The sequence below is a fragment of the Streptoverticillium reticulum genome (genome assembly GCF_047456005.1).
GTDB classification, from domain to species: Bacteria; Actinomycetota; Actinomycetes; order Streptomycetales; family Streptomycetaceae; genus Streptomyces; species Streptomyces reticulum.
The window spans coordinates 5,350,188-6,262,846 of the sequence record NZ_CP179755.1 but is presented as its reverse complement, the minus strand read 5'-3'; the positions used below and the strand labels follow the sequence as shown (position 1 = coordinate 6,262,846).

The following is a 912,659-nucleotide window of genomic DNA, read 5'->3' as shown; positions in this document are numbered from 1 at the left end:
CGCCTCCAGCGAGAACAAGGACGGCGACCTGGCCACCTCGGTCGGCTACCCCGTCGAACAGCTCGACTCCGCCAAGTCCTTCGTGAAGAACTACAAGGACGCGGGATACAAGGACCCCTACGCCGCATACGGCGGCTATGCCTACGACGCCGCCTGGGCCCTCGTCCAGGCCGTCAAGCAGACCGTCGGCGACAACGACGGAAAGGTTCCCTCCGACGCCCGCGGCAAGATCGTCGACGCCCTGTCCAAGGTGTCCTTCGACGGCGTCACCGGGCACGTCTCCTTCGACCAGTACGGGGACACCACCAACAAGCAGCTGACGGTCTATCAGGTCACCAACGGCGCCTGGAAGGCCCTCAAGAGCGCTACTTTCCAGGACTGACGGCCGGCCGGCACCGCCCGGCCCACAACCGCACACGGACCACCGCACTCCACCGCGCGAGGACGCCGGCAACGCCCTCGCGCGGCGCCACATCCGACACTTCCCTCGGAGGCCAGCGGTGCACGAACTGCCGCAAACACTGGTCAACGGACTCGCCCTCGGTGCCCTCTACGGCCTCGTCGCCATCGGGTACACCATGGTCTACGGCATCGTCCAGCTCATCAACTTCGCCCACGGCGAGATCGTCATGACGGGGGCCTTCGGCGCCCTCACCGTCCGCCTCTGGCTCCCCGGCCTCCCGCTCGCCGCAGCCCTCCCGCTGATGCTCCTCGGCGGTGCCCTCGTCTCCGTCTCCATCGCCGTCGCCGCCGAGCGCTTCGCCTACCGGCCGCTGCGCGACGCCCCCCGCCTGGCCCCGCTGATCACCGCGATCGGCCTGTCCATCGCCCTCCAGCAGATCGTCTGGGCCTTCTACCCCAACGCCAAGAAGCCCCGCCCCTTCCCCCAGTTCGGCGACTCCTTCCAGCTCACCGGCAGCCTCCGGATCCAGCGCGACGACCTCTTCGTGCTCATCGCCGCACCCCTGTGCATGCTCGCCCTCGGCTGGTTCGTCGCCAGGAGCCGCACCGGGCGCGCCATGCAGGCCACCGCCCAGGACCCCGACACCGCACGGCTCATGGGGGTCAACACCGACCGCATCATCGCCGTGGCCTTCGCCATCGGCGGCGCCTTCGCCGGCGTCGCCGCCGTCGCACAGGGGCTGCGCACCGGAACGATCAACTTCGAAATGGGCTTCGTCCTCGGCCTCAAGGCCTTCACCGCCGCCGTCCTCGGCGGCATCGGCAACATCTACGGCGCCATGCTCGGCGGGGTCGTCCTCGGCATCGCCGAAGCCGCCGCCATCACCTACATCCAGAACATCCCGGGCATGAGCCAACTCGGCGGCGGAGGCTGGAAGGACGTCTGGGCCTTCGTCCTCCTCATCGTCGTCCTCCTCGTCAGGCCGCAGGGCCTGCTCGGCGAACGCGTCGCGGATCGGGCGTGAGACCCATGACCTCGCAGCAGACCCCTCAGCAGCACGGCAGTGCCGAAACCGCTCCCGTCATCCCGCTCCCCCTCATCACCGCCCGCATCCTCACCGCCACCGGCGCCGCGCTCACCGTCCTCTCCACGTTCCTCTCCTGGACCTGGACCGACGCCTTCCCCGGCAACCTCACCGTCACCGGCTACCCCGGCGGCCTCCAACTCCTCACCCTCACCGGCGCCCTGCTCACTCTCGTCCACCTCCTGGCCGCCTGGGGCACCAGGGGCCTCCGCTGGATCGACCCCGCCGGCGGCCACGGCGCCACCGCGTACACCGCGGCCGGCACCTTCGCCACGACCTGGTACACCCTCATCGCCATCGCCGTGCAACTCGGCGGCCTCGCCAACCTCGAACCCGGCGGCTGGGTGGCCGGCGCCGCGGCCCTGCTCACCCTCACCGGCGCCCTCGCCCTTCCCCTCGACCGCCGCACGACCGCCGCCGACGATGCCCGGGGCCGTTTCGCCGCCGTCCGCGGCATCCTGCGCACCCTGCGCCCCGGCGGCGCCGGCCGTCCCCTGCCCCCCGCGCGCCCGCTCCCCGGCTGGGCCGAAATCCTGCTCATCGCCGTCGCGTTCGGCGTGTCCCTCGCCGTCCTCACCTACGGCATCGGCACCGGCTACGGCGAGCTCTTCGCCGGATTCCTGTTCCTCACCGGCTTCTGCGCCGCCGCGCTCCACCGGTCCGGCCTCACCGCACGGCTCGCCGGCCTCACTGCGCGGCACCGCAACGTCACCGTCACCGCCGCCTTCGTCGCCGCCGCCCTCTTCCCCCTCACCCAGGCCACCGACGAATACACCCTCATCATCGTCAACATCCTGATCTTCTCCACCGTCGCGCTCGGCCTCAACGTCGTCGTCGGCCTCGCCGGACTCCTCGACCTCGGCTATGTCGCCTTCCTCGGCGTCGGCGCCTACACCGCCGCCCTCGTCTCCGGCTCCACCGCCTCCACCCTGCACGTCCACTTCCCGTTCTGGGCGGCCGTGCTCACCGGCGCCGCGGCCTCCCTGGTCTTCGGCGTCGTCATCGGCGCCCCCACGCTCCGCCTGCGCGGCGACTATCTGGCCATCGTCACCCTCGGGTTCGGCGAGATCTTCCGCCTCGCCGTCAACAACCTCGACGGCCACTCCGGCCCCTCGGTCACCAATGGCCCCAACGGCATCCCCAACATCCCCGACCTGGAGCTCTTCGGCTACAGCTTCGGCGACAAGCACTCGATCGGCGGCATCACCCTCAGTCCCTTCGCCAACTACTACCTCCTCATGCTGCTGTTCACCGTCATCGTCGTCCTCGTCTTCAGCCGCGCCGGCAACTCCCGCATCGGACGCGCCTGGGTCGCCATCCGCGAGGACGAGACGGCGGCCGGCGCCATGGGCGTCAACGCCTTCCGCCTCAAGCTCCTCGCCTTCGCCCTCGGCGCCACCCTCGCCGGACTCGCCGGCACCGTGCAGGCCCACGTGGCGCACACCGTCGTGCCCGAGCAGTACGTCTTCGCCGGGCCCGTACCCCCCAACTCCGCCTTCCTGCTCGCTGCCGTCATCCTCGGCGGCATGGGCACCATCACCGGCCCCCTCCTCGGCGCGGCCCTGCTCTATCTCATCCCGGCCAAGCTCCAGTTCCTCCAGGACTACCAACTCCTGGCCTTCGGAGCCGCCCTCATCCTCCTCATGCGCTTCCGCCCCGAAGGGATCATCCCCAACCGGCGGCAACAGCTCGAATTCCACGAGGACACCGCAGTCAAGGCGGAGGCATGACCACCATGACCGGCACCCCGCTGCTCGCCGCCACCGGCGTCACCATGCGTTTCGGCGGACTCACCGCCGTACGCTCCGTCGGCCTCACCGTCCATCCCGGCCAGATCGTCGGGCTCATCGGCCCCAACGGCGCCGGAAAGACCACCCTCTTCAACTGCCTCACCGGCCTCTACACCCCCACCGAAGGCACCGTCACCTACCGGGGACGCACCCTGCCGGCCAAGCCCCACCTCGTCACCCGGGCCGGCATCGCCCGCACCTTCCAGAACATCCGCCTCTTCGCCAACATGACCGTCCTCGAAAACGTCCTCGTCGGCCGTCACACCCGCACCAGGGAAGGCCTCCTCTCCGCCCTCGTCCGCGGACCCGCCTTCCACCGCGCCGAGGCCGCCTCCGCCCAACGCGCCACCGAACTCCTCGCCTTCACCGGTCTCGCCGCCAAGTCCGGCCACCTCGCCCGCAACCTCCCCTACGGCGAACAGCGCCGCCTGGAGATCGCCCGGGCCCTCGCCAGCGAACCCGGCCTGCTGCTGCTCGACGAACCCACCGCAGGAATGAACCCCCAGGAGACCCGCGCCACCGAGGAACTCGTCTTCGCCATCCGCGACCGGGGCACCGCCGTCCTCGTCATCGAGCACGACATGCGCTTCATCTTCAACCTCTGCGACCGCGTCACCGTCCTCGTGCAGGGCGAGAAGCTCGTCGAGGGGACGACGGAGGCGGTGCAGCGGGACGAGCGCGTCGTCGCGGCCTATCTGGGCACGCCGTTCGAAGGAGCGCCCGGACAGGAGGAAGTCGCCGAAGTGGAGGCGGCGGAGGAGGCCGCGGCCGAATCGGAGGGACAGGGACGATGACCGCACCCCTCCTGGAGGTGACCGGCCTTCGCGTCGCCTACGGAAAGATCGAAGCCGTCAAGGGCATCGGCTTCACCGTCGAAGAAGGCCGGATCGTCACCCTCATCGGCACCAACGGCGCGGGCAAGACGACGACCCTGCGCACCCTCTCCGGACTGCTCGCCCCCCGGAGCGGCAGCATCCGCTTCGCCGGCCGCCCGCTGGCCGGCGTCCCGGCCCACGACATCGTCGCCCTCGGCCTCGCCCACTCCCCCGAGGGCCGCCATGTCTTCCCCCGCCTCAGCATCGCCGAGAACCTCCAGCTGGGGGCGTTCCTCAGGAAGGACAAGGACGGGATCGCCCAGGACGTCCGGCACGTCTACGAGCTCTTCCCGATCCTCGGGGAACGCGCCGGCCAGGCCGCCGGCACCCTCTCCGGCGGAGAGCAGCAGATGCTCGCCATGGGCCGGGCCCTGATGTCCCGTCCCAGGCTGCTCATGCTCGACGAGCCCTCGATGGGCCTCTCCCCGATCATGATGCAGAAGATCATGGAGACCATCGCCCGGCTCAGGGCCGGCGGCACCACCATCCTGCTCGTCGAGCAGAACGCCCAGGCGGCGCTGTCCCTGGCCGACCACGGCCACGTCATGGAGACCGGCAGGATCGTGCTGTCCGGCACGGGGGCGGAACTCCTCCACAACGAGAAGGTCCGCAAGGCGTATCTGGGCGAGGACTGAACGTGAAGGGCCCGCGTCCGGTACACGGACACGGGCCCTTCACGCACGCCGAAGCGCACTACTGCTCCTTGGCGGCCTTCTTCTCCGCGGCGTCCTGGATGACCGCCTCGGCGACCTGCTGCATCGACAGGCGGCGGTCCATCGACGTCTTCTGGATCCACCGGAACGCGGCCGGCTCGGTCAGCCCGTACTGCGTCTGCAGCACGCTCTTCGCGCGGTCCACCAGCTTGCGCGTCTCCAGCCGCTGGGAGAGGTCGGCGACCTCCTGCTCCAGCGCCTTGAGCTCCGTGAAGCGGGAGACGGCCATCTCGATGGCCGGGACGACGTCGCTCTTGCTGAACGGCTTGACCAGGTACGCCATGGCGCCCGCGTCGCGGGCCCGCTCGACCAGGTCGCGCTGCGAGAAGGCGGTCAGCATGAGGACGGGCGCGATGGACTCGGCCGCGATCCGCTCCGCGGCGGAGATCCCGTCGAGGACGGGCATCTTCACGTCCATGATGACCAGGTCGGGCCGGTGCTCCCGGGCCAGCGCGACGGCGGTCTCGCCGTCGCCCGCCTCACCGACGACGGAGTAGCCCTCCTCCTCGAGCATCTCCTTGAGGTCGAGCCGGATGAGGGCCTCGTCCTCGGCGATGACGACGCGGGTCGTCTGGGGAGGGGTGTGCTGCGGCTCGTCGTCGACGGGCGGCTGGGGCTCGGCGGCGCTCACGGGACTCCTCGTCAGTGCAGGTGATGCCGTATGAGCCTACCTGCGCGACGCCGCAGACCCCCACAAGGTAAGCTGTCCGGGCTGCTACCCGGCCGGGTTGGTGGAATGGCATACACGGATGTCTCAAACACATCTGCCCGAGAGGGCTTGCGGGTTCGAATCCCGCACCCGGCACACAGAGCCCGTTCACGCGCACCATCACTACGCACCGTGACAAGGCGTCGAGCAGCCGGAGCCGCGGGATGAGTCTGAACGGTCCGGCGATCCGGGCGACCGTGTTCCTCTCGGAGGGGGACACCTGGCAGGGACGGCCGCTGCACGACGAGATCATCCGCAGGGCGCAGCAGCGCGGACTCGCCGGAGCGACGCTCTCGCGGGGCACCGAGGGCTTCGGAAGACCGTCCGCCCTGCACACCGACCGACTGTTGTCGTTCAGCGACGACCTGCCGCTGGTGATCACGATCATCGACGTCGAGGACCGCCTCCGCTCCTTCCTGGCCGGTGCCGAACACCTGCTGGCCGACTGCCTGGTCGTCCTGGACGAGGTGCACGCCTTCCGCATCGCCGGGGACGGCGACGGCTGATCAGGCGGCCGTCCCGCTCCGCCCCTGGACTTCCGTGCGGTCCGCCCGTGGCGGCTCCTCGCCCTGTGCCGACGGGCCGTTTGCCGCGACCCGCCCCTCGAAGTGCCGGCCGACCGTCGCGGCGAGGACGATGAGCCCACCGCCGATGCCCTGCACCAGCCCGATGCCCTCACCGGCCGTCAGCACCGCGAACACCACTGCGAAGAGCGGCTCGGTGGCCAGGATCAGCCCCACCCTCGTCGAGCTCGATGTGCGGGCCGCGCGCAGCTGGATGAAGAAGGCGTACGACGTGCCGAGCACCCCGAGGTAGGCGATGAGCAGCCAGTTCTGGCCGCTGACCGCGCCGGCGGCCTGCCAGACCGGTTCCGGGGTGAAGCAGGAGGCCGCGCCTGCGAGAAGGGTGACGACGACGAACTCGACGAGCGTCAGATTGGAGAGCGACTGCGCGGCACTCGCACCGCTGCGCCGGCCGAACAGCGTGATCTGGGTGGCGCGGATCAGTGCCGCCCCGAGGATGATGAGGTCGCCCGACTGCGGGTGCAGCCCTTTCTCCAGCACCAGCAGGCCGCAGCCGATCAGCGCCGTGACCGTGGCCGCGTACACCATGACGGACTGCCTGCGGTGGCTGATGAACCGTTCGAGCACGGGGATGAGGACGACCGAAACGGTGATGAGGAAGCCGGAGTTGGCCGCCGAGGTGTGCTTCACGCCGACCGTCTCCAGGATGAGGATCCCGAAGAGCAGCGTGCCGAAGAACGCGCCCGACAGCAGTTCGGACCGGGTGATCCTGCGCAGGGTCGGGGCGGCGATCAGGGCGATGGCGGGCAGTGCCGTCAGGAACCGCAACGACAGAAAGCCGGCCGCGGAGACGGACTCGCCCACGTCCTGCATGACGACGTAGCTGGATCCCCAGATCACGGCCACCAGCAGCACGGAGGCGTCGGACATCAGGAGGGAGCGGCGGTGCTCGTGCGCGGCTCCGCGGGAGGGAGCGGGTAAGGGCGTACGGCTCTCCCGGCCCGGACAGGCAGGTGAGCGCACTCCCCACGGTGTCAGCAGAGTGACAGGAGTATCGATTATACCGAACACCATGGGCAGCGGTAGGGCGTCCGGCGGCCAGGGCCGGACGGGGGGCCTCAGTTCGCCGGCGCCGCGATGCGCTCCAGCCGCGGGGACGTGATGGCGACGTAGTCCTTGACGCGGAGGGCCATGGACCGGTCGAGGCGCGCGGCATTGAAGAAGATCTCCTCCTTCTCCACCAGCGACGGGTCGACGATCAGCTCCAGGTCCGGGTGGAAGGTGAAGGGCAGGATCGTTCCCGCCACGCTGCCCGCCAGGCGTTCCGCCGCCTCGGTGTTCGCGAACGACACGTACGTGCCGCCGAGCAGCTGCTTGATGCCGTTGAGGTCGACGCGCGCATCGCCGGGCACGACGGCCAGCACGTACTTGGTGACCTTCTTGCCCAACTTGATCATGACGACGATGCACTTGGCGGCATCGGCGACGTCGTTGCCCCGCATGGGGCTGACGATCTCGGTGCGCCCCTCCGGCTCGTGGTCGATCAGCCGGTACTCCGCACCGTGCCGGTCGAGCAGCTCCACCAGCTTCTCGTACATGTTCTCGGTGACTTCCGTGCTCTCCGTGGTTTCCACCGGACACCTCTCAGCCGCCGACGCGGCGCTGGGAACAGGGCGGGAAAGGCGCAGAGTTGACGCTCCCGCCGGGGACGGCCCGTCGGTGCCGACCGGCCTGCGGAGCACCATACCGTCCGCGCCCGCGGCTCCGGCGGGACACGGGCGGGCTCACACCACCGGCGCGATCCGGTCGCGCAGGAGCGTGGGCACCGTGTTCCCCGGACCCCCCTGAATGATCTGACTGTCCGTCATAATGGCTTTGTCCAGCGCCCGCTGGCACACGCAGGGCGCGGGCTTCGACGACTCGGCGAACCGCATGACGACCCTCCGGGCGGCGGTCACGTTGGCCTCCATGATCTCTGCGACCCCCTGGGCGTCCACCGACGCGTGGCCCGGATGCCAGCAGTCGTAGTCCGTCACGAGGGCGAGCCCGGTGTAGCAGAGTTCAGCCTCACGGGCGAGTTTCGCCTCCGGCAGCGCCGTCATGCCGATGACGTCCATCCCCCACGAGCGGTACACCTCGGACTCGGCGCGGGTGGAGAACTGGGGCCCCTCGATGCAGCAGTACGTCCCGGACCCGTGGACCGTGGGATGCTCCTCGGCCGCCACCTGTTCGAGGAAGGGGCGCAGCCGGCCGCAGTACGGGTCCGCCATCGACACGTGGGCCACCATCCCGTCCCCGAAGAACGAGGCGGGCCGCAGCCCGGCGGTCCGGTCGAAGAGCTGGTCGAGGACGACCATGTCGCCCGGGGCGTAGTCGCCGCGCAGGCTGCCCACGGCGCTGACGCTGATCACTTCGCGGACGCCGAGGGACTTCAGCGCATAGACGTTGGCCCGCGCCGGGACCTGCGACGGGGCTATGCGGTGGCCGCGCCCGTGGCGCGGCAGGAAGGCGATGCGGCGGTTCCCGGCCGTGCCCAGGACCAGCGGCCCGCTGGGGTCGCCGTACGGGGTCCGCAGTTCGGCCTCCGTCACGTCCTGCAGGCCGTCGAAGGCGTAGAGCCCGCTGCCGCCGATGATTCCGAGGTCGGCCGAGTAGAAGGCCGCGCCGCCCGATTCTCGCATCACAGAACCCTCCAGCTGGCATGGTGGTGGGCCCGCAACCTAGCAGCGCCCGCAGGGCAGTTGCATGACGCAAAGGGGGGCGGGTTCCGCTACAGCTTTGGATGCAGAGAGATACGGAACCTCCGTTCCCTTCAGATCGCCGCGCTTCCTGCCTAGCTTCGTTGTCACAGCAATCCGGGTGATCACAGGCAGAAGGAGTTCGCGTGGCTGCAAACGGCTCTCAGCGCCCCATCATCGCCTTCATGAGCGACCTCGGCACCACGGACGACTCGGTGGCCCAGTGCAAGGGCCTCATGCACAGCATCTGCCCCGGCGTCACGGTGGTGGACGTCTGCCACTCCATGACGCCGTGGGACGTCGAGGAGGGTGCGCGCTACATCGTCGACCTCCCCCGCTTCTTCCCCGAGGGCACGGTGTTCGCCACCACCACCTATCCCGCGACCGGCACCACGACCCGCTCCGTGGCCGTGCGGATCCGGCAGGCCGCCAAGGGCGGCGCCCGCGGCCAGTGGGCCGGCTCCGGCGACGGCTTCGAGCGGGCCGACGGCTCGTACATCTACATCGCGCCCAACAACGGCCTGCTGACCACCGTGCTCGAGGAGCACGGATACATCGAGGCCTACGAGGTCACGTCCACCAAGGTCATCCCCGCGAACCCCGAACCGACCTTCTACAGCCGCGAGATGGTGGCCATCCCCTCCGCCCACCTCGCCGCCGGCTTCCCGCTGGCGGAGGTGGGACGCCGGCTCGACGACAGCGAGATCGTCCGCTTCCACCGGCCCGCGGTCGAGATCTCCGGAGAGGCGCTCACCGGCGTCGTCACCGCGATCGACCACCCGTTCGGCAACATCTGGACCAACATCCACCGCACGGACCTGGAGAAGGCCGGCATCGGCCAGGGGAAGCACCTGAAGATCATCCTCGACGACGTCCTGCCGTTCGAGGCCCCCCTCACCCCGACCTTCGCGGACGCCGGGGCGATCGGCAACATCGCCTTCTACCTCAACAGCCGCGGCTACCTGTCCCTCGCCCGCAACGCCGCCAGCCTCGCCTACCCCTACAACCTGAAGGCCGGTCTGAAGGTCCGCGTGGAAACGCGCTGACGACCAGTGCGCCGGGCCGCCCGCCGATCCATATCCGGTCGGCGGCCGGCGCGGCGCCGCATTTCCGCCCTTGCCCAAGGGCCCGATGACGGAAGGAGCCAGCAGCCGTGCCACCCGAATCCGTCACCGGCACGCCGTTGTCGATACAGGCCATCCGCGAGCTCGTGGCGACCGAGGAGAAGGAGCAGTCGGAGGTCCTCCATCTGACCGCGAACGAGACCGTGTTGTCGCCGCTGGCCCAGCAGGTGCTGTCGAGCCCGCTCTCCGAGCGGTACCTCCTGGAGCACCTGGACATGAGGGAGTCGTCCCCGGCGCGCCTGAACAACCTCCTGCTGCGCGGTCTCGACCGGATCAGCACGATCGAGCAGTCGGCGACGTCTGCCACCGGCTCTTCGGCAGCAGGTACGCCGAGTTCCGCTGCCTTTCGGGGCTGCACGCCATGCAGACGACCTTCGCCGCGCTCTCGGAGCCGGGGGACACGGTCATGCGCGTGGCCGCCAAGGACGGCGGCCACTTCCTGACGGAACTGATCTGCCGGTCGTTCGGCCGGCGCAGCTGCACCTACGTCTACGACGAGAACATGTCCGTGGACATCGACCGGACACGCGAGGTCATCGAACGGGAGCAGCCCTCCCTCCTCTACGTGGACGCGATGAACTACCTCTTCCCCTTCCCCCTGGCGGACCTCAAGGAGATCGCGGGCGACGCCCCGCTGGTGTTCGACGCGTCCCACACCCTCGGGCTGATCGCGGGCGGCCAGTTCCAGGACCCGCTGCACGAAGGCGCCGACATCCTCCAGGCCAACACCCACAAGACGCTCTTCGGCCCGCAGAAGGGCATCGTCCTCGGCACCGACCGCACCCTGATGGAGAACGTCGGCTACACCCTCTCGTCCGGCATGGTGAGCAGCCAGCACACCGCCCCCACCATCGCGCTCTTCGTCGCCCTGCACGAGATGTGGTACGACGGGCGCGCCTACGCGGCGCGCGTCGTGGCCAACGCCCGTTTCCTCGCGGAGGAGTTGTACGCCCGCGGCATGCCGGTCCTCGCCGCGGACCGCGGCTTCACGGCCAACCACATGTTCTTCGTCGACACGCGCTCGGTGGGCAGCGGCCCCGCGGTGCTCGACCGGCTGGTGCGGGCGAACATCTCGGCCAACCGGGTCGTCGCCTTCAACCACCGTGACACCCTGAGGTTCGGTGTGCAGGAGGTGACCCGGAGGGGGCTGGACCGGGCCGGCCTCACCGAGGTCGCCGACCTGCTGGCGCCCCTGATCCTGGGCGAGGAGGAGCCGGAGCGCATCCGCCCGAGGATCGTCGAACTCGTGGGACGGCACCGCGAGATCCTCTACACCGGCACGGACGACGAAGCCCCCGCCCGGGAGTCCGTGACGCTGTCCGCCCCTCCGGCGGCGGAACCCGCCGCCCGCCCGCGCTGGATCGGCGTGCACCTCGCCCCGGCCGCCGCCCGCCCGCCCGGGAGCCTCTTCGCACAGGCCCACGCGCTCGGCGTGCTGGCCGGCGGCTTCCCGCACCAGATCGACTCGGCGGGCAACATCAGCTGTGCGGACGCGGACGGCCGGCACTTCGTCACAGCCAGCGGCGTCTACATCAAGGACCTCGCACCGGGCCGACTTCACGGAGATCACCGGCCGGGACGGCTGGACGCTCCGGTGCCGGGGCGACGGCCCCCCGTCCGCCGAGGCCTACATGCACCACCTGCTGCGCGAGAGGACCGGCGCCGCGGACATCGTGCACAACCACTGCATCATCGACCGGGAGCTGGAGGAGGAAGGGGACGTCCTGGTCCTGCCCCCGCAGGAGTACGGCAGCGTCGCGCTGGCCGAGGCCGTCACGGAGAAGGCCGCCAAGAGCCAGGTGATGCACGTCCGCCGGCACGGCCTCGTCTTCTGGGCCACCGGGTACGAGGAGTGCCGGGACCTGGTGGAACGGCTGGCCCGCAGGGCCGTGCGGCGCCGCTGACGGGGGGGCGCCCCGTCAGGGGGGCGGGGCTGTGTCGATATGCGGCTCCGCCGCGTGGGCGCGACCAGGCGCCCCGTAAGGGGCGCGGGGAACTGCGCGACCAACCCCCACCGGCCCGCAGCCGACGCACCACCCCAGGCGTCCGGGGCGCAGCCCCGAGCACCTCGACTGAAGGCGCGTCGTGGTTGCTCGCGCAGTTCCCCGCGCCCCTTACGGGGCGCCCGGTGCGGGCGCGTCGTGGTTGCTCGCGCCCACGCGGCGGAGCCGCATGATGCAGCACAACCCCGCGCCCCTGACGGGGCGCTGCAACCCGTACGCTCTGCGGCATGCGCGGTCAGCAAACGACAACGGACACGGCACAAGGCGTAGGAGCGACAGTCGGCGCACAGGTGCGCCGACTGCGGGCCTTCCGCGAGCTGTCGCTCGCGGAGCTGTCGCGCCTGTCCGGCGTCAGCCGGGCGACCCTGTCCGGCATCGAGTCCGGGCGGGGCAACCCGACGATCGAGACGATCTCGGCCATCGCCGTCGCCCTGCGCCTGCCCCTGGGCGACCTCCTGGTCGACGTGGTGCCGCAGACCCCCGTGCTCCGGCGGGGCACCGCCGAGCCGGAGAAGAGCAAGCAGGAGCTGCTGGAGCGGATCGGCGCGGGAGGGCTCAGCGAGATCTGGCGGGTGCGCATCGCCCGGGCCGGCCACCGCATCGACAGCCCCGCCCACGGCAAGGGGACGGTCGAGCGCATCGTCGTGCTGCGCGGAGCGCTCCGCGTGGGCCCGGTGGACGCCCCGGTGGAGCTGGGCGAGGGGGACTTCGTGACGTTCTCGGCGGACGTGGAGCACTTCTACGAGGCCCTGCGCCCCGGGGTGGACGCCGTGCTCGTCATGACCTATCCGGCGGCCTCGTAGCCCTCCGGCGGGATCATGACGGACATCACCGGGGGGATCATGCCGCGTTCCGCCGCCTTGCGGACCGCCTCCGTGCGGCAGGAGGCGTCCAGCTTCGCGTAGGCGTTGGAGAGATGGCGCTTCACCGTTCCCTCGGTGATGACCAGGTGGCGGGCTATCTGGGAGTTGCGCAGCCCCCGGGCGACGAGGGCCACGATCTCCCGCTCGCGCGCCGTGAGTTGCGGCTCCCCCTGCGCCCGCAGGCAGGCCAGGGTGCTGCGGGCCACCGACAGCACGATGCGGTCGGCTCCCTGGACGATGCCGCGAATCGTTCCTGCAAGTTCCTGGGGGGAGGCCTGCCTTGGGATGGCCGCCTGGACCCCGGCCGTGAGCAGGCGTTTGACGGCGAGGGGGTCCTCCTGGGCCAGGAGGACGACGACGCGCGCCAGCGGCGCGGCCGCGCGCAGCGTCGTCAGGTCCTCGGGGACGTCGGCCGTCACGCGGTCGACGCCCACGAGCACCACCTCCGGCTGCAGCGCCCCGACGGCTCCCGCCGCCTCCCGCACCGTCGCCGTCTGCATCACCACGGTGAACGCGTCCTCCGCGGAGAGGAAGTGCACGAGCCCGGCACGGAAGATGACGTTCTCGTCGACGATGGCGATGCCGACGTCCGCCGATTTCACGGGCGTTGCCGCTGTTCCGCGCGCCGGGCCTCGTGTCATGCGCTCGCAGCCTCCTGTCGGTCGTCGCTTCTGGCGCCCGCCCCGGCCCGCCCGGGTTCCTCCGGGACCCGGGCCAGCAGCGGTCCGCCCCGGTCCACCGCCCTGGCCAGCCAGACCCCTGCCATCTGGGACGTGATGATGGACAGGACCACGAGCGAGCTGAAGAAGCCCTCGCTGATGATGCCGGCCCCGAAGGTGGTGGAGGCGAGCACGATGCCGGGCCCGCCCCGGGCGTTCATCGCCGCGGCGATGTCGGTCGACGCCGTGCGGTCCTGCCCGGCCAGCCGGGCGCCGATCCACACGCTGGTGAACTTGACCACGCAGGCGAGGCCGAGGAACCAGAGGAAGAACACGACGTCGAAATGGTGGATCAGATCCAGCTTCAGCCCGACGATCGCGAAATACACGGGGACGAAGAAGGCGAGCGAGATGGTGCGGAGCGTCTCCCGCGCCTGGTCCCCGCGGGCCGCTCCCGCCTCGCACATCCCCGCCGTGAGGGCACCGAATATCGGATCGATCCCCAGGCCGCTGCAGGCCAGGCAGAGCGCGAACACGAAAATCATCAGGAAAGCCGTGGGACTGCGCTGCGCCAGCAGGTTCCAGCGCATTCCGGCAAGGGCCGCGAAGAGCCTCCGGCCGTAGCGGACAAGGAGCAGGAGAAACACGACCGGCGCCACGGTGAAGTAGCACGCCTGCCAGCCGAGCGATTCACCTTTCAGCAACATGCCGATTCCGTACGCGTCACCGGACGAGGCTCCGGCAATTCCCATCACGATGGCGAGCACGACGTACAGGACGACGTCCTCCATCACCGCCACGGTCAGGATGATGCGCGCGAACCTCGTCCGCAGCACGCCGAGGTCCAGCATGATCCTGGAGATCACCGGGATGCTGGTGAGGGCGATGGCGAGGCCGAACACCAGCACCAGCGTGGTGCGGGACCCGTGGAGCCCCGACAGCTTCTCGACGCCGAAGGACTCGGCGACCGCGAGCCCGACGGTGAACGGCACCAGCAGGCCGGAGAGCGCGACGAAGGTGATCGTCCGGCGCTCCTCCCGGGTGGCCCGGCCGTGCAGTTCCGTACCGGTCAGATAGACGAGCAGCAGGAGCCCCAGCTCGTACACGACCCCCAGCGCCGAGGCGGCCGGCCCCTCGGACGGAATCAGGTGTTCCCGAAGCCCCGGCGAGAAGTACCCGAGCACCGTCGGCCCGAGCAGCAGCCCGCCGACAATCTCGCCGATGACCGGCGGCTGTTTCAGCGCCTTGAATGCGTACGCGGTGCTGTGCGCGACGATCACCAGTAGGATCAGCGCAATCAGCACCTGCGCAACTTGGCCGACACTCAGAGACATTCACATGCTCCCCTCTGCGACGGCTCCCCCGGCCACCGAATTATTTGATACCGGACCTGGCCTGAACCGTCCATGCGGCCAACGGAGTTCAATCGCCGCGCTCCGCTCCTCAACCCTGCGGTCTCATTCGGAAGACGGAACCGGCCCGGAACTCCCCCTCCGGAGGGATCCCGGAATTCAGCAGTCAGGCGGATGATGCCGCTGCCGAATACGGCGACACTGCCTCCGGAATCCCTGTGACGCGGCCCGATGATGGGAGTGTGCGGTGGCGGCTGTTTCCCCGGAACCGATGCCGGTGGTGTCCGACTTCAAGGTGGCCGACCTGTCGCTGGCGGAGTTCGGCCGCCGCGAGATCGGCATGGCGGAGCACGAGATGCCGGGCCTGATGGCCCTGCGGGAGGAGTACGCCGCCGCGCGGCCCCTGCAGGGCGCCCGGATCACCGGCTCCCTGCACATGACCGTGCAGACCGCGGTGCTGATCGAGACGCTGGTGGCCCTCGGCGCGCAGGTGCGGTGGGCGAGCTGCAACATCTTCTCCACACAGGATCACGCGGCCGCCGCGGTCGTCGCCGGACCGCACGGAACGGCACAGGAGCCGCGCGGGGTACCGGTGTTCGCCTGGAAGGGCGAGTCCCTGGAGGACTACTGGTGGTGCACCGAGCGGGCGCTGACCTGGCCGGAGGGCGGTCCCCACCTGATCGTGGACGACGGCGGCGACGCCACGCTCCTGGTCCACAAGGGCGTGGAGTACGAGAAGGCGGGCACGGTCCCGCCGGCGTCCTCCGCCGCCTCGCGGGACGAGGTCGTGATCCTGGAACTCCTGCGGCGCAGCCTGGCCGAGGACGCCCGGCGCTGGACCACCGTCGCCCAGGGCATCCGGGGCGTGTCCGAGGAGACGACGACGGGCGTGCTGCGGCTGTACGACATGCACCGCTCGGGCCATCTGCTCTTCCCCGCGATCAACGTCAACGACTCCGTGACCAAGTCGAAGTTCGACAACCGCTACGGCTGCCGGCACTCGCTCATCGACGGCATCAAGCGGGGAACGGACGTGCTGATCGGCGGGAAGACCGTCGTGGTGTGCGGCTACGGGGACGTGGGCAAGGGCTGTGCAGAGGCACTGCGCGGCCAGGGGGCGAAGGTGACGGTGACCGAGGTCGACCCCATCTGTGCGCTCCAGGCCGCCATGGACGGCTACTCCGTCGCCACCCTGGAGGAGATGCTCCCCACGGCGGACATCGTCGTGACCGCCACGGGCAACCGGGACATCGTCAAGGCCGAGCACATGGCCCGTATGAAGCACCAGACCGTCGTGGGCAACATCGGGCACTTCGACAACGAGATCGACATGGCGGGCCTGGAGGCGTTCCCGGGCGTCCGGCGGGTGACCGTGAAGCCCCAGGTGGACCTCTGGGAGTTCCCCGACGGCCACGCGGTGATCGTGCTGAGCGAGGGGCGGCTGCTCAACCTCGGCAACGCCACCGGGCATCCGAGCTTCGTCATGTCGACGAGCTTCGCCAACCAGGTCATCGCCCAGCTCGAACTCTTCGCCCGCTCCCAGGAGTACCCCGTGGGAGTGCACCGGCTGCCCAAGGCCCTCGACGAGAAGGTCGCCCGGCTGCACCTGGAGGCGCTCAACGTCCACCTGACCCGGCTCACTCAGCAACAGGCCGACTACATCGGAATATCGCCCGACGGCCCCTTCAAGCCCGACCACTACCGCTACTGAGGCGATGACCCGGCCCTGGCGGCGGAAGGGCGCGCCCGAGCGATCCGAGGACACCCCGCGGGGGGCGGCCATGCACCGTCTGACAGTGTTCGTCAGGACCACCGATACGGCCGGGCACTCCCCGCTGTACGTCGAGATCGTCCGGCACGCACGGCAGCACGGTCTGCGCGGCGCGACCGTGCTGCCCTGCGTCGCGGGCTTCGGCGAGACCCGGATCCTGCGCCGGCGGCGGGGGCTGCGGCTCGCGCAGGACCGTCCGCTGATGCTGCTCTTCGTCGACACCGCCGACCGCATCGCGCTGTTCCGCATGTCCCTGCGGGAGATCGCACCGGGCAGTCTCGCCGTCCTGGACGTCGTGACGACCGCGTGAGCCGTGACGACCATGTGATGCGTGACGACCGTGCGATGCGTGACGACCGTGCGACCGTGCGGCCCGGCTACTGGGCGGCCCGGTCGGGGACGCCCATCAGCCCCGTGCCGTAGGCCCTGGCCACCGCCTGGGACCGGTTGCGCAGGCCCAGTTTGGAGAGCAGCCGCGACACGTGCGACTTCACGGTGGCCTCGCCGAGCGACAGGAACTCGGCGATCTCGGCGTTGGACATCCCGGTGGCCATGAGCCGGAGCACTTCCAGCTCCCGCTCCGTCAGCAGGCCGAAGACGTCCGCGGCCCCCGGGGCCGCGAAGGCCGTCGAGAGCATCGCCCAGGGCTCCAGCGCGGCGGTGACCGCCGACGGCAGCACGGTGTACCCGCCCGCCACCGCGTGGACCGCGGCCACCAGTTGGCGGGGCGTGTCGCTCTTCGCCAGGAACGCGCGGGCCCCGGCGAGCAGCCCCCGCAGCGCGGTGGTCGAGTCGAAGGACTGCGCGATGAACACCACCCCGGCCGGGCGGTCCCCGGTGCCGGTCAGCATGCGCCCGATCCGCAGGCCTTCGCCGCGGGGCATGTCCAACTCGACGAACACCACATCCGGTTGGTGCCGCCGCGCGAGCTCGACGGCCTCGTCGGCGCTCCCCGTCTCCGCTGCCACGTGAATGTACGCGTCGTCCTCCAGGACCTTCCGCAGGCCCGTGCGGATCAACAGGTTATGCGCGCACAACAGGACCGTGACCAAGAGACCCCTCCTGAACCGATCAGCACGCGTGGATCCCAGAGCCGGGCCAGGGGATGCCGTCGGAGGCGGTGCCTCGAACGCGTATATCCAGTGTGCACCCGTGCGGAGGGAGAAAAAGCGTGAACTCCGGCCATCGTGGGGGGCGTTCGCCGGGCACACGGCGTGGGGAGGGAGCGCCGGTGCGTGCACCGCAGTGCGCCCTTGCACAGCACCGATGCGCCCTGCTTCCCCGAACACCGGTACACGCGTGAGGCTCACGGGACCGACCGGGCATGGCCGAAAGCTGCAGGCGCCAACGAACAGAACTTGACGCGGTGCCGTCAGACCCCACCGGCCCCTGTCACCGCCGGAGCATCGTCCTCCCCGATGTGATGCACCCGCACCAGGTTGGTGGTTCCGGCCATGCCCGGCGGGGAGCCCGCCGTGATGATGACCATGTCGCCCTTGCGGCAACGGCCGATCCGCAGCAGGTACTCGTCCACCTGCTCGACCATCTCGTCCGTCGTCTGGACCATCGGGCCCAGGAACGTCTCCACTCCCCACGTCAGGTTCAGCTGCGACCGCGTCGCCGGCTCCGGCGTGAACGCCAGCAGCGGGATCGGCGACCGGTACCGCGAGAGCCGGCGCACCGTATCACCGGATTGAGTGAAGGCGACCAGGAACTTTGCTCCCAGGAAGTCGCCCATCTCGGCGGCCGCGCGGGCCACCGCCCCGCCCTGGGTGCGGGGTTTGCTGCGCTCGGTCAGCGGGGGGAGGCCCTTCGCCAGGACGTCCTCCTCGGCCGCGCGCACGATGCGGCCCATCGTCTTCACCGTTTCGACGGGGTACTTCCCCACGCTGGTCTCGCCCGAGAGCATGACGGCGTCCGTGCCGTCGATCACCGCATTGGCGACGTCCGAGGCCTCCGCCCGCGTCGGGCGCGAGGACTCGATCATCGAGTCGAGCATCTGCGTGGCGACGATCACCGGCTTGGCGTTCCGCTTCGCCAGCTTGATGGCCCGCTTCTGCACGATCGGGACCGATTCCAGGGGCATTTCGACACCCAGGTCGCCACGGGCGACCATCAGGCCGTCGAAGGCGGCGACGATGCTCTCCAGGTTGTGGACCGCCTGCGGCTTCTCGATCTTGGCGATGACGAAGGCGCGGCGGCCCTCCTCGTCCATGACGCGGTGCACGTGGTCGATGTCGTGGGCGGTGCGCACGAAGGAGAGGGCGATGACGTCGATGCCGCTGCGCAGGGCCCAGCGGAGGTCCTCGATGTCCTTCTCCGAGAGCGCGGGGACGGAGACGGCGACGCCGGGCAGGTTGAGGCCCTTGTGGTCGGAGACCATGCCACCCTCGATGACCATGGTCTTCACCCGCGGACCGTCGACCTCGGTGACCTCCAGGGTGACGCGGCCGTCGTCGACGAGGATGCGCTCGCCCTTGGTGACGTCCCCGGCCAGGCCCTCGTAGGTGGTGCCGCACCGGTGCCGGTCACCCTCGATCTCCTCGACGGTGATGGTGAATTCGTCACCACGTTCAAGGAGTACGGGGCCCTCGCGGAAGCGGCCGAGACGGATCTTCGGGCCTTGAAGGTCCGCGAGGATGCCGACGTTGCGGCCGGTTTCCTCGGCCGCCTTGCGTACCCGCTGGTACCGCGCCTCGTGCTCGGCGTAGGTGCCGTGACTGAGATTGAAGCGGGCGACATCCATGCCGGCTTCGACGAGGGCCTTGATCTGCTCGTACGAGTCGGTGGCAGGCCCCAGGGTGCAGACGATTTTCGCTCGGCGCATGGCACGACCTTAGGGCCTACCAGTGGGTAGAGAATTGGCGCCCCGCAACTCCCCAACGTCCGTTGCGTAAAGGCTTGTTGACAACTTGTGAAACGTGCGGGGGGCCGCTCCGATGAGCACTCCGGGAGTGTTCTCAGAGAACCGGGCGGGTCATCGTAAAGCGTGCGTTGACGTGGGCGTAAACGGTCTGGCGCTGCGGTTCGAGGTCGAGTGCGGGAGCGGGTGCCGGAGCGGCTCCGCCGTAGGCGGCGCGCATCACTCCACCGGGGGCGGGGGGCAGTCCGGGCCGGCCGTCGTTTTCCGCGCCGGCATCGGCGATTTCGACGACGGCGGTGAGTTCCGCGCCGAGGGCCGCGGCGTATTCGCGGGCGCGCTGGACGGCTTCGCGGACCGCCTGCTGCCGGGCCTCGCGGTATGCGGGCGAGTGGGGGCGCAGAGCCCACCAGGGTCCGTCGACGCGGGTGAGGTCCAGGTCGGCGAGGCGCGTGGCGAGTTCGCCCAGGGCGGTGAAGTCGTTGAGGACCGCCGTGAGGTGGACGGTGCCGTGATAGGCGCGGACGCGTTCGTGGCGGCCGCGCTCGGTGAGCTGGGGGGTGAGGGTGAAGGAGCCGGTCTCGAGCTGCTCGACCTCGCTGCCGTAGCCGCGGATCAGGTCGATGACGTACTGGTTGCGGCGGGTCAGGTCGTCGAGGGCGGCGCGGCGGTCGGTGCCGCGGGCGTTGATGCAGATGCCGATGCGGGCGATCTCGGGGTCGACCTCCAGGCGGGCCTCGCCGCGGACGGCGATGCGGGGGGCGTCCGGGGTGCCGTACGGGAGGTGGGTCTGGCCTGCGGGGATCGTGTGTTCGGTCATGCGGGCCAGGGTGTGCCGGGGAGTCATCCGATTGCAACCTGGCGAGGGTGTTGCAGGACGGGTTGCTCGGTCAGAATCTACGCGCGTTGTAGGCATGTTGTGCTGATACGGATGGGGAGAACGTATGCCGATCGACCGCAGGGACTTTCTGGGGCGTACCGCTGCAACCGGGGCAGGGGTGGCGCTCGCGGGAGGCCTGGGCGCTCCCGCGGCCATGGCCGCGGAGGCCGGCCCGGACCGGTCCGGGGGCCGGAAGAAGCGCTTCGCGCTGACCGTGATGGGGACCACGGACCTGCACGGCAATGTCTTCGACTGGGACTACTTCACCGACGCCCGGTTCCAGGACAAGGCGAACAACGACGTGGGCCTGGCGAAGATTTCGACGCTGGTGAACCAGGTGCGCAAGGAGAAGGGGCGCCGCAGCACCCTGCTCATCGACGCGGGCGACACGATTCAGGGCACCCAGCTGTCGTACTACTACGCCCGGGTGGAGCCGATCACGCGGGCGCACGGTCCGGTGCACCCGATGGCGGCGGCGATGAATGCGATCGGCTACGACGCCGCGGCCGTCGGCAATCACGAGTTCAATTACGGCATTCCGGTGCTGCGGAAGTTCGAGGAGCAGTGCCGTTTTCCGCTGCTGGCGGCGAATGCGCTGGACGCGAAGACGATGAAGCCCGCGTTCCGGCCGTATGTGATCAAGCGGGTGCACACGCCGCACGGCCGTGATGTGCGGGTGGCGATTCTGGGCCTGACGAATCCCGGGATCGCGATCTGGGACAAGGCCAATGTGCAGGGCAGGATGCTTTTCCCGGGCCTGGAGGAACAGGCCGCGAAGTGGGTGCCGAAGCTGCGGTCGATGGGCGCGGACGTGGTGATCGTGGCCGCCCACGCGGGCGCCAGCGGCACCTCGTCGTACGGCGACCAGCTGCCGTACGTCGAGAACTCGGCGGCGCTGGTGGCCGAGAAGGTGCCGGGGATCGATGCGGTGCTCGTGGGCCATGCGCACGTGGAGATTCCCGAGCTCCGGGTGACGAACAAGGCGACGGGCAAGCAGGTGGTGCTGTCCGAGCCGCTCAAGTGGGGCCAGCGGCTGACGGTGTTCGACTTCGCCCTGGTGTGGGAGCGGGGCGGCTGGCACGTGGAGTCGGCGTCGGCGAAGGTGCTGAACTCCAACACGGTGGCCGAGGACAAGAAGATCACCGATCTCCTCACGGGTCAGCACCGCAAGGTCGTGACGTACGTGAACCAGGTGATCGGCACGTCGTCGGCGGCGATGAGCGCGGCGGAGGCCCCGTACAAGGACACGCCCATCATCAAGCTCATCAACCACGTGCAGGTCGAGACGGTGAAGGCGGCCCTGGCCGGCACGCAGTACGCCGCGCTGCCGGTGCTGTCACAGGCGTCGTGCTTCTCGCGGACGGCCGCGATGCCGGCGGGGAAGGTGACGATCCGGGAGGCGGCCGGACTCTACCCGTTCGAGAACACGCTGGAGGCGCGCCTGATGACCGGCGCGCAGCTGCGCGCGTACCTGGAGTTCTCGGCGCACTACTACGCGCGGACCGCGGCCGGCGCTCCCGTCGACCCGGCGAAGCTGACGAACGCCGAGTCGATTCCGGACTTCAACTACGACGTCCTCAGCGGCCTCTCGTACGAGATCGACATTGCGAAGGCTCCGGGCGAGCGGATCGCGAAGCTGTCGTTCGACGGGAAGCCGCTGGACGATGCGGCGCAGTTCGTGCTGGCGGTGAACAACTACCGGGCCAGCGGCGGCGGGAACTTCCCGCACGTGGCGAAGGCCAAGCAGCTGTGGGCGAATTCGGAGGAGATCCGGAACACGATCATCAACTGGGTGAAGGCGCAGGGGGCGATCGACGTGAGCCGGTTCGCCTCAGTGGACTGGAAGCTGACGCGGGATGGCGTTCCGGTCTTCTGACGCCGGGTGCTGGGGCCGCGGCACGGGTCGCGGCTCCAGGCCGAAGGTGGTGAAGGCGGTGCGGTCCGGGAGGGGGTAGGCGGCCTTTCCGGTGACGGCATTGAGGATGGTCGCGCTGCGCCAGGCGGCGAGGCCGAGGTCGGGGGCGCCGACGCCATGGGTGTGGATCTCGGCGTTCTGGACGTGGATGGCGCCCTTGACCAGCGGGTCGAGGACGAGACGGTGGTGCTCGTCGATGCGGGGACGGCCGCTGGAGTCGCGGCGGATATAGGGGTCGAGGGCGGCGAGCAGGGTATCGACGCGGCGCTCGCGGTAGCCGGTGGCGAGGACGACGGCGTCGGTGGTGAGACGCGAGCGGGCGTTCTGCTGGGTGTGTTCCAGGTGCAGTTCGACACGGGTGGTGCCGACGCGTCCGGCGGTGCGGACGAAGACTCCCGGGGTGAGCGTGGCATCGGGCCAGCCGCCGTGCAGGCTGCGGCGGTAGAGCTCGTCGTGGATGGCCGTGATCGTGTCGGGGGCGATGCCCTTGTGGAGCTGCCACTGCTGGGGCAGGAGCTGGTCGCGTACGCCCTCGGGGAGCGCGCGGAAGTAATGGGTGTAGTCGGGCGTGAAGTGTTCGAGCCCGAGCTTGCTGTACTCCATGGGCGCGAAGGCGGGGGTGCGGGCCAGCCAGTGGAGCTTCTCGCGCCCGGCGGGGCGCTGCCGCAGCAGGTCGAGGAAGATCTCGGCGCCGGACTGGCCCGAGCCGATGACCGTGATGTGCTCGGCGGCGAGCAGCCGTTCGCGGTGGGCCAGGTAGTCGGCGGAGTGGATGACGGGGACGGCGGGGGCCTCGGCCAGCGGGCGCAGCGGCTCGGGGACGTACGGGGCGGTGCCGACGCCGAGGACGAGGCTGCGGGTGTAGGCGCGGCCGAGGGCCTCGGCCTCGCCCTCGCGGTCGAGCTGGGTGTAGTCGATCTCGAAGAGGACGCGCTCGGGGTTCCAGCGGACGGCGTCGATCTGGTGGTCGAAGTGGAGGGTGTCGAGGTTCTCGCTGACCCAGCGGCAGTAGGCGTCGTACTCGGCGCGCTGGATGTGCTGGCGCTCGGCGAAGTAGAAGGGGTAGAGGCGCTCGCGGGTCCTCAGGTAGTTGAGGAAGCTCCAGGGGCTGGTGGGGTCGGCGAGCGTGACGAGGTCGGCGAGGAAGGGGACCTGCACGGTCGTGCCCTCGATGAGCAGGCCGGGGTGCCACTGGAAGGCGGTGTTCTGGTCGTAGAAGGCCGCGCGGAGGTCCGGCAGCGGGTGGGCGAGGGCCGCGAGCGACAGGTTGAACGGGCCGATGCCGATGCCGGCGAGGTCCAGGGGCTGGTCGGCCGCCGAGGGGGCGGGCTGCGGGGTGGTCATCCGGTGGTGTGGCCTTCCACGAGTTCCAGGAGGTTGCGGAGGTCGTCGGTGCGGGTGTGGGGGTTGAGGAGGGTCGCCTTGAGCCAGAGGCCTTCGGGGGTGGTGGCACGGCCGAGGACGGCGTGGCCGTGGTGGAGCAGGCGGCGGCGGAGGCTGCCGATGGTGCGGTCGTCGGAGTTCGCGGGGCGGAAGAGGACGGTGCTGAGGGTGGGACGGGAGTGGAGGACGAAGGAGGGGTGGGCGTCGATGAGGTCGGCGAGGCGGTGGGCGAGCGCGCAGACGCGCTCGATGAGTTCGCCGAGCCCGGTGCGGCCGAGGGCGCGGAGGGTGACGGCGATCTTGAGGATGTCGGGGCGGCGGGTGGTGCGCAGGGAGCGGTGGAGGAGATCGGGGTGGCCCGCGGCGATGTCGTCGTGGGCGTTGAGGTAGTCGGCCTGGTGGCCGAGGGGGGCCAGGGCCTCGGTGCCGGGAACGGCGAGCAGGCCCGCGGCGATCGGCTGCCAGCCGAGCTTGTGCAGGTCGAGGCTGATGCTGTCGGCGCGGTCGAGACCGGCGAGGGCGGGGCGGAGGGTGTCGCTGAAGAGCAGCGGCCCGCCGTAGGAGGCGTCGACGTGGAAGGGGACGCCCCGGGCGGCGCATACGTCGGCGATGCGCGGCAGCGGGTCGATGAGGCCGGCGTCGGTGGTGCCCGCGGTGGCCACCACGAGCCGGGGGGCGTCGGTGTGGTGCTCGCCGAGGGCCTTGTCGAGATCGGTGGGGTCGAGGGTGCCGGTGGGGGTGGGGAGGGTGTGGGGCGCGGGGAGGCCGAGGAGCCAGGCGGCACGGGGGACGCTGTGGTGGGCGTTGGCCCCGCAGACGACGTGCAGCGGGCGGTGGGCGCAGGTGCGGGCGTTCTCCCGGGCGAGGAGCAGGGCGAGCTGGTTGGACTCGGTGCCGCCGGTGGTGACGAGGGCGTCGGGGGCGGGGCGCCGGGGGTAGGCGAGGGCGGCGAGGGCGCGGGTGGTCAGGGCCTCCAGCGCGGTCGCGGAGGGGGCCTGGTCCCAGGAGTCGAGCGAGGGGTTGAGGGCGCAGGCGGCGAGGTCCGCGGCGGCGGCGACGGCGAGGGCGGGACCGTGCAGATGGGCTGCGCAGTGCGGGTCGGCGGGGTCGGCGGCCCCCTCGGCGAGGGCCTGGACGAGGGTGCGCAGTGCTTCATGTGACCCGGTGCCGTGCTCGGGGAGGACCGGGGTGGCGGCGGCGGTGATCCGGGCGTCGACGGCCGGGGGGCCGCCGGCCGGGAGCGGGCCGCCGCGGGCGGTGGCCCCGCGGGCCAGGGCGTGCAGGGCGGTGTCGACGAGGGGACGCAGGGCGCGAGTTCCTTGGGCGCCGCCCGCGAGCGCTGCGGGGGAATGGTCGGCGGCGGGCGCAGGCATGGTGGACTTGCCCCTTTTTGGGTTGGCTGATGGCGCAGGGCAGGCCCGGGCACCGGCCCGGGCCTGCACGAACTGCCTCAAGCTACCGAGCGCGCACGCCCGGTAACCCCCTGGTGGGAGCTGGTTCGCCCGATGGTGGTAAGGGCGCCCTTTAAGCCCGCGCGGCCGCGGACCGTGGGGTGCGGCTGCGGAGCCGGGCCGCGACTTCGACTAATCTGCTCCCATGGCCATGAACTTTGCTCTCGACGTCGGACCCCTCAAGCCCGAGCCCGCACCGCTCGTCATCGGGCTGGTGTGCTTCTTCCTCGTCTTCGCCCTGATGGCGAAGGTGATCCTGCCCCGGATCAACAAGGTCCTCGCCGAGCGCGAGCAGGCCACCGACGGCCGCTTCGAGGAGGCCGAGGAGACCCGCGCCGAGGCGGCGCGGGTGCACGAGGAGTACCAGGCCCTGCTGGCCGAGGCGCGGCACGAGGCCGCCCGGCTGCGCCAGGAGTCGCTCGAGCAGGGCAACGCGATCGTCGCGGAGCTGCGGGCCGAGGGCCAGCGCCAGCGCGAGGAGATCATCGCCGCGGGCCACGCGGTGATCGACGCGGAGCGTGCGGTCGCGGAGGCGGCGCTGCGCGAGCAGGTCGGCGTGCTGGCGACGGAGCTGGCGGGCAAGATCGTCGGCGAGCCGGTCGAGGACTTCGCGCGCGAGAGCGGGATCGTGGACCGGTTCATGGCGGACCTGCGCACGGCGAAGGCGTCCGACGCGGAGGCGCGCGACTGACGTCGCGCTGGCCAACATCTCGTTTGCGGGAGGCCCCGCACCCCGGGTTCCGGGGTGCGGGGCCTCTCCCGTTGTCTGCGGGCGCATCGTGGCTGGTCGCGCAGTTCCCCGCGCCCCTGACGGGGCGCACCGTGGTTGCGCCCGGTGATCGCACCCCGAAGGGGCGTGGGGAACTGCGCGACCAGCCACGACGAGCCCGGAGTGCTCAGCCGGCCCGGCGGATCCGCAACGCCCGGCCCAGGTCGTCCAGTTGGTCGACCAGCTTGCGGCGCAGCGACGGAACGGGGTCGGCGCTGCGCAGGCATTCCTCGCCCAGACGCAGCGTCTCCGCCTCGACCAGCGTCAGCGGGAACGCACTGCGGCCCGCCGCCTCGGCGATGGCCGGGCCCCGGCGGGCGGCCAGAGCGACCACCGCAGGGTAGTAGCGCTCCCGGAACGGGCGGACGAGGTCGAGCTGTTCGGGCTGCCAGAAGCCCTGCGCAGTGGCCGCGAACAGGTAGTTGGAGAGGTCGTCCGTGCCGAACATGGCCTCCCAGGCCGCCTCCTTGGCGGCCTGGTCCGGCAGGGCCGCCCGGCAGCGCGCAGCGCCCTCGTGGCCGGTGGCGCTGGGGTCGCGGGCGAGTTCGGCGTCGATCCCGGCCGGGGTGAGGGCGCCGAGGACGGCGAGGCGGCTGAGGATGCGCCAGCGCAGTTCGGGGTCGAGGACGGGGCCGCCGGCCACGGTGTCCGCGGCGAGCCACTCGCGCAGGACGTCGGGGCGCAGCGCACTGGCGATCAGCGTGCGGACGGCGGTCAGCCGCACCCCGGGGGCGGGAGCACGCTCCAGCAGGTCGCGGCTGAGGGCCCGCAATCCGGCCAGTGCCTCGGGGCGTTCGTCCGCCGGGAGGTAGAGGTCCGCGATCTGCGTGCGGGCGAAGGCGAGAACGCCCTGGACGATCGCGTTGTCGTGTTCGCGGGGCAAGTGGGCGCGGGCGGCACGGAGATACGCGGCGGGGGCGAGTTCGCCGTCGCGGACCATGTCGCGGGCGGCGTTCCAGACGACGGCGCGGCTGAGGGCGCCGGGCAGTCCGGACAGGGCGTCCAGGGCGGTGTCCCAGGAACCGGGGTCGAGCCGGACCTTGGCGTAGGTGAGGTCGCCGTCGTTGAGCAGGAGCAGGTCGGGACGGCGGCCCGGGAACACGAGGTCGGTGTCACCGGGCAGGTCGGCCTCGACGGGCGTGCGGGGCACGAGCCGCCCGGGCTCGGCGGGGTCGTGGTCGTAGAGGCCGACGGTGATGCGGTGCGGGCGGCTGCCCTCGTGGCGGACGGCGAGGCGCCAGTGACCGTCCTCGTCGGTGACGTCCGGGGTGAGGGTGTCGATGCCGGTGGTGCGCAGCCAGGACCGGGCCCAGCCGTGGACGCCGCGGTCGGTGGCCCGGGCGAGGGAGTCGAGGAAGTCGGCGAGGGTGGCGTTGCCGAACCGGTGCCGGGTGAAGTGGTCGTTGATGCCGGCGAGGAACTCCTTCTCGCCGAGCCAGGCGGCGAGTTGGCGCAGCGCACTGGCGCCCTTGGCGTAGGAGATGCCGTCGAAGTTGGTCAGCGCGGAGGCGGTGTCGGGGACGGCGTCGGGGTCGGGGGCGACGGGGTGGGTGGAGGGGCGCTGGTCGGCGTCGTAACCCCAGCCCTTGCGGGAGATGCCGAAGTCGGTCCAGGTGTCCGGGAAGTCGCCGGTCTCGACGAGGGTCTGGTAGCCCATGTACTCGGCGAAGGACTCGTTGAGCCAGATGTCGTCCCACCACTTCAGCGTGACGAGGTCGCCGAACCACATGTGGGCCATCTCGTGGGCGATGACCACCGCGCGGGTCTGGCGCTCGGTGTCGGTGACGGCGGAGCGGAAGACGAACTCGTCGCGGAAGGTGACCAGTCCGGGGTTCTCCATGGCCCCGGCGTTGAACTCGGGGACGAAGGCCTGGTCGTAGGAGTCGAAGGGATACAGCTCGGTGAACTTCTCGTGGTAACGGTCGTAGCAGCGGCGGGTGATGCCGAGGATTTCCTCGGCGTCGGCGTCCAGGTGGGCGGCGAGGGAGCGGCGGCAGTGGATGCCGAAGGGCAGTCCGGCGTGCTCGGTGCGGACGGAGTGCCAGGGGCCCGCGGCGACGGCGACGAGGTAGGTGCTGACGGGCGGGGTGGGGGCGAGTTCCCAGCGGCCGTCGCCGACGGGGCGGGCGATGCCGTTGCCGAGGACGGTCCAGTGCGGCGGGGCCGTCACGGCGAGGGCGAAGACGGCCTTGAGGTCGGGCTGGTCGAAGGCGGCGAAGACGCGCTGCACGTCCTCCATGAACAGCTGGGTGTAGGCGTAGGTCTCGCCGTCGGCCGGGTCGGTGAAGCGGTGCATGCCCTCGCCGGTGCGGGAGTAGCGCATGTCCGCTTCGACGCGGAGTTCGTGCTCGCCCTCGGTGAGGGTGAGCGGAAGGCGGTTGTCGTCGAGGGCGGCGGGGTCGAGGGCCTGTCCGTCGAGGGCGGCGCGGTGCAGGGTGGCGGGCTTGAGTTCGACGAAGGTGGTGCCGGCGGAGCGGGCGGTGAAGCGGATGACGGTGGTGGAGCCGAGGGTCTCACCGGGGGTGAGGTCCAGTTCGATGCGGTAGTGGTGGACGTCGAGGAGGGCGGCTCGGTCCTGCGCTTCAGCGCGCGTCAATACGGGCATGTGCCTCAGCTTGCCGCACGGTTGGGGTACCGCGCCCCGCCAGGGGCGCGGGGAACTGCGCGATCGGCCACGATGCGCCCGCAGATGACGTGCCGTGCCAGGGTGGTGCGTCGGCTGCGGGCCGGTGGGGGGTGCTCGCGCAGTTCCCCGCGCCCCTGACGGGGCGCAGGCACCTGCAAGGCCTACGCCCGCGCGATGGTCTCGTGGTGCCGGATCACCTCGGCAATGATGAAGTTGAGAAACTTCTCCGCGAAAGCGGGATCCAGCTTGGCGTTCTCGGCGAGCTCGCGCAGCCGCGCGATCTGACGGGCCTCGCGGCCGGGGTCGGCGGGCGGCATCTTGTGGGCGGCCTTGAGGTGGCCGACCTGCTGGGTGCATTTGAAGCGCTCGGCGAGCATGTGGATCACTGCTGCGTCGATGTTGTCGATGCTGTCGCGCAGACGGTTCAGCTCGGCGCGGACGGACGCGTCCAGGGCGGGGGCGTTGGCGGCACTGTCGTTCATACGACCCCAGCCTAGGCGGAACGCGGTGGTCCGGCCGCACTCTGCCGGGCGCGGAAGCGGACGGGAGCGGTGCCGACACGGCGGGTGAAGAGACGGCTGAAGTAGGCGGGGTCGTCGTAGCCGACGCGCCGGGCGACGGCGGCGACGGACAGTTCGGTGGCGGCCAGCAGTTCCTTGGCCCGGCCCAGGCGGATGCCCAGGAGGTAGTCCTTGGGTCCGCACCCGGCGCCGCGGCGGACGGCGGAGCGCAGTTCGGCGGGGGTCATGCCGTGCCGGGCGGCGTGCTGGGTGACGGACAGCGGCAGGAACGCGTCACGGGCCAGGGCCTGCAGCACGGGGTCCCCCTCGCCGTCCAGGTCGGCACGGGCGCGGCGCAGGGCCACCAGGAGCTCGTGGACGCCCGCGGCGGTCTCGATCTCCAGCAGGGGGTTGCCTCGGCGGGCGGCGCGGGCGATGCGGGCGACGGCGACGCGCGGGCCGGCGGCGTCGGTGAGGGGCACGACGGGGCGGTCGGGCTCGATGCAGCCGAGTTCGGTGTAGGCGGCGACGGCGGGGCCGGTGAAGCCGACGAAGGCCTCGTCCCATCCGCTGCCGGGCGCGGCGCCGTAGTGGTGCGGCACGCCGGGGACGAGCCAGAGGAGGGCGGGGGCGGTGACGGGGTGGGTGCGGCCGTCGGGCGTGCGGCACCAGCCGGTCCCGGCGCCGATGACGACGGCCACGTGGTGGCCGAGGGTGCGGGGGCCGACGGCGGGCAGGGCACCGTGCTGCAGGCCGACGCCGAGGCAGACCAGGCCGAGCCGGTGATGGACCGGTCCGGGGGTGAAGTACCGCATCCATGTGTGAGACACGCGCAGATCTTCGTACACGAGTTCCCTCCCCCGCCAGAGGGCGGCGGAGCGGGGGAGGCGGAGGGGGCGCGGCGGGACGCGTCCCCCTGGTCACCGGCCGATGACGGTGGCCAACGGGACGGGCTCCTGGACGGATCCCTGTGCAGACTTCTTGCCCGGATCGGTGCACGGTGAAGCCATCAGGGCCGAACTCGGGTCAGGCGGGCTCCAGGACGACCGCCCGCAGCGCCGCCCCCGCTCCTCCGACGATCGGGTCCCCGTGCCCGAAGCAGGCCGTCTCCACGTCGAGTTCGGCCTGCCGCCGGAAGGAGGCGAGCGTCTTCTCCTGGTCGAGGTTGAAGACGCCGGGCATCAGCTGCTGGACGTTGGCGATGGTGTCGCCGGTGAACAGCACGCCGGAGGACGGCAGATGCAGGGCGATGCTGCCCGGCGTGTGGCCCGGGACGTGGACGACGCGGGCCTCCTCGCCCCAGTCGAGGGTGTCGCCGTCGGCGAGTTCCACGTCGACGGGGCAGGGCGGGGCCGCATGCGGCAGCGGCAGGTTCGCGTGCGCGTGCACGGCCTCGAACACCGGTATCTCCCAGTCCCGCAGGACGGGCTCGGGCCCGGGCGCGTCGCCGCGGACGACGGGCGCGTCCGCGGCACCGGCCAGGACGCGGGCGCCGGTGGCGGCGGCGAGCCCGGCGGCGGAGCCGGTGTGGTCGAAGTGGGCGTGGGTCAGCACGATGTCGCGCAGGTCCTCGGGGGCCGCTCCCAGACTGCCGAGGGCGTCGAGGATCTCGTCGGCGTACCCGGGCAGCCCGGTGTCGACCAGGGCCCAGCCGGCGTCGGCCAGGCGCAGGGCGTAGGCCTGGCCGACGGGGAATCGGAGCATCCAGATGCGGTCGATGACGGGGGTGATGTCCATGGGGGTGACGCTAGATCCAAGTCGGCTTGTGCAACTGCGGATTGAGCCAGAGGTGAACGCGCTCCGCCAGGAGCGCAAACCGTCCCCCTCACCCCCGCTCCCCGTGGTCGACGGGAAAAACGGCCGTCACCTGCCAGCCCCCCTCCGGCGCCGGCCCCGCGGCCAGCCGGCCGCCCATCGCCTTGGCCCGCTCGGCCAGCCCGATCAGCCCGAACCCCCCGCCCAGCGCCTGCTCGGAGAGCGGCGCCGCGTGCTTGCCGTCGTCGGCGATGCGCAGCTCCACGCCTTCGGCGACCCCCCGCACCCCGATGCGCACGGCAGTGGCGTCGGCGGCGTGCTTGCGGATGTTGGTCAGGGCCTCGCGGACGATGCGGTGCACGCCCGCCGCGACCTCCCCGGGGAGCCAGGTCTCCATGCCCTGCTCGATGTAGAGGGCGACGGGCGGGCCGGTACGGGCGAACGCATCGGCCAGTTCGCGGACCTCGGGCAGGCCCGCGACGGGCTCGGTCTCGGCCTCGCCCTCGCGCAGCACGCCCACCAGGCGGCGCATCGCGCTGAGCGCCTCGCTCGCGGAGGTCTCGATGCGCTCGAACGCCCGGGCGGCGGCGGCACCGTCGAGGGAGGTGAAGCGGGCGGCCTGGGCCTGCACGGCGATGCCGGTGACGTGGTGCGCGACGAGGTCGTGCAGCTCCCGCGCGAGCTCCAGGCGCTCGGCGGTCCGCACGGCCGCCATGTCGCGCAGCCGCTGCGCGGTCTGGCCGCGCAGCAGCAGCGAGTAGGCGCCGACGACCGCGGCCAGGGTGCCGAACACCACCGTGAACCGGGCGGGATGGAGGTCGCGCATGGGCGCGGCGACGGCCGCGAGGGCGAGCAGCGGCCCGAGGACCGCGGCGACGCGCGTGGCGCAGCGCTGGACGACGCCGGTCAGCAGGACGAGCAGGGCGATGTCCTCCCCCGCTCCCCAGACGACGCCCGGATGGGTGCCGATCATGAGGACCGCGGAGGTGGTGAGCGAGACGGCGACGGCGACGGAGGCCCGCACCTCCAGCGGGATCCAGCCGTACGGCACGGCGCACAGGCAGACGGCCACGCCCGCGGCGAGCACCATGGCGTGCGGCGGGCTGGGCCGCTGGGCCAGGACGGCGCCCTCGAAGGCGACGATGCCGAGCAGGAAGAGGCCGAAGGCGGCCTTGGCCAGGGCGGCCCGCCGGGGGTGCCGGGCCGCCCACCCGGCCCATCTGGTCACGTTCCGCCCGGGGCCAGTCCGCTCTCCCAGGCCCAGGCGGCGATCTCCACCCGGTTCCGGGCGTCGAGCTTCAGCTGCACGTTGGCCAGGTGGGTCTTGACCGTGGACAGGGAGACGAACAGTTCGGCCGCGATCTCCGCGTTCGTCGCCCCGCGCGCCAGGCAGCGCACGACGTCGGCCTCGCGGTCGGTGAGCGGCTCGGAGGGCTGCCGGGCGGTGCTCGGCGAGCCGGCGGGGGCCATGTCGCGCAGCAGCCGGACCGTGATCGCGGGCGAGATGAGGGAGTCGCCGACGGCGGCGGCGTGGACGGCCTCGACGAGCATCGCGGGGCTGGCGTCCTTGAGCAGGAAGCCGGAGGCGCCGTTGCGCAGTGCGGTGTGCACGTACTCGTCCAGGTCGAAGGTGGTGACGATGACGATCCGGGGGCGCTGGGCGCGGTCGGGGTCGGCGGCGGAGAGGGCGGAGAGCCGGCGGGTGACCTCCAGGCCGTCGAGCTTGGGCATCCGGATGTCGAGGAGCAGCACGTCGGGCCGGTGCCGTTCGACGGCCTCCAGGGCCGCCTCACCGTCCACGACGTCGGCCACGACCTCGATGTCGGGCTGGCTCTCCAGGATCATCCGGAAGCCGGTGCGGACCATCTCCTGGTCGTCCGCGATGACCACCGTGATCGCCATGCTGTCCTCGTCCCTGCGTCCTGGGTCGGCGACGGCCCTCGCCGTGCCGGACCGTGTCCTGTCATGTCACCGGGGGTGTCCCCGGGCCGCAACCGCAGCGCGCTGCGGCCGGGCGGCGGGGGTCAGGGGGCCGTCATGCCCCCTGCCGCCCGCCGTCGGCCTGCGCCTGCCGGGCCCGGGCGGCGTTGCGGCGCACCACGAGGCGCCGGACGCCGTAGGCCCCGCCGCCGAGGGTCAGGAGCGCGGCGCCGCCCGCGAGGGCGGGCCTGCCGAGGTCGTGCTTCCGGCCCTTGATGACCTCGCCCGCGTCGACGACGCGCTTGACGGGGTTGGCCGACAGCTCGTGGTGGCGGCTGTGGCGGTGCGCGGCGGGCGCCTGGTGCACGTGGTGTCCGGTGCCGGCCGGGCGCTCCGGGGTGTGGCGCAGGGAGCCGGAGGCGAAGTCGTAGTAGTTCGTCTCGCGGGCGCCGTCGAGCTGGGCGCGCAGCGTGGGGCGCGCGGTGTCGCCGCCGAGGATCCGCAGGTGGAGCCGCTCGAGGTCGGCCGAGGGCCGGGTGGTGTCGAGGGTGCGGGCCGGGCGGCCGTCGGAGGTGACGGTCACGCTCGTGCCGTCGCCGCCGGTGCGCAGCCGGGCCCGGCTGCCGTCGGGGAGCTGCACCTGGTGGACGGTGGCCGGGTGTCCGTGGCGGGTGTCCTTGTCCGCTGCGGAGGCCGTGGCCGCCGGCCCGGCGAGGGCGGCGGCGGCCGCGCCGAGAACCACGGCGGCGGCGATGCGGGACTTCACGGACACGGGGGTGCCTTTCCTTGCAGGTGCGTCAGGGACGGCTCGTACCCCCCTACGTTACGGACCTCCGCCCTCCGCACACCTCGACTGTCCGACCATTCCCGGCTCGGCCGAAAGGATGATCCGTGCTCGTCCGGGTCATCCCGAGGTCGCGCGGACGGGTTACCCGGGCGGGGGTGCGGCGACTGGGCCGTCCGGGTCGCACGGGCCGCGCCCGGAAGCACGGTTGGCGGGCACCCGGACCCGTAAAGTGGAGGGCAGCAGTGGGGGCGCCGCGATGCACGGGGGTGGTCACGCGTGGGCACGGACATCGAGATCCAGCACGGGTTCCCGCATCTGGAGACCGTGCGGTCCGCCATCACCGCGCTGTACAGACGGCTCTCCCCCGACACCGTGCGCACCTTCGACGCGAGCGTGCTGCCCTTCGAGGTGGCCTTCTCCGACGACGAGGACCCCTATCTGGGCGTCCAGCGCGTCGCGGGCGTGATGGTGCGGCACCTGCGGCTGCCCGATGCGCGGATGATCGTCAGCTTCAAGGAGATGCGGCACGCGGGCAGCATCGAACTCGCCGCCGGGCCCGAGTACTTCATCGAGCTCAACCCCCGCTTCAAGACCCACCGCCGGGACATCGGCGCGGCGCTCGCGCACGAGGTGATGCACGTCTATCTGCACCGGCTCGGCCTGGAGTTCGCGGGCACCCGCGACAACGAGATCCTCACGGACACGGCGTCCGCCTACCTCGGGGCCGGGTGGCTGCTGCTGGACGCGTACCGCGAGTCGTCGGTCTCGACGCAGAAGCTGGGCTACCTCACGCCGGAGGAGTTCGGCTACGTGCTCGCCAAGCGGGCGCTGGCGTTCGGGGAGGACCCGGCGCCGTGGTTCACCAGCCCGCAGGCGTACGAGGCGTACACCGCCGGGGCCGCGCGGGCCCGGGAGGACGCGCGGCAGCCGCCGCTGGCGGCCGCCGGGCGGTGGGGGCGGCACCGGTACGCGCGCGACCGGCGCGCGGGGGCGGCGCATGCGGGGTACGCCTTCGAGGGCCGTGACCCGGTGCGGGTCACGTTCCCGTGCCCGACGTGCCATCAGCGGATACGGGTACCGGTTGCGGGGCATCTACGGGCACGGTGCGGGCTGTGCGGGTCGGTGCTGGAGTGCGAGACGTAGGAGCGCTCAGCCCCTCCCCCACCACTTCCGCAGCACCTTCTCCGCCGGCTTCCCGTGCGGCGTGTAGGCGAGCCGCTTGGCGGTCTCCCCCGTGTCCGGCCAGTCGTCCCACATCCACCAGCACACCCCGGCCCACCACGGCTTGCCGTGGAACGTCGCCAGCAACGCCTCGTACGCGGCGGCCTGTTCCGCGTCGCCGTCCCGTTTGCTGACGGTCCACGAGTACGGCGCCGTGGTCGAGCCCTTCTGGCTGACGTAACCCGCCTCCGTGAAGAGGATCCTGCGGCCCTGCTTCTTCGAGAACGCCTCGAGGTCCTCGGCGATCGGCTGCCACGCCTGGCGCAGCCGCGCCGTGTCCGTGGTGGCCTTGTCGCCCAGGGGCCAGTACGCGTCGATGCCGATGACGTCGAGGTCCCTCCAGAAGGGGATCTTCTTGTACTCGTCGTAGTTGGCCGCATAAGTGAGCGGGCCCTTGTAGTGCTTGCGGACGTCCGCGATGACCTCGCCCCAGTGGTCGCCGTCCTGCGAGGTGCCCGCCAACTCGGTGCCGACCGAGAACTGTTCGGCGCCGGTGGCGGTGGCGAGGTCGGCGTAGTGGGTGATGCAGCGCTGGTACGCGCCGAACCACGCGTCCGGGTCGCGCGGTCTGATCTCGGCGCGGTCGCCGCCCTTCACCAGGTCGATGTGCGGCTTGATCATGGTCTTGAGGCCGGCGGCGTGGGCGAGGCCGATGATGTGCCGCAGGCTCTTGTCGTCGGCGGTCTCCTCGGTGGTGCGGATCTCCGAGTCGGTGACCTTGTCCTGGTACCAGGTGGGGGTGAAGACCACCCAGCGGGCACCGGTGGAGGCGATCTGCTTGAGGTACGGGCCGGCCTGCGGACTGCTGTAGTCGTCGGTGTTCCACGCAGGGAGCGTCATGCCGCGCATCCCGTTCCCCTTCCTGTCGTCGGGGCGGCTGCTGCTGCCGTGGCCGGACGGCGATCCGCCGCCGCCGTCGGACGAGCAGCCCGCGACGAAGAGGGCGGCCAGGGCCGACAGCACCGCGGCCGCCCTCTTCATCGCGTTCACTGGGCCAGGTCCATGGGGCCGACGAAGGTGTAACCGAGGGCCCTGATGCCGTCGATCGTCTGCTGCAGCGGCGCCACGTCGTAGTACGGGTGGTAGAAGAAGCTGGCCACGCCGTCACGCACCGCCAGGTTGGCCTTGGCCGACGCGATCAGGTCGGCGGGCAGCCGGGCCGGGTGGTTGTTGTAGGGCAGCGGCTCGTAGTTGCCGATGTTCTCGGGGAGCACGGTCGTACCGTAGACGTCCTTCACCGCGTACGGGAAGAACTGGCCGATGTACTGGGAGGCGTTCACCTGGCCGCCGCTCAGCGTCCCCGCGAAGTACAGCGAACGCTCCAGCCGCGCCGTGTAGTTCTGGCCGAAGACCCGGTAGTCGGCGGCCGAGGCGGCGTAGTGCGGAGTGGTCCACAGCGCCGGCTTGGGCAGCCCGGCCGCGGCGAACAGCCCCAGCGCGGAGGTGACCCGGGTCTGCGCCCAGACCGTGGAGTCCTCGGCCGGCGGGCCGTCGTAGACGACGTTGTTGTTCGCGTCGATGTGGGCGCGGAAGAACTCGAAGTCGTCGCCCGTGACGCCGGTGTAGGGGTTGTTGACGTTGCTGTACTGGTGGGTGAAGCCGTGGTTCATCAGGACCGCGCCGTGCGCGAGCATGTACTTCAGCGCGGCGACCACCGGCTGGGCCTGGGCCAGGGTGATCGTCTGCGGAACCCCGTTGTTGTAGACGCCCTTGGGGTCGGTGTACTCGGGGATGACGTTGATCCCGTAGGTGATCTTCTGCGAGTACAGGTAGTCGGCCATGGTGCGCAGCTGCGTCGGGTCCGAGGCGGGGCTGATGTCCTCCAGCCGGACGAAGGCCCGGTGCCGCTCGGTGGTGGCCGGGGCGAGCGCGTCGAAGAGGAGGTCCTCCATGACGATGACGCGGTCGGACTCGGAGACGTAGGCGAAGGGGATCTCCGTCACGTAGGTGAGGTTCCCCGACCGGATCGCCCAGGGGCTGGTGGCACCGGAGTTGGCGTCGGTGGCCTGTGCGAGCTGGGTGACCTGCGGGTAGTTCGCACCGCTGAGGATCGCGGGGTGCAGGATGCCGCCGTCGAAGCCGGCCGGGATGGTGCGGGTGAGCGTCTGGCCCTTGTACGAGACCTGGTTGACGTTGCCGACGGACCCGTTGACCCCGAAGTACGAGTTGGTGGGGTCCCAGCCGTACTTCTGCTCGAAGGCCGGAATCCCGTTGGTGTTCGCCATGTTCCAGATGTTGTCGCCGATCCAGGTCACCGGCTTGGAGGTCGCCATGGCGTCCTGGTAGAAGGCCGCGGGAATCGCGTCCGGGACGGAACCGCCGTAGTACGTCGAGCCGACATAGACGGTGGCGGTGTACTGCTCGACCATCCCCGCCGTGTAGGCGGAGACGGGCTTGGAGGTCACGGTGCCGAAGTGGCCGGAGAGGTTGGCGAGAGCCATGGCGTAGAGCTCACCGAGGGAGCCGTACGGGCCCGTGGTGTCGTAGAGGACGAGCGCCGAGGTGCCGGAGGCGGCGGTCGCCGCCAGCGGCCTGACGGTCGCGGTCTTCACTGTTGCCGGCTTGGCCGTGGCCGCCTTCTTCGCGGCGGCCGTCTTCGCCGGGGCGGCGGCCCGGACGACGAGAGCGTGGTTGCGCCGGATCCCGTCGGTCTTCAGCTGGTCGGCGGCCCAGGCCTTGAGGTCCTTGGTGCCGGCGGCGGAAAGGGCGGCGGGGCCGACGCCCTTGAGCGCGTGCGGGACTCCGGGATTCCTCCCGCCCGGCCGGGCTATCGACGCCTGGGCACCTCCGGTGAGCACGAAGCCGCCGAAGAGTGCGGCGGCCACCAGGGCGACGAGCGAGACCAGGAATACCCGTGGTCTCCGCCTCAGGTTTTTCATTTTTCGTTCCCCCCTGATTGAACAGGCTTTACCCGGAACGGATCCGCCCCCCGACGGCCGATCGCCGAGGGCACAGCGGTCCCGGCAGGTGGCTGATTGTTGTGGCGGCCGGGGCCGGTGTCAACGGGCACGTACGGTCCGGAATAGGCAATTGCCGTCGCGGAATTGGTGCAGACCATGGATCCCACTCGTCACAGCGCCGCCCTCGCCTGCCATAACAACCGGTTGGTAGCCAGAACTTGATGTTCCGATCCAACAACTCCCATCATTCACATCGAAACTTCAGTTCTGTCTGATACCTTCCGAGCCATCGCCCCACTCGGGGCGGAAAATGGGGGGGAACCCATGTACGGAAAACCAGCTCTGGGGTCGGTCCTGCCTTTGGCGGGACTGACGGCGGCCCCGGAGGTGCTCCCGGGCATACCCTTTGCCCGGGCCCTGCAGGAGGCCGCCGGGGTAGGGTTTCTGCTCTACTGCACCACTGCAATCGTCATTCTTTCGGCAAAGATATGGTTTCTGGCTCGGAATGCCGGTGACCATTGATGATCACTGAACTCATGCTCTGGGCGAGCATCGGCCTCATCGTGATGGCCGGCACGTACAACACCGGTATGTTCGTGCTCTCCAGGCGCCGGATCCGGCACGCGCGGTCCCCGCGCACCCAGCGGATCTACGTCTTCCTCCTCGCCTGTCTGAACGAGGAGAAGGTCCTCGCGGAGAGCCTGGCCCGCATCACCGCCCTGCCCGCCGGAAACTTCCTGGCCCTCGTCATCGACGACGCCTCCGACGACCGCACGGCCGACATAGCCCGCGCCGCCGACCCCCAGCGGGTCCACCTGTTGCAACGGCAACTGCCCAACGCCCGCAAGGGCAAGGGCGCTGCCCTCAACAACGGCATCCATCACCTCCGCAGCTCCGGCATCCTCGACGGCTACGACCCGCGTGACGTCATCGTCTGCGTCGTGGACGCCGACGGGCGGCTGGACCAGCACGTCATCCAGGCCGTCGACCCCTACTTCGACGACCCGCGCACCGGCGCCACCCAGGTCGGCGTGCGGATGTACAACCGCCACAAGGGACTGCTCGCCCGGCTCCAGGACATGGAGTTCGTCATCTACGGCGACATCTTCCAGAGCGCCCGGCGCTACATCGGCAGCGTCGGGATGGGCGGCAACGGCCAGTTCATGCGGCTGGCCGCGCTCGACACCCTCTCCTCGGACCCCGGCCGGGGCCCCTGGAGCGACTCCCTCACCGAGGACCTCGACCTCGGGGTGCGGCTCATCGCCCGCGGCTGGACCAACCAGCACTGCACCACCGCCGCGGTCTCCCAGCAGGCCGTGCTCGACGTCAAGCGCCTGGTGCGGCAGCGCTCCCGCTGGTTCCAGGGCCATCTGCAGTCGGCGAACCTGGTGCCGATGATCCTGCGCGAGATCCCCGGCCGGGCCGCGGTGGACCTGCTCTACCACCTCTCCAGCCCGGTGCTGATCCTGCTCACCTCCCTGCTGCCGCTGTCCTTCGTCGTCGCCACCGCCGGCGCCGTCGTCGGCTCCGTCGAGGCCGGGCACCCGCTGGTGTCACCGATGTGGATCATCGGCCCCTATCTGCTCTCCTTCACCGCCGCGTACGCCTACGGCTGGGTGTACTCCCGCCGCGAACGCGAAGTCGGGCTGGGCCGCGCCGTCCTGCTCTCGCACGCCTTCGTCCTCTACGGCTACATCTGGTTCGCCGCAGGATGGTGGGGCCTGTGGCGGATGCTGACGGGCAAGCAGACCTGGCTCAAGACCGCGCGCACCTGACCGGCGGCCCCGTCCACTCCCTCCACCCGCAGCAACTCCTTTCCAGGGAGCATCATGTCCACGGACATCGTCACCGCGCCCGTACGCGCCATGCTCGTGCTGGGCACCCGCCCCGAGGCCATCAAGCTCGCGCCCGTCGCCCGCGCGATGGCCGCGTCACCCCTGTTCGAACCCCTCGTCGTCACCACCGGCCAGCACCGCGAGATGCTGCACCAGATGCTCGAACTCCTGCAGGTGAAGGCCTGCGTGGAGCTCGACGTCATGCGCGAGCGGCAGGAGCTCTCCCAGCTGACCGCCCGCCTGGTGGAGGGGCTCGGCGAGGTCGTCCGCGCCGAACGCCCCGACGTGGTCGTCGTCCAGGGCGACACCACCAGCGCCCTCACCGGTGCCCTCGCCGCCTTCTACGAGCACATCCCCGTCGCCCACGTCGAGGCCGGGCTGCGCACCGGGGTGCCCGACAACCCGTTCCCCGAGGAGCTCAACCGCCGCCTCATAGGCCGCATCGCCCGCTGGCACTTCGCCCCCACCCCGCGCGCCGCACGGAACCTGAGGAAGGAGGGCGTGCCGGCCAGCGAGGTGTTCACCACCGGCAACACCGTCATCGACAACCTGCTGTGGGTGCTGGAAGAGGGCGTCGGCCGCAGCGTCTTCCGCAGCGGGAGCGGCCTGCGGCGCGTGCTGCTCACCCTGCACCGCCGCGAGAACCAGGGCCACAGGATGCGGGAGATGGGCAAGGCGCTGCGGCGCCTCGCCGACCGGGGCGACGTGGAGATCGTGCTGCCGCTCCACAAGAGCCCGGCCGTGCGGGACGCCCTGCTGCCCGAGCTGAGCGGGCACCCGGACATCCACGTCGTGGAGCCGCTGGGCTACCTCGACTTCTCCGCGACCCTGGCCGCCTGCGACCTGGTGCTCACCGATTCGGGCGGGATCCAGGAGGAGGCGCCCAGCCTGGGCAAGCCCGCGCTGGTGCTGCGCACGACCACCGAGCGCCCCGAAGCGGTCGAGGCGGGCGCCGCACAGCTGGTGGGCACCGAGCCGGAGGCCATCCTGACCGCGGCCGTACACCTGCTGGACGACGCGGCGGCCTACGAGCGGATGGCGACGGCCGGCAACCCCTTCGGCGACGGGCACGCCACCGAACGCATCATCGCCCAGCTGGCCGAGGACTTCGGCGCGGACGCCGGCGCGGCCCCCGCGCCGGACGCACTGGTCGCCCCGCACGCGGACGGAACGGGGCCATACTCGACCGCATGACGAGAGTTCCCCGGCGGTACGCCCGTGCTCTGCTCGCCGTCATCGCCGCCGCAGCCCTGGCCCTCGTGGGGTACGCGCTGTGGGGCGGTGGCGGCGGCACGCCGGAGCTGCCGTGGGCCGAGGGCTCGGTCCACGGCCCGTGGCGGTCGGTCTTCGACGGTCACGGCGAGAACATCGGACGGCACGACGGGCTGGTCCTCTCCCCCGAGCCGGCCAAGGAGCCCGGGGAGACCCACGCGGGCCTGATCGTCTCGACGCAGCAGTACGGCGACGTGGACTACGAGGCCACGATGCGCACGATCGCCCAGCTGCGCACGCCCAGGCCCAATCCGTGGGAAGTGCCGTGGCTGCTCTGGGCGTACACCGACCCGGAGCACTTCTACTACATCACCCTCAAGCCCAACGGCTGGGAACTCGGCAAGCGCGACCCCGCCTATCCGGGCGGGCAGCGCTTCCTGGCGACGGGCCCCGGGAGCTTCCCCGTGGGCCGCACCTCGGACGTGCGGATCGCGCAGCGCGGGCCGTTGGTGGAGGTCAGCGTGGACAAGAAGGGCCTGGTCGCCTACCGGGACCAGGAGCGCCCGTATCTCCACGGCAGCGTCGGGGTCTACACCGAGGACGCCCGGGTGGTGTTCGGCTCGCTGTCGGCGCACGTGCCGGGCGAGGAGGAGTGAACGCGGCGCCCGTCTCTCCGGGTCGGGGACGAGGCGGGCGCCGCGTGCGGCGGGCCGGGTCAGACGTTGAGGGCCCGGTCCGTCGGCCTGATGGGAGCGGGCAGGGTGCTGCTCCCGGTGAGGTGGCGGTCCACGCCGCGGGCGGCGGAGCGGCCCTCGGCGATGGCCCACACGATGAGCGACTGGCCGCGCCCGGCGTCGCCTGCGACGAAGACGCCGGGGACGTTGGTGGCGAAGTCGGCGTCGCGGGCGATGTTGCCGCGCGCGTCCAGCTCCAGGCCGAACTGCTCGACGAGCCCGTTCTTCCGGTCGGTGCCGGTGAACCCCATGGCGAGGGTGACCAGTTGGGCGGGGATGCGCCGCTCGGTGCCGGGCTTCTGCTCCAACTTGCCGTCCTTGAACTCCACCTCGATCAGGTGCAGCCACTGGACGTTGCCGTCCTCGTCCCCTTCGAAGTGCGTGGTGGAGACGGAGTAGATGCGCTCGCCGCCCTCCTCGTGGGCCGAGGTGACCTTGTAGAGCATGGGGAAGGTCGGCCAGGGCTGGTTCGCGTTCCGCTCGTCGCCGGGCCGGGGCATGATCTCCAGCTGGGTGACGGAGGCCGCGCCCTGGCGGTGGGCGGTGCCGACGCAGTCGGCGCCGGTGTCGCCGCCGCCGATGACGACGACGTGCTTGCCCTCGGCGGTGATCGTCGGGGCGACGTAGTCCCCCTCCTGCACCTTGTTGGAGACGGGCAGGTACTCCATGGCGAAGTGGACGCCCTTGAGCTCGCGCCCGGGCACCGGCAGGTCGCGGGAGGTGGTGGCGCCCGCGGCGATCACCACGGCGTCGTAGCGGCGGCGCAGTTCGGCCGCGCCGATGTCGCGGCCGATCTCCACCTCGGTGCGGAACTTGGTGCCCTCCGCCCGCATCTGCTCGATGCGGCGGTTGATGTGGCGCTTCTCCATCTTGAACTCGGGGATGCCGTAGCGCAGCAGGCCGCCGATGCGGTCGGCGCGCTCGTAGACGGCGACCGTGTGGCCGGCCCGGGTGAGCTGCTGGGCGGCGGCCAGGCCGGCCGGGCCGGAGCCGATGACGGCGACGGTCTTGCCGGAGAGCCGCTCGGGCGGCTGCGGGGTGACGCCGCCGGCCTCCCAGGCCTTGTCGATGATGGTGACTTCGACGTTCTTGATGGTGACGGGCGGCTGGTTGATGCCGAGCACGCAGGCGGACTCGCAGGGTGCGGGGCACAGCCGACCGGTGAACTCGGGGAAGTTGTTGGTCGCGTGCAGCCGTTCGGCGGCGGCGGGCCAGTCCTCGCGGTAGGCGTAGTCGTTCCACTCGGGGATGAGGTTCCCCAGCGGACAGCCGTTGTGGCAGAACGGGATGCCGCAGTCCATGCAGCGGCCGGCCTGCTTGCTGATGACGGGCAGCAGGGAGCCGGGGACGTGGACCTCGTTCCAGTCCCGGACCCGCTCCTCGACGGGGCGGGTGCGGGCGACGACGCGGTCGGTGGTCAGAAAGCCCTTCGGGTCAGCCATGGGTCGCCGCCTCCATCATCTTCTCGTGGGTCTCGGTCTCGGAGAGACCTGCTCGCTCGGCGGCGTCCTTGGCGGCGAGCACTGCCTTGTAGGTGGCCGGCATGACCTTGCCGAAGCGGGCCGCGGCCGTGTCCCAGTCGGCGAGGAGGGCGGCCGCGACGGTCGAGCCGGTCTCCTCCTGGTGGCGGCGCACCACGTCGTGCAGCCACGCCCGGTCGGCGTCGTCGAGGGGCCCGACGGCGGCGGCGAGCTCCTTGTTGACGTCGGCGGGGTCGAGGTCGACGACGTAGGCGATGCCGCCGGACATGCCGGCCGCGAAGTTGCGGCCGGTGGGCCCGAGGACGACGGCCCGGCCGCCGGTCATGTACTCGCAGCCGTGGTCGCCGACGCCCTCGGAGACCACGGTGGCACCGGAGTTGCGGACGCAGAACCGCTCGCCGACGCTGCCGCGCAGGAACATCTCGCCGCCGGTGGCGCCGTAGGCGAGGGTGTTGCCGGCGATGGTGGAGTACTCGGCGAGGTGCTCGGCGCCGCGGTCGGGGCGGACGACGATGCGGCCGCCGGAGAGGCCCTTGCCGACGTAGTCGTTGGCGTCGCCCTCCAGGCGCAGCGTGACGCCGCGGGGCAGGAAGGCGCCGAAGGACTGGCCCGCGGAGCCGGTGAAGGTGATGTCGATGGTGTCGTCGGGCAGGCCCGCGCCGCCGTACTTCCGGGTGACCTCGTGGCCGAGCATGGTGCCGACGGTGCGGTTGATGTTGCGGATGGGCACCTGGGCGCGGACGGGCCGGGCCTCCTCGGCGCCCACGGCGTTGAGGGCGTCGGCGGCGAGCTTGATCAGCTGGTTGTCGAGCGCCTTGGCCAGGCCGTGGTCCTGGTCGGTGATGCAGTGGCGGACGGCGCCGTCGGGCAGCTCGGGCACGTGCAGCAGCGGCTGCAGGTCCAGGCCCTGGGCCTTCCAGTGGCCCACGGCGCGGGTGACGTCGAGGAGTTCGGCGTGGCCGACGGCCTCCTCCAGGGTGCGGAAGCCGAGCTCGGCGAGGAGCTCGCGGACCTCCTCGGCGATGAACTCGAAGAAGTTGACGACGAATTCGGCCTTGCCGCTGAACCGCTCGCGCAGCACCGGGTTCTGGGTGGCGATGCCGACGGGGCAGGTGTCCAGGTGGCAGACGCGCATCATCACGCAGCCGGAGACGACCAGCGGGGCGGTGGCGAAGCCGAACTCCTCGGCGCCGAGCAGCGCGGCGATCACCACGTCGCGGCCGGTCTTGAGCTGGCCGTCGGTCTGCACGACGATGCGGTCGCGCAGCCCGTTGAGCAGCAGGGTCTGCTGGGTCTCGGCGAGGCCCAGCTCCCAGGGGCCGCCCGCGTGCTTGAGGGAGGTCAGCGGCGAGGCGCCGGTGCCGCCGTCGTGACCGGAGATGAGGACCACGTCGGCGTGCGCCTTGGAGACGCCCGCGGCGACCGTGCCGACGCCGACCTCGGAGACCAGCTTCACGTGGATGCGGGCCGCGGGGTTGGCGTTCTTGAGGTCGTGGATGAGCTGGGCGAGGTCCTCGATGGAGTAGATGTCGTGGTGCGGGGGCGGGGAGATCAGCCCGACGCCGGGCGTCGAGTGCCGGGTCTTCGCGACCCACGGGTAGACCTTGTGGCCGGGCAGCTGGCCGCCCTCGCCGGGCTTGGCGCCCTGGGCCATCTTGATCTGGATGTCGTCGGCGTTGACCAGGTACTCGCTGGTGACGCCGAAGCGCCCGGAGGCCACCTGCTTGATGCTGGAGCGGCGCGCGGGGTCGTAGAGGCGCTCGGGGTCCTCGCCGCCCTCACCGGTGTTGGACTTGGCACCCAGCCGGTTCATGGCGATGGCGAGGGTCTCGTGGGCCTCCTGGGAGATCGACCCGTAGGACATCGCGCCGGTGGAGAAGCGCTTGACGAGGGAGGCCACGGGCTCGACCTCGTCCAGCGGCACGGGGGTGCGGTCGCTCGCGAAGGAGAACAGGCCGCGCAGGGTCATCAGCCGCTCGGACTGCTCGTTCACGCGCTGCGTGTACTGCTTGAAGATGTCGTAGCGCCGGGACCGGGTGGAGTGCTGGAGGCGGAAGACGGTGTCCGGGTCGAAGAGGTGCGGCTCGCCCTCGCGGCGCCACTGGTACTCGCCGCCGATCTCCAGCCGGCGGTGGTTGGCCGGTATGCCGGTGGCCGGGTAGGCCTTGGCGTGCCGGGCGGCGACCTCCTTCGCGACGACGTCCAGGCCCGCACCGCCGATCTTGGTGGTGGTGCCGTGGAAGTAGGTGTCGACGAATGCCTCGTCGAGGCCGACGGCCTCGAAGACCTGGGCGCCGCGGTAGGAGGCGACGGTGGAGATGCCCATCTTGGACATCACCTTGAGCACGCCCTTGCCGAGGGCCTTGATCAGGTTGCGGATGGCGGTCTCGGGGTCGGCGCCCGGCAGGAACGTCCCTGCACGGACCAGGTCCTCGACGGACTCCATGGCCAGGTACGGGTTGACGGCCGCGGCCCCGTAGCCGATGAGCAGCGCGACGTGGTGCACCTCGCGCACGTCGCCCGCCTCGACCAGCAGGCCCACGTGGGTGCGCTGCCTGGTGCGGATGAGGTGGTGGTGGATGGCGGAGGTGAGCAGCAGCGAGGGGATCGGTGCATGCTCGGCGTCGGAGTGCCGGTCGGACAGGACGATCAGCCGGGCGCCGGCCGCGATGGCGGCGTCGGCCTCGGCGCACATCTCCTCCAGCCGGGCGGCGAGCGCCTCGCCGCCGCCGCTCACCCGGTACAGGCCGGAGAGGGTGACGGCCTTGAGCCCCGGCAGGTCCCCGTCGGCGTTGATGTGGATGAGCTTGGCGAGCTCGTCGTTGTCGATCACCGGGAAGGGCAGGGTGACGCTGCGACAGGAGGCCGCGGTCGGCTCCAGCAGGTTGCCCTGCGGCCCCAGCGAGGAGACCAGCGAGGTGACGAGCTCCTCGCGGATGGCGTCCAGCGGCGGGTTGGTGACCTGCGCGAAGAGCTGGGTGAAGTAGTCGAAGAGCAGCCGCGGGCGCTCGGAGAGCGCGGCGATGGGCGAGTCCGTGCCCATCGAACCGATCGGCTCCGCACCGGACCCCGCCATCGGCGCGAGGATGACGCGCAGCTCCTCCTCGGTGTAGCCGAAGGTCTGCTGGCGGCGGGTGACCGAGGCGTGGGTGTGCACGATGTGCTCGCGCTCGGGCAGCTCGCCGAGGTCGATCAGACCGGCCTCCAGCCATTCCTGGTAAGGCTGTTCGGCCGCGAGGGAGGCCTTGATCTCGTCGTCCTCGATGATGCGGTGCTCGGCGGTGTCCACGAGGAACATCCGGCCGGGCTGCAGCCGTCCCTTGCGGACGACCTTGGCGGGGTCGAGGTCCAGGACACCGACCTCGGAGGAGAGTACGACCAGGCCGTCGTCGGTGACCCAGTACCGGCCGGGGCGCAGGCCGTTGCGGTCGAGAACGGCGCCGACGACGGTGCCGTCGGTGAAGGTGACACAGGCCGGGCCGTCCCAGGGCTCCATCAGCGTGGAGTGGTACTGGTAGAAGGCGCGCCGGGCCGGGTCCATGGAGGCGTGGTTCTCCCAGGCCTCGGGGATCATCATCAGCACGCTGTGCGGCAGCGAACGCCCGCCGAGGTGCAGCAGCTCCAGGACCTCGTCGAAGGAGGCGGAGTCGGAGGCGTCGGGGGTGCAGACGGGGAAGGTCCGCTCCAGCGCCTTCTCGTCGGAGCCGAACAGCTCGGAGCCCAGCTGGGATTCGCGTGCCCGCATCCAGTTGCGGTTGCCCTGCACGGTGTTGATCTCACCGTTGTGGGCGACGAAGCGGTAGGGGTGGGCGAGCGGCCAGGAGGGGAAGGTGTTGGTGGAGAAGCGCGAGTGGACGAGCGCGATGGCCGTGGCGCAGCGGCGGTCGGAGAGGTCCGGGAAGAACGGCTCCAACTGCGCGGTGGTGAGCATGCCCTTGTAGACGAGGGTGCGGGCGGAGAGCGAGGGGAAGTAGACGCCGGCCTCGCGCTCGGCGCGCTTGCGCAGCACGAAGGCCCTGCGGTCGAGGGCGATCCCGCTGTCCGCGCCATCGCGGTCCGCGACGCTGTGCTTGTCGGAAACGAACAGCTGCCGGAAGTCCGGCATCGTGGCGCGGGCGCTGTTGCCCAGCAGGCCGGGCGCGACGGGGACCTCGCGCCAGCCGAGGACGGCGAGCCCCTCCTCGGCGGCGATGGTCTCGATCCGCGAGACGGCGGCGTCCGCGGCACCGGCGTCCGCCGGCAGGAAGGCGATGCCGACGGCGTACGAGCCGGCCTCGGGGAGCGCGAAGGGGACGGACTCCCGCAGGAAGGCGTCGGGGACCTGTATCAGGATGCCCGCGCCGTCGCCGGAGTCGGGCTCGGAGCCGGTGGCGCCGCGGTGCTCCAGGTTGCGCAGGACGGTGAGCGCCTGTTCCACGAGGGCGTGGCTCGCCTCGCCGGTGAGAGTCGCGACGAAGCCCACGCCACAGGCGTCGTGCTCGTTGCGCGGGTCGTACATCCCCTGCTGGGCGGGGTGGGATGCGTGGCGCATCGGCGCTCCCGTCGTCGTCTTGGCAGTCATGACGTGTGCATGTGCCGAGGGACGACGCTGGCCCTCCGCGAGAAAATTTCGTGCAGATTACAGGATGACCCGCTTCTCGAAAAGCGGAAGGTGCGGTCCACGATGTGGACCATGCGCACCGCAGGAGCCGGGAGAAGCGGTGCTCCGCAACCGTGGGATCACCAGGCCCGGAGACACCGGACGCACGCCCGCGGGCGGCATTGCCCGCGCTGCGTTCCGGGATTGTGCCCGGATGCGGAGGGCTTGAAACCGCGATGTTACGTGTGCATTATGCGGAAGCCCGCATAAGCATTACCCCACGGCCGTACCGAAGGCAAGACCCAGGAGATACGTCACGCCGGCCGCGGCACCGCCCAGTACCAGCTGCCGCAGCCCGCTGAACCACCAGGACCGCGCCGTTACCCGGGCCACCACGGCGCCGCAGCCGAAGAGCCCCAGCAGCGCCAGCAGAACGGCCGGCCACAGCTGCGTGGCGCCCAGCAGGTACGGCAGCAGGGGCAGCAGCGCACCGAGGGCGAAGGAACCGAACGACGAGGCGGCGGCCACCATCGGCGAGGGCAGGTCGGAGGGGTCGATGCCGAGCTCCTCGCGGGCGTGGATCTCCAGCGCCTGCTCGGGGTCGCGCGAGAGCTGCCGGGCGACCTCGCGGGCCAGCTTCGGCTCGACGCCCCGCGACTCGTAGAGCGCGGCGAGCTCCTCCAGCTCGTCGACGGGGTGCTTGCGAAGCTCGCTGCGCTCGATGTCCAGCTCGGCGAGGACGAGTTCGCGCTGCGAGGCGACGGAGGTGTACTCGCCGGCCGCCATGGAGAACGCACCGGCGGCGAGGCCCGCCAGCCCGGCGATCACGATGGCGCTCGAGGAGGAGCTGCCGCCCGCGACGCCGCTCATCAGCGAGACGTTGGAGACCAGACCGTCCATGGCCCCGAACACGGCGGGCCGCAGCCAGCCGCCGTTGACGTCACGGTGGGTGTGATTGTCACGGTGCGCTATGTGCGTGGCTGCAGCGGTGTCGAGGACGGCCATGATCTTCGGGGGCTCCCTTCCACGGGGCACAGGCCCGTACGCCCACCCCTCTCATGAGTCGAAGGTACGCACGAGCGGGGTGATCCGCTAGCAAGGAAGGCCTGCCTGACCTGGGGGTTTACGTCCGAGAACGTCTGTGGCCGGCCCGGGGGAACCGGACCGGCCACGGACGGCGCATGCGGACTTGCGTCAGAGCTTCTTGTCGGCGGGCGCCGGCGTGGCACCCCCGGAGGCTCCCCCGTCGACGTTGCCCTCGTCGAGGGCGGCGGGCTCCACGACGGGCTCGCGCCCGGGCGACCGCTTCAGCGAGACGACGATGTACGCGACGGCGGCCAGGAAGACCAGGATCGACGTCCAGTCGTTGAGCCGCAGGCCCAGCACGTGGTGCGCGTCGTCCACGCGCAGGTACTCGATCCAGAACCGGCCGACGGTGTACGCGGCGACGTAGACCGCGAAGGCCCGCCCGTGGCCGAGCGTGAAGCGGCGGTCGGCCCAGATGACGAGGGCGGCGACGCCGAGGCACCACAGCGACTCGTACAGGAACGTCGGGTGGTACGTGCCCGCCACGCGCCCGATCGCGGGGTTGGCGTCGATCTTCAGCGCCCACGGCAGATCGGTCGGGCGGCCGTAGAGCTCCTGGTTGAACCAGTTGCCCCAGCGCCCGATGGCCTGGGCCACGGCGATGCCCGGCGCGATGGCGTCCGCGTAGGCGGGCAGCGGGATGCCGCGGCGGCGGCAGCCGATCCAGGCACCGACCGCACCGAGCGCGACGGCGCCCCAGATACCGAGGCCGCCCTCCCAGATCTTGAAGGCGTCGACCCAGTTCCGACCGGGGCTGAAGTACAGCTCGTAGTCGGTGATCACGTGATAGAGCCGGCCGCCGACGAGACCGAAGGGCACCGCCCACACGGCGATGTCGGCCACGGTCCCGGCCCGCCCGCCGCGCGCGATCCAGCGCCGGTTGCCGAGCCAGACCGCGACGAAGACGCCGATGATGATGCAGAAGGCATAGCCGCGCAGCGGAATCGGTCCCAGGTGGACCACGCCGGTCGAGGGGCTGGGAATGTATGCGAGTTCCATGACAGCTACGAACCTACCCTGTGCGGCGTCCGAGTCCCAGGGCGCCCGTCACCCTCTGCACTCACCGTGGCCCCGCGGTCACGATCGCGTGGCGGAGGTGAGAAAGAACGTCACGGCATAGGTGAACCGCCCGGTGGCGGCCGCATGATCGAAATGCGCGGTGAAGTCCGTGGCCTCGGCGGACGTGATGTGCCCTTGATCGGCGGCCGTGCGGGCCCAGTCGCGGATGCCGAGGACGTGGTCGACGGTCCGGGGGTCGCGCACGACGAGCGCGTGCGCCTCGACGGCGACCTCCCGCAGACCGCGCTCGGCCAGCATGCCGGGGTGGTGGTGCGCGAGCGCCCCGCCGCGCACGCCCGGGTCGACGCGCAGCCGCAGGATCCGGCGGGCGAGGTCCGGCGTCCCGATGTCCAGTACCTGGGTCCCGTAGTCGATGGCGGCCAGCACGACCCGCCCGCCGGGCCGCACGACCCGCAGCATCTCGTCGACGACCCGGGCGGGGTCGGCCACGTGCTGCAGCACGAGATCGGCCCAGGCGCCGTCGAAACTCCCCTTCCGGAAAGGGAGATGGTGGGCGTCGGCCACGACGGGCCCGCGGACCCCGTCCGCCCGCATCGCACCGGCCATGGTCAGCGACAGGTCGGCGGCGACGGCCTGCGCCCCGCTCTCGGCGGCCAGGGCGAGCACGGTCTCGCCGGTCCCGGCACCGACGTCGAGGAACCGCTGCCCGGGCCGGGCACGGAGCAGCTCCCGCAGGCGCTGTTTATAGCCGGAGTGGAAGGAGGACCCCGCGCGCCGCCGCAGGGTGTCCACAAGGTGAGCGGGGTCGTTGCTGGCGTCGACGTCCGACCAGGGACGCGGCAGGGGGTGTTGAGCCATGGCGGGTGATCGTATGGTCTGAGGTATCCGCTGGGCAGTGACTGGGCTGCAGCATCACCCGGGTTGGTGAGGCGGTGCAGGAACGATACGAACTGGCGGTCGTGGAGGGCGACTCGATGGACGCCGGACACGCGTTCGCTCCGCTTCTCCACGGCATCGAACCGGGCGCCCTCGGCGCCGGGTGGCGTGCGGCCTGACAATGGCGACGGGGCGGCCGGCCCGGCCGGACGCAGCCGCCGCGTCGCGTCCGTCTGTACCGGCACGTACGTGCTCGCCGCGGCCGGGCTCCTGGACCACCGGCGGGTGACCACGCACCGGGCCTGCGGCGCAGGTGTGAGGACTGAGCTAGGGCGTGTCCGATGGGTCAGTGCGGGCCCCGCGGCGTCCGGTGCTGGGGGAGCGTCGCGGGGCCTGTGCTGACCCATCGGACACGCCCTAGGTGCGGGTGGTCCGATTGCACTGCCGACTGTCGGGCAGTTGGCGGCTCTGATCGTAGGGATCGACGGCCTCGCCGGAGGGCTTGTCCGCCGCGCTCCGGTGCTCGGAGCGGAAGTGGGGATGCAGGAAGCCGTCGTGGACGCCGCAGCGGGTGTTGCCGACGTTCATCTGGACGGAGTGCAGGTCCACCGTGCCCGGGGCCACGGTGTAGTGATCGGGGTCGAAGACCTCGGTGTCGATGACGCGCCGCACGACGGTGCGCGCCACTTCGGCGGACGGCTTCGGCGGTTTCGGCGGCTTCGCGGACGCGTTCGCGGACTTCGAGGCCGTCGGGGCCTTCGTGACCGGGTAGACGAAGGTGAAGTCGGAGTGGATGAGGACGGACCCCTTCTTGCTCCCCGCCTCGAAGGTCATCCGCCCGTGCGTCTTGACGGTCCCGCCCGCCAGGCGCACTTCGTGCGGGTCGAAGCGGCTGAAGAACTGGAGGGGGTCGTGCTTCTGGTCGGGCGAGGCGAGGGAAGCACTCATGTCCGCGATCGTGTTCTTCTGGTGGGGTTCGACCAGATCGATAGCCGTCTGAGGCCGTTCACCACGTATGACCGCGGGGTCGAGATTGGCGGCGACGAGGAACTTCTTGGTCAGCTCCAGGGCGTCGGCGACCTGCTCCTTCGTCAACGTGCCGACGGGAGCGGCCTGAGGAATGACGATCCCGGCAGCGCCGTCGGCGTACTTCTCGGCCGGCGACCCGGCGAACGGGTGGGCGAAGGTGGCCGGAGGCTGACCGTGATGCTTGGCCGCCTTCGCGGCCTTCTCCGTCTTCTCCACGCTTCCGGGAAGCCGGGAGAGAACGTCACCGGGATTGAAGGCGATCACCGCCGCAACGGCAAGACCGGCCCCGGTCCCGACATTGCGGAGAATCCGGCGGCTGCGGGCGGGTCTGTCGTGCTCGGATGATTCGTCGGTCACCGCATGTTTCTTTCTGTCCGGGGGATCTGGGGGGATCTTGCCGAGTGGGCGCGGTAACTCTAGACACATGCCCATAGCTCTTCGCCATCCAGCCCTGCGCATGACCGCGGCGATCGCCCTCGCCGCGGGCCTCGCATCCTGCGCGACGCCCTCTTCCCGGGAAGACGAGCCCCCGAGACCCGCCCTGCAGGCGTGGATCTATCCAGGCTCGACCGGGGAGCCGACGTGCGAGGCTCCGGCCGAGTACCGGGACGGGCGGCTGCGCGAGGGAGTCCTCAAACCCGAGTACTGGAAGGTGAATCCGGAGGGCACCCTGGCCCTCCACACGACCGACGCCGATGCCCCCTGCAACGGCTTCAGCGAGGCGAACGCGGCGGATGTGAAGGCGCATTCGGCGCAGCAGTACACGACGGTCTCGGCGATGGACCGCAGCACGGTGGCAGCACTGGCGGGAAATGCGGATCGCCGCGCCACGGCGATCGGGAAAATGACGGACCTCGCCCGCCGCACCGGCTTCACGGGCGTGGACGTGGACTTCGAGGACTTCTGGAACTGGTCGGAGGAGGACGAGGCCGACTACGAGACGTTCCTGTCCGAGCTGGCCCGCAGCCTGCACGCCGCGGGCCTGAAACTCCAGGTGGACGCCCCGGCCGAACTGCACGACGGCGACTCGCCGTTCAACTTCGCAAAGGTGATGGGGACGGGCGTGGACCAGCTGACCGTCATGGCCTACGGCCGCGTCTTCGCCACCCCGGCCGGCGAACGCTGCTGGGCGATCGCCCCGGAGGCGTGGGTACGCGAGGCGGTCAGATACGCACAGTCGCAGATACCGGACAAGGACAGGCTCGTCATCGGCCTGCCCTCGTACGGCTTCAGCGCACCGGACCCGTGCGACACGAAGAAGATCCAGGACAGCGTTCCGGTGTCCGAGCTCCGCAAGCGGCCGGGCTGGTCGGACGACGCGGCGGTGATACGGCAACGCCGCGACCCGGGTTCGGGCGAGATCCGCTGGAGCGGTGGTGGGGTGCTGTACGACGCCATGGACGGGGCGGCGATGGACACGCGGCTGGCGTTGCTGGGGCGAATGGGGGTGCGGCATGTGTCGGTGTGGGCGCTGGGCGGGAATCCGTGGTTCTCGAGTACTGCCGAGTGAACTCCCGTTCGGGTAATGTTGCGCTCTTCGCCGGTCCGCCGGCGGGAGTCCTCGGCAGGTTGGCGTTGACCGACCCTTTTCAGCAACTGCAGTCCGCACTCGACTTACTGGACGAGCAGTTCTTCTCGCCTGAGCCCTTTACGCTCCGTGGCTGCACGCAGTGCTACGGCGAGGAGGACTTCGAGGTCCTGTCCGGCCCGGTACACCTCGTGCCGGACGGCTTGGTCGTGGCGACCGTGCTCGAAGTCCCCAGCCATTGGAGCGACTTCCCCCGGCTGTTCCGCCGGATGACGCCCCGGATCCTGCGCGCCGCCGTCATGGACGAGCTCCATGTCTTTCCGGACGTGCTCGCCACACGACTTCTGGAAGCAGGCTGGCAGCAGTGGCCCGCCCCGCAACGGGACGCTGTGACCGACCTCTGGCACGCATGGCTGCGAGCCACTCTGCACCGGTTCCCCAGCACGGCGCCGGTCGGCGATGCTGTGCGAGTCATCGCCGCCAGCACGGGGACGCTGAAGCCGTGGCTCGACATCTGGTCCAACACGCTGACGCCGGCGGCGGATCAGCACTTGGAGGATCTGGTCGACGACTGGAATGCGGAGTGGGGAATGGAGGACCTCCGCCTCGGCGCCATGGACGAATACCACGCGACGCCCGAACTCACGGCCTGGCTGCAGGGCGCCGTCTGGAACCGGCTGAGCCGCACGCAGCAGGACGAGCTGTCCGCCATGCGGCGAATCCTTGCGGAGTCGGCCACCGACGGCTGAGGCCTGCAGCCGAAGAATCCCGCCCCGGCCGGTTCACGTCCGTGTGGCGGTCCCGCACTGGCCGCCGCTGCTGTCCAGTTCGTGACTGCGGTCGTAGGGATCGACAGGAGAACCGGTCGCGTCGGGTTCTCGACGACTCCTCGTGCCGAATTCCGGGTGCAGGAACCCGTCGTAGACACCGCACCCGGAGTTGGCGAAGTTCACCTGGAACGAGGTGAGGGTCAGTTTTCCTGCCGTCACCTGAAAGCGGCCGGGATCGAGAACCTCGGTGTCCACGACCCGGCGCACGATGGTGCGCTCCACTTCCCGGGATCCCTCCGCCTCCTTCGTCAGCGGATAGACGAAGGTGTAGTCGGCATGCACAGCCACCGAGCCGTCCCGGCCCTCCTTGAACGTCATCCGCCCCCGGGTCTTGACGACGTCCCCCACCATTTTCACTTCGTTCGGGTCGAACCGGCTGAAGAAGTGGAGCGGGTCGTGGTTCCGGTCGGGCTTGCTCAGAGCGGTGTTCATCTCACTGACCACATCGCCCTGTTGCGGATCGACGAGAGCGATCGCCGCCTCCGGGCGTCCACCGCGGACGGTCGCGGGGTCGAGGTTGGCAGCGACGAGGAAGTCCTTGGTCGCGGCAAGGGCGGAGGCGACCTGCTCCTTGGACATCGTGCCCACAGACGCGGCCTCGGGCACGACGATGCCGGCCGCACCGTCGGCGTACTGCTCGGCCGGCGACCCGGCGAAGGGCCGGCTGAGGGTCGGGGCACCGGAGGCCGCGCCGGGAGCCCCGGTGGGGCGCGCGGTCTCGGCAGGCAGAGGGGCGGCCGTCTTCTTGTGCGAGCCGCCGGGAAGCCAGGAGACGACCATGCCGGGGTTGACGACGAACACCGTGACCGCGGCGGCGGCCACGACGCCTATGCCGCCGAGAACCCGCTTCTTCCGCGCAGCCCGCCCGTTCGTCTCCTGCCACGCGGGCCCGGTGCGCCAGCCGTCGGGCTGCCGCGGGGCCGCCCCCTTGCGCCACTTGCGGCCGCCCGACTCCTTCTGCCGCTTCTCGTCCTCCTGCCGCAGCCGCTCGGTGACCATACGGGCCCGCGCGGACGGCTCCTTGGGGGCGGACTCGCGGATGGAGCGCTCGGTGTCCTGGGCGAAGCGCTCCCAGATGTCGTCGGGCAGGGGTGATTCGGATGTCACCGCACACTCTCTCGTATTGCTCGGATCAAAGGACTTACCGGATGACCGGCAACTGTAGACGTACGGGGCGTGCCGTCGGCCGTGGTCTCAGATCCTCCCCGCCATACGAGTACGACGAAGATTTCGTACCGCGCCTTTGCGGGGATCGTCGCCGCCGGACAAGTGGGCATTCCCCAGCAGCATCAGCGCAGCGCCACCGGCGCGGCTCCCCTCGGCGACCCACCGGAATCGCCACTCTGAGGGCAGACACCACCACACCGCTCACCGCCCCCGGAGGCCCCCATGCCCGCACCGTTCACCCCCGACGACATCACCCGCCTCCGCGAGGCCCTGGCCGACGTGGTCGCCGCCGGGGCGACCCCCGGCGGCGTCATCGTCGCCGGCACCGCCGACGGGAACCGGCACGTCGTCAACGCGGGCGTGGTCGCCCCCGAGTGCGGGGACGCCGCTCCGGACGAGCACACGGTCTACGACCTCGCCTCCCTCACCAAGGTCGTCGCCACCTGGCTCCTCGTCGGCCGCGCCGTCGACGCCGGGCTGCTCGACCTCGACGCGCCCGTCCGCGACGCGCTCCCCGCGATGAGCGGCGAGGCACCCGGCGGCGAGTCGACGATCCGGCAGCTGCTCGCCCACACGTCGGGCCTGCGCGCCTCCACCCGCCTGGACCACTACCGGGGCGCCAACGCCCCACTGCACGAACTCCTTTGCCGCGAGCCGCTCGAGGACGCCCCCGGCACCCACCGCTACATCAACCGCGGCTACATCCTCCTGGGCCTGGCCCTCGCCCACATCCACGCGAGACGCCTCGACGAGCTCGCGGCCGAGATGTGGCACGGGCTGGGCATGACGTCCACGGTCTACGGCCCCGTCTCACGCAGCGCACACGTCGCCCCGACCGAACAGCGCCTGCCCGGCGCACCCCGCATCTGGGGCGCCGCGCACGACGACAACGCCGGCCTGCTGGGCGGCATCGCAGGCCACGCGGGCGTCTTCTCCACCCCCGCCGACCTCGCGAGCTACGCGGAGCGCCTGCTGACGTCCCACGGCCACCGATCGTCCGCCCTGGGCGAGTGGCTGCACGCGAGCCTGGTCCCGCAGGCCGAAATCGAACCAGGCCTGGAACGCGGCCTGTCCTGGGCCCTCAACAGCCACGGCCAGGTCGCCTACCACCACGGCTTCACCGGCACCAGCCTCTACCTCCACCCGGAGGCGGGCCGCTACTTGGTCGTCTGCACGAACGCGGTCTACTTCGGCACGGCCCGCGCCCGCATCGCACCGCTGCGGGCGCTGGCGCTCAAGACGGTGTCGGCCGGCTGAACCCGGCCGAGCGGAGCAGTTGCCTCCGACAGCGGAAACCCTCAATCCTGCGTCCGGAAATTCGGGGTTTCCGCTGCCGGACTCACTCACTCCGCTCGGCCGACGTCACCCCTTCTGCGCCCCCGCCACCATCTCCCGCAGCTTCGCCGGGGTCAGCGGATTCGCCGGGTCCGCGTAAATGCTCTTGCCGTTGAGCAGAACCGTCGGCGTCGCCTTGTACGCCGATGCGCTGAACGACTGCTGGGACTTCTTCACCCAGCTGTTGTGCGTGCCACTGTCCACGCACCCCTTGAACTCCGCCGTGTTCAAATCCTTGACCTTGTCGGCCAGTTCCAGCAGGCGCGACTTCTTCGCGAACTGGTCGTCCGTCTCCTGCGGCTGGTTCATGTACAGCGTGTCGTGGTACGCCTTGAACATGCCCACGTCCTGCGCACAGGCCGCCGCGTTCGCGGCGTTCAGCGAACCCGTGCCGCCGAGGTTCTTGTCGATGAGTGTGACGATGTGGTACTCGGCCTTCAGCTGGCCCTTTTTCTCCAGGTCGTTGACCGTCTCGCGGTAGCCGTTCTCGAACTGGCCGCACGCGGGGCAGCGGAAGTCCTCGTAGACGGCGAGCGTGGCCTTGGCCCCCTGCTCGCCGACCGGGATGGCCAGATTGTCCTTGCCCATGGCGCTCTGGGGGGCGACGAGCGGGCCGGAGGCGCCGGTGCCCTGCTTCTTCTTGCCCGAGTTGGCCACCAGGGCCGCGATGCCGGCGCCCGCGCCGAGGACCGCCACCACCACGACAGCGGCGATCAGGGTCCGCTTGCGCTTGGCGCGGGACTCTTCGATCCGGCGCTGTTCCTGCAGGCGCTCGCGGGCGCTGCGCTTTCCGTCGCTGTTCTTCTGGCTCACGTCCGGTTACAACGAACCGGGGGAGTCCCTCAGGACTCCCCCGGCCGCCGGTTCCTTCGAACGAGTTACGCGCGCTTGCGCACGCCCTCCGCCAGTTCACCCGCGAGGGTGCGCACCGCGGCCAGGCCCGACTCCAGGTCCGGTGCGTCCAGCAGGCGCTTGACGAAGGCCGAGCCGACGATCACGCCGTCCGCGAACCGGGCCACCTCCGCCGCCTGCCGGGCGTTGGAGACGCCCAGGCCGACACAGACCGGCAGGTCGGTGACGGCGCGGGTGCGCCGCACCAGGTCCTCGGCCTCGCGGCCGACGGACTCCCGGGTGCCGGTGACGCCCATGAGCGAGGCGGCGTAGACGAAGCCGCTGCCCGCCGCGGTGATCTTGGCGAGGCGTTCGTCGCGGCTGCTCGGCGCGACCACGAACACCGTGGCCAGGCCGTGCTGTTCGGCGGCCTTGCGCCACACCTCGGACTCCTCGACCGGGAGGTCGGGCAGGATGCAGCCCGCTCCCCCGGCGGCGGCGAGGTCCGCGGCGAACCGCTCGGTGCCGTAGCGGTCGACCGGGTTCCAGTACGTCATGCACAAAATGGGTGCACCGGATGCCTTGTGCGCCCGGCGGACGGTGTCGATGACGTCCGTGATCCGCACCCCGCCCCGCAGGGCGATGTCGTCGGCGGTCTGGATGACCGGGCCGTCCAGGACCGGGTCGCTGTGCGGCAGCCCGATCTCGACGATGTCGCAGCCGCCCTCGATCATCGCGGTGACGGCGCGCACGCCGTCGTCGACGGTCGGGAAGCCGGCGGGCAGGTAGCCGACGAGGGCGGCGCGGTTCTCCGCCTTCGCCCGGGCGATGACGTCGCTCAGCAACTCCAGGTTTCCGGCCATCACTTCGCCCCCTCGGTCTCGTTGTCGTACAGCCCGAAGTAGCGGGCCGCCGTGTCCATGTCCTTGTCGCCGCGCCCGGAGAGGTTGACCAGGAGCAGGCCCTCCGGGCCCAGTTCGCGGCCGACCTCGAGCGCGCCCGCGAGGGCGTGCGCGCTCTCGATGGCCGGGATGATGCCCTCGGTGCGGGACAGCAGGCGCAGCGCCTGCATGGCCTCGTCGTCGGTGACGGCGCGGTACTCGGCGCGGCCGATGTCCTTCAGGTACGAGTGCTCCGGGCCGATGCCGGGGTAGTCCAGGCCGGCCGAGATCGAGTACGGCTCGGTGATCTGGCCGTCCTCGTCCTGCAGGACGTAGCTGCGCGAGCCGTGCAGGATGCCGGGGGTGCCGGCGGTGAGGGTGGCGGCGTGCTCGCCGGTCGGCACGCCGTGGCCGCCCGGCTCGCAGCCGACGAGGCGGACGCCGGCGTCGGGGAGGAACGCGTGGAAGAGGCCGATGGCGTTGGAGCCGCCGCCGACGCAGGCGAGGGCGGCGTCCGGCAGCCGGCCGGCGCGCTCCAGGATCTGGCGGCGCGCCTCGACGCCGATGACGCGGTGGAAGTCGCGCACCAGGGCCGGGAAGGGGTGCGGTCCGGCGACCGTGCCGAACAGGTAGTGCGTGCGGTCGACGTTGGCGACCCAGTCGCGGAAGGCCTCGTTGATGGCGTCCTTCAGCGTGCGGCTGCCGGACGTGACCGCGATGACCTCGGCGCCGAGCATCCGCATCCGGGCGACGTTCAGCGCCTGGCGCCTGGTGTCGACCTCGCCCATGTAGATGGTGCACTCGAGGCCGAAGAGCGCGCAGGCGGTGGCGGTGGCGACGCCGTGCTGGCCGGCGCCCGTCTCGGCGATGACGCGGGTCTTGCCCATGCGCTTGGTGAGCAGGGCCTGGCCGAGGACGTTGTTGATCTTGTGGGAGCCGGTGTGGTTGAGGTCCTCGCGCTTGAGGAACACCCGGGCGCCGCCCGCGTGTTCGGCGAAGCGCGGCACCTCGGTGAGGGCGCTGGGGCGCCCGGTGTAGTTGACCATCAGGTCGTTGAGCTCGGCGGCGAAGGCCGGGTCGGCCTTGGCCTTCTCGTACTCGGCGGCCACCTCGTCGACGGCGGCGACGAGGGCCTCGGGGATGAACTTGCCGCCGAACGCCCCGAAGTAGCCTTCGGGAGTGGGGACTTGACCCTCGGGGTCGGGAACGAAGAACTCGGAGGACATGGCTGTCTCCTGGGATGGCTGACGACTGGATTTCGGGCAGGGATCGGCTACGAAGCAGCCGACTGCCGCCATCGCCGTCCGTTGATCTGTCCCGGCTCACAGCCGATGTGGTACCGCACGCGCCGTCCCAGCACGCGCCGCGCGGGCGCACGGCAGCCCCGGGGGCGGCACCCCCGGGCCAGTCGCGCGTACGCCCGCATCGCCGGTCAGCTCCTGCCGTGCCGCAGGGCCGGGTGGGCGCCCGCCGCGACGAGGTCGGCGACCGCGCCCTTCGGGTCGCGCCCCGTCACCAGGGACTCGCCGACGAGTACCGCGTCGGCGCCCTCGTTCGCGTAGGCGATCAGGTCGTGCGGGCCGCGCACGCCGGACTCGGCGATCTTGATGATGCCGTCCGGGATCTCGGGGGCGACCCGGGCGAAGTTGTCCCGGTCCACCTCGAGGGTCTTCAGGTTGCGGGCGTTGACGCCGATGACCCGGGCGCCGGCGTCGACCGCGCGCCGGGCCTCCTCCTCGTCGTGCACCTCGACGAGCGGGGTGAGGCCGATCGACTCGGCCCGCTCGATCAGGGAGACCAGGGCCTCCTGCTCCAGCGCGGCGACGATCAGCAGGGCCAGGTCGGCGCCGTAGGCGCGGGCCTCCCACAGCTGGTAGGCGGTGACGATGAAGTCCTTGCGCAGGACCGGGATGTCGACCCGGGCGCGGACGGCCTCCAGGTCGGCCAGCGAACCGCCGAAGCGGCGCTGCTCGGTCAGCACGCTGATGACGGCGGCGCCGCCCGCCTCGTAGTCGGCGGCCAGGCCCGCGGGGTCGGCGATCGCGGCCAGCGCGCCCTTGGACGGGCTGGAGCGCTTGACCTCGCAGATCACGCTGACGTTCTCGCCGCGCAGCGCGGCGGCGCCGTCCTTGGCCTGTGGCGCCTTGGCCGCGCGCTCCTTGAGCTCGTCGAGGCTGACGCTCGCCTGCCGCTCCGCGAGGTCGGCACGGACTCCGTCGATGATCTCGTCGAGCACACTCACGCGAGCGGCCCCCTTCCGGACTCGGCTGGTCTGGGCTGGTGCGGCACAAGCTCACCTCACCAGGCACTGCGATGGTACTTGCCGGAGGGCGAAGGATTCGCATCCGGTTGACGCGGTGCGCCCCGTAGGGGGTGCGGGGAACTGCGCGACCAGCCACCGACGGCCTGCAGCCGACGCACTGCCCGGGGGCCGGGGCGAAGCCCCGGGACTTCAACTGCGGGCCGTCGTGGCTGGTCGCGCAGTTCCCCGCGCCCCTTACGGGGCGCCGCAGTGCCGCGTCACCAAGATCCGCCGGACAGGCTAAAGGCCGCCCGGCACCAGCGCCGCCCCGAAGGGCAGGTTCCGCGCGACCGTGAACGCCAGGACGAGCCCGCCGAGCGCCCACCAGGCCCACGGGCGCAGCGCCACCCGCATCCCCCTCCCGTCGCGCAGCGCCCGGACACACCACACGGCCCAGAACCCGGCGAAGGCGGCGTACGCGGCCACGGCGAGCGCATTGGCGCCGAGTGCGCCGGCGAGGTCGCCGTGCGCGAGGGCGTGCAGGCCGCGCAGGCCGCCGCAGCCCGGGCAGTACAGGCCCGTCCAGTGCAGCAGCGGGCAGACCGGGTACCGGCCCGGCCGGCCCGGGTCCACGGCGCCCACGTACGCCACGGCCGCCGCGAGCCCCGCGGCGACACCGAGCGGGGCGGCGAGGCGGCGCAGCGGGGATTGAAGTTCCCGCACGCTGCCGAGTCTCCCCCGCACAGCACGAAAGCGCAGCTCAGGACGGGCGTACGGGCGGTGTTGCCGTCCGTACGGTCCTGGGCCGCGCCTTTGCGGGAGGGAGGGAGGGAGAGGACCGGAGGTCAGCCCTGCGTCTGCGCCTGGGTCTTCGGCTGCCCCATGCCCATGGCGCGCATGATCATGCCGACGACACCGCCGAGCAGGACGATGACCATTCCGGCCCAGAAGCCCACCGGCTTGGCCATCACGACGAACGCGCCGGAGACGCAGAAGCCGATGAAGGCGATGATGACACCGGTCCACGCGGCCGGGGTGTGTCCGTGGCTGCTACCCGACATGAGACTGACTCCTCGTTGCTGTATCGCGCCTGCGGGCGCAGAGATCACTCCGGGACATTGTTCCGTACGCGCCGTGCCGGTCCGCTCCGGGGTGGGCGTGTCCCGGCCGCGTCACGGGCGGCGTCACCGGCCGGCCCCGCCCGTGGGGTCCTCGCCGCGGTCGAGGGCCTTCCACAGGTCCTCGGGGCGGTCGGGGTCGGGTACCGCGGCGGTGCGCCGCGGGCGGGGGGCGCCGTCGCGCTCGTAGCGGCCGGACATGGCGGGCCAGTCGCGGCCGTACCGCAGGGCGACCAGCCCGGCCAGGAGCAGCAGGGCACCGCCCGCGAGGGCGACCCACGGCCAGGCGGTGTGGGTGACGCCCTGGACGGTCGCCTCGGTCAGGCCGTTGACCTTGGCGGCCTTCTGGTCCAGCGCACCGGTGTCCGAGGCGCCCGTGACGGCGCCCGCGACGACGCCCGCGCCGCTCAGCGCGAGCAGCGCGGCGACGAGCAGCCGCCCGGCCCCGCGCACCGCGAAGACGGCCACCAGGGCGGCCAGCCCGACGACGGCCAGCGCCGTGGGCAGGCCGCTGATGTCCTGGCCGGTGGCGTGCCGGGGCAGGGTGCCGCGGGCGACGGCGGCCGCGCCCTCGGCCCAGGTGCGGCCGCCCGCGAGCAGCACGAGCGCCGCACCGGCGGCACCGGACGGCAGGGCGACGGCGACACTGCGCCGGCCGCCGCGCCGCGCACGGGGGGTGGCGGACTCGGCCTGGGGACGGGGGTGGGGTACTGCTGCGCTCACGGTTCCACTATCCCCCGGCGATTTCCGGCCCGCGCGACCGGGGTGCCCGGCACGCTCACGGGGCTCACGGTGCAAGCCGGTTGGCGGTGTGCACGGCGCGCAGCACCGCGGCGGCCTTGTTGCGGCACTCGGCGTCCTCGGCCGCCGGGTCGGAGTCGGCGACCACGCCGGCGCCGGCCTGGACGTAGGCGGTGCCGTCGCGCAGCAGGGCCGTGCGGATGGCGATGGCGGTGTCGGAGTCCCCGGCGAAGTCCAGGTAGCCGACGCAGCCGCCGTACAGCCCCCGGTGGGTGGGCTCCAGCTCCTCGATGATCTGCATGGCCCGCGGCTTGGGGGCGCCGGAGAGGGTGCCCGCGGGGAAGCAGGCGGTCAGCACGTCGAAAGCGGTGCGGCCGGGGGCCAGGCGGCCGGTGACGGTGGAGACGATGTGCATCACGTGGCTGTAGCGCTCGACCGACATGAAGTCGACGACCTCGACACTGCCGGGCTCGCAGACCCGGCCGAGGTCGTTGCGCCCGAGGTCGACGAGCATCAGGTGCTCGGCGCGCTCCTTGGGGTCGGCCATCAGCTCCTCGGCGAGCGCGGCGTCCGCCTGCGGCGTGGCGCCGCGCGGGCGCGTCCCCGCGATGGGGTGCACCATGGCGTGCCCGTCCTCGACCTTGACCAGCGCCTCGGGGCTGGACCCGACCACGTCGAACGCCCCTCCTTCCCCGTGGGGGAATCGGAACAGGTACATGTACGGGCTCGGGTTCGTGGCCCGCAGCACCCGGTAGACGTCCAGGGCCGAGGCCGTGCACGGGGTCTCGAACCGCTGCGAGGGCACGACCTGGAAGGCCTCGCCCGCGCGGATGCGCTCCTTGATGTCGTCGACGGCCGTCATGTAGTCCGGGCCGCCCCAGCGCGCGGTGTACTCGGGCAGTTCGGAGGCGGGCAGGGCGACGGGCTGCGTGGGCTCCGGCCTGCGCAGGTCGGCGGCCATGGCGTCGAGCCGGGCGACGGCATCGGCGTAGGCCTCGTCGATGCCCGTCGACAGGTCGTTGTGGTTGATCGCGTTGGCGATCAGCAGGACGCTGCCGCTCCAGTGGTCCAGGACGGCGAGGTCCGAGGTGAGCAGCATGGTCAGCTCGGGCAGGCCCAGCTCGTCCCGGCCGTGCTCGCCGATCCTCTCCAGGCGGCGGACGATGTCGTAGCCGAGGTAGCCCACCATGCCGCCGGTGAACGGCGGAAGTCCCGCACCCTCTATCAGGTCGCGCGGGGTGTGCAGGGCCTCGACGGTGGCCCGCAGCGCATCCAGCGGGTCCCCGTCGACGGGGACGCCGACGGGCGGGGTGCCGAGCCAGTGGGTCTGCCCGTCGCGGACGGTGAGCGTGGCGGAGCTGCGGACGCCGATGAAGGAGTATCGGGCCCAGGTGCGGCCGTTCTCGGCGGACTCCAGCAGGAACGTGCCGGGGCGCTCGGCGGCGAGCTTGCGGTAGAGGCCGACGGGGGTGTCCCCGTCGGCGAGGAAACGGCGGGTGACCGGGATGACGCGGCGGTCCTTCGCGAGCATCCGGAAGGTCTCGGCGTCGGGGCTGATGCCCTCGTGCTTGGCAGCCATGCCCTGGGAGCCTAGCGGCTCTGTTTGGCGTCGGGGTTCGACTGCGGGTTCGTTGTGGCTGGTCGCGCCCACGCGGCGGAGCCGCACAATGTCACAGCCTCGCGCCCCTTACGGGGCGCTCAGGATGACGTCCCCGTCGAAGCACGTCCTCGTGCCCGTGTGGCATGCCGGGCCCACCTGGTCGACCTTGACCAGGAGGGTGTCTCCGTCGCAGTCCAGGGCCACGGACTTCACGTGCTGGACGTGGCCGGACGTGTCGCCCTTGACCCAGTACTCCTGCCGGCTGCGGCTCCAGTAGGTGCAGCGGCCGGTGGTGAGGGTGCGGTGGAGGGCCTCGTCGTCCATCCAGCCGAGCATGAGCACCTCACCGGTGTCGTACTGCTGGGCGACGGCGGGGACCAGACCGTCGGCGGTGCGCTTGAGGCGCGCGGCGACGGCCGGGTCGAGAGCGGAGGAATTGCCTGTCATGCCCCCCATTCTGCCGCGGCGGCCGTAGGCTGGCGCCATGTCGACCCACGCGCAGCGCGAACGCCTGCTCCTCGCCGACCTGTTGGAGACCTCGGGCCCCGACGCCCCGACGCTCTGCGAGGGCTGGAACGCCCGTGATCTCGCCGCACACGTGGTGGTGCGCGAGCGCCGTGCCGACGCCGCGGCCGGCGTGCTGTTCAAGCCGCTGGCGGCCCGGCTGGAGCGGGTGCAGGCGGAGTTCGCGGCGAAGCCGTACGAGGAGCTGGTGCAGCTCGTCAGGAGCGGGCCGCCGAAGGTCTCGCCGTTCGCCCTCAAGCAGATCGACGAGGCGGCGAACACGGTGGAGTTCTACGTGCACACCGAGGACGTGCGCCGGGCCCGGCCGGACTGGACGCCGCGCTCGGTGGACCCGGTCTTCGCGGACGCCCTGTGGACCCGCCTGGAGGCGATGGCCCGGGTGCTGGGCCGCCGCTCGCCGGTCGGCCTGGTGCTGCGGCGCCCCGACGGACGGACCGCGGTGGCCCGGAAGGGGGCTCCGGTGGTCACGGTGACCGGTGAGCCGACCGAGCTGACCCTGTTCGCCTTCGGCCGCCAGAAGGCGGCCAAGGTGGAGCTGGAGGGCGACGAGATGGCCGTGGCCAAGCTGGGGGCGGCGAAGCTGGGCATCTAGCGCCCCGAAGGGGCGCGAGGAACTGCGCGACCAGCCACGACCGGCCCGCAGCCGAAGCTCACCGCACCGGATGCCCCGCATCCCGCAGCGAACCCTTGACGTCCCCGATCCGAAGATCGCCGAAGTGGAACACCGACGCGGCCAGCACCGCATCGGCCCCCGCCTCCACCGCCGGAGCAAAGTGCTCAAGGCGCCCCGCACCACCACTCGCGATCACCGGCACGGTGACATGCTTCCGCACCGCCCGGATCATCTCCGTGTCGTAGCCGTCCTTCGTGCCGTCCGCGTCCATGGAGTTCAGCAGGATCTCGCCGGCGCCCAGTTCGGCGGCGCGGTGCGCCCACTCGACCGCGTCGATGCCGGTGCCGCGGCGGCCGCCGTGCGTGGTGACCTCGAAGCTGCCGGACGCGGTCCGTCGCGCGTCCACGGACAGCACCAGCACCTGGCTGCCGAACCGCTCGGCGATCTCGCGGATCACGTCGGGGCGCTCGATGGCGGCGGTGTTGATGCCGACCTTGTCGGCCCCGGCGCGGAGCAGCTTGTCGACGTCCTCGGGGGTGCGCACGCCGCCGCCGACCGTCAGCGGGATGAACACCTGCTCGGCCGTGCGGCGCACGACGTCGTAGGTGGTCTCGCGGTTGCCGGAGGAGGCCGTGATGTCGAGGAAGGTCAGCTCGTCGGCGCCCTCGGCGCCGTAGACCCTGGCCATCTCGACGGGGTCGCCGGCGTCGCGCAGGTTCTGGAAGTTGACGCCCTTGACGACCCGGCCGTTGTCCACGTCCAGGCAGGGGATGACTCGGACCGCCAGGGTCATGTGCTCGTTGCTCCTCGGAAGGCTTCTACTTCTACTTCGACCAGCGCGCGGGAGTCGACGAAACCGGAGACCACGACCATGGTCGAGGCCGGCCGGACGTCGTCGAAGAGCTCCTTGTGGGCGCGGCCGACCGCGTCCACGTCGCGCACGTGGGCCAGGTACATACGGGTGCGGACGACGGACTCGATGCCGAGTCCGAGCTCCTTCAGGGCGTGCAGCGCCTTGCCGAAGGCCGCGAGCGTCTGCTCGTAGGGATCGCCCTCGCCCTGGATCACGCCGCCGGTGATGGGCAGCGTGCCGGAGACGAGGACCCGGTCCCCCGCCTCCACGGCCCGTGCGAATCCGATCGTCTCCTCCCAGGAGCTGTCCGACTGCACACGCCGCGGCGCGGGGGATTCGGTCATACGGACACAGCCTCCAGTGCCTCTTCCAGGGTGAACGCCTTGGCGTAGAGGGCCTTGCCCACGATGGCGCCTTCCACACCCTCCGGTACCAGGGTGGCAAGAGCCCGCAGATCGTCAAGGGAGGAGACGCCGCCGGACGCGACGACCGGCCGGTCGGTGGCGGCGCAGACGTTCTTCAGCAGCTCCAGGTTGGGGCCCTGGAGGGTGCCGTCCTTGGCGATGTCGGTGACGACGTAGCGGGCGCAGCCCTCGGAGTCCAGGCGGGCCAGGGTCTCGTAGAGGTCGCCGCCGTCGCGGGTCCAGCCGCGGCCGCGCAGGGTGGTGCCGCGGACGTCGAGGCCGACGGCGATGCGGTCGCCGTGCTCGGCGATGACCTTGGCGACCCACTCGGGGCTCTCCAGGGCGGCGGTGCCGAGGTTGACGCGGGTGCAGCCGGTGGCGAGGGCCGCGGCGAGGGAGGCGTCGTCGCGGATGCCGCCGGAGAGCTCGACCTTGATGTCCATGGCGCGGACGACCTCGGCGACCTGTGCGCGGTTGTCCCCGGTGCCGAAGGCGGCGTCGAGGTCGACCAGGTGCAGCCACTCGGCGCCGGCGCGCTGCCAGGCCTGGGCGGCGGTCAGCGGGTCGCCGTAGGAGGTCTCCGTGCCGGACTCGCCGTGGACGAGGCGGACGGCCTGGCCGTCGCGGACGTCGACGGCGGGGAGGAGTTCAAGCGTGGGCATCAGAGCGTCTCGATCCAGTTGGTCAGCAGCTGGGCTCCGGCGTCGCCGGACTTCTCGGGGTGGAACTGCGTGGCGCACAGCGGCCCGTTCTCGACGGCGGCCACGAAGGGCTCGCCGTGCGTGGCCCAGGTGACCAGCGGCGGGCGGATGACGTCGCTGCCGACCACGAAGTTCCACTCGCGCACGGCGTAGGAGTGCACGAAGTAGTAGCGGGTGTCGGCGTCGAGGCCCGCGAAGAGCCGGGTGCCCTCGGGCGGTTCGACGGTGTTCCAGCCCATGTGCGGGACGACGGGCGCCTTGAGCGGCTCGACGGTGCCGGGCCACTCGTCGAGGCCGTCGGTCTCTACGCCGTGCTCGATGCCGCGCTCGAAGAGGATCTGCATGCCGACGCAGATGCCCATGACCGGGCGGCCGCCGGACAGCCGGCGTTCGACGATCCAGTCGCCGCGCGCGGAGCGCAGCCCCTGCATGCAGGCGGCGAAGGCGCCGACGCCGGGGACGAGCAGACCGTCGGCGTTCATGGCCTTGTCGTAGTCACCGGTGATCTCCACGTCCGCACCGACGTGGGCGAGGGCGCGCTCGGCGGAACGGACGTTGCCGAAGCCGTAGTCGAAGACGACGACCTTCTTCTTCGCGTTTCCGCTCATGACCACAGTCCTTCGATGCGCAGGATGCCCGCGGCGAGCGACATGGCCGAGCCGACGGCGAGCAGCGTGATGATGCTCTTGGACATCTTCTGCTTCCAGAAGGAGTAGACGCCGCCGAGGAGGAACAGGCCCAGCAGGATGAACAGCGTGGAGATGGAGTTCACAGGGCGCCCTTCGTCGACGGGATGATCCCGGCGGCGCGCTGGTCGCGCTCGCAGGCGTAACGCAGGGCACGGGCAAGGGCCTTGAACTGGCACTCGACGATGTGGTGCGCGTTGCGCCCGTAGGGCACGTGGACGTGCAGGGCGATCTGGGCCTGTGCGACGAAGGACTCCAGGATGTGCCGGGTCATCGTCGTGTCGTAGGCGCCGATCATCGGCGCCATGTTCTCGGGCTCGCTGTGCACCAGGTAGGGGCGGCCGGAGAGGTCGACGGTGACCTGGGCGAGCGACTCGTCCAGCGGGACCGTGCAGTTGCCGAAGCGGTAGATGCCGGTCTTGTCGCCGAGGGCCTGCTTGAAGGCGGCGCCGAGCGCGAGGGCGGTGTCCTCGATGGTGTGGTGGGTGTCGATGTGCAGGTCGCCGTCGGTCTTGACCGTGAGGTCGAAGAGGCCGTGGCGGCCGAGCTGGTCGAGCATGTGGTCGTAGAAGCCGACGCCGGTGGACACGTCGACCTGGCCGGTGCCGTCGAGGTCTATCTCGACGAGCACGGACGTCTCCTTGGTGGTGCGCTCAACGCGGCCCACACGCGGGTTCATGAGTTGCTCTCCTTGCGAATGGTGCGCACCGCTTCGAGGAACGCGTCGTTCTCGGCCGGGGTGCCCGCGGTGACGCGGAGCCATCCCGGTACGCCGTTGTCCCGCACCAGCACACCCTGGTCGAGGATGGCCTGCCAGGCGGTGTGGCTGTCGGGGAAGCGGCCGAACTGCACGAAGTTGGCGTCGGACTCGGTCACTTCGCAGCCCATGGCGCGCAGCTCGGTGACGATGCGGTCGCGCTCGGCCTTGAGCTGCTCGACGTAGCCGAGCAGCGTGTCGGTGAACTCCAGGGCGGCCAGGGCCGTGGCCTGGGTGACCGACGAGAGGTGGTACGGCAGGCGGACCAGCTGCACGGCGTCGACGACGGCGGGGTGCGCCGCGAGGTAGCCCAGGCGCAGCCCGGCCGCGCCGAAGGCCTTGGACATGGTGCGCGAGACGACCAGGTGCGGTCGGCCCTCGATCAGCGGGAGCAGCGAGGGGCGGTGGCTGAACTCGCCGTAGGCCTCGTCCACGACGACGACCGACGGCTTGGCGGCCTGCGCGGCCTCGTACAGCCGCAGCACCGTCTCCTCGGTGACCGCCGTGCCCGTCGGGTTGTTGGGCGAGCAGATGAAGACCACGTCGGGCTTGTGCTCGGCGATCGCGGCGACGGCCGCGTCGGTGTCGATGGTGAAGTCCTCGTGGCGGGGGCCGGGGATCCAGCCGGTGCCGGTGCCGCGCGAGATGAGCGCGTGCATCGAGTACGAGGGCTCGAAGCCGAGGGCCGTGCGGCCGGGTCCGCCGAAGGTCTGCAGCAGCTGCTGGAGGACCTCGTTGGAGCCGTTGGCGGCCCACACCTGCTGCCGCGTGACCTCGTAACCCGTGGTGCGGGAGAGGTACTTGGCGAGCTCGGTGCGCAGCTCGACCGCGTCCCGGTCGGGGTAGCGGTTGAGGTTCCGGGCCGCCTCGGCGACGCGCTCGGCGATGCGGGCGACGAGCGGCTCGGGCAGCGGGTAGGGGTTCTCGTTGGTGTTCAGGCGTACGGGCACGTCGAGCTGGGGAGCGCCGTACGGGGACTTGCCGCGCAGTTCGTCCCGGATGGGGAGATCGTCGATACCAGTCACTTGCTCTCCGGAACCCTCCAGTCGAACCGTGCCTTGACAGCGGCACCGTGTGCGGGCAGATCCTCGGCCTCGGCCAGCGTCACCACGTGCCCGGCCACCTCGGCGAGGGCCTCGCGGCTGTAGTCGACAACGTGGATGCCGCGCAGGAAGGACTGCACGGAGAGGCCGGAGGAGTGGCAGGCGCAACCGCCCGTGGGCAGCACGTGGTTGGAGCCGGCGGCGTAGTCGCCGAGCGAGACGGGCGCGTACGGGCCGACGAAGATCGCCCCCGCGTTGCGCACCCGGGCGGCGACGGCGGAGGCGTCCGCGGTCTGGATCTCCAGGTGCTCGGCGGCGTAGGCGTCCACGACCGCGAGGCCCTGGTCGATGCCGTCGACGAGGACGATGCCGGACTGGCGGCCGGTGAGGGCCGGGAGGATCCGGTCCTCGACGTGCTTGGTCGCGGCGACCTGGACCTTGAGCTCCTGCTCGACCGCGGCCGCCAGCTCCTCGGAGTCGGTGACGAGCACGGAGGCGGCCAGCGGGTCGTGCTCGGCCTGGCTGATCAGGTCCGCGGCGACGTGCACCGGGTCGGCGGTGGCGTCGGCGAGGATGGCGATCTCGGTGGGGCCGGCCTCGGCGTCGATGCCGATGCGGCCCTTGAGCAGCCGCTTGGCGGCGGCGACCCAGATGTTGCCGGGGCCGGTGACCATGGTGACCGGGCGGCACTCGTCGGTGCCGTAGGCGAACATGGCGATCGCCTGGGCGCCGCCGGCCGCGTAGACCTCGTCGACGCCCAGCAGCGCGCAGGCGGCCAGGATCGTCGGGTGCGGCAGACCGCCGAAATCGGCCTGCGGGGGCGAGGCGACGGCCATCGAGCCGACGCCGGCCTCCTGGGCCGGGACGACGTTCATGACGACGGACGAGGGGTAGACGGACCGGCCGCCGGGCACGTACAGCCCGACGCGCTCCACCGGCACCCAGCGCTCGGTGACGGTGCCGCCGGGCACGACCTGGGTGGTGTGGTCGGTGCGGCGCTGCTCGCGGTGGACGATGCGGGCGCGCCGGATGGACTCCTCGAGCGCGGCGCGGACGGCCGGGTCGAGCTCCTCCAGGGCACGGGTGATCGCCTCGGCGGGGACCCGCACGCGGTCGATCGTGACGCCGTCGAACTTCTCCGCGTAGTCGATCAAGGCCGCGGTGCCGCGATGATGCACGTCCTCGCAGATGGGCCGCACCTTCTCCAGGGCGGCTGCAACGTCGAGTTCGGCTCGGGGCAGCAGGTCGCGGTCGATACCGCCTTCTGGGAAGGCAGCACCGCGCAGATCGATTCGGGAAATCACACGGCCAATTGTCTCAGACCCGTCCCGTCGCACGTTTCTCCGGACCACCCTCTGATACGCCTGCACGGACGGTGTCCGCGCCGCCACAGGGGGAATGGGGATCCGTAGCACGGCCGTACGGGTGACGGAAGGGGGCGCGGTGACCGAGCAGACGGACGGCGGGCTTCCGCACGGGCTGGATCTCACCCCTGCCGAGCAGGGGATGTGGCAGGCGTTCCGCCAGGGCAGCACCCACGACCTGCGGGCCGCCGAGCACGAGCGCAACGATCCGGACGGCCCGCACGCCTGGGGCCCCGAGCGCAGCGTGCGCGCGACGGTCGTCGCGCTGCTGCTCCTGGACGGCCCGCCCGCGCTGCCCGGCCGGGTGGCCGCGCTCAAGCTCAACGGGGTGCGGATCACCGGCCGGCTCGACCTCTCCGGCGGGACCGTCGTCCCCTACGTCGAGCTGCACAACTGCCGCTTCGACCAGCAGCTGCTGCTGCCCGAGTGCCACTTCACCACCCTGCGCCTGGTCGGCTGCGCCATTCCCCGGCTGGAGGCCGCCCGGCTGCACACCGAGGGCGATCTGCACCTGCCGCGCTCGGTGATACGGCACGGCGTCCGACTGACCGACGCCCACATCGGCACGGACCTGCTGCTCAACCAGGCCGTGGTGCGCCGGGACCGGCACGGGGTGTCCGTCGCCGCGGACGGCCTGACCGTCGGGCAGGACCTGCAGGCCGAGATGATGCGCTCCTACGGGGAACTGAGCCTGCGCGGCGCCACCGTCGGCGCCTCGCTGAGCCTGCGCGGCTCGGCCCTGCACAACCCCTACGGGCGACGCGCGCTCAACGCCCCGCAGCTCACCGTGGAGCGCACCCTCTACCTCACGGCGGTCGGCATCAGCGGCTCCGCCTTCCCCGGCGGCACTCCCCCGTACGGCATCACCCCCGGCACGCCCGAGCGGGGCACGCGGGTGCAGCGCTTCGAGTGCCACGGCGGGGCGCGGCTGGACGACGGGCGGTTCGGCGACGCGGTGGACCTGAGCCAGGCCCTCTTCGTGATGCAGCCGGACCAGGAACTGTCGCTGCGCCGCGTCCAGACGCCCGAGCTGCGCTTCCTCGGGGACCGGCCGGAGCGCGGGCGGGTCGTGCTGTCGGGGGCCCGGGTCACCAATCTGGTGGACCGCTACGACAGCTGGCCGGGCCCCGGCGGGCTGACGATGGCCGGCTTCTTCTACGAGAACCTCATACCCCTGGGCCGCTTCCCGCTCCCGCTGCGCCTGGAGTGGGTGGCCGCGGCCACCCCCGAGTACGCGCCGGAGCCGTACGAGCGGCTGGCCGCCGCCCTGCGCGACAGCGGGGAGGACGAGGACGCGCGCGAGGTGCTGCTGGCCAAGCAGCGGCGCAGACGCGAGACGCTGCCCCTGGCCGGCCGGGCCTGGGGCTATCTGCAGGACTGGGCCGTGGCCTACGGCTACCGCCCGGGCCGGGCGGCGGTGTGGATGGCGGTGCTGTGGGCGCTGGGGACGCTCTACTTCTCCCACCAGCACTTCGAACCGGTCAAGGAGCACGAGGGCCCCGCCTGGAACCCCGAGCTCTACACCCTGGACCTGCTGCTGCCGGTCGTCGACCTCGGGCAGGGCCTGGCCTGGAAGACCACGGGCCTCGCCCAATGGCTGTCGGCCGCGCTGATCCTGCTGGGCTGGGTACTGGCGACGACGGTCGCCGCCGGGGCCTCCCGGCTGCTGCGCCGCCAGTGAACTCCCGGCACCCTGTCGGCGCTGGCCATTAGGCTTACCGGCTGTGACCAGCGCTCGCCTTCCGATCTTCCCGCTGAACTCGGTGCTCTTCCCGGGGCTCGTCCTTCCGCTCAACGTCTTCGAGCAGCGGTACCGCGCCATGATGCGCGAGCTGTCGGCGCTGCCGGAGGAGATGCCGCGGCGCTTCGGCGTCGTCGCCATCCGCGACGGCCGCGAGGTCGCGCCCACCGCGCCGGGCCTGCCCGAGCAGGCCCGCCCGGAGCCGGGGCCGGCGTCCGGGTTCGGCCCCGATCCCCTCACGTCCTTCTACTCCGTGGGCTGCATGGCCGAGGCGGCCACCATCCGCGAGCGCCCGGACGGCACGTACGAGGTCCTCGCCAGCGGCACCACCCGCTTCCGGCTGCTGTCGGTCGACGCCACCGGCCCCTATCTGACGGGCGAGGTCGAGGAGATCCCGGAGCAACAGGGCGACGAGGCGGGCGCCCTGGCCTCGGGCGTGGTGCGGGCGTTCCGCGCGTACCAGAAGCGGCTGGCCGGAGCGAGCGAGCGCTCGCTGGCCGGGCAGGCGGATCTGCCCGGGGAGCCGTCGGTGCTGTCCTATCTGGTCGCGGCCGCGGCGGTGCTGGACACCCCCGCCAAGCAGCGGCTGCTCCAGACGCCGGACACCGCGTCGCGGCTGGCGGAGGAGCTGAGGTTGCTGCGCGCCGAGACGGCCGTGATCGGTAAGCTCCCGTCGTTGCCGGCCGTGGAGCTCACCAGACGGCCGACCAGCCCCAACTGACCGAGGGGACGGACGCGTTGGCGAAGACGAAGAAGCAGGGTGCGGGCTCGACGCCCGCCATCGTGGCCCTGGAGAAGGCCGGGACGGCGTTCTCCGTGCACGCCTACGAGCACGACCCCGCCGTGGCGTCCTACGGCGAGGAGGCCGCACAGGCGATGGGCGTCGAGCCGGGCAGGGTCTTCAAGACCCTGGTGGCCGACGTCGACGGCAGCCTGACGGTCGCGGTCGTGCCGGTGTCCGGCTCCCTGGACCTCAAGGCCCTGGCCGCTGCGCTCGGCGGCAAGCGGGCCGCGATGGCCGACCCGGCCCTCGCGGAGCGCACCACGGGGTACGTACGGGGCGGCATCTCCCCGCTCGGGCAGCGCAAGCGGCTGCGCACGGCGCTGGACGCGTCGGCGGGCGCACACCCCACGATCTGCGTGTCGGCGGGCCGCCGGGGCCTGGAGGTGGAGCTCGCGCCGGGAGACCTGGCGGCGCTCACGGGGGCGGTGGTCGCACCGATTGCGCGCGCCTGACCCCTGGACGGTTCCGCTGCGCTCGGCTACCACCGAGGGGTAGAGGAGGGGATGCCCATGTCCAAGCGGACCCGCAAGCGGAGGTGGCGCCTGAAGAAGGGCCGGGCCAACCACGGGAGGCGGCCGGCGTAGGGGGTTCGGGGCCCCGGTCCCGCCCCTTCGCCGTTTTCCTGGGGCAAGCCCCAGCCCCCAGTCCGGGGGAACCGCGCCCCTGACGGGCGCCCCGTGCGGGGCGCTAGGCCTCCGGCGGAGCCTCGGCCGCCGGCCAATGCGGCACCGGCTCCGGATCCCTGGGCCCGAACAGGGCCGTAAGGCCCAAGTGCACCGCCATCGCGGCCAAGGGCCACGCCAACAGCGTGCCCTTGGCCCCCAGCTTCAGCGGCCCGTCGAAGACGACCCCCTTGCCCACGGCCCGCGCGTGCGCGGCCACGTCCGGCGTCGGCCCCAGCCAGACGCCCAGCCGCCAGCCGATCAGCGAGGCCAGCAGCGAGCCCACCGCCAGTCCGACCACCACGGCGATGCCGCCGCTGCGGCGGAACCAGAAGACCAGCGCCGCGCTCACCGCGCCGAACCCGAGCCCCAGGAAGGCGAAGACGCCGTCCGCGCCGACGGCCTGCTCGCCCTCCGAGTTGCGCAGGTACACCGCCTTGCCGTCCGAGATCAGCGGCACCCGCGGCGCCAGCCACAGCCACAGCAGCCCCAGCAGCAGCCCGGACACCGTCACGGCCGCCAGGACGACGGCGGACTGCCGCGCCTCGGTGCGCAGGTCGTGCGCGGGGGCGGCGGGCGGCGGTTCCTCGGGAACGGCGGGCTGGTCGTGCGGGGAGAGCGATGCGGTCACCCCGTCATCGTGCCAGGCCGGCGCGGTGCGGCGCGTCACCGCACCGCCGCCCGGCGGAAGGCCCAGGTGGCCGCGGCCAGCGACACCACGCCGACGGCCGCGCAGACGCCGAGGTCGGCGGCGACCAGCAGCCAGTCGGGGTGCGCGTCGAAGCTGCGGGCCAGCGCCTCCACCCCGTAGGTGGAGGGCAGCAGGTCGCGCGCGAGGGCGACCGGCATCGGCATGTGCGAGGCCGGCAGCACGCCCAGCAGCAGCGCCGCGGACATGCCCAACTGGCCGGCCAGCGTGGCCAGTTCCTGGCGCGGCGCGAGCAGTCCCAGCGCCGCGCCGAGCCCGGAGAGCGCGGCCCCGGCGAGCGGGATCACCGCGGCCAGCACCCACAGGTGCCCCAGCGGCAGCTTGAACAGCACGCTGCCCACGACGGCCGTGACGGCCGTGCCGGGCACGGTGAAGGACGCGTAGGCCCCGGCCGCGCCGAGCACCACCGCGGCGGGCGGCACCGGCAGCGTCGCGTAGTGGTCGAGCCCGCCGCCGGCGCGCAGCTGTCCGAAGTACTGGGCCAGGAGGTTGAGCGCGACGAACGCCACGACCAGCACGCTGGAGCCGGACACGACGGCCCGCGCCGCGTCCCCGCCGTCCACGACGCCGCGCATCAGGATCATGATGCCGACGGACTGGAAGGTCGCCACGAACAGCAGCGGTATCCGCGCCACGCGGGCACGCGACAGCTGGGCACGGTAGACCGCGGCCAGCGCGGGCAGCAACCGGGCCCGCGGGCCGAGCGGGGCGGCCTCGCCGTCCCCGGCCCGGGCCCGGGCGTCGCCGCGCTCGCGGCTCTGCCCCGGCACCACCCCGGTGGTCACAGCGCTCATCCCTTTACCAAACCCTCCGTACGACCGCCCAGCGCCAGATAGACGTCCTCCAGGCTGGGCGTGGCGAGCGTGAAGTCGTCGAGCGCGGCGAAGGCGGGACCGCCGGTGACGGCGGCGACGGCGGCGCGCGCCTCGGCGGGCCCGAGCCGCAGCGACCAGCGGCGCCCGGCCTCGGTCGCCGCGCCGCGCAGGGCGGCGACCTCGGGGACGTCCAGCGGAGGATCGGTGCGCCAGACGAGGTCGACCCGGACCTCGTCGCCGACGAGCTGCTTGAGCCCGGCCGGGGTGTCGCAGGCGATGATCCGGCCGCTCTCCAGGACGGCGACCCGGTCCAGGACGGTCTCGGCCTCGATGACGTTGTGGGTGACGAGCAGCACGGTGGCGCCGCGCTCGGCGCGCCGCCGGTCGACGGCGGACCAGACGGCGCGGCGGGCCACGGGGTCCATGCCGGTGGTGGGCTCGTCGAGGATCAGCACGGGCCGGTCGCCGACCAGCGCGGCGGCGAAGCAGGCGAGGCGGCGCTGGCCGCCGGAGAGCTTCTTCAGCGGCCGCGAGGCGATGGCGGTGAGCCCGAGCTCCTCCAGGACGGCGTCGCGCTCGGCGCGGGCGGCGCGCAGGTCCAGCCCGCGCAGCCGGCCGGTGGTCTCGGCGGCGAGGGAGACGGTCAGCTCGTCGAGCGCGGTGGAGTGCTGGCCGAGGTAGCCGACGAGCCGGGCGGCGCGCTCGGGGTGCCGGACGAGGTCGTGGCCGAGCAGTTCGACGCGGCCCGCGTCGGGCCGCAGCAGGCCGGTGAGCTGGCGGACGAGCGTGGTCTTGCCGGCGCCGTTCGGGCCGAGCAGCCCGAAGATCTCGCCGCGCCGGATGTCGAGGTCGATGCCGGCGCTGGCCTGCACGGCCCCGGTGCCGGGTGCGCCGCGGCGGCCGCGCGCGGCGGGGTAGGTCTTGACGAGGCCGCGCACGGTGCACACCGTGGGGCTTGCAGCCCGCTCCGCCTGTTTCGCGACCGTTCTCACGAGCTATGAGGTTACGCGCCTGGGCGGCGCGGCTCGCCACGGGGGCTGCGCCCCGGCTGCGGGGACGGTGCGGGCCGTCTGTGGCTGATCGCGCAGTTCCCCGCGCCCCTTCGGGGCGCGAGCCCAAGTCCGGGGGTCCGGGGGCAGAGCCCCCGAGATCGGGGGGCTTGGGGGGCTTGCCCCCCAAGAAACGGTGAAGGGGCGGGACCGGGGCACCTCTAATCCCCAGCCGGTGCGTGCTCCGCCGCCGTTCGCGCGTCGATCTCGCGCCAGAACCCGGCACGAATCGCATAGCGGTCGTGCTCGTCGATCTGGTCGTCCTTGTGCGCCAGCAGCCCGAAGCGGGCTGCGTACCGCAGCAGCTCGCCGTCGATGCGGTGGGGAATCCGCGGGTATTCCGTCGACAGGTGCTGCAGGTGGACGGAGTCCGTGATGCGCTCGGTCCAGCGCCGGGCGAAGACCTGGCCCACCTCGAAGGGGTCGCCGCCGACGGTGGTGATGTCCTCCTCGCGGTCGGCCCAGCGCTGTTCCGCGCTGGTGAGCTGGGCCAGCGTGGGCAGGGAGGCGGTCTCGGGGGTCTCCCCCAGGCCGTTGCCCGGGCCGCTCCGCTCGACCCAGCCCTTGTCGGACGACCAGCGCAGGGTCGCGTTGGGCGAGGCCCCGGTACTCACCGCGGGCGGCTGCCCGTTGGCCTGGGCCGCGGGGCCGCGGCCCAGGCTCGCGAGGTCCTTCGGCGTGGGCACCCCGCGGCTGCCGGGCGTGTCGCCCGTGCGCTCGGGCCCCGCGCTCCCGGGGAGCGCGGCGGCCGCCGCGGGCCGGGAGCCGTTGCCCGTGTCGGTGCCGGAGTCCCCGTTGCGGGCGGCCGCGGCGGCCGCCGCCGCGGCGCTCTCGGGGAGCGGGGCGGAGAGGATGGCCGCGATCTCGGGCCGGGGCGCCGGCTGCGGCGCGCAGGGGCCGGTGAGCTCCTTGGCCCGGACCGCCCGGGTGATCCAGGTGCGGTCGAGCACGCGCCGCTCGTCGGCCTCGGCGACGAGGTCCTCGGACTGGTTGTAGTCGCCGTCGGCGGCCTGGACGGCCCACAGGTGGACGGCGACCCCGTGTTCCTTGGCGGACATCAGGCCGGGCAGCAGGTCGCCGTCGCCGGTGACGAGCACGATGTCGGAGCACGCCCTGTTGCGGGCGAGCTCGGTGAGTTCGGCGTGCATGGCCGCGTCCACGCCCTTCTGGGCCCAGCGGCCGTCGCTGCGGGTCAGGGCGCCGAGCCGGACGGTGACGCGCGGCATGACGCGCAGCCGGCGGTGCTCGGGCTGGGGAACCCGGTCGGGGGCGCCGTCGAACCAGTAGATGCGCAGCAACGGGCGTTCGGTGTCGGCCTCGGCGCGTTCGCGCAGGCCCTGGATGAGCGTTGCGTGGTCGACCGTGATGCGCGACCGGGCGGGCTCCCCGGCCAGCAGGCTCGCGGCGGCGCCCAGCAGATAGCCGGCGTCGACCAGGACGACGCAGCGGTCCACGGTCCACCTCTCTCCATGGGTCGGGGCCGGCCGGCAGCACGGTCGTCCCCCCGGCACAGTGGTGCCCCGGCGCTCCGGGCTTTCGGCTTTCCCTGGAGTCTGCCCGACCGCGCGGGGGTTATCAGTCCGAACTGGATCATCGGCGTGGCGGATACGGGTAACAGTCGACAAGTGTCCCTATCACTCACGGTAATTACCCGAAATGCGCGGTTCGGCGGTGCGTGCAAGGGTGTGCGAAAGGGGGGTCACCCCGATGTGGAGGCATACCGGCATGGCCAAGAACAAGAAACAGGACCGGTCCAGGCAGCAGGCCCAATCGGCTGAAAAGAGCACTCAGCAGGCGCAGAAGTCCTCGATCGAGGCCCAGTCCGAGCAGCGGCAGAGCCAAGTGACCCCCGGCGACCTGGCCCGTAAGGGCAAGCAGAAGCGCTTCGGCCACAACTGACCGGCGCTTCGGTGCGCTTGAGGGGCGCGCCCGCATTCGGCGGGCGCGCCCCTCGCGCTGTCGGGCCGTCGCGGCCCAGGGCCTGCCGTCACATTCCCGTCGTCGCCCGAAGGGCGGCCCCGCGGCGTCTGGTGCGTGCTCTCGGCGTGCCGGGCGGAAGTCCTCGTACTGGACGTACTTGGGCTTTCGCCCGGCACGGCGAGAGTGCGTGCCAGGCGTCGCGGGGCAGACGGGAATGTGACGGCAGGCCCTAGGGCTCAGCCGGCCAGGCAGGACGGGCCGAGGAGCTGTTTCAGGTCACCGAAGAGCGCCGGGTCGGGCGTCACCCGGTGCCGGTCGAGCCGGAGCACGGTCGTCTTGCGCGGCCCCTGGAGCTTGATGCGCACCTCGGTGGAACCCCGGTGGTGGGTGAGCACCTGGCCGAGGCGCTCGACCATCGGCGGGGTGACCTTCACGGTGGGGATGGAGATGATCACGGGCGCATTGGTGCCCGCGTTGGACAGGTCGGGAACCATCAGCTCCATCGCGACCAGCCGCGGGATGTCCTCGCGCTTGTCGAGCCGGCCCTTGACGAACACGACCGCGTCCTCGACGAGCTGGGTGGAGACCAGCTGGTAGGTGGCGGGGAAGAACATGCAGTCGATGGAGCCCGCCAGGTCCTCGACGGTGGCGATGGCCCAGGCGTTGCCCTGCTTGGTCATCTTGCGCTGCAGGCCCGAGATGATGCCGCCGATCGTCACGATCGCACCGTCGGCGTGCTCGCCGCCGGTCAGCTGGGAGATGGCGGCGTCGGCCTTGTCGTTGAGGACGTGCTCGATGCCGAAGAGGGGATGGTCCGAGACGTAGAGGCCGAGCATCTCGCGCTCCTGCGCGAGCAGATAGGCCTTCTCCCACTCCACGTCGGAGAACTCCACGTCCAGGCCGAAGCCCGGCCCGTCGTCGGCGCTCTCGTCGCCCATGCCGCCGAAGAGGTCGAACTGGCCCTCGGCCTCCTTGCGCTTGACCGCGACCACGTTGTCGATCATCGGCTCGTAGTGCGCGGTGAGGCCCTTGCGGGTGTGCCCCATCGTGTCGAAGGCGCCGGCCTTGATCAGGGATTCGACGGTGCGCTTGTTGCAGACGACCGCCTCGACCTTGTCCAGGAAGTCGGGGAAGGAGGTGTACTTCCCCTTGGACTTGCGGCAGCGGATGATCGAATCCACCACGTTCTGGCCGACGTTGCGGACGGCGGTGAGGCCGAAGAGGATCACGTCGTCACCCTGGGCGGCGAAGTTCGCCTGGGACTCGTTGACGTTCGGCGGGAGCACCTTGATGCCCATGCGGCGGCACTCGTTGAGGTAGATCGCCGACTTGTCCTTGTCGTCCCGCACCGAGGTGAGGAGCGCGGACATGTACTCGGCCGGGTAGTTGGCCTTGAGGTAGGCGGTCCAGTACGAGACCAGTCCGTACGCGGCCGAGTGGGCCTTGTTGAACGCGTAGCCGGCGAAGGGGACCAGGACGTCCCACAGGGCCTGGATGGCCTCGTCGCTGTAGCCGTTCTTGCGGGCGCCGGCCTGGAAGATGGTGAAGTTCTTCGCCAGTTCGTCGGGCTTCTTCTTGCCCATGACGCGGCGGAGGATGTCGGCCTCGCCGAGCGAGTAGCCCGCGATGATCTGGGCGGCCTTCTGCACCTGCTCCTGGTAGACGATCAGGCCGTAGGTGACGGCCAGGACCTCTTCGAGGGGCTCCTCCAGCTCCTTGTGGATCGGCGTGATCTCCTGCTGCTTGTTCTTGCGCAGCGCGTAGTTGGTGTGCGAGTTCATGCCCATCGGGCCCGGCCGGTAGAGGGCCGAGACGGCGGAGATGTCTTCGAAGTTGTCGGGCTTCATCAGGCGCAGCAGCGAGCGCATGGGTCCGCCGTCGAACTGGAACACGCCGAGGGTGTCGCCGCGCTGGAGCAGGTCGAAGGTCGTGGGGTCGTCCAGCGGGAGGGCCAGCAGGTCGATGTCGAGACCCTTGTTGGCCTTCACCATCTTGACGGCGTCGTCCATGATGGTCAGGTTGCGCAGACCCAGGAAGTCCATCTTCAGCAGGCCGAGCGACTCACAGCTCGGGTAGTCCCACTGTGTGATGGTGACGCCGTCGGAGGCGCGGACCCAGACCGGGACGTGGTCGGTGATCGTCTCGCTGGACATGATCACGCCGGCCGCGTGCACGCCCATCTGCCGGACCAGGCCCTCGACGCCGCGCGCGGTGTCGATGACCTTCTTCACGTCCGGCTCGTTCTCGTACATCCCGCGGACCTCGCCGGCCTCGCTGTAGCGCGGGTGCGCGGGGTCGGTGATGCCGGAGAGCGGGATGCCCTTGCCGAGGACGTCGGCGGGCATGGCCTTGGTGATGCGGTCGCCCATGGCGTACGGGTAACCGAGGACGCGGGCGGAGTCCTTGATGGCGTTCTTGGCCTTGATGGTGCCGTAGGTGCCGATCATGGCGACCTTGTCGGCGCCGTACTTCTCCGTCACGTACCGGATGACCTCGGCGCGCCGACGCTCGTCGAAGTCGATGTCGACATCGGGCATGGAGACGCGCTCGGGGTTGAGGAAGCGCTCGAAGATCAGGCCGTGCGGGATGGGGTCGAGGTCGGTGATGCCCATGGCGTAGGCCACGATCGAGCCGGCCGCGGAGCCTCGGCCGGGGCCGACCGCGATGCCGTTGTTCTTGGCCCACATGATGAAGTCGGCGACGACGAGGAAGTAGCCGGGGAACCCCATCTGGATGATGACGTCCATCTCGTACTCGGCCTGCTTCTGCCGGTCGTCCGGGACGCCGCCGGGGAAGCGCCGGGCCATGCCGCGGCGGACCTCCTCCTGGAACCAGGTGATCTCGGTGTAGCCCTCGGGGATGTCGAACTTCGGCATGAGGTTCTTCGCCTCGAACATGCCGGCGGTGTCGACCTGCTCGGCGACGAGGAGCGTGTTGCGGCAGCCCTCCTGCCAGGCGTCCGAGGAGTCGATGGCGTACATCTCGTCCGTGGACTTCAGGTAGTAGCCGGTGCCGTCGAACTTGAAGCGGTCCGGGTCGGAGAGGTTCTTGCCGGTCTGGATGCACAGCAGGGCGTCGTGCGCCTCGGCCTCGTGCGGGTAGGTGTAGTGCGAGTCGTTGGTGACGAGCGGGGGGATGCCCAGCTTCTTGCCGATCTCCAGCAGGCCGTCGCGGACCCGGCGCTCGATCTCGATGCCGTGGTCCATCAGCTCCAGGAAGTACCGGCCCTCGCCGAAGATGTCCTTGTAGTCGCTGGCGGCCTGGACGGCCTCGTCGAACTGGCCGAGCCGCAGCCGGGTCTGCACCTCGCCGGACGGGCAGCCGGTGGAGGCGATCAGGCCCTCCGACCACTGGGCGATGGTCTCCTTGTCCATCCGCGGCCACTTGGTCAGCCAGCCCTCGGCGTACGCGTCGGAGGAGAGGCGGAAGAGGTTGTGCAGGCCGGTCCTGTTCGACGCCCAGATCGTCTTGTGCGTGTAGCCGCCGGAACCCGACACGTCGTCGCGCTTCTGGTGCGGCTGGCCCCACTGGATGCGCCGCTTGTTGCGCCGGGACTCGGGGGCCACGTAGGCCTCGATGCCGATGATCGGGGTGATCCCCGCCTTCTTCGCCTGGTGGAAGAAGTCGTACGCGCCGTGCAGGTTGCCGTGGTCGGACATGGCGATGTGCGTCATGCCCATGTCCTGGCAGGCCTTGAACATGTCCTTGAGCCGCGCGGCACCGTCCAGCAGGGAGTACTGGGTGTGGACGTGCAGGTGCGTGAAGGGGGGCCTGGACGAGGCGGTCACGGCGGGGAAACCTCCGGCGGGCGGTGGGCGGCGGCGGGCGGGGACAGCTTCGAAGGTTACCGGCCCCCACCGACAGACGCGGGCACGGACGGGCGGTCCCGCACGTTGAGGACGGCAGCACATCCGTCCGCCCGACGATCCCCCAGGAGGAACCGGCGATGGCGCTCGAGCACGACCGGACCGCGCAGCGCGGCGAGGAGATCCTCGCCGTCCTCGGCACCGCATCCGAGGACCTGCGGGCCCCCGGCCCCGACGCCCGCCGGGCCCGGTTCCGGAAGCTGGCCGCCTCCGTCCTCGCCTTCCACCACGCCACCCCCTGCCTCTTCTACGCCGACCCGGAGCACGGCAAGGAGGGGTACGGCATCGGCCCCTTCCTGGACGAGCGCACCGGCCGGATGTGGATCCACGGCGACCTGCACACCGGGCGCTTCGGCGCCTCCATGGACGCCACCGGCCGCCTGGTCTTCGGCGCCACCGGCTTCGACGAGGCGTACGTCGGCCCGTTCACCTGGGACCTCAAGCGCTTCGCCGCCTCCCTGGCGCTGCGGGGCCGCGTCACGGCGCTCGGCGACGAGCAGATCACCGGTCTGGTCCGCCGCTACGCCGGCGCCTACCGCGAGCGCATCCACGCCCTGGCCGCGGGCGCCCGCCATGAGGAGGTGCCGCCCCTGACCCTGGACAACGCCGAGGGCCCCGTCCTCGGCACCCTGCGCCGGGCCCGCGCCGGGACCCGCGCCGGGATGCTCGCCGGCCGGACCGGGATCCGCGACTTCGACCGGCGCTTCCGCTCCGGCGAGGACACCGTCGAGCTGGACGCCGCCACCCGCTACACGATCCTGGCCGCCTTCGACGGCTACCTGGAGTCGCTGCCCGACACCTCCCTCGCCCGGCCCGACTCCTACCGGGTCAAGGACGTCGTCGGCCGCCGCGACGGCGCCGGGCCGGCGGCCTACGACATCCTCCTGGAGGGCGGCAGCGACGCCCTGGAGGACGACGTCGTGATCTCCATGCGGCCGGGCCGCACCCCGGCCCTCTCCCGGCACCTGGCCGACCGGGCCCTGCGCGAGCACGTCCGCCACGAGGGGCACCGCACGGTGCTCGCCCAGCGCGCCCTCCAGGCCCACACCGACCCCTGGCTCGGGTGGACGGAGCTGGACGGGGCCGGGCAGCTGGTCGCCGAGGTCTCGCCGTACACCGTGGCCCTGGACTGGTCGTCCGTCGACGAAACGGCCGAGCCGGCCGAGCTCGCCGCCCTGGTGGCCGACCTGGGCCGGGCCACGGCCGACCTGCACGCGGCGGCCGGGGACGGCAGCGGGCGGGCGCTGGTCCCCTTCGCCGCCGAGCGGGCCGTCGACGCGGCCATCGCGGCGGACGAGGAGGCCTTCCCCGAACTGCTCACGGACTTCGCCCACCGCTCGGCGGCCCGCACGCTCGCAGACCACCGGATCTTCGTCGACCTGCTCCGCAACGGTCGGGTCCCGGGGGCCTGAGCGCCCCGAAGGGGCGCGGGGAACTGCGCGACAAGCCACCGCCGGCCCGCAGCCGACGCACCACCCAGGGGTCCGGGCGAAGCCCCGGGAACCTCGGCTGCAGGCGCGTCGTGGTTGCTCGCGCAGTTCCCCGCGCCCCTTCGGGGCGCGCATGGTCGGAGCGCTGACCAGGCCCTGGGGGCTTTAGCACTGGTTTACCCCCGGTCATGACAGACTCGATCTCATGGACATATCGGCGGCACGCCTGCGGGCACTGCGCGCAGCGCTGTTCACGGCGCTGTGCGTCGTGCTGTCCGCCGCCTCGCACGTGCTGCTGTCCGGCATGCCGCTGCCCGTGCCCACCGTCGCCCTGACCGCGGCCGGCGTCTTCGCGCTCGCCTACGCGCTGGCGGGCCGGGAGCGCGGCTACTGGCACATCGCCGCCCTGCTGATCCCGCTGGAGCTGGCCTCCGGCGCGCTCTTCAGCACCGGGCAGGACACCTGCTACGGCGCCGTGCGCCACCACGCCCCGGGGGCGTGGACCCTGCTGTGCGGGGGCGGCAGCGTGGGCCGGTCGCTGACCCGGGCCGCCGATCCGGGCACGGCCCCCTGGCTGCTGCTCGCCGTGCACGTCGCGGTCGGCCTGCTGGCCGCCGCCTGGCTGCGGCGCGGCGAGGCGGCACTGGCCCGGCTGCTGCGCGCGGCCGCCGCGGCCGCCTTCCGCCCGCTGCTGCTGGCCGCCGCGGGCTTCACGGCCGCCGTCCCGCGCCGCGGGGCGCCCGTGCGGCGCGCCCACCGGGTGCGCCGGGCGCGGCAGCGGCTGGTGCTCCTCCACTCCGTGGTCCGGCGCGGGCCCCCTCCCTGCCCCGCCCTCGCCTGAAGATCACCGCAGCATCCTGCACCTCACGCACCACGGAGACACCAGCACCATGAGCAACCGCAACAACTGGGAGAACAAGCAGTCGGCCCGCGAGCGACTGCGCGCCGAGCGCGAGCGCCAGGCGAAGAAGGACAGGACCAAGCGCCAGTTCGTCGTCGGCGGCGCGATCGCCGGCGTCCTGGCGATAGCCGGCGGCATCGGCTACGCCGCCACGCAGCTGGGCGACAGCGGCGCGAGCAAGAAGAGCACCAGCACGGCCTGGGAGGCCGCTGCCAAGAAAACCCTCGTCAAGCCCGCCAACACCGCCGGCGACAACGGCACCGAGGTCGTCATCGGCAACAAGGACGCCAAGCACACCCTTGAGGTCTACCAGGACATGCGCTGCCCGATCTGCTCGGTCTTCGAGCAGAACGTCGGCGGCCAGGTCGAGAAGGACATCAAGGACGGCAAGTTCAAGGCGCAGTACCACATCGGCACCTTCCTCGACCGCAACCCGCAGATCGCCGGCACCGGTTCGAAGAACGCCCTGAGCGCGCTCGGCGCGGCGCTGAACGTCAGCCCCGAGGCCTTCCAGGCCTACAACAAGGCGCTGTACGCGAAGGCCAACCACCCCGAGGAGACCAAGGACGACTACTCCAAGGACGACGCCCTGCTGAAGGTCGCCCAGCAGGTCCCGGCGCTCAAGGGCAACGCCGGCTTCGAGAAGAACCTCAAGGACCACACCTTCGACAAGTGGGCCCTGCAGATGTCCGACGAGTTCGACAGCCACAAGGACGTCACCGGCACCCCCACCGTCAAGCTCGACGGCAAGAAGCTGAGCGTGGACACCCCCAACGGCAAGGGCGTCCCGATGACCCCGGAGCAGTTCACCCAGGCGGTCGACGCACAGCTGAAGTAACGGGCAGAACGGGACAGTTGCCCCGTCCCCGCACTGATGCCGAATCTTGACGCGACACCCGAAGGTGCGCGTGGCACACTTCGGCCTCATGAAGGGGACGGGAGTTCGGCTCAGGGCGCTGCGGGCGGCGGTGTTCACCGCGCTCTGCGTGACCCTGTCGGCCGGCGGCCACGTCCTGCTCTCGCGCATGCCGCTGCCGCTCTCCACGGTCTCCGCCCTGTCGGCCGGGTACTTCACCGTCGCCTGGACGCTGGCCGGCCGGGAGCGCGGCTTCGCGGCCATCGCCGCCCTGCTCGTACCGCTGGAGCTGGCGGCGGACACCGTCTTCACCACCGGGCAGCACGCCTGTTACGGACAGGCGGGCGGCCCGGTGGCCGGGCCGCTGCACTCGCTGGGCGTCGATCTGGTCTGCGGGAACGGTGCGTTGGGCACCCCGCTGGCCGCATCGGGAAGTCCCGGCGCGGCCCCCTGGCTGCTGCTCGCCGCGCACGTCGCGGTCGGACTGGCGGCCGCCGCCTGGCTGCGCCGCGGCGAGGTGGCGCTGTCCCGGGTGCTGCGGGCCGTCGTCGCCGTCGCCTTCCGGCCACTGCTGCTGGCCTTCCTGACCCTGCGCGCGGCGGACCGCCCCGCGCGGGTGCCCCTGCGGCCGGTGCGCGACACCCTGCCGGCCCGCGCACTGCCGCTGCTCGTCCACTCCGTCGTACGGCGCGGACCGCCGTCCGTGTGCCCGGCTCACCTCTGAGCCCTGAGCACACGCACCACCACGGTCCCGCACGCCTCCCTTCGTCACCGCGGAGAAGACATCATGAGCAACCGCAACAACCCCCAGAACAAGCAGGCCGCCCGCGAACGGCTGCGCGCGCAGCGCGAGCGCGACGCCAAGAAGGCGAAGACCAAGCGGCAGCTGATCGTCGGCGGCGCGATCGTCGCCGTCCTCGCCGCGGCCGGCGGCATCGGCTGGGCCGTCACCAACGCCACCAACGGCAGCAAGAACAACAAGGTGAGCAGCGAGGACTGGGAGGCGTCCGCGAAGAAGACGACGTTCACCCAGCCCGCCAACACCACCGGTGACAAGGGCACCGAGATCGTCATCGGCAGCAAGGACGCGAAGAACACCCTCGACGTCTTCGAGGACATGCGCTGCCCGATGTGCTCGGAGTTCGAGCAGGGCGCGGGTACCGCCGTCGTGAAGGACATCAAGGACGGCAAGTACAAGGCGCAGTACCACATCGGGACGTTCCTGGACCGCAACCCCCAGATCAAGGGCTCGGGTTCGAAGAACGCGCTGAACGCGCTGGGAGCGGCGCTCAACATCGGCACGGACGCCTTCCTGCACTACAAGGAGGCGCTGTTCTCCGCGAAGAACCACCCGGAGGAGACGGACGACGCGTTCTCGGACAACGCGAAGCTCATCGACATCGCGCAGCAGGTCAAGGAGCTCAAGGGCAACGCCCAGTTCGAGAAGAACGTCAAGGACGGCACCTACGACAAGTGGGCGCTGGCGGTGTCCGACGCCTTCGACAAGCTCGTCGGCCCGAACAAGGACATCCAGGGCACTCCGGGCTTCAAGCTCAACGGCAAGGTGCTGAGCGTGGGCGGCTCGCACATCACGCCGGAGCAGTTCAACGCGCTGGTGGACCAGCAGCTGAAGAAGTAAGCGAAGAAGTAGCAGCCGCCACAAGGCCATTACCTTTGCTTTACCACCCGGTAAGGTGATGGCCCGTGACATCTCCTGACATATCCCGCCGTACTGCCGTCACGGCGGTGGCCGTCGGCGCGGCCGCCGCCGCGTTCCTGCCGACCGCCGCCGCCTCGGCCGCGGACCCCGCGCCCGCCTTCCTGCACGGCGTCGCCTCCGGCGACCCGCTCCCCGACGGCATCCTGCTGTGGACGCGCGTCACGCCCGCCCCGGACGCCGTCCCCGGCTCCGGGCGCGGGCCCGCCGTCGAGGTGACCTGGGAGGTGGCCGAGGACGCGTCCTTCACCCGCGTCGCCGCCCGGGGCACCGTCACCGCGACCGCCGCGGGCGACCACACCGTCAAGGCCGACGTCCGCGGACTGCGCCCGGCCACCGGCTACTTCTACCGCTTCACCGCCGGCACCACCGTCTCCCCCGCCGCCCGCACCCGCACCGCCCCCGCCCATGACACGGCCGCCGAGGGCATCCGCTTCGGCGTCGTCTCCTGCGCCAACTGGGAGTCGGGCTGGTTCTCCGCCTACCGCCACCTCGCGGCCCGCCGCGACCTGGACGCGGTGCTCCACCTCGGCGACTACATCTACGAGTACAAGTCCGGCGAATACCCCGCGGCGAAGTACGTCGTGCGCAAGCACGAGCCGGAGCACGAGATCGTCACCCTCGCCGACTACCGCACACGGCACGGCCGTTACAAGACCGACCCGGACCTGCAGACGCTGCACCACACGCACCCGCTGATCGCCATCTGGGACGACCACGAGTTCGCCAACGACGCCTGGTCGGGCGGCGCCGAGAACCACGCCCCCGGCGCCGAGGGCGACTGGACGGCCCGCATGGCGGCGGCGAAGCAAGCGTACTTCGAGTGGATGCCGGTACGGCCCTCGATCGCCGGCACCACCTACCGGAAGCTGCGCTTCGGGACCCTGGCCGACCTGCACCTGCTGGACCTGCGCTCCTTCCGCACCCAGCAGGCCAGGACCGGCAGCGGCAAGGTCGACGACCCGGAGCGCACCATCACCGGCCGCGCCCAGCTCGACTGGCTCAAGTCGGGCCTGGCGACCTCCGACACGGCCTGGCGCCTCGTCGGCAACCCGGTGATGATGTCCCCGGTCGCCTTCGGCGCCCTCCCCGCCCACCTGCTGGAACCGCTGACCAAGCTGCTCGGGCTGCCGACGGGGGGCGTGACGGTCAACACCGACCAGTGGGACGGCTACACGGACGACCGCCGCGAACTCCTGACCCACCTCACGGACCGGGGCATCGGCAACACGGTCTTCCTCACCGGCGACATCCACATGGCCTGGGCCAACGACGTGCCGAAGCGCGCGGCGACGTATCCGCTGTCACCGTCGGTGGCCACGGAGTTCGTGGTCACCTCGGTGACGGCGGACAACCTGGACGACACCCTCCACGTCCGCCCGCACACGGTGTCCGCCGCCGCGGGGACCGCGATACGGGCGGCCAACCGCCATGTGAAGTGGGTGGACATGGACTCGCACGGCTACGGCGTGCTGGACGTGACGCGGGAGCAGACGCAGATGGACTACTACGTCCTGTCGGACAAGACGAACCCGAAGTCCTCGGCGGCGTGGGCGCGTTCGTACCGGACGAAGTCGGGGACGCAGCGGGTTGAACGGGTCACCTCGCCGGTGGCCCCGTAAGGGGCGCGGGGAACTGCGCGACCGGCCCCCACCGGCCCACGGCCGACACTCCGCCCCGGGGCCCGGGGCGGAGCCCCGGTTTCGGGAAGGGGCGGGTCAGGGGCGAAGAAACCCACGCACTAGCCCGCAGCGACCTCCTCCAGGAACCCCAGCGCCACCCTCCACGCCATGTCGGCGGCCTCCGCATCGTGGTCCGGCAACTCCGGATCCGTAAAGAGATGCCCCGCACCGGCATACCGGTGCACCTCGACATCCGCTCCGGCCCGCTGCATCCGCAGATACCACGCGTTCAGCCAGTCGTGCGGCTCGAACGGATCCGGATCCGCCACGTGCAACTGCACCGGCAGTCCGTCCGTGCTCGCCTCCTCCGGCAGGTCCGACGTGCCGTGCAGGAGCAGCAGCCCGCGCGCCTTCTCGTCGCCGAGCGCCAGGTTCTGGGCGATCGACCCGCCCAGCGAGAACCCCGCGTACACCAGCCCCCGCTCCGACAGCGGCGCCGCCGCCGTGATCGCGCGGTGCAGCAGCTCCTCCCGGCCGATCTCGTCCTTGATCGCCATCCCGTCCTCGACGGTGTCGGCCGTCCGGCCGTCGTAGAGGTCCGGCACGTGCACCTCGTGCCCCGCGGCGCGCAGCCGGTCCGCGGCGGCGTGCACGGCGGGCCGCAGGCCGTAGGCCGAATGGAACAGGAGAATCGTGGTAGGGGACGCCACTGGGGTCACTTCCTTACAGCTGGATCGCGTGTCACCCATCGTGCCAGTACGTTCGGAAGGGGCGCCCGCCGGTAAGCCGGGAGGAGTGAGCCGAAGGTGTCCATGGAGGACCTGCTGCGCCCCGTGGCGGTCGTCGGCGGAGCGGTGGCCGTCACCCTGGTCGTCGTCCGCATCGCCGACCTGATGCTGCGCCGGATCGGTGAGCGGCACCCCGAGACCCCGCTGTGGACCCTGCTGCGCCGCTGCCGCCGCCCGCTCGCGCTGGTGCTGTGCACGGCGCTGCTGCGCGGCGGTTACGGGTACGCGGAGGTCGTCGTGGGGCCGCCCGGCGCCATCGCCCAGGCGCTGACCCTGGTGCTGATCGGCGCCTGCGGCTGGCTGGCCGTGCGGGTCGCCGCGGCCGTGGTCGAGTCCTTCTACGCGCGCTACGCGGCCGGTTCCGCGGACGAGGCCCGGGTCCGCCGGGTGCGCACCCAGCTCACGCTGGTGCAGCGGGTCGTCACCGCGGCCGTCGTCGTGGTGGCGGCCGGGTCGATGCTGCTGACCTTCCCCGACATGCGCACGGTCGGCACCTCCCTGCTGGCCTCGGCCGGCCTCATCGGCGTGGTGGCCGGTGTCGCGGCCCAGCCGACGCTGGGCAATCTCTTCGCCGGGCTGCAGATCGCCTTCGGCGACATGGTGCGCATCGGCGACACGGTCGTGGTGGAGAAGGAGTGGGGCAAGGTCGAGGAGATCACCCTCACCTACATCGTGGTGACCACCTGGGACGAGCGGCGCATCACCATGCCGGTCTCGTACTTCACCAGCAGGCCGTTCGAGAACTGGTCGCGCGGCAACCCGCAGATGACGGGCTCGGTCTACCTGCACCTCGACCACGCGGCCCCCGTCGACCTGATACGCGAACACCTGCACGGGGTGCTCGTGCGCTGCCCGGAGTGGGACGGCCGGGCCTGGAGCCTGGTGGTCACGGACACCACCCCGACCACCGTCCAGGTGCGGGCACTGGTCACGGCCAAGGACCCGTCCGACATCTGGACGCTGCGCTGCGTGGTGCGCGAGGAGCTGATCGGCTGGCTGCGACGCGAACACCCGTACGCGCTCCCGCGCATCAACACCGCGCCCGCGCCGGGCCTCGCCCAGGCGCCCGACCGACGGCAGACCCCACCGGCCTCGGAGGACATCGGCCCGGGCCCGGGGACGGCGTGACGTACGGTTCCCCCGGTTCCCCGCCCCAAAGGGGCGCGGGGCTGTTACTCCCCCAGCTACCGCTGGGAGGTACCCCCAGCGGCTCCGCCGCGTGGGCGCGACAAGCCTCCACCGGCCGGCAGACGACACACTCCGCACCCGGCTCTCCGCGGGGGTTCACCCCCCGCCCGGCAGGCTCCGCACGTCCAGGTGCCGCAGCACCCGGTCCACGACCTCGGGGTCCATCCACGGCTCGCTGCGCGCGTCCAGCACCGCGTGCCGTGCGGCCGAGTACAGGTCGGCCTGGATGCGCTGGATCGTCCGCAGCCGCTGGACGCGCTGGACGTGGGCCTCGCGGCGCTCCTCGTCGACCATCTCGGGGCTGATGCGGGCACCGATGTCGTAGGCGCGCCGGTGCAGCATCTCCATGAGGTCCTCGGAGAGGTCCTCCTCCTGCTCGATCTCCAGCAGCCGGTGCTTGGCCGCCTTGGCGGCGCGGATGGCCAGCTGCCGCTCCAGCTCCCGGGTCCAGTCGGAGTCGGCGCGCACCCCGAGCCGTCTGACCAGCCGGGGCAGCGTCATGCCCTGGACGACCAGAGTGGAGATGATGACGGCGAAGGCGATGAAGAGGATCTCGTCCCGGGCCGGGAAGGGCGATTTGTCGTCCTTGGTCAGCGGGATGGCCAGGGCGAGCGCCACGGAGGCCACGCCCCGCATCCCGGACCACCACATGACCAGCGTCTCCCGCCAGCTCGTGAGGATCTCCTCGTCGACGTCACGGCCCTTGTGCAGCCTCTTGGCCAGCCAGGCGGCGGGCAGCAGCCACGCCAGGCGCACGCCGACCACGACGGCGACGACGATGCCGCCGATGCCGAGCATCTCGCCCCAGCGGCCCGCGGCGGTGCTGATGGCGTTGTGCAGTTCCAGGCCGACGAGGCCGAAGGCGACGCCGGTGACGAGGGTGTCGACGATCTCCCAGAAGGTGTGCCCGGCCAGCCGCCCCAGGACGTCGTCGGCGTCGCTGGCGAACTCGGCGAGGTAGAGCGCGGTGGTCAGCACCGCGAGCACCCCGGATCCCTTGAACTCCTCGGCGAGGACGTAGGAGACGAACGGCACCAGCAGGGTGAGCCCGATCTGCAGCGTCGGGTCGCCCAGGACGTCCATCAGCCGCTTGGCCACCCAGCCGAGCACCAGACCGACCAGGACGGCCACCACGGCGGAGAACACCAGCTCGCCGGCCGCCCTCGTCATCGAGAAGCTGCCGCTGACGGCCGCCGCGATGGCCACGTGGTAGAGCACGATGGCGGTGACGTCGTTGAAGAGCCCCTCGCCCTCCAGGATGGAGACCAGGCGGCGCGGCAGCCCCAGGGAGCCCGCGACGGCCGTCGCGGCGACGGGGTCGGGCGGGGCGACGAGCGCGCCCAGCGCCACGGCCGCGGCGACCGAGATCCCCGGCACGATCGCGTTGGCGACGGCGGCGACCGCCGCGGTGGTGACGAAGACGAGCGCCACCGCCAGCAGGAAGATCGGCCGCCGGTTCGCCGCGAACTGCCGCCAGGAGGTGCGCTGGGCGGATGCGTAGAGCAGCGGCGGCAGTACCAGCGGGAGGATGAACTCCGGCGGGATGGTGACGTTCGGTACGAACGGCAGCAGGGCGAGGACGATCCCGCCCAGCGTCATCAGCACCGGGGACGGCAGCCCCAGCCGGTCCCCCAGCGGCACCGTGACGAGCGCCCCGAGCAGCAGCACGAACAGCAGGGCGAGCTGGTCCACGGATGCCCTCCGGCAGGTCGGGGGACGGGTCGATCATGACCCAGCCTGCCTCACCGGCCCCCGGACCGCCTTACGGGCGACCGCCGTCAGGCGCTGTCGGCCCGCACCTTGTCCAGCGCGAACTGCAGGTCGTCCGGGTAGGCGCTCTCGAACTCCACCCACTGGCCGTCCGCCGGGTGCTCGAAGCCCAGCCGCACGGCGTGCAGCCACTGGCGGGTGAGCTTGAGGCGCTTGGCGAGCGTGGGGTCGGCGCCGTAGGTGAGGTCGCCGGCGCAGGGGTGGCGGTGCGCGGACATGTGCACGCGGATCTGGTGCGTGCGGCCGGTCTCCAGCTTGATGTCCAGCAGGCTGGCGGCGCGGAACGCCTCGATGAGGTCGTAGTGGGTGACCGAGGGCTTGCCGTCGGCCGTGACGGCCCACTTGTAGTCGTGGTTCGGGTGACGGCCGATCGGGGCGTCGATGGTGCCGCTCATCGGGTCCGGGTGGCCCTGGACCAGCGCGTGGTAGCGCTTGTCGGTGATCCGCTCCCGGAACTGGGCCTTCATGTGGGAGTAGGCGCGCTCGGACTTGGCGACGACCATCAGGCCCGAGGTGCCCACGTCCAGGCGGTGCACGATGCCCTGGCGCTCGGCGGCGCCGGAGGTGGAGATGCGGTAGCCGGCGGCGGCGAGGCCGCCGATCACGGTGGGCCCGGTCCAGCCCGGGCTGGGGTGGGCGGCGACGCCCACCGGCTTGACGATGACCACGATGTCGTCGTCGTCGTGGACGATCTCCATGCCCTCGACGGGCTCGGCGACGACCTGCACCGGCGCGGGCGGCGCCGGCATCTCGACCTCCAGCCAGGCCCCGCCGGTCACCCGGTCGGACTTCCCGGCCTCGGCCCCGTCCAGCTGGACCTTGCCCGCGGCCGCCAGCTCGGCCGCCTTGGTGCGGGAGAAGCCGAACATGCGGGCGATCGCCGCGTCGACGCGCTCGCCCTCCAGGCCGTCGGGAACGTGCAGGGCGCGGATCTCGGGAATCGTGCTCACCTGTCGAGTATGCAGGACGGAGCCGGGAGCCCGTACGTCAGTCCTGGTGGACGGTCCCGTCGGGATCGAGCCCGCGAAAGGAGAGGATCACGATCAGGAAGCCTCCGCAGACGATCGCGGAGTCCGCGAGGTTGAAGACCGCGAAGTGCGCGGGCGCGATGAAGTCGACCACGCCGCCCACGAATCCGCCGGGCGAACGGAACAGCCGGTCGGTGAGGTTGCCGAACGCACCGCCCAGCAGCAGGCCCAGCGCGATGGCCCACGGCACGCTGTAGAGCTTGCGGGCGATACGGGCGATGGCGACGATGACGGCCGCCGCGATGACGGTGAAGACGATCGTCATGGCCTCGCCGATGCCGAAGGCCGCGCCGCGGTTGCGGATCACCTCGAGCTGCAGCAGGGTGCCGACGACCTGGATCGGGTCGTGGTGCTCCAGCTTGGCCACCACGAGCAGCTTGCTGACCAGGTCGAGGAGGTAGGCGAAGGCCGCGACGCCGAGCAGCACCGCGATGCGCCGCCGGCCCCTGGTCCCGCCGGTCCCGTCGGCCGCCGTCACACCGGTGGTGGGTCGTCCGGCCTGTTCCGCCTCTGTCACGTGAGTCCCTCGACGTCGTCCCTGCCTGGCTTGAGGACGAGGGTACGGCACACACCGGCAGGCCGGTCAGCGACGTTCCTGCCGCTGCTTGCAGTCGACGCACAGCGTCGCCCGGGGAAACGCCTGCATCCGGGCCTTTCCGATCGGATTGCCGCAGTTCTCGCAGAGGCCGTACGTCCCCGCGTCCAGCCGCTCCAGCGCGTGCTCCGTCTGCTGCAGCATTTCGCGGGCGTTGGCCGCCAGGGCGAGTTCGTGCTCCCGGGCGATGTTCTTGGTGCCGGTGTCCGCCTGGTCGTCGCCCGCGCCGTCGCCCGAGTCCCGCATCAGGCCCGTGATCGCCTCGCCCGCCGCCGCGATCTCGCCGCGCAGCCGCAGCACCTCGCTCTGCAGCTCGCTGCGCGCCTCGGCGACCTCGGCGGGCGTCCACGGCTCCTCCCCCGGCCGCACGGCGAGCACCCCCTCGGCCGTCCGGGCTCCCGGCACCTTCCGCGCAGCGTCCGTGCTCTTCTTCCCCGTCACCGTCCCGGCTCCCGTCTCCTCGGCAGGTGCACCAGTGTGTTCGGCCTTCGCGGCGGAGGCGGCCTTCTTCGCCGAAGCCGCGCCCTTGACCGCCGCGGACTTCTTCGCCGGCGCCGCCTTCCCGGCGGGGGCGACCTTGCCGGAATCGGCTTTCTTGACCGGAGCGGCCTTTTTGGCCGATGCAGCCGATGCAGCGGCCTTCTTCGCCGTGCCGGCGGCCTTGGCCGTGGCAGCGGACTTCTTCGCCGGAGCGGCCTTCTTGCCCGTGGCGGCCGTCTCGTCGCCCGAAGCGGCCTTCTTGCCCGACGAAGCGGCCTTCTTCACCGCGGCAGCGGACTCCTTCGCCGTGCCGACGGTCTTCTTGGCCGCAGCGGCAGCCTTCTTCGCCGGTGCGGCCTTCGCGGCCTTCTTCCCCGTGGCGGCGGACTTCCTGGCCTGCGGCGCAGCCGCCCCGGCGGCGCTCTTCCCGGCCGTGGCCGCGGACTTCTTCGCCATTGCCTTCCTGGCCTGCGGCGCAGCCGCCCTGGCACCCTTCTCCGCCACCATGGCCGCCGATCCCTTCACATTTTATGATCTTGCGCGTGAATCGTGCGGGAACGATAAATCGGCTCAGTCCACGCGGCAACGGGCCACGCCGGTCTCCTCCGTTGTGCCCCGCCCCCGGCCCTGTAACCGGATGCGGGCAGGGGGCCGGTAAATCCGGTCGGCCGCGGGGCGCTGCGCCCCGTACACTGGGCGCAGCGAAAGGCGTGGAAGGGACCAGTAGCGCCGCACGCAGCCACCAGCGATCCGGGGACGGTGCGAGCCCGGGGGCGTGCGCGGAGCGAAGATCAGCCCGGAGCCGCCGGAAGAACGCCCGTACGGGCCAGTAGAACCGGCATCGCGACCCCAATGAGGGGGCCGGGGGCCACGCGCCCACGGCCAAGGAGGGTGGTACCGCGGGAGCCGCAGCGTCTCTCGTCCCTCCGACGGACAGCGCACAACCGTCCCGCCGGAGGAAGCCGATGACGCAGTACCGCCAGGTACCCGCTCAGGTCGATCTGCCCGCCCTGGAGCACGCCGTGCTCGAGTTCTGGCACGAGCAGAAGATCTTCGACCGTACCCTCGCCCAGTCCGAGGGCCGCCCCGAGTGGGTGTTCTACGAGGGCCCGCCCACCGCCAACGGCATGCCCGGCGCGCACCACATCGAGGCCCGCGTCTTCAAGGACGTCTTCCCCCGCTTCCGCACCATGCAGGGTTACCACGTGGCCCGCAAGGCCGGCTGGGACTGCCACGGCCTGCCGGTCGAGCTCGCCGTGGAGAAGGAGCTCGGCTTCAGCGGCAAGCAGGACATCGAGAAGTACGGCATCGCCGAGTTCAACGCCAAGTGCCGCGAGTCCGTGACGCGCCACACCGACGCGTTCGCCGAGCTCACCACCCGCATGGGCTACTGGACGGACCTCGACGGCGCCTACCGGACGATGAACCCGGAGTACATCGAATCGGTCTGGTGGTCGCTGAAGGAGATCTTCGACAAGGGCCTGCTGGTCCAGGACCACCGGGTGGCCCCCTGGTGCCCCCGCTGCGGCACCGGCCTGTCGGACCACGAGCTGGCCCAGGGCTACGAGACGGTCGTCGACCCGTCCGTCTTCGTCCGCTTCCCGCTGACCTCCGGCCCGCTGGCCGGCGAGGCCGCGCTGCTGGTGTGGACGACCACCCCGTGGACCCTCGTCTCGAACACGGCCGCCGCCGCGCACCCGGACGTCACCTATGTGGTGGCCACGGACGGCACGGAGAAGCTCGTCGTCGCCGAGCCGCTGCTGGAGAAGGCCCTCGGCGAGGGCTGGACGGCGACCGGCCAGTCCTTCACCGGCCGCGAGATGGAGCGCTGGGCGTACCGCCGCCCGTTCGACCTGGTCGAGCTGGACGGCGCCAACTTCGTCGTCAACGCCGAGTACGTCACGACCGAGGACGGCACCGGTCTGGTCCACCAGGCCCCGGCCTTCGGTGAGGACGACCTCAAGACCTGCCGCGCCTACGGCCTCCCGGTCGTCAACCCGGTCCGCCCCGACGGCACCTTCGAGGAGAACCTCGGCCTTGTCGGCGGCACGTTCTTCAAGAAGGCCGACGAGACGCTCGTCGCCGACCTGGACGCCCGCGGCCTGCTCTTCAAGCACGTGGCCTACGAGCACAGCTACCCGCACTGCTGGCGCTGCCACACCGCGCTCCTCTACTACGCCCAGCCGTCCTGGTACATCCGCACGACGGCGGTGAAGGACCGGCTGCTCGAGGAGAACGAGAAGACCAACTGGTTCCCGGAGTCCGTCAAGCACGGCCGCTTCGGCGACTGGCTGAACAACAACATCGACTGGGCGCTCTCCCGCAACCGCTACTGGGGCACCCCGCTGCCCATCTGGCGCTGCGAGGAGGGCCACCTCACCTGCGTCGGCTCGCTGGCCGAGCTCACCGAGCTCACCGGCACCGACCAGAGCGGACTGGACCCGCACCGCCCGTACATCGACGACGTCACCTTCGGCTGCACCGCCGAGGGCTGCTCGCACACGGCCGTCCGGGTGCCCGAGGTCATCGACGCCTGGTACGACTCGGGTTCGATGCCCTTCGCGCAGTGGGGCTACCCGCACCGGAACAAGGAGCTGTTCGAGAGCCGCTACCCGGCGCAGTTCATCTCCGAGGCCATCGACCAGACGCGCGGCTGGTTCTACACCCTGATGGCCGTCGGCACGCTCGTCTTCGACAAGTCGTCGTACGAGAACGTGGTCTGCCTCGGTCACATCCTGGCCGAGGACGGCCGGAAGATGTCCAAGCACCTGGGCAACACCCTCCAGCCGATCCCGCTGATGGACCAGCACGGCGCCGACGCGGTCCGCTGGTTCATGGCCGCGGGCGGCTCCCCCTGGTCCGCGCGCCGCGTGGGCCACGGCACGATCCAGGAGGTCGTCCGCAAGACGCTCCTCACCTACTGGAACACGATCGCCTTCCAGGCCCTGTACGCCCGGACTTCCGGCTGGGCCCCGAGCGCCGCGGACCCGGCCCCGGCGGACCGCCCGCTGATCGACCGCTGGCTGCTCGGCGAGCTCAACACGCTGACCGACCAGGTCACCCAGGCCCTGGAGGCCTACGACACCCAGCGCGCGGGCAAGCTGCTGTCGTCCTTCGTGGACGACCTGTCCAACTGGTACGTGCGCCGCTGCCGCCGCCGCTTCTGGCAGGGTGACGCGGCCGCGCTGCGCACGCTGCACGAGGTCGTCGAGACGGTCACCCGGCTGATGGCCCCTCTGGTCCCGTTCATCACCGAGCGGGTCTGGCAGGACCTGGTCGTGCCGGTCGACCCGGAGGCCCCGGCCTCGGTGCACCTGGCCGACTGGCCGAAGGCCGACAGCACGCTCGTCGACCCGGAGCTGTCCCGGCAGATGCTGCTGGTCCGCCGCCTGGTCGAGCTGGGCCGCGCGACGCGTGCCGAGTCCGGCGTCAAGACCCGCCAGCCGCTGTCCCGCGCGCTGGTCGCGGCGGCCGGCTTCGAGACGCTGGGTGCCGAGCTGCGCGCCCAGATCGCGGAGGAGCTGAACGTCTCCTCGCTGGCGTCTCTTTCCGAGGTGGGAGGCTCGCTGGTCGACACCACGGCCAAGGCCAACTTCCGTGCGCTGGGCAAGCGGTTCGGCAAGGGCGTCCAGGCCGTGGCCAAGGCCGTCGCCGCCGCGGACGCCGCTGCACTGTCGCTCGCGCTGCGCGAGGGAACGGCCTCGGTCGAGGTCGACGGCGAGACCGTGACGCTCTCCCCCGACGAGGTCATCATCACCGAGACCCCGCGCGAGGGCTGGTCGGTGGCCTCCGACTCGGGCGCGACCGTGGCACTCGACCTGGAGATCACCCCGGAGCTGAAGCGGGCGGGCCTCGCGCGCGACGCGATCCGGCTCATCCAGGAGGCGCGCAAGAACAGCGGCCTGGACGTGGCGGACCGGATCGCCCTGCGATGGAGCTCCGCCGACGAGGAGGTCGTGACCGCCCTCGCCGACCACGCGACGCTCATCGCGGACGAGGTCCTGGCAACCGACTTCGCCTCCGGCGAGGCGGACGACTCTTACGGTGCGCCGTTCTCCGACGAGAGCCTCGGACTGACGTTCCGCCTCCGTAAGGCGTAGCCCGAAAGCTGACGCCCCCGGTGCCGAGCACCGGGGGCGTTCGCGTGTGCCGGGGCAACACAATGGGCGGGGCCCCTGGGAAATCCCAGGGGCCCCGCCCATATGTCAGCCGACTGCCGTCAGTTGTCGTCCTCGTCGATGAGGAACCCACGCATCGGCGAAGGCGCCTGCATCGGCTGCGGGCCCTGCGGCCGCACCGGTGCCATCGGCTGGGTCATCGCAGGCGACATCTGCTGCTGACCGCCGTACGACGGGGCACCCGTCGACGGACCGCCGTGGCCGCCCATGGACTGGTTGCCGCCCATGGAGTGACCGCCCATGCCCGCACCGGCCGAGGCCATCGACCCGCTCATCGAGGGGGCCGGCGGCAGCGACGCGGCTGCCGGGGTGCGCGGCGGGGCCAGCGAGTCGTCCGCCTGGTTCTCCAGCTGACGCAGCTGGCTCTCCAGGTAGGACTTCAGCCGGGTGCGGTACTCGCGCTCGAAGCCGCGCAGGTCCTCGACCTTGCGCTCCAGCGTGGCGCGGGCGGACTCCAGCGAGCCCATGGCCACCCGGTGCTTCTCCTGCGCGTCCCGCTCCAGGGCGTCCGCCTTGGCACGGGCGTCCCGCTCCAGACCCTCGGCACGGCTGCGCGCCTCGCCGACGATCTTGTTGGCCTCGGAACGGGCCTCCGCGATCGCCTGGTCGGCGGTCTGCTGCGCGAGCGAGAGGACGCGAGCCGCGCTGTCGCCACCCGGGCCCTGGCCCGGCTGCGGCAGCTGAGGACCACCCATGGGGCCGCCCTGGCCCATGGGGTTCTGACCCATCGGGCCGTTCTGACCCATCGGACCGTTCTGACCCATCGGGCCGTTCTGTCCCATGGGTCCGCCCATGGGGCCGCCCATCGGTCCGTTCTGGCCCATCGGGCCGGGACCGTGGGGGCCCTGCGGGCCGTGGCCGTGTCCGCCGGGGCCGGCCGGCAGCTGCGGGGCACCGCCCGGAAGCTGCGGCGGGCCGCCCATCTGCTGCTGGTTCGGCGGCACCGGCTGCGGTCCGGATATGGCGGCGGGCACCGGAGCGCCGGGGCGTTGGTCCTGCTGCTCGGGCTTGCGCATGTTCTGCTGCTGGTTCTGCGCGGCGGCCCGCGTGGCAGCGGCCAGCTTGGCGCGCAGGTCCTCGTTCTCCCGGAGCAGACGCGTCAGTTCGGCCTCGACCTCGTCGAGAAAGGCGTCGACCTCGTCCTCGTCATAGCCTTCTCGGAGACGGACGGTCGTGAACTGCTTGTTCCGCACGTCCTCGGGGCTCAGCGGCATCTCTTCTTCACCTCAACGTAGTCGTCGGCAATCGGCAAGACCGTATCGTTCACAGCCGCGTTCACAGCCGGCTCACGACGGTGATCAGGATGTAGACGATGATCATCAGTACGAAGAAGGACAGGTCGAGCGCCACGCCCCCGAGACGCAGCGGCGGGATGACCCGCCGCAGAAGCTTGAGTGGCGGGTCGGTGACAGTGTAGGTGGCCTCCAGGAGGACCACCATCGCCTTACCGGGTTGCCATGAGCGGGCGAACTGGAAGACGTAGTCCATCACCAGCCGGAAGATCAGCACGATCAGGAAGCAGTACAGCGCGATGTAGATCACCTGCTGTGCGATTCCCATCTCGCGCTTCCCTCTCCCCTTGCTCGTACTCGGCCTGACTGGCCGTTTGCCCGGATTGCCCGGTCTTGCGTCTCAGCTCTGGTTGAAGAACCCACCCTCTGCGATGCGGGCCTTGTCCTCCGCCGTGACATCGACGTTAGCAGGAGACAGCAGGAACACCTTCTGCGTCACCCGCTCGATGCTGCCGTGCAGTCCGAAGACCAGACCGGCCGCGAAGTCCACCAGTCGCTTCGCGTCGGTGTCGTCCATCTCCGTGAGATTCATGATCACCGGAGTACCTTCGCGGAAGTGTTCCCCGATGGTACGGGCCTCGTTGTAGGTCCGGGGGTGCAATGTCGTGATGCGGTAGGGCTCCCGCTCGGACACAACCTTGGGCATGATCACCGGTGCGTTCTTCTCCAGAGAGTGGCGTTCGGGTGTGATGGACGACACGGGGGCGATTCGGGCGGGTCGTCCCGTTTCCGCTACGAGCGGAGCCGGTTCGCGCTGGGCGGGCGGCTGGGCGACTCGGACCGGTTCGTCCGATTGCGCCTGTTGGGTTTGGTGGGGCTGGTGCTGCCGACGCCGGTCGGGCTCCGGCTCGGGCTCGAACTCGTCGTCGGGGTCGAACCCCGGGCCGTCGTACCCATCGTCCTCCACGAGGCCGAGGTAGACCGCCATCTTGCGCATCGCGCCGGCCATTCTCTGCGTCCTCCGCTCTGTGGTGGATCGGCTCCGTCAACGGGCCCGGATCCACGTGGTCCGCCCGCCGATTGACGGGAATGACCATATTTTCTGCTGTGGTCCGACTTCTTGGCGACGTTACCCGAGCCGGGGTCGGACTCCGAGTACCGCCGAGCCGACACGTACATGTGTCGCACCGGCCGCAACGGCCTCTTCGAGGTCCGCGCTCATCCCTGCTGACACCATGTTCGCAGCAGGATGGGCCGCGCGCAGGTCCGTTGCGATTTCCATCAGCCGCCCGAAGGCCGCCCCCGGCCGCCCCGCGAACGGCCCGGCAAGTGGAGCAACCGTCATCAGTCCGGCGGGTCGCAGCCCTTCGGCCGACGCGAGGGCCCCGGCCAGTTCGGCCACCCCGTCGGGGGCGACTCCGCCGCGCGAACCCCGCTCGCCCGACTCCGCGTCGAGCGCCACCTGGATCAGGCAGTCGAGCTCGCGGCCCGCGCCCACCGCCGCCGTCGAGAGCGCCGTCACCAGTCGGGTTCGGTCGACGGAGTGCACGACGTCGGCGTACCGGACCACCGAGCGCACTTTGTTTGTCTGCAATTGACCAACAAAATGCCAAGTCAGAGGCAGATCCGAACATTCCGCTGCCTTGGGGGCGGCGTCCTGGTCGCGGTTCTCGGCCACATGACGGACCCCCAGCTCCGCGAGGAGACGGATGTCACTCGCCGGGTAGGTCTTGGTGACCACGATGAGCGTCACCTCGTCCCGCTGCCGGCCGGCCGCGGCGCAGGCGGCGGCGATACGTTCCTCCACCCGGGCGAGGTTCCCGGCCAGTTGGGTTCTACGGTCCGTCACTGCTCAGTCCAGCCAGACGTAACTGGCGAGTCGCCCCGTCGTGCGCTCGCGTCGGTAGGAGAAGTGGTCCGCGGACTCCAGCGTGCACACGGGAGACGTCCCGCCGACCGTGACGCCCAGTCGGGCGAGCTGGGCGGCGACGCCCCGGGCCACGTCCACGGCCGGGGTGCCCTGCCGGGTGGTGGCCCGGGCCTCCGGGACCACCGCGGCGACCTCGTCGCGCATGGCCTCCGGCACCTCGTAGCAGAGTCCGCAGACCGAGGGGCCGAGGTGGGCGACGATCCGGGCCGGCTCGGCGCCGAGCCCGGTCATGGCCTCGACCACGGCCGGCACGACCCCGGCGACCAGGCCCGGGCGCCCGGCGTGCGCCGCGCCCGCGACCCCGGCGACCGGGTCCGCCAGCAGCACCGGGGTGCAGTCGGCGGTCAGCACCGCGAGGGCCAGTTCCCGACGGGCCGTCACCACCGCGTCGACGGCCGGGATCTCCCCGGTCCGCCAGGGCCCGTCCACCACGGCCACGTCGCGGCCGTGCACCTGGTTCATCCAGACGACCGCCGCCGGGTCGAGGCCGAGGGCCCCGGCCGCGCGCGCCCGGTTGGTCCGCACGGCCTCCGGGTCGTCGCCGACCGCGCCGCCGAGGTTGAGCTCCGCATACGGAGCGGCGCTCACTCCGCCCCACCTGTCGGTGAAGGCGAAGTGCGCGCCGCGTGCATGTGCCGTATGTGCTGCGGGGGGCACTGTGTGCTGCTGCCCTATCACGTGGGCCCGTTCACCCGTTCCTGGTCGCTTACTTGAGGAAGTCCGGAACGTCCAGTTCCTCGGCCGTCGAGTCCTGGTACGGGCGGGCCGTCGGGATGGGCGGCGCCGGCGGCGGGGGCACCTCGGCGACCGGGGACGGGTCCACCGGTCCGGGCTCCTCGGTGCGCGGGGTCACGCCGCCGAGGCCGCCGAAGGACGAACGGGCCGGCGTCTCCGGCGCGGTGGCCGGGCGGCCGGGGGCCGAGGTCGTGGAGGTGCTCTCCTCGCGGCCGGAACCGTAGGTGGAGCCGAGCACCTTGTCGCGGCTGCCCTTGGCCGGCGGCTGTCCGCCGTCGAAGCCGGCGGCGATGACCGTGACCCGGACCTCGTCGCCCAGGGCGTCGTCGATGACGGCACCGAAGATGATGTTGGCCTCGGGGTGGGCGGCCTCGCTGACCAGCTGCGCGGCCTCGTTGATCTCGAAGAGACCGAGGTCCGAGCCACCGGAGATGGAGAGCAGGACGCCGCGGGCGCCGTCGATGGACGCCTCCAGCAGCGGCGAGGAGATCGCCATCTCGGCCGCGGCCACCGCGCGGTCGTCGCCGCGGGCCGAGCCGATGCCCATGAGGGCCGAGCCGGCCTCGGACATCACGGACTTGACGTCGGCGAAGTCGAGGTTGATCAGACCCGGGGTGGTGATCAGGTCGGTGATGCCCTGGACGCCCGACAGCAGCACCTGGTCCGCGGACTTGAACGCGTCCAGCACGCTGACCTGGCGGTCCGAGATGGACAGCAGCCGGTCGTTGGGGATGACGATGAGGGTGTCGACCTCGTCGCGCAGCCCCGCGATGCCGTCCTCCGCCTGGTTGGCGCGGCGGCGGCCCTCGAAGGTGAACGGCCGGGTGACCACACCGATCGTCAGCGCGCCCAGCGAGCGGGCGATGTTGGCCACGACGGGCGCGCCGCCGGTGCCGGTGCCGCCGCCCTCGCCGGCCGTCACGAAGACCATGTCGGCCCCCTTGAGGACCTCCTCGATCTCCTCGCGGTGGTCCTCGGCGGCCTTGCGGCCGACGTCGGGGTTGGCGCCGGCGCCGAGGCCACGGGTGAGCTCACGGCCGACATCGAGTTTCACATCGGCGTCGCTCATCAGCAGGGCCTGTGCATCGGTGTTGATCGCGATGAACTCGACGCCCTTGAGACCGACCTCGATCATCCGGTTGATGGCGTTCACGCCACCGCCGCCGATACCGACGACCTTGATGACTGCGAGGTAGTTCTGCGGTGCTGCCACGTCGAAGGCCTCTCGCCTCGAGTTACGTATGCCTGGGGGCGGTTCTCAATGCCGACCCGAACCCTAACGTTGAAGTTTAGGGTTACCGGTGTCACTGTTCCCTGGGTTCTCTGAAGCAGGACACTAAGTCGACAAGGCGCGCGCGTTCAACGAACACGCCGAACCTCCCGTTTTTCTTTTCACCCTATGTGATCACCCATAGCCGTAGCCAGCCAGGGTGCTGGCCCGACGTACGCGGCGTCAACTCCCGGACACCGCGGGGGCGCTCGGAGCACTCACATCGAAGTGGTTCGCGCCCCTTGCGGCCTTGAGCAATGCCGTGAGCGTACGGGCTTTCGCGTCGCCCCGCTCGCTGCTGCCCCAGACCACAGTCCGGCCGCCTGTCAGTTCCAGGGTGATGGAGTCGTACGAACGTACGCGGACCGCGGTGGTGTCCTTGCGGACCTCGGGGGGCAGGTCGCCCATGACCTCGACGGCCTCGCGCTCGAGCCGGTCGGCGCCGAACCCGCGGGCGCCCGGCGTGTCCTGGGTGTCCATCAGCAGTCGCGTGGCGCCCTGCGGAGCTTGATCGACTGTGGCGAACCGCACGCCCATGGAGTCGATTTCAATGAACTTGCCGCCCTTTTCGAGGACTACTTGGGGCTGTCGCTCGGTCACTTTGAGACTGATTGCGTGCGGCCAGGACCGTTCGACGTCGACCGTCCGGATCCTGGGCAGCCCGTCGCGCAGCCGGTCCGCGATGGCGTCGGTGTCCACCGAGACCAGCGGCTCGCCGAGCGGCACCCGGGCGGCCGCCCGGACCTCGTCGGCCGTCAGCGCCTGTGTGCCCTCGACCTCCACCTGGCTGACGCGCAGCCAGGCGGCCCCGTACAGCGCCCAGACGGAGGCGGCGCCCGCCAGCACCGCGCCCGCCGCCCAGACGACGATCCTGCGGCGCCGGGAGAGCCGGGAGGGGCGGGGCCGGGGGATGCGGGGGCGGCCCTTGCGGGGCTTGCCGCCGGGCCGGGGCGGGCCGGACGCCCCCGGTTTCCGCGCTGACTTCGAAGACTTCTGCTTGTTGCTCTTCTCGCCACCGCGCCGGGCGGTCGTCGGTCCGGCCACGCTCCCAGCCTCCTGCCTCTACGGGCCGTCAGCCCGCTCTGTGTGCGGCAATCGCCTCGTACACCATGCCGACCAGCAGCTCGTCGGCGTCCCGGCGGCCGAACTCGGCGGCGGCGCGGGACATCTCGTACAGCCGGTGCGGATCGCCGAGCACCGGGAGCACCTGGCTCTGCACCCACTCGGGGGTCAGTTCCGCGTCGTCGACCAGCAGACCGCCGCCGGCCTTGACCAGCGGCTGGGCGTTGAGCCGCTGCTCGCCGTTTCCGATGGGCAGCGGAACGTAGGCCGCGGGGAGGCCGACGGCCGACAGCTCGGCGACGGTCATCGCGCCCGCGCGGCAGAGCATCATGTCGGCCGCGGCGTACGCAAGATCCATCCGGTCCAGATACGGTACCGGGACATAGGGGGGCATTCCAGGCATGTTGTCCACATGCGGCAGCTCATTCTTCGGGCCGACCGCGTGCAGCACCTGAATGCCGGAACGCTGGAGGAACGGCACGACCGCCTGGACGACCTCGTTCAGCCGGCGGGCGCCCTGCGAGCCGCCGGAGACCAGCAGCGTCGGCAGGTTGGGATCGAGCCCGAAGACCGCCCGGGCCTCGAAGCGCAGGGCCGCCCGGTCCAGCGTGGCGATGGAGCGGCGCAGCGGGATGCCGACGTAGCGGGCGTTGCGCAGCTTGCTGTCCGGGGTGCTCACCGCCACCGAGGCGGCGTAGCGCGAGCCGATCTTGTTGGCCAGGCCGGGGCGGGCGTTGGCCTCGTGGACGATGATGGGCACGCCGCGCCGCTTGGCGGCCAGGTAGCCCGGCAGCGCCACATAGCCGCCGAAGCCGACCACGCAGTCCGCCTTGGTGCGCTCCAGGATCTGCTCGGCGGCCTTGATGGTGCCGCGCAGCCGCCCGGGGACGGTGATCAGCTCGGGCGTGGGCTTGCGGGGCAGCGGCACGGCGGGGATCAGCCCCAGCTCGTAGCCCCGCTCGGGCACCAGGCGGGTCTCCAGGCCCCGCTCCGTGCCGAGCGCCGTGATCCCCACGGTCGGGTCCTGCCTGCGCAGGGCGTCCGCGAGGGCGAGCGCGGGCTCGATGTGGCCGGCGGTCCCCCCGCCGGCGAGTACGACATGCACCGAAATTCACCGCTCTCCGGACGGTCGCTTCTTGACGCGCCGTCTCATCGTCTTCCATCTCACCCCAGGCTGCCGCATGGCCAGTGCCGCCCGTGCACCGGGCTCGTCGCGCGCGAAGGCGATCAGCAGCCCGACGGCGAACATGGTCGGCAGCAGGGCGGACCCTCCGTAGGAGAACAGCGGGAGCGGGACACCGGCGATCGGCAGCAGGCCGAGCACCGCACCGATGTTGACCGTGGCCTGCGCCATGATCCAGGTCGTCACGCCTCCCGCGGCATACCTCACGAAGGGGTCCTCCGTGCGTCCGGCCACGCGGATACCCGCATAGCCTAGAGCCGCGAACAGGGCGAGTACCGACAGCGTCCCCGCCAGCCCCAGCTCCTCGCCGGTGATGGCGAAGATGAAGTCGGTGTGAGGTTCGGGGAGTTCACCCCATTTTTCCACACTTGCCCCGAGCCCGGCACCGAACCAGCCGCCGTTGGCCAGCGCGTAGATTCCGTGCACGGCCTGCCAGCACTGGTCGTTCGTCCCCGGATCGGTGGCACCGATGCAGGCGAGCCGGGACATCCGGTTGGCACTGGTCTTGATGAACAGTATGGCCAGCGCGGCGGTGACGCCGAAGACGGCGGTGAACAGCTTGGTCGGCGCCCCGGCCACCCACAGCAGGCCCAGCAGCACCGCGGTGAGCACGACCGTGGTCCCCATGTCGCCGCCCAGCATGATCAGGCCGAGCAGCAGGAAGGTGACGGGCACCAGCGGGACCAGCAGGTGCTTCCACTGCAGGAGCAGCCGCTTGACCTGCTTGCGGGCCAGCAGGTCCGCGCCCCACAGGACCAGCGCGAGCTTGGCGAACTCGCTCGGCTGGAGCTGGAAGGGCCCGCCCAGCGAGATCCAGTTGGTGTTGCCGTTGATGGTCTCGCCGATGCCGGGCACCTGCACCAGGCAGAGCAGGAAGACCGAGCCGGCCAGCAGCGGGTACGCCAGGGTGCGCAGCAGCCGGACGGGGGTGCGGGCGGCCGCGAGCAGCAGCACGGAGCCGATGGCGGCCGCGAGCAGCTGTTTGCGGAAGAAGTAGGAGGGCGCCAGGCCGGACTGCAGCGCCTTGATCTGGGAGGCGGAGTAGACCATCACCAGGCCGAGCACGAGGATCAGCAGGCTGCCGCCGAGGATCAGGTAGTAGGCGGTCAGCGGCCGGTCCCAGGCCTTCCTGGCGCGCAGGTAGAGCCCGCGCGGCCCGGAGGTGCCGCGGCGCGGCGGCCGGGGCGACCGGGCCGTCGCCCGTACGCGGGGCGGGCGGGCGGGCCGGGAGCCCGCGGAGGGCCCGCGCAGCGCCATCGGCCCGCCGAGGGCGCCGCCGGGCCACACGAAGTCGTCATGCATCCGGGTGTCCCCTCCGCAGTGTCCCGCACCGCCGGCCCGCGCCGCGGAACCCGGCGACTACTCGTCCGCTTCGCGGCCGGCGGCCAGGGCCAGGACGGCCTCGGCGAAGGCGTCGCCGCGCTTGTTGTAGTTGGCGAACATGTCCATCGAGGCACACGCCGGGGCCAGGAGGACGGTGTCCCCCGGCCGGGCGAGGCGTGCCGCCTCGCGGACCGCCGCGGCCATCGCCCCAGTGTCGGTCCGGTCGAGGTCGGTCACCGGCACATCCGGGGCGTGTCGCGCCAGGGCTTCCCCGATCAGACCGCGGTCGGCCCCGATGAGGACCGCTCCGCGCAGCCGCTTCGCCGACGATGCGACGAGCTCGTCGAAGGTGGCGCCCTTGGCGAGGCCGCCCGCGATCCACACGATCGAGCCGTACGCGGCCAGCGAGGCCTCGGCGGCGTGGGTGTTGGTGGCCTTGGAGTCGTCCACGTAGGCCACGCCGTCCACGTCGGCGACGTGGGCGATGCGGTGGGCGTCCGGCCGGAAGGCGCGCAGCCCCGCCCGGACGGCCGCGGGCTCCACGCCGAAGGCACGGGCGAGGGCGGCGGCCGCGAGGGCGTTGGCGATGTTGTGCGGGGCGGCGGGCTGCCCCGAGGACGGCGCGATGTCGGCGACCTCGGCCAGCTCCTGGGCGCTGGTGCGCCGGTCGGCCACGAAGGCCCGGTCCACCAGGATGCCGTCGACGACGCCCAGCTCGGACAGGCCGGGCGGGCCGAGGGTGAAGCCGATGGCGCGGCAGCCCTCCTCGACGTCGGCCTGCTGGACGAGCCGCTCGGTGGCGGGGTCGGCGGTGTTGTACACGCAGGCGACCTTGTTGCCCTCGTAGATACGGCCCTTGTCGGCGGCGTAGGCGGCCATCGAGCCGTGCCAGTCGAGGTGGTCCGGCGCCAGGTTGAGCACGGCGGCGGAGTGCGGGCGCAGCGAGGGCGCCCAGTGCAGCTGGTAGCTGGAGAGCTCCACGGCGAGGACGTCGTACGGCTCCTGGGAGAGCACGACGTCGATGATCGGGGTGCCGATGTTGCCGACGGCGGCGGTGCGCAGCCCGGCGGCCTCCAGGATGGAGGCGAGCATCTGGACGGTGGTGGTCTTGCCGTTGGTGCCGGTGACGGCGAGCCAGGGGGCGGCTGTTTCCTGGGGCTCCCCGCGCAGCTGCCAGGCGATCTCCACGTCGCCCACCACGTCGACGCCCGCCTGCGCGGCGGCCGCGAAGAGCGGGCTGTCGGGCTTCCAGCCGGGCGAGGTGACGACCAGGTCGGTGCCCTCGGGCAGGGTCGTCGCGTCGCCGAGGCGGACGGTGATGTCGCCGGCCGCCAGGGAGGCGGCCCGGTCGCGCAGCACCTCGTTGTCGCCGCCGTCGACGACGGTGACCCGGGCGCCGAGGCCGGCCAGGGCGCGGGCGGCGCTGATGCCGCTCACGCCGAGGCCGGCGACGGTGATGTGCTTACCGCTCCATGAGGAGGTCACTTGATGGCCAGCCATCCCGCGTAGAAGATTCCGAGGCCGACGGCCACGCACAGGCCCTGGATGATCCAGAACCGGACCACCACCAGGACCTCGCTCCACCCCTTGAGTTCGAAGTGGTGCTGGAGCGGGGCCATCCGGAAGACGCGCTTCCCGGTGAGCCGGAACGAGCCGACCTGGATGATCACGGACATGGTGATCAGTACGAACAGGCCGCCGAGGAGGGCGAGCAGCAGCTCGGTGCGGGAGCAGATCGCCAGGCCCGCGAGCGCGCCGCCGAGGGCGAGCGAGCCGGTGTCGCCCATGAAGATCTTGGCGGGCGAGGTGTTCCACCACAGGAAGCCGAAGCAGGAGCCCATCAGCGCGGAGGCGACGACGGCGAGGTCGAGCGGGTCGCGCACCTCGTAGCAGGCGGCGCCGGCGGTGAGCGCGTTGCCGCACCACTGGCCGTGCTGCCAGGTGCCGATGAAGACGTACGCGCCGAAGACCATCACGGAGGCGCCGGTGGCGAGGCCGTCGAGGCCGTCGGTGAGGTTCACGCCGTTCGACATCGCGAGGATCATGAACAGCGCCCAGACCACGAACAGCACCGGGCCGATCGACCAGCCGAAGTCCGTGGTGAAGGAGAGCCGGGTGGAGGCCGGCGTCTGGCCCCGGACGTCGGCGAACTGCAGCGCGAGGACGGCGAAGGCGATGCCGACGATCAGCTGGCCGGCCATCTTCGCCTTGGCGCGCAGGCCCAGGCTCCGCTGCTTGACGATCTTGATGTAGTCGTCGAGGAAGCCGACCAGGCCCATGCCGGCGGTCAGGAAGAGCACCAGCAGACCCGAGGTGGTCGGCTCCTTGCTGGTGATCACCTTGGTGATCGCATAGGCGATCAGCGTGGCCAGGATGAAGGCGATGCCACCCATGGTGGGCGTGCCCTTCTTCCCGGCGTGGCCGCGCGGGCCGTCGTCACGGATGAACTGGCCGTAGCCCTTGCGGGCCAGGAACTTGATCAGCAGCGGGGTGCCAATGAGGGTCAGGACCAGACCGATGACACCCGCGAAGAGGATCTGGTTCATCAGCCGGCGACCTCACCGTCGACCGCGAGCAGCTGCTCGGCCACCCGCTCCAGCCCCACCGAACGGGACGCCTTCACCAGTACGACGTCTCCCGGGCGCAGCTCACTGCGCAACAGGTCGACCGCCGCCTGCGCGTCGGACACGTGCACCGACTCCTCACCCCACGAACCCTCGTTGTAGGCGCCCATCTGCAGCCAGGCCGCTTCCCGGTCACCGACTGCCACGAGCTTGCTGACGTTGAGCCGGACGGCGAGCCGCCCGACCGCGTCGTGCTCGGCGAGTGACTCCTCGCCGAGCTCGGCCATCCGGCCGAGCACCGCCCACGTCCGTCCCCCCTGTGCCCGTGAGGCCTCGCCCATGGCGGCGAGCGCGCGCAGTGCGGCTCTCATGGACTCGGGGTTCGCGTTGTAGGCGTCGTTGACGACCGTCACGCCGTCCGCCCGCTCGGTGACCTCCATGCGCCAGCGCGAGAGCTGGCCCGCGCCGGAGAGCGCACTGGCGATGTCCTGCGCGGGCATGCCCAGCTCATGGGCGACGGCGGCCGCGGCGAGCGCGTTCGACACGTGGTGCTCACCGTACAGCTGCATGGTCACTTCGCCGCACCCGGTGGGTGTGTGAAGCGTGAACGCGGGCCGTCCCATGGCGTCGAGACGGACGTCCACCGCACGGACGTCCGCGTCGGCGGCCTCGCCGAACAGGACCGTCCGGGCCTTCGTGCGGCTGCTCATCGCCCGGACGAGCGGGTCGTCGGCGTTGAGCACGGCGACGCCGTCGTCCGGCAGCGCCTCCACCAGCTCGCCCTTGGCCACGGCGATCTGCTCGCGGCCGCCGAACTCGCCGACGTGGGCGGTGCCGACGTTGAGGACGACGCCGATGCGCGGCGGGGTGAGCTCCGCGAGGTAGCGGATGTGGCCGATGCCGCGGGCGCCCATCTCCAGGACGAGGTGCCTGGTCCCGGCGTCGGCACGCAGCGCGGTCAGCGGCAGGCCGATCTCGTTGTTCAGCGAGCCGGGCGTCCACACGGTCGGGCCGAGGCCCTGCAGGAGCTGGGCGATCAGGTCCTTGGTGCTGGTCTTGCCGGCCGAGCCGGTCAGGCCGACCACGGTGGTGCCCAGCTTCGCCACCACGGCGCGGGCCAGGGCGCCGAGGGCGGCCACGACGTCGTCGACGACGACGGCGGGCACGCCGACGGGCCGGGAGGCCAGCACGGCCACCGCGCCCGCGGCGACCGCGCGTTCGGCGTAGTCGTGGCCGTCGACGTTGTCCCCGGGCAGCGCGGCGAACAGGCTGCCGGGCCGCACCTCACGGGAGTCGATGACGACGGGGCCGGTGACGGCGCGTGCCGGGTCCGGTATGTCGTACTGCTGCCCGCCCGTGACGGCGGCGATCTCGGCGAGGGACAGCTCGATCACCGGTCCTCGCCTCCAGCCGTTCTGGAGAGCTTCCGGGGGGAGGTGTGTGCGCACATGGCGGTCTGTCATCCCTGGTCGTTCCGGTGCTTGGCCACCGCGCTCGGCTGCGCGGCCTCGATGGCCTCGCGCAGCACCCGGCGGTCGTCGAAGGGGCGTACCACTCCGGCGATGTCCTGTCCCTGTTCATGGCCCTTGCCCAGGACCAGGACGATGTCGCCGGGTTCGGCTCGGGCGACGGCGGCGGCGACGGCGACGGCACGGTCCTCGAGCACGAGGACGGTGCCGCGCTCGGCGGCCGGCACCTCGGCGGCGCCCGTGAGCATGGCGGCGAGGATCGCGAGGGGATCCTCGGAGCGGGGGTTGTCGGAGGTAAGCACGGCCGTGTCGGCGTAGCGGGCCACCGCGGCGCCCATGGGGGCGCGCTTGGTGCGGTCCCGGTCGCCGCCGCAGCCCAGGACGGCGTGGATGCGGCCGACGCCGGGCGTGCGCAGCGCGCGGAGAACCGATTCGACGGCGTCCGTCTTGTGCGCGTAGTCGACGACCGCCAGGTACGGCTGGCCCGCGTCGACGCGCTCCAGACGGCCCGGGACGCCGGGCACGGCGGCGACGCCGTCGGCGGCGGCCTGCGGCTCCAGGCCGGCGGCGACGAGCGCGACGATCGCGGCGAGCGCGTTGGCGACGTTGAACGGGCCGGCCAGCGGGGACTTCGCCCGGACGGTCACGCCGTCGGGGCCCTGCACGGTGAAGGCGGAGTCGAACGGGCCGATCTCGACGTCGACGGCGCGCCAGTCGGCCTCGGGGCGGCCCTCGGCGGAGAAGGTGACGACCGGCACCTCGGACTCGCCCCCGGCGAGACGGCGCCCGTACTCGTCGTCGAGGTTGACCACGCCGAGGCGGCTGCGCTCCTTGGTGAACAGCTCGGCCTTGGCGGCGAAGTAGTCCTCCATGCCCGTGTGGAACTCCATGTGCTCCGGGCTGAGGTTGTTGAAGACCGCCACGTCGAAGGTGCAGCCGTCGACGCGGCCGAGCCGCAGGGCGTGGCTGGAGACCTCCATGGCGACCGAGCGGACGCCGCGCTCGCGCATGACCGCGAAGAGCGCCTGCAGGTCCGTGGCCTCGGGGGTGGTGCGCTCCGATTTCAGGCGCTCGTCGCCGATGCGGGACTCGACGGTGCCGATCAGGCCCGTCAAGCCGCCTGCGGCCTTCAGACCGCCCTCGATGAGGTAGGCGGTGGTGGTCTTGCCGGAGGTGCCGGTGATGCCGATCTGCAGCAGGTCGCGGCCCGGCTCGCCGTAGACCGTCGCCGCGAGGGCACCCATCCGGCCGCGCGGGTCCTCCACGGCGAGCACCGGCAGACCGGTGGCGGCGGCGCGCTCGGCGCCGGCCGGGTCGGTCAGGATCGCCGCGGCGCCGAGGCCGGCGGCCTGGGCGGCGAAGTCGGCGCCGTGGAAGCGGGCGCCGGGCAGGGCGGCGTAGACGTCACCGGGGCGCACGGCCCGCGAGTTGTGGGTGATCCCGGTGACGGCCGTCGCGGCGGCGTCCCGGGGAGCGGTGATGCCCAGCTGACCGGCGAGCTCCGTGAGCGGCACGGGGCGGACCTGGGTGGGGCGCGGCGCTCCCGGGGTGGCCGGGGCGGCGTCCTCGGGGGTGGTGTTGCGGTACTGATCAGCGTGGGGCACGGCGGTGAGCGTACCGGGCGCACCCGCTCCGCCGCGAAGCGAGGGGCACGCCGGGGCGTGGTTCCCGGGGGCGGACGTGATCGTCGTCACGGCGGACCCGGCTCACTGGCCGTCGTAGCTCACCGGCAGCCGGGGGGCCTGCGAGCCCGACGGCGGCACCTGGAGGGACTTCAGGGTGAACTCCATGACCTGCTTGAAGACCGGCCCGCAGATCTGCCCGCCGAAGTAGCTGCCCTGGGTGGGGTTCTGGATGGCGCAGTAGACGGTGACCCGGGGCTGGTCGGCGGGCGCGAAGCCGGCGAAGGAGGCCGTGTAGCCGTGGTAGCGGCCGGTGCGCGGATCCACCCGGTTGGACGTGCCGGTCTTGCCCGCGACGCGGTAGCCGGGGATGGCCGCCTTGGTGCCGGTGCCCTCGCGGTCGTCCACGACCGACTCCAGCATCTCGGTGAGCTCGTGGGCGGTCTTCTCGCCGACCACCCGCATCCGGGAGGGCGCCGGGGCCTGCGCGAAGCGGCCGTCGGGCCCCTTGGAGCCGCGCACCAGGGTGGGCTGGATGCGCTCGCCGCCGGCCGCGATGGTGGAGTACACGGACGCGGCCTGCACGGCGTTGAGGGACAGGCCCTGGCCGAAGGGGATGGTGTAGGCGCGGGAGGACTTCCAGTCCCCCGGCTTGGCCAGCAGGCCCGGGGTCTCGCCGGGGAAGCCCAGGCCGGTGGGGCGGCCGATGCCGAACTTGCGCAGGTAGCCGTAGAGGACGTCGTTGGCCTGCTCGCGGGTCTTGCCGAGCTGTTCGCTGGCGAGGATGGTGCCGATGTTGCTGGACTTGGCGAGCACGCCGTTGAGGGTGAGGTGCCAGGTGGGGTGGTCGACGTCGTCGGCGAAGGAGCGGTCGGCGCGCGGCAGCCGGTTGGGCACCTCCACGTGGGTGTCCGGCCGGGCGACGCCCTCCTCCAGGACGGCGGCCATGGTCATGACCTTGCTGACGCTGCCGGGCTCGTAGGCGTCCTGGAGGGCGGCGTTGCCCAGGGCGGCCCGGTCGGCGTGGCCGAGGTCGTTGGGGTTGTAGCCGGGGGCGTTGGCCATGGCGAGGATCTCGCCGGTGCGGGTGTCCTGGACGACGACGTAGCCGCGGTCCGCGCCGGACTTCTCCACCTGGCGGGTGATGGCGTCCTGGGCGGCCCACTGGATGTCCCGGTCGATGGTCAGCTGCACGTCGGAGCCGGGCACGGCGGCCTGCTCCGAGGGGCTGCCGTCGATCACCTGGCGGCCGGAGGTCTGGGTGTAGACGCGCTTGCCGTTCTTGCCCGCCAGGAGCTCGTTGAGCTGCCCCTCGATGCCTCCGGCGCCCTGGCCCTGCGCGTTGACGAAGCCCAGGGTCCCGGCGGCGAGGTCCCCGTTGGGGTAGACGCGCTTGCCCTGGGCCTCGCGGCCCACGCCGGCCAGGACGTTGGGCCCCTGCTTGTGCCGGGCCCGCTCGGCCTGCTGCTGCTTGAGGGCCTTGATCCGGTTCCAGACCTGGGGGCTCTGGCGGCGGGCGAGGACGACGTACTTGGACTTGGGGTTGGCCGTGAGCTTGGCCTCGATGCCGTCCGCGTCGTCGTCAAGGACGGGCGCGAGCAGCTCGGCGGCCTGCCGGGCCGCGCCCTGGACCTTGGTCCGCTCCGGGGTGAGCAGGTCGGGGTCGGCGGTGATGTCGTAGGCGTCGACGGTGGTCGCCAGGTTCACGCCGTTGCGGTCGGTGATGGAGCCGCGCTCGGCGGCCAGCGTGACGGGCATGTAGCGGTGGGCGTTGGCCCGGGCCGCGTAGGTGTTGGCGTCGAGCGCCTGCACCTGCAGCAGCCGCCCGGTGAAGACCAGCATCACCACGGTGAGCCCGGCGCCGATCAGGCGCAGCCGAGGGCGCGGGCTGGCCAGCCGGAGCGGCCGGTTGCCCGTGCCGGGGCGCGGGGGGCGCGCGGCAGGGCGTGCTGCGGGCCGTGCGGGGCCCGGGACCGGGCGGCGGGGCTGCCTGGGCGCCGTCACGACATCACCTACCTGACCTGCGCGGGAAGGACGGGGCCGGGCTGCCGCCCCGGCGCCGCCGGGCGGTTGCCGGCGGGGGGCGGGGGCACGACGGCCGGGGGCGGGGCGCCCGGCCCGGTGTACGAGGCGTTGTCGGCGGTGCCCGTGCCGGCCGGGGCGGGGGTGCCGATGACGGTGCCGTCGGGCCGGAGGAAGACGGGGCTGCCGCCGGGGATCATGCCCAGTTCGCGGGCGCGGCGGGCGAGCGCGTCGGGGGCGGCGAGCTGGTCGACCTCCTGCTGCAGGGCCTGCTGCTGGTCGGTCAGCTCGGTCGTCCCGCGCTGGAGCTTGCTGAGCTCGAACGAGCCCTGGTTGAGCGAGGAGTTGAGGAGCAGCAGCGAGATCAGCCCGGAGCCGAGCAGCACCACGGTCAGCAGCACGAACGGGGTCCGCTTGGTTCCCAGGCGGCCCATCGGCAGCAGTCGCACCAGCCAGGCGCCCCGGCCGCGCCCCGCGGGGCTCACTCCACGTCCTCGCGGATGCGCTCGGCACCGCGCAGCCGGGCGGGGGCGGCGCGCCGGTTCTCGGCGATCTCCTCCTCGGTGGGCAGCTCGGCGCCGCGCGTGAGCAGCTTCAGCCGGGGCTGGTAGCGCTCGGGGACGACGGGCAGCCCGGGCGGCGCGGTGCTGGCCGCGCCCGCGGCGAAGACCTGCTTGACGATGCGGTCCTCCAGGGACTGGTACGACAGCACGGCGATCCGGCCGCCGACGGCGAGCGCGGCGACGGCGGCCGGGATGGCCTGCTCGACGCTGGCCAGCTCGGCGTTGACCTCGATGCGCAGCGCCTGGAAGGTGCGCTTGGCGGGGTTGCCGCCGGTGCGCTTGGCGGCCTGCGGCAGCGCCTCGCGGATCAGGTCGACGAGCCGGGCGCTGTTGCTGAAGGGCTCCTTCTCGCGCTCGCGGACGATGGCCGACACGATGCGCTTGGCCTGCTTCTCCTCGCCGTAGGCGCGCAGGATGCGGACGAGCTCGCCGGGCGGGTAGGTGTTGAGCACCTCGGCCGCGCTCATGCCCGTCGTCTGGTCCATGCGCATGTCCAGCGGCGCGTCCTGGGCGTAGGCGAAGCCGCGGTCGGCCTCGTCGAGCTGCATGGAGGACACGCCGAGGTCGAACAGGACGCCCTGCACCTTGGGGATGCCGAGCCGCTCCAGCACCTCGGGGAGCTCGTGGTAGACGGCGCGCACCAGCGTGGCGCGCTCGCCGTAGGGGGCCAGCCGCTCGCCGGCCAGGGCGAGGGCGGTGGGGTCGCGGTCGAGGGCGACGAGCCGGACGTCGGGGAACGCCTTCAGCAGCGCCTCGCTGTGCCCGCCCGCGCCCAGGGTGCAGTCGACGACGACCGCGCCGGGTGCGGCGAGAGCGGGTGCGAGCATGTCCAGGCAGCGCTGGAGCATGACGGGGACGTGTCGCGCGTTGCTGCTCATGCGCCCTTCTGAGAGTCCTGGCCGGCGCACGGTCCGCCGCGCACCACCAGGTCCCCGCCCGCTCAAAGGGGAAGCGGCCGTTCTGGCGCCGGGGAAGGGGCACCAGGGCGACCGGGGAGCGGGAGGAGGCCGAGCGGTACGCGCGCGTGGAGCGCACGTGCGGGTTCTTCATTCGGTTCCACGGGGAGCGTCACGCCTCCCACTTCGCGCCACTTTAGTCCACTCGTCCCTTCGGTCAACCAACCGGCGAGCGCGTCACCTCTCGCGTGCGTCGTGGCCGGTCGCCGACTACCTTCGTGCCTATGCCGATATCCGCGCCCCACCCGCAGACCCCGGGCTCCGGCCCCGCCGCCCCGGAACCCACGGTCACGGACCGTCTGGTTCAGGCCAATGCGCAGTACGCCGCCGCGTTCACGGACCCGGGCATGGACGCCCGTCCTGTCCTCAAGGTCGCGATCGTCGCCTGCATGGACGCCCGCATCGACCTGCACGCCGCCCTGGGCCTGGAGCTCGGCGACTGCCACACCATCCGCAACGCGGGAGGCGTGGTCACCGACGACATCATCCGTTCCCTGACCATCAGCCAGCGCGCGCTCGGCACCCGTTCCGTCGTCCTCATCCACCACACCGGCTGCGGCCTGCTCGACCTGACCGAGGACTTCCGCCACGAGATCGAGGCCGAGGTCGGCCAGCGGCCCGCCTGGGCGGTCGAGGCGTTCAAGGACCTCGACAAGGACGTCCGCCAGTCCATGCAGCGCGTGCGCACCTCCCCCTTCCTGCCCCACCGTGACGACGTGCGCGGCTTCGTCTTCGACGTGACGACGGGCCTGCTCCGAGAGATCGACCCGCGCCCCTGATGGGCCGGTTGTCCACAGGCGCTGACGCGACGGCGCACGGACGGACACAATGCGTGTACGGCGCCGCCCCCGCAGCCGCGGGTGCGGTGTCCGTGTTCCGGGGAGGGCCGGTCCGTACCGAGGACGACGGCCCCGGCGACGGGCCGAGGAGGGCCGGGTGACGACCTATGACGAACGAGCGGGTCTGGGGGAGCTGAGCGCGACGGCGGAGCGGATCCGCCGGTCGGTCGAGACGGTGATCGAGGGCAAGCCGGAGGTCGTGCGGCTGTCGCTGACGGTCCTGCTCGCCGAGGGGCACCTGCTCATCGAGGACGTGCCGGGCGTCGGCAAGACGATGCTGGCCAAGGCCCTTGCGCGGTCGGTCGACTGCTCGGTGCGGCGCATCCAGTTCACGCCCGACCTGCTGCCCTCGGACATCACCGGCGTGAGCGTCTACGACCAGCAGCGGCAGGACTTCGAGTTCAAGCCCGGAGCGGTCTTCGCCCAGATCGTCATCGGCGACGAGATCAACCGCGCCTCGCCCAAGACCCAGTCCGCGCTCCTGGAGTCGATGGAGGAGCGCCAGGTCACCGCCGACGGGCACACCTACGAACTGCCCGCCCCCTTCATGGTGGTGGCCACGCAGAACCCCGTGGAGATGGAGGGCACCTACCCGCTGCCCGAGGCCCAGCGCGACCGCTTCATGGCCCGGGTGTCCATGGGCTACCCCAGCCCCGAGGCCGAGCTGCGGATGCTGGACGTGCACGGCGGGCCGTCCCCGCTGGACGACCTCCAGCCGGTCGCCCACGCCCACGAGATCGTCAAGCTGACCGAGGCCGTCCGCGCGGTCCACGTGGCCGAGCCGGTCCGGCGGTACGCGGTGGACCTGGTCGCCGCCACCCGGCAGCACCCGGAGCTCAGACTCGGCGCGTCGCCGCGTGCGACGCTGCACCTGCTGCGGGCCGCCAAGGCCGCGGCGGCCCTGGCGGGCCGGGAGTTCGCGCTGCCCGACGACGTGCAGGCACTGGCCGTGGCCGTGCTCGCGCACCGGCTGCTGCCCAGCGCCCAGGCCCAGTTGAACCGGCGCACGGCCGAGCAGGTCGTGCTCGACATCCTCCAGCGCACCCCGGTGCCCGACCCGTTCGGCCAACAGGCTCCGGGCGCCCGGAGCCTGTGATGCCGTCGGGTGCCCCGAAGGGGCGCGGGGAACTGCGCGACCAGCCGCCGACGACCCGCAGCCGACGTACCTTCCGAGCCCGGGGCGAAGCCCCGGGAAGCAGCGGGACAGACGTCTGCGGGCGCGTCGTGGCTGATCGCACAGTTCCCCGCGCCCCTTACGGGGCACCCCTGCGCGCGGCGCTCAGCGGGCTGACCACCCGGGGCCGCTCCTTCCTGGCCGCGGGAATCGCCGCCGCCGGATGCGCCTATGTCCTCGGCCAGGCCGACCTGTTGCGGGTCGGGCTGCTGCTGGCCGTCCTGCCCCTGGTGTGCGTGGTCGCACTGCACCGCACCCGGCACCGGGTCACCGGCAGCCGCGCGCTGTCCCCGGCCCGGGTGAGCGCCACGCAGGAGGCCCGGGTGCGCCTGCGCGTCGACAACGTCTCCCGGCTGCCCACCGGCGTGCTGATGCTGCAGGACCGCGTCCCCTACGTCCTGGGCCCGCGCCCCCGCTTCGTCCTGGACCGCATCGAGCCGGGCGGCCGGCGCGAGGTGTCCTACCGCGTCCGCGCCGAGCTGCGCGGCCGCTATCCGATGGGGCCCCTCCAGCTGCGGCTGACCGACCCGTTCGGCATGTGCGAACTCACCCGCGGCTTCGGCACGCACGACACGCTCACCGTCGTCCCGCGCGTCGACCCGCTCCCCCCGGTCCGCCTCGGCGGCGAGGCCACCGGGCACGGGGACGGGCGGCTGCGCTCGCTCGCCCTGGCCGGCGAGGACGACGTCCTGCCCCGCGGCTACCGGCACGGCGACGACCTGCGCCGGGTCCACTGGCGCTCCACCGCACGCCACGGCGAGCTGATGGTGCGCCGCGAGGAACAACCCCAACGCGCCCACGCCACCGTGCTGCTGGACACCCGGGGCACCGCCTACGAGGGCGTGGGCCCCGAGGCCGCCTTCGAATGGGCGGTCTCCGGCGCCGCCTCGGCCGCGGTGCACCTGCTCGAACGCGGCTTCTCCGTACGGCTGCTGACCGACACCGGCAGCGCCACGCCTGGCGCCACCGGAGGCTCCGGCCACGACAGTGCCGACGCCGCCGGACTGTTGCTCGACATCCTCGCGGTGGTGGACCACTCCGAGGGCACCGGCCTCGAAACTGCCTACGACACGCTGCGCGCGGGCACCACGGGGCTGCTGGTGGCCTTCTTCGGCGAACTCGACGAGCACCAGGCGGAGGTGGCGGCCCGGATGCGGCAACGCAACAGCACGGCCGTCGCCTTCGTGCTCGACCCCGCGGTGTGGGCGGGCGCGACGGCCGCCCCGGACCGGTCGCTGCACCTGCTGCGCGACGCGGGCTGGACGGCGCTGCCGGTCGCCCCGGGGGCCTCGCTGCCCGGGCTGTGGCACCTGGCGGGCTCCCCTGGCCCCGTGCCGGAGAGGGCCTCATGAGCGGACAGGCACGGCTCGCGGTGTGCAGCGTGGTGGCCACGCTCGCGGCGGCCTGCGCACTGCTGCCGCTCGTCGACCGGCCCGTCTGGATCGTGCAGGCCGCACTGCTGCTGTCGATCCAGACGGCGGTGGGCGCCGTCGCCCGGCGGGTGCCGCTCCGCCGGGGGGTGACAGTGGCCCTGCAGGCGCTCGCGGCACTGCTGCTGCTCACTCTCGTCTTCGCACAGCAGCAGGCCATGGGCGGGCTGCTGCCGGGACCGGACGTCTTCCGGGAGTTCGGGCAGCTGCTCCAGGAGGGCGCCGACGACGTCGGGCGGTACGCCATCCCCGCGCCGGCGACCCGGTCCCTCAGGCTGCTGCTGGTCGGCGGCGTGCTGACGGTGGGCCTGGCGGTCGACGCGCTGGCGGTCACCTTCCGCAGCGCCGCGCCCGCCGGGCTGCCGCTGCTGGCGCTCTACTCCATCGGCGCCGGGCTGGGCCGGGGCGGCGGCCACTGGCTGTGGTTCCTCGCGGCAGCCACCGGGTACCTGCTGCTGCTCCTGGCCGAGGGCCGGGACCGGCTCACACGCTGGGGCCGGGTCTTCGGCGGCGGCCCGCCCGGCGGCAGTCCCCCAGCTACCGCCGGGGGTACCCCCAGGCACCCCGCCGCCGCGGGGGCCGGCCGCCCGCCGGCCGCCGTCCGCACGGGCCGCCGCATCGGCGCGGTCGCGCTGGGCATCGCCCTGGTGGTGCCGGCCGCCCTGCCGTCGATCGACGAGGGGCTGCTGCAGGCGCACGGCGCCGGGGACGGGCCCGGCGACGACGGCGGCACCATCTCCGCCGTCAACCCCCTTGTCTCGCTGCAGAACAGCCTCAACCAGCCGGAGAACCGCGAGGTCCTGCGCTACCGCACCTCCAGCGAGAACACCCAGGACCTGTACCTGCGCATCGTGGCTCTCGACTCGTTCGACGGCTCGTCGTGGCGGGCCTCCGAGCGCCGCGTCACGGACGTGCCCGACCCGCTGCCCACACCCGCCGGGCTGTCGCCCGCGGTGCGCACCGACCCCGTCAACACCTCGGTCGCGGCGGCCGGATCGTACGGCCAGACCTACCTCCCCATGCCGTACCCGGCCGAGCGGGTGCTCGTCGGCGGCCAGTGGCGCTACGAACCGGAGGGGCGGGCGCTCGTCGGCGACCACGGGCAGAGCACCCGCGGCCTGCGCTACCAGGTCTCCAGCCTGCTCGTGGAGCCGACCGCCGCACAGCTCGCCGCCGCGCCCGCTCCCCCGGAGCAACTGCTGCGCGCCTACACACGGGTGCCCGCCTCGCTGCCCGGCGTGGTCGCGGAGACGGCGCGGAAGGTGACCGCGGGGACGACGAGCGCGTACCAGCAGGCGGTGAAGCTCCAGGACTGGTTCTCCGCGAGCGGCGGATTCCGCTACGACACACAGGTGCAGACCGGCGGCGGCAGCAACGCCATCGTCAAGTTCCTGGAGGACAGGCAGGGTTTCTGCGTCCACTTCGCCTTCTCGATGGCGACGATGGCCCGCACCCTGGGCATCCCCGCACGGGTGGCGGTCGGCTTCACCCCGGGCACGCCGCAGCCGGACGGCTCGGTGTCCGTCGGCTCCAAGGACGCGCACGCCTGGCCGGAGCTGTACTTCGAGGGCGCCGGCTGGACCCGCTTCGAGCCCACGCCGACCCGGGGCACCCAGCCCGACTACTCGGTCGACCGGGCCCCCACGACCGCCGACCCCGGCGCGCCGGCACCGCTGCCGAGCCGCGCCGGAGCGCCCTCGGCGGTCCCCTCGGCCGACGCCGACTGCCCCCCGCAGGAGCGGCGGCTGGGCGAGTGCCGGGGCCAGGTGCTGCAGGCGGACACCGACGGCACCGGCGGCGGCCCGTTGCGGCTCACCACCGCGGTCGTCGTGGCGGCCGCACTGGCCGCGCTGATCCTGCCCCTCGTCCCCCCGCTGTGGCGGCGCCGGGCACGGGCCCGCCGGCTCGGCCGGGGCGGGGCGGTGGAGGGCACCCTCGCGGCCTGGCAGGAGATGACCGACTCCGCCTGGGACTACGGCATCCCGCCCGACGAGGCGCAGACCCCGCGGAACGCGGCGGCCCGCATCGTGCGGATCGCCGAACTCGACGGTCCCGCGGCGGAGGCCGCGGGCCGGCTGGCCACGGCGGTCGAACAGGCGTTGTACGCACCGGACCCACGGCCCGCCGGTGACCCGGCGGCCGACGCCGAGCGGGTACGGGCCGGACTGCACGCCACGGCCCTGCGCAGCACCCGACTCCGGGCCGCCCTGGCACCGCGCTCCGCAGCCCGGCTGCGGTGGGGCCTCGCGGCCCGGCTCGGGGCGGTCGGCTCGGCTTGGCGGCGGGTACGGGGACGTGCCCCGTAAGGGGCGCGGGGAACTGCGCGACCAGCCACGACGCGCCCGCAGTCGACGTCCCCGGGGCTTCGCCCCGGACCCCTGGGGTAGCGGCGTCGGCTGCGGGCCGGTGGTGGCTGGTCGCGCAGTTCCCCGCGCCCCTGACGGGGCGCCCGGTCGCGCCCACGCGGCGGAGCCGCATGATGTAACAAGCCCCGCGCCCCTTACGGGGCGCTGTCGGGACGCGAACACACCTGGAGGCCGGGGCACAACGCCCCGGCCTCCAGCGAATTCCTTTGCCGGAACAGCCCGTTGCCGCAGCCCGGCCCGCAGGGCCTAACGGCCCTGCTCGTCGCGGCGCCGCTGCCAGCGGGCCTCGATCCTGTCCATCATGCTGCGGCGCCGGCCCGCCGGGCGCCGCGCCATTCCCCCGGGGCCCTGCTGCGCACCGGGCCGGGGCGCCTTGCGCCAGCCCGTGACCGCGAGCACGGCGCACGCCAGCATGACGAGGAAGCCCGCCACGCTGATCCAGATCCGCTGGGCGACCATTCCGGCCATGAGGAGCCCGATGCCCACCAGAAAACCCGCGACCGCCTGGTAGACCCGTCGCCGGGTGTACGTACGCAGGCCGCTGCCCTCGAGCGCTGTCGCGAACTTGGGATCTTCGGCGTACAGCGCTCGCTCCATCTGCTCGAGCATGCGCTGCTCGTGCTCCGAGAGCGGCACGGAGTCCTCCTACTCGTCGGTCGCGGGGGTGCGACCGGGGTGCGACCCTTTCAGGATAGGCAGGGAATCGCCCCCGTGAAACCCGCCCCTCTGCGCCAATTCGCCTGCCGGTTCCCGGTGGGGGACCTGCGGCGTCGGGACGTACATTCCCTGTCCGGCCATCGGCCATGCCGGACCGTGCCCCCGATCATACGGGGCGAACGGGCTGATCGGGTGGCCTGTGCCCGGCCGTGCGCGGTCAGCCGCGCTCGGCCAGGACGTGCAGCTGAGTGGCCACCGAGTGGAAGGCGGGCAGCTCGGCCGCCGCGGCCTCCAGACGGAACAGGGCGTCCATGGCACCGGGCTCGGCGTCGACCAGCACACCGGGCACCAGGTCGGCGAAGACGCGCACGCCGTGCACCGAGGCGACCTCCAGGCCCGCCTCGGCGGCCAGCGCCGAGAGCTGGTCGGCGGTGAAGCGGCGGAGGACCGGGTCGCCCGGGCCCCAGTGGCCCTTGGGGTCGGTCAGGGCCTGGCGGGCCTCGTCGAAGTGGCCGGCGAGGGCGCGGGCGAGCACGGCACCGCCGAGGCCCGCGGCGAGCAGGCTGAGCGTGCCGGACGGGCGCAGTGCGGCGACCACGTTGCGGACGCACTCTGCGGGGTCCTCCACGTACTCCAGGACGCCGTGGCACAGCACCGCGTCGTAGGCGCCGCGCTCGACCACGTCGAAGAGGCCGAGGGCGTCGCCCTGCACCCCGCGCACCAGATCGGCGACCCCGGCCTCGGTGGCCCGGCGCTCCAGCGCGAACAGCGCGTTGGGGTTGGGGTCGACGACGGTGACGCGGTGGCCGAGGCGGGCGGCCTGCACCGCGAACTTGCCGGAGCCGCCACCGGTGTCGAGGACCTCCAGGGCGTCCCGGCTGGCGGCCTTGGCGCGGCGGTCCAGGGCGTCCCGGAGGACCTCCCAGACCACGGCGGTACGGAGGGACGCCCGGGGGCGGAGCTGGTCTGACACGGCGGGTGGCTCCTCGGCGCGGTGCCGCCGCCTCGCGGGCGGCAACGGATGACTGACGTCGGTGGACCCCAGCCTATTGCCTGCCCGGCGGATCGATCGCAGTCGCCTGCTGCAGTGCCGTCAGCCCGCCTTCCCCGCTATGGAGCGCGGCAGCCGCGGCCGGCGCACCAGCATCCGCTCGACCAGGCGCAGGAACATCGCCGCGTCGCGCACCAGGTCGTCCGCGTCGCGCGCGCTCGCGGCGGAGTAGATGCCCGCCTCGGCCCGGGCCCGGCGGGCCGCGCCGGAGGCGAACAGGGCGCTCCACTCGGCCAGTTCGGGAGCGACCTCCGGGAGCACCTCCCAGGCGCTGCGGATACGGCGGCGGCGCGCGGGCGCCTCGGGGCGGGCGCGCACGGCCAGCACGGCGGCGGCCGTGCGCAGCGCGGCGAGGTGGGCGGTGGCGTACCGCTCGTGGGGGGCGTCGAGGGCGGCGGCCTCCTGCAGGCCCTCGCGGGCCTGGGCGAGCAGGTCGAGGGCCGCGGGGGGAGCGACGGCGCGGCGGAGGACAGGGTGGACGTCGTTTGCGAAGCCGGCCATGACGAACCTCCTTCGTCGGGGCGGTGATCCGCACGCGGGGCGGGGCCGCCGTCTGGTGCTCATCGTGGGGCACCCCACTGACAATCGCGCCGACCTGCACAAACGCCGTCCGGGTGCCCCCGGCCTACCGGCGCCGGGAGGATGCGCGATACAGTTTTTAGACTGACTGGTCAGTTCAAGATCGCCCGCACGGGGATCGCAGGGAGGTACACGTGCACAGCACCACGGGCGCCCCGCCCGGCCAGGGGGCAGCGATCCGAGCCCGGGGGCTCGGCGTCAAGGGACCGCGGGGCTGGGCCTTCCGCGGAGTGGACATCGACGCGCCCGCCGGTTCGCTCGTCGCCGTCGAGGGCCCGTCCGGCTCGGGACGCACCAGCCTGCTGCTCGCCCTCACCGGCCGTATGCGGACCGGCGCGGGGAGCGCCGAGGTGGGCGGGCTGCCGCTGCCGCGGCAGATGGCCGCGGTACGGCGCAGCACCGCGCTGGCCCACGTCCCCGGCGTCGCCGAGCTCGACGCGTCCCTGACCGTCGACGAGCACCTGCACGAGCGCGCCCTGCTGCAACTCCGCTTCGGCGGCTCGCCGTTGACCCTGCTGCGTTCCCGCAATGAGCGGGCGGCGCGGACGAAGGCGCGCATCGACGCGGCCGTGACCGCGGCCGGACTGGACGTGGCCGCCCTGCCGAAGGGCGGACGGACGACCGTACGGGAGCTGGAACGGCTCGCCGCCCTGCGGCTGTCGCTGGCCCTGGCACTCATCGGCACCCCGCGGCTGATCGCCGTGGACGACACCGACCTCAAGCTCTCCGACGCGGAGCGCGCACAGGCGTGGGCGCTGCTGAGGTCACTGGCAGACACCGGCACGACCGTGCTCGCGGTATGCAGCGAGGCGTCCGAGGGCGCACTCGTCGTCAGGACCGACGGCGCGAACGACGACACGGAGATCACGAAGGGAGCGGCGCATGCGTTCGCCGAAACTGGCCGCGCTTGAGCTGAAGCGGTTCGGCAGGGGCAAGCTGCCCCGTGCCGCGCTCGTCGCGCTCCTGCTGCTGCCACTGCTGTACGGCGCGCTGTACCTGTGGTCCTTCTGGGATCCCTACGGCCGGCTCGACAAGGTGCCGGTGGCACTGGTCAACGACGACCGGGGCGCCACGGTGGACGGCAAGAAGCTCACCGCCGGCGACTCGATCGCCGACGGCCTGCACGACAGCAAGTCCTTCAAGTGGCAGGAGACCAGCGCCGCCGACGCACGCAAGGGCCTGGAGAGCGGCAAGTACTACCTGTCGCTCACCATCCCCGCGGACTTCAGCAAGCGGGTCGCCTCCAGCTCGGGCAACGCCCCGGAGACCGGGGCGCTCCAGGTGCGGACGAACGACGCCAACAACTACATCGTCGGTTCGATCTCCCGCACGGTCTTCTCCGAGGTCCGCGCGGCGGCGTCACGGAACGCGTCGCGCTCCTTCTACGACAAGATCTTCGTCTCCTTCTCGGACCTGCACAACAAGACCAAGCAGGCGGCCGACGGCGCCGACCAGCTGGGCGACGGCATAGGCAAGGCCGAGAAGGGCGCGGGCGACCTCAAGAACGGCCTCAGCCAGGCCAAGGAGGGCAGCGGCAAGCTCGAGGACGGGGTGGACAAGCTGCACAGCGGGGCCGGGACGCTGGACTCCAAGTCCGGGGAACTGGCGGACGGTGCCGGGCAGGTGGCCGACGGCGCAGGCCAGTTGTCAGACGGTGCACGCCGAGTGGCGGACGGCACCGCACAGCTGGCCGGCAAGGTGAACGACGCCGCGTCGAGCAAGGACGCGACGTACCTGAAGAACAACGCTGCGGACATCGGCAAGGATGCCGGCGAGGTCGCCGACGAGGCGAGGGAACTGCGACAACATCTGGCCGACCTGCCGTCGGCGAAGGTCACCGCAGGCCTCGTCGACGGCAGCGAGGTCGCCCTCAAGGGCCTGAACGATGCGTACACGAAGCTCTGCGAGAAGACCCCTCCCTCGGGCGACGCGTGCACCGAGCTCAAGAAGGCCGTCTTCGCCGCCGAACAGTCGCTGAAGGGCGCCCAGAAGCTGAACGACCTGGTCAACAACAAGGACGGCGACCTCGACAAGTTCCCCGCAAAGCTGGACGCGCTGGCATCCGCGGCCCAGCAGCTGCACGACAAGGCCCCCACACTGGCCAGTGACATCGACGACGCCGTCCGCAACGTCAACGCCCTCAACGACGGCGCCCAGAAGGTCGCCGCCGGTGCGGCGAAGCTGAACAGCGGGGCCGGAAAGCTGCACGACGGCGCCGGACAGCTCCACAACGGTGCCGGGCAACTGCACAACGGCCTAGGCGACGCCAAGGACGGCGTCGCCGGCCTGGACGACGGAATCGGAAAGCTGCGCAACGGCGCGGACACGCTGGAGGGCGGCATGTTCAGGCTCTCCGACGGTTCCTCCAAGCTCGCCGGCGGGCTGCACGACGGCGTGTCCAGGATTCCGGACTACGGCAAGAGCGACCGCGACGCCCGCACCGAGGTGATGGCCGACCCGGTCAAGCTGGCCTCGCAGGCGATGCACAAGGCGCCCAACTACGGCACCGGGTTCGCCCCGTACTTCATCCCGCTCTCCCTCTGGGTGGGCGCGATGGTCGCCTACATGCTGATGCAGCCGCTCAACCGCCGTGCCCTCGCCGCCGGTGCCCCGGCCTGGCGGATCGCGCTGGCGGGCTGGCTGCCGGTCGTGGCGATCGGGGTGCTGCAGGTGGGCGCCCTGCTGTCCGTGCTGCACTGGGCACTGGGCCTGCAGATGGAGCGCGCCGCAGGGACCGTCGGATTCCTCGTCCTGGTCACCGCCTGCTTCGCCTCCATCGTGCAGTGGCTCAACGCACGCTTCGGACCGGCCGGACGCATCCTCGTCCTGGCACTGCTGATGCTCCAGCTGACGTCCGCGGGCGGCACGTATCCCGTGCAGACCAGTCCGGGCTTCTTCAACGCCATCCACCCCTACCTGCCGATGAGTTACGTCATCGAGGGGCTGCGCCGCCTCATCACCGGCGGCGGGCTCGGTCCCGTCTGGCAGGCGTGCGGCGTGCTGGCCGCGTTCACCGTGGGCGCGCTCGCGCTGACCGCCTGGGCGGCGCGCGGCAAGCAGGTCTGGTCGCTGGACCGGCTGCACCCGGAGCTCAGTCTGTGAGCGAGGACACCGTCCGTACAGGGAGAATCACGGTCATGGACAGCAGCAGTACGCGCCGCATGAACACCCGGCGGAAGCTCTTCGAGGCGGCGGTCACCCTGATCGCCGAGCAGGGGTTCTCCTCGACGACGGTGGACGAGATCGCCGAACGGGCCGGAGTGGCCAAGGGCACGGTCTACTACAACTTCGCGAGCAAGACCGTGCTCTTCGAGGAGTTGCTGCGGCACGGCATCGAGCTGCTGACGGACTCCCTGCAGCAGGCCGCCGACGGGACGGCCGCCCGCGGCGGCAGCAACGTCGACGCGCTGGACGCGATGATCCGGGCGGGTCTGGAGTTCATCTCCGCCTATCCGGCGCTCACCCAGCTGTACGTGGCCGAGCTGTGGCGCACCAACCGGGCGTGGCAGTCGACACTGATGCAGGTGCGGCAGCAGGCCATCGCGGTCATCGAGACCGTGCTGCGGAAGGCGATCTCCACGGGCGAGCTGAGCGAGGAGATCGACGTTCCGCTGACGGCGTCCGCGCTGTTCGGGATGGTGCTCGTGGCGGCGCTGGACTGGCAGTCGTTCCAGCCGGAGCGGTCGATCGACGAGGTGCACTCGGCGCTGTCGCGGCTGCTGCAGGGCCGCGTCGGGGGCGACAGCCCGAAGCCGTAGCAGGAGGGGGCTGCGGCGGCCGCCGCTGCCGGTACGGACCGTCCACCTCGGTCCGCGCCGGCAGCGGCGCTCCCCCGTGTTCCCCCCGAGCCCCCCATGGGGAGCCCCCGTGCCCCCCGGACGCGTCCGGTCCGCCCCGCCGTTCCGCCACCCCGTGTCGGCGGTGCCGGCGGCCGCGTCCCGTCCGCTGCTCCCACTCTGCCGCCCGGGCGAGCCCCGTCCCATCCGCACGGGTACTCATCCCGGCGTCTGAGTACGGGTACTCAGAGGTGAGCATCCGCCCCGGCCGGGGCTACGATGCGGCGCGTGTCAGTGCTCCCTTTGGTTTTCACCAGCGGCTGGGCGAGCGGGATCAACGCCTATGCCGTTGTCCTGCTGCTCGGCCTTCTCGGCTCCACCGGTGCCGGCGATCAGGTACCGCATGTCCTGCAACGGCCCGACGTGCTGATCGCGGCAGGCGTGCTGTTCCTCTGCGAGGCCGTCGCCGACAAGATCCCCTACGTGGACACGGTGTGGGACGCCGTGCACACCGTGATCCGGCCGATCGCCGGTGCGGTGGTCGGAGCGCTGCTGGCGGGCCAGGACGGCTCGCTGACGCACCTGGCCGCCGGAGCGGTGGGCGGCTCGGCAGCGCTGCTGAGCCATCTGGTCAAGGCGGGCACCAGGATGGCCGTCAACGCCTCTCCGGAGCCCGCCAGCAACATCGTGGTGAGCCTGCTGGAGGACCTGGCGGTCGCCGGGCTCGTGGTCTTCGCCCTGTTCCACCCGGTCGTCGCGGCCTGCATCGCGGGCACGCTGCTGGCGCTGGGCCTCGCGCTGATCGTCGTCCTGTGGAAGCGGGTGCGCCGCTTCCTGCAGCGCAGGCGCGAGCGGCGGGACGAGAAGCGGCTGCGGGGGCTGCCCCCGGTACACGTGGGCGCGGCGTGGCAGGGCGAGCGGACGGGCTCGTAACCGCCCTGAACCGGCTTGTCAGTATGGGCGGATAGGGTCGCTCCCATGGCACGGATTGCGGTGATCGGCGCCGGGATGGGCGCGATGGCAGCCGCTGCCCGGCTGGCCGTCGCGGGCCACCGGGTGGCGGTGTACGAGCGCGCGGAGACCCCCGGCGGCGCGGTGGGACGGTTCGAGCGGGACGGGTTCGTCTTCGACACCGGCCCCGGGCTGCTGCATCTGCCCGCCGTCTACCGGGACTTGTTCGTCAAGACGGGCAAGGAGCCGCTGGAACAGTGCGTCGCCATGTCCCAGGTGGACCCGGCGAGCCGGCACCTCTTCGCCGACGGCACGGACGTCTCGCTGCCCAACGCCTCGCGGGCCGGCGTCGTCCAGGCGCTGGACGGGGCGGTCGGCCCCGGCGCGGGCGAACGCTGGAGCGATCTGGTCAACCGGGCGCGCGAGGTCTGGGACGCCACGCGGCGCCCCCTGCTGGAGGAGCCGCTGCACGCGGAGCGCGTCCCGGCCCTGGGCCGGGATCCGTATCCGGCGCCGCCCCGGCGGGGGTGGTGGCGGCGCCGGAGCGGGCCGCTCACGCTGGCGGCCGTGGCCGAGCGGGAGTTGCAGGACCCGCGGCTGGCCGCGCTCCTGGAGAGCCATGCCCTGGCCCACGGCCTCGATCCGCGCAGCGCCCCGGCGAGCGCGGCGGTGCTGCCGTACATGGAGCAGACCTTCGGCAGCTGGTACGTGAGCGGCGGCATGCACGGGCTCGCCGCGGCGCTCCACGCGCGGTGCGTGGCGCGCCGGGTGGAGTTCTTCTTCGGCGCGGAGGTCGTCGCGCTGGTGGAGAAGGACGGGCGTGCGGCCGGGGTGCGGCTGGCCGACGGCAGTGTCGTCGAGGCGGACATGGTGGTGTCCGGGGTCGCCCCGGGGCGGCTGGAAGGGATGCCGCCGACGGAGTCCGCTCCCGTACCGCCCGGGCGGTTCGGCGTCTTCCTGGCGCTCGGCGGGGCGCGGCCGGAGGGCACGGTGCACCGCACGGTGGTGCACGGGAGCGACCGGGCAGCGGAGTTGGAGGCGGTGTTCGGTACGGGCCCCGTGGCGGGGTACCGCCCGACGGTCACCGTGCTGCGGCCCGACGATCCGGCGACGCGGCCGGACGGGGAACACGAGGCCGTGACGCTCACGGCGACGGTGGCACCGCACGGCGGCCGTGTGGACTGGTCGGACGAGCGGACGGCGGCCGATTTCGCGGACCGCATGGTGCGGGCCGCGGAGGCGGCCGTGCCGGGGCTGCGGGAGCGCGAGTCGTGGCGCGTGGTGCGCACCCCTGCGGACGTGGAGGCGGCGACCGGCGCGGCGGGCGGCGGAGCACCGGCGCCCGTCCTGGCGGGCCGGGACGGGCGGTTCCTGCGACCGGCCAACACGACGTCCGTGCCGGGGCTCTACCTGGCCGGCGGGTTTGCCCACCCGGGGGGCGGGCTGGCCCATGCCGGGATGTCGGGCGCGATGGTGGCGGGCCTGGTCGTCGAGGGGGCGGACTGGCGCGGGTCGCAGTGAGGCCCGGCGCCCCATAAGGGGCGCGGGGAACTGCGCGAGCAACCACCGCCGACCTGCAGCCGACGCACCACCTCGGGGTCCGGGGCGAAGCCCCGGGACGTCGACTGTGGGCGCGTCGTAGCTGGTCGCGCAGTTCCCCGCGCCCCTTCGGGGCGCAAAGCCCCAAGGATCAGTACCGGTACTGCTGCCCGCCGTACCCCTGCTCCCCCGCCGGAGGCGTCTCCGTGTCGCGCTGCTGCGGCACCCACACGCCGCCCGGCGGGGTGTCCGTGTCGTAGTGCTGCGGGGCGTAGGCGTCCGCCACGTACTGCTGCTGCCCGTAGGGCGCCGGCGCCTGCTGCGTCTCGTACGACTCGTAAGTCCCGTATGTCTGCTGCCGGTTGCCGATGTACGGGTCGGAGTACGCGGCGTACTGCTGTTCCTGCCCGTGCTCGTGCCCGTAGGCATACGGCTGTTGCTGTTGTTGCTGGTGTTGCGGCTGCCCCGGATCGCCGTACGCCGGGTACACCGCCGTCGCATCGGCATCCGGCGCCGCATGCAGCGGCACGTCGGGCATCAGCACCGCCGTGCCGGCGTCGTCCATGGCGGCCGCCGGGAACGCCTGGGTCTCCTGTGCCGCGAACGCGGCGGCGGGAGCGGGAGCGGCCGGAGCCGGTTCGGGGGAAGGGGCAGGGGACGGAGCAGAGGAAGCCGAACGTTCCCCCTTGCCCCTGCGGCGCCCGCCCTTCTTCCCCTTCGCGGGGGCCGAACGCCGCCGGACCGCCCATCCCTTGTCGAAGCCGCGCCGGAACGAGAGCGTCACGTACGTCTGTCCCACGGCGAAGGCGAGGGCGCCGACGACGATGACCGCCACCGACGGGATGACCACGCCGGCGACCACGCCGAGGAACCCGGCGAAGGCGAGCAGCCGCCAGCGCAGCCGCGCCTTGTACTGCAGCAGCACTTCGCCGAGCAGCCACAGCGCGACGACGCCGAACGCGATGTAGAGGACCGTCCAGCCCATTAACGCCCCTCTCACCGGCCGCCGTTCACCGGTCGGCCGTCAGGACCGCTGGTGCAGTCCCAGGTTCTCGTAGATTTCCAACGTGGCCGTGGAGTGATTCAGGGTAATGAAATGCAGCCCGGGAATCTCCTCGGCCATCAACCGGGCACACAACTCCGTCGCGTACTCGATACCGATCGAGCGTACAGCGGCCGGATCGTCCTGCACCGCGAGGATCCGCTCCGCCAGGGCCGGGGGGAACGCGGCGTTGCTGAGCTGAGCAAATCGTTCGATCTGCCGCACATTTGTGACCGGCATGATCTCCGGGATGATCGGAGTGTCACAGCCCGCGGCCGCGACCCGGTCGCGGAGGCGCAGATAGTCCTCCGGATAGAAGAACATCTGGGTGATGGCGAAGTCGGCGCCCGCACGGCATTTGTCCACGAAGTACCGGACATCGGTTTCCCAGTCCGTGGAGCGGGGGTGCATCTCGGGGAACGCCGCGACGCCCACGCAGAAGTCGCCGGACTCCTTGATGAGCTGCACCAGGTCGGCCGCGTAGCGGATGCCGTCGGGGTGGCGCACCCACTCGCCCATGGGGTCGCCGGGCGGATCGCCGCGCAGCGCGAGCATGTTGCGGATGCCGACGTCGGCGTACTGGCCGATGACATTGCGCAGTTCGGCGACGGAGTGGTTGACGGCCGTCAGATGGGCGACCGGGGTGAGCGTGGTGTCGGTCGCGATCCGCTCGGTGGCCCGGACGGTGCCCTCACGGGAGGAGCCGCCGGCGCCGTAGGTCACGGAGACGAAGGTGGGGGCGACGGCTTCGATGCGCCGGATGGCGTTCCACAGCGTCCGCTCACCCTTCTCGCTCTTCGGTGCCGCGAACTCGAACGAGTACGACCGCTCACCGGAGGCGAGCAGTTCACGGACGGTCCGTGCGTGGTCCGTCCTGGTAGAAGCAGTGCCAAGGGCCATACCGGCAAGTTAACCAGCGGGGGCACGGTCCCCAAACCCCTATTTGCGATATGCCCGCTTCGCCCCGCGAAGCATCCGCCGAGTGTCCACACCGTGGACACCTTCGGTCACACGTCGCGGTCCCGGATCCGCCGCGCGAGCTCCGCCGTCGCGGCTCCCGGGTCGTCGGCCTCGGTGATCGCGCGTACCACGACGACCCGCCGGGCTCCCGCGTCCAGCACCTCGTCCAGGTTGCCCGCGTCGATCCCGCCGATCGCGAACCAGGGACGGGCGGGCGCCAGCGAGGCCGCGTAGCGCACCAGGGAGAGGCCCGGGGCGTACCGGCCGGGCTTGGTGGGGGTCGGCCAGCAGGGGCCGGTGCAGAAGTAGTCCACGCCGGGCTCGGCGACGGCGGCGTCGACCTCCGCCTCCGCGTGGGTGGAACGGCCGACGAGCACGTCCGCGCCGAGGATCGCCCGCGCCGCGGGCACCGGCAGGTCGCCCTGGCCCAGGTGCAGCACGTCGGAGCGGGAGGCGTGCGCGACGTCCGCGCGGTCGTTCACCGCGAGGAGCCGGCCGTGACGGCGGGCGGCGTCGGCGAACACCGCGAGGTGCTCCAGCTCCTCGCCGGCCTCCATGCCCTTGTCGCGCAGCTGGACGACGTCCACCCCGGCCGCCAGCACGGCGTCCAGGAACTCGGGCAGGTCGCCCTGGCGCCTGCGCGCGTCCGTGCACAGGTACAGCCGGGCGTCGGCGAGCCGCTCGCGCGCGGTGACGGGCATTCGGGTGTCTCCCCCGGGTCTTGCGCCGTACGGGCGCGGGCCGATGCGGCCCGCGCCCGTACGCCGGACGGTGTGTGTGAGGTCGGTCAGACGGCGAGCGCCTGGGCGCGGCGCTTCACCTCCGTGCCGCGATTCTCGCGCAGAGCCTGCGCCGGGGTGCCGGGCAGGGTGTCGTCCGGGGTGAAGAGCCACTCCAGCATTTCCTCGTCGCTGAAGCCGTCGTCCCGCAGCAGGGTCAGGGTCCCGGCGAGGCCCTTGACCACCTTGTCCTCGCCGATGAAGGCGGCGGGCACCATGAGCACTCGGTTCTCACCACGGCGCACGGCGATCAGCTGGCCCTCCTTGACCAGCTGCCGCACGCGCGTCACCTCGACGCCGAGCTGTTCGGCGATGTCGGGGAGGTTGAGCCACGCGGGGACGAGAGCATCAATCTTTTCGTCAATCTCGGTCACAGGGACAAGCCTGCCATCCGGGACCGACAGCCGGAAGCCGGGCGCCCCGTTAGGGGCGCGGGGAAGTGTGCGATCAGCCACGACGCGCCCCGCAGATGACCTGCTGCCCCGGGTGGTGCGTCGGCTGCAGGCCGTCGGTGGCTGATCGCGCAGTTCCCCGCGCCCTTAACGGGGCCCGTCACTCGGGGCGCGTTACTCCGCCGTGGCCGCTGCAAGCACCGCCGTCTTCAGCGGCACCGATGCGTCGACGGCCTTTTCCCGGTCGAGGACGGCGCCCTGCTCGATAAGCCGCCGCCCCTGCGCCAGGTCGCGCGGGCGGCCCACGGCGAGCAGGGCGACCAGGACGCCCGAGCGCAGCCAGCACACCGTCCAGGCGGCCCCGTCGGGGTCGCCGCGCCAGACCATCTCGTCGGCGGCAGCGTGGTGCCCCGCGTACTGGACGAACCGGCCGAACTGCTCCGACCAGAAGTACGGCACCGGGTCGTAGACCGGCGCCTCGTCCGGGCCGTGGACGATGTTCTCCGCGACGGTCCGCGGCCCCTGGAGGGCGTTGTCCCAGTGGTGCACCAGCAGCCGCTCCCCGTAGCGGGCGGAGGGGAAGGAGGAGCAGTCGCCGACCGCGTAGACGTCGGGCAGCGAGGTGCGCAGCCGGTCGTCGGTGGCGACGGAGCCGTCCTTCGCAAGCGCGACGCCCGAGCCGGCCAGCCAGCCGGTCGCCGGGCGGGCGCCGATGCCGACGACCACGGCGTCGGCCGGCAGCCGGGTGCCGTCGGCGAGCACCACGGCGCCCGGCTCCACGGCGGCCACGCCGGTGCCGGTGAGCAGCCGGGCGCCGGCCTGGGCGTACCAGTCGGTCATGTGGGCGGCGACCTCGGCGGGCATCGCACCCGCCAGCGGCCGGTCCGCGGCCTCCACCACGGTGACCCGGCAGCCCGCCTCGCGCGCCGCCGTGGCGAACTCCGCGCCGATCCAGCCGGCCCCGACGGCGACGACGTCGTGCTGCCCGGCCAGCACCGGGCGCAGCCGCTCCGCGTCGTCCAGGGTGCGCAGCACGTGCACGTCGGGCAGGCCGGCGCTGCCGGGGAGGGAGACGGGGTCGGCGCCGGTGGCAATCACCAGGACGTCGTAGGGCAGCGGCCCCCCGGTGGTCTCCAGCAGGTGCTCGTCCGCCCGCAGCCCGGTGGCCTCGACGCCGAGGCGCAGGTCGATGGCCAGGGAGCCGAAGTCCACCGCGAAGGCCGACCCCTCGGCCTTGCCGAGCAGGACGGCCTTGGACAGCGGCGGCCGGTCGTAGGGTTCGTGGGGCTCGGCGCCCAGCAGCCGGATCGTCCCGTCCCAGCCCTGCTCGCGCAGGGCGACGGCGGTCTGCACCCCGGCCATGCCGGCGCCGACGATGACGACGGTGCGCCCGCCGCTTGCGGTCTTCGTCTGCTCGCTCACCCGATCACTGTAGGGCGGCGGACGGTGTCAGCCGGAGCATCCGGTGACGAGACCTCTGACACAGCGTCACGGCAGCTGCCGCCCGCGAGCCCCCTGCCGCCCTTCCGAGCGGTCGGCGGCGCGTACTAGGGTGGCTTCGCAAAGCACTCGCGGGAGCCCGGACGGACCGGGCTGAGAGGGAGGCTGGACGGCCTCCGACCGTACGAACCTGATCCGGGTCATGCCGGCGAAGGGAGGGGCTGGATGCCCATGCACGTGTCCTCCACCGCGCCCCCGGGGACGACGGCCACGTACGACGTCCTCGTCATAGGCGGCGGTCTCATCGGTCTGGTCACCGCCTGGCGGGCCGCCCAGCGCGGGCTGCGCACGGCCGTCGCCGACCCCGCGCCCGGCGGCGCGGGCGCGACCCTCGTCGCGGCCGGGATGCTGGCCGCGGTGACCGAGCTGCACTACGGCGAGCAGGCACTGCTCGCCCTCAACCTGGCCTCCGCACGCCGCTATCCGGCCTTCACGGCCGAGCTGGAGGAGGCCAGCGGCCGGGACACCGGCTACCGCGCCTGCGGCACGCTCGCGGTCGCGCTCGACGCCGACGACCGGGCGCACCTGCGCGAACTGCACGCCCTGCAGCAGCGGTCCGGGCTGGACTCGCAGTGGCTGACGGGGCGCGAGTGCCGCCGTCTGGAGCCCATGCTGGCGCCGGGGGTGCAGGGCGGGCTGCGGGTGGACGGCGACCACCAGACCGATCCGCGACGACTGGCCGGGGCGCTGCTGACGGCCTGTGAGCGCGCCGGGGTGGTCTTCCACCGCGCCGAGGCCGTCCGTGCGCTGCTCGCCGGGGACCGGGCGGCCGGGGCCGAACTCGCCGACGGCACCCGGATCTCCGCCGGGCAGACCGTGCTGGCCGCGGGGAGCGGCAGCGGGCGGCTAGCGGGCCTGCCGGAGGAGGCCCTGCCACCGGTGCGGCCCGTCAAGGGCCAGATCCTGCGGCTGCGGGTGCCGGACGCCTGCGCGCCCTTCCTCTCCCGCACGGTGCGGGCCGTCGTGCGCGGCGGGCACGTGTACCTGGTGCCGCGCGAGAACGGCGAACTGGTCCTCGGCGCGACGTCGGAGGAGCTCGGCTGGGACACCACCGTCACCGCGGGCGGCGTCTACGAACTGCTGCGCGACGCCCACGAACTCGTACCGGGCATCACTGAGCTGCCGCTCGTGGAGACCCGCGCCGGTCTTCGCCCCGGCTCCCCCGACAACGCGCCGCTGCTCGGCCCCACCGTGCTGCCGGGCCTGCTCGCGGCCACCGGCCACCACCGCAACGGCGTGCTGCTCACGCCGCTCACCGGCGACGTGATGGCCGAGGTGCTGACCGCCGGACGGCTGCCCGACGAGGCCGTCCCCTTCTCCCCCCGGCGCTTCGCCCCCGCATTCCAGGAGCAGTCCGCATGACCACCACCGGCGGGAACACCCGCGCCGCCACCGTCCGGGTCAGCGTCAACGGAGAGCACCGCGAACTGCCCGCGGGCACCGCGCTGGACGGGCTGGTGGCCATCCTCACCACCGCCCCCGGCGGTGTCGCCGCCGCCGTCAACGAGGCCGTCGTCCCGCGCGGCCAGTGGCCGGCCACCCCGCTCGCCGACGGCGACCGGGTCGAGGTCCTCACCGCAGTGCAGGGAGGCTGATCAGCACCGATGGCAGACGATCTGCTCACCATCGCCGGCACCCCCTTCACCTCCCGCCTGATCATGGGCACGGGAGGTGCGCCCAGCCTGGACGTGCTCGAACGCGCCCTGCTCGCCTCCGGCACCGAGCTGACCACGGTCGCCATGCGGCGGCTGGACGCGACCGTGCAGGGCTCGGTGCTGTCCCTCCTGGAGCGGCACGACATCCGGGTGCTGCCGAACACGGCGGGCTGCTTCACCGCGGGCGAGGCCGTCCTGACCGCCCGGCTGGCCCGGGAGGCGCTGGGCACGGACTGGGTCAAGCTGGAGGTGATCGCCGACGAGCGCACCCTGCTGCCCGACCCCATCGAGCTGCTGGACGCGGCCGAGATCCTCGTGGACGACGGCTTCACCGTGCTGCCGTACACCAACGACGACCCGGTGCTGGCCCGCAAGCTGGAGGACGTCGGCTGTGCCGCGATCATGCCGCTGGGCTCGCCCATCGGCTCCGGCCTGGGCATCCGCAACCCGCACAACTTCCAGCTGATCACCGAGCGGGCGGCCGTCCCCGTGATCCTGGACGCGGGCGCGGGCACGGCGTCGGACGCCGCGCTCGCGATGGAGCTGGGCTGCTCGGCCGTGATGCTCGCGTCGGCCGTGACGCGGGCGCAGGAGCCGGTGCTCATGGCGGAGGCCATGCGGCATGCCGTGGACGCCGGGCGGCTGGCCCATCGGGCCGGGCGGATTCCGCGGCGGCACTTTGCGATCGCCTCGTCGCCTGCGGCGGGGGTGGCGGCGCTGGACCCGGAGCGTCCGGCGTTCGGGGCTGCCTGAGCGTTTTCCGTGCCCCGTCAGGGGCGCGGGGAGCTGCGCGACCAGCCACGGACGGCCCGCAGCCGAAGTGCAGGCCGCAGGTGGTTGCTCGCGCAGTTCCCCGCGCCCCTGACGGGGCTGGGACCGTCTCACAGGTGCCGGATCGTGCGTGGCTGGTCGCACCCACGCGGCGGAGCCGCATATGTGCACAGCCCCGCGCCCCTGACGGGGCTGGGACCGTCTCACACGTGCCGGATCGTGCGTGGCTGGTCGCACCCACGCGGCGGAGCCGCATATGTGCACAGCCCCGCGCCCCTGACGGGGCTGGGACCGTCTCACACGTGCCGGATCGTGCGTGGCTGATCGCGCCCACGCGGCGGAGCCGCATATGTGCACAGCCCCGCGCCCCTGACGGGGCGCAGGCTCGGCGTCGGGTGCGGGCCGGCTTCGACTGGTCGCGCCAGCGCGGCGGAGCCGCATGGTGTGGCTGTCCCGCGCCCCTTCGGGGCGCACGGGTGACGGGGCTCCGGCGACTCGTAGACTCGTGTGTCGTGGATACGACCCTGCCGGACCCTCTCGTCGATCAGTTGCTCGACGGCCGCTACCGAGTCGAGGCGCGGATCGCCGTGGGCGGCATGGCCACGGTCTACCGGGCGCTGGACACCCGGCTCGACCGCGTGGTCGCCCTCAAGGTGATGCACCCCTCGCTGGCCGCCGACGCGGCCTTCGTGGACCGTTTCATCCGCGAGGCCAAGTCCGTGGCGCGCCTGGACCACCGCAACGTGGTCGGCGTCTTCGACCAGGGCACCGACGGCGGCTACGTCTTCCTGGCGATGGAGTACGTCGCCGGGTGCACGCTGCGCGACGTGCTGCGCGAGCGCGGGGCCCTGCAGCCGCGGGCCGCGCTGGACGTCGCCGAGTCCGTGCTGGCCGCGCTGGGCGCAGCCCACCTCGCGGGGCTGGTGCACCGCGACATGAAGCCCGAGAACGTGCTGATCGGCGACGACGGCCGGGTCAAGGTCGCGGACTTCGGCCTGGTCCGGGCCGTCGACACCAACACCAGCACGAGCACCGGCTCGGTGCTGGGCACGGTCTCGTACCTGGCCCCCGAGCAGATCGAGCACGGCACCGCGGACCCGCGCGCCGACGTCTACGCCTGCGGCGTGGTGCTCTACGAGATGCTCACGGGCGCCAAGCCGCACTCCGGCGGCACCCCCGCCCAGGTGCTCTACCAGCACCTGCACGACGACGTGCCGCTGCCGTCCGAGGCGGTCCCCGGGCTCGCCCCCGAGCTGGACGGCCTGGTGGCCCAGGCCACCGCCCGCGACCCGCAGCTGCGCCCGGCCGATGCCGTGCGGCTGCTGGAGCTCACCCGCGCCGCCCGCGGGGCGCTGACGGACGCGCAGCTGGACGCGATGCCGCCGGAGGCCCGGCAGGGTCCGCTCCCGGCCGGTTCCGAGGACCGTACGAGCGTGATACCGCGGCAGCCCGCGGCCCAGCCGCTGCCGCCGCCCGCCGGGGAGGACCTGCTCAACCGCACCACCCGGCTGGAGCGCCCGCCCGCTCCCCCGGCCCCGCCGGGCCCCGCACCGCAGCACCGGCCGTCCGGTCCGCGCCGGCGCGTCAACCGGATCGCCGTGGTGATCGGGCTGCTCGTCGCCCTGCTGGGCGGCGGGGCGGGCGTCTGGTACGTCGGCTCCGGCCAGTTCACCTCCGTGCCGGCCGTTCTGGACATGACCCAGCCCAAGGCGCAGCAGGAGCTCGACAAGGCCGGGCTCGGGGTGCAGGTCCGGCAGGACTTCAGCGACACCGTCGAGCGCGGGCACGTCATCTCCACCGACCCGAAGCCGGGCGAGCGCATCCGCAACAACGGCAAGGTGACGATCACTGTCTCGCGGGGTCCGCAGAAGGTGCAGGTCCCCAATGTCGTCGGCATGACGCTCGACGACGCGAAGAAGCAGCTCCAGGACAAGGGCCTGACGGTCGGCGACGTCTCGCAGCAGTTCAGCGACGAGACCCCGAAGGGCTCCGTGCTCGGCTCCGATCCGCGGCCGGGCCAGGAGCTGCGGCCGGACTCGGCGGTGACGCTCGTCGTCAGCAAGGGCCGCCAGCTGAACGTGCCCGACGTGACGGGCATGACGGTCGCCGACGCCACGGCGGCGCTGCGCGACGCCGGGCTGCAGATCAAGGTCTCGGACACCCAGGTCTACTCGCCCAAGGACAAGGGCACGGTGGCCCAGCAGTCGCCGGGCAAGGGCGAGAAGGGCGCCGAGGGCGACACGGTCACGGTGGCCCTCTCCAAGGGCAAGGAGATGATTCCGGTCCCGGACGTCACCGGAAAGAGCGAGGCCGACGCCAAGAAGCTGCTGACGGACGCGGGCTTCCAGGTGAAGGTGGACCGGCCGTTCTTCTTCCCGCAGGACTCTGTCGACTCCCAGTCGGTCCGCGGCGGCGACCAGGCGGCCCGGGGCGACACGATCATCATCCGTCTGAAGAGCGGTTTCTGAGGATTCTGAGCACGTTGAGCAGCACGTTGAGCAGCACGTCGCACGCAGTCACGCGCAATCCCGTCGGCGGGCACATTCCCGTCGCGGGCGGTCTCGCCAAGACCGGCCTGCCCTATGCCCGCGCGATGGGCGCCGAGGCCGTCCAGGTCTTCGTCGCCAACCCGCGCGGCTGGGCGACCCCGCCCGGAAACCCGCGCCAGGACGAGGAGTTCCGCGCCGGGTGCGAGGAGAGCGGGCTCCCCGTCTTCGTCCACGCCCCGTACCTGATCAACTTCGGCTCGCACAGCGCCGCGACGGTCGACAAGTCCGTGGAGTCGCTGCGGCACTCGCTGCGGCGCGGCCGGGAGATCGGCGCGCAGGGCGTCGTGGTGCACACCGGATCCGCCACGGCCGGGCGGGCGCGCGCGGAGGCCCTGGCCCAGGTGCGCGAGCGGATGCTGCCGCTGCTGGACGAGCTCACGCACGACGACGACCCGTGGCTGCTGCTGGAGCCCACGGCCGGTCAGGGCGCCTCGCTCTGCTCGCTGGTGGAGGACCTCGGGCCGTACGCCGAGGCGCTGGACCGCCATCCCCGGCTGGGCGTCTGCCTGGACACCTGCCACGTGTTCGCCGCCGGGCACGACCTGGCCGCGCCGGGCGGCATGAAGCAGGTGCTGGACGAACTCGTCGACGTCATGGGCGAGGGACGGCTGCGCCTGATCCACGCGAACGACTCGAAGGCGGGCGCGGGGTCGCACCTGGACCGGCACGAGAACATCGGGGCCGGGCGGATCGGGGCCGAGGCCTTCGGTGAGCTGTTCGCGCACCCGGCGACGGAGGGCGTGCCCCTGACGATCGAGACGCCGGGCGGCCCGGAGGGGCACGCGGCCGACGTGGCGCGGCTGAAGGAACTGCGCGCGGCCCGGCCGCAGTAGGGACCTACAGCTCGGGTCCCTCGCCGGGCTCCTCCTGGTAGGAGTACCGCTGTTCCCGCCACGGGTCGCCCACGTTGTGGTAGCCCCGCTCCTCCCAGAAGCCCCGGCGGTCGGCCGTCATGTACTCGACGCCGCGGACCCATTTGGGCCCCTTCCACGCGTACAGGTGCGGCACGACGAGACGCACCGGGAAGCCGTGCTCCGCGGTGAGGAGTTCGCCGTCCTTGTGCGTGGCGAAGATCGTCTGCTCGGCCGCGAAGTCCGACAGCCGCAGGTTCGAGCTGTAGCCGTACTCCGCCCACACCATCACATGGGTGACCTCCGGCGCGGGCGGAGCCAGTTCGAGCACCGTGCGGGCCGACACGCCGCCCCATTCGGCGCCCAGCATGCTGTATTTCGTCACGCAGTGCAGGTCCGCCACGACCGTCGTGTACGGGAGGGCGGTGAACTCCTCGTGCGTCCAGCAGTGCTTGTCGCCGTCGGCCGTCGCGCCGAAGACGCGGAACTCCCAGCGTTCCGGCCTGAACTTGGGGACCGGACCGTAGTGCGTCACCGGCCATCCGCGCTGGAGCCGCTGCCCCGGAGGGAGCTGGAGTTCCCCTTTGCGGCTTTCCGACTGACCCATGGGTCCATGGTGTCAGACCCCGGAGGGTGCTGATGACCACGGGACGGCCGTAGCCACCACCAAGGCGGACGCATGGCCACAACTCCCACTAAGTGTGCACTTACTGGACGGCCAGGAGGGGCGGTGCAAGGATGCGCGCCATCTGCCCGTCACGCGCTGGGAAGGAGCCTCTGCGATGCAGGGCGACCCCGAGGTCATCGAGTTCCTCAACGAACAGCTGACTGCCGAGCTGACCGCCATCAATCAGTACTTCCTGCACGCGAAGATGCAGGAGAACTTCGGCTGGACCAAGCTCGCCAAGTACACCCGCGCCGAGTCCTTCGACGAGATGAAGCACGCGGAGGTGCTGACCGACCGGATCCTGTTCCTGGAGGGGCTGCCCAACTACCAGCGGCTGTTCCACGTCCGGATCGGGCAGACGGTCACCGAGATGTTCCAGGCCGACCGGCAGGTGGAGGTCGAGGCCATCGACCGGCTCCGGCGGGGCGTCGAGATCATGCGGGCCAAGGGCGACATCACCTCGGCCAACATCTTCGAGTCGATCCTGGAGGACGAGGAGCACCACATCGACTACCTCGACACGCAGCTGGAGCTGGTGGAGAAGCTGGGTGAGGCCCTGTATATCGCGCAGGTCATCGAGCAGCCGGACAGCTGAACGCAGCGCGGGGCGCGGTACCCGTCAGGCCGCGGGGACCAGTGAGACCTCGGCACCCAGGACGTCCTGTTCGCCGCGGTCCGTCAGCTCGCGGCGCGGGCATGTGCCGCGGCCGAGCAGGGACTGGATGCGGCGCACGCAGCTGCCGCAGTCGGTGCCCGCCTTGCAGGCCGAGGCGATCTGCCGGGGGGTGCACGCCCCCTGGTCCGCGTGCTCACGCACCTGCTGCTCCGTGATGCCGAAGCACGAGCAGACGTACACGCGGGTCACCGCCTCACCGGATTGATCAATAAGGTAACCCTTACCTTACCTGGCCTGGCAGGGGCGCACAACGCGATGGGGCGCGGATCACAGGATCCGCGCCCCATCGTTCGCTCAGTGCCGGGTGCTCACTGGTCCCGGTACATCTCCGCCACCAGGAACGCCAGGTCCAGCGACTGGCTGCGGTTCAGCCGCGGGTCGCAGGCCGTCTCGTAGCGCTGGTGCAGGTCGTCGACGAAGATCTCGTCGCCGCCGCCCACGCACTCGGTGACGTCGTCGCCGGTGAGCTCCACATGGATGCCGCCCGGGTGGGTGCCGAGGCCCTTGTGGACCTCGAAGAAGCCCTTGACCTCGTCCAGCACGTCGTCGAAGCGGCGGGTCTTGTGGCCCGAGGCCGCCTCGAAGGTGTTGCCGTGCATCGGGTCGCTGATCCAGGCCACCACGGCACCGGACGCGGTGACCTTCTCGACCAGCTCGGGGAGCTTCTCGCGGATCTTGCCCGCGCCCATCCGGGTGATGAAGGTCAGCCGGCCGGGCTCGCGCTCCGGGTCCAGCCGGTCGATCAGGGTCAGCGCCTCGTCGACCGTGGTGGTCGGGCCGAGCTTCACCCCGATCGGGTTACGGATCTTCGACGCGAACTCGATGTGCGCGCCGTCCAGCTGCCGGGTGCGCTCGCCGATCCAGACCATGTGGCCCGAGACGTCGTAGAGGTGCCCGGTGCGCGAGTCGACACGGGTCAGCGCGGACTCGTAGTCGAGGACGAGCGCCTCGTGGGACGCGTAGAACTCGACGGCCTTCAGCGCCTCCGGGTCCACGCCACAGGCGTTCATGAAGTTCATCGCCCGGTCGATCTCCCGGGCCAGCTGCTCGTAGCGCTGGCCGGAGGGCGAGGACTTCACGAAGTCCTGGTTCCAGGCGTGCACCTGGCGCAGGTCCGCGTAACCGCCGGTGGTGAAGGCGCGCACCAGGTTCAGCGTGGAGGCCGAGGCGTGGTACATGCGCTTCAGCCGCTGCGGGTCCGGCGTACGGGCCTCGGGCGTGAAGGCGAAGCCGTTGACGGAGTCGCCGCGGTAGGTCGGCAGGGTCACGCCGTCGCGAGTCTCGGTCGGCTTCGAGCGCGGCTTGCTGTACTGGCCGGCGATCCGGCCGACCTTGACGACGGGCACCGACCCGGCGTAGGTGAGCACCGCGCCCATCTGGAGCAGGGTCTTGAGCTTGTTGCGGATCTGGTCGGCGCCGACGGCGTCGAAGGCCTCCGCGCAGTCACCGCCCTGGAGCAGGAACGCCTCGCCGCGCGCGACGGCTCCCAGACGCTGACGCAGCTGGTCGCACTCGCCGGCGAAGACGAGGGGCGGATAGGACTCGAGCTCGGCGATCACATCGCGCAGAGCCTCTTGGTCCGGCCAGTCAGGCTGCTGCGCCGCGGTCAGGGAGCGCCAGGTGTTGCCACCGGCGTGGATTTCAGCGTTCACGGTCACGGACTCAACACTACGGGGTCGCCGGGCCGGTTCCGGGGCCGGACCGGAGTATGAGACGAATCGTGAGACGAGGCTCCGGATAATCCCACGACAGATCACGACAGATGCGGGAGCCGTCGGGTAACCTGCCCCGCATGTACGTGCTCGACACCGTGAACCAGTACTGGTGGTGGACCGCTCCTCCGGCGGCCCACTGATCGCGCGTACACCGATCGCATCGCCAAGGCCGCCCCGAGGGGCGGCCTTCCGCGTCCGCGGGGCGCATCCGGCAGGCCGTTCCTCCCCCACCAGGAAGGAACAACCCCCATGAGCGACCCCTTGCCCGGCACCGCTGCCGCCCTGCTCGCCCGGCTGACCGCCCCCGGCTGCCCGCCCTTCGCCCTGCTGCACCGCCGCACCCCGGGCCATCCCGAAGACGTGGTCGAACTGCTCCTCGGCCCGGTCTCCGAGGCCGGGCGGCTGGCGGACGTCCCGCTCCCGTCCGGACCGCCCGCCGGCGGCGCGCCGGTGCACGACGCGCTGGCCCTCGTCCCCTTCCGGCAGATCCGCGAGCGCGGCTTCGACGTCCGTGACGACGGCACCCCGCTGCTGGTGCTGCGCCCGGAGGAGGCCCACGACCTGCCGCTCGACGCCGTCCTCGGCGCCCTGCCCGCCCACGAGGTCCGGGTCGAGGGCGGCGCCTTCGACGTGGACGACGACGCGTACGCGCGCATCGTCGAGCGCGTGATCGAGGACGAGATCGGCACCGGCGAGGGGGCCAACTTCGTGATCCGGCGCACGTTCGAGGGCACCGTTCTCGGCCGGGGGTCCGGGGGTCGTCCCCCGGGAGAGCACAGCCACGGTTTCGGGCCCGCCGACGCCCTGGCCCTCTTCCGGCGGCTGCTGTCCGGCGAGCGCGGCGCCTACTGGACGTACGTCGTCCACACCGGCGAGCGCACTCTGGTGGGCGCCAGCCCGGAGGTGCACGTGCGGATGTCCGGCGGGACGGTCGTGATGAATCCCATCAGCGGCACGTACCGCTATCCGGCCGGCGGCGCCTCGGAGGACGGGCTGCTGGCCTTCCTGCACGACCGCAAGGAGGTGGAGGAGCTGTCCATGGTCGTGGACGAGGAGCTGAAGATGATGTGCACCGTCGGCGACAGGGGCGGCGTGGTCGTCGGCCCGCGGCTGCGGGAGATGGCCCACCTCGCGCACACCGAGTACGAACTGCGCGGGCGCTCCTCGCTGGACGTGCGCGAGGTGCTGCGGGAGACGATGTTCGCGGCGACCGTCACCGGCTCGCCCGTGCAGAACGCCTGCCGCGTCATCGAGCGGTACGAGCCCCACGGCCGCGGCTACTACGCGGGGGCGCTCGCGCTGATCGGCCGCGACGCGGGCGGTGCGCAGACCCTCGACTCCCCGATCCTCATCCGCACCGCGGACATCGACCGGCGCGGCCGGCTGCGGGTGGGCGTCGGCGCCACGCTCGTGCGCCGCTCCGATCCGCACGGCGAGGTCGCCGAGACCCACGCCAAGGCGGCCGGCGTGCTGGCCGCCCTGGGTGTGCGCCGCGGCCCCGTACGCCCGTCGGCCACCCCGCCCGTACGGCTCGGGGACGACCCGCGGGTACGGGCGGCGCTGGACGCGCGCCGCGCGGACCTGGCCCCGTTCTGGCTGCGGATGCAGACGCCCGGGTCCACCGGAGCGCTGACCGGACACGCTCTGGTCGTCGACGGCGAGGACACCTTCACGGCGATGCTCGCCCATCTCCTGCGCACCTCGGGGCTGACGGTGACGGTGCGGCGCTACGACGAGCCCGGGCTGCCGGCCGCCGCGCTGGCCCACGAGGGCCCCGTGGTGCTGGGCCCCGGGCCCGGCAACCCCTCGGACGCGGCCGACCCCAGGATGCGCCTGCTCCGCGGGCTCACGGCGGACCTGCTGCGCGAACACCGGTACGGGCTGCTGGGCGTGTGCCTGGGGCACGAACTGATCGCGGCGGAGCTGGGGTTGGAGATCGTGCGGAAGGAGGTCCCGTACCAGGGGGCGCAGGAACGGATCGACTTCTTCGGGCGGGAGGAGACGGTCGGGTTCTACAACACGTTCACCGCGCGCGGCACAGGACTCGACGGGGCCGAGCTCAGCCTGGACCCGGCCACCGGTGACGTCCACGCCCTGCGGGGGCCCGGCTTCGCGGGCGTGCAGTTCCACCCGGAGTCGGTGCTGACGCTGAACGGCGCCGCGATCGTCACGGAGCTGCTGGCCTCGGTGCTGGTCTGACCCGCACCCGCCCACCCGCCCGTTCCGAGCAGCGGGCGGGTGGGAGGGGAAGCCCGGCCTCAGCCGAAGAAGACCTTCGCCTCCTCGTACTCCGCAACCGGCACCGTCTTCAGCTTCGCCGTCGCCTCGGCCAGGGACACACGGACCACGTCCGTACCCCGCAGGGCGACCATCTGCCCGAATGCGCCGTCCTCGACGGCATCAATGGCATGCAATCCGAACCGCGTCGCCAGCCACCGGTCGAACGCGCTCGGCGTACCGCCCCGCTGGACGTGGCCCAGCACCGTGGTCCGCGCCTCCTTCCCCGTGCGGGTCTCGATCTGTTTGGCCAGCCACTCCCCCACTCCGGACAGCCGGACGTGTCCGAAGGAGTCGTGCGCCGGGGCGTCCTTGAGCACCAGGTCGCCGTCGCGCGGCATGGCCCCCTCCGCCACCACCACGATCGGTGCGTAGCTCGCGCGGAAGCGCGAGGTGACCCACTCGCAGACCTCGTCGAGGTCGAACCGCTGCTCGGGGATGAGGATGACGTTGGCGCCGCCCGCCAGGCCGGAGTGCAGGGCGATCCAGCCCGCGTGCCTGCCCATGACCTCGACGACGAGGACGCGCATGTGGGACTCGGCCGTGGTGTGCAGCCGGTCGATGGCCTCGGTGGCGATGTTGACGGCGGTGTCGAAGCCGAAGGTGTAGTCGGTGGCGGAGAGGTCGTTGTCGATGGTCTTGGGCACCCCGACGCAGGGGATGCCGTGTTCCTCCGAGAGCCGGCGGGCCACGCCCAGGGTGTCCTCGCCGCCGATCACGATGAGGGCGTCCACCTCCTGCTTGGCCAGGTTCTCCTTGATGCGGCGGACCCCGTCCGGCTCCCGGAAGGGGTTGGTCCGCGAGGAGCCGAGCACGGTGCCGCCGCGCGGCAGGATGCCCCGCACCGCGGGGATGTCGAGGCGCGTGACCGCTCCGGTGAGCGGTCCGCGCCAGCCGTCCTTGAAGCCGGTGAAGTCGTAGTGGTAGCGCTGGACGCCCTTGCGGACGACGGCGCGGATGACCGCGTTGAGCCCGGGGCAGTCGCCGCCGCCGGTCAGTACTCCGACCCGCATAACACCTCTTCCCTTCGCCGAGTGCCGGGTGACGCCCGGCCGCAGGCGGCGTCAGGCGTCGTCGAGACCTCGCTCGATCGCGTAACGGACGAGCTCCACGCGGTTGTGCAGCTGGAGCTTGCCCAAGGTGTTCTGAACATGGTTCTGCACCGTGCGGTGGGAAATAACCAGCCGCTCGGCGATCTGCTTGTACGAGAGCCCCTTGGCGACGAGGCGCAGGACCTCGGTCTCGCGGTCGGTGAGGCTCGGGACCGCGGGCTCGTCGGGCGCGGTGGGGGCGGGGCCGGCGGCCAGCCTGCGGTACTCGCCGAGCACCAGGCCGGCCAGGCCCGGGGTGAAGACCGCGTCGCCCGTGGACGTGCGGCGCACGGCGTCGAGCAGTTCCTCCGTGCTGGCGGACTTCAGCAGATAGCCGGTGGCCCCGGACTTCACGGCCTCCAGGACGTCGGCGTGCTCGCCGCTGGCGGAGAGGACGAGGACCCGCAGGGCGGGGTTCTCGCCGACGAGCTCCTTGCAGACGGCCACCCCGGGCAGGCCCGGCAGGTTGAGGTCGAGGACCAGGACGTCGGGCGCCGCGGCCTTCGCCCGGCGCACCGCCTGCGGGCCGTCGCCCGCGGTGGCGACGATCTCGTACCCGGCGGCCGCCAGGTCGCGCGCGACCGCGTCGCGCCACATGGGGTGGTCGTCGACCACCATGACCTTCACCGCAGGTGCCGTGCTCATCCTGTGACTCCACTCCCCCGTGAGCTCCGCGGAACTCTCAGCTCGACCTCGGTGCCCTGACCGGGCACGGACTCCACCACGGCGCTGCCGCCCAGGTCCCGCAGCCGGCCGCGGATGGAGAGGGCCACGCCCATGCGCCCCTCCCGCTCCGCGTCCGCCAGGCGTCCCTCGGCGATGCCCGGGCCGTCGTCCCGCACGGTGACGACCAATTCGTCCGGTTCGTCCTCCAGCAGGATCCAGGCCCGCGCCTCCGGGCCCGCGTGCTGGGCGACATTGTCCAGGGCGGCACCGACGGCGGCCGCCAGCTCCGCCGCCGCGGCCGCCTCCAGCAGCACGGGCGTGCCGGGCGCCGCGACGGAGACGGCGGGCCCGGCGTACGGGGCCAGCAGCGCCCGCAGGTCGCAGGGGCCGGCCGGGGCCTCGGGAACGGTCCCGGCGAACTCGGCGTCGTCGGCCGGCTGCCCGGCCGAGCGCTGCGGCGGCAGCAGGCCGCCGGCCACCAGGGTGCGCAGGGCGATCTCCTGCTCGCCGGCCATCCGGCCCAGCTCCGCGGCCTCGCCGCCGAGGGCGGCGCCGCGGCGCTGCACCATGGCCAGCACCTGCAGCACGCTGTCGTGGATGTCCCGGGCCAGCCGTTCGCGTTCGCGGGTGGCCGCCTCGATCCGCAGGGCGCGGGCGAGGGTGCGCTCACTGGCGCGGGCGACCTCGACGATGTAGCCGACGGCGATGCTGGAGATCCAGACCAGCAGCACGTTGTGGACGGTGTCGCGGGCGAAGTAGCCGCGCTCGACGAGGTTGGCGGCGGCCACCAGCGTGGAGCCGACGGCGGCCCAGCGCCAGCCGCCCTTGATGGCCAGGCCCAGCACCGCGCCGCCCGCCCAGACGCTCGGCAGCGTGGCCGCGCCGTTGTCGATCCGGGCCGGGGAGTCGACGACGGCGGTGAGCAGGATGCCGGTGAGGGCGACGCCCAGGTCGGCGATCAGGAAGGACCGGGTGCAGCGCTCGGGCGCGGTGACCTTGTTCCAGGTCAGCAGCATCCAGAGGGTGAGCGCCGCCATGTAGGCGGCGGCGCCGAGCGGGTGCGCGTAGTGGCGGTAGCTCAGGCAGAACAGCCCGAGGGCGTAGCCGAGGGTCAGGATGCGGTAGCCGGTGACCGCCCGCCACAGCGGGAGCTCGACGGACATCCGCACCCTGCGCGGACGCCCGGTGCGCTGCGCCATCCCCCGCCCTCGCCCCCGCCGCTCGTGCTACTCGTCCGTCTTCTCCAGGCCGGCGGCCTTGGCCGCCTTCTCCTCCTCGGCCTTGCGCTTCGCCTCGTCCGCGATCTGCCGCTTGGCGGCGGTCGCGTAGATGTCGACGTACTCCTGGCCGGAGAGCTTCATGATCTCGTACATGACCTCGTCGGTCACCGAGCGGAGGATGAAGCGGTCGCCGTCCATGCCGTGGTAGCGGCTGAAGTCCAGCGGCTTGCCGATCCGGATGCCGGGCCGCATCAGCTTCGGCACGACCTTGCCGGGCGGCTGGATCTTCTCCGTGTCGATCATCGCGACCGGGAGCACCGGGGCCCCGGTGGCCAGCGCGACCCGGGCGAGGCCGCCCGGCTTGCCGCGGTAGAGGCGGCCGTCCGGGGAGCGGGTGCCCTCCGGGTAGATGCCGAAGAGCTCACCGCGCTCCAGCACCTCGATGCCGCTCTTGATCGCGGCCTCGCCGGCGCCGCGGGCGCCCGAGCGGTCGACCGGGAGCTGGCCGACGCCCTTGAAGAAGGCCGCCGTCAGCTTTCCCTTGACTCCGGGAGAGGTGAAGTACTCCTGCTTCGCGATGAACGTGATCTTGCGGTCGAGGACCGCGGGCAGGAAGAAGGAGTCCGAGAAGGACAGGTGGTTGCTGGCCAGGATCGCGGGGCCCTCGGCCGGTACGTTCTCCAGCCCCTCCACCCACGGCCGGAAGGCAAGCTTCAGCGACCCGCCGATGGACAGCTTCATTGCGCCGTAGAACAACCGAGAACCTCCTGTGTGTGACGAGGAGACCTTAACCTGCCTACCCGCCGTGCGACGCTCCGCGTACGCTGAGGACCGACCCCTTTCCCGCGGCATCCCTGCCGCCTGCGATCGGAGAATCCGGTGCTGCTCCTCCCCGGAGCCGAGCCCTTCCGCCATGACGGCGGAGAGGTCGGCGTCCTTGTGTGTCACGGCTTCACCGGCTCCCCGCAGTCCGTCCGCCCCTGGGCCGATTATCTCGCCGAACGGGGCCTGAGTGTCGCCCTTCCGCTGCTGCCGGGCCACGGCACCCGCTGGCAGGACATGCAGATCACGGGCTGGCAGGACTGGTACGCGGAGGTCGACCGCGAGCTGTGGCGGCTGCGCGAGCGCTGTGCGCAGGTCTTCGTCTTCGGCCTGTCCATGGGCGGCGCGCTGGCGCTGCGGCTGGCCGCCCAGCACGGGAACGCGGTCTCGGGCGTCTGCGTGGTGAACCCGGCGAACAAGGTGCACGGCCTGGCGGCCAAGGCCCTGCCGGTGGTGCGGCACCTGGTGCGGACGACCAAGGGCATCGCGAACGACATCGCCAAGGACGGCGCCACGGAGACCGGCTACGACCGGGTGCCGCTGCACGCCGCGCACTCCTTCCGCCGCTTCCTGCAGCGCCTGGACTCCGAACTGCCGCAGGTCACCCAGCCGTTGCTGCTGATGCACAGCCCCGCGGACCACGTGGTGCCGCCCGCCGACTCGGCGCGCATCCTCTCCCGGGTCTCCTCCCGCGACGTCACCGAGCGGCTGCTGGAGCGCAGCTACCACGTGGCCACGCTGGACCACGACGCCGAGACGATCTTCGACGAGTCGTACGCGTTCATCGGCCGGCTCACCGGTGCCGCCGCCGGGGAGGGGGCGGCCGGCCGTGGCTGAGCGTGACGCGGGCCGCGACCGCGACCGCGACGAGAGCCGCGACCCGCTGGACGAGGAGGCGGCGTGGCAGCAGCTCGTCGCCGCCTACGGCGAACAGCCCGACCCGGAGAAGGGCCTCTGGCCCGCCACGGGCGGCGAGAACGCCCCCGCGGAGGGGACGGCGCCGAAGCCGGAGCCGGAACGGCCCGAGCAGCCGGAGCGGCCGGGGAGCTTCATCGTCTACGCGCCCGGGGTCGGCCCGCGCGACTGGACGACGCCGTCCGCCCCGGCGGCCGCCGAGCAGGAGGAAGAGGGCCACTTCGTCCCGCCGGAGCCGCCGCCGCTGCCGACCGGCGACGTGACATCGCGGTTCGCTTGGATCGCCGTGCTGGGCGGCCCGCTGCTGCTGCTCGTGATGGTGCTGCTGAGGCAGGAGTTGACGTGGTGGATCACCACGCTGGGGGTGGGCGGCTTCCTGGGCGGCTTCGCGACGCTGGTGCTGCGCATGCGCGACAGCGACGGGGACGATGACGACGACCCGGGGCGGGGTGCCGTCGTCTGAGGGGGTGCGCCCCGTAACCTGCGCCCCGTAGGGGCGCGGGGAACTGCGCGAGCAACCACGACGTGCCCGCAGCCGAAGTACTCCCCCAGCTACCGCTGGGGGTACCCCCAGGTGCTGCGCCCCGGACCCCTGGGGTGGTGCGTCGACTGCGGCCCGGCGGTGGCTGGTCGCGCAGTTCCCCGCGCCCCTTACGGGGCGACCGGCACCCGCACCGCAGCCAGCACCGGCAAATGATCGGTGGCGGCCCGCAGATCCGGCTCCGTAACGCCCGGCAGCCCCATCGGGACCCCGCACCCCAGCACCTTCACGCCCGTGGTGGCGAACACCGCGTCGATCCGCTGAAGAGGGTCGCCGAGCCGCGTCGTGTGCTCCCGCCCCCAGGGCGCGGTGGCCCAGCCGTCCTGCAGGACGGCCGCCAGCCGGCCGAAGGTCCTGCCGTCCGGGCGGTCGTTCAGATCGCCCGCCGCGACGGCGTACGGCACGTCCAGCGCGCCCAACTGCTCCAGCAGCAGGCCCCCTTGGGTGTACCGCTCGCGCTCGTTGATGCTCAGGTGACAGCTGAGCACGCCCAGCCGCGCCTGCCCGAAGCGCAGCACCGCGGTGGCGAAGCCCCGCTGGTGCAGGCCGGGGGTGCGCGGCAGGAGCACGTCCTCCGTGTGCTCGACGTGGGCGCGCAGCGAGGACAGGATCATCGGCCCCGAGGCGGTGGCGCCCCCGGTGACGTAGACCAGGCCGGACTCGTGGGCGAGCCGGGCCGCCGCCTTGCGCCAGCGGAAGAAGCGCGGGGCCTCCTGGACGCAGACGACGTCGGCGGCACAGGCCCGGATGACCCGGGCCAGTGCCGCCACGTCGTCGCGCATGGAGCGGATGTTGTAGCTCAGCACGCGGACGACCGACGCGTCCGGGGCGGACGTCGAGGCCGGCAGATCCGCGAGCATGGCGCCTCCGCTGGGTGGGGTGGGTCAGCCCTGCCGGGCCAGGTCGGCGGCGCCGACGAGACCTGCCTTGCCGCCGAGCTGGGCGGCGAGCACCTGGGCGTGCGGGCGCCACTGTCCACCCACCAGCCAGCGGCGGAAGGACTTGCGGATCGGGTCGAGGACGAGGTCGCCCTCGTCCGAGAGCCCGCCGCCGACGATGAACGCCGAGGGGTCGAAGAGCGAGGCCAGGTCGGCGAGTCCGGAGCCGACCCAGCGGGCCAGCTCGCGGAAGGAGTCGACGGCCACCGGGTCGCCCTGCCGGGCGGCCAGGCTGATGTGCTTGCCCTCGATGCCCTCGGGGGTGCCGTCGCCCAGGCCGAGGAGGAACTCCGCGTTGCCCGGGGTGGCCTGGGCGCGCTGCCTGGCGTAGCGGACGAGGGCGCGGCCGGAGGCGTACTGCTCCCAGCAGCCCTGGCTGCCGCAGCCGCACAGCAGGCCGTCCGGGACGACCCGGATGTGGCCGAACTCCGCTGCCACGCCGAAGCGGCCGCGGCGCAGCTTGTTGCCGATGATGATGCCGCCGCCGAGGCCGGTGCCCAGCGTGATGCAGATGACGTCGTCGTGGCCCTGGCCCGCGCCGAAGCGGTACTCGCCCCAGGCGGCGGCGTTGGCGTCGTTCTCGACGACGACCGGGAGGCCTACGCGCTGCTCGACCTTGTCCTTGAGCGCCTCGTGGCGCCAGTTGATGTTCGGGGCGAAGAGCACCGTGGCGCGCTTGTCGTCCACGTAGCCCGCGGCGCCGATGCCGACGGCCTCGACCTCGAAGCCCTCGCTGACGGTGCGCACCGCATCGGCGATGGCGTCGATGACACCTTCCGGGGTCGGGGGGGTCGGCACCTTGCACGTGGCGAGGATCGTGCCCTCTTCGTCGACCACGCCGGCCGCGATCTTCGTGCCGCCGATGTCGACGCCGATGGTGAGTCCCATGTGTCCCTCAGTCAGTAGCTCTAACCCCGCCGCGACCAACCGTACCGGAGCGCTCGTCAGTCCAGATCGATGCGTTCGCTTCCGCTCCCGGCGGCCCCGTCCGGGCCCTGTCCGGACGGCCGGGAGGACGGTTCGTCGCGGGTCCAGCGGCGCTCGTGGCCGGCGACCGCGGCACGGTAGGCGGCCAGCAGCTCGGAGCCGGCGGCGGCCAGGTGGTCGAAGACCTCGGGGTTGCGCTCGACGACGGGCTCGACGGCCGCCCGTGCGGCCTCGACGACGTGCTGCACGGCGGGCAGCCGGATCTCGGAGACCTTGTCGGCGACGGCGTCCACCAGCTTGCGCAGCTCCTCGGCCGCGCTGCCGGGTTCCTGCCCCCGGCGGCGGGCCCGCTCGGCGGCGAGGTCCTCCGCGCAGGCCCGCTCCCAGGCGTCGGGGTCGGGCGCCTCGCCGGGGCGCTGGGTGGCATCGCTCATGTCGGAACTCCTGCGGCCGGTATTTCCTCCGACGTTACCCGAACGGGGTAGCGCCGTTACGAGGTCCTGGGCCAGAGGTCCGGGTCGGGTATGAAGCGCACGCACAGCGCCCCGTCCTGCAGCCCCGCCCCCGCGACGCTGCACCGGCGCAGCGCGGAGGGCAGCGGCAGCACCCGCCGGAACGACCCGACGGCGACGACGAGTTCGTCCCCGCGCCGCACCAGCCCGAGCGCGTCGCGCTCCGCGCCGGGCAGGGGGAGCCGCCAGACGAGCATGCCGTCGTCCTTCAGCCGGTCCTCGACGCACCAGGGGTCGGGGCGCCGCTCCCCTGCGGGGCCGGCTGCCGGGCCGGCTGCGCCGAGGCCGAGGAGGAGCCCGGCACCGGAGGAGCCGGTGCGCCCGGCCGGTGCGCCGTGCCCGGCACCGGACCGGGGGGCGTACCCGGCAGGCGCGCTGCGGCCGGAGCCCGGCGCGGCACCGGAGGAAGCGCCGGTGCCGGCATCGAGCCCCACGCCGGCCGGTGCACCGGCGTCGGTCGACCCGTCGGCCCCCGTGCCCCACCCGGCACCGCCGCTTGCACCGGTTCCGGGAACGGACCGGCCGCCGACAGCCGCAGCCGCATCGTCACAGGTCCCCTGTGTGGCAGCACCACCGGCACCCCGGCCGCCGACAGGCGCAGCCGCACCGCCGCCCCCGCCCGTACCGGCATCCGGAACACCGGCTCCGTCAGGCGTCCTGGCAGCGTCCGCCGGACCGTCACCACACCCGGCGGCCGCGTCCGGCCCGACGCCCGGCCCCCGCCGGCCACCGGCAGCCGCACCCGCGCCCGGGGCGGCCCCGGCCGGCGTCTCACCGGCGCCCAGCGGGGCCGTTCCCCGCACCGCCGCCGCGGCACCGGCCCCGTACTCGTCCGCGCCGCCCCGCGCTGCGGCCCGCAGGGCCAGTTCCGTCAGGTCCTCCGTGCCCCGCGGACTGCGCCCCAGGTGGGGCAGTTCGCAGACGGGCACGGCGTCGGCCGTGACGTCCTCCCGCAGCGCCTTGCCCGCAAGGCGCTGCTCGGCGGCGAGGCCCGCCAGCCAGGGGTCGGCGGAGTCGTCCGGCAGCAGGCGGTTGAGGATCAGGGCGTCGACGCGGCAGCCCTGGAGGGCGAGGCCGGCGCGGGCCGCGCGCAGGGTCTCGACGGCGGCCGGCAGCGGCTCGGCCACGAGGCGGACGGTCGTGGCGGCGGACTCGAACACGGCCTGGACGGCGGCGAGTTCCCGCTGCCACCGCTCGGCCGTCTCGTACAGCCGGGCGGCCGGCATCGGCACCCCGGCGAGCTGGGCCAGCATGGGGCGCAGGGCGCGGGCCGCCTGGCGTTCGGGCGGCAGCAGGCGGCGCAGGTAGCGCCGCAGCTGCTCGGGCAGGGCGAGCAGCCGCACGGTCTCGTGCACGGGCGGCATGTCGGCGACGACGAGGTCCCAGCGGCCGTCGGCGTGGGCGGCGCGCAGGGCGGCGAGGACGGCGAGCGGCTCGGCGCCGGGCACCTCGGTGAGTTCGTCGGCGTCCAGCGGGGCGGCGCCCAGCAGGTCGAAGAGGGAGGCGCCGCGGTCCTGGAGGTCGCGGGCGACGGCGCGGAAGTGCCCGTCGGTGGCGACGCGGGCGGCCCACATTCCGGGGGCCGCCTCGACGGGCGGCGTCCAGGGGCCGCCGGCCCCGCCGTCCGCGGGCAGCGTCCTGCCGAGCACCGCGTCGGGGCCGGGGCCCCGGTCACAGCTGAGCAGCAGCACGCGCCGGCCCTGCCGGGCTGCCGCGAGCGCGGCGGCCGCGGCCGCGGTGGTGCGGCCCCCGCCGCCGGGACCGGTGACGAGGACCGTGCGCAAGAAGAGCCTCCGGGTGCGTGGTTCAGGGGGCGGGGGTCCGCCCGCGGCGGAGCCGCGTCAGACGGCGCCGCTCTCGACGCGCTTCTTCAGACCGTCCAGCGCGCGGTCGATGATGACCTTCTCCGCCTTGCGCTTGATCATCCCCAGCATCGGGATCTTGACGTCGACGGTGAGCTCGTAGGTCACCTCGGTGGCCGTGCCGCCGGCGACCGGCTTCAGGCTGTACGAGCCGTCGAGCTGGCGCAGCATCTGGGACTTGACCAGCGACCACTTGACCACGTCCGGCGAGGGCCAGCTGTAGGCCAGCACGTGGTCGTCCTTGATCGCGCCCGCGTCCAGGACCAGGCGCAGCTGCGAGGCGCGGCCCTGCTCGTCCTTCTCCAGCACCTCGGCCAGCTTGACCTCGCCGGTCCAGTCCGGGTAGCGGTCGAAGTCGGAGATCACCGCCATGACCCGGTCCGGGGCCGCTTCGATCGTGATGCTCGACTTGGTGTTCTCCGCCATCTGCCTGGCTCCTCCGTACCGGTCCGCCGCCTCGAAATGTCTGCCGCTGAAGGCTACATCCCGCGCCGTGTCACCATTCCAGCACCCAGGGTGTTCCGGTCGAGGCGAAGTGCCCGACATTGACGCACTCGGTCGCGCCGATGCGCATCCGGCGCGCCAGCGGCTGGTGAACATGGCCGAAAAGGGCATACCGGGGGCGCACGGCGCGGATCGTCTCCAGCAGGGCCGCGCTGCCGCGTTCGAAGCGGCGGGCCACGGTGTCGTAGCAGAGCTCGGGCACGTCGGGCGGGATGTGCGAGCAGAGCACGTCGACGTCGCCGAGGGCGGCGAGCTTGGCCGCGTAGGTCTCGTCGTCGATCTCGTAGGGGGTGCGCATGGGCGACTGCAGGCCGCCGCCGACGAAGCCGAAGACCAGGCCGCCGATCTCGACGCGCTCGCCGTCGAGGACCCGGGTGCCCGGGCGGGCGTACTCGGGCCACAGGCGGGGGATGTCGACGTTGCCGAAGGTGGCGTAGGTCGGCTCGGGGAAGGCGGCGAAGAGCTCGGCGTACTGCTTGCGCACCGCGGTCTCGATCGCGGCGTCGCGGTCCATCCCGTCCCACAGTCGCCGGCCCAGCTCCCGGGCCTCCGCGAAGCGGCCCTGGGTGCGCAGCTCGACGATCCGGTCGGCGTTCTCGACCCCGAAGAGGTCGGGGAAGATGCCGCGCGAGTGATCGGCGTAATCGAGGAAGAGGACGAGGTCGCCCAGGCAGAGCAGGGCGTCGGCACCGTCGCCGGCCCGGGCCAGACCCTCGGCGTTGCCGTGCACATCGCTGACCACATGGACTCGCATGGCGATCACCCTAAATCCGCGAGGCCCGTCCCGGAAGGGCCCCGACCTGCGGTTACTTCCGGGTCACCCAGCGGAGGAGCTAGGGTTTTGCCCGCAGTCCCGTGGCATGTGACGCAGAGAACATCTGAGCACGACCCCCTATTCGAAAGCTGTACTGGTGGGTAACGTCCGGGCAGTCCACTACCCCCCATCTGCCTGATCATGGACCGCAGCCGACGACGCGCCCCTCGACGACGCGGCGGCGCCGGCGCCCGACGAGGAGCAGCAGTCTTGCGCGAGTTCAGCCTTCCGGCCCTGTACGAGGTCCCCGCGGACGGCAACCTGACGGATCTCATCCGCCGGAACGCCGCGCAGCACCCTGACATCGCCGTCATAGGGCGCAAGGTCGACGGGCGCTGGGAGGACGTGACGGCCGCCGCGTTCCTCGCGGAGGTCCGCGCGACGGCCAAGGGCCTGATGGCCTCGGGCGTGCGGCCGGGCGACCGGGTCGGCCTGCTCTCGCGCACCCGCTACGAGTGGGCGCTGCTGGACTTCGCCATCTGGAGCGCGGGCGCCGTCACGGTGCCGGTCTACGAGACCAGCTCGCCGGAGCAGATCCAGTGGATCCTCGGCGACTCCGGTGCGGTCGCCTGCATCGTGGAGACCCCGGCGCACGAGGCGTCCGTCGAGTCCGTGCGGGACCGGCTGCCCGACCTCGCCCACCTCTGGCAGATCGAGCAGGACGGCGTCGAACGGCTGCGCGCCGCCGGGCAGGGGCTGACGGACGAGGAGGTGGACGAGCGCTCGGCACTGGCCACCGCGGACTCCGTCGCGACCATCGTCTACACCTCGGGCACCACCGGCCGCCCCAAGGGCTGCGTGCTCTCCCACCGCAGCTTCTTCGCCGAGTGCGGCAACGCGGTGGAGCGGCTCAAGCCGCTGTTCACCGCGGACGACGCCTCCGTCCTCCTCTTCCTGCCCGCGGCCCACGTCTTCGGCCGCCTCGTCGAGATCGCCGCGGTCCTGGCCCCCATCAAGCTGGGCATGGTCGGCGACATCAAGAGCCTCACCGACGACCTGGCCGGCTTCCGGCCGACGCTGATGCTGGGCGTCCCCCGGGTCTTCGAGAAGGTCTACAACGGGGCCCGCGCCAAGGCCCAGGCGGACGGCAAGGGCAAGATCTTCGACAAGGCGGCGGAGACCGCGATCGCCTACAGCCGCGCCCTGGACACCCCGCAGGGCCCGTCCTTCGGCCTGCGGATCAAGCACAAGGTCTTCGACCGGCTCGTCTACGGCAAGCTGCGCGCGGTGCTGGGCGGCCGGGCCACCCACGCGATCTCCGGCGGCGCCCCGCTGGGCGAGCGCCTCGGCCACTTCTACCGCGGCATCGGCTTCACCGTCCTGGAGGGCTACGGGCTGACCGAGTCCTGCGCGGCGACCGCCTTCAACCCGTGGGACAAGCCGCGGATCGGCACCGTCGGCCAGCCGCTGCCCGGCTCCGTGGTGCGCATCGCGGACGACGGCGAGGTGCTGCTGCACGGCGAGCACCTCTTCACCGGCTACTGGAACAACGAGTCGGCCACCGCGGACGCGCTCTCCGACGGCTGGTTCCACACCGGCGACCTGGGCACGCTCGACGAGGACGGGTACCTCACGATCACCGGCCGGAAGAAGGAGATCATCGTCACGGCGGGCGGCAAGAACGTCGCCCCGGCGGTGATCGAGGACCGCATCCGGGCGCACGCGCTGATCGCGGAGTGCATGGTCGTCGGCGACGGGCGGCCGTTCGTCGGCGCGCTGATCACCCTGGACGAGGACTTCCTGCCGCGCTGGCTGTCCGGGCACGGCAAGCCGGCCGGGACGACGCCGGCCGAACTGGCCACGGACCCCGAGCTGATGGCGGACGTGCAGAAGGCGGTGGACGACGGCAACGCGGCCGTCTCCAAGGCGGAGTCGGTGCGCAAGTTCCGCATCCTGCCGGGCCAGTTCACGGAGGCGTCCGGGCATGTGACGCCGTCGCTGAAGCTCAAGCGCAACGTCGTGGCGAAGGACTTCGCCGACGAGATCGAGGCCATCTACAACGGCTGAAACGCTTCGGCGAACCGGTTTCGGTGAACGGGTAAGGGGCTCGCGCCATGGCGCGAGCCCCTTACCCGTTCACCCGTTACAGCAGTGCCTTCAGGCGCTCCGCCAGCAGGTCCCAGCGCCAGCGCTCCTCGACCCACTCGCGTCCGCGCTCGCCCATCCGCCGCCGCAGCGCGGGGTCCTGCAGCAGCGTCACGATGCGGTCCGCGGACTCCTCCGCGGAGCCGCCCCGCACGACATAGCCCGTCTCGCCGTCGAGCACGGCGTCCGGCGCACCGCCCGAGTCGCCCGCCACCACCGGCAGGCCCGTCGCGGACGCCTCCAGGTAGACGATGCCGAGCCCCTCCACGTCCAGCCCGCCGCGGCGCGTGCGGCACGGCATCGCGAAGACGTCACCGGCCCCGTAGTGGGCGGGCAGTTCCTCCCACGGGACGGGCCCGGTGAACCGCACCGCGTGCGCAACGCCCGTCTCCCCGGCCAGCTTCCGCAGCTCCTTCTCGTACGGCCCGCCGCCCACGATCAGCAGCACCGCGTCCGGGACGGCCGCCAGGATCCGCGGCATGGCCAGGATCAGGGTGTCCTGCCCCTTGCGCGGGACGAGCCGGGAGACGCACACGACGACGGGCCGGTCCGCGAGGCCGAGCCGGGCCCGGATCTCGTCGCCGCCGGAGGCCGGGTGGAAGGTCTTCTCGTCCACGCCGGGCGGCAGTTGCACCATGCGCCCCGCCGCCTCCTCCGTCAGTGCGGAGGCGATGCGCGAGCGCGTGTACTCGCCCAGATAGGTGATCGTGTCGGTGCCCTCCCCGATCCTGCGCAGCAGCTGCCGGGCCGCGGGCAGTTGGGCCCAGCCGGCCTCGTGCCCGTGCGTGGTGGCGACCAGGGTGCGGGCACCGGCCCGGCGCAGCGCCGGCGCCATCAGGCCCAGCGGCGCCGCGGCCCCGAACCACACGGACGTGCAGCCGTGGGCCTTCAGCAGCGTGGCCGCGCGCCGGGTGACCCTGGGCGTCGGCAGCAGCATGGTCGTCCGGTCCCGGACCACCGTGAAGGGCTGCTCGGCGTCGAACCGGGCCGTGGCCTCGGCCCCTTCGCGCCCGTGCTTCCAGGTGGAGGCATAGACGACGATCGCCGAGGGGTCCAGGCGGAGCGCCATGTTGTGCAGGAACGCCTGGATACCACCGGGCCGCGGCGGGAAGTCGTTGGTGACGATGAGGGTCTTGTGCATCGCCGCCGACAGTACCGGGTGCGATCGGGCGTCAACCGCGCCACCATCCGCCACGTCATCGCGCGCGGGCAGTCACGACCGGCATCATGCGTTGCAGTGACGATGCGTTTACCGAGAGCACGGCCGACGGATCCCGAGAGGACTGGTCAATGATGGTGGCGGGCAGTGGTCTGCGGCTCTCGATCGTGGTGTGGGCCGTCACCAGGGCCGTTCTGCTGTTGTGCGTGTTCCGGGTGTGGGTGCTGCCCGGCTCCGACGTCTCCGTCGACATCGACGTGATCTACCAGGGCTGGTACGGCGTCCTGCGCACCGGCATCTTCCCCTACGACGACGTCACCTGGCAGTACCCGCCCGCCGCCGCCCTGGCCGTCCTCGCACCGGGCCTGCTGCCGTTCCTCACCTACTCCCACGCCTTCTTCGTCCTGGCCTTCCTCGCCGACGCGGCGGTCTACGCGATGCTGCTGCGCGCGGTGCGCCGCAAGGGGCGCAACCCGATGGGGGTGTGGGTCTGGGTCGCCGGGGTGCCGCTGCTGGGCCCGATCGTCTACGCCCGCTACGACGTGATGGTCACCGCGGTCGCCGTCGCGGCCCTGCTGACGGCCGGGCGCCGCACCCGGCTCTCGGGGGCGCTGGTCGGCTTCGGCGCCCTGCTGAAGGTCTGGCCGATGCTGCTGCTCACCGGGACGCCGCGCGGCCCGCGCACCCGCTCCACGTGGAGCTCCGCCGTGTTGACCGCGATGCTGGTGACGATGTTCTTCGCGGCGGCGATGCCGGGGGCGCTGGCCTTCCTGACGTTCCAGCGCGACCGGGGCACGGAGGTGGAGTCCCTCGGGTCGCTGGTCTTCCACCTCGGCCGGCACCTCGGCTGGCACGGCAAGGCGCGCCTCAACTACGGCTCGGTGGAATTCCTCGGCCGCCACGTCCACGCGGTGAGCGCCCTGGCGCTGGGCCTGAGCGTGCTGGCCTTCGCCTGGCTGCTCCTGTGGCGCCTGCGGGCCCGCCGCTTCACGACGACGACGCTGTACGACGCGGCCTTCGCGTCGGTGCTGCTGTTCACCACGACGAGCCGGGTGATCAGCCCGCAGTACATGGTGTGGCTGATCGGCCTGGCGGCGGTGTGTGTGGTGATGCGGACGCCACGGCAGGGGCTGCCGGTGACGCTGGTGATGCTGGCAGCACCGCTGACCCAGCTGGAGTTCCCGCTCTGGTTCTCACACGTGGTGGCGAGCGACAAGCTGGGGGTCGCCACGCTGTCGCTGCGGAACGGGCTGCTGGTGGTGGCGACGTGGATCGCGTGCTCGCGCCTGTGGCGCGAGACGGTGCCCGCGCGGCGGACGGTCACGGGGGAGTCGGACCCGCCCACGGAGCGGGAGTCGGCGCTGGTGCCGGGGTGACCCACGGGGGCTCCGCCCCCCGGACCCCCTTGTCGCGGCTCCGCCGCTCGCGCGGCGGAGCCGCACATCGACTGCAGCCTCAAACTCCCCCGGCTACCTCCCCCAGCTACCGCTGGGGGTGCCCCCAGGAGGTGCCCCCAGACAGGCTGAAATCAGCCCGTCCGCCCGAACTGCCCGGCCACATAAGCCCGCCACCGTGCCGTGAACTCGCCCTGGTCGACCCCCAGGACCTTCCTCAGCACCTCCTTCGCCGGCCGCTTGCGGCCGAACGCCCGGTAGACGTCGACCAGTTTGGCCTCGTTCCACTTCTCCGCGATCATCCGGCACGCCAGCCAGCCCCCCTCGTAGGCCCGCGCCAGGCGCCCCGCCTCCCCCGTGAAGCCGAAGTCCGCGTCTCCCGGAAGCTGCTGCGGGCCCTTCCCCGCGGCCACCGCGTCGGCGAGCTCGGGTGCCGCCTGGCGGGCCGTACGGCCCGTGCCCCGGTACGCGGCCCAGTCGGCGAAGCCCTCCGAGAGCCACAGCGGGGTCGAGGGGGACGTCGCCGCCCGCGTGGCGACGTGCGCCGTCTCGTGCGTGAGCACGATCCGCCGCCCGAACTCCCCGAGCACCCCGTACGCCTCGGGGTTGACCACGATCCGGTCGGCGGGGGCGGCGGCCGTGCCGCCCACCTCCCCGGTGGTGACCGCGGCGATGCCGCGGTAGTTGGCGGGCGGCGCCCCCAGCAGCGCCGCCATCCGGTCCAGCGAGGCCGGCATCTCGATCACGACCCGCCCCGCCCACGCGCCCCGCCAGGCGGTGTCCACGGCCGGCACGGCCCGGTCGGCCAGGTCCGCGAGGGCCTGGAGCCGGGCGCGGTCCTGTCCGACCCCGAGCACCAGGCTGTGCGCGCCCCGCACCGCGGTGACGTCCCCCTGCTCCCACAGCTGCCGCCCCGCCGAGTCCCCGGCGGCCACGTACCAGCGCCCGTCCCGCCCGGCGAGCGTCAGCCGCACGGGCACGACGACGGGCGCGGAGTCGTATCCGTCGAGCCGGTAGCGCAGTTCGGCCTCGGCCGCGATCCGGCGGCCCGGCCCGGGCGCGGGGGCGAAGCCGCCCGTGCGGACCAGGCGGTACTCCCAGGACGCCAGCGGCACGGCCGCCAGCCGGTCGAACACCCGCTGCCGCTCGGCCCGGTAGTCCCGCGCCTGCGGGTCCACGGCGGCCAGGTAGGCCTTCTCGTCGCGGTCCCGCACGGCGGCGGACCAGCGGTCCAGGACCCGCTGCACGGACCGGGTGTCGCCGTCCGTCCGTTCCGCCGTGTCGGGCGATCCGCAGCCCGCCAGGCCCTGCAGGGTGAGCAGGCCCGCGGCCAGGGCGCACACCGCCCGCCGTCCGCTCCTCCGCCTGCCCGTCACGCCCGCATCGTACGAGCCGGACGGGTCCGGGCAGGGGTCAGGGCGCGCTCATGGCCGGGTGACGGAGGAAATCGGCATCATGTCGGCCCGGTCGTAGCGCACCCGGGCGCCGGGGTAGGGAGCGTGCACGACCTGCCCGTTTCCCACGTACATCCCCACGTGGCTGGCGTCGTCCCGGTAGATCACCAGGTCCCCCGGACGGGCCTCGGCGAGCGACACGTGGCGGCCGGCGTTGCGCTGGGCCTGGGAGGTGCGCGGCAGGCCCACCCCGGCCCGCCCGTACGCCCACTGCATCAGCCCCGAGCAGTCGAAGGAGCCCGGCCCCGTCGCGCCCCAGGCGTAGGGCGTGCCGATCGCCTCGCGGACGGCCATGGCCGCGGCGGCGCCTCGGGAGGAGACCGCGCCTCCGGCGGACGAGCCGAGCAGCCCGCCGAGTGGGCCCGACGCGCGCTCCTGGCCGCGGGAGGAGCGGGTGTAGGCCACGCGGTCGTGCTGGGGCAGCGTGTTGAGCAGCCGCCGGGCCTCGGAGAGCCTGCCCTCGACCTCGCGCTTGTGCTGTTCGACGGCCTTGCGGCTGTCCTCCAGCTCGGCCAGGGTGCGGGCGGCGTCCGCGCGTTCCTGGCGCAGCACGCGCTGGGCCTTCAGCAGGGTGTCCAGCTGCTCGGCCTGACGGCCGGTGAGGCGTTCGAGGGTGGCGGCGCGGTCGAGGTAGCCGTCGGGGTCGGAGGACAGCAGCAGTTCGAGGGCCGGATCCACGGCGCCGTGGCGGTACTGGGCGGCGGCGATCATGCCGAGGGCGGTGCGCATCCTGTTGACCTTCTCCTGGCCGCGGGCCACCCGGTCGGCGGCCTGCTCGACCCGCTGCCGCAGGGCGGCTGCGCGCTCCCCGGCGGCGTTGAACTTCTCGGTGGCCCGCTCGGCCTGTTCGTAGAGCCGGTCGAGCTGTGCCTTCACCGTCCCCGGGGCCTGGCCGTCGGCGGCGGGGTCCCCGGGCCGGGCGTTCGCCGGGGCCGTCGAGAGGGCGGCTGCGGCGGTGGCCATGGCGGCGGACAGGACGGTGACGCGGACGGTCCGCTGGAGACCGGAATGCGCAGCACGGCGATGGAACGCCACGGGCGGCCGCACTCCCTTCCTCTGAGGGCGGACCCTGCCGCCGGAAGGGCGGACGACTGCCGGGCACCGCGCGCCAGAGGGTAGCGGCGCGATCACCCGGGGTTCAAAGACCCGGGCGGGCGGGAAAACCGGCGCCCCGCCGGAGACGCAGGTCACCGGCGGGGCGCGGAGTCAGTCGCGGGGCGCGGGAATTCGCCCGAACGGAGGTCGCGGTCAGGCGTTTCAGCCGACGCGGACACCGAACTGGAAGGGCATGTCGCTCATGGGCTCGGAGTGCACCTGCCGGCCCGTGCGGGGGGCGTGGAAGACCATGCCGTTGCCCGCGTAGAGGCCCACGTGGTGCTGGTCGCCGTAGAAGATGACCAGGTCGCCGGGCTGGAGCTGGCTCTGGTCGTAGATCCGGGTACCGGCGTTCGCCTGCTCCTGGGAGGTGCGCGGCAGGGAGACGCCGGCCTGGCCGTAGGCCCACTGGGTGAGACCGGAGCAGTCCCACGTGGCCATTCCGGTCGCGCCGTACTCGTAGTCCTTGCCGGCCTGGGTCTGGGCGTAGGCCAGGGCGGCACCACCGCGGCCGGATCCGGCGGGTATGTTCACGCTGCCCGACGAGCTGTCGCCGCCGCCCTTGCTGCCGCTCTTGCCACTGCCGCTGCTGTCGCTGTTCTTGTCCGCGCCCGTGATCTCGGCGCGCTCCTTCTCGCTGAAGCCGTCGAGCACCTTCTGCGCGTCGGCCAGCTTGCCCTGGACCTCGTCCTTCTTGTCCGACAGCGCCTTGCGCGTGGACTCCAGGTCCGCGAGCTTGGAAGCGGCCTCCTCGCGCTGCTGCTTGAGGGTGCGCTGCTTGGCGGCGATCACCCGGAGGGTGTCGGCCTGCTTGGCCGTCAGCTGGTTGAGCGTGGAGGCCTTCTCCAGGAAGGTGTCCGGGTCGGAGGACAGCAGCAGCTGGAGGGTGGGGTCGACGGAGCCGGTGCGGTACTGGGCGGTGGCCATCAGACCCAGGCTGTCGCGGAGCTTGTTGAGCTCGTCCTGGCCGCGCGCGACCTTGTCCTGGAGGTCGTTGACCTCCTTCTGGAGCTTGTCGTGCTGCTCCTTGGCCCCGTTGTACTTCTCGGTGGCCTGCTCGGCCTCCTCGTAGAGCTTGTCGACCTTGGCCTTGGCGTCCGCCTTGGACATCTGCGGATCGGCGTGCGCAGCCTGGGAGGTGAGCGCGACGGCTGCGGCGGCCGTGGCGGTCAGCACGGTGACCCGAGCCCGGCTCGGCGACTTGGGACGACGGTGGGAACCCACGGAGTCGAGCTCCTAACTCAGCTGTCGGTCACCTTCACCGCCATCCCGAATGGATGATCGCCGCGCGAAGGTTCGAGGCCCGACCCTAGTGAGCGGAATGAGATCCTTTCAAATTCTCCTGCGAAAAAATCTCGTCAGTGGGGCATCCTTTACCCGTGGGACACAGGGTGTGACGGGCACTTGACGCTCAGGTACGGGCAAGTCGCTTGAGGAGCAAGGCCGATGAGACCGGCCGCGCGCCCGCCTTGGCGACCCCGTCGGCCACCTCGCGGTCCGTGGAGACCACCACCACCGGGCGCCCGGGCGGCTCGGCCCGCACGATCTGGCGGATGAGCTCGTCCGCCGTCACGCCCGGCTTGCTGAACAGCACCCGCACCCCGCGCGGCGGTGCCAGCAGCACCGGCGCGGCCAGCTCCGCGCCGTCGAAGACACAGGTCACCTCGGCGCCGGTCTGCGCGGCGAGCATGGCGAGGCCGCCCAGCAGCCGCAGCCGCTGCTTGTCCAACGGCATCGTGGGATAGCCGGTCTTGGTGACGTTGTAGCCGTCGACCACCACGTGCGCCTGAGGCAGCGCCAGCAGCTGGTCCAGCAGTGCCGGGTCGGTCTCCGACAGGGCGCGCGCGGCGATGTCCCGGGGCGTCATCGTGCCCGGCTGCACCGCGTCCACCGTGTCCGCGGGGTGCACGGAGGCGGGCGGCAGGGCCAGTTCGCGGCGCAGCCCCTGGGCCGCGTCCAGCACGGTGTCCAGCAGCAGCCGCAGCCGCATGTCCTCCACGCTGCGGCCCTCGCGCACCGCCCGGCGGCCCGCCTCCACCGCCGCCTCGGCCTCCGCGAGCCGCGCCTTGATGCGCCGGGTCTCGCCCGCGGCCGTGGCCCGCTCCGCCGCGGCGGCGTCCCGGACGGACTCCAGCTCGGCCTGCGCCTTGCGCAGGGCGGCCTCGCCGCGGCGCACGTCGCTGACGGCGCTGCGCAGCTTGCGCTGAAGCGATTCGGCCTCCTTGCGCGAGGCCTCCAGCTCGGCGCGGATCCGCTCGGTCTCGGCGCGCGACTCGGCGCGGGCCTCGGCCAGTTCCTCGCGCAGCCGGCGCAGTTCGCGCTGGGCCTCCTCGCCCGCGCGCTCGGCGTTCGCGCGCTGCGCCTCCTCGCCGGCGGCGGTGACGAGCTTGACCCAGCCGGGCGGGCGCAGCACGAAGGCCATCGCCGCGACGTCCTCCGGATCGGCGGCCGCGGGCGGCGAACCGGCGTCCAGCGCCTCGGCGAGCTCGGAGCCCGTCTCGCGCAGCCGGGCCGAGATGCGCTGCCGGAAGGCGGGGTCGCCCTCCACCGCGGCGGCCATGGCATTGCCCGCGAACTTGGCCCGACGACTCGGGGTGAACCGGGCGTACTGTCGCAACTGGGGCGGAAGTTCGGCCACCGTCAGACCGCCGAACGCCTCCGCGACGAGCGCGACGACCTTCCGCCGGATCCCCTCGGGCAGCGGACGGTCGAGCACCTCGGTGACGCCGTCGGCGGCGCCGCCGGCATCACCGGCCGCCTCCGCACCGTCGTCCGTGTGCTCCACCACCGTTACCGCTCCCGTTCTTCCTCAGACATCTGCGCCCGGCCGGTCCACCAGATCGATCTGGTCGACCGCGTTGCACCAGCGGCAACGCACGGACTCGATCGTCTCACTGACCACCTCACGCTCCTCCACCTTCGGCTCGCCCGCCAGGTCGAGGTGCACGTACTCGACGGCCTTGACCGTGCGGGTCACATCGAACCGCGTGAGATTGCCGCACAGCGTGCACCGCCACCGGGTGGTGGCCGTCGGCAGGGGAACGCCCATGGTGTCGTCCGTCCTCGTCGTGTGGTGTCCCCGCAACCCTACGCGGCCCGCCGGTCACGACAGGCGGGGCACCGGCACCGGCCGCCGGACCGGCGAGGCACTCTGTGCCGGTTGCGGCCGGTACGCCATGATCTGGTCATGATCGTAAGGGCTGTGCAGCGGTCGGCCGCCCGGTGGGCGGGCCGGGCCGGGACCCCCGTGGTCACCCATGCGGTCCTGGCCGTCTGCTGCGCGGTCTTCCTCCTCGGCCCCGCCTCGGGGCTGAACGCCGCCTACGGCTCCGGACCGGACCTCCTCTCCGCGCAGACCGCCTACTTCGCGCGCTGGGGCGTCGTCCCCGCACAGCTGTGGCACGGCTCCCCGGGCGCGCCCGCGACCCTGTTCACCGCGCTGTTCGTGCACGGCAACTGGCTGCATCTGCTGGGGAACATGCTCTTCCTCCACGTCTTCGGCGCCATGACGGAGCAGCGCATGGGCCGCTCCGCCTTCGCGCTCTTCTACCTCGCCACCGGCGTCCTGGCCCTGCTCGGCTACGCCGCCGTGCACGCCGGCTCCACCCAGACGCTCGTCGGGGCGTCCGGCGCCATCTCGGGTGTGCTCGGCGCGTTCCTCTGTCTCTTCCCCCGGGCCCGCGTCACCAGTCTCTTCCCGTTCCTGTTCTTCCTTCCGCTGCGCTTCCCCGCCTGGGTCGTGCTGCCCTTCTGGTTCGCGCTGCAGTGGCTGGCGGCGGGACACGCGGACGGCCGCCCGGGCGTCGCCTATCTCGCACACGTGGTGGGCTTCTCGGCCGGGTTCGGCTACGCCTGGGTACGCCGGAGACGTGGGGCTAGAGTGAAGAGCGCAGCCAGGTCCACTGAAGGAGATACCGAACCGTGATCACTGCGATCGTGCTCATCAAGACCGACGTGGACCGGATCCCGGAGATCGCCGAGACGATCGCCGCCCTGGACGGGGTCAGCGAGGTCTACTCCGTGACGGGTGCCCAGGACCTGATCGCCCTGGTGCGGGTGGCCCGCCACGACGACCTGGCGGACACCATCCCGGGCCGGATCAGCAAGGTCCCGGGCGTGGCGTCCACCGAGACGCACATTGCGTTCCGCACGTATTCCCAGCACGACCTCGAAGCGGCTTTCGCCATCGGGCTGGACTCGTAGCAGTCCGAGCACACCCCGTGGGCCGCGCCCCGTAAGGGGCGCTGGGGGCACCTCCCAGCGGTAGCTGGGGGAGGAACTGCGCGACCAGCCACGACGCACCCGCAGCCGAGGTTCCCGGGGCTGCGCCCCGGACCCCTGAAGTGGTGCGTCAGCTGCAGGCCGTCGGTGGTTGCCCGCGCAGTTCCCCGCGCCCCTGACGGGGCGCCAACTCCCGCACCGCCCGCAGGAACCGCTCGATGTGCTCGTCCGGCGTCCCGGCGCCGAAGCTGACCCGCACTGCGGCGGTACCACCCCCACACTCCCCCGGGTCACCGCCCAGCAGCGTGCGGACCAGCGGGTGCGCGCAGAACAGCCCGTCCCGCACCCCGATCCCGTACTCGGCCGAGAGGGCAGCGGCGAACTCCGCGCTGTCCCAGCCCTCGACGACGAAGGACAGCACGCCCACGCGCGGGGCGTCCGCCCCGAACAGCGAGAGCACCCCCACCTCCGGCACCTCGGCCAGGCCCGCGCGCACCGCGGCGAGCAGCCGCTGCTCCCGGGCGACGAGCGCCTCGAAGCCCGCCTCGGTGAGCGCCCGGCAGGCGGAGGCGAGGGCGTAGGCGCCGATCACATTGGGCGAACCGGCCTCGTGGCGGGCGGCGGTGGTGTGCCACTCGACGTCCAGCGCGCCGTCGGGCCGCCGGGTGACGGCGCGGCTCGCCCCGCCGCCGGCCAGGTAGGGCTCGGCGTCCCGGAGCCAGTCGGCGCGGCCGGCCAGGACGCCGGCGCCGAAGGGGGCGTAGAGCTTGTGCCCGGAGAAGGCGGCCCAGTCCACGTCCAGTTCGGCGATGTCCACGGGGTGGTGCGGGGCCAGCTGGGCGGCGTCGAGGACGATCCGGGCGCCGTGCGCGTGGGCGGCGGCGGCGAGTTCGCGCACGGGCCACAGCTCGCCGGTCACATTGGACGCGCCCGTCACACAGACCAGGGCCGGCCCGTAGGGCGCCCGGTCGGCCAGTGCCCGCTCCAGGATCTCGACCGCGTGCTCCGGACTGCACGGCGCGTCGAGACAGGTGACCTGCGCGCCGCGCCACGGCAGCAGCGCGGCGTGGTGCTCGGTCTCGAAGACGAACACCCGGCAGTCCGCGGGCAGTACGGCCGCGAGGAGGTTGAGCGAGTCGGTGGTGGAGCGGGTGAAGACGACCTGGTCGCCGGGGCGGCAGCCGAGGAAGCGGGCCACGTCGGCCCGGCTGGTCTCGAACAGGTCGGTCGACAGCTGCGAAAGGTGTCCGGCACCGCGGTGCACGCTGCCGTAGTAGGGCGCGTAGGCGGCGACGTCGTCCCACACGCGCTGCAGCGCAGGCGCGCTGGCGGCGTAGTCGAGGGCGGCGTACGGCACTTCGCCCCCGGTGACGAGCGGCACGCGCACGTCACACCCGAGGACGGGCAGGGGGCCGTCGGCGGCGGAAACGGGCGTGGCGGTGGCGGCAGGGCATGCGGACATGGCGAACTCTCCCGGCAGGGCAGGCGGATGGCGTGGACGACGCACCCGCGGCGCAGTGCGCAGCACGGTGTGCGAAGACGGCCCGCGCGGCAAAGGCACGCGCAGGACCACGGGAACGGGCCGTAGGCCCTAACGCATTCGCTGGATCACGGAAGGAACTCCCTCGACGACCAGGATCCCTGGCGAGGGATCCGCGCTTGCCGCAGACCCGGTGGTCTGCGGCCCGGTCATCACCCGGGGCACCCCGCCACGGACGGAGGGTTGCCGGACAGCGGGCCGGGGCCTGTGTCGCTGTCACTCGTGACCTGGCCAGGAGTATGGCACAGGCACCGTGCCGGGGACAGCCGGTGTCCGGGTCGTGGACGCCGTTTTGTTGAACGGAGCGAGCTCCAGACATAAAGGGCCGCGCGCGATCGTGATTAATCGATCGTTCGCCCGCACAGTCGACGTTCCATCCAATCGAGAACACATCGTCCCGGATTGCGGAATCAAAAATTCCGCTACAGCCGAAATCAATACGTTATCCGAGCGAGATGCAACCGTTACCACCGCGATCATAGAGTCGTTCGCATCTGGAACGCCGAACGAACAAGCAAGTGACCCGGGGGGCGGTCGTGTTCGTCCAGCTCCTTGTGCACGCCTTTGCCCGGGCCTGCCGAGCCCCCCTTTCTGTCTCCACCGAGATAAAGACGGGGAATATTGCCAGTGAGCTCCACACGCGTCGTTGACGTCGTCAACTTCATGCCGGAACGAGTGGTCCGCAACAGTGAGCTCACGCACGACGGTCACGACCTGAGCGAGCACAAATTCTTCGCCGGCGTGAACGAGCGGCGATTCGGCTCGCCGGATTACACCTCGGCCGAACTCGGCACCGCCGCGCTGAAGAAACTGCTCGACCGCAACGGCGTGCGCGCCGAGGACCTGGACCTGATCATCTGCGCGGCCCAGTTCAACGACGCCTTCTCCCCCGGCATCGGCACCGCCGTCCAGCACGCGGTCGGCGCGACGTCGGCCGCCGTCCTGCACATCGAGAACGGCTGCTGCTCCTGGATCTCCGCGCTGAACACCGCCCGAGCCTTCATCGACTCGGGCCACTACCGCAGGATCGCCATCGTCACCGTCACCAACTTCATCTCCCGGCTGACGGAGTTCCAGAAGTCGCCGGAGTCCTGGGTGCTCGGCGACGGCGCATCCGCGACCCTGGTCGCCCCCGGCTCGCCGACCATCCTCTCCCTCCACGAGCAGGCATTCGGCCAGAACTGGGGCGCCCTGCGCGTCGAACCGGACGCCGTCGGCGAGCAGGAGCTGCCGCACTGGGAGCGCGGCAGCGGTCCGCTCACGGTGAAGTTCAGCCCGAACATGCTGGCCCGGCTGTGGGCCGTGACGATGGAGTGCCTGCCGGAGGCGGCCGAGGCCGCACTGGACAAGGCCGGACTGACGGCCGACGACATCTCCTGCCTGATCACCCACCAGCCCAACGAGAGCTACATCGCCGAATGGCGCAAGCGCATCGGCGTCGACGCCTCGCGCGCCCATGACACGCTCTCCGTCTACGGCAACATGTTCCAGAGCTCCCTGCCGGTCACCTTTGCCGACGCACTGGAAAAGAAGAAGATTTCCACCGGTGATGTGATCGCCTTCGCCACTTTCACCCACGGCGGCGAGCAGGTGTCGTCCATGGTCTGGCGCTGGACCGGCTGAGTCCCGCCTCCAGAATTTCCTCCCCTTTTTTGCACGCCCCTTTTTTTGCACGCATTCTTCAGGAGCAAGCATGTACGAGCGCGTCCCCGACGAATCCGGCCTCATGCAGAACTACCGGATCGACAGTTCCGACCTGGAGGGTCTCGGTCTCACCTGGAGCGAGACCATCAGCGGCGACGACATGATGAAGCTCATGCAGGGCATGACCAAGGAGTCGTACACGCACGACGAGATCTACGGTCAGTACTGCCCGCTCTCCACACACATCAACGTTCCGTACGACATCGTCTTCGAATACGCCGCCAACTCCCGTGCGCTGGCGGAATGGACGTACAGCATCCGGAACATGAAGCACCTCGGCGGCGGTCTCTACCGCGCCGACGAGATGATCCAGCCGAACACCGAGATCTACATCCGCACCGACGCCCAGAAGGGCCCGGACATGGGCACGGTCGTCTACCCGTGCGCCTGGGACCAGGGCCACGAGCTGTGGATGCGCTACTACCTGACCATCATCGACTCGGCCAAGGTCTTCAACAAGCCGGGCACCGTGGTGCTGTGGACCAACTGCAAGCACCCCTACTACGACCGCGACACCACCGACGTGCCGGACTACATCGCCGAGGGCCGCGCCCGCACCGACCGGGTCTGGGTCGGTGACATCTGGCCGCTGTTCCACGCCGGCCACACCCTCGAGATCAACAACATGAAGAAGATCCTCGAGCACCGCTTCGGCACCACGGCCCAGGGCTAGTCAACCGTCAACGGGGGTACACCATGCGGATAGCCGACGCTTTAGTCACGACCCTGCGCGACCTCGACACCCGCTACGTCTTCGGCGTCAGCGGGGCGAACATCGAGCACTTCCACGACGCCGTCGAACGGCTGGGCCGCGGGCGGCTGTCCGCGGTCCTCACCAAGCGCGAGGACGGCGCGGCCTTCATGGCCGACGCGCGCGCCCGGGTCCACCGGACCCTGGGCGTCTGCTGCTCGACCTCCGGCGGCGGCATGATGAATCTCGTCGCCGGCCTCGCCGAGTCGCACGCCGAGTCCGTGCCCGTGCTGGCCCTCGTGGGCCAGCCGCCGGCCGCCCTGGACGGCCGCGGCTCGTTCCAGGACTCCTCCGGCATCGGCCGGACCGTCGACGCCCTCCCGCTGCTGGCCGCGGTCACCAAGAAGACCCTGCGGCTGACCGATCCCGCCCTGTTCTGGGCGCAGTTGAGGGACGCGATCGAGACCGCCCTCAGCGGGCGGATGGGCCCGGTGGCCCTGCTGGTCCCGCGGGACTCCTACGAGCTGGAGGTGGGCCCCGTGCCCGCCGACTGGCCGCAGGACCTCGCAGGTTTCGTCCGGCAGAAGCCGTGGGGCGAAAAGGATGCAGCCGACGTGGCCGCGCTCTTCCGCCGGCTGCGGGAGGCCTCCGCCCCCGTGCTGCTGATCGGCCACGGCGTGCGCCGGTCCACCGACCCCGGCGCCGTGGTGCGCTTCGCGCAGCAGGCCGGGATCCCGGTGATGACCACCATGGGCGCCCGCGGCGAGTTCCCCAACGACGACCCGCTGCACTTCGGCGTGGTCGGCGCCGGGGGCAACCCCTCCGCCGCCGCCTACCTCACGGACACCGCCGACTGCGTGGTCCTGGCGGGCACCGGACTGGCCGCGATGACCCGCAGCGCGCTGCGCGGCTGGGACCCGGGCAAGGCCGTGGCGGTCAACATCGACCCGGGCGAGATCCGGCGGTCCTCGCTCGCGGACACCGTCGTCGAGGGCGATGCGGGCGTGGTCTTCGGACAGCTGCTGGAGCTGCTGGACACCGACCCGTTCACCGCTCCCCCGGCCGTCGGCTACGAGCTCACCCGCTTCGTCCCGCGCCTGGCCGAACCCATCCCGGGCCGGGACGCCGACCCCGACGTGCTGCTGCAGAGCGAGGCCGTCGCCATCCTGGAGGAGCACCTGCCCGCGGACGGGCACCTGCTCTACGACGCCGGCAACTGCGCCGTCGCGTCCATGCACTACTCCTCCGTGCCGCGCGGCTCGTCCTCCACCATCGCGCTCGGCAGCGGCGGCATGGGGTACAGCATCGCGGCGGCGGTCGGGGCCCAGCTGGGCGCCGACCGCGGGACGCGCACGGTGGTCTTCTGCGGCGACGGCGCGTTCCTGATGAGCGGTCTGGAGATCCACACCGCCGTCGAACTCGGCCTGCCCATCCTGTACGTCGTCTTCAACAACGGCATGCACGGCATGTGCGCCTCCCGGCAGCAGACCTTCTTCGACTCCCGCATCACGGCCGTGGACTACACCCCGGTCGACGTGCCCGCCGTGGCCCGGGGGCTGGGCTCCCCCGGCCGGCTGTGGACCGGCAGCGCGGGAACGGCACCCGAACTGACCGGGCAGCTGGAGGAGTACCGGCGGAGCGCGTGCCCGACCGGCGTCCTCGAACTCCGCCTGACGACCGAGGAAGTGCCGCCGTTCGCCAACTTCCTCCCGGCGGACGAGCCCACGATGCCGGCCAAGACGTCGTGGCGGATCCCCGCCTCGCTCCGGAGCGCCGGAACGATGACCCCGGCCTAGGGACCGGCCCCCACCACACCATCCAGCACCCAGCATTCAGCACACAGGAAGAGCCACTATGACTGTGCATGAGCTCGATCTCGCGGGGATAACGGACTCCGGGCTGCGCGCCGACTACCTCAAGAGCTCCCGGCTGTTCCGTGACATCGGCCGCGGACGCTTCCTCGGCCGCTACATGTTCCCCGCGGCCAAGCGGCCCTACTTCGACACCTTCTTCTCGTTCGTCTGCTACGTCGACGACCTGGTCGACGACGTCAACCGCAGCCTGGAGGTGCGCAAGCAGCGCCTCGACGAGTTCGAGCGCGCCTACCTGGCGGCCTGCGACGGCGAGGAGACCGAGACCGACGGCCCGCCGTCCGGCGACCACGTGGCCGACGCCGCCCTCTCCCGGGCCCTGGTGCACATGATGCGCACCTGGGACCTGCCGTACCGGGACGTCCCCCAGTTCGTCCAGGCGCAGCGCGAGGCCCTCACCACGTACGAGTACGCGACGTACGAGGAGATGGACCCGTTCATCCAGGGCGTCACCCTGCTCCCGGCCGTCTGGATCAACGGGCTCTTCGAGCCGCAGAGCGAGGACTCCGAGGAGTTGTGCCGGCACACCATCACGGCCTTCCAGCTCCTGGACTTCGCCTGGGACGTGCAGGAGGACCTCGAACTCGGACGGCTCTACCTGCCGTTGGAGGACCTCACCAAGTTCGGCCTGGACCGCACGTCGCTGGCCCGTGAGGTCGGCAGCGGGCACGTGAGCGAGGCCGTGCGCGAGCTGATGAAGTTCGAGATCGACCGGGCCGTCGGGCACCTGGACGCCGGGCGCGCCTGGGGGCGGACGCTGCACCCGACCTCGCGGACGTTCGTCGACCTGGACATCGAGACGCACCGGCAGATGGCGGTCGAACTGGTCAAGGACGACTACGCGTTCTTCGGCCGGCCGAAGAAGGGCCTCGGCTTCAACTCGGCGAAGATCGCCCCGCGCACGGCCGCGGCCGCCGCCCGCGCCAAGCGCATCAACCGCGAGGCGGAGCAGTCCGGTTACCGGATCCGCCGCCCGTGGTCGGCATGACGCGAGCCGCCGTCGTCGGCGGTCTCGGGGCGTGGGTTCCGCCGCACGTCGTCACCAACGACATGCTCGCGGCGGAACTCGACACCTCCGACGAATGGATCAGGACCCGGACCGGCATCGCCCAGCGGCACATCGCCGGTCCCGGGCTGGCCACCGGCCGGCTCGCGGTCGAGGCGGGCCGGCGGGCGCTCGCGTCCGCCGGCGTCGACTCGGTGGACGTGGTGGTGCTGGCCACCAGCACCCCCGACCGCCCCTGCCCGGGGACGGCCCCCGTGGTCGCCGCCGAGCTGGGCCTGGACGGGGCCGGCGCCTTCGACGTGGCCGCCGTGTGCACGGGCTTCGTGTACGCGCTGGCCACCGCGGCGGGCCTGATCGCCACCTCGGTGGCCCGCAGCGCGCTGGTCATCGGGGCCGACACCTTCTCGACGATCCTCGACCCCGCGGACCGCACCACCCGCGTCATCTTCGGCGACGGGGCCGGCGCCATGGTGCTGCGGGCCGGCGACGCGGCGGAGCCGGGGGCGCTGCTGGGCTTCGACCTGGGCAGCGACGGCCGGGGCGCGGACCTGATCACCGTCCGTGCGGGCGGGTCGGAGCAGCGCAGCCGGGAGGCGGCGGTGCCGGAGGCGGACACGTACTTCCGGATGGACGGGCCGCAGGTGTTCACGCGCGCCGTCCGGTACATGACCGGCTCGGTGCACAGCACGCTGGAGCGGGTGGGCTGGACGGCCGAGGAGGTCGGCGCCGTCGTCCCGCACCAGGCCAACGTCCGCATCCTCGACACCTGCGCGCGCGAACTGGGCATCCCCGTCGAGCGCGTGGTCAAGAACATCGACCGGGTCGGCAACACCGTGGCCGCGTCCATCCCGCTGGCCCTCGCCGACGCGGCGGCCGACGGACGGCTGAAGACCGGCGAACGCGTCGTGCTGACGGGCTTCGGCGGCGGCCTCACCTGGGGATCCGCGGCCCTGACCTGGCCGGACATCACTATCGGACTGCAGGAACAGTGAGGAAACGATGGAGACTCTGAACAACCGGCTCGAGGCCCTGCTCGAGGAGCGCTTCCCGCAGGCCGCCGCCGCGCTCGTCGGCGGCGCCACCTTCCAGGAGGCGGGCGTGGACTCCATGGGCGTGGTCGAGTTCATCGTCACCGTGGAGCGCCACTTCGGCCTGCCGATGCTCGACGGCAACGAGCTGAGCGGCACCTCGACGCTGGACGACGCCCGCGAACTCCTGACGTCCAAGGGTGCCTCCGCCTGACGCGGAAACGTTCACCCAGCCCCTCCGCCGCCGGCAACGCACCCCGCTTGCCGGCGGCTCCTCTTCGCGCGGATTTCTCACGTCCAGGAGGACACATGCAGCACCTCTTGCAGCTCAACGAGAACCCCCTGCCCCCGCTGCCCTCCGTCGCCGACGAGATCACCCGGCAGGTCGGCAGCGTGAACCGTTACCCCGAGTTCTTCCCCGAGCACCTGAAATCGGCGATAGCCGGCTGGCTCGGCCTGCCCGAGGAGTGGGTCGTCGTCGGGTCCGGATCGGTGGGAGTGGCCCTCCAGGCGCTGCAGGCCGCCGTCCGGCCCGGCCGCCAACTGGTCTACGGCTGGCGGAACTTCGACGCCTACCCGCTGCTCGCCCGGATGACCGGCGCCCGGCCCGTCCAGGTGCCGCTGCTGCCCGGCGGCCACCAGGACATCGCGGCCATCGCCAAGGCGGCCGCCGCCGACACCGACGCCGTCATCGTCTGCAACCCGCACAACCCCACGGGCCGGCTCGTCGCCCCCGAGGAGCTCCGGGAGCTCGTCCTGTCGGTCCCGTCCGACACGGTCGTCGTCCTGGACGAGGCCTACATCGAGTTCGTCCGGCCCGACGAGCGCCCCGCGTCCCTGGAGTGGACCCAGGAGTTCTCCAACCTGCTGGTGCTGCGCACCTTCTCCAAGGCCTACGGACTCGCGGGCATGCGGGTCGGCTACGGCGTGGCGAGCCCCGAACTCGCCGAGCGCATCAACGCGTTCCAGCTCCCGTTCGCCATGAGCTCGCTGTCCTTGGCCGCCGTGGAGGCGTCCCTGAAGGCGGAGGACGAGCTGCGGGAGCGGGTGGAGTTCCTGGTCGGGGAGCGGGAGCGGGTGCTGACGGGCGTGCGCTCCACGGGCTGGCAGGCGCTGCCGAGCCACACCAACTTCTTCTGGCTCGACGAGCCGGCGCGCGTCGACGCGGTGCGCACCCGGCTGGAGGCCGCGGGCGTGGCCGCGCGCTACTACCCCGGCGAGGGCGTGCGGATCACCGTCGGGGACCGGGCCGCGAACGACGCCGTGCTCGGGGCCCTCACGCACTGACGGCCCCCGTCCGGCCGGGCCCCGTGGTGACCGGGGCCCGGCCGGAGGAGGCCGTCCGTGCGCGTGGATGCGCGGGGTTCACCAGCCGCCGGAGGGGGCGACCTTCCGGATGCCCGGCAGCGCCGCGTCCATCACCGTGGGGAACCAGGCCGAGAAGGCCTTCTCCGCCTGCAGGGCCTTGAGTTCGTCCTGGGTGACGAAGCGGGTGTCGTGCACCTCCTCGGGGTCGGGCGCGCACGCCTGGGCGACCGTGCCGGCGAAGAGGTGGTTGTACTCCTGCTCCACCAGGCCGGAGATCTCGTCCGGGTGGTTGTAGGTCACCGTGCCGGCCGGGACGAGGGTGATCTCCGTCAGCCCCAGCTCCTCCCGGGTGCGCCGGGCGGCCGCGGCCTCGGGGGCCTCGCCCGGGTAGGGGTGGCCGCAGCAGGTGTTGGACCAGACGCCCGGCGAGTGGTACTTCGTGAGCGCCCGCTGCTGGAGCAGCATGCGCCCCTCACCGTCGAAGAGAAAGACCGAGAAGGCCCGGTGAAGTTTTCCCGGGGCCTGATGCGCCGCAAGCTTTTCTTCGGTGCCGATGGTCTCCCCGTCGGAATTGACCAGTTCCAGCAGAATGGGGCTGATTTCCGGAAGTGTCACAGTCGAACCTTTGCGTCGGCCGAATACGGCGTTGTTTGGGCGTCGTTAGGGGTGGGCACCGACGACGCCGAATGGTGCGCGACAACTCAAAACAGCAAAGTGATCGTAACAGCAATTCGACGGCCGTGACCGGCTTTCTCCGGGCCCTTTTCCTTACCGGGCCCGGAGAAAGAAACGGCGTGGTTCAGGACGTGCTGGCGGCCACCCAGCGGTCCAGGGCGGCCTTGGCCGCGCCCGAGTCGATCGACTCCGCGGCCTTGGCCATCCCGGCGGCGATCTGCTCGGCCAGCGGGGCGTCCGAGGGCTCCAGCGCGGCCAGCGCCGCGGCCGAGTTGAGCAGCACGGCATCCCGCACCGGCCCCTGCTCGCCGTTCAGCAGCCGACGGGCCACGTCCGCGTTGTACGAGGCGTCCGCGCCCTTCAGCGCCTCGATCGGCACCAGCTGGATGCCCACGTCCCGCGGGTCGAAGGAGGAGCGCCGCACCTCGCCGTCGCGCACGGTCCACACCGTGGACGTGCCCGTGGTGGTCAGCTCGTCCAGACCGTCGTCCCCCCGGAAGACCAGGGCGGACGAACCGCGTTCGGCGAGCACCCCGGCGATGATGGGCGCCATCCGGGCGTCGGCGACCCCGGTGGCCTGGGCCCGGACGCGGGCCGGATTGGTCAGCGGGCCGAGGAAGTTGAAGGAGGTGGGGATGCCCAGCTCCTTGCGGGCGGCCGCCACGTAGCGCAGCGCCGGGTGGAACTTCACGGCGAAGCAGAAGGTGATGCCCGCCTCGGCGGCCACCTCCTGCACCCGCCGCGGGGTGAGTTCGAGGTTGACGCCCAGCTTCTCCAGCACGTCCGAGGCGCCGGAGGCGCTGGAGGAGGCGCGGTTGCCGTGCTTGACGACGCGGGCTCCGGTGCCGGCCACGACGATGGCCGACATCGTGGAGATGTTGACCGTCTTCGCCCGGTCGCCGCCGGTGCCGACGATGTCGACGGTGGGTCCGGGCACCTCGATCAGGTTGGCGTGCTCGTACATCGTGCGCACCAGACCGGCGATCTCGCCGACCGTCTCGCCCTTGGCCCGCAGCGCCACCGCGAAGCCCGCGATCTGCGCGTTCGTCGCCTCGCCCCGCATGATGCGGTCCATGGCCCACGCGGTGGTGTCCGTGCTCAGGTCCTGCCCGGCCAGCAGTGCGCTCAGAACGTCCGGCCAGCTCTGCAGGGTGCCTTCGGCGGGAGAGCCGGCGGGGGGAACGGTGTTCATACTCCACGCTCCTGAGTGCGACGGGCCTTGGGGCCCACCCTATCGGCGTCCCCCGGCTCCCCGGGACGCGCGGGGCACCGCGGGCGGTTGCCGCGGTGCCCCGGCGTGCGGACGTACGTCAGCCGGCCCGGTGCTCCACGACGACCGGCAGCCGGGACGGGCCGCGCAGCCAGATACCCGGCTTGTAGTCGACCTGCTCGTCCACGAGGGAGAGCCCGGCGACGCGCTGGGCCAGGCCCTTGAAGGCCTCCTTGGCCATCAGCCGGGACAGCAGGTCGCCGGCGCAGTAGTGGATGCCGCGGCCGAACGACAGGTGCTTGCGGCTGTTCCCGCCGAGGGCGAAGGTCTCCGGGGAGTCGAAGACCCGCTCGTCCCGGTTGGCGGCGGCGATCAGCAGCAGGACCACGTCACCGGGCTCGATGGTCTGCCCGTGCATCTCGACGGGCTCCAGGGCGACCCGCCAGGAGGCGTGGGTCGGCGGCTCCAGGCGCAGGATCTCGTCGAGCACCGCGTCCGCCGACTCCGGCTCGGCGGCCAGCTGCGGCAGGATCTCCGGGTGCCGGGCGAAGAGCACGGCGGCGTTGCCTATCAGGTTGGAGAAGGTGTCCAGGCCGGGGACGACCAGGAGCACGCAGACCGCCGCGATCTGGTGCAGGGTCAGCCCGCCGTCGGCGAGGTCGCGGGCGCGGGCCAGCTGGGAGAGCAGGTCGTCGCCGTCGGCGGAGGCGCGCTTCTCCAGCAGCTCGACGAAGTACGCGGTGCACTCCGCGACGGCCTTCTGGCAGCGGATGGCCACGTCCTCGGAGGGCTCGGCGCCGAGCTCCAGGATGTGGGCGATCTCGGTGGACCACTGGACGAAGATCTCGTGGTCCTCGCGCGGGATGCTCAGCATGTCGCCGAGCACCCGGATGGGCAGCGGCGCACCGAGCCGCTGCATGACGTCGAACCGGTCCGGGAGTTCGCCGAGGAGCTCGTCCACGATGGCCGCGGTGGAGTCCTTCAGGCCGTCGATGACCGCGGGCGTGAACGCCTGGGAGACCAGGGCGCGCAGCTTGGTGTGGTCCGGCGGGTCCAGCAGCTTGAAGAGCTGGGCGTCCCAGCCGTCGATGCCGAGCCCGAGGAAAGGCGCGTCCTCCGCCTCGGTGTCGCCGGCGACCCGGGCGAAGTATTCGGAATTCCCGAGGTCCTTCCCCATGCGCCGGTCACGGAGCAGCAGATCGCAATCCTCGTAGCGGCTCACCGCCCAGGCGCCCAGCGGCCCGCGCACCGCGGGGTGGTTTTCCCTCAGTTCGCGGTACACCGGATAAGGATCGGCCCGAAAGGCCGGGTCGGTGGGATCGAATGGGAACTCAGCATTCCGGTCCGTGGTCAGCATTCCCCGATTTCCCTTCAGCAATTGAGCTGGTGGCATCGGCCACACTAATTGCACCCGGGGGACTGGATCAAGGTTGGCTGTTCAACCGCCCATCTTGACAAGGAAGTTCGCGCACGGCGGTGCGCGGCAGTACGCGGACATGCACGAGGGGCCCGCGGGAAATTCCCGCGGGCCCCTCGTCGTGGCGTATCAGCTGTACAGCGGATCAGTGGTGGCCGTGGCCGCTCGTGATCTCCTCGAACTCCTCGGCAGTGGCCTTCGGGATGTGCGTCCCCTCGCCGTAGAAGCCCTTCGAGAGCTTCACGCGCAGGCGCTGCGAGGCACCCGCCTTGCGGGCCACGCCGTTCTCGTCGACCTCCGGCTCCAGCTCCAGCGGCTTCGGCTGCTCGTGCGAGGTGAGCGTGAAGAGCTGGTCCTGCGAGAGCGGCTCGTGGACCTCGACGAACTCACCGTGCGGCAGGCGCTTGATGATGCCGGACTCGCGTCCGTGCAGCACCTTGTCCCGGTCGCGGCGCTGCAGACCCAGGCAGATCCGGCGCGTGACGATGAAGGCGAGGATCGGAGCCGTGAAGAACGTGATCCGGACGAACCAGGTGACGCTGTTCACCGAGAGGTGGAAGTGCGTCGCCCACAGGTCGTTGCCGCCGTTGACCAGTCCGACGCCGTACATCACCAGCCAGGCGACGCCGAACGCGGTACGCGTCGGGGCGTTGCGCGGCCGGTCGAGCAGGTGGTGCTCGCGCTTGTCACCGGTCACCCACGACTCGAGGAAGGGGTAGACCGCCATGGCCGTCAGCACCAGGCCGAAGATCAGCAGCGGGATGAACACGCCCAGGACCAGGGTGTGGCCCGCGATGTTGATCTCCCAGCCGGGCATGGCCCGGAAGATGCCCTCGGACATGCCCAGGTACCAGTCGGGCTGGGCGTTGGTGGAGACCTGGTCGGGCCGGTACGGGCCCATCGCCCAGACCGGGTTGATGGTGGCGATCGCGGCGATGGCCGCGATGACACCGAAGACCAGGAAGAAGAAGCCTCCGGCCTTGGCCATGTAGACCGGCATCAGCGGCATGCCGACGACGTTCTTCTCGGTCCGCCCCGGACCCGGGAACTGCGTGTGCTTGTGGTAGACGACCAGGATCAGGTGGGCGACGACCAGACCGAGCATGATGCCCGGCAGCAGCAGGATGTGGATCGAGTAGAACCGGGCCACGAAGTCGTGGCCGGGGAACTCGCCGCCGAACAGGAACATCGAGATGTACGTCCCGACGAGCGGGATGGACAGGATCAGGCCCTGTGCGATGCGGATACCGGTGCCCGAGAGCAGGTCGTCCGGCAGGCCGTAGCCGGTGAAGCCGGTGAAGGTGCCCAGCACCAGCAGCAGGAAGCCGAACAGCCAGTTGACCTCGCGCGGCTTGCGGAACGCGCCCGTGAAGAAGACGCGCATCATGTGCAGCATCATGGCCGCGAGGAAGACCAGCGCCGCCCAGTGGTGGATCTGCCGGAGCAGCAGACCGCCGCGGACGTCGAAGCTGATGTCGAGCGTCGACTTGTACGCCTCGGACATCCGCATGCCCTGCATGGGGACGTACGAGCCGTGGTAGACGACCTCGTTCATGCTCGGGTGGAAGAACAGCGTCAGATACACACCCGTGAGGATGATGATCAGGAAGCTGTAGAGGCAGACCTCGCCCAGCATGAAGGACCAGTGGTCCGGGAAGATCTTGCGCATGTTGGCCTTGGCCAGGGAGTAGATCCCCAGCCGGCCGTCGGCCCAGTCGGCCACCCGCTCGCCGGCGGGCGCCTTGCGCCGGCCCTGCGCGTCAGCGCCATAGGACTCAGTCGTTGCAGTACTCATCCGCGCTCCCAGTAAGCAGGACCGACGGGCTCCTCGAAGTCGCCCATGGCCTCCAGGTAGCCCTTGTCGTTGACCTTGATCCGCAGCTGCGGAAGGGCGTGGCCGGCCGGACCGAAGATCACGCGTCCGCCGTCGGAGAGGTCGAACGTGGACTGGTGGCAGGGGCACAGCACGTGGTGGGTCTGCTGCTCGTAGAGGCTGATCGGGCAGCCGACGTGCGTGCAGATCTTGGAGAACGCGACGATGCCCTCGTGCGACCAGTCGAGCTCGCGCTTGTCCTTGATGTTCTCCGGGCGGAGCCGGACGATCATCAGGGCGGCCTTGGCGATCTCGTTCTGGAAGTCCTCGTCCTCCTCCTTCATGCCCTCGGGCATGGCGAAGGTGAGCGAGCCGACCTGGATGTCCTCGGGACGCAGGGGCTGCATGGTGTTCTGGTTGATCAGCATCTTGCCCTGCGACCAGGCGGTCTTGCGGAGCTTGGTGCCCGGCAGCGGACCGAGGTCGCGGAGCAGCACCACGCCGGAGAGCGGGAACAGCGCCAGCGCGCCGAACATGGTGTTGCGGATCAGCTTGCGGCGGCCGAGCGCCGACTCCTTCGCGCCCTCCCGGAAGTCGGCCATGACCTTGGCCTTGACCTCGGGAGAGGCCTCGATCGGGTGCCGGTCGTCGGCGACCTCGACGTCGGACATCAGGGTGCGCGCCCAGTGGACCGCGCCCGCGCCGATGCAGAACAGCGCCACGCCCAGGGTCAGGCCCAGCGCGAAGTTCAGCGCGCTGATGTGACCGATCGGGAAGACGTAGATGTTCTTGTCGACCGGCAGGGTCACGTACGAGGCGATGAAGCCGACCGTGGCCAGCATCGACAGCACGAACAGCATCGCGACCACGCGCTCGGACCGGTTGGCGGCCCGCTCGTCGATGTCCTGGATGCGGTGCTCGTGCGGCGGCAGGCCCGGGTCGGCGAACGGGTCGGCGGTGGCTACGGCGCCGGCGTGTGCTTCGCCCTGCGTGCTCGGCAGGTTCTCTTCTGGAATCTCTTGGCTACTCATGACTTCTTGGCCTTTGCGGTCCGGGCAGCGACCCAGATGGCCACGGCGACCAGCGCGCCCAGACCGAAGACCCACGCGAACAGGCCTTCGCTGACCGGGCCGAACCCGCCCAGCTCGAGACCGCCGGGGTTCTCCGACTTGCTGCTGTTGACCGTGCCCAGGTACGCGACGATGTCCTTCTTGTTCTTCTCCGACATCGTGGTGTCGGGGAAGGAAGGCATGTTCTGCGGGCCGGTCTGCATGGCCTCGTAGATGTGCTTGGGGTTGACGTTCTCAAGGCTCGGGGCGTACTTGCCGTTCGACAGTGCGCCGCCCTTGCCCGTGAAGTTGTGGCACTGGGCGCAGTTCGTACGGAAGAGCTCCCCGCCCTTGGCGATGTCGGCGCCGTCAGGGCTGTACTGGCTCTTGGTCGGGGCGACCGGCCCCGCGCCGAGGGAGGCGATGTACGCGGCGAGCTGGTCGATCTCGGCCTGCGAGTAGATCGCCTTCTTGCGGGGCGCCTGGGCGCCCTGCTGCTGGAGCGGCATACGGCCGGTGGCGACCTGGAAGTCGACGGCCGCGGAGCCCACACCGACCAGGCTCGGCCCGTCGGAGGTGCCCTGACCGCCGGTGCCGTGGCAGCTTGCGCAGCCCACGGAGTAGAGCTTCTTGCCCTCCTCGATGGCGAGGGACTGGGCGGTGTCATCGGCCTTGGCCTTGTCCGCCGGCGCGAACGCGGCGTACAGCCCCCCAGTTACCGCCAGCGCGAAGAGTAGGACGACGACCGCCGCCAGCGGATGGCGTCGTCGTGCGGAGAGCTTTTTCACGGATTACCCCGGTGTCAGGATCTTCTGCTTCGTTGCTGGACTGTGGTCCGGTGCAGGACAGGACCGATTACTTGATCAAGTAGATCGTGGCGAAGAGGCCGATCCAGACCACGTCGACGAAGTGCCAGTAGTAGGACACGACGATGGCCGCCGTCGCCTGGTGGTGGGTGAACCTCTTGGCCGCGTACGTCCTGCCCAGGACCAGCAGGAAGGCGATGAGACCGCCCGTCACGTGCAGGCCGTGGAAGCCGGTCGTCAGGTAGAACACCGAGCCGTACGGGTCCGAGGAGAGCGAGAGGCCGTCCTCCTTGACCAGGTCGGTGTACTCGAAGATCTGGCCGCCGATGAAGATGGCACCCATCACGAAGGTGATCGCGAACCACGTGCGCAGCTTCTTCACGTCGCCGCGTTCAGCAGCGAAGACGCCGAGCTGGCAGGTGAGGGAGGAGAGCACCAGGATCGTGGTGTTCGTCGCCGAGAACGGAACGTTCAGGTGCGACGCCATCTCCTTCCAGTGGTCGGTTCCGGTCACCGATCGGAGGGTGAAGTACATCGCGAAGAGGGCCGCGAAGAACATCAGCTCGGAACTCAGCCAGATGATGGTTCCGACGCTGGTGAGGTTCGGCCGGTTGACCGAGGGGTGCGCGTGCCCGGTATCTACTGCTGTTGCTGTCGCCACGACCGACATTATGTCGGTCGCTTATCTCGCGCTCACTCCGGGGGGTGCCGTTCGGTGTGTCAAGGGCGTATGCCCTGCTCGTACGGCCCAGTTCCGTGGTCCCCCGAAGGGAGGAAGCGCTCCTTCCACCGGGCCCGACGCACCGTCACCAGCCGTGTGCGAACCCTCCTCCGGGGCCCTGTGCGCGGAGTAGCATCCGCGCAGCAGAACGAGCAGAACGATCCACACGCTGTGCTTCTCACACGCCTGGAGGAACGAATGCAGCCCACTGCCACGGTGCTGGTCTACAGCGACGACGCGAGCACCAGGGAGCAGGTGCGGCTGGCCGCAGGGCGGCGCCCCGCGGCCGATGTGCCGCAGGTGGAGTACCTGGAGTGCGCGACCCTGCCCGCCGTGCTGCGGACGCTGGAGGAGCGCCGGGTCGACGTGTGCGTCCTGGACGGCGAGACGGCGCCCGCGGGCGGCATGGGGGTGTGCCGGCAGCTGAAGGACGAGGTGTTCCGCTGCCCGCCCGTGCTGCTGCTCATCGGACGCCCGCAGGACGCCTGGCTGGCGACCTGGAGCCGGGCGGACGCGGTGGTGACCCACCCGGTGGACCCGGTGGCCTTCTCCGCCGCCCTGGCGGGCCTGCTGCGGGCGGCGGACCGGCCGGCCGTCGGGGCCTGAGCGGCCCCGCACGGCCCGCGGGTCACATCCGGGGCCGCAGCCGGGCCGCGTCGGCCGGGCTGGTGCCCTCGCGCTTGCCGGCCGTCAGCGCGCTGCCCTGGCGCCACTTCTGCCACGGCATGTTCCAGTCGCCGAAGCCGTTGTCGAAGGGCGTCATCGTGGCGCCCGCGCTGCCGACCACCTTGACGATGTCGCCCAGATGGACGGTGTCGAAGAACCACTTGGCGTTCTCGGTGCTCATGCCGGTGCAGCCGTGGCTGACGTTGTCCCAGCCCTGCGAGCCCTCGGACCAGGGGGCGGCGTGCACGTACTCGCCGCTCCAGGTGACCCGGGTGGCCCAGTGGACGGGCAGGTCGTAGGAGTCGGCGCTGCCCTCGGCGATGCCGATGCTGGTGCCGCGCATCCGTACGAAGGATTCCTTGCCCAGGACCACCTTGACCCCGTTGCGGGTGTCGTAACCGGGCTTTCCGGTGGTCACGGGGACGCTGCCGAGCTCCTGGCCGTTCTTCGTGACGGTCATGGAGTGCGCACTGGCGTCCGTGACGGCCTCCACCCGGTCCCCGATGGTGAGCCGGACGGGCTTGGAGGGGCCGCCGTAGAGCGCCCCGCCGACCTTTATGCCGTTGAGCGTGGCGGAGACGTTCACGACCGAGTGGGCGGGCCAGTACTCCTGCGGGCGGTAGTGCAGGGTGCGGTTGTCCACCCAGTACCAGGCGCCCTTGACGGAGGGCTGTGAGTCGACTCGCAGGGTGCGCTCGACGACCGCGCGGGAGGCGGGGTCCGTGACGGGCATGCTGAGTTCGGCCGTGACGGGCTGTCCGACGCCGTAGGTGCCGCTCTGCGGGCCGAACGTCACGCGCAGCAGCTTGTCCGCGGGGTTGGTGTCGAAGCCGATCGTGCGCCGCCCCTGGGCCCCGTCCTCGTCCTCGGTACTGATCCTGACGGTGTAGTGGGCGCCGGCGGCGAGGGCGCCGGTGCTGCGCCAGTGGAGCCCGCCCGCGTCGAGTTCGCCCTTCACGTAGCGGCCGGCGGCGTCCGTCGCGGTGACGTCCGTGATCCGGTCGCTGCCGTCGGCCCTGACCTCCAGCGGCTTGCCGGGGTCGGCCTTGTGGCCGTCCTCGGCGCCGACGAGGGACACCTGCCCGGTGGCGTCGTAGGGCTTGTCCGCCAGCGGGTTGGACGAGCCGCCGCACGCGGTGCCCCCTGCGGCGAGGGCGATCACCAGGAGGCTGCAGAGAACCGCCGTGCTGCGAGAGGAGTGACTCATGGTCACACCGTAGGAAGATTCGGGGGGTACGGCCCGCGGGGTGACTGCAAACGGGTGGCGCCGCCCCTCCGGGGACGCAATCGGGCCCCGCACACCTGGCGGTGTGCGGGGCCCGGGGGTACTGCGGGCGGCGGAACCTACTGGTTCTGGTTCTCGCCGCGGTAGAACTCGAACACCCAGCCGAAGAGTCCGACGAAGATGATCGGCGCCGAGAAGAACATCAGCCACCAGCCGAAGCAGATGCTCAGGAAGGCGAGCGCGCCACCGAACGCCAGGGACAGCGGCTGCCAGCTGTGCGGGGCGAAGAAGCCCAGCTCACCGGCGTCGTCGGCGACATCGGCGTTCTTGTCGTCCTGGGCACCGGCGTCCACCCGGCGCGCGGTGAACGCCAGGTAGTAGCCGATCATCACGCTCAGGCCGAAGGCCATGAAGAGCGCGGTGGTACCGGCGGCTTCCTTCGACCACAGGCCATAGACGATCGCCATGGCGAGGATGAAGACGGAGAGCCAGATGAACATCCGGCCTTGGATCTTCACTTGCCGGACTCCTTTCCGCCCGCGATGGCCCCGGCACCCACGGTCTCGAGCTCAAGGGCCGAGATCTCGGGGTGGTGCAGGTCGAACGCCGGGGATTCGGAACGGATCCGCGGCAGGGTGAGGAAGTTGTGCCGCGGCGGCGGGCAGGAGGTCGCCCACTCCAGCGAACGGCCGTAACCCCACGGGTCGTCGACCTCGACCTTCTTGCCGTACTTGGCGGTCTTCCAGACGTTGTACATGAACGGCAGGATCGACAGGCCCAGCAGGAAGGAGCTGATGGTCGAGATGGTGTTCAGCGTGGTGAAGCCGTCGGCGGCCAGGTAGTCCGCGTAACGGCGGGGCATGCCCTCGACACCCAGCCAGTGCTGCACCAGGAAGGTGCCGTGGAAGCCCACGAACAGCGTCCAGAAGGTGATCTTGCCGAGGCGCTCGTCCAGCATCTTGCCGGTGAACTTCGGCCACCAGAAGTGGAATCCGGAGAACATCGCGAAGACGACCGTACCGAAGATCACGTAGTGGAAGTGCGCCACCACGAAGTACGAGTCGGAGACGTGGAAGTCCATCGGGGGCGAGGCCAGGATGACGCCGGTCAGACCACCGAAGGTGAAGGTGATCAGGAAGCCGACGGCCCAGAGCATCGGGGTCTCGAAGGACAGCGAGCCCTTCCACATGGTGCCGATCCAGTTGAAGAACTTCACACCGGTCGGGACCGCGATCAGGAAGGTCATGAAGGAGAAGAACGGCAGCAGCACACCGCCCGTGACGTACATGTGGTGCGCCCACACGGTCACCGACAGACCCGCGATCGAGATGGTCGCCGCGATCAGGCCGATGTAACCGAACATCGGCTTGCGCGAGAAGACCGGGATGACCTCGGAGATGATGCCGAAGAACGGCAGCGCGATGATGTACACCTCTGGATGGCCGAAGAACCAGAAGAGGTGCTGCCAGAGCAGTGCTCCGCCATTTGCCGCGTCGAAGACGTGGGCACCGAACTTACGGTCCGCCTCCAGGGCGAACAGCGCGGCGGCCAGCACCGGGAAGGCCAGCAGGACCAGGACACCGGTCAGCAGGACGTTCCAGGTGAAGATCGGCATGCGGAACATCGTCATGCCCGGGGCGCGCATGCAGATGATCGTGGTGATGAAGTTGACCGAGCCGAGGATGGTGCCGAAGCCGGAGAAGGCCAGACCCATGATCCACATGTCGGCGCCGACGCCCGGCGAACGGACCGCGTCCGACAGCGGGGAGTAGGCGAACCAGCCGAAGTCGGCCGCACCCTGCGGGGTGAGGAAGCCGGCCACCGCGATCAGCGAGCCGAACAGGTAGAGCCAGTAGGCGAACATGTTCAGCCGCGGGAACGCCACGTCGGGCGCGCCGATCTGCAGCGGCATGATCCAGTTCGCGAATCCGGCGAACAGCGGCGTCGCGAACATCAGCAGCATGATCGTGCCGTGCATCGTGAACGCCTGGTTGAACTGCTCGTTCGACATGATCTGCGTGCCGGGACGGGCCAGCTCGGCGCGCATGAGGAGCGCCATCAGGCCGCCGATGCAGAAGAACGCGAACGACGTGACCAGGTACAGCGTGCCGATCGTCTTGTGGTCAGTGGTCGTGAGCCACTTGATCACCTGATTGCCGGGCTGCTTCTGGCGTACGGGCGGTGCTGCCGAGGCTGGTGCGGCGGCGGCACCCTGGGGTTCGTTGAGGATGCTCACTTGTTCTTGGTCTCCGCGTTCTTCGCGTGATCCGTCTGCGCGATGCCCGCCGGCTGGTAACCGGTCTGGCCCTTGGCCGCGAGCTCCTTCAGGTGCGCCCTGTACCGCTCAGGAGAGACGACCTTGACGTTGAAGAGCATCCGGGAGTGGTCCTGGCCGCAGAGCTCGGCGCACTTGCCCATGAAGGTGCCCTCGCGGTTGGGGGTCACCGTGAAGCTGTTCGTGTGGCCCGGGATGACGTCCTGCTTCATCAGGAACGGCACGACCCAGAAGGAGTGGATGACGTCCCGCGAGGTGAGGACGAACTCCACCGTCTCGCCCTTGGGCAGCCACATGGTGGGGCCGGGGTTGTTGTTCTGCGGATTCCGCGTACCCGGAGTGCCGATGTCGTAGACACCGCCCGCGTTCGCCGGAGCCTTCGCGAGGAACCGGTCCGGAATCGCGTCCAGCTCCTTGACCTCGCGCAGCGGCCGGCCCGCAGGCTGGCCGTCGACGTTCTCCAGGTAGTTGAACGCCCAGCTCCACTGGAAGCCCACCACGTTGACCACGTGCTTCGGCTTCTCGGGGTTGGTCAGAAGCTTGTTCTCGTCACGCGCGGTGAAGTAGAAGAGCACCGACACGATGATGATCGGGACCACGGTGTACAGCGCCTCGATGGGCATGTTGTACCGGGTCTGTGCGGGGATCTCGACCTTGGTCCTGCTGCGCCGGTGGAAAATGACGCTCCACAGGATCAGGCCCCACACCAGTACGCCCGTGGCGAGCGCAGCCGCCCACGAACCCTGCCACAGGGAGAGGATCCGCGGCGCCTCTTCCGTGACGGGAGTGGGCATTCCGAGGCGGGGGAAGTCCTTGGATGTGCAACCGGTGGCGGTCGCCAGGACAGCGCCCGCGGCCAGCGCCTGCAGCAGCTTCCGCCGCACCGGGCGCCGCGACGAGCGGTCGGAGCCGTTGGGACTCACGTAGCGCCTTCCCGAGAGTCTCGCCCGTGCGGCCGGCTGCGGCCGTCTCGCTGGTCGGTCGCCGGCCCGCTGCGGGCAGGGGTTTGGATGTTTATGCGGACCAAACCCTACTGGACGCTATTTGGGGCCGCGCGGGGAGGGTACCCAACGCGCCGCGTCACTCCCCGAAGAGGCGGAATCTGCTGATCCGGGGCCCGTCCGGCGGACCGTCAGATGGCCGCCGGACACCCGCCGCACATCGTGCGACCTGCGCGCTAGCGTGTGCTCCGTGCCGTACTTCGACGCCGCTTCCGCCGCTCCCCTGCACCCCGTCGCACGCCAGGCGCTGCTGGCCGCCCTGGACGAGGGATGGGCCGATCCGGCCCGCCTCTACCGGGAGGGCCGCCGGGCCCGGCTGCTGCTCGACGCGGCGCGCGAGGCCGCGGCGGAGGCCGTCGGCTGCCGCCCGGACGAACTGGTCTTCACTCCATCGGGGACACGGGCCCTGCATGACGGAATTGCCGGAGCCCTCGCCGGGCGGCGCCGGACCGGGCGGCACCTGGTGGTGTCCGCCGTGGAGCACTCGGCCGTCCTGCACTCCGCCGCCGTGCACGAGGCGGCCGGCGGAACCGTCACCGAGGTGGCGGTCGACCGCACGGGCCGGGTGGGCGCGGGTGCCTACGCGGCGGCGCTGCGGCCGGACACCGCGCTGGCGGTGCTGCAGTCCGCCAACCACGAGGTGGGAACGGTGCAGCCGGTGGCCGAAGTCGCCGAGGCCTGCCGGGAGGCGGGGGTCCCGCTGCTGGTGGACGCGGCGCAGTCGCTGGGCTGGGGCCCGGTCGAGGGCGGCTGGTCGCTGCTGACGGCGAGCGCCCACAAGTGGGGCGGCCCGTCCGGGGTCGGCCTGCTGGCGGTGCGCAAGGGAGTGCGGTACGCCCCCCAGCACCCCGCGGACGAGCGGGAGTCGGGGCGCGCGCCGGGCTTCCCCGACCTGCCCGCGGTCGTCGCGGCGGCGGCGTCGCTGCGGGCCGTCCGCCAGGAGGCGGCCGAAGAGGCCGCGCGGCTGCGGGCGTTGGTGGACCGGATCCGGGCCAGGGTCCCGGAGCTCGTGCCGGACGTGGAGGTCGTCGGGGATCCGGCGCGGCGGCTGCCGCACCTGGTCACGTTCTCGTGCCTGTACGTGGACGGGGAGGCGCTGCTGCACGCCCTGGACCGCGAGGGTTTCTCGGTTTCGTCCGGTTCGTCTTGTACGTCCAGCACGCTGACCCCCAGTCATGTGCTGCGGGCGATGGGGGTGCTCACCGAGGGGAACGTGCGGGTCTCGCTGCCGCGGGGGTCGACCTCGGAGGAGGTCGATCGATTTCTGGGGGTGCTGCCGGGCGCCGTCGCCGAGGTGCGGGGGGCGCTGGGCGCGCCGGCCGGCGATGTGGGTTCCCCTTCCGGGGAAGGGGAACTGATTGTCGACTCGCTGGGCAGGCGGTGCCCGATCCCGGTGATCGAGCTGGCGAGGGCCTTCGGCGACGTGGCGGTCGGGGGCCTGGTGACCGTGCTGTCGGATGACGAGGCCGCACGGCTCGACGTTCCCGCGTGGTGCGAGATGCGTGGCCAGGAGTACGTGGGCGAGCGGCCGGTGGCGGGCGGCGTCGCGTACACGGTGCGGCGCCGCGCCTGACACGGGGCCGGCACCACGGCGCCCCGTCAGGGGCGCGGGGAACTGCGCGAGCAACCACGACGCGCCCGCAGTCGAGATGCCCGGGGCTTCGCCCCGGACCCCTGGGGTGGTGCGTTACCTGCGGGCCGGTGGGGGCTGGTCGCGCAGTTCCCCGCGCCCCTTACGGGGCGCCGTGGTGCCGGCGGACAAGCCCCTGACGGCGGGCGAAGAACCCGGGGTGTGGGGGCGGAGGCCCCCACAAGCCTCAGCCCAAGTGGGCCCGCACCTCGGCGGCGGCCTCGTCGCCGTAGGCCTTCGTGAAGCGCTCCATGAAGTGCCCGCGCCGCAGCTCGTACTCCTGCGTGCCCAGCGTCTCGATGACGAGCGTCGCCAGCATGCAGCCCAGCTGCGCCGCCCGCTCCTGCGAGAGCTGCCAGGTCAGGCCGGCGAGGAAGCCGGCGCGGAACGCGTCGCCCACGCCGGTCGGGTCGACCTTGGCCTCCTCCTGGGCGCAGCCGACCTCGACGGTCCGGCCGCCCGCCGTCTCGATGCGCACGCCGCGCGAGCCCAGGGTGGTGATGCGGGTGCCGACCTTGGCGAGGATCTCGTCGCCCGTCCAGCCCGTCTTGGACTCGATGAGCGCCTTCTCGTACTCGTTGGTGAACAGGTACGTGGCGCCCTCGACCAGCAGGCGGATGTCCTCGCCGTCCATCCGGGCCAGCTGCTGCGAGGGGTCGGCCGCGAACGGGATGCCGCGGGTGCGGCACTCCTCGGTGTGGCGCAGCATCGCCTCGGGGTCGTCGGCGCCGATCAGCACCAGGTCCAGGCCGCCGACCCGGTCGGCGACGGGCTGCAGCTCGATCTGCCGGGCCTCGCTCATGGCACCGGTGTAGAAGGACGCGATCTGGTTGTGGTCGGTGTCCGTGGTGCACACGAAGCGCGCGGTGTGCAGGACCTCGGAGATGTGGACGGAGTCGGTGTCCACGCCGTGCCGGTCCAGCCAGGCGCGGTAGTCGGAGAAGTCCGCGCCGGCCGCGCCGACCAGGATCGGGCGCAGGCCGAGGACGCCCATGCCGAAGCAGATGTTGGGGCCCACGCCGCCGCGGCGGACGTCGAGCTCGTCGACGAGGAAGGAGAGAGAGACCGTGTGCAGCTGGTCCGCCACGAGCTGGTCGGCGAAGCGGCCGGGGAAGGTCATCAGATGGTCGGTGGCGATGGAGCCGGTGACAGCGATACGCACGACGGGTCTGCTCCCTGCGGGGCGAGGTGACATAACGAGAAAAACAGAAAGAGCCACACCACGTTACCGGGTGAAGGCCCTCGGACAAGAGGGCCCGATTCTCGCCTATGGGTGGGCAAATCTACCTATTAGTAGGTCTTTCTCGCAGCGGCACCCCGTGCGTACGGTGCGGATATGCCGAAGACTGTGAAGGACGTCACGCAGCACACCACCGAGCCCGAGTCGCTCGACGAGTTGCGCCGGGACTGCGCCCGCATGGCACCGCACTGGCCCGGCACCCGGACCCCCCGCCCCGCCCCCGCCCGGCGGCACACCCCGCTCTCCTCCATCCACGGGGTCTCCGTCCCGGCGGCCTCGGCCCGGCTGCTGGACGGGATGTCGGAATACGGCGACTGACCCGGGTGGAACCGCTCGCTCCTGCGCTCCGTCCAAGCGCCGTCCCCTTCACAGAGGACACGGCAGTACACACATTGAGCGGAGCGAAGGAGCGATGTGGTGAGCACCGAGGGCGCCACTCCCGGCAGCACCCCCGAGAAACCGCGGCGCAAGCACTCGCCGCTGGCGGTCGCATCGGTGGCCGCGGCCGTGCTGCTGGCCGGAGGAGGGGGCGCGTACTGGGCGTCCACCGCGGGGGGCGGCGGCGCGGACCGGTCCGGCGGGTCCGGAGACAGCTCCTCCCCTCCCCCGCTGGCCCTGGACGGCTACGGGCGGGCCGGCGGCGGTCCGCAGCAGGGCATCGCGCCGGGCGAGCCCGACCCCCACGGCGTCCGCTACCGGGCGGCGGGCAAACTGCCCGACGGCCCCCGCAACGCCCCGGTCTACCTGCCCGGGCGCGAGGTGACGCGCGACGAGGTGACGGCGCTGGCCACGGCGCTCAAGGTGCAGGGCACGCCCCGGCTGGCGAACGGCGTCTGGACCGTCGGGGACGCCCCCGACGCGTCGGGCCCCGCGCTCCAGGTGCACCAACAGGCGCCGGGCGACTGGTCGTTCACGCGGTACGGCACCCCGGGCGGCACGCACTGCGAGCATCCGCCGGGCGCCGGGCCGCAGCAGGAGGGCAAGGACGTTCCCCCGGTGACCTGCCCGTCCTTCCGTGATGGCGCGACTCCCTCCCCCGACTCCCCCGACCCGGCGGCCGCGGCCCCGGTGCCGGAGGACAAGGCGAAGAGCGTGGCGGCCCCCGTACTGAAGGCGCTGGGCCAGGACGGCGCGAAGGTGGACGCGCGCCGGACGTTCGGTGCGATACGGACGGTCGAGGCCGACCCCGTGCTCAACTCCCTGCCCTCCTCCGGCTGGCGGACCACGCTCCAGGTAGGGGCGGACGGGCAACTGGCGGGCGGCAGCGGGAAGTTGGAGCTGCCGAAGAAGGGGGCCGACTATCCGGTCGTCAGCGCCCAGCAGTCGCTCGACGCGCTCAACAAGGGCGAGGGAACCGGCAGTCCGGGCCCCGGCGGCTGCCGGACGATGACCCCGTTCCCCAAGGGCGAGGGCGCGGACGCCGAGGGGACACCGCCGTGTCCGGGCGGCATCCCGTCGAAGGCGGAGCCCGCGACGGTGCGCAGTGCGGAGTTCGGCCTGTCGGAGCAGTCCGTGGCGGGGCGGCCGGCACTGGTGCCGTCGTGGCTGTTCGGCGTGCAGCTGCCGGGCGGCGGCAACGACGGTGCGACGATCACCGTCGCCCAGCCCGCGGTGGACCCGAAGTTCATCGCCCGGCCCTCGCCGTCCCGTACGCCCGCCCCGACCGGGACGCCGCGGACCCAGTCGATGCACGTCGACTCGTACAGCGTGGCCGGGGACGACGGGAGGAAGCTCGTCCTGCACTTCTGGGGCGGGGTGTGCAACACCTACGCGGTGACGGACCGGGAGTCCGGGTCCGCGGTGTCGGTGAAGGTCACCGGCACGGAGAAGAACCCGGGCCGGCCCTGCGTGATGATGCTCAAGCAGTGGGACCTGCCGGTGACGCTGGACAAGCCGCTGGACGACCGGAAGGTCGTCGACGAGACGACGGGCGGGGCCCTGCGCAAGGCGTAGCGCCGCACAAAAGGCGAAGGCGGTTCCCCCGTCGGGGGCACCGCCTTCGTACGGTGAGGATCCGCGTCAGCTGAAGGAGTCGCCGCAGGCGCAGGAGCCGGTCGCGTTGGGGTTGTCGATCGTGAAGCCCTGCTTCTCGATGGTGTCGACGAAGTCGATCGAGGCGCCGCCCAGGTACGGGGCGCTCATGCGGTCGGTGACGACCTTGACGCCGTCGAAGTCCTTGACGACGTCACCGTCGAGCGAACGCTCGTCGAAGAAGAGCTGGTAGCGCAGACCGGAGCAGCCGCCGGGCTGGACGGCGACGCGCAGCGCGAGGTCTTCACGGCCTTCCTGCTCCAGCAGGCTCTTGACCTTGGCCGCAGCGGCGTCGGACAGAAGGATGCCGTCGCTCGCCGTGGTCTTCTCGTCCTGAACGGACATCTGCTTCACTCCCGGGTTCTTCTGCGGATGCTTGCGTCGCCTGCAACCGCTGCCGTCCCGGATTCATTCCGGGTCCTGACGGTGACTTCACCGGCTTTCATGCTCGCACACCCCGCGCGCGAACGGGAATGCGTCACATCGACGCAATCACCATCGTCAAAGTGACGCGAAGCAGCTATGATAGATAGCGTCAAATTGACGACAAGCCGACTGCGCCACAGTGCAGAGCGGCCGTCCGCAGAACAGAAAGGGTGCGTGACGTGACCACCGCCCAGCCCTTGGATGTCCAGCCCACCCCGCTCGCTCTCCTGCTGCTCGGCCGCGAGGCCGACCCCCGCAGCGAGCGGGGTGTGGAGTGCCCCGGCGACCTGCCGGCACCGTCCGATCCGGACCTGGTGGAGCGCGCCCGCGCGGCCAAGGCGAAGCTCGGGGACAAGGTCTTCGTCCTCGGCCATCACTACCAGCGCGACGAGGTCATCGAGTTCGCCGACGTCACCGGCGACTCCTTCAAGCTCGCGCGCGAGGCGGCCGCCCGGCCGGACGCCGAGTACATCGTCTTCTGCGGTGTGCACTTCATGGCCGAGTCCGCGGACATCCTGACCCACGACGGCCAGCAGGTCGTCCTGCCGGACCTCGCGGCCGGCTGCTCGATGGCCGACATGGCCACCGCCGAGCAGGTCGCCGAGTGCTGGGACGTCCTGACCGAGGCGGGCATCGCGGACGTCACCGTCCCCGTCTCGTACATGAACTCCTCCGCCGACATCAAGGCCTTCACCGGCAAGCACGGCGGCACGATCTGCACCTCGTCCAACGCCGAGCGGGCCCTGAACTGGGCCTTCGAGCAGGGCGAGAAGGTCCTCTTCCTGCCGGACCAGCACCTCGGGCGCAACACCGCCGTGCGCGACCTGGGCATGTCGCTGGAGGACTGCGTCCTCTACAACCCGCACAAGCCGAACGGCGGCCTGACGGCCGAGGAGCTGCGCGGCGCGAAGATGATCCTGTGGCGCGGCCACTGCTCGGTGCACGGCCGCTTCTCGCTGGACTCGGTCAACGACGTGCGCGAGCGCATCCCCGGCGTCAACGTCCTGGTGCACCCCGAGTGCCGCCACGAGGTGGTGTCCGCGGCCGACTACGTCGGCTCGACGGAATACATCATCAAGATGCTGGAGGCCGCCCCGGCGGGCTCCAAGTGGGCCATCGGCACCGAGCTCAACCTGGTGCGGCGGCTCGCGAACCGGTTCGCGAGCGAGGGCAAGGAGATCGTCTTCCTCGACCGCACCGTGTGCTTCTGCTCCACGATGAACCGCATCGACCTGCCGCACCTGGTGTGGGCCCTGGAGTCCCTGGCGGACGGCAAGGTCGTCAACCGGATCGAGGTGGACCCGGAGGTCGCCAGCTTCTCGAAGCTGGCGCTGGAGCGGATGCTCGCATTGCCGTAGGCGTTTCGGGGGGCCGCGCCCCGTAAGGGGCGCGGGGAACTGCGCGATCAGCCACGACGCTCCCGCAGTCGAAGCTCCCGGGGCTGCGCCCCGGACCTCTGGGGTGGTGCGTCGGCTGCGGGCCGGTGGGGGCTTGTCGCGCAGTTCCCCGCGCCCCTGACGGGGCACCTGGTCGCGCCCACACGGCGGAGCCGCTGGGGGCACCCCCAGCGGTAGCTGGGGGAGGAACAGCCCCGCGCCCCTTACGGGGCGAGGCCCAAGGCCTCAGCCGTGTGCCGGCCGCACCAGGCCCGACTCGTAAGCGATGACCACGAGTTGGGCCCGGTCACGGGCACCCAGCTTCGCCATGGCGCGGTTCACGTGCGTCTTCACCGTCAGCGGGCTGACCTCCAGCCGCTCGCCGATCTCGTCGTTCGAGAAGCCCCCCGCCACCTGCACGAGAACCTCCCGTTCCCGGCCCGTCAGGGCCGCAAGGCGCGCCGTCTCGCGCCGGGCGTCGGCGGGCGGCTCGCCCTGGGCGAGGAACTTCGCGATCAGGCCCTTCGTCGCCGCGGGCGACAGCAGCGCCTCCCCGGCCGCGGCGATCCTGATCGCCGCCAGCAGTTCCTCCGGCTCCGCGCCCTTGCCGAGGAAGCCCGACGCGCCCGCGCGCAGCGACTGCACCACGTACTCGTCGACCTCGAAGGTCGTCAGCATCACCACGCGCACGGACGCCAGCGCCGGGTCCGCGCAGATCTCCCTGGTCGCGGTGAGGCCGTCCGTACCGGGCATCCGGATGTCCATCAGGACCACGTCGGGCGTGTGCTCCCGGGCCAGGGCGAGGGCCTGTGCCCCGTCCGCGGCCTCCCCCACCACCCGCATGCCCGGTTCGGACTCCACGAGCAGCCGGAACGCGCTGCGCAACAGGGCCTGGTCATCGGCGAGAAGGACGCTGATCGGCTCGGTCATGGCGCCAGCCTAGGCGGGCGCCGACAGCGGCAGGGTGGCGCGGACCCGGAAGCCGGGGACGTCCCCGTCGCGCGGGCCCGCCTCGCAGCGGCCGCCGAGGGCGGCCGCGCGCTCGCGCATGCCGACGAGGCCGTGCCCGCCGCTCCCGGTCCCGTCGGCCGGGGGCCCGGCGCCGTCGTCCAGCACGGTCAGCTGCAGGCTGTCCGCGCCGCGCAGCAGGGAGACCTCGGCCCGGGCGCCGGGGCCCGCGTGCTTGTGCGCATTGGTGAGCGCCTCCTGGACCAGCCGGTACGCGGTGAGGTCCACGGCGGCCGGCAGCGGGCCGAGGACGGCGGCGGCCCCGGCGGCCTCGTCCGTCGCGCCCTGCCCGCCGGGCAGCGTCGAGACGGCCGCGACGGCCACCGGCAGCCCCACCCGCCCGAAGCCGTCGACGAGCCGGTCGAGCAGCCCGAGGCCGGGCGCGGGCTCGGTGGGGGCCTCGGGGTCCCCGTACTGGCGCAGCAGGCCGACCGTGGCGCGCAGCTCCTCCAGGGCCGAGCGGCCGGCCTCGCGGACGTGCGCGAGGGCCTGCCTGGCCTGCTCGGGGCGACTGTCCATGATGTGTGCGGCCACGCCGGCCTGGACGTTGACGAGCGCGATGTGGTGGGCGACGACGTCGTGCAGCTCGCGGGCGATGCGCAGCCGTTCCTCCGCGACGCGGCGGCGGGCCTCCTCCTCGCGGGTGCGTTCGGCCCGCTCGGCCCGTTCCTCGATCGCCGCGACGAAGGCGCGCCGGCTGCGGACCGCGTCCCCGGCGGCACCCGCCAGGCCGATCCAGGCCAGCAGGCCGAAGCTCTCCTGGGAGTACCAGGGCGCCGGGCCGAGGAGCATCACGGCGCCGGTGATGGCGATGACGGTCAGCACGGCGATGCGCCAGGCCGTGGACCGCTCGGTGCGGGCGGCCACGGTGCAGAGCGCCACGGCGGCGGCCAGCGCGACCTGGGTGTGCGGGGGCCCGTCCCGTTCGGCGACGGCGGCGGCGACCGTCAGCACCGAGGTGAGGCCGAGCACGGCACGCGGCGCGCGGCGGCGCCACACCAGGCAGCCGCAGGCGACGACGGCCAGGGTGACGAAGCCCGGTCCCGGCGGGTGCTGCCGGGTGTGCGCGGTGGCGTAGGAGCCGGTCATGACGAGCGCGAACACGGCGGCGGCCAGCAGCAGGTCGGCCGCGCGCGGGTGCGCGCGCAGCCAGCGGTGCGGGCCGGTGAGGCCCGAGGCGGTGAGAGCGGTCATGAGGGGTCCGTCGGCCGCGCCCCCGGTCCCGGGCGGGAACGGGGGCGCGCAGTGCCGGGCGGCCGGGGCGTCACCCCGGGATGAGGCCCTCGTCGCCGAGCATCTCGCGGACCTCCTCCAGGGAGGCGTCGGGCGACGGCAGGATCAGCTCGGAGGGCTCCAGGGCGTCGTCGGGCAGGGCCGTGCCCAGCCGGCGCACGGCGTCCAGCAGGCCCCCGAGCGTGCGCCGGAAGCCCTCCTCGTCGCCGCTCTCCATCTCGGCGAGCAGCTCGTCGTCCAGCGCGTTGAGCTCGGCGAAGTGGCTGTCGTCCAGCCTGACCTGGCCCTCCCCCATGATCCGCACGATCATGAGATCTCCCTCAGTGCTTGTCGAAGCGGGGGGTGTCCTGCGGCTGCGCCGCGTGGTTCTGGCCGGCGGTGCCGCCCTCGATGGCCTGCTTGGTGCCGCTGCCGCCCGCCAGCTCGGCCTTCATCCGCTGGAGCTCCAGCTCCACGTCCGAACCGCCCGAGAGGCGGTCCAGCTCGGCGGTGATGTCGTCCTTGGCCATGCCCGTCGGGTCGTCGAGCGCGCCCGAGGCGAGCAGCTCGTCGATGGCGCCGGCGCGGGCCTGCAGCTGCGCCGTCTTGTCCTCGGCGCGCTGGATGGCCAGGCCGACGTCGCCCATCTCCTCGGAGATGCCGGAGAAGGCCTCGCCGATCCGGGTCTGGGCCTGGGCCGCGGTGTAGGTGGCCTTGATGGTCTCCTTCTTCGTCCGGAAGGCGTCGACCTTGGCCTGCAGGCGCTGGGAGGCGAGCGTGAGCTTCTCCTCCTCGCCCTGGAGGGTCTGGTGCTGCGTCTCCAGATCGCTGACCTGCTGCTGGAGCGCGGAACGGCGGGTGAGCGCCTCGCGCGCCAGGTCCTCGCGGCCCAGCGCCAGCGCCTTGCGGCCCTGCTCCTCCAGCTTGGCGGACTGGTTCTGCAGCTGGTTGAGCTGGAGCTCCAGACGCTTGCGGGACGTCGCCACGTCGGCGACGCCGCGGCGCACCTTCTGCAGCAGCTCGAGCTGCTTCTGGTACGAGTAGTCGAGGGTCTCGCGCGGATCCTCGGCCCGGTCCAGGGCCTTGTTGGCCTTCGCGCGGAAGATCATCCCCATACGCTTCATGACACCGCTCATGGGCCTCGCGCGCCCCCTTCTGACCGACTTGAATCGGGCTTCGGCTCCGTCACACCTATCAGAACCCACAGTACGGGCCCTGCTTCCATTACCGCACTCCTCGGGCACCGATGCGCTCATCCTCCAGGACGATCACAAGGTCGCCGCCTCCGGCGCAAGGAGTAGAAGAGTCCCCGGGGTCCGGGGAGGGCAAGCCCGTCCTCCCGTACAGACGTCCGTCGTTGCCGGATCGTTCCCCTCCCGGCCGGTGCCCGGGCCCCGGAACCCGTACGCTTGGGTCCCGTGTTCCGAAGCCGTTCCACTTCCAAGGCCGACAAGGCCGACAAGGCCGAGCAGGCCGCCGCCAAGCCGGCCGCCGCCGACCAGTCCAAGCAGGCCCGTGACCCGCAGGCACCCAAGGGCCGCCCGACCCCGAAGCGCAGCGAGGCCCAGTCCCAGCGCCGCAGTCTGGCGAGCACGCCGGCCAAGGGCAAGGACGCCTCGAAGCGGGCCCGCGAGGCCCGCCGTGCCGACATGGCCCGCCAGCGCGAGGCCCTGGCCAACGGTGACGAGCGCTTCCTGCCGGCCCGTGACAAGGGCCCGGTGCGCCGTTTCGCCCGCGACTTCGTGGACGCGCGCTACTCGGTGGCGGAGTTCTTCCTGCCGCTGGCCGTGCTGATCCTGGTCCTGAGCATGATCAACCGCGGTGCGTTCCAGACGTACGTGCTGCTGGCGTGGATGATCGTCATCGCGCTGATCGTCATCAACTCCGCGATCACCGGCATCGCCCTCAAGCGCGCCCTCAAGCAGCGCTTCCCGGACGAGAACACCCGCGGTGCCGTCGCCTACGCCCTGATGCGCACCCTGCAGATGCGCCGGCTGCGGCTGCCCAAGCCGAAGGTCGCGCGCGGGGAGAAGCCCTGAGCGGCACACCGGCGGCGCCCTTCGGCAGTGGCGCACAGGGGTGGCTGAGCGGGCTCGGGGGGCTGCGGAACACCGTCCGCCAGGAGCTCGTCGCCCGCCAGGTCGACGAGCAGATAGCCGCCCGCTTCCCCGTGGGCCGGCGGCTGCGGATCCTCGACGTCGGCCTCGGCCAGGGCACCCAGGCGCTGCGGCTCGCGCGCGCCGGCCACGAGGTGACCGGCCTGGAGTCCGACCCCCTGATGGTGGCCACCGTGCGCGAGGCACTGGCGGCCGAGCCCGAGGGCATCCGCGAGCGGATGCGGGTCATCGAGGGCGACGGGCGGGACACCGGCGTGCACTTCCTGCCGGGCTCCTTCGACGTCGTCCTCTGCCACGGCGTGCTGATGTACGTGCCGGAGCCCGACCCCATGCTCGCCGGGCTGGCCCGGGTGCTCGCCCCCGGCGGCCTGCTCTCGCTCCTCGTGCGCAACGCCGACGCGCTGGCCATGCGGCCCGGCCTGGGCGGCGACTGGGAGACCGCGCTGGCCGCCTTCGACTCCCCCGCGTACACCAACCGCATCGGGCTGGAGGTGCGCGCGGACCGGCGGGAGACGCTCACGGCGACCCTCGCCGGCATCGGCGCCCCGCTCCACGCCTGGTACGGCGTACGGGTCTTCACCGACCGGGCCGCCGACGGGCAGGCCCCGCCGCAGGGCGCCGAGCTCGACCGGCTGCTGACGGCCGAGGAGCGCGCGGGCCGCACGGACCCCTACCGCGCGGTCGCGGCACTGCTGCATCTGTGCGGTGTGCGGGGCTGAGGCCGGGTGCGGGGAACACTCCCCGCATGAGCGTCTCGCGCCTCCGTCCCGCCGTCCCGGCCGTCTGCGCCCTGGCCCTGCTCGCCGGTTGTTCCGGCAGCGCCGGGAGCCCGTCGGGCGCGTCGTCCTCCTCGCCCGCCGCGCCCGTGCACATCACGGGTCCGGCGGGCGATCTGCAGGCCGCCTACCAGAAGGTGGTCAAGGACGTCCTCCCGTCCGTCGTCCAGATCACCACGGGGCAGGGCCTCGGCTCCGGGGTGGTCTACGACGACAAGGGCGACGTCGTCACCAACGCCCATGTCGTCGGCGACGCCCGGACGTTCAAGGTCTCCCTCGCCACCGGCGGCGACGCCCTGGGCGCCAAGCTGGTGGCCTCGTATCCCGAACAGGACCTCGCGGTCGTCCGGCTGGACGACGTCCCCAAGGGGCTCAAGCCCGCCGTGCTCGGGGACTCCTCGAAGGTCGAAGTGGGCCAGATCGTGCTGGCCATGGGCAATCCGCTGGGCCTGTCCAGCAGCGTGACCCAGGGCATCGTCTCGGCCGTCGGCCGGACCGTCAGCGAGGGCCGCAACGGCGGGGGCACCGGGGCGACCATCGCCAACATGGTGCAGACCTCGGCCGCCATCAACCCCGGCAACAGCGGCGGCGCGCTGGTGAACCTCGCCGGGCAGGTCATCGGCATCCCGACGCTCGCCGCCGTCGACCCGGAGCTGGGCGAGGGGGCGGCGCCGGGCATCGGCTTCGCCATCCCGGCCGGGACGGTCGGCAGGATCGCCGACCAGATCGTCAGGAACGGCCGGGTCACCGACTCCGGGCGTGCGGCCCTCGGCATCACCGGACGGGCCATCGTGGGCTCCGACTTCGCGCCCGCCGGGGTGGCCCTGGTGGCAGTCAACCCCGGCGGCCCCGCCGACAAGGCCGGGCTGCGGCCCGGCGACATCGTCACGCGCGTCGGCAAGGCCCCCGTCACCACGATGCAGTCGCTGGCCGAGGCGCTCGCCGGGCTCAAGCCGGGCGACCGGACGGAGGTGACCTACGTCCGGGACGGCGCCGAGCAGACGACGACGGTGACACTCGGGGAGATGTGAGGGGCGTGCGGCCCGGGTGCGCCGGGCCGCACGGGCCGTCAGCTCGCGTCGGCAGCCGCGCGCAGACTCATCGGCCCCTCATAGATCTCCTCGTCGTCCTCGAAGAGCCGCACCTGGTCCACCCCGCCCTCCAGCAGGGCCCGCCACTCCTCGCCGATCCAGGACTCCGCGTCGCCCTGGGTGGTGAACTCCTCCGGCTCCACGGCCGGCTCCACCTCCGTGCCGTCGGACTTCTCGAACCGCCACGTCCATGCCATGTCAGCCTCCCGGGCCTTGTGTACGCCACGTGTTGAGTCCTGCCGGGCGGCAGCCTAGGGCCTATCCGGCGGATCTTCGTCACGCGGGCGCCCCGTCAGGGGCGCGGGGCTGTTTCGATTTGCGGCTCCGCCGCGTGGGCACCTCCTGGGGGCACCCCCAGCGGTAGCTGGGGGAGGTAGCTGGGGGAGAAACAGCCCCGCGCCCCTGACGGGGCGCTGAACCGCGTCGCCGGGCGAGAAAGGGTGAGCCCCGCGCGCCCGGGGCGCGCGGACGCGAGACGATCAGGGCGTGGAACTGACTCTCCTCGGCACCGGAGCCCCCGACGGGCTGCCGCGCCCCGGCTGCCCCTGCGCGTGCTGCGCCGTCGCCACGGGCGGCGAGGCACGCGCCGCCACGGCACTGCTCGTCGACGGCGCGCTCCTCCTCGACCTCACCCCCGGCCCCGCGTTCGCCGCGGCCCGCGCGGGGCGCTCGATCGCGGGGGTGCGCCAGGTGCTGCTCTCGCACCCGCACGACGGCCCGGCCCTCGAACTCCCCGCCGGGCTGCCGGCGCCGGTGCGGGTGCCGGACGGGCGCGAGCTGTCGGTGATCAGCGGGCACCGGGTGCGGGCGCTGGCCGTGGACGCGCCGGGCACGGGGTACGAGGTGACGTCCCCCGACGGGGAGCGGCTGCTGTACCTGCCGCCGGGCGCGGCACCGGCCGGGCTGGGGACCGTTCCCGGCCCGTACGACATGGTGCTGCTCGACGTCCTGGACCGGCCCGACGCGCTGGCCCGGCTGCGGGAGGCCGGGGCGGCCGGGCCGACGACGGACGTGATCGCCGTGCACCTGGACCACGACGTGCCGCCCGGCCGCGAACTGCACCGGCGGCTGGCGGCCGCGGGCGCGCGGGCGGTCCCCGACGGCACCACGCTGGTCGTCGGCGACTACCACGAGGTGCCGGACCTGCCGCGGCGGACGCTGGTGCTGGGCGGGGCGCGCTCGGGCAAGTCGGTGGAGGCGGAGCGGCGCCTGGAGTCCTTCCCCGAGGTGCTGTACGTGGCCACGGGCGGCACGCGCGAGGGGGACCGCGAGTGGGCGGCGCGCGTAGCACTGCACCGCGAACGCCGCCCCGGGTCCTGGCGGACGGCCGAGACGTGCGACCTGGTGCCGCTGCTGACGGAGGAGGGCCCGCCGCTGCTCGTCGACTGCCTGGCGCTGTGGCTGACGGACGCGATGGACTCCGTCGGCGCGTGGGACGACGCGACCTGGGCGGACGGCGGCCGGGACGCGCTCGCCGCGCGCACCGCGGACCTGGTCGCGGCGGTCCGGGCCACGCGCCGCGTGGTGGTGCTGGTGAGCAACGAGGTGGGGTCCGGAGTCGTCCCCGCGACGTCGTCGGGCCGCCGCTTCCGCGACGAGCTGGGGCGGCTGAACGCCGCCGTGGCGGAGGAGTGCGAGCACGTCCTCCTGGTCGTGGCGGGGCAGGCCCTGCCTCTGCGGGGCGGTGCCGGTTGCGGTTAGGGCCCGTCCGGTGGGTCTTCGTGCCCCGTAAGGGGCGCGGGGAACTGCGCGACCGGCCACAACCGACCCGCGCCCGAGGAACCGCCGCTTGCGGCAACCCCCGCACGCAGTGCGAACCCCCCACCGTGCACCCGCCTTCCAGGCCCCCCGCAGGGGTAAGGTGTCGCGGATGAGCGGTCTGAATCTTGATGACTTCGCCTCCCTGATCGAGCGGCCCGACGCAGTCGTCCGGCGGGACGCCGAGGAGCGCCGGGAGCGCCTCGCCCCGCGCCCGGGAGCGCTGGGCCGGCTGGACGAGCTGGGCGAGTGGCTCGCCGCGGGGCAGGGCTCCGTGCCCGTGAAGCCCATCGAGCGGCCCCGGGTGCTGCTCTTCGCCGGCGACCACGGCGTCGCCTCCCTCGGTGTCTCCGGCGGCCCGGAGACCGGCGCGCAGGAGCTGGTGCGCGCCGCCCTGGCCGGGGAGAGCGCGGCCGCGATCCTGGCCCGCCGCTTCGGCGCCGGACTGCGCGTGGTCGACATGGCGCTCGACTGCGACCCGGACACCTTCCCCGAGGACGTCACCCGGCACCGGGTGCGCCGCGGCTCGGGCCGGATCGACGTCGAGGACGCGCTGACCGCCGAGGAGGCGGAGCAGGCGTTCCGCACCGGCATGGCCGTCGCCGACGAGGAGGCCGACTCCGGCACCGACCTCGTCGTCCTCGGCGACCTGAGCGTCGGCGGCACCACCGCCGCCGGCACCCTGATCGGCGCCCTGTGCGGCACGGACGCCTCCGTGGTCACCGGCCGCGGCAGCGCCGGCATCGACGACCTGGCCTGGATGCGCAAGTGCGCGGCCATCCGCGACGCGCTGCGCCGCGCCCGCCCGGTCCTCGGCGACCAGCTGCAGCTGCTGGCCGCCGTCGGCGGCGCCGACCTGGCCGCCACCACCGGCTTCCTGCTGCAGAGCGCCGTGCGCCGCACCCCGGTGATCCTCGACGGAGTGGTCGCGACGGCCTGTGCCCTGGTCGCCCAGCGTGTCGCCTTCCGGGGGCCGGACTGGTGGCTGGCGGGCCAGGCGAGCGGCGACCCGGCGCAGGCGAAGGCGCTCGACCGGATGGCGCTCAACCCCCTGCTCGACCACGGCGTCACTGTGGGGGAAGGGACAGGAGCCCTGCTCGCCCTTCCCCTGGTGCAGGCGGCTGCGGCCCTGGCGGCGGAGCTTCCCGAGCGTTCCTGAGGCAGGACCGGACCACGCCGCGCGCCAGGCCCCATACGATCGCTTTTCATGGGAGAGGTCCGCTTGACTCCGGATGAGGGCACCCGCGGCAGCACCTGGCCGCGGCGTGCCGCCGCCTTCGCCGTGTGGTATCTGCGCGCCGTCACGTTCGTCAACCTGTTGGGCGCGCTCTGGGTGTCCTTCGGTGCCGACGTCCGGCGGCACAACGTCGACGAGTTCTTCACGCCGTATCTGCTGTCGGCCGGCTTCTCGGCGACGGTGGTCTCGCTGTTCATGGCGATCACCCTGCGCCGCCGCAAGCGCGCGGCCTGGATCCTCAACCTGGTCCTGTCGGGACTGCTGTTGCTGATCCTGGTGCTGGTGATGGCCTTCCCCGAGTACCGCAGGCACGCCCTGAACTGGTTCTCGCTGGTGGTCACGACCCTGTTCGTGGCGGCCCTGGTGGTGGGCCGCAAGGAGTTCTACGCCAAGGGCGACCGCGCCAACCCCAAGCTGGCGGCCGCCGTGGCCACCGTCGGCCTGCTGGTCACCTCGCTGATCGCCGCCCTGCTGGTGACCGTCACCAACGAGGCGCACGACGAGTACCGCTCCACCTTCCTCGACCGCTGGCACTACGGCGTGATGCGCCTGGCCTACATCGCGGCCGACAACTCGCGCTACGCGGGCATCGCTCCCCCGGGCTGGGTCAACGTCGTCATCAACGTGATGAGCACGGTCCTGCTGGTCCTCGTGGTCTACGCGGCCTTCCGCTCCCGCCGGGCCACCGACCCGATCACCGCCGAGGACGAGGCCGGGCTGCGCGCCCTGCTGGACAAGCACGGCGACCGCGACTCGCTGGGCTACTTCGCGCTGCGCCGCGAGAAGAGCGTCATCTGGTCCCCGTCCGGCAAGGCCGCCGTCACCTACCGCGTGGTCGGCGGGGTCTCCCTCGCCTCGGGCGACCCGATCGGCGACCCCGAGGCCTGGCCCGGCGCCATCGAGCCCTGGCTGGCGCAGGCGCGCGAGCACGGCTGGATCCCGGCCGTGATGGGCGCGAGCGAGGAGGGCGGCACCATCTACTCGCGGCACGGCCTGGACGCCCTGGAGCTGGGCGACGAAGCCATCGTGGACACCGGGGAGTTCACCCTGGACGGGCGTGCGATGCGCACCGTGCGCCAGGCGTACAACCGCGTCAAGCGCGCCGGTTACACCGTCACCATCCGCCGCCACGAGGACATCCCCGAGCCGGAGATGGACCACCTGCTGCGCCGCGCCGACGACTGGCGCGACGGCGCCACCGAGCGCGGCTTCTCCATGGCGCTGGGCCGGCTCGGCGATCCGGACGACGGGCGCTGCGTGATGCTCGAGTGCTACGACACCCACGGCGAACTGCGCGCGCTGCTCAGCTTCGTCCCGTGGGGCCCCAAGGGCCTCTCGCTGGACCTGATGCGCCGTGACCGGGACTCCGAGAACGGCCTGATGGAGTTCATGGTCATCGAACTCCTGCAGCAGGCCCGCCGGCTGGGCATCCACCAGGTGTCGCTGAACTTCGCGATGTTCCGCTCGGTCTTCGAGCGCGGCTCGAAGCTGGGCGCGGGCCCGGTGCTGCGGATGTGGCGGTCGCTGCTGAGCTTCTTCTCGCGCTGGTGGCAGATCGAGTCCCTCTACCGAGCAAATGCGAAATACCGCCCCATCTGGGAGCCTCGTTTCATGCTGTTCGAGAAGAGCAGTGACCTGCTGCGGATCGGCATCGCCAGCGCCCGCGCCGAGGGCTTCCTGGAGGCGCCCGGCCTGCCCAAGTGGCTCAACCGGAAACACCTGGAGAGCCGACGTTGACGATGCGCGCGGCGCTGCGCCGCGCCGCGCGCACCGAGTGGGGTCCGCTGTACGAGGCGGTCCGGGGGGCGTTCGTCCGCAACCGGTTGCGGGCCGTCCCCATGACGCTCACCGCCGTCGTCCTCACCTCGCTCTTCCAGATCGTCCAGAACCAGCACTGGGGCTTCGAGCCCGTCCAGCGGCTCGGCTCCGTCCAGGCGCAACTGCCCTGGTGGCAGGCGCTGCTGCGGACCCCGCTGTCGCTGTTCGTCCCCGCGCTCGACCTGCCGGTGTGGGGTGCGCTGGCCCAGATCCTGATCGTCTTCGGCATCGCCGAGGCGTGCATCGGCAAGTGGCGCACCCTCGCGGTCTCGTACACCGCCACGCTCGCCGGGACCATGTACGCGCGGCTGGGCGTGGCCATCGGCCCGGGCTCGCCGCTGGGGCTGCCGCCGGAGGCCGCGAAGATCATCGACACCGGCCCGTCGGCGGCGGTGGTGGGCCTGGCGGTGTATCTGTCCTGGCGCTACCGCGCCTGGCTGACCTGCGCCGGCGTGGTGCTGGCCATGGTGGTCGAGGTGCTGGTCAAGCCCAATCTGGCGGGCAAGGAGCACATTGCCGCGGTGGCCGTGATGCTGGTGGTGTGCGGGGTGGACGAGGCCCGAAGACGCCGCAAGCCGCGCAGCGACGAGCACCGGGAGCGGGATCAGCGGTCCGGGGCCCCCGCCACCAGGTCGTGAAAGCGGCGCCGGAAGGCCGCCCAGCGCGCGTCGTGCCGGTAGGCGCGCACCCTCGCCCGGCGCCGGGCCCGCGGCCGGTTGCGGTAGAAGCGGCGGTACCAGGGCGACCCCGGCCGGGCCAGCCGGATCGCGCCCACCAGGGCCACCAGCGGAACGACCGCGCCGATCAGGGCGATCCGGGGTTTGCCCTTGGCGAGGGCGAACAGCGCGATGAGGAAGTTGGCCAGGGTGTTGGCCACCACGATGGTGCGGTTCTGCAGTTCGTCGGGGGTGAGCTCGTTGACCCCGAACGGGGAGAAGCCGGAGAGCACCAGCCCCACCAGGGCGGCCGTGAGCACCACGATCTCCACGCTCTTGCGGCCCTGTTCGGTCCAGTAGACGTCGTCCAGGTGCAGCACCAGCGCGAACTCGTCCAGCACCAGCCCCGCGCCGCTGCCGAACAGCACCGCCGAGACCGCCGCCCCGAAGCCCTGCCGGCTCGCGGCGACCGCGCCGAAGCCGCCGACCACCATCAGCACGATGCCCGGCACCACATGGTGCACGTGCAGCCCGCCGGGCCTGATGTTGCGGAAGGGGCCCTTGCCCGCCCGGATGAGACGGGTGATGACCCGGGTGACCAGGAACGTCAGCACGAACGCGGTGAGCGCGAGCAGCAACGGCAGCTTTCCGGGATCGACGATGTTGCGTGCCAGCCAGTGACCCATGGAAATCCGCTCCTGCAGTGCGCCCTTCTCCGAGAACTATGCCCTGAGCCGCCGGATAACCTGCCCGGATGCATGCGCCTGCCCCGGATCCCCCGCCCCGCGCCACCGTCGCGGACGCCCTGCGCTTCGCCTTCGGCACCCTGACGGTGCTGCCGGTCCCGCTCACCCGCTGGGACCGCGCCGCGGCCCGCGGCGGAATGCTCGCGGCACCCCTGGCCGGACTGGTCGTGGGCAGCTGCGCGGCGGCCTCAGGCCTGCTGTTGACGCTGCTGGGCGCGGGCCCGCTGCTCGCCGCCGTGGCCACGGTCGCGGTGCCCGCCGTGCTGACCCGGGGGCTGCATCTGGACGGGCTCGCGGACGTCGCCGACGGGCTCGGCAGCGGCAAGCCCGCCGCAGATGCGCTGCGCATCATGAAGCAGTCGGACATCGGCCCGTTCGGCGTGGTCACGCTGGTGCTCACGCTGCTGGGCCAAGTGGCCGCCCTGGCGCAGTCGTACGAGGCCGGTGCGGTCCGCGGCGCCGTGGCGGCCGTCGTGGCGGGGCTCGCCGCGCGCTGCGCGCTGACGCTCGCCTCCCGCCGCGGGGTGCCCGCCGCCCGCCCGGAGGGCCTCGGCGCCGCGGTCGCGGGCGCGGTGCCGGTGCCCGCGGCGCTGACCGCCACCGCCCTGGCCCTCTGCGCGGCGGCGGCGACGGGCGCACTGCTCGGCCCGTACGCGGCCCTGCACACGGCCGGCGCCCTGCTGTTCGCCCTGCTCGCCGCCGAACTCCTGCTGCGCCGCTGCCGCACCCGCCTCGGCGGCGTCACGGGCGACGTCTTCGGCGCCCTCGCCGAAACGGCATCGACAGCGGCACTCCTCGCAATGACACTGGCCTGAGCCCCACAGGGCGCTCAGGGAACCGCATGACAAGCCACATACGACCCGCAGCCGGGCGAGGCCCACGCAAACACGGCGCATACGATGCGCAAGGGCCCCGCGGGACGCGCTCGGCCGAAACTCAACGGAAGAGAGACTTCACCACCGTGACTGCTCTGACTCTCAGCACTTCCACAGCGGCGACGCTCCGCGCGGACGCCGTCGTCGTCGGCGTCGCCAAGGGCCCGAAGGGTCCCGTCGTCGCGCCCGGCGCCGAGGTCGTGGACCAGGCCTTCGACGGCAAGCTGGCCTCGGTCCTGGAGACCCTGGGCGCCTCCGGCGACGAGGGCGAGGTGACCAAGCTCCCGGCCCCGTCCGGCCTCAAGGCCCCGGTCGTGCTGGCGGTCGGCCTCGGCGAACTCCCCGCCAAGGACGAGGTCTTCACCGAGGAGGCCCTGCGCCGCGCCGCCGGCACCGCGGCCCGCGCGCTGGCCGGCACCAAGAAGGCCGCGTTCGCGCTGCCCGTCGAGGACGCCGAGTCCGCCGCCGCGATCGGCGAGGGCGCGCTGCTCGGCGCGTACTCCTTCACGGCCTTCCGCTCCAACGGCAACGGCAAGAAGAAGGACGACAAGGGCGGCCCGCTGGGCGAGGCCGCGATCCTCGGCGCCAAGCCGCGCGACAAGGCCTTCAAGGCCGCCGCCGAGCGCGCCGCGGCCGTGGCCGCGGAGGTCAACCGGGCCCGCGACCTGATCAACACCCCGTCCAACGCCCTCACCCCCAAGCTCTTCGCCGAGGCCGCCCAGGCCGCGGCCAAGGAGCACGGCCTCAAGGTCGAGGTGCTGGACGAGAAGGCGCTGGTCAAGGGCGGCTACGGCGGCATCATGGGCGTCGGCCAGGGCTCGGCGAACCCGCCCCGCCTGGTGCGCCTCGGCTACACCCACCCCCAGGCCGAGAAGACCCTCGCCCTCGTCGGCAAGGGCATCACCTACGACTCGGGCGGCATCTCCCTGAAGCCGGCCGGCCACAACGAGACCATGAAGTGCGACATGAGCGGTGCCGCCGCCGTGTTCGCCGCGGTCGTGGCCGCCGCCAAGCTCGGGCTGCAGGTCAACGTGACGGCCTGGCTGGCCCTCGCGGAGAACATGCCCTCCGGCACCGCCACCCGTCCGGGCGATGTGCTCACCATGTACAGCGGCAAGACCGTCGAGGTGCTCAACACCGACGCCGAGGGCCGCCTGGTGCTGGCCGACGCCCTCACCCGCGCCTCGGAGGAGAACCCCGACGCGATCGTGGACGTCGCCACCCTGACCGGCGCGATGGTGCTGGCCCTCGGCGACCGCACCTTCGGCGTGATGGCCAACGACGAGGCCTTCCGCACCGCGCTGTACGAGACGGCGGAGGAGGCCGGCGAGCAGGCCTGGCCGATGCCGATGCCGGCCGAGCTGCGCAAGACCATGGACTCCCCGGTGGCCGACATCGCCAACATGGGCCAGCGCATGGGCGGCGGCCTGATCGCCGGCCTCTTCCTGAAGGAGTTCGTGGGCGAGGGCATCGCCTGGGGTCACCTGGACATCGCGGGCCCGGCCTTCCACGAGTCCGCCCCGTTCGGCTACACCCCGAAGGGCGGCACCGGTTCCGCGGTGCGCACCCTGGTCCGCCTGGCGGAGCGCACCGCCGACGGCGACCTGGGCTGACCCGCGGCGCAGGATCCGCGGCCCCGGGAATGCGCCCGGGGCCGTGGCGCGTTCGCTCTCAACGAAAACGTACTTTTCTACGCACTAGTAACCTTCAAAGGTGACGCATCAGTCGCCGCTGAGGACCGCCCGGCGTCCCGCCCTCCGTCAACAAGTGCGAAGATGTTGTCTCGGCAGGACAGGGCCCCCTTATTCACAGGGCCGACGAAATGCGGCCGAACGACAGCCGCCGCCCGGTCACCGATGACCGGCAACGGCGTACCCATGCATGGAGGACGTGACGTGGCGAACGACGCCAGCACCGTTTTCGACCTAGTGATCCTCGGAGGCGGTAGCGGTGGTTACGCCGCCGCCCTGCGCGGGGCCCAGCTGGGTCTCAACGTCGCCCTGATCGAGAAGGACAAGCTGGGCGGCACCTGCCTGCACCGCGGCTGCATCCCCACCAAGGCTCTGCTGCACGCCGGCGAGGTCGCGGACCAGGCCCGCGAGGCCGAGCAGTTCGGTGTCAAGGCCTCCCTCGAGGGCATCGACATCGCGGGCGTCCACAAGTACAAGGACGACGTGATCTCCGGCCTGTACAAGGGCCTGCAGGGTCTGGTCGCCTCCCGCAAGGTCACCTACATCACCGGCGAGGGCCGTCTGTCCTCCCCGACCTCCGTGGACGTCAACGGCCAGCGCATCACCGGCCGCCACGTCCTGCTGGCGACCGGCTCCGTGCCGAAGTCGCTGCCGGGCCTGACCATCGACGGCAACCGCGTCATCTCCTCGGACCACGCGCTGGTCCTGGACCGCGTGCCGAAGTCGGCGATCGTGCTGGGCGGCGGCGTCATCGGCGTCGAGTTCGCCTCCGCGTGGAAGTCGTTCGGCGTGGACGTCACGATCGTCGAGGCGCTCCCGCACCTCGTCCCGGTCGAGGACGAGAACAGCTCCAAGCTGCTGGAGCGCGCCTTCCGCAAGCGCGGCATCAACTTCTCCCTCGGCTCCCGCTTCTCCGGTGTCGAGTACACCGAGTCGGGCGTGAAGGTCTCGCTGGAGAACGGCAAGACCTTCGAGGCCGAGCTGCTGCTCGTCGCCGTCGGCCGCGGCCCGGTCTCCCAGGGCCTGGGCTACGAGGAGGCCGGGGTCGCCATGGACCGCGGCTACGTCCTCGTCGACGAGTACATGCAGACCAACGTGCCGACCATCTCGGCCGTCGGTGACCTCGTCCCGACCCTCCAGCTCGCGCACGTCGGCTTCGCCGAGGGCATCCTGGTGGCGGAGCGCCTGGCCGGTCTGAACCCCGTGCCGGTCGACTACGACGGCGTGCCGCGCGTCACGTACTGCCACCCCGAGGTCGCCTCCGTCGGCATCACCGAGGCGAAGGCCAAGGAGCTGTACGGCGCCGACAAGGTCGTCAGCCTGAAGTACAACCTCGCGGGCAACGGCAAGAGCAAGATCCTCAAGACCGCGGGCGAGATCAAGCTCGTCCAGGTCAAGGACGGCGCCGTGGTCGGCGTCCACATGGTCGGCGACCGTATGGGCGAGCAGGTCGGCGAAGCCCAGCTGATCTACAACTGGGAGGCGCTGCCCGCCGAGGTCGCGCAGCTCATCCACGCGCACCCGACGCAGAACGAGGCTCTGGGCGAGGCTCACCTGGCCCTGGCCGGCAAGCCGCTGCACTCGCACGACTGAGTCCCGAGCGCACCACCATCCGCACTACTCGTAAGGAGCAACCGCACCATGGCGGTTTCCGTAACCCTGCCGGCGCTCGGCGAGAGCGTGTCCGAGGGCACCGTCACCCGCTGGCTCAAGGCCGAGGGTGAGCGCGTGGAGGCCGACGAGCCGCTGCTCGAGGTCTCCACCGACAAGGTCGACACCGAAATTCCCGCGCCCGCCTCCGGCATCCTCGCGTCCATCAAGGTCGCCGAGGACGAGACGGTCGAGGTCGGCTCCGAGCTGGCCATCATCGACGACGGCACCGGCGCCCCCGCCGCTGCCCCGGCTCCGGCCGCCGCCGAGGCTCCGGCCCCGGTCGCCGCCGAGGCCCCCGCCGCCCCGGCCCCCGTGGCTGCGTCTGTGGCGGCTCCCGCCGCCGAACCGGCCCCCGCCGCTGCCGCCCCGGCTGCCGTCGGCACCGACGTCGTGCTGCCCGCGCTGGGCGAGTCGGTCACCGAGGGCACCGTCACCCGCTGGCTCAAGGAGGTCGGCGAGACGGTCGAGGCCGACGAGCCGCTGCTCGAGGTCTCCACCGACAAGGTCGACACCGAGATCCCGGCCCCCGCCTCCGGCACCCTGCTGGAGATCCTGGTCGGCGAGGACGAGACCGCCGAGGTCGGCGCCAAGCTCGCCGTGATCGGTGCCGCGGGTGCCGCTCCGGCCGCCGCGCCCGCCCCGGCCGCCCCGGCCCCGGCTGCCGCTCCGGCTCCGGTCCAGGAGGCCCCGGCCCCGGCCGCCCCCGTGGCTCCGGCCCCGGTCGCGCCCGTCGCCCCGGCCGCCCCGGCCCCGGCTCCGGTCGCCGCCCCCGCCCCGGTGGCTCCGGCCGCTCCGGCCCCGGTCGCCCCCGCTGCCCCGGCCGCCGACGGCGCGTACGTCACCCCGCTGGTGCGCAAGCTCGCCGCCGAGTCCGGCGTCGACCTGACCACGGTCGCCGGCACCGGCGTCGGCGGTCGCATCCGCAAGCAGGACGTCATCGCCGCCGCCGAGGCGAAGGCAGCGCCGGCCCCCGCCGCCGCTGCCGCCCCGGCTCCGGCCGCCGCCCCGAAGGCCCCGGCCCTCGAGGTGTCCCCGCTGCGCGGTCAGACGGTCAAGATGCCGCGCATGCGCAAGGTCATCGCCGACAACATGATGAAGGCGCTGCATGGCCAGGCCCAGCTCAGCTCCGTGGTCGAGGTGGACATCACCAAGATCATGAAGATGCGCGGCAAGGCCAAGGACGCGTTCGCCGCCCGCGAGGGCGTCAAGCTGTCCCCGATGCCGTTCTTCGTCAAGGCCGCCGTCCAGGCGCTGAAGGCCCACCCGGTCATCAACGCCCGGATCAACGAGGACGAGGGCACCATCACCTACTTCGACTCCGAGAACGTCGGCATCGCCGTCGACTCGGAGAAGGGCCTGATGACCCCGGTCATCAAGGGTGCGGGTGACCTCAACATCGCGGGCATCGCCAAGAAGACCGCCGAGCTGGCCGGCAAGGTCCGCACGGGCAAGATCAGCCCGGACGAGATGTCCGGCGCGACCTTCACGATCAGCAACACCGGCTCGCGCGGTGCGCTGTTCGACACGGTCATCGTGCCCCCGAACCAGGTCGCGATCCTGGGCATCGGCGCGACGGTCAAGCGTCCGGTCGTCATCGAGACCGCCGAGGGCACCACCATCGGCGTGCGCGACATGACCTACGTGACGCTGTCCTACGACCACCGTCTGGTGGACGGCGCCGACGCGGCCCGCTACCTGACCGCGGTCAAGCAGATCCTGGAGGCCGCGGAGTTCGAGACCGAGATCGGTCTGTAATTCCCCGGAACCCCTCGGGTTCTTCAGGGCGCGGCCCCGGATCGTATTCCGATACGACCGGGGTCGCGCCCTTTGCCGTGCCTGCGGCGATAATGACGTCCGATCACCGCCCGTTGAGGAGCACCCATGGCACCACCCGTCGTCCACTCGCTGCGCGAGCAGATCCGCGAGCACATCCTGGAGGGCATCGTCGGCGGGCGCTGGCAGCCGGGCGAGCGGATCGTGGAGCGGCGGATCGCGGCCGAGCTGCTGGTGAGTCAGACCCCGGTGCGTGAGGCGCTGCGCGAGCTGGAGTCGCTGCGGCTGATCGAGTCGGCCCCCAACAAGGGCGTCCGGGTGCGGGAGCTGACCGCGGCCGACCTCAAGGAGAGCTACCCGGTGCGGGCGGGCCTGGAGCAGGTGGCCGCCGAACTGGCCGCCGAGGCCCTGGCCGAGGACCCCTCGGCGCTGGAGCACGAGGTGACGGCGCTGTACGCGGCGGACGAGGCCGGCGACAGCGAGGCACAGGTCCGGCACACGGTGGCCTTCCACCGCGCGATCGTGGAGGCGGCGGGCAACTCCGTGCTGCTGCACGCCTGGGAGTCGCTGGGCATCGAGGTGTGGACGACGCTGTCGATCCGCTGGCTGAGCCCCGAGCCGCGGCCCCACGCGGAGGACCACGCGCAGCTCGTGGCGGCGTTCCGGCGCCGCGACCCGGCCATCTGCGAGCTGCTCAAGGCACACGTGCTGAGCTGCGCGCCGCAGGTCTGAGCGGGACTTCCGCGCTTTCCGCGAGGATTTCCGCGACGGGGATTGATCGATCATCGATCAGAGGCGTATGGTCTCCACGGAACCGCGCCCCTCACGCCCTGTCCTGTGACGGGGGGCGGCCCCGGACGTGACTGCAGGTCCCCGAGCGTCATCCGTTGCCCTGGCCGGCGCCGGGGCCCTGTCGTCGCACCCCGCCGTGTCGGTGCACCCCGTCATCATGGGAGGCATGCGCGCGGCACGACTGATCAAGATGGTGCTCCTGCTCCAGTCCCGCTCCACGATGACGGGCGCGGAGCTGGCGCGCCGCCTGGAGGTCTCGGAGCGCACGGTCGCCCGTGATGTCCTCGCCCTGTCCGAGGCCGGGATCCCGGTCTACGCGGACCGCGGCCGCGCCGGCGGCTACCGCCTGATCGGCGGCTACCGCACACGACTGACAGGCCTCGGCCGCACCGAGGCGGAAGCCCTCTTCCTCTCCGGAGTGCCCGCCGCGCTGCGCGAGATGGGCCTGGCGGACGCGGCCTCCGCGGCCCGCCTCAAGGTCTCCGCCGCCCTCCTGCCGGAGCTCGGCGACGCCCCCGACAGCGCGGCCCAGCGCTTCCACCTGGACGCCCCCGGCTGGTGGCACCCGCACACCCCGCCGCCCCTGCTGCCCGCCCTCGCGGACGCGGTCTGGGACGACCGCCGGGTCCTCGTCCGCTACCGGCGCAAGGACGCCGAGGTGGAGCGGGAGCTGGAGCCGTACGGCCTCGTCCTCAAGGCGGGCGTCTGGTACGTGGCGGCCTGCGCCGGCAAGGACTTCCGCATCTACCGGGCGGACCGCTTCACGGAGGTCCGGCTTCGGGACGAGCGCTTCCGGCGCGCGGAGTCCTTCGACCTCGCGGCCTTCTGGGAGGAGCGCGCGGCGCAGTTCGCCCGCTCGATCCTGCGCGAGACGGTCGTCCTGCGCCTCACCCCGGAGGGCGCCCGCCGCCTGCCGCACGCGGCGGACCCGGGCGCGGCCCGCGAGGCGGTCGACCGGGCGGGCGCACCCGACGGGCAGGGCCGCATCACGCTCGCCCTGCCCGTCGAGTCACTGGAGGTGGCCTACGAACAACTGCTGGCCCTGGGCCCGGAGGCGGAGGTGGTGGAACCACCGGAACTGCGCGAACGGTTCGCCGAGGCGATGTCGCGTGCCGCGACGCTCTACCGGTGAGACCCGCCCCCGCCAGAGCCGGGGTCCCGGGGCATGCCGCGCCCCGTCAGGGGCGCGGGGAACTGCGCGAGCAGCCCCCACCGGCCCGCAGCCGACGCACGACCCAGGAGGTCCGGGGCGCAGCCCCGGGTGCCTCGGCTGCAGGCCCGTCGTGCTTGCCCGCACAGTTCCCCGCGCCCCTTACGGGGCGCAGCCCCGAAAGCGGGATCCCCCACTACCGGTAGTCCTCCGCAGCGGCCTCCCTCCCCCCGTACCGCACCTCCTCGATGTACCGGAAGGCGTCCGGCCGCGAACCGTCCACGTCCGTGAACCCGTAGTGGGCGGCCAGTTGCCCGCTGGACAGGGACTGGCCGCTCCACCGCGCCCGCTCCGGATCGGCGGCGAGCGCGGCGACTGCCCGGCCGACGAAGGCCGGTGACTCGGCGATGGCGAAGGCCGGCTCCTTCTCCACCGCGTCCCGCCAGTTCGCCTCGGTGACCCCGAAGTGGTCGAGCATCTCCTCGGACCGCAGGAAGCCGGGGCTCAGGGCGACGGCCGTGCCCCCGGATTCCCGCAGTTCCCCGGCCAGCGCCCAGGCCATCCTGATCGGCCCGTACTTGGCGAGGTCGTACAGCAGGTTCTCCCGGTAGTGGGCAGTGTTGAACTCCTCGGTCCCGTCGGTGACCTCGACGACCAGCCCGCCGGGCCGCCGCACCAGCAACGGCAGCGCGAAGTGGCTGGTGATGGCATGGGCGTCGATGGCCAGCCGCAGCATCCGCAGCCCCTTGTCCAGGTCGAGCTCCCACACCTTCTTGCTGAACTCGATCAGGCGCTCGCCGCCCCACACGTCGTTGACGAGCACGTCGAGCCGCCCGTGCTCCCGGTCGATGCGCTCCGCGAGCGCCCGGACCTGCTCGGGCTCCAAGTGATCGGTGGGGACGGCGATCCCGGTCCCGCCCGCCGCGGTCACCAGTTCCGCCGTCTCCTCGATCGTCTCCGGGCGCCCCACCTCGCTCCGCCGCTCCCGCGTCGTGCGCCCGGTCGCGTAGACGACGGCCCCGGCGGCGCCCAGCGCCACGGCCATCGCCCGCCCGGCACCCCGCGTGGCCCCTGCGACCAGCGCCACCTTCCCGTCCAGCGAACCCTTCACCACGGTCTCCTTCTCGTCGGTCGATCACCGTCGAGACTTCCAGCGATACCCGACACCTCCTGTCCTGTATTACGAGACGGCCGCATCCGGCCCGCTCCGGGTGCGTTGCCCGGTGCCAGGGCCGATGCTTGTGGCGTGATGGACGAGACGGAGTTCTGGGACCTGGTCGACAGCGCCCGCGACGCCGCCGAGGGCGATGCGGAGGACCAGGCCGATGTGCTGGTCGAGCGGCTGCTGCAACTCGACCCCGACAGCGTGGTGGACTTCGCCCGGCACTTCGAGGCGCGCTACAACCGCGCGTACCTCTGGGACCTGTGGGGTGCGGCGTCCGTACTGCTGGACGGGGCGAGCGACGACGCCTTCGACTCCTTCCGCTGCTGGCTGATCGGCCAGGGCCGGGAGACCTACGAGGGGGCGGTGCACGACCCGGACAGCCTGGCCGACCTGCTGGAGGACTTCGACGAAGAGGTGGACGGGGACGGGGAGGACCTCGGCTACGCCGCGGACGAGGCGTACGAGCAGCTGACGGGCAGCGAGTTGCCCGACCTGGGCCTGCCGGACCAGCCGGCGGAGCCGCTGGGCACGGCGTTCGACGTGGAGGACGACGCCCTGCTGCCGGAGCGCTTCCCGAAGCTGTGGGACCGCTTCCGGGAGTGACCCGGAATCCCACAGGAAACGGAGGCAGGATGAGTCGCATGCGCATTGCAGTCACCGGCTCGACCGGCCTCATCGGCACCGCACTGGTCCGCTCCCTGGAAGCGGACGGCCACCAGGTCGTCCGCCTCGTCCGCCGCACGCCCCGCGCTCGCAACGAGGTGCAGTGGGATCCCCGGCGCCAGTGGGTGGACACGGCGGGCCTGACGGGCTGCGAGGCCGTGGTGCACCTGGCGGGCGCCGGCGTGGGCGACCACCGCTGGACCGCCGCCTACAAGAAGGAGATCCGGGACAGCCGCGTCCTGGGCACCACCGCCGTCGCGGAGGCCGTGGCGTCGCTCGACACCCCGCCCGCCGTGCTGATCAGCGCGAGCGCCATCGGCATCTACGGCGACACCGGCGACCGCACGGTCGACGAGGACACCCCGCCGGGCCGTGGCTTTCTGGCCGATGTCTGCACGGAATGGGAGCAGGCCGCAACACCGGCCGCCGAAGCGGGAATCCGCACGGTCCTCCCCCGCACAGGCCTGGTGGTGGCCCGGACCGGAGGCGCGTGGGCCCGCCTCTTCCCCCTGTTCAAAGCAGGCCTGGGCGGCCGCATGGGCAGCGGCGACCAGTACTGGAGCTACATCGCCCTGAGGGACCACGTAGCAGCACTGCGCCACCTCCTCACCACACCCGCCCTCTCCGGCCCGGTGAACCTGACGGCCCCGAACCCGGCCACGAACCGCGACGTCACGGCCGCCATGGGCCGAGTGCTGCACCGCCCCACGCTGTTCACCGCGCCCGCTCCGGCGCTCAGGCTGGCGCTCGGGGAGATGGCGACGGATGTCCTGGCCAGCCAGCGGGTCGTGCCCCGGCGGCTGTTGGACTCCGGCTTCACCTTCTCCTGCCCCGACCCCGAGAGCGCGGTACGCGCGGCGCTGGCTGCCGACTGATGCGCACCGCCCCCGCACCCGCCGACGGGTTTGTGCGACCGCTGTGCGACCGTGCTCGCCCCGTGCGCGACTGTGATTGACCGGATTTCTCTCTACGGTCGAGGCGAACTCACGCATCGGCGCAGCCGGTTGGGGGCATCAGGCCCCCGAGCGAGCGGACCGACCCCCGGGAGGGCACGTGCTCAGCAGCGCAGACCACGCCGACGTCGTCATCGTGGGGGCCGGACTGGCCGGCCTCTCTGCGGCTCACCACCTGACCGGAGCAGGGGTGAAGGTCCTCGTCCTGGAGGCGTCCGACCGGCCGGGCGGCAGGATGAAGACCGACCGGACCGACGGTTTCCGACTGGACCGCACCGGCCAGCTGCTCAACACCTCGTTCCCCGAGCTGCTCCGCACGCCCGGCCTCGACGGTCTCACCCTGCGCCCGTTCACCCCGGGCGTGCTGGTCCACCTCGACGGCCGCAACCACCGCACCGGTGAACTCCGGGGCGCGAAGCGCGCGTTCACCACGGCACGCGCCTTCGCCGCCGCCCGGGCGTCCCGCAGTGCGGGCCTCGATCAAGCGCGGCTCGGCGCGGCACTGGCCCGCCTTGCCGCGCTGCCCATCGACCGGATGCTGGCCCGGCCGGACCGCCCCACGGCCACGACCCTGGCCGGCCGCGGCCTGCCGGCCCGCACGGTCGACGGCTTCCTGCGCCCCCTCCTGGTCTCCCTGCTCTCGGACCCGGACCTCACGACGTCGAGCCGCTGCGCGGACCTGGTCCTGCGGGGCTACGCACGTGGCCGCCTGTGCCTGCCGACAGGAGGCGCGGAAACACTCCCCAATCTCCTGGCAGCCGCGTTGCCCCCCGGAACGATCCGCACGGGAGTCAACGCAAAAACAATCTGCACCACCTCAGTAGGTACAGCAGGCCACGGCGACATCACCTGCCGCTCCGTAGTGGTCGCCACGGGAGCCCGGGCCGCAGCGGACCTGATCCCGGGCCTGCGCTGCCCGGACTTCCACCAGGTGACGGTCCTGCACCACACAACAAACGAACCGCCACACCAGGACGCCTCACTGATCCTGACGGGCACCTGCCGGGGCCCGGTGTCGCACACAACACTGACAAGCGAAGTAGACCCGTCAAGGGCTCCGAAGGGGAAGGCCCTGATCACCTCGACAATCCTGGGCCCACAGGCAAGCAAACCCACCACCGAACTGGACCGAACAGCCCGAGCCCAACTGGCGGAGATCTACGGCACCTCCACCACGAACTGGCAACTCATGGCAGCCCACCACGACCCGGACGCGGTCCCGGCGATGCCGCCCCCGCACGACGTACGCCGCCCGGTCCGTCTCCTCTCGGGTCTCTACGTCTGCGGGGACCACCGGGACACCAGCACGGTTCAGGGCGCGCTCTTCTCGGGCCGCCGGGCGGCCCAGGCGGTACTGCGCGACCTGGGCATCAACCCGAACATGGGAGCCACGACCCTCCGGGCGGCGTAAGCACCCCGAACCGCAAGCACCCCGAACCGCGAGGTGGCCCGAAACGCAAGGGGGCGGGGTGGGGACGGGCCCTGGAGAGGGACGTAAAAACTTTTTGCGGCGATGAGAAGAGAGCACCCCCGCGTGGAACGGTCCGCCGCAAAAAGTTCAGTCCCCGGAAGGGCCCGTCCCCACCCCGCCCCCGCCCGTACTCACAAAGCGGCAACCCGCTCCCGGTACCCCCTCACGGCGGCAGCATCGCGATAGGGCTCGAGCCGCCGCTCGAAGTCCCGCACATACTCCAGCGCCCGCACGGACCGCATCTCGGCAGCGGCCTGAGCAGCTTCCGCGCCAAGCGCACAGGCCTGCTCCAGCTCTCCCAACCCCAACCGGGCCGAGGCCAGCACAACCCGGCAAAAGAGCCGGCTCCGCGCATAAGCGGGGCTCCGCAACTGCAGGGACCTCTCCGCATGCTGCGCAGCAGCCCGGTACTGCTGCAGGTCCCGATGACAGTGCGCGAACTCGTCGGCAAGCTGCGCCTCATCAAAGAAGCGCGCCCAATAAGGCACCTCATCGCCAGGCCGAGCCCCCTCCAAAGCCCGCTCGGCCCGAGCCAACGAGGCGGAACAGGCCCGCACTTCCCCGAGCACCCCATGCCCCCGGGCCTCGACCGAATGAAGCAACGACTGCACGACGGCAGGCACACTCGACCCGACACCCTGCTGGGCCACCCGGGCCAACTGCACGGCCTCGCGCCCGTGTCCCAGGTAAACGGCCTGCCGGCTCATGGTCACCAGCACATAACTCCCATAGGCCCGATCCCCGGCGGCCTGGGCAAGCCGCAACGCCTGCACGTAGTACCGCTGGGCAAGCCCATGCGCAGCAATGTCGTAGGACGTCCACCCGGCAAGCCGCGTCAGATCGGCAGCCGCGGCGAAGAGCCGCCGCCCGGTGGTCTCCCCGTACGTCCCGCGCAGCATCGGCTCGGCCTCGTGCTCCAGGTACCGCACGAGCGCCTGCCGGGCGTGCCCGCCCCCGTAGGCGTGGTCCAGGGTCCGGAAGAGCTCCCCCACGGACCGCAGCGCCGCGATGTCCCCCATGGACACCCGGCTCCCGGGCGCCCGCTCGGCGAGCCGCTGCCGCTGCGCGGGCACATGCGCGAGCCCCGGGGCGCGCGCCGCCGCCGCAGGCCGTGCGCCCTCACCGGAGGGCGCGGGCGCGGTGCCGCGCGCCACCCGCTCGTCCGCGCGCCCGATGAGCCAGTCCCGGCTCGGCACCACCAGCCCGGCCGGGGTGAAGGCGATCTTCCGCAGCTCGGTGTGGCTCCCGGAGTCCTTGCGCCAGAGCCCGCTCACGATGTCGATGGCCTCCTCCGGGGAGGAGGCGAACTCGAGCCCCGCGTACACCGGGGCGCACGCGTCCAGCCCCAGGTCCTGGGCGGACAGCCGCCGCCCGAGCCGCCGGGTGAAGACCTCGGCGATCAGCGCCGGGGTCGTCCCGCGCGGCTGCTGCCCGCGCAGCCACCGTGTGACGGAGGTCTTGTCGTATCTCAGATCGAGCCCGTGCTCGAGCCCGAGCTGGTCGACGCGGCGGGCGAGCCCCGCGTTGGAGAAGCCGGCCTCCGCGATGAGGGCGGCAAGCTGACGGTTGGGAATGCGCTGTGGGGGTCGTTCCGTCATCAGCCTGCCGGTCTCCCTGATCTCGTCCTGGAACGGCGTGAATTTAGCGGTCGCCTAACGCCCTGATCGCCGCCTTCGCCCCGCATTCATCCGATCGTGTGAGGACAGATCAAATAGACACGGCGGCCTGCTGACGCGACGCCCCCCGAGGACCGCCCCCGCGGAGCACCGCAGGCGACCGCCTGCGGCAACGCGACGCACCGCCCGTACAGTGGCAGGGGCGCGAGAAAGACCGCGCGACCCGCGCAACCGTGCGATACACACGAGGAGCTGTCGTGAGTGAGCTGCGCTTTGTCCATCTGGGCTTCGGGGCGGACGCCGTCGAGTACCAGGAGGCGTGGCAGGAGCAGCGCCGGGTGCACGCCGCCCGGTTCGCGGACGAGATCCCGGACACGTGCCTGCTGCTGGAGCACCCGGCGGTCTACACGGCCGGACGGCGCACGGAGGACAGCGAGCGCCCCCTGGACGGCACCCCGGTCGTCGACGTGGACCGCGGCGGCAAGATCACCTGGCACGGCCCCGGCCAGCTCGTCGGCTACCCGATCCTCAAGCTGCCGCGCCCGGTGGACGTGATCGCCCACGTGCGCCGGCTGGAGGAGGCGCTGATCCGCGCCTGTGCGGAGCTGGGCCTGGAGACGACCCGGGTCGAGGGCCGCAGCGGCGTGTGGGTCCTCGGGGACCCGCTGAAGCGGCGCAGCCGAGATGCAGCGGAGGCTGAGGGTCCCGACCGAGGAACGAGGGAGGGGCACTCGGCCGGAGCGGAATCGAGGCGGAGCGCGACCGACGATGCAGACCAGCGCCCGGCGATCGGCGGCCTGAAGCTGGACTTCGACCCGCGCCTGGCGGACGAGGAGTTCGACCCGCGCCTGAACGGCCCGGAGTACGCCCCGTCCAACGCGGGCCAGCGCCGCGAGGACCGCAAGCTGGCGGCCATCGGCATCCGGATCGCCAAGGGCGTGACGATGCACGGCTTCGCCATCAACTGTGATCCCGACAACACCTGGTTCGACCGGATCGTCCCCTGCGGCATCCGCGACGCCGGGGTGACCTCGCTGTCGAACGAACTGGGCCGCCGGGTTCCGGTGTCCGAGGTGATCCCGCTGGTGGAGAAGCACCTGCGGGAGATCCTGACGGCGGCGGAGCCGAAGCCGCGCGTGATCGAGCCGGCCGAGCCGGCCGAGCCGGCCGAGGCACGGGCGAGCTGAACCCCGGCACCCCCGGGGCGAGGCCACGGCGGGCGCCCGGGAATGGGCCGGGCGGCCCCACGGTTGCCCTGGCTGCCGTAAGAACGTAGGAAACAACGGGCGTACCCTGGTGTCCGCCGAGGAATCGAAGTCATAGGGAGCCGGACGTGTCCGCAGTCGCACCCGACGGACGCAAGATGCTGCGCCTGGAGGTCCGCAACGCCCAGACCCCCATCGAGCGCAAGCCCGAGTGGATCAAGACCCGGGCCAAGATGGGCCCCGAGTACACCGAGCTCCAGGGTCTGGTGAAGCGCGAGGGCCTGCACACGGTGTGCCAGGAGGCGGGCTGCCCCAACATCTACGAGTGCTGGGAGGACCGCGAGGCCACGTTCCTCATCGGCGGCGACCAGTGCACCCGGCGCTGTGACTTCTGCCAGATCGACACCGGCAAGCCGCAGGCCCTGGACCGCGACGAGCCGCGCCGCGTGGCGGAGTCCGTGCAGTCCATGGACCTGAAGTACGCGACGATCACCGGCGTGGCCCGCGACGACCTGGAGGACGGCGGCGCCTGGCTCTACGCCGAGACCGTGCGCCAGATCCACGCCCTGATGCCGGACACCGGCGTCGAGCTGCTGATCCCGGACTTCAACGCCAAGCCGGACCAGCTGGCCGAGGTCTTCTCGTCCCGCCCCGAGGTGCTCGCGCACAACGTCGAGACGGTCCCCCGGATCTTCAAGCGCATCCGCCCCGGCTTCCGCTACGAGCGCTCGCTGGAGGTCATCACCAAGGCCCGCGAGGCCGGCCTGGTGACCAAGTCCAACCTGATCCTCGGCATGGGCGAGGAGCGCGAGGAGATCAGCCAGGCGCTGCAGGACCTGTACGACGCGGGCTGCGAGCTGATCACGATCACCCAGTACCTGCGTCCGTCGCCCCGGCACCACCCCGTCTCGCGCTGGGTGAAGCCGCAGGAGTTCGTGGAGCTGAAGGAGGAGGCGGAGGAGATCGGCTACGCCGGTGTCATGTCCGGCCCCCTGGTCCGTTCCTCGTACCGGGCAGGACGTCTGTACCAGCAGGCGATCGAGAAGCGGGCGGCCCAGCCCTCCGCCCAGGCCGTCTGAGCCTCGTGAAACGTTGACGCGGCCCGCACGCAAAGCAAGCGTGCGGGCCGCGTCAACGTTTCATAGGTGTTTGACCAACAGGTCATCCGTTGGTAACACCAGTCGGTAACCATGGAAGCACGCACAGCAGTACGCCACCCTCCACGCCTCACCGTTTTCCGCACCCGAGGGGACTTCCACATGCAGGCCGCGCCCGGCAACGCACTCACGGCGACAGCCACCCGCGCCTCCTCCGCACTGCCGTCCACGCTGTCCGTCCGCCCCCCGTCCGTCACCGGGGCCCTGCGCGCCCTGGAGGAGCTGCTGATGCGCAGCGGGCAGCGCACCGCCCGGCGCAACGCCTGGACGGCCGTACTGGAGGACCGGCGCCGGGCCAGGGACCGCAGGGAGGCGCAGCACCTGCTGGAGGCCGTGGCGGCCCCGGGTCCGCAGGCGACGTAAACTTCGCCGTATGGCGAGGAAGGAAACATCCGAGAACCCCGGGCGGCTGAAGCAGATCGCCCTCACCTACAAGATGACCAAGAAGGTCGACCCCCAGGTCGGTCTCGTCGTCGCGGCTGTGGGAATTGTCACCTTCGGTGTCCTGCTCGCCATCGGCTTCTTGATCGGCCACCCCGTCTACCTGGGCATCCTGGGCTTCCTGCTGGCCTTCCTCGGCATGGCGATCCTCTTCGGACGCCGCGCCGAGCGCGCTGCCTTCGGGCAGATGGAGGGCCAGCCGGGCGCGGCGGCCGCCGTGCTGGAGAACATCCGCCGCGGCGGCTGGACCACGACCCCCGCGGTCGCGATGAACCGCAGCCAGGACGTGGTGCACCGGGCCGTCGGCAAGGCGGGCATCGTGCTCGTCGGCGAGGGCAACCCCAACCGGGTCAAGGCCCTGCTGGCGGCCGAGAAGAAGCGCATGGCGCGCATCGTGGCGGACGTGCCGGTGCACGACATCATCGTCGGCGAGGGCGAGGGCCAGGTGTCGCTGAAGAAGCTGCACACCACCCTGCTGAAGCTCCCCCGGGTGCTGCCGGGCGCGCAGGTGACGGCCGTCAACGACCGGCTGCGGGCGCTGGGCGACCTGATGAGCAACATGCCGATCCCGAAGGGCCCGATGCCGGGCAAGGGCGGCATGCGGATGCCGAAGGGACGCTGACGCCGACGCACGGCGAACGAAGAAGGGGCGGGCGGAACCTTTTCGGTTCCGCCCGCCCCTTCTTCTCTTCTCTTCTCTTCGTCTGTCTGCGTCAGCTCCGCACCTGAACGGCGTTCGACAACCGGTCGTGCAGCCCGCGGGAGTCGCGGTCCCAGATGGCCGCGGGCAGGACGAGGACGAGCAGCACGCTGCGCGCGATCGCCCGGGGCACGGAGAGCCGCCCGCCGTCGACGCCGATGACGCGCAGGCCGAGCAGCCGCTTGCCGGGGGTGCAGCCGACCGTCCCGACGGTGAGCACGCTCAGTACGAGGAAGATCAACAGGGCCCAGTTGCCGGTGCGCTGGGACGCCCCGTGGGCGAAGAGCCCGTATGCGATCAGCATGCACAGCGCCCAGTCGATGAAGAGGGCTCCGATGCGCCGTCCCGGCGGGGCGATGGACCCCGGCCCGTGCTCCGGCAGTCCCAGGCGCTCGCCGCGGTATCCGAATGCGACGCCCATCTCCTCGGCCGCCGCGCGGGGGCCGGAGAGCCATGAGCCGATTGCTTGCCTCTTGTCCACCCGTCCACGGTACTGGTAAGGCGTGCGTTTCCCGGGAGCCGGGTCGGGGCAGGGGCGCGGGAAACGGTTCCTCGCGCACGGCATGACCAGCGGCTCCGCGCCACCGGCCGGTTAACCTCGGCGAAACAAACGGGTCATGCTTGGGAAATCCGGTCTCTCTAGGGTCGGCCCCAGCGCGCCGATGCGAGAAGGACCGCTCGGACCGCGCCACCGAAGCAACCCCCGTCCCCTTCGCGGCAGGCGGGCTAGGAGGAGTTGGATGTTCCAGAACGCCGACGAGGCCAAGAAGTTCATCTCGGACGAGGACGTGAAGTTCGTCGACGTCCGGTTCTGCGACCTGCCGGGTGTGATGCAGCACTTCACGATTCCGGCAGCGGCCTTCGACCCGGCTGAGGAGCTCGCCTTCGACGGTTCGTCGATCCGCGGCTTCCAGGCCATCCACGAGTCCGACATGGCGCTGCGCGCCGACCTCTCCACGGCCCGGGTGGACCCCTTCCGCCGCGACAAGACCGTCAACATCAACTTCTTCATCCACGACCCGATCACGGGCGAGCAGTACAGCCGTGACCCGCGCAACGTGGCGAAGAAGGCCGAGGCCTACCTGGCCTCCACGGGCATCGCGGACACCGCGTACTTCGGTCCCGAGGCCGAGTTCTACGTCTTCGACAACGTCCGCTTCGAGACCACCGCGAACCGCTCGATCTACGAGATCGACTCCGAGGCCGGCGCCTGGAACACCGGTTCCGAGGTCAACAACCGCGGTTACAAGGTCCGCTACAAGGGCGGCTACTTCCCGGCCCCGCCGGTCGACCACTTCGCCGACCTGCGCGCCGAGATCTCCCTGGAGCTGGACGCGGCCGGCCTGCAGGTCGAGCGCCAGCACCACGAGGTCGGCACGGCCGGCCAGGCGGAGATCAACTACAAGTTCAACACGCTGCTCGCCGCCGCCGACGACCTGATGCTCTTCAAGTACATCGTGAAGAACGTCGCCTGGCGCAACGGCAAGACCGCGACCTTCATGCCCAAGCCGATCTTCGGTGACAACGGCTCCGGCATGCACGTCCACCAGTCCCTGTGGAACGGCGGCGAGCCCCTCTTCTACGACGAGCAGGGCTACGCGGGCCTGTCGGACACCGCCCGCTACTACATCGGCGGCATCCTCAAGCACGCCCCGTCGCTGCTCGCCTTCACCAACCCGACGGTGAACTCCTACCACCGCCTGGTCCCCGGCTTCGAGGCCCCGGTCAACCTGGTCTACTCGCAGCGCAACCGCTCCGCCGCGATGCGCATCCCGATCACGGGCTCCAACCCCAAGGCCAAGCGCGTCGAGTTCCGCGCCCCGGACCCGTCGTCCAACCCCTACCTCGCCTTCTCGGCCCTCCTCCTGGCCGGCCTCGACGGCGTCAAGAACAAGATCGAGCCCGCCGAGCCGATCGACAAGGACCTCTACGAGCTCGCCCCCGACGAGCACGCCAACGTCCCCCAGGTCCCGACCTCCCTCCCGGCGGTCCTGGAGGCCCTCGAGGCGGACAACGAGTACCTCCAGGCGGGCGGCGTGTTCACGTCGGACCTGATCGAGACCTGGATCGACTACAAGCGCACGAACGAGATCGCGCCGATGCAGCTGCGGCCGCACCCGCACGAGTTCGAGCTGTACTTCGACATCTAAGTCGATGGTCGTGCGACGGGCTGTCGGCCGCTCCCTGGAGTGGCCGACAGCCCGTCGGCGTTGCCGGCGCAGGACAGTACGGTCTTGCCGCGATACCGTCGGTCGGGAGGCGAAAGGAGGCCACCATGACTGCGCAGCCCATCGACTACGGGCACCAGCCCCACGGCCGCGACGGCCGAGGCAGGACTCTGCGCGACGTGTCGGCTCCGCGCCCGCAGATGACTCCTGAGCAGTTCGAGCACATCGCCAAGGAAGCGGCACGCCAGGACGTGACGCTGGAGTTCGTCAACGGAAGGATCGGGGTCAAGCCGGTGGGGGACGGGAACCACGACGAGATCGTCACCTGGCTCACCGCGCAGTGCATGCAGTACCGGCCCGACCTGCGTGTCCATGGGAACAGGGGCCTGCGTGTGGAGACCTATCGCAAGGGAATGGCCCGCCCCGACCTCGTCCTCGCTCCGTCCGGCGCCTTCGCGGGCACAGGCGAGTGGGGCGACCCCGACCCGGTGCTTCTCGTCGCGGAGATCACTTCCTTCGACTTCGACACCGACATGCGGGACCGCCACGAGAAGCCCCGTGCCTACGCGGAATCCGGCATCCCGGTGTTCATCCTGGTCGACCGGGACGTAGACAGGATCACCGTCCACAGCAACCCCGTGGACGGCAAGTACCAGAGCACTCCCTCGTACGGCTACGGCGACCGGGTGGAGGTGCCCGGCCTGGACATCACGCTCGACACCGAGGAGCTCAAGGACTACACGGGCAGGCCCGGCTCGGATCTCCGATAGCAGAGCCCACCCGGCAGTCCGTCAGGGTGCCCACCAGTGTCACGCGGCGTGTACTCCAGGGGTTGCTGTCCGGCGGCTTCGGCTTCGTCGAAGACAGCCTGATGCTCGTCGAGGAAGCGCCGGGCCGCGTCCAGACCGCGAGCCCGCAGGCGACCGGCTTCCTCACGGATCAGTTGGGCGATGTAGTCGCCGAGGCTCAGCCCACGATCCTCCGCCTGCACCCGGGCCAGTTCCAGGGCTTCGTCGTCGATCCGCGCACCCAGTTGTGACTTTTGCTGCTTCGCCATGCGTGAACGGTGACAGTCGATACCAGCGGAAGCACGACTCACAACGCACCTTCATTCATATGGCGTTGAGCCACTCAGTCGGCAACCACGGGCTGCCTGCGCTGTGATCAGGCATAGGGGTTCAGCCGGGAGAGGTCCAGGTCGAACCCGAAGGGCTCGGGAATGCGGACGGTCTCGCCGAACTTCCGGTCGGTGCGCGTGTGGTACCGATCGTGATTCGGCTCAGAAAAGAGCGTCACCACCGAGTCGCGGGCGTCCACAATGAGGTAGAGCGGGATGCGCATCACCGCGTAGTCCCGCAGCTTGCCCACCCAGTCGTTCTCCGGGGTGGAGGGCGAGACGATCTCCACCGCGATGAGCGCGAGGTCGGCCGGCGCCGTGTTTCCTTCGAGCTCCATGACCTCCTCGGGCAGATAGGTGAGGTCAGGGTTGCGGAGCTTCGCTGCGTAGGGGGATTCCAGGTCGGTGTTCTCGGTCGGCATGAAACCGTCCGGCTGGTGTGCATCGAACTGCCGACGCAGGTGGAGCAGGTTGCGCTGGTGAATCACTGTCGGCGCCGCCTGCATGATGATCGTGCCGTCGGTGTACTCGACTTTGACGCCCTTGGGCGCAATCCGCTGGGCTTCTTCGAGAAGTGCGAGGTGCTGGGGGTCGATGGTCACGGTGTCCTCCAAGGGGTGCCCGGCCAGCGTATCCGCCCAGGGCGTGACAGACGGGGTTCAAGTAGGGCCGCAGTCAGCCGACAGTCGCTCGACGACCATCGCGATGACCTACTCGGCGATGGCCGAGCCACAGAGGGCCGACGCCTTCCGTGGGGCGAGTTCCATGGACCGGCGGGCCAGCCATAGGTCGCGCTGCGCGCTCGGTGCCTGGAGCAAGGATCGTTCGAAGGCCGCTTCGAGCCTCACCAGGCGCTTTCGGACCCCCGGCACGGAGATGCCCAGAGCGGCAGCGGTCGCCTTGAGCTGCCCGTCGTGATCAAGCCAGACGCGAAGTGTCTCGGCCGCACCGGCCGGTGCGGCAGCCGAGGTCACGGGGCGCAGGAAGTGCCCCGCCCATTGCCTGACAGAGGGTTGGGCGAGGACTCCGTCGAGTGTCCGAGGCGCGTTCGTCGCGGCTTCCGGAACGGGACCGGGCCAGTCGCCCTGATGGGCCGAGGTGAGGCGTAGGGCCAGGGACAGCGCCGCTTGATCGGGCAGCGTGCCGAGGTCCAGCTCCAGCAACTCCTCTATGCGACGCAGACGCACAGCCACGGTGTTCCGGTGGACCTTCAGGCATCGTGCCGCCCGCGATCCGAAGTTCAGCCACGACTGCGCAGTGACCGTCAGTTCGTGGCTGTCCGGGTCCTGCGGCCGTCCGGGGGTGTACGCACGCAAGGGGGCCAGCAGGGTCTCGGCCCAGACGGCACCGTCCGCGCGGGCGACCAGGGCGAGCTCCGAGCCGGTCCCGAAACGGGCGTACCGGTCCGTGCGTCGCCGGGCCACGGCGAGGGCGTGGAACGCCTGCGCGTACCCTGCGGCTGTTTCCCCGAGGGGCACCTCTTCGCTGACACCGACGAAGCAGCCGTCCGCCGACGGCGTGATGTCCAGAGGCAACGGTCCGGTGTGCCCACCGGTGGAGGCCGCCGCGGGTGGCGCCAGCACGATCACATGCCTGGAGTAGACCGGGCAAGGGATGATCCACGCTCGCCTGCCGAGGGTTCCGGCGCACAGCCTGGCGGCCTCGCCGGCGCGCAGGCCGGCCGGGTACTCGATCACGCACACATGGAGCGGGTCCGGCAGTGACGGGCGCAGCACCGACGCTATTTGGTGCGCGGCTGGAACCTGGCCGGTCATCAGCAGATGCAGGACCGCTTCCCGCGCACGGGCGTCGGCGAGTTCCACCCGGCGGCGTTCACGTTCGGCTTCGTCCGCCTTCCAGCAAAGCGTCAAGGGCACCACCGCATCGGCGAGCAGAGTGGGCAGCCCGGTGTCGGGGCGATCCCCGATCGCGACAAGGATCGGACCGTCCGCATCCGACGACACCCCCAGTGCGTATATCAGCGCGATGCTCTCTCCACTGTCCAGGACGACCGACCGCACTCTGCGGGACGTCAGTTCCGCGACACCGAGCACCGCCAACTCGGCAGCCATGCGTGTGAAGTGCTGCCGACAGGCGAGCAGCACTGCCCCGGCGGCGTCGACGATGGCCGTCCAGGTGCCGCTGCGGACCGATAGCCAGTGCAGCAGCGCCTTGGTCCCGCCGGTGTGTGCGAGGCGGTGCATCTTCAGAACGTCGTCGGCCCTGCACCCGCGGAGAGTGCGCCGAGGATCGCTCAGCAACCCGTTCAGAATCGGCCGTTCCCCTTCTCACGGCTAACAGGCAGGCAACCCCCGGGAGTTGTGCCTGGGTAGCAGGCAGAGGGTACATCCGGATATGACCAACCTTGTTCAACCGATCACTGTGCAGCCTGTTACCCATAAGCCCTTCTGACAGGGCAAACCGTTCCCTTACACGGCGCTGCCGCAGTCCTACTGTTGAGCCCGCCGGTCCAGAGGAGACCGGAGCGGGGCCACCCTCGACCGGGCGGTGCCCAGGAGAGCATCGAAAGGATCTGAGTTGTTCAAGCGTTTGACGACCACGACAACCCTTGCGTCCATGGCCGCCGTGTTGGCCCTGTCGGCGACACCGGCACATGCGAGCCCGACCCGGGCGGACGCCCCCATGGGAGGCGGGGCCCCGACCTGGTGCAACAACCTCACGATCAACGGACAGAGAGCCAACTGGGAGTTGCACTACGACCAGGTGGACCACTCGTTCAAGGTCTGGGCGAGCGGCATCCACCGGTATGTCTATTGCAAGGACCCGGCGTACAACGACTACACCTGCCTTGCGTCAGTCGAAGGCATGGTCTTCACGCTCCTGGGTGCCGGGGGAGCAGCGCGGGCCGTCATATCCCTCGCAGGCGGAGGGGCATTTGGCGCCGTGGCGATATGGGACGCCTGCTGATACTCCTGCCCTGACGCCCACCGGGCACCGGGCACCGGGCACCGACGGACGGGGGCTGACGGACGGGGGCTGACGATGGGCTCCTGCCGTGCATGCTCGTGGACGAGGTCCGACGAGTGTCGGACCTCGATCAGGCCGCGCCTCGTAGCCCAGCCCGTGCCGCGGCTGCACCGCGTGCGGTGGTCTCGGCGTGCACGGTCTGCGTGTGTACCCCGCAGCAGTCGCCGCAGAGCACCTCGTCGGCCACCGGGCGGAACAGGCGCGGCTGGATATGTTCGCCCCTGCACTCCACCATCGTGCTGACGCGCGGCGGCAGCAACCGGGGCTCACCGCTGGTGCGTTGTTGCGGGACGGCAGGAACGTCCGGCATCTTGCGGACGAGCCGGTCGCGGACGAGGGCCGCCGGGCAGTGGACCGGTTCCGGGAGGCCGTGGGTGAGGGCCTCGCGCAGATCGGTGATCGTGGCGCCGCGCAGCAGCCACTCCGCTGCGAGCGGGGCGAGTCGGGTCACTTCACGGCCGGTGAGACGCAGTTTGCGTTCGCGGTGGGAGATGGACGCGAGGGCCTGGGCTCCTCGTTCGGCGAGGGGGTGCGGCTCCGGCTCCGCCGGCCGGGAAGGCTGGGAGGGGTGGGAGGGCGTGAGGTGAGTCTTCTCCCCCGTCTTTTTCTGGTGGCGCCCGACGGGCCGACCACCCGGCTCACCGACGGCCGGTTTCATGGGAGTCGGTGACGCGCCGTCCCGGACAGCCAGCGCCTCCTCGGGCGTCAGCGGCACGTTGGAGATCAACTGCCGCGTCGTCCACCGCCCGTCCCGGCCCTGCACCCGCCACTCGTGGAAGTACCGCTCGTCGCGCAGCTGTCGCTTCGCGTTCTGGAAGGCGCTCGGCTTGATGCCCGCCCGTCGCGCCGCCTCCGACAGCGACACGTCCGCCCCCTCCGGGAGCGACAGCAGCCACAGCTCGATCCGGATGGCCGCCTCACCGAGGCGAGGGTGTCGGATGATCTCGTTCGGAACCTGGGTTTGACTTGCTCCTTGGGCTGAAGCCCGAGGATTCTGGCCTTCTCCCCCGAACCCCGTGCCGCGTAGCGGCACGGGGTTCGGGGGAGAATCCGTGGCTTCCTGCTTCGTCGCGCTGCGCCAGGACGCGTCCTGGTCTTACCTGCGCTCCACAGGCTGTAACCGCCAGTCCGGCGGCCGTTTTGACGTTCTTCGCGGCGTTGTGGTCCCGGTCATGGACCGCACCACAGGTGGCACAGGTCCAGGTCCGGACATGCAAGGGCTTGGGGCCGTCCTTGGCCCCGCACTGTGAGCAGACCTGGCTGGTCGGCTCGAACCGGCCGATCTTTACCAGGGTCCGCCCGTACCTGACCGCTTTGTACTCCAGCATGTGTACGAACTGAGACCAGCCCGCGTCATGCACACTCTTCGCCAGCCTTGTGCGCGCGAGTCCTTTGACCGCCAGGTCTTCCACGCCGATCGCTTGATTCTCGCGAATCAGCTGAGTGGAAAGCTGATGGTGGAACTCACGGCGGCTTTCGGTCACTTGCGCATGGACGCGGGCGACCTTGAGCCGGGCCTTCTGACGGTTCTTGGATCCCTTCTGTTTGCGGGACAGATCGCGCTGGGCCTTCTTGAGTTTCTTCTCCGCGCGGCGCAGGAACCGCGGGGAGTCGATCTTCGTGCCGTCGGACAGGACGGCGAAGTGCGTCAGCCCAAGGTCGATGCCGACCGCCCGGTCACCGTCAGGCATCCGGGCGGCGTCGGCGGCCGGGTCGGTGTCGATGACGAACGAGGCGAAATACCGCCCGGCCGCATCCTTGATCACGGTGACCGAGGTCGGGGTGACGGGCAGGGCACGAGACCACTTCACCTTCACCGCGCCGACCTTCGGCAGGTTCAGCCGCCCGCTGTCAGTGACCGACCAGCGGGCATTGGCCGTGAACCGGATCGAATCCCGGTTATTTTTACGGGACTTGAACCTCGGCGCACCCGTTTTCGGTCCCTTGCGGGTGCCCTTGAGAGAGGCGAAGTAGTTGCGGTAAGCGGCCTCCACGTCGCGCAGGGCCTGCTGGAGCACCACGACGGAGACCTCTCCCAGCCAGGAGCGCTCTGCGGTTTGCTTGGCCTGGGTGATCAGCTTTTTGGACAGCTCACCGGCCGTCGGGAACGCCGCGCCCGCCTCCCGGGCGTCCTCACGGGCACGCACCGCGTCGTTGAACACGACGCGGGCGCACCCGAACGCCCGGGCCAGCGCGGTGCGCTGGGCGGTGTCCGGGTACAGACGGAAACTGTACCGAAGCTGCATGGCGGCCACGATACATACTTGGGTTACGGGCAATATGCAGAAGATCAGAACTGGTCGGCACTGTGCTTTCGTGATGCATGTGCACTTGGTCTTCGTGACCAACCTCCGGAACAAGGTGTTCACGGATGCTCATCTGACGCGTATGGAGGAGATCATGCACTCGGTGTGCGGGGGACTTCGAGTGCGAGCTGGTGGAGTTCAACGGCGAGGACAACCACGTCCACCTCCTGGCGAACTTCCCGCCCAAGGCCGCCGTCACCAAGCTGATCACCCCCCAAGGGTGTCTCCTCCCGCCGTCTGCGCTAGGAATCCCCCGACCTGGCACGGCACTACTGGCGGACCAACAAGCTCTGGTCCGGGCCCTACTTCGCCGGAACCGTCGGCGGCGCCCCCGCTCTCCATGGTCAAGCAATACATCGAGCAGTAAAACCAGCCCGTTTGAGCATCACCCGGCTCTGCCGCGACCCGGCCATCACGGCACTCCGCGCCACTGGTGGTGAACACGCGAAGCCCGGCTCCGCCGACCAGGAATCCGCGACGCTCCGCGTCGCCACGACAAGATTCACTTCACCACCGGGCTGAAGCCCGATGCACTGCGAATGCATCCCGGTAGCGGCCTGCGGGCCCGCTAGCATGCTTCATCATCTGTTTCGGAGCTCTTATCTCCTCGCCGGTGTAGACCCCTGCCACGCCGGGTTGCAGCCGGAGGCAGGGGTCGCTTCGCGTACGGACGAAGCAACCCGACGCCAGGAACGTAGCCCGCACGCGCCACGCCGCCGCCTGCTTTGTCAGCGCAACACCCTTAGAGGGCATCTGATCAACGTTCAGGCTGGAACGCCCGTTTCGCCGGATTCAATTCGCCAGCTTGGTGTGGATTCTCCGGTGAGTTTGCGGCTCATTGTGTTAGTCATGGCCCAGTGGATCATTGTCCGGGATCGCTGGGGCAGGGCTTCGTAGTCGCGCGCCAGCCGACGGTGCTGCATTAGCCAGCCGAACGTCCGCTCGATCACCCAACGCTTCCGAATGGGCTGGAAACCGCTGGTCGCGGGTCGCTTCACGACCTCGACGTCGATGCCCAGCCGGGCCCCGTGGTTGATCACGGAGTTCTGGTAGCCGCCGTCCACCCAGACTTTGGCCACCTCCGGGTGGGAAACGGCAACTTGGTCCAGTAGTTGCTTGCCGCCGGCGGTGTCGTGCACCGAGGCGGCTGTGACGATCACAGCGAGCAGGAGGCCGAGGGTGTCGGTGGCCAGATGGCGCTTGCGGCCCTTGATCTTCTTGTTCGCATCGATGCCCTGGCCGGTCTCGGCGACGTTGGAGGAGGTCTTCACGCTCTGCGCGTCCAGCACGGCCGCGGACGGACTGGACGCGCGTCCGTGTGCCCGACGGGTCCGGTCGCGCAGGAGGTCGTGAACTTGCTGCGTGGTGCCGTCGGCCTCCCACTTCGCGTAGTAGTCGTAGACGGTCTTGTGCGGCGGGAAGTCGTGCGGCAGGTACTCCCACGGGATCCCGGTCCGGTTGACGTACAGGATCGCGTTCACGATCTCCCGCAAGTCGTGCACCCGGGCCGCCGTGCCGGGACCGGTCCGCCGTGCCCGCCACTGGATGAAGACCGGCTCGATCAAGGCCCACCGGGCATCGGACACGTCACTGCGATACGGACGTCGAACAGTCACGAGCCGTGCAACGACCCACCGAAGTCCTGGTCACCGGACCGGACAGAGCGCAGCGAACCTAGATCAGATGCCCTCTTATGGGTTACGCGCGCTCACGGCGACCCCTCCGGCCCCCGCCCGCCGGGTAGAGCCCGAGGCCGTCCCGGCCCCCGCCCACCCCTACGATGACGTGGACGTATCAACGGCAACACCGCGCCACAACCGCACCACAACGGGCACAACGGGGGAATTTCATGAGCTTCATGGACCGTCTTCGCGGCGAGTTCATCGACATCATCGAATGGACCGACGACAGCCGGGACACGATCGTCTGGCGCTACCCGCGCTACGAGAACGAGATCAAGATGGGCGCCAAGCTCATCGTGCGCGAGTCGCAGGTTGCCGTTTTCGTCAACATGGGCCGGATCGCCGACGTCTTCGTGCCGGGCATGTACGAGCTACAGACCGGGAACCTGCCGATCCTGTCGACCCTGCAGGGCTGGAAGTACGGTTTCCACTCGCCTTTCAAGGCAGAGGTCTACTTCGTCACCACCCGGCAGTTCACGGACATGAAGTGGGGCACGCAGAACCCCGTCACGGTGCGCGACCCCGAGTTCGGCATGGTGCGGCTGAGGGCGTTCGGCGGCTATGCGGCGCGGGTCACCGACCCCGCCCGGCTGCTCACCGAACTCGCCGGCACCGACCCGATGTTCCGCACCGACGAGGTCGAGGAATACCTGCGGCAGCTGATCGTCGGGCGGCTCGGCGGACTGCTGGGCAATTCGGGCATTCCCATGCTCGACCTCGCCGCGCGCCAGAACGAGCTGGGCGACCGGCTGGGCAGGGCGCTGACCGAGGAGCTGGCGGCCTCGCACGGTATCTCGATCCCGAAGTTCGTCATCGAGAACATCTCGCTCCCGCCCGAGGTCGAGCAGGCCATCGACGCCCGCAGCCGGATGGGCATCATCGGGAACGTCGACAACTACGCCCGCCTGCAGGCGGCGGACGCGATCCGGGACGCGGCGAACAACCCCGGAGGCGCCGGGGAAGGCGTCGGCCTGGGGCTCGGCATTGCCGTCGGCCAGCAGATGGCGCAGGCGTTCGCGCCCCAGCAGCCCTACGCGCCCGCTGCCCCGGCGCCCGGCGGTGCGGCCGTTCCGCCGCCGTTGCCCGGTCAGCAGCAGCACCAGTGGTACGTGGCCGTGGACGGTCAGCAGCAGGGCCCCTACGACCACGCGACGTTCACCGGACACATCGGCTCCGGAGCGGTACGGCCCGGCATGCTCGCCTGGCGGGACGGCATGGCGGCCTGGCAGCCGGTGGAGCAGGTCCCCGAGCTCGCCCAGCACTTCCGCGCCACCCCGCCGCCGCTTCCGCCGCAGGCGTGACCGACCGCCAGGATCCTGTGACCTCATGAACTACCAGCCACAGCAGCCTTATCAGCCTTCTCAGCCTTATAACCCCTACCAGCAGCCGCCCCAGCCGGGACCCGCCGCCCCCCAGCAGTCCTACGCCTGCCCCTCCTGCGGCTCCACCGCCGAATACGCCCCCGGCACCCACTCCCTCCGCTGCCCCCACTGCCGCTTCGAGCAGCCCATCGCCCCCGTCAACCGCGAGGTGCGGAAGCACGCCTGGGAGGAACTCGCGACCCTGCCGGTCACGCCCCGGGCGGCCCGCGGGCAGGTTCTGCGGTGCCCCGGCTGTGGTGCGTCCAACGAGACCGACGCCCTCTCCGGGCGCTGCCGGTTCTGCGCCACCCCCATGGTCGCCTCGGCCGCTGCCGACCGGATCGTGCCCGAGGGCCTGGTCCCGTTCCATGTGGACAAGCAGGACGTGCACGACAACCTGCGCAAGTGGGCCCGCTCCCGCTGGTTCGCGCCGAACAGCCTGAAGAAGGTGAACTCGGCGGAGTCCCTGCGCGGGACGTACGTGCCGCACTGGACGTACGACGCCGCGACCGCCTCCTCGTACAGCGGCGAGCGCGGCGAGGAGTACACCGTCGGGAGCGGCGAGAACAAGGAGACCAGGGTCCGCTGGTACTCGGTCCAGGGCACGGTCCAGCGGTTCTTCGACGACGTCCTCGTCCCCGGCGCCGGGGAGGTCCCGGCCGGCCGGCTGGAGGCGCTGGAGCCCTGGTCGCTGAACCAGGCAGTGCCGTACCAGGAGGCGTATCTGGCGGGATTCCGGACCCTGCGGTACGACGTCGAGCCGGAGGCGGGTTTCCAGTCCGCCCAGGAGAAGATGGCCAAGGTCATCAAGAAGGACGTCGAGAAGGACATCGGCGGCGACCGGCAGCGGGTGCACACGGTCAACACCAACTACGGGTCGGTGACATACAAGTTGCTGCTGCTGCCGGTGTGGTTCGCGTCGTACGTCTACAACGGCAAGCAGTGGGAGGTCATGGTGAACGCCGAGACGGGCGAGATCACCGGTGACCGCCCCTACAGCCCCTGGAAGATCGCGTTCGCAGTCACCCTGCTGGTGGTGCTGGTGACGCTCGCGGTCGTGCTGAGCCGGCACCACCACTGACGGTCGACGTGTGCTCCCCGGCTCGAAGGCCGGGGAGCACGTCACGTCGACGCACATTATCGGCCACCTCGATCATGAACCGGTCGGCGCCCAGACCGTCGCACCGCACGCCTCCGCCCACCCAAAACGCAGGCTATCGCCGCATAGCGGACGCGATCAACGCCCAAGTCGGCGCCCGCGCCTTGACGCGAATGCATCGGTCCCCATCCAGCCACCTCGACCAACATCATCTGACGCTGCTTCACTTGCGCGGCGGAGCTCCCTCCGGGCCGGACCGGCCCGTTCCGGGGGCTCCTTCTTGATGCATGCGCCCAGATGGAAGGAAACCGGGGATGTCGCAGCCGGAGCAGCCGGAGCAGCACACGGCAGGCCGGGCCCAGCTCAGCCTGGGGATCGACGCCGCGCGGAACCTGGCGACCACCACCAAGACCGTTCCGCAGATGCAGGGCCTCAGCTCGCGGTGGCTGCTGCGGATGCTGCCCTGGGTGGAGGTCAAGGGCGGTACGTACCGGGTCAACCGGCGGCTGGTGTACGAGGTCGGGGACGGGCGGGTGTCGTTCGTCCAGGACGGGGCCTCCGTCAAGGTCGTTCCCGCCGAGCTGGGCGAACTGCCGTTGCTGCGCGGGTTCGACGACGCCGGCACCCTGCAGGAGCTGGCCTGGCGGTGCGAGCAGCGGGAGTACGGGCCCGGCGAGGTGATCGTCGAGCAGGGCCGTCCCGTCGACCGCGTCCACCTGATCGCGCACGGCAAGGTCGAGAAGCTCCTCGCCGGACAGTACGGCGAGGCGGCCCGGCGCGGCGTGCTGGCCGACGGCGGGTTCTTCGGCGCGGAGGCGGTGGCCGAGGCGCCGGGCACGTGGGGGTTCACGGCGCGCGCGATGACCGCGTGCACGGTGCTCACGCTGACCCGGGCCGCGTACCAGGAGATCGCCGCCCGCCACGCGGGGCTGCGGGACCACGTCCTGCGGCGCCAGGCCGAAAGGAACCGGCCGCAGAACCGGAAGGGCGAGGCGGCCATCGACCTCGCCTCCGGTCACCGCGGTGAGCCGGTGCTGCCGGGCACGTTCGTCGACTACGAACTCCGGCCGCGCGAGTACGAGCTGAGCGTTGCGCAGACGATCCTGCGCGTCCACAGCCGGGTCGCGGACCTCTACAACGACCCGATGGACCAGATCGAGCAGCAGCTCCGCCTGACCATCGAGGCGCTGCGCGAGCGCCAGGAGTCCGAGCTCGTCAACAATCCCGAGTTCGGGCTGCTGCACAACGCCGACTACAGCCAGCGCATCTCCACCCACTCCGGACCGCCCACCCCGGACGACATGGACGAGCTGCTCAGCATGCGGCGCGGGACGAAGGCGTTCTTCGCCCACCCGAAGGCCGTCGCCGCCTTCGGCCGCGAGTGCAACAAGCGGGGGCTGGCGTTCGACACCGCCGAGGTCGGCGGCCACCAGGTGCCGGCCTGGCGGGGCGTGCCCATCCTCCCGTGCGGCAAGATCCCCGTCTCGGAGGCGGGCACGTCCTCGATCCTCGCCATGCGGCTGGGCGAGGAGGGACAGGGCGTGGTCGGCCTGCGCCAGACCGGTATACCCGACGAGTACGAGCCGGGCCTGAACGTCCGGTTCATGGGCATCAACGAGCAGGCGATCATCTCCTACCTGGTCAGCACCTACTACTCGGCGGCCGTTCTCGTGCCCGATGCACTCGGCGTCCTGGAGAACGTCGAAGTCTTCGGCTCGCCGTCCTAGTTCCGCTAGTTCCGGAGGAGAGAACTCCGTGTCGCTGCTGACCCGCATGACCGCCCCCGCGGCCCGTCACGACGTGGCGCGGCTCGTGGCCACGCTGCTCGCCGGACCGCCGCAGCAGGGCGGCGTCCGCCGGAAGGACTTCGCCCTGCCCACCGGGCCGACGGGGCTGGGCACTTCGGCCGCCCGGATCGCGGCCGGGAAGAAGGAGACCGAGGGCGCGGCAGGCGTCCCCGACCTGTACTGCCCGCCCGCGCTCCGCGACGACCCCGCACTCGCCGAGGAGGTCAACGCCCGCCTGGTGGCCTGGGCCGAGGAGATCGGTCTGTACGCCGGCCGGCTCGACCGCGTCCGCGCGGCGGACTTCGGGCGCCTGATGATGCTGGCCCACCCCGACACCGACGAGCCGGACCGGCTGCTGGCGGCGGGCAAGTGCGCGCTGGCCGAGTGGGCCACGGACGACTACTACTGCGACGACGAGACGATGGGCTCCGCGCCGGCCCTGCTCGGCGCACAGCTCGGGGTCGCGTACGCGGCCGTCGACCCCGCCCACCCTCCGCTCCGTTACTCCCCTGCGGTGGAGCAGGCCCTGCACGACGACCCGGTGCGGGTCGCCCTGCGCTCCGGCTTCGCGCACCTGTCCCGGTACGCCGACCCGTCCCAACTGGCCCGGCTGCACCACGAGGTGGCCGTGCTGTTCGTGGGGTACGGCCAGGAGGGCTCCTGGCGCTCCCAGGGCCGGATGCCCGCGGTCTGGGAGTACCTGGCACACCGCCAGATCAACAGTTTCCTCCCGTGCATCGCGATGACGGACGCGGTGGGCGGCTACGCGTTGCCCCACGCCGAGTACGCCGACCCGCGGGTGCGCCGCGCCGTGACCATGGCCTCCACGGCCGCCACGCTCGTCAACGACCTGTACTCGATGGCCAAGGAACACCGCTCGGAGAGCGTGGAGTTCAACCTGCCGACCGTCATCGCCGCGGAGGAGCGGTGCTCCCCGCGCGAGGCGGTCGAGCGCAGCGCGGCCGTCCACGACGAGCTGGTGCGCACCTTCGAGACGGAGGCGGCGGCCCTGGCCCTCACCGGCTCGCCCCAGCTGCGCCGCTTCCTCGCCGGAGTGTGGGCCTGGCTGGGCGGCAACCGCGCCTGGCACAGCGGGAGCCCCCGCTACGCCTCCTCCTCGACTTCCTGACATCCGCATACTGCAAGGAGCTCCACCATGACGACCACCCCCGCCGCCCCCGTCCTGCGCACCGCGTACCAGCAGTCGGTCGCCGACTACTGGAACAAGGAGAAGGACCCGGTCAACCTGCGCCTCGGCGACGTCGACGGCCTCTACCACCACCACTACGGCATCGGCGACTACGACCCCTCCGTCCTGGAGGGCCCGGATGACACCCGCGACGAGCGCATCATCGCCGAACTCCACCGGCTGGAATCGGCCCAGGCCGACGTCCTCCTCGACCACCTCGGCGACGTACAGCCGGCCGACCGCCTCCTCGACGCCGGCTGCGGCCGGGGCGGCACCAGCATCATGGCCAACGCCCGCTTCGGCTGCCAGGTCGACGGCGTCTCCATCTCCCAGGCCCAGGTCGACTTCGCCAACGACCAGGCCCGCAAGCGCGGCGTCGACGACAGCGTCCGCTACCACTTCCGCAACATGCTCGACACCGGCTTCCCGACGGGCGCGTTCCGCAGCATCTGGAACAACGAGTCCACGATGTACGTGGACCTGTTCGCCCTCTTCGCCGAGCACGCCCGCCAGTTGCAGTTCGGTGGCCGCTACGTCGTCATCACGGGCTGCTACAACGACGTGACCGGCGGCCGTTCCAAGGCCGTCAGCCGCATCGACGAGCACTACACGTGCAACATCCACCCGCGCAGCGCCTACTTCAAGGCCATGGCCGCCAACGGCCTCGTCCCGATGAACGTCGTGGACCTCACGGCCGCGACGATCCCCTACTGGGAGCTGCGGGCGCAGTCCTCGCTCGCCACCGGCGTGGAGGACCCGTTCCTGACCGCGTACAAGGAGGGCAGCTTCCACTACCTGCTGATCGCGGCGGACCGGATCTGATCAGCCCCCGGTGAGCTCACCGGCCAGGGCGATGATGCGGGGGCGCTGCGCTTTGCGCAGCGCCCCCGGGCAGTCGGGGTGATTGCACCAGGCCACGCCTCCCGCGCCGTGATAGGTGAACCCCTTCTCAGTGGTGGAGTCCACCACCTGGAGGGGCCAGCCGAACGTCTCGCGCCCCCAGGCGTACACCTTCGCAACGCCTTCGACCTGCGCGTCGGTCAACGGCTCCGTCGGATACCCCTCCGTCTCCACCGAGGCGTAATAGGCATTCCCCTTGCCTTGAGCCCAGGCCCGGTCGGTGCCGGTTTCCACGAACTGCTCGATCACGCCGTGCTTGGAGACCCAGAAGTCCGACGAGGCCTGGGATTTCTCGATGTTGAACCAGTCGTAGGGCGAGTTGTCGCCCAACTGCACGTGCAGGACGAGCCCGCGATGCTCGACAACCCCTCCCTGCGAATGATTACGAACGGGGCGCCAAGCGGCGCCCGGCATGCGCGCCATGGCTCCTCCGGTTCGCGGTCACATCCGTATGTCGATCACCCTGCCCCTTGCTCAGTGGCTCACGGATCGGGTGTCACCGCACTGTGAGCGGGGCGAACGGGGGATGGGGCGCCCCCCCAGGCCACCCGGCCCCTCCTCGCCCGCCGACCGTGCTCGTACAAGTCCCTGCTCGACGGCAGGAGATCACCCGGGCCGAACTCCGCCGTTATCTTCTTCGCGGTCCTGCAAGAGGGCCGCTGGCCTCCGGGCCCGGCATGACTGTTCCCTCTGTCGAACCGACGACCTGGGAGGTGGTGTCACCGAGCCCGAGGGTGCCGTTGGAGACGCTGATGAGAGGTCCGACTACCGCCCGGCCGAGCACAACGCCCGACCCCTTGCGGGCGGCATGCCTGCATGACGTGGATGCGCGCGTACGGCGCCAACTCCCTGGCCAGCACCACATGAACCTCTTCACGGCGAAGGAGTCGATGCGGTAGTCGGGGTCCAGGGCAAGCAGGTCGCGGTGGAGTTGGTCGAGCAGGGCCGCCCAGCCGGATCCGACAGTCGGGGCCCAGGCGGGGATCTGCCGGTCGCAGGTGGCTGGGAAGGCCGCGGGTGTCGCCCATGGGCTTCATGATGGCGGCGGGGTACGACAACGGCCCGGGCCGGGCGGGCTCGTGGGGCGCTATCGGGCGCGTTCGGCCAGCAGCAGGGCGAGGGGGCCGGCCGGGAGGAGGAAGCGGCCCTCGGCGGCGGCGGTGATGGCGTCGGCCATGGGCCACCAGGAGAGCTTGAAGTCTTCCTCGGTGGGCGTGAGTTGCTGTGGGCCGAGGGTGAGGTCGCGGGCCTGGTAGAGGTGGATGCGGGCGGTGGACTCCAGGGTGATGGCGTACGTGCCCAGGGGCTGCCAGCGTTTGGCAGTGATGCCGGCTTCTTCCTGGAGTTCTCGCTGTGCGCACTGCTGGGGGCTCTCGCCGTTCTCACGGCGGCCGCCGGGCAGGAACAGGTATTCGCCGCCGTGGCGGGGGAAGTCGGCGGTCAGGATGGCGACGAGGCCCTGGTCGTCGCGGGCCACCACCACGGCGGCGTCGCGGGCCGGGCCTCGCCGGTGAACCTCATCGCTCATGCTTCGCGAGCCTAGCGGCGCCCTTGGAGCACGGTGGCGGCATAGGGAACATTCATCACGACGGGGTGGGCGATGCCCCGGCCGTGGTAGCCGTCGTCGCCGTAGGCGTCGCCGTGGTCGGCGCACATGATGACCAGCCAGCGGTCGTTGGCGGTCAGGGTGGTGATCAGGCGGCCGAGGTGCTCGTCGGCGTAGGCGAGCGCGGCCCGCTGGGATGTGGTGGTGTCGGCGGGCCGGCCGATGTAGTGGCCGTGGGGGACGTGGGTGGCGGAGACGTTGACGAACAGCAGCAGCGGCCGGCCGCGGTGACGGTCAGCGAGGTCGAGTGCCTGGTCCACCTGGTGGCGGGTGGAGTCGATCTCGGGCGAGCAGAACTCGGGCCGCCAGTGGTCCTCGTCGAACATTGCGGGCAGCACGCTGCCGAGCGGGGTCTCGCGGGAGAAGTAGGTCACCCCGCCGACGCAGATGGTGCGGTAGCCGTGCTGACCGAGGCCGGCCAGGAGGCTGGGGGCGTCGAACAGGAACGTCTGGGGCGGCACGGTCTTGAACGCGGGCGGGAGAGGGGGCGGACGGGCGATGGGGCGCCCCCAGGCCACCCCTCTCGCCTCAATCGGTTGCCTTACCTACTGTTGGATTCCGGCGACCGGCCGCGGCGCCGCAAATCCGACGTCAGACCCGTCACTCTGCGGCTCGGCAGCGGCTTTCCACCGGAACCGCATGGCGCTTGTCAATCGCCTGCTCGAGCCGAATCGCCAGCGACTCCATCTCGTCCGGCGTGAGGATCAACAGCGTTCGCTCGGCCGTACCATCCCGATGATGGATGTCGATCGGGACGGCCGTCTGCTGTGCACGCCGGTCGTAAGTCATGTCCCGTTTGACCGGGGTGGCATGGGAGATCAAAGGAACGCCCTCCAATGACGCGTGGTGATGTGGCCTGCGCCACATCACCACACTGGACCGGTAAACCGGTCCAGTCAAGCCATTCGTCAACTCGGCGCACCCATGGGATAGTTGTCGCCCCGCTCCCACAGCTCCGACGGGGTCACCCCCTCCTCGCACACCAGCGCCAATCCAGCGCCGTCGTAGGCAACATGCAGGTCCACGGCCACGGCCAGTGGGCATTCACGTCCGAGCTCCACGGCCTCGGCAGCGGTTGCAAGCCGGACCGTTGCTGTATCGGTGCCCTGAACGGGGGTACGGCCAGTCTCGCGAGTGACGTAGTGGGTGGTCCCCTCTGCGATCGGTCCGGCCTGCGCCAGCTTCGGGCAACGGTTGGCGATGTCCGGCGGGAACCAGGCACTCACCAGAGACAGCGGCGAGCCATCATCGAGCAGCATCAGGCGGTCCCGGCGCAGAGCGAATTCACCGGGCCGAAGGCCCAGCGCCTCAACGACGTGCGCAGGTGGGACCTCCCTGACCGGAGTGCCCAGCCGACGGAAGGGGCGCCCGCCGGACACCCGGGTGTGTTCGGCCCTGCGTCCGCCCGCCGACCGGGCAACCGGCGTCTCCGTGACACGAAAGCCCAGACCCTGCCGTGCCACCACCACGCCGTCAGCACGCAGGACGTCGAACGCTTTGTTGACCGTTGCCCGCGAGACGCCCCACTGCTCGCACAAGTCCCTGCCCGACGGCAGGAGATCACCCGGGCCGAACTCCCCTTCGGTGATGCGCCGCCGCAGCGAGTCCGCGATCTGCTCATACTTCAACATCGGCATGGCCCAACACTCCAGTTCCTCTGGACAGGTTGACCGGTCAAGGTAGAGCATCCCCCACATGACCACCCCTCCCCCCGTGGATCCCGAGATCATCGGCTTCTACACGGAGACGTTCGACGAGGCCACGCGCCTGACCTCCACGGCCGACGGCGTGTTGGAGATGGTCCGCACGCAGGAACTCCTCCGCCGCCACCTCCCACCGGCACCGGCCCGCATCCTCGATGTGGGCGGCGGGCCCGGGGCACACGCGCAGTGGCTCACGGACGACGGCTACCGGGTGCACCTCGTCGACCCGGTGACACGGCACATCGAACAGGCCCGGCATGCCGGCTGCACCACCGAACTCGGCGATGCCCGCAAGCTCACCGCAGCCGACGACTCCTACGACGCAGTCCTGCTTCTCGGCCCGCTCTACCACCTGCTCGACCGCGCCGACCGGCTGCAGGCCCTGGCCGAGGCCCGGCGCGTTGCACGGCCCGGCAGCCCTGTCGCCGCTGCCGCCATCAGCCGGTACGCCTCCCTCTTCGAGCACACCGCGACCACGTGGCTGGAACGCGACCGCGTGCACGATGCCGTGCAGGACATCCTCACCAACGGCCGCCACGAGCCCGGCCGTAAGGGCTTCACCGCGGCGTACTTCCACACCGCGGACGGACTCGTCGAAGAGCTGCGCTGCGCCGGGTTCGAGGACGCGACGGTGTACGGCATCGAGGGGCCGACCTGGGCCCTGCTGAAGGCGACCGAACAGCACACGGGGACCTCGCTGATCGGATCGCCCATGTTCCGCGCGGCGTTGGCGGCCGCACGGGCCGCCGAGCCGTACCCGGATCTGCTGGCCGCCGGATCCCACTTGCTCGCTGTCGCTCGCGCGTAACCCCACCCGGCTACCCCAACACCTCCCGCAGCCAGGCCCGCTCCGCCGCGCTGCTCGCGCGGGCGACGACTAGCATGCCGCGGCGGTACGGATCGTCCGTGTCCTCCGCGCGGACCGGGCGGTCGCCGTCGTAGAAGAAACTCGCCGGCCGCTCGAGGAAGTCGAGCCGGCGGCGCAGCACCGCGTGCCGGTCCGTGGCATCGGGCAGTTGTGAGAGGAATGCCAGGATCGTGAAGAACCGGGTGCCGTCACTGATGTCGTGATCGGTCGGCTCCCGCAGGCGGCGGAGGAGTTCCGTGCGGCCCGCGTCGGTCAGCTCCAGGCTGTTGCGCTGGGCAGCAGAGGCGCCCGGCTCGGTTCTCCGGTCCAGGAGGCCCGCCTTGGCCAGGCGGTTGATCGCCGGGTAGAGGCTGCCGTCGCTGACCGGGCGGGCATGGCCGCTCAGTTGCGCGATCCGTCGGCGCAACTCGTAACCGTGCAGCGGCCCTTCGGCCAGAAAACCGAGTATCGCAAGCTCCAGCATCCTGTTATGGTCCCACATCGATTCGAGGTACCTCGAATCGAGTGCCGAAGTATGGGAGAGCGCCATGACGACCTACACCGAGGAGTGGGTGACCGCGCAGGCCCGGTCCGTCTATGCGCATGGGCAGGCATCGTTCACCGTCCGCCCCGAACGGACCGCGCTGCTGGTCATCGACATGCAGGACGAGTTCGTCCGCCCGGGCTGGAGCCCGTACTGGGTGCCGGCCGCGACACGGATGGCACCCCGGCTGCGCACGCTCGTCGAGCAGTGCCGGGCGTTATCGGTTCCGGTCGTCTGGACCGTCTTCGACGACACCCACCTCGGGCTCGACCGGCCGTACGCGCTGCAGCACCTCCCGCACGCCGGCACCGGGTGGCGGCGGCCCGGTCCCGCGTGCGTCTGGGAGCCGATGGGCCGGCGGAGCGACGAAGTCCTCATCCGCAAGCCCTCCTACGGAGCCTTCTACGACACGCCCCTCGACACGATCCTGCGCAACCTCGGCCGGGACACGGTCGTCGTCACGGGGACGCTCACCAACTAGTGCTGCGGCACCACCGCCCGGCAGGCCTACGAGCGCGAGTACCGCGTCGTCTTCGGATCCGACGTCACCGCCACCGACGACGAGTCCCGCCAGGAGCCCGAACTCGCCGTACTGCGGAAGGGGTTCGCGCTCGTGCTGAGCGCCGACGAGATCGCGCAGCGGCTCACCGCCTGAGGCCGGATCCGCCCGCCCCGGGCCGCTGTTCCCTGGACAGTTGTCCGGCCGTCGTCCCAGACTGCCGGACGGATCGTTCACGTTGGGACCACGGTGACACCCGAGGAGCCGCGCATGTCCGCGCCCGTGCCCGTCTTCGATCACAGTGCCACCGCGTACAGCCCACGTCTCGCCTACGCGATGGCACTGGCCTCCCGGCTCGCCTACGAGGCCGAGGCCGACATCGAGCGGCAGGCCGCCGCGTGGGGGTTCGAGCGTGTGCGGCATCACTGCACGCGGTTCACCCCGCCCTTTCCCCTGGAGGACACCCAGGCGTTCACCATGGCCGGCGACCGGATGATCGTCACGGCGTTCAGGGGGACGGAGCCGCGGAAGCTGCGCGACTGGCTCTCGGATGTCGAGGGAGTGCCCTGGCCGGGGCCGGGCGGGTTGGGGTATGTGCACTTCGGGTTCGGGGAGGCGCTTCATTCCATATTCGCCGATGTCCAGGGCGCCCTGGCCGAGTTGCGCGACAAGCAGCAGACGGTGTGGCTGACCGGGCACAGTCTCGGCGGGGCCCTCGCCATGCTGGCCGGGTGCCGGCTGCACTTCGAGGAGCCGTATCTCACCGCGGACGGCATCTACACCTTCGGGCAGCCGCGGACCTGCGACCGTGCGCTCGCCGACGCGCACGACAAGGCGTTCGCCGGGCGCATGTACCGGTTCGTCAACGACAAGGACGTCGTACCGCACCTGCCGCCCGAGCCCCTCTACTGGCATGCGCAGGCCCTGCGGCACATCGACGCCGTGGGCGCGGTGCGGGAATCGGTGGGGCTGCTCGGGGGGTTCGGGGAGCGCATGGAGCACTTGGGGCATGTCGCGAAAGACATGTGGGACGGTGCCGGAGACGCCTTTCGCGATCACGGCGTCGCCAAGTACGTCGCCGCGCTGGAGAGGCTCCTCGTCCAAGGCGGGCCCGGCGCCTAGGATTTCCGGATTGCCTCCGTACAAGGAAGGAGGCTCGACCCGGGGGAATTTCCATGCGCGCGCGTCTTCGTCTGTTCACCGCTCTCGTGACGACCGGCATCGCCGTCGGCGGACTCGGCGCATGCGGGATGCTGAGGAAGAACTTCGAGGACGACACCACCCTGTCCCAGAAGATCACCGCGGTGCGGCTGGACAGCGGGTCCGGCGCAGTCACCCTGCACGGCGTCCACGGCGCCGCCGACGTGAGCCTGCACCGCTACGTCGAGTACGGCGGGGACCGCCCGGACGCGGCCACGCATCGCGTCGAGAACGGTGTCCTGGTGCTCGGCGGCTGCGGCAACGACTGTTCGGTGGCCTACACGGTCGACCTGCCGGCGGGCATACCCGTGACCGGTGAGACCTCCAGCGGTGCGGTGAAGCTCTCCAGGACGGGCGCGGTGCACGTGGCGACCGCCTCCGGTGCCATCGACCTGGACGACATCAACGGTTCCGTCGAGATGCGGTCCGGCAGTGGCGCGATCACCGGTCACGGGCTCACGGGCGGGCCCGTGAAGGCCGAGACCTCCAGCGGGGCCGTCGACCTCGCCGTGTCCTCGCCCCAGGACGTCCGGGCGGAGACCGGCAGCGGCGCCGTCACGGTCGCCGTGCCCGACGGGTCGTACCAGATCGTCACCAGGACCGGCAGCGGCGGCCAGGACATCGCCCTCTCCAACGACCCGGCCGGCAAGCACCGGCTCGACCTGACCACCGGCAGCGGCGCCATCACCCTCAAGCGCTCCTGAGGCTCAGTCCAGCGCACGCGCGTACGTCACGTACGTCCGCTCCACCGCGAAGCCCGTCCGTTCGTAGAGCCCCAGCGCCCCGGTCGGGTTGGCGGTGTCGACGACGAGCTCCGCCCTGGCGTAGCCGTGGCGCGCGGCCTCGGTCAGGGTGTGTGCCAGCAGGGTGTGCGCCGCGCCGCGGCCGCGGTGGGCCGGGCGGGTGCCCAGGTGGCCGATGGTGCAGGAGCGGCGTCCGGTGGCCGCTCCGTCGGCCACGTACTCGTCGGCGAGGAGGTACGCCGCCACCTGCCCCTCCGCGTCGAGCAGGAGGGCGGAGAGCCCGGGGCGGAACGAGCGGGCGCCCGTGATCCAGGTGTCCCAGTCGGTGCGGTCCATCCCGGTGTGGTTCCAGTGGTCGCGGAAGGCCTCGTTGTGCGCGGTGCGGGTCGCTTCGTCGTAGGTCTCGTCGAAGGGCACCAGGCGCAGCCCGGTCGGTACGGGCACGGTGCGGCGGCGGCCGTCCCGCAGGTCGTGCGCCATGCCGAACCAGTGGCGGCAGGGCGCGAACCCGGCGCGGGCGGCCAGCACCGCCAGGCCCTCGTTCGTGTCCACCCCGTCGATCAGCAGTTCTCCCGGTACGCGCGCGTGGCGCTCGTCCCGCATCGCCCGGGCCCGGGTGCGCATCCAGTCGGTCAGCTGCGCGCCGATCCCCCGGCGGCGCCAGGCGGGGTGGACGGCGGACGCGCCGGCGAAGCGGGCGATCTCCCGGACGTGGTCCGGCTCGTACACCATCGCGTACGCCGCCAGGCGTCCGGCCTGCCACACGCCCACCGCGTTCTTCGCCAAGTCAAGCTTGGGGTCGGTGAGTTCGTCCAGGACGTCGGCCTCGTCGGCGTGCATGCCGGTCCTGTCGGTGTGTTCGACTTCTTCGCGCAGCACCGCGAGAGCCGGGGCGTCTGCCGTGGTGAGGGGCTGGAGCGTGACATCCATGGAAAAACGGTACATAAGGGGGGTGGGTGCGTCGAAGAGATTTTCGGGCCATGCGCCCTCGGTGTGCCCCAGCCGCCACTCTCGGTGTTGCGATCCTCACGCATCCCGCGTCTTCTTCAAGGGTCGGTAAAACCGCTGCAGCTGATAGAAAAGGTCATCGTCGGCAAAGGTTGACCGCAGCAGCCACGCCCGGCACAGCAGACCTCCCGCGGCTCCCCGAAGGAAGACACATGCCTGCCATACATCCGCGCGCGGCGCGGGTTACAGGGCTGTTCCCGCCACGGCCCACGACACTTCCGGGGAGCCGGTGGACGACGGACGTTCCGCAGTGAGCCTCATAGCCCGGCCCACCGCCGCCCCCGAGGCCCCCGAGTCGCCCGCCGGCAGCGCCCCCGGCCGGCAGACGCGGCTGGACTCGCTCACCGGGCTGCGGTGGTTCGCGGCACTGCTGATCTTCTGCTACCACTTCGCCTACGACCAGTCCGTGGGCACCCCCAAGCACCTCGGCAGGCTGAGGGACGTCACCTTCGCCGGGCCCTCGGCGGTCTCCTTCTTCTTCGTCCTCTCGGGCTTCGTCCTCGCCTGGTCGGCGCGGCCGAACGACACGGTGACCGGCTTCTGGCGGCGCCGCTTCGCCCGGATCTATCCCAGCCACGCGGTGACCTTCGGCGTCGCGGCGCTGATGCTGCTGTGGATGGGGCAGAAGCTGAACCCCGCCATCGCACTGGGCAATCTGACCCTGACCCAGGCGTGGGTCCCCAACCGGTCCGACTGGTGGTTCGGCTTCAACGGCGTCTCGTGGTCGCTGAGCTGCGAGTTCCTCTTCTACTTCACGTTCCCCTTCCTGGTGCGGCCCATCCGGCGCCTGTCGGTCCGCGGGCTGTGGGCCGTAGTCGCCCTGGGGAACCTGTTCGTGGTGGCCTATCCGGCGTTCATGAACGACATCGCGCACGCCACCGGCTGGGACCCGAAGTACTTCCTCTACATGCTGCCCGCCGTGCGGCTGCCCGAGTTCGCCGTCGGCATCGCCCTCGCCCTGCTGGTGAAGAGCGGCGCCTGGCGCGGCCCGGGCGTGGCGGTGAGCGTCGCCCTGTCCGTGACGGCGGTCTTCGCCGTGGTGCACCTGCTGCCCTACGAGTACCGCTGGGGCGCGGCCACGGTGATCCCGTACACGCTCACCATCGCGGCGGCCGCGCGGGCCGATGCACGCGGGGAGGAGTCGCCCTTCCGGCACCGGGTGCTCGTGTATCTGGGTGAGGTCTCCTTTGCCTTCTATCTCGTGCACGAGATGGTCATCTACAGCACCAACTACTTCCTCAAGCAGCACCACATGGCCCTCAGCATGACCGTGCAGGCGGGGCTGGTCATGGCCATTGCCCTGGCGGGAGCGGTCGTGCTCCACGAGTACGTGGAGAAGCCGGGCGTGAAGCTGCTCACCGGGAAGCGGCGGAAGCCGAAGCCGGCCGTGGGATGAGTGCCGGGGGCCGAGGCCCCCGGCACCCCCGGCGTTCAGTTCGCGAACTGGATCAGCACCCGCACCAGGCGGCACGTCGTCTCCGACGGCGGGTGCACCCCGATCCGCTCCGCCGTCGCGCGGATCTTCTTGTCGGTCGCCTGCTCCGGCCGGTACACCCCGGAGTGGAGCAGCGCTATCGCCAGGCGCATCGCCTTCAGCTGGCGGTTGTGCGCCTCGTACCAGGCCCTCGGGCGGCCTGCGGGCATCCTCTGCTTGGGAAGGGTGTCAAACGTCGTGGCTGCGCCCATCGGTATCCCCCTGTGAGTGGTCGTACAGCCTCTCTCAACACCCTCCATTTTACTGCCGGGCACTGACAAACGCCCCTGGTCAGGCGCCATTTGAAGCGCGTTCGAAGCCTGCTTTCCGGCCCCCCGCGGTAGCGTGTGCGGCATGGAGATCTGGATCAATCCCGCCTGTTCGAAGTGCCGCAGCGCGCTCTCGCTGCTCGACGCCGAGGGCGCCGGCTACACCGTCCGCCGCTACCTGGAGGACGTGCCCTCGGAGGACGAGATCCGCACCGTCCTCGGCCGGCTCGGGCTGGAGCCGTGGGACATCACGCGCACCCAGGAGGCGGACGCCAAGGAGCTCGGGCTGAAGGACTGGCCGCGGGACGAAGGGGCGCGCGACCGCTGGATCGCCGCCCTGTCCGCGCACCCCAAGCTCATCCAGCGGCCGATCATCACGGCCGACGACGGCTCCGCGGTCGTCGGCCGCACCGAGGAGGCCGTCCGGGAGGCCCTGGCCAGAAGCAGGCGCTGACCAGGGCCGCACCGGACGTACGGCCCGTACAGCGGTATAACGGGTGGTGTGGCATGTCCCGCGACGAGGCGGGAGGGAGCGGCACCCATGAAGCACGCACTCGATGCACAGCGGATCGGCGACGCCCGCGGCTACCTGCCGATCGAGGACCACGGGATCATCGGTGACCTGCACACCGTGGCCCTGGTCGGGGTCGACGGCACGATCGACTGGTGCTGTCTGCCGCGGTTCGACTCCCCCGCCGTCTTCGGCTCGCTGCTCGACGCAGGGATCGGCGGCTCGTTCTCCGTGAAGGTCCGCGAGGTCGAGCGGACCAAGCAGATGTACATGCCCGACTCGAACGTGCTGCTGACCCGCTTCCTGGCCCAGCGCGCGGTCGCCGAGCTGTACGACTTCATGGTGCCCGACCACCCGTCGTGCCCGGCCTCCGGTGCGCGGCAGATCGTCCGCCAGGTGCGGGTGCTGCGCGGGCGGGCCACCGTGGAGGTGCGCTGCCGGCCCGCCTTCGACTACGCCCGCGCCCCGCACGCCGTGCGCCTGGTGGAGGGTGCCGGGGCGGTCTTCACCAGTCCCGCCGGGACGCTCGTGCTGCGCTCGTCCGTCCCGCTGCAGGTGGACGGCGACGCCGCGTGCGCGACGGTGACCCTGGGCCCCGGGGAGTCGCTGGAGCTCGCCGCCCAGTGGGGCGAGCCGGACGACGGCACGATGCGCTCCATCGACTGCCCCGAGGCCACCCGGCTGCTGGACAAGACGCTGCAGTACTGGGACGGCTGGCTGCGGCACTCCACCTACCAGGGCCGCTACCGCGAAACGGTCGAGCGCTCGGCCCTCGCGCTCAAGCTGCTCGTCTACCAGCCCACCGGCGCCCTCGTCGCCGCCGCGACCACCTCGCTGCCGGAGTCCCCGGGCGGCGGCCGCAACTGGGACTACCGCTACACCTGGATCCGCGACGCCGCCTTCACCCTCTACGCCCTGATGCGCCTGGGCTTCACCGAGGAGGCCGCCGCCTTCATCGACTGGCTGCACCAGCGCTGCGTGCAGGCGCCCCCGGGCACCGGGCTCCAGGTGCTCTACGGGATCGACGGGCGCCCGGAGCTGCCCGAGTCGGTGCTGGAGCACCTGTGCGGCTACCAGGGCGCCCGGCCCGTCCGCATCGGCAACGCCGCCGCCCAGCAGCTGCAGCTCGACATCCACGGCGAACTGATGGACTCCGTCTACCTCTACAACAAGCACGGGGAGCCGATCTCCTACGAGCTGTGGGAGGCGCTGGCCCGGCAGCTCGAATGGCTGGAGAAGCACTGGGAGGAGCCGGACGACGGCATCTGGGAGACCCGCGGCGGACGGCAGCGCTTCACCTACTCCGCGCTGATGACGTGGGTCGCCTTCGAGCGCGCCATCCGCATCGCCCGGCACCGCGGCATGCCCGCGCCGGTCGAGCAGTGGCGCGACACCGCCGCCTCCGCCTACCGCTTCGTGCAGGACCAGTGCTGGACGCCGGAGCTCGGCGCCTACTGCCAGTACCCGGAGAGCGCCACGCTGGACGCCTCGCTGCTGGTGATGCCGCTGGTGAAGTTCGCCGGGCCCAAGGACCCGCGGTTCCTGTCGACGGTGCGCGGTATCGAGGAGCAGCTCGTCAGCGACAGCCTGGTGCACCGCTACCGGACGGACGGCAGCGACGGACTGACCGGCGGGGAGGGCACGTTCAACCTGTGCTCGTTCTGGTACGTGGAGGCGCTGGCCCGCGCCGGGCGGGTCGGCGAGGCGCGCTACGTCTTCGAGAAGATGATCACGCACGCCAACCATCTGGGGCTCTACGCCGAGGAGATCGGGCCCGCGGGCGAGGCGCTCGGCAACTTCCCCCAGGCGTTCACCCACCTCGCGCTGATCAGCGCCGCCACCAACCTGGACCGCGCCGTCGGCAGCCACCACGGCCCGGCCGCCCGCCAATGGCACACGAGTTGAGCGGTCACCCGGCCGACGACAGCACGGGGAAGGCGTTGCCGCTGTCGCTGCAGCGCAGCGTCCACGGCGGGCCGCCCTGTTCGTGCACCCGGACGTCGACCTCGGTGGCCGGGCGGCCGCCCGGCACCGCGGAGTGGGCGGCGGTGCAGGCGATCTGACTGACGGCGGCCGGCTGCAACTCCGAGACGGGAACGGGCAGATCGACGTCCACCGCGCCGGTCGCCGCGGTCGCGCGCACCGGGCCGATCGTGCCCGGCACCTCGGTGATCAGACCGCGCGCCCGCTCCGCCGGGGTGGGCCCGGCGAGCAGCAGGTCCATGGCCCGCTGCGGGCCGGCCGGGGTCCGCTCGTGGCGGGAGACGGCCTGGATACCGACCGGGGAGAGGAAGAAGATCCGGGCGGTGGTGTAGCTGCCGCCGGGTTCCTGGATGCCGGTCGCGGGCTCCCCGGCGCGGACGAGGCCGGTGGGGGCGATGCCGCAGCCCGGCAGCGTGCACACGGCACCCAGGCACAGGGCGAGCAATGCGCTGCTGCGCCGGGTCACGGCTCCTCCCGCAGCGGCAGGTCGACCGTGAACACCGCGCCGCCCTCGGGCTTGTTGAACGCCCGGAGGGTTCCGCCGTGCAGCCGGACGTTCTCCATGGCGATGGCCAGGCCCAGCCCGCTGCCCTCGGAGCGGACGCGGGCGGCGTCGGCCTTGTAGAAGCGGTCGAAAACGTGCGGCAGGACCTCGGGGTCGATGCCGGGGCCGTGGTCGCTCACGTCGATCAGCAGGCGCCCGCCCTCCGCCCGGGCCGCCAGCCGAACCGGCGGGCCGCCGTGCCGCAGGGCGTTGCCGACGAGGTTGGCGACGACGACGTCGATGCGCCGGGGGTCGAACCGGGCCCGTACTCCCTCGGGCAGGTCCGCGGTCACCCGGTCCTGCCAGCCGCGGGCCCGGAGGGTCCGGCGGAGGGCGTCGGCGACGTCGACCTCGTCCAGGTGCAGGGCGGCGGCTCCGGCGTCGAAGCGGGAGACCTCCATCAAGTCCTCGGTCAGCCGGGTGAGTTTGCGCGTCTCGCCGCTGATCAGCCGGACGGCGTCGGCGGTGTCGGAGGGCAGTTGCCCGGCGTCCTCGTCGAGGATCTCGGTGACGGCGGACATGGCGGCGAGCGGGGTGCGCAGCTCGTGGGAGACGTCGGCGGCGAAGCGGCGGGAGTTGGCCTCCAGACGGCGCAGCCGGGCGTCGTCCTTCTCCAGGGCGGCGGCCATGGCGTTGAACGTGCGGGTGAGGTCGGCGAGTTCGTCGGTGCCGGTCACCTTCAGGCGGGTGTCGAGCGCGCCGCCGGTGATCTTCTCGGCGGCCTGCCGCAGCCGCCGCACGGGCCGGAGCACGCGGCGGGCGGCGAACAGGGCGGGGACGACGGCCAGGGCCAGCGCGGGCACGGCTCCGGCCTGGGCGGCGGTGACCAGGGAGTCGATGTCGCCGCGCTCGTCGGCCAGCGAGAACTCCGCGTAGACGTCGAGCCCGGAGGCCTTGTGGCCGGTGCCGGTGAAGGTGACGGGCATGCCGATGGTCAGCCAGGGGCCGCCGTTCCGCTCGACGCGCTGGTAGAACGGCTCGTTGCGGTCGCGCACCGCGCTGCGCAGGGCGTCGGTGACGACGCTGGCGTTGCCGGGCAGACGTTCGGGGACGGCGGGGCCGTTGCCGTAGGCGGCGGAGGTGCGCCAGTTGCGGGAGCCGCCGGCACGGTCGAGCTGGAGGGCGAAGTTCTGCAGGTCCTGCGGCCTGGGCGGGAAGGGCAGGGCGGGGGCGAGGGAGTCGATCTGGGTGCGCAGGTCGTGCACGGCGGTGGTCTGGGTGCGCTGCAGGATCGCCTCGCGGGCCTCGCGGAAGGTCAGGACGGCGGTGATCAGCGCGCTGAGGGCGGAGACTGCCAGGAAGGCGATCACGAGCCGGGTGCGCAGGCTCTGGGAGAACGGGAGGGCTGCGGCGAGGCGGCGCCAGGGGCGGGTTCCCACAGAGGTCGATTCTGCTGTCCCGGCCCGCGGAACAGGGTTCCGCTTTCCGTTTCCCCAAGGCAAACTACTAGTCATCTTTGGGTAAAACGGCGTGCTTTGATGGGGGCGGCCCCGTGCCACGCACCCGCCCCTTCCTCAAGGAGAGACAGTGCCGTCCACGAAGACCGTCAGATCCGCCACGCTGCTCGCCGCCGCCACCGCCGCGCTCGTCACGGCCCTTCCCGCCCCGGCCGCACAGGCGGCCGCCGTGCCGCAGGTGAAGGTCCTCACGTACAACACCTTCCTGATGTCCACGAATCTCTATCCCAACTGGGGCCAGGAGCACCGGGCCAAGGAGATAGCGGCCGCCGATTTCTTCCGGGGGAACGACGTCGTCGTCCTCCAGGAGGCCTTCGACAACGGCGCCTCGGACACCCTCAAGTCCCGTGCGGCGGACCAGTATCCGTACCAGACCCCGGTCGTCGGCCGGGGCAAGGACGGCTGGGACGCGACCGGCGGCAACTACTCCACGACCACTCCGGAGGACGGCGGGGTCGCGGTGCTCAGCAAGTGGCCGATCGTCCGCAAGGAACAGGTGATCTACAACGACGCCTGCGGCTCGGACTGGTGGTCCAACAAGGGATTCGCCTATGCGGTGCTGAATGTGAACGGCACCAAGGTGCATGTCGTGGGCACGCACACACAGTCCACCGACAGCGGCTGCAGGACGGGCGAGCCGGCGGCGCTGCGGGCCAGGCAGTTCCGGCAGATCGGCGCCTTCCTCGACGCCAAGAAGATCCCGGCGGACGAACAGGTGATGCTCGCGGGCGACCTCAACGTGGACTCCCGCAGCCCCGAATACGCCTCGATGCTGAACGACGCGGGCCTCGTCGCCGCCGACGCCCGCACCGGGCACCCGTACTCCTTCGACACGAAGGAGAACTCGATCGCCTCCTTCCGCTACCCCACCGACCCCCGCGAGGACCTCGACCACGTCCTCCACTTCAAGGGCCACGCCCGGCCCGCGAACTGGCGGAACACCGTGGTCAAGGAGCAGTCCGCGCCGTGGACCGTCTCCAGCTGGGGCAAGCAGTACACCTACACCGACCTGTCCGACCACTACCCGTTGATCGCGGGAGCGGGGGCCAGCTGACCTCGCTGTCAGTGGGTGGTGTCAGGATGCTCGCAACGGGTCGCTGATCGCGGGGCGGCCCTTCGAGCGAGGGGGTCCGTCGATGCTGCCCATCACCGTCAACACCGAGCCCGGCGAGGTGCTTTCGCCGCTCACCGCCGAGCAGCTGGCCCGGCTGATCGGCCGGCTGGGCGGCGAGGGCGACAGGTTCGCGGTGGCCGAGCGGACCGGCGGCGGCGCCGACCACTACATCCAGACGTGGCACGAGGGGGACGGGCCGTACGAGGTGGAGTACCGCGACGGCTCGCCGGAGCGGCACTTCGGGGCGCGGCTGGGCAGCGCCGAGGAGGTCACGGCCGTCTTCGTGGCCTGGGCCGGGCAGGCCGAGGGCTGGGCGGACGGCCACGCGTGGCAGCGGGTCGAGCTGTCGGAGGACGCCCCCGGGGAGGGCGCGGACGCTCTCGACCCCGAGCTGCTGGAGGAGGCCGAGGAGCAGGCCAGGCTGCTGATCCGGTGCGGCTTCGACTCACCCGAGGAGGTCGCCGAGGACGTCTCCGACTACTTCCACGACGAGGGCGTCACCCCCGTGTCCCCGGCCGCGGCCCGGGTGATCGTCGAGCGGCTGTGGCAGGAGCAGCTGACCGAGCAGAAGAGCTGGCCGGAGGTGACGGACGTGGACCGGCTGGAGGCGGCCTTCACCGTGCTCGCCGCCGCCGGCATCACGGCCCGCATGCACTTCACCTGCTGCAGCAAGTGCGGCCTGGAGGAGATCCGCGGCGAGGCGGCCGAGGGCGACCGCGGCTTCGTCTTCTTCCACTACCAGCACACCGAGCGCGCCGCCGAGGGCCACGGCCTGTGGCTGCTGTACGGCGGCTACGAGGGCGGTACGGCCGGGGCGGAGGATGGTGCGGAGGACGGCAGCGCGACGGCCGCCGTCGGGCAGGAGATCGTGACGGCGCTCACGGAGGCCGGGCTGCCGGCCGAGTGGGACGGCGACCCGGACCGCGCGATATGCGTGGCCCCACTGGACTGGCGCAAGCGGGTGCAGCCGCTCTGACCGGCCCGGATGCCGCGCGGGGCGCCGGGCAGGGGGTGTCCGGCGGTAACTGCGGAAGGGTCCGGAAAGGACCCGGAAAAGGGGCTCCTGCAGGGGCGACGGCCATGCTTCAATAGGGGCATGGCCAGCCTCCAGAACACCGCGACGGGTCGCAGCGACCTCGAGCCCTTCTGGCCTTCCCGCCAGCACCACGACTTCGACCGAGTGTGTTGTCGCGCGACCTCCGCGCAGGCCCACTCCTTCCGCTGACCCCTTCGTCGAAGTCAGCCGCCGGGACCGTACCCGGCCAACGGCCCGCGCACGTGCACGTCCTCTCGACGGTCCCTCGCGCGAAAGAGCTGAGCTCTCCATGTCGAACCTCCGTACCCTGACCGCGCCGCACGCGTCCGCCCCCCGCCACCGGCTGCGCGCCGTGGCCCCGGGCGAGGTGCCGCCGCCGGCCGCCGTCGCCGACCTGCTGCAGGCGGGGGCCACCTGGCTGCCCGCACCGCAGCACACCCTGCCCGCCCTGCCGGGGCAGCCGCCGATGGTCGGCTACCTGGTCCTGGTCCCGGCCGACCGGGCGGGCCTCCCCGGCGCCGCACCCGTACCGGCCACCGTGACCGCACCTGCCACACCTGCCGAACCAGCCACCCCCGCCACACCCGCGCCCGTCACCGAGGGCGACGCGCTGGTGCGCATCGACCCCGAGGACCGCACGGTCCGCGTCGCGGGCCGGCTGCTGGACCTCACCTACCTCGAGTTCGAGCTGCTGGCCCACCTCGTGGCACACCCCCACCGGGTGCACACCCGCGACCAGTTGGTGACCACCGTGTGGGGCTACGGACACGTGGGCGACGGCCGCACCGTCGACGTCCACGTCGCCCGGCTGCGCCGCAAGATGGGCCCCGAGTTCCGCTCGTCGATCGTCACCGTCCGGCGCGTGGGCTACAAGTACGCGCCGCCGTCCCACATCTGACATCTGCCCTACCGGGGCGGGTGAGTGGGATGCTGGAGCCATGGGCGACCACATCTCCGGTCTCGTTACTCTCCTCGGCCTCCAACCGCACGTCGAAGGCGGGTGGTTCAAGGAGACGTGGCGCACCACGGCCTCCGCGCACCCCGAGGGGTACGAGGGGCCGCGGGCGTTCGCGACCGGCATCTACTTCCTCCTCCACCCCGGCGAGACCTCCCGCTGGCACCGGGTCCGCTCCGACGAGATGTGGCTGTGGCACCGCGGCGGCCCGCTGCGGCTGCTCCTCGGCGGCACGGGCGAGACCCCGGACGGAGCCGGGGCCGGGGCCGTCGAGCTGGTCCTCGGCCCCGGCGTCGAGCACGGGGAGCGGCCGCAGGTGCTGATCCCGGGCGGCGTGTGGCAGGCGGCGGAGCCCGCGGGCACCGAGCCGGTGCTGGTGTCGTGCGTGGTGGCGCCGGGCTTCGACGAGGCGGACTTCGTCATGACGTGAGGGCCGTCCCCCGCAGGGGCCCGCCGTCGCGGACTCCGGCGACCTTCTTCACAATGAGGGGGAACAAGGTTCAGCCAGACGGGAGACGCCCCCCATGCCGCAGCAGATCGATGCCTCCACCATCATCAACCTCCGCGATCTCGGGGGTATCGCGCTCTCCGGCAACTCCGCGGTCCGCCCGGGCCTGCTCCTGCGCTCCGGCCAACTGGACCGGCTCGACCCCACGGCCGACCCGGCCGTCGCCGCCCTCGGCATCCACACGGTCGTCGACCTGCGCAGCGAGACCGAGCGGACGGCGCGCCCCGACGCGCTGCCGGCGGAGGCCCGGCTGATCGTCGCCGACGTGATGGCGGACGGCGCCACGGCCGTGACCGGCGGCGAGCAGGTGCCGGCCCGCCTGGAGGACGTCCTCGGCAGCCCTGCGGTGGCCGAGCAGCACCTGGGCGGCGGCAAGGCGGAGAAGCTGCTCGGCGAGGCCTATCGCGCGTTCGTGACGGCCGAGTCCGCCTGCCGGGCCTACGGCACGCTGCTGTCGGCGCTCGCCGAGCCGGACTGCGGCCCGCTGCTCTTCCACTGCACGGCCGGCAAGGACCGCACGGGCTGGGCGGCCACCGTGATCCTGCTGCTGCTCGGCGCGGACGAGGCGACGGCCGAGCGCGAGTACCTCGCCGTCAACCCGGCCGTGAAGGCCGCCTTCGGGTCCGTCATCGACCGCTTCACGGCGGCGGGCGGCGACCCGGAGATCGCGGACGCGATCCTGGGCGTCCGGCCGGTGTACCTGGCGACGGCCCTGGAGGAGATGACCCGCCGGTACGGGGACGTGGAGCGGTACGTGCGGGACGGCCTCGGCGTCTCCGCCGAGGCCGTGGAGCGGATCCGGGCGCGGTACCGGGCCTAGCCGGTCCGCTCCGCGGGGGCGGCCGGTTCTTCGGGTGCGGGTTGTTCCTGGTTGCTCGCGCAGTTCCCCGCACCCCTGACGGGGCACAGGCGTTCGACGAAGTGACCATCCGACCAATCACTCGTTCTACCTACGTGGAGCAGCACGCTGTCGTCGACGTCGAGCAGGCCGAGGCCGCGCTCATCGAGCACTATCCGCGGCTGGTGAGGCTCGGGTACCTGGTGCTCCCGCCCTCCCTGGGCCGCAATCGGCGGGTTCTCACCGCGCACGCCCTCGTACAGCGGGCACTGCCGCGCAGCCGGGGCGCCGAAGTGGCGTCCGCCGCCGTGCCCGGGCCGCGGGACGGCGACGACCCGGGGTACGCGTACGTGCGGCAGCGGGTGCTGCGGGCGGCGCTGGACGCCGGGCTCCCTCGTGGGCGCTGGCAGCTGCCGCGCCCTGGCCAGCTGCCGCCGCTGCTGCCGCAGGTGTGGGGGCTGCGGCTGTTCCCGCGCTCGGGCGGCGCCGACGAGCTCGCCCTCGACCAGGCCCTCGCCGCGCTCTCCGGCCCCGGCCGGGCGGCGTATGTGCTGCGCGCCCTGGAGTCCCGCACGGACCGCGACGTGCGGCGGCTGCTGAAGGCCGCCGGGGTGGCCGACCCCGGCGCGGCGCTGGCCGAGGCCGACGGGGTGCGGCTCCCGGCGGGCAGCCGGGACGCGGCGCTGCTGGAGTCCGTCGAGTTCGACCCCTGCTCCCTGCAGGCCCGGCCGACGGACCTGATGCGCCGCCGCCAGCACACCCGCGCCGCCCTCGCGGCGGCCGCGGCGGTCGTCGTGTGCGGGACACTGCTCAGCCTGCCGACGGGCGGGTGGGGCGAGGACGGCCCGGCGGCGCCGCCGTACGCGCAGAACGCGGCCGCCCAGCAGGCCCTGGACCCCGCGAAGCTGACCCGGGTCTCCCCCACCGCCTGGAAGAACGCCGACCGCCCCGGCTTCGCGGCCTGGCCCGCCCGCGGCAACCGCACCGGCGACACGGCCCTGCTCCGCCGCGCCCTCGCCGTGTGGGCGCGGCCGGGCAGCTCGGTGCAGGTCACGACGACTCCGGGCACCGCGGCCGGGCCCGCGGCGGGGCCGCCGCAGCTGCTCTTCGCGGGGGATGTCGACGCGGCGACGGTCGTCCTGCTCTACGACGGGCTGCGCGCGGTGCGCTACGCGGAGTCCAAGGGCGGGAACGGCGGGGGCGCCGCGCTGGACTTCGCGCGGACGGACGCGGCGGACGAGGACTCCGCGACGGCGCTGGTGCTCGGGCGCACCGACGGCAACGTCCGCTATCTGACGGCCCCTTGGGTGGGCGGCGGCACCGGCGACGCGTCCGTGCGGGACCTGCTGAAGCCGGACGACGCGGGGCAGCCGCTGCACCGGGACGGGGACGGGGTGACGGATGCGGTGCGCAGCCCGCTCGCTGCCGGGACGGCGACGCCGAATGACTGCCGGAGCTGGCCGGCACTGCAGCTGGGCGGCCGCACGGTGACCGACCTCGGCGAACTCGTCCCCGCCCGGCTGACCACGGGCAGCCCCGCCCCCTCGACCGGGCCGCATGACGTCGACAGCGCGCAGTCGCGCGGCGCGTGGGCCCACGCGGCCTGCCATCTGGCGACGGTGCGCGGGCAGGGGGTGCGGTCGGTGAACGTGTGGCAGTTCGCGGCCCAGCCGTTGCCCGGCGGGGCCGGAAGTGCGGAGTGGTCGTGCACCCGGGCGGAGACGTGGCGGGGCACGGGGAGCAGGGTCCTGGCGGACTTCCGGGCGCCGTCCGCCCCGGCGACGGTCGTCGCCCGCGCGGAGGGCTCCCCGGCGTGCGGGGCGCGGGAGCCGCGGGTGCTGGCCGGGGTGCTGTGGAAGTCGCACGGGGGCACCTGGTTCGCCTTGGCGGCGGGCGGGGGCGATGTCGCGTCGGTCACGGCGACGGGCGGGGTGCACGGGAGCGCGGCGGGGCCGCTGCTTGCCGTGCCTGCTGCGCAGGGCGCCCAGGCCAGGCTCGCTGCGCGGCTTTCGGGGGGCGGCACGCTGGGGCCACTGCAGTGAGGGGTGCCCCGGTCCCTCCCCCAGCTACCGCTGGGAGGTGCCCCCACTTTCGCCGTTTCTTGGGGGCAAGCCCCCAAGCCCCCTTGGTTTTACGGCTGCGGGCCAGCTGTGGCTGGTCGCGCAGTTCCCCGCGCCCCTACGGGGCGCAACCCGGACGGGCTGAAATCAGCCCGTCCGGCGTTTGAGGACCGGGGGTTCGGGGCGGAGCCCCGAGAAACGGCGAAAGTGGGGGCACCTCCCAGCGGTAGCTGGGGGAGGGACCGGGGCATCAACCCCCGCACCGGAACACGGCAACCGTCCTGCCCGGGACGGTGAAGGTGCCCGACCCTCGGTCGTACGAAGCGGACTTGGTCACCCCATCCGCCCCTGCAGCCTGAACCGGGTGCAACGCCCACCCCGTACCCCGCAGCGCAGGCACCCCCTGTGCCTGCGCGTCCGGTGCGGCGTTGAAGACGACCATCAGGTCACCCACCCGCATGGTGATGACCCCCGGCGTCTCGCCCGTTCCCGACAGCGGGAACGACACCGTGCCCCGGTCGAACGCCCGCTCCGTCGTCCGGATCCGCAGCAGGTCCCGGTACGCCGCCGACGCCGCCTCCCGCGGGCCGCAGCCGGCGCGCAGGGACGGGTCCGCCAACAGTGGCCGTGCGTACGGCCACTTCGACGCGTTGTCCGCCGCCGGAGGCAACCCGCGGCCGAAGCCGTTGCCCTGGCCGTCCCGGCAGTCCCAGTGGATCGCGTTGAACCAGTCGCCGCTGTCGTAGCTGTTGCGGTCCAGGGACTTGGAGCGCAGCAGGTCCGTACCGGCCTGCGAGAGCGCCGGGCCCCGGGACAGCGCCGCCGTGGCCATCGCCACGACCTGCATCCGTGCCCGGTCGGCGGGCGTCACCGACCGCGGGAGCTTGTACGCGAGCGCGTCGTACAGCGTCTCGTTGTCGTGCGCGTCCACGTACGCGAGCGCATCGCCCGGCGCGGCCGCGTACCCCGCGGGCGAGCCGTTGTAGTCGACGTCGGCGCCGCGCACCTCGTGCCCCGTCGAGTCCGTGAAGCGGAAGTCCGCGAGGTTGCCCGTCAGGCCGACCTTGATCAGGTCCTGGTCGTGCAGCAGCCGGGCCCGCTGCTCCTGCGGACTGCCGTTGACCGGCGCGCCGTTGGGATCCGTGTACAGGCCGGAACCGAAGCCCTGCGCCCTGGGGTCCGCGTCGAAGGGGCCGCCGCCGCGCACCGCGTCGCGTGCGCGGTCGGAGAAGGTCGCGATGCCGGTGCCGGCCATGTTCTTCTGGGTGGCCTGGACGAAACGGGCGTCGTTCGCGACTTCGCCGAAGTTCCAGCCCTCCCCGTAGAGGATGACCGCCTTGCCGTCCACGCCGTCCTTGGCGGGCGTCAGGGCGTCGAGCGCCTTGCGCACCGCAAGAATGTTCGCCTTGGGGTGGTGGCCCATGAGGTCGAAGCGGAAGCCGTCGACCTTGTACTGCTTCGCCCAGGTGACGACGGAGTCGACGACGAGCTTGCCCATCATGGCGTGTTCGGGCGCGGTGTTGGCGCAGCAGGTCGAGGTGGCCACCGTGCCGTCGTCGAGCAGGCGCTGGTAGTAGCCGGGGACGATCCGGTCGAGGACGGACTTGTCGTCCTGGCCCGACGCGGCGGTGTGGTTGCAGACGACGTCCATGACCGTCCGCAGCCCGGCGCCCGCCAGCCCCTGCACCATCTGCCGGAACTCCCGCGTCCGGCGCGGCCCTTCGGGGTCGGTGGCGTACGAGCCCTCGGGCACGGTGTAGTGCAGCGGGTCGTAGCCCCAGTTGTAGCCGTCGCGGGCGGCCGTCCTGCCCACGCACTCCTGCTGCTTGTCCGAGTCTGCGGGGAACGAACCCAGGTCGCAGGGAGGCGTGGCCTGGTCGGCCCGCCGCTCCGGGACCGTCGCGAAGTCGAAGACGGGCAGCAGGTGCACGTACGACGTGCCGGAGGCGGCCAGTTGCCGCAGGTGCCGCATGCCCGCGGAGGAGGTGTCCGTGAAGGCCAGGTACTGGCCGGGGTGCCGCGACGTGCGGTCCGCGACGGAGAAGTCGCGGACGTGCAGCTCCTGGATCCGGGCGTTCCGCAGCGGCACCGCCTTCGGCTTGCGCAGGGTCCGCCAGCCGGGCGGGGCGAGAGCCGGGTCGTCGAGGTCAGTGACGACGCTGCGCGCGGAGTCGGTGGTGAGGGCGGTGGAGTAGGGGTCGGTCACGTGATTGGTGACGACCTTCCGGAGTGCCGGGACCCACACGGTGACGGCATAGCGGTAGCTCTTGCCGGTCCATGAACGGGGGCCGGTGGCGCTCCAGACGCCGGTGGCCGCGTCACGGCGCATGGGGACGGTCCCGCCGTCGAGTTCGAGGGCGACGGCACGGGCCGTGGGGGCCCACACGGAGAGGGTGGGGCGGCCGTCGCGGAAGACGGGTCCGAGGCGGGCGCCGGCCGCGGGGCCGGCGTAGAGGTCGTCGAGGACACCGGCGATCTGGACGCCGGTGGTGGTGCCGTCGTCCGACTCGGCGGTCAGTGCGCCGGTGAGCGCGGTGCGCTCTTCGCTCTCGCGGGCGTGGACCTGGTAGACGTCGTAACCCGGGTACTTGGCAAGCCGGTCGGGGCGGAGGGTGAGGGTGAAGCGGCCGCCGTCATGGACGAGGTGATGCGGGCGACCGGTGTCGCCGAGCCCCTTGGGCCATGCGACCGTGGTGCGGTCGATCCACTGGACCTTTGCCCCGTCAACGGGGGCGGCATGTGCAGGAACGGCACCCAATAAAGACAGCACGATACTCAGCGCCAGCGCCCCGTAAGGGGCGCGGGGCAGATACATATGCGGCTCCGCCGCGTGGGCGCGACCAGCCACGGACGACCCGCAGACGAACCTCACGCCCCGCACCCCCGCGCCCCCGCATACAGCGCCAGCGCCGTCCCCGGCGCCACCGAAGCCGTGAACGTCCCGTCCCCGCCCACCGCAACGCGGCGCCCGCTCTGCACATCGCAATAACTACCGCCCGGCAGCGAGCTCTTGAACGTCCGGTTCACCGCGAACCCCTCATGGTTGACGACCACATACCCCTTGTCCCCCCGCCCGAAGGCGATCGCCTGGTACCCGTTGTCCCACCAGTCGCCGACCCCGGTCCCCCGCACCGCGTTGCGGAAGCCCACCATCGACTCGATCTCCGGCCACTTGTGCTGGCACTTCCAGTTGTCCTGCCAGCACGCCTGCACGGCCCCGCCGCCAGGCGGCCCCGCGTCGCGGTCGGTGAACTCGTAGCCGGAGTGGACGTCCGGCGAGCCGTACGGCCACGCCAGCATGAAGACGTGCGCCAGCGTGTAGTCCGCGCCGTCCTTGTACGTGAGCGTGTTGCCGTCGCGCTCGGTGTCGTGGTTGTCCACGAAGACCGAGGCGTGGCCGCCGGGCAGGTACGCCCAGCCCTCGCCGAAGTTCTCCAGATAGGCCAGCCGTTCGCGCTGGAACACCCGCTTGAGGTCCCACGCGTAGCGGAACTCCTGGGCGTCGCCGGTGCGCAGGTATTCCTCCGGCTGCACGGCCTCGCCCTGGCCGTAGACGGTCTCCTGCTTCCAGTAGACGTCCGGCTTGCTCAGCCTGCTCTTGACGGCGGCGAGGTCGTCCGCGGCGATGTGCTTGGCCGCGTCGATGCGGAAGCCGTCGGCGCCCAGCGACAGCAGGTCGTTCAGATACTGCGCCAGCCGGTCGCGGACGTGGTCGCTGCCGGTGTCGAGGTCGGCGAGGCCGACGAGTTCGCAGTTCTGCACGTCGTTGCGGTCGGCGTAGTTGCCGATGGGCTTGCGGCAGGTATGGAAGTCGGCGTCCTGGTACGTGCCCGGGTAGCCGTACTTGGTGTAGGCGGTTCCCCCGGTCCCGGTGCCCGCGCCGGCGGCCATGTGGTTGAGGACGGCGTCGACGACGACCTTCACCCCGGCGGCGTGGCAGGCGCCGACCATGGCGGAGAAGGCGTTCCGGTCGCCGAGGCGTCCGGCGATGCGGTAGCCGACAGGCTGGTACGAGGTCCACCACTGCGGGCCCTGGATGTGCTCCTGGGGCGGTGAGACCTGGACGTAGCCGTACCCCGCGGGGCCCAGGGTGTCCTTGCACTCCTTCGCCACGGATGCGTAGTTCCACTCGAAAAGGACAGCGGTGACGTCCTTTTCGCCGGGTGCCGCGGCCTGCGCCTGCATCGGCGCCTGCGGCATCGTCACGGCCGCTCCCGCGGCGAGGGCGACGGCAACGACCTTGGCTCTCCGGGCGATTCCGGGCATGGCGGTGGGAACCATGGAGCCTCCTGGGGGGTGAAGGGCTCACGAGACCGTACGAGTCTCTTTCAGATCTTGCAAGGTCTTTCGCAAGAGATTTCAGCCTGTTAACTTCCTCCTCAGCTCGGGCCGCCGCACCAGGCCGGCCTCCTTGAAGAGGAGATCCATATGCGAAGAGGCATATCGGTCGCCGCCGTCGTCGGTGTGCTGGCCTTGACCGCGACCGCCTGCGGCGGAGACGACGGCAACGGGGGCGACGGCACCAAGGCGGCGAACGACCCGGGCAGCGTGAGCGGCACCGTCACCTGGTGGGACACCTCCGACGCCACCAACGAGGCACCGGCCTTCAAGAAGCTGGTCACGGCGTTCGAGGCCAAGTACCCCAAGATCAAGGTCGATTACGTCAACGTGCCCTTCGACCAGGCGCAGCAGAAGTTCAAGACGGCCGCCTCCACCGGCAAGGGTGCGCCCGACGTGCTGCGCTCCGACGTCGGCTGGACCCCGGGCTTCGCCCAGCTCGGCTACCTCAAGGACCTCACCGGCACGCCCGCCCTCGACAAGCAGGACGACTTCCTGGAAGGGCCGCTGAAGAACGCGGCGTACCAGGGCAAGACGTACGGCGTCCCGCAGGTCACCGACACGCTCGGGCTTCTCTACAACAAGGACCTCTTCCAGAAGGCCGGCATCGACAAGCCGCCGGCCAACTGGCAGGAGGTGAAGGACGCGGCCCAGAAGATCAAGGACAGGACGGGCGCGGGCGGCATCGGCCTCAGCCCCGACAGCTACTACTCGCTGCCCTTCCTCTACGGCGAGAACAGCGACATGGTGAACGTCGCCGACAAGAAGATCACCATCTCCGACGCGGCGTCGCTGAAGGGCATCGAGACCGCCGTGGACCTCGTCAAGTCCGGTGCCGCGCCGAAGCCTGCGGGGACCGACGGGTACAACGCGCTCAAGACGGACTTCAAGAACGGCAAGCTGGCGATGCTGGTCGACGGGCCGTGGGCGACGAAGGAGATCTTCGGCGGCGACGCCTTCAAGTCGAAGGAGAACCTGGGCATCTCCCCGGTCCCCGCGGGCTCCACGGGCACCGCCGGGGCACCCGTCGGCGGGCACAACCTCGCCGTCTACGCCGGTTCGAAGAACTTCGACGCGTCGTACCTCTTCGTGAGGTTCATGACGGACACGGCCCAGGAGGAGGCCGCGTCCACGGCGATCGGCGTGCTGCCGACCCGCAAGTCCGCCTACACGAAGGACGTGCTGGCCGACCCGGTGCGCAACGCCTACTACCAGGCGCTGAGCAAGGCGCACGCACGGCCGGCGATCCCGCAGGGCGGTGACCTGTTCACGGACTGGCTGCAGCACTACACGAAGATCCTGACGCTGAAGGAGGAGCCGAAGGTGGGGCTGGACGCCACTGCCAAGGCCTGGCAGTCGGCGCTGCTGAAGGACTACGAGATCCAGAAGTAATGACCCGCATCCGCCGCTCCTTCGCAACCCACTGGTACGCCTGGGCCATGGTCCTCCCCGTGGTCCTCGTGCTGGCCGTGCTCGTGGGCTACCCCCTCGGCCGGGGCGTCTACCTGTCCTTCACCGATGCCAACGAGGCCAACGTCGGGCGCACCATCGGCGTCAACCACATCCCCTCCACGTACCAGTTCGTCGGGCTCGACAACTACTGGAAGGTGCTCTCCGGGCAGGAGGGGCACTTCTACTCGCGCCTCACCTGGACCGTCCTCTGGACCGCGTCCAGTGTCCTGCTGCACTACGTGCTCGGTCTCGGCCTCGCGCTGCTGCTCAACCGCAAGGTGCGGTTCCGGGCGCTCTACCGGGTGCTGCTGATCCTGCCGTGGGCGGTGCCGGCGTTCGTCGCCACCTTCTCCTGGCGGCTGATCTTCAACGAGAAGTATGGCGTCCTCAACGCCGTCCTCGACCGGCTGGGCCTCGGCACGGTCGACTGGCTCGGCGACGCCACGCTCCAGAAGGTCTCGGCCGTCGCCGTGAACGTGTGGCTCGGGGTGCCGTTCATGATGGTCGCCATCCTCGGCGGACTGCAGGCGATCCCGGGCGAGTTGCACGAGGCCGCCGAGATGGACGGCGCCTCGCCCTGGCAGCGCTTCCGGCACGTGACGCTCCCGGGGCTCCGCCCCGTCAGCGGGACCGTCATCCTGCTGGGCACCATCTGGACGTTCAACATGTTCCAGGTCATCTACCTGCTGATCGGCCAAGGGGCCAGCTCGGACAGCGAGATCCTGGTGACGTACTCGTACCGGCTCGCCTTCCAGGGCGTCCGCGACTACGCGGGCTCGGCGACGTACGGCATCCTCATCCTCTCGCTGCTCCTCGTCTTCGCTGTTTTCTACCGCCGGATGCTCGGTCGCTCCGAAGAAAGGGTGGCCGCGCGATGAGCAGCAGCACCGTCAAGCCCGTCCGCCCGCGCGGCGAGCGCTCCCGCGCCGCCTCCGTGGGCCTGCACGCCGCGCTCGCCGCCGCGTCCCTCGTCTCGCTCTTCCCCGTCCTGTTCATCGTCTACGTGTCGCTGCGCGGCCGCGATGGCTGGCAGGAGCCCATGCGGCTCACGGGCGGGCTGAGCCTCTCCAACTACAGCCACATCCTCGGGCAGACGAACTTCCTGACCTGGTTCGGCAATTCGGTGATCGTCGCGCTGGGCGCGACCGCGCTCGGCGTGCTCGTCTCCGCGACCGCGGGCTATGCGGTCTCGCGGATGCGCTTCCCCGGCCACCGGCCGCTGATGTGGACCTTCCTGGTCGTCCAGATGTTCCCGATGGCGGTGCTGATCGTGCCCCTCTACACCATCCTCGGACAGCTGGAGCTGCTCGACTCCTACACCGGTCTGATCCTCACATACTGCTCGGTGTCGGTGCCGTTCTGCGCCTGGATGCTCAAGGGGTACTTCGACTCCATACCGGCCGAGATCGACGAGGCCGGACGTGTCGACGGGCTCACGCCCTTCGGCACCTTCTGGCGGCTGATCGTGCCGCTGGCCCGGCCCGGCCTGGCCGTCACCGCCTTCTACTCCTTCATCACCGCCTGGGGCGAAGTGGCCTTCGCCAGCCAGTTCATGAGCAGCGAGGAGCACTACACCCTCGCCGTCGGCCTGCAGACCTTCGTCGGCCAGCAGAAGGCCGAGTGGGGGCTGATGACCGCCGCGGCCGTGCTCATCACCGTCCCGGCCGGGCTGGTGTTCTTCCTCGCCCAGCGGCACCTCGTCGCCGGACTGACGGCCGGCGGCACCAAGGGCTGAAACAGGAGCTCACCTTGTTCCGCCCCCGTCGTTGACCCGTGCATCCGCTGCACCGCGCCCGTCAGCCCCGTACACCCCGAACCGATAGGACGTACATGACCCAGGACCTCGCGCCCTCCGTACGCCAGGCCGTCCGCCCCGCCGAGCAGGCGGAGGGATGGTGGCGCAGTGCCGTCATCTACCAGGTGTACGTGCGGTCGTTCGCCGACAGCGACGGCGACGGCATCGGTGACCTGCGCGGGATCCGCGAGCGGCTCCCCTATCTGGCCGGCCTGGGCGTGGATGCCCTGTGGCTGACCCCGTTCTACGCCTCGCCGCAGGCCGACGGCGGGTACGACGTGGCGGACTACCGGGCGGTGGACCCGCTGTTCGGGCAGTTGTCGGACGCCGACGACCTGGTGCGCGAGGCACACCGGCTGGGCCTGCGGGTCATCGTCGACATCGTGCCGAACCACACCTCCGACCAGCACGTCTGGTTCCAGGCCGCGCTCGCGGACCGCCGGGAGGGGACGGCCCGCGAGCGCTACCACTTCCGGCCCGGCCGGGGCGAGGGCGGCGAACTGCCGCCGAACGACTGGGAGTCCGTCTTCGGCGGCCCCGCCTGGACCCGGACCACCGAGCCGGACGGCACACCGGGCGACTGGTACCTGCACCTGTTCGCGCCCGAGCAGCCGGACCTCAACTGGGAGAACCCCGAGGTGCGGGAGGAGTTCGCGTCCGTCCTGCGGTTCTGGCTGGACCTGGGCGTGGACGGTTTCCGCATCGACGTCGCGCACGGCATGGTCAAGGCCCCCGGGCTGCCCGACATCGGGCGCACGGAACAGGCCAAGCTCATCGGGGCACAGGTGCTGCCGTTCTTCGACCAGGACGGGGTGCACGAGATCCACCGCGCCTGGCGGCAGCTGCTGGACTCCTACGACGGTCAGCGCATCGGCGTCGCGGAGGCATGGGCCCCGACGTCCGAGCGGCTCGCCCTGTACGTCCGCCCGGACGAACTGCACCAGGCCTTCAACTTCCAGTTCCTGACGTGCGACTGGGACGCCGAGGCGATGCGGGACGTCATCGACGGGTCGCTCGCGGCCACGCAGTCGGTGGGGGCGCCGACGACATGGGTGCTGTCCAACCACGACGTGGTGCGGCACACCACCCGCTACGGCGGGGACGACACCGGCCTCGGCCTGCGGCGGGCCCGGGCCGCGGCGCTGCTGATGCTCGCGCTGCCCGGCTCGGCCTACGTCTACCAGGGCGAGGAGCTGGGACTGCCGGAGGTGACGGACCTGCCGGACGAGGTGCGCCAGGACCCGGCGTTCTTCCGCGGGGACGGGCAGGACGGCACCCGCGACGGCTGCCGGGTGCCGATCCCGTGGGAGGGCGAGGAGGCCCCGTACGGCTTCGGCCCGGGCGGCAGCTGGCTGCCGCAGCCGGCCGCGTGGGCGGGCCTGTCGGTGGCGGCCCAGGCCGGGGACCCGCGCTCGGTGCTGGAGCTGTACCGCTCGGCGCTGGCGCTGCGCCGGGAGCTGCCCGGGCTCGGGGACGGCGAAATGCGCTGGCTGGACGCGCCCGAGGGCGTACTGGCCTTCTCCCGGCCGGGCTTCGTGTGCACGCTCAACACGGGCAGTGACGAGGCGGCGATGCCGGTACCGGGCCGCCCGGTGCTGGCCTCGACAGCCCTGGAATTCGTGGGCGGTACGGTCCGGCTGCCTTCGGATTGCTGTGTGTGGTGGGCAGTCTGAGATGCGACCGGTACAGTCACCTCCTGTGACCGCACGGCTGGCCGATATCGCAGCCCAGGCGGGTGTCAGCGAAGCAACCGTCAGCCGCGTCCTCAACGGCAAGCCGGGGGTGGCCGCCTCCACCCGCCAGTCCGTGCTGGCCGCGCTCGACGTGCTCGGCTACGAACGGCCCGTACGGCTGCGGCAGCGCAGCGCCGGGCTGGTCGGCCTGATCACCCCCGAGCTGGAGAACCCCATATTTCCGGCCTTCGCCCAGGTCATAGGGCAGGCCCTGACGCGCCAGGGGTACACGCCCGTCCTGGCCACACAGACGCCCGGCGGCTCCACCGAGGACGAGCTCACGGAGATGCTGGTCGACCGCGGCGTCTCCGGCATCATCTTCGTCTCCGGGCTGCACGCCGACACCTCGGCGGACATGCAGCGCTACGAGCGGCTGCGCGCCCAGGGCGTGCCATTTGTGCTGATCAACGGCTTCTCGTCGAAGGTTCGGGCCCCGTTCGTCTCCCCCGACGACCGGGCGGCCGTGCGCCTCGCAGTCACCCATTTGGCCGCACTCGGCCACCGGCGGATCGGCCTGGCACTCGGGCCGCAGCGGTACGTGCCGGTGCAGCGCAAGATCGAGGGCTTCCTGGCGAGCATGCAGGAGCAGCTCGGGATGGGCGCGGAGGAGGCGGGACACCTGGTCCGGCATTCGCTGTTCACTCTTGAGGGTGGTCAGGCCGCGGCCGCCGCCCTCATCGAGCGCGGGTGCACGGCAGTGGTGTGCGCGAGCGACATGATGGCGCTCGGGGTGGTGCGCGCGGCGCGGCAGCACGGTCTCGAAGTCCCGCGCGACGTCTCGGTGGTGGGCTTCGACGACTCCCCGCTCATCGCCTTCACCGACCCGCCCCTGACCACGATCCGGCAGCCCGTGCAGTCGATGGGCCAGGCCGCGGTGCGGGCCCTGCTGGAGGAGATCGGCGGAACTCCGGCACCGCACAGCGAGTTCGTCTTCCTTCCCGAACTCGTCGTCCGCGGCTCCACCGCATCCGCTCCCGGAGTTCGTACGGATGCCCGCACGGACGGCCGTCCAGGGGCGCGCGCGCTCGCCACGAATCAGGCCGAAACAGGGCAGTCCGCGCCTCAGGGATGATCTGCGCCGGGGCTCTGTCTGGCAGACTCTTTTCCTATGGGTGAAGCCACAGTGAGGACCCTGGAAGGCAGGACGGCCGCCCCGTCACCCACCGGCGAGCGCATACAGCCGCCGGCGGACCACAGGGTGCTGCGCAGACTGCGCAGGCCCCGGCGGCCGCGACTGTGGTTCGAGGTGCTGCTGATCGCGGTGAGTTACTGGACGTACTCGCTGGTGCGCAACGCCGTTCCCGAGCAGAGAACCGCCGCCGAGCGCAACGCCGACTGGATCTGGCAGACGGAGCAGACGCTCCACATCGCCGTGGAGCACACGGTCAACCGCGCCGTGAATTCGGTGACGTGGCTGGTCGTGGGCATGAACTACTACTACGCCACCCTGCACTTCATCCTCACGGTCGGGGTCCTGGTGTGGCTCTACCGCTGGCACCCCGGCCGCTACGCGGCCGCCCGGCTGGCCCTTTTCGCCACCACCGCCGTGGCGTTGCTCGGCTACTATCTGTATCCGCTGGCCCCACCGCGGCTGATGAGCGACCTCGGCTTCGTCGACACCGTCGTGGTGCACCACACCTGGGGTTCGATGGCCTCGGGCAACCTGGCCGACATGTCCAACCAGTACGCGGCCATGCCGTCGATGCACATCGGCTGGTCGACGTGGTGCGGCGTCACGATCGCCATGCTGGCGCGGCCGGTGTGGGCGAAGGTGCTGGGGGCGCTGTACCCGGTGACGACCCTGCTCGTCATCGTCTCCACCGCCAACCACTTCTGGCTGGACGCGGTGGGCGGCCTGGTCTGCCTGTCCTTCGGCTTCGGCCTGTCGTACGCGTGGTACGGGGCGGTACCGAGCCGGCTGACCCGCCAAGTGGCGGTGAGGAGCCGGCAGCGCGATCCTGAGAACGCCCCGTAAACGGGCCCGCACCCGACAACGCGCCTACGCTCCGTAGAACAACTCCTCCACAACCGCCCGGGCCCGCCGCGTCGTTCGGCGGTAGTCGTCGAGCATGTCCCCGACATGCCCGGGCTCGTAGCCCAGATACCGCGCCACGGCACCCGACTCCCGCGGATCCACGGGAAACGTGTCCCCGGCCCGCCCGCGCACGAGCATCACCGCATTGCGCACACTCGTCGCCAGCACCCAGGCCTCGTCCAGTATCCGCGCGTCGTCCGTGGAGATCAGCCCCGCAGCCTGCGCAGCGGCCAGCGCCTCGCGGGTGCGGGTGGTGCGCAGGCCCGGCTCGGCCCAGCCGTGCTGCATCTGCAGCAGCTGCACGGTCCATTCGACGTCGGACAGCCCGCCGCGGCCCAGCTTGGTGTGGGTCGTGGGGTCGGCGCCGCGCGGCAGCCGCTCGGACTCCATCCGGGCCTTCAGGCGCCGGATCTCACGCACCGCGTCCTCGCCGAGGCCCTCTACGGGATAGCGCAGCGGGTCGACGAGCTCGATGAAGCGGCGGCCCAGGTCCGCGTCGCCCGCGACCACCTCGGCGCGCAGCAGCGCCTGGCTCTCCCACACCAGCGACCAGCGGCGGTAGTAGGCCGCGTAGGAGGCGAGGCTGCGCACGATGGGCCCCGACCGGCCCTCGGGCCGCAGGTCGGCGTCGACGAGCAGCGGCGGGTCGGTGGTGGGCAGTTGGAGCAGCCGGCGCATCTCGCCGGCCACGGCGAACGCGGCCTTGGCGGCCTCCTCGTCGGAGACGCCCTCGCGCGGCTCGTGGACGAACAGGACGTCCGCGTCGGAGCCGTAGCCCTGTTCGCGGCCGCCGAAGCGGCCCATGCCGATGACGGCGAAGCGGGTGGGCAGGGTGTCGCCCCACTCGGCGCGGACGGCGGCGCGCAGGGCCCCGGCGAGGGTGGCGGCGTTGACATCGGAGACGGCGTTGCCGACGGCGTCGACGCGGGCGGAAACATCACTCCCAGGGGTCTCGGCGTGCCCGCGCGAGCCGGTGCCGTGCTCGCCGGTGGCGTGGGCGCCGTTCCCGGTCCGCCCGTAGGCGCCGATGATGTCGGCCGCGGCCGTGCGGAACAGCTCACGGCGGCGCACCCCGCGGGCGGCGACGATCGCGGCCTCGGCGGACTCGGCACGGCCCACCCCGGCAAGGACCTCCTGCTCCAGCGCCTCCCGGCCGCGCGGCCGCAGCCCGCCCGGGTCGCCGAGCAGGGCGACGGCCTCGGGGGCGCGCAGCAGCAGGTCGGGGGCGAGGCGCCCGGCGGACAGCACACGCGCGAGGTTCTCGGCGGCGGCGCCTTCATCACGCAACAACCGCAAGTACCAAGGCGTCCGGCCCAGCGCATCCGAAACCTTGTGAAAATTGAGAAGCCCCGCATCCGGGTCGGCGGAGTCGGCGAACCAGCCGAGCAGCACGGGCAGCAGGGTGCGCTGGATGGCGGCCTTGCGGGACACGCCGGAGGCCAGGGCCTCCAAGTGCCGCAGGGCGGCGGCGGGATCGGCGTACCCGAGAGCTTCCAGACGCTGCCCGGCGGCTTTCGGACTGAGCCGGATCTCGCCGGGCTCCAGCTGGGCGACGGCGTCCAGCAGTGGCCGGTAGAAGAGCTTTTCGTGCAGCCGCCGCACCTCGCGGGCGTGCCGCTTCCACTCCTTGCCGAGCTCGGCGACGGGCTCGGTGCGATGGCCGAGCGACCGTCCGAGACGGCGCAGGTCGGCCTCGCCCTCGGGCATCAGATGGGTGCGGCGCAGCCGGTACAGCTGGATGCGGTGTTCCAGGGAGCGCAGGAACCGGTAGGCGGAGTCGAGGGAGGCGGCGTCGGCACGCCCGACGTACCCGCCCGCGGCGAGCGCGGACAGGGCGCCGAGGGTGCTGGTGCCGCGGAGGGTGGCGTCGCTCCTCCCGTGCACCAACTGCAGCAGTTGTACGGCGAATTCGACGTCGCGCAGCCCGCCGGGCCCGAGCTTGAGCTCACGGTCGACGTGGCCGGCGGGAATGGAGGCGATGACACGATGACGCATCTGCTGCACATCGGTGACGAAGTTGTCCCGCTCGGCGGCCTGCCAGACGAGGGGCGAGACGGCGTCGACGTAGTCCTGGCCGAGGTTCAGGTCCCCCGCGACGGGCCGGGCCTTGAGGAGGGCCTGGAACTCCCAGGTCTTGGCCCACCGCTGGTAGTAGGCGAGATGCGAGGAGAGCGTCCGCACGAGGGGCCCGTTGCGCCCCTCGGGACGAAGGTTGGCGTCGACGGGCCAGATGGTGCCCTCGGGGGTGACGTCGGAACAGACCCGCATCATCCGGGAGGCGAGCCGGGTGGCGGCGCGGAGGGCGTCGGCTTCGTCGGTGCCGTTGCGGGCCTCGGCGACAAAGACGACATCCACATCGGAGACGTAATTGAGCTCCTGCCCACCGCACTTGCCCATCCCGATGACGGCGAGCCGACAGGCCGCGTCGTCGTCGGGATGCTCCTCGCAGGCGATCCGCAGGGCGGCGCGGAGGGTGGCGGTGGCGAGGTCGGCGAGCTCGGCGGCGGTCTGTGCGACGTCGACGGTGCCGCTGACGTCGCGGGCCGCTATGGCGAGGAGGCAGCGCCGGTAGGCGGCACGGAGGGAGTCGGCGGGCGAGAGCCCCTCGGTGCGCGGGGCGAGGGCCCGTTCGAAGTCGGCGACGCCCGGGTGCAGATCGGCGGCCTCGAAGGTGACCAGCGCCTGCCAGTCGCCGGGGTGCCGGACGAGGTGATCACCGAGCGCCTCGGAGGCCCCGAGCACCCCGAGGAGCCGGTCGCGCAGCGGCTTGGAGGTGACGAGGGTGCCGAGCAACTCCTGCCGGCCCGCCTCCGGCAGGGCCTCCGCGAGCCGGACGAGCGCACCGAGCGCGAGGTCGGGGTCGGCGGTGGCCCCGAGGGCGTCGAGCAGCACGGGGTCGGACTCCACCCCGGCCAGCGCGGGCATCCCGAGCAGCCGCTCCGCACCGGCGGCATCGGAGAACCCGTACCGCAGCAAGCGTGTGAAGGTGCTGCTCCTGCGCCCCAGCCCCGTCATCCGCCGCCTCCAGCCCGTTGGGTCCTGGTGTCCCAGCCTATCGGGCGGGGGTGGGGGGCGGGCGTTTCGGAGGGGGTTGTTCCGGGGGCGGAAACCGTCACTTTCCGGGGGCAAAAGTGAGGGTTTCTGCCGGTGGAGGAGGCGTCACTGATAGCGCGGAAGGTTCTCCGTCGAGATCGTCCAGTCGCCGATCGTGACGTCCTCGCCGTACACGAAGTTCTTACGGGTCGCGTACTGGGGGCCGGACAGGACGGCACCCTGGCCCGTCCGCGGGTCGAAGATCGCGTAGACCGGGATCCCGAGGAGTGCGTAGTCGCGGATCTTGCCGCACCAGTCGTTCTGCGGGTTGGAGCAGGAGACGACTTCGATGGCGGCGAGGAGAGTGCGCGGGTCGAAGGGCCCGTCGTCTTCCATGTCCTCTTCGGCGATCACCATCACGTCCGGCCGACGCATGATGCCTTCGCGGACGTCCTCCACATCGGGCTTCCCGGTGTGAGCCAGCAAGCCGTCCGGCATGACCGCCTCCAGGCGACGGCTGACGCGATACGCCGTCAGTTCGTGCGGGGCATTGGGCGACGTCAGATCGTGAACGATCCCCTCCAGCGTGATCTCCAGCTTGCCGGGCACGAGTTCCTGCATGCGGTTGACGGCTTCGCGCATGGCGCGGTGGGCGGGGGCGACTTTCTGGTTCACGTTACTCAGGGTGGCCGGGCGAGCGTACGCAGTGCGGCCAGGAGGCCGGTTCTGTACGGCGGTTGTCCAGACGCGTACGGAACTGTCCCGGCTGTCCGCCGTTACGTTGTGCCCGCGTGCGGCGTTGGGGGACGGACACAGGGGAGGTGGACACGCATGGGCGTGACGGAGGACTCCGGTTGGGAACTCGATCTGGACGGCGAGTCCGTGGTGACGGTCGCAGCAGTCGGCCGTCAGCTCAGGCTGTGGCGGGAAGCGGCAGGGCTACCGGCCAGCGAGCTCGCACGGACGATCGGGTACAGCGCGGAGCTCGTGTACAAGGTGGAGGGCGGTACGCGTATCCCGAAGCCGGACTTTCTGGACAGGGCGGATGAGGCATTGGGGGCGGGCGGGAAGCTGGCGGCGATGAAGAAGGACATCGCGGAGGCGCGGTACCCGAAGAAGGTCCGGGACCTGGCGAAGTTGGAGCAGGAGGCCGTCGAGCTGGGCGCGTACAACAACTCGGTCATCGACGGGCTCTTGCAGACCGAGGAGTACGCGCGGGCAGTGTTCGGCAACCGTCGGCCTCCGTTCACCGAGGACGAGGTGGAGCGGCGGCTGGCTGCTCGTTTGGCACGGCAGGAAATCATCGACACGTCGGCGGCACCACCGGTCTTCAGCTACGTACTGTGCGAGGCTACGCTGCGCCGCCCCATCGGGGGCAGAATGGTGCTGCGGCGACAGCTCGAACGCCTTCTGAAGAGCGGCCAGTTGCCGAACGTCGACCTCCAGGTCTTGCCTCTCAGTCGCGAGGAGAACTGCGGCCTCGGGGGCCCGTTCCGGCTGCTGAAGCTCAAGGACGGCACCGCAGTCGGACTGGACGAGGTCCAGCTCGCCAGCCGCGTGACCACTGACCCCAAGGAGACTCAGATCCTTGACATGCGTTATGGGATCATCCGGGCCCAGGCGCTCTCTCCGAGGGAGTCGCTGGCCTTCATCGAGAAAGTGCTGGGAGAGACATGACCCTCAAGCCCTCCGCGCCTGAGTGGATAAAGAGCAGTTACAGCAACGCAGACGGCCCCTCGTGCGTCGAGGTCGCCGCCGCCCCCGCCACCATCCTCGTCCGCGACTCCAAGAACCCCCGCGGCCCCCGTCTCACCTTCGCCCCGTCCGCGTGGGCCACCTTCGTGGCCCACGCACCGGTGCCGACGAACGGCTGAAGCAGCCCCCAGCCGCGTCTCAAATGCCCAACGCAGCCCGTACCAGCGCCGCGTTATCGGCTGCGGGAGCCCCGTCGGGTGTGTGCAGCACGTCCTCCAGCCCAACCCTGGTGGCCAGCCCCCGCTGCACCGCCATGCGCAGGACGGGCCATGCGCCGCCGTCCCAGCCGTGGAGCAGCACAGGTGCCGGCAGCTCGGAACCGAGCTCCCGCAAGAGGCGTTCCGCCGTTGCCGGTGCGGAGTCCGGGTTCGTGTCCATGACCTCGGCGAGTACGCGCAGCACGCGAGGGGCGAACGGCGACGTACGGAAACGGCTCGGTGCATCCGTACCGGAGAAGATGCCTGCCTCGATGGCGACGCCCTTGTCGCACAGTGCACCGGCGACCAGATCGGCGCCGTCCTCGTGCCAGTTGACGGACGCGTGGTCGGGTGTGACGGTCCACGACCGCACCAGGTCGGCTCGCCGGCGGGCGTCGGGCTCGGCCCAGGCTCCCGTGGTCACACCGACCGGGATGCCGGGAACGACTGCGCGTACCGCCTCGACGGCCCGGGCGACGACGTCGGGGGCGAGTGTGTCGATGCCGTCAGACCCCTTGGGGTGCAGATGAATGTCCTGCGCTCCGGCGGCGACTGCGGCGTGAGCCGCCTCGGCCAGCTCGGTCGGGGTGACGGGCAGGGTCGGGCAATGTGCCCGTAACCGGGGGCCATTCAGGCATACCTGCAACATACACACGAGGGTGGCACACCCCCGCCGAGGGGTGGGGAATCGCCCCCTCCGCAGGATGACCGCTGTAGCCATGCGGCCGATTGAACACTTCGCCGGATGACGAAAGCGTGGAGCTGCCCGGACACCGACACCTGCAGAGGAACACGATGCCCCACTCCAGACAGCGGCTCTCCGCCCGGCGTGTCGCCACAACCGCCATGGTTTCGGCCGTGGTTCTCGCCGTCACCGGTACCACCGTCGCCCAGGCCGCACCATCACCCGTCAAACCGGAGAGCGGGGCATCCGCCCCCGCCCCGGCCCCGCAGGAATTCGCCGACGAATACACGCACATCGTCGTCGACAAGCGGCCCCGGGGCGAGGCGAATCCCGACGAATTGCGCGAGTCCCTGAACCGGAACGGGCTGCAGACGGCGAAGAGCCGTTGGGTCGCCGAGGGCAAGGATGTGGATGCCGAGCTGGCGAGGGCCGGTTCGGGGTATGCGAAGAACGGGCATCACGAGCACGTCTTCATGTGGGATTCCACGAAGAAGGGCATCGAGGGCGGCAACGCCATCGAGAAGAACGGCGACGCCATCAGGGTCAAGATCCGGTGGGATGCCCTGAAGAAGGACGGCCGTTTCCTCAGCGGCACGCTCAAGGGCGACAGTGGCGGCGGGCCCCTCGGCGGCGAGTCCACCAACGGCGCCTGGGCCTTCAAGGGGGACATACCGCGGAAGTATCTGTTCATCGTCGGCGTGGACGACGCCTCGCACCCCGGAATGGGCCAGTGGCTCGCCGGCAAGGGCTGGCCCGACGGCAACGGTGTGTGCGGGGGCGGGAGTTCGTCGGGGCGGGCGAAGCGGTCCGTCGTCGCCTGCGAGAAGACCAAGCCCGCGGGTGAGAAGCCGTCCGGCGAGACGACTCTCGAAGACCTGGAGGCACGGCAGGTCGAGCAGGTCTTCGGTGAACTGGCCGGGAAATACGGGCTGAAGGTCGTCGCCCCCGACGGCAAGCAGCTGGCGCCCTCCGAGATCCACGCCCGGATCCGCGGCTACAGCAAGCTCTCGCCCGAGGCGAAGGCGAAGCTCCGGGCGAACTTCAAGTCGGCCGGGAGCACGGCCAAGGGGGCGCTGCTGGTGGCCGGCGGTGTGCTGTGGGCGAAGGGCGTGCACGACGCCTTCGCGAACGACACCACCAGCCTGGACAAGGCGGCCGCCATCACGGCGATCGTCCCCTTCGTGGGCTGCGGCACCCAGGCCGGGGCCGCCGCCGATCACGGCACGTTCGACGCCGACGACACCGCCGCCTGCTTCGGTGCCGATGCACTGCTGGTCACGCCGCTGTGGCCGGCCGGGATCACCCTCCACGGCGCCCGGTACTTCACGGACAAGTGGAAGGAGGCGCAGATCCCCTCGATCACGGTGTTCCAGCAGGCCCGCGACGAGGCGTGGCGGAAGTCCCTCGACGGGTTCCGGGCCGACGGCCTGCAGCAGCTGGTGAAGTCGGCCGCCGCGGCGGAGGAGCAGCAACTCGCCGCGGAGAAGGCGGTGATCCTGCACAACGCCGCCGAGAAGTCGGTCGAGATCGACAAGGGCGGCGCCTCCGCCGAGGCGAAGAAGCTGCTGAAGTGGAGCACCGAGCGCAAGGCGCGCGAGCAGATCAAGGAGCTGCCGGGGAAGCTGCGCAAGCAGTTCGACACGGCGATCCGGGACGCGCTCGTGGAGCGCGCGAAGCAGTACAACGAGGAGTTCATCAAGCAGGAGGTGAACATCTCCCGCTGGACCGAGGAGTCCTGGCAGGCGGCCCTGCACGGGCCCAGCCACTCCCGCGCGGACCGGCAGGAGTACCTCGACAAGCTGATCCAGCGCCTCCGTGACGCCGACATGCTGCCGCCGGTGCCGGACGCCGACAGCCTCCGGCCGGACATCGAGCGGGCCCGCAAGGCCTTGGGCTGAGCGTTCAGCTGCGGGTTCGTCGTGGCTGGTCGCGCCCACGCGGCGGAGCCGCTGGGGGTACCTCCCAGCGGTAGCTGGGGGAGTAACAGCCCCGCGCCCCTTCAGGGCGCGGGGATCCGCCGGTCAGGGGTGCCAGATCTCCTGGATCGTCTGGATGTCGCCCTTGGCGTTCTGCGTGATCTCGTAGATGTTGCCGTAGCAGCTGAAGGGCTGCTTCACGGCGTTGTAGTCGTTGCGCAGGCAGCCGTCGACGTGCTTGTCGAAGTCGTCCTTGCTCACCGACTTGGGGTGCTTCGGGCCGTCGCTCAGGGCAAGCTCGATCTTGGCGTCGGACGCGAGCTTGTAGTGCTGGGAGTCGCCCTCACCGCCGTAGGTCCAGTCGTTCGGCCCGCACTTCGGCTGGGCCTTCTGGGCCTCGAACCCGCTGGCCGCGTCCCGCTCCAGCTTGATCGCGATCATGGTGTGCCCGGCGGGCAGGACCGGCGGCTTGCCGCAGTCGTAGCTGTCACCGTCGCTGTCGCCGCCGGCGGACGGCTTCGCCGAGGAGGCCGAGGAGGCCGAGCCCCCCGAGGCACCGTCGGCGTTCTTGTCCTTGGGCCCGCAGGCCGCCATACCGCCGCCGAGGGCGGCCACGAGCACCAGCGTGCTCATCATTCGTCGAGTCGAGCGCATGTCGAACTCCCCCGTTGCCAAGAAACTTTCAAGGAACTTGTCGTGATCATGTTTGATCGACGGTGTGTTCTACACCAGCGACGGGGGAAGATCCAATCCGCACCTGCGTCCGCGCCCTACAGCACCGGCAGCATCTTCCGCAGCTCGAACGCCGTGACCTCCGAGCGGTACTCCTCCCACTCCTGCTTCTTGTTGCGGAGGAAGAAGTCGAAGACGTGCTCGCCGAGCGTCTCGGCGACGAGCTCGCTGCGCTCCATGAGCGCGATCGCCTCGCCGAGGTTCTGCGGCAGCGGCTCGATGCCCATGGCGCGGCGCTCGGCGTCCGACAGCGCCCACACGTCGTCGTCGGCGCCGGCCGGGAGCTCGTAGCCCTCCTCGATGCCCTTCAACCCCGCTGCCAGCAGCACCGCGTACGTCAGGTAGGGGTTGGCGCCCGAGTCGATGGAACGGACCTCGACGCGCGTCGAACCCGTCTTGCCGGGCTTGTACATGGGCACGCGGATGAGGGCGGAACGGTTGTTGTGGCCCCAGCAGATGTACGAGGGGGCCTCGCCGCCGGCGCCCGCGGTGCGCTGGGAGCCGCCCCAGATGCGCTTGTAGGAGTTGACCCACTGGTTGGTGACCGCGGAGGTCTCGGCCGCGTGCCGCAGCAGGCCGGCGATGAAGGAGCGGCCGACCTTGGACAGCTGGTACTCGGCGCCGGACTCGTGGAAGGCGTTGCGGTCGCCCTCGAAGAGCGACAGGTGGGTGTGCATCCCGGAACCGGGGTACTCCGAGAAGGGCTTGGGCATGAACGTGGCGTGCACGCCCTGCTCCAGGGCGACCTGCTTCATCACGATCCGGAAGGTCATGATGTTGTCGGCCGTCGACAACGCGTCCGCGTAGCGGAGGTCGATCTCCTGCTGGCCCGGCGCACCCTCGTGGTGGCTGAACTCGACCGAGATGCCCATGGATTCGAGCATGGTGATGGCCTGGCGGCGGAAGTCCATGCCGACGTTGGTCGGAGTGTGGTCGAAGTAGCCGGAGTTGTCGGCGGGGGTCGGCCGGGAGCCGTCGACGGGGTGGTCCTTGAGCAGGAAGAACTCGATCTCGGGGTGGGTGTAGAAGGTGAACCCGAGGTCGGAGGTCCGGGCCAGGATGCGCTTGAGGACGTAGCGCGGGTCGGCGTAGGACGGCGAGCCGTCCGGCATCAGGATGTCGCAGAACATCCGGGCGGTGCCCGGGGCCTCGGCGCGCCAGGGCAGGATCTGGAAGGTGCCCGGGTCCGGCTTGGCGATCATGTCGGACTCGTAGACGCGGGCGAAGCCCTCGATCGCGGAGCCGTCGAAGCCGATGCCCTCGTCGAAGGCCTGTTCCAGCTCGGCGGGGGCGACGGCGACGGACTTCAGGTAGCCGAGCACGTCGGTGAACCACAGCCGGACGAACCGGATGTCGCGCTCTTCGAGCGTGCGGAGCACGAACTCCTGCTGCTTATCCATAGCTACCTATCCTTGCAGGTCAGACGGCTCGTTTCAGCGGATGCGGGCACATGCGGGCACATGCTGGACCTTGAGTATCACGGCTGCGGGTTACCGGTGGGTTTCCGGACGCCTGCCGCACTGTTCCGCCTTATGGGTGCATCGTACTGATGCACGGACGGAACGGCGCCGCCAATCAAGATCATCACCCAGGGAACCGAACGCCTTTTCGGGATGTCCTGACGATTAGCACCCGATCGCCCGACAGAGAAGGATTCGCCCTTGAATTCGCGAGAGACGCGAGAGACGCGAGACAACCGCCCGACCCGTCGTACGGTTCTTGCCCTCGGTGCCGGAACGGCCCTGGCCGCCGTGGTGCCCGCCGGCGGCACCGCTGTCGCCGCCCCCTCGGACCGGCGCGGGACGTCCCGGCAGCTGCACGCCCTGGAGCGCGAGCACTCCGCCCGGCTCGGCGTGTACGCGCGCAACATGGCCACCGGCGCGACCGTCCGGTACCGCGCGGACGAGCGTTTCCCGATGTGCTCGACGTTCAAGACGGTGGCCGTCGCCGCGGTCCTGAGGGACCTCGACCGGGACGGCACGTTCCTGGGGAAGCGCATCCGGTACACCGCACAGGACACCAAGAAGGCGGAGTGGGCCCCGGTCACGGGCGAGGAGGAGAACCTCGCCCACGGCATGACCGTCGAGGCGCTCTGCGACGCCGCCATCCGCCACAGCGACAACGCCGCGGCGAACCTCCTGCTCCGCGAGCTCGGCGGGCCGACCGCGGTCACCCGCTTCTGCCGGTCCGTCGGGGACCGGGTCACCCGGCTCGACCGGTGGGAGCCCGAGCTCAACTCGGCGGAGCCGACGCGCTGTACGGACACCACCAGCCCGCACGCCATCGGGCGGACCTACGCGGACCTCGTCCTCGGCACCGCGCTCGACAGGCAGGACCGGGAGCGCCTCACCCACTGGCTGCTCGGCAACACGACCAGCGACGAGCAGTTCCGCCTCGGCCTCCCGAAGGACTGGAAGGTCGCGGACAAGACCGGCGCCGGCGCCTATGGCACCGGCAACGACGTGGGCGTCGCCTGGACCCCGGACGGCACCCCGATCGTCCTGGCCGTGCTCTCGACCCACCCGGACGACCCCAAGGCCACCACCGACCGCCCGCTGATCGCCAAGACGGCGGCACTGCTGGCGGGGGCGCTCGGCTGACGTCAACTCCCGCGCCCGTAAGGGGCGCGGGGAACTGCGCGAGCAACCACGCACAACGCGCAGCAAAGAACGAACCGCTACACCCGTATGAACGGTGTAGCCAGCACCGCCGCCGCGATCGCCTGCGGCCGGTCGTACATCAGCAGATGCCCGGCCGGCGCCACCGCCTCGAACCGGCCGTCCAGGCGGTCGGCGAGGTCCCGTTGACGCTGGAGCCAGCGGCGCTCCAGCCAGGAGCCCGAGCCGGGGGACGCGGCCAGCACGGTCACCGGGACCGGCGGGAGGGAGTGCCGGGTGCGCAACTCCTCCAGCTCCGCGGCCACATCGCGGTATCGCGCGTTCTCCATGAGGACGGCGCGCGCCACCCGGCCCGTGCCGTAGGTGCGGCGCACCAGGTCCGCGGGGGCCGGGTCCTGGCGCTTGACGGAGGCTGCCCGCACCGAGAGGCGGCGCAGGGCGGGGCCCAGGGCCCTGGGGAGCCCGGTGCCGGCGACGGCCAGACCGCGCAGGCGGGCGGCGGCGGTGCGCAGTTCACGGCCCGGGGCGGGGCGGGCGTCCTCCTCGACGCTGCCGTCGACGAGCACGAGCCCCGCCGTGCGCTCGGGGTACAGGCGGGCGAACGCCTCGGCGTGGAAGCCCGCGAGGGAGTGGCCCACGACCGTCACGGGCCCCGCCAGGTCCAGCGCGTCGAGCACGCCCGCGATCCGCCCGGCCTCCCCGGACGCCGTGGGCGGCTCCGTGGCCGGGGCGCTGAACCCCAGGCCGGGACGGTCGAAGCGGACGACGGTGCGGTACGGGGTGAGCAGCGGCACGAGCGGGTCCCAGTCGAACCAGCCCATGCCGAGCCCCGCGCTGAGCACGCACACCGGCCCCTTGCCCTCGCGCAGCACGTGCAGGGGCACCCCGCCGACCCGCAGCATCCGCCCCGGCGGCCGTTCCGCACCGCTCATCGCTTCCCCCTTCGTTCCCGCTCCGCCGGGACACGGGTCCGTACCGGCGGGTACGGCCAAGCTAGTCGCTTGCTACCGGATGCCGGTGCTCCGCCGCAACCCAGTGCGGTTTACGGAACTTCAGCAGGGCGAGCGGCGCGAGGAAGCCCAGCGTCAGCAGGCCGCCGCCCACGATGGCGAGGTAGCGCCACACCGGGCCGCCGCCGAACTGCTCCGGCGGGACGAAGCCGATGCACATGGCCGCCAGCGAGGCCGCGAAGCCGACACCGGCCACCAGGTGAACGGCCGGTACGCGGAAGCCGCGTTCGTGGTCCGGGCGCGTGGCCCGCAGCCGGATCACGGCCGCGAACATCAGCAGGTAGACCACGAGGTAGATCTGCGTGGTGACCACGGAGAAGATCCAATAGGCGCTGGAGACATCGGGGATGACCGCGTAGAGCAGCGCGATGAGGGTGGTCAGGACGCCCTGGGCGACCATGATGTTCCGCTGCACGCCGTTCTTGTTGAGCCGCTGCAGGACGGGCGGCAGATAGCCCTCCTGCCGGGCCACCATCAGAAGTCCCTTGGACGGCCCGGCCATCCACGTGAGCATGCCGCCGAGCGCCGCGGCGACCAGCAGGACGCCGACGACCTTGGTCAGCCAGCCCACGTGGAAGTGGTCGAAGAAGCCCTGGAACGCCTGCATCACGCCCGCGGTCAGGCTGAGGTCCTTGCCCGGCATGACCCAGCTGATGGCCAGCGCCGGCAGGACGAAGATCAGCAGCACCAGGCCGGTGGCGAGGAAGACCGAGCGCGGGAACTCCTTGCCGGGCTCGCGCAGCGAGGAGACGTGCACGCCGTTCATCTCCATGCCCGCGTAGGACAGGAAGTTGTTGACGATCAGCACCAGGCTGGCCAGTCCGGTCCACGGCGGCAGCAGGTGACCGCCGTCCATGGGCGCCGCGGAGGCGTTGCCCTGGCCGAGGAAGACCAGGCCGAGGACGACGAGGACGACGCCGGGGATCAGGGTGCCGATCACCAGGCCCAGGCCGGCGAGTCCCGCCACGGCCTTGGTGCCGCGCGCCGAAATCAGCACGCCCGCCCAGTAGATGACGACGATGACGAGGGCGATGTAGACGCCGTTGTCCGCGAGCCGCGGGTCGACGACGTACGCGAACGTGCTCGCCACGTAGGCCAGCAGGCTCGGGTAGTACGCGATCGTCATCGCGAACTGGCACCACACGGCCAGGAAGCCCAGCGGCTTGGACAGCCCCTCGCTCACCCACCGGTGGACGCCGCCCGGCCAGCCGGAGGCCAGTTCGGCCGAGACCAGGGCGGTCGGCAGGAGGAAGACCAGGGCCGGGAGGAGGTAGAGGAAGACCGCGGCCAGTCCGTAGAGCGCCATCGAGGGCGCGGGCCGGAGGTTCGCCACCGAGGCGGTGGTCATCATCGCGAGGGTCGCCCACGAGATGAACTGCGTCTGCGTGGCCCCCGGAACGGGGGCGGCGGGGGGACGGGAGACGGGACGGTCGTCGCGGACCTGTTCCGTGAGGGTCATGGGAGGCGGAGCGTCTTTCAGTTGTCGGCGGTACGTCCCAATGATCGGACCTTGCCACCGTTCTGTGCACATCCGTACGAGCCCCACCCTGGAGCCTCATACCCCGCGGGGGTAGGGTGCAGCGGAGATCGAAGAGCCGTGGAGAGACGCCGATGCACCGACAGCACAAGGCCGCCGCGTGGTGCGGCAGGCTGCTGCTGTTCGCGGCGCTGCTGCTGGGCATCGTGACGATGCACACACTCGGGCACCCTGCCGAGCACGGCGGCGGACACCCGGCCCCGGCCGCCATGGCGCACGCCCACCACGACGCTCACCCCTCGGGCCCGGAAGCACACGATCCCGTGCACGGCGGCATGGACCCCCTGTCCGTCTGCCTCGCCGTCCTCGGCACGGGCTGGGCGGCGGCCCTCCTCCTCTCCCTGGCCGTCTTCCTCCGCGGCCGTTCCGCGGCGGCCGCGGCCGTGCGGGCGTGGTTCGCGCCCGCCCTGTGGCCGATCCCGCCACCGCCGCGGCACAAGGCCCTCGCCCGGTTGTCGGTGCTCCGCGTATAGGCGGCAGCGCGCGCTCGCTGCTGCCCGTACTCACCACCGACACCCACGAGGTGCACCTCCCCATGCGCACACCCACCCGCCGCGCCGTCCTCGGCGCGGGAATCGCCGTTGCCGGAAGCGGTCTGCTCGCCGCCTGCGGCACGAAGAACAACAAGGCCGACGACCGTTACGTCTCCCCCGACGGCAAGGAGGTCGCCGCCGCCGAGGCCCGGCGCGGCACCGGCCCCGTCCGCAAGGCGAGCCTGACCGCCACCCCGTCCCGGGTCGACCTCGGCGGCGGCCGCACCGTCTCGACCTGGGCCTACGGCAACCGGCTGCCCGGCCCGGAGATCCGGGTCACCGCGGGCGACACCCTCGCCCTCACCCTGGCCAACCACCTGCCCGAACCCACGTCCGTGCACTGGCACGGGCTGGCGCTGCGCAACGACATGGACGGCGCCCCGGGCGTCACGCAGCAGCCGGTCAAGGCGGGCGCGTCCTTCGACTACCGCTTCACCGTCGCGCACCCGGGCACGTACTGGCTCCACCCGCACTCGGGTGTCCAGCAGGACCGGGGGCTGTACGCGCCGCTGATCGTGGACGACCCGAAGGAGCCGCTGAAGTACGACAAGGAGTGGGTCGTCGTCCTGGACGACTGGGTCGACGGCGTGGACGGCAGCACCCCGGACGCAGTGCTGGCGGAACTGGGCCGGGGCATGGGCGGCATGGACCACGGCTCGATGGACCACGGCTCGCACGACATGCCGGGCATGTCGCACATGTCGATGACCATGCCTGCCGGGGACGGCGGCCCCTCCCGGATGCTGATGGGCGCCACCAGCGTCCACCTGGGCGGCGACGCGGGCGACGTCGCCTACCCGCACTACCTCGTCAACGGGCGCACCCCCGACGACCCCGAGACCTTCACCGCCAAGCCCGGCGACCGCGTTCGCATCCGGCTCCTCAACGCGGGCGGCGACACGGCCTTCCGCGTCGCGCTCGGCGGCCACCGGATGACCGTCACGCACACTGACGGCTGGCCCGTCGAGCACACGGAGACCGATTCCCTGCTGCTGGGCATGGGCGAGCGGTACGACGTGCTGGTCGAGGCCAAGGACGGCGTCTTCCCGCTGACCGCCCTCGCCGAGGGCAAGCAGCGCACCGCGATGGCCGTGCTGCGCACGGGCGGGGGCGAGGCGCCGGGCGCGGACGTACGCCCCCGCGAACTGGACGCCGCCCCGCTGGGCGCGCAGCGGCTGAAGGCCGCGCGGGACGTGGCCCTGGCGGACCGCCGGCCGGACCGGACGATCACGCTCCGGCTGACGGGTTCGATGGCGAAGTACGACTGGGCGATCGACGGGCGGAAGTACACGCCCGAACCGAGCCATGCGGTGAAGGCAGGGGAACGGGTGCGGCTGGAGTTCGTGAACGACACGACCATGTGGCACCCGATGCACCTGCACGGCCACACGTTTGCCCTCGCGGGCGGCGGGGCGCGGAAGGACACCGTGATGGTGCTGCCGGGGAAGCGGGTGGGCGTCGACTTCGACGCCGACAACCCGGGGCTGTGGATGATCCACTGCCATAACGTCTACCACTCGGAGAGCGGGATGATGACGGTGCTGGGGTACCGGGGCTAGGGCCGCGCCCCGTAAGGGGCGCGGGGAACTGCGCGACCAGCCCCCACAGGCCTGCAGCCGACGCACCACCCCAGGGGTCCGGGGCGAAGCCCCGAGAACCTCGACTGCGGGCGCGTCGTGGCTGGTCGCGCCCACGCGGCGGAGCCGCTGGGGGTACCTCCCAGCGGTAGCTGGGGGAGTAACAGCCCCGCGCCCCTACGGGCGCGGGACCCCGCGGCCTCAGCAGGCCAGGGCGACCTGGGTGCCCTCGGGGGCGTTGTAGTGGTCGATGACCTTGTTCAGCTCGGCCTGGTAGTACATCGGCCACACACCGAAGAGCAGCACGAACAGCAGGCCCAGCCCGCCGCTGCACGTCGGCTGCAGGCCGGCGGCCCGCTGTGCGTCGGCGATGCGCCGGCCGGTGTTGTAGATCGACACCAGCGGCGGGATCATCAGCAGGATGCCGCCGAACCACAGCGTGAACAGGCTGCCGGCCGGGCTGATCTGGCGGCGGCTGTCGAACTGCAGCATCTCCTTGTGGATCTTGTAGTACCAGACCAGCGAGTAGATGCCGAACGTGATCAGCGGCAGGCCGAGCCACACTCCCACGATGTTGCGGCGCTTCATCGCCAGGCCGACGTGGGCCGGGGCGGGGGCCGGGTACCCGAACGGCGGCTGCTGCGGGTAGCCGTACTGCATGCTCAACGGATCTCCTGGAAGTGGGCTCTGACAACGCATCAATGAGCCCGTGGGCCTCACGCGCCACGGGCAGGCGCGCAGCCTGCCACAAGATCACGCCATGTGGCCAGAAGAGCCGGAGGGCGTGGGCACCCTCACACCCCTATTGCGTCACATTGACGAGTACCCTGGGGCCGTGGCTCAACTTCGTCTCGCCCTGAACCAGATCGACTCCACCGTCGGCGACCTCGCCGGAAACGCGGAGGCCGTCGTCCGCTGGACCCGGCACGCTGCCGAACAAGGTGCCCACCTGGCGGCCTTCCCGGAGATGGCGCTCACGGGCTACCCCGTGGAGGACCTCGCCCTGCGCTCCTCGTTCGTGGAGGCGAGCCGCGCGGCCCTGCACGCACTGGCCGCCCGGCTCCAGGACGAGGGCCTCGGCGAGCTGCCGGTCGTCGTGGGCTACCTGGACCGCAGCGACGAGGCCCGCCCCCGCCTGGGCCGGCCCGCGGGCGCCCCGCGCAACGCCGCCGCCGTCCTGCACCGCGGCACGGCCGTGCTCACCTTCGCCAAGCACCACCTGCCCAACTACGGCGTCTTCGACGAGTTCCGCTACTTCGTGCCCGGCGAGACCCTGCCGATGATCCGCGTGCACGGCGTGGACGTCGCCCTCGCCATCTGCGAGGACCTCTGGCAGGAGGGCGGCCGCGTCCCGGCCGCGCGCTCCGCCGGGGCCGGGCTGCTGCTGTCGGTCAACGCCTCCCCGTACGAGCGGGAGAAGGACGACACCCGCCTGGAGCTGGTCCGCAAGCGCGCCCGGGAGGCCGGCTGCACCACCGCCTACCTGGCGATGACCGGCGGCCAGGACGAGCTGGTCTTCGACGGCGACTCGATCGTCGTCGACCGCGACGGCGAGGTGATCGTGCGCGCCCCGCAGTTCGAGGAGACCTGCGTCGTCCTCGACCTGGAACTGCCCGAGGCCCCCTCCGCGGTCCCGTCCGGGGTGGTCGACGACGGCCTGCGGATCGAGCACGTCACGCTCTCCGCCGACCCGCTGCCCGCCTACGAGCCGCTGCCGCTGCCCGCGGCGCAGCCGCACCTGGGCGACGACGAGGAGGTCTACACCGCCCTGGTGCAGGGCCTGCGCGCGTACGCCCGCAAGAACGGCTTCCGCAGCGTCCTCATCGGCCTGTCCGGCGGCATCGACTCCGCCCTCGTCGCCGCCATCGCGTGCGACGCGGTCGGCGCGGAGAACGTGTACGGCGTGGGCATGCCCTCGCGCTACTCCTCCGAGCACTCGATCGCCGACGCCGAGGAGCTCGCGCGGCGCACCGGGCTGAACTTCCGCATCGTGCCGATCGCGCCGATGTTCGACGCCTACATGGAGTCGCTGAAGCTCACCGGCCTCGCCGAGGAGAACCTCCAGTCGCGGCTGCGCGGCACCATGCTGATGGCCGTCTCCAACCAGGAAGGCCACATCGTCCTCGCGCCGGGCAACAAGTCCGAGCTGGCGTGCGGCTATTCGACGCTCTACGGCGACTCCGTCGGCGCCTACGGCCCCATCAAGGACGTCTACAAGACCGCCATCTTCCGCCTCGCCACGTGGCGCAACCGGGCCGCGGCGGAGCGCGGGGAGACCCCGCCGATCCCGGAGAACTCCATCACCAAGCCGCCGAGCGCCGAGCTGCGCCCGGGCCAGGTGGACACGGACTCGCTGCCGGACTACGACGTGCTGGACCGGATTCTGGAGCTGTACGTAGACCGCGACCAGGGGCGCGACGCGATCGTCGCGGCGGGCTTCGACCCGGCGCTGGTCACGCGCATCCTGCGGCTGGTGGACACGGCGGAGTACAAGCGGCGCCAGTACCCGCCGGGCACCAAGATCTCCGCGAAGGGCTTCGGCAAGGACCGGCGGCTGCCGATCACCAGCCGGTGGCGGGAGGCCTGATCCCTACGGGGGTTCAGCGGAAAGGCCATCGGTCTGCTGCGGGTCCGCTGTAGCTTGTCGCGCAGTTCCCCGCGCCCCTTTCGGGGCGCGGCCCAGCCTCAGCGGACCCAGGCCTTGAGCGGTTCGGTGTCCAGCGTGATGTCCACCGGACCGGGAAGGGTCACCGTCTTCCCGAAGGGAACCACCAGGATCTGCTCGTACCGCACACCATCGGGGTCGCTGTACACGACGACCTCGCACGAGTCCCGGTCGATCAGGACGTGGACGGGAATCCTCGCCTCGGCGTAGGCGCGGGGCTTCTCCTTGCGGTCGCGCCGGTCGGTGTCCGAGTCGTAGGAGGTGACCTCGACGGTCATCAGCACGTCCTGCGTGGAAGCCCATTCGCCCTGGCCGACGAAGGCGTCGCTGGGGGCGAGCGTGCCGTCCGGGCGGGCATAGCCGCCTCGGTAGGTGGGGATCTTCAGTCCCTGGTCGGGGTGCAGAAACAGCTCAGGGCGTGCCTGGATGCAGATGCGCAGGAGCCACTGGATGATACGGCCGTGATCACCGTCGGGCACGGGCTTGACCCCCAGCTTCCCGTTGATGAACTCCAGCCGCGGCCCCTCGATGGTGCGAGCGGCCAGACGCGCGAATTCCTCGAACTCCTCGGGCAAGATCTGCGGCCGGTCGGAAACCGCTGCCATGGCTGTCCTCCTTCGCCCGTGCCCCTACCTGGCGACCCTAGCGGATGGGGCCGTCACCCCTCAGATCTTCACCCGCGCCGCCACCGGCAGGTGGTCGCTCTGCGTCGCCGGGAGGGTCCAGGCCGAGACCGGGTCCATCCCCCGCACCATGATCTGGTCGATCCGCGCCATCGGCGCATCCGCGGGCCAGCTGAAGCCGAAGCCGTTGCCGGCGGCGCCCTGGGCGGAGCGGAGCTGGGAGGTGACGGGCGCCAGGGAGCGGTCGTTCATGGTGCCGTTGAGGTCGCCGAGGAGGACGAGTTTCTTCACCGGTTCGCGGGAGATGGCCTCGCCCAGTGCCTCGGCGCTGTTGTCGCGCTGGCCGGCGGTGAAGCCGGCGTTGAACTTCACGCGCACCGACGGGAGATGGGCCACGTAGACGGCCACCGGGCCGCGCGGGGTCTCGACGGTGGCGCGCAGGGCGCGCGTCCAGCCCATCTTGATGTCGACCGGGCGGGCGTCGTTCAGCGGGTACTTGCTCCAGACGCCGACCGTGCCCTGCACGGAGTGGTACTTGTACGTGTCCGCGAGGTTCTTCTCGTAGACCGGCGCGATCTCGGGCTTGAGCTCCTCCAGGGCCACGACGTCCGCGCCGGAGGCGGCGACGGCCTTGGCGGTCGACGCGGGGTCCGGGTTCTCGGCGTTGACGTTGTGCGTGGCGACCGTGAAGTTGCCGCCCTTGCCCGACTTGTCGGTGAGCAGCCCGCCGAAGAGGTTCACCCAGGCGACGGCGGGCAGCAGCAGCGCGATCAGGGCGGTGGCCGAGCGGCGCAGCAGGGCCGCGACGAGCAGGACGGGGATCAGCAGGCCGAGCCACGGCAGGAAGGTCTCGGTGAGGCTGCCGAGGTTGCCGACGCGGTTGGGGAGGTCGGCGTGCAGCAGCATGATCAGGCCGAGTACGACCGCCACCGCGGCGACGACGACGCCCCGGCGCCAGATGCCGGGGCCGCGCCAGCGTGGGGTCCGCGCGGGGACGGACCCTTCGCGGCCCGCATCCTGGGTCTGTGCCTGAGACATCCTGCCGTCCTCACTACTCGGTGTACGTAGGGAAGGACGTACGGGCAGGTCGCGCGGGTTCTGCCTGTGACACAACGGGCACAATCCCGGCCGTCCCGGCCCCGGCCCCGGCCGCTACGGGCGCACGCCCTCCAGCACGGTGTCCACGATCTGTTCCGCCAGCCCCTCCGGGAGCTCCTTCCACTCGTGCATGATCGCCCGCGACAGCATCGGGCTCACGAACAGGTCCGTCAGCAGCTCGACGTCGAGGTCCGCGCGGATCTCACCGTTCGCCATCCCGCGCCGCAGCACGGCGAAGAACGCCTCGCGCCGCGCCTGCACCACGGTCTCGTGGTACTCCTTCCACAGCCTGGGGTGCGCCTGCACCTGTGCGGTGACCGTGCGCAGCAGCGCGGACGACCGCTTCGCCAGGCCCCTCCGCCGCAGGTACTCCAGCAGCAGCACCAGGTCCTCCCGGGCCGAGCGGCCCGGGAGGCCGGGCTGGGCCTCGTCCAGGGAGCGCAGCACGTCCAGCATCAGCTCCTCCTTGCCGGCCCAGCGCCGGTAGAGGGTCGCCTTGCCGACGCCCGCCTCGCGGGCGACGCGCTCCATGGACAGGTCGCCGATGGTGGTGCCGTCCTCCAGCAGCCGCAGCACCGTCTCGATCACCGCGGTGTCGACGGCGGCGCTGCGCGGCCGGCCGCGCCGGTCCGCGCACGACTGCGTGCTCACCGCTCGGCCCCCGCTTCCGCCTTCTGCGCGCCGGGGCGGTCCGCTCCCGGCGCGCCCGCGCCCGCGGCCCGCTTGCCGGGCAGGAAGAGGGCGACGACGAGCGCGCCGAGCAGGGCGACCGACGTGGAGCCGATGACGGTGACGTGCATGGCGTGGATGAACGCGTCCTCCGCCGGGCCCACGAGCGCCTTGCCGGCCGGGCCGAGCTTCTCGGCGAGGCCGAGGGTGGCCTCGATGGACTCGCCCGCCGCGTGCCGCGCGGGCTCGGGCAGGCCGGGGACGGCGGCGAGCTTGTCGGAGATGCCGTCGCGGTAGGTGGTGGAGAGCAGCGAGCCCAGGACGGCGACGCCGAGCGCACCGCCGATCTGCCGGAAGGTGTTGTTCACGGCGGAGCCGGAACCGGCCTTCTCGCGCGGCAGCGACTGCATGATCGAGACGGTGGCGGGCGGCATGATGTGCGCCATCGCGGTGCCCTGCGTGAAGAACAGGATCTCCAGGACCCAGATCGGGGTGTTCTTGTCCAGCAGCAGGAAGCCCGCCGTGGTGGCGGCGACCAGCAGCATGCCGACGGCGCACACGGCCCGGGCGCCGAACTTGTCGACCATGAGGCGAGCCCGCGGGGCGAAGAACATCTGCGCGGCGGCCAGCGGCAGCAGCAGCATGCCGCTCTGCAGCGGGGAGTAGCCGCGCACGCTCTGCGTGTAGAAGACGATGAAGAACGTGGTGCCCATCAGCGCGAAGAAGACCAGCGCGATGGAGGAGACGGCCGCGGAGAAGGCGGGGTTGCGGAAGTACCGCACGTCGATGGCGGGATGCTCGCTGCGCCGCTCGTGCAGCACGAAGAGGACGAGGGTCAACAGGCCGCCGCCGACGGTCCCGTAGACCTCGGGGTCGGTGAAGTCGGCCAGCTGGCCGCCCTTGATGATGCCGTACACCAGCAGCACCAGGCCGACGACGGAGAGCAGCACGCCGAGGGGGTCGAGTCTGCCCGGCTTTGGGTCCTTGGAGTCCGGGACGAGCACCACCATCGCGATCAGCCCGGCGATCACGATGGGCACGTTGACCAGGAAGACCGAGCCCCACCAGAAGTGGGAGAGCAGGATGCCGCCGGTGATCGGGCCGATGGCGATGGCCAGGCCGACCGCGCCGGCCCATATGCCGATGGCCTTGGGCTGCTCCTCGCGCTCGAAGACGTTCATGATGATCGCGAGGGTCGAGGGCATCACGAAGGCACCGCCGAAGCCCATCACCGCGCGGAACGCGATGAGTTCGCCCGGCGAGCCGGCCATGGCGGAGAGCACCGAGCCGATGCCGAAGACGACCATGCCGAAGAGCAGGACCTTCTTGCGGCCCAGCCGGTCGCCCAGCAGACCGGCGGTGAACAGTATTCCGGCGAAGACGAGCGTGTAGGCGTTGATCGCCCACTCCAACTCGCTCTGGGTGGCGCCCAGTCCGGTCGGGGCGGGCGAGGCGATGGTCTTCATCGCCACGTTGAGGATCGAGTTGTCCAGCACCACCACCAGCAGGCTGAACAGCAGCACCGTGAGGATCGCCCACCGCCTGCGATGGACGGCCTCGGGGACCGCGCGCACGGGGGCTGTGTCGGGGGGATTCGCCATGTTCACCACCCTAGGCTACTTCCGAAACGGATCCGTCTCGTATTGGAAAACCTTTACGCGTGAACAACTGTTCCCAGGGCGGCTTCCCAGCCGTCGGCAGGCGTGTCAGCATGGAGGTGATCCGGGGACGCCGACAGGGCGCCTCGAGACGATTCACAGGAGCCAATCGCCATGACGCATGCCGTGAAAGCCCCCGACAGCAGCAAGGCGCTGTACGGCGGAACCGCATCCCGGCGCATCACCGTCCGCGACATCGCCGCCGCCAAGCAGCGCGGCGAGAAGTGGCCCATGCTCACCGCCTACGACGCGATGACCGCCTCCGTCTTCGACGAGGCCGGCATCCCCGTCCTGCTCGTGGGCGACTCCATGGGCAACTGCCACCTCGGCTACGAGTCCACGGTGCCGGTCACCCTGGACGAGATCACCATGCTCTCGGCCGCCGTCGTGCGGGGCACCAAGCGCGCCCTGATCGTCGGCGACCTGCCGTTCGGTTCGTACCAGGAAGGCGCCGTGCAGGCGCTGCGCAGCGCCACCCGGCTGGTGAAGGAGGCGGGCGTCGGCGCGGTCAAGCTGGAGGGCGGCGAGCGCTCGGCCCACCAGATCGAGCTGCTGGTCCAGGCCGGCATCCCGGTCATGGCCCACATCGGCCTCACCCCGCAGTCCGTCAACGCCTTCGGCGGCTACCCCGTCCAGGGCCGCGGCGAGGAGGCGGCCGCGCAGCTGCTGCGCGACGCGAAGGCCGTCCAGGACGCGGGGGCGTTCGCCGTCGTCCTGGAGGTCGTCCCGGCCGAGCTGGCCGCGGAGGTCACGCGCGTCCTGCACATCCCGACGGTCGGCATCGGCGCCGGGGCCGAGTGCGACGCGCAGGTCCTGGTCTGGACGGACATGGCGGGCCTGAACGGGGGCCGCGTACCGCGGTTCGTGAAGCAGTACGCGCGCCTGCGCGAGGTTCTGGGCGACGCGGCCCGCGCGTTCGCGCAGGATGTGGTGGACAGTGCGTACCCCGCGGAGGAGCACTCGTTCCACTAGGGCGTGCACCCCGCGCCCGTAGGGGCGCGGGGAACGGCGCGAGCAACCACGACGCGCCCGCAGTCGACGTCCCGGGGCTGCGCCCCGGACCCCTGGGGTCGTGCGTCGACTGCGGGCCGGTGGGGGCTCGTCGCGCAGTTCCCCGCGCCCCTGACGGGGCGCTGTCGGCAGACTGTCGGTCCGCTGTCGGTGGCCCCTGCCACCGTAGTGGCATGAAGCAGAACGACATCGCCGTCGAAGTCCGCGGCCTGGTCAAGCACTTCGGGGAGACCAAGGCCCTGGACGGGGTCGACCTGGACGTGCGCGAAGGTACCGTCCTCGGGGTGCTCGGGCCCAACGGCGCAGGCAAGACCACCCTGGTCAGAGTCCTCTCCACGCTGATACGGCCCGACGCGGGCACCGCCCGCGTCGCGGGGTACGACGTGCTGTCCCAGCCCCGCGCGCTGCGCCGGGTCATCGGGCTGACCGGACAGTACGCCTCGGTCGACGAGAAGCTCTCCGGCCGCGAGAACCTGTACATGATCGGGCGGCTGCTCGACCTCTCCCGCAAGGACGCCCGCCGCCGGGCGGACGAGATGCTGGAGCGGTTCTCCCTCACCGACGCCGCCGGGCGGGCGGCCGGGCAGTACTCCGGCGGCATGCGCCGCCGGCTCGACCTGGCCGCCTCCATGATCGGCCGGCCCTCGGTGCTCTACCTCGACGAGCCCACCACCGGCCTCGACCCGCGCACCCGCAACGAGGTGTGGGGCGAGGTGCAGCGCATGGTCGCCGAGGGCAGCACCGTGCTGCTCACCACGCAGTACATGGAGGAGGCCGAACAGCTCGCCCACGAGCTGACCGTCGTCGACCGCGGGCGCGTGATCGCGGGCGGCCGGGTCGACGACCTCAAGGCCAAGGTCGGCGGCCGCACCCTGCAGGTCCGCCCGGCCGACCGGGCCGAACTGCCGCGCATGGCCGAGGCGGTGGCCCGCGCCGGGCTCGACGGCATCGCCGGTGCCACGCCCGACGAGGCCGAGGGCGTGCTGAACGTCCCGATCGTCAGCGACATGCAACTGACCGCCGTCCTCGGGATGCTGGCCGAGCGCGGCTTCGTCATCGCCGGCATCAGCACCCATCTGCCCAGCCTCGACGAGGTCTTCCTGGCCGTCACCGGCCAGAAGGCGTCGTCCGCCCCCGCCCCGCACGACCGCACCGACGCACTCCAGGAGGCCGCCGCATGAGCGCGGCAACGATCACCGCGCCCGCACCGGCGCCCGCCCGCGAGCCCCGCATCGGCCTGCGCGGCAACCTGCGGCACATCTCGGCGCTCGTGCGCCGCAACGCCCTGCAGATCAAGCAGGATCCGGAGTCGATGTTCGACGCCGTCCTGATGCCGATCATCTTCACCCTGATGTTCGTGTACGTCTTCGGCGGCGCCGTCGCGGGCAAGGGCAACCAGGACGCGTACGTCAACTACCTGGTGCCCGGCCTGATGGCGACGATCGGCCTGAACATCGCCATGTCGGTGGGCACCGGCATCAACGAGGACTTCCGCAAGGGCGTGATGGACCGGTTCCGGACGATGCCCATCGCCCGGTCGTCCGTGCTCATAGCGAAGATCGTGGTCGAGGTCGGCCGGCTGATCGTCTCCACCGCCATCCAGCTCGGCGTGGGCTTCGCCATCGGGCTCACGATCAAGACGTCCGTGCTGCACCTGCTGGCCGCCGTCCTGCTCGGCATGGCGTTCAGCGCCTCCCTGATGTGGGTCTTCATTCTGCTGGGCCTGACCATGAAGACGGCGCAGGCCGTGCAAGGGGTCGCCATGCTCGTACTGATGCCGCTGCAGTTCGCCAGCTCGATCTTCGCGCCGACCAGCACCATGCCGGGCTGGCTGAAGGCCTTCGCCGACTACAACCCGCTGGCCAACCTCGCCGACGCCTCGCGCAACTTCATCAACGGCGGGCCGGTGGCCCACTCGGTGTGGATGGTGCTGGCCTGGTCGGTGGGCATCACCGCCGTCACGGCGCCGCTCGCGGTCGCCAAGTTCCGCAAGAAGACCTGACCGACGCCATGACGTCAGACGAGGGCGGCCGCCTCCGCAGGGGAGAGGCGGCCGCCCTCGGCGCGTCCGAGCTCGTAGGCCACCTCGCCCAGGGAGGTACGGACCAGGGACTCCGTCCGCTCCCGGATCTCCCGCTCGTGCACGGCGACGAAGAAGCCGGGCGGGCGCAGCGCCGCGGCCGCGCCCAGCAGCCGGGCGGCGGCCAGCGCGTGCTCCTCGCCGCCCAGCACGGCATGGGCGTGGGCGCCGTGCAGCATGTTGATCACCCGCATCTGCGGTGCGATCAGCGAGCCGAGCGGGTCGTCGGCCTTCCCCAGCGCCGTGCGCACCCTGGGCAGCGCCTCCGCCGGGCGGCCCTCCAGGGTGTCGAGCCACGCGAACAGCCCGTTCAGCAGCCCCTCGAAGAGCGCCACCGCCCGCCCCTCGAACTCGCCGAAGAGCTCCGTGAGCAGCTCCCACGCCTCGCCGGTGCGCCCCGTGCGGCCGAGCAGGACGGCAAGGTTCAGCCGGATGAAGACGGTGGCGTCGCCGTTGAACCGCTCGGCCTCCGTGAGGACTTCGCGCAGGACGCTCTCGGACTCCTCCGCACCGATCTCCTCCATCTCCATCAGCACCTCGGTGAGCCGGGCGCGCAGCAGGCACACCTGCCCCTCCGAGCCGAGCGCCCGGACGTGCTCCATGGCCTCCCGGTAGTCCTCGGCCGCGGCCGCGAACTCACCGCGCCGCTCGCGTGCTTCGGCCCGTCCCGCCAGGGCCTCGGCCACGCCCCAGGAGTCCTGGATCCGACGGAAGATCTCCAGGCTCTCGTCCGCGTCCCGCGCGGCCTGGTCGGTGACGTCGTTCAATAGTTTGGACCGCATCTGGAGGGCGTTGGCCAGCTCCCAGCCGTAACCGAGGCCTCTGCAGCGCTCCACGGCCGCGTCGATGACGCCGTAGAGGTCGTCGGCGGAACCGGTCAGGAGCGTCGCGTAGAACCACATCCAGCCGGGGTTGCGGCAGTTCTGCGGCTGCCCCTCGCCGTACGCCGTGACGATGTTGCGCAGGAGCCGCTGCATCCGGGGGGAGCCGAGCTCCCGCATGTCGGACTCGTTGCAGCCCAGACCGATCAGCCGCACCCCGCGGCGCGCCTCCTCCAGCAGCTCCGGCGACATGGGCGGCGGCGCGTCCGTGCAGCCGACGAGCAGCGGCGGGGCCGGGGCGACGGGCTCCGCGAAGGGGTCGGGGCCCAGGGCGGCCACGGCCTCCGCCCAGTGGCGGCCGTCGGCGCGGTGGTCGCGCAGCTGCCAGAACCAGCCCAGGGAGAGCACCAGGCACAGCGCCTCCTGCTCGTCCCGCGTGGCCACCGCGTGCCGCAGGGCGGTGCGCATGTTGTCGTGCTCCAGCTCCAGGCGCTCCAGCCAGTGGCGCTGCCCGGGGCCGCGCAGCAACGGGTCGGCGGTGCGGGCCAGTTCGCGGTGGAAGACCAGGTGGCGGTGCATCGTGGAGGCGTGCTCCCCGGCCTCGTCGAGCCGCTCGGAGGCGTACTCCCCCACGGTCTCCAGCAGCCGGTAGCGCATCTCCCCGCCGGCCGCGGGGGCGGCGACGACGAGGGACTTGTCGACGAGCGAGCCGAGGTGCAGAGCCACGTCCGCAGTGTCGGTCCCCTCCCCGCACACCTCCTCCGCGGCCTCCAGGCTGCAGCCGCCCGCGAACACCGACAGGCGGCGCAGCACGGCGCGTTCGGGCTCCGTCAGCAGGTCCCAGGACCAGTCGACGACCGCACGCAGGGTCTGCTGGCGGGGCAGCACGGTGCGGCTGCCGGAGGTGAGGAGGCGGAAGCGGTCGTCGAGGCGGTCGGCGATGCCGCGCGGGGTGAGCATCCGCAGCCGGGCGGCGGCCAGTTCGATGGCGAGCGGCAGCCCGTCCAGGCGGCGGCAGATCTCGGCGCAGGCCTCCGGGTCGTCCGCGACCCGGAACCCCGGGCGGGCCGCCGCGCCGCGCTCGGCGAGCAGCCGCAGGGCGACGGGGTCGGGCAGCGGCTCCACGGGGCGCACCAGCTCGCCGGGCACGGCGAGGGGCTCGCGGCTGGTGGCCAGCACCGTGACGCCCGGGCAGTGCGCGAGGACGGTCTCGGCGAGGCGGGCCGCGGCGTCGACGACGTGCTCGCAGTTGTCCAGGACGAGCAGCATGCGGCGGCGCGCACAGAGCTCGGCGAGCCGCTCGACGGGGTCGAGCGCGGCGGCGTCCGTGGCGGCCCGCAGCCCCTCGGAGGCGGTGCTGCGCACCACGGTCTCGCGCGCCCCGAGCGCGGTGAACACCGCCTCGACGACGTCCTCGGTACTCGCGCCTTCGTCGACGGGCGCGAGCTCGGCGAACCACACGCCGTCGGGCCAGCGCCCGTCCGCCCGCGCGGCGGCCTCGGCGGCCTCCTGCGACAGCCGCGTCTTCCCGGCACCGCCGGGCCCGAGCAGGGTGACGAGCCGGTGCGCGGCCAAGTCGCCGCGGATGAGGTCGAGTTCGTCCTCGCGGCCTACGAAGGAGGTGAGACGGGCGCGGAGGTTCCCGGGGGGTGCGGGGTGCGCCCCGTAAGGGGCGCGGGACTGTGCTGCATCATGCGGCTCCGCCGCGTGGGCGCGACCAGCCACATCCGGCCCGCAGCCGCCGGACACCGGAGCGAGCAACTCCTCGTACAGTGCCTGTAGTTCGGGCCCCGGGTCGGCGCCCAGCCGATCGGCGAGGGCCACCCGTATCTCCTCATACGCGGCAAGTGCCTCCGCCGGCCGCCCCCCTGCCCGCAGCGCCCGGAGCCGCAGGGCCTGGAGCGGCTCGTCCAAAGGATGTGCCGCACAGAGCTCGGAGAGCTCCGGCAGGACCCGGGCCACGTGGCCCAGCGCGACGGCCGCCGCCAAACCGGCGCGGCGCGCCTCATGGTGACGGGACTCGGCGCGGGCCGCCGGCCCCGCACCGCCGCCGGGGAGATCCGCCAGGGCGGGCCCGCGCCAGAGGGCGAGCGCGTCGTCGAGGAGGACCGCGGCCTTCGCCGGGTCGCCGTCGGCGAGCGCCCGCTCGCCCTCCTCCGTGAGCCGCTCGAAGCGGTACAGATCGACGTCGTCCGGCTCGACGCACAGCCGGTAGCCGCCGGCCGCGGAGGCCACCGCCTCCCGGCCCAGCACCCGCCGCAGCCGCCCCACCAGCGCCTGCAGCGCCCCGGCCGCGTCGGCGGGCGGATCGCCGTCCCACACGTCGTCGACGAGCGCCGCCACGGTCGCCGTCCGCCCGGGCCGCAGCGCGAGCGCGGCCAGGAGCGCGCGCAGGCGGGCGCCGCCGAGGGCGACGGGGTCGCCGTCGTCGGTATGGGCCTGGGTGGTGCCGAGAATGCCGTAACGCACGGGCCCATTCTCTCCCGGCCCGCACCGGGGGCCGCGACCGTTTATCCGCGGAACGAAGTACCGTCTCCCGGTACACCATCGGTATCGGTACGTTCACCTCAGGAGCACACACAATGGCATCCCCCGCGACCCGCGGCGAAGGGCGAGTGAGCCCCGTCTTCCTCGCCCTCGTCGCCATCATGGCGGTCTCCATATGGGCGGTGTGGACCGACTACGCGGCCAGCCCCGGCTTCGGCGTCTTCCTGTTCGTCGTCTCGGCCTGGCTCGTCTCGCTCTGCCTGCACGAGTACGCGCACGCGCGCACCGCCCTGCACGGCGGGGACATCTCCATCGGGGCCAAGGGATACCTCACCCTCAACCCGCTCAAGTACACGCACGCCCTGCTGAGCATCGTGCTGCCGGTGATCTTCGTCATCATGGGCGGCATCGGCCTGCCCGGCGGCGCGGTCTTCATCGAGCGGCACCGCATCAAGGGCCGCTGGAAGCACAGCCTGGTCTCGGCGGCCGGCCCACTGACCAACGTCGTCTTCGCGCTCGTCGTCACCGCCCCGTTCTGGCTGGACGCGATGGACGGTGTGCCGGACCACTTCCGCTACGCGCTCGGCTTCCTGGCCCTGCTCCAGGTCTCGGCGGCGATCCTGAACATGCTGCCGGTGCCCGGCCTGGACGGCTACGGCGTGATCGAGCCCTGGCTGTCGTACAAGGTGCGGCGCCAGGTCGAGCCGTTCGCCCCGTTCGGCCTGCTCGCCGTCTTCGGCTTCCTGTGGATCCCCGAGGTCAACCACGCCTTCTTCGACATGATCGACGCGATCCTGCGCGCGCTGGGCGTCACCCCGTGGGACACCTACTGGGGCCAGGAACTCTTCCGCTTCTGGCAGGGCACGCCGGACATCCCGGGGCTCGCCTCTTAAGGTTTCGCGCCCCGTCAGGGGCGCGGGGCTGTTTCGATATGCGGCTCCGCCGGGGTCCGGGGCGAAGCCCCGAGAGGTCATCTGCGGGTACGTCGTGGCTGGTCGCGCAGTTCCCCGCGCCCCTGACGGGGCGAAGTGCGAGCCTGGCTGCGCCCGGCGCCCGGGGGCACGACCAGAGAACGCAGCCGCTCAACGCGGGCATGCACGTCGTTGCCCTCCGGAACACTGGACGAGGGCTCGGCGCGACGACAGGCGCGGCAAAGACCGCCGGGCAGCGCGTCGGGCCGTCCCGGGATGCCGCAGCCGGTGCACTCCATGATGCGGAGGGGCGCAGCTGCGGCCGGAACCGGCTCGGGCGGCATCTTGTCGGTGAGCCGCTTGCGGGCGAGGGCGCCGGGGCAGTGGACGGGGTCGGGGAGGCCGTTGGTGAGCGCCTGTACGAGCTGCGGCGCGGGTACGCCGTGGGCCAGCCACTCGGCGGCCAGCGGCTCCAGGGCCGCGCACTCGGCTGCGGAGAGGGTCATGCGGGCGTCGGCGCGACCGAGGGCGGCGAGGGCGGAGTAGGCCGACGAGTGCTGCTGCGGCTGCGGTGGCGTGGTCGCCTGTGCGGGTGAATCGGTGTCGGTGTCGGGCACGTCGCCCGCGAGGAGCCGTTGCCACCAGGCGTCGCCGCGGGGTGTGCGGGAGAAGTAGGTGCGCTGCACCCACTGCGTACGGTCGTCGCCGAGGCGCTCGCGGATGCGGCGCAGGTGTCCGGCTTCGGAGAGGGTCTTGAGGGCGGTGGCCACGGCCTGCTGCCCGTAGGCAGCGAGTTCCTGGGCCAGGGTCTTGATGTCCATGGCGGCACCGTCGGGCAGCCGGTCGAGGCGGTTCAGGGGGCGGATAAACAAGGCACCGGCTACGAGACCCGAGTCTCGGGGTACCTCATACGTGGACTCAACTGACGGTAATCCCACCGAGGTTGCGTCCCGTCCCTACGCTCCGGAGGGAGGAGGCTGACACCTTGAGAGAACAAGGGGACCGCGCATGGCGCGACCAGCACGCGAACTGAAGCCGGACCGATCGGCCCGGGACCTCTTCGGAGCGGAGCTCCGTCGCCACCGGGAGCAGGGGGGCCTGAGCCTGGAAGGGCTGGCGAAGGTGATCCGGTACAGCCGCAGCCACCTGGCACGGATCGAGGCGGCGGAGAGCATGCCGCCGCTGGGACTGGCCGAGGTGTTGGACGCACAGTTCGGCACCGGCAAACTCTTTACGGCGCTCTACAAGATCGCACTGCGGGAGGCCCACCCGGACAAGTACCGCCGACGCATGGAGCTGGAGGCGAAGGCTCGGTGCATCAAGGAATACGCGGGCTGCTTCGTCCCAGGACTGCTGCAAACTGAGGACTACGCCCGCACTCTCTTCCGCGTGTGCGATCCAGCAAGGCCAGAGGACAGGGTCGAGGAGCTGGTGACACTCCGCATGGGACGTCAGGCGTTGCTCCATCTCACTCGACCCCCAGAACTCTCGTACATCATCGACGAAGCGGTCCTACGGCGCCCGTTCGGAGGCCACGACATCTGGCAGGCGCAGTTGACCACTATCGCCGAGGTCGCCGTCGGCTCGACGAGCCTGGTACAGATTCTCCCTTTCAATCACGGCGAACATGCCCTCTTGGGCGGGCATTTGACGTTGCTCACGGCGGAAAACGGTACAACCGTTGCCTACGAAGAGAGCACCACAACATCCAAGGAACTGGACGAACCAGCCCTGGTCACCCGTCACCGCCGCGCGTACGAAAGGCTCAGCGCGTGCGCTCTGTCGCCAAGCGATTCCGCCGCATTCATCAAGGCCGTCATCGAGGAGATCCCGAGATGAGCACTACCCTCATGGATTGGGTCAAGTCCAGCTTCAGTAACGGCGATGGCGCTGGCTGCCTCGAATGGGCCCCCGCCCGAATACCCACCGCCCCCGTCCCCATAAGGGACAGCAAGACCGCCCCGCACGGAACAACCCTCCTCATCCCGGCCACCGCATGGCAAACGTTCGTCACCGCCATCAGCACAGGCACGCTGCACTGATTCCCAGCGACGGGCGCATTCCGGCGTCAGAAACCAACGCGGTACAGCCCACGGCGCGTTGGTTTCCGGCACCAGAATCAGTGACTCCGGCTGGCGCGGGAGCGGCCAAGCCTCGCTCATGCCAGCAGCACCGACAGCAGAAACCCTGAGTTCTACGTCCGGGAATTCAGGGTTTCTGCTGTCGGAGGCGTCCACTCCGCATTACAGAAGACACAGCCGTCCCAGAAAGGGAGCCCGGTGAGCACGCGGTGCCGGACGCAGGAGGCGAGGGCAGCCTCTTCCGGCGCGGGAAAGGGACGGCCGAGCCGGCCGACCGGCGTGGCGGGGTCGTACGCCTCGACCATGGCGCGGAACGTCTCCAGGTACTTCGGCGCGTAGGGCGGCTCGTAGCCGAGCTCGTCCCAGCGGTGCCTGGCGAGAGCGAGGTCGGTGACGCGGAGCACGAAGTCCTTGGCCGCTTCCTGCTCTTGAGGTGACGGTCCCCAGTCGATGTCCTCAAGGTCGAAGCCGACGTTGCCACGGCCCATGAGGTTCTGGTCCTGCAGCGCAATGAGGGAAGCGAAGCGGTAGTGCCAGGGCTCGCTGGCGAGGTCGGAGACGGCGAGCGTGAGCACATCCACGAAGACGGCGGTACCGCCGTTGGACATGGAGAGGCAGTGATCGCCGCCGTCGAAACAGTTGCCCATCACACCACCCTCATACGTTCGGCCAAGTCGGGCTTCGCCCTCTCCGATCCCCGTCACCGGTAGTCAGGCAACGCGCCGACGCCCCCGTGAAGTATTCACGGGGGGGGTGCTGTCCCCCTACCGCCCCGCGGCGGCCTGCTCGGCGGCGCGGTCGTTCTTCGCCTTGCGGACGTAGTACCAGGCGATGTTGGACGAGACGCCGAGGAGCAGGATCCAGATGATGCCGAGCCAGCTGCCCTCCACGAACGAGACGACGGCTGCGGTGAGCGCCAGCGCGCAGGTGACGAGGGCGTAGAGGGCGAGGCGGGGCATGGGCTCGGCTCCTGATCCGGGGGCGGTACGTGCCCGGACATTGTCCCCTATGCGCCCCGCCGCAGCCCTTCGGGGCGCCCTACACGTCCGTGATCCGCAGCCCCGCATGGGCCTTGTGGCGGCGGTTCACCGAGATCAGGTTGGCGACCAGCGCCTCCACCTGGTGGGCGTTGCGCAGCCGGCCCGCGAAGACGCCGCGCATGCCGGGGATGCGCCCGGCCAGCGCCTGCACGATGTCGGTGTCGGCACGCTTCTCGCCCAGCACCATCACATCGGTGTCGATCTCCGCGATCTCCGGGTCGGAGAGCAGCACGGCGGACAGGTGGTGGAAGGCGGCCGTCACCCGCGACTCCGGCAGCAGCGCGGCGGCCTGCTCGGCGGCGCTGCCCTCCTCCGGCTTCAGTGCGTAGGCGCCCTGCTTGTCGAAGCCCAGCGGGTTGACGCAGTCGACGACGAGCTTCCCGGCGAGCTCCTGGCGCAGCGCCTCCAGGGTCTTGGCGTGCCCGTCCCACGGCACCGCGACGATCACGATGTCGCTGCGGCGCGCGCACTCCGCGTTGTCGGCGCCCTCGATGCCCAGGCCCAGCTCGGCCGCGGCCGTCTGCGCCCGCTCGGCGGCGCGGGAACCGATGATCACCTGCTGCCCGGCCTTGGCCAGCCGGTAGGCCAGGCCGCGGCCCTGGTCGCCGGTGCCGCCGAGGACGCCGACCACCAGGCCGGAGACGTCGGGAAGGTCCCAGGGGTCCTTCGCGGGCGCCTTCTTCGCAGCGGCGTCCGCACCATTCGCACCATCAGAAGCAGTCATGACAGCGATACTGTCACGATCGGGTGAGGACCGACGCAACCGGCCATCCGGGCACGGCCGTTGCGGCAGGATGCGGGGCCATGGACGCCGTACGGGTCGCGCTGCTGCGGGAAGTGCTCGCCGGGACCGAGTGGCTGCAGGACACCCGCCGCTTCGCGGGGGTGCTGCGCACCTCGGTCGCCCGCGACGACGGCGGCCTGCTGCTGGTCGGCACGGCGGAGTACGAGCCGTGGCACCTGGCGGCCCACCTGGACGACGAGGCGGCCTGGTCCGGCCTGTCCCGGCTGTCCCCCACGCTCGTCCGGCACCGGGTCCCGCCGCGCAGCCCGGCCCATCTGTCCGTGGGCCTCGGCCGGCTGGAGGCGGCGCGCCGCGGGGAGACGGTGCTGGTGGTGGCGGAGGGCGGGCCCGGGGCGGGCCTGCTGGAGCGGGTGCACGACGCCCGGCGCTGCGGGGCGACCGTCCTCGCGCTGGACGACGCCGAGGAGGGCCCGGACACGGACCTGCACTCCCTCGCCCACGACGCCCTGTCCGTGCCCGCCTCCTCGGTGATGGACCTGGACATGGTCCAGCACCTGGTCAGCGCGGCCGCAGGGGAGAACAGCCCGCCCCCCGGGCACGGCCGGCGCTTCCGGGACCGGCTCTCCCGGCTCGCGGAGCAGCTGACCGCCCCGCCGCCGACCCGGTGGTGAACGGGCCCGGCGCGGAAAACCGTTTGCAGCACCGCGCCCCGGCCCGCGACCATCGTCCCTCGTGACCGACGACGACCATCCCCCTCATTCCGGGCGCCTGCGAGCGATCCTGCCCGACCTCACGCCGTGGCACGCCTCCCGCGACTTCCGCCGCATGTGGCTGGCGGGACTGGTGACGGTCTTCGGCAGCTTCCTGACCTTCGTGGCCGTCCCGCTGCAGCTCAAGGAGCTGACCGGTTCGACGCTCGCGGTGGGCGCGGTGGGCGCCGTCGAGCTCGTCCCGCTGATCGTCTTCGGGCTCTACGGCGGCGCGCTGGCCGACGCCCTCGACCGCCGCAAGCTGATCCTGTGGACCGAGCTCGGCCTGACCGCCCTGAGCGCGCTCCTGCTGCTCAACACGCTCCTGCCGCACCCGATGATCTGGCCCCTGTACGTGGTGGCCGCCCTGACCAGCGCACTGACCGGGCTCCAGCGCCCGGCCCTGCACGCCATCGTGCCGCGCATCGTCGCGCACGACCAGCTGCCCGCCGCCATCGCGCTCAACTCCATGCGCTGGCAGATCGGCGCGATCGCCGGTCCCGCGCTGGCCGGCGTGTTCATCGCCTGTGCCGGGCTGCCGTTCGCCTACGCGCTGGACGTGCTGACGTACGTGGTCTCCGCAGCCCTGATCGTGACCCTCGCCCCCTCCCCCGCCTCGCACGACGCCGAGAAGCCGTCGCTGCGCGGCATCCTGGAGGGCGGCCGCTACGCGTGGAGCCGCAAGGAGCTGCTGGGGACGTACGCCATCGACCTGACGGCGATGTTCTTCGCCTTCCCCACGGCGGTCTTCCCGTTCCTGGCCGACGAGCTGCACGCCCCCTGGGCGCTGGGCCTGATGTACGCGGCCGGCGCCGTCGGCTCCCTGACGGTCAGCCTGACCAGCGGCTGGGCCGCGCGCGTCCACCGGCACGGCCGCATGGTGGTCCTGGCGGCGGCCGGCTGGGGCGGCGCCATGGCGATGGCGGGCTGGATGCACAACATCTGGCTGGTGCTGCTGTTCCTGGCCGTCGCGGGCGGCTGCGACATGATCAGCGGCCTGTTCCGCTCCGCGATGTGGGACCAGACGATCCCGGACGAGCTGCGGGGCCGCCTGGCCGGCATCGAACTGCTCTCCTACGCGGTGGGCCCTCAGCTGGGCCAGGTCCGGGCGGGCGGCACGGCCGCGCTGACGAACGTGCGCACCTCCGTGTGGGCGGGCGGCCTGGCGTGCCTGGCGGGGGTGGGCCTGCTGGCGCTGTCCCTGCCGAAGCTGCTGTCGTACGACCAGCGCACGGACCCGCACGCGGTACGGGCACGCGAGGCGAAGCTCGCCACGGCGGCCTGACCGGTACGGGGCCGGCCCGCCGTCGTCGGCTGCGGGTTCGCTGTGCTTGCTCGCGCAGTTCCCCGCGCCCCTACGGGGCGCCCGGCCCCGCCTCACCCCTCGCGGGGTTCGTCCTTCCAGCGCGGGTCCTCCCGCCACTCCTCGTTCCGCTCGCGAGCGGTCTCCATGGCGTGGGCGGCCTCCTCCCGCGTCCCGTAAGGACCAAAGCGGTCAGCGGCCCGGCACTCCGGGCCCTCCTCCACCGTGCCGTGCTTCAGGCAGTAGTAGTACTCGCCCGGCTTGCCGGCTGTACGCCTCTTGAACAGTGCCATCACGGGTCTCCTCTCTCCGCTCATGCTCCCCGACGGGCCGTGACTACACTCGCAGACATGTCTGGCCAGTCGCTTCTTGTCCCGGGGAGACTCTCCCCCACCCGCTCCGTCCCCTCCTCGATCCCGCGTCCCGAGTACGTGGGCAAGGACGCCCCGACTCCGTACACCGGCCCCGAGGTGCAGGACGCCGAGACGATCGAGCGGATGCGCATCGCCGGCCGCATCGCCGCACAGGCGATGGAGGAGGCGGCCAAGCACATCGCCCCCGGCGTGACCACGGACGAGCTGGACCGGGTCGCGCACGAGTTCATGTGCGACCACGGCGCGTACCCCTCGACGCTCGGCTACCGCGGCTTCCCCAAGTCGCTGTGCGCGTCGATCAACGAAGTGATCTGTCACGGCATCCCCGACTCGACCGTGCTGCGCGACGGCGACATCGTCAACCTCGACGTGACGGCCTTCATCAACGGCGTGCACGGCGACAACAACGCCACGTACCTGTGCGGCGACGTGGACGAGGAGTCCCGTCTGCTGGTCGAGCGCACGCGCGAGGCGCTGAACCGGGCGATCAAGGCGGTCAAGCCCGGGCGCCGGATCAACATCATCGGCCGGGTCATCGAGTCGTACGCCAAGCGCTTCGGCTACGGCGTCGTCCGCGACTTCACCGGTCACGGCATCAACTCGTCCTTCCACTCCGGCCTGATCGTCCCGCACTACGACAGCCCGCACCACGACACCCTCATCCAGCCGGGCATGACGTTCACCATCGAGCCGATGCTGACGCTGGGGACGTACGACTACGACCTGTGGGAGGACGGCTGGACGGTCGTCACCAAGGACCGCAAGCGGACGGCGCAGTTCGAGCACACGCTGGTGGTCACGGAGACGGGTGCGGAGATTCTGACGCTGCCGTAACTCCTGCGGAGCGGCGGGGCGGCCGATAGGGTTTTACCGACAGCACGTCGGGAACGCATTGACTTAGGTAAGCCTAAGTAGGAAGAATCGGCCTTCCCGCACCCCCGTCACCGGAGGTCCGCCTTGGACGCCCCGTTCTCCACCGTCATCCGCACCGCCTCCCACGAACAGCACACGGAGGCCGAGAACTCCTCCTTCATGAGCGACATGCTCGGCGGCCGGCTGGGGGTGGAGGCCTACCGCCGCTACACCGAGCAGCTCTGGTTCGTCTACCGCGCCCTGGAGTCCGCGTCCGCGGCGCTGGCGGCCGACCCGGTGGCGGGCCCGTTCATCCGCCCGGAGCTCGCCCGCACCGCCCGACTGGAGCTCGACCTGACCCACTTGGGCGGCCCGGACTGGCGGACGGGCCTTGCGCCCCTGCCCGCCACGGCGGCGTACGCGGCCCGCATCGAGGAGTGCGCCCGCACCTGGCCCGCGGGCTACGTGGCCCACCACTACACGCGCTACCTGGGCGACCTCTCCGGCGGCCAGATCATCCGCGGCACGGCGGAGAAGACGTGGGGCTTCGCGCGCAAGGGGGACGGGGTGCGCTTCTACGTCTTCGACGGGATCGGCAACCCGGCGGCGTTCAAGCGGGAGTACCGCGAACTGCTGGATGCGCTGCCGGTGGACGACCTGGAGAAGCAGCGGGTGGTGGAGGAGTGCCGGCGCGCTTTCGCGCTGAACACTGCCGTGTTCCAGGCGTTGGGACGGGAGTTCCCGTTGAGCGCCTAGCGCCCCGAACCGGGGCTTCGCCCCGGACCCCCGAGGTGGTGCGTCGGCTGCAGGCCGACTGTGGCTGGTCGCGCAGTTCCCCGCGCCCCTGACGGGGCGCGGGGACACCAGGCCTCAGCCCCGCGCGCCTCCCCGGCGCCGCGTCGCGTACACGGCCGCCCCGCCCGCCAGCGCGAGCGCACCGGCCGCGGCAAGCAGTGGACCGGTCGAGGCCCCCGTCTGCGCGAGCTCCGCCGTGCCCGAAGCCGCAGCCGAAGTCGCCGCCGGAAGCGTCGCGTTCTTGTCCACCGACACCGTCACGTTCACCGGGTCGAGGTCCTGGCCCTCCTTGTACATGCCGCCGAAGGCCTTCGCGCCCTGTGCCGTCAGCGTCGCGGGAGCGGCCGGCACGGACACCACGCCGTCCTTGGCCTTGAGCGCGTCGGCCGGCAGCTTCAGCTTCGCGAGCGGCATGACGTCCGTGTCGACGACCTTCCCGCTCGACCGCTCCTTCGCCGAGACGTCGGCGTACAGCGTGCCGGACGTACCGTTCGCCTTCACCTTCAGGTCGCTGAGCTTCAGGTCCAACTGGCCCTCGTGGCCCGTGAAGCGGACCGCGCCGTCGAAGGCGGCGTCGAGGGCGGCCGTGCCCGCGTCGTACGAGCCGCGGCCCTTCGGGAAGCGGTAGCCGTCGCCCGACTGCCCGGCGCCGCCCGAGACTTCGGCCTTGCCGCCCGCCACCGGGCCGGTGACGTAGTCGCGGAAGGACTTCTTCACGCCCCAGTCGAGATTGCCGTCCGCGATGGTGCCAAGAGCGGGCGCAGCCGGTTCCTTCCTCTCCTTCGCGGGCTCGGCGCTCGCCTTCGGCTTCTCCACCACCGGCGCCGGCGCCGGGGACTTCGGCGCCGGAGACTCCGGCTTCTGCTGCGGCTGCGGCTTCTCCCGCTGCCCGCCGCCGTCCCCGCCGCCCGCCTTCACCGACAGCGTCGCCGCGTCCAGTTCCTGCCCCTCCTTGTAGAAGCCCTTGAACGCCTTCGCCCCGTCCCCCGTCAGCTTGGCCGGTATCTTCGCGAAGGTCATCGCGCCGCCCGCTCCGCCGCCCGGGCGGACGGCGGACAGGTCGAGCGAGGCGATCGCGACGTCGGCCTGTGTCGCACCGCCCGCCGTCGTCACGTCGGCGGTGATGCTGCCGGACGTGCCCTGCGTCTTCACCTTCACATCGGCGAGCTTGATGTCGAGTTCCCAGGACTTGTCCTCCTTCTGGTGTCCCAGGAAGCGGACGCTGCCCTTGAACGTGGTGGCGACGGCGTGCGTCGCCATGTCGTACGAGCCCGTGCCGCCGGTGAAGGTGAACGGACCGTCGCCGTCCGCCTGTCGGGCCCCGTCGGCGGCCTCGATTCTGCCGCCGCCGATCGGACCGGTGACGTACTGGCGGAACGACTCCTTCACGCCCCACTCCAGGGTGCCGTCCTTCAGCGGCATCCCCTTCCGGGCGGCGCCCTCGCCCGCGTGGGCCGCGGGAACGGTCAGCGTCATCGCGCCCAGCGAGACGACGGCCGCGTAGGCGAGGCGGCGAAGTGCAGTGACGGTCATGGTCGGTTGTCTCCTTGATCGGTGGTGGACTTGCGCCTGCGGAGCACCGCGAACGTCACGGCCGTCAGGGCCAGGACGCCCGCGCCCGCGGCGGCGACGGGAAGTACGGGGAAGGGGGACGGGGAGGGGGACGGAGCCGAAGGCGCGCTGCCCAGGTCCGGCAGGGGTGGCAGGGGCGCCCCCGTCACCAGCGGCACCGCGAGCGAGACCGGATCCATGTCCGTCCCCTCCCGGTACATCCCGCCGAACACCCCGGCCCCTTCGGCGGTGAGCTTCGCCGGGGCCTCGGTGAGGACGGCGAGGCCGTCCTTCTGCTTCAGGCCGGTGGCATCGAAGGTGACCAGCGGTCTGCCGCCCGCCGCCAGCGTCCCCTTGCCGGCCTTCACCGTCACCCGGACCGCGCTCAGCGCGAGGTCGAGGTTCTTGCCGGTGAAGCGCAGGGTGCCGGCGAAGGCGGCGTCGAGGGCAGTGCCCCCGGCGGTGTACGTGCCCTTCCCGTGCGGGAAGCGGAAGAGCGCACCGCCGTCCTGGGCACCGTCGGCCGGCGTCCAGGAGCCCTGGGCCACCGGGCCCGTGACGTACTCGCGGAAGGTCCGGCGGACACCCCAGTCGACGGCGGCACCTGTGAACTCGCCCTTTTCCGCGGGCTTTTCGGAAGGTGCGGAGGACGGCGACGACGCACCCTTCTCTGCGATGTCGGCGGAGAAGCTCACCGGGTCGAGCGCCGTACCCTCCCCGTAGTACCCCGCGAACGCCTTCGCGCCCTCCGCCGTCAGCCTGGCCGGGACGTCCGTCAGGCTGACGGCCGTGCCGCCGCCGCGCAGGTGCGTACCGGACAGGTCGAGCGCGGCCAACGGCACGTGGGCGGCCGTCACGGCCTTGCTCGTGACGTCGGCGTAGAGGGTGCCCCTGTCGCCGGAGATGCGGACGGCCGGGCGGCTGACGGTGAGGTCGAGCTCGTGGGTGCCGTCGGGTTTGCGGTGGCCGGTGAAGTGGACTCCGCCGGAGAAGCCCGCCTCGAAGGTGCCGCTGTCCGGCGCGTAGGTGCCCTTGGCGGTGTGGAAGCGGAATCGGCTCTCGCCGACCGTTGCCGCGCCGCCCTGCAGGTCCCAACTGCCCTGGGCGATGGGCCCGGTGACGTAGCTCTGGAACGAGGCCTTGATGCCCCAGTCCAGGCGGCCCCCCGACACCTCGCGGTTCGGTGCGCCCTCCGCCCGGGCGGCCGGGCCGGCAAGAACCGTCGCCAGCGCCAGCGCGGCGAGCAGCACCGCCACCGGGGCGCGGGCAGGTCTGGACGGCAGCATCGAGGGACCCCTCTCGGCGGTAGCAATTTAGGTAAGGCTAACCTAAGCTACGACCCAGAAGCCACAGCTCAGCCGAGTGGAACCCTCCATTCGGAAGGATCCGTACCGGAAGGCGGGAACGTGTCCCAACGTCGGCCTGTGGGCGTGCAGTTGGCGCACGCCTCACGCCTCCTCGGCGTCCTCGCGGCCCTGGCCGCCCTCGCCGCCGCGCTCACCGGCTGCGGCCCGTCGGCAGGCGGCACGTCCACCGACGGGCCGCACCGGCAGACGGCGGCAGCCGACCGCATCGAGCCGCTCACGGACACGCCGCCGCAACCACAACTCCCCGTGACCGTGCGGTCCGCCGACGGCCACGACGTCACCGTGCGCAGCACGGACCGGATCGTGCCGCTGACCGGCTCGCTCGCCGAGACCGTCTTCACGCTCGGGTTCGGCGGCCACGTCGTGGCCCGGGACGTCACCGCCACCTTCGAGCAGGCCCGCCATCTGCCCGTCGTCACGCGGGCGCACGACGTCTCGGCGGAGAGCGTGCTCTCCCTCCGGCCCACGCTCGTCCTGGCCGAGACCACGACCGGCCCGGCGGAGGCGGTCGAGCAGATCCGGGCCGCCGGGATCCCGCTCGTCGTCCTCGACCCGGCGAAGCGGCTCGACGACGTGGGGACCCGCATCGACAAGGTGGCGGCCGCGCTCGGAGTGGCCGACGCCGGGGCGCAGTTGCGCAAGCGGACCGAGCAGCGCATCGAGGCGGCGCGCGGCCGCATCCCGGAGGGCGGTACGGGCGGTACGGACAGGCCGCGGGTCGCCTTCCTCTATCTGCGCGGCCCGGCGTCCGTCTACCTCCTCGGCGGCCCGGGCTCGGGCGCGGACTCGCTCGTCGAGGCCGCGGGCGGTGTGGACGCGGGCAAGGAGTCGGGCCTGACGAGGGACTTCACGCCCATCACCAGCGAGGCCCTCGCCAAGGCGGCGCCCGACGTGATCCTCGTGATGGCCAAGGGCCTCGCCTCGGTGGGCGGCGTCGACGGCCTGCTGAAGATCCCGGGCGTCGGCCAGACGCCCGCGGGCCTCGACCGCCGCATCGTCTCGGTCGACGACGGTGTCCTGCTGAACTTCGGCCCGCGGACGGACGCGGTGGTCGCTTCGCTGGCCGGGCAGATCCACGCGAAGGGGAAGTGACGTGGCCCGGCTGGGAATCGCCGCCGCCATGGGGGCCGCACTGCTCGTCCTGTGCCTGCTGTCCGCGGGGCTGGGCGCCTACGACATCCCCGTCGGGGACGTCGTCGGTTCGCTCCTGCACCGCGCCGGGCTCGGCGGTGCCGCGCTCGACCGCGTCGGCGAGAGCGTGCTGTGGAACGTACGGCTCCCGCGCGTCGCCCTCGCCCTGCTGGTCGGGGCGTCGCTGGGGTGCGCGGGCGCGCTGATGCAGGGCGTGTTCGGCAACCCGCTCGCCGAGCCCGGCGTCATCGGCATCTCGGCGGGCGCCGCCGTCGGGGCGGTCGCCTCGATCGCACTGGGCCTGTCGTTCCTGGGGACTTGGACGGTGACCGCCTGCGCCTTCACGACCGGTCTGGGGACCGTGCTGCTGGTGTACGTGCTGTCGCGGTCGGGCGGCCGCACGGAGGTGGTGACGCTGATCCTGACCGGCATCGCGGTGAACGCCTTCGCGGGCGCGCTCATCGGGCTGTGCGTCTTCGCCGCGGACACCGCGCAGATCACGCAGATCACCTTCTGGCAGCTGGGCTCGCTCGCCCAGGCGACCTGGCCGAAGGTGCTGGCCGTCCTGCCATGTGCCCTGGCCGGGCTGGCCGTTGCGCCGTGGTACGCGCGGAAGCTGGACCTCCTCGCGCTCGGCGAGCGGTCCGCGCGGCACCTCGGGGTGGACGTGGAGCGGCTGCGGATGGTGCTGATCCTGGTGGTGGCCCTGCTGACGGCGGCCGCGGTGGCCGTGGCGGGGATCGTCACGTTCGTGGGCCTGCTGGTCCCGCACCTGCTGCGGATGGCGGCGGGGCCGGGGCACCGGTTTCTCGTCCCGGGCAGCGCGTTGGGCGGCGCGCTCGTCCTGGTGGCGGCGGACCTGACGGCCCGCACGGCAGCCCAGCCGGCCGAACTCCCGCTGGGGGTGCTGACGGCGCTGCTGGGAAGCCCTTTCTTCTTCTGGCTGCTGAGAAGAACCCGGCGCAGGCAAGGGGGTTGGGGGTGAGGGATGCCCCGGTCCCTCCCCCAGCTACCGCTGGGAGGTGCCCCCACTTTCGCCGTTTCTCGGGGGCAAGCCCCCGAATCCCCTTGCCTTGCACGGCACCACGGCGCCCCGTCAGGGGCGCGGGGAACTGCGCGAGCAACCAACGCCGACCCGCAGTCGACGCACCACCCCGGAGGTCCGGGGCGAAGCCCCGAGTACTTCGACCGCGGGCGCGTCGTGGCTTGTCGCGCAGTTCCCCGCGCCCCTGACGGGGCGCATCCGCCGGACAGGCCTCAGGAGACCCCACATGCTCAAGGCACGCCGCCTCACCGTCCGCCGCAGCGGACGCACCGTCCTCGCCGACATCGACCTCACCCTCACCCCCGGCCGTGTAACGGCCCTCGTCGGCCCCAACGGCGCCGGAAAATCGACCCTCCTCGCCGCCCTCGCGGGCGACCTGCCCGCCGCCTCCGGCGAGGTCCGTATCCACGGGCGCCCCGCCCACGCCTGGCCGCCCCGCGAACTCGCCCGGCACCGCGCCGTGTTGCCGCAGGACACCACGCTCTCGTTCCCCTTCGCCGTCGCGGACACCGTGCGCATGGGCCGGGCCCCCTGGGCCCGTACGCCCGCCGCGGCCGAGGACGACGAGGCGGTGGCGGCCGCCATGGCCGCCACCGAGGTCACGGCCTTCGCGTCCCGCCCGTTCACCACGCTCTCCGGCGGCGAACGGGCCCGCGTCGCCCTGGCCCGCGTGCTCGCGCAGCGCACCCCGATCGTGCTGCTCGACGAGCCGACCGCCGCGCTCGACCTCCGGCACCAGGAACTCGTCCTGCGCGTCTGCCGCGAACGCGCCGCGGCCGGGGACGCCGTGGCCGTCGTGCTGCACGACCTCGGCCTCGCGGGCGCCTACGCCGACCGCGTGGCCGTGCTCCAGGCCGGCCGGATCGTGGCCGACGGGCCGCCGTCCGAGGTCTTCGAGCCCGTCCTCCTGAGCCGGGTCTACGGGCAGCCGGTCGACGTCGTCGACCTCCCGGGCGCCGCGGGCCCGTTGGTGGTGCCGCAACGCCCACAGCGAAATCCGGCCATATGAGACCAGCGTCACACCATCCCGCGGTAAAGAGAAAGGCAAGCCTCAGATAAGTTAGGGCGGCCTAAATAAGGTCATCCGTCCCCTTCGACCATGCCTGGAGTCCTTCGCATGCGAGCCCTCCGCTCCTCCGCAGCCGCCGCCGTCGCGGCCCTCGCGGCCCTGACAGCCGTGTCCGGCTGCGCCCAGAAGTCGGACGCCAAGGACTCCGAGGCAGTGAAGGTCACCGCCACCGACGACAAGTGCGAGGTCTCGAAGACCTCGTTCCCGGCCGGGCACGTCACGCTCGCCGTCGAGAACAAGGGCTCCAAGGTCACCGAGGTCTACGTCTACGCGCCGGACGACCGGATCGTCACCGAGCGCGAGAACATAGGCCCGGGCACCAAGGCCGACATCACCGCGACGATCAAGGCCGGTTCGTACGAGATCGCCTGCAAGCCCGGCATGAAGGGCGACGGCATCCGCCAGAAGATCACCGTGACCGGCGGCGGCGCGCAGCAGAAGAGCAACCCGGAGCTGGACAAGGCGGTGGCCGAATACCGCCGTTACGTGCAGGAGCAGGCCGACGAGAGCGTCGCGGCGGCGCAGAAGTTCGCCGACGCCGTCAAGAGCGGCGACCTCGACGCGGCGCAGAAGGCCTACGCGCCCTCCCGCACCGGCTGGGAGCGCACCGAGCCCGTCGCCGAGTCCTTCGGCGACATCGACCCCAAGGTCGACGTCCGCGAGGACGGCCTGGAGAAGGACCAGAAGTGGACCGGCTGGCACCGGCTGGAGAAGTCCCTCTGGCAGGACAAGAAGATCACCGACGACGACAAGGCCCTCGCCGACCAGCTGATGAAGGACCTCGAGGACTGGCGCAAGCGCGTCGGCACCGCCGAGCTCACCCCGACCGGCATGGCCAACGGCGCCAAGGAACTCCTCGACGAGGTCTACCGGAACAAGATCACCGGTGAGGAGGAGCGCTACAGCCACACCGACCTCGACGACTTCGCGGCCAACGTGGAGGGCGCCGAGAAGGCCTACGGGCTCCTCAAGCCCGTCGCGTCCCGGCACGACGCCGCGCTCACCCAGGAGTTGGACAAGCAGTTCGAGGCCGTGAAGAAGGCGCTCGACGGCTACCGCGAGGGCGACGGCTTCAAGGCCTACGACACCGTCGGCCAGGACGACCGCAAGAAGCTCTCGGACGTGGTCAACGCCCTGTCCGAGCCGCTGTCCAAGCTCGCCGCGGCCGTCGCGAAGTAGGGCGGGGACACCATGACCGACAAGACTGCTTCCCCCTCCCGCCGCGCCCTGCTCGGCTGGGGCGGCGCCGGACTCGCCCTCGGCGCGGCCGCCGCGGGCGGCACCGCCGCCGCCCTGCGGCTGGGCGACGGTTCGCAGCCCGCCGCGTCCGCCGGGGACGCCGTGCCGTTCCACGGCGCCCACCAGGCGGGCATCGCCACGCCCGTCCAGGACCGGCTGCACTTCGCCGCCTTCGACGTGACCACCACCGACCGGGGCGCGCTCGTCGCCCTGTTGAAGGAGTGGACGGCCGCGGCCGCGGCGATGACGGCCGGGCGCGAGGTCGGCGACGGTGCGATCAGCGAGAACGAGGAGCTGCCGCCGGACGACACCGGCGAGGCCCTCGGCCTCAGGCCCTCCCGGCTGACGCTGACCTTCGGCGTGGGCCCGGGGCTGTTCGAGAAGGACGGCAAGGACCGCTTCGGGCTGAAGTCCCGGCGCCCGCAGGCCCTGATCGACCTGCCCGCGTTCCCCGGCGACAACCTCGACCCGGCCCGCAGCGGCGGCGACCTGTGCGTCCAGGCCTGCGCGGACGACCCGCAGGTCGCGGTGCACGCGATCCGCAACCTGGCCCGCATCGGCATGGGCCGCGTCGCCATCCGCTGGTCCCAGCTGGGCTTCGGCAAGACGTCCTCGACGACCCCGGACGCGCAGACCCCGCGCAACATGATGGGGTTCAAGGACGGCACCCGGAACATCGCCGGCACCGAGACCGCGCGCCTGGACCAGCACGTGTGGGTGAGTGGGAAGGACGGCCCGGACTGGCTGGCCGGCGGCTCCTACCTCGTCGCGCGCCGCATCCGGATGCACGTCGAGACCTGGGACCGCGCCTCGCTGAAGGACCAGGAGGACACCTTCGGCCGCACCAAGGCCGAGGGCGCCCCGCAGGGGAAGCAGCGCGAGCACGACGAGCCCGACCTCAGGGCCATGAAGGACAACGCGCACGTACGGCTGGCCCACCCGGACAGCAACAACGGCGTGACGATCCTGCGCCGCGGCTACTCCTTCACCGACGGCACGGACGGCCTGGGCCGCCTGGACGCGGGCCTGTTCTTCATCGCGTACCAGCGCGACGTCCGGGACGGCTTCGTGCCGCTGCAGCGCCGGCTCGCGGCGAAGGACGCCCTCAACGAGTACATCCAGCACGTGGGTTCGGCGGTCTTCGCCGTCCCGCCGGGCGTCCGGGACAAGGACGACTGGTGGGGCCGGGCCCTGTTCGCGTGACCGACGACGGCAACTGCACAGACGCCAACTGCACAGAAACAGAAGGGGACGCCGCGTGTTCGGCAACTACCTGATCGGCCTGCGCGAGGGCCTGGAGGCCAGCCTGGTCGTCTGCATCCTCGTCGCCTACCTGGTCAAGACCGGGCGGAAGGACGCCCTGCCGCCGGTCTGGACCGGCATCGCCGCCGCGGTGCTGCTCAGCATGGGCTTCGGCGCGGTGCTCCAGTACGGCTCGCAGACCATGACGTTCGAGGCGCAGGAGGCGCTCGGCGGTTCGCTGTCGGTCGTCGCGGTCGGTCTGGTGACGTGGATGGTCTTCTGGATGCGGCGCACCGCGCGGCACCTGAAGAAGGAGCTGCACGGCAAGCTGGACGCGGCGCTGGCGATGGGCACCACCGCGCTCGTCGTCACGGCCTTCCTCGCCGTCGGCCGGGAGGGCCTGGAGACGGCGCTGTTCATCTGGACAGCCGTGCAGGCCACGGACGACGGCGTACGGCCGCTCGCCGGCGCCCTGTTGGGGCTGCTGACGGCCGTGGTGCTGGGCTGGCTGTTCTACCGCGGTGCGCTGAAGATCAACCTGGCGAAGTTCTTCACCTGGACCGGCGGCATGCTCGTCGTGGTGGCCGCGGGCGTGCTCGCCTACGGCTTCCACGACCTGCAGGAGGCCGGCATCCTGCCGGGCCTGGGCAGCAGGGCCTTCGACATCAGCGAGCAGGTGCCCGCCGACAGCTGGTACGGCACGCTGCTGAAGGGCGTCTTCAACTTCCAGCCCGATCCGACCTGGCTGCAGGTCGCGGTGTGGGCGCTGTATCTGGTGCCGACCCTCGTGGTGTTCTTCATGCCCCCGCGGGCTAGGGTTGCGCAGCCGTCCCCTGCCGCAACCGAGGAGTCCACGCACCATGAGACGCCGGCCGCCACGTCGGGTGTTCGGAGCCCTGCTCTCGCTGACGGTGCTCGCGACGACAGCGACCGGGTGCATGACGGTGCACGGCGAGCGGGCGGTCATCCCGGCGGCGTCCAGGACTGAGGCCGCAGAGGTCCTCAAGCACTTCACCGACGGCTACACCGACGCGTACCGCAGACTCGACCCGGCCCTCGTGGACCGGGTCGAGACCGGTGCGCTGGCCGAGATAGGCCGGGCCGACCTGGCCGTCCAGCGGGCGGCGACACCCGGCGGCAACCCGGGGTACCCGGCGCTCGTGCTCGACGACGCCCGTTTCACGATCCCCAAGATGGCCGGCTGGCCGAAATTCTTCGTCGCCGACACCCACAGCAACCGCGACGGCAACCGCTGGCTGGTGGTCTTCATCCGGTCCGGTGCCGGGAAGCCGTGGAAGGCGGCGTACCTGTCGCTGCTCGCCGACGGCAAGGTGCCGGCCTTCGCGACGGACGCCGACGGGTACGCGCAGGCCGTGCCGGCCCGCGACGCGGACGGGCTCGCCGCCGCCCCCGGCGCGCTGAGCGGGGCGTACGCGGACTACCTGCGCACCGGCAAGGGACCGGTCTTCGCCGACGGCCCGGCCACCTCGGGGCTGCGCGCGGACCGCGCGCCGCTGGCCCGTACCCCCAACTTCTGGACCGAGTTCATCGACACGCCCGACGAGGCCCCCGGCTTCCCGTCCCCGGCGCTGCGCACCAAGGACGGCGGCGCGCTGGTGTTCGTCACCGCGCACCACCGGGAGAAGCGCACCATGGCGCAGGGCGTGACCCCCACCGTCTCCGACGCGCGCACGAAGGCGCTGCTGACGGGCGACCTGAAGACCGCGGTGACGTTCACACGGGTCTCGGAGTCGGCGGTGCAGGTGCCCGCGAGCGGCCGGGCCGTCTTCCTCAACCGGATCGAGTCGCTGACCGCGGCCAGGGGCGAGTAGCGCCCCGTAGGGGCGCGGGGAACTGCGCGATCAGCCACGACGCGCCTGCAGCCGACACACCACCTCAGGGGGCCGGGGCGCAGCCCCGAGAACCTCGCCGCCCCTGACGGGGCGCTGGCGCGCGGTCCTCAGTGGCCGATGGGCCAAGCGGCGTGCTCGTGGTCCGAACGGCCGTCCGCGTACTGGGCGCAGGCGTCGGTCAGGGTCTCCAGCAGCGTCAGCGGCTCCGGCAGCGGGCGCTCGGCGCCGTGCAGCCACTGCACCCGGCCGTCGCCCGGCAGCTGCGAGGGCGGGAGCAGGACGTAGCTGCCGCGGCAGTGCCAGCGCAGGCCGGGGTGCTCGTCCATCGTCTCGGGGTGGCAGTCCAGCTCGCAGGGCCACCACTCGTCCTCGTCGTCCGGGGTGCCGCGGGTGGCGGTGAAGAAGAGCATGCGGTCGGGGTCGACGGTGGCCACGGGGCCGACCTCGATGCCGGCCGCGAGCAGCCGGTCCAGGGCCTGGCGGCCCGCCTCGGCGGGCACGTCGAGGACGTCGTGCGCAATGCCCGTCGCGGTGACGAAGTTGGCCTCGGGCTGGGTGCGCAGCCACTTGGTCACCTTCTCGGCGTCCGTGGTGGCGAGGGTCTGCCAGGCGAAGGAGACGGGGTGCCGGCCGGGGGTGGGACACCCGATGCGCTCGCAGGAACAGCCGTAGCCCGAGGGGTGCGCGGCCGGGGCCAGGGGGAAGCCGGCGGCGGCCGCGGCCAGGAGCAGCTCCTCACGGGCGGCCGACGCCGCCCCCGTGCCCGTATCGCCGCCCGCTCCGCTCCTGGGGCGGCGCAGCCACTGGGAGAATCTGCTCTTGCGTTCCATCTATCCCCTCACTTCGACCGCGGTCTCCGGTCAATGCTGCCACCATCCTGCGCCCGGTGTGACCGCCGGACGCATCCGGGGGGTGTGAGACCGGCCGCCGGGGCGCCCCGTGAGGGGCGCGGGGCTGTTTTCGATATGCGGCTCCGCCGCGTGGGCGCGATCAGCCACGACGGGCCTGCAGCCGACTCCCCCAGCTACCTCCCCCAGCTACCGCTGGGGGAGGTAGCTGGGGGAGATACGGCCCCGCGCCCCTCACGGGGCGCCGTTCAACGCGGGGCGAGGCCGCGGACGACGAGCGTGGCGACGGTGTCGGCGTACTCGTGGGTAAGCGGACGGGTGCGCAGCAACCAGCGGTGGAAGAGCGGGCCGACGAGCAGTTCCAGGGCGGTGCGCAGGTCGACGCCGTCGGCGATCTGGCCGGCGCGCTGGGCCGCCTGCAACCGCCGCACGTAGGCCTGGAGCTGGGGTTCCAGGACCCGCTCGGCGAGCGCCGCACCGAGCTGCGGGTCGTTCTGCGTCTCGGCGGTCAGGGCGCGGGTGGGGGCGTCCAGGCGCGGGTTGCCGAGCTCGTCCACAGTGGCACGCAAGGTTGCCTTGAGGTCCGCCTCGATGTCGCCGGTGTCCGGCAGCTCGACCGTGGCCGGGTCGACCCCCTCAGGGACGACGGCCTCGAAGAGGACGGCGGCCTTGGAGGGCCACCAGCGGTAGATCGTCTGCTTGCCGACGCCCGCGCGGGCGGCGATGGCCTCGATGGTGAGGCGCTGGTATCCGCTCTCGCCGACCAGCTCGAGGGCGGCGTCGAGGATCGCGCGGCGGGAACGCTCGCTGCGGCGCGTGGAGTCGGGCGTCTTGGCGGTCATGACGTGCGAGTGTAGCGATCCGGTGAGACGGACCGTATCGCCTTCCTGAGCGTGGAAAAAGGCACGGGAGAGCCACCGGTAAACCACCCGTACGGTTCATGCGCGCAGGTCGCCGAACGTGGACCATTTGGGCACGTGCGAGAGCTCGCACGTGCCCAACCCCACTGTGAGGAGCGCGACTTGCGTACGACCCAGCGTGCTTTCACCCCACGTCGCTACCTGATGTGCCCGCCGGTGCACTTCCGGGTGACGTACTCGATCAACCCGTGGATGGACCCGGGCAAACCGATCGATCTGCCGCTCGCGCTCGCCCAGTGGGAAGACCTCCGCGACCGCTACCGCGCCCTCGGCCACACCGTCGAGGAGCTCGCCCCCCGCCCCGGCCTGCCCGACATGGTCTACGCGGCCAACGGCGCCACGGTCGTCGACGGCCGGGTGCTGGGCGCCCGCTTCGCCCACCCCGAGCGCTGGGCCGAGGCGGAGGTGCACCTGAAGTGGTTCCGCACGCACGGCTACGCCGAGGTGCGCGAACCGGCGCACATCAACGAGGGCGAGGGCGACTTCGCCGTCACCGCCTCCTGGCTGCTGGCCGGGCGGGGCTTCCGCAGCAGCCCGCTCTCGCACGCCGAGGCCCAGGAGTTCTTCGGCCGCCCCGTCGTCGGGCTCGACCTCGTCGACCCCCGCTACTACCACCTGGACACCGCGCTGTGCGTCCTGGACGACGAGGGCGACGAGGTCATGTACTACCCCGGCGCCTTCTCGGCGGGCAGCCGGGCCGTGCTGCGGCGGCTGTTCCCCGACGCGCTGATCGCCACCGAGGAGGACGCCGCGGCCCTCGGCCTCAACGCCGTCTCCGACGGCCGCCACGTGCTCCTCCCGCAGGCGGCGGTGGGCCTGTTCGGACCGCTGCGGGAGAGAGGCTACGAACCGATCGGCATCGACCTGGGCGAGCTGCTCAAGGGCGGCGGCAGCGTCAAGTGCTGCACGCAGGAGCTGCGTCAGGCCTCGTCGTCACCCTCTGCCGGCGGCCAGCTGTCGCCCCAGTCGATGTCGCGGGCGGCCCTGTAGAGGGGGCCGTGGCGCTTGGTCACGGTCTCGCGGGTCAGGCCCTCCTCCGGCGTGCACAGCTCCAGGAGGACCTGGCCCTTGCGGATCTGCGGCCTGCGCACCACCCGGGCCGGGGCGTCCGGCACCTCGCCGGTGCGCACGGCGGCCACGTACGAGAACTTCTCGTCCTCGTACGCCAGCGAACCGCCCTTGACCTGCCGGTGCAGCGAGGAACGGCTCACGCGGGCGGAGAAGTGGCACCAGTCGGTGCCCCGCTCGATGGGGCAGGCCGCGCTGTGCGGGCAGGGGGCGACCACCCGGAAGCCCGCGGCGATCAGCCGGTCGCGGGCCTCGATGATCCGCAGGTAGCCGTCCGGGGTGCCCGGTTCGATCATGACGACGGCCGAGGCGGCCCGGGCCGCCTCCTCGGTCACCGCGCGCCGCCCGTCCTCGGTGAGTTCGCCGAGCACGTAGGAGACGGTGACCAGGTCGGCGTCGGGGAGGGCGAGCGAGGCGTCGATCGCCTGCCGCTTCCACTGCGCGGTGCGCAGGGGCTCGGAGGCGGCGCCGCCCGCGAGTTCGGCGCCCAGCGCCAGGGCCGGCTCGGCCCAGTCCAGGACCGTGGTGCGGTGCGCGCCCTCGGGCCAGGCCGCCGCGACGGCCCAGGTGGCGGCGCCGGTCCCGCCGCCGACGTCCACGTGCGAGACGGGGACGAAGTCCGGCAGCCGGTCCCGGAACGCCTCCAGGGCGGAGCGCACGGCCTCGAAGGTGGCGGGCATCCGGTAGGCCGCGTACGCGGCGACGTCGGACCGGTCGCGCAGCACCGGGGTGTGGGTCGGGGTGCGCCCCCGGTAGTTGGCGATCAGCCGCTCGACGGCCTGGGCGGCCTGCCTGGGCGGCAGCCCGTCGAGGAGGCCGGCGAGGGCGGCGCGCAGGGTCTCGCCGGTCGGCGCAGGTGCGGGGGCGTGCATTTACGGCATTCTATGCGGCGTCCCCGGCTGCGTCCCCGGCTGCGTCCTTGCGGAGCCAGGGGCGGCACAGCCCCGCGAAGCAGACGACGGCCGCCAGCGCGCAGCCCAGCTGCACCACGGCCATCGGCACGGCCGTGTGCTCGCCCGCCATGCCGACCAGCGGCGAGGCGACCGCGCCGAGCAGGAAGGTGGAGGTGCCGAGCAGGGCCGAGGCGGAGCCCGCGGCGTTGCGGGAGCGCATCAGCGCCTGGGCGCTGGTGTTGGGCATGGCGAGCCCCATCGCGGACATCAGGACGAACAGCCCGGCGGCGACGGGCACGAGCCCCGGCCGGCCGAACACCCCCGAGGTCATGAGCACCAGCGCGACCGCGGCGAGGGTGACCACGGCGAGGCCGATGCCGAGGACGACGTCGAGGGAGAAGCGCCCGGCCAGGACCTTGCCGTTGATCTGGCCGACGATGACGAGCCCGACGGAGTTGAGGCCGAAGAGCAGACTGAAGGTCTGCGGCGAGGCGTGGTAAATGTCCTGAATGACGAAGGGCGACGCGGAGATATAAGCAAAGAGCGCGGCGAAGCTGAACCCGCCCGCGAGCACGTAGCCGGTGAACACGCGGTCGGCGAGCAGCCCGCGCATGGTCTGCAGGGCCTGCACCACACCGCCGTCGTGCCGCCCCTCGGGCGGCAGCGTCTCCGGGATCCCGCGCCACACGACGAGGCAGAGCAGCACGCCGACCACCGTGAGGACGACGAACACCCCGCGCCAGTCCGTCAGCCGCAGCACCTGCCCGCCGATGAGCGGCGCGACGACGGGGGCCACGCCGGAGATCAGCATCAGGGTGGAGAAGAACCGGGCCATGGCCACGCCGTCGTAGAGATCGCGCACGACGGCCCGCGCGATGACGATCCCGGCGGCACCGGCCAGCCCCTGCACGAGCCGGCACCCGATGAGCACCCCGGCCCCGGGCGCGAGGGCGCAGGCGGCGGTGGCGATCACGTAGACCACCATCCCGGCGAGCAGCGGCCGCCGCCTCCCCCACTTGTCACTCATGGGCCCGACGACGAGCTGCCCGAGCGCCATCCCCATGAGGCATGCGGTGAGCGTGAGTTGCACGGTGGCGGCGGGACTGCGCAGGGCCCCGGTGACCTCCGGCAGGGCGGGGAGGTACATGTCCATGGACAGCGGCGGGAGGGCGGTGAGCGCACCGAGCACGAGGGTGACGACGAGACTCGCGGGGGCGGGGGTTCGTATGTGGTGGCGGTCTGTGGCGGGGGTGGTGGGGGCGTCCGTGGGCATGAGGTCCATGATGCCCGGCGGTGAAATGATCATGCCCGCGCCGCCCCATCCCGAAGGAGACACAGTGCACAGACTTCTCCGCCTGGCCACCGTCATGGCCTTGGCCTGCGCGGCAAGCGCCACGGCTCCCTTCGGCCATCCCGCACACGCCGCCGGCGGCGCCGCGCAGTGGACCCGTGCCTGGGGCACCGCGATGGCGGCGGCGTCGGCCGCCGAGACCGGGATCACCGGCCGGCAGACCCTTCGCATGGTCGTGCACACGAGCATCGGCGGCAGCACCGCGCGCATCCAGCTGGTGAACACCTTCAGCAAGGAGCCGGTGACCATCGGCCATGCCACGCTCGCCCGCCGGGCGAGCGGCGGTACGGCCCGGGCCGTACCGCTCACCCTGACCTTCGGGGGCGGCCGACGGACCGTGATCGGGCCCGGGGAGAGCGTCTTCAGCGATCCGGCCGCGTTCCCGGTCGACGCCGGCGAGGACCTGCTCGTCAGCATCCACCTCCCCGACCCGATCCGTTCGGTGCCGTTCCACGAGTACGCGCTGACCACGTCCTACATATCGGCGGACGGCGACACGGCGGACCGCACGGAGGAGACGGGTGCCGGGGGCTTTCCCACGAAGTTCCGGCACTGGGCCTTCCTCGGCGGCCTCGATGTGACGGCGAGCGGCAGCGGCGGAACCGTCGTCGCCATCGGCGACTCCCAGACGGACGGCGGGCATTCGACTCCGGACACCGACCGTCGCTGGCCCGACGCCTATGCGCGCAACCTGCGGGCCCTCGGCCGGCCGATGGGTGTGGTCAACGCCGGCATCTCGGCGAACCGTCTGCTCTCGGACCACGACAGCAGGCCCGGGATCGCTTCGGTGTACGGCCCGAGCGCGCTCAAGCGCTTCGACCGTGACGTCCTCTCCCAGCCGAACGTCACATCCGTCGTCCTCTACGAGGGCATCAACGACATCGTGCTCGACGACGCGAAGAGCCCCGAACTCATCGCCGGCATCCTGCAGCTGGCCGCCCGCTCCCACGCCGCGGGCATCGGCTTCACGGCGGCCACGATCCCGCCGTTCAAGGGTTCGGCGTACTTCACCGCCGAGCGGGAGGCAGTGCGGCAGGAGGTCAACGCGTACATCCGCAGCACGCGCGACGTCGACGCGCGCCTCGACTTCGACCGGGCCACGCGTGATCCCCTCGACGACCAGCGGCTGTTCGGGGCCTACCCCGACCCCGCGGACCACCTGCACTTCAACGACAACGGCTGCCAGGCCCTGGCGGACGCGGCCACCGGCTCCCCCGCCCCGGCACCCTTCACCCCGAACTTCTCCCAGACCGCTGCGGCGGACTTCACCGGGGACGGCGTCGCCGACCTCGTCGCCCGCAACTCCCGGGGCGAGCTGTACCTGTGGAAGGGCAGCGGCGACGGCACGTTCGGGAGGCCCGTGTTCCTGACGGGCGACTGGAATCACACCCAGACCGTGGCGGGCGACTTCACCGGCGACGGCAGGGCGGACCTCATCGCCCGCGACGCCGATGCCAGGCTGTATCTGTGGAAGGGCAACGGCGACGGAACCTTCGAAAGGCCCCGACTCCTCACCGGCGACTGGAACTTCACGCAGACCACCGCGGCGGACTTCACGGGGGACGGCATCGCGGACCTCGTCGCGCGCGACGCGAAGGGGGACCTGTACCTGTGGACCGGTGAGCGCGGCGGGACGTTCAGCCGCCCGAAGAGGCTGACGGGCGACTGGAATTACACCCAGACCGTGGCCGGTGACTTCACGGGGGACGGCAGGGCGGACCTCATCGCCCGGGGCGGTGACGGCACCTTGTACCTGTGGACGGGGAACGGCGACGGGACGTTCGGCCGCCCCAAGGCGCTGACGGGCGACTGGAATTACTCCGAGACCGCTGCCGGTGCCTTCTACGGGGGCGGCACGGCGCATCTTGTGGCGCGCAGCGATGCGTCGGGGGTGCTGTACGAGTGGGTGAACCGGGGGGACGGGGACTTCAGCCGGGGGTTGCGGCTGACGGACGGGTGGTGATCCCGGAACATGCCCGAAGCCCTCCGGTTCCTCGGGGAACCGGAGGGCTTCGCCGTGTGCGGGTGGGGATTCACGAGGCCATCGAAAGCCACGATCCGACCAGGGCCACCACGATGATCACCACGACCAGTTGCTGCTGGAGTCCTTTGGACCAGGCGTTCTTGGCGCTCTGGCCGTTCTCGGCCATGTCCAGGGTCTTCTCCCTCAGCTCCTTCCGGCGCCCCAGGCAACCCAGCGGGAATCCCACGATCGCCGCGGAGTACAGCGCAAGCGCCACTTCGGGGCTGAAATTCTTCACGAGAGAGCTCAGAGCGGTGACCACGATCCCGATCACCGGTCCCAGAAACATCCGCATTCGGTACCGGCGGTTCGGCATGAGCGGAAGGAAGAACAGCAGGAAAAGCACCGTTGCCGCGACAGCGATGACGCACCAGGCGTTCAACGGAATGGACGGAGGCTGTGGCATCACTCTTCCCTGACTCTGTGGGGCCCACATCGCGGGCCCCACAGTTTTTATCGTCTGCTGAACCGGCAACCCTGCCAGGCTACCAAGTGAAGAGTCCGACAATCGGGGAGATGGCCTGGTGCATCACATGGGCCGTCCTTTCGATCCCCGATATCACCTTTGTGCCGTCCTCAAGGACGCGGGCGCCCGCCCAGATCGCCCCGCTGCCGAAATTTCCGATTTTGCCGAGCGCCATGCCGGTGACCGCGCTCATCATTGCATCGCTGCCGAAACCATCGGCGTACCAGGCCAGCCCGGCGCTGATTCCGCCCGCAATCATGGACGCCCCGCCCAGAACGGGCGTGACAACGGCGTCCGCGGCAGGGATGGCAGCCGAAATCGCCGCCGCCGTACCGAGAACCGTGCTCGCGCGGTTGAACCACTGGGCACCGCTGCGCGCCCAGTCCTTGCCGTCGCACTTGTGGGTGTCGTCCTTCACACACGCATTGCCGACGGACGGAGCCTTGTCGTACTTGGGGTCGTCGGACGGCTTGGTGCCCTTGTCGGCGTTCTCGTGGGCCTGCCGCGCCAACTCGGCGGCCTTCGCCGCCTCTTCGGCCTGGCGCTTCTGCACCGCGATGGCCTTGGCCTCGCCGGCAGCCTTGTTGGCCGCTGCGGCGTCCTGGCCAGCTGCCGTGGCCGACTGGCCGGCGCTGTCGGCCGAGGCCTGGGCGTTCGCCGCCGAGGCCACGGCCTCGTCGGCGGAGACAGAAGCCTGCTCGGCCGAGTAGTTGGCCTCGCGGCTGGCCTGCTGGGCCGTGGCGGCGGCGGCCTTGGCCTGCTTGGCGGAGTCCGCCGCCGATGCCGCCGAGGCATCGGCGTCGCGGGCCTTCGCCTGCGCCTGCTTGGCGTAGTCGCCCGCCTCGTTGGCCGAGGTGCGGGCCTTGTCGGCCCACTGCCCGGCCTCCGTGGCCCTGTTGTGGGCCTTGGCTGCCACCTGGGAGGCCAGGTAGGCGTTCTGGTTCGCCGTCGCCGCGGTACGGGCGGCGGTGGCGATCATCGACTCCACGGCCTGGACGTGGCTTGCCGTGTCCGCGTCCAGCTGTGCCGCCTTGTATCGGACGCGCGTGACGAAGTCGTGCTGCATCCAGGCGGGGCCGTTCATCGCGACCTGGCCGGCCGCCTGCATGTTGGCGCCGCCGTCGTGCATGAGCGCGAGCGTCTGGACGCGGTCGTCCTCGCCCTGGGCCTGGCGGTAGCCGGTGCTCAGGAAGGCGTACAGGGCCTTGACGCTGCCGTCGTTCAGGGCGGCGTTGCCCGCGTCGCTGACGGCCTTGCCCCCGTTGTGCATGAGCGACAGGATCTGGACGCGGTAGTCCTCGGCCTGGATGTTGTAGACGCCCTCGGTGAGGAACTTCTCCGCCGCACCGGGGTCGTTGCTCTGCAGGGTCTTGGTGGCCGCGTCGGCCAGTGCGGGGCCACCGACCCGGGCGAGGGCGAGGACCTTCTCGCGGTCGTCCTGCTGCTGGGCCTGCTGGTAGTCCGCCTTGACCCAGGAGACGACGGCGTCGTCAGGTCCGGCGAGGGCGGCGGCAGCGGCCGTCCGGGTCCAACTGCCGGTGTTGCCCAGCAGATTCACGGCAGCCTTGCGGCCGAGGTCGACCATGGTCGCGGTGTCGGTCCCGGGCGCTGACGCCTTGGCCATGAGCTGCTTGGTCGCTTCGTCGGTGACGGCGGCCTGGTTCTGCGCCTTGGACAGGTCGCTGTGATCGTCCTGGTCGGCCTTCGCGAGCTTCTTCGCCTCCTCGATGCCGCGGTTCGTGTCGGCGTCGAGCTTGGCCTTCTCGCTGTCGCGGGCGAGCTTTTCGACGTTCTGCGCCTTCGTGACCGCGGCGGAGGCCGCCTTGGCGGCATCCGCGGCGTTGTTGGCGTGCTCGGTGGCCTTGTTCGCCCAGTCCTTGGCCTTGCCTGCCTGGTCGGCGGCCTCGTCGGCGTCCTTGGCGGCGTTCCTGGCGTGGGTCGCGGCACTCATGGCGGCGTCGTGCGCGTCGTGCGCGGCCGCGGCGGCCGCGTTGGACAGCGACTGGGCCCGCTGGGCCGCATCGGTGGCCACGGCGGCGGCGTCGTTGGCGACATCGGCGGCCCGGCGGGCCCGGCGCGACTGCTCGGTGGCCTCGCCGGCGGAAGCGCTGGCGTCCGCCGAGGCGCTGGCCGCGTCCGCGGCGTTCCGTGCGGCGCTCGCGGCGGACATACCGGCCTTGCTGGCGTTCTCGCTCGCCACAGCGGCGTCGTCGGCGGCCGCTCCGGCGTTCTCGGCGTTCTTGGCCGCGTCGCGTGCCGCTTCGGCAGCCTTGCGGGCCGCCGACGCCTGGCCCGCGTCGTTCCCGGCTGCGGAGGCGGCGTTGTAGGCGCGTGCTGCCGCCTCGCCGGCGGCAGCGGCGGCGGCTGCGGCGGCCTGAGCGGCTGCCGCAGCCGTCTGGGCCGCGGAGACGGCCGTGTTGGAGGCCTCGATCGCCGTCTGCGCCGCCTCGGCCGCACCCTCCGCGGCAGCGGCGGCGCGGTTGGCGGCCTCGCCGGTGCGTTGGAGGTCGCCCTTGGCGGCTGCAGCCTCCTTGGCCGCCTTCTGGGCGGCCTCCTTGGCCTTGGTCGCGGCCTCGTCGGCGCGCGCACCGGCCTCCTTGGCGGCGTTGGTCTCGCGCTGGGCCCGCTTGCCCGCCTCCGTGGCCACACCCGCGAGCTGGGAGACGGTCAGCGTCTCCTGGTCACGCGAACGAGCCAGGTACTGGCCGGTCTGCAGGAAGTCCCTGACGTCCTGCGGTGATCCGTTCAGCGCGCGCTGGGCGAGCTTCTGCACCTCCGGACCGCCGGCGTGCATGATGGCCAGGGTCTGGACCCGCTCGTCCTCCTCCTGGGCCTGCTCGCGTCCGGTCTGGAGGAAGGCGTCCAGCGCCTGCTCGGAACCGTCGTCGAGCGCCTTCTGCGCCGCGGCGCGCACACCGGGCCCACCGTCGTTCAGCACCGACAGGACGGCAACGCGTCGGTCGTCGTCCGTCGGGTTCTTGTAACCGCTCTTGACGAACGCGTGGATGTCCGCGTCCGATCCGTCCAGCGCCTTCTCCGCGGCCGCACGGTAACCGGATCCTCCGGAGGAGAGCAGCTTCAGGACGGCCGCGCGTTCGTCCTCGGCAGTGGCCCGGTCGAGGCCCTGCTGGAGGAAGTTGCGGAGGTCGTCGCCCGAGCCGGTCAGTGCCTTGGCGGCGGCGTCCTTGGTCGCCATTCCCCCGAGCTGCCAGGCCTGGACCGCCTGCGCACGCGCGTTGTCCGGAAGCGGCGGTCCTGCGGGGTCGGCCGGGGCCGCCTGCGCCCAGGTCGTGCCGAAAACAGTCGCCGCCATGGTCAGGGCAGCCAGCGCCGCAAGTCTCTTGCGTACGAGGCGCGCACGAGGCGCGCTCGCCATCGCTATTTCGTTTCTCATATCCCCTCAAAACTTCGCGGGTCCACAAAGAATCCGCAAAGAGTCCCCCACGGATCCCCCAAAGACCCGACAAATGGCTGCAGTTGCCGCAGCACAGCGCATGATCGCACAGCGAAAACGGCAAGGACGGACCATTACCGTCGACTGCGACCCGAGTGGCGAAGAACACGCACGGCCGGACGTGACGGCGGTTCAACCCCGCTTCTGGGCAAGCCCGTCGAAGTGATATCAATGGGTCTGCCGGTCCGAGCGCAGGGGGCAATGACAAGGCGCCATCAGGCCAGCATGGATACTCGGGGGAGGTCCGACCAGCCATTCCCGGTTCCTTGCCGGACAGGCACGCGTGCACGTTTTGTGCCGCGCGATTTCCTATCGCTTTCCATGCGATGTTTTATCGCATTGTTCACGCAAGGGACCTGAAGAACCGTGAAGTTGACCTTCCGCATGCTCGCCGCCGGTGCTGTTGCTGCTGCCGCCGTGCTGGCCGGACCGGCCGCGGCCTTCGCCGACACCCCGCCCACCGGCGTCGAGGACTTCCAGTACCCGCAGGCCGACAAGATCTTCAAGGAGCGGGGCATCAAGCTGAAGACCGGTGACGGGCACATCGTGCTCGCCACCTGCGGGAGCCGGCCCGGCCTCATAGAGGTCGAGGCGCGGGGCATGCAGGACAGGGACCCGGTCGGCCACGGCATCTTCTGCTTCCGCGTCACCGGCAAGACCGGCTACCTCAGCCTGGAACTCCCCTCGGTCTACGGCGTGGTGGGCAATGACTACGACGTGAACGTCAACATGCAGACATCCACCGAGACGAAGTCCTTCCCGGTCGACAAGAACAAGTGGACCGCGGTCGGCGAGCCCGCCGACCCGCAGCGCCGCGACTTCACCCTGCTGGAGATCGTCGCCAAGAGGTAGGCGCAGAACACCGCCCCACCTCTTCAGGACTCCAGCAAGGAAACTCCTCATGCCAAGCAGACGTTCACGCGTCGCATGGACGGCCGTCCTCATCGCCGCCTCCGTCACCACCGGTGTCATGACGGCCGCCCCCGCCAACGCCGTCGTCGGCGACGAGGCCAAGGACGGTCAGTACACCTTCACCGCCCAGCTCGACATCGGCAGCGGCGCCGGCAAGCGCAGCTGCACCGGTGCGCTGGTGGAGAGCCAGTGGGTGCTCACCGCAGCCAGCTGCTTCTCCGACGACCCGGCCCAGGGCTACCGCATCCCCGCCGGCGCGCCGAAGGCGAAGACCATCGTCACCGTCGGCCGCACCGACCTGACCACCGAGACCGGCACCACCGTCGACGCCGTCGAGCTCGTCCCCCGCGGGGACCGCGACCTCGTCATGGTCCGGCTCGCCAAGCCGGTCGCCGACATCGCGCCCGTCTCCGTCGGCAGCTCCGCGCCCCAGCAGGGCGAGGGCGTCCGCGTGGCCGGCTACGGCCGCACCCAGGACGAGTGGGTCCCGACCCGCCTGCACTCCGCGGCCTTCACCGCCGGTGCGGTCTCGGCCGGCACCGTCGACCTCGCGGGCAAGCCCGCCGAGGCCACGACCTGCCCGGGCGACGACGGCGCCCCGGTCTTCCGTGAGAAGAACGGCACCTTCGAGCTCGTCGCCGTCAACACCGGCTCCTGGCAGGGTGGTTGTTTCGGATCGGACGACGCCGAGAAGCGGGCCGGCGCCACCGGCACCCGTGTCGACGACGTCGCGGACTGGATCCGGCAGACGTACGTCCGCACCCTGCTCTCCCGCGCCGACTGGAAGAACGCCTCCTACCTGGCCTCCGGTTACTTCACCGGCAAGGGCGCGGCCGACAGCAAGCGCCGCATGGACCTCTTCGTCGTCTGGAAGGACGGCTCGGCCTCCCTCTACCAGGGCTCCGACGGCAGCGACCCGAAGTACCCGTTCACAGCGGAGTACAAGCTCGCCGGTGCCGGCAGCTACTGGAAGGACGCCCGCGCCGTCACCGGCGGCAAGTTCACCCAGGACGGCTCCGAGGGCCTCACCGTCCGCTGGGCCAGCGGCAAGCTCTCGACGTACACCCATGTCGACGAGAACGGCTTCCACGACGAGAAGGCCCTCGCCTACTCCGACACCTGGAAGCACGCCCGTCTGATCACCGCCGGCCGCTTCGCCACGAACAACCTGCGCGACGACCTGCTCGTCCTGTGGGACGACGGCTCGACGTCGATGTACTCCGACACCGGGAAGAACGGTGTCTCCAAGGAGACCCAGCTGACCAAGGCGGACAAGGGCTGGGAGAACGCCGTCGAGATGAACGCCGGTGAGTTCACCGGCAAGAAGACCTCGGACCTGATGATCCGCTGGAACGACGGCCAGACCCAGCTCTTCCCGGGCGTCGACACCGCCGGCTACCACGGCCGCACCCAGCTCCGCCCCGAGCACTCGGCCTGGGGCGGCGCCGCGCAGATCACGGTCGGCAACTTCACGGACGCCAACGGCCACCCCGACGACATCCTCATCCGCTGGAACGACGGCAACCTCAGCTACTACCCGGGCGTGGACGCAAGCGGCACGCACGGCGAAGTCCAGCTGGTCGGCTAGGAGCACACACTCATGACCAACAAGACATCCCGCACCGCGTGGGCAACCACCCTCGCCTCCACGGCCGTTGCCGCCGGCCTGCTCACCGCCGCCCCGGCCCACGCCGTCGTCGGCGACGAGGCCAAGGACGGCCAGTACGCCTTCACCGCCAAGCTCGACATCGGCACCGGCAGCAGCAAGCGCAGCTGCACCGGTGCGCTCGTCGACCAGCAGTGGGTGCTCACCGCCGCCAGCTGCTTCGCCGACGACCCCGCACAGGGCTACCACATCCCCGCCGGCGCACCGAAGCTCAAGACCACCGTCACCATCGGCCGCACCGACCTCTCGGGCAACGGCGGTACGCAGATGGACGCGATCGACCTCGCCCCGCGCGGTGACCGCGACCTCGTCATGGTCCGCCTCGCCAACCGCGTCACGAACGTCGCCCCCGTGACCGTCGGCACCGGCGCGCCCCAGCAGGGCGAGGAGCTGCGCGCGGCCGGCTACGGCCGCACCGCGGACGAGTGGGCCCCCGACCTGCTGCACACCGCCGCCTTCGGCATCGGCAATGTCTCGGCCACCGGCATCGACATCGACGGCAAGACCCCTGCCGGCGCGAGCCTGTGCAAGGGCGACACCGGCGCACCCCTCTTCCGGGAGAAGAACGGCACGTTCGAGCTGGCTGCCATCAACACGGCTTCCTGGCAGGGTGGCTGCTTCGGCTCGGACGACTCCGAGAAGCGGACCGGCGCCACCGGCAGCCGCGTCGACGACGTCAACACCTGGATCCAGCAGCTGCGGCTGACGGGCCGGTCCGGCGAGGTCACCAACGTCCTCACCACCGGCAAGTTCAGCGGCAGCGGCCGCACCGATGTCGCCGCCGTGCTCAAGGACGGCTCGCTCGTCGCCTTCTACACGGGCCCCGACGGAACCCTCCAGTACGGTCGCGAGCTGTGGGGCGACAAGTCCTGGGACGGCAAGAAGCAGATCATCGCCGGTGACTTCAACGGCGACGGCACGACCGACATCATGGCCATCGGCCCCGACGGCATGCTGAAGCTGTACCGCGGCACCGACAGCGGCAAGCTCGCCACCGGGCAGAACACCTGGCGCGACACCTCCTGGGGCAAGATGACGGCCGTCGCCCGCTTCCGCGCGCCCGGCTGGACGCGTGACGGTCTGATCGCGCAGTGGGACGACGGTTCGCTGTTCGCCTACCCGACCGGCCCCGACGGTCTGCTGACCGGCCAGCGGCAGGAGATGTGGGGCGACAAGACGTGGACCAAGCGTCTGCTCGCCACCGGCGACTTCAACGGCGACGGCAAGGACGACATCGCCGCCGTCTCCACGGCCGGCAGCATGGACCTGTACACGGGCAACGCCAAGGGCTCGTTCGACAAGGCCGGCCGCATGTGGAACGACAACACCTGGGACACCATGCAGTTCGCCCTGGGCGGCGACTTCGACGGTGACGGCAAGGGCGACATCTTCGCCCGCTGGGGCCGCGGCGATCTGCGCTGGTACCCCGGCGACGGCAAGGGGCACCTGGGCGACTCCCGCCCGGCGTGGCCGACGAGCTCCTGACGCCGACGCATCGCACGGTCTGCGGCCCCTGCCCCTCCCGGGGCGGGGGCCGCTTGTCGTATACGAGTTGTCGTATACGAACGTCAACTCCCTCTGAAAACTTGTCTGTCGGCAGGCAACCCCGGGTACCCGATTCCCGTGTTCCCCAGTAAGACCCGCGAAACGGTCCACAAGGAGGAAAGCGCCATGAATCGCACGTTCCGCCTCGTCTCCGCCACAGCCCTGGCCGTTGCACTCGGCGCGGGCGTCACGGCCACCGCCGTCGCCGCGCCGACCGCGGCACCGGCCGCCCCGTCCGCCGCCACATCGTCCGTGGCCGCCAAGCCCGCCCTGACCGCCAAGGCCGACGTCGGGTCCGTGGGCGCCTGGCAGAACTTCCATGTCACCGGAAAGGCCATCGGCATAGCGGTCGGCACGAAGGTGACCCTGCAGCAGAAGCAGGGATCCAAGTGGGTCTCGCTGCCCGCGACCGTGTCGGTCGACAAGAACTCCGCCTATTCGATGCGCGTCAAGCTCGGCATCAAGGGGAAGAACTTCCTGCGCATCGTCGGCGGGGGCGCTGTATCGCCCGTGTTTACGGTCACAGTGCACTGACCACGAACAGGACTCATTCCTGCTTGAGGCCCTCCGGTAAACCACCGGAGGGCCTCATGCTTTACTTGTCCATTACCTGTAATTGATTTGGACACAAGGAATCGCATCATGTTCGGCAGACGTTCACGCGCCGCGTGGACCGCAGGAGTTCTCGCTGCGACCGCCACGGCGACGACGCTGACCGCCCTGGCCGCGTCCCCGGCCGCCGCCGTCGTCGGCAGCGCGGCCGAGAACGGGCAGTACGCGTTCACCGCGAAACTCGACATCGGCAATGGCAAGCGCAGTTGCACCGGTGCACTCGTCGACGCACAGTGGGTGCTCACCGCCGCCAGCTGCTTCTCCGACGACCCCGCACAGGGCTACCGCATCACGGCCGGTGCCCCCAAAGAGAAGACCACCGTCACCGTCGGCCGCACCGACCTGACCACCGAGACCGGCACCACCGTCGACGCCGTCGAGCTCACCCCCCGCGGTGACCGCGACCTCGTCATGGTCCGCCTCGCCAAGCCCGTCACCGGCATCTCCCCGGTCACCGTGGGCACCGCCGCGCCCCGCCAGGGCGACGAACTGCGCGTGACGGGCTACGGCCGTACCAAGGACGAGTGGGTCCCCGACCGCCTGCACACCGGACTCTTCGGCGTGGACGCCGTGCGGGACGGCTCCGTCGGGATCAGCGGCAAGGGCGACGCGAGCATCTGCAAGGGCGACACCGGCGGCCCGGCGCTGCGCGAGCAGAACGGCACCGTCGAACTCACCGCCATCAGCAGCACCTCCTGGCAGGGCGGCTGCTTCGGCAACGAGGACGAGACCCGCAAGGGCGCCGTCTCCACCCGCGTCGACGACGTCAACAGCTGGATCCAGCAGCTCCGCCTGACCGGCATGTACGGCGAGCTCACCAACGTCGTCACCACCGCCGACTTCAACGGCGACGGCCGCACCGACGTCGCCGCCGTGCTCAAGAGCGGCCGCCTGGTGGCTTTCTACGCCGGCCCGGACGGCACCCTGGAGTACGGCCGCGAGCTGTGGCACGACAACTCCTGGGACGGCATGCGGAAGATCGTCGGCGGTGACTTCGACGGCGACGGCAAGGCCGACATCGTCGCGGTCGGCAACGACGGAACCCTGCTGTTCTACCGCGGCAACGACCGCGGGACGCTGGACCCCCGCCGGCCCATGTGGCGGGACAAAAGCTGGGGCAGCATGGCTCACATCGCCCGCTACAAGGACGGCTCCTCCGGCCGCGACGGCCTGCTCGCGGTCTGGGACGACGGCTCGCTGTTCTCCTACCCGACCGGCGCCGACGGCATCCTGACCGGGCAGCGCCGCGAGATGTGGCGCGACAAGACGTGGACCAAGAGGCACGTCACCACCGGCGACTTCAACGGCGACGGCCGCGAGGACATTGCCGCGGTCGCGACCGACGGCACGCTGCAGCTGTACGCGGGCAACGCCAAGGGAACGTTCGACAATGCCCGGTCCATGTGGAGGGACAAGAGCTGGGACACCATGCAGTACATCCTGGCCGGCGACTTCGACGGCAACGGCAAGGCCGACCTGACGGCCCGTTGGGGCCGCGGCAATTTGGCCTTCTACGCCGGTGACGGAAACGGTGCGCTTGCCGACGGACGGGCCATGTGGCCCGCCGTGGGCTGACGTTCGACTGCGAGTCGTCCATAGTTGACGGCTGTGCCGCAGATCGATACAGCCCCGCGCCCCCTGGTCGGGGAGCGGGGCTGTCTCACACCTCAGCGCCGCGTCACCCGCAGCGTGCCCTCCGGGGTGAGGGCGGCCACCACCAGCCGCCCCTTCGCGTCCGCCGCCACCGACGGTGCGCCCACGGCCTGTTCGCCGAAGGTCGCCCACTTCGGGCGGGCGTCCTGGCCGAAGCCGCTGGCGCTGAGGCTTCCGGCGTTGTTGCGGCTGACGAGCAGGGCCCGTTCGGCCTTCGCCGGGTCCGCCGCGGCGGCCATCACGCCGTAGCCGCGGGCCGCGAGGCCGAGGGCGAGCTCCTTCCACTGGCCGTCCTTGCCGTCCTTGCCCTCCAGGCGGTAGGCCAGCGGCTTGGCCGTCTTCGGCTGCCGGAACGCCAGCAGCAGGCCGCCGTCGGGCTGCGGCAGCAGCGTCGGCGGGTCGGCCGGCACCGGCAGCTTGCCGTACCTCTCGGCGGCCAGGGCGAAGTCACCGCCGGGACGTTCCTGCACCCAGTGGTGGACCGTGTCGTGCCCCGAACCGACCACGTGGATACGGCCGTCGGTGCCCGTGACCGCACTGAGGCCCTCCTGGACCTCGTCGCCGTGCAGGTCCGTCCACTTCTCGTCCCAACGCCCGTCCGGGGCCTGGCGCTTGGTGCTCACGCCCTTCGCCCACGTGCGGACGAAGACCTGCACGCTGCCGTCCTCGTTGCGGGCGACCACGGGGGCGCCCACGCGGCGGCCGCGGACAGGGTCCTCCTCGGGGTTGCCGAGGGACGTCCAGGCACCGAAGCGGCCCCCGGGGCTCTCCTGCTCCAGGGCGACGATCTCGCGGCGGTTGCCCTGCGCGTCCGCACCCAGCCCGGCGAACCGCTCGGCGAACAGCTGCCAGCGGCCGTCCTTGGTCTGCGAGACGGCGAGGGCGGGCGCGAGCATGCCGCCGCCGAGCAGCTGGGGCGCGCCGAACCTGCCGCTGCCGGGGGCGGTCTCGGTCCACATCGCGGCCTGCTGGTCGAGCACGCCGAACGCCGTCAGCCGGTCGTCGTGCCCGCGCTGCAGCCATGTGGTGGTGCCGGGGTAGCGGACGTTGGTGCTCTGCAGCCAGCCGGTGCCGTACGAGCGGTCCCGGCCGACGTCGTAGTCGCCGCAGCCCGCGGCGAAGCCGCAGCCGAGGGAGGGGTCGCCGCCGTAGGCGTTGAGGACGTCCGCCTTGCCACGCACGAGACCCGGCGGCAGATTGAACGGCCAGCGCTCGTTGTAGTAGCCGCGGTAAGCAGTGACGGTGAAGTGCTTGCCGTCGCCCGGGCCGCGGTAGCGCTCCAGGGCCGCGTAGGTGAAGAGGGCGACCGCCGTGTGGTCCGGGTGGTCCGAGTAACCAGTCTGATCGTGGTGCTGGCGGTGTCTGTGGTCGTGGACCTGCATGTCCGGGTCCGGGTCCATGGTGCGCACCAGGGTGGGCTTGAACCGGTCCAGTACGCCCGCCAGTGCGTCGATGAGCCCGGCGCGGGTGACGGGGCGTGCGTCGCGGACGGTGGAGCCGGTGGACACGCGGGTGCGGGTGGCGGCCTTCGGTTCGGACCACAGGTCCGACAGGCTGGTGTCCTTCCGGCCGGGCGGGTCGTCCTGCGGGACGGCCCGGTTCTTCCCGGCCGGACCCTCGCCGGTGTCGGCCTGGTCCGCCGTGTGCTGGGCGACGCCGAGGAAGACCAGGGTGACGCCGGGGTGGTCGGCCAGGCTGTCCATCTCGCACTGGATGCCGCCGGGCAGGTCCAGGACGGTGCGCTTCCACTCGGCGAGCGGCTTGCCGGCCGCCATCAGCGCGTAGGCCTGGCGCAGGCCCTGCTGGCGGGAGCCTGCGTAGCCCGCGTAGTCCGGCCTCGGCTTCTCCTTCTTGCCGGGCACCTTGTTGAGGCCGTCGGCCTCGCCGCTGGTCACATAGACGCTCACCACGCGGTGGTTGGCGTCGATGGAGTGGCGGACGTCGGGGTTCATGAAGTACAGGTCGTCGTCCGGGTGGGCGATGATCTGCATCGTGACGGCGCCACCGGTGCCGTCGTTGCCGGCCGTCACCTTGGCGCGCACGGCCGGTTCGGTCTTCGCCGCCTCGGGCTTCTTGCCGTGGCCGGACGTGCAGCCTGCTGCGGTCAGGGCGACCATCGCGGACAGCACCAACCTTCTGCTGGGGCCGGAACCTTGACGTCCCGTCACTCGATCATCCGTCCTCTCGGGCGAAGCGCCGGTTGCGCACCGAGCCCTTCTCGTACTGGGAGGCGACGGGGAAGTAGCCGTCCAGGAAGACCGCGAGTGCGTCGGCCTGCTCGTCCTCGGGGACGTCACCGTCGTGGTAGTCGTTGATGCAGAACACGTCGTGGGAGCGCAGCGCCAGCAGGCGGTGCAGGCGCACGTGGTGCTCGCGCAGGCCGACGTTGACGAAGGCGGAGCTGACCGAGCCCGGCATGCTGGTGCCGGTGAAGAGCCCGTACCAGTGGTGCAGGGACGAGGGGATCGCCAGGTCCTCGCGGCTGCGGAACTGTGCCTCGGCGGTGCGCGCCACCTCTTCGGGGAAGCGCTCCTCCAGCTCCGCCAGGACGCTGCGGCGCAGCGGATGCGGGGCGTGCAGGAAGGTGTTGGCGACGGTCTTGCCGAACTCCCGCTCCATCAGGGCCCGGTTGTTCTTCGCGGCCGCGAAGACGAGGTCGCTGTCGAGCGACGGGGCGCCGGCCGGGATGGCGGTGGGCGAGATGAAGCACTTGGCCTTGCCGGAGCCGTGGAAGAAGGACTCGGGCTTCATCGGGCGGCCGAGGAAGACGTCGTCGTTGAAATAGAGGATGTGCTCGGCGATGCCCTCGATGCGGTGGATGCGGCTCTCGATGGCGTGCGAGTTGAAGGAGGGCAGGCGCCCGGTGTCGCCGAAGACCTCCCGGTGGCTGACGACGTGCACCCGGGGGTGGTCGGCGTCGAGCCAGTCGGGGGTCTGGTCGTCGGTGACGAGGTAGATATTGCGCACCCACGGGGCGTGCAGGTCCAACGAGCGCAGGGAGTAGCGCAGTTCGTCGCGGCTGCGGAAGCGGGCGGAGCTGCCGGCCGACTCGGCGGCGAGGATGCCGTGTTCGGCCTGGGTGCGGGCCTTGCGCTCCAGCCAGGCCTCGTCCGTGCCGTCGACCCAGGTGTAGACGACGTCGACGGGGAAGTCGATGTCGTCGACGAAGGTCTTGGTGAACGCCTCGACGGTGCGGTACTTGCGCTCGCCGATGGTGATGTCGGCGGTGCGCTCCAGCTCGACGCGCGGGAAGGTGGCGCCGTAGCGGGTGCCGGCGGGGACGGTGACGGTGGTCTCGTCGTCCTCGGTGTCCTGCCAGAACACGATGTTGCAGCCGTAAATGCCGCTGATGCGCAGCTGCTCCTTGCCGGTGAGCACCGGCCGGAAGACGCGGACGATGTTGCAGTCGCCGGGGACGGCCGTCGAGGTCGCGAACGAGGCGAGGACGGTGCGCAGCACGGCGCCGCGGTCGTTGAGGAAGCCGGCGTAGACCGGTTCGTCGCGGTAGCGCTCGGCGAAGGCGCGCAGGAACGCGTTCCGGTGGGTGCCGTCGACGAGGACGGAGTGCCGCAGCTGCGGGTTCGGGGTGAGGACGTACGGAATCCCCAGCTCGTCCAGCACCGCCACCGTGAGGTCGAGGTTGTCCTGCATGACCTCGAACGGCGTGGTGTTCTCCCGGATCAGGGAGATCTGGCCGCCGGCCCGCTTGACGTCGGGGCGGGCCGCCTCGATGCGGACCTCGTGGGCCTTGTGGGCCACGTCGGAGTGCGGGCGGTCGATGCCCTGCGGGACCGCCGCGCCGGTGATGCCGCCCTGGGCGTCGGCGGCGGCCTGGAGGGTGCGGCGGCGGGCCTTGTCGGCGGTGCGGGTGCCGCCGGCGCGGTGGGCGGCGAGCTCCTTGAGCAGGGCGTTCCACTCGTCGGCGACCTCGCCGTCGGTGTACCGCTCGGAGGTCTTGAGGGCGGCGGCGCCCATCTGCTTGCGCAGCTCGTCGTCGTCCATCAACGTGGCGAGCGCGTCGGCCAGTTCCGTCTCGTCGCCGAGCGGGACGAGGAGCCCGTCGTGGCCGTCGGTGAGTATCTCGGCGGGGCCGTTGGGGCAGTCGTAGGCGACGACCGGGACGCCGGCCGCCTGGGCCTCGACGAGCACCAGGCCGAAGGCCTCGACGCGGGAGGTGAGCATGGCGACGGACGCCTTCGCCCACTCCTCGGTCATGTTGGGGGTGCTGCCGACGAGCTGCACCTGGTCGGCGATGCCGAGCTGGTTGGCGAGGTTCTTGAGCGCCCGCATGCGGGGGCCGTCGCCGAGGATGCGCAGGGTCCAGCGGGGGCGGTCGAGGGCGACGGCGGCGAAGGCGCGCACCGCGTGCTCGATCTGCTTCTCGGTGGCCAGGCGCGCGCCGAGCACCACGGTGCGGGTCTGCAGCGTGGACTGCGGGCGGTAGCCGCTGGGCAGGGCGTTGCCGATGGCGGCGAGACGGGGGGCGCAGGCGCCGAGGGTCTCGGCGAACCAGTCGCGGGTGGCTCCGGTGAGGGCGACCAGGGCGTCGATGGCGGAGCTGTACATCCGCAGCGGCTCGCCGGAGGGACCGCGCAGCTCGGAGACGCGGTGGTCGAAGTGGACGGTGAGGACGTGCGGCGGGGCGAGCTGGGCCATGTAGGCCATCAGCGCGGGCGTGCTGGAGATCAGCACGTCGGCGTCGATCGTGCGCAGGGCCTCGGTGAGCTCGATGTCGGTGAGGCGGCTGAAGTCCGACTCCCAGGAGGCGTCGACCAGTTCGCTGGGGGTGGCGGCCAGGCGCTTGTAGGCGGCGGCCATGCCCTCGGCGGTGTCGGGCTCGACGGGGCGCTGCTGGTCGCCCTTCTTGTCCACGAGGTAGCGCACGGGCACCGCGCCGCTGCCGAAGAACGTCTCGCCGGTGGTGCGGAAGATGCTGAGGATCTCCACGTCGTGCTGCTTGGCGAGCAGCTCGGCGAGGGTCATCGTGGCGCGTTCGGTGCCGCCCATCAGGTCGGCGTAGGTCAGCAGAAAGGTGATTTTCACGTGCGGCCTTCGTGGTCTGCGGCGGTCCGGGTGGCTGGGGCCGTCATGGGGTGACGGAGGTGCGCGGGGTACAGACGAGCTGGAGCGCGCCGCGGCGGGTGTACTGAGGCTTGACGCGGACGAAGGTGCCGTCCGCGGCGCGCACGGTGAACGCGGCCGGGGTGAGCACCTTGCGGGGCGTCCGCAGGTCGTGGTCGTGGCGGCCGAGGTCCAGCCCCCGCCCGCGGCGGTTCTGGCCGGGCAGGCGGAATGTCCAGACCTGGCGGCCGGAGGTGCCGGTCATCTCGGCGAGGGGGACGGACACCCGCCAGGCGCTGTCGTCGCCGGGCAGGGGTTCGGCGGTGCGGCGCAGCACGCGGCGGCGCTGCTGCTCGACGGCCTCGACGACGGGCCGGGCGCCGCGCGTGCTGTCGGCGGCCGGGCCGTGGACGGCGAAGAGCAGGCCGGCCCCGGTGAAGGAGCGCTCGATGCGCAGCACCTCGGCCCGGGAGAGGGCGGGGGCGACGGTGAGCCGCAGCTGGCCGGAGGCGGTGATGCCTATGTGGTGGCGCCGTCCGGTGTGCGGGCAGACGGCGAGGGCGCGGGTGGGGCCGGAGAAGCCGGGCGCGCCGTCGCCGAGCAGGCGCAGGCGGACGGAAGAGGGGGCGGCGTCCAGCTCCAGGGCGAGGGTCCAGCGGCCGGTGCCGAGGGGCAGGCCGCCGATCGTGTCGCCGAGCAGCACGGTCGCGCTGACGCAGGGCCGGCCGGCGTCGTCGCGGTGGGCCCGGGCCTCGGCGCGCAGCTCCGTGGTGCCCTGGGCGAGGACGAGCCGGACGGGGACGTCCTCGGGGGCGCCGGCCGGGAGCTCGGCGTGCAGGTTCAGGGTGTGGCCGTCCAGGACCGCCGCGTAGCGGACGCGGGCGGCGGAGCCGTGGGCCGCGGGCATGAGCACGGAGTCGACGAGGGTGTCGCGGCCGGTCGCGACACCGGAGCGGACACCGTCGCGCACGGCGGCGCCGACCTTCAGGACGGGGCTGCGGCGCAGGGCGATGCGCGCGGACTTCTTGATCACGCGCAGGGCGTGGCGGGGGGCGCTCACGGGCGTGCCCCGCGCGCGCTCGGCCGGTCCTCGGGAGTCATGATCTGGAAGTCCACCCCAACAGGGTAATCGGACCCCCGAAGTGAAGAGGAGCGGTTCCGGCCCGGCGGCCGAGATCCGTTACGGGTCTACAATCAAAGGAAAGGTAAATTTTTCGGACGGGTGCCGCGGCCTGCGAAACCCCGCCGCAACGCATCCGCCCTTGCCGCGACAGCTGATCGTCATTCCGAGGCCACTGCGGTGCGCCCCTGGGGGATCCCCAAGGAAATTGCACCCAGTTGAGCATCTCTGATAGTTACTTGGAGATCTGTTTGCCGACATAGACCGCTTTGGCATGCCGGTAAGCAAGAGAGGGTGCCCCCACAGCGCACGACCGCGGCTCACCACGGGAAGATCTGGAACGGCCATGACATCGGAAGCCCAGTCGTCACTGCCCGGACGTGGTGAAGCTCTCGTCCCCGCAGCCCGCGCGAACCCCGAGAAGTCCGGCCTGGTCAAGGCCTACCGCCGTCTCCTGCCCGCGAGCACCCGGCGCGCGATAGCCCAGCGGGTCTCCGTGGAGACCCGCGGCGCCCTCATGCAGCACATGGCCAGTTCGCTCGACCTCCAGCAGCGCGGCCAGAAGCTCCGCGGCAAGGTCCTCCAGCGCCGCTACGCCGCCCACCTCGACGAGGCCCTGCCCCGCGTGGTGCTCGTCGACGGCAAGGCCCGCATCGCCCTGGTCGACCCCGCCCCCACCCCGCAGGCCGCCCGCGCCGACGCGCTCGCGCTCGTCTGCACCACCCTCGAACACGCCGGGATCGACCACTTCTGCGTGCGCACGGAGCCGGGCGAGGCCCCCTCCGTCGCCGTCTCCGCCGCCGACCGCGGCCGGGTCCAGCAGGAGCTGGCCCGCCTGTGCCGCCGCATCCCCGGCTACGCCGCCCCCGTCGGCCGCGAGGGCACCCCCGGCGTGCCGCACCCCGGCTTCGTCCACGGCACCTGGCGCCGGCTGCAGTCCGCCCCCGTGACCCGCGTCACCTGGTACCGCACCCTCGCCGAGGGCGAGCTGGTGCTGGGCCAGGAGCACGGCTGCGACATCGAGTACTGGAAGCCCGAGAACGGCCCCGACGGCGCCTGGCTCGTCGCCCCGCGCCGCAACGTCGTCACCGCGGAGGTCGCAGCGAGCGCCGCCCCCGTGGACGCGCCCGCCGAGCTCTTCACCGGACCGCTCGCCCTCGGCGGCGAGGACACCGCGGCCCCCCACCGCACGGTGCACACCCGCCCCGAGTTCACCATCCGGCTGCCGCAGGACATCCCTTTCCCCATCGACGTCGTCTACACCTGGGTCGACGGCGCCGACCCCGCCTGGGCCGAGCGCCGCTCCCGCGCCCTGCGCGAGGCCGGCGGCAGCGAGTCCCACCACGAGGAGGCGGTGAACGCCGCCCGCTTCCTCAGCCGCGACGAGCTCAAGTACTCCCTGCGCTCGCTACACCAGTACGCCCCCTGGGTGCGCAAGGTCTTCCTGGTCACCGACGACCAGACCCCCGCCTGGCTGGACACCTCCCACCCGGGCATCCGGGTGGTCGGCCACAAGGAGATCTTCTCCGACCCCAAGGTGCTGCCGACCTTCAACTCGCACGCCATCGAGAGCCAGCTGCACCACATCGAGGGCCTGTCGGAGCACTTCCTCTACTTCAACGACGACGTCTTCCTCGGCAACCCGCTGACCCCGCAGACGTTCTTCCTCTCCAACGGCCTGACGAAGTTCTTCCTCTCCCCCGCCCTCGTGCCGCTGGGCGACCGCAGCCCCGCGGACGCCCCGGTCGCGGCGGCCGCCAAGAACAACAGAGCCCTGGTGGAGGAACGCTTCGCCACCACCCTCACGCAGAAGATGCGGCACGTCCCGCACGCGCTGCGGCGCTCCATGCTGGACGAGATCGAGGACCGCTACGCCGAGGCCCACGCGGCCACCGCCGCGGCCCGCTTCCGCAGCCCCGACGACCTGTCCGTCGCCTCCTCGCTGCACCACTACTACGCGTACCACCAGGGCCGGGCCATACCGTCCGACCTGCGCTACATGTACATGGACCTGGCCCACCCCAACACGTCCCGCCGCCTCAACCGGCTGCTGGCCCACCGGGACCTGGACATCTTCTGCATCAACGACACGGTCTCGACGGAGAAGGACCTGCAGCGCACCAACGCGCTCATCAGCCCCTTCCTGGAGGGCTACTTCCCGGTGCCGAGCCCGTTCGAGAAGCAGGGCCGCTAGACGAGGGGCTCAAGGGGCTCACCCGATCGGGTGGTCGTATAGCAATACTCGGGCGCGGCCCGCAGGGAAGATCCAACCTGCTGGGTGGACGCAGCCGCCGAGGAGCCAGCCCGATGCCGCCTTCGCCCCAGACGCACCCCGAGATCCTGATCTCCAAACGCGCCGCCGAATTCCTCGGCCGGGCGCCGGAGACCCAGCTGACGCCGAAGCAGGTGCAGAAGGCCCTGCAGATGTCGCACGACACGCAGGGCCGGATCACCGGCCCGCTGAGCGTCGCGCAGTTCCGGCTGCTGCTCGCGCAGCCGCCGGAGTGGCTGCTGGAACACCACCGGGGGCTGGTCGCCAAGGGCATTCCGCAACAGGGGCGCCCGGCGGCGGCGCCGCCGCGTCCCACGGCCTTCGGGCCCCTCTTCCGCGAACCGGCGTTCGCGGAAGAGGATCCGGTGGCCGATTGAGCGCTCGCGGTCGGGTGACTGCGGGCTCGTCGTGGCTGCGCTTCCGGCGGAGCCTAGAGCTGCTGCCTGATCAGGTCCTCCAGCGCCCCCTCCGGCACCTCGCCCTGCGGCGTCAGCCGGTCGACGACCTTCGGCAGGGCCTCGGCCAGCCGGTCGGCGGCCTGCTCCGGGGAGCAGCCCGCCTGCTGCGCCACGTGTTCGAGGGCCTGGTACGGCAGCGCCTGCGCGACCTCGGGCCCGCTGACGGCCGTGTTCGCACCCGACCCCACCCACGACCGGGCCTGCTCGCCCAGCCCGCCCTCGGTCAGCTCCCGCACCAGCCCCTGCAGCGGATTCCCGCCGCCCTGCCCGCTGTCCCCCAGCGTGCCGAGCAGGCCGGCGAGCAGCTTCCCGGACCCGCCCTCCCCCTCACCGATCAGCCCGCCGAGCAGGCTCCCCAGGTCGTTCCCAGCCATACCGGTTGCCTCTGCCTTTCGTGGACGCGGTGGACGCGGTGACATCCAGGGAAGGCCTACCCCCTACGGGGCGGGGCGGCGGGGCGTGCCCCGGCAGGTTCACCCGAAGGGCACGTTGACACAGGCCAGACGCGCGCCGGCCATGCCGGCGTGCCCGGGGCCCGTCTCGGTGGCGTGCTCGTGAATGACGACCGAACGCGCCTCTCCTGCACGGAAGAAGAAGTCGACGGAGGACGTGGCAGAGCCGTTCCCCCGCCCGTCGGTGGTGAAGTCCAGCCACACCTCGTTGTCCGGGTTGGCGTACTCCGGATCGGCCGAGGGCTGCTTCGGATCCACGACATCCTGATAGTGCGCGCCGGAGTCGGCAGGCTTGGTGCCGCACGGCTTCTGGTGGACATGGGCGCCGAACGTACGGTCCGGCTGGAGACCGTGCAGGCGCAGCTCGATCTCGGTGCCGTCGCGGTGGGTGCTCTCCAGCACCACGACGCGGCTGCCCGCGGGCACCGCCTTCGCGTCGAACGTCACCGCCTGGTACGTCCCGCCACCGGCTGCGGACTCGAACCGGCCGCGCACGGCCGTTCCGTCGCACGTCACGCCGGTCATGGACGAGGCCACGGCCATGGATGAGGCAAGTACTGACATGAGAAAGGACATCTTCAGCCCCTTTCAGCGCAGTTCCCGCTGTCGACCCCTCGCTTGCGAGGGCTGTCGTACAGCCTTGCACCACTCCCCGCGGACCGGGCCCATGTCTCCACGGTATCCGGCCAACTGCTCTCCGAGAGTTGCAAGTACTGCTTGCAAACACACTTTGCAACTCGTAGCCTTCCGGCATGGCCGAACAACCGCCCGCCCAGGAGATCAACGATGCCGAGGCGCTGCGCGCCTTCGCACACCCGATGCGGCAGAAGATCGAACGATGCCTGCGCCGGGCGCCCGCCAACTCGGCGGCGCTCGCCCGCGAGTTGGGCGAGAGCACGGGGCTGGTCAGCTACCACCTGCGGCAGCTGGCCAAGCACGGCTTCGTCGAGGAGGTCCCGGAGCTGGCGAAGGGGCGGGAGCGGTGGTGGCGGACCGTGCCGGGGGACCGGCGGTTCCCGCCGTACAGCCGGCAGACGCCGCAGATGCGCGAGGCGCTGACCGAGATGCACCGGATCGGCCTTGCCGAACTGGTCGACTCCGCCCGGCGTTTCGAGGACGCACGCGACACGCTCGGCCCCTGGGCCGACGCGGCGCTCTTCTCGCGCGCCACACTCCGGGTCGATCCGGGCCAACTCCGCGCGTTCTTCGAGGAGTACATCGCGCTTCTCTACCGGTACTCGGCCCCGGACGGAGAGGACGCGCCCGAGGCGCGGACCGTGCTCGTCCGGCTGCTCGGCATTCCCGAGACCGACTGACCGACCATGGGGGGGGACGCACACCGTGTCGCTGCTACGCACCGTACTGGCCGCCCTGTCCGCGGCATTGGCCGGCGCCCTCCTGCTGCTGACCGCGCCGGGGGCGTATGCCGCCGGGGACGGGCTGGTCCGCCAGGGGAGGCGCCCATCCGCCCTGGCGTCCGTCAGATATAGGTCACTTGGCGGATGTAGACGCACTCGTGCCGTGGGATGACGATACAGACGAAGAACCCACCAGGGACGTCAATGCTTTCTCCCGCCGGGCTTGCCCCTTGGAACGCTTTACCTTCGACGTAGAACGCAGCAGCAGCCCTGACGACTTCGTCGGCCTTCTTCTCGACCTCGGCGATGAAGGCCGGCGGGGCCCCTCCGGTGACATGTTCCTCGCTGGGGTCGTACTCCCACCGCCAGCTCACCCCGTGACCGCCTGCTTCGCCTCTTCCAAGACGGCGTCGAGCTCGTCGATACCCCTGCGGAACGTCGGGTCGTCCTTGCCGGAGGAGTTGTGCACGGCTTCGAGAGCGTCGCGCTGCCGGGCGCTGAGGTCGGGACGGCGCTCGATCTCGACCTGGGCCGCCCACCAGACGAGCCAGTGCTGGAGGTGACCGATCTTTCCGTCCTGCAGGGCGACGGCGAGAGCCTCTTCCTTGCTTCTCTCCATCTCGGCCAGGCGATGCGGAGCGACGCGTGCCAGGGCGGCGCGGACGGCTTCGGGGGTGCGATCCGGGCGCGGGATCGGCTCCCGGCCGTGCAGGGAACTGCCACGGGGCCCGTACTCGGGCTGTGCGGTCATGGTCTCCTCCTCGGAAGGCCCGGCTCACCAGAGGCTCACCAGAGTAGGGACTCCGGATGCGCGATGGCGGGTTTCGGCCGGCCTGCCGGGAAGGCAGGCGGCGGACGAGTCGGCCTGTACGCCGGGTTCTGTCTCCCGGGGGCCTTGCGGCCCTCGGGGAGGCGGCCATCCATCTAGGCCTGCCGTTGCCGACAGGCTCGTGCGGTCTACCCGCGGACTCGGGCGGGCAGCCCTCGATCGTCCGCGCAGGGACACCGGAGTGTCCCCATCTTGACCTTGCTCCGGGTGGGGTTTACCTAGCCGGCCGGGTCACCCCGGTCGCTGGTGGTCTCTTACACCACCGTTTCACCCTTACCGGACGCCTTGCGGCCTCCGGCGGTCTGTTTTCTGTGGCACTGTCCCGCGGGTCACCCCGGGTGGGCGTTACCCACCACCCTGCCGTATGGAGCCCGGACGTTCCTCGGGGGACCGAAAACGATCCCACGCGGCCGCCCGGCCGGCTCGTCCGCCGTGACGACCATGGTACCGGCAGCCTGTGCGGGGACGAACCACACTAGGCTCGGCAAGGTTCGCCCGCCCCGACCCCCGAAGGAGACCGATCCGCCGTGCTCGTCCTGCTGCCGCCGTCCGAGGGGAAGGCCACCGGAGGCGCCGGTGCCGCGCTGACGGTGGGGTCGCTGTCGCTGCCGGGGCTCGCGGAGGCCCGGGAAGCCGTGCTCGCGGAGCTGGTCGAGCTGTGCTCGGGCGACGAGGAGAAGGCGGCCGAGGTGCTGGGGCTGAGCGCCGGGCTGCGCGGCGAGGTCACCAAGAACGCCGGGCTGCGCACGGCCGGGACCCGGCCCGCCGGGGAGATCTACACCGGTGTGCTCTACGACGCGCTCGGGCTCGCCACCCTCGACGGCCCGGCCCGGAGGGCGGCCGAGGATTCGCTGCTGGTCTTCTCCGGGCTCTGGGGCGCGGTACGGATCACCGACGCGATCCCCTCCTACCGCTGCTCGATGGGCGTCAAGCTGCCGGGGCTCGGGGCGCTGGGCGCGTACTGGCGCGAACCGATGGCGCAGGTCATGCCCGCGGCCGCAGGCGACGGGCTCGTCCTCGACCTGCGTTCCGCCGCGTACGCCGCCGCCTGGAAGCCGAAGGGCCGACTCGCCGAGCGCACGGCGACGGTGCGGGTGCTGCACGCGAAGACCGTGAACGGCGTGGAGAAGCGGTCGGTCGTCAGCCACTTCAACAAGGCGACCAAGGGGCGGCTGGTGCGGGACCTGCTGACCGCCGGCGCACAGCCCTCCGACCCGGCCGAACTGGCCGTGGCCCTGCGTGACTTGGGGTACGCGGTAGAGGGCGACACCCGGCCCGCGAAGGGCGGCAGGCCCTGGGCGCTCGACGTGGTGGTGTCCGAGCTCTAGCGCATGCCGTTGCACCGTGTGCAACGGCCGTTGCGACGGGTGAGGCCCGGCGGCAGGATGACCGCCGTGACCGTACTCGACCTGGCACCTGTGCTCCCCGTCGTGGTGATCGACGACGTGTCCAGGGCCGTGCCGCTGGCGCGGGCCCTGGTCGCGGGCGGGCTGCCGGCGATCGAGGTGACGCTGCGCACGCATGCCGCCCTGACGGCGATCCGGGCCGTCGCGGAGGAGGTCCCCGAGGCGGTGGTCGGCGCCGGGACCGTGCTGCGGCCCGCCCAGGCGGAGGCCGCGGTACGGGCCGGTGCCCGCTTCCTGGTCAGCCCCGGGTGGACGGAGCGGCTGCTGGATGCCATGCGGGCCTCGGGCGTGCCGTTCCTGCCGGGGGTATCCACGGCCTCGGAGGTGCTGGCGCTGCTGGAGCGCGGCGTGCGGGAGATGAAGTTCTTCCCGGCGGAGGCGGCGGGCGGGGCACCGTATCTGAAGTCCCTGGCCGCGCCCCTGCCGACCGCCCGGTTCTGCCCCACGGGCGGCATCGGGCCCGGTGCCGCCCGCGACTACCTGGCCCTGCCCAACGTGGGCTGCGTGGGCGGCACGTGGATGGCGCCCCCGGAGGCGGTGCGCTCGGGCGACTGGGGGCGCGTCACGGAACTCGCGCGGGAAGCCGCACAGTTGCGGCGACCCGGCGCGGTAGCCTGCTGACCGCCATGAACGATTTCGTTGACGAAGCGCGTTCGCGGGTCGCCCACCTGCTGCGGATGGCCAATACGACGGACGACCGCGTCCGGGCGCGGATCATCGAGTACGCCGACTCCACCCCCGAGCCCCCGGTCATGAGCCGGGCCGGGATCGCCACCACCGGCTGTCCCCAGTGCCGGCGGACGGCGTGGCGGCAGCAGGACGCGGAGGGGCCGGTATGGGTGTGCGCGTCGTGCGGGCACGTGGAGGGGATCACCGTGCGGTGTCCGCAGTGCGACGTGGCGATGGACCCGCCGGCCGTCGGGACTCCCGACCGCTGGCAGTGCCCGTCCTGCCCCAGGGTCGCGGCAACCGGCGAGAGCCCCACGGAGATCGAACAACGGGAGAGGCAGCGATTGCGGGCGATCGCTTTGCTGGACAAGGTACTTGCGGCAAGAGCCCGCCGCGCCCCGTAGGGGCGCGGGGCCGTGCTCATCATGCGGCTCCGCCGCGTGGGCGCGACCAGCCACAGACCACCCGCACCCGACCTACCGCAGATGCCCCGTGTCGTTCAGCAACCGCAAACTCGCATTGCCGTCCGCGTAATACGCCACCGCACTCAGCGACGCCGCCGACAGCTCCATGCGGAACAGCGACTCGGGCGGCGCGCCCAGCGCAAGCCGCACCAGCGTCTTCACCGGCGTCACGTGCGACACCAGCAGCACCGTCCGCCCCGCGTACTGCTCCAGCAGCCGGTCGCGGGCGGCGGACACCCGCCGCGCCACCGCGGCGAAGCTCTCGCCGCCGCCCGTGGGGGCCGCCTTCGTGGAGGCGAGCCAGGCGTCCAGATCCGCGGGGTGACGCTCGCGCACCTCGGCGAAGGTCAGCCCCTCCCAGGCGCCGAAGTCCGTTTCGCGCAGGCCCTCTTCGACCCGGACCTCCAGGCCGAGCCGCGCCGCCACCGTGGCCGCCGTCTCGCGGCAGCGGCGCAGCGGCGAGGTGACGACGGCCTGGACGGTGCCCCGGGCCGCGAGCGCGGCAGCCACCGCGTCCGCCTGGCGGCGGCCGGCGGGCGACAGTTCGGGGTCGCTGCCGCCGCTCCCCGAGAACCGTTTCTGCGGGGTCAGCGCCGTCTCGCCGTGCCGCAGCAGCACGAACGTCGTCGGCGCCCCGAGGTCGGCGGGCGCGGCCCAGCCGACAGGCGCGGCCTTGGGCTGCCCGGAAACGGCACCGGCAGCGGCAGCGGCAGCGGCAGCAGGCTCGGGAGCAGCGGCCCCCGGCTCCCACCGCTCGCCCCGCCTGCCGGCGTCCATGGCCTCGTTGGCCAGCCGGTCCGCTTGCTTGTTCCGCTCGCGCGGGATCCACTCGTAGGTGACCTGCTCCGGCGGGAAGACCGTCTGCGCCCGGGCGGCGAGCGGCCGCATGTCCGGGTGCTTGATCTTCCAGCGGCCGGACATCTGCTCGACGACGAGCTTGGAGTCCATCCGGACCGCGATCTCGGCGTCCGGATCGATGGCCCGGGCCGCCTCCAGCCCGGCGATCAGGCCCCGGTACTCGGCGACGTTGTTGGTCGCCGTGCCGATGTACTCGGCGGCCTCCGCGAGGGCCTCGCCCGTCGCCGCGTCCAGGACGACGGCGCCGTAGCCGGCGGGACCCGGGTTGCCCCGGGAGCCGCCGTCCGCTTCGACGATGAAGCGATGGGCCACCGCGGGCCTACAGGCCCGACTCAGGCGTACGGACCAGGATCCGGCGGCAGTTCTCGCACCGCACGACCTCGTCGGCGGCCGCGGCCCGGACCTCGTTGATCTCGGTGATGTTGAGCTCCAGCTGGCAGCCCTCGCAGCGGCGCTGGTACAGGCGGGCCGCACCGATGCCGCCCTGCTGGACGCGGAGCTTGTCGTAGAGCTTCAGGAGCGCGTCGGGGACGGTGCCGGCGACGAGCTCGCGCTCCTTGGTCACGGTGGCGACCTCGGCCTCGATGGCCGCGGTGGCGGCGTCGCGGCGCGCGGCGGCGTCGTTGACCTTGGCCTGGACGGACTCGACGCGGCCGGTCAGCTCCTTGACCCGCTCCTGGGCGGCCTCGCGGCGCTCCATGACCTCGAGGACGACGTCCTCCAGGTCGCCCTGTCGCTTGGCGAGGGAGGCCACCTCGTGCTGGAGGTTCTCCAGGTCCTTGGGGGACATCCCGGCGCCGGAGTCCAGGCGCTGCTGGTCGCGGGCGGCGCGCTGGCGGACCTGGTCGACGTCCTGCTCGGCCTTGGCCTGCTCGCGGGCGGTGTCGCTCTCCTGGGTCTGCGCGGCGACGAGGAGGTCGCGGTGCTGGGCGAGGTCGCCCTCGAGCGCCTGGATCTCGGCGTGCTCGGGCAGGCTCTTGCGCTTGTGGGCCAGCTGGTTGAGGCGGGTGTCCAGGGCCTGGAGATCGAGGAGGCGGATCTGGTCGGCGGGCGCGGCGTTCAGTTGGGGGCTCCTAGGAGTGGTGAGGTGTGGTGGACGCCGCGTGGGCGGTCCAGGGGTCGGTGACCGTCCGCGAGACGTGGGTGCGCAGGCCCCAGCCGTGGCGGTCGGAGATCTCGTCGAGCTGGGCGGCGGCCTGCTCGGCCCAGGGCCACTCGGTGGCCCAGTGCGCGGCGTCGACGAGGGCGAGCGGGCTGTGCTGCTGCGCCTCGGACGCGGGGTGGTGGCGCAGGTCGGCGGTGACGTAGGCGTCGACACCGGCGGCGCGCACCTCGGCGAAGAGGGAGTCGCCGGAGCCGCCGCAGACGGCGACCGTGCGGATGGTGCGCGCGGGGTCCCCGGCGACGCGGATGCCCTGGGCGGTGGCGGGCAGCCGCTTGGCGGCGCGCGCGGCGAAGTCGGCCAGGCTCATCGGCGGGTCGAGCTCGCAGATGCGGCCGAGGCCGCGGCGGCCCGCGGGGTCCGTCGGGTCGGGCACGAGCGGCCCGGTGACGCGCAGGTCGAGGGCGCCGGCGAGGGCGTCGGAGACGCCGGGGTCGGCGCGGTCGGCGTTGGTGTGCGCGACGTGCAGGGCGATGTCGTGCTTGATGAGGGTGTGCACGGCGCGGCCCTTGAAGGTGGAGGCCGCGACCGTCGTCGTCCCGCGCAGGTAGAGCGGGTGGTGGGTGACGAGCAGGTCGGCGCCGAGCCGCACCGCCTCGTCGACGACCTCCTGGACGGGGTCGACGGCGAAGAGCACACGGCCGACAGGGGCGTCGGGCTCGCCGCAGACCGTGCCGACGGCGTCCCACTGCTCGGCCCGCTCCGGGGGCCAGAGAGCGTCGAGGGCGGCGATGACTTCAGACAGTGCGGGCACGGAGGAAAGGCTACCTGTCCCCCGGCCCGGGCTTCACTGCCCGGACACAGGGCTTTGCGGCGCCTGGGGGCACCTCCCAGCGTTAGCTGGGGGAGGGCGGCGGGTCAAGGAGGCTCGTCCGGCCACAAAGGCATGCCTCCCCTCACCGAACCGCCGAAGACACAGCACACCTGCTTCTCATCCCTCAGGCGAATCGGACGAGAGCCACCCTTACGCGTGAAGCACCCCCGCCCGGAGGGTTCGGCTCGCGGACCGAAAACTACGTTCTGTGCCGGAGGTGACGTTTCTCATGACGGTCTGTGCCCCACAGAGCAGTCCTCAGAGCGCTCCGGCCGGCACTCCACCGGGTGCCCGGACGGACGGACGACCCACGCCATTCACGGTCACAGCGGACGGATCGTACGCGGCGTGGCTGGCCCTCGGGCAGGGGACGGATGGCTGGTTTCCGGAGCGCTGGACGCTCGACGGCCCCGAGCCGTACGCGGTGCCGCTGCCCGGCAAGCAGCCGGAGGAGCCCGACAGCCAGGTCCTGCCGCTCAGCGACGGCCGCGTGCTCATCCGCCGCCGGGTCGCCGAGCGGTTCGCGCTCGCGCTGCTCTACCCCGCCGGGCCCGGCACCGGCGAGCTGCCGCTGGGGGCCATCGAGTGCCCGCAGCTGACGCTGCTGCCGCCCGCTCCGGACGGCGCGTCCGCCTACGCCCTGGTGCACGGCGCCGAGTCGACCACGCTGTGGCAGGTGCACGGCAGCACCTCCTGCCCCGATCTGCTGGCCACGGTGCCCGGCCGCTGCGAGGGCGGCGCCTGGCTCGACCGCTCGGGCCGGCTGCTGGCACTGGACCGCGAGCTGGAGGGGCTGACCAAGACCGTCGTCGTCGACCTGGGGCGCGGCGGCGAGACGAGTCCGCTGCTGCAGATCACGGAGCAGAGCAACGACCGGCTGCTGCTGGCCGAGCCGGACAGCGGGCTGCTGGTCGTACGGTCCGACGCGCCCGGCACGGACCGGCTGGGGTGGGGCGTCCTCGGCTCGGCACGGCCGGTGCGGTTCCCCGAGTGCCTGGTGCCCGACGGCGTCTCGCTGCGGCCGATCGCGGCGCAGCCGGGGCAGGGGCTCTCGCCGGAGGGGTGTGCGGTCGCCTTCGCCGTTCAGCGCGACGGGGCGACGGGGGTCGGGGTGTGGCGGCCGGTGACGAAACGGCTGCGGCAATTCGCCGCGCCGGAGGGGTGGTTGACGGGGGCGGGGCTGTGGACGGCGGACGGGGGGCTGCGGTTGCCGTTCGTGACGGCGGCCGTGCCGTGCGGGCTGGCGCACGTACCGTGCGCCGAGGAGGAGGCGGAGGCGTTAACGCCTCCGCGGCCGGTGCCGTTGCGGCTGGCGCCGCAGGCCAGGGCGCGGTAAGCGCGGGGGCCGCTGTGTGACGGGTGCGGGCCGTCCGTGGCTTGTCGCGCAGTTCCCCGCGCCCCTTACGGGGCGCCCCAACACGCCACTGCCCCGATTGACTCCGGTGATCAAGGCCCCGTTAAACTCGGGCGGGGGCTGCGCCGACGTATGGTCACGCGCGGAAAGCGAAGCTGTCCCCCACGCGCACAGCCCGCATCCACATCCGACGGAGTGACTTCCCACATGCCCGATGTCCGTACCGACACGACCGAGGCGCGCCACGGGGCGTCCGCCCAGGCCGCAGCCGCCGGCACCGGCAGGCACCGCGGTCCGCAGGCGTCCTCGGACGACGACCGCGCCCCCGCCCACGGCAAGCACCGCCGCAACGACGACACGGAGCGGGCGGCGGCCTGAGCGCCCCCGCCTCCCGTATCCGAAGCATCCGACCGGCCGCCGGGCTCATCCGGCGGCCGGTCGGCCTTTGTGCAGTCCCAGCACCTCCACCGCCGCGAACGTCTCGTGCGGCGGCCGCCCCGCGTAGTACGGACCGAGCACGGACTCCAGCTCCGCGGCGCTGAACACCCCGTCCTGCGCGTCGAACTGCGCGGCCACTCTGGGCCGTTCGACCACGGCCACCATCCCGCCGTGCACGACGAAGACCTGCCCGCTCACCTGCGCCGCGCCCGGCGAGGCGAGGTAGGCCACGAGCGGAGCGACGTGTTCCGGGGCCAGCGGGTCCAGCCCGCCGGCTGCCCCCGTCTCCCCCGACTCCCCGGCGAAGACGTCCGCGGTCATCCGGGTCCGGGCCCGCGGGCAGATGGCGTTCGCCGTGACCCCGTACTTGCGCAGCGCCTCGGCCGTCGACGTCGTCAGCCCGACGATCCCGCCTTTGGCGGCCGCATAGTTGGGCTGTCCGGCCGAGCCGGCGAGGAACGCCTCCGAGGAGGTGTTGACGATCCGCCCGTAGACCGGGCGGCCGGTGGCCTTGGCCCGTTCCCGCCAGTGCGCGGCGGCGAAGCGCGTGGTGGTGAAGTGCCCTTTCAGATGGACGCGGATGACCGCGTCCCACTCCTCCTCGGACATCGAGAAGACCATCCGGTCGCGCAGGATGCCCGCGTTGTTCACGAGGATGTCGAGCGAGCCGCCGAAGCTGTCGAGGGCGAGCCGCACGAGGTCGCGGGCCTGCTCGAAGTCGGCGACGTCGCCGAGGTGGGCCACGGCCCGCCCGCCCGCCGCGCGGATCTCCTCGACGACGGACTCGGCGGGCCCGGCGGAGGCCGCGCCGGTGCCGTGGTGGCTCTCCTGCCCGTAGTCGTTGACGACCACGGCCGCGCCGAGCCGGGCCAGCTCCAGGGCCTCGGCCCGGCCGAGGCCGCGCCCGGCGCCGGTGACGATCGCGGTTCTGCCCTGCAGCGGCAGCGCCGTACCCATTTCCGTCCCCCTCACAACTCGATGCAGGTGCGCAGCGCCTGTCCCGTCCGCATCTGCTCGACGGCGTCGTTGACGCCCGCGAGCGGGACGCGGTGGGTGATCAGGCCCGCGAGGTCGATGCGGCCCGCCCGCCAGAGGGCGATGGCCCGTTCGTAGGAGCGCAGCACGTCCCCGCCGCCGTACAGCGAGGGCAGGATCCGCTTCTCGTCGAAGAACAGCTCGAACATGTTGATCTGCAGGTTGTCGTCCATCGCCCCCGCGCCGACGACGCACAGCGTGCCGCCGCGGCGGGTCGTCTCGTAGGCGGTGCGGGCGGTGGCGGAGGAGCCGACGACCTCGAAGACGTAGTCGAAGCCCTCGCCGCCGGTGACCCGGGCCTTGGCGCCGGGCAGTTCGCCGGGGGCGACGGCCTCCGTGGCGCCGAAGCGCAGTGCGGCCTCGCGGCGGGAGGCGACCGGGTCGACGGCGACGATCTGCGCGGCGCCCGAGAGCCGTGCGCCCTGCACGGTGGAGATGCCGACGCCGCCGCAGCCGATCACGGCGACCGACGAACCGGCGGCAATGCGCGCGGTGTTGAGGGCGGCGCCGAGCCCGGTGGTGACGCCGCAGCCGATCAGGGCGGCGATGTCGTAGGGCACGTCGTCGGGGACGGGCACGGCGCACCCGGCGTCGACGACGGCCTCCTCGGCGAAGGTGCCGGTGCCGGCGAACCCGAAGACCTCGCTCCGGCCGGCGCCGCGGCGGAAGTTGGGGGTCGCGGAGTTCATGAACCCGGCGAGGCACAGATGGCCCTGGCCGCGCCGGCAGGCCCTGCAGTCCCCGCACGGCGGCAGCCAGCAGACCAGGACCCGGTCACCGGGCCTGACGGAGGTGACGCCTTCGCCCGCCTCCAGCACGTCGCCCGCGCCCTCGTGCCCGGGGACGAAGGGGGCGGGCTGCGGCAGGACGCCGGACATGGCGGAGAGGTCGGAGTGGCACAGCCCGGCGGCCCGGATGCGCACCCGCACCTTGCCGGGGCCGAGCCCCACGGCCTCGACGTCGTCGAGGACTTCGAGCTTGTCCCGGCCTGTCTCGAGCTGAACGGCGGCACGCATGGCGGCGCTCCCTTCGCGTACGGGCAGTACGGGCGGTGCAGGCAGCGTGGTTCAGGTGTGGTCGGGTGTGGTCAGGTGTGCTCGACGACCGTGTCCGTCAGCACTGGCGCGTCCTCGCGCTCGACGGCCCCGGCCGCCACCCGGATGCGGCCGTCCCCCTCGCGCCACATGCGGATCCGCAGCGTCTCGCCGGGGTAGGCCACGCCCGCGAAGCGGGTGGCGTACGTGCGTACGCGCGTGACGTCGCCGCCGAGCGCGGTGTCCACGACGGCCTTGAGGACGATGCCGTACGAGCACAGACCGTGCAGGATGGGGCGTTCGAAGCCGGCGAGCCGGGCGAACTCCGGGTCGGCGTGCAGCGGGTTCCAGTCGCCGGAGAGCCGGTAGAGGAGGGCCTGGTCCTCGCGGATGGCGCGCTCCACGGTGAAGTCGGGCGTCCTGGCGGACGGTTCGCGACGCTCGGCCCGCGGCCCGCGCTCGCCGCCGAAGCCGCCTTCGCCCTTGACGTAGATGGAGGCCTCGGAGGTCCACAGCGGCCCGTCGGCGTCGGCGGCGTCCGTGCGCAGGACGATGACGGCGGCCTTGCCCTTGTCGTACACGGCGGCGACGCGCGAGGTCCGGGTGACGTCCGTGCCGCGGACCGGGAGGGGGCGGTGGAGCGCGACGCTCTGCCCGCCGTGCAGCACGGCGGCGAGGTCGACGTCGATGCCGGGTGCGGAGAGCCCGCCGGCGAGGGCCGCGCCGCCGCCCGCGACGGTGGCGAAGGAGGGGAGCACGTGCAGCCGGCTCTCCAGGGTGTAGCGGAGTTCGCCGGGGTCGGTGGCGGGGGCGCCGGCGCCGATGCCGAGGTGGTAGAGCTGGACGTCCTTGTGGTCCCAGGCGAGGGAAACCGCCTGCGGCGGGGCGGAGACGGCCTTGACGGGATCGATGGGCATGGCGGAGGTGCCCTTCAGGTCGTGCCCCGTAAGGGGCGCGGGGAACTGCGCGATCAACCACGAACGACCCGCAGTTTAGAACGCGTTCTAAGACGACAAGGGCTCCTTGTATATCCGATCGCCCGAAGCGGCGGAACCCCCGCCGCACCCGGCTTTGGGACAAATGTCATCGGCATCCGGCAGACATTCGCATCTGCCCAGCTCAGCACGCCTTTTCGTACAGTCTCCGATATGAGCAGCGGAGCAATGAAGGCGATCGAGCGGATGAACGCGCCGACGTGGCGCACATTCACGCCCTGGCTCCTCGCCCTTACCGGGGACGTCATCGACATCTTCCGGGGCAGGACGCCCCTGCCGTGGCTGGCCGGCGCGGGCCTGATGGCCTTTGCCGCCTGCTACGTCACCGCGATCGTCACCAGTCTCGACGAACACCGGCGCGAGACCCGATCCCCGTTCGCCGCCCTGGCCGGGCTGATCGTCGTCACCTACGCGCTGACCATCGGGTACGGCGGCGACTGGATGCTGTGCTTCCCACTGCTCTCCCTGGCCACGGGCGTCGTCATGCGCCTCAAGGGCCCCTGGCTCGGGGGCGCGCTGGGGGTGACCGGGCTCTCGGTCTGGGCCATCACCACGTTCCAGGACCACCCGCAGAACACGCTGGCCATCGCCTGGGGCACGTCGCTGTCCGGCGTCGTGGCGGCCACGCTGCTGAACTTCTTCGAGACCGTCGCCCGGCTCAAGGCCACGCAGGAGGAGCTGGCCCACGCGGCCGTGGAACGCGAACGGCTGCGGTTCTCGCGGGACTTGCACGACCTGCTCGGCCACACCATGTCCGTCATCGTCGTCAAGGCCGAGGCGGTGCGCCGCCTCGCGCCCCGCGACCTGGACGCGGCGCTCGGCCAGGCCGCGGACATCGAGGCGGTCGGCCGCCAGGCCCTCACCGAGATCCGCGAGGCGGTCACCGGCTACCGCGAGGGCAGCCTGGCGACCGAACTCGACCGCGCCCGCTCCTGCCTGGACGCCTCCGGCATCACGACGGACATCCGCCAGTCGGGCCCGCCGCTGCCGCCGCAGACCGCGGCCCTGCTGGGATGGGTGGTGCGCGAGGGCGTCACCAACGTCATCCGGCACAGCGGCGCGGACCGCTGCGCGATCGAGGTCCGGGGCGAACCCGGCCGCGTCCACCTGGAGATCACGGACGACGGCCGCGGCGTAGGCTCGGGCACGAACACCACCAGCGGTACGGGCGGTACGGGCCTGAAGGGCCTGACCGAGCGCCTGGCCGCCGCCGGCGGCTCCCTGACCACCGGCCCCCACAGCAAGCGCGGCTTCCGGCTCGTGGCCGAACTGCCCGTGGACGACGAGGAAGAGGGACGCGCGGCATGATCAAGGTACTGCTGGCGGAGGACCAGGGCATGATGCGGGGAGCGCTGGCGCTGCTGCTCGGCCTGGAGGAGGACATCGAGGTCGTGGCCCAGGTGGGCGACGGCGACGAGATCCTTCCCACCGCCCTCGCGGCCCGCCCCGACGTCGCCCTGCTCGACATCGAACTCCCCGGCCGCAGCGGCCTGGACGCCGCCGCCGACCTGCGCACGCGGCTCCCCGGGTGCCGCGTCCTGATACTCACCACCTTCGGCCGCCCCGGTTACCTCCGCCGCGCGATGGAGGCGGGCGCCTCCGGCTTCCTGGTCAAGGACGGCCCCGTGGAGGACCTCGCGGCGGCGATCCGCCGCGCCCTGGCCGGCGAGCGCGTCATCGACCCGGCCCTCGCGGCAGCCGCCCTGAGCGCCGGCCCGAACCCGCTCACCCAGCGCGAACGCGACGTCCTGGCCGCGGCGGTGGACGGCGCGACGGTGGCCGACATCGCGGCGAAGGTGCACCTCTCGCCGGCGACGGTGCGGAACTATCTCTCGGCGGCGATCGGCAAGACCCGGACCCGCAACCGCATGGAGGCGGTGCGGGCGGCCAGGCAGAACGGGTGGCTGTGAGCCCCGTAAGGGGCGCGGGGAACTGCGCGACCAGCCACGAACAGCCCGCACTTAAAGTGTCACGAGCCACACCCACCCGCGCAAAGGACGCAACCACCATGCCGCCCAAGCCCGACATACTCGCCGCCTTCGAGGCGGCAAAGGGTTTCATGCCCGTCGACGAGGGCCTCGCCCTCTACGCCGCCGCCGAGCAGGCCGCAGGCCTGGGGCTGCCGCTGCTCGAAGTCGGCACCTACTGCGGGCGGTCGACGATTCTGCTCGCCGCCGCCGCGCGCGAGGCGGGGACCATGGCCGTCACCGTCGACCACCACCGCGGCAGCGAGGAGCAGCAGCCGGGGTGGGAGTACCACGACGCCTCCCTCGTCGACGGTGGCGACGAGGGCGTGGGCCTGATGGACACGCTCCCGACGTTCCGCCGCACCCTGCACCGGGCCGGGCTGGAGGAGCACGTCGTCGCGATGGTCGGGCGGTCGCCCCGGGTGGCCGCGCTCTGGCGGGCGCCGCTGGGGCTGGTGTTCATCGACGGCGGGCACACCGACGAGCACGCCACCGCCGATTACGAGGGGTGGGCCCCGCACGTGGCGCCGGGCGGGCTGCTCGTCGTCCACGACGTCTTCCCCGACCCCGCAGACGGCGGGCAGGCGCCGTACCGCGTGTATCTCCGGGCTCTGGAGTCCGGGGCGTTCACCGAGATCTCGGTAACGCACTCGCTTCGCGTTCTGCAGCGCTCGGGCACCGGGATCTGAGGAGCGGGGCTAGCATCGCGGGGGTGTCCAGTCGCATGCGCCGCCCCGTTGTCGTGTTCCCGGCCCTGGCCGTGACCCTGTCCGTCGGCCTCGGCCTCGGTCTCGCGGGCTGCGCGGGCACCCCGGCCAAGGCCGGTGCCGTCTCCGCGGCGCCGTCCGTTCCGTCCATAGCGACAGGCGGCGCCACGGCCACGTCCGCGTCCCGGCCGAAGCCGTCGGAATCCACGGAACCGTCGGAATCACCGAAGCCCTCGGACCCCTCGCCCGCCGCCGACGGGCCCCTCAGGGGCAAGACCGTCGTCATCGACCCCGGCCACAACATCCACAACCAGGAGCACCCCGCGGAGATCGACCGCCAGGTCGACGTCGGCAACGGGCACAAGGAGTGCGACACCACCGGCACCTCCACCAACTCCGGTTACGCGGAAGCCACGTTCAGCCTCGACGTGGCGCACCGCCTGCGCACGATCCTCCAGGGCCGGGGGGCCACGGTCGTTCTCACCCACGACGGCGACCGGCCGTACGGGCCGTGCGTGACCGAGCGCGCCGAGATCGGCAACAAGGCGCACGGCGACGCGGCCATCTCCATCCATGCCGACGGCGCTTCGGCCGGCGACCGTGGTTTCCACGTGATCCAGCCGGCGGCCGTCCGCGCCGGCGGCATCGACAACTCGGCCATCGTGGCGCCCTCCAAGGAGTTGGGCGCGCGGATCGCGGGCAATTTCGTCCGGGCGACCGGAAGCGCGCCCTCCAACTACATCGGCGGCGGTACGGGACTGGACACGCGCAGTGACCTCGGCGGTCTCAACCTGTCCACCATTCCGAAGGTTTTTATCGAATGCGGCAATATGCGTGACCCGCAGGACGCCGCTCTGCTCACCGACGGATCATGGCGCGAGAAAGCGGCGCAAGGGATCGCGGACGGCATCACGGACTTTCTGCACGGGTAAGAGGCACGGTTAAGAGCCGCAGGCCACAGGCGTGTCACGAGGGTGATACGAACGAGACGCCCAGGACGACCGGGCCATGGGTTCACCCGTACGATGGGGAGCCGCCACCCCCGAGCGACGATTACTGACAGCACTGACAAAGGATCCTAGGTGAACATCCGCTCCCTCACTCGAGGTGACGGCGGGGTGATCGGAGCAGCGGTGTTGCTGTTCATCGCCTCGTTCCTCAGCTACTACTCGTTCGACTGCGGATCGGCCACCATCGGCTGCCCCAGCGAGCCGAACGGCTGGAAGCCCGATTACTTCCCCGCTCTGCCGTCGATCTTCCTCGCCGGAATCATCGCCGCTGCCCTCATCGTCGCCTCCCGTTTCCAGCCCGAGGGCCGCAAGCTCGTGGGCCTGAGCCTCGACCAGTGGGGCAGCGCGCTGGCCGTGTTCGCCGCGTGGTCCTCGCTGTGGACGATCTTCGGCGGGCCGTCCAGCGACCGCATCTCCCCCGGAACCGGTCAGATCCTGGCGCTGATCGCCAACCTCGTGCTGGCGGCGATCGCCCTGCTCACCCCGCGCACCCCGGCCCTGAAGGCCCCGCTGATGCCGGCCCCGTCCGCGCAGCAGCCGGTGCCGGGTCCGTACGGCATGGGCCCGCAGCCGGGTTACGGCTACCCGGGCCCGGGCGCCGCGCAGCAGCCCGCCGCCGGTGCGCCGTCGCCGTACGGTGCGCAGCCGCAGCAGCCCTGGGGTGCGGCGCAGTCCGGCGAGACGCGGGTCCAGCCGCCGATCGGCGGGCACGACGCGGCGGCCCCGGCCGCCGAGGGCATGGGTGCCGGTGCCGCCGCCGCGGCTCCGCAGCCGGCGGCTGCCGCGCCTGCGGACTTCGCCCCGTTCTGGTTCGCGGTGCCGGTGAACCGTCCCCTCTACGCGGAGGACGGTTCGCCCACGCCGATCGCCGAGCTGGCGCCCGGTACCTGGTACCTGGCGGTCGACCAGCGCGGCCAGGCACTCGTGGCGCAGACGCAGGACGGCCGGCGCGGCGTCCTGCAGGACACGACGGGCATCCAGCGCGGCTGAGCCCTCTCTCTTCTTGCTCCACGGGCAGCGGCCCGCCGGCTCCGGCCGGCGGGCCGCTGTCTTGTCCCGGAACACATTGCTGACGTACCGTCAGTTCCCTTCCTCCCGGGAGGAGCTCCCCATGCGACTCGGCCTCGCGCTCGGCTACTGGGGCCGCCGCCCCGACCCCCGCCACCTCGAACTCGCCCGCCACGCCGAGCAGCTCGGCTACCACTCCGTGTGGACCGCCGAGTCCTGGGGCTCCGACGCCTTCACCCCGCTGACCTGGATCGCGGCCCGGACGCGCCGCATCCGGCTGGGCACCGCGGTGGCCCAGATGGCGGCCCGCACACCCACGGCCACGGCCATGCACGCCCTCACCCTCGACCACCTGTCCGGCGGGCGCCTGCTGCTCGGCCTGGGCCTGTCGGGCCCGCAGGTGGTGGAGGGCTGGTACGGACGCCCGTTCCCGGCAAGCCCGTTGACGGCGACGCGCGAGTACGTGGACGTCGTCCGCCAGGTCCTGCACCGCCAGGGCCCGGTCGTCCTGAACGGCCGCTTCCACCAGCACCCGTACCAGGGCCCGGACGGCACGGGCCTGGGCAAACCGCTCCGCTCGATCACCCACCCGCTGCGGCGCGGCCTCCCGCCGGTGCTGCTGGGCGCGGAGGGCCCGAAGAACGTCGCACAGACGACCCGCATCGCGGACGGCTGGCTCCCGCTGTACTGGTCCCCGACACGGGCAGCCGCGCTGTACGGGGACGCCCTGGCGACCGCGCCCGCGGGGTTCATGGTGGCGCCGATGGTACGGGCACAGGTGTGCGCGAACGTGGCCGAAGGTCTGCTGCCGGTGAAGGCGATGCTGGCGTTCTACGTGGGCGGCATGGGACACGCGAGCCGCAACTTCCATGCGGAGCTGATGGCCCGCATGGGCTTCGAGGAAGCGGCCCGCCGGATAAGGGAGTTGTTCGCGGAGGGCAGGCGGGCGGAGGCGGTGACGGCCGTGCCGGACGCGTTCGCGGACGAGATCTCCCTGGTGGGCCCGCGGGAACGGATCGCGGAACGGCTGGAGTCGTGGCGGCGGGGCCCGGTGACGGACCTGCTGGTGGTGGCGCCGGACCGGGGGACGCTGCGGGCGCTGGCGGAGGTGAACGGGTAGAGCCTGTCCGGCGGATCTTCGCTCATGGGTGCGGTGCGCCCCGTCAGGGGCGCTGCGGTGCCGGGACGACGGCACGGACGCGGATGTGCGCGGATGCCGGTGGCGACGGGCACAGTCATGCTGCCGACGCTGGTCAGGCGCCGGGAGCAGCAGCCCGGCGATTCATTTCCCAGATTTCGAGAATCTCTGTGCCCACATGTACCGGTGAGTCCGCACGACCACAGACTGCGTCATGAGGGACCTGACACTCGGAGTCCGCACAGGCCCAGTTGACGGCGCGCTCCTCGGAGTCGACAGTCCAGCGGAGTTCTACGGGCACGAGGTTGACATGCAGAAAGACGGGCTCAAGGAAGATCCACCATCCGTACCAGGTCTCGAACCGATCCTGCCGCAGGCCGCATGTGGAACAGACCGGCGGATCATCCGGCCAAGGAGCCGTGGCCCCTTCGCGCATCGCCCGCGTAAAGTACAAGGAGCGCCGGACTCCGGTCCAGCACTCCGAGCAGAGCGGCCCGCGGCCTCGCTTTCGCTCCACGACCTCTGCGCCCTGCGTGCGGCATACGCAGCAACAACCCCCCATGCTCGAAGATTGCGCGTGCAGACGACCCGTGAACAGGGCCTTTGCCGGACGTCCGCCGAGACACTGCGGCTGCGGAAGGGGCGGGGAACGCCAAACGGGGCGCCGGCAGCCTCGCCCGTCGGCAGAGGTGACGGCTGGGCCGACGGCCTTGACGGCCACGGCTTGCCCTGGACCGTTGACCGGCAACGACCTTTACATCCTGCCTGGTTGGCCCCTAAACAGGCGATGGCGAACAGTACGCGACCGGATCGGCGAGGAGGCCGGCCATGAACGCACGCAGACGCACTGCCGCAGCGCTGACCACGCTGACGCTCGCCACGACTGCCGCCCTCACGAGCACCTCCGCAAGCGCGGCGGCTCCGACGTCGGACCTGTGCCCTGAGGGGAACCTCTGCCTCTATTACAGCGGGATCGGCATCCCCGAACCCCTGCCGATCCCGCAGTGCGAAGGCAGGACCTTCGACCCGCCCTTCCCGGCAAGGGCGGTGGAGAACAACACCCACACGCTCGCACAGCTCGGGTTCACCACGGGCTCCTTCCTGGTACTGATGCCGGGCCGGCTCGTCGACTTCTCACCGGAGATGCAGATCTCGTCGGTGAAGCAGGCCTGTTAGGACGTGCGCACCTCAGTGGGTGAGTCGCGCGAGGTCGATGTCGATGTCGAACGGCACAGAGGTTTCGATCCGTTCACGGTGGATGCCGGTGGCGACGTAGGCCTGGGTCGTCTCGTCCAGCTCGTAGGAGTGGACGACGGGAAGACCGTGCTCTTCCTCAACGCGCCAGAAATGAGGGATGCCCGCTCGGGCGTACTTGAACGGCTTGGTCTCGCGGTCGCGCTCCTGCGATTCGTCGGACACGAGCTCGACGACGAGCGCGACTTCTTCCGGCAGGAAGCGCGTCCGGTCGGGGTCGTAGGGGACACTCGCGGCGATGACGTCCGGCTCGGGGCGGCTCTTCACACTCAGCCGGATGGTCATCTGCGCCTCGACAGTGTGCCCCTGCGGAGCCTGGTCCTCCAGTGCGGAGGTCAGACGACGGATGACACGGTCGTGCCAGGACCGCTGGGGAGACGTCCTGAAGACGAGGGCTCCGTCGATGAGTTCCGTGTGGCGAGGCAGGTCGGAGATGGTGTCGAGGTCATCGGCCTCCCAGCCGCTGTCACGCGGCGGGTGGAGCCACTCGGGCAGTGCGGCGTTCATGTTCTCCGGGTCCCTGAAGCGGACCTTCAGTTCCGCTTCGATCACCAGCTGATCTCCTCAAGACCGTGATGGCCCCGCCTCTGGACAGGCGGGGCCATCACGGCACTCCTACGGCCGAATTCGGCTGTTCTCCCTGACACAGTCGAGGCAGACCCATCCCTTGCGGGCGACGAGCTGCGTCCGTTCCTTCGGGTGTTCGCCGCACCACTCGGAGGGGCCGGACCGGTCGGGCAGGTCCCGCTTGATGAGCAGCCCGATCAGGAACCGATTGCGGGGCGGCGGCTCGTCCGGGGCCGGAGTGTCACTCATCGTCGCCTTCCTGCTGTTCCGGATCAGGCTCGGCCGAGGTCACGATCTCGTGCTCGTACACGTCGTACCCGTTGACTTCATCCTTGCCACCCATGGCGGGCCTCCATTCATCGAGTTTGCGCAGGGTTCGTCGCTGCCCGGTGGGGCACAGCACGCGACGGGCGCGTAGTAGGCACGGGTTGCAGCAGACATGTCGGGGGGCGGCATGGCCGGTGGTCCGCTCGTGTGGGTGAGAGGAGGCAAGGCCGGCTTCATCATCCGTGTGCCCTCCGCAGGTGCACACCCATGAGGGTCGTGAGCGCCACCGACCGCTCGATGTCGCCCACCGCTGCCGCCTCCCGCCGAGCCTGTTTGATCCTGTCGCACTCGGCACAACGCCCGCCGGCCTCCGGCTCGGCGGTCATCCCACTCCCTGAACGTGGAGCCGCACAGCGGAATCCGGCTTGCCCCTGCCCGAACGATGCTCGGCGCACAAGCACGTCGGGTAGGCCATGGAGCCTGTGGAGGGGTCCGGGCCGTCCGACGATTCGCCGAGCCCGTGTCTCACCCCCCGTCCAGCACCGGCAGTGCCGCGCTCTGCGGTCATCCGTGCGGGGCTGGGGTGCAATGCTCTCTTCACTCTTCCGCCTCCGGCCGATTCTCAGCGCCCTCAACCAGTCACGGCTGAGGTAATCACCAGGAAACCGAGGTGAGTTGGGTTGAACCAGAGCAGAGATGACGCATCCCTGATGCATACTCGACGCAGAGGAGCTCTGAGCTGGGTGGACGTCTGGCACGACACAGGGGGCACGCATGCCGACACGGCGGCGTCTGGCAATGCGCCGCAGAGCCCTGGGCTACAGCCAAGAAGAGCTCGCAGAGATGCTCGGGGTGGACCGCACGTCGGTGGGACGATGGGAACGTGGCGAGGCCGACCCTCAACCTCACAACCGGCCAAAGCTTGCAAGCTTCCTCAAGGTCACCCTGTCGGAGCTTGATGCCCTTCTGTCGACCAAGGCATCATGGGAAATCGAACAGCCGGTCACCCGAGCAACACGACCGAAAGGCACATTCGACCGTGCTGCCGCCGACCACTTGGGCACAGGTGACCTTGACGACATGATCCGGCGCGATTTTCTACGGCTCCTCACCATAACCAGCACACTCATTTCGCTGCCGAACACGGCAGACTCCCGCGCAAGCGACACGACTCATCCCTTCCAAGCCCCCGCCGCCGAAGACTTCAATCTCATGAACGCTCACCTATGGCAGGTCTTCTCCCTTGCCAAGAACAAGCGTTCAGCTCTTCCCCTGGTCCGGGAGCAGCTGTCCACCCTGAACAGCAGCATGCGCAGCGCCGGCAATCAGATCACCCACAGGCAACTGTGCACAGCAGCAGGAGACGCCTTCCAGCTCGCAGGGGAAATCTTCTTCGACAGCAACCGTTACACAGATGCCGCCCACTGCTACTCCCTTGCGGCAAGTGCAAGCAGAGAAGCCGGGAGCCCGGACCTGTGGGCATGCGCACTGACACGTCATGCATTCATCGGGATGCATGAGCGGAACTTCAAAGACGCCGTACCCATACTGTCAGCCGCGGCGAACATCGCACGACGAGGCGACAGTCAACTCTCCACCCGGCATTGGGTGGCCGCAGTGCAGGCCGAAGCATTCGCCGGAATCGGGGACTTGGATTCCTGCAAGCGAGCTCTCGACGAAGCCGAGCAAGTACACGCACTCAGTGGACAAGTGCACAACGGCGGATGGTTGCGCTTCGACGGATCCCGCTTGGCCGAAGAGCGCGGAACCTGCTACGTCGAGCTGGGCAGGCCCGACCTCGCTGAAGCTGCCTTGACCGAGGCCTTGTCCCAGAATCTCTCAGCACGCAGAAAAGGCAGTGTGCTTACCGGCCTTGCCTCGCTGGGAGTGCAACGGCGCGACACAGAACAAGCGCTTGGCTGTGCCAACGCCGCGATCGAGCTGGCCCACCAAACGGGGTCAGGTTACGTGGCGCGCAAGCTGAACAGTCTGCGCGCCCAGCTGGAATCACTGATGCCTGACAGTCGCGTCTCTCAACTCGTCTTTCACATCTCGACATTGAATGTCGCTGGATAACCCAGGAGAGGATTCACCGTGCACGAGGAGCAAGGGCGCGCATTCCGCGAGGCATGGATTGCCGGGGTCAAGAAGCACTATCCAGGTGAGCCCAAGCCCGGGTACATCACCCCCTGGGAGGAGACTCCCGGCTGGGAACGGCAGTCCGCCGCCGCCGTGTACGGGCAGGTAGCAGCATTCGTCGACGTCAGCGCAGGCAACACAGCCAAGCTCACGCGCGAACAGAAGGGACGGTTCGTCGCGACGTGCTGGATCGCCCAGATCCACAAGCACATTGACGACCCGAAGCCCGGCTACGTCGCCGACTGGGACCAACTGCCCGAATGGCAGCGCGAGACCGATTCCGACATCTTCGAGGCCATCGAGCGCACAATGTGACGGCAGCCCCGGCCGGCCGCTGTGCTCGCCGCCCGGCGCAGGGGCGGCGAGCACGCAGAACTCAGAACCGCGCCTTCTCCAGCCAAAGATCCAGCACCCCGCGGTCCCCCGCGACCGTCACCGTGTCGAAGTCCGCCGGCAGGCGGCGGTAGAGGACGCGCAGGACGTCCGCGACCGGGCCGCGGACCGCCACCGCCGCCTTCTCGTGGGCGTGGCGCCAGGCGATGCGGTCGCCCGTCAGGTCGAGGAACCACTCGCCCTCCGCCTCCGGCGGGGTGTCCGTGGTGTGCAGGTGGAGCGTGCGGCCGGGGCCCAGGAGGTCCTTCAGTTCCGGGCGGATGCCCAGGGTCATGATCAGGGAGACCATCTCCAGCCACTCGTCCAGGCAGTCGGCCGCCAGCGCCGCGTCCACCGTGTAGTCGGCGCCCGTCGTCGCCGCCGCGTCCGCCCGGTGGATCACCGTTTCGTGGGCCGCGCGACGGGCCCAGAACGCCGCACTCTGGTCGATGCCGAAGGGCCGGACCCGGGCGTCCGGGCCCGCGTCGCGCAGGGTGCGCGCCAGTGTCCTGGCGCCGTCCGCCAGCCAGACGTCGAGGGCGTCCGCATCGGCGGGGTCCGGGCCGTCCGCGGGGGTGAGGGGGGTCGCGTCGGCGAGGGGCTCACGGCCCCGCTCGCGGGCGGCCTTCTCGATGTTGCGGTGGGCCGTGCCCAGGTGGAGCAGGAGGTCCGCGAGGGTCCAGTCGGGGCACGTGGGGACGGGTGCCGCGAGGTCGGCGCCCTGGAAGGCGGCCCTCAGCAGGCCCGTCTGGGAGACGATCTCCGAACAGTAGCGTTCGTATGCGAAAGCGCTCATGGGCTCCACTGTATGGGGCGCCTCTGACAACGCCCCTGCCCGGACCGGCCGTTCAGCCCTTCTGGATGTCCGAGTACGACGGGGTCTTGTCCTTGACCTCGGCCCCCGCGCTCTTGCCCGCGTCCTTCACCCCGTTGATGACATTGCCGAACGAGTTCACGTCCGCGTCCGACGCATCTCCCTTGCGGATCTTGGTGGAGAGGTTCTTGAGCGAGTCGATCCCCGCCGTGAGCGGTGCCAGGGCCTTCGTCAGCGTCGGGTCGCCCTTGGCGTTCTCCGTGGCGGCCTTCAGGCGGTTGTACGCGAACGTGCCGGCCAGGCCCGCCTTGACGAGGGCGACCGTGCGGCCGTCCGCGCCCTTCTTGAACGAGCCGCTCTTGAAGGGCTTGATGATCCACTGGTAGGTGGCCCCGGCCGCGAGGCCCGCGTTGGCGACGAAGCGGGTCTTGGCGAACTTCTGCTTCTCCGCCGAGCTCGTCGGTGTCGCCTCTTCCCCGGCCTTCTCCTTCTTCTTGCCGCCGCAGGCCACCGCGCCGCCGAACAGCAGGCAGCAGGCGAGCAGGGCGGCCAGGGCGGTGCGGGCGCGGCGGTTCACGGGTGCCTCCGGCGGAGCTCGGGGACGGGGGTGCGCCCTTCAGCCTTACCCACGCCGCGGGCCGCCGCCATCCGGAACGGACCGTTCGGAGGAGGCGTACGGGAGCACTCTCAGCAGCAGTCCGGCTCCAGGCCCGACGGCAGCCGCTCTCCCCCGAACACCGTCACCGTCGCCTCGTCCCCGCCCAGCGCCGCCACCGCCAGCAGCAGCGAACCGGCGGTCCACGACGTGCACTCCCGCGGCCAGACCACCTCGTCGTCGAAGACGTAGCCCGTCCAGTACATGCCGTCCTCGGCCCGCAGGTGCTGGATCCACTGCAGGATCTGCACCGCGCGGTCGGACTCGCCCATCGCCCAGAGGGTCAGGGCGAGTTCGCAGCTCTCCCCGCCCGTCACCCACGGGTTCGGCACCACGCAGCGCACGCCCAGGCCGGGGACCACGAAGCGGTCCCAGCCCTCCTCGATGCGCTCCTTGGCCGCCGGGCCGGTGACCGCGCCGCCGAGCACCGGGTAGTACCAGTCCATGGAGTAGCGGTTCTTGTCCAGGAACCGCTCCGGGTGGTGCCGTATCGCGTGCGCGAGCAGGCCGGCCGCCAGCTCCCAGTCCGGCTGGGGCTCCTCGCGGTGCTCGGCGATGGCCAGCGCGCAGCGCAGGGCCTGGTGGACGGAGGACGAGCCGGTGAGCAGGGCGTCGGTGACGGGCGTGCCGTCCTCCTCCCGCTTCCAGCCGATCTGCCCGCCGGGCTGCTGCAGTTGCAGCACGAACTCGACGGCGGCGTAGACGGTCGGCCACATGCGGTCGAGGAAGGCGTCGTCGCCGGTGGAGAGGTAGTGGTGCCAGGTGCCTACGGCGATGTAGGCGACGAAGTTCGACTCGCGGCTGCGGTCGGTGGGTTCGTCGGCGGCGCCGTCGGCGTAGGCCGCGTACCAGGAACCGTCGGAGTTCTGGTGATCGGCGAGCCACCGGTAGGCCGCCTCCGCGCGTTCGTGTTCGCCTGCCGTGTCCAGGGCCATGGCGGCCTCGACGTGGTCCCACGGGTCCAGGTGGTGCCCGCGGAACCACGGTATGGCCCCGTCGGGGCGCTGGACGGCGGCCATCCCGGCCACGGTCCGGGTCACCTGCTCCGCGGTGAGCACACCGGGGAGAGCGAGCCGCTCGCTGCGGTCCGGCCTGCGGCCTGCCCTGGTCACACGAGCTCCTCGGCGGGGGCGGTGCCCTCGGTGTCCCCGTCGAACGCGCCGGCAGGCGCGTGCGGCTTGGTGGCGTAGGCGACGAAGCTCTTGCCGATGACCGGGTTGAGGGCCTGTTCGGCGAGCCGGGTGGCCAGCGGCTTCTTCATGATGTCCCAGACCAGCAGCTTGTGGTAGGCGCGGACCGGCAGCACCTTGTCGTTGTCCACGCCGAAGGCGCACTTGAGCCACCAGTAGGGGCTGTGCAGGCCGTGCGCGTGGTGGGTGCCGTAGGGCTTGAGGCCGGCCTCCTCCATCTTGCGCAGCAGTTCGTCGGCCTTGTAGATGCGGATGTGCCCGCCCTCGACCTCGTGGTAGGCGTCGCTGAGCGCCCAGCAGACCTTCTCCGGGCCGTAGCGGGGCACGGTGACGGCTATCCGGCCGCCGGGCTTGAGGACGCGGACCATCTCGGCGAGGACGCCCTTGTCGTCCGGGATGTGCTCCATGACCTCGGAGATGATGACGACGTCGAACGAGGCGTCGGGGAAGGGGAGTGCGAGCGCGTCGCCCTCCATGGCCGTGGCGGTGGCCCCGGCGGGGGCCTCGCCGGCCTCCTTCATGGCGGCGAACCACTTGGCGACCTCGCGGATCTCCTCGCTGCTGCGGTCGAGGGCGACGACGCGCGCTCCGCGCCGGTAGCACTCGAAGGCGTGGCGGCCCGCGCCGCAGCCCAGGTCGAGGACGCGGTCGCCTGCGGCGAGCGGGAAGCGGGAGAAATCGACGGTCAGCACGAGTCCTTGCCTTCTGGGCTTACCGCCCGGGGGAGGGGGTCGGTGCGGGTCCGCTCCGCGGGCTTTCCCTGCGGGGGCGGAGCACTGGTGCGCCGTGCCGGCGCGGGACGGTGGCGGCTTCCGCCGGTTCGGCACCGCCGGTCACCTTGCGGTGGGCTGAGCACCGTTGCGGCGGATTCAAAGGCGAGGCGGCTCGCCTTTGAATCCGCCGCAACGGCGAGCAACCACGATGGCGCACCTGGGGGTCCCCCCAGCGGTAGCCGGGGGAGGTGCCCAGCGAGCTCGGCCGTCAACGGTTCGCCCTCAGAGCCGCGCGGTACTGCTGCACCGTCCCCAACGCCGCCTGCCGCCACGTGAAGCGGCTCAGGACCCGCTCCCGGCCCGCCGCGCCGAGGCGATGGCGCAGGGACTCGTTGTCCAGCAGGCGGGCGAGGCCCGAGGCCAGGGCGCCGGGGTCGCCCGGCGGGACGGCCAGGCAGGTCTCGCCGTCGGGGCCCGCGACCTCGGGGATGGCGCCGCCGGTGGTGGCCAGCAGCGGGGTTCCGGTGGCCATGGCCTCGGCGGCGGGCAGCGAGAAGCCCTCGTACAGCGAGGGCACACAGGCGACCTGCGCGGAGCGCACCAGGTCGACGAGTTCCGCGTCGCTGATGCCCTTGACGAACTCGACGGCCCCGTCGAGCCCGCAGCGCCGGATCGCCGTGGCGACCGGGCCCTTCTCGGGGCGCTTGCCGACCACGACCAGATGGGCCTGCGGGTTGCGGGCCCGTACCACCGCGAGGGCCTCCACCAGGTGGACCAGGCCCTTGAGGGGGACGTCCGCGCTGGAGGTGGTGACGATACGTCCGGGGACCTCGGGCACCGACGGGTCGGGCGAGAAGAGGTCGGTGTCCGTGCCGATGTGGACGACGTGGATCCGGTCCCGTCGCACGCCGAGGTGCTGCACGATCTCGTCGCGCGAGGAGCCGGAGACGGTCAGGACGGACGGCAGCCGCCGGGCGACCCGCTTCTGCATGCGCGTGAAGCCGTACCAACGGCGCACGGAGGCGCGCCGCTTCCAGTCCGCCGCGGCGGCGAGGTCGAGCTGCCGGTCGACGGTGATGGGGTGGTGGATCGTGGTGACGAGCGGGGCGCCCAGCGTCTCGGGGCCGCCGAGCAAGCCGTAGCCCAGGGTCTGGTTGTCGTGGACGACGTCGAAGTCGCCGCGCCGCGCGGCGAGATGGCGCCGGGCGCGCAGGCTGAAGGTGAGCGGCTCGGGGAAGCCGCCGGTCCACATGGTGGAGACCTCCAGCGCGTCGATCCAGTCGCGGTACTCGTCGCGCGCGGGGGTACGGAAGGGGTCGGGCTGCCGGTAGAGGTCGAGGCTGGGGAGTTCGGTGAGGCGGACGCCCTCCTCGGGGTCGAGGACGGGGTACGGCTGGGAGCCGATGACCTCCACCATGTGGCCGAGGCGGGCGAGTTCGCGGGAGAGGTGGCGTACGTAGACGCCCTGGCCGCCGCAGAACGGGTTCCCCTTGTAGGTGAGCAGCGCGATGCGCAGCGGGCGGTCGTCACCGCCCCCGGCCGGGAGGTCGCCGCCCCGCGTGAACGCTGCCTCCGTGGCCTCAGCGGTCACTCCGGCCTCCTTGTCGCTGCTGTTCCGCCGGAGCGTAACCGGTCGCGCTAATCTAGAACAAGTTTCAGACTGAGTCGTCCAGAAGCCCTGAATCTACCGGCACGACGGGCGGTCGAAAGAGCGCCGCCGGGTGATTCGCGCCACGGCCCGGCCCCTGCCATGCTGTGCCGTCCGGGCCGTACGGAGAACCACCGCAGGGCTGGAGCGGAATGGGACACATGACTGCACACCGCACGCCGCCGGCCGGGACGGCCGCACCGCCCGGCACCGCCGCCGCGCCCCTGACCGAGCGTCAGGAGGAGCGGCGGCGCCGCATCCTGCAGGCGACCGCCCGGCTGGCCGGGCGCGGCGGTTACGACGCGGTGCAGATGCGCGAGGTCGCCGAGTCCGCGGGAGTCGCCCTCGGCACCCTCTACCGCTACTTCCCCTCCAAGGTCCACCTGCTCGTCGCCACGATGCAGGACCAGCTGGAACAGCTCCACGCGACGCTGCGCAAGCGGCCGCCGACGGAGGAGGACCCGGCGGCCCGGGTCGCCCAGACGCTGATGCGGGCGTTCCGCGCGATGCAGCGCGAACCGCACCTGGCGGACGCCATGGTGCGGGCCCTGACCTTCGCCGACCGGTCGGTGAGCGCCGAGGTCGACGCGGTGTCCCGGCTGACCACGGCCATCATCCTGGACGCGATGGGGCTGACCGGGGCGCCCGGCGCCGAGCAGCTCTCGGCCGTGCGCGTCATCGAGCACACCTGGCACTCCGCGCTGATCACCTGGCTGTCGGGGCGGGCCTCCATCGCCCAGGTGAAGATCGACATCGAGACGGTGTGCCGGCTCATCACCAGGTGACATCGCCAGGTGACATCACCAGGTGACGGGCCCTGCCGGCCGCCGGTAGGCGCAAGCCGCTCGCGCGCGGGGCACACGTGGCCGATTCGGTACGTCATCGCGCCCCCGGGCGTCCTAACTTCCCTACCCAGGACAGTGGTTCACGTCGGTATGAATTGACCGACGTGACCGGGATGGTTCGTCACAGGGAACGGGGAGGGACGGAAACGTGATCCGAGTCCTGCTCATACACGACACCCACCTACTGCGCACGGCGCTGGCGACCGTGATCGGCAGAGAGCCGGACCTGGAAGTCGCCTCGGCACCCTGGCAAGGAGCAGCCACCGGTTACCGGACACTGCGGCCGGACGTGTGCGTGGTCGACATGGACGGCCCCGAGGCGGGCGGCCCGCGCGGCATCGGCGACCTCGCGCACCGATGTCACGCGCCGGGCGGCGGGGGCGCCGCGCTGCTCGCCCTGGCGACTCCCGGGCGGCCGGGCCCGCTGCGCCGGGCCTTCGAGGAGGGCGCGTTGGGATACCTGAGCAAGAACACCTCGCCGGACCGGCTGGTCGAGGGCATCCGGCACGTGGCCAAGGGCGAGCGGTACATCGACGAGTCGCTCGGCCACGGCTTCCTGGAGGCCGCCGCCATGCCGCTGACCCGAAGAGAGCTGAGTGTGCTGTCACTTGCCGCGGAGGGGGCCTCCATCGGGGAGATCGCCCGCAGTCTGCACCTGTCGAACGGGACCGTACGCAATTACATGGCCGCCATCACCCGGAAGACCGGGGCCCGCAACCGGGTCGATGCGATCCGCATATCGCAGGGGGCGGGCTGGCTGTGAGACGGCCGCCTCCGCCCGGAGGCCGTCCGCTGCCGCGTCGCCTCCCATGAGGTCGCGGTAGAACGCCGAGCGCCGCAGCAGCTCGGCGTGCGTCCCGGCGGCCGTCCGCGCACCGTCCATGACGAGGACCCGGCCCGCGCGCCGGGCCGAGCCCGCGCGGTGCGCGATCACGACGAGGGTGCCGCCGGGGCGCGCCGCGAAGGCGCGCTCCGCGCGCGCCTCGGCGGCCGGGTCGAGGTGGCAGGCCGCCTCGTCCAGCAGCACGACCGGGGCCGGGGAGAGGTACGCGCGCACCAGGGCGATGTGCTGCCGCTCCCCCGCCGACAGCTCGCCGGGGACGAGCGGTGCGGACAACCCGCCGAGCCGGTCCAGGAGTTCACGGGCCCCCACCGCGTCGGCGGCGGCCAGCACCTCGCGGTCGGGGACCGCGTCCGTGCGGAGGTAGCGGACGTTGTCGCCGACGGTGCCGGAGAAGACGTACGCCTCCTGCGGGATCAGCGCCCGGAGGCCGCGGGCCGCCCGGGCCCGCGCCGGGATCCCGCACACCGCGACCTCGCCCCGCTGTGGCTCCAGCACCCCCGCGACCAGCGCCGCCAGCGTCGACTTGCCGATACCGCTGAGACCGACGACGGCGAGGTGGGAGCCGTGCGGGAGGTCCAGGTCGAGGCGGTCGACGACGGGGGCGGCGTGGGGGCCGTGGGCGAAGGTGACGCCGCGCAGGGCGACGGCGGGGGCGTCCGGAGGGGCAGGTTCCGACAACACGGGCGGCCGGTCGGGGAGTTCGGCCGTCAGCCGGCGGAGGACGACGGCCAGCCGGGAGCCGTTCGTCCCCAGACCGTGCATGAGGTTCTGCAGGCCCGGCAGGAGGGACTGGGTGAGGTAGGCGAGGGCGCCGACGAGCGCGCCCGCGGACACGCCGCGGTCCAGCAGCCGGGGCGCGGCAACCAGCAGCAGCACGACGGGCAGCCGGCCCGCGACGGCCAGTGCCGCCACGCGCAGCACGGACCAGCGGGCCAGGGCCCGCGAGGCGTCCCGCTCGGCGTCGACGAGCGCCCCGGTGCCGGCGTGGACCTGTTCCTCGGCGCCCGCGGCCGCGACGTCGCGCAGACCGGCGCAGACGTCGCCGAGCGACTGTGCCACGGCCTCGTCGGCGTCGAGGAACGCCTCCTGACGGCTCACGAGCGGGCGCAGCGTCGCGGCGAACAGCGCCAGCCCGGCGAGCAGCGGCGGCAGGACGAGCGCGAGCAGGACGGGGGCCAGGAGGCAGAGCCCGGCCAGCACTCCGACGGCGGTGAAGACGAACGTCCGCGCGACCATGACCACTCCCGCGAACGTGTCGCGGGCGATCTCGACCTGGTGCGTGAGCCGGGACACGGCGGCGCGGTCGCCGTCGTGCAGGGCGCGGGCGACGACGCGCCGCACGAGGGCGTCCCGCAGGGGCTCGGCGAGGGCGGCGGTGCCGCGGTAGGTGCGGCCGGTGCCGTAGGCGCCGACGAGGACGGCGCAGGCCGCACCGGCCAGCCAGGCGAGGCCGTTCGCCGGCCTCCCGGCGAGGAACCCGGCGTCGAGGGCCCGGGCGAGGGCGTATCCGGTGGCGAAGGTGTACGCGGCCTCGGCGACCGACCACCCCGCGAGCCCGACGACGGCGCGCCGCCGGCGCCACAGGAACCGGGCGCCCCGCCGGGTGAGGGTACGGGAGGTTCGGGCTCCGCCCACGGGCCCCTCCTCGGGCTTCGGGTCCACGGCTACGACTCCGCACCCTGCGCGACGGGCGGTTCCCGGGGCTCGAAAACCGCACAGTATTCCGGCAGCTCGCACAAGTGCGCATGGGTGCCCACCGCTCGAATCCGGCCATCCTCGAGCCAGGCCACCCGGTCCGCGCGGGCCGCCGTCGTGGGGCGGTGGGCCACGACGAGGCAGGTGCGGGCGGAGCCCGCGGCGGTCAGGAGGGTGCGGGTGATGCGGCGTTCCGTCACCGCGTCCAGGCTCGACGTCGCGTCGTCCAGGACGATCAGGCGGCTGTCGGTGCGGGCGAACGCCCTGGCCAGGCCCAGGCGTTGGGCCTCGCCGCCCGACAGCGGCGCCGCCGCGCAGGGCGTGCCGTAGCGTGCCGGGAGGCGGCGGATGAATTCGTCCGCGCAGGCGGCCCGCGCCGCGGCGGCGACCGCCCCGGGGGCGGACGGCTGCGGGCCCAGCCCGATGGTGCCGGCGATCGTGCCGCCGAGCAGCGCGGGGCGGGCGAAGGCGTAGGTGATGCGGGAGCGCAGCGCGGTGCGGGTGAGGTCACCGAGGGGGACCCCGTCCAGCTCCACCACCCCCGCGTCGGGGTCGGCGAGCCGGCCCGCCAGTTCGGCGAGGACCGACGTGCCCGTGCCCGAGCGGCCGACGACCGCCAGGGTCGTACCGCCCGGCACCACCAGGTCCAGCCCGTCGAGGACGCGGCGGCCCCCGCGGACCGCGGTCACCCCGCGCAGCCGCAAGGTCCCGTCGCCCTCGGGCGGTTCCCGCCGCCCGTACCGGGCCGGCGGCTCCGCGAGGACCTCCGCCAGCCGCCCGGCGGCCGTGCGCGCGTGCACCAGGGCGTTGAGGCGGCCGACGATCGCGCCGATCCCGGCGGCCAGCACCGCGTAGCGCGAGGCGGCCAGCACGTCGCCGACGCTGAGGGCGCCCTGCGCGAGGCGCAGGCCGGCGACGGCCAGCACCACGATCTGCAGCAGCGGCAGCACGGCTGCCGCCTGCGCGGCCGAGCGGCCCTGGACCTGCCACATGCGATGGCCCTCGCGGGAGAGCCCGGGGAGCGGCTGCAGGATGCGGTCCGCCTCGCGGCGGGCCGTTCCGGCCGCGGTGATGGTGCGCACGCCGTCGAGGGCCTCGACGAGCCGGCCGGCCAGGTCGCCCTGGAGGCGCTGGTAGGCGGCGAGGCAGTCGGTGGAAGCCCGGGTGAAGGCGCGCAGCAGAAGGAAGAGGAGGGGGGCGCCGGCCAGGAAGGCGACGGCGAGCCAGGGGTCGACCAGGCCGAGGGCGACGATCCCGCCGAGCGGCGCGGCGACGGAGGCGACGGCCGAGGCGAGGCTGCCGGGGGCCGTGCCCACGTAGGCGGCGTTGCCGACGAGGCGGGCGACGAGGTCGCCCGGGGCGAAGCGGGCGGTGGCCCGCGGCCCGACGGCGAGGACGTGCCCGAGCACCCGGTGCCGCAGCCAGGCCGTGGCCCCGGCGGCGGTGGTGCCGGTGAGCAGGCCGTCGAGCGCGTCGACGACGGCCGGTGCGCACAGCAGCAGTGCGCACAGCACGACCCAGCGGCCCGCCTCGCCGCTCTGCCGCGCGAGCAGCAGGTCGACGGTGTGGCCGAGGACGGCGGGCAGCAGCAGGGCGGCGCCGGTGCCCGCGACGGAGGTCAGGCCGAGGGCGAGCGTACGGGCGCCGACGTGCCGGGTCGCGTCGGCGACGAGCCGGTCGCCGGGGCCGAGACGGGTTCGGCGATGCCTCGCGGCCATGGGCGGAAGCCCTTCCGTTGCGGTCGAGCGGGCCCTCCCGCCAAGGGGAGAGCCCGCCCGGAGCGGTCACCGGTTACCGATCACCAGGGCGTGTGTCAGAGACACAGCAGAACGCTGGCAACGCTGTCGCACAGGAGCAGGCTGACCTGGCTGCCGCCACCTTCGCCACCACCGTCGTGGCGCTCTTCGGATTCCATGCCCTGGAGGTCGAGAAGCGACATGATTCTTCCTTTCATCACGTTCTTTGGGGACAGGGTTGTGCCACGGCTCCTCCGCATCGGCGGAGGAACCGGCTCAGGGGCGCCCGTGCGGGCGCGGGAGGAACGGCAGTTGTGCCGTGCGGTCGCCCAGGGCGGTGCCGAGGGCGAGCAGGCAGCCTGCGGTTCCGGTGGCGAGGTCCATGGACAGCCGCATCATCTGGTGGCCGGGGAAGGCCAGTTCGCCCTGGTAGGCCATGCCGTACCAGCCCAGTGCGGCGACCTGCCGCGCCAGGTGGTCCGGGGCCGCCCCGGGGGCGGTGGTGCGGGCCAGGTGCCAGATCATCCCGGCCCGGCCCTGGAACAGGCCGGGCTGGGCGTAGAAGCGCGAGCTGGCGGCGGCGAGGATCCCGGAACGGGCCTCGGCCAGGTCGGATCCCGGCACGTGCCCGAGGTAGTCGTCCAGGACGGCGCCGATGCCGACGCTGCCGTCGCCGAGGTACGGCATGGTGCGCCAGCCCTCGTCGACGGCCAGCGCGCCGCGGGCCGTACGCACGCACCGTTCCAGGTCCGCGCGCAGGGCGGCCTCGGCGAGTTCGAGCAGGGCGGGGGCGCCCGTCCGCTCGTACAACCGCAGGAAGAACAGGGCGGGCCCGGTGGCGCCGTGCAGCAACCCGGCCCGGACGGGCCCCGGCGTTGCGGGGGCGGCCATCCGGTCGGCGAGCAACTGGGCGGCTTCGACGGCCCGTTCGTGGAAGTCCCGCTCGCCGGTGGTGCGGGCGAGGTGGTCGAGGACGAGCCCGATGCCGGCGACGCCGCCGTGCAGGCCGGAGCCGAGGCGCTGCCACCGTTCGCCGAGGACCGTTCCGGCGAGGTCGAGCGCGCGGTCGCGGTGGCCGAGCCCGTCGAGGACGAAGGCGACGCCGGCGAGCCCGTCGTAGAGGCCGGGCGGGGTGCCGGGCGGCGCGGGGTCGGTGTGGTCGAGCAGCCACCGCTCACCGGTCTCGTACCGCGGCGCACCGGTCTCGGCGAGGGCGTAGAGCACCCCGGCGGCGCCGTGCGCGAGGCCGAGGCCGCCGCCCTCGGTGAACTGGGCGACGTCGCCGGGGAAGAGCCGGTCGTCGCGGTCGGGCGTGGCGGAGGCGAGCAGGGCGCGGACCATCGAGTCCCGGCTGCGCGGCCAGTCGCCGGGATCGGGAAGAGCAGTGGCAGCGCCCCCGTCACGGGTGATCTCGGCGACGGCCTCGTCCAGGAACTCCCTCGGCACGTCCGGGAATTCGGCTGCGATGACCTCCGCGAGGTGGGCGGCCTTGCCGCGGTCGACGGCGAGGAGCGTGGTGACGGGCAGGAACAGGGCGAGCCGCAGGCACGCCAGCGCGTACCGGTCGGTGTCGGTGCCCGTGCGGCCGGCCGGGGCGCAGAAGCCGGGGTGGGCGACGACCTGGCGGCTGCGGTCGGAGACGTCCGCGGCGGCCTCGAAGTCGATGAGGACGACGGACCGTTCGTCGGGCGCGACCATGATGTTGAACATGTGCAGGTCGTTGAAGACCACTCCCCTGCCGTGCACCGCCTCGACCGCCTCCTCGACGGCGCGGTGGATCCGCAGGGCCCAGGCCGTGTAGTCGGCGAGCGCGGCGGGGTCGGGGTCGGTGGTGAGCAGCGGATGACGTTCGGCGAAGTAGGAGTTGAGGGTGCGGCCCTCGACGAAGTCCATGACGAGGAAGCGGTGGTCGCCCAGGGTGCACCAGTCGCGCACGGCGGGGGCGACGCCGAGTCCGGACAGCCGTTCCAGCGCCGTCCTCTCCCGCTCCAGCCGGGCGATGGCGTCGGCCCCGTCCGCGGCGAGCCCGGCGTACGGCCGGCCCTCCTTGAGGACGACCGCCCGCCCGTCGCGGGTGCCGGTGCCGCGGTAGACGCCGCCGCCGTTGGAGAAGTGCAGGGCCTTCTCGATGCGGTAGGGCAGTTCGCCGACGGTGGTGGCGTTGCGCGCGGCGAGGTGAGGCGCGAGGAAGTCCGGAAGGGGCACCCACGCGGGCACCTGGAAGGCGGGGTTCCGGGTGTCCGGGACGAGCCGGCCCTCGCCGTCCTCGACGGCGGGCACGAGCGTGCCGCGCTCGTCCAGGCAGTAGCGCCGCTCGAAGGCCCCGTACCGGACGTACAACGGCCCTTCGTGCCAGCGCAGATCGGTGAGGATGTACGGCCCCGGCCGCCCACCGACGATCTCGTGCAGCTCGGTGAGCACAGTGTGCAGCTGCTCCTCGTCCTGCGGGTAGACGGTGACGAACTTCCCGCTGCCGTCGCGGGCCGCGTACTTGCTGTTGCGCAGGTGCAGGAGGGGGCGGCTGGGCACGAACTTGAACGAGATGCCCCGCGGAATACAGTAGTCCCACACGGCGGCGGCCGTCTTCTCCGCGGAGTCGGCGGTGGCCGACACATGGATCTTCCAGCCCTGGGGAGGCAGTTGCCGCCCGTCGGGGATCAGGTGCAGCCAGTCCCCGCTGCGCGCGGTCCGCCACCTGCCGGGGGCGGGCCTGCGGGCGGGCTCGAAGAGGGCGTCGTCGCCCTCGGCACCGGGGGCGGTCAGACGGTCCGGGGTCTCGTAGAAGTGCCGGTCGACCAGGCAGTGGACCTCGTACCGCTTGTCCATCGTGAGCGATCCCCCCTCGGCCTGTCCGCTGACAGGACGAGATTTCCACGACGCCCGGTGACGGAACAGTCACAGCTGTCATGACGTGACCATGCGGAACGCATGAGTAGCTTGGCGTGGTAACTGGTGGCCACAGGCGCCCCCTTGCCGGCCATGAGACGAACGAAGGCCCAAGTAGGCTTCGAACAACGGTGCGCGGCCATGGGCAGGCCCTGCCGTCCCGCCGCCCAACTCGTCTTGGGCAGCGACTCCTGAAGATCTTCCAGTGCCGCAGCAGAGAGTCTTTGCCCTGCGTCTCCGTGACACGCCGCTGACCCTCACTGTGCACCGAAGGTGAGGACGCCTGCGGGGTAACTTGTCCGGAGCCGGCCGACAGGACGGGCACCGGCTCCGTCGAGTCCGTCAGGGGTGCGCCTGGAAGTGGGCGTTGCGGCCCATGGCGGCGAGGGCACGCTGCGCTGCGGGGTCGCTGCCCAGGGAGTAGTCGCAGGAGTCGTGATGCGCGTGGTCGTTCCAGTACAGGACCGCACCGATCTGCGGGTGGGCCGCCACGTAGCCGGTCATGGCCTGGATGTACGAGGCCCGCACCTCCGGTCCGGCGAACGGGACGCTGCCCCACTCCGGGATGAACACCGGCTTGCCCGGGGCGTGGGCGGCACTCCAGGTCAGTGCCGCCCCGAACACGGTGTCGGGCTTGGGGGCGGCCTTGGACGGGTCCGTGTAGGTGCCTTCCGCCTGCTTCGAGCAGCCCCCGGAGACGTATCCGTCGACCCCGACGACGTCCACGTTCTCGGCACCCGGCCAGTAGTGGTCGGCGGTGCCGTGCTGGTGGAAGCCGTTCGCGGTCAGAATCCACACCCAGCGCAGGTGGCCTCCGTTCCGGCCGTCCAGGTGGGCGTCGGCGGCCAGTTGGTGCACGTGCCGCCAGGCCGCCACGAACTGCGCCGGGCTCCCCTTCTTGGCGTCTTCCTTCGCGTTGGGCTCGTGGTTGAACGACACGTAGACGGTATTCAAGTGGTGCGTCGTGGCGGCGTTGTCGACGGCACGCAGATATCCGAGCACGGCGGTGTCGGACTTGCCCGCGGCGATGGACGCCCAGTCCCGGTCGGGCCCCGTGCCCAGACTGGCCAGCAGGGTTGCTCCGGCGTTCAGGGCCTGGGTCTCTTCCGCGGTGGGGAACGAGGCGGCGGTGTCCACGGTGTCGTAGGTGCGCACGATCGCCGGGGAACGGCCGAGACCGGACAGACCGGAGAACTGCGCGTCGCCGCCGAACAGCACGCCGCCGGAAGACGCCGTCGGCGCGTTGGAGGCACCGGGCTTCGTCGCACCCGAAGCAGCCGAACCAGCCAACTGCGCGGTCGACTTCTGGCCCGAGCAACCGGCCAGGGCCAGGGTGATCGCGGCCAAAGACGCGGCCGCAGCCGCGGCCGCTCGCCGACGGGCAGGGAACATCCGGGACAAGGTCACGCCTCACCATCCTCTTCTGGCGCGACTGCCACAGCCGCACCGTTCAGATCGGAGGACGACGCCGTTCGGCGGGGAGTTTCGCGGGGCTTTCTCGGATTCACCAAAGGGTTGGGGCTGAATTGGCAAAACGGTGCGGGGTGCGTGTGATCGCACGAAACAGCTCGTACATCGCTACAAATTCTTCCGCCGAATGAAATGGCCGTAACGGTCACGGTGCCGCGAAATTTGTCCATTCTCCCGCCAAAGCGCATACCCTGCGCCCGGCCCGGTCACCTCCGGTCTCCCGGACCATATTTTCCCAGCGCTGCTCTGTCATATGGCTTCCCAGGCGCCCGCACGCAGGCAAAACGATCCGCGCGCAGGAGACGCACAGGAACCTACGACGCCTCCGGCCTTCTTCCGCCGCCAAAGTGACCGCGATCGCGACACCGGAAGATGCCCCGCACACCGTGCATACGTACCACCCCGCGTCGAGCCCCAGCACTGTCAGTCCTGAGCTCAACGCGCGGGCCCCTTGCCGATCCGCCAGTTCGCCGCGCAGGCAGTGCACGCTTTGAGCTGCCACGAGCTCGTCGCACCGGACCAATCGGTGATCTGGAGGAACCCGGCAGGCACGTGACCACCGTCCGGAAGTCGGCACCAGCAACACGCGTCACCCTTCAACTGCCGCTCCGAGTAGGCCGTCGGCGCAGGCAGGGACGCACCTGTGCGTGCCCCGAGGCCCAGCCATCTGGATTGCGTATCGGTCATGCCGATCACCCTCGTGCCCCGAAGGGGGCGTTCCAACTGCGTTCGCGGACCGTTGGGAACGCAGTACGGCTAGCTTGCAAAGCGTTCCCAACGTCCCTGCGGGGGTACACATGAACGAAGCCCTACGGCGTGCCATGTCCAACGCACGTCTGTCGGACCGCGAGCTCGCCGAGCGGTGCGGCGTGGACCTCAAGACGGTGGGCCGGTGGATCACTCAGCCGGGACGCATTCCCCGCGCCCGGCACAGATGGGCTGCCTGCGAAGCGCTGGGAGAGGACGAGACGGTGCTATGGCCTACGGCGGCGAAAAGGGCGATCAAACTCGGGCCCGACCGGGAGATCGTCTCCGTATACCCGTACCGGTCCGGCTGCCCCGCCGTCCTGTGGCGCTCACTGATCACGCAAGCCCGAGCCGAACTGACCTTCGCCGGCTACACCAACTACTTTCTCTGGCTGGAGCAGGCACGCTTCGGCACAGCCCTGCGCCGCAAGGCCGCCCAGGGCTGCCGGGTCCGGTTCCTCGTCGGCAGACCCGACAGCGACCTCACCCGCACCCGGGAGCAGGACGAGGGTGTCGCACTGACCCTCTCCACCCGCATCCGCGTCACCCTCGCCGAGTTGGAGAAGCTCAAGGACCAGCACGGGATCAGGGCACGGTTCAGCGACGGCCACTCCCACCTCTCCGTCTTCCGCTTCGACGACGACATGATCGTGACGCCTCTGCTGACCCACCACGTCGGGCACGATGCCCCCACGCTTCACCTGCGCCGCCACCAGGACAACGGGCTCTTCGACCGCTTCGCATCGCACACCGAAGAGCTCTGGAACAACGGAACACCGCTCTGGGGAGACAACACACATGGCCAGACGTGACTACGAAGACGATCCCAACGCCCCCGCCGCCAACAGCCTCGTGCCGGCCGCATCGGCCGTGGTCGTGGACCAGGCCGGACGCATTCTCCTCCAGCGCCGCCGTGACAACGGCATGTGGGCCCTGCCCGGCGGAGCGATGAACATCGGGGAATCCCTCGCCGACTGTGCCGTACGAGAGACCAAGGAAGAGACGGGCTTGGACGTCGAAGTGACGGGAATCATCGGCACGTACAGCAACCCCCGGCACGTCTTCGCCTACGACGACGGCGAGGTACGGCAGGAGTTCTCCGTCTGCTTCCTCGCCCAGCCCGTCCCTGCCGCCCAGGAGCTCGCGGTCTCCCACGAGTCCACAGACGTCCGCTGGTTCGCCCCCCAGGAAGTGGACAACCTCCCCATGGTGTCCGGCATCCGGAAGCGCATCGACGACTGGCGGCACGGTCGTACGCCCGCCATCCGCTGACCGGAGGTCGGAGCCGACCGGCGCAACCGCCAAGCGGTGGCATTCCTTCCGGCAGCGGAAACCCTGACTTTCAGGGGTCGTTCACAAGGGTTTCCGCTGCCGGAAGCACGCGCTCCACTCCCGAGGCGCCGATCACTTCGCAGGCCGCCTCCCGCCCGGCCGTCATCAGTCACGTTCGGCCGGGCGGGTTCACCTGAGCGGGCTTGGCGAAGTGTGGTGCGTGATCGTGCCCCGAAGGGGCGCGAGGAACTGCGCGACCAGCCACAACGAGCCCGCAGTTGACCCACCACCCCTCCGCGGAGCACTCAGTTCCGGTACCGGAACACGATCCGGCCGCGCGTCAGGTCGTACGGCGGGAGCTCCACCAGCACCCGGTCCTCCAGCATGACCTTGATGTAGTTCTTGCGGATCTTCCCGCTGATGTGCGCGAGCACCTGGTGGCCGTTCTCCAGCTCCACCGTGAACATGGCGCTGCGCAGGCACTCGACGACCTTGCCCTCGACTTCGATGACGTTCTTGTTCTTCGTCATCGCACCAGCTCCAGGTTGCTGCTCATCGGCCGGGCGCCGAGGCCCTCGAACAGCGCCGAGGCTGCTCGGTTGGACTCCTGGACTTCGGTCCAGGCCTCGGCGAACCCGGAGCGGTGCAGCGTCCCCAGCGCGTGGGCCACCAACGCCCGCGCGATGCCGCGGCGCTGCTCGCCGGCCCGGACCGCGACCAGCCCGATGCGCGGCCGGTTCACCGTCACCACCCGGATCAGACCCAGGTAGCGGTCCGGCACCGCGGCCACCGCGTACTTCGACGGATCGACGATGGTGTCGCCTTCGGGGCGGGGAATCACCTCCGCGGGCATCGAGTGCCACCCGACGGTCGCCTCGACTTCGTCACGGATCGCGCGGTCCACCGCCCGCAGCAGTCCCTCGTCCGCCTGACCGGCGGGCACGATCGTCACGCCCGAAGGCGGCAGGACTTCTTCGAGCCCTGTGATCCGCGGGTCGGTCGGCACGGCATACTCCCGCTCGCGGCGCCGTATCGTGAAACCGGCCCGGCGCCAGCCGGCCGTCAACTCGACGTCCGCTTCGTCGACCACCGTGTACAGCGGCGCCGGCAATTCCGCCAGCATCGCCTCGGCGAGTCGGTCGAAGGTGGCGTCGTGCCAGGCGTCGATGCTGACGAACAAGCGCCCGTCGGGCCGGTGTTCCGCATGTCCGCGGCCGACCACCAGGTCGTCATCCAGTGCATGCCATTGCCTGTCCGCGACGCGCGTGATCCTCACCGCGTTCTCGCTCAGGCCGGATGTGAAAGGCTTCGTGTTCATCGGAGTCCCTTTCCAGGAGTGCCTCGATCTCAGGCGCTCCTGGCGACACCGAACGTCAGCCGCCGGACCGTGACGGGTTGAGGGAGCACCCATGGGTAACTGTGTTCACGGGTCTCACCTCCATACGACGACTTCACGGTCCGCCACGAAAGTAGCAGCGGGTCGCCGCCTCGCTCAAACCCTTTTCCTGTGAGCTCGTAACGCCTCACCCCTCACCCCGCCGGCAGGTGAATCGTCTTGTGCTCCAGATACTCCGCAAACCCCTCCGGCCCGAACTCCCGACCCATCCCCGAGGACTTGTAGCCCCCGAAGGGCCCCATCATGTCCAGGCTGAAGGTGTTCACGCAGTACGTCCCCGTGCGCACCCTGCGCGCCACCTCCACGCCCCGCTCGACGTCCGCCGTCCACACGCTGCCCGACAGCCCGTAGTCCGAGTCGTCGGCGATCGCGACGGCCTCCTCCTCGTCCTCGTAGGGCAGCAGGCAGACGACCGGGCCGAAGATCTCCTCGCGGGCGATGCGCATCGCGTTGCCCACGTCCCCGAAGAGCGTCGGCTCGACGTACCAGCCCTTCTCCCGGCCGGCCGGACGGCCGCCGCCCGCGAGGATCTTGGCTCCTTCCTCCCTCCCGAATGCGATGTACTCCAGCGAGCGGTCGCGCTGCCGCCGCGTCACCAGCGGGCCGACCGCGGTCGCCGGGTCGAGCGGGTCGCCGACGGTCAACTCCGCGGCGGCCGCGGCCAACCGTTCGGCGAGCTCCGCGTAGTGGACGCGCGGGGCCAGGATGCGGGTCTGGGCAACGCACGCCTGGCCGTTGTTCATCCAGGCGCTGGGCACGATGCCCGCGACGGCCGCGTCCAGGTCGGCGTCCGGCAGAACGATGGCGGCGGACTTGCCGCCCAGTTCGAGCGTGACGCGGGTCAGGTTGCGCGCGGCGACCTCCATCACGCGCTTGCCCGCCGCGACCGACCCGGTGAAGGCCACCTTGTCGACGCCGGGGTGCCCGACGAGGTACTCGCCGGTCTCCCGCCCGGCGGGCAGGACCGACAGCACGCCCTCCGGCAGCCCTGCCTCCGCGGCGATCTCCGCGAGGAGGTACGCGTCCAGCGGCGTCTCGGGCGACGGCTTGAGGATCACCGAGCAGCCGGCCAGCAGCGCGGGCGCCAGCTTCGTGGCCGCGGTGAACTGCGGCACGTTCCAGGGCACCACGGCCGCCACCACCCCGACCGGCTCGCGCCGCACGAGCAGCGGGCCGAGCGCGCCGGCCCGGCGTTCCTCGTAGGGGAAGTCCCGGGCCACGGAGATGGCGCAGTCCCACACCATCACCGCGCCGAGCGCCTGCGCGAGGACGCTCCAGGAGTAGGGGGAGCCGTTCTGCGCGGAGATGACGCGGGCGAACTCCTCGTACCGGGCGGCGATCGCGTCCTTGATGCGGGTGACGACCGCGATCCGCTCGTCCGGCGGCAGCCCGGCCCACACCCCGGAGTCGAAGGCGGTACGGGCCGCGACCACGGCCCGGTCCACGTCGGCGGGCGCGGCGTGCGGCACGCGCCCGATGGTCTCCTCGGTGTGCGGCGAGACGACGTCGAGCACGGCGTCCGTCGCCGGTTCCACCATGGTGCCGCCGATGAAGAGCTGTCCGTGCTCGGCGATTCCGGTCATCTGTGACCCCTCCCTATCTGACGTCCCATCAGATGCCCCATCAGATGGGGATAGCAGCTCCCCGCAGGACGGGCAATGCATGCGCATGTGCGGTACGTAACCGCCCCGCCACGCATGCGGGCATCCGGTTAAGGTGTCCGGGACAACTTCATCCCACCTCGGAACGGGGGAAGCCGGTGCGAATCCGGCGCTGACCCGCAACCGTGAGCAGGGCCCCGGGCCCTGTGAGCCGGAGCACCCGTACCGAGGCGGAAAAGGCTCACCCGTCGAGGTATGCGGGGCCGGGCCGGTGCCCCGCGCCCCGGCGCGGCGACCGCCGCGCGGCTGCGTACGCCCTCCCGTACGGACTCGTACAGACACCGAGAGGCACCGACCCCCATGGCCCCCTCCTTCGCCGTCCACGCGCGCCGCGGCGCCGTGGCCCTGGCCACCGCCGCCGTGCTGGGCGCCGCCGCAGCGCCCGCGGCCTTCGCCGACGGCTCCCCGTCCCCGGCGGCCCCGGGTCTGTACGGCGCCAAGGACCCCAAGTTCGACGGTGTCTTCCGGCAGTCGCTCGCCCTCGTCGCCCAGCACGCGGTGGGCGTCTCCCCGGCCCCCGCGGCCGTGGACTGGCTGGCGGGCCAGCAGTGCTCCGACGGCGGCTTCGCCGGCTACCGGGCCGACACCGGCAAGGCCTGCGACCCCAAGGCCGGCGAGTTCACGGACGCGACCTCCGCCGCCGTGCAGGGCCTCGCCGCCGTGGGCGGCCGGGACGGCGCCGTGCAGAAGGGCCTCGGCTGGCTCAAGGAGCACCAGAACGAGGACGGCGGCTGGGGCATGACCCCCGGCGCGGCCAGCGACGCCAACTCCACCTCCATCGCGGCCGGCGCCTTCGCCGCCGCGGGCCAGGACCCGGCGAAGGCCACCGGCAAGGGCGGCAAGAGCCCGTACGACGCGCTGCTGTCCTTCCAGCTCGGCTGCGACAAGAAGGAGGACGAGCGCGGCGCGTTCGCCTACCTCCCGCAGAACGGCGAGCTGCAGGCCAACGACCTCGCCTCGACCGCGGCCGCCCTGGCCGCCCTCGGCAAGGGCTTCGGGGCCGGTGCACCGGACAAGGGCGACAAGCCCGTCAAGCCGCTGGACTGCGCGGGCGACGACAGCGCGAAGCCCAAGGACGCGGCCGCTGCGGCCGACGCCGTCGCCGGCTACCTGGCGAAGAAGCTCGACGCGAACGGCGGGCAGCTGAAGTCCTCGATGCCGGGCGCCCCGGAGGGCCCCGACTTCGGCGCCACCGCCGACGCCGTGATCGCCCTCGCCGCGGGCGGGCACCGCGAGGCGGCCGGCAAGCCGCTGGCGTGGCTGCAGTCCAAGGACAGCAAGACCGCCGAGTGGGCCGCGGGCGACCCGGGCCGCCTCGCCAAGCTGATCCTCGCCGCGCACACCGCGGGCGCCGACCCGCGCGCCTTCGGCGGCGCGGACCTGGTGCAGCAGCTCGCCGCGACGGGCCCGAAGCCGGAGGCCGCGGCTTCGGAGAAGCCGTCGGCCGAGGAGAAGAAGGACGGCGGCAGCGACTCCACCCGCTGGTGGGTCCTGGGCGCCGCCTTCATCGCCAGCGTCGGCGTCGGCATCCTCCTCAGCGGCCGCATGAAGAAGAACCAGCAGTGACACGGGTGATGCGCGGAGCCGGTGCGCTTCTGGCGGCCGGGATGCTCGCAGTGCTCGGCGCGGCCCCCGCGCAGGCGGCCGGCTACCGCTACTGGTCCTTCTGGCAGGCGGCGGGCGGCGGCAAGGACTGGACGTACGCCACGCAGGGCCCCGCCACCGCACGCCCCGGCGACGGGGAGACGATCGGCTTCCGCTTCGCCGTCAGCGAGGACTCCGCGCAGGCGGCGAAGCCGCGGGGCGCGGCCGACTTCGCGGCGGTGTGCGACGCCACGCCCGCGAAGGACGGCAGCAAGCGGGTGGCCGTCGTCCTCGACTTCGGCACGGCCGCGGACGCCCCCGCGGGCGCCGCCCCGCCGGCCGCGCGCACCGCGTGCGCGCAGGTCGGCACGGACGCGAGCGCCGGGGAGGCGCTGGCCGCGGTGGCGAAGCCGCTGCGCTACAACTCCTCCGCGCTGCTGTGCGCGATCGCCGGATACCCGGAGTCGGGCTGCGGCGAGCAGGTGGGCGGCGGCAGCAGGCCCGCGGCCGGACCGGAGAAGAAGAAGGACGACGGCGGGCCCTCCGCCGGCCTGGTCGCGGGCATCGCGGCCGTGGCCGTCCTCGGCGCGGCCGCCGTCTGGCAGACCCGCCGCCGGCGCGGATAGGAACGCGGACAGGGAACATCGGGTGAGGAACAGCGGCGCTCTGCACGCCGGCGCATGGTGGATCTGGGCCCTGGGGCTGGCCGCGGCGGCATCGCGGACGACCAACCCCCTGCTGCTCGGCCTGCTCGTCGGCGTCGCGGGCTATGTGGTGGCGGCCCGGCGGACGGACGCGCCGTGGGCGCGCTCGTACGGGGCGTTCCTCAAGCTCGGGCTGGCCGTCATCGGCATCCGCCTGGTCTTCGCGGTGCTCCTGGGCTCGCCGATCCCCGGTACGCACACGCTGCTCACGCTCCCCGAGGTCCCGCTGCCCGACTGGGCGCGCGGGGTGCGCATCGGCGGCCGGGTGACCGCGGAGGGCCTGGTCTTCGCCCTGTACGACGGGCTGAAGCTGGCCGCCCTGCTGGTCTGCGTGGGCGCGGCGAACGCCCTCGCCAACCCGGCGCGGCTGCTGAAGTCCCTGCCGGGTGCGCTGTACGAGGCCGGGGTGGCGGTCGTGGTCGCGATGACGTTCGCGCCGAACCTGGTCGCGGACGTGGCCCGGCTGCGCGCCGCCCGGCGCCTGCGGGGCCGCCCGGACCGGGGCCCGAAGGCCCTGCTGCAGGTGGGGGTGCCGGTGCTGGAGGGCGCGCTGGAACGGTCGGTGGCCATGGCGGCGGCGATGGACGCACGGGGCTACGGGCGCACGGCCCAAGTCCCGCGCTCCGTACGGCACGTGACGAACGTCCTGACGCTCGGGGGCCTGACCGGGGTGTGCGCCGGGACGTACGGGCTGCTGGCGGACGAGGGTGCCGGGTACGGCGTCCCCGTCCTGCTGCTCGGCCTGGCGGCCGCGCTCGGGGGGCTGTTGCTGGGCGGACGCCGGTCCGTTCGGACCCGGTACCGGCCGGATGTGTGGGGGGTGCGGGCGTGGCTGGTGTCGGGGTCGGGCATCGCGGTGGCGGTGCTGATGGCTCTGGCACCGGAGGCTCCGCTGCACCCGGGTGTGGTCCCGCTGACGGCACCGGTGTTGCCGCTGGGGGCGGCGGGGGCGGTGCTGATCGGTTTGCTGCCGGCGTTTGTTGGGGTGCCCCGGCCCCGAACCCCCGGTCCTCAAACGCCGGACGGGCTGAAGTTGCCCGGCACGGGCACAAATCAGCCCGTCCGGCGTTTGAGGACGAGCGGCGAAGCCGCGATCAGCGGGGGTCTGGGGGCGGCAGCCCCCAGGAAACGGGAAGGGGCGGGTCAGGGGCAAAGAAAATCCACCCACGACGACGAGGCTGCACAGTGATCCGGTTCGAGAACGTGTCCGTCACCTACGACGGCGCCGACACCCCCACCCTCCACAACGCGGACCTCACCGTCCCCGAGGGCGAGTTGTGCCTGCTGGTCGGCCCCTCCGGCACCGGCAAGTCCACCCTCCTCGGCACCGTCAGCGGCCTCGTTCCGCACTTCACCGGCGGCACCCTCCGCGGCCGCGTCACCGTCGCGGGACGTGACACCCGCACGCACCGCCCCCGCGAACTCGCCGACGTCGTCGGCACGGTGGGCCAGGACCCCCTCGCGCACTTCGTCACCGACACCGTCGAGGACGAACTCGCCTACGGCATGGAGTCCCTCGGTCTCGCCCCGCACACCATGCGCCGCCGCGTCGAGGAGACCCTGGACCTGCTCGGGCTCGCCGCCCTGCGCGACCGGCCCATCATCACCCTCTCCGGCGGGCAGCAACAGCGCGTCGCCATCGGCTCGGTGCTGACCACGCACCCGCAGGTGCTGGTCCTGGACGAGCCCACCTCCGCCCTGGACCCGGCGGCCGCCGAGGAGGTGCTGGCCGTGCTGCAGCGCCTGGTGCACGACCTCGGCACCACCGTGCTGATGGCCGAACACCGCCTGGAGCGCGTCGTCCAGTACGCGGACCGGCTGATCCTGCTGCCCTCCCCCGGCGCGGCCCCCGTCACCGGCACCCCGGCCGAGGTCATGGCGGTCTCGCCCGTCCAGCCGCCGGTGGTGGCCCTGGGCCGGCTCGCCGGGTGGTCCCCACTGCCCCTCTCCGTCCGCGACGCCCGCCGCCGCGCGGCCCCGCTGCGCGAGCGCCTCGCCGGGTCGGTCCCGGAACCCGCGCCCGCACCCGCACCCCCGCGGCAGCGCCGCGCCGGCCTGTTCCGCAAACCGGCCCGCGCCGAGGCCGCTCCCGCACCCGTCGCCGAAGCGTCCGGCCTGGCCGTCCGCCACGGCCGCGTCGACGCGCTGCGCGACATCGGCCTGACCGTCCGGGCCGGCGAGACCGTCGCCCTCATGGGCCGCAACGGAGCCGGCAAGTCGACCCTCCTGCGCACCCTCGTCGGCATGCACGAACCCGCCCGCGGCACGGTGCGCGTCGGCGACGCCGTACCGCACCGCACGAACCCGCGCCGGCTCCTCCGGCGCGTCGGCCTCGTCCCGCAGGACCCGCGCGACCTGCTGTACGCGGACACGGTGGCCGCGGAGTGCACCGCCGCCGACCAGGACGCGGGCGCAAACCCCGGCACCTGCCGGGAGTTGGTCTCCGACCTGCTGCCGGACATACCCGACGCCACCCACCCCCGCGACCTCTCCGAGGGCCAACGCCTCGCGCTCGCCCTGGCGGTGGTGCTCGCCGCCCGTCCCCCTCTCCTGCTCCTGGACGAACCCACGCGCGGCCTCGACTACGCGGCCAAGGCCCGCCTGGTGGAGATCCTCCGAGCCCGCGCCGCCGAGGGGCACGCCATCGTGCTGGCCACGCACGACGTGGAGCTCGCGGCGGAACTGGCGCACCGCGTCCTGATCCTGGCCGAGGGCGAGATCGTGGCGGACGGCCCGACCGCGGAGGTCGTGGTCTCGTCCCCGTCCTTCGCCCCCCAGGTCTCGAAGATCCTGGCCCCGCAGCCGTGGCTGACGGTGCCACAGGTGCGGGAGGCGCTGGGGGTGATGGCGTGAGGGGGTTCGTCAAGGGGCCTGCGGCCCCTTCTCCCCCGCCGCAACGGCGAGCAACCACGACGGCGGAATCCGGCGGTGCCGGACCGGCCGACCGCCAGGCCCGAGCGATCCGTCTCGGGGCCCGCTCGGTGGCCGCCCTCCTCCTGGTGTCCGCCATCGGCGTAGCCGCGTTCGCCTGGCCCCTCATGGCCGCCCCCACGTCGAGCCTCGCGCATGCGAACGACGCCCCCTGGCTGTTCGCCGCCCTGCTCCCCCTCCTCCTCGCCGTCGTCGTGGCGACGATCGCCGACTCCGGCCTGGACGCCAAGGCCATCGCCATGCTCGGCGTCCTCGCCGCCGCGGGGGCCGCGCTCCGCCCCCTCGGTGCGGGCACGGCCGGCATCGAGCCGATGTTCTTCCTGATGGTGCTGTCCGGCCGCGTCCTCGGCCCCGGCTTCGGGTTCGTCCTCGGCTCGCTCTCGATGTTCGCGTCGGCCCTGCTGACCGGCGGCGTCGGGCCGTGGATGCCGTTCCAGATGCTGGCCATGGGCTGGGTCTCCATGGGCGCGGGCCTGCTGCCCGCGCCCGACCGGCTGCGCGGGCGGCGGGAGTCGGCGATGCTGGCCGCGTACGGGGCGGTCGCGTCCGTCCTCTACGGCACGGTGATGAACCTCCAGGGCTGGCCCTACATCGGCTCCCTGGCCTCCGGGGTGTCCTTCGTCCCCGGCGACCCGCTCCCCGACAACCTGGCGCGCTTCGTGGCGTACTGCCTGGCCACGTCCCTCGGCTGGGACCTGCCGCGCGCGCTCGTCACGGTGACCGCGACGCTCGCGCTCGGCCCGGTCGTCCTCAGGGCCCTGCGCCGGGCGACCCGGCGGGCCGCGTTCGAGGCGCCCGCACGGTTCAAAGCCGCTGAATGATCGTCCCCGTCGCCAGCGCCCCGCCCGCGCACATCGCGACGAGGGCGAACTCCTTGTCCGTACGCTCCAGTTCGTGCAGCGCGGTGGTGATCAGCCGGGCGCCGGTCGCACCGACCGGGTGGCCGAGGGCGATGGAGCCCCCGTTGACGTTGACCTTCTCCAGGTCCTGCTCGAAGACGTGCGTCCACGAGAGCACCACCGACGCGAAGGCCTCGTTGATCTCCACGAGGTCGATGTCGCGCAGCGACATCCCGGCCTTGCCCAGGACGGCCCGCGTCGCGTCGACCGGCCCGTCGAGATGGAAGTGCGGGTCGGCGCCGACGAGCGCCTGCGCGACGATCCGGGCCCGGGGGCGCAGCCGCAGGGCGCGGGCCATGCGTTTGGACGCCCATAACAGGGCGCAGGCGCCGTCGGATATCTGCGAGGTGTTGCCCGCGGTGTGGACGGCGGTGGGCATGACGGGCTTGAGACCGGCGAGCGCCTCCATGCTGGTGTCGCGCAGCCCCTCGTCGCGGTCGACGAGGCGCCACATGCCCTGCCCTGCGTGCTGCTCCTCCTCCGTGGTGGGCACCTGGACCGCGTAGGTCTCCCGCTTGAAACGTTCCTCCGCCCAGGCACGGGCGGCCCGTTGCTGGGAGAGCAGGCCGAGGGCGTCGACGCGCTCGCGGGTCAGGCCGCGCTTGCGGGCGATGCGCTCGGCGGCCTCGAACTGGTTGGGCAGGTCCACGTTCCACTCGTCGGGGAAGGGCTTGCCGGGCCCGTGCCGGGAGCCGCTGCCGAGCGGCACGCGGGACATGGCCTCGACACCGCAGGAGAGACCGATGTCGACGACGCCGCTCGCGATCATGTTGGCGACGAGGTGGCTCGCCTGCTGGGAGGAGCCGCACTGGCAGTCGACGGTGGTGGCCGCGGTCTCGTAGGGCAGCCCCATGGCGAGCCAGGCGGTGCGGGCGGGGTTCATGGACTGCTCGCCGGCGTGGGTGACGGTGCCGCCGACGATCTGTTCGACGCAGTCGGGCTGGATGCCGGTGCGCGCGAGGATCTCCCGGTAGGTCTCTCCCAGCAGGTAGGCGGGGTGGAGGTTGGCGAGCGCTCCTCCGCGCCTGCCGATGGGGGTGCGTACGGCTTCGACGATGACGGGTTCCGCGGCCATGACTCGCCCTCTCCTCGTGTCCGCGGGCTTCCCGGTGCCCGCGGCAGCAGAAGTAGTACGTGTTCTCGTCTTCTCGTCCCGCTCGCAGTCTTATGACTGCTACCCCCGGTACGCAAGGGTCGCGCAGGCCGCCCCTGCGCAACAGATGGCGTCGCCTCCCTTGTCGCCCCGGGGGCCCGTCAGTACGGTCACGGCAACTTTTCTGACGTCACGTCAGATGTGAGGTGACCAAGGATGGACTGCCCGGCGCTGCCCGACGGATTCGACTTCACCGACCCCGACCTCTACCGGCGGCGCGTCCCGCTCCCGGAGTTCGCCCGGCTGCGGCGGACCGCCCCGGTGTGGTGGAACGCCCAGCCGCACGGCTTGGCCGGGTTCGGGGACGACGGCTACTGGGTGGTGACCCGGCACGCGGACGTCCGGGAGGTCTCCACCCGGCCCGAGGACTACTCCTCCGCCCGCAACACCTCCGTCATCCGCTTCCACCCCGGCATCTCGCCGGAGGCGATCGACGCACAGAAGCTGATGATGCTCAACATGGACCCGCCCGAGCACACCCGCGTCCGGCAGATCGTGCAGCGCGGCTTCACCCCGCGGGCGGTCCGGGCCCTGGAGACCGCCCTGCGGGAACGGGCCCGCACCATCGTGGCGGCTGCCCGCGAGCGCGGCAGCGGCAACTTCGTCACCGACATCGCCTGTGAACTGCCCCTGCAGGCCATCGCCGAGCTCATCGGCATCCCCCAGCGCGACCGGGCGAAGATCTTCGACTGGTCGAACCGGATGATCGCCTACGACGACCCCGAGCTCGCCGTCACCGAGGAGACCGGCGCCCTCGCCGCCGCGGAGCTCATCTCCTACGCGATGGACCTGGCCGGCGCGCGCGCCGCCCGCCCCGCCCGGGACATCGTCAGCCGGCTGGTGGCCGCCGAGGGCGAAGGCAGCCTGGGCTCCGACGAGTTCGGGTTCTTCGTCCTGATGCTGGCCGTCGCCGGCAACGAGACCACCCGCAACGCCATCAGCCACGGCATGCACGCCTTCCTCACCCACCCCGACCAGTGGGAGCTCTACCGGCACGCACGCCCCGCGACCGCGGCCGAGGAGATCGTGCGCTGGGCCACCCCGGTCGTCTCCTTCCAGCGCACGGCGACACGCGACGTGCGGCTGGGGAACGTGACCGTGCGGGAGGGGCAGCGGGTCGGCCTCTTCTACGCCTCCGCCAACCACGACCCCGAGGTCTTCGACCGCCCCGAGGCCTTCGACATCACCCGCGACCCCAACTTCCACCTGGGCTTCGGCGGCGGGGGCCCGCACTTCTGCCTGGGCAGGTCGCTGGCGGTGCTGGAGATCGACCTGGTCTTCCGCGCGATCGCCGACGCGGTGCCGGGCATCCGCGCGGCCGGGGAGCCGCGGCGGCTGCGCTCGGCGTGGCTGAACGGGATCAAGGAACTGCAGGTGGTCTACGGACCATGACCCCCGCGACCCCACCCACCCGCCCACCCGAGATCCCCAACTCCCTTGATCTGGACCATACCTGACCCCTTGTCAGGCCAATAAGGGCGGACTTACCCTCGGGTACACCTTCCGGGGCGGCACCTTTGCGCGTGCGACCACGCACCCCCATGACCGCCAACCCCACACCGTCCGAGGGGAATCCACATGAAGGACGATCAAGGAAGACAGGTGACCGGCAAGGTCAGGTGGCGCAGGTTCGCCGTCCTGGCCGTGCCCGGGTTCGCCGTCACGGCCGCGCTGGCCGTCGCCCTCGCCGACGGTGCCCTGGCGGCCTCGTTCGCGGTCTCCGGGCAGGAGTTCAAGATCCGTGCCCAGAGCATGGAGGGCGACGGCTTCGCCCAGTACGGCGGCGTGGACCGCAACGCCCGCGGCAAGCTGCTGCCGGTCGCGGTCACCGCCATCAAGAGCGCCAAGATCCATTCGCTGTGCCAGTCGGTGGTGACCACGCTGCCGATGCTCGGCGACATCTCGCTGCAGCTCACCGCGGGCAAGGGCGACAAGCCGGTCGAGGCCGAGAACCTGTTCATCGACGCCACCCAGATGTCCGGCGACGCGGTGTTCAGGGACGTCGAGATCGGCCGGGACGCGTCGACCCTCGACAAGGGCCCGAAAAGCGCCCAGGGCCTGCAGGACGCCTTCGGCCAGCAGGCCCGGCGGCTCGAGATCAGCGACGTCAAGCAGACCGCCTGGGCGACCAATGCAGGAACGTTCAAGCTGTCCGGCCTCGACATGAAGATCGGCCTGGGCAGGAAGGAGTGCTTCTGACGTGGACCGCTCCACGTCGGACGCCCCCACCCCGCGCACCCCGCGCCACCTCCGGAGCACCTGGCGACGGTGGCGCAAGGGCCGCCCGTTCTGGGGCGGCCTGGTCACCGTCGTCGCGGGCGCGGAGATCTGCGCCCTCCCGCTGGCCCCGCTGAAGATCATGCTGGAGCAGGGCATCGCGGGCATCCCCTCGGTCCTCATGGGCCTGGTGATGGTCGTCATGGGCCTGACGGCCTGGTTCGCCCCGCAGTACCGCTCGCTCGCCGGGGTGCTCACCGTCCTGATGGCCACGGCCGCGCTGGTGATGTCCAACCTGGGCGGCTTCCTGATCGGCACGGTCCTCGGCATCGTCGGCGGGGCCATGACCTTTGCGTGGACACCGGCGCCCGCACCACTGCCGGAGAACGACCCCGCGCCCGGCGCGGAACCGCTTCCGCAGTCCCCACCCAAGGAGATCAGATGACCTTCCGCATTGCGCGCCCGCTCGTCGCCTCCGGTGCCGGCCTCGCCCTTCTCGCCGCACTCGGCCTCGGCCTGGCCGGCTCGGCCAGCGCGAGACCGGCCGACGCCGGGTCCACCACCGTCTCCCCCGCCGGGCACTTCTTCGCCGCCACCCTCAACGGACAGGCCACCTTCCAGGCCGGCTCCGTGACCGTCACGTGCAACGTCTCCACCAGCCAGCCCGACGGCACCACGGCCAACAACCAGATACCCGCGGCGCCCGGCAACGCCAACCCCGCCGGTCCGGTGGCCAGTTCGGTCAACGCCCCCACGTACTCCGACTGCAGCGCCAACCTCCCCGGCGTGACCGTCACCGTCACCACGTCCGGCGTCTGGGGCATCTCGATGCAGAACGGGTCGCCGATCACCGCCACGATGACCATCCCCCAGGGCGGCCTCGTCCTCCAGACCACCGGCCTGGCCGAGTGTACGGTGACCGCCGCACCCAGCGGGACCGCGTCCTTCGACACGACGTTCACCAACGGCGCGCCGTCGCAGTTCGCCGTCAGCGGCGCCTCCGTGCCCGTCACCGTCACCGGCGGCTTCGGCTGCCCGACCGCCGCCACCACGTCGGTCTTCAACGCGACGTACAGCGTGACGGACGCGACGGACTCGACGCAGCAGATCACGGTGGGCAGTTGACGAGCTGACCATTTGAGCAGCCCGCACCCCGTCAGGGGCGCGGGGAACTGCGCGACAAGCCACAACAGACCCGCACCCGCAGAACAGCCGCTCCCAGCGGGCCGCTAGGCCCGCACCGGCTCGGGCGCGACCGGATCGCTCTCCCCCCGCGCCCCGGGGATCACGGCGGGCGCCCGCCGCCCGGGCCCGGTCAGCACGTACTGGATGCCGAAGCCGCAGGCGACGACCAGCACCCCGCCCAGCGCGTCCAGCACATAGTGGTTGGCCGTCCCGATGATCACCGAGAAGGTGAGCAGCGGGTAGAGCATGCCCAGCGCCTTCATCCACCTCTTGGGCGCGATCACGGCGATCACGATCCCGCACCACAGCGACCAGCCGATGTGCAGCGAGGGCATCGCCGCGTACTGGTTGGACAGCTCCGTCAGCGCCCCGAAGTCGGGGTGGGCCAGGTCCTGCGGCCCGTTGGCGGTGTCGATGAAGCCGAGGCCCGGCATCAGCCGCGGCGGGGCCAGCGGGTAGAGCCAGAACCCGGCGAGCGCCAGCAGCGTCGCGACGGCCAGCCCGGTGCGGCCCCAGCGGTAGAGCGCGGGGCGGCGCACGTAGAGGAAGGCCAGCAGGGACACCGGCACGATGAAGTGGAACGTGCCGTAGTAGTAGTCCATGGCGTCCGCGAGCCGGTCGGTGCCCGCCACGAAGTGGTTGAAGGCGTGCTCGACGTCCATGTGCAGGAAACGCTCGATGCCGAGTATCTGCCGGCCGTGCGACTCCGCCAGGCTGCGCGAGTCGGGGGCCTGGGCGCGGACGTAGGAGTAGGCCCAGTAGCCGACCCGTATCAACATCAGCTCCAGCAACAGGTTCGGACGGTCGAGCGGACGCCTCCAGAAGCCGAGCAGCGGCACCCAGGACCAGCGCCCGCGCTGCGGCTCGGCGACCGGGGTCGGCTCCGGCCGCTCCCACAGCTCCGCGCCGCGCGACAGGAACGGCACCGCGCAGGCGGCCAGCAGGGCGGCCAGCAGCGGGGCGTTGTCGCCGAGCGGGCCGAGCACGGGGTTCGGCGGTACGAGGACGGTGCTGGGGAGCGTCATGGCGAGCACGACGAGCAGGGGCCACACCAGCCGGCCGGCGCGCCGTCGGCCGACCCGGCCGACGACGGCGAGCAGGATCCACAGCTGCTGGTGCTGCCAGGCGGTGGGCGAGACGGCGACGGCGACGCAGCCGGTGAGGGCGGTGGCCAGCAGCAGCTGCCCGTCGCGGGCGTAGCGCACGGCGCGGCGCAGACCGATGACGGCCACGGCCGCGGACAGCAGTGCGTAGAGCGCGAGTTCGGCGGGGCCGTGCAGACCGATGCGGAGCAGCAGTCCGTGCAGGGACTGGTTGGCGAGCCCGTCGGGGTGACTGCCGAGGCCGGCGCCGGCGATGTGGTGCACCCAGTAGGCCCACGAGTCGTCGGGCAGAGCCGCCCAGGCGAGGACCGTGCAGACGGCGAAGGTGACGCCACCGGCAAAAGCAGCGCGCCGCCGCCCTGTGAACCAGAGCAGCGGCGCGAAGAGCAGCACGGCGGGCTGCAGGGCGGCGGCGAGACCGACGAGGATGCCGGGGCCCGGCCCGTCGTCCTGTGCAGGACGCGGTGGACAACAGGCGAGAACAACAAGCAGAACGGGGATGATGCTGGTCTGCCCGAGCGTGAAGGTGTTGCGCACGGGCAGCGAGGCCACGGTCAGGATGACGGCGACGGGTGCGGCGAGCAGCGCGGTGCGCCGCGGGACCGGCTCCGGCACGGAGCGCGCGACGACGAGCGCGAGGGCGACGACGAGGAGCAGCGTGCCGAAGGTCCAGGCGATGCCGAGGCTCTGCTCGGCGGCCCGGCTCAGCGGTTTGAGGACGAGTCCGGCGAACGGGGTGCCGGTGAACCGGTCGGTGTCGTAGAGCGAGCCGCGCACGTGCAGCACACCGTTGTCGCCGATCCAGGTGGCCAGATCGGTGAACCGCCGCTCGGGCGGAAGCCGCAGCACGGCGGCGGCCTGACGCACGGCGAGCAGCCCGGCGAGCCCCCAGAGGACCCCCAGCACCATGCCGGTGCGGGAGCCGTCCCTCAGCGGGCCTCCGAGCCCGCTCCGCTCTGCTTCCGCCACGCTTAGCCGCTCCTCCGGTCGCCCAGTCCGGTCACCTCGTCGAGCTCTTTGAGACCTTACTGAGTCCACGGGATCGGAGGCAGGTCACCCCCGGGTCACCCGGGGGACTCTCGGGGGACTCTCGGGGGCGAGACGAAGTTAGCGCACGGGGGGCCATAAGGGGCGCGGGGAACTGCGCGACAAGCCACAACGGGCCTGCAGCCGACGACCCACACTTCCCGCGGAGCGTTCGGCTCACCCGGCCGCCGCCTCACGGGACTCCTTCACGACGGCCAGGAGCTCGTCCATGCCGGCACGCCACGCCGGATCGTCCCGGTCGAGGGTCTGCACCGCATGCTCCGCGGCCCGGCGCCTCACCAGGAGGTCGGGGCGGCGCTCCACTTCGACCTCACCCGACCAGACGGTCAACCAGCCGCGGATCGGCCCGATGCTGTTGCTCGTGGCCGCGAGCTGGAACGCCTCGTTCTTCTGCCGCTCCATCTCGGCCAGCCGGTGCGGGGCGAGACGGGCGAGCGCGACACGCAGTTCGTCGGGGGTCTTCACGACGACTCACCCTACGGGCGCACGGTCACCTGTGAGGGGCTTGTCGTGGCCGACCGTCACAGCCGGTCCCCGGCGACGCCGACGCGAGGTGCCTGCGGCAGGATGAGGTCATGAGCATCGTGAAGATCAACGCCCTGACCGTCCCCGCCGAGCAACGCGAGGTGCTGGAGCAGCGCTTCGCCTCGCGTGCCGGTGTCGTGGAGAACTCCGACGGCTTCGAGTGGTTCGAGCTGCTTCGCCCGCTGGAGGGCACCGACAAGTACCTCGTCTACACGCGCTGGCGCAGCGAGGAGGACTTCAAGGCGTGGATGGAGGGCCCGATGCGGTCGGCCCACCAGAGCGGCGGCGAGGGCGCCCCCCAGCAGCGGCCGGCTGCTGCGGACTCCACGCTGTGGTCGTTCGAGGTCGTGCAGCAGGCGGGACCGAAGCAGGGCTGACCGAGTACCTGAGTACGCGTACTCAGGCGGCCCGTCAGTGCCGGACAGTAGTCTGCGTCCCGTCAACACGGGTGGACGAGGGACGGGACGGGCGGGGCGGACGTGAGTGCGGAGCAGCAGCGCGGGCACGGCGGCGGGATCGGTGCCGATGACGCGGGGGTGATCTGATGACCACCCCCGCGGTCGGTGGTGCCGGCTTCGCCGGCCCGGCGATCAGGCAGCCGGTGAGCGGCCTGTTCACCGTGTCGGACTTCGAGTCGAAGTCGCACGAGGAGCTGCGCGCGATGGTGGCACAGGCATCGCCGCCGGCCGCCGCGGAACTGAGCCGCAAGCTTGCGGATGCGGCCAAGGCGCTCAGTGAGATCGGCGAGGATCTCAAGAAGCACACCGCTCACGTCGCGTGGGAGGGCGAGGGCGGCGAGGCGTTCCGCACGTGGGGCTCGGACCTGGCGAACGCGACGCAGCGGCTGAGCGCGTTCAGCGGTACGGCGGGCACGTGGATGGGTCACGCGGCGGAGACGCTGGCGCGCGTCCACTCGTCGATGCCGGAGGTTTCGACGGGGGCGAGGACGGTGCTGGATGCGTACCGGGGTGCCCATGCGGGGCAAGTGGGGGCGGTTGCACCGCCGTTGAGCGGGGGTGGGAGTGGGGGCGGCGGCCTGCAGGGGCAGGGCCCCACGCAGCAACAGGCGTACGCGGCGCAACAGCGCTTGGACGCGGACCGCGCGGAGGCGGCCCGGCTGATGCGGCAGCTGGCGGAGTCGTATGCGTGGTCGGCACACAACATGCAGGGGGCGGAGCGGCCGGTGTTTCCGGCTATGCCGGGGAAAGTGTTGCCTGCTGATCACCAGATCGAAGGCCTCCGCAATATCCCGACTGGTAGGCCTGGCACGCCCCCGTATGAAGCTGGAACGCCGGTGATGGCCCTGCCGTCCGCTTCGGCTATGCCCAGCCACCAAGTACCCGACGAGCGCTCAGGCTCGGTCAGTCCGTCCACCATGCAGTCCGACCGTCCAGTTGCCAGTCGTGTGGACGGCTTGACGACGATGCCGGACATCCCGACAGCTCAGCCTGGCGTCGCGGCTCTCCCGAGTCACGAAAGCGACGTGCACGTAAACGCGCTGCCAGCCCCGCCTGTTGCCGCGCCGATTGCTGGCACCAGGCATGGCTCACCGTTGCCGCTGGTCGGTCCCCGAGCTTCGGTCAGGGCTGCAGACCTGCCGTCTCCGAGTCAGGGAGGCCGCGGCATGTCGCCGGTTGCGCGCGCACCGAGGATTCCTGAAGACGGTGTTGTAGGGGGTCGTCCAACCCCACGGATTGGTGAGCAGCTAGGTGGAAGTGCGCCCAGGGGGACGGTCATCGGCGCAGAGCCTGCTCGGCGAGAAGCTCAGGCGCGTGTTCCGGGCAGCTACGGCCCAGGCGCGGGCTCGATAGGAGGGGGCTCCGTGGGTAGAGCACCGCAAGGCCAAACTGGCAGGCGGTTGGCTACTGAGCGCGGCGGGATTGTAGGTGGCCGTCCTCAACAACATTCGAGTGCGACCGATCGCCCCTTTACTCCTGGTGGAGCGGGACTGGTTCGAGGTTCTTCTGCGACAGAACGGGATCGGCAAGGACGCCGAGGCAGTCAACGTCCTGACTACGTAGTCGAGGACGAAGCCACCTGGACCGAACGCCGCAGCCGCGTGGTCCCACCTGTCATCGATTGAACCTGCTAACACGAGAGTCAAAAGGATGCTGATGCGCAGCGCTACTGGGAATCACGCAAAAGTCACGCTGGCAGCAGCAATCGGCTTGCAGATTCTCGGACTCGCCAGTACGCCGGCCCACGCCGACTCGATCCGCTCTCAGCAGTGGTACTTGGATGCCATGCAGGCAGAGGAGATGTGGAAGACCAGTACGGGTAGTGGGGTGACTGTTGCCGTTATCGACTCTGGCGTTGATGTGAGTGTCCCAGACCTCCACGGTCAGGTCCTTGAAGGGCGTGACTTCACAGGCCAGCTTGGCGGCGCGAACACGGATACCACCGGCCACGGAACGCGAATGGCCCTGTTCATTGGCGGAACGGGCAAGGGGGAAGGAATATTCGGTCTTGCCCCAGGGGTGAAGATTCTCCCGCTGAGAGCATCTGGCACGAACAACTTCGAGACAGGCGCAGCGGCGATTGCTTCGGCAATTCGCTTCGCTGCCGACTCTGATGCCAAAGTCCTTAACATCTCGCTCTCAAGCCCTGGAGAGGACAGCAGAGAGACGGATGCGATCAACTACGCCTTGAAAAAGGGGAAGTTGGTATTCGCAGGTGTAGGAAATTCTGGCGACAAGGCGAACCTCGCGGAATACCCCGCTGCGACGCAAGGTGTTGTTGGCATTGGTGCGGTGGATCGCCAGATCAAGGCCGCTGCCTGGTCCCAGCACGGCGCGCAAGTGGTTCTCGCTGCTCCCGGCTCAGACATGGTGGGACCGTGCACCAACGGAACCCCCGGACTCTGCACAGGCGACGGCACCAGCGACGCCACCGCCCTCGCCTCCGCCTCCGCCGCCCTCATCTGGTCCGTCCACCCCGACTGGACGGCCAACCAAGTCCTCCGCGTCCTCATCAACACGGCTGGCGGCCCCAAGAGCGGTGAGAAGCGCAGCGACACCATCGGCTACGGTGTCGTCCGCCCCCGCATCGCCCTCCAGAACCCCGGCGACCCGGGCCCTGCCGACGTCAGCCCGCTCGCGACGCAGTCGACGTCATCGCCGTCCCCGAGCGCCGGCGCCAAGCCGACCGGAACCGCGCGAGCTTCCAGCGGAAACGGCCTGCTATCCACGCGCAACATGTTCGCGGCAGGCATCGCCGCCGTGGTCGCCCTGGCCGTAGCGGTCCCACTGCTCGTCGCTCGCCGCCGCAAGGCCTGACGCTCCCTCGCCACATGCACAGCACCACGACACCCGGAGCCTTCACGATGACGGACACCGAGCCACAGCAGGACACCCGAATCCTTCTGGCCTCTGCCGACTCGGACTCCGGAGGAGGTAGCGGCACGCACAAGGCCAGCGTGCAGCCATGGACCACGGCCTCGGGCGTTGCAGGCGAGCTGCAACACGACATGCAGGCGGCCCTCGCCGACCTGGAGCACGCCCATGACGGAATCAAATCGGGCACTGTCGGCTTCGCAAGTGCGTCAGCTCTGGCCGGAATCCTCGGCGGATGGCAGAGCCGCCTGAGCTCTGTGCGCGATCACTGCTCGGGCCTGGAAGGGTCGTTGAAGAAGGTCGGCACTGACTTCGGCGAAAACGAAGCTCGGGTGAAGGCGTCATTCGACGGGGTCCGGGCCACATCAAAGATCGATGATTACTCGAAGTAGGAGCAACAGCCAACCGTGGTGACCATCGACGAGTTGAAGAACCTGGATCGCTCCAAGTTCACCAAGGCATCCGACGGTTGGGGCCTGATCAGCAGCCGTGCCAACGCAGCGAGAGAACGCGTGGACCAGCAGATTACTGCCAGGCTGCGCGGCACCCAGAAGGGCGATGCAGCGACGGCGGCCCTGAAGAACCTGGATACGCTCACCAAGAACTACCAGTACATCCACGCCGAGTGCGGTCTGATCCGGACAGCCCTCAGCGGCCTTGCCGAAGAACTCGAAGCTCCTCAGCGCAAGTTGAAGCAGGCGCTTGAGGATGCAGAGGGCATGAAGTTCACGGTTAAGCCCGATGGGTCAGTCGAGTACCCCAAGACCCCGTCGACCCCGGCTCCACTGCTCCCCACGCCAGCCGCGCCCGGAGCCATGCCCTCGCTGCTCAAGCCGGACAGCACGCTGGACCCCAACCAGGCCAAGGCGCAGGAGATAGCGAACCGCATAGGCGATGCGCTTAAAGAGGCGAGCGAGATCGACGGGCGCTACACCAGAGCACTGGCGAAGCTCACCACGAACAGCGACCTGACCAAGACCGATTGGTCGGACGTCGCACGTGACGTGAAGGACATTCGCGCTGCAGCGGGGAAGCACTTCTCGGATTCGAAGATTCCCAAGGGCAAGTCCCCGAAAGAGAACGCCAAATGGTGGGCGAACCTCTCCCCTGCGGAACAGGATGAGTACGCAGCCCTGTACCCCGCCAGTATCGGCGCCATGGACGGACTCCCGGCAGCCATACGTGATGGCGCGAACAGGATTGTCCTGACTGAAAGCCGTGAAGATCTTCTTCAACAGCTGAAATCGCTCGACGCCAATCAGCCGGAGAAGCTGCTGCATTTCATGCGAAGTGACGCCCGGTCAGAAGTACAGATCTCGCCCAAGTGGGAGGAGTGGAAGTCGGAGCGGGAGCAGGTAAGCGGCAAGCTGGACGGGATGAACGCTATTCAGCGACGCTTGGACCTGGAAAGCAAGGAAGATCTCCCCGAGGCATACTTGCTGGGTTTTGACACCAGAGGCAACGGACACGCCATAGTCGCCAACGGAAATCCCGACTCGGCAGCCAACACCGCAGTATATGTCCCCGGCACCACTGCACGGCTTGCTGGCATCGACGGGGACATCAAGCGGATGACCCGCCTATGGGCGGCCGGGCGTGGAATGCCGGGAAGCCCGGACCTGTCGACGGTGACGTGGCTGGGCTACGACGCTCCCCAGAGCATCGTCCCCGAGGCGATGTCCGAGGAGTATGCACATGCGGGTGCGCCGAGACTGAACAACTTCCTCGACGGCTTGCAGACTGCACAGGGCGGTCCGGGCAGGAGTCACACAACTGTCATTGGCCACAGCTACGGCAGCACGGTGGTCGGGGATGCCTCCAACAAGGGGGATCTTGCGGCCGACGACATCATTGTGGCCGGCAGTCCGGGCATGCTGGTCAAGGAAGCCGGCGATCTGGACGTCGGAAAGGGGCACGTATGGTCTGAGGCCGCCTCGACCGTGGATGACCAAGTTCCCTTGGGAGGAAGAGTCGTTGGCCTCGGTGGATACAAAATGGGGGTCCAGACTTGGCACGGCATCCCCTACAACGTAGGGCTTCAACAGACGGTGCCGTCAGACGAAGCCTTCGGAGCCAACCGGATGACTACGGACTCCGACAGCCACAGTCACTACTGGGAACCCGATTCGGTCAGCCTGCGCAACCAGGCAGCCGTCGTCGTCGGGCAGTACAAGAAGGTGGAACTTGAATAGGAAATCCCCGTCGGTGACCCTTCGTCGCCCACTCGTCACAGTTGCAGCCATCGCGGCTCTTGCGGCTACCGGAACCGGATGTTCGAACGAGGACAAGATGAACAAGCTCGGCTATGAGCCTGCCACGCTTGGCGTTGACCAGGCCAAAGAGAAGGCCAGAGCGATCTCAAGCCAGATATTCGACATGATTGAAATCCGCGGAGGGAAGACCACCCAACCCGGACCCGGCATTTCAACCTGTGCAGAGGACCCCAAGCATCTCTACAAGGTGCGCCACACATGGTCGGCGTACGGGGTTTCCAAGGACGCCCTGTCCGACGGATTCGATAAGCTCCGCGAGCGAATGCCGAGCAATGGATGGAACATCACCAAGTACGGTCCCAACGACAGCCCGGACAAAGACCTCAGGATTCTCGCTGACTCCACCAAGGAGCAGTTCACGGCCAACATTGAGCTGCTCGATGCGACGAAACCCGGCAGTGCTCCATCGGCCAGCAAAGAGTCCGGAATCATGGTCACGCTGGTTTCCGCGTGCTTCCGAGCACCCGAAGACACAGACTTGAGCGGCGAGTATTGACACGGGGCCGCGGAAACGCCGGATGTCAGCGGATTGAAATGTCGCCGCTGGCCGCCCTCAAGCGGAAATCGAAATGATGAACCCAGCCGATCAGCGCCCATCGAGGCCTCGCCGTCCCCGACCCCGCCCCGAGGGCCTCAAGTTGGGCTCCAGGTATCTCGTGCTCGGCATCATCGCCGCCGTGGGTGGTCTGGCCGGATGCGTCCGCAGCACTATGGATGGTGCTGGAGTGCTGCAGATTCTCGCCCAGTTGGCGGTCGGCCTTCTAGGGTTGGCACTTGCGATTGCATGTGTTGTCGAGTACAGCAAGAAGTAGCCTTGACTACTCGGTTCTCTGGTCGTGGATCGACCTTCGTGACGGGATTCGCTGAGGTAAATCGACCGCTGACGGACCCCATTGGCCGCGCGGGCCCGCAAAGTCGCCTCAGACGAGGTGATCGAGCTCGCCGCGCTTCGCGGCCTCTATGAAGTTGCGCAGGCCTTCGCGAGTGGTGGTGACCAGCTCCCTCGGGCGAGTGGTTTCGCGCAGTATGGGGGTGCCGTCGGCCATGTGCCCAAGTTGGAGGCAGGAGTTGCCACCATTGCCTCCACAGAAGGGGACTTGCCACTGAATCTCGGACATCGTGGGCCTCTCAGAGTTGCTGGGCAATGGCGTGGATAAGACTGCGCGAGTCGTCCGGTGACAGGGAGCGTTCCTCCGCCTTGTCCAGCAGGCGGCGGTAGTCCAGCAAATCAGTCTCGGAGTCGACGAAGACAGCACCGTGGAAGCTGTCCAACTGCACGGTATCGAGCTGAGGAACCGGCCCGTGGGCGTAGCAGATCGGCTGCCCGGGACCGGCAAAGCCTTCCGCGTCGAAGGGCAGTACGCGAAGCGTGATGTTGCTCCGCTCGCTCATCCGGATGAGGTGGGCCAGCTGGTCGGCGGTCACCTTGGGACCTCCGAACTGCATGCGCAGAGCGGCCTCATGAATGATTGCGGTGAACTGCGGCGGGTGCTCGCGCAGGGTGAGGATTTCCTGGCGACGCATCCGGTGGGCCGCTCGTAGCTCGACCTCCCTGGGAGGGAGCGGTGCGAGCGACATCTCGAAGACCGCACGCGCGTGTTCAGCGGTCTGCAACAAACCTGGAAGATGGACCATCAAGAACATGCGCATGGCCGTTGCGTGGTGTTCGAGTTCCGCGACGTCCTGAAAGGCCACCGGGAGCAGGTCCCGGTAAGAGTCCCACCAGCGTTGACCCCGGTCCAGTGCCATGCCGGCCAAGGCCTCGATGAGATCGCTGTCCGTACAGCCGTAGTTGGCCGCCAGCACACGCACACGGTCGGCACTGATGCCGAAACGCCCTGACTCCATGTTGGGGATGCGCGTCCGGTCCACTCCGAGCAGCGCTGCCGCCTGTTGTGTCGTCACGCCCGCTGCCTCGCGCATCTTGCGCAGTTCGCTGCCGAGTCGACGCTGACGGACGGTGGGAATCCTTCTCGGTGGCATGTCACCTCTCTCAGGTAGCACGCACAGTCTGCCGGGACGAGGGGAGCAGATCCACCGCGTAGCAGTCTGCAGCGATCAGGTAGCAATGTGCGCAGCCACTGCGCTACCTTCGGTGTTGCTCAGCTCACACGCCGTGGCACCGGAAGCGCACCGCGCAAGCACGCCCGCCCTCCCTGGGGCGAGGTGTGCCCGCGCCCAGGGAGGCAGGCCACCGGTACCCGTTCGCGTGCGAGGACTCCACTCCCCCCACCACCATGGAGTGACCGCACATGAGTAACAACCCACCCTGCGTGTCGGAGGCCGCGCTCGCGGCAGCGGCCGCAGCTGCAGCCACCCCCCAACCCGCCACCCTCGACTACTCGTTCGCCTTCCCCGGTGGCGCCTACTGCCTCGCCATGGCCCGTACCGTCGTCAGACGCCTGCTCTCCGACCACGGGCTCGCCGACATGAGTGAGCTCGGCACTCTCGCCGCATCGGAACTCATCGCCCACGCTTGCCAGTTCACCCCCGGACAGGGAGTGAGCCTCTCACTTCGCTGGCGGTTCGGCGTGCTGCGGCTGACCGTGTTCGACGAGCACCCCGCCCACACCGCAACCGCCCGCAAGGCCTGTCACGCGCGGCGGCGCGAGGCACTGTCCACGCTGGACACCGTCGTCGGCTCCTGCGGCGGCATCGTCGGCCTCGACCACATGGGTACTCCGCTCAGCGGCGGAAGCAAGATGTGGGTCGCCCTCTCGCGCGAGGCAGCACGCAACTATGCGCGCCTCTGATCCCCCGCCCGCGGCGGAATAACTCATTCCAGTGTCACAAACCATCACCCCGCACCGCGGAATCCGAAGGTTTGCGTCACCGGAAGCGTCAACTCCGCTCCGGGAGCCGCCCGCACCGGGCCACAGGGCGGCGTCCCCCGCCTCCACCCCCGTCAGAGGCGGGGAACACCGCGCCGTCCCCCTAGCCCCAGAATTGCCGATCCGGCCGCCCCTGTTGACCTGATTCGGCGTGGCCCGAATGTCCCGTACACGGCCACAATCGACCCGTGGCCATACGGATCCACTTCACGGCCGACGACCTCGCCCGCACGCGCCTCGCCGAGGGGCCCCGTCCCCTGGTCGAACTCGGCATGATGACCTGGGCGAAGTGGCAGCCGACCCGTGCCCGCCGCCGTGGAAGCCGGCGATACGAGCCGTTCGAACCGCTGTCGGCCCCGCTCGTGCGGCTCGTCGACAGGCATCCCTGGAAGGGGCGCTTCCCTGCGTTCGTGCTGTCGCCCATGGAGTGCGGGCACCCCCGGGATGCCTTGGAGCAGCTGTGCTCCACACCCCACGCGCAGGTCCGCAAGCACTTGGCGGACCTCACCCAGCAGCACCGCTGGGTACTCCGCCACGACACGGGACCGGAGCCCCTGCAGCAGTACTTCGACATGCTGGCGCACATCCACGACCGGGACGAAGGCGCCGACTGGCCGCGCATCGACTCACTGGCGAGCGCCGATCGGGCGCTGCGGATCCAGCACTTGGCCACGGGCGGTGTCGAGAGCCTGCTGGCGGGCCTCGACCCGATCCGCATCCGCTGGCGCCCTCCCGTGCTCGAGGTCGCCTTCTTCACCGAGTTGGAGGTCCGACTCGGGGGCCGCGGGCTGCTGTTGGTCCCCACGCTGTACGGCGACAGACCGGTCGTGGGAGTGGATCCGTGCAACGTGCAGGACGCCCGGCCCCAGCACTGGCTGACCTACCCGGTCCGCCACGGCGAGCACCCCGCCGCCGCGCCCCGGTCCCCCGGCGCCGTACCGCCCCCGTCCCTGTCCGCGCTCCTCGGCCGTACTCGCGCCGCCGTGCTGTGCGCGATCGTCGCCCACCCCGGCACCACCACATCCCAGCTCGCCGCCCGCACCGGCATCGCCCCGGCGAGCGCCAGCGAACACGCCTCCGTCCTGCGCTCGGCTGGGCTCACGGCCGCGGTGCGGCACCGCAGTGCGATGCTGCACACGCCGACCTCCGCCGGCCTCGGCCTGCTCGACGCCGCCGCGACGGGCCCGTTCACGAGCCCTCCACCGGCGCCCCGTCCAGTTCGGCGAGGTCCTGCGGGGTGAGGTCCAGGGCCGCGGCCCCGATGTTGTCTCGGAGGTGGCGCAGCCGGGTGGTGCTGGGGACGGGGATGACGTGCGGGCCCTGCGCGAGGGTCCAGGCGAGGGCGATCTGGGCAGGGGTGGCGGCGTGGCGGGCCGCGACCGTGCGCAGGACGGTGAGGATGCGCTCGTTGGCCGCGCGGGCGCGGCGCGTGAAGCGGGGGTGGCGGGCGCGGACGTCGCCGGGGGCGAAGTCCGTGTGCGGGGTGATCGTGCCGGTGAGGAAGCCGCGCCCCAGGGGCGCGTACGGGGCGAACACCGCGCCGTTGCGGGCGCACCAGCGGACGACGGGCTGCGACTTCCGTGCCCACAGGGAGAGTTCGGACTGCACCGCCGCCACCGGGTGGATGCGGTGGGCCCGTTCGGCGTCGCGGACCCGGACGTCCGACAGGCCGAGGTGGCCGATCTTGCCCTGTGCGACCAGTGCGGCCAGGGCGCCCCAGCTGTCCTCCAGCGGGACGTCCGGGTCGATGCGGTGGAGGTAGCAGAGGTCGACGGCGTCGGTGCGCAGCCGGCGCAGGCTCGCCTCCACGGCGGCGCGCAGTTGTGCCGGTCTGCCGTCGCGGTGCAGGGTCATGGCCGCCAGGTCGTCCACGACGAAGCCGGCCTTGGTGGACAGGAACACCTCGGGGCGGCGGGCGGACAGGGTGCGGCCGATCAGCGTCTCGTTGTGGCCCTCGCCGTACACGCCCGCGGTGTCGAGGCAGGTGACGCCGCGGTCGACCGCGGCGTGCAGGAGGGCGGCGGCCTCGGTGTCGTCGGGGCCGGAGTGGGCGTACATCCAGGGGCTCAGCCCGGAGCAGCCCAGGCCGACGGCGCCGAGCGGCCGTCCGGTGGGCGGGAAGGTCCTGGTTCTCATGCCCGCACCCCTCCCTCCTGCCCCTGCCGGCGTCCCGTGCGACGATCCTCGCCATGATCACGACTTCGTCCTCCTGGACCGTCGCCCCGGGACCCGTCGGCTCCGCCGGATCGGCCGCGCTGCTGCGCGAGTACCTCGTCGACGTGGCCGACCGCTGGTACCTGCTGCACCACGGCCGGCGGTGCACTCCGGAGGAGATCGAGCGGCATCTGGCCGAGGACCCCAGCAACGATCTCGTCCCGCCGCACGGTGTGTTCCTGGTGGGCCGGTACAGCGGCGAGCCGGCCGGGTGCGTGGGGGTGCGACGGCTGGACGCGCGGACGGCCGAGGTGAAGCGGATGTTCATACGGCCCGCGCAGCGCGGGCGGGGCGGCGGGCCCGTCCTGCTGGCCGCGGCCGAGGAGGTCGCCCGCTCGTGGGGCGCGGAGCGGCTGGTGCTGGACACCCGGCTGGACCTGGTGGAGGCGCGGGCGCTGTACGCGCGCCAGGGCTTCCGCGAGACGCCTGCCTACAACGACAGCGCGTACGCGGAGGTCTGGATGGCCAAGCGACTGGCCCATCAGCAGAGCTGAGTTCATGGCCGCGCGTCGTGATCCCGTTTGACCTCGCCGCCGTCGCGCGGCTGTTCCTCGTCGGAGCCGCACAGCTCGGCGCTGAGTTCACGGACGAGCACGTTGAGGTCGGTGGGCCGGTCCGGCGTCCACCAGTCGCCGAGCAGTTCGGCCAGTGACTGCTCGCGCGCCTCGAAGAGCACTTCGGCCTGTTGCCTGCCCGCCTCCGTGAGGACGAACAGCACTCCGTCGCGCCGCACCAGCTCGCGCGTCTCCAACTGCCGTCCGGCCTCGGTGACCACCCGCAGGGGGATGCCCGCGCGCTCGGCGAGCAGCGACGGCTCGGCGGAGCCGAAGCGGTTGATGCGCAGCAGCATCCAGCTCGCGGCGGGCAGCAGGTCGAGGCCGGCGCGTTCGGTGATCTTCTCGTAGATGCGTCTGCGGCCCTCGCGGCTGCCGAGCAGGGAGAGCATGCGGGCGGCCTCGTCCCGCGACGAGCGCTGGACGGGGTTGCTGGAGACGACCTCGCTGGCGTCGGGCACGGTGACGCCGGTGCGCAGCGGCTCCTCCCGGAGGAACCAGGCGAGGGCGAAGGCGAGCAGCGCGGCGGGCACCGCGTAGACGAAGACGTCGGTGATCGACTGGGAGTAGGCATCGAGGACGCTCGCCCGCTCCGCGGCCGGCAGGCGGCCCACGGCCCGTGGATCGGCCTGCAGGGCGCCGGGTGTGACGCCGGGCGGCAGGGCGGCCCCGGCGAGGGCCGCGGCGATCCTGGGCCCGAGCTTGTTCGAGAAGATCGTGCCGAACACCGAGACGCCGAACGAGGCGCCGATGGAGCGGAAGAACGTGGCGCCGGAGGTGGCGACGCCCAGGTTCTCGTAGCCGACGGAGTTCTGCACGACGAGCACGAGCACCTGCATGACGAGGCCGAGCCCGAAGCCGAAGACGAAGAAGTAGACGCTCATCTCGCCCGTGCCGGTGGTGGGTTCGAGCTGGTGCAGCAGGAGCAGGCCGATCGTCATCACGCCGGTGCCGGCGATGGGGAAGACGCGGTAGCGGCCGGTGCGGCTGACGATCTGGCCGGAGCCGGTGGAGGCGATCAGCATGCCGGCCACCATCGGCAGCATGTGCACGCCGGACAGGGTCGGCGAGACGCCGTGGACGACCTGCAGGAAGGTCGGCAGGTAGGTCATCGAGCCGAACATCGCGAAGCCGACGATGAAGCCGATGACCGAGCAGAGCGTGAAGGTGCGGTTGCGGAACAGGCCCAGCGGCAGGACGGGTTCGGCCGCGCGCCGCTCGACGAGCACGAAGGGGACGAGCAGGGCCAGGCCGAGCACGCCGAGGGACACGATCTGCCAGGACGACCAGGCCCAGGTGGTGCCGCCGAGCGAGGTCATCAGCACCAGGCAGACGGCGACGCACGCGATGAGGAAGGTGCCGAGGTAGTCGATGCGGTGCGGGGTGCGGTGGACGGGGATGTGCAGCACGGCGGCGATGACGGCGAGCGCGACGGCGCCGACGGGCAGGTTGACGTAGAACACCCAGCGCCAGCTGAGGTGGTCCACGAACAGCCCGCCGAGCAGCGGTCCGAGCACGCTCGTACCGCCGAAGACCGCACCGAACAGGCCCTGGTAGCGGCCGCGGTCGCGGGGCGGCACGATGTCGCCGACGATCGCCATCGACAGCACGATCAGCCCGCCGCCGCCCAGGCCCTGCAGGGCGCGGAAGCCGATCAGCTCCAGCATGTTCTGCGCGGCCCCGCACAGGGCGGAGCCGACGAGGAAGATGACGATGGCGGTCTGGAAGAGCTTCTTGCGCCCGTACTGGTCGCCGAGCTTGCCCCACAGCGGGGTCGCGGCGGTGGAGGCGAGCAGATATGCCGTGACCACCCACGACAGGTGCTCCAGCCCGCCGAGGTCGCTGACGATCGTGGGCAGGGCGGTGGAGACGATGGTCTGGTCGAGCGCCGCCAGCAGCATCCCCAGCAGCAGGGCGCCGATGGCGACCCGCACGCTGCGCTGGTCCTGCCCCGCGCCGGGCGCGGGGGCGGCGGCCGTGGCGTGGCCGGGGGCGGATTCGGGTGGGAGTGCGGGTCGGTCCTGCGCCATGGGAACTCCCCTCCGTGGTGCGGCCGGGGTCGGGGTTCCGTCAAGCTCCATCGTGAGCCGGAAGTGCCCGTACGGCCTGCCGGGGCGCCCGTTCGGGCGGACCCGGAGGGGGCCCGCGCAGCCGCTGCGACCAGGGGCATTGGCGTTCTTGGCGGTGGTTTTTGTATCTTTGAGAAACAAAGTGGCCCCGCCCGCACTCCCTGACCGGTGGACGGGGCCGCTTGTCTTTCTCCCGCGCTCTGGAGTCCTCGGATGACCATCACGCTCACCGCCCGCGCACTGCTGCTGGACATGGACGGGACCATCGTCAACTCCGACGCCGTCGTCGAGCGCTGCTGGCGCCGCTGGGCCGGGGAACACGGCCTGGACGCGGACGAGGTCATGAAGGTCGTCCACGGCCGCCAGGGCTACGCGACCATGGCCGTCCTGCTGCCGGACCGCCCCATGGAGCTCAACCACGCCGACAACCGGCGCATGCTCGAGGCCGAGACGGCCGACGTCGACGGCGTCGTGCCGGTGCCGGGTGCGCCCGCCTTCATGGCCTCCCTGGCCGGCCTCCCGCACGCCCTGGTCACGTCCGCGGACAGCGGTCTGGCGCGGGCGCGCATGGGGGCGGCGGACCTGCCGATGCCGGACGTGCGCGTCACGGCGGAGTCGGTGAGCGCCAGCAAGCCGGATCCCGAGGGCTTCCTCAAGGGGGCCGCGGAGCTGGGCTTCGCGCCCGCGGACTGCGTGGTCTTCGAGGACTCGGAGGCCGGGATCGCGGCGGGGCGCGCCGCCGGTATGCGGGTTGTGGGGGTCGGCCCTCGCGCTGCCGCGCTCGCGCCGGATGTGGCCGTGGACGACCTCACACGGGTCCGCGTGTCCGCGGGGGCGGACGGCGGGATCGTGCTGACGGTCGGCTGACTCAGGCTTCCGCCCGCCCGCTCGGCGGCCCGCGCACAGCGGATCCCTTCCGGGGGTTCGGGGTCGTCCGAGCGGGCGGGCGGGGATCCTTTTCCCGCTGCGGGTCGTTCTCGGCTGGTCGCGCAGTTCCCCGCGCCCCTTACGGGGCTGGTGATCGCGCCCCAAAGGGGCGCGGGGAACTGCGCGACCGGCCACGACGAGCCCGCAGCCGACGCACTGCCCCCTTACCCCAGTGCCGCCTCGTACAGACTGAACCCCGCCAGCGCCAGCATCACCAGTGCCGCCACCTTCGTGATCAGGGCCAGCGGTACGCGGCGCATCAGGGCCTTGCCGCCCACGATGCCCGCGCCGGCGACCGCCCACAGGCCCAGGGTCGCGCCCACGCCCACCGACACCGGGTCGTTGTAGCGCGCGGCCAGGTTCGCGGTCATGATCTGCGTGAGGTCGCCGAACTCCGCGACCAGGATCAGCATGAAGCCCGCCCCGGACACCTTCCAGAAGGACTGGTCCGCAGGCTTCTTGATCTCCTCTTCGTCGTCGTCCTTCTTCAGCAGCAGCATGGCGGCGCCCACCAGGAAGGCCACCCCGACCACGCCCTGGAGCAGCCGCTGCGGCAGCAGCGTCAGCAGGCTGCCCGCCGCGATGGCGAGTGCGACGTGCACGGCGAAGGCGGCCGCGACGCCGGCGAAGACGTACGAGGCCCGGTAGCGCGTACCGAGCATCAGGGACGCCAGGGCGGTCTTGTCGGGGAGCTCGGCCAGGAAGATCACGCCGAAGACCAGCGCGGCGACGGTGAAGCTGAACACAGGAGCGGTTTCCTCAAGTCGGAGAGGTGACGCTGTCGTACCGCACCGACGAGTTCAGGGGTCGCTTCGGCACGGCAGCGTCGCGTATGGACACTGCTGCCGAAGGTCTCGCTGGCCGGGCCTGCAAGCGCAAGCGTTCCGGCCTCCGGGCGCCGGCCGGGCACGAGGCTCGGCAGTATGTCGACGGTCCGGCGAAGAGCTACTCCCCTTCTGCTCCTCTCAGGGTACGTGACGCGGCACCCGGCGCAGCAGCCCGCGAGCCACCAGCTCCAGCGTGACCGCGACCGCCACCACCTGCACCGCCATCAGCGCGACCAGCACGAACAGCTGCACCGCCCCGGCCAGCAACGGTGAGGCGCCGCCCAGCAGCATGCCCACGAAAGCGCCGGGGAGGGTGACCAGCCCCACAGTGCGGGTCTGGTCCAGCCCGGGCAGCAGCGCGTCGGACGCCACGGGGCGGGCGATCTCCAGCCGGGCGTCCCGGTCGAGCAGGCCGAGCGCCAAGGCCGCCTCCACCTCGCCGTGCCGGGTGCGCAGTTCGTCGAGGGCCCGCCGCCCGGCCAGCACGGTCGCCGTCATGCCGCCGCCGATGAGGATGCCCGTGATCGGGATCAGGGCCACGCCCTTGAGGGGGACGAGCCCGGTCAGCAGCAGCGCGGCCACCACGGGCAGGACCCCGGCGGCGATCGGCAGCGCGGCCCACCACCAGGTGCGGTCGTCGGTGATGCGCCGCCCGGCCGTGCGCACCGCGACGGCGAACATCAGGAGCACGAAGCCCAGCAGCAGCGGCACCGCGTGCACCACCCACCCGATCAGGGCGGAGACGGCGGCCAGTTGGACGGCTGCGCGCAGCCCGGCCAGGGCGACGGCCCGGGCGTAGGGGCGCTCGTGCCCGTCGGCGAGGTGCGCGGCCGCGGCGACGGCGACGGTCGCGACGAGCAGGACGGCGAGGAACACGCCGAGGGTGGTGTTGACGGGCAGCAGCGCTGCGGCGGCGAGCACCCGGCCACCCTACGGAGCCCTGCGTAAAGGGTTCGTCACGGCACGGAAAATCAAGAACTTGAACTTGCAAGTACTATTAGGGAGCCCTAACCTGAACTACTCCTTTGTTTCCCGTCCCCGTCACACAAGGAGCCCCACGCATGCCTCCCACGCCGACCCCCACGGCCTCCCCCACGACCCCGGCGGCCACCGCTCGCGCCGCCGCCCCCGCGCCCGGCCCGCTCGCCGGACGCCTGGACGCGGCCCGCCCGTACGTCCTGTCGCTGTTCCGCATCGTCGTCGGCCTGCTCTTCGCCACCCACGGCGCCGCCTCGCTCTTCGGCATCCTGGGCGGCGCGGCCGGCACCCACGGCGGCACCATCCCCACGGGCACCTGGCCCGGCTGGTACGCGGCCGCCATCCAGCTCGTGGCCGGCATCCTCGTGCTGCTCGGCACCGGCACCCGCACCGCGGCGCTGATCGCCTCCGGCTCCATGGCCTACGCGTACTTCAACGTGCACCAGAAGGTGGCCCTGTGGCCGATCCAGAACGGCGGCGAGGCGTCCGCGATGTTCTGCTGGGCCTTCCTGCTGCTGGTCTTCACCGGCCCCGGCGCGCTCTCCCTGGACCGCTTCTTCGGCCGCTCCGCGCGCAACTCCGCCTGACCGCGCCCCGGCCGGGGCGCGGTGCGCTCAACTGATCTGATGCGCACGACCGATGTGCACCTTGAGGCGCGCGATGCGAAGAACATCACGCGCCCCGTGCTCATCTCCCGTTTACTTCAGGCGTACGCTGTACGGTTGTGAAGGCCGCCCCTGCCGCTCCCCTGCGACGTCGCGGCGGGGGACCGTACCGGGAGATCAGGACGTGCTGGAGCAGTTGGGGGCCTTGGCCGACACCCCATGGATATACGTGATCGTCGGGCTGTCCGTCCTCCTGGACGTCTTCCTGCCGGTGCTGCCGAGCGGGGTCCTGGTGATCACCGCCGCCACCGCCGCCGCGGGCTCCGCCGCCGACGCGGTGGGTGACGCGGCTCACGGACACACCGGCTTCCCCAACATGTTCGCGCTCGTCGCCTGTGCGGCCACCGCGTCCGTCCTCGGCGACATGGTCGCCTACCGCCTCGCCTGGCGCGGCGGCGACCGCTTCGACCGTGCCATCGCCCGCTCCCGCCGGCTGACCGCCGCCCAGGCCAAGCTGGGCACGGCCCTGTTGCGCGGCGGCGGACCGCTCGTCGTCCTGGCCCGCTTCGCGCCCGCCGGCCGCTCGGTGGTCAGCCTCGGCGCGGGCGTGATGCACCGCAGGGTGGCCGAGTTCCTGCCGTGGTCCGCGCTGGCGGGTGTGACCTGGGCCGCCTACAGCGTCAGCCTGGGCTATTTCGGCGGCCTGTGGCTCGGCGCGACCTGGCTGGGCACCGCGGTCTCCGTCCTCGCGCTGTTCGCGGCGGGCGCGGGAGCGGTGTACCTGATGAAGCGCCCCGAGGAACCGGAAGCGCAGCCGCACTGAGGCAGTGGGACAACGGACAGCGGGCCGGCTCCGATCGACGATCGACGGAGCCGGCCCGCTGCCGTATGCACTCAGGGACGTTCAGAGACAGTCAGCGACCGTCAAGACCCGTCGGTTCACCGGACCTTGGCGAACACGTCCCGGTCCAGGGACTTCAGCCCGTTCGCCCAGAGCTGGTTGACGCGGCTGCGCTCGGCGGCGTTCGGGTACGGGTTCGTGCAGGACGGGCCGGGGCCGCCGCCGGACATCAGCTCGCTGCACGGGCCCGAGTAGTGGTCCGGCAGGCCGAGGACGTGACCGGTCTCGTGCGTGGTGACGCGCGTCGAGTCGTACTCCTGGTTCTGCTGGTAGTCCAGGAAGACGTACCCGCGGCCGTGGCCGTCCGTGCTGGCGTAGGAGCCGCGGGAGTCGTTGCCCTCGTAGTAGCTGAAGTCGGCGTTGCCGCCCGCTCTCAGCTGGACGTTGCGGACGGAACTGTTCCAGATCTGGGCCGCGTTGGCTATCTCGTTCTGGAAGCTCGGCGCCTGGCTCGGGTCGTAGGTGACCGTCACGGTGCGCAGGCCGGGCGACGCGGCCTGCTTCGCCTTCGCGGACTTCAGCACGGCCTCGAAGAACGCCTTGGTGTCGGCCTGTTCGCGGGCCGAGCCGACGTAGGCGGCCCGCGAGGACTCCGTGGACCCGGTCTGCTTCGCCGGGTGCGCCGTGGTCGCCGCCGAGGCGGGCACGGCGGTCATGGCGGCTGCCAGGCCCAGCCCGAGGGCGGCGGACAGCACTGCGGTGGAGCGGTTCATGTGGGGGACTCCATTCGTGCCGAGAACCCCGGGCCGCATCGGGTGGGCCGACGGCCGGAGTTCAACGGGTGAACGCTTGTTCCCCTTGAGTCTGTGACGTGTTAACGCTGGTGAGGATGATGCCAATTGGGCATAGCGCGGCCCAATCACCTATCCTTCGCGCTCCGTAGTCGGACCATCTCTGTCATGTGTCTGGTGTGACGTACGAGGCGAAGTTATGCTCCCTGCGTGGAGCTTGAGGTCAGGCACCTCCGTGCACTTTGCGCCATCGCCGACACCGGCAGCGTCCGCAAGGCCGCCCTGCAGCTGGGCATGACCCAGCCCTCCCTCACCACGCAGCTCCGCCGCATCGAAGGCTCCGTCGGCGGGCTGCTGTTCACCCGCGAACGGACCGGCAGCCGCCCCACTCCCCTGGGCCACTCCGTCCTCGCCCGCGCCCGCCCCATCGTCGCCGAGATGAGCGCCCTGGTCACCGCGGCCAGGGACGCGGCACTCGGCATCGGCGGCGTGCGGCTGCGCATCGGCAGCATCGGCAGCCGCGCGGTGACGGGCTGGCTGCACCGCATCCACCGACGGCTGCCGGAGACGGACACGACGATCCACATCGACGTCTCCTCCTCCGTCCTGCTGCAGCTGCTGGCGACGAACCAGCTCGACGTCGCGTTCGTCCACGAGACGACGGGCTTCCCGCTGCACGTCCCGGCCGGGGTCGAACGCCGCGTGCTCATCGCCTGCGAGCCGCGCTTCGTCGCCCTGTCCGCCGGACACCCGGCGGCCGCGCGCCCGGTGGTGCCGCTGGGCGAACTCGCCGGTGACGCCTGGATCACCGACCCGGCGGCCGACCAGGAGGCGACGGCACTGCGCCGCGCGTTCACGGCCGCGGGCCTGGACCCCCGCATCCTGCACGTCCGCGACACCACGACGGCGGCCGAACTGGTCGCCTCCGGCGAGGCGGTGCGCTGCTGCCAGCCGACGGCGGCACCGGAGGCCGGGACGGTCGTCCGCCCGCTGCTCGGCGACCCGTTGACGGCACAGCTGTCGCTGGCGTCGCGGCCGGGCGCGTTACCGCTGCGCGAACTGGACGCGCTGTTCGGCGATCTGATGGAGGCGTATGCGGCGGCAGCAGAGCGGAATGAGACGTATCGCTTATGGCTGCGGGAGCAGGGAGGCGGTCTGCTCCCGCTGCCGACGGGCCGGTGACCGAGGGCGGAGGCATTGCATTTCCGACGAGTTTCCGGAGGTTTCACGACAAGTTACGCACCGGAGTTGCCCAAGCCGAAACAATCGCGACAGTCTGGTTGCCTAGAGCAACCTCACTGGAGGATCCGCAATGCCCAGCACGAGCACCGGCGGGGACACCTCGCCGGCCTTCCGCACCTACGTCGAGGAGAATCTGGACGCCCTCGGCTCCGACCCCGGCCGCGAGGCCCTGATCCACGGGGACCGGCGCGTCACCTCGGGCGAGATCCGCGACCTCGTCTACCGCATGACCCGAGCCCTCCGGGCCCAGGGGCTGCAGCGCGGGCACACGGTCACCCTGCTGAGCGGCAACCTGCCCGAGATCATCGCCGCCCGCTACGCGGCCAATCTGCTCGGCTGCAAGGTCAACCACCTCTACAACAAGCTGTCCGCCGACGTCCAGGCCACCATCGTCCGCGACGTCGAGACGCACACGCTGATCGTCGACCCGCGCCTGGCCGCACGGGCCGCCGAGGTCACGGACCTGGCCCCGGTGAAGTCCGTGCTCGTTCTCGGCCCTTCGGACGTGGGCACCGACCTGCTGGAACTGGCCGCCGGCGAATCCGCCGAGCCGTTCCCCAACCAGGCGCAGCCCGGCGACGTGTGCACCATCCGGCACACCGGCGGCACGACCGGCCACCCCAAGGGCATCTGCAGCACGTTCGGGCAGAACCCGTTCCGGGCGATGGAGCACGACTCCGAGGTCCGCCTGCTCGTCTGCACCACCCTGGCCCACGCCGCCGGGCACATGGCCGACGCCACCCTGCGCGAGGGCGGCGTCGTCGTCCTGCTGGAGGACTTCGACCCCGCGGCCGTCCTCGCCGCCATCGGGCGCGAGCGCATCACGGACCTCTTCCTGCTGCCGCCGCTGCTGTACCAGCTGATGGACCACCCGGACGCGGCCCGCACCGACACCTCCAGCCTGCGCTGCATCGCCTACGGCGGCTGCCAGTCCTCCCCGGCCCGCATCGCGGACGCGGTGCGCCGCTTCGGCCCCGTACTCCTGCAGTTCTACGGGCAGAACGAGGCCGGCGGCATCAGCATCCTCACCCCCGAGGACCACGACCTCGACCACCCGCGCCACCTGCAGCGCCTGCGCTCCGCGGGCAGGCCGCTGGAGGGCGTCGAGATCGCGATCCGCGACGAGAGCGGCCGCGACCTGCCCGTCGGCGAGCACGGTGAGATATGCATCCGCTCGGAACGACTGATGCAGGGCTACTGGAAGCAGCCGGAGCTGACCGCCGAGGTGCTGCGGGACGGCTGGCTGCACACCGGTGACATCGGCTTCGTCGACGACGAGGGCTACATCACCGTCGTCGACCGTCTCAAGGACATGATCGTCGTGGTCGGCGGCCACGTGTACACCAGCGAGCTCGAGGACGTCCTCAACTCCCACCCGGAGGTGCTCCAGAGCGCGGTCTTCGGCGTCCGCGACGCCGACCGCATGGAGCAGGTCCACGCGGTCGTCGTCCCGGTGCCGGGCAGCGGCGTCGACGCGGAGCAGCTGCGCGAGATGGTCCGCGAGGACCGGGGCGCGATGTACGTGCCGGCGAGCATCGTCTTCGCGGCGGCGCTGCCGCTGACGGATGCGGGCAAGCCGGACAAGAAGCAGCTGCGCCGGGAGACCGAACAGGCCGTGTCGGCCTGAGGCGTTACAGAACCGGGCTTACAACAGCCCCAGGTCGCCGAGCTCCTTGTGGAGGCCGGCACGGGGATGTCCCTCGGCCGCCGCCCCGCCGGGGCGGCGGCCGGGATCACTCCTTCGACTGCGGTCACGGAAGAGCCACGCCCCGGCCACCCCGCCGACGAGCCCGCCGAGGTGCCCCAGCCAGCTGACGCCCGGCGTCCCGGGCACGGCCACGGTAAGCAGGTAGGCGAAGGACGCGGCCATGACGATGCCGACGAGCGTGTCGATCAGGTGCCGGTCGAAGAGGCCGCGGACGACGACGTACCCGAAGTACCCGAAGACGAGCCCGCTGGCACCGACAGTCGCGACGTTCGCGCCCTCCAGGAACCAGACCGTCAGCCCGCTGACCACGGCGACCAGCAGGGTCAGCCCGAGGAAGCGGGCCACGCCGCGGTAGGCGGCGAGGAAGCCGAAAACGAACAGCGGCCCGGAGTTGCTCTCGATGTGGGCCCAGCTCCAGTGCAGGAACGGCGCGGCGAGCACGTCGGGCAGCCGCCCGACGTCACCGGAGACCAGCCCGAAGTGGCGGGAAAGGGCATAGTCCTCGCCCCAGTTGGCGAGCTGGACCAGCCATACGACGGCCAGGAAGGCGAACATCACGAAGAACGCCTTCCGCGCCTCCGCGACCATCTGCTCTGCCGTCTTCTCTGCATTCACCTGCGCATTTTAGAGCCGCCGCCGCGCCACGGCCCATCCCGCCCGGAGCACCGGCTGCATACGCCGGGCCGAAATTGGCTATTGTCCAGCCGACACTCGTTCAAGATCATCGGGGGAATTCCATGTCGGAGCAGGCGCCTGCCCGCAAGGGCAGAACTGCAGCAATCGGCTGGGCGCTGACCATCGCCTTCAACATCGTTGCGCCGATCATGACGTACAACCAACTGGCCTCGGCCGGATACGACGAGGTCACCGCACTTCTCGCCTCCGCCGCCTGGCCGGTGGCGGACATCGCCGTCTATCTGGCCTGGCATCGCCGGGTCGACGAATTCGCCGTGATCAGCCTGGTGTTCATGGCACTGACCATCGCGGTCACGCTGGCCGGTCCGCAGTCGGCCCGGCTGATCCTGGTCAAGGACTCGCTCGTCACCGGGATCTTCGGGCTCGCCTGCCTGGCCTCACTGGCCGCCCCGCGCCCGATGATGTTCTACTTCGGCCGCAAATTCGCCACCGACGGCACGACGGCCGCCGTCGCCTGGTGGAACGGCCTGTGGCAGTACGAGGGATTCCGCCGCGTACAGCGGAACCTCACCATCGGCTGGGGCCTGGCCTACATCGCCGAGGCGGTATTGCGCGTTGCCCTGTCCTATGTCCTCAGCACGTCCGCGATGGTGACGGTGAACTCGGTACTCTCGTATGCCGTCACCGGCGTGCTGATCTTCTGGACGATCACGTACGCGCGCCGCTCCCGGCCCAAGACCGCCGCGGCGACCGCTCCCGAGCCGGCGACCACCTGAGTCACCCATCGGACACCCCCTAGGGTGCCCTCATGACGGAGGACCCGACCCGCGCGCCTGCCGGCCCGCAGAGCGCGCGGCGACGCAGCTTCGGCGAGGTGGCCGAGGCATACGACGCCGCGCGCCCCGACTACCCCGACCAACTGGTCGCCGGCGTCGTGGAGTTCGCCGACCTGCGGGAAGCCCCCGCACTGGAGGTCGGCGCCGGCACCGGCAAGGCCACGCGCGCGTTCGCCGTGCACGGGCTCACGATGACGTGCATCGAGCCGGACCAGCGCATGGCCGGGGTGCTGTCGCGCACGTGCGCCGGGCTGCCCGGCGTGACCGTGGAGACCGGCGAATTCGAGACCCGGCAACCGGACCACCGCTACGGCCTGCTGTTCTCCGGGCAGGCCTGGCACTGGCCCTCGACTGCCTTGGTCTTGCTGGATCCCGCAGGCCACCCGTTCCGCATCTCCACCCTCGTCCGAGGTCGACCTGCAAACCAATGACCGTGACCGTGCAAGCCGAGCAGGGCAGCTAATTCGCGGCTGTCCCGCTCGGGTTGCGGAGAAGGTGACGCACACCCCGCCCCACCGCGACTCGGCGAGCCACTACTGGTGGCCGGCCCTGCTCAACTCCTCGCACACTCGACGCTCCTCTGGCCGCTACGATGCCGAGCGTGATCAAAGCAGTGGTGTTCGATGTAGGCGAGTGCCTGGTTGACGAGACACGCGAGTACGGCACCTGGGCCGACTGGCTCGGCATCCCGAGACACACGTTCGCCGCAATGTTCGGCGCCGTGATCGCACAGGGCCGGGACTACCGCGAGACCTTCCAAGTGTTCCGTCCCGGCTTCGATCTGTACGAGCAGCGCGCAGCCAGGGCCGCTGCCGGGCAGCCGGAGTGGTTCGGCGAGGACGACCTCTACCCGGATGTACGGCCCACATTCACCGCCCTCCGCCAGGCCGGTCTATGGCTCGGCATCGCCGGCAACCAGACCGTCAGGGCAGGCGGGCTTCTGCGCGAGCTCTTCAGCGAGGACGTCGACCTCATCGGCACCAGCGACGACTGGGGTGCCTCGAAACCGGATCCCGAGTTCTTCATCCGGGTGGGCAAGGCCGTCCCCTTCGAACCGCGCGAAATCCTCTATGTCGGCGATCGTTTGGACAACGACATCAAACCCGCGATCGCGGCCGGCATGCGCACCGCCCTGGTTCACCGCGGCCCGTGGGCCACCATCCAGTGGCGGACCGAGGAAGCCCGGAGCCTGCCGGATCTACGGCTCGGCACACTGGCGGATCTCCCGGAGAGCATCGCCAAGTTCAACGCTGCAGAGCACTGACAGTCGTACCCCACTGGTACAGGTGATCGTCCAGCTCGCGGACACACCGCTCGTGCCGCCATGCTGCCAGGGCCCGCCGCGCTTCCCTCACACGATCCATGCCCGTGGCATACCAGGTGAGGGAAAGCTGATCCAGCGCGAGTGCCGCGTACCGGCATGCTTCCTCCGGGCGGCCGACAGCGGCCTCGACCGCAGCGATGTCGGCGAGAATCACCCTGCGCTGCTTGGCGGATTCCGGGGGCAGGTCCTCGAGGACCTGCTGGAGGGTCTGCCTGGCTTGTGGTAAGTGCCCTGCCTTCAGCTGAGTGTTGCCCTTGAAGGCGGCGAGCCGGGTCTCGCTGAACCAGTCCAGCCACACAGGTGTGGGGTGGTCACCCCCTGCCCGGAGCATGTCCTCTGCGTGGCCGATGAGGTGGAGAGCAGTTCGGGGGGCTCCGCACAGCGTTTCACACTCGGCCTCGACGGCATCGAGCCATGCCAGGAAAAGCCCCGATGCACGACCGCGCCGGGCATACGTCCGTGCCGCCGTGAGCCGTTCGACCGCGTCCTCACGTCTGCGTGACCATCCCGGGATGAAGGCAGCATGGGCCAGGATCGCGCTGCCCATCAGTGCGTCATCGGCCTCGCCTGCTGCCTGCAACGCCCGGAGAAAGGTGTCTTGTGCCCTCTCCGGCTGCCGCATGTCGAAGAACTCGATCCGTCCAGCCAACAGGAACGACTCCGCGAGCGCCACAGCCACCCCGCGGCGGCAGCCCTGCCTGGTCTGGGGCAGCAGTGCACACCCGAGCCCTGCATGGGCAAGTACGGCCGGGTAAAGGGTTGCTGGGGCCACGCTCCAGTAGAGGTGGCGGTGCGCCTGAGTCACGGCCTCGAAATCCAGGCCTACGCTTGCGGGTTGCTCCACCGCAACGTTCTCGACGGGTACAGCTGCCAATTCCGTGGGGAAGCCGGACCCAGCAGTGAGACGCTGTTGCGCACGGCCCGGCTGTGCAGTTGCTGTCCCCCACGGCGGCGTGAAGCCGAGCCCCTCCAACGTCTGCCCGAGCAAGCGAGTCAGAACCTGGGCCACTTCCGGCTGCGGCCAAGGCGGTGCCGGCGATTCCCATCGGCGTACCTGTCTGACGCTCACTGCGACGCCGCGCAACCCCATTGCGTCGGCTTGGCGGGTGATGGCGTCACACAAGGCTTGCTGCGATCGATATCCGGCTGCGAGGCGCGCAGCCTTGAGGCGGATGTTTCCTGCGGGTCGCGACATGGCTACCTCCCGGAGCATCGTCACCGATATCTCTCGCCACGTCCTCGATACGACACACCATCACCCTCAGGGGCTCAACTGGGTCCTCTTCAGGTCCTCTTGGCGACCGTTCGAAGTCCTCGTGCGTGGCGCTCGGCAACGGAACACTGTGCAGCCATCCCGCATTACACGCTGAGGAGCCATGCCCCATGACTTACCCGAACAGTTCCGCAGACCCCACACTTTCCTACGGGCCAGCCCTCTGGCTCGTCTCGCGGGAACTGCGCCCGAGCGATGCCCGCGAGTCGTGGGCGAGGGGCATGACCGCCACGCTCAAGGTCGGCCTGCACTTCGACGTCGTCCAGCTCCCCTCCGGAATCGTGGAACGAGGCATCCACGGCATCAGGGACCGGGACGCGATCGAGAACCACTTCCGTACGACCGGCATCACCAGCGCCGTCATCGCCTCCCGCACGCAGACCCGGTACAGCCTGCTCGTTCCGCCGGGCACCTTCCGGGACTGGGCGACGCCGGGCACCCAGTGCATCGGCATCGAGCACCCCGTCAACTACCTCGGCGTGCCCGTACCCACACGCCGGGAACCACCAGGGGCGTACTGGCTCCTGCCCGCGCCGGAAGACGACCTCATGCTGTGCGCCCCGGCGAGCATCCGCGAGCTCGTCGGCAAGGCCAGCGACCGCCGGAGCCCGACGGGATGACCAAGCACTGCGCCTGGTGCAAGAAGACGGACACCCGGGCCACGGCGATCGACATCGTCGAGGGTGACCACGTGGCCAGAAAGATCTACGCCTGTGCCGGCTGCATGACGAGAGACGAACTCGTGCCGCTCCACGGCTCTGCAACCGACGGCCGCCCGACATCGCGGAGCCGCACCCCTTCTTGCGAACCCTGACTGCGAAGCGGCCCCTCGGCCTCACACCGTTCCCCCGCTCAGGCCCCCGCGTGCGTCACAACGCACACGTACGTAGGGGGCCGTTCACCGCCATCGCTGGGGAAGTCCAGCACGGCCGGGTAGGTCATCCTCGTGTCCGGGTACGACTCCGCGCAGTCCGGGACGCTGCTGTAGAACACAGACGTACCGCCCGCCTGAATCGCCTGCCCGTCTGCACCGACCAGATTCGCCCCGCATTGAAAGCCCGGTGCGTTCATGAGGAGCGTGGCGTACTTCCCGCTGCCGTCCTCACTGCCCGTCCATGCCAGGCAGTAGAGAGAGCCGGGGTCTCCGCCGGTGGCCGGCTCCGAGATGACGTGAATGGCTTGGAGGGGTGTGGGCCCGCCGCACAACCCCTCGATGTCGACGACGTGCCACGGTGCCCCTGGAGTGCAGACGGCAGTCTTCGGTTCGCAGCCGGCCGGACCGCTGGGCAACTTGTACGTCACGTGAAGGCACGACGGTGCTGTGCTCGCCGCGGGTAACGGCGTCGGGAGCGGGGAGCCGTCAGCGGCCTTGGCCCGCCCGGCTCCGTCAGCAGTGCGCGTGGCTTGGGGATGTGCTTCGACGTCGGCGACGCGGGCGTTCCCCGTCGGCTGACGTACGAGCAGCGCCGCACACGCGCCGATGACCACCGCGACCGCTCCCCCGGCCATCGCGGCCTTCCAAGGGAAGCGCTGAGGCGGATCGTCACCACGGATGACGGGGATGTTCTCGAGCGTGTCGCCGTTGTGGAAGGCGAGGACCTCATCCGGGCGCGGCGGTCTCTGCGGCGGTTGCGGCGTGCTCACTGCGTCCCCCCTGCTGCTGTGCGAGGGACCCACGGTAGGTCACCCATGGTTCAGGTGAGGCAAACTAGCGGGAATGACAACTCTGTTGGGCGTCCGCTCAGCCGCAGATCCGGTCCGCGAGGGCGCGGAAGACGAAGAAGTTCGGGATCAGGCGTACCGGCGTGACCGTGAGGCTGCTCCAACGGCCGGCGACGCGCAGCTTCACGTAGCCGTCCCGCACCGCGATCTCCTCGACCTGCTGCCACGGAACCGACTTACCGCCCGAGCCGATCTCCGCGGCCGTCAAGCACAGCGGGCCGAAGTCGAGCCGTTGCCCGGCATCGAGGCGGTCTTCGGCGTCCGCGACGACGACCGCATGGAGCAGGTCCACGCGGTCGTCGTCCCGGTGCCGGGCAGCGGCGTCGACGCGGAGCAGCTGCGCGAGATGGTCCGCGAGGAGCGGGGCACGATGTACGAACCGGCGAGCATCGTCTTCGCGGCGGCGCTGCCGCTGACGGATGCGGGCAAGCCGGACAAGAAGCGGCTACGGCAGGAGGCGGAAGTGGCGGCTTCCGCCTGAGGGTTGGCGAGGTCTTCCGTACACCGTCTGCCCGCCGGTCCAGGTGACCGGCGGGCAGAGGTCCCTCTACTTGCTCACTCCGCGTCGAGGGGACGGATGAACTCGAGCGTCCAGGTCTCCTGGAACTCGGGCTTGGGCGGCACCAGTTCGATCTGCGAGCCGCGGTATCCCGCGCGCAGGGCGAGGCCCTTGTCCGACAGGATCTTGACCCCGCCGAGAACCGTTTCGAACGTGAACTTCGCCCATTCCTCACGCGGAACGTTGTTCACCCAGAGCCTGTCCTCCGCGATGACGAGCCCGGCCCGGTCCTGCAGGGCGAGGCTGATCACGTACGGGGAGCCGGGCACGGGCTCGGCCGGCTGGATGGCCCACTCCTGCTCGATCGGGACGGGGTTGGCACGGTCGACGATGATGGGCGCACCGTACTTGACGGCGTGCTCCGTGGCCGTCACCTGGGCGCCGGGCCCGATGATGTGGGCGTGGATCCGGTAGACACCGGGCTTTACCGGGATGGGAGGCATGCGCGCGACTTCCTCTCACTCGGTTCCGCCGGCGGCGGGACACCGCCGGCCCACGCACCACCATCACGGCTGTGCCCGGCGCGGAGAAGGGCCGGATGCCGCCAAGTCCGATACGGCGCGGACTGCTCGTCCGCAAGTGCGAATCGGGTGCGCGGGGGTGCGCATTCGCTCACGCTGGTGTAAGTGCGTCACCACGGCGCCCCGTAAGGGGCGCGGGGCTGTGACATATGCGGCTCCGCCGCGCGGGCGCGATCAGCCACCGACGGCCTGCAGCCGACGCACCACCCCAGGGGTCCGGGGCACAGCTCCGAGAACCTCGGCTGCGGGCGCATCGTGGCTGATCGCGCAGTTCCCCGCGCCCCTTACGGGGCATCTAAGGTGCCCTCATGACCGAGGAGTCGACACCGCAGAGCGAGCAGCGGCGCCGCAGCCGCAGTTTCGGCGAGGTCGCCGAGATGTACGACGCTGCGCGCCTCCCGTACCCGGACCAACTGTTCGACGACGTCCTGGCGTTCGCCGGCCCGCAAGGGGCTCCCGCGCTGGAGATCGGCGCCGGGACCGGCAAGGCGGCGCTCGCCTTCGCCGCCCGCGGCGTGCCGCTGACGTGCATCGAGCCCGACCCGCGGATGGCGGAGCTGCTGTCGCGCAAGTGCGCGGACCTGCCGGAGGCCACGGTGACGGTGACGGTCGGCGAGTTCGAGACCTGGCACCCGGACCGCCGCTACGGCCTCCTGTACGCCGCGCAGGCCTGGCACTGGATCGACCCCGAGGTGCGCTGGGCACGCGCGCGTGAGGCGCTGTTGTGCCCCGGCGGGGCGATCGCCCTGTTCTGGAGCGACTGGCACGTGGTGGACGCCGCCCTCCGGGGCGGGCTGGTCGCCGCCCACGACCGGCACTTCGCGGAGACGTTCCCGGACGAATTCGTCGGCTCCCGCACGGGCGGCCCCGCCTCCTGGGTCCGCCAGGAACTGGCGGCCGACGGCGGCTTCGAGGACCTGGAGCAACGGACCTACACGTCCGTGCACGAGCGCTCCACCGCCGGTTTCATGGACCTGTTGTCCTCCCACTCCGCCTACCGCATCATGCCGGGCGGGAAGCGGGAGGCGCTGTTCGCGGAGGTGGAGCCGCTGGTAGCAGCACACGGCGACACGGTCCGCTTGGAGACGACGACGCGCCTGTTCCTGGCACGCACGGGCCCGTAGCGCCGACGGCACGGTGCAGCTGTTCAAATGCCCGGACCGACCTGGGAAAGGGCCGAGCCGGTTGGTACGTTGCGCGGGCACCGGAAGGAAACACATGAACGACGCCACCGGGCCCACCGGCTTCGAGGACACCCCCACGACCACCCTCGCCGACCTCCTCGGCCGCGGGCAGGTCATGGACACCGGCATCCGCCCGTTGTGGCCGTCGACGCCGCGCGTCGCCGGCCCGGCGTTCACCGTGCGGTGCCCTCCCGGCGACAACCTCATGCTGCACGCGGCCATCCACCGCGCGGAGCCCGGCTCGGTGATCGTCGTCGAGTCCGGGGACATGGACTACGCACTGGCCGGGGGCAACGTCTGCGCCGTCGCGCAGCGCCGGGGGATCGCGGCCTTCGTGGCCGACGGGGTCATCCGCGACCTCGCGGAGGTACGGGCGATGGGCTTCCCCGTCTTCGCCAGGGGTGTCATCCCGATCCCGGGCACGAAGGCGGCCGTGGAGCCGTTCAACGTGCCGGTGCGGTGCGGCGGGGTGCAGGTGCACGCCGGGGACGTCGTGGTGGCCGACGAGGAAGGCGTCGCGGTCGTCCCCCACGCCCGCCGGGAGCAGGTGCTCGCGGACGCCCGGGCGAAGTTGGCCAAGGAGTCGGCCGAATCCCTCGACATGTGGGAGGCGGCGCACCGCACCCGTATCGACGACATCCTGCGCGCGAACGGCTTCGAGGACTGAAGGGGCCTGAAGAGGCCTGAAGAGGACCGCGTTCGCCGGACGCCCCACGCCCGATCACGAGAGGTTTCCCGCATGCCTTTCATACGCGCCACGATCAGCAACCCCGAACTGGACCGCGCCACCCAGGAGTCCCTCGCCAAGGGCCTGACGGATCTGGCGGTCACCGCCCTGAACAAACCACTCGACCGGACGACCGTCCACGTCAACCTCGTGCCGGCCGAGCGCTACTACGTAGGGGGTGTGCCCGTCGACGGCGTCACGGGGGCGCATGTCGAGGTCAGTATCACGGCAGGCACCAACAGCGCGGCCGAAAAGGCCCGCTTCATCAGTGAGACGTACGAACTCCTGCGCAGCACACTCGGGTTGCTGCCTCCTGTTGCGGGCGTCGCCCTGTACGAAATGCATCCGGAGAGCTACGGCTACAACGGCGTGAGCCAGCTCGGGTTCCGCCCTCGTCAGCCTAGGCCTGTTGGCAATACCGGTCCGCGAGGGCGCGGAATACGAAGAGGTTCGGGATCCGGCGTACGGGCGTCATCGTGAGGCTGTTCCAGCGGCCGGCGACGCGCACCTTCACGTAGCCGTCCTGCACCGCGATCTCCTCGACCTGCTGCCACGGAACCGACTTGCCGCCGGAGCCGATCTCCGCGGCCGTCATCCACAGCGGGCCGAAGTCGAGCCGTTGCCCGGCATCGAGCCGGGCGAGCGCCTGGGGGAAACGGGCGACTGTCACGGCCCGTTGAATGGCCGGTCCCCACTCCTGGGGGTCGGCGAAGCCGCCGCGCAGGGTGACGCGCTCGCCGGTGGTGTCGGTCACCGTGTACGCGTAACTGATCTTGGTGGTCATGCCGTGGTACGTGTGCCGGATGTTGTCCTGCAGCACGTCGGTATCGGCGTAACGGACCGCCCGGACGTGCCCTCGGTGGGCGCTCGTGAATCCCCGCTCGTACAGGTCCAGCCGCGAACCTTCGTTGCGGTCGGCCGCGCGGCCGTAACGCGCGAGCGCAATCAGGCACACCACGAGCGGGGCGCCCAGGAGGAACAGCAGACCGGGACAGCCGGTCGCCACACAGATCACGGCCAGGGCCGCGAGGACCACGGTCACGACCTTGACCCGGCCCAGATGCCGGCGCTGCGCCGGGGCGATCGACGGATAGACGGCCTGGTGCCCTCCCAGCCCTTCTCGTACCGCCGGCTCATGGATGTCCCGTGCGAGTGCGTCCATGTCCCCCGTGGTCCCCCGTACCTCTGCGCAGCGGGCGATGTTCCCCATGGGCGCCAACTGGCCTGCGCCGACCAAAGTTTGAGCGCAGAGTGACAGTCGTCGATGAAATGGCCATGAATCGCAGCACCGTCACTGACGGACCGGCACCTATAGTCGATCACATGAACGAGAGGACCAACGTCGAGAAACTGAAGCGGAATCCGGCACTCACCGCGCTGTCACTGGTGGGCCTGCTGGCGATGTGCGGGCTGCTGACGTACGTGGCCTGGTTCACGGAATGGGGACAGTCGGGAACCCTCGGGAAGTGGATCACCGCGAAGTTCGCACTCAAGGCCGCCGTCTTCACCCCTGTCGGAGTCGTCGCCCTGATCGTCTGGTTCCGCTCACGCCGGAGCCGTCCCTGAGCCGGCCGTCCGCACGGACTGCCGTCACGAGCTAAGGAAACACCCCCGTGGAGAGGCTGGAGCGACTCCCGATGCTTCGGCGACGACTCGCGAACACAGGGGCCATCCGCAGATCTGCCCAGGGATCCTCAAGGCCGGCGACACGGTGTCAAGCGAGTCTGAGCTGGTCAAAGGTCGCCGAGCGACTCGACTTTGAGTGGCAAGGAGTGCTTGTGTGACAGGGTGGCGGTGGGAGAACTCGCCGCTGCGTACACGTATCCGGACCTGAGAGCGTGCAGGGGAGCAGCGACGGTGGCGATGCGGGAATTTTCGCTGGTGGACGGGCCGGTGGAGTTACGGGGTGCGCTGGACTCGGAGAGGACGCGGGCGGGGGTGATGCCTCGCAGGCTGCCCGCGTGGACCAAGGAGCAGTACCAGGATCCGTCGGTCTACGGGACGACGGTGATGCCTTCGGGGGTGCGGCTGGTGTTCCGCACCGATGCGCGTGAGCTGGAGTTCGAGGTACTCACCTCCACTGGGCAACTCGACACCGACCCCCAACCCCGTCCGACCGGGATGCTGGAACTGCTGGTCGACGGTGCTCATGCCGGGCGCCGGCAGGCACCGTTGGGCAATGTGGTGCGGATGGCGGGCCCCGGGGCCGCGCAGCGACTGGTCCCGGGGGAGCCGGGGATCGTACGGTTCGCCGGGCTGCCGGCCGGCATGAAGAACGTCGAGCTGTGGCTGCCGCAGCAGACTCCCACGGAACTGCTGGCACTCCGTGCTGACGGCGAGGTGCTGGCACCGCCGGCGGACGGTCGGCGTCGCTGGGTGCACCACGGCAGTTCCATCAGCCACTGCCTCGAAGCCGACGGCCCGACCGGCACCTGGCCGGTGGTGGCGGCTTCGCTCGGGGGAGTGGAGGTGATCAACCTCAGCCAGGCGGGCAACGACATGCTGGACCCCTATGTCGCCCGGACGATCCGCGATATGCCCGCCGACCTGATCAGCCTCAAGACAGGCATCAACATCGTGAGCCTGGCCGCCTTCCGGCTGCGGACGTTCGGCCCGGCGGTGCACGGATTCCTGGACACGATCCGGGACGGTCACCCGGACACCCCGCTGCTGCTGATGTCCCCGGTGAGCTGTCCGGCACTCGAGGCGACTCCCGGCCCGACCGCGATGGGCCCGGACGGGAAAGTCAGGGCCCTGGGCGACCCGGCCGATGTGGCCCGTGGGGCGTTGTCGCTGGAGGTGGTTCGTGGCGAACTGGACCGAATCGTTGCGGCCCGGCGAGCACACGATCCCCACCTGCACTATCTCGACGGACGCGAACTGCTCGGCCCGGACGAGGTGGACGACCTCGCCGACGGCCTGCACCCCACCGCCGCCGCATACCGCCGGATGGGGAAACGCTTCGCCGCACACGCCTTCGCCGAAGACGGCCCGTTCCGCTGAGTGACCGGGGCTCCGTACCTGCACAGGGTTCGGAGCCCATCAGCGTGCGCGGCGAGAGTGGCCTGGCACGCGACGGCCCCTCAGCTCGATTGAGCTGAGGGGCCGAATTCGCTGTCTGCCTGCGGCTACTCAGATGTGGGCACAGACGGATTCGAACCGCCGACATCTGCTTTGTAAGAGCAGCGCTCTACCGCTGAGCTATGCGCCCTCGCACGAACAGACACCCTACATGGCCGGGACCGTTCCCCGGCAAACCTGATCATGATGCCCCAGGTGGGGAAAACCCCACCCCGTACCCGGTAGCGCACCGGATCCCGTTCCCGGGCCTCCGTCCCTAGGGTCGTGGACACCGGCCGGGCCGAGCCGGGCCCTGCCGGGCCGGCCCCGCCGCGTCCCCACCCGCCCCGAACGGAGTTCGCCATGTTTCCCCACACCGCCGTCGTCCGCACCTCGATCGTGATCAGTGGCGTTCTGGTCGCCGGTGCCGCCCTCAGCGGGTGCGGGGCCAGTGCCGAGAATGCCGCACCCGAGGACCGGACGTTCACGGTCCGTGGGCAGGAGCTCACCGTGGACACCGACGATTCCGCCGTCGAGCTCGTCGGCGACAGTGGCGGCGGCAAGGACGTGAAGGTGACGCGGTGGTTCGACGGGTGGGCCATGGGCGGATCGGCGGGGGCCACGTGGAGCATGGACGGGGACACCCTCAAGCTGCGGATGCACTGCCGGGGGATCAGTGTCGGGTGCGACGCCAAGCACCGGATCGAGGTGCCGCGCGGGATCGCGGTGCACGTCAAGGACAAGAACGGCTCCGTCGACGCCCACGGTTTCGACAGTGACCTGAAGATCGGCACCGGCAACGGGTCCGTCGACGTGCGCGACTCCTCCGGCCGGCTCGAGGTCGGCACGTCCAACGGGCGCGTGACCGCCGACGGCATCCGTTCCCGGCAGGTGTCGGTCACCAGCAGCAACGGGTCCATCCGGCTCGGGCTGCAGCAGGTGCCCGACCGGGTCGGGACGAAGAGCGACAACGGCTCCACCCGCATCGCCCTCCCCCGCGCCGCCTACAACGTCGATACGCACGCGGGCAACGGGCGCGTCAGCGTCGATGTCCCCCGCGACGCCTCCAGCGCGCACGCGGTGACCGCCCGCAGCAACAACGGGAGCATCACCGTCACCACCGGGTGAGCCTCTGGCCGATCCGCCCGCCGAGTCGGCCCCGTCCTGGCAGGTGGGACAATAGCCCTCGGGCCTGGGGAGACTCACCGGAGAGGGCAGACGGCAACGTGACGGCGACCTTCGCGCAATCCATGAGGCACGCAGGGCGGTCCGTTCGCGAGACCGCCGGGCTCGTGCTGCTTCCGCTTCCGCTCGCCGCCCTCGCCCTCGCCTCCTTCGCGGGCGGCGGCACGCGCCGCTGGGGCTGGGGCCGTGGCAGCGAGGCGCAGCGCGCCGACGCCCAGGCCGCGAAGGATGCGGCCGCCGCCGCGTTCTACGAGCTCGACACCGCCCAGCGCGAACTCCGCATCTCCATCGAGACGATCACCGCGGTGGACTCCTCCCCCGCAGCCCGCAAGGCGGCCGCCGACTTCGAGGCGTTCGGGCAGCGGATCGACGAGGTGTCGCATTCCTACATCGGTGCCGTCGATGCGCATGATCTTGATCGGGAGGATCTGGAAGCCTCCGCCGCCTCCCGCGCCCGTGCCGATCTCACGCGGGCCAAGGACGAGCTCGTCCGCGTCAAGGGCGACCTGGAGCGGTTCGGGCAGAGTCTCGGGCCGCTGCTCGCGAGAGCCGAGAGCGAGCTGGCGCGGGTCGCCCCGGCGGTGGAGCGGGCCCGGCAGGGGCTGCTCGCCGCGAGCAACGCGCTGGACGCCGCACGGGCCTCGGGGCTGCGCGCCGACGATCTGGCCGCCCGGCTGGCCGCCCTCTCCCCCGAGCTGACCCTGCTCAACCAGGGTGCCGGGCAGCACGGCGTGCGCGAGACCGTCGAGCGCGCGGAGCGGGTGCTGCGCGAGGCCGAGGCCATCGGCCAAGAGGCCGGTCAACTGCCGCAGAAGGCCGCGGAGATCGACAAGCGGCTCGTCTCGCTGCGCACCCGCGCCCAGGCGCTCACCACGCGCGCGGGCGCCGTCGGCCCCGTCCTCAGCGAGCTGCGCCGCCGGTACAGCGCGGCGTGCTGGCAGGACCTGCAGCAGGTGCCGGACGAGGCCGCGCGGGCCGTGGACCGGGCCGAGCAGGTGCTGCGCGAGGCGCAGGAGGCGCGGGACGAGCAGCGCTGGGCGGACGCGACGGCCCGGCTGGCGACGGTGCGGGCACTGCTGAGCACCACGGACGAGGCCGTGTCCGCGGCCGGCGAGCGGCTGCGGCGGCTGGACGAGGTGTCCTTCGACCACCGCCGGGAGGTCGAGCGCACCCGCTTCGCCGTGCGCGACGCACAGCGGCTGGCGATGGCCGGGCGCAGCACGCCCGACCCGCGGCACGCCCAGCCGCTCGACGCGGCGGTGGAGCGGCTGGAGCGCGCGGTCGCGGGGCTGGAGGGGCGGCACCCGGACTGGTGGCGGTTCCTCACGGAGACGGAGGCCGTGCGCGAGGTCGCGGCCGGGGTGGTGCAGGCGATCCGGGACGAGCGGGGGCTGGGGCACTGACACCCCGGCTGACTATGCTGCGGGCATGCCTCGTTATGAATACCGGTGCAAGGCCTGCGGTGACACGTTCGAGCTGACCCGGCCGATGGCCGAGTCGTCCGACCCGGCCGTGTGCCCTGCCGGGCACGGGGACACCGTGAAGCTGCTGTCGACCGTCGCCGTGACCGGCAGCGCCGGCCCGGCCCCGCAGGGCGGGGGCGGGGGATGCTGCGGGGGCGGCTGCTGCGGCTAGGGCGTGTCCGATGGGTCGGTGCAGGCCCTGCGGTGTCTGGTGCGGTGCATCGCAAGGCGGAGCATCTCCCGCGTACTGGGCGTACTCGGGTGATGCGACAACGCGGCGAGGCGCCGTACCAGGCGCCGCAGGGCCTGTGCCGACCCATCGGACACGCCCTAGGTGTATTGATCACGAGCGTTGTTGACAGCTGTGGGTCTTGAGCATGGCGAAGACCTCCGGTGTGGTGGAGGTGTCGAGTCTTCACCGCACGGAGGTCTTCGTGTCCCACCGTAATGCCCGGCTGACCGTTCACGGCAGACGGATCCTGATTGAACGGGTCTGTTCCGGACGCCCCGTTGCACATGTCGCAGCGGAGATGGGCATCTCGCGGACGACAGCTCACAAATGGGTCCGCCGGTGGCGGGCCGAGGGCGAGCCGGGACTGCGGGACCGCTCCAGCAGGCCGCGCACGACCCCGCACCGCACGCCCGCCGCCGTCGAAGCCCGGGTATGCGAGCTGAGAACGACACGGAAGCTGGGCCCGGCCCGGATCGGTCCGATCCTGGGCCTGCCCACCTCGACCGTGCACCGGATACTCACCCGTCACGCACTGCACCGGCTGGCCTGGATCGACCGGCCCACCGGCCAGGTCATCCGCCGCTACGAACGCGAACGTCCCGGCGAGCTGATCCACGTGGACGTTAAGAAGCTCGGGCGTATCCCCGACGGCGGCGGACACAAGGCCCTGGGCCGCCAGGCCGGCCGCACCACCCGCAGCGGTATGGGATTCGACTACATCCACTCCGCCGTCGACGACCACTCCCGCCTGGCCTACAGCGAGATCCACCCCGACGAGAAGGTCGCGACCTGCGCGGGTTTCCTCACCCGCGCGGCCACGTTCTTCCACGCGCACGGCATCACCCGGATCGAGCGGGTGCTCACGGACAACGCCTGGGCCTACCGCAAGGGCCTGGCCTGGAGACAGGCCCTGGCCGACCTCGGCGCGGCCGGCAAGCTCACCCGCGCCTACCGGCCCCAGACCAACGGCAAGGTCGAACGCTTCAAGTGCGCCACGAGGCGCCCGGTCGTATCCCCGGTATAGCCGGGAGGAATTCGGAGGGATATTCCTGGGTCTGATGGCTTACCTGGATCCGAAAGGTGAAGGGGACCGTAGCATGCCAGCTAACCAGAGGCCGGGTCCAGACGTCAGGGACGGTGCTCTGGGGGACCCGCGTGATATGGCGAAAGCTGAATTGCCTGAACCCTAATCTCCAGGAGATGGAAGTTCGCATCCACCGGAAAGACGTCCGAAACCGGTGCCGGTCCTGCGGTCGCGGTGAAAGAAGGCCAAGCAACCTCCGGGACAGGGAGCGATGCCCAGTGAGGGCATTTAAGGAGATGAGTGGGGCGCCTACGTCACGCTATTACGTACGACAGGGACGAACGTGGGATCGCCTAACGGGCGCGAGCCCTATGGTGACGGAGGGGCCGTAGTAGTCGCCGGAGTAACGACCGGCCAGGGAGGGCGGGAAAGCCGTCTACATTCGGGCGAAGGGCCCCAGGTGATCGGACACCCGAAGTCGGGAGGTATGCGAAATGCAGAGCGCCGAGACGGTGTTGGGTGTCCTGCGTGAGCGCGGCAGACGCGGTCTGCCGTGTGAGGAACTGTATCGACAGCTGTTCAACCCGCAGTTGTATCTGCTGGCCTACGGGCGCATCTATGCCAACAAGGGTGCGATGACGCCTGGGGTCACGCAGGAAACCGTGGACGGCATGTCCGTGCGGAAGATCGACCGCATCATTGATGCGATGCGCCACGAGCGTTATCGATTCCGCCCGGTGAGGCGAGTTCATATCCCGAAGAAACAGAGCGGAAATACTCGGCCTCTAGGTCTGCCAACGTGGACGGATAAATTAGTAGGCGAAGTGATGCGTCTCCTCTTGGAGGCTTACTACGAGCCTGCCTTCTCCGATCGCTCCCACGGCTTCCGGCCAGGAAAGGGCTGCCACACCGCGCTGCGGGAGGTGGCCAACACCTGGACCGGAACAACCTGGTTTATTGAGGGCGACATCGCCGACTGCTTCGGGAGCCTCGACCATGAGGTCACGCTCCGGTTGCTGGGCGAGAAGGTCCATGACCAGCGGTTCCTGCGGCTGGTGCGCAACATGCTCGAGGCCGGATACCTGGAGGACTGGGTCTGGAACGCGACACTCAGCGGGGCTCCGCAGGGCGGCGTCGTTTCCCCCGTGATCTCCAATATTTACCTGCACAAGCTGGACGAGTTCGTCGAGAAATCCCTGATTCCTGAATACACCCGAGCGAAGCTCCGAGCGCGTAATCCGGAGTATCGGAAGGTGGAGCAAGCGATCGTACGTGCCCGCCGGCGAGGTGACCGTGCTGAAGTGCGGTCCCTCTATCGGAGGTTGCATAGTCTCCCGAGCCAGGATCCGAATGATCCGAACTATCGGAGACTGCGCTACGTGCGGTATTGCGATGACACCTTGCTCGGGTTTGTCGGGCCGAAGGCCGAAGCCGAGGAAGTGAAGCAGCGGATCGCGAAGTTCCTGCGTGATGATCTCAAGCTGGAACTGTCGCAGGAGAAGACGCTGATCACTCATGCCCGCACCAAGAGGGCGAAGTTCCTCGGCTACGAGATCTCAGTAGCAAGCATGAACCAGAAAACGAGACGGCCATCGGCAAGCGACCGGCGAAACCGCCGGTCTGTATGCGGAACGGTAGTCCTGCATGTGCCTGCCTCTGTGGTCAAGGCCAAGAGCGTCCCGTACTTGTCGCGCGGAAAACCCGCGTGCCGAAACCCTCTCGTCAACGAGACCGACTACGTCATCGTGGGCAAATATGGGATCGAGTACCGGGGCATTGTCCAGTACTACCTCCTGGCCAGTGATGTCCAGCGGCTTCACCGGCTGCGCTGGGTCATGGAGACCTCCATGCTCAAGACCCTGGCAAGAAAGCACGGCTCGTCGGTGACGAAGATGGCGGCCCGCTTCAAGGCCAAGATCACGACGCCGCACGGGCCACGCACGTGCTTCGAGGCCACCTTGGCGCGAGACAACAGGAGAGAACTGGTCGCCCGCTTCGGGGGAATTCCTCTCAAGCGGCAGAAGACGGCAGAGTTGACCGACCGTCTGACCGGTCCGGTCTATCCGCATAAAGAGCTGATCCGTCGGCTCGCTGCGAATAGATGCGAGCTCTGCAAGCAGCCGGGCGAGGTGGAAGCCCACCACGTCAAGTCGCTCGACAAGCTCCAACAGGCCGGTGACGCATCCTCCGATTGGGTGAAGATGATGGTCGCGCGCCGCCGCAAGTCCATTGTGGTCTGCGGCAGTTGTCACGACCGCATCCATCAGAGGAAACCGACTGCAACGCGCACGCAGTAGTCACTGGAGAGCCGTGCTGCCCGGAAACGGGCATGGCCGGTTCGGTGGGAGGCCGGACGGAAAAGGACCTGTTCAGCAGGCACCTCGTCGTCCGGCCGACCCTACCCGCACCCTGCTCGACGAATGGGCCTATCTGCGGCCCTACACCAGCAACGACGAACGCACCGCAGTCCTGGCAGACTTCCTCCACACCTACAACCACCACCGATGCCACACCGCACTCGGAGGCGAGCCACCCATCACCCGCGTCAACAACCCTGCGGGTCAATACACCTAGGGCGTGTCCGGCGAAGGGTGACGGCCTGCCTCTGGTCCGTCAGTCCCCACCGTCCCGGGCCGGCGCTCCGGCCCGGATCGGAGCGCCGGCCCGATGCAGGTGCCGCAGTGCTTCCGCGTACGAGGCGATGAATCCCGTCTCGTGGTACGCGATTCCCAGCTCCGCGCAGTAGGCGCGCACCAGGGGCTGTGCCCGGCGCAGATGAGGAGTCGGCATGCTGGGAAAGAGATGGTGCTCGATCTGGTAGTTGAGCCCGCCGAGTGCGATGTCGGTGAACCATCCGCCCCGTATGTTCCGGGACGTCAGCACCTGCCGCCGGAGGAAGTCCGGCCGCTGGTCACCGGTGAAGGTGGGCATTCCCTTGTGGTTGGGAGCGAAGGCGCAACCCAAGTAGACGCCGAACAGCCCCTGGTGGACGAGGAGAAAGACGACCGCTTTACCCGGAGGCAGAACGAGGAACAGCACGCCCAGGTACCCGGCGAGGTGCACGCACAACAGCACCGCCTCGAGCCCGCGTCGCTTCACGGCCGTCGAACGCAGGCCCCGGAAGCTCGCCACATGCAGGTAGAAGCCCTCCAGGAAGATCAGCGGGAAGAAGAGATACGCCTGGCGGCGGCCGATGAAGCGGGGCAGCCCCGTGCTCTTCTCCGCCTGGTTCTGTGACCACACCAGGACATCCGGAACAACATCCGGATCCAGTTCCTCGTGGTTGGGATTCGCGTGGTGACGCGTGTGCTTGTCCATCCACCAGCCGTAGCTCATTCCGATGGCGAGATCGGCGCATATCCGTCCGCCGATCTCACTGGGCCGCCGCAGCCGGAATACCTGCCGATGCGCAATGTCGTGGGTGACAAAGGCGACTTGCCCGAAGACCAGGGCCATGAACGCGGCCACCGCCAGCTGCCACCAGCTGTCGCCGACGGCGGCGAAGACCAGCCACCCCGCCACGAACGCTCCCGCGACCAGTGTCAGCCGGACCGCGTGGTAGACGGGGCAGCGCCGCATCAGCCCTGCCGACGCGATGCGCCGGGAGAGCTGCGCGAAGTCACTGCCACCCGGGTGTCCGCCGGCAGATCCGGGGGAGCCGGTGTCCGCCGGCAGGCATGGGGCGGCGGACGGGGACGGGAGCGGGGGAGCAGTCATGCCGGAAACGTACAACCGGAATTCCCGCCCCCGGCGTCCCACAAGAAGGAACCCCCTGTGCGGAAGGTGAATGCGGAATCCACTTTGGGAATCCTTGTCACCGGCCCGCTTCCAAGGATTCCGGGAGAGGGAGGAATTCACCGGCCGAAGCCCGGGGCGAAGCCCCCGGCCCCTCACCCCACGCGCCGCGCCAGCGTCACCCCGTCCGCCACCGTCAGCATCACGCTCTCCATCCGGCTGTCCTTCGCCGCGTGTGCGTTGAACGCGCGGACGTCGGCCCCCGGCCCGGCCGTCACCGACGGGTCGACGACCGTTCCGTTGAACAGGACGTTGTCGACCACCAGCAGGCCGCCCACGCGCAGCCGCGGGACGATCTCCTCCCAATAGGCGATGTAGCCGTCCTTGTTGGCGTCCAGGAACGCCAGGTCCAGGTGCGGCTCGGCCGGCAGGGCCCGCAGGGAGTCCAGGGCGGGGGCGATGCGCAGCTCGATGCGGTCCGCGACGCCCGCCTCGGCCCAGGCCCGGCGGGCATGGGCCGTCCACTCCTCCGAGATGTCGAGGGTGATCAGCCGGCCCTCGCCCGGCGGCAGCGCCCGGGCCATGGACAGCGCGGACAGGCCGGTGAAGGTGCCGACCTCCAGGAGCTGCCGGGCGCCCGTCAGGCGGACCAGGAAGGGCAGCAACGCGGCCTGTTCCTTCGGGATCTGCTTGACCGCGACGTCCGGCAGCGTGTCGTGCGTGAACTCGACCAGGGCGCTCTGCACCGCGTCCAGCGGCGGGTTGTGGGCCAGGACGTACGCGTACAGCTCGGGCGTGAGCACATTGTTCTTCAACTCGGGCACGACGTCTCCTCGTTGTGACGACTGCAGGCCGTCCACGAGATTACGTGCACGCCGCAGCGAAGGCCCGCGCAATTTCCTCCCCCGCCGTCGCACCCCGCGCCTCCAGCGCCGTGACGTGCGGCGCCGTCCAGTCCAGATCGGCGAGTTCGCCGTGGCCGGGGCGCCAGGCGCGGTCCGCCGCGAGCAGCAGGTCGGCGTCGAGCAGGGAGTCGCCCGCGGCCAGTACCGCGGCGGCGCCGGTGCGGCGGGCGATCTCGGCGACGGCCGCGCTCTTGGTGAGCGGCTTCGGCACGGCGTAGAGCTTGCGGCCCTGGAGGGACACCGTCCAGCCCTGCTCCGCCGCCCACGCCTCCAGTTCCCCGACCCATGTGCCGGGCAACTGCCCGCGCTCCACGACGAGATACGCGAAGAGGTCCTCGGCGACGCGCTCCTTGAGCAGCCACGCCGGGTCCGCGGTGCGCAGCAGCCGCGTACGGACCTCCGCCAGCGGGGCGCACTCGGCGGCCAGCCTCCGCCGCACCGCCGCGTGCCAGCCGGCGTCCGGCTCGCCGTCGACCAGCAGCTGCCCGCCGTTCGCGCAGACCGCGAACCGCGGTGCCGGGCCGGGCAGCCGGACACGGCCGTACTGCTCGCGCGTACGGGTAGTCGTCGGGACGAAGACGGCGGTACGGGCCACCTCGGCCAGCAGCGCGGCGGCCGTGCGCGTCATGTACGACAGCGGTCTGTCCTCGTACGTCTCCACGCACACCAGAGGCGACTCGGTCTCGGCGAGGCCCAGCGCCGCCTCCGAGTAGATGAGGGTGCGGTCGAGGTCGCTGGCGACCAGCATCGGTGTCACGGCGATCGGCGTCGGCGTCACGGCGTCGGCACCGCCTTGCCGTCCGCCCCGGTGGCGCCGCGCGTGTAGCGGGGGTGGATCAGGCCGACGCAGCTGTAGGGCAGGCCGTCGATCCCGTCGACCTCCTCGACGGGCACGCCGCGCTGTTCCGCCAGCAGCCGCACGTGGTCGAGGTCGGCGCCCGCGCCCCGCTTGGCGAGGATCTTCCAGGGGACGCGGCGCAGCAGCACCCGGGTCGTCTCGCCGACGCCCGGCTTGACGAGGTTGTCGTCGTGGATGCCGTACTCCTCGCTGATGCGCTCGACGGCCGACCGGCCGGCCCAGGTGGGGGCGCGGTCGGGGGCGGCGGCGAGGCGCTTGGCGTCGAGGGCCACGTCCTCGCCGACCTCGGGGAAGCGGGCGGTGACGGCGTCGAGGAACGAGCGCGAGACGTCGGCGCCGGCCAGCTCGCGGTAGAACTTCGCGCCGTGGAAGTCGTCCGGGCCGACGAGGTCGGACCGCAGGACCGTGCGCGAGATCAGGCCGGAGACGGTCGAGTTGAGGCAGGCGGACGGGATGAGGAAGTCGTCGCGCGTGCCGTAGGTCGCCACGCAGTGGCCCGGGTCGGCGAGGACCGCGAGCCGCGGGTCGAAGCCGTCGCACCCCTCCAACCCCTCGATCGCCTCGGCGAGTTCGCGGGCGATCGCGCCCTTGCCGGTCCAGCCGTCGACGAAGACGACGTCCGCGGGGTCGTACCGGTCGGCCAGCCAGCGCAGCGCGTTGGCGTCGATGCCGCGGCCGCGGACGATGGAGACGGCGTAGTGCGGCAGGTCCAGGCCGTGCGCGTGCTGCGCCCAGCGGCGCATCAGCACGCCGACGGGCGTGCCGGCGCGGGCGAGGGAGACCAGGACCGGGCGGGGCGACCGCTCCGCCAGGACGGTCTCGGTGACGGCACCGACCGCGCGGGCGACCCGGGCCGCTGAGGCGTCGAGGGCGGCGCGGTAGAGCTCCTGGTAGCGCGCGCTGGGCTGGTACTCGACCGGCAGCGATTCCGCGTAGTGCGCGCCGCCGCTCTGGATGGCCTCCTCCCGTTCCTCGGTGGGGGCTTCGAGGGCCACGGAGGACAGGTCCTGGAGCAGCCAGCCGACGTCCTCGGGGGCGTAGGAGGAGAAGGCGGGGCCGCGCAGGGGTTCGCCCGCGGCGCGGTGCGAGGGGATCACGGCGAGCAGGACCTTCCGGGTGTGGGCGGCGAGACGGTCCGGCAGGCCGCCGGGGGCGTGCAGGGCGGGGGTGTCGCCGGCCGAGTCGACGACGGCGACGATCGCGTCGAAGCCGCCGCCGGCCACGTTGTACGCGTAGCGGTCGCCGTCGGGGGCGTCGCGGGGGGCGTCGTGGGCCGGGAAGGCGATGCGCGTGCGGATCGCGTAGCCGGGGTCGTCGACGGGGAGGACCGGTGACCGGGTGGTCGTGGAGAACCGCACGCCGTCCACCGACCGTTCCAGTTCTTCCGCCAGGCGCAGGGGCGCGTACATCAACTCCTCGTTGCCGAGGACGAGTACGCGGGCCGCGCCCGGCGGGAGGGCCTCGCGGATGCGGGCCGCCATGTCCGGAAGTGCGGCTTCCAGGCGGGCGCGGTGGGCGGGGGTGAAGCCGTGGCGGCCTCCGTCGGGGAGGCCGAGGGGCCAGTTCAGATCGACGCGGGACACCGGCGCGCGGTGCGACGGAGCTTCCTCGGTCCGCCCGTCGTCGTGCTGCGCAACCAGCGCCTGCCCCCGTTCCAGCACCCCCTCCGGCAGCCGCACCGTCCCGCTCGCCAGCGCGACGACGTCGACGCGCGCGCCCAGCTCCGCCGCGAACTCCTCCAGCCGCGCGCGGTCCTGCCCGGTGCGCGTGTCGACCAGGGCGACGACCACGTACCGGTCGCGGGGGAAGCGCTCGTGGAGCGCCGCGACGGTGTTCAGCACCGTGCGGCCCGTCGAGAACTCGTCGTCGACCAGGACCAACGGGCCTTCTCCCGCCAGCAGTTCCGGGTCCTCCGGCAGCAGCAGGTGGGACGTCGCGTGGCTGTGCTCCTCCTCGAAACCGCCGACCGCGCTGACCCCGCGCACCGGGCGGCGCGTGGAGTGCAGGTACGGGGCGAGCCCCAGGCCGTCCGCGACGGAGTGGCCCAGGCCCGTGGCCGTCTCCGCATAGCCGAGCACCACCGCCCGTGCCGCATCGGCCTCGCCGAGCAACTCCCGTACCCTGCGGCCCAGATCGAGGCCGGCGCCGTACACCCGCGCGGGCGAGGCCGGCACGTGCTTGCCGAGCACGTTCGAGACCAGCAGGTGCGCCCGCCTGGGGTTGCGCCGCAGGGCCAGGCCCAGCAGCTCCGGCAGGCGCCGGTCACCCTCCAGGCCGACACCCAGCCGGTCCGTGACCCACTGGCCCGACCACGCGTCCACGTCCACGTTCCCGTTTCCCTTCACGTCCGCACGCTCGCCGACAGCAGCTCCACGAAGCCGACGTCCTCGCGCGCGACGCCGAAGACCTCGGCGCGCAGCATCGTCCGCTCGGCCCAGGCCCGGTGCGGCTTCACTTCGTTCATCTTGTTCGTATAGGCGGAGCGCAGCACTCCACCGCCGTCGCGATCCGGCCGCAGGATGTCCTGCGCGTCGCTGAACTCCTCGTGGCTGACGACGGAGAGGGCGTGCACGGGGACGACGTGGGACGGGTGGATGCAGGTCTTGCCCTGCAGGCCGTTGGCGCGGTCGAGCTGGATCTCGCGGAGCAGGCCGTCCATGTCGTGCTCGATCAGCGCGGCACGCAGCGCCTCCGCGGCGCCGGCGAAGGGGCTGCGGCGCAGCTGCGGCTTGAACATCCGCTGGGGCTGCGGGAAGTACTCCCACACCGGGCCGGTGACGGTGAAGCCGCTGCCGTCCGCGCGGCCGAGGACATTCACGACGTCGGCGATGACGGAGGCGACGATCTGCACGTCGTACGCGGTCATGTCGGGCGCGCGGCGCAGCCCGTAGGCGGAGCAGAAGTCGGTGACGCCGAGGCGCAGGGCCAGCACGCGGTCGCGGTGCTTCTCGACGGCGCGGGCGATGCCGCCGAGCGTCTCGGTGCGCGTCTCCAGGTGCAGCAGTTCGGGCGACTCCAGGACGGGCATGGCGAACAGCCGCCGCCCGCAGGCCCCTTCGGCGGCGGCGAGCGCCTCCAGGAAGGGCAGGCCGCGCTCCTCGGTGAACTTGGGCAGCACGAATCCGGACAGCAGCCGCCCGGCCGGGCCGAGGCGCCGCATCAGGGCGGTGATCTGGCCGGGCTCGCGGACGCGGACGAACAGCAGCGGGAGATCACGGGAGGACTCCGCGAGCGCGGTCAGCTGCCGGACGAGGTTCTCCTCCGCTCCGGCCACCTCGGCGTCCCCGATGGAGTCCTCCAGGCACAGGACCATGGACACCACGCCGCGCTCCGCCTGTTTGACGACGTCCCCGGCGAGCGTGCTCCGGGTGGCGGGGCTGTAGAGCGTGGCGCCGAGGGCGACCGCGAGCATGCGGGCCGGGGAGCCGGCGTCGAAGGTGCACGGCTCCTTATGGAACAACCCATTCCGCACCGCGGGCGCAAGATGGTCGAAATGCCTCATCAGTCTCCCTGTTGGGCCACGCCTCGACGCCTCCGGGAGGGGCTGCCGGGCCCGGAGTGTGGCTGGTTATCGTACGTCCGGCGGGTGGTCAAGAGTTCCCCAAGCAAGAGAAAAACTCCTGACCGGCGTCAACACGTCGAGTAGGAGCAGCCGGACGCGCGGCACCCCTGCGTTGTCCGCCGCCCGTGGGGGAAGGCAGGATTGCGGGCATGACGCACGCGATGCTGAAGGGGTCGAACATCCCGCTGGACGCCCCGACCATACGGGCCGTACTGCGCTGGACCCCCGGCCCGGGCGTCCCCGACGTGGACGCCTCCGCCCTGCTGCTGGGCGATGCGGGACGGGTCCGCTCCGACGAGGACTTCGTCTTCTACAACCAGCCCCGCCACCCCTCCGGCCTGGTCCGGCACCTGCCCAAGAAGCGGCTCGTGGAAGGGATGACGGACTCGCTGGAGGCCGACCTCCCCCGGCTCGACGGCTCGGTGACGCGCGTGGTCCTGGCCGCCTCCGCGGACGGCGGCCCCTTCGGTCTGGTCAAGGACCTGTCCGTGCTGCTGTACGACATGGCCGCGGGCGGGCCGGACGCGGCCGCCGAGCCCGTCGCCCGCTTCGACGTGCAGCCGGAGACGGGCGACGAGACCGCCATGATCTGCGGCGAGTTGTACCGGCGCGGCGAGGGGTGGAAGTTCCGGGCGCTCGGGCAGGGGTATGCGTCCGGGCTGGTCGGGCTCGCCACGGAGTTCGGCATCTCCGTGGACGACGATGCCGGCGCCCCTGCGGGGAGCCCGGAGCCGGCGGAGCCGCCGGTGCCGGTGCCTTCGTATCCGCCGCCGCCGGTGGCTCCGCCCACTGCGGGGTACGGGTATCCGCAGCCCGCCGCAGGGGCTGCGCCCGGGTTCCGGTTGCCGCCGCAGGGGCCGCAGTTCCTGGCCCGGTGAGCCGGGTTCAGACCTTGGACTTGTACCCCCGTCCCCACTGCAGGCCCCACCCGTACAGGCGGTCCAGTTCGCTCTGGAAGCCGTAGACGTACTTCATCTCGCGGTGGACCACGATGTCGCCGTTGCGGTTCTCGATCATGACGACGGCGCACGAGCGGGCTTCCGGGGCGCGCTCGTGGAGTGCGATTTCGAGCTGGGGGCCGTTGCCGGGGTACAGCGTCACCGTCGCGTGGGTACGGTCGAACGCCGGGGTCCCGTCATAGATGTAGACGAAGACCAGCAGGCGCCTGAACTCTTCGCGGTGGTCCATGTTGATGTAGATGTCCTCACCCGCGCCCGAGCCGAACCGGTCGTCGCCGCTGAGCTGGATGTACGGCGGGGAGTTGATGCTGCCCAGTATGTTGCCGAGCGGCTGCACCACCCCCTTCGTGCCGTCCTTGAGCTCGTACATACAGGCGAGGTCGAGGTCGACGTTGACCATGGCCGGGCCCTGCGCCGCCACCACGTCGGGGGCGAACTTGCGGAAGGGGTGCCGCAGTCCGGCGCCGAGCGAGGTGGACCGGTCGTCCATGAAGTCCGAGGTGCGCATCCGCCAGGACAGGTTGACGCGCAGATTGCCGGTGGCGGCCCCCTGCTTGGTCAGCGAGAACGTGTGGTGGCGCTTGGTGAGCTCCACCGCCCCGGTGCCGGTGACGTCGAACTGCCGCGCAGCCCCGTATCCCCAGTTGCCGAAGAGCATTTCCCGAATCGTCATCGCGCTGTACCCCCACCGTCCGTAGCGTGACCGTGCCGTGAACCGAAGAGGCGGCCGCGAGGTGTTCCTCGCGGCCGCCTCCAGGGGAAACGTTCCTCAAATGTGCCGGGGTCACACCCCGCTGGCGACTTCCGCCTTCGTTTCCGAGCCATTGCCGGAGCCGCTCTCCCGGCGGTTGCGCAGCACCGAGGAGAAGAACGCCAGACCGATCAGGACGACGCCGATGAGACCGGTGACGACCTCGTTGATCTCGTACTTGATCGTGACCAGCAGAATGACGGCCAGCGCTCCGATCGCGTAGTGCGCGCCGTGCTCGAGATAGACGTAGTCGTCAAGGGTGCCCTTGCGGACCAGGAAGACCGTCAACGAGCGGATGTACATCGCACCGATGCCCAGACCGAGCGCCATCGCAAAGATGTCATTGGTGATCGCGAAGGCGCCGATGACACCGTCGAAGGAGAAGGAGGCGTCGATGACTTCAAGGTACAAGAACATGAAGAACGCGGCTTTTCCGGCCAATCCGACGACCGATCCGCCGCTCTTCTGCGACAGGGCGGCCGCGTTCCCCTCCGCTTCTTCCTCTTCCTCCTCCAGGCGGTCCTCGAAGAAGCCCGAGATGCCGCCGACGATCAAGTAGGTGACCAGGCCGCCGATGCCGGCCAGCAGCACCGTCGCCGTCTTGTCGACCGTGCCGGAACCGCCGTGCACCGGGACCGTGGTGGCGACGGTGGTCGCGGCGACCAGCAGCGCGACCAGGGCGACGACGATCGACAGCGTCTCCAGCTTGCCGAGTCTGGCCAGCGGCTTCTCCAGCCAGGCAAGCCACTTGATGTCCCGGTCCTCGAAGACGAAGTCCAGGAAGATCATGAGCAGGAACATGCCGCCGAAGGCCGCGATGGCCGGGTGGGCGCTGGTGACCAGCTGTTCGTAGCGGTCGTGGTCCTGGATCGCGACCTTGACGGCCTCGACGGGGCCGAGCTTGGCGGTGATGGCCACGATGACGACAGGGAAGACCAGCCGCATGCCGAAGACGGCGATGAGGATGCCCAGCGTCAGGAACATCTTCTGCCAGAACGGGTTCATCTTCCGGAGGATTCCGGCGTTGATGACCGCGTTGTCGAACGAGAGCGAGATCTCCAGGACGGAGAGGATCGCGACGATCGCCAGCCCCTGCCACCCCCAGAGAACGCCGGCCAGGGCCAGTCCGGCCGCGGTCACGGCGAACGACCAACCAAAGGTTTTCAGGAGCACTGGCGGACCCAATCCTTCGCTGTTCGGGGAGCCGCGCGGGAACGCGGCTTTACGAAACGTTGACCCCGAAGTCTAGAGCGATGCCGCGCAGCCCGGACGCGTACCCCTGGCCCACCGCACGGAACTTCCATTCGCCGCCGTAGCGGTAGACCTCGCCGAAGATCATCGCCGTCTCGGTGGAGGCGTCCTCGCTGAGGTCGTAGCGGGCCAGCTCGCTGCCGTCGGCCTGGTTGACGACGCGGATGTAGGCGTTGCTGACCTGACCGAAGCTCTGGCCGCGCAGGTCGGCCTCGTGGATGGAGACCGGAAAGACGATCTTGTCGCAGGCGGCCGGCACCTTGGTGAGGTCGACCAGGATCGACTCGTCGTCGCCCTCGCCCTCACCGGTGAGGTTGTCACCCGTGTGTTCCACCGAACCCTCGGGACTCTTGAGGTTGTTGTAGAACACGAAGTACTCGTCGCCCAGCACCCGCCCCCCGCCGCACAGCAGCGCGCTGGCGTCCAGGTCGAAGGGGGCTCCGGTGGTGGAGCGCGCGTCCCAGCCGAGAGCGACGGTCACGTGCGTGAGGTTGGGTGCGGCTTTGGAGAGGGAGACGTTGCCTCCCTTGGCGAGCGTGACGCCCATGGTGCTGGTCCTCCCCGAATCGTGATGTGCGCCCGTCGCGCATGTCCGGCGCCGCACCCCGGATTCCGGGGTGCGGCGCCGGACGGGGCGGCGGCGGACGTCAGACGTTGACGCCGAAGTCCTGGGCGATGCCGCGCAGGCCGGAGGCGTAACCCTGGCCGATCGCGCGGAACTTCCACTCGGCGCCGTTGCGGTAGAGCTCGCCGAAGACCATGGCGGTCTCGGTCGAGGCGTCCTCGCTCAGGTCGTAGCGGGCCAGCTCGCTGCCGTCGGCCTGGTTCACCACGCGGATGTAGGCGTTGCGCACCTGGCCGAAGCTCTGCTTGCGGGCCTCCGCGTCGTAGATGGACACGGGGAAGACGATCTTCGCCACGTCGCCGGGCACGGCGGTCAGGTTGACCTTGATGACCTCGTCGTCGCCGTCACCGTCGCCCGTGAGGTTGTCGCCCTGGTGCTCGACGGAACCGCAGGGGCTCTTGAGGTTGTTGAAGAAGACGAAGTTCTGGTCGTTGCCGACCTTGCCCGCCTCGTTCGTCAGCAGGGCACTGGCGTCCAGGTCGAAGTCCGTACCGGTGGTGGTACGGGCGTCCCAGCCGAGGCCGACGATCACCGCGGTCAGGTTCGGGGCCGCCTTGGTCAGCGAGACGTTGCCGCCCTTGCTGAGACTGACTCCCACGAGTCCTCCATTGGTTCAAGGGGCGGGGTGCGTCCCCCGCCCCCGGTTGTGCGATGGCAACCGGATCAACGTACGGAGCGTAGTGCCCGGTTCCCACCGTTTACAGGCTCTTGTCGGCTGAGGACGCAGAGACCCGGCGCCGGGGTTGCCCGCGTGCGCCGGGAGCGCGCGTCAGAGCGCTGCGAGCGCCTTGGTGTACTCGTTCAGGTCACGCGCGTCGGGCAGCCCGTTGACGATCGTCCAGCGGACGACGCCCTCCTTGTCGATGACGAAGGTGCCGCGCAGCGCGCAGCCCTTCTCCTCGTCGAAGACGCCGTAGGCGCGGCTGGCCTCGCCGTGCGGCCAGAAGTCGGACAGCAGCGGGTACTCCAGGCCCTCCTGCTCGGCGAAGACGCGCAGGGAGAAGGGCGAGTCGTTGGAGACGGCGAGGATCTGCACGTCGTCGTTGGCGAACTGCGGCAGGTTGTCGCGCACGGCGCAGAGCTCGCCGGTGCACACGCCGGTGAACGCGAAGGGGTAGAAGAGCACGACGACGTTCTTCTCGCCGCGGAAGTCGGAGAGCCGGACGGTCTCACCGTGCTGGTTCTTCAGCGCGAAGTCGGGCGCCTTGTCGCCTACGGCAATAGCCATGGGGGTCACACCTCTCTGATCACGGAGCCTGTCGGCGTGCCCAGTGTGTCACCCACGCCGAACGCCCCCGGCGACAGGGGTCACCGGGGGCGTTGGGGGTGCGTCAAGGGGCCGCGCCCCGTCAGGGGCGCGGGGAACTGCGCGATCAGCCACAGCCGACCCGCAGCCGGGGAACGACCGACCCCAGCGGAGCGGTTACCGCTTGGGCGAAGCCATCTTCGTGCCGGACCAGTCCTTGGCGACGCTGATGCTCTTGGTCTGGGAGAGCCCCGCGGTCTGCGCCGCGTCCTGGATGTCGCTCGGCTCGACGTAGCCGTCACGGCCGGTCTTCGGGGTCAGCAGCCAGATCACGCCGCCCTCGTCGAGACAGCCGATGGCATCCACCAACGCGTCCGTGAGGTCACCGTCCTCGTCCCGGAACCACAGCAGGACGACGTCGGCCACGTCGTCGTAGTCCTCGTCGACGATGTCCTGGCCGATGAGGGACTCGATGCCTTCACGGAGATCATGGTCGACGTCGTCGTCGTAACCGATCTCCTGGACCACCTGTCCCGGCTCGAACCCCAGCCGTCCGGCTGGGTTGGTCCGCTCCTCCGCGTGGTCCGCGGTCGCGCTCACGGATTTCCTCCTGTCATCTTTTGAAAGGTATGCCCGCCCCGCGCATACGCGAAGCGATGGGCGTAGTCCACACGTGCCGGGCGGTTCGCGCAAGTACCCGGCCACCGAGCCCGCCGAAACGGTGACGAGTACGGCGGTCTCCGGGCATCTCCCACCATGAGGCAGCAGTGGCAAGTGATTCACACCACAGGGTTCTGCCGAGTTTGCGAAGTTACTCCATGCGACGCCGGAAGCGGGCCCGAACGGCCGTACACAGGCGACCCCCATAGGGGGCGTAAGGTTGCGATTTGGCCGCCCCGGGCGACCACCCCACGACGTTTCGTCTCACCTGCGGCGGTTACCGCCCAGTAGAGATGACGTTTCCGCCGCCGCGGTCCACGATGGGACGGCGCGACAAAAAGCAGAGACAGTATTTGACCGCGTGCCCAGCACGACCCGAACAGCGAAGGAACAGCGTGGCTTCCGGATCCGATCGCAACCCGATCATCATTGGCGGCCTTCCCAGCCAGGTCCCGGACTTCGATCCCGAAGAGACCCAGGAATGGCTCGACTCACTCGACGCAGCCGTCGATGAGCGCGGCCGGGAACGTGCCCGCTACCTCATGCTTCGCCTGATCGAGCGGGCGCGCGAGAAGCGCGTGGCCGTGCCCGAGATGCGCAGCACGGACTACGTCAACACCATCGCCACCAAGGACGAGCCGTTCTTCCCCGGCAACGAGGAGATCGAGCGCAAGATCCTCAACGCGACCCGCTGGAACGCGGCCGTGATGGTGTCCCGCGCCCAGCGCCCGGGCATCGGCGTCGGCGGCCACATCGCCACCTTCGCCTCCTCCGCCTCCCTCTACGACGTGGGCTTCAACCACTTCTTCCGGGGCAAGGACGACGGCGACGGCGGCGACCAGATCTTCTTCCAGGGCCACGCCTCCCCCGGCGTCTACGCGCGCGCCTTCCTCCTGGACCGACTGTCCGAGCAGCAGCTCGACGCGTTCCGCCAGGAGAAGTCGAAGGCCCCGTACGGCCTGTCGTCGTACCCGCACCCGCGTCTGATGCCGGACTTCTGGGAGTTCCCCACCGTCTCGATGGGCCTCGGCCCGCTCGGTGCGATCTACCAGGCCCGCATGAACCGCTACATGGAGGCCCGCGGCATCGCCGACACCTCCAAGTCCAACGTCTGGGCGTTCCTGGGCGACGGCGAGATGGACGAGCCGGAGTCGCTCGGCCAGCTGTCCCTGGCCGCCCGTGAGGGTCTGGACAACCTGACCTTCGTCGTCAACTGCAACCTGCAGCGCCTCGACGGCCCGGTCCGCGGCAACGGCAAGATCATGCAGGAGCTGGAGTCGCAGTTCCGCGGCGCCGGCTGGAACGTGATCAAGCTGGTCTGGGACCGCTCCTGGGACCCGCTGCTGGCCCAGGACCGGGACGGCATCCTGGTCAACAAGCTGAACAGCACCCCGGACGGCCAGTTCCAGACGTACGCCACCGAGACCGGTGCGTACATCCGCGAGCACTTCTTCGGCGACGACCACCGTCTCCGCAAGATGGTCGAGAACATGACCGACGACCAGATCCTGCACCTGGGCCGCGGCGGTCACGACCACAAGAAGATCTACGCGGCCTACGCGGCGGCCAAGGCCCACAAGGGCCAGCCGACCGTGATCCTCGCGCAGACGGTCAAGGGCTGGACGCTCGGCCCGAACTTCGAGGGCCGCAACGCGACCCACCAGATGAAGAAGCTGACGGTCGAGGACCTGAAGCGCTTCCGCGACCGTCTGCACATCCCGATCGCGGACAAGGAGCTGGAGTCCGGCCTGCCGCCGTACTACCACCCGGGCAAGGACTCGGAAGAGATCCAGTACATGCACGACCGGCGCAAGGCGCTGGGCGGCTACGTACCCACTCGTGTGGACCGCTCCAAGCCGCTCGTCCTGCCGGGCGAGAAGGCCTACGCCCCCACCAAGAAGGGCTCCGGCCAGCAGTCGATCGCCACCACCATGGCGTTCGTCCGCCTGCTCAAGGACCTCATGCGGGACAAGGAGATCGGCAAGCGCTTCGTGCCGATCGCGCCCGACGAGTACCGCACCTTCGGCATGGACTCGCTGTTCCCGTCGGCGAAGATCTACAACCCGCTGGGCCAGCAGTACGAGGCCGTGGACCGCGAACTGCTGCTCGCGTACAAGGAGTCCCCGACCGGCCAGATGCTGCACGACGGCATCTCCGAGGCGGGCTGCACCGCCTCGCTGATCGCCGCCGGCTCCGCCTACGCCACGCACGGCGAGCCGCTGATCCCGATCTACGTCTTCTACTCGATGTTCGGGTTCCAGCGCACCGGTGACCAGTTCTGGCAGATGGCCGACCAGCTGGCGCGCGGTTTCGTCCTCGGCGCGACCGCCGGCCGCACCACCCTCACGGGTGAGGGCCTGCAGCACGCCGACGGCCACTCGCACCTGCTGGCCTCGACCAACCCGGCCGTCGTCGCGTACGACCCGGCGTTCGGCTTCGAGATCGCGCACATCGTCCAGGACGGTCTGCGGCGGATGTACGGCGAGAACGCGGAAGACGTCTTCTACTACCTCACCGTCTACAACGAGCCGATCCAGCACCCGGCCGAGCCGGAGAACGTGGACGCCGAGGGCATCCTGAAGGGTCTGTACCGCTTCAAGGAGGGTGAGAAGGGCGCGATTCCGGCGCAGATCCTCGCCTCCGGTGTGGCCGTGCCGTGGGCGATCGAGGCCCAGCGCATCCTCGCCGAGGAGTGGAACGTCAAGGCGGACGTCTGGTCGGCGACCTCCTGGAACGAGCTGCGCAACGAGGCCATCAAGGTGGAGGAGCACAACCTCCTGCACCCGGAGGAGGAGCAGCGCGTCCCGTACGTGACGCAGAAGCTCGCCGCCGCCGAGGGCCCGAAGGTGGCCGTGTCCGACTGGATGCGTGCCGTTCCGGACCAGATCGCGCGCTGGGTGCCCGGCACCTACCAGTCGCTGGGTGCGGACGGCTTCGGCTTCGCCGACACCCGTGGTGCGGCCCGTCGCTTCTTCCACATCGACGCGCAGTCGATCGTCCTCGGCGTGCTCACCGAGCTCGCCAAGGAGGGCAAGGTGGACCGTTCGGCGCTGAAGCAGGCGATCGACCGGTACGAGCTGCTGGACGTTGCGGCTGCCGATCCCGGCGCTGCCGGTGGTGACGCGTAAGCGGTAGCACTGCGTCAGCGAGGGCCCCGACCTCTGGTCGGGGCCCTTTGCCTTTGGCTGCGGGTTCGTTGTGGTTGCTCGCGCAGTTCCCCGCGCCCCTTACAGGGCGCCCGCGCCCTCCGTCGCGTGTTGGCCTCGCCTCGTGAGGAGGGCAACTCCCGCCGCACACACGGCGATACAGCCCGACACCACGAAGCCCGTGCTCATGGCCGACACGAACGTGTCGTGCGCCACCGTGGAGATCCGCGCCGCCAACTCCGGCGGGGCGCCCGGCGGTACCGGTGCCACCCCGACCTGGACCGCGCTGTCGGCCTGTGCCATCTGTTCCGGCGTGCCGCGCGGCAGCCCGGCGGCGGCCCAGTTGTCCGGCAGCAGGTGGTTGACCCGCGACGCGACGACCGCGCCCAGCACGGCCGTACCCAGCGAACCGCCCACCTGCATGGCCGACTGCTGGAGACCGCCGGCCACCCCGGCGTGCTCCAACGGGGCGTTGCCGACGATGACTTCGGTCGCGCCGACCATGGTCGGCGCGAGGCCGATGCCGAGCAGGACGAACCAGACGGACATCAGCAGCGTGCTCGTGTGCGGCGTCAGGGCGGCGAGCCCGAAGCAGGCCACCGCCGTGGAGGCCATGCCCACGGCCAGCGGGATGCGGGGCCCGATGCGGGTGATGAGCGCTCCGGCCAGCGGTGAGGCGACGATCATCATCGCGGTGGTGGGCAACAGGTGCAGACCGCTGCTGACCGGGGACATCCCGCGCACGTTCTGCAGGTAGAAGGTCACGAAGAACAGCCCGCCGATGAAGGCGAAGGCCATCAGCACCATCAGCACCGTGCCCGCGGAGAGCGGTACGGAGCGGAACAGGCCCAGCGGCAGCAGCGGTTCGCGGGAGCGCAGCTGCCACAGGGCGAACAGCAGGAAGCCGAGCGCCGAGGCGCCGAGGAAGAGCAGCGTCCTCGCACTGCCCCAGTGCCAGTCGGCGGCGTTGATCAGCGCCCAGACGAGGCAGAACATGGCGGCGGACAGCAGCACGATGCCCGGCACGTCGAAGCTGCGGGAGGTGTGCTCGGCGCGGCGGTCCTTGAGGAACAGCAGGCCCAGGACCACGGCGAGGGCGCCGACTGGCACGTTGATGAAGAAGACGGACTGCCAGTTGACGTGCTCGACGAGCAGCCCGCCCACGATCGGCCCGCCGGCCGTCGAGGCGCCGATGACCATGCCCCACACGCCGAGGGCCATGTTCAGCCGCTCGGCGGGGAAGGTCGCGCGCAGCACCCCGAGGGCCGAGGGCATCAGGAGCGCGCCGCACAGGCCCTGCAGGACGCGCAGGCCCACGACCGTCGACACGCCGTGGGAGAGGGCGATGAGTCCGGAGGAGAAGGCGAAACCGGTGGTACCGATAAGGAAGACGAGGCGGTGGCCGAAGCGGTCACCGATCTTGCCGGCCGTGATCAGGGCGACGGCAAGGGCGAGGAGGTAGGCGTTGGTGATCCACTGGACATCGGCGAGCGAGGCGCCCAGGTCCTTCTGGATGGCGGGGTTGGCTATGGAGACGATCGTGCCGTCGAGCGCGACCATCATCACGCCGAAGGCGACGGAGATGAGCGTCAGCCAGGGATGGCCCCGTAATCCTTTCCGGGGCCCGAGAGCCGGCGGCGTCGCGTCGGCGACGGTGGTCCGAGACATCATGGACCGATATTATGGCAGCCGCTGACACTTGACAATCAAAATCATGAGTCGGCGCCTGCCATTTTTTCGCGGCGGCCCGGCCGGCGCAGGACAGCACCGACTCGGCGGAGGAGACGACAGTGCACGCGATCGAAGGCGTGACGGGAGGCGCGGCACCGCCGTCGGGACTGCGGGAGCGCAAGAAGGCGCGGACCCGGGACGCGCTCATCAGGTCCGCCCTGGAGCTGATCGCCCACAAGGGCTACGAGGGGACGACGGTCGACGAGATCGCCGCCGCCGCGGACGTCTCGCAGCGGACCTTCTTCCGCTACTTCGCCAACAAGGAGGAAGTCGCCCTCGCCGTACAGGACATGGTGGAGGCCCAGTTCCTCGCCGCCCTGCGCGCCCGGCCGGCCGGCGAGGCGCCGCTGGCCGCGCTGCGCAACGCGGCCCTGGACTCCTGGGACAACACGGGCGAGATCATCACCGCCCTGGTCCCCATCGACCTGCACGTCCGCGTCTACCGGATGATCGAGTCGACCCCGCAGCTGCTCGCCGCCCACCTGCGCCGCCTCGCGGAGCTGGAGGACGGGCTCGCCGAGGAGATCGGCCGCCGCGAGGGCCTGGACGTGCGCACCGACCCCCGGCCGCGGATCCTGGTCGCCGCGTTCAGCGGGGTGATGCGGGTGACGGGCAAGGTCTGGGGCGAGAACCTGGACGGCGACATGGGCGAACTCCGCCGGATCACCTCGGAGTACCTGGATCAGATCGGCCCGGCACTTGCCGAAGAGTGGCGTAAAAACGGCGGAGTTGATCAGAAGGCATGAGACCGCGATGAAATATCTCTCAACGGCGCTCATTCAAACGTGAGATAGCTCACCGATTTCGCGGAGGCACCGGGGTTTCTCCTACTGTGGTCCGCGGTGACTTCATTCCCGGAGCTCGGCTCTCCCTCCCCCCTGCCGTGGACGACCGCCACCACGGTCTGGCGCGCACTGCTCGCGCTGGCCGTGGTCTTCGTCATGCTCGCCACGACGGGCTGGACGGCCGTGCGCAGCCACAAGCCGGCGGCCGACCCGCGGGCGGCAGCGCTCAGCGCCTGGCTGCACGGCTCCATAGGCGGTCACCCGCTGCCCTCCCCGCAGTCCGCCCCCGACGCCCTGGCGCGCTTCTTCGGCGCGCTCACCGGGCACGACCGCGAGAAGCTCGCCGAGCGCTACCCGCTCGTCGTCGGCAACCTCAACGGCGCCCCCGTCGAGCTGCGCTACCGGGCCAACCGGATCGCCCTGGAGGCCGCCCGCACGGTCGAGGAGCGCCGCACGCACTCCAACGGGCTCACCCCCGCCGGGCGCGGCGACGCCGCGCGCCGGATGCACCGCTTCGACTCGCTCGCGGAGGGCGGCCGGAAGATCCTGGCCTTCGACTCCACCGGCGACGGGCGCGTGGCCGAGGTCTTCGGCGACCTGGACCGGGCCGAGCGGGTCTCCGTGATCGTCCCCGGCGTCGACACCAACGTGCTGACGTTCGAGAAGAGCCAGCGCTCCTACAGCGCCCCGGTCGGCATGGCCGAGTCCCTGTACGAGGCCGAGCACGCGGCGAGCCCCGGCACCCGGACCGCCGTGATCGCCTGGGCCGACTACACCGCCCCCGTCGGCGTCGGCGTGGAGGCCGCCACCGGCAAGCTCGCCACCGAGGGGGCCCTGCGGCTGCGCGCCCTGGTGCGGGCACTGCCCGGCGACTCGCAGGTCTCGCTGGTCTGCCACAGCTACGGCTCGGTGGTGTGCGGCGTCGCGGCCCGCGACCTCTCGCCCCGGGTCACCGACGTGGCCGTGGCCGGCAGCCCCGGCATGCGCGCCGAGCACGCCTCCGACCTGCACACCAGCGCCCGGATATGGGCCATGCGCGACGAGGACGACTGGATCCAGGGCGTCCCGCACATGGAGGTCGGCGGCCTCGGCCACGGCGCCGACCCCGTCTCCGAGGGCTTCGGCGCCCGGGTGCTGTCCGCCGCGGGCGCCCGCGGGCACGCCGGCTACTTCGCGCCCGGCACCACCAGCCTCGCCAACTTCGCGGACATCGGCGTCGGCCGTCCCGCGGGCGTGCGGTGCGCCGGGGACACCAGTGCCTGCACGGGAAATCTGGGCCCGGCGGCCAACAGCAGCGCGGCCTGAGGGGTTCCACGCGCGTAGCGACCGGAAGGGGGACGGCCGCACAGCTGCCGCATACGATGAGCCCATGGGTGATGTGCTGACGGGTTTCCACACCGTCTGGGAGTTCGACACCGACTCCGTGCTCATCCGCTTCGAACGGGGGATCCGCACACCGAAGCTGCTCCAGGTGCTCGGCGAGCGGCGCGTCCCGTACGAGGCGCTCGCGGCCGTCGAACAGGCCCCGGGGAGGCACGGGACGGTGGTGCTGCGCGCGGTGCCCAGACCGGGGGCCGATCCGCTGATGGACGTGGCCGACGGCCGGCTCAAGGAGGGCAACGACCCCTACCGGCTGGTGCTTCCCGCCGAACGCGAGCCGCTCGCCGCCTACTACGCGGCGGAGATACGGTCCGCCCTGGGCCCCGCGGCCGGTGAGCCCGCCGAGCGGCATCTGGTGGCGGCCCCCGCGCCGCCGCTGTCCTTCAAGGCCTATGACGGCAAAGCGTCGTTCGACGGCTCGGCCGTGCACTTCCGCTGGTTCTGGACCGGCGCCTCCTCCACCAAGTGGAAGGCCGGCGACCAGCGTTTCCCCGTGGCCGCGCTGGCGGGCGTCCGGTGGCGCTCCCCCGGCTCCCCGGAGGGCGGGCACCTGCGGCTGGTGCCCCGCGGCGACGCGGACCGCCCGCCGGCCGAGCCGGACCAGGACCTGGCGTCCGTCGTCTTCGGCCGGGGCTACGGCCTCGTCCACGAGTCCCTGCCCTTCGCGGCCGCGGTCCTCGCGGCCGTCCGGGCCGCGACCCCAACACCGTCCGCCTCGCCCGCCCGGCCCGACCCGGGAGGCATCGCCGACCGCATCCGGCACCTGGGCGCGCTGCACGAGGCGGGGCTGCTGACCGACGACGAGTTCACCTCCAAGAAGGCGGAGCTGCTGGCGGAGCTGTAGCGCCCCGAAGGACTGCGGGTACGTCGTGGCTTGTCGCGCCCACGCGGCGGAGCCGCATATGTGAACAGCCCCGCGCCCCTTACGGGGCGTGAACCCCACTAGTACCGGGGTATTGGCACCGTGGTGTGACGCCGCCGCGGGCCCCGCTCGTTAGGCTGAGCGACGTCATGCCCCAGCCACAACCCGCCGCCGTGCTGCGCTTCCTGCGCAGCCTCGCCACCCCCGCAGGCCCGCCGGAACCCCTCCTCGGCCGTTCCCCCCGGCGCACGGTGCGGCTTCTGCCGTATGCCGTCGCCTGGCTGTTCGTCGCGGTCCTGCTGCCGACCACGGCGCAGGTGCTCCCGAAGAACTACGGGATGGACGCCTCCCTCGCCTTCGTCCTCGCCGTCCTCCAGACCGCGCCCCTGCTGATCGCCGTCCGGCGCCCGCTGCTCGCCTGGACCGTCGCGTTCGTCGCGGATGTGGCGGGCACGCTCGTGCTGCTGGCCGCGCCCCCTGCGCCGAAGGAGCCGTGGCCGTGGCCGCCCATGGAGACCATCGGCATGCTGGTGCTGACGTTCGCCCTCGGGCTGCGGGAGAAGGGCCGTACGCTCATCGCGGCCTGGCTGCTGCTGGCGGGGGCGAGCCTGGTGCTGCACGACATCGCACCGCAGCGCGGCACGAACACCTGGGCCTCGCTCGTCGCCCTCTCCGGGGTGCTGCTCCTGCTCGCCGCCGCCCTGCGCGCCCGCGGCGACGCGCGGCGCGCCCTGGCCGAGCAGGAGACCATCAGCGAGGAGGAGCGCGCCCGGCGCACCCTGCTGGAGGAACGGGCCCGCATCGCACGGGAGTTGCACGACGTCGTCGCCCACCACATGTCCGTGATCACCGTGCAGGCCGACAGCGCCCCGTACCGCATCGCCGGCCTGCCGGCCGAGGCGAGCGCCGAGTTCGGCGCGATCGCGGCGACGGCGCGCGAATCCCTCACCGAGATGCGCCGCCTGCTGGGCGTGCTGCGCAACGAGGAGACGGCGCACGCCGAGCGGGTGCCGCAGCCCGGTGCCGAGCGGGTGCCGCAGCTGGTCGAGGCGACCGTACGGGCCGGTCTGCCCGTGGAGTTGGCGATCGGCGACGGGGTCGCGGACCTGCCGCAGGCGGTCGACCTGTCCGCGTACCGCATCGTGCAGGAGGCCCTCGCCAATGTGGTCCGGCACGCGCCGGGCGCGGCGACCCGGGTGTCGCTGACCGTCGACCCCGGCCGCACGGGCCTCACAGTGCTCGTCGTCAACGCGGCCGCCGACCGCCCGGACGCCCCGCTGGAGACCTCCGGCACCGGTCACGGCCTGGTCGGCATGCGGGAGCGGGTGCGCCTGGTGGGAGGCTCGCTGGACACGGGCCCGCTGCCGGAAGGAGGCTTCAGGGTGGCGGCCAGGCTGCCCCTGACGGAAAAGGAACCCCCTGCTGCATGACCATCAAGGTGATCATCGTCGACGACCAGGCCATGGTGCGGGCGGGCTTCGCCGCGCTGCTGGCCGCGCAGCCGGACATCGACGTCATCGGCGACGCGGCGGACGGCCGCCAGGGCGTCGCCCTGGCCCGGGAACGGCACCCGGACGTGGTGCTGATGGACGTCCGCATGCCGGAGATGGACGGCCTGGAGGCCGCCCGGCAGATCCTCGACCCTCCGAAGGGCGTGGTGCACCGGCCGAAGGTGCTGATGCTCACGACGTTCGACGTGGACGACTACGTCTACGAGGCGCTGCGCGCCGGCGCCTCGGGATTCCTCCTCAAGGACGCCCCGCCGGCGGACCTGATCTCGGCGGTACGGGTGGTGGCGGCCGGGGAGGCGCTGCTGGCCCCGTCGGTGACGCGGCGTCTGATCGCCGACTTCGCCGCACAGCGTCCCGCCCGGCGCCGGGACCCGGCACTCCGGCTGAACGGGCTGACGCCGCGGGAGACCGAGGTCCTCGGGCTGATCGCCCGAGGACTGTCCAACCAGGAGATCGCGGCGGCGCTGGTGCTCGCCGAGCAGACCGTGAAGACCCATATCGGCCGCATCCTGGCCAAGTTGGACCTGCGGGACCGGGCGCAGGCCGTCGTGTTCGCGTACGAGTCGGGGCTGGTGACGCCGGGGGAGAGCTGAGCTCTCCCCCTCCGGGGGCCGGAAACCTACTCCCGGCCCACCGCCGTGAACGTCATGTCCGTGTACCGCGTGCCGGCGACCTTGCCGGCGATCGGCTCCAGCACCGCCAGCTCCTCCGCGCTCAGCGTGATCCGGGTGGCCGCCACGTTCTCGTCCAGCCGGCTCCGCTTGCGGGTGCCCGGGATCGGAATGACCGTCAGGCCGTGGACGGACGCCCGCTGCTGCACCCACGCCAGGGCGACCTGCGCCGGGGTGATGCCGCGTGCCTGCGCGATCTCCCGGACCGGCTCCAGCAGCGCCACGTTGGCCGCAGCGTTCTCGCCGGTGAAGCGCGGCTGCGTGCGCCGCCAGTCGTCCTTCGCGAGGTCCTTCTCCGCGCTCGCGAAAGAGCCCGTCAGGAAGCCGCGGCCGAGCGGGGAGTAGGGCACGAAGGCCACGCCCAGCTCCTGGGCCGCCGCCACGACGCCCTCCTCCACATCGCGGCTGAACAGCGACCACTCCGACTGCACCGCCGCGATCGGGTGCACCGCGTGCGCCGCGCGCAGCTCGCCCGGCGAGACCTCGCTCAGGCCGAGGTGCCGGACCTTGCCCTCCTGCACCAACTCGGCCATGGCGCCCACGCTTTCCTCCATCGGCACCTCCACCTCGCGGCGGTGCATGTAGTAGAGGTCGATGTGGTCGACGCCGAGGCGGCGCAGGCTGCCCTCGACGGACTGCCGTATGTAGGCACGGTCGTTGCGGATCGTCTGGTACGAGGGGTCGTCCTCGCGCCGCACGATGCCGAACTTGCTGGCCACCAGGATGCGGTCGCGGTGGGCCCGCACGAAGGGGGAGATGAACTCCTCGTTGCGCCCGAAGCCGTAGATGTCGGCGGTGTCGAAGAGCGTGACGCCCAGGTCGAGCGCGTGCTCCAGGGTGGCCCGGGCCTCGTCCGTGTCGGTCGGGCCGTAGGCGTGGGCCATGCCCATGCAGCCGAGGCCCTGGATGCCGACCTCGGGGCCGCCTGCACCGAGCGGTGCGGTGGGGATGGTCTCGTTGCTCATCGTGCGTCAGCCCTTTCGGACGCCCGGCGTCGGGCGGCATAGAGGTCGATCTTGTAGTCGAGGACTTCGAGCGTGCTGTTCAGTTCGGCGATGCGCTGCCGCACGGACTCGCGGTGCGTGCTGAGCAGTTCCTCGCGCTCGGCGAGGGTGTGTTCGCCCTCGCGGACGAGCTCGGCGTAGCGGACCATGTCGGCGACCGGCATCCCCGTCAGCCGCAGCCGGCCCACCAGGTCCAGCCAGTCGAGGTCGCGGTCGGTGTAGCGGCGCTGGCCCGTGTGGGAGCGGTCGACGTGGGGCATCAGCCCGATCCGCTCGTACCAGCGCAGGGTGTGCGCCGACAGCCCTGCGTAGACGGCCACTTCGGTGATCGTGTAGCGGTCCCGGCCCTCGGGACGGCGGGCGCGGTGCCGGTCGAGTTCGAAGCACCGGGTCACCTGCACCGGAGTCCTGTCGATGACGGTCATTCCGCTTCCCCCCACGTCGCATCGGTGTCGTTGCGTTGCGCTCAACGCTAGAGACTTCGAGCGCACTCCAAGCAAGTAGGCTCACTGTCATGGAGAGCCTGCAGTTGATCAAGAGCTGGCCGGTGCCGGCCGCGGCGGCCGCCGTCGTCCGGGCGGACGGCACCCTGGCGGGGTCGTACGGGCCGACGGAGCAGCGCTTCGCCCTCGCGTCGGTCACCAAGCCGCTCACCGCGTACGCCGCACTGGTCGCCGTCGAGGAGGGTGCGATCGAGCTGGACGAGCCGGCGGGGCCCGAGGGTTCCACGGTCCGCCACCTCCTGGCGCACACCTCCGGGCTGGCCTTCGACGAGCAGCGGACGATGGCCGAGCCGGGCACGCGGCGGCTGTACTCCAACGCGGGCTTCGACGTGCTGGGCGACCACATCGCGAAGGCGACGGACATCCCGTTCGCGGAGTACCTGCGGCAGGCGGTGCTGGAGCCGCTGGGGATGGCGTCGACGGACCTCCCGGGCTCCCCGGCGAAGGACGGCGTCTCGACGGTGTCGGACCTGGCCCGTTTCGCGGCGGAGCTGCAGGCGCCGCGGTTGCTCGCGCGGGCGACGGTGGAGGAGGCGACCCGGGTCGCCTTCCCCGGGCTGACCGGGGTGCTGCCCGGGTACGGGCATCAGCGCCCGAACGACTGGGGGCTCGGTTTCGAGATCCGTGACGCCAAGTCGCCGCACTGGACGGGGTCTTCGTCCTCTCCGAGGACCTACGGCCACTTCGGCCAGTCGGGCACGTTCCTGTGGGTGGACCCGCAGGCCGGGGTCGCCTGCGCGGCATTGACGAATCGGGCGTTCGGCCCGTGGGCGGTCGAGGTATGGCCGCAGCTGACGGACGCGGTGCTGGCCGAGCTGTAGGCGCCTCGCCTGCGCCCTGGCCTGCGCCCCGAAGGGGCGCGGGGAACGGCGCGATCAGCCCCCGCCGGCCCGCAGCCGACGCACCACCCCAGGGGTCCGGGGCACAGCCCCGAGAACCTCAACTGCGGGAGCGTCGTGGCCGATCGCGCAGTTCCCCGCGCCCCTTACGGGGCTCAGGGAAAGTGCGGCTCGGCGTGCATCTCCCACAGCAGCAGCTCCGTACCGCCGTCGCCGGCAACGGCGTCCAGCTCCTCCGCATCGGAGACCCGCGCCGCATCCCCCTCCCGCAGCGTCGTGCCCGTGAAGTGCACGACGCCCCGCACCACGTGCACGTACAGCCACTGCGCCCCGGGCAGCGCCGTCCGCTCCCCCGGGGCCAGGCGCCGCACGTGCAGCACGGCCTCGGCCCGGCCCAGCGCGTACGGCGTCCCGCCGCCGGCGCCCCGCACCACCTCGTAGAAGGGCTCGCCGCCCGAGTCGGACGGGGTCAGCCACATCTGCACGAACCGCAGCGGGCCCGCGCCCTCGTTGCGCTCGGAGTGGTGGACCCCCTCCCCCGCGCTCAGCCGCTGCAGGTCCCCGGGGCGTACGACCTCCACGTGACCCGTGGAATCCTCATGGGTGAGTTCGCCCTCCACCACCCAGGTGACGATCTCCACGTCGCGGTGCGGATGGGCCGCGAAGCCCGCGCCCGGTGCCAGGCGCTCCTCGTTGCAGGCGGCGAGGGGGCCGAAGCGCACGTTGTCGGGGTCGTAGAAGCCGGAGAACGAGAAGGCGTGCCAGGTCTCGATCCCGGCGTCGGGGTCGCCGCCCCGGAAGCGTTCCGCAGCCCGCTGCACATACGTCACAGCCCCACCGTAGCTCCGCCGTGCCCCCGGCAGCCCCGGACCCGACCCGGATAAGGCAGGCTTGTCCCCGTGCCTGAACCAGTCGCTGACACCCCGCCCCCGGAGCATCCGCACACCGCCACCCTGCGCCGTCTGGAGCAGTCGTCCGGAACGCTGGCCGCTGCGGCCATCGCCCGGATGGACGCCCAGCTGCCGTGGTACCGGGCGATGCCGCCGGAGAACCGCTCGTGGATCGGCCTGGTCGCCCAGGCCGGCATCGCGGCCTTCACGGAGTGGTTCCGGCATCCGGAGACCCCGCAGGCGATCAGCACCGACGTCTTCGGCACCGCGCCGCGCGAGCTGACCCGGGCGATCACGCTGCGCCAGACCGTGGAGATGGTGCGCACCACCATCGAGGTCATGGAGGCGGCCATCGACGAGGTGGCCGCGCCGGGCGACGAGTCGGCGCTGCGCGAGGCCCTGCTGGTCTACGCCCGCGAGATCGCCTTCGCCACCGCCCAGGTCTACGCCCAGGCCGCCGAGGCACGCGGCGCCTGGGACGCCCGGCTGGAGTCGCTGGTGGTCAACGCCGTGCTGTCGGGCGAGGCCGACGAGGGCGCGCTGTCCCGGGCCGCGGCGCTCGGCTGGAACTCGCCCTCGCACGTGTCCGTGGTGCTGGGCACGGCGCCGAACGGGGACAGCGAGCTGACGGTCGAGGCGATCCGCCGGGCCGCCCGGCACGCCAAGGTCCAGGTGCTGACGGGGGTGCTCGGCGACCGCCTGGTGGTGATCGTCGGTGGCTCGGAGAACCCGCTGCAGACGGCGAAGTCGCTGATCGGCCCGTTCGCCCCGGGGCCCGTCGTCGCAGGTCCGGTGGTGTCCGACCTGCTGGCCGCGACCAGGTCCGCGCAGGCGGCCGCGTCCGGCCTCAAGGCGTGTGCGGCCTGGCAGGATGCGCCCCGGCCGGTGCTGGCCGACGACCTGCTGCCGGAGCGGGCGATGGCCGGGGATCCGGCGGCGCGCGAGCAGCTGGTGGAGGAGATCTACAGACCGCTGGAGGAGGCGGGCTCGGCGCTGCTGGAGACGCTCAGCGTCTACCTGGAGCAGGCGAGCAGCCTGGAGGGCGCGGCCAGGATGTTGTTCGTCCACCCCAACACCGTGCGATACCGCCTCCGACGTGTGACGGACGTCACCGGATGGTCACCGTCCGACGTCCGTTCCGCCTTCACGCTGCGGATCGCACTGATCCTCGGACGTCTGGCCGACGCGGAGTCACAGCCGTAGGCTTTTGTTGAACGTCAACAATTCCCCCGACGGTTATTCGTCCCTGTCCCCACGGGTGGGCGATGCCGTCCCCGAGAGAGAGTGTGAGGGTGCTCGTACTCGTCGCTCCCGGCCAGGGCGCTCAGACGCCCGGCTTCCTGACCCCCTGGCTCGACCTCCCCGGCGTGGCAGACCGCCTGCAGGAGTGGTCGGCCGCCATCGACCTGGACCTGCTCCACTACGGCACGAACGCCGACGCGGACGAGATCCGCGACACCGCCGTGGCCCAGCCGCTGCTGGTCGCGGCCGCCCTGGTCTCCGCAGGGCAGCTCTTCCCCACGGCGCAGGACTTCTCCCGCCTGGTGGGCGCCTCCGCAGGCCACAGCGTCGGTGAGCTCGCCGCCGCCGCGCTGACCGGCGTGCTGCCGGAGGAAGCCGCCATGAAGCTGGTCCGCACCCGCGGCCTGGCCATGGCGGAGGCCGCCGCCGTCACCGAGACCGGCATGTCCGCGCTGCTCGGCGGCACCCCGGAGGCCGTCCTCCCGCACCTGGAGAAGCTCGGCCTGACCCCCGCGAACGTCAACGGCGCGGGCCAGATCGTGGCGGCCGGCACCATGGAGCAGCTGGCCGCGCTCGCCGAGGACAAGCCCGAGGGCACCCGCAAGGTGGTCGCCCTGAAGGTGGCCGGCGCGTTCCACACGCACCACATGGCCCCGGCGGTGTCGGCCCTGGAGGCCGCCGTCCAGGAGCTCTCCCCGGCGGACCCCCACACCCGTTACGTCTCCAACAAGGACGGCCGCGTCGTCACCGGCGGCCGGGAGGTCGTGCAGCGACTGGTGGGCCAGGTGGCCAACCCGGTCCGCTGGGACCTGTGCATGGAGACGTTCAAGGAGCTGGGTGTCACGGCCCTGATCGAGGTGGCCCCCGGCGGCACCCTCGTGGGCCTGGCCAAGCGCGCCCTGCCGGGCGTCGCGACCCTCGCGCTCAAGACCCCGGACGACCTCGACGCCGCCCGTGCCCTGATCGCCGAGCACGCCACCCCGGCCGACGAAGGAGTCCGAGAAGCATGACCGCGAAGATCAAGCCCGCGAAGGGTGCCGCCTACGCGCGCATCATGGGCGTCGGCGGCTACCGACCGGTCCGGGTGGTGCCGAACGAGGAGATCCTCAAGCGCATCGACTCCTCGGACGAATGGATCCGGTCGCGCTCGGGCATCGCCACCCGGCACTGGGCCGGCCCGGAGGAGACCGTGGCCGCCATGTCCGTGGAGGCGGCCGGCAAGGCGATCGCCGACGCGGGGATCGACCCCTCGCAGATCGGCGCCGTCCTCGTCTCGACGGTCTCGCACTTCAAGCAGACCCCGGCCATCGCCACCGAGATCGCGCACAAGATCGGTGCGGGCAAGCCCGCCGCCTTCGACATCTCGGCCGGCTGCGCCGGCTTCGGCTACGGCCTGGCCATGGCCAAGGGCCTGGTCATCGAGGGCTCGGCGGAGTACGTCCTGGTCATCGGTGTCGAGCGGCTCTCGGACCTGACGGATCTGGACGACCGTTCCACCGCCTTCCTGTTCGGCGACGGCGCGGGCGCCGTGGTCGTCGGCCCGTCCGAGGAGCCCGCCATGGGCCCGACGGTCTGGGGCTCGGAGGGCGACAAGGCCGACGCCATCAGGCAGACCGTGGCCTGGGACGTGTACCGCGAGGAGACCGACGTCCGGTTCCCCGCGATCACCCAGGAGGGTCAGGCGGTGTTCCGCTGGGCCGTCTTCGAAATGGCGAAGATCGCCCAGCAGGCGCTCGACCAGGCCGGGATCACCGCGGAGGACCTGGACGTCTTCGTCCCGCACCAGGCGAACATGCGGATCATCGACTCGATGGTCAAGACCCTCAAGCTGCCGGAGAGCGTCGTGGTCGCCCGGGACGTGGAGACCACCGGCAACACCTCGGCGGCGTCCATCCCGCTGGCCATGGAGCGCCTGCTGGCGACCGGGGCCGCCAAGAGCGGGGACACCGCGCTGCTGATCGGTTTCGGGGCGGGTCTCGCGTACGCCGCGACGGTCGTTACCCTCCCCTAGGCGAGATCCGGCCCCCGGGCCCTCTCCCGCAGAGCAGTTCCCTTAATCCAGTTCCACCGCACACCGCATTTGCATAGAAGGAGCGCCACCATGGCCCACACCCAGGAGCAGATCCTCGAGGGTCTCGCCGAGATCGTCAACGAGATCGCCGGCATCCCGGTCGAGGACGTCCAGCTGGACAAGTCCTTCACCGACGACCTGGACGTCGACTCGCTCTCCATGGTCGAGGTCGTCGTCGCCGCCGAGGAGCGCTTCGACGTCAAGATCCCGGACGAGGACGTCAAGAACCTGAAGACCGTCGGTGACGCTGCCGGCTACATCCTGAAGCACCAGGCCTGATCCAGCGTTCGTCGCCACCCCGGCGGTGGCGTTCCAGCACCTCTACACGTGGAGACAGAATCCCTGTGAACTCGACCAATCGCACCGTGGTCGTCACCGGTATCGGCGCAACCACACCGCTGGGTGGCGACAGCGCATCGACCTGGGAAGGGCTGCTCGCCGGACGTTCCGGCGTCAAGGCCCTGGAAGGCGAGCGGTTCGCGGAACTGCCCGTCCGGATCGCCGCTCCCGCGGCGGTCGACCCCGAGGACGTCCTCCCCCGTCCCCTCGCCCGCAAGCTGGACCGCTCGGCGCAGCTCGCGCTGATCGCGGCCCGCGAAGCCTGGGCGGACGCGGGCTACACGGCGAAGGCCGGCGAGGACACCGCAATCGCCCCCGAGCGGCTGGGCACGGTCATCGCCTCCGGCATCGGCGGCGTGCACACCCTGCTCGACCAGTACGACGTGCTCAAGGAGAAGGGCGCCCGTCGCGTCTCCCCGCACACCGTGCCGATGCTCATGCCCAACAGCCCGTCCGCGAACGTCGGCCTGGAGGTGAACGCCCAGGCGGGCGTGCACACCCCGGTCAGCGCCTGCGCGTCCGGCGCCGAGGCCATCGGCTACGCCGTCGAGATGATCCGCACCGGCCGCGCCGACGTGGTCGTCGCGGGCGGCACCGAGGCGGCCATCCACCCGCTGCCCGTCGCGGCCTTCGCCAGCATGATGGCGATGTCCAAGAACAACGAGCACCCCCAGCAGGCCTCCCGCCCGTACGACAAGGACCGTGACGGCTTCGTCCTCGGCGAGGGCGCCGGCGTCGTGATCCTGGAGTCGGCCGAGCACGCCGCGCAGCGCGGCGCCCGGGTCTACTGCGAGGTGCTGGGCCAGGGCCTGTCCGCGGACAGCCACCACATCGCCCAGCCGGAGCCCACGGGCCGCGGCATCGCCGCCGCGCTGCAGAACCTGCTGGACTCCAGCGACCTCAAGCCGTCGGAGGTCGTGCACCTCAACGCGCACGCCACGTCCACCCCGCAGGGCGACCTCGCGGAGATCAAGGCGCTGCGCAAGGTCCTCGGCGACGACCTCGACCACGTCGCGGTCTCCGCGACCAAGTCGATGACGGGCCACCTGCTGGGCGGCGCGGGCGGCGTGGAGACGGTCGCCACCGTGCTGGCCCTGTACCACCGGCTGGCCCCGCCGACCATCAACGTCGACGCGCTCGACGAGGAGATCGACGCGGACATCGTCCGCAACGAGCCGCGCCCCCTCCCGGAGGGCTCGATCGCCGCGATCAACAACTCCTTCGGCTTCGGCGGCCACAACGTGGTGCTGGCGCTGCGTTCCGTCTGACGGGACCGAACCCCTGTGAGAACCGGGCGGGCTGACGTTGCGTCAGCCCGCCCGGCCTTTTACCGCCGCGCCCCCAGCGCCGGCGGATAGTCCCCCGTCAGCGTCCGGTTGGCGATCACGTACCCGTGCGGGTCGGGGAACAGCTCCACGGACCACGGCCCGATGAGCGAGTCCTCGCCCGCCAACGGCTCGATCCCTCCGGCCGGTTGCCCCGTCCGCACGTCCAGCGGCCGCACCGTCCCGTACCCGCCCCCGTTCCGGGTCAGCACCGCCAGCCGCCCGTCGGGCCGCAGGGCGAGAGCGCTCACCTCGTCGTCGAAGTGCCGCGTCCACACCTGGCGCCCGTCGGCCAGGGCGTACGCGCCGACCGCGCGCGGGGCGGGATTCCAGCCCGGCGACACGGCGGTGACGAGGACGTCCCCGACGATCGCGGCCCGCGTCACGGGCCGCGCCGCGAAGCCGATGTAGTCCCGCGGGAGCGCCAGCGGTATCGCCGCCCGGCCGCGCCCCGCGCCGTCGAACGGCAGCGCCTTGCCGTCCACCGCGACGACGGCGGGCTCGGCGGACAGCACGTGGACCTCCTTGCCGGACGGCAGCGTGCTGCTCCAACCCGGCTCCCCCGTACGGGCGTTCAGCGAGCTCAGCCGCAGCGCCTCACCGCACCGGTCGACGACCAGCGCCCGCGCCGCCGACGCACCGACCGCCGCGGCCCGGCACCCCTCCGCCTCCGGCCGCTTCCACCGCTCCGCGCCGTCACCGGCGGCGAGGCCGCGCACGGCCCCGTTCTCCGCGACCACGGCCGTCCCGTCGGCCAGCGCGATCCGCGCGTCCGCCGCCTTGATGACCTCCGGGTCCGCGTCCGTCGTGCGCTGCCAGACCGGCTGCCCGTCGGAGAGGTTCACCAACGCAACGGTGTCGCACGGCTTCAGATAGCCGCCGAAGGCCACCAGCCCGGTGCCCCCGCTCGTCCGGTCGCTCATGGCACACACGGACTCGCCCCCGGGCGCGGGCCGTTGCCAGCGCTGCGAGCCGTCGCGGGTGGCGTAGGCGGTGAGGACGTTGGCGCGGACCTGGACGAGCGTGCTGCCGACGGCCCAGTTGCCGAGGGCCTCCGCGGTGTCCGGCCGGTCGCGGCCGACGGACCACTGCAGGTCCAGCCGTCCGCCGGTCAGGCCGTCGTAGAGCAGCCACCCCGGCAGCAGGCCGGCGAGCAGCCCCGCCGGGGCGAGGACGCCCCACACCTGCCGCCTCGGCCAGCCGCCTCTGCCGATGGCCCAGTTGACCGCGGCGAACAGGGCGAGTACGCCGCCGATGACGAACAGGAACGCCAGACCCGTCCGGGCCCCGGACCCGGTTGGGCAGGCACCGCCGGCGCAGCGCCCGCTGCCGGCGTAGTTGCGCGTGACGAAGAGTACGGCCCAGCCGACGACGGCCCCGGCCAGCGCCACCATGACCGCCTTGGTTACGCGCATGCGGCCTTCTGCTTCCCCCGAAGTGTTCACGGGGGGTGAATCTAGTCCTCGAAGCTGGCGAAGTAGGAGGCCGCCATGTCCTCGTCCCCGTGCCCCTGTTCCGTGGCGCGGCGAAACCGCTCGGCGCCGGCGGCGGCCACGTCCAGGCGCACCCCGGCGGCCTCGCCGGCCGCGACGATCAGGCGGGCGTCCTTCTCGGCCGTGACGGTCGAGAAGCTGGGCGGGGTGAGCCTGCCGTCGAGCAGGATGCCCGCCTTGGCGCGCAGGTAGCCCATGTCGAGCGGGCCGCCCTCCAGGGCGTCGAGGAAGCCCTGCGGGTCCACGCCGAGTCCCTTGGCCAGGGCGAGCGCCTCGGCGGTGCCGTGGGTGACCGTCAGGACCCAGCTGTTGAGGACGAGCTTGAGCCGGCTGGCCGCGCCGTCGGCGCCGTCCTCACCGACCCAGAGCGTGCGGGCGCCGATGGCGTCGAAGACGGGGGCGAGCGTGCCGCGCACCGATGCGGGACCCGCGGCCAGCACGGTCAGCTTGCCTTCCTCGGCGGGCTGCTTGCTGCCCAGGACCGGGGAGTCGACGAGGACGAGGCCGTGTTCGCGGGCGAAGGCGGCGAGGGCGTCCAGCCCCTCGACCCCGGCGGTGGTGGTCTGGGCCCACACCGTGCCGGGGCCCAGCCCCGGTGCGGCGGCGCGCATGACGTCGAGCGCGGCGGGTCCGTCGTGGAGCATGGTGAGGACGACACCGGCGCCGCGGACGGCCTCGGCGGGGCTGTCGGCGACGGTCACGCCGTCGGCAGCGAGCGGCTCGGCCTTGTCGCGGGAGCGGTTCCAGGCGCGCACGTCCAGCCCGGCCCGAGCGAGATTGCGGGCCATGGGCCCGCCCATGATGCCGGTGCCGAGCACGGCGACGGTGGTCTGAGTCATGTCGCAGACGCTAGGTGCTGGAGTGCACTCCGACGCAAGACCGCGCCGCGCACGCGCCCCGTAAGGGGCGCGGGGAACTGCGCGAGCAACCACTGACGGCCCGCAGTCAAACCACTTGGTGCAGCCACCGCACCGGCGCCCCCTCGCCGGCATGGCGAAACGGCTCCAACTCGTCGTCCCACGGCTTCCCGAGCAGCTTGGCGATCTCCGCGTCGAGCTCCGTCTCGCCCCGCCCGGCCCGCGCCAGCGCGGCCCGCAGCCGGTCCTCGGGGACGAGGATGTCGCCGTGGATGCCGGTCACGGCGTGGAAGATGCCCAGGTCGGGGGTGGAGCTGTAGCGCTCGCCCTCGGCGGTGGCGCAGGGTTCCGCGGTGACCTCGAAGCGCAGCAGGTGCCAGCCGCGCAGGGCGGAGGCGAGCTTGGAGGCGGTGCCTGCCTGGCCCTGCCAGGAGAGTTCGGTGCGCCAGGTGCCGGGGGCGGCGGGCTGCCGGATCCAGTCGAGCGTGACGCGCACGCCGAGGACGCCCGCGACGGCCCATTCGACGTGCGGGCACAGCGCGCGGGGTGCGGAGTGCACGTACAGGACTCCACGTGTCGTCACCGGGACCTCCAGTGCGGTTCGAGGTTCGCCTTTCCCAGCGGCCTCGCACCCGGAGCGGTCCCGCCCGGAGCGGCATCAGACATTCTGCCCCAATCGCCACTCCCGCACCAGCTCGCGAGGTTACCAACAGTAAACACCATCGGGAGCAAATCTCCTGAAAAGGGACAGGATGTGACGTGTTGTGACACAGTGCCGCAAGAGGGCGAACATCCGGGACACGCCCGGCCACCCGCCCGGGGGAAAAGCTATCGTGCGCACCCCACTCCCGGGTGACGTACCGTCGGTCCCGGACAGATATCACCCGGCCGGAGGGGAACGACCATGCCGCCCACCTGGGGCCGAAGCCGATCCATGGCCCGGCGGGCGGCCGCGGCCGCCGCCTGCGCGGCCCTGCTGCTGCCCGCCCTCGCGGGCTGCGACAGCGGCGGGAGCGAGGAGAAGGGCAGCCGTGCCGCGGCGAAGCCCGAGCCGAGCCCCCGCCCGGTCTGGAACACCCGGCCCGCGTCGATCGCCTCGCTCGGCGACTCCATCACACGCGGTTTCGACGCCTGCTCGGTGCTGGCCGACTGCCCCGAGGTCTCCTGGGCCACCGGCACCCAGGTCAACAGCCTGGCCCGGCAGCTGCTGCCCTCGCCGGAGACCAGCAGCTGGAACTTCGCGAAGACCGGCGCCCGGGCGGCCGACCTGCCGCGCCAGATGCAGGCCGCGATCGAGCAGAAGCCGGAACTCGTCACCGTGCTGATCGGCGCGAACGACGCCTGCCGGCCCAGCCCGGACGACATGACCTCCGCCGAGCAGTTCCGCACCCACGTCGAGACGGCGGTGAAGGAACTGCGGCGCTCCCTGCCCAAGAGCCAGCTGTACATGGCCGGGATCCCGGACCTGAAGCGGCTGTGGTCGGAGGGGCGCAAGGACCCGCTCGGCAAGCAGGTGTGGAAGCTCGCCTCGGTGTGCCCGTCGATGCTCCACGACGCCGACGCCCAGGACGCGGCCTCCGACGAGCGGCGCGCCCAGGTCGACCGGCGCGTCGGCGAGTACAACGCCGTCCTGAAGGACGTGTGCGGCCGCGACGAGCTCTGCCGCTACGACGACTCGGTGCACGGCTACGCCTTCACCGGTGAGCAGCTCAGCCAGTGGGACCGGTTCCACCCCAGCCGGCAGGGCCAGCAGACGCTGGCGGACATGGCATACAAGGCCGTCACGGCCAAGCGGTGAGAAGAGGGGCGGGGCCTGTCAGGTCGGCCCCGCCCCCGTCCGTCAGCGCACCCGCCACGGTGCGCTCAGGCGGCGGTCGGCGATGCTGCGGCCCGCCTCGACCGTGCAAGCGCCGGGGACGCGCCGCCAGGCGGACGTCCCCTCGTCCCACACCGCGAAGGCGCGGGGGTCCAGCGCGACCACCGCTTCCGCCGTGCCGCCCGGCTCCGCCTCCGCCGAGGCGAAGCCGGCCAGGCGGCGGACCGGGCGTTCCACCCCGCCGTCCGGTGCGTCGCACGGGACGGCGAGATAGAGCTGGACCACCTCACGGCCCGGGCGGCTGCCGACGTTGCGGACGCGTACGGTGGCGCGGACGTCCGTACCCTCGCTGCCTTCGCCTCGGACGTCCAACGCCTCGTACGACCAGTCGGTGTAGCCCAGGCCGTGGCCGAAGGCGTACGCGGGAGCCGTGTGCGCCTTCTGCCATGCACGGTAGCCGATGAACACTCCCTCCTCATAAGGGAGTTCACCCTTGTCGGGGACAACGCGCGTGACGGGGGCGTCCGCGAGGGCCGCGGGCCAGGTGGTGGGCAGCCGGCCGCCCGGCTCGTGGGTGCCGAGCAGCACGTCGGCGAGGGCCGCCCCGCCCTCCTGGCCGGGGAACCAGCACAGCAGGACGGCCGCCACGGCGTCGCGCCAGGGCAGCTCCACGGGGGCGCCCGCGGTGACGGCCACGACGGTGCGGGGGTTGGCGGCGGCGACGCGGGCCACGAGCTCGTCCTGGCGGCCGGGGAGGGCGAGGGTCGTCCGGTCGAAGCCCTCGCTCTCGACGCGCTCGGTGGTGGCGACGACCACGACGGCGACGTCCGCCCGGGAGGCCGCGTCGACAGCCTCCTGCAGCAACTCGTCCGCGTCCCGCACGGGTTCGCGGTGCAGGAGGGAGAAGGCGAGGGGGCCGCCGGCGGTGTGGACGAGGCGGACACCGACCGGCGTGCCCGCCTCCAGGACGACGCGGCCGCGCTCGGCCGGGTTGCCGAGGACCGCCTCGAAGGGGTCGCCCGCGTCGGCCGGGCGCTGCTCGCCGTCGAAGAGGACGGCGTCCCCGACGGTGAGCCGGTACGTGCCCGTGCCCCGGGTGCCGAAGAGGTGCGCCCCGCTCTCGCGCGGGGTGAAGGTGCCGGTGATCTCGACGGTGTGCAGGGCGGCGGGGTCCACGCCGTCGGGGAGTTCGTCCGCCCACATCAGCGTGCCGTCGGGCAGCCGCACCTCCCCCAGGACACGACCGGCCGCGTCGCGGCAGACCGCCCGCAGCGTGAAGCCGTGGGCGGCCGGGGCGAGTTCGTCGCCGGTCTCCGCGCCGACGGCGTAGGTGAGCGCCCCGTCCGGGAGCGCGGCGCGCAGCCCGTCGAGCGGGGAGACGACCCGCTCGGGGGCGACCTGGGCCGAACCGCCGCCCATGATGCGGGCGTCACGGGCCGCGGCGCCGAGGAGGGCGATGCGGGTGCCGGGGCGGAGCGGGAGGACGCGGCCCTCGTTCCGTACGAGGACGAAGGAGCGGCGGGCGATCTCGCGGGCGAGGGCCGGGCCGTCGTCCTCCGGGGCGGGCGGGGCGGGCCGCGGTACGCCGTCGAGGGCGCCGGTGCGGGCGGCGAGCAGCAGGACCCGGCGGACGGCGGCGTCGACGGCCTCCTCCGACACGGCCTTCGCCCGTACGGCGGCGGCGAGCGCGGGCCCGTAGACCGTGTCCGGCCCGGGCATGGCCACGTCGAGCCCGCCGAGCAGGGCACCGGCGGTGTCGCGGGCGGCGAGCCAGTCGGAGACGGTGACGCCGTCGAAGTGCCAGGCGTCGCGGAGGACTTCGCGCAGGAGGTGGCGGTGCTCGGTCATGGTGGTGCCGTTGACCCTGTTGTAGGCGGCCATGACGCACCAGGGGCGGGCGTCCCGCACGATCGCCTCGAACGGGGCGAGGTACAGCTCGTGCAGGGCGCGGGCGGGGACCCTGTTGTCGACTGTGAAGCGGTCGGTCTCGGCGTCGTTGGCCACGAAGTGCTTGACGGTGGCGGCGACGCCGCCGTCCTGGACGCCGCGGACGTAGGCGGTGCCGATCTCGCCGGTCAGGTACGGGTCCTCGCTGTACGCCTCGAAGTGGCGGCCGCCGAGCGGGGAGCGGTGGAGGTTGACGGTCGGTGCGAGGAGGACGTGCACGCCCTTGCGCCGAGCCTCCCCGGCCAGCACCCGGCCCGCGCGGCGGGCCAGTTCCGGCGACCAGGCGGCGGCGAGGGCGGTGGGGCTGGGGAGGGCGAGAGAGGGGTCGTCGGCGGTCCAGCGGGTGCCGCGGACGCCGACGGGTCCGTCGGACATCACCAGGGAGCGCAGCCCGGCCGCCGGGACGGCGGGCAGGGTCCACAGGTCCTGCCCGGCGAGGAGCCGGGCCTTGGTGTCGAGGTCGAGGGAGCGGAGGGCAGATTCGAGGACGGATTCAAGGACGGATTCGATGACGTCTTCGTTACGGTCGTCGCCATGCGTCATGAGGTCATCGTGACGCGGGTCAGCCGGAGTTGCTCCCCTTGAAGACCTCGATCAGGCTGGTGAAGCTGTCGCCGGGGCGACCGGCGGCGAGACCGCGCCGGAAGACGTCCCGCACGGCGGCGGGGAGTGCGGCGTCGATCCCGGAGTCCCGGGCGGTGTGGACGATGTGGTCGACGCCTGCCGCGCACATGGCGAGCCTGTCGACGTCGCCGGGGTGCTCGCCCTTGTCGATCCGCGGCGTGTAGAACGCGAGGAACCCGGGGAGCGAGGCCACGGTGGAGGTCGCGTAGGGCAGGAACTCCTCCGCGGAGACGCCGTTCGCGTCGGCGACGGCGAGGGCATGGAGCCAACTCGTCATGGAGGACCAGAAGATGTCCATCTGGAGTTGGTAGTACAGCGCCGCCAGGCCCGGGTCCTCGCCGCGGTAGTCGGTGGCGGTCAGCACCTGCAGGGTGGCCGCGTGGGCCTCGAAGATTTCCTCGGGGCCGCTGTAGAAGGTCGCGGACTCCTCCGGTCTGCCGATGCCGGAAGGCGGGACCTGGACCCCGCCGGTGAGGTGCCGGGCGCCGTGCCCGTCCGCCCATGCAGCCGCCTCGCGGGCCTTCGCGGGCGTGTCCGAGCTGAGGTTGACGAGGACGCGGCCTGCGAGGGCGGATGCGGCGGGCTCCAGGACGGCGTACATCGCGTCGTAGTCGGTGAGGCTGAGGATCACCAACTCGTTGGCGGCCAGGGCCGCTTCGACGGTTGCGGCGCGGGTGGCGCCCTCCGCTGCCAGTTCCTCGGCGCGGGCGGCGGTGCGGTTCCACACGGTCACGGGGTGACCGTTGGCCAGGAAGGCGCGCGTCATGGCCTGGCCCATGGGGCCGAGGCCGATGACGGTGACGGACTGCTTGCTCGTGGTGCTCACGAAAACCCCCTCTAGAACGAACGCTCTATCCAGGGATGAAGCTAGCACACCACTAGAACGAACGCTCTACTCAATTCCGATAGGCTGACGCCGTGAAGACGAACGCAGAGCAGGAGGACACCGCCCTCAGCACCCGCGAACGGGTGGTCCGGGCGGCCTCACGCCTGATGCAACGCCAGGGATACGACGGCACCGGCATCAAGCAGATCGCCCAGGAGGCCGGCGCCACGCTCGGCTCCGTCTATCACTTCTTCCCGGGCGGGAAGCAGGAGCTGGCCGTCGCGGCCGTGCGCTACGGCGACGTGGAGTTCGCGGACATCCTGCGCGAGGTGCTGCACAGCGACGAGGACCCGGCGCAGGCGGTCGTCACCTGCACGCGGGTCCTCGCGGAGGGGCTGCGCGCCTCCGGCTGGACCGACGGCTGCCCCGTCACGGCCGCCGCCCTCGGCTCGGCGGGCCGCGCCCCCGACATCCAGCAGGCCGCGGCCGAAGCGTTCGCCAACTGGCGGGACATCACGGCGGAAGCGCTGCGCCGCGCGGGCATCGGCGAGGCCGACGCCCGCGACCTGGGATGGACGGTCATCAACACGCTGGAGGGCGCGGAGTTCGCCGCACAGGCGGCACAGAGCGACGAGCCGCTGAGGATCGCCGGGGAGCACCTGGCGCGGCTGATCGGGTCGTACCGGGCAGCTTGACGGCCACCGTCACGCCGCCTGGCGGGAGTTGCCCCCTCCGAGGAGGGCGGCGGCGAGGACGGACGCGCCGAGCAGCACGCCGACCACGCACCACAGGGCGACCGAGAAGCCGTGGACCGTGGCCTCGGCCGGGGTGCCCGCGAAGGCGGCGGCGCTCGTGGCGGCGACGGTGTTGAGGACGGAGGTGCCGATGGCGCCGCCCATCTGCATGGACGTGCTCACCATGGCCGAGGTGACCCCGGCGTCCCGGGGCTCTACGCCGGCGGTGGCGGTGGCCATGGCCGTCATGTTGACGGCGCCCATGCCCAGGCCGGTGAGGACGAGGCCGGGGAGCACCCCGGTCGTGTACGAGGAGTCGACCCGGATCTGGGCCAGGACGCACATCCCCGCGGCGGCCAGCAGCAGCCCCGGCACCACGATCAGCCGCGGCGGGACGCGCGGTGCCAGGCGGGCGGCGATCTGGGTGGAGCTCAGGATCATGCAGGCGGTCAGGGGAAGGAAGGCGAGGCCGGTCCGGACCGCCGAGAAGCCGAGGACGACCTGCAGGTAGTAGGTCATGAAGAGGAACAGGCCGAACATGGCGACCGGCGCGAGCCCGGCCGTGAGGAACGCCCCGGCCCGGCGGCGGTGCAGCACGATCCGCAGCGGCAGCAGCGGATCGGGGATCCGGGCCTGCCGGACGACGAACGCGACGAGCAGGACGGCACCGCCGCCGAACAGCCCGAGCACCGCGCCGTCGCCCCAGCCCCGGGACTCGGCCTCGGCGGCGGCGTACACGACCGCGGCCATGCCGCCGGCACCGAGCACGGCCCCGGCCACGTCGAGCCGGCCCCGCCCGGCACCCGGGACGTCCGGCTCGTCCAGCACCGTCAACGCCCCGGCCAGCACGAGGAGGACGACCGGCACGCCGACGTACATGCACCAGCGCCAGTCCAGGTACTCGGTGAGCACGCCTCCCACGATCAGCCCGCACGCCGCGCCCGCTCCGGCGATGGCGCCGAAGACGCCGAACGCCTTGCCGCGCTCCTTCGGGTCGGTGAACGTCGTGGTGAGCAGCGACATCGCGGCGGGCGTGAGCAGCGCGGCGCACGCGCCCTGCAGGGCGCGCCCCGCGAACAGCATGCCGGGCGCGGTGGCGGCACCGCCGACGGCGGAGGCCAGGCCGAAGCCGGCCACCCCCGCGACGAACGCGCGCTTGCGGCCGAGGAGATCGGCGATCCGGCCGCCGAGGAGGAGCAGTCCGCCGTAGGCGAGGGAGTAGGAGGTGATGACCCACTGCCTGCTGCCGTCGCCCATGCGCAGGGCCTTCTGCGCGGAGGGGAGGGCGATGTTGACGACGGTGCCGTCGAGGAGGATGAGCAGCTGGGCCAGCCCGAGAACGGCCAGGCCCCACCAGCGCCTTGAGGACGTGGGCGGGGCCTGCTGCGCCGTGACGGCGGTTGCGGATGTGGTGGTTGCGCGGGTCATGACGGGAACCGTAGGACCTCAACATTGCTTGAGGTCAAGGACGGACCGTCATGCGTGCTGCGCCTCAGGCCCCGCCCATGGCCTTGGCCGCGGCCTGGGCCGCTTCGGCGGCGCTGATGCCGATGCCGGCCGTCTCGGCCGCCTTGGCCGCGGCTGCGGCCGTCTCGGCGTCGCCGGCCTGGTGGGCGAGCTGAGCGGCGTCGTGCGCGATGGCGTCCGTCGCGCCGGGGTTCGTCGCGCCGGAGTTCGTGCCGGGGACGTAGCTGGTGGTGCCGTCGCTGTGGCCGTAGGCCGTGTTGGGCGGGGTGTTGAAGTTGTTGCCGTCGATGACGTGGCCGCGGTTGCCGTTGATGGTGAGGCTGCCCCCGTCCCCGCGCTGGGCGTGGGCCCCGTCCATGTTGCCGCTCCAGCTGTTGCCGGTCGCGATGTGACCCTCGCCGCTGTGGTCGATGGTGCCGGTGGTCTGGCTGTGCACCGGTCCGTGGTCGGCGTTGCCGGCGGTGACGTGGCCGTGGCCGTTGTGGTGGATGTCGACGTTCACGGAGCCGTCGGTGTTGTCGCCGACGCTGACGTTGCCCCGGCCGTTGTGGGTGACGTTGCCGGTGACGTCGCCGTTCCGGTTGTTGCCGACGTTCACGTCGCCCTGGCCGTTGTGCGTGACGGTGCCGTCGCCCCGGCCGCTGGTCGTCACGTCGCCCCGGCCGTTGTGGGTGACGTCGCCCGTGCCGTTGTGGGTCACGTTGCCGGTGCCGTGGTGGGTGACATCGCCGTTGCCGTTGTGGATGACGTCGCCGTTGCCGTGGTGGACGACGTTGCCGTCGCCGTTGTGCGTGACGGTGCCGTCGCCGTGGTAGTGGACGTCGCCGTTGCCGTCCTGGGTATGGCCGTTGGAGCCGTGCTGGGTGTTGCCGGTGCTGCCCTGCTGGCCGTGGTTCCCGCCGTCGTGCTGGGTGTTGCTCCCGTGGCCCCCATGACCCCCGTGGCTGCCGATGCCGGCTCCGACAGCACCGACACCCGCGGCGACGGAGCCGGCCCCGACGCCGACTCCGGCGTCGACGCCGGCTTCTCCCGCGGCGACACCTGCCGCTCCGGTGCCGACGGCGCTGCCCGCGTCGGTGACGCCGTCGCCGTGCGCACCGTTGCCGTGGGGGGTCTTCGTGCCCTGCGGGTGGTCGTTGCCGCCGTGCCCGTTCTTCCCGCCCTTCGCACCGTCGCCCTCGTGCGTGGTCGTGCTGCCGTGCGGGTCGTTACCACCGGGGTCACTACCACCGGCGGTCTTCGAACCCTGCGAGCCGTTACCGCCGTGCGGGACCTTGCCGCCCTTCGGCTCGTTCACACCCTGGAAAGTCGTGCTGCCGTGCGGGTCGTTGCCGCCCGGGTCACTGCCACCGGCGGTCTTCGAACCCTGCGAGCCGTTACCGCCGTGCGGGACCTTGCCGCCCTTCGGCTCGTTCACACCCTGGGAAGTCGTGCTGCCGTGCGGGTCGTTGCCGCCCGGGTCACTGCCACCGGCGGTCTTCGAACCCTGCGAGCCCTTGCCACCGTGCCCGTTCTTCCCGCCCTTCGCACCGTCGCCCCCGTGCGTGGTCGTGCTGCCGTGCGGGTCGTTACCACCCGGATCGCTGCCACCCGTGGTCTCCGACCCCTGCGAGCCGTTGCCACCGTGGGTGGTCCTCGTGCCGTGCGGCTCGTGGCCCCCGTGGACGGTCTTGCCGCCCTGCTCGTCGGTTCCGCTGTGGGGGCCCTCCGTGACCTGCGGCTCCTTGCCGCCGTGGGTGGTCTTGCCGGTGTGGCCGCCTTCGGCCTGGCCGTCGTTCGAGCTGCCGTCGCCGAGCCGCTGCCCCTGGCCGGGGAAGCGGCTGCCCTGCGAGCTGCCGCTCTCCGTGCCGTGGGAGTCCTGGCCGGCGTGGTGGCTGGCGGAGTCGCCGTTGGCCTCGTGGTGGCCGTTCGCCGACTGCCCCCTGCCGGAGAAGGGGCGGAACCCCTCCGCGCTGCTGCCGCTGGCACCGCCCCGGCTGCCGGAGTGCTCGTGTTCACTGCCGGGCTCCACCACCTGGGTGCTCGAGCCGCGACCGCCGGATCCGTGAGGGGCGGTGTGCTGGCCCGCTGCCTGCGCCTGGGCGACGCCGAGGCCGCCGACGGCCGTCGCGGCCATCGCCGCCGTGACGAAGGCCTGCTTGGCGTGACGCTTGATGTTCATGACGTGCGACTTTCCGTTCAGGGCGCCGGAACCCCGAAGGGGCCCGGCTGACTTGCCGGAAGCCAACTACGCCGATGTTGGCAAAGGGTTGCAGAAAGATGGAACGACGGGAAACGGCAGGCGATGGCCAAGATCGCCTGCCGTCCGCCTCCCGCCTACGTGACGAAGTCGACGTCGATGACCTGATAGAACGCGTTGCCCGTGTCGGCGACCTCCCACACGGCGAGGATCACCTGGTACCCCTGCCGCTCGGGCAGGGTGACGGTGTGCCGCGTCGGGCTCTCCGGCCTGAGGCCGTCGCACGTCCAGTAGGGCCGGCAGGCGAGCTGGACCTGGTGGAACGGCTTGTCCTCGAACTGCGCCCGGGACAGCGGGGCGTTCGGGCTCCAGCCGGCTCTGGTGATGAAGTAGTTCCAGCGCCGGGTTCTGTGCGTCTCGGTGAACCGCCAGACGAATTCCCGCGTCCCGCCGGAGGTCACCGGCGTCTTGAACCAGTCCGTGTGCGGCTCGTCGAGGAGCGCCGAGTGGGGACGCCCGGCGCTGGCGAGCTCCCCGTCCTCGGGCGGGATCCGGTTGGGGGCGTCGTCGGGGGCGTAGGGGTCGGGCAGCCCGCCCTTGCTCTGCGGGAAGAACTTGCCGGCTTCCAGGTCGTTGGCGCGCCAGTCGTTGAGGTAGATCGCGGCTCGTGACCGCGGTTCGATGACCAGACCGTGGCGGGGCGTCCCGCCGTAGTTGCTCATGACATCTCCTCGCGAGGGATCGCAGGGCACTGATCGCTGATCGCCGGTGACCTTCCCAACTCCCCTTCCTTTAAATGGATATGGAGGACTCTTTGCCCAATGGGGTGAATAGTGCGCCCGGCGGCCGGTCTCACCCCTGCCTACTCCGTCCGGTCCCGCTCCGACCGTAGGCCGACCCCCAGGATGCCCTCCCAGTCGGTGAGCTCCTCGACCAGCGGGTGCGCCGGGCCCCTGCCCTCCAGGGACAGGACCACCCCGGCCTCCTTGACCTTGCCGTGGCCGGTCCGGTCCTGGGCCTCCGATTCGATGTGGACGTCCGTGACCTGGAAGCCGTTCCTGGTGCACAGCTCCAGCACCCGGCCCAGCAGGCCGCGGCGGGTCCGGTAGGACAGCCGCAGCTCGACGCGCTGGGCCACCGGGGCGCTCGTCGCCAGGCGGCGGGTCACCAGGGGGAAGCCGCGCACCACCAGGAAGTGGACGAGGGTCGCGGCGGCGCCGAGGAGCGGCAGTCCGCCGCCGCAGGACATGCCGACGGCGCACGTCAGCCAGATCGTGGCGGCCGTGGTCAGGCCGCGTACCGCGTCGCGGCGGACGAAGATGAGGCCGCCGCCGATGAAGCCGATGCCGGAGACGATCTGTGCGGCGACCCGCGAGGGGTCCACGCTGTAGCCGTCGAGGCCGACCACGGAGCCGAAGCCGTGGATGGAGACCTCCATGAACAGTGCACTGCCCACGCCGACGAGGGTGTGCGTGCGCAGCCCCGCGCTCTTCTGGTGTAACTCGCGTTCCAGGCCGATCAGCGAGGAGAGCAGGAGCGCTATCGACAACTCGGTGAACTGACGGGCCCCTTGGCCGGTGCCGAGGACGAAGAGCGGGGCGGGGCCGTGCGCGACTATGGGGAGCATGGCGTCGATTGTGGCCGGAAATCCGGTGGCCGAAAAGGGGTGTTGGCGACCCTCTACCATCCATGCGCTCCCAATGGTTTCCTCCTGCACCATGAGACTCACCGGGAAAACCGCCATCGCCCTGCTGGCCTGCGCCCCACTGGCCCTGTCCGCACTGTCCGTCCCGGCCACGGCCGCGCAGCGGACCCCCGTCCCGCCCACCGTCGAGGAACAGCGCCTCGACGGCCCGGTCCCGCAGGAGATCCTGCGCCGCAGCGGCTTCGACGACGTCGCGCCCGCCTTCGCCCGCGCCCTCGCGCGCACCCGCAGCACCACCCAGGCGGAACGCCTCGCCGTCACCGACGGCCGGCGGCTGTGGCGCCGGGCTGTCGACCGCGTCCAGGGCCGCGGCCCGGCCCGCGGGGACCTGAGCCGCGACGACGACCGCCCGCTGTACTGGGCGCGGCTGGGGATGACGCGCGCGCTGCGCGAGTGGCGGCCGGCGTTCCCGCTGCCGGAGCGGGAGCGGGACGTGCTGATGGGGAAGGTCGAGCGCGGCTCGCGCGGCCAGGACGCGATCGACCTGCCGGCGGGACGGTCCGTGAAGCGCGTGCTGGTCACGGGCTTCGACCCGTTCCAGCTCGACGCGGACGTGCGCCGCTCGAACCCGTCGGGCGCGGCGGCCCTGGCCCTGGACGGCACCACCGTCGACACCCCGGCCGGGCCCGCCCGCATCGAGGCGGCCCTCTTCCCCGTGCGCTGGGACGACTTCGCGGCCGGGGTCGTGGAGCGGACCCTGCTCCCGTACTTCCGCCCGGGACAGCACCGGGTCGACTACTTCACCACGATCAGCCAGGGCCGCCCGGGCCGCTTCGACGTGGAGCGCACCAACGGCGCGTGGCGCGGCGGCTATCCGGACAACGTCCGCGTCTCCCGCACGGAGACGGTCCCCGTCCCGCCCGGCGTGCCGACCGTGCACCCGCAGCCGCAGTGGACGTCCACCACGCTCCCGTACGCGGCCATCACGGCGGCGAAGACGGGCCCGTTCCCCGTCCGCGACCACACGGCCGTGACCGAGATCCCGGCCGGGGGAACGGTCCCCGTCGACCGTCCGGACGGCCCGACGCCGGGGTCGGCGGCGCGCGCGGGCGGTGGCGGCGACTACCTCTCGAACGAGATCGCCTACCGGGCGACGCTGCTGCGGGACGCGCTGCACCTGCGGGTGCCGGGCGGCCATCTGCACACGCCGGTGCTGGAGTTCGGGAAGGACAACACGGACAAGGTGACCGATCCCGACTTCGTCCGGAACCGGACGGCGATCACGGCCCAGGTGAGGGAGGTCATCAGGGCGGGTCTGGCAGCGGCGGACCCGCCTCGGTCATGATGGTCGGATGATCATCGCTGCAGCGCAGTTCACGGCCCGGCCGTGCGACGTCGAAGCCAATGCGGCCCGTATGGCCGGTTTCGTGACGGAGGCCGGTGAGCAGGGCGCTTCGCTGGTCGTCTTCGGGGAACTGGCCGTCACGGGGTACGAACTGGAGGCGGTCGCCGCCGACCCCGGGCGGCTGACCCTGGGCCCGGACGACCCGCGGCTCGCCCCGGTACGGGAGGCGTGCCGGGCCGCGGGGGTCGCGGCGGTCGTCAACTGCCCCGGCATCGGCCTCACGATCAGCTCGTACGTGTACGGGCCGGACGGCGCGCTCCTCGCGCACTACGACAAGCAGCACGTGACCGGGACCGAGCTCGCGGCCGGCTTCGTGCCGGGGGCGCAGGACGGCCGGTTCGTGCTGGACGGCGTCCGGTTCGGCCTGGCGATCTGCTACGACGCCCACTTCCCGGACCTGGCCGAGCGGGCCGCGGCCGACAAGTGCGCGGTGCTGCTGGCGAGTTCGCTCTACGGGCAGCGGGGCGCCGCGGAGCGGATGACGGTCTTCCCCGCCCTGGCCGCGGACAACGGCCTGTTCACCCTGCTGGCCAACCACGCGGGCCCCGCGGGCCCGTACGAGGCGTGCGGACTCAGCGGGGTGTGGGGGCCGGACGGCACGGTACTGGCCGAACTGGGGGCCGGGGAGGGGCTGGTACGGGCGGAACTTCCGCTGCCCTGAACCGCCCCTCCCCCGGCACCTAGGGCGTGTCCGATGGGTCAGCACAGGCCCCGCGGCGCCCGGCACGGCACCTCGCCACGTTGTCGCATCACCCGAGTACGCCCAGTACGCGGGTAATGCTCCGCCTTGCGATGTACCGCACCTGGGGGTACCCCCAGCGGTAGCTGGGGGAGCCGCGGGGCCCGCACTGACCCATCGGACACGCCCTAGCGCACCGCCAGCGTCACCTCGATGTTGCCCCGCGTCGCGTTCGAGTACGGGCACACCTGGTGGGCCTTCTCGATCAGGGCGAGGGCCGTGGCCCCGTCCACGTTCGGGATGTGCGCCGAGATGGCGACCTTCAGGCAGAAGCCGCCGTCCGGCGTCTTGCCGATGCCGACCTCGGCCGTGACGGTCGAGCCGGAGATGTCGGCCTTCTCCTGACGGGCCACGACGCCCAGCGCGCCCTGGAAGCACGCGCTGTAGCCGGCAGCGAACAGCTGCTCCGGGTTGGTGCCGCTGCCGCTGCCGCCGAGCTCCTTCGGCGGGTTGACGACGACGTCGAGCTTGCCGTCGTCGCTGGCGACACGGCCGTCACGGCCGTTCTCGGCGGTGGCGACGGCGGTGTAGGCGACGTCCACGGGCTGAACAGACATAGCAGAAACCTTTCTTGATGTCCTTTGGCGCCGGAGAACCGGCTCAGAGACCGACGATCATCTTGCCGGTGTTGTCACCGCGCAGCAGGCCGAGGAAGGCCTCGCCCATGCCCTCGATGCCCTTCACGACCGTCTCCCGGTGCGCGAGCTCGCCGGAGCGCAGCCAGCCGCCGACCTCCGTGAAGAACTGCGGGCGCAGCGCCTCGTGGTCGGAGACGATCATGCCCTGCAGGCGCAGCCGCTTGCCGATGACCTGGCCCAGGTTGCGCGGGCCGGGGGCCGGCTCCGTGTCGTTGTACTGGGCGATCGCACCGCAGAGCACGGCGCGGCCGTGCGGCTTCAGGACGGAGATCGCGGCCTCCAGGTGCTCGCCGCCGACGTTGTCGAAGTAGACGTCGATGCCGTCGGGGGCGGCCTCCTTCAGCTGCTCCAGGACCGGGCCGTCCTTGTAGTTGAAGGCCGCGTCGAAGCCGAGCTCCTCGGTGAGGTGGCGGACCTTCTCCGCGGAGCCGGCGCTGCCGATCACGCGCGCGGCGCCCTTGAGCCTCGCGACCTGGCCGACCATGCTGCCGACCGCGCCGGCCGCGCCGGAGACGAAGACCGTGTCGCCCTCCTTGAACGAACCGACCTCCAGCAGGCCCGCGTAGGCGGTCATGCCGGGCATGCCCATCACGCCGAGGTAGCTGGAGAGCGGGGCGACGGCCGCGTCGACCTTGACGGCGCGCTGCGCGTCGACCAGCGCGTACTCGCGCCAGCCCAGGCCGTGCAGCACGTGGTCGCCGGGGGCGAAGCCCTCGGCGCGGGAGGCGACGACCTCGCCGACCGCGCCGCCGTCCATGGGACGGTCGAGCTGGAAGGGCGGAACGTACGACTTGACGTCGTTCATCCGGCCGCGCATGTACGGGTCGACCGAGAGGTACAGGTTGCGGACGACGATCTGGCCCTCGCCGGGCTCGGATACCGTCGCCTCGCGCAGGGCGAAGTCCTCGGGCTTCGGCCAGCCCTGCGGGCGGGCGACGAGGTGCCATTCACGGCTGGTGGCGGGCAGTGCGGACGACATGGACGAGCCTCCTAAAGCTTCACTTCCTGAAACAACCATGCTCCTCGATATTTCATGTTGTCAAGCAAAGGAGTAGCCTGTCCCCATGACGCGCCACAGCCACGACTCCGCCGCCCCCGCCGATGCCCTCACCGTCGAGGTGGTCGAACTCATCGGGACGGTCGTGGCGCGGTACCACGAGGAGTACGAGCACGCCGCCGCCCAGCACTCGCTGACCGGCGCCCAGGCCCGCGTCCTGGCCCTGCTCTCGCGCGAGCCGCTGCCCATGCGGCGGATCGCGCAGCAGCTGAAGTGCGAGCCGTCCAACGTCACCGGCATCGTGGACCGACTGGAGGCCCGCGGCCTGGTGGAGCGGCGGCCCGACCCCGACGACCGCCGCGTGAAGCTCGCCGCCGTCACGGAGGAGGGGCGCACGACCTCGGCGCGTTTGCGGGAGTCGTTGCACTTTGCGCGCGAGCCGCTGGCCGCCTTGTCGGCGGCCGATCGCGGGGTTCTGCGGGACCTGCTCAAGCGGATGCTGGGCGCCTCGTAACGGGGCGCCCCGTCAGGGGCGCGGGGCTGTTTCTCCCCCAGCTACCTCCCCCAGCTACCGCTGGGGGTGCCCCCAGGAGGTACCCCCAGCGGCTCCGCCGCGTGGGCGCGACCAGCCGCCACCGGCCCGCAGCCGACGCACCACCCCAGGGGTCCGGGGCAAAGCCCCGGGGACGTCAGCTGCGGGCGCGTCGTGGCTGATCGCGCAGTTCCCCGCGCCCCTTACGGGGCGCCCGGCTACGGGGCGGCCACGGTCAACGCCCTCGCCGTGACCACCGTGCCCAGCCTCGGCATGTCCAGCGTCACCGACGCCCGGTGTTCCTCCGCCGTCATCGCGCTCATGGCGTCCTCGACGAAGACCAGCTCGTAGCCGTGGTCGGCGGCGGCCCGCGCCGTCGACTCCACCCCGAGGTTGGTGGCGATCCCGGCGAGGACCAGGGTGCGCACACCCAGCCCGCGCAGCCGGTCGTCCAGGCCGGTGCCGTGGAAGGCGCCGACCGTCCGCTTCACGATCTCGATGTCGCCCGGCTCGGCGACCCCGGGGAGCAACCCGCTGCCGGGCGGCTGTTCGGGCACGCCCGGCCGCTCGACCCGCACGGCCACCACCGGCGCCCCCGCCTTGCGGAACGCGCGCGCCAACTCCATCGCCTTTTCGGCCACTTCGTCACCGCTGTGCGGGGCGAGGGGCAACGCCACGATGCGTTCCATGAGGTCGACGAGGACGAGGGCAGAGCACTGGGGGTCGATTTCCGTCATGGCCAGACCGTACCCGCCGGGCACCCGGCCCGGGCGGCCTCCCGGCCAGCTCCCGGCCGACGGCAGGTAAAGGTTGCGCGAAACGGCATGCACAGGAGGGGACTTCAGGCTCCTTGCCCCACAACTCCCGGATCCTTGGGGATCCTTACGATTCCGGTCGCCGGGTCCGGCCGGATCGGGTACCAGAGGGGCTGGTGGTGCGCCACCATGAACCCCATGAGCACAGTCCCCGAGCCCTTCGGCCCGCTGGAGTTCCAGCTCGTCCTGCTGCGCCGGATGGCCGACCACCAGCCGGAACTGGTCGAGGACGCCCTGCGCGAGCTGGGCGTCGACCGGTCCGCGATGCGCGAGGCCAACCGCCGCTGGCAGGCCATGCTGCACTCCCCCCGGCGCCGCGCGGCCGGCCCCCGCTACCGCTCCGTGCTCGGCCCGCCCGAGACCGTGGCCACGCGCACCGTCGGCGACCTGGCCTTCGAGGCACTGACCTGGCCGGTGCCGCTCTGGCCCGACCTGCGCTTCGAGGTGCTGGCCGCGCCCGGCGGCGCGGTCTGGAACGAGTGGCTGGTCCGCGCCCCGGCCTCGCGCGGCCCCGCCCTGCGCACGGTCCGTGACCTGCGGCCCTGGTCGTGCACGGTGGACGAGGTGGCCCACGCCTTCGCCCCGGCCCGCCCGATGGAGGGCACGGCTCCCACCCGCTGGCGGCTGTCCTTCACGGCGCGGGACGAGGACGACGCGGCCGGGGCGGAGCGGGAGTACGTGGCCGAGTTCACCTGGGGGCTGTTCCAGCGGCTCGTCTCCTAGGGCGTGTCCGATGGGTCGGCACACGCCCTGGAGGCGGACCACCGCGCCCCGCCTCGTCCTTTGGACGGAGCCGAAAGGTGGCCGTTTGTCCGAGGCGGACGCCGAGGCCCGCTCCGTAGCGTGAGGGCCATGTCCCGCACACGACTCTCCCCCCTCGCCCTGCTGCTGGTGCTGCCGGCCCTCCTGGTCGGCTGCTCGCTGGGCGGCGGTACGGACAAGGCGATCGGCGGCCCGGCGCGGGCCGAGGAGCCGTCGCGGGTCTCCATACCGTCCATCGGCGTGGACAGCCCGCTGATGCGGCTGGGCCTGAACAAGGACGACACCGTGCAGGTCCCGCCGCCCGAGAAGGGCATGACCGCCGGGTGGTACACCGGCAGCGTCGTGCCCGGCGACGCCGGGGCGGCCGTGATCATCGGGCACAACGCCACCCGCAACGGCGAGGCCGTCTTCCACGACCTGAAGAAGGTCGGCAAGGGCATGGTCATCGACGTGCGGCGCGGCGACGGCCAGGTGCTGCACTTCACCGTCACCGGTACGGAGACCGTCCGGAAGAACGCCTTCCCCACCCGGAAGGTCTACGGGGGCACGAGCGAGAAGGCGCTGCGCCTGGTCACCTGCGCAGGCGATCTGGACTCCGACGGGCACCCCGTGGACAACCTCATCGTCTACGCGTCCCTGCCATCATGACCGTGTGACCGCACGCCCGACGCGGCAGCTGGCCGTGCTGATGGCGCTGACCGTCGTCAGCGGCCTCGTCGACGCCGCCAGCTACCTCGGCCTCGGGCACGTCTTCACCGCGAACATGACCGGCAACGTGGTGGTGCTCGGCTTCGCGGCGGCCGGGGCCCCGGGCTTCTCGGCGACCGGCTCGCTGGTCTCGCTGGCCGGCTTCGCGACCGGGGCGGTGCTCGCCGGCCGGTTCGCGAACGCCCTGGGCGGGTGGCCGTCACGGCGGCGGACGGGATGGGCGCTGCTGGTGGAGGCGGTGCTGATCGCCGCGTCGGCCGCGGCCGCGGGCGCCTCGCGGTACGCCGGGATCGGCGTGCTGGCGGTCGCCATGGGGGTGCGCAATGCGACGGTGCGGCGGATGGCCGTGCCCGACATGACCACGACCGTCCTGACGATGTCCCTCACCGGGCTCGCCGCCGAGTCCCGCCTGGCCGGCGGCCGCGGCGCCCGGGCCCCGCGCCGGGCCGGGGCGGCGCTGGCCATGGCCACCGGCGCCTGCGCGGGGGCGGCGCTGGTCCTGCGGCACGGGACCGCCTGGCCCCTGGGGGTGGCGGCGGTGTGCGTGGGGGTGCTGGCGGGGGCGTGCCTGGCCCCCGCCTCCGGGAACCGGTCCCCTACGCCAGCTCCGCCGACAGCGTGATCGTCGTGCCGGCGAGGGCCTGGCTCACCGGGCAGTTCTTCTTGGCGTCCTCCGCGGCCGCGGCGAAGCCCTCCTCGTCCAGGCCCGGCACCTCGCCGCGCACCGTGAGGTGGATGCCCGTGATGCCCTCGCCCGGCTGGAAGGTGACCTCCGCCTTGGTCTCCAGGCGGGTGGGCGGGGTGCCCGCGCCCGCCAGGCCGTGCGAGAGGGCCATGGAGAAGCAGCTGGAGTGGGCTCCGGCGATCAACTCCTCGGGGCTCGTCTTGCCGTTGGCCTGCTCGGACCGCGACGGCCAGGACACCGCCTGGTCGGCGATGCCGGACGAGTCGAAGCTGACGACGCCGCTGCCCTTGAGCAGGTCGCCGGTCCAGACGGTGTGCGCAATGCGGTTCGTTGCCATGCCTGTTCCTCCTGGTACGTCGTTCCGAGACGGTCCGAGTCGTTCTGACACGTGGTGACGGTTCGGGTCGTATCGTGCCGCATCGCGCCCTTACGCGTCGTCAGGCCGCTCCGCCTCGGCGATCGATGCCCGCACCTCGTCCATGTCCAGCGCCCGCGCCTGGCGGATGACGTCCTCCAGCGCCGCCTCGGGCAGCGCCCCCGGCTGGGCGAACACCGCGATGTTCTCCCGCACGATCATCAGCGTCGGAATCGACCGGACCTCGAACGCGGCCGCCAACTCCGGTTGCGCCTCGGTGTCCACCTTCCCGAACACCAGGTCCCCGTGCCGTTCGGCGGCCTTCTCGTAGACCGGCGCGAACGCCCGGCACGGCCCGCACCAGGCGGCCCAGAAGTCGATGAGGACGAACCCGCTGCCGGAGACGATCGCGTCGAAGTTGTCCTTGGTGAGCTCCACCGTGCTGCTGCCCATGAGCACCTTCCCGACTGCCGTGGCCGTTACCTTGCTCCGCGACCGTAACGGGTCCGTACGGCCGCGTATTCCGGGCAGACGATCGAGTAGCCTGACGCCTTGTAGCCCCGCACGGCAGGGGGCTGTACTCGGGAGGGTCCGATGAACTGTTTCTTTGATCCGTCGCACGGCCAGGGCATGCAGAACCTGATGTGGGCGCCGCAGTGGGGCGTCGTGCGCAACGTCATGGCGTGCACCGCGTGCGCGCAGCGCTGGGCGACGATGCAGCAGCAGGCGGCGCAGGGCAACAACGCCGGTTACGCCCAGGGCTACGCGCAGGCGCCCCAGCAGGGTTACGCCGCGCCCCAGGGCCGCCCGGGCTACGCCGCCCCGGCCCAGCCCGGTTACGCCGCCCCGGCCCAGCCGGGTTACGCCCAGCCGCAGCGCCAGGGTCCCGGCTGGGGCGGCGTGGCGGCCGGTGTCGCGGCCGGTGCGATCGGCGGTGCGCTGATCAACGAGATGATGGACGACGACGAGCCGCGGGTCGTCAACAACTACATCGACAACAGCGAGTACGTCGAGGTCGACGACAACGGCGACGGCGACAGCTGGTTCTGAGCCCGCCCCCGGGGAGTGAGGCCGTGCGGGTCACGGGAGGATCCACCCCGCACGACCTAGACTCCTGGGCATGGATGCGCAAGCCCACAGGGTGGAACAGGCCGTCGCCGTGCTGAAGGCGGTGGCCGATCCCACGCGGTTCCAGGTGCTCTGGGCACTGACCCGCCGCGAGCACTCCGTGGGCCAGCTCGCCGACATGGTCGGCGCGCATGTCGCCGCCGTCTCCCAGCACCTTGCGCGGCTGCGGTCCGCGGGCCTTGTCGCCTCTCGGCGGGAGGGGACGCGGATCTACTACCGGGCCGCCGGGGATCAGGTGCGCACCCTGTTGGAGGGGGCGGTGCTTGCTGCGCAAGGCCCTGCGGTGACCCCGGAGGAGCCGTCTGCGTCCGAATCGCTGCCCGCCGCGGACATAGCCACGGTGCGGGGGCGGGTCGGGGCGGCCGCGCGCCTGCGGCGCGGGAGGCCTGCGGCCAGCGGTTGATTCTTCGGGTGCGGGTTCGTTGTGGTTGGTCGCGCCCACGCGGCGGAGCCGCTGGGGGTACCTCCTGGGGGCACCCCCAGCGGTAGCTGGGGGAGGTAGCTGGGGGAGTGACAGCCCCGCGCCCCTACGGGACGCGGCTGACGGGGCGCCCCTCCTACGCAGCCCCCGCCTCGTCCAACTCGTATTCCTCGCGGCCCGCTTCGTACGCGTACAGCTCCGCGTAGCGGCCCCAGTCCGTGGCCGTCTCCAGTTGTTCCGTCACCTGTTCGCTCGTGTAGTGGTGGGCCAGCAGGTCGCGGAAGAAGCCCGCGCGCACCGGGCCCGCCGTGCGGCGCAGGGTCGTGACGATCAGCTTGACCAGCGGGGCCGCCTCGGGAACCGCGTCCGCGAAGATTCTCTTGGACTCCTGCACGTCCGCGCCCGCGAAGGCGGCGCCCTGCGGGGTCAGCAGCAGGTCGCCCTCGCGGACCAGGGCGAAGCCCAGCAGGTCCAGCGCGTCGACCTGGGGCAGCAGGTCGTCGACCTCCAGGCCGAGTTCCTCGGCGAGGTCCGCCAGGTCGCACCGGTCGCCGTGCTGCGCGACGATCTCGGCGAGGCCGGAGAGGCCGTCGACGCTGGCCCGCGGCAGCGGTGTGCTGGCCAGGGTGCGCCGGGCCGGTTCCACGGGGCCGGCGGCGGTGCGGCCGGGCAGGTGCGGGGCGGTGTCCTTCTCGCGGCCGGTCATGACCTGGTAGACCGCGTCGATGAGCGCGTCGAACGCGGGCGAGTTGCGGTCGCGGGGACGTTCCAGGGGGACGTCGAAGGTGGCTCTGAGGGTGCCGGGGCGCGAGCCGAGGAGGACGACGCGGTCGGCCATCAGCACCGCCTCCTCGATGTTGTGGGTGACCAACACGACGGCGCGGGTGGGGAATTGGCCGGACTCCCACAGCTCCATCAGCTCGCCGCGCAGGTTCTCCGCGGTGAGCACGTCGAGCGCGGAGAACGGCTCGTCCATCATCAGCACGTCGGGTTCGACGACCAGGGCGCGGGCGAAGCCGACGCGCTGGCGCATGCCGCCGGAGAGCTCCTTGGGGTAGGCGGACTCGAAGCCGTCGAGGCCGATGAGGTCGATGGCCTGGAGCGCCGCCTCGGCACGCTCGGCGGCGGGCACGCCCCGTGCCTCCAGGCCGAGTTCGACGTTCTGCTGGACGGTCAGCCAGGGCAGCAGCGCGAAGGTCTGGAAGACCATGGCGGTGCCGGGGTTGGCGCCGTCGAGGGGCTTGCCGCGGTAGGTGACGGTGCCGGAACTGGCCGGGATCAGGCCGGCCAGGCAGCGCAGCAGCGTGGACTTGCCGGAGCCGGAGCGGCCGAGCAGGGCGACGATCTCCCCGGCGCGTATCTCCAGGTCCACCCCGGCCAGGACGGGCAGTTCGGCGTCGGCGCCGGCATAGGTCTTGGTGACCGCCTCGGCGGCGAGCAGCACCTCGCCGTCGGCCGGGCGGGGGCGGGCGGTCACGTCGGCGACGGGGCTCGGGGCCATCGCGGGGCTCCTTCCGGCGGGGCGGTTCACAGCGAGTACCGGGTCTCGGCGAGGCGGTAGAGCCTGCGCCACACAAGGCGGTTGAGGCCGACGACGTAGACGGCCATGACGGCGATCCCCGCGATCAGGTGCGGGTAGTCGCCGCGGGCGGTGGCGCGGGCGATGTAGGCGCCCAGGCCGGTGGCGGTCAGGGTGGTGCCGCCGAAGGTGACGACCTCGGAGACGATCGAGGCGTTCCAGGCGCCGCCGGAGGCGGTGATGCCGCCGGTGACGTAGGCGGGGAAGATGCCGGGGATGATCAGGCGCTTCCAGCGCTGCCAGCCGCGCACCCCCAGGTCGTCCATGGCCTCGCGCAGGTCGGAGGGGACGGCCGCGGCGCCGGCGATGGTGTTGAAGAGGATGTACCACTGGGCGCCCAGCGCCATCAGCACGATGCCGCCGATGTCGAGCGACAGTCCCGTCCTCAGGAAGAACCAGGTGGCCAGCGGGAAGAGGAAGTTGGCGGGGAAGCTGGCGAGGATCTGGACGAAGGGCTGGGCGATCCGGGCCAGCCGCGGCGAGAAGCCGATGCGCACCCCGATGGGCACCCAGACGAGGGTGGCGACGGCGACGAGCACGACGACGCGGGCGAGGGTGGCCAGGCCCAGCAGCAGCGGTTCGCCGAAGACGCCGAGCCCGGTGCGGTACCGCAGGTAGCCGAGCAGGTCGAACAGGCCCCAGGCGACGAGCCCGCCGGACGTCAGCCCGAAGACGAGGTCGCCGGCCCGGCGGCGGCCGGGGCGGACGGCGAGCGGCCGGTCGTCGGTGCCGAGGACCCGTCCGGCGCGGCCCAGCGCCTCCCCCACGGGCCGCGCCGCGCGGCCGAGCAGCCGCGGCCAGGAGGAGCGCCGCAGGAAGTCCAGCACCAGCGACCGCTGGACGTCGGCGGCCTCGGACTGCTCGTTCTTGAAGCGTTCCGCCCAGGCGGTCAGCGGCCGCCAGAAGAGGAAGTTGACGCCGACGACCATGGCGGTCATGGTGCCGACCGCCCAGCCGACCTTGCCCAGGTCGCCCTCGGCGATGGCGGTGCCCGCGAAGGAACCGACGCCGGGCAGCGCGTACTGGTGGCCGGAGACGCTGATCGCCTCGGAGGCGACGAGGAAGAACCAGCCGCCGCCGAAGCTCATCATCCCGTTCCAGACGAGCCCGATGGCCCCGGCGGGCAGTTCGACCTTCCAGAACCGCATCCAGCGGGTGAAGCGGAAGGAGCGGGAGACCTCGTCCAGTTCGCGGGGCAGGGTGATGAGCGAGTGGTAGAAGCCGAACGTCATGTTCCAGGCCTGCGAGGTGAAGATCGCGAAGATGGAGGCGCACTCGAGGCCGAGCATCGAGCCGGGGAAGAGCGAGAGGAAGCCCGTCACCGCGACCGAGAGGAAGCCCAGCACGGGGACGGACTGCAGGATGTCCAGGGCGGGGACGAGGATCCGCTCCAGCCGCCTGCTGCGGGCGGCCGCGTAGCCGTAGACCAGCGTGAAGGCGACGGAGGCGGCCAGGGCGGTGAACATCCGCAGCAGGCTCCGCGCCGCGTAGTACGGCAGCCTCGCGGGGTCGGTGTCCACCCTGGCCACGTGCGCGGGGTCGAAGGAGACGGTCGCCCCCTTGCCCACCCGCAGCAGCAGGTACAGGCCCACCAGCACCGCGGCGGCCACGACCGCGTCCACCCACGACAGGCGGGAGAACCGCCCGGCCACCCGCGAGGGCAGGGACGCCCGCGAGGCGGCGGATCGCGACGGGAAGGACATCGGGACAACCCCCAGCACACGGCGGCCTGTGTACCGATGATCCGTCATCGGTCCGGCCGCGTCGAGAAAAGGCGGTGCACGGCGGGTGGCCGTCGGGCATCGGGCAGTTTGCCGACATTCGCATCTGTATGCAAACAGCTGCGCAGAAGGGCCGGCCCTCCGTCCCGTACCCGGAGGGCCGGCCCGTCAGTCCCGCTGCAGAGCGGCGTCCACGAGCACCCGGGCCACCTCCGGGGGAAGATCCAGGTGGTCCGCTATCCAGTCGGCGTCGTGGCCGTGCGTGGCGAGCACCCACGCGGTGCACACCTCGCTGCGGCTCGGGGAGCCGGGCCGCTCCAGCAGGGGCCGGACGGCCTCCGTGGGGAAGCCCGCGAAGGTCGGTCCGGTGAACCAGTCGTCGTCCACCCGCTCCGGCAGCCGGGTGTCCGCCGCGCGGACGACGGTGCGGCGGCGGCTGTGCAGGACGCCTGCGGCCAGGGCGAGGGCCACGGCCGCGGAGGCCGTCCAGGCGGCAGCGGCGAACGGCCGGTCGCCGGCGAGGGCCGCGTTCAGCCCGGCGACGAGCAGCAGGCCCGCCACCAGGGCCGCCAGGGCTCCTGCACCCTCACCGGCGTGCAGGCGGGGCATCCTCATGCCGTACCTCCACCTCCTCGGCCTCTCCTCCCATCCTTGCTCGGTTCGCGGGACCCGGCCAGCCTCTGCCCTCAGGCGGCGGAGGCGCTCTCCGTGTGCAGCCGCCAGTGCAGGTCCCGCACGCCGGGCTCGTGGGACAGCTGGTCGACCAGCCGGTCCAGGGCGACGCCGCCGGGCCCGGGCAGGGTGAGGGTGATGCGGACGACGACGGTCACGCTGTCGTCCGGCTCGATGACGTGCAGGCTGTTCAGGCGCGCTCCGGTGCCCGCGAAGGCGAGCACGCACAGGGCCCGGACCTTGCCCTCGACACGGCGCTCGCACTGGGCACTGATCGTTCCGTGGGTCGGCGCGACGGGCGGCGGAGGGGCGGGGCGGCGGAACAGGGGACGGGTGAGGAGTCGCATGGGTGGCACACCTCCTGGGTGATCACTGGGCGGTCGTCTTCGACGGGTCGAGGGCGTAGCCGACCTGCCGCACGGTCTTGATCAGGGCCTGGTAGTCGGGGCCGAGCTTGCGGCGCAGCCGGGCGACGTGGACGTCGATGGTGCGGGTGCCGCTGGAGTTGCCGGGACCCCAGATGACGGTCAGCAGCTGGCGGCGGGTGTGCACCCGCCGGGGGTGGGCGACGAGGTGGGTCAGGAGCTCGAACTCCATGAAGGTGAGGGGGAGTTCCCGCTCCCCCGCGGTCGCGATACGGGCTTCGGTGTCGACGGTCAGCCCGCCCAGCCGGTGCGGCAGCTGCGGCTTCCGCGCCTTCGGCTCGACGGCCGCGGGGCGTTCCTGGTGGGTGCGGGTGATGCGGGGGTAACGCAGGGACATGTCTGCTCCTGACGATCTCGTGGGCGCGGCCGAAGCGCTCAGTGCCACTCGGCTTCGAGGTGCGTACGCCCGTCGGCGCCGGTGACGACGTGCCAGTGCGCGCGGGGCCGCCGGGGCGCGGGGCAGCGACATATGCGGCTCTGCCGCGTGGGCGCGACCAGCGGCAACCGGCCCGCAGCTTCCGGACGGCCTGCCCAGCGGAGCGCGGGCGCGTAACGGGCGCGGACGACAGACAGGACGGACATACGGGGTCACCTCCGCGAGGCAGCGCGACGGCATGCCGGAAAACGGCATGGCGAAGCCGGTGAGTTGGGGAAGGTACGGGGAGAACGGGCCGCTCAGGCGGCTGCGGCCTCGGTGATGCGGTGCGCGGCCGGCAGCGGCAGATCGGCGAACCGGGCGAGCCAGCGGGCGTCATGGCCCTGGCGGGCCAGAATGTAGGCGAGGTGGACGCGCGGTTCGTAGGCGGCGCGCGGGTCGTCCTCGGGGCGCGGGTCACTGCCGGGGTCGTCCAGCAGGTACGGGCGCTCGGTGCCGTCCTGCAGCGTCAGGCTGACGCGCGGGCAGAGGCGGCGGGCGTGGGCCTCGGGGGCCGGGCACGCCGTGAACTTGGAGAGGTGCTGGAGGAGGCGCATGGACGTGCCCTCCTTGTCCGTGGGAGACGGTCGGGTGAAGTGGCCCCCGGGGCGGCGGAACTGGGGAGGACACACCGCCCCGGGGACGTCTGTCAGTGGCCGAGTGCGAGCTGCACGATGCGGACGATCACCAGGATCATCGCGGCCAGCAGGTAGGTGCGCAGGGCGGTCAGGCCGATCTTGCGCCCGGTGGAGATGATGGGCTTGGGGAGCTCCTCCAGCGGGGGCATCCGCCAGTTCTCCTTGCCGGTGCGGTCGACGGGGGCGGCCATCGCCCACCCCTTCTTGCGGCGCCGGGTCTCGGCGTAGCCGAGGGCCAGCAGGCCGGCGACGCCGCAGACGGCCATGATGTCGAGGATCGCGCCGGTGGTGATGTCGGGGAAGAGCACCGCGGCGGTGAGGATGATCGACAGGCAGACCAGGACGGCGACGACGAGCGAGGTGAACATGTTCGTCCAGCGGCCGTTGACCCACGGGCCGAGGACGGCCTTGTCGTTGCAGAGCAGGAGCAGGAAGACCGAGGCGGAGGGCAGCAGCACACCGGCCAGGGTCTGCACGCCTTCGGTGATCAGGCCGAGCGGCGAGCCGGGGATGATGACGATGACCGCGGCGAGCAGCACCACGCCCGCGAAGATCGCGTAGAAGGCCTTGGCGCCGCCGATGCCCCGGTGCAGGGAGTGCTTGAGGCCGAGGACGTCGCCGAGCGCGTAGGCGGTGGACAGCGAGACGGCGGAGGCGCCGATGATCGAGGCGTCGAGCAGGGCGATGGCGAACAGCACGCCGGCGACCCGGCCCGCGTTGGCCTCCAGGCCGTGGGCGATGCCGATGGCGTCGTCGAAGTTGCCGAACTCCTTGGTGCCCGTGAAGGCGGCGGCGGTGAAGCCCATGATGGCGGCGGCGCCGATGATGACGACCACGATGCCGAGCCAGAGGTCGGCCTTCTCGTACTTCATGAAGCGCGGGGTGATGCGCTTGTCGATGACGTAGGACTGCTGGAAGAACAGCTGCCAGGGCGCCACGGTGGTGCCGACGATGCCGATGATCAGCAGCATGACGTCGGAGAGCTTGGAGTCCTTGGGCATGCCGGGGACGACGAAGTCGTGCGCCATGGTCCCGGTGCTCGGGTGGATCATGAAGTAGATCGGGATGAGCAGCAGCGAGCCGAGGCACAGCGCGATGGCGGTGCGCTCGAAGCGCCGGAAGGACCCGGTGGAGGCGGCCAGGATGACCACGGCCGCGGCGACCAGCACGCTCGCCGTCTTGGGCAGTCCGAGGTAGCCGACGGCGAGGGCGACACCGATGAACTCGGTGACGATCGTCAGGGCGTTGAGCAGGAAGAGGTCGATGACGGAGAACGCGCCCCAGAACTTCCCGAACCGCTCCAGGATCAGCCGCGCGTGGCCGACGCCGGTGACGGCGCCGAGGCGCAGCACCATCTCCTGGTTGACGTAGAGGACGGGGACGAGCAGCAGCAGCGTCCACAGCAGCCGGGTGCCGTAGTTCTGGCCGGCCTGGCCGTACGTGGCGAAGGCGCCTGCGTCGTTGTCGCCCACCATCACGATCAGGCCGGGGCCGACGATCGCGAGCAGGGTCTTGAGCTTGGCGGAAAGCCCCTTGCGGGGAGCGTTGTCGTCGAGCTTGATGGTGCCGAGTGCGCCGCGGATGTCTCCGACGTGCGCGTCGTCCAGAACGGCGGCGCGCGGCGCCGGTGCCGGCGAGGGGTTGATCATCGTGTCGGTCATGACGGGCCTCCCTTGCCCCCGATGGGGGAGGTAGAGCGGGGCACGCAGCAGCTATCCCCCCTGCGAGCGCGCAGCACGGCGACCCGGCACGGCAGTTGGCCGCACGGGTGCAGGGCAAGGCGCAAGAAGGCGCGCAGGGAAGGTGGTTACCGCGTACCGGAGGTCAGCGAGGACGTGCGGATACGGGGCCGACTGTGGCCCGGACTACTGCAACTGCTGCCATCCATGTCTCTCGCCTCCTCCCGGCCGGGGCGCACGCGGGCGCCGGACGACACGGCAAGGAGCGGACCGGTTCCTGTGACCGGTTCACCCCAACTCGTCAGAGCTTTGGCACTCCACGGCGTATTCCCCGCTCTGCGGGGCAGCCACTTGGGGTCACCCCTTAGGCCGGGGAGACCTGTCCTGACCCTGGGCGTCTCTCGACGTCGTGGGGTCAGTGGCCTGTGTCCGTGAAGACGCCTCACCGAACGAGGTGCCTGATGCTTTTCGAACGCTCAGCAGCATAGCCCCTTACTTGCGCATGAACGCAACTACTTGACACAAGCTTGACTCTTTGGCCAAGAATGCGGGCCGCTCCCGTGGGGAAGGAGCGGCCCGCACGATCCACGCCTCCGCCTACGGGAGGGTGAGCACGACCTTGCCGGTGACGCGGCCCGTGTCGCCCAACTCATGGCCCTTGACGGCCTGTTCGAGCGGGAACGCGGCCTCGACGACGGCCCGGAGCCGGCCCGCGGCGGCCAGGTCGGCGATGGCACGCATGCCCTCCTGGTCGGCCTCGACGAGCAGCGGCCGGGCCCGGACGCCGAGGGCGGCGGCCTGCGCGGAGAAGTCGCCGGGGAGATCGGTGAAGGCGATGGACACCAACAGGCCGCCGGGCTTGAGGGTCCCCAGCGAACGGACGGCCGTCTCGCCGCCGAGGGTGTCGAGGACGAGGTCGACCGGCTCGATCGCGGTGAAGTCCGCGGTGCGGTAGTCGATCAGCTCGTCGGCGCCGAGCTCGCGGAGCAGCGCGTGCTTGGGAGCGCTGGCCGTGCCGATCACGTACGCCCCGCGCTCCTTGGCGATCTGCACGGCGAGGTGCCCGACGCCGCCCGCCGCGGCGTGGATCAGCACCCGCTGACCGGGCTGCACGTCCGCCGTGTCCACCAGGACCTGCCAGGCGGTCAGGGCGGCGAGCGGGATCGCACCCGCCTGGACGTGGTCGACGTTCGCCGGCTTGCGCACCAGCGCCCGGGCCGGGGCGACCACGTACTCGGCGAAGGAGCCCACCCCGTACGGGTAGGGCAGCATGCCGAACACCTCGTCGCCCGCCTCGTGCAGCGTGACGCCCAGGCCGGCCTCCTCGACGACGCCGGAGACGTCCCAGCCGAGCACCAGCGGCAGGCGGTCCAGGAAGCCGGCGCGCTGCCGGTGCTTCCAGTCAGTCGGGTTCATCCCCGCCGCGCGGACGCGGACGAGGACCTCGGAGGGGCCGGGTACGGGGCGCTCGACGACGGTCTCGCCGACGACCTCCGGGCCGCCGTAGGTGTTCTGGCTGATCGCCTTCATCGTGGTGTTGTCGTTCATGTCCCCAGCGTGCGGGCCGGACCACCTGCGGGCACAGTGGCCCGGAGGTCATGGTGTGAAAGAATCGGGCCATGCATCGTGTCGTGGTCCTGGCCCTGGACGGGGTCATTCCGTTCGAGCTGAGCCTGGCGTCCCGGCTGTTCGGCGCGGCCACCGGGCCGGACGGGCAGCCGCTCTACGAAGTGATCACCTGCTCCGTGGACGGCCGGCCGGTCCGCACGGAGGCGGACTTCACGATCGCGGTCGAGCACGACGCGTCGGCCCTGGCGGGGGCGGACACCGTGGTGATCCCCGCCTCCGAGGAGTTCGTCCGCGTCACCGGCCCGGACACCTTGCCGCCGGGCACCGCCGCGGCCCTCGCGCGGATCGGGCCGGACACCCGGATCGTGGGCATCTGCGTCGCCACCTTCGTGCTGGCCGCGGCGGGCCTCCTCGACGGCAGCCCCGCGGCCACGCACTGGCACCACACGGCCCGCTTCCGGCAGCTGTACCCGCAGGTGCGGCTCTCGCCCGACGTCCTCTTCGCGGACGCGGGCCGGGTGCTGACCTCGGCCGGCGCCGCCTCGGGCATCGACCTGATCCTGCACGTCATCCGGCGCGACCACGGCAGCGGCGTCGCCAACCAGGTGGCCCGGCGCTGCGTCGTCCCCCCGCAGCGCGAGGGAGGGCAGGCGCAGTACGTGGAACGGCCGGTGCCGCAGAGCCCGGACGCCGGGACGTCCGCGACCCGCGCCTGGGCCCTCGACCGGCTGCACGAGCCGCTCGGCCTGGACGACCTGGCCCGGCACGCGGGCATGAGCCGCCGCACCTTCACCCGGCGCTTCCGGGCCGAGGTGGGCCTGAGCCCCGGGCAGTGGATCGTCCAGCAGCGCGTCGACCTGGCCCGGCACCTGCTGGAGAGCAGTGACCTGCCGGTGACCCGGATCGCCGAGCGCGCGGGCTTCGGCACGGACGTGTCCCTGCGGCAGCACCTGCGGACCGCGCTCGGCGTCTCGCCGGGCGGCTACCGGCGGACGTTCCGGGAATGAGCCCGGGGACGATCGCACGGTAGCCCGCCGGCATGCCCGCCAGCGCGATCAGTTCGAGCGGCCCGCTGCCTTCCAGCACCACGAGCGTGCGCAGCTGCGGAAGCGTCAGGTTCTCGTCGGTCCCCGCCGGCGCCCGCGGGGGCGGCCGGGGGGGTACGGCGAAGGGCCGCCACACGACCGGTGGCGGCCCTTCGTCGTACATCCGAAGCAGAACGTTTCTGCACTGCTGCCGCACAGTGGGGCGGGTGAGACTCGAACCTATTTCGGTGACGCTTCTCACCTGCGGTTTCACCGACAGAGCGGACATATCCATCCGTTTCCATCCGACTGGATCCTGCTCGATCCTGCTCGATCGGGGGCCGTTAGGCGTTCGCCACACCGTTTCCTGCCCGCCCCACGGCCAGTGGCGCGGCGAGGCAGGGCGCCTGTCGTCCGGTGACACCTGGCCGGTGGGGTCCGCGCTCGGGACGGTGGGCGGGTAGCAGGTACTGCGGCCGGACCGGTGGCGGTACAGCACGCTGGTGACTACGGCGGTGGCGAGGACGATCGCGGAGGCGATAGCCCGCCAATTGGCGAACCAGGCTCCCAGCGCACCGAGCACGCCCGCAACGAGGAGGGCAGGAGCAGCGCAACAGGCGATCAGCAACAGGGCAAGGTGTTACTTCAGTGCGCTGCGCTTCTGCCACTGGTCCCAGGTCTCCTGCCAGACCTCGAGGCCGTTGCCGACTTCGGTCTTGTCCGGGTTCGTCGTGTTCTTGACCTCGACGGTGGAGCCGACCGACAGGAAGTCGTAGACAATCCTGGCGTCTTCGGTTCTCATGCCGAAGCAGCCGTGGCTGTTGTTCACTTCTCCGACGGAGTGGTTCCAGGGCGCAGAGTGCAGAAACGTGCCGGAAGCGGTCAGGTGGATCACCCACTGTGAGGGCAGGGACCACTGGTTGCCGTAGCCGATGGTGGAGGAGTCCATGACCTCGTCCGCGTTCTTGCCGCGCACAGTGTGGATGCCGCCCCGGGTGGGGGTTTGCGGGGAACCGGCCGAGCCCTTGACGCTGCCGACTTCTTTGCCGTCCTCGTACATGGTCAGGCTGCGGCTGGGCACGTCGATGACCGCCTTGCGGTCCTTGCCTATCGAGAAGCCGTAGTTGTAGTCGCGGGCGAACCAGCCGCCCTCGCCCGAGTCGATGCCGGCCAGCGAGCCCTTGACGGTCACCTTGGTCCCGGCGGGCCAGGGGCTCTTGGGCCGCCAGTCGATGCGGTCCTTGCCGGAGTAGTCGGTGACCCAGCCCCAGGCGCCCTCCACCGGCACCGAGGTGCCGACCTTCAGAGCCTTCTCGATCTCGGCACGCTTGTCCTTGTCGACCTTGTGGTCGAAGAGGATCGAGACGGGCATGCCGGTGCCCACCGTCTCCCCGTCGGCCGGGGTGTTGGTGAGCTTGTTGGCCTTCTCGGCCTGCTGCGTGGTGAACTTCGAGGTCGTCGAGGACTCCCGGCCCTTGTCCGACTTCGCCGTGGTGTGCACGGTGTAGGTGGCCTGCGGCCTGACCTTCCCCTGCGAGGTCCACGAGGACCCGTCGTCCGCCAGCTGCCCGGCGACGTTCTGCCCCTTGTCGTCCTTGACGTCCACGGCAGTGAGCTTGCCGCCGTCGGCCTTGACAGAGATGGGCGAGCCGAGCGCGGCCGCCTTGCCGTCGGCGGACGGGGTGACGGTGACCTTGGCCTCGGGGCCGGCATCCGCCTTGGCACCGCCCGAACACGCGGTCAGCGCCAGGGAACCCAGAAGAGCGGGTACCAGCAGGACGGGGCAACGGCCCGATCCGATGCGCACGTGTGCGACCTCCATAGCTGCATGAAATCCGTGGCGGGCCCTGCCCTGTCACCGGAACAGACGGGTTGTGCTCCCCCCACCACCCCCCGTACTGAACGGCTGCGGGTTCGTTGGAGAGCGTGATGTGTGGTTTTCAAGTGGCCTGTGAGGCCGAAGGGCCGCTCGATGAAGTGGGAGTGGCGGATTCTCTTGCGGCGCTCTGGAGGCTGTCGATCTCTTCGCGTAGTTCGTTGATCAGGCGGTGGAGTGCCTGGATGGCGAGGAGGGCGACACCGTTGATGTCGACGCAGTCGATGCTGGTGTCGTGGCGGCCGAGGCCGAAAGCAGCTTTGAAGTCCTGGGACATGGGCCCCAGATGGCGGATTCCGGCGGGTTCCCAGTGGTAGCGCCAAGTGCTGACCGGCAGTGCTGAGACCTTGTCGAGGATCTCGAAACCGTTGACGGGGGCACCGGATCCGGCGAGGGTCTGCGGATCGGCGTGACTGTTGACCGTCAGGCGCGGGACACCGCTGGCAGTATCCGGACCGCCGGCCCCGGCGGGCAGGTCTTCCGTGCAGGTCACTGGCGGGTCCAGTCGGCCTGGAGGATGTCGGTCTTGATGTTGCGGTCGCTGGGGTTGCGGGAGGGCAACGGGCGGCCGTCACCGGGCTCATCGGTGGAGCAGGGGCCGCCGGGGAGGCTGTCGAGTGGGCCGCAGTTCGGCTTGGGGTCGTCCGCTGCCTGGACAGTGGCCGGGTCGGAGAAGGCGGCGGAGACGGAGGCGGAGACCGAGGCCAGGCTCGCGATGCTCAGGAGGGAGGCGCCGGCGCCCAGCGCGATGACGGCCGTGCAGGTGGTGCTCTTCTTCATGGCGGGATTCCTTGCTCGGGATGTGGTCGCGGCCGCCTGTTCACCCATGACAGAAAGAGGTGGACGAGATGACCCATGCAGGTACTGCAGCCTCAGACCTTGGTTTGTTGATCGGTCGGCTGCGGGTGTTGCCCGGTATGTCCTGCATCGAGTCTGTGCGCCGGAAGGGGCCGGTTTGTGCAGCGCACGTTGCTCCTGTGCAGCGCACGCTGCATCGAGCTGGGCGCCGGCCGCGGTAGGGCATGGGCTGCCGAGTGCCCTGTATCCACCCGGGCTCGGGGTCAGGCCGGGTGAGCGCCGTGCCTGCGCAGCCCGTCGGGCGGGGGACGAAGGAGGTCCTTAGGATCGCGTGCAGTTGATGTGTTCTGACGCGGAGGCTGCGCGATGGTGGTCAGTGTGCTGGTGGTCGATGACAGCGAGATCATGCGCCGGGGCCTGGCCGAGGTGCTGGAGGCCAGCCGCGAAGTGCATGTGGTCGGGCAGGCATGGGACGGGCACAGCGCCATCGAAGCGGCTCGGCAGTTCGTGCCGGACGTCGCCCTGGTGGACATCCGGATGCCGGGTATGGACGGGCTGACCGCCACCCGCCGGCTGCGCCTGCTGCCGCGGCCCCCGTTCGTGGTCATCCTCACCATGTTCGGGGAGGACGAGTACCTGGTCGAGGCTCTGGATGCGGGGGTGAGCGGGTTCTTGCTGAAGAACACCCCGCCCGACCAGTTGGTGCGCGCGATTGTGCTGGTCGCCCAGGGCCACTCGATCGTCGATCCCGCTGTCACCGGGCGGATCATGCAGCTGGCCACGGCGCGACGGCAGGCCGGGGCCGGTGGCCCGGAGCTGACCGACGACGAGAGGGCGGTCCTGGCCTCGCTGGGCGAGCGGGACCGAGAGCTGCTGGTACTCATCGGCCAGGGCCGCTCCAACGCACAGATTGCCGAGCAACTCGGTGCGGGCGAGGGAACCGTGCGCGGGCAGGTCAGCCGACTGTTGGGCCGACTGGGCCTGGACAACCGGGTTCAGGCGGCACTGCTGGCCTACAGGGCGGAACTGTCACGCTGAGCGGGTGGGGCCGGCATGCCCGGGCACGAAAACCGCCAGCCGGAATCCGTCGCCGTAGGGTCCGGCCTCCGCGTACCCGCCCAGCAGCGCGGCCCGCTCCCGCACCCCCAGCAGCCCGCTGCCCGAGCCGACGGCCGTCTCGACCAGGGGCCTGGTGGCGGAGGTGTTGACGACCTCCAGGTGCAGCCCGTCCGCACGGCAGTCCACCACCACCCGCACCTGCGAGCCCGGCGCATGCTTGTGGGCGTTGGTCAGCGCCTCCTGCACCATCCGGTACAGCGCATGCTGCACCACCGTGCCCAGCGCCTGCGGATCACCGGTCAACTCCCAGTCCACCCGTTGACCGTTCGCCCGTGCACGCTCGACCAGCTCCGGCAGCTGCCCGGCACCGGGCTGCGGCGCCCGTGGCGCTCCGCCCGCCGTGTGCTCCGGGGCGAGCACGCCCAGAATCTCCCGTAGCTCTTCCAACGCCGCCCGACCCTCCGAGCCGATCAGCTCCGCCCTCTCGACGACTCGCGCATCTCCCGCGCTGGAGCCGACCGTCAAGGTCGTCGCCGTCATCACCATGTGCCCGACCCGGTGCGAGACCACGTCGTGCAGCTCCCGCGCGATCTCGCGCCGCTCCTGGGCGCGCGCCTGCTCCACCAACAGCTCATGCCACCGTCGCGTGATCTCCAGCTGCCCCTGCGCGGCCCGGGCCAGTTCCTGCGCCGAGTGGGCCAGGTCCCGGCGGACCGCCACCGCATAGCCGACGATCAGTGAGCCGGTCACCAGGGCCAGGGAGTACGCCGCCCCGCGCCAGTCCCAGGCCGGTCCGCCGATCCGGGCCGCGGCCAGGTCCGCCACGCACCCGGCGACCCCGAACGCCCACACCACCCGCAACCGGTCACGGAACACCTCGCCCACCGTGAAGAGAGCCACCGCCAGCGCCAACGGCGTAAACACCATCGTGTGAGCGACCAGCAGCACCACGGCCACCAGCACCGGAAAACGCCTGCGCCACCACAACGCCAGCCCGGTCACCCCCACCAGCCCGGCCACAAGGTATCTGGGCCCGCCGGTCAGCAAGCCGTTCGACCACCAGGTGACCCAGCTGTCCGCAACGCCGGCAACCACCACAACCGCCACCAGCACCGCGTCGACCCGACGCGGCGGCCATGCCCGCCACCACCCAACCACCACATCAGCAGCGTAAAACGACCACTCACGGCATGCAGAGCAAGGACGCCTGCCTTCGCGGCCCCTCGGTCACACAGCGGGCATCGAACCGCTCGTAGTGCCTCAACCGCCCGGCCCGGACTTCATCAGCATCACAGAAGTACCGGACTTGCCTGCCGGGAACGGTCCACCCCCGTGCCGGATGCCCGTCGGGTGGGCCGCCGAGTCCGTTGATGTTTTGAGCCCCCCGCGCGCCCCAACCGATACTTATCCGACAAACACGGCGCATAGCGTCAGGCACGCCGCTTCGGTGGCCTCCGGCCGATCGACGGTCAACGCCTGAACCCGCCCCGGAAGGGCCCCAATCCCCCATGCACCTTTCCCCTCACCTCCCGCGCCGCGGCCTCTTCGTCGCGACCGTCGTCGCCACGGTCACCCTGGCCACCGCCTGCGGTTCCCCTCAGCCCGAGGCAGTCGGTTCGGCCCGGCTCACCACCCTGGCCGATACAGAACGTACGTCACAGCTCACCTACGACTTCGGCGACACCGCCTACGCCCCGCCCGGCCTGGGCGGCAAGCGCACGGAGCTGAGGGCCTCCGTCACCTATCCCCGCCAACTGGGCAGCGAGAAACACCCGTTGGTGCTCATGCTGCACGGCTGGGGCACCGCCACCTGTCAAACCGGCGACCAGCCCGTCCGCGCCAAGTCCTGGCCTTGCGGCAAGGACGCGAGACCGGCCGACAATTACCTCGGGTACTCCTACCTCGCCGAGGCGCTGGCCGAGAAGGGCTACGTCGTGGTGTCGGTGTCGGCCAACGGCATCCAGGCCCAGGAGAAGAACGAGGGCCACGTCGCACGGGCGGCGCTGCTGGACAAGCACCTGGAGATGTGGCAGCAGCTGTCGGAGGGGAAGGGGCCGCTGGCGGAACTCAAGCAGTTCACCGGCCGCGTGGACCTCGGCCGGGTCGGCACGATGGGGCACTCGCGCGGCGGTGGAGGCGTCCTCGCCCAGGCCCTGGACAGTCACAAGCCGCCGGCCGGGGTGACCATCCGGGGCACCCTCGCCTTCGCCCCCGCCATGAACGGCATCGACCCCGCCAAGGAACGCATCACCCGCGTCCCGGTCTCGGTGGTCGTCGGCACCTGCGACGCCATGTGGGAGAAGACGGTCGTCCCCGGCGCCGAACAGCACGACCTGCCCGGCGCCAACCACAACTTCTTCAACACGGTCTGGACCCCGGGCACCGGTCCCGCCTTCGCTACGGACGACGTGGCCGTCGAGAAGCGAAACCGCCCCGGCGGCCGGTGCGAGACCACCAACGGCACGGGCACCGTCCGCCAACTCACCCCGGCCGAACAGCGCAAGGCCGCCCTCGACCTCACCACGGCCTTCTTCGCCGAACACCTCGGCTGACGCCCACCACCTTCACCACCGCCTGGTGCAACGCCCGCCGGCGAAGTCGACGCCGTCGGCCCCGGCGTGAATGCCTGGCACCCCGGGGACCGGGCCGGCATCGGCTGGCACGGCGGCAACTGCCTTGTCTGCGGCCCCTGCCGCCGGGGCGACTTCACCAACTGCGTGGAAGGCACGGTCGTCGGCGTCTCCTACGACGGCGGCTACGCCGAGTACGTCGTGGCGCCACAGGACGCGCTCGCCCGCATCCCGGACGAACTCTCCTTCGAGGAGGCCGGACCGCTGATGTGCGCGGGCATCACCACGTTCAACGCACTGCGCCACAGTGGCGCGGGCCCCGGCGACACGGTCGCGGTCCAGGGCATCGGCGGACTCGGCCACCTCGCGGTGCAGTTCGCGGACAAGATGGGCTTCCGCACGGTGGCGATCAACCGTGGCCGTAGCAAGGAGGACGTCTCCCGCAAGCTCGGCGCGGACGAGTACATCGACAGTGAGGAAGGCAGCGCCGGTGAGGCACTGGCCGGGCTCGGCGGAGCGGCCGCCGTCCTCTGCACCGCCGGCCACAGCCCCTCCCAGGCCGACCTCGTCCAGGGGCTGGAGCCCAACGGCCGCCTGGTGGTGATCGCCACGGGACACGACCCCCTCCAGGTGAACCCCGAGCTGCTGGTGTTCGGCCGCCGCGCCGTGGCCGGCTGGTACAGCGGCCACGCCAAGGACAGCGAAGAGGCCATGGCCTTCGCCGCTCTCAAGGGCATCCGTCCCATGGTGGAGACCCACCCCCTCGACCAGGCCGAGGACACCTTCCAGAACATGGGCAAGGCCAGGTACCGGGCGGTCCTCACCCCGTAGCGCAGGCACGCACGCCTAGGGCGTGTCCGATGGGTCCGCGCAGGTCCCGCGCAGGCCCCTCGACCAGGCCCTAGTGACCGAACCCGAGGAGGGCAAGCAGGGAACCGATGCCGTGGACGACCGGGTGGAGAGGGATGGGGTTGAGAAGCATGAACTCACCTTTCACGGACGATGATTGACAGCCAGTGGATGCCCATGCCGACGAGCTGACACTCGTCGCGTCCCTCGCAGGTGGTCAGGTGTATCGATTCCCCGCCTCCTTGTTCGGAGGCGATGCCCGCATCCGATGGCTCAGCACAGGCCTGCGCCGGAGTGTGCATCTGGGCGCTGTGGTGCGCGTCGGTGTGCCCCCGCATTACGGGTGCCGTTGTTGCTTCTGTGGCGCACTCTGGCGCGCATGCTTATCTCGGATCTGCTGCGGCAGGGAGTTTCGCGTGACAAGTGGTGACCTGATCGGTATGACGGGGTTCCACCTGACGTTCACCCCGGTGCTGACGCCCAGTGGCAGGGCGGGGGTATCGGCCATGGGCAAGCTGACCGGCTGTGTCTCCCCCAACGGGCTCCACAGTGAACTGCTGTCCGGGGTGATCAGCGCGACCGGCAAAGCGGAAGCCCACCCGGTGGACAGCAGGCCCTTGGGCGCACTGCGGAGTGCCGGCGGCAAGGGCACCATCATGTGGTCCCCCACCAGGGCCAGGAGCCGGTTCTCCTGGAGCATGAGCATCAGCCCGGTCAAGGCGGAAATAGCTTTCAGCGCCACCATCACCGGCGGCAAACTGAACGGGGACACCGTCATGGCCGGTCCCGTCCTGGCGCGCGTCAAGCCGGGCCTGGGCGACAGGGGACTTGGGGGACTGAGCACCGACCTTGCCGTGGTGGTCTTCGGCTGACCTCCCGGGCGCCCGTTGCCGGCCGCGTCCACGGCCGCTCCCCGGCCCGGGCGCCTTGCGGGCTGCCCGCAAGGCACGCTCACGGTGCTGGCCTGCCGTTTCCTGACGGGCCGACGGCCACGATGGCCGTGCACAGCGCGTGGGGACAGGTCAGGATCCGGTCCAGTCTCGGTTCGACGCGCCAGGCCAGGGGGCGCTGGCGGAGCGGCCCGGGTACGGCGATGCTGCTGCCGTCGCCCAGTACACCGACGGGATACTCCTCGGCGAGATGGCGCACGGGTGACGCGCTGGCCGGGACGAGCCAGTAGCAGACGTTGTTGAGCTGGTCGTGGATGACCGCACCGGTCTTCTCACCGAGCTCACCCAGGACACGGTGTCCCCACGTGTCGGACAGCCGTACCGCGTCCCGGCCATGGACCTGTCCGGCCGCCACTATGCAGATGCCGGTCCCACCGGGAATCCAGCCACTGGAAAGTGACGCCGCCTCCCCCATACGAGCACCCCCGGACGAACTCGCGAACGGTACACAGGCGCGCCGCACCGCAGTCACGCGGCTCTGCTGCGCAGGAAGCCCTGGCCAGGCGGAGTCCACGGCATGTCCGACCGCTTCCGGCACGGTCGTGGTTGAACACAACACTACCGAAGCAGAGTTGGGGCTGCGAGGGAATGCGACAACCTATGACACTGCGCTGACCCCCAACCGGTCGGCCGGACCGGCTCCCACCAGTGGCACCGACCCGGCCCGCTGAGCGCCACCACGACGCCCCAGACCCCGGTCCAGACGGCGACCCATCGGACAGGCCCTAGCCCACTCCCGGCACCGCCTCCCGGCCGCGGCCCCGGGCTCATCCCGCCCTGCGGCTCCACGCGCGGGCCACCCCGAGGCACAAGGCAGGAATCCGATCAGGCTCGTGCGTCCCGCTGCTGTACTTCCTTGAGCACGTTCGCCACAGTCGCGAAGTCGTTGTCCACGTGGAGCACGGTGTGTCCGTAGTGCACCGCTGTCGCACACACCAGGAGGTCGACGGCCCCCGCGGAACGGTGCTGCCCGTGCTGCGTGAGCTTGTACTGCGCAGTGTCCACCCAGCGCCACGCGCTCTTCGGAACCGCCGAGAGCCGGCACAGGGCATCCAGCTCCTCGGCCAGCTCGTCCCGGTGAGCCGGACCGGTGGCCGAGTACAGGAACTCTGTCCTCGTGGGCTCGCAGATATGGAACACCCCGGCAGCGATGTGCCCCTCCCAAGGACGCATCGCTCCGGGGGTGCGGAAGAGGTGCCAGAGGGTGGAGGTGTCGAGAAGATACGTGATCACTCGAAGGCCGCCCGCCGGGCCCGCTTGGCGGCCGTGTGCGCGGCTGCTGCGGCCTCGAACTCGCCTTGCTCGCCCCGCGCCGCCAGCTTCTCGGCGGCTTCGAGTCGCTTGACCCGAGCCACGTAGTCCCGCAGGGCCGCGTTGACGGTCTCCTTCTTCGTGGACGCACCCATGAGGCGCATAGCTTCGGCCAGCGCCTCGTCATCGAGGTCGATCTGGGTTACAGACACGCTCGCCACCCCTCCCCTGGATCAACTTCTTGTATGCGTTGACGATACATCACCAACATGACGCGGGGCCGACTGGCGCCCAGCGGGCCCGCAGCGCCCCCAATAAGGCCCCATATACACGAAGAGCCACTAAGTTGATCTAGTGCATGCATATGCGGGCAATTTGGACAGTATTCCGGCCTCACCTCGGCCTCACCCGGGCTGACCGGGGACGACCGGGGACGACGAAAGGGCCGCCACGATGCGCGTGGCGGCCCTTCGTCTTGCGTTTCCGCAGGTCAGATCGTTTCTGCAAGCATGCCGCAGTGTGGGGCGGGTGGGACTCGAACCCACGGCCGACGGATTATGAGTCCGCTGCTCTAACCGGCTGAGCTACCGCCCCGTTCACGGCGCGTCGCGCACATCTGTGCGCGCCGTCTGCCGCAGCATAGCCGTTCATACGATCTGCTGCCCCGGCGGGGCCGCATCGTGTGACCAGCCTGACCTTGAGGACTTCGATCACGCCGGAACGGTTCCCGTCCGGCGGGAACCGGGACATGAAAAAAGGACCCCCGCGGGGGTCCTCGTTCCACAGCTCCCCCGACTGGACTCGAACCAGTAACCTGCCGATTAACAGTCGGCTGCTCTGCCAATTGAGCTACAGGGGACCGCGCTCCCCCGACTGGACTCGAACCAGTAACCTGCCGGTTAACAGCCGGCTGCTCTGCCAATTGAGCTACAGGGGATTGTGGCGTTTTGCTTCGAATGCACCTTCGTCCGGATCCTCCGGGCGGCGTGCGCTCGCTGCGGGACATACATTAGCGCAAGCAGGGGGGTGCTCCGCCAATCGGTATCCCCGGAGTGACCTCGGGCCCTGCCGGGTAGGCGAGGGCGAAGGCCGGGAGAGGCACAGCGGATCCAACGGAAGGACGGTGCGCGATGCGCTACCGGGTGACGTTCTTCGCCGGACTGGCCGTCGGTTACGTGCTCGGGGCACGGGCCGGCCGCGAGCGCTACGAGGAGCTGCGCAAGGGCGCGCAGCGCATCGCGCAGAACCCGGCGGTCCGCAACACCGCGGAGTCCGCCGCGCAGAACGGCCGGGCCATGGCCTCGCGGGCGTTCGAACGGATCGGCAGCGGCCTGCCGGGGTCCGGCCCCCTGTCCGACCGGATCCGGTCGCTCCGCGAGCAGCGCACGTCCGACGAGGACGACTGGGGCACCAGCAACACCTGAGCCGCTGCGAGAAGACGCGCAGGATTTGGCATCATCATCGGCATGGGGATAGTCGCCGGGCTGGACAGTTCTGCCCAGAGCACACAGATCGTCGTCTGCGACACGGACACCGGTGCCGTGCTCAGGCAGGGGTACGCCCCGCATCCGGCGGTCGCCGAGGGCGACCCCCAGGCCTGGCTGATGTCGCTGGGCGACGCCGCCGCCGGGGGCGTGCTGGAGGGCGTGCAGGCCATCGGCGTCTCCGCGCAACAGAACGGTCTGCTCGTGCTGGACGCCGGCGGGGTGCTGGTCCGTCCCGCCCTGCTGGGCAACGACAAGCGCATGCAGCCCTGTGCGGCCGAGCTGACCGACGCGCTGGGCGGCCGGGCCGCGTGGGCGCAGGCGGTCGGGTCGGTGCCGCAGGCCGGGCAGGCGCTGGCGAAGCTGCGCTGGCTGGCCCGTAACGAGCCGGAGTCGGCCGCCCGTGCCGCCGCCCTCCTGCAGCCGCACGACTGGCTGGTCTGGCAGCTGCTGGGCAGGCCCCTGCGCCGGACGACGGACCGCGGGGACGCGTCCGGCACCGGTTTCTGGTCGGCCGCGACGGGCGAGTGGCGGCCGGATCTCGTGGAGCTGGCGCTGGGCCGGCAGGCCGCGCTGCCCGACGTGCTCGGCCCGGCCGAGCCGGCCGGGCACACCCCCGAGGGGCTGCTGATCTCGGCGGGCACGGGCGAGACGATGGCCGCCGCCTTCGGGCTGGGCGTCGGGCCCGGCGACGCGGTGGTCTCCCTGGGCGCCTCGGGTTCGGTCTTCTCCGTGCACCACTCGGCGCTGGAGGACCCGACCGGCACGATCATCTCGTTCGCCGACGCGACCGGCATGCACCTGCCCGTCGTCCACACGCTCAACGCCGTGCGGGTGCTGCGCGGCACCGCCGAGCTGCTCGGCACGGACCTGCCGGGCCTGTCCGACCTGGCGCTGCAGTCCTCGCCGGGCGCCTACGGGCTCGTCCTGCTGCCGTACCTGGAGGGCGAGCGCACCCCGCAGCTGCCGCACGCCTCGGGCACGCTGACGGGGCTGCGGCGCGAGAGCATGCGGCCGGAACACCTGGCGCGGGCCGCGTTCGAGGGCATGCTGTGCGGGCTGACGGACGCGCTGGACGTGCTGCGCTCGCGCGGCGTCGAGGTGCGACGGGTCTTCCTGCTGGGCGCGGCCGCCGAGCTGCCCGCCGTGCAGGCCGTCGCGCCGGCGCTGTTCGGCGCGCAGGTCGTCGTCCCGCAGCCGATGGACTACGCGGCGCTGGGCGCGGCCCGGCAGGCCGCCTGGTCGCTGGGCGTCCAGCAGGGCACCCTGGCCCCGCACACGCCCCCGCAGTGGCCCTCCGTGACGGGCCAGGCCTTCGATCCCGGCGAGGACCTGGCAGTGGGGCAGGCGGTGCGGCAGCAGTACGCGGCGGTGCGTGAGCAGACGCACCCGGGAGCGCTCTGAAAAAATCTGCGCGGGGCTCAGTCCAGGTAGCCGCGCAGCTGGTCCGCGAAGGCGTGGTCGCGGAGTTTGTTCAGGGTCTTCGACTCGATCTGGCGGATGCGCTCGCGCGTGACGCCGAAGATCCGGCCGATCTCCTCCAGGGTCCGCGGGCGGCCGTCGGCGAGCCCGTAGCGCAGCTGGACGACCTTGCGCTCGCGCTCCCCGAGCGTGGAGAGCACGGCCTCCAGGTGCTCGCGCAGCAGCAGGAAGGCGGCCGACTCCACCGGTGAGGCGGCGTCGCCGTCCTCGATGAGGTCGCCGAGCGCGACGTCGTCCTCCTCGCCCACCGGCGCGTGCAGCGAGACCGGTTCCTGTGCGAGGCGCAGGACTTCGCTGACCCGCTCCTCCGACAGGTCGAGCTGGGCGGCGACCTCCTCGGCGGTGGGTTCGTAGCCGCGCTCCTGGAGCATGCGGCGCTGCACCCGCACCACCCGGTTGATCAACTCCACGACGTGGACGGGCACTCGGATGGTGCGGGCCTGGTCGGCGAGGGCGCGGGACATGGCCTGGCGGATCCACCAGGTCGCGTACGTCGAGAACTTGTAGCCACGGGCGTAGTCGAATTTCTCGACTGCCCTGATCAGCCCCAGATTTCCCTCCTGCACGAGGTCGAGCATGGTGAGGCCGCGGCCGATGTAGCGCTTGGCGACGGAGACGACGAGCCGCAGATTGGCCTCGATCAGCCGGCGTTTGGCCATCCGGCCGAGGACGACCAGCTGGTCCAGGTCCAGGGCGAGGCGGGTGTCGAGGTCGGGGGTGCACAGGAGCTTCTCCTCGGCGAACAGCCCGGCCTCGACACGGCGGGCCAGCTCCACCTCCTCGGCAGCCGTGAGCAGGGGAATCCTGCCGATCTCGCGCAAGTACTGACGGAAGAGGTCGGACGAGGGGCTGCCGGTATCGGCCCGCACCGGTTCCGGGGGCGCCTCCTCGGCGAAGGCCTCGGTCACGGGCGGCCCGTCCTGCCGCGGCACGATCGGTGCCGGGGCGGCCGGGGCCTGAGGGAGGGTCGGGGTCCGGGTCTGCACGGGGGCGACCTCCAGGGTGATCGCTGCTATGGCGGCAGAACGGGGCGGCACGGATCAGGGCGCGGCGGCGGCCGAGCCGTCGCCCTTGCGGGGGATCGAGAGCGGCTTCGCAAAGGGGCCGGATTCCAGGGCGGGACCCTGGCGGCCGCCGGGCCTGCCGCGCTCCGAGGACTCAGGCACCGCCCAATAGTGTGGAGCACGACACGCGCCCGCCACGAGGGGCGTGCGGCCACTTTCTGAGCCCTGACCGTGACCGGCCGGTTACAGCAGGCTCTTGCGGCGCTGCTACAGCGCGGCCGCGCCGCGGTCCTTGAGGGACTTGCCGTACTGCTGGAGGACCCACAACTCGTTCTGCACGGCGGCCAGTTGTGCCGGGTCGGCCTGGGCGCCCAGGCGGACCATGCCCGCCTGGACCTCCTCGATGCGGCGCTCGACGGCCCGCAGCCGGACGTGCACCAGCTGGGTGCCCGCGTAGATCGCGTCGACCGTGCGGGCGTGGACGGCCTCGACGGCCAGCTCCGTGACCAGGGCACGGACGGTGTCGTCGGGCGCGGCCTCGCGGACGCCGGCCAGATAGCCGGGGCCGGCCTGCGTGACGCCGCCGGCCTCCTCGATGGCCCGGCGCACGGCGGCGTAGGGCGGGGCGGTGAACTCGTCCTCCATGTAGGCGTCGAAGGCCGGGGCGACGAGCTCGGGGTGCTGGAGGGCCAGCTTGAGCAGCTCCCGCTCGGTGCGGTGGGCGGGGCTGCGCAGATTGAGCGCCGGGCCGCGCACGGACGGCTGCTGGGGTACGGGAGCGGCGGGCGGCGCGCCGCGGTGCTGTGCGCGCCCCTGCTCGGGGCGCTGACCGCGCTCGCGGGCCCAGCGGGCGAGCTGGCCGACGCGGCGGACGACGAACTGGGTGTCCAGGATGCCGAGCATGCCGGCGAGCTGGACGGCGTACTCGTGCTGGATGGCGCTGTTCTTGATGTTCGCGACGATGGGCGCGGCCGCCTCCAGGGCGGCGGCCCGGCCCTCGGCGGTGTCGAGGTTGTGCCGGGCGACGACCTGGCGGATGGCGAAGGCGAACAGCGGGGTGCGGGACTCCACCAGGGTCTGCACGGCCGCGTCGCCCTCGGCCAGGCGCAGCTCGCAGGGGTCCATGCCGCCGGGGGTGATGGCGATGGAGGTCTCGGCGGCGAACTTCTGGTCGTCCTCGAAGGCGCGCAGGGCGGCCTTCTGGCCGGCGGCGTCGCCGTCGAAGGTGAAGACGACCTCGGAGGCGGAGTTGTCCATCAGCAGCCGGCGCAGGATCTTGATGTGGTCGCCGGCGAAGGCGGTGCCGCAGGTGGCGATGGCCGTGGTGATGCCGGCCAGGTGGCAGGCCATGACGTCCGTGTAGCCCTCGACGACCACCGCACGGTTGGTCTTGGCGATCTCCTTCTTGGCGAGGTCGATGCCGTAGAGGACGTGGGACTTCTTGTAGATCGGCGTCTCGGGGGTGTTGAGGTACTTCGGGCCGTTGTCGTCGTCGCGGAGCTTGCGGGCGCCGAAGCCGATGACCTCGCCGGTGATGTCGCGGATGGGCCACATCAGGCGGCCGCGGAAGCGGTCGATGGGGCGGCCGCCGCGGCTCTCCTGGGCGAGGCCGGAGACGATCAGCTCCTTGTCGCTGAAGCCCTTGCCGCGCAGGAAGCGGGTGAGGTGGTCCCAGCCGGCCGGGCTGTAGCCGACGCCGAAGTGCTGCGCGGCCTCCTGATCGAAGCCGCGGCCGGCCAGGAAGCGGCGGCCGATCTCGGCCTCGGGGCTGCCCAGCTGGTCGACGTAGAACTGTGCGGCGGCCTTGTGCGCCTCGACCAGGCGGATGCGCTCGCCCTGCTGACGGCCCGGGGTGTAGCCGCCCTCCTCGTACCGCAGGGTGATGCCGGCCTGGGCGGCGAGCCGCTCGATGGTCTCGGCGAAGGAGAGGTGGTCGATCTTCATGACGAAGTCGACGGTGTCCCCGCCCTCCTGGCAGCCGAAGCAGTAGAACAACCCCTTGGCGGGGCTGACCTGGAAGGACGGGGACTTCTCGTCGTGGAACGGGCAGAGGCCCTTGAGATTGCCGCCGCCCGCGTTGCGCAGCTGGAGGTACTCGGACACGACGGCGTCGATCGGGACCGCGTCCCGGACCGCCCTCACATCGTCATCGTTGATCCTGCCTGCCACGCCTGAATTCTACGGCCGGGCGCCGACACCCCCGACCTTGATCACGAAGACGAGGTGCGGGCCCACGCCCTCGACCATGAACTCCTCGCCCTGCACGGTGAAGCCGTGGCGCTCGTAGAAGCCGCGCGCGACCGTGCGGCCGTTGCACCACACCAGCCCGGCACCGCGGGCCGCGGCCTCGGCCAGGCCGGCTTCCAGCACGGCGACGCCGTACCCCCGGCCGCGGACGGCCGGGGCGCTGGCCATGCCGCGGAAGCGGTACGCCGCCTCGCCCGTGCCCGGCAGCGGCCCGGGGAGGAACGTCACGCACGCCTGCACCTCCCCCTCCTCGTCGTACGCGGCGACGTGGAACGTCCCCGGGTCGGCGTCCTCCGGGAAGGCCGCCGACTCCGGGGGCCGGCCGGGGCGCAGCACGGCGTGCCGCAGGGCGAAGATCTCCGCGACGGGCACGAGCGCGGTGCGGATCCGGCTCATGCGGTGGGCACCGCGTCCAGCGGGACGGCGGGGTCGGCGAGGGCTTCGGAATCGAGGCGGGCCCCGGAGCGGATGAGGTGCTGGATGTCTTGTGTGACGTCCCACACGTTCACGTTCATCCCGGCCAGGAGCCGGCCCTCGCGCAGCCAGAAGGCGATGAACTCGGGCTTTGCGGCGTCCCCGCGGAGGACCACCTGGTCGTACGAGCCGGGGGGCGCGTAGCCGGAGTACTCCAGGCCCACGTCGTACTGGTCGGAGAAGAAGTACGGGACGCGGTCGTAGGAGACCTCCTGGCCGAGCATGGCGCGGGCCGCGGCGGGGCCGCCGTTGAGGGCGTTGGCCCAGTGCTCGACGCGCAGGCGGGTGTGCAGCCAGGGGTGTTCGGCGGCGGCCACGTCGCCCGCGGCGTGGATGTCGGGGTCGGAGGTGCGCAGGGAGGCGTCGACGGCGATGCCGCCGCCGTCGGCGCGGTCGACGAGGGCGAGGCCCGCGGCCTCGGCGAGGGCGGTGCGCGGGGCGGCGCCGATCGCGGCGAGGACGGCGTGGGCGGGGTGCTCCTCGCCGTCGTCGGTGCGGGCGGCCAGGACCATGCCGTCCTGCCCGGTGATCTCGGTGAGCCGGGCGCCGAAGTGGAAGCGGACGCCGTGCGCGGCGTGCAGGTCGGTGAAGAGCTGGCCGAGCTCGGGGCCGAGGACCCGGTGCAGCGGGGTGGGCTCGGGCTCGACGATCGTCACCTCGGCGCCGTAGCCGCGGGCCGCGGCGGCGACCTCCAGGCCGATCCAGCCGGCTCCGGCGATGACGAGGTGGCCGTTGTCGCGCCCGAGGGAGGCGAGGACGCCGCGCAGCCGCTCGGCGTGGGCGAGGCGGCGCAGGTGGTGCACGCCGGCCAGACCGGTGCCGGGGATGTCGAGGCGGCGCGGCTCGGCGCCGGTGGCCAGCAGCAGCTTGTCGTAGGCGACGACCGTGCCGTCGCCGAGGCGGACCGTCTTGGCCGCGCGGTCGAGCGCGACGGCGGGCTGGCCGAGGTGGAGCTCGATGTCGGCCTGGGCGTACCAGGCCGGTTCGTGGACGAAGACGCCCTCCCGGTCGGTCTTTCCCGTGAGGTACCCCTTGGAGAGCGGCGGGCGCTCGTAGGGGTGGTCGCGTTCGTCGCAGATGAGAATCACCCGGCCGGTGAAGCCTTCCGACCGGAGGGTCTCGGCCGCCTTGGCACCGGCCAGGCCTCCTCCCACGATGACGAACGTCTGGTCTGCGTCCACCACTTGCTGCCTCCTCGCTGCCGCGCAGTGCGTCTGCGTACCGCCCCCGTGGGCCCGCTGTGCGGCCGTTCTTCCGGCCGGGGGTCCGGGGGTCGCCCCCGGGAGAGCACAGCCCCGGACGGTCAGTACCCGCAAGGGCCCGGGATTATCGTGACCCCGCCCCCGTGAGCCTGGCGTGAAGAGTGCGCGCCGAGGCGTCGGTGAGGGCGGCGATCTGGTCGACGACCGCGCGCAGCCGCCCCGCGTCGTCGGCGGCGACGGCGAAGAGGGTGCGGAACTGCGGGTCGAGGCCGTCGGGCGCGCGGGCGACCAGGGCCTCGGCGAGCTCGGCGATGACGACGCGCTGCTCGGCCCTGAGCTTCTCCTGGTCCTCCCGCTGTATGACATAACGGTCGGCGACGGCCTTGAGGACGGCGCACTCCAGCCGCGTGCCGCGGGGGACGACGAGCCCGGCCCCGTACCGCCCGAGCCGGCCCGGGCCCCAGGCCGCGCGCGTGGCCGTCTCGGCGGCCAGGCAGAAGCGGCCGATGAGCTGGCTGGTGGCGTCCTTGAGACGGGCCTGGGCGACGGCACTGCCGTCGTAGCCGTGCGGCCACCACTCCTGGGCCAGCAGCCGGTCCAGCGCCTCGGCGAGCTCGCCGGGCTCGGCGCCCGGGGCGTAGCGGCGGGCGGCGACGGCGAACACCTCGCGGCGCTCGGGGCCGGCGCGCAGCACGCCGGGGTCCAGGTGGCCGGCGTGCAGCCCGTCCTCCACGTCGTGCACGGAGTAGGCCACGTCGTCGGACCAGTCCATGACCTGGGCCTCGAAGCTGCGGCGGCCGGCCGGGGCGCCCTGCCGGAACCAGGTGAAGACGGGCAGGTCGTCCTCGTAGACCCCGAACTTGCGGGAGGCCGGGTCGGTGGGGTGGCCGCCGCGCGGCCAGGGGTACTTGGTGGCGGCGTCGAGCGCGGCGCGGGTGAGGTTGAGGCCCACGCTGACCGGCTCGCCGTCGCCCGTCGACGGGCCGGGCACGAAGCGCTTCGGCTCGAGCCGGGTGAGCAGGCGCAGCGACTGGGCGTTGCCCTCGAACCCGCCGCAGGACTCGGCGACTTCATTGAGCGCCTGCTCGCCGTTGTGACCGAACGGGGGGTGGCCCAGGTCGTGCGCGAGGCAGGCCACCTCGACCAGATCGGGGTCGCAGCCGAGGGCCGCGCCCAGCTCCCGGCCGACCTGGGCGCACTCCAGCGAGTGCGTCAGGCGCGTGCGCGGCGTGGCGTCCCAGGCCTGGGCGTTGGCGCCCGGGGCGACGACCTGGGTCTTGCCGGCGAGGCGGCGCAGCGCGGCGGAGTGCAGCACGCGCGCCCGGTCGCGCTGGAAGGCCGTCCGCCCGGGCCGCTTGTCGGGCTCGGGCGCCCAGCGCTCCACGTCCGACACGTCGTACCCGGCGATGCCGGGGGTCTCGCTGCCTGCGCCTTCGCTCCGTGCTGTGCCTGTGCCGTTCATACCCCGACGGTAGCCGCCGGGTGTGACAAACGGGGGCGGGAGCCCCGGCCGGGGGCTAGGACCTGTGCGGTAGCGCCCCGAAGGGGCGCGGGGAGCTGCGCGACAAGCCGCGACGCGCCCGCAGCCGAAGTCCCGGGGCGGTGCGCCGGCCGCAGGCCGTCGGTGGCTGATCGCGCCGTTCCCCGCGCCCCTGACGGGGCGCTACCGCTTCGGATCCCGGTCGTTGATCGCGTCGAGGTACAGCTTGAAGATCTCGTCGTCGTTGACCGGGCTGTACGACACCCGTGCGCTCTCGTCCCCGTCCGGGCCGCCGCCGTTCAGGCCGCCCAGGACGCCCACCAGGTCGCCGGTCTTCGTCTTCTCGTTGAAGTGGGTGAGCCACGGGCTCCCCGACGTCCCGGAGTAGAAGCCGTCGCACCGCATGCGCAGCTGCTGGTGGCCGTCCAGGCGCTCGGTCATCGCGGTGCAGCGGATGGCCTGGTCCGCCGGGTCGTCGTCGACGTCGGGGTAGCCGATGACCGTCACCCGGTTCGTGTAGCCGGGCGTACGCACCAGCCGGTTCGCGCCCGTCACCCGTTCGAGCTGTCTGCCGCGGGAGTCCGCCTTGACCGTCGCGAACGCGAAGTCGAGGTCGGAGCCGTCCCCGTAGTCGTCGCGGCGCGGGTCGGTGAAGGTGCGGTCGACGGCCCAGACGCCGTACGGCTGCTTGCTCGCGCCCTGCTGGTAGTCGGGAACGAAGGCGGCCGCGTCGCCGAACGAGCAGTGGCCCGCGGTCACGATGAGGTTGCCCTTGGGGCTGTGCACCACGCTCGCCGTGCAGTGGTGGTTCTTCATGTCCTCGCCGACGTAGAAGATCACGCCCACCGTCGGCACCCCGTCGAAGTGCCGCGCACTGCCGGTGATCTTCTGGGCCTCGCTCTTGGCGTCGGGGTCGGCGTCGGCGTCCTCGGGGTTCCCGGGGTCCGTGGAGGACGTCATCCGGGTGGGGCCCCAGAAGCGGCGGGCCTCCTCGCTGGACCAGCTGCCGTCCCGGCCGTGGCCTCCGGCGCCCTTGGGAACGACGGCGGCGAGGGTGACGACATAGAGCCCCGCGAGCACGGCCCGGACCCACCGGGCCCGGCTCCACCAGGAGAAACGCACGGGCACCCCCACCACGTCAGGAAGGTAGTCGACAGGCTAACCGCAACTGCCGGGATACGGCGCACGCCGGGCTGTTTTCCGCACAGTCCGATGACACGTGTTCCGCTGCAGGACAGCGTACGGACGCCCCGCCGACCCCGGCCGGCACTCCCCCGGCCACCGCCGGGAGGTGCCCCCGGCCGGATGCCGCCACATGGCTCACCGGGCCATGTGCCCCGTCCCGGTGACGTACGAGCACGGCCGGGGCCACCATGGCCCGAGGACTCGCCCGCCCTACCGGATGGAGCATCAGATGTCCGACCGCACCGACCGCACACCGCACCGGCTCGACCCGGCGGGCGCCCGCCGGCACGAGGACGACGCAGGCCTGCGCGCGCAGGGAGCGGCCGTTCCCGTCGTGCTGCCCGGTGGCGTCCCGGCCGTGGCCGTCACCCGGCACGAGGAGCTGAAGGAGTTCCTCGCGGACCCCGATGTGGCCAAGGACGCCTGCCACTTCACGGCCCTGCGCGAGGGGGTGATACCCGACGGCTGGCCGTTGACGATCTTCGCCACGCTCGAGGGCATGACCACCGCCGACGGCGCCGACCACCGGCGGCTGCGCGGCGTCGTCACCAAGGTCCTCACCCCCGCCCGGATCGAGGGCCTGCGGCCCCGCGTCGAGCGGCTGACCGCCGAACTGCTGGACGGGCTCGGCACGGCCGCGGGCGCCTCCGGCGTGGTCGACCTGCGGCGCCACTTCGCCGTGCCACTGCCCGTGTCCGTCATCGGCGAACTGCTCGGCGTCCCGCCCGCGATGCGGGGCGAGCTCCGCCGGTTCTCGTACACCATGGCCAGGACGACGCTCACGCCCGAGGAGAGCGCGGCCGCCAACCGCGGCATGGCCGAGGCCCTCGGCCGCCTCGCCGCCCTGCGCCGCGCCGAGCCCGGCGACGACCTCACCAGCGCCCTGGTCGCCGCGCACGACGAGGACGGGACCACCCTGGACGACCGCGAACTGACGGCCACCCTGCTGACCCTGGTCGTCGCCGGGCACGAGACCACGCTCGCCCTGATCACCAACGCGGTGCGGGCGCTGTGCACCCACCCCGACCAGCTGGAGCTGGTCCGGTCGGGCAAGGCGGGCTGGGCCGACGTGGTGGAGGAGACCCTGCGCTACGACGCCCCCGTGGGCCTCTTCCCCTTCCGCTATCCGCTCCGCGACCTGCCGGTGGGCGGGACGGTCGTGCCGCGGGGCACGCCGGTCCTCGCGGCCTACGCCTCCGCCGGGCGCGACGAGCGCGCCTACGGGCCGGACGCGGACCGCTTCGACGTCACCCGCCGCCCGGCGAACCGTCTGCTGTCCTTCGGCCACGGCGCGCACTACTGCATCGGCGCGCAGCTGGCCCGGCTGGAGGCGACCGTCGCACTGGAGGCGCTCTTCGCCCGTCACCCGGACCTCGCACTGGCCGTCCCGGACCGCGAGTTGCCCCGGCTGTCCAGCTTCATCAGCAACAGCACGGAGGTCCTGCCGGTGCGGATCTTCGCGCCCCGATAGGGGCGCGGGGAACTGCGCGATCAGCCACGACGCGCCTGCAGTCGAGGTTCTCGGGGCTGCGCCCCGGACCCCTGGGGTGGTGCGTTGTCTGCGGGCCGGTGGGGGCTGGTCGCGCAGTTCCCCGCGCCCCTTACGGGGCGCACGCCCCCGGCATGAAAGGCCTGCGGTGCGCCCCCGGGCGGTCTACGCTGGCCTTCCCGGACCGCAGAGGAGCGCACCGCATGAACGGCTGGACCGCGAGCGACATCCCCGACCAGAGCGGCCGTACCGCCGTGGTGACCGGCGCCAACAGCGGGCTCGGCCTGGTGACCGCCCGTGAACTCGCCCGGCACGGCGCGCGCGTGGTGCTGGCCTGCCGGGACACGACGCGCGGCAAGGCCGCCCTGGAACTGCTGCGGGCCCAGGTGCCCGACGCCGACGCCGAGTTGGGACAGCTGGACCTCGCCGACCTCTCCTCCGTGCGGTCCTTCGCGAACGATCTGGCGGGCGAGCGGATCGACCTGCTGATCAACAACGCCGGTGTGATGGCGCTGCCGCAGCGCAAGACGGTCGACGGCTTCGATATGCAGTTCGGCACCAATCACCTCGGCCACTTCGCCCTGACCTGCCTGCTGCTGCCGGCGCTCCGGGCCGCCGGGCCGGGGGCGCGGGTGGTGACCGTCTCCAGCGGGCTGCACTTCCTGGGCAACGTCGACCCGCGCGACCTCAACATGGAGCGGCGCTACCGGCGTTGGATCGCGTACGGCCGCTCCAAGAGCGCCAACCTGCTGTTCGTGCACGAGCTGGCGCGGCGGCTCGCCGCCGAGGGCTCACCGGTCGTCGCGGCCGCCGCGCACCCCGGCTACGCGGCCACCAACCTCCAGACGGCGGGGCCGCGCATGGAGGAACGGGCCTGGGCCGAGCGGGCGGTGGAGCTCGCGAACCGGCTCGTCGCCCAGAGCGCGGAGGACGGCGCACTGCCGACGCTGTACGCGGCGACGGCACCGGGAGTCCTGCCGGACGAATTCATCGGGCCCCGGGTGCAGCTGTGGCGCGGGGCGCCTGCGCGGTCGGTTCGCGCCCGCTGGACCCTGTCCGACGTGGCCGGGCGGGGCCTCTGGGAGGCCTCGGAGAAGCTGACGGGGGTCACGTACGGCTAGCGCCCCTTCGGGGCGCCGTGGTGCCGGGTTGCAGCGAGTGCGGCACCTCAGTCCAGCCCCGACGCCCTCAGCAGCGCCCGCGCGCCCTCTCCGTCCACCCGTTCCGCCACGTCCGTCAACGGAGTTGCACCCCGCAGCAAACCCCGTTCGCGCGCCCGGCGCGCCCCCGTGTCGAGGCGGTGCCACAGGAGCGGGTTCGCCTCCAGGACTCTCGGGTCCACCTCCACCCGGCCGCCGGTCACGTCACGTAACACCAGCCGCGGGGCGACCCCGTCCGCGCGGCGGACCTGTGTCAGCAGGTCCGTCCGTACGCGGTGTTCACGCAACAGCCCACGGGCGGCGAGCCAGCCGTCGCCCGCGGTGATGCGCGCCGGACGCAGCACGGCGACGAGGGTGCCCGCGAGCGCGGCCCAGCAGCCGCCGCGGGGCCAGTCCAGGCTGCCGCGGGCGAGGTCGGCGAGGACGAGGACGGCGCCGAGGCCCAGGCCGAACCACCAGGCGGCGCGGGCCTCGCGGCGCCAGCCGCGGTCGCAGACCGGCACGGCGGCCCCCGGCGACCGGCCATGGACATGTCGCGCCTGCAGTCGCAGCAGCATTGCTCGCCGTCCCATGGCCGTGACGGTAGGACCGGCTGCCGGGCCGCGCGCCGGACATTGACGGAAAACTGACGTTACGTCGCCGAATCCTGACGCTCCGCTTACGGTTGCACGGCAGTCGCCGTCAAGATCACGTGAAGATCGCACCGCACCGCGACAAGACCCCGCCAAGGCCGGGCGCGCCCCCCGGAACCCGGCCGCACGCTGGGCGTTCCACGTCACGGAGGTACGACAAGACATGTCCATGCTGGCCAAAACGGGCGAACGGCCGACCGAACCGCCGGATACCGGCGCGGGTCCCGCTGCCGAGGACCGGCACCGGCTCACCGCCACCCAGGGCCTCGCGGCCCTGTCCCTCGACGCGATGGCGTCGGTGGCCTACGGCCCCGAGTCGATCGTCCTCGTGCTGGCCGCCGCCGGGGCGCACGGCCTCGGCTTCACCCTGCCGGTCACCCTCGCGATCGCCGCCCTGCTGGCCGTGCTCGTCGCCTCCTACCGCCAGGTCGTCGCCGCCTTCCCCGACGGCGGCGGCTCGTACGCGGTCGCCAAGCGGCACCTGGGCCGCCGCACCAGCCTGGTCACCGCGGCCTCCCTGATCCTGGACTACGTGCTCAACGTGGCCGTCTCCGTGACGGCCGGCGTCGCCGCCCTGACGTCCGCCTTCCCCTCCCTCTACGGCGACCGGGTGTGGCTCTGCCTCGCCGTCCTCGTCGTCGTCACGGCCGTCAACCTGCGCGGCATCGTGGAGTCGGCGAAGGCCTTCATCGTGCCGACGGCCGTCTTCGTCGGCTCGATCCTGCTCATGATCGTCATGGGCCTCTTCCGCAGCGCCCCCGCCAGCACCGCGGCCGCGCACGGCCACGCGTCCGTGCTCGCCGACAACGCCACCACGGTCGGCGCCCTGCTGCTCCTGAAGGCGTTCGCGTCCGGCTGCTCCGCCCTCACCGGCGTCGAGGCCGTCGCCAACGCCGTCCCGTCCTTCCGCGCCCCGCGCGTCAAGCGCGCACAGCGCACGGAGGTGGCGCTGGGCGCCCTGCTCGGCATCATGCTCATCGGCCTGTCCGTCCTCATCGGCCGCTTCCACCTGCAGCCGGTCGAGGGCGTCACCGTCCTGGCCCAGCTCGCGGACGCCTCGCTCGGCCACAACTGGGCGTTCTACGTCGTGCAGTTCGCGACGATGATCCTGCTCGCGCTCGCCGCGAACACCTCCTTCGGCGGACTGCCGGTGCTGATGGCCCTGCTGGCCCGCGACAACTACCTGCCGCACGTCTTCGGCCTCAAGGCCGACCGCCAGGTCCACCGCCACGGTGTGCTCGCCCTGGCCGCCGTCTCCGCGGTACTGCTGGTCTTCTCCGGCGGCGACGTCAACACGCTCGTACCGCTCTTCTCGATCGGCGTGTTCGTCGGCTTCACCATCTGCCAGGTCGGCATGGTCCGCCACTGGCGGCAGGAGCGCTCGGCCGGCTGGCTCGGCAAGGCGCTCCTCAACGGCTTCGGCGCCGTGCTCACCGGCGTGGCCACGGTGGTCGTCACCGCCACGAAGTTCACCGAGGGCGCCTGGCTGATCGTGCTGGCGCTGCCGGTGCTGGTCCTGGCCTTCGAGGCCGTCCACCGGGCCTACGGCCGGATCGGCGAACGCCTGGAGCTGGGCCGGGTTCCCGAACCGCCGCGCCGCTGCCACTCGGTGGTCGTCGTGCCGGTCTCGTCGCTGTCGCGCCTGACGAGCAAGGCACTGACCGCCGCCGTCTCGCTCGGCGACGAGGTCGTGGCCGTGACGGTCGCGCACCCCGACGCGGAGTCGCTGCGCCGCGACTGGGAGCTGTGGAACCCCGGCGTGAGCCTGGTCGAACTGCCCGGCCAGCCCGGCGCGTTGGGACGTCCGATCGTGCAGTACGTGCGCGACTTGGCAGAGCAGCACCCCGACAACCGGGTGACGGTACTGATCCCGGAGGTCGAACCGGCCCACATCTGGCAGCGGCTGCTCCAGAACCAGCGAGGCACGGTGGTGGCGCACGCGGTGCGCCGGGACACGGACGCGGTGATCTGCCGCTTGCGGTTCCGGATCACCTGAGCGCCCCGTCAGGGGCGCGGGGAACTGCGCGAGCAACCACGACGCGCCCGCAGCCGACGTCCCGGGGCTTCGCCCCGGACCCCTGGGGTGGTGCGTCGGCTGCAGGCCGTCGGCGGCTGGTCGCGCCCACGCGGCGGAGCCGCAAATCGATACAGCCCCGCGCCCCTTACAGGGCGCTCAGCGCAGCCCCAACCGTCCCCGTACCGCCTTCCACACATCCACCCGCCCGACCCGCAGGGTCAACACATCCCGCCCGGCAAGCGGCTTGGCGTACCACGGCAAGCCGCGCCGCTTCCAGCGCGCAGTACCGAGCCCGGGCCGGCGCGGTACGGGGACGGTCCACTCACCGTCTCCCGCGGCCAACCGCACGGTGATCCGCCACTCCCCCGCCTCGGCGAGCGGGAGCAGCGCCGTTCCCCCGTCCACCGGAGCCGCCAGCTCCGCGCCGTCCGGGCCCTCGGCCCGGACGGTCAGGGCACCCGTCGGCCAACCGGCCAGCGTGCAGCGGACGTTCACCGCGAGAGTGGCGGGCCCCGCGGGGGCCCACGCAACCCCCTCCACCCCCACGTGCGGAAGCACCCGGTGCCGCGTCTCCCCCACGTCCAGCGTGAGGTTCCCGTACGGCTTCGTCGTGTAGAGCGCGACCGCCGTGCCCTGCGCGGTCACCACCGTCGTCGTCCCCGTCGTCACCGACTCCGCCCGGCGGCTGCCCAGGCGGGCCTCCTTGGCGACGCCCGCCGCGTCGACCGTCAGGGAGATGTCCCACAGGCCCGCCGGCAGGGACGCGCCGTCGACCGTGACGTCGAAGGCGCCGTCCGTCCCGTGCACCGGGAAGCGGCGTTCGTCCCCGGTCCCGCGCCTGCGCAGGACCAGGCCGGCCGTCGTCCCGGCGGCGGGTATGCGGTCGACGGACGCGTGGCCCGTCAGGCGCAGTCCGCCCAGGCCGAGGGCCGCGGACGCGACCTCGTGGCGGACGCGCAGCTCGGAGGTGATGTCGTAGCAGTCGTCGGGGATGTTCAGGGTGGAGTCGCGGAAATACGGGTAACGGGCGTACGCGCGGCCGTCCTCGACGAGGAGCTCCTCTTCGTCGTCGGCCGTCGCGGCCACGGTCGTTATGCCGTAGCTCGCCGCGCCCCGGTCCAGTTCCCACCGCACCAGCGTCAACAGCTCGTCCAGCAGGCCCCGTTGGATCAGGTGGCAGCGCAGCCGCACCACCGCCGGGAGGCGGGCCGCCAGCCCTTCCCCGTAGTACGGGGCGATCAGGTCGCCCAGCTCGGCCAGCAGCTTCGTCTGGACGTCGCGGTGCGGCTCGCGGCACCACTGCAGTACGGCGTCGCGCAGTTCCACGGCGAAGTGCCGGTGCATGAGCACGTCCCGCCGGGGGCCGGGCTCCACGCGCTCCGCGACGAGCTGCGTCATCCGCCGGAAGAGATCCATCCGCATCCGGGTGCCGTGCGGCTGCGCGGTGATGTTGTTGCCGTCCTCGCGCGCGACCCAGTACAGGCAGTCGTGGTCGGCCACCACCGAGATCGCGGCGGCCTCCAGGTAGGCCGTGGCCGTGAACGGCTGGTCCTCGCCTATGGACAGGCCGGTGTCGAAGCGCAGCCCGAGCCGCTCGACCAGCTCGCGCCGGAAGAGCTTCATCGGGTTGAGCGTCCAGTACACGCGCGAGGCGAAGACGTCCGTGCGTGGCTGGTTCCGGCCGAACATCGAGCGCGGGGCGCGGCGGCCCCCCTCCCCCACGATCCGGCCCAGGACGACGTCCGAACCGTTCTCGTCGGCGGCGGCGACCATGCGCTCCAGCGCCTCCGGGCCGAGCCGGTCGTCCGCGTCGAGGAAGAAGACGTAGCGGCCCGTGGCCCGCTCCAGGCCCAGGTTGCGCGGGCCGGCGGGACCGCCCGAGTTCGGCTGGTGGATCACCTGCATCCCGGGCGCCCCGGCCGCCAGGCGGTCCAGCTCCTCCCCCGTGCCGTCCGTCGAGCCGTCGTCGACCGCGATCAGCTCGATGTGGCCGGCACCCAGGCTCTGCCGCAGGACGGACGTGACACTGCCGGTCACGTACGGCATGGCGTTGTAGGCGGCGACGATGACCGTGACATCCGGGGCGGAAGACATGGCGGCGTGCTCCGTTCCTGCAGTTCAGACGCGGTCAGCGTATACGAGGCCTCGAACCCGCGTTCTGACTACAGGGTGACCCGGGGGGAACGTTCCGCCAGCGAGGTCTGCCCCCGGGAGGGCTGCGGGCCACGGTGACCGCCGCGCAGTAACGCCGCACCGAGCGGGGTCAGCGTGTGCAGCACGGCGCTCCCGTGCCGCAGGGTCAGCACGAGCCCGGCCTCGCGCAGCACCCCGGCGTGCTGGCTGGCCGAGGCCGCCGACACCCCTACCCTGCGGGCGAGTTCGCTGGTCGTGCAGCCGCCCCCGATCGAGCCCAGGACCGCGGAGCGGGTGTGACCGACCAGCTTGCCCAGCGAACGCGGCGGGGACTGCACGCACGACGACGGCTCCGACATGTGCCGGGCGGGATAGACCAGGACGGGGGTGAGGTCCGGGTTCTGCAGGGCGACGGGCGTGCGCCGGCAGAAGAACGACGGGACCAGCAGCAGGCCACGGCCGTTGAGATACAGATCGCGGTCGACCGGGTAGTCGGCCTCCAGGACCGGCGCCCGCCAGCGCATCGTGGGCGGCAGCGAGGAGAGCAGCGCATCCGCCCCGCCGTCCAGCAGCGCCCGGCCGCGCACGGCCCGGTCGGCCTCTATGCGCGCCTGGATGTGCGCCCAGTAGGGGGCAATGGCGGCCTCGTGATAGGTGTGGAGCGCGCCGATCAGCTTGCCGAACGCGCGGGCGTCACCCTCGCCGAGCGATCGTATCCAAGCGGGCAGCGTCCGCACCGTGGACAGCCGGGACAGCTCCTCGTGGACCCGGTCGGCCGGAGTGGCCCGCAGCGCGGCGATGCCGGACTCCAGTCCGTCCAGCGCTTCGGGGGGCGTCAGGAAGTCCGGGAAATAGCCCCGGGACGGAACCAGCGGGGCCAGCAGACGCGTTTCACCATTCAACCGCGCGCGGGTTTCCGAGCGCCAATCGCCGTAGATCGATTCGCCTTGCTTGTCCCTGAGGCGGTGCAGGCTCAGAACGGTTTCCCAGAGTACGTCCGGGTCTCCGGCCAGGCGCAACCGGGCCAGATCGAGTCCAGTGAAATGGACACGCAGCACCAAACCCCCACATGAGACATCCGCAACCACCCCCCGCTCACTGAGTATGCACACCGATACGAGCTGTTACCACGCCCTTTTGGCCACAGTTGAAAGGACTCGCGGCGAACATCGCACAAGCGAAATGCTATTCACGCACTCGGGGCCGCCCCCGCTCGTTCCCGTGGGGGGTGGCGAGCGAATAAGCGGCCGCTGAGTATGCGAGTTGCCGCCCGAGCCGATGCGGGCGGCAACAACTCCCGGTGGGGGAGTAAAGAGGGGCGGCGCTCCCGCACGGGCGCCGCCCCTTCGCCATGCGGCGAGCCGGGGCGGGGCGCCCTGGGGTGCCGACGGCGTTACGTGCGGGTTACCCCGCTCCACGGCTGCGGGCTGCCGCCCGCGTGCTCAGGCAGGCCGACAGCCGCGGTTGTCGGCGCGGCACCGGCTCGGGTGCCGCCCCTAGGCCGTGTCCGGCGGATCTTCGTCGCGCGGCACCGCAGTGCCCCGTCAGGGGCGCGGGGAACTGCGCGACCGGCCACGACGCGCCCGTGGGTGCCGTGCTGCCCCGGGGCTTCGCCCCGGACCCGGGGGTGGTGCGTCGACTGCAGGCCGCCTGTGGCCTGTCGCGCCCACGCGGCGGAGCCGCATATGTCAACGGCCCCGCGCCCCTGACGGGGCGCGGGGATCCGCCGGACACGCCCCAGGCCTGCCGCGGTCAGCGGCTGTCGCTCCCCGAGGCCACCGCGGCAGCGCGCCCGGCCTCAAGCCGCGCCACCGGGATGCGGAACGGCGAGCAGGAGACGTAGTCCAGGCCCACGTCGTGGAAGAAGTGGACCGACTCCGGGTCGCCGCCGTGCTCGCCGCACACGCCCAGCTTGAGGTCGGGCCGCGTGGCCCGCCCCGCCTCGGCGGCCGCGCGGACGAGCGAGCCGACGCCGTCCTTGTCGATGGTCTCGAACGGGCTGACCCCGAAGATGCCCTTCTCCAGGTACGCGGTGAAGAAGCTCGCCTCGACGTCGTCGCGCGAGAAGCCCCACACGGTCTGGGTCAGGTCGTTCGTGCCGAACGAGAAGAACTGGGCCGCCTCGGCGATCTGACCGGCCGTCAGCGCGGCGCGCGGCAGCTCGATCATCGTGCCGAGGGTGAGCCCGAGCCGGGTGCCGGTGGCCTGCTCGACCTCGGCGATGACGCGCTCGGCCTCCTCGCGGACGATCTCCAGCTCCTGGACGGTGCCCACCAGCGGGATCATGATCTCGGCGCGCGGGTCGCCCTTGGCGCCCTGCCGCTCGGCCGCGGCCTCGGCGATGGCCCGTACCTGCATGGCGAACAGGCCGGGGATGACCAGGCCGAGACGGACGCCGCGCAGGCCCAGCATCGGGTTCTGCTCGTGCAGCTTGTGCACGGCCTGCAGCAGGCGCAGGTCGTTCTCGTGCGCCTCCTGCCGGGCCTCGGCGAGCGCGACGCGCACGGACAGCTCGGTGATGTCCGGCAGGAACTCGTGCAGCGGCGGGTCCAGCAGGCGCACGGTGACCGGAAGTCCGTCCATCGCCTCGAAGAGCTCGACGAAGTCGGCCTTCTGCAGCGGCAGCAGGGCGCCGAGGGCCTCGTCGCGCTCGGCCTCGGTGTCGGCCAGGATCAGCCGCTCGACCATCTCGCGGCGCTCGCCGAGGAACATGTGCTCGGTGCGGCACAGGCCGATGCCCTGGGCGCCGAAGCGGCGGGCGCGCGCGGCGTCCTCGGCGTTGTCGGCGTTGGCGCGGACGCGCAGCCGGCGCATGCGGTCGGCGTAGGCCATGATCCGGTGCACGGCCTGGACGAGTTCGTCCGCGTCGTCGGCGCCGGCGTGCATGCGGCCCTCGAAGTACTCGACGACCGGGGACGGCACGACGGGGACCTCGCCGAGGTAGACCTTGCCGGAGGAGCCGTCGATGGAGACGACGTCGCCCTCCTCGATGACGATCCCGCCCGGAGCGGTCATCTTCCGCTGCTTGGTGTCGACTTCGAGCTCCTCGGCGCCGCAGACGCAGGTCTTGCCCATGCCGCGGGCGACGACGGCGGCGTGCGAGGTCTTGCCGCCGCGCGAGGTGAGGATGCCTTCGGCGGCGATCATGCCGTTGAGGTCGTCGGGGTTGGTCTCGCGGCGGATGAGGATGACCTTCTCGCCCGAACGCGACCACTTCACGGCGGTGTACGAGTCGAAGACCGCCTTGCCGACCGCGGCACCCGGCGAGGCCGCGATGCCCCGGCCGAGCAGCTCGGTCTTCGCCTTCTCGTCGAACCGCGGGAACATCAGCTGCGCCAACTGGGCGCCGTTGACGCGCTGGAGAGCCTCGGCCTCGTCGATCAGGCCCTGGTCGACGAGCTGCGTGGCGATCCGGAAGGCCGCGCCCGCGGTGCGCTTGCCGACGCGGGTCTGCAGCATCCACAGCTTGCCGCGCTCGATGGTGAACTCGATGTCGCACAGGTCCTTGTAGTGCGTCTCGAGCGTCTCCATGATCTGCATCAGCTGGTCGTAGGAGGCCTTGTCGATGCGCTCCAGCTCGGCCAGCGGCATGGTGTTGCGGATGCCGGCGACGACGTCCTCGCCCTGGGCGTTCTGCAGGTAGTCGCCGTAGACGCCCTGGTGGCCGCTGGCGGGGTCGCGGGTGAAGGCGACGCCGGTGCCCGAGTCGGGGCCGAGGTTGCCGAAGACCATCGAGCAGATGTTGACGGCCGTGCCCAGGTCGCCGGGGATGCGCTCCTGGCGGCGGTAGAGCTTGGCCCGCTCGCCGTTCCAGGAGTCGAAGACCGCCCTTATGGCCAGGTCCATCTGCTCGCGGGGGTCCTGCGGGAAGTCCCGGCCGGTCTCCTTGGCGACGATGTCCTTGAACTCCCCGACCAGCGTGCGGAGATCGGCGGCGCCGAGCTCGACGTCGGTGACGACGCCCTTGGCCCGCTTGGCCTCCTCCAGCGCCTCCTCGAAGAGGTCGCCGTCGACGCCCAGCACGGTCTTGCCGAACATCTGGATGAGGCGGCGGTAGGAGTCCCACGCGAACCGCTCGTCGCCGGCCTGGGCCGCGAGCCCGCCCACGGACTCGTCGGAGAGGCCGATGTTCAGGACGGTGTCCATCATGCCGGGCATGGAGAACTTGGCGCCCGAACGGACGGAGACCAGCAGGGGGTTGTCGGCCTGGCCGAGCTTCTTGCCCATCCCGGCTTCGAGGGCCTCCAGGTGTGCCGTGACCTCGTCGCGCATCGCGGCGGGCTCGGTACCGCTCTCCAGGTAGACCTTGCAGGCCTCGGTGGTGATGGTGAAGCCCGGAGGGACGGGGAGACCGAGGTTGGTCATCTCGGCGAGGTTGGCACCCTTTCCGCCGAGCAGGTCCTTGAGGTCCTTGTTGCCCTCGGTGAAGTCGTAGACGAACTTCTGGCGGTTCTGCTGCTCGCGGTCTTCATGTACCGGCACGGGACTCGACTCCTCACTGGGGCCTCCCGGACGCAGGTGGGGAGGTGGGCTGCCCTGACGGCGGGGAGCGTACCCAGATCGAAGGCATCTGAGGAGGTCCACTCGGACGAACCATGGGCGCACACACCCGTCTGCCAGCAGATCGAAAGTGACATCACCAAAATCGCCACCCACCAAGTCCCTTCACATCTTGAAGGCAACCTCACGGAAAACACTCGAAGGGCAACACTGTGTCGAGAATTGAAGTTGGCTGAAAACAAGAGGCGAACACAACAAGGGTGGCACGCAGTGCCACCCTTGGAGAGGTGTAACCCGCCCTCAAATGCTCATCTGAGCGGGACCCTGATCAGAGGTGGCGAGAATCACGCCCCCTCCGGCCCTTGTCATCCCCCGGAAGTGTCAAGTTCGGCGTCCGCTCCGACGACCGCGCACGCGTACGGATCGTCGAGCCAGCCGTCCGGGAGCACCACGCGGTCGCGGCCCGAAGTACGGCCCCGGGGACCGTCCGCGCCGGCCGGCCAGGGCTGGTCCAGGTCGAGCCCGCTCAAAAGAGCATCCAGCTCGGCCAGCGAGGAGGCGATCGCCAGCTTCTTGCGCAGCTCCGAGCCGATCGAGAAGCCCTTGGTGTACCAGGCCACGTGCTTGCGGAAGTCGATGACGCCGCGCTCCTCGCTCTCCAGCCACTGGCCCAGCAGCTCGGCGTGGCGCAGCATCACCTTCGCCACCGTGCGCAGGCCGGGCGCCGCCGGGGCGCCGGGGCCCGCGGGGTCGAAGGCGGCCACGAGGTCGCCGAAGAGCCAGGGCCGGCCCAGGCAGCCGCGGCCGACCACGACGCCGTCGCAGCCGGTCTCGCGCATCATCCGCACGGCGTCCTCCGCCGACCAGATGTCGCCATTTCCGAGCACCGGGATCTCGGGGACGGCCTCCTTCAGCCGGGCGATGGCCGACCAGTCGGCGGTGCCGCTGTAGTGCTGGGCCGCGGTGCGGCCGTGCAGGGCGATGGCGGTCACGCCCTCCTCGACGGCGATGCGGCCGGCGTCGAGGTAGGTCATGTGCTCGTCGTCGATGCCCTTGCGCATCTTCATGGTCACCGGCAGCGCCCCGGCGTTGCCCACGGCCTCGCGCAGGATCGAGCGCAGCAGGTTGCGCTTGTACGGCAGGGCGGAGCCGCCGCCCTTGCGGGTGACCTTGGGGACCGGGCAGCCGAAGTTGAGGTCGATGTGGTCGGCCAGGTCCTCGTCCACGATCATGCGGACGGCCTTGCCGACCGTCACCGGGTCGACGCCGTAGAGCTGGATCGAGCGGGGCTTCTCGGTCCCGTCGAAGTGGATCAGCCGCATGGTCTTGGCGTCCCGCTCGACCAGCGCCCGGGTGGTGATCATCTCGCTGACGAACAGCCCCTTGCCGCCGGAGAACTCGCGGCACAGCGTGCGGAAGGGCGCGTTGGTGATCCCCGCCATCGGGGCCAGGACCACCGGCGGCTGCACGGAGTGCGGGCCGATCTGGAGCTGCGTCATGGAGAGGCTTCCTCGGTCGTGCGGAGTCGTACGGGACAGGGACGGGACAGGGGGGACGACCGTCCATTGTCCCTCATCCGGCGGAAGCGCCGGCCTGCCGTCCGGCCTGCTGTTCGTCGAGCACCAGCCGGTGCAGCCGCTCCATCCGCCCGCGGGTCTCCTCGTCGACCGGGGTGTAGCTGCTCAGCCGGGCGCCGGGGCCGGGGCCGAGCCACAGGCTGGTGTGCTTGACGCGCAGCAGGCCCACGCGGGGGTTCTGGAAGGCCTTCGTCCGTGGCGACTGGTCCGTGACCACCTCGTGCCGCGCCCAGATCTCCCGGAACTCGGGCGAGGCGTCGTGGAGCCGCTTGACCAGGCACTTCCAGGAGGGCTCCGCCACGTGCTCGGCCATCGCGGCGCGGAACTTGGCGGTCATCAGCCGCATCGTCTCGTCGCGGTCGACGAGCGCCTCCCGCCACTGGGGGTGGGTGTAGGAGAGCCACAGGCAGTTGCGGTCGCGCGGCGGCAGGGCGTCGAGGTCGCACAGCAGCCGGCCGTAGGTGCGGTTGTAGGCGAGGATGTCGTAGCGCGCGTTCTGCACGCAGGCGGGGAAGGGCTCCAGCTGCTCCAGCATCTGCAGCAGCGCCTCCGGCACGTCCGCGTACGCGGCCTCGGGCAGCGGGTCGGCGACGCCCGCCAGGGCGAAGAGGTGGGAGCGCTCGTCGCGGCCGAGCATCAGGGCCCGGGCGACGGAGTCCAGCACCTGCCCGGAGGCCTGGATGTCGCGGGCCTGCTCCATCCACGTGTACCAGGTGACCCCGACGGCGGCCAGGTGCGCGACCTCCTCGCGGCGCAGCCCGGGGGTGCGGCGCCGGACGCCGCGGGGCAGGCCGACCTGCTCGGGGGTGATGCGCTCGCGGCGGCTGCGCAGGAAGGCGGCGAGCTCCGCGCGCCGTACGTCGTCCGCGGTGTCCGCCTGCGCGTGTGCGGCGGTCTGCTCCAGCACCATCGTGGTCATGCCCTCCAGGGTGCGGCACCGCCGATCAGCGTGCCAGGTAGTCCTGGTACCAGGATAAAGACACTCTGGTACCAGGCTGAGCGGGGCGGCATTGTCATGTCCGTGAGCGAAACCCCGATAGCGACCCGTGTCCGGCCCCGCGTGGGCGCCCCTGCCTCCCCGTCCTCCCTTCCCGCCTCCTCCGCCGCCGCGCCCGTGCTGAGCCCGCTGGGCCTGCTGACCGTGCTGCTCGGTGCGGCGCTGCCGATGGTGGACGCGTTCATCGTGAACGTGGCCCTGCCGACGATCGACCGCGATCTGCAGGCCGGTCCGGCCCTGCTGGAGATGGTCGTCGGCGGCTACGGCGTGGCGTACGCGGTGCTGCTGGTGCTCGGCGGGCGTCTCGGCGACATGTTCGGCCGCCGCCGGCTGTTCCTGTGGGGCATCGCGTCCTTCGGCATCACCTCGGTGGCGTGCGGCCTCGCGCCGAACGCCTGGACGCTGGTCGCCGCCCGGGTCGCGCAGGGCGCGGCCTCGGCGCTGCTGCTGCCGCAGGTGCTGGCGAGCATCCAGGCCACGACGAGCGGTACGGCCCGGGTCCGGGCGATGAGCCACTACAGCTCGACGGCCGGCGTCTCCAGCGCGGTCGGCCAGGTGCTGGGCGGCGTGCTGGTCTCGCTGGACGTCGCGGGCACCGGCTGGCGCTCGATCTTCCTGGTCAACGCGCCGGTGGCGGCCGTCGCGCTGTTCCTGGCGCTGCGGACGGTGCCGGAGACGCGCTCGGAGCACCCCACGCGGGTGGACGGGCCGGGCACCGCACTGCTGTCGCTCGCGCTGGTCTCGCTGCTGGTGCCGCTGACCGAGGGCCGGTCCGCGGGCTGGCCGGTCTGGTCGTGGGTGCTGCTGGCGGTGTTCCCGTTCGCGGCCTGGGCGTTCCTGGCCGTGGAGCTGCGCACGGAGCGGGCGGGGCGCACGCCGCTGGTGCCGCCGTCGCTGCTGCGGATCCACTCGGTGCGCAGCGGGCTGGCCGTGCTGATGCCGTTCTGCCTGGGCTGGGGCGGCTTCATGTTCGCCATCGCGGTGGCGCTGCAGGAGGGCCTGCGGATGGGCCCGATGGCGGCGGGCCTGTCGCTGGTGCCGCTGTGCACGGCGTTCTTCGTCGCCTCGCTGGCGGGCCCGCGGCTGGCCGCGCGGCACGGCCGGCGGGTGGTGACGGCCGGGGCGCTGTTCCAGAGCGCCGGTCTGCTGATGCTGATCGCGACGTTCCACTGGGGCTGGCACGGGCTGGACGGCTGGGGCACCGCTCCGGCGCTGGCCGTCCAGGGCCTGGGCCAGGGGCTGCTGTTCCCCCTGACGATGCGCACGATGCTCAGCGAGGTGCCGGTCGCCCAGGCGGGCGTCGGCGGCGGCGTGGTGACCACCGCCCAGCAGGCGTTCCAGGCGCTGGGAGTGGCCGCGCTCGGCACGCTCTTCCTCTCGCTGGCGCCCTCGATGGGGATGCGGGACGCCCTGACGGTCACGCTCGCCGTGCAGCTGGCGGCGGCAGCGGTCACGGTGGTGCTGAGCCTGCGGCTGCCGCGCTCCATGCGCTGAGCCGGGCGGTCGCGGGGCGGGCCACGTCGGTGGCACATGGAATGACAGATATTGAAATCTGTCATTCCATGTGCCACGCTGTCGGTGTACCCGCTCCCCGCGCTCCGAAGGAGTTCCCGTGCAGCACCGCACCCTCGGCACCACCGGCCCCCGCGTCTCCGCCCTCGGCCTCGGCTGCATGGGCATGTCCGCCCTGTACGGCGACGCCGACCGCGCCGAATCCGTCGCGACGATCCACGCCGCCCTCGACGCCGGCATCACCCTGCTGGACACCGGCGACTTCTACGGCATGGGCCACAACGAGCTGCTCATCGGCGAGGCCCTGCGCAGCGCGCCCGCCGCGCTCCGCGAAAAGGCGCTCACCAGCGTCAAGTTCGGCGCCCTGCGCGGCCCCGACGGCGCCTGGTTCGGCTACGACGGCCGCCCGGCCGCGGTGAAGACCTTCGCCGCGTACTCGCTGCAGCGCCTCGGCGTCGACCACATCGACGTCTACCGCATCGCCCGCGTCGACCCCGACGTGCCGATCGAGGAGACCGTCGGCGCCATCGCCGAGCTCGTCGAGGCCGGCCACGTCCGCCACATCGGCCTGTCCGAGGCGGGCCCGGAGACCATCCGGCGGGCCGCCTCCACCGCCCCGATCACCGACCTGCAGATCGAGTACTCGCTGCTCTCCCGCGGCATCGAGCGGCAGATCCTGCCCACGTGCCGCGAACTGGGCGTCGGCATCACCGCCTACGGCGTCCTCTCCCGCGGCCTGATCGGCGGCCACATGCACCGCGACGCGCAGTTCGCCGCGAACGACTTCCGGGGCCTGAGCCCGCGCTTCCAGGGCGAGAACCTGCAGCGCAACCTCGACCTGGCCGACGCGCTGCGCAAGGTCGCCGAGGAGCGGGGCGCGAGCGTCGCGCAGACCGCCATCGCATGGGTGCTCTCGCGCGGCGAGGACATCGTCCCGCTGGTCGGCGCCCGCCGCCGCGACCGCCTCACCGAGGCGCTCGGCGCCCTCGACATCACCCTCGGCGCGGCCGACATCGCCGCCATCGAGGAGGCCGTGCCGGCCGGTGCCGCCGCGGGCGAGCGCTACCCGGCGGCGCAGATGACCCACCTGGACAGCGAGCGCTGAGCCCTCCCGGGCGGAGTACGGGCCGGGTATGGCCCGTTACGCTCGACCGGTCTACGACTGAGAGGACCGTCCCCCTGCCATGGCGCCCGAGATCCTGACCCCGGCCCGCATTCTTGAGGCCACCGAGGACGTGCTGCGCCGCTTCGGCCCGGCCAAGGCCACCGTGGTCGACGTGGCCCGGGCGCTGGGCGTCAGCCACGGCAGCGTCTACCGGCACTTCGGCAGCAAGGCGGCCCTGCGGGAGGCCGTGACCGACCGATGGCTCGGCCAGACGCACACGGAGCTGTCCGCCATTGCGGAAGGGGACGCCCCTGCCGGGGTCCGGCTCCGCGAGTGGCTCGCCGGGCTGTTCGCCGCGAAGCGGCGCAAGGCCGGTGGCGATCCCGAGCTGTTCGCCACCTACATGGTGCTCGCCGGCGAGAACAGCGGCACCGTCGAGCGGCACATCGAGACGATGATCGGGCAGTTGGCCGGGATCGTCGAAGAGGGCGTGCGGGACGGGGAGTTCGTCTCGGACGATCCCGTTGTCACGGCGCGGGCGCTGTGGGATGCGACGGGTCGTTTTCACGACCCTGCTTATGCGGAGGAATGGTCCCGCCCCGACATCGACGGGGCGTTCGAGGCGGTTTGCGCCTTGCTGGTGCGGGGGCTTCGCGCCCCGTAGGGGGTGCGCCCCGTAAGGGGCGCGGGGAACTGCGCGACCAGCCACGACGCGCCCGCACGCGCCCACTACGGGGTCACCCCACGCCGAGGAACCGCAACACCGCCAGCACCCGCCGGTGATCCGCATCCGCCTTCGGCAGGTCCAGCTTCGCCAGGATGCTGTTGATGTGCTTCGCCACCGCACTCTCGCTCACCACCAGCACTTCCGCGATGCCCGCGTTGGAGCGGCCCTCCGCCATCGCGGCCAGGACCTCGCGCTCCCGGGCGGTCAGCCGGTCCAGCGGGTCGGAGTGGCGGCGCACCAGGAGCTGCGAGACCACCTGCGGGTCCAGCGCCGTGCCGCCCGCGGCCACGCGCCGGACCGCCTCGATGAACTCCTCGACGTCCGCGACCCGTTGCTTGAGCAGGTAGCCGAGGCCCGCCGTCTCACCGGTCAGCAGGTCCGTCGCGTACCGCTCCTCCACGTACTGTGACAACAACAGCACTGCTGTCCGCGGCCACTGGGCGCGAACGGCCAGTGCGGCCCGTACGCCCTCGTCCTGGAAGCCCGGCGGCATGCGGACGTCGAGCACGGCCAGGTCCGGCCGGTGCTCGTCGACCGCCGCCAGCAGGGACTCGGCGTCGCCGGTCTCCGCGACCACCTCGAATCCGGCCGCCTCCAGGACCCTCACGAGGCCCACCCGGAGCAGGACGGAATCCTCGGCAATCACAGCGCGCACGGCAGCTCCACAGTCACCACGGTCGGGCCCCCTTCGGGGCTCTTGATCGAGAAGGTGCCGTCGACCGACGCGACGCGCTTCGCCAGACCTGTCAGTCCGGTGCCCCCGGAGGAGTCGGCTCCGCCCACGCCGTCGTCGGAGACGACGACGAGCAGTATCTCCCCGATCCGTTCCACGCTGACATCCGCCCTGCTCGCCCGCGCGTGCTTGACGACGTTGGCGAGCGCCTCGGAGACCACGAAGTAGGCCACGGCCTCGATCGTCGGCGCCGGCCGCTCAGGCAGGTCCACCGTCAACCGCACCGGCAGCGGGGCCCGTTCGGCGATGCCGGAGAGGGCGGCGTCCAGGCCGCGGTCCTCCAGGACGGCCGGGTGCAGGCCGCGGACGAGGTTGCTCAGCTCCTCGATGGCGTCCTTCGCCTCGCGGTGCGCCTCGTCGATGACCTTACGGGCATCGTCGGGCAAGCCGGGCAAAGTCGCCTTCGCCAGGCCGAGGTTGACCGCCAGCGACACCAGGCGCTGCTGGGCGCCGTCGTGCAGGTCCCGCTCGATGCGCCGCCGTTCGGCGTCGGTCGCGGCGACGACCTCCGCCCGCCGCTCGGTCAGGTCCGCCACCTGGCGCGCCAACTGCTCGGTGCGGTTGGGCCCGAGGCGGTTCGCCGCGGCGCGGGCGTCGAGCCGGGCGAGGGCGGTGGCGGCCCAGGCGGCCGCGTACAGCGCGGCGACGCCGACGGCGGTGACGTAGCCGTCCTGGACGACGTCGGTGAGGGCGTAGCGGTGCTCGGGCGGAACCGCCCATATCCAGATGTACGTGGTGGCGGCCACCCCCGCCGCCGTCCACAGCAGCAGGACCCCCAGCCCGGCCAGCGCCAGCAGCGGCCCCACCGCCAGGTGGTACCGCACCTGGCGCCAGGTGGGCTCCGCACGCAGCCACTGCGCCACGCTCCCGGCCCGCGCCGGTGCGGGGACGTCCACCCCGAACCGGGTGCGCAGGCGGGCCCGTTGCACCGCGCTCAGCAGGGGCGTCGCGGCGGCGAGCGCGGCGAGCGGCAAGAGGACGGCCGCCAGCACGCTCAGCGCCTGTGTCGGCCCCCCGGGCAGCCACGGCAGGGCGAGGACAAGCAACGGGGGGAGCTGGGCGAGGGCGCCCACGGCAAGCAGGGCGGTGGCGCGGCCGGCGCCGCGGAACGGGCGGAGGAGGAAGGCGAATTGCATGACTCACACGGTAAGTGCGCAGGTCAGGGTGGACCATCACGCCAAGTTCCGTTCCGGGGTGCAACTGGTGCCACCTGAACGGGTGAGCGGAAGGCCCGGACTGTCAGTGGGGGTCCCTACGGTGAGTGTCGCAGCGCTCACTCAAGACAGGAGGAGCATCATGGCAGTCATGGTCGAGACACCACCGCCGCAGTCGATAGACCGCTTCCGCGAACCCCCAGGGAGGTTCGAAGAGCTGTGCAGGATTCTCGAACAAGTCGATGCTGATCTCCCGGACGGGTACTACACGGAGATCATCGGGGGGCAAGTCATCGCGTCACCGTGGTCCCAATGCACCTACGAGCTCATCCTCGACAGCCTCATCGACCAGTTGGGCCCGCATGCGCCCGAGGGCCATCGCGCACGGGCCACCCCCCGGCTGTTCCGGTTCCCGGAACAATCGGAAGCGTACGGCCCGGATCTCCACATCACGGAGTCGACCACCTTCAGAACAGAAGGTATCTACGCGCCCGGTGAAGCGCTGTCCCTCGTCGGGGAGGTGACCTCTCCTTCAACCGCCCACAACGACCGGCGCAAGAAGGCAGAGGTGTACGGCAAGGCCGGGGTGCCCGTCTACTTGCTGGTCGACGTGCTGAAGGAGTTGCTCGTCGTGTACTCCGAGCCGTCACCCGAGCGCGGCTACCGCACCCTCACAGAGGCCAAGTTCGGCGAAACGGTGCACATCCCCGCCCCCTTCGACTGCGAACTGGACACCGCGGACTGGGAAGTCTGACGCACAGCCCGAGGGCCCCGCCCCCCGCCGCAGCGGGAACCGGGGCCCTCGGTCAGGCAAGGCAAGCGCCCAGCGGAACGTCAGCAGCCGATCAGGCGAGCGGCCAGGTAGCCCTCGATCTGGTCGAGCGAGACGCGCTCCTGCTTCATCGTGTCGCGCTCGCGCACCGTCACCGCGTTGTCGTCGAGGGTGTCGAAGTCGACGGTGACGCAGAACGGCGTGCCGATCTCGTCCTGGCGGCGGTAGCGGCGGCCGATGGCGCCCGCGTCGTCGAACTCGATGTTCCAGTGCTTGCGCAGGTCCGCCGCCAGGCCCTTGGCCTTCGGGGAGAGCTGCGGGTTGCGGGACAGCGGCAGGACGGCGACCTTGACGGGGGCCAGGCGCGGGTCGAGGCGCATCACGGTGCGCTTCTCCATGACGCCCTTGGCGTTGGGGGCCTCGTCCTCGTTGTACGCGTCGAGCATGAAGGCGAGCATGGCGCGGTTCAGACCGGCCGCCGGCTCGATGACGTACGGGAAGTAGCGCTCGCCGGCCTCCTGGTCGAAGTACGACAGGTCCTGGCCGGAGCCCTTGGCGTGGGCCTGGAGGTCGAAGTCCGTGCGGTTGGCGATGCCCTCGAGCTCGGAGAACTCCGTGCCGCCGAAGTTGAAGCGGTACTCGATGTCAGTGGTGCGCTTGGAGTAGTGGGAGAGCTTCTCGGCGGCGTGCTCGTACCACCGCATGTTCTCCTCGCGCATGCCGAGGCCGGTGTACCAGCTCCAGCGCTGCTCCATCCAGTACTCGTGCCACTGCTCGTCCTCGCCCGGCTTGACGAAGAACTCCATCTCCATCTGCTCGAACTCGCGGGTGCGGAAGATGAAGTTGCCCGGCGTGATCTCGTTGCGGAAGGACTTGCCGGTCTGGGCGATGCCGAACGGCGGCTTCTTGCGCGAGGTCTGCTGGACCTGGGCGAAGTTGGTGAAGATGCCCTGCGCGGTCTCGGGGCGCAGGTACGTCACCGAACCGGTGTCCTGGGTCGGGCCGAGGTGCGTGGACAGCAGGCCGGAGAACTGCTTGGGCTCGGTGAACTGGCCCTTGTTGCCGCAGTTCGGGCAGTTGATGTCGGCGAGGCCGTTCTCGGGGAGCTTGTTGTGCTTGGCCTCGTACGCCTCCTCCAGGTGGTCCGCGCGGTAGCGCTTGTGGCAGGAGGTGCACTCGGTCAGCGGGTCGGAGAAGGTGGCGACGTGACCGGACGCCTCCCACACCTCGCGGGCGAGGATGACCGACGAGTCGAGGCCGACGACGTCGTCGCGCGAGGTGACCATGGAGCGCCACCACTGGCGCTTGATGTTCTCCTTGAGCTCCACGCCGAGCGGCCCGTAATCCCAGGCGGCACGCTGTCCACCGTAGATTTCGGAGCAGGGATAGACGAAGCCACGGCGCTTGCTCAGGCTGACGATGGTGTCGATCTTGTCGGCGGCCACGGTGCTCTCTTCATTGCGACGACGAACAGCGAATGATTCAGGTTACCGGCGCGGCACCCCCTCTCATCAAATCGGCTATGGCCTTGGCTTGACCCCGCCCGTCGACGGATCCGCTGTTGACAATCGTTTCCAGTTTTGTTGAAAATGAGTGTCATGAACGTACGTCCGATAAGCCCCGTACGACCGTCCCGGTCCCGCCGTCGAATAACCGCCACCACCGCCGTCGCCGGGACGGCCGCGCTGGGCCTCCTGGCCCTCTCCGCCTGCTCCCCCGACAGCGGCAAGGGCACCACCGCGGACGGAAAACTGCAGGTCGTAGCGTCGTTCTACCCGATGCAGTACCTGGCCGAGGAGATCGGCGGCGAGCACGTCAAGGTCACCAACCTGACCAAACCGGGCGTCGAGCCGCACGACCTGGAGCTCACCCCGAAGCAGACCGGCTCGCTCTCCGAGGCGGGCGCCATCGTCTACCTCAAGGGCATCCAGCCCGCCGTGGACACGGCCATCAAGCAGTCCGGAAACAAGCACGTCGCCGACGCCGCCACCTTTACGGGCATGGAGAAGCACGGCACCGAGGTGGACGGCCACGACCACACCACCGGCGACAACCACTCGCACTCCGACGCCGAGCCCGGCGACGACCCCCACGTCTGGCTGGACCCGGTGAAGTACGCCGAGGTCGCCAAGGGCGTCGGCAAGACCCTCGCCGAGGCCGACCCGGAGCACAAGGCCGACTACGCGAAGAACACCGACGCGCTGGTCAAGAAGCTCGGCGAGCTGGACACCACGTTCAAGGACGGCCTGAAGAACCGCGCCTCGGACACCTTCATCACCACCCATGCGGCCTTCGGCTACCTGGCCGAGCGCTACGGCCTGACCGAGGAGGCCATCAGCGGCCTCGACCCCGAGTCCGAGCCCAGCGCCGCCCGGATGAAGGAGCTGCACAAGCTCGCCGAGGACCACCACGTGAGCACGGTCTTCTTCGAGACCATCGCCAACCCCAGCACCGCGAAGACCCTGGCCGGCGACCTCAAGGTGAAGACGGACGTCCTGGACCCCCTGGAGGGCATCACGGACAAGTCCCGCGGCCACGACTACATCGAGGTCATGAAGTCCAACCTGGCCGCCCTGCAGAAGGCGCTCGGCACCAAGTGAGCCGTTCACCCCACGAGACGGAGGCAGCAGCCATGGAGCAGCCCGTCATATCCCTGCGGGGCGCCACCGCCTCGCTCGGCTCCCGCCCCGTCCTGCGCGGCGTCGACCTGGCCGTGCGGCGCGGCGAGGTCGTCGCCCTGCTCGGCGCCAACGGCTCCGGCAAGTCCACGGCCGTCCGGGCCGTCGTCGGCCAGGTCCCGCTCACCGGCGGCGAGCTGGAGCTCTTCGGCACCCCGCAGCGCCGCTTCCGCGACTGGGCGCGCGTCGGCTACGTCCCGCAGCGCACCACCGCGGCCAGTGGCGTGCCCGCCACCGTGCGCGAGGTCGTCGCCGCCGGGCGGCTGGCCCGCACGAAGCTGGGCCCGACCCGCAAGGCGGACCGCGAGGCCGTCGTGCGGGCGCTGGAGCTCGTCGGCATGGCGGACCGGATGAAGGACTCCGTCAACGCCCTCTCCGGCGGCCAGCACCAGCGCGTGCTCATCGCCCGCGCGCTCGCCGGGGAACCCGAACTGCTGATCATGGACGAGCCGATGGCCGGCGTGGACCTCGCCAACCAGGGCGTCCTCGCCGAGGCCCTGCGCACCCAGGTCGCCCGCGGCGCCACCGTGCTGCTCGTCCTGCACGAACTCGGGCCGCTGGAGCCGCTCATCGACCGCGCCGTCGTCCTGCGGGACGGCTGCGTGGTGCACGACGGCCCCCCGCCCAAGGCCGTGGGCCAGCACGCGCTGCCCGGCCACGACCACGTCCACCCGCACGCCGACCCGGCCGCGGAACCGATCCGGACGGGACTGCTCAGCTGATGGAAATCCTCGACCTCCCCTTCATGCAACGGGCGCTGCTCGCCGCCTTCCTGGTCGGCATCACGGCCCCCGCGATCGGCATCTACCTCGTCCAGCGCCGCCAGGCGCTGATGGGCGACGGCATCGGCCACGTCGCCCTCACCGGCGTCGGCCTGGGCTTCCTGCTCAACACCAGCCCGGTGTGGACGGCCACCGCCGTCTGCGTGCTGGGCGCGGTGGTGATGGAGCTGATCCGCTCGTACGGCAAGGCGCGCGGCGACATCGCCCTCGCCATGCTCTTCTACGGCGGCATGGCCGGCGGCGTGATGCTCATGAGCCTCTCCTCCAGCGGCTCCAGCGCCAACCTCACGACGTACCTGTTCGGTTCGATCACCACCGTCTCGCAGCAGGACCTCGTCGCCATCTGCATCCTGGCCGCCTTCGTGGTCCTCACCACGCTCGGGCTGCGCCGGCAGCTGTTCGCCATCTGCCAGGACGAGGAGTTCGCCCGCGTCACCGGGCTGCCGGTGCGGCTGCTGAACCTGCTGGTCGCGGTCACCGCCGCGGTGACCGTCACCGTCGCCATGCGCGTGGTCGGCCTGCTGCTGGTCAGCGCGCTGATGGTGATCCCCGTCGCCGCCTCGCAGCAGATCGCCCGCAGCTTCGCGACGACCTTCGCCATGGCGGTGGCCGTGGGTGTGCTCGTCACCCTCTCGGGCACCGTCACCTCGTACTACGTGGACGTGCCGTCCGGCGCGACGATCGTGCTGATGGCGATCGGCGTGTTCATCGCCCTCACCGTCGTCGCCACCCCGCTGGCGAGACGGCGGGCGGACCGGACCGCCGGGGCCGAGCGCTGCACGCTGGCGCCGGAGGCCGACGTCCAGGTCTGACGATCATGACCGTGCCGGGCCCGGCGGCCGGGGGTGTACGGACCGATCCCGATGATCGACCCGTACAGTCCCGTCCGCCGGGCCTGGCACAATTGGCGGGGCAGCACGTGCAGTGCGTGTTCACGCGAGCTTGAGGAGGCAACTGTGGCGACCGCCGGTCCCCCGGTACGCGGACGGGCCACCAAGCAGCGGGCCGCGGTGGCGGCCGCGCTCGACGAGGTGGACGAGTTCCGCAGCGCGCAGGAACTCCACGACATGCTCAAGCACCGCGGCGCCTCGGTCGGCCTGACCACGGTCTACCGCACGCTGCAGTCCCTCGCCGACGCCGGCGAGGTGGACGTGCTGCGCACCAGCGAGGGCGAGTCCGTCTACCGCCGCTGCTCCAGCGGCCACCACCACCATCTGGTCTGCCGCGTGTGCGGCAAGGCGGTCGAGGTCGAGGGCCCGGCCGTGGAGAAGTGGGCGGACTCCATCGCGGAGGAGCACGGCTTCGTGGACGTGGCCCACACCATCGAGATCTTCGGGACGTGCGGGGAGTGCGCGGCCGCTGCCGCCAAGGGCTGAGTGATGCGACGGTGCCCCGGACGTCCGAGACGTCCGGGGCACCGTCGCATCCGCGCTCAGGCGCGGGGCACGTGCGTGGCGAGCAACGCCCGGAGGCGGTCGGCCGCACCGGGGGCGGCGAGCCCCCGCTTCGGCAGCACGGTCAGACAGCGCCGGTCCGCGCTCAACAGCACGAAGAGGTCCCCGCGCTCCACGTGGCAGCCGAACTGCGACCACGCCTGCGTGCTGGACGAGCCGGCGCCCGTGCACGTCACCCCCTGCGCGTCCAGCGTCACCCGGCGCGGGCCGTGCTGCCGCAGCCGCCCGCGCGCGTAGTACGCCTGCAGGCCCAGGACCTGCTGCGCGAAGAACAGGGCGAGGAAGGCCGCCAGCGCCCATTCCCTGGGCGACACTCCGCCGACGCCGTCCCTGGAGATGTGCAGGCCCAGTCCCCACGCCATCATCACCAGCGCGGCCCCCAGCACCCAGTTGAGCACGCGGACCTTGCGAACCGCCCGGGCCCGCGCCCGCATCCCGGCCCGCAGATCGGCGACCGTCAGCTCGAACTCGAGCACCACGCTCTCGGCCGCCGTGACCGATTCGCTCACGCACCCGCTCCCGGGACCTCGTTCGGGATCGCCCCGCCGAAGCGGCGGTCCCGCTGGGCGAACTCCAGGCAGGCGCGCCACAGGTCGCGGCGGTCGAAGTCGGGCCACAGGACGTCCTGGAAGACCATCTCGGCGTAAGCGCTCTGCCAGATCAGGTAGTTGGACGTGCGCTGCTCGCCGGAGGGGCGCAGGAACAGGTCCACGTCCGGCATGTCCGGGTAGTACAGGTACTTCGCGATGGTCTTCTCGCCGACCTTCGACGGGTCCAGCCGGCCGTCCTTCACGTCGCGCGCGATCGCCGCCACCGCGTCCGCGATCTCCGCGCGGCCGCCGTAGTTCATGCAGAAGTACAGCGTGAGCTTGTCGTTGTCCTTGGTCTGCTCCTGGGCGACCTGCAACTCCTTGGCCACCGACCGCCACAGCTTGGGCATCCGGCCCACCCAGCGCACCCGGATGCCGAGTTCGTCGAGCTGGTCGCGCGTCTTGCGGATGAAGTCGCGGTTGAAGTTCATCAGGAAGCGCACCTCGTCGGGCGAGCGCTTCCAGTTCTCGGTCGAGAAGGCGTAGAGGGAGATGCTGCCCACGCCCATCTCGATCGCGCCCTGGAGGACGTCCAGCACGCGCTCCGCGCCGACCTTGTGGCCCTCGGTGCGCGGCAGACCGCGCTCCTTGGCCCAGCGGCCGTTGCCGTCCATGACGATCGCCACGTGCTTGGGCACCAGCTCGCCCGGGATCTTCGGCGGCCGCGCGCCCGAGGGGTGCGGCTCGGGGGTGCGGTACTCGCGTCGGGGGCGGCCCAGAATCCCGCGTCGTGCCATGACTGCCACTTCTCCTCGTACGTCCTTACTGCTCCACATAGCGGAGGGACCTCAGCCCCCGCTCCAGATGCCAGCTCAGGTAAGCGGCCACCAGGCCGCTGCCCTCTCTGACATACCGCGCCTCGCACGCGTCCGCGGTCGCCCAGTCCCCGGTCAGCAGTGCTCCGAGGAGTCCGAGCGACTCCGAGGAGGGTACGACGCTTCCGGGCACCCGGCAGTCCCCGCAGGTGACTCCGCCGGCCGTGGCCGAGAAGAAGCGGTTGGGGCCGGGCATGCCGCACTTGGCGCAGTCCCCGAAGCTGGGGGCGTAGCCGTTGACCGCGAGGGAGCGCAGCAGGAACGCGTCGAGCACCAGGTGCGGGGCGTGTTCGCCCGCGGCAAGCGTGCGCAGGCCACCGACCAGCAGCAGGTACTGCTGGACGGCGGGCTCGCCCTCGTGGTCCGTGAACCGCTCGGCGGTCTCCAGCATCGCGGTGCCGGCGGTGTAGCGGGCGTAGTCGGTGACGATCGCACCACCGTAGGCGGCGATGGTCTCACTCTGCGTGCACAGCGGGAGGCCGCGCCCGACGAGCTCGCTGCCGCGCGCGAAAAACTGCACGTCGACGTGCGAGAACGGCTCCAGCCGGGCCCCGAACTTGGACTTGGTGCGCCGCACCCCGCGGGCGACGGCACGCACGCGGCCGTGGCCGCGGGTCAGGAGGGTGATGATCCGGTCCGCTTCCCCCAGCTTCTGGGTGCGCAGGACGATGCCGTCGTCGCGGAACAGACTCATGCAGTCATTGTCCCGTACCGGCGGGGCGGGGCGGACCGCCGGTCAGGGCGGCGGGGTCAGTGCCGGAAGTCGCCGTGGACGGAGAGGTAGTGGGCGACGGCCTTGCACTTGTCGCGGGCCTCGAAGTAGAGGAAGGACTGGCGCTGGGTGAGCTCCCCGCAGCCGTGGACCTTCTGCAGGGCGGGGGTCATGAAGGAGGTGGTGCGCTCCACCTCCTGCTTCATGTACGGGAATTCGGGGCCGGGCGAGCCGCACTCGAGCGTGAGCTTCGACGGCGTGCGGGCCGAGTGGTAGGTGGAGCAGTCCGCGGTGTCGGCGGCGGACGCGGGGGCGGGGGGCGGGAGGACGACGAAGGCGGCCGCGGCGAGGACAGCCGCAACGGCACCCAGGAGGCGGAATGAGGTCATGCGCCCGAGAATGTCGGGGTCCAGCACCCCAGTTCAAGATCATTCGATGACCGTCACAGCGCCCCGTCAGGGGCGCGGGGCTGTTTCTCCCCCAGCTACCTCCCCCAGCTACCTCCCCCAGCTACCGCTGGGGGTGCCCCCAGGGGGTGCCCCCAGGAGGTACCCCCAGCGGCTCCGCCGCGTGGGCGCGAGCAACCACGACGCACCCGCAGCCGAGGATCCACCGGCCACGCCCTACGACGGCATCCGCGCCGCCGCCAGCAGCCGGTCCGTGTCCTCGGGACAGATCAGCAGCGCCCGCCCCACCGTGGCCAGCACCTCCCGCTCCGCCGGGCGGTAGGGGCCGTCGGCCAGGGCGATGCGCGCACCCTGCAGCAGGATCGATTCGCGGCCCGCGGGCGCCAGGTGCGGGGCCAGCGGCTCCAGGGCCTCGTGGAGCTCGATGGCCAGGGCCGTGCCGCACGGGTCGAAGCCGTCGCGGCCGGAGGGGCCGGGGACCGGGCCGCTCCCCCCGTACCGGCCGGGCAGCCGGCCCGTGTCGGCGGCCAGCGCCTCGATCAGGGTGACCAGCTGCTCCTCGCTGCAGTCGGCGAAGCCCGCCGCGCGCACCGCGCCCACCGCGGCCCGGCGCACCGTGCGGGCCTCCGTGCCGCCCGCGGCCAGCACCGCGAGGGCCACCGTGTGCACCGCGTCGCGCAGCATCGCCGAGAACCGGGTGGTGGTGGGGTGGTCGAGGACGTCCAGCGCGAAGCGGCCGCGGCAGGCCGTGCATTCGACGATCGGGCCCACCGGCCCGCGCGGCAGCAGCGGCACCCCGAACGCGACCAGACGGCGGCGGCCCGTGCGCCGGTGGTAGTTGCGGTCCCCGCCGCAGCCCGGGCAGAAGAACTCGCCGTCGCCGACGGTGCGCCATACGGTGCGTACGCCCACCACACACCGGTCCGGGCTGTGTCGGCCTTGCGCGTGCATCACGGCGCACCTCCATAACGCCACGGCCTCGTCGCCGCGTTGACGTGATGTTAGCCACATCGGTGATGCTGCGTCAGTACCCCGCCACGCGGAGTTCCGGCTGCGGGTGGCCGAAACCGCCACCGTCCCCACCGGATGCGGTGGTTTCCGGTGGCGGCCCGTTGACCGCCGTCCCCGGGGAACGGCGGTCTCAGCCCCGGTGGGCCCGGTTGACCGCGGAGACGACCGCCTTGATCGACGCACGCGTGGTGTTGGCGTCGACGCCGATGCCCCACAGCACCGCCCCGTCGATCACGCACTCGATGTACGAGGCGGCCTGCGCCGTGGCGCCCTCGCTCATGGTGTGCTCGGTGTAGTCCAGCACCCGGGCGTCCACGCCGATCGCGGCGAGGGCGTCGACGAAGGCGGAGATCGGGCCGTTGCCCGTACCGGTCAGCACCGTCTCCACGCCGTCCACGACGGCCTCGACGGTGAGCGCGTCGGTGCCCTCCTTGCCGGAGGTGGTGGTCTGCGCGGAGCGCAGGGCGATGCGGCCCCAGGGGTTGCCGGGGGTCGGCAGGTACTCGTCCTGGAAGACCGACCAGATCTCCTGCGGGGTGACCTCGCCGCCCTCGGCGTCGGTCTTGTTCTGAATGATCTTCGAGAACTCGATCTGCATCCGGCGCGGCAGGTCCAGCTTGTGGTCGTTCTTCAGCACGTAGGCGATGCCGCCCTTGCCGGACTGCGAGTTGACGCGGATGACGGCCTCGTAGGAGCGGCCGACGTCCTTGGGGTCGATCGGCAGGTACGGGACCGCCCACTCGATGTCGTCCACGGTCTTCCCGGCCGCGGCGGCGCTCGCCTCCATGGCCTCGAAGCCCTTCTTGATGGCGTCCTGGTGGGAGCCGGAGAAGGAGGTGTAGACCAGGTCGCCCGCGTAGGGGTGGCGCGGGTGGACCTCCATCTGGTTGCAGTACTCGGCGGTGCGGCGGACCTCGTCGATCCGGGAGAAGTCGATCTGCGGGTCGACGCCCTGGGAGAACAGGTTCATGCCCAGGGTCACCAGGTCGACGTTGCCGGTGCGCTCGCCCTGCCCGAACAGGCAGCCCTCGATCCGGTCCGCCCCGGCCATGACCGCCAGTTCGGCGGCGGCCACCGCGGTGCCCCGGTCGTTGTGCGGGTGGGCGGACAGGCAGATGTGCTCGCGGCGCGACAGGTGCCGCGACATCCACTCGAAGCGGTCGGCGTGGGTGGAGGGCGTGGAGCGCTCGACGGTCGCGGGCAGGTTCAGGATGATCTCGCGGCCGGGCTCGGGCTGCCAGACGTCCATCACGCCCTCGCAGACCTCCAGCGCGAAGTCCAGCTCGGTGTCGGTGAAGATCTCCGGGCTGTACTGGAAGCCGAAGACCGTCCCGTCGCCCAGGATCTTGTCCGCGTACTCCGTCACCAGCCGGGTGCCGTCCACCGCGATCTGCTTCACCTGCTCGCGCGAGCCGCGGAAGACCACGCGACGGAAGACCGGCGCCGTCGCGTTGTAGAGGTGGACGGTGGCCCGGTGGGCACCGCGCAGGGACTCGACCGTGCGCTCGATCAGCTCCTCGCGCGCCTGGGTCAGGACGGAGATCGTCACGTCCTCCGGGATCGCGTCCTCTTCGATGATCGACCGGACGAACCCGAAGTCGGTGGCCCCGGAGGCGGGGAAGCCGACCTCGATCTCCTTGTAGCCCATGCGCACCAGCAGGTCGAACATCTCCCGCTTGCGGGCGGGCGACATCGGGTCGATCAGCGCCTGGTTGCCGTCGCGCAGGTCGGTGGAGAGCCAGCGGGGAGCCTTGGTGATGCGCCGGTCCGGCCAGGTGCGATCGGGGATCTCCACGGCCTCGTACGGCCGGTACTTGTGGACCGGCATCCCGGACGGGCGCTGGGTCACCGTCGCCGCGGTGACCGGGGTGGGGCGGCCGACGGAGTGCTCGGGGGACTGCTCGTTCGACTGCTCGGGCTGCTGCGACATCTGCGGAGGGCTCCTCGTGGTGTCCGCGAAGGGATCGGCCGACGGGCCTGCGCTCATCACGGCACGCAGCACCGGACTCCGCGGGGAGGGGGTCGGCCTACGACTACAGGCCCTCGCCGCGGCAGCTAAGAAGAAGCAGCCCGAAACGCATGATGCACAGCACACTAGCCGAGGCGGCACAGGTGTAAAGGGGGGTTCCACCATGCGGGACGCAGGCCAGGGCCCCGGAACCCCGCCACTCGTTTGCAGGAATCGCCGTCCGGAAGAGTGACAAGCCCCGCGGCCGATGCGAAATTGCCGCTCATGGACACCGTGAAGAGCGTTTTCTGCGCCATCGTTCCACCGCACATGCTGGACGTACTGGCCCAGTCCGAGGACCCCCGGCACCACGAGCCCGCCCGCCGCACCCTGGAGCACGACAGCACCCTGCGCACCCGGCGCCGGGTCACCACGCTGCAGGGCACGGCAGCCCCCACGGGCACCCCGTCCGACAAGCCGCAGCGCACCATCTACGACGAGCACCACGAGACGACGCTCCCCGGTACCAAGGTGCACGGCGAGGGCGACCGCCCCAGCAAGGACGCCACGGTCAACCGTGCGAACGCCGCGCTCGGGGCCACGTTCGACTTCTATCTCAAGGTCTACGGCCGGCACTCCATCGATGGCGCGGGCATGCCGCTGAACGCCTCCGTGCACTACGGCGAGAAGTACGACAACGCCTTCTGGGACGGCAGCCAGATGGTGTTCGGCGACGGGGACGGCGAGCTCTTCGGCGACTTCACGGTCTCCGTGGACGTCATCGGCCACGAGCTCACCCACGGCGTCACCCAGCACACCGCCAACCTGGAGTACTACGGCCAGCCCGGTGCGCTGAACGAGTCCCTCTCCGACGTCTTCGGCTCACTGATCAAGCAGTACTCGCTGGGCCAGACCGCCGACCAGGCCGACTGGCTGATCGGCCAGGGCCTGCTGGGCCCCACCATCCACGGCGTTGCCCTGCGCTCCATGAAGGCCCCGGGCACCGCCTACGACGATCCCCACCTGGGCAAGGACCCGCAGCCGGCCGCGATGGACGACTTCGTCCGCACCTCGCGCGACAACGGCGGCGTCCACATCAACTCCGGCATCCCCAACCACGCCTTCTACCTGCTGGCCACGGCACTGGGCGGGCACGCGTGGGAACGGGCCGGGCAGATCTGGTACAGCACGCTGACCGGCGGCGAGCTGGCCGCGGACGCGGGCTTCGCGGACTTCGCCCGGCTGACCGCGGCGACGGCACGGTCCCTCTACGGCGAGGGCGACGCGGTGCAGGCCGTGCTGAAGGCCTGGCACCAGGTGGGGGTCCCCACCTCGTAGCGCGGACCCCCGGCGGGCCAGAATGGCGGCATGCGGATCGTCATCGAGCGGACCGGCGGCTTCGCCGGCATCAGGCGCCGGGCCGAGCTGGACACGGCCGGCCGGCCCGACGCGACGCACCTGGAGGCGCTGGCGCACCGCGCGCTGGCGCCGGGGCGGGAGGCGGGGCCGGTGCGGGGCGTGCCGGACGGCTTCCACTACGAGATCGACGTGGACGGCCGGTCCGTCCACCTCGCCGACCCACACCTCACACACGATCAGCGGGAGCTGATCAGGGCGGTGCTCAAGGAGGGGGCGTAGCCCCCTCGGTGTCCTAGAACCCCAGCCTGCGCAGCTGCTTCGGGTCGCGCTGCCAGTCCTTGGCGACCTTCACGTGCAGATCGAGGTAGACGGGGGTGCCGAGCAGCGCCTCGATGTGCTTGCGGGACTTCATCCCCACCTCCTTGAGGCGGGCGCCCTTCGGGCCGATGATGATGCCCTTCTGGCTGGGCCGCTCGATGTAGACGTTCGCGTGGATGTCCAGCAGCGGCTTGTCCTTCGGCCGGTCCTCGCGCGGCAGCATCTCCTCGACCACGACGGCGATCGAGTGCGGCAGCTCGTCGCGCACGCCCTCCAGGGCCGCCTCGCGGATCAGCTCCGCGACCATGACCTGCTCCGGCTCGTCCGTGAGGTCGCCCTCCGGGTAGAGCGGCGGGCTCTCCGGGAGCAGCGGCACCAGCAGGTCGGCGAGGAGCGAGACCTGCTTGTCGCCCACCGCCGAGACGGGGATGATCTCGGCCCACTCGATGCCGAGCTCCGCGCCCAGCTTCTGGATGGCGATCAGCTGCTCGGCCAGGGTCTTGGAGTCCACCAGGTCCGTCTTGGTGACGATGGCGACCTTGGGCGTCTTCTTGATGCCGGCCAGCTCGCCCGCGATGAAGCGGTCGCCGGGGCCGAGCTTCTGGTCGGCCGGGAGGCAGAAGCCGATCACGTCGACCTCGGCCCAGGTGGTCCGGACGACGTCGTTGAGCCGCTCGCCCAGCAGGGTGCGCGGCTTGTGCAGACCGGGGGTGTCGACCAGGACGAGCTGGGCGTCCGGGCGGTGCACGATGCCGCGCACCGTGTGCCGGGTGGTCTGCGGGCGGTTGGAGGTGATCGCGACCTTCGTCCCCACCAGTGCGTTGGTCAGGGTCGACTTGCCCGCGTTGGGGCGGCCGACGAAGCACGCGAAGCCCGCGCGGTGAGGGGCCTGGGAGGGGGAGGAGGGCTTGTCCATGTCTGACATTCTCCCCGATCCCCCGGCCCGCGCGGACCAGCGGCTCAGCCCGCCGTGATCGTCGCGCCCGGCGTGCCGTCCGGCCCGGCCAGCAGCACGGGCGTCCGCGGGCCGCCCAGGTCCCGCACGGCCGCCCGGTCCGCGTCCGGCACTGCCGCCGCCTCGGAGACCACCGCGGCGGCCTCCAGGGAGGTCGCGCCGCTGGCCACGGCCATGGCGACGGCCGTCTGCAGCGCGCTGAGCCGCAGCGAGTCGAGGGCGACGGTTCCGGCGACGTAGGTGCGGCCCGTCTCGTCGCGCACGGCCGCGCCCTCGGCGACGCCGTTGCGGGCCCGGGTGGCCCGGGCGAGCGTGATGAGCTTGCGGTCTTCGGGGTGCAGGGTGTCCGTCATACCGGGAGCATAGGGGGCTCGCTCATGGGTGCGACAGCGCCCCGTAAAGGGCGCGGGGAACTGCGCGACCAGCCACGACGCACCCGCAGCCGAGGTGCTCGGGGCTGCGCCCCGGACCCCTGGGCGTGGTGCGTTCGACTGCGGGCCGGTGGGGGCTTGTCGCGCAGTTCCCCGCGCCCCTTACGGGGCGCACATGGTCGCGCCCACGCGGCGGAGCCGCATATCGAAAGGGGCCCCGTGCCCCTTACGGGGCGCCGCCCCCGCCGGAGGCGACCGGTTCGACCAGGACCGTCACGATCCGGTTCCGCCGCCCCGCAGGGGCCTCGGCGGTGAGCCGGAGGGCGGCGAGCTCCCTGCCCTCGACCGGGACCTCGGCCACCGCGCCGGCGATCGGCACCCGGCCCAGCGACTTGGCCAGCAGACCGCCCACGGTCTCCACGTCCTCGTCGTCCAGCTCCAGGCCGTACAGCTCGCCCAGGTCCCCGATGTCCAGCCGGGCCGTGACCCGGTAGCGGCCGTCCCCGAGCTCCTCCACCGGCGGCAGTTCGCGGTCGTACTCGTCGGTGATCTCGCCGACGATCTCCTCAAGGATGTCCTCGATCGTCACGATGCCCGCCGTGCCCCCGTACTCGTCGATCACGACGGCACAGTGGTTGCGCTGCTGCTGCATCTCCCGCAGCAGGTCCCCCGCGTTCTTGGTGTCCGGCACGAAGACCGCCGGCCGCATGGCGGTCGAGACCAGCTCGCTCTCCGCGTCCCGGCTGATGTGGGTCTTGCGCACCAGGTCCTTGAGGTAGACGACGCCCACGATGTCGTCCTCGTTCTCCCCCGTCACCGGGATCCGCGAGAAGCCCGACCGCAGGGCGAGGGTGAGCGCCTGGCGGATGGTCTTGCCGCGTTCTATGACGATCAGGTCGGTGCGCGGCACCATCACCTCGCGCACGAGGGTGTCGCCGAGTTCGAAGACGGAGTGCACCATGCGGCGCTCCTCGTCCTCGATGAGCGACTCCTTCTCCGCGAGGTCGACCATGGCCCGCAGCTCCGCCTCGGAGGCGAACGGGCCGCGGCGGAAGCCCTTTCCGGGGGTGAAGGCGTTGCCGAGGAGGATCAGCAGCTGCGGGATCGGCCCCATCACACGCGCCAGCGGCAGCAGCACGTACGCCGCCACGGTGGCGGTGTTCAGCGGGTGCTGGCGGCCGATGGTGCGCGGCGAGACGCCGACGGCCACGTACGAGACGAGGACCATCACCACGATGGCGACGGTCAGCGCCTTCCAGGTGGCGTCGAACTCCCGCAGGCAGACGTAGGTGACGAAGACGCCCGCCGCCATCTCGCACGCGATGCGCACGAGCAGCGCCACGTTGAGATAGCGGGTGGGGTCGGCCGCCACGGCCATCAGCCTGTCGCTGCCGCGCCGGCCCGAGCGCACGGCCTCCTCGGCCCGGAACCGGGTGGTCCGGGCCAGGCCGGCCTCCGCACAGGCGGCGAGCCAGGCGACGACCAGCAGCAGGACGGCAGCGGTGATCAGTTGACCGGTCACGTGATCGTCGGGGCCGGGGAGGGCCCTTCGATGCCGTGCTCGGCACGCCAGCCGTCGATGATCGCGGCCTGGAGGCCGAACATCTCGGCCTTCTCGTCGGGCTCCTCGTGGTCGTAGCCGAGGAGGTGGAGGACGCCGTGGACGGTGAGCAGCTGGAGCTCCTCGTCCATGGAGTGCTTCGTCGGCGCCTCCTCGCCCTGCTTCGTCGCGACCTCCGGGCACAGCACGATGTCGCCGAGCAGCCCCTGCGGGGGCTCCTCCTCGTCCTTGGCCGGGGGCCGCAGCTCGTCCATCGGGAAGGACATCACATCTGTGGGCCCGGGGAGGTCCATCCACTGGATGTGGAGCTGCTCCATGGCGTCGGCGTCGACGACGATGACCGAGAGTTCGGAGAGCGGGTGGATGCGCATCCGGGCGAGGGCGTAGCGGGCGACGTCGAGGATCGCCTTCTCGTCGACCTCGGTGCCGGATTCGTTGTTGACGTCGATTGCCATGGGATTACCGGGAGTTACTTTCCGTTGCCATTGCTGTTGCTGCGGGTGTCGTACTGCTCGTACGCGTCGACGATACGGCCGACCAGCTTGTGCCGGACGACGTCCCTGCTGGTGAGGTACGAGAAGTGGACGTCGTCCACGCCGTCGAGGATGTCCTGGACCTGGCGCAGGCCGCTCCTGGTGCCGCCGGGCAGGTCGATCTGCGTGACGTCGCCCGTGATCACGATCTTGGAGTCGAAGCCGAGCCGGGTGAGGAACATCTTCATCTGCTCGGGGTTCGTGTTCTGCGCCTCGTCGAGGATGATGAACGCGTCGTTGAGCGTCCGGCCGCGCATGTACGCCAGCGGCGCCACCTCGATCGTGCCCGCCGCCATCAGCCGCGGGATCGAGTCGGGGTCGAGCATGTCGTGCAGCGCGTCGTAGAGCGGGCGCAGATACGGGTCGATCTTCTCGTAGAGCGTGCCCGGCAGGAAGCCCAGCCGCTCGCCGGCCTCGACCGCGGGGCGGGTCAGGATGATCCGGTTGACCTGCTTGGACTGCAGGGCCTGGACCGCCTTGGCCATCGCCAGGTAGGTCTTGCCGGTGCCCGCGGGGCCGATGCCGAAGACGACCGTGTGCTTGTCGATCGCGTCGACATAGCGCTTCTGGTTGAGCGTCTTGGGGCGGATGGTGCGCCCGCGGCTGGAGAGGATGTTCTGGGTGAGGACCTCGGCGGGAGTCTCCGCACCCCCTCCGTCGCCTTCTTCGTTCCGAAGCATGGCGATCGAGCGCTCCACCGCGTCCTCCGTCATCGGCGCACCCGTGCGGAGCACCAGCATCATTTCGTCGAACAGCCGCTGGACGAGGGCCACTTCCCGCTCGTCGCCCGTCGCGCTGACCTCATTGCCCCGTACGTGGATGTCCGTGGACGGGAACGCCTTCTCGATGACCCGCAGCAGCGAGTCCCCGGAGCCCAGGACCGTCACCATCGGGTGCTTGGCCGGGACCGTGAACCGGGCTGTCGCCTGCGGTCGTGTGGGTGTCTGAGTCATGGGCCGGCACTCTGGCCTGCTCATCCCTCTTTCTCATGTCCGGCAACGTTGACATCTCAAGGGTACGACGGTGCGCAGGGCGGCCGGAGGGGATTTACGGCTGGTCACGGCCGGTGGTCACGACCGGCGGAAGCCCAGCGTGGGCACCGCCCGGCGCAGCGGCCAGGGCCGGCACGCCGCGGGCAGGATGCCGTCGAGGAAGGCGTAGCGGCGCAGCGTGGCCGGGGACTGGTCGTCGAAGGAGCGCACGTGCTGCCACCAGGCGGCGATCTCCACCCAGCCCGGCGCGGACAGCGACCCCCCGAACTCCTGCACGGACAGGGCCGCGGTCAGCCCGGCGAAGGCCAGCCGGTCCGCCAGCGGCCAGCCCGCGAGGGTGCCGGTGACGAAGCCCGCCACGAAGACGTCCCCGGCGCCGGTGGGGTCCAGCGCCTCCACCGCGATGGCCGGCACCTCGGCGCTCTCGCCCGTACCGCTGTCCACGGCGTACGCGCCCTGCGCCCCCATCGTCACCACGGCCAGCGGCACCTTCTCGGCCAGCGCGCGGGCCGCGGCGCGCGGGCAGTCGGTGCGGGTGTAGCGCATCGCCTCCTCGGCGTTGGGCAGGAACCCCTCGCAGTACTGCAGATCGGCCAGGTCGGCCGGATCCCAGCGGCCGGTGTCGTCCCAGCCCACGTCGGCGAAGATCCGGCTGCCCCGGCCGGCCGCGACCGCGATCCACTCCTCCTGCCGCCCCGGCACCAGCAGGGACACACAGGCGCGCGCCGGGGGCGGGCACTCGGGCGGCTCTTCCGGCGGCGGGGCCTCGTGACCGTGGGAGACCATCGTCCGCTCGCCCTCGTAGGCCATCGACACGGTGACCGGGGAGTGCCAGCCGCGCACGGTGCGCGACAGGGACAGGTCGATGCCCTCGCCGCGGGAGAGCGACTCCCAGCAGTACTCCCCGTACATGTCGTCGCCGAAGGCCGCGGCGAGCGAGGTGCGCAGGCCCAGCCGGGCCAGGGCGGTGGCCATGTTGGCGATGCCGCCCGGGCTCGACCCCATGCCGCGCGCCCAGGTCTCGGTGCCGCGCACCGGGGCCGAGTCCAGGCCGGTGAAGATGATGTCGAGGAAGACGGGGCCCGTGAGGTAGACGTCCGTGGCCGGATCCTGCTCGGAACGGACCTCGGCGAGCGGGTCCAGTACGGGGGCGGCGCCCTCGAAACGCTCTGCGTGGCAAGGCTGCGGGGAGGGGATCGTCATGCTCGCTTGCTACTCCTCTCGGGGATGCAAGAGTGCGGGTCCGGACAGTGTGCCCGATGCCGGTGTACCTTCCGGACTATGAGGCTGGTGATTCTCGGCGGTGGCGGATTCCGGGTGCCTCTGGTGCACCGGACCCTGGTTGACGATGCCCGGCGCGGCGTGCCCGGACGCTGTGACGAACTGGTGCTGTACGACACGGATCCGGGACGCCTCAGAGTGATTGCGGCGATTCTGGACGAGCAGGCCGCGGCCGTGCCGGACGCCCCCGTCGTACGGATCGCCTCCGACCTCGACGAGGCCCTGCGCGGCGCGGACTTCGTCTTCTCCGCGATCCGCGTGGGCGGCACCGCGGGCCGCGTGCGCGACGAGCGGATCCCGCTGGGCGAGGGCGTCCTCGGGCAGGAGACCGTCGGCGCGGGCGGGGTGCTGTACGGGCTGCGGACCATCCCGGTGGCGGTGCACATCGCGGAGCGGGTGGCGGCGCTGGCGCCCGAGGCGTGGGTCATCAACTTCACCAATCCCGCGGGGATGGTGACGGAGGCCATGGCCGCGGTGCTGGGCGACCGCGTGATCGGCATCTGCGACTCGCCGGTCGGCCTGGTGCGCCGGGCGGCGAAGGCGGTGGGCGCCGATCCGGACGAGGTCGAGTACGACTACATCGGCCTCAACCACCTCGGCTGGCTGCGGTCGTTGACGCTCGACGGGCGCGAACTGCTGCCCGGGCTGCTGGCCGACGAGCAGGCGCTGAACACCCTGGAGGAGGGCCGGCTGTTCGGCCCCTGGTGGCTGCAGACGCTGGGCGCGCTGCCCAACGAGTACCTGCACTACTACTACTTCCGCCGCGAGACGCTGGCCGCGACGCGGGCCGCGGCCGAGACGCGCGGCGAGTTCCTCGCCCAGCAGCAGGGCAGGTTCTTCGAGGAGGCGTCCGCCGCCCCGCCCGGGCGGGTGCGCGAGCTCTGGGAGCGGGCGCGGCTGCACCGCGAGGAGACGTACCTGGCCGACGGCCGTGCGGCGAGCGGCGGTTGGGAGCGGGACACCTGCGACCTGGAGGGCGGCGGCTACGACCAGGTCGCCCTCGCCCTGATGCGGGCGGTGTCCGGGGACGCGGGGGTGCGGCTGATCCTCAACGTCCGCAACGGCGGCACGGTGCCGGCGCTGGACGCCGACGCCGTGATCGAGACGGTGTGCGAGGTCAGCGCCAAGGGCGCGGCTCCCCTGTCGTGCGCGCCCGTACGGCCGGACCAGCTGGGGCTGATGCTCCAGCTGAAGGCGGTGGAGCGCGGCACGATCGATGCCGCGCTCCGTGGGGGCCGGTCCGCCGCGGTGCGGGCCCTGGCCCTGCACCCGCTGGTGGACTCGCCGGTGGTGGCGCGAAGGATCCTGGAGCGGGCGGGCTACTGAGCCGGAGTCCCCGGGGGCGAAGCCCCCAGGGACGGCAACCCCTTACGGCAGGAAGTACATCGGGTTCGGCAGCTTGTACGTGTGCTCCGCGTAGCCGCCGGCGAGGTCGCTGAACTGGTCGCCGAAGTTGCCGATGATCCGGTAGCCCTCGGACTCGATGTGCTTCCGCGTGCCCGACTTGAACTCGACCGTGTTGCAGTTCGCGCCGCACGACAGGTACGCCGGCGGGGTCTTCTTGTTCTTCAGGAAGAAGTGCGCGGTGTCGGCCGCCGGCTTGTAGCCCGCGTTCTTCAGGTTGCGCACGCTCCAGTCGCGCTGGTGCTCGTCGCGGCCGGTGACGTAGAAGACCGTGATGCCCTTCGACTGCGCCCAGTTGACCAGCTGCGGCATGCCGAAGACCGGGGCCATGTCGGTGGACTTCAGGTACGCGTCCTGCGAGGCGGGCGTGAACGCGAAGCCCTGCTGGAGCTCGTAGTTGTAGGTCAGCAGCGTGGTGTCGTCCACGTCCAGGACGATCGCCGGCTTGCCCTTGGCGCTCTTGTTCTTGAGCGTGTGCTCCAGCTGGGCCTTGGCCTTCTTCTGGATCCCGGCGAGCTGCTTGGCGTAGTTGCTGTCCGCCGACGCGTAGTGCTGGCCGTTCTTGTCGACCGTGTCGCCGTAGTAGGCCTTGATCTGGTCCTCGACCTTGGCGAGGTTCGGGATCTCCTTGTCCGTGCGCGGCGCCTTGTGGTCGGCGGTGGCGGCACCCGCCGCGTAGAGGCCGGTGCCGGCGACGACGGCGGCGGTGAGGGCGGCGATGCGGACGCGCAGGGACGTGCGGGAGAGCGACAAGGGGGGCTCCTGGGAAGGGCAACGACGGTGCAGCGCGAAGTTAAGGCCTTGTTAGGACCTGGTCAAGAGCTATCTACGCGCGCAGAGAAAAGTGTGTCCGGCCCCTCACGGACCGGGCCGCCCGCGGCGCGTACCGTGGTCGTGGATCAACGACGCTCGGTGACGAGGACGAGAAGGGCGGGGCCGTTCATGGCACAGGAAGTACGCGGAGTCATTGCTCCCGGCAGGAACGAGCCGGTGCGGGTGGAGACGATCGTGGTGCCGGACCCGGGGCCCGGCGAGGCCGTGGTGAAGATCCAGGCGTGCGGCGTGTGCCACACGGACCTGCACTACAAGCAGGGCGGGATCAACGACGATTTCCCCTTCCTGCTGGGCCACGAGGCGGCCGGTGTGGTCGAGGCGGTCGGCGCGGGCGTGACCGAGGTGGCGCCCGGCGACTTCGTGGTCCTCAACTGGCGCGCGGTGTGCGGCCAGTGCCGCGCCTGCCTGCGCGGGCGCCCGCAGTACTGCTTCGCCACGCACAACGCGCGGCAGAAGATGACGCTGGCCGACGGTACGGAACTCGCGCCCGCCCTCGGCATCGGCGCCTTCGCCGAGAAGACACTGGTCGCGGCCGGTCAGTGCACCAAGGTCGACCCCGAGGTGTCCCCGGCGGTGGCCGGGCTGCTGGGGTGCGGCGTGATGGCGGGCATCGGCGCCGCGATCAACACCGGGCAGGTGGGCCGCGGCGACTCCGTCGCCGTGATCGGCTGCGGCGGCGTGGGAGACGCGGCGATCGTCGGCGCGCGGCTGGCCGGGGCGGCGCGGATCATCGCCGTCGACATCGACGAACGCAAGCTGGAGACGGCGCGCGGCATGGGCGCCACCCACACGGTCGACTCCCGCACCGCCGACCCCGTCGAAGCCATCCGCGAGCTCACGGGCGGCTTCGGCGCGGACGTCGTCATCGACGCGGTCGGCCGCCCGGAGACGTACCGGCAGGCGTTCTACGCCCGCGACCTGGCCGGCACGGTCGTCCTGGTCGGCGTGCCCACCCCGGAGATGAAGCTGGAGCTCCCGCTGCTGGACGTCTTCGGGCGGGGCGGCGCGCTCAAGTCCTCCTGGTACGGGGACTGCCTGCCGTCGCGGGACTTCCCGATGCTGATCGACCTGCACCGGCAGGGGCGCATCGACCTCGGCGCGTTCGTCACGGAGACGATCGAACTCGACGAGGTGGAGAAGGCGTTCGAGCGGATGCACGCGGGGGATGTGCTGCGCTCGGTGGTCCAGTTCTGACGTTCCGTCCGGGCCTGGCGTCACCCGGGCCCGGACGAGCCGTTCCTCAGATGATCTTGACCCAGCTCCCGCAGTCCGTCGTGTCCTTGTCGCCCCGGCACACGACGACCTGGACCGAGGTGAACGTGAGACTGCTGTCCTCCTGGGAGAAGGACACGCTGCCGGCTCCGCACTGCGTGGCCTGCTTCTCCGGCCCCATGCCCCACATGTCGTGAGCCACCGAGGTCCACACCGAGTAGCAGCCCGAGCCTGTGTTCTTCAACGTCCCCTGCCAGACGAGCGGGGTGAGCCCGGAGTCACGGTGCTCCACCCACTTGGTGCCCGCCACGGCGGCCGTCCCGTAGGAGGCCGACCACGGGGTGGTTGCGGGTGCGGCAACGGCCGACTGGGTCAGGGCGCCGGTCGCCGCGGCGGCGAGTACGGCGCCGGTGGCGACGAAGGTACGGATGCGCATGGCAGAAAGCTCCCGGTACAAGGACGAGTTGGGTACCAGCCGGACTCTGCCGTTCGCCACCGACCACCACCACGTCCCTCCGTCCCCGGCCATCCGGCCGGTACTGGGTCGTAGGCGGTGCGATTCACCCTGAACCGGCATCTCCACCCACCACACGTGATCTTGGCGACATTCCCGGGAAGTCCGCACAACGTGATGGAAGGATCACGTGGCGTTGACACGTATACACGGGGGAAAACGGAATGATTCGGGTTGCCGTCGTCCATCACAGTGCGCTCGCGCGGGAATCGCTGTCGTCCGCGCTGGAGACCGCAGGCGGGGTGGCGGCGGAATGGGCGAGTACGGCACCCGAGATGACGGCGGCGGCGCTCGGCGGTTCCGTGGACGTCGTCCTCGCGGCCGCAGAACTTCCCGGGCTCGCGGAGGTCCGTGCGCCCTCGCCCGGCAGGCACCGGCCGGTGCGGCGCCCCGGCTGACGGCCCGCGAGCACGACGTGCTGGCCCTGATCGGGCAGGGGCTGACCAACCGGGAGATCGGGACGCGGCTCGGGCTCACCTTCGCCACGGTGAAGTCCTACGTCACCAGCATCTACACCAAGTGCGGCGTCAGCAGCCGGGTCGACGCGGCGCTGCTCGCCCACGGGTTCGCACCCGCGGGCGAGGCCTGCTGAGCGTCACCGCCGCTTCGGCACCGGCACCCGCATCAGGTCCTTCGCCACCGTCAGCTCGCCCTCGAAGCCCGCGGCACGCGCCTGGCGTTCGAAGGCCGACGGGTCGTCGTACCGCTGCGAGAAGTGCGTGAGCACCAGGTGCCGGACCCCCGACTCGGCCGCCGCGCGGGCCGCCTGGCCCGCCGTCAGGTGGCCGTGCTCGACGGCCAGCGAGGCGTCCTCGTCCAGGAACGTGGACTCGATGACGAGCATGTCGCAGCCCTCCGCGAGCGCATAGACGCCCTCGCAGAGCCTGGTGTCCATGACGAACGCGAAGCGCTGCCCGCGCCGCACCTCGCTCACCTCGTCGAGCGTGACGCCGCGGACCTCGCCCTCGCGCATGAGCCGGCCCACGTCCGGGCCGGAGATGCCGTGCTCCGCCAGCAGCCCGGGCAGCATGCGGCGGCCGTCCGGCTCGACGAGCCGGTAGCCGTAGGACTCGACGGGGTGCGACAGGCGCCGCGCCTCCAGGACGTACGACGGGCCGTCCACCAGGACGGCGCCCTTGCCGGAGACGGGCTGCTGCTCCAGCTGCACCGTCTCGCGGTAGGCCGTGGCGTACCGCAGCCGGTCGAAGAAGCGGCGGCCGCTCGACGGGTAGTGCGCGGTGACCGGGTGCGGGACGCGGTCGAGGTTGATGCGCTGGATGACCCCGGCCAGGCCCAGCGAGTGGTCGCCGTGGAAGTGGGTGACGCACAGCCGGTTGAGGTCGTGGGCGGCGACCCCGGCGCGCACCATCTGGCGCTGGGTGCCCTCGCCGGGGTCGAAGAGCAGGCCCTCGCCGTCCCAGAGCAGGACGTAGCCGTTGTGGTTGCGGTGCCGGGTGGGCACCTGGCTGGCGGTGCCGAGGACGACGAGTTCGCGTACGGACACGAGGACTACCCGGGCGGCCAGTTGAGGCCGCGGCCACCGAGCACGTGCAGGTGCGCGTGGAAGACGGTCTGCCCGGCGCCTGCCCCGGTGTTGAAGACGACCCGGTAGCCCTTGTCGTCCACCTTGTCGTCGGCCGCGACCTGACCGGACTCCCGCAGTATGTCGGCCATGACCTGCGGCTCGGCGGCGGCGAGGGAGGCGGCGTCCGGGTAGTGGACCTTGGGGATCACCAGGACGTGCGTGGGGGCCTGGGGGTTGATGTCGCGGAAGGCCACGGTCGTCTCGGTCTCGCGGACGACGGTCGCCGGCACCTCCCCCGCAACGATCTTGCAGAACAGGCAGTCGGCCTGCGGTTCTCCCGCCACCGGTGGGCTCCTCCCGGGTCGTCGGCTCGTACGGACCGGATGTTACCGGGCCGCCTGCACGAGGCCGTGATCACGGGGGCCGCAGGCCGTCGTTCGCGCTCACTTGCCGTGGAAGGTGCTGCTGCAGCTCGGGGAGGGCCGGGCCGGCTCGGCCGGCGGGCAGCTGCAGCTCTGTTCATGTGACGGGGGCGGCGGGGTCCACGGGGTCCACGAGCCCGGGGTGGCCGGGGCGGTGGTGCTCGCCTTCGAGCAGTCGCCCAGCACCGTCACCGTGAACTTGGTCTTCCCGTCGACCTTGCCCGTCAGACTGCCCCGCACGCACGCCTCGCCGCTGATGCCGGTGACCGTGCCGTAGACGAGGATCTGCTTGCCGTCGGAGGTCTTCCCCTCGCAGTCCACGCCGACGGCGGTGACGGGAGCGGGCGAACCGCTGCTGCTCGCCGGGGCGCTGCTCTTCGCCTTGCCCTGGCACGTCAGATACGCCACGTGCACGCCGCTGTGCTCCAGCTGGTCCGTGGCCTGTTTGCCGGTGACGACGGCGACGCTCACCGAATCGAGCCCGCCGGCCGGTTCGCAGCCGACGAGTGCCGCGGCGGCCGCGCCCGTGAGAGCGACGGCGACGGCCGCATACCGCGCCCGTGGGACGCGTAAGCCCCTCAACGCACCCATACAGGGCAGTTTTCCACCCCTGCGGGCGCAGCGGAAGACGGCCTCCGGACGGCGACCGGGGGCCGTGTCCGGAACCAACTCCCCCTGTCCCAGGGGCCTCCCCCGGCTACCGCGGGAAGTGCCCCCAGCGGCTCCGCCGCGTGGGCGCGACCAGCCACAAACCGGCCCGCACCAGCCCACAAGGTAGGGAAACCCCCACCCCGATACGCCCAGCACCTCCATGGCCCGGCGGCCCGCAGCCCAAGACCCTTGAAGGGTGATTTCCCAGAAGAACCGCCCCCGGCGGCTGCGCCGCGCCCTGGCGACCGCTGCGGTCGTGACCGCCATCGCCGTCCCGACCGCAGCAGCCGCCGAGGCCCCGGCATCGGTGCCGGCACCGATGCCGGCCGCCTTCTCCCCCGCCGACGGCCCCGCCACCCGCTACGCGGCCAACCGCGCCACCATCACCGAGGCGGCCCGCATGGCCGACGCCCACGGCGATCACGGCCGGGCGTCCCGGCTGCGGGCGTTCGCCGATCCCGCCCGGCACTTCCTCTCCTTCGACGCCCGCGGCGGCGGCCGCGCCGTCGAGGTCCTCGGCGACCTCCCCGCGGCCGACCGCATCGCGGTCCTGGTCCCCGGCGCGGACACCACCCTGGACACGTACGACACCCGCGGCGGCACCCCGTACAAGACCCTCGGCGGCAGCGCGGCCGCGCTCCGCGACGAGCTGCGCCGCCAGGACCCGGCGGCCCGGGTCGCCGTCGTCGCCTGGCTCGGCTACGCGACGCCGGGCACGGTGAGCCCGGAGGTGCTGACCACCGGGCGCGCGGACGAGGCGGCACGCGAACTGCGCGCGTTCACCGGCTCGTTGCACCGCATCAACAAGAACGCGGCGATCTCGCTCCTGGGCCACTCCTACGGCTCCGTGGTGTGCGGCCGCGCCGCGAGCGGGCTCGCGGTCGCGGACATCGCCCTGTACGGCAGCCCCGGCACCGGCGCGGACAGCGCGGCGGCGCTGCACACGCCGGGCAGGGTCTGGGCCGGGCGCGGCACGGACGACTGGGTGGGCGGCGTCCCGCACACCAGCGCGCACCTCTTCGGCACGACCGTCGGCTTCGGCGCCGACCCCGTCTCGCCGGCCTTCGGCGCCCGCGTCTTCGCGGCGGGCGACGGCGGGCACAGCGAGTACCACAAGCCGGGTTCGCTCCCGCTGCGGAACCTGGCGCGGATCGCGCTGGGCAAGGAGCCGGTGGAGCGGTCCCATGGCTGAACCGCACGCCCTCGTCCGGAGGATCGACGCCGCGACGCCGCCCGGCCGCGACCGCGCCGTGGACGCGCTGCGCGCCGTCGCCGTCCTGGGCGTCGTGCTCGGCCACTGGCTGGTCACCGCGCTCGTCGCGGACGGCGGCGCGCTGCACGGGGCGAGCCCGCTGGAGCGCATGCCGTGGCTGACCCCGGTGTCGTGGGTGTTTCAGACGCTGGCCGTGTTCTTCCTGGTCGGCGGCCACGTGGCGGCGAAGGGGTACGCGTCGGCCCGCGCCCGCGGCACGGGCTACGGCCGGTGGCTGGCGGCCCGGCTGGCCCGGCTCTTCCGCCCGGTGGCGGTGCTGCTCGCCCTGTGGACCGTGACGGCGGCCTGCATGCTGGCGGCGGGCACGGGCCTGGAGACGGTCCGCACCCTGCTGCAACTCGTCCTGTCCCCCCTGTGGTTCCTGCTGGTGTTCGCGGGGCTCACGGCGCTGACGCCGCTGGTGCGGCGGCTGCACCCGGTGTGGCCGCTCGCCGTGGTGGCGGCGGTGGACCTGGTCCGCTTCGGCGCGGGCGGGCCCGCCTGGGCGGGCTGGGTGAACGTGGCGGCGGGCTGGCTGGTCCCGTACTGCGTGGGGGCCGCGTGGGCGCGGGGCGCCTTCACCTCGCGGCGGAGCGGCTGGGCCCTGCTGGCCGGCGGGGCGGCGGCGACGGCCGCGCTGGTCGCCTGGTGCGGCTACCCCGCCTCCATGGTGGGCGTCCCCGGTGCCGCGGTCTCCAACCTCAGTCCGCCGACCCTGGCGGCGGTGACCTTCGGCCTGGCCCAGTGCGGCGCGGCCCTGTTGCTCCGCGAGCCCCTGCGCCGCGCGCTGCACCGGCGCCCGGCGGCGTGGGCGGCGGTGGCCCTGGTGAACCTGTCGGCGATGACGGTCTTCCTGTGGCACCAGACGGCACTGATGGCGGTCACCACGACGGGCCTGCTGGCGGGCTCGTACCTGCCGGGCCTGCACACGGCCCCGGACGGCCTCGACTGGCTGCTGAACAGGCTCACGTGGATGCCCGCGTTCGCGATGGCCCTGCTGCTCTGCTGGTGGGCGTTCCGGGTGTACGAGCGGGTGGGGCCGCGAACCCCCGTCCCCGGGTAGGCGGGGACGGGGGCCGGTCGGCCGGGAACGCGTGCCCTATCGATCCCCCCGTGCTCGGTACGGCGCGGCTTCCCGTTGCTCATCAGCCTGCCGGACGGCCTGCTTCCGCGCGATAGGAAGAAGTTCCTAGGGCCCTGGGCCGGGTCCGGCGGATCTTCGTCGCGCGGCACCGCAGCGCCCCGTCAGGGGCGCGGGGAACTGCGCGCTCAGCCACCGACGGCCTGCAGCCGACGCACTGTCCCTGGGGTCCGGGGCGAAGCCCCGAGACTTCAACTGCGGGTGCGTCGTGGTTGCTCGCGCAGTTCCCCGCGCCCCTTCGGGGCGCACCGCACCCACGAGCGAAGATCCGCCGGACAGGCCCTACGCACCGGCCTTTGCGTTCACCGCGAACCACGCGCCGAAGGGGTCCCGCAGCGTGGCCTGCCGGCCGATGCCCCGCTGGGACTCCGGCGGGTGGACCACCTGGCCGCCGTTCTCGATGGCCGCGGTCACCGCCGCATCGCAGTTCCCGACCGCGAAGTACGGCAGCCAGCCGACGGGGGTCGCGTCGAGCGGCTGCATGATGCCGCCGTGCGCGCCCTCCATGCCGACGCCGCGCGGGGCGAGCACCGTGTAGGTGGCGCCGCGTTCGAGGACGAGGTCGTGGGTGTCCCAGGCGAAGACGGCGCGGTAGAAATCCTTGGCCGGCTCCACGTCGGGCGTGTAGAGCTGCGTCCACCACAGCGAACCCGGGGCGTCGACCGTCTCCAGGACCGGTCCCTCGCCGGGCTCCCGGGCGGCGAACCGGGCCCCCGCGGGGTCGGCGAGCCCGCCGGGACCGGCGTACCCGCCCGCCCGCTCCACGGCCGCGGCCGTCGCCGCCGCGTCCGCCGTGCGGAAGGACACGGTCCACGCGCCCCGTCCGGTACGGGAATCGGCCACGGCCCCCGCCACCGTCCGCCCCGCGAGCCGGAAGAGGCCGCCGGCCGTCAACTCCCAGCTCAGCAGGGCCCCGTAGAACCCGGCGGAGGCCGCGGGGTCGGGTGTGCTCAACGTGATCCAGTTCGGGGTTCCCAGGGCGGATCCGGCGCTCGTCAGCATGCGGCCAGCATGGCAGCGGGACGGGCGGACACGCCACGGCGGAGGCGGTGTTGACAGGTTGTTGACCGGAAGCCGGTGTCCTTCCTTCCGCCGCCCCCCCCACGCAGCCGTCAACGACTTGTTGACCGCTTGTTGAACGAGCCAGGACACGCTCTTATGGCAACGCTTCGCCGTTGCCCCTTTTTGCCCATGTGTCACTCAAAGAAGAGAGGCTCGTCATGAGCCCCATCAGAACCAACCGCTCGTCGATCGCCCGCCGCCTGACCGGCCTCGCAGCATCGGCCGTGCTCGCCGCGGCGGGCCTGCTGGCCACCGGCGGGACGGCGAACGCGGCCATCGACGACGCCCACACCACCATCTGGAACGACGAGCCCCTCTACCCCGGCTGGCACCTCGACAACGGACCGGCCCGGCTGATCATGCAGCAGGACGGCAACCTCGTCGCCTACATCAACGGCTACCCCCTGTGGGACTCCAAGACGGTCGGCTGCGGCGCCAAGGCCGTGATGCAGAGCGACGGAAACCTCGTGGTCTACGCACAGGACGGCCACGCATGCTGGGCGAGCGGCACCCAGCGCGGCAACCGCTCCTACCCGGTGAAGCTCCTTCTCGACTTCACCGGTCACCTGACCATCTACGGCGACAACGGCAGGGTCTGCCACAGCACGGCCCCGTACGGGATCACACTGCCCTCCTGCGACATCCTCTGGTCGTCGGCGTCCTGACGCTCCCGCTCACCCCCGCTCACCCCCTGGCCATCCGCTCGGCCATGCTCGCCAGCGACCAGTGCGGCCGGGCGGCAGCCCGTGCCGCCGCCGTCCGCAGCAGCGCCGGATGGCACCGGCAGGCCTCGGCCAGGGCGCGTGCGGCGTCCGGTTCGGCCGCGACGCGTGCCGCCCCGAGCGTGCGGACGAGCAGACCGAGCGCGTCGTCGACGGAGAAGGCACCGAGGGCGACCTGCCGGGCACCGGGGAGGAGCCCGGCCGGCGTCCGGCCGGTGACGAGAGCCGCGCAGCCGGGGTGCCGCGGGATCAACGGGCGGATGCCGTCGAGGTCCTGCACGTCGTCGAGCACGACCAGGACCCGGCGTCCGTCGAGGGCCTCCTGGTAGGCGGCGGCCACGTCGGCCTCGTCCTCCGGGACGTCCCCGCCGAGCGCCCGGACGAAGGCGGCGAGGACCCGGGCGGGCCGGACCGGCGCCGCGTGCGAGGCCTTCAGGTCGCCGTAGAGCTGGCCGTCGGGACAGGCCTCGCGCAGGCGGTGCGCCGCATGGACGGCGAGTGCGGTCTTCCCGGTCCCGGCGGCTCCCCGCACGACAGCCGTCCGCGCGCCGGACTCCAGGGCCCGGACGAGCAGGGCGACTTCCTCGTCCCGCCCGGTGAAGTCCACCGTGTCGGCGGGCAGATGGCGGGGACGACAGGCGGCGGGTGCAGCGGCGGTTCCATCGGTGATCTGCCGGTGCACCCGCACCAGTTCGGGCGCGGGGTCGAGGCCGAGTTCCTCTGCCTGCCCGCGGGCGCGCTCGTAGACGGCGAGCGCCTCGTCCCGGCGACCGCTGCGGAAGAGGGCGAGCATGAGCAGGGACTGCAGCTGCCCGGAGGGATCCGGCCCCGCGGCCAGCGCCGCGATCTCCGGGAGCACCTCGGCGTGACGCCCGCCGGCGACGTCGAGGGACAGCCGCGCCTCCAGGGCCGCCGTGCGGCTGGCCTCCAGCCGCTGCCGGATCCGCTCGGCCAGGGGGCCGGGAACGCCGTCCAGGGCGCTGCCGTACCAGAGGCCCAGGCCCCGGGTCAGCAGGGCGTGCGCGCCAGCCGGGTCGCCCTGCTGCCGGGCCGTGGCGGCGGCCTGGACGGCGTCGTCGAAGCAGTGCATGTCGACGGTCCCGGGCCCGGTCTCCAGCACGTACCCCTGCCCGGCCTGGTGCAGCGCCGCGGCCCCGTCCCCGGCCGCCAGCAGCTGCCGGAGCCGGTAGACGTGAGTGGCCAGGGCCCGCTTCGGCCGGGCCGGCCAGTGCTCCTCGTCCTCGTCCCAGACGGCGCGCAGGAGCTGCCCGGTGGTCAGCGGCCTGCCCCGGGCCGCCAACAGCGCCACCAGGACGGCCTGTTGCTGGGGCCGGCCCACGGGGGCCTCGGCGCCCCCCTGCCGGATCCGCAGCGGTCCCAGAGTCCGGAAATGCAGTGTCACGTCACGCCCCAAGCCGTGTCGCTTCGCCATTCACGCGACCCGACATCCCATCATATGTGCGTACTTCATGTATGAGCTGTGCATGTCGGGGAGGGAGCACATCATGACGTCGCACGAGGGGGCCCGCAACGGAGGCAGACCCGCCGAGGAACCCGCGCACCTGCTCGGGTTCGGGCTGCTGGGACCGGTCCGCGCCTGGCGCGCCGGCGCCGAACTCGGCCTGGGCAGGCCCCAGCAGCGCGAGGTGCTGGCGATCCTGCTCGCCGCCGCGGGGCGCACGGTGTCGGTCCCGCTGATCGCGGACGGGGTCTGGGCCGAGGCGGACCGGCCGACCAGGCCGGGCCAGTCCGTCCGCACCCACATCCACCGGCTGCGCCGCGTGCTGGGGCACTCCGCCGACGCGCCGCTGCTGGTCACCGTCGGCGACGGCTACGCTCTGCGGGTGCCCGCCGAGGCCGTGGACACCTGGGCGTTCGAGCGGGCGGAGGGGGAGGCCGCCCGGGTCCGGGCCGCGGGCGGCACGGCCGCGCAGGCCCGGGACGTGGTGGCGGGCGCACTGGAGCTGTGGTCCGCCGAGCCGCTGGCCGGCCTGCACGGCCCGCACGCGAGGGCCGTGCGCGACCGGCTCTGCGCCGTCCGGCAGTCGCTGCTGGAGACGCGCCTGGAGCTGGACGCCGAGATCGGGGACCGGCCGGACCTGCACGCCGAGGCGGGCGCCCTGGTCATCGAGTACCCGGCGAGCCAACGCCTGCGCGGCGTCCAGATGCTGGCGCTGTACCAGGCCGGCCGCCGGGCCGAGGCGCTGAGCGTGTACGAGGACACCCGGCGGTTCCTGGAGGCCGAACTGGGCCACCTGCCGGCGCCCGAGCGCAGGCCCTGCCCGGCCCTGCAGCAGCTGCACCAGCGGATCCTGTGCGCGGACCCCGCGGTCCGGCCCGCCGCCGAACCCGCCCACCTGGCCTTCGACGCGGACAGCATCCCCGAGGCCCACCGGCTGCCGTGCGGCATCGGCGACTTCACCGGCCGCGCCGAGGCCGTCGGCACCCTCACCGGGATGCTCACCCAGCCCGGCACGCAGGCCGTCGTGGTCTCCGCCGTCAACGGCGTCCCGGGCGTGGGCAAGACCACCCTCGCCGTCCACACGGCCCGCAGGATCGCGGACCGGTTCCCCGACGGGCACCTCTACGCGGACCTGCGCGGCGCCGACCGCGACCCCCTGGACCCGCAGGCCGTCCTGGCCTCCTTCCTGCACGCCCTGGGCGTGGCCGACAACGATGTCCCGGACGACGGCGACGAGCGCATCGCGCTCTACCGCTCGCTGATGGCCGAGCGCCGGGTCCTGCTGCTGCTGGACAACGCGGCCTCCGACGGCCAGGTGCAGCCGCTGGTGCCCGGGGCCGCGGGCAGCGCCGTCCTGGTGACCAGCCGCGCCCGGCTGACCGGGCTGGCCGGGGCGCAGCACCTGCGGCTCGACGTGATGCCGGCCGCCGAGGCCCTCGCCCTGCTCCGGCGGATCGTCGGCGACCGCCGCTGCGACGCCGAGCCGGAGGCGGCCGCCGCGATCGTGGCCGCGTGCAGCCGGCTGCCCCTGGCCATCAGGGTCGCCGCCTCGCGCCTGGCCGCGGAGACCGGCTGGACCCTGGCCGACATGGTGCGGCGGCTGGACGACGAGCACCGGCGGCTGCACGAGCTGGCCACCGGCGAACTCGCCGTGGAGGCCACCTTCGAGCTCTCCTACTCCAAGCTCTCCCCCGAACAGGCCCGGGCCTTCCGGCTGTTGTCCGCGGTGGACGCGCCGGACCTCGGCGTGCACTGCGCCGCCGCGCTCCTCGGCCGGGACACGGAGAGCACCGAGGACCTCCTGGAGTCCCTGGTCGACCTCAACCTCGTCGAATCCCGCCGGATGGGCCGGTACCACTTCCACGACCTGGTGCGGGTCTTCGCCCGGGCCAGGAACGGCCGCGACGACACCCCCGCGGAGACGTCCCGCGCCTTCGCCGGGCTGCTGGACTTCTGCCTGGCCACCGCGCGGGCCGCGGACGCCGCGTCGCACTCGGTGGACCCCGCCGAACGCCGGCTCATCGACGTGCCGGTGGCCGCGTCCGGCCTCGCCTTCGGCACCGCGCAGGACGCGACCGGCTGGATGCACGAGGAGATACCCGTCCAGCGGGCGCTGATCGACCGGGCCTGCGCGGACGGCGCCCTGCCGCTGGCCCAGGCGGCCGACCTCGTCGACAAGCTCAACAACGTGCTGCCCGGCGTCACCCACCAGACCGAGGTGACCGCCCAGGCCGCGCGGGTCGCCGAGGCCGCGGCGGCCCGCGGCGACCGGACCGCCGAGGCCCTGGCCCGCTACGTCCGCGGCAACGCCCTGTGGCACGCGAGCTCCTTCGCCGAGGCCGAGTCCGAACTCCGGCGCTCCATCGCGCTGTGCGCCGACGGCTCCGACGCCCGGCTGCGCGGATGGGCCCACCTCACGCTGTGCGCGGGCGCCCGCGTCGGCGGCCGAACCGACGAGGCGGTCGGGCACGGCGAGGCCTCGGTGCGCCTCTTCCGCGCCGCGGGCGCCGGCACGGCCGAGGGCACCGCGCTGGGCGAACTGGCCTTCAACTACGCCCGGCAGGGCCGGCTCACCGAGGCCCGCGACGCGGCGGAACGCGGCGCCCGGCTGGTCGGCGGGGAGCCCTCGGTGTCCAAGGCGATCGGCCTGTACTACCTGGCCCGGGTGCTGCGCCTGTGCGACGACGCCGACGCGTCGCTCCAGCGCGCCCAGGAGGCGCTGGAGCTGTTCCGCACCCTGAACGTGACGGCCTTCGAGGCGGCCACCGGCGTGCTGATGGCCGACCTCCACGTCCAGACGGGACGGCACCGCCTGGCGGCGGACGTCGCCGAGACCTTCCTGCCCGTGGCCCGCCGGACCAGCCCCGTCCTCGAGGGCAGCCTCCTCCGGGCCCTCGGCTGCAGCCTCGACCGCCTCGGACAGCACACCCGGGCCCGCACCTGCCTGGAAGCGGCCCTCGACCTCTTCGAACAGCGCCGGGCCCAGGCCGACATCGACCAGACCCGGGCGCTGCTGGGCGCCCCGTAAGGGGCGCGGGGAACTGCGCGACCAGCCCCCGACGGCCCGCAGACGACGCACCGCCCCGGGATCCGGGGCGAAAACCCCGGGACTTCAACTGCGGGCGCGTCGTGGCTGGTCGCGCAGTTCCCCGCGCCCCTGACGGGGCGCCGCATCACGCCACCAGCCCCGCCCGCCGGGCGACCCGCACAGTCGACACCCGGTTGTTCGTCCCCAGCTTCCGGTACACCTTCTCCAGGTGCCGGTTGACCGTGTGCGGCGAGATCGCCAGGCGCCGCGCGATCGCCTCCGTCGTCAGCCCCTCCGCCAGCAGGCCCAGGACGGTCAGTTCGCGCGGCGTCAGGCCGTGCCCCGTCATCACGGGGGCGGGCAGGGATCCGGCGCGCAGGCGGCGCAGCTCCCGTACGTGGTTGGCGACGCCGACCAGGAGCGGCTGGATGCGGGTGGCGAAGGCGAGTTCGCGTGCCGTGTAGTCGGCGTCGCGGCCCAGGACGATGTTGCGCAGGATGCCGTGCTCGCCGGGCAGCGGCACGCCCATCTGGTAGGCGGCACCGAAGTCGCGGCGCGCTTCGCTGTACCACTCCGTGTGCCGCCAACGGGCGCAGATCTCGCTGACGTTGACCGGGGGCCGGGGCTCCAGCGGGCTCGTGTAGAAGAACAGCGGGTGGCGCTGCCGGATCCGCCGCTGCACGAGGTCGCCCACGTGCGCACTGAGCCGTTCGGGGGCCCAGCCCTCCGCATGCCCGGTGCCGTCGGCGACGTTGCCCGCCGTGTACGTCGCCGAGTGACAGCCGAACGCCTCCAGCAGGTGGCCGGTGATCAGGTGCCAGGACGTGTCGGTGTCGCCGTTCTCCAGGACGGCGACGGCGAGGTCGAGCATCCGCTCGTAGTCCCGCGCTCTCAGCTGCACGCCCGTCCCCCTAGCTCCAGCGCCCCGTCCGCCCCAGCAGCAGGGCCGCCGCGGCCGTGCCCGCCGTGGACGTGCGCAGCACGCTCGGGCCCAGCCGGTACGGGTGGGCGCCCGCCGCGGCGAAGGCGGCGAGCTCCTCCGGGGAGACGCCTCCCTCGGGGCCGACGACGATGACGATGCGGCCGGTCTCCGGGAGCTCGGCCGTGGCCAGCGGGGTGCTGCCCTCCTCGTGCAGGACGGCCGCGAAGTCGGCCTCCGACAGCAGTTCCGCGACCTGCCTGGTCGTCATCTGCCCGGCCACCGAGGGGAAGCGCAGGCGACGCGACTGCTTGCCCGCCTCGCGGGCCGTCGAGCGCCACTTGCCGAGGGACTTCGCGGCGCGCTCGCCCTTCCACTGCGTGACGCAACGCGCCGCGGACCAGGGCACGATGGCGTCGACGCCCGTCTCCGTCATGGTCTCGACGGCGAGTTCGCCGCGGTCGCCCTTGGGCAGGGCCTGGACGACGGTGATCGACGGCTGGGGCAGCGGCTCGGAGCGCACCGAGGTGACGGCCACGTCGAGGTGGTCCTTGCCCTCGACGGCCGCGACGGTGCCGTGCACGCCGGTGCCCGCGCCGTCCGTCAGGACGATCTCCTCGCCCACCCGCAGCCGGCGCACGGAGACCGCGTGCCGGCCCTCGGGGCCGTCGAGCGGGAAGACCGTACCGGGGAAGACGCCCGTGAGAGCGTCCTCCTCGACCAGAAAGACCGGCGCTGTCATGGTTCTACTTGCTCCCTCGGTTCGACGGCGCGCTTGCCGCGCCGAGTTCGGCGACCAGCAGCTGCACGAGCTCGGCCGCCGGAAGTTCACGGGCCAGGCGGTGCCCCTGGCCCGCCCAGAGGCCGAGGGCCTGCGGGTCGCCGGCCGCGGCGGCCGCCTTGCGCAGCGGGGCGGTCAGGAAGTGCACCTGCGGGTACGCGGCCGGGGCGTACGGGCCGTGCTCCCGGACGAATCTGTTCACCAGACCGCGTGCCGGACGCCCGGAGAAGGCCCGGGTGAGCTCGGTGCGGACGAACAGCGGGTCGGTGAGGGCCCGTTTGTGCAGCGGGTGCGCACCGGACTCGGGGCAGGCGAGGAAGGCCGTGCCGAGCTGGGCGGCGCAGGCGCCCGCGGCGAGCACGGCGGCGATGTCGGCGCCGCGCATCAGCCCGCCCGCGGCGACCACCGGGATCCGTACCGTCTCGCGCAGCTGCGCCAGCAGGGACAGCAGACCGATGCCCGCGCCGGTGCCGTCCGCGTGCGGGTCGTCGTGGTGGGTGCCCTGGTGACCGCCGGCCTCGACGCCCTGGGCGCACACCGCGTCCGCACCGGCCCGCCGGGCCGCCTCCGCCTCGGCGGGCGAGGTGACGGTGACGACGGTGCGGGTGCCGGCCGCGGCGAGGGCCGCGAGGGCCTCGGGGGACGGGCAGCCGAAGGTGAAGGAGACGACCGGGACGGGGTCGTCGAGGAGGATGGCCAGCTTGGCCTCGTAGGCGTCGTCGGCGTCGCGGTCCCACTCGCCGAGCGGGGTGTCGTACCAGGTGGCCTCGCCGGCCAGCTGCTCGGCGTAGACCCCGACCGCGGCCGGGTCGGCGGCGGGCGGCTGCGGCAGGAACAGGTTGACGCCGAAGGGGCGGGAGGTGAGCGCGCGGAGCTGCTTGATCTCCTCGTACATGGCGGCCGGGGTCTTGTACCCGGCGGCCAGGAATCCGAGGCCGCCGGCCTCGGAGACGGCCGCGGCCAGCGCGGGGCGGCTTGCGCCACCGGCCATGGGGGCCTGCACGACGGGGTGCGGGAACAGGTCGCTCAGGAGAGCCATACCAACATCGTTGCACAGGCCCTGGGACGGGCCTTTCCACCGGATTCAGCGAAGTGCGGTGCGTGATCGCGCCCCGAAGGGGCGCGGGGAACTGCGCGACCGGCCACAGCCGACCCGCAGTCAACGCACCGCACTTCCCACGGAACGCCTAGCGACCGTTGAACGCATCCTTCAACCGCGAGAACAGCCCCTGCTGCCCCGGCTTGAACTCGCCCATCGGACGCTCCTCGCCCCGCAGCTTCGCCAACTGCCGCAGCAGGTCCTCCTGCTGCGGATCCAGCTTCGCGGGCGTCTGGACCTCGACGTGCACGATCAGGTCGCCCCGGCCGCCGCCGCGCAGGTGCGTGACGCCGCGCTGGTGCAGCGGGATCGACTGGCCGGACTGGGTGCCGGGCCGGATGTCGATCTCCTCGACGCCGTCCAGCGTCTCCAGCGGCACCTTGGTGCCGAGCGCGGCCGCCGTCATCGGGAGGGTGACCGTGCAGTGCAGGTCGTCGCCGCGGCGCTGGAAGACCGGGTGCGGCTTCTCGTGGATCTCCACGTAGAGGTCGCCCGCCGGGCCGCCGCCCGGGCCGACCTCGCCCTCGCCCGCGAGCTGGATGCGGGTGCCGTTGTCCACACCGGCCGGGATCTTGACCGTGAGCGTGCGGTGCGACCGCACGCGGCCGTCGCCCGCGCACTCCGGGCAGGGCGTGGGGACGACCGTCCCGAAGCCCTGGCACTGGGGGCAGGGGCGGGAGGTCATGACCTGGCCCAGGAAGGACCTCGTGACCTGGGAGACCTCGCCGCGGCCGCGGCACATGTCACAGGTCTGGGCGGACGTGCCGGGGGCCGCGCCCTCGCCGCTGCAGGTGGTGCAGACGACGGCCGTGTCGACCTGGATGTCCTTGGTGGTGCCGAAGGCGGCCTCGTTGAGGTCGACCTCGATACGGATCATGGCGTCCTGGCCGCGCCGCGTCCGCGAGCGGGGCCCGCGCTGCGACGCCTGCCCGAAGAAGGCGTCCATGATGTCGGAGAAGTTGCCGAAACCGGCGCCGAAGCCGCCGGCCGCACCCGCGCCGCCCGAGGCGGACAGCGGGTCGCCGCCGAGGTCGTAGACCTGCTTCTTCTGCGGGTCCGACAACACCTCGTAGGCGGCGTTGATCTCCTTGAACCGCTCCTGCGTCTTCGGGTCCGGATTGACGTCCGGATGCAGCTCGCGCGCGAGGCGGCGGAAGGCCTTCTTGATCTCGTCCGGCGAGGCGTCACGGCGGACGCCCAGGACCGCGTAGTAGTCCGTGGCCACTTACGACTCCGCCAGGATCTGTCCGACGTAACGTGCCACTGCGCGTACCGCTCCCATCGTTCCGGGGTAGTCCATGCGGGTCGGTCCGACCACGCCGAGTTTGGCGACTGCCTCGTCGCCCGAACCGTAGCCGACGGCGACCACCGATGTGGAGTTCAGTCCCTCGTGGGCAATCTCATGACCGATGCGCACGGTCATCCTCGAGTCCTTGGCCTCGCCGAGCAGCTTGAGCAGCACGACCTGCTCCTCCAACGCCTCCAGCACGGGCCGGATCGTCAGCGGGAAGTCATGACCGAAACGAGTGAGATTGGCAGTGCCGCCGATCATCAGCCGTTCCTCGGTCTCCTCGACGAGGGTCTCCAGCAGGGTCGCGAGCACCGTGGAAACGGTTCCGCGGTCGTCCTGCTCGAAGGACTCGGGAAGGTCCTGCACCAGCGGCGGCACATCGGTGAACCGCCGCCCCACGACCCGGCTGTTGAGCCGCGCCCGAAGATCCGCCAGCGCGTTCTCGCCAAAGGGCGCCGGGCAGTCGACCATGCGCTGCTCGACGCGCCCGGTGTCCGTGATGAGCACGAGCATGATGCGGGCGGGAGCCAGCGAGAGCAGCTCCACGTGCCGCACGGTCGAACGGGTCAGCGAGGGGTACTGCACCACCGCGACCTGCCGGGTGAGCTGCGCGAGCAGCCGCACCGTGCGGGCCACGACGTCGTCGAGGTCGACGGCGTCGTCCAGGAAGTTCTGGATGGCGCGCCGCTCCGCCGTCGACAGGGGCTTGACGCCCGCGAGCTTGTCGACGAAGAGGCGGTAGCCCTTGTCGGTGGGGATCCGGCCGGCGCTGGTGTGGGGCTGGGCGATGAAGCCCTCGTCCTCCAGGGCGGCCATGTCGTTGCGCACGGTGGCCGGGGAGACGCCCAGCCGGTGCCGCTCGGTGAGGGCCTTGGAGCCCACGGGCTCCTCGGTGCCCACGTAGTCCTGGACGATGGCGCGCAGTACCTCAAGCCTGCGTTCACTCAGCACCGCGCGCACCTCCAGTCAGTGGTCCAGCCGTCTTGCGGGTTCTGCGAGGATCACGGGGGGGCTCTCGGAGCCCGTTCCCCTGGCACTCCATGGTCACGAGTGCCAGATCCCTTCAGCCAGTGTACGGCCGGGCACCACGACCGGGGCAAGGGCCGTCCCCGCCGCGCGCCCGGAGGCCGGGCAACGGTACCGCGCTCCGGCTACCGTCGCGGCATGGGAACTCAAGGGGAACCGGGCGCCGCGGAGGCGCACTGGGAACGGCTCGCGCCGGGCGTCGCCCGCCGCAGAATGCCGGGCTGGGACGAGACCATCGGGGCGATCGCGGGACGTACGGGCGTGCTCGTCGTCGACACCGGGGCCACGCTGCGGGCGGGGGCGGAGATCCGGCGCGAGGTGACGGAACTGTTCGGCCTGCCCGTGACGCACGTCGCGCTCACGCATCCGCATTTCGATCACGTGCTGGGCACGGCTGCGTTTTTGGGGTTCTCGGGCTTGAAGGTGTACGGGGCCGTGGGCCTCGACGAACTGATGCAGCGCGAGCGGGAGGCGATGCGGCGCACCGCGGAACGGCACGGGGTGGACCCCGAGGAGGCGGCCGAGGCCGCGGACCTGCTCGTCCTGCCGCACCACCTGGTCTCGGGCGAGGTCGCGGTGGACCTGGACGGGGACGGGGACGGACAGCAGGTGCTGCTGGCCAACGTCGGTCCCGGGCACACCGCCCACGACCTGGCCGTCCTGGCGGTCGGCCGGGACGGGGCCCCGGACATCGTCTTCTGCGGCGACCTGGTCGAGGAGTCGGGCGAGCCCCAGGCGGGCAGCGACGCCCTGCCGCACGCCTGGCCGGCGGCCCTGGACCGGCTGCTGGCGCTCGGCGGGGAGGACGCGCTCTACGTGCCCGGGCACGGGGCCGTGGTGGATGCGGGGTTCGTGCGGAGCCAACGTGACGAGCTGGCGGCGCGGTTCGGTGTCGCGTGAGCGGGGCGGTGATCATGAACCACAATGGCCCCCATGCAGAGCAAGCGGTACAGCCCTGATCTGACCCCGCCCTGGAAGCGGACGGCGCCCGCGCCGGAGGTTCCGGCCGAGCCGGACCTCGTTGTGGAAGAGGTCACAACGGGCTTCTGCGGGGCGGTGATCCGCTGCGAGAAGACGGCACAGGGCCCCACGGTGACCCTGGAGGACCGCTTCGGGAAGCACCGGGTGTTCCCGATGGAACCGCGCGGCTTCCTGCTGGAGGGACGCGTGGTGACGCTCGTCCGCCCGGCGTCCGCACCGCCCACTGCCCAGGCCCGCACCGCCTCCGGCTCCCTCGCCGTCCCCGGCGCCCGGGCCCGGGTCGCCCGGGCGGGCCGGATCTACGTGGAGGGGCGGCACGACGCGGAACTCGTCGAACGGGTGTGGGGCGACGACCTGCGGATCGAGGGCGTGGTCGTCGAATACCTGGAGGGCATCGACGATCTCCCGTCCATCGTGCGGTCGTTCGGACCGGGCCCGGATGCGCGCCTGGGGGTCCTGGTGGACCACCTGGTGCCGGGCACGAAGGAGTCGCGGATCGCGGCGGAGGTGACGGGAGACCACGTGCTGGTGGTGGGCCACCCGTACGTGGACGTGTGGGAGGCGGTGAAGCCGGCGTCGGTCGGCATCGCGGGGTGGCCGCGGGTGCCGCGGGGGGAGGACTGGAAGACGGGGGTGTGCCGGGCGCTGGGGTGGCCGGTGAACACGGGGGCCGCTTGGCAGCGGATCCTGTCAAGTGTGCACTCGTACAAGGACTTGGAGCCGGAGCTCCTCGGACGGGTCGAGGAGTTGATCGACTTCGTGACGATGGGGGGCTAACGCGGAGTGCCGGGCAGGGTCTTGAAGTCCGAGGTGTCCAGGGTGATGCCCAGCATGTCGAGGGGGATCGGGTCGCCGAACTTACTGGTGCGCTTCGCCAGGTAATCGGCTTCGTCCCCGGCGCCAACCGGCTCCGTGAGCAGCACGCACTTGGCAGCGAAGGGATCGACGATCAGGTAGGCAGGCACCTGCCCGGCCGCGTACATCGACCGCTTGGTGTTGTAGTCCCGCAGGGCGCTGGTCTTCGAGACGACTTCCAGGAGCAACGTGGCGGCCGCCGCGGGGACGAGCCGCCCGGGGCCTTCAACCGCACCTTGCTCCACCACCACGAGATCCGGCTGTGGCTCACTGTCCTCGCCCGGGATGGCGATGTCCTGAGTCTGGAGCGGCCACCAACGGTCACCGGGAATCTGCCGCAGGACAGACAGAACGATCAAGTTGTGGACCACGTCAGGCCCCGCCATCATCACGATTTCCCCCCGCAGAAGCTCGATCTTGTATCGATCGAACACCTCGGGGTGCTCGTCGATGAGAGCGATCATTTCTTCATCCACAGCGGTCATCTCCGTGGTCCTCCACATCTGCCGCGTGTATTGAGCGGCAGCCTATGGAACGAGCCTAGGCGGGCACCAAGCCCGCACACGTCAGTTCACCCGAACAGGTAATCAGTCCACCAGGTCCCGCACCACCGCATCCGCCAGCAGCCGCCCCCGCAAGGTGAGGACGGCACGCCCGTCCTCGTACGGCCCGGGCTGCAACAGCCCGTCCTCCAGCGCCCGTGCAGCCGCGGCGGCACCCGCCGACCGCAGCAGCGACAGCGGGCAGCCGTCCACGAGCCGCAGCTCCAGCAGCACCCGCTCCACCCGCCGGTCCTCCTCCGGCAGCACCTCGCGCCCGGCCCCCGGGGAGCGGCCCTCGGCCAGTGCCTGCGCATACGCGCCGGGGTGCTTGACGTTCCACCACCGCACCCCGCCCACGTGCGAGTGGGCGCCGGGGCCCGCGCCCCACCAGTCGGCGCCGCGCCAGTACAGCTCGTTGTGCCGGCAGCGGCCGGCCTCGCTCGTCGCCCAGTTGGAGACCTCGTACCAGGCGAAGCCCGCCGCGGACAGCGTGTCCTCGGCGATCAGGTAGCGGTCGGCGTGCACGTCGTCGTCCGTCATCGGGACCTCGCCGCGCCGGATGCGGCGCGCCAGCTGCGTGCCCTCCTCCACGATCAGCGCGTACGCCGAGACGTGGTCCGGACCGGCGCCGACGGCGGCGTCCAGGGAGGCGCGCCAGTCGTCATCCGTCTCCCCCGGCGTGCCGTAGATCAGGTCGAGGTTGACGTGGTCGAAGCCGGCTGCCCGGGCCTCGGCCACGCAGGCCTCGGGGCGGCCCGGGGTGTGCGTGCGGTCGAGGATCTTGAGGACGTGCTGCCGGGCGCTCTGCATGCCGAAGGAGACCCGGTTGAAACCGGCCTCCCGCAGCTCCGCCAGGTAGCGCGGGTCGACCGACTCGGGGTTGGCCTCCGTGGTGATCTCGGCCCCGGGCGCCAGGCCGAACTCGTCGCGGATCGCGGCCAGCATCCGGCCGAGGTCGGCGGCGGGCAGCAGGGTGGGCGTGCCGCCGCCGATGAAGACGGTCTCGACCGGGCGGGGGTCGTCGCCCAGCACCTTCCGGGCGAGGCGGATCTCCTCGGCCAGCGTGTCCGCGTAGTTGTCGCGGGAGGCCAGGGCGCCGCCGGAGCCGCGCAGCTCGCTCGCGGTGTAGGTGTTGAAGTCGCAGTACCCGCAGCGCGTGGCGCAGTAGGGGACGTGCAGGTAGAACCCGAGCGGCCGCTGCCCGGCGCCGTCGAGGGCGTGGCGGGGCAGTGCCCCGTCCTCGGGCATGGGTTCGCCGTCAGGCAGTACGGAAGGCATGCCCCCATTGTCCGGCATCCGGCGCCGGGCCCGTTCCGGTCCTGTTCTCAGCGTTCGCGGGCGCCCTCGTACATCTCTTCGATCAGGTTCTTGTACGCGCGCTCGACGACCGGCCGCTTGAGCTTGAGGCTCGGCGTGAGCTCGCCGTGCTCGACGTCGAGGTCGCGCGGCAGCAGCCGGAACTTCTTGATCGTCTGCCAGCGCTGCAGCCCCTCGTTGAGGCGGCGCACATAGCCGTCGACGAGCTCCACGGTCTCCTCAGCCGCGACCACCTCCGCGTAGGAGCGGCCTTCCATGCCGTGCTCCTTGGCCCAGCCCAGAATGGCGGGCTCGTCGAGGGCGATGAGGGCGGTGCAGTAGTTCCGGTCGGCGCCGTGGACCAGGATGGTGGAGACGAACGGGCACACGGCCTTGAACCGGCCTTCGATCTCGGCGGGCGCGATGTACTTGCCGCCCGAGGTTTTGATCAGGTCCTTCTTGCGGTCGGTGATGCGCAGGTAGCCGTCCGGGGAGAGCTCGCCGATGTCGCCGGTGTGGAACCAGCCGTCCGGCTCCAGGACCTCGGCGGTCCGCTCGGGCTGCCCGTGGTAGGCCTCCATCACGCCGGGGCTGCGCAGCAGGATCTCCCCGTCGTCGGCGATGCGGACCTCGGTGCCGGGCAGCGGCTTGCCGACGGTGCCGGTGCGGTAGGCCTCGCCGGGGTTGACGAAGCTGGCGGCGCTGGTCTCGGTGAGGCCGTAGCCCTCCAGGATGTGGATGCCGGCGCCGGCGAAGAAGTAGCCGATGTCGGGGGCGAGGGCGGAGGCGCCGGAGATACAGGCGCGCAGCCGGCCGCCGAAGGCCGCCCGGATCTTGGTGTAGACGAGGGCGTCGGCGATCCGGTGCCGGGCGGCGAGGCCGAAGGGCACGGACTTGCTGCCGGTGCGGCGGAAGTTGTCCTGCTGCGCCTTGGCGTACTCGCGGGCGGTGTCGACGGCCCAGCGGAAGATCTTGTACTGGGCTCCGCCGCTCTCGCGCGCCTTGCCGGCCACGCCGTTGTAGACCTTCTCGAAGATGCGCGGCACGGCGGCCATGTAGGTGGGCCGGACGACGGGCAGGTTCTCGATGATCTTGTCGACGCGGCCGTCGACGGCGGTGACGTGCCCGACGCTGATCTGCCCGGTGGTGAGCACCTTGCCGAAGACGTGCGCGAGCGGCAGCCACAGGTACTGCACGTCGTCGGGGCGCACCAGCTGGGTGGCCTCGATGGCGCGGGACATGTAGGCCCAGGCGTCGTGCCGCAGCCGCACACCCTTGGGGCGGCCGGTGGTGCCGGAGGTGTAGATCAGGGTGGCGAGCTGCTCGGGGCGCAGGGCGGCGATCCGGTCGGTGACGGCGTCGGGGTGGGCCTTGAGGTACTCGGCCCCGCGGCGCTCCAGCTCGGCGAGGGAGAGGACCCAGTCCTCGGGGTCGTCCTCGTCGGCCGGGACGTCCGCCTCGTCGATCACCACGACGTGGGCGAGCGCGGGCAGTTCGGCGCGGTGCCGACGGGCCTTGGCGAGCTGCGCGACGTCCTCGGCGATGAGGACCCGGCTCTCGGAGTCGGCGAGCATGTACGCCGACTCCTCGGCGTTGGTGCTCGGGTAGACGGGCGTGGTGGCGGCGCCCGCGCACATGATGCCGAGGTCGGAGAGGATCCACTCGACCCGGGTGGAGGAGGCGAGGGCGACCCGCTCCTCGGGCTGCACCCCGAGGGTGATCAGGCCGGCAGCGGCGGCGAAGACCCGGTCGGCGGCCTGGCGCCAGGTGAGCGAGGCCCAGTCGTCGGGGCTCTGGCCGGAGGGAGCGGGCACCGGGTGGCGGTAGGCCTCCGCATCCGGTGTGGCAGCGACCCGTTCGAGGAACAGCGTCGCCACGGAGGGCGGCCGGTTCTCGATCAGTGTCTGTGTCTCCGTCACGGCATCCTCCGGGGTCCCGCCTCGTTGCTGGTGACTCGCGAGTAACCTTCCAAACAGTGATCAGACTAAAGCCGTTGGGGCCATGGCGTAAGAGCCGAAGAAAGCCTTGTTGAAGCTGTGACCGGCGGGACGGATGTCCCCGAATACGGCAAATGCCCGCCCCGGTACGGGACGGGCACATGCGCTGCGGAACGGCCCGGGCGTTACTTCTTGCCCTTCTCGCCGCCGCTGTCGTCGGTGGACAGCACCGCGATGAAGGCCTCCTGCGGGACCTCCACGTTGCCGACCATCTTCATCCGCTTCTTGCCTTCCTTCTGCTTCTCCAGCAGCTTCCGCTTACGGGAGATGTCACCGCCGTAGCACTTGGCGAGGACGTCCTTGCGGATCGCGCGGACCGTCTCACGGGCGATGACCCGGGAGCCGATGGCGGCCTGGATCGGCACCTCGAAGTTCTGCCGCGGGATGAGCTCGCGCAGCTTGGCGACCAGCCGCACGCCGTACGCGTACGCCTTGTCCTTGTGCGTGATCGCGGAGAACGCGTCGACCTTGTCGCCGTGCAGCAGGATGTCGACCTTGACAAGATCGGACATCTGCTCGCCGGTGGGCTCGTAGTCCAGCGAGGCGTAGCCGCGGGTCTTGGACTTCAGCTGGTCGAAGAAGTCGAAGACGACCTCGGCGAGGGGCAGTGTGTAGCGGATCTCGACGCGGTCCTCGGAGAGGTAGTCCATGCCCAGCAGGACGCCGCGGCGGGTCTGGCACAGCTCCATGATCGCGCCGATGAACTCGCTGGGCGCCAGGATCGTGGCCCGGACGACCGGCTCGTGCACCTCGTCGATCTTGCCGGTGGGGAACTCGCTCGGGTTGGTGACCTCGTGCTCGGCGCCGTCCTCCATGAGGACGCGGTAGACCACGTTCGGCGCGGTGGCGATCAGGTCGAGGCCGAACTCGCGCTCCAGGCGCTCCCGGATGACCTCCAGGTGCAGCAGGCCCAGGAAGCCGACGCGGAAGCCGAAGCCGAGCGCGGCGGAGGTCTCCGGCTCGTAGACCAGGGCGGCGTCGTTGAGCTGGAGCTTGTCGAGGGCCTCGCGGAGCTCCGGGTAGTCCGAGCCGTCCAGGGGGTACAGGCCGGAGAACACCATCGGCTTGGGGTCCTTGTACCCGCCGAGTGCGTCGGTGGCCCCGCCCTGGAACTGGGTGATCGTGTCACCCACCTTGGACTGGCGGACGTCCTTCACACCCGTGATCAGGTAGCCCACCTCGCCGACGGACAGGCCGTCGGCCGGGAGCATCTCGGGCGAGTTGGTGCCGATCTCCAGCAGCTCGTGGGCGGCGCCGGTCGACATCATCCGGATGCGCTCGCGCTTCTTGAGCGTGCCGTCGACGACCTTCACGTACGTCACCACGCCGCGGTAGGCGTCGTAGACCGAGTCGAAGATCATCGCGCGGGCGGGGGCGTCCTTGACGCCGACCGGGGCCGGCACGTCGCGGATGACGCGGTCCAGCAGCTCCGGGACGCCGACGCCGGTCTTGGCGGAGACCTTGAGGACGTCGGACGGGTCGCAGCCGACGAGGTTCGCCAGCTCGGCGGCGAACTTCTCGGGCTGGGCGGCCGGCAGGTCGATCTTGTTGAGGACCGGGATGATCGTGAGGTCGTTCTCCATCGCCAGGTAGAGGTTGGCGAGGGTCTGGGCCTCGATGCCCTGGGCGGCGTCCACCAGGAGGATGCAGCCCTCGCACGCGGCGAGGGAGCGGGAGACCTCGTAGGTGAAGTCCACGTGGCCCGGGGTGTCGATCATGTTGAGGATGTGCGTCGTCTTCGACTCGTCCTCACTGGGGGCCCAGGGGAGGCGGACCGCCTGCGACTTGATCGTGATGCCGCGCTCGCGCTCGATGTCCATCCGGTCGAGGTACTGCGCGCGCATCTGCCGCTGGTCGACCACACCGGTCAGCTGGAGCATCCGGTCGGCAAGCGTGGACTTGCCGTGGTCGATGTGCGCGATGATGCAGAAGTTGCGGATCAGAGCCGGGTCGGTACGGCTCGGCTCGGGCACGTTGGTAGGGGTCGCGGGCACGCAGGATCCATTCGGTGACTTCGGCGTTTGCACGCCAGCCTCGGCGGGAGTCGGGTATACGACCCCTCCATGCTCCCATGAGCGGCGGCAACCGTCCGGTTTGGGCGGCCCGAGCCCCTGCTGGTAGCCTGGTCCACTGTGCCTGGCGTGCCCTCTACACGCCGCGGGCACATTCGAACTCCAACGAACCTGAAAAGGCTCTTTTCGTGGCGAACATCAAGTCCCAGATCAAGCGGAACAAGACCAACGAGAAGGCGCGCCTGCGCAACAAGGCCGTCAAGTCCTCGGTCAAGACCGTCATCCGCGCGGCCCGCGAGGCGATCGCCGGTGGCGACGCCGCCAAGGCCACCGCCGCTGTCGCCCTGGCCGGCAAGAAGCTGGACAAGGCCGTCAGCAAGGGTGTTCTGCACAAGAACGCCGCCGCCAACAAGAAGTCGGCGCTGGCCAAGCAGGCTGCGGGCATCAAGGCCTGACCCCCTTCCGGGGCTCGCCCCGGACCCGTCGGTACGGGTCAGCGGACCCTCTCAACCGCTCCGGACCGGCATCCGTGCCGCACACGGACGTTCGCCACGTGCGTGCGGCACCCTGAACGATCTCGAAGGCCCTGTGTCTGTCCCCTTCCCCGGGGCGGACACGGGGCCTTCGGACTTTTCCGGGGGCGTTCGGGCCCCCGGGCCCGTCCGTCAGCGCCGGCTGCGGGCCGCCCGCGCCACCGCGACGACCGCCTCCTCCAGGGCGTACTCCGGATCGTCGCCCCCGCCCTTGACCCCGGCGTCCGCCTCCGCGACCGCCAGCAGGGCCGCGGCGACACCGTCCGCCGACCAGCCGCGCATCTGCTGCCGCACCCGGTCGATCTTCCACGGCGGCATGCCCAGCTCCCGCGCCAGATCCCCGGGACGGGCCCCCCGCGGGGCGGAGGCCAGCTTGCCGATGGAACGGACGCCCTGGGCCAGGGCGCTGGTGATCAGGACGGGCGCGACGCCGGTGGCCATCGCCCAGCGCAGGGCCTCCAGGGCCTCCGCGGCCCGGCCCTCCACCGCCCGGTCCGCGACGGTGAAGCTGGAGGCCTCCGCACGGCCCGTGTAGTAGCGGGCGACCACGGCCTCGTCGATGACGCCCTCGATGTCGGCGGTCAGCTGCGCACACGCACTCGCCAGCTCACGCAGATCGCTGCCGATCGCATCCACCAGCGACTGGCAGGCCTCCGGGGTCGCCGAGCGGCCCAGCGTGCGGAACTCCCCGCGGACGAAGGCCAGCCGGTCGGCCGGCTTGGTCATCTTCGGGCAGGCGACCTCCCGGGCCCCGGCCTTGCGGGCCGCGTCCAGCAGGCCCTTGCCCTTGGCGCCGCCCGCGTGCAGCAGCACCAGCGTGATCTCCTCGGCGGGCGCGCCGAGGTAGCCCTTCACGTCCTTCACGGTGTCCGCCGAGAGGTCCTGCGCATTGCGCACGACCACGACCTTGCGCTCGGCGAAGAGCGACGGGCTCGTCAGCTCCGCGAGGGTGCCGGGCTGGAGGGCATCGGGCGTGAGGTCCCGCACGTCGGTGTCCGCATCGGCGGCGCGGGCCGCCGCGACCACCTCCTGCACGGCACGGTCGAGAAGGAGATCCTCCTGGCCCACGGCGAGCGTCACGGGGGCGAGCGGGTCGTCTGCAGCTGTCTTCCTGGCCATCGTGTCCAGCATCCCATGCGCCGGTGACAGACCCCCCTCGCCGGTCTCCGGAGCATGCCGCACAATATGCGAGTGAGCAGCACTTTCTCCTCCTACAGAGCCTCAGATTCCGTACGGCACCTGCTGGTGCTCCCCGACCGCGAAGCGGCCGAGGAGGCGGCCGAGGAGGCCGCCTCGCGCCTCCGGCTGGACGACGACCCGCAGGTCGTGCGCGAAGCCCTCGCCGGGGAGGACGACGCCGAGGACGCCCAGTGGCTGGTCGTCGTGGAGGACCCCGACGGCGACCTGGACGTCTCCCTCCTGCGCGAGCTCGCCGAGGAGTACGACGGCTGGCTCGAGGCGGAGTGACCCGCCGGGAGCCCTGAGCCACCGGCCCGGCGGCCCCGAGCGGGCTCGGACACGCCCTACGGCTCGCGGAGCTCCGGCACCCGGTCAAGAGCGATGCCGAAGTACTTCCGGTACGCGCCGAGGACCTCGTCCTCGGCGAGCGTCCGCTCCAGCCTTCCGGAGGCGTCGGTGATCACCAGCTTGCGGCCGCTGAGCGTGACCCGGTCCGTGCCGGTCCCGGCCGGCAGGGAGCAGAGCAGCGACCGGGTGAAGGGCGACTCCGGCGACGTCCGGTGCCACCAGCAACCGGGCACGAAGTCGGCCAGCTCCCTGGGGCGTTGCTCCAGCCGGTACTGCAGCTTGCCGTCCTTGAACACCTCCAGGTCGTCCCCCTCTTCTTCTCCTTCGGCCTCCGCTATGCGGAACACACCTGCCGGGTCGCGCTGTTCGCCTCGCTCGCAGTAGTCCAGCGGGTAGAGGCTGTGCGCGCCGGCACCGACATCCACCAGCCACGAGCGCGGGGTCCCCGCCGCCCCGCCCTGTCCCTGCCCCTGGCCCGTCTCCACGCGCAGCGCCAGGTGGTCGTAGGGGATCCCGAGCGACCCGTCCGGCATCACCATCCGCGCCGCCAGCAGACTCACCCGGTAGCCGAGGGCGGTCAGCAGGTGGGCGAAGGCGCCGTTGAGCTCGTAGCAGAAGCCGCCGCGCCCTGCCTGCACCACCTTCTCCACGAGGGCCCCGCCCTCCAGCACGATCTCCTCTCCCAGATGGATCGACAGGTTCTCGAACGGCACGGCGACGATGTGCCGGAAGTGGAGCTCGCGCAGCGCCTCCGCATCGGGGGCGGGCGGGCGAGGGACGTCGATGTGGCGGAGGTAGGCGTCAATATCAGTGGAATCCATGGTTCAGTTATGCCGCATGCACGGCAGCCGGGACATCGGGCCCCGGTCCTACGTCTGCGGCTGCGGCTGCGGCCCGCGGTGACGGCCGTCGCCGCGCCCGTCACGGCCACCGCGCCGTCGGTGTCCGTCCGCAGCACCGTCGCGCCCTGCTCCTTCAGCGCGGCGACCGTCGCCGCCGCGGGGTGGCCGTAGCGGTTGTGCGTGCCGACCGAGATCAGAGCCAGCCGGGGATGCAGGGCCCGCAGCAACTGCGCGTCCTGGTGCGCGGATCCGTGATGGGCGACCTTGAGGACGTCCACCGGCGGCAGGCCCGGATACACCTCCGACAGGGCCTGTTGCGCGGGCGGTTCGAGATCCCCGAGCAGGAGCAGCGTGAGACCCGCGGTGCGGACGAGCAGCACGAGGCTGGCATCGTTGGGACCGTCCTCGGCCGCCGCGGAGGTGCCCGCGGGCGGCGGCCACAACACCTCCCACGACAGGTCACCGAGCTGCCGCCGCTCCCCCGCCACGCCTTCGGTCACCGGCACGCCCGCCCGCGCGGCGGCGCGGTGCACGAACGCGGCCCTGCCGGGCGGCCGGGCGAACGGCGTCGTCTCGATCATCCCGACCGCGCGGCCGTGCAGCACGCCCGGCAGCCCGTCGACGTGGTCGGCATGGAAATGGCTCAGGATCAGCAGCGGGATCCTCTCGACCTGCAGCGCCCGCAGGCAGGCGTCCACAGCGTGCGGCTCGGGCCCGGCGTCCACGACCACGGCGGCCCCGTCGCCCGCGGCGAGGACCAGGGCGTCCCCCTGACCGACGTCGCAGGCGGCCAGCCGCCAGCCGGAGGGCGGCCAGCCCGTGACGGCCCGGGTGAGGGGGGCCGGGCGGACGACCGCCAGGAGCAGGAGCAGGGCCAGCCCGGCACAGGCCCAGGGCCTGCGGAGCAGCCGCACCCGGCGGGCGGCCGGGACGGCGGCCGCCGTGACCGCGGCCAGCAGCAGGCAGCCGGTCCAACCGCCAGGCCAGGGCAGCGCGGCCCCGGGGAGCGCCGCGCCCGTGCGGGCCACGACCGCGGTCCAGCCGGCGGGCCATCCGGCGAGCCAGGCAAGGCACTTGGCGGCCGGCAGGGCGACCGGGGCCGCGGCCATGGCCGCGAAGCCCAGCACGGTGGCGGCGGCGACCGCCGGCTCGGAGAGCAGATTGCACGGGACGGCCACCAGGCTCACCTGCGCCGCCAGCAGGGCGATCACGGGCCCGCAGACGGCCTGCGCCGCTCCCGCGGCGGCGACCGCCTCCGCCAACCGGGGCCGCAGGCCGCGCCGTTGGAGCGCCTCGCTCCAACGGGGCGCCAGGGTCAGGAGGGCGCCGGTCGCCAGGACGGAGAGCAGGAAGCCGTAACTCCTCGCGAGCCAGGGGTCGAAGAGCACCAGCAGGAGCACGGCCGCCGCCAGGGCGGGCAGCAGGCTGCGGCGGCGGCCGGTGCCGAGTGCCAGCAGTGTGATCAGGCCGCAGGCGGCGGCGCGCAGCACGCTCGGGTCCGGGCGGCAGACGATCACGAAGCCGAGCGACAGCGCTCCGCCCAGCAGTGCGGTGAGCCGCAGCGGCAGGCCGAGGCGTGCTGCGAGGCCGCGGCGCTCGGCGCGGGCGGAGAGATGGGAGGGGCCGATGAGCAGGGCCAGCAGGATGGTGAAGTTGCCGCCGGAGACGGCGAGGAGGTGGGTGAGGTCGGTGGCGCGGAAGGCGTCGTCGAGGTCCGCGGGGATGCGGGAGGTGTCCCCGACCACCAGGCCGGGCAGGAGCGCCCGCGCGTCCGGGGCGAGGCCGTCGGTGGCCCGGCGCAGGCCGGAGCGGAGCCGGGCGGCGGCGCGCTGGAGCGCGGTCGGCGGAGCGATGACGTGCGGGGGCTCCCGGCCGCTGACGCGGACGACCGCGGCGATGCGGTCGGCGGCTCCGCCGAGGGTGGGCAGGGCCAGTCTGCCGTGGAGCCGGATCCTGGTCGACGGCAGGAGGCCGAGCCAGGAGCGTTGGCCGGCCATCACGAGCACGGGGGTGCGGAGCGCGGTCGTGCCGGCCGGGCCGTCGAGGCGGGTGGCCTCGGCCTCCAGGACGACGGTGGAGCCGGAGCGGGCGGTACGGGGATCGTCGGCGACCGTCGCCTCCAGGGTCACCTCCGCGGTGCGACGGGCGAGTTGGGGCAGGGGGCCTCGGTGGACGGCGGTGCCGGCCAGGACACCGGCCGTTGCGCCGGCGCAGGCACAGAGGAGGGTGGCGGCGAGGGCCGCCGCGGTGACGGTGGTGCGGTGCCGGGCCGCCAGGACGGCGGCCGCGGCGAGGGCGACGGTGCAGGCGAGGGCGACGGCGGCCGAGCTCGCGCTCAGGGCGAGGGCCGCGGCCAGCCAGGCGGCGATCGCCGGGGCGATCAACCGGAGGTCGGGCGGGGGGTCTTGGGGTGGGGGGTCCTGGGGCTGAGGGTCTCGGGGCTGGGTGGCGTCGAGGTCGGGTGCGGGTCCGGGCTGCAGGGCGCCCGCCCTCGTACCGCCCCCGAAGGCGGCCGCAGGCCTCATGGCTGGACCAGAGCCCGAAGGTCCGCGAACCGGTGTGCGCCGATACCGGTGACCTGGCGGAGGTCCGTGACCTCGTGGAAACCGCCGTGCTGGGTGCGGTAGTCCAGGATCCGCTTCGCCAGGACCGGGCCCACGCCCGGGAGGGACTGGAGCTGTTCCTGCGTCGCCGAGTTGAGGCTGACCGGGCCTCCCGGCGCACCGCCCGGCGCAGCCGCCGGGGGTGCGCCCACCACGATCTGTTCGCCGTCGGCCAGGACGCGGGCCCGGTTGAGCGCCGTCGTGTCCGTGCCGGGGCGGGCGCCGCCCACCGCCTCCAGGGCGTCGGCCACCCGCGCGCCCTGCGGCAGGTGCAGCACGCCGGGGTGCTGCACCTTGCCCGCGACGTCCACCACGACCGTCCTGCGCGCCGCGGGCGACGCCGTGGCCGCGACCGGCACCGGCTCCCGGGCGGGCGGGCGCACGGTCTGCGGGCGGCCCTGCCAGAAGTGGTACGCGGCGAAGACGGCCGCCGCCATCAGGACCACTGCCAGCGCGGCCAGGGTCCGCGGTTCGAAGCCGCATCTCGTCTGCAGCCACAGCGGGATGCGCTCCCGCGCCGCGAGCCGCCAATCGCCATGCCTGCCGCCGGGGGCGGTCATCGTCGTCGTCATGGAGCGACCGTAGGGCGGTTGCGGCATCTCCGCTGAGACGGCCCATATTCCGTGGATAACCCCGCAGTTGTGGATAACTTCGTCACCCACGGGGCCCCGCAGGGCCGCCCGCGCCCCCGCTACCTCGGCGAGACCACGACCCCCAGCAGCCCCGGCCCCGTGTGCGCCCCGATCACCGCGCCCACCTCGCTCACATGAAGCTCCACCACGCCGGGCACCCGGTCCCGCAGCCGTTCCGCGAGCTGCTCCGCGCGCTCGGGGGCGGCCAGGTGGTGTACGGCGATGTCCACGGGGGCCGTCGCGGCGCGCTCGACCGCGATCTCCTCCAGGCGGGCGATCGCCTTGGACGCCGTGCGGACCTTCTCGCGCAGCTCGATGCGGCCGCCGTCCAGTTGCAGCAGCGGTTTGACGGCGAGCGCCGAGCCCAGCAGCGCCTGCGCGGCGCCGATGCGGCCGCCGCGGCGCAGGTAGTCGAGGGTGTCGACGTAGAAGTAGGCGGCCGTGCCCTGTGCCCGCTTCTCCGCGGCGGCCACGGCCTCGTCGAGGGTGCCGCCCGCCCGGGCCGTCCCGGCCGCGGCCAGGGCACAGAAGCCCAGGGCCATCGCGACCATGCCGGTGTCCACGACCCGCACCGGCACCGGCGCCTCGCGCGCCGCGAGGACCGCCGCGTCGTAGGTGCCGGAGATCTCGGCGGAGAGGTGGAGGGAGACGATGCCCTCGGCACCCGCTTCCGCGGCGGCGCGGTACGCGGCGGCGAAGGCCTCGGGGCCGGGGCGCGACGTGGTGACGGACTTGCGCTTCTGCAGGGCCTGGGCGACCGATCTGGCCGAGATCTCCGTGCCCTCCTGGAGCGCCTCGTCACCCAGGACCACCGTCAGCGGGACGGCGGTGATGCCGTTCCGCTCCATCGCCTCCTGCGGCAGGTAGGCCGTGGAATCGGTGATGATCGCGACATGGCGGGACATGCTCCGGAGGTTACCCGCCGGGCCGCCCGGGCGGCAGCGCGGCCCGGGTCCTCATGATCGTCAAGTGGTGCTTTCCGGCCGCCGGGCCTTCTGCCAGGAATACCCCGGCTGGCGCCAGGCATTCCGGCCGTCGATCGCCGCGCGCCGGGACTCGGGCCCGGGCGCCGCCCCGCCCGCCTCCGGCGCCACACCCGCCGGCTTCTCCGCCGACGTCTCCGCCGGCTTCCCGGCCGGTTCCGTGTCCCAGTGCCGCAGGGCGCCGGACTCCATCCGGATCTGCTCGTTCAGCGTCGCCAGGTCGTCGTCCGCGAACTGCCGTGCCCTGTCCTGCGCGGCCCACCGCAGCGAGTCGGCCGACTGCGTGATGCTCTCCGTGCGCTCCCGCAGGGAGGGCAGGCACGCGGCGACACGTGCCCTGTCCGGCTCGCTCTCCAGGCGCCTGAGGTCCTCGTCGAGCTCCCGGCCGTGCGTGCTCAGGCGCTCGAAGAGGGCCAGCGACTCCGACAGGGAGGCGTCCTCCACGACGCCGGTGCGCAGGGCCTCCTGCGTGGCCCGCATGGACGTGCGCAGCGAGAGCCGCAGCTGGGCGACCTCGCCGGCCGCACCCGGCTGGGTGTACTGCTTGGCCTTCAGCCGGGTGTCCTCGACGGTGCGGCGGGCCTCGGTGACCGTGCGGTCGACGCTGCGCTTGACGGCCCGGACCGCCTTGACCGTGCCGATCACTGCGAAGGCGAAGAGGATCGCGCAGATCACAGCGATGATCGCGGCCGCGGCTACCATGCTTGCTCCCCAGCGAGGTCGGAGTTCGGGACGGACTTCGTTGCTTCCACCGTAAACGCAACGGGCAGGCCGGCGGTTCCATTCGAACCCCCAACCTGCCCGTAGGGACAAACCCTTATCCCCTGGCGCAGCCGGTTACGCCGGGACGATGTTCACCAGCTTCGGCGCCCGCACGATGACCTTGCGGATCTCCGCGCCGCCCAGGGCGGCGACGACGGCCGGGTCGGCCAGCGCGACCTTCTCCAGCTCCTCGTCGGAGATCGCCGGCGGCACCTCCAGGCGGGCCTTGACCTTGCCCTTGAGCTGGACGACGCAGGTCACGGTCTCGTCCACGACGTAGGCCGGGTCGGCGACCGGGAAGTCCCGGTGGACGACCGAGTCCTGGTGGCCGAGCCTGCGCCACAGCTCCTCGGCGATGTGCGGGGCCAGCGGGGCGACCAGCAGCACCAGCTGCTCGGCGACGGACCGCGGGACCTCGTCCAGCTTGGTCACGAAGTTGTTCAGCTCGGTGAACTTGGCGATGGCGGTGTTGAACCGCAGGTTCGCCATGTCCTGGCCGATGCCGTCGACGGCCTTGTGCAGGGCGCGCAGCGTCGCCTCGTCGGGCTCGGCGTCGACGACCGTGACCTCGCCGGTGGCCTCGTCCACCACGTTGCGCCACAGGCGCTGCAGCAGGCGGTACTGGCCGACGACGGCACGGGTGTCCCAGGGGCGCGAGACGTCCAGGGGGCCCATGGCCATCTCGTACAGGCGCAGCGTGTCCGCACCGTACTCGGCGCAGATCTCGTCCGGCGTGACAGCGTTCTTCAGGGACTTGCCCATCTTGCCGAGCAGTCGGCTGACCTTGCCGCCCTCGTAGTAGAACGCGCCGCCGTCGCGCTCCTCGACCTCCGCCGCGGGCACGGCGATGCCGCGCGCGTCACGGTAGACGTAGGCCTGGATCATGCCCTGGTTGAAGAGCTTGTGGAACGGCTCGGAGGACGAGATGTGGCCCAGGTCGAAGAGCATCTTGGACCAGAAGCGGGCGTACAGCAGGTGCAGTACGGCGTGCTCGGCGCCGCCGACGTACAGGTCGACACCGCCCAGGGGCTGCCCCTCGCGCGGGCCCATCCAGTAGCGCTCGGCGTCGTCGGAGACCAGGCGCTCGCCGTTGTGCGGGTCCAGGTAGCGCAGCTCGTACCAGCACGAACCGGCCCAGTTGGGCATGGTGTTGGTCTCGCGGCGGTAACTTCGTCGACCACGTCCGTCGCCCAGGTCCAGGGTGACGTTGACCCACTCCTCGTTGCGGGAGAGCGGGGTCTCCGGCGAGGTGTCGGCGTCGTCCGGGTCGAAGGTGCGCGGCGAGTAGTCCTCGACCTCCGGCAGCTCCAGCGGGAGCATCGACTCGGGCAGCGCGTGGGCGACGCCGTTCTCGTCGTAGACGATCGGGAAGGGCTCGCCCCAGTAGCGCTGACGGCTGAACAGCCAGTCGCGCAGACGGAAGTTGACGGTGCCCTCGCCGATGCCGCGCTCGGTCAGGTGGGCGATGACGGTGCGCTTGGCCTCGTCGACCTGCATGCCGTTCAGGTCGATCTCGTCGTTGGCGGAGTTGATGGCCGGGCCCTGGCCGGTGTAGGCCTCGCCCTCCCAGCCCTCGGGCGGCTGCACGGTGCGGACGATCGGCAGCTCGAAGGCGGACGCGAACTCCCAGTCGCGCTCGTCCTGGCCGGGGACGGCCATGATCGCGCCGGTGCCGTAGCCCATCAGCACGTAGTCGCCGACGAAGACGGGGACGCGCTCGCCGGTCAGCGGGTTGGCGGCGTACGCACCGGTGAAGACACCGGTCTTGTCCTTGCCCTCCGTCTGGCGCTCGACGTCGGTCTTGGACTGCGCCTGCTTGCGGTAGGCGGCGACCGCCTCGGCCGGGGTGGCGGCACCGCCGGTCCACGACTCCTTGGTGCCCTCCGGCCACGCGGCCGGGACGATGGAGTCGATCAGATCGTGCTCGGGGGCCAGCACCATGTAGGTGGCGCCGAACAGGGTGTCCGGGCGGGTGGTGAAGACCGTGATCTTCGCGTCCGGGCCGTCGGACACCCGGAAGTCGACGCGGGCGCCCTCGCTGCGGCCGATCCAGTTGCGCTGCTGCAGCTTGATGGCCTCCGGCCAGTCCAGCGGCTCCAGGTCGTCCAGCAGGCGGTCCGCGTAGGCGGTGATCCGCATGTTCCACTGGCGCAGCTTGGCCTTGAAGACCGGGTAGTTGCCGCGCTCGGAGCGGCCGTCGGAGGTGACCTCCTCGTTGGCCAGCACCGTGCCCAGGCCGGGGCACCAGTTGACCGGCGCGTCCGACGCGTAGGCCAGGCGGTAGCCGCCCAGCACCTCGTCGCGCTCGGCGGCGCTCAGCTCGCCCCACGCACGGCCTCCGGGGACCTCGCGCTCGCCGCTCTCGAACTGCGCGATCAGCTCACCGATCGGACGCGCCTTACGGGCGCTGTCGTCGTACCAGGAGTTGAAGATCTGCAGGAAGATCCACTGGGTCCACTTGTAGTACTCGGGGTCGATCGTGGCGAACGACCGGCGCTTGTCGTGGCCCAGGCCCAGCCGCCGCAGCTGGGCCTTCATGTTCTCCATGTTGGCCTCGGTGGAGACCCGCGGGTGGGTGCCGGTCTGCACGGCGTACTGCTCGGCGGGCAGGCCGAAGGCGTCGAAGCCGAGGGTGTGCAGGACGTTGTGCCCCGTCATGCGGTGGTAGCGCGCGTAGACGTCGGTGGCGATGTAGCCGAGCGGGTGACCGACGTGCAGGCCCGCGCCCGAGGGGTACGGGAACATGTCCATGATGAACTTCTTGGGCCGCGCCACGACGGCCGCGTCGCCGGCCAGCTCACCGCTCGGGTTCGGCGCCGCGTAGGTGCCTTCGGCGTCCCAGACGTCCTGCCAGCGCGCCTCGATGTCAGCGGCCAGCGCGGCCGTGTAGCGGTGCGGCGCAGCCACCTCGGCGGCGGTTGTGGTCTCGCTCATCGTCCTCAAAGCTCCATCGATCGTCGTCTCTGCCTGCCCGGAAATGAAAAATCCCCTCGCACAGGAGGGGACGCCGCGCCGATTCCGACCGGAGATCACCGGTCGGCGCTGATCAGCGCGGCTCGCTAAGCAGGAGGCGTACGGCACGCATGCGGTCAGGTTACACCGGCGGCGCCAGGGCCCGCACCGAGGTGGCGGGCCCTGACGCGCTGATCAGTGACGCATCGGTGACGCGGTACTGCCGGCGTCAGTGACGCGAACGCGGGATGTACGAGGTCACGTAGTTGTCGGCCGGGGTGCCGACGCCGGTGACGTTGTCGTAGCCCACGCCGGCCGAGAGCGAGCTGTCGCCGCCGAAGCTGCGCAGCGAGGTGACCGTGCCGCCCTTGGCGTCGACACCGTTGACGAAGTCCACGCGCACGTTGGCGATGCCCTGGCCCTGGCCGAGCGGGTGGTCGGTGACGTCGTGGTAGGCGGAGGTGCCGAAGCGGTCGTAGATGCCCGGGTTGGCGAAGCCGATCGGCGCGCCGCCGCGTGCCTGCTGCGCCAGGGCCTGGACGCCCGCGATCACCGGAGCGGCGAGCGAGGTGCCGCCGATGCGGTACTCGTCGTACTTGACGGTGCCGTCGGAGAACGTCTGGGTCTGGCCGACCAGGAAGCCGGTGGTGGAGTCGGCGACGGCCGCGATGTCCGGCACGACGCGCATCGGCTTGGCGGTGCCGTTGATCTTCGACAGCGCGTCCGGGACCACGTTGCGCTGGTAGAACGGCTGGTCGTAGATGGTGCTGGTGCCGCCGCCCGCGCCACCGGTGAAGGTGCCGGGGAAGCTGTCCCAGTTCTGGCTGTCCTTCGACAGCGGGGCCTTGTGCGTGCCCCAGCCGGTCTCCCACAGGTACGTGTTGCCCTTGCCGACGGCGAGCGAGGTGCCGCCGACGGTGGTGACCCACGGGGAGTTGGCCGGCGAGTCGACGGTCTTCGCACCGTGCTTGGCGACGTTGTCGCCGTCGTCACCGGAGGAGAAGTAGAAGCCGATGCCCTCGACGGCGCCCTGCTGGAAGAGCTGGTCGTAGGCGGCCGCCACGTCCGGGGACTCGTTGGCCTCCACGTCGCCCCAGGAGTTGGAGACGATGTCGGCCAGGCGGTTGTCGACGACCTTGTGCAGGGAGTCGATCAGGTCGTCGTCCATGCAGGACTTGCCGCCGACGTAGACGATGTCGGCGTCCGGCGCCACGGCGTGCGCGGCCTCGACATCCAGGGTCTCCTCGCCGTACCAGCCGGACGCGTCGCACTCGTTGGGTGCGGTGTGCGACCAGTCGGAGGGCAGCACCTGCGACAGCTGGCCCTTGCGGTAGGCCTTGTCGCCGTTGCGCTTGGCGTACTCGGCGGCGTCCTTCGCGATGGTCGGCGACGCGAACGCGTCGGTGATCGCGATGGTGACGTTCTTGCCGGTGTAGTTCTTCGCACCGTACACGGCACGCAGCTGCTTGCCCGTGTAGCCCTTGATGGCGTACGGCGCCTTGCCGCCGTAGGCGGACGGCAGGTCGGTGTTGACCTTCGAGCCGTAGTAGGTGGAGAACGGGCCGGCGTTGCGGAAGCCGGCGCCCGGACCGGGCAGGGTGTCGTTGCGGTGGGCCAGACGCGGGGCGTTGTTGAGGCCCACGACGGTCAGAACGGCGTTGCCCAGGTTGGCGGGGACGGAGGCCGTCTTCGCCGGGGCGTGGTAGGTCTTGCCGTCCTTGTCGTAGTTGTGGAGCTCGGTGCCGAAGGCCTTCTTGGCCGCGGCGGCGTCACCGGTGACGGTGACGTAGTGGTCGTTGCTGCCGGTCACCTCGAGGCCGGAGGACTTCAGCCACGCGGTGACCTGGGCTATCTGCGCCTTGGTCGTGCCGAAGCGCTCCTTGACCTGCTTCGGCGTCAAGTACTTGCCGTACGAGGCCGACTTGGGGTCGGAGACGGACCGGGCGTAGTCCGCCAGACCCTTCGCGTCCTGGCCCGCCAGGTAGACGCGGGCGGTGACGTTGTTCGAGGCGGCAGTGGTACCGCGGTCGGCCTGGTCAGTGGCCCACTGCGGCTTGGTGCCCACCAGTGCGTGGCGGTCGTGCGGACCGGAGTCGGCGTGAGCGGCCGGTACGCCGAGCGTCAGGGCTCCGGCGACCAGCGGCAGCGCTGCGGTCAGGGACAGTCCGGCGCGCGCTCTGGAACGGCTTGTTCTCAAAGAAACCCCCTGCGATGCGAGTCGTCGCAATCGTCGTGTGTGGCGTCACTCTTTCGATGAACTGTTCATCCATGGGACATGAGTTCGCCAAGAAGAGGTCAAGGAAGTTTCGAGGAACAAGAGGCGTCGTGGATTCAAAAACCGTTTATGGGCGGTTTATTGGTAATGCGGATACCGAACGCGGCCCGAACGGACCGACGCTAGCAGTAGTACGGGCGTGCGCACCGAGGTTGCGCAAAGCGGACCGGGCGGCGCGGGACGGCGCCTAGCGTGCCGGGCCATGGACCTCCACGGATTCCCCGGGCTGCTCGACCGGACCGCCGGCGTGCTCACCCTGGTCTCGCTGACCGCGACCGTCGCCTGGGGGCTCGTCGCCGCCGACCGGTGGCTCATGGGACCGCGCGGGCGGCTGCTCGCCCAGGCCGTGCACCGGGCCACCGGTACGTGTGCACTGGGCTTCCTTCTGGCGCACATCGGCGTCAAGGTCGCCGAGTCGCATGTGTCGGCGGAGGCGGCACTGCTGCCCTTCGCCTCCGGCGGAGTGCTGATCGGGCTGGGGGCGGTTGCGGCCTACTTGATGGCGCTGGCAGCGGCAACCGGGGTGCTGCGGGGCACCCTTGCCGGGCGGGGGCGGGGCGCCGCCCGGCGATGGCGCGCGCTGCACGCGTGTGCGTATGTGGCTTGGTGCACTGCACTCGTCCACGGCCTGAACGCCGGTCGCGCACCGGCGGGTTGGGTGACGGCCTGCTATGCGGTGTGCGTGACGGGGGTGTTGGGGGCGTTGGTGTTGCGGGTGGCGCGGGTGGGGGTGCCGCGGGGGCGGAGGGGGGTGCCCCGGTCCCTCCCCCTGCCTTCGGCGGGGGGACCCCCATTCACCGTTTCTCGGGGGGCAAGCCCCCCGAACCCCCCGCTTCAGGGACTCAGGGGTGTGGGCAGGCGTTCCGCAGGGCGGAACGGGTGGGCACACCCTGACCACCGGGCAGCAACCCACACCGGTAACCACGCCCGGCGGTCACTGTCATGACCGCCTTGCCCGACACCCTCGCCCTCGGCGAACCCCGGCTCACCGCCGGATTCGACGACCACGCCCGGCTCGACCGCCGAGCGCACCTCGCCGTACACGGCTCCGCCCCCCGGTTGAGTGCGGCAGAGCTCATCTCCCTCGCCGAGGCGACCGCACTCTGCGGCCGCGGCGGCGCAGGCTTCCCGTTCGCCCGGAAGCTGCGTGCACTGGGCAAAGGCGTACCCGCCGTCGTCGTCAACGGCTGCGAGGGCGAACCCGCCTGCCGCAAGGACGCGGTCCTGCTGCGCCGCGCCCCGCATCTGGTGCTGGACGGCGCCCTGCTGGCCGCCGAGGCCCTGGGGGCCCGCACGCTCGTGGTCGGGGTGACCCGGGACGGCGCGGAGGCGTCCGTGCGGGACGCCCTGGCCGAGCGCGGCCTGGCCGACCGGCGCGGACGTACCCTGCGCGCCCGCGTCGTGCGCCTCCCGGAGCGCATGGTCTCCGGCGAGTCCTCCGCCCTGCTGCGCGCCGCGGACGGCGGCCCCGCACTGCCGCCGGGCCGCCGTGTGCACGCCACCGCGCAAGGGCTGGGCGGTGCCCCGACGTTGCTGTCCAACACCGAGACCTTCGCCCAACTCGCCCTGGCCGCCCGCCGCGGAGCGCTCGGCACGCTCCTGCTCACCGTCTCCGGCGCCGTCCCGCAGCCGCGCGTGGTGGAGGCCCCGGAGGGGGTGGCGCTGCCGTACGTCCTGCAGCGGTGCGGCGCCGAACCGGTGCCGCAGGGGGTGCTGGTCGGCGGCTACCACGGGCTCTGGCTCGACGCGGAGCGCGTGACCGGCGCCGTCCTGTCGTACGGGACGGCGGGCGCGGGCGCCGTGCTGCCGCTGCCCGCCGCGACCTGCCCGCTGGGCGAGACGGTGCGGGTGGCCCACTGGCTGGCCGCGGAGTCCGCCGGGCAGTGCGGGCCGTGCCGGCTCGGACTGCCGTCGCTGGCGGGGGCGCTGGCGGACGTCCTGGCGGGCGGCGGGCAGAGCGCCCTGGAGGCCGTACGGGACGCGGCGCGGGCCGTGCACGGGCGCGGGGCCTGCGGGCATCCCGACGGGGCGGCCCGCTTCGTCCTGAGCTCCCTGGCGGCCTTCACGGACGATCTGGCGGCGCACGTCCTGGGCGGCGGCTGCGGGCGCGGCACGGCGGGCGTACTGCCCCTGCCGCAGGCCGCCGGGCCGGTGCCCGCGGCCGGGGAGCGGCTGGCGGTGGACTGGACGCTGTGTGAGGGGCACGGCCTGTGCGCGGACCTGCTGCCCCGGCTCGTACGGCTCGGCCCGGACGGCTATCCGTCACTCGCGGACGCCGCCGTGCCCGCGCACCTGCGGGTGCGCGCGCAGCGGGCCGTGCGCCGCTGTCCGGCGCTGGCACTGCGCCTGGAGGGCCCGGCGGCCGGAAAACGGTGAGAGGGTCGTCCGAACCGGACGACCCTCTCAACCTCTGTGGAGCTAAGGAGAATTGAACTCCTGACCTCCTGCATGCCATGCAGGCGCTCTACCAACTGAGCTATAGCCCCTTGTTTTGTTTTCCCGCCCGGTTTCCCTTGCGGTCTCCCTGGCGACATGGAATACATTACACGGCCCTCCCCCCCATCCGCCAAATCGGTTGACGGGAGGCCCCATTTGTCCGTTTCACCCGTCAGGCTGTGGCGAACGAGTAGAAGCGTTTGAGGGTGCAGTGCTCGTCGAGCAGCCGCCCGTAGATCGGTTCGCCCTCGAGTTCGCGGTAGGTCTCGATGGGGTCGCCCTTTATGATCAGCGCTCGCGCGCACTCCACGCACCAGTACTGGTAAGCGGAGTTGAGCGGTTCCATGTCGCGCACGATCGGCGTCCCGCTGCCGCACCAGTCGCACTTCCGGCTGTGAGCACCCATGGGTCAGCCCGTTCCCTCCCCTTCGGCCCCGTCCGGCCCCGGACGCCCGATTCTGCCACGGCAGCCCCCGGGAACAGCAACAATCCCGCCCCCCGGGGACCGGGAGACGGGATCATCTGTTCTGTGGAGCTAAGGAGAATTGAACTCCTGACCTCCTGCATGCCATGCAGGCGCTCTACCAACTGAGCTATAGCCCCGCTGTCCTCGGATCTTCCGGGCTTTCCCCCGCGTTCCCCGCGAACAAGAAGAACTTTAGCCTGCCACCTGCCCGGATGGGAAATCGGGCTCGGCGGGGGCGGTCAGTCGTCGTCGCCGAGCACCGGCTCGGGCAGCGTCCCGGCGTTGTGCTCCAGCAGCCGCCAGCCGCGGGCACCCTCGCCCAGCACGGACCAGCAGCAGTTCGTCAGGCCGCCGAGCGACTCCCAGGAGTGGGACGGCAGGCCGAGCAGGCGGCCGATGGTGGTGCGGATCGTGCCGCCGTGGCTGACGACCACGAGCGTGCCGCCGTCGGGCAGCTTGTCGGCGTGCGCGAGGACGACCGGGGCGGCCCGGTCGGCGACCTCGGTCTCCAGCTCGCCGCCGCCGCGCCGGACGGGCTCGCCGCGCTTCCACGCCGCGTACTCCGCGCCGTACCGCTCGATGATCTCGTCGTGCGTGAGGCCCTGCCACACGCCCGCGTAGGTCTCGCGCAGCGCGGCGTCGTGGACGACCTCGTGGCCCGTGACGGCCGACAGCTCGGCGGCGGTGTTCCGGGCGCGGACGAGGTCGGAGGCGATGATCGCGTCCGGCCCCAGCGCGGCCAGCAGCCGGGCGGCCCGGCGCGCCTGGGCCACGCCGGTGCCGGTCAGCTCGATGTCCGTGGAGCCCTGGAAGCGGCGCTCCAGGTTCCACGCCGTCTGACCGTGACGCCACAGGACGATGCGACGGCCCCGGCCGCCCCGGCTGCCGTTCAGCTCAGCTCACCGTCCGCACCGGCCTCGGCGGCCTGCGCGCGGGCGAGCTCCTCGCCCTTGCCGCGGGTCGCGGCGGCGTCGGCCGGCAGCTCGATCTCCGGGCAGTCCTTCCACAGGCGCTCCAGCGCGTAGTAGACGCGCTCCTCGCTGTGCTGCACGTGCACCACGATGTCGACGTAGTCGAGCAGCACCCAGCGGGCGTCACGGTCGCCCTCGCGGCGGACCGGCTTGGCGCCCAGGTCCTTCAGCAGCCGCTCCTCGATCTCGTCGACGATCGACTTGACCTGGCGGTCGTTGGGGGCCGAGGCCAGCAGGAAGGCGTCGGTGATCGACAGCACGTCGCTGACGTCGTACGCGATGATGTCGTGCGCGAGCTTGTCGGCGGCCGCCTGGGCGGCGGCCTGGATGAGCTCGATGGAGCGGTCCGTGGCGGTCACAAGCCATGCTTTCGGTCAAGAGGGTCAGTACGCCTCAAGGGTCTCACGACCCGGCGACAGCCCTCCTGACCATTTCCCGCCGGTCCTCGCCGCTCCCGGAACGGCCCGCGCTCAGGACCCGGCCTTGTAGTCCTTGCCCAGCACCACGGCGATGTCCGCGGTGCCCGCGCTGCCGCCCTTCTTCACCGCGCCGTCCGGCAGGCCCAGGGTCTTGGCGACCTCCTTGGCCTCCCCCGCACGCAGGTCGTCCGTGTACGTCACGGAGGACGTGGCCTCCGCGGCACCGGCCCGGCCGCCGTCGACGTAGGCGTAGCCGCCGTTGGCGAGAGCGACCTGTGCCGCTGCGGCTCCGCTCTTGCCGCCTGTGGCGTCCTTCACACTCACCCGCGGTGCGGCGTTCTTGTCGGCGTTCTTCACCGTGCCGCCGAGCACGTCCTTGACCACATCGGCGCTCTTGTCGGCGAGCGTCCCGTCCTGCTGGACGGGCAGCAGCCGGGTGTCGTAGGAACCGGCCTTGGCCCGCGCCGCGAGCCCGGCGAGGGAGGCGCCGAGCTGCTTGACGGACAGCGACGGGTCGGGGATCTGCGCGAGCGACTCGACGGTCGTGGTGGCCGCGTCCGGGTCGGTGGAGATCTTCTTCAGCACGCCCTGCATGACCTGGCCGAAACGGGTCAGCTGACGGTTCGGGTCCTCGCCGTCCGCACGGTAGGTGGCGTAGGCGACGGCGGCCTGCCCGTTGAGGCTCTGGTCCTTGCCCTGGGAGACGACCGGACGGTCGCCCGACGCGGCGCCCGGCACGGTGGCGTCGGCGTCCACGGTGATGCCGCCGACCAGCTGGACCAGGTTCTCCAGGTACGGGGTGTCCAGCCGCCAGCTGCCCTTGACGCCCGCACCGAGCAGGGTGTTGAGGGCGTCACGGGTGCCGCCGGTGCCGGCGTCCTGGACGGACTTGCCCAGGGTCGTCGCCCCGCCGCCATCCTTCGCCACGACCAGGGAGTTGGGCAGCAGGACGGTCGTGCCCTTCTTGCTGCCCGCGTTGTCGACCAGCAGGGCCGTCGAACTGCCGCCGCCCTTGGTCTCCTTCAGGTGCACGACGATCACATCGCGCTGCTGCGCTCCACCCGACGCCCCGGCGCCCTTCTTCCCTCCGGAGTCCGACAGCAGGAACCAGCCGACCGCCGCGCCGACGGCGAGCACCAGCACCACGACAAGGGCGATCACACGGTTGCGTCCCTTGCGCTTGCGCTCGTCACGCCGTTCGGTGCGGCTCTCGCTGAACTTGAGCCAGTCGATGACGTCTTCGGAGTCCTCGTCCGGCTCCTCGATGAAGGAGAACTGCTCGGTGCGGTAGTCCGGCGCCTGACGGGGTTCGGGGATCTTCTCAGCGGCCGGGGCGACGGGCTGGGTAGCCGACGCCTGCGGCTCCTCGGGAGCGGGCGGACCCGACTGGCGGGGGATCCACTCCTGTTCGGCCTGCTGCACGGGCTGGGCGGCGGACTGAGGCTGCGGTGCGTGCTGCTGCGCCTGGTACGGGTCGTAAGGCTGCTGCTGAACGGGCCGGCCGTACGGGTCGTAGCCGTAGGACTGCTGCTGCGGCTGCGCCTGCTGGACCGGCTGACCGTAGACGTCGTACACGCGCTCCGGCGCATCAGGCCGGTACACCGGCCGGCCATAGGCGTCGTAGCCGTACACCTGTGGTTGCTGTGCGTACGGGTCGTGTGCGTACGGGTCCTGTCGGTCGTTCACCAGTGCCCCTCGGTGCCCATCGAGTCCGGATGTCGGCGGGACTCAGCCGTCGTGACGGTACAGCCTGCGCTTGTCGATGTAGCGCACCACACCGTCGGGCACGAGGTACCAGACAGGTTCGCCCTCGGCCACGCGCGCCCGGCAGTCGGAGGAGGAGATGGCCAGCGCCGGGACCTCCACGAAGGAGACGCGGTCCTCGGGCAGGCCGGGGTTGGCCAGTATGTGCCCGGGCCTGGTGACCCCGATGAAGTGGGCGAACGAGAAGAGCTCGTCGGTGTCCCGCCAGGTGAGGATCTGCGCCAGGGCGTCGGCGCCGGTGATGAAGTACAGGTCCGCGTTCTCGTTGAGCGACCGCAGCTCGCGCAGGGTGTCCACGGTGTAGGTGGGACCGCCGCGGTCGATGTCGATGCGGCTGACCGAGAACTGCGGGTTCGACGCGGTGGCGATCACCGTCATCAGGTAGCGGTCCTCGGCCGGGGAGACCTTCCGGTGGCTCTTCTGCCACGGCTCCCCGGTCGGCACGAAGACCACCTCGTCCAGGTGGAACTTCGCGGCCACCTCGCTGGCGGCGACCAGGTGGCCGTGGTGGATGGGGTCGAACGTTCCGCCCATCACGCCGAGCCGCCGCTTCACGGGCTCTGTCTGCTCTTCCATGCGTGCAGACCCTACTGGGCACGGCTCGGGGGCCCGCCCTCAGGGACCGGTGGGGTCAGCGGTCGCGGTTGAAGCGGGTGGTGATCCAGAGCAGGAGCAGCAGGATGACCAGGGCGGCGCCGCCGGTCATGTAGGGGCTGATGCTCTTGTGGGTGTCCACGTGCTCGCCCTCGGAGGCGAGGGAGACCAGGGCTGAGTGGGCAGTGGCGATGAACATCGGCAGCAGGACCTATCCGGTGACGTGGTCGGGTGGAGACTTCTGCCACATCGTATGCGGGCCCTTACGCCAACCTCACGCCGACTCCGCCAAGTCCGCGTACGGCCGTCCGCGGCCGGTCCTCGGTCAGTCCTTCTTGCGGTAGCCGCGCAGCAGGAACCAGGCGGTCAGCGGGACGCCGATCAGGCCGACGAGCAGAACCGTGCGCAGGACGGGGCCGGGGCCCACGTCCTCCTTGGAGACGGCCAGCAGCATGGGGAAAGCAGGGTGAGCAGTGAAACCATCGATGAGGGGCATGCCTCCACGGTAGCCATGTCCGAGTCACGGCCTAGGCTGGGGTCCACAGCCGGGGGACGGGCCGTGCAGCAGCCCACCGAGGGGGTCGCCATGAGTGACGGCAGTATCGACCACAGCACCGAGCCCGCACGGGAGCGCAGGCGCTTCCCGGACCTCTCCTCGCGTGCGTACGAGCATCCGGCGGACCGCTCGGCCCTGGTGGCCCTGCGCAAGCTCAGCGGTTTCGACACGGTCTTCAAGGCGCTGAGCGGCCTGCTCCCCGAGCGCAGCCTGCGGCTGCTGTACCTGTCGGACTCGGTACGGGTGAGCGAGCAGCAGTTCCCGCACCTGCACGCGATGCTGGTCGACGCGTGCGCGGTGCTGGACGTCCCCGCGCTCCCGCCGATGTACGTCACCCAGGACCCGCAGCCCAATGCGATGTGCATCGGCCTGGACGAGCCGATCATCGTGGTGACCACGGGCCTGGTGGAGCTGCTGGACGAGGAGGAGATGCGGGCCGTCGTCGGGCACGAGACGGGCCATGCGCTGTCCGGGCACGCGGTCTACCGCACGATCCTGCTGTTCCTGACGAACATGGCGCTCAAGGTCGCCTGGATCCCGCTGGGCAACATCGCGGTGATGGCCATCGTGACGGCGCTGCGCGAGTGGTTCCGCAAGTCCGAGCTCTCGGCGGACCGGGCGGGCCTGCTGGCCGGCCAGGACCTGCAGGCGTCGATGCGGGGCCTGATGAAGATGGCCGGCGGCAACCACCTGCACCAGATGAACGTGGACGCGTTCCTCGCCCAGGCCGAGGAGTACGAGCGCGGGGGCGACCTGCGCGACTCGGTGCTGAAGATCATGAACGTGCTGCCGCGCAGCCACCCGTTCGCGACGGTGCGGGCGGCGGAGCTGAAGCGGTGGGCGGAGAGCCGGGACTTCCAGCGGATCATGGACGGGCACTACCCGCGGCGGTCGGAGGACAAGGACACCTCGGTGACGGACTCCTTCAAGGAGTCCGCGAGCCACTACGCGGAGTCGGTGAAGGCGAGCAAGGATCCGCTGATGGGTCTGGTGCGGGACGTGGCCGGGGGCGTGGGCGACCTGGGCGGCAAGCTGTTCGGGCGGGGGCAGGGGAACCGGGGGAACCAGGGGAACCAGGGCTAGGGCCTGGGCTCCGCGCCCGGGGCCAGGGAGCCGCAGAGGGCCGTCTGGGGGACGCCCGTGGCGTACGGGTCCGTGTCCGCCGGGCCGCCTGCCGCGGCCCGCTGGCCGGCCAGCAGCGGCCGCAGGTAGGACGCGTCGTCCGCCGAGCAGGACTCCGGGCCCGCCTGCACCGCGCTCTGCAGCACCTGGACGTGGTGTTCCTGCAGGTCGTCGCGGTCGAAGCGGAACTTCACGGTGCGCCGCACGGTGAACAGCGAGGCCTGGGCCGACTGCCCGGCCCCCGGCTTCGCCGGGCGCACGGCGTAGACGAAGGTGTGGTCCGCGGAGACCTCGAGCGCCGCCGGCGAGGCCTCCGTGACGGAGAAGACGCCCTGGGTCCGGACGGGCGCGTCCGCGAGGGCGACCTGGGACGGGTCGAAGCGGACCAGCCAGCCGGTGGCCTCGTGCAGGCCGTCGTCCGCGGGCCGGTCGAAACTGCGGTCGAACTGGTCCAGCTGGGCGGGGGCCAGCAGCAGCCGGACGGTCCGCTGGGAGCCTCCGGTGAGCACGGCCGGGTCGAGCGCGGACTTGACCGTGTACTCCTTGGCCGTGGCGAGCGCGGCCATCACGAGGGACTCGGAGAAATTCTGGGTGCGCCGTACGGCCGGGAGGGTGACGCCGTCGGTCCCGTCGCGGAACTGGACGGCCGGACTGTGGTCGAAGAGCGCCCTGGCGTCCCCGCCGGGCACGGCATCGTGCGGGGCGAGCGGGACGAGGGCGACGCGCAGCGGCTCCGCGGAGGGCGGCCTGGGCTCCTTGTAGGGGTGGCGCAGGCCCATGTAGACGGCCGTGCCGAAGGCGAGGGTGATCAATATGACCAGCAGGAGGACCTGGCGCGAGGCGCTCACGCGCACCCAGGCGTGCCGGGTGCGGACGGCCGGGGCGTGGTCGTCCATGCGCTCGCGGGCGGAGAACTCCCGGAGCCGGGCAGCACGGACGAACGATTCGTCGAAGACGACGGATCGGTACTCTTCGTCGCCACCTCCCGGGGCACCCTCGGGCGTGCCCTCAGGTGGGTCTCCAGGCCCGTCCATACCTCAAGAGTAGGTCCGTCGGGGCTTCGGTAAACGCGCTGGTACGCGACAAGTTCTGACGAAAATTCACTCCGTCGGGTGAACGGATGCCGGTTCCGCTTACGGGCGCGCAGGGCCTTGGCCAAGCCCTGGGCGGCGGTCAGCCCCGGCGTGGTGCGGCCGGGGCGGCCGGGGGCTCCGAGTCGGCCGAGACGGACGGGAGCGGCCCCGCGGGCGCCCCCGCGCCCGTGGTAGCGGTCGGCGGGACGGGCTCCTGGTCCCCGGCGGAGGCGGCCCCCCGGTAGACGGCGGCGAAGGCGAGGGCGACCACGCCTATGCCCATGATCACGGCGAGCACCCAGGCCACCGGGCGCCGCCAGCGGGCGTGGCCGCGGTAGGGGCCCCGGGCATTGCCGTAGCGCCCGTAGGGGCCGTAGGCGTCGTCGGGGTCGAGGCTCTGGGCGAAGCCGGGCAGCTCCATCGCCCGGCCCGGGCGGAAGCCGTCCCCGGCGGCCTCCTCGTACGGGTCGTCGTCGGCGGGGCCACCGCCGGAGCGGGCCCGGTCGGCGGCGAGCATCCGCTCGGCCGCCGAGGGCTCGTGGATCGCGGCGGCCCGCACGAACTCCTCGTCGAAGACCACGGAGGCGAACGGGTCGTCCGCGCCCCCGCGGCAGTGGCTGTCGGGCTCCTCGCCGTCCGGGAACGGCCTGCCCCCCACGTCGTCCGGCACCCGTTCAGAGTAGCCCCGAAGCGGCCAATCCGCGCGGGGCGTACGGGAATTCGCGGTACCGCCGGCGTTCGGGTGCGGGTCGTCGGTGGCTGATCGCGCAGTTCCCCGCGCCCCTGTCGGGGCGCGAGTCGGGGCGCGGGTGCGCCTAGCGCCGCGTGTGGCCGTCGCCCGTGACGATGTACTTCGTCGACGTCAGCTCCGGCAGGCCCATCGGGCCCCGGGCGTGCAGCTTCTGCGTGGAGATGCCGATCTCGGCGCCGAACCCGAACTGGCTTCCGTCGGTGAACCGCGTCGAGGCGTTGACGGCGACCGTCGTGGAGTCCACGAGCTGGGTGAAGCGGCGGGCGGCGGCCTGCGAGGTCGTGACGATGGCCTCGGTGTGGCCCGAGGTCCACAGCCGGATGTGGCGTACGGCCGCGTCCAGGTCGTCCACGACCGCGGCGGCGATGTCGTACGACAGGTACTCGGTCTCCCAGTCCTCCGCGGTGGCGGGCACCACCGTGGCCGGGGAGCCCTCCGCCAGCTCCAGCACCCGCTCGTCGCCGTGCACGGTCACCCCGGCCTCGGCGAGGGCGGCCAGGGCGAGCGGCAGGAAGCGCTCGGCGATGTCCCGGTGCACCAGCAGGGTCTCGGCGGCGTTGCAGACGCTGGGGCGCTGGGCCTTGGAGTTGATCAGGATCTCGACGGCCATGTCGAGGTCGGCCTCGGCGTCGACGTACACGTGGCAGTTGCCCGTGCCCGTCTCGATCACCGGGACCGTGGACTCCTGGACGACCGTGCGGATCAGCGAGGCGCCGCCGCGCGGGATCAGCACGTCGACCATGCCGCGGGCGCGCATCAGCTCCCGCACCGACTCACGGCTCTCCCCCGGCACCAGCTGCACCGCGTCCGCGGGCAGCCCGGCACCGCCGACCGCGTCGCGGATCACCCGCACCAGGGCGGTGTTGGAGACGTAGGCGGAGGACGAGCCGCGCAGCAGCACGGCGTTGCCGGACTTCAGGCAGAGCGCGGCGGCGTCGACCGTGACGTTGGGGCGGGCCTCGTAGATGATGCCGACGACGCCCAGCGGGACGCGCACCTGGCGCAGGTCGATGCCGTTGGGCAGGGTCGAGCCGCGCACGACCTCTCCCACCGGGTCGGGCAGCGCCGCCACGTCGCGGACGTCCTTGGCGATGGCGCGCACCCGCTCGGGGGTGAGGGTGAGCCGGTCGACGATGCTCTCGCTCGTGCCCGCGGCCCGGGCCTTCGCGACGTCCTCGGCGTTGGCGTCGACGATCTCGCGGGTGCGGACCTCCAGCGCGTCGGCGATGGCCAGCAGCGCCTCGTCCTTCGCCGACCGCGGCAGTGGCGCCAGGTCGGCGGCCGCGGCGCGGGCGCGGTAGGCGGCACGCAGAACGGGCGACTGCGGCATCGGGTCGGCGAGGGGGGAGGGGAAAACGCTGCTCATGGCTCCGCAGCCTAACCCTCGCGCCGGGGGCGAGCGGCGGGGTTTCACAGTGCGGGACGGTTCCGGCCGGTGTTCGGGTGCGGGTTCGTCGTGGTTGCTCGCGCAGTTCCCCGCGCCCCTTGCGGGGCGCAGGTCGGGGCGCGAGTCGGGCGCGGTGCCGTGTCAGAACGGGTGGACGCCCACCGGGGTTGCCGGCAAGGGGCCGTGGCCCTCGGCGATGCGTTGGTGGTAGGTCTCGCGGTCGATGACCTCCAGGCCGACGATCTCCCACGGCGGGAGCCGGGCCGTGGAGCGGTGCTCGCCCCACAGCCGCAGCGCGACGGCGGCCGCGTCGTGCAGGTCGCGCGCCTCCTCCCAGTACCGGATCTCGGCGTGGTCGTTGGCGTAGCGGCTGGTCAGCAGGAACGGATGGTCGTGCGCGAGCTGTTCGAGCGCCCGCCGGACCTCCTTCAGCGGCGCCTCGCTGCCCGAGACGCTGAGGGTGATGTGCCACAGCCGCGACACGTCGCCGGGCCTCTCACCGCCCTTCCGGCTCGCAGGGTCCGGCGTGCCGGACCCGACGCTGGTCAGTGTGCGCTCCGCCGTCCCCTTGGGCTGCGCCCCTGGGCGCCCTCGTCTCACCGGCGGCCTCCCGTTGATCGCTGCTCCGCACGCGTGGGGCGGAGCCGTGCCGTGCTGGTTCTCGTTGTGCTGCCGTACCTCAAAGTTGACCAGTCGGCGGGCGGCGGTGTGGGGGTTTTGCGGAAAGGACCGAGGAAAGGCTCTGCTGACCGGCAGTTCGGCCGACGGTTCCCGGCCCGCGTGACCCCCGTATGACGTCCGTCAGCGGCGCAGCACGACGAGGTCGTCCCGGTGCACGACCTCGCGCTCGTACTCGGGGCCCAGCTCGCGCGCGAGCTCGCGGGTCGAGCGGCCCAGGAGCTGCGGGATCTCCCCCGCGTCGAAGGCCACGAGCCCCCGCGCGACGGCGTGGCCCGTGGTGTCCCGCAGCTCGACGGGGTCGCCCGCGCTGAACTCGCCCACGACGGAGGCGATGCCCGCGGGCAGCAGCGAGCCGGTGCCCTCGACCACGGCCTTGACGGCGCCGTCGTCCAGCACCAGGGCGCCGCACGGGGCGGAGGCGTGGGCGAGCCAGAGCAGGCGGTCGGCGGAACGGCGGCCGGTGCGGTGGAAGAGCGTGCCGGTGGCCCGCCCGCGCAGGGCGGCATCGGCCTGGCTGGCCGAGGTGAGCACCACGGGGATGCCGGCGGCGGCCGCGATCCGGGCCGCCTCGACCTTGGTGACCATGCCGCCCGTGCCGACGCCCGCCCTGCCGGCGCTGCCGATGGTGATGCCCTCCAGGTCCTGCGGACCGTGGACCTCGGCGATCCGCGAGGTGCCCGGGGTGCTGGGGTCGCCGTCGTAGAGGCCGTCGACGTCCGACAGCAGGATCAGCAGGTCGGCCCGGACCAGGTGGGCGACCAGGGCGGCGAGCCGGTCGTTGTCGCCGAAGCGGATCTCGTCCGTGGCGACGGTGTCGTTCTCGTTGACGACGGGCACGGCGCCCATCGCCAGCAGCTGGTCCAGGGTGCGGCGGGCGTTGCGGTAGTGCGCGCGGCGGCTGGTGTCGTCGGTCGTGAGCAGCACCTGGCCGACGCGGCGGCCGTAGCGGGCGAAGGAGGCGGTGTAGCGGGCGACGAGCAGGCCCTGGCCGACGCTGGCGGCGGCCTGCTGCCGGGCCAGGTCGCGCGGGCGGCGGTCCAGGCCGAGCGGGGCGAGTCCGGCGGCGATGGCGCCCGAGGAGACCAGCACGATCTCCTTCGCGGCTGTGTTCGCGGGGTTCGCAGCGTTCACGGTGTTCTGTTCGCGCAGCGTCCGGGCCAGCACGTCGACCAGTGCGTCAACCCGGTCCGCGTCCAGTCCCCCGCCCGCGGTGGTGAGTGACGAGGATCCCACCTTGACCACGATGCGGCGGGCGTCCCGGACCTCCTGCCGCGTCCCCCGCTGCTCCCCTGCCCCTGTCACGTACGTACACCCCTGTGGTCGCCGGTCGTGCTGTGTGTTTCAGGCAGGCAAATCTACAGGTTGACGAAGTGTGGTCGTTCGACCCTGTTTGACTGCTGCTGCGGTATCGGAAGATTGCTCCCGGACCGGCGCCCGTCATACGGTCGGTGGTCGACCCCGTCGTTCCGCCCCTGCGCTACGGCGGAACACATCCCCCCACAGCCGCCCAGACGCGTCTATATCTCCGTCTCCAGTCCTCCTGCCAGGAGCCCTCCCAGTGCCTTCTGCCGGAACAGCCCCCCGCCGAGCAGCGCAGCTCGCGGCGCTGCTCGCGATGCTGGCGTTCTTCGCCGCCCAGTTCGTGGGGGCGCTGCTGCCCCAGGCGGCCCTGCTCGTCGCCGCCTCGACAGCGGGCCTCGCCCTCGACCTCTACCTGCAGCACCGCGACCCCGGCCTGCTCTCGCTGCTCGGCAAGATCCGCTTCGACGTCATGGTGCGGCAGCTGCTGCGCGACGTGCTGATCCTGGTCGGGCTCCTGCGTCTCAACAGCGACAACTCCCTGCGCGGCTACACCACGGTCGTCTCCGGGCTGGTTCTCTTCTACGGCGCGCACCTCGCCTGCCAGGCGCTCGCGATCGTCGTCAAACGCAGCCGCACCCTGCCGTTCGTCACCCGCAACATCGACACCGACGGACTGCACCTGACCGCCGCGCCGCCGCGCCTGCTGTACCGCCAGCACGGCCGGCGGCTGCTGCGCTTCGCCGTCGCCCCCACCGTCGGCCTGCTGCTCACCGTGGCCACCTCGGACACCGTGTGGGCCGAGACCGGGGTCGCCGCGGGCGTGCTGCTCGCCGTCGCCGGCACCGTGCACCTCGCCGGCTGGCTCAAGCCGGAGAAGCGCATCGCCGACGAGAAGCAGGCGCTGGAGTGGCTCGACCGGTGGCTCGCGGACTACAAGCCCACCGTCGGCATGTACTTCTCCGGCGGCACCACCTCGGCCTACCAGGCCAACATGTGGCTCTCCACCCTCGCCGAGCTCGACGGCAAGCCGGTCATCGTGCTGCGCGAGCGCTTCATGGTGCAGAAGATCGAGGCCACGGACGTGCCCATCGTGTGCATCCCCAAGGTCGTCCACCTGATGGCCCTGGAGAAGTCCGCGCTGAAGATCATGCTGCACCCCGCGAATTCCGGCAAGACCTCGCAGGTGCTGCGGATGCCCTCGATCAAGCACGCCTTCACCAACCACGGCGAGAGCGACAAGCTCTCCAGCTGCAACCCCTACTCCAAGGCCTACGACGAGGTCTGGGTCGCCGGCCCCGCCGCCCGCGAGCGCTACCAGCTCGCCGACATCGGCGTCGAGGACAAGGACGTCGTCGAGGTCGGCCGCCCGCAGCTCGCCCCGATCCTGCCGTGCAGCACGACGCCTCCCGGCGAGGACGAGTACGTCACCGTGCTGTACGCGCCCACCTGGGAGGGCTGGGACGGCAACCCGGGCAACACCTCCGTCATGCTCGCCGGCGAGAACATCGTGCGCGGGCTGCTGGCCGACCCCAAGGTCCGCCTGCTGTACAAGCCGCACCCGATGACCGGCTCGGTCGACCCGCGCGCCGGACAGGCCGACGAGCGCATCCAGGCCATGATCCGCGAGGCCAACTCCCACCGCGGCGGCCCCCGTCCCGGCCCCGAGACCGCGGCCGAACTGGCCCGCCGCGCGGCCGAGCTGGAGGCCCTGACCACCAGCGCCTTCCGGGACAGTGCGGATGAAATCGAGCGGATGCTGCTGCAGGGCACCCCGGAGCCGGGCCGTGCGGCGGGCGTCGCGGACGCCACCGCGGCCTGGGAGACGGCCTATTGGGCCTCGCTGCCGGAGTGGGAGCACCAGATCATCACGACCGCGCGGCCGTCCCTCTTCAGCTGCTTCAACCAGTCGCGACTGCTCGTCAGCGACGTGTCGAGCGTGGTCTCGGACTACCTGATCAGCGAGAAGCCGTACGCGGTCGCGAACACGAGCGGGATGGACGAGGACGAGTTCCGGGCGAACTTCCCGACCGTGAGCGCTGCGACGATCCTCACCCCGGAGGCGGACGGGATCGCCGGGCTGCTGGCCGCCGTGCGCGACCCGGCGCAGGACGAACTGGCCGCCGCGCGTGGCGAGTTGAAGGTGCAGCTGCTGGGGCCGTCGGACCCGCCGTCACTGGTGCGGTTCAACCGGGCGGCGCTGGCCCTGGCGGCCGAGGCCGACGCCCGGGCGGCGCGGATGGCGGAGCGGGCCTCGGCCGTGCCCGCACCGCGGGAGGCCGTGGAGGCCGGACAGCGGAGCTGAACTTCCGTACGACAAACGCCGGAGGGGCGGGACGATGTGCATCGTCCCGCCCCTCCGGCGTTCAACGGACCTACTCCCCGAACGGGTTGAAGCCCTCGTACTCGTCCTGTACGTCGTCCCGCTCGGCCTGGCGGTCGCGGCGGCGCTGCGCGGCCGGACGCGGGGCCTCGAAGCGGTGGTCCTCGCCGCGGCGGCCCAGCATCTCCGCACCGGCGGCCATCGTCGGCTCCCAGTCGAAGACGACCGCGTCCTCCTCGCTGCCGATCGCGACGCCGTCACCGGCCCGCGCACCGGCCTTCATCAACTCCTCCTCGACACCGAGGCGGTTGAGGCGGTCGGCGAGGTAGCCGACGGCCTCGTCGTTGTTGAAGTCGGTCTGGCGCACCCAGCGCTCCGGCTTCTCGCCGCGCACGCGGTAGATGCCGTCGTCCTCCAGCGCGACCGTGAAGCCCGCGTCGTCCACGGCCTTCGGACGGATGACAATCCGGGTCGCCTCCTCCTTCGGCTTGGCGGCACGCGCCTCCGCGACGATGCCGGCCAGGGCGAAGGAGAGCTCCTTCAGGCCCTCGCGGGAGACCGCCGACACCTCGAAGATGCGGTAGCCGCGCTCCTCCAGCTCGGGGCGGATCATCTCGGCGAGGTCCCGGCCGTCGGGGATGTCGACCTTGTTGAGGACGACGAGACGCGGCCGGTCGTCCAGGCCGCCGTACTCCTTGAGCTCCGCCTCGATGACGTCGAGGTCGCTCAGCGGGTCGCGCTCGGACTCCAGCGTGGCGGTGTCCAGGACGTGCACGAGCACCGAGCAGCGCTCGACGTGCCGCAGGAACTCCAGGCCCAGGCCCTTGCCCTGGCTGGCGCCGGGGATCAGACCGGGGACGTCGGCGATGGTGTAGACGGTGGAACCGGCCGTGACCACGCCGAGGTTCGGCACCAGGGTGGTGAACGGGTAGTCCGCGATCTTCGGCTTGGCGGCCGACAGCACCGAGATCAGCGAGGACTTGCCCGCGCTCGGGTAGCCCACGAGGGCCACGTCGGCGACGGTCTTCAGCTCCAGGACGATCTCCTGGGCGTCGCCGGGCACGCCCAGCAGCGCGAAGCCGGGGGCCTTGCGGCGGGCCGAGGCCAGCGCGGCGTTGCCGAGGCCGCCACGGCCGCCCTGGGCGGCGATGAAGCGGGTGCCCTGGCCGACGAGGTCGGCGAGCACGTTGCCGTGCCGGTCCTGGACGACGGTGCCGTCCGGGACGGGCAGGACGAGGTCCGTGCCGTCCTTGCCGGAGCGGTTGCCGCCCTCGCCGGGCTTGCCGTTGGTGGCCTTGCGGTGCGGGCTGTGGTGGTAGTCCAGGAGCGTCGTGACGGACTGGTCGACGACCAGGATCACATCGCCGCCACGGCCGCCGTTGCCGCCGTCGGGGCCGCCGAGCGGCTTGAACTTCTCGCGGTGGACGGAGGCGCAGCCGTGGCCTCCGTTACCCGCGGCGACGTGCAGCTCGACGCGGTCCACGAAGGTGGTCATAGCGGTGTGCCTCCTGGTACTACGGGGTTCGTACGGGATGTGTACGGAATTGTCTTTGTTGTAACGCAGCGAGGGCGGACCCGCTTCCCCAGGGCCGGGGAAGGGAGGTCCGCCCTCGTGTGTCGCTCGTATCGCTATCGCTCTACGGAGCCTGGATCAGGTGATCAGGCAACCGGAACGATGTTGACGACCTTGCGGCCACGGTGGGTGCCGAACTGCACCGCACCGGCGTCCAGCGCGAACAGGGTGTCGTCGCCACCGCGACCCACACCGGCGCCCGGGTGGAAGTGGGTGCCGCGCTGGCGGACCAGGATCTCACCGGCGTTGACGAGCTGACCGCCGAAGCGCTTCACGCCGAGCCGCTGAGCGTTCGAGTCGCGACCGTTCCGAGTGGACGATGCGCCCTTCTTGTGTGCCATGTGTTCTCAGTCCCTTACTTCGCCGGAGCGTCGATGCCGGTGATCTTCAGCGCGGTGTGCAGCTGGCGGTGGCCGATGCGCTTCTTGTAACCGGTCTTGTTCTTGTACTTCTGGATCCGGATCTTGTCGCCCTTGTGGTGGTCGACAACCTCGGCCTGAACCTTCACGCCGGCCAGGACCCACGGGTCGCTGGTGACAGCGTCACCGTCGACGACCAGCAGCGTGGAGAGCTCGACGGTGTCGCCGACATTGCTGGTGGAAATACGGTCAACCTCGATGACGTCGCCGACAGCAACCTTCTGCTGACGGCCGCCGGTGCGCACGATCGCGTACACGCGGAACTCTCTCTCGCTCAGGAACGGGACCTCTGATGCCAGCCACTCGCACGGGCAGGGCCCGTGACTGTCCTTGTGGGGACGAGCGGCCTCCCCCGACGGAGCGGGAGGTGTTTGCTCAGGGGTTTCGGTGTCGCACAGGTTTGCACAGACACCGACGGTCAAGGTTACGGGGCCTCGACCAGGGGGTCAAACCGGGCCCCTCGCCGGGGTGGCCGCTCCGCGGCGGGGGGATTCCGTGCGGGGTGCGGGGGCCTTACGGGGCCCGCAGCCCTGCCTGCGCCCGGCGGCAGAACGGGAAGGGGCGGGTCGGGCGGCACAGTGCCGCCCGACCCGCCCCCGGGGCCCTCGGAGGTCAGTCCTCCGCGACGGCCTTCTTCGCCGTCTTCTTGGCGGCGGTCTTCTTGGCCGTGGCCTTCTTCGCCGTCGCCTTCTTGGCAGTCGTCGTCTTCTTGGCGGCTGCCTTCTTCGCCGTCGCCTTCTTCGCCGTGGCCTTCTTGGCGGCCGTCTTACGGGCCGTCTTCTTGGCCGGAGCGGCCTCCTCGACGGCTTCCGCCTCGACCTCGGCCTGTGCGGGCTCCGCCTCGGCGGCCGCAGGCTCCGGCTCGGCAGCCGGTGCGACGACCACGACGGCCGTCTCCTCGGCGCCCTCCGGCGCACCCGCCGGAGCGGACACCCTGCGGGTCGCCCGGCGCCGCGCACGGGGCGCCGCCACCGGGGCTTCGGCCTCGGCCACGACCTCCGGCTCGGCGGCCACAGGCTCCGGCTCGACCGGGGCGGGAGCCGCGGCCACGACGACCTCCGGCTCGGCCGGCGCCGCCGGGGCCGACACCTTGCGGGTCGCCCGGCGCCGCGTACGGCCACCACGGGCGGCCGCGGCGGCCTCCGCCTCGGCGGGGCTGCCGAACCACTCGTCGTCACCCGCGACGGACGGCACGAGCTCCGCCTCCGTCACCGGGACCGGCTCCAGCTCGGGCGCGGCCTCGGCGGCCTCGACGACCTCAACTGCCTCCGCAGCCTCGGCAGGTGCAGCCGGCACCGGCGCCGCCTTGCCCTTCTTCTTGCCGCGCTTGCCGCCGCCACCGCCGCCGACCGTGGTCGGCTGGTCCATGTGGACGATGACGCCGCGGCCGTTGCAGTGCACGCACTGCTCGGAGAAGGACTCCAGCAGGCCCTGGCCCACCCGCTTGCGGGTCATCTGGACCAGACCCAGCGAGGTCACCTCGGCGACCTGGTGCTTCGTACGGTCCCGGCCCAGGCACTCCAGCAGGCGCCGCAGCACCAGGTCCCGGTTGGACTCCAGCACCATGTCGATGAAGTCGATCACGATGATGCCGCCGAGGTCGCGCAGCCGCAGCTGACGCACGATCTCCTCGGCCGCCTCCAGGTTGTTCCTGGTGACCGTCTCCTCCAGGTTGCCGCCCTGGCCGGTGAACTTGCCGGTGTTGACGTCGACCACGACCATCGCCTCGGTCCGGTCGATGACGAGCGAACCGCCGCTCGGCAGCCAGACCTTGCGGTCCAGCGCCTTCATCAGCTGCTCGTCGATCCGGTACGTGGCGAAGACGTCGACGTCCGACGTCCACTTCTGCAGCCGGTCCACGAGGTCGGGCGCGACCTGCGAGACGTAGCCGTGGATGGTCTCCCAGGCGTTGTCGCCGCTGACGATGACCTTGGAGAAGTCCTCGTTGAAGATGTCTCGGACGACCCGGACCGTCATGTCCGGCTCGCCGTACAGCAGGGTCGGGGCGTTGCCGCTCTTCGCCTTCTTCTGGATCTCCTCCCACTGCGCCTGCAGACGCTCGACGTCACGGCGCAGCTCGTCCTCGCTCGCGCCCTCGGCGGCGGTGCGCACGATGACGCCCGCGTCCTCGGGGACGATCTTCTTGAGGATGGTCTTCAGGCGCGCCCGCTCGGTGTCGGGCAGCTTGCGGCTGATGCCGGTCATCGAGCCCTCGGGCACGTAGACCAGGTAGCGGCCGGGCAGCGAGACCTGGCTGGTGAGCCGGGCGCCCTTGTGACCGATCGGGTCCTTGGTGACCTGGACGAGCACGGACTGGCCGGACTTCAGCGCGGTCTCGATGCGGCGCGGGCCGTTGCCCATGCCGAGCGCCTCGAAGTTGACCTCGCCCGCGTACAGGACCGCGTTGCGGCCCTTGCCGATGTCGACGAACGCGGCCTCCATGGACGGCAGAACGTTCTGGACCTTGCCCAGGTAGACGTTGCCGACGTAGCTGGCGGCCTGCTCCTTGTTGACGAAGTGCTCGACGAGGACGTTGTCCTCCAGCACGCCGATCTGGGTGCGGTCGCCGTTCTCGCGGACGACCATCACGCGCTCGACGGCCTCACGGCGGGCCAGGAACTCGGCCTCCGTGATGATCGGCACCCGGCGGCGGCCCTGCTCGCGCCCCTCGCGGCGGCGCTGCTTCTTGGCCTCCATGCGGGTCGAGCCCTTGATGGACTGCACCTCGTCGAAGCCCGTGCCGCCCTCGGTACGCGGGCGCGGCTCGCGGACCTTGACGACGGTGCGCTCGGGTTCGTCGGCACCCGGCTCGGCGTCCACGGCCTCGCCGCTGCGGCGACGACGGCGACGACGGCGACGGCTGCCGGCGGACCCGGAGACGCCGGCCTCCTCGGCCTCCTCGTCGGCCTCCTCGGGCTCCTCCTCGGCCTCCTCGCCCTCGGCGGCCTGCGACTCCTCCTCGAGGCCCTCGGCCTCGGCGGACTCGCCCCGGCGACGGCGGCGGCCACCACGGCGGCGACGGCGCGACGGGCGCTCGCCCTGTTCCTCCTCCGCCTCCTCGGCGGCCTCGGCCTCCTCCGGCTCCTCCTCGGCGGCCGGCTCGACGACCGGCGCCTCGACGGGCTCACCGCGGCGGCGGCGACGGCGCCGTCCGCCCGCGGCGGGGGCCGGGGCCTCGACGACGGCCTCCTCCTCGGCCGACTCCTCCTCCGGCACGGTGACGGCAGCGGCAGCGGCGGTCTCCGGCGTCTGGAACATCGGCTCGGCGAAAACGGGTGCCTGGAACACAGCCGACGGCGGCCGCACGGCCCGCCGACGGGTGCGGCCCGCGGCGGCACCGGGCTCCTCGGCGGTCTCCTCGGCAGCAGCCTGCGGCGCACCGGCGGGGGCGGCGGCACGACGGCTCGCACGACGGCGACGCGGCTCCTCCACGGCCTCCTCGGCCTGCGGCGCCTCCGCGACGGCCTCGGCGGCCTGCGGGGCGCCGGCGGGCGCACCGGCACGACGGACCGCGCGGCGGCGGGCGCGGCCCTCGGCGGGAACCTCCGCCTCCTCGGCAGCAGCCTCCTCGACGGCCTCCGGGGCACCGGCCGGAGCGGTGGCGCGACGGGTCGCACGGCGACGGCGCGGCGCCTCCTCGGCCTCCGGCTCCTCCACGACGGCCTCGGCGGCCTGCGGCGCACCGGCCGGAGACGTCACCCGGCGGGTCACGCGGCGGCGACGGGGCGCCTCCGCAGCTGCGGCCTCGGTGGCCTCCTCGCGGGTCTCCTGCACCTGTGCCTCCTCGGCAACGGCCGCTGCGGCGGCCTGGGGCGCGCCGGCGGGCGCGGTGGCACGGCGGCGCGGACGCACCGGCGCGGCGACGGCCTGCTGCACCTGCGGCTCCTCCTCGGAGACCACGGCGACGGCAGCCGGCTCGGCGACAACGGACTCGGCGGTCTCCACGGCGGCCACGGGCGCGGCGGCCGGGCGGGTCGCACGGCGACGGCCACGGGCGGGCGCGGCGACGGGGGCCTCGACGACGGCCTCCGGCTCCTCGGCAGCCTCCTCGACGACCTCGGCCTGCTCGACGACGGCCTCGCCACCCCGCGGCGTACCGGCCGGAGCAGTGGCCCGGCGGCGCGGACGACCCGCGGACACGGACTCGGCGGCGGCCTCGACCGGGGCCTCGGTCTCGACCTCGGCCTCGGCCTCGGCAACGACCTGCTCGGTGGCCGGAGCGGTCACACGGCGGGTCGCACGACGGCGCGGACGGGCGGGGGCCTCGGCGGCCTCCTCGGCTGCGGGCGCCTCGGGCGCGGCAGCCGCACGGGTCGCACGGCGACGCGGACGAGCGGGCGTCTCCTCGGCGGCCTCGGCCACGGGCTCGGCCGTCACGGCCTCCTCCGCGCCTTGCGGGGCACCGGCCGGAGCGGTCGCCCGGCGGGTCGCACGACGGCGCGGAGGGGCGGGGGTCTCTTCGGCGGCCTCGGGCTCGGCCGGAGCAGCGGCCTTGCGCGTGGCGCGACGTCGCGTACGGGCAGGCTCGGCGGCCTCAGCAGCCTCCTCGGCTGCAGGTGCCTCGGGCGCGGCAGCGGCACGGGTCGCACGGCGACGCGTACGAGGAGCGGGCGTCTCCTCGGCGGCCTCAGCGGCCTCGACAGCCTCGGGGGCTGCCGGCTCCGCCTCGGCGGCCTTGCGCGTCGTCCGACGACGCGTACGGGCCGGCTTCTCCTCGGAGGCGTCCTCCGCGGGGTCGGCGGGGTCCACGGGGTCGGCGGCGGACGCCGTGGGCGCCCCGGCCGGCCGCGAGGCCGCCCGGCGGCGGCGCCGCGGCGGCAGCGTGTCGCTCGGCGACGTGGACGTCGTATCGGTGGGACCGGACTGGGCGCTGGAAGCGCCACCGGTCTCGGTGGGCTCAATGGAATCGAGCATGCGGGCGGTTCTCCCGTCACGCTCCCGGGCGCCGCGTCGTGTTCCGGCCCGCCGGTCCGCGTGATGAGCGCGGAACCGCCGTCCGGGGCGCGGTCGCCGCACGGGAGCTGTCGTCTCGCTCGCCGGGGCCGAGTCTCGTCGGCACCGGCGAAAGTCTCCTGGTCAGTGCGCCGGCCGGACCGGGTGGCTCCCTGGTGGATCGGCGGCGCGTTCGACGGCCGTCCTTACGCGGGACCTTCCGGCACCTGCTGCGCGGCGCTCGGTCCGGCGGCCGTGGGTGGGGCGGCCGGGGCGGCGTCGCGGTCGGGCGCGAGCGGATCGGTCACCGTGCCGGACTCCTCATCGAGCAGCCCCTGCGCCAGCCTGGTCACCGCTGCGGGGACCGGCGGCGCCAGGTCGGCCACAGCGCGGAGACCGGACAGGACGTCGTCGGGTCGTACGGCGGGTGTCTCATGCCGAACAACCAGCCGCAGTATCGCACAGGCTCCGTCACCAGGCCTATCGGCCGGAGCTTCGAGCGCCTCGAGTCGGGTCACCGCGGCACGGGCGTCGAAGGTCCGCACGCCGTTTTTGGTGCGGCGCTGCACCTCCACGTGCTCCGCCGCGAGGAAGGCGGCCACGGCGCGCCCGGCCTCGGCCGGCTCGACGCCTTCGAGCCGCAGCTCCCACACCGAGGCCTGCAGACGGTCGGCGAAGGCGGAGGTGCGGACCTCCACCGCGTCGACGATGTCGAGCCCGTCGGGCAGCGACTCGTCGAGCAGCTCGCGCAGGCGTGCGGGGTCGCGCACCTCGGCGAGCTGGATCTCCAGGTACTCGGCCTCGCTGCCGGTACCGGTCGGTGCGGCGTTGGCGTACGACACCTTCGGGTGCGGGGTGAAGCCCGCGGAGTACGCCATGGGCACCTCGGCCCGGCGCAGCGCCCGCTCGAAGGCGCGCTGGAAGTCGCGGTGGCTGGTGAACCGGAGGCGGCCGCGCTTGGTGTAGCGCAGGCGAATGCGCTGCACCGCGGGTGCGGGCGGCGGGCCTTCGGGCTGTCGCTTGCCCAGTGTCTTCAGTCCTTCGTGAGTTGCGGTCGTACTGCTACCTAGAGTACGTGCCACGAAGGCCCCGCCGGTCCGGCGGGGCCTTCGTGGGAACAGGCGTGCTACTTGACCACACTCAGCGGCAGCAGCTTCTTGCCGGTGGGGCCGATCTGGATCTCGGTCTGCATCTGCGGGCAGAGACATACAGCCCTAGAGTCGAAAGCCGCCGTCCGCGAGGCGCATGGTCAGAGTGCTCGTACGGTCCGGTCTCTGCGGGCCCGGCCTCACCGCGTCCACGCTGCTGACCCGACTGCGCAATCCGGCTTTGATGGGCTACCGGGTCGAGACGGACCCCGACAGCAAGTCCCGCAGGTCACGGCTCGTACTCGGCAAGGACGGCAAGCCCATCAGGGTCGCGGAAGGGGTCTTCACCGAGGGCGAGTTCTACAAGCTGCAAGCCGACCTGGACAAGTCCGCCAAGAACCAACCCCCACGGCAGACGGACGGACCCACGAAGTTCCGCGGGGTCCTGATCTGCCCAGACTGCCGCACCAAATGACCGTGCAGGTGAACAACCGCCAGGCAAGGACGTATGAGTACCTAAGGTGCCAAAGGTGCAAGAGTGGCGGCCTCGGGGCCCCGAACCCACAGGACATCTACGGGCAGCTCGTAGAAGACGTGCTGAGTGTCCTTGGTGACTGGCCGGTGCAGGTCCGTGAGTACGCCAAGGGTGCAGAAACGCGCAAGGAGGTGAAGCGTCTCCAGGACTCCATCACCTACTACATGAAGGAACTGGAGCCCGGGGGGCGTTACTCGAAGACACGCTTCACGCAGGAACAGGCCCAGGAGACGCTGGACAAGCTCATTGCCGATCTTGAGACCATCGACCCGGAGACCGCCCAGGACCGGTGGGTGAACGTCCACAACGGCAAGACGTTTCGGCAGCACTGGGAAGAAGGCGGCATGGAAGCCATGGCCGCCGACCTCGTTCGTGTCGGCATCAAGTGCGAAGTCACCCGAAAGAAGATTCCGGGAGTTCGTGCCCCAGAGATCCACCTCAAGCTCATCGTCCCCAAGGACGTAAGGGAACGACTCATAGTCAAGCAAGACGACTTCGCCGAGAAATTCTAAGGAGAAGCAACGGTGTCCGACTACGTAGACGATTTCCTGATGGATCGCACCCAAGAAGCCCAGGCGTTCGACGGCGCCACGGTCGTCCAAGTGGTAGTGAACGCCTACCGCGAGGCCATGGACGAGGGGAAGAACGCGGCGGCGACCGCGTACGGCAAGCTGATGCTGAACATCGCTGAACAGTCCAAGGGGCACCCCGACTACCGCCCCGACTGGACCCCGTGAATTCCCTAAGCGGCCTCGGTGAAGTACGGCGCTGATCCTTTCCACGCCCACCCAGGTCGGCACCTTGGTGGGCACGGGAGGATCAGCACCGTACTTCTCTCCGAACTGCATGACGTTCCTGGATGCTGCGGCGAGAAGTGATGTGCGCACGGCGCCAATGTTTCGGCAATCGTTTGCCAACACCCGGGTGCGACGGTACCCGCACCGGGAATCCCCACGACTTCGTTCACGCGAAGCGGGCCTCCCCGGCGGGCCGGGCGTGATCGCTGATCCAAGCGAGCACCGGCCCAGCACCACCCGCTAACCGATTGGACGGCTATGGCCACCACTACAACCCCCGAAGCCCAGGAATCGGCGTCCCCCCAGCGTTCCCGGGTCCGTAAGGCGTTCTCCCGCGTCGGCCTGATTGGCATGCTGGCCGCAGCCGTCATCCCCCTCCAGGCCGGCAGCGCCTTCGCTGTGACCACCCATGACGGCGGCGCCGGCGGTGACTACCCCATCAACACCGATCTCACCTACACGTTCTGTGACTCCAACGGGCGTTGCCTGAACGTACTTGGCGGCGGCGACCGCTCGGGCACCGGTGTCGGCCTCTACCCAGGGCCTGACGACCCCAACTCCCAGTGGCGCATGATCCCCCGTGGCACCGATGCAATCGGCCAGCTCTGGCAGATCGAAAACCGTGCCACGGCACGGTGGCTGGACCTCCACATGGTCCGACAGAACGGGGTCGCCGACCCCCAGGCCTCTTGGATCGACCAGGTCGACCAGACAACCCCCAGCACTCTGGCCAACACGCTGTGGTACGTCCGCTGGAACGCTGACAGAAGCGGCATGCTCCTCGTCAACAGCGCCACCGGCTGGGTCCTCACCAACCACACAGCCAACGCGTACCCCAACATCCTCCGCGACGACCTCCGCGACGCGCAGTACCACTACTTCATGCTTCACGACATGAACAGCTCGGCGAGGCTGGATGTCACCGAACTGACGCGCGCGCATTTCGTTGGGTCCTGGGGATCTGACGTCTTCCAGGCCCGGGGGCGCTAAGCGGGTTGGTCGAGGTCGAGCGCTGATCCTTCGGACCACCAAGGCACCGACCTGGGTGGGCATGGAAAGGATCAGCGCCGTACTTCACCGGGGCCACTTACTGATCGTTTCAGAATCAGCCCAGGCCGTCTGCCTGCGCCGACGTCCCGTTAGGCTGGCCGGCAGGGCCGCGATCGGTAGCCCGTTCAGCGTTTGAACACCCTGGAGCCCTTCGTGTCCGATGACACCCTCGAATCCCGAGCCCTCGCCGAACTGCGCGGGGCTTTGACCGAGTCCAGCGTCGGGCACCAAGCCAACGCACTGCGGCACCTCGAACTCGCCACAGCCGCAAGCACCGGCACGGACGCGTATGCCGAGCACCGCGCGCTTGCCTTTGTCCACCAGTGGTGCTTCCTGATCGAGCAGCCGCCGACCGACCCTGCTCCGCTGCAAGAACTCATCGGGACCCCGGTCAGCCTTCGCCTCTCCGACGGTCGCGAGCTGACCACGTTCGCGGAGATCTCCGCATGGCACGACGCCACGGCCCACGCCATGGATGTCACCTCCCACACGATCATCGGCTGGAAGCTCTCCCAGCCCGTGAGCGGCCGCTACGACCTCGCGATCGACTTCGCCTGGCAAGGCATCAGCCCCACAGGACAGCCCATGACCGCTCGTACGCACCACGAGTGGTCGCTCAACGAGGACGGCACGCGACTCCCCCGGCTTGCCTCCTTCGTCTCAAGCCTCCTCCAGCCCTTTGCCCCGGCCACGGCCACGGACGCCCTGGCCGACCTGTGTTCCTGCCAGGGCGCCGCCATCGACGCGCCGTAATCGGCGGGTCCGCGTGATCCCTTCCGGACCACCCCCAATGCTGTCCAGGCGGAGGGGTGGTCCGGTCTTGCTTTCACCGGCCTTGCGAAGCATCTCTTCCGCCACCTCGCGATGGTCGTCTGCCCGATCCCGACTGCGCATCCTGGCTGCTGCCACGGCACCGTTGAGGTAGAGCGTTCCGTACACAGAGAGCGCCTCCGGAGAGGACTGCCACCAACCCGGCGCGAGATCGTTCACCGCGTCCGTGGTGACGTTCACCGCTTGCTCCGCCAACTCAGCACCCAACTGCACATGCGCAACTCCCCTGCGCAACGCGAGGATGACGGCCGGGTCCTCTGTCTCGCTCGCCGCCAAGTCACCGTGGTCCACGGCCGTCCAAGCCAAGTTCGTCTCGCCCAGCTTGCGGAGATAGACCGCCGCGAGGTGAAACGCCAACGCGAACTGCCGGAGTGCCTGGACTCTTTCGAGCCCCGTCGTGTACCTGAAGGTCGCCAGACCCCTGGTAGAGCTCCCACGCCTGCCCGACCTCGAACGTCAGCCGCTCAAGGCGGGGCGGCTCCCGGTCATCCAGCAGCGGGCCGGAGAGCCGGCGCGACTGCATCAGCGCCACGCGGATCGCTGGCACGCTCGCCTTGTGATCCCCCTGATCGTCCAGAAGCGTGGGCGTGCCCTGGAGGTCTTCCAAGTGGACGCGCAGCGCCTCGGCCAAGTCCATGAGCATCTTGACGTTGTTCACCGGGATCCGGCCCGACTCGACGCGGTACACCCAGTCTTCGGTGCGATTCAGCAGTTCCCCGAGCTCCCGCTGATGCAGGCCCCGCCGCTTCCGGTAGAAGCGCACGCGCTCGCCGAAGGCCTTGTGATCGGTCATGCCGCGCATGGTCACCCTCCCCAGTAACTACGCAGGGACGAGTCTCACACGCCGACCCACGAGGCAACAGGCAATGAGCCACGCGCAGCATCACAAGATTGTCTCCGTAGGCTCACCGCATGACCCAGAACGAGCACGAGAAGCGCATGGCCCGCCCGCGGACAGCATCGGGTGCCCTCTTCTTCGACGAGGAGGGGCACGTCCTCCTCGTACGCCCGTCCTACAAGCCCAAGTGGGAAATCCCAGGCGGATACATCGAGACGGGTGAGTCACCGCTTGCCGCGTGCCGACGGGAGGTATCCGAGGACGAACTTCTGGCAGCCGAGTTTCACCCGAAGGAGGCAGTGGATCAGCTTCTGATTCCGAGGCTTGCTCGTCGTGTGAAACATGCGATTGCCGCGCGGGAGCAGGCCCATCCCCAGTACCTCGAACACGGCGAGCCAGCCCAATAGGCAGCCTCACAGCCTGCCGACTCGGCGACCGCAGACAGAAGGTCCCTACCCGATAGGGACAGGGACCTTCTCGACATCAGTGGGCTACGTCACACCCATTCGATCTCGCTGCGGAAGTTGGAGCGGCTCCGTGGAGCTGGCAGCGGCGTCCGCGCAGCCTTGTGAACTGGCTCCTTGGCCCGCCTCGGAGGCGCCAGCTCGGACACGATGCGGGCCCGTTCAGCCTCGGTCAACCCGGCTAGGGCCTCCGCCACCTTCTCCAGAGCATCACTCACCAGACAGGCCCTTTCCGCAGGTCAGGACTACTTCTTGACGGTCAACGGCAGCAGCTTCTTGCCCGTCGGGCCAATTTGTATGGCCGTGTCCATTTGCGGGCACACGCCGCAGTCGAAGCAGGGGGTCCAGCGGCAGTCCTCGACCTCGGTCTCGTCGAGGGCGTCCTGCCAGTCCTCCCAGAGCCAGTCCTTGTCGAGACCGGAGTCCAGGTGGTCCCAGGGCAGGACCTCCTCGTACGTGCGCTCGCGGGTCGTGTACCAGTCGACGTCCACGCCCTGCGGGGGCAGCGTCTTCCCGGCGCACTCCATCCAGCGGTCGTACGAGAAGTGCTCGCGCCAGCCGTCGAAGCGGCCGCCGGACTCGTAGACCGCGCGGATGACCGAGCCGAGGCGGCGGTCGCCGCGGGAGAGCAGGCCCTCGACGATGCCGGGCTTGCCGTCGTGGTAGCGGAAGCCGATCGAGCGGCCGTACTTCTTGTCGCCGCGGATCTTGTCGCGCAGCTTCTGCAGGCGCGCGTCGGTCTCCTCGGCGGACAGCTGCGGCGCCCACTGGAAGGGCGTGTGCGGCTTGGGCACGAAGCCGCCGATCGACACCGTGCAGCGGATGTCGTTGGACTTCGAGACCTCGCGGCCCTTCTGGATGACGTTCATCGCCATGTCGGCGATCTGCAGCACGTCCTCGTCGGTCTCGGTGGGCAGGCCGCACATGAAGTACAGCTTCACCTGGCGCCAGCCGTTGCCGTACGCGGTCGCAACGGTCCGGATGAGGTCCTCTTCCGAGACCATCTTGTTGATGACCTTGCGCATGCGCTCGGAGCCGCCCTCGGGGGCGAAGGTCAGACCGGAGCGACGGCCGTTGCGGGTCAGCTCGTTGGCCAGGTCGACGTTGAAGGCGTCCACGCGGGTCGACGGCAGGGAGAGGCCGATCTTGTCGTCCTCGTACCGGTCGGCCAGGCCCTTGGCGACGTCGGCGATCTCGGTGTGGTCGGCGGAGGACAGCGACAGCAGGCCGACCTCCTCGAAGCCGGTCGCCTTGAGGCCCTTCTCGACCATCTCGCCGATGCCGGTGATGCTGCGCTCGCGCACCGGGCGCGTGATCATGCCGGCCTGGCAGAAGCGGCAGCCGCGGGTGCAGCCGCGGAAGATCTCGACGGACATCCGCTCGTGCACGGTCTCGGCGAGCGGGACGAGCGGCTGCTTCGGGTAGGGCCACTCGTCGAGGTCCATGACGGTGTGCTTGGACACGCGCCACGGCACGCCGGAGCGGTTGGGCACGACGCGGCCGATGCGGCCGTCGGCCAGGTACTCCACGTCGTAGAACCGGGGGACGTACACGCCGCCCGTCCTCGCGAGACGGAACAGCAGCTCGTCGCGCCCGCCCGGGCGGCCCTCGCTCTTCCAGGCCCGGATGATCTCGGTGATCTCCAGGACGGCCTGCTCGCCGTCGCCGATGACGGCACAGTCGATGAAGTCGGCGATCGGCTCGGGGTTGAACGCGGCGTGGCCGCCCGCCAGCACGATCGGGTCGTCGAGGCCGCGGTCCTTGGCCTCCAGCGGGATGCCGGACAGGTCCAGGGCCGTGAGCATGTTGGTGTAGCCGAGCTCGGTGGAGAAGCTCAGGCCGAAGACGTCGAAGGCCTTGACCGGCCGGTGCGCGTCCACGGTGAACTGCGGCACGTCGTGCTCGCGCATCAGCGCCTCGAGGTCCGGCCACACGCTGTAGGTGCGCTCGGCGAGGACGCCCTCGCGCTCGTTGAGGACCTCGTACAGGATCATGACGCCCTGGTTGGGCAGTCCGACCTCGTAGGCGTCGGGGTACATGAGGGCCCAGCGCACGTCGCACTCGTCCCAGGGCTTGACGGTGGAGTTGAGCTCTCCGCCGACGTACTGGATGGGCTTCTGGACGTGCGGAAGAAGCGCTTCCAGGCGCGGGAAGACCGACTCGACAGGCATCGCGATGTCTCTCATGAGCGGACAGGGGGGACCCTCAAGAGTAACGCGCCGCAGAAGTCGCCCCTGACGCGTCAGACGAGCCCCGCCCGCCACCGCTTGTCCGACGCCTCCGCCCACAGGCCGGGCAGCTCGCGCTCGTCCTGCGCGGCCTGCTGTTCCTCGCGGCCGTAGAGCAGCCCGAACGTGAACGTCGGCTCCCCGGCGCCGTGCGCCTGGTCGGCTATCTCGCGCAGGGCGCCCCGGGCCATCACGCTGTCCTGGTGGTCGCCCAGGAGCGTCTGGACGGACTTCATCTGCCGCGCGAAGCGCCGGGCCGCTCCGCCCAGCGCCGGGGTGGCCGCCTCGGCCGCGTAGCGGGCGCGCTTGGCGGCCTTGCGGGCGTCGTGCAGGGCGGTGTCTCGGCCGGGTCCGGGGCCGGCCGCGAGGGCCGCGTCGATGCGGGTGGCCAGCCGGCCGTAGTCGCCGAGGACGGCCTTGGCCAGGACGGGCCGCGGCGGGCGGGCGGCCGCGGGGCGCAGCGGCGGGTCGGCGAGGAGGGCGTCGAGCGCATCGAGCAGGGCGAGGTAGCGCTTGCTGTCGAGCACGTCGGCCAGCCGTCGCCGCGACCCGGTGCGGCGGCCGCCGGACCAGGCGCGCAGCCGGGCGCGGGCGGGGCCGCGGACGAGGGCGCGCGGCACCTCGTCCAGGCGCTGCCGCAGCCGGTCGGCGAGGACTTCGCGGTCGCGGTCGACGCCCAGCTCGGCGGCGAGCCACTTGAGCTCCTCGCCGAGCGGGTCCGTGGCCCGCCGGTCGAGGACCTTGCGGTACGAGCGGAAGGCGCCGCGCAGCCGCCTCGTGGCGACCCGCATCTGGTGGACGGCGTCCTCGGTGCCGCGGCGGGCGCCTGGGTCCAGGGCGACGACGGCCTCGACCTGCTGCCGCAGGTAGTCCAGGACGTGGTCGCCGGCGGAGGCGCTGCCCTTGTCCTTTCGGGGCCTGCGCTCCTCGGCCGCTGCTTCGGTGCCCAGGGCGCGGGAGAGCTTGGAGGGGGCCTTCGAGCGGCGCAGTCCGGCCTTGCGCAGGCGGGGTTCGAGCGCGTCGAAGAGGCCGGGTCCGGTGCCTTCGGCCAGTTCGACCTCGTACTCGGTCCATTGGGTGCTGCTCTCGCCGTCCCGCAGGCGGACGGCGCGCACGCGGTCCTCGCTCGCCTCGGCGAGCAGCGTGCCGTGTTCGTCCAGCAGGTGCAGCACCCGGCGGCGGCTGGTGATGCGGACGAGCGGGGTGAGGGCCGAGTCGCGGGTGCGGGAGCGGACGAGGGCGGAGAGGGTGCGGGGGACGCGGGCGGAGAGGGGGGCGCGGATCTCGTCGCGCACTCCCTCGGCGACGGGGAGCTTGAGGTGCCAGCCCGCGTCGGTGCCGCCGGTGCGGCGGCGGAGGGTGATGCCCGCGGCGAGGAGCCGGCGGTCGGCGGTGTCGTAGTAGACGGCGTCCAGCTCCTGCGTCCCCCGGTCGGTGACGGCGGCGACGGGCGCGGCCCCGCTCAGGTCGGGGAACCGGGCCGCGCCCGTATCGTCTCCGGCTTCGTACTTCCGCTCGATCTCTCGCACGGTGTCCGCCATGGAACGAAATCTAGTGCTCCGGAAGCCCGGACGGCAGTCCCCGTACCGGCCCTTATGCCGTCACCGGCCGCTGCACCTTGATCGACTGGAGCAGGCCGACGGCGATCCACGCGGCGAACATGGAGGAGCCGCCGTAGGAGACGAAGGGCAGCGGCAGGCCCGTCACGGGCATGATGCCGAGCGTCATGCCGATGTTCTCGAAGCTCTGGAAGGCGAACCAGGCGACGATCCCGGCCGCCGTGATCGCCCCGTAGCGGTCCCCGGCCTCGCGGGCGATGCGGCAGGCGCGCCAGAGCACGACGCCGAGCAGCAGGATGACGGCCCCTGCGCCGATGAAGCCGAGCTCCTCCCCCGCCACGGTGAAGATGAAGTCGGTCTGCTGCTCGGGGACGAACCGGCCGGTGGTCTGGGGGCCGTGGAAGAGGCCGGAGCCGGTCAGGCCGCCCGAACCGATGGCGATCCGGGCCTGGTTGGTGTTGTAGCCGACGCCGGTGGGGTCGAGGGCGGGGTTGGCGAAGGCGGCGAAACGATTGATCTGGTAGGTGTCGAGGATCCCGAGCTGCCAGACGAGGAGACAGCCCGCGGCGCCCGCGCCGAGCAGGCCCAGGAGCCAGCGCCGGGAGGCGCCGGAGGCGAGCAGCACGACGAGCACGATCACCACGAGCACCATCACGGAACCCAGGTCGGGCATCAGCAGGATGACGAGCGTGGGCAGGGCGGCCACGCCCAGCGCCCGGACGACGGCGCGGCCGTCGGGGTGGCGCTGTTCGCCGGAGTCCACCCTGGCGGCCAGCACCATGGCCATGCCCAGCGCGATGGTGACCTTGGTGAACTCGGAGGGCTGGACGGAGAATCCGCCGCCGAGCTGGATCCAGGAGCGGGCGCCGTTGATGGTGGCGCCGAGCGGGGTGAGCACGGCGGCCGTGCAGAGCACCGAGGCCGCGTAGAGCAGCGGGACCGCGCCGCGCAGCCTGTGGTGGCCGAGCCGGACGACGCCGAAGGCGAGGACGAGCCCGATGCCGGTGTTGAGGATGTTGCGCAGCAGGAAGTAGGAGGGATCGCCGTGGGTGAGCTCGGTGCGGCCGCGGGTGGCGGAGTAGACGAGCAGGGTGCTGATGCCGGAGAGGGCGAGGGCGGCGAGCAGCATCACCCAGTCGAGGCGGCGCACGACGGAGTCGCGGGCGGTCAGCCGGGACCAGACGCCGCGCTCGGGTATGAGCCGGCGGACCGGCGGGTGGCCCAGGAGGGTCACCGGCCGTCCTCCCTTCTGCCGGGCGAGGCGGACGGGCCGTCGGACGGGGACGGGGACGGGGAGCCGGAGGCGCCCGGGGAGTCCGACGACGACGCGGAGGGCGACGGCGAGGGCGCGTCGATGTGCTGGGCCTCGATGCTGCCGTCCTTCTCGATCTTCGGCAGCCGGGCCTCCGGGTGCGGCAGGAGCGCCTTCTTCTCGTCGACCTTGCCCTGCCCGTCCACCCCGTAGAGGGCGTTGTAGATGTTGCGCACGGCGGGCCCGGAGGCGCCGGAGCCGGTGCCGCCCTGGGAGATCGTCATCACGACCGTGTAGTCGGAGGTGTAGGTGGCGAACCAGGAGGTGGTCTGCTTGCCGTAGACCTCGGCGGTACCGGTCTTGGCGTGCATGGGGATCTGCTTCTGCGGCCAGCCCTGGAACCGCCAGGCCGCGGTGCCCTGGGTGGCCACGCCCGCGAGCGCGCCGTCGATCTGGTCGCGGAGCCTGGCGTCGAAGGGCAGCCGGCCGTGGGCGGTGGGCTTGATCTCGCGGATGTGCTTGCCGTCGGGGCTGACGATGGCCTTGCCGACGGTGGGGTTGTAGAGGGTGCCGCCGTTGCTGATGGCCGCGTAGATGGTGGCCATCTGGATGGGCGTGACGAGCGTGTCGCCCTGGCCGATCGAGTAGTTGACGGAGTCACCGGCGCGCATCCGCATGCCGGACTCGCAGTTCTCCTTGGCGATCTTCCCGGCGTAGCTGTCGTCGGTCTTGCCCTGCTTGCACCAGGACTCCTGGTTGGCGTCCCAGTACCGCTTCTTCCACTCGCGGTCCGGGACCCGGCCGCGGACCTCGCCCGGCAGGTCGATGCCGGTCTCCTTGCCGAGGCCGAACTGGTGGGCGGTCTTGTAGAACCAGTCCGCCGGGTGCTTGGGGTTGTTGCCGCCGTCCTTCTGCCACTGGCGGTAGGCCAGGTCGTAGAAGACGGTGTCGCAGGAGACCTCCAGGGCCTGGCCGAGGTCGATGGGGCCGTAGCCCTTGGACTCGTAGTTCTGGAAGACCTGGTTGCCGATGCTGTACGAGCTGGAGCAGTTGTAGTGGTCGGTGAAGGGGTTGCCGGCGGCGACGGCGGCGGTCGTGGAGATCACCTTGAAGATGGAACCGGGGGCCGCCTGGCCCTGAATCGCCCGGTTGAGCAGCGGGTAGTTCGAGTCCTGCCCGGTGAGCGCCTTGTAGTCCTTGGCGGAGATGCCGCCGACCCAGGCGTTGGGGTCGTAGGTGGGGTTGGAGGCCATGGCCACCACGCGCCCGGTCTTCGACTCCATGACGACGACGGCTCCGGCGTCGGCCTTGTAGGTGGTGCCGGTGTTGCGGTCGACCTCCTTGCGGGCGTCCTTCATCGCCTGGTCCAGCTCGCGTTCCGCTATGGCCTGCACGCGGGCGTCGATGCTGGTGACGATGTTGGCGCCGGGCACGGCCTTGTCGCTCCTGGCCTTGCCGATGACGCGGCCGAGGTTGTCGACCTCGTAACGGGTGACGCCGGCCTTGCCGCGCAGGTCGCCGTCGTACTGCCGCTCCAGGCCCGAGCGGCCGACCTGGTCGGAGCTCATCAGCGGGGTGCCGGTCTTCTTGGCCTCCTTGACCTCGTCGTCGGTGACGGGCGAGAGGTAGCCGAGGACCTGGGCCGTGTTGGAGCCGCCGGGGCCGCTGTAGCGGCGCACGGCGGTGGGTTCGGCGGTGATGCCGGGGAAGTCCTCGGCGCGCTCGCGGATCTGCAGGGCCTGCTGGGTGGTGGCCTGGTCGGTGACCGGGATCGGCTGGTACGGGGAGCCGGCCCAGCACGGCTTGGGGGTCTTGGCGTCGCACAGCCGCACCTTGGCCGCGAGCTCCTCCAGCGGCATGCCCAGCACCCCGGCGAGGCGGCCGAGGACGGCCTTGCCCTTGTCCTTCATCCGCATCAGGTCGGTGCGGTTGGCGGAGACGACCAGGCGGGTCTCGTTGTCGGCGAGCGGCACTCCGCGGGCGTCGAGGATCGAACCGCGGGTGGCCGGGGCGACGACCTGCTGGATGTGGTTGTTGGCGGCCTCGGCGGTGTACTGGTCGCCGTTGCGGATCTGCAGGTACCAGAGGCGGCCGCCGAGGGTGAGCAGCAGCGAGACGACGAGGATCTGAAGGATGATCAGGCGGATCGTGACCCGTGAGGCCCGCCCGCTCTCCGGCACCTTGGGCACCTTGCTCACCATGCCCCCTCGTTCTCCCCCAGGCCTGACGCCTGGGAGGTGCCCCCATCTCCGCCCGCGCGGCGCAGAGGTGCGGGCATCGTCGTCGGCTGCGACCCGGCGGCCGCGCGTGCGTCGCTCACAGCCGCTTGACCCCCTTCACACCCTTGATGCCCTTGATCCGCCCCTGCTTGCGCACCGACGTGAGCATGCCCGGGCTGCGCCGGCCGCCGATGCCGCCGCCCCGGCCGCCGCGGAAGGCGCTGCGCAGCCCGCCGCGGAAGCCGCCGGTGGAGACCCGGAAGCTGCCGCCGGACATCCGGCCGTACCCGCCGTCGCCCGCGCCCGCCGTGACGGGCGTGCCGTCGCCGGTGAGCGCGTCGCCCACGGTGCGCCGGGCCAGCGCCATGATCACCGGCACGGTGAAGGGGGCGAGCAGCAGGTCGTAGAGCGCGGCGGTGAACACCAGCCCGGTCAGGCCCACATGGCGGGCGGCGGTGTCGCCGACGAGGGCGCCGACGCCCGCGTAGAGCAGGGTGGAGACGACGGCCGCGCCCGCCACGACGACCATGGGCAGGGTGGCCGAACGCAGCTGCCCGCTCTCGGGTTTGGCGAGGCCGACGAGGTAGCCGACGACGCACAGCACCAGGGCGTAGCGGCCGGTGGCGTGGTCGGCGGGCGGCGCGAGGTCGGCGAGCAGCCCGGCGCCGAAGCCGACGAGGGCGCCGGCGGTGTGCCCGTAGACCAGGCCGAGCCCGACGACCACGAGGAGCAGCAGGTCGGGGACGGCACCGGGCAGATGCAGCCGGGCGAAGACGCTCACCTGCACGACGAGGGCCACCATCACGAGCACCGTCGAGAGCAGGATCCGGTTGAGACGCATCGTCAGTCCTGGGGTCAGTCGCTCGGGGAGGCGGAGGGTGCGGGGGAAGCCGTGACGGTCACGGTGGGGGCGGGCTTGGGGGCTTCCGGCTTGGGCGGCAGGACGGTGTCGCGCGGGTCCTCGCGGGGCGGCTGGACGACGACGCCGACGAGGTCGAGCTTGCTGAAGCCGACGAAGGGGCGCACCTGGAGGGTGCGGGTCAGGCCGCCGCCGGAGGGCTCGACGCGGACGACCTCGCCGACGGGGACGCCGGGGACGAAGGGCTTGTCCCTGCTGGAGCCGAAGGTCACCAGGCGGTCGCCGCGGTGCACGGAGGCCTTGCCGTTGAGGAGTTCGACGCGCAGGGTGCTGTCGCCCTGGCCGTTGGCGAAGCCGAGTTCGCCGCTCTTCTCCATGCGGGTGCCGACGGTGAACTTGGGGTCGCTGGCGAGCAGCACGGTGGAGGTGGAGGGGGCGACGGTGGTGACGCGGCCGACGAGGCCGTCGCCGTTCATGACGGTCATGTCGCGCCTGACGCCGTCGTTGCTGCCGATGTCGATCGTGACGGTCCAGGAGAAGCCCTGGGCCGCTCCTATGGCGATGACCTGGGCGCCCTTGATGCCGTACTGCCCGGCGCCCGCGGTCTTCAGCAGACGGTCGAGATCGCGGAGCCGGCCCTTGTTGCGGTCGTCGCTGCCGAGCCGCTGCTTGAGGGCGGTGTTCTCGCGCTCCAGCGCGGTGATGCGGCGGCTGCGGTCGCCGGAGTCCCGCACGGCGGCAAGGGCGTTGCCGACGGGGTCGACGGCGGCGGCGACACCTTTCTCCACGGGGCCGAAGGCGGAGGCCGCGGCGTGCCGGGCACCGTCGAGCGGGGACTGCTCACCGCCGCGGATGTCCACCGTGATCAGCGCAAAGGCGATCGCGATCAGCAGCACCAGCAGCAGCCGGCTCTCTCGTGTGTCCCTCACGTGCGGCGGCGGGCCCTTCTCGTCGGACCGTTCCGCTGCGGGCACGGACGGTCATCGGAAGCGTTCTGCCTGTATATCAGGTTGTTTCCCGGCGGCGGGGGTGCGCCGGGCGCCGCGGTGACCGCCGCCCGCCGCCGGGTGGGCGGCGGGCGGACACCCGGCTCACCGCCGGGGCTGGGCGTCCAGGACCTGCTGCAGGGCCTCGAACTCCTCGACGCACTTGCCGGAGCCGAGGGCGACCGAGTCCAGCGGGTCCTCGGCGATGTGGATCGGCATGCCCGTCTCGCGGCGCAGCCGCTCGTCCAGGCCGCGCAGCAGGGCACCGCCGCCGGTAAGAACGATGCCGCGGTCCATGACGTCACCCGACAGCTCGGGCGGGCACTTGTCGAGCGTGGTCTTCACGGCGTCGACGATGGAGTTGACGGGCTCCTCGATGGCCTTGCGGACCTCGGCCGCCGAGATCACCACGGTCTTGGGCAGGCCGCTGACCAGGTCGCGGCCGCGGATCTCGGTGTGCTCGTCCTGCTCGAGGTCGTACGCCGAGCCGATGGTGATCTTGATCTGCTCGGCGGTGCGCTCGCCGAGGAGGAGGCTGTACTCCTTCTTGATGTGCTGGATGATCGCGTTGTCCAGCTCGTCGCCCGCGACCCGGATGGACTGGGCCGTGACGATGCCGCCGAGCGAGATGACCGCGACCTCGGTGGTGCCGCCGCCGATGTCGACGACCATGTTGCCGGTGGCCTCGTGGACGGGCAGGCCCGAGCCGATCGCGGCGGCCATCGGCTCCTCGATGATGTGCACCTGGCGGGCGCCGGCCTGGGTGGAGGCCTCGATCACGGCCCGGCGCTCGACCCCGGTGATGCCGGAGGGCACACAGACCACCACGCGCGGACGGGCCATCCAGCGGCGCTTGTGGATCTTGAGGATGAAGTAGCGGAGCATCCGCTCGGTGATCTCGAAGTCGGCGATCACGCCGTCCTTGAGCGGACGGACGGCGACGATGTTCCCCGGGGTGCGGCCGATCATCTTCTTGGCCTCGGCGCCCACTGCGAGGATCCCGCCGGTGTTGGTGTTGATGGCGACGACAGACGGCTCGTTGAGGACGATCCCGCGGCCTCTGACGTACACCAGCGTGTTGGCGGTCCCGAGGTCGACAGCCATGTCACGGCCGATGAACGACATATTGTTCCCCATGAGGATACGTCTGGCCTTCCCAACTGGAGCGATTGCTTACTTGAGGTCGGCAGGTGGTGCGCTGCGGGCGCGGGAGCACTTCATCGTAGTCTCGCGCGGCGGTGGGGGGCGGCGCGAGGGTTCCTCCGCCATTGTCGGCAGAACGCAAGCCCGCCCCCGTAATGGTGACGTCGTGTCGGAGTGAGAGGTTCCCTCGTTCGCTCCGCATATGCCAGAGGGCGACCGACAATTAATCGGTCGCCCCTGATCAGAATGGGTGCATCTCTGATCGGCTATCAGGCGAGGCCAGGAAAGAAAATCTTGATTTCCCGCTCTGCGGACTCCTCGGAGTCCGAGGCGTGGATGAGGTTCTCGCGGGTGATGGTGCCGAAGTCGCCACGGATCGAGCCGGGGGCCGCCGCGATCGGGTCCGTCGGGCCGGCCAGGGCGCGGACGCCCTCGATCACGCGCTCGCCCTCGACGACCATGGCCACGACCGGGCCGGAGGCCATGAAACCCATCAGCGGCTCGTAGAAGTCGCGGCCCTCGTGCTCGGCGTAGTGCTGCTCCAGGGTGCCGCGGTCCAGGGTGCGCAGCTCCAGCGCGCCGATCGTCCAGCCCGCCTTGCGCTCGATCCGGCCGACGATCTCACCGATCAGGCCACGCCGGACGGCGTCGGGCTTGAGAAGGACGAGGGTGCGCTGGCTCATGTGGCGGCTCCTTGCGATCAGTGCGGTTGCCGCAGAGGGTACAGGGGTACCCGGCACCGCCGGTACCGGGTCCCTGCGCTGGTCAGGCGGTCTCCGCCGAGTACCGCGCCCCGAAGGGGCGCGGGGAACTGCGCGATCGGCCACAGACCGCCTGCGGCTGCCGGACCACGGTCCGGGACGCGGCGCCGACCGCAGGTCACGCCGTTTCCGGCGCCGCCTCCTCGCTCATGCGCGCAAAGCGCGCCTTCGCTTCGTCGATCTTGCGGCCGAAATGGACCGAACACCACCACAGGCCGGCGAAGACGATGCCGAGGACGAACATCACCGGGACCACGAATCCGCTCGCGATCAATGCGGCCTGCAGGGCCCATCCGAGCTGTATCCCGCCGGGCCTGGTGATCATTCCGCAGAGCAGCACGCTCAGCACCATCGTGGTCCCGCAGACCGCCCAGACCGTGCCCGTGGACAGAGCCGGATCCTTCATGGCGACCAGACCGGCGAATCCGATGACGAAGAATTCACCGATCAGAGTGCTCGCGCACAGCGTCCGCATCTCACTTCCTTCCCAGGAGCAGCCGGGCCTCGCCGACCGTGATCACCGAGCCGGCCACCAGCACACCGGCGCCCGCGTACTCGTCCTCCTCCTCGGCGAGGGTGATCGCCGCCTCCAGGGCGTCGTCCAGGCGCGGCTCGACCTGCACCCGCTCGGCGCCGAAGACCTCCACGGCCACGGCGGCGAGCTCGTCGGCGTCCATGGCGCGCTGGGTGGAGTTGCGGGTGATGACGACCTCGGCGAAGACCGGCTCGAAGGCCTCCAGCAGGCCGCGCACGTCCTTGTCCGCACTGGCGCCGATCACTCCGATGAGACGGCTGAAACCGAACGCCTCGCCCACCGCCTCGGCGGTTGCACGGGCGCCCGCGGGGTTGTGCGCGGCGTCCAGCACCACCGTGGGGCTGCGGCGCACCACTTCGAGCCGGCCCGGCGAGGTGACGGAGGCGAAGGCCCGGCGCACGGTGTCGAGGTCGAGCGTGCGGGCGTGCTCCGAGCCGATGCCGAAGAACGCCTCGACCGCGGCCAGCGCGACGGCGGCGTTGTGCGCCTGGTGGGCGCCGTAGAGCGGGAGGAAGACCTCCGGGTAGTCCCCGCCGAGGCCGCGCAGCGTCAGCAGCTGGCCGCCGACCGCGATCTCGCGACCGGTGACGCCGAACTCCATGCCCTCGCGGGCCACCGTGGCGTCGACGTCGACCGCGCGCTTGAGGAGCACCTGCGCCGCGTCCACGGGCTGCTGGGCGAGCACCACCGTGGCGTCGGGCTTGATGATGCCGCCCTTCTCCTGGGCGATCTCGCCGGGCGTGGCGCCGAGCCGGTCGGTGTGGTCGAGGGCGATCGGGGTGACCACGGCGACCGTGCCGTCCACGACGTTCGTCGCGTCCCACGAGCCGCCCATGCCGACCTCGACGACCGCCACGTCCACCGGGGCGTCGGCGAAGGCCGCGTAGGCCATGCCGGTGAGCACCTCGAAGAAGGAGAGGCGGTGCTCCTCGCGCTCGTCGACCATCTGGACGTACGGCAGGATGTCGCGGTACGTCTCGATGAAGCGCTCGGCCGGGATCGGGGCGCCGTCCAGGCTGATGCGCTCGGTCACGGACTGGACGTGCGGGCTGGTGTAGCGGCCGGTGCGCAGGTCGAAGGCGGCCAGCAGGGCCTCGATCATGCGGGCGGTGCTGGTCTTGCCGTTGGTGCCGGTGATGTGGATCGAGGGGAAGGCGCGCTGCGGCTGGCCGAGGATGTCCATCAGCGCCTCGATGCGCGCCAGCGAGGGGTCGAGCTGGGTCTCGCCCCAGCGCCCCGCCAGCTCGGCCTCCACCTCGCGCAGCGCCCGGTCCACCTCCGGGTCCTCGGGGCGGGCCGGCACGGCATCGCCCTGCGGGGGGCCGGACATGGTGCGCAGGGTGCGGCTGCCGGCCTCGATCACCGCCAGATCGGGGTCGCGGTCCGTCTCGGCTTCCACGATGTCGGCAAACTCGTCGGCTTCGCCGGAGTTGCCGGATTCATGATCGCCGGTCTCGTCGTTCAGGGGGCGCTCGCTCACGGCGTCCAGTCTACGGAGCCGGTCCGACAGACCCGGCAAGGGCCGTTCCCGGGACCGTCCAAGCGGAGCAGAACATTCCGGAATGCCCTAGCTTTTTGTCCGTGGATGAGGAGAAAAGTCCACGCGGCTGTGGCCCGCACGGCTGCGAGCACCGGGACCGCCTGCAGGCGGTCCTGGAGGCGCTGCCCGCCGGGCTGGTCCTGCAGAGCCCGGCGGACGAGGTGCTGGCCGTCAACCGCCGGTTCGTCGAGATGTTCGACCTGGAGGGCCGGGCCGACCTCTCCCCCGGCGCCCCCATGCGACCGCTCGTCCCCCTCGTCCGGGCCTTCTTCACCGCCGACTTCTCCGGCCCCAGCACCCCGGGCGAGATCCTCGCGCGCCGCCACACCCACCGCGTCGCCGAGATCCCCCTCGTCGACGGGCGCGTCGTCCGCCGCCAGGTCGAACCGCTGCGCCGGGACCGGGAGTACCTCGGCGGGCTGTGGCTGTTCATCGACATCACCGAGCGCAAACGCCGCGAGCACGACGCCGAGCGCGACAACGCCGAGCTCACCGAGCTGGCCCGGCAGCGCAACTCCTTCACCGCCGCCGCCTCGCACGAGCTGCGCACCCCGCTCTCCTCGATCCTCAGCTTCTGCGACCTGCTGCGGGACCCGAACTTCGGCGCGCTCACCGACGAGCAGACCGCGCTCCTCGACGCCGTCCACCGCAACGCCGACCGGATGCAGCGCGTCATCGCCGACCTGCTGCTCACCACCCGGATGCGGGCCACCGGGCCGGAGCTGGAGTTCGGGCCCGTCGACGTGCCCGCGATGCTGCGGGACGCGGTCATGGACCACATGGCCCGGGGCGCGGGCAGTGCCGGGAAGGGCGGCGTCTTCACCGTCCTGGACTGCGCCCCCGGTCCCGTCCTGCGCGGCGACCGGCACCGGCTCCACCACGTGCTGGGCAACCTGCTGGAGAACGCGGCCAAGTTCACCCCGCCCGACGGGCGGATCACCGTCACGGCGGCACCGCACGGCGACCACTGGCTGATCGAGGTCGCCGACACCGGGATCGGCATCCCCGAGGCCTCCCGCGAGGAGATCTTCAACGGCTTCGTCCGGGCGCCCAACGCCCAGCACGGCGGCTACCCGGGCACCGGGCTGGGCCTCGCGATCAGCCGGACGGTCGTGGAGCGGCACGGCGGCACGCTGACCGCCGGGGGCCACGAGGGCGAGGGCGCGGTCTTCACCATCCGGCTGCCCGCCGGGGGGCCGGAATGACCCGGGTGCTCGTCGTCGAGGACGACCCCGACCTCGCGCTCGCGCTGCGCACCCTCCTCACCCGCGCGGGGTACGAGGTCGTCCAGGCCGACAACGGGCGCGACGGGCTGCGCCTGCTCTTCGCCGAGCGGCCCGCGCTGCTGCTCCTCGACATCGGCCTGCCCGAGCTCAACGGCTGGCAGGTGCTGGAGCGCACCCGGGACATGAGCGACCTGCCCGTCCTGCTGCTGACCGCCCGGGGCGCCGAGACCGACCGGGTGCGCGGCCTGCGCGCCGGGGCGGACGACTATCTGCCGAAACCGTTCGGCAACGACGAGCTGCTGGCCCGGGTCGAGGCCCTGCTGCGGCGCAGCGCGCCCGCCGCCGGCTGGGCCGGCGACTCCTTCGGCGACGACGGGCTGCGGCTGGTGCCGGAACGCCGCTCGGCGGTGTGGCAGGGCCAGGAGGCGCGGCTGAGCGACATCGAGTACCGGCTGCTGCAGCTGCTCGTCCGCAACCGGGGCCGGGTGATCACGACGGACCAGCTGCTGGACCGGGTCTGGGACGACCCGGAGGGGACGGGGCGGGAGCGGGTGAAGTTCGCCGTGATGCGGTTGCGGCGCAAATTGCGCCAGGCGGCCGGGGACGAGGCCGCGGACCCCCTGGAGGCGGTCAGGGGCTTGGGGTACCGGTACCGGGGCTGACGTCCTGGGGGCTTCGCCCCCAGAGCCCTTTTCGCGGCTCCGCCGCTCGTCCTCAAACTCCCCCAGCTAACGCTGGGAGGTGCCCCCAGGACGGGCTGATTTTGCCCGGCACCGGGCAGCAGTGACCCCACTGCGGACCGTGCCCCGAAGGGGCGCGGGGAACTGCGCGGCCAGCCACAGACGACCCGCACCAGGACACGAGGCAAGGAGACCCCCACCCGGGACCAAAGTCCCGCAAACCAATCGCTACCGTCCGGCAACCGAACCCCATCCGGCGACGCAACCGTCGCCCCCCAGGCTCTGGAGCTGTCACCACCCCCGTCAGCCCCAGGAGCCACCCGTATGTCCCTGCCGCCCCGCAGCATCGCCATCGTCCTCGGTACCCGTCCCGAGCTCGTGAAGCTCACGGACCTGTGCCGGCTCCTGGGACCCGCCGCCCACCTGATCCACACCGGGCAGCACTACGACGAGGCGCTGTCGGGCCGGTTCCTGACCGAGCTCGGGCTGCCGGAGCCCACCTTCCTCACCGGGGTCGGCGGGCAGCCTCGCGCCGTGCAGATATCCGCCGCGCTCGGCCAGCTCGACGAGCTGTTCACCGCCGAGCCGCCGCGCGCCGTCGTCGTCCAGGGCGACACCAACGCCTCCCTCGCCGGTGCGCTGGCCGCCAACGCCCACGGCATCCCCCTGCTGCACGTCGAGGCCGGGCTGCGCAGCCACGACCGCAACATGCCCGAGGAGCACAACCGCGTGCTCATCGACCGCATCGCCGACGTGCTGTGCGCCGCCACCGAGGACAACCGCGCCAACCTGCTCGCCGAGGGCGTCGACGACGCGCGCATCGCCGTCACCGGCAACACCGTGGTCGAGGCCGTGCACGGTCAGCTCCCCGACGCCGACGAGCGCTCGGCACTGCTCGCGCGGCACGGGCTGACCGCCGACGCGTACGTCCTGGCGACCGTCCACCGCCCCGAGAACACCGACTCCGCCGACGCCCTGCGCGCCATCCTCACCGAGCTCGGCGCCCTGGCCACGGCCGACCGCCCGGTCGTGCTGCCGCTGCACCCGCGCACCCGGGCCCGGATCGAGGCCGCGGGGCTGTCGGACCTGCTCGCCCCGCTCACGGTGAGCGCCCCGCTGGGCTACTCCGAGTTCCTCGCCCTGGCCCGGCACTCCGCGCTGCTGGTGTCCGACTCCGGCGGCATCCAGGAGGAGTGCACCGTGCTGGGCCGCCCGCTGGTCGTCGTGCGCCGCTCGACCGAACGACCGGAGGCCATGGCCGACTTCGCGGACCTGGTCGAGCCGGGCCCGGCGATCGGCGAAGCCGCTCGCCGCCGTCTTGCCGAGGGCCCTGCGGGCCTGGACCGGCTGGCCGCTCTGCCGAGCCCCTTCGGGGACGGCACCGCGTCCGAGCGGATCGTCGCGCTGCTGACGACGGTCACCGCTCCGCAGCAGCTGGCCGCCGCCGCGTAACCGCCGCGCCGCCACCGCACGTTCGCCCCTCGATCTTCCCGGAGCTCCGCCCCCGCATGTTCTCCAGCCCCTTCCTCCTCGCGTTCCCCTTCTTCCTCCTCCTCTGCTTCCTCCTCTACTGGGCCGGTGCCCGCCACGCCTACCTGCGGCGGCCCGTCGCCGAGCCCGGCAACGCCGACGCCCTCGACTGGCACTTCTTCGTCCCCTGCCGGGACGAGGAGGCGGTCGTCGGGACGACCGTCGGCCGTCTGCGCGCCGACCACCCCCGCGCGCACGTCTGGGTCATCGACGACGACAGCGAGGACCGCACCGGCGCCATCGTCGCCGAGCTCGCCGAGGAGGACCGCCGCGTCCACCTCGTGCGCCGCCACCGCCCCAACGCCCGCCAGGGCAAGGGCGCGGCGCTGAACGCCGCGTACGACGAGCTGAACCAGTTCCTGTCGAAGCACACCGACCGCGAGCGCGTCGTCGTGTGCGTCATCGACGCCGACGGCCAGCTCGACCCCGACGCCCTGGACATCGTCAGCGGCCCGGCCGGCTTCGGCGACCCCGAGACCGGCGGCGTGCAGGTCAGCGTCCGGATGCGCAACGCCGGCGAACCGCGTCCGCTCCCGGACCGCGGCCGCGTGCGCAACGCCTTCGCCCGGCTCCTGGTCCGCATGCAGGACATGGAGTTCTCCGTCTCCAACGCCGGCATGCAGCTGCTGCGCGGCCGCACCGGCTCCGTCGGCCTCGGCGGCAACGGCCAGTTCACCCGCCTCGCCTCCCTGGACCGCATCGCCGCCGCCGAGCGGCGCCCCTGGCAGCGCGGTGCCCTGCTGGAGGACTACGAGCTCGGGCTGCACATGATCCTCACCGGTGACCGCATATCCCACATAGCCGACACCTGGGTCTCCCAGGAGGGCCTGCCGCACGGCCGCCGCTTCCTCACCCAGCGCACCCGCTGGGCGCAGGGCAACCTGCAGTGCGTCCGCTACGCGCCGCGCATCGTCTCCTCGCGCCACTACGGCGGCAAGGGCGTCCTGGAGACGCTCTACACCTTCCTCCAGCCGGTCGCCCACCTGGTCACCCTCGCGCTCTGCGCCGTGATGTTCGCCTTCCTCGGCCTGACCGCCGCCGAGAACGGCCCCGGCGAGGCGTTCGGCGGCATGCTGGCCCTGTGGCCGCTGGTGCTCGCCCTGGCCGTGGTCTCGGTCATGCCGTTCGTCCTGTGGGGCCCGGTCTACCGCCGGGACCGCGCGCCCGAGGCCTCGTTCCTGGCCGCCCTGCTGTGGGGCCTGGCGCTGTGGCTGTACGCGTACCACCTCTTCCCCGCCTCCGCCCGCGGCTTCGTGCGGATGCTGCGCGGCCGCAACGGCTGGGCGAAGACGCGGCGCAACGCCGAGAAGGTCGAGACGGGCCCGGTCGCCATCGAGGCCTGAGAAGTACGTCACTTTTGTAACTGCAGAAGCAACCTTCACTCCCGTTCCGCCATCTGACCGCCGGTGTTATTCATGCCCGGAACCGGTTCCGGGTGGCGGAACGGAGCGTTGTGCGCACCCGACAACTCAGCAATCGGATGCACTTGTTGCTGCTGACTGCGTGGACCGTGCTGTGGTTCGCCGTGGTGGAGCCCAGCGGCGGCTTCTCCTGGCACTACCTGCGCACCGGCGGCGAGCTGATCTACAACGGATCCGACGGCACCGGAGGCCTCAACCTCTACGCCCACCACCCCGAACTCCAGATGGGCCCGATCAGCTTCCTGGTCGCGGGGTTGTTCAACCCCTTCTCGGAGCACGCCGGCCAGTTCCTCTCGGCCGCGCTGATGTCCGCCCTCGGCCTGGTGATCGTGGTGCTGGCCGGGCGCAGCGCCGCCATCCACTTCCTCGGCACGGGCACCAACCACCAGCGGCTGCGGCAGCGCGTGCTGATCGCCGGAGCAGCGTTCATCCCCATGTGGATCGAGGTCTCGGTCCGCTTCGGGCACCTCGACGACGTACTCGCCCTGTTCTTCACTGCGTTGGCCGTCTGGTTCCTGACGCGCTGCAACCCCGCCGGCGTCGGCGCCTGTCTCGCCCTGGCGATGGACTCCAAGCCGACCGCGCTGGCCTTCCTGCCGCTGATCCTCGCCCTGCCCCGGGAACGCTGGATGCGGGCCGTGCTGTGGTGCGTGGGGCTGGTGGCCGTTGCCTGGCTGCCGTTCTTCGTCATGGACCCGCACTCCTTCGCCGCGGCGAAGTTCACCATCCCCAACAACCCCGCGTCCGCGCTGCGCTGGCTGGGCGCCAACGACCCCGAGACGCCCAACTGGGCCCGCCCCGCGCAGGCCGCGCTGGGCCTCGCGCTGGGCGCGATCGCGGTGTGGCGGGGGCGCTGGGCGGCGGTCGTGCTGCTGGGCGCCAACGCCCGGATCGTCCTCGACCCCAGCGTCTACACCTACTACACGGCCTCCGTGCTGCTCGGCACCCTGCTGTGGGACGTGTGCGGACAGCGGCGCCTGGTGCCGTGGTGGAGCTGGATCGCGCTGATCGTGCTCTACGGCAGCGTGTTCGTCGTCCCGGATGACTCCGCACGCGGGTTCATCCGCCTCGTCTTCGTGGCGGTCTCCACGCTGTACGTGCTCTTCGCCCCGGTCCGCGACCGCCGCGAACGCAACAAGGACAGGCCCCTCAACCGCCTGGAGGAGGAGCCTGTGGAGGGCCCGTGGGGCCCGATGTGGGACCCGGGCCGCACGAGGCCGTGGGAACGCAGATAGCAAAATCCCCGTGCCCCGTAAGGGGGCGCGGGGATTTTTCAATGGGCGATCCCGCGCCCCGTAAGGGGCGCGGGGAACTGCGCGATCAGCCACAGCCGACCCGCAGCCGACGAACCGTTCAGCCCTGAGGCAGCGAGGCCAGCTGCGCGGTGATCCGCTCGATGTCGCCCTCGGCGACAGCCTTCCGCTTCTGGATCTTCTCCTTGACTGCGTCCGGCGCCTTCGCCAGGAACGCCTCGTTCCCCAGCTTGGCGTTCGCCTGCGCAAGCTCCTTCTCCGCAGCCGCCAAGTCCTTGGCGAGCCGCTTCCGCTCGGCCTCGAAGTCGATGACACCCGACAGGTCGAGCGCGACCGTGGCCCCGGCCACCGGCAGGGTCGCGGTGGCGTGGAAGCCGTCCCCGGCCGGCTGCAGGCGCAGCAGCTGGCGGATCGCGGCCTCGTGGGCGGCGAGCGCCGTACCGGTCAGGTCGAGCTGCGCCGGGACCTTCTGGCCGGGCTGCAGGCCCTGGTCGGAGCGGAAGCGGCGGACCTCGGTGATGACCCGCTGCAGTTCCTCGATCTCCCGCTCGGCGCCGACGTCGCGGTAGCCGGAGTCCTTCGGCCACTCGGTGACGACGACCGACTCCTTGCCGGTGAGCGCGGTCCACAGCGTCTCGGTGACGAACGGGACGACCGGGTGCAGCAGGCGCAGCGTGACGTCCAGGACCTCGCCGAGGACGCGGGCCGAGACCTTGGCCGGCTCGCCGCCGCCCATGAAGGTGGTCTTGGACAGCTCGACGTACCAGTCGAAGACCTCGTCCCATGCGAAGTGGAAGAGCGCGTCCGTGAGCTTCGCGAACTGGTAGTCGTCGTAGTACGCGTCGACCTCGGCCACGACGGAGTTGAGCCGCGAGAGGATCCAGCGGTCGGTGGCCGACATCTGCTCGGCGGGCGGGAGTTCGCCCTCGACCGTGGCGCCGTTCATCAGCGCGAAGCGCGTGGCGTTCCAGACCTTGTTGGCGAAGTTGCGCGAGCCCTGGACCCAGTCCTCGCCGATCGGCACGTCCACACCGGGGTTGGCGCCGCGGGCGAGGGTGAAGCGGACGGCGTCGGAGCCGTACTTGTCCATCCAGTCCAGCGGGTTGACCGCGTTGCCGAAGGACTTCGACATCTTCTTGCCGAACTGGTCGCGGACCATGCCGTGCAGGGCGATGGTGTGGAACGGCGGGGTGCCGTCCATCGCGTAGAGGCCGAACATCATCATCCGGACGACCCAGAAGAAGAGGATGTCGTAGCCGGTGACGAGGACGGAGTTCGGGTAGAACTTCCGGACGCTCTCGGTCTGCTCGGGCCAGCCGAGCGTGGAGAACGGCCACAGGCCGGAGGAGAACCAGGTGTCCAGGACGTCGGTCTCCTGGTGCCAGCCCTCGCCCGTCGGAGGCTGCTCGTCCGGGCCGACGCAGACCATCTCGCCGTCCGGGCCGTACCAGACCGGGATGCGGTGGCCCCACCACAGCTGGCGCGAGATGCACCAGTCGTGCAGGTTGTCGACCCACTCGAAGTAGCGCTTCTCCATCTCCTCGGGGTGGATCTTGACCTTGCCCCCGCGGACGGCGTCGGCGGCGGCCTTGGCCAGCGGAGCGGTCTTGACCCACCACTGCATGGACTGGCGCGGTTCGAGCGTCGTCTTGCAGCGCGAGCAGTGGCCCACGGAGTGGGTGTACGGGCGCTTCTCGGCGACGATCCGGCCCTCGGCGCGCAGGGCGCCGACGATGGCGGAGCGGGCCTCGAAGCGGTCCAGGCCGAGGAAGGGGCCGTGGACGGTGATGACGCCGTGCTCGTCGAGGACGGTCAGCGACGGCAGGGCGTGCCGGCGGCCGATCTCGAAGTCGTTCGGGTCGTGGGCCGGGGTGACCTTGACGGCGCCCGTGCCGAACTCGGGGTCGACGTGCTCGTCGGCGACGACCGGGATGCGGCGGCCGGTCAGCGGCAGCTCGATCTCGGTGCCGACGAGATGCCGGTAGCGCTCGTCCTCGGGGTGGACGGCGACGGCGGTGTCGCCGAGCATCGTCTCGGCGCGGGTCGTGGCGACGACGATCGACGCGTCGCCCTCGCCGTACCGGATCGAGACGAGCTCGCCGTCGTCGTCCTGGTACTCCACCTCGATGTCGGAGATGGCGGTGAGGCAGCGCGGGCACCAGTTGATGATGCGCTCGGCGCGGTAGATCAGCTCGTCGTCGTAGAGCTTCTTGAAGATCGTCTGGACGGCCTTGGAGAGGCCCTCGTCCATCGTGAACCGCTCACGGGACCAGGCCACACCGTCGCCGAGGCGGCGCATCTGGCCGGAGATCTGCCCGCCGGACTCCGCCTTCCACTGCCAGACGCGCTCGACGAACGCCTCACGGCCGAGGTCGTGCCGGGACTTGCCCTCCTTGGCCAGCTCGCGCTCGACCACGTTCTGCGTGGCGATGCCGGCGTGGTCCATGCCGGGCTGCCACAGCACCTCGTAGCCCTGCATGCGCTTGCGGCGCGTCAGTGCGTCGATCAGCGTGTGCTCGAACGCGTGGCCGAGGTGGAGGGAACCCGTGACGTTCGGCGGCGGGATGACGATGGTGTACGGCTCTTTGTCGCTCTGCGCGTCGGCCTCGAAGTAGCCCCGCTCTACCCAGCGCTCGTACAGCGGCCCCTCTACTTCGGCCGGCGCGTACTGGGTCGGCAGTTCGGGGACGCTGTGCGGTTGCTGCTGAGTGTTATCGGTCACGGGGGAATTCTACGGGTCGGGGGCCGGGGCTTACGAACCCGTTTACCCCCGGAGGAGGCCCTTGATCGCCTATCGGCGAGGATGGCAGGTCCTTGATCTGACCACGTCAGATACGGGTCGGAATCACCGCGAAGGGGACGCAGAGTCACGATGAGCTTCAACCAGCCGGGCCCGTACGGCCAGCCGCCGCAGGGACCCAACCCGTACGCGCAGGCACCGGCACAGGCACCGCAGCCGCAGCCGCAGTACGCGCAGGCGCCCATGCCCCCGATGCCGCCTGCCATGCCGCCGTCCATGCCTCCCCAGGGCACGGGGACGAGCAAGGGCAAGGCGATCGGCATCGCCGTCACGGCGGTCGTCCTGGTGGGCGCGATCGCGGGCGGCGGCTGGATGCTCCTCAAGGGCGACGACAAGAAGCAGAAGCCCGCGAAGGCCTCGTCGTCCGACGCCAAGCCGGCCGGTCCCTCTTCCGCTCCTTCGTCCGCTGCACCGGCGGGCAAGCGCTACAAGCTCGTCGCACCGGACAAGGTGGCGGACATCTACGCCAAGGACCCGGCCGGGGACTCGACCGGGTTCGACTCCGGTGACCTGGAAGACCTCAAGACCCTCGGAGTCGTCAACCCGCAGAACGTCAGCGCCAGTTACAAGGCCGGCGACGAGCGCACGCAGAAGGCCCTCAAGGTCACCGGCGCGTTCGGCGACCAGGTGAAGAACCCGGAGGCGGTCGTGGACGGCCTGTTCCGGCAGATGGCCATCTCGGCGGGCAAGGAAAAGGACGGCACCAAGACCTCGGTCGAGGGGACCCCGCAGAAGGTGACGCCCGCCGGGCTCGACGACGGCGGCGTGCTCAAGTGCCAGAACATGGTGATGAGCGGCCCGGCCTTCGCCGGCCACACCATCAAGACGCCCATGTGCATCTGGGCCGACCACAGCACCGTCGGAACCGTCATTCACATGGACGCGTCCGCGATCCGGACGGGCGTGACCCCGACTGCCGACGAGGCGGGCGCCTTTGCGGCGCAGATCCGTCATGACATGCGGGTGGAAATACCGAACTGACCCCCCGACTGTTCCAGAACCGTTGCCGCCCCGACGTAAGTCCGGAATAAGCCATCGGGAAGGATGGCGCAGAACTGTCGCGTGAGAGCCCTGCGTCGAGCCGAAGAGTCGAAGAGGAAACAATGAGCTACAACCAGCCGGGTCCGTACGGCCAGCCCCCGCAGCCGCCCCAGGGGCCCAACCCGTACGGCCAGGGCGGCGCCCCCGGCCAGCCCGGCTACGGCTACCCGCAGCAGGCCCCGCCGCCGCAGGCCCCCTACGCCGCCCCGCCGGTCCAGCCCCCGTACGGCGCCCCGCAGCAGCCCCAGCAGGGCGGTTGGGGCCAGCCCCCGCAGCCCCCGCAGCAGGGCGGCTGGGGCCAGCCGGGCATGCCGGGCCCGTACGCCCAGCCCCCGAAGAGCGGCGGCGCGGGCAAGGGCATCGCCATTGCGGTGGGCGCACTCGTGGTCGTGGGCGCGGTCGTCGGCGGCATCGTGTTCTTCTCCGGCGGCGGCAGTGGCGGCGGCAAGGTGAAGCCGTACACGATCGTCCTGCCGGACTCGCTGCTGGACGGGCAGTTCACGAAGGCGCCCACGCAGCCCGGCACCCAGACCACCCAGGACCTCTCCAACAACGAGAAGACCAAGGCCCTCGGCATCAACAACGGCACGGCCGTCTCGGGCGGTTACTCCAACGCCCAGAAGCAGATGCTGACGGTGGCCGGGGCCTACGGCGACGTCTCCGACCCGGCGAAGACGGTCGACGCCATGCTCGCCCAGATGGACGAGGACGAGAAGAAGTCCGGCGCCCAGTACCACGCCACCTACGACACGACCTCGCCCGCCACCGAGTACCACCCCGGCGGTTTCGACGGTGCGGTGATGAAGTGCCTGTCCAAGAAGGTCACCATCTCCATGGGGACCATCACCAGCAACAGCGAGTCCAGCACCTGCATTTGGGCCGACAGCAGCGCCGTCGGCATCGTCCGGCACGCGGTGCCGAAGACCTCCGGAGGCATCGCCGGAGGCATGGGCGCTGGCGGCCAGGGCGCCACCGGTGACGTGATGTCCCCCAAGGACCTCTCCGACGCAACTGCCAAGATCCGCACGGCAGTCCGCAAGGACAAGTAACCCCGCACACAGCAGCAAAGAGGGGGCGCCCGACCGGGCGCCCCCTCTTGACGTTTCTGCGTGACTACGCGCTCTTCTCGTGCCGCTCGTCCTTCCGCACAATGCGCGGCTCCCGCGGCACCAGCGTCGGGTTCACGTTCGAGTGGACGACGTCCTCGGTGATGACGACCCGCGCCACGTCCTTGCGGGACGGGACCTCGTACATCACGGACATCAGGACTTCCTCCATGATGGCCCGCAGACCGCGCGCGCCCGTGCCGCGCAGGATCGCCTGGTCCGCGATGGCTTCGAGCGCCGGGCGGTCGAAGTCCAGCTCCACGCCGTCGAGTTCGAACAGGCGCTGATACTGCTTCACCAGCGCGTTGCGCGGCTCCACCAGGATCTGGAGCAGGGCCTCGCGGTCCAGGTTGTGGACGGAGGTGATGACCGGGAGCCGGCCGATGAACTCCGGGATCATCCCGAACTTCACCAGGTCCTCCGGCATGACCTCCTGGAACTGGTCGCTCGCCTCGATCTCGCGCTTGGAGCGGATCGTGGCGCCGAAGCCGATGCCCTTCGCGCCGGCCCGGGACTCGATGATCCTCTCCAGGCCGGAGAAGGCGCCGCCCACGATGAACAGGACGTTCGTCGTGTCGATCTGGATGAACTCCTGGTGCGGGTGCTTGCGGCCGCCCTGGGGCGGGACGGAGGCCGTCGTGCCCTCCAGGATCTTCAGCAGCGCCTGCTGGACGCCCTCGCCCGACACGTCCCGTGTGATCGACGGATTTTCGCTCTTTCGGGCGACCTTGTCGATCTCGTCGATGTAGATGATGCCGGTCTCGGCCTTCTTGACGTCGTAGTCGGCGGCCTGGATCAGCTTCAGGAGGATGTTCTCGACGTCCTCGCCGACGTAGCCGGCCTCCGTCAGGGCCGTGGCGTCGGCGATGGCGAAGGGGACGTTGAGCATGCGGGCCAGCGTCTGCGCGAGCAGCGTCTTGCCGGAGCCCGTGGGGCCGAGCAGCAGGATGTTGGACTTGGCCAGTTCGATGCCGTCGTCGCGGTTGTGGCCGCCGGTCTCGCCGGCCTGGACGCGCTTGTAATGGTTGTAGACGGCGACGGAAAGGGCCTTCTTGGCGGCCTCCTGGCCGACCACGTAGCCCTCGAGGAACTCGTAGATCTCACGGGGCTTGGGGAGTTCCTCCCAGCGCACCTCGGAGGTCTCTGCGAGCTCTTCCTCGATGATCTCGTTGCAGAGGTCGATGCACTCGTCGCAGATGTAGACACCAGGACCCGCGATGAGCTTCTTCACCTGCTTCTGGCTCTTGCCGCAGAACGAGCACTTGAGCAGATCGCCGCCGTCACCGATGCGTGCCACGAGGTGCTTCCCCTTCGCCTGGGATCCGCCCAGTTCCGCGGACCCGAGTGCTTGCCTATCGACGGTACCTTGCCGGGCCCCCCGTGCGGGCCCCCCTTGGACCTACTCGGCCAAGGGGGGTACCGGCGGCACAGTGCCCGGGAGAAGACCCGGGCCGGTCTCTCAGACCGCCACGGACGACTTGCGCGTGGTGACGATCTGGTCGACCAGACCGTACGCCAGCGCGTCCTCGGCGGTGAGGATCTTGTCGCGCTCGATGTCGTCGCGGATCTTCTCGATCGGCTGGGTGGAGTGCTTGGCGAGCATCTCCTCCAGCTGCGTGCGCATCCGCATGATCTCCTTGGCGGCGATCTCCAGGTCGGAGAGCTGCTCGCGGCCCGTCTGGCTGGACGGCTGGTGGATCAGGACGCGCGCGTTCGGCAGCGCCATGCGCTTGCCGGGGGTGCCGGCCGCGAGCAGGATCGCGGCGGCGGAGGCGGCCTGGCCCATGCAGACCGTCTGGATGTCCGGCTTCACGAACTGCATCGTGTCGTAGATGGCCGTGAGGGCCGTGAACGAGCCGCCGGGGCTGTTGATGTAGATCGAGATGTCGCGGTCGGGGTCCATCGACTCCAGGCACAGCAGCTGCGCCATGACGTCGTTGGCCGAGGCGTCGTCGATCTGCACGCCCAGGAAGATCACGCGCTCCTCGAAGAGCTTCGCGTACGGGTCGTACTCGCGGACGCCCTGGGAGGTGCGCTCGACGAAGCGCGGGACGACGTAACGGGACTCGGCCTGGGGGCCCGTGTAGAGGCCGCTGGCGGAGCCCATGGGGGACGAGATGTTCATGCGGGTGTTCACCATCCTGGTGGCGGTCAGTGGGCTGGGAGGTGGCTTTCCGGCGGTGTTCCGGGACCGTCAGGCCCCGGTGCCGCCGCCGCCCGGAACGCCGGAGGCGTGCGTGATGATCTCGTCGATGATCCCGTACTCCTTGGCCTCCTCGGCCGTGAACCAGCGGTCGCGGTCACCGTCGCGGATGATCGTCTCCACCGTCTGACCGGTGTGCTCGGCGGTGATCTGGGCCATGCGCGACTTGGTGCGGAGCAGCTGCTCGGCCTGGATCTTGATGTCCGAGGCGGTGCCGCCGAGGCCCGCGGAGCCCTGGTGCATGAGGATGTCGGTGTTCGGGAGGGCGAAGCGCTTGCCCGCGGTGCCACCGGTCAGCAGGAACTGGCCCATCGAAGCGGCGAGGCCCATGCCGATCGTGACCACGTCGTTCGGGATGTACTGCATGGTGTCGTAGACCGCCATGCCGGCCGTCACCGAGCCGCCGGGGCTGTTGATGTAGAGGTAGATGTCCTTGGTCGGGTCGGCTGCCAGGAGGAGCATCTGCGCGGTGATCTTGTTCGCGATCTCGTCGTCGACCTGCTGGCCGAGGAAGATGATCCGCTCCCCGAGCAGCCGGTTGTAGACCTGGTCGCCGAGGCCACCACCGATGGCGATCTCACCGGCGGCGGAAGGCATCAGATTCGTCACGTATCCACCTGCTCGTCTCTGACGGCAACGGGCCGTCTCCGCGTCTTCTCTGAGGACCGGGACCGGCGCGGCCGGACTGCCTCCGGTGCGCTGCCAGAGTCTCCCCTGCCCTCGTATCTACGGACCCTAACGCGCTGGTCGGCAGGCGCCATCCCGCATCCGTAACTGTTCGCTCTGAGCGCAGGTTCCCCCAGGGCTCCGGGAAGCGCGACGGGCCCGGGCCGCCACCCCTGCGGGGAAGCGGTCCGGGCCCGTGCGGAGCGAGGTTCCCTCGGACTCCGGGCGGAGGATCAGGCCTCGGTGCCCTCGGCCGCGGCCTCGACGACCTCGGCGGCGGACTCGGTCTCTTCCTCGTCCTCCAGGTCGACGACGTTGCCCTCGGTGTCCTTGACCGTGGCGGCCTCGACGACGGTGGCCAGCGCCTTGCCGCGGGCGACCTCACCGACGAGCATCGGCACCTGGCCGCCCTCGACGACCGCCTGGGCGAACTGGTCGGGGCTCATGCCGGAGGACTGGGCGCGGCGCATGAGGTGCTCGGTGAGCTCCTCCTGGTCGACGCCGACCTTCTCCTTGTTGACGATCTCGTCGAGGACGAACTGGGTCTTGATGCCCTTCTCGGCCTGCTCCTTGAGCTCGGCGTCGAACTCCTCGGCGGACTTGCCCTGGATCTCCAGGTACTTGTCCAGGGTCAGGCCCATCTGGCCGAGCTGGTGGTGCTCCAGGTTGTGCTTGCGGGTCTGGATCTCGTCCTCGAGGAGCTTCTCGGGCATCGGGACCTCGACCAGCTTCAGGAGCTCCTCGAGCACCTTCTCCTGGGCCTGGGTGGCCTGGTCGAACTTCTTCATGCGGGCGAGGCGCTTGCGGCTGTCGGCCTTGAGCTCGTCCAGCGTGTCGAACTCGCTCGCCAGCTGCGCGAAGTCGTCGTCCAGCGCGGGCAGTTCACGGGACTTCACCGTGGTGACGTCGACCTTGACCTCGGCCTCCTTGCCCTCGGCGGAGCCGCCCTTGAGCTCGGAGGTGAAGGTGGCGGTGCCGCCGGCCTCGAGGCCGGTGACGGCCTCGTCGATGCCGTCCAGCAGCTGGCCGGAACCGATGGTGTAGTCGATGCCCTCGGCGACGCCGTCCTCCAGGACCTCGCCGTCGACCTTGGCCTCGAGGTTCACGGTGACGATGTCGCCCTCGGCGGCGGCGCGCTCGACGGGGGCGGTGGTGGCGAAGCGCTCACGGAGCTGCTCGACGGACTTCTCGACGTCCTCGTCCGTCACCTCGGCGATGTCGACGGTGACCTCGATGCCGGAGTAGTCCGGGATCTCCAGCGCGGGGCGGATGTCCACCTCGGCGGTGAAGGCCAGCAGCTCGTTGTCCTTGAGCTCGGTGATGTCGACCTCGGGCTGGCCCAGCGGGTTCAGCTCGGCCTCGTTGACCGCCTCGGTGTAGAACTTCGGAAGCGCGTCGTTGACGGCCTCCTCCAGCACCGCGCCACGGCCGAAGCGCTGGTCGATCACGCGGGCCGGGATCTTGCCCTTGCGGAAGCCCTTCACCGTGACCTGCTGGTTGATCTTCTTGTACGCCGCGTCGAGGCTGGCCTTGAGCTCCTCGAAGGGCACCTCGACAGTGAGCCGAACCCGGGTCGGGTTCAGGGTCTCCACGGCGCTCTTCACGGTTCGGTCTCCTTGGGGCTGACTGCTTGGGTTTCTGCTGATGATGTTCAGCGGATCGCGCGCGGTAGAGAAGACACACAGACGCGCAGCTTGCATAGTAACCGCAAGCAGGATGAGCCCCACAATGTGATCTTGCTGGTCGGGGTGGCCGGATTCGAACCGACGACCTTCCGCTCCCAAAGCGGACGCGCTACCAAGCTGCGCCACACCCCGTAAGTGCGAGACGTAGGGTACATGGCCGCGGGGGTGCCGGGGCGCGGAAATCCGGGGGCGCGGAGGGTGAGGAGGGGTGGCGTGCGGTGCACCGCCTCGACCCGCTACGATGCACACCGTGCCGCGCGGTCCTCACGGGCCTTTGCGGCGCACGCGGGCGTAGCTCAATGGTAGAGCCCCAGTCTTCCAAACTGGCTACGCGGGTTCGATTCCCGTCGCCCGCTCCAACAGACGCCTCCGGCTCCGGCCGGAGGCGTTTTGCATGGTGTCCGCGCCGTGGGGCCGGGCGCCTCAGATCCTGATGCCGTTTATGGTCTGCGCAAGCGACTCCATGAACCGGTGGATCGGCGGGGCCATGCCCGTGGAGGCGAGGAAGAAGCCAAAGAGGATCGCCACGATCGCGGGGCCTGCCTTGATGTTGTTGCTGCGGATCATCACCACCAGGATGATCGCCAGGAGCAGCACCACGGACAGTGAAATCGCCACAGCGGATCACACCTTCGGTCGGAGACTGACCACCATCGTGCCACCAACTCGCCCGCAGGACAGGTGGCGTGACGATTCATCGGGGTACAACCAGGGGCTTCTCAGGGAACCCCCAGGTCCGAATCGTCTGGTACGGACCTGATCCGCCGCGTACGTCCCGGCGGTTTACCGGCCTCGGCCCGCGCGACTAGGGTTCCTCGAATGTCCCCCACCGCCACCTCGCCCTCGGTGGCCACCGCACCTCCGCTCCCCTCCTCCGCGGGCACGGCACGCGATCCCTTCTTCGACAACGCCAAGTACCTGGCCATCGTGCTGGTCGCCGTCGGGCACGCTTGGGAGCCGCTCACCCACACCAGCCGTGCGGCGCTGGCGCTCTACCTCACGGTGTTCACGTTCCACATGCCGGCCTTCATCCTCATGTCCGGCTACTTCTCCCGGGGGTTCGACTTCACACCCGCGAAGATCAAGCGGCTGGTCACCGGGGTCGCCGTGCCGTATCTGATCTTCCAGACCGGCTACATCCTCTTCCAGCACTGGGCGGAGGACGACGCTCCGCCGGACCCGTTCACCCTGACGAACCCCTGGTACCTGAACTGGTTCCTGGCCGCGCTGTTCGTGTGGCGGCTGACGACGCCGGTGTGGCAGGTGCTGCGGTGGCCGGTGCCGATCGCGCTCGCCGTCTCGATCGGTGCGATGCTCGCGCCGCACACCGGGCCGGACTTCGACCTGATGCGGGTGCTGCAGTTCCTGCCCTTCTTCGTGATCGGGCTGCGGATGAAGCCGGAGCACTTCGCCCTGGTGCAGAAGCGGTGGGTGCGGATCGCCGCGGTACCGGTGTTCGCGTGTGCGATCGCGGTGGCGTGGCTCCTCGCGCCGCGGATCGACTCGGGGTGGTTCTACCGGAACGATGCCGTCCAGGACCTGCACCAGCCGCTGTGGACGGCCCCGGTGATGGGCCTGGCGCTGTTCGGCTGCGCCGCGGTGCTGACGGCGGGCTTCTTCGCGTGGGTGCCGCGGAGGAGGACGTGGTTCACGGCGCTGGGGGCCGGGACGATCTCCGGGTTCCTGCTGCACGGGTTCGTGATCAAGATGTCGCGGTGGTGGGGTTGGTACGACCTCGCCGGGTGGATCCGGCAACCCGTCGGCATGGCCGTGGTGACCCTCCTGGCCGTGATCATGGTCACGGTGCTGTGCACGGCGCCGGTCCGGCGCGTGCTGCGGTTCGCGCTGGAGCCGCGCATGGAATGGGCGTTCCGCAAGTAGGAGCGGCACCACGGCGCCCCGTCAGGGGCGCGGGGCTGTTACATATGCGGCTCCGCCGCGTGGGCGCGACCAGCCACGACGCACCCGCAGTTCCCCGCGCCCCCTACGGGGCCTCGGCCCCCTTCAGGTGCCGCATCAGCGCCTCCAACGCCACCCACCCCTCCACCGTCTCCCCGTCGCCCAGCGGGTAGTAGAAGCCCGGGCGCGCCTCCGCGCCCAGCCGCACCGGTGCCTCGGCCAGCGGCGTGCGCCCGGCCCGGGCGCGGCCGAGCTCGCGGACCTCGCCCGCGCCCAGTGCGAACGCAAACGGCACCGGCGGCCGTTCGAAGCACGGCGGCACCGCGAGGTCGCGCCGGGCCTCCCGCAGGTGGCACAGCATCGAGCGCAGCCCGTACCGGGTCGCCAGCTCCTCCGCGAGCTGCGGCACCGCGTCCAGCGGCGGCTTCTCACCGGCCCCGTAGCCGACCGTCAGCGTGATGTCCTCCTCCACGCCGTCCGGCGTGCGCACGACCCGCAGCGTGGCGACAGCGGGCCGCTCCGGGCTGCCCACGACCACGGTCCACGTCGGCTGCGGCGCCCGCTCGTAGGCGAGGTCCGTCAACTGGCGCCGCGACCACGGCAGGTTGGCCGGCTCGGCCGTGCCCCAGCCCGCCGGGAGTTCACCGGTCAGCGCCTGCCAGGCGGCCTCCAGCGCGCCGCCGAGCACGAGGTGGGCCTCGGGCTGGTGCAGGGTGCGGAAGGACACCGACACCTGCCGCTCGTCGGTGCGCTGCACGTCGGTGAAGGCCTGCGCCACGGCGGTCTCGCCGTTCTCGTCCGTCGCCGCGACGAACATGCCGTCCTGCCAGCGGAGCACGGCCCCGGACAGGCCGTCGTAGTAGCCGGCCTTCTCGTCTTGGACGACCCAGCGCGAGGGCATGACCGTCGTCATCAACGACCGCGTCGGCAACGACAGCCGGCAGTGGCCCGGCGTGACGATCTGCAGACCGCGGTCGCTCTCCAGCGTGCCCCGCATGGCCTCGGACAGCCAGCTCGTCATGGCGACGACCGGCCGGTCCTGGAGGATCACGGCGACGTGCTCCGTCAGCACGTCGACGGCCGGCTGTGCGGCCGCCTGCGCAGGCACGGCGGTGATGCCGGAGGTGTCGACGGGCCTGGACGGGTCGGCCGTGCCCGGCGCGTTCGGCGGCCACACGCTGCCGCCCAGCAGCATCTGCAGCCGGGCCGCGAAGGTGCCCGCCAGCTCCGCCGCCTGCGGCACTGCGGTCGACGCGCGTGCCTCGGTCCACCACACGGGACCGTCGCCCGGAACCTCCTGGCCCAGCAGCCGGACGGCCTCGCCCGGCACCTGCAGCAGCAGCGGGGCCTCGATCGAGACCAGCGGCCGCCCCTCCGCGTCGCAGAGCTGGACCACGGCTCCGTCACCGGCCGCCTGCACGCGCAGGTCGGGGCCGCCGGAGAGCAGGCCGGCCAGGACGCTCCAGGCGTCCGGCATCCGTTCGGTGAGCGCGATCACGTCTTTGGTCATGAAGCATTACCCCCGTTGTCCCCGTCGTCTTCGGCGGCGAGCGCCGTCTGGATCAGCCGCGTGGCTTCGCCCCGGCGGACCAGGGTGCCCCGGCCGGGCGGCTGGGCCGATGCGTACACACCGGGGAAGAGCTGGCCCTCCTGCCGGTCGCCGGTCATCACGACGGCCGCCGTTCCGCTCTCCCGGAGCGTCATCAGGAACGGCTCGTACAGCGCCCGCGACGCACCGGCCACGCGCCGCGTGACCACGAAGTGCAGGCCGATGTCCTGGGCGGAGGGGATGAACGGCAGGAAGGGCGCCAGCGGTTGCTGTCCCGCGGTGGTGAGGATGTCGTAGTCGTCGATGAGGATGACGATGCGCGGGCCGGAGTACCAGGTGCCGGACGCGAGGGCGTCCTGGGCGGCCAGGTCGTCCGGCATGCGCTTCTCCAGCTCGGTGGCGATGCCGGTGGCGAGGGCGCCGCAGAGCTTGGAGTTGTGCGCGTAGCCGCCGCGGTACTCCTCGGGCACCAGCTTGCGCAGGCCGCGCCGCGGGTCCATGACGGCGAAGACGATCTCCTCGTCGGAGTAGCGCTCCATGAGCCCCTGCGCGATCAGGCGCAGCAGGTTCGTCTTGCCGCACTCGCTGTCGCCCAGGATCATCAGGTGCTGGTCGCGCTTGAACAGGTCGAGCAGGACGGGCGCGAGGGCGGTCTGGTCGAGGCCGACGGGCACCCGGTTGGGCTCGGCCGTCACCTGCGGCAGCGAGGCGGCCGGGATCCGGGCGGGCAGCACGCGGACGCGCTGGGCGCCGTCACCGGACCAGGACGAGCGGACGACCATGGCGGCCTGCTCGACGGACGGGCCGATCTCGGAGGTCGAGGCGAGGCCGTCGATGCGCGGCAGCGCGGTCTGGGCGAACAGCTTGCCGTCGGTCAGGACGCGGCCGGGCTCGTCGGCCGCGATGGTCTCCGCGAGCTTGCGGTCGATGCTGGAGTCGCCCGGGTCGTTGAGCCGCAGCTCCATGCGCGTGCCGAACATCGCCTGGGTGGCGATGCGCACGTCGTTCCAGCGCAGCATGCCGGCGACGATGTGGATGCCGTAGCCGCCGCCGCGCTTGAGGAGGTCGGTGACGGCGTCCTCGATCATCTCGAAGTCGTCGCGCAGGGCGCCGAATCCGTCGATGACGAGCACGATCTCGGTGGAGGACAGCTCGGGCAGGCGGCCCTCGGCGCGCATCTCGCGCAGCCGCTCGACGGAGTCGATGCCGTGCTCGCGGAAGAGCTCCTCGCGGGCGGCGAGCATCCCGCGCACCTCTTCGACGGTGCGGGCGGCGCGTTCGCGGTCGGCACGTCCGGCGATGCCACCGACGTGCGGCAGCCCGGCGAGGGCGGCGAGGCCGCCGCCGACCAGGTCGAGCCCGTAGATGCCGACCTCGCGCGGCGTGTGCGTCATGGCCAGCGACAGCGCGAGGGTGCGCAGCAGCGTCGTCTTGCCGGACTGCGGGCCGCCGATGACGGCGGCGTGGCCGCCCGCGACGGTGAGGTCGAGGATCCACTGGCCCTGCCACTGCCGGGCCGGGTCGTCGAGCAGGCCGAGCGGCACCTTCATCGCACCGGGCCGGACGGCGAGTTGCATGCCGCGGGCGCCCGCCTGGACGGGTCCGGCGGAGGCGTCGAGCGCGATGGCGGAGGGCAGCGGCGGCAGCCAGATGGAGCGCGTGGGCGCGGCGGCGTCGCGCAGCTGGTCGACCATGACGGACATGACGCTGGGGCCGGGGTTGCGCGTACGCATGCTGGGGCCTTCGTCGCCGGAGCCGTCCTCGGGGCCGTCGAGCGTGTTGAAGGCCGGGTACGGCAGAGCGAGCGGCGTGGCGTCCTCGACGTCGCGCAGGGCGGGACCCTTGTAGGGCCCGGACACGAAGCCCGCCTTGAAGCGCTCGTAGGCGCTGGTGTCGACCTTCAGGTAGCCGAAGCCCGGGATGGGCGGCAGGTGGAAGGCGTCGGTGGTGTCCAGGACGGTGCGCGACTCGTCGGCCGAGAAGGTGCGCAGGCCGAGCCGGTACGACAGGTAGGTGTCCAGACCCTTGAGCTTGCCGCCCTCGATGCGCTGGCTGGAGAGCAGCAGGTGCACGCCGATGGAGCGGCCGATGCGGCCGATGGACAGGAAGAGATCGATGAAGTCCGGCTTGGCGGTGAGGAGTTCACCGAACTCGTCGATGACGACGAACAGGTGCGGCAGCGGCTCCAGGTCGGGCCGGGTCTCGCGCAGCGCCGCGTAGTGGCCGATGTCGGCGACGTTCCCGGCGTCCTTGAGCACCTGCTGGCGGCGCTGCACCTCGCCTGCGAGCGAGGAGTGGACGCGCTCGACGAGGCCGGCCTGGTTCTCCAGGTTGGTGATGACACCGGCGACGTGCGGCAGTCCGGCGAACGGCGCGAACGTGGCACCGCCCTTGTAGTCGACGAGGACCATCGCCAGGTCCTCCGGCGGGTGGCTCGCCACCAGCGCGAGGACGAGCGTGCGCAGCAGTTCGCTCTTGCCGGAGCCGGTGGCGCCGACGCACAGGCCGTGCGGGCCCATGCCGAGTTCGGAGGACTCCTTGAGGTCGAGCAGGACCGGCTGGTGGCCGTCCCCTATGCCGATCGGCACGCGCAGGAAGGCGCGTTCGCCGCGCGGCTGCCACAGGGCGGTCACATCGAGCTGCGCCGGATCGTCGATGCCGAGCATCTCCGTGAAGCCGACCGGACCCGACAGGGGTGCGTCCACGAGTGACTCGGCGGACAGCCGCAGCGGGGCGATCAGCCGGGCGAGCCCCTCGGCCCCGGCCGCGGTGGCCGGGTCGGCAGTGCCCTCGACGACGAAGGGCTCGGGGGCGCGCAGGTCCTCCACGTGCACCTGGTCGCCGTCGACGGTGATGCGCAGGGAGACGTGGCCGGGCTCCTGGACGCGCTCGGCGACCAGGTGCAGCACGGTGACGCCCATCTCGGGCAGGCCCACGGCCTCGTCGGGGAGCGGCAGTTCGCGGGCGTCCGACCCGTACTCGTCGCTGACGACGAGCAGACGGCTCTGCATCTGCAGGGCGTCCTTGCCGGCCAGGCCGCGGCGCACCTCGGCCGCATAGGAGGCGCGCTCGCGGAGATCACGGTTGATCAGCCGGGCGAGCCGGGCGAGTTCGGGGGCGATGCGGCGGGCGGAGACGGGCCCGTCGTGCTCCTCGGGGTCGAGGGTGTGGGGCAGCCACTTCACCCACTCCCAGTCGTCCGCCATCCGGTCGCCGGGGGCGGCGAGGGCGAGGGCGACGTCGTCGGGCGCGTGCGCAACAGCGGTCTGGCACAGGAGGGCACGCACGACACGCAGCACGCCCTCCCTGTCGCCGCCGACGATGCTGACGTTGCCCGCGCGGTCCAGCGGGACGGTCAGCGGCAGGTCGGCGGCCGTGCTGAAGCGGGCCTTGAGCGCACCGGCCTCGTTGAGCATGAACCGGTCGGGCGGGGTCAGCACGCTGCTGCCCTGCTGTCCGACGGTCAGCGGGCGGGCGGGCATGCGGCCGGTGCCGATACGGACGCGCAGGAAGTCGTCGTCCGTGCGCCGCCGTTCCCACAGCCGGGCCGGGTCGCGCACGACGTCGTAGAGCGCCTCCGGCGCCGGGTCGAGCACGCGGGCCGCCTCGCGGCGCTCGCGCTCCTCGGCGCCCAGCTCCTCGCGGAGCTCCTCCAGGTACTCCAGGTAGCGCTCACGCTGCGCGCGCCGGGTGCGCTGCGCCTTGCCGCGCTGCGACAGCAGCATGCCGACCGAGCCGACGACGGTGACGACCAGCACGATGGCGCCGAGCCCGGCGAACTGGCTGTTGCGCACGACCGTCATCATCACGACGGAACTCATCACGCCCGCGATGGGCATGAGGGTGTGCAGGGCACCGCCGGTCTTGCCCTCGGGCAGGTTGGGCGGCGGCTCGATGGTGCGCGCGTCCGGGATGACCAGGGGGCGCGTGGTGCGGGCGGGGCGGTGGACTATGCGCGTGGTCATCGGGTGCTTCGCCTGCTCATGGCTCGGGAGAGGACGTCGGCGGCGAGTTCGGTGGCGGCCTCGCGGGTGGCCTGGCCCAGCAGTTCGGTGCGGATGGGGCCGCCTGCGGCGAGGTGCCGGTCGTACGGGAGCATCAGCACCTTGACGCCGTCCAGTTGGAGGTGGTCGCTCGCCGCGGCCACGTCGAGGGTCATGTGCGGGGAGGACGCGGCGAGGACCACGACGGTCTTCGCCATCAGCTGCGGGCGCCCGAGGGACGCCATCCACTCCAGCACCGCGCGGGTGCTGGTGACGCCCTCGGCGGTGGCGGGCGTGACGAGCACCCGCGCCTGCCCGGCGACCAGGGCGGTACGGGCCAGCTCGCTGGGCAGCGTCTCGGAGTCGACGACGGTGATGCCGAAGTAGCGGCGCAGCGCGACCATGACGGAGCGGTACTCGTCCAGCTCCAGCCGGCTGCCCACCCGGCCCTGGCTGCCGGGCAGCAGCCAGCCGCCGCGCCCGGGCAGTTGGACGAGGTAGCCGACGACGTCCGTCAGCTGCATCGAGGGCTCGATGATGCGGGCGAGGTCCGCGGTCGTCCAGCGCACCTTGGTCGCACCGAGGCGCGCGGGCAGCGTGCCGAGCGCGGCGTCGGCCTCCAGCATCAGGACGGGGTCCTGCCGGTAGTGCGCGTAGGTGCGCCCGAGCAGCGCGGTGACGGTGGTCTTGCCGGCGCCGCCGCGGATGCTGGTGACGACGATCTGCCGCCCGGTGGTCAGCGGCTGCTGCAGCGCCTGTGCGACGCGGGTCGCCTCCTCCACCTCGCGGGTCGCCGAGGACCCGACGAGGCGGCGCAGGGAGCGGCTGGTGCGCTTGGCGGCCGAATCCCCGCTGAACGGCTTGCCCTTGACGAGCTCCTCGGGGAGCTCGATCTCGGTGGTGACGGGGGTGGGCAGGGGCTGCCGGGGGGCGGGCCGGTAGGCGACGGGGGCGGGCGCCGGGGCCGGGACGGCGTCGACGGGCTCGGCGTCCTGTTCGGCTTCGGCTTCCTGCTTGGCGGCCAACTCGTCGAGCTCGCCGGTCAGATTGCGCAGGTTGCGCAGCAGATCGCCCTGCCAGTCGGTGCTCTTGCCGGGGCTCTGATCCTGGCCTTGGTCCTGGCCCTGATCCTGGTCCTGGGACATGCGGCTCTCCTAGAACTGGTGCAGCAGGCGTACGTACACGCCGAACACCCCGACCGCGAGCGGGAACAGGGCGATCACGCCGAAGGTCTCGACGAGGTCGACGGCGCGGCGCAGCCGGACGCGGACGTGCTCGGGCGGCTGGACGGCGAGGACGCCGAGCGGCACGACCGCGGCGAGCGCGAGCACGACGAGCGGGCCGTAGGGGGTGGCCGTGCCGGTGCCGTGGGTGTGGCCGCCGTGGTCGATCCAGAGGACGGCGAGCCGGACGAGCAGCACCAGGGCCGCCGCCATGAGCGCCACGACCTCGGCCACCAGCGGGAAGGCGCGCGAGCGGGAGAGCAGCACGACGGCGAGCACGGCGGTGAGGCCGACGGTCCAGGGCGAGGGGTCGCCGACGGCGAGGATGCCGCCTGCGGTGGCGGACACGGCGACGACGATCGTGGCGAGGACCAGCCCGCGGTGCGTCGCGGCGAGGGCGGTCTCGACCTCGTGGCGGCTGACGGAGGCGCCGCCGGAGCGGCGGTCGTCGAGCCCGGTGAGCCCGGCGGCCATCAGCGCGAGACGCGGCAGCAGTCCGAGGACGACGACGGAGACGACGGCGAGGACCGAGCCGACGCGGGCGGCGTCGCTCTGGAAGGCGGCAACCGCCTCCCACACGGCGGTCGTTGCGACGACGGCGGCGGCGCCGACGAGGCCGCCGCGGCCGAGCGGCGAGAACAGCCCGAGCAGCGCGAGGGTGACGGCGAGCGCGGCCGCGGTCGCGGCGAGGCGCGCGGCCCCGTTCCAGGCGTGCGCGTCGGCGGCGGTCCAGGCGGCGAGCACGCCGAGGGTGCCGCCGGCGAGCATCAGGATGGTGCCGAGGTCGCGTCGCCCGGCCTTGCCGACGACGGCGCCGACGACGGCTGTGAGCGCGGCGACCCCCGCGATCCCGGCGGGCACGGCGGCGGACCCGATGCTGGTGCGGGTGAGCACGCCGGCGACGAGGGCGAGGAGCACGGTGGCGGCACCGGCGGTCCACTGCCGGGCTTCGGGCCGCCAGCGCCAGGCGCGTACGTCCAGATCCTCGGCGAGCTCATCCGTGACATCGTGCACGACGGGCGCGGAGGGCGCGTCATGGGACCGGACGAGCCGGAGGATCGCCCCGTCCGGCACACCGGCCTCGGCGAGGCTGCCGTCCTGGGGCAGGACGGCCCCGTCGGCGGTCACCAGGTGCCGGGCGGCGGGCCGTTCGGCGACCCGGTCGTCGAGCAGCCGCAGGACGTCCGGGAGAAGCCGCCCGATGGGCTCGTCCGCGGGCAAAACAAGATCCACCCGGCGTCGTTCTCCGACGAGAGTGATCCTGCTCAATTCCGTACGCTGTTTTGCCCCCACGTTCACGCGGCAGAACCTATCACTGGGCCGACTCCGTCACTTTGTGCGCTTTGTGCGTTGCTTTGGGGGTGGGGGCGGGGGCGTCATCGGATGTGGACGAGGATGTGGACACAGGCGTAGGCGTAGGCGTGGGTGCCACCGGCGCATACCGCTGCTGTTGCTGCTTCTGCTGCTCTTTCTGCTTGGCGAGGGTGTGTTGAATGAACGACCACCCGACGCATCCGGCGCACAGCACCGCAGCAATGGCAATTCCGGCAAATACCTTGCCGAGCTTCTCGTCCGCGGAGCGGCGGGCCCGCTGGGCCCCGTAGAGCAGCGCATCCCGCATACGGCGGCGCCGCACGGACACCGACTCCAGCAGCTGACTGTCGTAATCCTTCGCCATCATTCCCCGTCTTGCCCGATGCACCGGGCTTGCCGCGCTTGCTTCGCGATCCGGCAACGACCCCCACGGTGGCAGCCCGGTCCGGTTCGGAACCGGTGCCGGGAGTTTGTTCAGCTTAGCCCGTGGGTCCGACAGGGCGGGGTGGGGGCGCGGGGCGGCTTGTCCGTTTTGGAGTCGTGGATCCGCATTGCGGGGAGGCCCCCACCGGAATATCTGTTACGCACGCATTACTTGATGCCGAACTCCGACCGGGCGGCCTTTCACTGCACGGCACGTCACGTCACATCACGGCGACAAAGGCGGGGCGTGGGCGGCGCGGGCCTCGTTGTGGATGGCCAGGCACTCGTCCATGGCCGCCCGCCAGGCGGGGTCGCCCCCGTCGAGGGTGTTCGCGGCGTTCAGCGCGGCGTGGTACCGCGCGGCCACCGCCGGACGGCGCTCGATCTCGATCTCCGTGGCCCACTTGGTGAGAAAGGCGCGGATGGGATGGAACGAGGCGTGCCGCGTGGCGAGCGTGAACGCCTGGTCCCGGTCGGCCTGGTACTCGGGCAGCCGCGCCGGATCGAGCCGCGCGAGGGCGGTGCGGAGCGCGGGGAAGGTCGCGGCGGGCCGCGGGATGAGGTCTCCCGGCTCGTCGGCGTGCGGCGCACTCATGCAGCGGCGGCCTCCTCCTGCATCGTGTGTTGCGTGGGTGTCAGCCCGCAAGGGTACGGAGTTCTGCCGGGGATTACGGGACGATCGTTGGCCAAGGGTCACCACCGGCGGCCGGGAGGCAGGTGTTCCGGCCGCCGGCGCTCGCGCTACAGCTTCGGCTCCCACGGCACCACCGTGAAGTCGCCGCTCTCCACCTTCTCGAACGGCGCGGAGCTCACGCACTTGGGCAGGTCGTTCGTGTCGCGCGGGCTGCCCGTGGCCGCCCAGCTGTAGCCGAGGCGGTCGCCGTGCCTGCCTCTGTCGTCGACGGTGAAGCCGACCCGCTTGCCCACGGAGCCGTCCAGGTCGGACTTGGTGATGACGCCCGTGGCCACGGCCACCTTGCCGCCCGTGACCAGGCAGTCGATCCGGCCCTCGGCCGAGGCGCCCTTGCCGTGCAGGTAGTGGCTGAAGCGGAACGTGCCGTGGGCCTTGTCCGGGGCCATCTGGTCCTTGGCGTCCAGGTGCGCGTCGAAGGTGAAGTGGATGTCGTCCCCGGCGGAGCGGTACAGCTTTCCGGTGCCGGTGAGCGAAGCGGCTTCCCGCTGCGGCCGGTTGTGCCGGCCGCCCGCGTCGTCGGAGGCAACTGCCGTGCCGGCGGCGGCTGTGGCGATGAGAAGTGCGGCGCCCAGGGCGGCGATCCGGGTGCGGTTGCGGGGCAGGGCGAAACGGGTCATGGCAGGACCTCGCGATCAGCGACGAGAGGGACGGTCGGGACGACCGTCGGCCGGTGTCTCCGGCCGTGCTCCACACTCCCGCCCGGCGCCCCTCCGGCACATCGCGCCGCGGACTGATCACCGTTCAGCCGCGCGGCGGTCCGCCGGTCAGACCTCGGGAGGACCTCCACGCAACCGGACACGTGCAGTGGGCGGTACCGACCCGCCCTCGACGCCGGCGTCACCGCCGAGCCACCCGGCGGCGAGGATGAAGCCGATCGCCAGGCCCCGTGCAGGAGACGGCGGCCGCTCCCGGCAGACGCTTCCGACAGCGGAAACCCTGAATTCTGGGCCCGATTATTCGGGGTTTCTGCTGTCGGAAGCGCTCACTTCAGCTTGTACTCGCACGGCTTGCCGGACTTTCCGTCCTGGTTGTCCGCGACCTTCTTGCCGTCGACCTTGATGACGCACGAGGCCGCCCGGAGCATGCCGTCGTCGCCCTGCGTCGAACCCGGAGCAAGGGTCAGCAGGTGCCCGACCCTGTGCTCCGCGCCGACCACCGAGACCTTGGCCGTCTTCTGCCAGGGCAGAGAGACTTCCTCACCCTTGTTCGTGTCCAGGTCGTAGTAGACCTGGGTCTTCCCGGTGCCCTGCACCTCGAAGGTCACTTCGTGCGTGACGTCCTTGTCGCCTGCGTCGGCCTTCGGCTCCACGCTCGACTTGGCGGTGGTGTCGCTCTTGGCAGAGCCCTTGTCGCCGCCCCCGCCGCTGCTGCCACATCCCGTCAGCAGAGCGGCAGTTGCGATCAGTGCCGCCATCCCGGTGAGTGTCTTACGCATGGGTCCCCCTTGTCGATCACCACAGAACAGGCAGGCGATCATAGTGGAGTTCCCCTTGCTGCCCGCCCGGGATCGGCCTCCTCCGAAGTTCGTCAGGCCCCGTGGACCACAACACCCAGCGCTTCCAGCAACGCCGTGCACGACCGGCAAGGCCGGGTGATCCGGCCGTGCTCGGGGTCGCCGTCGGGGCGAATCTTCCGGGACAGGATGACCGCTCCCTCGAAATGAGGCCGGGCTTCCGCGATGGTGGTGACGCGGCCGTCGGCGCGCTCCGCGTCGAGTGCCCAGAACTGGTCGGAGATCAGAGCGGACTCGGCACACGTGCCGAGGAATCGCTCGCGCTGCTCGGCCGGCAGAGCGTCGAAGAATTCCTGCACGGTCGGGTGCAGGTTCGGCGTCCCCTCACCGAACAGGCTGGTGTGGCTGACGATCGCGTCCCGGATGAGCAGGGACGCGGCCACGGAAGGGTAGGTGTCAGACAAAGTAATCCTCCGCGTCGGCAAGGGTGTCCCCGCTGAGCGCGTTCGCGAAAGCCTCGAACTCGTTCTGCCCGAGGAAATATCCGCCGGTGTGGTGCAGGTAGAAGAAACGCCCCGTCCCGTCCACCAGCCAGACGCCGTTCTCGTAGGTCTCGAAGGCCACCGGGAAAAGCTCCGAGCCCAGCTGCTCGGCAAGTTCGGCGATCTGCCGGGCGTCCCCGCGGAAGCCGATGGTGGGGTCCATCATCAAGGTCATTTTCGGCTCGCCCCCGGGGTAGGGCAGTTCAAGCCCTCCGTACGAACGGATGACGCGGACGGCCGCTGCGGAAGGTGTCAGGGGCGACCCCTGCTCCGCCGCGCCGCGTACCCGCAAGGACACGAGTTCGTCGGCCCGTTCGCCGATGTCCCGGCCGGGAGACCACCCGTGCGCCGACAGCCAGCGCTCGACATCGGGCGTATGAGTGTTCAAGGTCATGAGCAGCTCCTTGCGCATACGCGCCTACGAATGAGGGTGGATTCCCAGGCCGGGAAGGACGTGCCTGCAAGTATGACAGGGCGGGAAATAGGTGCCGTGCGGCTCCGTGAGCTGTGTCTCCGGATTGAACTGCTCACCGATGGTTCGCGTATGCATGACTGCACCCTCAAGGCGCTCCCTGGCCTCTTCCACGGTTTTTATGTTCTTCCCCGTGGGGTCGAGCATCTTCAACCGGTCGTTGATCAGCGCAATTTCCGAGCACTTGCCGTGCCCACGACCCAATCGGTCGATAAGCCCCGCGTCCTTGTCCCGCTGGAGCTGGTCGAGCATGTCCTGGAGCACCGGATGGTTCTTGGGCATCTTCTGGCCACCGAATTTGGTGGTGCTGGTGTGCGAAGTGATCACGTTGTCGTGGAGCAGGCTGCCGGCACAACCCGAATCGAGCTTGTGCTGTCCCTTGGGGATCGGGGGCTCCTTGCCGGTGACAACGACATCCGGATCCCTCCGCGCCTTGTCCGCCAGGTTCTGGGACTCGTCGGTGAGAGCCTTGATCTTCTCTTCGGGCGTCAAGTGCGACACGTCCACTGCCGGTGTCCGGTGGTGCTTCATGACGTCGGCACTGGACCCGTGCCACGCCGGCTGCGGGTCGAGCGGCTTGCCCGAAGGCCCGCCGCCATGGCCTCCGGCCCCGGCGGGGTCGTGCGGCGGCGGGGGGTCTCCGGCGTCGTGACCGCCGTGGCCGTCGTGGCCACCGGGGTGGTCCCCTCCGCCGGCCTCGGCAGGGTGCGCGCCGTCGCCTTCGTGGGCGTTGCCCGAGTGCGCGTCGTGGGCGTTGCCCGAGTGCGCGTCGTGGGCGTTGTTGTGGCCGCCGTCGTGCGGCGGGTTGTCGTCCACGTGACGGGGCTCGTCGTGGCCGTGTGGAGTGGAGTCGTGGTGACTCCCGCCGCCACCCGTGTTGTGGCCACCCGATCCTCCGCCCGGAGCGTCGTGCCCAGGGTGAGCCGGCGTGCTGTGGCCGCCATGCGTGTCCGGCGTGTGCGAAGCGCTCCCGGAGTAGCCGGCGGGTTCACCGGCGTGGCCGCCCGTGTGCGAGGCAGCGCTGTCGGCGGCTCCGCCTCCCGCGTGGGCGGATGCCTGGGGGTGCGAGCCGCCCGCGTGGACGAGGACTGGCTTTTCGGCCGGGCTGGTCTCGTGGGTGCCGCCGAGGTCGGTCTTGTGCGGTTCCTTGACGGCCGGAGGCGCGGCCAAGTTGCCGTGCTGGTCGAGGATTTTGCCCTCGGGGCTGAGGACGCGGGGCTCGCCCTGGGGCGTGGTGTACTTCAGGCCCTCGGGAGTGGAGACCAGGGGTCCGGGGTGTTCGGATGTGCCCTTGAGGAAGTCGGCAGTCGGGCCGGTGCGCAGGTCCTTCATCCCGGACATCAGGTCGCCGACCTGGAGCTTGACGAACTCGCCCGCCTTGCCGACATACGTCATCGGGTCCACGAGCCGGCCCGTTTTGCCGAGGGCGTTCGCCAGCTTCGCAGCGGCGCTCACCTTGCTCGCCGCACCCACCTCGCCCGCCTCGCCGGCCTTGGACGCGAGGCTGCCCGCCTTGCCGAGCTTGAGGAAGGAGCCGGCGCCGAGGGTGAGGACGTTGAAGGCGACGGTGCCGCCTGCGCGGGTCGGGTTCTTGTCCCACTCGTCCCAGGCGACGAGCGACTTGCCGAAGTCGCGGAGCGCCTTCTTCTGCTTGTCCGTGTCGCTGTGGTCCGTCGGGCCGAACATCTTGTCCATGGCCCAGTCGTACGGGGTCATGAGGTACGCGCTGACGCCGCCAAATACGTTGCCGATGCCGGTCCACGTCTTCTTGAACGTGTCCCAGTCGAAGACGTTGACCATGTTGCCGAGGCCCTTCAGGGTGCCCCAGACTCCATCGACGAAGAAGCCCTTGAGTGCGCTCCCCACATGGTCGGTCGTCCAGTGCCAGGCCGCTTCCACGCCCTCGTACTTGCGCTTGTCGACCTTGCCCCAGGGCGTGTCGTCGGCCTTGGCCGCGTCATCCGCACTGACGCCGTACATGCCCTTCTTGTGGGAGCCGTCGTCGGTCGTCCACTTGGTACCGGTGCCGGCCACGCCGCTGATCGTGTTGGCCGCCTTGCGCTCGGCCTCCTGGAACTGGCCCCAGACCCGGCCCACTTCGTGGATCAGACTGGCGTTCTTGTCGACCTTGCCCTGGTCCTTCTGCCAGTCCTTCTTGCCCTCGACCGACTTGCAGAACGCCTCCGCCTGGGTCTTCAGCTCGCTCATGCGCTGGACGAGCGGACGGGCATCACTGGCGAACGTCGACAGGGCACCGCTGACCGACTCCAGCTTGCCGGCGAACGTGTCCGCGCCATCGCGCACAGGCAGCGTCGTCGCGAACAGCTGCTCCGCTTCCGGAGCGGTGTAACAGGACTTGAGCCCCTGGAACTTGGTGTGAACCTCCCCGCCCGTCGTGCGGATGTCGGACGCGGCCTTCTTCAGCGTGCCCGCATCCTTCTCCAGTTGCTCCAGATCGCCGGAGAAGTCCGGAATGGAACTGACGTCGATCACTTGCCGTCGCCCTTTCCGGCCGAACCGTCCTTGCCCAGCGGGGGCAGCTTCGGCGCACTCAGGGCATCCTTCTGGGCGTCCTCAGCCATCTTGAGGTCACCGGCGATGTACTCCTGAGTGGCCTTCACCGCGCCGCTGATGGACTTGCCCGCCCGGGCGGGCAGGAACTGCAGATCCTTCATCGTGGCATCCGCGAATTCCTGCAGTGCTGCCGCGACCGGACCGGGCGTGCCGCTCTTCGGAGCGACCCCGGGGGCCATCGTGCCCGCGGACTTCGCCGCACTCGCCATGCTGTTGCCGTAGGTCGTGAACTCACCCTCGAACTTGCCCGCGGCAGTGTCGGTGTCGCTGAGCACCGTCCGCACAGCCTCGACCTGAAGATCCCAACTGGACACGAAATACCCCCGTATTTCCCTGAATTACCGTGACGCGCTACGTCAGCCGATGCCGTCGACGGCAGCCTTGGCCTTCGCCAGCGTCGACTGCGCCGTGCCGTCGTTCTTCTCCATCGTGTTCCGGAGAAGGTTGATGATCTGGCGGACCTCGTGCGCCGCGCTCTGCCAGCGCAGTTCCTTGCCGTGGTACTGGTCCGAGACACCATCGGCCTGGAAGTCCGCCATCGCGGCCTTCACCGCGGCGTCACGGTCGTTCAGCACCGACTCCAGGCGGGAGATGATGCCCTGCAGGGAACCCTGCACCTCGCCCGAGGCGCCGGTGTCGTAGCTGCGGCGGTCTGCATTCGCCATGTCTGTCGATCCCCCGTATTCCTAGCGGCCCGAGAAACGGGCTGCGTCGAAGTTCGCCGACGCCATCTGCTGGCGCGCGTTGTCCGCCGACTCCTGGTCGCCCTGACCGAACGAAGAGTCCATGCCGGACTGGCCACCCAGGATCGCGCTCAGGGCGCTGTTCAGGTCAGCAGTCACCTGGTCCGAATGGGACTTGAAGGAGTCGAAGGCCTGCTTGCCGGCGCCGTTGAACTTGCCTTCGAGCGGCTGCGCCGCAGCAATCAGCTGGCGGATCAGGCCGCCCAGGTCCTCACTCGAACCCCGCGTCTTGCCGATCAGGCCCGACAGCGCTGTATTGCCCATGTCGAACTTCACGAGCTCACCCCCGTGTCTCATGTGCCGCCACTCGACGACAACTCGAACATGTCTATCAACATCATCTACGTGACCACAAAGTGCTTTGGTTCCACAGATGACCATGTGTCATCACTGTGTCATGGGCCACTGACAACGGGCGGGGCGCGTACCGCACCCCACCCATTTTGTCCCGCTACGCACTCAACGTGACAGTTCGAACCACACCTTCTTGCCCACCAGTTCCAGCCCGTCCCACACCCACGCGACGCCCCAGTCGCACGAGAGGCGTCGCACGAGCGTCAGGCCTCTGCCGCCCTCCTCTTCCTTGCCCGGTTGCCGTGGCCACGGGAGTCTGCGTGCATCGGCATCGCGCACTGCCACGCGCACGCGCTCCTCGTTCACCACCATCTCCACCGTGAGCTCCTGCACGCGGGCGTGCCGGACGACGTTTGCAACGGTGTCCGAGACACAGACCCGAGCGTCCTCGACCAGTTGGTGATGGTCGGCCGCCACGAGGGCTGCGGTGACGAACTCCCTCGCCAGGCGGGCCGTTGTCGGCACTGCGGGCGCCGTCATGCAGTACGTCGCTCCGCTCACCGGGTCGCCTCGCGGCGGGCGATGCCGATCGTCCGCCGCGAAGTGCGAGGGCCGCATCGGGCCCTCGCACCTGCGACCAGGCGGCAGCTAAGGTCTCGCATGTCGACGCTCCCATAACAGCGTTGGCCACGCCCCGGGATCGTGTCAGCGGTCGCCGGGGTTCTCCTTGAGCGCGGAGCCTAGCGTAGGACCCCTAGGATCCTTGGGGTCCTTATAAATCTCTATCTCGCATAGCACTGCATGGAGCACGTAGCGTGCCCATGTGATCGAATTCGTTCCCGATGTGCCTCGTTGGCGCCAAGTAGCCGAAGTGATCAAGCAGCGCATAAGCGACGGCACGTACCCGCCCGGGTCGCGGGTCCCGTCCGTCGTCCAGCTCACGGAAGAGTTCGGCATCGCGGGCATGACCGCCCACAAGGTGCACCGGGCCCTGCGTACCGAAGGCCTCATCTACACCGAGCCCGGCCTCGGCTCCTTCGTCTCGAAGGAGCTGCCGTAGGGGCGCCCCAAGGCGCCCCTACCGCCTGCTACTTGCCCAGTGCCCCACGCACCGCCGAGCGGACCTCGTCGTCCCCGGACGCCATCAGGTACTCGGCGAACTGCCGGCCCTCCGGGCCGCTCGCCCGGTGGACGACGGCCACCGCGTGCATCAGCGCCCGCTGCGACGGCGCCGCGTCCAGCACGCTCGTCGCGAGCTCCACCGCCGGTGCGCCCTCGGTCGACGCCACCGCGCTCGCCAGGTCCACCAGCTGCGTCGGCAGGTCGAACGGGCGCCGCTCCCCTGCCGTCAGCGACCGCACGCCCCGGCCCACGACGTCCTTGATGTCGTCGAGCAGGGCCGCCAGCACCGCGCCGTCGAGGAGTTCGCCCAGCTTGTCCTCGAAGTACTCGGTGTCGGCGATGCGGACCAGTGCGCGCAGCGCCTCCGTACGGAGCGGGAGCGTGCCCTTCTCCTCCGCCAGGTCCTTGTCGGAGGCCGCCTCCGCGAGCTGCGCGAAGGTGCTGTCCACCGAGAACTTGCGGTCGATCAGCACGTCGTACCACGGCGACCGCTTCGGGTCCGCCGCTGCGCGGATCACGGCGTCGTAGCCGGCCTGCTCGCCCCACGTCGTGAGGGCGAGGCAGGCGAGGAAGCGCTCGTTCTCGGGAGCGGCGGGGTCGTTCATCAGCTCGACGAGGCCGGGGACCCGGTCCCGGTGGGCCGGGTCGTCGAATGCGCCGAAGATGACGTCGTCGATGTCGTCCGTCGGCTCGCCGTCGAAATCCGTGCCGAGCAATTCACGGAAGCGCGTCATGATCAATGCCTTTCGAATGCCTTGGCTGTCGGACGTCGGACGTCACGACGCTTCGTGGATGTACTCGTGCGGAACGACGCCCTTGATGAGCCACTCGGAGTCGCGGCGCGTGTGCATCATGTCCTTGATCCGCTGCTCGATGCGCTTCGTCTTGGCCTTGCCCCAGCCGTGTTCCTTCGCCATCTCCGCGGCCCGCTTCGAGATGTCGTCGTAGCTCGTCCCGGGCGGTACGTCGATGTTCACGTGCTCGCCCGCGATTTTATCGGCGCTCTGCTGGATCGCCGCCTCGACCTCCTTCGGCGAGTACACCTCGACGCCCTTGACCTTGCCGTCGGCGATGTCCTTCACCAGGTTCGGCAGATCCACGCGGATCTTCTTGCCGCCGTAGTCCTTGGCGTCGGCGCCGTCCTCGCTGAGCGACGTGTACGGGCTCTCGGACTTCTTCGGATCGCGGCCCACGATGTGGTCGACGATCGACGCGTCGCCGTTGGGGTCGGCCGGGACCAGGTCGCCGTCCGCGTTGAGGTGGGCCTTCCGCTGGCCCTTGCGGTTGTGCTCGGCCGCGAAGTTGTCGTCCTGGCGCTGGAGGTGCGGGATCTTGTCGTCCGGGCCCGGGTTGTACGTACCGCCCTCGTGCGGGGGCGGGGGCGTACCGCCACCGTCGTGACCGCCGCCGCCATGGCCGCCGCCACCGTCGTGACCGCCACCACCGTGGCCCCCCGTCGGCACATGGCCACCACCGCCGCCACCGCCCAAGTGGGGGCCCGGCTTCGGTATCGGCTTCGGCGCCGGTGCCGGGTGGTCGCCGCCGTGGCCCGCACCCACTCCCGCGGGTACCCGGTCGTGTGACGGCGTACCGGCCGGATGCTGCGCCGCACGCTCCGCCGCCGACGGCTCGGCCGGGATCGGCTTCTGGCTCGGCGTGCCGTCCGGCAGGTCCATCTTGCCGTCGTGGTGGACGACCGTGCCGTCGGGCATCTTCACGGACGTCTCGGGGATCTTGTACTTCCCCGTGCCGTTGAGGAAGTCCGTGTAGGTGCCCTTGTAGACGTTCTTCATCCCGGACATCAGGTCGCCGACCTGGAGCTTGACGAACTCGCCCGCCTTGCCGACATACGTCATCGGGTCCACGAGCCGGCCCGTCTTGCCGAGGGCGTTCGCCACCTTCGCGGCGGCGCTCACCTTGCTCGCCGCACCCACCTCGCCCACCTCGCCGGCCTTGGACGCCAGCGTGCCCGCCTTGCCGAGCTTGAGCAGCGAGCCGGAGCCGAAAGTGAGGACGTTGAACAGGACCGTGCCGCCTGCGCGGGCCGGGTTCTTGCCCCACTCGTCCCAGGCGACCAGGGACTTGCCGAAGTCGCGTGCCGCCTTCCGTGCACGGTCCTCGTCCGGGTCCGGCTTGTCGGGCAGGCCCATGGCGTTCATGGCCAGCTCGTACGGCCTGGCCGTGTAGAGACCGATACCGGTGACGACGTCGCCGATGCCGCTCCACGTCTTCTTGAACGTGTCCCAGTCGAAGACGTTGACCATGTGGCCGAGGCCGGTCAGGGTGCCCCAGACACCGTCGACGAAGAACCCCTTGAGCACGCTGCCCACGTGGTCCGTCGTCCAGTGCCAGGCGGCCTCCAGGCCCTCGTACTTGCGCTTGTCGACCTTGCCCCAGGGCGTGTCGTCGGCCTTGGCCGCGTCGTCCGCGCTGAAGCCGTACATGCCCTTCTTGTGGGAGCCGTCGTCGGTCGTCCACTTGGTGCCGGTGCCGGCCACGCCGCTGATCGTGTTGGCGGCCTTGCGCTCCGCGTCCTGGAACTGGCCCCAGACCCGGCCCACTTCGTGGATCAGACTGGCGTTCTTGTCGACCTTGCCCTGGTCCTTCTGCCAGTCCTTCTTGCCCTCGACCGACTTGCAGAACGCCTCCGCCTGGGTCTTCAGCTCGCTCATGCGCTGGACGAGCGGACGGGCATCACTGGCGAACGTCGACAGGGCGCTGCTGACGGACTCCAGTTTGGTGGCGAACTTGTCCGCGCCATCACGCACGGGCAGCGTCGTCGCGAACAACTGGTCCGCTTCGGGGGCCGTGTAGCAGGAGTGCAGTCCCTGGAACTTGCTGTGGACGTCACCGCCCGTCGTGCGGATGTCGGACGCGGCCTTCTTCAGCGTGCCCGCATCCTTCTCCAACTGGTCGAGATCACCGGAGAAGTCGGGTATGGAACTGACGTCGATCACTTGCCGTCGCCCTTTCCGGCCGAACCGTCCTTGCCACCCAACGGCGGGAGCTTCGGCGCGCTCAGCGCATCCTTCTGAGCGTCCTGCGCCATCTTCAGGTCACCGGCGATGTACTCCTCAGTGGCCTTCACCGCACCACTGATGGACTTTGCCGCCCGGGCGGGCAGGAACTGCAGATCCTTCATCGTGGCATCCGCGAATTCCTGCAGTGCTGCCGCGACCGGACCGGGCGTGCCGCTCTTCGGAGCGACCCCGGGGGCCATCGTGCCCGCGGACTTCGCCGCACTCGCCATGCTGTTGCCGTAGGTCGTGAACTCACCCTCGAACTTGCCCGCGGCAGTGTCGGTGTCGCCGAGCACCGTCCGCACAGCCTCGACCTGAAGATCCCAACCGGACACGAAATACCCCCGTATTTACCCGAATTGCAGTGCTGCGCTACGTCAGCCGATGCCGTCGACGGCAGCCTTCGCCTTCGCCAGCGTCGACTGCGCCGTGCCGTCGTTCTTCTCCATCGTGTTCCGGAGAAGGTTGATGATCTGACGGACCTCGTGCGCCGCGCTCTGCCAGCGCAGTTCCTTGCCGTGGTACTGGTCCGAGACACCGTCCGCCTGGAAGTCCGCCATCGCCGCCTTCACGGCCGCGTCGCGCTCCGTCAGCACCGACTCCAGGCGGGAGATGATGCCCTGCAAAGAGCCCTGGACCTCGCCCGAAGCGCCCGTGTCATAGCTGCGGCGGTCTGCATTCGCCATGGTTCTCAATCCCCCGTATTCCTAGCGGCCCGAGAAACGGGCCGCGTCGAAGTTCGCCGACGCCATCTGCTGGCGCGCGTTGTCCGCCGACTCCTGGTCACCCTGACCGAACGACGAGTCCATACCCGTCTGACCACCCAGAATCGCACTCAGGGCGCTGTTCAGATCGGCCGTCACCTGGTCCGAATGCGACTTGAACGAGTCGAAGGCCTGCTTGCCCGCGCCGTTGAACTTGCCCTCCAACGGCTGCGCCGCAGCAATCAATTGGCGGATCAGGCCGCCCAGGTCCTCACTCGAACCCCGCGTCTTGCCCACCAGGCCCGACAGCGCCGTATTGCCCATATCGAACTTCACGAGCTCACCCCCGTCTTCCCCGTCATCTCAGTTGCTCGTCGTTGCTTGTCGCCTCACGCGCCACGTACGCCACGTACTCCGCTCGGCGACTCGCACACATTTAGCAACATCACCAGCGCGAACACCAAGCCCGATCCGGGCCGACGGGCGCTCTGTTACGAGAACGTGCATGTCGTGACGCAGGCGGGACACCCGATGCTCCTGTGCCGAATTCGGTCCATATATGTGGGCAGAAGTCTCCCGTAAGAGGGGAATTGGCTGGAGAATGGCAATTCACGGGGAGTCTGCCGATTCCCCGCACGAAGCCGTGAATCCGGCGAAACGGGGGAATCATGTGTGCAGAGGTGAGCGTTCTCGGTCTCGGACCCATGGGAACGGCAGTGGCCGCTGCGTTTCTCGGCGCCGGGCACCGGACGACCGTCTGGCACCGAATGCCCGGTACGGCGGGGGAACTTGCGGCGAAGGGAGCCGTGGAGGCGACCTCCGCCGGGGCGGCCGTGGCCGCGAGTCCGCTGGCCGTCGTCTGCGTGGCGCCGTGCGGGGCCGACCGCGAGGTCCTGGACGCGGTGGGCGACGGGATCGCGGGGCGTACGCTCGTCGTCCTCACCCCCGGGTCGCCGGTCCACGCACGCGAGACGGCCGACCGGGCCAGGCGGCACGGCGTCGCCGGACATCTCGACGGCGTGGTCATGCCGGGCCCTTCGGGCATCGGCGACCCCGGCTGTCTGCTGCTCTGCAGCGGCGCGCAGGGCGCCTTCGACAACCACCGCAAGACGCTCGCCGCCCTGGGCGAACCGTTCCACCTGGGGGCCGACGCCGCGCTCGCGTCCGTGTACGAGACGGCGCTGTTCGGTCTGATGTCGGCCACGCTGACCGGCTGGCTGCACAGCGTGGCGCTCGTCGGCGCGGACGGGCCCGGCGGAAACGTCACGGCGACGGAGTTCACCGAGGTGGCCCGCCGGTGGCTGCGGACCGTCGGAGGGCTCATGGACGAGTACGCCCCGCAGATCGGCTCCGGGCACTGTCCGGCGGACGGCATTCCCCTGGAGCGGCACCTCGCGATGGCGGACATCCTCGTCCACGCGAGCGAGCTCCGGGGCGTGGCGCCCGGCCTGCCGGCGCTGCTCAGGGAGCCGCTCGCGCGGGCGGTCGCGGCCGGGCACGGCGGCGAAGGCTACGCGCGGCTGGCCGAGTTCGTGGCGTCCGACGGGGAGGAGAGCTTCGCCACCGGACCCGTCACCGGCTGACGGCCGCCCCCGCCGCCCCCGCCGCCTCCAGCCGGGCCGCCATGCCGTGCGGGCTGCCGGCCCAACCGCCCTCCTTGTACAGGGGTTCGTCACGGCCGAAGCACTTGTCGCGGAAGGTCATCAGCACGTCGGCGGCCCCGCGCAGGGTGCACTCCGTACGGCCGAGCAGTTCGCGTACGACCACGACCGCGCCCAGGCTGTGCACGCAACGGGCGGCGAACCACGCCTCGACGGCCTCCATGCCGCCCGCCGCGCGCTCCTCGCGCACGAGTTCCGTCGTGTCGTGGAAGGCGGCGGCCAGCCGGGCGTACAGCCCGTCCTCGTCGGGGGCGAAGACGGGGGCGAGGGCCATGACCAGGCGTGCCAGGTAGCCGCTGTCGCTGTCCGGGAGTTCGGGGTGGTCCTTGTGGAACTCGAACCAGTCGGCCTCGGCGGCCGAGTAGAGGATGTAGCCGAGGTCGGCGGGCTCGCCGGACTCCCTCAGGACGCGGTCCAGCAGCTCGTACGTCAGGTGCGTGCGCGCGCCCTCCGCGAGGAGCACCGCGTCGTAGAGGTCCTTGGCCTCGGGGTCCGAGTCCGAGACCAGCCAGAGGATCTTCCAGGCGAGGGAGAGCGCGGGGCTCGCCGCCTTGAGGACCGCCGGGGTGCCGCCCGGCGCCGCTCTGGGGAGCTCCGTCCGCACCGGCGGTTCGGGCAGGGGCTCGTTGAAGACGAAGTCGAGCTGGACCGTGCCCTGCGGGACGCCGTCCGCCGTGGCCGTCCAGGGCAGGACGAGGCGGCGGCCGGGCACCCGGTCGTACGTCCAGATCTCGTCGCTCGCGGCGCCGGAGGCGTCGATGCGGACGGGGCTGCCCGGCTCCTGCGAGAGTGCTTCGGCGGCGCGGGCGACGTCGGTGAACAGGGCGTCGGTGCGGGCGTCCTGGAGCTGCCACGTGTGCGGCACGACCACGAAGTCCAGGTCGCCGGGCTCGCGTGCCGCGTCGCCGAACCACGCCTTCAGCAGCACGCTGCCGCGCAGCACCAGGTGCTCGGCCCACTCGGAGCCGGCGACGGCCGCGAGGACGTGGTCCAGTGCGTGGCGGCGTGCCGCGTACCAGGCCGCACCGGTGCCGGCGTCGACGAACTGCGGCTCGCTGAGCCGCATGCCGCGCACGTGGTGGCCGGCGGCCGGGTCGTGGGCGGGGCGCTGGGTGACGCCCTCGCCGGGCACGGGGCGCAGGGTCTGCGGCAAGCCCCGTGCCACGCGCGTCGCTTCGTCCGGTGGGGTCTGCGGGACGACCATGCCGGCGTCCCAGGGGCCGTGGCTGAAACGCTCCCACGGAGTTGCTGCCGTCATGCGTCCGTACCTTCTTCCTCTGCGATCCAGCCTGCGTCGAGTGACTCGTTGCTGTCGTGCACGACGAACTCCCGCTCGACGGAGACGATTTCATGGCCGACGGCGCGGAGCGATGCCGCCAGGGCCTCCAGTCGCTCTCCTGCCGTGCAGCGGCCCACGAGCCTGCACCGCTGGGTGACGAACCGCTCCGCGCGGCCGTCCGCCCGTACGCGACGGGCGTTGTACGAGAGGTGTGCGGTGTGGGCGACGGCGAGGGCGGCGAGCGGGGCGGTGTCCGTGCCGGGGGCGAGGAGCAGCTTGACGTGGTGCTCGAAGTAGTGGCGGGCGCCGAGCGCCACGGCCTCGCCGTCCGTCTCCGGCACGCCGTCCGCCCATGGGGCGGCCTCGATCTTCGTCCGTACGATGTCGAACCCGGCGTTCCGCAAGGCGCGTTCGGTGCGTGCGACGGCCTCCCGCACCGCGGGCAGCGCGCCGGAGCGGCGCAGGGTGAGCATGGGCTGGCTCGGGGTGCGTCCGCGCTCCAGCACGATGTGCGTGAACTTCAGCCCGTGCGCCGCCGCGTGGCGTTCGAGGACGCTCGAACCGGCCGAGGTGCCTGAGCGGACGGTGAGGTGGGCTTCGAAGTCGCCGGTGAAGGGCGGGGCGGTGCTGGATGTCACCGGGAAATGATCACATGTCGGGGTTTCCCCCGCCCCCGCCAAGGGGGACGGGGCCCACCATCGGCATGGACCTCAGAAAAAGCCCAACATCCCCGGGGAATCGACGCTGATGGCGAGCGTCCCGGGCGGATATCGGTCCTCGTCATCGGTGAGCAGAATCGACAGACCGGTGAACTCGGCGCGGGGCAGTGCGCAGTACAGGGCGTGACAAGTGTCCGGGCCGCCGTATCCGTCACGGATCATCGTGCCCACGGTGACGGAGGCGATCGCATCAAGAGGGTCGACGGTGACCGTGGGAAAGCCGAGAACCCGCCGGGCTGCGCCATCGCTGTCCGCTTCGGCCTGCATGAGGCAAAGAGCAGGAACATACAGCTGGTCACGCGTGGCCGCCATGTTGGCCGTCAGGAGACTGAGCGTCTTGTGGCCCGCCGCGAGTGCCCCGACAGCGGCGGTGTCCAGGATGATCACGCGGCGGCACTCCGGGCCCTGCTGGCTGCGATCTTGTAGATGTTGCCGAGGATGTCGGGCGCCTGGTCGAACTCGGCGTCACTGATATCGAGACCGATGACCTTGCGCACGTGCTCACGGGCTGCGGCGAGCCGCTCGGCGCGCTGCGCAGCCGTAGGCTCCTGTTCCGCCAGCGATTCGACGAGTTGCCCAATGGTGAGGCCGCGTTCACGCGCGAGCTCGGCGAGGTGGTCGCGGGTTTCGCGAGGGATCTGGATCGTCGTCGTCGCCATAGGGCCACTATAGGGCCATCATGGCGGCGCCGCGGCCTTTTGCGAAGGGTGCCTAGTCCCGGCAGATCAGCAGCAGCGCCCTGTCGTCGTTGACGTCCTTCGCCACCGCCTCGATCAGGTGCCACGCCGCGCCGTGGAAGCCCGAGGTGACGTAGCGGTCGGCCTCGCCCGTGAGGCGGTCCATGCCTTCCGTCAGTTCGCGTTCCGACGTCTCGACCAGGCCGTCCGTGAAGAGCATCAGGACGTCGCCGCGGCGCAGCGTGCCGCGTACCGGCTCGAACTCGGCGCCGTCGTAGACGCCGAGGAGCGGGCCCTCGGCCGATTTCTCCTCCCAGCGGCCCGAGCCGGCGCTGAGGTGGAGGCCGGGGACGTGGCCCGCGGAGAAGAGGTCGTAGTCGCCGCTGTCCAGGTCCAGGACCAGGTGGACGGAGGTGGCGAAGCCCTCGTCCCAGTCCTGGCGGAGGAGGTAGCCGTTGGCGGCGTGGAGGAAGTCGTGCGGCGGGAGGGAGCCGAGCAGGCCGCCGAAGGCACCGGAGAGGAGGAGGGCGCGGGAGGCGGCGTCCATGCCCTTGCCCGAGACGTCCGTGAGGACGACCTCCAGCGTGCGGCCGCCGTTGGTGCGGGCCGCGACGACGAAGTCGCCGGAGAAGGACTGGCCGCCCGCCGGGCGCAGCGCCATCTCGCGGTGCCAGCCGTGCGGGAGCTTCGGCAGCTTGCTCTGGACGCGGATGCGCTCGCGGAGGTCGAAGAGCATCGTGCCGCCGCGCCGCCACGGCACGCCGACGCGGCTGCGGAACTGTGCGATGAGCAGCCCGAAGAAGGCGACCGCCGCGACGACGAGGATGGTGCCGGGGGTGACCCGCTCCGCGCCCTCCTCGTACGGGTCCAGGACCTGGGCCTCCGCGATCAGCGCGGCGGCCGCGGCGGAGTACAGGCCCAGCAGGCTCGCGGGGCGCAGCAGCAGGCCGCCGGCCACGATGGGGAGGACCAGGGCCGCGGGGGCGCACCAGTCGGGCTGGGCGATGGTGCCCAGGGCGAGGGCGGGCACGGACAGCAGCAGCGCGGTGAGGGCGACCCAGTCGGAGCCGTCGCCCCGGAAATAGTCGACACCGGCCTTGCGCACGCTCGTGCGCGCCCGGTGCAGTGCTTTGCGCATCCGGGCCGTCGGGGTCTCCGCAGCGCCAGTCATTGCATCGGGACCCTATCCACCCATTCGGCGGTGCGTCGATTCACGCCGCGCCGGGACGGGCGCCGTGAGGGCGCCCGGGTGGCACCCGGAGAGCAACCTTATGCGTATCGATCCTTATCGATGCGCGGCACGGTCGGGTTTCCGTCTCGTCGGTAACGGCTGATGCACGGTGGTGCCGGACGGGGTCGGGGGATGCGGGAGCCGCGTGCGCGGCGTGTGGCGTGCGCCGGTCGGCGCCCCCGTCCTGTCAGGCCTTCTGGCACTCCGGGCACCAGAAGAGGTTGCGGGCCGCGAGGTCCGCGGTGCGGATGGCGGTGCCGCAGATGTGGCAGGACTGGTGGGCCCGCCGGTAGACGTAGACCTCGCCGCCGTGGTCGTCCACGCGCGGCGGGCGGCCCATGGCCTCCGGCTCGTGCTCGGGGCGGACGGTGTCGATCCGGTTGTTGCGCACGCCCTCGCGCATCAGGGCCACGAGGTCGTGCCAGATCGCGTCCCACTCGCGGCGGGTGAGATCGCGGCCCGCGCAGTACGGGTCGATGCCGTGCCGGAAGAGGACCTCGGCGCGGTAGACGTTGCCCACGCCCGCGACGATCTTCTGGTCCATCAGGAGCGCGGCGATGGTGGTGCGGCTGCGGGTGATCCTGCGGAAGGCCCGCTCGCCGTCGTCGCCCTCGCGGAGCGGGTCCGGGCCCAGCCGGTCGTGTATCGCCTGCTTCTCGGCCTCGGTGATCAGGGCGCAGGTGGTGGGGCCGCGGAGGTCCGCGTAGGCGGAGGCGCCGGCGAGGCGGAGGCGGACGGTGTCCGTGGGCGGGGGCGCGGGGGCGTCCCCGAACGTGTACTTGCCGAAGAGGCCCAAGTGGATGTGGACCCAGCCGGTTTCGGCGAAGCCGAGGAAGAGGTGCTTGCCGTGGGCCTCGGCCGTTGCCAGCACCTGGCCGTCCAACAGGGCCGCGCTGTCCGTGAACTTGCCCTGGGGGCTGGCCACCTGGACGGCTTCGCCCGCGAAGAGGGTGCGGTGGTCCTGGGCCAGGCGGTGGATCGTATGCCCTTCGGGCATGACTCGTCGTCCCTTCGGGCGGAGGGGTGTGGGGGGCGTCTGCCCCCCACACCCGAAAAGAACCCTCAGCCCTGCTGCGGGTGGTGGGCCGGGATCGCGGGGAGCTCCCCCGTCTCCTCGTACGCGCTCAGCATCTCGATGCGGCGCGTGTGACGCTCGTCACCGGAGTACGGCGTCGACAGGAAGATCTCGACGAACTTCGTCGCCTCCTCCTGCGTGTGCATGCGGGCACCCACGCTGATCACGTTCGCGTTGTTGTGCTCGCGGCCCAGCGCGGCCGTCTGCTCGCTCCAGGCCAGTGCGGCGCGGACGCCCTTGACCTTGTTCGCGGCGATCTGCTCGCCGTTGCCGGAGCCGCCGATCACGATGCCGAGGCCGTCCGGGTCGGCGGCCGCCTTCTCCGCGGCGCGCAGGCAGAACGGCGGGTAGTCGTCCTGGGCGTCGTAGATGTGGGGGCCGCAGTCGACGGGCTCGTGGCCGTGGGCCGTGAGCCATTCGACGAGGTGGTTCTTGAGTTCGTAGCCGGCGTGGTCGGAGCCGAGGTAGACGCGCATGGGTCCGAGTGTGGCACGGGGCGGGCCCGGCGCCCGCCACCGGGCGGACCGAAGCGAGTACCGACGTGTACCGGGAGTGAAGACAACGATACGGATTCGGGTCTTCCTAAACACGTCTTTGAAAAGTTCTAATGCGGGCACTCGCAATCCGAGTACCGAAGGAAACAACCCGAATCCGAAGGAACATCCACATGAGCGCGACACCGCCGACGATGACGAAGGGGTCGACGACCGGCGATCCCGGCCGCGAACCGGCGTCCGGCGAGGCCGGACTCAAGGCAGGTCTCAAGAACCGGCACCTGTCCATGATCGCCATCGGTGGTGTCATCGGTGCAGGCCTCTTCGTGGGTTCCGCGTCCGGCATCGCCGCCGCCGGCCCCGGCATCCTGATCTCCTACGCACTCGTCGGCGCGATGGTCGTCTTCGTGATGCGCATGCTGGGCGAGATGGCCGCGGCCAACCCGACCTCCGGCTCCTTCTCCGCCTACGCGGACCGGGCGCTGGGCCGCTGGGCCGGCTTCACCATCGGCTGGCTGTACTGGTTCTTCTGGGTCGTGGTGCTGGCCGTCGAGGCGACCGCGGGCGCGAAGATCCTCGCGGGCTGGGTCCCGGCCGTCCCGCAGTGGGCCTGGGCTCTGATCGTGATGGTCGTCCTGACCGCGACCAACCTCGCCTCGGTGAGCTCCTACGGCGAGTTCGAGTTCTGGTTCGCCGGCATCAAGGTCGTCGCCATCGGCGCCTTCGTGGTCATCGGTCTGCTGGCCGTCTTCGGCGTGCTGCCCGGTGCGCACAACGACACCTCGGGGTTCTCCAATCTCACCGCGCACGGGGGCTTCCTGCCGAACGGCCCCGGCGCGATCCTCACCGGTGTCCTGATGGTCGTCTTCTCCTTCATGGGCAGCGAGATCGTCACCCTCGCCGCCGGCGAGTCCGAGGACCCGCAGCGTGCGGTGACCAAGGCCACCAACAGCGTCATCTGGCGGATCGGCGTCTTCTACCTGGGCTCGATCCTGGTGGTCGTCTCCCTGCTGCCGTGGGACTCCGCGGAGATCGCCAAGAAGGGCAGCTACGTCGCCGCCCTCGACTCCATCGGCATCCCGCACGCCGGCCAGATCATGAACGTCATCGTGCTGACCGCCGTGCTCTCCTGCCTCAACTCCGGCCTCTACACGGCCTCCCGCATGGCCTTCTCCCTCGGCCAGCGCGGCGACGCGCCGAAGGTCTTCGCCCGGGTCAACAGCAAGAACGGCGTTCCGCAGGCCGCGATCCTGGGGTCGGTCGTCTTCGGCTTCCTCTCGGTCGTCTTCAACTACGTGTGGCCGGACACCGTCTTCAAGTTCCTGCTGAACTCGTCCGGTGCCATCGCCCTGTTCGTCTGGCTGGTCATCTGCGTCACGCAGCTGAAGATGCGCGGCATCATCCTGCGCGAGATGCCGGAGAAGCTGGTCGTGCGGATGTGGGCCTTCCCGTACCTGACGTACGCGACCATCGGCATGATCCTCTTCGTGCTCGGCTACATGGTCGTCGACGGCGGGGACAACCGTGACCAGGTGCTGCTGTCGACCCTGGTGGGTGCGATCGTGCTCGTCCTCGGCATCGTCCTCGGGCGGCGGCACGAGGGGCGCGCGTCCGTCGAGCGGTAGGCGGTTCCCTTGACGGGCCCGGGCCCGCACCCCTGAACGGGGGTGCGGGCCCGGGCCCGTCCGGCGGAGGCGCGCCCCGTCAGGGGCGCGGGGAACTGCGCGACCAGCCACGATGCGCCCGCGGTCGAAGTCCCGGGGCTTCGCCCCGGACCCCGAGGCAGTGCGTCGACTGCGGGCCGTCAGTGGCTGGCCGCGCAGTTCCCCGCGCCCCTTCGGGCGCACCGTCACCCCGTGCGGAAGGACTCCTTCACGCGCGCGTAGACGTCCAGTGCGGCCGTCTCCGCGGAGTCCTGGTACCAGACGTTCACCTGGTACGTCCGTCCTCCCTTCTCGAAGCCGAGCTGCCGCCCGTACCACGGGGTGCCGGCCTGCGGGATGGTGTACTCCCAGATCACCGCGGAGTTGCCGCGGAACGTCGTGGGCTCCAGGCGGATCTTGCGGTAGCCGGTGATGCCGTGGAAGTTCTCCTCGTCGCGCTGCCAGTGGGTCACCACGTCCTCCGTCGTACGGGCCTGGCTCGCGGAGATCTCCATGGTGCCGTCCTTCGCGGCGTAGCTGATGTCGCTCGGGCTCTTCTCCGTGCGGTTCCAGTCGGCGGGCGGGGCCCAGCTGAAGCCGTCCTCGGTGCGGCGGGCGTCCGACGGCGAGGAGGACGCCGACGGGGTGCCCGCGGCGCCGCCGCCCCCGCCCGCCGAGCCCTGGAGGGCCAGGAGCACCGCGCCGACCACGACCGACACGGCCACCACCGCGGTCGCCGCGAGCAGGGCGGCCCTGCGGTACGGGCGCGGGCGCGGCGGGAGTTCGTCCTGCGCGGGCTCCGGCGCCGCTTCCGGTGCGGCATCCGGTGCGGCGTCCGGTGCGGGCGGCGGCTGGGCGGTGACCGCGGTCGGCGGGTGCGGGACGGGCTCCGGGGGCGGCGGTGCGCCGACGGCCGCCAGGGTCTCCTCCACTCCGTCGAGCGCGGGGCGGCCGCCCGGGTCCTTGAGCAGCAGCCCGGACAGCAACTCCCGCAGCGGGCCCGCCTCCGGGGGGAGCTCCGGCTCCTCGTAGAGCACGGCGTGCAGGGTGGCCAGCGTCGTCGCCCGGGCGAAGGGCGAGTGGCCGGCGACCGCCGCGCAGAGGGTCGCGCCGAGCGACCACAGGTCCGACGGCGGGCCCTGCTCGCGGCCCTCGATGCGCTCGGGCGCCATGTAGTCGGGGGAGCCGACGAGGGTGCCGGCCATGGTCAGGGCCGCGGCGTCCTGCACGGCCGCGATGCCGAAGTCGGTGAGGACGACCCGGCCGCGCGCGGTGAGCAGGACGTTCCCGGGCTTGATGTCCCGGTGCAGCACCCCGACCGCGTGCACCTCGCGCAGGGCGCGGACCAGGCCGAGGCCGATCCGGGCGGCCTCGCGGGGGGCCACCGGGCCGTCCTGGCGCAGCACCTGCTCCAGGGAGCGGCCGTCGACCAGCTCCATCACGATCCACAGCCGGTCGTTCTCCTCGGCCACGTCGTAGACGCGGACGACGTTGGGATGGTCGATGCGGGCCGTGGCGCGGGCCTCGCGCCGGCTGCGCTCGCGCTGGACGGCGCTCCCCTCCCCCATGAGGCCGTCGATGCGGATCTCCTTGGCCGCCACCCGCCGGTCGAGCATCTCGTCCGTGGCGCGCCACACCCGCCCCATTCCACCGCGCCCGATCAATTCCAGCAGCCGGTAACGCCCCACCACAAGGCGCCCCTGCATCTCACCACTCGAAATTCCCACCAGGCCCGCCCCCATTACGGAATTATTTTTCCGCACCCCTCGGACGTCGGAATCTTGTGGTACCTATTCAAATGCCTTCGCAGGAGACGAAGACAGGGGGGAACCAAAATGTTCTCAAGTAATCGGTGGCGGTGGTCCGCGACGGCGGCGGCCGTGCCGGTGGCGCTGCTGTGGCCGGCGGGCGCGTCGGTCGCCGAGCCGACACCGGGCAGCAGCCAGGGCGGAAGCCCGGGGCCCAGCGCCCCCGCCGGGAGCAGGGTGAGCACGGAGCTGCCGCAGCGGATATCGGTGAACAGGAAGTCGGGGAACACCAGTCTGACCGCCACCGTGCGCAATGGCGGGGCCAAGGAGACCGGCGACGTCACCCTGGACGTCGTCGGATTCAAGGGGCTCCGCGTGAAGTCCGTGGAGGGCTGCTCAGCGATTCCGGCCGGGGAACTCCCGGCGGGTGCGAACAGTGGATTCGCCTGCCCCGCCGGAAAACTCGCCGCGGGCGCCGACCGCACGTACCGCGTGTCCGCGGACTTCGACCTGGCGGACACGGGCCAGATCTGCCTGCCCGTGGTGCTGAGCGGCACCAAGACCCTGCTGTGGCAGCAGGGGCCCGTGCATTTCGGGACCACGGACCCGAGTGCCGACGCACCGGACACGCCGCTGCTCCTGGGCACCAAGAACGTGCCCTCGGGGACGCCCTCCGCGCCGGCCGCCTCGCCCACCGGCGTACCGTCCGAATCGCCGTCCGAGGCCCCGTCGGCCTCGGCCCCGCCGAGCACCGGCGGCGCCAAGTCCCCGGGCCCGTACGGCAGTCACCCCGGCAAGGACGTCGTCCCGTCGCACCCCGCCCCCGCCACGAGCGACGACCCCGGCGAACTCGCCCGCACGGGCGCCCCGTCGGACCTCCCGGTGGCGGAGGCCCTCGGCGCCGCCCTGCTGGCGGCGGGCGGTACCGGTCTCTGGCTCGCCGCGCGCCGGCAGGGGCGCCGCTGAGGGGGCCCGGCCTGCGGGACGGAGGAGCGGTCAGCCGCGGCGGTGCAGCAGCTTCCACGCCGCCGGCAGCGCGCCCATGGCCAGGGCGGCCTTCAGCGCGTCACCGATGAGGAAGGGGGTCAGGCCCGCCGCCACGGCCGCGGACAGCGACATGTGGGTGGCCAGCGCCAGGTAGGGGACGCCGACCGCGTAGATGATCGCGGTGCCGAGGGCCATGGCGCCCGCGGTGCGCAGCGCGGAGCGGTCGGCACCGCGGCGGGCCAGGGCGCCGACGACGGTGGCGGCCAGCAGCATGCCGAGCACGTATCCGAAGGAGGGGAACGACGAAAAACCAGCGCCGGAGCGGGCCTCGGCGAACCAGGGCATGCCCGCGATGCCGGCGACCGCGTACAGCGCCATCGACAGGAAGCCGCGGCGGGCGCCCAGGGCCGTGCCGACGAGCAGGGCCGCGAAGGTCTGGCCGGTGACCGGGACCGGGGAGCCGGGGACGGGGACCGCGAGCTGCGCGGCCACGCCGGTGAGGGCGGCACCGCCGAGGACGAGGGCGGCGTCGCGGACGCGGGCCCGGCCCGCGGTGGACGCGGGGAGCAGATCGGCGAGGACCGTACCGGTCCGGGGCAGGGTGGCGGCGGTGGCCATCGGTACTCCGCTCAGGGAAGTCGACAAAGAGTAAGGACACCGTGACGTTAGTCGAGCATCCGTTCCCACGACACCGTGCGCCGGTGACAAACCGCGCGCACGCTGCTTGGCGGTTCCGTACTCCCACACGCCCCTAGGGGCGTGCTCGACGGGCCCTCGCGCCGGCCGGCGTGATGCTCGTCACCTGGAACCCCGCGGAGCTTGGCGCAAACAGTGCGCTCAGGAGACTGTGTAAGTCCTGGTTAAAACGAGCGAACCGACACCTGACGAGAGCACGAGCGCCCCATGCACGACGCACCTCCGGCCGGCGAGACCCTCGCCGGCGAGAAAGAACCGCTGTCCGCGGGGCTGAAGCAACGCCATCTGACGATGCTCGGCCTGGGCGGGGTGATCGGCGCCGGACTCTTCGTCGGCTCGGGTGCCGGCATCGCCGTGGCGGGGCCCGGGATCATCGTCTCGTACCTGATAGCCGGTGTCCTGGCGATGCTGGTGATGCGGATGCTCGGCGAGCTGTCCGCCGCGATGCCCTCCTCCGGCGCCTTCTCGGTGCACGCGGAGCGGGCGCTGGGCCGCTGGGCCGGGTTCACGGTGGGCTGGCTCTACTGGTTCCTGCTGGTGATCGTGCTCGCCGTGGAGGCCACGGCCGCCGCGCAGATCGCGCACGGCTGGCTGCCGGCGGTGCCGCAGTGGGCCTGGGTGCTGCTCTTCATGACCGTCTTCACCAGTGCCAACCTGGCCGCGGTGAAGAACTTCGGCGAGTTCGAGTTCTGGTTCGCCGCCCTGAAGGTCGGCGCGATCGTGCTCTTCCTCGCGCTCAGCCTGCTGGCGATCTTCGGTCTGCTGCCGGACACCCACGCCGTGGGGATGGCGAACCTGACCGGCCAGGGCGGCTTCCTGCCCAACGGCTGGAGCGGGGTGATCTCCGGTGTGCTGACCGTGGTCTTCGCCTTCGGCGGGCTGGAGGTCCTCACGATCGCCGCCGCCGAGTCCGACGACCCGGCGCGCGCGGTGGGCCGGGCGGTGCGCAGCGCGGTCTGGCGCATCCTCTTCTTCTATGTCGGTTCGATGCTCGTCATCGTCACCCTGCTGCCCTGGAACTCGCAGAAGCCCGGGCAGAGCCCGTACGTGGCCGTGCTCGACCACATCGGGGTGCCGGGGGCCGGGCAGATCATGAACATCGTGGTGTTCGTGGCGCTGCTGTCCGCGCTCAACGCCAATCTCTACGGCTCGTCCCGGATGGTCTTCTCGCTGGCCGAGCGCGGCGAGGCGCCGCGGGCGCTGCTGAAGGTCTCGGAGGGCGGGGTGCCGCGGCGCGCGGTGTTCGCCTCGGTCGCGTTCGGCTTCGCCTCGGTCGTCCTCAATCTGGAGTGGCCGGATTCGATCTTCCGCTATCTGCTCAACGCGGTGGGCTCCGTCCTGCTCTTCGTCTGGGGCCTGATCGCGGTCTCCCAGCTGCGGCTGCGGCCGCGCATCGAGCGCGAGATGCCCGAGCGGCTGTCGCTGCGCATGTGGTGCTTCCCCTATCTGACCTGGGCGGCGCTGGCCGGCATGGCCGCGGTGCTGGTGCTGATGCTCACGGACGACGACGCACGGCCGCAGCTGCTGTGGTCGGCGGCGGCGACGGGCGCGGTGCTGCTGGTCTCCTGGCTGCGGGAGCTCCGGCTGCGCCGGGCCGGATGACGGTCACCGGAATTAGAGCCACAAAGCATCGCTTCTGGCGATATGTCAGCTACACGCGGTAACACCTGCGTCTGAATATCGGACAGCCGTGTGACAAGTGTTGTCCTGAGCGAACATGACCTCCACACTGAGGCCACTTTTCAGCTGCTGACCGATCCTGGACCGTTCAGCTCTCATCTCACGGGGACAGACACGAACATGACCGGTATACCCGCGGCCTCCCCCTCGACAGGGGCCACCGACCAGCCCCCGGGCACGGAAAGCGGCCTGTCGAACGGGCTGAAGCAGCGTCATCTGTCGATGATCGCCCTCGGCGGCGTGATCGGCGCCGGACTCTTCGTCGGCTCCGGCGCCGGCATCGCCGCCGCGGGCCCGGGCATCGTGCTCGCCTATGCCGTCTCCGGACTGCTGGTGATGCTCGTGATGCGGATGCTGGGCGAGATGTCGGCGGCCAACCCGGCCTCGGGCACCTTCTCCGTGCACGCCGAGCGCGCCATCGGCCCCTGGGCCGGCTTCACCGCGGGCTGGATGTTCTGGGTGGAGCTCTGCGTGGGCATCGCCGTCGAGGCGATCGGCGCGGCGGCCATCATGGTGAAGTGGTTCCCCGCCACCCACTCCTGGATGTGGGTGCTGCTCTTCATGGCCCTCTTCTGCGGGACGAACCTGGCGGCCGTCGGCAACTTCGGCGAGTTCGAGTTCTGGTTCGCCACGCTGAAGGTCGGCGCCATCGGCATCTTCCTGGTGCTGGGCGTCCTGGCCATCATGGGCCTGCTGCCGGGCACCTCGGCCCCGGGCACCTCCAACCTCACCGGCCACGGCGGCTTCCTGCCCAACGGGACCAACGGCCTGGAGGCGGGCCTGCTGGCCTCGGTCTTCGCCTACGGCGGCCTGGAGACGGTGACCATCGCCGCGGCCGAGTCCGAGCACCCGGTCAAGGGCGTCTCCAAGGCGGTCCGCACGGCGATGTGGCGCATCGCGCTGTTCTACGTCGGCTCGATGCTCGTCGTCGTCACCCTGATCCCCTGGACCGAGAAGTCCCTGGGCACCGACGGCCCCTACGTCGCGGTCCTGAAGCACCTGGACATCCCGGCCGCCGGGGAGATCATGAACGTGGTCGTCCTGATCGCGCTGCTCTCCGCGATGAACGCCAACATCTACGGCGCCTCCCGGATGTCCCACTCGCTGGTGATGCGCGGCGAGGGCCCGCGCTTCCTCGCCAAGGTCAGCAACGGGGTGCCGCGGCTGACCGTGCTGGCCTCCTCCGCCTTCGGCTTCTTCGCCGTACTGCTGAGCTACTGGTGGCCGGACACCGTGTTCAAGTGGCTGCTCTACATGACGGGCGCGGCCGTGCTGGCGGTGTGGGCCTTCATCGCCGCCACCCAGCTGCGGATGCGCCGGAAGCTGGAGCGCGAGGCGCCCGAGAAGCTCGTGGTGCGCATGTGGGCCTTCCCCGCCCTGTCCTGGGTGGCCCTGGTCGGCATCCTCGGCGCGCTCGGCCTGATGCTGCGCGAGAGCGACACCCGCGTCCAGCTGTACGCCACGGCCGGCCTGGTGGCGGTGCTCGCGACCGTCGGGTACCTGCGCCAGCGCGTGGTGGCCGGGCGGGCGCAGCGCGACTGACGCCCCGGCACATCCCCTTCCTCCGAGGCGGGGTAGGTCCTGATCTTCAGGACCTACCCCGCCTCCGTCTTTGGACCGAAGCCGCCCCCGTCACCGCCTTCCTGGGGCATCTGCTGATAGCTTCTACTTGCAAGCCAATTGCAATAAGCCGTCGGAGGGCTCGGCATGGCCATCTACACACTTCCCGAACTTCCTTACGATTACGCGGCCCTGCAGCCGGTCATCGACGCGAAGATCATCGAACTGCACCACGACAAGCACCACGCGGCGTACGTCAAGGGCGCGAACGACACCCTCGAACAGCTCGCGGAGGCCCGCGACAAGGACCAGTGGGGCGCGATCAACGGCCTGGAGAAGAACCTGGCCTTCCACCTCTCCGGCCACATCCTGCACAGCATCTACTGGCAGAACATGACCGGCGACGGCGGCGGCGAGCCGCTGGACAAGGACGGCGTGGGCGAGCTCGCGGACGCCATCGCGCAGTCCTTCGGCTCCTTCGCCAAGTTCAAGGCCCAGCTGACCAAGGCCTCCGCCACCACGCAGGGCTCGGGCTGGGGCGTCCTCGCCTACGAGCCGATCAGCGGCCGCCTGATCGTCGAGCAGGTCTACGACCACCAGGGCAACGTGGGCCAGGGCTCGGTGCCGATCCTGGTCTTCGACGCCTGGGAGCACGCCTTCTACCTGCAGTACAAGAACCAGAAGGTGGACTTCATCGAGGCGATGTGGCAGGTCGTCAACTGGCAGGACGTGGCGAGGCGTTACGCGTCCGCGAAGGAGCGGGGGAACCTCCTGCTGGTCCCGTAACACCCCTCGAACGGCCTGCTCGTGATCGTCTTCTCACCCTTCACGCGGCAGGCGCCCGGAGAGGCCCCGTGCGCTCGCATCGCACGGGGCCTCTCCACTGCCCCGTAAGGGGCGCGGCCAAAGTCCTCAGGCGTGCCCGAAAGCCTCCCCCGTGACCGTGAACTCCCGTGCCAGCCCCGTCTCGTGCAGCCGGGCGAAGGGGGTGAACGGAACACCGCACTCCGAGCCGCCGCGGTCGAAGTTCCACGCCTTCTCCACGGCGACGCGGTAGTCGACGGCCGTCGTGCCGTCCGCGGCCACCCGCACCGTCCCCGTCAGCCGGAACTCCACGCAGCGCAGCGCGAGCCACCAGTCGGTGTGCACCCGCCGGGTGATCAGCGCATCGCGCCAGCCGCTGTCCGCGGGGTACGCGGCCACCCCGCCCGGGCCGGCGCGCCAGCGCTCCAGCGCCTCGGTGCGCCAGCGCTCCAGCTGGGCGTCCACGGCCGCCCGCACGGCCGGCAGGGCCAGCAACGCCTCGGCGTCCACCCGGCAGGGGGACCCCGTCCCGCGCAGGTAGTGCCGCATCATGCCCGCCGCGCGCCGCAGCCCTAGCAGCGACCACAGCGGCGGCAGGATCCGGCACACGGCCAGGGTCAGGAAGTCGTACGGACGTACGGGCAGCTCCGCGTAGGCGGCGTTGTCGCACGGCGGCTCCGCCTCGGCCCAGCCGCCGCGACGGCCGAGCGGCCGGGAGAGGTCGGTCTGGCCCATATCGGGACAGTAAGGGACCTCGTGCCCGGCCGCGACCCGTCGGCGGGCCCGGGCGGGCTCAGTCGAAGCGCGGCCCCTCCGTCCGCGTCCGCTTGAGCTCGTAGAAGCCCGGGGTCCCGGCCACCAGCAGGGTGCCGTCCCACAGTCTGGCCGCCGCCTCGCCCTTGGGGGCGGGGGTGACGACCGGCCCGAAGAAGGCCACCTCGGCCCCGTCCGGACCCGGCACCGAGATGATCGGGGTGCCGACCTCCTGGCCGACCTTCTCGATGCCCTCCTTGTGCGATATCCGCAGGGCGTCGTCGTAGGCGTCGGTGTTCCCGGCCTCCGCCAGGCGCGCCGGGAGGCCCGCGTCCTTCAGGGCGCCGAGGACCGCCTCGGGGGTGCGGCCCTCGCCGCGGTTGTGGATGCGGGTGCCGAGCGCGGTGTAGAGGCGGCCGAGCGCCTCGTTGCCGAACTCCTGCTCGGCGGCGATGCACACCCGCACCGGGGCCCAGGCCCGGCCGCCGGGGCGCATCGCGTCGCGGTACTCCTCCGGCATCTCGTCCAGCCGGTTCTCGTTGAGCACGGCCAGGCTCATCACGTGCCAGTGCACCTCCACGGGCCGCACCTTCTCGACCTCGAGCATCCAGCGCGAGGTCAGCCAGGCCCAGGGGCAGGAGGGGTCGAACCAGAAGCCGACGGCGGACTTCCCGGTGTTCGTCACGTCTGTGGTCACGCGGATCTCCTCGAAAGAGCAGGACAGTCGGCGTTTCAACAAACACACCCCATGCCATGATTCCTGGTGTTCGACATACGAGACGAAGCGTTTGAGACGAAGACGAGGGAGCCGCGTCGTGCCCGGCGAGAACCTGACCCGCGAGGAGGCCCGCGAGCGGGCCCGGCTGCTGACCGTTGACGGCTACGACGTGGCGCTCGACCTGCGGTCCGCGGTGGGTCCGGACGGCGGGCCGCGCACCTTCCGCTCGGTGACCACGATCCGCTTCCGCTGCGCCGAGCCCGGCGCCGCCACCTTCGCCGACCTGCTCGCGCCGTCCGTGACCGCGGTCACCCTCAACGGCCGCGCGCTGGACGCGCAGTCCGTCTTCGACGGCTCGCGCATCGCCCTGGAGGGGCTGGCCGCCGAGAACGAGCTGGTCGTGGACGCGCAGTGCGCCTACAGCCGCACCGGCGAGGGCCTGCACCGCTTCGTCGACCCCGAGGACGGCGAGGTCTACCTCTACACCCAGTACGAACCGGCCGACGCCCGACGGGTCTTCGCCAATTTCGAACAGCCGGACCTCAAGGCCCCGTTCACCCTCACCGTGACCGCCCCGGCCGGCTGGACGGTGCTGGGCAACGGCGAGCGGGACGGCGAACCGCAACCCGCGACCGACAACGCCGGCGATTCCGCCTCCGCCACCTGGCGGTTCGTGCCCACCAAGCCGATCTCCACCTACATCACGGCCGTCGTCGCGGGCCCGTACCACATGGTCCACGACCACTACCGGCGCACGCTGCCCGACGGCACCGTGCTGGAGATCCCGCTCGGCGCACTCTGCCGCAAGGGCCTGGCCAGGCACTTCGACGCCGACGACATCTTCACCGTCACCAAGCAGGGCCTGGACTTCTTCCACGAGCACTTCGACTACCCGTACCCCTTCGGCAAGTACGACCAGGCGTTCGTGCCCGAGTACAACATCGGCGCCATGGAGAACCCGGGCTGCGTGACCTTCCGCGAGGAGTTCGTCTTCCGCGGCAAGGTGACGCGCTCCGCCTACGAGCGCCGGGCCAACGTGATCCTGCACGAGATGGCCCACATGTGGTTCGGCGACCTGGTCACCATGGAGTGGTGGGACGACCTGTGGCTCAAGGAGTCCTTCGCCGACTTCATGGGCTCCTTCTCGCAGGTCGAGGCGACCCGCTTCGACAGCGCCTGGATCACCTTCGCCAACCAGCGCAAGGCCTGGGCCTACCGCGCCGACCAGCTGCCCTCCACGCACCCCGTCACGGCGGACATCCACGACCTGGAGGACGCCAAGCTCAACTTCGACGGCATCACGTACGCCAAGGGCGCGTCGGTGCTGAAGCAGCTGGTGGCCTACGTGGGGCGCGACGCCTTCCTGGAGGGCGCCCGCCGGTACTTCAAGCGCCACGCCTACGGCAACACGCGCCTGACCGACCTGCTGGACGTGCTGGAGGAGACGTCGGGCCGCGACATGGCCGCATGGTCGCGCTCCTGGCTGCAGACCGCCGGGGTCAACTCGCTCACCCCGCTCGCCACTTACGACGCCGAGGGGCGCATCACGGAGCTAGCCGTCCTGCAGGAGGCCGCCGCCTCGCACCCCGAACTGCGGCCGCACCGCGTGGCCGTGGGCCTGTACCGCCGCCGCGACGAGGACGGGGCGCTCGTGCGGTACGCGCGCGCCGAGGTCGACGTCACCGGCCCGCGGACGGTCGTGGACGAACTGGCCGGCGCCGAACGGCCGGAGCTGATCCTCGTCAACGACGAGGACCTCACCTACTGCAAGATCCGCTTCGACGAGGGCTCGCTCGCCACCCTGCGCGGCCGGCTCGGCGACATCACCGACCCGCTGGCCCGGGCGCTGTGCTGGTCCGCGCTGTGGAACCTCACGCGCGACGGGCTGATGCCCGCCCGCGACTTCCTGGACCTGGTGCAGCGGTTCGCCGGGGCCGAGAGCGACATCGGCGTGCTGCAGATGCTGCACGCCTGGGCGAACTCCGCCCTCGTGCACTACGCGGCGCCCGCATGGCGCGCCGAGGGCGGCCGGCAGCTGGCCGAGAGCGCCCTGCGCGAGCTCCGGCTCGCCGAGCCCGGCAGCGGCCACCAGCTGGCGTGGGCACGGTTCTTCGCGCAGGTCGCGGAGGGCAAGGACGACCTGCAGCTGCTGCACGGCCTGCTGGACGGCAGCGCCCGGATCGACGGCCTCGACGTGGACCAGGAGCTGCGCTGGACGTTCCTCGCCGCGCTGGCCCCGTGCGGCGAGGCGGACGAGGCGGTGCTCGCCGCCGAGCTGGAGCGGGACAACACCGCGTCCGGCAAGCGGCACCAGGTGCGCTGCCTGGCGTCGCGGCCGTCGGCCGCGGTCAAGGCGGAGGCGTGGGCCGCGGTCGTCGACTCGGACGCCCTGTCGAACGCCCTGGCCGAAGCCACGATCACGGGCTTCGACCAGCCCGGCCAGCGGGAGCTGCTCGCGCCGTTCGCGCCGCGGTACTTCGAGGTGATCGAGCGGGTGTGGCGGGAGCGGTCGATCGAGATCGCGATGGCAGTGGTCAAGGGTCTCTTCCCTGTGTTGCAGGACACACCGGGAACGGTGGAGGCGGCCGACGCGTGGCTGGCGCAGCATGGGGATGCTGCGCCGGCACTGAGGCGGCTCGTCCTGGAGGCCCGGGACGACCTGGCTCGGGCACTGCGTGCCCAGGCGTGTGACGGGGCCCCGTAAGGGGCGCGGGGAACTGCGCGATCAGCCACGACGCACCCGCAGTCGAGGTTCTCGGGGCTGCGCCCCGGACCCCTGGGGTGGTGCGTCGACTGCGGGCCGGTGGGGGCTGGTCGCGCAGTTCCCCGCGCCCCTTACGGGGCGCTACGAGCGGCCCTCGTTGGTGGCTGGTCGCGCCCACGCGGCGGAGCCGCTGGGGGTACCTCCCAGCAGTAGCTGGGGGAGCAACAGCCCCGCGCCCCTTACAGGGCGCGGGACACGTCCCCGAAAGCCGAACGGCAGTGCAATGGTGCGGCGTTGTCCCGAATTGTCGACGGCCCCGTAACAGCGGTTAGCAACCGCGACCCCGGCGGGAATGGGCGGATCATGAACCCGAACACCCCCCTGTCCCCCCGCCCGCTCCACCACCTCTCCGACGTCCGGCACCGGGTCCTGACATCTCGTCAGCTCCGCGAGCACGGCATGTCGGGTGCCGACCTCTCCGAGCGCTGCCGCCCCGGCGGCCCCTGGCAGCAACTGCTGCCAGGGGTCTACCTGCTCCACCCCGGACCCGCCACCAGCGAGGAACGGCTGCACGCGGCGCTGATGTACACGATCCCGCGCACGTACGTACCGGCCCAGCCGGGGCCCTCGGGCCCGTACGGCGAGGCGATGGTCACCGGGCTGGCGGCGCTCGCGCTGCACCGCTTCACCTCCGCTCCCCCGCTGCTCGCCCTGGACCGGATCGACGTGCTGGTGCCGCGCACGCGCCGGCTGCGCTCGACCGGGTTCGTCCGGCTCCTGCGGGCGCACGCCCTGCCGCGGGCCCGGACGGTGACGGGGCTGCCCGTCGCCCCGGTCGCCCGCGCCCTGGCCGACGCGGTCGCGCAGTTGACCGACGCCGCGGCCGTGCGCCGGCTGCTGACGGAAGCCGTGCGCGGCGGGCACTGCGAGGCGACGGCGGTCGTCCGCGAGCTCGCCCGGGCCCAGCTGCTGGGGCGGCCGTACATCGCGGAGGCCGTCGACGCGCTGCTCGCCGAGGGACGGGCGCTCGCCGAGGGCCTGATGTACGGCATGGTGCGCGACCACGCGCTGCCCGCCCCGCTGTGGAACGTCGAACTCCGTATGCCCGGCGGCCCGTTGCTCGGTGCCGTGGACGCCTACTGGCCGGACCATGCCGTGGCGGCCGACATCGACATGCGGGGCGCCCACGAGGGGGAGGACGGCGCGCTCTGGTCCGAACAGTCCCGCAAGCGCGAGCACTTGGAGCGGCTCGGCATCACGGTCGTGCGGATCACGCCGAAGCGGCTGCGCGAGGCGGCCGAGGAGCAGGCCGCGGTCGTCCGCACCGCCCTGGTGGCATCGGCCGACCGCGAGCCCGCGCCCTACGTCGTCGTGCTGCCGAGGTGAGTCAGCGCCGGGACAGGAGCAGCTCGGTGTTGCGGTCGGTGGGCGCGCCGTCGAGCGTGGTGTCCCGGCCGGGGGCGTTGAAGGCCAGTTCCCGGTAGAGGGAGGCCAGTCCGGTCTGTGAGAGGTCGTGGACGTCGGTGCGGTAGGGCGCGTCCGACTCGATGAGGGTGGTGAAGAGGGAGATCGTGCCGTCGCGGTTGTCGGTGATCTCGATGATCCGGGCGAGCTGGGGATAGTCGACGTGCGAGGCGGTCGCGATCTCCCAGAACGTGCCGCGGGGCCGGATGCGGTTGCGGTGGCTGTGGCCGTTGATCCAGGCCAGGACGTTGGAGTGGCGCTGCAGGAGCGCGATGATCTCGTCGCCGCCGTGGCGCTTGTCGCCGGGGCGGCCGGGGTCGGGCACCGGGTTGTCCATGCTCCAGCTGGGGTGGTGGCTGAAGATCAGCGCGTACTCGTCGCGGTGCCGCCGCAGGGTGCGGTCCAGCCAGTCGAGCTGCTCGCTGCCGAGGGAGCCCTGGTAGTGGCCGCCGGGGTCGGTGGAGTCGAGGCTGATGCCGAGGACGCGGTCGGAGACGCGGAAGGTGTAGTAGAGGTTCCCGGAGTCGAGGTTGTCGCGGCTGTAGCCGTGGCCGACGGGTCCCCGGCCGGTGTGCTGCGGGTCGAGGTGGGCCTGGACGTACTGGCGCGGGGTGAGCGGCACCCGGCGCGGGTCGGCCGTGACCGTGCGCATCTCCTTGGCGTGGGACTTCAGCAGCGCCTCGATGCGCTTGCCCGTGGGGTCGGCGCCCTTGCCCTCGCCCTCCATCAGCCACTTCGCCTCGGCGGCGGGGATGGTCTGGAGCTTGCGGCCGCCGACGGCCACGTCGGCGATGAAGGAGCCGGCCGCGGGGTAGCAGCCGCCGGAGAGCAGGTCGTGGTTGCCGAAGGTGGAGTACCAGGGGATGTTGAGGCCGGGGCTCACGACGCGCCGCACGGCCGCGTCGAGGTAGCCGGGGATCCTCGGGTAGCCGAGCGCCTTGTCCTGGTCGCGCAGGGCGCTCTCGGGGTGCCAGTAGAGCTTGAGGTTGCTGTTCTGGACGCCTTCGTAGTGCTGCGGGTCACCGGTGTTGGGGTTGATGCGGCCGCCGCTGAGGGCGGTGAGGAACCACTCGACCTCGATCGCCGCGTTCTCGTCGCCGTTGTCGCCGGTGGTGACGACGAAGCCGAACGGGACGCCGGTCGCCGGCCCCCGGCGCAGCTTGTTGACGCGCTCGACGAGGGCGACCACGCCGGGCAGCGTCAGCGCCTCGTGCGGGCGCCAGCCGCCGGGTCCGCCGGCCCGGAAGAACTCGTAGCGCAACGGGTGCTGAACATCCGTCAGATGCAGGTCGGTGAACTGCACGAAGGAGGCGAGCGTGCGGCGCCGGTCCTCTCGGCCGCGCTGCGCGTCGGCCAGGTCGGCGCGGACCACCCGGGGCCAGCCGGGCCCGTCGCCGAGGCGGCGGTAGCCGCCGGTGCCCCGGGGCGTGGCGACGGAGGCGAGGGTGGTGCCCGCGCCCGCGGGGGCCGCGGCGAGCGCGGGCTCGGGCTCGCTCCCGTCCGGCCCCTCGGGGCCGCCGGCCCGGGCGGTGGCGGACGCGGAGGCCGTGGCGGGGGCGCCGGGGGTGGGGTCCGTGGAGGGGGCCGCCGCGGCCTGCCGGCCGTCGGCGCCGAGGGCCAGGCCGAAGCCCGTGACCGTGGTGACGGCGCCCGCGGCGGCCAGAAACGTGCGCCGGTCGACATGCGCGGCTGCGGTCCTGCGTGATCTTGCGGGCATGGCGTCTCCCCGGGTGCGAACGCGAAGGCTTGCGGTCACGTACGGTCGGTCGGGCGGGCTGCAGGTCCGGTCAGTCGGGAGCGTTGACAGCGCGGATGACCTGGGCGTGAACAAGACCGCAACGCCCGCCGCCGATCCCCGCACATGGATCTTGGCTAGTGCGAACTGACATACAGCACTCGTCCCCTGGCGGGCTGACGCTCATTCAGCGTTCACCCGCGGGGGAAGCTCCGGTCCCACCCCGAGGGTGGCGGATTAGTCCGCTTGTCCCACAAGTAGGGGTGTGTGCGAATACGGACCCCGTCCGCACCGCCCCCGCGGGCGTCCCGTCCCTCGGACAACGGATTGGACTTTTGGCCAGGGGTGCCCCCCATGATGGATACCGTCCACGGAGTGACATGAGGTAGAGGAGCCCCTCGTGAGGATCGGAATCGTCGGAGCCACCGGTCAGGTCGGCACGGTCATGCGCAAGATCCTTGCCGAGCGGAAATTCCCGGTCAGCGAGCTGCGGCTGTTCGCCTCGGCCCGGTCCGCGGGCTCCACGCTGCCCTGGCAGGGCACGGAGATCACCGTCGAGGACGCGACGGCGGCCGACTACTCGGGCCTCGACATCGTGCTCTTCTCGGCCGGCGGCGCCACCTCCCGCGCCCTGGCCGAAAAGGTCGCCTCCCAGGGCGCCGTGGTGATCGACAACTCCTCCGCCTGGCGCCGCGACCCGGACGTGCCGCTGGTCGTCTCCGAGGTCAACCCGCACGCGATCGCGGACCGGCCCAAGGGGATCATCGCCAACCCGAACTGCACCACCATGGCCGCCATGCCGGTGCTCAAGCCGCTGCACGAGGAGGCGGGGCTCACCGCCCTGATCGCCACCACCTACCAGGCGGTCTCCGGCTCCGGCCTGGCCGGCGTCGCCGAGCTGGACGGGCAGATCCGCAAGGTCGCCGACCGGGCGGCCGGGCTGACGCACGACGGCGAGGCCGTCGAGTTCCCCGAGCCGGCCGTCTACAAGCGGCCCATCGCCTTCAACGTGCTGCCCATGGCCGGCGCGATCGTCGACGACGGCAGCTTCGAGACCGACGAGGAGCAGAAGCTCCGCAACGAGTCCCGCAAGATCCTGGAGATCCCGGACCTCAAGGTCTCCGGCACCTGCGTCCGCGTCCCGGTCTTCTCCGGGCACTCGCTCCAGGTGAACGCCCGCTTCGCGCGTCCGATCGGCGTCGAGCGCGCCTACGAGCTGCTGAAGGACGCCCCGGGCGTGGAGCTGTCCGAGATCCCGACCCCGCTCCAGGCGGCCGGCAAGGACGCCTCGTACGTCGGCCGCATCCGCGTGGACGAGACCGTCGAGCACGGCCTGGCGCTCTTCCTGTCCAACGACAACCTGCGCAAGGGCGCGGCGCTCAACGCCGTCCAGATCGCCGAGCTCGTCGCCGCGGAGCTGCGCGGCTAGAGCGAAGGACGACCGACGGCGGAGGGCCGGGCACCCGTGGGGTGCCCGGCCCTCCGCTGTCGGCGTACGCCCCACCACGGACAGCGACGGCGTGGAAGGATGGCCGAAAGACGCGATACGGATGTTAAGGAGATGCACTGGTGCCCGGAACGAATCTCACCCGTGAAGAGGCGCAGCAGCGGGCCCGGCTGCTCACCGTGGACGCGTACGAGATCGACCTCGACCTCTCCGGTGCGCAGGAGGGCGGCACGTACCGGTCCGTGACGACCGTGCGCTTCGACGCCGCGGAGGCCGGCGAGTCGTTCATCGACCTGGTCGCCCCGGCCGTGCACGAGGTCGTGCTCAACGGGACCGCGCTGGACGCCTCCGAGGTGTTCCAGGACAGCCGGATCGCGCTGCCGGGCCTGACCGCCGGGCGCAACGAGCTGAAGGTCGTCGCCGACTGCGCGTACACCAACACCGGCGAGGGCCTGCACCGGTTCGTCGACCCCGTCGACAACCAGGCCTACCTCTACACCCAGTTCGAGGTGCCGGACGCGCGCCGCGTGTTCGCCTCCTTCGAGCAGCCCGATCTGAAGGCCACGTTCCGGTTCACGGTGAAGGCCCCCGAGGGCTGGACGGTCATCTCCAACTCGCCCACCCCGGAACGTCCTTCCGACAACCTCTGGCGCTTCGAGCCGACGCCGCGGATCTCCACCTACATCACCGCGCTCATCGCCGGCCCGTACCACGCGGTGCACAGCACCTACGAGAACGCGGCAACCGGGCAGAGCGTCCCGCTGGGCATCTACTGCCGCCCGTCGCTCGCCGAGTTCCTCGACGCGGACGAGATCTTCGACGTCACCCGGCAGGGCTTCGACTGGTTCCAGGAGAAGTTCGACTACGCGTACCCCTTCGCCAAGTACGACCAGCTCTTCGTGCCGGAGTTCAACGCCGGCGCGATGGAGAACGCGGGCGCGGTCACCATTCGCGACCAGTACGTCTTCCGCTCGAAGGTGACGGACGCGGCGTACGAGGTGCGCGCGGAGACGATCCTGCACGAGCTGGCGCACATGTGGTTCGGCGACCTGGTCACCATGGAGTGGTGGAACGACCTGTGGCTGAACGAGTCGTTCGCCACCTACACCTCCATCGCCTGCCAGGCCTACGCGCCGGGCAGCAAGTGGCCGCACTCCTGGACCACGTTCGCCAACTCCATGAAGACCTGGGCGTACCGGCAGGACCAACTGCCCTCCACGCACCCGATCATGGCGGAGATCCGCGACCTGGACGACGTGCTGGTCAACTTTGACGGCATCACCTACGCCAAGGGCGCCTCGGTCCTGAAGCAGCTGGTCGCCTACGTCGGCATGGACGAGTTCTTCCGCGGCGTGCAGGCGTACTTCAAGGAGCACGCCTACGGCAACACGCGCCTGAGCGACCTGCTGGGCGCCCTGGAGGAGACCTCCGGCCGCGACCTGAGGACCTGGTCGAAGAAGTGGCTGGAGACGGCCGGCATCAACATCCTGCGGCCGGAGATCGTCACCGGCGACGACGGGACCGTCACCTCCTTCGCCGTCCGGCAGGAGGCCCCCGCCCTGCCCGCCGGCGCCAAGGGTGAGCCGACTCTCCGGCCGCACCGCATCGCGATCGGCCTGTACGAGCACGAGGACGGCAAGCTCGTCCGCAAGGAGCGCATCGAGCTCGACGTCGACGGCGAGCTGACCGAGGTGCCGCAGCTGGCGGGCAAACAGCGTCCGGCCGTCGTCCTGCTCAACGACGACGACCTCTCCTACGCCAAGGTCCGCCTCGACGCCGAGTCGCTGGCCACCGTCACCGCGCACCTCGGCGACTTCACCGAGTCCCTCCCCCGCGCCCTGTGCTGGGCCTCCGCCTGGGACATGACCCGCGACGGCGAGCTCGCCACCCGCGACTACCTGGCCCTCGTCCTCTCCGGCATCGCCAAGGAGTCGGACATCGGCGTCGTGCAGTCGCTGCAGCGCCAGGTCAAGCTCGCCCTCGACCTGTACGCCGCCCCCGACTGGCGCGAGACGGGCCTGGCGCAGTGGAGCGAGGCCGCCCTGGAGCACCTGCGCGCCGCCGCCCCCGGCAGCGACCACCAGCTCGCCTGGGCACGGGCGTTCGCCGCGACCGCCCGCACGGACGAGCAGCTCGCGCTGCTGGCCGGCCTGCTCGACGGCAGCGGGACGATCGAGGGCCTGGCCGTCGACACCGAGCTGCGCTGGGACCTGCTGGGCCGCCTCGTCGCCACGGGCCGCGCCGACGAGAAGGCGATCGAGGCGGAGCTGGAGCGGGACAGGACCAGCGCGGGCGAGCAGCACGCCGCGTGGGCGCGTGCCGCACGGCCCACCGCGGAGGCGAAGGCCGAGGCGTGGGCCCTGGTCGTGGAGTCCGGCAAGCTGCCGAACGCGGTGCAGGAGTCGGTGATCGGCGGCTTCCAGCAGGCCGAGCACCGTGAGCTGATCGCGCCGTACGCGGAGCGGTACTTCACTGTCGTGAAGCAGCTGTGGGACGAGCGCAGCCACGAGATCGCGCAGCAGATCGCGGTCGGGCTGTATCCGGCGCTGCAGGTGTCGCAGGCGACGCTGGACGCGACGGACGCGTGGCTGGCATCGGCGGAGCCGAGTGCCGCCTTGCGGCGGCTGGTGACGGAGTCGCGTGCCGGGATCGAGCGTGCGCTCAAGGCCCAGGCAGCGGACGCGGCTGCCGCGTAATCGCTTACCGCGGGTGGGTGGTTCCCCGCGCCCCGTCAGGGGCGCGGGGAACTGCGCGAGCAACCACAGCCGGCCGCAGCCGAACTCAGCCCCGGTTGGCCGCCCTCCGGGCGAGCAGGGCCGCGCGCCGCTCGTCGAAGCGAGTCGCCTGGCCGTCCAAGTCCCCCAGGAAGACACCCAGTTCTTCCTGGGCCCGCAGGCCCTCCGGGCCCAGCCCGGAGATGTCCAGGACCTTCAGGAAGCGCAGCACCGGCTGCAGGACGTCGTCGTGGTGGATGCGCAGGTTGTAGATGCCGCCGATCGCCATCTGGGCGGCGGCCCGTTCGAAGCCCGGGATGCCATGACCCGGCATCCGGAAACCGGTCACCACGTCCCGCACCGCGGACATCGTCTGGTCGGGCGCCAGCTCGAAGGACCTGCCCAGCAGGTTGCGGTAGAAGACCATGTGCAGGTTCTCGTCCGTCGCGATGCGGGCGAGCATGCGGTCGCACACCTCGTCGCCGGAGTGGTGGCCGGTGTTGCGGTGCGAGATGCGGGTGGCCAGCTCCTGGAAGGCCACGTAGGCCACGGAGTGCAGCATGCTGTGCCGGTTGTCGGACTCGAAGCCCTCGCTCATGTGCGCCATGCGGAACCGCTCCAGCGCGACCGGGTCGACGGCGCGCGAGGTGAGCAGGTAGTCGCGCATGACGATGCCGTGCCGGCCCTCCTCGGCCGTCCAGCGGTGCACCCAGGTGCCCCAGGCGCCGTCCCGGCCGAAGAGCGAGGCGATCTCGTGGTGGTAGCTGGGGAGGTTGTCCTCGGTCAGCAGGTTGACCACGAGCGCGGTCCGCGCGATGTCGGAGACCTTGGACTGTTCGAGGGACCAGGCCTCGCCGCCCATGACGCCGTCGAAGTCGCGCCCCTCGCTCCAGGGCACGTACTCGTGCGGCATCCACTCCTTGGCCACCTTCAGGTGGCGGTTCAGCTCGGTCTCGACGGCCTCTTCGAGCGCGTACAGCAGCCGACTGTCGGTCCACACGCGGGAAGGGGTGATGGTCACGGACGGCTCCTGGGGACGTGCTGACTTACGGCCCCGTAGGTTACGACACCGTAGGTTAAGCGCGGCATAAAGCCCGTGGATGTCCCGCACATGCACGACGGCCCCGGTTCCGCGTCGTGCGCGGAACCGGGGCCGTCGGGAAAAGCCGTGTGCGCTAGCGCGAGGCCTTCGCGTAGTGCGTGTCGTGGGTGTGGACGTTGTCGCCCTTGCGGGACAGGACCATGACCAGGCCGGCGATCACGAGGAAGAGGACGATCGGCGCGGCGACGAAGAGGCCGAGCGTGTTGATCATGCTCAGGCCGGGACCCGGGTCGTCGCCGTCGTCGCGGGTGAGCGCGAACGCGGGGGACGACATCAGCAGCATCAGCATCGTGCCGGCAGTGATGGCTCCGGCACGCATGGCGTTCTTGTTGACCTTATTGCTCACGCGCTCAAAGTATCGGACACCGGCGAGCCTCGCGCGCCCGGGGTCGCCTATACGCTGCGCACCCGCTCCCACCTGCGGATCTCGGCCATCAGCGCATGCAGCCGGGGTGAGGCCGCCAGCCCCTCCAGCGACACCGGGCGCCCGGCCGCGTCGGCGACGGGCAGCCGCCAGTTGGGGTACTGGTCCCAGGTTCCCGGCAGGTTCTGCGGGCGGCGGTCGCCGACCGCGTCCGGCAGCCAGACGCCCACCAGCCGCGCGGGGGTGGACAGCAGGAAGCGGTGGACGGCCTTGACGGCCGCCTCCTCGTCGCCCCGGCCCTCGGGCAGCAGGCCCAGCCGGGCGAACAGGGCCAGCCACTCCGCCGTCTCGGCCGCGGCCTCCCGCTGCTCGGCCGCCAGCGGCCGGGTGAGCAGGCCGAGCCGGTGCCGCAGGGCCACGTGACCGCCGGTGAGCCGGGCGGCGGTGCTCGGCAGGTCGTGCGTGGTGGCGGTGGCCAGGCAGCCGGAGCGCCAGCGCCCGGGCTCCAGCGGCTCGGCGTGCGGGGCGCCCTCGCCGTTCGTCCGCGCCCAGTCCCGCTCGAACCACAGCACGGAGGTGCCCAGCACGCCCCGCTCGGCCAGCGCCTCGCGCACCCCGGGCTCGACCGTGCCCAGGTCCTCGCCGATGACGACCGCGCCCGCGCGGTGCGCCTCCAGCGCCAGGACGCCGAGCATCGCCTCCGGGTCGTAGCGCACGTACGTCCCCCGCGCGGGCTCGCAGCCCTGCGGCACCCACCACAGCCGGAACAGGCCCATCACGTGGTCGATGCGCAGCGCCCCCGCGTGCCGCAACAGGGCGCGCAGCAGCTCGCGGTAGGGGGCGTGGCCGGTGGCGCGCAGGGCGTCGGGGCGCCAGGGCGGCAGGCCCCAGTCCTGGCCGCGGGGGCTGAAGGCGTCGGGGGGCGCGCCGACGGACATGCCGGGGGCGAAGGCGTCCTGCTGCGCCCAGGCGTCGGCGCCCGAGGGGTGCACGCCGACGGCCAGGTCGTGGACGAGGCCGATGCGCATCCCCGACTCGCGCGCGGAGCGCTGGGCGGCGGCGAGCTGACAGTCGGTGAGCCAGGCGAGCCGGCAGTGGAAGTCGATGCGGTCGAGGAGTTCGCCGCGGGCCCGGGCGGTGCCGGCCGAGCGCGGGTCCTGCAGGGCGGCGGGCCAGGAGCGCCAGTCGGGACCGTGCACCTCGGCGAGCGCGCACCAGGTGGCGTGGTCCTCCAGGGCGCGGCCGCGGTCGGCGAGGAAGTCGCAGTAGGCGGCCCGGCGTCCGGGACCCAGGGGCACGGTGTGCAGCAGCTCCAGCGCGCGGCGCTTGACGTCCCAGACGGCATCGCGGTCGATGAGGGCGCCCTCGTGCAGAACGGCGTCGCGCAACGCGGCCGCCTCCGCGCCCAGTTGGCCGGCGCGGTCGCGGTCGGGGCCGGTGAGGCAGGCGAATTCGGGGATCTCCTCGATGCGCAGGTGCACCGGGTCGGGGAAGCGGCGCGAGGAGGGGCGGTACGGCGAGGGGTCCGTGGGGGCGCCCGCACGGCCGGGGACGGCCGCGTGCAGCGGGTTGATCTGGACGAAGTCCGCGCCGAACGTGCGCCCCGACCAGGCGGCGAGCTCGGCCAGGTCGCCGAGGTCGCCCATGCCCCAGGAGCGGGCGGAGAGCAGGGAGTAGAGCTGGACCAGGAAGCCGTGCCCGCGCTCGGGGGGTGCGGGCAGCCGGTGCGGGGCGACGATCAGGTGGGCGCTCGCGGAGCGGCCGTCGGCGGTGCGGGCGTGCAGCAGGTGGCTGCCGGGCGGCGGGCCGATGTCGGGCTCGCCGCCCGGGGTGCCGTCGCACTCCAGCGTCCGGCCGTCCTCGGTCTCGACGCGCAGTGCGCCGCCCGCGGGAAGCCGGGCCGGGGAGAGCCGGGCGCCCTCGCGCAGCACGACGGTGGGCGGCAGCAGCCGCTGCTGCGCGTCCTGTTCGTGCTCCGCGAGGGCCGCGCGGACCGCGCGCGGGGTGGAGGCGTCGACGCCCAGCGCGGCGAGGACCGCGACGACGGTGTCCTCGGGCACGTCGACGGTGCGGCCGGGCGAGGGGCTGTAGGAGGTGGCGACACCGTGCAGCTGGGCGAGGCGCGCTCGGCTCATGCAGACCTCCGGGGTCCCGTACCGCTGGTAGCGCTCCACGTCACATTACGGTCTCCGGTGTCGATTTGACGGCCCTTTGGTGGACATCCCCGCCTTCTTCACCTCTGATGCACCGGTCATTACCGGCAGTTCGGTCACCTGCGTTGACATCGCGATTCGCCTGGTGATGGGCTCGGCGACCACGGAGGCGACACCAGAACGAGGAGCAATGCCCGTGCCGTTCCCCAGCAACGACTCCTCGTACGAGGCCCGTCCGGCAGGTCCGCCGGGTCCCGTCCTCGGCACCGGCCGGCTCGGCCGGCCGCGGCGGGCGGGGGTCACCGTGCTGGCCGCGGCACTGCTGAGCGGGCTGCTCGGCAGCACGCACGACGCCCTCGCCGACCCCCGCCCCGGCGACACCGCGGCCCCGACCACCCCCGACACCGACCCGCAGAGCACGGGCGCCCTGCCGCCGGTCTGGCCGCGTCCGCAGACGGCGCGCGCGCAGGGCGCGGGCGCCCGCATCGGTGACCAGGTCACGCTCATGGCCGAGCAGAACACCGACCCGTACACGCTCGAAGCGCTGCGCACCGTCCTGCGCGGCCTCGGCGCGCGGACCGTCGTCGACGCCCAGCCGGGCGGCACCCCGCCGCCGGACGGGCTGATCGTCTACGCGGGCGGCAGGGCGGCCGAGGACGCCCTGCGCGCGCTCGGCGCCCCTCCCGTGGCCGACCTGCCCTCCGGCGGCTACCGGCTGGCGACGGGCCAGGTCGACGGCCGTCCGGTGGCGGCGCTTTCGGGCGTGGGCCCGGACGGGCTGTTCCACGCGGCGCAGACGCTGCGGCAGTTGGCGGTGCAGCGCGACGGCGGCCGCGTCCTCGCCGGGGCGGTCGTGCGCGACTGGCCGGTCACAGCCGTGCGCGGCCTGACCGAGGGCTTCTACGGCGACCCCTGGACGCACGAACAGCGGCTGGCACAGCTGGACTTCCTGGGGCGCACGAAGCAGAACCGCTATCTCTACGCCCCCGGCGACGACCCGTACCGTCAGGCCCGCTGGCGCGCCCCCTACCCGGCCGCGCAGCGCGCCGAGTTCCGCGACCTGGCCGACCGGGCCCGCCGCAACCACGTGACGCTGGGCTGGGCCGTGGCGCCGGGGCAGGCCATGTGCTTCTCCTCGGGCGACGACCTGAAGGCGCTCAAGCGCAAGGTCGACGCGATGTGGGCGCTGGGCGTGCGCGCCTTCCAGCTGCAGTTCCAGGACGTCAGCTACACCGAGTGGCACTGCGGAGCGGACCGGGACGCCTTCGGGTCCGGCCCCAAGGCCGCCGCGAAGGCGCAGGCGAAGGTCGCGAACGCGCTCGCGGCGCACCTGGCGGCCAAGGGGTCCGAGGCGGCGCCGCTGTCGCTGCTGCCCACCGAGTACTACCAGGACGGGCGCACGGACTTCCGGCGCGCCCTGGCCGATGCACTCGACCCGCGCGTGGAGGTGGCCTGGACGGGCGTGGGCGTGGTGCCGAGGATCATCACCGGAGCCGAACTGGCCGACGCCCGCTCGGCGTTGGGTCACCCGCTGGTGACCATGGACAACTACCCGGTCAACGACTTCGCGCAGGACCGTATCTTCCTCGGCCCGTACACCGGCCGGGAGCCGGCCGTGGCCACCGGCTCGGCCGCGCTGCTCGCCAACGCCCCGGCGCAGCCCGCCGCTTCCCGCATCCCGCTGTTCACCGCGGCCGACTTCGCCTGGAACCCGCGCGGCTACCGGCCCGACGAGTCCTGGAAGGCCGCGGTCGACGACCTCGCCGCCGGTGACGGGCCGACCCGCGACGCCCTGCGCGCGCTCGCCGGCAACGACGCCTCGTCCATGCTGGGCGGCGAGGAGTCGGCGTACCTGCGGCCGCTGCTGGACGACTTCTGGACCGCGCTCGGCGGCACGGACACCGGGAAGCTGGGCGAGGCCGCCGACCGGCTGCGGGCCGCCTTCCGCACCATGGCCGACGCACCGCAGCGGCTGTCGCCGGCCCTGGGCGGCGAGCTCCGGCCGTGGCTGGACCAGCTGGGGCGGCACGGCCGGGCCGGGCAGCGGGCGGTGGACATGCTCGTCGCGCAGGCCCGCGGCGACGGCGCCGCGGCCTGGCAGGCCCAGCTGGACGTGCAGCAGCTGCGGGCGCAGATCGGTGCGGAGAACGCGACCGTCGGGGCCGGGGTGCTCACCCCGTTCCTCGACAAGGCCCTCGCCAAGGCCAACGGCTGGACCGGCGTCGACCGCCCGCTGCGCACGGGCGGCAAGGCCACCGACGGCGACCCGGCCACCGCCGTCACCCCGCCCCGCGGCGCCCCGCTGGCGGTGGCGGTGCGCGGGCCGCGCCCGCTGGCCGCGGTCACCGTGCTCACCGACCCGGCGCCCGGCACCCGCGGCGCGGTCGAGGCGCACGACCCGGCCGCGGGCTGGCAGCGGCTCGGCCCGCTGTCGGACAGCGGCTGGACCCAGGTGCCCGGCAAGGGCGTCAGGGCCGACGGGCTGCGGCTGGTCTGGGACGCCGCGGCCGCCGCCCCGCCCGCCGTGCACGAGATCGCGCCCTGGTTCGCCGACGCCCCCACCGCGGACATCGACCTCGCGCGGAGCGAGGTGGACACGGACATCGGCGGCCGCCCGGCCGTCGTCGAGCTGCGAATGATCAACCGACGGCCGGACGCCGTCCGCGAGCGCCTCGCGGTGACCGCCCCCTCGGGCGTCACCGTGAACGCCCCGGCCGAGCTGACCGTGCCGCGGGGCGGGGTGACCACGGCCCGGATCGAGATCTCGGTGCCCGCCGGGGCCTCGGGGCACGACGTCGCGGTACAGCTGAAGCTGGCCGGGCAGGAGCGGACGGTCACCGTCCACGCGTATCCGCCCACCGACGGCCCGGACCTGGCGCGCGGCGCCGGGACGACGGCGTCGGGCAACGGGGCGTGGCAGCTGGCGCTGGCCCGTCCGGTGCGGCTGGGGAGGCTGGTGCTGCACTGGAAGGACGGCGCCCGGCCCGCCCGCTACCGGGTGCAGGTCTCGGGCGACGGGCGCACCTGGCGCCCTGCGGGCGGCCCGGGCAACACGGAGACCGTGCGCATGGATGTGCCGGACGTACGGTTCGTCCGTATCCAGGGCGACAAGGGGGCCGCCCTTGCGGAGGTGGAGGCCTACGCGGTGCGTTGAGCTTTGGCTGCGGGTCGGTTGTGGCTGGTCGCGCCCACGCGGCGGAGCCGCTGGGGGTACCTCCCAGCGGTAGCTGGGGGAGTGACTGTCCCGCGCCCCTGACGGGGCGCGGCCCCCAGATGAGTCCGGGCCATCGAAACGCCGATGGCCCGGATCTCTCAGGCGGAAATGCCGTCGATCCGGGCCATCGCGTCCTCCGCGCCGTAGGCCTCCAAGTAGGGCAGCCAGCGCGGATCCCTATGCCCCGTGCCGATGATGCGCCACGCCAGCCCGGACGGCGGAGCGGGCTGGTGGCGCAGCCGCCATCCCAGCTCGGCGACGTGCCGGTCGGCCTTGACGTGATTGCACCGGCGGCATGCAGCCACCACGTTGTCCCAGGCGTGCTGCCCGCCGCGGCTGCGCGGCACGACGTGGTCGACGCTGGTTGCGACGCCACCGCAGTACGCGCAGCGCCCGCCGTCGCGGGCGAAGAGGGCACGGCGGGTGAGCGGGACGGGGCCCCGAAAGGGGACCCGCACGAAGCGCTTCAGGCGCACGACGCTGGGTGCGGGGATGGTGCAGGTCGCGCTGTGCAGATAGGCGCCGGTGTCCTCGAGGCTGACGGCCTTTTCGTTGAGGACGAGTATGAGCGCGCGGCGGAGCGGTACGACGCCGAGCGGCTCGTACGACGCGTTGAGGACCAGGACATGCGGCACGGGTGCCTCCTTGTACGCCGGCGGCGCGTGGCTCGCGCCGGGACGATCTCCTGCAAGTGTCCCCTGCGCCCTGGTCGGAGCGCCACCATGACCGGGTAACGGGTCACAGGTGTTTTGCGGCACACCGCGGCCAACCCCTGGCAGGACCTGCTCGATACCCGCCTCATCTCGAACACAACAACGGGGGACCCGCCCTGCCCCGATAGTGTGGTGGGCCTGCCCGCGCCGTCCCCGCCGCGGGCGTGTGTCCTACTCGGAGGATTCCTGCTGTGTTCTTGTCCGCTGCCCTGGCCGCAGACTCGACGCCCCGTCCCCCCGCGTCCCTGGACGAGGCCCAGCGGACGGCGAACGACGCCGCCGGCTGGGTCGAGCAGAACTGGTCCATCTGGCTCAGCAACGGCCTGCGCATCATCCTGATCGTCGTGATCGCTGTGGCCATGCGCTCCCTGATCCGCCGCGGCATCACCCAGCTGATAGCGCGGATGAACCGCACCACGCACCACCTCGACGGCACGGCCCTGGGCAGTCTGCTGGTCAACGCCGAGCGGCGGCGGCAGCGCTCGGAGGCCATCGGCTCGGTGCTGCGCAGCGTCGCCTCGTTCCTGATCATGGGCACGGCGGCGCTGACCGTGCTGTCCGTACTGAAGATCAATCTGGCCCCGCTGCTCGCCTCCGCGGGTGTCGCGGGTGTGGCCATCGGTTTCGGCGCCCGGAACCTCGTCACCGACTTCCTGTCCGGCGTCTTCATGATCCTGGAGGACCAGTACGGCGTCGGCGACGAGATCGACGCCGGTGTCGCCACGGGCACGGTGATCGAGGTGGGCCTGCGCGTCACCAAGCTGCGCGGCCCCAACGGCGCCATCTGGTACGTGCGCAACGGCGAGGTCAAGCGCATCGGCAACCTCAGCCAGGGCTGGTCCATGGCCGACGTGGACGTCTCCCTGCGCTACGACGAGGACCTCGACCGGGCCCGCGAGATCATCGCGTCGGCGGGCCAGGACATGGCCAAGGTCGCGCCGTGGGACGAGAAGATCTGGGAGCCGGTCGAGGTCATGGGCCTGGACTCGGTGGGCCTGGACTCGGTCGTGGTCCGCGTCCAGGCGAAGACGGCGCCCGGGGAGGCCTCCGGGGTCGAGCGGGAACTGCGCTGGCGGATCAAGCAGGCGCTGGACGCGGCGGGCATCCGGATGGGCGTGGTACAGGCCGCGGACACCGCGCCGGCCGCCGATCCGACGGCCGCGATGGCCGCCCCCTCGGCCCTGGGCAACCCGGTCTCGCCGCAGTCCATGGCCACGGCCCCGATACCGCCGGGGCCAGTGCTGGGCAAGTGAGGTATCCCGGGGGGGGCGCCCCGTAAGGGGCGCGGGGAACTGCGCGACCAGCCACGACGCGCCAGCAGTCGAAGTACTCGGGGCTTCGCCCCGGACCCCGGGTGGTGCGTCGGCTGCAGGCCGTCGGTGGCCGATCGCGCAGTTCCCCGCGCCCCTTACGGGGCGGAACCATTGACCCCACGTTTCCGCTCGCATACCGTCCTCGTGACGGTTAGGAAGGTTTCCCAACAGACCTCCGCGGGAGCGACCATGGCCACCACCCCCGGAACCCCCCGAGTCCTCCGGGCCATGAACGACCGGGCCGCCCTGGACCTGCTGATCACCCACGGCCGCCTCACCCGCACCCGGCTCGGCGAGCTGACCGGGCTGTCCAAGCCCACCGCCTCCCAGCTCCTCGCCCGCCTCGAGGCCGCCGGCCTCGTCCGCACCACCGGCAGCGTCACCGGGCGTCCGGGGCCCAGCGCCCTGCTGTACGAGGTCGACCCCGGCATCGCCCACGTCGCGGCCCTCGCCGTCGACAAGGCCGGGATCAGCGCGGCCGTCGCCGACATCACCGGCACCACGGTCGGCCGGCACCGCGTCGAGGCCGAGGCCACCGCGGAGGACGTCCGCACCCGCACCCCCGAGCTCGTGGCCGAGGCCGTCGACGGCGCGCTGCGCGCGGCCGGCCTCGGCCGGGACGCCCTGTGCCGCGCCGTCGTCGGCACCCCCGGCGCCCTCGACCCGCGCACCCGGCGGCTGCGGTACGCGCCCCACCTGCCCGGCTGGCAGTCGCACACCCTCGTCGACGAGCTCTCCGCCGCGCTCGGCACGCCCGTGGTCGTGGAGAACGACGTCAACCTCGCCGCCGTCGCCGAACAGCACTGCGGCTCCGCCCGGGACTGCGCCGACTTCGTCCACTTCTGGGCCGACGAGGGCGTCGGCGCCGCCATCGTGCTCGGCGGCCGGCTGCTGCGCGGTGCGCGGGGCGGGGCGGGCGAGATCGGCTACATGCCGATGCCGGGCGCCCCGGTCGTCCGCGGCAGGCCCGCGGGCACCCCCGGGCCCCTCGCCGAGGGCGGCCTGGACATGCTCGTCGTCTCCGCCGCCGTGGTCGCGCTGGCCCGCCGCCACGGCATCGACGCCGCCGGCGCCCCCGAGGCGCTGGCCGCCGCCGCGGCCACGCCGGGTGCCGGCGACGCCGTCCTCGCCGGGCTGGCGCACCATATCGCCACCGCGCTGCTGGCCGTCGTCGCCGTGGTCGACCCGGAGCTGATCGTGCTCTCCGGCGAGGTCTGCCTGGCCGGCGGCGACCGGCTGCGCGAACTGATCGAGAACGAGATGTCCGGACTCGACCTGCCCCGGCCGGAGTTGCGGCTGAGCACGGTCGAGGGCTCCCCCATCCTCCTCGGCGCCCTGCACACCGCACTCGCCGCAGCGCGCAACACGGTGTTCGACACCACGGCCTGAGGACCGCGCCCTCCCGCTCCTTCCCCCGCTGCCGAAGGGACGTTCCGCCATGTCACGTGCCCGCGTCCCGCTGCTGTTAGCGGCAGGGCTGCTCCTCGCCGGATGCGCGCATCCGAGCACCGGCAGCGCCGACGACGACCCCACCCGGCCCGTCACCCTGAGGTTCTGGCACGGCTGGTCGGAGAAGAAGGAGGTCGCGGCCGTCAAGGCGTCGATCGCCCGGTTCGAGAGGCTGCACCCCCGGATCAAGGTCGAGGCCACCGGCAACGTCAACGACGACACCGTCAACCAGGCCCTGCGGGCGGGCGGCGGAAACGCGCCCGACGTCGTGTCCTCGTTCACCACCAACAACGTCGGCCAGTACTGCTCCTCGGGCATGTGGGTCGATCTCGATCCCTTCCTCGTGAAGTCCGGTCTGGACAAGTCCCGGGTCTTCCCCGCACCCCTCGTCCGCTACTCCGGCTACCAGGGCCGGCAGTGTGCCCTTCCCCTGCTCGCCGACGCGTACGGGCTGTACTACAACAAGGACGCCTTCGAGAAGGCCGGCATCACCCGGCCCCCGCGCACCATGTCGGAGTTCAAGGACGCCGCCGTCCGGCTCACGCAGCGCACGAAGGACGGTTCATACCGGCAGCTGGGATTCATGCCGGACTTCCGGCTGTACCAGAACAGCCCCGACCGGTTCTTCGCCCAATGGGGGCCGCGGTATTTCGACGGCGAGGGCAAGGCGATGCTCGCCCGGGAACCCGCGGCGAAGCAGTTCTTCTCCTTCCAGCAGCAACTCGTCTCCGCCCTCGGCGGCTACACGTCGCTGGAGACCTACCGCACCACCTTCGGCGACGAGATGTCCTCGCAGAACGCCTTTCTCACCGGGAAGCTCGCCATGCATCTGGACGGCGAATGGCGGGGGTTGATGCTCGACGAGGCGAAGCCGGGATTCCGCTGGGCCACGGCCCCGCTGCCCGTCCCCGACGACCGGGCCGGGACGTACGGGCGCGGATATCTGACCGGAACGGTCATCGGCATCGCCCACAGCAGCAGGCACCAGAACGCGGCCTGGGAACTGGTGAAGTTCCTGACCACCGACACCGGTCAGGTCGTCGCCTTCGCCAACGCCATCCACAACGTGCCGTCCACCAACGCCGCACTGGCCTCGCCGGAACTCGGCCGCGACCCCGCCTTCCGCACCTTCCTGGACATCGCCGCGCACCCGGACAGCACCGGAATGCCGCCGTCGGTGAACGGCGGGCAGTACATCACCGCGCTCCAGGACTTCGGCTACGCCGTCGAGGCCGGAAAGGTCCGCGACCTGGACAAGGGGCTGCGGAGGCTCGACCGGCAGATCGACGACGACAACCTCCAGTCCGCGAACTGACGGAGTACCGCCATGGCCCCCGGTACCACGCCCTCCCCGCGCCGCAGACGCACCCGCGAGCGGCTGCGCACCCTCGGATTCCTCTCGCCCTGGCTGGTCGGATTCACCGTCTTCTTCGGCTACCCGCTCGTCGCCACCGTCTATTTCTCCTTCATGCACTACAACCAGATCCAGGCCCCCACCTTCGTGGGCCTGCGCAACTGGAAATACGTACTGCAGCAGATGCCGCTCTTCGGGCCCGCGCTGTGGAACACGCTCTGGCTGGTGGTGGTCATGGTCGCGCTGCGCGTCGCCTTCGGCATCGGCATCGGGCTGCTGGTCACCAAGGTGAAGACCGGCGCCGGATTCTTCCGCACCGCCTTCTACCTGCCGTACCTGGCCCCGCCGGTGGCCGCCACCGTCGCGTTCGTCTTCCTGCTCAACCCGGGGACGGGACCGGTCGACGAGGCCCTCTCGGCGGTCGGGATCGACGCCCCGAACTGGTTCAACGACCCGGACTGGGCCAAGCCGTCGCTGGTCCTGCTGTCCCTGTGGGGCATCGGCGACCTGATGGTGATCTTCATGGCCGCGCTGCTGGACGTGCCCAAGGAGCAGTACGAGGCGGCGGAGCTGGACGGGGCGGGGGCGCTCGCGAGATTCCGCTACGTCACCTGGCCGTCGATCACCCCGATCGTGATGTTCGCGGTGGTCACCGGAGTCGTCCAGACCATGCAGTACTACACCCAGGCGCTCGTCGCCGGAAAGCTTGCCTCCGGCGTCAGCATCGGGCCCGGCACGGTGATCCAGCCGGGGTATCCGGACCACTCCACGCTCACCGTGCCGCAGCTGGTCTATTCGCTCGGATTCCAGAACTTCAACACCGGTGCGGCGTGCGTGCTTTCGCTCGTGCTCTTCGCCCTCGCGATGGCCGTGACCTCGCTGCTGATGCGCAGAAGCACCGGCCTGCTGACGGCGGAGGACTGATCCGGCATGCATCGGAACCGCACGCTCCACTGGATCGCCGTCCATGCCACGGCCGTCGCCGCAGCACTCTTCTTCGTCCTGCCGTTCGTCTTCGTCTTCCTGACCTCCGTCATGAGCGACGAACAGGCGATGAGCGGCGAACTGTGGCCGCACCAGTGGAAGTGGGCCAACTACGCGACGGTGTTCCGCACCCCCGGATTCCTCGACTGGTGGAGGAACTCCCTGGTGTACGCCGGGCTGGGCACGCTGTTCACCGTGTGCTCGTCCCTGCCCGTCGCCTACGCGCTCGCGAAGTTCCGCTTCCGGGGCAGGCGTCCGGCGATGATGCTCGTCATCGCCACGATGATGCTGCCGCCCCAGGTCGTCGTCGTCCCGATGTACCTGGTGTGGGCGCAGCAGCTGCACCTGTCGGGGTCGTTGTGGCCGCTGATCGTCCCGATGGCCTTCGGCGACGCGTATTCGATCTTTCTGCTGCGGCAGTTCCTGCTGACGATCCCCAAGGAGTACCTGGAGTCGGCCCGGATGGACGGCTGCGGTGAACTGCGCACGCTGCTGCGCATCGTCGTGCCCATGGCCCGGCCCGGCCTGGCGGCCGTCGCGCTGTTCCAGTTCTTCTTCTGCTGGAACGACTATTTCGGCCCGCAGATCTACGCCGCGCAGAATCCCGGCGCCTGGACGCTGTCGTACGGACTGGAATCGTTCAAGAGCGCCCACAACGTCGACTGGAATCTCACCATGGCCGCCACCCTGCTCGTCATGGCGCCGGTCATCGTCGTCTTCTTCCTCGCACAGAAGGCCTTCGTCGAAGGCGTCACCCTCACCGGAGTAAAGGGCTGATCTCTCGTGCTCAAACTCACCGTGGTCGGCGGAGGTTCGACCTACACCCCCGAACTCGTCGACGGCTTCGCGCGCCTGCGGGACGTGCTGCCGCTGGAGGAGCTCGTCCTCGTCGACCCGGCCGCGGACCGCCTGGAGCTCGTGGGCGGGCTGGCCCGGCGCATCTTCCGCAGGCAGGGCCACCCCGGCCGGATCTCCTGGACCGCGGACCTCGACGCCGGCGTGGACGGCGCCGACGCCGTCCTGCTCCAGCTGCGCGTGGGCGGGCAGGCCGCCCGCAACCAGGACGAGACCTGGCCGCTGGAGTGCGGCTGCGTCGGCCAGGAGACCACCGGCGCGGGCGGCCTCGCCAAGGCGCTGCGCACCGTGCCGGTGGTCCTCGACATCGCCGAGCGCGTGCGGCGGCGCAACCCGGGCGCCTGGATCGTGGACTTCACCAACCCGGTCGGGATCGTCACCCGCGCCCTGCTGACCGCCGGGCACCGGGCCGTCGGGCTGTGCAACGTGGCCATCGGCTTCCAGCGGAAGTTCGCCCGGCTGCTGGGCGTGGCCCCGGAGGAGGTGAGCCTGGAGCACGTGGGCCTCAACCACCTCACGTGGGAGCGCGCGGTGCACGTCGGCGGCCGTGACGTGCTGCCCGAGCTGCTGGCCGGGCACGGCGACGCCATCGCCACGGACCTGCGCATGCCGCGCGGGCTCCTGGACCGGCTGGGCGTGGTGCCCTCGTACTACCTGCGGTACTTCTACCAGCACGACGCGGTCGTCCGGGAGCTGGGCGGCAAGCCGTCCCGGGCCGCCGAGGTGGCGGAGATGGAGCGCCGGCTGCTGGAGCTGTACGCCGATCCGGCCCTGGACGAGAAGCCGGAGCTGCTGGCGAAGCGGGGCGGCGCGTTCTACTCGGAGGCCGCCGTCGCGCTCACGTCGTCGCTGCTGCGCGACACCGGGGACGTCCAGGTCGTCAACGCGTTCAACCACGGCACCCTGCCGTTCCTGCCCGACGACGCGGTGATCGAGGTCCCGGCGTCGGTGGACGCGCGGGGCGCGCACCCTTTGCCCGTACGGCCGTTGGAGCCGCTGTACGCGGGACTGATCGCCAATGTGACCGCCTACGAGCACCTGGCCCTGGAGGCGGCGCTGAAGGGCGGCCGCGACCGGGTCTTCCGGGCGCTGCTGGCACACCCGCTGATCGGCCAGGCCGAGTACGCGGACCGGCTGACCGACACACTCCTCGCGCACAACCGGGAGCACCTGGCGTGGGCCTGACCGGAACCGTGCTCGCGATCGACGCGGGCAACAGCAAGACGGACGTCGCCCTCGTGGGCCCGGACGGCACGGTCCTGGGCGCCGCGCGCGGCGGCGGCTTCCGGCCCTCGGAGGCGGGGGCCGCGGCGGCGGTGGCGGGGCTGGTGCCGCTCGTCGCCGCGGCCGCCGCCCGGGCGGATCCGGGCGGGAGCCCGCGGGCCGGGCACGTCCAGGCGTGCCTGGCCAATGCCGATCTCCCCGTGGAGGAGGCGGAGTTGACGGCGGAGATCGAGCGCCTGGGCTGGGCCCCGTCGGTGACCGTGGCCAACGACACCTTCGCGCTGCTGCGGGCCGGGCTGCCCGACGGCCCGGAACCGGCGGGGGTCGCCGTGGTGTGCGGCGCGGGCATCAACTGCGCGGGCGTGGCCCCGGGCGGCAGGGTGGCGCGCTTCCCCGCCATCGGGCGGATCTCCGGCGACTGGGGCGGCGGCGGGTGCCTGGCGGACGAGGCGCTGTGGTGGGCGGCCCGGGCGGACGACGGCCGCGGCGAACCGAGCGAGCTCGCCCGTGCGCTCCCCGCCCACTTCGGGCTGCCCGGCATGCCCGCGCTGATCGAGGCGCTGCACCTGGGCCGGCTCCCGGCGGCGCGGCGGTACGAGATGGCGCCGGTGCTGTTCGCGGTGGCGGCGGCGGGCGACGCGGTGGCCCGGGCGGTCGTGGTGCGGCAGGCGGAGGAGATCGTCGCGATGGCCCGGGTAGCGCTGGGCCGGCTGGGGCTGCTGGAGGCGGAGGTGCCGGTGGTGCTGGGCGGCGGTGTGCTGGCGGCGCGTCATCCGCTGCTGCACGAACGGGTTCTGGCCCTCCTCGCGGAGTGCGCCCCGAAGGCGGTGCCGGTGGTGGTGACGGCACGTCCCGTGATGGGTGCGGCCCTGCTGGGCCTGGACCGGCTGGGGGCACCGAGGGAGGCCTACGGGACGCTGCGGGCGGCGTACGCGTAGCGCCCCGAAGGGGGCGTGCCCCGTCAGGGGCGCGGGGCTGCTGACATATGCGGCTCCGCCGCGTGGGCGCGACCAGGCGCCCCGTAAGGGGCGCGGGGAACTGCGCGACCAGCCCCCACCGGCCCGCAGACAACGCACCGCCCCGGAGGTCCGGGGCGAAGCCCCGAACACCTCGACTGCAGGCGCGTCGTGGCCGATCGCGCAGTTCCCCGCGCCCTACGGGGCGCATGGGTGGGCGCGAAAGCCGTCTCCCGTCATACTTGGCGCCAGCGACCAAGGGGGAGGTCTCGTGTCACAACCACAGCAGACGGCCTGGCGCGAAGGCGCCGCCCGCCTGCGCGCCGCTGCGACGACCGAGCCGGGCCGCCTGCGCATCATCGGTGCCGCGCTCGCGGCCGTCCTCGCCGTCTTCGGCGGCGTCACCGCCTGGCAGGTCAGTGACCGGGCCTCGGCGGCCGACGCGGTCGTCACGCACAGCCAGCCGCTCAGCGCCGACGCGGCAAGCATCTACCGCTCGCTCGCGGACGCCGACACCACGGCCGCCTCCGGCTTCCTGGCCGGCGGCCAGGAGCCGAAGGCCGCGCGCGACCGCTACGACCAGGACATCGCCCTGGCGTCCGAACTGCTGGTCAAGGCCGCGGCGAACACGAGCGGTTCGGACACGGAGCGCCGTCAGATCGCCACGCTCAACAAGCAACTGCCCGTCTACACCGGTCTGGTGGACACCGCCCGCGCGAACAACCGCCAGGGCCTGCCGCTCGGCGGCGCGTACCTGCGGTATGCGAGCGAGCGGATGCGCGGCGAACTGCTGCCCGCCGCCAGCGCCCTCTACGAGGCGGAAACCGGACGGCTCGGTTCCGACTACCGGGACGCCAAGGCCTGGCCCTGGGCCGCGCTGGCCGCCGGCGCCGTCACCCTCGGCGCGCTCGGCTGGGCGCAGCGGCGCAACTACCTGCGCACGAACCGCGTCTTCAATCACGGACTGCTGGCCGCGACGGCGGCCACCGCGGTGGTGCTGCTGTGGCTCGTCGCCGGGCACACGGTGGCCCGCGCGGAGCTGGACGACTCCGACCGGCACGGCGCGCAGTCCCTGCAGGTCCTCAACGAGGCCCGGATCAGCTCGCTCCAGGCCCGCGGCGACGAGAACCTCACCCTGGTGTCCCGGGGTTCGGTGCTCGACCCGGCAACACAGGACGACCTCTACGAGGCGAGCTTCCGGAAGGACATGAAGAAGCTCTTCGGCAACGGCAGCGGCGACGCCGGCCGGGCCGCTCCGGCCCCCGGCACCCTGCTGGACCGGGCCGGAGCACTGGCGGACGGCGCAGCAGGGCGTGACCCGGTGGCCAAGGCCGTGACGGACGTGGGGCAGTGGCTCCGGCAGCACAGTGCCGCACGCGCCGCCGACGTCAGCGGGGACTACAAGAAGGCACTGCAGATGGTGAACGGCGGGAAGGACAGCACGGGCGAGTCCTTCGACCGGGTGGACAACGAGTTGCAGCAGGCCCTGTCGCACGAGCAGGCGCAGTTCCGGCACTCCGCCGACAACGGGCGCGGGGCGCTGACCGGGCTGACGGCCGGGGCGGCGGTGCTGGCCCTGCTGGCCGCGGCGGGCGCGGTGCTCGGCATCGGCCGCAGGCTGTCGGAATACCGGTGACAGGGGGGAGGCGGGGCGTGAGGACCCACGCACGGAGGAGGGCGGCGCTCGCCGCCGCCACGGCGGCCGCGTGCGCGATGGTGGCGGCGGCCGTCCAGCTGCCGGACCGTTCCGGCGGGGCACCGCAGCACGAGGACCGTACGCAGCCGGTGGCCGCGGCCGCGCCGTCGGCCGGCGCCGCCCAGTGCACCGACCCGGAGGCGAGCCTGCGGCCGTCCACCGTGGACGGCCCGGCCGTGCAGCGCATCAAGGCCCGCGGCTGGCTGAACGCGGGAGTCGACCAGAACAGCTACCACTGGGGCTACCGCGACCCCGCGACCGGCGAACTCAGCGGCTTCGACATCGATCTGGTGCACGCCATCGCCAAGGACCTGCTGGGCGACCCCGGCAAGGTCGCCTTCATTGCGGTCACCACCAGTCAGCGCATCCCCGCGCTGCAACAGGGCAAGGTGGACATCATTGCGCGTACCATGACCATCAATTGCGAACGGGCCGGGCAAGTCGCCTTCTCCACCGCCTACTTCGGGACGGGCCAGCAGCTGCTGAAGCCCAAGAACTCGCCGATCAGCGGGTTCGACGACTCCCTGGCCGGCAGGAGGGTGTGCGCAGCGAAGGGATCGACCGCGGAGACAGAGCTGAAGAAGAACCCGCACGCCGCCTCCGTGCTGACCGTGCCCAACCAGCTCGACTGCCTGGTACGGCTGCAGCTCGGGCAGGCGGACGCGGTGCTCACCGACGGCGCCCTGGCCGCCGGACAGGCAGCCCAGGACCCGTCCGTGGGACTCGTCGGCAAACCGTTCACCACCGAGTCGTACGGCGTGGCGATGAATCTCAAGGACGAAGACCTGGTACGCCGGGTCAACGCAGTACTGGAGGAGTTCCGGCGCGGCGGCGGCGACAGCCCCTGGATGCAGGCGTACCACAAGTGGCTGGCCGCCGACCTGAAGGGGATCACCGCTCCCCCGGAGCCGAAGTACAGGGACTGACGGGACGGCAGCACCGGCGCTGCCGGGCCGACGACAGGAGAGGGGATCAATGGCGGTCGCGGGGCCCACCGGGCCGGCCTTGAGCCGCGAGGAGGCCGACCGGGCGCTGGCGCGGCTCGGCGCGGAGCACGAGGCGGTCGAGTCCTCGCTGCTCGCCCTCCAGGACCACGCGGGCCGCCGCCTGCTGGAGGGGGCGGAACTGAGCGGCACGACCCGCAGCAGATGGCAGCTCGCCGAGCAGCTCATCGCCCGGCTGTGGACGTACTTCGACGCCTACACCGACGCCCTGGAGGCGGCCCGCGAGCTGCGCGGCCGCCGCCGCTGGCCCACCCAGGGCGAACTGTCCGAGCTCACCGACCTGCTGCGCGGCACGGCCGTCACCCTGCCCGCCGCCCCGGACGCCGGCACCGCCAGGCTCAGCGAACAGCTGACCCTGCAGGAGCTGGTGGACCGGATGAACGGCTGGTACGCACAGGCGCTGGACGTGGTCGTCACCGCCGACGCCGTGTGGTCCGCGCTGCCCGCCCGCATCGACCTGCTGGCCGCCGAGCTGCAGCGCACCCGCTCGCTGGCCCACTCGATCGGCGTGCGGCCGGGCGAACACCCGTCGGGCGACGACCTGGAGGAGATCACCCGGGAGCTGGCCGCCCTGCGGTCCGAAGTGATATCGGATCCGCTGGCCTTCTGGACCGGCTCCTCGCCCAGCTCCGCCCCGGGCGGCGGCCGCCCGGACACCCGGCGCTACGACCGCGCCGCCCGCGCCCTGGAGGACGTGCGGCGGGAGGTCGAGGCGGTGCTGGACGTGCGGCAGGACGCCGAACAGCGGCTGATGCGCGTGCGGGACGTGCTCTCGCGGGCAGACCGGACGCTCGTCGAGGCCCGGCAGGCACGGGCCGAGGTCCTGTCGAAGATCGCCGCGTCCGTGGTGCCGGCCGTGTCCGGCCCGCCGACCGTGCTCTACGAGCAGCTGAGCGCCGCCGCCGAGCACCGCAGATGCGCCCGCTGGCACCGGCTCTCGCCGCTGCTGGACGGCCTGGAGCAGCGCGCCGAGGAGGAGCTGCTGCGCGCCCGCGAGTCGCTCACGGCGGTGACGGCACCACTGGCGGTTCGGGCCGAACTGCGCGGCCGGCTGGACGCGTACAAGGCGAAGGCCGCCCGGCACGGCCTCGCGGAGGACCCTTTCCTCGGCGAGCGGTACGACGCGGCGCGCCGCATGCTGTGGAGCGCGCCGTGTGATCTGGTGGCCGCGGAGGGGGCCGTGCTGCGCTATCAGCAGGCGGTGGCGGAGGCCCTGGCCCCGCCCGCCGACGTCAGGGGGGAATCATGAGCGGCACGTGCGAACAGGCGGGCTGCGACGGGACGTACGAGGAGATCGACGGCACGCCGTACTGCACGGTGTGCGGGGTGGCGCAGGGGACGGCGCGGGCGCGGGACTGCCAGCGGCCGGGCTGTGACGGGCGATACGTCGAAGTCGGGGCCGTCGGCGACGGCGAGCTGTACTGCGACCAGTGCGGGCTCGCGCCGGTCGTCTCGCCCAGCGGGATGATCGGCTCGCCGCCGACGGGCCTCACGAGCGCGGGGCGCGCGGCCCGGGAGGGGTCCGGCGCCTCCGGGCCGTCCTCGGGACCGGGGTCCTCCTCGTCGGGCGGTTCCGGTCCGGGGGGCTCGGGTTCGGGAGGTTCCGGTTCGGGGGGTTCCGGTTCGCCGTCCCACTCGTCGGGGTCCTCGTCCTCGCGCCGCTCGGTCCCCGGCCGGCTGTCGCGGACCGTGACGGGCCACACGCCGGGCACCGCCGCCCGTTCGGTCTCGGTGAGCAGCGGACCGCCCACCATGGCCGCCCCCACCCGCAACAAGCTGGGCGCGGGCCTGGTCACCATGCCGGGGGTGCCTCGCCCGGACCCGCGGGCCGCGGTCCTCGCCGACCCGGAGGTGCCCGAGCGCAAGCGGTTCTGCAGCCGGAGCGACTGCGGTGCGCCCGTGGGGCGTTCGCGCGGCGACCGGCCGGGCCGCACGGAGGGCTTCTGCACCAACTGCGGCCACCCGTACTCGTTCGTGCCGAAGCTGCGCCCGGGCGACGTGGTGGGCGGCCAGTACGAGGTGGCGGGCTGCCTGGCGCACGGCGGGCTGGGCTGGATCTACCTCGCCATCGACCACGCCGTCGACGACCGCTGGGTGGTCCTCAAGGGCCTGCTCGACACCGGCGACGAGGACGCGCTGCAGGCCGCCCTCTCCGAGCGGGGCTTCCTCGCGCAGATCGAGCACTCCAACATCGTGCGCATCTACAACTTCGTCGAGCACCTGGACCAGCGCACCGGCAGCCTCGACGGCTACATCGTGATGGAGTACGTCGGCGGCAAGTCCCTCAAGGAGATCGCCAACGAACGGCGGGCCCCGGACGGCCGGCGCGACCCGCTGCCGGTCGAGCAGGCGTGCGCGTACGGCATCGAGGCGCTGGAGGCGCTCGGCCACCTGCACAGCCGGAACCTGCTGTACTGCGACTTCAAGGTCGACAACGCCATTCAGCAGCAGGACCAGTTGAAGCTGATCGACATGGGCGCGGTCCGGCGCATGGACGACGAGGACAGCCCGATCTACGGCACGATGGGCTACCAGGCCCCGGAGATCGCCGGGCTGGGCCCGTCCGTCGCCTCCGACCTGTACACCGTCGCCCGCACCCTGGCCGTCCTCACCTTCGACTTCCAGGGCTACACGACGGTCTTCGCGCACAGCCTGCCCGACCCCTCCCACATCGACGTCTTCACCCGCTTCGAGTCCTTCTACCGGCTGCTGGTGCGCGCCACCGACCCGGACCCCAAGCGCCGGTTCGCGTCCGCGGCGGAGATGGCGGAGCAGCTGACGGGCGTGCTGCGGGAGGTCGTCGCGCTGCAGACCGGCATGCCGCGCCCCGCGCTGTCGCGGCTGTTCGGACCGGAGCCGCGGGTGGCGGACACCCGGCTGTTCGAGGCGCGCACCGACGACGTCTCCGCGCTGGGCACCCGCGCCGTGACCGGCCGCCGGGCCGTCGCGGGGGCCGCGGCCCCCGCCCTGCCGCAGCCGTCGGCGGCACTGACCGCCCCGCTCGACGCGCGGGCCACCGCCCTCGCCCTGCCGCTGCCCCTGGTCGACGCCGACGACCCCAACGCCGGCTTCCTCGCGGGCCTGTTGGCCTCGCAGCCGGCCGAGCTGTACGCGGCGCTCCAGGCGGCGCCCGCCGACTCGCCCGAGCTGCGGCTGCGCCGGACCCGCGCCCAGCTGGAGCTCGGCGAGGACGACTCCGCCTCCCAGGCGCTCGCGGCGCTGGAGGCGGACCACCCCGAGGACTGGCGGGTCGTCTGGTACCGCGGGGTGCACGCCCTGGCCACCGGCGACCACGAGACGGCCGCGCTCTCCTTCGACGCGGTCTACGACGCCTTCCCGGGCGAGCCCGCGCCGAAGCTGGCCCTGGGCGTGTGCGCCGAGGTGCTCGGCCAGCTGGACAACGCCGCCGAGTACTACCGTCTGGTGTGGGCCACCGACCCCGGCTTCGTCAGCGCCGCTTTCGGGCTGGCGCGGGTGCGCCTGGCCTGCGGGGACCGCGCGGGCGCGGTGGCGGCGCTGGAGTCCGTCCCCGAGGCCTCCGTCCACTGCACGGCGGCCCGGGTCGCGGCCGTCCGGGCCCGGCTGCGGCAGCGCTCCGCCGCCGACCCCCTGCTGCCGGACCTCCAGGCGGCGGCCCGGCAGGTGGAACGGCTCGACGGCTTCGGACTGGACGCGGTCCGGCGCGAACAGCTCTGCACCGAGGTGCTGGGCACCGCGCTGGACTGGGTGCTCTCCGGCAGTCCGGGCGCGCCCCCGGGCGGCCCGCCGGGCGCGCCGGGCCTGCTCGGCAGCGGCCTGGACGAGCGCGGGCTGCGGTTCGGGCTGGAACGCTCGTACCGTGTGCTGGCGCGCCTCGCCCAGCGCGGCGAGGAACGGATCGAACTGGTGGAGCGGGCCAACCGTTACCGCCCCAGGACATGGGTGTGATCGATGTCGCAACTGCCCCCACAGCTGACGGTGTGCGCCGCCTGCCGCGAACCGCTGGAGCCGGCCGACAACTTCTGCGGCCGCTGCGGCGCGGATCTCTCGGCGGTGCCGCCCGCGCCGGACCGGACCGGGCCCGTCCTCCTGCGCGGGGCCGAGGACTACTCCCTCGCCCCGCCCGCCGGGGCCGTGCCCGCCCAGACGGCGCAAGGACGGGACGGCACGGGGGGCACGGGCGCGTCCGGGCGGCCCTGCGGGGGCTGCCGTTCGGGCATGATCGACAAAGACGGGTACTGCGAGCACTGCGGGCATGCACAGCCGCGCGAACGGGATCACATGGAGCACGAGTCGGCAGGTGCGGCGGCGGTCAGCGACCGCGGCCTGCGCCACCACCGCAACGAGGACGCATACGCCGTGGCCACCGCGGAACTGCCCGACGGCGGCCCGGCCGTGATCGCCGTCGTCAGTGACGGCGTGTCGTCCGCGGCCCGCCCCGACGAGGCGTCGGCCGCGGCGACGGCCACCGCGTGCGAGGCCCTGACGGCGGACCTGGCACGCGGCGAGCAGCCGCGCGAGGCCACCCACCGGGCGATCGTCCGGGCCGCCGAGGCCGTCAGCGCCCTGGCCGCCCCCGGCCGCCCGGGGCACAGCGAGCGCCTGCGCCACGAGAACGCGCCGGCCTGCACGATCGTCAGCGCGGTCATCACCGGTGACCTGCTGACCATCGGCTGGGTCGGGGACAGCCGCGCCTACTGGGTGCCCGACGACCGCAGCACCCAGCCCGCCCGGCTCACCGAGGACGACTCGTGGGCCGCGCAGATGGTGGCGGCGGGGCTGATGTCGGAGGCCGAGGCGTACGCGGACGAGCGGGCCCACGCCATCACCGGCTGGCTCGGCGCGGACGCGTACGAGGTCGAGCCGCACACCGCGTCGTACCACCCGGACCGGCCGGGCGTGGTGCTGGTGTGCAGCGACGGACTGTGGAACTACGCCGAATCCGCCGAGCAGATGGCGGACATCGTCCCGGCCGACGCCCGGGCCCGGCCGCTGGAGTGCGCACGCCGTCTGCTGGCACACGCTCTGGACGGCGGAGGCCACGACAACGTAACAGTGGCAGTACTGCCTTTCCCGGAACGGCCGCACGGGGCAGGATCGGCCTGACGGGCCGAGCGTCCACGGGGGGATCGCGCGCCGGTGCACGACCCGGCACCGGCGTCCGCCGTCTCCCGCCGCACACGTGACACGTGGAGTTTCGAAGAGGAGCGGATCGGATGGCCAACTTCTCCAAGCCGAGCGTGCCGCGTTTCTCGGTGGAGGTGTACCAGAACGTCTATCTGCCTGAGGGCGGCCGCGACGTCAGCGCGATCGTCACGGTCACCTCCACCGGCGGCGGCACGACCGGCGAGACGCCCCGGATCCCCCATCTGTCCCCCTCCCCCACGGCGGCACAGGGCTGGGAGCCGGATGCGGCCGTGGTCGTCATGGTCGACTGCTCCGGCTCGATGGACTATCCGCCCACCAAGATGCACCACGCGCGCGAGGCCACGACGGCCGCGATCGACGCGCTGCGCGACGGTGTGGCCTTCGCCGTCGTCGCCGGGACCCACCAGGCGAAGGAGGCCTACCCCGGCAACGGCCGGCTCGCCGTCGCCGACGCCACGACCCGGGCACAGGCCAAGCAGGCGCTGCGCGGGCTCTCCCCGGGCGGCGGCACCGCGATAGGCACCTGGCTGCGCCTGGCCGACCGGCTGCTGGCCACCTCCGACGCCTCGATACGTCACGCGATCCTGCTGACCGACGGACGCAACGAGCACGAGGAACCGGACGTGCTGCAGGGGACGTTGGACGCGTGCGCGGGCCGGTTCACCTGCGACGCGCGGGGGGTGGGCACGGACTGGGAGCCCAAGGAGGTCCGGCGCATCGCCGAGGGGCTGCTGGGGACTGCCGACAGCATCGCCGATCCGGCGGCGCTGGCCGCGGACTTCACGCAGATGATGGAAGCCGTGATGGGCAAGGACGTCGGCGACGTCCAGCTGCGGCTGTGGACCCCGCAGCGGGCCGAGGTGCAGTTCGTGAAGCTGGCCGCGCCGCGCACCGAGGACCTCACCGGGCAGCGCGCGGAGGCCGGTCCGCGCGCGGGCGACTACCCCACGGGGTCCTGGGGCGACGAGTCGCGCGACTACCACGTGGGCATCCGGGTGCCGAACGCCGAGGTCGGCCAGGAGATGCTCGCCGCCCGGGTCTCGCTGGTCCTGCCCACGCCCGACGGCTCGTCACCGCACGTGCTGGCGCAGGGGCTGATACGCGCGGTGTGGACGGACGACCTGGCGGCGTCGACCGCCATCAACCCACAGGTCGCGCACTACACGGGCCAGGCGGAACTGGCGCTGGCCATCCAGGAGGGGCTGGACCTGCGCAAGGCGGGCGACGTCGACGGCGCGACGGCCAGGCTCGGCCGGGCCGTGCAACTGGCCGCCCGCTCGGGCCACGAGGACACCGCGAAGCTGCTCGCCAAGGTGGTGGACGTCGTCGATGCCGCGACGGGTACTGTGCGGCTGAAGTCGAACGTCTCCAAGGAGGCGGAGATGACGTTGGAGACGCGTTCGACGAGGACCGTCCGCGTCAAGAAGTGACGGACGGGCAGGGCAAGTACAGCGACAGAAGGTGCTGGAGGGGGAGCGACCGAGATGCCGACCTGCGAGAAAGGCCACCAGTCCCAGGCCGAGGACTGGTGCGACGTGTGCGGACACCGGATGCAGGCGGCAGCCACGGGACCGGCCGTTCCGCCGCCCCTGCACGGCACCGGCGGACCGCAGACCTGGAACGCGGAGCACGACGCCACGGTGCAGGCGGAGCTCTGCCCGCAGTGCCGCACGCCCCGCGAGACGCCGCAGACGCCGTACTGCGAGGAGTGCGGCCACAACTACCTCGGGCACCCTCCGGGGCCGACCCCGCCGGGCCCGCTGCAGCCGCACGTCTTCCAGTCGGACCCGTTCCAGTCCGACCCGCCGCCCTCGCCGCACCCCCAGGTGCCGCAGGACTGGGTCTACCAGCCGTCCCGCCCGTCGCAGAAGAACCGCCCGTCCGAGCCGCTGGCCCCGCAGCACCCCTACAGCGAGGAGGACGACTGGGTCATCTCCCCGCCGAGCGCCCCGCAGCGACCTGCACAGCCCGCCGGCTGGGTGGCCGTCATCGCGCCGGACCGCGAGTACTTCCTGCGGATGATGAACAAGGGCGGCCCCGAGGCGGCGAGCCTGAACCTGCCCGCCTACTCGCCCGAACAGCACCTCGCCCTCACCGGCCACCAGGTCACCGTGGGCCGCCGCCGGCACAGCACGGGCGAGTCCCCGGACATCGACCTGTCGGTGCCCCCGGAGGACCCGGGTGTCTCGCACCAGCACGCCATGTTCGTCCAGCAGCCGGACGGCACCTGGGCGGTGGTCGACCAGGACTCCACCAACGGCACCACGATCAACGGCTCGGAGGACCCGATCCAGCCGTACGTGCCGGTGCCGCTGCAGGACGGGGACCGGGTGCACGTGGGGGCCTGGACGACGATCACGGTGCGGCGGGGTTAGGGCCTGTTGTTCCCATCGGGGCACCGCGCGGCGTCTGAGACCATGGAAGGGTGAATGAGATTCCGCGCGGCACGCTTCAGGAGCAGACCTTTTTCGAGCAGGTCGGCGGCGAGGAGACCTTCCGGCGCCTGGTCCGCCGGTTCTACGAGGGCGTCGCGGAGGACCCGCTGCTGCGGCCGATGTACCCCGAGGAGGACCTGGGCCCGGCCGAGGAGCGCCTGGTGCTCTTCCTCATGCAGTACTGGGGCGGTCCCCGCACCTACAGCGAGAACCGGGGCCACCCGCGGCTGCGCATGCGCCACGCGCCCTTCACGGTGGACCGCGCCGCCCACGACGCCTGGCTGCGGCACATGCGCGACGCGGTCGACGGGCTGGGGCTGGCGCCCGAGCACGAGGCGCAGCTGTGGAACTACCTGACCTACGCCGCCGCCACGATGATCAACTCGGCCGACTGAGCACGGCACTCGGCGGGCCCGGCCCGCCGTCGGCTCAGTGGCGTGCGGGGGTGACCGTCAGGCCCGCGAGCCCGCCCGTGCGCACGGCCACCGAGCCGTACGGGGTGCGCAGCCGCAGCCAGCCGCTTGCAGCGAGCAGCGCGAACGGCTCGTCGGCCGGCGGCGGCACCGCAGCCGCCGCCCCGGCGGGCCGGGAGGCGGCGACGGCCATCTGCTGACGGGCCCCGGGCCGCAGGAAGCCCAGCGCCTGCGCCGCGTGCACGGCACGCAGCGGCAGCCCGGTGTCCCCGAGCGTGCGGGACCAGATCTGGCGGCCGATGCGATCACGCTCGCCACGCGTCCGCCGCTCCTCCGGCAGCGCCCGGTCGCGCGCACGGAACTCGGCGACGGCGGCGCTCAGCGCGCCGTGCATCGCCTGTGCGTCCGGCAGGCCCGGCACCCGCTGCCAGCCGCCGCGCGGGGGCAGCACCCCCGCCCACGGCGGCCCGGTGACGGCCTCCGGCACGACGACGGGCGCGCCCTGCGCCCCGGCCGCGTCCAGCGCGTCCGCGAGCTGCCCCGCCGAGACCGTCACGTCCAGCACGGCCTCCTCGGCCAGCCGGGCCGTGCGGATCGCGAGCACCTCGAAGGACGGCGGCCGTCCGAAGACGCCCAGCACCCCGCCGCCGGCCTGCAGCCGGACGGCGGCGGCCCGGTCGTAGTGGATCAGCCGGGCCAGGAAGGCGGCCAGATCGGCCGCCTCCCCGGCGTCGGCGAAGCGCAGCGACTGCGTCATCAGCCCCGGGTCAGCTTCTTGTACGTGGCGCGGTGCGGACGGGCGGCGTCCGGACCGAGCCGCTCGATCTTGTTCTTCTCGTAGGACTCGAAGTTGCCCTCGAACCAGAACCACTTCGAGTTGCCCTCGTACGCCAGGATGTGCGTGGCCACCCGGTCGAGGAACCAGCGGTCGTGGGAGACGACCACGGCGCAGCCCGGGAAGTCCAGCAGGGCGTTCTCCAGCGAGGAGAGGGTCTCGACGTCGAGGTCGTTGGTCGGCTCGTCGAGGAGGAGCAGGTTGCCGCCCTGCTTGAGGGTGAGCGCCAGGTTCAGGCGGTTGCGCTCGCCGCCGGAGAGGATGCCGGCCGGCTTCTGCTGGTCCGGGCCCTTGAAGCCGAACGCGGAGACGTAGGCGCGGGACGGCATCTCGACCTGGCCGACGTTGATGTAGTCCAGCTCGTCGGAGACGACGGCCCACAGCGTCTTCTTGGGGTCGATGTTGGCGCGGCCCTGGTCGACGTACGAGATCTTGACGGTCTCGCCGACCTTGATGTCGCCGGAGTCCGGGGTCTCCAGACCCTGGATCATCTTGAACAGGGTGGTCTTGCCGGCGCCGTTCGGGCCGATGACGCCCACGATGCCGTTGCGCGGCAGCGTGAACGACAGGTCGTCGATGAGGACCTTCTCGCCGAAGGCCTTGGAGAGGTTGTTGACCTCGACGACGATGCTGCCCAGACGCGGGCCCGGCGGGATCTGGATCTCCTCGAAGTCCAGCTTCCGCATCTTCTCGGCCTCGGCGGCCATTTCCTCGTAACGGGCCAGTCGCGCCTTGGACTTGGCCTGGCGGCCCTTGGCGTTGGAGCGGACCCACTCCAGCTCTTCCTTGAGGCGCTTCTGGCGCTTGGCGTCCTTCTGGCCCTCGACCTTCAGACGCGAGGCCTTGTTCTCCAGGTAGGTGGAGTAGTTGCCCTCGTAGGGGATCGCGCGGCCGCGGTCGAGCTCCAGGATCCACTCGGCCACGTTGTCGAGGAAGTACCGGTCGTGGGTGATCGCCACGACGGTGCCGGCGTACTTGGCCAGGTGCTGCTCCAGCCAGTTCACCGACTCGGCGTCGAGGTGGTTGGTGGGCTCGTCGAGGAGCAGCAGGTCGGGGGCCTCGAGCAGCAGACGGCACAGGGCCACGCGGCGCTTCTCACCACCGGAGAGGTTGGTGACCGGCCAGTCGCCGGGCGGGCAGTCCAGGGCGTCCATGGCCTGCTCGAGCTGGGCGTCCAGGTCCCAGGCGTTGGCGTGGTCCAGCTCCTCCTGGAGCTTGCCCATCTCGTCGAGCAGCGCGTCCGAGTAGTCGGTGGCCATCAGCTCGGCGATCTCGTTGAACCGGTCGAGCTTGCCCTTGATCCCGGCGACGCCGTCCTGGACGTTCTGCAGGACGGTCTTGCTCTCGTCGAGCTCCGGCTCCTGCATCAGGATGCCGACGCTGTAGCCCGGGGAGAGGAAGGCGTCACCGTTGGACGGCTGCTCCAGCCCGGCCATGATCTTGAGGACGGTGGACTTACCGGCACCGTTGGGGCCGACCACACCGATCTTCGCACCGGGCAGGAAGCTCAGCGTCACGTCATCGAGGATGACCTTGTCGCCGTGCGCCTTGCGCGTCTTGCGCATGGTGTAGATGTACTCAGCCAAGAGAAACCGTCCGGCAATCGAGAAGGGCCAATGTGCGGCGCCGCCGCATGAGGGCAGACACACCCATCTTGCCGTACCGGCACCCTCGGGCGGAAACGCGATAACGGCCCGGCCGGGCCGGTGACCGGGCGAACCCGGCCACCGCCTGCACGAATGCCGTGACACGGCACCCGCGGGACCGCACACCTCACCGGCCGCCCGCCGCCTCCCGCCTGCGAAGGGCGTAGACCGCACCGCCGCCGGCCACGATCAGCACCACGGCCAGCCCCGCCACGACGGGGGTCGAACCGCTGCCGCCGGTGGTCGCGAGGTCACCGTCGGCGACCGGGGACGGACCGGTGCTCGGCCGGGCCGAAGGAGCGAGCCCTATGGAGCCGGTGGAGCCGCTCTCCGCGGTCCGGCAGTCCAATATCCCGGAGAACGTCCGCGAGTACCCGTTCGCACCGGTGACCGCGACCCGGTAGGTCTTGTCCTCCCCGGCCTTCACGACGACCGTCTCGGACCCGCCGGGCCGGACCGTGTGCCGCCTGCCCGCCAGTTCGAAGGGGAAGGCCTCGTCGCCCTTGTTGTCGACGGTGATCTCCACCCCGTCCTTGGTGCAGTCCTTCCTGGCCGCCACGGCCGGGGCGGCGCCCTTCTTCGCCCAGGTCGCGGTGGCGCCGGCGGAGACGGTGCTCTCGCTGGAGCCGGCCAGGATCAGGGCCTGGGTCTTGATGTGATCGCCGATGAAGGCCCGGCCGACCGGGACCTTGGTCGCGGCGGTGACCTTGAGCGAGGTGGAGCCGTCCGGGGCGCCGGCCGGGACGGCGAAGTACAGCTCGCCGCCGTCGGCCGTCGTGGTGACCGGCCTGCCGTCCTTGCCGACGATCTTCACGCCCTTGGCCGCGGCGTCCCCGGAGGGGGTCACGGTGACGCTGGCCGCATCGGTGCGGACCGTGACGGGGCCGAGGCGCTGCCCGGACTTGCCGGAGACCGCCGAAGGGGCGAGGGTCAGCGAGGCCTTGGGCTCCTCGACGTCCTGCGCGCTCTTGTAGAGCCAGTCGGCGAGCTTCTGCGCCTCGGGGTTCTGCGCGTCCACGCTGACGTGGTCCGAGTACCGCCAGATGGCGACCTGGGTGCCCGCGGCGGCGGTGTTCGCGTCGAGCGTGCCCGCGCCGGCGTCCTTGGCGAGCGCGGCCAGGTCGTTGACCTGAGGGTAGGAGTGCTGGAGGATCCAGCGGATCTTCCCGGCGTCCTTGTTGTCGTGCAGGGACGACTGGTTCCAGCCGGCTTCCCGGTACTTCGCGCCGTCCACGGTGTTGGTCAGGATGTCGATGCAGTACGTCTGCAGCGCGCCACCGCCGTCGACCTTCATCTCGAAGAGCCCCGCGGCCACTTCGCCGGTCTTGCGCCGGTCGTGCACGACGGCCCGGCCGCCGGCCGTGATGGCGCCGAGTGCCGCGCTGACGCCCCCCTGGTTCTGCGGCACCCTGACCGCCGCGGCCTGACCCGCGGCGGCTATGGCCCCCACGACGGCAAGTCCGGATGCCAGGACTGCCGCGACAAGGCGTGCTGCGCCCCGCCTCGTGACAGAGTTCATGGTTTCCTTTCGGGCAGGCGCAGCTCGCCGCACTCCTCCGGGCGTGCGCCCCACCGGGCAACTGAATACGCAGTGGCCCCCGTTGCTACGGACGGAGATCCTAAAGAGCGGGAGAACGCCTGGTTCCACTCAGCCGCCCGGATCCCGGATCCGAATCGGAATCGTTACCGGCGGCGCCGCTCCTGACCTGGCCTTATCGATAAATCACCGGGACAAATCCCTCATTTTCGGGGGTTGTTGTCCCGGCCCCGCCAACCCGGCCCACGACCCCGGACCCGGCCCCCACCCGGGCTGCCGACGCCCCGTCAGCCGTTCCGGCCGCGCGGCCCTACGAGGACATCCCGGCCGCCCGGGTCGCCTCGGCGACGCCTCCGGCGGCGATGACCTCGCCCGCCGTCACCGGCATCCCCGCCATCCGCACCGGCTCGAGCGGCAGCGGTCTCGCCTGCGACACCCGGCGGAACGCCGACGTGCCCCGCGCGAGATCGTGCCCGACGGACACTGCGTCAATGTCGGCGGACAGCCACCGTTTTCCGTCGCGCTCCTGCTCCTGGATCTTCAACTTGCCGTGGACGACAACCGGTTCCCCCACCGACAGCGACCCCACCACGTTTCCCGCCAGCGCCCGCCACGCCCAGACCGTGTAGAAGCTGGTGTAGGCGTCCGTCCATTCCTCCCGCCCCCGGTCCCAGCGCCGCACCGTCGCCGCGAGCCGGAAGCGCGAGACGGACGCCCCGCCGGCCGTCTCCCGGAAGTCCGGCGGCGTGGCCACGTTGCCCACGACCGTCACCAACGTCTCGTTCATGCGAACCGCCCCCGTCCCCCTGCGCAACCTCTGCGCGCCCGGCCGGAGCCCGATTGCCCGACCGCGTGACCTCATCGTGCCCGCGATCGCGAGAGTCTGCTGAGGGCTGTGGACTACCCGCGGGTTGTGGAAAACCCTGTCACCCGAACGACGCTCACCCGCCCCTGTCGCCTCGTCAGCCCCTCACACCTCGCCCGCGGCGATCACGAACTGCGCCCGCACCTCCTGGTACCGCAGGAGTTCCGCCGCCACGGGCTCGAGCACCCGCGCCCGCCCGCAGCCCGCCGCGGCCTCCCGCAACCGCCGCTCGATCTCCAGCCCGTACCGCCGGGCCGGCCCCCGCGCCGCCACCCGGCAGCACCACGCAAGGGCCGGCCCACCGGCCGCAGCCCCCGCCACCAGCAGCCCCGGCACCCACCACGGCACCCCGAAGTCCCCTGTCAGCACCCCCACCAGTCCTGCCGCCCCGAGCAATTGCAGCCCCAACAGGGCCACCTGTCCCACCGCCACCACCGTCCACCACCGCGGCCGGGCCGCCCGCACGGCGCCGCCCCCGCGCGTGCGCCACGCGGCGGCACGCCCCACGCCCGTACGCCAGCCCCGGGAGATACCCCACATGCCCCCCTCGTCGCCCTTCGCCGGCCGGCCCGCCACGCGCCAGCTGCCCCCGGTGTGCCAGCCTCCCGGGCGCCGCACGACCGGGGCGGACGCCGCGACGGCGGTCGCCTCGTCGAGCGCGTCGGCCAGCCCGTCGGCCCCGCGCACCGCGGCCTCGCGCACGGCCTGCGCCCAGGGGCCGGGCAGCCCGTTGGCGGCCTCGTGCGCCAGCGTCCGCACGGCCTGTTCGACCAGGGGCCGGGAGGCGGTGCGCCGGGCGGCCGCAGGCATCCCGGCCGCATCGACGGCGGCCTCGGCCGCGAGGGGATCGGAGACGTCGAGAGCGTCGACGCCGCGCACTTCCCCCTCGTCGTACTCGTCCGCCAGGGCGAACTCACTCGTGTCGCGGATGCCGCCCACACCGTCGGCCTCGTCCTCGTCCACCCCCGAGAACCCCAGCCACGGCCCCAGCGCCCGCAGCCACAGCCACACCCGTGCGATCAGGGCCCGGTACCAGCGCCGCGCCCGCCGCCACATCGTCGTGCACGCGCGCTCGGCGTCCCGCCGCCAGGCCCGCTCCGCCGCGAGCCCGGCCGCCTGCGCGCCCACCGCCTCGGCCAGCCGGTCCTCGAACTCCTGCCGCGCCTGCTCGGTCAGCCCGGGCCGCCCGTCCGTCACATAGGCCTGCCGCAGCCGCGCCGACACACCGTCCACGTCGGCCGTCAGCCGCAGCTCCGCCGCGGTCCGCCGGGCCGTGAACTGGCCCAGCAGCTCGCGCAGTTCCCCGATCCCCTCGCCCGTCAGCGCCGAGATCGCCATCACCACGGCCCCCGGCTCGCCGTGCTCGCCCAGGGCCAGCCCGTCGTCGTCCAGCAGCCGCCGCAGGTCGTCGAGCACCTGGTCGGCGGCGTCCCGGGACAGCCGGTCGACCTGGTTGAGGACAACGAAGGTCACCTCCGCGTACCCGGCGAGCGGCTGCAGATAGCGCTCGTGCAGCACCGCGTCCGCGTACTTCTCCGGGTCCACCACCCAGATCACCGCGTCCACCAGCCGCAGCAGCCGGTCCACCTGCTCGCGGTGGCCGGCCGCGGCCGAGTCGTGGTCCGGCAGGTCCAGCAGGACGAGGCCGTTCAGCGACCGGTCGTACGGGCGCACCGGCTGCCGGCGCGCCCGCGCCGGGATGCCGAGCCGGTCCAGCAGCCCCTCCGCACGGTCCGACCAGGCGCAGGAGACGGGCAGTGCGGTGGTCGGCCGCCGCACCCCGGCCTCCGAAAGCTGCGCCCGGGCCAGGGCGTTGAAGAGGGTCGACTTGCCGCTGCCCGTGGAGCCCGCGATGGCGACGACGGTGAGGTCGAACGAATAGCGCTGCCGGGCCGCGGCCTCCTCCAGCACCCGCCGTGCCTCGGCGAGCGTGCGCCGGTCCAGCCGCGCCCCGGACAGCCCCACCAGCTCGCGCAGGGCGTCCAGTCTCGGCCGTAGGGCGTGCCCCACGGGGCTCGGCGCGCTCCGGGGCGGCCCCGGTGGCAGGGGGCTCACGGGTGGGGCCGTGCGCTCCGGCGGAAGCGCCGTGGCGGTCAGCGGGGAGTGTGCGGGGCGCTCGGGCCGTGCCCTGCGTGCGATCAGGCCGTCGTCCCAGGCCCGGTCCCCGGAGTCGCCCGGAGAGCGGCCCTCGCCCCGTGCGTCGCTCCTGCCGGTGGTCTGCACGGCGGTCACCTCTCCTTCTGCAGGACGGACAACGCGGCGATCAGGTCGACCTGGTGTTCCGGCGTCACCTCGAGCGCCTCCAAAGGGGCCGCCCTGCGGTCCCGTTCGGCGTCGAGCACCTGCTCCAGGCAACCGGACAACAGATCCCCGCCCCGGTCGTGCAGCCGCAGCGCGCCCTGCGCGCCCAGCAGCTCGGCCAGCGTCTCCCCCGCCGTGCGCGCCCGGCGGCCACCCAGCAACGCCGCTGCGAGCAGCGCGGCAACGTGTTCCCCGTCGAGGCTCGCGGCCCGCTCGGCGGCCCGCACCTCCTCCTCCGCGATCTCCTCCAGGCACCGCCGCCAGCGCCGTGCGGCCACACCGATCCGTCCGGCGGCCCCGTCGGGGTCGCTCGGCGCGAGCACCGAACCGGTGGCCGGGTCGTCGCCGCAGGCCACGGCGATCTCCTCGTCGGCGGCGTCGGCCGCGCAGCTCAGCAGCGCGACGAGGGAACCGGTCAGGGCGGTGAGCAGCTCGTCGGGCGTGCTGTCCTGCGGATGTCCGCGCCAGTGCGTCAGTGCGTCCCCGGCGAGCATCTCGCCGGACTCGACGGCGAGCCGTACGCGCTCCACCGCGCGCCCGTACGCGTCCTCGACGCGCTGCAGCAGCCGGACGGCCGCCGCGTGCTGCACGGCCGACGCCCCGGCGAGCCCGGGCAGCCGTGCGCCGAGGGAGGAGAGCACCCCGGCGGCGGTCCGGGCGGTGGCCACCGTCCGGGCCGCCGGGTCCTGCGCCCGCTGGGCGAGCCAGGCGCGCAGCCCGGCGACGGCGGTGGCGGGCAGCAGACCGCTGCCGCCGCCCGCGGACTCCGGGAGTTCGGGAATGGTGAAGCGGGGCACGTCCCCCAGGCCCGCGTGTTCCAGTAGCGCGTCGTACTGGCGGGACACCTCGGCAGCGACCTGGTGCGGCACCCGGTCCAGCACGGTGACGAGCGTGACGTCGTACTCCTTGGCGGTGCGCAGCAGGTGCCAGGGCACCGCATCGGCGTAGCGGGTGGCGGTGGTGACGAGCACCCAGACGTCGGCGGCGCAGATCAGTGCGGCGGCGAGCTCGCGGTTGCGGGCGACGAGGGAGTCGATGTCGGGCGCGTCCAGCAGCGCGAGCCCGCGCGGCAGGGAACGGTCGGTCTCGATCCGCAGCGAGCTGAGCCCGTCGTCCGGCCCCTCCCCCGCGTCGCTGTCGGCCGCTTCCGGGGCCCCCGCCTCCACGGCGTCGTCCATCCCGCCCGCCTCGTACGCGGCACCCTCCTGGGCCGGCACCCAGACCCGGTGCAGCCGCGGCAGCACCCGGGGTCCCGCGAACCAGTGGTGGTCGTCCGGATGACAGACGAGAACTGGCGTACGGGTTGTCGGCCGCAGCACCCCCGCCTCAGTGACCCGCCGCCCCACCAACGAGTTGACCAGCGTGGACTTGCCCGCCCCCGTGGACCCTCCGACGACCGCGAGCAACGGCGCTTCGGGGGCGCACAGGCGGGGCACCAGATAGTCGTCGAGCTGCGCCAGGAGCTCGGCCCGGTTTCGACGGGCGCGGGCCGCGCCGGGAAGGGGGAGCGGAAAGCGTGCGGCGTCGACACGGTCACGCAGTGCGGACAGTGCATCGAGCAGCCGGGGCCGTACGTCCAAGGTCGCCACACGTGCAGAATGCCCAATTCTGTGGTGTTTTTGAAGCAAATCACCCCTGGCGCGTGAGGCGTGGCGCAAGGGGCCCAGGCATAACGAGTGCACAACACCCGGTGCCCAGGGCGTCAAAAACGATGCGAAAATCGCACCTGCCTGCGATTATCAGGACCGCTTCACCGAACCTCCACATCGTGTCACGGAGGTGAAGCAACCGGGACGAGGTACGCGGAGCCCTATCCTTGTCCCCGGCAAGGTCACGGCACCACCGAGCCCGGGGCTTCAGCCGTCCGCGACCGCAGCACCAGACCGGCCCCCGTAGCTCAGTGGATAGAGCAGGCGCCTTCTAAGCGCTTGGCCGCAGGTTCGAGTCCTGCCGGGGGCGCCACTGACGCGTCGTCAGGTTGGCGACGTTTTCGCAGGTCAGACTGCATCTGTCTGGTCTTTCAGATGAATCGGACTCCCTCCCTCTGCCAGGGCCGGAGTCCGGCTGACACCGGCAAAATCCGGGCTTCTACGGGTGTCCGTCCCACATACGTCCCACAAAATCGAGGGGCTCGGGACCGCCTTTCGGACCCCTCCGCGCACACAACAGAGCGGCCTCGGACCCCATCTTCGTGGGGTTCCGAGGCCGCTCTTCACGCCGCCACCTTCGGGAGGTCTTGGACGTCTTCGATCCGTCTCAGGTAGTCGTCTAGCTGGCCGACGATGCAGCGTGCGTAGATCGCCAGGAGCACCGGCACGCTGTTTCCGGCCCACTCCGCGACCTGGGCCGGCGGGATGCCGTTGTTGAGCCACGTCGTCAGGCAGGTGTGACGCAGGTCGTAGACGCGCTTGCCGGTCGGCGACTTGAGCTCGTGCTCGCTCAGGATCTCCTTGCGCGCCTTCGCCCAGACACGGCGGAAGACCGAACCCGCCAGCATGCCGCCCTTCTCCCCCGGGAAGAGGAGGTCGGCGGGCTTGAGGCCGTACTCCTTGATGATCTCGCGGAGGAGGGCGACGAGGGAGGGGTGGATGGGGACGATGCGCGTGTCGCCTTCGCCCCGGCCCTTGAGGTCCCGTTCCTCGTGGACCTCGCCGGTGTCGGTCCACTGGCTGCCGACTTCAGGCTGGGCTTCATGGACGAGGAACTCGCCCCATCCTGTCTCCGGCAGCATGGCGTCACCCACACGGAGGGCGACGGCTTCCTCGGGACGAAGACCCGCGTAGTAGAGGGTGGCGAAGAAGGCTCGGTAGAGGCGCCCGCGACGCGGACGCTTGCCTATCCAGTCCAGCATCTTCGCGACCAGGTCGCGGTTGAGCAGGCATCGCTTGTCGATGGCCTGCGCCACCTTCGGCGCCGTGCGCTCCCCCTTGCCCTTCGGCAGAGGGTTGGCCTTCAGGTAGTTGTGCCTGATCGCGTAGGCCATGACCAGGTTCATGATCCGGTCGTTGCGCGTAACCGAGCTGGCGGCTGCCGCGGTCCCGTCCAGGAGGGTGCCGAGAGCCGTGACGACCTTGTCGACCGTCTCGGTCTTCTCCCAGGCGCTCATCGGGAGGGCGTTGCGCTGGACCCAGTCGAGGATCGTCTGCACCTCGGCCGGCACCGGGTTCTCAGGGTCGGTGCGCCGTCTGACGTTGAAGGCGTACTCCCGTAGCGCCGTGCGGACCTTTACCGGCTCGAAGTGCGCTGGCAGCGGCGTGCGCAGGAGGGCGATGGTCGCGGGCGTGAGCGCTTTGGCCATGTTCTTCCGGGTGTTACCGGAAGCACGGGGCCACTTCCAGTCGACGTACTCGACAGCGAAGTCGTACCAATTCACCTCGGCCGCCTTGGACGTCCAAGTGATCGGTCGGCCCGTCTCGATGTCGAATGGCTCGCGCTTCCGATGCGCGGAGATCAGCTTCGAGCGCTCGTCGTCGGCTACCGCGCTCTTCTTATAAGTCTTGCTGTGCTTCTTGTGGGCAACCTTCCAACGGACGGTGTACGTACTGCCCTTGGCCCGCTTGTTCGTCTCTATCGGGTAGAAGCGAACGTCCAACGAGCTAGTGTCCATCAGGAAGGGTCCTCACAATCCATAAGCCAGTTTTCCAAATCGCCGCGCCGTATCCGGAGAGAGCCGTTGGGCAGTCGGATGCAACGCGGTCCGCGCCCCTTCTGGCGCCAGTCGTAGAAGGTCGATCGGGAGATCTGGAGCTCGGCGCAGACCTCGTCGACCGTCAGCTTCTGCCCCTGCCCGACTGCTACCGCCACGAGGCCACCCCGCACCCCGCGACGGGCGTGGTGACGGCAAGCCAGCGAGGGGAAATCGCTGACCGGAACTGGAAAAGGGCAGGGGGTATCGCAGATCGGCGCATCAAAAGGGAGTTCCTTGCTCAGGGACGAGGAGCTACAGGGAGGGGGCGATCGACAGCCCTGACGCCACGCGCATCACACGAAGGCGCGCCGCGCTTCACCAAAGCAGGCACCGTCGACGTCAGAAAGCCACAGACCAGAGCCGCTCCTTGTCTCCTCTCGAACGCGCGGCGCTGCCCTGCGTCCGCTACGGCTCCACCGCCAAGCACAGCCGAATGCGAACTCCCTCAATCGTCTCCACGATCGTGCTTTTGGCCAACCGCCGATCATGGTCTATATTTCGCTCGCCTCCCCGCCCGAGTCCCGTCTCGGCTACCGGTACGAGCTGATCGATGCGATCTCGCCTACCAACCTGCGCTGTGCTTGCGAGTTACCGATCCGGTGTCAGATTGCCGAGAGGTCAGGGACAGTGAAACGGGCGGACCGGATTGCGGTTCGACAAGTGGACCTCCATTGGGGCGGGCTCGGCCGCGAGATCGACAAGTACCGCGGGCTGCAGACCGCTGCGTCGGGCGACCCGTCCGCCGGTCGACCTAGAAGCCGGCATCCCTTCGCTGACCTGATGTTTCCTGGGACTTGTACGTTGACATGGTCCCGGAGGAGGTTCCAGTCCCTTGGGGCTCTTCCTCGTCTGCCGTGGGCGAATCGCGCTGTGTCGGTGCTTCCGGCCTTCCCATACCGCCCAGGGCGGCAGTGATTGCAGCGCAATCGTAAGGCGCGGCACGTTCGCCAGGCATGTAGCCCATTCGTCATGGGGGGATCGCTGTGTCGGTGGTGGGTAGCCCCCGTAGCGTGGTCTCGCAAAATCATTGCGGCGACCAATACATGACGGGCCAAACCGAGCGTCAGATGCGCTGCGATCAGTACGTCTCGGCGGGGCAGCCTTAGATGCGGCCAGGACCTCATCGAACCGGAAGCCGTTAGCGAGCGACTCGATAGCACCGGTTTACGTCGGTGGCTGGCGCATTGGATGCGGGCTGGGCCGGGCTCAGCTCCATCCACAACGGTCAGATCGAGTCGGCGGTAGTGACGCAGCACCAAGCGCACCGTGTACCCATTGGCGTCACTCCGGTTGGCAGCGAACACCGGCGCACGCGGTCGGACCATGCACGGTGGGATGGGGCCCCGCGTTCAGGCGCTCAGGACTGCTCGGAGGTGAAGGTGCCCGGGTAGGGGTGCCCCTCCAGATACGCCTGCATGTTCGCCACGATGCCGGCGATGCGGCGCGGTCCCCATGAGGCGACGTCGGCGTTGACCGGTGCTGCCGTGGTGACGAAGTTGAGGATGAAGGCATCGCGCAGCAGCAGGTAGGGCTCCAGGAGCCGAGCGGAGTCGGTCGGAAGGGGCCGCACCTCTGTGTAGCCGGCCAGGAAGGCGCGGGCGAACTCCTCGTAGGCGCCCTCTTCCTCCCGTGCGATCCGGTGGACGGATGAGAGCACGGTGGCGATGTCGAGCAGGTAGTGGCCGGTGCCGCAGTCATCGAAGTCGATGACCCCGATGCCGCCTGCGGACAGGGCGATCATGTTCTCGCGGTGGAGGTCGCCATGGATGCGCCCGCGGTCGTCCTGACCGCCCTCCTGCAGGGCCGGGGTGATCAGCTCGGCGACCTTGCGGAGAGCGGCGGTGCCTTCGGTGCCCAGCTGCTCCTGGGCGGCCGGATCGGTGAGGGCGTGCCCCTTGAGGAGGATCGTCTCCGCTTCCCAGACCGGCCGGTCGAACTCCTGCAGCGGCACTGTCGCGGCGTGCTCGTGCAGGTGGGCGGTCGCGCGGCCCATCTCCTGCGCCACGCCTCGCTGGCGGTAGGGGGGCTCTGCTGTGCCGGGAAGCCAGTGCAGCAGGGCGAGGGTGGCTGGCTCGTCGTGGCCGGGGACCTCGATGGGGACCACGTAGTGGCCGCCGGTGGTGGTGACGGGCTCGGGGACAGCGACTGTTCGGGACGCGGCCAGGCTCTCTAGCCATCGCATCTCGCTCCGCTGCTGGTGGGCGGGGCGGCCGTCACGGACGGACAGGCGGGCCACGAAGGAACTGCCGCCTTGCGGGGTGATGCGCCAGACGGCGTTGTCCTCGTACTGCTGGACTTCCATCCGTACGGCCGCGCCGTCGAGTCCGTAGTGCTCGGTCAGCGCAGCCCGGGTCAGCCCTTCGAGCAGGTCGAGCTGGGCGGCGTGGGGAAGGTGGGAGAACGACGGCACGGGGGCACGGGCTCCTTGGTGGTCGGGGTGGGCACGAGCGTAGCGCGGGCCGGTAGGGAGCTTGCCGGATTGGCGCGGGAATGCACCGCTTCTGGGGACCGCCCTGCCGCGACCGTCGCACGGAGGATCGATCGTGCTGGTTATCAGACGTAGGCGGCGGCGATTGGTTCATGAACCCCGGTGCTCGGGACGTGCGGTGCGCTGAGGGAGCAGGAAGCGCTGGCGGTACAGGCGGTCCTGGGCAGCGTCGATGTCGTGGCCGGCAGGGCGGGTCAGCGGGGTGAGCAGGGCGGCACAGGGAAGTTCGGCTTCGCTGTCGCCGAGGTTGGTGGTGTGGGTGGCGTCGGGCCGGAATCCGAGGTTGGAGACCAGGTTGACGGCGGGGACGATCGCTTTCCCACCGTGCATGAGACAGGCAAGAAACCACTGGTGGTTCCAGTTCTCTCGGTGCTCTCCCCGGTGGATGGCGTCCCAGCGGTCTTCCCAGAGGCGGCGTTCGGCGGGGTCGGGGAAGTGGGGGTGGTGTGCGCGCTGCGCTTTGAATGCGGGCCAGCCGCGGATGGCGGGGTCGTTGTGCTGCCAGGCCCGGGCCCAGGTGGCCCAGCCCCAGACGCGGTTGTACCGGGAGAAGTGGTAGGAGGGTGGTCCGGAGTAGGGCAGTGGGTTGGTGGCGCTGATGTGCATGACGGAGGGGTCGTCGGCGTAGAGGGTGAGGAGTTCTTCGGCGTAGGGGACGAAGCTGGGGTGGGGCAGGCAGTCGTCTTCGAGGATGATGCCGGCGGGGGTGTGGGTGAAGAACCAGTCGACGGCGCCCACGACTCCGTCCCGGCAGCCCTGGTTGTGCGGGGCATAGCGGCGTGTGACGGTGCACGGCCAGTCGACGGTGTCGAGCACGGCGCGGACAGCGGTGGTGCGCGCGGTGTCCTGGGCGGTGGGGCGGGGGCCGTCAGCGGCGAGGAAGAGGCGGGTGGGGCGCAGTTCGCGGAGCCGTTGCACGGTGCGAGCGGTCAGGTCGGGGCGGTTGTATGCGAGGTAGAGGATCGGGGTGGAAAAGTCGCTGTTCACCGGCGCCCCCTGCCGGTTTCGGGTGCCGGCTCGTGCGTGGACGGGCCGGTGCGGGATGCGGGGGCGACGATGCCGAGGAACTCGCGGGCGTAGCGCTCCCATTCGTCTTGGAGCGCGGAGGTGTCGGGCTGGTGGGAGCTAGGGGCGCGGAGCAGGGCGAGGATGTGCTGGGCGAACGCCTCGGTGTCGTCGACCGGCACGAAGGCGGCCGGGGAGGTGTCGGCGCCGTCGCGGTGGCCGGGAATGTCGGTGAGTACCAGCGGGAGGCCGTGCTGGCGGGCTTCCAGGATGGAGATCGGCACACCTTCGAAGCGGCTCATCGAAACGAAGCCGCGTGCGCCGGCCAGGACGCTGTCCACGAGGTCCTTGTGCCATACGGCGCCGAGCCAGATGACGTGTTCGGTGATGCCGAGGCGGTCGGCGAGCATGCGCAGGGGGATGGTCTGGTCTCCGTCGCCGATGATGACGAGGCGGACGGGCTGGTCGGCGTGGTCGACGACACGGGCGAAGGCGTGCAGGAGAGCGTCGTGGCCCTTGTGGGGGTACAGGCTCTGGACCGCGACGAGGTAGGGCTCGGTCGCCCAGCGCCAGGGCGGGGTCGCAGCGGTGGTGCGGGGCTCGGTGGCGTTGGTCAGCGTGCTGACCTTGCCGGCCGGGACGCCGACGTCGCCCAGGAGGAAGCGGGTGGAGCGGCCTCCCACGGCCACGATGCGGTCCTCCGAGCGCGCCAGGATCCGGTCCAGCCAGTTCTTCGTGCCCGTGCGCAGGTGGGAGTAGTCGGAGTGGCAGAAGCGGACGACGGTGCGCGCGGTGCGCAGGGCGGGGCGGATGGAGGGGTACAGGCGGCCGTCGCCGAACTGGAGCAGGACCGTGGTGCCGTGGACCAGGCGGGCGAGGAAGACGATGCGGCGCAGGCGGGTGCGGGGAGCGATCACGAGCCGGGCCTGCGGCGGGAGTTCGGCGACGAGCGCGTTGTCGCGGCCGGGGTCCAGGACGCAGACGGTGACCTCGCATCCGGCGGCCAGCAGGATGCGGACGTGGCTGAGCAGGACGCGCTCAAGGCCGCCGACGGTGAAGTGACGAAGGATCATCACCACGTGGGTGCGGGTGGTGGGCGGCTGGGCGGAGGGCATGGCGGTCTCCCAGGAGTAGCGGCGGGCCGGGCCGGGGACCTGGTACAGGCCCCCGGCCCGGTGCGGTCAGCTCGTGCGGTGCACCTTGTGCTGGGCGGCCTGGGCCAGGGGCCGGACCTCCATCAGGTCGATGTCCACGTGGGCGGGGCGGGTGGCGCACCACACCACGCACTCGGCGATGTCCTCGGGGGTGAGCGGGTGTTCGACGCCCTGGTAGACGGCGGCGATGGCCGCCTCGTCGTTACTGAACCGCGTGCGCATGAACTCGCCGCCGGCCTCGTCGCCGCGCATCATGCCGGGGGCGATCTCGGTGATGCGGACGGGCTCGCCGTTCAGCTCCAGGCGCAGGGTCTGCACGAGGGCGGCCAGCGCGTACTTGCTGGCGGCGTAGGCGGCTCCGCGCTCGTAGGGGACGCGGCCGACCGTGGAGCCGATGAACTGGACGTGGCCGCGGTTGCGGATCAGGTGGGGCAGCAGGGCCTGGGTCATCTGGACGACGCCGACGACGTTGGTCTCGTAGGTGCCGCGCCAGTCGGTGATGTCGCTGTCGGCGATGGTGGCGGCGTGGGTGGGGATGCCGGCGTTGTTCACCAGAAGCGTCAGCTCAGCGGGGTGCTCGGCGACGGTGCGCTCCAGTGCAGCCACCGAGTCGGCGTCGGTGACGTCGAGCTGGTGCGTGGTGATGCCGGTGGGGGCGGACGGGACCGTGGCCAGGCGGCGGGAGGCGGCGATGACGGTGTACCCGGCCTTCTCCAGGGCCTTGGCGGTGGCCAGACCGATGCCGACGCTGCCGCCGGTGACGACGGCGAGGCCGCAGGGTGACGATGCGCTCACGGGCTTTCCCTTCATGGCGGTTGGCTGATCAGGGATGGAGCGGCCTGGACTCCTTGCGGTCAGGAGTCCAGGAGCCAGGCGTGGGCCGGGTCGGTGTGCATGGCCAGGTGCGTGTCGGCTTCGCCGTGCGCGGCCCACAGGTAGTAGAGGTCGTGTCCCGCCGCGGCGGCGATGGTGTGGTATCCGTGGGGGACTGTGGCCAGGCTGGTGTCGGTGATCACCATGGGGCGGGCGTCGTGAACGCTCTCGTCGTAGGTGAGCAGGACACCGAAGCCGCTGGAGGGGCGGACCCGGAAGGCGAACGCCTCCTGGAGCGCGGTCTCGTCGGGCGGGTTGCTGTGCTGGTGGCGGTGCGGCGGGTAGGTGGACCAGCGGCCGTCCAGCGCGAGGGTTTCGCCCAGCAGCAGGCCGGAGGTCCGCGGCGGCTGGAGCAGGGTGGTGACGTGGCGCTCGAACGATCCGCTGCCGCGGACCTCCCGTTCAGGCGCCGTGATCGCACTCGCGTCCTTGGCCTCGGGCGGCGTGGCGGTGATCGGCGAGTGCACCTCGACCACCTCGGCACCGCCCGGGCCGGCGGTCGCGGTCGCCTGAATGCCGGGCGGCAGGTGCCAGCCGGCCGCGGGCGCGGTAAAGGGATCGGCACGCTCGACCGTGTCGTCGCCGTCGGGCAGGGCTGCAGTGATCCGGCCGGAGAGCAGGACCAGCGCGGTCTCCTGCTCGGGGCGGGCGCTCAGGGCGAGCAGCTCGCCCGGGGGGATCTGGCGGTAGGTCAGGTCCAGGCCGTTGGGGGTACGGACGACGGTGGGCTTCATCGTGACTCTCCGGGGGCGGTGGGCTGAGGGACCGGCAGACGTCGGCCCTGGCGGCTGGAGTCGTACATGGTGGTGCCGGTGGCGACGGCGAGAGCCGCTTCGGCGGCGGTGGCGAAGTACGGCGGGGCGCCGGGCGCAATGGCCTCGGGCAGCGCCATGAGCATGCGGCGGTCGGCGCCGGCGTGGGTTCCTTCCTCGCGGGCGATCTCCTGGCGGGCGCTGCCGGCGCCGGATGTGGTGTGCAGGTGCACGAGGTGGGGACCGGACCGGGCGTCGTAGCGGACGGTTAAGACCCCCTCGGTTCCGCGGAGGGTGCAGGTGTAGCCCTCGACGGGCGCGTTCAGGGTCAGCGCGTAGTGGACGGTGGCACCAGAGCTGTACTGGATCAGGGCGTGCAGGCGGTCGTGGATGTCGGCGTCGGCCGGGATGCCGTCCTTGCCGGGCAGGTAATGGCAGTGCTCCATCAGGGCAGTGAGCGCGATGGGTTGTACGCCGAGCCACCAGGCCAGCAGGTCCAGGTGGTGGCTGGCCTTGGTGACCTCCAGCCCGCCGGAGGCGGCGCGGGTGCGGTGCCAGCGGGTGAAGTAGCTGCGGGAATGCGAGGCGCCCAGGGTGTAGTGGAAGTCGGCGCCGGTCACCGCGCCGATGTGCCCACCGGTCAGCAGGGCGCGGATGTGGCCGTGGACGTTGGTGAAGCGGAGGTTGTGGCCGACCAGCAGCCGCGCGGAGGTGTCCTGATCGGCGCGGACGAGGGCGAAGGCGTCCTCGGCCGTGGTCGCCAACGGCTTCTCCACCAGCGTCGAGCAGCCCGCGGCGAGGGCGCGGGCCGCGTAGTCGCGGTGGCTCGCGTCGGGAGTAGCGACGACCACCAGGTCGGGCCGGCTGCCGGTCAGGATGAGGTCCAGGTCCCGCAGACGGGCGACGGCCGCGCCAGGCAGATCGCGGGCCACGTTCCGGGCGGCTTCCGTGTCGGTGTCCAGCACGGCCAGCGGCCGAACCGGCTCCGCCTGGTAGGGCGGCACGCCGGACAGCCAGGGTACGTAGACCTTCCGGGTCCGGGTTCCGGCCCCGATCAGCAGGACCTTCAGCGGCTGCTTCACCGGCCACCGTCCGGGGGGCCACCGGTGACCAGGCGCCCGCCGAGTATGACCGCCCGCACGCTCAGGTCCGGCCCGAACAGGACGACATCGCCGTCTGCTCCGGGCAGCAGGCTGCCCTTGCGCGGGTACAGGCCGGCCGCGCGGGCGGGGGTGGCGGTCGCCATCGTCACCACGTCCCAGGCCGAGGCGCCGGTCAGCTCCCGCATCCGGGCGACGGTGACCCCCAGCGGCGTGACGCTGCCGCACAGGCTGGTGTGATCCTCGGTGGCGGCGTAGCCGTCGTGGACCCGCCCGGTGCTCGCCCCGGTGCGGAAGGCTGAGCCGGGGGCCAGTCCGGTTCCGGCGGTGGCGTCGGAGACCAGGCACAGCCGGTCCGGCCCCAGGCAGCGCAGGGCGATGGTCAGCAGGACCGCAGGCAGGTGGTGGCCGTCCGCGATGACCTCGGCCGTCAGCTCGTCGGATGCGAGTGACGCTTCCAGCAGTCCCGGGAGCCGGTGCAGTGCCGGGCGCCTCATGGCGGACTGGCCGCTCCACAGGTGCGCGAGGTGGCTCAGGCCGAGCCGTTGGGCTCGGGCCAGGTGTTCGGGGGTGGCGCTGCTGTGCCCGGCGGACACGCGGACGCCCTGCTCGGCGAGGTAGGAGATCAGCGCGTCGGCGCCGGGCAGTTCCGGCGCGAGGGTCACCATGCGCAAGGCGTCGGGCAGCGGAGTCAGTTCGCGCAGGACCTCTGCGGCCGTCCGTAGCTGTGCGGGGTCGTGCGCGCCGCGCTGTTCGGGGGCCAGGCACGGGCCTTCGAGGTGGACGCCGGCCAGGGTGGGCGCCTGCTGATCGGCGATCAGTTCGGCGGCGGTGGCCAGCGCGGTGGAGGTCTCGGTGGGGCTGGTGCTCGCCAGGGTGGCCAGCGCCGTGGTCGTGCCCGTGTGCAGGTGGGTGTCGAGTACCCGACGCCAGGCGGCCGGTTCGGGCTCGGTCAGGTCGTGGCCGAGCGCGCCGTGGACGTGGATGTCCACCAGGCCCGGACTGACCAGGCAGCCGCCGGCGTCGATCGGCACCGGGTCGTGGGGGCAGTCGTGGCTCACGCTGCCCCGGCAGATCAGCACGGAGCCGGGTCGCGTTGCCTCGGGGGCGGTGTGGAGCACGGTGCCGGAATGCACGACCGTACAGCCGGTGACAGTCCTCCCCGGGCCCCTCACGCGGGTCCTCCCGAAGCCGACGAGGTGGCCCGGGCGTTGGTACAGGCGCACGCGGTGCCGCGGAGGCCGCCGGGCAAATGACGGTCGTACGCCCCGCCGTCCCACAGGTAGCGCCTTCCGTCCGGGGCCAGCGGCTCGGTGAGAGCCAGCGGGACCGCCCGCTCCAGCGCACCGCCCAGAACGTCCGGGAGATCGACCTTCCGCAGCAGGCCCAGCTCGTGCAGACGCTGGGAATGGACCTGCTGCTCGATCTCCCTCACCTGCCGGGGGATGGCGATCGAGTTGACGCCGGTGGCCAGGACTTCCCCCAGCATGTTCGCCCCGGCTGCGCCGACGAACAGGTCACAGGCCCGCATCCACGGCAGCAGACCCGGCTCATAGACCCGAATCTCCACCGCCGGGTCGCTCTCCCACAGCTGCCGCAAGGCCCGCTGGTCTTCAGGCTCCAGGTAGGGGCCGGTGACCAGCAAGGCCCGGTCGAACAGGGCGCGCCGGCCGCGCAGAGCCGCAGACAGGGCACGCCACACCCCGCCGGCGCCCTGGCCGCCACCCATCGCGGCGACAATCAGCCGCTCGTCGGGGCTGACTCCGACCTGCTCGCGGGCCTGCTCCCGGGGCAGTGCGTAGGGCTCGGCAAGGTAGCCGGTGTAGTGCAGGCGGTCGGCGGCCTCTTGCGGGATCTTGTAGTAGTCCGCGAGGTCGAAGACCTCCGGGTGGGTGTGCACGTTGACCTGGCAGTAGTGCTCCAGCAACCACGGGCCGCGGCCGTGCTCGCCGAAGTACTTGCGCAGCGTCTTGTCCCGGTCGAACAGCACCCCTCGCAAGCTGAGCACGGCGTGCTCGACATAGCGGGCCTCCAGCGCGGGCACCAACTCGTCGTCGGTGCCGCGGGGGATGTGGTCGCTCATCAGGACCTCGGGCCGGTAGTGGCGCAGGAAGGCGGTGATGAGGTCGGCGCGGACCTGGTGGAGAGTGGCTTCGTTCATGGCCAGGCGCGGGCGCAGGTTCCAGCCGGACGGGTCGTCGAAGTTCGCGAACGCCGGGATCTTGATGATGTCGACTTCGGGCGGGATCAGGTCCAGGCCGCGGTAGGCGCCGGTGATCCCAGCGATCGAGTACGGCTCGGGCGAGCGGAGCAGATAGCGGGCCACTTTCGCTGTGCGGGAGGTGTGGCCCAGGGAGCGGCCGTTGTGCCAGTACAGGGCGACGGTGCGAGCGCCGGTGTTCGTCATCGGCTGCGCTCCTCAGGGGCGGGTGCGGGCGTCGGTTTCACGGGCGGCGCGCTCGGCGGCGGCCGGGTCGGTGTCGCTGTCCAGCGCCGCCTGGAACGCGGCCAGACTCCAGGCGGGGTCGACCTGGATGCGGGACAGGGCGTAGGGGCGGTGTAGGTCGGGGCGGTGGTGCTCATCGGTAGCCAGCGCCAGCGGGTACAGCTCGGCGACGGCCCGCTGCACGCGGGCGTCGTAGGCGCCGTACGGGTAGGCGAACGTGCGCGGCACCTGGCCCAGCAGCTCGGTCAGCACCTCGCAGTCGCCGGCGGTCTGCCAGGCGAGCGTCAGATCGCTGACGGTGGTCAGCCGCTGGTGGGTGTAGCTGTGCGCGGCGACGGCGCGCCCCGAGGCCGCCCACTGCAGCACCTGGTCGAGATCGGCCATCTCCTGCACCGGGTGCCGGACACGGCGCGGCCGATCCCCGGTGAGATAGCCGCCGCACACCGCCATCACGGCGGGCAGGCCGAGCCGTTCCAGCACCGGCAACACTGTTGCGATCGTGTTGGCGTAGCCGTCGTCGAAGGTGAGCATCACGGCGTTTGCCGGCAGGGGCATTCCGCGGGCGACCATCGTGTGCAGGTCGTCCTCAGTCACCACCGTGTACGGGCCGTCCGCCAGCAAGTCCATCTGTGCGACGAAGTGGTCCGGCGGCACGGCCATCGGGCCGGGCAGGTCCTTCACCAAGTGGTACATCAGGATATGCATCAGCTCCCCCCGGCGGGCGGGCCGGATGTGGCGCGCTGTTCGCGGTGCCAGGCGACGGTGTGCTCCAGGCCCTCGCGCAGCGGAACGGCCCTCGCGCCCGGGAACAGGTCGAGTAGCCGGGAGGGATCGGCCTGCGAGTGGGCCACGTCCCCGGGCCGGGGCCCGGTGTGCTCGATGCGCAGCGGGGAGCCGAGCACGTTGCCCAGCAGAGCGGCCAGGTCCAGCAGTGAGGTCCGGGTGCCCAGGGCCAGGTTCACCGGCCACGGGGACGTCACCCGGTCGGTGATCGCGGTCGTGATCACCTGGCACACCGTGTCCACGCAGGTCAGATCACGGGTCTGGGTGCCGTCGCCGTGGACGGTGACCGCACTGCCGGACAGGGCGGCGTCGATCCAGGTCGGCACGACGGCCGCGTACGGATGCCCGGCCCGCTGCCGGGGGCCGTACACGTTGAAGAACCGCAACGGGAGCACCGGCAGGCCGTAACAGGCGTGGTAGGCGCCGAGATACGCCTCGGCCGCCAACTTCGAGACCGCGTACGGGCTCAGCGGCATCGCCCGGCTGTCCTCCGACTTGGGCAGGCTCGGCTGGGCTCCGTAGACGGACGACGACGAAGCCGCCACCACCAGCGGCCCGCCGGCGCGGCGGGCCGCCTCCAGGACCTGGAGCGTGCCGGTGGCGTTCGCGTGATGGCTGGCCACCGGGTCGAGCACCGACCGGGGAACGGACGGCAGCGCGGCCAGATGCACCACGGCGTCGGCCCGGGTCACGGCCTTCTCCATCAGGCCCGCATCGAGCACACTCCCACGGCGGAAGTCGGTATCCGCCAGGTCGCTGCCCAACAGGCTCATGCTGCCGGTGGAGCAGTCGTCCACGACCGTGACCCGGCCGACCGCCGGGTGTCGCAGCAGCCAGTAGACCAGGTTCGACCCGATGAATCCGGCCCCGCCGGTGACAGTGACCCGCAGCCCGCCCCTCACAACTGCTCCACCGCGGCAGCGGCGGTCAGACGGTCGGCCAGGCGGCCCCGGCAGTCCAGCACGAAAGGGGAGCGGGCGGCCACCTGGTCGTAGTCGAAGACCTCGTGGTCGGTCAGCAACACCACGGCGTCCGCAGCGGCAAGCTCGTCATCGGTCGCGATCACCAGCCGTACGCTCTCCAGCGCGGCCAAGGCGGAGGCCGGGTCCACGAAGGGGTCCGTCGCGCTGACCTGTGCCCCGCGGGCCGCCAGCAGACGGGCCACATCCAGCGCCGGGGACTCACGCAGGTCGCTGCTGCCGGGCTTGTAGGCCAAGCCCAGCAACAGCACCCGCGCGCCGTCGAGCGACCGGCCCCGCGAGGTGAGGTGTTGTCCCACCCGATTCACCACGTAGGCGGGGCGGGCGCCGTTGATCTGCGCGGCGAGGTCGATCAGGCGCGAGCCCTGGCCGCGGGCCTGGGCCGCCCACCACGACAGATACACCGGATCGACCGGCAGGCAGTGGCCCCCGATGCCGGGGCCGGGGTCGAAGCGCATGAACCCGAACGGCTTGGTCGACGCCGCCTCCACCGCCTCGCGCAGGTCCAGGCCGGTGTCGCGGGCAACTTCCGCGAGTTCGTTGACCAGCGCGATGTTCACAGCCCTGAAGGTGTTCTCCAGCAGCTTCGCGAGCTCCGCCTCCTCGCACCGGCCCACCGGCACGACGCGCTCGACCAGCCCGCCGTAGAAGGCGGCGGTGCGCTCCAACGACGACGCATCGATGCCACTGACGATCTTCGGTGTGGTCGCCAGTGTCCACAGCCGGTTGCCCGGGTCGATCCGTTCCGGGCTGAACCCCAGGGCGAACTGGCTGCCCATCCGCAGCCCGGAGACCTCCTCCAGCACCGAGCCCAGGACGGTCCGGGTCGTGCCCGGGTAGCTGGTCGACTCCAGCACCACCAACGCCCCCTCGTGCAGATGGCGGCCCACGGTCCGGCCGGCGGCGATCACGTACGACAGATCGGGGACTCCCTCGTGCAACGGCGTCGGCACCGCGATGACTGCCACCTCGAACCCCGCCACATCGTCTGGCGTCGCGGTCGGGCGGTAGGTGCCCTCACGCAGCAGTGACCCCAACTGCGCTGCGGTGATGTCCTCGACCGGCGAACTGCCGCCCGCCAGGGCCTCGGCCCGGCTCTCGTCGGTGTCTAGACCCACCACGCGGTGGCCCATCTGGGCGGCGCGTAACGCCAACGGAAGACCCACGTAGCCCTGGCCGACCACCAAGACCCGCAGGGAACTCACGTCAGCGGGGCGGTCGGCCTCCTGACCAACCGCCCCGGCCACTTCCGGTGTTCGCATACTCGCCGATGTGGACACACTGAACATCAGGTGCTCCTCGAGATCGAAGATTGGGATGCGTGGCCGCCACGCCGGTCACTGGCCCGTCCTGGGGCATGGGGGCCGGGGCCATCCACACGCGCTGGCCGGGCCGCCCGACCGCCAACAATCGTCGTCGCGGGCAGACAGGATCAGGCGAAACCACACCTGCTTGCCACGCGTGAGTTGGTGGATGTCGAACTCGTCGACGAGTTGGGAGAGCAGGAACAGGCCCCGGCCGCCGGTTTGGTCTTCGGTGGGCTCCTTGACGACCGGCAGGGCGTCGTCGAAGTCGGTCACTCCGACCACGACACCGTCCACTGTCTCGCGCACCAGCACCTCGCAGTCACCGGGCGCGTGCACCAGGACGTTGGTCAGCAACTCGCTCACCCCGAGTTCGGCGGTGAAGCTGAGTTCTTCCTTGCGCCATAGCCGCAGATGGATGCGGGTGACCTCGCGCATGGCCACGAGCGCCTCGGGACCTATGTCGGTCAGGACCGTGTGGTAGCGCCTCGCTTCACGGGTGACGGACACAGCCATGGGCCCTCCAAGCGGTGTGGGCAGGCACGGCGGGCGTAGCGCTCCGTACCAGGCAGAGCACCCTCCGCATGTCGCGAGCCTCGATGATGGACCCGGCATTCGCGGAAAGGCAAGAGTGACGGAGAGGAAAGACTTTCCTTTCGGGGATTGGGCGTATGCGCGGGCTGTCGTGCTCGCTACTCTTTCGTCATGTGGAAGGGAGGTGCGGATGCCTGTCGAACCGACCCCGCGCCGCAGGCGCCTGGGCACAGAAGTCCGACGTGCCCGCGAAGCGCTCGGGTGGACACAGGAGGAGGCCGCCGAAAGGCTCGGCTACCGGTCGCTCTCCACGGTCAGCAAGATCGAGAACGGCACCCAAGGCGTCAAGTACCAGCAACTGCCCCACTTCTTCGAAGTCTTACGCATCGACGATCAGGCCGTGCGCGAACACTGGCGCGAGCTGGTCCGCAAGGCCGGCGAACCCGACTGGTGGCAGCGCTTCGAGGGCGTGGTCAACGACCCGCTCGGCGACTACCTTTCCGAAATCGAGCAGGCCAACAGCCTGTTCGTATGGAACCCCGTCGTCCTGCACGCCCTGCTCCAGACCGAGGCGTACGAGCGGGCGGTCATCGAGGGCAGCCGCGCGTGGAAGACGGCAGAGGACATCGACCGCTTCGTCGCGATGCGCCGCGAGCACCGTCAGAACATGCTCGACCGCACGCCGCGGCTGAAGATCTGGGCCGTCCTGCCTGAGGGCCTGCTGCGTCAGCAGGTCGGCAGCCGTGACACCGCACGCGGCCAGATCGAGCACCTGATCCGCCTCGCGCGCACCGACGCGAACATCACCATCCAGGTCCTGCCGTTCCGCGCCGGGGCCCACGCAGGCATGGACGGAGCGTTCATGCTGATGAGCTTCGCCACCGGCCGCGACACGGTGGTCATCGAGGCGATCCGCGCACTGCTCCACCTCAACGAGCCGGACACAGTAGACGTGTACCGCACCACCGCCGATCACTTGAAGTCCGACGCCCTCGGACAGAAGGCGTCGCTGTCCCTCTTGAACACCATCGCCAAGGAACTTGCCTGATGAACAAGAACGACCTCGACCCGGCCTGGATCGCCGACCAACTCGCCGGCGCCCAGTGGCACAGCGCCAGCAGCGGCGGCCAGACCTGTGTTGAGGTGGCCTTCCTCGACCAGGGCATCGTCGCCCTGCGTGATTCGAAGAACCCGCACAAGCCCGCCCACCTATTCGACGACACTGAGTACGACACCTTCGTTGCAGGGATCCTGAACGGCGAACTGCGAAGGCCCCAAGGCCAGTGACACCTGCTACCCGCGATTCACCACCGGGGCCTCACCGGCACCCCGGAAAACGGCGGCGCAGATACTAGACACGGCAAGCCCCGGTGGACCGCTGACCTCAACGAAGGCCATGTCGCCGGGGCTAAGCCGAGCCCAATATCGAAAGCCGTCCGGTTCAGGAGGCCGAGGCCGCGCCTCGACCATTTGAGCGCAGGACCCGCGCGCCCAGGATTCCATCCTCCTAGCCTGACAGCCCGCCAAGATCGTGCCCGCCCGCAAGGGCAGCCACCAGCCGACTGTCGCCCCACACCCGTACAAGTCCGAACCGAGTCGAGGCGACGGGCCCTTGTCCCAGTCGGTGATGCGTGTCTTCATCTCCCCGTTCTCCGCCAGGGTCGCGATTCCGGGTGGTCCGCTCGGTGCGAGCGAGCGGCTGCCAGGGACGCACAGCGTGCCGCGTACGCTGCGAGATGCCTGTCAGCGAATCGGTCGAAGGACCAATCCGCTTCTAGCACTTCATGACCAGGCCAGACGTAGGCCCATCCGAACCGGCCATCCGTGAGCGGAAGGCACCGTAGGTCGTATGCGTCGTCCTCGAAGTCGTCGAGCGCGCGGACCTCGTCTTGCGTGAGGTCGGTCAGAAGAAGTCCCGGCACCGTCCGTCCAGGGGCTGGCACGAGGCCCGGGTAGACGCGGCGCTCAAGGGCCGCGGCGCGCCAGTGCTCCGCGAAGGCCGGCGTGCTCGCCGGTATTCGCCCTAGAAGGGCGTCCAGCACCTGGCTGAACTGGAGGGTGCCATAGACGAAAAGGGCATCGGCGCCCGGAGCGAGGCGGTCGCTGCGGCGGGTGATCGCCGAGGGAGCGGTGTATGCGTCAGGCATGTGGTGAACCCTGTCAGAGCGCTGCGGACAGGTACATGGCGTCATACAGCGGTGATTCCGGAGCATGGCGGATCTGCCCCATGATGCGGTATCCCCAGCGGAGGTAAGCGTCGTGGGCCGGCTGGTTGTCAACGATGCAGGTGAGGACGGTGGCGGTTTCCGCACGTCCGGCGATCACGGTGTCGTGGATCTGCCGCCCGAGACCTTGGTTGGTGTGGGCGGGGCGAACCATCAGTTCACGGAGCCAGAAGATCTGGCCGGCATCGGCGGCCACGGCCAGTCCGTCCGGACGGTCTGCTCCGAGGGAGGTCCACCACGGCTTGTCTGCGGGGAGGGTGGCGCCGTGGACGTAGCCAACGAGCTGGTCGTCCAGCCGGGCTGTGAGCACCTCGAAACCCTCGGTCTCGAACGCCGCATATAGCCGGTCGCTGAACATCTGGACGGAGAAGAAGGGATCACCGATGTACGGCGGTACGTTGTACACCTCGGCGTATACGTCGATCAGCTCTTCGGCGATCCCCTTGGCCGACACTCCGTCGTAGCGCTGGAACTGCACGTCCACTCTGTATGTCTTCCTCATCTTCCGGTGATCACGCGACGCGTTCGCGGATCTGGTCCAACAGGTCTCGTACCTCGGGCTTTCGACGGTGGCGGGCCAGCCCGTTATGCACGATGGTCAGCTGGTTCATGGCACGGGCGGACGACATCCCTCTCTCGATGAGCCGTAGGGATTCCGTCGCCGCGGCCACGCTGTGGTCGACGTCTCTGTTTCCGAGAGCAGCAGCCGACAGTCGGCCAAGGCACATTCCCCGGTTCCTGGAGTGCGCGATGTCCTGGAGCGCTTCGGAATGGGCGAGGAGTTTCTGTGCCCGGCCGTTCTGCCCCAGGTCAAGGCGGCACATACCTTCAAGACACGTGAGCTCCGCCTCGTTGAGGAAGAGGGTCCACTCCGGATCGCGATCGTCGACGCCTCGCTCCCAGGCACGCCAGGCTCGTCGGATGGCCTTTTCGCAGGCGAGATCGTCGCCGATCCGGGCGTGGCCCTGCGCTTCCCTGATGGAGAGCAGCGCCGCCACCCGGTGGGGCGCCGCCCATTCCTTGGCGTGTGTCTGGGCGAGGCGCGCGAACCGGACGGCCTCTCTGCCTTTGTTCAGATCGACTGCCTGCCTCGCCATATTGCTGAGCGTGCGGCTCGCGAGGATGTCGTCGCCCGTGAAGAGTGCCGTGTTCAGCGCCTCGGAGAAGTATTTCCGGGCATCGTCCTGGCGGCCGGCGTCGTAGCAGAACCAGCCCAGACTCGTCGTCAGCCGGCCGGAGACGGTGTGGAGCTGTCGGCCCAGCTCATCGTCGTAGATGCCCCGGTCGATCATGTGGTGGACCCACAGGAGATGAGCGCGGGTGGGACGCCACAGGCGGTTGCCACCGAACTGCTGGTCGATCGCGTCCATATCGTCGGCCGCAGTACGGAGCAGCTCGACCTCCGCCTCGCCAATGCGCCAGTCCGACGCGCCGCCCTGGTCGGGAATGGTAGGCGCGAGCCACGGCGGGCTCTCCTCGGTTAACGAGGCAGCGCCCGCAAAGAGGCGGGCCGGCTTGCCGCGTTCGCTTCCAGCACCAGGAGGCACCGACGGGCCGGCGGTCGAAGGTTCTTCGTCCTGGGGCGGGGTGAACCCCAAGTCCGTCACCCGGCACTGGAAGAACTTCTCCAGCACGACCCTGGTCTCCGGGTGGGGCCACGGCGGCGGCGACGTCTCCCACTTCGCGTACTGCTTCACGCTCAGCGACAGCCGCTTCCGAATCTCGCCTGCCGCGTGCAGCCGATCCGCGAACCCGATGAGATCGCGAACGATCTCCTCCTGCGTACGGTTCCGGGCACGCCGACGGCCTCGTAGATGCACGTTTCTCGGCTTCGGCTGCACGGTGGGCACCCCTCGGTCCTTTGCTTCCGACTCACCGTAGTAGCTCCGAGCGCGGGCCAGGGAGGCTTCCTCCCGGAATCGGTGCTGGTAGAAGCAAAAGGAGGGGCAAAAGGAGGGGGCGAAGGGAGGCAAAGGGGGGCCAGGGTTCCGGCGAAAGGGGCTGGCCCACTCCTCCCCTCTTCGCTGCACTGGGTCACGCCGCACGCACTGTGTGTGCCGATGAGGCCGACCCGGGAGTACGCGATGGAGACGCGCAGTTCGCCGCAGGTCGAAAGTCATGGCTTGACCTCGTGGTTGGCAAAGGCCGCCCCGCATCCGGATACAGCGGCCACCGCCTGGACGCTGAACCCTGCGCTGCCGCGCCGTCTGCGGACCGGGGTCACCTTCGACGTCGTGCTGGCCGAACGACCGCTCGTGGAGGCCGCTTACCGGATCCTCGAGCGCTACGAACAGCCTCTGGGGCCCGCTTTGGTCTTCCCGCCCTTGAGGCTCGGCGTCATTCTCGTGCCTTGCGGCACCAGCACCCGGTGGAGCGAACTCGTCTCCACCCCGGAGTGGGGGCCTCACACGCGCAGGCCGGCCTGCCTGGGCCGGAACCACATGATCCAGGTCCCGGCCTCGGCGCCGACCGCAACCTCGACCTCGCGTTGGCTCCAGCCGCCGGACGATGACCTCACGCCCGGCTTGGCACCCTTCCTGACCGCCCCGGTCCAGCTCGTTCGGTGCCTTGCCGAAGCCAGTCGCCTGGTCCGGCCGCAGTCGGACAGGCCGGCGCCCGCTTCTTCGTTGCGCAAGAAGGCCGCCGTGGTCGCTCGCACAGTGCTCCTCACCCCCCGGAGGACCTGATGACCCCCACCCCCCGCACCACGTACTCATCAAGCAGTAACCCGCCTGTTGCCCCCGACGGGAACCGGTCCGGTTCCGGCCCGTCGTCCACCAAGCAGTACCAGCAGAAGTTGACCGTCAGACCCCAGGGTCTCGCGGGCGTCCGCCGAATCCTCGGTGCGCACCTGCGGCTGTGGGGACGTGACGAGCTCACCGCTCCCGCCTGCCTGTGCACCACGGAGTTGCTGAGCAACGTGGCCAAGCACGCGGGGTCCCCGGACTGCGTCCTCACCCTGCAACGCCTGCCTGACGGCGTGCGCGTCACCGTCAGCGACAGCAGCAGCCGGCTGCCCGTCGTCCTGGAGCCGGACTGGTTCAGCACCAGCGGTCGCGGGATGTTCCTGCTTTCCCGGACAGCCGATGCCTGGGGCGCCGACCCGACGCTCAGCGGAAAGGACGTGTGGATCGAACTCCGCGCCCGCAGTAAGGAGGCCGCTGCATGAATGCCGGTCACCCCCCGCTGCCCGTCAGGAGCGCCGAGACCGCGCGCGAGATGAACGTCGAACCCGCGCGCCGTCTCGGCCCCGGCTCCCTGCTGGATCTGCTGAGCGCGCTGAAGGACTCCTTCATCAAGGAGGACGTGGACGACGACCTGGAGAAGGTCCTCGGCCTGGGCGCTGTCCCGCTGGATGCCGATGACCTGCAGCTCCTCGTACCGCGCCTTCGAGGTTGCCTCTGGCCCCTCGTGACGGACGCCCTCCAATTGGCCCGGGGCCACCCGGACAAGGACCTGGTACAGAAGGTGGGCCGGGCACACCGTCTGGACGAAGAGGGATCGGCCAAGGGCTTCGCCCCCACGAATCCCTACGCCCGCCGCCTGGCCTGGCTGATCCTTGAGCTGCTGGACATGGTGGCCGAGGACGACGACGCCCCCCTTCCGGACTTTGGCGCCATCGTCGCCAGCGGGAGGCCGGCGTGAAACCGCTGCCTCGCATCTACTGGTGCCACCTGGACCAGGACGGCGGACAGACCGAGGACGGGCCGCCGGAAGACTCCCGTGCTGGAACTGCTATGCGGGGAGGACCGTCGTGACCCGGATGACGTTGCTGGAGGCCATCACCGCCGCGGTGTGGGGTGATGAGCCCGGTGATGAGCTTGCGATCCTTCGCGAGGAAGCCCGCCAGGTCATCCTCGACGCTCGCGCATCCCTGAACCGCCCGGATGCCGAGAACCTGGTCGGCTTGGACGTGCCGAGGGTGGAGGCGGTCATCACCAACCTTCTGCCGTACTGCCAGGCCCATCTCAACGCTTCCAGTGCGAACACCACGGCCAAGAGCGTCGTCGAGCATGCGCACGATCTCATCAGCGGCACCCACGCCAGCCGGAACTACACGGCACGGCGGCGGCTGCGCATCCTGCTGTACTCCGCCAGTCGGTTGCTTGCCCTGACCCGGGCCGGGCCCGTCAGCGACACCCCCGGAACATCACCTTGACCAGCCCCACTTCCGGAGACTTACGATGTGTCAGCATCACCCGCCGTGCCCCAGCGCAGAAGCTTCTGATCGCGAGGCCGCGCAAGCCCTGGCGAGCCACCCAGAGCAAGGGTGGACGCTGCTCTGCAACGGCATCCTGTTCTTCGAGGACACAGGCGAGCTGCTGCCGAACGGGCAGATCATCGCACCGCACCGCCCCGTGGCGGTCCCGGCGTGAGCCAGCTGATGGCTCGGCCCACGTTCGTCCCGTACATCACCGCCCGCACCAACGAGGAACCCGCCTCGGCGTCGATACTGGGCGCGAGGCCCGGCCCCAACGGCGGCTTGTACTACGCGGACGAAGGACCGAGAGACCGGGACGCCCGAGGCGTCCTCTGGGCCCGATGCTCGCAGAACCGCCTCGGCAACACCCTGCTCGGCAAGCCCCGTTGGCGCGACGTGCACCCGGCACGCCAACGGGAGTGCATGGAGCAACTGCTGTGCCAGGGCTGCGTTCAGCAAGCCAGCCGGACATCCCTGGGGTATCTCTTCCTCGCCTCACCGCCGTCCGACGCCACGTCGACCGATTGGATCGAGGGGTACCGCACCGCCCAGCCGCCGCTCTGCCTGGAGCACGCGGGCATCGCGTCCGAGCAGTGCGGCCACCTCTTGAAGGAGGGCGTCGTCGCCCTCCGCGCCCGGGTACCGGCCTTGTACGGGGTGCTCGGCACGTACTACCAGAGCAGGGGTCTCCAGGCCCCCGAGCCGATCAAGACGTACGCAGAGGACGACGTCCCGCCCCTTTCGTACAGGGACCGGCGGCTCACGCCCTGGATCTTGGCTTCGCAGCTCGTGCGCGAGCTGCGCGGCGTCACCATCGTCAACCTCGAAGAGGAGATCGAAGCCTGTGTCTGATTTCTCCTGGCCCGCGCCCCGCAAGCGGCTCAAGGCCGAGCAACAGGATCGCGTCACCGCGGAGTTACGGAAGAAGTACGACGCAGGTGCGTCGATCCGCGCCCTCGCGGAGGAGTCGGGACGGTCGTACGGCTACGTTCACCGACGCCTGGCCGAATCGGGCGTGACGTTCCGGTCGCGAGGCGGCAACTTGCGTTCCTCGCGCCGGCCGCGCGGCAGCGGCCTGCGGCCCCCGCGCTGACAACCTGCACGGGCCGCCCCTTGCAGATCCTGCAAGGCGTTTGCACGCCCTGCTAGCCGACCACGATGGCCTTCGTGCCGGTGGTGTTCTCGAAGGGACACCTTCTCCCCCAAGCACCCGCCCCGGCCTGCTGCCGGGCACCTGCCCACCCGTGGCGCAGGACGAGGGGCGGGCTCCAACGGCGACCGGCCGCGGGTTCTTAGACCTGCTCTTCCACCCCCACTGCCTGCGGTGCGACGGCACTGCCGCCGGCGCCCTAGGCGACATCAATATGCCCACCGCCCGCAAACTCCTGTCCGTCCTCCAGTTCGGAGCATGATCTGTGACGACGCCACCGCAGCGGCCGGACATCGCCCGCGACCTGATCAACCGAGCCACCACGGCACGGGAGCACCGCAGCAAACTCCTCCGTGGACTGCTGAGCGAGGCCGAGATCTCCATGGGCCTGCACATCGACCATGCCAACGCCCTGGTCCTGCGGCGCGTGATGGGTGCCAACGGGTGGCCAGGGCGCAGCCTGGTCGGCGAGGACGGTGCCGAGGCCGCCTGGCAGCTCGCCCTGCGCGCCGACACGCTCCCGGACTTCCAACGACTGGCCCTGCGCCTGCTGACCACCGCCGTCGAGCACGGCGAGGCAACGATCCAGCAGTGGGCCCACCTGCACGACCGGTGCAGCATCAACGCCGGACACGCCCAGCTGTACGGCACCCAGCACCGGCTCGGCCCAGACGGCGTGGAGGCCCTGCCTATCCGGGAGCCGGAACACCTCGACGCCCGCCGCGTCACCGTCGGGCTGCCGCCGTTCACCGCCGCACAGCACGCGGTACGGCTTCGGCATGGTCGCGAGCCGGAGACCGGCGTGGCCGACCGGGCCGAAACCGAACGGGTAGCGACGGGAGCGGCGGCGTGACGACCTCGATCACAAACCCTTCGGCCGCGGTCTGGAACGCCTGGGAGGCGGAAGGCCGCAGCTACCAGCTGATCACCGACCGGGAGCTGATGCTCTTCACCCGGCACTTCCCGATACAGGGCGGGCATGTCGCGGTGGACGTGGGCTGCGGGAACGGCGCCTTCAGTCGTCAGCTCCACCGCTTCGGCTACAACGTCACCGGCATCGACTTCGCCGACACCGCCCTGAACGCCGCGCGCCGCACGCCCCTGCCCGGGGTCCGCTACCACCATCACGACCTCAACCAGGGCGACCCGCCCACCCTGCCACGGGGCCACATCGATCTAGTGGTGTGCCGACTGACCCTCCCCTTCCTCACCGACCCCACCGCCTGGGTCCGCCGAGTCCGCGACCACTGGCTGCGCCCCGGTGGACAGATGTACGCGGTGATCCCCGTCGTCTCCGACGACGCCCGGCAACCCGGCGGGATACCCGAAGAAGACATCGCCGCGCTCACCAGCGGATGGGCCCAGGCCGTCCGTTACGACCTGCGCGGACCGCTGGCCTGCCTCGCCCTGCGCAACGCCGCTACCTAGACGGCCGCCCGGTGGTCCGGCGGCACGGACCTGGACCACCGGGTGGTGACAAACCGCCTGTGGTGCAAGCCCCCGGCGCGGGATTCTAGCTCCCCGCGGTTCCCCTCCCCGCCCAGCAAAGTCCCGCGCCGGGTCATAGGTGACCAGTAGACGACTCCAGCGCCGCGACGAAGGCGGCGCCGAAAGTGATCAGGTGTTGCGGGTGAGACGGCTGGCCTGCCCAGCCCCGGGCCCTACCGAGTGCCAACTACCGTGACCAGCCGCGTCGATGCTCCTGTCATGGTTTGGCGTTCAGGTCGAGCAAACCCTGACATCGAGTCTTCTCCATGTTCTTGCTGACCAGAGAGGGGGGCCGGAAGGCTGTGCACGTGAATGTCAGCGATGTCCGAGGGATGGGTGACATGCGCAAACCGCAGTTACGGGTGACAGTGAACTCCCGGTGCAGGAGAAGCTGCTATTACTGCCGCCCCTCGGGTGAAGCAGTGGCTACCGAGTCGGGTACGGATCTGGTCCCCGACCACCTGATCACCGTGGCCGCCGCCGCGAGGGGCCAAGGCGTCGAAGCCATCAAGCTGACCGGTGGAGACCCGGCGCTGTACGAGCCGCTTGTCGACGCAGTGCGGCGCTTGCGGCAGGAAGCCGGCATGCGCGAGATCGAGGTCATCTCGCGGCACCCGCGGATCGGCGAGTTGGCACCGGCCCTGGCTGAGGCGGGGGTGACTCTGTTCAACGTCTCGCTGGACACGTTGAGCCCACAACTCCATCGGGAAATCTGCGGCGTCAACGACCATGCCGAGGTGTTGGCGGCAATCAACGCGTGCGTCGCCACCGGCGTCCCGGTGAAGGTGAACGTGGTGGTGATGTCCGGAATCAACTCCCAGGAGATCGATCCCCTGATCGAGTTCTGCGAGGAGGCCGGCGTTCACAGCGTGAAACTTCTCGACATCATCAAGGACCTCAACGAATCGAGCGAGAGCTTCGCCCGACGCCTGGAAATCAAGCGGCACCTTCAGCTGCCGGACCTGTACGTGCCGCTCGAGGAGCTGGCCGGCGACCTGCGGGTGCGGGCAATCGACGAGGAAGTCCTCCAGCAGGGGGGCCTGGGTCACCCCATGACCGTGTTCACGATGCCCTCGGGCACCAAGGTCGTGATCAAGGACTCCAACGCCGGCGCCTGGTACGGATCGGTCTGCCGGGGCTGTCCCCTGTTTCCCTGCCACGACGCGCTGATGGCCCTGCGGCTGACGGCCGATGCCCGACTGCAGTTCTGCCTGCTGCGCGAGGACGTCACCGTCGACCTCGCCCCGCTGCTGGAGAAGGGCGACAGTGAGGGCCTGGTCGCACAGCTGGAGGCGGCCTTCGAGATGTACGCCGCCTCCTATTTCCGTCCCGGCAACGCCACTCCCCAGCATCTGGTCGAGGCCGGCCGATGAGCGTCTACATGGGGCTGCCAGGCGGCCTGACCCAGTCCCCGGCCATCCCTGCTTCCCGGCAGGAGACGACCGGCCGGCCCACCGTCATCCTCGCCTACCCGAAGATCGACCATGAGAAGGACTACGTCTACCACTGGATGCCCTTCTCGCTGCTCACGCTCGCCAAACCGCTGATGGCCAGCGGCCTGGTCGACGTGGTGCTGTTCGACGGCAACCAGCAGGACATGGCGGCATGGGATCGCCTCCTGGACGAGCACCTTGAGCACACCGTGTGCATCGGGGTGAGCATCATGACCGGAGGTGGCCAGATCGGCCACGCCCTGAACATGGTGCGCGCAGCCAAGCAACACCCGTTCTCTCCCCCGGTCGTCTTCGGCGGTCCGCACGTGAATGTGCAGCCCGAGCAGACCGCGGCGCATCCGCTGGTCGACGCCGTCCTCCAGGGGCCCGGCGAGAACTCCATGGTCGAGTACGTGAAGGCGCTCCTCGGCCGCACCCCGCGTCGCCTGGTCCCGGGCCTGCGCATTGACGACGGCGGGTGCGTGGTGTGCGGGACGGTCAACCCGCCGCGGACCGGGAATCTTGGCGCCTACCCGTGGTCGCTGCTGGACGTCGCCAAGTACATCCGTGACGACCCGACGGTGGCCTCCCGAACGCTGAACTACGTGTCCAGCAAGGGGTGCGTGTACAGGTGCCGGTTCTGCTTCGAACTGACCTACCAGCGTAAGTACAGTGCGATGGCCGCCCAGGACCTCCTCGACGACATCACGGCTCTGCAGGCCGCCTACGGCATCAACGGCGTGAAATTTTACGATGCGGACTGGTTCGTGAATTTGAGGCGGGCGATCGGGTTCTGCGACGGCCTGATCGACCGCGGCCTAGAGCTGCGGTGGGCGGCAAGCATCAACCCCAACGACATCCTCAAGGCGCGCCGGGCGAAGCTCCCGCTGCTGGAGCGGATCGCCGAGAGTGGCTGCTCCCGGCTGCTTATGGGCGTGGAGTCCGGCAACGACCGGGTCCTGAACGAGGTGGTGCACAAGGAAATCAGCCGCGCGCAGATCCTCGATGTGGCCAGCGACATCGCCGCGCACGGCATCCTCGGCTCCTACACGTTCATCGTCGGGTTCCCCGACGAGACCGAGGCGGAGATGGAGGACACCTACTCCCTGATGGGCGAGCTACGGCAGCTGGACCCGGAACCCGAGACGCGTGTGCACCTGTTCGCCCCCTATCCGGGCACACCGCTGTGGGAGCAGGCACTCCAGCACGGGTTCACCCCTCCCGCGTCCCTGGAGGACTGGTCGACGTTCGACTACTACACCTCTCTGACCCCCTGGACCAGCGAGGCGACCGCCGCCCGGGCCAGGCGGGAGACCCGTATGCGGCTGGCACCCGCCCGCTAGCACCCCCTACGGTCACCCCGTGCACCCGGCCCACCACTGATCGTGCGCGGGTTGCCCGGTCCCACAGCTAAGGAGAGAACCCGTTGAGCATCGCCCGACTTCTGCCCGCGCCCCTCGCCAAGGGCGGCCGTATCGGCATCGTCACCGTGTCCGCACCCGAACCGGCCGCGCATCCGGAAATCTTCGACCGCGGCGTGGAGCGCCTGCGTGGCCGCGGCTACGAACCCGTCATCGCTGCCCACGCCGCGACCCGCGATGGCTACCGCGCCGGCAGCGAAGCGCAACTCGTGGAAGACCTGCACGCCTTCATGTCCGACCCCGCCATTGACGCGGTGGTATGCGCGGGTGGCGGCAAGAGCGCCAACCGGCTGCTGCGCGGCCTGGACTACGCGCTCATCGGCGCGCACCCCAAGCCGATCGTGGGAGTGAGCGACCCGAGCCTGCTGCTGAACGCGATCACCGCCCGCACCGGCATGCCGACCTTCCACGGCCCCGCTGTGCTGTGGGACTTCGGCTCCGACGACGTCCCCGCCGCCACAGGCGACCACTTCGCCTCGGTCCTCGCCGGGGACACCGGGGCCGCGCGGATCGATGCGCCGCTCGCCTGGGCCCGCACCGGATCCGCCCAGGGGCACCTGGTCGCCGGCTGCCTGTCCTCCCTGCGGTGCCTGCTGGGCACAGTATGGGAGCCGGACTGGAACGGTGCTGTCCTGGCGTGGGAGGACGCGTTCAAGCCGGTCGAGTTGCTGGACCAGACCCTCACTCACCTCCGCGACCGGGGCGTCCTCGACCAGATCGCCGGCATGGTCGTCGGCGAGCTGGTGAACTGCGAGCCTTCCGGCGGACTGGGGGCCCACGAGATGGTCATGGACCTGTGCGCCGAGTACGCCTTCCCCATCGCCTTCGGACTGCCGTTCGGCCACACCCCGCTCAAGAACACCCTGCCGATCGGCGCCGAGGTCCTCCTCGACAGCGACGCCGAGCACGCCCTGACCATCACCTCCCCGTGGACAACCCGGGGAGGAGAGTAGTGATGACCATCCCGAAGCAGGAACGACGTCTGTACGGCACGCTGCTCAAGCAGCACCCCGACGAGCGGAACCTGCTGCTGGCCAAAGCGGATCTGCTGCGCGCCGTGCGGGCCTGGCTGCACGAGGCGGGCTACGCCGAGGCAGCCACACCGGTGTTGTGCGCGGCGCGCGAGAGCGCGCCGATTCCGCAGTTCTCCACCCGCCATCCGTTCACCGGGGAGAGCTTCCACCTCAAGCACTCGGCGGAGGAGCACCTGCGGCGCCTGGTCGTCAGCGTCGACCGTGTCTACGACCTGGGCAAGGCGATCCGGGCCGAACGAGCGGATGACAGCCACGCGATCGAGTTCACCATGCTGCAGACCGCCGCCCGGGACATCACTCTGGCTGACGGCATCCACCTGGTCACCGAGCTGGTCCAGCACGCCGTCCAGACAGCGTTCGCCACGCTGCAGCCCCCCGGCGGCATCGACTTCTCCACGATCACCACCCGCACGGTGGACGATGCGATCGCGGAGGCACTGAACCTGCCGGAAGCTCCGGTCGGCCCTGAACTCGTCACGGCGGCGCGGAACTGGCTGGCCGGCCACTGCCTGACGGCAGGCGAATCCGACTGGGCGGTCATGGAGGACTTCGTCAAGCACGCCGTCGAGGAAGCCGTGACCGCCCCCATCGTCCTGTACGGGTTTCCCTACGAGTTGCGGCACAACTCCCGCGTGGACTCCTCCGGCCGAGCGCAGCGGTTCTCCCTGATAGCTGCCGGGATCGAGATCTGCGACGGCGGCGTGAAACTCCGCACGGCCGACGACTACCGGCCGATGGTGGAGAACAACATCGCCCTGCGTACCCAGCTGCACGGCGTTCCAGCCGACGAGGGGCCCGTCGACTTCTTCGCCGACATCGACTGCGACCCGGCCGACACCTTCACCTTCGGCCTCGGCATCGAGCGGCTGCTCGCGCTGTGCACCGGCCGGACCGTGTTCGAGACCCTCACCTTCCCCTACCACTAGACCGAGAGGACCCTGTCCAACGTGGCCAGCCCAACCTTGCGCGCCGTGGTGATCACCGAAAGCCTTGCCAACGGCTCGCTCCCCGCAGCGTTCTCCGGCATGGAGGACCGCCGCTACCCGCATCTACTGGACGAGCACACCCCGATCGAGATCATCGAGCTGACGGTGCCGGCCGAGCGGGCCGCGGCACTCGCGCTGGAGCTGGCCGGCGCGCTGAAGCCGCGGCTGTACTACGCGCACCTGCTGGACGAGGAGCGCATGCTGGTCGCCTTCCCGCACACGGTGGTCGACATCCCCCGCGGCGACACCGGAGCCATCACCCACGCCCGCAGCATCGGGGCGCTCTTCGACATCCCCGACGAGCAGATGCGGTTCGCCGAAATGTGGGACACGGACCATCCCGACGCACCCGCGCAGCCGGAGGCCGGCACCCGGTGACCCCGCCCCCGTCCACCAGTGCCCCGCTGGTCGTCGTCACCGGCGCCAGCGGGGCGCTGGGCGCTGCGATCCACAACCGGCTCAGCGAGGCAGGCTGGCGGGTCGTCGCCACCTACAACACCCGTGTCCCCAGGCCCGCCCGGCAAGACGGGGACAGCACATGGGTGCACTTCGACGCCGCCGACGACGCCTCAACCGAGGCGCTGCGGCACGCCGTCGACACGCAGTCCGGTCGGCTGCACGCGGTCTTCGCCTGCGTCGGGGCACCCTCCAGCAAGCGGCCGGTGGCCCAGACCCCGATCGGCGAGTTCCAGAGCGTCCACGAGGCCAACACCCTCAGCTTTGTCCGCACCTGGCACGCCGTGGCCCACCGGGCTCGGTCCGACAAAACGTCGGTCCTGGCCATCGGGTCAGACGCCGGGCAGGCCGCTCGCGCGAACAACGGCCCCTACACCGCGGCAAAGGCCGCTCTCGAAGCGCTCGTCGTCACGGTGGCCAAAGAGGAGGAGCAACACGGCGTCCGGGTCAACCTGCTCGCCCCCTCGCTCATCGAATCGCCCCTTGCTCACCACGTCATGGCGCTCAAGGGCGTCACCGACCCCGACAGATATTTCGCCCAGTTGCCCTGGGGCCGACCCCTAACTCTCGACGAGGTCTCCGCCGCCTGCATCGAGCTGGCCACCTCCGCGCACTGGTCATACACCACCGGCCAGATCTTCCCCCTGGGAGCAGTGCGCTGATGGTCGACGCCGCACGGGCCCGACAGCTGAACATCGTGCACATGCTCCGCAGCCGGACCAACGTGCCCGCGCCGGAGATCGCGGCCCGCTTCGGTGTCACCGAACGCACCGTCTACCGCGACATGGCCGCCCTCACCGCCGCCGGCATCCCCGTTCAAGCCACCCCCGGCAAAACCGGCGGCTACCGGCTGGCCGCCGACACCGCGCTGGACCCGCTCACCATCGACTCCGACCACGCCCTGCGGCTCTACGTCCTCGGCTTCCTCGACTCTCCCAACCCGGACGCAGAAGCAGAGGACAGGGCCCGTATGGCGGGCGTCAGCGACACGGTCCAGGACGTCATCCGGCGCCTGGCCCAGCGCATCCACTTCGACACCGCCGACTGGTACTGGCGCGACGAAGGCTCCGGCCACCTGCCAGTCCTGCGCACCGCCATGCTCACCGCGACGGCGCTTGAGACCACCTGGCGCACCAAGGACGGCTATCAGGAAACAGCCCTGCTCAAGCCCTACGGGGCGGTCTGGAAGGCAGGCGAGTGGCACATGGTCGCCGCCCGCACCACCGGTGACCCCACCCGCTTCCGGCTCAACCTGGTCGACCGGCTCCACCCCACCGACCTCACCTTCGCCTATCCCGAAGGCTTCTCCGTCCGAGACTGGTGGACCCAGACCATGGAGGACTACGGCAAGGGCGATATCCGCGTGACCCTCCGAGTGTCCCCTGACGCTCGGGACGAGCTGCTACGCCTGAGCCTGAAGTCCACCTCACGCGTCCGCGAACACGACGACGGATTCTTGTCGATCGTGCTGTTCGTCGACCGCTGGGAATGGCTCATTCCGCTAGTCACCAGCTACGGGCCCCACGTCGAAGTCGTCGAGCCCGCCGATCTGCGAGCGGCCCTCGCCCAGCAGCTGCGCCGCGCCCTCGCTCTCTACGACGACGCCGCGACCGGTGGCCCCGCCCCGCCCGATGGCCCACCGCACGACGACTCCCGCCTCCGATCGACCCACGGCCGCCACCCAGGAGCATGACGTGAAACCCCGCACCCTCGACCACACCGACACCCTTGAACTCCCCGTCACCGGCGACGGCCCGTTCAACGCCCTGCACACCTTCTGGAAGCCGTCCCACTACGCCACCGGCCTCGAAGCCCACACCCAGGCCCGCAGCTGGCGCACCTTCCGCATCGACGACCTCGTCATCGGTGTCCGGCTACGCGCCGAGGACCGCACGGTCATCGCCGACGTCTACACCGACGCGGACTTCAAGTCCGATCACCGTCAGCAGCTCGCCCGCCGACTGGTCTCCTCATACGGCCTGGACGAAGACCAGGCAGCGTTCACGGAACTCGCGGCACGTGTGCCCGCGATGCGCCAGGCGCTCACAGACTTGGGCGGGATGCGGCAGTCATGCCCCGAGGACCACTTCGAGATCGCCGTGATCGCCCTGCTGCTGCAGAACGTCACGATCGCCCGCACCACCCAGATGACCCGCAACCTGCTGGTCCACTACGGCCATCTCGTCCGCTTCGACGGGATCACGCTGCGGGCCTGGTTCACTCCAAACGAGATCGCCCATGTCCCGCCCGAGACGCTGAAGGAAAAGGACCGGCTGGGCTTTCGCGCAAAGAGCATGCCGCACTACGCGGCCTACTTCCGTGACCACAGCACTGAGGACCTCCAGGCCGCCGGAAACCTCATGGAGGCCGTCCAGGAAATCAAGGGAGTCGGGCCCTACACTGCCGCGGTAATCGCCTCCCACGCCTCACGCGACCCGGCCGTCTTCGGTATCGACGTGTGGAACCGCAAGATCCTCGCCCGCTGCCTCCTCGACGCAGACGACGCCGAACCGCAGACCGTCATGGCCCGCCTCAACGAGCTGTTCCCCGGCTACGCCGGCACCGCGGGCCTTTACCTCGTCGAGCACAGCTACCTCAGCCGGCCCGTCGCTCCACTGCTCGCCCCAGACCAACACGCCCTCGCCCGCTGGAACGCCTCCCTGGAGCAGGAGGCTTCTGCGTAAGCCGACACACCCCGCACAGAGAGCCGTGCAATCACTAGATCGTGTTCGTTTCTGGGTCGGACACCCATCTGCGTGATCGAACAGACGCCAAGGTCAGTCCACACGGGACCAATGCGCCACATTCGCACATTTACTCGAAAAATTCGCTCTCGGCACCCCCGAACGTGACCCGACCGAGGCCGTTAGTCCGAGCACCTGTCCGAGATTCGCGTCAACAGGAGGCGTCATGCGTTACGGCACGCACAGCACCCGGACTCAGCGGACCTTCGAACAGAGCTGTCCTGCCGGGCGACCTATGCGCCCCCTCCCTCCTCCCGGAACCCGGTTCGGAGGCAGGCCCGGCCCTGCTTCGAATGCTGCCGCAGGCGGAAGTGTTCGCCGAGGACGAGCACGTCTGGGGGCGCTGGCATGACCACGCCTGCCACGCCGTACACGAGCGTTGTCGATGTCCTGGTCCTGCTGTACCGGCAGGACGGCCGCGTCCTACTGCTGCGCCGGGCCGAACCGGAGTATCACGCCCAACTCACCATCGTCGGAGGGCACCTTGAAGATCACGAGTGGTACGACGAAGGTGCCTGCCGTGAGGTTCGTGAGGAGGTCGGCGTCCTCGTCGAACCCGAGGACCTCGAACTGAGCTGCACCGCGCATCTCCTCGCCCCGAGCGGGCAGCGTCGCCTCGCGCTGCTGTTCACGACGCAGTCCTGGACGGGCGAGCCGCGCAACTGCGAGCCGGATCGGCACACCGCGCTCGTGTGGGCCGATCCCGGGGAGCCGCCCACGGACGTCCACCCGTTCACGCGTGAGCTGCTGCGGCAGTTCGTCACCGGCTCACCGCGCGCCAACATCTGTGTCGCAGCCGATGAGGGGGTTCGGCATGAGTGACTTCCTCGATGCGCCTCGTGCGGATACGTCCTTGTCGCCGGCCGATCCGGACCTTGCCCGGTACCTGGCAACGCACCCCGCGCCCGTAGCCGCCGTGGATGCCTTGATCCGTGATGAGGCCGGCCGCCTGTTGATCGTCGATCCGGTCTACAAGGACGGCTGGGACCTGCCGGGAGGCATGCTCGGCGACGAAGGACCAGTCGAAGGGCTGCTGCGTGAAATCCATGAGGAGCTGGGACCGCTCCCCGCGCGCGTTGGTCGGCTCCTGGCGCTCGACACGGTCCCCAAGGATGTCTACGGCCGCACCTTGATCGCCTCCATCTACGCTGTGCACCTCAAACGCCCCGTTCACGCCGATGAGTTGCTGCTCCAGGACCAGGAGGTGCGCGCGGCGCAGTACGTACCCGTGCCAGAGGCCCTTGCCCGCTTCCCGGAGCAGCTGCGGCGAAGGGTGCGGGCCGCACTGGACGCCGAGGGCGGGTCGAGCACCGCGCATCTGCGAGACGGCGACCCAGTGAAGACCGACCAGCGTGATCACTACGCGTTGCTACCAGCGCCCTTGGTGTCGGCAACGGCCCTCGTCTTCGACCAGTTGGGCCGTGTCCTGGTCGTTGAGCACCCTTATGACCACGGCGATGGCGTCTTCTTCGGACTGCCCGGCGGCATGGTCCTGGCCCACGAGGGACCGCGGCAGGGTGCTGCCCGGGAGATCGCGGAGGAGCTGGGCCTGGACAACGTACCTGTGGGGCGGCTACTGGCCGTCGACCACGTGCCCGCGGACCGCTACGGCCGCACCGTGGTCCTGCACGTCTTCCACGTCGGGCCACTCACCGAGGAACAGATCGCCCGTCTCCACTTCGCCGACGGGGAGGTCAGCGCCGCGCACTGGCTTTCCCCCAGCGAGGCAGCCGAACGGCTTCCCCAACGTGTCGGTCGCCGCGTGACTGCTGGTGTGAAGGCCCTTCGCGCGGGCGGCGTCGCGCACCTGGAGGAAGGCGTACCCCACCGGGGGTCGCCAACGGGACTGACGCCGGCAGAGCGGGCTCGGCTGGAGCAGGACGGCGGTCTCGGGCCCGCGGATCACATTGCGGTACGGCCGAAGGCTCTGACCGCCTCCGCGGTGCTGTTCACGGATCCCGGCGGGCGAGTCCTGATCGTGCGCCCTGTCTACCGTAGCGACGGGCGGTGGCTGCTGCCCGGCGGCGCGATCGACTCGGATGCCGGTGAGACGCCGCGGCAGGCCGCAGTGCGCGAAGTCCAGGAGGAGTTGGGGATCAGCGTGCCGGTGGGACCGTTGCTGGCCACCGACTGGATCCGGAAGCAACACACAGCAGAGGTCGTCCACGTCTACGACGGCGGGGTGCTGTCCGCGCAGCAATTGGCCTCGATCCGGCTGCCCGAGCACGAACTGGCGCAATGGCGGCTTGTGGACAGCGACGACGACCTGCCCGGACTGCTGCCCGATGGCATCGCTCCCCGTATCCAGGCGTGCTTGGCAGCGCGCACCTCGGGCGCGGGTGCGGTGGAGTTGGTCAACGGCCGCGCGCTGGCCGAAGGGGCGGTCGCCATCGTCTACCGGCCGACCAGTGGTGAGTTGCTGCTCCACGAGCGTGACGAGCAGGCGCCCTGCTGGCCGGGGTTCTGGTCATTGCTCGGGGGTGCGCTGGAGGACGCGGAGTTTCCCGAGGAGGCCGTGGTCCGTGAGCTGTGGGAGGAGGCAGGGCTACGCGTCAGCGAGCCCCGCTTGGTCGATCGGGTGTGGGACCTCAGCGGCTCACAGCAGCTGATCAGCGTCTTCGCCGCGCCGTTCGACGGCGCTCCGGAGGACCTGGTCCTCGGTGAGGGCCGTCAGCTGCGATTCGTGCCCGCGCAGGAGCTGGGCGGCTACCGGATGCCGCCGTACCTGCGGGCCGTCGTCGACCGCTGGCTGCAACGGGGCGCTTCCACGTAGACGAGCCGGCCACGAACCGCGCGTGGTTCGTGGCCGACCTGACTACAGCCTCCCGGATTCCGCCTCGTGAAGGAGAACTGATGGCAACCACCTTGAACTTGATCGGCTCCCACCTGCTGTTCGAGCGCAACGACGAGGTTCTGCTCGGCCTGCGAGGCCCTGACGCGCAGTTCGCACCTGACACCTGGCACTTTCCGGCTGGGTGCTGCGAGCACGAGTCGGTCAAGCAGTGCGCCGTCCGCGAGGCCGAGGAGGAACTCGGTCTCCTCCTCGCCCCCGAACACCTTGACCTGGTGCACACCGTGCATCTCTTGGACCCCGACAATCCCCGGCCGCTCATGGAGCTGATCTTCCGGGTGACGTGCTGGAGGGGCGAGCCACAGCTGATGGAGCCGGACAAATGCAGCGCATGGGCCTGGTGGCCGAAGGCCGCGCTGCCCCTGCCGATCGTTCCGTACGCCAAGGCCGCGCTCGAAGGCATCGCCGCCGGCAGCACGTACACCGAACTCGGCTGGCCCGACGGACGCCCGCTGTCGCACCGCACGGCACTGACGACGCCGAAGGAGTCCTGAACGAACCTCACCCTCGCCAGTCACTCACCCGACCTGCTCGTTGGAGGCCCGCATGCACCAGCCCACGCCCGCCGCTGCCCACACCGCGACGTCTCCTCCCCCTCCTGTGCCCCAGGAGCATCCCCAGGCCACCCACGCTCGTCAGGAGATGGTCACTCGACTGGAAGCGGCCCAGCCTTTGAACCCGACCGTCCGCGAAGCTCTGCTCGCTCTGCGCTTGGACGTGCTGATTCCCCGGGCCTACGTCCGTCAGGTGCCCGACGATGTCGAACCGGGCGTGTGGAAGCTGCTCGATGGCTCGCATCCGCAGGACCTCGACGAGTGGATCAAAGTGCTGTACGGCGGCGACAGCATCCGCGTCCAGCACGACGGTGAGCGTCTGGACCGACAGCGGCGTGGCATGGTGACTGGCGGGCGGATGACATCCATGTCCAGCGTGATGCGGATGACCGCCGCCTTCCTTACCGAACTACAGCCTGAGCGTGGACAGTCCTTCCTTGATCTCGGCAGCGGTGCCGGGGTCACGGGGATGCTGGCCTGTCTGATCTGTGGGTCGGAGCGGGTGGTGCTCGTGGACCGGGACCCGCATCTGGTCCAAGCGGTTCTCGAACGCCTGGAGTTGCTCGGCCTCCGGCCCCGCGCCATCGTCGGGGATGGCTATCTCGGGGCGCCTGGCCTTGGCCCCTACCACAGAGTGCTGTCCGGCTTTGCAGTCGAAGCCCTCCCCATGGAGTGGCTGGATCAACTGGCCGCTGGTGGTCGGCTGTTGACTACGATCACGACCCGGTCGCCGAGCTGGCCGGGGTGCGCCGTGGTGGAGAAGACTCCGAAGGGGCGGGTGGAGGCCACGTTGCGTGGGGTGCGCAGCGGTCATCGCCCCGCGTACGGGTTGCAGTGGTTAAGCGTGCTCGCACACCGTGAGCGGATCGCAGCCGAGTCCGGCACGTCCCGGAGCACGATGCTGGCTCCGCCAGAGAACGGTGCTTACGGCTTTTGGCTCGCCCTCGATCATCTCGCCCCTGGGCTGGTGCGGGACTACCAGGCCGAGCACCTGACCCTCGTCGCCCCCGACGAGGACTCATGGGTTGTCGTGCGCCCTGCGGCAGACGGCGGTTGGACGGCCGAGTCCGTCGGCGTACGGCCGATCTGGGCCGAAGTCGAGGAGGTCCATGCGCGGTGGGTGGAGGCGGGCAAGCCGTCCTCGTATCGTCTGGACGTCGCGGCCGACGGGGCCCAGCACGTCACCTCCGACACGGGCAGTGGCTCGTTGAAATGGGCGCTGCCGACCCGTACCCAGGCCGAGGTCCCGTCACCGGCTGAGGAGCGCGCATGAGTGCTCCTCTCAACTCGAGCCCCACCGACGAAACACCGGCCGGAGTGCCTCGTCCCCGCGAGAAATCCCTCGGCCTACCGCCGGCCTCTCTCGAAACGGACATCGACGGCGACATCACCGGTGACCTGAAGGAGGCGTACTGGTCCGTATACGACGGTGCGGCGGCCAGCGCTACAGTCGGGCAGATTCTGGGCCGGCTGCCACGGATCGTCCGCCAAGTGGGCCGCCTGGCCTGGGCAACCGACCGGTGGGCCACCGTGCGGCTGGTCGTGATGCAGCTGGCCTCGGCGGCCATGCTCGCCTTCGGCCTGGTGGCCACCGTGGGCGTCGTCCAACATGTCGTGGCCGCGGGACCCACCCCGGACCGGATCCGGGCCGCCGCCCCGCAGCTCGTGGTCGTCGTAGTGGTGCTCTCGATCCGGGCGCTGCTGGAGTACGGGGTCTCGGTGGCCCAGGCCCGGCTGACACCCAAGATCCGCACCGCGCTGGAGCGGGAGTTTCTGGAGTTGACCGCGCACGTCCGCCTGGAGGTGGTGGACAACGCCGATTGGCACGACGAGGCGTACAGAGCCCGCGACCGGGGCCTGTTCTATGCCCGGCAGATCGTTGGCCAGATCATCACCTTGGCGTCTTCGCTGCTGGGCTTGGTCGGCACGGCCGGCGTCATCACCGTGCTCCATCCGCTACTGATCGCGCTGCTGCCGCTGTCCGTGCTGCCGGTCGGGGCCGCCGCTGTCTCCGCAGCCCGCGCCCGGTTTCACAGCTTCAAACGGTGGAACGCCCTCCAGCGCCGGGTGAACGTCTTCTCCTGGCTGCTGTTGGACCGGGACTCGGCGGCCGAACTGCGCTCCGACACCGCGCAACACGCCCTGCTGGCCGAGCATCACCGGCTCTCCGAGCACATCGCGGACGAGGACACGCGCCTGGGTCTCAGCTCCGCCCGCCTGTCCTTGATCGGCCAGGCCGTGGGCGGGATCGGCACCGGCATCACCTACGTCGCACTGTGCGCCATGTTGATCAACGAGTGGCTGCCGCTGGCCGCCGGGGCGGGCGCGGTGCTGGCCATCCAGAGCAGCCGCTCATCGATGACCCAGGCCGTCCAGGTCGCCCACCTCGTCTACGAACACGCCATGTGGGTCGATGACCTGCTGCGTTTCCAGGACAAGTGCCGCAAGCTGCTGCCCCGGCGCACCGGCCTGACAGCACCGGCCGCCGTCAAGGAGATCCAGCTCCGCGACGTCTCCTACACCTATCCGGGGTCCGAGACCTCCGCGCTGGACGGGGTGTCGATGACGCTCCGGGCAGGGACCACCGTCGCGTTCGTCGGCCTCAACGGCTCCGGCAAGAGCACCGCCTCCCGCCTGATCGCCGGTCTGCACGACCCCAGCAAGGGGGTGATCCTCTGGGACGGTGTCGACGTGATGGACATGGACAGCGAGTCCGTGCAGTCCCAGGTCGCCACCGTGCTTCAGGACCCCGTTCATTTCCCCTTCCCGGCTCTGGCGAACCTCACTGTCTCCCGCGGCACGTTGACCGAGGCGATCCCCGAACGGGCGCTGGCCGCCGCACGGGCCTCTGGCGCCGAGGCCGTCATCGCTTCACTGCCGAGCACCTGGCGAGCGGTGCTGTCCAAGCGCTTCCGCGACGGACAAGAGTTGTCGGGCGGCCAGTGGGCGAAGATCGCGGTCGGCCGGGGCCTGTACAAGGAGGCCCCCGTACTGTTGCTGGACGAGCCCACGGCCAGCATGGACCCCAAGGCCGAGCACGCGGTGTACCAGGCCGTGCTACGTGGTGAACACCGCGCCGACCGGATCACCGTGCTGATCTCCCACCGCCTCGCGTCCGTCGTCGACTGCCACATGATCTACGTGTTCGACCAGGGCCGAATCATCGAATCCGGCACGCACCACGAACTCATGAAGCTGGGCGGCGAATACGCCTCGATGTTCGCCCTCCAAGCCGCCGGCTACCTCGCCAGCGCGCCCGAGACGGAGGTGCGATGACAGCCTCCGCATCGCAAGGCCAGACGCCCTCCCCGAGTGATCAGCCCCAACACAACGGCGGGAAGGCATCCGCGCCAGCCGAACAGAACAGCGGCTTGTGGCGGCACCGCTCCTTCCGCCTCTACTTGCTCGGGGAATCCGCCAGTGTGGCCGGTAGCTCCGTAAGCAGCGTGGCCATTCCCTACCTGGCCGTGGTCGAACTCCACGCGACCACCGGCCAGGTCTCGCTGATCACATTCCTCGCCCAGGTGCCCAACGTGGTGTTCGCGCTCCACGTGGGCGCTCTGGCGGACCACCGTCGCAAGCGCCCCCTGATGATCTACGGGGACCTTGTATGCGTCGCGGCCCTGACCACGCTGCCTTTCGCCGCGGCCTTCGACATGCTGAGCCTGTACCAGCTGATGGGCGTCGCCTTCGTCCAAGCCACCGCCGCCCTCGTCCACGACGCCGCGGCCATCAGCTACTTGCCGAGCCTGCTGGACCGCTCCTTGATCCAGCAGGGCAACAGCCGGATCGGCGCCGTCTTCTCGCTGGCGACCACCGCCGGCAGCACCTTCGGGGCGTTCCTCGTCGGCGTTCTGGGCGCCGCCCGCGCGGTGACCGCCGACGCCCTGTCCTACGCGGTCAGCGCGTGGTGCATCGCCCGCATCCCCGATACGGAGTCGCCGCCCGCCCAGCGCGATCGCCAGCAGTTCGCCGAGATCCGCGAGGGCCTGCGCTACGTGTTCGCCGATCCCACGTTGCGCACGCTCACGATCACCAACGCGGTGATCAGTTTCGCGCTGGGCATCATGAACACGGTCTGGGCCTTGTACCTGCTGCGCGAACTGCGCTTCGGGTCGACCGCCTTCGGCGCCGCAATGGGCGTGGCGGCCTGCGGCAGCTTCGCAGGAGCGCTCCTCGCCCCACGCCTGACCCGGGCATTCGGTCCCGGCGCGATGATGCTCGCGGCCTTGGTGCTGCTGCCCCTCACACAGCTCCCGCTGCTGATGGCCGCTCCCGGCCTCGGCGGGCAACTCATGATCACAGCCGCCCTGGCCGTACAGCTCTTCTGCTCCGCCGCTGCCGGCACCACGCAGCGATCGATCCGACAGGTCATCACCGACGAGCACATGCAGGCCCGGATGCAGGCGGTGAGCACCTGGCTCACCTCCGGATCACGACCACTGGCCGCCGCCGTGGCCGGTGTCACCGGCTCCCTGTGGGGTGTGTGGTGGGCCCTGGTCGTCGGCGCCGTCTTCCTGACAGCGCCACCGGTCCTCTTCCTTCTGTCCTCCGTGCGCACGCTCAAGACGATGCCGCAAGCCGCCCTCGGGCTCGGCCCCCGGGCGGAGGAGGCAACGTGAACACACAACGACCCCGAAGTCGTCGAGCGCGGTCGGCGGACCCTGCGCCGCTTCCATCGCACCCAGCGCGCCTGACCATCCCCCTTCGACCGTAAGGAGCAGCCTCGGTGGGATACACGCAGCAGGACGAATGGCACGACCACTACGCCCGCGGCGAGAGCTTCCGGGCCCTGACCGACACCGAACGCGCCGTACTGGATACCGTCCTGCGCCCGCAGGGCCCCGCCGTCGCGTTGGACGTGGGCTGCGGCCTGGGTGAACTCGCCCTTTATCTCCACGAGCTGGGGTATGTGGTCGACGCCGTCGACTACGCGGAGGCGGCCATCGAACGAGCCGCCGCTCAGGCCCCGGAGGGCGTCGCCGTGCGCTTCCTGAAGCACGACATCGAACACGACAACCTCGCCGCCCTGCCACACGACGCGTACGACCTGATCATCTTTCGCCTGAGCTATGCCTTCCTCCGCGACCGCACCTGGCTGTCGAACCGCCTGCGTGAGCATCTCCGCCCCGGCGGCAGGATCTGCATCATCACGCCGCTCACGAGCGCCCTCCCCGCAGACCGGCATGACATTGCCCTCGACGAAGAGGAGATCGCCCTCGTCACAGCCGGCTGGACAACGGCCAACCGGTTCGACGCCGACGGCATGGCCGTGCTGGTGCTCCAGGAGCCCACCACGACGCCGTTGTCCTTCGCCGACAAGCGGCGCCCTACGCCGCAGGGCCTCATCGGCGCGGGTGTCGTGGTCACCGACGAGCAGGGCCGCGTGCTGCTGGGCCGGTCCGTACGCGGAGTCTGGGAACTCCCAGGTGGCAAGCCCCACCCAGGCGAGTCCTTCGAGCAGGCAGCCGTACGCGAGCTGGCCGAAGAGACCAGCCTGCAAGCCTCACCGGACGACGCCCAGGTGCTCGCTGTCCTGATGGACACCACGCACGACATCCCGCGCCTCACCGCCGCCGTCCGCGTCACAGCGCACCAGGGCACCCCGACCGTGACCGAACCCCACCTGTTCCGCCGCTGGGAATGGCACTGGCCTGCCGACGTCCCTGCCCTCGCCGGCACACTGTTCACCCCGAGCGCACACGTCCTGGACATCGCCTGGCCCGGCCTCATCCGGGACCTGCCGCCCGTGCACCGCACCCTCGCCCGCCAGCCCGTGGCGCCAGAGGCCCCCGAGCGGGTGCGCGAGAGTCACCAGCTGCGCCAGAAGATGACCGACCAACTGATCGACCAGGGCTACATCAACGACACCTCCGTCGAGACGGCCTTCCGGCGTGTACGTCGCCACCTCTTCCTCCCCGGCGTCGACCTGGAGACCGTATACGCCGCGGCCGACGCAGTCGTCCCCACCAAGCACAACCGCAACGGCAAGGCCACCAGCACGGTTTCGGCGCCTTGGTTGCAGGCCGTCATGCTCCGCGAGGCCGCCCTCCGCGCCGGCGACACCGCGCTGGAGATCGGCTCCAACGGCCCCAACGCAGCCCTCATGCAGGAAGTTGTCGGCCCCGACGGTCGGATCATCACGATGGACATCGATCCGTTCGTCGTCGAGCGCACGGCACGGTTCCTGCCCGCCGCCGGGTACGACCGGGTGTGTGTCGTGTTGGGCGACGGCGAGCACGGTGCTCCCGGCTTCACCGACAACGGCTCCCTCGACGCGATCATCGTGACCGCCCAGGCCCCCGACATCCCGCCGGTCTGGATCGCCTCGCTCGTTGAGGGCGGGCGCCTCGTGGTCCCACTGACCATCCACGGGTACAGCTGGGCCATCGCCTTCGAGAAGCGCGGCCATGAGCTGGTCAGCCGCTCCTACACGGTGTGCGGGTTCGTCCCTATGCAAGGTGCCGGAGCGCAGGTGGAAGACGTCACGTCCCTGCGCGGCGGCGAAATCCGCGTGCGGTTCCCCGAGGGCGGAACGGCGGAAGCCGAGCAGCTCACACGGGCCCTTGAAGCACCGCGGCTCGAACGCCGGACCGGTGTCACGATGCCCGGCAACACCCCCTTCGACAAGCTCATGCTGTGGCTCGCCACCACGATCGACGGCTTCTGCCGCCTGGCCGTCGACCCGGAACTCGACACCGGGGTCGTCCAGCGCGCCAAGGGCTGGGACGCGGCAGCAGTGGTCCGAGACAACTCCCTTGCCCGCCTGCTCCTCCAGCAGACCGGCCCTTCCACATGGGAGTGGTGCATCCACGCCTACGGACCGGCCGCCGAACAACTGACTGAGGAGATGACGCAGCAGGTCATCGCCTGGGACCGCGACCACCACATCCGCGACGCTCCCCGCTTGACGGTCCGTTCCCGCCTCGGCGGCGACACCGAAGAGAAGGGCGCCCGCACCCTCATGAAGCGGCACGCCCGCCTCGACTTCGACTGGACGCGCCCGCACCGCACAAGCCTCTAATGCTGAAGCCGCGTCTCGGGAGCGGCGACGCCGGATGAACGACGGTGCCTACTGATCACGCTCGCCCCCCGTGCTGCACGTTCCCCCGTCCACCGCTGCGAAAGGCAGAGACCCGTGCCCTCTCCCGTATCTCCTTCGGATCACGTCGCACCGCGTGCCGCTTTGCCCGCAGTGCAGTACGCCGCATCCCGGCACGCGGCGTGGCTCGGCGCTGCCGCGATCATCACCGACGAGGTCGGCCGGGTCCTGCTGGTGCACCCCACCTACCGCAAGGACGACTCGTGGCTGCTACCCGGGGGCGTCGTCGAAGCCGGCGAACACCCGCACGTCACCTGCCAGCGCGAGATCACCGAGGAACTGGGCCTGGATCTGCCCCTGTCGGCCGTGCTCGCCGTCCACTCCTTCTCCCCGCACCACGCCGACCTTCAGCCCGGCACGGCCTGCCCCGGCGAGGTCCGGTTCGTCTTCGACGCAGGGACCCTCGCCCCCGACCAGGTGGAGGCGATCCGCCTGCCGCACGAGGAGCTGTCCGAGTACGCCTTCCTGGAGACCCGGGACGCGGTACAGAAGCTGCGCCCCGTAGACGGGCAGATCATGCTCGCCGCCTACCGTGCCCGGCTCGGGAACACCGCCACCGCCCACCTCGCCGACGGCCGGCACATCCTCAACGTCCCGGCCCTGGACCGGCACGACGTCCACGTTCGCTACCGGCCCTTGTGGGACAACCCCCTCCACCGCGCCCCCGTCCCCGAGCAGCTGCCCGTGCAACAAGCCTGGGCGTGGTGCTTCGTCCCCGACGGCCGCGTCGTCGTCGTGGCCGACCCCGGCCCGCGGGGGGCGCTGCCGATGCTGCCCGGCGGCACCGTGGAGAGCACCGACGCGACGCCCGAGGACACCCTGCACCGCGAAGCCGCCGAGGAAGCCCAGCTCACCCTGGCCGATCCGGTGCGACTGGGCTGGGTGCTGGATGAGACCGGCGAGGTCTACGGCGGCGTGGGGCCCAACGCGAGGCTCCGCCTGGCCGCCCAAGTCACCGCCATCGGCCCGGCGGCCGTAGACCCCGCCACCGGCCACCCCTTCGCCCGCCTGCTCGCCGCTCCCTCCCAGGCAGCTGCCCTGCTGGGCTGGGGCCCGCCTGGAGCCCGGCAAGCCCAACTCGCAGCGGACACGGCGCACGACCGGTGGGGCCTGCCCACCGCTCGCCCCTCCGCCGTCGAAGAGATCCCGGCGGAGGGGATGCGGCTGAGCTGACGCGAACGACCCGCCCCGCCTTGACTCCTCCCGCTCCACGCCCCTCTGAGGTAGCCCCATGCCGTTGTCGCACGACCACATCCGCACCACCGTTGACGCCTACCTCGCTCGCCACCCTCACGAGCGCGCACAGCTCGGCGCCCTCCTGGTCGCCCTCGACCGGACCGGCGGCGACATCGCCAGCCGCTCCACCTTCACCGGGCACGTCACCTGCGCCGCGATCGTCGTCGACCAGCTCGGCCGCGTCCTGCACGTGCTGCACCTGGCGAGCGGGAAGGTCCTCCCTCCCGGCGGACACACCGAGCCCTCCGACGAGTCCCTGGCAGCAGCGGCGCTGCGGGAGCTGCATGAGGAGACCGGGATCCCGCCGCAGGCCGTCACGCCGTGGCCCGGCTACGAGACCGTGCCACTGGACATCGGCATCCACGACATGGACGCTCGCCCGAGCAAGGGCGAACCCGGACACGCCCACTTCGACCTCCGGTTCCTCTTCCGTATGCACGACGCCACCGAGGTACCGGTGGTGCTACAGGCGGAAGAGGTCGGTGGCAGCGAGTGGCTTCCCGTGGACCGGGTGGCCTCCCCGACCCTTCGCGAGAAGCTGCTCAAGCTCCCGCTGGCAGCCGAACTGGAGACGGCCAACGCCTCGGCTCTGATCTACAACGACCGCGGCGAGTACCTGCTCCACCTGCGCGACTACCTCCCCGGCCAGATCTGGGAGCCGGGCATGTGGTCCCTGCTGGGCGGCGGCCGAGAGTCCCAGGACGCCACCCTGGAGCACACCGTGCGGCGCGAACTGGCCGAGGAAGCCGGCCTCGACATCGACGACTTGAGCCCGTTCGCCACCGAGTGTGTCTCCCACGACGACGGCGCTACCGTGCCCATCGCCATCTATGCTGGCCGCTGGAACGGCGACCCCCGCGAACTCCACCTGACGGAAGGGGTGATGCTTGCCTGGGTCACCCCCTCAGACCTCCACCGGCTCCGTATCGCTGACACCACCAGCGACCTCGTCCGGCGCCACGCCGCCAGCCTCCCGGCCGGTACCGTGCCGCAGAGTGGGCTCGCACCGCAGGAGGAGCGCCGGACTTCGCCGCACGGCACGGTCCTCAACGTCATCGGCGTCCACCTCTACCTGGAGCGGCCCGACGGGACGGTGCTGCTCGGGTTGCGCCACCGCAACTCCGTGTTTGCGCCGTCCACTTGGCACGTCCTGGCCGGTCACTGTGAGCAGGAAAACGCCATCTCCTGCCTGATCAGGGAGGCATGGGAAGAAGCCGGCCTCCACATCGAACGCCAGGACGTCGAACTCGTCCACGTCGTCCACCACATCGACAAGGCCGGGGACCGGCCTCGCATGGGCCTGTTCTTCCGCGTCCGCGCCTGGAGCGGCGAGCCGCAGCTGTGCGAGCCGGACAAGTGCACCGAGTGGAGATTCTGGGACCCTGCCGCACTCCCCGACGACCTCGTCGACTACACCCGGGTGGCCATCGAGAAGATCCAGAACGGGGAGCTGTACAGCGAGACGGGCTGGCCCGCATGACCCGCGCACCGAGCGGCGCACCGTGTCGCGGGTCCGCTGGAACTGCGGCCGGACGTCCGGACACCCGCCTCGTGGTGATCCGCGGCAACTCGGCGTCAGGCAAGTCAAGCGTGGCCCAGGGCCTGCGTGATCACTACGGCCGCGGTATCGCGATCGTGGGCCAGGACGTGATCCGCCGGAACGTGCTCAGGGAACACGACACCGCGCGCGGCGCCAACATCGCTCTGCTGGGCAGGATCGCACGCGAAGCACTGAACGCCGGCTTTCACGTCGTGCTCGAAGGGATCCTGTACGCCGATCGCTACAGCCACATGATCACCTCTCTGGTACGGGACCACCGCGGTGTCTCCTGTTGCTACTACCTGCACGTGCCGCTGGAGACGACGTTGCTCCGGCACGCGTCGAAGGCGGATGCCGCGTACCTGGAGCAAGTCACCGACACCCACCTCGCCTCCTGGTACCGCGAGATGGATCTGCTGCCCAGCGGGCTGGAGACCGTGATCCCGGCCGACAGCACGCTGCAGGACACCGTCGTGCGGATCCTGCGCGAAACCGATCTGGTCCCGGCCTCCCCCGTCCCACTACCGCAGTGCAAGCCGTCACAGGGAGACTCGATGAACCCTCTGGTGTTGATGTCCGATCCGCGGGTCGCCGCGGTCCCGGTGCGCGAGTGCGGGGAGCCCCTCGTCGACGTACGTGACCACGACTTCCGGGTCGATCCCCGCAAGCAAGATCCGCTGGGCGCGTTCGCCCACGTTCGCGAGGGCGTCCTGGCCCGGCTGGAGCACGCCCGCTCGCTCCTGCCCGCCGGCACCGACCTGCTGTTCATCGAGGGTTACCGGCCACTGGCCCTCCAGCAGCGCTACTTCACCGAGTACCGGGACGAGCTGGCCGCCGCTCACTCCGACTGGACAGCTGAGCAGCTGCACCAGGCCGCCAGCCGGTACGTGTCGCCGCCGGAGATCGTGCCCCACTCCGCAGGTGCGGCGGTGGACGTCACCCTCGTCGACCAGGACGGCCACGAACTCGACCTCGGCACCCGTGTCAATGCCTCCCCGGAGGAGAGTGACGGGGCCTGCTTCACGCACGCCCCGCACCTCAGCGATCAGGCGCGTCACCACCGCACGCTGCTGCTCAACGTCATGGAGAACGCGGGCTTTACGAACTATGGGACCGAGTTCTGGCACTTCTCGGTAGCGGACCGGTACGACGCGCTGATGCGGCAGGAGCCGCACGCGCGCTACGGACCGATCGAACTGCCCTAACGCACCGGCAACCCTTCGCGCCGAGCAGCAGCGCACTCCCATGAGCTGGCGCACCGTGTGGCGACTGACCAAGGTCGGCCGGCCCCCCGTCATCTGAGCCCTGACCAACCGCCGGCCAACCCGGCAGTCGAAGTCGAAAGAGGAGACCATGTCCACTGCACCCCACCCGTCCGGACGTGACCACCTCACCGATCCCACCGACTTGAGCGGCCGTTCGGACGGCGATGCGGCGCCGTTCGTCGGCACGGCGGAGTCGAAGCCTGCTGTGCGGACGGGGCGCTGCTTGTGCGGCGACACCGTGTACGAGGTGGATGGCGATCCGGATGACCCGCATCTGTGCTCGTGCCAGCACGAGACGCGCATCTCCGGTGGCCCTGCTGTCCTGTGGGTCGGTTTCCGCAAGGACGGGCTGAGGTGGGTGGGGCCGGGCGGCGAGCCGACGTGGTACTCAAGCTGGCCGACCTTGCACCGCGGCTTCTGCCCGCGTTGTGGAAGCCAGCTCGTCTCGGTCGCCGACGACTCGGGCATGATCATGGTCACCGGGTTCAGCCTCGATGACCGCAGCGGCACCGATCCTGTAGGGCATTCGTATCGCGCAGAGGCTGCGCCGTGGATGGACGTCACCCTCGCCCCCGATCCGCGCGGCCCGCAGCCCGAAGCAACGTGACCATGAGTAAAACGCAGAGGCTGAATCACTGCCGTCGCTCTGGACGCACCCACCGTCCGATCGTGAATCGTAGTTGAGTACGTAGGAGTTGAACGTGTCGCGGAAAATTCGGATCGCCAATCTCAACGCATACAAGCTCACCCTCGCCGCCCGAAGCACCAGTTCCTGGAAAGCACGCGTCACAGCCATCCAGGAGATAGCGCCGGACATTCTCGCTCTGCAGGAAGTCGTGATCGACGAGAACGCCACCGCGCGCGACGACTGGGAGAACGACGCCTCCTCACTCATCCAGGACCTGGCCGAACAGTGCGGCCTGAGCGCCTCCGTCGGGGCAAGCGCCGGCCACCCGCACGGCACGGCCATGGCCGCGAACTGGCACCGACCGTGGTGGACCGCGCTGATGTGGAACCCCGAGTCCGTCGGACTGGTCGAGGGGTCGTACCGCCCCTTCGGCGCACCCGACTACTGGCACGGCTGCACCACAGCCCGCTTCGACGTCGGCGCCAAGGAGCCGATCCTCGTGGCCAGCTACCACGGGGACCCCTTCCGCCCCGACTTCCGGTACGACGAGTCGCTCCGCTTGAAGGGCACCTTCCGCCGGACGGGCGGCGTCAAGCCCGGCTTCGCGCTCGGGGACTTCAACTCGATCTCCGCCGCCAAGGTCGATGACGGCCATGGTGGCCTCTGGTATTACGACGACGAGCCCTATACCGCGATGGACCACGACGACCTGGAGTTCCAGGTACAGGCCGGCACGATCGGCACGACTCAGCTCGCGGACCGCCGGCCGACCGAGACCTTGCTACGCAAGGGCTACATGGTCGATGCCGCTGCCCACCTCGGTGCTCCGTGGGAGCCGACGGCGGGGCACTGGGCGGACGGCCAGGGTGACCCCGACCCATGGGGACCCAGGCGCATCGACCTGATCCTCGCCAGCCGCTCCGTCGCCCCCGCGCTGACCGGATACCGGGCCCACAGGAGCCCGGCAGCCGAAGCAGCGTCGGACCATCTGCCGGTCTTTGCAGACTTCGACCCCAGCAAAGTGGAGGCGTAATGAGGGACTTCTGGGCCACCCATCACTGGCCGGAGGGCGAACGGCGTGCCCACTGGCATCTGCTCTTCGACGACCAGCCGGCGGTGCGGGACTTCGCCCGCGCCCATGCCGAGATCCTCAGCCGTCACCCGGAGCTGAACCCGGTGCCCGTCGAGTGGCTGCACTCGACGCTCCAGTCCGTCGGCCCGCTTACGCCCGACCAGGCCGCGGCCATCGCGGCAGCCGCGCGGTCGGTGTTGCGTGCCATCGAACCGTTCGAGCTTGAGATCGGCCCTGCCCAGGCCATCCACAACGGTGTCGTCCCCGCGGTCTACCCCGAGGAACGGATCTCTGCTCTCTTCTGGGCTCTGCGGCGTGCCACCGAGAGCGTCATCGGCGCCGAGGCGATGCCCAAGGCCCCGGAGGTCTTCTGGCCGCACATGAGCCTGGCGTACAGCGGCGCCGAATGGGACCACGACGAACTCTCGCGGGCCCTGGTGAAACTCCGGCCGTCTCGTGCCCGGATGAGGGTGACCCGAGCCGTCCTTGTCGACCAGCAGCAGACGTGGCGCGACAGATACACGTGGACAGTCCTTGCCGAAGCGCCGCTCGGCGGTGCCGAGACGCCCGCAGCCGCGCCGGAAAGGAGGGAGCCGGCGTGAGGAAGTCCGTCCCGCGCCATCACCGCAGAGACCACGGCTGCGGCGGCCGGCGCGCTCGCAGCGCCCATGGCCCGCAGCCGGCGATGGCGGTGAGCCCGCCGGTGTCGGGCTCGGCACACTGCAGCGAGGACTTGGTACGTTCGGGCGCATGACGCTGCGTTCGGTGGATCTGCGCAAAGAGCCCGTAGAAGCCGTACTGGACCGTGTGGAGCGGTCACTGGGGGTGCACCTGGATCACGACACCGTGGTGCGTAAGCGCCGTTCTGTGGGGGCACGCACGGACCGTAGTACGTGGGTGCGCGTCGAACGGCGCGGGCTCGACCGGATCGGGGCCCAGGGCGGCGACGGCACCGCGTCCGCCGCAGCTCTGCACGGGATCGCCAAGCCGGTCTGGTTCGCCGGTGTCGCGTGGCGGGACGAGGCGGAGCCGGTGATGTGGCTGGCGGACGAGACAGGACTCCTGCCGGGCACACCAGTGAGCAGCGCCGTGGCGGCGGAGGACCCCCAGCTGTCCGAGGAGTGGTGGGCCTCGCTGAGTGCCTCGCTGGACGCCCTCGCCGCGCAGAGCACCAATCGGATCGCGACACCGGATACCGAAACCCTCACACAGGAACTGGTCACGGCAACGATCCACAGCGTCTTCCCCGGCGTCGATACGGCAGTCACCGACTGGTGTCCAGCCCATGCGGATCTCAACTGGGCGAACGTGACATCACCGGTGTTCTGCGCACTCGACTGGGAGGACTGGGGCATGGCCCCGCGCGGTCTGGACGCCGCAAGCCTGTGGGGGGCCTCCCTCGCTGTCCCGGCACTGGCCGACCGCGTCCGCAGCGAGCGGCGCAACGATCTGGAGAGCCGGGACGGCAAGCTGATGACGCTGTTCGTCGCCGCGAAGATCCTCGGTCCCTACGCTGGCCCAGAGGACCCCCGCCTGGTCCCCGCGCGGAAGACGGCAGAGCAGGTGCTGCAGGAACTTCAGGTGAGCTGACGGGCCTTGAGGAGCTGCCGGTACTCCCGGACCACGTTCTCGTCTACCTCGTACGTCAGGGCATCGGTCAGCTCCCGCAGGTGGTCGACGCTGTCGGTACCGACCGCGACCGCATCGACTGGGGGTAGGCCGTAGGAGGAGCGGAATGCGGCCTGGGCCTTCGTGACCGACGTGGAACCCCGCAGGAAAACCGTCGGGTCGAAGCGCTGCCACACGTCCTGGGCTGCACTTCCACCGAAGGGGCTCATGTCCCAGACCTGCGGCGGGCGCCATCGCGTCGCCAGGGCCTCGGCTGCTTCCAGGACGTCGATGCCGACCAGCAGTCCCGCCCGGACCATGAGGACATCAGGGCGCGGCACGTCCCAGACCGGGGCCGCCTCGGACGAGGAGCGCCGCCCGGCCTGCCCGCACGGCACGGTCCTTAACGTCATCGGCGTCCACCTCTACCTGGAGCGGCCCGACGGAACGGTGCTGCTCGGACTACGCCACCCCAACTCCGCGTTCGCGCCCTCCACCTGGCACGTCCTGGCCGGCCACTGCGAGCAGGAGAGCGCCATCACGTGCCTGATCAGAGAGGCACGTGAGGAGGCCGGCCTGCAGATCCAGCCGCAGGACATCGAACTCGTCCACATCGTCCACCACATCGACCGCACCGGGGACCGACCCCGCATGGGCCTCTTCTTCCGCGCCCGGACCTGGACCGGCGAGCCCGAACTCCGCGAGCCGGACAAGTGCACCCAGTGGAAATTCTGGGACCCGGCCGCACTGCCCGACGACCTCGTCCCCTACACCCGAGTTGCCATCGAGGGATCCGCGCCGGCCGCCTCTACTATGGCCTCTCGGAATCCACCGCGATGAACTACGTCGCCACCGCCCACCCCGAGAAGTTCACCACCGAGCCCATCATCCCGTAGGGGCTCTCGGGACGCTGCGTGCGGCCAGTGACAGTGCCGAAACGTCTCCGGTGTCCGGCGCGACCCCGGAGGCCCCGGTCTGCGGGACTGCAGCCGTCAACTCCCCTTCTGTGGCGTGACGGTGACCTGATCCCGCTGTTGTGAGCAGGATCACAGGTACGGTCAGCACGTGGTTTCCAAAGGACGGCACCAAAACGCGGATGTGGCGAGTGCGCTTGATCGCGCCAAGCGGGCTGGCTGCACAGTCGTGCCAGACAAGAATGGTCACCGATGGGGATGGGTCGTCTGCTGCTCGTGCGGAGCGCGCCTTGCAGTGTCCGGCACTCCCAAGAACCCCGGTAACGAGGCGAAGAAGATCGACCGCTTCGTCAAAGCCCACACGCATTAGGGAGGTACGAAGTGGAGTGGAATTTCAGCATCCTTCTCAAGCAGCCACTCACCCGTGAGCAGGCTGACGCATTCGATCACTGCGATGCCCTCGCGGACGGGGCCATCTCTTACACGCTCGCCCCAGAAGATCCTGACGCTCACCCGAAGTCCGCGGACTCAGCCATGCTGCGGGAGCTGGCCTGCGATATCGAGGCCCCGACCCTCCTGGACGCTGTCGCCGAAGCCGTACAACGCATCCGGCTCATCGACGGGCTCCAAGCTGTAGGCGCCACCCTGCCCGACACCGTGACACTCGACGAAGCCGCTCAGCGCAGCGGACACAGCGCGCAGTCGCTGGCTCAGCTGTCCCAGGACCAGCGCTTCCCCGAACCCGAATCCGGTGAAGGGACGGTGCTCTACTCCTGGGACCGGGTCGCCGCATTCCTGCGGGACGTCGGCGACCCGGTCCCCGACGTCCCGCAGGACCTGGTGATCGCGGAACAGGCACTCCGCCTCGTCAACGCCCTCGAAGGCGCGGACGTCTCCCCCGGGACGCTCAGGGCCCTGGGGCTGCCGATCGCCTGATCCCCTTATAACGGGGCGAACGTTAGCTAATGCGGCACTGACGCGCTTCCAGCGGTGAAGGACCCCCCACCCCCGCCGGCGCGGAAGGCGCCGGGGCCTGTACCTGCTGTCCGCCCTCGTCGATGAGCTGGAGACCCAGCCACTCTTACGCGGGAAACAGGTCTGGTTCCGGCTCAGCAATACCGCTGGCGGTGCCATCGAGGAGGGACGGTGCTGACCGCCCGGAGGCTGTCCAGCCTCGCCTCATCTCGCCTGTCCCGCAAGCCAGTTCGACCATTTTCGGGCTGTCGGGACGTCCGGTCGCACGGCCTAGACTCAAGGTCGTTTGCCCGGTGTCAGCTGCCCGTCACCAGGAGGTGCACGCGGCTGTGCGCCATGCCCTCGGGCGCCGAGTGCGCGTCCGGTTCCGACGTATGAAGAGGGGTGTTCCCGTGCCCGAGAAGGTCACTAAGGACAAGGTGCTGTGCTACGTCGTGCGCGACGGAAGGCTGCTGGTGTTCCGGCACACCGACTACAGCTACGAAGAGGTCGGCATCCAGGTCCCGGCCGGCAGCATCCGCGACGGCGAGACGCCGGAGGCCGCGGCCCTGCGCGAGGCCCGCGAGGAAACCGGTCTGAAGGACTTCAAGCTCGTGCGCAAGCTCGGCGAGACCGAGTACGACATCAGCCCTTACCGGTTCGAGCTCCAGCGCCGCCACGTCTTCCACCTGGAGCTGACCGAGCCCACCCCGGAGCGGTGGATGAGCCAGGAGGACCACGACGGGGAGCAGGAGCCCACGCACTTCGAGTGCTTCTGGATCCCGCTGGAGGCCGCCCACATCCTCCAGTCCGGCCAGGGCGCCCTGCTGGGACGCCTGTACGACTGATCCCTATCCGGTCACTGCCACCCCGGGAGGCAGCCGATGTACCGCACCACCGAACAGCACGAGCACGATCCGATCGCCCGGCTGTACCGCGGCCTGGATGCCGAGGACACCGCCAGCGCCGTATCGGTGATCTTGAAGTTACGCGGTGAGACCTGCGACATCGACTGCCTGTATTGCTACGAGAAGCGCAAGGAGGCCCCGGGAGGAGCCCGGATCGACGCCGGCCAGGTGCGCCGGCTCGCAGAGCTCTTCCAGGGGCGTCCGCTCGCCGTCGAACTCCACGGCGGTGAACCGCTGACCGCCGGACACGACCACGTCACCGAGGTCCTGCGTGAACTGGCCGCCCAGCCCAGCGTGGTCCGCGTCTCGCTCCAGACCAACGGCGTGCTGCTTGACGAGGAGTGGCTGGACCTCTTCGACGCCCTCTACCCGGGCCTTCAGATCGGGATCTCCCTGGACGGCGACGCGGCTGGCAACGCCTGGCGGGTCGGCTACGACGGGAAGCCTGTCTACCCGCGCGTCGCCGCGGCCCTGCGGCTGCTGGCCGAACGCGGCCGGAAGACCGGCGTGATCGCCGCCGTCACCCCCGCCGTGCTCGGCCGCGCCGAAGCAGTCCTGGACCACCTTGCCGACTTCGAGGCGGTCAACGCCGTCAGCTTCGTGCCCTGCTTCGACACCTCCGTCCACCAGCCCACCGTCGCCCCGGGGCGACGCCTTTCCGCAAGCCGACAGCTCCAGCGCGCCGCCGTGCGCGGCCCCGGCGGGCCGGCCTGGGCGATCAGGCCGGACGAGTACGCCGAGTTCGTACTCGCCGCCACCGTCCATTGGATCAGCGCCGGGCACTTCGCCCGTATGAAGCTGGAACCGGCCGTGTCCACCATCCGGCGCCTGCGCGGACTGGACACCGGCTTCTGCCACTTCTCCAACCTCAAGTGCGATCACGTCTTCACGCTCTACCCTGACGGCCGGCTCGGCAGCTGCGACGAACTACCCTGGCCACAGGCCCAGCTCACCCGTCTCGGCCAGGTCACCGATCAGAGCGCGGTCGCCTCGGCGCAGCGGCGGCTGCCGCTGCTGAACCAGGGCAAAGCCTTGATGGAGCAGTGCACCACCTGCGCGTACCGGTCGGCGTGCGGCGGCGGCTGCGTGGCCACCCGCTGGCGCTACGACAAGGCCGGGAACCAGGACGCCTACTGCGACTACCGGATACGGATGATTGACGGTATCGCCGCACTCCTCGCCCAGCCCGCCCATCCCGAAGGCGCCTGGTGCCGCACGATGCGCTGGCGCCCCCGCACGCCGAACAGCATGCGCGACGTCGCGGCCTTCCTCGCCTGCTGGAACCGCACCGACGCACCCCGCACGCCGATGCGACTGGAAACCAGCGCGCACGGCAACATCAACACCGTCGGCCTGCCCGGCGTCCACGAGGCCGACGACTTGGACCCGGCGCACCCCCAGTGGCAGGAGGCGATCGAGCCCGGGGTCCGCCCCGTGGTCGACGCCGTCACCCGCGCGTGGGGCCTGGTCACGTACGACAGCTGCCAGGGCCACCCCTATACCGGCCTTGACTTGGCGCCCGCTGAACGGCGGGTCGGCATCCTCCCCCGCGACCCTGACGAGTACGCCCAGGCCGCCGCGGCTCTGTGCCGCGCGGTCACCACGGTGGCCACCGATCTGCCCGCCACGGTGCAGGTGACCGTCGGGCGTGCGGAACTGACGTGCGAGGCCACCGGAGGCACGACTCCCGTGCTCGACCTGGCCCTGCGGCCGGCCCCCGGGCACGGCTGGACGGCGTACTTCGAGACCGTGGACGCCGCCACGGAGATCGTCGCATATGCACTGCGCGATCAGCGCCCCACTGCGGGCGGCGGGTGCCACTGCCCGGTGCCGCGGACCGCCGCACGCACGGCAGGGGGGGTGTCGGCGTGAGCAGCGCCACAGACGCGCTGACGATCCACCAGTTACTGGGACGGATCGTGTACTTCCATGCTCTGTTCATCGAACCGGCACTCATTGCCAGCCCTTCGCCCGGGCCGGGCCCGGTGTGCTGCAACCATGGCGCCGCCCCCGGCCGCCGTACCGCCGACGAGCTGTTGCCGGACTCCGCCTGGGCGTCCCTCGTCGAGGTCGCCGCCACCTTCCCGGCCTATCACCAGCCGTGCCCGAAGACCGTCGGCTCGTGCTGCGCCACCTGTCGCATCGCCGCCGCAGCCGCAGCGGTTGGGGCCGGCTGGGCGCAGACCGAGTGCCGCAGCTACCGGCAGGCCAGCCCCGCGGAAACGCTCCTGCGTGACTGCGGACGCGCGGCGGCGGCCCGGCTCGGGCGGGTCTTCGCCGCCCAGCACGCGGCCCCGTGCCCGGCGCTGGACCAGCTCACCGTGCCCGGCTCCCTGCCCGGCGCGGAGGAGCTGCCGCTGACCGGCGAGCTGCTGGCCCTGTGGGCCGACCCAACCGCCACCACCGGCAGCCCCGTGGCCAGTTGGCTCAATCACTGCACCGGCCTGGACGACGTCCGCCGCGTGCTGGAAACGAGGAGGATCGGCTCGTGATCCACATCGCCGAGACCGTCACGATGGGCAGCGTCGAAGGGTTCCTCGACGTCGAGGAGCGGACCCGGCTCGCCACCGTGATGAACGGCTTCCTCACCGACGACGAGCGCGCCCGCTTCGGTGAGGAACGCACCACCTCCATCCACGAGATCCCCGGTCACTCCCACGAGCAGGCGATGGCCGTGTACGAGCCGGCCGGACGGGTGGAGATACCCAAGATCCCGGACGAGGCCGAGGAACTGCTCCAGCGCGCCTTCGACCACGCCCGCCCGGCCCTGTCCCGCGTCATGCCGTCGATCACCGCCTGCCGGCCGTGGACCTACGTCGAGTACGGGCCCGGCCAGCACATCACCGGCCACCTCGACGGCATCGCCCCTGACCCGCTCGCCTGGCCGAGGCAGATCGCCGGAATCAGCGTAGTGATCCGCCCGGCGGAGGCAGGCGGAGCCTTCTACGTCGAGAGTTCCTCCAGCGACCGCCTGTGGAGCACCCGCCTGGACGATGGCACCGAAGACGGCTACGCGGACGGCATGTGGCTGACCCACGACGGGGCCGACCACTCTGCCGACTGGTTCGCGCAGATGCCCCGCACCCGCTGGAGCGTGAGCCCCGCCCCGGGCACCGCCCTGCTGTACGGATCTCAGCTCACCCATGGAACCGAGCCCGTACTGCGCGGCCGGGTCGCAAAGTTCATCAGCTGGCTGATCGCCGAGAAACACGAGGGGTGAGCGGCATGCTGCTGGCGCTGGAGGGCATCGCCGGAGCGGGGAAGAGCACGCTGCGCGACCGGCTCCTGGCCGCAGCCGCGGCCGAAGACATCCATCTCGGTCACATCGGCCAGTTCTCGTGGCTGTCGCTCGGGGCCACCCGCACCATCATCGGATTGCGGGCCGGCCGCCCCGCAGACAGCGTCGCGACGGCGGTGGCCACCGTACGCCGCGATCTGGAACTCCATGCCCGTCACAACCTCGCCCCCGCCCTGTCCCTGGGCGCGGTGGTCGCCGACCGGCTCACTCTGTCAACCGCCTGTCTGCTGGCGCTGCTACACGACCGTCCGGTAGCCGACTACGTCCACCGCCTGGCCGAGGTGACGTCCGCGCGGGCGGAGCTGACCGCCCTGCTGACCACCCCGCCCGAGCTGTGCCACACCCGGCTCTCTGGCCGGGCCACATCGCGCCGCTTCGGCGAGGACCCGCCGACCGCCACCCGGCTCGCCGACCTGTACGAGCAAGCCGCCACCGCCTGGACCGACGCGACCGGTCTGCCCGTGCTGCGGCACCCGTGCACCTCCGAGCCCGACCTCGATCTGCTGGCAGCCGCCTGCCTGGACCGGCTTCGTCAAGCCGCCCCGCACGCGGCGCGAATATGAGGAGCCGCACCATGCGCCTGCATCCCCTGCACCCGGCCGCCTGGGTCCTGGACCGGATCCGCGACGCCGGGTGGCACGTGCACGACCTGCTCGTCTTCACCCGCGCCAGCACCCTGGTGCTCGCCAGCCGCGACGACGCACCCCCGGTGGTCCTCAAGGCCGGCTTCGGCAGCAACCACGTCCTGGCCGAGCTCGACGAGCACACCCGCCGGGCCGCCTACGGCTTCTACTGGTACGCGGAGATGACGGAAGCCGAACGGGCCCTGGCCCGCGAGGACTTCCGACACGAGGTCGCCATCACCCGCGCCGCCGCGGGCGCGGAGCACGTCGTGCCGCTGCTGGAGGAAGGCACCACCGACCGGTTCGACTGGTACACGATGCCCTACTGCTCCGGCGGAAATTTCCGCCCCCTCCTCACCACCGGCCCCGCCAGAGACCGCCACGAGACGGCAACCGGGCTGGGCATCCTGGCCGACGTCGCCGAGGGACTGCGCCTCCTGCATGAGCGCGGGATCGTGCACCGCGACGTGTACCAGGAGAACATCCTAATCTCGGACGGCGTCGGGCTGATCACCGACCTCGGAGCCGCCCGCCGCACCGACACCCCGCGCGGGCCCGCTGCCCGGGGCCCCGAAGTGCACTGGCCCCCGGAGTACGCGGCCTCCTACGACCGTGCCACGCCAGCCGCCGACGTTTTCAGCCTCGCGGTCCTGGTCTACCGCTTCCTGTGCGCGGACATCCCCCGCCACGGCCACTCCCGGCTCGACGCCGCCCCCGCCAGCCTCCGCCCGGCGATCTCTGCGGCCCTCACCCCCGCGCCGCAGGACCGGCCCGCGATGGGCGAGCTCCGCGACGCCCTCCGCCAAGCAGCCACCCCGGCCACCGCGCTGGCCCAGCGCGGTCGCTGAAACCCGCTGTCCGTCCGAAGGAGACCACGGTGCCCACCGCCCGCTCGCCGCCGCTCCTCGGGTTCCAGAAGGTGCACGGCCCCAACACCCCCGTTTTGGAAAGGACGAGCACGCTCATGGACAACGACCGGATCAGCGACTTCCTCGCCGCCGTGGACGACCTGCGCGGCGACGACGAGAGCGTCCGCACCACCGCCCACACCTCCAGCGTCTCCGCCGAGGGCTGGCCGACCACCGAGGCCCCCGCGGGCACCGACGCCTGAGCGCCGCGCACCCCACCGGCGGCAGAGCGCCGGTGAGCACCTCCTGGGGCCGGACCTCCAACGGTCCGGCCCCAGGCCCAGCCCCCGTCGGAAGGACCGCCCCGTGGATGCGCCCGCCACCGCCTTCACGTTCGCCCCGATCCAGACCCTGCACCACGACCGCGCCCGTCAGATCCGCACCGTCATCCAGTCCACCGCGCCGCACCCGGCCGGCGCCCCCGAGCCCCCGGCAACGGCCGCCGCCGACTACTGCCTCGCCCACCACGTACTTGAAGGCGCCGAGGCCGCCGCCCGCGTCCGCGACACCGCCACCTTCAACTGGTACGCCGCCCACCCGGACGCGGACGTCGCGACGCTGTCAGGGCCCACGGCGGTCGGCCCGCGCATCGTGGTCGTCCCCGACCTGGACCGCCTGCCCCGCTCGGCGATCTCCGAGACTCCCTATTACGTGCTCGGCCCCGATAGCACCTCCGCCCCGGCGGACTTGCGGGAACTGGCCGCCGCCGCGTACGCCACCGGAGCCCAGGCCGGGTTCGCCGAGCTGCTGGCCGCCCACGCCGTCGTCCTGGTCCTGCTGCGGCACAAGCAACTCGGCGACACCCTCGACAGCTGGACCATCACCCGCCTGCCCGGCACCGTCTTCTGCGACCACGTCAACGAGCCCATCGTCCTGGGCCGCGACCTCATCCACGAAGCCAGCCACAACTGGCTCAACGACGCCCTGGCCGCCACCGCCTCCAAGCTCAGCGACGAAGCGCGGTTCCTCTCCCCGTGGAAGAAGACGATGCGCCCCGCCTTCGGCTTCCTGCACGCCTGCTGGGCCTTCCCCCTCACCATGCTCTACACCGCCCGTGTCCTGCCCCAAACCTCCGGCGCCGTGCACCGCTTTCTGACCGCCTACCTCGACCAGCAGCGTGAACTGCTCGCCACAACCACCGACGACCACACCCGCGCGCTCGACCTCATCCCAGACACCGGCTTACGGCAGCGTCTGTATGCCGTCCACCACGAGGCCCTCAGCCTGTGAACCACACCGACACCCCGACCACCGGCACCACGGACCGGCTGCACGAGCCCGGCCTGATCCTGCGCATCCACCCCGCCGACCAACCCCCGGTGCAGGCGCACACCGGAGCGGCCAGCCTCGAACTGGCCACACCCATTGGGGAGAACACCGCCTTCAACGTCGGCTCCGTCGCCAAGCAGATCACCGCGTACCTGTGCGTACGCGCCGCCCGCGACCGCCTCCTCTCCCTGGCCCGGCCGGTCAGCGACTTCCTGACTCGCTTCCGCATCCCCGGCGTGACCGTCGCCGAACTCGTCCAGCACCACGGCGGCGTCCGCGATGCCGAATCCCTGCTCTCCCTCGCCGGCTTTCGGGACCTCGACCACTACACCGCAGACGACCTGCTGCAACTGGCCTACCGCCAGCACCACCGAGCCGTCGAGCCCGGCCGCTTCCTCTACAGCAACACCGGCTACCTCCTGCTCGGCGAAGTCCTCAAGCACATCCACAGCACCGGGCTCCAGGAGATCGCCAACCAGCAGCTCTTCAACCCCCTCGGCATGATCTCCGCCCGCTTCAAAAGCGATCCGCGCGAAGTCATCCCCGGTGCCGCCGCCAGCTACCAGCCGACTGCGGCCGGCTGGTTCCACCAGCAGCGCCCGGTCACGCTGCCCGGCCCCGGCTCCCTGTGGTGCACCGCCGCCGACCTCGACCGCTGGCTCGGCCACCTCTGGCAAGAATGGCAGCCCGCCGGCGCAACGCTCCCGTTCGAGCAGCACTTCGACTACCGGCCCAGCGACCACCGCCCGTTTACGTACGGAGCCGGTCTGTACGCCGATCCCCGCCCCGGCCGCACCGCGGTCTTCCACTACGGCCACGAACAGGGGTTCTCCTCAGCCACTCACCTCACCAGCTCAGGACTTCGCATCACTTGCCTCTCCAACCACACCGGAATCGCAGCCGACCACGTCGCCGCCACCGCTCTCGCCGACCTCGACCGCCACCCCGAAGCCGACCCGAGCGAAGTCCTCGCCCGAGCCCTTCAACGCCGTCCCGAGCCGCCGCCATCCCCGGTGAACCCTCCGGACAGCGACATGCCCCACATCCCGCTTGGCACGTACGCATGCAAGGAAGTGCCCGGCACCGTCCGTCTGACCCATAGCGCGAACTCGCTGTATCTATGGCGTCGGGGAACTCGCGACCGTCTCACCCGCACCGGGCCCGCGAGGTACACCGCGGACGGCTACACGCTCACGCTCACCACCTCTCCAGCAGACAGCGTGCCCTCGCCCGACGGCTTCGTTCTCGACCTCGATCGCGCACCCGGACTGCACTACCGACGACATCCGACCTGACCGACTTCCAACCGCAATGGCATTCGGCCTACAAGCAGCCGCACGTTCGCCCACGATCACGCCCCACGCTTTCCGCACCACCCTCGCCCGGCGCGTAGCAGGACACGGAGCCGAGCGGCAGCCTGACTTCGGGACTCCAGTCTGGCCATCCCGGTGTTTCGGCCCACAGCTACTAGACAGTTCCCAAGTGAAAGAAATGGGTCACATGAGCCACCAGAGCAGCGCCCGCTCCGCAGACGCCTCCGGCACCTTCGCCCTCGGCGGCGACCTGACCATCAACCGCCTCGGCTACGGTGCCATGCAACTCACCGGCCCCGGCACCTGGGGCGAGCCCAAGGACCCGGCCGAAGCAGTACGGGTGCTGCGCCGCGCCGTCGAGCTGGGCATCAACTTCATCGACACGGCCGACTCATACGGCCCATTCGTCAGCGAGCGACTCATCCGCGAGGCCCTGCACCCCTACGCCGACGGCCTACTCATTGCCACCAAGGGCGGGCTGACCCGCCCCGGCCCCGACGGCTGGCGCCCCGTAGGCCGGCCCGAGTACCTGCGCCAGCAGACCGAGCTGAGCCTGCGCCACCTCGGCGTCGAACGCATCGACCTCTACCAGTTGCACCGCATCGACGAGAAGGTGCCGCTCGCCGACCAGCTAGGCGAACTCGTCCTGCTCCAGCAGGAAGGCAAAATCCGCCACATCGGCGTTTCCGAGGTGACCGTCCACCAGCTCAAGGAGGCTCGCACGATCGCGGACATCGCCTCCGTGCAGAACCTCTTCAACATCGCCAACCGCAACGCTGAAGACGTCCTTGAGTACGCCGAACGCGAGAACATCGCCTTCATCCCGTGGTTCCCCCTAGCCACCGGCGAGCTCGCCCGCTCCGGCGGCCCGCTCGACACCGCCGCCAAACAGCACGGCGCCAGCCCCTCCCAACTCGCCCTCGCGTGGCTGCTGCGCCGTTCCCCGGTCATGCTCCCCATCCCCGGCACCTCCCAGACCTCCCACCTGGAGGAAAACACTGAAGCCGCCCGCATCACCCTCACCGACGACGAGTTCGACACCCTGGCCTCCGCAGTCTGACCCACCAGCAATACATCAGCGGATCGCGACAGGGGTGACTGGCGCACGCGCTCACGCAATCCGATGACCGCAACAACCTTCGTTGGAGAAAAGGGCAGACCCGGCTGGGGCCGGCGGATGCGGGTTCAGGTGAGCCGGCGGCCAAATAGGCATCGACTGCCCTGCTCTCAGCCGATGTTGATGTATGAGTCGGTATGTTGTCCGGTCATGAAGCCGTTCACGTTTCAGCAGGGCAATGACCTGTGGGAAGAAGGCAAGGCCCCGTCCCTTGCCCACGCCTACGTCTCCGTAGATCTCGGACGTAACCCAGAACTCGCCGAACTCGTGCACGGCATCCGCGCCGCCACCCAGGCCGACCCGCTCACCCACGTCGGAGACGACTGGTTCCACATCACGCTCTACCAGCTGAGTTCCAGACCGGCTGCCGCGGTCACCGTGGCCGAGCGTCAGACCCTGACAGCTGAACTTGCCCGTCAGATGCAGGGCATCGCCCCCTTCACCATAACGGTGGGAAGCGCCCTCGCGTATGGCACGGGCATCATTTTCGATCTTGGGCCCGATGAGCCGTTGAACGAGCTGCGGACTGCTGCCACCAGGGCGTTCGAGGTCGTATTCGGCACCGAGGCCACGGAATACGAGACCGGTGTCTTGCACCTGACCGAGTCCTACGCTTCCGCCGAAGTAGACCTGGACCACTTTCACCAGATTCACCGACGCATACGACGAGTCCGCCCTAGCCACGCGCCACTCTGTGTCGACACTGTCGCACTGGTCGACGTCGTCGCCAACGACGCCGAGAAGACCATCACCTGGAAGACCTGGGCGACGATCCCGCTGATAGCGCCAGGGCAAAGGAATTCGACGCAGTAGGCCATCCCGCTGCTAGCGCGCCTGTGCGGGTGCGCCAGCAGTACCTCGACCGAGACACCGCGCTGTAAGGACTGTCGATGGACACTCGCACAATCCGCCGTACGAGCGTCACGCTCCCCGTCCTGAACGAGCCGGGCCTCTACCTCTCCAACGTCACCTCGTTGGACAGCGGCCGAGGCCGAGTAGCGGAGTTTCACTATGCCGACGCCGATCTGCGCGACCTCGACCTCGCCGACGCCCACCTGCTGAACGGACGGATCGCCGGCCTGAAGGCCCAGCGCACCCGATTGGAGAAGCTACGCGTCGACTCCGTGGAGTTCTCCGGCTGCGAGCTGTCCTCCCTGCAGTGGGCCGACAGCAAGATCTCCCGCGTCGTCTTCCGCGACTGCAAGCTCATGGGCGCCTTGTTCGAGGACGTCACGCTCGACAACGTCCTGTTCGTCGACTGCAAGCTCGACTACAGCGCCCTCACCCGTGTCCGGTCCGCCGGCCCCGTGATCTTCGCCAAGACCTCGCTGCGCGAGACTACCTTCACTGACGCCGACCTGAGCGCCGCCTTGATCGACGACTGCGATCTGCGGCTGACTGAGTTCGTGGGCGGAAAGTACAGGGGCCTCGACCTTCGGAACAACGACATCTCCCAGCTTCGCGGCCTCTCCTCGCTCAAGCAGATCGTCATCGACCAGGCCCAGAAACTCCAGCTGGCCGAGGCCCTAGCCGCCGAGTTGGACGTCGCCTTCGGCGAGGACGTCGACAACGAATAGCCCCACATCCGCACACGGCAGGGCGGCTCCGTCTGGCACGTAGTCGTGGACGGCCTATCCGTGCAGGTCGGCGTTGGCGTGCATGGTTGCGTTTATGGCCAAGGGTGTCTTCAAGAGATCTTGGGACTTGGTCTCCAACGGCGTGGTCTGATGAGGTGGTGTTGGTGCTCTGAGTACCGACGTACCTGCGGGAGGGAACACGGATGGGCGAGGCGAAACGGCGGCGGGACAAGCAGCGCAGAGATCGAGAGGCGGGTCTCCCTGTTCCGGTGCGGGAGTTCGCCCGGGAGCCGCGCCAACGTCCCACCCCGGATGACGCGAGGTCCGGAAGGCTCTCCTCGTACGCCCGTTGGGAGATCGGTACGGACGTATACGGCTGGATGATCTTGCTGGCGTACCTGGAGTACGCGGAAGACGGCAATGCTCTTCCGGCCACTCTGTTCGCCCCGCGCCGACCGGACGAGAGCGAAGAGGACTTCGCCACGCGGCGACGCGCTGACCAACTGCTCGTGGAAACCTCGGCGATGGCAGGCACCCCTAGAGCCCAGGTCGCCGAAGTGCTGTCCTCCTGGGTACCGCAGTCCATGGTTCAGGGCCTGGTGCACAGGCTCGGCGAGTGGGGAGCAAAGCTCCTGGACGACAGCGGCGCCACTGTGGCCCCGGCGGCATGGGCAGCCGGCGCCCGTCCTCTTCTCGGTGGCCTCTGCCCGGCCACGCACTGGGACGCCGGACTGGACCAGCTGGAAGTCCTCGCCTCCAGTCGTCTGGTTGTCACCGAACCGGCCCGCCAGCAGCTGGTCGAATATCCCGTTGCTGCGGTGCATGCGATGGCCGCCCTGGTCGCCTGGCTGTACGACCAGACCGAGGTCGTGCCAGATCGAGCAAAGGCAGTCCTCGAACTCGCCGAAACCGCTGGGAAGATGGGCAAGTTCGTCTTCTAAGTCAGCACGGAACACGGAGTCATCGATGAGCAGTCGGAAAGCGGCCGACGCCGGCCCCTGGGCGGAGGCCGTCTGCCGTTCCACGACGGCAACCGCCGCTGCGCGCCCCGGCGCGATGGACGAGAACTGCTGGGATGACGTCGCGATTCGCAACATCATCGCCATGGTGCTCTATGCCCTGCACCTGCGCGACGACCAGCCGGTCGCGTCGATCTCATGGAATGCGGTGCTCTGGCAGCTGCTCGATGACCAGCGCGTCAACGCGCTGGTCACCGGAGTGCTGCCAGGGGTCGGCCATGACCTCGCCCGCACCGCCGCGCCCGGCGATCCGGTGGCCGAGACGTGGCGGTGGCTGACCCGCACGTGGGACCCCCATGCGCCCACGAGGGGTTCCCTCTCGGTACTTCCGGCCCGGCCGCACGGCGTCGAGAGCGGCTGGGTGCCGGACGCTCCGGAAGTGCGGTGGGGCGGGATGAGCCGGGGAATCGGTTCCGGTCTTCCTGACCCGGCGCTGGAGGTCTGCACGCATTGGGCGGCGGGCGTCATCCAGACCACGATCATCACCGAGCACGGCGGCCACCAGACGTTCGACCGTGTCGAGGTCACCGCTGGGGCGTTCGCGGGACGGCGCGGCTACGTACGGGACTCGGGATGGTTGTTCAACGACGAGAGCGAAACGGTAGAAGGGCCGGCCGGGTACGTGGTCGACCTCGACGATGTCGAAGGCACGGAGGACATCGACGCCGACGAGCTCCAGGCGTGCGCGGACCTACGCTGGCCGCGACGACCGGAGGGCACGGTCAAGGACGGCCCGCCTCCGGGCCTGAACGCCCCGCTCCCGCCCCGGACAACATGCGCCGAGGACTTGGCGGAGATCCTCGACCGCGCGAGCAACCCTGAGATCGTCCCCGACGAGCTGCGCCGCACCATCGATGCCGCGAAGGAGCATTTCCACCTGGAGTTGGACTGGCAGGCCAGCCCTTCGCCGCATCGGGTCACGTGGCGGGTGATCCAGAACTGGTACCAGCTGGGCATGCACTACGCGGACGGCCAGCGTGCCGACCTGTTCGAGGTGGTCGTCACCCGGCGCCTGAATGATCCCGAGCCCGTCCATCACCTCGCCCTGAGCGAGGAGGACGTGGCCGCCATCATCGCCCGGTGCACAGCGTTGAATTGACCGCCGCATGTCCGTGCTCCCCGGCAGATTGGCTCGGCAGCCGAGTTCAGCGTGGGCGATAAGCGTGGTTGCGGACAATCAGCGGCAGGGCTCGGGGAGGCTGGAGATGGGATGGACACGGACGGCGACCGAAGTGGTGCACCGAGGCCCCTTCATCGCCTTGAACCGCGACACGGTGATCCGGCCTGACGGCAGCGACGGCATATACGAGCACATCACGGTCGACGATGGAGTCCGCGTGGTCGCCCTCGATAATCAGGGACGAGTCGCTCTGGTGGAGGACGATTTCTACCTCCAGCAGCGGCGTGCCCTACACCTCCCCGGCGGCGGCAGCGACGGCCAGGAGCCGCAGGCGGCGGCACTGCGTGAACTGAAGGAGGAAGCCGGGCTCGTTGCCACTGACGTACGTCCCCTCGGTGTGATCGATCCGCTCCCCGCCGCAACGACCGCGCGGACGCACCTGTTCCTCGCTACCGGACTGCGCGCCGGCACGGTCGACCGGGACGACACAGAGGTCGGCATGACGGTGCACTGGTGGAAGTTCAACGAAGCCCTGGCCGCCGTTCGCGCCGGCCGCATCACCGAAGCCGGCAGCGTCGCGGGGCTACTCCTGGCAGCACACGTACAGGGCTGATCAAGCGCGTCCGCCTCACACGGCAGGCCGCGTGGTGAGGACGTGCCCGGTAAAGGCGGCCAGCTCGTCCTGCAGGGGCACGAGGTGTTCACGGAGAAGCTGCACACGACGGCGCGCCGTGTCGTACGAAGACCAGGCCCGCACGCGCTCGGGAGCGGGAAACTCCCGGTCGAGGGCGAGCACGGTGTCGTCAGCACTCGGCGCCGCCTGCTCACCGCAGTAGGCGACCCACGACTCCCGGAGCAAAGTCAGCGCGTGCGAGGCCCTGCTCGCCTCGAACACGAGCAAGGTCAGCGGATGATTCGGCCCGAGCGCGGTCAGCAGGTTGGTCAGCGCCTGATCCACGTGGACGCTGTGCTCGACGGAGGCACCGACGACGCTGTCCGGATCGTCGTAGTCCACGCCGTGCGCGCAGAACGGGGCGCGAACGGCGAGCGTCAGCTGGGCCTGCCACGCCGCGGCCCGAGCCTCCGAATCCCGGGCGCCCCTCGGCCGAAGGCTCCTGTTCGAGGCCACCCGCACCGTCCCCCTTCAATCCAACGTTTCCGTCTCACTCTGCCACCGCGAGAAGGCGCGCACCAGGGGGTCCGGATCGCGGGCCGGGGAAGGCGGATCTTGGACTTCTCCGCGGCCCTGCCCCCGAGGCGTCGCGCGTGTCTACGATGCCGTTCATGGGCAATGACGTCATGGGTAACCGGTGGGACGCGGCACGCAGGAGGGCACGAGAACTCCGGCCCTGGCCGAGAGACGAGCAGGACGTGCTCGCCTTGACCTGCTACCTCATCGCGGCCCAGGAGGGGCGTGACGTCGAGAGCATCTCCACGCAGTCGGTGCGCTACCGCCTCGACGATCCGTTTGTGCTGCAACAAGACCTCGCTCAGCTGATCCCCAGTCCACGCTCCGGGCCGACGCCCGACGCCGCGGAAGCGATGGCCGAGCGCGCTCGCACGCGGCTGGCTGAAGCGCGCGCAGATCAGGACGAGTTCAGCGGCCCCGCTCGGGTGGAGTCCCGCATCTGGCGGGTGTGGAACTCCCTCCAGTCCACGCACTACGAGGACCGCGAAGACACCCTGATGTCCGACGAGGCGGACGTCGAGATTTCTCCAGAACACCGCTTCCGCGACACCGGCTCGAACATGTTCGAGCAGGCCGCCCGCAAGCTCCGGACCAGCCTGGACCGCGAGTTGCTGACCGCCGGCGGGCACCCGTCGCTGTGGGCCGAGGTCGAAGTGGTCTCAACGGCGCATGCAGGACGCACCGGCAGTGTCTCCGCCGTGAACTGGCAAGCCGATCACGAGCAGCGCACCATTGGGCCGGCGCCCGAGTCGCTCACCGTGCAGTTCGACGACCTGTACGAGAGCCTCGACATCGCCACCGGTGATCTGCGTGAGTTGCCGAAGTGGGACCGCTCGTTCGTGGTCGTCCACGCCGGTGAGGCGTTCCCCAAGCAGTGGACTGCGTCCGTTCTGCTCGCGGCAGCCGACGCGAAGTCGCTCTGGCGACAGGACGCGCTCGATGCCTTGCGCACCGGATGGACCGAGGCGGGCCGACTGGTCGTGTTCATCCCCTGCCAAGAGGACGGCAGCCCGATGTCCGACGAGCACCAGGAGTGGGCCGCCAAGGCAGTCTCCCGGGCCGACGAGATCGTCGCCCACTGCCCGGCCGGCACCCCCGACCCGACGCGCCTGGACCTGCTGGCGGATACCGAGACCGCCGCGGTCCGCGAACGGCTCGTGCTCCTAGCCCCCGGCGGTGACCCCGACCCGTCGCTGCATCGATGGCTCGAACGTCATCCGGTACCCGTAGCCGGCAGCGGGGCCGATGCTGCGGCGATCGTCCTCAAGCGCATCGGACGAGGCCGTGAACGCAAGGGCGGAGAACGTGAGGTTCCGCTCCTGGTGGCCCGCACCACCGGCTACTACGCATGGAGTTCCGCTCTGCGCGAGGCCCGCAAGTCGCTCATCGGTGCCGACATCCAATGGATCCACAGCGACGAGCACACCGGGGACACAGGGCCGTGGTGGTCGATGCGGGCGCGCATCCGGCATGCCGATCACCGCATCACGAGCGAACTGCTCGTGTGCCACTCCATGGTGACCAGTGTCGTCGCCTACCGCCGGCGCGAACGGTGGACGGACTGCGAGATCGTCCTGGCTCCGTGCGACAACAGCCTGTCCAACTTCCCCGTCCGCAACGCACCCCAGGGGCTCGCCCTCCAACTGCCGACCATCACCACCGAGTTCAGCGGAGGAGACAACCGCGCCCGCGCCGTCGCCGAGGTGCTCGGCATCGACAGCATCGAACCAGACCGGCTGCGCTCCCATGGAGGGCGCAACGACTCCTCCCTCCTGGCCGCCCAACGCGGCGTGGCCGTACTCGAACTCACCGAAGAGGAACTCACCGCCCTCCAGAACCGACATGCCGAGAGCACAGACGCGGGGGCGGAAGGCAAAATGATGATCTTCCGCCTCGCGGACCTGCTGGCCGAGCCGATCTGCGACTGGGCCACGCTGGGAGCCGTCACCCGGGCCGTGGTGCCGACCTGGCCGCCGATTTCCGGCAACTTCTACACAGGCCGCATGTAAGGCCCCGGCCCATACAGAAGTGCCCCTCTAAAGGCCATCGTCTCCCCAGTCGATACGCGGTATAGGGGGCAGTGCAGGCCATGCAGTGCGCTCGTAGGTCTCAATATGGATGCGGTGGCTCTGCCATGCCTCAACGAAATCCAACTGCGCTGGCGGTTGCGGTAGTTCAAGGCTGGCCACGAGGCATTCACGCACTTTGCGTACCTCGCTGAGCCACCAACGACTCCATCCGTACAGCGCAGAGGGGAACAATGCCACCGGTGCCCCCTTGTCACCCCGCATCACGACAGTGAAGCCCGCAACGTCTTCGTCCGGGTGGGCAGAGCCGAGGAGGTGACGGGTACGCATGGCGACCAAGAACGTCTGCTCGTCGATCCGCACACCGATGGTGTCCGCCAGGCAGTAGCGGCGCATCATCGCGTCGAGCACGAGGGGCGGCGGGTCGCCGTCGTAAGTCCGGCCAACCACGACGGTCGCGCCGTTCATGGCCCGATGGTCTTGCGCTGAGTTCCCCCGCTCCAGCTCGTGCCGGTATTTGAGGTTACTGACGTTCGCCAGCTGGCGCTGAAGCACTCGAAACGGCACAGGGGCCGTCACCAGCGTATGGAGGTTCAGCGTGTCCGGCAGAAGGTGGTCATGCAGATCCTCCGCAGGCACCGGATACCGCGTCACGTGGACCGCAAGGACGCCGTCGTCGCCGGTCACGGGATGCGTGTCCACGCGGGCCCACGGCGCCCACACCCCGGGGGCCACTGCGACCAGCGGATCATTCAACGCCTTCCCCTTCCCCGTGCTGACGTGCATGGCGCCGCTTAGCCCTCCCCGCGCCAGGCGATGTTGACACCATCCCAGCAGGCCGGCCGTAAGTCGACCGGTGGTCCGCGTCGCCACCACAAGACGGGAAGGGGACAGCTGTCAGACGACTCTGACCGAGGCATTGGCGCGAGGTGCCCGAACGCCTCGCGTGGCCGTCCGAAGCGACACCCCAACGCTCAGGACTCGGTGTAGCGGTCCAGGAACGCCAGCTCGGTGTCGGTAAGACGACGGGGCCGTCCGGTGTCCAGGTTATAGGCGGCGATAGCGATCGTGCCCTCGGCATACAGCTGGTTGGCATCGCGGATCTCGTACGCCAGCTCGAAGGAGACCGCCCGGCGGTGAGCAACCCGGACGTGCACGTCGACCGGGTCTTCGCGGTAGTGCAGAGGGGCTCGGTACTCGACGCTGGCGCGGCTCACGACGAAGGCGTTCCTGCGGCGGCCGGCCTCGTCGTCGGCCAGCACTTCGCGGAACATGCGCGTGCGCGCCTCCTCCATGAACCGGAGGAACAGGGCGTTGTTGACGTGCCCGTTGGCGTCGGCGTCCGCCCAGCGCAGCGGGCAGGGGTAGATGTAGCTGTGCACGAAACGGGCTTTCTACGAGGCGGTTGAGGGAAGGTCCGCAGGGGCCGCCGCGGCAGGAAGGGCGCCGCCGCGTCGTTGGCTATGCCTTGGCCTGGCTGTACGCAGCGCCGGGCCGGGCCGCAGCTCGGTGACCAGGCTGGCGACGTCTTGGCTGTCGGGGCGCATGTGGGCGTGTCCGGACAGGTCTTCCTGGATTTCGCGGAGCAGTCGCTGTTCTTCGTCGAGTTCGCCGAGGAGTTGCTCAATGCGGGAGGCGGCGGCGTCGGGGGGAGCTGGTAGGGCGAGGCGGGTCAGTTGCTTCAGCTCGGCTCGGGCCTGCGCTGGCAGGGGTCCCCGTGGTACGCGGGCGATTACGGTGGAGGGCGATACTTCGCTGACGCCCCACTGTCCGGGGGCCTCTTCGACGGCCCAGGTCACGGTGCGCTTGGACGGCGAGAGGGTCAGCTGGCAGTCAGGTGCCACGAGGCGGCTGAGGGCAGACAGGTGGATGCCTCCCTTGCCGGCACTGGCTGCGGCCTTGTCCGCGCTGTCCACCACGGTTCGAGCGGTGCGGACGTCTTCGGCGCGGAGGCGTTCTGCTTCCGCGATCCGCTCCTGGGCTCGGTCGATCTCACGTGGCGTGTTGTGGGTTTCGTCCAGCCAGCCATTTCGGATGCCGCCCAGGGCGTCTCGTTGGCTGTCCGGTTCGGCCTCGACCCAGGTCATGACGACGAAGCGGCAGTCGGGCATGATCGCGGGGTAGGCCACATGGCTGACGATTTCGATCGTCTTCCAGCCAAGGGTCGGCACGCTGGCCAGGAAGACGTGACCGTCGCGGTGCTCGACCAGGTCGTCGTCCGAGTCCCAGATCTGCCGGACCTCGGGGTTCTTTTTGACGTCCTCGATCAGTTCCAGAAGCTCTGGGTCCTCGCCGTGGGTGGTGAGCGCAAACCGGAGCATGCGGATGAAGACCGTGGCGTGCTTGTGCCAGTCGTGGTACGTGGCGCGTCCCTCCGCGGTCGTGAGGGCCCAGCGGATCAAGTTGGCCTTGGGCTCCATCACCCAGGGCCACAGCTCGGCCATGGCCGCGTTGTACGCGAGGATGTTCCAGTAGCGGTCGGACAGATAGGTGGGGCTGGGCATCTGCCGGTCGATGAGCAGCCTCAGCGCCGGCTTCACATCAGGACGCCCCTCGGCCGGGACGGTCCGCAGGTAGGTGCCCACATTGTGGAGCAGCAGGGCGTGGCGCTCCTCATCGTCCAGCTGCAGCACCTCCGCCAGAGCATCACACTGGGCCTTCGAGAACCGCGGCGTGGCTCCCTTTTCGATATTGCGGTACTTGCGCTCGCAGATGCCCAGGGCCCGCCATACGGGGCGTTGCGTCAGGCCGGCGGCTTCGCGCCACTGCCTGAGCAGCGCGCCGAACCCCATGTACTGACCGGCGACTCCGGTAGGCCGTTCGGGAGAAGTCTTCTTCCCGGCAGAGCCCTTGCTGCTGTCGGCCCGCCGCTGCGCGACCATCAAGCCTCCTGTCCTGTCCTTGCTCCAGGGAGACATCCGCTTTCGGGCATGAAAAAAGAGGGGTCAGCCCGACCGCTGGCCCCCCTGCGCCTCCCGCAAGACAATACGCAAGATTTGGCGATCTTGTGCACTTGTGGTACGGGCCACATACCGTCCGGAATGTCACGGTTCAGGCTTGAACATTTCGACTGCAACGACGGGGAAAATGATCACGAAACGGACTTACCCACCGCACCTCCCGGCATGGACCGCGAGACCGGCAAATTTTTGCCGGTATTCGCCACCCCCTCCCGTTGGCCGGTCTAGACCAGCGTTGCGACCCTCCTCCTTCTATCGCCGGACTCTCTCATTCCGCTTACGTGGCAAGGCACTTAGAGACTCGCCGGCATGCCGGCGGGCGCGCGTTCCCCTAGCCATATACCCGCGTAAAACCGGGCATATGGCCGTCGTTGACGCTCTCTTGGCGCCTGACTTAAATCCTCTTACCGGCTGGTTCGGCAAACGGTTGTGGCATGGGACACACGGGGTCGAGTGAAGACCACCCCTTGCATCACCGGGGCTCTTTTGCCGCCTGTCGACGGGGGCGCAGCCGTGGGGCACTGATGCCTCCTGCCCCAGTGCATCGCAAGATCGGCTGTGGGGGGAGGCCATGAGCGTGAGGAACAGATATGTGGTGGAACGGGGCTCCGGACGCCGGGAATGCCCTTGCCCAGGGAGCGGCGGAGGCCGACTGCGGCGAGGGCGCGGGTGCCGGCGGAGGACAGTCCGTGGCCGCGGTGCGGCGCCGGGGACGTGCCTGGCGTAAGCGTCCGGCCGACAGCGATCTGGAGCGGCGCATCCGACAGGAACTGCGTGATCTTGACGTTCAGCCTCCCCTGAGTGTGGAGGCCCTGTGCAAGGCGCTCGGCGAGAGGCGCGGGCGCCCCATCGAGCTTCGGGCGTATCCGCTGCCGAAGCCTGGGCCGTCGGGCCTGTGGCTTGAGACGCCGGCGGCGGACCTCATCATCTATCAGCAGGAAACGACCAAGCTCCACCAGGAGCACATCATCCTGCACGAGATCGGCCATATTCTCGCGGACCACCGGGGCGACGACCGGGTGGACGAGTGGCATGCGGTAGTCGCCGGACTTGCGCCCAGCGCGATACGCCGGGCGCTGGGGCGCTGCAGCTACGGCGACGCGCAGGAGCAGGAGGCAGAGCTGGTCGCGACGATCATTTTGGGCTGGGCCTGGGCGCTGGACGGTGTCACGCCCAGCGTTTCGGTGGACCCGTCGGTGCGTCGCCTCCACGACACCTTCGGCGCCCCGGTGGGGTGGCGGTGATGGCCGTCCTCTTGGTCTTCGCCGCTTTGGCCACCGCCGTCGCCTGGAGGGTGTTCCAGCTGGTCAAGGACCCGCGCAACCCCTCGCAGCGCAGCGCGTGCTTGTGCTTGGCGTGTGCTTTTGCGTCCTATCTCGTCGCTGCGCCGGTCGGGCCGGGCTTCGAGACGGTTGCGGACCCGGGGTGGGGCAAGCTGGTGCAGAATGTGCTGCTTCTCGCGGCGGCGTACTTCGTGATGTGTGTCTACTTGTACGCAGTGTCGGACGAGCGCACGGGCAGGCGTCGGGCGCGGATCGAAGGCGTGGCCCTGGCTGTGGTCGTGGGCATGATCAGCTTCGCCGCCCTGGCCGCCCCCCGGTCCGCTCTGACCAGCAGCGTGGGGACGTCGGACATGACCGTTCCCCAGGTCGCCGCGTTCTACCTCACGGCCGGCCTGTACTTGCTCTACGCCCTGACGGCAGCCTCCTACTGGACCCGGCAGCATGCGCGGCAGTCCCAGCGTCCGGTGTCCACGGGCATGTGGGTAGCGGCTGCGGGGCTGCTCGGAATGGCCGTCGTGTGCGCGGCGAACGCGGTCTTCGTGATCGTCCGCTGGCAGGGCGGTGCCATCCCCAAGGCCCTGACCGTCGGCGTGGCGCTGGTGCTGATGGCATCGCTCGTGCTGCTCACCTTCGGCTTCACCTATGCGGGCGTGCGGGCGCGGCTCGCGGCCTTGCGGGTATGGCGGGAGCACCGCCGCATCCACCGTCAGCTGGAGCCGCTGTGGCGGCTGCTGCGGCAGGCATATCCCCGCAGCGTTCTGAAACTCCCGGGTGACACATGGCGTGACCGCTTGCGGGCCGGCGGCGTTCATCGCCGCTACCACCGCCGCGTGGTGGAATGCCGTGACGGCCTGGTGCAGATCAGCACGCGCCTCCAGGGCCGCGGGCACGAGGGCACCATCGTGGACTTGGGCCGCCCCGAGGTCCTGGCCCAGCATCTGCGGGCCGCCGTTGCAGCCCTCGCGAATGGCGCACCGGTCTCGGACCGGGCGGTCCCGCTGGCGGTGCCGGAGAACGGCGATCGGGACACCGATGTACAGCAGTTGGTCGCGCTGTCGCAGGCGTTGCGCAGCGAAGCCAGGAACGAAAGGGAAGCAGCGTGCTGATCACCGCTGGACGACTCCTCACCGACACCGCGGGGTGCGTTGAAGACGGCGCCGTCCTCTTCCGGGGTGGCACGATCATCGCCGCCGGCCGACGCGCGGATGTCGAACCCCAGGCGCAGCCTGGGGAGGCGCGGTTGTCCTTCCCGCACTCCACGGTGCTGCCCGGGCTGATCGACGCCCATGTCCACCTCATCTTTGACGGTGGGACCGACCCGGTGGCCAGGCTGCAAGGTCAGGACGACGAAGCTCTGCTGCGCGAGATGAAGCGGCGGGCCGAGCAGCTGCTGAGCACCGGTGTGACCACCGCACGCGATCTGGGCGACCGAGGCGGCCTCGCGCTGCAGTTGGCCGGCGCCATCTCGCAAGGTTCCGCCGTGGGACCGCGCCTGATCTGCGCGGGGCAGCCTGTCACTACCAAGGGCGGGCACTGCTGGTTCCTCGGGGGCGAAGTCGACGGGGAGCGGGAGATCCGCGACCTCATCCAGCGCAACATCGCGGCCGGCGCGAAGGTCATCAAGGTCATGGCGACCGGCGGCGGCCTGACCAAGGGCGGGCCGGCCAGCTGGGCGTCCCAGTTCACCCCGGAAGAACTCGCGATCGTCGTCCAGGAAGCTCATCAGGCCGGGCTTCCGGTGGCCGCGCATGCCCACGGGGCCGACGGCATCGCAGCTGCCGTGGCCGCCGGGGTGGACACCATCGAGCACTGCACGTGGATCACCCGCGACGGTTTCGAGGTGCGCGAGGAGGTGCTGGCCCAGATCGTCGACAAGGGCATTTTCGTCTGTCCCACCGTCAGCCCGCAGTGGCCCCTGCTGCCTAAAATCTTCGGCCCCGAGCGTGCCGAGGCCCTGGTCGCCATGGCCCGGCGGGTCGCGGAATCGGGGGTGCGGCTGATCGCCGGTACGGACGCCGGAGTGGGCCGTGCCGGGTTCGACGGGCTGGTCTCAAGTCTGGGCTTCCACCGGCACCTCGGGCTGCCGAACAACCGGATCATCGAAATGGCCACCGCCCAGGCGGCAAGTGCTCTGGGTCTCGGTGACGTGACGGGCAAGATCGCCCCGGGATACAGCGCGGACCTGCTCGTCGTCGATGGTGACCCTTTGGCGGACCTGGACGCGCTGCGCGCGGTCAACACCGTGTTCGCCGCCGGCCGGCAGTACCAGCCGAGCCGCCCGTGACCACCTAGGACGTGCGGCCAGCACACCCGCGGGGCCGAGGTCACTGCCCTTCGTCGCCGGCGGCGGGCAGTCCTCGGTCCTGGAGTTCGACGACGACCTCGTTGACAAAAGCGAGCACGTCCGCGGGAAGCCCCGCTTCGCCCGCGCCGTGTGCCACAGCCCGGGTGACCTTGCCCTCCCGGGCAAGGGCCAGCAGTCGCAGTCCCTCGTAGATGTGCCGGGCCACCTCGTGCTGGGGCTCGAAGAACAGCGGCTCAACGCCGAAGAAGTCGGCCAGCCCGTGATAGACGATCGGCTTGGCCGTGGGCTGGGCGCCGGAGAGAATCGCCTTCACTTCCGCTTCCGAGGCGACCGCAGCACCTGCCCACTCGTTGACCCCCTGGGCGATCTCGTCGGCCGTCGGCGCGACCTGATCACCCGGGTACAGGTGCTCCATCAAAAACGCGATCTTGTCCGCGAGCGACGTGGGTACCTGGCCCGGCTCCGGCACATCTCGCCCGAAGGACCGCTCCTGCGCGGCCAGCAGCGAATCGACACTGACCCCGTACGCCGCCGCGAGGGGCGGGACATACTTCGGGTCCAGCCGGCGGATGCCTCGCTCCGCGCGGCTGACGGGCGCGTGGCTCTTGGTGCCGATGATCGGGCCGGTGTCCTTCTGATAGATCCCGGCATCGGCCCGCAGGTCCGCGAGGTCAGGCAGACCCTCTCGGGGGAAGAGGGCGTCCAGGGACTTGCCGAGGACCTTGGCGAGAGCCGGCAGGACCTCGGCGTCAGGGCGCTTCTTGCCGTTCTCCCAGTTCGCCTCGGCGGAGTCGGAGACACCCAGGGCCTGCCCCACCTGGCTCTGCAGAAGTCCCGCATGGATGCGCGCCACCTTGATGCGGCGTCCGTCGACCAGACGCTGGGACATGTAAAGCGCTCCAATGCATGCAAGGTTTGATGAGCCCACTTTAGCAACTTGTGCGTGCGCGCAGGGACAGATAGCCTGACGATGGCGAGATCGACCGGGGGAAACCCCTTCTACCTGGTCTTTTTCTTCGCCCACGTACAGAACTTCCCTGCCCTTGGGCGGGAAGCGGCACCGGGCCCAGCCAGCTGCTGGCCTGAGAAACCCGCTGGCGGGCCCGGCATCATCCCCTTCGGAGACATGCATGAGTTTTGCATCATCACCTGCCTCTTCGCACGCCGCGCGTCGGTTTCGGCGTTCGCTGGTGGCTGCGTCAGCGGTGGCGGTGGGCGCGGGTGCGCTGCTGGCGCCGAGCGCGTCGGCGGCTGATCAGTGGGGCCGGGGTTTCCTGATCCCGGACTCCGCCGGACACGCGGGCGCCTCCCACGTCGGCGACTACGTATCCGCCGTGCCGGGCGCGATCGCGTACTGCGCCGACCCGGGCCTCGCTGGCCCGGACGCCGCCGGCGGTTACGCGGCCGCTCGCGACTACACCTCCTGGACGTCGCAGGCCACCGGCAAGGCCGCGACCGCCGCGCAGGTCTCTCAGGCCGCGTACATCGTGTCGAAGTACGGCCAGGCCGGCTCGGACGCGCAGGCCGCCGCTGTCGACGCGGACGTCTACAGCTTGCTCAACGCCGGGTCCACCTATGCCCTGCCCGACGGGACGCGGGCCGTGCAGCGGCTGTCGTACCCGCAGGTGGCCCCGCAGGCGAAGAAGCTGGCCACCGAGTACCTGGCCGAGGCCGCACGGTTCGCCGGCCCGTACACGGTCCACCTCCAGCCGCTGGCAGCGCTGCGGCCCGGTGTGACGACCGGCATCAAGATCACCGTCACCTCCGCCGCCGGGAACGCGGTGCCAGGCATCCGGCTCAACCTGAAGGCCGCCCTCGACGGGAGGCAGGTGGCGACGGACACCGAGTCCACCAACGCCGACGGCATCGCCTACGCGCACGTGACGGCCGCGAAGGGCCACAGCGTCACGCTCACCACGGAGGCGACGGGCCTGCCCGGCACCACGCTGCGCGCCGTCCTGCCCCACAACAAGCGCGCGCAGCGCATGGTCATCACCGGCGGCACCACCAGCGCCACGGCGCAGCTGACGATGAAGGCCACCGGGGAAGGCGGCCGGATCAAGGTCGTCAAGAGTGCCGGCGACACCGGCAAGCCGCTGTCGGGCGTGACGTTCGCCGTGCGCGACAAGGCCAGCGGCAAGACGGTCGCGACCGGCACGACCAACGCCGACGGCATCTGGCAGACCGCCGAGCTGCCGGCGGGCGAGTACACGGTCCACGAGGTCGAGGCGGTCGACGGCTACCAGCTGGCGGCCGACCAGGAGGTGGCGGTCACCGACGGCAAGGCCGCCCAGGTCGCCGTGCGCGACGCCAGGATCCCCAAGCCCGCGATGCCCAAGCCGCGGCCGGTGACGATCAAGGTGCTGCCGCAGACCGGCGCCTGACCCCTACGCCGGCGCGCGATGCCTAGCCGCGCGTCTGCGCGAACTCCGCAATGGGGCGGGGGCCTTGAGCCGGTCCCCGCCCCGTTGTGTACCTCCATCCGCTCTCCTCGCGCTCTGGATACACCCATGCATCAGTCCCCCGACCAGCCCGGCGACACCACGGATCCGCAGGGTCCTTCCCCCTCACCAACGCCGTCCAGTGATGCGCACGCGGGCCGCGGGCCGCGCCACCGCTGGCAGGTCGTGGCCATCGGCTTCACCGCTGCCTTGGCGCTCTCCGCGACCGCTGTGGCCTGGACACACTCCTCCAAGGCCGGCCAGGCGAGCACTGCGGCGTCCGTGCCCGCGCAGTCCGCGCCGTCGCAGGCAACGCCGTCCCCGCGCACCTCGAGCGCGCCCTCCGCCCGTGCGGCCACCGAAGCCGGGCGCGCCCTGGCCCACTGGGCCGATCCCCACGTTGCATCCGCACCGAGCGCAGTGCCGGGGCCGGGCGGATCCATCATCGACGTCGTGCGGATCCCCGCCCTCGGAAAGGACTGGGCACAGCCCGTCTACCAGGGCACCGGCCCCGACCAGCTCCGTGCCGGGCTCGGACACTTCGACGGCACCGAGGCCGCAGGCCAGGTCGGCAACTTCGTGCTCGCCGGCCACCGCTCCGGCATTGCCTCGCCTCCGCTGCGCGACATTGACAACATCAAGGCAGGCGCTCCCATCACCGTCTCGACACCCGGGCGGATCACCTACACCTACACCGTCACCAGCATTTCGACGGTCGCGCCGACCGACGTCGCCGTCACAGCCCAGGTCCCAGGCCAGCCCGGCGCGACGCCCACCAAGGCGCTGCTGACGCTGGTGACGTGCTGGCCCGCGGACGGTCACAGCAAGCGGGTCGTCGTCTCGGCGACGCTCGCCTCCACTCGCGGCAGCGAGCTGTGAACGCCCCGACGACGGGCCTCACCCAGCGGGAGAGCAGGCGTGGCGCGCACTGGGCCGTCACTTTCTGCAACTACTACAGAGTTCTAGAACCAAGTCTGGATCTTGACGCGGGTCCGTGCGTATGTTCGTCGTCCCCCGGGCACCCCCGCCCGGCACCACGAACATGAGGAGCGCAGCAGGCACAGACCAGACCCTGTAGGTCCGCATACAGCGACGGCGCCCGAGAGGTGCAACTCCCGGACGCCGAACGCTCAACGGCATAACCCGCCCCGGCAAGGGCGGCGATTGCCCACCATCACCACGCTGATCCCTATTCCACCAGGCGCTTCAGCGTGGCAACACTGCAAAGGGGATTGTTGCATGATCTCTGCCCTGCGCGAAAGGCCGGACGCCCCGCCCTGCGCGGCAGCCTGCTGCGCCTCGGCGGCTTCCCGCCCCGGCCGTGAGCACACCCTCGCGGCTTCGGCGAGCCGCCGGTCCCGCCTCGTGAGCGGGGGAGGCCGATGAGTGTCGACGCCCGCGAGTGGGTGTGGGAGCACAGCTCCAGCCGGGGAGTGGCGCGCCTGGTCCTGCTGTCGATCGCTGACCGTGTGCCGGACGAGCAGGGCGTGGCATGGGCCTCGCTTTCGAGCCTGGTCGAGCGCACGAATGCCTCCCGGACGGCCGTACGCACCGCTCTGACCGCGCTCGACAAGAGCGGCGAGCTGGAGGAGTGCAAGGACCTGGAGGGCCCGCAACGCACCACGGTCTACCGCCTGCCCCGCGCCGCCGCCTGGCTGGCCAAGGTCGCCGCTGCCAAGCAGGAGGACCCGGATGCGTACGTGGAGCCGCCGACGGAGTCGGACCCGGTGCCGGAGCTGAAGAAGGAGAAGCTCCGGAAGTACGGAATCTGGCCCCGGAAGGGTGCGGAATCCGACCCCTCCCGACGGAATCCGACCGGTGCGGAATCTGACCCCTCGCGACGGATTCCGACCCCTCGACGTGCCGGAATCCGACCCCTCGAAGGTACGGATTCCGTACCCCAGAACCAAAGTGAACCGAAGGTGAACCGTAAAGGCAGCAGTAGGGGTGGCGCTGCCGTCCTGCCTGCTGACGCGTGGCAGGTCGACCCCGCAACCCACGCCTGGGCCCGCCAGCACGGTCACCTGGATCGCCTCGGCGAAGACGGCCTGCGAGCGGCCGATGCGAAGTGGCGCGCCCACCGCGCCGACTTCAAGCCCCGCACCGCTGCGGCCTGGGCTGCCGACTGGCGGTCCTGGGTCGCCCGCGAGCACGCCCCGAGCCACCCGAACGCCTCCGCCACGCCCGGCAGAGGCGGCCCCGCCCCGGCAAGCGGCATGACCCGCGCCGAGGCGCACACCGCCGCCCTGCTGGCCGCCCTCAACGAGCCGACCGGAACGGAGCAGTAGCCGTGGACCGCCGCGAAATCGCCGCCCTGCTGGCCTACATCGGCCGGCTCGACCCCCGCACCATCCGCACCGACCAGGGCGAGGCCCGCGACCAGCTCGCCCAGTGGCACGAGCTGCTCGGCGACGTGCCCATGGCCACCCCGCACGGCTGGGACGCCCGGATCGCCGCCCGCCAGCACATCCGCACCTCGCCGTACCAGATCGTCCCCGCGGACATCGGCCGCCCGTGGGAGAGCTACCGGCGCGACCGCCTCGCCCGGCACAGCGACCCCACCCCCTCCGCCGACCCGGACGACCAGGCGGCCTGGACCGCCGAGCTGGCCGGCACCCGGCGCGCCGTGGCCTCGGGCTCGGCAGAGCCCACCCACCACCGGCAGATCGCCGGCGGCCGGATCAGCCCGCGGCTGGAAGCGCGGCTGAGGGAGGTCGGCTCGTGCATCCCTGCGCACGCCCGAGCCGCCCTGGCGCCCTACCGGCCCGCCCGCGCCGCCCGGGAGGCGGCCATCGCCGCAGGCCAGCCCGACGCGCTGGCGGTTAGGTGCGAGTGGTGCCACGCCCAGGCGGGCGAGCCGTGCCGCCGCCGACGCATCGGCCCCGACGGCGGAGCACGCGGCAGCGCCCCGCGTGCCACCCCGCACCCCGGCCGCTTCGACCTCGCCGCCGCCCAGCAGGCCCGCCAGGCCCAGCAGCCCGCGATGGCCTGACCGGCCCCACTCGCCGGTGCACCCCGCTGGTGCACCGGCGCCCGCCACCGTCCCGCCCGGCTGCGCCCGCTGCGAACCGCAGCCGGCACCCCACGCCGCGTCCACCTGCCCGCCGCCCCTGGGCGGCCGACGCGGCAGCACATCGGAGACCACCTTGCGCTACATCACCACCCACGACGCGCCGGCCACCGGCCTGCGCGGCGTCGGCGACACCAGCTGGCAGACCCGCGGTGTGTGCTACGGCATGGATGTTGAGGACGCCGACGCCACCTTCTTCCCTCTGCCCCGGGACCACGAGGCCATCGCCGAGGCCAAGGAGCTGTGCGCCGCCTGCCCCGTCCGTCGCGAATGCCTCAACTACGCCCTCGAAAACGACCTGAAGGACGGCATCTGGGGCGGGGTGACCGAGGCCGAGCGCCGGGCCTGGCATAAGGGGCTGCCGCAGCGTCTCGACTACACGCGCGTACTCGCGGTCTTCAAGGGGCGCGACGTGCACCTCACCGCCAAGGAGCGACAGGTCGTCATCGACCACGCCTACGTCCGGGGCTGGCGCGCCGACCGGCTCGCCGTCGCCTTGCAGATCGGCCACAAGCACGCCCAGGAACTGCTGCGGGAAGCCGCCGACAAGGTCTTCGGCCGCGACCTCACCTTCGGTGTCCCCCCACGGCGCAAGAAGAAGGAGAAGAAGCCGGCGGCACCGACCACGAGTCGGCCCACGCCTGCCCGGCCCGCCACGAGAGAGCCGGAGTTCCGTCCGGTGACGTCGACCTCCGCGAACACCTCGTTCGGAAAGGCCGTATGACCCACCCCCTCCTGACCCTCGGCACCATCCCGGACCTGTCCCTGGCCACCGTCGGCATCCCCGCCGCCGTCCTGGCGCTGGCCCTGACCGCCTGGGCGATCCGCCACCGGACAACGCGCTCGCGCGATCGTGCGCGCAGCCTGGCCGTCAAGGTCGCCGCCATCGCCGCGCTCGGCTGCACCGCATACAGCGCGGACACCAGCTGGCGGTTCGCCGCCGACTACCTGGACATGGCCGGCACCGCCGAGCGGGGCGCGATGTTCGGCTCCGCCGAACTGGCGCTCTTCGCGACCGCGTTGATGGCCCGGGAGAACCTGGTCACCCAGGGGGCGCCGGGGCTGCCGGGCACCTTGGTCTGGGTCGTCACCGGCGTGCAGGTGATCCCCGCCTACGCCGAGAGCGGCCCCGTCGGCGGCACGGTCCGCGCCTTCGTCGGCCCGGTCATGGCGGCGATGCTCTGGCACCAGGCCATGGGCATCGAACTGCGGCTGCGCATCCCCGGTGCCGCCTCCCACGGACTGATCGCAACCCTGGGCCGGGAGGCGCGCGAGCGCCTGCTGTCCCGCCTCGGCATCGCCGCCCGGGACCGCGACGCCGCGCAGATCACCCGCGACCGCGCCACCGCCCGCGCCGTCGCCCTCGCCTGCCGCCTCGCCGAGCGCACCCCCACACAGCAACAGGGCTGGCGCGGACGGCGAATCACACGCAAGCTGTCGAAGGCGATCGGCCGAGCGTCGGTCGGCACGGACCCCACCCAGCGCGCCGCGCTGCTCGACCAGCTCGCCGCGCGCCGGCACGCACTCGCGCTCGCCACGGTCCCCCTGTCCTCCCCCTGGTCCCCGCACGAGGGCGGCGACGGCACCGCAACGGTCCCCGCGCCGAACAGCGGAACCACCGCGGTCCCCATCGACGGTCCCCGCGCTAACGCCGACGCTCTCGGGGACCGGGGACCGAGCAACGAACGAGGACCGGTCCCCGAGAGCGCCCCCAGTCCGAGCGGAGAGACGGTCCCCGGGGACCGAGACACGGGGACCGGGGGCTGTCAGGCAGGGGCCGAAGCCGTCAAGCCGGAGGCCAGTGAGGAACTGGGCGGCGGTGAGGGGACCGGCAGGCCCGCGGGAGAAGCCCCTGGTCAAGCCCCCGATTCCCACCGGGGACCAGAGGCCGAGGCGGGGACCGGCCCCGCCGGGGAGCGGGGACCGAGCGACGCCGAGGCGGGGACCGACCCCACCGGGGACCGGGGACCGACCGACACCGACACCGACACGGGAACCGACCCCACCGGGGACCGGGGACACACGGTCCCCCTGCGGCGGAAGCCGGCCACGAAGGCCAAGAGCAAGGGCAAGCGCGGCGGGCCGTCCCGCAGCCCGCGCACGCAGCGTCCCTCGCGTGAGCTGCAGGAGTCCGTGGACCAGCTCGTCCAGCAGGTCCGCCCCCACGTGCCCGAGCTGCTCGCCCGGGACGGCAACGAGGCCGTCACCCGGGTCCAGCTGCGGGAGATCCTCCGGCGCGAGGGCCTGACAGGCGGCCGGAACGACCGACTCAGCCTCGTTCTCCAGCAGCTGCGGAGCGGGGACACCACCACGACGACAAGGAGTACGACCCGATGAAGACCTGCCAGCAGTTCACGCGCATGCGAAGCGGATACGAGCAGGACATCCGCTTCCTGATCAACCACTCCGCCCGCCACCAGGGCACCGTGTCGGGCAAGGTCAGCGCCAAGAACGCGATCGCAGTGAAGCGGAAGATGGCCAGGGCCTTGAACTGGCACATCGACCGCTGCCCTGAGTGCGGCTGACGCCCCCAAAGACGCAGGTCACCCGCCTGCATTCGGCACTTGAATCGGTGGCCCGGCCTGGTGCCGGGCCACCGCCCCCGCGACGGAGGACACGCCATCCATCCCCGACATCCGCGTAAGTACGCACCGACCACTGCGGAAGCCGATGCTTGGGCGGACGTGCTGGTGCGCCAGCAATTCCTGCACACCGCAGTCCGCGTCCCGAACGGCCAGTGGCTCATCCAGCACACCCCGGACGGCGACGTCCGCGTCCTTGCGGGACCGGCCGACGTCGTCGAACTGGCCGCCGCCATCCAGCACCGCATCCGCTCCACGAGGCCCGAGATCCGATGACGAACCCGAACGACAACGCCACCGCCGTCGCACCTGTAGCCGACGTCAACTCGCTCTCGCGGCGAGCAAGTTGGGGCGGAAGCGTAGCTTCCGCCACTCCCGCCCCCGAGGGGGCGGGAGTGGACCTGCACCGGGGGGCGCAGGTCCATCTGGCTTCGACCGAGGGCGGATCGAAGCCGAGGCAGGAGGAGAAGCCGTCCGAGCGCCGCACTCGCCGTGAGCGCGCCGTACGCGCCCGCCAACGCCCACGCCAGCCGCGCGAGAGCAAGCGCCTGCACCAGCCCAATACCCGTTTTAACGATGAAGAGTTCGCTCTGATCAAGTCCGCCGCCGCCCGCTGTCAGCTGTCCGTCGCCGGGTTCCTCGCGCGCTCCGCGCTCGCCGCCGCCCGCGACCTCGACCGCACCAGCGCCGAGATCGCCGACGAACGCGAAGTGATTACTGCCCTGTTCGACAGCCGCCGCCGCCTCGGCTGGGCCGGCAGCAACCTCAACCAGGCCATGAAGGTCATCAACTCCGGCGCCGACGCACCCCAGCTCGAAGCAGCCGTCGCCGCCGTCCGCCGAGCCGCCGAAACCGTCCACGAGGCTGCCGCACAGCTGATTGCGCACCGCAGCTCATGATCCCCAGCGTCAACGAGTCAGGGGAACGCACCATCGGCCTGCTCGCCTACCTGTACGAGACGGGCAAGCACGAGGAGCACATCGACCCGCACCTCGTCGCCTCCTTCGACGGCATGTCCCCCGGCCCCGGCCGCGACCCGAACGCCACCCTCAAGGACCTCCAGCAGCTCCTCGACCAGCCCGTGATGGCCCTCCCGCAACACGCTCGGCCCGCCAAGCACGTCTGGCACACCTCCGTGCGCGCGGCTGCGGACGACCGGATCCTGTCCGACGAGGAGTGGGGCGAGATCGCCCGCCGGATCGTGGCCGCCACCGGCATCGACCCCGGCGACGGACAGCCCGGCTGCCGCTGGGCCGCCGTCCGCCACGCCGATGACCACATCCACATCGTCGCCACCTTGGTGTGCGAGGACGGCAGCCGCCCCGACGACTACCGCTCCGGCAAGCGCGCCCAGGCCGAATGCCGCCTCATCGAGAAGGAACTCGGCCTCCATCAGGTCGCCCCCGGCGACGGGACCGCGGCCCAGCGGCCCACCAGCGCCGAGCGGCACAAGGCCGAGCGCCAGGGCCGCGAGCGCACCGCCCGGGAGGAGCTGCGCGAGACGGTGCGCCGCGCGGTGGCCGGCGTGAGAAGCGAGGAGGAGTTTTTCGACCGGCTGGCCGCCGCCGGCCTGCTGATCCGCAAGCGGGTCGCCCCCTCCGGGGACCTGCTCGGCTACAAGGTCGCCCTGCCCGACGACCGCAACAAGGACGGCGAACCGGTCTTCTACCCCGGTGCGCGTCTGGCCCCCGATCTGTCCCTGCCCCGTATCCGGGAGCGCTGGTCCGCCGACACCCGCGACCAGGACGCCACACCGATAGAAGCGCCCGCGCCGGCGGGGCCGAGCGGTCCGGCCGCTGCCCGCAGGCGGACGGCCTCGGCCGCGTGGGCGGCGGTGCTGGTGATCGAGCACGGTGACGACGCGGTAGCCGCCGCGTACATCGCCGCTGCCGGCGAGGTGCTGGACGCGCTCGCGAAGACCTCCGCCGCCCACACCCGCCGTGAACTGCGTGAGGCGGCCTGGGCGTTCGAGCGGGCCTCACGCTCCCACGTCCGTGCCGAGCGCGGGCATGACCGGGCGCTGCGGCAGGCTGCCCGTGAACTCGTCCACAGCGGCCCGGCGCTGGGCCGGGGCGAGGACGGTGCGACCACCGCGATGGCGATCGACATGCTGTTCTTCCTCATCACCGCCGCCGCCCACTGGCACGCGAAGAACGACCACGCCCAGCAGGCCGCCGCAGCGCGCCAGGCCGCCGAACACCTGCGCGCCGCCTACCAGGCCGCCGCCGCCCAGCCGCTCGGGGCCCTGTACCAGCGCGGCCGGCGCCTGGGCCGGGTGTTGCGGCAGCGGCAGACGGCGGTGCTGCGCGAGGCTCTGCCGGAGCTGGCCGAGCGGATCCTCGCCGAACCCGGCTGGCACGCGCTCGCCGCCACCCTCGCCGACGCCGAGGCCGCCGGCCACGACCCGGCCGCTCTCCTCGCCGACGCCGCCAGGCGGCGGGAACTCGACACAGCGGCGTCCGTCAGCGACGTCCTGGTGTGGCGGCTGCGCCGGGCCGCGGACCTGCCCGCGGACACCACCGGCATGCTGACCGACACTCACGCAGCGCAGCGCTCGGCCCAGCGTGCCGGGCAGCGGACGCCCGGACAAGGCCGGCCTGGGCGCGGCCGGTCGTGACTGTGGACTTTCTGAATTGAACAGGTCAGCGGGCTTGAGGCACGATCATGACGCGTGCAGGACGAGACGAGGGAGAACGCCCGGGTGTTTGGCCGGATACGACGCCGCCGCGAGCAGGAGTTCAGCGAGATCCAGCGCAAGGCGCACGAGGATTGGCTGCGGATGGACGGCCTGGTGCCGCCGGTCGTACAGATGCAAGCGGCAACGGAGCAGCCGGCGGAGCCGGCGCCGGTGGTGGACGACTTCATTCCCCCCGAGCTGCGCGTCCCGAGCCACGACCAGCTCGACGGCCGGGTGATGCCCTGGCCGTGGCCGGTCGTCCTGGAGGGCGAGGTCGTTGCCTGTGCCGAGTGTGGCGCGTACCGGGACTGGCTCATCCTCTCCATGCACGACCAGGTCTGGCTGCGCTGCCGGGACGGACACCAGCAGCACGAGAGGCGTCTGGACACCGCGTGGTTCAACCGGCACTCCGGCCCAGGGGATGCCATCCACGCCACGTTCGAGGACTGCCTGCGGCACCTCGGCCACCGCTGACCCCCACTCCTACGACCCCTCTCCGGGCCCCGCGGGCCCGCACTGCCCAACCGTCTCCGAGCACCAAGGGGTCAGTTCACCCATGCGCGTTCGCGTCGCCACCACCGCCCTCGGCCTCACCGCCGTCGCCGTTCTCGCCCTGCCCGCCTGCTCCACCCACGCCAGCCAGGCCAAGCCCGCCTCCCCGTCCGCCGCCCCCACCGGCAACCCGGCCGCCGCCGAGCAGAGCAAGGCTCCGCTGTCGTCGGCCGCGCTGCAGCCTCGCCTGCTCGACGAGAGCGACCTCGGGCCCGGCTACACCCGCAAGCCCGAGGCCCCCGTTCAGCACGACGACGTCACCGTCCTCGGCTGCCCGGCCCTGACCAAGCTGGGCGAGGCGGCAACCGGCGGTTCGCTCGACTTCCCCCGCCAGGCGAAGACCACCTTCACCTACACCGGCGGCAGCGACTCGCAGCTCTCCGAGGAGCTCTACAGCGACACCCCCGCGAAACTGTCCGACGGCACCGGGCGGATCTTCGACGCCATGACCGGCTGCCCGACGTACCAAGTCGTCTCGGGCAGCACCGCCATCGACGTCACGAGCCAGAAGACGGCCGCGCCCCGGCTCGGCGACGAGCAGTTCAGCCAGCTGCTGACCTTCTCCACCGGCGGGCAGGACAGCATCGTGAAGCAGACCGCGATCCGCGACGGCAACCTGCTGCTGGTCGTCTCCGGCTCGCCGGCCCTGGTCGACCAGCACCTCGGTAAGGCCCTGGCCAAGGCGACAGCAACCCGCTGACGCACCGCGACAGACGCCCCCGACCACCACGGTCGGGGGCGTCGTCACGTACTGCCGTCACAGTTCCCACTCCTCGGAGCACGGCGATCACAGCAGCATGAAGCCCGGCCTCCCCGAAATCGGGGAGGCCGGGCTTCGTTCGTCGGATCAAGGGCTGACGTCGGCGCTCAGCCGGCCGGGGCGCGCAGGAGTCGCTCCTGCGTGCTCTCCGGCAGCACCCGGCGCAGAACCGGTGCGGTGGAGCTGAGGGAGGCGGCGAACGCGGCGACGAGGTCGTGCGGCACGCTGGCCGCGAAGGACGCCGCCCACAGGCACGGCGCACCCAGCACGGGCTCGGCCCACGCCTGCCACCCCGCCGGCCCCTCCTCGTCGGCCTCGGCCACCAGGGTGCGCGGGTCGGCGTCCTGGATGAGGGGCGGTACCTCCCCAAGGCTGAGGTGGGAGGTGAAGGTCGGGTCCGTCGCCGCCGCGTTGGGCTGGTCGATGTCGCGGAGCCAGCCGTGGGCGGTGACGGCATCGAGGACCACCTCGGGCCCGGCGAAGGACACTGCGGGCTCCTCGCGGGCGTCGAGCGCGAGGAGGAAGTCGACCAGGACCTCGCCGGGGACGTCGGGGGTGAAGTAGGCCGACCACTGCGCGAGCGGACTGCCGGTTTCGGCGCGGGCGCACACCTGCCAGGCGATCGGCAGCTCGCCGAGGTGGAACGGCTCGTCGGCAAGCGTCCACTGGGCCCACCGAAGGGCGTCGGGGCTGATGTGCAGGACGGTGCTGCGCAGGACCTGGCGGTCCTCCGGCGCCTCGTCCGGCTCCTGGCGTCCGCGGACGATCGCAAGGCTCGTCCAGCCCAGGCCGGCGAGCGTATCGGCGACGGTGTCGTAGAGGCGCTGGTCGTCACCGGCCAGGTGCCGGGGGCCGACCCAGTACGCGCGCCGGGCGCTGTTCCCGGCGGCCGGGTCGAGGGGAATGTCGGGGTTCAGGGGCGCCTCCAAAGGCTCGGAGCGGGGACTACTGCCCGCGTGCGGTGCGGCGTTGACGGCGCGGGGGTGCCTGGACGGGAGAGTGCCAGGTCAGGGCGACGGCGACCTCGGGGGGCAGATGCCCAAGCTGAGCCTCCGGATCCCGCCCCTCGGCCAGGTAGACGATCGGCTGCCCGGTCTCGTCCGTGGCCTGCACGACCTGTTCGAGGCGGTGCGCCATCGGGAAGAACGGGTTCATCGCCAGCCGCAGCGGAATGCTGCGGTCGAAGGCGGACAACTGGTCGATGAGATCGCCGACGGTCATCTCCGTGTGCTCCACGGAAAGCCTCCTTGCACGTGAGGAACGGGATGGACGAGACGGCGCGGTATCGCGCCGCCGGGGCACGGGACGGGCGAGAGCACCGGCCAGCCAGGCAGCCGGGGGCGGTTTCGCCGTCACAGGGGCCGGGAGGATTGCAGCACGCTCGCCACGGTGGCGGCGACGATCTCGGCCGGCGTCTCGGTGTCGAAGGAGATGCTGTATCCGGGGACCGTGGCCGTGCCGGTGACGGCGATCTTCCAGCCCTCCCCGTCCGTACCGGGGCGGCCCTGCGGAAACCAGCCGCAGTAGAAGCGTCCGTCCTTCGAACTGATGTGGACATCGGCTCGGTCGTCGACGACCAGGTTGAAGTCGGCGGCGGAGAACTGGTCCGTGACGAGTGTGGGCTGGCCCGGGCCGAGCCGCCACTCACGCAGCCGCAGGGCGGCAACGGTGGTGGAGAATCCAGGGCTCACGGGAGCCACGGTCACGGCGATCACCTCTCTGACCTGCTATGTTCCGCGAAGAGGTCGTCTACGTTGACATGCCCCTGCCCGCGTTGGCCAGTCATTCGTGGATCTTTGCTGTCTGCCCCCGGCGAACTGTCCGCTGCCATCGAATCGATGTAGGGGCTGGGACTGCGTGGTGCGCAAATCCGCCTGATCTTGCGCACCGGCCGAGCAGATCCGGGTGATCATGAGCACTGGTGACGCTCAGCAGTTGTCAGTTGATCGACCCTCCACCAGCTCGCCGCGGGCTCTGCGGTGGCGCTGGTCCTCCGGAACCGTTCAGTCCAGCAGGGAGAAGTCGAGTCCGACAATGACGTCCTCCACCGTGGCATCGATTCGCTCCGTGAGGTGGTCGCGCAGCATCTCCCAGAAGTCGTCCCAGCCGTTGAGGATGTTGGAACCGCTCTTGCCTGAGACCCCGCCGGTCCACAGGAAAACCCGGTGGGGGAGCTCTTCTTCGAAGGGGTCATCGTCCACCCACGCCAATTTGCGGTTCTCGAGTTCCGCGAGGATGCGTCCGGTCCGCACGGGCTCGACCTCGCCGTTGTGGCGAGCAAGCTCCCAGATATCGATCGGCTCCTCACGCGATACCAGGAACGCCAACACCTGCCGGGCTGCTGTGGTGACGGTCGCGAGGTAGTTCGCGATTTCGTTCACGGTTTCGACGTTGCCGGCGCGCTCCTCCTCATCGTCGCCCAGCCAGAACTGCCCAAGCGTCGTGCAGGGCCGCACTACGTTGCCCTTGGTGACGTTCAAGAACGCCTCCTCCATCCGAGCCAGCCCGTAGCGGTACCTGGACTCGTGGCGCTCCTTGAGAGCACGCAGATACTCGACCGTGAACTGGTCCCGGCTAGCAGGGTGGTCGATGACGTCGTGGTGGTTACCGCACAGCAGGATCAAGTTGCTGTAGTCGCGCAGCTCCTCCTTGGTCCAGGTCAGATCGTGACGTGCGCTGGTGGGCTCGGCGCCGACGATGTGCGCAATCTTCCCCACCCAACCACCGGTCGGGTCCACGAGACGTACGTCGCACGGGTCCCAGGCACACTCGTTCCCGGAGAAGACCCACAACTGCCGGGCCACGTCCGGAAGCGGCGTAAGCCGATTCTTTTCGCTTCCGCTCTTCCTCCCGGCCATGCCGTCCTCCCCACACCAGGCGCACCGTACGGCGTCAGCATAGAAGGCGGGAGCTGATGCCGATCGATGCGTTTTGCGCATGACCGGCCGACGCGGCCGGTGCTGGCAGCGACACGGGATGTGTTCGGCCGTCGCTGTGATCACCGTCAAGGCATGTTCCCTCAGGGAACAAGACGGCCGTTCCCCGAAGGAACAGACCGCGCGTTCCCTAAAGGAACAGGCAACCCATTCCGTGGTCGTCCCCGTTGATCAACAGTGCCATGGCCTTGCGAGCCATACACCGTCACCCGACGGAAACAAGGCAGGGGCCACCGAGGTGCTGCTGGACGGCCGGCATTAGCCGGCAGAGGAGGCCGGGGAGCGCTTCGCCACCGCCTTGCTGCTGGAGATCCCCGACCGGGGCCATATCGCCCGGATGACCAGCTGCGGCCATCCCCCGCCCCTGCTGCTCCGCCAGGGCCGTGCCGTCACCGTTCCCAGCCTGAACCCCGCGCCCCCGCTGGGCATCAGCGGGAGCGGCCCGGCGGACTACACCGTGGAAGCGTTCTCCTTCAAGCCTGACGACACGCTCCTGATCTACACCGACGGCTTCGTCGAGGCCCGCGACGCCGACGGCTGCTTCTACCCGCTCGGGGAGCGGGCGGCCCGCTGGGCCGACTCCAGCCCGGAGGTGCTCGTCCACCACCTCCGGCACGACCTGCTCGCCCACGTCGGGGGACACCTCACCGACGACGCCGCCCTCATCGCACTCCACCGCGAACCCGCACACCGCCCGCACCGCCACGCACGGCTCCACCACGCTGCGGGGCCGCCACCTCGACCGGATGGCCCGTAGACAGGGTGGCCCCGCCCGTCGGGGCTACGGTACGCAGCAGGCCCCCGGGAAGGACTTGGGTTCCCGGGGGCCTGCTGGGCGAAGGTGGTCGTGGGTTAGCGGGTCTCGCCGCCTGCGTCCTGCTCGGACTCGGACGCCGCACGCCGGCGTGCGGCGAGGACGGCGCCGGCGCCGCCGACGACGAGGAGGGCGGCGCCGCCGAGGAGCCACGGCGTGGCGTCGGCTCCGGTGTGGGCGAGGGAGCCGACCGGGGCCTTCGGCGTCGCGTCGTCTGCCGCGCTAGCCGCCGCGGCGGTCGAGGAGTGGGCCTCCGGCGTGGCGGAGTCGCTCGGGGCGGGAGTGGGCCCGCCGAGAGTTCCGTGGTGGCTCGAGGTGTCCGCGGGCGTGGACGGGGCGCCGGTGGGCTTGTCGGTCGGCTTGTCGGTCGGGTCGGGTGCCGGGGTGGTGGAGGTCTTGGTGTTGGTGACGGTCACGGTGACCGGGGCCCCGGGCGCGGCGGTGAAGGTCTTCGACGCCTTGTACAGGTCGTAGCCCTCGGGCGCGGTGATCTCCTTGACCCAGAATTCTTGCTTGCCACTGGAAACGGGCAGTTCGCCGGAGGCCGTGCCGTTCTTCCCGGTGGTGAGGGTGAGCAGGGTCGTCTCGCCCGTGCCGATGGTCATGGTGGCGCCGGTCAGCAGCTTGCCGGTCTTGTCATCCTTGGCCGTGAGCTGGACCTGGGCGGCCTTGAAGGGGTCGGTGATCGTCACCGGGGCGGTGGCGCCGGGGGTGACGATGACGTCCTGGTCGGCGACGACGTCGTGGAGCGGGCTGCCGGAGGCGGTCTCCTTCAGCCGGTACACGCCAGGAGCGAGGTTGGGGAAGGTCAGCTTCCCCTGGGCGTCGGTCTTCCCGCGTCCGGCCTCCTGGCCGGTGGCATCCAGCAGGAGGAACGAGGCGCCCTGAAGGCCGTCGCCGGCCGGGTCCTTCGCGGTGACCGCGACACTGCCCGCATCGGGTGCGGGAGCCGTGGCGGCGGCGGTGGACGCGGTCGAGGCGGAGGGCGCCGGTGTGACCGGCTGGGCGGTTGCGGCCGGCGCCCAGGCGAGGGTGCCGGTCACCGCGGCGGCGATGGCGGCACAGCGGACGGCGCGGCGGACGATACGGGCGTGCACGAGAAAGGGGGCTCCTTGATCGGTGGGGAGGCAGCGGGTCAGCGGGTTCGGCCCGGGGCCGGGCCCGCGGCAGGGGGTACGGCGGCCGGCGAGGAGGGGGATGGCTGTCTGGCTGTTGTTGCCGTGGCGAGGTAGAGGTTGCGGCGGGTGTGGAAGGGGATGTCGCCGACGGAGCGGCGGACCGGCTCGGTGGAGATCAGCGAGGCGGTGAAGGCCGCGACCAGCGTGGTCGGCGCGCCGAAGGAGAACTGGGCGCGCCAGGAGGGCTCGCTGGGCGAGCCGCCCCACGCCGACCAAATGGGCGTGTCGATGCCGGTTGTGGCGTAGCGGTGCCGCACGCCACCGAGGCCGTCCGGGGCGTGGAAGAGTTGCGTGCCATCGGTCTTGACCTGATGGCTCCAGCCGCGGGCTAGCAGCGGGGTGTATGCCTCCTGCGGCGGCGTGTCGTCCTCGAACAGCCGGTCGCGGTCGCTGTGGCGGTCTTCGAGGTAGAGGTCGAGCAGTTCGGTGTGGACGTCGTGCAGCAGTTCGATCGGGGTGGTGGCGTCGAAGGTGATCTGCCAGGTCGGCGCAGCGAACGGGACGCGGTTCGCGGCGATGGTCCACTTCCCCTTGCCACGGCTGTCGGGTTCGGGGACCAGGCCGGTCCACAGCCGCAGGCAGGGGCTGGTGGCCAGCGCCGGTCCCTTCGCGGGCTGGGTCAGTGACCAGTCCTCCTCGAAAGGGAAGGGCCAGGCCGTGCGGAGGTCAGTGGGGCCGGGGCCTGCCAGGTGGCGGGGCAGGACCTTCACTTCCCCGTCGGGATCAAGGTTGTTGAACGGGTCGGACGACACAAGGCTCCTGTCTGTCACGAACGGCGCGGGAGAGGGGGCAACGGAGGCGGAGGAGCCCACGCGGGGCGCTGGGGTCGGGGTGGAGGTGCGGCGATGTCAGCGGGCGCGGCTCCCGGCGCGGGACGCTGGCTGGAAGGGTGCCTTGCCGGCGGTGCGGCCCGTCGCACGGTTCGGTGCGCAGGGCGTCCATGCGCCGGGGAACCAGATGGTGGTGTAATGCTCGATCGCGTCGCGCAGTCCGCGGGTGTGGGCGCCTTCCCACGGCACCCAGTCGGGGCGGTCCCGGAACTCCTTAAACTTGCCGTACCCCGTATCTCGTGGCGTGCGGCCTCGCGTGGCGTCGCGGTGGTCGAATGTGTGGTGGTCTTCGAACCGCAGGACGACGGCGTCGAGTTGGCCTCGGTCCTGGTGGAGGGTGGCGAGCCGCAGGCCGTCGTACTCGCCCGTGCGGATGGTCGGGCTGAAGTCGATCCGCAGCCGCAGGGGGCCGGGGGTGGGGGCGGCGTAGTAGGTGGTGCCGACGACGGTGGCGTCGGTGAAGGGCAGGCCCAGTTCGGCGAAGAACTCGCGGGCGTACATCGACACGCGAACTTCTCCGGAAGGTCAGCGTCGCGGGCCGGGCACGGCCGGGCGGCTGGTGGTGCTCCAGCGCGGGACGCTGGCGGTGGCAGGGAGGGCGGCCGGGCGTCGGGAGACGGCACGCTGGACATCCAACGGCGTCGGGGCCGGCGGGCGCGGCGCGGCGATCGGAGTGAGCTGGGCCATGCCCTTGACGTAGCTGAACGTCGCCTCCCGCCACCGTGGCAGCGGTGCCGGATCGGAAACGCACTCGGTGACGGCGGTGAGCAGCGCTACGGGGGTGTTGGTGCTGGCGGTGGCGTACCAGGCGGGGCGGTCGATGCTGGTGCCCGCCCACAGCTGCCAGCGGGCGTCGCGGGTGGTCAGCTCGGCTTCCGGATCGAGGCGTCGGGTGGTGGTGTACTCCAGCCCGGCGTGGCCGTCAGGTGACTGGATGGCCAAGACACCCCAGCGGGGGTGGTCGATCTGCCAGCCGCGGTTGATAAGGGGGGCGACGGCCAGGAACGGGTCGCGGTCCGCGCTGCGCGGGTCCGGAGCCGCGAGGTAGGCGTCCGGGCCCTGCTGGTACGCCTCGGCGAGGGCGGTGGTGAACGCGGTCACGAACTCGGTGGGACAGGAGTCGTTGAAGCACACGCCCCACGTCGGCGCAGCAAATGGATCTTCGTAGGCGTTGATGCGCCACAGACCGTCGTCCTCGCCTTCGGGCAGGTAGCCGAGGCGGACCCTGCGGTCGGGGGCGTTCAGGTAGGCGTTGCCGAGGTCGTCGTGGTCCAGACTCCAGCCGAGGTCACGGAGCGGAGCGAGGGCGGGATCGCCGATCCCGGTGGTGCCAGCGAGGTAGCGCGGGGAGACGTAGACGTCCCCGTCGATGGCGGGGGAAAGGTCATCGTGGGCTGTCACGCGGCTCCTGAAGAGGTCGGGCATGGAAGGTGGCGGGGTCGGCCGGCGGGCAGCAGCGCTGCTTCGAGGTCGGCCACCCGGCCGGTGTAGTGCAGCGTGCGCAGTCCCAGGCGGCGGGCGGCGTGGCAGTTGTCCGCCCGGTCATCGACGAACAGCACGCGCTGAGGGACTGCGACGCCGGTGGCGGCCAGGGCGTGCCGGTAGGCGGCCGGGTCGGGTTTGCACACCCCCAGCCGGGCCGAGTACAGGGCCTGGGCCATCAGGCGGCGCCAGTCGTGGGTGTCGAGGACGTCGCTGAGGTGGGCGGGTGCGTTGGACAGCAACACCATCGGCACGCCTGCCCGGTGGGCGTAGCGCAGGACATCGACGACGTTTTCGTCGGTGGTGGTCCACATGTCGGTGTCGGCGGCGCGCAGTTCGCGCAGCATCCGCGGGCCGGGATGGTGGCCGAGGACACGGGCCCAGTACGCCGGGTCGCTCAACTGGCCGGCGTCGTAGGGCTCTCGGGCGCTCCAGAAGGCGGTCTGGAAGGCGGTGAGGTCCTCCTTTGGCCAGGCCGCGATGCCAGCGAGGTGACGCCACTGGCCGATCGTGGGCTGCACGCCGATGACGCCGTTGTAGTCGAGGATCACGGCGTCGAGGCCGGGGTGCGCGGTGTTCAGGTTCAAGGGGTGGGGTGCTCCAGGGCTCGGTGGGAGAGGGCGGCGACTGCGGCTGCGAGCCCGGCGGGCAGCAGCAGCGCAGTGGGCAGGGTGGTGAGGCTGGCCATGGCGCCGATGAGGGCGGGCCCGGCGAGCAGGCCGAGGTAGCCGATGACGGCGACCGTGGCCACGGCCCTGGGCCCTCCGAGGCCGGCGGCGGTGATCAGGCAGGGGACGGTGATGGACAGGCCAAGTCCCAGGGCTGCCCAGCCGGCCAGCGCCAGCGGCACCGTGGCGGCCAGGACGCCGGCGGTGAGGCCAGCCGCCGCCAGGAGCGCGCCGGCACGAACGATGGTGGGAGCGCTGAAGGCTTGGGTGAGGCGGTCGCCGGCCAGGCGTCCGGCGGCCATGGCCGCGCTGTAGAGGGCGAACGCGGCAGCGCTCACGGCCGCAGACGCGCCCAGGCTGTGCAGGTGGACCGCGGCCCAGTCGGCTGCCGCCCCCTCCCCCAGCAGGCTCGCCGCGGCCAGCGCACCCAGCAGCAACAACGTCCTTGCCGACAGCGCCGGTTGGGTCGCGGCCTGCGCCGGGGGCTGGTCGGTTCCGCTCAGGGAGCGGGTGACCGGTGTTACGGCGAGGGCAAGGCCAGCGAGGGACAAGCCGGTTGCGAGGAACAGGGTGCGGTGCGGGGTGTGGGCGGTGGCGGCGGCCAGGGCGGCACCGCCGAGCGCACCGATCGAGTAGGCGGCGTGCAGGGAGGACATGATCGGTCGGCCGGCGGCGTTCTGGCAGCGCACTGCCGCCGCGTTGGCGGCCACGTCCGCCACCCCGTGGGCGGCCCCGAAGGCCCATGCCGCCACCAGCAGCGAGGGCAGGGTGCGGCACTGGCCCAGCAGGGCCAGACACGCGGACAGGGCGACGGTGCCGGTGGTCAGCAGGGAGGGAAGCCGGTCGGGCCGAGCCAGCCGGCCTCCTACCTGGAGTCCGAGGACCATGCCGAGGGCGGCGGTCAGCAGCACCATGGCCAGGTCTGGGGTGCTCAGGCGGGCGGTCTGCTGGACGGCCGGCATCCGGGCGCCCCACACGGCCATCACCACACCGAGACCGGCGAAGTACCCGGTCAGCAGGCAACGGCTGGTCCATATGGCCGCAGGTGTCTCCCTCACGCGGCCAGGCCCGGGCCCGTAGCGGCGGCGGTGGGAGTGAGCTGCATGGTGAGGGCACGGGCGGCCTGCTCGGCGCGGGCGCGTGCCAGATCGCCGGTGGGTGCGGTGGTGATCAGGTAGCCGATCCGGGCGGTGAACATGTCCCCGCCGTCCGCGGGCAGGAGGAGCTGGTCGCCGGGGTGGTGCTGGAAATGGATGCGCTCCAGCCACGGCGGGCGGGCACCGTCGAAGTGCAGTTCGGTGAGGGTGCCGGAGGTCTCGGGGTAGAGCAGGTGGATCGCGGCGGCCGAGGACCTTCTCGGGGTCAGGTCGGGGGCGCGGTCGCAGGCGATGTCGGCGGCGGCGCGCGGCAGGTCGATGCCGGTGGCGAGGCGGACGAGGTGGCCGATCATGTCTCCGGCGAGGCGGCCGTTGACCTCCACCAGGTGGGGCCGGCCATCGACCAGGCGCATTTCGACGTGGCTGATGCCGTCGGTGATCCCCAGCGCGCGGATCGCCGCCACGGCGGCGGGGGCGACGACCTCCAGGAGCGGGTCGGTGGCGTCGACCGAGTGCGCCAGTTCCTCGAAGAACGGCGGGGCGCTGACCGTCTTGCGGGTGAGGGCGATGACGGTGGTGTGGCCCCGGTGGGTGACGCATTCGATGGAGACCTCCGGCCCGTCGAGGTACTCCTCGACCAGCACGCTTCGGTTCTCCAGCCCCCGTCCGGCCGCCAGGGCGGCGAACTCGTACGCCGCGGCGAGCTGCTCGGTGCCATCGACGCGGATCACGCCGATGCTGGCCGCATGGCTTGCCGGCTTGAACACCACCGGGTAGCCGATCTGTTCGGCCGCCGCCTTGGCCTCCTGGAGGGTGCGCACGCCCACCGAGGCGGCCGAGGGAACCCCGTGGCGGGCGAACAGGGTCCTGGCGGTGGCCTTGTTGCGGCACGCCTGCATCACCTCCGGGGCGGTGGTGGGCAGGCCGAGCCGGCGGGCGAGGCGTGCGACCGGGACGAGGTACCACTCGGTCCAGGTGAACACCCCGGCCAGGTCGTAGCGGTCGGCCAGGGTGCGGCCCGCAGCAAACAGGGCTGCCTGGTCGGTCGGGTCGGGCACGACCACGCAGTCCCGGATGTACGGGACCTCCCACGACGGCTCCTCGCCGGTGATCAGGACGATGTCGTAGGCGGCGGCAACGCTTTCGAGGCAATAGCCGCGATACGCCTCGGCTTCCATGTCGGCCGCGGCAACGACCAAGACGACAGAACGGTCGGACAAGAAGGTGCTCCTCAAGAAAAGGTCGGTGATGGACAAGGAGTTGGCGAGAGGGATTCACGGGCTGCGACGGCGGCGGAGTTCGATCGCGCAGGACCACTCGGGGTGCTCGGCGAGCAGCCGTCTCGCATACAGGGCGGTGTAGTTGTTGTTCAGGCCCTTCACTGCGTGCGGGTGGCGCCAGCGCAGGGCCTCGAACAGGGCCTTCATCCCGATCCGCTTCGCTCCTGCCGCAAGGCGCTGGACGACGAGCCACTCCAGCTCGCGGTAGACCCACGGGTGTTGGGTGTCGAAGGCGTGGAACTGCTCGCTGATCGTGGGCCGCTCCCGGTATGGGAGGGCGAGGCCGGGCAGTTTGTCCTGCGTGATGGTGGACATGAGCGGAAGGGCTCCTCTCGAAACCGGGGAGGTCAGGCGCGGGCGGCGGGCAGGGTGCGCAGCCGGGCGAAGGCGGCGGTGAGGCCGAGGGCCTGCAGGAGGGCGGCGGCGGTGACGGTGTGCCCGAGCTGGGCGGGCGGCACGGCGGCGACGAGCAGGCCGGCGGCGGGGAAGGGCAGCAGGAGCAGCAGGATCGTCACCGCCAGGGTGCTGCCGAACACCTCGGGCGGGATCAGGTGGGATCGCAGGGTGCGCAGGACGACCGTCAATCCCCCTTCGCCGGCCATCAGCACCGCTACCAGCAGCAGATAGGCGCGGTAGCTGTGGGCTTGGGAGAGGGCGAGGGTTGCAGCGGCGGCCACGGCGGCGGATGCCGCGCCGATGGGCCACAGGCCCCAGCGGTCGATCGCACGCCGTGCGGCGATGACGGCGAGCAGGGAGACCACAGCTGCGGCGGACCAGATCAGTCCGGCGTCCGCGCTGGAGCGCCCCAGCTTGGTGACCACGATCACCGGCATGGCTGCCTGGAGCAGGGCCACGGCCGTGTTGGAGACGACCAGGCCGCCGACCAGCCAGGCAAGGGCAGGCAGCGAGCGCAGCGTCGCCCAGCCCGTCCGCAGCCCGCTCGCCGAATCCTCCCCGGGCACCTCGCCGCGCGGGACCGCCCCCTCGCGGGGGCTGAGCGCGGCAGCCAGGAGGGAGAAGGCGGCGAGCGTGGTGAGCATCGCGGCCGGTCCGCCGGCCTGCAGCAGCAGGCCGGATATCAGGGGCCCGGCGAGCATCGCACTCTGGTCGATGCCCAGCAGGACGGACTGCACCCGGTGCGCCCCAACTCCGGCCGTCCGGCTCGCCCGGCCGCCGGCGGTCTCGGCCGCGGCGTAACTGAACTCGGTGGCGAAGCCGGACAGCGCGGCGAGCGCCATCACCGTGGCCGTCGCCGCCGTCGACGCCGTGCCGACTACCGTCAAGACGAGCGCTGCGGTAAGGACGACCAGGGCGCGGACCGCGCACGCGGTACGGAAGACCCGCCCGGTTCCGTGGCGGTCAACGACCGTGCCGGCCACCGTGAACGCGGCGAGCCTGGGCACCCACTCCAGCGTGAACGCCAGCCCCGTCAGGGTCGCCGACCCGGTAGTGGCCAGCACCAGCAGGGGGATGCCGTAGGTGGTCATCGCGAACGCGGCACCATCAGCCATGCGGGGCAGGTAGACGCCGCGCAGCAGGGTCCGGGAGGGGCGGCGTGCGTGCCGGGGGTCGGTGCGCGCCCTCACGCGGCAAGCTCGTGCTCGGCGGGCTGGGCGGCCTGCGCGTGGGCGTGCAGCCACTGGCCCAGCAGGACTCGCGGCCCGGCAAGGTCCGCAAGCGCCTGGGCACTGGGCAGGTGGCCGACCGACGGTATGTCGGCCAGGAGGGCGAGGGTGTGCTGGATGCGGCCGGGGAAGTCCGCGACCGGTGCCGGGTAGGCGTGGCGCCTGGCCCAGCGGGCGATCGCGTCGTAGACATCGGCCAGCTCTGCGCCGGATGCGGTCAGGTCCAGCCCGGCGCCGGGCCGTGCCCGGACAAGGCCGAGGGCGCCTGCGGCGTCGGTGGCCTGCCGAAGGTGGTGCTCAGTGAGATCGGCGAGCGTACGGGTCAGTCCGCGTGGCGGGATGGGCCCGTTGTCGTCGATCTCGGTGATCAGGCGGATCAGGCCCGGCGAGGACAACTGGATGCAGAGCTGCCGGACCTCGGCCGGGGACAGGGAGGTGTTCATCGGCGCGGACCTCCCGCCAGGAGGGCCGCCGCCGGGCGCGACGCGGTGGTGTGGGAGAACAACTCGCGGTGCTGCCACGCCGTCGGCGCGGGCGGGCCGGTCCTGACCGGGGCGGGCGCGGCCGGCGGGGCGGGTAGCCGCGCCGGGTGGCTGACCCAGGCGCGCGGAGCCGGCGCGCTAGCGGCTGCTCCCCAGACCGGGTGCCGGGCAGCGTGAGTGAGGGGCTCTCCGGCCGACCACGCGGACAAGGCCCCGAAGACGGTCCCCAGGCCCTCCCCGGCCGCGGACAGGCGGTAGGGCTGACCGGTGCCGTCGGTGTCGACCAGGCCGTCGGCGACGAGCTGCCGCAGCGGGGGGTAGATGTTGGTCCAGTCGCTGCCGGGCATGATGATCCTCGCCAGGGAACGGCCGCTGGTCTCCCCGCGGGACTTGAGCACCCACAAGATCGCGGCGGCGTGCCGCCGGGTCAGCAGCGTCAGGCTGTCCTCGATCTGCTCGATGGCGGGCAGCGGCGTCTCCGGCTGCTCCAGGTGCTCCTCGGCCCAGGTGGCGATCAGCGGCAGGACCGGCAGCAGCGCTGCTGCGCGGTCGGTGTGGCCGTAGGTGACGTGCCGCGCGGTGTGCTCGGTGCGCTCAACCAGACCGGCATCGCACAACGTCCGCAGCTTCGGGTGCAGCTGGCCGTTCTGCAGCCAGGACACCTTGCCCGCGAGCTCGCTGTAGCGCAGCGGACGGCCCGCCAGCGCCAGCAGGATCCGCACGTTCCAGCGCGGAGTGATCATGGCGAGTGCCTCGGTGACCCGGGCGATGTCGGCGCCGGTGTCGGGGGGCAGAGCGGTGATGGCCAAGGGAGGAACTCCTGAGTGAAGGAAGGGGGTTGCCCGAAGGTCAGCGAGTGGGCGCAGCGCTCGTGGCCCGGACGGGAGGAGTGGGCACGGCCGCTGCGGCGGCTGGGGCGGGGGCGGGGGACGGCTCGGGCCCCTCGACGCGTCCAAGGCTGCGCAGAACGGCGGAGACGGTCTTGGCCTGGACGTCGCGAATGGCGACGGCTTCGGCGAGCCGCCGGGCGCATTCAAGGACGTGGGACACCTCGTGCACGCCGATCTGCCGTTCGGGGTGGACGAGTTGGGCTAGGCGCTCGCGGTGGAAGGTGATGCTCTGCTCGGCGAAGGCGAGGTCGTGGTGGCCGGCGAGGAGGGCGGCGAGCATGCCGGGCGGCTGGCCTTGGGCGTGGGCTTCGAGGACGGCGAGCGGAGCGCCGTACAGGTCCTCAATCCGTCCGGCTATCTCGGTGGAGATAAGGCGGGGCAATCGGCTGGGGCTTTCACGGTCGGCGGGCCCGTACCGCCCCGGCACGCTGCGGTGCCGGGGCGGCGAGGGCAGGGGGCAAGGCGGTGGTGACGGTCTGCTGCGCCGTCCGGAAGGGCCGCGGCTGCGGGAGGGGAGGCGGCATGGTGCGCAGCAGGTCATCGAGCGCGGCCCGGTAGCCGTCGCGGGCATCGAGCGCCGCGTCCAACCACTGCGCGTCCATCCGCAGCTCGTCGGCGGACAGCTCGTCCATGTCGCGGTCGGCCGCCATCGCCTCGTGCACGCGGTCCCGGACCCGGGCCACCTGCTCCTCGGCCAAAGCGAGGAACGAGCGCAACTCCATCGCACGACTCACGGCAGCCGAGGCATCCGGACCGGCCGCCCTCTCATACAGCTCGGCCACCGGAGCGTCGAAGACCTCCTCCAGCCGGCCGTCCACGGTGCTGGACTTGTGGCGGACGCTCACCGCAGGACTCCTCGTCCCGCTGTCGCTGCCTGCGCCGGTGCTGTCGCAGGCCGGACCGGCGCGCTGGTTTGTACCGCCGGACCCGTGCGAGCACCGCGGCTGAAGCGGGCGAGCCGTTCCGCGGCAAGCCCCTGCTTCCCGGGAGCGGCAGGGTCGAGGAGCCAGCGCACGACCATGGCTCGCCCATCCCGCGCGCTGACAGCCGCGTTGACGCGGTGGGCGAGGTCCATCGTCGGGTCGTCGACCTCGCTGGGCTGGGTCTGAAGCGCCGTGAGCAGATCGTCTTCGGCACGTTCGAGCGCCGCCTGGGATGCGACGAGAAGGCCATGCCACTTCACGACGCCGGTGGCCTCGGGGTTGGCACCCGGTGCCACAGCAACCGCAGCCTTCAACTCGGCCATACTCATGGCGAACCGCGCCTCGATCTGCTCGGTGAGGACGCCCACGACATCCTCCATGCCGTCGGACACAGGGAACTCCTCTCCGCCAGGCACCACGGCCCGGTAGTTTTGGGAAGGGACTTAGACAGGCGAGCGGTCAACTCGCCCGCCATGACCGCGCGTTGCTGGTTCTGGCTGTCAGTCGTCGAGGCACATGTAGACGGTGCGGTAGACGTAGGTGCCGGACACCCAGCCCGTCACCCCGGTGGACGTGTCCGTGATGTAGTGCCAGCCACCGCTGGACTTGTGGACGATGAATTTCTGGCCCCGGTAGAGCACCCCGACGGCAGTGGACTTGGCGGACGCCTTGGAGCGGATGGTCACCGCCTTGGTGCCGATGACCCACGGGCCGAGCCGGTCGCACGGCCGGGAGGCCGAAACCCGGCTCGCAGCAGACGCCGGAGCGGCCGTGGCCGTAGTCGCCGCGACCATCGGCAGCGCGAGCGCGCCGAGCATCGCAACGGATATCGCAATTCGGGTAGAGCGCATGCGGAAGAAACCTCCATAGGAGAAAGGGGAAGTGCGTGGAGAGACGGCCGGGGTTGTTGTCCCGGCGGCCGTATAAGAATCCGGAGAAACGTGCTTTTGGCCAACCGCCGATCGTCGGCTATATTCCGCCGCCCCTATCGGATTTGACGCTCAGCGCGACCGGCCCGGCGGACGCGAAATGGCACTCTTCGGCACGACAGCAGGGCGGGTGGATGACGCGGCAGGCCGCACCGGCGGCAAGGGGCCGGCCTCGCCGCTGAGCCGATCGTCACACCACCCGAGAGCTTCTCCGACCGTGGCGAAGCCCCCCTCGCGCAGGGTGTAGGTCCACGCCTCGGTGTCCAACTCCTCGACCACCACGCGGAACGGGGAGGGAGCGCGCTCGTCGAGGGCACGCAGAGCGACGAGAATCACCATGTCGTCCGGGTCGTCGCGGGTGTAGCTGTACCCGAGCGCGTAGTGGTCACCGTCCCCGGCCAGACGCCGCTCCAGTGCCCGGGTCACCTCGTCCGCCGGAGCCGGGCCCATCCCCGCCGCGATCCCAATGGCGTCGCCCGGGCGGCCGCGGTGGATGAGCCAGGACTGCGCCATCGCCGGCAGCGGAAGCACAGCGTGCTCGAAACGGAACGTCCGCGCCTGCATGTCCCGGTGAATGTGCAAGGCGGCATACTGCGCCACCCCGGGGTGGTCCCAGGTGGCCGTGGGGTCGTGCAGGACGTAGAAGCTGTGGGCGCCGTCCGCAGTGTGGTGCTCGGCCAGCGGGACGAGCTCGTGCTCGATCACTTCGACCTTGTGGAAGAACGCGTCGGCGGTCGTCTCGTCGGCGGTGAAGCCGTCGAGGCGGACGTCGAGTTCAGGCATGCGCCCGGGCGCGTGGGCCGGGTCGGTAGGGGACATGGAGCCTTTCGTCAGGGAGCCGGCGCAGGTCAGCGCCGGTGTGCGGGGGTGGACGGCCATGCGCCCGGCCGGGCCGCCGCCTTCGCCGCTTCGGTTGTCTTGGGGCGGCGGGCGGCGACCAGGGCGGCGCGGCCGGTGTCGGTGAGGGCGACCGGCTGGCCGGCGTAGACGGGATGGCCGGTGTCCCGGCAGAGGAGGCCCGCAGCTTCGAGCCGCTGGACAGCGGTGTACGGGATGCGGGTGCCGGAGGCGGTGGCTACCGACATCCGCCCCGTCAGCAGATGCTGGTAGAGCTTGGCGCCGCCGGCGATGGCGAGCAGTACCGCCTGGTCGGCAGCCGATATCGGTGCTGCGCGCCCCACGGGTGCGGTGCGGGCGGCGGCCTCGATCGGCTCCAGGGCGGCGAGCACCCGTCGCGCGGCGGCATCGCGCTGATCGGCAGCCTGCTGCAGTTGGCCCACCGTGCGGTCGATCCGGGCGAACAGCGCCGCGTCGACGGGGAACTCGCCGCTGGCCAGGCGGTTGAGAAGGGTGCGGTAGAAGGTGACGCCGGTTTCGGCCTGGACCAGCTCGCGGTGCCGATCGACCAGGCGGGTGTGCACCGCGTCGAGGACGCCGCGGTCCCGGTAGGTCCAAAGGGTGTCGACGTCCTGGCCGGTTGCGGCCTGGATGCGGTCATCGAGCGGGGACACCGCACGCCGGACGGGTGCCGGCGTGGGGTCAGGGGGCATAGGCGCGTGCTCCTTGAAGTCAGCGGGCCTGGTAGTGGGAGGAGGTCTGTGCCGGGCGGGGCAGGCCCGGCATGGCGGAGGGCAGCGGGATCGGCCTGGGCACCGCGGTGCGGGTCGTCAGCTGCGGGGAGCGGGCGCGGGCTGCGTGGGTGCGGGCGCTGAGCGGGCGGCGGGTCATCCCCAGCCGTCGGCCGACGGTGTCGTAGACGTCGTTGCCGGCGCGGGGCCTGACCGCAAGGACGTGGATCTCCTGGCGGTGCGCGGACGTCTCGGGGGCCGTGCGCACGCCGTAGACGACGCGCCACTCCTTGCGGGAGTCCACGAACAGCTTGCGGTAGCCCTCCAGATCCCCTGTCAGCCGGAGCCCGAACCGCTGGGCGTTGACCACTTCCTGCAGGTAGGCAAGGGTCAGGTCGCGGATGTCGCTGGGCGCCTGGAGCAGGTCGGTCAGCGCGCGGGGGTCGAAGCTGAGGCCGAAGGCCGGCTGCCCGGTGCTCATGACGCCGGCTCGCCTGGCTTACCAGGACCGGGCGCCTCCGACTCGGCGGTGTTCGCCTTCTCGGTGCGGGCCGAGGGCGGCGGGCCGGGCAGGAGCCGGTGCGCGGGGCGGTCCGGTGAGGTCATGCAGGCCGACAGCGGCCCGCCGGGCGCGCGGATCGCTGCGACGGCGTGGGTGAGGAAGTCCCGGTGCCACACGAACAGCCCGCTCAAACCGGATTCGGCGTCCTTGTGCTGCTGGTAGGCCAGCCACAGGGCGTGGAGCCAGGCCACGACGTCGTCGTGCTCCTGCCACTGCAGACACCACGGCGCAGCCGTGGTGACCTCCGCGCCGTAGACCGGCAGGAGGAAATCATCGACCCAGTCGGACAGCGCGTCGAGTTCGTCCTCGTACTCCTCGCCCTCCAGCTCCAGGATCGGACGCGGCTCCGGCACAGCCGCCGGGGGCGGGCCGCCGAGCCCGGGCATGCCGAACGCGGCGAACGGCGAGGGGCCGGGGCTCGGCGCGGAGGCGAGGTGGTCGAGCTGGCGGGCCTGCTGCGCCGACTGCTCCATCAGCCGCCGCACGCTCGCCTCGATTCCCTCAAGGTGAGGGTCCGGCACACGAACCGGCTCCAGCTCCCCTTCGGCCGGCGGTTCTACGGATTCAGGCAAATCTGCCTCCAAAGAGGGCTGGGGGAAGGGCGTGAAGCGGGCCGACCTGGCGGCGGCGGGATTTCACCCGGCGCACGGGGGTGCAGCGCGCAGGGACGCGGTCACCGAGTACCCGTCGGGGAGGGGCGGTTGGTGTGTCAGGCCACAAGGCTCATGTCGTCCTGGGTGAGGGTTTCGCGGACGGTCTTCGTGAGCCGGTCGGCAGCGATCGAGGCGTAGTGCTTGGTCTTCTCCACGCCGATGAAGTCCCGCCCTTCAAGCAGGGCGGCGACGCCGGTGGAGCCGGAACCGGCGCAGAAGTCGAGCACCGTGCCGCCGGGCGGTGCGATCTTGACCAGCTCGCGCATCACCTCAACGGGCTTCTGGGTGATGTGCTGGCGCTGGGCGCCCGAGGGCTGCGAGGCGGAGTACAGGCCGGGCAGGTAGACGGGGTTGGCCGAGCCGTCGATCGCGCCCTTCGACGCCCAGACGATGAACTCGCAGTTCTGGGTGAAGCGGCCCTTCTGGGGCCGGGCCTGGGGCTTGTGCCAGGCCAGCACGCCCCGCCACAGCCAGCCGGCCGCCTGGATCGCATCCGTCGTAACGGGCAGCTGACGCCAGTCGGTGAACAGCAGGGCGGTGCCCCCGGTGCGGGTGAGCCGGTGGGCTTCGGTCATGATCTGGGTGAGCCAGAACCCGTAAGAGCGCTGGTCCATGTTCTCGCCGGTGAAGTCCGGCAGGGTGTGCTTGGCGTCGGCGGAGGTGTACTTCTGCTTCGCCGAGCGGCTGGTGCGCTCCTTCGCGGTCCGGCCCCCGCTGTTGTAGGGCGGGTCGGTGATCACGGAATCGACGCAGTCGTCCGGCAGACCGGCAAGGACGCTGAGGGCATCGCCCTGGTGCAGGGAAAAAGGCAAAGAGGAACCCCGATTCGGGTGGGAACAGGCGGAGATGAATAACCCGTCGCGCAACGGAGAACCCGGGGGCCGAAAAAGATGGGCGTGGAGAAGCCCAGGGCCACACACCGGGGAGGGCGAGGGGAGTCCCAAAACTGTAGAGGCGAATCGGCCGCCGACCAAGAAGTGCAGGGTTGAGGGGTCGAATTCCGACCCCTCACGCCGACTTTTTGGTCGACCGCCAATCTGGGCCTACTGTTTTTGAACCGCCCGGCGCACACACCGCCGCAGGCCCACCCTCACCCCTTTGCCCAGCGGAGGTTCCCCCTTGCCCCGGCACACCTGACCCATCGGTCCGCCACGCGAGCGGCAACTCGCCTGGCGCCGGCCGCCCCGATCGCCCACCCCGGCCGCCGCGCCCCCTTTCCACCACGCCATGCGCACGCGGCGCGCCGGACCTTGCACCCGAAGGACCCGTTCATGACCTCTCGCCACCCGCCCATGCCCGAAAACGCTGACCTGCGGCCGGGCTGCCACGGTTGAAGGCGCTCGCCGCCGGCATCGGCGTCGTCATCCTCTCCCCCTTCCTCCTCGCCGGCACCGCCGCCATGGCCGCGGCAGCAAGCGACGCCGGCCAGAGCGCCTCATGCGGCTCCACCGGCACGTCCATTGACACCGCCGCCGTCGCCAAACAGGTGACGGCCATCCTCGGCGGCAAGAGCTCCGCGAAGGACGTCCACGTCGAGGGGCTGGAGCTGCCTAACGAGCAGATCCCCAACGCCAAGACCATCGTCGCCACCGGCATCTCGCTCGGCGTGCCCGCCCAGGGTCAGGTCATCGCGCTTGCCACCGCCACGCAGGAATCCCGCCTGCGGAACTTGAACTACGGCGACTTGGACTCGCTCGGCCTGTTCCAGCAGCGCCCCAGCCAGGGCTGGGGCACACCCGAGCAGATCCGCGACCCCGTCTACGCCTCAACCAGGTTCTACAAGGCACTGCTTGAGGTGCACGGCTGGCAGCAGATGACGGTCACCCAGGCCGCCCAGGCCGTCCAGGCATCCGGTCTCCCCGATGCGTACGCGCAGTGGGAGCCGCTCGCCCGCGCCCTGCAGGAAGCCATCGTCAAAACCCTGCCGGGCGGCGGCAAAACCACCCAGCAGAACACGTCCAAGACCACGACCGGCACCACGCAGACTGCCTCCACCGGCTGTACCCCGGGCCAGGACGGCTCCCAGTGGGGCACCATCCCGGAGGGCTCCGTACCGAAGGGCTACACCATCCCCAAGGACGCCCCGCCGAAGGTCCGCACCGCCATCGACTGGGCCATGCACCAGCTCGGGACGATGTACCAGTGGGGCGGTGACTGCACCAACCCGCACGGCCCCGACCCGATGGGCCGCTGCGACTGCAGCTCCCTGATGCAGCAGGCATACGCCCACGCCGGCGTCCAGCTCAGCCGGACCACGTACACGCAGGTCAACGAAGGCAAGGCCGTCTCGACGTCGGAACTGAAGCCCGGCGATTTGTTGTTCGCGCGGGGGACCGCGGCCGTGCCCGAACACGTTGGCATGTACATCGGTGCGGGGCTCGTCATCGAGGCGCCGCGTACCACCAAGCCTGTCCGGATCACTCCAATCGGCGACTGGGACGTCCTGGCCGCCCGCCGCATCGTCTCCTGACCCGCCGCGCGTCCCGCCCGGCCACCCGAGCCGGGCGGGACCGGCCTCTCGCGCTTAGCGCGCCCTCTTCCGCTCTTCTCCCCGCCCTTCGCCAGGCCGGAAACCGGCCCTTGGCATGCAAGGAGTTCCACCATAGCCATGTCTTTCGCAGACCGCGCTGTCTCTCTCGCTTTCGACCCAGGCGTCAGCCCCAAGGAGGGCGGCCTGCCGGGCCTGTCCGTCCTGAAGGACGTCGTCAGCAGCATCAACCTCTTCGGCATCGTGGCCGTGGTCGGCGCCCTGGCCGTTTCCTTGGGTGTGTGGGCCTGGGGCCACCACACCGGCGGCCACCAGGCCGAAGCCAACGGCAAGAAGGGCGCCGTCGTCGCCGCCGGCGCCGCCCTGGGCCTGGGCGCCGCCAACGGCATCGTCGCCTTCTTCTCCGCCCTGGGGTCGCAGGTCCACTAAATGCCGAACCGATTCAGCTCCCCACTTTCGGGCTACGGCGCCACCTGGTCGGCCAAGCGCCGCATCCTGATCATCGCCGTGGTCATCACCGCGCTGCTCGCCGTCGCCGGCATCGCCGCATGGTTCACCGGCCACGACGGACACCGCCACGACGCCAGCACCACGCCGTCCGTGACGGACAGCACCACCCCCACCGCCGACCCCACGGCGGCCCCGGCATCGTCGGGCACCGGGTCGGTGCCCAAGCCTCCGCGGATCAGTGACCCCCTCGCCTACGCCAAGGCCGCAGCGGTGATGCTGTGGTCCTACGACACCCGCGACACCAGCCGCGACCAGGAACTGGCCGGCATGAGCGCGTGGATGACCACCGAGGCCAAGTACGCCGACTGGTCCTCGGTCACCGGGCAGGTGCCGGACCCGGTGTTGTGGTCGCGGATGGGCGACAACGCCCAGCACGCCAGTGCCAAGGTCACCGACGCGCACTACCCGTCCGCGTTCAAGCAGGCCCTGGCCGATGACCCCTCGGCGATCACCGAGGCGTACATCTACTACGTCACCGCCACCGGCACACAGCAGATCGCCTGGAAGAAGGGCGGCAGCGGCGCCGAAGACCGCGCCGTGACCCTCGCCGTGCAGTGCCGGCCCTCCCATGACTGCTCCCTGGTCGCCATCGCCCCCAGCGTCGCGCCCTGACCCCCGCCCTGACCTAGAAAGGGAGACCTCCCCTTGGGGTTCTGCAACCTCCCCCTCGCGGACAAGCTGTGCGCCGTCGGCGACGCGGTGAGCTTCGCCTCCGACCCCGGCAAGGCGATCGGCAACTGGATGGCCAAGAGCGCCGGTGAACTCGCCGCCGCAGCAGCCGACCTGGCCGCCAAGGCCGTCAACACCACCACCCGCGTGGATCTGAACGCCGCCTGGTTCCGCGACAACTACGAACTGCTGCTGCCGATCGGCCTGATCATCCTGGTCGGCACCTTCTGCGCCCAGCTCATCAGAGCCGCCGTGAGGCGCGACGGACAAGCCCTCACCCAGGCATTCACCGGCACCATGTCCGGCGTCCTGTTCGCCTTCTGCGCCATCGCCGGCACCACCGTCGCGATCGAAGTGGTCGACGCGCTCTCCGACGGGCTGTTCTCCTCCGCGCACCTGTCCATCGAATCCGCTGTGCGCCGCATCGTGCTGGTCAGTCAGATCGGCGCTCTGTCCGGACTGGGCTGGCTGGTCGCGGTCTTCGCCGGACTGGGCGCCGCAGTGGGTGCGTTCTTGTACTGGTGCGTGATGATGGTCCGCAAGGTCGGCATCCTCGTCCTGGTCACCCTCGCCGTGTTCGCCGGCGCCGGTGGCGGGTGGGAGGTCGCCCGCCGGTGGCGCAGGGGCTGGATCGAGGCCACCGCCACCCTCGTGGTCAGCAAGCTGCTGATGACGATCATCTTCGTGCTCGGCATTACCGCCATGGGCAAGACCGACTCCAAGGACGGCCTGGCCGCCCTCGCGGACGTCATGTCCGGCATCGTGATCATGGTCCTGATCCTGTTGTGCCCGTACGCGACGTTCAAGTTCGTGCACTGGGCGTCCGAGGGCACCAACGGCGAGGACATCCACCGCGCCGGCGGAGCCGGTGCCCAGATGGCGCGCCAGCACGCCGAACGTGCCGGACGCAAGGCCGCCGCGGCGGCTGCCACCGCCGGAACCGGCGGCGCGGCAGCCGGAGCAGCCGCCGCACCGCAGGGCCCCGACGCCGTACCCGGCGGCTTCCCCGGCGACATCTCCCCCACCAGCAAGGGCCCCGACCAGGACAGCAGCAGCAAGTCCGGCAGCTCGGGCGGTTCCTCGGGAGGCGAGGGGGTCAAGAACGGTCTGGAGAAGGCCGTCCAGCCCCCGCCGATGCGACCCAGCGATGACACCAGCGGCCAGTTCGGCGGCACCCCCGGCTCCGGCGGCCCGGGATCACCGTCCGGCCAGGGCGGCGGATTCATGTCGGCTCCGCCGACCGGCGTGGGCACGCCCCCGCCGCAAGGCGCACCGCCGGCCCCCGCCCAGGGCCAAGCGACGGGCGGGCCCGCCGCCCCACCGCCTCCGCCGCCCGCCGGCATCTGACCCTTCGTCCCGCCCGATGAGGCCAGGGGCGGGACGCACCACCACCCGGTGCGTCCCGCCCCGGCCACGGCCCGCGCACCCCTCCCGGAACAGCAGCCATGTCTGATCTCACCGTCACCCCCCTCACGGTCAAATTCCCCCACCGATCCCGGCGCGGCATCCTCCTCGGCCTGTCCCTGCCGCAACTCACCCTCGTCTCCAGCGCGTTGGCTTTGTTGCTGGTCACGGTGATGAGCACCGGCCTGGTCGGCGCCATCGCTCTGACCCCGCTGTGGGCGGCGGTCGCCGCCCTGGTCGCCATCCGCCGCCACGGCCGCTCCCTGATCGACTGGGCCCCGATCGTCGCCCGCTACGCCCACCGCCGGCGCACCGGCCAGAGACTGTGGCTGGCCCGGCCGGTCTCCCGCCCCCGCCAGGACGGCCTGCTGCACCTGCCCGGCACCACCGCCTCCCTGCGCGTGGTCACCCCCGGCGACTCCTCCGGCGGGGCCGCAGCCGTGCACGACCCGCACCGCCAGACCCTGACCGCCGTCGCCCGCGTCTCCTCCCGCGCCTTCGCCCTGCTGGACCCCGCCACCCAGAACCACAACGTCCAGTCCTGGGGCCGCGCCCTGGCCGGCATCGCCCGCACCGGCCATGTGGCCACCGTGCAGGTCCTGGAGCGCACCGTCCCCGACTCCGGCGACACCCTCGCCCGGCACTGGAGCCAGCAGGGCCGCCCCGAAACCCCCGTGGCCGGGCAGGTCTACTCCGAACTCGTCGCCTCCGCGGGCCCGGCCGCCGCCCCGCACGAGGCGTACCTGGCGATCTCCCTGGATATGAAGGCCGCCAAGCGGCTCATCAGCCAGGCCGGCGGCGGACTGCCCGGGGCGTTCACGGTGATGGAACAGACCACCGCCTCGGTCGCGCAGGCCGCCCGCAGCGCCGGGCTGATGGTCACCGGCTGGCTCACCGCGCGGGAGATCGCCGCGGTCGTGCGCACCGCCTACGACCCGAAGGCGCTGTCCAGCCTGCAGCAGTGGTCGGAATCCGGCCGGGCCGAGGCCGACCCGGCCGCCGCCGGCCCGGTGGTCCAGGTCGAAGAATTCGACCGGGTCATCACCGACTCCGCCCGGCACGCCACGTACTGGATCGAGGACTGGCCCCGCACCGAAACCTCGCCCGGCTTCCTGCACGGGCTGATGTTCACCGCCGGCGTCCGCCGCAGCCTGTCCCTTATCTACGTCCCCCAGGGGCTCGAGTCGGCGCTGCGTGATGTGCAGCGCAAGAAGGCGGCCATCATCGCCGACGCCAACGAGCGCGCCCGCCGCGGCCAGGTCGACAGCGAGGCCGACTCCATCGAGTACGCCGACGTCAAGGTCCGCGAACGCCAGCTGATCGCCGGCCACGCCGACGTCGCCCTGACCGGCCTGCTCACCGTCTCCGCCGAGACCGACGCCCTGCTCGATGCGGCCTGCGCCCAGATCGAGACCGCCGCCGTCACCGCCCAAGTCGACTTGCGGCGCCTCAACTTCCAGCAGCCCGACGCCCTGACCATGGCCGCCCTGCCGCTCGCCCGCACCGCCCTGTAGAACGCCCTCGTCTGGAAGCCCCCATGCCACCGACCGACCCCGCTCACCTGGCCACCCGGCTCCAAGAACTGCTCGGCGACGCGCAGGACCTCATCGCCCAGCACAAGGCAGTTCTTGACCAGTACCGCGACGCCGACGGCAACGTGATCGAGAGCAGGTACACCGCATACGACGACGCGCGGATCACAGCCGCCATCGAGGCCAGTGACCATCTCGACACCCGCCTTATCGGCCCGCCCCCGCCCCGCACTCCTGCGGCCCCCGCCGGCGGACCTCCGTCCGCCGCGGCCACCGTCCCGCGCCCCCGCCGTCGCTGATCCGCCGCTCCGCAGCAGCAAGGACCCTTCTTGTTCTCACCCCGCCCCGCCGACACCGAGTCCTACCCCTACCTGCGGGCCGCCACCGCCGGCATCCGCCACCACACCCGCACCCTGGCCACCGCGGACACTCCAGCACCGGCCCCGGCCGACCGCCTCCACCTGGATGTGCTGCACGCGCATCTCACCGCGCTGCACCAGCTGCTCGACCGCCTCGCCGAGGCCACCCGGCCACCGCATCCGGCCGCAGGCCGACACCTCGCCACGGCACACGCACGGCTGTGGCAGGCCACCGCCGCCGCGCACGATGCCTTCCACACGCTGCCCCCCACACCCCACAGCACAGCGGACACCGAGTGCCGGCCCGAGCGGCTACCGGAAGGACCGCCGGTTTTGACCATCTGCCAGCGCCACCTCGCTGCCGGCCACACCATCCGCCGCAAGACCACCCCCACCGACCTCAACACCCCGCTGACCGGCCACACCACCAGCTGCGCCCGGTGAGCGGGCACCGCCGCCGAAACGAGCCTTTCCGATGAACCACCGGCCCGCCCGCCGCGCCCGACGCGCCTCGGCCTCCCCCCTGTTCACCCCCCACGGCACCGACCGCGCCGCCCGCAAGGCCGCCCGCCGCCAGCTCGCCGAAGCCGAAGCCAAAGCCCGCGCCCAGGCCGCCGCCCACCCGGCCGGCCAGGAACCCGCCGAGCAGGAAACCCCCGCCCCGGCCTACCCCCTTGCCGGACGCCCCGGGCCGGCCTCCGCCCGCGGCAACAAGCTCAAACTGCCCGCCCACCGCATGACCACCGCCACCGCATCCGGCGCCTATCCCTTCCTCGCCGAAGGCGGCCTCGGCGCCGAAGGCATCTACATCGGCCGCGACGTCCACGCCGAAGCGTCCTTCTGTTTCGACCCCTTCGCCCTCTACGGCAAGATCGAGGGCTTCACCAACCCCAACGTCCTGCTCGCCGGCGTCATCGGCCAGGGCAAGTCCGCGCTCGCCAAGTCCTTCGCCCTGCGGTCGGTCGCCTTCGGATACCGGGTGTACGTCCCCTGCGACCCGAAGGGCGAATGGACCCCGGTGGCGACCGCGCTCGGCGGCACCTCCATCGCGCTGGGCCCCGGCCTGCCCGGCAAGCTCAACCCCCTGGACGCGGCCCCCCGTCCCCACAGCATCTCCGAGACGGACTGGGCCGGCGAGATCCGCAAGCGCCGCCTGCTGCTGCTCGGCTCCCTGGCCCGTACCGTGCTCGGACGGGACCTGATGCCGATGGAGCACACCGCGCTCGACGTCGCCCTCGACGCCGTCGTCACCCACGCCGCCGCCACCGGCCGCACCCCGCTGCTCGGCGACATCGCCGCCACCCTCAACAACCCCGACCAGCTCGATACCGCCGGCGGCGTGATGTCCGGCCGCCTCGGCGAAGCCGCCCGCGACCTCGCCCACGCTATGCGCCGCCTCGTCCACGGCGACCTGGCGGGGATGTTCGACGCGCCCAGCACGGTGCGTTTCGACCCCAACTCGCCGATGCTGACCATCGACCTCTCCCGCCTGGGCGGCTCCGGCGACGACACCGCCCTCGTCCTCGCCATGACCTGTGCCTCCGCCTGGATGGAATCGGCCCTGACCGACCCGCGCGGAGGCAGACGGTGGATCGTCTACGACGAAGCCTGGCGCCTGATGCGCCACCCCGGCCTGCTCCAGCGCATGCAGTCCCAGTGGAAGCTCTCCCGTGGCCTGGGCATCGCGAACTTGATGGTCATCCACCGCCTGTCCGACCTGCTCACCGCCGGCGACGCCGGATCACGCGGACGAGCCCTGGCCGAGGGCCTGCTCGCCGACTGCTCCACCCGCATCATCTACCGACAGGAAACCGACCAACTCCACGCCGCCGCCGCCCTCTTGGGCCTGACCACGGTGGAGACCGACGCCATCGCCCACCTCAACCGAGGCCGCGGGCTATGGAAGGTCGCCGGACGATCATTCATCGTTCAACATCTCTTGCATCCGCATGAGCTGGCGCTGTTCGACACCGACGCCCGCATGCACTGAAACGTTTCCCCCGGCCATCCCCGCGACCGGATCGGCCACCTCACCCCTTCCCCTTTTGCATCCAGGAGGATGCCATCGAATCCCACCCGACCTCTTCGCTCCTGCCCCTGCTCGATGAGGACGACCTTGCCGCCCTCGCCCACGACATCGAGGCCAACGGGCTGCTGCAGCCCATCGTTCTCGACGCCCGAGGACGCATCCTCGACGGACGCGGCCGACTGGCCGCCTGCGAGCGCCTCGGCATCGAACCGGATTTCACCACCTACGAGGGTGACGCCCCGGACATCTACGTCCTGTCCGTGAACCTCCGCCGCCGCAGCCTGACCAAGGGCCAGGCTGCCATGATCACCGTCAAGGCATGTTCCCTCAGGGAACAAGACGGCCGTTCCCCGAAGGAACAGACCGCGCGTTCCCTAAAGGAACAACTCGGAGTCGCCCTGGCCGTGATGGGGCGCGCGAGCACCGTCCTGCAGCACGCACCCGACCTTGTGGATCCGGTGATCAGCGGCGCCATGGGACTCAACGAGGCATACACGGTCGCCCAGGAGAACAAGGCCAAGGCCAACTCCGCCGAGGTGCAGCTCGCCCGGCTGCGGGAGGAGGACCCCGAGCTGGCCGACCGGGTCGTCGAGGGCCACCTGACACTGGCCGGCGCATGGGCAGAGCGCACCGAGCGTGTCGAGGAAGACAAGCGGCAGCGCCGGGTGGCCACCCATCTGCTGGACGAGATCGTCCCGCCGCTCGCCCAGACCCGCGGAACGAGAACGTTCAGCCGGTACGACCCCGCGTTCGCCAGCGGCACCCCCATCACCCGCGAAACCATCGCGCACGCCATGACGGCGCTGGCCGAGATGGACCAGGTCTGGCAGGAGCGTGACCTGCCGTGACGACCCCCGTCGACATCCGCCTGCGGCACATCGTCGAGCAGAGCGCCGTTGCGCTCACCGACACCGACGGCCGGTTCCGCAAGAACGACCTCATCGAGGCGGTGCACGAACGGCTCGCGCGTGGGGAGCTCGACCCGCACCTCATGGCCGCCGCCCTGAAGAAGCTCGCCCAAAGCTCCGTCACCGGGTGGGCCGAGGAACGCAACCCACGCCAGTGGCAACACACCGGCCGCTTCTTCCACCCCCGGTCCGTCATGAAGCTGGGCAACGGAATCTGGGTGTGGATGGGCCGCTCCACCGACTCCGACATGGTCCAGTGGAGCCGGCTGTCGAGGAAGAACCGGGCACGCGTCGACCGGGCCGACGACAAGATCCAGGACTACTCGGACGAAGTCCTCGACGCCTTCCGCGCCCATAAGCACATCACCTGTCTCGAAGACCTGGAGCGTGCGGTCTTCGGCTGGAGCGAAGACCAGGCGGATCAGGCCGGCCTCTTCTGACCGAGACCACCACCGGTCACGACATCGGCCTGGCAGGCAACGAACACAACGGCCCTTCCGGCATTGCCCTGCCAGTTCTCGAACCACCGGCCGCGAACGCCGAGCCACCCCGTAGCCCCGAGCCGGAGGCATCAACCGACCCGCCTGTCTCTGTCTCAAGGAGGAAATCCACGCAATGCAGCGCCCTGCGAACCTGACGGACGTCGAATGGGCCGAATGGCTCCAGTGCCAGGAAGAAGACGACGAGCTGCTGGCCCAAGTCGCTGACCGCGAAGCCAAGCTGGAAATGGGCCTGATCGACTCCTACGACGCGTACGAGTTCACCTGGGAGCAGCCCGGCAACGACCCTGGGCCGCACGACGGCCAGCCGCAGGCGACCCAGCCCGACCCGGCCACCGAGCGTCACCGCTCAACGCCCGCCCAGGGCCGTATCCCGGGCCTCCCACCGGGCCCGCCGCGCACCGCCCGCGGCCTTCGCCTCCCGTTCTGAGCCCGCACCCCACACCCCCTTGCACCGGCGCCACCCCTTGGACCACATGACCACCCAGCGCACCGACCTGGCCTCCTTCGCCGACGCGCTCGCCTCGCGCCTGCCCGGCGAATGGACCAGCCAGCACCACCAACACACGGAGTACAAAGACCAGTTCCCCCTCGGCGACCAGGTCTGGGACTGCGGACACATCCAGTGGGCAGTCAGCGAATTCGTCCTGGGCCACCACGCCCTGCTGAACGGTCCGGGCAGCCAGCAGCTGTGCGTCATCGACCGGCCGCTGCACCGCCACCACTTCCTCGTCGCCCCCCTCACACCCGAAGCCGGCCTCAAGCCCCACCACTTCGACGGCGTGGCCGAACCAGGCGGCATCAAAGTCACCCACAATCCGGCCCGCGCCGCCGCCGCCGTCACCCGCCGCGTCCTGCCCCGCTACCAGTACGCGCTGGCCGTCGTACGTCACAACGCGGCCCTCCACCCGGAGCCCCGCCACCGGCCCAGACCGCCGCAAGTGGCACGCGTGGTCACCCTGACCTGGTACGAGGACGGCGCACTCGGCACACCGTACGCAAGCGTCCCCGAAGACGCCCGCACGACGCTGTACACCCTCGGCTTCCAGTACCACCCCCACCAGGCCGCGTTCCTGCTGCCCGCCGCATACGGCGAGGACGGCCGCGCTGTGCGCGTGCAGGCCCTGGTGCACCAGCTCGCCCACCAGGGCATCGGCGTGAACCTCCGCCACACCACCCCGCCCACCACCGCCTCCGCCGGCCCGCCCGCCCCCGCGCCGGCCAGCGCCGTCGCGACCGGCCGACACCGGTAAGCCGACCGCCAGCCGCGTCCCACTCCTTCCCTCTTCCACAGCCTGGGGAAAACGACCGAGCCTGGCTCGGCATAACCCTCACGCCGCGTCTTCAACTCCCGCACCCCTTGCCCGGATACGGCTGCCGCCGCACCGACGCCGAGGCAGCCGTATCCGAGCACCATGCCGCTCAAGGAGCCCCGCCCCGATGCAGCACCCCGACTTCGAGCTGTACGACAACGTCGGCCGCGATGCCGACCAGATCGCCGCCGCCCGCTACGGCATCGCCACCCGAGGCGACCTGCTGCGCTGGGCGAAGCGGGACGCCGAGCCGTTCCTGGCCCAGCACCCGCTGCCCGAGCAGAAACTGCCGGGCCCCGACCTCGGCCCCTACCTGGACGCTCTCGCCGCCGCCGAGACACCCGCGCAGGCCAGTGCGGTCACCCGGCACCTGCTGGATGCGGTCGAACCGGTGCTCCAGGCGGTGAGCGACTACCTGGTGGCCGCTGCCCGCTGGCGCGGCCAAAACCGCGGAGCGGAGCTGGGATCCCCGCCCAAGATGCTCATGGCAGCGGCCAGCCGCAGCCTGTCCGTGCTGGCCCTCGCCGACCAAGCGGACCTGGCGATCCTGCGCGCCGCATACGACCCGGCACCGGCCCCGCCGGCCCCGCCCCAGGGGCGGACTGGGCCTGGCCTTCCCCCGGCCCCGCCCGGCACCCCTCCCGCCGACCCGGCACACAGCCGGTAGCCCTCCAACACCCCCTGGAGCCTCCTTGTGTCGACCCGGTCCTTCATCGCCCGTCCCACCCAGCCCGACCGCGACGGCGTCACCTGCTACGAGGGCATCTACGTCCACCACGACGGCGTGCCCAGCCACCATCTGCCCCTCCTCCTGGCCGCCTTTCAGTACCGGTTCCACCGGAACCTGGAAGCCATGTCGCGCCACCTCGTGGACGATGTGGCCATCGGCTGGGACGAGTTGGGCACCGACCTCCTCGACGGCGCTCCGCCCGCGCTCGTCGCTGCCCTGACCGGCGGCGAGAAGTGGCCCAGCCGCACCCTGGACAACCTGATCACCCCGGACGGCTCGGCGCCGGTGCGGATGACGGTCACCGACGACACCGCCGACGCGCTGGATGTGCAGTGGGGCTACATCCTGCACGCGCAGGGGATCGAAGTGATCAGCCTGCTCCACCAGGACTGCGGACCGTTCGTGGACTGGCGCACCGACCCCCGCACAGCCTTCAGCGACGACCCCGCACGCTGGTCCTCCACCGCGCCGCCCCCACTCATCCGCCCCCCGCGCGCCGCCGCACCCCAGGCCGCCACCGGCACCGCCGCCCCGGCGCGCGGCGTGCCTGCCCGCCCAGCCGCACGCCGCTAACCGACCTCCCCCCTACCTTCCGAAGGACCTGCCCTGCTCCCGTCCGACACGCCCTTGATCACGGTCGTCATCGCCACGCAGCTGCGCGAGGACCGGCTCGGCTACCTCACCGCCATGCACACAAGCCTCACCCGGCAGTCCGTACCGTGGCAGGCGGTGATCTCGATCGACGGCACCGATCCCGCGCGACTGCCCGCCCCGCTCGCAGCCGACCCGCGCGTCCGTACCCTCGCCCTGCCCCGGCCGGTCGGCGCCGCCTGTGCCCGCAACCTCGCCCTGAATGAGGTACGCACCGAGTACGTCAACTGGGCTGACGATGACGATGAATTCGGCCCCGACGCCATGGCGGCGCGGCTGGAGGTCCTGGAATCAACCGGGGTGGGCTGGTGCGCCGGATGGAGTGAGGACTTTCACCCCGACGGGTCGACCACACTGTGGCGCTGCCCCACACCGCCCGGCCGGCACGAGGCAGGCGATGTGTGGACGTACTGGCCCTCGCCGGCGCACACCATCCCGATCGGACCGACCACGATCCTCGCCCGCACCGAGCTGGTGCGCGCCGCTCCGATGGGCGGCCTCGTTCAAGGGGAGGATTACTGCGCGGCGGTGGGCGTGACCAATCTTGCCCCCGGAATTCTGCTGCCCCAGGCCGTGTACAGATACAGAAAATATGCAGGTCAGATGACCTCCCAGCCCGGATATGACCAGCTGGAGCCAGCCGCCCGCGAGCATGCCTGGCAGTACGGTCGCGCCCTGCGCGCCGCCCTCAACCGCACGGCGCACGCCCGTGGCTGACGCGCAGATCATCCTCGCCTACAGCCGGGCTGCCGGCATCGTCGCCATGGTATCCGGCACGAAGTACGAGGCCGCGCGCACCGCACTGGAGGCGTCCGGGTTCCAGCGAGGCGATGCCGGCGTGTACCGGCTGCAGGCCGGTGATTCGGACGCCTCCCGCGCCACCGTGGCCGACCTGGTCCGCTCGGCCGAGGCGCACGGCGTAGCGGTGACGACCAGCAGTCGGCGCTTCATCGGCGACGCCGCACGGGACATCGCCCGTGGCATGCCGGGCCAGTGGGACACCGAGGTCGAGCTGTACTGCCACCCGGTGTGGCAGGAGGACCTCGTGCCGTGGCTGTGGGACAGCGGCGAACTCGGCCGCGCCGTGCAGAGCGAGCGGATCCCCTACGCCGCCACCCTCACCAACACGGCTTCGGACACCACCCTGCTGCTCATCGAACGCCCCGGCCACCAACTCCACTACCTCGTCGGTGCGTTCGCCCCGGAGCCGTTCGGGGAAGGGTACGGCGATCCGCACGCCCCGCGCAGCATCGTCCTGCCGCCCTTCCCCGGCCGCGCCGCCCGGGAGATCAGCGACCGGTACCTGCCCGCCTACGACCGCGCTGTCCACACCCGCCGCATCACGGCTGTCGCCGGCGCCCTGGACCGCATCCGTACCGAGCACGACACCTGGAGCGCGATGGCCGCCTCCAACCGCTACAGCGACGCCACGCCGCTGGGTATCGACGCGCTCGGCGCCGCGACCGCACAGTTCCTGGACAGCGCCTGGCGGGACTTCCTGACCGTGGTGGACCACGCTCCCGCGCTGCTGGACCGTTGCCGCCCCACCGCCACCCCGTGGCCGGGCGACACCGAGGCCCTCGCACAGCTGGCCGACGCCCTCGGTGACGCGGAGGCCGTGCGTGAGGAGCTGGCCTTCGGCAGCCCGCTCGCCCGACAGGAACGCACCGCGCGGACGTGGCCGGCCATCACCACCTGGCTCACCCACAGCGAGCCGTTCCTCCGCCAGACCCAGGCCGCCACCCCGCACCCACGCTCCGCTCTTGCCGTCGCGGCGCCGCCCCGCGCTCTCCCGCCGGGCCGGCCCGCACCCCACCGGTGACCCGCCTCCTTCACCGAAAGACATCTCATTGCCCCTGCCCCCTGACGCCTACTTCGCCTTCGGCGCCCACCCCGCCCACGGCTTCGTCGCCACCGCCGCCCCGACGATGCCCGCCAACCTGGCCCACTGGTTCCTCACCCGCGAGCAATTCGAGCCCGTACCCGAACAGCCCGGCATGTACCGGCTCACCAACCCCGACTACGACGGTATGCGCCGCACCCGCCAGGCCGTCCACGACCTGCGCCGCCACGGCTATGCCGTGCACGCCGACTACTCCCTGGACCCCGTCCTCACCCCCGGCCCGCCCCACAACCCCATGGCCGTCCCCGAGCACACCGAGCGACGCAGCCGCATCGCGCGGGCCGCCGCCGGCCGCTCCCCGCAACGCGGCCCGGCACTGACCACCTCCCCGCCCTCGGCCCGGCCGATCCCGCCCAAGCCCGCCTACGCCCCCACCGTCCACCTGACCGCTTCCGCTACCGGACGCTCCCGATGACCGTCGAGCCGATCCGCATCACCCGCGGGCAGGGCGGCGAGGTCGAAGTGGAAGGCCCCCTGGACGCCCTGGCCGCAGACATCCTGCGCCGAGCCCACTTCCTGTTCCAGCCGGCACTGCGCGGCCACTGGATCCGTCTCCCGTTCGACCTGGGGCGCGACTGGGAGAACGAGCACGCGACGTGGGCAGCCGCGATGCTCACCGCCGCCCGCTACCCCGTCGCCCTCGACCCCGACCTGCGCACCGACGCACCCAACCAGGCCGCACCGCCCGCACCGGCCCGCCCGCCGGCCATGACCGCGCAGGCCCCGCCCAGGCGACGAGCCCGCAGCTGACCTTGACCATCAGGAGAAGCGATCACCGACACCTCCACGGCCCGCGAACTCGCCGAGCACGCCCGTGACTTCCGCCTTCGCATCGCCGTCATCGACCGCGAAACGCAGACTGCGCTCGACACCACCCAGGACCGCTACGGACGCACCGTCCACCACCACGCCGCGGCAACAGCCCGCGCCCGCCGCAACGCCGCAGCCGCCGAGGCATACACCACACATCTCGCCCCGCACGCCCCCGCTCTGCTGGACACAGCCCGCCACGCCCTCGACGAACTGCCGCCCGCCCGGCACACCACCGCCTGGCGAGCCCTGCTCGACTCCCTCGCCGCCTCCCACGCCGAGATCACCCGCATCCGCAGCCGCCCCGCCACCCCCGGCTCGGCCACCGAGCGCGAGCAGCACAAGGCCCTGTGGCCCCACCTCGCCGTCTGGGCGGACCACGGCTCACTCGCCGCCGACCTCGCCGACCAGCACCACCGGCCCACAACCGGAACCGAGTTGAGTGCCGAAGAAGCGCAGAGCTGGACACACCAGGCCCAGGCCGCGCAGCGGCGGGGCGAGTTGGACCTGATCGAATCGTGGTACGCCGCCGACGGCCAGCGCATCACCCTCGCCTACCTGGTCCAGGACGACACCTCGACCGTCATCGCCCTCACCGGCGACCCCGACGCACCGGGATGGCAGGTCATCGGACACTACAGCGACGAGTACGCGGCCGGACGGGCGCTGCCACGCCCCGTCCCACCCGGAGTCCTGCGGCCGGACACCTCCCGGTTCAACCGCCCGGAGCCCGCACCCGAAGTCCCCTTGCACGAGCTGCTCCAGGACATCCACGAGGCCCGCTCCGCAGGCGACGTCTCCGAGACGCTGCTCACCGCCACCCAGCACGGCTACGACGCAGGCCCGATGGTCCGCCTGCAAGAACTCCTCCACACCGCCGGCCAATTCGCCGCCGCGCTGGAGACCGTGCAGGGCCGGCAGATCGCCGCCCGGCTCGACGCCCTCGGCCGGCAACTGGACTTCCTCACCCGCGAAGTCAAGGACGCGGCCGAAGACCTCGGCGCCACGGTCGCCGTCCTGCCACCGCACCGCACCCCCACGCCACCGCGGATCCGCCCGCGCCCCGCCCTGGACACCGCACTCCCGCCACCGCCTCCCCGCGCCACAGCCCCCGCACACCACCCGTAGCTCCCCCTCTTTCCCGGCGGGCGGGGGCAGTTGTGCCTGACCGCCTCGGCGGCCCCGGCACCGCGCCCCAGTTCAGCGCGGTGCCGGGCAGCCCGCCCCTTGCCCGCCCTCTTCCACAGCCCCCACCGGTACCGGCACTCACGATGCCGATGACACCGGCGTTCACCGTGCCGACGCCGACGACGCCCCTCTGGCAGGGGTCCCAGCGTGGGTGTTCATCGGCAAGGTGCCGCCGCAGGCGAGCACCCCGCACCCCCGGCATGCGCCCCGCTACCCCGGGGCCCTGCCTCACCTTGCAGCACCTTTCAACCAAGCCCTCGACCCACCGACTTCAAGGAGAACCCGTCTATGGCTGTCCGTACGCAGTGGAATGTCACACACGCTTGCGGCCACGAGGTCGTCCATGACCTGTCCGACCGCCCCGCAGACCGGCGCGCCGGATTCGCGCGCTGGCTTCAAGGCAAGGACTGCACCGCCTGCTGGAAGGCGGCGCGCGATGGCGACACCGCCTCCAAGGAGCAGTGGCTGGCCGCCAAGCGCGCCGAGGAGCAGCAGGCCGCCAAGGAGTGGGCCGAGCGCTTCGACATGCCGCCGCTGGAGGGCCCGCAGCGGGCCCTGGACTGGGGTGAGCGGTCCCGCCATCAGCTGATGACCGCCGCGCACACCGCACTGGTCATCGAGGGCACCTGGGACGAGGCGGACTGGGCGGAGCTGGAGGAGAAGGCCCGCTCGGTCACAAGGGCGGGATGGTGGATCGACCAGAGGGACGCGCAAGGCGCTGACCTGCTGGAACTCCTCGACGCCGCCACCGAGCAGGACCGCGGGACGGAGAACCCGTTCCGCTGACGACGACGGAACGTAGCCGACGATCGGCGGTTGGCCAACCGCTCGTTTCTCCGGACGATTGTTGTTCCCACCGCCACCCGATCCGTGTGGAGAGGACCCCTGCATGATCCCGCCCTCTTGGACTTCTGCGCTGACTCCGGCGTTCTCGCCGATACCCGACCCGCTCACCCCGGCCCGGGACATCACCCACGCCCACTTCCAGGCCGGCGACCAGGTCGTCGTCATCAAGGGCGTGGTCAGCGGGGAACTGTGGGGGGAGGCAGTGCGCGTCGTCGCACCGTCCTGGCACACCCCGACCGACGAAGACGGATGGCGGCTGCGCGACCCCACCGGCGGTGCGCAGACGTTCATCACCGGCCATCCCCGCTACCTCGTGCACCTGAAGCGGCCCTGCCCGGACTGCCTGATCTACCTGCGCGCCATGGAGGACTACCTCCAGCCCAAGTACGCCGGGCACGACGCGCTGATCGACTGCGGCTGGTACACCACCACGGCCCTGAACCAGCTCGTCCACGTCGCCGACGCCCGGGGCGGCCGGTGAGCCTTCCCACCCGCCGTCCCGGCCGCGCCCTCGCCCTCCTGAGCGCACGCACCCGCGCCACCATGGATCCCTTGGACCCGTCGTGGCCCACTCGCCTGGCAGCAGACCTGCGCGAACTCGACGCCGACTGGAGCGAATCAGCCGAGGTCTGCGCGCATGTCGCCTGGACAGCCCGCGCCACCGGAAACAGCATCCTTGGCCTGCTGAGCCCAGGCCAGGTCACTACCGCCGCGGCGGATCCGGTCACCGCCCGCACGTACCGGCATCTGTACCTAAACGCCCTGCGCTACGACTTCCGCTGCCCCACCCTCCAAACGCTCGTCGAACAACTCCCCCAGGCCACCCTCGATGGACTGGACGCCTACAGCCGGGCCCTGTATGCCTTCGCACTACTGGGCCAGTCCCGCCCCGAGGGCCTGAAGGTGATGGACGAGGTCCTGCGCGAGGCCGGGGAGCATGCGAGTACGTTGCATGTTCTCTTGCACGGCCTGTGGCTCGGCCAGCACCTGGACCAGGGAGCGGAACGGCTCCTCGCCCTCAGCACCCGGCCGCCCTTCGACACCGGGCGGGACCCGATCGTGCTCTTCCGCAGGGCCGGCGCACTGCGCCGCCTCGGCCGATACGACGAAGGGCTCGCCACCATCGACCAGGCCCTGGACCTGCTGCCACCGGGCGATGTCGCGGTCCACGCCGACCTGGTGCGCGAGCGCTCCCTGATCGCCGCAGCCCACGACCTACATCACCAGCACCAGCCAGCACGGGCCATGGGAGGCATACCGACGTGATCCCGCGCGTCAATGCACGGACGAGCACCCCGCACGATCCTCTCAGTGAGGCGCTCGGGCGGGATGTGCCGATCGAGGGCGGTCTGCCGGAGCACGCCGTCATCACCTACTGGCCGGGCCTGGACTCCTACACCGACGGCGAGCAGGCGACGTGGACTGCGGCCCAGTGGGCCGAGCATCTGGAAGACCCGCTGCTGGAGAACCCGTTCGTCACCGGCCCCTGCGGGGACCGGCGGGCGATCTTCCACCTCGATGTGCGGCTCCACCCCAACGACCGGGACCTGGCCGCCGCGGAATGGGCCGAGGCCGCCCACCGCCTCGCCCGCGCCGCCGGCATCGAGACACCCGGCGACACAGGCGGCTGCCACTGGATCGCCGTCCAGGCCAAACCCGGGCGCCTCGATGTGATCGCCAACCTGATCCGGCTCGACAGCTCCTGGCAGCAGCAGCCCGCCGACCTTGCGCGACGGCTCTCGCACGAGGCCCGCCGCATCGAGCGGGACCTGCACCTGACCGCTCCCGCACCCCACGCCGCCACCCGACCGGTGCCGACCGCCTCGGCCCAGCTCGCCGAAGTCCTCGCCCAGCTCGCCGACGAGGACGCCAGCCCGCTGGCCACTGTGCGCGGCCTGGTCGAGCACACCGCCCACCGCATCGCCCGCCAGGCAGGCCCGGCCGGCCCTGATACCGCGCACCGCCTGGAGCTGATCGCGTACCGCCTCCACGGCATCCAGCAGGACCTCGATGCCACGGCCGCCCACCTCGCCACCGCGCCCCGCCCGCGCACTGCCGCTCCGGCGCCGCCCGCTGCCCGGACCTCCGCACGACGATCACCGTAGGAGAAACGTTCCCTTTGCCCCTTGCCGACCGCGTCCTGACCATCCACCGCGATCCGCACTCCCAGGAAGTCCTCGCCCGCGGCGGCGACATCGAGGCCCACAGCCTCCTCCAACGCGCGGGCTTCATCCCCGTCGTCCGCGTCCACGAGTCCTACCACCGCGCCCCCACCGGCCTCGACGAGGACGACGAGAGCCGACTGGCGACCGAGGCCGTGGCTAGGCTGCGGGCCGGCGGCTACCACGTCGACTGCGACGCCGGCTTCGGCACCGACCGCCGCCCGGCCCGCGATCTGCCCCTGGGCGCCGCGGTCGCCCAGCTCGCCGAGCGCATCCGCCAGGCCACCACCACCGACGAAGTCGCCGACGCGCTCACCGAGCTGACCGCCTCCCACGACGGCATCCTCGCCGCCATCGACCAAGTCCTCACCGCCACCGCGGAGTTCCACGACGGGCTCGGCGATGCGGCCGATGCACATATCGCCCGGCGCCTGCGCTACCTCGCCGAGGAGCATCTGCACGTCATCCGCACCGGCCTCGCCCACACCCGCGACGCGCTCGCCGACCGGCACGCCCCGCACCCCGGCCGCAGCACCTGCACCGAACAGGTCCCCGCCCACGAGCGTGAACGGTCCGCCGTGTGCGCCTGCCCACCCCCGCCGCGCACCGCGCCCGTCGCGCCTCCGCCGCCCGTGGCCGCGCGTGTGCGCCGCTGACACCACCCCAACGTTGCTCAAGGACACCATGCACGACCACGAAGATTCCGGGCGTCTCGCCTCGTTCGCCGACGTCCTCGCCGGCGAACTCCCCGGCACCTGGACCAGCACCCACCACCCCACCGCGCACAAGGACGACCTGGCCGAACTGGTCGATCGCATCTGGGACATGGATCTCGTCGCCGAGTCCCTCGCCCAGCATCCCCTCCGCCAGGCGGCCGTCCTGACCCGCAACGATGGTGCTCAGCTCGCCGTGCTCGACCGGCACGATGAGCGCGACGGATTCCTCATCGCCGCCGTCGCCCCGCCCAGCCTCCCCGACGAGGCGTACCGCGGCATCCGTGAACCCAACGGCATCGCCGTGAGTGATGATCCGTTCCACAGCGCCGAGCTGGTCGCTGGCGACCTGCTGGCCCGCTACGACGCCGCGCTCGCCCAGGCCCGCCACAACGCAGCCGCCGACATCCAGCCCTCGCAGCCGGACCGTCTCGTCTTGACCTGGCAGGCCGACGGCAGCCTCGCCGCCGCTCCCGCCGGCGAGACGGCCGCGGCCGTGCTGGCCGCCAACGGCTTCGTCCCCGACCCGCACACCGGCATCTACCGGCTCAGCGGTGACGACACAGCGGTGCAGGCCCGCGCCGTCCGCGCGGCGGGCCGGCAGCTCGGCGCGCACGGCATCGCCACCGCGCTGCAGCACCCCTCCGGCCGGATCGCGCCCACCGCGACACCGCCTGCACAGCCTCCGGCCCCGGCTACGGCCCGGGCCGCGGCGACACGGGGCCGATGAGGCGATCGTCCTCGCGAGCGACCGCACGCACACCCCGTCCCGGCCGACGCCGGGCCGGCGGTAGCGGCACACGCCCCGCACGCCCGCCCCGCCGCTGAAATGGAGTCCCTTCTATGAGCAATCGCGCCGACGAGTACGGCACCGATGTCGAGATCTACGTGAAGGCCCTGACCACCACCATCCACGCCGACACTCCCACCGACGCCCCCGAGCAGCTCCTCGACCTGCTCGACCAGCTCGGACTGGAGCGCCGCACCGCGGGGCCGATCTACGTGTGGCACGTGGTGCCCGAACATCTCGACGCCGACGAGCAAAGGCGCCTGGCGAGCCACGCGATCCCCGCCCTCCTCGTGGCCGGATACACGGTCAACTGCACGCCCGAGGTCTTCGACGAGGCCGCCTACCAGCAGGCCGTGCACGAGATCCGCTCCGGACACAGCCGTCCCGGAGCGGAGCCGACGGCGGCACCGGCGGCGTCAACCCCCGCCCCACCGTCCAACGCACCGTCCCGGCGAGCCCGGTAGCACCAACTGGCGGCCCCGGCACCCTGTCGGGGCCGCCCCACCACACGCATCACCGACCGGAGAACCCCGTAGCAACTCGCACACCCCCGCCGATCAGCGACCGGCTCAAGCCCCGGCTCGCCACGGCCCTGTTCCGCCGCTATCTGCACGCCTGCATTCCCGCCGACCCCGACCGCGCCTCCCCGCTGGCCGGCGCCCGCCCGGAGGCCGTCCTCGCCGAGACGCAGCGCGTCGGGCAGCGCCACCACCACTGACCGTCCACCGACCCGGAGGAGCATGTCCCACCCAGCCCCCTACCCGGTGAGACTGGCCGACGAGATCACCCGCCAGCTCGGCCAGCTCGCCGACCACCTCTCACAGCTTCCCCTGCCCCAGGCCGCTCAGGTCATCGCCCGCATTCTCGACCCGGACGCCGGAGTCCTCGGCGGCGTCACCCACCTCGTCGCCACCGGAAGCGTGTTCGCCAAGGACCAGGCAGAGCGAGGCGCGCTCCCCGCAGAGGTGTGGCTCGCTCTGGGCCGGGCCTCGAACGAACTGCACGACATCACCCTCGACCTGGACGAACACCAAGACATCCTCAAGCGCGTCGGCGCCCAGCCCGCCACCACGGCGGCAAAGCCCCCGGCACCCGCACCGCTCGTCGTCCGGCGGCGCCGGTGAAGAAGAAGCAGTGGCAGGGCTGGGGGGCGGGCGAGCAGGCCGAGCAGCACTACCTCGTCCAGCCCCGTGCCCTGGCTGGTGGCGGCGACGTCCGGCACGTCTCGGAGTTCCTGCGCGCCTCGGGCTGGCGGGATGCCTCCACCCCGGGCGGTCCGCTGTTGATGGACAGCCCCGACCGCAGCGTCCGCATCGGCTACGACCCCTATGTCCAGCCGGGCGGGTGGACGATCCGCGGCAAGGCGATTGGGCAGCAGGACGAGTGGTGGGCGACGCTCGGCCGGCAGACGCCGGTGGAGATCGTCGCCGGGCTGACCGACGCGCTCACCCGCCCCCGCTCCGCCCACGCCCCCAACGTGTGGGAACCGCTTCAGGAGCAGCGCTGGAGCACTCATCCCCACGCCGGGCACTACACCGCAACCAGCCCGGACGGCTCGGCGTGGATGCAGTTCCACCAGGACCCCAGCGGCCACGCGATGTGGTGGTCCGGCGCGCGAGACGGGCAGGGCAACGGGTGGACGGCGAGTTTCAGCGCCACCACCCCCATGCACCTCGTGCAAGCCTTCTCCGCCGCCCTGGCCAGTCCCGAGCCGGTGATGCGCCCGCGCGGACGCGTCCCGCACAGCACAGCCATCCGCACCACGTCCGTCTCCGTCCTGCCCTCCCAGCTCAGCGCCTGGCAGCAGGCCCGGATCACCGCCGCCCGCGCCGCCACCTGGGCCCGCAACTCCGTCCGGAACAACCGGCCCCGCACCACCGCCCGCCCCTACACCCATGCCGGCGGCGCCCGCGCCCGCCGCTGAACCACAACCCCCGCATCCCTCGAAGGAGCCTTGTGCCCGCGCTCACCCCGGACACCATCCGCACCGCCACCGAAACCCTCTGCGACCTGACCGCATACCTGCGCGAGGAGCCCGACCTCGACGAAGCCCTCGCCCTCGTCGAGCCGCTGCTGGATGAGTACACCGGCATCCCCATTCAGCTCGGTGACACCCTGCGCGCCCTCGCCCGTGTCGTACAGAGCCACCCCAGCACCCCGCGCACCGCTGAAGTCGTGCTCCTGATACAGGAGTTGCGGGATGCGGCATGGGAGCAAACCGACCAGTACCACCTCCACTACGTCCTCGACAACCTCCGCCGCCTCTACGCGCAGGCCCCGCCGGCCCCGGGACGCTGCCGGTGCCGGTGAGCGAACGGCAGCTCGCCGCCTTCGCCGACCACCACACCTGGCGGATCCCGTTCGACACCAGCCCCCGCCACCTCGCCGGCCCCGGGGATGCCCGCCACGTCACCCACGGCCTGGCCGCAGCCGGCTGGACCCGCACAACAGACCCGCTCAGCCCCGAGATCGTCTTGTGCAGCACCGACCACCGGCACACCCTCCAGTTCGACCCGCAGTCCTCCACCTCCGCCTGGTGGCGGCTGCGGGCCGCGCGCACCGATGCCGAGCCCGGCTGGTACGCGGAGTTCGGCGAACTCGTCCCCGCAGAGGTCCTCGGCCACCTCACCGACGCCCTCATCACACCGCCGCCCCGCGAACAGGCCGACCTTTTCCAGGTGTTGGAGTCAGCAGGCTGGCGGCAGGACACCCAGCACATGGCTGATTCACCCGACGGGATGTGCCACGTAGAACTGCGGCGCGACGGTGAGGACGCACTGGCGGGCTGGCACGTCGAGACCTGCGAGCCGGGATACGGCACCCCGATAGGCCCCCGGATCTGGCACGCCTGGTTCGACAGCCGCACACCCGCTCACCTGGTCGACGCCTTCGTCACCGCGCTCGCCGACCCCGCCCCGCTGCAGCGCGGCATGTATGAGCGCACCGCCCACCACAGCGTCGTGCAGCAGCCGAGCCTGCTCAGGCCGCAGCAGGTCGTCGAGGCGCACACCGCCCGCCTCGACGCCCTGCGCGCCCAGGCCCGGGCCGTCCGCCGCCAGCAGCCGAAGGCCGCGGCGGCCCCGGCGAAGGCCGGCACCACCCGGGCGACCGCGCACCGCTGACCCTGAATAAGGACCTCACCATCACCCTCGATCCCACCGCTCACCGCGACTTCCTGCACCACCTCGACGGTTTCCTCGACGACAGCGAGAAGATCCTCGGCTCCTGGGACGCCTACTCCGAGGAGCACACCGGCCTCGACGGCTGGCCCTACGACGAGGACGCCTACGGTCTGCGCGCCAGCCAGCGCGATGCCGACACCGCCGCGGCGTTCGAAACCGTCCACCCCGGCGCCCGTCACCTGCTGGCCACCGCCGAGACGCAGCTCGCGCACCTGCCCGCCCCCGCCGTACAAAGCCACTGGGCCTGGCAGCTGGGCGTCCTGCACGCCGCTCTCGACCGCCTGGACGCGCTGCACGAGCAGTGGGTGCAGACCCGCGACAGCCTCCCGCTGGATGCCCGGCCCGGCACTCAGGTCTTCGACGACGCGCTCGCCGAACATCACGCCGAGTGCTGGAGCTACCTCGACGACTGGGCCACCCACGGGCACGTCCTGCGCGACATCAACGCCGCCGCACGCCATGCCCCCTCGCCCCTGGCCCCACCGCCGGCCGCGACCCCCCTGCCTGCGGCCGGCCGCAGCGGCCCGGTGCGGAGAGGATGAGCGTGCACGAGACCATCGAGCAGGCGCTCGTGGCACCGAGCTACCTCGCCGGCGGCGGCGACCCCGGCTGGGTCACCGTCCCGCTGCACCGCGCCTGCGACTGGAGCTACGGGCACGACCCGCTGATGCCCCGCGTCATCCTCACCAGCCCCGACCAGCAGGCCACCCTACGGATCGACCCCGACCCGGACGAGCCGTGGTGGACCGTGCGCCACGCCCGCTGCGGCGACCGGCCGGCGTGGTCGGCGACCTTCGACGCACGCACCCCGGTCGAGATCATCGCCGCCCTCACCGACGCCCTCACCGCCCCCACACCGCCGGCCCCCGGCCTCGAGCCCTACGACCTGCTGCGGCAGGCGGGCTGGCACACCGTCGGCGAGGGCCTGATCTCACCCGGCCGCATCGCCGCCATCGAGCACTACGGCGGCGAGGACGGCCCGTGGTTCGCCGACGCCCGTCTCGACCAGGACGAGGGCGGCCTCATCTGGCGGGCCTACCTCAGCAACACCACACCACCGCACCTGATCGCCGCGTTCGCCCAGGCCCTCGCCGACCCGACACCGGTGCGCCGCCCTGTCGGCCGCGTCCCCGCGCCCGCCCGCGAACACACCCTCACCCGCACCGTGCACCTCCCGGTAGGGGACGTCGCCTTCGCACTGGAGCAGCGCGTCGCGGCGCTGTCCGCCCGCCGCAAGGACGCCACCTCGAACACGCATCCGCCGAGGTCGCCACGCGTGCCGCCGCCGCGCCGCACCCGCTGACCCACCGGCCTTCTCCACCGCCCCCCTTGGAGGCGCCCTCTTGCCCAACAGCCCGTCCAGCGCCAGCAGCACCGACGGCTACGACATAGCCTTCCGCGTCCTGCTCGGCGCCCTCGCCATCGCCGTGCCGGCGGCCAACCTCGCCTGGCTCGGCGGCAACACCACCGCATGGCTCACCGACTCCGGCCCCTGGGCCCCGTACCAGCCCGTCGAAGCCCTCCTGCACCCCCACCACCTCTGGCCCCACCTGGGCGATACGGCGCTGCTCATCGGCGCACGCATCGTCCCCGGCGCGGCCCTGATCGCTCTGGGCGTCGTCGGCGCCGTGCTCTGGTCACGGCACCACGGCGGCACCGGTGGAAGAAAGAAGAAGATCGCCGGAATGGCGAAGCCCAAGGACATCGAGCCCCTGCTCGCCAAAGCCATCACCGCCAAGGCCCGCTCTTTGCGGCCCAGTTTGAAGGACAGCAAGACCATCTCAGCGAACGACACCGGCATCCTGCTCGGCAACATCCAAGGCACCCGCCACGAAGTCCGCATGGGCTACGAGGACGTAGCGGTGGCCATCATGGCGCCCCGCTCCGGCAAGACCACCAGCCTGGCCATCCCCTCCATCCTCAGCGCCCCCGGCCCGGTGCTGCTGACCTCCAACAAGGCCGCCGGCGACGCCTTCACCGCCACCCTCGAAGCCCGCGCCGAGGTCGGCCGGACCTGGACGATGGACCCGCAGCAAATCGCCCACGCGCAGCGGGAGATGTGGTGGAACCCGCTGGCCGACGCCAACACCCTCGAAGGCGCAGGCCGGCTCGCCGGGCACTTCCTGGCCGCCTCCGTGGACGCCTCCCAGCAGGGGGACTTCTGGTCCAAGGCCGGATCCAACATCCTGTCCCAGCTGTTCCTGGCCGCCGCGCTGGACGAGCGGCCGATCACGGACGTGATGCAGTGGCTGGCCTTCCCCGGCGACCGCACCCCGCTGGACATCCTGCGCGACCACGGCCACGCCGCTGTCGCGGCCCAGCTCAAGGGCACTGTCGAAGGCCCGCCCGAGACCCGTGACGGCATCTACGAGACCGCCCGCCAGTACGCCTCCGCCCTCCTCAACGCCGAGATCGCCGCGTGGGTCACCCCGCAGAAGGGCATCCCGGAGTTCAAGCCGGCCGAGTTCGTCACCTCCCGCGACACGCTCTACCTGCTGTCGAAGGACGGCGGCGGCGGCGCCTCAGCGTTGATCGCCGCGTGCGCGGACTCGGTGATGCGGGCCGCCACCGCCCAAGCCGAACGCGCCGGCGGACGCCTCGACCCGCCGATGCTCGCGATCCTGGATGAGGCCGCCAACGTCTGCAAGATCTCGGACCTGCCGGACCTGTACTCCCACCTGGGCTCGCGCGGGATCATCCCGATCACGATCCTGCAGTCCTACCGCCAGGGCCAGAAGGTGTGGGGCGAGGCGGGCATGGACGCCATGTGGTCCGCCTCCACCATCAAGGTCATCGGCTCCGGCATCGATGACCCCGACTTCGCCGACAAGCTCTCCCGCCTGATCGGCGACCACGACGTGGAGACCAAATCCACCTCCACCTCGGACTCCGGCACCTCCACCAGCATCAGCATGCGCCAGGAACGCATTATGGCCGCCGACGCCATCCGCGCCCTGCCCAAGGGCACAGCCATCTGCCTGGCCACCGGCATGCGCGCCGCCATGCTCGACCTGCGCCCCTGGTACGCAGAGCCGGGCGCCGACGACCTCGCCGCCGCCTCCGCCCGCGCCTCCAAGGCCATCACCACCCGCGCCATCGCCAAGGCCGCGCCCAAGCAGGACGACTTCGGCACCGCCGCATAACAGCCGCACCCCACCCGGCGCTTCGCAAGGGCGCCAAGGGCAGCCGTCACGCCGCCCGCCGTCGACAACCGGCGGACCCGCCCCCTCCGTCACCGTCCGCCGACAGGCGGCACGGCTCGCCAAGGCGCCCTTGCGAAGCCCGGCGCGCTCGTCCCCGGTTCTTCCCCCCATAGATCTGGACCGCTATGCCCTTCACCGACCACCACGCCGTCTTCGTCGGCTCCACCGACGACGGCCACACCTTCGTCGTCGTCAACCAGCCGATCCGATCGGCCCACCGCATCCTCACCGCCAGCGGCTTCACCCCCCGCGAGCACCAGGGCCGCACCCTGTACCTCCTGCCGCCCGACACATCCCGGGAAGACGCGCACAACCGCACCGGCGAAGCCCTGCACCAACTCCTCGCCCACACCATGGACTTCGTCGACCTCAGCTGGACCACCCGCTACCACTCCACTGGCCCGGCACCCAAGGCCGTCGTCCACTTCGACCTCTCCGACGACCGCGTCACCGCAACCGCCCACACCCCGGCCGCCCAAGAGGTCCTGGAACAGCACGGGTTCACACCGGCCCCGGCGGGCCACATCCTCCCCTCCCACCTGGGCGAACGCGAGAGCGTCGGGGTCGTCGCCCGCGCTGAGACACACCTGTGGTCCCTCGGCCTCGCCTCCGAAACCCGCCTCGGCCTGCCCACCCCCGAAGCCATCGCCGCAGTGCCGGGACGCACCCGGCCTACCAGGCCGGCACCGCCGCCCGCGCCCACGCACCAGCGGCATACCCGCTGACCACCGCACGGCACGGCCGCCCAGCCAATCGCCCGTTTCTTCAGGCGAGTTGTGCACTCGCTCCAGCCCTCGCCTCGCATTCCTTGTCTTTTACGGAGGCCGCCACGACTGCCGACGCACCCACCCCGCATGACCTCGCCCGCGCCCTGGCCGCCGAGATCGCCCCGGACGCCGCGCCCCGCGACGTCATCGCAAGCTTCCGCGTCCGCCCGCAGGCCGGAGCGCGCTACGGATACAAGACCTCCGGCGGGCCCGTTCAGGGTCTGGCCCAGTCGCTGCACGCCCGGCTGTACGGGCTTCCCACCGACCCCGCACCGCTGCCCACCGCGCTGGACGAACTCCTCCAGGCCACCCGAACCGCACCAACCGGCGAGCAGCAGGCCGCCATCCTCGCCCAGCTCTCCGAGCAGTTGCGCAACGCGGTCGAGATCCTCCAGTGGGCCCAGCACCACGCCCACTGGCAGCAGCTGCCCGCAGGCGTCTTCGACTGGCTGAAGTCAGCCAAGGACGCCGCCCAGCAGCTCGCCGACGGCCTGGAGCACACCAGCCCCGCCTTCGCCTCCCGCCCGGCGCCGAAACCGCTCCCGGCACCGCCAGCCACGCCAGCCACCGCGCCCGCACGGCGCTGACCCGCTTCCCCCTCTTTCCCGGCCGACGACCGGCCAGTCCCGCACACCGCAAGGACCAAAGCCATTTCCACACCCCCCGCATTTAAATCAATTTCTCTAGGCGCAGGCATTCAATCAAGTGCAATGCTCGCCTTGTCGGCCGAGGGCGTCCTCCCGAAGGTGGATTACGCCATTTTCGCCGACACAGGCTGGGAGCCCAGAGCCGTTTATGACCATCTCGGACGGCTGGAAAAGGAGATAGCCGAACCGGCGGGCATTCCTGTCCTGCGCGTCGCCTCCGGGAACATTCGCAAGGATGCCATTGACCCGGATCACCGATTCGCTTCCATGCCGCTCTACATCCTCAATCAGGGCGGTAAGCCTGGTATGACTCGTCGGCAGTGCACGGGTGAATATAAAATTAAGCCGATAAAGAAGAAGGTCCGTGAACTCCTCGGCTACCCCTACCCCGCACGCATTCCGAAGGGGATATTCGTCGACCAGTGGGTCGGCATCTCCACCGATGAGTTCCACCGGGCCAAGGACGCCGACGTCAAGTACATGCGCAACCGCCATCCCCTGATTGATATGGGCTGGTCACGAGCCGACTGCGTCCGCTATCTGACTTCGCTAGGGCTGGCCGATACGCCGAAATCCAGCTGCCTCGGCTGCCCCTATCACGGGAACGCGCAGTGGCGTCACATCCGGGATAATTCGCCGTCCGAGTGGGCGGACGTCGTGGCCTTCGACGCGGCGATCCGCAAGGGCAACGCCCGCGCCAACGCCACCGGCAACCGGCTTCTGGGAGAAGCTTTTCTCCACCGCTCCCGCGTTCCTCTCGACCAGGCTCCGATCGACCACGTCACCGCCGCCGAATGGGCGGCCGTCCAGCAAGAGCTCGGCACCGAATCCCCGCATTCCGAGGAGCTGGAGCAGGGGGTCGTCGACGGTTGCTCCCCCTGGGCATGCCGGGGCTCGGAAATCACGCAGGATGACTTCGGGCTGGCGTCTTGATAATTGACCTCTTCAGCGGCCCCGGTGGCTGGAGTTTTGCCCTGTCCATGCTGGGTTTTCAGGACGTGGGCCTGGAATGGGACGAGTGGGCCTGCAAAACCCGGGCCGCGGCGGGACAGCTGACGATCCGGACCGATGTGGCCCAATATCCGGTCTGGCCGCTTGTCGGCAAAACCACCGCGCTGATTGCGTCACCGCCGTGTCAGGCATGGTCGAGGGCGGGTAAACGTCTCGGGCTCATCGACCAGCCGCTGGTCCACCAGGCCGTCGCCGACCTCGCTCAGGGCCGCGACACCCGCGCCCGGCTGCTGGCCTCGTGCCGCGACGAGCGTTCCCTGCTCGCGGCCGAGCCGATGCGCTACCTGCACGCCCTTCACGCCGTCGGCCAGCCGGAGTGGGTGGCCATGGAGGAAGTCCCGGACGTGCTGCCACTGTGGCGCCAGTACGCGTCCGTGCTGCGCGGTTGGGGTTTCTCGGTGTGGGCGGGGGTCTTGAATGCCGCCGACTACGGCGTGCCGCAGACCCGGCGGCGGGCGATCCTGCTGGCCTCCCGTACGCGCACCGCCGCGCCCCCGCCACCCACCCATGCCGAGGTCGCTGAACCGCAGACGCTGTTCGGGCCGGGCCGCTCCCGGTGGGTGTCCATGGCCGAGGCCCTCGGCTGGGGCGCCACCGACCGGCCCGTGCCCACCGTGTGCGCCGGCGGCGGCCCCGGCGGGGGACCGGAGCCCTTCCCCTCCGGATCCCGCAAGGCCCTCACCGGCGCCCGCGACCGCGGTACCTGGAAGCCCCAGACCGGCCCTGCTGTGCTCAAGTCCCCTGCCGAGGGCGATGGTTGTGGTGGACGCGAGGGAAGGTGGGGGAACCCGCCGGCCGGTGCGCCGACGCCGGCGTTCACCGCCGGGGCGCACGGCTGGTCGTGGTCGTTGCGCAGCAACAACCAGACGAATGCGACCGTGCGCGGTGCGGACGAGCCCGCCGGCACCTTGTTCTTCGGGCACCGGGCCAACGAATGCGTGTGGGTCGCCGAACCCGCGCCCGGGGTTGCGGGCGGGCAGCGGCCGGTGCCGGAGTCCATCCGGATCACCGCCCAGGAAGCCGGCCTCCTGCAAACGTTCCCCGCCGACTATCCGTGGGCCGGGAACAAGGGCCAGAAGTTCTCCCAGATCGGCAACGCCGTCCCGCCCCGGCTCGCCGCGCATCTCCTGGCCCCGCACCTCGGCAAGACCCTCACCCCCGACGACTTCACCCTGGCCGCTTGATGCCACGCCCCACCGACCCGTACCAGGACGACGACCGGGATGACCTGGAGGACCTGCCGCCGACCCCGGCGGTGCACTACGCCGAGCAGTCCCTGCTTGGCGCGCTCCTGCTCGAACCTCACCGTCTGGAGGACATCGGCTCTCTTCAGGCGGACCACTTCAGCAGCCACACCCACGGCGCCCTCTTCGCGGCCATGCGTACCGTGCCGCCACCCGACCCGGATGCCCATCGCACCGATCCGGCGTGGCTGAACACCGTCCTGGACACCGCCCGCCCCGAAGCCCCCGGGCTGACCGCCTCCTACCTGCACACCCTCATCCAGGTCTGCCCCTGGCCCAAGCACGCACCGGCGTACGCGACGATGATCCGCGCCGATCACGCCCGCCGGATGCTGCGCGTGCACGCCGAACGCCTGGCCCAGACCGCGGCCGACATCACCCTGCCGGACCCGGCCGCCGCCACACTGGCCCAGGCCGACACCCTCGGCCGGTTCCTGGAGGACCTCTCCGGACAGTTCGCCCCGCACCCCGGCTCGCTGCCCCGCACCCCGCTACCCGCCACGCCCCCTCGGGAGGGCGGCGAGGAAGCCGGGGACGAGGAACGGCTCCTCCTCGCCACCGCCACCGCGCACCCCACAGAGCTGAAGACCATGCGGTGGCTGCAGCCCGAGGACTTCACGCTGCCTCTGCACGGCGCCTTGTGGCAGTGCCTGGCCGCGCTGGTCCACCGCGGTGCCCCCGTCGATCCGGTCACCGTGCTGTGGGAGGCCCAGCACCGCGGCCTCCTCGCCGACGGCCCCACCCCCGGTGACCTGATGGACGTGGTCTCCACGCCTGTCGGCTCGCCCGAGTACTGGGGCGAGAGGGTCCTGCAACGAGCCCTGCTTGCCCGCGCCCACAGCGTCGCCGCCCGGATCGCTGCCTACACCGTGGATCCGGCCAACACTCCCCACCAGCTGATCACCGGAAGCCGCCGCGCCCTGGCCGACCTCACCGCCCTGCGCACCCGCTGGAACCACGCCACCAGCCCGGCACCGGTTGCCAAGCCCCGCCAGGCACGAGCCGCGGCGCCCCCGCGGGCGGGCCCTCCCCGGACAGCGGCCCCGTCCGCCTCCCGCGTCTCCCGCTGATACCGACCGCCTGTGGCCGGGCCCTGCCGGCCCGGCCACAGGCCGAAACGAGGAACCCTCCTTGACAGCCCCCGTCATCGACGCCCACATCCGCCTCGACACCCACCCCAGCCACTCCAGTGCCGTGACCGCCCACCTCACCGGCACCCGGCACCGCACGGCCCACGCCCTCCTGGCCGCCCGCGGATTCGAACCCGTCGACGAACGCACCCTGGTCCTGGCCCGCATCGACCACGAGGAGCCCTACTGGGCGGAACAAGCCGCCCAGGCACTGGCCGGCGAGGGCATCACAGCTGAGATCACACCCCAGTTGCGTGAAGCCATCGCCGAGGAATGGACGTGGGCCAACTACCCCATGCCCTGGTGCACCCGCGACGAGATCCGCCAGGTCTCCGACGAAGCCCACAAGATCTACGACGACATCCGCCACGGCCGGCTCGTCATCCACGCCCACGCCGACGACAGCGGCACCACCGTAGCGGTCGGCACCTACCGCGACAGCGGCAAGAGCGTCTACCTCCACGGCGAGAACCATCTGCGGCAGGTCGCCGACGTCTTCGACTCGACAGCCCAGGCCCTCGCCGCCTTCGAACGCCTCCACGGCGACACCCTGCGACCCGGCCCCGCGCCCACGACCGACACGGAACGCCAGACGGCCCAAGCCCTCACCACCCTGCACGCACCAGCCTCCGCGCAGCCGACGCCACCCGTCCAGCAGCCGGAGACGGTCCCCTCCTACGCCGCAGACCCCGGCGACCACGACGCCATCCTCCACCAGTTCCTCGCCCGGCACGACGAGTGGGAAAAGTGGCGCACCTGGACGGACGAGACCACCCACGCCATCCACGAGTCACAGACCCTGCGCATCGAACGCGTCCACGAAGCCCACCCCCGCGAGACGGCCTGGACCATCGCCGCCTACGAGAGTCCCGTCTCCGACCGTATGTGGCACCTCACCGCAACCGGCGCCACCCCGGCCCCCGTCCTCGACACCCTGCTGACGCACCTCGCCGAGGGTGACGCCTGGGAGACCGCCATCGGCAGCCCCGTCGGCGAGCAGACCGTCACCGCAGCCACCCGCCCGCTCACCGACGCCGGCTGGAAGCACACCGTCAACGGACGCTGGATCCGCTGGGAAACACCCCAAAGCGACGCCGGCATCCAGTTCGACGCCTTCGCCGCCCAGAACCCCCACAGCCCCCTCGCCACCTGGACCCTGTGGGCCGGCCCCAGCATCGACCACCCCACCTGGGAAATCCACGCCTCCCCCTACACCCCCACAACACTGCTGGCCAACCTCACCGAGAACCTCGCCCACGGCACCGGCACCCGGCACCACAGCCCCACGAAGCCCAAGCACACGGCGCAGCTCACCACCGCGCCCGCCGCCCTTCCCCCAACACCGGCCTCACGCCAGACCAGCCGAACCCGCTGACCCGCCAGATGAGCGTGGCCATGCGGCGGCGAAGAAGTCGTCCAGGGCGGAGACGGTCACCTGCGCGGGATTCGGCGGACGTTGTCAGCCCGGACACCGTGCCCGTCGCGTGTGATATCGAACCTGACCTGTTCCCTGCCCGCAGCGCGCGGCATCCATCACCCTGGACCGCCGACCGTTCGGCGGCTATCTCGTCCCCGGCGCCGGTCTGCCGGATCGCGCCCATGCCCCGGTCGGGGTCGAACCAGGCGACAACGCCGCTGGGCATACTCACCGTCCCTGCTCGGATCAATCGGGATACCCAATGTCCGCCTGCCGCCAGGATCTGACAAGCAGCTCGAGGCTCTGGCCCAGAGCAGACCAGCCCCTACAGTTCCAGGACGGGGCCAAGAGCAACAGGGAGTTCAAGTGAAACGTCAACGGGCCACCGAGCTGCTGCAGGAAATGCTCGACCACCTGGAGCAGGGCCGGCGCCCTCTGGATCTCGTGGACGAGGTCCACGTCTTCGGCTCGTATGCCCGAGGCGCGCTGGAGCCAGGCGACCTGGACGTGGTGGTCGTGCACCGCAGGGACACCGAGTTCACCGAGGACGTCGTCACCGCCCTGATGTACGGGCGTGACCCCATGGCGGACATGAAGCGCGCACTCAAGGGCAACAGGCGCGGAATCCAGTTCCAGTTCAACCAGAACGACCTCCCCCCGGGCAGCGAGCCGAAACTGCTGTGGAAGCGCGGCGACACACCCGCCGCAGCCCGGGACCGGCTGCACGCCATCAAGGCCGACCCCAACGCCGGCCGGGCACCGCGCGACGCGATGATCGAACAGTTCGACGGGCTCGACCGATGGATTCCCCTGCCCGTACGCACCCGGCTGGTCGACATGCTCGATGCCGGCGCCATCGATATCCGCCGCATCGAACTGCCCGACACCGAGACCTCCAGCCCGGCCGCGGCAACCGCCCTGGCCAGGCGCTGGAAGGCGGACAGCCCACTGCGCAGAGCCGCAGCCGCCGCCATCCGCTACGCCGAAGAAGCGGGCATCGCCGCACAGTCCGTCTGGGTGCAAGGCCGACCCCTCGACCCAGCCCGGCGCGACTACGCAGGCGCACTGTGGATCAACCTCGACTGGTACGACTTCAACCAGCTCATCTACCGGCTCCGCCAGCAAGCGCAGTGCCTGGAGGTCATCCGCCCCACCCGGACCCAGCCGCTGCACGCCCTCCACATCACCGTGCGCGGCGCCACCGCCCTGCCCGACCTGTGAGGCCCTGGGCCCAAGGCAAGGTTGACACGAGGCGACTCACCTCAAGGCGGGAGAAGCCGTCGGTGCCACAGTGACCTGCGTGATTCCCGCAGACCTCTCCGATGCCCCGCCCCTGGTGTATGCCGACAGTCTCGACATACCGGTGCTGATCCGTGACGGGCCGGCCAAGCGACCGCACCAGCAGTGGCGTACAGCCAAGGCCGAGCCGTGGACCTCGCCGGGAGCGTTCCCCGCGGCGGACGGCTGGTACCTGCCGACCACGACGTGGCGGGAGATCATCAAGGCGGCCACCGAGGTCGGCCGTGACGTGACGCCCTGGCTGCACCAGGCCCCGCAGCTGGCCCGGGGCGAGCTGGTCGCCCGCGTGGCCCCGCTGTACGCGTATCTCGGCATGCACGACGTCGAGCCCAAGCATCCGCTCCCGCACGCCTCGGGCCGGCGGCTCACGCTGAACGCGGTGTACGAGCACGGCACCGAGCGGTCGGGCAAGAACATCCTCGGCTACCGACTGGGGATGACCATGGCCGAGTGGGCATGCCGCTCGCTGATGGGGCTGGGCCAGACCTGGCACATCGAGGACGGCGGGCCCGTCCCCGCGTTGGCGGCGACGTTCAAGGACCCGTCCCGGACACTGCCGGATTTGTGGGGTCGGCATGAGGTGGAGAACGCGTACTGGCTGATCGAGGCCAAGGGCGGCAACGTCGGGCTGCCGCATCTCGCCCCGGGCTGGAAGCAGCTCGCCGAGGGCGGCAAGGTGCTGCACGCCTTCGCCCACCGCCGTATCCTGTGCGGCGCCTCCGTGCAGTCCAAGGGCGACCTGTTCATCACCATCGACCACGAGCAGCACCCCGGGCAGCCGCCGCTCCCGCCAGCCAACGGCCCCGCCCAGCCGAAAGCGCCGGGCGCTCCTGAAGACCATCTCGGCGAGAGCGACGACGCCCTCATGGAGACCGCCCGGGCCCAGATGCTGGTCTACCTGGCTCTTCGCTCTGCACCGCCCTCACAACTGCGCACCGTCGCCCTGCCCGGGGACCGCTCCACCCGGCGCCGCCGCCCCGACGGCCTGACCACACCGCTGGAGCGCGACTCCCTGACCCGTGCGATGCGGGCAGCAGTGAGGGCCGAGGTTCCCGCGACCGACGAACCGACTCGCCGGGCGCACACCCGCGGCATCGGCCTGGACGACTTCCTCACCTACCGCATCCCCGGCACCGAACTGCAGCTGGGCATGTCGCGGCGCCTGTTCGCCGCCTGCGACCAACTCCGCTACGAAGACCAGGTCATCGCCGAACGCACCCCGGGCCTGCGCGCCGAGGACCAACGCATCGCCGACGAGTCCGCCGACGAAGAGGCGGAGGAACAGCATCGTCGCGACCAGCGCCGCGTCTTCCGCGAAACGCAGGATCAACGGCGCGAGCTGATCCAGGAACGCCTGCGCGACGCCTACGAAGACGGCGCCACCCGCCAGTGGAGCGACCTCCTGCCAGCCCACCAAGAGCCCCGGCTCGACCTTGACGAGCACCCAGGCATCCTCGAGGCCGCCACCCCCGAGACGTACCTCGCCCTGCGCCAGGACGACCTTCCTTACCACCGCCGCTGAACGACCCGAACCGCACAGCACGCGACCATGGTGCTCCCCACCACCAAGGCGTCCAGAGCCAGGCGGATCAAGACGGGGCCACGCCCATAGGCGGCCCCGTCTTGACCCGTGAAGGGGCGCAATCCAGCCTCCGCGGTGTAAGCACCGCGGCGATCCTGCCCAGGAAACGCGGCCGGAATATAGCCGCAGATCGGCGGTTGGCCAAACGCTCGATCCTCCGGATGATTGTTACTCCACCGCCATTACCTGACCGGCACGTCGAAAGGCATCCACACGGGCTCCAGACCACAACTGCACATCCCCGAGCGCGTCCTGCTATTCGCGTACTCGCTACGCCGCGGCGTAGCTGAGGCGGAACAGCTCCTGGGCGCGCTCCAGGTCCCGCTCCGTACGCAGCTGCACCTCCAGGTCGCCCGTGCCATGGTGACCGAGCCCCGTCACATCCCGGGTGAAGCCGGGAATGAGGTCGACCTTCTTCGGGTCGGCCTTGAGGTAGACGAGGAGCTTGGTCTGCTGCGGCAGGCACAGGCACGCGAAGTTCCGCAGCCGCTGGTAGGCCGCGTACTGCTTGCGCTGGATGCGGGTGATGCCGTCCCCGAGACCGAGCAGCACCTCGTCGGCCGCCTCGGCCAGCTCCGCCAGGGCACCGCCCTGCGAGCGGGTCGGCGGCAGCCCGGCCGCCCGCCGGCGTACCCGCTTGGGCATGGCCGAGTGCCCCGTGACGGAGGCCACGGTCTCAAGGCCAATGTGGTCGTTGCCGAAGAAGCGGTAGCGGACCAGGTCGATGCTGCGCCGGTGCTCGCGCACGGCGTGGGCGTCGTAGCGGGTGAAGTCGCCGGCGATGCAGATCAGCCGGGGTGCGCTCCACAGGATCTGGGACGCGGCCGGGGCCCCGAGCCGGTCGCGGACCAGGTTCCGGAAGGCGTCCTTGTGGGCCATGAGCCACGCCATGTAGTACAGGCCCTGGTTGATCACGCCCGCATCGGTCGAACGCTTGTACTCCACGACCACGGGGGCGTTGTTCTCGTCCAGCCCCAGCGAATCGATGCGCCCGCCGTCAACGCAGTCGATGACGTACTCGCTCGCCAGGAACCGCACCCCTAGCATCGTCTCCATGTGCGCCTCGATGAGGTCCTGTACATCCGCCTCGACCTCAGCAAGACGCGGCGTGACCTCGGTCATGCCGCCGTTTGTCGTGTGGAACAGCTTCAGGCCCGACACCTTCCCCTCCTCGGTTCGAAGATCGGAAACGTCGGGCGGTACAGGATTGTTTCCGCGAGAGTCTTCGGGCTTGTGAAGATGGTGTGAGAAGCTACCTCCGGGCCACGTGGGCGCGCCAGCGTCCCACGGATCCCAGGGATCTGCGGATCCCACATAGGTCCCACAGATACCTGGGACGAGCGCCCGGAAGACTGCGTTTTCGCAGGTCAGCCCCCGTAGCTCAGTGGATAGAGCACGTGCCTTCTAAGCGCTTGGCCGCAGGTTCGAGTCCTGCCGGGGGCGCTCCGCGCTCCACCCTTCGCCTCTCCCTTCGGGAGGGGCGTTTTTGCTGGTCAGACGCAGACTAGTTCAGGTTCCGTACAGGGGGCGTAAGGGTCGGGCCCGCCCCGATGGCCACGGGGTGGGCCCGACCCTGTCCGGCTGTCACCGGGTATCTGCGCAGGCGATCTATGCGAGCGCCCCCTACCGCCCCTCCACCACATGCGCCGGCCCCTGCGCCTCCACGTACGCCTCCCCCGTCGGCCACGGCGCGTCGGTGTAGGCGATGAGGGTGGGCGGCAGGCCGTCCGGATCCGTGGGGAGGAGTTCGATCCTGTGGTCGTGGCCGCGGAAGCGGCACGTCTGTACCCGGGCGTGGACGGCGCCCGGGCCGGGGTCGGTGCGGAGGCGGAGTTGACGTGGCCTCAGCAGGACCAGGCCGTCCCGCTCTCCGTTCTCGGTCGCGGTCGCGGTCGCGGTCGCGGTCGCGGTCAGCGGGAAGGTGCCGAAGACGGTCTCGGCCTTGCCCTCCGCCACGGTGGCCGGGATCAGGTTGGCCTCGCCGAGGAAGCGGGCTATGGCGGTGTCGGCGGGCTCGCGGTAGAGCTGTTGCGGGGCGGCCTGCTGGGCCGTGCGGCCGGCGTGCAGGACGGCGATGGTGTCGGCGAAGGACAGGGCCTCCTCCTGGTCGTGGGTGACCAGGATCGCGGTCGCCCCGGCGCGTCGCAGCGTCGCTGCGACCTCGGCCCGCAAGTCGGTGCGCAGGGCCGCGTCGAGGGCCGCGAACGGCTCGTCCAGCAGGAGCAGTTCGGGTTCGGTCGCCAGGGCGCGGGCGAGGGCGACACGCTGCTGCTGGCCTCCGGAGAGCTGGTGCGGGTGACGCTTGGCGAGGCCGTCGAGGCCGACCAGGGCGAGGAGTTCGGCGACCTTCTCGCGGCGGCGGCCGCGCGGCAGGCCGAAGCCGATGTTGCCGGCCACGGTCAGGTGTGGGAACAGCGCACCGTCCTGCGGCACATAGCCGATCCTGCGGTGCTCGGCGGGCAGCCGACGCCGCCCGTCGTCCAGCAGCCGCCCGCCCAGGGCGACTTCGCCCTCTGTGGCCGGATGGAAGCCGGCTATGACGCGCAGCAGGGTGCTCTTGCCGCATCCGGACGGTCCGAGCACACAGGCCAGTGCCCCGTCCTCGACCGTCAGGTCGACTCCGGCGAGGATCTCGTTCCGGCCGTGCGCGGCACGCAACCCTTTGATCGACAGGCCACTCATCGCGTTGTCTCCGTACGGGGATCGGCGCCGAGTGTGCGGCGGGTGAGCAGGAGGACGGGCGGTACGGACAGGGCCACCATCAGTGCGGCGTACGGTGCTGCGGCTCCGTAGGCGAGGCCGCTGGTGTACGTCCAGAAGCGGGTGGCGAGGGTCTCGGTGCCGGTCGGGCGGAGCAGCAGGGTGGCGGTCAGTTCGGTGCTGGCGGTGAGGGCGACCATGGCGGCGGCCGCGCCGAGGCCGGGCAGCACGAGCGGCAGCGTGATGCGGGCCAGCACCGCGGCCGGGCGGGTGCCGAGCGAGCGGGCCACCTCCTCGACGCCGGGCGGCACTTGGGCCAGGGCGGCCCGCACGGCCGTCAGGGCGAGCGGGAAGTAGAGCACTGCGTACCCGGCGACGAGCATCGGGGGCTGCTGGTAGAGCGGCTGGGCGTAGCGGATCGCGAAGTAGACGACGGAGAGGGCGACCGCGATGCCGGGCAGCGCCCGGGTGAGGTAGGCGGCGCTCTCGGCGGCCCGGGCGAGCCGGCTGTAGCGCCGCCAGGCGTACAGGGCGACGGGTACAGCGGTCGCGGTGGCGACGAGGGCGGACACGGCGGCGTAGCCGAGCGTGGTGAGCGCGGCGGTGAGCACCGAGGCCTGCGGGAGCGTGGTGGAGCTGCCGCGCACCAGCCAGTAGCCGAGGGCGCAGACCGGCACGCCGAGCGCGGTGGCGACGAGGGCGGTCAGTGCGGCCAGGGCTGGCGCTGTCCAACGGCCGAGCCGGGCGGGGGCGGCGCTGCGGCCGGCGGTGGCGCGGCGGGCGGTGCGGCCGCGGCGGCCTGCGGTCGCCTCCAGGAGGACGAGCAACAGGGCGAGGGCGACGAGCACCAGGGTGAGCAGTGCGGCCGAGGCCGCGTCGAAGCCCAGTTTGTACTCGCTGAAGATGGCGGTGGCGAAGGTGGTGAACCGCAGCATCGCGAACGCCCCGTACTCGCCGAGCAGATAGAGCGACACCAGCAGTGCGCCACCGGCCAGTGCAGGACGGGCGAGGGGCAGGGTGACGCGCCAGAGGGTCGCGAACGGGCCCCGTCCGAGGCTGCGGGAGACCTCTTCGGCTGCGGTGTCGGCGCGGCGCAGGGTCGCGGCGACCGGAAGGAACACCAGCGGGTACAGCGAGCAGGTCATCACGAGCACCGCTCCCCAGTAGCCGCGGACCGAGCCGGTCAGCGAGACCCAGGAGTAGCCGCGGACGAACTCGGGCACGGCGAGCGGGAGGGCGAGCGCGACGGTCCACCAGCGACGGCCCGGCAGGTCGGTACGCTCCACCAGGTACGCCGCGCCGAAGCCGAGGACGGCGGTGGCGAAGGTGACCGCGAGGGCCAGCGTGGCGGTGTTCCACAGCAGGGTGGCGATCAGCGGGCGGCCGAGCAGGCGGTGGGCCTGCTCCCAGCCCGCCTGGGCGGCCTGGACGCCGACGAACGCGAGCGGCGAGACCACCGCGGCGACGACGACGAAGGCGACAGCGGGCAGCAGGCCGGCGGCCCGCCACCGCAGCAGCGGCGACGGACCACCGGGTGAACGGACGGTGCTCACGCCAGGAGACCGGTGTCCTGGAGGAGCTTGAGGGCCTCCTTGCCGTCACCGAGGTCGGCGACGTTCGCGACGGTGCCGATGGTGTCGAGTGCGGGGAGTTCGCTCTTGCCCTTGACGCCCGGGACGAGCGGGTACTCGTAGCTCTCGGAGGTGGCGATCACGTTCTGTGCGGGCGCACTGGCCAGGTAGGCGAGAAACGCCTGAGCGGCCTGCTGGTGCTTGCCGTGCTTGAGGGCGGCCGCGCCCGAGACGTCGACGAGCGCGCCCGGGTCGCCCTTCGCGAAGTAGTGCAGCTTGGCGTGGGTCTTGGCGGCGGTCTGCTCGTCGCGCAGGCGGTAGAAGTAGTAGTGGTCGATGACGCCGCCCTCGACCTCGCCCTTGTTGACGGCGGCGGACAGGTCCTCGTTGCTGTCGTAGGTCTTGGCGTTGGCCTTCAGGCCTTCCAGCCACTTCTTGGCGGCGTCCTCGCCATCGGTCTTGATCATGCGCGTGACGACGGGCGCGAAGTCGGTCTCGCCGGGCGCGATGCCGAGGCGCCCCTTCCACTCCGGCTTGGCCAGGTCGCGCACGGAGGACGGCGGTGCGGTGTCGGCACCCTTGCCCTCGGCGGCGAGGAAGGCGGCGGTGCGGGCGGAGATGCCGACCCAGTCGCCCTTGGGCGAACTGTCCGGGGCGGGGACGGCCTTGAGGGTGTCCGCCTTCACCGGGGCCAGCAGGCCCTTCTCCTCCAGAGTGGTCAGTGCGGGCGGGTTCTCGGCGTAGAAGACGTCGGCCGGGGAGGCCGCGCCCTCCTGGAGGATCTGGTTGGCGAGCTCGGCCTCGTCGCCGGAGCGCAGCTCGACCTTGACGCCGGTGCGCTTCTCGAAGTCCGCGGCCAGTGCCTTGACGGTCTGCTCGTGCTGACCGCTGTAGACGGTGACCGTCTGACCCTTGAGGGACGCTCCGTTCGACGCCGACGAGGCGTCGCCGTCGTCCTTGCTGCCGGACGAACCGCCGCAGGCGGTCAGTCCGAGGAGACAGGCGGTCGTGAGCGACAGCGCGGCGACGGGCCTGAGGGATCGGAGCATGGTGGGGGACCTCCGCAGTGGGCAGGGTTCGGCCGGTCGGCTTCACCCAGAACGGCTGGATCCAGCCGGTTACGGGCGGCGCCGCGCACCCAGGGAACGCGGCTCGTGGGGCACCCGACCCCGGCATGATGCGCCAGAACCTAGGACAGGGAAGGTTTACCTAACAAGTTTTGAGCCGTCAGATTTCAGCCATGCATCGGCATGGCCAAACTTCGCTCCCCGAAGCGCCAAGTCCGGGCAAACGCCCGAGGAGTCCCCGTCCGGATCGACCTGATTCGACCATCAAGCCCGTCATGCCCTCCATACCCTTCATGCCCGTCACGCCTGTCACGTCCGTCGGGCCACTGCCAGGCAGTGGCTGCTGGTGCCCGCCGCCCGCGAGCCGGTCCCGAGGTGGTACGCGCGGTAGTCCCGGTAGGCGTCCTCGTCGAGGTCTTCCAGGACGCGGGGGAAGAAGCCGCTCGGCCCGTCCGTGCCCGCGTGCTCGACGGTCTCGAAGCCGCACGCCTGCAGGTCCGCGTCGACAGACTCCCGCGTGGAGAAGTGGGAGACGTTGAAGAAGTCGTCCGGGTAGTCCGTACGGAGGTCGTCGGGCTGCGCCAGGGAGACGTACTGCTCCGCGGCGAGGGCCCGGCCCGTCGCGAGCAGGTAGTTCACGGCGAGGGGGCGGTTGATGTACGAGACCGCCACGATGCCACCGGCCCGCACCACCCGCCGGCACTCGTCCAGCGCGCGCCGGCGGAGCTCCTGCGTCCGCAGGTGGTAGTAGGGACCGAGGCAGAGGACCGCCCCGAACTCCCCGTCGCCGAACTCCTTGAGGCATGTGGCATCGGCCTGCCGGACGTCGAGCGCCACCCGCAGGCCCTCCGCGTCGGCCCGGGCCCGCATGGCCTCGACGTTGGCGCCGACCAGGTCGGTCGCCGTGACCCGGTGGCCACGGCGGGCGTAGTGCAGGGAGTACGCCCCGTGCCCGGCCCCGAGTTCGAGGAGGGCGGAGCCCGGCGGGAGGTGTCCGCCCAGCACGTGCAGCGAGGTGTCGAACTCCAGCCTCCGGACCCGTGACTTCGTCAGCCTCGGGCCCTCGCTGAAGGTCTCGTAGTGCCGTGCGACAAGCGTGTCGTCGGCTATGTCTGCCATGTCCGTCATGACGGAAGTCCCCCGGCCCCTAGCGGATTCCGCCGTCGCGCCACGGTGCCCGCAGCCCGAGCAGGACCGCGAGGTGGCCGTCGTAGCCGAACATGCTCGACGGCTTGCCGTCGGGGCCCGTCAGCAGCGCCGGTCCGTGCTCCTGGTACTGCGCGACGTACTCCTCGAGGCCGCCCAGCGGGGTATCCCGGACCGCCATCTCCCAGAACGGCGTCTGCAGGCGGGTGTTGAACTTGTAGTGGAGGGCGAGGAAGTCCCTGATGTCCTCCCACTGCGTGTTGACAGACCGGTTGTACTCCTCGGCGAGCGTCACGTCGGTCAGGCCGCCGGCCGCGAGGGCCTTGGCGAGCCGCTGGGCGTGCATGCAGATGACCTGGATGTTCGTCGCCTCCAACGGCTCGACGAAACCGCAGGCGTTGCCGATGGCGGCCACGTTCTTCACCCAGGGGCGGCGGATGCGCCGGGCCGCGAAGGGCACCACGCGCACGGCGGACGGGTCGATCTTCGGGTTCTTCCGGACGAGTTCCTCAGCAGCCTGGTCGTCACTGAGGTATGCACTGCTGAAGACGTAGCCCCGGTTGATGGTGTGCTCGTGGTCGATCCGCCAGCACCAGCCCGCGTCCATGGTGTCCATGGTGGTGTACGGCTTGACCGGCTCGCCGTTCCGGGCCCAGCCGCCGACGACCGCCCGGTCGCAGAAGAGGTGGTCGCGCATGCTGACGAACTGCTCCCCCAGCCCCTGGTTGATCAGCTCGGCGCGGAAGCCGGAGGCGTCGACGAAGAAGTCCGCCGTGTGCCGCTCGCCCGACTCGAGGAGGACGCTCTCCACGCCTCGCTCACCGATGTCCGCGGTCACCACCTTCGCGTCGACCAACTGACCGCCCAGACCGGCGAAGTGGCGCTCCAGGTAGGCCACGAAGGGCTGGTTCTCAATGTGGTAGCCGACGCTCCTGGCCGGTGCCCCGCCGGGGGCCGCACCGGCCACCATGGGGCCCGTGTAGTCGTCGAGGTGGTAGTAGCCCCACGGCTTCTGCGCGGTGGGCAGGATCTGGTTGTCGAACTGCTCGTTGAAGGGGTAGTCGAAGTACGGGCGCGGGCCCCACAGGAAGCGCACGCCGAGCTTCCACACGGGATTCACCTCCCGGTAGAAGTCCTCCTTGGGGATGCCCAGCACGCCGTGCAGGTAGTTGGGCGTGTCCGCGAACGTGCCCTCGCCGACCATGATGGTGCCCATCGCGGTGGAGCGGATGACGGTCACGTTCACGTCCGGGCAGGTGCGGATCAGGGTGATGCCCGCGATCAGACCTGCCGTGCCGCCGCCGATGACGGTGATGTCACGCTTCATTGCTCTGCCCGAGCCTTTCTCTGCATGGTCGTGTGCTGAGTGCGCTGAAGTCTGCTGAAGAAGTTCGTGTGTTCAGGCCGTGGCCGCGGCCGCGGCCAGCTGCCGCACGATGCGGGTGAGGATCTCCGGGGTGGTGGCGAAGTTGACCCGGACGAAGCCGCGGCCCGGTGCACCACAGGTGCCGCCGTCGACCGTGGTCACCCCTGCCGCCGCGGCGAAGTACGTGGCCGGATCGGGCCCCGGCAGGTCCAGGTCCCGGCAGTCCAGCCAGCCCAGGTAGGTCCCCTCGGGCGGGGTGTGGCTCACCTGTGGGAGGTGTTCGGCCAGCAGCCCGGCCAGCAGGTGCCGGTTGTGGTCGAGCCGGGCGAGCACCGCGTCGAGCCAGGGCCGGCCGGCCCGGTACGCGGCCGTTCCGGCCACTGCTCCGAGGGTCGACGTGCCGTCGGTGGCCAGCCGTCCGAGCCGCTCCCACCGGTCGCGGTCGGCGTCGTTGCCGAGCACCATCTGAGCGCACTTGAGCCCGGCGAGGTTCCACGCCTTGGACGCGGAGGTGGCCGTGACGGTGTGCTGCGCGGCAGCCGGTGACGTGGCGGCGTAGGGCACATGACGGTGGCCGCCGTACACCAGCGGAGCGTGCACCTCGTCGGCGAAGACGCGTCCGCCGTGTCGCTCGACCACCTCACAGATGGCGTGAAGTTCGCCTGTTTCCATCACCCGGCCGGTCGGATTGTGCGGGTTGCAGAGCACCAGCAGGTGCCCCCCAACGGTGTACGCACGATCCAGCGCATCCAGGTCGAGGACGTACCGGCCTGCCGAACGGACCATCTCGACCGGGATGACCTCCCGGCCGAGCAGTCCGGGCACCGTCAGGAACGGTGTGAACGCCGGGACGGGCACGATCACGGGCGAGCCGGGACGGGAGAAGTGGTCGATCGCCACGTGGAAGGCGCGGACGACATCGGGCAGCAGGCGGACGTCGGCCGGTGCCACGTCCCATCCGTAGCTGTCGCGCTGCCAGGCCGCGCAGGCCTCGGCCAGCCCGTCCGCCAGGGCCTGCGGCAGATACCCCAGGGCGCCTTTGCCGAGTGCCTCGGCGAGCGCCGCGGTGACCGGCGGGGCGGTGCCGTAGTCCATCTCGGCGGCGCAGGCCCCGAGCAGGTCCGGCCCGGACACCGTCCACTTGAGGTGTCCGGCCGCACGCAGGGACTCCGCCGTGATGCCGTCCAGGTCGAGATCAGGCGCGAGGTCGAGCAACGGCCGTACTGCTGCAGCGGATCCGGTCATGCGGCGGCACCTCGTGGCGTGCGGGGCGGACGGCCGGACGACTCGGTCCTGACGGAGCTCTCCGGTCGGCCTGCGGCTCTGAGCGCGTCGGTCACCATGGCCGTGTAGCCGGCCGGTCCGCACACGTACGACGTCGGCGCGTGCAGCGTGCCGGACAGGTCCCGGACGGTGGCGGCGTCGAGCCGCCCGTGTGCTCCGGTCACCCGCAGATCGAGCCGCAGGCGTCCCGGGTGGCGGCGCTCCAGGTTCTCGATCGGGCCGAGGAACGGTGCGGTGTCGCGGCTGCGCACCGAGTAGTGGAGACGGACGGTCCTGCGGGACGCGGCCAAGGCGTATTTGAGCAGTGAGTAGACGGGGGTGATGCCGACACCGGCCGCGAAGAGCAGCAGGTCGTTTCCGCTGTCGTCGAGGGTGAAGCTGCCGGACGGCGGGAGGACTTCCAGGGTCATGCCGGGTTCGGCGGTCTCGTAGAGCCAGTTCGATCCGGTGCCCCCGGCGGTGCGCTTGACCGTGACCGCCAGGCGGGGGTCCGAGACGGGACAGGTGGAGATGGAGTAGCTGCGCAGGACGGGCCGGTCGGCAGGGACGGGGAGGCGCAGGGTGAGGAACTGTCCTGCCCGGTAGGCGAGTTCGCGGGATGCAGGGCCTGTGACCGGTGCGAGGACGAAGGTCTTGACCTCGTGTCCCTCGGGGACGATGCGGTCGATGCAGACCGGTACGAGGGGGTCGTGCGGGCCGGTCATGCGGCCTTCTCCAGCAGCAGCGAGGGCTCCGTCCTGTCCTGCCGCCCGCCCCGCCAGCCCTGCCGGGCCGCCTCTTCGCGTTCGGGCGTGAAGTGGATCCGGTAGAGCGGCATGGCCAGTGCGGTGGTCGCGAGGGCAATGAGTACGAGGATGGAGAAGAGCTGCTTCTCGATCACTCCCATCGCCAGGCCGATGTTGATGAAGATCAGGATCATCAGGCCCCGGGCGTTCATCAGTCCGCCCATCGCGACCGACTCGCCCCAGCCCCAGCGGAAGGACCTCAGGACGATCAGGGACGCGACGGACTTCGAGACGAAGGCCGCCGCGAACAGAACGCCCAGTGCCCACAGGTAGCTTGACTGGAGCGCGCCGGATAGGTCGGTATTGAGGCCGGAGAAGGCGAAGAACACCGGCAGGAAGAGGCAGCGGACCACCTGCAGCAGGCGGGCGTTCAGCAGCTCGGAGAATCCCGGTACGCGGGGCAGTGCCATGCCGCAGATGAAGCCGCCGAAGACCGAGTAGATCCCGATGTAGTCGGTGAACCAGCCGGCCGCCAGCACCAGGGCGAGCAGGGCCACGAAAACCCCGTCGCCGATCCGGCCCGTGCGCACCGCCTCCTCCATGGGGGCCCGGAACACCTTCGGCAGGACGACGAAGGCCGCCCCCACGAACAGCACGGCCGGCACGATGGTGCGCCATGCCTGCGTCCAGTCGTCGTGCAGGTAGAGCGCGCTCACCAGGGCGAGGATGCACCAGGCCGCCGCGTCGTCGATCGCAGCCGCCCGCACGGCGATGCCGCCGAACCGGGTGCGGATCATCTCCCGTTCCTGGAGCGCCCTGGCCAGCATCGGGAAGGCGGTCAGCGACAGGGCGCCGCCGACGAAGAGCACGAACAGCGGCAGGCCGACACCGGACGGGCGGTAGGAGTCCGCCAGCCAGTAGGCCGCCGCGCCTCCGGCGAGCAGCGGTACGAGCACGCCGGAGACCGAGAGCACCACCGGGAGCAGGGCGTCCTTGTGGGATTCCGCGTGGTGTTCGTGCTCCAGGCCGATCAGGAACATGTACAGGCTGAGCCCGAACATGGCGATCACGTAGAGCGTGGGTTTGGTCGCCGCGGAGAAGACGTATCCGCTGAAGCCGGGTGCCAGCGCCCCGAGCAGGGTGGGCCCGAGCAGGATGCCGGAGACCATTTCGCCGACGACGGCGGGCTGGCCGATCCTGAGGGCGATGCGCCCGCAGATCTGTGCGGCCAGCACGATGACGCACAGGGCCGCGGTCACGGCGAGGAGTAGGTGCATTTTCGGGTCATGCATCGGTCAGCCGACCTCCGGCCTCTCACTGATGTGGTGCGTTCACTGATGTGGTGCGTTGCGGACGTCTTTCGTCACGGGGACGACTGGGTCACCGGCTGGACGACCGGGTCACCGGCTGACGGTGCCCTCCTCCAGGCGGCGCACCATGCGGTGGGTGGTCTCCAGCGGCGTCTCGCCGACGGCCGGCTCGGAGAAGTCGCCCTGTGCATTGATCCCGGCGATGCGGGCGTTCCACTCCTCGTGGCCGCGGAACGGGATGGTCTCCTCCGGCGAGTAGGCCGGGTACTTGCGGTACTGGTTGGCCGCCGCGCCGGGCGTGCCGCGCACCAGGATCGGGTCCAGGTAGAGGCCGTCGTTCGCCACCAGGGTGGACGTCGCGATGTAGCCGATGTCCAGCCCGCAGCGGCGCTTCTCGGAGGTGTTGGCCTCGGAGCAGTGCAGGATGTTCGGGTGGTGGATGGACACGTCGCCGGGGTTGAGCTCGATGTCGACGATGCCGGCCCGCTCGGTCCATTCGCGGACGAGTTCCTCGCGGGTCTCGGAGTAGAGCATGTTGGCGACGTCGGTGCGCACCGACGGGGCGTGGATCGGGAGCCGGTGGCTGCCGGGCACGATCCGGATGCAGCCGTTCTCCCTCGTGGACTCGTCGATCGCGGCCCAGACGGTCAGCGCCTCCATCGGCTTCAGCTTCCAGTAGGCGCCGTCCTGGTGCCACAGCACCGGGCGGCCGTCCCGCGGCGGCTTGCACACGTAGTGCGAGGTGAAACAGGCCAGGTCGGGGCCGAGGACCGCTTCCGCGATGTCCACGAGGCGTTCGTCGGTGACCAGGCGCACCCAGAAGGCGTCGTTGCGCATCAGGGGGTGGTGGTACTCCTCCGGGCGGAGATGGGGGTACCTGCGCCCGAGCCACTCGACGTGGTCCCGGGCCTCCGCGATCAGCTCGGGGTCGAGGACGTTGCGGAGGATCGCGAAGCCGTTCTTCTCGTACTCGTCGAGGGCTGCGGCAAGGTCGGCGGAGAGATTCTCGAGGACTGCGGTGGTGTCGGACACGGTGGCCAACTCCTGGAGCTGCGCTGCGGAATGGGGTGGCCGGTTCCGGTCGGGCAGTGGGTGTACTCAGTGCCCTGCGGTGCCGGTGATCAGCACTTTTCCGCACGCCCGGCAGGTTGTCAGCGCTCCCGGGGTGGCCTGATCCGGCGGTGGCATAAGCAGTCCACGCCGGGCCCGCGCCCCGTTGTGGGGCGCGGGGAGCCGCGTCCTCGGTGCAGTGCTCAGGCGGACACGGCGTCGTCGGCCGTGATCCAGCCGCGCAGGGCCGCGCTGGTGCCGGCCTGGAAGCGGCTGCGCGCGTCGAGCTTCTCCATCAGGTCCGCCGCGATGCGCCGCGTGGTGCGCGCGGAGACGCCGATGCGCTTGGCGATCATCTCGTCGGTGTGCCCCTTGGCGAGCAGCCGCAGGACCTCGGCCTCGGAGGCGGTCAGGCCGCGGTCGTCGCGTTCCTTGGCGCTCTTGCAGTCGAGCGGTGCCGCGCGTTCCCAGACGGACTCGAAGAGGCCACAGAGGGCCGTGAGGATGCCGCCGCCGCTCACGACGAAGGCCCCGGCGGCGCTGTCCTCGCTGTCGACGGGGACGACGGCGGTGGCGCGGTCGACGATCAGCATCCGGACCGGCAGCGAGGGGACGGTGCGGACCTGGCCGCCCAGCTCCGCGAGCCAGTTGGCGTAGGCGACGGTGGGCGGGTTGTTCCGGAGGCTGTCCAGGTAGAGGGTGCGCATGCGGACGCCGCGGCCGAGGAGTTCGGCGTCCTGCGGTTTGGCGGCCTCCATGTTCTCCGTCGTCTGCGCGCCGTCGGGGGCGAAGGCCATGACCTCCTCGCGTACGTCCGAGCACAACAGCCTTATGCGGTCGCGTATTTCGTCGAGGTCGGAGAGCCGCTCCACATTCTCGTTGCTGCCGGACGAATGCCGGGAGAATTGCGCGACGAGCTTCGCCGCCGCGTATCGGGCGTCGTCCAACCGTTGCTGCGCCAATGCGAGTTGGGCCTGCCGCTCCGCCAGGAGGAGCTTCACGCCTATTTCCGGGGCGACGACATGGAGCCGGCCGGGGTCCGCGTGCGAGGGACGGACCAGGGTGAGTTCGCTGAGCCGGTCGAGCCGGGCGCGCAGCTCGGATTCGGCGAGGCCGGTGAGTTCCGCAATTCGGTCGAGCCGCTCGCCGGGGTGGGCGAGCAACGTCCGGTAAACAAGCTCGGTCGCCTCTTCCATTCCCAAGGTGTCCGGCATCCTGCCATCTCTTTCCGTCGCGCCGCGCAATTCTGCTCGTCGATATACCGGTATGGGCGGACAGAGAATACATGAAGCACTTGCAGGCGGCCGGGAGTTACGTACCGGAGGGGCCGTTTCCGTCCTCGTCCGCAAACGGCCTGCCGTCCGCCATGGCATACGGTGCCGGATTCCCCGATGCTCCTGCCCATGCATCTCGTCCACGTATTCCTCGATACATCGCACGCGCCCGTTCCGGACGATTTCTCTGCCTTTGTCATGTCGTGCGCCCGCGCGGACGAAGGGATCGAGCACGTCACCGTCCACGCGGACGAACGGCCGGTGGTGCTGGGCCTCTTTGTGGCGGCCCGTTCCCCCGACGACGCCCGGCGCGCCGCCCGAGCCGTCGCGGAACGCGCCGCCGGCCGGCACCCGGGGCTCGCAGGGGCGTCCGCGGTCTCCTGCCGGATGCCGTTGACGGCATCCGGCCCGGGTCGGACCGCGGCCGGTGGACTGCTTATGCCACCGCCGGATCAGGCCAGCCAGGAGCGCTGACAACGCGCCTCCAGGTGCGGAAAAGTGCTGATCACCGGCCCACAGGACGCCGCGCAGACCAACTGCCCGTCCGGAACCGGCCACCCCCTTCGTCGCACAGCACCAGGAGTCGTCATGTCTTTCGCCCGCCCCGCCAAGACCGTTGCCGCGATCTTCCTTCTCTCCTGCGGCGTCCAGCTGTCCCTCGGCTCCCCGGCCGCCCAGGCCGCCGAGCCGCGCACGACCGTGGCCGCTTCCGCCCCCGCCCCGCAGCCCGTCCCCGCCGGGCACGCCATCGCCTGTACCACCGGCTGGCAGTGACCGAGCCGCCGCAGTGACCGAGCCGCAAAAAGGTTGACTAATGAACCTCTCCGAATTGCACGATCCCCCGCACGACGCCCTGTCCGAAATCCTGGAGATCAGGGCGGACTACATCGCCGGTCGCTCGGTCTTCGTCACGGGTGACCGGATGGCCGGACTCCTCGAGGCCCTCGGCGCCACCCCGGAGGACCTGGAGAAGCTCAAGCGGGTCAGCGACGATCTGCGCGAGGACCCGACACTGCCCTTCCGGCGGTCGAAGAACGGCCGATTCTGTTTCGATTTCAAAGATCTGAGGGCCTATCGGCTGGAGTTCCAGCCCTTCGCCCTGTCCGCGGAGGAGGACTTCGTCCGGCACGACTCCGGAAAGGCACGCGTCTTCCATGAAATCGGCGACGACCTCCAGCAGAACACGGCCTTGCAGGCCCTCTTCGTCTTCAAGTCGCTGATGATCCACGGCGTGGGCACGGCCCGGCGGCCGAAGCTCGACTACGACAGCGACATCTGGATCTGCACGCTGTTCAACCTCAGGACGATCACCACCCCCGATCTGGTGGGCGAGCCCGCGCTCGAAGGGGTCCACAGCGACGGCGTGGACCACACGATGACGACGTTCCTCGGCAGCGACAACATGACGGACGACAGCGCCGTGACGCTCCTCCACGACATGCAGGAACAGAACGCCACCCGGTGGGACGAGACCGATCCCCGGCTCGTCCTGGGCAGGCGGCAGCACCGCGCCTTCCTCGACACCCTGCTCGTCGTCGACCACGAGCGGAAGCACAGCCTGTCCCCGGTCGCCGCCGCCGATCCCGGCAGAGCCGCCACCCGCGACATGCTGATCTTCTTCACCCGCAAGCCGGCCCTGTCCGGGCACATTTCACACCCCTACGACTCCCTGCGCGCCCACGAGACCCTGCCGATGTCCGTCGACCTCCGGGTGATCCCCCAGAACGCCGGACCGGAGCGGGAGCGGGAGCTCGCCGCCTCCGGAACGGCCGACGGAGCCGTGACCCGATGAGCGAACCCCGTCAGGACCGCCGTCTCGACACCTCACTGCTGCGGCACCTGGCCAAGGCGAACCAGCGGCGCGTGGTCCTTCACGCCGCCGGCGTCCTCGCCGTCTACGCCGTCGCCGTCGTGGTGGCGATGCAGGCGGGCCTCGGCGCCACGGCCGTGGTGGCCTCGATGGTGTCCGGCGTCGTCCTCGCCGGCTTCCTGAACGCCGCGCACGACTGCGTCCACCGCTCCCACCTGCGGTCGAAGAAGGCGAACCGCATCATGGGAGCGGTCTGGTCGACGCCCCTGCTGGTCAACTTCAGCGTCTACCGCTATCAGCACCTGGTCCACCACCGGTACACGGGCGTGGAGGGGGACACCGAACCCGACCGCACCTACCCCGGCCTGCCCGCCTACCTCTACGCGCTGACGGGCATCTCCCTCTGGCGCCACACGTTCGCGACCATCGCACGCAACTGCCGGGGCGGCTATCCGGCAAGCATCAACAACGAGCAGCGCCGCGCCGAGGCCGTCGCCGACAACCGTGCCCTGTGCGGCTGGCTGCTCGCCGCCCTTGCCCTGACCGTCGTCTTCCCGCGTGAACTCGCCTTCGCCTACTGGCTGCCGCTGTATTTCGCGGGACCGGCCATCATCTTCCTGGCCCTGCCGGAGCACTACGGGCTCTGGGGCTCGCCGGACATCGCACGCAACACCCGTACCGTGCGCTCGAATCCGGCGACGCGTTTTCTGCTCTGGAACGCGAACTACCACGCCGAGCACCACCGTTACCCGGCCGTCGCCACCCTGAATCTCCACCGCCTGCACCGGGCCATGCCGGAGCCCCACCCCATTCAGGAGAGCTCCTACCTCGGATTCCACGTCAAGCTGGCCCGGGAACTCGGCGCCAAGTCCCCGGCGGGGCAGGAAGAACCGGAAACCCAAGGGAGTACCTCATGACCACCGAAGCATCGCCCGCGCCCGCCTCCCCCGCTGCCGGATCCGCGCCCTCCGCCGAATCCGGTCAGCGCGTCCGGTACGACGGCCAATGCCACTGCGGCGGCGTGAAGTTCTCGGTCCACGCCACCCGGCGGCTCACCGTCACCCTGTGCAACTGCGGAATCTGCTTCATGTCGGGGCACCAGGAGCTGATGATCCCGGAGGAACGGTTCGAGCTCCACCAGGGCCAGCAGTACCTGAAGCCGTACCGCTTCGGCAATTGCATCGCGGACCACACGTTCTGCTCGGTCTGCGGGATCATGCCCTTCTACCGGCCCCGTTCGCACCCCACCGGCTACTTCAGCGTCAACGCCCGCTGCCTCGGCCTGGACGCCGCCGAGTCCGTCGAATACGTCGAATTCGACGGACAGAACTGGGAAGAGAGCATCGCCGCCGGGAAGCACGTGCTCACCGAGTGACCCTTCACCGGCCGACGGACTTCCCCCACTTACCCGATTCAGAGGACCTACACGACGTCATGGAATCACCGAACTCTGCCGTTCCACAGGGCAATTGGCCGATCGAGCGGTTCGTCTGGGACCTGACCTACGCCTGCCCCCTGCGCTGTCTGCACTGCTTCACCGAGTCCGGCCGCCGCCCGGCCAGAATGCTCGGCCGCGAGGACGCCCTGCGCGTGACGGACGTGATCGCCGCGGCCCGGCCGCAGCGCATCTCGTTCGGCGGCGGGGAACCGCTGCTCGCCCCGTGGTGGGACGAGGCGGCGCGCCGCCTCGAATCCGCGGGCGTCCCCGTCACCGTCTTCACCAGCGGCTGGCTGATGGACGAGGGCATAGCCGAGCGGCTCGCCGACTCCGTGACCGGCGCAGCCGTCAGTGTGGACGGCGCGAACGCGGACGTCCACGATGTGATCCGCGGCCGTGCCGGATCCTTCCGGAAGTCCATGGAATCGCTGGAGCACCTCAACCGCATCAAGCAGGAACGCAGGGCACGGGGCGAGCGCTGCTTCCGGCTCGGCCTCGAATACACGGTGACGCGCAGCGGCTGGGACGGAACAGAGCGATTCGTCGAAGAAATGACGTCGCGCTTCCCGGAAATCGACTACGTGTCCTTCGGCGCGGTGATTCCCGAAGGCCTCGCCCAGGAGGAGAAGTTCGCGTCCCGCGAGCTGCTCTCGGACGAGCAACTGGCCGCACTCAGCGACATGGAACCGCGACTGGCGTCCCGTGCCCGCAACGGCGCGCACGTCTCCGTGACGGACGCCCGCAGTTTCCTCCCCACGTCCCCGCTCTGCGCCCAGGGCGAGACGATCGCGCATATCGAGGCGGACGGCCAGTTCAGGGCGTCCACCAATTACGAGGCGAAGGTGGGCAACGTCCTGGAGGAGTCCCTCGACGTCCTGTGGGCCCGGGCGCTCGCCTGGCGCAACGACCCGTTCGTGGCGGAGCAGCGGAATTCCATCCGGAGCCTCGACGACTGGGCGCGCGTCACGCGTCTTCTCGACCGGCGTTACGGATCCGAGGAGGACAAGGCCCGGATCGCGCGGCGGGGTGCCGCTGCATGACCGGCGCCCCGACCCTGCAGCGGCGCGGCCTGGGCGACGACATGGCCTCGGCCCGGGTCCTGCTCACCCAGCGCATCGCGGAGGCGCGCGACGTCATCGACGTCGTCCTGGCGAACCCTCCCGCCGTACCCTGCGCCCTCCCGGAACTCGCCCCTCCGGCAGCCTCCGTCGTGCGCGAGGAGTCGCTCGCGGAATACGCGGAGTTCCTGCTGCGCACCCGCCTGGACCCGTTCAAGTCCGCGGTCTTCAACGGAGCGGACTCGGTCCGGCTCGCCGTCAGCGGCAAACGTCTGAAGAAGGTGTCGCGCCGGCTGCACGAGGCCCTGGAGGAGTTCACGGCCCGTTCCGAACCCGTCGCCGGACTCGCCGCCGACCTGGCCGCCGACTATCCGGGCCACACGGACGTCACGTACGCGCAGGCGGCCGCCGCACTGCTCGTGCTCGGCGAATGGGACCGTACGCACCGGGCCCCCACGCCCGCGATGAAGCGGAACGTCCTCGGCAGCATCGCCCGGGACGGAAAGCTGCGGCTCGCGCTCTTCGTCTGCCCGCCCGTCGATTTCTCCCGGCTCTCCGGCGACAAGCCGGAGCTGTACATCCGCGACCACATGCACGGAAGCGTGCTGAGCCGCCTGACAGACCGCCTGCACACCCTTTTCCGCGGCCTGGAAGGCGCCCGAGTCGGCGTGGAACTCCGCACGTTCGTCGGCGACACCGACGAGGACGACTACCTCTGGCACGGAGTCACACCGCCCGCGCATCTCGACCGGCAGGCACTGGACGCGCGACGCGAACAGCTCGTCGGCGCAGTGGCCCGTTATCTGTCGGAGGAGATCCCGGGCTCCGAAGGGCATCACCCGAGAGTGCTGCGGGCGGAGGCCGTACGCGTGGAGCGCCTTTCCGCCGTCGTGCCGTCCGCCGCGGCCGAAGGGATCCGGGCCGCCGTGTCGGAAACACCGCTGGATTTCTTCGACGCGCAGGACATCGAGGCCGAGATGGCCCTCATGAGGAGCCTCTGGCAGCCGGGTTCGTACTACGACGGCCTGGCCGAGCCCGACGACGAGACGCTGCGCAGGATCGTCGTGCACAAATTCGCGGCGTACGCCATGCAGGGCGCCGTCCTGCGCGACGCCGAGCCCGATCTCGTACTCGTACAGACCGAACGGCCCCCGCTGCTGCGGACCAGGATGCTGGCGGCCGGGTGGCACACCACCGCGGAATCGGCCGAATGCACCGAATCCTCACTGCCGACGGTCGACTTCTTCGAGCCCACAGAAGACAGATGGTGAAGACATGCCCAAAATCGTTGTCCTGAACGTGGGAACGGCGCACGCCCTGGGCGACCGCTCCTCCAGTACGCACCCGATCACGCGGTCCGGCTGGCGCCACGCCTGGTTCGCCGAGGAGGGCGACGTCATCGTCAGCCCGGTGGCCATCGACGGGGAATTCCTGCAGTACCTGGGCGACACCCTCGGATTCGACGGGCACACCGTCTCCGTCCTCAGCCGCGACCGTATCGTCACCGACGAACTCCTGCTGTCCGAGGACGTCGTCGGAGAACTGCGGAAGCGCATCGAGTCCTCCGGGTCGCCCGCATCCTGGACGATGATGCCGTGCTTCCACACGGAAGGCACCGCGGAACTCGCCTCCCTCCTCGGCCTCGCCTCCGGCACGGGCACCGGATTCGCGGCCCAGCGCGGCTCCGACTTCCTCAACCGGAAAACGCATTTCCGCCAACTGGCCGCCGGCATCGGTATTCCCCTCCCCCGGGGTTCCGTCGTCCGCTCGCCGCACGACCTGGCCAGGGCCGTCGAGAAGCACCTGCCACACACCGGCACGGTGATCGTGAAGCAGGACGACGGCGCCGGCGGCCTCGGCAACCTCACGCTCACCACCGGCCCGGCGACGGCCCTGCCCGGCTCCCGCGAGACCCGGCATGTGGACGAGATCACCGAGGCCCTGGCCACCGAGGTATGGGACGCACTGACGGACCGGTGGAGCCACGGCCTCGTCGTGGAGAGCTACCACGGAGC

Annotated in this window: 855 protein-coding genes, 11 tRNA genes, 1 other RNA gene, 12 pseudogenes and 4 riboswitches (2 of these 883 cut by a window edge); of the genes and pseudogenes, 428 read left to right on the top strand and 451 right to left on the bottom strand. The window is 71.4% G+C overall.

The annotated features are described in order from the left end of the window. The 5 genes from ACMATS_RS28850 to ACMATS_RS28830 form a co-directional block, all read left to right on the top strand. Positions 1-382: the end of a branched-chain amino acid ABC transporter substrate-binding protein gene (locus ACMATS_RS28850; RefSeq protein ID WP_414169555.1), read on the top strand. The gene continues 854 nt to the left of window position 1, outside the view; the window shows 382 of its 1,236 coding nt (coding positions 855-1,236); its start codon lies beyond the left edge, outside the window; it ends in the stop codon at positions 380-382. A 118-nt stretch (positions 383-500) separates the two neighbouring features. Then, complete coding sequence (locus ACMATS_RS28845) at positions 501-1,427, top strand: branched-chain amino acid ABC transporter permease (RefSeq protein ID WP_390777523.1); 927 nt, start codon at positions 501-503, stop codon at positions 1,425-1,427. A gap of 5 nt (positions 1,428-1,432) precedes the next feature. Further along, positions 1,433-3,217 (top strand): branched-chain amino acid ABC transporter permease, encoded by a 1,785-nt coding sequence (locus tag ACMATS_RS28840; RefSeq protein ID WP_391155564.1) that lies wholly within the window; start codon positions 1,433-1,435, stop codon positions 3,215-3,217. Continuing rightward, positions 3,214-4,071 carry an ABC transporter ATP-binding protein gene (locus ACMATS_RS28835; protein WP_390777524.1) on the top strand — a complete coding sequence of 286 codons (858 nt, stop codon included), beginning with the start codon at positions 3,214-3,216 and terminating at the stop codon, positions 4,069-4,071. Before ACMATS_RS28840 ends, ACMATS_RS28835 begins: the two co-directional genes overlap by 4 nt. Next, on the top strand, positions 4,068-4,787 hold the full coding sequence (locus ACMATS_RS28830; protein WP_390777525.1) for an ABC transporter ATP-binding protein: 720 nt from the start codon (positions 4,068-4,070) through the stop codon (positions 4,785-4,787). The genes ACMATS_RS28835 and ACMATS_RS28830 overlap by 4 nt, the downstream gene beginning before the upstream one ends. A gap of 58 nt (positions 4,788-4,845) precedes the next feature. Here ACMATS_RS28830 and ACMATS_RS28825 read toward each other — a convergent pair whose 3' ends face one another. Further along, the gene (locus tag ACMATS_RS28825; RefSeq protein WP_390777526.1) at positions 4,846-5,496 is read right to left on the bottom strand and encodes an ANTAR domain-containing response regulator; all 651 of its coding nucleotides are present in this window, start codon (positions 5,494-5,496) and stop codon (positions 4,846-4,848) included. A gap of 91 nt (positions 5,497-5,587) precedes the next feature. Here ACMATS_RS28825 and ACMATS_RS28820 point away from each other — a divergent pair. Together ACMATS_RS28820 and ACMATS_RS28815 are read left to right on the top strand one after the other, a co-directional pair. Then, a tRNA-Leu gene (locus ACMATS_RS28820) sits at positions 5,588-5,670 on the top strand. Between the two features lie 68 nt (positions 5,671-5,738). Then, positions 5,739-6,080, top strand: a complete 342-nt coding sequence (locus ACMATS_RS28815; RefSeq protein ID WP_336412475.1) for a DUF190 domain-containing protein — start codon at positions 5,739-5,741, stop codon at positions 6,078-6,080. On the opposite strand, the gene ACMATS_RS28810 is transcribed toward ACMATS_RS28815, so the two are convergent. From ACMATS_RS28810 to mtnP, 3 genes are all read right to left on the bottom strand, one after another. Continuing rightward, positions 6,081-7,028: a DMT family transporter gene (locus ACMATS_RS28810; protein WP_414169554.1), complete on the bottom strand. Its 948-nt coding sequence runs from the start codon at positions 7,026-7,028 to the stop codon at positions 6,081-6,083. Positions 7,029-7,216: 188 nt separating this feature from the next. After that, entirely contained in the window at positions 7,217-7,696 is a 480-nt protein-coding gene (locus ACMATS_RS28805; protein ID WP_336412664.1) for a YbaK/EbsC family protein, read from the bottom strand. Between the two features lie 186 nt (positions 7,697-7,882). Then, positions 7,883-8,779: an S-methyl-5'-thioadenosine phosphorylase gene (gene mtnP / locus ACMATS_RS28800; protein WP_414169553.1), complete on the bottom strand. Its 897-nt coding sequence runs from the start codon at positions 8,777-8,779 to the stop codon at positions 7,883-7,885. Positions 8,780-8,982: 203 nt separating this feature from the next. Between mtnP and ACMATS_RS28795 the strand changes: the two genes are divergently transcribed. The 4 genes and pseudogenes from ACMATS_RS28795 (at position 8,983) to ACMATS_RS28780 (ending at position 12,766) form a co-directional block, all read left to right on the top strand. Continuing rightward, positions 8,983-9,882 (top strand): adenosyl-fluoride synthase, encoded by a 900-nt coding sequence (locus tag ACMATS_RS28795; RefSeq protein ID WP_414169552.1) that lies wholly within the window; start codon positions 8,983-8,985, stop codon positions 9,880-9,882. Positions 9,883-9,967: 85 nt separating this feature from the next. Further along, a pseudogene (locus ACMATS_RS28790) lies at positions 9,968-11,452 on the top strand (fluorothreonine transaldolase); the annotation flags it as partial. A gap of 139 nt (positions 11,453-11,591) precedes the next feature. Continuing rightward, positions 11,592-11,864: a class II aldolase/adducin family protein gene (locus tag ACMATS_RS28785; protein ID WP_414170816.1), complete on the top strand. Its 273-nt coding sequence runs from the start codon at positions 11,592-11,594 to the stop codon at positions 11,862-11,864. A 326-nt stretch (positions 11,865-12,190) separates the two neighbouring features. Beyond that, positions 12,191-12,766, top strand: coding sequence for a helix-turn-helix domain-containing protein (locus ACMATS_RS28780; RefSeq protein ID WP_414169551.1), 576 nt, complete (start codon positions 12,191-12,193; stop codon positions 12,764-12,766). On the opposite strand, the gene ACMATS_RS28775 is transcribed toward ACMATS_RS28780, so the two are convergent. Further along, positions 12,748-13,467, bottom strand: a complete 720-nt coding sequence (locus tag ACMATS_RS28775; RefSeq protein ID WP_414169550.1) for a response regulator transcription factor — start codon at positions 13,465-13,467, stop codon at positions 12,748-12,750. The two genes, ACMATS_RS28780 and ACMATS_RS28775, sit on opposite strands and share 19 nt — an antisense overlap. Continuing rightward, positions 13,464-14,819, bottom strand: coding sequence for a cation:proton antiporter (locus ACMATS_RS28770; RefSeq protein ID WP_414169549.1), 1,356 nt, complete (start codon positions 14,817-14,819; stop codon positions 13,464-13,466). Before ACMATS_RS28770 ends, ACMATS_RS28775 begins: the two co-directional genes overlap by 4 nt. A 289-nt stretch (positions 14,820-15,108) precedes the next feature. Between ACMATS_RS28770 and ahcY the strand changes: the two genes are divergently transcribed. Beyond that, positions 15,109-16,548 carry an adenosylhomocysteinase gene (ahcY, locus tag ACMATS_RS28765; protein ID WP_390777951.1) on the top strand — a complete coding sequence of 480 codons (1,440 nt, stop codon included), beginning with the start codon at positions 15,109-15,111 and terminating at the stop codon, positions 16,546-16,548. 70 nt (positions 16,549-16,618) lie between these two features. Next, on the top strand, positions 16,619-16,918 hold the full coding sequence (locus ACMATS_RS28760) for a DUF190 domain-containing protein (protein WP_390777534.1): 300 nt from the start codon (positions 16,619-16,621) through the stop codon (positions 16,916-16,918). A 67-nt stretch (positions 16,919-16,985) separates the two neighbouring features. Here the strand turns inward: ACMATS_RS28760 and ACMATS_RS28755 are convergent, their stop codons facing one another. From ACMATS_RS28755 to ACMATS_RS28745, 3 genes are all read right to left on the bottom strand, one after another. Further along, positions 16,986-17,660 carry a LuxR C-terminal-related transcriptional regulator gene (locus ACMATS_RS28755; protein ID WP_390777535.1) on the bottom strand — a complete coding sequence of 225 codons (675 nt, stop codon included), beginning with the start codon at positions 17,658-17,660 and terminating at the stop codon, positions 16,986-16,988. Between the two features lie 320 nt (positions 17,661-17,980). Continuing rightward, complete coding sequence (pyk, locus tag ACMATS_RS28750) at positions 17,981-19,435, bottom strand: pyruvate kinase (protein ID WP_414169548.1); 1,455 nt, start codon at positions 19,433-19,435, stop codon at positions 17,981-17,983. Between the two features lie 133 nt (positions 19,436-19,568). Then, positions 19,569-20,288, bottom strand: a complete 720-nt coding sequence (locus tag ACMATS_RS28745) for an SIMPL domain-containing protein (protein WP_414169547.1) — start codon at positions 20,286-20,288, stop codon at positions 19,569-19,571. A 124-nt stretch (positions 20,289-20,412) separates the two neighbouring features. On the opposite strand from ACMATS_RS28745, the gene ACMATS_RS28740 reads away from it, so the two are divergent. Further along, positions 20,413-22,224 (top strand): bifunctional metallophosphatase/5'-nucleotidase, encoded by a 1,812-nt coding sequence (locus ACMATS_RS28740; RefSeq protein ID WP_391155383.1) that lies wholly within the window; start codon positions 20,413-20,415, stop codon positions 22,222-22,224. On the opposite strand, the gene ACMATS_RS28735 is transcribed toward ACMATS_RS28740, so the two are convergent. Beyond that, positions 22,180-23,607 carry a lysine N(6)-hydroxylase/L-ornithine N(5)-oxygenase family protein gene (locus ACMATS_RS28735; protein WP_390777539.1) on the bottom strand — a complete coding sequence of 476 codons (1,428 nt, stop codon included), beginning with the start codon at positions 23,605-23,607 and terminating at the stop codon, positions 22,180-22,182. The two genes, ACMATS_RS28740 and ACMATS_RS28735, sit on opposite strands and share 45 nt — an antisense overlap. Beyond that, positions 23,604-25,019, bottom strand: a complete 1,416-nt coding sequence (locus tag ACMATS_RS28730; protein ID WP_414169546.1) for a pyridoxal phosphate-dependent decarboxylase family protein — start codon at positions 25,017-25,019, stop codon at positions 23,604-23,606. The genes ACMATS_RS28735 and ACMATS_RS28730 overlap by 4 nt, the downstream gene beginning before the upstream one ends. 223 nt (positions 25,020-25,242) lie before the next feature. Here ACMATS_RS28730 and ACMATS_RS28725 point away from each other — a divergent pair, with 223 nt between their 5' ends. Further along, on the top strand, positions 25,243-25,788 hold the full coding sequence (locus tag ACMATS_RS28725) for a F0F1 ATP synthase subunit B (protein ID WP_414169545.1): 546 nt from the start codon (positions 25,243-25,245) through the stop codon (positions 25,786-25,788). Between the two features lie 205 nt (positions 25,789-25,993). On the opposite strand, the gene pepN (ACMATS_RS28720) is transcribed toward ACMATS_RS28725, so the two are convergent. The 7 genes from pepN (ACMATS_RS28720) to ACMATS_RS28690 all read right to left on the bottom strand — a co-directional run bounded on the left by pepN (ACMATS_RS28720) (position 25,994) and on the right by ACMATS_RS28690 (position 33,439). After that, positions 25,994-28,471 (bottom strand): aminopeptidase N, encoded by a 2,478-nt coding sequence (gene pepN, locus ACMATS_RS28720; protein WP_414169544.1) that lies wholly within the window; start codon positions 28,469-28,471, stop codon positions 25,994-25,996. Positions 28,472-28,653: 182 nt separating this feature from the next. Beyond that, positions 28,654-28,974, bottom strand: a complete 321-nt coding sequence (locus ACMATS_RS28715; protein ID WP_336412492.1) for a chorismate mutase — start codon at positions 28,972-28,974, stop codon at positions 28,654-28,656. A gap of 11 nt (positions 28,975-28,985) precedes the next feature. Beyond that, a complete protein-coding gene (locus tag ACMATS_RS28710; protein ID WP_414169543.1) occupies positions 28,986-29,822 on the bottom strand; it encodes a helix-turn-helix domain-containing protein in 837 nt (278 codons plus the stop codon). A gap of 196 nt (positions 29,823-30,018) precedes the next feature. Next, a complete protein-coding gene (locus ACMATS_RS28705; protein ID WP_414169542.1) occupies positions 30,019-30,729 on the bottom strand; it encodes an MBL fold metallo-hydrolase in 711 nt (236 codons plus the stop codon). Between the two features lie 88 nt (positions 30,730-30,817). Continuing rightward, positions 30,818-31,975, bottom strand: a complete 1,158-nt coding sequence (locus tag ACMATS_RS28700) for a sensor histidine kinase (RefSeq protein WP_414169541.1) — start codon at positions 31,973-31,975, stop codon at positions 30,818-30,820. Then, on the bottom strand, positions 31,972-32,649 hold the full coding sequence (locus tag ACMATS_RS28695; RefSeq protein WP_336412496.1) for a response regulator transcription factor: 678 nt from the start codon (positions 32,647-32,649) through the stop codon (positions 31,972-31,974). The genes ACMATS_RS28700 and ACMATS_RS28695 overlap by 4 nt, the downstream gene beginning before the upstream one ends. A gap of 133 nt (positions 32,650-32,782) precedes the next feature. After that, positions 32,783-33,439: a hypothetical protein gene (locus tag ACMATS_RS28690; protein ID WP_414169540.1), complete on the bottom strand. Its 657-nt coding sequence runs from the start codon at positions 33,437-33,439 to the stop codon at positions 32,783-32,785. Positions 33,440-33,730: 291 nt separating this feature from the next. On the opposite strand from ACMATS_RS28690, the gene ACMATS_RS28685 reads away from it, so the two are divergent. Then, positions 33,731-34,597: a hypothetical protein gene (locus ACMATS_RS28685; RefSeq protein ID WP_390777547.1), complete on the top strand. Its 867-nt coding sequence runs from the start codon at positions 33,731-33,733 to the stop codon at positions 34,595-34,597. A gap of 6 nt (positions 34,598-34,603) precedes the next feature. Here the strand turns inward: ACMATS_RS28685 and ACMATS_RS28680 are convergent, their stop codons facing one another. Both ACMATS_RS28680 and ACMATS_RS28675 read right to left on the bottom strand, forming a co-directional pair. After that, complete coding sequence (locus tag ACMATS_RS28680; protein WP_414170815.1) at positions 34,604-35,656, bottom strand: glycoside hydrolase family 113; 1,053 nt, start codon at positions 35,654-35,656, stop codon at positions 34,604-34,606. A gap of 5 nt (positions 35,657-35,661) precedes the next feature. After that, positions 35,662-37,554 (bottom strand): DUF2334 domain-containing protein, encoded by a 1,893-nt coding sequence (locus tag ACMATS_RS28675; protein WP_414169539.1) that lies wholly within the window; start codon positions 37,552-37,554, stop codon positions 35,662-35,664. A 542-nt stretch (positions 37,555-38,096) separates the two neighbouring features. Here ACMATS_RS28675 and ACMATS_RS28670 point away from each other — a divergent pair. From ACMATS_RS28670 to ACMATS_RS28660, 3 genes are read left to right on the top strand one after another with little or no spacing between them, the layout of a single operon-like run. Then, complete coding sequence (locus ACMATS_RS28670; protein ID WP_414169538.1) at positions 38,097-39,350, top strand: glycosyltransferase; 1,254 nt, start codon at positions 38,097-38,099, stop codon at positions 39,348-39,350. Positions 39,351-39,404: 54 nt separating this feature from the next. Further along, positions 39,405-40,604, top strand: coding sequence for a non-hydrolyzing UDP-N-acetylglucosamine 2-epimerase (wecB, locus tag ACMATS_RS28665; protein WP_414169537.1), 1,200 nt, complete (start codon positions 39,405-39,407; stop codon positions 40,602-40,604). After that, positions 40,601-41,278, top strand: a complete 678-nt coding sequence (locus ACMATS_RS28660) for a calcium-binding protein (protein ID WP_390777551.1) — start codon at positions 40,601-40,603, stop codon at positions 41,276-41,278. Before wecB (ACMATS_RS28665) ends, ACMATS_RS28660 begins: the two co-directional genes overlap by 4 nt. Before the next feature lie 59 nt (positions 41,279-41,337). Here the strand turns inward: ACMATS_RS28660 and ACMATS_RS28655 are convergent, their stop codons facing one another. The 5 genes from ACMATS_RS28655 to ACMATS_RS28635 form a co-directional block, all read right to left on the bottom strand. Further along, on the bottom strand, positions 41,338-42,798 hold the full coding sequence (locus ACMATS_RS28655) for a glutamate synthase subunit beta (protein WP_414169536.1): 1,461 nt from the start codon (positions 42,796-42,798) through the stop codon (positions 41,338-41,340). After that, positions 42,791-47,368: a glutamate synthase large subunit gene (gene gltB, locus ACMATS_RS28650; RefSeq protein ID WP_414170814.1), complete on the bottom strand. Its 4,578-nt coding sequence runs from the start codon at positions 47,366-47,368 to the stop codon at positions 42,791-42,793. Before gltB ends, ACMATS_RS28655 begins: the two co-directional genes overlap by 8 nt. Before the next feature lie 321 nt (positions 47,369-47,689). Beyond that, complete coding sequence (locus tag ACMATS_RS28645; RefSeq protein WP_390777553.1) at positions 47,690-48,421, bottom strand: VIT1/CCC1 transporter family protein; 732 nt, start codon at positions 48,419-48,421, stop codon at positions 47,690-47,692. A gap of 189 nt (positions 48,422-48,610) precedes the next feature. Beyond that, a complete protein-coding gene (lgt, locus tag ACMATS_RS28640; RefSeq protein ID WP_390777554.1) occupies positions 48,611-49,501 on the bottom strand; it encodes a prolipoprotein diacylglyceryl transferase in 891 nt (296 codons plus the stop codon). Positions 49,502-49,579: 78 nt separating this feature from the next. Further along, on the bottom strand, positions 49,580-50,380 hold the full coding sequence (locus ACMATS_RS28635; protein WP_390777555.1) for a methyltransferase domain-containing protein: 801 nt from the start codon (positions 50,378-50,380) through the stop codon (positions 49,580-49,582). A gap of 74 nt (positions 50,381-50,454) precedes the next feature. On the opposite strand from ACMATS_RS28635, the gene ACMATS_RS28630 reads away from it, so the two are divergent. Beyond that, complete coding sequence (locus ACMATS_RS28630) at positions 50,455-50,577, top strand: hypothetical protein (protein WP_414169535.1); 123 nt, start codon at positions 50,455-50,457, stop codon at positions 50,575-50,577. A 238-nt stretch (positions 50,578-50,815) separates the two neighbouring features. Here the strand turns inward: ACMATS_RS28630 and ACMATS_RS28625 are convergent, their stop codons facing one another. Further along, positions 50,816-51,784, bottom strand: a complete 969-nt coding sequence (locus tag ACMATS_RS28625; RefSeq protein WP_414169534.1) for a hypothetical protein — start codon at positions 51,782-51,784, stop codon at positions 50,816-50,818. A gap of 67 nt (positions 51,785-51,851) precedes the next feature. Here ACMATS_RS28625 and ACMATS_RS28620 point away from each other — a divergent pair, with 67 nt between their 5' ends. Further along, positions 51,852-52,937, top strand: coding sequence for a glycosyl hydrolase family 18 protein (locus ACMATS_RS28620; protein ID WP_414169533.1), 1,086 nt, complete (start codon positions 51,852-51,854; stop codon positions 52,935-52,937). Between the two features lie 59 nt (positions 52,938-52,996). Further along, the gene (locus ACMATS_RS28615) at positions 52,997-53,704 is read left to right on the top strand and encodes a hypothetical protein (protein ID WP_414169532.1); all 708 of its coding nucleotides are present in this window, start codon (positions 52,997-52,999) and stop codon (positions 53,702-53,704) included. 33 nt (positions 53,705-53,737) lie between these two features. Here the strand turns inward: ACMATS_RS28615 and ACMATS_RS28610 are convergent, their stop codons facing one another. Continuing rightward, the gene (locus tag ACMATS_RS28610; RefSeq protein ID WP_414169531.1) at positions 53,738-54,892 is read right to left on the bottom strand and encodes a hypothetical protein; all 1,155 of its coding nucleotides are present in this window, start codon (positions 54,890-54,892) and stop codon (positions 53,738-53,740) included. Positions 54,893-55,174: 282 nt separating this feature from the next. Between ACMATS_RS28610 and ACMATS_RS28605 the strand changes: the two genes are divergently transcribed. After that, complete coding sequence (locus ACMATS_RS28605; RefSeq protein ID WP_390777560.1) at positions 55,175-56,209, top strand: serine hydrolase domain-containing protein; 1,035 nt, start codon at positions 55,175-55,177, stop codon at positions 56,207-56,209. 105 nt (positions 56,210-56,314) lie between these two features. On the opposite strand, the gene ACMATS_RS28600 is transcribed toward ACMATS_RS28605, so the two are convergent. From ACMATS_RS28600 to hisI, 10 genes are all read right to left on the bottom strand, one after another. Beyond that, positions 56,315-57,100 (bottom strand): DsbA family protein, encoded by a 786-nt coding sequence (locus ACMATS_RS28600; RefSeq protein WP_390777561.1) that lies wholly within the window; start codon positions 57,098-57,100, stop codon positions 56,315-56,317. Between the two features lie 65 nt (positions 57,101-57,165). Then, positions 57,166-57,981, bottom strand: coding sequence for a tryptophan synthase subunit alpha (trpA, locus tag ACMATS_RS28595; RefSeq protein WP_390777562.1), 816 nt, complete (start codon positions 57,979-57,981; stop codon positions 57,166-57,168). Then, positions 57,981-59,225 carry a tryptophan synthase subunit beta gene (gene trpB, locus ACMATS_RS28590; protein WP_391155350.1) on the bottom strand — a complete coding sequence of 415 codons (1,245 nt, stop codon included), beginning with the start codon at positions 59,223-59,225 and terminating at the stop codon, positions 57,981-57,983. Before trpB ends, trpA begins: the two co-directional genes overlap by 1 nt. A gap of 47 nt (positions 59,226-59,272) precedes the next feature. Further along, a complete protein-coding gene (gene trpM / locus ACMATS_RS28585) occupies positions 59,273-59,425 on the bottom strand; it encodes a tryptophan biosynthesis modulator TrpM (RefSeq protein WP_368857184.1) in 153 nt (50 codons plus the stop codon). 6 nt (positions 59,426-59,431) lie between these two features. Then, positions 59,432-60,241, bottom strand: a complete 810-nt coding sequence (gene trpC / locus ACMATS_RS28580) for an indole-3-glycerol phosphate synthase TrpC (protein ID WP_390777564.1) — start codon at positions 60,239-60,241, stop codon at positions 59,432-59,434. Between the two features lie 300 nt (positions 60,242-60,541). Next, positions 60,542-60,964 (bottom strand): DUF2752 domain-containing protein, encoded by a 423-nt coding sequence (locus ACMATS_RS28575; protein WP_414169530.1) that lies wholly within the window; start codon positions 60,962-60,964, stop codon positions 60,542-60,544. A 122-nt stretch (positions 60,965-61,086) separates the two neighbouring features. Then, positions 61,087-61,302: an HGxxPAAW family protein gene (locus ACMATS_RS28570; protein WP_336412522.1), complete on the bottom strand. Its 216-nt coding sequence runs from the start codon at positions 61,300-61,302 to the stop codon at positions 61,087-61,089. Between the two features lie 123 nt (positions 61,303-61,425). Then, positions 61,426-62,082 (bottom strand): TIGR02234 family membrane protein, encoded by a 657-nt coding sequence (locus ACMATS_RS28565; RefSeq protein WP_414169529.1) that lies wholly within the window; start codon positions 62,080-62,082, stop codon positions 61,426-61,428. A 64-nt stretch (positions 62,083-62,146) separates the two neighbouring features. After that, positions 62,147-63,679: an anthranilate synthase component I gene (locus ACMATS_RS28560; protein WP_390777567.1), complete on the bottom strand. Its 1,533-nt coding sequence runs from the start codon at positions 63,677-63,679 to the stop codon at positions 62,147-62,149. 108 nt (positions 63,680-63,787) lie between these two features. Continuing rightward, a complete protein-coding gene (gene hisI, locus ACMATS_RS28555; RefSeq protein WP_414169528.1) occupies positions 63,788-64,147 on the bottom strand; it encodes a phosphoribosyl-AMP cyclohydrolase in 360 nt (119 codons plus the stop codon). 37 nt (positions 64,148-64,184) lie between these two features. Here hisI and ACMATS_RS28550 point away from each other — a divergent pair, with 37 nt between their 5' ends. Then, positions 64,185-64,817, top strand: coding sequence for a TIGR03085 family metal-binding protein (locus tag ACMATS_RS28550; RefSeq protein WP_414169527.1), 633 nt, complete (start codon positions 64,185-64,187; stop codon positions 64,815-64,817). Between the two features lie 58 nt (positions 64,818-64,875). Here the strand turns inward: ACMATS_RS28550 and hisF are convergent, their stop codons facing one another. Genes hisF through hisD form a run of 8 tightly spaced genes read right to left on the bottom strand, consistent with a single transcriptional unit; the run spans position 64,876 to position 70,586 of the window. Beyond that, positions 64,876-65,631: an imidazole glycerol phosphate synthase subunit HisF gene (gene hisF, locus ACMATS_RS28545; protein ID WP_391155338.1), complete on the bottom strand. Its 756-nt coding sequence runs from the start codon at positions 65,629-65,631 to the stop codon at positions 64,876-64,878. Further along, positions 65,628-66,035 carry a RidA family protein gene (locus ACMATS_RS28540; protein WP_336412528.1) on the bottom strand — a complete coding sequence of 136 codons (408 nt, stop codon included), beginning with the start codon at positions 66,033-66,035 and terminating at the stop codon, positions 65,628-65,630. The genes hisF and ACMATS_RS28540 overlap by 4 nt, the downstream gene beginning before the upstream one ends. Beyond that, a complete protein-coding gene (gene priA, locus ACMATS_RS28535; RefSeq protein WP_390777571.1) occupies positions 66,032-66,757 on the bottom strand; it encodes a bifunctional 1-(5-phosphoribosyl)-5-((5-phosphoribosylamino)methylideneamino)imidazole-4-carboxamide isomerase/phosphoribosylanthranilate isomerase PriA in 726 nt (241 codons plus the stop codon). Before priA ends, ACMATS_RS28540 begins: the two co-directional genes overlap by 4 nt. Then, complete coding sequence (gene hisH, locus ACMATS_RS28530; RefSeq protein WP_414169526.1) at positions 66,757-67,404, bottom strand: imidazole glycerol phosphate synthase subunit HisH; 648 nt, start codon at positions 67,402-67,404, stop codon at positions 66,757-66,759. Before hisH ends, priA begins: the two co-directional genes overlap by 1 nt. Further along, complete coding sequence (locus ACMATS_RS28525) at positions 67,401-67,568, bottom strand: hypothetical protein (protein ID WP_390777573.1); 168 nt, start codon at positions 67,566-67,568, stop codon at positions 67,401-67,403. Before ACMATS_RS28525 ends, hisH begins: the two co-directional genes overlap by 4 nt. Further along, on the bottom strand, positions 67,565-68,161 hold the full coding sequence (gene hisB, locus ACMATS_RS28520) for an imidazoleglycerol-phosphate dehydratase HisB (protein WP_390777574.1): 597 nt from the start codon (positions 68,159-68,161) through the stop codon (positions 67,565-67,567). Before hisB ends, ACMATS_RS28525 begins: the two co-directional genes overlap by 4 nt. After that, positions 68,158-69,264: a histidinol-phosphate transaminase gene (locus ACMATS_RS28515; protein ID WP_414169525.1), complete on the bottom strand. Its 1,107-nt coding sequence runs from the start codon at positions 69,262-69,264 to the stop codon at positions 68,158-68,160. Before ACMATS_RS28515 ends, hisB begins: the two co-directional genes overlap by 4 nt. After that, the gene (gene hisD, locus ACMATS_RS28510) at positions 69,261-70,586 is read right to left on the bottom strand and encodes a histidinol dehydrogenase (RefSeq protein ID WP_414169524.1); all 1,326 of its coding nucleotides are present in this window, start codon (positions 70,584-70,586) and stop codon (positions 69,261-69,263) included. The genes ACMATS_RS28515 and hisD overlap by 4 nt, the downstream gene beginning before the upstream one ends. 139 nt (positions 70,587-70,725) lie before the next feature. On the opposite strand from hisD, the gene ACMATS_RS28505 reads away from it, so the two are divergent. The 3 genes from ACMATS_RS28505 to ybaK are packed head-to-tail and all read left to right on the top strand — an operon-like array spanning position 70,726 to position 73,623. Continuing rightward, the gene (locus ACMATS_RS28505; protein WP_390777577.1) at positions 70,726-72,327 is read left to right on the top strand and encodes an oxidoreductase; all 1,602 of its coding nucleotides are present in this window, start codon (positions 70,726-70,728) and stop codon (positions 72,325-72,327) included. 43 nt (positions 72,328-72,370) lie between these two features. Beyond that, a complete protein-coding gene (locus ACMATS_RS28500; RefSeq protein ID WP_390777578.1) occupies positions 72,371-73,108 on the top strand; it encodes an LON peptidase substrate-binding domain-containing protein in 738 nt (245 codons plus the stop codon). A 17-nt stretch (positions 73,109-73,125) separates the two neighbouring features. After that, positions 73,126-73,623, top strand: a complete 498-nt coding sequence (ybaK, locus tag ACMATS_RS28495) for a Cys-tRNA(Pro) deacylase (RefSeq protein ID WP_336412537.1) — start codon at positions 73,126-73,128, stop codon at positions 73,621-73,623. Positions 73,624-73,858: 235 nt separating this feature from the next. On the opposite strand, the gene ACMATS_RS28490 is transcribed toward ybaK, so the two are convergent. From ACMATS_RS28490 to ACMATS_RS28475, 4 genes are all read right to left on the bottom strand, one after another. Further along, positions 73,859-74,464, bottom strand: coding sequence for a hypothetical protein (locus ACMATS_RS28490; protein ID WP_390777579.1), 606 nt, complete (start codon positions 74,462-74,464; stop codon positions 73,859-73,861). A 35-nt stretch (positions 74,465-74,499) separates the two neighbouring features. Next, positions 74,500-75,336, bottom strand: coding sequence for an ABC transporter permease (locus tag ACMATS_RS28485; protein WP_390777580.1), 837 nt, complete (start codon positions 75,334-75,336; stop codon positions 74,500-74,502). Then, positions 75,333-76,304 (bottom strand): ABC transporter ATP-binding protein, encoded by a 972-nt coding sequence (locus ACMATS_RS28480; protein WP_414170813.1) that lies wholly within the window; start codon positions 76,302-76,304, stop codon positions 75,333-75,335. The genes ACMATS_RS28485 and ACMATS_RS28480 overlap by 4 nt, the downstream gene beginning before the upstream one ends. Before the next feature lie 263 nt (positions 76,305-76,567). Further along, entirely contained in the window at positions 76,568-77,860 is a 1,293-nt protein-coding gene (locus ACMATS_RS28475; protein ID WP_414169523.1) for an NYN domain-containing protein, read from the bottom strand. Between the two features lie 271 nt (positions 77,861-78,131). Between ACMATS_RS28475 and ACMATS_RS28470 the strand changes: the two genes are divergently transcribed. Beyond that, positions 78,132-78,305 (top strand): hypothetical protein, encoded by a 174-nt coding sequence (locus ACMATS_RS28470; protein WP_414169522.1) that lies wholly within the window; start codon positions 78,132-78,134, stop codon positions 78,303-78,305. Between the two features lie 257 nt (positions 78,306-78,562). Here the strand turns inward: ACMATS_RS28470 and dnaE are convergent, their stop codons facing one another. Beyond that, the gene (gene dnaE / locus ACMATS_RS28465; RefSeq protein ID WP_414169521.1) at positions 78,563-82,114 is read right to left on the bottom strand and encodes a DNA polymerase III subunit alpha; all 3,552 of its coding nucleotides are present in this window, start codon (positions 82,112-82,114) and stop codon (positions 78,563-78,565) included. A gap of 158 nt (positions 82,115-82,272) precedes the next feature. On the opposite strand from dnaE, the gene ACMATS_RS28460 reads away from it, so the two are divergent. From ACMATS_RS28460 to ACMATS_RS28435, 6 genes are all read left to right on the top strand, one after another. Further along, complete coding sequence (locus tag ACMATS_RS28460; protein WP_414169520.1) at positions 82,273-83,604, top strand: DUF2252 family protein; 1,332 nt, start codon at positions 82,273-82,275, stop codon at positions 83,602-83,604. A 223-nt stretch (positions 83,605-83,827) separates the two neighbouring features. After that, positions 83,828-84,463, top strand: coding sequence for a hypothetical protein (locus tag ACMATS_RS28455; protein WP_414169519.1), 636 nt, complete (start codon positions 83,828-83,830; stop codon positions 84,461-84,463). A gap of 49 nt (positions 84,464-84,512) precedes the next feature. Continuing rightward, a complete protein-coding gene (locus ACMATS_RS28450) occupies positions 84,513-85,361 on the top strand; it encodes a thioredoxin domain-containing protein (RefSeq protein ID WP_414169518.1) in 849 nt (282 codons plus the stop codon). 88 nt (positions 85,362-85,449) lie between these two features. Further along, entirely contained in the window at positions 85,450-86,103 is a 654-nt protein-coding gene (locus ACMATS_RS28445) for a hypothetical protein (protein WP_390777955.1), read from the top strand. Between the two features lie 63 nt (positions 86,104-86,166). After that, positions 86,167-87,018: a thioredoxin domain-containing protein gene (locus ACMATS_RS28440; RefSeq protein WP_390777586.1), complete on the top strand. Its 852-nt coding sequence runs from the start codon at positions 86,167-86,169 to the stop codon at positions 87,016-87,018. 65 nt (positions 87,019-87,083) lie between these two features. Further along, entirely contained in the window at positions 87,084-88,718 is a 1,635-nt protein-coding gene (locus tag ACMATS_RS28435) for an alkaline phosphatase D family protein (RefSeq protein WP_414169517.1), read from the top strand. A 119-nt stretch (positions 88,719-88,837) separates the two neighbouring features. Here ACMATS_RS28435 and ACMATS_RS28430 read toward each other — a convergent pair whose 3' ends face one another. After that, on the bottom strand, positions 88,838-89,467 hold the full coding sequence (locus ACMATS_RS28430) for a dienelactone hydrolase family protein (RefSeq protein WP_414169516.1): 630 nt from the start codon (positions 89,465-89,467) through the stop codon (positions 88,838-88,840). Between the two features lie 63 nt (positions 89,468-89,530). On the opposite strand from ACMATS_RS28430, the gene ACMATS_RS28425 reads away from it, so the two are divergent. After that, positions 89,531-90,634 carry a mechanosensitive ion channel family protein gene (locus ACMATS_RS28425; RefSeq protein WP_390777956.1) on the top strand — a complete coding sequence of 368 codons (1,104 nt, stop codon included), beginning with the start codon at positions 89,531-89,533 and terminating at the stop codon, positions 90,632-90,634. A 156-nt stretch (positions 90,635-90,790) separates the two neighbouring features. On the opposite strand, the gene ACMATS_RS28420 is transcribed toward ACMATS_RS28425, so the two are convergent. The 4 genes from ACMATS_RS28420 to ACMATS_RS28405 all read right to left on the bottom strand — a co-directional run bounded on the left by ACMATS_RS28420 (position 90,791) and on the right by ACMATS_RS28405 (position 95,074). Then, a complete protein-coding gene (locus ACMATS_RS28420) occupies positions 90,791-92,386 on the bottom strand; it encodes a Na+/H+ antiporter (protein ID WP_390777589.1) in 1,596 nt (531 codons plus the stop codon). Between the two features lie 86 nt (positions 92,387-92,472). Further along, complete coding sequence (locus ACMATS_RS28415; protein ID WP_390777590.1) at positions 92,473-93,414, bottom strand: RluA family pseudouridine synthase; 942 nt, start codon at positions 93,412-93,414, stop codon at positions 92,473-92,475. A gap of 37 nt (positions 93,415-93,451) precedes the next feature. Further along, positions 93,452-94,009, bottom strand: a complete 558-nt coding sequence (gene lspA, locus ACMATS_RS28410; protein ID WP_390777591.1) for a signal peptidase II — start codon at positions 94,007-94,009, stop codon at positions 93,452-93,454. A gap of 66 nt (positions 94,010-94,075) precedes the next feature. After that, on the bottom strand, positions 94,076-95,074 hold the full coding sequence (locus ACMATS_RS28405) for a TraR/DksA family transcriptional regulator (RefSeq protein WP_414169515.1): 999 nt from the start codon (positions 95,072-95,074) through the stop codon (positions 94,076-94,078). Positions 95,075-95,532: 458 nt separating this feature from the next. Here ACMATS_RS28405 and ileS point away from each other — a divergent pair, with 458 nt between their 5' ends. After that, positions 95,533-98,667 carry an isoleucine--tRNA ligase gene (ileS, locus tag ACMATS_RS28400; protein WP_414169514.1) on the top strand — a complete coding sequence of 1,045 codons (3,135 nt, stop codon included), beginning with the start codon at positions 95,533-95,535 and terminating at the stop codon, positions 98,665-98,667. Between the two features lie 119 nt (positions 98,668-98,786). Here the strand turns inward: ileS and ACMATS_RS28395 are convergent, their stop codons facing one another. The 16 genes from ACMATS_RS28395 to rsmH all read right to left on the bottom strand — a co-directional run bounded on the left by ACMATS_RS28395 (position 98,787) and on the right by rsmH (position 116,598). Next, positions 98,787-99,959 (bottom strand): DivIVA domain-containing protein, encoded by a 1,173-nt coding sequence (locus ACMATS_RS28395; protein WP_390777594.1) that lies wholly within the window; start codon positions 99,957-99,959, stop codon positions 98,787-98,789. A gap of 61 nt (positions 99,960-100,020) precedes the next feature. After that, complete coding sequence (locus ACMATS_RS28390; RefSeq protein WP_086567466.1) at positions 100,021-100,305, bottom strand: YggT family protein; 285 nt, start codon at positions 100,303-100,305, stop codon at positions 100,021-100,023. 72 nt (positions 100,306-100,377) lie between these two features. Continuing rightward, entirely contained in the window at positions 100,378-100,986 is a 609-nt protein-coding gene (locus tag ACMATS_RS28385) for a cell division protein SepF (RefSeq protein ID WP_336412554.1), read from the bottom strand. 120 nt (positions 100,987-101,106) lie between these two features. Further along, positions 101,107-101,826, bottom strand: a complete 720-nt coding sequence (locus ACMATS_RS28380) for a YggS family pyridoxal phosphate-dependent enzyme (protein WP_414169513.1) — start codon at positions 101,824-101,826, stop codon at positions 101,107-101,109. A 3-nt stretch (positions 101,827-101,829) separates the two neighbouring features. Next, positions 101,830-102,585, bottom strand: a complete 756-nt coding sequence (pgeF, locus tag ACMATS_RS28375; RefSeq protein WP_390777596.1) for a peptidoglycan editing factor PgeF — start codon at positions 102,583-102,585, stop codon at positions 101,830-101,832. Positions 102,586-102,613: 28 nt separating this feature from the next. Continuing rightward, positions 102,614-103,855 (bottom strand): cell division protein FtsZ, encoded by a 1,242-nt coding sequence (gene ftsZ, locus ACMATS_RS28370; RefSeq protein WP_390777597.1) that lies wholly within the window; start codon positions 103,853-103,855, stop codon positions 102,614-102,616. Between the two features lie 240 nt (positions 103,856-104,095). After that, a complete protein-coding gene (locus ACMATS_RS28365; RefSeq protein ID WP_390777598.1) occupies positions 104,096-104,956 on the bottom strand; it encodes a cell division protein FtsQ/DivIB in 861 nt (286 codons plus the stop codon). A gap of 28 nt (positions 104,957-104,984) precedes the next feature. Then, positions 104,985-106,079 carry an undecaprenyldiphospho-muramoylpentapeptide beta-N-acetylglucosaminyltransferase gene (gene murG / locus ACMATS_RS28360; RefSeq protein ID WP_414169512.1) on the bottom strand — a complete coding sequence of 365 codons (1,095 nt, stop codon included), beginning with the start codon at positions 106,077-106,079 and terminating at the stop codon, positions 104,985-104,987. A 6-nt stretch (positions 106,080-106,085) separates the two neighbouring features. Further along, positions 106,086-107,414: a putative lipid II flippase FtsW gene (gene ftsW, locus ACMATS_RS28355; RefSeq protein ID WP_390777957.1), complete on the bottom strand. Its 1,329-nt coding sequence runs from the start codon at positions 107,412-107,414 to the stop codon at positions 106,086-106,088. A 102-nt stretch (positions 107,415-107,516) separates the two neighbouring features. Continuing rightward, positions 107,517-108,980 carry a UDP-N-acetylmuramoyl-L-alanine--D-glutamate ligase gene (gene murD / locus ACMATS_RS28350; RefSeq protein WP_414169511.1) on the bottom strand — a complete coding sequence of 488 codons (1,464 nt, stop codon included), beginning with the start codon at positions 108,978-108,980 and terminating at the stop codon, positions 107,517-107,519. After that, positions 108,962-110,026, bottom strand: a complete 1,065-nt coding sequence (mraY, locus tag ACMATS_RS28345; protein WP_336412561.1) for a phospho-N-acetylmuramoyl-pentapeptide-transferase — start codon at positions 110,024-110,026, stop codon at positions 108,962-108,964. Before mraY ends, murD begins: the two co-directional genes overlap by 19 nt. Continuing rightward, positions 110,026-111,438 (bottom strand): UDP-N-acetylmuramoyl-tripeptide--D-alanyl-D-alanine ligase, encoded by a 1,413-nt coding sequence (locus ACMATS_RS28340; RefSeq protein ID WP_414169510.1) that lies wholly within the window; start codon positions 111,436-111,438, stop codon positions 110,026-110,028. The genes mraY and ACMATS_RS28340 overlap by 1 nt, the downstream gene beginning before the upstream one ends. A gap of 65 nt (positions 111,439-111,503) precedes the next feature. Then, the gene (locus ACMATS_RS28335) at positions 111,504-113,207 is read right to left on the bottom strand and encodes a UDP-N-acetylmuramoyl-L-alanyl-D-glutamate--2,6-diaminopimelate ligase (protein ID WP_414169509.1); all 1,704 of its coding nucleotides are present in this window, start codon (positions 113,205-113,207) and stop codon (positions 111,504-111,506) included. Between the two features lie 12 nt (positions 113,208-113,219). Beyond that, positions 113,220-115,139: a peptidoglycan D,D-transpeptidase FtsI family protein gene (locus ACMATS_RS28330; protein WP_390777602.1), complete on the bottom strand. Its 1,920-nt coding sequence runs from the start codon at positions 115,137-115,139 to the stop codon at positions 113,220-113,222. 8 nt (positions 115,140-115,147) lie between these two features. Next, positions 115,148-115,642, bottom strand: a complete 495-nt coding sequence (locus ACMATS_RS28325; protein WP_390777603.1) for a septum formation initiator family protein — start codon at positions 115,640-115,642, stop codon at positions 115,148-115,150. Next, on the bottom strand, positions 115,639-116,598 hold the full coding sequence (gene rsmH, locus ACMATS_RS28320; protein ID WP_414169508.1) for a 16S rRNA (cytosine(1402)-N(4))-methyltransferase RsmH: 960 nt from the start codon (positions 116,596-116,598) through the stop codon (positions 115,639-115,641). The genes ACMATS_RS28325 and rsmH overlap by 4 nt, the downstream gene beginning before the upstream one ends. Before the next feature lie 302 nt (positions 116,599-116,900). Between rsmH and ACMATS_RS28315 the strand changes: the two genes are divergently transcribed. From ACMATS_RS28315 to ACMATS_RS28300, 4 genes are all read left to right on the top strand, one after another. After that, entirely contained in the window at positions 116,901-117,455 is a 555-nt protein-coding gene (locus ACMATS_RS28315) for a beta-class carbonic anhydrase (protein ID WP_414169507.1), read from the top strand. 157 nt (positions 117,456-117,612) lie between these two features. Further along, positions 117,613-118,611, top strand: coding sequence for an AAA family ATPase (locus tag ACMATS_RS28310; RefSeq protein ID WP_414169506.1), 999 nt, complete (start codon positions 117,613-117,615; stop codon positions 118,609-118,611). A 128-nt stretch (positions 118,612-118,739) separates the two neighbouring features. Then, on the top strand, positions 118,740-120,041 hold the full coding sequence (locus ACMATS_RS28305; RefSeq protein WP_414169505.1) for a DUF58 domain-containing protein: 1,302 nt from the start codon (positions 118,740-118,742) through the stop codon (positions 120,039-120,041). Beyond that, a complete protein-coding gene (locus ACMATS_RS28300; protein ID WP_414169504.1) occupies positions 120,038-122,425 on the top strand; it encodes a transglutaminaseTgpA domain-containing protein in 2,388 nt (795 codons plus the stop codon). The genes ACMATS_RS28305 and ACMATS_RS28300 overlap by 4 nt, the downstream gene beginning before the upstream one ends. A gap of 306 nt (positions 122,426-122,731) precedes the next feature. Here ACMATS_RS28300 and ACMATS_RS28295 read toward each other — a convergent pair whose 3' ends face one another. From ACMATS_RS28295 to ACMATS_RS28285, 3 genes are all read right to left on the bottom strand, one after another. Then, positions 122,732-123,121 (bottom strand): DUF3040 domain-containing protein, encoded by a 390-nt coding sequence (locus ACMATS_RS28295; protein ID WP_336412571.1) that lies wholly within the window; start codon positions 123,119-123,121, stop codon positions 122,732-122,734. Between the two features lie 238 nt (positions 123,122-123,359). Beyond that, positions 123,360-124,115, bottom strand: a complete 756-nt coding sequence (locus ACMATS_RS28290; RefSeq protein WP_414169503.1) for a methyltransferase domain-containing protein — start codon at positions 124,113-124,115, stop codon at positions 123,360-123,362. A gap of 120 nt (positions 124,116-124,235) precedes the next feature. Beyond that, positions 124,236-124,694 (bottom strand): SAV_6107 family HEPN domain-containing protein, encoded by a 459-nt coding sequence (locus ACMATS_RS28285; RefSeq protein ID WP_414169502.1) that lies wholly within the window; start codon positions 124,692-124,694, stop codon positions 124,236-124,238. Positions 124,695-124,906: 212 nt separating this feature from the next. Between ACMATS_RS28285 and ACMATS_RS28280 the strand changes: the two genes are divergently transcribed. From ACMATS_RS28280 to ACMATS_RS28260, 5 genes are all read left to right on the top strand, one after another. Beyond that, positions 124,907-125,683, top strand: a complete 777-nt coding sequence (locus ACMATS_RS28280) for an ATP-binding cassette domain-containing protein (protein WP_414169501.1) — start codon at positions 124,907-124,909, stop codon at positions 125,681-125,683. Continuing rightward, on the top strand, positions 125,655-127,874 hold the full coding sequence (locus tag ACMATS_RS28275; RefSeq protein ID WP_414169500.1) for a YhgE/Pip family protein: 2,220 nt from the start codon (positions 125,655-125,657) through the stop codon (positions 127,872-127,874). Before ACMATS_RS28280 ends, ACMATS_RS28275 begins: the two co-directional genes overlap by 29 nt. A 35-nt stretch (positions 127,875-127,909) precedes the next feature. Next, positions 127,910-128,530 (top strand): TetR/AcrR family transcriptional regulator, encoded by a 621-nt coding sequence (locus ACMATS_RS28270; protein ID WP_390777613.1) that lies wholly within the window; start codon positions 127,910-127,912, stop codon positions 128,528-128,530. Between the two features lie 306 nt (positions 128,531-128,836). Next, a complete protein-coding gene (locus ACMATS_RS28265; protein ID WP_390777614.1) occupies positions 128,837-129,481 on the top strand; it encodes a DUF4126 domain-containing protein in 645 nt (214 codons plus the stop codon). 45 nt (positions 129,482-129,526) lie between these two features. Next, on the top strand, positions 129,527-131,020 hold the full coding sequence (locus ACMATS_RS28260; protein ID WP_414169499.1) for a phytoene desaturase family protein: 1,494 nt from the start codon (positions 129,527-129,529) through the stop codon (positions 131,018-131,020). A 169-nt stretch (positions 131,021-131,189) separates the two neighbouring features. Here the strand turns inward: ACMATS_RS28260 and ACMATS_RS28255 are convergent, their stop codons facing one another. From ACMATS_RS28255 to ACMATS_RS28235, 5 genes are all read right to left on the bottom strand, one after another. Beyond that, entirely contained in the window at positions 131,190-132,023 is an 834-nt protein-coding gene (locus ACMATS_RS28255; protein WP_414169498.1) for a hypothetical protein, read from the bottom strand. A 39-nt stretch (positions 132,024-132,062) separates the two neighbouring features. Next, entirely contained in the window at positions 132,063-132,980 is a 918-nt protein-coding gene (gene metF, locus ACMATS_RS28250; protein WP_336412580.1) for a methylenetetrahydrofolate reductase [NAD(P)H], read from the bottom strand. A 107-nt stretch (positions 132,981-133,087) separates the two neighbouring features. Beyond that, a complete protein-coding gene (thiE, locus tag ACMATS_RS28245; protein WP_414169497.1) occupies positions 133,088-133,741 on the bottom strand; it encodes a thiamine phosphate synthase in 654 nt (217 codons plus the stop codon). Positions 133,742-133,827: 86 nt separating this feature from the next. Next, on the bottom strand, positions 133,828-134,193 hold the full coding sequence (locus ACMATS_RS28240) for an Rv2175c family DNA-binding protein (protein ID WP_390777618.1): 366 nt from the start codon (positions 134,191-134,193) through the stop codon (positions 133,828-133,830). Positions 134,194-134,385: 192 nt separating this feature from the next. After that, positions 134,386-135,633, bottom strand: a complete 1,248-nt coding sequence (locus ACMATS_RS28235) for an NAD(P)/FAD-dependent oxidoreductase (RefSeq protein ID WP_390777619.1) — start codon at positions 135,631-135,633, stop codon at positions 134,386-134,388. 139 nt (positions 135,634-135,772) lie between these two features. Next, a riboswitch (TPP riboswitch) is annotated at positions 135,773-135,885 on the top strand. On the opposite strand from ACMATS_RS28235, the gene thiO reads away from it, so the two are divergent. The 5 genes from thiO (at position 135,877) to ACMATS_RS28210 (ending at position 141,519) form a co-directional block, all read left to right on the top strand. Then, positions 135,877-137,073 (top strand): glycine oxidase ThiO, encoded by a 1,197-nt coding sequence (thiO, locus tag ACMATS_RS28230; RefSeq protein WP_391152882.1) that lies wholly within the window; start codon positions 135,877-135,879, stop codon positions 137,071-137,073. It overlaps the preceding riboswitch by 9 nt. Further along, positions 137,070-137,306, top strand: a complete 237-nt coding sequence (gene thiS, locus ACMATS_RS28225; protein WP_390777621.1) for a sulfur carrier protein ThiS — start codon at positions 137,070-137,072, stop codon at positions 137,304-137,306. Before thiO ends, thiS begins: the two co-directional genes overlap by 4 nt. A gap of 9 nt (positions 137,307-137,315) precedes the next feature. Further along, on the top strand, positions 137,316-138,119 hold the full coding sequence (locus ACMATS_RS28220) for a thiazole synthase (RefSeq protein WP_390777622.1): 804 nt from the start codon (positions 137,316-137,318) through the stop codon (positions 138,117-138,119). 530 nt (positions 138,120-138,649) lie between these two features. After that, positions 138,650-140,605: a Stk1 family PASTA domain-containing Ser/Thr kinase gene (pknB, locus tag ACMATS_RS28215; protein WP_414169496.1), complete on the top strand. Its 1,956-nt coding sequence runs from the start codon at positions 138,650-138,652 to the stop codon at positions 140,603-140,605. A 14-nt stretch (positions 140,606-140,619) separates the two neighbouring features. After that, entirely contained in the window at positions 140,620-141,519 is a 900-nt protein-coding gene (locus tag ACMATS_RS28210) for a deoxyribonuclease IV (protein ID WP_414169495.1), read from the top strand. Positions 141,520-141,523: 4 nt separating this feature from the next. Here the strand turns inward: ACMATS_RS28210 and ACMATS_RS28205 are convergent, their stop codons facing one another. Next, positions 141,524-142,144, bottom strand: coding sequence for a sulfite oxidase-like oxidoreductase (locus ACMATS_RS28205; RefSeq protein ID WP_390777625.1), 621 nt, complete (start codon positions 142,142-142,144; stop codon positions 141,524-141,526). Between the two features lie 175 nt (positions 142,145-142,319). Between ACMATS_RS28205 and bfr the strand changes: the two genes are divergently transcribed. Beyond that, positions 142,320-142,799 (top strand): bacterioferritin, encoded by a 480-nt coding sequence (bfr, locus tag ACMATS_RS28200; RefSeq protein ID WP_336412589.1) that lies wholly within the window; start codon positions 142,320-142,322, stop codon positions 142,797-142,799. A 24-nt stretch (positions 142,800-142,823) separates the two neighbouring features. Here the strand turns inward: bfr and ACMATS_RS28195 are convergent, their stop codons facing one another. Beyond that, entirely contained in the window at positions 142,824-143,069 is a 246-nt protein-coding gene (locus ACMATS_RS28195; protein WP_390777626.1) for a bacterioferritin-associated ferredoxin, read from the bottom strand. Between the two features lie 119 nt (positions 143,070-143,188). Beyond that, entirely contained in the window at positions 143,189-144,538 is a 1,350-nt protein-coding gene (locus tag ACMATS_RS28190; RefSeq protein ID WP_390777627.1) for a class II 3-deoxy-7-phosphoheptulonate synthase, read from the bottom strand. A gap of 306 nt (positions 144,539-144,844) precedes the next feature. On the opposite strand from ACMATS_RS28190, the gene ACMATS_RS28185 reads away from it, so the two are divergent. Beyond that, on the top strand, positions 144,845-146,794 hold the full coding sequence (locus ACMATS_RS28185; protein WP_414169494.1) for an anthranilate synthase family protein: 1,950 nt from the start codon (positions 144,845-144,847) through the stop codon (positions 146,792-146,794). A gap of 59 nt (positions 146,795-146,853) precedes the next feature. Here the strand turns inward: ACMATS_RS28185 and ACMATS_RS28180 are convergent, their stop codons facing one another. Genes ACMATS_RS28180 through ACMATS_RS28165 form a run of 4 tightly spaced genes read right to left on the bottom strand, consistent with a single transcriptional unit; the run spans position 146,854 to position 150,605 of the window. Next, positions 146,854-147,885 (bottom strand): 6-phosphofructokinase, encoded by a 1,032-nt coding sequence (locus ACMATS_RS28180; protein ID WP_414169493.1) that lies wholly within the window; start codon positions 147,883-147,885, stop codon positions 146,854-146,856. Between the two features lie 51 nt (positions 147,886-147,936). Continuing rightward, a complete protein-coding gene (locus ACMATS_RS28175) occupies positions 147,937-148,608 on the bottom strand; it encodes a response regulator (protein WP_414169492.1) in 672 nt (223 codons plus the stop codon). Further along, on the bottom strand, positions 148,605-149,828 hold the full coding sequence (gene macS / locus ACMATS_RS28170; protein WP_390777631.1) for a MacS family sensor histidine kinase: 1,224 nt from the start codon (positions 149,826-149,828) through the stop codon (positions 148,605-148,607). Before macS ends, ACMATS_RS28175 begins: the two co-directional genes overlap by 4 nt. A 27-nt stretch (positions 149,829-149,855) precedes the next feature. Then, positions 149,856-150,605 (bottom strand): lysophospholipid acyltransferase family protein, encoded by a 750-nt coding sequence (locus tag ACMATS_RS28165; RefSeq protein ID WP_390777632.1) that lies wholly within the window; start codon positions 150,603-150,605, stop codon positions 149,856-149,858. Between the two features lie 123 nt (positions 150,606-150,728). On the opposite strand from ACMATS_RS28165, the gene ACMATS_RS28160 reads away from it, so the two are divergent. Beyond that, the gene (locus tag ACMATS_RS28160) at positions 150,729-151,508 is read left to right on the top strand and encodes an alpha/beta hydrolase (protein ID WP_414169491.1); all 780 of its coding nucleotides are present in this window, start codon (positions 150,729-150,731) and stop codon (positions 151,506-151,508) included. Continuing rightward, on the top strand, positions 151,501-152,049 hold the full coding sequence (locus tag ACMATS_RS28155) for a hypothetical protein (protein WP_414169490.1): 549 nt from the start codon (positions 151,501-151,503) through the stop codon (positions 152,047-152,049). Before ACMATS_RS28160 ends, ACMATS_RS28155 begins: the two co-directional genes overlap by 8 nt. 188 nt (positions 152,050-152,237) lie before the next feature. On the opposite strand, the gene ACMATS_RS28150 is transcribed toward ACMATS_RS28155, so the two are convergent. The 7 genes and pseudogenes from ACMATS_RS28150 to ACMATS_RS28120 all read right to left on the bottom strand — a co-directional run bounded on the left by ACMATS_RS28150 (position 152,238) and on the right by ACMATS_RS28120 (position 157,624). Continuing rightward, the gene (locus tag ACMATS_RS28150) at positions 152,238-152,987 is read right to left on the bottom strand and encodes an endonuclease/exonuclease/phosphatase family protein (protein ID WP_414169489.1); all 750 of its coding nucleotides are present in this window, start codon (positions 152,985-152,987) and stop codon (positions 152,238-152,240) included. Positions 152,988-153,011: 24 nt separating this feature from the next. Next, positions 153,012-153,953 carry an ROK family glucokinase gene (locus ACMATS_RS28145; protein ID WP_390777636.1) on the bottom strand — a complete coding sequence of 314 codons (942 nt, stop codon included), beginning with the start codon at positions 153,951-153,953 and terminating at the stop codon, positions 153,012-153,014. 56 nt (positions 153,954-154,009) lie between these two features. Beyond that, positions 154,010-154,426, bottom strand: a complete 417-nt coding sequence (locus ACMATS_RS28140) for a DUF5304 domain-containing protein (RefSeq protein WP_390777637.1) — start codon at positions 154,424-154,426, stop codon at positions 154,010-154,012. 56 nt (positions 154,427-154,482) lie between these two features. Next, positions 154,483-154,833 (bottom strand): annotated as a pseudogene (locus ACMATS_RS28135) (ArsA family ATPase); the annotation flags it as partial. A 543-nt stretch (positions 154,834-155,376) separates the two neighbouring features. Further along, positions 155,377-156,288, bottom strand: a pseudogene (locus ACMATS_RS28130) (ArsA family ATPase); the annotation flags it as partial. A gap of 57 nt (positions 156,289-156,345) precedes the next feature. After that, the gene (locus ACMATS_RS28125) at positions 156,346-156,792 is read right to left on the bottom strand and encodes an SRPBCC family protein (protein WP_390777639.1); all 447 of its coding nucleotides are present in this window, start codon (positions 156,790-156,792) and stop codon (positions 156,346-156,348) included. Between the two features lie 70 nt (positions 156,793-156,862). Next, positions 156,863-157,624: a metallophosphoesterase family protein gene (locus ACMATS_RS28120; protein WP_391152900.1), complete on the bottom strand. Its 762-nt coding sequence runs from the start codon at positions 157,622-157,624 to the stop codon at positions 156,863-156,865. Positions 157,625-157,894: 270 nt separating this feature from the next. On the opposite strand from ACMATS_RS28120, the gene ACMATS_RS28115 reads away from it, so the two are divergent. Then, a complete protein-coding gene (locus ACMATS_RS28115) occupies positions 157,895-159,691 on the top strand; it encodes an AMP-dependent synthetase/ligase (protein ID WP_414169488.1) in 1,797 nt (598 codons plus the stop codon). Between the two features lie 76 nt (positions 159,692-159,767). Here ACMATS_RS28115 and ACMATS_RS28110 read toward each other — a convergent pair whose 3' ends face one another. Next, entirely contained in the window at positions 159,768-160,910 is a 1,143-nt protein-coding gene (locus ACMATS_RS28110; RefSeq protein ID WP_390777642.1) for a glycosyltransferase family 4 protein, read from the bottom strand. A 149-nt stretch (positions 160,911-161,059) separates the two neighbouring features. Here ACMATS_RS28110 and ACMATS_RS28105 point away from each other — a divergent pair, with 149 nt between their 5' ends. Continuing rightward, positions 161,060-162,304 (top strand): glycosyltransferase 87 family protein, encoded by a 1,245-nt coding sequence (locus ACMATS_RS28105; protein WP_414169487.1) that lies wholly within the window; start codon positions 161,060-161,062, stop codon positions 162,302-162,304. A 152-nt stretch (positions 162,305-162,456) separates the two neighbouring features. Here ACMATS_RS28105 and ACMATS_RS28100 read toward each other — a convergent pair whose 3' ends face one another. From ACMATS_RS28100 to ACMATS_RS28080, 5 genes are all read right to left on the bottom strand, one after another. Then, positions 162,457-163,698 (bottom strand): hypothetical protein, encoded by a 1,242-nt coding sequence (locus ACMATS_RS28100; protein ID WP_414169486.1) that lies wholly within the window; start codon positions 163,696-163,698, stop codon positions 162,457-162,459. A gap of 48 nt (positions 163,699-163,746) precedes the next feature. Further along, positions 163,747-164,811 carry an NlpC/P60 family protein gene (locus ACMATS_RS28095; protein ID WP_390777645.1) on the bottom strand — a complete coding sequence of 355 codons (1,065 nt, stop codon included), beginning with the start codon at positions 164,809-164,811 and terminating at the stop codon, positions 163,747-163,749. A 222-nt stretch (positions 164,812-165,033) separates the two neighbouring features. Continuing rightward, positions 165,034-166,095: an NlpC/P60 family protein gene (locus ACMATS_RS28090; RefSeq protein ID WP_414169485.1), complete on the bottom strand. Its 1,062-nt coding sequence runs from the start codon at positions 166,093-166,095 to the stop codon at positions 165,034-165,036. 187 nt (positions 166,096-166,282) lie between these two features. Continuing rightward, the gene (locus ACMATS_RS28085) at positions 166,283-167,656 is read right to left on the bottom strand and encodes an NYN domain-containing protein (RefSeq protein WP_390777958.1); all 1,374 of its coding nucleotides are present in this window, start codon (positions 167,654-167,656) and stop codon (positions 166,283-166,285) included. A gap of 24 nt (positions 167,657-167,680) precedes the next feature. Further along, positions 167,681-167,920 (bottom strand): hypothetical protein, encoded by a 240-nt coding sequence (locus ACMATS_RS28080; RefSeq protein ID WP_390777647.1) that lies wholly within the window; start codon positions 167,918-167,920, stop codon positions 167,681-167,683. A 138-nt stretch (positions 167,921-168,058) separates the two neighbouring features. Here ACMATS_RS28080 and ACMATS_RS28075 point away from each other — a divergent pair, with 138 nt between their 5' ends. Continuing rightward, entirely contained in the window at positions 168,059-168,796 is a 738-nt protein-coding gene (locus ACMATS_RS28075; RefSeq protein ID WP_414169484.1) for a rhomboid family intramembrane serine protease, read from the top strand. Then, on the top strand, positions 168,793-169,074 hold the full coding sequence (locus ACMATS_RS28070; RefSeq protein WP_171082927.1) for an Lrp/AsnC family transcriptional regulator: 282 nt from the start codon (positions 168,793-168,795) through the stop codon (positions 169,072-169,074). Before ACMATS_RS28075 ends, ACMATS_RS28070 begins: the two co-directional genes overlap by 4 nt. A gap of 148 nt (positions 169,075-169,222) precedes the next feature. Here the strand turns inward: ACMATS_RS28070 and ACMATS_RS28065 are convergent, their stop codons facing one another. Then, entirely contained in the window at positions 169,223-170,554 is a 1,332-nt protein-coding gene (locus ACMATS_RS28065) for an aminotransferase class V-fold PLP-dependent enzyme (protein WP_414169483.1), read from the bottom strand. Between the two features lie 188 nt (positions 170,555-170,742). After that, positions 170,743-170,860: riboswitch (SAM riboswitch) on the bottom strand. Between the two features lie 399 nt (positions 170,861-171,259). Between ACMATS_RS28065 and ACMATS_RS28060 the strand changes: the two genes are divergently transcribed. The 7 genes from ACMATS_RS28060 (at position 171,260) to ACMATS_RS28030 (ending at position 178,219) form a co-directional block, all read left to right on the top strand. Further along, positions 171,260-172,255, top strand: a complete 996-nt coding sequence (locus tag ACMATS_RS28060; protein ID WP_414169482.1) for a 3-oxoacyl-ACP synthase III family protein — start codon at positions 171,260-171,262, stop codon at positions 172,253-172,255. A gap of 70 nt (positions 172,256-172,325) precedes the next feature. After that, positions 172,326-173,009 carry a hypothetical protein gene (locus ACMATS_RS28055; protein WP_414169481.1) on the top strand — a complete coding sequence of 228 codons (684 nt, stop codon included), beginning with the start codon at positions 172,326-172,328 and terminating at the stop codon, positions 173,007-173,009. 23 nt (positions 173,010-173,032) lie between these two features. Beyond that, on the top strand, positions 173,033-174,823 hold the full coding sequence (locus tag ACMATS_RS28050; protein ID WP_414169480.1) for a thiamine pyrophosphate-binding protein: 1,791 nt from the start codon (positions 173,033-173,035) through the stop codon (positions 174,821-174,823). Positions 174,824-174,881: 58 nt separating this feature from the next. Continuing rightward, positions 174,882-175,886: a phytoene/squalene synthase family protein gene (locus tag ACMATS_RS28045; RefSeq protein WP_390777653.1), complete on the top strand. Its 1,005-nt coding sequence runs from the start codon at positions 174,882-174,884 to the stop codon at positions 175,884-175,886. Further along, positions 175,883-176,896, top strand: coding sequence for a beta-ketoacyl-ACP synthase III (locus ACMATS_RS28040; protein ID WP_391152916.1), 1,014 nt, complete (start codon positions 175,883-175,885; stop codon positions 176,894-176,896). Before ACMATS_RS28045 ends, ACMATS_RS28040 begins: the two co-directional genes overlap by 4 nt. 7 nt (positions 176,897-176,903) lie before the next feature. Next, on the top strand, positions 176,904-177,146 hold the full coding sequence (locus tag ACMATS_RS28035) for an acyl carrier protein (RefSeq protein ID WP_336412616.1): 243 nt from the start codon (positions 176,904-176,906) through the stop codon (positions 177,144-177,146). A gap of 95 nt (positions 177,147-177,241) precedes the next feature. Beyond that, positions 177,242-178,219 (top strand): aminotransferase class I/II-fold pyridoxal phosphate-dependent enzyme, encoded by a 978-nt coding sequence (locus tag ACMATS_RS28030; RefSeq protein ID WP_390777656.1) that lies wholly within the window; start codon positions 177,242-177,244, stop codon positions 178,217-178,219. Positions 178,220-178,297: 78 nt separating this feature from the next. On the opposite strand, the gene idi is transcribed toward ACMATS_RS28030, so the two are convergent. From idi to ACMATS_RS27995, 7 genes are all read right to left on the bottom strand, one after another. Next, positions 178,298-178,855: an isopentenyl-diphosphate Delta-isomerase gene (gene idi / locus ACMATS_RS28025; RefSeq protein WP_390777657.1), complete on the bottom strand. Its 558-nt coding sequence runs from the start codon at positions 178,853-178,855 to the stop codon at positions 178,298-178,300. Between the two features lie 184 nt (positions 178,856-179,039). After that, on the bottom strand, positions 179,040-180,107 hold the full coding sequence (trpD, locus tag ACMATS_RS28020; RefSeq protein ID WP_390777658.1) for an anthranilate phosphoribosyltransferase: 1,068 nt from the start codon (positions 180,105-180,107) through the stop codon (positions 179,040-179,042). 118 nt (positions 180,108-180,225) lie between these two features. Then, positions 180,226-181,407 carry a cytochrome P450 gene (locus tag ACMATS_RS28015; protein ID WP_390777659.1) on the bottom strand — a complete coding sequence of 394 codons (1,182 nt, stop codon included), beginning with the start codon at positions 181,405-181,407 and terminating at the stop codon, positions 180,226-180,228. A 280-nt stretch (positions 181,408-181,687) separates the two neighbouring features. Then, complete coding sequence (locus tag ACMATS_RS28010; RefSeq protein WP_390777660.1) at positions 181,688-183,337, bottom strand: cytochrome b N-terminal domain-containing protein; 1,650 nt, start codon at positions 183,335-183,337, stop codon at positions 181,688-181,690. After that, positions 183,334-184,386, bottom strand: a complete 1,053-nt coding sequence (locus ACMATS_RS28005; protein ID WP_390777661.1) for a ubiquinol-cytochrome c reductase iron-sulfur subunit — start codon at positions 184,384-184,386, stop codon at positions 183,334-183,336. The genes ACMATS_RS28010 and ACMATS_RS28005 overlap by 4 nt, the downstream gene beginning before the upstream one ends. Beyond that, a complete protein-coding gene (locus ACMATS_RS28000; protein WP_336412623.1) occupies positions 184,383-185,192 on the bottom strand; it encodes a c-type cytochrome in 810 nt (269 codons plus the stop codon). The genes ACMATS_RS28005 and ACMATS_RS28000 overlap by 4 nt, the downstream gene beginning before the upstream one ends. 67 nt (positions 185,193-185,259) lie before the next feature. Further along, positions 185,260-185,880: a heme-copper oxidase subunit III gene (locus ACMATS_RS27995; protein WP_336412624.1), complete on the bottom strand. Its 621-nt coding sequence runs from the start codon at positions 185,878-185,880 to the stop codon at positions 185,260-185,262. A 249-nt stretch (positions 185,881-186,129) separates the two neighbouring features. On the opposite strand from ACMATS_RS27995, the gene ACMATS_RS27990 reads away from it, so the two are divergent. Next, complete coding sequence (locus ACMATS_RS27990) at positions 186,130-186,537, top strand: hypothetical protein (RefSeq protein ID WP_390777662.1); 408 nt, start codon at positions 186,130-186,132, stop codon at positions 186,535-186,537. A 22-nt stretch (positions 186,538-186,559) separates the two neighbouring features. On the opposite strand, the gene ACMATS_RS27985 is transcribed toward ACMATS_RS27990, so the two are convergent. The 4 genes from ACMATS_RS27985 to coxB all read right to left on the bottom strand — a co-directional run bounded on the left by ACMATS_RS27985 (position 186,560) and on the right by coxB (position 191,020). Continuing rightward, positions 186,560-187,804, bottom strand: a complete 1,245-nt coding sequence (locus ACMATS_RS27985) for an Ig-like domain-containing protein (protein ID WP_414169479.1) — start codon at positions 187,802-187,804, stop codon at positions 186,560-186,562. A 137-nt stretch (positions 187,805-187,941) separates the two neighbouring features. Further along, positions 187,942-188,340: a cytochrome c oxidase subunit 4 gene (locus ACMATS_RS27980; protein ID WP_336412627.1), complete on the bottom strand. Its 399-nt coding sequence runs from the start codon at positions 188,338-188,340 to the stop codon at positions 187,942-187,944. Further along, positions 188,337-190,058 (bottom strand): cytochrome c oxidase subunit I, encoded by a 1,722-nt coding sequence (gene ctaD / locus ACMATS_RS27975; protein ID WP_336412628.1) that lies wholly within the window; start codon positions 190,056-190,058, stop codon positions 188,337-188,339. Before ctaD ends, ACMATS_RS27980 begins: the two co-directional genes overlap by 4 nt. Then, positions 190,055-191,020: a cytochrome c oxidase subunit II gene (gene coxB / locus ACMATS_RS27970; RefSeq protein ID WP_390777664.1), complete on the bottom strand. Its 966-nt coding sequence runs from the start codon at positions 191,018-191,020 to the stop codon at positions 190,055-190,057. The genes ctaD and coxB overlap by 4 nt, the downstream gene beginning before the upstream one ends. Positions 191,021-191,288: 268 nt before the next feature. On the opposite strand from coxB, the gene ACMATS_RS27965 reads away from it, so the two are divergent. Continuing rightward, on the top strand, positions 191,289-192,671 hold the full coding sequence (locus ACMATS_RS27965) for a cysteine desulfurase/sulfurtransferase TusA family protein (RefSeq protein ID WP_414169478.1): 1,383 nt from the start codon (positions 191,289-191,291) through the stop codon (positions 192,669-192,671). A gap of 244 nt (positions 192,672-192,915) precedes the next feature. Here ACMATS_RS27965 and ACMATS_RS27960 read toward each other — a convergent pair whose 3' ends face one another. Continuing rightward, positions 192,916-193,890 (bottom strand): carbohydrate kinase family protein, encoded by a 975-nt coding sequence (locus tag ACMATS_RS27960; protein ID WP_414169477.1) that lies wholly within the window; start codon positions 193,888-193,890, stop codon positions 192,916-192,918. Positions 193,891-194,064: 174 nt separating this feature from the next. Here ACMATS_RS27960 and ACMATS_RS27955 point away from each other — a divergent pair, with 174 nt between their 5' ends. After that, on the top strand, positions 194,065-194,286 hold the full coding sequence (locus tag ACMATS_RS27955; protein WP_414169476.1) for a hypothetical protein: 222 nt from the start codon (positions 194,065-194,067) through the stop codon (positions 194,284-194,286). Between the two features lie 99 nt (positions 194,287-194,385). Then, positions 194,386-195,921 carry a hypothetical protein gene (locus tag ACMATS_RS27950; RefSeq protein WP_414169475.1) on the top strand — a complete coding sequence of 512 codons (1,536 nt, stop codon included), beginning with the start codon at positions 194,386-194,388 and terminating at the stop codon, positions 195,919-195,921. A 66-nt stretch (positions 195,922-195,987) separates the two neighbouring features. Here ACMATS_RS27950 and erpA read toward each other — a convergent pair whose 3' ends face one another. Further along, positions 195,988-196,344 (bottom strand): iron-sulfur cluster insertion protein ErpA, encoded by a 357-nt coding sequence (erpA, locus tag ACMATS_RS27945; protein WP_336412634.1) that lies wholly within the window; start codon positions 196,342-196,344, stop codon positions 195,988-195,990. Between the two features lie 260 nt (positions 196,345-196,604). Here erpA and nadA point away from each other — a divergent pair, with 260 nt between their 5' ends. Then, entirely contained in the window at positions 196,605-197,783 is a 1,179-nt protein-coding gene (gene nadA, locus ACMATS_RS27940; RefSeq protein ID WP_390777669.1) for a quinolinate synthase NadA, read from the top strand. A gap of 264 nt (positions 197,784-198,047) precedes the next feature. Here nadA and ACMATS_RS27935 read toward each other — a convergent pair whose 3' ends face one another. From ACMATS_RS27935 to ACMATS_RS27920, 4 genes are all read right to left on the bottom strand, one after another. Beyond that, positions 198,048-198,731 (bottom strand): response regulator, encoded by a 684-nt coding sequence (locus tag ACMATS_RS27935; protein ID WP_390777670.1) that lies wholly within the window; start codon positions 198,729-198,731, stop codon positions 198,048-198,050. 9 nt (positions 198,732-198,740) lie between these two features. After that, positions 198,741-200,003 (bottom strand): sensor histidine kinase, encoded by a 1,263-nt coding sequence (locus ACMATS_RS27930; protein WP_414169474.1) that lies wholly within the window; start codon positions 200,001-200,003, stop codon positions 198,741-198,743. Positions 200,004-200,073: 70 nt separating this feature from the next. Continuing rightward, the gene (gene pspAA, locus ACMATS_RS27925) at positions 200,074-200,352 is read right to left on the bottom strand and encodes a PspA-associated protein PspAA (protein WP_336412638.1); all 279 of its coding nucleotides are present in this window, start codon (positions 200,350-200,352) and stop codon (positions 200,074-200,076) included. Between the two features lie 10 nt (positions 200,353-200,362). Further along, positions 200,363-201,157: a PspA/IM30 family protein gene (locus ACMATS_RS27920; protein WP_336412639.1), complete on the bottom strand. Its 795-nt coding sequence runs from the start codon at positions 201,155-201,157 to the stop codon at positions 200,363-200,365. 282 nt (positions 201,158-201,439) lie between these two features. Between ACMATS_RS27920 and ACMATS_RS27915 the strand changes: the two genes are divergently transcribed. The 3 genes from ACMATS_RS27915 to ACMATS_RS27905 are packed head-to-tail and all read left to right on the top strand — an operon-like array spanning position 201,440 to position 203,945. After that, on the top strand, positions 201,440-202,060 hold the full coding sequence (locus ACMATS_RS27915; RefSeq protein ID WP_414169473.1) for a DUF3043 domain-containing protein: 621 nt from the start codon (positions 201,440-201,442) through the stop codon (positions 202,058-202,060). Positions 202,061-202,104: 44 nt separating this feature from the next. Beyond that, positions 202,105-202,857, top strand: a complete 753-nt coding sequence (locus tag ACMATS_RS27910; protein WP_390777959.1) for a class I SAM-dependent methyltransferase — start codon at positions 202,105-202,107, stop codon at positions 202,855-202,857. A 26-nt stretch (positions 202,858-202,883) separates the two neighbouring features. Next, positions 202,884-203,945 (top strand): S1C family serine protease, encoded by a 1,062-nt coding sequence (locus tag ACMATS_RS27905; protein ID WP_414169472.1) that lies wholly within the window; start codon positions 202,884-202,886, stop codon positions 203,943-203,945. Positions 203,946-203,983: 38 nt separating this feature from the next. On the opposite strand, the gene ACMATS_RS27900 is transcribed toward ACMATS_RS27905, so the two are convergent. Further along, positions 203,984-204,202 carry a hypothetical protein gene (locus ACMATS_RS27900; protein ID WP_336412642.1) on the bottom strand — a complete coding sequence of 73 codons (219 nt, stop codon included), beginning with the start codon at positions 204,200-204,202 and terminating at the stop codon, positions 203,984-203,986. Positions 204,203-204,491: 289 nt separating this feature from the next. Here ACMATS_RS27900 and ACMATS_RS27895 point away from each other — a divergent pair, with 289 nt between their 5' ends. The 4 genes from ACMATS_RS27895 to ACMATS_RS27880 all read left to right on the top strand — a co-directional run bounded on the left by ACMATS_RS27895 (position 204,492) and on the right by ACMATS_RS27880 (position 209,456). Continuing rightward, positions 204,492-205,706 carry a bifunctional adenosylcobinamide kinase/adenosylcobinamide-phosphate guanylyltransferase gene (locus ACMATS_RS27895; protein ID WP_414169471.1) on the top strand — a complete coding sequence of 405 codons (1,215 nt, stop codon included), beginning with the start codon at positions 204,492-204,494 and terminating at the stop codon, positions 205,704-205,706. A 169-nt stretch (positions 205,707-205,875) separates the two neighbouring features. Next, complete coding sequence (cobT, locus tag ACMATS_RS27890; protein WP_390777675.1) at positions 205,876-206,922, top strand: nicotinate-nucleotide--dimethylbenzimidazole phosphoribosyltransferase; 1,047 nt, start codon at positions 205,876-205,878, stop codon at positions 206,920-206,922. A gap of 48 nt (positions 206,923-206,970) precedes the next feature. Next, positions 206,971-208,737 carry a phosphatidylglycerol lysyltransferase domain-containing protein gene (locus ACMATS_RS27885; RefSeq protein ID WP_390777676.1) on the top strand — a complete coding sequence of 589 codons (1,767 nt, stop codon included), beginning with the start codon at positions 206,971-206,973 and terminating at the stop codon, positions 208,735-208,737. Positions 208,738-208,739: 2 nt separating this feature from the next. Next, the gene (locus tag ACMATS_RS27880; RefSeq protein WP_336412678.1) at positions 208,740-209,456 is read left to right on the top strand and encodes a hypothetical protein; all 717 of its coding nucleotides are present in this window, start codon (positions 208,740-208,742) and stop codon (positions 209,454-209,456) included. Here ACMATS_RS27880 and ACMATS_RS27875 read toward each other — a convergent pair. Continuing rightward, positions 209,423-210,160 carry a hypothetical protein gene (locus tag ACMATS_RS27875; protein WP_390777677.1) on the bottom strand — a complete coding sequence of 246 codons (738 nt, stop codon included), beginning with the start codon at positions 210,158-210,160 and terminating at the stop codon, positions 209,423-209,425. The genes ACMATS_RS27880 and ACMATS_RS27875 overlap by 34 nt on opposite strands. A gap of 68 nt (positions 210,161-210,228) precedes the next feature. On the opposite strand from ACMATS_RS27875, the gene ACMATS_RS27870 reads away from it, so the two are divergent. The 6 genes from ACMATS_RS27870 (at position 210,229) to ACMATS_RS27845 (ending at position 218,136) form a co-directional block, all read left to right on the top strand. Then, the gene (locus tag ACMATS_RS27870) at positions 210,229-211,035 is read left to right on the top strand and encodes an adenosylcobinamide-GDP ribazoletransferase (RefSeq protein ID WP_414169470.1); all 807 of its coding nucleotides are present in this window, start codon (positions 210,229-210,231) and stop codon (positions 211,033-211,035) included. A gap of 146 nt (positions 211,036-211,181) precedes the next feature. After that, positions 211,182-212,708, top strand: a complete 1,527-nt coding sequence (locus ACMATS_RS27865) for a leucyl aminopeptidase (protein WP_414169469.1) — start codon at positions 211,182-211,184, stop codon at positions 212,706-212,708. Positions 212,709-212,990: 282 nt separating this feature from the next. Beyond that, on the top strand, positions 212,991-214,379 hold the full coding sequence (lpdA, locus tag ACMATS_RS27860; protein ID WP_336412649.1) for a dihydrolipoyl dehydrogenase: 1,389 nt from the start codon (positions 212,991-212,993) through the stop codon (positions 214,377-214,379). A gap of 48 nt (positions 214,380-214,427) precedes the next feature. Beyond that, positions 214,428-216,194, top strand: a complete 1,767-nt coding sequence (gene sucB, locus ACMATS_RS27855; protein WP_414169468.1) for a 2-oxoglutarate dehydrogenase, E2 component, dihydrolipoamide succinyltransferase — start codon at positions 214,428-214,430, stop codon at positions 216,192-216,194. 126 nt (positions 216,195-216,320) lie between these two features. After that, positions 216,321-216,944 (top strand): GntR family transcriptional regulator, encoded by a 624-nt coding sequence (locus tag ACMATS_RS27850; RefSeq protein WP_390777681.1) that lies wholly within the window; start codon positions 216,321-216,323, stop codon positions 216,942-216,944. Positions 216,945-217,170: 226 nt separating this feature from the next. Continuing rightward, positions 217,171-218,136, top strand: coding sequence for a helix-turn-helix transcriptional regulator (locus ACMATS_RS27845; protein ID WP_414169467.1), 966 nt, complete (start codon positions 217,171-217,173; stop codon positions 218,134-218,136). A 214-nt stretch (positions 218,137-218,350) separates the two neighbouring features. On the opposite strand, the gene ACMATS_RS27840 is transcribed toward ACMATS_RS27845, so the two are convergent. After that, the gene (locus tag ACMATS_RS27840) at positions 218,351-219,265 is read right to left on the bottom strand and encodes an SDR family oxidoreductase (RefSeq protein ID WP_414169466.1); all 915 of its coding nucleotides are present in this window, start codon (positions 219,263-219,265) and stop codon (positions 218,351-218,353) included. Positions 219,266-219,403: 138 nt separating this feature from the next. Here ACMATS_RS27840 and ACMATS_RS27835 point away from each other — a divergent pair, with 138 nt between their 5' ends. The 3 genes from ACMATS_RS27835 to ACMATS_RS27825 all read left to right on the top strand — a co-directional run bounded on the left by ACMATS_RS27835 (position 219,404) and on the right by ACMATS_RS27825 (position 222,346). After that, the gene (locus ACMATS_RS27835; protein WP_390777960.1) at positions 219,404-219,922 is read left to right on the top strand and encodes a DUF4240 domain-containing protein; all 519 of its coding nucleotides are present in this window, start codon (positions 219,404-219,406) and stop codon (positions 219,920-219,922) included. Positions 219,923-219,951: 29 nt separating this feature from the next. Continuing rightward, the gene (locus ACMATS_RS27830) at positions 219,952-220,857 is read left to right on the top strand and encodes a TIGR01777 family oxidoreductase (protein ID WP_390777684.1); all 906 of its coding nucleotides are present in this window, start codon (positions 219,952-219,954) and stop codon (positions 220,855-220,857) included. A 178-nt stretch (positions 220,858-221,035) separates the two neighbouring features. Then, positions 221,036-222,346, top strand: a complete 1,311-nt coding sequence (locus ACMATS_RS27825; RefSeq protein WP_414169465.1) for an NAD(P)/FAD-dependent oxidoreductase — start codon at positions 221,036-221,038, stop codon at positions 222,344-222,346. 191 nt (positions 222,347-222,537) lie between these two features. On the opposite strand, the gene ACMATS_RS27820 is transcribed toward ACMATS_RS27825, so the two are convergent. Next, positions 222,538-224,004, bottom strand: coding sequence for a regulator (locus ACMATS_RS27820; RefSeq protein WP_390777686.1), 1,467 nt, complete (start codon positions 224,002-224,004; stop codon positions 222,538-222,540). A 275-nt stretch (positions 224,005-224,279) separates the two neighbouring features. On the opposite strand from ACMATS_RS27820, the gene lipB reads away from it, so the two are divergent. The 4 genes from lipB to ACMATS_RS27800 all read left to right on the top strand — a co-directional run bounded on the left by lipB (position 224,280) and on the right by ACMATS_RS27800 (position 227,447). Continuing rightward, positions 224,280-225,209 (top strand): lipoyl(octanoyl) transferase LipB, encoded by a 930-nt coding sequence (gene lipB / locus ACMATS_RS27815; protein ID WP_414169464.1) that lies wholly within the window; start codon positions 224,280-224,282, stop codon positions 225,207-225,209. 146 nt (positions 225,210-225,355) lie between these two features. After that, positions 225,356-226,306 carry a lipoyl synthase gene (lipA, locus tag ACMATS_RS27810; protein WP_390777688.1) on the top strand — a complete coding sequence of 317 codons (951 nt, stop codon included), beginning with the start codon at positions 225,356-225,358 and terminating at the stop codon, positions 226,304-226,306. Positions 226,307-226,486: 180 nt separating this feature from the next. Then, on the top strand, positions 226,487-226,747 hold the full coding sequence (locus tag ACMATS_RS27805; RefSeq protein WP_336414555.1) for a hypothetical protein: 261 nt from the start codon (positions 226,487-226,489) through the stop codon (positions 226,745-226,747). 10 nt (positions 226,748-226,757) lie between these two features. Then, the gene (locus tag ACMATS_RS27800; protein ID WP_390777689.1) at positions 226,758-227,447 is read left to right on the top strand and encodes a DUF4191 domain-containing protein; all 690 of its coding nucleotides are present in this window, start codon (positions 226,758-226,760) and stop codon (positions 227,445-227,447) included. Positions 227,448-227,538: 91 nt separating this feature from the next. On the opposite strand, the gene ACMATS_RS27795 is transcribed toward ACMATS_RS27800, so the two are convergent. Beyond that, positions 227,539-228,006, bottom strand: coding sequence for an RDD family protein (locus ACMATS_RS27795; protein WP_414169463.1), 468 nt, complete (start codon positions 228,004-228,006; stop codon positions 227,539-227,541). 259 nt (positions 228,007-228,265) lie between these two features. Here ACMATS_RS27795 and glnA (ACMATS_RS27790) point away from each other — a divergent pair, with 259 nt between their 5' ends. Continuing rightward, on the top strand, positions 228,266-229,675 hold the full coding sequence (glnA, locus tag ACMATS_RS27790) for a type I glutamate--ammonia ligase (RefSeq protein ID WP_336414558.1): 1,410 nt from the start codon (positions 228,266-228,268) through the stop codon (positions 229,673-229,675). A 125-nt stretch (positions 229,676-229,800) separates the two neighbouring features. After that, the gene (locus ACMATS_RS27785) at positions 229,801-230,463 is read left to right on the top strand and encodes a Uma2 family endonuclease (protein ID WP_414169462.1); all 663 of its coding nucleotides are present in this window, start codon (positions 229,801-229,803) and stop codon (positions 230,461-230,463) included. Here the strand turns inward: ACMATS_RS27785 and ACMATS_RS27780 are convergent. From ACMATS_RS27780 to ACMATS_RS27770, 3 genes are all read right to left on the bottom strand, one after another. After that, the gene (locus ACMATS_RS27780) at positions 230,430-230,750 is read right to left on the bottom strand and encodes a hypothetical protein (RefSeq protein ID WP_390777692.1); all 321 of its coding nucleotides are present in this window, start codon (positions 230,748-230,750) and stop codon (positions 230,430-230,432) included. The two genes, ACMATS_RS27785 and ACMATS_RS27780, sit on opposite strands and share 34 nt — an antisense overlap. A 107-nt stretch (positions 230,751-230,857) precedes the next feature. After that, positions 230,858-231,412: a Uma2 family endonuclease gene (locus tag ACMATS_RS27775; RefSeq protein ID WP_414169461.1), complete on the bottom strand. Its 555-nt coding sequence runs from the start codon at positions 231,410-231,412 to the stop codon at positions 230,858-230,860. 108 nt (positions 231,413-231,520) lie between these two features. After that, positions 231,521-233,014: a helix-turn-helix domain-containing protein gene (locus tag ACMATS_RS27770; RefSeq protein ID WP_414169460.1), complete on the bottom strand. Its 1,494-nt coding sequence runs from the start codon at positions 233,012-233,014 to the stop codon at positions 231,521-231,523. A gap of 373 nt (positions 233,015-233,387) precedes the next feature. Between ACMATS_RS27770 and ACMATS_RS27765 the strand changes: the two genes are divergently transcribed. After that, positions 233,388-233,738: a hypothetical protein gene (locus ACMATS_RS27765; RefSeq protein ID WP_390777695.1), complete on the top strand. Its 351-nt coding sequence runs from the start codon at positions 233,388-233,390 to the stop codon at positions 233,736-233,738. Between the two features lie 130 nt (positions 233,739-233,868). Here ACMATS_RS27765 and ACMATS_RS27760 read toward each other — a convergent pair whose 3' ends face one another. Next, positions 233,869-234,663: a hypothetical protein gene (locus ACMATS_RS27760; RefSeq protein WP_414169459.1), complete on the bottom strand. Its 795-nt coding sequence runs from the start codon at positions 234,661-234,663 to the stop codon at positions 233,869-233,871. A 52-nt stretch (positions 234,664-234,715) separates the two neighbouring features. Continuing rightward, positions 234,716-236,044 (bottom strand): RNA-guided endonuclease InsQ/TnpB family protein, encoded by a 1,329-nt coding sequence (locus tag ACMATS_RS27755; protein ID WP_414169458.1) that lies wholly within the window; start codon positions 236,042-236,044, stop codon positions 234,716-234,718. A gap of 34 nt (positions 236,045-236,078) precedes the next feature. Between ACMATS_RS27755 and tnpA the strand changes: the two are divergent. Beyond that, positions 236,079-236,471 (top strand): annotated as a pseudogene (gene tnpA, locus ACMATS_RS27750) (IS200/IS605 family transposase). A gap of 397 nt (positions 236,472-236,868) precedes the next feature. On the opposite strand, the gene ACMATS_RS27745 reads toward tnpA, so the two are convergent. After that, positions 236,869-237,720, bottom strand: a complete 852-nt coding sequence (locus ACMATS_RS27745; protein WP_414169457.1) for an IS5 family transposase — start codon at positions 237,718-237,720, stop codon at positions 236,869-236,871. A 242-nt stretch (positions 237,721-237,962) separates the two neighbouring features. Here ACMATS_RS27745 and ACMATS_RS27740 point away from each other — a divergent pair, with 242 nt between their 5' ends. From ACMATS_RS27740 to ACMATS_RS27720, 5 genes are all read left to right on the top strand, one after another. Further along, positions 237,963-239,087: an SPFH domain-containing protein gene (locus tag ACMATS_RS27740; RefSeq protein ID WP_414169456.1), complete on the top strand. Its 1,125-nt coding sequence runs from the start codon at positions 237,963-237,965 to the stop codon at positions 239,085-239,087. Between the two features lie 25 nt (positions 239,088-239,112). Further along, on the top strand, positions 239,113-240,228 hold the full coding sequence (locus ACMATS_RS27735; protein WP_414169455.1) for a hypothetical protein: 1,116 nt from the start codon (positions 239,113-239,115) through the stop codon (positions 240,226-240,228). 332 nt (positions 240,229-240,560) lie between these two features. Then, a complete protein-coding gene (locus tag ACMATS_RS27730; protein ID WP_390777700.1) occupies positions 240,561-241,973 on the top strand; it encodes a family 2B encapsulin nanocompartment shell protein in 1,413 nt (470 codons plus the stop codon). Between the two features lie 28 nt (positions 241,974-242,001). Beyond that, positions 242,002-243,162 carry a family 2 encapsulin nanocompartment cargo protein terpene cyclase gene (locus ACMATS_RS27725; protein WP_391152952.1) on the top strand — a complete coding sequence of 387 codons (1,161 nt, stop codon included), beginning with the start codon at positions 242,002-242,004 and terminating at the stop codon, positions 243,160-243,162. Positions 243,163-243,189: 27 nt separating this feature from the next. Continuing rightward, positions 243,190-244,044 carry a geranyl diphosphate 2-C-methyltransferase gene (locus ACMATS_RS27720; protein WP_414169454.1) on the top strand — a complete coding sequence of 285 codons (855 nt, stop codon included), beginning with the start codon at positions 243,190-243,192 and terminating at the stop codon, positions 244,042-244,044. Here the strand turns inward: ACMATS_RS27720 and ACMATS_RS27715 are convergent, their stop codons facing one another. The 5 genes from ACMATS_RS27715 to ACMATS_RS27695 form a co-directional block, all read right to left on the bottom strand. Next, positions 244,045-244,545, bottom strand: a complete 501-nt coding sequence (locus tag ACMATS_RS27715; RefSeq protein WP_171080626.1) for an N-acetylmuramoyl-L-alanine amidase — start codon at positions 244,543-244,545, stop codon at positions 244,045-244,047. It abuts the gene before it with no gap. A 664-nt stretch (positions 244,546-245,209) separates the two neighbouring features. Then, positions 245,210-245,650: an NUDIX hydrolase gene (locus ACMATS_RS27710; protein WP_390777703.1), complete on the bottom strand. Its 441-nt coding sequence runs from the start codon at positions 245,648-245,650 to the stop codon at positions 245,210-245,212. 11 nt (positions 245,651-245,661) lie between these two features. Then, a complete protein-coding gene (locus ACMATS_RS27705) occupies positions 245,662-246,189 on the bottom strand; it encodes a sulfatase-like hydrolase/transferase (protein ID WP_414169453.1) in 528 nt (175 codons plus the stop codon). A gap of 139 nt (positions 246,190-246,328) precedes the next feature. Continuing rightward, positions 246,329-246,550 carry a hypothetical protein gene (locus tag ACMATS_RS27700; RefSeq protein ID WP_414169452.1) on the bottom strand — a complete coding sequence of 74 codons (222 nt, stop codon included), beginning with the start codon at positions 246,548-246,550 and terminating at the stop codon, positions 246,329-246,331. Positions 246,551-246,636: 86 nt separating this feature from the next. Continuing rightward, positions 246,637-247,365: a GntR family transcriptional regulator gene (locus ACMATS_RS27695; RefSeq protein WP_414169451.1), complete on the bottom strand. Its 729-nt coding sequence runs from the start codon at positions 247,363-247,365 to the stop codon at positions 246,637-246,639. 58 nt (positions 247,366-247,423) lie between these two features. Between ACMATS_RS27695 and ACMATS_RS27690 the strand changes: the two genes are divergently transcribed. Next, on the top strand, positions 247,424-248,239 hold the full coding sequence (locus ACMATS_RS27690) for a class I SAM-dependent methyltransferase (RefSeq protein ID WP_414169450.1): 816 nt from the start codon (positions 247,424-247,426) through the stop codon (positions 248,237-248,239). A 10-nt stretch (positions 248,240-248,249) separates the two neighbouring features. On the opposite strand, the gene ACMATS_RS27685 is transcribed toward ACMATS_RS27690, so the two are convergent. Continuing rightward, complete coding sequence (locus ACMATS_RS27685) at positions 248,250-248,762, bottom strand: PadR family transcriptional regulator (RefSeq protein WP_171080636.1); 513 nt, start codon at positions 248,760-248,762, stop codon at positions 248,250-248,252. Positions 248,763-248,826: 64 nt separating this feature from the next. On the opposite strand from ACMATS_RS27685, the pseudogene ACMATS_RS27680 reads away from it, so the two are divergent. The 3 genes and pseudogenes from ACMATS_RS27680 to ACMATS_RS27670 all read left to right on the top strand — a co-directional run bounded on the left by ACMATS_RS27680 (position 248,827) and on the right by ACMATS_RS27670 (position 251,225). After that, positions 248,827-249,477: pseudogene (locus ACMATS_RS27680) on the top strand (cysteine hydrolase family protein). 114 nt (positions 249,478-249,591) lie between these two features. Continuing rightward, positions 249,592-250,443, top strand: coding sequence for a lipase family protein (locus tag ACMATS_RS27675; RefSeq protein WP_227725159.1), 852 nt, complete (start codon positions 249,592-249,594; stop codon positions 250,441-250,443). Between the two features lie 53 nt (positions 250,444-250,496). After that, on the top strand, positions 250,497-251,225 hold the full coding sequence (locus ACMATS_RS27670) for a DUF4097 family beta strand repeat-containing protein (protein WP_391156084.1): 729 nt from the start codon (positions 250,497-250,499) through the stop codon (positions 251,223-251,225). A gap of 3 nt (positions 251,226-251,228) precedes the next feature. Here the strand turns inward: ACMATS_RS27670 and ACMATS_RS27665 are convergent, their stop codons facing one another. Beyond that, complete coding sequence (locus ACMATS_RS27665) at positions 251,229-252,194, bottom strand: GNAT family N-acetyltransferase (RefSeq protein WP_414169449.1); 966 nt, start codon at positions 252,192-252,194, stop codon at positions 251,229-251,231. 328 nt (positions 252,195-252,522) lie between these two features. Between ACMATS_RS27665 and ACMATS_RS27660 the strand changes: the two genes are divergently transcribed. After that, on the top strand, positions 252,523-253,668 hold the full coding sequence (locus ACMATS_RS27660) for an acyltransferase family protein (protein ID WP_414169448.1): 1,146 nt from the start codon (positions 252,523-252,525) through the stop codon (positions 253,666-253,668). Positions 253,669-253,703: 35 nt separating this feature from the next. Here ACMATS_RS27660 and ACMATS_RS27655 read toward each other — a convergent pair whose 3' ends face one another. Beyond that, on the bottom strand, positions 253,704-253,958 hold the full coding sequence (locus ACMATS_RS27655; protein WP_390777713.1) for a hypothetical protein: 255 nt from the start codon (positions 253,956-253,958) through the stop codon (positions 253,704-253,706). A 142-nt stretch (positions 253,959-254,100) separates the two neighbouring features. On the opposite strand from ACMATS_RS27655, the gene ACMATS_RS27650 reads away from it, so the two are divergent. Further along, positions 254,101-254,469, top strand: coding sequence for an arsenate reductase family protein (locus tag ACMATS_RS27650; RefSeq protein ID WP_414169447.1), 369 nt, complete (start codon positions 254,101-254,103; stop codon positions 254,467-254,469). 87 nt (positions 254,470-254,556) lie between these two features. Then, positions 254,557-256,431: a glycoside hydrolase family 15 protein gene (locus ACMATS_RS27645; protein ID WP_414169446.1), complete on the top strand. Its 1,875-nt coding sequence runs from the start codon at positions 254,557-254,559 to the stop codon at positions 256,429-256,431. A 4-nt stretch (positions 256,432-256,435) separates the two neighbouring features. Here the strand turns inward: ACMATS_RS27645 and ACMATS_RS27640 are convergent, their stop codons facing one another. After that, positions 256,436-256,975 (bottom strand): hypothetical protein, encoded by a 540-nt coding sequence (locus ACMATS_RS27640; protein ID WP_390777716.1) that lies wholly within the window; start codon positions 256,973-256,975, stop codon positions 256,436-256,438. Beyond that, positions 256,972-258,507 (bottom strand): ATP-binding protein, encoded by a 1,536-nt coding sequence (locus tag ACMATS_RS27635; protein ID WP_414169445.1) that lies wholly within the window; start codon positions 258,505-258,507, stop codon positions 256,972-256,974. Before ACMATS_RS27635 ends, ACMATS_RS27640 begins: the two co-directional genes overlap by 4 nt. Positions 258,508-258,580: 73 nt before the next feature. Here ACMATS_RS27635 and sph point away from each other — a divergent pair, with 73 nt between their 5' ends. From sph to ACMATS_RS27605, 6 genes are all read left to right on the top strand, one after another. After that, on the top strand, positions 258,581-259,564 hold the full coding sequence (sph, locus tag ACMATS_RS27630) for a sphingomyelin phosphodiesterase (RefSeq protein WP_391156068.1): 984 nt from the start codon (positions 258,581-258,583) through the stop codon (positions 259,562-259,564). A gap of 82 nt (positions 259,565-259,646) precedes the next feature. Then, positions 259,647-260,600 carry a DUF6891 domain-containing protein gene (locus tag ACMATS_RS27625; protein WP_414169444.1) on the top strand — a complete coding sequence of 318 codons (954 nt, stop codon included), beginning with the start codon at positions 259,647-259,649 and terminating at the stop codon, positions 260,598-260,600. A gap of 349 nt (positions 260,601-260,949) precedes the next feature. Continuing rightward, the gene (locus ACMATS_RS27620) at positions 260,950-261,558 is read left to right on the top strand and encodes a winged helix-turn-helix domain-containing protein (RefSeq protein WP_414169443.1); all 609 of its coding nucleotides are present in this window, start codon (positions 260,950-260,952) and stop codon (positions 261,556-261,558) included. Between the two features lie 40 nt (positions 261,559-261,598). Beyond that, positions 261,599-262,045: a cupin domain-containing protein gene (locus ACMATS_RS27615; protein ID WP_391156063.1), complete on the top strand. Its 447-nt coding sequence runs from the start codon at positions 261,599-261,601 to the stop codon at positions 262,043-262,045. A 94-nt stretch (positions 262,046-262,139) separates the two neighbouring features. Continuing rightward, complete coding sequence (locus ACMATS_RS27610) at positions 262,140-262,943, top strand: tyrosine-protein phosphatase (RefSeq protein WP_414169442.1); 804 nt, start codon at positions 262,140-262,142, stop codon at positions 262,941-262,943. Positions 262,944-263,077: 134 nt separating this feature from the next. Beyond that, a complete protein-coding gene (locus ACMATS_RS27605; RefSeq protein ID WP_414169441.1) occupies positions 263,078-265,003 on the top strand; it encodes a hypothetical protein in 1,926 nt (641 codons plus the stop codon). A gap of 268 nt (positions 265,004-265,271) precedes the next feature. On the opposite strand, the gene pulA is transcribed toward ACMATS_RS27605, so the two are convergent. Then, a complete protein-coding gene (gene pulA / locus ACMATS_RS27600) occupies positions 265,272-267,830 on the bottom strand; it encodes a pullulanase-type alpha-1,6-glucosidase (protein WP_414170811.1) in 2,559 nt (852 codons plus the stop codon). A gap of 59 nt (positions 267,831-267,889) precedes the next feature. Next, the gene (locus tag ACMATS_RS27595; protein WP_414169440.1) at positions 267,890-269,302 is read right to left on the bottom strand and encodes an alpha-amylase; all 1,413 of its coding nucleotides are present in this window, start codon (positions 269,300-269,302) and stop codon (positions 267,890-267,892) included. A gap of 147 nt (positions 269,303-269,449) precedes the next feature. Here ACMATS_RS27595 and ACMATS_RS27590 point away from each other — a divergent pair, with 147 nt between their 5' ends. The 6 genes from ACMATS_RS27590 to ACMATS_RS27565 all read left to right on the top strand — a co-directional run bounded on the left by ACMATS_RS27590 (position 269,450) and on the right by ACMATS_RS27565 (position 276,314). Beyond that, positions 269,450-270,751 carry an extracellular solute-binding protein gene (locus ACMATS_RS27590; protein WP_414169439.1) on the top strand — a complete coding sequence of 434 codons (1,302 nt, stop codon included), beginning with the start codon at positions 269,450-269,452 and terminating at the stop codon, positions 270,749-270,751. Continuing rightward, the gene (locus ACMATS_RS27585) at positions 270,751-271,689 is read left to right on the top strand and encodes a carbohydrate ABC transporter permease (protein WP_414169438.1); all 939 of its coding nucleotides are present in this window, start codon (positions 270,751-270,753) and stop codon (positions 271,687-271,689) included. Before ACMATS_RS27590 ends, ACMATS_RS27585 begins: the two co-directional genes overlap by 1 nt. Further along, positions 271,686-272,546, top strand: coding sequence for a sugar ABC transporter permease (locus ACMATS_RS27580; protein WP_414169437.1), 861 nt, complete (start codon positions 271,686-271,688; stop codon positions 272,544-272,546). The genes ACMATS_RS27585 and ACMATS_RS27580 overlap by 4 nt, the downstream gene beginning before the upstream one ends. Before the next feature lie 95 nt (positions 272,547-272,641). Then, positions 272,642-274,279, top strand: coding sequence for a glycoside hydrolase family 13 protein (locus ACMATS_RS27575; RefSeq protein ID WP_390777728.1), 1,638 nt, complete (start codon positions 272,642-272,644; stop codon positions 274,277-274,279). A gap of 25 nt (positions 274,280-274,304) precedes the next feature. Then, positions 274,305-275,411 carry a LacI family DNA-binding transcriptional regulator gene (locus ACMATS_RS27570; protein ID WP_414169436.1) on the top strand — a complete coding sequence of 369 codons (1,107 nt, stop codon included), beginning with the start codon at positions 274,305-274,307 and terminating at the stop codon, positions 275,409-275,411. A 36-nt stretch (positions 275,412-275,447) separates the two neighbouring features. Next, positions 275,448-276,314: a phosphatase PAP2 family protein gene (locus tag ACMATS_RS27565; protein WP_390777730.1), complete on the top strand. Its 867-nt coding sequence runs from the start codon at positions 275,448-275,450 to the stop codon at positions 276,312-276,314. Positions 276,315-276,338: 24 nt separating this feature from the next. Here ACMATS_RS27565 and ACMATS_RS27560 read toward each other — a convergent pair whose 3' ends face one another. Beyond that, a complete protein-coding gene (locus tag ACMATS_RS27560) occupies positions 276,339-279,389 on the bottom strand; it encodes a bifunctional [glutamine synthetase] adenylyltransferase/[glutamine synthetase]-adenylyl-L-tyrosine phosphorylase (RefSeq protein WP_414169435.1) in 3,051 nt (1,016 codons plus the stop codon). 144 nt (positions 279,390-279,533) lie between these two features. Next, a complete protein-coding gene (locus ACMATS_RS27555; RefSeq protein WP_390777961.1) occupies positions 279,534-280,049 on the bottom strand; it encodes a Uma2 family endonuclease in 516 nt (171 codons plus the stop codon). A gap of 189 nt (positions 280,050-280,238) precedes the next feature. Between ACMATS_RS27555 and ACMATS_RS27550 the strand changes: the two genes are divergently transcribed. Both ACMATS_RS27550 and ACMATS_RS27545 read left to right on the top strand, forming a co-directional pair. Next, entirely contained in the window at positions 280,239-281,084 is an 846-nt protein-coding gene (locus ACMATS_RS27550; protein ID WP_390777732.1) for a helix-turn-helix domain-containing protein, read from the top strand. Then, entirely contained in the window at positions 281,081-281,281 is a 201-nt protein-coding gene (locus ACMATS_RS27545; RefSeq protein WP_390777733.1) for a DUF397 domain-containing protein, read from the top strand. The genes ACMATS_RS27550 and ACMATS_RS27545 overlap by 4 nt, the downstream gene beginning before the upstream one ends. A gap of 19 nt (positions 281,282-281,300) precedes the next feature. On the opposite strand, the gene ACMATS_RS27540 is transcribed toward ACMATS_RS27545, so the two are convergent. After that, on the bottom strand, positions 281,301-282,008 hold the full coding sequence (locus ACMATS_RS27540; RefSeq protein ID WP_414169434.1) for a 3-keto-5-aminohexanoate cleavage protein: 708 nt from the start codon (positions 282,006-282,008) through the stop codon (positions 281,301-281,303). A gap of 146 nt (positions 282,009-282,154) precedes the next feature. Here ACMATS_RS27540 and ACMATS_RS27535 point away from each other — a divergent pair, with 146 nt between their 5' ends. Further along, entirely contained in the window at positions 282,155-283,942 is a 1,788-nt protein-coding gene (locus ACMATS_RS27535) for a hypothetical protein (protein ID WP_414169433.1), read from the top strand. Positions 283,943-284,065: 123 nt separating this feature from the next. Here ACMATS_RS27535 and ACMATS_RS27530 read toward each other — a convergent pair whose 3' ends face one another. Beyond that, positions 284,066-284,614: a hypothetical protein gene (locus tag ACMATS_RS27530; protein ID WP_414169432.1), complete on the bottom strand. Its 549-nt coding sequence runs from the start codon at positions 284,612-284,614 to the stop codon at positions 284,066-284,068. Between the two features lie 116 nt (positions 284,615-284,730). Further along, positions 284,731-286,092, bottom strand: a complete 1,362-nt coding sequence (gene glnA / locus ACMATS_RS27525) for a type I glutamate--ammonia ligase (protein ID WP_336414598.1) — start codon at positions 286,090-286,092, stop codon at positions 284,731-284,733. A 261-nt stretch (positions 286,093-286,353) separates the two neighbouring features. Between glnA (ACMATS_RS27525) and bla the strand changes: the two genes are divergently transcribed. Next, a complete protein-coding gene (gene bla, locus ACMATS_RS27520; protein ID WP_390777739.1) occupies positions 286,354-287,292 on the top strand; it encodes a class A beta-lactamase in 939 nt (312 codons plus the stop codon). Between the two features lie 77 nt (positions 287,293-287,369). Here the strand turns inward: bla and ACMATS_RS27515 are convergent, their stop codons facing one another. Together ACMATS_RS27515 and ACMATS_RS27510 are read right to left on the bottom strand one after the other, a co-directional pair. After that, entirely contained in the window at positions 287,370-288,242 is an 873-nt protein-coding gene (locus ACMATS_RS27515) for an alpha/beta fold hydrolase (protein WP_390777740.1), read from the bottom strand. A gap of 61 nt (positions 288,243-288,303) precedes the next feature. Continuing rightward, a complete protein-coding gene (locus ACMATS_RS27510) occupies positions 288,304-289,779 on the bottom strand; it encodes an APC family permease (RefSeq protein ID WP_414169431.1) in 1,476 nt (491 codons plus the stop codon). Positions 289,780-289,931: 152 nt separating this feature from the next. Between ACMATS_RS27510 and ACMATS_RS27505 the strand changes: the two genes are divergently transcribed. Next, positions 289,932-290,330, top strand: coding sequence for a hypothetical protein (locus ACMATS_RS27505; protein WP_391156034.1), 399 nt, complete (start codon positions 289,932-289,934; stop codon positions 290,328-290,330). Between the two features lie 62 nt (positions 290,331-290,392). Further along, complete coding sequence (locus ACMATS_RS27500; protein WP_390777743.1) at positions 290,393-291,949, top strand: multicopper oxidase family protein; 1,557 nt, start codon at positions 290,393-290,395, stop codon at positions 291,947-291,949. A gap of 219 nt (positions 291,950-292,168) precedes the next feature. Here ACMATS_RS27500 and ACMATS_RS27495 read toward each other — a convergent pair whose 3' ends face one another. Further along, positions 292,169-292,627: a DUF4234 domain-containing protein gene (locus ACMATS_RS27495; RefSeq protein ID WP_390777962.1), complete on the bottom strand. Its 459-nt coding sequence runs from the start codon at positions 292,625-292,627 to the stop codon at positions 292,169-292,171. A gap of 175 nt (positions 292,628-292,802) precedes the next feature. On the opposite strand from ACMATS_RS27495, the gene ACMATS_RS27490 reads away from it, so the two are divergent. After that, entirely contained in the window at positions 292,803-294,554 is a 1,752-nt protein-coding gene (locus ACMATS_RS27490) for an NAD+ synthase (RefSeq protein WP_414169430.1), read from the top strand. 98 nt (positions 294,555-294,652) lie between these two features. Here the strand turns inward: ACMATS_RS27490 and ACMATS_RS27485 are convergent, their stop codons facing one another. The 4 genes from ACMATS_RS27485 to ACMATS_RS27470 all read right to left on the bottom strand — a co-directional run bounded on the left by ACMATS_RS27485 (position 294,653) and on the right by ACMATS_RS27470 (position 298,623). Further along, positions 294,653-295,237 carry a Uma2 family endonuclease gene (locus ACMATS_RS27485; RefSeq protein WP_390777746.1) on the bottom strand — a complete coding sequence of 195 codons (585 nt, stop codon included), beginning with the start codon at positions 295,235-295,237 and terminating at the stop codon, positions 294,653-294,655. 60 nt (positions 295,238-295,297) lie between these two features. After that, complete coding sequence (locus ACMATS_RS27480) at positions 295,298-296,293, bottom strand: endonuclease/exonuclease/phosphatase family protein (RefSeq protein ID WP_414169429.1); 996 nt, start codon at positions 296,291-296,293, stop codon at positions 295,298-295,300. A gap of 114 nt (positions 296,294-296,407) precedes the next feature. Further along, complete coding sequence (locus ACMATS_RS27475) at positions 296,408-297,004, bottom strand: TetR/AcrR family transcriptional regulator C-terminal ligand-binding domain-containing protein (protein ID WP_414169428.1); 597 nt, start codon at positions 297,002-297,004, stop codon at positions 296,408-296,410. Further along, the gene (locus ACMATS_RS27470; protein WP_390777749.1) at positions 297,001-298,623 is read right to left on the bottom strand and encodes an MFS transporter; all 1,623 of its coding nucleotides are present in this window, start codon (positions 298,621-298,623) and stop codon (positions 297,001-297,003) included. The genes ACMATS_RS27475 and ACMATS_RS27470 overlap by 4 nt, the downstream gene beginning before the upstream one ends. A 171-nt stretch (positions 298,624-298,794) precedes the next feature. Here ACMATS_RS27470 and panB point away from each other — a divergent pair, with 171 nt between their 5' ends. The 3 genes from panB (at position 298,795) to ACMATS_RS27455 (ending at position 301,693) form a co-directional block, all read left to right on the top strand. Continuing rightward, complete coding sequence (gene panB, locus ACMATS_RS27465; protein ID WP_390777750.1) at positions 298,795-299,652, top strand: 3-methyl-2-oxobutanoate hydroxymethyltransferase; 858 nt, start codon at positions 298,795-298,797, stop codon at positions 299,650-299,652. Positions 299,653-299,864: 212 nt separating this feature from the next. Further along, a complete protein-coding gene (locus ACMATS_RS27460) occupies positions 299,865-300,872 on the top strand; it encodes an ATP-binding cassette domain-containing protein (protein ID WP_390777751.1) in 1,008 nt (335 codons plus the stop codon). After that, positions 300,869-301,693 carry an ABC transporter permease gene (locus ACMATS_RS27455; RefSeq protein ID WP_390777752.1) on the top strand — a complete coding sequence of 275 codons (825 nt, stop codon included), beginning with the start codon at positions 300,869-300,871 and terminating at the stop codon, positions 301,691-301,693. The genes ACMATS_RS27460 and ACMATS_RS27455 overlap by 4 nt, the downstream gene beginning before the upstream one ends. A 14-nt stretch (positions 301,694-301,707) precedes the next feature. On the opposite strand, the gene ACMATS_RS27450 is transcribed toward ACMATS_RS27455, so the two are convergent. Further along, positions 301,708-305,061, bottom strand: a complete 3,354-nt coding sequence (locus ACMATS_RS27450) for an ATP-binding protein (RefSeq protein WP_414169427.1) — start codon at positions 305,059-305,061, stop codon at positions 301,708-301,710. Between the two features lie 113 nt (positions 305,062-305,174). Here ACMATS_RS27450 and ACMATS_RS27445 point away from each other — a divergent pair, with 113 nt between their 5' ends. After that, entirely contained in the window at positions 305,175-305,972 is a 798-nt protein-coding gene (locus ACMATS_RS27445) for a site-2 protease family protein (protein WP_414169426.1), read from the top strand. A gap of 77 nt (positions 305,973-306,049) precedes the next feature. On the opposite strand, the gene ACMATS_RS27440 is transcribed toward ACMATS_RS27445, so the two are convergent. Then, positions 306,050-306,811 (bottom strand): hypothetical protein, encoded by a 762-nt coding sequence (locus tag ACMATS_RS27440; RefSeq protein WP_414169425.1) that lies wholly within the window; start codon positions 306,809-306,811, stop codon positions 306,050-306,052. Between the two features lie 187 nt (positions 306,812-306,998). On the opposite strand from ACMATS_RS27440, the gene ACMATS_RS27435 reads away from it, so the two are divergent. After that, on the top strand, positions 306,999-307,829 hold the full coding sequence (locus ACMATS_RS27435) for a helix-turn-helix domain-containing protein (RefSeq protein WP_414169424.1): 831 nt from the start codon (positions 306,999-307,001) through the stop codon (positions 307,827-307,829). Then, a complete protein-coding gene (locus ACMATS_RS27430; RefSeq protein WP_414169423.1) occupies positions 307,826-308,032 on the top strand; it encodes a DUF397 domain-containing protein in 207 nt (68 codons plus the stop codon). The genes ACMATS_RS27435 and ACMATS_RS27430 overlap by 4 nt, the downstream gene beginning before the upstream one ends. A 152-nt stretch (positions 308,033-308,184) precedes the next feature. On the opposite strand, the gene ACMATS_RS27425 is transcribed toward ACMATS_RS27430, so the two are convergent. From ACMATS_RS27425 to npdG, 3 genes are all read right to left on the bottom strand, one after another. Beyond that, positions 308,185-308,718: a hypothetical protein gene (locus tag ACMATS_RS27425; RefSeq protein WP_414169422.1), complete on the bottom strand. Its 534-nt coding sequence runs from the start codon at positions 308,716-308,718 to the stop codon at positions 308,185-308,187. Between the two features lie 117 nt (positions 308,719-308,835). Continuing rightward, positions 308,836-309,030: a hypothetical protein gene (locus ACMATS_RS27420; protein ID WP_336414620.1), complete on the bottom strand. Its 195-nt coding sequence runs from the start codon at positions 309,028-309,030 to the stop codon at positions 308,836-308,838. Positions 309,031-309,109: 79 nt separating this feature from the next. Continuing rightward, entirely contained in the window at positions 309,110-309,835 is a 726-nt protein-coding gene (gene npdG, locus ACMATS_RS27415) for an NADPH-dependent F420 reductase (protein WP_414169421.1), read from the bottom strand. A gap of 80 nt (positions 309,836-309,915) precedes the next feature. Between npdG and ACMATS_RS27410 the strand changes: the two genes are divergently transcribed. Both ACMATS_RS27410 and ACMATS_RS27405 read left to right on the top strand, forming a co-directional pair. Continuing rightward, the gene (locus tag ACMATS_RS27410) at positions 309,916-310,527 is read left to right on the top strand and encodes a hypothetical protein (protein WP_414169420.1); all 612 of its coding nucleotides are present in this window, start codon (positions 309,916-309,918) and stop codon (positions 310,525-310,527) included. A 61-nt stretch (positions 310,528-310,588) separates the two neighbouring features. Beyond that, positions 310,589-311,890: an MFS transporter gene (locus ACMATS_RS27405; RefSeq protein ID WP_414169419.1), complete on the top strand. Its 1,302-nt coding sequence runs from the start codon at positions 310,589-310,591 to the stop codon at positions 311,888-311,890. Positions 311,891-311,982: 92 nt separating this feature from the next. On the opposite strand, the gene ACMATS_RS27400 is transcribed toward ACMATS_RS27405, so the two are convergent. Beyond that, a complete protein-coding gene (locus ACMATS_RS27400) occupies positions 311,983-312,201 on the bottom strand; it encodes a hypothetical protein (protein ID WP_414169418.1) in 219 nt (72 codons plus the stop codon). Positions 312,202-312,258: 57 nt separating this feature from the next. Here ACMATS_RS27400 and map point away from each other — a divergent pair, with 57 nt between their 5' ends. Continuing rightward, positions 312,259-313,116: a type I methionyl aminopeptidase gene (gene map / locus ACMATS_RS27395; RefSeq protein WP_390777767.1), complete on the top strand. Its 858-nt coding sequence runs from the start codon at positions 312,259-312,261 to the stop codon at positions 313,114-313,116. Positions 313,117-313,239: 123 nt separating this feature from the next. Next, a complete protein-coding gene (locus ACMATS_RS27390) occupies positions 313,240-313,890 on the top strand; it encodes a heme oxygenase (biliverdin-producing) (protein WP_414169417.1) in 651 nt (216 codons plus the stop codon). A 114-nt stretch (positions 313,891-314,004) separates the two neighbouring features. Here the strand turns inward: ACMATS_RS27390 and ACMATS_RS27385 are convergent, their stop codons facing one another. Both ACMATS_RS27385 and ACMATS_RS27380 read right to left on the bottom strand, forming a co-directional pair. Continuing rightward, positions 314,005-315,462, bottom strand: coding sequence for an HtaA domain-containing protein (locus tag ACMATS_RS27385; RefSeq protein WP_414169416.1), 1,458 nt, complete (start codon positions 315,460-315,462; stop codon positions 314,005-314,007). Then, a complete protein-coding gene (locus ACMATS_RS27380; RefSeq protein WP_414169415.1) occupies positions 315,459-316,766 on the bottom strand; it encodes an HtaA domain-containing protein in 1,308 nt (435 codons plus the stop codon). Before ACMATS_RS27380 ends, ACMATS_RS27385 begins: the two co-directional genes overlap by 4 nt. Before the next feature lie 150 nt (positions 316,767-316,916). Here ACMATS_RS27380 and ACMATS_RS27375 point away from each other — a divergent pair, with 150 nt between their 5' ends. The 7 genes from ACMATS_RS27375 to ACMATS_RS27345 all read left to right on the top strand — a co-directional run bounded on the left by ACMATS_RS27375 (position 316,917) and on the right by ACMATS_RS27345 (position 324,405). Continuing rightward, positions 316,917-317,939 (top strand): heme/hemin ABC transporter substrate-binding protein, encoded by a 1,023-nt coding sequence (locus ACMATS_RS27375; protein WP_414170810.1) that lies wholly within the window; start codon positions 316,917-316,919, stop codon positions 317,937-317,939. A 28-nt stretch (positions 317,940-317,967) separates the two neighbouring features. Next, on the top strand, positions 317,968-318,963 hold the full coding sequence (locus tag ACMATS_RS27370; RefSeq protein ID WP_414170809.1) for a FecCD family ABC transporter permease: 996 nt from the start codon (positions 317,968-317,970) through the stop codon (positions 318,961-318,963). 286 nt (positions 318,964-319,249) lie between these two features. Further along, positions 319,250-320,032 (top strand): heme ABC transporter ATP-binding protein, encoded by a 783-nt coding sequence (locus ACMATS_RS27365; protein ID WP_414169414.1) that lies wholly within the window; start codon positions 319,250-319,252, stop codon positions 320,030-320,032. Positions 320,033-320,140: 108 nt separating this feature from the next. Continuing rightward, positions 320,141-321,271 carry an iron uptake system protein EfeO gene (gene efeO, locus ACMATS_RS27360; protein ID WP_414169413.1) on the top strand — a complete coding sequence of 377 codons (1,131 nt, stop codon included), beginning with the start codon at positions 320,141-320,143 and terminating at the stop codon, positions 321,269-321,271. Positions 321,272-321,283: 12 nt separating this feature from the next. Further along, on the top strand, positions 321,284-322,534 hold the full coding sequence (gene efeB, locus ACMATS_RS27355) for an iron uptake transporter deferrochelatase/peroxidase subunit (RefSeq protein WP_414169412.1): 1,251 nt from the start codon (positions 321,284-321,286) through the stop codon (positions 322,532-322,534). Between the two features lie 55 nt (positions 322,535-322,589). Then, positions 322,590-323,561, top strand: a complete 972-nt coding sequence (gene efeU, locus ACMATS_RS27350; RefSeq protein ID WP_414169411.1) for an iron uptake transporter permease EfeU — start codon at positions 322,590-322,592, stop codon at positions 323,559-323,561. Beyond that, positions 323,512-324,405 (top strand): hypothetical protein, encoded by an 894-nt coding sequence (locus tag ACMATS_RS27345; protein ID WP_414169410.1) that lies wholly within the window; start codon positions 323,512-323,514, stop codon positions 324,403-324,405. The genes efeU and ACMATS_RS27345 overlap by 50 nt, the downstream gene beginning before the upstream one ends. Positions 324,406-324,533: 128 nt before the next feature. On the opposite strand, the gene ACMATS_RS27340 is transcribed toward ACMATS_RS27345, so the two are convergent. Together ACMATS_RS27340 and ACMATS_RS27335 are read right to left on the bottom strand one after the other, a co-directional pair. Then, on the bottom strand, positions 324,534-325,256 hold the full coding sequence (locus ACMATS_RS27340; protein WP_390777777.1) for a bifunctional DNA primase/polymerase: 723 nt from the start codon (positions 325,254-325,256) through the stop codon (positions 324,534-324,536). Between the two features lie 266 nt (positions 325,257-325,522). Further along, complete coding sequence (locus tag ACMATS_RS27335; protein ID WP_414169409.1) at positions 325,523-326,116, bottom strand: TetR/AcrR family transcriptional regulator; 594 nt, start codon at positions 326,114-326,116, stop codon at positions 325,523-325,525. Positions 326,117-326,296: 180 nt separating this feature from the next. On the opposite strand from ACMATS_RS27335, the gene ddaH reads away from it, so the two are divergent. Further along, on the top strand, positions 326,297-327,184 hold the full coding sequence (gene ddaH / locus ACMATS_RS27330; protein ID WP_414169408.1) for a dimethylargininase: 888 nt from the start codon (positions 326,297-326,299) through the stop codon (positions 327,182-327,184). Here the strand turns inward: ddaH and ACMATS_RS27325 are convergent. Together ACMATS_RS27325 and ACMATS_RS27320 are read right to left on the bottom strand one after the other, a co-directional pair. Continuing rightward, on the bottom strand, positions 327,115-328,134 hold the full coding sequence (locus ACMATS_RS27325; protein WP_414169407.1) for a small ribosomal subunit Rsm22 family protein: 1,020 nt from the start codon (positions 328,132-328,134) through the stop codon (positions 327,115-327,117). The genes ddaH and ACMATS_RS27325 overlap by 70 nt on opposite strands. Positions 328,135-328,144: 10 nt before the next feature. Next, positions 328,145-329,461 (bottom strand): multidrug effflux MFS transporter, encoded by a 1,317-nt coding sequence (locus ACMATS_RS27320; RefSeq protein WP_414169406.1) that lies wholly within the window; start codon positions 329,459-329,461, stop codon positions 328,145-328,147. A gap of 31 nt (positions 329,462-329,492) precedes the next feature. Here ACMATS_RS27320 and ACMATS_RS27315 point away from each other — a divergent pair, with 31 nt between their 5' ends. Further along, positions 329,493-331,469: an FG-GAP-like repeat-containing protein gene (locus ACMATS_RS27315; protein ID WP_414169405.1), complete on the top strand. Its 1,977-nt coding sequence runs from the start codon at positions 329,493-329,495 to the stop codon at positions 331,467-331,469. A 70-nt stretch (positions 331,470-331,539) separates the two neighbouring features. Here ACMATS_RS27315 and ACMATS_RS27310 read toward each other — a convergent pair whose 3' ends face one another. Both ACMATS_RS27310 and ACMATS_RS27305 read right to left on the bottom strand, forming a co-directional pair. Continuing rightward, positions 331,540-331,935 (bottom strand): hypothetical protein, encoded by a 396-nt coding sequence (locus ACMATS_RS27310; protein WP_414169404.1) that lies wholly within the window; start codon positions 331,933-331,935, stop codon positions 331,540-331,542. A gap of 79 nt (positions 331,936-332,014) precedes the next feature. Beyond that, a complete protein-coding gene (locus tag ACMATS_RS27305) occupies positions 332,015-335,308 on the bottom strand; it encodes an ALF repeat-containing protein (RefSeq protein ID WP_414169403.1) in 3,294 nt (1,097 codons plus the stop codon). Between the two features lie 507 nt (positions 335,309-335,815). Here ACMATS_RS27305 and ACMATS_RS27300 point away from each other — a divergent pair. The 5 genes from ACMATS_RS27300 (at position 335,816) to ACMATS_RS27280 (ending at position 341,759) form a co-directional block, all read left to right on the top strand. Continuing rightward, positions 335,816-336,301 (top strand): hypothetical protein, encoded by a 486-nt coding sequence (locus ACMATS_RS27300; protein ID WP_414169402.1) that lies wholly within the window; start codon positions 335,816-335,818, stop codon positions 336,299-336,301. Between the two features lie 49 nt (positions 336,302-336,350). Continuing rightward, positions 336,351-337,949, top strand: a complete 1,599-nt coding sequence (locus ACMATS_RS27295; protein ID WP_414169401.1) for a S1 family peptidase — start codon at positions 336,351-336,353, stop codon at positions 337,947-337,949. 12 nt (positions 337,950-337,961) lie between these two features. Next, on the top strand, positions 337,962-339,512 hold the full coding sequence (locus ACMATS_RS27290) for a S1 family peptidase (protein WP_414169400.1): 1,551 nt from the start codon (positions 337,962-337,964) through the stop codon (positions 339,510-339,512). A 186-nt stretch (positions 339,513-339,698) separates the two neighbouring features. Then, positions 339,699-340,106, top strand: coding sequence for a hypothetical protein (locus tag ACMATS_RS27285; protein ID WP_390777788.1), 408 nt, complete (start codon positions 339,699-339,701; stop codon positions 340,104-340,106). Positions 340,107-340,214: 108 nt separating this feature from the next. Beyond that, the gene (locus ACMATS_RS27280; RefSeq protein WP_414169399.1) at positions 340,215-341,759 is read left to right on the top strand and encodes a trypsin-like serine protease; all 1,545 of its coding nucleotides are present in this window, start codon (positions 340,215-340,217) and stop codon (positions 341,757-341,759) included. Positions 341,760-341,851: 92 nt separating this feature from the next. Here ACMATS_RS27280 and ACMATS_RS27275 read toward each other — a convergent pair whose 3' ends face one another. From ACMATS_RS27275 to ACMATS_RS27265, 3 genes are read right to left on the bottom strand one after another with little or no spacing between them, the layout of a single operon-like run. After that, complete coding sequence (locus ACMATS_RS27275) at positions 341,852-344,005, bottom strand: PIG-L family deacetylase (protein WP_414169398.1); 2,154 nt, start codon at positions 344,003-344,005, stop codon at positions 341,852-341,854. Between the two features lie 4 nt (positions 344,006-344,009). Then, a complete protein-coding gene (locus tag ACMATS_RS27270) occupies positions 344,010-346,880 on the bottom strand; it encodes a stealth conserved region 3 domain-containing protein (protein ID WP_414169397.1) in 2,871 nt (956 codons plus the stop codon). 43 nt (positions 346,881-346,923) lie between these two features. After that, positions 346,924-347,958 (bottom strand): hypothetical protein, encoded by a 1,035-nt coding sequence (locus ACMATS_RS27265; RefSeq protein WP_414169396.1) that lies wholly within the window; start codon positions 347,956-347,958, stop codon positions 346,924-346,926. Positions 347,959-348,364: 406 nt separating this feature from the next. On the opposite strand from ACMATS_RS27265, the gene ACMATS_RS27260 reads away from it, so the two are divergent. Continuing rightward, positions 348,365-350,212 carry a stealth family protein gene (locus tag ACMATS_RS27260; RefSeq protein WP_414169395.1) on the top strand — a complete coding sequence of 616 codons (1,848 nt, stop codon included), beginning with the start codon at positions 348,365-348,367 and terminating at the stop codon, positions 350,210-350,212. A 113-nt stretch (positions 350,213-350,325) separates the two neighbouring features. Next, positions 350,326-350,667, top strand: a complete 342-nt coding sequence (locus ACMATS_RS27255; protein WP_414169394.1) for a hypothetical protein — start codon at positions 350,326-350,328, stop codon at positions 350,665-350,667. A 53-nt stretch (positions 350,668-350,720) separates the two neighbouring features. Here ACMATS_RS27255 and ACMATS_RS27250 read toward each other — a convergent pair whose 3' ends face one another. Both ACMATS_RS27250 and ACMATS_RS27245 read right to left on the bottom strand, forming a co-directional pair. Next, on the bottom strand, positions 350,721-351,167 hold the full coding sequence (locus tag ACMATS_RS27250; RefSeq protein WP_414169393.1) for a YidB family protein: 447 nt from the start codon (positions 351,165-351,167) through the stop codon (positions 350,721-350,723). Between the two features lie 54 nt (positions 351,168-351,221). Beyond that, positions 351,222-351,764: a superoxide dismutase family protein gene (locus ACMATS_RS27245; protein WP_414169392.1), complete on the bottom strand. Its 543-nt coding sequence runs from the start codon at positions 351,762-351,764 to the stop codon at positions 351,222-351,224. A 188-nt stretch (positions 351,765-351,952) separates the two neighbouring features. On the opposite strand from ACMATS_RS27245, the gene ACMATS_RS27240 reads away from it, so the two are divergent. Further along, on the top strand, positions 351,953-352,516 hold the full coding sequence (locus ACMATS_RS27240) for a helix-turn-helix domain-containing protein (RefSeq protein WP_414169391.1): 564 nt from the start codon (positions 351,953-351,955) through the stop codon (positions 352,514-352,516). A gap of 164 nt (positions 352,517-352,680) precedes the next feature. Here ACMATS_RS27240 and ACMATS_RS27235 read toward each other — a convergent pair whose 3' ends face one another. The 3 genes from ACMATS_RS27235 to rnpB form a co-directional block, all read right to left on the bottom strand. Then, positions 352,681-352,932, bottom strand: a complete 252-nt coding sequence (locus ACMATS_RS27235; RefSeq protein WP_414169390.1) for a hypothetical protein — start codon at positions 352,930-352,932, stop codon at positions 352,681-352,683. Then, a complete protein-coding gene (locus tag ACMATS_RS27230; RefSeq protein WP_414169389.1) occupies positions 352,929-353,309 on the bottom strand; it encodes a hypothetical protein in 381 nt (126 codons plus the stop codon). The genes ACMATS_RS27235 and ACMATS_RS27230 overlap by 4 nt, the downstream gene beginning before the upstream one ends. Positions 353,310-353,410: 101 nt before the next feature. Then, positions 353,411-353,813, bottom strand: an RNA gene (gene rnpB / locus ACMATS_RS27225) — RNase P RNA component class A. 101 nt (positions 353,814-353,914) lie between these two features. Here rnpB and yaaA point away from each other — a divergent pair. From yaaA to ACMATS_RS27210, 3 genes are read left to right on the top strand one after another with little or no spacing between them, the layout of a single operon-like run. Further along, entirely contained in the window at positions 353,915-354,715 is an 801-nt protein-coding gene (gene yaaA / locus ACMATS_RS27220) for a peroxide stress protein YaaA (RefSeq protein WP_414169388.1), read from the top strand. Positions 354,716-354,772: 57 nt separating this feature from the next. Next, positions 354,773-355,414 (top strand): bifunctional 4-hydroxy-2-oxoglutarate aldolase/2-dehydro-3-deoxy-phosphogluconate aldolase, encoded by a 642-nt coding sequence (locus tag ACMATS_RS27215; protein ID WP_390777802.1) that lies wholly within the window; start codon positions 354,773-354,775, stop codon positions 355,412-355,414. A gap of 5 nt (positions 355,415-355,419) precedes the next feature. After that, positions 355,420-355,866: a hypothetical protein gene (locus ACMATS_RS27210; protein ID WP_390777803.1), complete on the top strand. Its 447-nt coding sequence runs from the start codon at positions 355,420-355,422 to the stop codon at positions 355,864-355,866. Between the two features lie 72 nt (positions 355,867-355,938). Here ACMATS_RS27210 and ACMATS_RS27205 read toward each other — a convergent pair whose 3' ends face one another. The 3 genes from ACMATS_RS27205 to ACMATS_RS27195 are packed head-to-tail and all read right to left on the bottom strand — an operon-like array spanning position 355,939 to position 358,700. Beyond that, a complete protein-coding gene (locus ACMATS_RS27205; protein WP_414169387.1) occupies positions 355,939-357,096 on the bottom strand; it encodes a bifunctional RNase H/acid phosphatase in 1,158 nt (385 codons plus the stop codon). A 7-nt stretch (positions 357,097-357,103) separates the two neighbouring features. Beyond that, entirely contained in the window at positions 357,104-357,847 is a 744-nt protein-coding gene (locus tag ACMATS_RS27200; protein ID WP_414170808.1) for a zinc ribbon domain-containing protein, read from the bottom strand. Positions 357,848-357,857: 10 nt separating this feature from the next. Continuing rightward, positions 357,858-358,700, bottom strand: coding sequence for a Nif3-like dinuclear metal center hexameric protein (locus ACMATS_RS27195; RefSeq protein WP_414169386.1), 843 nt, complete (start codon positions 358,698-358,700; stop codon positions 357,858-357,860). 289 nt (positions 358,701-358,989) lie between these two features. On the opposite strand from ACMATS_RS27195, the gene ACMATS_RS27190 reads away from it, so the two are divergent. Next, positions 358,990-360,096 carry a hypothetical protein gene (locus ACMATS_RS27190; RefSeq protein ID WP_391155923.1) on the top strand — a complete coding sequence of 369 codons (1,107 nt, stop codon included), beginning with the start codon at positions 358,990-358,992 and terminating at the stop codon, positions 360,094-360,096. Between the two features lie 225 nt (positions 360,097-360,321). Then, positions 360,322-360,492: a hypothetical protein gene (locus ACMATS_RS27185; protein ID WP_414169385.1), complete on the top strand. Its 171-nt coding sequence runs from the start codon at positions 360,322-360,324 to the stop codon at positions 360,490-360,492. A 45-nt stretch (positions 360,493-360,537) separates the two neighbouring features. Here ACMATS_RS27185 and ACMATS_RS27180 read toward each other — a convergent pair whose 3' ends face one another. From ACMATS_RS27180 to ACMATS_RS27170, 3 genes are all read right to left on the bottom strand, one after another. Continuing rightward, positions 360,538-361,509 carry a 3-oxoacyl-ACP reductase gene (locus tag ACMATS_RS27180; protein ID WP_414169384.1) on the bottom strand — a complete coding sequence of 324 codons (972 nt, stop codon included), beginning with the start codon at positions 361,507-361,509 and terminating at the stop codon, positions 360,538-360,540. Between the two features lie 11 nt (positions 361,510-361,520). Further along, positions 361,521-362,603, bottom strand: coding sequence for a Zn-dependent alcohol dehydrogenase (locus tag ACMATS_RS27175; protein ID WP_414169383.1), 1,083 nt, complete (start codon positions 362,601-362,603; stop codon positions 361,521-361,523). 71 nt (positions 362,604-362,674) lie between these two features. Then, complete coding sequence (locus ACMATS_RS27170; protein WP_414169382.1) at positions 362,675-363,538, bottom strand: MaoC/PaaZ C-terminal domain-containing protein; 864 nt, start codon at positions 363,536-363,538, stop codon at positions 362,675-362,677. A 231-nt stretch (positions 363,539-363,769) separates the two neighbouring features. Here ACMATS_RS27170 and ACMATS_RS27165 point away from each other — a divergent pair, with 231 nt between their 5' ends. The 6 genes from ACMATS_RS27165 (at position 363,770) to ACMATS_RS27140 (ending at position 369,428) form a co-directional block, all read left to right on the top strand. Then, positions 363,770-364,924 (top strand): sensor histidine kinase, encoded by a 1,155-nt coding sequence (locus ACMATS_RS27165; RefSeq protein WP_414169381.1) that lies wholly within the window; start codon positions 363,770-363,772, stop codon positions 364,922-364,924. Further along, positions 364,921-365,526: a response regulator transcription factor gene (locus ACMATS_RS27160; protein ID WP_414169380.1), complete on the top strand. Its 606-nt coding sequence runs from the start codon at positions 364,921-364,923 to the stop codon at positions 365,524-365,526. The genes ACMATS_RS27165 and ACMATS_RS27160 overlap by 4 nt, the downstream gene beginning before the upstream one ends. A gap of 98 nt (positions 365,527-365,624) precedes the next feature. Then, positions 365,625-366,272, top strand: coding sequence for a class I SAM-dependent methyltransferase (locus ACMATS_RS27155; RefSeq protein ID WP_390777813.1), 648 nt, complete (start codon positions 365,625-365,627; stop codon positions 366,270-366,272). Positions 366,273-366,307: 35 nt separating this feature from the next. Then, complete coding sequence (locus ACMATS_RS27150; RefSeq protein ID WP_390777965.1) at positions 366,308-367,222, top strand: N-acetylmuramoyl-L-alanine amidase; 915 nt, start codon at positions 366,308-366,310, stop codon at positions 367,220-367,222. 150 nt (positions 367,223-367,372) lie between these two features. After that, positions 367,373-368,290: a DUF5336 domain-containing protein gene (locus ACMATS_RS27145; protein WP_391155914.1), complete on the top strand. Its 918-nt coding sequence runs from the start codon at positions 367,373-367,375 to the stop codon at positions 368,288-368,290. A 121-nt stretch (positions 368,291-368,411) separates the two neighbouring features. Further along, positions 368,412-369,428, top strand: a complete 1,017-nt coding sequence (locus ACMATS_RS27140; protein ID WP_414169379.1) for an LLM class F420-dependent oxidoreductase — start codon at positions 368,412-368,414, stop codon at positions 369,426-369,428. Between the two features lie 133 nt (positions 369,429-369,561). Here the strand turns inward: ACMATS_RS27140 and ACMATS_RS27135 are convergent, their stop codons facing one another. Next, positions 369,562-369,882, bottom strand: coding sequence for a DUF6083 domain-containing protein (locus ACMATS_RS27135; RefSeq protein WP_414169378.1), 321 nt, complete (start codon positions 369,880-369,882; stop codon positions 369,562-369,564). Positions 369,883-370,274: 392 nt separating this feature from the next. On the opposite strand from ACMATS_RS27135, the gene ACMATS_RS27130 reads away from it, so the two are divergent. After that, the gene (locus ACMATS_RS27130; RefSeq protein ID WP_414169377.1) at positions 370,275-370,622 is read left to right on the top strand and encodes a hypothetical protein; all 348 of its coding nucleotides are present in this window, start codon (positions 370,275-370,277) and stop codon (positions 370,620-370,622) included. 12 nt (positions 370,623-370,634) lie between these two features. Here the strand turns inward: ACMATS_RS27130 and ACMATS_RS27125 are convergent, their stop codons facing one another. The 3 genes from ACMATS_RS27125 to ACMATS_RS27115 all read right to left on the bottom strand — a co-directional run bounded on the left by ACMATS_RS27125 (position 370,635) and on the right by ACMATS_RS27115 (position 371,920). Continuing rightward, positions 370,635-371,207: a Uma2 family endonuclease gene (locus tag ACMATS_RS27125; protein ID WP_414170807.1), complete on the bottom strand. Its 573-nt coding sequence runs from the start codon at positions 371,205-371,207 to the stop codon at positions 370,635-370,637. Between the two features lie 108 nt (positions 371,208-371,315). Next, entirely contained in the window at positions 371,316-371,516 is a 201-nt protein-coding gene (locus ACMATS_RS27120) for a hypothetical protein (RefSeq protein WP_414169376.1), read from the bottom strand. A gap of 254 nt (positions 371,517-371,770) precedes the next feature. Beyond that, on the bottom strand, positions 371,771-371,920 hold the full coding sequence (locus tag ACMATS_RS27115) for a hypothetical protein (RefSeq protein ID WP_414169375.1): 150 nt from the start codon (positions 371,918-371,920) through the stop codon (positions 371,771-371,773). A gap of 388 nt (positions 371,921-372,308) precedes the next feature. On the opposite strand from ACMATS_RS27115, the gene ACMATS_RS27110 reads away from it, so the two are divergent. Both ACMATS_RS27110 and ACMATS_RS27105 read left to right on the top strand, forming a co-directional pair. Further along, positions 372,309-373,610: a helix-turn-helix domain-containing protein gene (locus ACMATS_RS27110; RefSeq protein ID WP_414169374.1), complete on the top strand. Its 1,302-nt coding sequence runs from the start codon at positions 372,309-372,311 to the stop codon at positions 373,608-373,610. 18 nt (positions 373,611-373,628) lie between these two features. After that, positions 373,629-373,988, top strand: a complete 360-nt coding sequence (locus ACMATS_RS27105; protein ID WP_414169373.1) for a hypothetical protein — start codon at positions 373,629-373,631, stop codon at positions 373,986-373,988. Positions 373,989-374,049: 61 nt separating this feature from the next. Here the strand turns inward: ACMATS_RS27105 and ACMATS_RS27100 are convergent, their stop codons facing one another. The 5 genes from ACMATS_RS27100 to ACMATS_RS27080 all read right to left on the bottom strand — a co-directional run bounded on the left by ACMATS_RS27100 (position 374,050) and on the right by ACMATS_RS27080 (position 379,008). Then, the gene (locus tag ACMATS_RS27100; RefSeq protein ID WP_414169372.1) at positions 374,050-374,841 is read right to left on the bottom strand and encodes a maleylpyruvate isomerase N-terminal domain-containing protein; all 792 of its coding nucleotides are present in this window, start codon (positions 374,839-374,841) and stop codon (positions 374,050-374,052) included. A gap of 52 nt (positions 374,842-374,893) precedes the next feature. Further along, positions 374,894-375,436, bottom strand: a complete 543-nt coding sequence (locus ACMATS_RS27095) for a hypothetical protein (RefSeq protein ID WP_414169371.1) — start codon at positions 375,434-375,436, stop codon at positions 374,894-374,896. 110 nt (positions 375,437-375,546) lie between these two features. Further along, entirely contained in the window at positions 375,547-376,626 is a 1,080-nt protein-coding gene (locus tag ACMATS_RS27090) for a prenyltransferase (protein ID WP_414169370.1), read from the bottom strand. Then, positions 376,623-377,396, bottom strand: a complete 774-nt coding sequence (locus ACMATS_RS27085; RefSeq protein WP_414169369.1) for a methyltransferase domain-containing protein — start codon at positions 377,394-377,396, stop codon at positions 376,623-376,625. Before ACMATS_RS27085 ends, ACMATS_RS27090 begins: the two co-directional genes overlap by 4 nt. Before the next feature lie 289 nt (positions 377,397-377,685). Continuing rightward, complete coding sequence (locus tag ACMATS_RS27080; RefSeq protein ID WP_414169368.1) at positions 377,686-379,008, bottom strand: glycosyltransferase family 4 protein; 1,323 nt, start codon at positions 379,006-379,008, stop codon at positions 377,686-377,688. Between the two features lie 218 nt (positions 379,009-379,226). On the opposite strand from ACMATS_RS27080, the gene ACMATS_RS27075 reads away from it, so the two are divergent. Together ACMATS_RS27075 and ACMATS_RS27070 are read left to right on the top strand one after the other, a co-directional pair. Beyond that, on the top strand, positions 379,227-379,850 hold the full coding sequence (locus ACMATS_RS27075) for a TetR family transcriptional regulator (protein WP_390777825.1): 624 nt from the start codon (positions 379,227-379,229) through the stop codon (positions 379,848-379,850). 208 nt (positions 379,851-380,058) lie between these two features. Then, positions 380,059-380,673, top strand: a complete 615-nt coding sequence (locus ACMATS_RS27070; RefSeq protein WP_390777826.1) for a LuxR C-terminal-related transcriptional regulator — start codon at positions 380,059-380,061, stop codon at positions 380,671-380,673. A gap of 306 nt (positions 380,674-380,979) precedes the next feature. On the opposite strand, the pseudogene ACMATS_RS27065 reads toward ACMATS_RS27070, so the two are convergent. The 5 genes and pseudogenes from ACMATS_RS27065 to ACMATS_RS27045 form a co-directional block, all read right to left on the bottom strand. Next, a pseudogene (locus tag ACMATS_RS27065) lies at positions 380,980-381,516 on the bottom strand (ATP-binding cassette domain-containing protein); the annotation flags it as partial. A gap of 902 nt (positions 381,517-382,418) precedes the next feature. Next, the gene (locus ACMATS_RS27060) at positions 382,419-384,167 is read right to left on the bottom strand and encodes an ABC transporter ATP-binding protein (protein WP_414169367.1); all 1,749 of its coding nucleotides are present in this window, start codon (positions 384,165-384,167) and stop codon (positions 382,419-382,421) included. A gap of 95 nt (positions 384,168-384,262) precedes the next feature. Next, entirely contained in the window at positions 384,263-384,388 is a 126-nt protein-coding gene (locus tag ACMATS_RS27055; RefSeq protein WP_390777828.1) for a SapB/AmfS family lanthipeptide, read from the bottom strand. Between the two features lie 73 nt (positions 384,389-384,461). Beyond that, positions 384,462-387,011 (bottom strand): class III lanthionine synthetase LanKC, encoded by a 2,550-nt coding sequence (gene lanKC, locus ACMATS_RS27050; RefSeq protein ID WP_414169366.1) that lies wholly within the window; start codon positions 387,009-387,011, stop codon positions 384,462-384,464. A gap of 402 nt (positions 387,012-387,413) precedes the next feature. Further along, entirely contained in the window at positions 387,414-388,463 is a 1,050-nt protein-coding gene (locus ACMATS_RS27045) for a hypothetical protein (RefSeq protein ID WP_414169365.1), read from the bottom strand. Positions 388,464-389,338: 875 nt separating this feature from the next. On the opposite strand from ACMATS_RS27045, the gene ACMATS_RS27040 reads away from it, so the two are divergent. Continuing rightward, entirely contained in the window at positions 389,339-390,100 is a 762-nt protein-coding gene (locus tag ACMATS_RS27040; protein WP_414169364.1) for a DUF5919 domain-containing protein, read from the top strand. Further along, positions 390,087-390,560 carry an NUDIX domain-containing protein gene (locus ACMATS_RS27035; protein WP_414169363.1) on the top strand — a complete coding sequence of 158 codons (474 nt, stop codon included), beginning with the start codon at positions 390,087-390,089 and terminating at the stop codon, positions 390,558-390,560. Before ACMATS_RS27040 ends, ACMATS_RS27035 begins: the two co-directional genes overlap by 14 nt. Positions 390,561-390,865: 305 nt before the next feature. Here ACMATS_RS27035 and infA read toward each other — a convergent pair whose 3' ends face one another. The 3 genes from infA to ACMATS_RS27020 all read right to left on the bottom strand — a co-directional run bounded on the left by infA (position 390,866) and on the right by ACMATS_RS27020 (position 393,539). Beyond that, positions 390,866-391,090, bottom strand: a complete 225-nt coding sequence (gene infA / locus ACMATS_RS27030) for a translation initiation factor IF-1 (protein WP_390777832.1) — start codon at positions 391,088-391,090, stop codon at positions 390,866-390,868. Then, on the bottom strand, positions 391,087-391,878 hold the full coding sequence (locus ACMATS_RS27025) for a GNAT family N-acetyltransferase (protein ID WP_414169362.1): 792 nt from the start codon (positions 391,876-391,878) through the stop codon (positions 391,087-391,089). Before ACMATS_RS27025 ends, infA begins: the two co-directional genes overlap by 4 nt. A gap of 212 nt (positions 391,879-392,090) precedes the next feature. Next, entirely contained in the window at positions 392,091-393,539 is a 1,449-nt protein-coding gene (locus ACMATS_RS27020) for an aldehyde dehydrogenase (protein ID WP_414169361.1), read from the bottom strand. Positions 393,540-393,662: 123 nt separating this feature from the next. Continuing rightward, positions 393,663-393,800, top strand: a riboswitch (cobalamin riboswitch). 117 nt (positions 393,801-393,917) lie between these two features. Here ACMATS_RS27020 and ACMATS_RS27015 point away from each other — a divergent pair. The 5 genes from ACMATS_RS27015 to ACMATS_RS26995 all read left to right on the top strand — a co-directional run bounded on the left by ACMATS_RS27015 (position 393,918) and on the right by ACMATS_RS26995 (position 399,657). Then, positions 393,918-395,183, top strand: a complete 1,266-nt coding sequence (locus ACMATS_RS27015) for a prenyltransferase/squalene oxidase repeat-containing protein (RefSeq protein WP_414169360.1) — start codon at positions 393,918-393,920, stop codon at positions 395,181-395,183. A 5-nt stretch (positions 395,184-395,188) separates the two neighbouring features. Further along, positions 395,189-395,827, top strand: a complete 639-nt coding sequence (locus ACMATS_RS27010) for an SCO2322 family protein (RefSeq protein ID WP_414170806.1) — start codon at positions 395,189-395,191, stop codon at positions 395,825-395,827. Between the two features lie 22 nt (positions 395,828-395,849). Continuing rightward, the gene (locus tag ACMATS_RS27005; RefSeq protein ID WP_414169359.1) at positions 395,850-397,094 is read left to right on the top strand and encodes a CbiQ family ECF transporter T component; all 1,245 of its coding nucleotides are present in this window, start codon (positions 395,850-395,852) and stop codon (positions 397,092-397,094) included. Then, on the top strand, positions 397,091-398,758 hold the full coding sequence (locus ACMATS_RS27000; RefSeq protein ID WP_414169358.1) for an ABC transporter ATP-binding protein: 1,668 nt from the start codon (positions 397,091-397,093) through the stop codon (positions 398,756-398,758). Before ACMATS_RS27005 ends, ACMATS_RS27000 begins: the two co-directional genes overlap by 4 nt. A 107-nt stretch (positions 398,759-398,865) precedes the next feature. Continuing rightward, on the top strand, positions 398,866-399,657 hold the full coding sequence (locus tag ACMATS_RS26995) for an ECF transporter S component (protein WP_414170805.1): 792 nt from the start codon (positions 398,866-398,868) through the stop codon (positions 399,655-399,657). On the opposite strand, the gene ACMATS_RS26990 is transcribed toward ACMATS_RS26995, so the two are convergent. Then, complete coding sequence (locus ACMATS_RS26990; RefSeq protein ID WP_414169357.1) at positions 399,641-400,810, bottom strand: steroid 3-ketoacyl-CoA thiolase; 1,170 nt, start codon at positions 400,808-400,810, stop codon at positions 399,641-399,643. The genes ACMATS_RS26995 and ACMATS_RS26990 overlap by 17 nt on opposite strands. Positions 400,811-401,044: 234 nt before the next feature. Here ACMATS_RS26990 and ACMATS_RS26985 point away from each other — a divergent pair, with 234 nt between their 5' ends. From ACMATS_RS26985 to ACMATS_RS26970, 4 genes are all read left to right on the top strand, one after another. After that, positions 401,045-402,280 carry a cytochrome P450 gene (locus ACMATS_RS26985; RefSeq protein WP_414169356.1) on the top strand — a complete coding sequence of 412 codons (1,236 nt, stop codon included), beginning with the start codon at positions 401,045-401,047 and terminating at the stop codon, positions 402,278-402,280. A gap of 186 nt (positions 402,281-402,466) precedes the next feature. After that, on the top strand, positions 402,467-403,087 hold the full coding sequence (locus ACMATS_RS26980) for a DUF6230 family protein (protein WP_390777843.1): 621 nt from the start codon (positions 402,467-402,469) through the stop codon (positions 403,085-403,087). Between the two features lies 1 nt (position 403,088). Further along, entirely contained in the window at positions 403,089-403,550 is a 462-nt protein-coding gene (locus tag ACMATS_RS26975) for a DUF6114 domain-containing protein (protein ID WP_390777844.1), read from the top strand. After that, entirely contained in the window at positions 403,547-404,230 is a 684-nt protein-coding gene (locus tag ACMATS_RS26970; RefSeq protein ID WP_414169355.1) for a hypothetical protein, read from the top strand. Before ACMATS_RS26975 ends, ACMATS_RS26970 begins: the two co-directional genes overlap by 4 nt. Positions 404,231-404,334: 104 nt before the next feature. Here ACMATS_RS26970 and ACMATS_RS26965 read toward each other — a convergent pair whose 3' ends face one another. Next, positions 404,335-406,302, bottom strand: a complete 1,968-nt coding sequence (locus ACMATS_RS26965; protein ID WP_414170804.1) for a bifunctional glycosyltransferase 87/phosphatase PAP2 family protein — start codon at positions 406,300-406,302, stop codon at positions 404,335-404,337. A 294-nt stretch (positions 406,303-406,596) separates the two neighbouring features. After that, positions 406,597-406,905, bottom strand: coding sequence for a hypothetical protein (locus tag ACMATS_RS26960; RefSeq protein ID WP_390777846.1), 309 nt, complete (start codon positions 406,903-406,905; stop codon positions 406,597-406,599). Between the two features lie 110 nt (positions 406,906-407,015). On the opposite strand from ACMATS_RS26960, the gene ACMATS_RS26955 reads away from it, so the two are divergent. The 5 genes from ACMATS_RS26955 to ACMATS_RS26935 all read left to right on the top strand — a co-directional run bounded on the left by ACMATS_RS26955 (position 407,016) and on the right by ACMATS_RS26935 (position 413,066). Continuing rightward, complete coding sequence (locus ACMATS_RS26955) at positions 407,016-407,342, top strand: antibiotic biosynthesis monooxygenase family protein (RefSeq protein ID WP_414169354.1); 327 nt, start codon at positions 407,016-407,018, stop codon at positions 407,340-407,342. Between the two features lie 1,731 nt (positions 407,343-409,073). Further along, a complete protein-coding gene (gene mycP / locus ACMATS_RS26950) occupies positions 409,074-410,240 on the top strand; it encodes a type VII secretion-associated serine protease mycosin (RefSeq protein WP_414169353.1) in 1,167 nt (388 codons plus the stop codon). 47 nt (positions 410,241-410,287) lie between these two features. Further along, positions 410,288-410,689 (top strand): hypothetical protein, encoded by a 402-nt coding sequence (locus ACMATS_RS26945; RefSeq protein WP_414169352.1) that lies wholly within the window; start codon positions 410,288-410,290, stop codon positions 410,687-410,689. A 15-nt stretch (positions 410,690-410,704) separates the two neighbouring features. Continuing rightward, the gene (locus ACMATS_RS26940; RefSeq protein WP_414169351.1) at positions 410,705-412,489 is read left to right on the top strand and encodes an alpha/beta hydrolase; all 1,785 of its coding nucleotides are present in this window, start codon (positions 410,705-410,707) and stop codon (positions 412,487-412,489) included. Positions 412,490-412,586: 97 nt separating this feature from the next. After that, on the top strand, positions 412,587-413,066 hold the full coding sequence (locus ACMATS_RS26935) for a hypothetical protein (RefSeq protein WP_414169350.1): 480 nt from the start codon (positions 412,587-412,589) through the stop codon (positions 413,064-413,066). Positions 413,067-413,490: 424 nt separating this feature from the next. Here ACMATS_RS26935 and ACMATS_RS26930 read toward each other — a convergent pair whose 3' ends face one another. After that, positions 413,491-413,616, bottom strand: a complete 126-nt coding sequence (locus ACMATS_RS26930) for a hypothetical protein (protein WP_390777853.1) — start codon at positions 413,614-413,616, stop codon at positions 413,491-413,493. A gap of 82 nt (positions 413,617-413,698) precedes the next feature. Next, positions 413,699-414,553, bottom strand: coding sequence for a helix-turn-helix domain-containing protein (locus ACMATS_RS26925; RefSeq protein WP_390777854.1), 855 nt, complete (start codon positions 414,551-414,553; stop codon positions 413,699-413,701). Positions 414,554-414,822: 269 nt separating this feature from the next. Here ACMATS_RS26925 and ACMATS_RS26920 point away from each other — a divergent pair, with 269 nt between their 5' ends. Together ACMATS_RS26920 and ACMATS_RS26915 are read left to right on the top strand one after the other, a co-directional pair. Continuing rightward, positions 414,823-415,323 (top strand): ATP-binding protein, encoded by a 501-nt coding sequence (locus ACMATS_RS26920; protein WP_414169349.1) that lies wholly within the window; start codon positions 414,823-414,825, stop codon positions 415,321-415,323. Between the two features lie 266 nt (positions 415,324-415,589). Next, positions 415,590-416,642, top strand: coding sequence for a winged helix-turn-helix domain-containing protein (locus ACMATS_RS26915; protein WP_414169348.1), 1,053 nt, complete (start codon positions 415,590-415,592; stop codon positions 416,640-416,642). Here ACMATS_RS26915 and ACMATS_RS26910 read toward each other — a convergent pair. After that, positions 416,590-417,537 carry an aldo/keto reductase gene (locus ACMATS_RS26910; protein ID WP_414169347.1) on the bottom strand — a complete coding sequence of 316 codons (948 nt, stop codon included), beginning with the start codon at positions 417,535-417,537 and terminating at the stop codon, positions 416,590-416,592. The two genes, ACMATS_RS26915 and ACMATS_RS26910, sit on opposite strands and share 53 nt — an antisense overlap. Before the next feature lie 53 nt (positions 417,538-417,590). On the opposite strand from ACMATS_RS26910, the gene ACMATS_RS26905 reads away from it, so the two are divergent. Next, a complete protein-coding gene (locus ACMATS_RS26905) occupies positions 417,591-418,109 on the top strand; it encodes a GNAT family N-acetyltransferase (protein ID WP_414169346.1) in 519 nt (172 codons plus the stop codon). A 2-nt stretch (positions 418,110-418,111) separates the two neighbouring features. On the opposite strand, the gene ACMATS_RS26900 is transcribed toward ACMATS_RS26905, so the two are convergent. Next, positions 418,112-420,199 (bottom strand): DHA2 family efflux MFS transporter permease subunit, encoded by a 2,088-nt coding sequence (locus tag ACMATS_RS26900; RefSeq protein ID WP_390777859.1) that lies wholly within the window; start codon positions 420,197-420,199, stop codon positions 418,112-418,114. A 252-nt stretch (positions 420,200-420,451) separates the two neighbouring features. Here ACMATS_RS26900 and ACMATS_RS26895 point away from each other — a divergent pair, with 252 nt between their 5' ends. Continuing rightward, a complete protein-coding gene (locus ACMATS_RS26895; protein WP_414169345.1) occupies positions 420,452-421,105 on the top strand; it encodes an HAD-IA family hydrolase in 654 nt (217 codons plus the stop codon). Positions 421,106-421,329: 224 nt separating this feature from the next. On the opposite strand, the gene ACMATS_RS26890 is transcribed toward ACMATS_RS26895, so the two are convergent. Next, positions 421,330-421,911 (bottom strand): TMEM165/GDT1 family protein, encoded by a 582-nt coding sequence (locus ACMATS_RS26890; protein ID WP_390777861.1) that lies wholly within the window; start codon positions 421,909-421,911, stop codon positions 421,330-421,332. Positions 421,912-422,130: 219 nt separating this feature from the next. Beyond that, positions 422,131-422,913 (bottom strand): ABC transporter permease, encoded by a 783-nt coding sequence (locus ACMATS_RS26885; RefSeq protein ID WP_414169344.1) that lies wholly within the window; start codon positions 422,911-422,913, stop codon positions 422,131-422,133. Between the two features lie 140 nt (positions 422,914-423,053). On the opposite strand from ACMATS_RS26885, the gene ACMATS_RS26880 reads away from it, so the two are divergent. Further along, a complete protein-coding gene (locus ACMATS_RS26880; protein ID WP_390777863.1) occupies positions 423,054-423,557 on the top strand; it encodes a DoxX family protein in 504 nt (167 codons plus the stop codon). Positions 423,558-423,759: 202 nt separating this feature from the next. Then, positions 423,760-424,398, top strand: a complete 639-nt coding sequence (locus ACMATS_RS26875) for a DedA family protein (RefSeq protein ID WP_390777864.1) — start codon at positions 423,760-423,762, stop codon at positions 424,396-424,398. 116 nt (positions 424,399-424,514) lie between these two features. Here ACMATS_RS26875 and snpA read toward each other — a convergent pair whose 3' ends face one another. Then, complete coding sequence (gene snpA / locus ACMATS_RS26870; RefSeq protein WP_390777865.1) at positions 424,515-425,189, bottom strand: snapalysin; 675 nt, start codon at positions 425,187-425,189, stop codon at positions 424,515-424,517. 228 nt (positions 425,190-425,417) lie between these two features. Here snpA and ACMATS_RS26865 point away from each other — a divergent pair, with 228 nt between their 5' ends. After that, entirely contained in the window at positions 425,418-426,389 is a 972-nt protein-coding gene (locus ACMATS_RS26865) for a LysR family transcriptional regulator (protein WP_391155832.1), read from the top strand. 130 nt (positions 426,390-426,519) lie between these two features. Continuing rightward, positions 426,520-428,076 carry an AMP-binding protein gene (locus tag ACMATS_RS26860; protein WP_414169343.1) on the top strand — a complete coding sequence of 519 codons (1,557 nt, stop codon included), beginning with the start codon at positions 426,520-426,522 and terminating at the stop codon, positions 428,074-428,076. An 18-nt stretch (positions 428,077-428,094) separates the two neighbouring features. On the opposite strand, the gene ACMATS_RS26855 is transcribed toward ACMATS_RS26860, so the two are convergent. Further along, a complete protein-coding gene (locus tag ACMATS_RS26855; RefSeq protein ID WP_414169342.1) occupies positions 428,095-428,772 on the bottom strand; it encodes a rhomboid family intramembrane serine protease in 678 nt (225 codons plus the stop codon). A 122-nt stretch (positions 428,773-428,894) separates the two neighbouring features. Here ACMATS_RS26855 and ACMATS_RS26850 point away from each other — a divergent pair, with 122 nt between their 5' ends. The 3 genes from ACMATS_RS26850 (at position 428,895) to ACMATS_RS26840 (ending at position 430,893) form a co-directional block, all read left to right on the top strand. After that, positions 428,895-429,569, top strand: coding sequence for a VC0807 family protein (locus ACMATS_RS26850; protein WP_414169341.1), 675 nt, complete (start codon positions 428,895-428,897; stop codon positions 429,567-429,569). A gap of 32 nt (positions 429,570-429,601) precedes the next feature. Beyond that, entirely contained in the window at positions 429,602-430,060 is a 459-nt protein-coding gene (locus tag ACMATS_RS26845) for a class I SAM-dependent methyltransferase (RefSeq protein ID WP_414169340.1), read from the top strand. 161 nt (positions 430,061-430,221) lie between these two features. Further along, a complete protein-coding gene (locus ACMATS_RS26840; RefSeq protein WP_414169339.1) occupies positions 430,222-430,893 on the top strand; it encodes an HAD family hydrolase in 672 nt (223 codons plus the stop codon). Here the strand turns inward: ACMATS_RS26840 and ACMATS_RS26835 are convergent. Continuing rightward, positions 430,874-432,148 (bottom strand): transcriptional regulator, encoded by a 1,275-nt coding sequence (locus ACMATS_RS26835; RefSeq protein ID WP_414169338.1) that lies wholly within the window; start codon positions 432,146-432,148, stop codon positions 430,874-430,876. The genes ACMATS_RS26840 and ACMATS_RS26835 overlap by 20 nt on opposite strands. Before the next feature lie 188 nt (positions 432,149-432,336). Between ACMATS_RS26835 and ACMATS_RS26830 the strand changes: the two genes are divergently transcribed. Both ACMATS_RS26830 and ACMATS_RS26825 read left to right on the top strand, forming a co-directional pair. After that, on the top strand, positions 432,337-432,846 hold the full coding sequence (locus tag ACMATS_RS26830; protein WP_390777873.1) for a hypothetical protein: 510 nt from the start codon (positions 432,337-432,339) through the stop codon (positions 432,844-432,846). Beyond that, on the top strand, positions 432,843-433,040 hold the full coding sequence (locus ACMATS_RS26825; RefSeq protein ID WP_414169337.1) for a hypothetical protein: 198 nt from the start codon (positions 432,843-432,845) through the stop codon (positions 433,038-433,040). Before ACMATS_RS26830 ends, ACMATS_RS26825 begins: the two co-directional genes overlap by 4 nt. Before the next feature lie 38 nt (positions 433,041-433,078). On the opposite strand, the gene ACMATS_RS26820 is transcribed toward ACMATS_RS26825, so the two are convergent. Further along, the gene (locus ACMATS_RS26820) at positions 433,079-433,870 is read right to left on the bottom strand and encodes a hypothetical protein (RefSeq protein WP_414169336.1); all 792 of its coding nucleotides are present in this window, start codon (positions 433,868-433,870) and stop codon (positions 433,079-433,081) included. Positions 433,871-433,967: 97 nt separating this feature from the next. After that, positions 433,968-434,240, bottom strand: coding sequence for a DUF6585 family protein (locus ACMATS_RS26815; protein ID WP_414169335.1), 273 nt, complete (start codon positions 434,238-434,240; stop codon positions 433,968-433,970). Here ACMATS_RS26815 and ACMATS_RS26810 point away from each other — a divergent pair. Further along, the gene (locus tag ACMATS_RS26810) at positions 434,226-434,429 is read left to right on the top strand and encodes an AMP-binding enzyme (RefSeq protein WP_414169334.1); all 204 of its coding nucleotides are present in this window, start codon (positions 434,226-434,228) and stop codon (positions 434,427-434,429) included. The genes ACMATS_RS26815 and ACMATS_RS26810 overlap by 15 nt on opposite strands. 74 nt (positions 434,430-434,503) lie before the next feature. Here ACMATS_RS26810 and ACMATS_RS26805 read toward each other — a convergent pair whose 3' ends face one another. After that, positions 434,504-434,950 (bottom strand): hypothetical protein, encoded by a 447-nt coding sequence (locus ACMATS_RS26805; protein ID WP_390777878.1) that lies wholly within the window; start codon positions 434,948-434,950, stop codon positions 434,504-434,506. 386 nt (positions 434,951-435,336) lie between these two features. Between ACMATS_RS26805 and ACMATS_RS26800 the strand changes: the two genes are divergently transcribed. From ACMATS_RS26800 to ACMATS_RS26790, 3 genes are all read left to right on the top strand, one after another. After that, positions 435,337-436,152, top strand: coding sequence for a class I SAM-dependent methyltransferase (locus ACMATS_RS26800; RefSeq protein WP_390777879.1), 816 nt, complete (start codon positions 435,337-435,339; stop codon positions 436,150-436,152). A gap of 94 nt (positions 436,153-436,246) precedes the next feature. Beyond that, positions 436,247-436,879 (top strand): RraA family protein, encoded by a 633-nt coding sequence (locus ACMATS_RS26795; RefSeq protein ID WP_414169333.1) that lies wholly within the window; start codon positions 436,247-436,249, stop codon positions 436,877-436,879. Between the two features lie 72 nt (positions 436,880-436,951). Then, a complete protein-coding gene (locus ACMATS_RS26790; RefSeq protein WP_414169332.1) occupies positions 436,952-437,419 on the top strand; it encodes a tautomerase family protein in 468 nt (155 codons plus the stop codon). Here the strand turns inward: ACMATS_RS26790 and ACMATS_RS26785 are convergent. Beyond that, positions 437,340-438,101 (bottom strand): DUF6585 family protein, encoded by a 762-nt coding sequence (locus ACMATS_RS26785; protein ID WP_414169331.1) that lies wholly within the window; start codon positions 438,099-438,101, stop codon positions 437,340-437,342. The two genes, ACMATS_RS26790 and ACMATS_RS26785, sit on opposite strands and share 80 nt — an antisense overlap. Before the next feature lie 161 nt (positions 438,102-438,262). Here ACMATS_RS26785 and ACMATS_RS26780 point away from each other — a divergent pair, with 161 nt between their 5' ends. Further along, positions 438,263-438,505 (top strand): hypothetical protein, encoded by a 243-nt coding sequence (locus ACMATS_RS26780; protein ID WP_414169330.1) that lies wholly within the window; start codon positions 438,263-438,265, stop codon positions 438,503-438,505. Positions 438,506-438,802: 297 nt separating this feature from the next. Further along, positions 438,803-439,942 carry a GDSL-type esterase/lipase family protein gene (locus ACMATS_RS26775; protein WP_414170803.1) on the top strand — a complete coding sequence of 380 codons (1,140 nt, stop codon included), beginning with the start codon at positions 438,803-438,805 and terminating at the stop codon, positions 439,940-439,942. Between the two features lie 136 nt (positions 439,943-440,078). Here the strand turns inward: ACMATS_RS26775 and ACMATS_RS26770 are convergent. Then, positions 440,079-440,150: transfer RNA gene (locus tag ACMATS_RS26770), tRNA-Val, on the bottom strand. Between the two features lie 212 nt (positions 440,151-440,362). Here ACMATS_RS26770 and ACMATS_RS26765 point away from each other — a divergent pair. The 6 genes and pseudogenes from ACMATS_RS26765 to ACMATS_RS26740 form a co-directional block, all read left to right on the top strand. Beyond that, complete coding sequence (locus ACMATS_RS26765; protein ID WP_414169329.1) at positions 440,363-441,127, top strand: DUF4097 family beta strand repeat-containing protein; 765 nt, start codon at positions 440,363-440,365, stop codon at positions 441,125-441,127. 122 nt (positions 441,128-441,249) lie between these two features. Further along, on the top strand, positions 441,250-442,587 hold the full coding sequence (locus ACMATS_RS26760; RefSeq protein ID WP_391151497.1) for a hypothetical protein: 1,338 nt from the start codon (positions 441,250-441,252) through the stop codon (positions 442,585-442,587). A 25-nt stretch (positions 442,588-442,612) separates the two neighbouring features. Next, positions 442,613-442,819 (top strand): FmdB family zinc ribbon protein, encoded by a 207-nt coding sequence (locus ACMATS_RS26755; RefSeq protein WP_414169328.1) that lies wholly within the window; start codon positions 442,613-442,615, stop codon positions 442,817-442,819. Positions 442,820-443,081: 262 nt separating this feature from the next. Further along, positions 443,082-443,861 (top strand): annotated as a pseudogene (locus ACMATS_RS26750) (IS481 family transposase); the annotation flags it as partial. Between the two features lie 536 nt (positions 443,862-444,397). Next, on the top strand, positions 444,398-446,200 hold the full coding sequence (locus tag ACMATS_RS26745; protein WP_414168149.1) for a reverse transcriptase domain-containing protein: 1,803 nt from the start codon (positions 444,398-444,400) through the stop codon (positions 446,198-446,200). A 103-nt stretch (positions 446,201-446,303) separates the two neighbouring features. Next, positions 446,304-446,477 (top strand): annotated as a pseudogene (locus ACMATS_RS26740) (integrase core domain-containing protein); the annotation flags it as partial. A gap of 39 nt (positions 446,478-446,516) precedes the next feature. On the opposite strand, the gene ACMATS_RS26735 reads toward ACMATS_RS26740, so the two are convergent. The 5 genes from ACMATS_RS26735 to ACMATS_RS26715 form a co-directional block, all read right to left on the bottom strand. Further along, entirely contained in the window at positions 446,517-447,620 is a 1,104-nt protein-coding gene (locus tag ACMATS_RS26735; RefSeq protein WP_414169327.1) for a fatty acid desaturase family protein, read from the bottom strand. A 173-nt stretch (positions 447,621-447,793) separates the two neighbouring features. Continuing rightward, complete coding sequence (locus ACMATS_RS26730) at positions 447,794-448,462, bottom strand: O-methyltransferase (RefSeq protein ID WP_390777905.1); 669 nt, start codon at positions 448,460-448,462, stop codon at positions 447,794-447,796. A 40-nt stretch (positions 448,463-448,502) separates the two neighbouring features. Then, positions 448,503-449,291, bottom strand: a complete 789-nt coding sequence (locus ACMATS_RS26725) for an HAD family hydrolase (protein ID WP_414170802.1) — start codon at positions 449,289-449,291, stop codon at positions 448,503-448,505. A 26-nt stretch (positions 449,292-449,317) separates the two neighbouring features. Further along, positions 449,318-451,747, bottom strand: a complete 2,430-nt coding sequence (locus ACMATS_RS26720; RefSeq protein ID WP_414169326.1) for a phosphoribosyltransferase — start codon at positions 451,745-451,747, stop codon at positions 449,318-449,320. Further along, positions 451,744-452,904: an HpcH/HpaI aldolase/citrate lyase family protein gene (locus ACMATS_RS26715; RefSeq protein ID WP_414169325.1), complete on the bottom strand. Its 1,161-nt coding sequence runs from the start codon at positions 452,902-452,904 to the stop codon at positions 451,744-451,746. Before ACMATS_RS26715 ends, ACMATS_RS26720 begins: the two co-directional genes overlap by 4 nt. Positions 452,905-453,113: 209 nt before the next feature. Here ACMATS_RS26715 and ACMATS_RS26710 point away from each other — a divergent pair, with 209 nt between their 5' ends. Next, the gene (locus tag ACMATS_RS26710; protein ID WP_390777908.1) at positions 453,114-453,842 is read left to right on the top strand and encodes a TerD family protein; all 729 of its coding nucleotides are present in this window, start codon (positions 453,114-453,116) and stop codon (positions 453,840-453,842) included. A 7-nt stretch (positions 453,843-453,849) separates the two neighbouring features. Here ACMATS_RS26710 and ACMATS_RS26705 read toward each other — a convergent pair whose 3' ends face one another. From ACMATS_RS26705 to ACMATS_RS26680, 6 genes are all read right to left on the bottom strand, one after another. Further along, positions 453,850-454,596: a TerD family protein gene (locus tag ACMATS_RS26705; protein ID WP_414169324.1), complete on the bottom strand. Its 747-nt coding sequence runs from the start codon at positions 454,594-454,596 to the stop codon at positions 453,850-453,852. A 111-nt stretch (positions 454,597-454,707) separates the two neighbouring features. After that, positions 454,708-455,847 (bottom strand): DUF475 domain-containing protein, encoded by a 1,140-nt coding sequence (locus tag ACMATS_RS26700; RefSeq protein ID WP_390777910.1) that lies wholly within the window; start codon positions 455,845-455,847, stop codon positions 454,708-454,710. Positions 455,848-455,896: 49 nt separating this feature from the next. Then, positions 455,897-456,472: a TerD family protein gene (locus ACMATS_RS26695; RefSeq protein ID WP_390777911.1), complete on the bottom strand. Its 576-nt coding sequence runs from the start codon at positions 456,470-456,472 to the stop codon at positions 455,897-455,899. Between the two features lie 100 nt (positions 456,473-456,572). Further along, a complete protein-coding gene (locus ACMATS_RS26690) occupies positions 456,573-457,148 on the bottom strand; it encodes a TerD family protein (RefSeq protein ID WP_390777912.1) in 576 nt (191 codons plus the stop codon). A 171-nt stretch (positions 457,149-457,319) separates the two neighbouring features. Then, a complete protein-coding gene (locus ACMATS_RS26685) occupies positions 457,320-457,778 on the bottom strand; it encodes a peroxiredoxin (protein WP_336411923.1) in 459 nt (152 codons plus the stop codon). Positions 457,779-457,973: 195 nt separating this feature from the next. Beyond that, the gene (locus ACMATS_RS26680; RefSeq protein WP_390777913.1) at positions 457,974-458,396 is read right to left on the bottom strand and encodes a DUF3052 domain-containing protein; all 423 of its coding nucleotides are present in this window, start codon (positions 458,394-458,396) and stop codon (positions 457,974-457,976) included. Between the two features lie 455 nt (positions 458,397-458,851). On the opposite strand from ACMATS_RS26680, the gene aceE reads away from it, so the two are divergent. Then, positions 458,852-461,584, top strand: coding sequence for a pyruvate dehydrogenase (acetyl-transferring), homodimeric type (gene aceE / locus ACMATS_RS26675; protein ID WP_390777914.1), 2,733 nt, complete (start codon positions 458,852-458,854; stop codon positions 461,582-461,584). A gap of 99 nt (positions 461,585-461,683) precedes the next feature. On the opposite strand, the gene ACMATS_RS26670 is transcribed toward aceE, so the two are convergent. Beyond that, the gene (locus ACMATS_RS26670; RefSeq protein WP_414170801.1) at positions 461,684-463,270 is read right to left on the bottom strand and encodes an MFS transporter; all 1,587 of its coding nucleotides are present in this window, start codon (positions 463,268-463,270) and stop codon (positions 461,684-461,686) included. Positions 463,271-463,401: 131 nt separating this feature from the next. Between ACMATS_RS26670 and ACMATS_RS26665 the strand changes: the two genes are divergently transcribed. The 5 genes from ACMATS_RS26665 (at position 463,402) to ACMATS_RS26645 (ending at position 468,464) form a co-directional block, all read left to right on the top strand. After that, a complete protein-coding gene (locus tag ACMATS_RS26665) occupies positions 463,402-464,079 on the top strand; it encodes a TetR/AcrR family transcriptional regulator (RefSeq protein WP_390777973.1) in 678 nt (225 codons plus the stop codon). 96 nt (positions 464,080-464,175) lie between these two features. Further along, positions 464,176-465,423, top strand: a complete 1,248-nt coding sequence (locus ACMATS_RS26660; RefSeq protein WP_414169323.1) for an alpha/beta hydrolase — start codon at positions 464,176-464,178, stop codon at positions 465,421-465,423. Positions 465,424-465,487: 64 nt separating this feature from the next. Next, complete coding sequence (locus tag ACMATS_RS26655) at positions 465,488-466,342, top strand: DUF4429 domain-containing protein (protein ID WP_414169322.1); 855 nt, start codon at positions 465,488-465,490, stop codon at positions 466,340-466,342. Positions 466,343-466,509: 167 nt separating this feature from the next. Continuing rightward, positions 466,510-467,790 carry a sensor histidine kinase gene (locus tag ACMATS_RS26650; protein WP_414169321.1) on the top strand — a complete coding sequence of 427 codons (1,281 nt, stop codon included), beginning with the start codon at positions 466,510-466,512 and terminating at the stop codon, positions 467,788-467,790. Continuing rightward, positions 467,787-468,464: a response regulator gene (locus ACMATS_RS26645; RefSeq protein ID WP_414169320.1), complete on the top strand. Its 678-nt coding sequence runs from the start codon at positions 467,787-467,789 to the stop codon at positions 468,462-468,464. Before ACMATS_RS26650 ends, ACMATS_RS26645 begins: the two co-directional genes overlap by 4 nt. A 26-nt stretch (positions 468,465-468,490) precedes the next feature. Here the strand turns inward: ACMATS_RS26645 and ACMATS_RS26640 are convergent, their stop codons facing one another. Then, on the bottom strand, positions 468,491-469,507 hold the full coding sequence (locus ACMATS_RS26640; RefSeq protein WP_414169319.1) for an aldo/keto reductase: 1,017 nt from the start codon (positions 469,505-469,507) through the stop codon (positions 468,491-468,493). Beyond that, positions 469,504-469,971 (bottom strand): MerR family transcriptional regulator, encoded by a 468-nt coding sequence (locus ACMATS_RS26635; RefSeq protein ID WP_414169318.1) that lies wholly within the window; start codon positions 469,969-469,971, stop codon positions 469,504-469,506. Before ACMATS_RS26635 ends, ACMATS_RS26640 begins: the two co-directional genes overlap by 4 nt. 89 nt (positions 469,972-470,060) lie before the next feature. Between ACMATS_RS26635 and ACMATS_RS26630 the strand changes: the two genes are divergently transcribed. Then, positions 470,061-470,870, top strand: coding sequence for a serine hydrolase domain-containing protein (locus tag ACMATS_RS26630; RefSeq protein ID WP_414169317.1), 810 nt, complete (start codon positions 470,061-470,063; stop codon positions 470,868-470,870). Between the two features lie 173 nt (positions 470,871-471,043). Here ACMATS_RS26630 and ACMATS_RS26625 read toward each other — a convergent pair whose 3' ends face one another. Continuing rightward, positions 471,044-471,718, bottom strand: a complete 675-nt coding sequence (locus ACMATS_RS26625; RefSeq protein ID WP_390777922.1) for a pirin family protein — start codon at positions 471,716-471,718, stop codon at positions 471,044-471,046. A 69-nt stretch (positions 471,719-471,787) separates the two neighbouring features. Between ACMATS_RS26625 and ACMATS_RS26620 the strand changes: the two genes are divergently transcribed. The 5 genes from ACMATS_RS26620 to fabF all read left to right on the top strand — a co-directional run bounded on the left by ACMATS_RS26620 (position 471,788) and on the right by fabF (position 476,698). Further along, positions 471,788-472,981 carry a PucR family transcriptional regulator gene (locus ACMATS_RS26620; RefSeq protein WP_414169316.1) on the top strand — a complete coding sequence of 398 codons (1,194 nt, stop codon included), beginning with the start codon at positions 471,788-471,790 and terminating at the stop codon, positions 472,979-472,981. An 89-nt stretch (positions 472,982-473,070) separates the two neighbouring features. After that, on the top strand, positions 473,071-474,030 hold the full coding sequence (locus tag ACMATS_RS26615) for an ACP S-malonyltransferase (RefSeq protein ID WP_391151488.1): 960 nt from the start codon (positions 473,071-473,073) through the stop codon (positions 474,028-474,030). Further along, positions 474,027-475,031 carry a ketoacyl-ACP synthase III gene (locus ACMATS_RS26610; protein WP_390777925.1) on the top strand — a complete coding sequence of 335 codons (1,005 nt, stop codon included), beginning with the start codon at positions 474,027-474,029 and terminating at the stop codon, positions 475,029-475,031. The genes ACMATS_RS26615 and ACMATS_RS26610 overlap by 4 nt, the downstream gene beginning before the upstream one ends. A 90-nt stretch (positions 475,032-475,121) precedes the next feature. Continuing rightward, positions 475,122-475,370 (top strand): acyl carrier protein, encoded by a 249-nt coding sequence (locus ACMATS_RS26605; protein ID WP_336411907.1) that lies wholly within the window; start codon positions 475,122-475,124, stop codon positions 475,368-475,370. 65 nt (positions 475,371-475,435) lie between these two features. Continuing rightward, positions 475,436-476,698: a beta-ketoacyl-ACP synthase II gene (fabF, locus tag ACMATS_RS26600; protein ID WP_390777926.1), complete on the top strand. Its 1,263-nt coding sequence runs from the start codon at positions 475,436-475,438 to the stop codon at positions 476,696-476,698. Positions 476,699-476,757: 59 nt separating this feature from the next. Here the strand turns inward: fabF and ACMATS_RS26595 are convergent, their stop codons facing one another. From ACMATS_RS26595 to ACMATS_RS26585, 3 genes are all read right to left on the bottom strand, one after another. Continuing rightward, on the bottom strand, positions 476,758-478,170 hold the full coding sequence (locus tag ACMATS_RS26595; protein ID WP_414169315.1) for a PQQ-binding-like beta-propeller repeat protein: 1,413 nt from the start codon (positions 478,168-478,170) through the stop codon (positions 476,758-476,760). Positions 478,171-478,211: 41 nt separating this feature from the next. Further along, the gene (locus tag ACMATS_RS26590) at positions 478,212-479,087 is read right to left on the bottom strand and encodes an NAD(P)-dependent oxidoreductase (protein ID WP_391151485.1); all 876 of its coding nucleotides are present in this window, start codon (positions 479,085-479,087) and stop codon (positions 478,212-478,214) included. 106 nt (positions 479,088-479,193) lie between these two features. Next, positions 479,194-479,688: a DUF3145 domain-containing protein gene (locus ACMATS_RS26585; RefSeq protein ID WP_390777929.1), complete on the bottom strand. Its 495-nt coding sequence runs from the start codon at positions 479,686-479,688 to the stop codon at positions 479,194-479,196. A gap of 321 nt (positions 479,689-480,009) precedes the next feature. Between ACMATS_RS26585 and ACMATS_RS26580 the strand changes: the two genes are divergently transcribed. Next, a complete protein-coding gene (locus ACMATS_RS26580; protein ID WP_414169314.1) occupies positions 480,010-480,903 on the top strand; it encodes an SGNH/GDSL hydrolase family protein in 894 nt (297 codons plus the stop codon). A 42-nt stretch (positions 480,904-480,945) separates the two neighbouring features. On the opposite strand, the gene ACMATS_RS26575 is transcribed toward ACMATS_RS26580, so the two are convergent. After that, entirely contained in the window at positions 480,946-483,411 is a 2,466-nt protein-coding gene (locus tag ACMATS_RS26575; protein ID WP_414169313.1) for a beta-glucosidase family protein, read from the bottom strand. Between the two features lie 19 nt (positions 483,412-483,430). After that, positions 483,431-484,318 (bottom strand): NAD(P)-dependent oxidoreductase, encoded by an 888-nt coding sequence (locus tag ACMATS_RS26570; RefSeq protein WP_414169312.1) that lies wholly within the window; start codon positions 484,316-484,318, stop codon positions 483,431-483,433. Between the two features lie 92 nt (positions 484,319-484,410). Here ACMATS_RS26570 and ACMATS_RS26565 point away from each other — a divergent pair, with 92 nt between their 5' ends. Beyond that, positions 484,411-485,013, top strand: coding sequence for a TetR/AcrR family transcriptional regulator (locus tag ACMATS_RS26565; protein ID WP_414169311.1), 603 nt, complete (start codon positions 484,411-484,413; stop codon positions 485,011-485,013). A 9-nt stretch (positions 485,014-485,022) separates the two neighbouring features. Here the strand turns inward: ACMATS_RS26565 and ACMATS_RS26560 are convergent, their stop codons facing one another. From ACMATS_RS26560 to ACMATS_RS26545, 4 genes are all read right to left on the bottom strand, one after another. Continuing rightward, on the bottom strand, positions 485,023-486,480 hold the full coding sequence (locus ACMATS_RS26560) for an MFS transporter (protein ID WP_414169310.1): 1,458 nt from the start codon (positions 486,478-486,480) through the stop codon (positions 485,023-485,025). A gap of 64 nt (positions 486,481-486,544) precedes the next feature. Continuing rightward, positions 486,545-488,680 carry a hypothetical protein gene (locus tag ACMATS_RS26555; RefSeq protein ID WP_414169309.1) on the bottom strand — a complete coding sequence of 712 codons (2,136 nt, stop codon included), beginning with the start codon at positions 488,678-488,680 and terminating at the stop codon, positions 486,545-486,547. A 155-nt stretch (positions 488,681-488,835) separates the two neighbouring features. Beyond that, complete coding sequence (locus ACMATS_RS26550; protein ID WP_414169308.1) at positions 488,836-489,420, bottom strand: lytic polysaccharide monooxygenase auxiliary activity family 9 protein; 585 nt, start codon at positions 489,418-489,420, stop codon at positions 488,836-488,838. Positions 489,421-489,560: 140 nt separating this feature from the next. Further along, positions 489,561-490,325 carry an MgtC/SapB family protein gene (locus tag ACMATS_RS26545; RefSeq protein ID WP_390777937.1) on the bottom strand — a complete coding sequence of 255 codons (765 nt, stop codon included), beginning with the start codon at positions 490,323-490,325 and terminating at the stop codon, positions 489,561-489,563. A gap of 91 nt (positions 490,326-490,416) precedes the next feature. Here ACMATS_RS26545 and ACMATS_RS26540 point away from each other — a divergent pair, with 91 nt between their 5' ends. Next, positions 490,417-491,688: a pyroglutamyl peptidase gene (locus ACMATS_RS26540; RefSeq protein ID WP_414169307.1), complete on the top strand. Its 1,272-nt coding sequence runs from the start codon at positions 490,417-490,419 to the stop codon at positions 491,686-491,688. A 7-nt stretch (positions 491,689-491,695) separates the two neighbouring features. Then, positions 491,696-492,409, top strand: coding sequence for a carbon-nitrogen hydrolase family protein (locus ACMATS_RS26535; RefSeq protein WP_390777939.1), 714 nt, complete (start codon positions 491,696-491,698; stop codon positions 492,407-492,409). Positions 492,410-492,615: 206 nt separating this feature from the next. Here ACMATS_RS26535 and ACMATS_RS26530 read toward each other — a convergent pair whose 3' ends face one another. Together ACMATS_RS26530 and ACMATS_RS26525 are read right to left on the bottom strand one after the other, a co-directional pair. After that, positions 492,616-493,044: an organic hydroperoxide resistance protein gene (locus tag ACMATS_RS26530; RefSeq protein WP_414169306.1), complete on the bottom strand. Its 429-nt coding sequence runs from the start codon at positions 493,042-493,044 to the stop codon at positions 492,616-492,618. Positions 493,045-493,087: 43 nt separating this feature from the next. Then, a complete protein-coding gene (locus ACMATS_RS26525) occupies positions 493,088-494,104 on the bottom strand; it encodes an NADP-dependent oxidoreductase (protein WP_414169305.1) in 1,017 nt (338 codons plus the stop codon). An 85-nt stretch (positions 494,105-494,189) separates the two neighbouring features. Between ACMATS_RS26525 and ACMATS_RS26520 the strand changes: the two genes are divergently transcribed. Further along, positions 494,190-494,636 (top strand): MarR family winged helix-turn-helix transcriptional regulator, encoded by a 447-nt coding sequence (locus tag ACMATS_RS26520; protein WP_391151476.1) that lies wholly within the window; start codon positions 494,190-494,192, stop codon positions 494,634-494,636. Positions 494,637-494,872: 236 nt separating this feature from the next. On the opposite strand, the gene ACMATS_RS26515 is transcribed toward ACMATS_RS26520, so the two are convergent. Continuing rightward, positions 494,873-495,391: an isochorismatase family protein gene (locus ACMATS_RS26515; RefSeq protein WP_390777943.1), complete on the bottom strand. Its 519-nt coding sequence runs from the start codon at positions 495,389-495,391 to the stop codon at positions 494,873-494,875. 207 nt (positions 495,392-495,598) lie between these two features. Between ACMATS_RS26515 and ACMATS_RS26510 the strand changes: the two genes are divergently transcribed. From ACMATS_RS26510 to ACMATS_RS26500, 3 genes are all read left to right on the top strand, one after another. After that, complete coding sequence (locus tag ACMATS_RS26510) at positions 495,599-496,192, top strand: hypothetical protein (RefSeq protein ID WP_414169304.1); 594 nt, start codon at positions 495,599-495,601, stop codon at positions 496,190-496,192. A gap of 129 nt (positions 496,193-496,321) precedes the next feature. Then, on the top strand, positions 496,322-496,879 hold the full coding sequence (locus ACMATS_RS26505; protein ID WP_414169303.1) for a class F sortase: 558 nt from the start codon (positions 496,322-496,324) through the stop codon (positions 496,877-496,879). Positions 496,880-496,919: 40 nt separating this feature from the next. Next, positions 496,920-497,561, top strand: coding sequence for a YoaK family protein (locus tag ACMATS_RS26500; RefSeq protein WP_414170800.1), 642 nt, complete (start codon positions 496,920-496,922; stop codon positions 497,559-497,561). Here the strand turns inward: ACMATS_RS26500 and ACMATS_RS26495 are convergent. Then, positions 497,536-497,961: an OsmC family protein gene (locus ACMATS_RS26495; protein ID WP_390782373.1), complete on the bottom strand. Its 426-nt coding sequence runs from the start codon at positions 497,959-497,961 to the stop codon at positions 497,536-497,538. The genes ACMATS_RS26500 and ACMATS_RS26495 overlap by 26 nt on opposite strands. 90 nt (positions 497,962-498,051) lie before the next feature. Beyond that, entirely contained in the window at positions 498,052-498,432 is a 381-nt protein-coding gene (gene trxA, locus ACMATS_RS26490) for a thioredoxin (protein ID WP_390782374.1), read from the bottom strand. 141 nt (positions 498,433-498,573) lie between these two features. Between trxA and ACMATS_RS26485 the strand changes: the two genes are divergently transcribed. Further along, positions 498,574-499,029, top strand: coding sequence for a hypothetical protein (locus tag ACMATS_RS26485; protein ID WP_390782375.1), 456 nt, complete (start codon positions 498,574-498,576; stop codon positions 499,027-499,029). 70 nt (positions 499,030-499,099) lie between these two features. After that, complete coding sequence (locus ACMATS_RS26480; protein WP_390782376.1) at positions 499,100-499,510, top strand: ArsR/SmtB family transcription factor; 411 nt, start codon at positions 499,100-499,102, stop codon at positions 499,508-499,510. A 154-nt stretch (positions 499,511-499,664) separates the two neighbouring features. On the opposite strand, the gene ACMATS_RS26475 is transcribed toward ACMATS_RS26480, so the two are convergent. The 9 genes from ACMATS_RS26475 to ACMATS_RS26435 all read right to left on the bottom strand — a co-directional run bounded on the left by ACMATS_RS26475 (position 499,665) and on the right by ACMATS_RS26435 (position 508,205). Further along, positions 499,665-501,029, bottom strand: coding sequence for a nitrate/sulfonate/bicarbonate ABC transporter ATP-binding protein (locus ACMATS_RS26475; RefSeq protein ID WP_390782377.1), 1,365 nt, complete (start codon positions 501,027-501,029; stop codon positions 499,665-499,667). A gap of 26 nt (positions 501,030-501,055) precedes the next feature. Beyond that, positions 501,056-502,810, bottom strand: coding sequence for an ABC transporter permease (locus tag ACMATS_RS26470; protein ID WP_390782378.1), 1,755 nt, complete (start codon positions 502,808-502,810; stop codon positions 501,056-501,058). A gap of 186 nt (positions 502,811-502,996) precedes the next feature. Next, positions 502,997-503,443 carry a hypothetical protein gene (locus ACMATS_RS26465; protein ID WP_414169302.1) on the bottom strand — a complete coding sequence of 149 codons (447 nt, stop codon included), beginning with the start codon at positions 503,441-503,443 and terminating at the stop codon, positions 502,997-502,999. Positions 503,444-503,514: 71 nt separating this feature from the next. Next, a complete protein-coding gene (locus tag ACMATS_RS26460) occupies positions 503,515-503,847 on the bottom strand; it encodes a hypothetical protein (RefSeq protein WP_390782380.1) in 333 nt (110 codons plus the stop codon). Positions 503,848-503,869: 22 nt separating this feature from the next. Continuing rightward, a complete protein-coding gene (locus ACMATS_RS26455) occupies positions 503,870-504,262 on the bottom strand; it encodes a winged helix-turn-helix domain-containing protein (RefSeq protein ID WP_391151469.1) in 393 nt (130 codons plus the stop codon). Positions 504,263-504,300: 38 nt separating this feature from the next. Beyond that, positions 504,301-504,507: a hypothetical protein gene (locus ACMATS_RS26450; RefSeq protein WP_390782382.1), complete on the bottom strand. Its 207-nt coding sequence runs from the start codon at positions 504,505-504,507 to the stop codon at positions 504,301-504,303. 93 nt (positions 504,508-504,600) lie between these two features. Next, on the bottom strand, positions 504,601-504,897 hold the full coding sequence (locus ACMATS_RS26445) for a hypothetical protein (protein ID WP_390782383.1): 297 nt from the start codon (positions 504,895-504,897) through the stop codon (positions 504,601-504,603). Between the two features lie 92 nt (positions 504,898-504,989). Further along, on the bottom strand, positions 504,990-506,639 hold the full coding sequence (locus tag ACMATS_RS26440; protein ID WP_414169301.1) for an NRAMP family divalent metal transporter: 1,650 nt from the start codon (positions 506,637-506,639) through the stop codon (positions 504,990-504,992). Between the two features lie 303 nt (positions 506,640-506,942). Next, a riboswitch (M-box (ykoK) riboswitch) is annotated at positions 506,943-507,118 on the bottom strand. A 136-nt stretch (positions 507,119-507,254) separates the two neighbouring features. Continuing rightward, the gene (locus tag ACMATS_RS26435) at positions 507,255-508,205 is read right to left on the bottom strand and encodes an NADP-dependent oxidoreductase (RefSeq protein ID WP_414169300.1); all 951 of its coding nucleotides are present in this window, start codon (positions 508,203-508,205) and stop codon (positions 507,255-507,257) included. A gap of 71 nt (positions 508,206-508,276) precedes the next feature. On the opposite strand from ACMATS_RS26435, the gene ACMATS_RS26430 reads away from it, so the two are divergent. Continuing rightward, positions 508,277-509,233 (top strand): GlxA family transcriptional regulator, encoded by a 957-nt coding sequence (locus ACMATS_RS26430; RefSeq protein WP_414169299.1) that lies wholly within the window; start codon positions 508,277-508,279, stop codon positions 509,231-509,233. Positions 509,234-509,891: 658 nt separating this feature from the next. Here ACMATS_RS26430 and ACMATS_RS26425 read toward each other — a convergent pair. The 3 genes from ACMATS_RS26425 to ACMATS_RS26415 all read right to left on the bottom strand — a co-directional run bounded on the left by ACMATS_RS26425 (position 509,892) and on the right by ACMATS_RS26415 (position 511,907). After that, positions 509,892-511,073, bottom strand: coding sequence for an Ig-like domain-containing protein (locus ACMATS_RS26425; RefSeq protein ID WP_414169298.1), 1,182 nt, complete (start codon positions 511,071-511,073; stop codon positions 509,892-509,894). Positions 511,074-511,191: 118 nt separating this feature from the next. After that, the gene (locus ACMATS_RS26420) at positions 511,192-511,620 is read right to left on the bottom strand and encodes a tail fiber domain-containing protein (protein ID WP_414169297.1); all 429 of its coding nucleotides are present in this window, start codon (positions 511,618-511,620) and stop codon (positions 511,192-511,194) included. Next, positions 511,617-511,907, bottom strand: a complete 291-nt coding sequence (locus ACMATS_RS26415) for a hypothetical protein (RefSeq protein WP_414169296.1) — start codon at positions 511,905-511,907, stop codon at positions 511,617-511,619. Before ACMATS_RS26415 ends, ACMATS_RS26420 begins: the two co-directional genes overlap by 4 nt. Before the next feature lie 384 nt (positions 511,908-512,291). Between ACMATS_RS26415 and ACMATS_RS26410 the strand changes: the two genes are divergently transcribed. Then, entirely contained in the window at positions 512,292-512,963 is a 672-nt protein-coding gene (locus tag ACMATS_RS26410) for a response regulator (protein WP_414169295.1), read from the top strand. Here the strand turns inward: ACMATS_RS26410 and ACMATS_RS26405 are convergent. Continuing rightward, positions 512,955-514,145, bottom strand: a complete 1,191-nt coding sequence (locus ACMATS_RS26405) for a sensor histidine kinase (protein WP_414169294.1) — start codon at positions 514,143-514,145, stop codon at positions 512,955-512,957. The genes ACMATS_RS26410 and ACMATS_RS26405 overlap by 9 nt on opposite strands. A gap of 347 nt (positions 514,146-514,492) precedes the next feature. Here ACMATS_RS26405 and ACMATS_RS26400 point away from each other — a divergent pair, with 347 nt between their 5' ends. The 4 genes and pseudogenes from ACMATS_RS26400 (at position 514,493) to ACMATS_RS26385 (ending at position 517,275) form a co-directional block, all read left to right on the top strand. After that, the gene (locus ACMATS_RS26400) at positions 514,493-515,536 is read left to right on the top strand and encodes an alpha/beta hydrolase family protein (protein ID WP_414169293.1); all 1,044 of its coding nucleotides are present in this window, start codon (positions 514,493-514,495) and stop codon (positions 515,534-515,536) included. A 27-nt stretch (positions 515,537-515,563) separates the two neighbouring features. After that, positions 515,564-515,779 (top strand): annotated as a pseudogene (locus ACMATS_RS26395) (alcohol dehydrogenase catalytic domain-containing protein); the annotation flags it as partial. Positions 515,780-515,821: 42 nt separating this feature from the next. Next, a complete protein-coding gene (locus ACMATS_RS26390; protein ID WP_414170799.1) occupies positions 515,822-516,385 on the top strand; it encodes a zinc-binding dehydrogenase in 564 nt (187 codons plus the stop codon). Between the two features lie 434 nt (positions 516,386-516,819). Continuing rightward, positions 516,820-517,275: a hypothetical protein gene (locus ACMATS_RS26385; RefSeq protein WP_414169292.1), complete on the top strand. Its 456-nt coding sequence runs from the start codon at positions 516,820-516,822 to the stop codon at positions 517,273-517,275. A gap of 79 nt (positions 517,276-517,354) precedes the next feature. Here the strand turns inward: ACMATS_RS26385 and ACMATS_RS26380 are convergent, their stop codons facing one another. From ACMATS_RS26380 to ACMATS_RS26355, 6 genes are all read right to left on the bottom strand, one after another. After that, complete coding sequence (locus ACMATS_RS26380) at positions 517,355-517,708, bottom strand: hypothetical protein (RefSeq protein WP_414169291.1); 354 nt, start codon at positions 517,706-517,708, stop codon at positions 517,355-517,357. Between the two features lie 470 nt (positions 517,709-518,178). After that, positions 518,179-518,586 carry a PIN domain nuclease gene (locus tag ACMATS_RS26375; RefSeq protein WP_414169290.1) on the bottom strand — a complete coding sequence of 136 codons (408 nt, stop codon included), beginning with the start codon at positions 518,584-518,586 and terminating at the stop codon, positions 518,179-518,181. Continuing rightward, the gene (locus tag ACMATS_RS26370; RefSeq protein WP_414169289.1) at positions 518,583-518,816 is read right to left on the bottom strand and encodes a type II toxin-antitoxin system VapB family antitoxin; all 234 of its coding nucleotides are present in this window, start codon (positions 518,814-518,816) and stop codon (positions 518,583-518,585) included. The genes ACMATS_RS26375 and ACMATS_RS26370 overlap by 4 nt, the downstream gene beginning before the upstream one ends. A 308-nt stretch (positions 518,817-519,124) precedes the next feature. Continuing rightward, a tRNA-Ile gene (locus ACMATS_RS26365) sits at positions 519,125-519,198 on the bottom strand. Between the two features lie 192 nt (positions 519,199-519,390). Beyond that, a tRNA-Asn gene (locus ACMATS_RS26360) sits at positions 519,391-519,463 on the bottom strand. Between the two features lie 5 nt (positions 519,464-519,468). Continuing rightward, positions 519,469-519,541: transfer RNA gene (locus tag ACMATS_RS26355), tRNA-Asn, on the bottom strand. Positions 519,542-519,734: 193 nt separating this feature from the next. Between ACMATS_RS26355 and ACMATS_RS26350 the strand changes: the two genes are divergently transcribed. Both ACMATS_RS26350 and ACMATS_RS26345 read left to right on the top strand, forming a co-directional pair. After that, positions 519,735-520,028 carry a YtxH domain-containing protein gene (locus ACMATS_RS26350; protein WP_414169288.1) on the top strand — a complete coding sequence of 98 codons (294 nt, stop codon included), beginning with the start codon at positions 519,735-519,737 and terminating at the stop codon, positions 520,026-520,028. A 42-nt stretch (positions 520,029-520,070) separates the two neighbouring features. After that, entirely contained in the window at positions 520,071-521,492 is a 1,422-nt protein-coding gene (locus ACMATS_RS26345; RefSeq protein ID WP_414169287.1) for an FGGY family carbohydrate kinase, read from the top strand. A 17-nt stretch (positions 521,493-521,509) separates the two neighbouring features. Here ACMATS_RS26345 and ACMATS_RS26340 read toward each other — a convergent pair whose 3' ends face one another. The 7 genes from ACMATS_RS26340 to ACMATS_RS26310 all read right to left on the bottom strand — a co-directional run bounded on the left by ACMATS_RS26340 (position 521,510) and on the right by ACMATS_RS26310 (position 529,114). Continuing rightward, a complete protein-coding gene (locus ACMATS_RS26340; RefSeq protein ID WP_390780310.1) occupies positions 521,510-522,607 on the bottom strand; it encodes an RNA polymerase sigma factor in 1,098 nt (365 codons plus the stop codon). Positions 522,608-522,610: 3 nt separating this feature from the next. Further along, positions 522,611-522,736, bottom strand: a complete 126-nt coding sequence (locus ACMATS_RS26335; RefSeq protein ID WP_391151466.1) for a hypothetical protein — start codon at positions 522,734-522,736, stop codon at positions 522,611-522,613. A gap of 105 nt (positions 522,737-522,841) precedes the next feature. Further along, entirely contained in the window at positions 522,842-524,743 is a 1,902-nt protein-coding gene (dnaG, locus tag ACMATS_RS26330; RefSeq protein ID WP_391151465.1) for a DNA primase, read from the bottom strand. Positions 524,744-524,752: 9 nt separating this feature from the next. Then, entirely contained in the window at positions 524,753-525,217 is a 465-nt protein-coding gene (locus ACMATS_RS26325) for a GNAT family N-acetyltransferase (RefSeq protein ID WP_414169286.1), read from the bottom strand. Next, positions 525,214-526,479, bottom strand: a complete 1,266-nt coding sequence (locus tag ACMATS_RS26320) for an NAD(P)/FAD-dependent oxidoreductase (protein WP_390780307.1) — start codon at positions 526,477-526,479, stop codon at positions 525,214-525,216. Before ACMATS_RS26320 ends, ACMATS_RS26325 begins: the two co-directional genes overlap by 4 nt. Before the next feature lie 142 nt (positions 526,480-526,621). Beyond that, entirely contained in the window at positions 526,622-527,959 is a 1,338-nt protein-coding gene (locus ACMATS_RS26315; protein ID WP_414169285.1) for a deoxyguanosinetriphosphate triphosphohydrolase, read from the bottom strand. 201 nt (positions 527,960-528,160) lie between these two features. After that, positions 528,161-529,114, bottom strand: coding sequence for a trypsin-like serine peptidase (locus tag ACMATS_RS26310; protein WP_390780305.1), 954 nt, complete (start codon positions 529,112-529,114; stop codon positions 528,161-528,163). A gap of 277 nt (positions 529,115-529,391) precedes the next feature. On the opposite strand from ACMATS_RS26310, the gene ACMATS_RS26305 reads away from it, so the two are divergent. Continuing rightward, positions 529,392-530,633, top strand: coding sequence for a cytochrome P450 family protein (locus ACMATS_RS26305; protein WP_414169284.1), 1,242 nt, complete (start codon positions 529,392-529,394; stop codon positions 530,631-530,633). A 221-nt stretch (positions 530,634-530,854) separates the two neighbouring features. Further along, positions 530,855-531,772 (top strand): oxidoreductase, encoded by a 918-nt coding sequence (locus ACMATS_RS26300; RefSeq protein WP_414169283.1) that lies wholly within the window; start codon positions 530,855-530,857, stop codon positions 531,770-531,772. 47 nt (positions 531,773-531,819) lie between these two features. Here the strand turns inward: ACMATS_RS26300 and ACMATS_RS26295 are convergent, their stop codons facing one another. Beyond that, positions 531,820-532,383: a hypothetical protein gene (locus ACMATS_RS26295; protein ID WP_414169282.1), complete on the bottom strand. Its 564-nt coding sequence runs from the start codon at positions 532,381-532,383 to the stop codon at positions 531,820-531,822. 223 nt (positions 532,384-532,606) lie between these two features. Between ACMATS_RS26295 and ACMATS_RS26290 the strand changes: the two genes are divergently transcribed. Beyond that, positions 532,607-534,439 carry an APC family permease gene (locus ACMATS_RS26290; protein ID WP_390780301.1) on the top strand — a complete coding sequence of 611 codons (1,833 nt, stop codon included), beginning with the start codon at positions 532,607-532,609 and terminating at the stop codon, positions 534,437-534,439. 177 nt (positions 534,440-534,616) lie between these two features. Here ACMATS_RS26290 and ACMATS_RS26285 read toward each other — a convergent pair whose 3' ends face one another. The 5 genes from ACMATS_RS26285 to ACMATS_RS26265 all read right to left on the bottom strand — a co-directional run bounded on the left by ACMATS_RS26285 (position 534,617) and on the right by ACMATS_RS26265 (position 543,589). Beyond that, the gene (locus tag ACMATS_RS26285; protein WP_414169281.1) at positions 534,617-536,554 is read right to left on the bottom strand and encodes a glycosyltransferase family 2 protein; all 1,938 of its coding nucleotides are present in this window, start codon (positions 536,552-536,554) and stop codon (positions 534,617-534,619) included. A 68-nt stretch (positions 536,555-536,622) separates the two neighbouring features. Then, a complete protein-coding gene (locus ACMATS_RS26280) occupies positions 536,623-537,651 on the bottom strand; it encodes an ArsR/SmtB family transcription factor (RefSeq protein WP_414169280.1) in 1,029 nt (342 codons plus the stop codon). Positions 537,652-538,345: 694 nt separating this feature from the next. Then, complete coding sequence (gene ppdK / locus ACMATS_RS26275) at positions 538,346-541,075, bottom strand: pyruvate, phosphate dikinase (protein ID WP_414169279.1); 2,730 nt, start codon at positions 541,073-541,075, stop codon at positions 538,346-538,348. Positions 541,076-541,458: 383 nt separating this feature from the next. Continuing rightward, positions 541,459-542,592 carry a tRNA dihydrouridine synthase DusB gene (gene dusB / locus ACMATS_RS26270; RefSeq protein WP_390780297.1) on the bottom strand — a complete coding sequence of 378 codons (1,134 nt, stop codon included), beginning with the start codon at positions 542,590-542,592 and terminating at the stop codon, positions 541,459-541,461. 73 nt (positions 542,593-542,665) lie between these two features. Continuing rightward, positions 542,666-543,589 carry a helix-turn-helix transcriptional regulator gene (locus tag ACMATS_RS26265; protein WP_390780296.1) on the bottom strand — a complete coding sequence of 308 codons (924 nt, stop codon included), beginning with the start codon at positions 543,587-543,589 and terminating at the stop codon, positions 542,666-542,668. 96 nt (positions 543,590-543,685) lie between these two features. Here ACMATS_RS26265 and ACMATS_RS26260 point away from each other — a divergent pair, with 96 nt between their 5' ends. The 3 genes from ACMATS_RS26260 (at position 543,686) to ACMATS_RS26250 (ending at position 546,948) form a co-directional block, all read left to right on the top strand. After that, positions 543,686-545,161, top strand: coding sequence for an MFS transporter (locus tag ACMATS_RS26260; protein ID WP_414169278.1), 1,476 nt, complete (start codon positions 543,686-543,688; stop codon positions 545,159-545,161). Positions 545,162-545,279: 118 nt separating this feature from the next. Further along, complete coding sequence (locus ACMATS_RS26255; RefSeq protein WP_414169277.1) at positions 545,280-546,284, top strand: aldo/keto reductase; 1,005 nt, start codon at positions 545,280-545,282, stop codon at positions 546,282-546,284. A gap of 79 nt (positions 546,285-546,363) precedes the next feature. Continuing rightward, entirely contained in the window at positions 546,364-546,948 is a 585-nt protein-coding gene (locus ACMATS_RS26250) for a TetR family transcriptional regulator (protein ID WP_390780293.1), read from the top strand. Between the two features lie 73 nt (positions 546,949-547,021). Here the strand turns inward: ACMATS_RS26250 and ACMATS_RS26245 are convergent, their stop codons facing one another. Both ACMATS_RS26245 and ACMATS_RS26240 read right to left on the bottom strand, forming a co-directional pair. After that, entirely contained in the window at positions 547,022-547,666 is a 645-nt protein-coding gene (locus ACMATS_RS26245) for a response regulator (protein WP_414169276.1), read from the bottom strand. After that, on the bottom strand, positions 547,654-548,880 hold the full coding sequence (locus ACMATS_RS26240) for a histidine kinase (protein ID WP_414169275.1): 1,227 nt from the start codon (positions 548,878-548,880) through the stop codon (positions 547,654-547,656). The genes ACMATS_RS26245 and ACMATS_RS26240 overlap by 13 nt, the downstream gene beginning before the upstream one ends. Positions 548,881-549,001: 121 nt before the next feature. Here ACMATS_RS26240 and ACMATS_RS26235 point away from each other — a divergent pair, with 121 nt between their 5' ends. Next, positions 549,002-549,652 (top strand): Uma2 family endonuclease, encoded by a 651-nt coding sequence (locus tag ACMATS_RS26235; RefSeq protein ID WP_414169274.1) that lies wholly within the window; start codon positions 549,002-549,004, stop codon positions 549,650-549,652. 80 nt (positions 549,653-549,732) lie between these two features. Here the strand turns inward: ACMATS_RS26235 and ACMATS_RS26230 are convergent, their stop codons facing one another. After that, on the bottom strand, positions 549,733-551,115 hold the full coding sequence (locus ACMATS_RS26230; RefSeq protein ID WP_390780289.1) for a glycine--tRNA ligase: 1,383 nt from the start codon (positions 551,113-551,115) through the stop codon (positions 549,733-549,735). A gap of 153 nt (positions 551,116-551,268) precedes the next feature. On the opposite strand from ACMATS_RS26230, the gene ACMATS_RS26225 reads away from it, so the two are divergent. The 4 genes from ACMATS_RS26225 to ACMATS_RS26210 all read left to right on the top strand — a co-directional run bounded on the left by ACMATS_RS26225 (position 551,269) and on the right by ACMATS_RS26210 (position 554,506). Beyond that, positions 551,269-552,270, top strand: coding sequence for a metal ABC transporter substrate-binding protein (locus tag ACMATS_RS26225; RefSeq protein ID WP_414169273.1), 1,002 nt, complete (start codon positions 551,269-551,271; stop codon positions 552,268-552,270). 32 nt (positions 552,271-552,302) lie between these two features. Further along, complete coding sequence (locus ACMATS_RS26220) at positions 552,303-553,070, top strand: metal ABC transporter ATP-binding protein (RefSeq protein ID WP_414170798.1); 768 nt, start codon at positions 552,303-552,305, stop codon at positions 553,068-553,070. Next, positions 553,070-553,942 carry a metal ABC transporter permease gene (locus tag ACMATS_RS26215; RefSeq protein ID WP_390780287.1) on the top strand — a complete coding sequence of 291 codons (873 nt, stop codon included), beginning with the start codon at positions 553,070-553,072 and terminating at the stop codon, positions 553,940-553,942. Before ACMATS_RS26220 ends, ACMATS_RS26215 begins: the two co-directional genes overlap by 1 nt. Before the next feature lie 144 nt (positions 553,943-554,086). Next, positions 554,087-554,506: a Fur family transcriptional regulator gene (locus ACMATS_RS26210; protein ID WP_390780286.1), complete on the top strand. Its 420-nt coding sequence runs from the start codon at positions 554,087-554,089 to the stop codon at positions 554,504-554,506. Between the two features lie 56 nt (positions 554,507-554,562). Here ACMATS_RS26210 and ACMATS_RS26205 read toward each other — a convergent pair whose 3' ends face one another. The 6 genes from ACMATS_RS26205 to leuA form a co-directional block, all read right to left on the bottom strand. Continuing rightward, positions 554,563-555,093, bottom strand: a complete 531-nt coding sequence (locus tag ACMATS_RS26205; protein WP_414169272.1) for a YcxB family protein — start codon at positions 555,091-555,093, stop codon at positions 554,563-554,565. Beyond that, positions 555,090-555,911, bottom strand: coding sequence for an isoprenyl transferase (locus tag ACMATS_RS26200; protein ID WP_390780284.1), 822 nt, complete (start codon positions 555,909-555,911; stop codon positions 555,090-555,092). Before ACMATS_RS26200 ends, ACMATS_RS26205 begins: the two co-directional genes overlap by 4 nt. Positions 555,912-555,936: 25 nt before the next feature. Beyond that, the gene (recO, locus tag ACMATS_RS26195) at positions 555,937-556,683 is read right to left on the bottom strand and encodes a DNA repair protein RecO (RefSeq protein WP_390780283.1); all 747 of its coding nucleotides are present in this window, start codon (positions 556,681-556,683) and stop codon (positions 555,937-555,939) included. Positions 556,684-556,739: 56 nt separating this feature from the next. Beyond that, on the bottom strand, positions 556,740-557,090 hold the full coding sequence (locus tag ACMATS_RS26190; RefSeq protein ID WP_414169271.1) for a hypothetical protein: 351 nt from the start codon (positions 557,088-557,090) through the stop codon (positions 556,740-556,742). Positions 557,091-557,324: 234 nt separating this feature from the next. After that, positions 557,325-558,059, bottom strand: a complete 735-nt coding sequence (locus tag ACMATS_RS26185; protein WP_390780332.1) for a TerB family tellurite resistance protein — start codon at positions 558,057-558,059, stop codon at positions 557,325-557,327. Positions 558,060-558,249: 190 nt separating this feature from the next. Continuing rightward, positions 558,250-560,049, bottom strand: a complete 1,800-nt coding sequence (gene leuA / locus ACMATS_RS26180) for a 2-isopropylmalate synthase (RefSeq protein WP_414169270.1) — start codon at positions 560,047-560,049, stop codon at positions 558,250-558,252. Positions 560,050-560,352: 303 nt separating this feature from the next. On the opposite strand from leuA, the gene ACMATS_RS26175 reads away from it, so the two are divergent. Both ACMATS_RS26175 and ACMATS_RS26170 read left to right on the top strand, forming a co-directional pair. Further along, entirely contained in the window at positions 560,353-561,405 is a 1,053-nt protein-coding gene (locus ACMATS_RS26175; RefSeq protein WP_414169269.1) for a M4 family metallopeptidase, read from the top strand. Between the two features lie 30 nt (positions 561,406-561,435). Next, the gene (locus ACMATS_RS26170) at positions 561,436-561,705 is read left to right on the top strand and encodes a protealysin inhibitor emfourin (protein ID WP_414169268.1); all 270 of its coding nucleotides are present in this window, start codon (positions 561,436-561,438) and stop codon (positions 561,703-561,705) included. 13 nt (positions 561,706-561,718) lie between these two features. Here ACMATS_RS26170 and era read toward each other — a convergent pair whose 3' ends face one another. The 6 genes from era to ACMATS_RS26140 all read right to left on the bottom strand — a co-directional run bounded on the left by era (position 561,719) and on the right by ACMATS_RS26140 (position 567,359). After that, entirely contained in the window at positions 561,719-562,660 is a 942-nt protein-coding gene (era, locus tag ACMATS_RS26165) for a GTPase Era (protein WP_390780279.1), read from the bottom strand. A 44-nt stretch (positions 562,661-562,704) separates the two neighbouring features. Continuing rightward, positions 562,705-563,052, bottom strand: coding sequence for a cytidine deaminase (locus ACMATS_RS26160; protein WP_390780278.1), 348 nt, complete (start codon positions 563,050-563,052; stop codon positions 562,705-562,707). 244 nt (positions 563,053-563,296) lie between these two features. Continuing rightward, a complete protein-coding gene (locus tag ACMATS_RS26155) occupies positions 563,297-564,592 on the bottom strand; it encodes a hemolysin family protein (protein WP_414169266.1) in 1,296 nt (431 codons plus the stop codon). Beyond that, on the bottom strand, positions 564,589-565,086 hold the full coding sequence (gene ybeY / locus ACMATS_RS26150) for an rRNA maturation RNase YbeY (RefSeq protein WP_336411683.1): 498 nt from the start codon (positions 565,084-565,086) through the stop codon (positions 564,589-564,591). The genes ACMATS_RS26155 and ybeY overlap by 4 nt, the downstream gene beginning before the upstream one ends. A 14-nt stretch (positions 565,087-565,100) precedes the next feature. Then, positions 565,101-566,117, bottom strand: a complete 1,017-nt coding sequence (locus ACMATS_RS26145) for a PhoH family protein (RefSeq protein WP_390780276.1) — start codon at positions 566,115-566,117, stop codon at positions 565,101-565,103. A 117-nt stretch (positions 566,118-566,234) separates the two neighbouring features. Then, positions 566,235-567,359 carry a carbohydrate kinase family protein gene (locus tag ACMATS_RS26140; protein WP_414169265.1) on the bottom strand — a complete coding sequence of 375 codons (1,125 nt, stop codon included), beginning with the start codon at positions 567,357-567,359 and terminating at the stop codon, positions 566,235-566,237. Between the two features lie 78 nt (positions 567,360-567,437). Between ACMATS_RS26140 and ACMATS_RS26135 the strand changes: the two genes are divergently transcribed. Continuing rightward, the gene (locus ACMATS_RS26135) at positions 567,438-568,763 is read left to right on the top strand and encodes a 6-phospho-beta-glucosidase (protein ID WP_414169264.1); all 1,326 of its coding nucleotides are present in this window, start codon (positions 567,438-567,440) and stop codon (positions 568,761-568,763) included. A 42-nt stretch (positions 568,764-568,805) separates the two neighbouring features. On the opposite strand, the gene ACMATS_RS26130 is transcribed toward ACMATS_RS26135, so the two are convergent. After that, the gene (locus ACMATS_RS26130) at positions 568,806-569,594 is read right to left on the bottom strand and encodes an HAD family acid phosphatase (protein WP_390780273.1); all 789 of its coding nucleotides are present in this window, start codon (positions 569,592-569,594) and stop codon (positions 568,806-568,808) included. Between the two features lie 189 nt (positions 569,595-569,783). Between ACMATS_RS26130 and ACMATS_RS26125 the strand changes: the two genes are divergently transcribed. Continuing rightward, positions 569,784-570,869, top strand: coding sequence for an S-(hydroxymethyl)mycothiol dehydrogenase (locus ACMATS_RS26125; RefSeq protein ID WP_414169263.1), 1,086 nt, complete (start codon positions 569,784-569,786; stop codon positions 570,867-570,869). Between the two features lie 46 nt (positions 570,870-570,915). Here ACMATS_RS26125 and ACMATS_RS26120 read toward each other — a convergent pair whose 3' ends face one another. Then, positions 570,916-571,323, bottom strand: coding sequence for a hypothetical protein (locus tag ACMATS_RS26120; protein WP_390780271.1), 408 nt, complete (start codon positions 571,321-571,323; stop codon positions 570,916-570,918). A gap of 242 nt (positions 571,324-571,565) precedes the next feature. Here ACMATS_RS26120 and ACMATS_RS26115 point away from each other — a divergent pair, with 242 nt between their 5' ends. Both ACMATS_RS26115 and ACMATS_RS26110 read left to right on the top strand, forming a co-directional pair. Then, the gene (locus ACMATS_RS26115) at positions 571,566-571,799 is read left to right on the top strand and encodes a hypothetical protein (protein ID WP_414169262.1); all 234 of its coding nucleotides are present in this window, start codon (positions 571,566-571,568) and stop codon (positions 571,797-571,799) included. A gap of 17 nt (positions 571,800-571,816) precedes the next feature. Then, a complete protein-coding gene (locus ACMATS_RS26110; RefSeq protein ID WP_414169261.1) occupies positions 571,817-571,993 on the top strand; it encodes a response regulator transcription factor in 177 nt (58 codons plus the stop codon). Positions 571,994-571,996: 3 nt separating this feature from the next. On the opposite strand, the gene ACMATS_RS26105 is transcribed toward ACMATS_RS26110, so the two are convergent. The 3 genes from ACMATS_RS26105 to ACMATS_RS26095 all read right to left on the bottom strand — a co-directional run bounded on the left by ACMATS_RS26105 (position 571,997) and on the right by ACMATS_RS26095 (position 573,939). Then, entirely contained in the window at positions 571,997-572,905 is a 909-nt protein-coding gene (locus ACMATS_RS26105) for a ribonuclease Z (protein ID WP_390780269.1), read from the bottom strand. Positions 572,906-572,910: 5 nt separating this feature from the next. After that, a complete protein-coding gene (locus ACMATS_RS26100; protein WP_390780268.1) occupies positions 572,911-573,270 on the bottom strand; it encodes a histidine triad nucleotide-binding protein in 360 nt (119 codons plus the stop codon). A gap of 99 nt (positions 573,271-573,369) precedes the next feature. Next, positions 573,370-573,939: a hypothetical protein gene (locus ACMATS_RS26095; RefSeq protein WP_391151448.1), complete on the bottom strand. Its 570-nt coding sequence runs from the start codon at positions 573,937-573,939 to the stop codon at positions 573,370-573,372. 256 nt (positions 573,940-574,195) lie between these two features. On the opposite strand from ACMATS_RS26095, the gene ACMATS_RS26090 reads away from it, so the two are divergent. Then, positions 574,196-575,191: an alpha/beta hydrolase gene (locus ACMATS_RS26090; RefSeq protein ID WP_414169260.1), complete on the top strand. Its 996-nt coding sequence runs from the start codon at positions 574,196-574,198 to the stop codon at positions 575,189-575,191. Beyond that, positions 575,184-576,314, top strand: a complete 1,131-nt coding sequence (locus ACMATS_RS26085) for an acyltransferase family protein (RefSeq protein WP_414169259.1) — start codon at positions 575,184-575,186, stop codon at positions 576,312-576,314. Before ACMATS_RS26090 ends, ACMATS_RS26085 begins: the two co-directional genes overlap by 8 nt. A gap of 360 nt (positions 576,315-576,674) precedes the next feature. Here ACMATS_RS26085 and ACMATS_RS26080 read toward each other — a convergent pair whose 3' ends face one another. After that, positions 576,675-577,394 carry a VOC family protein gene (locus ACMATS_RS26080; protein WP_391151444.1) on the bottom strand — a complete coding sequence of 240 codons (720 nt, stop codon included), beginning with the start codon at positions 577,392-577,394 and terminating at the stop codon, positions 576,675-576,677. A gap of 218 nt (positions 577,395-577,612) precedes the next feature. On the opposite strand from ACMATS_RS26080, the gene ACMATS_RS26075 reads away from it, so the two are divergent. Further along, entirely contained in the window at positions 577,613-578,119 is a 507-nt protein-coding gene (locus tag ACMATS_RS26075; RefSeq protein WP_390780263.1) for a hypothetical protein, read from the top strand. Between the two features lie 19 nt (positions 578,120-578,138). On the opposite strand, the gene ACMATS_RS26070 is transcribed toward ACMATS_RS26075, so the two are convergent. Then, positions 578,139-579,578 (bottom strand): BTAD domain-containing putative transcriptional regulator, encoded by a 1,440-nt coding sequence (locus ACMATS_RS26070; RefSeq protein WP_414169258.1) that lies wholly within the window; start codon positions 579,576-579,578, stop codon positions 578,139-578,141. A gap of 103 nt (positions 579,579-579,681) precedes the next feature. Between ACMATS_RS26070 and ACMATS_RS26065 the strand changes: the two genes are divergently transcribed. After that, positions 579,682-582,666: a BTAD domain-containing putative transcriptional regulator gene (locus ACMATS_RS26065; RefSeq protein WP_414169257.1), complete on the top strand. Its 2,985-nt coding sequence runs from the start codon at positions 579,682-579,684 to the stop codon at positions 582,664-582,666. Positions 582,667-582,811: 145 nt separating this feature from the next. On the opposite strand, the gene ACMATS_RS26060 is transcribed toward ACMATS_RS26065, so the two are convergent. The 5 genes from ACMATS_RS26060 to hrcA all read right to left on the bottom strand — a co-directional run bounded on the left by ACMATS_RS26060 (position 582,812) and on the right by hrcA (position 587,707). Further along, a complete protein-coding gene (locus tag ACMATS_RS26060; protein WP_414169256.1) occupies positions 582,812-583,567 on the bottom strand; it encodes a response regulator transcription factor in 756 nt (251 codons plus the stop codon). 10 nt (positions 583,568-583,577) lie between these two features. Next, on the bottom strand, positions 583,578-584,327 hold the full coding sequence (locus ACMATS_RS26055; RefSeq protein ID WP_414169255.1) for a 16S rRNA (uracil(1498)-N(3))-methyltransferase: 750 nt from the start codon (positions 584,325-584,327) through the stop codon (positions 583,578-583,580). A 4-nt stretch (positions 584,328-584,331) separates the two neighbouring features. After that, positions 584,332-585,405, bottom strand: a complete 1,074-nt coding sequence (locus ACMATS_RS26050) for a nitronate monooxygenase (protein ID WP_391151439.1) — start codon at positions 585,403-585,405, stop codon at positions 584,332-584,334. A 148-nt stretch (positions 585,406-585,553) separates the two neighbouring features. Further along, positions 585,554-586,690 (bottom strand): molecular chaperone DnaJ, encoded by a 1,137-nt coding sequence (gene dnaJ, locus ACMATS_RS26045; RefSeq protein ID WP_390780257.1) that lies wholly within the window; start codon positions 586,688-586,690, stop codon positions 585,554-585,556. After that, the gene (gene hrcA, locus ACMATS_RS26040; protein ID WP_390780256.1) at positions 586,691-587,707 is read right to left on the bottom strand and encodes a heat-inducible transcriptional repressor HrcA; all 1,017 of its coding nucleotides are present in this window, start codon (positions 587,705-587,707) and stop codon (positions 586,691-586,693) included. A gap of 213 nt (positions 587,708-587,920) precedes the next feature. Between hrcA and ACMATS_RS26035 the strand changes: the two genes are divergently transcribed. Both ACMATS_RS26035 and ACMATS_RS26030 read left to right on the top strand, forming a co-directional pair. Continuing rightward, the gene (locus tag ACMATS_RS26035) at positions 587,921-588,682 is read left to right on the top strand and encodes an MBL fold metallo-hydrolase (protein ID WP_414169254.1); all 762 of its coding nucleotides are present in this window, start codon (positions 587,921-587,923) and stop codon (positions 588,680-588,682) included. A 33-nt stretch (positions 588,683-588,715) separates the two neighbouring features. After that, complete coding sequence (locus tag ACMATS_RS26030) at positions 588,716-589,540, top strand: DUF3097 domain-containing protein (protein ID WP_414169253.1); 825 nt, start codon at positions 588,716-588,718, stop codon at positions 589,538-589,540. On the opposite strand, the gene ACMATS_RS26025 is transcribed toward ACMATS_RS26030, so the two are convergent. The 4 genes from ACMATS_RS26025 to lepA all read right to left on the bottom strand — a co-directional run bounded on the left by ACMATS_RS26025 (position 589,537) and on the right by lepA (position 595,447). Then, positions 589,537-590,103: a Uma2 family endonuclease gene (locus tag ACMATS_RS26025; protein WP_390780253.1), complete on the bottom strand. Its 567-nt coding sequence runs from the start codon at positions 590,101-590,103 to the stop codon at positions 589,537-589,539. The two genes, ACMATS_RS26030 and ACMATS_RS26025, sit on opposite strands and share 4 nt — an antisense overlap. 102 nt (positions 590,104-590,205) lie before the next feature. Next, complete coding sequence (hemW, locus tag ACMATS_RS26020; RefSeq protein WP_414169252.1) at positions 590,206-591,438, bottom strand: radical SAM family heme chaperone HemW; 1,233 nt, start codon at positions 591,436-591,438, stop codon at positions 590,206-590,208. A 47-nt stretch (positions 591,439-591,485) separates the two neighbouring features. Next, complete coding sequence (locus ACMATS_RS26015; RefSeq protein WP_414169251.1) at positions 591,486-593,375, bottom strand: AMP-dependent synthetase/ligase; 1,890 nt, start codon at positions 593,373-593,375, stop codon at positions 591,486-591,488. A gap of 203 nt (positions 593,376-593,578) precedes the next feature. Continuing rightward, a complete protein-coding gene (gene lepA, locus ACMATS_RS26010) occupies positions 593,579-595,447 on the bottom strand; it encodes a translation elongation factor 4 (protein WP_391151432.1) in 1,869 nt (622 codons plus the stop codon). A 206-nt stretch (positions 595,448-595,653) separates the two neighbouring features. Here lepA and rpsT point away from each other — a divergent pair, with 206 nt between their 5' ends. Next, on the top strand, positions 595,654-595,920 hold the full coding sequence (gene rpsT, locus ACMATS_RS26005; RefSeq protein ID WP_336411660.1) for a 30S ribosomal protein S20: 267 nt from the start codon (positions 595,654-595,656) through the stop codon (positions 595,918-595,920). A gap of 210 nt (positions 595,921-596,130) precedes the next feature. On the opposite strand, the gene holA is transcribed toward rpsT, so the two are convergent. Next, positions 596,131-597,117 carry a DNA polymerase III subunit delta gene (holA, locus tag ACMATS_RS26000; RefSeq protein ID WP_414169250.1) on the bottom strand — a complete coding sequence of 329 codons (987 nt, stop codon included), beginning with the start codon at positions 597,115-597,117 and terminating at the stop codon, positions 596,131-596,133. Between the two features lie 72 nt (positions 597,118-597,189). On the opposite strand from holA, the gene ACMATS_RS25995 reads away from it, so the two are divergent. Next, a complete protein-coding gene (locus tag ACMATS_RS25995) occupies positions 597,190-597,465 on the top strand; it encodes a hypothetical protein (protein ID WP_390780249.1) in 276 nt (91 codons plus the stop codon). 56 nt (positions 597,466-597,521) lie between these two features. On the opposite strand, the gene ACMATS_RS25990 is transcribed toward ACMATS_RS25995, so the two are convergent. The 7 genes from ACMATS_RS25990 to ACMATS_RS25960 form a co-directional block, all read right to left on the bottom strand. After that, on the bottom strand, positions 597,522-598,217 hold the full coding sequence (locus ACMATS_RS25990) for an arylamine N-acetyltransferase family protein (protein ID WP_414170797.1): 696 nt from the start codon (positions 598,215-598,217) through the stop codon (positions 597,522-597,524). Then, positions 598,103-600,892, bottom strand: a complete 2,790-nt coding sequence (locus tag ACMATS_RS25985; protein WP_414169249.1) for a ComEC/Rec2 family competence protein — start codon at positions 600,890-600,892, stop codon at positions 598,103-598,105. The genes ACMATS_RS25990 and ACMATS_RS25985 overlap by 115 nt, the downstream gene beginning before the upstream one ends. Continuing rightward, entirely contained in the window at positions 600,889-601,542 is a 654-nt protein-coding gene (locus tag ACMATS_RS25980) for a helix-hairpin-helix domain-containing protein (RefSeq protein WP_390780247.1), read from the bottom strand. Before ACMATS_RS25980 ends, ACMATS_RS25985 begins: the two co-directional genes overlap by 4 nt. A 119-nt stretch (positions 601,543-601,661) precedes the next feature. Then, a complete protein-coding gene (locus tag ACMATS_RS25975) occupies positions 601,662-602,507 on the bottom strand; it encodes a DegV family protein (RefSeq protein ID WP_171082363.1) in 846 nt (281 codons plus the stop codon). Positions 602,508-602,567: 60 nt separating this feature from the next. Then, positions 602,568-603,287 carry a hypothetical protein gene (locus ACMATS_RS25970; protein ID WP_414169248.1) on the bottom strand — a complete coding sequence of 240 codons (720 nt, stop codon included), beginning with the start codon at positions 603,285-603,287 and terminating at the stop codon, positions 602,568-602,570. Between the two features lie 135 nt (positions 603,288-603,422). Beyond that, positions 603,423-606,281, bottom strand: coding sequence for a leucine--tRNA ligase (gene leuS / locus ACMATS_RS25965; RefSeq protein WP_390780245.1), 2,859 nt, complete (start codon positions 606,279-606,281; stop codon positions 603,423-603,425). A gap of 247 nt (positions 606,282-606,528) precedes the next feature. Further along, positions 606,529-608,496, bottom strand: a complete 1,968-nt coding sequence (locus tag ACMATS_RS25960; protein ID WP_390780244.1) for a protease pro-enzyme activation domain-containing protein — start codon at positions 608,494-608,496, stop codon at positions 606,529-606,531. A gap of 1,020 nt (positions 608,497-609,516) precedes the next feature. On the opposite strand from ACMATS_RS25960, the gene ACMATS_RS25955 reads away from it, so the two are divergent. Next, complete coding sequence (locus ACMATS_RS25955; protein WP_414169247.1) at positions 609,517-610,950, top strand: NADH-ubiquinone oxidoreductase-F iron-sulfur binding region domain-containing protein; 1,434 nt, start codon at positions 609,517-609,519, stop codon at positions 610,948-610,950. A gap of 37 nt (positions 610,951-610,987) precedes the next feature. On the opposite strand, the gene ACMATS_RS25950 is transcribed toward ACMATS_RS25955, so the two are convergent. From ACMATS_RS25950 to ACMATS_RS25910, 9 genes are all read right to left on the bottom strand, one after another. After that, positions 610,988-611,060 (bottom strand) — tRNA-Ala (locus tag ACMATS_RS25950). Between the two features lie 122 nt (positions 611,061-611,182). Next, the gene (locus ACMATS_RS25945; RefSeq protein ID WP_171088339.1) at positions 611,183-611,416 is read right to left on the bottom strand and encodes a hypothetical protein; all 234 of its coding nucleotides are present in this window, start codon (positions 611,414-611,416) and stop codon (positions 611,183-611,185) included. 124 nt (positions 611,417-611,540) lie between these two features. Then, positions 611,541-611,613 (bottom strand) — tRNA-Ala (locus ACMATS_RS25940). Between the two features lie 102 nt (positions 611,614-611,715). Then, the gene (locus ACMATS_RS25935; RefSeq protein WP_390780330.1) at positions 611,716-612,369 is read right to left on the bottom strand and encodes a histidine phosphatase family protein; all 654 of its coding nucleotides are present in this window, start codon (positions 612,367-612,369) and stop codon (positions 611,716-611,718) included. Beyond that, positions 612,366-612,806, bottom strand: a complete 441-nt coding sequence (gene rsfS / locus ACMATS_RS25930; RefSeq protein WP_336411649.1) for a ribosome silencing factor — start codon at positions 612,804-612,806, stop codon at positions 612,366-612,368. The genes ACMATS_RS25935 and rsfS overlap by 4 nt, the downstream gene beginning before the upstream one ends. 111 nt (positions 612,807-612,917) lie before the next feature. Further along, a complete protein-coding gene (locus tag ACMATS_RS25925) occupies positions 612,918-614,552 on the bottom strand; it encodes an LCP family protein (protein ID WP_414169246.1) in 1,635 nt (544 codons plus the stop codon). 42 nt (positions 614,553-614,594) lie between these two features. Continuing rightward, entirely contained in the window at positions 614,595-615,206 is a 612-nt protein-coding gene (gene nadD / locus ACMATS_RS25920; protein WP_414169245.1) for a nicotinate-nucleotide adenylyltransferase, read from the bottom strand. 55 nt (positions 615,207-615,261) lie between these two features. Further along, complete coding sequence (locus ACMATS_RS25915) at positions 615,262-615,423, bottom strand: hypothetical protein (RefSeq protein WP_171087980.1); 162 nt, start codon at positions 615,421-615,423, stop codon at positions 615,262-615,264. A gap of 126 nt (positions 615,424-615,549) precedes the next feature. Next, positions 615,550-615,720 (bottom strand): hypothetical protein, encoded by a 171-nt coding sequence (locus tag ACMATS_RS25910; RefSeq protein WP_390780335.1) that lies wholly within the window; start codon positions 615,718-615,720, stop codon positions 615,550-615,552. A gap of 90 nt (positions 615,721-615,810) precedes the next feature. Between ACMATS_RS25910 and ACMATS_RS25905 the strand changes: the two genes are divergently transcribed. After that, positions 615,811-616,863 carry a M48 family metallopeptidase gene (locus ACMATS_RS25905; RefSeq protein WP_414169244.1) on the top strand — a complete coding sequence of 351 codons (1,053 nt, stop codon included), beginning with the start codon at positions 615,811-615,813 and terminating at the stop codon, positions 616,861-616,863. On the opposite strand, the gene ACMATS_RS25900 is transcribed toward ACMATS_RS25905, so the two are convergent. The 5 genes from ACMATS_RS25900 to proB all read right to left on the bottom strand — a co-directional run bounded on the left by ACMATS_RS25900 (position 616,860) and on the right by proB (position 622,096). Further along, the gene (locus ACMATS_RS25900) at positions 616,860-617,936 is read right to left on the bottom strand and encodes a hypothetical protein (protein ID WP_390780239.1); all 1,077 of its coding nucleotides are present in this window, start codon (positions 617,934-617,936) and stop codon (positions 616,860-616,862) included. The two genes, ACMATS_RS25905 and ACMATS_RS25900, sit on opposite strands and share 4 nt — an antisense overlap. Positions 617,937-618,075: 139 nt before the next feature. After that, complete coding sequence (locus tag ACMATS_RS25895) at positions 618,076-618,645, bottom strand: hypothetical protein (RefSeq protein WP_390780238.1); 570 nt, start codon at positions 618,643-618,645, stop codon at positions 618,076-618,078. A 145-nt stretch (positions 618,646-618,790) separates the two neighbouring features. Continuing rightward, complete coding sequence (locus ACMATS_RS25890; RefSeq protein WP_390780237.1) at positions 618,791-620,092, bottom strand: glutamate-5-semialdehyde dehydrogenase; 1,302 nt, start codon at positions 620,090-620,092, stop codon at positions 618,791-618,793. 162 nt (positions 620,093-620,254) lie between these two features. Further along, on the bottom strand, positions 620,255-620,713 hold the full coding sequence (locus ACMATS_RS25885; protein WP_336411641.1) for a hypothetical protein: 459 nt from the start codon (positions 620,711-620,713) through the stop codon (positions 620,255-620,257). Between the two features lie 201 nt (positions 620,714-620,914). Further along, on the bottom strand, positions 620,915-622,096 hold the full coding sequence (gene proB, locus ACMATS_RS25880) for a glutamate 5-kinase (protein WP_390780235.1): 1,182 nt from the start codon (positions 622,094-622,096) through the stop codon (positions 620,915-620,917). A 256-nt stretch (positions 622,097-622,352) separates the two neighbouring features. Between proB and ACMATS_RS25875 the strand changes: the two genes are divergently transcribed. After that, positions 622,353-624,398: a hypothetical protein gene (locus tag ACMATS_RS25875; protein WP_414169243.1), complete on the top strand. Its 2,046-nt coding sequence runs from the start codon at positions 622,353-622,355 to the stop codon at positions 624,396-624,398. 70 nt (positions 624,399-624,468) lie between these two features. On the opposite strand, the gene obgE is transcribed toward ACMATS_RS25875, so the two are convergent. The 5 genes from obgE to ACMATS_RS25850 all read right to left on the bottom strand — a co-directional run bounded on the left by obgE (position 624,469) and on the right by ACMATS_RS25850 (position 632,326). Continuing rightward, a complete protein-coding gene (gene obgE / locus ACMATS_RS25870) occupies positions 624,469-625,911 on the bottom strand; it encodes a GTPase ObgE (protein WP_414169242.1) in 1,443 nt (480 codons plus the stop codon). Positions 625,912-626,075: 164 nt separating this feature from the next. Then, complete coding sequence (gene rpmA / locus ACMATS_RS25865; RefSeq protein WP_171087996.1) at positions 626,076-626,330, bottom strand: 50S ribosomal protein L27; 255 nt, start codon at positions 626,328-626,330, stop codon at positions 626,076-626,078. 14 nt (positions 626,331-626,344) lie between these two features. After that, positions 626,345-626,665 carry a 50S ribosomal protein L21 gene (rplU, locus tag ACMATS_RS25860; RefSeq protein ID WP_067351638.1) on the bottom strand — a complete coding sequence of 107 codons (321 nt, stop codon included), beginning with the start codon at positions 626,663-626,665 and terminating at the stop codon, positions 626,345-626,347. A 355-nt stretch (positions 626,666-627,020) separates the two neighbouring features. Next, a complete protein-coding gene (locus tag ACMATS_RS25855; RefSeq protein ID WP_414169241.1) occupies positions 627,021-631,322 on the bottom strand; it encodes an Rne/Rng family ribonuclease in 4,302 nt (1,433 codons plus the stop codon). Between the two features lie 224 nt (positions 631,323-631,546). Then, positions 631,547-632,326, bottom strand: a complete 780-nt coding sequence (locus ACMATS_RS25850; protein WP_390780231.1) for a TIGR03936 family radical SAM-associated protein — start codon at positions 632,324-632,326, stop codon at positions 631,547-631,549. Positions 632,327-632,573: 247 nt separating this feature from the next. On the opposite strand from ACMATS_RS25850, the pseudogene ACMATS_RS25845 reads away from it, so the two are divergent. The 4 genes and pseudogenes from ACMATS_RS25845 to ACMATS_RS25830 form a co-directional block, all read left to right on the top strand. Further along, positions 632,574-633,475: pseudogene (locus ACMATS_RS25845) on the top strand (zinc ribbon domain-containing protein); the annotation flags it as partial. Positions 633,476-633,487: 12 nt separating this feature from the next. Continuing rightward, the gene (locus ACMATS_RS25840; protein WP_414169240.1) at positions 633,488-633,700 is read left to right on the top strand and encodes a hypothetical protein; all 213 of its coding nucleotides are present in this window, start codon (positions 633,488-633,490) and stop codon (positions 633,698-633,700) included. A gap of 318 nt (positions 633,701-634,018) precedes the next feature. Continuing rightward, positions 634,019-634,750 carry an RICIN domain-containing protein gene (locus tag ACMATS_RS25835; RefSeq protein ID WP_414169239.1) on the top strand — a complete coding sequence of 244 codons (732 nt, stop codon included), beginning with the start codon at positions 634,019-634,021 and terminating at the stop codon, positions 634,748-634,750. Positions 634,751-634,963: 213 nt separating this feature from the next. Continuing rightward, on the top strand, positions 634,964-635,563 hold the full coding sequence (locus ACMATS_RS25830) for a hypothetical protein (RefSeq protein ID WP_414169238.1): 600 nt from the start codon (positions 634,964-634,966) through the stop codon (positions 635,561-635,563). A gap of 355 nt (positions 635,564-635,918) precedes the next feature. Here the strand turns inward: ACMATS_RS25830 and ACMATS_RS25825 are convergent, their stop codons facing one another. Further along, positions 635,919-636,434: a helix-turn-helix domain-containing protein gene (locus ACMATS_RS25825; protein WP_414169237.1), complete on the bottom strand. Its 516-nt coding sequence runs from the start codon at positions 636,432-636,434 to the stop codon at positions 635,919-635,921. Between the two features lie 119 nt (positions 636,435-636,553). Between ACMATS_RS25825 and ACMATS_RS25820 the strand changes: the two genes are divergently transcribed. Further along, positions 636,554-636,886 (top strand): NUDIX domain-containing protein, encoded by a 333-nt coding sequence (locus tag ACMATS_RS25820; protein ID WP_414169236.1) that lies wholly within the window; start codon positions 636,554-636,556, stop codon positions 636,884-636,886. A 302-nt stretch (positions 636,887-637,188) separates the two neighbouring features. On the opposite strand, the gene ACMATS_RS25815 is transcribed toward ACMATS_RS25820, so the two are convergent. From ACMATS_RS25815 to folC, 10 genes are all read right to left on the bottom strand, one after another. Beyond that, positions 637,189-639,114, bottom strand: coding sequence for a TIGR03960 family B12-binding radical SAM protein (locus ACMATS_RS25815; RefSeq protein WP_414170796.1), 1,926 nt, complete (start codon positions 639,112-639,114; stop codon positions 637,189-637,191). 71 nt (positions 639,115-639,185) lie between these two features. Beyond that, complete coding sequence (locus ACMATS_RS25810; RefSeq protein ID WP_414169235.1) at positions 639,186-640,712, bottom strand: CHAD domain-containing protein; 1,527 nt, start codon at positions 640,710-640,712, stop codon at positions 639,186-639,188. A gap of 52 nt (positions 640,713-640,764) precedes the next feature. After that, positions 640,765-641,964: a rod shape-determining protein RodA gene (gene rodA / locus ACMATS_RS25805; protein ID WP_414169234.1), complete on the bottom strand. Its 1,200-nt coding sequence runs from the start codon at positions 641,962-641,964 to the stop codon at positions 640,765-640,767. After that, positions 641,961-644,183 carry a penicillin-binding protein 2 gene (gene mrdA / locus ACMATS_RS25800; RefSeq protein ID WP_414169233.1) on the bottom strand — a complete coding sequence of 741 codons (2,223 nt, stop codon included), beginning with the start codon at positions 644,181-644,183 and terminating at the stop codon, positions 641,961-641,963. The genes rodA and mrdA overlap by 4 nt, the downstream gene beginning before the upstream one ends. A 115-nt stretch (positions 644,184-644,298) precedes the next feature. Continuing rightward, on the bottom strand, positions 644,299-645,042 hold the full coding sequence (gene mreD / locus ACMATS_RS25795) for a rod shape-determining protein MreD (RefSeq protein ID WP_390780228.1): 744 nt from the start codon (positions 645,040-645,042) through the stop codon (positions 644,299-644,301). Positions 645,043-645,056: 14 nt separating this feature from the next. After that, positions 645,057-645,989, bottom strand: a complete 933-nt coding sequence (mreC, locus tag ACMATS_RS25790; RefSeq protein WP_390780227.1) for a rod shape-determining protein MreC — start codon at positions 645,987-645,989, stop codon at positions 645,057-645,059. Between the two features lie 162 nt (positions 645,990-646,151). Further along, the gene (locus tag ACMATS_RS25785) at positions 646,152-647,171 is read right to left on the bottom strand and encodes a rod shape-determining protein (RefSeq protein WP_004950903.1); all 1,020 of its coding nucleotides are present in this window, start codon (positions 647,169-647,171) and stop codon (positions 646,152-646,154) included. A 287-nt stretch (positions 647,172-647,458) separates the two neighbouring features. Continuing rightward, on the bottom strand, positions 647,459-647,872 hold the full coding sequence (gene ndk, locus ACMATS_RS25780) for a nucleoside-diphosphate kinase (protein WP_390780226.1): 414 nt from the start codon (positions 647,870-647,872) through the stop codon (positions 647,459-647,461). A 196-nt stretch (positions 647,873-648,068) separates the two neighbouring features. After that, the gene (locus tag ACMATS_RS25775; protein WP_390780225.1) at positions 648,069-648,425 is read right to left on the bottom strand and encodes a DUF4233 domain-containing protein; all 357 of its coding nucleotides are present in this window, start codon (positions 648,423-648,425) and stop codon (positions 648,069-648,071) included. Between the two features lies 1 nt (position 648,426). Beyond that, complete coding sequence (gene folC, locus ACMATS_RS25770) at positions 648,427-649,965, bottom strand: bifunctional tetrahydrofolate synthase/dihydrofolate synthase (RefSeq protein ID WP_391151415.1); 1,539 nt, start codon at positions 649,963-649,965, stop codon at positions 648,427-648,429. Positions 649,966-650,066: 101 nt separating this feature from the next. Between folC and ACMATS_RS25765 the strand changes: the two genes are divergently transcribed. The 5 genes from ACMATS_RS25765 to ACMATS_RS25745 all read left to right on the top strand — a co-directional run bounded on the left by ACMATS_RS25765 (position 650,067) and on the right by ACMATS_RS25745 (position 656,117). Continuing rightward, entirely contained in the window at positions 650,067-651,230 is a 1,164-nt protein-coding gene (locus ACMATS_RS25765; RefSeq protein ID WP_414169232.1) for an ATP-binding protein, read from the top strand. After that, the gene (locus ACMATS_RS25760) at positions 651,227-651,913 is read left to right on the top strand and encodes a response regulator transcription factor (RefSeq protein ID WP_390780222.1); all 687 of its coding nucleotides are present in this window, start codon (positions 651,227-651,229) and stop codon (positions 651,911-651,913) included. Before ACMATS_RS25765 ends, ACMATS_RS25760 begins: the two co-directional genes overlap by 4 nt. Before the next feature lie 342 nt (positions 651,914-652,255). After that, a complete protein-coding gene (gene wecB / locus ACMATS_RS25755) occupies positions 652,256-653,383 on the top strand; it encodes a non-hydrolyzing UDP-N-acetylglucosamine 2-epimerase (protein ID WP_414169231.1) in 1,128 nt (375 codons plus the stop codon). A gap of 56 nt (positions 653,384-653,439) precedes the next feature. Next, positions 653,440-654,804, top strand: a complete 1,365-nt coding sequence (locus ACMATS_RS25750; protein ID WP_414169230.1) for a glycosyltransferase — start codon at positions 653,440-653,442, stop codon at positions 654,802-654,804. Positions 654,805-654,941: 137 nt separating this feature from the next. Next, on the top strand, positions 654,942-656,117 hold the full coding sequence (locus ACMATS_RS25745; RefSeq protein ID WP_390780327.1) for a hypothetical protein: 1,176 nt from the start codon (positions 654,942-654,944) through the stop codon (positions 656,115-656,117). 118 nt (positions 656,118-656,235) lie between these two features. Here ACMATS_RS25745 and ACMATS_RS25740 read toward each other — a convergent pair whose 3' ends face one another. Continuing rightward, positions 656,236-658,857, bottom strand: a complete 2,622-nt coding sequence (locus ACMATS_RS25740) for a valine--tRNA ligase (protein WP_414169229.1) — start codon at positions 658,855-658,857, stop codon at positions 656,236-656,238. Between the two features lie 150 nt (positions 658,858-659,007). On the opposite strand from ACMATS_RS25740, the gene ACMATS_RS25735 reads away from it, so the two are divergent. Beyond that, positions 659,008-659,916 carry a hypothetical protein gene (locus ACMATS_RS25735; RefSeq protein WP_414169228.1) on the top strand — a complete coding sequence of 303 codons (909 nt, stop codon included), beginning with the start codon at positions 659,008-659,010 and terminating at the stop codon, positions 659,914-659,916. A gap of 122 nt (positions 659,917-660,038) precedes the next feature. After that, entirely contained in the window at positions 660,039-661,025 is a 987-nt protein-coding gene (locus ACMATS_RS25730) for a hypothetical protein (protein ID WP_390780217.1), read from the top strand. A gap of 64 nt (positions 661,026-661,089) precedes the next feature. Here the strand turns inward: ACMATS_RS25730 and clpX are convergent, their stop codons facing one another. From clpX to ACMATS_RS25705, 5 genes are all read right to left on the bottom strand, one after another. After that, the gene (gene clpX / locus ACMATS_RS25725; RefSeq protein ID WP_390780216.1) at positions 661,090-662,379 is read right to left on the bottom strand and encodes an ATP-dependent Clp protease ATP-binding subunit ClpX; all 1,290 of its coding nucleotides are present in this window, start codon (positions 662,377-662,379) and stop codon (positions 661,090-661,092) included. Positions 662,380-662,541: 162 nt separating this feature from the next. Continuing rightward, positions 662,542-663,222 (bottom strand): ATP-dependent Clp protease proteolytic subunit, encoded by a 681-nt coding sequence (locus tag ACMATS_RS25720; protein ID WP_390780215.1) that lies wholly within the window; start codon positions 663,220-663,222, stop codon positions 662,542-662,544. A gap of 54 nt (positions 663,223-663,276) precedes the next feature. Continuing rightward, on the bottom strand, positions 663,277-663,882 hold the full coding sequence (locus ACMATS_RS25715) for an ATP-dependent Clp protease proteolytic subunit (RefSeq protein ID WP_390780326.1): 606 nt from the start codon (positions 663,880-663,882) through the stop codon (positions 663,277-663,279). A 302-nt stretch (positions 663,883-664,184) separates the two neighbouring features. Further along, positions 664,185-665,555: a trigger factor gene (tig, locus tag ACMATS_RS25710; RefSeq protein ID WP_414169227.1), complete on the bottom strand. Its 1,371-nt coding sequence runs from the start codon at positions 665,553-665,555 to the stop codon at positions 664,185-664,187. Positions 665,556-665,691: 136 nt separating this feature from the next. Further along, positions 665,692-665,768, bottom strand: a tRNA-Pro gene (locus ACMATS_RS25705). Positions 665,769-665,921: 153 nt separating this feature from the next. On the opposite strand from ACMATS_RS25705, the gene ACMATS_RS25700 reads away from it, so the two are divergent. Then, positions 665,922-665,995: transfer RNA gene (locus ACMATS_RS25700), tRNA-Gly, on the top strand. Between the two features lie 64 nt (positions 665,996-666,059). Here the strand turns inward: ACMATS_RS25700 and ACMATS_RS25695 are convergent. Next, on the bottom strand, positions 666,060-666,254 hold the full coding sequence (locus ACMATS_RS25695) for a hypothetical protein (protein WP_390780213.1): 195 nt from the start codon (positions 666,252-666,254) through the stop codon (positions 666,060-666,062). Between the two features lie 201 nt (positions 666,255-666,455). On the opposite strand from ACMATS_RS25695, the gene ACMATS_RS25690 reads away from it, so the two are divergent. Beyond that, positions 666,456-667,517, top strand: a complete 1,062-nt coding sequence (locus tag ACMATS_RS25690; protein WP_414169226.1) for an acyltransferase family protein — start codon at positions 666,456-666,458, stop codon at positions 667,515-667,517. Between the two features lie 103 nt (positions 667,518-667,620). Here ACMATS_RS25690 and ACMATS_RS25685 read toward each other — a convergent pair whose 3' ends face one another. From ACMATS_RS25685 to ACMATS_RS25615, 15 genes are all read right to left on the bottom strand, one after another. Then, entirely contained in the window at positions 667,621-669,045 is a 1,425-nt protein-coding gene (locus tag ACMATS_RS25685) for a DUF6177 family protein (protein ID WP_391151408.1), read from the bottom strand. Then, a complete protein-coding gene (gene eccCa / locus ACMATS_RS25680; protein WP_414169225.1) occupies positions 669,042-673,049 on the bottom strand; it encodes a type VII secretion protein EccCa in 4,008 nt (1,335 codons plus the stop codon). Before eccCa ends, ACMATS_RS25685 begins: the two co-directional genes overlap by 4 nt. Then, a complete protein-coding gene (locus ACMATS_RS25675; RefSeq protein WP_414169224.1) occupies positions 673,046-674,212 on the bottom strand; it encodes a hypothetical protein in 1,167 nt (388 codons plus the stop codon). Before ACMATS_RS25675 ends, eccCa begins: the two co-directional genes overlap by 4 nt. A 9-nt stretch (positions 674,213-674,221) precedes the next feature. Continuing rightward, entirely contained in the window at positions 674,222-675,559 is a 1,338-nt protein-coding gene (eccD, locus tag ACMATS_RS25670; RefSeq protein WP_414169223.1) for a type VII secretion integral membrane protein EccD, read from the bottom strand. Positions 675,560-675,602: 43 nt separating this feature from the next. Further along, positions 675,603-675,968: a hypothetical protein gene (locus tag ACMATS_RS25665; protein ID WP_390780325.1), complete on the bottom strand. Its 366-nt coding sequence runs from the start codon at positions 675,966-675,968 to the stop codon at positions 675,603-675,605. Positions 675,969-676,253: 285 nt separating this feature from the next. Continuing rightward, the gene (locus tag ACMATS_RS25660; RefSeq protein ID WP_390780207.1) at positions 676,254-676,622 is read right to left on the bottom strand and encodes a hypothetical protein; all 369 of its coding nucleotides are present in this window, start codon (positions 676,620-676,622) and stop codon (positions 676,254-676,256) included. 146 nt (positions 676,623-676,768) lie between these two features. Then, positions 676,769-677,338, bottom strand: coding sequence for a hypothetical protein (locus ACMATS_RS25655; RefSeq protein WP_390780206.1), 570 nt, complete (start codon positions 677,336-677,338; stop codon positions 676,769-676,771). 365 nt (positions 677,339-677,703) lie between these two features. After that, entirely contained in the window at positions 677,704-678,156 is a 453-nt protein-coding gene (locus ACMATS_RS25650; RefSeq protein ID WP_414169222.1) for a hypothetical protein, read from the bottom strand. Between the two features lie 92 nt (positions 678,157-678,248). Next, the gene (locus tag ACMATS_RS25645) at positions 678,249-678,638 is read right to left on the bottom strand and encodes a YwqJ-related putative deaminase (protein WP_336411609.1); all 390 of its coding nucleotides are present in this window, start codon (positions 678,636-678,638) and stop codon (positions 678,249-678,251) included. Then, the gene (locus ACMATS_RS25640; RefSeq protein WP_414169221.1) at positions 678,631-679,128 is read right to left on the bottom strand and encodes an SUKH-3 domain-containing protein; all 498 of its coding nucleotides are present in this window, start codon (positions 679,126-679,128) and stop codon (positions 678,631-678,633) included. The genes ACMATS_RS25645 and ACMATS_RS25640 overlap by 8 nt, the downstream gene beginning before the upstream one ends. A 6-nt stretch (positions 679,129-679,134) precedes the next feature. After that, positions 679,135-681,681: a YwqJ-related putative deaminase gene (locus ACMATS_RS25635; RefSeq protein ID WP_414169220.1), complete on the bottom strand. Its 2,547-nt coding sequence runs from the start codon at positions 681,679-681,681 to the stop codon at positions 679,135-679,137. After that, the gene (locus ACMATS_RS25630) at positions 681,678-682,076 is read right to left on the bottom strand and encodes a DUF6507 family protein (protein WP_390780202.1); all 399 of its coding nucleotides are present in this window, start codon (positions 682,074-682,076) and stop codon (positions 681,678-681,680) included. The genes ACMATS_RS25635 and ACMATS_RS25630 overlap by 4 nt, the downstream gene beginning before the upstream one ends. 42 nt (positions 682,077-682,118) lie before the next feature. Then, positions 682,119-682,427, bottom strand: coding sequence for a pore-forming ESAT-6 family protein (locus ACMATS_RS25625; RefSeq protein ID WP_390780201.1), 309 nt, complete (start codon positions 682,425-682,427; stop codon positions 682,119-682,121). Positions 682,428-682,448: 21 nt separating this feature from the next. Then, complete coding sequence (locus ACMATS_RS25620; protein ID WP_390780200.1) at positions 682,449-682,781, bottom strand: hypothetical protein; 333 nt, start codon at positions 682,779-682,781, stop codon at positions 682,449-682,451. Positions 682,782-682,964: 183 nt separating this feature from the next. Continuing rightward, entirely contained in the window at positions 682,965-683,339 is a 375-nt protein-coding gene (locus ACMATS_RS25615; protein ID WP_390780199.1) for an ATP-binding protein, read from the bottom strand. Between the two features lie 283 nt (positions 683,340-683,622). Here ACMATS_RS25615 and ACMATS_RS25610 point away from each other — a divergent pair, with 283 nt between their 5' ends. Next, positions 683,623-683,859 carry a GntR family transcriptional regulator gene (locus ACMATS_RS25610; protein WP_414169219.1) on the top strand — a complete coding sequence of 79 codons (237 nt, stop codon included), beginning with the start codon at positions 683,623-683,625 and terminating at the stop codon, positions 683,857-683,859. A gap of 28 nt (positions 683,860-683,887) precedes the next feature. On the opposite strand, the gene ACMATS_RS25605 is transcribed toward ACMATS_RS25610, so the two are convergent. From ACMATS_RS25605 to ACMATS_RS25585, 5 genes are read right to left on the bottom strand one after another with little or no spacing between them, the layout of a single operon-like run. Beyond that, complete coding sequence (locus ACMATS_RS25605; RefSeq protein WP_390780197.1) at positions 683,888-684,655, bottom strand: hypothetical protein; 768 nt, start codon at positions 684,653-684,655, stop codon at positions 683,888-683,890. 42 nt (positions 684,656-684,697) lie between these two features. Next, positions 684,698-686,878 carry a hypothetical protein gene (locus ACMATS_RS25600; RefSeq protein ID WP_414169218.1) on the bottom strand — a complete coding sequence of 727 codons (2,181 nt, stop codon included), beginning with the start codon at positions 686,876-686,878 and terminating at the stop codon, positions 684,698-684,700. Beyond that, positions 686,875-687,276, bottom strand: a complete 402-nt coding sequence (locus ACMATS_RS25595) for a DUF6507 family protein (protein WP_390780195.1) — start codon at positions 687,274-687,276, stop codon at positions 686,875-686,877. Before ACMATS_RS25595 ends, ACMATS_RS25600 begins: the two co-directional genes overlap by 4 nt. A 42-nt stretch (positions 687,277-687,318) precedes the next feature. Then, a complete protein-coding gene (locus tag ACMATS_RS25590; RefSeq protein WP_390780194.1) occupies positions 687,319-687,627 on the bottom strand; it encodes a pore-forming ESAT-6 family protein in 309 nt (102 codons plus the stop codon). A gap of 21 nt (positions 687,628-687,648) precedes the next feature. Further along, complete coding sequence (locus tag ACMATS_RS25585; protein ID WP_336411605.1) at positions 687,649-687,981, bottom strand: hypothetical protein; 333 nt, start codon at positions 687,979-687,981, stop codon at positions 687,649-687,651. A 332-nt stretch (positions 687,982-688,313) separates the two neighbouring features. On the opposite strand from ACMATS_RS25585, the gene ACMATS_RS25580 reads away from it, so the two are divergent. Beyond that, positions 688,314-689,228: an NAD(P)-binding domain-containing protein gene (locus tag ACMATS_RS25580; protein WP_414169217.1), complete on the top strand. Its 915-nt coding sequence runs from the start codon at positions 688,314-688,316 to the stop codon at positions 689,226-689,228. Here the strand turns inward: ACMATS_RS25580 and ACMATS_RS25575 are convergent. The 7 genes from ACMATS_RS25575 to ACMATS_RS25545 form a co-directional block, all read right to left on the bottom strand. Beyond that, complete coding sequence (locus ACMATS_RS25575) at positions 689,218-690,564, bottom strand: nucleotidyl transferase AbiEii/AbiGii toxin family protein (protein WP_390780192.1); 1,347 nt, start codon at positions 690,562-690,564, stop codon at positions 689,218-689,220. The two genes, ACMATS_RS25580 and ACMATS_RS25575, sit on opposite strands and share 11 nt — an antisense overlap. Beyond that, entirely contained in the window at positions 690,561-691,223 is a 663-nt protein-coding gene (locus ACMATS_RS25570; RefSeq protein WP_390780191.1) for a hypothetical protein, read from the bottom strand. Before ACMATS_RS25570 ends, ACMATS_RS25575 begins: the two co-directional genes overlap by 4 nt. 72 nt (positions 691,224-691,295) lie before the next feature. Beyond that, positions 691,296-691,691: a hypothetical protein gene (locus ACMATS_RS25565; protein WP_390780190.1), complete on the bottom strand. Its 396-nt coding sequence runs from the start codon at positions 691,689-691,691 to the stop codon at positions 691,296-691,298. Then, positions 691,688-691,963: a hypothetical protein gene (locus ACMATS_RS25560; protein ID WP_390780189.1), complete on the bottom strand. Its 276-nt coding sequence runs from the start codon at positions 691,961-691,963 to the stop codon at positions 691,688-691,690. Before ACMATS_RS25560 ends, ACMATS_RS25565 begins: the two co-directional genes overlap by 4 nt. Positions 691,964-692,015: 52 nt before the next feature. Then, complete coding sequence (locus tag ACMATS_RS25555) at positions 692,016-693,152, bottom strand: PP2C family protein-serine/threonine phosphatase (protein WP_336413420.1); 1,137 nt, start codon at positions 693,150-693,152, stop codon at positions 692,016-692,018. A 247-nt stretch (positions 693,153-693,399) separates the two neighbouring features. Further along, positions 693,400-694,209, bottom strand: coding sequence for an Fpg/Nei family DNA glycosylase (locus tag ACMATS_RS25550; protein ID WP_390780188.1), 810 nt, complete (start codon positions 694,207-694,209; stop codon positions 693,400-693,402). Between the two features lie 65 nt (positions 694,210-694,274). After that, positions 694,275-694,763 (bottom strand): ribose-5-phosphate isomerase, encoded by a 489-nt coding sequence (locus ACMATS_RS25545; RefSeq protein ID WP_390780187.1) that lies wholly within the window; start codon positions 694,761-694,763, stop codon positions 694,275-694,277. A gap of 191 nt (positions 694,764-694,954) precedes the next feature. Here ACMATS_RS25545 and ACMATS_RS25540 point away from each other — a divergent pair, with 191 nt between their 5' ends. Further along, positions 694,955-696,406, top strand: a complete 1,452-nt coding sequence (locus tag ACMATS_RS25540; protein ID WP_390780186.1) for an amino acid permease — start codon at positions 694,955-694,957, stop codon at positions 696,404-696,406. 224 nt (positions 696,407-696,630) lie between these two features. Here the strand turns inward: ACMATS_RS25540 and ACMATS_RS25535 are convergent, their stop codons facing one another. After that, positions 696,631-698,130 carry a serine/threonine-protein kinase gene (locus ACMATS_RS25535; RefSeq protein ID WP_414169216.1) on the bottom strand — a complete coding sequence of 500 codons (1,500 nt, stop codon included), beginning with the start codon at positions 698,128-698,130 and terminating at the stop codon, positions 696,631-696,633. A 129-nt stretch (positions 698,131-698,259) separates the two neighbouring features. Between ACMATS_RS25535 and ACMATS_RS25530 the strand changes: the two genes are divergently transcribed. Further along, positions 698,260-699,138: a hypothetical protein gene (locus tag ACMATS_RS25530; RefSeq protein WP_414169215.1), complete on the top strand. Its 879-nt coding sequence runs from the start codon at positions 698,260-698,262 to the stop codon at positions 699,136-699,138. A gap of 30 nt (positions 699,139-699,168) precedes the next feature. On the opposite strand, the gene ACMATS_RS25525 is transcribed toward ACMATS_RS25530, so the two are convergent. Beyond that, positions 699,169-699,777, bottom strand: a complete 609-nt coding sequence (locus ACMATS_RS25525) for a biotin transporter BioY (protein WP_414169214.1) — start codon at positions 699,775-699,777, stop codon at positions 699,169-699,171. Between the two features lie 285 nt (positions 699,778-700,062). Here ACMATS_RS25525 and ACMATS_RS25520 point away from each other — a divergent pair, with 285 nt between their 5' ends. The 3 genes from ACMATS_RS25520 to ACMATS_RS25510 all read left to right on the top strand — a co-directional run bounded on the left by ACMATS_RS25520 (position 700,063) and on the right by ACMATS_RS25510 (position 703,881). After that, the gene (locus tag ACMATS_RS25520) at positions 700,063-701,457 is read left to right on the top strand and encodes an amino acid permease (RefSeq protein ID WP_390781134.1); all 1,395 of its coding nucleotides are present in this window, start codon (positions 700,063-700,065) and stop codon (positions 701,455-701,457) included. Between the two features lie 198 nt (positions 701,458-701,655). Beyond that, a complete protein-coding gene (locus tag ACMATS_RS25515; protein ID WP_414169213.1) occupies positions 701,656-703,077 on the top strand; it encodes an amino acid permease in 1,422 nt (473 codons plus the stop codon). Positions 703,078-703,242: 165 nt separating this feature from the next. Further along, on the top strand, positions 703,243-703,881 hold the full coding sequence (locus ACMATS_RS25510) for a superoxide dismutase (RefSeq protein WP_414169212.1): 639 nt from the start codon (positions 703,243-703,245) through the stop codon (positions 703,879-703,881). Positions 703,882-704,007: 126 nt separating this feature from the next. Here ACMATS_RS25510 and ACMATS_RS25505 read toward each other — a convergent pair whose 3' ends face one another. Together ACMATS_RS25505 and ACMATS_RS25500 are read right to left on the bottom strand one after the other, a co-directional pair. Continuing rightward, on the bottom strand, positions 704,008-704,634 hold the full coding sequence (locus ACMATS_RS25505; protein ID WP_391151391.1) for a hypothetical protein: 627 nt from the start codon (positions 704,632-704,634) through the stop codon (positions 704,008-704,010). Between the two features lie 58 nt (positions 704,635-704,692). Continuing rightward, positions 704,693-705,349, bottom strand: a complete 657-nt coding sequence (locus ACMATS_RS25500) for a disulfide bond formation protein DsbA (protein ID WP_414169211.1) — start codon at positions 705,347-705,349, stop codon at positions 704,693-704,695. Positions 705,350-705,467: 118 nt separating this feature from the next. On the opposite strand from ACMATS_RS25500, the gene pepN (ACMATS_RS25495) reads away from it, so the two are divergent. Both pepN (ACMATS_RS25495) and ACMATS_RS25490 read left to right on the top strand, forming a co-directional pair. After that, complete coding sequence (pepN, locus tag ACMATS_RS25495; protein ID WP_414169210.1) at positions 705,468-708,074, top strand: aminopeptidase N; 2,607 nt, start codon at positions 705,468-705,470, stop codon at positions 708,072-708,074. A gap of 363 nt (positions 708,075-708,437) precedes the next feature. Then, entirely contained in the window at positions 708,438-709,460 is a 1,023-nt protein-coding gene (locus tag ACMATS_RS25490; protein ID WP_391151387.1) for a hypothetical protein, read from the top strand. A 1-nt stretch (position 709,461) separates the two neighbouring features. On the opposite strand, the gene ACMATS_RS25485 is transcribed toward ACMATS_RS25490, so the two are convergent. Continuing rightward, entirely contained in the window at positions 709,462-711,255 is a 1,794-nt protein-coding gene (locus ACMATS_RS25485) for a TIGR03767 family metallophosphoesterase (RefSeq protein WP_414169209.1), read from the bottom strand. Between the two features lie 418 nt (positions 711,256-711,673). On the opposite strand from ACMATS_RS25485, the gene ACMATS_RS25480 reads away from it, so the two are divergent. After that, the gene (locus tag ACMATS_RS25480; protein WP_414169208.1) at positions 711,674-712,702 is read left to right on the top strand and encodes an aspartate-semialdehyde dehydrogenase; all 1,029 of its coding nucleotides are present in this window, start codon (positions 711,674-711,676) and stop codon (positions 712,700-712,702) included. 140 nt (positions 712,703-712,842) lie between these two features. Then, positions 712,843-715,416 (top strand): aminopeptidase N, encoded by a 2,574-nt coding sequence (pepN, locus tag ACMATS_RS25475; RefSeq protein WP_414169207.1) that lies wholly within the window; start codon positions 712,843-712,845, stop codon positions 715,414-715,416. An 85-nt stretch (positions 715,417-715,501) separates the two neighbouring features. Here pepN (ACMATS_RS25475) and ACMATS_RS25470 read toward each other — a convergent pair whose 3' ends face one another. The 3 genes from ACMATS_RS25470 to malQ form a co-directional block, all read right to left on the bottom strand. After that, positions 715,502-716,455: an acyl-ACP desaturase gene (locus ACMATS_RS25470; RefSeq protein ID WP_414169206.1), complete on the bottom strand. Its 954-nt coding sequence runs from the start codon at positions 716,453-716,455 to the stop codon at positions 715,502-715,504. Positions 716,456-716,609: 154 nt separating this feature from the next. Continuing rightward, positions 716,610-716,882 carry a hypothetical protein gene (locus tag ACMATS_RS25465; RefSeq protein ID WP_390781124.1) on the bottom strand — a complete coding sequence of 91 codons (273 nt, stop codon included), beginning with the start codon at positions 716,880-716,882 and terminating at the stop codon, positions 716,610-716,612. 47 nt (positions 716,883-716,929) lie between these two features. Next, complete coding sequence (malQ, locus tag ACMATS_RS25460; RefSeq protein WP_414169205.1) at positions 716,930-719,035, bottom strand: 4-alpha-glucanotransferase; 2,106 nt, start codon at positions 719,033-719,035, stop codon at positions 716,930-716,932. A 325-nt stretch (positions 719,036-719,360) separates the two neighbouring features. Between malQ and ACMATS_RS25455 the strand changes: the two genes are divergently transcribed. Further along, on the top strand, positions 719,361-722,207 hold the full coding sequence (locus tag ACMATS_RS25455) for a beta-N-acetylglucosaminidase domain-containing protein (protein WP_414170795.1): 2,847 nt from the start codon (positions 719,361-719,363) through the stop codon (positions 722,205-722,207). 158 nt (positions 722,208-722,365) lie between these two features. Here the strand turns inward: ACMATS_RS25455 and ACMATS_RS25450 are convergent, their stop codons facing one another. After that, complete coding sequence (locus ACMATS_RS25450) at positions 722,366-722,902, bottom strand: HNH endonuclease (RefSeq protein WP_390781121.1); 537 nt, start codon at positions 722,900-722,902, stop codon at positions 722,366-722,368. A 269-nt stretch (positions 722,903-723,171) separates the two neighbouring features. Here ACMATS_RS25450 and ACMATS_RS25445 point away from each other — a divergent pair, with 269 nt between their 5' ends. The 15 genes from ACMATS_RS25445 to ACMATS_RS25375 all read left to right on the top strand — a co-directional run bounded on the left by ACMATS_RS25445 (position 723,172) and on the right by ACMATS_RS25375 (position 741,772). Further along, positions 723,172-724,233, top strand: coding sequence for a mechanosensitive ion channel family protein (locus tag ACMATS_RS25445; RefSeq protein WP_414169204.1), 1,062 nt, complete (start codon positions 723,172-723,174; stop codon positions 724,231-724,233). Positions 724,234-724,482: 249 nt separating this feature from the next. Beyond that, the gene (locus ACMATS_RS25440) at positions 724,483-725,682 is read left to right on the top strand and encodes an ROK family transcriptional regulator (protein ID WP_390781119.1); all 1,200 of its coding nucleotides are present in this window, start codon (positions 724,483-724,485) and stop codon (positions 725,680-725,682) included. A 49-nt stretch (positions 725,683-725,731) separates the two neighbouring features. Further along, positions 725,732-727,057 carry an ABC transporter substrate-binding protein gene (locus tag ACMATS_RS25435; RefSeq protein WP_414169203.1) on the top strand — a complete coding sequence of 442 codons (1,326 nt, stop codon included), beginning with the start codon at positions 725,732-725,734 and terminating at the stop codon, positions 727,055-727,057. Between the two features lie 12 nt (positions 727,058-727,069). Further along, entirely contained in the window at positions 727,070-728,020 is a 951-nt protein-coding gene (locus ACMATS_RS25430; protein WP_414169202.1) for a carbohydrate ABC transporter permease, read from the top strand. Positions 728,021-728,026: 6 nt separating this feature from the next. Continuing rightward, positions 728,027-728,857 (top strand): carbohydrate ABC transporter permease, encoded by an 831-nt coding sequence (locus tag ACMATS_RS25425; protein WP_414169201.1) that lies wholly within the window; start codon positions 728,027-728,029, stop codon positions 728,855-728,857. Positions 728,858-728,863: 6 nt separating this feature from the next. Beyond that, the gene (locus tag ACMATS_RS25420) at positions 728,864-730,120 is read left to right on the top strand and encodes a 6-phospho-beta-glucosidase (RefSeq protein ID WP_414169200.1); all 1,257 of its coding nucleotides are present in this window, start codon (positions 728,864-728,866) and stop codon (positions 730,118-730,120) included. Beyond that, complete coding sequence (locus tag ACMATS_RS25415; RefSeq protein ID WP_414169199.1) at positions 730,111-731,097, top strand: N-acetylglucosamine kinase; 987 nt, start codon at positions 730,111-730,113, stop codon at positions 731,095-731,097. Before ACMATS_RS25420 ends, ACMATS_RS25415 begins: the two co-directional genes overlap by 10 nt. A 289-nt stretch (positions 731,098-731,386) precedes the next feature. After that, positions 731,387-732,751 carry a hypothetical protein gene (locus ACMATS_RS25410; protein WP_390781113.1) on the top strand — a complete coding sequence of 455 codons (1,365 nt, stop codon included), beginning with the start codon at positions 731,387-731,389 and terminating at the stop codon, positions 732,749-732,751. Between the two features lie 17 nt (positions 732,752-732,768). Then, positions 732,769-733,737: a glutamate ABC transporter substrate-binding protein gene (locus ACMATS_RS25405; RefSeq protein ID WP_414169198.1), complete on the top strand. Its 969-nt coding sequence runs from the start codon at positions 732,769-732,771 to the stop codon at positions 733,735-733,737. Between the two features lie 49 nt (positions 733,738-733,786). Beyond that, positions 733,787-735,064, top strand: a complete 1,278-nt coding sequence (locus tag ACMATS_RS25400; RefSeq protein ID WP_391151376.1) for a hypothetical protein — start codon at positions 733,787-733,789, stop codon at positions 735,062-735,064. Further along, a complete protein-coding gene (locus ACMATS_RS25395) occupies positions 735,061-737,742 on the top strand; it encodes a tetratricopeptide repeat protein (RefSeq protein ID WP_414169197.1) in 2,682 nt (893 codons plus the stop codon). The genes ACMATS_RS25400 and ACMATS_RS25395 overlap by 4 nt, the downstream gene beginning before the upstream one ends. 3 nt (positions 737,743-737,745) lie before the next feature. After that, positions 737,746-738,900 carry a protein phosphatase 2C domain-containing protein gene (locus tag ACMATS_RS25390; RefSeq protein ID WP_390781109.1) on the top strand — a complete coding sequence of 385 codons (1,155 nt, stop codon included), beginning with the start codon at positions 737,746-737,748 and terminating at the stop codon, positions 738,898-738,900. Between the two features lie 110 nt (positions 738,901-739,010). After that, positions 739,011-740,372 carry a vWA domain-containing protein gene (locus ACMATS_RS25385; protein ID WP_390781108.1) on the top strand — a complete coding sequence of 454 codons (1,362 nt, stop codon included), beginning with the start codon at positions 739,011-739,013 and terminating at the stop codon, positions 740,370-740,372. Positions 740,373-740,426: 54 nt separating this feature from the next. After that, positions 740,427-741,317: an FHA domain-containing protein gene (locus ACMATS_RS25380; RefSeq protein ID WP_414169196.1), complete on the top strand. Its 891-nt coding sequence runs from the start codon at positions 740,427-740,429 to the stop codon at positions 741,315-741,317. Between the two features lie 50 nt (positions 741,318-741,367). Beyond that, positions 741,368-741,772 carry a globin gene (locus ACMATS_RS25375; protein WP_390781106.1) on the top strand — a complete coding sequence of 135 codons (405 nt, stop codon included), beginning with the start codon at positions 741,368-741,370 and terminating at the stop codon, positions 741,770-741,772. Positions 741,773-741,806: 34 nt separating this feature from the next. Here the strand turns inward: ACMATS_RS25375 and ACMATS_RS25370 are convergent, their stop codons facing one another. From ACMATS_RS25370 to ACMATS_RS25345, 6 genes are all read right to left on the bottom strand, one after another. Beyond that, a complete protein-coding gene (locus ACMATS_RS25370; RefSeq protein ID WP_391151374.1) occupies positions 741,807-742,547 on the bottom strand; it encodes a hypothetical protein in 741 nt (246 codons plus the stop codon). Continuing rightward, the gene (gene ettA / locus ACMATS_RS25365) at positions 742,547-744,211 is read right to left on the bottom strand and encodes an energy-dependent translational throttle protein EttA (RefSeq protein ID WP_336413386.1); all 1,665 of its coding nucleotides are present in this window, start codon (positions 744,209-744,211) and stop codon (positions 742,547-742,549) included. The genes ACMATS_RS25370 and ettA overlap by 1 nt, the downstream gene beginning before the upstream one ends. Positions 744,212-744,398: 187 nt before the next feature. Beyond that, positions 744,399-745,790 carry a Cys-Gln thioester bond-forming surface protein gene (locus ACMATS_RS25360; protein ID WP_414169195.1) on the bottom strand — a complete coding sequence of 464 codons (1,392 nt, stop codon included), beginning with the start codon at positions 745,788-745,790 and terminating at the stop codon, positions 744,399-744,401. A gap of 328 nt (positions 745,791-746,118) precedes the next feature. Continuing rightward, the gene (locus ACMATS_RS25355; RefSeq protein WP_414169194.1) at positions 746,119-746,595 is read right to left on the bottom strand and encodes a single-stranded DNA-binding protein; all 477 of its coding nucleotides are present in this window, start codon (positions 746,593-746,595) and stop codon (positions 746,119-746,121) included. Positions 746,596-746,778: 183 nt separating this feature from the next. Continuing rightward, positions 746,779-748,905 carry a GTPase gene (locus ACMATS_RS25350; RefSeq protein WP_390781102.1) on the bottom strand — a complete coding sequence of 709 codons (2,127 nt, stop codon included), beginning with the start codon at positions 748,903-748,905 and terminating at the stop codon, positions 746,779-746,781. Continuing rightward, positions 748,902-750,554, bottom strand: a complete 1,653-nt coding sequence (locus ACMATS_RS25345) for a dynamin family protein (RefSeq protein WP_414170793.1) — start codon at positions 750,552-750,554, stop codon at positions 748,902-748,904. Before ACMATS_RS25345 ends, ACMATS_RS25350 begins: the two co-directional genes overlap by 4 nt. Before the next feature lie 306 nt (positions 750,555-750,860). On the opposite strand from ACMATS_RS25345, the gene ACMATS_RS25340 reads away from it, so the two are divergent. Then, positions 750,861-750,936 (top strand) — tRNA-Arg (locus ACMATS_RS25340). Positions 750,937-751,186: 250 nt separating this feature from the next. On the opposite strand, the gene ACMATS_RS25335 is transcribed toward ACMATS_RS25340, so the two are convergent. From ACMATS_RS25335 to ACMATS_RS25270, 14 genes are all read right to left on the bottom strand, one after another. After that, positions 751,187-752,566 carry a tyrosine-type recombinase/integrase gene (locus tag ACMATS_RS25335; RefSeq protein WP_414169193.1) on the bottom strand — a complete coding sequence of 460 codons (1,380 nt, stop codon included), beginning with the start codon at positions 752,564-752,566 and terminating at the stop codon, positions 751,187-751,189. Positions 752,567-752,580: 14 nt separating this feature from the next. After that, positions 752,581-752,778, bottom strand: coding sequence for a helix-turn-helix transcriptional regulator (locus ACMATS_RS25330; protein WP_227723601.1), 198 nt, complete (start codon positions 752,776-752,778; stop codon positions 752,581-752,583). A gap of 1,241 nt (positions 752,779-754,019) precedes the next feature. Beyond that, positions 754,020-755,072, bottom strand: coding sequence for a phosphotransferase enzyme family protein (locus ACMATS_RS25325; RefSeq protein WP_414169192.1), 1,053 nt, complete (start codon positions 755,070-755,072; stop codon positions 754,020-754,022). Between the two features lie 168 nt (positions 755,073-755,240). Then, entirely contained in the window at positions 755,241-756,137 is an 897-nt protein-coding gene (locus tag ACMATS_RS25320; RefSeq protein WP_414169191.1) for a hypothetical protein, read from the bottom strand. Continuing rightward, positions 756,134-757,270: a glycosyltransferase gene (locus ACMATS_RS25315; RefSeq protein WP_414169190.1), complete on the bottom strand. Its 1,137-nt coding sequence runs from the start codon at positions 757,268-757,270 to the stop codon at positions 756,134-756,136. The genes ACMATS_RS25320 and ACMATS_RS25315 overlap by 4 nt, the downstream gene beginning before the upstream one ends. A 66-nt stretch (positions 757,271-757,336) precedes the next feature. Further along, complete coding sequence (locus tag ACMATS_RS25310; protein ID WP_414169189.1) at positions 757,337-758,104, bottom strand: SDR family oxidoreductase; 768 nt, start codon at positions 758,102-758,104, stop codon at positions 757,337-757,339. Positions 758,105-758,163: 59 nt separating this feature from the next. Beyond that, positions 758,164-758,916 (bottom strand): 5-deoxy-glucuronate isomerase, encoded by a 753-nt coding sequence (locus ACMATS_RS25305; protein ID WP_414169188.1) that lies wholly within the window; start codon positions 758,914-758,916, stop codon positions 758,164-758,166. After that, positions 758,913-760,016 (bottom strand): Gfo/Idh/MocA family protein, encoded by a 1,104-nt coding sequence (locus ACMATS_RS25300; protein ID WP_414169187.1) that lies wholly within the window; start codon positions 760,014-760,016, stop codon positions 758,913-758,915. The genes ACMATS_RS25305 and ACMATS_RS25300 overlap by 4 nt, the downstream gene beginning before the upstream one ends. After that, positions 760,013-761,155: an N-acetylglucosamine-6-phosphate deacetylase gene (locus ACMATS_RS25295; RefSeq protein WP_414169186.1), complete on the bottom strand. Its 1,143-nt coding sequence runs from the start codon at positions 761,153-761,155 to the stop codon at positions 760,013-760,015. Before ACMATS_RS25295 ends, ACMATS_RS25300 begins: the two co-directional genes overlap by 4 nt. A 50-nt stretch (positions 761,156-761,205) precedes the next feature. Continuing rightward, positions 761,206-762,441 carry a glycosyltransferase family protein gene (locus tag ACMATS_RS25290; protein WP_414169185.1) on the bottom strand — a complete coding sequence of 412 codons (1,236 nt, stop codon included), beginning with the start codon at positions 762,439-762,441 and terminating at the stop codon, positions 761,206-761,208. A gap of 12 nt (positions 762,442-762,453) precedes the next feature. After that, complete coding sequence (locus ACMATS_RS25285; RefSeq protein WP_414169184.1) at positions 762,454-763,185, bottom strand: polysaccharide deacetylase family protein; 732 nt, start codon at positions 763,183-763,185, stop codon at positions 762,454-762,456. Continuing rightward, positions 763,185-764,165: an NAD-dependent epimerase/dehydratase family protein gene (locus tag ACMATS_RS25280; protein WP_414169183.1), complete on the bottom strand. Its 981-nt coding sequence runs from the start codon at positions 764,163-764,165 to the stop codon at positions 763,185-763,187. The genes ACMATS_RS25285 and ACMATS_RS25280 overlap by 1 nt, the downstream gene beginning before the upstream one ends. After that, positions 764,162-765,439: a nucleotide sugar dehydrogenase gene (locus tag ACMATS_RS25275; RefSeq protein ID WP_414170792.1), complete on the bottom strand. Its 1,278-nt coding sequence runs from the start codon at positions 765,437-765,439 to the stop codon at positions 764,162-764,164. The genes ACMATS_RS25280 and ACMATS_RS25275 overlap by 4 nt, the downstream gene beginning before the upstream one ends. Positions 765,440-765,580: 141 nt before the next feature. Next, on the bottom strand, positions 765,581-766,063 hold the full coding sequence (locus tag ACMATS_RS25270) for an ATP-binding protein (RefSeq protein WP_414169182.1): 483 nt from the start codon (positions 766,061-766,063) through the stop codon (positions 765,581-765,583). Between the two features lie 208 nt (positions 766,064-766,271). Between ACMATS_RS25270 and ACMATS_RS25265 the strand changes: the two genes are divergently transcribed. Then, complete coding sequence (locus ACMATS_RS25265) at positions 766,272-767,129, top strand: helix-turn-helix domain-containing protein (RefSeq protein ID WP_414169181.1); 858 nt, start codon at positions 766,272-766,274, stop codon at positions 767,127-767,129. Beyond that, on the top strand, positions 767,129-767,368 hold the full coding sequence (locus ACMATS_RS25260; RefSeq protein WP_414169180.1) for a DUF397 domain-containing protein: 240 nt from the start codon (positions 767,129-767,131) through the stop codon (positions 767,366-767,368). The genes ACMATS_RS25265 and ACMATS_RS25260 overlap by 1 nt, the downstream gene beginning before the upstream one ends. A gap of 350 nt (positions 767,369-767,718) precedes the next feature. Here the strand turns inward: ACMATS_RS25260 and ACMATS_RS25255 are convergent, their stop codons facing one another. From ACMATS_RS25255 to ACMATS_RS25245, 3 genes are read right to left on the bottom strand one after another with little or no spacing between them, the layout of a single operon-like run. After that, positions 767,719-768,228: a gamma-glutamylcyclotransferase family protein gene (locus ACMATS_RS25255; protein ID WP_414169179.1), complete on the bottom strand. Its 510-nt coding sequence runs from the start codon at positions 768,226-768,228 to the stop codon at positions 767,719-767,721. A 13-nt stretch (positions 768,229-768,241) separates the two neighbouring features. After that, entirely contained in the window at positions 768,242-768,808 is a 567-nt protein-coding gene (locus ACMATS_RS25250) for a GNAT family N-acetyltransferase (protein WP_414169178.1), read from the bottom strand. A 10-nt stretch (positions 768,809-768,818) separates the two neighbouring features. After that, positions 768,819-770,156 carry a hypothetical protein gene (locus tag ACMATS_RS25245; RefSeq protein ID WP_414169177.1) on the bottom strand — a complete coding sequence of 446 codons (1,338 nt, stop codon included), beginning with the start codon at positions 770,154-770,156 and terminating at the stop codon, positions 768,819-768,821. Positions 770,157-770,390: 234 nt separating this feature from the next. Here ACMATS_RS25245 and ACMATS_RS25240 point away from each other — a divergent pair, with 234 nt between their 5' ends. From ACMATS_RS25240 to ACMATS_RS25090, 31 genes are all read left to right on the top strand, one after another. Continuing rightward, a complete protein-coding gene (locus tag ACMATS_RS25240) occupies positions 770,391-770,993 on the top strand; it encodes a hypothetical protein (protein ID WP_414169176.1) in 603 nt (200 codons plus the stop codon). 110 nt (positions 770,994-771,103) lie between these two features. Next, the gene (locus tag ACMATS_RS25235) at positions 771,104-771,475 is read left to right on the top strand and encodes an ATP-binding protein (RefSeq protein ID WP_414169175.1); all 372 of its coding nucleotides are present in this window, start codon (positions 771,104-771,106) and stop codon (positions 771,473-771,475) included. Then, a complete protein-coding gene (locus ACMATS_RS25230; RefSeq protein WP_414169174.1) occupies positions 771,472-771,951 on the top strand; it encodes a DUF6415 family natural product biosynthesis protein in 480 nt (159 codons plus the stop codon). The genes ACMATS_RS25235 and ACMATS_RS25230 overlap by 4 nt, the downstream gene beginning before the upstream one ends. Before the next feature lie 118 nt (positions 771,952-772,069). Beyond that, positions 772,070-772,465, top strand: a complete 396-nt coding sequence (locus tag ACMATS_RS25225; RefSeq protein WP_414170791.1) for a hypothetical protein — start codon at positions 772,070-772,072, stop codon at positions 772,463-772,465. A gap of 25 nt (positions 772,466-772,490) precedes the next feature. Further along, complete coding sequence (locus tag ACMATS_RS25220) at positions 772,491-772,682, top strand: DUF5999 family protein (RefSeq protein WP_414169173.1); 192 nt, start codon at positions 772,491-772,493, stop codon at positions 772,680-772,682. Beyond that, positions 772,679-773,359, top strand: a complete 681-nt coding sequence (locus tag ACMATS_RS25215) for a hypothetical protein (RefSeq protein ID WP_414169172.1) — start codon at positions 772,679-772,681, stop codon at positions 773,357-773,359. Before ACMATS_RS25220 ends, ACMATS_RS25215 begins: the two co-directional genes overlap by 4 nt. Beyond that, entirely contained in the window at positions 773,352-773,600 is a 249-nt protein-coding gene (locus tag ACMATS_RS25210; RefSeq protein WP_414169171.1) for a helix-turn-helix domain-containing protein, read from the top strand. The genes ACMATS_RS25215 and ACMATS_RS25210 overlap by 8 nt, the downstream gene beginning before the upstream one ends. Before the next feature lie 322 nt (positions 773,601-773,922). After that, positions 773,923-774,510 carry a DUF6624 domain-containing protein gene (locus tag ACMATS_RS25205; RefSeq protein WP_414169170.1) on the top strand — a complete coding sequence of 196 codons (588 nt, stop codon included), beginning with the start codon at positions 773,923-773,925 and terminating at the stop codon, positions 774,508-774,510. Beyond that, entirely contained in the window at positions 774,507-775,085 is a 579-nt protein-coding gene (locus ACMATS_RS25200) for a class I SAM-dependent methyltransferase (RefSeq protein ID WP_414169169.1), read from the top strand. The genes ACMATS_RS25205 and ACMATS_RS25200 overlap by 4 nt, the downstream gene beginning before the upstream one ends. A 326-nt stretch (positions 775,086-775,411) precedes the next feature. After that, the gene (locus tag ACMATS_RS25195; protein WP_414169168.1) at positions 775,412-776,518 is read left to right on the top strand and encodes a radical SAM protein; all 1,107 of its coding nucleotides are present in this window, start codon (positions 775,412-775,414) and stop codon (positions 776,516-776,518) included. Next, positions 776,515-777,921, top strand: a complete 1,407-nt coding sequence (locus ACMATS_RS25190) for a B12-binding domain-containing radical SAM protein (RefSeq protein ID WP_414169167.1) — start codon at positions 776,515-776,517, stop codon at positions 777,919-777,921. Before ACMATS_RS25195 ends, ACMATS_RS25190 begins: the two co-directional genes overlap by 4 nt. A gap of 83 nt (positions 777,922-778,004) precedes the next feature. Continuing rightward, positions 778,005-778,952 (top strand): S66 peptidase family protein, encoded by a 948-nt coding sequence (locus tag ACMATS_RS25185; RefSeq protein WP_414169166.1) that lies wholly within the window; start codon positions 778,005-778,007, stop codon positions 778,950-778,952. Between the two features lie 2 nt (positions 778,953-778,954). Beyond that, positions 778,955-779,959 (top strand): amino acid--tRNA ligase-related protein, encoded by a 1,005-nt coding sequence (locus ACMATS_RS25180; RefSeq protein WP_414169165.1) that lies wholly within the window; start codon positions 778,955-778,957, stop codon positions 779,957-779,959. 21 nt (positions 779,960-779,980) lie between these two features. Further along, positions 779,981-780,397 (top strand): hypothetical protein, encoded by a 417-nt coding sequence (locus ACMATS_RS25175; protein ID WP_414169164.1) that lies wholly within the window; start codon positions 779,981-779,983, stop codon positions 780,395-780,397. After that, positions 780,394-781,137, top strand: a complete 744-nt coding sequence (locus ACMATS_RS25170; RefSeq protein ID WP_414169163.1) for an SDR family NAD(P)-dependent oxidoreductase — start codon at positions 780,394-780,396, stop codon at positions 781,135-781,137. The genes ACMATS_RS25175 and ACMATS_RS25170 overlap by 4 nt, the downstream gene beginning before the upstream one ends. Continuing rightward, positions 781,137-782,168 (top strand): helix-turn-helix transcriptional regulator, encoded by a 1,032-nt coding sequence (locus tag ACMATS_RS25165; RefSeq protein WP_414169162.1) that lies wholly within the window; start codon positions 781,137-781,139, stop codon positions 782,166-782,168. The genes ACMATS_RS25170 and ACMATS_RS25165 overlap by 1 nt, the downstream gene beginning before the upstream one ends. A 1-nt stretch (position 782,169) precedes the next feature. After that, a complete protein-coding gene (locus ACMATS_RS25160) occupies positions 782,170-783,159 on the top strand; it encodes a hypothetical protein (protein WP_414169161.1) in 990 nt (329 codons plus the stop codon). 408 nt (positions 783,160-783,567) lie between these two features. Next, positions 783,568-784,041 (top strand): NUDIX domain-containing protein, encoded by a 474-nt coding sequence (locus ACMATS_RS25155; protein WP_414169160.1) that lies wholly within the window; start codon positions 783,568-783,570, stop codon positions 784,039-784,041. Further along, complete coding sequence (locus tag ACMATS_RS25150; RefSeq protein ID WP_414169159.1) at positions 784,034-785,992, top strand: NUDIX domain-containing protein; 1,959 nt, start codon at positions 784,034-784,036, stop codon at positions 785,990-785,992. The genes ACMATS_RS25155 and ACMATS_RS25150 overlap by 8 nt, the downstream gene beginning before the upstream one ends. 80 nt (positions 785,993-786,072) lie before the next feature. Further along, a complete protein-coding gene (locus ACMATS_RS25145) occupies positions 786,073-786,564 on the top strand; it encodes an NUDIX domain-containing protein (RefSeq protein WP_414169158.1) in 492 nt (163 codons plus the stop codon). Positions 786,565-786,712: 148 nt separating this feature from the next. Next, complete coding sequence (locus ACMATS_RS25140) at positions 786,713-787,897, top strand: protein-L-isoaspartate O-methyltransferase family protein (protein ID WP_414169157.1); 1,185 nt, start codon at positions 786,713-786,715, stop codon at positions 787,895-787,897. Then, a complete protein-coding gene (locus ACMATS_RS25135) occupies positions 787,894-789,900 on the top strand; it encodes an ATP-binding cassette domain-containing protein (protein ID WP_414169156.1) in 2,007 nt (668 codons plus the stop codon). The genes ACMATS_RS25140 and ACMATS_RS25135 overlap by 4 nt, the downstream gene beginning before the upstream one ends. Then, positions 789,897-791,246: an MFS transporter gene (locus ACMATS_RS25130; RefSeq protein ID WP_414169155.1), complete on the top strand. Its 1,350-nt coding sequence runs from the start codon at positions 789,897-789,899 to the stop codon at positions 791,244-791,246. Before ACMATS_RS25135 ends, ACMATS_RS25130 begins: the two co-directional genes overlap by 4 nt. A gap of 107 nt (positions 791,247-791,353) precedes the next feature. Further along, positions 791,354-793,648 carry a methyltransferase, FxLD system gene (gene fxlM, locus ACMATS_RS25125; RefSeq protein WP_414169154.1) on the top strand — a complete coding sequence of 765 codons (2,295 nt, stop codon included), beginning with the start codon at positions 791,354-791,356 and terminating at the stop codon, positions 793,646-793,648. A gap of 171 nt (positions 793,649-793,819) precedes the next feature. Beyond that, positions 793,820-794,899, top strand: a complete 1,080-nt coding sequence (locus tag ACMATS_RS25120) for an NUDIX hydrolase (RefSeq protein ID WP_414169153.1) — start codon at positions 793,820-793,822, stop codon at positions 794,897-794,899. Positions 794,900-794,957: 58 nt separating this feature from the next. Further along, positions 794,958-796,442, top strand: a complete 1,485-nt coding sequence (locus tag ACMATS_RS25115) for an NUDIX domain-containing protein (RefSeq protein WP_414169152.1) — start codon at positions 794,958-794,960, stop codon at positions 796,440-796,442. A 71-nt stretch (positions 796,443-796,513) separates the two neighbouring features. Then, a complete protein-coding gene (locus ACMATS_RS25110) occupies positions 796,514-797,707 on the top strand; it encodes a M15 family metallopeptidase (protein WP_414169151.1) in 1,194 nt (397 codons plus the stop codon). A gap of 148 nt (positions 797,708-797,855) precedes the next feature. Next, complete coding sequence (locus ACMATS_RS25105; protein ID WP_414169150.1) at positions 797,856-798,374, top strand: GFA family protein; 519 nt, start codon at positions 797,856-797,858, stop codon at positions 798,372-798,374. A 94-nt stretch (positions 798,375-798,468) separates the two neighbouring features. Then, positions 798,469-799,428 carry an endonuclease/exonuclease/phosphatase family protein gene (locus ACMATS_RS25100; protein ID WP_414169149.1) on the top strand — a complete coding sequence of 320 codons (960 nt, stop codon included), beginning with the start codon at positions 798,469-798,471 and terminating at the stop codon, positions 799,426-799,428. Continuing rightward, on the top strand, positions 799,428-800,069 hold the full coding sequence (locus tag ACMATS_RS25095; RefSeq protein WP_414169148.1) for a 2'-5' RNA ligase family protein: 642 nt from the start codon (positions 799,428-799,430) through the stop codon (positions 800,067-800,069). Before ACMATS_RS25100 ends, ACMATS_RS25095 begins: the two co-directional genes overlap by 1 nt. Before the next feature lie 148 nt (positions 800,070-800,217). Further along, positions 800,218-801,057 carry a hypothetical protein gene (locus ACMATS_RS25090; RefSeq protein WP_414169147.1) on the top strand — a complete coding sequence of 280 codons (840 nt, stop codon included), beginning with the start codon at positions 800,218-800,220 and terminating at the stop codon, positions 801,055-801,057. On the opposite strand, the gene ACMATS_RS25085 is transcribed toward ACMATS_RS25090, so the two are convergent. After that, positions 801,045-801,395, bottom strand: coding sequence for a hypothetical protein (locus tag ACMATS_RS25085; RefSeq protein ID WP_414169146.1), 351 nt, complete (start codon positions 801,393-801,395; stop codon positions 801,045-801,047). The two genes, ACMATS_RS25090 and ACMATS_RS25085, sit on opposite strands and share 13 nt — an antisense overlap. Between ACMATS_RS25085 and ACMATS_RS25080 the strand changes: the two genes are divergently transcribed. The 17 genes from ACMATS_RS25080 (at position 801,394) to ACMATS_RS25000 (ending at position 816,708) form a co-directional block, all read left to right on the top strand. Then, positions 801,394-801,915, top strand: a complete 522-nt coding sequence (locus ACMATS_RS25080) for an NUDIX hydrolase (protein WP_414169145.1) — start codon at positions 801,394-801,396, stop codon at positions 801,913-801,915. The genes ACMATS_RS25085 and ACMATS_RS25080 overlap by 2 nt on opposite strands. Positions 801,916-802,523: 608 nt before the next feature. Next, the gene (locus ACMATS_RS25075) at positions 802,524-802,925 is read left to right on the top strand and encodes a hypothetical protein (RefSeq protein ID WP_414169144.1); all 402 of its coding nucleotides are present in this window, start codon (positions 802,524-802,526) and stop codon (positions 802,923-802,925) included. 431 nt (positions 802,926-803,356) lie between these two features. Beyond that, positions 803,357-803,791, top strand: a complete 435-nt coding sequence (locus tag ACMATS_RS25070; protein ID WP_414169143.1) for an NUDIX hydrolase — start codon at positions 803,357-803,359, stop codon at positions 803,789-803,791. A gap of 36 nt (positions 803,792-803,827) precedes the next feature. Then, entirely contained in the window at positions 803,828-805,723 is a 1,896-nt protein-coding gene (locus ACMATS_RS25065; RefSeq protein ID WP_414169142.1) for a radical SAM protein, read from the top strand. Then, positions 805,720-806,343, top strand: a complete 624-nt coding sequence (locus ACMATS_RS25060; RefSeq protein WP_414169141.1) for a hypothetical protein — start codon at positions 805,720-805,722, stop codon at positions 806,341-806,343. The genes ACMATS_RS25065 and ACMATS_RS25060 overlap by 4 nt, the downstream gene beginning before the upstream one ends. Beyond that, positions 806,340-807,071: a hypothetical protein gene (locus ACMATS_RS25055; RefSeq protein WP_414169140.1), complete on the top strand. Its 732-nt coding sequence runs from the start codon at positions 806,340-806,342 to the stop codon at positions 807,069-807,071. The genes ACMATS_RS25060 and ACMATS_RS25055 overlap by 4 nt, the downstream gene beginning before the upstream one ends. After that, positions 807,068-807,712 (top strand): hypothetical protein, encoded by a 645-nt coding sequence (locus ACMATS_RS25050; RefSeq protein ID WP_414169139.1) that lies wholly within the window; start codon positions 807,068-807,070, stop codon positions 807,710-807,712. The genes ACMATS_RS25055 and ACMATS_RS25050 overlap by 4 nt, the downstream gene beginning before the upstream one ends. Before the next feature lie 11 nt (positions 807,713-807,723). After that, entirely contained in the window at positions 807,724-808,620 is an 897-nt protein-coding gene (locus ACMATS_RS25045) for a protein kinase domain-containing protein (protein WP_414169138.1), read from the top strand. A 29-nt stretch (positions 808,621-808,649) separates the two neighbouring features. Continuing rightward, the gene (locus tag ACMATS_RS25040) at positions 808,650-808,883 is read left to right on the top strand and encodes a hypothetical protein (RefSeq protein ID WP_414169137.1); all 234 of its coding nucleotides are present in this window, start codon (positions 808,650-808,652) and stop codon (positions 808,881-808,883) included. A 103-nt stretch (positions 808,884-808,986) separates the two neighbouring features. Next, positions 808,987-809,910, top strand: a complete 924-nt coding sequence (locus ACMATS_RS25035; RefSeq protein ID WP_414169136.1) for an aKG-HExxH-type peptide beta-hydroxylase — start codon at positions 808,987-808,989, stop codon at positions 809,908-809,910. Continuing rightward, entirely contained in the window at positions 809,907-811,244 is a 1,338-nt protein-coding gene (locus ACMATS_RS25030; RefSeq protein WP_414169135.1) for a serine hydrolase domain-containing protein, read from the top strand. The genes ACMATS_RS25035 and ACMATS_RS25030 overlap by 4 nt, the downstream gene beginning before the upstream one ends. Positions 811,245-811,449: 205 nt before the next feature. Continuing rightward, positions 811,450-812,322: an aldo/keto reductase gene (locus ACMATS_RS25025; RefSeq protein ID WP_414169134.1), complete on the top strand. Its 873-nt coding sequence runs from the start codon at positions 811,450-811,452 to the stop codon at positions 812,320-812,322. Positions 812,323-812,529: 207 nt separating this feature from the next. Further along, the gene (locus ACMATS_RS25020; RefSeq protein WP_414169133.1) at positions 812,530-813,192 is read left to right on the top strand and encodes a hypothetical protein; all 663 of its coding nucleotides are present in this window, start codon (positions 812,530-812,532) and stop codon (positions 813,190-813,192) included. 77 nt (positions 813,193-813,269) lie between these two features. Beyond that, positions 813,270-813,956 carry a pentapeptide repeat-containing protein gene (locus ACMATS_RS25015; RefSeq protein ID WP_414169132.1) on the top strand — a complete coding sequence of 229 codons (687 nt, stop codon included), beginning with the start codon at positions 813,270-813,272 and terminating at the stop codon, positions 813,954-813,956. Positions 813,957-814,159: 203 nt separating this feature from the next. Next, positions 814,160-814,897: a hypothetical protein gene (locus ACMATS_RS25010; RefSeq protein ID WP_414169131.1), complete on the top strand. Its 738-nt coding sequence runs from the start codon at positions 814,160-814,162 to the stop codon at positions 814,895-814,897. Positions 814,898-815,012: 115 nt separating this feature from the next. Next, the gene (locus ACMATS_RS25005) at positions 815,013-816,074 is read left to right on the top strand and encodes a hypothetical protein (protein WP_414169130.1); all 1,062 of its coding nucleotides are present in this window, start codon (positions 815,013-815,015) and stop codon (positions 816,072-816,074) included. Between the two features lie 64 nt (positions 816,075-816,138). Beyond that, entirely contained in the window at positions 816,139-816,708 is a 570-nt protein-coding gene (locus tag ACMATS_RS25000; protein ID WP_414169129.1) for an NUDIX domain-containing protein, read from the top strand. Between the two features lie 15 nt (positions 816,709-816,723). Here ACMATS_RS25000 and ACMATS_RS24995 read toward each other — a convergent pair whose 3' ends face one another. Further along, positions 816,724-817,110, bottom strand: a complete 387-nt coding sequence (locus ACMATS_RS24995) for a hypothetical protein (protein ID WP_414169128.1) — start codon at positions 817,108-817,110, stop codon at positions 816,724-816,726. Positions 817,111-817,379: 269 nt separating this feature from the next. Here ACMATS_RS24995 and ACMATS_RS24990 point away from each other — a divergent pair, with 269 nt between their 5' ends. Further along, the gene (locus ACMATS_RS24990) at positions 817,380-819,293 is read left to right on the top strand and encodes a hypothetical protein (protein WP_414169127.1); all 1,914 of its coding nucleotides are present in this window, start codon (positions 817,380-817,382) and stop codon (positions 819,291-819,293) included. 27 nt (positions 819,294-819,320) lie between these two features. On the opposite strand, the gene ACMATS_RS24985 is transcribed toward ACMATS_RS24990, so the two are convergent. The 3 genes from ACMATS_RS24985 to ACMATS_RS24975 all read right to left on the bottom strand — a co-directional run bounded on the left by ACMATS_RS24985 (position 819,321) and on the right by ACMATS_RS24975 (position 822,193). After that, complete coding sequence (locus ACMATS_RS24985) at positions 819,321-819,998, bottom strand: hypothetical protein (RefSeq protein ID WP_414169126.1); 678 nt, start codon at positions 819,996-819,998, stop codon at positions 819,321-819,323. 287 nt (positions 819,999-820,285) lie between these two features. After that, a complete protein-coding gene (locus ACMATS_RS24980; protein WP_414169125.1) occupies positions 820,286-820,693 on the bottom strand; it encodes an acyl-CoA thioesterase in 408 nt (135 codons plus the stop codon). Positions 820,694-820,705: 12 nt separating this feature from the next. Continuing rightward, positions 820,706-822,193: a helix-turn-helix transcriptional regulator gene (locus tag ACMATS_RS24975; RefSeq protein ID WP_414169124.1), complete on the bottom strand. Its 1,488-nt coding sequence runs from the start codon at positions 822,191-822,193 to the stop codon at positions 820,706-820,708. A gap of 767 nt (positions 822,194-822,960) precedes the next feature. Between ACMATS_RS24975 and ACMATS_RS24970 the strand changes: the two genes are divergently transcribed. Genes ACMATS_RS24970 through ACMATS_RS24960 form a run of 3 tightly spaced genes read left to right on the top strand, consistent with a single transcriptional unit; the run spans position 822,961 to position 825,838 of the window. Continuing rightward, the gene (locus ACMATS_RS24970) at positions 822,961-823,515 is read left to right on the top strand and encodes a hypothetical protein (protein WP_414169123.1); all 555 of its coding nucleotides are present in this window, start codon (positions 822,961-822,963) and stop codon (positions 823,513-823,515) included. Further along, complete coding sequence (locus tag ACMATS_RS24965; RefSeq protein WP_414170790.1) at positions 823,515-824,660, top strand: MAB_1171c family putative transporter; 1,146 nt, start codon at positions 823,515-823,517, stop codon at positions 824,658-824,660. Before ACMATS_RS24970 ends, ACMATS_RS24965 begins: the two co-directional genes overlap by 1 nt. Then, positions 824,654-825,838: an amidohydrolase family protein gene (locus ACMATS_RS24960; RefSeq protein WP_414169122.1), complete on the top strand. Its 1,185-nt coding sequence runs from the start codon at positions 824,654-824,656 to the stop codon at positions 825,836-825,838. The genes ACMATS_RS24965 and ACMATS_RS24960 overlap by 7 nt, the downstream gene beginning before the upstream one ends. 40 nt (positions 825,839-825,878) lie before the next feature. Here ACMATS_RS24960 and ACMATS_RS24955 read toward each other — a convergent pair whose 3' ends face one another. Continuing rightward, on the bottom strand, positions 825,879-826,748 hold the full coding sequence (locus ACMATS_RS24955; protein WP_414169121.1) for a helix-turn-helix domain-containing protein: 870 nt from the start codon (positions 826,746-826,748) through the stop codon (positions 825,879-825,881). Between the two features lie 301 nt (positions 826,749-827,049). On the opposite strand from ACMATS_RS24955, the gene ACMATS_RS24950 reads away from it, so the two are divergent. The 12 genes from ACMATS_RS24950 (at position 827,050) to ACMATS_RS24895 (ending at position 837,881) form a co-directional block, all read left to right on the top strand. After that, positions 827,050-828,243, top strand: coding sequence for an MSCRAMM family protein (locus ACMATS_RS24950; protein ID WP_414169120.1), 1,194 nt, complete (start codon positions 827,050-827,052; stop codon positions 828,241-828,243). Between the two features lie 126 nt (positions 828,244-828,369). Beyond that, a complete protein-coding gene (locus ACMATS_RS24945) occupies positions 828,370-829,179 on the top strand; it encodes a sortase (protein WP_414169119.1) in 810 nt (269 codons plus the stop codon). Positions 829,180-829,682: 503 nt separating this feature from the next. Continuing rightward, the gene (locus ACMATS_RS24940; protein WP_414169118.1) at positions 829,683-830,588 is read left to right on the top strand and encodes a helix-turn-helix domain-containing protein; all 906 of its coding nucleotides are present in this window, start codon (positions 829,683-829,685) and stop codon (positions 830,586-830,588) included. A 2-nt stretch (positions 830,589-830,590) separates the two neighbouring features. After that, positions 830,591-831,292 (top strand): hypothetical protein, encoded by a 702-nt coding sequence (locus ACMATS_RS24935; protein ID WP_414169117.1) that lies wholly within the window; start codon positions 830,591-830,593, stop codon positions 831,290-831,292. Between the two features lie 154 nt (positions 831,293-831,446). Further along, positions 831,447-832,094, top strand: coding sequence for a WhiB family transcriptional regulator (locus ACMATS_RS24930; protein WP_414169116.1), 648 nt, complete (start codon positions 831,447-831,449; stop codon positions 832,092-832,094). Next, positions 832,091-833,707 (top strand): hypothetical protein, encoded by a 1,617-nt coding sequence (locus ACMATS_RS24925; RefSeq protein ID WP_414169115.1) that lies wholly within the window; start codon positions 832,091-832,093, stop codon positions 833,705-833,707. Before ACMATS_RS24930 ends, ACMATS_RS24925 begins: the two co-directional genes overlap by 4 nt. Beyond that, complete coding sequence (locus ACMATS_RS24920) at positions 833,704-833,895, top strand: hypothetical protein (protein WP_414169114.1); 192 nt, start codon at positions 833,704-833,706, stop codon at positions 833,893-833,895. The genes ACMATS_RS24925 and ACMATS_RS24920 overlap by 4 nt, the downstream gene beginning before the upstream one ends. 165 nt (positions 833,896-834,060) lie before the next feature. After that, a complete protein-coding gene (locus ACMATS_RS24915; RefSeq protein WP_414169113.1) occupies positions 834,061-834,228 on the top strand; it encodes a hypothetical protein in 168 nt (55 codons plus the stop codon). Positions 834,229-834,347: 119 nt separating this feature from the next. Then, positions 834,348-834,851 carry a plasmid mobilization protein gene (locus ACMATS_RS24910; protein ID WP_227723677.1) on the top strand — a complete coding sequence of 168 codons (504 nt, stop codon included), beginning with the start codon at positions 834,348-834,350 and terminating at the stop codon, positions 834,849-834,851. Continuing rightward, a complete protein-coding gene (locus ACMATS_RS24905; protein ID WP_414169112.1) occupies positions 834,848-836,569 on the top strand; it encodes a relaxase/mobilization nuclease domain-containing protein in 1,722 nt (573 codons plus the stop codon). The genes ACMATS_RS24910 and ACMATS_RS24905 overlap by 4 nt, the downstream gene beginning before the upstream one ends. An 84-nt stretch (positions 836,570-836,653) precedes the next feature. Beyond that, complete coding sequence (locus ACMATS_RS24900) at positions 836,654-837,103, top strand: hypothetical protein (protein WP_414170789.1); 450 nt, start codon at positions 836,654-836,656, stop codon at positions 837,101-837,103. A gap of 82 nt (positions 837,104-837,185) precedes the next feature. After that, complete coding sequence (locus ACMATS_RS24895) at positions 837,186-837,881, top strand: hypothetical protein (RefSeq protein WP_414169111.1); 696 nt, start codon at positions 837,186-837,188, stop codon at positions 837,879-837,881. A gap of 167 nt (positions 837,882-838,048) precedes the next feature. Here the strand turns inward: ACMATS_RS24895 and ACMATS_RS24890 are convergent, their stop codons facing one another. From ACMATS_RS24890 to ACMATS_RS24875, 4 genes are all read right to left on the bottom strand, one after another. Beyond that, on the bottom strand, positions 838,049-838,870 hold the full coding sequence (locus ACMATS_RS24890; RefSeq protein WP_414169110.1) for a DUF317 domain-containing protein: 822 nt from the start codon (positions 838,868-838,870) through the stop codon (positions 838,049-838,051). Positions 838,871-838,886: 16 nt separating this feature from the next. Beyond that, the gene (locus ACMATS_RS24885) at positions 838,887-839,177 is read right to left on the bottom strand and encodes a hypothetical protein (protein WP_227723681.1); all 291 of its coding nucleotides are present in this window, start codon (positions 839,175-839,177) and stop codon (positions 838,887-838,889) included. A gap of 116 nt (positions 839,178-839,293) precedes the next feature. Then, a complete protein-coding gene (locus ACMATS_RS24880; protein WP_227723682.1) occupies positions 839,294-839,647 on the bottom strand; it encodes a DUF317 domain-containing protein in 354 nt (117 codons plus the stop codon). Positions 839,648-839,944: 297 nt separating this feature from the next. After that, positions 839,945-840,679 carry a hypothetical protein gene (locus ACMATS_RS24875; RefSeq protein WP_227723683.1) on the bottom strand — a complete coding sequence of 245 codons (735 nt, stop codon included), beginning with the start codon at positions 840,677-840,679 and terminating at the stop codon, positions 839,945-839,947. Between the two features lie 487 nt (positions 840,680-841,166). On the opposite strand from ACMATS_RS24875, the pseudogene ACMATS_RS24870 reads away from it, so the two are divergent. Further along, a pseudogene (locus ACMATS_RS24870) lies at positions 841,167-841,634 on the top strand (PP2C family protein-serine/threonine phosphatase); the annotation flags it as partial. Positions 841,635-841,729: 95 nt separating this feature from the next. On the opposite strand, the gene ACMATS_RS24865 reads toward ACMATS_RS24870, so the two are convergent. The 20 genes from ACMATS_RS24865 to ACMATS_RS24770 form a co-directional block, all read right to left on the bottom strand. Next, entirely contained in the window at positions 841,730-842,788 is a 1,059-nt protein-coding gene (locus tag ACMATS_RS24865; protein ID WP_414169109.1) for an MSCRAMM family protein, read from the bottom strand. A gap of 38 nt (positions 842,789-842,826) precedes the next feature. Next, the gene (locus tag ACMATS_RS24860) at positions 842,827-843,621 is read right to left on the bottom strand and encodes a DUF317 domain-containing protein (protein ID WP_414169108.1); all 795 of its coding nucleotides are present in this window, start codon (positions 843,619-843,621) and stop codon (positions 842,827-842,829) included. A 96-nt stretch (positions 843,622-843,717) separates the two neighbouring features. Beyond that, on the bottom strand, positions 843,718-844,200 hold the full coding sequence (locus tag ACMATS_RS24855; RefSeq protein ID WP_414170788.1) for a hypothetical protein: 483 nt from the start codon (positions 844,198-844,200) through the stop codon (positions 843,718-843,720). 24 nt (positions 844,201-844,224) lie between these two features. Beyond that, positions 844,225-845,100: a DUF317 domain-containing protein gene (locus tag ACMATS_RS24850; RefSeq protein WP_414169107.1), complete on the bottom strand. Its 876-nt coding sequence runs from the start codon at positions 845,098-845,100 to the stop codon at positions 844,225-844,227. Further along, positions 845,097-845,768 (bottom strand): HAD family hydrolase, encoded by a 672-nt coding sequence (locus ACMATS_RS24845; protein ID WP_414169106.1) that lies wholly within the window; start codon positions 845,766-845,768, stop codon positions 845,097-845,099. Before ACMATS_RS24845 ends, ACMATS_RS24850 begins: the two co-directional genes overlap by 4 nt. Next, positions 845,765-846,832: an MFS transporter gene (locus ACMATS_RS24840; RefSeq protein WP_414170787.1), complete on the bottom strand. Its 1,068-nt coding sequence runs from the start codon at positions 846,830-846,832 to the stop codon at positions 845,765-845,767. The genes ACMATS_RS24845 and ACMATS_RS24840 overlap by 4 nt, the downstream gene beginning before the upstream one ends. A gap of 71 nt (positions 846,833-846,903) precedes the next feature. Further along, the gene (locus ACMATS_RS24835) at positions 846,904-848,124 is read right to left on the bottom strand and encodes an ATP-grasp domain-containing protein (RefSeq protein WP_227723860.1); all 1,221 of its coding nucleotides are present in this window, start codon (positions 848,122-848,124) and stop codon (positions 846,904-846,906) included. Between the two features lie 96 nt (positions 848,125-848,220). Continuing rightward, positions 848,221-848,541, bottom strand: coding sequence for a hypothetical protein (locus tag ACMATS_RS24830; RefSeq protein WP_227723690.1), 321 nt, complete (start codon positions 848,539-848,541; stop codon positions 848,221-848,223). A 32-nt stretch (positions 848,542-848,573) separates the two neighbouring features. After that, a complete protein-coding gene (locus ACMATS_RS24825) occupies positions 848,574-849,812 on the bottom strand; it encodes an MFS transporter (protein ID WP_414169105.1) in 1,239 nt (412 codons plus the stop codon). After that, positions 849,809-850,294: a hypothetical protein gene (locus ACMATS_RS24820; protein WP_414169104.1), complete on the bottom strand. Its 486-nt coding sequence runs from the start codon at positions 850,292-850,294 to the stop codon at positions 849,809-849,811. The genes ACMATS_RS24825 and ACMATS_RS24820 overlap by 4 nt, the downstream gene beginning before the upstream one ends. Further along, positions 850,291-851,142 carry a winged helix-turn-helix transcriptional regulator gene (locus ACMATS_RS24815; protein WP_227723692.1) on the bottom strand — a complete coding sequence of 284 codons (852 nt, stop codon included), beginning with the start codon at positions 851,140-851,142 and terminating at the stop codon, positions 850,291-850,293. Before ACMATS_RS24815 ends, ACMATS_RS24820 begins: the two co-directional genes overlap by 4 nt. 40 nt (positions 851,143-851,182) lie before the next feature. After that, on the bottom strand, positions 851,183-851,605 hold the full coding sequence (locus ACMATS_RS24810; RefSeq protein WP_414169103.1) for a hypothetical protein: 423 nt from the start codon (positions 851,603-851,605) through the stop codon (positions 851,183-851,185). Between the two features lie 13 nt (positions 851,606-851,618). Beyond that, positions 851,619-852,068, bottom strand: a complete 450-nt coding sequence (locus ACMATS_RS24805; RefSeq protein ID WP_414169102.1) for a hypothetical protein — start codon at positions 852,066-852,068, stop codon at positions 851,619-851,621. After that, entirely contained in the window at positions 852,065-852,526 is a 462-nt protein-coding gene (locus tag ACMATS_RS24800; protein ID WP_265106342.1) for a hypothetical protein, read from the bottom strand. Before ACMATS_RS24800 ends, ACMATS_RS24805 begins: the two co-directional genes overlap by 4 nt. A 120-nt stretch (positions 852,527-852,646) precedes the next feature. Further along, complete coding sequence (locus ACMATS_RS24795; protein ID WP_227723696.1) at positions 852,647-852,997, bottom strand: SH3 domain-containing protein; 351 nt, start codon at positions 852,995-852,997, stop codon at positions 852,647-852,649. 150 nt (positions 852,998-853,147) lie between these two features. Beyond that, the gene (locus ACMATS_RS24790; protein WP_414169101.1) at positions 853,148-853,894 is read right to left on the bottom strand and encodes a hypothetical protein; all 747 of its coding nucleotides are present in this window, start codon (positions 853,892-853,894) and stop codon (positions 853,148-853,150) included. A 29-nt stretch (positions 853,895-853,923) separates the two neighbouring features. Continuing rightward, positions 853,924-854,625: a hypothetical protein gene (locus tag ACMATS_RS24785; RefSeq protein ID WP_414169100.1), complete on the bottom strand. Its 702-nt coding sequence runs from the start codon at positions 854,623-854,625 to the stop codon at positions 853,924-853,926. 19 nt (positions 854,626-854,644) lie between these two features. Further along, the gene (locus tag ACMATS_RS24780; RefSeq protein WP_414169099.1) at positions 854,645-855,124 is read right to left on the bottom strand and encodes a hypothetical protein; all 480 of its coding nucleotides are present in this window, start codon (positions 855,122-855,124) and stop codon (positions 854,645-854,647) included. Then, positions 855,121-855,678 carry a DUF4913 domain-containing protein gene (locus ACMATS_RS24775; RefSeq protein WP_414170786.1) on the bottom strand — a complete coding sequence of 186 codons (558 nt, stop codon included), beginning with the start codon at positions 855,676-855,678 and terminating at the stop codon, positions 855,121-855,123. Before ACMATS_RS24775 ends, ACMATS_RS24780 begins: the two co-directional genes overlap by 4 nt. Positions 855,679-855,914: 236 nt before the next feature. Next, entirely contained in the window at positions 855,915-856,670 is a 756-nt protein-coding gene (locus ACMATS_RS24770) for a DNA-methyltransferase (RefSeq protein WP_414169098.1), read from the bottom strand. Positions 856,671-857,188: 518 nt separating this feature from the next. Here ACMATS_RS24770 and ACMATS_RS24765 point away from each other — a divergent pair. The 42 genes and pseudogenes from ACMATS_RS24765 to ACMATS_RS24560 all read left to right on the top strand — a co-directional run bounded on the left by ACMATS_RS24765 (position 857,189) and on the right by ACMATS_RS24560 (position 892,785). Then, complete coding sequence (locus ACMATS_RS24765) at positions 857,189-858,328, top strand: C40 family peptidase (RefSeq protein WP_227723701.1); 1,140 nt, start codon at positions 857,189-857,191, stop codon at positions 858,326-858,328. A 138-nt stretch (positions 858,329-858,466) separates the two neighbouring features. Beyond that, positions 858,467-858,775: a DUF6112 family protein gene (locus tag ACMATS_RS24760; protein ID WP_265106281.1), complete on the top strand. Its 309-nt coding sequence runs from the start codon at positions 858,467-858,469 to the stop codon at positions 858,773-858,775. Next, positions 858,776-859,468: a hypothetical protein gene (locus ACMATS_RS24755; protein WP_227723702.1), complete on the top strand. Its 693-nt coding sequence runs from the start codon at positions 858,776-858,778 to the stop codon at positions 859,466-859,468. Positions 859,469-859,501: 33 nt separating this feature from the next. After that, positions 859,502-860,872 (top strand): SCO6881 family protein, encoded by a 1,371-nt coding sequence (locus ACMATS_RS24750; protein WP_414169097.1) that lies wholly within the window; start codon positions 859,502-859,504, stop codon positions 860,870-860,872. Between the two features lie 98 nt (positions 860,873-860,970). Continuing rightward, positions 860,971-862,443 carry an SCO6880 family protein gene (locus ACMATS_RS24745; protein WP_414169096.1) on the top strand — a complete coding sequence of 491 codons (1,473 nt, stop codon included), beginning with the start codon at positions 860,971-860,973 and terminating at the stop codon, positions 862,441-862,443. Between the two features lie 23 nt (positions 862,444-862,466). After that, complete coding sequence (locus ACMATS_RS24740; RefSeq protein WP_414169095.1) at positions 862,467-862,760, top strand: hypothetical protein; 294 nt, start codon at positions 862,467-862,469, stop codon at positions 862,758-862,760. 30 nt (positions 862,761-862,790) lie between these two features. After that, a complete protein-coding gene (locus tag ACMATS_RS24735; RefSeq protein ID WP_414169094.1) occupies positions 862,791-863,264 on the top strand; it encodes a DUF6238 family protein in 474 nt (157 codons plus the stop codon). A gap of 31 nt (positions 863,265-863,295) precedes the next feature. Beyond that, entirely contained in the window at positions 863,296-864,810 is a 1,515-nt protein-coding gene (locus tag ACMATS_RS24730) for an ATP-binding protein (protein ID WP_414169093.1), read from the top strand. Beyond that, positions 864,807-865,046: pseudogene (locus tag ACMATS_RS24725) on the top strand (ParB N-terminal domain-containing protein); the annotation flags it as partial. The gene ACMATS_RS24730 and the pseudogene ACMATS_RS24725, both read left to right, overlap by 4 nt. Positions 865,047-865,109: 63 nt before the next feature. Further along, entirely contained in the window at positions 865,110-865,697 is a 588-nt protein-coding gene (locus tag ACMATS_RS24720) for a hypothetical protein (RefSeq protein ID WP_227723708.1), read from the top strand. Next, positions 865,694-866,197 (top strand): hypothetical protein, encoded by a 504-nt coding sequence (locus tag ACMATS_RS24715; protein ID WP_414169092.1) that lies wholly within the window; start codon positions 865,694-865,696, stop codon positions 866,195-866,197. The genes ACMATS_RS24720 and ACMATS_RS24715 overlap by 4 nt, the downstream gene beginning before the upstream one ends. A gap of 175 nt (positions 866,198-866,372) precedes the next feature. Beyond that, positions 866,373-866,687 (top strand): hypothetical protein, encoded by a 315-nt coding sequence (locus tag ACMATS_RS24710; RefSeq protein WP_414169091.1) that lies wholly within the window; start codon positions 866,373-866,375, stop codon positions 866,685-866,687. 46 nt (positions 866,688-866,733) lie between these two features. Next, on the top strand, positions 866,734-867,510 hold the full coding sequence (locus tag ACMATS_RS24705; RefSeq protein ID WP_414169090.1) for a hypothetical protein: 777 nt from the start codon (positions 866,734-866,736) through the stop codon (positions 867,508-867,510). Positions 867,511-867,697: 187 nt separating this feature from the next. Further along, positions 867,698-868,237 carry a hypothetical protein gene (locus ACMATS_RS24700; protein WP_414169089.1) on the top strand — a complete coding sequence of 180 codons (540 nt, stop codon included), beginning with the start codon at positions 867,698-867,700 and terminating at the stop codon, positions 868,235-868,237. A gap of 117 nt (positions 868,238-868,354) precedes the next feature. Then, on the top strand, positions 868,355-868,873 hold the full coding sequence (locus tag ACMATS_RS24695; RefSeq protein ID WP_414170785.1) for a hypothetical protein: 519 nt from the start codon (positions 868,355-868,357) through the stop codon (positions 868,871-868,873). 54 nt (positions 868,874-868,927) lie between these two features. Then, entirely contained in the window at positions 868,928-869,668 is a 741-nt protein-coding gene (locus tag ACMATS_RS24690) for a glycosyltransferase family 2 protein (RefSeq protein ID WP_414169088.1), read from the top strand. Beyond that, positions 869,661-870,773, top strand: a complete 1,113-nt coding sequence (locus ACMATS_RS24685) for a hypothetical protein (protein ID WP_414169087.1) — start codon at positions 869,661-869,663, stop codon at positions 870,771-870,773. The genes ACMATS_RS24690 and ACMATS_RS24685 overlap by 8 nt, the downstream gene beginning before the upstream one ends. 28 nt (positions 870,774-870,801) lie before the next feature. Further along, complete coding sequence (locus tag ACMATS_RS24680) at positions 870,802-871,269, top strand: hypothetical protein (RefSeq protein WP_414169086.1); 468 nt, start codon at positions 870,802-870,804, stop codon at positions 871,267-871,269. Then, positions 871,266-871,604, top strand: coding sequence for a hypothetical protein (locus ACMATS_RS24675; RefSeq protein ID WP_227723720.1), 339 nt, complete (start codon positions 871,266-871,268; stop codon positions 871,602-871,604). The genes ACMATS_RS24680 and ACMATS_RS24675 overlap by 4 nt, the downstream gene beginning before the upstream one ends. Before the next feature lie 81 nt (positions 871,605-871,685). Next, the gene (locus ACMATS_RS24670) at positions 871,686-872,792 is read left to right on the top strand and encodes a hypothetical protein (protein ID WP_414170784.1); all 1,107 of its coding nucleotides are present in this window, start codon (positions 871,686-871,688) and stop codon (positions 872,790-872,792) included. 348 nt (positions 872,793-873,140) lie between these two features. Further along, a complete protein-coding gene (locus ACMATS_RS24665) occupies positions 873,141-873,638 on the top strand; it encodes a hypothetical protein (RefSeq protein ID WP_227723721.1) in 498 nt (165 codons plus the stop codon). A gap of 103 nt (positions 873,639-873,741) precedes the next feature. Next, a complete protein-coding gene (locus tag ACMATS_RS24660; protein WP_414169085.1) occupies positions 873,742-874,179 on the top strand; it encodes a hypothetical protein in 438 nt (145 codons plus the stop codon). Next, on the top strand, positions 874,176-874,964 hold the full coding sequence (locus ACMATS_RS24655; protein WP_414169084.1) for a hypothetical protein: 789 nt from the start codon (positions 874,176-874,178) through the stop codon (positions 874,962-874,964). Before ACMATS_RS24660 ends, ACMATS_RS24655 begins: the two co-directional genes overlap by 4 nt. Then, on the top strand, positions 874,961-875,803 hold the full coding sequence (locus ACMATS_RS24650; RefSeq protein ID WP_414169083.1) for a relaxase/mobilization nuclease: 843 nt from the start codon (positions 874,961-874,963) through the stop codon (positions 875,801-875,803). The genes ACMATS_RS24655 and ACMATS_RS24650 overlap by 4 nt, the downstream gene beginning before the upstream one ends. 14 nt (positions 875,804-875,817) lie before the next feature. Beyond that, entirely contained in the window at positions 875,818-876,516 is a 699-nt protein-coding gene (locus tag ACMATS_RS24645; protein WP_414169082.1) for a hypothetical protein, read from the top strand. A 28-nt stretch (positions 876,517-876,544) separates the two neighbouring features. Further along, complete coding sequence (locus ACMATS_RS24640; protein WP_414169081.1) at positions 876,545-877,303, top strand: hypothetical protein; 759 nt, start codon at positions 876,545-876,547, stop codon at positions 877,301-877,303. 113 nt (positions 877,304-877,416) lie between these two features. Further along, the gene (locus ACMATS_RS24635) at positions 877,417-877,827 is read left to right on the top strand and encodes a hypothetical protein (protein ID WP_227723727.1); all 411 of its coding nucleotides are present in this window, start codon (positions 877,417-877,419) and stop codon (positions 877,825-877,827) included. A gap of 276 nt (positions 877,828-878,103) precedes the next feature. After that, on the top strand, positions 878,104-878,487 hold the full coding sequence (locus ACMATS_RS24630; protein WP_414169080.1) for a hypothetical protein: 384 nt from the start codon (positions 878,104-878,106) through the stop codon (positions 878,485-878,487). Further along, the gene (locus tag ACMATS_RS24625; protein WP_227723729.1) at positions 878,484-879,287 is read left to right on the top strand and encodes a DUF317 domain-containing protein; all 804 of its coding nucleotides are present in this window, start codon (positions 878,484-878,486) and stop codon (positions 879,285-879,287) included. The genes ACMATS_RS24630 and ACMATS_RS24625 overlap by 4 nt, the downstream gene beginning before the upstream one ends. Before the next feature lie 32 nt (positions 879,288-879,319). Then, positions 879,320-879,673, top strand: coding sequence for a hypothetical protein (locus tag ACMATS_RS24620; RefSeq protein WP_227723730.1), 354 nt, complete (start codon positions 879,320-879,322; stop codon positions 879,671-879,673). Further along, positions 879,664-880,485 carry a DUF317 domain-containing protein gene (locus ACMATS_RS24615; RefSeq protein ID WP_414169079.1) on the top strand — a complete coding sequence of 274 codons (822 nt, stop codon included), beginning with the start codon at positions 879,664-879,666 and terminating at the stop codon, positions 880,483-880,485. The genes ACMATS_RS24620 and ACMATS_RS24615 overlap by 10 nt, the downstream gene beginning before the upstream one ends. A 365-nt stretch (positions 880,486-880,850) precedes the next feature. After that, positions 880,851-881,087 carry a hypothetical protein gene (locus tag ACMATS_RS24610; RefSeq protein WP_227723732.1) on the top strand — a complete coding sequence of 79 codons (237 nt, stop codon included), beginning with the start codon at positions 880,851-880,853 and terminating at the stop codon, positions 881,085-881,087. After that, positions 881,084-881,848 (top strand): DUF317 domain-containing protein, encoded by a 765-nt coding sequence (locus tag ACMATS_RS24605; protein ID WP_414169078.1) that lies wholly within the window; start codon positions 881,084-881,086, stop codon positions 881,846-881,848. The genes ACMATS_RS24610 and ACMATS_RS24605 overlap by 4 nt, the downstream gene beginning before the upstream one ends. Before the next feature lie 40 nt (positions 881,849-881,888). Beyond that, a complete protein-coding gene (locus tag ACMATS_RS24600) occupies positions 881,889-883,688 on the top strand; it encodes a type IV secretory system conjugative DNA transfer family protein (protein ID WP_414169077.1) in 1,800 nt (599 codons plus the stop codon). Positions 883,689-883,873: 185 nt separating this feature from the next. Next, positions 883,874-884,473, top strand: coding sequence for a hypothetical protein (locus ACMATS_RS24595; protein ID WP_414169076.1), 600 nt, complete (start codon positions 883,874-883,876; stop codon positions 884,471-884,473). Positions 884,474-884,556: 83 nt separating this feature from the next. Next, a complete protein-coding gene (locus ACMATS_RS24590; RefSeq protein ID WP_414169075.1) occupies positions 884,557-885,102 on the top strand; it encodes a hypothetical protein in 546 nt (181 codons plus the stop codon). A gap of 123 nt (positions 885,103-885,225) precedes the next feature. After that, entirely contained in the window at positions 885,226-886,095 is an 870-nt protein-coding gene (locus ACMATS_RS24585) for a hypothetical protein (RefSeq protein WP_414169074.1), read from the top strand. Positions 886,096-886,142: 47 nt separating this feature from the next. Beyond that, on the top strand, positions 886,143-887,357 hold the full coding sequence (locus tag ACMATS_RS24580) for a DNA cytosine methyltransferase (RefSeq protein WP_414169073.1): 1,215 nt from the start codon (positions 886,143-886,145) through the stop codon (positions 887,355-887,357). Further along, positions 887,357-888,487, top strand: a complete 1,131-nt coding sequence (locus tag ACMATS_RS24575; protein WP_414170783.1) for a DnaB-like helicase N-terminal domain-containing protein — start codon at positions 887,357-887,359, stop codon at positions 888,485-888,487. Before ACMATS_RS24580 ends, ACMATS_RS24575 begins: the two co-directional genes overlap by 1 nt. 61 nt (positions 888,488-888,548) lie before the next feature. Continuing rightward, positions 888,549-889,922: a DUF317 domain-containing protein gene (locus tag ACMATS_RS24570; protein ID WP_414169072.1), complete on the top strand. Its 1,374-nt coding sequence runs from the start codon at positions 888,549-888,551 to the stop codon at positions 889,920-889,922. A gap of 408 nt (positions 889,923-890,330) precedes the next feature. Then, complete coding sequence (locus ACMATS_RS24565) at positions 890,331-891,185, top strand: nucleotidyltransferase domain-containing protein (RefSeq protein ID WP_414169071.1); 855 nt, start codon at positions 890,331-890,333, stop codon at positions 891,183-891,185. A 79-nt stretch (positions 891,186-891,264) separates the two neighbouring features. Then, positions 891,265-892,785, top strand: a complete 1,521-nt coding sequence (locus tag ACMATS_RS24560; RefSeq protein WP_414169070.1) for a gamma-glutamyltransferase — start codon at positions 891,265-891,267, stop codon at positions 892,783-892,785. Positions 892,786-893,115: 330 nt separating this feature from the next. Here the strand turns inward: ACMATS_RS24560 and ACMATS_RS24555 are convergent, their stop codons facing one another. Then, positions 893,116-894,006, bottom strand: a complete 891-nt coding sequence (locus ACMATS_RS24555; protein ID WP_414169069.1) for a transporter — start codon at positions 894,004-894,006, stop codon at positions 893,116-893,118. 209 nt (positions 894,007-894,215) lie between these two features. Between ACMATS_RS24555 and ACMATS_RS24550 the strand changes: the two genes are divergently transcribed. After that, a tRNA-Arg gene (locus tag ACMATS_RS24550) sits at positions 894,216-894,288 on the top strand. Positions 894,289-894,468: 180 nt separating this feature from the next. Here ACMATS_RS24550 and ACMATS_RS24545 read toward each other — a convergent pair. From ACMATS_RS24545 to ACMATS_RS24500, 10 genes are all read right to left on the bottom strand, one after another. Beyond that, positions 894,469-895,527, bottom strand: a complete 1,059-nt coding sequence (locus ACMATS_RS24545; RefSeq protein ID WP_414169068.1) for an ABC transporter ATP-binding protein — start codon at positions 895,525-895,527, stop codon at positions 894,469-894,471. Next, positions 895,524-897,098: an ABC transporter permease gene (locus tag ACMATS_RS24540; RefSeq protein WP_414169067.1), complete on the bottom strand. Its 1,575-nt coding sequence runs from the start codon at positions 897,096-897,098 to the stop codon at positions 895,524-895,526. The genes ACMATS_RS24545 and ACMATS_RS24540 overlap by 4 nt, the downstream gene beginning before the upstream one ends. Further along, positions 897,095-898,165 (bottom strand): iron ABC transporter substrate-binding protein, encoded by a 1,071-nt coding sequence (locus tag ACMATS_RS24535; protein ID WP_414169066.1) that lies wholly within the window; start codon positions 898,163-898,165, stop codon positions 897,095-897,097. Before ACMATS_RS24535 ends, ACMATS_RS24540 begins: the two co-directional genes overlap by 4 nt. Before the next feature lie 327 nt (positions 898,166-898,492). Beyond that, positions 898,493-899,311: a class I SAM-dependent methyltransferase gene (locus tag ACMATS_RS24530; protein WP_414169065.1), complete on the bottom strand. Its 819-nt coding sequence runs from the start codon at positions 899,309-899,311 to the stop codon at positions 898,493-898,495. Positions 899,312-899,330: 19 nt separating this feature from the next. Then, positions 899,331-900,656, bottom strand: coding sequence for a tryptophan 7-halogenase (locus ACMATS_RS24525; protein WP_414169064.1), 1,326 nt, complete (start codon positions 900,654-900,656; stop codon positions 899,331-899,333). A 72-nt stretch (positions 900,657-900,728) separates the two neighbouring features. Continuing rightward, a complete protein-coding gene (locus tag ACMATS_RS24520) occupies positions 900,729-901,940 on the bottom strand; it encodes a MalY/PatB family protein (RefSeq protein WP_414169063.1) in 1,212 nt (403 codons plus the stop codon). Beyond that, positions 901,937-902,683, bottom strand: coding sequence for a ferredoxin--NADP reductase (locus tag ACMATS_RS24515; RefSeq protein ID WP_414169062.1), 747 nt, complete (start codon positions 902,681-902,683; stop codon positions 901,937-901,939). Before ACMATS_RS24515 ends, ACMATS_RS24520 begins: the two co-directional genes overlap by 4 nt. Next, entirely contained in the window at positions 902,680-903,996 is a 1,317-nt protein-coding gene (locus tag ACMATS_RS24510) for a cation:proton antiporter (RefSeq protein ID WP_414169061.1), read from the bottom strand. Before ACMATS_RS24510 ends, ACMATS_RS24515 begins: the two co-directional genes overlap by 4 nt. A 108-nt stretch (positions 903,997-904,104) precedes the next feature. After that, positions 904,105-905,046: a phytanoyl-CoA dioxygenase family protein gene (locus ACMATS_RS24505; protein WP_414169060.1), complete on the bottom strand. Its 942-nt coding sequence runs from the start codon at positions 905,044-905,046 to the stop codon at positions 904,105-904,107. Between the two features lie 221 nt (positions 905,047-905,267). After that, positions 905,268-906,278 (bottom strand): LuxR C-terminal-related transcriptional regulator, encoded by a 1,011-nt coding sequence (locus ACMATS_RS24500; protein WP_414169059.1) that lies wholly within the window; start codon positions 906,276-906,278, stop codon positions 905,268-905,270. 189 nt (positions 906,279-906,467) lie between these two features. Between ACMATS_RS24500 and ACMATS_RS24495 the strand changes: the two genes are divergently transcribed. The 8 genes from ACMATS_RS24495 to ACMATS_RS24460 form a co-directional block, all read left to right on the top strand. Continuing rightward, positions 906,468-906,812, top strand: coding sequence for a hypothetical protein (locus ACMATS_RS24495; RefSeq protein WP_414169058.1), 345 nt, complete (start codon positions 906,468-906,470; stop codon positions 906,810-906,812). 114 nt (positions 906,813-906,926) lie between these two features. Next, positions 906,927-907,112 (top strand): hypothetical protein, encoded by a 186-nt coding sequence (locus tag ACMATS_RS24490; RefSeq protein ID WP_414169057.1) that lies wholly within the window; start codon positions 906,927-906,929, stop codon positions 907,110-907,112. A gap of 40 nt (positions 907,113-907,152) precedes the next feature. Continuing rightward, positions 907,153-908,130, top strand: a complete 978-nt coding sequence (locus ACMATS_RS24485; protein ID WP_414169056.1) for a 2OG-Fe dioxygenase family protein — start codon at positions 907,153-907,155, stop codon at positions 908,128-908,130. Next, positions 908,127-909,065, top strand: coding sequence for a fatty acid desaturase family protein (locus tag ACMATS_RS24480; RefSeq protein ID WP_414169055.1), 939 nt, complete (start codon positions 908,127-908,129; stop codon positions 909,063-909,065). The genes ACMATS_RS24485 and ACMATS_RS24480 overlap by 4 nt, the downstream gene beginning before the upstream one ends. Then, a complete protein-coding gene (locus ACMATS_RS24475) occupies positions 909,062-909,523 on the top strand; it encodes a GFA family protein (protein WP_414169054.1) in 462 nt (153 codons plus the stop codon). The genes ACMATS_RS24480 and ACMATS_RS24475 overlap by 4 nt, the downstream gene beginning before the upstream one ends. 59 nt (positions 909,524-909,582) lie before the next feature. Continuing rightward, positions 909,583-910,626, top strand: coding sequence for a radical SAM protein (locus ACMATS_RS24470; protein WP_414169053.1), 1,044 nt, complete (start codon positions 909,583-909,585; stop codon positions 910,624-910,626). Then, positions 910,623-911,915, top strand: a complete 1,293-nt coding sequence (locus tag ACMATS_RS24465) for a hypothetical protein (protein ID WP_414169052.1) — start codon at positions 910,623-910,625, stop codon at positions 911,913-911,915. Before ACMATS_RS24470 ends, ACMATS_RS24465 begins: the two co-directional genes overlap by 4 nt. 4 nt (positions 911,916-911,919) lie before the next feature. Next, positions 911,920-912,659, top strand: partial view of a peptide ligase PGM1-related protein gene (locus ACMATS_RS24460; RefSeq protein ID WP_414169051.1) — the 5' portion only. It continues 574 nt past the right edge of the window; only the first 740 of its 1,314 coding nucleotides appear in the window; its start codon is at positions 911,920-911,922; its stop codon lies beyond the right edge, outside the window.

Bases quoted from the DNA above. Each gene is read 5' to 3' on its own strand.
- ACMATS_RS26755 (WP_414169328.1), top strand. From the start codon at position 442,613: ATGCCTCGTTATGAATACCGGTGCAAGGCCTGCGGTGACACGTTCGAG.
- ACMATS_RS26415 (WP_414169296.1), bottom strand. From the start codon at position 511,907: ATGAAGAAGAGCACCACCTGCACGGCCGTCATCGCGCTGGGCGCCGGC.
- ACMATS_RS28140 (WP_390777637.1), bottom strand. From the start codon at position 154,426: ATGAGCGATGCCACCCAGCGCCCCGGCGAGGCGCCCGACCCCGACGCC.
- ACMATS_RS27820 (WP_390777686.1), bottom strand. From the start codon at position 224,004: ATGACGGAACGACCCCCACAGCGCATTCCCAACCGTCAGCTTGCCGCC.
- ACMATS_RS28440 (WP_390777586.1), top strand. From the start codon at position 86,167: ATGAGCAACCGCAACAACCCCCAGAACAAGCAGGCCGCCCGCGAACGG.
- ACMATS_RS28120 (WP_391152900.1), bottom strand. From the start codon at position 157,624: ATGCGAGTCCATGTGGTCAGCGATGTGCACGGCAACGCCGAGGGTCTG.
- mrdA (WP_414169233.1), bottom strand. From the start codon at position 644,183: ATGGTGAGCAAGGTGCCCAAGGTGCCGGAGAGCGGGCGGGCCTCACGG.
- ACMATS_RS26035 (WP_414169254.1), top strand. From the start codon at position 587,921: ATGGGAACTCAAGGGGAACCGGGCGCCGCGGAGGCGCACTGGGAACGG.
- ybeY (WP_336411683.1), bottom strand. From the start codon at position 565,086: ATGGCAATCGACGTCAACAACGAATCCGGCACCGAGGTCGACGAGAAG.
- ACMATS_RS27665 (WP_414169449.1), bottom strand. From the start codon at position 252,194: ATGGATGTCACGCTCCAGCCCCTCACCACGGCAGACGCCCCGGCTCTC.
- thiS (WP_390777621.1), top strand. From the start codon at position 137,070: ATGACCACCACCGGCGGGAACACCCGCGCCGCCACCGTCCGGGTCAGC.
- ACMATS_RS27695 (WP_414169451.1), bottom strand. From the start codon at position 247,365: ATGCCGATGTTGAAGTATGAGCAGATCGCGGACTCGCTGCGGCGGCGC.
- ACMATS_RS24500 (WP_414169059.1), bottom strand. From the start codon at position 906,278: ATGCCGGACACCTTGGGAATGGAAGAGGCGACCGAGCTTGTTTACCGG.
- ACMATS_RS27255 (WP_414169394.1), top strand. From the start codon at position 350,326: ATGCCGCCTTCGCCCCAGACGCACCCCGAGATCCTGATCTCCAAACGC.
- ACMATS_RS27425 (WP_414169422.1), bottom strand. From the start codon at position 308,718: ATGGGCAACTGTTTCGACGGCGGCGATCACTGCCTCTCCATGTCCAAC.
- ACMATS_RS27110 (WP_414169374.1), top strand. From the start codon at position 372,309: ATGCCGACACGGCGGCGTCTGGCAATGCGCCGCAGAGCCCTGGGCTAC.
- ACMATS_RS26725 (WP_414170802.1), bottom strand. From the start codon at position 449,291: ATGCTGGTCGCCAGCGACCTCGACCGCACCCTCATCTACTCGGAGGCG.
- ACMATS_RS24800 (WP_265106342.1), bottom strand. From the start codon at position 852,526: ATGGAGGATGTCGTGGGCGTCCTCACCGAGCAGATCGAGGCGCGGTTC.
- ACMATS_RS25545 (WP_390780187.1), bottom strand. From the start codon at position 694,763: ATGCGCGTCTACCTCGGCTCCGACCACGCCGGCTACGAACTCAAGAAC.
- ACMATS_RS25105 (WP_414169150.1), top strand. From the start codon at position 797,856: ATGTCCACTGCACCCCACCCGTCCGGACGTGACCACCTCACCGATCCC.
- ACMATS_RS27990 (WP_390777662.1), top strand. From the start codon at position 186,130: ATGCAGCCCACTGCCACGGTGCTGGTCTACAGCGACGACGCGAGCACC.
- ACMATS_RS28385 (WP_336412554.1), bottom strand. From the start codon at position 100,986: ATGGCCGGCGCGATGCGCAAGATGGCGGTCTACCTCGGCCTCGTGGAG.
- ACMATS_RS27495 (WP_390777962.1), bottom strand. From the start codon at position 292,627: ATGCAGTACGGCTACCCGCAGCAGCCGCCGTTCGGGTACCCGGCCCCC.
- ACMATS_RS24730 (WP_414169093.1), top strand. From the start codon at position 863,296: ATGAACCACCGGCCCGCCCGCCGCGCCCGACGCGCCTCGGCCTCCCCC.
- ACMATS_RS24705 (WP_414169090.1), top strand. From the start codon at position 866,734: ATGACCACCCAGCGCACCGACCTGGCCTCCTTCGCCGACGCGCTCGCC.
- ACMATS_RS26095 (WP_391151448.1), bottom strand. From the start codon at position 573,939: ATGGGTGCGTTGAGGGGCTTACGCGTCCCACGGGCGCGGTATGCGGCC.
- ACMATS_RS27930 (WP_414169474.1), bottom strand. From the start codon at position 200,003: ATGACCGCTCTCACCGCCTCGGGCCTCACCGGCCCGCACCGCTGGCTG.
- ACMATS_RS26025 (WP_390780253.1), bottom strand. From the start codon at position 590,103: ATGACCGCTGTGGATGAAGAAATGATCGCTCTCATCGACGAGCACCCC.
- ACMATS_RS24830 (WP_227723690.1), bottom strand. From the start codon at position 848,541: ATGTCCACCATCACGCAGGACAAACTGCCCGGCCTCGCCCTCCCATAC.
- ACMATS_RS26780 (WP_414169330.1), top strand. From the start codon at position 438,263: ATGAACGAGAGGACCAACGTCGAGAAACTGAAGCGGAATCCGGCACTC.
- ACMATS_RS27190 (WP_391155923.1), top strand. From the start codon at position 358,990: ATGACGGTCTGTGCCCCACAGAGCAGTCCTCAGAGCGCTCCGGCCGGC.
- ACMATS_RS27185 (WP_414169385.1), top strand. From the start codon at position 360,322: ATGCCCGATGTCCGTACCGACACGACCGAGGCGCGCCACGGGGCGTCC.
- trpM (WP_368857184.1), bottom strand. From the start codon at position 59,425: ATGCGGGCGTACGCGCGACTGGCCCGGGGGTGCCGCCCCCGGGGCTGC.
- ACMATS_RS26160 (WP_390780278.1), bottom strand. From the start codon at position 563,052: ATGACGGACACCCTGCACCCCGAAGACCGCAAGCTCATCACGCTCGCC.
- ACMATS_RS27260 (WP_414169395.1), top strand. From the start codon at position 348,365: ATGACATCGGAAGCCCAGTCGTCACTGCCCGGACGTGGTGAAGCTCTC.
- ACMATS_RS26500 (WP_414170800.1), top strand. From the start codon at position 496,920: ATGGCGCTGACCGTCGTCAGCGGCCTCGTCGACGCCGCCAGCTACCTC.
- ACMATS_RS24700 (WP_414169089.1), top strand. From the start codon at position 867,698: ATGCAGCACCCCGACTTCGAGCTGTACGACAACGTCGGCCGCGATGCC.
- ACMATS_RS24605 (WP_414169078.1), top strand. From the start codon at position 881,084: ATGAGCGTGCACGAGACCATCGAGCAGGCGCTCGTGGCACCGAGCTAC.
- holA (WP_414169250.1), bottom strand. From the start codon at position 597,117: ATGGCCAGGAAGACAGCTGCAGACGACCCGCTCGCCCCCGTGACGCTC.
- ACMATS_RS28260 (WP_414169499.1), top strand. From the start codon at position 129,527: ATGGCACGGATTGCGGTGATCGGCGCCGGGATGGGCGCGATGGCAGCC.
- ACMATS_RS28315 (WP_414169507.1), top strand. From the start codon at position 116,901: ATGCCGATATCCGCGCCCCACCCGCAGACCCCGGGCTCCGGCCCCGCC.
- ACMATS_RS25240 (WP_414169176.1), top strand. From the start codon at position 770,391: ATGGAGACGCGCAGTTCGCCGCAGGTCGAAAGTCATGGCTTGACCTCG.
- ACMATS_RS25985 (WP_414169249.1), bottom strand. From the start codon at position 600,892: ATGAGGCCTGCGGCCGCCTTCGGGGGCGGTACGAGGGCGGGCGCCCTG.
- efeB (WP_414169412.1), top strand. From the start codon at position 321,284: ATGACCGACAAGACTGCTTCCCCCTCCCGCCGCGCCCTGCTCGGCTGG.
- ACMATS_RS27770 (WP_414169460.1), bottom strand. From the start codon at position 233,014: ATGCACCGCCTCGCACACACCGGCGGGACCAAGGCGCTGCTGCACTGG.
- ACMATS_RS28805 (WP_336412664.1), bottom strand. From the start codon at position 7,696: ATGTACGAGAAGCTGGTGGAGCTGCTCGACCGGCACGGTGCGGAGTAC.
- ACMATS_RS28065 (WP_414169483.1), bottom strand. From the start codon at position 170,554: ATGTCCGCATGCCCTGCCGCCACCGCCACGCCCGTTTCCGCCGCCGAC.
- ACMATS_RS28715 (WP_336412492.1), bottom strand. From the start codon at position 28,974: ATGAACGACAGTGCCGCCAACGCCCCCGCCCTGGACGCGTCCGTCCGC.
- ACMATS_RS28670 (WP_414169538.1), top strand. From the start codon at position 38,097: ATGATCACTGAACTCATGCTCTGGGCGAGCATCGGCCTCATCGTGATG.
- ACMATS_RS27550 (WP_390777732.1), top strand. From the start codon at position 280,239: ATGGGCGTGACGGAGGACTCCGGTTGGGAACTCGATCTGGACGGCGAG.
- ACMATS_RS25910 (WP_390780335.1), bottom strand. From the start codon at position 615,720: ATGCCCCTCATCGATGGTTTCACTGCTCACCCTGCTTTCCCCATGCTG.
- ACMATS_RS26575 (WP_414169313.1), bottom strand. From the start codon at position 483,411: ATGACGCATGGCGACGACCGTAACGAAGACGTCATCGAATCCGTCCTT.
- ACMATS_RS25085 (WP_414169146.1), bottom strand. From the start codon at position 801,395: ATGGTCCGGGCGGGACTGCTGGTCGGCATCGACGTCCTGGAAGCAGCC.
- ACMATS_RS25140 (WP_414169157.1), top strand. From the start codon at position 786,713: ATGGTCACTCGACTGGAAGCGGCCCAGCCTTTGAACCCGACCGTCCGC.
- ACMATS_RS27530 (WP_414169432.1), bottom strand. From the start codon at position 284,614: ATGCGCTCGACTCGACGAATGATGAGCACGCTGGTGCTCGTGGCCGCC.
- leuA (WP_414169270.1), bottom strand. From the start codon at position 560,049: ATGTCGCAGCAGCCCGAGCAGTCGAACGAGCAGTCCCCCGAGCACTCC.
- ACMATS_RS28550 (WP_414169527.1), top strand. From the start codon at position 64,185: ATGTCGACCCACGCGCAGCGCGAACGCCTGCTCCTCGCCGACCTGTTG.
- ACMATS_RS27845 (WP_414169467.1), top strand. From the start codon at position 217,171: ATGCGCGCGGCACGACTGATCAAGATGGTGCTCCTGCTCCAGTCCCGC.
- ACMATS_RS26955 (WP_414169354.1), top strand. From the start codon at position 407,016: ATGAGCATCGTGAAGATCAACGCCCTGACCGTCCCCGCCGAGCAACGC.
- ACMATS_RS26390 (WP_414170799.1), top strand. From the start codon at position 515,822: ATGTGCGCGGGCATCACCACGTTCAACGCACTGCGCCACAGTGGCGCG.
- ACMATS_RS26345 (WP_414169287.1), top strand. From the start codon at position 520,071: ATGGGGATAGTCGCCGGGCTGGACAGTTCTGCCCAGAGCACACAGATC.
- ACMATS_RS28635 (WP_390777555.1), bottom strand. From the start codon at position 50,380: ATGGCTCAACACCCCCTGCCGCGTCCCTGGTCGGACGTCGACGCCAGC.
- ACMATS_RS27935 (WP_390777670.1), bottom strand. From the start codon at position 198,731: ATGACCGAGCCGATCAGCGTCCTTCTCGCCGATGACCAGGCCCTGTTG.
- ACMATS_RS28540 (WP_336412528.1), bottom strand. From the start codon at position 66,035: ATGACCGAATCCCCCGCGCCGCGGCGTGTGCAGTCGGACAGCTCCTGG.
- ACMATS_RS26630 (WP_414169317.1), top strand. From the start codon at position 470,061: ATGGAGAGCCTGCAGTTGATCAAGAGCTGGCCGGTGCCGGCCGCGGCG.
- ACMATS_RS26800 (WP_390777879.1), top strand. From the start codon at position 435,337: ATGACCGAGGAGTCGACACCGCAGAGCGAGCAGCGGCGCCGCAGCCGC.
- ACMATS_RS25385 (WP_390781108.1), top strand. From the start codon at position 739,011: ATGGCCAACTTCTCCAAGCCGAGCGTGCCGCGTTTCTCGGTGGAGGTG.
- ACMATS_RS28775 (WP_414169550.1), bottom strand. From the start codon at position 13,467: ATGACACGAGGCCCGGCGCGCGGAACAGCGGCAACGCCCGTGAAATCG.
- ACMATS_RS28300 (WP_414169504.1), top strand. From the start codon at position 120,038: ATGAGCGGACAGGCACGGCTCGCGGTGTGCAGCGTGGTGGCCACGCTC.
- ACMATS_RS27545 (WP_390777733.1), top strand. From the start codon at position 281,081: ATGACCCTCAAGCCCTCCGCGCCTGAGTGGATAAAGAGCAGTTACAGC.
- ACMATS_RS25360 (WP_414169195.1), bottom strand. From the start codon at position 745,790: ATGAACTCTGTCACGAGGCGGGGCGCAGCACGCCTTGTCGCGGCAGTC.
- ACMATS_RS26795 (WP_414169333.1), top strand. From the start codon at position 436,247: ATGAACGACGCCACCGGGCCCACCGGCTTCGAGGACACCCCCACGACC.
- ACMATS_RS24495 (WP_414169058.1), top strand. From the start codon at position 906,468: ATGCATCTCGTCCACGTATTCCTCGATACATCGCACGCGCCCGTTCCG.
- ACMATS_RS24510 (WP_414169061.1), bottom strand. From the start codon at position 903,996: ATGCATGACCCGAAAATGCACCTACTCCTCGCCGTGACCGCGGCCCTG.
- ACMATS_RS27620 (WP_414169443.1), top strand. From the start codon at position 260,950: ATGTCGAACCTCCGTACCCTGACCGCGCCGCACGCGTCCGCCCCCCGC.
- ACMATS_RS27055 (WP_390777828.1), bottom strand. From the start codon at position 384,388: ATGTCGCTTCTCGACCTCCAGGGCATGGAATCCGAAGAGCGCCACGAC.
- ACMATS_RS25820 (WP_414169236.1), top strand. From the start codon at position 636,554: ATGACCCAGAACGAGCACGAGAAGCGCATGGCCCGCCCGCGGACAGCA.
- ACMATS_RS25075 (WP_414169144.1), top strand. From the start codon at position 802,524: ATGCTGCGGGAGCTGGCCTGCGATATCGAGGCCCCGACCCTCCTGGAC.
- ACMATS_RS26290 (WP_390780301.1), top strand. From the start codon at position 532,607: ATGTCCATGCTGGCCAAAACGGGCGAACGGCCGACCGAACCGCCGGAT.
- ACMATS_RS25390 (WP_390781109.1), top strand. From the start codon at position 737,746: ATGTCGCAACTGCCCCCACAGCTGACGGTGTGCGCCGCCTGCCGCGAA.
- ACMATS_RS27345 (WP_414169410.1), top strand. From the start codon at position 323,512: ATGACGGTGCACGGCGAGCGGGCGGTCATCCCGGCGGCGTCCAGGACT.
- ACMATS_RS25510 (WP_414169212.1), top strand. From the start codon at position 703,243: ATGGCCATCTACACACTTCCCGAACTTCCTTACGATTACGCGGCCCTG.
- ACMATS_RS28815 (WP_336412475.1), top strand. From the start codon at position 5,739: ATGAGTCTGAACGGTCCGGCGATCCGGGCGACCGTGTTCCTCTCGGAG.
- ACMATS_RS26965 (WP_414170804.1), bottom strand. From the start codon at position 406,302: ATGGTGCTGGGGGTCCTCTGGGGGCTCGCCGGGCTGCTCGCCGTGCGT.
- ACMATS_RS25080 (WP_414169145.1), top strand. From the start codon at position 801,394: ATGAGGACATCAGGGCGCGGCACGTCCCAGACCGGGGCCGCCTCGGAC.
- ACMATS_RS25560 (WP_390780189.1), bottom strand. From the start codon at position 691,963: ATGGCGACGACGACGATCCAGATCCCTCGCGAAACCCGCGACCACCTC.
- ACMATS_RS26050 (WP_391151439.1), bottom strand. From the start codon at position 585,405: ATGGCTCTCCTGAGCGACCTGTTCCCGCACCCCGTCGTGCAGGCCCCC.
- ACMATS_RS26055 (WP_414169255.1), bottom strand. From the start codon at position 584,327: ATGACAGCGCCGGTCTTTCTGGTCGAGGAGGACGCTCTCACGGGCGTC.
- ACMATS_RS26860 (WP_414169343.1), top strand. From the start codon at position 426,520: ATGCCCAGCACGAGCACCGGCGGGGACACCTCGCCGGCCTTCCGCACC.
- ACMATS_RS26560 (WP_414169310.1), bottom strand. From the start codon at position 486,480: ATGACCCGCGCAACCACCACATCCGCAACCGCCGTCACGGCGCAGCAG.
- ACMATS_RS26985 (WP_414169356.1), top strand. From the start codon at position 401,045: ATGGACTGCCCGGCGCTGCCCGACGGATTCGACTTCACCGACCCCGAC.
- ACMATS_RS28180 (WP_414169493.1), bottom strand. From the start codon at position 147,885: ATGCGGGTCGGAGTACTGACCGGCGGCGGCGACTGCCCCGGGCTCAAC.
- ACMATS_RS27880 (WP_336412678.1), top strand. From the start codon at position 208,740: ATGCGCGCGGCGCTGCGCCGCGCCGCGCGCACCGAGTGGGGTCCGCTG.
- ACMATS_RS26705 (WP_414169324.1), bottom strand. From the start codon at position 454,596: ATGACGATTCGGGAAATGCTCTTCGGCAACTGGGGATACGGGGCTGCG.
- ACMATS_RS27340 (WP_390777777.1), bottom strand. From the start codon at position 325,256: ATGGAACGCAAGAGCAGATTCTCCCAGTGGCTGCGCCGCCCCAGGAGC.
- ACMATS_RS25525 (WP_414169214.1), bottom strand. From the start codon at position 699,777: ATGGCCACCGCCGCCACCCTGCCCCGGACCGGTACGGTCCTCGCCGAT.
- ACMATS_RS26445 (WP_390782383.1), bottom strand. From the start codon at position 504,897: ATGCGCCTCCTCCAGCACCTCTCCAAGTTCACGGCGTGCCCGGCCCCC.
- ACMATS_RS27165 (WP_414169381.1), top strand. From the start codon at position 363,770: ATGAGCAGCGGAGCAATGAAGGCGATCGAGCGGATGAACGCGCCGACG.
- ACMATS_RS27140 (WP_414169379.1), top strand. From the start codon at position 368,412: ATGCGACTCGGCCTCGCGCTCGGCTACTGGGGCCGCCGCCCCGACCCC.
- ACMATS_RS27310 (WP_414169404.1), bottom strand. From the start codon at position 331,935: ATGCCACAGCCTCCGTCCATTCCGTTGAACGCCTGGTGCGTCATCGCT.
- ACMATS_RS27210 (WP_390777803.1), top strand. From the start codon at position 355,420: ATGAACGATTTCGTTGACGAAGCGCGTTCGCGGGTCGCCCACCTGCTG.
- ACMATS_RS26265 (WP_390780296.1), bottom strand. From the start codon at position 543,589: ATGACCACGATGGTGCTGGAGCAGACCGCCGCACACGCGCAGGCGGAC.
- ACMATS_RS28045 (WP_390777653.1), top strand. From the start codon at position 174,882: ATGACTGTGCATGAGCTCGATCTCGCGGGGATAACGGACTCCGGGCTG.
- ACMATS_RS26465 (WP_414169302.1), bottom strand. From the start codon at position 503,443: ATGAGGATGCCCCGCCTGCACGCCGGTGAGGGTGCAGGAGCCCTGGCG.
- ACMATS_RS28075 (WP_414169484.1), top strand. From the start codon at position 168,059: ATGATCGTAAGGGCTGTGCAGCGGTCGGCCGCCCGGTGGGCGGGCCGG.
- ACMATS_RS24675 (WP_227723720.1), top strand. From the start codon at position 871,266: ATGACCGTCGAGCCGATCCGCATCACCCGCGGGCAGGGCGGCGAGGTC.
- ACMATS_RS25065 (WP_414169142.1), top strand. From the start codon at position 803,828: ATGTACCGCACCACCGAACAGCACGAGCACGATCCGATCGCCCGGCTG.
- ACMATS_RS27540 (WP_414169434.1), bottom strand. From the start codon at position 282,008: ATGTTGCAGGTATGCCTGAATGGCCCCCGGTTACGGGCACATTGCCCG.
- ACMATS_RS26920 (WP_414169349.1), top strand. From the start codon at position 414,823: ATGAGTAACAACCCACCCTGCGTGTCGGAGGCCGCGCTCGCGGCAGCG.
- priA (WP_390777571.1), bottom strand. From the start codon at position 66,757: ATGCCCACGCTTGAACTCCTCCCCGCCGTCGACGTCCGCGACGGCCAG.
- ACMATS_RS24755 (WP_227723702.1), top strand. From the start codon at position 858,776: ATGCCGAACCGATTCAGCTCCCCACTTTCGGGCTACGGCGCCACCTGG.
- ACMATS_RS26295 (WP_414169282.1), bottom strand. From the start codon at position 532,383: ATGGGACGGCGAGCAATGCTGCTGCGACTGCAGGCGCGACATGTCCAT.
- ACMATS_RS26745 (WP_414168149.1), top strand. From the start codon at position 444,398: ATGCAGAGCGCCGAGACGGTGTTGGGTGTCCTGCGTGAGCGCGGCAGA.
- ACMATS_RS25905 (WP_414169244.1), top strand. From the start codon at position 615,811: ATGAGTGACGGCAGTATCGACCACAGCACCGAGCCCGCACGGGAGCGC.
- ACMATS_RS26980 (WP_390777843.1), top strand. From the start codon at position 402,467: ATGAAGGACGATCAAGGAAGACAGGTGACCGGCAAGGTCAGGTGGCGC.
- ACMATS_RS27135 (WP_414169378.1), bottom strand. From the start codon at position 369,882: ATGCGCGAAGGGGCCACGGCTCCTTGGCCGGATGATCCGCCGGTCTGT.
- ACMATS_RS26840 (WP_414169339.1), top strand. From the start codon at position 430,222: ATGCCGAGCGTGATCAAAGCAGTGGTGTTCGATGTAGGCGAGTGCCTG.
- ACMATS_RS26635 (WP_414169318.1), bottom strand. From the start codon at position 469,971: ATGACCGTCATCGACAGGACTCCGGTGCAGGTGACCCGGTGCTTCGAA.
- ACMATS_RS25650 (WP_414169222.1), bottom strand. From the start codon at position 678,156: ATGCGTAAGACACTCACCGGGATGGCGGCACTGATCGCAACTGCCGCT.
- ACMATS_RS27830 (WP_390777684.1), top strand. From the start codon at position 219,952: ATGAGTCGCATGCGCATTGCAGTCACCGGCTCGACCGGCCTCATCGGC.
- ACMATS_RS24945 (WP_414169119.1), top strand. From the start codon at position 828,370: ATGCATCAGTCCCCCGACCAGCCCGGCGACACCACGGATCCGCAGGGT.
- ACMATS_RS25855 (WP_414169241.1), bottom strand. From the start codon at position 631,322: ATGCTCGATTCCATTGAGCCCACCGAGACCGGTGGCGCTTCCAGCGCC.
- ACMATS_RS25155 (WP_414169160.1), top strand. From the start codon at position 783,568: ATGACCACGCCTGCCACGCCGTACACGAGCGTTGTCGATGTCCTGGTC.
- ACMATS_RS26935 (WP_414169350.1), top strand. From the start codon at position 412,587: ATGAACAAGCTCGGCTATGAGCCTGCCACGCTTGGCGTTGACCAGGCC.
- ACMATS_RS26175 (WP_414169269.1), top strand. From the start codon at position 560,353: ATGGACACCGTGAAGAGCGTTTTCTGCGCCATCGTTCCACCGCACATG.
- ACMATS_RS25580 (WP_414169217.1), top strand. From the start codon at position 688,314: ATGTGTGCAGAGGTGAGCGTTCTCGGTCTCGGACCCATGGGAACGGCA.
- ACMATS_RS28430 (WP_414169516.1), bottom strand. From the start codon at position 89,467: ATGGGTGACACGCGATCCAGCTGTAAGGAAGTGACCCCAGTGGCGTCC.
- ACMATS_RS24975 (WP_414169124.1), bottom strand. From the start codon at position 822,193: ATGGTCGCGCAGCGGCGGGCCGACAGCAGCAAGGGCTCTGCCGGGAAG.
- ACMATS_RS25775 (WP_390780225.1), bottom strand. From the start codon at position 648,425: ATGCGGACGCTGTGCGCGAGCACTCTGATCGGTGAATTCTTCGTCATC.
- ACMATS_RS26880 (WP_390777863.1), top strand. From the start codon at position 423,054: ATGCCTCCCACGCCGACCCCCACGGCCTCCCCCACGACCCCGGCGGCC.
- ACMATS_RS28125 (WP_390777639.1), bottom strand. From the start codon at position 156,792: ATGGCGGAGAACACCAAGTCGAGCATCACGATCGAAGCGGCCCCGGAC.
- ACMATS_RS26425 (WP_414169298.1), bottom strand. From the start codon at position 511,073: ATGGAGGTCGCACACGTGCGCATCGGATCGGGCCGTTGCCCCGTCCTG.
- ACMATS_RS24990 (WP_414169127.1), top strand. From the start codon at position 817,380: ATGGGCAATGACGTCATGGGTAACCGGTGGGACGCGGCACGCAGGAGG.
- ACMATS_RS25260 (WP_414169180.1), top strand. From the start codon at position 767,129: ATGAACAAGAACGACCTCGACCCGGCCTGGATCGCCGACCAACTCGCC.
- ACMATS_RS27040 (WP_414169364.1), top strand. From the start codon at position 389,339: ATGAACGAAGCCCTACGGCGTGCCATGTCCAACGCACGTCTGTCGGAC.
- ACMATS_RS27850 (WP_390777681.1), top strand. From the start codon at position 216,321: ATGGCACCACCCGTCGTCCACTCGCTGCGCGAGCAGATCCGCGAGCAC.
- lanKC (WP_414169366.1), bottom strand. From the start codon at position 387,011: ATGGACAAGCGGTACGAGGTCCACTGCCTGGTCGACCGGCACTTCTAC.
- ACMATS_RS25005 (WP_414169130.1), top strand. From the start codon at position 815,013: ATGGACGAGAACTGCTGGGATGACGTCGCGATTCGCAACATCATCGCC.
- ACMATS_RS28695 (WP_336412496.1), bottom strand. From the start codon at position 32,649: ATGGCGATCACGGTGGTCATCGCGGACGACCAGGAGATGGTCCGCACC.
- ACMATS_RS28175 (WP_414169492.1), bottom strand. From the start codon at position 148,608: ATGAGCACGGCACCTGCGGTGAAGGTCATGGTGGTCGACGACCACCCC.
- ACMATS_RS25955 (WP_414169247.1), top strand. From the start codon at position 609,517: ATGACCGCCTTGCCCGACACCCTCGCCCTCGGCGAACCCCGGCTCACC.
- pepN (WP_414169544.1), bottom strand. From the start codon at position 28,471: ATGCCCGTATTGACGCGCGCTGAAGCGCAGGACCGAGCCGCCCTCCTC.
- ACMATS_RS25045 (WP_414169138.1), top strand. From the start codon at position 807,724: ATGCGCCTGCATCCCCTGCACCCGGCCGCCTGGGTCCTGGACCGGATC.
- sucB (WP_414169468.1), top strand. From the start codon at position 214,428: ATGGCGGTTTCCGTAACCCTGCCGGCGCTCGGCGAGAGCGTGTCCGAG.
- ACMATS_RS26435 (WP_414169300.1), bottom strand. From the start codon at position 508,205: ATGAACGACAACACCACGATGAAGGCGATCAGCCAGAACACCTACGGC.
- ACMATS_RS27370 (WP_414170809.1), top strand. From the start codon at position 317,968: ATGGGGGCCGCACTGCTCGTCCTGTGCCTGCTGTCCGCGGGGCTGGGC.
- ACMATS_RS25675 (WP_414169224.1), bottom strand. From the start codon at position 674,212: ATGTCCCAGGACCAGGATCAGGGCCAGGACCAAGGCCAGGATCAGAGC.
- ACMATS_RS25900 (WP_390780239.1), bottom strand. From the start codon at position 617,936: ATGGACGGGCCTGGAGACCCACCTGAGGGCACGCCCGAGGGTGCCCCG.
- ACMATS_RS27335 (WP_414169409.1), bottom strand. From the start codon at position 326,116: ATGACCGCCAAGACGCCCGACTCCACGCGCCGCAGCGAGCGTTCCCGC.
- ACMATS_RS26555 (WP_414169309.1), bottom strand. From the start codon at position 488,680: ATGAACATCAAGCGTCACGCCAAGCAGGCCTTCGTCACGGCGGCGATG.
- ACMATS_RS27510 (WP_414169431.1), bottom strand. From the start codon at position 289,779: ATGACCCTCACGGAACAGGTCCGCGACGACCGTCCCGTCTCCCGTCCC.
- ACMATS_RS26930 (WP_390777853.1), bottom strand. From the start codon at position 413,616: ATGGCCGACGGCACCCCCATACTGCGCGAAACCACTCGCCCGAGGGAG.
- ACMATS_RS28785 (WP_414170816.1), top strand. From the start codon at position 11,592: ATGCACCACCTGCTGCGCGAGAGGACCGGCGCCGCGGACATCGTGCAC.
- ACMATS_RS25575 (WP_390780192.1), bottom strand. From the start codon at position 690,564: ATGACGGCAGCAACTCCGTGGGAGCGTTTCAGCCACGGCCCCTGGGAC.
- era (WP_390780279.1), bottom strand. From the start codon at position 562,660: ATGGACAAGCCCTCCTCCCCCTCCCAGGCCCCTCACCGCGCGGGCTTC.
- ACMATS_RS24795 (WP_227723696.1), bottom strand. From the start codon at position 852,997: ATGCGCTCTACCCGAATTGCGATATCCGTTGCGATGCTCGGCGCGCTC.
- ACMATS_RS25715 (WP_390780326.1), bottom strand. From the start codon at position 663,882: ATGCCTTCCGCCGCCGGTGAGATCGCCATCGGTGGTGGCCTCGGCGAC.
- ACMATS_RS26250 (WP_390780293.1), top strand. From the start codon at position 546,364: ATGGCGCCCGAGATCCTGACCCCGGCCCGCATTCTTGAGGCCACCGAG.
- ACMATS_RS25590 (WP_390780194.1), bottom strand. From the start codon at position 687,627: ATGGCGAATGCAGACCGCCGCAGCTATGACACGGGCGCTTCGGGCGAG.
- ACMATS_RS25690 (WP_414169226.1), top strand. From the start codon at position 666,456: ATGTCCCCCACCGCCACCTCGCCCTCGGTGGCCACCGCACCTCCGCTC.
- ACMATS_RS26650 (WP_414169321.1), top strand. From the start codon at position 466,510: ATGCCCCAGCCACAACCCGCCGCCGTGCTGCGCTTCCTGCGCAGCCTC.
- ACMATS_RS27230 (WP_414169389.1), bottom strand. From the start codon at position 353,309: ATGACCGCACAGCCCGAGTACGGGCCCCGTGGCAGTTCCCTGCACGGC.
- ACMATS_RS28425 (WP_390777956.1), top strand. From the start codon at position 89,531: ATGGAGGACCTGCTGCGCCCCGTGGCGGTCGTCGGCGGAGCGGTGGCC.
- pyk (WP_414169548.1), bottom strand. From the start codon at position 19,435: ATGCGCCGAGCGAAAATCGTCTGCACCCTGGGGCCTGCCACCGACTCG.
- mreD (WP_390780228.1), bottom strand. From the start codon at position 645,042: ATGCGTCTCAACCGGATCCTGCTCTCGACGGTGCTCGTGATGGTGGCC.
- ACMATS_RS27675 (WP_227725159.1), top strand. From the start codon at position 249,592: ATGTCCGCGCCCGTGCCCGTCTTCGATCACAGTGCCACCGCGTACAGC.
- ACMATS_RS28445 (WP_390777955.1), top strand. From the start codon at position 85,450: ATGAAGGGGACGGGAGTTCGGCTCAGGGCGCTGCGGGCGGCGGTGTTC.
- murD (WP_414169511.1), bottom strand. From the start codon at position 108,980: ATGGCTGGCCATCAAGTGACCTCCTCATGGAGCGGTAAGCACATCACC.
- ACMATS_RS24475 (WP_414169054.1), top strand. From the start codon at position 909,062: ATGACCACCGAAGCATCGCCCGCGCCCGCCTCCCCCGCTGCCGGATCC.
- ACMATS_RS26580 (WP_414169314.1), top strand. From the start codon at position 480,010: ATGCCGCCCACCTGGGGCCGAAGCCGATCCATGGCCCGGCGGGCGGCC.
- ACMATS_RS27445 (WP_414169426.1), top strand. From the start codon at position 305,175: ATGGCATCCCCCGCGACCCGCGGCGAAGGGCGAGTGAGCCCCGTCTTC.
- ACMATS_RS26785 (WP_414169331.1), bottom strand. From the start codon at position 438,101: ATGGACGCACTCGCACGGGACATCCATGAGCCGGCGGTACGAGAAGGG.
- ACMATS_RS24535 (WP_414169066.1), bottom strand. From the start codon at position 898,165: ATGCTCCGATCCCTCAGGCCCGTCGCCGCGCTGTCGCTCACGACCGCC.
- ACMATS_RS24530 (WP_414169065.1), bottom strand. From the start codon at position 899,311: ATGACGGACATGGCAGACATAGCCGACGACACGCTTGTCGCACGGCAC.
- ACMATS_RS25685 (WP_391151408.1), bottom strand. From the start codon at position 669,045: ATGACCAAAGACGTGATCGCGCTCACCGAACGGATGCCGGACGCCTGG.
- trpD (WP_390777658.1), bottom strand. From the start codon at position 180,107: ATGAACACCGTTCCCCCCGCCGGCTCTCCCGCCGAAGGCACCCTGCAG.
- map (WP_390777767.1), top strand. From the start codon at position 312,259: ATGTCTGGCCAGTCGCTTCTTGTCCCGGGGAGACTCTCCCCCACCCGC.
- ACMATS_RS27250 (WP_414169393.1), bottom strand. From the start codon at position 351,167: ATGTCACCGCGTCCACCGCGTCCACGAAAGGCAGAGGCAACCGGTATG.
- ACMATS_RS26685 (WP_336411923.1), bottom strand. From the start codon at position 457,778: ATGGCTATTGCCGTAGGCGACAAGGCGCCCGACTTCGCGCTGAAGAAC.
- ACMATS_RS26480 (WP_390782376.1), top strand. From the start codon at position 499,100: ATGGATGCGCAAGCCCACAGGGTGGAACAGGCCGTCGCCGTGCTGAAG.
- ACMATS_RS27505 (WP_391156034.1), top strand. From the start codon at position 289,932: ATGCACCGACAGCACAAGGCCGCCGCGTGGTGCGGCAGGCTGCTGCTG.
- ACMATS_RS24515 (WP_414169062.1), bottom strand. From the start codon at position 902,683: ATGACCGGCCCGCACGACCCCCTCGTACCGGTCTGCATCGACCGCATC.
- ACMATS_RS24520 (WP_414169063.1), bottom strand. From the start codon at position 901,940: ATGACCGGATCCGCTGCAGCAGTACGGCCGTTGCTCGACCTCGCGCCT.
- ACMATS_RS25980 (WP_390780247.1), bottom strand. From the start codon at position 601,542: ATGACGACGACGATGACCGCCCCCGGCGGCAGGCATGGCGATTGGCGG.
- ACMATS_RS25625 (WP_390780201.1), bottom strand. From the start codon at position 682,427: ATGGCGAATGCAGACCGCCGCAGCTACGACACCGGCGCCTCGGGCGAG.
- ACMATS_RS27420 (WP_336414620.1), bottom strand. From the start codon at position 309,030: ATGCCCCGCCTCGCCCTCTACGCCCTCGTCACCTGCGCGCTGGCGCTC.
- ACMATS_RS27645 (WP_414169446.1), top strand. From the start codon at position 254,557: ATGAAGCACGCACTCGATGCACAGCGGATCGGCGACGCCCGCGGCTAC.
- panB (WP_390777750.1), top strand. From the start codon at position 298,795: ATGACGCATGCCGTGAAAGCCCCCGACAGCAGCAAGGCGCTGTACGGC.
- ACMATS_RS28760 (WP_390777534.1), top strand. From the start codon at position 16,619: ATGCACCGTCTGACAGTGTTCGTCAGGACCACCGATACGGCCGGGCAC.
- ACMATS_RS26065 (WP_414169257.1), top strand. From the start codon at position 579,682: ATGACGTCGCACGAGGGGGCCCGCAACGGAGGCAGACCCGCCGAGGAA.
- ACMATS_RS27565 (WP_390777730.1), top strand. From the start codon at position 275,448: ATGGGTGAAGCCACAGTGAGGACCCTGGAAGGCAGGACGGCCGCCCCG.
- ACMATS_RS25730 (WP_390780217.1), top strand. From the start codon at position 660,039: ATGAGCTACAACCAGCCGGGTCCGTACGGCCAGCCCCCGCAGCCGCCC.
- ACMATS_RS27025 (WP_414169362.1), bottom strand. From the start codon at position 391,878: ATGAACACGAAGCCTTTCACATCCGGCCTGAGCGAGAACGCGGTGAGG.
- ACMATS_RS28030 (WP_390777656.1), top strand. From the start codon at position 177,242: ATGCAGCACCTCTTGCAGCTCAACGAGAACCCCCTGCCCCCGCTGCCC.
- glnA (WP_336414558.1), top strand. From the start codon at position 228,266: ATGTTCCAGAACGCCGACGAGGCCAAGAAGTTCATCTCGGACGAGGAC.
- ACMATS_RS25815 (WP_414170796.1), bottom strand. From the start codon at position 639,114: ATGCCTGTCGAGTCGGTCTTCCCGCGCCTGGAAGCGCTTCTTCCGCAC.
- ACMATS_RS27435 (WP_414169424.1), top strand. From the start codon at position 306,999: ATGGCGCGACCAGCACGCGAACTGAAGCCGGACCGATCGGCCCGGGAC.
- ACMATS_RS25835 (WP_414169239.1), top strand. From the start codon at position 634,019: ATGGCCACCACTACAACCCCCGAAGCCCAGGAATCGGCGTCCCCCCAG.
- ACMATS_RS26475 (WP_390782377.1), bottom strand. From the start codon at position 501,029: ATGGCCCCGAGCCCCGTCGCCGACGTGACCGCCCGCCCCCGCCCGGCC.
- ACMATS_RS26775 (WP_414170803.1), top strand. From the start codon at position 438,803: ATGCGGGAATTTTCGCTGGTGGACGGGCCGGTGGAGTTACGGGGTGCG.
- ACMATS_RS27575 (WP_390777728.1), top strand. From the start codon at position 272,642: ATGACCCAGGACCTCGCGCCCTCCGTACGCCAGGCCGTCCGCCCCGCC.
- ACMATS_RS27020 (WP_414169361.1), bottom strand. From the start codon at position 393,539: ATGACCGGAATCGCCGAGCACGGACAGCTCTTCATCGGCGGCACCATG.
- ACMATS_RS28810 (WP_414169554.1), bottom strand. From the start codon at position 7,028: ATGTCCGACGCCTCCGTGCTGCTGGTGGCCGTGATCTGGGGATCCAGC.
- ACMATS_RS27240 (WP_414169391.1), top strand. From the start codon at position 351,953: ATGGCCGAACAACCGCCCGCCCAGGAGATCAACGATGCCGAGGCGCTG.
- ACMATS_RS24955 (WP_414169121.1), bottom strand. From the start codon at position 826,748: ATGTCCCAGCGTCTGGTCGACGGACGCCGCATCAAGGTGGCGCGCATC.
- ACMATS_RS27835 (WP_390777960.1), top strand. From the start codon at position 219,404: ATGGACGAGACGGAGTTCTGGGACCTGGTCGACAGCGCCCGCGACGCC.
- ACMATS_RS24760 (WP_265106281.1), top strand. From the start codon at position 858,467: ATGTCTTTCGCAGACCGCGCTGTCTCTCTCGCTTTCGACCCAGGCGTC.
- ACMATS_RS26510 (WP_414169304.1), top strand. From the start codon at position 495,599: ATGAACCCCATGAGCACAGTCCCCGAGCCCTTCGGCCCGCTGGAGTTC.
- trpA (WP_390777562.1), bottom strand. From the start codon at position 57,981: ATGGCCGGAAACCTGGAGTTGCTGAGCGACGTCATCGCCCGGGCGAAG.
- ACMATS_RS26140 (WP_414169265.1), bottom strand. From the start codon at position 567,359: ATGACGATCCCCTCCCCGCAGCCTTGCCACGCAGAGCGTTTCGAGGGC.
- ACMATS_RS25195 (WP_414169168.1), top strand. From the start codon at position 775,412: ATGTTCTTGCTGACCAGAGAGGGGGGCCGGAAGGCTGTGCACGTGAAT.
- ACMATS_RS27500 (WP_390777743.1), top strand. From the start codon at position 290,393: ATGCGCACACCCACCCGCCGCGCCGTCCTCGGCGCGGGAATCGCCGTT.
- rpmA (WP_171087996.1), bottom strand. From the start codon at position 626,330: ATGGCACACAAGAAGGGCGCATCGTCCACTCGGAACGGTCGCGACTCG.
- ACMATS_RS25220 (WP_414169173.1), top strand. From the start codon at position 772,491: ATGTGTCAGCATCACCCGCCGTGCCCCAGCGCAGAAGCTTCTGATCGC.
- ACMATS_RS26910 (WP_414169347.1), bottom strand. From the start codon at position 417,537: ATGAGAACCAGGACCTTCCCGCCCACCGGACGGCCGCTCGGCGCCGTC.
- ACMATS_RS24465 (WP_414169052.1), top strand. From the start codon at position 910,623: ATGACCGGCGCCCCGACCCTGCAGCGGCGCGGCCTGGGCGACGACATG.
- ACMATS_RS26220 (WP_414170798.1), top strand. From the start codon at position 552,303: ATGGAGCAGCCCGTCATATCCCTGCGGGGCGCCACCGCCTCGCTCGGC.
- bfr (WP_336412589.1), top strand. From the start codon at position 142,320: ATGCAGGGCGACCCCGAGGTCATCGAGTTCCTCAACGAACAGCTGACT.
- ACMATS_RS27075 (WP_390777825.1), top strand. From the start codon at position 379,227: ATGACTGCACACCGCACGCCGCCGGCCGGGACGGCCGCACCGCCCGGC.
- ACMATS_RS27885 (WP_390777676.1), top strand. From the start codon at position 206,971: ATGGGAGAGGTCCGCTTGACTCCGGATGAGGGCACCCGCGGCAGCACC.
- ACMATS_RS25490 (WP_391151387.1), top strand. From the start codon at position 708,438: ATGAACCCGAACACCCCCCTGTCCCCCCGCCCGCTCCACCACCTCTCC.
- ACMATS_RS28185 (WP_414169494.1), top strand. From the start codon at position 144,845: ATGAGCGACCCCTTGCCCGGCACCGCTGCCGCCCTGCTCGCCCGGCTG.
- ACMATS_RS25290 (WP_414169185.1), bottom strand. From the start codon at position 762,441: ATGACGAACACCGGCGCTCGCACCGTCGCCCTGTACTGGCACAACGGC.
- ACMATS_RS26135 (WP_414169264.1), top strand. From the start codon at position 567,438: ATGAGGCTGGTGATTCTCGGCGGTGGCGGATTCCGGGTGCCTCTGGTG.
- ACMATS_RS25090 (WP_414169147.1), top strand. From the start codon at position 800,218: ATGACGCTGCGTTCGGTGGATCTGCGCAAAGAGCCCGTAGAAGCCGTA.
- ACMATS_RS24895 (WP_414169111.1), top strand. From the start codon at position 837,186: ATGCGCGTTCGCGTCGCCACCACCGCCCTCGGCCTCACCGCCGTCGCC.
- ACMATS_RS26525 (WP_414169305.1), bottom strand. From the start codon at position 494,104: ATGTCGTCCGCACTGCCCGCCACCAGCCGTGAATGGCACCTCGTCGCC.
- glnA (WP_336414598.1), bottom strand. From the start codon at position 286,092: ATGGATAAGCAGCAGGAGTTCGTGCTCCGCACGCTCGAAGAGCGCGAC.
- ACMATS_RS27160 (WP_414169380.1), top strand. From the start codon at position 364,921: ATGATCAAGGTACTGCTGGCGGAGGACCAGGGCATGATGCGGGGAGCG.
- ACMATS_RS27720 (WP_414169454.1), top strand. From the start codon at position 243,190: ATGACGACCACCCCCGCCGCCCCCGTCCTGCGCACCGCGTACCAGCAG.
- ACMATS_RS25605 (WP_390780197.1), bottom strand. From the start codon at position 684,655: ATGACGCGCTTCCGTGAATTGCTCGGCACGGATTTCGACGGCGAGCCG.
- ACMATS_RS24660 (WP_414169085.1), top strand. From the start codon at position 873,742: ATGATCCCGCCCTCTTGGACTTCTGCGCTGACTCCGGCGTTCTCGCCG.
- ACMATS_RS25810 (WP_414169235.1), bottom strand. From the start codon at position 640,712: ATGGCGGACACCGTGCGAGAGATCGAGCGGAAGTACGAAGCCGGAGAC.
- ACMATS_RS26550 (WP_414169308.1), bottom strand. From the start codon at position 489,420: ATGAGCAACTACGGCGGGACGCCCCGCCACGGTCTGGTCATCGAACCG.
- ACMATS_RS27610 (WP_414169442.1), top strand. From the start codon at position 262,140: ATGCCGCAGCAGATCGATGCCTCCACCATCATCAACCTCCGCGATCTC.
- ACMATS_RS26185 (WP_390780332.1), bottom strand. From the start codon at position 558,059: ATGCACGCGCAAGGCCGACACAGCCCGGACCGGTGTGTGGTGGGCGTA.
- ACMATS_RS25130 (WP_414169155.1), top strand. From the start codon at position 789,897: ATGACAGCCTCCGCATCGCAAGGCCAGACGCCCTCCCCGAGTGATCAG.
- ACMATS_RS26400 (WP_414169293.1), top strand. From the start codon at position 514,493: ATGCACCTTTCCCCTCACCTCCCGCGCCGCGGCCTCTTCGTCGCGACC.
- ACMATS_RS28450 (WP_414169518.1), top strand. From the start codon at position 84,513: ATGAGCAACCGCAACAACTGGGAGAACAAGCAGTCGGCCCGCGAGCGA.
- ACMATS_RS28270 (WP_390777613.1), top strand. From the start codon at position 127,910: ATGGACAGCAGCAGTACGCGCCGCATGAACACCCGGCGGAAGCTCTTC.
- ACMATS_RS27380 (WP_414169415.1), bottom strand. From the start codon at position 316,766: ATGCTGCCGTCCAGACCTGCCCGCGCCCCGGTGGCGGTGCTGCTCGCC.
- ACMATS_RS26760 (WP_391151497.1), top strand. From the start codon at position 441,250: ATGAGGCACGCAGGGCGGTCCGTTCGCGAGACCGCCGGGCTCGTGCTG.
- ACMATS_RS27555 (WP_390777961.1), bottom strand. From the start codon at position 280,049: ATGCGCGAAGCCGTCAACCGCATGCAGGAACTCGTGCCCGGCAAGCTG.
- ACMATS_RS28830 (WP_390777525.1), top strand. From the start codon at position 4,068: ATGACCGCACCCCTCCTGGAGGTGACCGGCCTTCGCGTCGCCTACGGA.
- infA (WP_390777832.1), bottom strand. From the start codon at position 391,090: ATGACGAAGAACAAGAACGTCATCGAAGTCGAGGGCAAGGTCGTCGAG.
- ACMATS_RS27905 (WP_414169472.1), top strand. From the start codon at position 202,884: ATGAGCGTCTCGCGCCTCCGTCCCGCCGTCCCGGCCGTCTGCGCCCTG.
- ACMATS_RS27305 (WP_414169403.1), bottom strand. From the start codon at position 335,308: ATGGCGGCGACTGTTTTCGGCACGACCTGGGCGCAGGCGGCCCCGGCC.
- ACMATS_RS27470 (WP_390777749.1), bottom strand. From the start codon at position 298,623: ATGGCGAATCCCCCCGACACAGCCCCCGTGCGCGCGGTCCCCGAGGCC.
- ACMATS_RS28110 (WP_390777642.1), bottom strand. From the start codon at position 160,910: ATGCACAAGACCCTCATCGTCACCAACGACTTCCCGCCGCGGCCCGGT.
- ACMATS_RS28460 (WP_414169520.1), top strand. From the start codon at position 82,273: ATGGCGCTCGAGCACGACCGGACCGCGCAGCGCGGCGAGGAGATCCTC.
- ACMATS_RS25255 (WP_414169179.1), bottom strand. From the start codon at position 768,228: ATGCCTGACGCATACACCGCTCCCTCGGCGATCACCCGCCGCAGCGAC.
- ACMATS_RS27285 (WP_390777788.1), top strand. From the start codon at position 339,699: ATGAATCGCACGTTCCGCCTCGTCTCCGCCACAGCCCTGGCCGTTGCA.
- ACMATS_RS26540 (WP_414169307.1), top strand. From the start codon at position 490,417: ATGAGACTCACCGGGAAAACCGCCATCGCCCTGCTGGCCTGCGCCCCA.
- ACMATS_RS24630 (WP_414169080.1), top strand. From the start codon at position 878,104: ATGTCCCACCCAGCCCCCTACCCGGTGAGACTGGCCGACGAGATCACC.
- trxA (WP_390782374.1), bottom strand. From the start codon at position 498,432: ATGGGCAGCAGCACGGTGGAGCTCACCAAGGACAACTTCGACGCGATC.
- ACMATS_RS25515 (WP_414169213.1), top strand. From the start codon at position 701,656: ATGACCGGTATACCCGCGGCCTCCCCCTCGACAGGGGCCACCGACCAG.
- obgE (WP_414169242.1), bottom strand. From the start codon at position 625,911: ATGACCACCTTCGTGGACCGCGTCGAGCTGCACGTCGCCGCGGGTAAC.
- ACMATS_RS24905 (WP_414169112.1), top strand. From the start codon at position 834,848: ATGATCCCCAGCGTCAACGAGTCAGGGGAACGCACCATCGGCCTGCTC.
- ACMATS_RS27635 (WP_414169445.1), bottom strand. From the start codon at position 258,507: ATGACTAGTAGTTTGCCTTGGGGAAACGGAAAGCGGAACCCTGTTCCG.
- ACMATS_RS26030 (WP_414169253.1), top strand. From the start codon at position 588,716: ATGCAGAGCAAGCGGTACAGCCCTGATCTGACCCCGCCCTGGAAGCGG.
- ACMATS_RS27590 (WP_414169439.1), top strand. From the start codon at position 269,450: ATGCGAAGAGGCATATCGGTCGCCGCCGTCGTCGGTGTGCTGGCCTTG.
- ACMATS_RS28145 (WP_390777636.1), bottom strand. From the start codon at position 153,953: ATGGGACTCACCATCGGCGTCGACATCGGCGGCACGAAGATCGCGGCC.
- ACMATS_RS27595 (WP_414169440.1), bottom strand. From the start codon at position 269,302: ATGGTTCCCACCGCCATGCCCGGAATCGCCCGGAGAGCCAAGGTCGTT.
- ACMATS_RS24575 (WP_414170783.1), top strand. From the start codon at position 887,357: ATGCCACGCCCCACCGACCCGTACCAGGACGACGACCGGGATGACCTG.
- ACMATS_RS27735 (WP_414169455.1), top strand. From the start codon at position 239,113: ATGAACTACCAGCCACAGCAGCCTTATCAGCCTTCTCAGCCTTATAAC.
- lgt (WP_390777554.1), bottom strand. From the start codon at position 49,501: ATGGAACTCGCATACATTCCCAGCCCCTCGACCGGCGTGGTCCACCTG.
- ACMATS_RS26825 (WP_414169337.1), top strand. From the start codon at position 432,843: ATGACCAAGCACTGCGCCTGGTGCAAGAAGACGGACACCCGGGCCACG.
- mraY (WP_336412561.1), bottom strand. From the start codon at position 110,026: ATGAACCAGATCCTCTTCGCGGGTGTCATCGGTCTGGTCCTGACCCTC.
- ACMATS_RS26225 (WP_414169273.1), top strand. From the start codon at position 551,269: ATGAACGTACGTCCGATAAGCCCCGTACGACCGTCCCGGTCCCGCCGT.
- ACMATS_RS26530 (WP_414169306.1), bottom strand. From the start codon at position 493,044: ATGTCTGTTCAGCCCGTGGACGTCGCCTACACCGCCGTCGCCACCGCC.
- ACMATS_RS25435 (WP_414169203.1), top strand. From the start codon at position 725,732: ATGTCACGTGCCCGCGTCCCGCTGCTGTTAGCGGCAGGGCTGCTCCTC.
- ACMATS_RS27440 (WP_414169425.1), bottom strand. From the start codon at position 306,811: ATGGACATCAAGACCCTGGCCCAGGAACTCGCTGCCTACGGGCAGCAG.
- ACMATS_RS27365 (WP_414169414.1), top strand. From the start codon at position 319,250: ATGCTCAAGGCACGCCGCCTCACCGTCCGCCGCAGCGGACGCACCGTC.
- ACMATS_RS28220 (WP_390777622.1), top strand. From the start codon at position 137,316: ATGGCAGACGATCTGCTCACCATCGCCGGCACCCCCTTCACCTCCCGC.
- ACMATS_RS27015 (WP_414169360.1), top strand. From the start codon at position 393,918: ATGGCCCCCTCCTTCGCCGTCCACGCGCGCCGCGGCGCCGTGGCCCTG.
- ACMATS_RS28470 (WP_414169522.1), top strand. From the start codon at position 78,132: ATGGCCAAGAACAAGAAACAGGACCGGTCCAGGCAGCAGGCCCAATCG.
- gltB (WP_414170814.1), bottom strand. From the start codon at position 47,368: ATGCGCCACGCATCCCACCCCGCCCAGCAGGGGATGTACGACCCGCGC.
- ACMATS_RS25270 (WP_414169182.1), bottom strand. From the start codon at position 766,063: ATGGCTGTGTCCGTCACCCGTGAAGCGAGGCGCTACCACACGGTCCTG.
- hisH (WP_414169526.1), bottom strand. From the start codon at position 67,404: ATGAGCGGAAACGCGAAGAAGAAGGTCGTCGTCTTCGACTACGGCTTC.
- ACMATS_RS25370 (WP_391151374.1), bottom strand. From the start codon at position 742,547: ATGACGCAGTCGCTGCGCTTCGCCGACGCCGGGGAGGCGGCCGATCTG.
- ACMATS_RS28285 (WP_414169502.1), bottom strand. From the start codon at position 124,694: ATGGCCGGCTTCGCAAACGACGTCCACCCTGTCCTCCGCCGCGCCGTC.
- ACMATS_RS27985 (WP_414169479.1), bottom strand. From the start codon at position 187,804: ATGAGTCACTCCTCTCGCAGCACGGCGGTTCTCTGCAGCCTCCTGGTG.
- cobT (WP_390777675.1), top strand. From the start codon at position 205,876: ATGAGCGGTCTGAATCTTGATGACTTCGCCTCCCTGATCGAGCGGCCC.
- ACMATS_RS27170 (WP_414169382.1), bottom strand. From the start codon at position 363,538: ATGCCCATCGATCCCGTCAAGGCCGTCTCCGCCCCGCCGCAGGCGGTT.
- ACMATS_RS24855 (WP_414170788.1), bottom strand. From the start codon at position 844,200: ATGTACGCCCGCGAGTTCTTCGCCGAACTGGGCCTGCCCTTCACCGAC.
- ACMATS_RS27035 (WP_414169363.1), top strand. From the start codon at position 390,087: ATGGCCAGACGTGACTACGAAGACGATCCCAACGCCCCCGCCGCCAAC.
- ACMATS_RS25285 (WP_414169184.1), bottom strand. From the start codon at position 763,185: ATGCATATCCTGATGTACCACTTGGTGAAGGACCTGCCCGGCCCGATG.
- ACMATS_RS28840 (WP_391155564.1), top strand. From the start codon at position 1,433: ATGACCTCGCAGCAGACCCCTCAGCAGCACGGCAGTGCCGAAACCGCT.
- ACMATS_RS27995 (WP_336412624.1), bottom strand. From the start codon at position 185,880: ATGTCGGTCGTGGCGACAGCAACAGCAGTAGATACCGGGCACGCGCAC.
- ACMATS_RS27765 (WP_390777695.1), top strand. From the start codon at position 233,388: ATGGCCGCCGTGTTGGCCCTGTCGGCGACACCGGCACATGCGAGCCCG.
- pspAA (WP_336412638.1), bottom strand. From the start codon at position 200,352: ATGATCGTGCGGATCATGGGGGAGGGCCAGGTCAGGCTGGACGACAGC.
- ftsW (WP_390777957.1), bottom strand. From the start codon at position 107,414: ATGGCGCTGCGCGGGCCCTCCGCGGGCTCCCGGCCCGCCCGCCCGCCC.
- ACMATS_RS26085 (WP_414169259.1), top strand. From the start codon at position 575,184: ATGGCTGAACCGCACGCCCTCGTCCGGAGGATCGACGCCGCGACGCCG.
- npdG (WP_414169421.1), bottom strand. From the start codon at position 309,835: ATGACTGCTTCTGATGGTGCGAATGGTGCGGACGCCGCTGCGAAGAAG.
- ACMATS_RS26075 (WP_390780263.1), top strand. From the start codon at position 577,613: ATGAGCCCCATCAGAACCAACCGCTCGTCGATCGCCCGCCGCCTGACC.
- ileS (WP_414169514.1), top strand. From the start codon at position 95,533: ATGACGCAGTACCGCCAGGTACCCGCTCAGGTCGATCTGCCCGCCCTG.
- ACMATS_RS26520 (WP_391151476.1), top strand. From the start codon at position 494,190: ATGACGCGCCACAGCCACGACTCCGCCGCCCCCGCCGATGCCCTCACC.
- snpA (WP_390777865.1), bottom strand. From the start codon at position 425,189: ATGAACCGCTCCACCGCAGTGCTGTCCGCCGCCCTCGGGCTGGGCCTG.
- ACMATS_RS26790 (WP_414169332.1), top strand. From the start codon at position 436,952: ATGCCTTTCATACGCGCCACGATCAGCAACCCCGAACTGGACCGCGCC.
- ACMATS_RS27755 (WP_414169458.1), bottom strand. From the start codon at position 236,044: ATGCAGCTTCGGTACAGTTTCCGTCTGTACCCGGACACCGCCCAGCGC.
- efeO (WP_414169413.1), top strand. From the start codon at position 320,141: ATGCGAGCCCTCCGCTCCTCCGCAGCCGCCGCCGTCGCGGCCCTCGCG.
- ACMATS_RS26925 (WP_390777854.1), bottom strand. From the start codon at position 414,553: ATGCCACCGAGAAGGATTCCCACCGTCCGTCAGCGTCGACTCGGCAGC.
- ACMATS_RS27685 (WP_171080636.1), bottom strand. From the start codon at position 248,762: ATGCTGGAGCTTGCGATACTCGGTTTTCTGGCCGAAGGGCCGCTGCAC.
- ACMATS_RS28205 (WP_390777625.1), bottom strand. From the start codon at position 142,144: ATGGGTCAGTCGGAAAGCCGCAAAGGGGAACTCCAGCTCCCTCCGGGG.
- ACMATS_RS26810 (WP_414169334.1), top strand. From the start codon at position 434,226: ATGGAGCAGGTCCACGCGGTCGTCGTCCCGGTGCCGGGCAGCGGCGTC.
- ACMATS_RS27125 (WP_414170807.1), bottom strand. From the start codon at position 371,207: ATGAACGCCGCACTGCCCGAGTGGCTCCACCCGCCGCGTGACAGCGGC.
- ACMATS_RS26515 (WP_390777943.1), bottom strand. From the start codon at position 495,391: ATGACGGAAATCGACCCCCAGTGCTCTGCCCTCGTCCTCGTCGACCTC.
- ACMATS_RS25485 (WP_414169209.1), bottom strand. From the start codon at position 711,255: ATGCCCGCAAGATCACGCAGGACCGCAGCCGCGCATGTCGACCGGCGC.
- ACMATS_RS28455 (WP_414169519.1), top strand. From the start codon at position 83,828: ATGGACATATCGGCGGCACGCCTGCGGGCACTGCGCGCAGCGCTGTTC.
- hisI (WP_414169528.1), bottom strand. From the start codon at position 64,147: ATGACAGGCAATTCCTCCGCTCTCGACCCGGCCGTCGCCGCGCGCCTC.
- ACMATS_RS25135 (WP_414169156.1), top strand. From the start codon at position 787,894: ATGAGTGCTCCTCTCAACTCGAGCCCCACCGACGAAACACCGGCCGGA.
- ACMATS_RS25890 (WP_390780237.1), bottom strand. From the start codon at position 620,092: ATGAGCAGCGTTTTCCCCTCCCCCCTCGCCGACCCGATGCCGCAGTCG.
- dusB (WP_390780297.1), bottom strand. From the start codon at position 542,592: ATGACGCAGCTCCAGATCGGCCCGCACTCCGTGCAGCCGCCGGTGGTC.
- ACMATS_RS25145 (WP_414169158.1), top strand. From the start codon at position 786,073: ATGGCAACCACCTTGAACTTGATCGGCTCCCACCTGCTGTTCGAGCGC.
- ACMATS_RS27955 (WP_414169476.1), top strand. From the start codon at position 194,065: ATGCCGAAGACTGTGAAGGACGTCACGCAGCACACCACCGAGCCCGAG.
- ACMATS_RS25520 (WP_390781134.1), top strand. From the start codon at position 700,063: ATGCACGACGCACCTCCGGCCGGCGAGACCCTCGCCGGCGAGAAAGAA.
- ACMATS_RS27100 (WP_414169372.1), bottom strand. From the start codon at position 374,841: ATGAGCGCTTTCGCATACGAACGCTACTGTTCGGAGATCGTCTCCCAG.
- metF (WP_336412580.1), bottom strand. From the start codon at position 132,980: ATGGCCCTTGGCACTGCTTCTACCAGGACGGACCACGCACGGACCGTC.
- ACMATS_RS26670 (WP_414170801.1), bottom strand. From the start codon at position 463,270: ATGTCTCGGACCACCGTCGCCGACGCGACGCCGCCGGCTCTCGGGCCC.
- malQ (WP_414169205.1), bottom strand. From the start codon at position 719,035: ATGAGCCGAGCGCGCCTCGCCCAGCTGCACGGTGTCGCCACCTCCTAC.
- ACMATS_RS28405 (WP_414169515.1), bottom strand. From the start codon at position 95,074: ATGGTGGCGGAGAAGGGTGCCAGGGCGGCTGCGCCGCAGGCCAGGAAG.
- ACMATS_RS26535 (WP_390777939.1), top strand. From the start codon at position 491,696: ATGATCATCGCTGCAGCGCAGTTCACGGCCCGGCCGTGCGACGTCGAA.
- ACMATS_RS28740 (WP_391155383.1), top strand. From the start codon at position 20,413: ATGCCGATCGACCGCAGGGACTTTCTGGGGCGTACCGCTGCAACCGGG.
- ACMATS_RS26315 (WP_414169285.1), bottom strand. From the start codon at position 527,959: ATGAACGGCACAGGCACAGCACGGAGCGAAGGCGCAGGCAGCGAGACC.
- ACMATS_RS25970 (WP_414169248.1), bottom strand. From the start codon at position 603,287: ATGGTAGCCGCGGCCGCGATCATCGCTGTGATCTGCGCGATCCTCTTC.
- ACMATS_RS25665 (WP_390780325.1), bottom strand. From the start codon at position 675,968: ATGGCGAAGGATTACGACAGTCAGCTGCTGGAGTCGGTGTCCGTGCGG.
- ACMATS_RS26655 (WP_414169322.1), top strand. From the start codon at position 465,488: ATGGGTGATGTGCTGACGGGTTTCCACACCGTCTGGGAGTTCGACACC.
- ACMATS_RS25760 (WP_390780222.1), top strand. From the start codon at position 651,227: ATGACCCGGGTGCTCGTCGTCGAGGACGACCCCGACCTCGCGCTCGCG.
- ACMATS_RS26590 (WP_391151485.1), bottom strand. From the start codon at position 479,087: ATGACTCAGACCACCGTCGCCGTGCTCGGCACCGGCATCATGGGCGGG.
- ACMATS_RS26350 (WP_414169288.1), top strand. From the start codon at position 519,735: ATGCGCTACCGGGTGACGTTCTTCGCCGGACTGGCCGTCGGTTACGTG.
- ACMATS_RS25265 (WP_414169181.1), top strand. From the start codon at position 766,272: ATGCCTGTCGAACCGACCCCGCGCCGCAGGCGCCTGGGCACAGAAGTC.
- ACMATS_RS25180 (WP_414169165.1), top strand. From the start codon at position 778,955: ATGACCATCCCGAAGCAGGAACGACGTCTGTACGGCACGCTGCTCAAG.
- ACMATS_RS26080 (WP_391151444.1), bottom strand. From the start codon at position 577,394: ATGCTGACGAGCGCCGGATCCGCCCTGGGAACCCCGAACTGGATCACG.
- ACMATS_RS24965 (WP_414170790.1), top strand. From the start codon at position 823,515: ATGGCCGTCCTCTTGGTCTTCGCCGCTTTGGCCACCGCCGTCGCCTGG.
- ACMATS_RS26970 (WP_414169355.1), top strand. From the start codon at position 403,547: ATGACCTTCCGCATTGCGCGCCCGCTCGTCGCCTCCGGTGCCGGCCTC.
- ACMATS_RS24485 (WP_414169056.1), top strand. From the start codon at position 907,153: ATGAACCTCTCCGAATTGCACGATCCCCCGCACGACGCCCTGTCCGAA.
- ACMATS_RS25825 (WP_414169237.1), bottom strand. From the start codon at position 636,434: ATGACCGATCACAAGGCCTTCGGCGAGCGCGTGCGCTTCTACCGGAAG.
- ACMATS_RS26505 (WP_414169303.1), top strand. From the start codon at position 496,322: ATGTCCCGCACACGACTCTCCCCCCTCGCCCTGCTGCTGGTGCTGCCG.
- ACMATS_RS27130 (WP_414169377.1), top strand. From the start codon at position 370,275: ATGAACGCACGCAGACGCACTGCCGCAGCGCTGACCACGCTGACGCTC.
- ndk (WP_390780226.1), bottom strand. From the start codon at position 647,872: ATGAGCCAGCGCACCCTCGTCCTTCTCAAGCCCGACGCCGTCCGGCGT.
- ACMATS_RS24480 (WP_414169055.1), top strand. From the start codon at position 908,127: ATGAGCGAACCCCGTCAGGACCGCCGTCTCGACACCTCACTGCTGCGG.
- ACMATS_RS24545 (WP_414169068.1), bottom strand. From the start codon at position 895,527: ATGAGTGGCCTGTCGATCAAAGGGTTGCGTGCCGCGCACGGCCGGAAC.
- ACMATS_RS25305 (WP_414169188.1), bottom strand. From the start codon at position 758,916: ATGAAGCCCACCGTCGTCCGTACCCCCAACGGCCTGGACCTGACCTAC.
- ACMATS_RS28255 (WP_414169498.1), bottom strand. From the start codon at position 132,023: ATGGGCTGGACGGTCCTCTACATCGCGTTCGGCGTCGTCGCGCTGTGG.
- ACMATS_RS25535 (WP_414169216.1), bottom strand. From the start codon at position 698,130: ATGCAGGGGCGCCTTGTGGTGGGGCGTTACCGGCTGCTGGAATTGATC.
- ACMATS_RS27290 (WP_414169400.1), top strand. From the start codon at position 337,962: ATGACCAACAAGACATCCCGCACCGCGTGGGCAACCACCCTCGCCTCC.
- ACMATS_RS25430 (WP_414169202.1), top strand. From the start codon at position 727,070: ATGGCCCCCGGTACCACGCCCTCCCCGCGCCGCAGACGCACCCGCGAG.
- ACMATS_RS27670 (WP_391156084.1), top strand. From the start codon at position 250,497: ATGCGCGCGCGTCTTCGTCTGTTCACCGCTCTCGTGACGACCGGCATC.
- ACMATS_RS28035 (WP_336412616.1), top strand. From the start codon at position 176,904: ATGGAGACTCTGAACAACCGGCTCGAGGCCCTGCTCGAGGAGCGCTTC.
- ahcY (WP_390777951.1), top strand. From the start codon at position 15,109: ATGCCGGTGGTGTCCGACTTCAAGGTGGCCGACCTGTCGCTGGCGGAG.
- ACMATS_RS28735 (WP_390777539.1), bottom strand. From the start codon at position 23,607: ATGACCACCCCGCAGCCCGCCCCCTCGGCGGCCGACCAGCCCCTGGAC.
- ACMATS_RS27560 (WP_414169435.1), bottom strand. From the start codon at position 279,389: ATGACGGGGCTGGGGCGCAGGAGCAGCACCTTCACACGCTTGCTGCGG.
- ACMATS_RS27120 (WP_414169376.1), bottom strand. From the start codon at position 371,516: ATGAGTGACACTCCGGCCCCGGACGAGCCGCCGCCCCGCAATCGGTTC.
- ACMATS_RS27580 (WP_414169437.1), top strand. From the start codon at position 271,686: ATGAGCAGCAGCACCGTCAAGCCCGTCCGCCCGCGCGGCGAGCGCTCC.
- ACMATS_RS27800 (WP_390777689.1), top strand. From the start codon at position 226,758: ATGGCGAGGAAGGAAACATCCGAGAACCCCGGGCGGCTGAAGCAGATC.
- ACMATS_RS28725 (WP_414169545.1), top strand. From the start codon at position 25,243: ATGGCCATGAACTTTGCTCTCGACGTCGGACCCCTCAAGCCCGAGCCC.
- ACMATS_RS28660 (WP_390777551.1), top strand. From the start codon at position 40,601: ATGACGAGAGTTCCCCGGCGGTACGCCCGTGCTCTGCTCGCCGTCATC.
- ACMATS_RS25530 (WP_414169215.1), top strand. From the start codon at position 698,260: ATGTTCTCAAGTAATCGGTGGCGGTGGTCCGCGACGGCGGCGGCCGTG.
- ACMATS_RS28680 (WP_414170815.1), bottom strand. From the start codon at position 35,656: ATGAAGAGGGCGGCCGCGGTGCTGTCGGCCCTGGCCGCCCTCTTCGTC.
- ACMATS_RS25010 (WP_414169131.1), top strand. From the start codon at position 814,160: ATGGGCGAGGCGAAACGGCGGCGGGACAAGCAGCGCAGAGATCGAGAG.
- mycP (WP_414169353.1), top strand. From the start codon at position 409,074: ATGCTGATGCGCAGCGCTACTGGGAATCACGCAAAAGTCACGCTGGCA.
- ACMATS_RS25745 (WP_390780327.1), top strand. From the start codon at position 654,942: ATGCACTTGTTGCTGCTGACTGCGTGGACCGTGCTGTGGTTCGCCGTG.
- ACMATS_RS27485 (WP_390777746.1), bottom strand. From the start codon at position 295,237: ATGGCAGCGGTTTCCGACCGGCCGCAGATCTTGCCCGAGGAGTTCGAG.
- ACMATS_RS26145 (WP_390780276.1), bottom strand. From the start codon at position 566,117: ATGACTCAGACACCCACACGACCGCAGGCGACAGCCCGGTTCACGGTC.
- ACMATS_RS24640 (WP_414169081.1), top strand. From the start codon at position 876,545: ATGCACGACCACGAAGATTCCGGGCGTCTCGCCTCGTTCGCCGACGTC.
- ACMATS_RS25550 (WP_390780188.1), bottom strand. From the start codon at position 694,209: ATGCCCGAAGGGCATACGATCCACCGCCTGGCCCAGGACCACCGCACC.
- ACMATS_RS24820 (WP_414169104.1), bottom strand. From the start codon at position 850,294: ATGAACACCTCCCTGTCCCCGGCCGAGGTCCGGCAGCTCTGCATCCAG.
- ACMATS_RS27430 (WP_414169423.1), top strand. From the start codon at position 307,826: ATGAGCACTACCCTCATGGATTGGGTCAAGTCCAGCTTCAGTAACGGC.
- ACMATS_RS24580 (WP_414169073.1), top strand. From the start codon at position 886,143: ATGCTGGGTTTTCAGGACGTGGGCCTGGAATGGGACGAGTGGGCCTGC.
- ACMATS_RS27535 (WP_414169433.1), top strand. From the start codon at position 282,155: ATGCCCCACTCCAGACAGCGGCTCTCCGCCCGGCGTGTCGCCACAACC.
- ACMATS_RS27900 (WP_336412642.1), bottom strand. From the start codon at position 204,202: ATGGCATGGACGTGGCGGTTCGAGAAGTCCGACGGCACGGAGGTGGAG.
- ACMATS_RS24740 (WP_414169095.1), top strand. From the start codon at position 862,467: ATGCCACCGACCGACCCCGCTCACCTGGCCACCCGGCTCCAAGAACTG.
- ACMATS_RS27325 (WP_414169407.1), bottom strand. From the start codon at position 328,134: ATGCACGCCCCCGCACCTGCGCCGACCGGCGAGACCCTGCGCGCCGCC.
- ACMATS_RS26645 (WP_414169320.1), top strand. From the start codon at position 467,787: ATGACCATCAAGGTGATCATCGTCGACGACCAGGCCATGGTGCGGGCG.
- wecB (WP_414169231.1), top strand. From the start codon at position 652,256: ATGTCCCTGCCGCCCCGCAGCATCGCCATCGTCCTCGGTACCCGTCCC.
- ACMATS_RS27245 (WP_414169392.1), bottom strand. From the start codon at position 351,764: ATGTCAGTACTTGCCTCATCCATGGCCGTGGCCTCGTCCATGACCGGC.
- leuS (WP_390780245.1), bottom strand. From the start codon at position 606,281: ATGAGCGAGACCACAACCGCCGCCGAGGTGGCTGCGCCGCACCGCTAC.
- ACMATS_RS24710 (WP_414169091.1), top strand. From the start codon at position 866,373: ATGCAGCGCCCTGCGAACCTGACGGACGTCGAATGGGCCGAATGGCTC.
- ACMATS_RS27045 (WP_414169365.1), bottom strand. From the start codon at position 388,463: ATGTTCCCTGCCCGTCGGCGAGCGGCCGCGGCTGCGGCCGCGTCTTTG.
- ACMATS_RS25655 (WP_390780206.1), bottom strand. From the start codon at position 677,338: ATGACCCGTTTCGCCCTGCCCCGCAACCGCACCCGGATCGCCGCCCTG.
- ACMATS_RS27175 (WP_414169383.1), bottom strand. From the start codon at position 362,603: ATGCGTGCCGCCGTTCAGCTCGAGACAGGCCGGGACAAGCTCGAAGTC.
- ACMATS_RS28730 (WP_414169546.1), bottom strand. From the start codon at position 25,019: ATGCCTGCGCCCGCCGCCGACCATTCCCCCGCAGCGCTCGCGGGCGGC.
- ACMATS_RS27780 (WP_390777692.1), bottom strand. From the start codon at position 230,750: ATGGCGAAGCAGCAAAAGTCACAACTGGGTGCGCGGATCGACGACGAA.
- ACMATS_RS28485 (WP_390777580.1), bottom strand. From the start codon at position 75,336: ATGAGCGCTGTGACCACCGGGGTGGTGCCGGGGCAGAGCCGCGAGCGC.
- ACMATS_RS27115 (WP_414169375.1), bottom strand. From the start codon at position 371,920: ATGACCGCCGAGCCGGAGGCCGGCGGGCGTTGTGCCGAGTGCGACAGG.
- ACMATS_RS25440 (WP_390781119.1), top strand. From the start codon at position 724,483: ATGGCCACCACCCCCGGAACCCCCCGAGTCCTCCGGGCCATGAACGAC.
- ACMATS_RS26805 (WP_390777878.1), bottom strand. From the start codon at position 434,950: ATGCCTCCCATCCCGGTAAAGCCCGGTGTCTACCGGATCCACGCCCAC.
- ACMATS_RS26190 (WP_414169271.1), bottom strand. From the start codon at position 557,090: ATGACCTCATTCCGCCTCCTGGGTGCCGTTGCGGCTGTCCTCGCCGCG.
- ACMATS_RS27180 (WP_414169384.1), bottom strand. From the start codon at position 361,509: ATGGGTACGGCGCTGCCGCTGCAGGGCAGAACCGCGATCGTCACCGGC.
- ACMATS_RS26470 (WP_390782378.1), bottom strand. From the start codon at position 502,810: ATGTCCTTCCCGTCGCGATCCGCCGCCTCGCGGGCGTCCCTGCCCTCG.
- ACMATS_RS26495 (WP_390782373.1), bottom strand. From the start codon at position 497,961: ATGGCAACGAACCGCATTGCGCACACCGTCTGGACCGGCGACCTGCTC.
- ACMATS_RS26990 (WP_414169357.1), bottom strand. From the start codon at position 400,810: ATGGCCGCGGAACCCGTCATCGTCGAAGCCGTACGCACCCCCATCGGC.
- hisB (WP_390777574.1), bottom strand. From the start codon at position 68,161: ATGAACCCGCGTGTGGGCCGCGTTGAGCGCACCACCAAGGAGACGTCC.
- nadD (WP_414169245.1), bottom strand. From the start codon at position 615,206: ATGGAAGAGCAGACAGAGCCCGTGAAGCGGCGGCTCGGCGTGATGGGC.
- ACMATS_RS28105 (WP_414169487.1), top strand. From the start codon at position 161,060: ATGATGGTGGCGGGCAGTGGTCTGCGGCTCTCGATCGTGGTGTGGGCC.
- ACMATS_RS26440 (WP_414169301.1), bottom strand. From the start codon at position 506,639: ATGACCGACACGATGATCAACCCCTCGCCGGCACCGGCGCCGCGCGCC.
- macS (WP_390777631.1), bottom strand. From the start codon at position 149,828: ATGGCGCAGCGCACCGGGCGTCCGCGCAGGGTGCGGATGTCCGTCGAG.
- ACMATS_RS26260 (WP_414169278.1), top strand. From the start codon at position 543,686: ATGTCCGTGAGCGAAACCCCGATAGCGACCCGTGTCCGGCCCCGCGTG.
- ACMATS_RS27690 (WP_414169450.1), top strand. From the start codon at position 247,424: ATGACCACCCCTCCCCCCGTGGATCCCGAGATCATCGGCTTCTACACG.
- ACMATS_RS28010 (WP_390777660.1), bottom strand. From the start codon at position 183,337: ATGAGTACTGCAACGACTGAGTCCTATGGCGCTGACGCGCAGGGCCGG.
- ACMATS_RS25400 (WP_391151376.1), top strand. From the start codon at position 733,787: ATGGCGGTCGCGGGGCCCACCGGGCCGGCCTTGAGCCGCGAGGAGGCC.
- ACMATS_RS25975 (WP_171082363.1), bottom strand. From the start codon at position 602,507: ATGTCCCGCCATGTCGCGATCATCACCGATTCCACGGCCTACCTGCCG.
- ACMATS_RS27785 (WP_414169462.1), top strand. From the start codon at position 229,801: ATGACTGCGCAGCCCATCGACTACGGGCACCAGCCCCACGGCCGCGAC.
- ACMATS_RS26120 (WP_390780271.1), bottom strand. From the start codon at position 571,323: ATGCGCATCCGTACCTTCGTCGCCACCGGCGCCGTACTCGCCGCCGCG.
- ACMATS_RS27625 (WP_414169444.1), top strand. From the start codon at position 259,647: ATGCTGCCCATCACCGTCAACACCGAGCCCGGCGAGGTGCTTTCGCCG.
- ACMATS_RS27215 (WP_390777802.1), top strand. From the start codon at position 354,773: ATGACCGCCGTGACCGTACTCGACCTGGCACCTGTGCTCCCCGTCGTG.
- ACMATS_RS28395 (WP_390777594.1), bottom strand. From the start codon at position 99,959: ATGCCGCTGAGCCCCGAGGACGTGCGGAACAAGCAGTTCACGACCGTC.
- erpA (WP_336412634.1), bottom strand. From the start codon at position 196,344: ATGTCCGTTCAGGACGAGAAGACCACGGCGAGCGACGGCATCCTTCTG.
- ACMATS_RS26710 (WP_390777908.1), top strand. From the start codon at position 453,114: ATGACGCACGCGATGCTGAAGGGGTCGAACATCCCGCTGGACGCCCCG.
- ACMATS_RS25915 (WP_171087980.1), bottom strand. From the start codon at position 615,423: ATGTTCATCGCCACTGCCCACTCAGCCCTGGTCTCCCTCGCCTCCGAG.
- ACMATS_RS26845 (WP_414169340.1), top strand. From the start codon at position 429,602: ATGACGGAGGACCCGACCCGCGCGCCTGCCGGCCCGCAGAGCGCGCGG.
- ACMATS_RS28655 (WP_414169536.1), bottom strand. From the start codon at position 42,798: ATGGCTGACCCGAAGGGCTTTCTGACCACCGACCGCGTCGTCGCCCGC.
- ACMATS_RS26850 (WP_414169341.1), top strand. From the start codon at position 428,895: ATGTCGGAGCAGGCGCCTGCCCGCAAGGGCAGAACTGCAGCAATCGGC.
- ACMATS_RS27155 (WP_390777813.1), top strand. From the start codon at position 365,625: ATGCCGCCCAAGCCCGACATACTCGCCGCCTTCGAGGCGGCAAAGGGT.
- ACMATS_RS26900 (WP_390777859.1), bottom strand. From the start codon at position 420,199: ATGGCGCAGGACCGACCCGCACTCCCACCCGAATCCGCCCCCGGCCAC.
- ACMATS_RS26835 (WP_414169338.1), bottom strand. From the start codon at position 432,148: ATGTCGCGACCCGCAGGAAACATCCGCCTCAAGGCTGCGCGCCTCGCA.
- ACMATS_RS24920 (WP_414169114.1), top strand. From the start codon at position 833,704: ATGAAGACCTGCCAGCAGTTCACGCGCATGCGAAGCGGATACGAGCAG.
- ACMATS_RS25225 (WP_414170791.1), top strand. From the start codon at position 772,070: ATGACGTTGCTGGAGGCCATCACCGCCGCGGTGTGGGGTGATGAGCCC.
- ACMATS_RS27715 (WP_171080626.1), bottom strand. From the start codon at position 244,545: ATGGCGCGCATGCCGGGCGCCGCTTGGCGCCCCGTTCGTAATCATTCG.
- ACMATS_RS24775 (WP_414170786.1), bottom strand. From the start codon at position 855,678: ATGGAGCAGTCGGCGCAGCAGGCCCGCCAGCTCGACCACCTCGCCTCC.
- ACMATS_RS27920 (WP_336412639.1), bottom strand. From the start codon at position 201,157: ATGAGCGGTGTCATGAAGCGTATGGGGATGATCTTCCGCGCGAAGGCC.
- ACMATS_RS28390 (WP_086567466.1), bottom strand. From the start codon at position 100,305: ATGGGAATCGCACAGCAGGTGATCTACATCGCGCTGTACTGCTTCCTG.
- ACMATS_RS25425 (WP_414169201.1), top strand. From the start codon at position 728,027: ATGCATCGGAACCGCACGCTCCACTGGATCGCCGTCCATGCCACGGCC.
- ACMATS_RS26285 (WP_414169281.1), bottom strand. From the start codon at position 536,554: ATGTCTTCCGCCCCGGATGTCACGGTCATCGTCGCCGCCTACAACGCC.
- ACMATS_RS28645 (WP_390777553.1), bottom strand. From the start codon at position 48,421: ATGGCCGTCCTCGACACCGCTGCAGCCACGCACATAGCGCACCGTGAC.
- thiE (WP_414169497.1), bottom strand. From the start codon at position 133,741: ATGCCCGTCACCGCGCGCGAGCGGCTCGCCGACGCCCGGCTGTACCTG.
- ACMATS_RS27650 (WP_414169447.1), top strand. From the start codon at position 254,101: ATGGAGATCTGGATCAATCCCGCCTGTTCGAAGTGCCGCAGCGCGCTC.
- ACMATS_RS25230 (WP_414169174.1), top strand. From the start codon at position 771,472: ATGAATGCCGGTCACCCCCCGCTGCCCGTCAGGAGCGCCGAGACCGCG.
- ACMATS_RS25555 (WP_336413420.1), bottom strand. From the start codon at position 693,152: ATGACTGGCGCTGCGGAGACCCCGACGGCCCGGATGCGCAAAGCACTG.
- ACMATS_RS28150 (WP_414169489.1), bottom strand. From the start codon at position 152,987: ATGCTCGCGGATCTGCCGGCCTCGACGTCCGCCCCGGACGCGTCGGTC.
- ACMATS_RS26200 (WP_390780284.1), bottom strand. From the start codon at position 555,911: ATGGCACGACGCGGGATTCTGGGCCGCCCCCGACGCGAGTACCGCACC.
- ACMATS_RS28835 (WP_390777524.1), top strand. From the start codon at position 3,214: ATGACCACCATGACCGGCACCCCGCTGCTCGCCGCCACCGGCGTCACC.
- ACMATS_RS26430 (WP_414169299.1), top strand. From the start codon at position 508,277: ATGCATCGTGTCGTGGTCCTGGCCCTGGACGGGGTCATTCCGTTCGAG.
- ACMATS_RS25380 (WP_414169196.1), top strand. From the start codon at position 740,427: ATGCCGACCTGCGAGAAAGGCCACCAGTCCCAGGCCGAGGACTGGTGC.
- ACMATS_RS26765 (WP_414169329.1), top strand. From the start codon at position 440,363: ATGTTTCCCCACACCGCCGTCGTCCGCACCTCGATCGTGATCAGTGGC.
- ACMATS_RS25395 (WP_414169197.1), top strand. From the start codon at position 735,061: ATGAGCGGCACGTGCGAACAGGCGGGCTGCGACGGGACGTACGAGGAG.
- ACMATS_RS27870 (WP_414169470.1), top strand. From the start codon at position 210,229: ATGCATGCGCCTGCCCCGGATCCCCCGCCCCGCGCCACCGTCGCGGAC.
- recO (WP_390780283.1), bottom strand. From the start codon at position 556,683: ATGAGTCTGTTCCGCGACGACGGCATCGTCCTGCGCACCCAGAAGCTG.
- ACMATS_RS25025 (WP_414169134.1), top strand. From the start codon at position 811,450: ATGAGCCACCAGAGCAGCGCCCGCTCCGCAGACGCCTCCGGCACCTTC.
- ACMATS_RS26325 (WP_414169286.1), bottom strand. From the start codon at position 525,217: ATGAGCCGGATCCGCACCGCGCTCGTGCCCGTCGCGGAGATCTTCGCC.
- ACMATS_RS24835 (WP_227723860.1), bottom strand. From the start codon at position 848,124: ATGGAAGCCGAGGCGTATCGCGGCTATTGCCTCGAAAGCGTTGCCGCC.
- trpB (WP_391155350.1), bottom strand. From the start codon at position 59,225: ATGTCCTCCGAGTTCTTCGTTCCCGACCCCGAGGGTCAAGTCCCCACT.
- ACMATS_RS25095 (WP_414169148.1), top strand. From the start codon at position 799,428: ATGAGGGACTTCTGGGCCACCCATCACTGGCCGGAGGGCGAACGGCGT.
- ACMATS_RS25640 (WP_414169221.1), bottom strand. From the start codon at position 679,128: ATGCGCAAGGAGCTGCTCATGACCTTGAACACTCATACGCCCGATGTC.
- ACMATS_RS26455 (WP_391151469.1), bottom strand. From the start codon at position 504,262: ATGTCCCTGCGTTACCCCCGCATCACCCGCACCCACCAGGAACGCCCC.
- ACMATS_RS28605 (WP_390777560.1), top strand. From the start codon at position 55,175: ATGCCCGCACCGTTCACCCCCGACGACATCACCCGCCTCCGCGAGGCC.
- ACMATS_RS28780 (WP_414169551.1), top strand. From the start codon at position 12,191: ATGCGCGGTCAGCAAACGACAACGGACACGGCACAAGGCGTAGGAGCG.
- ACMATS_RS28570 (WP_336412522.1), bottom strand. From the start codon at position 61,302: ATGTCGGGTAGCAGCCACGGACACACCCCGGCCGCGTGGACCGGTGTC.
- ACMATS_RS28040 (WP_391152916.1), top strand. From the start codon at position 175,883: ATGACGCGAGCCGCCGTCGTCGGCGGTCTCGGGGCGTGGGTTCCGCCG.
- ACMATS_RS24840 (WP_414170787.1), bottom strand. From the start codon at position 846,832: ATGGCCGTGTGGGGCGCCCGGATGCCGGCCGTCCAGCAGACCGCCCGC.
- ACMATS_RS26610 (WP_390777925.1), top strand. From the start codon at position 474,027: ATGACCGCGAAGATCAAGCCCGCGAAGGGTGCCGCCTACGCGCGCATC.
- ACMATS_RS24940 (WP_414169118.1), top strand. From the start codon at position 829,683: ATGAGTGTCGACGCCCGCGAGTGGGTGTGGGAGCACAGCTCCAGCCGG.
- ACMATS_RS28620 (WP_414169533.1), top strand. From the start codon at position 51,852: ATGCCCATAGCTCTTCGCCATCCAGCCCTGCGCATGACCGCGGCGATC.
- ACMATS_RS25660 (WP_390780207.1), bottom strand. From the start codon at position 676,622: ATGAGTGCGCCGCACGCCGACGAGCCGGGAGACCTCATCCCGCGGCCC.
- ACMATS_RS27410 (WP_414169420.1), top strand. From the start codon at position 309,916: ATGGACGCCGTACGGGTCGCGCTGCTGCGGGAAGTGCTCGCCGGGACC.
- ACMATS_RS26115 (WP_414169262.1), top strand. From the start codon at position 571,566: ATGATTCGGGTTGCCGTCGTCCATCACAGTGCGCTCGCGCGGGAATCG.
- ACMATS_RS28275 (WP_414169500.1), top strand. From the start codon at position 125,655: ATGCGTTCGCCGAAACTGGCCGCGCTTGAGCTGAAGCGGTTCGGCAGG.
- ACMATS_RS26300 (WP_414169283.1), top strand. From the start codon at position 530,855: ATGAACGGCTGGACCGCGAGCGACATCCCCGACCAGAGCGGCCGTACC.
- ACMATS_RS27280 (WP_414169399.1), top strand. From the start codon at position 340,215: ATGTTCGGCAGACGTTCACGCGCCGCGTGGACCGCAGGAGTTCTCGCT.
- ACMATS_RS24490 (WP_414169057.1), top strand. From the start codon at position 906,927: ATGTCTTTCGCCCGCCCCGCCAAGACCGTTGCCGCGATCTTCCTTCTC.
- ACMATS_RS25735 (WP_414169228.1), top strand. From the start codon at position 659,008: ATGAGCTTCAACCAGCCGGGCCCGTACGGCCAGCCGCCGCAGGGACCC.
- ACMATS_RS26460 (WP_390782380.1), bottom strand. From the start codon at position 503,847: ATGCGACTCCTCACCCGTCCCCTGTTCCGCCGCCCCGCCCCTCCGCCG.
- ACMATS_RS24525 (WP_414169064.1), bottom strand. From the start codon at position 900,656: ATGAAGCGTGACATCACCGTCATCGGCGGCGGCACGGCAGGTCTGATC.
- mtnP (WP_414169553.1), bottom strand. From the start codon at position 8,779: ATGCGAGAATCGGGCGGCGCGGCCTTCTACTCGGCCGACCTCGGAATC.
- eccCa (WP_414169225.1), bottom strand. From the start codon at position 673,049: ATGACCACGCGCATAGTCCACCGCCCCGCCCGCACCACGCGCCCCCTG.
- ACMATS_RS25615 (WP_390780199.1), bottom strand. From the start codon at position 683,339: ATGACGGCGCCCGCAGTGCCGACAACGGCCCGCCTGGCGAGGGAGTTC.
- ACMATS_RS26715 (WP_414169325.1), bottom strand. From the start codon at position 452,904: ATGAGGCATTTCGACCATCTTGCGCCCGCGGTGCGGAATGGGTTGTTC.
- ACMATS_RS25720 (WP_390780215.1), bottom strand. From the start codon at position 663,222: ATGGTGAACACCCGCATGAACATCTCGTCCCCCATGGGCTCCGCCAGC.
- ACMATS_RS27615 (WP_391156063.1), top strand. From the start codon at position 261,599: ATGGGCGACCACATCTCCGGTCTCGTTACTCTCCTCGGCCTCCAACCG.
- thiO (WP_391152882.1), top strand. From the start codon at position 135,877: ATGCCCATGCACGTGTCCTCCACCGCGCCCCCGGGGACGACGGCCACG.
- ACMATS_RS25785 (WP_004950903.1), bottom strand. From the start codon at position 647,171: ATGTCGTTCATCGGCCGTGACATGGCTGTCGACCTCGGGACCGCCAAC.
- ACMATS_RS26545 (WP_390777937.1), bottom strand. From the start codon at position 490,325: ATGCTCCCCATAGTCGCGCACGGCCCCGCCCCGCTCTTCGTCCTCGGC.
- ACMATS_RS27320 (WP_414169406.1), bottom strand. From the start codon at position 329,461: ATGATCATTTCACCGCCGGGCATCATGGACCTCATGCCCACGGACGCC.
- ACMATS_RS25115 (WP_414169152.1), top strand. From the start codon at position 794,958: ATGCCGTTGTCGCACGACCACATCCGCACCACCGTTGACGCCTACCTC.
- ACMATS_RS24925 (WP_414169115.1), top strand. From the start codon at position 832,091: ATGACCCACCCCCTCCTGACCCTCGGCACCATCCCGGACCTGTCCCTG.
- ACMATS_RS25945 (WP_171088339.1), bottom strand. From the start codon at position 611,416: ATGGGTGCTCACAGCCGGAAGTGCGACTGGTGCGGCAGCGGGACGCCG.
- ACMATS_RS27295 (WP_414169401.1), top strand. From the start codon at position 336,351: ATGCCAAGCAGACGTTCACGCGTCGCATGGACGGCCGTCCTCATCGCC.
- rsmH (WP_414169508.1), bottom strand. From the start codon at position 116,598: ATGAGCAGCAACGCGCGACACGTCCCCGTCATGCTCCAGCGCTGCCTG.
- ACMATS_RS27740 (WP_414169456.1), top strand. From the start codon at position 237,963: ATGGACCGTCTTCGCGGCGAGTTCATCGACATCATCGAATGGACCGAC.
- ACMATS_RS27460 (WP_390777751.1), top strand. From the start codon at position 299,865: ATGAAGCAGAACGACATCGCCGTCGAAGTCCGCGGCCTGGTCAAGCAC.
- ACMATS_RS27480 (WP_414169429.1), bottom strand. From the start codon at position 296,293: ATGTCTCAGGCACAGACCCAGGATGCGGGCCGCGAAGGGTCCGTCCCC.
- ACMATS_RS27385 (WP_414169416.1), bottom strand. From the start codon at position 315,462: ATGACCGTCACTGCACTTCGCCGCCTCGCCTACGCGGCCGTCGTCTCG.
- ACMATS_RS26450 (WP_390782382.1), bottom strand. From the start codon at position 504,507: ATGTCCGTCCTGTCTGTCGTCCGCGCCCGTTACGCGCCCGCGCTCCGC.
- ACMATS_RS25015 (WP_414169132.1), top strand. From the start codon at position 813,270: ATGGACACTCGCACAATCCGCCGTACGAGCGTCACGCTCCCCGTCCTG.
- ACMATS_RS25165 (WP_414169162.1), top strand. From the start codon at position 781,137: ATGGTCGACGCCGCACGGGCCCGACAGCTGAACATCGTGCACATGCTC.
- ACMATS_RS26945 (WP_414169352.1), top strand. From the start codon at position 410,288: ATGACGGACACCGAGCCACAGCAGGACACCCGAATCCTTCTGGCCTCT.
- ACMATS_RS27655 (WP_390777713.1), bottom strand. From the start codon at position 253,958: ATGGGCGCAGCCACGACGTTTGACACCCTTCCCAAGCAGAGGATGCCC.
- wecB (WP_414169537.1), top strand. From the start codon at position 39,405: ATGTCCACGGACATCGTCACCGCGCCCGTACGCGCCATGCTCGTGCTG.
- ACMATS_RS27515 (WP_390777740.1), bottom strand. From the start codon at position 288,242: ATGAGCGGTGCGGAACGGCCGCCGGGGCGGATGCTGCGGGTCGGCGGG.
- ACMATS_RS28560 (WP_390777567.1), bottom strand. From the start codon at position 63,679: ATGGCTGCCAAGCACGAGGGCATCAGCCCCGACGCCGAGACCTTCCGG.
- ACMATS_RS28005 (WP_390777661.1), bottom strand. From the start codon at position 184,386: ATGAGTAGCCAAGAGATTCCAGAAGAGAACCTGCCGAGCACGCAGGGC.
- ACMATS_RS26830 (WP_390777873.1), top strand. From the start codon at position 432,337: ATGACTTACCCGAACAGTTCCGCAGACCCCACACTTTCCTACGGGCCA.
- ACMATS_RS28770 (WP_414169549.1), bottom strand. From the start codon at position 14,819: ATGTCTCTGAGTGTCGGCCAAGTTGCGCAGGTGCTGATTGCGCTGATC.
- hemW (WP_414169252.1), bottom strand. From the start codon at position 591,438: ATGCCTTCCGTACTGCCTGACGGCGAACCCATGCCCGAGGACGGGGCA.
- ACMATS_RS25355 (WP_414169194.1), bottom strand. From the start codon at position 746,595: ATGAACGAGACGTTGGTGACGGTCGTGGGCAACGTGGCCACGCCGCCG.
- ACMATS_RS27455 (WP_390777752.1), top strand. From the start codon at position 300,869: ATGAGCGCGGCAACGATCACCGCGCCCGCACCGGCGCCCGCCCGCGAG.
- ACMATS_RS25505 (WP_391151391.1), bottom strand. From the start codon at position 704,634: ATGGGCCAGACCGACCTCTCCCGGCCGCTCGGCCGTCGCGGCGGCTGG.
- ACMATS_RS24780 (WP_414169099.1), bottom strand. From the start codon at position 855,124: ATGAGCACCGGGCAGCCGGCCTTCGGCCTCAGCTTCGACCCCCGCGCG.
- ACMATS_RS27730 (WP_390777700.1), top strand. From the start codon at position 240,561: ATGTCGCAGCCGGAGCAGCCGGAGCAGCACACGGCAGGCCGGGCCCAG.
- ACMATS_RS24665 (WP_227723721.1), top strand. From the start codon at position 873,141: ATGGCTGTCCGTACGCAGTGGAATGTCACACACGCTTGCGGCCACGAG.
- ACMATS_RS26595 (WP_414169315.1), bottom strand. From the start codon at position 478,170: ATGCGCGTAACCAAGGCGGTCATGGTGGCGCTGGCCGGGGCCGTCGTC.
- ACMATS_RS26485 (WP_390782375.1), top strand. From the start codon at position 498,574: ATGAACTGTTTCTTTGATCCGTCGCACGGCCAGGGCATGCAGAACCTG.
- ACMATS_RS24785 (WP_414169100.1), bottom strand. From the start codon at position 854,625: ATGCCCCCTGACCCCACGCCGGCACCCGTCCGGCGTGCGGTGTCCCCG.
- ACMATS_RS24585 (WP_414169074.1), top strand. From the start codon at position 885,226: ATGCTCGCCTTGTCGGCCGAGGGCGTCCTCCCGAAGGTGGATTACGCC.
- ACMATS_RS26735 (WP_414169327.1), bottom strand. From the start codon at position 447,620: ATGACTGCTCCCCCGCTCCCGTCCCCGTCCGCCGCCCCATGCCTGCCG.
- ACMATS_RS28675 (WP_414169539.1), bottom strand. From the start codon at position 37,554: ATGAAAAACCTGAGGCGGAGACCACGGGTATTCCTGGTCTCGCTCGTC.
- ACMATS_RS25020 (WP_414169133.1), top strand. From the start codon at position 812,530: ATGAAGCCGTTCACGTTTCAGCAGGGCAATGACCTGTGGGAAGAAGGC.
- ACMATS_RS27710 (WP_390777703.1), bottom strand. From the start codon at position 245,650: ATGAGCGATGAGGTTCACCGGCGAGGCCCGGCCCGCGACGCCGCCGTG.
- ACMATS_RS24745 (WP_414169096.1), top strand. From the start codon at position 860,971: ATGTCTGATCTCACCGTCACCCCCCTCACGGTCAAATTCCCCCACCGA.
- ACMATS_RS25750 (WP_414169230.1), top strand. From the start codon at position 653,440: ATGTTCTCCAGCCCCTTCCTCCTCGCGTTCCCCTTCTTCCTCCTCCTC.
- ACMATS_RS27585 (WP_414169438.1), top strand. From the start codon at position 270,751: ATGACCCGCATCCGCCGCTCCTTCGCAACCCACTGGTACGCCTGGGCC.
- ACMATS_RS26695 (WP_390777911.1), bottom strand. From the start codon at position 456,472: ATGGGCGTCACGCTCGCCAAGGGAGGCAACGTCTCCCTCTCCAAAGCC.
- ACMATS_RS26640 (WP_414169319.1), bottom strand. From the start codon at position 469,507: ATGAGCAACGAGACCATCCCCACCGCACCGCTCGGTGCAGGCGGCCCC.
- ACMATS_RS28705 (WP_414169542.1), bottom strand. From the start codon at position 30,729: ATGGACATCACCCCCGTCATCGACCGCATCTGGATGCTCCGATTCCCC.
- ACMATS_RS24595 (WP_414169076.1), top strand. From the start codon at position 883,874: ATGCCCTTCACCGACCACCACGCCGTCTTCGTCGGCTCCACCGACGAC.
- ACMATS_RS26240 (WP_414169275.1), bottom strand. From the start codon at position 548,880: ATGCAATTCGCCTTCCTCCTCCGCCCGTTCCGCGGCGCCGGCCGCGCC.
- ACMATS_RS24470 (WP_414169053.1), top strand. From the start codon at position 909,583: ATGGAATCACCGAACTCTGCCGTTCCACAGGGCAATTGGCCGATCGAG.
- ACMATS_RS25150 (WP_414169159.1), top strand. From the start codon at position 784,034: ATGAGTGACTTCCTCGATGCGCCTCGTGCGGATACGTCCTTGTCGCCG.
- ACMATS_RS28050 (WP_414169480.1), top strand. From the start codon at position 173,033: ATGCGGATAGCCGACGCTTTAGTCACGACCCTGCGCGACCTCGACACC.
- ACMATS_RS26215 (WP_390780287.1), top strand. From the start codon at position 553,070: ATGGAAATCCTCGACCTCCCCTTCATGCAACGGGCGCTGCTCGCCGCC.
- ACMATS_RS26125 (WP_414169263.1), top strand. From the start codon at position 569,784: ATGGCACAGGAAGTACGCGGAGTCATTGCTCCCGGCAGGAACGAGCCG.
- ACMATS_RS28055 (WP_414169481.1), top strand. From the start codon at position 172,326: ATGTACGAGCGCGTCCCCGACGAATCCGGCCTCATGCAGAACTACCGG.
- ACMATS_RS27060 (WP_414169367.1), bottom strand. From the start codon at position 384,167: ATGGCCGCGAGGCATCGCCGAACCCGTCTCGGCCCCGGCGACCGGCTC.
- ACMATS_RS26905 (WP_414169346.1), top strand. From the start codon at position 417,591: ATGATCACGACTTCGTCCTCCTGGACCGTCGCCCCGGGACCCGTCGGC.
- ACMATS_RS25190 (WP_414169167.1), top strand. From the start codon at position 776,515: ATGAGCGTCTACATGGGGCTGCCAGGCGGCCTGACCCAGTCCCCGGCC.
- hisF (WP_391155338.1), bottom strand. From the start codon at position 65,631: ATGACCCTGGCGGTCCGAGTCATCCCCTGCCTGGACGTGGACAACGGC.
- ACMATS_RS26410 (WP_414169295.1), top strand. From the start codon at position 512,292: ATGGTGGTCAGTGTGCTGGTGGTCGATGACAGCGAGATCATGCGCCGG.
- ACMATS_RS28080 (WP_390777647.1), bottom strand. From the start codon at position 167,920: ATGGGCGTTCCCCTGCCGACGGCCACCACCCGGTGGCGGTGCACGCTG.
- ACMATS_RS25315 (WP_414169190.1), bottom strand. From the start codon at position 757,270: ATGCCCTCCGCCCAGCCGCCCACCACCCGCACCCACGTGGTGATGATC.
- ACMATS_RS26305 (WP_414169284.1), top strand. From the start codon at position 529,392: ATGTCCGACCGCACCGACCGCACACCGCACCGGCTCGACCCGGCGGGC.
- ACMATS_RS24635 (WP_227723727.1), top strand. From the start codon at position 877,417: ATGAGCAATCGCGCCGACGAGTACGGCACCGATGTCGAGATCTACGTG.
- ACMATS_RS25540 (WP_390780186.1), top strand. From the start codon at position 694,955: ATGAGCGCGACACCGCCGACGATGACGAAGGGGTCGACGACCGGCGAT.
- ACMATS_RS27400 (WP_414169418.1), bottom strand. From the start codon at position 312,201: ATGGCACTGTTCAAGAGGCGTACAGCCGGCAAGCCGGGCGAGTACTAC.
- ACMATS_RS25250 (WP_414169178.1), bottom strand. From the start codon at position 768,808: ATGAGGAAGACATACAGAGTGGACGTGCAGTTCCAGCGCTACGACGGA.
- ACMATS_RS27875 (WP_390777677.1), bottom strand. From the start codon at position 210,160: ATGGGTCACTGGCTGGCACGCAACATCGTCGATCCCGGAAAGCTGCCG.
- ACMATS_RS24790 (WP_414169101.1), bottom strand. From the start codon at position 853,894: ATGTCCCCTACCGACCCGGCCCACGCGCCCGGGCGCATGCCTGAACTC.
- ACMATS_RS27150 (WP_390777965.1), top strand. From the start codon at position 366,308: ATGCGCCGCCCCGTTGTCGTGTTCCCGGCCCTGGCCGTGACCCTGTCC.
- ACMATS_RS28745 (WP_414169547.1), bottom strand. From the start codon at position 20,288: ATGACCGAACACACGATCCCCGCAGGCCAGACCCACCTCCCGTACGGC.
- ACMATS_RS26895 (WP_414169345.1), top strand. From the start codon at position 420,452: ATGACCATCACGCTCACCGCCCGCGCACTGCTGCTGGACATGGACGGG.
- ACMATS_RS27805 (WP_336414555.1), top strand. From the start codon at position 226,487: ATGCAGGCCGCGCCCGGCAACGCACTCACGGCGACAGCCACCCGCGCC.
- ACMATS_RS26605 (WP_336411907.1), top strand. From the start codon at position 475,122: ATGGCCCACACCCAGGAGCAGATCCTCGAGGGTCTCGCCGAGATCGTC.
- ACMATS_RS26170 (WP_414169268.1), top strand. From the start codon at position 561,436: ATGCGGATCGTCATCGAGCGGACCGGCGGCTTCGCCGGCATCAGGCGC.